Raw genomic sequence first — 922,746 nt, 5'->3', positions numbered from 1 at the left:
CTGGCCTTTGTGGTCGCCGGAAGCTACTGGGGTCAGACCGACGGTCAGGTGATGTACATTCTCGCCATCAGCCTCGCGGCGGCGGAAGCGAGTATCGGCCTTGCGCTGCTGCTGCAACTTCACCGTCGTCGCCAGAACCTGAACATCGATTCAGTAAGTGAGATGCGCGGATGAACATGCTTGCCTTAACCATTATTTTGCCATTGATTGGCTTCGTCCTGCTGGCGTTCTCCCGTGGGCGCTGGTCTGAAAACGTCTCAGCGATCGTGGGCGTTGGCTCTGTGGGCCTGGCGGCGCTGGTAACTGCCTTTATCGGCGTTGACTTCTTCGCTAACGGTGAGCAGGCATACAGCCAGCCGCTGTGGACATGGATGTCGGTAGGCGACTTTAACATCGGTTTCAATCTGGTGCTGGACGGCCTGTCGCTGACCATGCTCTCGGTGGTCACCGGTGTCGGTTTCCTTATTCACATGTACGCCTCCTGGTACATGCGTGGTGAAGAGGGCTACTCTCGCTTCTTCGCCTACACCAACCTGTTCATCGCCAGCATGGTGGTTCTGGTTCTTGCTGACAACCTGCTGTTGATGTACCTCGGCTGGGAAGGCGTTGGCCTGTGCTCCTATCTGTTGATCGGTTTCTATTACACCGATCCGAAGAATGGCGCAGCGGCAATGAAAGCGTTTGTCGTGACCCGTGTGGGTGACGTGTTCCTCGCTTTCGCGCTGTTCATTCTCTACAACGAACTGGGCACCCTGAACTTCCGTGAAATGGTGGAACTGGCACCCGCGCACTTTGCTGACGGCAATAACATGCTGATGTGGGCGACGCTGATGCTGCTGGGCGGTGCGGTTGGTAAATCTGCGCAGCTGCCGTTGCAGACATGGCTTGCCGACGCGATGGCGGGCCCGACGCCTGTCTCCGCGCTGATCCACGCCGCAACGATGGTAACCGCGGGTGTCTACCTGATCGCCCGTACCCACGGCCTGTTCCTGATGACACCAGAAGTTCTGCATCTGGTGGGTATTGTCGGGGCAGTTACGCTGCTGCTGGCCGGTTTTGCCGCGCTGGTACAGACCGATATCAAACGTGTTCTCGCTTACTCTACCATGAGCCAGATTGGCTACATGTTCCTCGCGCTTGGCGTACAGGCATGGGATGCGGCGATTTTCCACTTGATGACCCACGCGTTCTTTAAAGCGCTGCTGTTCCTGGCATCCGGTTCCGTCATTCTGGCCTGCCATCACGAACAGAACATCTTCAAGATGGGCGGTCTGCGTAAATCTATTCCGCTGGTTTATCTCTGCTTCCTGGTGGGTGGTGCAGCACTGTCGGCACTGCCGCTGGTTACTGCGGGCTTCTTCAGTAAGGATGAGATCCTCGCCGGTGCGATGGCGAATGGTCATATCAATCTGATGGTGGCAGGTCTGGTCGGTGCGTTTATGACCTCGCTCTACACCTTCCGTATGATTTTCATCGTCTTCCACGGGAAAGAACAAATTCACGCTCACGCCGTGAAAGGGATTACTCACAGCCTGCCGCTGATTGTGCTGCTGATCCTTTCCACCTTCGTTGGCGCACTGATTGTACCGCCGCTGCAGGGCGTGCTTCCGCAAACTACGGAACTGGCGCACGGCAGCATGTTGACCCTGGAAATTACCTCTGGCGTGGTCGCGGTGGTTGGTATTCTGCTGGCAGCCTGGCTGTGGCTGGGTAAACGTACTCTGGTGACCTCCATCGCCAACAGTGCGCCGGGCCGTCTGCTGGGTACCTGGTGGTACAACGCCTGGGGCTTTGACTGGCTGTACGACAAAGTGTTCGTCAAGCCGTTCCTGGGTATTGCCTGGTTGCTGAAACGCGATCCGCTGAACTCAATGATGAACATCCCGGCTGTCCTTTCCCGCTTTGCAGGTAAAGGTCTGCTGTTAAGCGAGAACGGTTATCTGCGCTGGTATGTGGCATCCATGAGCATCGGTGCGGTCGTGGTGCTGGCACTGTTGATGGTACTGCGTTGAGTTGTTGGCTGAGTGAATATACCCGGCGTTGCGCCGGGTCTGTGAACTAAGAATAAATTTTAGGTAACTGTTCCTGAAGTACAGGCGTCATCGGCGAAGTCAGACCGGATACCGCCAGCGCACAGCAACCGGAGCGTACTTAAGTACGTGAGGATTGCGAGCACTGCCGGGATTCGGGCTGGCGAGTGAGATAGCCTGAGCAGGAGTAAATATAAGGGACATACTTAGCTATGTTATTACCCTGGTTAATACTAATCCCCTTTATTGGCGGCTTCCTGTGCTGGCAGACCGAACGCTTTGGCGTCAAGGTGCCACGCTGGATCGCGCTGATCACCATGGGATTGACGCTGGCGCTGTCGCTGCAACTGTGGTTGCAGGGCGGTTATTCACTGACGCAATCTGCCGGAATTCCGCAGTGGCAGTCTGAATTCGACATGCCGTGGATCCCGCGTTTTGGTATCTCTATTCATCTCGCCATTGATGGTCTGTCGCTGCTGATGGTCGTGCTGACCGGTCTGCTCGGCGTGCTGGCGGTACTTTGTTCGTGGAAAGAGATCGAAAAATATCAGGGCTTCTTCCACCTCAACCTGATGTGGATCCTGGGCGGCGTTATCGGCGTGTTCCTTGCCATCGACATGTTCCTGTTCTTCTTCTTCTGGGAAATGATGCTGGTGCCGATGTACTTCCTGATCGCACTGTGGGGGCATAAAGCTTCTGACGGTAAAACGCGTATCACGGCGGCAACCAAGTTCTTCATTTACACCCAGGCGAGTGGTCTGGTGATGTTGATTGCTATCCTGGCGCTGGTTTTTGTTCACTACAATGCGACCGGCGTCTGGACCTTCAATTATGAAGAGCTGCTGAATACGCCGATGTCTAACGGCGTGGAATACCTGCTGATGCTGGGCTTCTTCATCGCATTTGCGGTGAAAATGCCGGTGGTTCCGCTGCATGGCTGGCTGCCGGATGCGCACTCTCAGGCACCGACTGCCGGTTCCGTTGACCTCGCGGGGATCTTGCTGAAAACCGCCGCTTACGGTTTGCTGCGTTTCTCTCTGCCACTGTTTCCGAACGCGTCGGCAGAGTTCGCGCCAATCGCCATGTGGTTGGGTGTTATCGGCATCTTCTACGGTGCGTGGATGGCCTTCGCCCAGACCGATATCAAACGTCTGATCGCCTACACCTCGGTTTCCCACATGGGCTTCGTGCTGATTGCTATCTACACCGGCAGCCAGTTAGCCTACCAGGGCGCGGTCATTCAGATGATTGCTCACGGCTTGTCGGCGGCGGGTCTGTTTATTCTTTGCGGTCAGCTTTATGAACGTATCCACACCCGCGATATGCGCATGATGGGCGGTCTGTGGAGCAAAATGAAATGGCTGCCAGCACTGTCACTGTTCTTTGCAGTGGCAACGCTTGGGATGCCAGGCACCGGTAACTTCGTCGGCGAATTTATGATTCTGTTCGGCAGCTTCCAGGTTGTCCCGGTGATTACCGTTATCTCTACCTTTGGGCTGGTCTTTGCATCTGTTTATTCGCTGGCGATGCTTCATCGCGCTTACTTCGGTAAAGCGAAAAGCCAGATTGCCAGCCAGGAACTGCCAGGGATGTCGCTGCGTGAGCTGTTTATGATCCTGTTGCTGGTGGTGCTGCTGGTACTGCTGGGCTTCTATCCGCAGCCGATTCTGGATACCTCGCACTCCGCGATTGGCAATATCCAGCAGTGGTTTGTTAATTCCGTTACTACTACAAGGCCGTAAATCGCCATGACAATAACTCCACAAAACCTGATCGCACTGCTACCGTTGCTGATCGTCGGCTTGACGGTGGTGGTTGTGATGCTCTCCATTGCGTGGCGACGCAATCATTTCCTCAACGCTACGCTCTCGGTTATTGGGCTTAACGCGGCGCTGGTTTCGCTCTGGTTTGTCGGCCAGGCTGGCGCTATGGACGTTACGCCGCTGATGCGCGTTGATGGTTTCGCCATGCTTTACACTGGGCTTGTATTGTTGGCGAGCCTCGCCACCTGTACTTTCGCCTACCCGTGGCTTGAAGGCTATAACGACAACAAGGACGAGTTCTACCTGTTGGTGTTAATTGCCGCTCTGGGCGGGATCCTGCTGGCGAATGCCAATCACCTGGCGTCTCTGTTCCTCGGTATTGAACTGATCTCTCTGCCGCTGTTTGGCCTGGTCGGTTACGCTTTCCGCCAGAAACGTTCGCTGGAAGCCAGTATCAAATACACCATCCTTTCTGCTGCAGCATCTTCTTTCCTGCTGTTTGGTATGGCACTGGTGTACGCGCAGTCTGGCGACCTGTCGTTTGTTGCACTGGGTAAAAACCTTGGCGACGGCATGCTCAACGAGCCGCTGTTACTGGCAGGTTTTGGCCTGATGATTGTCGGCCTCGGCTTCAAGCTCTCTCTGGTGCCGTTCCACCTGTGGACGCCAGACGTATACCAGGGCGCGCCTGCGCCAGTTTCTACCTTCCTGGCGACGGCGAGCAAAATCGCTATCTTCGGCGTGGTGATGCGTCTGTTCCTCTACGCACCAGTGGGTGATAGCGAAGCGATTCGCGTGGTGCTGGCGATTATCGCCTTTGCCTCCATCATCTTCGGTAACCTGATGGCGCTGAGCCAGACCAATATCAAACGTCTGCTCGGCTACTCGTCTATCTCTCACCTCGGCTATCTGCTGGTGGCGCTGATTGCGCTGCAAACCGGCGAGATGTCGATGGAAGCGGTAGGGGTTTACCTCGCGGGTTATCTGTTCAGCAGCCTCGGCGCATTTGGCGTAGTCAGCCTGATGTCCAGCCCTTACCGTGGTCCGGATGCTGATTCCCTGTTCTCTTACCGTGGTCTGTTCTGGCATCGTCCGATCCTCGCGGCAGTGATGACGGTGATGATGCTGTCACTGGCCGGTATTCCGATGACGCTGGGCTTTATCGGTAAGTTCTACGTGCTGGCGGTCGGTGTCCAGGCACACCTGTGGTGGCTGGTGGGGGCCGTGGTTGTCGGTTCGGCAATTGGCCTCTACTACTACCTGCGCGTAGCGGTGAGCTTATACCTGCACGCCCCGGAACAACCGGGTCGCGATGCACCATCAAACTGGCAGTACAGCGCGGGCGGTATCGTGGTGCTGATCTCTGCACTGTTGGTACTGGTGCTGGGTGTATGGCCACAACCGCTGATTAGCATTGTTCGGTTAGCAATGCCGCTGATGTAAGCTGTCAGTTCGTAAGTCAGAAAGCCGCCGACAAGTTCGGCGGTTTTTTTGTCATGACATCATCACCCAACAATAACCGTCAGCGCATGATTCCCCTGTCGCAGTATACGCCGATAAGCGCTAATTAATTTTTCCATATCAAGCATGATGGATGCAAAGAGTTGCCCCTCTAACTCTTCTGAAAAGGTTACTCCCGGATAAATCTCCATTTCATTGAGTCGCTGAATGGAAAACTGTTTACGCAGCACATTTCGGTCAAGAGCTTCCAGTCGGTCGATTGTCGCAGCTAACTCCTGATTCCAGGTCAACCCCAGGAAACCATCTATGCCATCTTCGAGGCTGTGTTCACCAAGCACAGCACGACTCAGCGGATCATTCTTCGCTGGATCGAACGCAGAGGTGCCTGTCAGGCCAAAATGTAAAAAATCCCAGCGTTTATCAATATCCAGTCGGCGTAATCCTGAAAGCGTGTCATGAATATTGTCCATTAAAGGTTTTTCAGCTGACTCAAGCAGTTGGTTAATCTTTTCTGAGTCGATTTCCGCAAAATAGCCAATCATTCCCATTTATTTTTCCTCCGTTGAATTTCATGTTTCGCATCTTAAAACAGATGAGGGAAAATAAAATGCGCATGTTGCTTTTTCTGGACCCGCCTCGAGAAAATTTTATTGTTTACTGTTGTATAACAAGGTGATAACGCCATCCACGACCTGAGCCATTTTCTGATAATTCAATCTGTCTGCGGTATCACCGGGCAAGTGGTATTGTTTATTACGATAAAAAGCGGTGTCGGTAATCATTACGGCGGGAATATCGTGTTGCCAATAATTAAGGTGGTCAGAGAAATCAATGCCGGGAATAAACCCTGGGGCATTCATAGAATAAACAGATAAATTCCGGGATGACAACAATGCGGCTTTTACCTGACGAACGGCGTTGATATCCTGTATTCTGCCGACCACGGCAATAAAGTCACCCCGTTCAGGATAAAGCCAGGACATTGCCGGGTAAGGGTAATCCTGGCTCCCAGGCGCAGAGTCGTAATAGCCAATCATCTCCAGAGAAATCATTAACTGTACTGGGCGGTTAAGCGAAGCTGCATGTACCGCGCTCCCCATTTCATTGCTACGAAAGAAGGGCGGTTCTTCCGACGCATAGGCGACCAGCTGCACGCCAGTTTTCGGTGTTTGCTGCTGTAACAAACGTGCCAGTTCGAGTAATCCTGCCACGCCGCTGGCGTTATCATCCGCGCCAGGCGTATAGGTTAATTGATCTTTTTCAAAACTGCTGGCAGAGTCATAGTGCGCACCAATAATAATCAGCGGTCCATTGGCAGGACCATAATCAGCTACAATATTTTTGTAGGGACCTCCCGTAATGGGAACGTCCTGCCCGGTAACTCTGGCACCGCTACTGACAAAGACCTCTTTTATATACTCTGCGGACCTATTCAGATTATCAATAATGTCTGCACTACGGGGATACACAGTTTGTGTAAGATAACGAACTGTTTTTTCTAATTGCTCAGGACTTGCGTGTCGGGGAGTTGGCGGTAATGCATTGATCCAGGGTTGGTAAAAAATAATAAAAGTAAGCGATAGTAGTAATGATATAAAATAAAGAGGTGTCATTTTTTTCATATGTAAATTATCAATAAAAGGCGTTATTTTATAATTATTTATAATGAGTTATGAGTGTTTATTTTATTACGGTTGGTAGAGATATACAAAAAGTATTTTTTTACAGTGGGTTCGCTATTTTAAAAAGGAATTCGTATGAGAAAAAATATAATTATGTTATTTATTGGCAGATTGAATTGACAGGGGGCAGAAATCTGAGGGTAAGAAAAGTCAGCAACTACAATCCACTACATCAACAGACCAGCAATCGCGTGCCGCGATACGCTGGAAATACCCGTAGATTGAACTGGCGGATGGTGTGACTGACATCGGTCAGTGATGACTTTTTAGCAAACTATGTTCGATCAGTCAGCATATTTGCTGACTGGTCGAATTGACTAACAATGATGTTAACTTACTCTTTTTCCTGATGATCTATTTTTGGGTTGTGAGTGTTTTATTCTAAGTCTTTATAATAATGATTGATATTTGCATCGCCATATTTATCTAAATAACAATTTCTGTTTGTCAGTCGATGTTGAAAATCAATTTCGTACTGCTCTTCTGCTGAATATTTTTTAAATCTGTCAGCATAGTTTTTTAATAACGTATAGGGAGCGCTGTCAGAATTGCTTTCCCTTTGTTCAATTACTTCTTTGGCTGCCATGCACACAAATGCACCGCAACTTTGGCTTAAGTATTGCTGAAGATCGGCATGTAAAAATGTTATCTCTTGTTCAGTTAAATGATCTGTTATATTCTTATTATTCGGCATTTCTCCCATGAATTTAGAATTGAAACTATTAATGACACGCTTAAGTGAATTTTCTTTATCATGGCCTAGTGCACGTAATGAGTTGAATATGACGCATTTTATTTGTTGTGTGTTATTTTTTTCATTAACTATTTTTTGTAGCGAAACTAATATCCAGTGTCCGCCAGTATTTATGGGGAATAACTGGACTTCTTTCGGCCATGATGGATCGCTCTTAATATTATCATTGAGAGCGATTTCCAGGTAAGTGCTGTTGGAATCGGGGAGGTAGAGACCAGTAGGATAATTGACTTGAGTATTTTTTGCATTAGCGGCGATCTTCTGAAGATAGCAATCTATTTCATCCGTGGTTAATTGACGATTTTTATCCCAGAAGTTTGTACCATCGCTCAGTTCATTATTCTTATCATTTAAAAGTACCTTTGAAAGCGACTGTTTTTCAGATATAAGAGGAATATCATCACCGATAATTGTCATTAATTTTGACGGGGAGAATAGCTTTTTGAACAGGAGATCATCTGAATTATCCGGACCAGCTGGTTTAAGGGGGGAGTTGGTTGCGGTATGTGCCAAATTATATAATTTTAAACAGGCATTTTTGATAAGTCGGATAATCGATAGGGTTTCATTTGTTGGGTTTCTAACAATATGATAAAGAATATCTTCGGCTTTTTTTCCAAATTCATCATAACCTAACGCAATATTATGCAGTAACTCAATGCTTTCTTCATCTCCGGATAATGCTGTTTTTTTTAAAGATTGCAGTAATTCCTCGGTCACAGTAAATTTTTCTGCAAATGTCTGATTGAGTTGTGTTTGAGATAATTGACAATAATTGCTGACAACTGTAACCATCATAGGCTCCTTTTAGTTGCAAAGGTTGTGCTGAATGAAGATAAAAAGAGGCAACTTATTGCTCTGAATATAGTGCGTGCGGAGATGAATAAATATCAAAAATCGCTCAATATGCCCGTGTGGGGGGATATATGTGGCGCGGGTTGCGATAACAGGGCAAGTTTCGCCCTGTTTTTAGTAGGAAGCAGAGTTAAACATTAAACACGGTGAAATCATGCGCCAGTTCAGTCGCCGGGAAAATTGACCGACATTCACGTAACAGGTGCTGACAACCTTTGTCATCATAGCGCGAGCTGACGTGGGTAATGATTAGCTTACCGACTCCAGCCTCACGGGCCAGTGTCGCAGCCTGGCGTGTAGAGCTGTGGCCGCGACTATTGGCTTTGGCTTCCATGGTTATATCCAACGTCGCTTCGTGTACCATGACATCGACGCCTTTAGCCAGGTCAAGTGCGGCATCGCAGGGGCCGGTATCACCGAAAATAGCGAGCGCTTTACCTGGCACTGGAGCGGCTAAGTAATCTGCGCCGTTAATCTGCCTTCCGTCTTCCAGCGTGATTGTTTTGCCCGCTTTTAATGCCTGAAACAGTGGGCCAGGCGGCACGCCAGCAGCTTTTAATGCCTGGGCATTTAATGCACCCGGTTTATCATGTTCTTCAATACGATAGCCATAACATTCCAGTGGATGCTCCATCGGATAAGCGGTCACTTTGCGCAGGCCATCATCGAGAATTTCGCCAGCGCCAATTTCGACAATTTCCAGCGGATAATCGGTCCATGAGCCGCTAATCCGCAGCGCAGTCTCCACAAATTCACGGAGACCTTGCGGACCATAAATCGTTAAGGGTTGGACAATACCAGACATAGAACGACTGCATAGTAAGCCGGGTAAACCAAAGAGATGATCGCCATGAAGGTGACTGATAAAAATCTTATCCAGTTTTCCAGGGTTAAAGGCGGTATGCAGTAGCTGATGCTGGGTGCCTTCACCGCAGTCAAACAACCAAAGACCGCTCCGGGTCGGATGTTGCAGGTTAAGCAATATTGCCGTGACATTGCGCGTACGGGTTGGCACACCGGCTGAAGTACCTAAAAAAATTAATTCCATGAGTTCATCACGTTTCAAAAAATATTCCGGCTAGTATAAGGCATACATCTAAAAGGAGAGCATTATGATTGAATGGCAAGATCTGCATCACTCTGAATTATCGGTTTCCCAGCTTTATGCCTTATTACAACTGCGTTGCGCGGTTTTTGTTGTTGAGCAGAATTGCCCTTATCAGGATATCGATGGTGATGACTTGACGGGAGATAATCGCCATATTCTCGGTTGGAAAAATGATGAACTGGTAGCGTATGCGAGGATTCTGAAAAGTGATGATGATCTTGAACCGGTCGTTATTGGTCGGGTGATTGTCAGTGAAGCGTTGCGTGGCGAAAAAGTGGGGCAGCAGCTGATGAGTAAAACACTCGAAACATGCGCGCATTACTGGCCTGATAAGCCTGTTTACCTCGGGGCGCAGGCGCATCTACAAAACTTCTACCAAAGTTTTGGCTTTATCCCTGTGACGGAGGTCTATGAAGAAGATGGTATCCCACACATTGGGATGGCACGCGAGGTAATTCAGGCGTAATCAATAACCATTGTCTATAGTTAGTGACAGGTTTTACGCAAATGGAGAACGAGAATGTCTAATCAGTTTGGTGATACACGTATCGATGACGACCTGACGCTGCTTAGTGAAACACTGGAAGAGGTGCTCCGCTCCTCTGGCGATCCCGCCGATCAGAAATATGTTGAGCTGAAAGCGCGTGCAGAAAAAGCGCTGGATGATGTGAAAAAACGGGTTAGCCAGGCTTCAGACAGTTATTACTATCGGGCGAAGCAGGCTGTTTATCGTGCTGATGACTACGTCCACGAAAAACCCTGGCAAGGAATTGGGGTGGGCGCGGCCGTTGGGCTGGTATTAGGACTGTTGCTGGCACGCCGTTAAAACCTCCCTACACCGGGGTACTGCATTTTTTTTGTAGTACCCCGTATAATGTGAGGCTTTTAACAGGGAGAGGTCCGCGTGCAATCACTCACTACGGCGCTGGAAAATCTACTGCGCCTTTTGTCGCAAGAGATTCCAGCGACACCCGGCATTCGGGTTATTGATACTCCTTTCCCTCTCAAAGATGCTTTTGATGCCTTGAGCTGGCTGGCCAGTCAGCAAACGTATCCGCAATTCTACTGGCAACAACGTAATGGTGATGAAGAAGCTGCCGTCCTGGGCGCGATTACCTGTTTTACGTCGTTGGACCAGGCACAACGTTTTCTTCGCCAGCACCCGGAACACGCCGATTTACGCATATGGGGGCTGAATGCGTTTGACCCGTCGCAGGGCAATTTACTTTTACCACGACTGGAATGGCGACGCTGTGGCGGTAAAGCCACGCTGCGGCTGACGCTATTCAGCGAAAGCTCCCTTCAGCACGATGCGATAAAGGCAAAAGAATTTATCGCCACACTGGTGAGTATCAAGTCCCTGCCAGGGTTACATTTAACGACCACGCGAGAACAACACTGGCCGGACAAAACGGGCTGGACGCAATTAATCGAACTGGCAACGAAAACCATCACCGAAGGTGAACTCGACAAAGTGGTTATTGCTCGGGCGACTGACCTGCATTTCGCAAGTCCGGTCAATGCGGCAGCAATGATGGCTGCCAGTCGTCGGCTCAATCTGAACTGCTACCATTTTTACATGGCCTTTGATAGCGACAATGCTTTTCTTGGCTCTTCACCGGAACGGCTATGGCGGCGGCGTGCCAAAGCGCTGCGTACTGAAGCGCTGGCGGGAACGGTAGCAAATCATCCTGATGATAAGCAGGCGCAGCAGTTGGGCGAGTGGCTGATGGCGGATGATAAAAACCAGCGCGAGAACATGCTGGTGGTGGAAGATATTTGCCAACGATTGCAGGCCGATACCCAGACGCTGGATGTTTTACCGCCGCAGGTACTGCGTCTGCGTAAAGTGCAGCATCTGCGCCGCTGTATCTGGACTTCACTCAACAAAGCGGATGATGTGATCTGTTTACATCAGTTGCAGCCAACGGCCGCGGTTGCGGGCTTACCGCGTGACCTGGCGCGGCAGTTTATCGCCCGTCACGAACCGTTCACCCGTGAATGGTATGCCGGTTCCGCGGGCTATCTTTCGTTACAACAAAGCGAATTCTGCGTTTCCCTGCGCTCAGCAAAAATTAGCGGCAATGTCGTGCGGTTATATGCTGGCGCGGGCATTGTCCGTGGCTCCGACCCCGAGCAAGAGTGGCAGGAAATCGACAACAAAGCGGCAGGGCTGCGTACTTTATTACAAATGGAAGAGTAATGAGTCGCATCATTACCGATTCATATCAATAATCTATTTTTGTAGCTCCTTATACTTAGCCGCAATATTGATACCGGACAAACTCATGTCAGTAAGCGCATTTAACCGACGCTGGGCGGCGGTCATTCTGGAAGCATTAACGCGTCACGGCGTCAGACACATCTGTATCGCCCCTGGCTCGCGTTCTACACCGTTAACGTTAGCGGCGGCGGAGAATTCCGCATTCATTCACCACACCCATTTTGATGAGCGTGGACTGGGGCATCTGGCGCTGGGGCTGGCGAAAGTCAGCAAGCAGCCGGTGGCGGTGATTGTGACCTCCGGCACGGCGGTAGCAAATCTCTATCCGGCACTAATAGAAGCTGGGTTAACCGGAGAAAAACTGATCCTGCTAACCGCCGATCGCCCGCCGGAGCTCATTGACTGCGGCGCGAATCAGGCGATTCGTCAACCGGGAATGTTCGCCTCTCATCCTACGCATAGCATTTCACTGCCGCGCCCGACGCAGGATATTTCTGCCCGTTGGCTGGTCTCTACTATCGACCACGCCCTTGGTACGCTTCATGCTGGAGGAGTCCATATCAACTGCCCGTTTGCTGAACCGCTATATGGCGAGATGGACGACACCGGGCTTAGTTGGCAACAGCGTCTTGGCGACTGGTGGCAGGACGATAAACCGTGGCTGCGTGAAGCGCCTCGTCTGGAAAGTGAAAAACAGCGTGACTGGTTCTTCTGGCGACAAAAGCGCGGCGTGGTGGTTGCTGGTCGCATGAGTGCGGAAGAGGGCAAAAAAGTTGCTCTGTGGGCGCAAACTCTTGGCTGGCCGCTGATTGGCGACGTCCTGTCGCAAACCGGGCAGCCGCTGCCGTGTGCCGATCTCTGGTTAGGCAATGCCAAAGCGACAAGCGAACTGCAACAGGCGCAGATTGTGGTGCAACTGGGCAGCAGCCTGACGGGCAAACGGCTCCTGCAATGGCAGGCAAGCTGTGAACCAGAAGAGTACTGGATTGTTGATGACATTGAAGGTCGACTTGATCCGGCACACCATCGCGGACGCCGCTTAATTGCCAATATTGCCGACTGGCTGGAGCTGCATCCGGCAGAAAAACGCCAGCCCTGGTGCGTTGAAATCCCGCGCCTGGCGGAACAGGCAATGCAGGCGGTTATTGCCCGTCGCGATGCGTTTGGCGAAGCACAACTGGCGCATCGCATCAGCGACTATTTGCCGGAACAGGGGCAACTGTTTGTTGGCAACAGCCTGGTGGTACGTCTGATCGATGCGCTCTCGCAACTTCCGGCGGGTTACCCGGTGTATAGCAACCGTGGGGCCAGCGGTATTGACGGGCTGCTATCTACTGCCGCAGGCGTTCAGCGGGCCAGTGGCAAACCGACGCTGGCGATTGTGGGCGATCTCTCAGCACTTTACGATCTCAACGCGCTGGCGCTATTGCGCCAGGTTTCCGCGCCGCTGGTATTAATTGTGGTGAACAACAACGGCGGGCAAATTTTCTCGCTGCTGCCGACACCGAAAAGCGAGCGTGAGCGTTTCTATCTGATGCCGCAAAACGTCCATTTTGAGCACGCCGCCGCGATGTTCGAGCTGAAATATCATCGTCCGCAAAACTGGCAGGAACTTGAAACGGCACTTGCCGACGCCTGGCGCACGCCGACCACCACGGTAATTGAAATGGTGGTTAACGACACCGATGGTGCGCAAACCCTCCAGCAACTGCTGGCGCAGGTAAGCCATTTATGATCCTGCACGCGCAGGCAAAACACGGCAAACCAGGTTTACCCTGGCTGGTGTTTTTGCACGGTTTTTCCGGCGATTGCCATGAATGGCAAGAAGTGGGCGAGGCGTTTGCCGACTACTCGCGGTTGTATGTTGATCTCCCAGGTCACGGTGGTTCGGCAGCAATTAGCGTCGATGGATTTGATGATGTCACCGGCTTACTGCGTAAAACTCTGGTTAGTTACAACATCCTTAACTTCTGGCTGGTGGGGTACTCGCTTGGCGGACGGGTGGCGATGATGGCGGCTTGTCAGGGGATGCCGGGGCTGAGTGGGGTTGTGGTCGAAGGCGGGCATCCGGGATTGCAAAGTGCTGAACAACGCACGGAACGTCTGCTTTCCGATCGCCAATGGGCGCAGCGTTTTCGCACAGAACCATTAACGGCGGTATTTGCCGACTGGTATCAACAGCCTGTCTTTGCCTCGCTCAATGACGATCAACGCCGGGAGCTGGTGGCGCTGCGTAGCCACAATAACGGTGTAACGCTTGCTACTATGCTGGAGGCCACTTCTCTCGCCGTCCAGCCTGATTTACGTGCTAACCTTAGCGCCCGCACATTTGCGTTTTATTATTTATGTGGTGAACGTGACAGCAAATTCCGCGCTCTGGCGGCGGAACTGGCTGCCGACTGCCATGTCATTCCTCGCGCCGGACATAACGCGCACCGGGAAAATCCCGCTGGCGTAATCGCAAGTCTGGCGCAGATCTTGCGTTTCTGACTAAAGGACACAATATGATTTATCCTGATGAAGCAATGCTTTACGCACCGGTTGAATGGCACGACTGCTCCGAAGGTTTCGAGGACATTCGTTATGAAAAATCCACCGACGGTATCGCAAAAATCACCATTAATCGTCCGCAGGTGCGCAATGCCTTTCGTCCTCTGACGGTAAAAGAGATGATCCAGGCACTGGCAGATGCGCGTTATGACGATAACATCGGCGTAATTATTCTGACTGGTGCAGGCGATAAAGCGTTCTGCTCTGGTGGCGACCAGAAAGTGCGTGGCGATTACGGCGGCTATAAAGATGATTCCGGCGTACATCATCTGAATGTGCTGGACTTCCAGCGTCAGATCCGTACCTGTCCGAAACCGGTTGTCGCGATGGTAGCGGGTTACTCCATCGGCGGCGGTCACGTTCTGCACATGATGTGCGACCTGACCATCGCGGCGGAAAACGCCATCTTCGGTCAGACTGGCCCGAAAGTCGGTTCCTTCGATGGCGGCTGGGGCGCTTCCTATATGGCGCGCATTGTTGGGCAGAAAAAAGCGCGTGAAATCTGGTTCCTGTGCCGTCAGTACGACGCGAAACAAGCGCTGGATATGGGCCTTGTGAACACCGTGGTGCCGCTGGCAGATCTGGAAAAAGAAACCGTGCGTTGGTGCCGCGAAATGCTGCAAAACAGCCCGATGGCGCTGCGTTGCCTGAAAGCTGCGCTGAACGCTGACTGTGACGGTCAGGCGGGTCTGCAGGAGCTGGCGGGCAATGCCACCATGCTGTTCTACATGACAGAAGAAGGTCAGGAAGGTCGCAACGCCTTCAACCAGAAACGTCAGCCTGATTTCAGCAAATTTAAACGGAATCCGTAATGCGTAGCGCGCAGGTATACCGCTGGCAGATCCCCATGGACGCGGGGGTGGTTCTGCGCGACAGGCGGTTAAAAACCCGCGACGGGCTATACGTTTGCCTGCGCGAGGGCGAGCGCGAAGGGTGGGGGGAGATCTCCCCACTGCCGGGCTTCAGTCAGGAAACCTGGGAAGAGGCGCAAAGTGTGCTGCTTGCCTGGGTAAATAACTGGCTGGCAGGCGATTGCGAATTACCGCAAATGCCTTCCGTCGCCTTTGGCGTAAGCTGTGCATTGGCTGAGCTGGCAGACACGTTACCACAGGCGGCAAATTTCCGTGCTGCACCGTTGTGTAATGGTGATCCTGACGATCTGATCCTCAAACTTGCCGATATGCCAGGTGAGAAAGTGGCGAAGGTCAAAGTGGGATTGTACGAAGCGGTGCGCGACGGCATGGTGGTGAATCTGTTGCTGGAGGCCATTCCGGATCTGCATTTGCGTCTTGATGCGAATCGCGCCTGGACGCCGCTGAAAGGCCAGCAGTTTGCCAAATACGTTAACCCGGATTATCGCGGCCGCATCGCGTTTCTCGAAGAACCGTGCAAAACCCGCGAGGATTCCCGCGCCTTTGCCCGTGAAACGGGTATTGCCATTGCCTGGGATGAAAGCCTGCGTGAGCCGGATTTTGCCTTTATGGCGGAAGAAGGCGTGCGAGCGGTGGTGATCAAACCCACGCTCACGGGCAGCCTGGAGAAAGTACGTGAGCAGGTGCAGGCGGCGCACGCGTTGGGGCTGACGGCGGTGATCAGTTCTTCTATTGAGTCGAGCTTAGGCTTAACGCAACTGGCGCGGATTGCCGCCTGGTTAACGCCAGACACCATTCCGGGGCTGGACACGCTGGATCTGATGCAGGCGCAGCAGGTTCGTCGCTGGCCGGGTAGCCCGCTACCGTTAGTGGAAGTTGATGCACTGGAGCGGCTGTTATGATCTTCTCTGACTGGCCGTGGCGTCACTGGCGGCAAGTGCGGGGAGAAGCCATCGCCTTACGTCTTAATGACGAGCAACTTAACTGGCGCGAGCTTTGTGCTCGCGTCGATGAATTAGCCTCCGGCTTTGCGGCGCAGGGCGTTGTTGAGGGCAGCGGCGTGATGTTGCGGGCGTGGAATACGCCGCAAACGCTGCTCGCCTGGCTGGCGTTACTGCAATGCGGGGCGCGGGTGTTGCCCGTGAACCCTCAGCTGCCGCAACCGTTGCTTGAAGAATTGCTGCCCAATCTGACGCTGCAATTTGCGCTGGTGCCGGATGGGGAAAACACGTTTCCGGCGTTAACGTCGCTGCATATTCAGCAGGTTGAAGGCGTACATGCCGCTGCGTGGCAGCCGACGCGTCTGTGCTCAATGACGTTAACTTCTGGCTCCACCGGGTTGCCGAAAGCCGCTGTTCATACTTATCAGGCCCATCTTGCCAGCGCCGAAGGGGTGTTATCGCTGATTCCGTTTGGCGATCACGATGACTGGTTGCTCTCTTTGCCGTTGTTTCACGTCTCCGGTCAGGGAATTATGTGGCGCTGGTTATACGCTGGTGCGCGGATGACGGTACGTGATAAACAGCCGTTGGATCACATGCTGGCAGGCTGTACTCACGCATCGCTGGTGCCGACGCAGCTCTGGCGTTTGCTGGTTAACCGCAGTTCCGTTTCCCTGAAAGCAGTGTTGCTTGGCGGCGCGGCGATCCCGGTCGAGTTGACGGAACAGGCGCGCGAGCAGGGTATTCGTTGCTTTTGTGGCTATGGTCTGACCGAGTTTGCCTCCACGGTGTGTGCGAAAGAAGCCGATGGTCTGGTGGACGTCGGTTCGCCGCTGCCCGGTCGGGAAGTGAAAATCGTTAACGATGAAGTGTGGCTGCGGGCTGCCAGCATGGCAGAAGGTTACTGGCGTAACGGACAACTGGTGCCGCTGGTGAATGACGAAGGCTGGTACGCTACGCGCGATCGCGGCGAGATGCATAACGGTAAACTGACCATTGTCGGGCGCTTAGATAATCTGTTCTTCAGTGGTGGCGAGGGTATTCAGCCGGAAGAGGTGGAGCGTGTAATTGCTGCACATCCTGCGGTTTTGCAGGTGTTTATCGTTCCCGTTGCTGACAAGGAGTTTGGTCATCGACCGGTAGCGGTGGTGGAGTATGACCAGCAAACCGTTGATCTTGGCGAATGGGTGAAAGATAAGCTGGCCCGTTTTCAGCAACCGGTGCGTTGGCTGACGCTTCCACCTGAACTGAAAAACGGCGGTATTAAAATTTCACGTCAGGCGCTAAAAGAATGGGTGCAACGTCAGCAATAATTATTGACTCTCCATTTCACTTCTCATTTCTGCCATTCCATTGCCGTTGATGAAGAGTTTATCTGTTAATCTGTAAATTGATGTGAAAACTCTTAGCAAACAGGATAATGCAATGGAATGGCTGGTCAAAAAATCGTGCTGCAATAAACAAGTTAACAGACATGTACTTATGCTCTGCGATGCTGGCGGCGCGATAAAAATGATCGCCGAAGTGAAGAGTGACTTCACCGTGAAAGTAGGGGATTTACTTTCACCTTTGCAGAATGCGCTTTACTGTATTAATCGTGAAAAGCTACATACGGTGAAAATCCTCTCGGCAAGCAGCTACAGCCCCGATGAGTGGGAACGGCAGTGTCAATCGGCTGGGAAAACTCAGTAACGTTGTTTTGTCGTGGGCAGGAAAATCAGCATCAACCCACTCATAATACAGGCTACTCCCAGTAGTGCCTTCAGCGAAAAAGTTCCTTCCCAGCCGGGAAGTACCATAGATGCAATCCATACCAGCACATAGCTCATACTGAGTAAGGCATAGGCTTTGCTTAACGCAAGTTTATGTAGCGTTTTATACCAACAAAAAACGGAAAGCAGATAACCCAGCAGCCCGAGTAACAGTATCCGGGCATCCAGGCCAAAAGCTAACAGCGCCGCGATAAAATCCCATAAGTGCGTCATCGGCGGTAGATGACTCGCCGCATAACCCAGGCTTAATTGCGCAGCTGAGGCAATAATGACGCTGAATAATCCCCACATCAGGCCCATTACACCGTACTCCCGAGGATCACAATGCCGCCAATAATGAACGCCACCCCACACCAGTGACGCAGTGATACCGGCTCGTGCCACAGTTTTACTGCAGCCAGCGTCACCCAGACAAAATTCAGACTTAACATCGGGTAGGCAATGCCTACCGGTACGTTCTGCAAGACCAGCAGCCAGAGCACCATGGCAAGGCCAAGACAAGCCAGCGCCAGTCCCAGCCACAGCACGATATGTTTGCGCCGTTTGTTTATCGCCACAAAGCAGGTTGCTTGTTTCTGACACAACTGCCCGGCAACGCTAAGCAAGCTGGCAAAGACTAATGTTAGCCAGATCATTTGGGCCGATACTGAATCAGCACCAGACGCTCCTGACGATCGATGGCATCTGCGGGCGGAATGGCGAGACTGTTGATATCTTCATCGCGGTCAACCGAAAGCACGAGTGTAATAATCCCCTCCTGACGATGTTGATTAAGCCAGTTTGCGAACTCATCACCGCTGACAAACCTCCCTTTCGCATCCGGATAATTAAGGCCGTATTTCAACTCACCCGTCTGGCGATACATGATGATGTCATCGCGTTGCAGGCTCCATGCCAGACCTGCGGCAACGCCCACGCTGTCAGTAAGAATATAGCGGCTTGGCTGCAGTGATTCTTGTGTCGTCTCGACAAAAAATTGCGGATGTTTTCCTTCCATGACTCTGTCAGGAATTGAAAATCCTACCAGCAACGCCAGCCCCAGCGGGCAAAGCGCGGCAAAAGACCAGGTCTTTTCGACGTTTGTTAAGGTGTACCAGCCGAAAAATGCCCATAGCGAAAAAATCGACCATGCACAGAAGACTTTATAGCTCTCGAAGGTTTGCCACACCGGCGTGCTCATAGGTCCCCAGGGGGAGACCACAAACGTAGCAATAATGCCAGTGACGCCAAAAGCGATGTTAATCCAGCCATTCATCCGCAACGCCAGAGGATTATTTTTTGCTGCCAGCAAAGCGTAATGCGCCATCAGCATTGCCAGAGGTGCAAAGCAGGAAAGAATATAGGTGGGCAATTTGCCTTTGGCGACGGAGAAAAACAGCAGCGGCATTACCGCCCAGCTCAATAAATAGACGGTTGCGGAATGCTTGCGGTTTTTCCAGCCTGTGTACAGTGCTCCGGGGAGTAATCCCAGCCACGGCAGGCTACCGGCAATGATGACCGGCAAGTAGTACCAGAACGGAGCTCTATGCTGAGCATCATCCATTGCAAAGCGTTGAATATGCTCAACCCAGAAAAAATAGTGCCAGAAGTCAGGCTCCCGCTGCGCTATCGCCAGTCCCCAGGGGAGAACCGTCAGTACGCAACTGATAACCGCCAGCCAGCCGTAAATAAAGAGATCTTTCCAGCGTTTTTGCATTGCAACCCATGGCAGCACGCTTAATACCGGCACGGCAAGGGCGAGAAAACCTTTGGTCATCACCCCCATGCCGCAGGTGATTCCCAGCAGTAAAAATCCCGCGCTTTTGCCTTTCCACGTCTGTGCCTGCATTGCCAGCCAGAAGCTGCACATTCCCGCCACCAGCCAGAATGCAATAAACGGATCGAGCACGGCATAAGTGCCAATGGCATAGACAATAAACAGTGAGAGATAAATCACTGCGGCGAGTAGAGCCAGACGTTTATCGCGCCATAAGCGCAGAGTAAACCAGGCCACCAACGCGGCGGTTAACAGGGTCGCAAAGATAACGCCTGCCCGCACACCAAAGTTATTCGCGCCAAATAACCACTGCCCAATGCTGTTAATCCAGTATCCGGCAATGGGTTTTTCGAAATAACGTAGCCCTAACAGATGAGGCACAATCCAGTCGCCGGATGCCAGCATTTCCCGACTGATTTCCGCATAACGCGTTTCATCAGGTTGCCAGAGTAAACGCGTGCTGATCGGTAACAGGTAATAACAGGCAATAAATGCGAAGAGGCCAATAAGGTAACGTACCGATTTCATCAGCGACGACCCGCAACTTGTTGGCAACCCAGCCAGCCTTCACGTCCGGCAATATTTCCGCGAACAACTTGTCCGAGCGGCAACGTCCCTGATAACAGTTCGCTTAAAGGGCAAAATGTCACGCCTTCCTGGGCTGCGCGTTTCAGGAGATCCACAAAATTATGCTGATAAGCGCAGCCTTCAACTTCTGCATGAATGGTATAAACCGGCGTGCCTTTATCTCGCAGGATGCGGTTGAGTAACCAACCGTTAAAATCTTCAGCTTTCACATCCCGACCAATCACTTCATCCCAGGTGGGTAAGGTCACCGGAATTTGCGCCGTGCCGGGTTTTCCTGATTCGAGCAATGGACGAAACGGCATCGCCCCACGACAATCGCTGTTGTAGCGCAAATGGAACGCTTCTTTTGCTTCGATCACCTGCTGGTCGGCACGCCAGCCAGCGGCTGCGGAGCAGGTTACCGGTTGGCCGATAATTTCTTCCAGGGTGCGAAGGCCGCGTGCAATATCGTCGGTCATCGTTTGCCGATCCCAGTTACCGCTATGGGCTTGCCAGGCGTGGTGATCCCAGGCGTGCAGGCCGACTTCGTGGTGTTTAGCCGCTTCTCGAATGATATCGGCATTGGCATGACCAATCTCTTTTCCTGGCCAGGCCGTACCCGCCAGCAAAATATCCCAGCCATAAAGCGATGCTGCGTTTGAGCGCAGCATCTTCCACAAAAACTGTGGCTTCACCAGTCGCCAGAGATGGCGGCCCATATTGTCCGGGCCGACGCTGAAAAAAATGCTGGCCTGAATATTATGCTTACTCAAGATTTCCAGCAGACGTGGCACGCCTTCACGGGTGCCACGAAAGGTATCGACATCAATGCGTAAGCCTACTTTGGTCATGATGGTTTATCCGTAAGATCGACGGTGCGCAGGAAAAAATCCAGCGTTTCGTCGATGGTTTCCTGCATATCAATTTTCGGTTCCCAGTCCAGGCAACGGCGGGCATTGCGGATGCTCGGTTTACGATGCTCTACGTCCTGATATCCTTTACCGTAGTAACTGCTACTTTCGACCACACGAAAGCCTGCAAATGGTGGGAAGTGATGGCGCAGCGGATGTTTTTCGAAGCTCGCCAGCAGCATTTCGCCCAGTTCCTCAATGCTCGCTTCGTTATCAGGATTGCCAATATTGATAATTTCGCCGTCGCAGCGATTGCCTGCATTTTCGATAATGCGATACAACGCTTCAATGCCATCCCGGATATCAGTAAAGCAGCGTTTTTGTTTTCCGCCATCAATCAGCTTAATCGGTGAACCTTCCACCAGGTTGAGAATGAGTTGCGTAATAGCGCGGGAGCTGCCAATTCGCGCTGCATTAAGGTTATCCAGTCGTGGCCCCATCCAGTTAAACGGGCGGAAGAGGGTAAACTGTAAACCCTCTTTTTCGCCATAGGCCCAGATCACTCGATCAAGTAATTGTTTAGACACCGAATAAATCCAGCGTGGTTTATTTACCGGCCCGACAATCAAATTAGAATGGTCTTCATCGAAGTATTTATCGCTACACATCCCATAAACTTCTGAAGTCGACGGGAAGATGATTCGCTTACGGTACTTCACGCAGTAGCGGATAATGCGCAGATTCTCTTCAAAATCGAGTTCAAATACGCGCAGCGGGTTGCGGGTATATTCAATCGGCGTGGCTATCGCCACCAAAGGCAAGACGACATCACATTTTTTGACGTGATACTCAATCCATTCGGAATGAATACTGATATCGCCTTCGACAAAGTGAAAATGCGGATGATTCAGAAAACGGCTTATCGCATCGCTGCCGATATCCAGACCGTAAACTTCATAATGATCTTCGCGCAGCAGGCGTTCTGTCAGATGGTTGCCAATAAAGCCATTCACCCCGAGGATGAGTACCCGAGTACGGCGTCGGGCGGTGCAGGCAGGCTGGCTATTCAAGCGTGAACCTTGCACCAGACCCAGCGACTGCGCTAACTGCGAGCCTTGCATAGTAATGCCGTCTCCCGCCTGTCCGGTGACGATTTCCAGCGCGCCATCGCCACAGGCAATCAGCAACGGCGCAACAGAAATCACGCTTCCCGGTTGTGCTGCGGGCGCATGAGAATGCACGCGTGACGACCAGACGGTAAATTTTTGATTACCAACATAGCTGAAGGCACCCGGCCACGGATCGGCGACGGCACGCACCATGTTATGCAATACTGCTGCCGGTTTATGCCACTCGAGGAAGCTGTCTTCTGGCGTTCTGCGACCAAAACAGGTGGCTTCGTTTTCGCGCTGGGCGATTTCCAGAATATTACCGTGTTTAATGGCGGGTAATGTCTGCTCCAGTAGCTGGCGCGCGGCATGGCATAACTTGTGATGCAGCGTAATGGCGATATCGTCTGGCGCAATGGCAATGCGCAATTGGGCCACAATGGCCCCAGCATCGGCACGTTTCACCATTCGGTGCAATGTCACGCCAGTTTCCGTTTCACCGTTCACCAGCACCCAGTTCAGCGGCGCGCGACCACGATATTTTGGTAACAGCGAACCATGCAGATTAAATGCGCCTGCAGGGGCGAGCTGCAAAATCTCGTCGTGAATAAGATGGCGATAATAAAACGAGAAAATCACCTCCGGCGACATTTGGGCAATGCGTTCCACCCACAGCGGATGATTAACGTTATCCGGCGCATAAACCGGAATGCCTCTTTCCGCCGCCAGACGAGCTACCGAACCATAAAAGGCTTTTTCACCGGGATTATCACTATGAGTAAAAATAGCGCTAATTTCGTAACCGGCAGCCAGCAGGGCTTCAATACCGAGGCATCCCATATCGTGGTAGGCAAAAACGACGGTTTTCATTATTCATTTTCCTTGCTGGATGGACGGATAACTTGCTGAACAAAATAGCGGGGGCGGGCGCGGACATCGGTGTAGATCCTGCCGATATATTCACCGAGTAGTCCCATGCCGATAAATTGAGCGCCAATAAAAGTAAACAGCACGGCAAATAGCATAAAGACGCCTTCTGCCGCCCATTGGGGGCCGAAGGTCAGGCGTAAAATCACCAGCAGTACCGCGATGCTGAAACCTCCAATCGCAATAATGCTGCCGAGCAGACTCAGCATACGTAGCGGCGTAGTAGTAAGGCAGGTCACCAGGTCGTACATCAAATTAATCAGGCGCATAAAGCTGTATTTGGATTCACCAAACTCACGCTCGGCATGATGCACTGGAATTTCAATGGCGCGGCGGGCGAAGATATTCGCCAGAATCGGGATAAAGGTGCTGCGTTCATGGCAGTGCAACATCGCATCGACAATATGACGGCGATAGGCGCGCAGCATACAACCGTAGTCACCCATTGCTTTGCCGGTGGTGCGCTGAATAAGTCGGTTGATCATCTTCGAAGCGGTTTTACGAAACCAGCTGTCCTGGCGGTTCTGGCGTACAGTTCCTACTACGTCGTAACCTTCATCGGCTTTTGCCACCAGGCGGGGGATCTCCTCTGGAGGATTCTGGAGATCGGCATCGAGGGTAATAATTAAGTCGCCGGTAACGTGACTGAAACCCGCCATAATCGCTGAATGTTGTCCGTAATTGCGGTTAAGCAAAATAGACACAATATGGCTGCCCTCCACTAGCGAAGCTTCGACCAGCATATGCGCGGAATTATCGCTACTGCCGTCATCAATCAGCAGGATCTCATACTCTTTCCCCAGTGATTCACAGGCTGTGGTGGTGCGCCTGATTAATTCCGGTAAGCTTTCCTGCTCGTTATAAACGGGAATAACCACCGAGACTTTCTTAACAGGGTGGATTTCAAACATGGCTTATTGTCCTGCGAGTTGCTGAAGGGCTGTGATGACGCGGTCGGCATCGGCGGTGGTCATATCCGGGAACAGCGGCAACGAACAGATGCGTTCGCTATTCCATTCGGTATTCGGTAACGACAGCTCGGGAAAACGCTCGCGATAATATTTTTGCGTGTGAGCGGCGCGGAAATGTAACCCGGTACCAATGCCTCTTTCTTTTAACGCTTCCATCAACGCATCGCGACTGATACCACAACGTTGTTCATCGACACGAATAATAAACAGATGCCAGGCGTGAACGTGCGGCCAGGCGGGAAGGCTTAATGGCTCAAAGGGGAGAGCTGCCAGTGCTTGCTGATATTGCAGAGCAATTTCGCGCCGACGGGTGTTGAGGTGCTCTAATTTGGCTAACTGGGTCAGGGCAATCGCGGCGTTAATATCGGTCAGATTATACTTATAGCCCGGCGTTAAGACTTCAGCTTGCGGTGCACGGCCCCAGGTTTGTCTGTCATAGGCATCGACACCCAGACCGTGAAATTTCAGCATCCGTAGCTGGCGGGCAAGGTTTTCATTATCAGTAACAATCAGGCCACCTTCCGCACAGGTAATATTTTTGATGGCGTGAAACGAAAAAATAGCGGTACCTTTTGCGCCAATATGTCGGCCTTTGTAATACGTACCGACGGCATGGGCAGCATCTTCGATAACTGCGATGCCGTAACGTTCGCCAATGGCGCGAATGGCGTCAATATCTGCTGGCGCACCGGCATAATGCACCGGAATGATGGCTTTAGTGCGTGGCGTAATGGCTGCTTCGATCGTTTCAGGCGTGACCATCAGCGTATCGCGGTCGACATCCACCATTACCGGCGTTGCACCCAACAAGGAGAGCATATTGAGGGTTGAAACCCAGGTCAGGGAAGGCGTAATCACTTCATCGCCCTTGCCAATTTCCAACGCCATTAGCGTGATATGCATTCCGGCGGTGGCTGAACTGACCGCGATGGCATGCTGATTTCCCGTCAACTGGCAAAAGGCTTGTTCAATCGCCTGATTCTTCGGACCGGTTGTGATCCAACCAGATTCGAGAACCTCTTTAACTGCAGCGACTTCCTCCTCGCCCATTGCTGGTCGCGAAAAAGGCAAAAATTCTGACATTGTTTTTCCATCCGTCGTTGAATACTTTTCCACTTATATTTGCCATAAAGAGTGTTGTGTATATTTTGCCATTTGGAGCGAAATTCTAAGGATAGAATATTAACTTAACCTTAAGAAATTAATATTAGACGTAAATATTGAAATTTTTATATTTTTTCTTATTTAGGCTTTGCATTTGGCAAAATTTTGAGGCATTTTGCCGGCATCGTAGGATTTTTAATATTACACCAACTGCTAATTATCGCCAGAAATGTCGCTCAATTTCACGGTAATTGTCTGGTTGCACTTGTCTATAGGTGGAGTTTACGTGTTAGCTTTTTGCCGCTCTTCGTTGAAGTCAAAAAAATATTTCATCATTTTACTGGTGCTCGCTGCAATTGCCGGACTGGGTACTCATGCCGCCTGGAGTAGTAATGGTTTGCCACGTATCGACAATAAAACACTGGCCAGACTGGCACAGCAGCACACGGTTGTCGTTTTGTTTCGCCATGCTGAACGTTGCGATCGTTCAACCAATCAATGCTTGTCAGATAAAACAGGTATTACGGTCAAAGGTACCCAGGATGCCCGTGAACTGGGCAACGCTTTTAGCGCTGACATCCCTGATTTCGATCTTTATTCCAGTAATACCGTCCGGACCATTCAGTCGGCGACCTGGTTTTCAGCGGGGAAAAAGCTGACGGTAGATAAACGACTTCTTCAATGCGGTAATGAGATTTATAGTGCAATTAAGGACTTACAAAGCAAAGCACCTGATAAAAATATCGTTATTTTTACCCATAATCATTGCCTGACATATATTGCTAAAGATAAGCGTGATGCGACATTTAAACCTGATTATCTGGATGGCTTAGTTATGCATGTGGAAAAAGGCAAAGTTTATCTGGATGGGGAATTCGTTAACCACTGATTTTTCAATCTGACAGCCAGTAATGGCTGCCATCACTGTTACAGAAGACCTTTCAAACGTAACGTTTTTCGGGTGGCGACATTCAAATCATAGTGCGCTAGATCTTCAGGTTTTACCCACGCGTAGTCCTGAAACTCTTCGTTTATTTTCACTTCTCGGTTGGCTGATACACAGTCAAAGATCAGGTAAATCATATAAATTTCTTCCTTGCGACCATCTGCATACATCTTGGTACGAATATCATCGCTGAAGGTCCACGGCGTGATTTCTGTCAAAATCAGCTGTTCTCCCAGTTCTTCACGAATTTCGCGGCGTAGTGCCTCTTCAATTCGTTCACCAGGCTGCACGCCGCCACCCGAAAGCGCCCATTGACCGGGGAAAACGCCGCGATCGTCGGCCATTTTACACAGCAAATAAGCACCATCATTTTGAATCAAAGGGCAAACAATAGTCCGTTGTCGCACGGGGATATTCCTTATAAATAAAAAGAAACCATGAGAATACGGCAACTCAGAAATATGTGAAAGTGACAGTAATCTCTTTTGCGATGATAACTGTACTTATTATTATTTTTGTGTGTATCGATACAGTGTGTTTATTTTTTCAGCGTTTAATTATTTGAGAAGTATTTAGTTACAATAAGTGACTAGATCCCTTTTTTCGCTCATTGAATCCTCAGCGCCAGGCAGTACAATCCCGCAGCTTTGGGAATTATGATTAATTGCTTGTGGGAAAGGGGATAATGAAAAAAATTGCGCTAGCAGGTCTGGCCGGAATGCTGTTGGTTTCTGCATCGGTCAATGCAATGAGCATCAGCGGCCAGGCGGGTAAAGAATACACCAATATTGGTGTCGGTTTTGGTACGGAATCGACGGGCCTGGCGTTAAGCGGTAACTGGACACATAACGACGACGACGGTGACGTCGCGGGCGTAGGGCTGGGGTTGAATCTGCCTCTTGGTCCGTTAATGGCGACCGTTGGCGGAAAAGGCGTTTACACCAACCCGAATTACGGCGATGAAGGTTATGCTGCGGCGGTAGGAGGTGGTTTGCAGTGGAAAATAGGCAACAGCTTCCGTTTGTTTGGCGAGTATTACTACTCTCCAGATTCGCTCTCCAGCGGTATTCAAAGTTATGAGGAAGCGAATGCTGGTGCGCGTTACACCATTATGCGTCCAGTCAGTATTGAGGCAGGTTATCGCTATCTGAATCTGTCGGGTAAAGATGGTAACCGCGACAACGCCGTGGCTGACGGTCCATATGTTGGCGTTAACGCCAGTTTCTGATGCCTTCCGGCGCGGCATTCTGTCGCGCCATTCAGTTTCTTACTACGCCTTATCTCCCTTTGCGTTATAGTGATTCGATAACAAAAGCAGGAGATAACCATGTTAACAGTGGAAATGTTATCCACCGGGGATGAAGTGTTACACGGGCAAATCGTTGACACTAACGCTGCCTGGCTGGCCGATTTTTTCTTTCATCAGGGGTTGCCATTATCTCGCCGCAATACGGTGGGGGATAACCTTGATGACTTAGTCACCATTCTGCGCGAACGTAGTCAGCACGCCGATGTGCTGATCGTCAATGGCGGACTGGGGCCGACCAGTGATGATTTAAGCGCACTCGCCGCTGCGACTGCAAAAGGAGAAGGCCTGGTGCTGCATGAGGCCTGGCTCAAAGAGATGGAACGTTATTTTCGCGAACGTGGACGGGTGATGGCACCGAGCAACCGTAAACAAGCGGAGCTACCTGCCAGTGCAGAATTTATCAATAACCCGGTAGGCACCGCTTGTGGTTTTGCCGTGCAGCTTAATCGTTGCCTGATGTTCTTTACCCCCGGCGTACCGTCAGAATTTAAGGTGATGGTCGAGCACGAAATCCTGCCGCGCCTGCGCGAGCGTTTTTCTTTACCGCAGCCGCCGGTTTGTCTGCGTTTGACTACCTTTGGTCGTTCGGAAAGCGATCTGGCGCAAAGCCTGGACTCCCTGCAACTGCCGCCGGGCGTTACAATGGGCTATCGCTCTTCTATGCCGATAATTGAACTTAAGCTGACCGGACCGGCAAGCGAGCAACAGGCGATGGAAAAACTGTGGCTGGACGTTAAACGTGTTGCCGGACAGAGCGTGATTTTCGAAGGCACCGAAGGACTGCCCGCGCAGATCAGTCGCGAATTGCAGAGCCGCCAGTTCAGCCTGACGTTGAGCGAGCAATTCACCGGTGGTTTATTGGCTTTGCAACTTTCTCGCGCAGGTGCTCCATTGCTGGCGTGTGAAGTAGTTCCTTCACAGGAAGAAACCCTGGCGCAAACTGCGCACTGGATTACAGAACGGCGTGCCAACCATTTTGCCGGGCTGGCACTGGCTGTTTCTGGTTTCGAGAACGAACATCTCAACTTTGCGCTAGCCTCGCCAGACGGCACTTTCGCTCTGCGTGTGCGTTTCAGCACTACGCGCTACAGCCTGGCTATCCGTCAGGAAGTGTGCGCAATGATGGCACTGAATATGCTGCGCCGTTGGTTAAACGGTCAGGACATCGCCAGTGAGCATGGCTGGATTGAGGTTGTTGAGTCCATGACTTTATCTGTCTGATTCCGCCACTCCGTGCCGGTTTACTGCACCGGCACGTTCCCCCTCCGGCAAAATTTGTCCAACCTGTTGTACTCAATAAGAAAAAATCCGTGCGCTGATTCACAAATTTGTGCGTAATTTCTCCAGTCCGCTGGACGAGGTGCGGGATTTGATGCGCTTCACAATTTTACTCCCCCTGAGCAACGAGACTGATTCCAGTATCTAAGACTGGAGTCCAGTATGTTGGAATCAAGCAAAGTTCCCGCCCTGACACGGGCTATTGATATTCTCAATTTGATTGCCCGCATTGGCCCCTGTAGTGCTGCGACGATCATTGACACATTGGGGATCCCTAAAAGCACGGCCTATTTGCTGCTTAATGAACTCAGGCGTCAGCGTTTTCTTAGCCTTGATCACCAGGAAAATTTTTGTTTGTGGACCAAGCTGGTGGAGCTTTCCGGTCATGCGTTAAGCAAGATGGATCTCCGGGAACTGGCTCGACCGCGTTTGACGCAACTGATGGATACCACCGGGCTGTTATGTCACCTGGGGATTATTGATAACGGCAGCGCTTATTACATTTTGAAAGTGGAGTCATCAGCCACTATCAGCGTGCGTTCCCATGAAGGAAAAAGCCTTTCGCTTTATCGCTCCGGAATAGGTAAATGCCTGCTAGCCTGGCAACCTGCATCTGTACAGCAAAGTATTATCGAAGGGCTGGTCTGGGAGCAGGTGACACCCACAACGATTACTCATCCACAGCAACTTCACGAAGAACTGGCGCGTATTCGCCGTCAGGGCTGGAGCTATGACAACGGCGAAGATTACGCCGATGTCCGTTGTGTCGCTGCGCCGGTGTTTAACGCCAATAACGAGCTTACCGCTGCGATCTCGGTGGTCGGTACCCGCTTACAAATCAATGAAGAATACCGTGATTATCTGGCGGGCAAGGCCATTGCCTGCGCCAGGGATATTTCACGTCTGTTGGGATGGAAAAGTCCCTTTGACTTACAGGCCTCATAACAATGGAGAACAGCATGACCCTACCAAAAATCAAACAGGTTCGCGCCTGGTTTACTGGCGGTGCGACAGCAGAAAAAGGCGCTGGCGGCGGTGATTATCACGACCAGGGGGCGAATCACTGGATTGACGATCATATTGCCACCCCGATGAGTAAATACCGCGATTACGAGCAGTCACGCCAGTCATTTGGCATTAACGTTCTTGGCACGTTGATTGTTGAAGTCGAAGCAGAAAACGGCCAGACCGGATTCGCCGTTTCGACAGCCGGTGAAATGGGCTGTTTTATTGTCGAAAAACACCTTAACCGTTTCATTGAGGGTAAATGTGTCAGTGATATCAAACTGATCCACGATCAAATGCTCAATGCCACCCTGTATTACTCCGGCTCTGGTGGCCTGGTGATGAATACGATTTCCTGTGTCGATCTGGCTCTGTGGGATCTGTTCGGCAAAGTGGTCGGGCTTCCGGTTTATAAACTTTTAGGCGGCGCAGTTCGTGATGAGATTCAGTTCTACGCCACAGGTGCGCGTCCGGATCTGGCAAAAGAGATGGGCTTTATCGGTGGCAAAATGCCGACGCACTGGGGGCCACATGATGGCGATGTGGGGATCCGCAAAGATGCCGCTATGGTCGCGGATATGCGTGAAAAATGCGGTGAGGATTTCTGGTTAATGCTCGACTGCTGGATGAGTCAGGACGTGAACTATGCCACCAAACTGGCCCACGCTTGCGCGCCCAATAACCTGAAATGGATCGAAGAGTGCCTGCCGCCACAGCAGTATGAAGGTTATCGCGAACTGAAACGCAACGCGCCAGTCGGAATGATGGTCACCAGCGGTGAGCATCACGGCACACTGCAATCTTTCCGTACGCTTTCAGAAACCGGTATCGACATTATGCAGCCGGATGTTGGCTGGTGCGGTGGCTTAACCACGCTGGTGGAAATTGCCGCAATCGCCAAATCCAGAGGGCAACTGGTGGTGCCGCACGGTTCGTCTGTTTACTCTCACCATGCGGTGATCACCTTCACCAATACGCCATTCAGCGAATTCCTGATGACCAGCCCGGATTGTTCAACGATGCGTCCGCAATTTGATCCGATTCTGCTTAATGAGCCAGTGCCGGTGAATGGTCGTATTCATAAATCAGTGCTTGATAAACCCGGTTTCGGCGTCGAGCTCAATCGTGACTGCAATTTGAAACGCCCCTACAGCCACTAATCATTCCGGGCGTTGCTTTGACAACGGTAACGCCCACATATTCTAAGGAGCTTTTTATGAGCACCGCTTTGCTTGACGCCGTGGTGAAGAAAAACCGTGCGCGTTTAATTCCGTTTATGTTGGCGCTGTATGTGCTGGCGTTTCTCGACCGTTCGAATATCGGTTTTGCCAAACAGACCTACCAGATTGATACCGGGCTGAGTAATGAAGCTTATGCGCTGGGAGCAGGCATTTTCTTTGTGGTATATGCGTTTCTGGGTGTTCCGGCGAATCTTTTGATGCGCAAACTGGGGGCAAGAACCTGGATTGGTACGACAACACTGCTGTGGGGATTTCTTTCGGCAGCCATGGCATGGGCCGATACTGAAGCGAAATTTCTGATCGTTCGCACTCTGCTTGGTGCTGCGGAGGCCGGGTTCTTCCCTGGTATGATTTATCTCACCTCGCAATGGTTTCCGCAGCGTAATCGCGCCAGCATTATGGGGCTGTTCTATATGGGCGCACCGTTGGCGTTAACACTGGGATCACCGCTTTCCGGCGCGCTGCTGGAGATGCATGGATTTATGGGGCATCCCGGCTGGTTCTGGATGTTTGTGATTGAAGGATTGCTGGCAGTCGGCGCTGGTGTATTCACATTCTTTTGGCTTGATGACACGCCGGAGCAGGCTCGTTTTCTGAGTAAAGAAGAAAAAACGTTGCTTATCAACCAACTGGCAAGTGAAGAACAACAGAAAGTGACTTCTCGACTGAGCGATGCGCTGCGTAATGGGCGAGTCTGGCAACTGGCGATTATCTACCTGACCATTCAGGTGGCGGTTTACGGATTAATTTTCTTCCTGCCGACGCAGGTTGCTGCATTGTTGGGGACAAAAGTGGGCTTTACGGCGTCGGTGGTCACCGCCATTCCGTGGGTCGCGGCCTTGTTTGGGACCTGGCTTATTCCGCGCTATTCCGATAAAACCGGCGAACGGCGTAATGTCGCGGCGCTGACATTACTGGCGGCGGGCATTGGTATTGGTCTCTCCGGGCTGCTTTCTCCAGTACTGGCGATCGTAGCGCTGTGTGTTGCAGCCATCGGGTTTATTGCCGTGCAGCCGGTGTTCTGGACGATGCCGACACAACTGCTTTCCGGTACGGCGCTGGCGGCGGGGATTGGTTTTGTAAACCTGTTTGGTGCAGTGGGCGGGTTTATTGCCCCGATCCTGCGCGTGAAAGCAGAAACGTTGTTTGCCAGCGATGCGGCTGGATTACTGACGCTGGCAGCGGTGGCGGTCATCGGTTCGCTGATTATTTTCACTCTGCGTGTAAATCGCACTGTTGCGCAGACCGACGTGGCACATCATTAATAGGTTAAGGAACACCATGAACGCATTATTAACCAATCCCTTTAAAGAACGTTTACGCAAGGACGAAGTGCAAATTGGTCTGTGGTTAAGCTCGACTACTTCTTATATGGCAGAAATTGCCGCCACCTCCGGTTATGACTGGTTGCTGATTGACGGGGAGCACGCGCCAAACACCATTCAGGATCTTTATCACCAGCTACAGGCGGTAGCGCCCTATGCCAGCCAACCCGTGATCCGTCCGGTGGAAGCCAGTAAGTCGCTGATTAAACAAGTCCTGGATATTGGCGCGCAAACTCTACTGATCCCGATGGTCGATACTGCCGATCAGGCACGTCAGGTGGTGTCTGCCACGCGCTATCCTCCCTACGGTGAGCGTGGTGTCGGGGCCAGTGTGGCACGGGCTGCGCGCTGGGGACGCATTGAGAATTACATGGCGCAAGTCAACGATTCGCTTTGTCTGTTGGTGCAGGTGGAAAGTAAAACAGCACTGGATAACCTGGACGAAATCCTCGACGTCGAAGGGATTGACGGCGTGTTTATTGGACCTGCGGATCTTTCTGCCTCGTTGGGCTACCCGGATAACGCCGGGCACCCGGAAGTGCAGCGAATTATTGAAACCAGTATTCGGCGGATCCGTGCTGCGGGTAAAGCGGCTGGTTTTCTGGCTGTGGCTCCTGATATGGCGCAGCAATGCCTGGCGTGGGGAGCGAACTTTGTCGCTGTTGGCGTTGACACGATGCTCTACAGCGATGCCCTGGATCAACGACTGGCGATGTTTAAATCAGGCAAAAATGGGCCACGCATAAAAGGTAGTTATTGATATCAAAGGCCCATGGGGATCGGCTGTGGGCCTGTGTTAATTAGTGGTTATTCGCTGCCAGATCGGCTTCGCTTAGCTGGGTGGCAGCGAGCACCAGGTCACGATCAATGCCCTGTTCCAGCATGCGCAAAGCAATTTTAATGGCTTGTTCATGCATGCCCTCCTGCCAGCCAATTTGATGCCCTTCCTGCCGTAGCCGTTCAGCAATAGTCATCAATCTCTCCTTTTAATAACAGTTCGGAATATCAGCATCAGTGAGTTGGGTTGTCGCCAGCACAATCTCACGTTCAAAGCCCTGTTCCAGCATGCGCAAGGCAATTTTAATGGCTTGTTCATGCATACCTTCTACTTTGCCTTTCTGCAAACCCTCCAATTTCCCCTCCTGCCAACCTTCAATTTTACCTTCCTGCCAGCCAATTTGGTGTCCTTCCTGCCGTAGCCGTTCAGCAATAGTCATCAATTTCTCCTTTTGTAGTGGTGAACGTTCGGCAATCTCCTCAATAAAACGGGTGAAACGGGAGGTATCGCCGCATTGCAGCAGATAATTAAACAGCGTTTGTAGCTGGCTGTCATTAGTGAAGCCTCTAACCAAAAGCGTGGTGATCCTGTCGACCATACCGATTAAATCGCGGTCGCGAATATGCTTTTGAATCAGTTCAAGCAGAGCTATACGCCGATGTTGCATGATCTCATCGTCAGGCACGATGGTGATATCCACCAACGGAAAAGCTTCGGTGTACAACTGCCGGGCAAGTTGCGGATCGTCAAACTCATCCAGCCAGTTAAGTGAGTATGGGTAGGGCGAGGTTTCGCCGTGATAAAACAGCAACGGCACCACCAGCGGGACTCTGTCATAGCCTTTGTCAAGGTGACGCTGCATGGCGGCGGTGGCATAGCGCATTAGCCGAAAAGCCATATTCTTTTCTGCAGAGCTTTGATGTTCAATCACGCAGTAGATATAGCCGTTACCGTCGCTGGTTTCCACGGACCACAAAACATCCGAGTAGTAAGCGCGTAAACTTTTTTCAATAAAGCTGGTGGGTTCCAGGCGTAAGGTTTGCAGGTTGCAAAGTTTACGCAGTGGCTCCGGTAGATGTATTTCGAGAAAATCCCGCGCGGTTTCGGGCGAGAACATAAAGGTTTTAAACACCGCATCATGCGGGGAGGAGGTTGTTGATTCGGTCATGGTTGTCCGTCACCTGATATTTATGATGACGCGACATTACGCGGATCTCAGAACAATGACATCTGCCAGTTTCTGCCTTTGCGAGACGTTTTCAGAAGAATTTTCAAAGCGATGCAACGCATACACTGGATGCGGAATCACGTACGCAAAAATGCCCGATAAGCAATGCGCTTACCGGGCATCACAAGGAAGATTAAGACAGCGCCTGGGCCAGCAGCGTAATCGGGTGCTCGCAGCGAAGGCTTGTAGACATTTCAATCTGCCATTTGCAGGTTTCGCAGTCGGTGACCACCAGATCTGCGCCGCTTTCTTCTATCTGACGGAACAGTGGTGCGCCGATGGCTTGTGAGGTTGGGTAGTTCTCTTTTTTGAAACCGTAAGTTCCGGCAATACCGCAGCACTGGGAATCCAGCACCGTTAACTCAAGCCCCGGGATTTTACGCAACAGTTCCAGGGTGTAGAGTGTCCAGCCCATTTTTTCCATATGGCACGGGGTGTGATAAACCACTTTTAGTGGCAGCGTTTTCAGCGGTAACGTTTTTCCTTCGTCCAGCTTGCGCCACAGCCAGCGGGTCGCCAGTTCGATGTGATCGCGTAAGCCTCTGTTGTCGACATTCAGCACTTCCGGGTACTCGTCGCGCAGAGCAAACGTACAGGTCGAGGAGGTGGCAATCACCGGAATGCCTTTTCCCCCCACAGCTTCGCGGATCGACTCTACATTCGTGATTGCTTGTTTACGTGCTTTATCGGTAAAGCCGTTGGCGATGAGCGGCACGCCGCAGCATTTTTCTTTGCTGAGCAGTTGAACGCCGGTACCCATCGCATTGAGCACTTTAATTAAATCTTTACCTAACTGCGGATGGTTGTAGTTAACGAAGCAGCCGTGAAAGAAAGCCACCTGGTCTTTATATTGCGCTTGCTGAGCCGCCACGCTGCGATACCAGCGACGAAACGTACCGAAGGAGTATTTCGGTAGCGTGCGGCGATGATCGATTTTTAACGCCGCATCAAGCAACTGCCGCACTGGTTTCAGCGAGGTAGCGGTGTTGACGATTGGAGCAAACGGCGTGGAAACGCTACCCATCAGGTCGGTATGACTCAACACAAAATTGCGCAGCGACGGGCGCGTGGTGTCATATTTCGCCCGCGCGCGCTGGATGATATCGCCAATCTTCACATCGGACGGGCAGGCGACTTCGCAACGTTTGCAGTTAATACAATATTTCAGTGCCTCGTCATACAGTGCACCATCTTTTAAACGCAGACGCTCGCCATCCGGCCCGGCTTGTTTTGGCCCCGGATAGCTGGGATTCACCCGGCTCACCGGGCAGGCGGTGGTGCAGACGGTGCACTTAATGCAGTTTTCGAAGCTGGTGTCGTTCATTGTTGGCCTCCTGCGCGTTGGGCAATTTGTTGAGCGGCATGTAAAGCACTGACGGCACAAACACCGCCGCCGCATCCCTGGGCAATGGGATCAAATCCGCCCAGCACCGAACCGATGACAAATAGGTTCTCAATGGTTTTCCCCGCCTGCGACGGGCGCAGCGCCTCATCAGTGGTGACACCGAACTGCTGCCACGGCTGCGGCGCAAAAAAATCTCCCTTATACCATTCACCCCGCGTAGCGGTTTGTAGTACATCAAGACCAATAATTGGTTCACGAATGCCTTCACGTTCCGCTACCAGTCCGCCACTAAAGAAACTGCCGCTGGCGAGCACGGCAAAGCGTGGACGCAGCGGGATATCGGCGTGATTGCGGGTCCAGATTTCATTCACCACGCCATTTTTACAGGTCACTTTTTTCACTTCATCGCCCGGCATCCACACGCCACCCTGGCGCACAAACTGGCGCTGTAACTGGTTTTGCAGACGAATGCCCAGCACTGAAGGTGGTAATGTCGGCAGTAACATTAATGAACAGGGCAATTGCTCGTTCAGCCACCGCCAGAGTTTGTCATCAGCCAGGCCGAAGCAGGCGGGCATCAGGATCATTTCGCTGGTATTGGCGACAGGAATAAGCGCATCAATTAACAGAGGCCAGTTTTCTTCGTTATCAAGGAAACGGGCGATATTCACCGCGCGGAACTCGGTGGCGTTATTGCGCAGGATATCCAGTTCTGGCAGCTCTATTTCTGCGGTTTCAACATTAAGATCCAGTTCGCGCAATGAAGCCGCCGCAAGATGCGCCTGAAAATCCATCAGGCCGCTAATTCCCACTACACAAATTTTCTTCGCGGGCAGCGGCCAGACGGGGACTTCTGGCGAACTTAGCCAGGTAGAGCGCAGAGTACCGAGCGGCGTAACTCGCTGGTGAGCCAGCTCTACGCTGCCCTGTAATTGCGCACCGCTTTCAGCGATTAATGTCTGTGCCTGACAAGCGAGATCGAGCACGCGTTGTGGCCCGAGAAGAGAGTATGGATGGGCAGGTGCCTGATGACACAAAGATTCCAGTCCACTGTGAATGTCTGTCACCGGCTGACCGTCAGGCAGATGGCTCAGCAAATCCAGCGATCCGGATGAGAAATGCAGCGCGCTTTGACCACGAGTGACAATGGCACAGCGCAGGCCGTGTTTTTGCAGTTGCAGGCCACAGAGTAATCCGGCGAGCCCGCCGCCCATAATGACAGTATCAAAGCGCATCTTTCTGCTCCTTCTCCAGACCACAAAGTCCCTGATAAACCCAACGGGTAAACTCGCTTTCGCGCAATGCGTCTCCCCAGGCGATGGGTTGCACGCCTTTCCAGCGTTCGTTAAGGAAGGTGGAAAGTTGCTCGATAGATTGCGCGGACGTCGTGACGTTAAAACGCTGTAGCAGTCCGGCAGCGCGGCAGGCGCAGAGCTCGCCCTGGCAGGTTCCCATCCCCACACGGGTGCGACGACGTAAATCCAACAGGCTGTTAACGTTTAAATTTTCTACTGCGTACTGCACTTCACCCGCAGTTACCGCTTCGCACTCACATACCAGGCTGCGGTGCAGACGGCCTTCGCTAAGCCAGGCAGGCGTGCGATCGCCATGACGATAAACCGCAGAACCGCGCAGCGGGGCAGGCAGGGAGATGACTTTACGCAAGGTAACTTCAGCGGGTTCCTGTGAACCTGGAAGTGCCAGATCGGCGGTCGTACAGGGGCGCGTATTGCCCAGCTTGCGACATACCGCGTCGGTAGCCCATTCCGCCATCAGCCGATAGGTCATCAGTTTGCCACCGGTGATGGTGATAAATCCGTCCAGACCATCGCGTTCAGCATGATCGAGCAGCACGATACCGCGACTGACGTTACGCCCGCTCGGATCGTCATCGCTGGCAACCAGCGGACGCACGCCAGAGTAGGCCCGTAAAATACGCGTTTTCGCCATCACGGGGGCCAGTTTTTCCCCTTCACGCAGCAGAATATCCACTTCTTCTGCCGTCACTCGATTATCGTCAATCTCGTTGTAATCAATACGTAAAGATGTGGTGCCAATCAGCGAAATGGTATCGCCTGGCACCAGAATATCGGCGTCAGAAGGTTTACGGCAGCGGTTGATCACATGCTGATTAATGCGGTGATCCATAATCAGAAGCGACCCTTTCGCCGGGAACATGCGAATGCGCAGATCGGCATATTCCGCAATATGTTGCCCCCAGATCCCGGCGGCGTTCACCACTACAGGCGCATGAAGTGCCTGAATTTCGCCAGTGAGATGGTTACGTACACGAACGCCACACACCGTCGCGCCTTCACGAATCAGACCTGTCACTTCGTGCGCGGTGAGGATAATGGCACCGTGTTCTTTCGCATCGAGCATGTTCGCTGCGGTCAGGCGAAATGGGTCAACAGTGCCATCCGGAACTTTTACCGCGCCAATCAGTGCCGGGTTAACGGAAGGTTCGATAATGCGTGCTTGCTGCGGATCAATGGCTTCAGCACTGATTCCAGCCTCTTCGCAAGCACGAATAAAAGTGGCCTGGAAGGAGAGGTCATCTTCCGGCAGGGTGATAAACAGGCCGTTGGTCGGTTCAACGCAGTGACGTGCAATGCGTTTTAAAATCTGGTTTTCACTAATACATTCGCGGGCCGATTCCGCATCGGTTACCGCATAGCGTGCGCCGCTGTGCAGCAGACCGTGGTTGCGCCCGGTCGCGCCTGTTGCGATGTCGTGGCGCTCAACCAAAATCACGCGCAGCCCGCGCAGGGCACAGTCGCGGGCAATCCCGGCTCCCGTTGCGCCGCCGCCAATGATAATCACGTCACTTGATTGCGAGTCGCGAGTTTTCATTGTTATCCCTCTGAAGTTCGTTTTTTTACCATTTAGCCATAGTAAAAACATGAATTGTTTGATTTCGCGCATATTCGCTCATAATTCGAAAGTGAAACGTGATTTCATGCGTCATTTTGAACATTCTGTAAATCTTATTTAATAATGTGTGCGGCAATTCACATTTAATTTCTGAATGTTTTCTTAACATCGCGGCAACTCAAGAAACGGCAGGTTCTCCCACTGAATCAGGCTGTTAATCATAAATAAGACCACGGGCCACGGAGGCTTTCAATGTTGAGTATTTTTAAACCGGCGCCACACAAAGCGCGCTTACCTGCCGCGGAGATCGATCCGACTTATCGTCGATTGCGCTGGCAAATTTTCCTGGGGATATTCTTTGGCTATGCTGCTTACTATTTGGTTCGTAAGAACTTTGCGCTCGCTATGCCTTACCTGGTGGAGCAGGGATTCTCACGCGGTGATTTAGGTTTCGCGCTTTCTGGGATCTCGATCGCCTATGGATTTTCGAAATTCATCATGGGTTCGGTGTCGGATCGCTCGAATCCGCGCGTTTTCCTCCCCGCAGGTTTGATTCTGGCGGCGGCAGTGATGCTGTTTATGGGCTTTGTGCCATGGGCGACATCGAGCATTGCGGTGATGTTTGTACTGTTGTTCCTCTGCGGTTGGTTCCAGGGTATGGGGTGGCCGCCGTGTGGTCGTACTATGGTGCACTGGTGGTCGCAGAAAGAACGTGGCGGCATTGTGTCGGTGTGGAACTGCGCACACAATGTCGGTGGTGGTATTCCGCCGCTGCTGTTCCTGCTGGGGATGGCCTGGTTCAATGACTGGCACGCGGCCCTCTATATGCCCGCTTTCTGCGCCATTCTGGTGGCACTATTCGCCTTTGCGATGATGCGCGATACCCCACAATCCTGTGGCTTGCCGCCAATCGAAGAGTACAAAAACGATTATCCGGACGACTATAACGAAAAAGCGGAACAGGAGCTGACCGCAAAGCAAATTTTCATGCAGTACGTGCTGCCGAACAAACTGCTGTGGTACATCGCCATCGCCAACGTGTTCGTTTATCTGCTGCGTTACGGCATCCTCGACTGGTCACCGACCTACCTGAAAGAAGTTAAGCATTTCGCGCTGGATAAATCCTCCTGGGCCTACTTCTTCTATGAGTATGCGGGCATTCCGGGCACCCTGTTATGCGGCTGGATGTCGGATAAGGTCTTCCGCGGTAACCGTGGGGCAACCGGCGTCTTCTTTATGACACTGGTGACCATCGCAACTATCGTTTACTGGATGAACCCGGCGGGCAATCCCAACGTCGATATGATTTGTATGATTGTCATCGGCTTCTTGATCTACGGTCCTGTGATGCTGATCGGTCTGCATGCGCTGGAACTGGCACCGAAAAAAGCGGCAGGTACGGCAGCGGGCTTTACCGGTCTGTTTGGTTACCTGGGCGGTTCGGTGGCGGCGAGCGCGATTGTTGGTTACACCGTGGACTTCTTTGGCTGGGATGGCGGCTTTATGGTAATGATTGGCGGCAGCATCCTGGCGGTTATCCTGTTGATAGTTGTGATGATTGGCGAAAAACGTCGCCATCAGGAATTACAGCAAAAACGCAATGGAGGCTAATGGCATGAAATTGACGCTGAAAAACCTTAGCATGGCGATCATGATGAGTGGAATGATCATGGGAAGCAGTGCAATGGCGGCGGATAGCAACGAAAAAATAGTCATCGCCCATCGCGGTGCCAGTGGATATTTACCGGAGCATACGCTGCCAGCAAAAGCGATGGCTTATGCGCAGGGAGCGGATTATCTGGAACAGGATTTGGTGATGACGAAGGATGATCATCTGGTCGTTCTGCATGACCACTATCTTGACCGGGTAACCGATGTCGCCGATCGTTTCCCGGATCGGGCGCGTAAAGATGGCCGTTACTACGCGATAGATTTTACGCTGGATGAAATTAAGTCGCTGAAATTTACCGAAGGTTTCGATATTGAAAACGGTAAAAAAGTGCAGACTTATCCGGGGCGTTTCCCGATGGGTAAGTCTGACTTCCGGGTGCACACCTTTGAAGAAGAGATTGAATTTGTTCAGGGGTTAAATCACTCCACTGGGAAAAATATTGGTATCTATCCAGAAATTAAAGCGCCGTGGTTCCATCATCAGGAAGGGAAGGATATTGCAGCAAAAACGCTGGAAGTGCTGAAGAAATATGGTTACCTCGGTAAGGACGACAAAGTTTATTTGCAATGTTTTGATGTTGATGAACTGAAGCGCATTAAAAATGAGCTGGAACCCAAAATGGGCATGGACCTCAATCTGGTACAGTTGATTGCCTATACCGACTGGAATGAAACGCAGCAGAAACAGCCAGACGGAAGCTGGGTCAATTACAACTACGACTGGATGTTTAAGCCCGGGGCCATGAAACAGGTGGCGGAATATGCTGATGGTATTGGTCCGGATTATCATATGTTGATTGAGGAGACATCGCAGCCAGGTAATATCAAACTCACTGGCATGGTGCAAGATGCTCAGCAGAATAAACTGGTAGTACATCCTTACACCGTGCGGTCAGATAAGCTGCCTGAATACACTACTGATGTGAATCAGTTATATGATGCTCTGTATAACAAAGCGGGTGTAAATGGGCTGTTTACTGATTTCCCTGATAAGGCAGTAAAATTCCTTAATAAAGAGTAATGCTACTGCAGGATGGCGTTCATGCGCCATCCTCTGCTAAAACGAAATAATGCTACTACCGGTTATTCTTTTCATTAACGGGTGCATCCTGTAAAAAGATGCCAACATAATTTTCGTAAAACTCATTCGTTAAAAAAGCTAACGCTGGGCATTGTTATTCTTTAAACAGTATGAATATGCCTCAATAATAAATTGTAATGCAGTTTATACTGTAAAGTATTATTCTAATTTCGGAAAGGTAAAGAAAATATTAATGTATCTTATTAATTTATCATATTGTTCTTGGGTGAATGCTGTTTGCACACCTTCAGGGCAATATTTACCAGTAATAACCAGTTGCCCATTGCTGTGTTGTACCATTAAACCTTCTTTTTCCTTTGGATCTACAAAATTAGAATTATCAAATGTGAAGATATTCTTTTCCTGTTTTGAGTAAGCAAAGAAATCTCGTGTATAGCTGAAACTATCATTTATTAATGGTGCTAACTTTTTGTCGGCGATATCGCTAAGCTCACCACTTAATTTATTGATGTATTTCATTTGCTTCAATTTTTTCTGCGCTTGCACAATTTGCTTGTAGGTATTTTCAATTTTTTTAGAAGAATTCTTAAATACATCATAGCGTTCCCCGGAGGATGTGGATTTGTACCATTCTGTATTTTTCTCAGAATGTAGTAGCAGGTCTGTATATTCTTTTTGCTTGCTGTAAAGTTGAGTTCTTATATTTAACTCGTGGATAAATTTATAAATTTTGTCAGAGTTGGTTATTTTTGGTGTGTCTTTGTCTGTCAATGTTTGGATCTTGTTATTGATATTTTCTTTTGCAACATGCTCATTGATGATGTTAATTGCAGTTTCATATTCATTTAAATTTATTGTTCTTTGTGAAAGAAACCCTTCTTTGCTTTCGATACTCAAAACACCTTCGTTGTTTTCACCTCGGGTAAAGGTAAGGATATAGGGTTCATAATCTTCTGCAAATTCATTTTTATACGTTATGACATGCTCGACAAAATGTCTTATTGGTACGAAACCATAACTGTGAACGTCAATTTTTTGTGTTTTGATACTATCAATTTCATCTGAGGCTTTCGTGAAAAAAGCCAATAAATTAGCTATGTTGTCTGCTGAGGTTGATAACCCGAATCTACTTTGAGATATTTTTAGAAACTCATTGCAAAAAATCTCAAGTTTCGCGGTTTGTTGTGATTCTTTGTAAATTTCTGCTGTTTGCAATTTATTATTTTGTAAAATATTACAGCGAGATAAGTGAATAGATGTATTTGGCATAAATGATTCCTTGTAGTGTGAGTTAACAAGATACAATTTAATCTTTGCAGAATATATTCACTATCAAATTTAGCTCATTTTATTACGAAGACCTTTACGCATGTTAGAAAGTATCATTATTGTTAATAAATACGGTAATAAGTAACAAACAGATATTGATAACTTCCCTGACAAGTTATTAGGTATCCCACTTGAAGATTGAGAATGGCTCCAGAGTAAACTGTGTACTGTTCGCCGGAGTGTCATTACTCTCAACAATCGGTTTTGACAGTGAGTCGGGCGCTTCATACCGGTTTCTACCTGGAGTCATTGTCACTTCTCCCAACTGAATAAATATATATCGCCAATTCACAAAGTGGGCCAAAATCAGGTGAAAACGAATTATTACGCCTGGTAAAGACTATAGTACAACTAAGTGTGGCGAATCAGGCAGTCTTGCATTTGTCATCAATCTCATGTCTTACATCAAATTTTTCCACTCACCACGAGTTGTTCCGTACACGTTTGTAGTAAAAACAGTGGACTGCCTTCTACCGGCTTTTCTTTAGCCAGCAACGAAATCTGTCGATAGAAGGTTGGTTCGAGAGGAACGGAACACAATTCACCTGCAATGGTTTTCAGCGTTAACTCTGGTAATAAGGCGATGCCTAATCCCTGTCGAATAAAACTGATCGCTGTATCCGGGTGATTAAATTCATATTTTATTTGCTGGGCGCACTATTAGTGGTAGTGGCTGGTGGAGTCTATGCGCTGCAAATGAAGGGTAAAAGCGGTGTCGCGCTAGTAGTGGCAAAAGAAATTCATTAATACGACACGTTTCATTAAGATTTTTCGCAGGTAACCACCTATAGTCATTGTCGTTAATAAAAAATGACAGGCGATAGGGTATGGCAGTTTCAGCAAAGCACGATGAATTTAATCACTGGTGGGCAACAGAGGGCGACTGGGTTGAAGAGCCTAACTATCGCCGTAATGGGATGAGCGGGGTGCAATGCGTCGAGCGCAACGGCAAAAAGCTGTATGTAAAGCGCATGACGCATCATCTGTTTCATTCCGTACGTTATCCGTTCGGTCGACCGACGATTGTCCGTGAGGTTGCGGTAATTAAAGAGCTGGAACGGGCTGGTGTCATTGTGCCGAAAATCGTTTTTGGTGAAGCGGTGAAAATTGAGGGTGAATGGCGCGCGTTGCTGGTGACGGAAGATATGGCGGGGTTCATAAGTATTGCTGACTGGTATGCCCAGCATGCAGTAACACCTTATTCTGACGATGTTCGGCAAGCCATGTTGAAAGCTGTGGCGATGGCGTTTAAGAAAATGCATAGCGTTAATCGTCAGCATGGCTGTTGTTACGTTCGCCACATCTATGTGAAAACAGAAGGTATGGTAGAAGCTGGTTTTCTTGATCTGGAGAAAAGTCGTCGCCGCTTACGTCGGCATAAAGCGATTAATCATGATTTCCGCCAGCTGGAAAAATATCTGGAGCCGATCCCTAAAGCGGACTGGCAGCAGGTTAAAGCGTATTACTACGCCATGTAATCACGTAGGCCAGATAAGACGCGTAAGCGTCGCATCTGGCACAAGTACCCGATCACATCTCGATTTCAATATCGCCTTTTGCCCGGCAACAACAGGGCAAAATTTCCCCCGGCTGAATAAAGGCCAACGGTTCGGCAATCCAGTCCACCTGGCCTGCAACAAGGCGTGTGCGACAGGAGCCGCAGTAACCTTCGCGGCACTGATACTCAACCGCCACATTGTGGGATTCCAGCGCCGCCAGAAGGGAAGGGTGTTCATCCTGGCACAGCAGCTGTGTGCCAGTGATGCGCAGGGTAACGCGGGCCATCAGAGCTGGAAGTTACTCAAATCGTCGGTGTCCACTTCCGAGTCAATCTGCCCGACCAGATAAGAACTGACTTCCACTTCCTGCGGAGCAACCTGTACGTTATCAGACACCAGCCAGGTGTTGATCCACGGGATCGGGTTGGAGCGTGTCTGGAACGGCAGATCCAAACCGACTGCCTGCATGCGGATATTGGTGATGTATTCAACGTACTGGCAGAGAATGTCTTTATTCAGACCAATCATCGAACCGTCACGGAACAGATAATCCGCCCAGTCTTTCTCTTGCTGTGCCGCCTGGACGAACAGGTCATAGCACTCCTGCTTACATTCTTCGGCAATTTCCGCCATCTCCGGATCATCCGCGCCGCTGCGCAGCAGATTCAGCATATGTTGTGTACCGGTCAGGTGCAGGGCTTCGTCACGGGCAATCAAGCGAATAATCTTGGCGTTGCCTTCCATCAGTTCGCGTTCTGCAAAGGCAAAGGAACAAGCAAAGCTGACGTAGAAGCGGATCGCTTCCAGCGCGTTAACGCTCATCAGGCAGAGATACAGTTTTTTCTTCAGCTCGCGCAGGCTAACGGTTACGGTTTTACCGTTAACGGTGTGGGTGCCTTCGCCCAGCAGATGCCAGTAGCTGGTCATTTCGATCAGTTCATCGTAATAGCTGGAGATCCCTTCCGCACGTTTCTGGATCTGCTCGTTGGTGACGATATCGTCAAACACAACAGACGGATCGTTAACGATATTACGAATGATATGAGTATAGGAACGGGAATGAATTGTTTCTGAGAATGCCCAGGTTTCTACCCAGGTTTCCAGTTCCGGGATCGAGATCAGCGGCAGCAGCGCCACGTTCGGGCTACGACCCTGAATGGAATCCAGCAGCGTCTGATATTTCAGGTTGCTGATAAAGATGTGTTTTTCGTGTTCAGGCAGTGCCTGGTAATCGATACGGTCACGAGAAACGTCAACTTCTTCCGGACGCCAGAAGAAAGAGAGCTGCTTTTCGATCAGCTTTTCGAAGATGTCATATTTTTGCTGATCGTAGCGAGCCACGTTGACCGGCTGACCAAAGAACATCGGTTCTTTCAGCTGATCATTTTTCGTCTGAGAAAAGGTGGTATATGCCATGAATGTGTCCTGTTGGGAGTTTAATGCCGGATAAGGCATTTTACGCCGCATCCTGTGCCTGATGCGACGCTGGCGCGTCTTATCAGGCCTACAAACCGAGCCGTAGGCCGGATAAGGCGTTCACGCCGCATCCGGCATCTCAATATCAGATCTTACATGCGCCGCTTTCGCAGCCATCGTCCTGAATTGACGGCACCAGATCGTCTTGTGCGTCTTCTGCACCGTCACGGGTGTTCTGATAATACAGCGTTTTGACCCCGAATTTGTAGGCGGTGAGCAAGTCTTTCAGCAGTTGCTGCATCGGCACTTTTCCTGACGGGAAGCGTGACGGATCGTAGTTGGTGTTAGCAGAGATCGACTGATCGATAAATTTCTGCATGATCCCCACCAGTTGCAGGTAGCCATCGTTACCCGGCATTTCCCACAGCAGCTCATAGGCGTCGTGCAGATGCTCGTAGTCCGGCACCACCTGGCGCAGAATACCGTCTTTCGACGCTTTGATGCTGACGTAACCACGCGGCGGTTCAATACCGTTAGTGGCGTTAGAGATCTGCGAAGAAGTCTCTGACGGCATCAGAGCAGAAAGCGTGGAGTTACGCAGGCCGTGCGTTTTGATTGACTCACGCAGTGCTTCCCAGTCGTAATGCAGCGGCTCATTAGCGATGGCATCCAGATCTTTCTTATAGGTATCGATCGGCAGGATCCCTTTCGCGTAAGTGGTTTCGTTAAACCACGGGCACGCGCCTTGCTCTTTCGCCAGCTCATTAGACGCTTTCAGCAGGTAATACTGAATGGCTTCGAAGGTTTTATGCGTCAGGTTGTTGGCGCTGCCGTCGGAGTAGCGTTTACCGTGCTTCGCCAGGTAGTAAGCGAAGTTGATCACACCAATACCCAGCGTACGACGACCCATCGCTCCACGTTTGGCGGCCGGGATCGGGTAATCCTGATAATCCAGCAGCGCGTCGAGTGCGCGTACCGCCAGAATTGCCAGCTCTTCCAGTTCATCCAGGCTGTTAATTGCGCCCAGGTTGAAAGCAGAAAGCGTACACAGCGCGATTTCACCGTTCTCGTCGTTGACGTCGTTCAGTGGTTTGGTCGGCAGGGCGATTTCCAGGCACAGGTTAGACTGGCGCACTGGTGCAATAGCCGGATCAAACGGGCTGTGGGTGTTGCAGTGGTCTACGTTCTGAATATAGATACGACCGGTAGACGCACGTTCCTGCATCATCAGCGAGAACAGCTCAACGGCTTTCACACGCTGCTTGCGGATGCTGTCGTCTTTCTCATATTTGGTGTACAGGCGTTCAAACTCTTCCTGATCGGCGAAGAACGCGTCGTACAGCCCCGGTACGTCGGACGGGCTGAACAGGGTGATATCTTCACCTTTCAGCAGACGGGTATACATCAGTTTGTTGATTTGTACCCCGTAGTCCATATGACGCACGCGGTTGCCTTCCACCCCACGGTTGTTTTTCAACACCAGCAGGCTTTCCACTTCCAGATGCCACATCGGGTAGAACAGTGTTGCCGCACCGCCGCGCACACCGCCCTGAGAGCAAGATTTCACTGCCGTCTGGAAATGTTTGTAGAACGGAATACAACCGGTGTGGAACGCTTCGCCACCGCGAATCGGGCTACCCAGCGCACGAATACGCCCGGCGTTGATACCGATCCCGGCACGCTGGGAAACGTATTTAACAATCGCGCTGGAGGTGGCGTTGATGGAATCCAGGCTGTCGCCGCACTCAATTAGCACGCAGGAGCTGAACTGACGAGTCGGGGTACGCACGCCGGACATGATTGGCGTCGGCAGCGAAATTTTAAATGTGGAAACCGCGTCGTAAAAACGCTTCACGTATTGCAGGCGCGTTTCACGCGGGTAGTTCGAGAACAGGCACGCAGCAACCAGAATATAAAGGAACTGGGCGCTCTCATAGATTTCGCCGGTCACGCGGTTCTGTACCAGATATTTGCCTTCCAGCTGCTTAACGGCAGCATAAGAGAAGGTCATATCACGGTCGTGATCGATAAACGTGTCCATCTGCTTGAACTCTTCTTCCGTGTAGTCTTCCAGCAGATGATTATCGTATTTGCCCATCTCGACCATTTTCACCACGTGGTCGTACAGCGCAGGCGGCTCAAACTGGCCGTAGGCTTTTTTACGCAGGTGGAAGATCGCCAGGCGCGCGGCGAGATACTGATAATCCGGCGCATCACGGGAGATCAGGTCTGCGGCAGCCTTGATAATGGTTTCGTGGATGTCAGAGGTCTTGATACCGTCATAAAATTGAATGTGGGAGCGCAGCTCGACCTGGGAAATCGAAACGTTATGCAGTCCTTCTGCCGCCCAATCCAGAACGCGATGGATTTTGTCGAGATTGATGCGCTCTGTGCTACCGTCGCGCTTTGTCACCAGCAGATTCTGATTCATGTATGTCGTACCTGTTTTTGGAATTCTTCCGCAATAGCTTCATGCAGACTACCTGTAGTGAGGGAAGCTGCTAAGAACACTATATATAGGGGGTATGTTTGGGATTCACTGCAAGATAGTGTGAAAATGGCCCTCTTGCAAGTGCATAACTTTGTGGATAACTCAGGAAGGAAAAAGTGGCTTTCGCGCACCTTAGGTCAGACAAGGTGTCCGGGAAAGTCAATGGGAAGAGAAAAATTTGTTAAAAATAACTGTTCGGCGATTTCTTGAACGGCAGAATAGTATGGGTAAATTGATATAGATGGTTTATTAATCTTGTTGCTAATGATTGCCAAAATTGATCTAAGCACGAGTCATCACATAATCTGATGTATCAGCTGTGGTCAATATATAAGCGAATGTAAGCGATTGTTGAGTCGAAATGGTTGTTTTATATTCGTTTGTTGTTAAATACCAAGCCAATTTGTTACTTTTGCATATATTATAAGAATATTATTTATTACTTTAATTCAGTTTAAATATAACCGATTTACCTTAAGGTTATTAATTTGAATTATGATACACTGATATTATTCATCAAGTAATAACAAAATAGTCATTGCACCGAGTTATACAATTTACAAAAGAAAGATACCCCATATCACATAATGCGATTAAATACGCCTTCTCATAGAAAAGGATGGTTAGGGTAATATGCGGATTATTTTTCTACGTAAGGAGTATTTATCTTTACTCCCGTCAATGATTGCGTCTCTCTTCTCCACTAATGGTATCGCAGCGGTTATTGATTCATGCCAGGGATATGATATCAAAGCGAGCTGTCAGGCCAGCAGGCAAAGCCTTTCAGGCATTACGCAGGACTGGAGCATCGCCGATGGGCAATGGGTGATTTTTTCGGGTATGGCCAATAATGCCAGCGGTGGCGCCGTATTTTTGCAACAAGGAGCGGAGTTTTCTCTATCGCCAGAAAATGAAACTGGAATGACTCTGTTTGCCAATAATACTGTCTCAGGAGAATATAATAATGGCGGGGCAATATTTGCTAAAGAAAACTCAACGATAAATATTGAGAATGTTATTTTCGACAGTAATGTTGCTGGGGGCTATGGCGGAGCAATCTATTCTGCCGGTACCAACGATACTGGTGTCGCCGATTTACGTATCACTAACGCCGTATTTCTCAATAACATCGCTAATGACGGCAAAGGCGGTGCACTTTATACCATCAATAATGATGTCTATTTAAGTGATGATGTTTTTAATAATAACCAGGCATATACATCAACAAGTTACAGTGATGGCGATGGCGGCGCAATCGATATCACTGATAATAATAGCGACAGCAAGCATCCATCAGGTTATACGATAATAAATAACACCGCCTTTACAAATAACACTGCCGAAGGTTATTGCGGGGCAATTTATACCAATAGCGCGACGGCTTCCTATCTTATTGATATTTCAGTTGATGACAGCGACAGCCAGAACAACGGTGTTTTAGTGGATCAGAACAACAGCGCAGCAGGCTATGGCGATGCATCATCGGCGGTGGCGGGAGGCTTCATGTTCATTGATTCAAGTCAGGTCAGATTTGACATCGCGGCCAATAAAACTCTGGTCATCGGCAACATGAGTAACGATGGTGAGATCGATTCCATTGCCGGAAACAGTAGCTAAGTGTTGCTGTTCATAGCACGCCAGCATTAGATCTGAATTATTATCACGAGCCCCATTCGGTGGAAATTGAAGACGGTGGCAGCAATATCAGCGACGATGCGGCTAAGCAGCGTGGCGTGGCAGAAAGGGAGTAATGATTTTGCCCAGACGGCAGGGTTTTTATCGATGACGATAAAATGGTAATTGCTGTCCGCCTGGTATTGTTACCGGATGCAGTGCGAGCACTTTATCCGGCCAACAACCTCACTTATTCTGCGTGTGCAGCATATAGTTCACATCGACGCCGGGGCCGAGCTTAAAAGTATTAGTGATCGGGTTGTAATGCAGTCCGATCATATGCCGTTCTTTTAGACTGGTCTGATCCACCCAGCCCAGCAATTCTGCCGGTTTAATAAACTTCTTCACATCATGCGTACCTTTAGGCACCATGCGCAAAATATATTCAGCACCAACCACCGCCATCAGCCATGACTTGCCGTTGCGGTTAAGCGTCGAGAAAAAGACATCGCCGCCCGGTTTCACCAGTTGCGCACAGGCTCTGACCACTGACTGCGGATCGGGGACGTGCTCCAGCATCTCCATGCAGGTCACCACATCATAATGCCCGGCATGTTTTGCCGCGTGCTCTTCCACGGTTTCCTGCACGTAATCCACCTGAATGCCACTTTCCAGCGCGTGCAACTTTGCCACCTGCAATGGCTCAAAGCCCATATCCAGACCGGTCACCGTCGCGCCTTCGCGCGCCATACTCTCGGCCAGAATGCCGCCGCCACAACCGACATCGAGCACCTTTTTGCCAAATAAACCGCCAGCACGCTCGGCAATATAGCCCAGACGCAGCGGGTTAATGCGGTGCAGCGGTTTGAACTCACCTTCCAGATCCCACCAGCGGGAGGCGACGGCTTCAAATTTAGCGATCTCTTCGTGGTCTACGTTAGGGGTTACCGGCGATTTTTCGGCATTCATTGGCACTTCTACTCCGTAATTGGCAAGACAAACGAGTATATCAGGCATTGGATGTGAATAAAGCGTATAGGTTTACCTCAATCTGCGCGGCTGTGTTATAATTTGCGACCTTTGAATCCGGGATACAGTAGAGGGATAGCGGTTAGATGAGCGACCTTGCGAGAGAAATTACACCGGTCAACATTGAGGAAGAGCTGAAGAGCTCCTATCTGGATTATGCGATGTCGGTCATTGTTGGCCGTGCGCTGCCGGATGTCCGAGATGGCCTGAAGCCGGTACACCGTCGCGTACTTTACGCCATGAACGTACTAGGCAATGACTGGAACAAAGCCTATAAAAAATCTGCCCGTGTCGTTGGTGACGTAATCGGTAAATACCATCCCCATGGTGACTCGGCGGTTTATGACACGATCGTCCGTATGGCGCAGCCATTCTCGCTGCGTTACATGCTGGTAGACGGTCAGGGTAACTTCGGTTCCATCGACGGCGACTCTGCGGCGGCAATGCGTTATACGGAAATCCGTCTGGCGAAAATTGCCCATGAACTGATGGCCGATCTCGAAAAAGAGACGGTCGATTTCGTTGATAACTATGACGGCACGGAAAAAATTCCGGACGTCATGCCGACCAAAATTCCTAACCTGCTGGTGAACGGTTCTTCCGGTATCGCCGTAGGTATGGCAACCAACATCCCGCCACACAACCTGACGGAAGTCATCAACGGTTGTCTGGCGTATATCGATGATGAAGACATCAGCATTGAAGGGCTGATGGAACACATCCCGGGGCCGGACTTCCCGACGGCGGCAATCATTAACGGTCGTCGCGGTATCGAAGAAGCTTACCGTACCGGTCGCGGCAAGGTATATATCCGCGCCCGTGCGGAAGTGGAAGTTGACGCCAAAACCGGGCGTGAAACCATTATCGTCCACGAAATTCCGTATCAGGTGAACAAAGCGCGCCTGATCGAAAAAATTGCGGAACTGGTAAAAGAAAAACGCGTGGAAGGCATCAGCGCGCTGCGTGACGAGTCTGACAAAGACGGTATGCGCATCGTGATTGAAGTCAAACGCGATGCGGTCGGTGAAGTGGTGCTCAACAACCTCTACTCCCAGACCCAGTTGCAGGTTTCTTTCGGTATCAACATGGTGGCATTGCACCATGGTCAGCCGAAGATCATGAACCTGAAAGACATCATCGCTGCGTTTGTTCGTCACCGCCGTGAAGTGGTGACCCGTCGTACTATTTTCGAACTGCGTAAAGCTCGCGATCGTGCTCATATCCTTGAAGCATTAGCCGTGGCGCTGGCGAACATCGACCCGATCATCGAACTGATCCGTCATGCGCCGACGCCTGCAGAAGCGAAAACGGCGCTGGTTGCTAATCCGTGGCAGCTGGGCAACGTTGCCGCGATGCTGGAACGTGCGGGCGATGATGCTGCGCGTCCGGAATGGCTGGAGCCAGAGTTCGGCGTGCGTGACGGTCTGTACTACCTGACCGAACAGCAAGCTCAGGCAATTCTGGATCTGCGTCTGCAGAAACTGACCGGCCTTGAGCACGAAAAACTGCTCGATGAATACAAAGAGCTGCTGGATCAGATCGCGGAACTGTTGCGTATTCTTGGTAGCGCCGATCGTCTGATGGAAGTGATCCGCGAAGAGCTGGAGCTGGTTCGTGAACAGTTCGGTGACAAACGTCGTACTGAAATCACCGCCAACAGCGCAGACATCAACCTGGAAGATCTGATTACTCAGGAAGATGTGGTAGTGACGCTCTCTCACCAGGGCTACGTGAAGTACCAGCCGCTTTCTGAATACGAAGCGCAGCGTCGTGGCGGGAAAGGTAAATCTGCCGCACGTATTAAAGAAGAAGACTTTATTGACCGACTGCTGGTGGCGAACACCCACGACCATATTCTGTGCTTCTCCAGCCGTGGTCGCGTCTATTCGATGAAAGTCTATCAGTTGCCGGAAGCCACTCGTGGCGCGCGCGGTCGTCCGATCGTCAACCTGCTGCCGCTGGAGCAGGACGAACGTATCACCGCGATCCTGCCGGTGACTGAGTTTGAAGAAGGTGTGAAAGTCTTCATGGCGACCGCTAACGGTACTGTGAAGAAAACCGTCCTCACCGAGTTCAACCGTCTGCGTACCGCTGGTAAAGTGGCGATCAAACTGGTTGACGGCGATGAGCTGATCGGCGTTGACCTGACCAGCGGCGAAGACGAAGTAATGCTGTTCTCCGCTGAAGGTAAAGTGGTGCGCTTTAAAGAGTCTTCTGTCCGTGCGATGGGCTGCAACACCACCGGTGTTCGCGGTATTCGCTTAGGTGAAGGCGATAAAGTCGTCTCTCTGATCGTACCGCGTGGCGATGGCGCAATTCTCACCGCAACGCAAAACGGTTACGGTAAACGTACTGCGGTAGCGGAATACCCGACTAAGTCGCGTGCGACGAAAGGGGTTATCTCCATCAAGGTTACCGAACGTAACGGTTTAGTGGTTGGCGCGGTGCAGGTAGATGACTGCGACCAGATCATGATGATCACCGATGCCGGTACGCTGGTACGTACTCGCGTTTCTGAAATCAGCATCGTGGGCCGTAACACCCAGGGCGTGATCCTTATCCGTACTGCGGAAGATGAAAACGTGGTGGGTCTGCAACGTGTTGCTGAACCGGTTGACGAGGAAGATCTGGATACCATCGACGGCAGTGCTGCGGAAGGGGACGATGAAATCGCTCCGGAAGTGGACGTTGACGACGAGCCAGAAGAAGAATAATTTCATCGCCTCATGCCAAAAGGGAGTTATCTCCCTTTTTTGAATTGAAGTCCAGGCTGCAAAGTCTGGGCTTTTGTCGTATTAGGGCGCGGTAAAGTTTTGCTGTACCCATAAAAAATGGCTGGCTTTACACAAGGAATGTGGCAATGGGTAGTGAAAAAAAGGCGAAAGGCTGGCGGTTCTATGGTCTTGTAGGTTTTGGCGCAATAGTACTGCTTTCCGCTGGTGTCTGGGCATTGCAATATGCTGGTAGTGGGCCAGAAAAAACGTTGTTGCCGCTGGTGGTACACAACAATCTGCAAATCGATCTCAATGAGCCGGATCTCTTTCTCGATAGCGACTCTCTAAGCCAGCTTCCCAAAGATCTTCTTACTATTCCTTTTCTTCACGATGTTCTAAGCGAAGATTTCGTTTTTTATTATCAGAACCATGCCGACCGTCTGGGCATTGAAGGCAGCATTCGCCGCATTGTCTACGAACACGATCTCACACTAAAAGATAAGCTCTTTTCGTCACTCTTAGATCAGCCCGCGCAGGCGGCGCTATGGCACGATAAACAAGGCCATCTTTCTCATTATATGGTGCTGATCCAGCGAAGTGGTTTAAGCAAGCTGCTGGAGCCATTGCTGTTTGCCGCTACCAGCGACAGCCAGTTAAGTAAAACGGAAATCAGTAGTATTAAGCTAAATAGTGAAACCATCCCGGTTTATCAGTTGCGCTATAACGGCAATAACGCCCTGATGTTCGCAACTTATCAGGACAAGATGCTGGTGTTTTCCAGCACGGACATGCTGTTTAAAGATGATCAGCAGGATACCGAAGCCACGGCGATCGCAAGTGATTTGTTGAGCGGTAAAAAACGCTGGCAAGCCAGCTTTGGCCTGGAAGAGCGTACTGCCGAAAAAACGCCAGTACGCCAGCGCATCGTGGTCAGTGCAAATTTGCTGGGTTTTGGCTACCAGCGATTAATGCCTTCTTTTGCTGGTGTGCGCTTCGAAATGAGCAACGACGGCTGGCACAGTTTTCTGGCGTTAAATGATGAATCCGCAAGCGTAGATGCCAGTTTCGATTTTACGCCTGTATGGAACAGTATGCCCGCAGGGGCCAGCTTCTGTGTGGCGGTGCCTTATTCACATGGTATTGCTGAAGAGATGCTTTCCCACATCAGCCAGGAAAACGACAAGCTCAACGGGGCGTTAGACGGTGCTGCGGGGCTGTGCTGGTATGAAGATTCAAAATTGCAAACCCCGCTGTTTGTCGGTCAGTTTGATGGCTCAGCCGAACAGGCACAACTGCCTGGAAAACTGTTTACGCAAAATATTGGTGCGCACGAAAGCAAAGCGCCAGAAGGTGTTTTGCCGGTAAACCAGACTCAGCAGGGCGAAGCGCAAATCTGGCGTCGCGAAGTGAGTTCCCGATACGGCCAGTATCCGAAAGCACAGGCGGCGCAACCAGATCAATTAATGTCGGATTATTTTTTCCGCGTGTCGCTGGCGATGCAAAACAAGACGATGCTTTTCTCCCTCGATGACACGCTGGTCAATAACGCGTTGCAAACACTGAATAAAACCCGCCCGGCAATGGTGGATGTGATACCCACTGAAGGCATTGTTCCGGTCTATATCAATCCACAAGGCGTGGCGAAACTGCTGCGTAACGAAACGCTGACCAGTCTGCCGAAGAATCTCGAACCGGTTTTTTATAACGCCGCACAAACTTTATTAATGCCGAAGCTGGACGCTTTATCTCAACAACCGCGTTATGTCATGAAGCTGGCCCAGATGGAACCCGGTGCCGCCTGGCAGTGGCTACCCATTACCTGGCAGCCACTATGAGGCACGGGCTGCTGGCGCTGATTTGCTGGCTGTGTTGTGTTGTTGCTCATAGCGAAATGCTGAATGTCGAACAATCGGGGCTGTTTCGCGCCTGGTTTGTGCGCATTGCACAGGAACAGCTTCGCCAGGGGCCAAGTCCGCGCTGGTATCAGCAGGATTGTGCGGGCCTGGTGCGATTTTCGGCGAACGAGGCGCTGAAAGTTCACGACAGCAAATGGCTAAAAAGTAACGGTATAGCAAGTCAGTATTTGCCGCCTGAAATGACGCTAACACCTGAACAGCGTCAACTGGCGCAAAACTGGAATCAGGGGAACGGAAAAACCGGCCCCTATGTGACCGCGATTAATTTGATTCAGTACAACAGCCAATTTATTGGCCAGGACATAAACCAGGCGTTGCCTGGCGATATGATTTTTTTCGATCAGGGCGATGCCCAGCACTTAATGGTCTGGATGGGGCGTTACGTCATCTACCACACCGGAAGCGCCACGAAAACTGACAACGGAATGCGCGCAGTCAGTCTGCAACAACTTATGACATGGAAGGACACCCGATGGATACCCAACGATTCCAATCCCAATTTCATTGGCATTTATCGTTTAAATTTTCTGGCGCGATAGCAGCGTGCTTGTGCCTGTCTCTTGTGGGAACAGGGCTTGCTAATGCTGATGATTCGCTTCCTTCCAGTAACTATGCGCCACCCGCCGGGGGAACATTCTTTTTGCTCGCTGACAGCAGTTTTAGCAGCAGTGAAGAGGCGAAAGTGCGACTGGAAGCGCCGGGGCGTGATTATCGGCGTTACCAGATGGAAGAGTACGGCGGCGTGGACGTTCGCCTGTATCGTATTCCTGACCCGATGGCATTTTTGCGCCAGCAGAAAAACCTGCATCGCATTGTGGTGCAACCGCAATATCTGGGCGACGGGCTGAACAATACGCTAACCTGGCTGTGGGATAACTGGTATGGCAAATCTCGCCGTGTAATGCAGCGTACTTTCTCTTCTCAGTCACGGCAGAATGTGACTCAGGCGTTACCCGAATTACAGCTCGGTAATGCCATTGTTAAACCTTCCCGTTATGTACAGAACAGCCAGTTTTCACCGCTGAAAAAATATCCACTGGTGGAACAGTTCCGCTATCCACTATGGCAGGCAAAACCGGTCGAGCCGCAGCAAGGGGTAAAACTGGAAGGCGCATCCAGCAATTTCATCTCGCCGCAGCCGGGCAACATCTATATTCCTCTCGGCAAACAAGAGCCGGGACTGTATCTCGTCGAGGCGATGGTCGGTGGGTATCGGGCAACGACGGTGGTATTTGTCTCCGATACCGTGGCGCTTAGCAAAGTGTCAGGCAACGAACTTCTGGTGTGGACTGCTGGCAAAAAACAGGGTGAAGCGAAGCCAGGCTCAGAGATCCTGTGGACTGACGGTCTTGGCGTGATGACTCGCGGTGTGACCGATGACAGCGGTACCTTGCAGTTACAACATATATCGCCGGAACGTTCATACATTCTGGGTAAAGATGCAGAAGGCGGCGTTTTTGTCTCCGAGAATTTTTTCTACGAAAGTGAAATCTACAATACCCGCTTGTATATCTTTACTGATCGCCCGCTATATCGCGCAGGCGATCGTGTCGATGTTAAAGTGATGGGCCGCGAGTTCCACGATCCGTTGCATTCATCCCCTATCGTCAGCGCACCGGCGAAACTTTCAGTGCTGGATGCTAATGGCAGCCTGTTGCAAACCGTCAATGTCACGCTGGATGCGCGTAATGGCGGGCAGGGGAGTTTCCGCCTGCCAGAAAATGCCGTTGCCGGAGGTTATGAATTACGTCTTGCTTACCGCAATCAGGTCTATAGCAGTAGTTTTCGCGTAGCCAACTATATCAAGCCACATTTCGAGATTGGTTTAGCTCTCGACAAAAAAGAGTTCAAAACAGGCGAAGCGGTTAGCGGCAAACTGCAACTGCTTTACCCTGATGGCGAGCCGGTAAAAGATGCCCGCGTGCAGTTAAGTTTGCGCGCTCAGCAATTATCAATGGTCGGTAACGATTTGCGTTATGCCGGACGTTTCCCGGTGTCGCTGGAAGGCAGTGAAACGGTTTCCGACGATAATGGTCATGTGGCGTTAAATCTCCCCGCCGCCGATAAACCAAGCCGTTATTTGTTAACTGTCTCCGCCAGTGACGGCGCGGCGTATCGTGTTACCACCACCAAAGAGATCCTCATTGAACGTGGTCTGGCGCATTACACTTTGAGCACCGCCGCACAATACAGCAATAGCGGTGAATCGGTTGTTTTCCGTTATGCTGCGCTGGAATCTTCAAAACAGGTTCCTGTTACGTATGAGTGGTTGCGTCTGGAAGACCGCACGAGCCACAGCGGAGATCTACCTTCTGGCGGCAAATCCTTTACCGTCAATTTCGATAAACCAGGCAATTACAACCTGACGTTACGCGATAAAGACGGCTTAATTCTCGCCGGGTTAAGCCATGCCGTCAGCGGTAAGGGCAGCACGGCGCATACTGGTACGGTAGATATCGTGGCGGATAAAACGCTGTACCAGCCAGGCGAAACCGCGAAGATGCTGATTACCTTCCCGGAGCCAATTGATGAAGCGTTATTGACGCTGGAACGCGATCGCGTTGAACAGCAGTCGCTGCTATCGCATCCGGCAAACTGGCTGACGTTACAACGTTTAAACGATACCCAGTATGAAGCCCGCGTACCGGTGAACAATTCCTTTGCGCCTAACATCACTTTTTCGGTGCTGTATACCCGTAACGGTCAGTACAGTTTTCAGAACGCCGGGATCAAAGTTGCCGTTCCCCAGTTGGATATCCGGGTGAAAACGGACAAAACCCATTACCAGCCAGGTGAACTGGTCAATGTCGAATTAACCTCGTTGCTGAAAGGTAAACCAGTTTCTGCGCAGTTAACGGTTGGCGTGGTCGATGAAATGATCTACGCACTGCAACCGGAAATCGCGCCAAATATCGGCAAATTTTTCTATCCGCTGGGGCGTAACAATGTGCGTACCAGCTCCAGCCTGTCATTTATCAGCTACGACCAGGCGCTCTCCAGCGAACCTGTTGCGCCTGGCGCGACTAACCGCAGCGAGCGGCGAGTGAAAATGCTGGAACGTCCACGGCGTGAAGAGGTGGATACCGCTGCCTGGATGCCGTCACTCACAACCGATAAACAAGGCAAAGCGTATTTCACGTTCCTGATGCCTGATTCATTAACCCGTTGGCGCATCACCGCGCGTGGGATGAACGGCGACGGGCTGGTAGGGCAGGGGCGTGCTTATTTGCGTTCGGAAAAAAATCTCTACATGAAGTGGAGTATGCCAACGGTATATCGCATGGGTGACAAACCGGCGGCAGGACTGTTTATCTTCAGTCAGCAGGATAACGAACCGGTGGCGCTGGTGACTAAATTTTCAGGCGCTGAGGTGCGTCAGACGCTGACGTTGCATAAAGGGGCGAATTATATTTCGCTGACGCAGAATATTCAGCAATCTGGCTTGTTAAGTGCAGAACTGCAACAAAATGGGCAAGTGCAGGACAGTATTAGCACAAAACTGTCTTTTGTGGATAACAGCTGGCCCATTGAACAGCAGAAAAACGTCATGCTCGGCGGTGGCGATAACGCACTGATGTTGCCCGAGCAGGCGAGCAATATCCGGTTGCAAAGTAGCGAAACGCCGCAGGAGATTTTCCGTAACAATCTTGATGCGTTAGTCGATGAACCGTGGGGTGGCGTGATCAACACCGGTAGCCGTCTGATCCCGCTCAGTCTCGCCTGGCGTTCACTTGCCGATCATCAAAGTGCCGCCGCTAACGACATTCGTCAGAGGATTCAGGATAACCGTTTGCGGCTGATGCAACTGGCGGGGCCAGGAGCGCGCTTTACCTGGTGGGGTGAAGATGGCAATGGCGACGCATTCCTCACGGCATGGGCATGGTACGCCGACTGGCAGGCCAGCCAGGCGCTCGGCGTAACGCAACAACCGGAATACTGGCAGCATATGCTCGACAGCTACGCGGAGCAGGCGGATAACATGCCGTTATTGCATCGGGCGCTGGTGCTGGCGTGGGCGCAGGAGATGAATCTGCCGTGCAAAACGTTGTTGAAAGGGTTGGACGAAGCTATCGCCCGGCGCGGAACTAAAACTAAAGATTTCTCTGAGGCAGACACCAGCGATATCAATGACAGTCTGATCCTCGATACACCTGAATCTCCACTGGCAGATGCGGTGGCAAACGTCTTAACCATGACGTTGCTGAAAAAAGCGCAGTTGAAGTCCACTGTGATGCCACAGGTTCAGCAGTATGCGTGGGATAAAGCAGCAAACAGTAACCAGCCGCTGGCGCACACGGTTGTGCTGCTCAATAGCGGAGGCGACACCACCCAGGCTGCCGCTATTTTAAGTGGTTTAACCGCTGAACAATCCACTATTGAGCGCGCGCTGGCAATGAACTGGCTGGCGAAATATATGGCGACGATGCCTCCGGTTACGTTACCTGCTCCTGCGGGCGCATGGGCCAAACATAAGTTAACCGGAGTGGGTGAATACTGGCGTTGGGTTGGTCAGGGCGTGCCGGATATTCTCTCTTTTGGTGACGAATTACCGCCGCAAAACGTGCAGGTTCGCTGGCGTGAACCGGCAAAAACGGCTCAACAAAGTAACATTCCGGTGACCATTGAACGACAGTTGTATCGGCTTATCCCGGGTGAAGAAGAGATGAGCTTTACTCTGCAGCCGCTGACCAGCAATGAGATTGACAGCGATGCGCTGTATCTCGATGAAATCACGCTTACCAGCGAGCAGGATGCAGTTCTACGCTACGGTCAGGTGGAAGTACCGCTCCCGCCGGGGGCTGACGTTGAGCGGACAACGTGGGGCATTTCGGTCAATAAACCCAACGCCGCGAAACAGCAGGGGCAGTTGCTGGAAAAAGCGCGCAATGAAATGGGTGAACTGGCCTATATGGTGCCGGTAAAAGAACTGACGGGAACGGTCACCTTCCGCCATTTGCTGCGTTTCTCGCAAAAAGGGCAATTCGTTCTGCCTCCTGCTCGTTATGTGCGTTCCTATGCACCTGCACAGCAAAGTGTTGCGGCAGGGAGCGAATGGACCGGGATGCAGGTGAAATAAGTGAACTGGCGCAGAATCGTCTGGCTATTAGCGTTGGTTACTCTGCCTACGCTTGCGGAGGAGACGCCGTTACAACTGGCGCTGCGGGGCGCGCAGCACGATCAACTGTATCAGCTGTCGTCATCAGGCGTGACCAAAGTCTCGGCATTACCTGACACACTCACCACGCCGTTAGGGAGTTTGTGGAAACTGTATGTTTACGCCTGGCTGGAGGATACCCATCAACCAGAGCAGCCCTACCAGTGTCGCGGAAACTCCCCGGAAGAGGTTTATTGTTGTCAGGCTGGGGAGAGCATAACGCGCGATACCGCGCTGGTACGCTCCTGTGGACTCTATTTTGCGCCGCAACGGTTGCATATTGGTGCAGATGTTTGGGGGCAATACTGGCAACAGCGTCAGGCACCTGCGTGGTTAGCGTCTCTTCCGACGCTGAAGCCAGAAACCTCGGTAACGGTTAAATCGCTGCTTGATTCATTAGCGACGTTACCCGCGCAAAACAAAGCTCAGGAAATCTTACTGGATGTGGTGCTGGACGAGGCGAAAATCGGTGTCGCATCCATGCTCGGTAGTCGGGTAAGGGTAAAAACCTGGAGCTGGTTTGCCGATGATAAACAGGAAATCCGTCAGGGTGGTGTTGCCGGCTGGTTAACGGATGGTACACCGCTGTGGGTTACTGGCAGTGGCACCAGCAAAACGGTACTGACCCGTTATGCGACGGTGCTTAATCGGGTATTGCCAGTGCCGACGCAAGTTGCCAGTGGGCAATGTGTAGAGGTGGAGCTGTTTGCCCGTTATCCGCTGAAGAAAATCACGGCGGAAAAGAGTACGACAGCAGTAAAACCCGGCGTACTTAATGGGCGCTATCGTGTGACGTTTGCCAATGGTAACCACATTACGTTTGTCAGCCACGGTGAGACGACCTTACTGACAGAAAAGGGCAAACTGAAATTGCAGTCGCATCTTGATCGTGAAGAGTACGTTGCCAGAGCACTGGATCGCGAGGCGAAAAGTACGCCCCCTGAGGCAGCGAAAGCTATGACCGTGGCGATTCGCACTTTTTTACAGCAAAACGCCAATCGGGAAGGCGATTGCCTGACCATCCCTGACAGCAGCGCCACGCAGCGTGTTTCTGCTTCGCCAGCTACCACGGGGGCGCGAATGATGACCGCCTGGACGCAGGATCTCATCTATGCGGGCGACCCGGTCCATTATCACGACAGTCGCGCTACCGAAGGGACGCTTTCCTGGCGGCAAGCCACCGCCCAGGCGGGGCAGGGAGAGCGTTACGACCAGATACTCGCGTTTGCTTATCCCGACAACAGCCTTAGCCGCTGGGGATCGCCACGCTCAACCTGCCAGTTATTACCCAAAGCGAAAGCCTGGCTGGCGAAAAAAATGCCGCAGTGGCGGCGTATGTTACAAGGCGAGACGGGGTACAACGAACCAGACGTGTTTGCGGTCTGTCGTTTAGTCTCAGGTTTCCCCTATACCGATCGGCAGCAGAAACGGCTGTTTATTCGTAACTTCTTTACGCTTCAGGATCGGCTGGATTTAACCCATGAGTATCTGCACCTGGCCTTTGATGGTTATCCCACCGGGCTTGATGAGAACTATATCGAAACGCTGACCCGACAATTATTAATGGACTAATGCTATGCGAAAGATTTTTCTTCCGTTGTTACTGGTGGCGCTTTCGCCTGTTGCCCATGGCGAAGGTGTGCAGGAAGTCGAGATTGATGCACCGCTCTCTGGCTGGCATCCGGCAGAGGGTGAAGATGCCAGTTTTTCACAATCGATCAATTACCCGGCGTCGTCCGTCAACATGGCAGATGATCAAAATATCTCAGCGCAGATCCGCGGCAAAATAAAGAATTATGCGGCGGCGGGTAAAGTTCAGCAGGGCCGGTTGGTGGTCAACGGTGCCAGTATGCCGCAGAGAATTGAATCCGATGGTTCATTTGCACGCCCTTATATTTTCACTGAAGGCAGCAACAGCGTGCAGGTCATCAGCCCAGATGGGCAAAGCCGACAAAAAATGCAGTTTTACTCAACGCCGGGGGCTGGAGTGATCCGCGCGCGTTTACGGCTGGTTCTCTCGTGGGATACGGACAATACCGACCTCGATCTTCATGTTGTCACGCCGGATGGTGAACACGCCTGGTACGGTAACACGGTGCTGAAAAACAGTGGTGCACTGGATATGGATGTCACGACGGGTTACGGACCGGAGATTTTCGCCATGCCAGCGCCAGTTCACGGGCGCTATCAGGTATATATCAACTACTATGGTGGACGCAGTGAAACGGAATTGACGACCGCCCAACTGACGCTGATCACCGATGAAGGATCGGTTAATGAGAAACAGGAAACATTTATTGTACCGATGCGTAATGCTGGCGAACTGACGCTGGTGAAAAGTTTTGACTGGTGATTACTGAGGTTATCTTTACTGTCAATGTTCAAGAAAACGCCCGATGACTTTCGCTATCGGGCGTTTTTACATGTTAATTCAATCGTTCAATCACCATCGCAATTCCTTGACCGCCGCCAATGCACAACGTTGCCAGACCCAGCGTTTTATCGCGTGCCTGCATTGCATGTAATAGTGTGACCAGAATACGCGCACCGCTGGCGCCGATAGGATGCCCCAGCGCGATGGCCCCGCCGTTGACATTCACTTTCTCAGGATCAAAGCCCAGTGTTTTCCCAACGGCAAGGAATTGCGCGGCAAATGCTTCATTGGCTTCGATAAGATCAATGTCTGCCAGCTGCAGCCCCGCCAGTTGTAACGCTTTTTGCGTGGCAGGCACTGGTCCCATACCCATCAATGCGGGGGGCACGCCGCCGCTGGCATAACTTTTAATACGTGCCAGGGGATTCAGGCCTGCTGCCAGCGCCGCGGATTCTTCCATAATCACCAGAGCGGCAGCACCGTCGTTAATACCTGACGCGTTCCCGGCGGTGACAGTACCTGCTTTATCGAAGGCCGGACGCAATGCAGCCAGAGCTTCTGTAGTAGAATCTGGTTTCGGGAATTCGTCTTGACTGAAGACGAGGGTTTTCTTCCGGGTGACAACATTTACCGGGACGATTTCGGCTGTAAAAGCACCGGACTCAATTGCGGCAACCGCTTTACGCTGTGAATGTAGCGCCAGTTCATCCTGCATTTCGCGGGTAATCCCGTACTCCTTAGCCACGTTTTCGGCGGTAATTCCCATATGATAACCATGGGTGGCGCACATCAGGCCATCGCGCAGGATTACGTCATAAACCTGTCCGTCTCCCAGACGATAACCCGATCGCGCTTTTGCATCGAGTAAGTAGGGCGCTAAACTCATATTTTCCATACCCCCCGCCACAATGCTCTGCGCCTGACCTGCCTGAATTGCCTGGGCGGCAAGCGCCACGCTTTTCAGACCCGAACCACACACCTTATTGACCGTGAATCCGCACACCGTTTCGGCCAGTCCGCTTTTTAACAGTGCCTGACGCGCCGGATTTTGCCCCAGCCCGGCTTGCAACACGTTACCCATAATCACTTCATCGATATGTTGTGAATCGATTTTTGCGCGTTCAATAGCGGCCTGAATTACTGTTGCTCCCAGATCGATGGCGCTGGTGGAGGCGAGTGAACCATTAAAACTACCGATGGCAGTACGTACCGCACTGACGATGACACAATTTTTCATTTTATATTCCTTCTGTCTGTAAAGTTGCCGTCAGAACAGCGTTAAACCAATGACGAAAATGACGCCGGAGAAGAGCAGGGCAGTGATGCAATAGCCCATGATGTCGCGGACACCGAGTCCGGCGATTGCCAGTGCTGGCAGCGCCCAGAACGGTTGTGCCATGTTCATCCATTGCTCGCCGTAGGCGATCGCCATTACCGATTTACCGAGATCGGCTCCCAGCGCCTGGGCTGCGGGTATCACGAAAGGTCCCTGAATAACCCAGTGACCGCCGCCAGACGGAACGGCGAAGTTAATCAGTGCAGAACTAAAGAAGGTCATTACCGGGAAGGTGTCTTTGTTCGCAACATTGATGAAGAATTCAGTAATGAGTCCGCCCAGACCGGAGTGCTCCATCATCAGTTGGATCCCGGCGTAGAAGGGGAATTGCACCAGAATACCGGCGGTACTGCGTGCTGCCGCGCTGATAGCACGCATATAAGCCATTGGCGTTTTATGTAGCAGCAGACCCGCAATCATAAACATCAGGTTGACGGTATTGATGGTGATGTTGAAGCCATGTTCGCTGAAGTACATCGCCAGGTAAGCGATACCGAGTGCGCCGATGATCAACGTCAGGATGCGACTTTCCTCCAGTCGCTCGGATGGTGGGGCATCTTTCGGTAGCTGCTTCTGAAAATCAGCCTCTTCCATGAGTAGTTTCGGATCGATACTCACCACGTCGGAGGGTTTTGGCATCATCATGCGGGTAATAAATGGCATCACCACAATCAATGCCACAGTGATGAAAATGTTAAAACCACTGAACAGAGTATCGCCCACCGGGATAAGCCCGGCGATATGCTCAACCGGATTGCCCGGTGTGGCAGCCAACAGAGGCATTGAACCAGAGAAACCGCCACCCCAGGTAAGAAAACCAATGTAGGCGCAGGCAATGAGCAACGGATAATCAGAACCGGGTACTCGCCGGGCGACTTCACGGGCGAACATTGCTCCGACAACCAGACCAAATCCCCAGTTGATGACACAAGCGACTGAACCGAAGAAAGTGACCAGCATGACGCCCTGTACGGGCGTCTTTGCGGCGGAAGCGGCAGTACGCAGCAAGCTTTTCACCGGAGCAGAGCTGGCAAGGGCATGACCGGTAACGATGATAAGCGCCATCTGCATACCGAACGCCAGCAAGTTCCAGAAACCGTCCCCCCACATTTTCACCATGCTGATCGGCGTTTGTGGTGTTAACCAAAGCGCGATCACGAACGTTAGCAATGTCAGCAACATGGCAAAGATCAGTGGATCGGGAAGCCACCGGCTGACAAAACGCGTCATAAAACGCGAAATGCGACCAATCATAAATCACCCCGCTGCGTATTCAGATCGGCGGCGACTTCAAACTGAGCTTCGGTTTTGGCACGCACGGTGGCTAAATCACACCCGTCGGCAATTTCGGTGAGCCACATTTTGCCGTCAATGAAACGAAAGACTGCCAGTTCAGTGACCAGCATATGCACCGCGTGTTGCGCAGTGAGCGGCATTGTGCAGCGGCGCAAAATTTTTGCTGAACCATCTTTGGCGCAATGTTCCATGGCAATGATCACTTTGCGTGCCCCGGTCACCAGATCCATCGCGCCACCCATACCGGGCACCATTTTTCCAGGCACTACCCAGTTCGCGAGGTTGGCTTCTTCGTCTACCTGCAAACCACCGAGTACGCAGGCATCAATATGACCACCACGAATCAGCGCAAACGACATTGCGCTGTCGAACATCGCTGCGCCGGGTAAAATGCCGCATGGTTGCCCGCCAGCGTTCACCAGATCTGGATGCGCTGTAGTGACTGGGCCTAAACCGAGGAAGCCATTTTCCGATTGCAGAGTGATATGAATATCCTCCGGTAAATAATTGGCGACCATTGTGGGTAAACCGATCCCTAAGTTAACGATGTCACCATCACGAAGCTCTTGCGCCACACGGCGTGCAATACGTTGTTTCGCATCCATTATTTGCTCTCCTGTGAAACGATGATGTGGTCGATAACGGCACCAGGGGTGACAATATGGTCAGGTTGCAGTTCGCCGGTTTCGACCAGTTCATCTGGCTCCACCAGCGTGATATCAGCCGCAAGGGCAATCAGGGGGTTAAAGTTGCGGGCGCTAAGTTGGTAGGTCAGGTTGCCAAGTGTGTCGCAACGATGGGCGCGAATGAGCGCCAGGTCGGCGCGCAGTGGACGTTCAAGCAGCCAGGTTTTACCGTCGAGTGTCAGCGTCTGTTTGCCTTCCTCTACGACGGTGCCGACACCAGTTGGCGTGAGAAAACCACCAAGTCCAGCTCCACCACAGCGAATTTGCTCAATCAATGTACCTTGCGGTACGAGAACGACCTCCATTTCGCCAGAAATCATGCGCCGTCCGGTTTCCGGGTTGGTGCCGATATGTGAAGCAATTACTTTGCGGACTCGACCATTGACGATGAGCGGACCGATGCCGGTATCAACAAACGCGGTATCATTGGCTATCAATGTCAGGTCGCGAACACCAGATTCCAGTAATGCTTCCACCAGGCGGGATGGAGTGCCAATTCCCATAAATCCGCCCACCATGATGGTCATGCCGTCACGAAAGAAGCTGGAGGCGTCTTGTAATGTCATCAATTTTGTTTTCATTATTTATCCCTCTTGCATACACCGTTGTGGGTACAGTCAGGGAATAGCAAGGGGAGTGCCAGAATGAAAATGTTTGATATTGTTTTTTAACTTATTGAATAGTAAAGAATAAATAAGGTGGGGATTAAGAGGTTGAATGAACGGCTATGCAGAAATTTGCGCACTGTGCAAATTTCTGCATAGCAAGTTTTGGCGTTATACATCCGCCGGATCGATACCGTATTCCTGGAGTTTATACATCAATGCACGGCGACTGATGCCCAGCATTAAAGCAGTGCGGGTTCGGTTTCCTTCTTGTTGTTCCAGCACTTCCATAATGATGCGTTTTTCGACGCGTTTAATTTCCTCTTTTAAATTACGCTCACCGACAGGGGCTGTTTTTGCTTCACCAGCACTACAGACTGGCTGACGAATCTGCGGCGGAAGATCCTCAGAAAAAATGATCGGGCCTGAATTCATCACGACGGCGCGTTCAATAACGTTGGAAAGCTCTCGAATATTTCCCGGCCATGACCATGCGGTAAGCAGTGACATTGCCATCGGATCGATGTCGATAATATCGCGCTGATTCTCACTACTGAATTTTTGCAAAAAGTGATTAGCTAACAGGGAAATATCTTCCCGGCGATCGCGCAGAGGCGGCAGTATTAAATGAATAACGTTAAGGCGATAAAAGAGATCTTCACGGAATGTGCCTTCTTTCACCATTGCCTGCAAGTCGCGGTTGGTGGCAGCAATGATGCGGATATCAACTTTTATGGTCTGATGGCCGCCAATCCGTTCAAATTCCCGTTCCTGCAGAATGCGTAGTAATTTGGCTTGCAGTACCAGCGGCATTTCGCCAATTTCGTCGAGGAGCAGAGTACCTTCGTTGGCACGTTCAAATAATCCCTGACGCAAGGTTTGTGCACCAGTAAATGCGCCTTTTTCATGACCAAACAGTTCACTTTCGAGCAACGATTCCGGCAGTGCCGCGCAGTTGACTTTAATGAACGGCCCCTTTGCCCGCCGCGAATTGTAGTGAATCGCTCTGGCAATCAACTCTTTCCCGGTGCCGCTTTCACCGCTAATCAAGACGCTGGCCTGAGAAAGGGCAATTTTGGCGGTGTCTTTGCAGATGTCCATCATCGCCGGGCTGTTGGTGAGAATGTGCCCCCATTGCCAGCTGGTGCTAAGTGCCTGGTGCAGATGACGGATCTCTTTTTTCATTGACTGGAGTTGTAAAGCGCGCTGAACGATTAAATTCAACTCATCGAGATCAAACGGTTTGATAACATAGTCGAAGGCTCCGCAGCGTAGTGCTTCGACGGCGGTTTCCACTTCAGCATAGGCCGTCATCAGAATAACGGGTGTCCGTGTCTCATGGCTGCGCATCTCCTTTAGTGCCTTGATGCCGTCCATCTCTGGCATGCGGATATCCATCAACACCACGTCAGGGTGAATATCGGCAAACAGGTGTAATGCTGTGCGCCCGTTGTTCGCACAATGTGTTTCGAATCCTTGAAGTGCAAAAGCGGTGCTCAGCATACGGCGAACATTATCTTCATCATCCACAATAAGGATGCGATTAATAGCAGTCATACAGTCTGATTTCCCTGCGGGTTGATCGGTAAAATAAGCGTGAAGGTTGCGCCGTAGCCCGGCAAACTGGCGACGCGAATATCACCCTGATGGGCATTAATGATGCGTTGACTTAACGCCAGACCAAGCCCGGTTCCTGAGGCTTTGGTAGTGAAAAAGGGATCGAAGATCTTTTTTTGCAGCGAGAGATCAATGCCACTGCCGTTGTCCTCTATCGAAATGGCCTGTTGTGAGTCGCTATACTGCCAGGTTCGAATGCGAATTTTCCCTCGTGCACTGATAGCCTGGACGGCATTGATCAGGATATTCAGTAGTACCTGTTTGAGCAGTTCACGATCGGCGCTAATCGGGCTTAATTCATTATCCAGTTCGCTTATGAAGTCGACCCGCGCTTGTACGCCGGCGGTTTGTACCAGTACCAGAGTTTCTTCAACCAATGCATTGAGGCTGACTTGTTGCCATTGACTGTGGCGTGGGCGTGAAAATTCGAGCAATTGCTGAATAACTTTGTTAATTGAATCGATTTCTTTGAGTACTACGGACAGATATTCCTGATGTATTGGGTCACTGGTTTGTTGGCGCAAGATCTGTACATAACCACGAATAGCCGTTAACGGATTACGTACTTCATGCGCCACGCCAGCCATCAGCTCACCCAGTGTGGCGAGGCGTTCAGCTTGCGCCATGCGGCGTTGGGTTTCTTTGCGGGCAGTTAAATCAGAGAAAATCACCAAAGCACCAATCATTTCACCATGCGTATTATGAATACGACTGGTAGTGACACTGAGTTCAATGGTGCGCTCACGGCCTGGAAAACTGATCTCCAGCGCCACATGTTCGGTGCCATGTTCCAGCGTATCCAGTACTGGACTGTAGAACGGAGTATTGTCGAACAACATGGAGTAAGGCTGCCCTACCAATTCATGACGTTGATAGCCAGTGATGACTTCTGCTGCCGGGTTCATGGTGGTTACATCACCCTGGCGGTCAATGGCAATGACGCCATCGGCAGCGTTTTCAATAATCAGATCGTTAAGTGTTCGCGTTTCACGCAGTGCCTGGGCGAGGTTGTTGACACTCTGACTAATTTGCCCCATTTCACCGGGCAATTGTGGTAATCGAGTGGGAATATTTTGCGCCAGAGTCGCGAGACCATCGGTGATGATATCTATATTGGCGCTCAGGCGACGGGAGAAAAGGACAATCAACAGCAGGCTTATCAGCAAACCGGCGGTGAGCACAATGATAATCCTCACATCCATTTTCCAGGCCTGGCGGCGAATATCTTCGGTTAATTCATTGGCCCAGATATAGCCGAGGATTTCACCATTACGCTCAATGGGGATCATTGAATTCAAAATATCGCCGCGCACCTGCCTGCCTGAATAAATCAAAGGAGTATTTGTACGCATGACTTCGCGACCAGGGTGATCTGCGGCAATAGTAACGCCCACATTATTCTGATACAGCGCTGAAGGCGCGTAAGTGATTATCGCATCCAGCGTTTTGTTGTAATAACCAGCGCCTATGCCAGGAAAGGCGTGAGTGATATTTTCAGTAATGGGAGCAAGTTCTGCATTCAGTGCGTGGATTCGCTCCTCACGTGGTAAGTCGTTGTAGAGATCGTAGCGATCGCCTAGCGCCTGATTAAGCAGGTTGACCACGGCAGAAAGTTTTTTCTCTTTTTCAGATAAGACTGCTGAACGTCCTTCCGTTTCTACGATATAACCAATAGTAAGCGTTGGGACAATGACCATCAGGATTGCCATCAGGATCATTTGATTGCGTAAGCGGCGTGGATAAATCCACTTCATATAATGCATGCTGAATCCCACTAGTCTTGTCCGGTATATGACGATTATCAGAGGTTAAGGTGATGATTTCTCGGCGGTGTATCATATTCCAGAGAAGAGAGAACATTGCGGTAACACGCTTTTACCGCTACCTTAACCACACTCCATCGGTCACCTGAGGCGGAGCTTCGCCCCTTTGAAATACCTTGCTTCTTTTCGTACAACCCTGAAAGCCTCGCGCTACATGTTCAGAGCATTGGCGTTAGTGCTCTGGCTGTTGATTGCTTTTTCATCCGTTTTTTACATCGTTAATGCGTTGCATCAGCGAGAATCGGAAATTCGTCAGGAATTTAATCTGAGTTCCGATCAGGCTCAGCGCTTTATTCAACGCACCTCTGATGTGATGAAAGAGCTGAAGTACATAGCTGAAAATCGCTTATCGGCAGAAAACGGTGTGCTTTCGCCGCGTGGACGAGAAACGCAGGCAGATGTGCCTGTGTTTGAACCACTGTTTGCCGACTCCGATTGTTCCGCAATGAGTAACACCTGGCGAGGTTCTCTGGAGTCATTGGCGTGGTTTATGCGCTACTGGCGCGATAATTTCTCTGCGGCTTACGATCTCAACCGGGTATTTTTAATCGGCAGCGATAACCTCTGCATGGCCAATTTCGGTCTACGTGATATGCCAGTGGAACGCGATACCGCATTGAAAGCTTTGCATGAACGCATCAATAAATATCGAAATGCACCACAAGATGATAGCGGCAGTAACCTCTACTGGATCAGCGAAGGTCCGCGCCCTGGCGTCGGGTATTTTTACGCCTTGACGCCAGTTTATCTGGCGAACCGGTTGCAGGCGCTTTTGGGTGTCGAGCAGACCATCAGGATGGAGAACTTCTTCTTACCTGGTACGTTGCCGATGGGGGTAACCATTCTTGATGAAAATGGTCATACCCTGATTTCGCTTACCGGACCGGAAAGCAAGATTAAGAGCGATCCTCGCTGGATGCAGGAACGTTCCTGGTTTGGCTATACGGAAGGGTTCAGGGAACTGGTGCTGAAGAAAAACCTGCCACCTTCATCGTTAAGCATCGTCTATTCGGTGCCGGTTGATAAGGTGCTGGAGCGCATTCGCATGTTGATCCTTAACGCGATTTTACTGAATGTGCTTGCCGGAGCCGCGTTGTTTACTCTCGCACGGATGTACGAGCGGCGTATATTCATTCCTGCGGAAAGCGACGCCCTGCGACTGGAAGAGCACGAGCAGTTTAATCGCAAGATTGTCGCTTCCGCGCCAGTGGGTATCTGCATTTTGCGTACCGCTGATGGCGTTAATATTTTAAGTAACGAACTTGCGCATACCTATCTCAATATGCTTACGCATGAGGATCGCCAACGACTGACGCAAATTATCTGTGGTCAGCAGGTCAATTTTGTTGATGTCCTGACCAGCAACAATACCAATCTGCAAATCAGCTTCGTCCATTCGCGCTATCGTAATGAAAACGTCGCCATTTGTGTGCTGGTGGATGTTTCTTCGCGCGTGAAGATGGAAGAGTCGTTGCAGGAGATGGCACAAGCAGCGGAACAGGCGAGCCAGTCAAAATCGATGTTCCTTGCCACCGTCAGTCATGAGCTGCGAACGCCGCTATATGGCATTATCGGTAACCTGGATCTTTTGCAAACCAAAGAGTTACCGAAAGGCGTCGATCGTCTGGTGACGGCAATGAACAACTCTTCCAGCCTGTTGTTGAAAATTATCAGCGATATTCTCGACTTCTCGAAGATTGAATCGGAACAGTTGAAGATCGAACCGCGTGAGTTTTCACCGCGTGAAGTGATGAACCACATCACCGCCAACTATTTGCCGCTGGTGGTACGCAAGCAGCTAGGCTTGTACTGCTTTATTGAACCGGATGTGCCAGTGGCCTTAAATGGCGACCCAATGCGTTTACAGCAGGTCATCTCCAACCTGTTGAGTAACGCCATAAAATTCACCGATACCGGCTGTATAGTTCTGCATGTTCGAGCTGATGGCGATTATCTCTCTATCCGCGTTCGCGATACCGGCGTAGGGATTCCGGCGAAAGAAGTGGTGCGCTTGTTTGATCCCTTCTTCCAGGTCGGAACGGGCGTACAGCGAAACTTCCAGGGGACCGGTCTGGGTCTGGCGATTTGTGAAAAACTGATCAGCATGATGGACGGCGATATCTCGGTAGATTCAGAACCGGGAATGGGCAGCCAGTTTACCGTGCGTATTCCGTTGTACGGCGCTCAGTACCCGCAGAAAAAAGGCGTGGAAGGGTTGAGTGGTAAACGCTGCTGGCTGGCGGTCCGCAATGCGTCGCTCTGTCAGTTCCTGGAAACCAGTTTGCAGCGCAGCGGCATAGTCGTTACAACATACGAAGGGCAGGAACCGACTCCCGAAGATGTGTTAATCACTGACGAGGTAGTGAGCAAAAAATGGCAGGGTAGAGCGGTAGTGACCTTCTGTCGTCGCCATATTGGTATTCCGCTGGAGAAAGCGCCAGGGGAGTGGGTACACAGTGTGGCTGCACCGCATGAGCTACCGGCATTGTTGGCGCGTATTTATTTGATCGAGATAGAGAGCGATGATCCTGCTAACGCTCTGCCGTCGACGGACAAAGCGGTCAGCGATAACGACGATATGATGATTCTGGTCGTGGATGATCATCCGATTAACCGGCGTCTGCTGGCAGATCAGTTGGGATCGCTGGGCTATCAATGTAAAACCGCGAATGATGGCGTCGATGCGCTTAATGTACTTAGCAAGAATCATATTGATATCGTGCTTAGCGACGTCAACATGCCAAATATGGATGGTTACCGCTTGACGCAACGCATTCGTCAGTTGGGGCTGACGTTGCCGGTAATCGGAGTAACTGCTAATGCGCTGGCTGAAGAGAAGCAGCGGTGTCTGGAGTCCGGTATGGACAGCTGCCTGTCGAAGCCGGTAACGCTGGATGTGATAAAACAGACACTGACGGTATATGCCGAGAGGGTTCGGAAATCGCGGGAATCGTAGGCTTATAAGACATTTACGCCGCATCTGGCATTCAGTGCAAATGCCAGATGCGACGCTGGTGCGTCTTATCTGGCCTACTTTGTTGTAATCCATTGAAATAATGGGAATCGTAGGCCGGATAAGGCGTTTACGCCGCATCCGGCATTCAGTGCAAATGCCAGATGCGACGCTGACGCGTCTTATCTGGCCTACAGATGATTAGTCTTTATCTGCCGGACTTAAGGTCACAGAAGAGAGATAATTCAGCAGAGCAATATCGTTCTCGACACCCAGCTTCATCATCGCAGATTTCTTCTGGCTACTGATGGTTTTGATACTGCGGTTCAGCTTTTTAGCGATCTCGGTCACCAGGAAGCCTTCCGCAAACAGGCGCAGAACTTCACTCTCTTTTGGCGAGAGACGCTTGTCACCATAACCGCCAGCACTGATTTTTTCTAACAGGCGAGAAACGCTTTCCGGGGTAAATTTCTTCCCTTTCTGCAGCGCGGCGAGAGCTTTCGGCAGATCGGTCGGTGCACCTTGTTTCAGCACGATCCCTTCGATATCCAGATCCAATACCGCACTAAGAATCGCCGGGTTGTTGTTCATGGTCAGAACGATGATCGACAGGCTTGGGAAATGGCGCTTGATGTACTTGATTAAGGTAATTCCATCGCCGTACTTATCGCCAGGCATGGAGAGATCGGTAATCAACACATGCGCATCCAGTTTCGGCAGGTTGTTGATCAGTGCTGTAGAGTCTTCAAATTCGCCGACAACATTCACCCACTCAATTTGCTCAAGTGATTTGCGAATACCGAACAAGACTATCGGATGGTCATCGGCAATAATTACGTTCATATTGTTCATGTAATAGGCTACCTTGCTACAGCAAGCTCTTGACATAACTGTCAATGTCGCTGATGTATTTTTCTATTCCTGGAACATCCTTCTCACGAATCAGATGTTCCAGCGTTTCACATAACTGCTTGCCGGGTACCAGATTTAGCATGGCAAATACGCCTTTAAGACGATGAGCCGTTTGGGCTAACGCAGCAAAGTCACTGGTTGCTGCTTCAGTATACAGCCTCTTAACATCATCCGGTACTGTGTCTACAAAGAGCGCATAATAGCCGCTGGCATGGAGTTGCGCATTTTCATCTCCGCCCAGAGGCGATTCTGTCACCTCTTCCTGCGCCAGTTGCACTTCAATTAATTGTAAGACCGCTTCCTGCATAGCGTTGCTCATATTGAAGTTGACGCACAATTGACCAGGCCCAATTTCCCGTACGCCAGACTCATCATCGCTTAAAAGCAAGCCAGAGGCAGTAAGATTAGACGGATTATCCGTTAAAAAGATATCATAATCTTGACTAATTAATCTTTCATCGGGTGTGATACAGGTTGCACCCCAATTTTCTAACTGGCGAGTGACAATATTCCGAATTTCTGCCGAAGTAACATCCACCATTATGCAGACATCATCCAGTAATCGTTCTTCTTCCTCTTCAACTTCCGGGTCAGCTGCGAGCATTTTGATATGCACAGAGTAGCGTGTACCAAGCCCATCCCGCGTTTTGATGTTTAAATGACCGCCCAGTTTACGCGCCAGTTGATCGCTCAACCAGAATGCCAGCGGGTCGGCCTTGCCATAGCGATCGTTTTGGGTCCGGTTGATAAACGGGAAGTGCAAATTATCCATTTCATGAATGCTTACGCCTTCTCCGGTGTCCAGAATGCGGAACGTCAGGCGGTCTTCGGAGGACTCATCCTGATCAACCTCAAGGGTGATTTTTCCCAATTGCGTTGAGGTCACGGCATATTGCATCAGTAGTAGCAAAATACGTCGTAAGGCATCGCGATCGCCGCGGCGCATATCGTGTGCTTTCAGATGATTGTTAATCAGCAGTTGCAGACCTTTACGCTTGATGGCAGGCAATACTGAAGGCACAACTTCATCAATCAAATCCTGCACGGAGAACAGCTCCGTCTCACTTTTCCAGCTATCGTCCGCAAGCATATTCGCTAACTGTATTTCATCGACCAGCCGCACCAGCACATCTGCCTGATTCGCCAGTTGTTTGCCTTCCGGGGCGTTGAGTTTAGCCGCGCTCTCCGCCAGGGACTGTGCGGGTTCTTTCAGCGCATCGCCAATGTTTTTCATAAAGGTCATCCGCCCCTGCTGGTTTTTCTCATACAGACGCTGCGCCTGCTTGAGTTTCTTGTTTACCAGCACTTCGCGATCCTGATCGCGAATAATGAAAATTTGTGTGCGCGGCGCAACCTGGCTGCGGAACATGCGGATCTCATACAGCTCGTTATTGATCGTCGCCTGAATAATCCCCTGATGCTGTTCCGCCATGGTGGTGATGTTTTGCAGATTTAAATGCGGCAGCAGGTGATCGGCAATTTTGTTACTTATGACCGTGCGGTTCGATTCCTGATCGTGAACCAGCAGGCCGAGCGGCAGCAGTGAGACTATCTCTTCATTAATTGCCCGTAAAATGCGCAATTCGTTATTGACCGCCGTGCTGGGGACGCTTTCTGTACTGCGGCTGGAGAAATGGCGGAATGTGGTATAGCCAAATAACGCCAGCGCCAGCAAACCGATGTTCAGCAGCAGTGGCAGCAGAATGTTTTGCAACGTATCCAGCAATAAGGTGCCATAAGGAACCTGCCAGACCAGGCGCATATCGGTAGAGTTGAGTGCCGAGGAGATTTCAATCTTCGTACTGTTAAAGTGGATACTGACGCTATCCGTCCCTTCTTTCTCATTTTCATTGTTTCCCGTTGCCGTCGCGTCTGGCTCAAGGCGGAAACTGTCCAGCGGCATACCCGGTGGGATCAAATCATTAATCGGCAGATCAAAAGCAACGACCGTTGCCAGATGTCCCGGCTGGTTGAACGTGGTACGCAAGGTAAAGTAATGACCGTTCTGCCAGGCCAGGCGGCGCAGGTTAGAAAAACTTTCGCGTTCATCGAGCGCGTTGGCCTGTTGCAACATCTCTGCGCGACGTGAATCAACAATGTCGCTGACGGTCGATTCTTTAAATCCGGAGGTGAGATCTTTGAGGGGCAGGGTCGAGATCAGTACCAGACTGTTATCCTGACCATTCAGGTAATACATCGACCACGGTACATTTTCTGCGCCCCACAATGTGTCCAGATAGGTGGACATCCGTTGAGTCATCTCAAGCGTTGAGTTGTCGTGAGAGCCAAAGATTAACGCTTCCGTTTTGCGGCGTGGTTTTTCCAGATAGTAGACATCCTGTTTCAGGCGCGTCTCTTGTAAACCTTCGCCGGAGGAGGGGGAGGTCGTCGCGGCAATGTTGTCGTAGATCTGCCAGGTCACGTAACGCCAGGTATCGACGCGCTTTTGGATTGCGTGGGTAATGTCGACAATCTGGTAACTTTTATCTTTCAGCCAGGCGTTAACGGCGCTTTGCACCATTACACCCATCGTCACCAGTAACACAATGATCAACAGTAAAAAGAAGCGGGTAATGCTCCCCGGTAGGAGTGAAAAGCGGGTCGTGGCCGTTGTCTCTTTCTGACGCATTCGTGTTTATGACCTGTTAAAACTTCGCGAAGTGATAGGGCAGTATAAAGGGTACAGTGTGAAATTCCAGACTCTTACCTGATTGATGATTCTCTATTCTCCCGTGATATTTATCATCCTGCATTGGGGGAAATAGATGTACAAGTGCCATTTTGCTGTACAAATAACCTACAAAAAGCCTAACGAAATTAATTGCAAATAAACGAAGATTGCTGGAAATTATGCTGATGTTAATTATTTGTGAAATAGTTAACAAGCGTTATAGTTTTTCTGTGGTAGCACAGAATAATGAAAAGTGTGTAAAGAAGGGTAAAAAAAAACCGGATGCGAGGCATCCGGTTGAAATAGGGGTAAACAGACATTCAGAAATGAATGACGGTAATAAATAAAGTTAATGATGATAGCGGGAGATATTCTAGTTGCGAGTGAAGGTTTTGTTTTGACATTCAGTGCTGTCAAATACTTAAGAATAAGTTATTGATTTTAACCTTGAATTATTATTGCTTGATGTTAGGTGCTTATTTCGCCATTCCGCAATAATCTTAAAAAGTTCCCTTGTATTTACATTCTGAAACATCTATAGCGATAAATGAAACATCTTAAAAGTTTTAGTATCATATTCGTGTTGGATTATTCTGCATTTTTGGGGAGAATGGACTTGCCGACTGATTAATGAGGGTTAATCAGTATGCAGTGGCATAAAAAAGCAAATAAAGGCATATAACAGAGGGTTAATAACATGAAAGTTAAAGTACTGTCCCTCCTGGTCCCAGCTCTGCTGGTAGCAGGCGCAGCAAACGCTGCTGAAGTTTACAACAAAGACGGCAACAAATTAGATCTGTACGGTAAAGTAGACGGCCTGCACTATTTCTCTGACGACAAGTCTGTAGATGGCGACCAGACCTACATGCGTCTTGGCTTCAAAGGTGAAACTCAGGTTACTGACCAGCTGACCGGTTACGGTCAGTGGGAATATCAGATCCAGGGCAACAGCGCTGAAAACGAAAACAACTCCTGGACCCGTGTGGCATTCGCAGGTCTGAAATTCCAGGATGTGGGTTCTTTCGACTACGGTCGTAACTACGGCGTTGTATATGACGTAACTTCCTGGACCGACGTACTGCCAGAATTCGGTGGCGACACTTACGGTTCTGACAACTTCATGCAGCAGCGTGGTAACGGCTTCGCGACCTACCGTAACACTGACTTCTTCGGTCTGGTTGACGGCCTGAACTTTGCTGTTCAGTACCAGGGTAAAAACGGTAGCGTAAGCGGCGAAGGCATGACCAACAACGGTCGTGAAGCACTGCGTCAGAACGGCGACGGCGTTGGCGGTTCTATCACTTATGATTACGAAGGCTTCGGTATCGGTGGTGCGATCTCCAGCTCCAAACGTACTGACGATCAGAACAGCCCGCTGTACATCGGTAACGGCGACCGTGCTGAAACCTACACTGGTGGTCTGAAATACGACGCTAACAACATCTACCTGGCTGCTCAGTACACCCAGACCTACAACGCAACTCGCGTAGGTTCCCTGGGTTGGGCGAACAAAGCACAGAACTTCGAAGCTGTTGCTCAGTACCAGTTCGACTTCGGTCTGCGTCCGTCCCTGGCTTACCTGCAGTCTAAAGGTAAAAACCTGGGTGTCATCAATGGTCGTAACTACGACGACGAAGATATCCTGAAATATGTTGATGTTGGTGCTACTTACTACTTCAACAAAAACATGTCCACCTATGTTGACTACAAAATCAACCTGCTGGACGACAACCAGTTCACTCGTGACGCTGGCATCAACACTGATAACATCGTAGCTCTGGGTCTGGTTTACCAGTTCTAATCTCGATTGATATCGAACAAAGGGCCTGCGGGCCCTTTTTTCATTGTTTTCAGCGTACAAACACAGTTTTTTGGTGTACTCTTGCGACCGTTCGCATGAGGATAATCACGTATGGAAATAAGCTTTACCCGCGTGGCACTGCTGGCTGCCGCGCTCTTCTTTGTTGGTTGCGATCAAAAACCACAACCCGCCAAAACCCACGCTATTGAAGTTACCGTTCTCGAAGGCAAAACCATGGGTACCTTCTGGCGTGCCAGCATTCCGGGCATTGACGCCAAACGCAGTGCCGAACTTAAAGAAAAGATTCAGACCCAGCTGGACGCCGACGATCAGCTGCTTTCGACCTATAAAAAAGATTCCGCGCTGATGCGATTTAACGACTCGCAAAGTTTATCGCCGTGGCCGGTAAGTGAAGCGATGGCCGATATCGTCACCACCTCGCTGCGCATTGGCGCAAGGACCGATGGTGCGATGGATATAACCGTCGGGCCGCTGGTGAATCTGTGGGGCTTTGGCCCGGAACAACAGCCGGTTCAAATTCCCAGCCAGGAACAAATTGATGCGATGAAAGCCAAAACCGGCTTACAGCACCTGACGGTCATTAATCAGTCGCATCAGCAATATCTGCAAAAAGACCTGCCGGATTTATATGTCGATCTCTCCACCGTCGGCGAAGGCTATGCGGCGGATCATCTGGCACGCTTGATGGAGCAGGAAGGGATTTCCCGCTATCTGGTGTCGGTGGGCGGCGCGCTGAACAGCCGTGGTATGAACGCTGAAGGCCAGCCGTGGCGGGTAGCGATTCAAAAACCGACCGATCAGGAAAATGCGGTTCAGGCCGTGGTGGATATCAACGGTCATGGCATTAGCACCTCTGGCAGCTACCGTAACTATTACGAACTGGACGGCAAACGTCTTTCTCATGTTATCGATCCGCAAACCGGGTGTCCCATCGAACACAATCTGGTATCCGTAACGGTGATTGCTCCGACGGCGCAGGAAGCCGATGCCTGGGATACTGGCTTAATGGTACTGGGGCCGGAGAAAGCCAAAGAGGTTGTTCGCCGGGAAGGGCTGGCGGTTTACATGATCACCAAAGAAGGCGATAGCTTTAAAACCTGGATGTCACCACAGTTTAAAAGCTTCCTTGTCAGCGAAAAAAATTAAAGCGCAAGATTGTTGGTTTTTGTGCGATGGTGACCGGGCAGACTAAAGGCTATCCTTAACCTGGGAGCTGATTATGAAAAACGCCACATGCTTAACTGACGATCAACGCTGGCAATCTGTCTTAGCCCGCGACCCGAACGCCGACGGCGAATTCGTTTTCGCCGTGCGCACCACGGGTATCTTTTGCCGTCCGTCTTGCCGAGCCAGACATGCCTTGCGGGAAAATGTCTCCTTCTACGCAAATGCCAGCGAGGCACTCGCCGCCGGATTTCGCCCCTGCAAACGTTGTCAGCCAGACAAAGCCAATCCCCGGCAACATCGCCTTGATAAAATTACCCACGCCTGCCGACTGCTGGAACAGGAAACGCCTGTAACGCTGGAAGCCTTAGCCGACCAGGTGGCGATGAGTCCGTTCCATCTGCATCGGTTGTTTAAAGCGACTACCGGAATGACGCCTAAAGCCTGGCAACAGGCCTGGCGCGCTCGCCGTTTGCGTGAATCGCTGGCGAAAGGGGAGAGCGTGACGACGTCTATTCTTAACGCCGGATTCCCCGACAGCAGCAGTTACTACCGCAAAGCTGACGAAACGCTGGGCATGACTGCTAAACAATTCCGTCATGGTGGCGAAAATCTGGCGGTGCGTTACGCGCTGGCTGATTGTGAGCTGGGCCGTTGCCTGGTGGCAGAAAGCGAGCGGGGGATTTGCGCGATATTGCTGGGCGATGATGACGCGACGCTAATCAGCGAGTTGCAGCAGATGTTTCCCGCTGCCGACAACGCGCCTGCCGATCTGCCGTTTCAGCAACATGTGCGTGAAGTGATCGCCAGCCTCAATCAACGCGATACGCCGCTGACGTTACCGCTGGACATTCGCGGCACTGCTTTTCAGCAACAAGTCTGGCAGGCACTGCGCACGATACCTTGTGGTGAAACCGTCAGTTATCAGCAACTGGCGAACGCCATCGGCAAACCGAAAGCGGTACGGGCCGTTGCCAGCGCCTGTGCAGCCAACAAGCTCGCTATCGTAATACCCTGTCATCGGGTAGTCCGTGGTGATGGCACACTTTCCGGTTACCGCTGGGGCGTGTCGCGCAAAGCGCAACTGCTGCGCCGTGAAGCTGAAAATGAGGAGAGGTAATGTTGGATCTGTTTGCCGATGCTGAACCGTGGCAAGAACCACTGGCGGCTGGAGCGGTGATTTTGCACCGTTTTGCTTTTAACGCTGCGGAGCAACTGATCCGCGATATTAATAACGTTGCCAGCCAGTCGCCGTTTCGCCAGATGGTCACTCCAGGCGGATATACCATGTCGGTGGCGATGACCAACTGTGGGCATCTGGGCTGGACGACCAATCGGCAAGGTTATCTCTATTCGCCCATTGATCCGCAAACAAATAAACCGTGGCCCGCCATGCCGCAGAGTTTTCATAATTTATGTCAACGTGCGGCTACGGCGGCGGGCTATCCAGATTTCAAGCCAGATGCTTGTCTTATCAACCGCTACGCTCCTGGCGCGAAACTGTCGCTGCATCAGGATAAAGACGAACCGGATCTGCGCGCGCCGATTGTTTCTGTTTCTCTGGGCTTACCCGCGATTTTTCAATTTGGCGGCCTGAAACGAAATGATCCGCTAAAAAGATTGTTGTTGGAACATGGCGATGTGGTGGTATGGGGCGGTGAATCGCGGCTGTTTTATCACGGTATTCAACCGTTGAAAGCGGGGTTTCATCCACTCACCACTGACTGCCGCTACAACCTGACATTCCGTCAGGCAGGTAAAAAAGAATAAAAATAAGAATTATTATTGCTGTGCGCGCGAAGATGTTTAAACTGCGGGCTGTAATTCATTGTCCGGGTTTTCTGCATGGAACTTCTTGTACTTGTCTGGCGGCAGTATCGCTGGCCATTTATCAGTGTGATGGCGCTAAGCCTCGCCAGTGCGGCATTAGGCATTGGCTTAATTGCTTTTATCAATCAGCGCCTTATCGAAACGGCGGATACCAGTCTGCTGGTATTGCCGGAGTTTCTCGGTTTATTGCTGCTGCTAATGGCGGTGACGCTAGGTTCGCAACTGGCGCTCACCACTCTGGGGCATCATTTCGTTTACCGACTGCGTAGCGAATTTATCAAGCGGATTCTGGATACTCACGTCGAGCGTATCGAACAACTCGGTAGCGCCTCGTTGCTGGCGGGGTTAACCAGCGATGTGCGCAATATCACTATTGCGTTTGTTCGTCTGCCAGAACTGGTGCAGGGGATCATTCTCACTATCGGTTCGGCGGCGTATCTGTGGATGCTGTCGGGCAAGATGTTGCTGGTAACGGCTATCTGGATGGCGGTCACCATCTGGGGCGGTTTTGTACTGGTGGCGCGGGTTTACAAACATATGGCGACCCTGCGTGAAACCGAAGACAAGCTGTACACGGATTTTCAAACTGTACTCGAAGGGCGCAAAGAGCTGACTCTTAACCGTGAACGCGCCGAGTATGTGTTTAACAACCTCTACATTCCTGATGCGCAAGAGTATCGCCATCATATCATCCGCGCAGACACCTTCCATCTTAGTGCTGTGAACTGGTCAAACATCATGATGCTGGGCGCAATCGGCCTGGTGTTCTGGATGGCGAACAGTCTCGGTTGGGCTGATACCAACGTTGCCGCGACCTATTCGCTAACGCTGTTATTCCTGCGTACGCCGCTGCTTTCGGCGGTTGGCGCATTACCGACGCTGCTGACGGCGCAGGTAGCGTTTAACAAGCTGAATAAATTCGCGCTCGCACCTTTCAAAGCTGAGTTTCCGCGTCCGCAGACGTTTCCCAACTGGCAAACGCTGGAGCTGCGCAATGTTACGTTTGCTTATCAGGATAACGCGTTTTCCGTTGGGCCGATTAACCTCACCATTAAACGTGGCGAACTGCTGTTTCTGATTGGCGGCAACGGTAGCGGAAAATCGACACTGGCCATGTTGCTGACGGGCTTGTATCAACCACAAAGCGGCGAAATTTTGCTGGATGGCAAACCTGTCAGCGGCGAACAACCGGAAGATTATCGCAAACTGTTTTCGGCAGTGTTTACCGATGTCTGGTTGTTTGATCAACTGCTGGGGCCGGAGGGTCAACCCGCTAACCCGCAACTGGTTGAGAAGTGGCTGGCGCAGCTGAAAATGGCTCATAAGCTTGAGTTAAGCAACGGGCGTATTGTTAACCTGAAGTTATCAAAAGGGCAGAAAAAACGCGTCGCGCTGTTGCTGGCGCTGGCAGAAGAACGCGATATTATCCTGTTGGATGAATGGGCGGCGGATCAGGACCCACACTTCCGTCGTGAGTTTTATCAGGTGCTGCTGCCGCTGATGCAGGAGATGGGTAAAACGATTTTCGCCATCAGTCATGATGATCATTACTTTATCCACGCTGACCGCCTGCTGGAAATGCGCAACGGGCTACTTAGCGAGCTGACAGGCGAAGAGCGCGATGCTGCTTCGCGTGATGCCGTTGCCCGGACGGCATAATATTTCGACGCTGACCTGGCGGACTGCTGCCGCCAGGTCAATATTCTAAAAAACCCTTCGTTTCTAATAACCCTATAATTAATCAACGAAATTATAATGTTTCTAAAATTAGAATATAATTTATAAACATTATTTAAATGTTGTTACTTAAGTGTTACCGTTGATGCCGCGCAAATCTCACCTGCAATAAAGCGACTAAAAGTAAGGCATTAACAAGATGAAAAAAGTGACTGCCATGCTCTTCTCGATGGCCGTGGGGCTTAATGCCGTTTCGATGACGGCAAAAGCGAAAGCGTCCGAGGAGCAGGAAACTGATGTACTGTTGATTGGCGGCGGCATTATGAGCGCCACGTTGGGGACCTATTTACGCGAGCTGGAGCCTGAATGGTCGATGACCATGGTGGAGCGTCTGGAGGAGGTCGCGCAGGAGAGTTCGAACGGCTGGAACAACGCCGGAACCGGGCATTCTGCACTGATGGAACTCAATTACACCCCGCAAAATGCCGACGGCAGCATCAGTATTGAAAAAGCAGTCGCCATTAACGAAGCATTTCAGATTTCCCGCCAGTTCTGGGCGCACCAGGTCGAGCGCGGTGTGCTGCGTACTCCGCGTTCATTTATCAATACCGTTCCGCATATGAGCTTTGTCTGGGGCGAGGATAACGTTAATTTCCTGCGCGCCCGTTACGCCGCGTTGCAACAAAGCTCGCTGTTTCGCGGTATGCGTTACTCTGAAGATCACGCGCAGATCAAAGAGTGGGCACCGTTAGTGATGGAAGGGCGCGATCCGCAACAGAAAGTAGCGGCAACACGCACAGAAATTGGCACTGATGTGAACTATGGCGAGATCACCCGCCAGTTGATCGCCTCCTTACAGAAGAAATCTAACTTCTCGCTGCAACTCAGCAGCGAAGTCCGCGCCCTAAAGCGTAATGACGATAACAGCTGGACCGTCACCGTTGCCGATCTGAAAAACGGCACTGCACAGAACATCCGCGCCAAATTTGTCTTTATCGGCGCGGGCGGTGCGGCGCTGAAACTGTTACAGGAATCCGGTATTCCGGAAGCGAAAGACTACGCCGGTTTCCCGGTGGGCGGACAGTTCCTTGTTTCGGAAAACCCGGACGTGGTTAATCACCATCTGGCGAAGGTTTACGGTAAAGCATCCGTTGGCGCACCACCGATGTCGGTTCCGCATATCGATACCCGTGTTCTGGACGGTAAACGCGTCGTGCTGTTTGGGCCATTTGCCACCTTCTCAACCAAATTCCTCAAAAACGGTTCATTGTGGGATCTGATGAGTTCCACCACCACCTCAAACGTGATGCCGATGATGCACGTTGGGCTGGATAATTTCGATCTGGTGAAATATCTGGTGAGTCAGGTGATGTTGAGTGAAGAGGATCGTTTTGAAGCGTTGAAAGAGTACTATCCGCAGGCGAAAAAAGAGGACTGGCGTTTGTGGCAAGCGGGGCAGCGCGTGCAGATTATCAAGCGTGATGCCAAGAAAGGTGGCGTACTGCGTCTGGGTACCGAAGTGGTCAGTGACCAGCAAGGGACCATTGCCGCGTTGTTGGGGGCATCGCCAGGGGCGTCAACCGCCGCGCCGATTATGTTGAATCTGCTGGAAAAAGTATTTGGCGATCGCGTTTCAAGCCCACAATGGCAGGCCACGCTGAAAGCGATTGTTCCGTCTTATGGACGCAAGCTGAATGGTGATGTGGCGGCAACAGAACGCGAGTTGCAGTACACCAGCGAAGTACTGGGGCTGAAATACGACAAGCCGCAGGCAGCAGATAATACGCCGAAACCGCAGTTGAAGCTGCAACCCGTTCAAAAAGAAGTCGCGGATATTGCGTTGTAATGATGTGCCACATCCGGCATGTTATGCCGGATGTGGCGTATGCTGATAAGACGCGCCAGCGTCGCATCAGTCAACCGGCTTGGGCGTTAGATGTCGGATGCGGCGTGACCGCCTTATCCGACCTACGGGGTGGAGCACTTCACAGCGGTGTAGGCCTGATAAGACGCGCCAGCGTCGCATCAGGCAACCGGCTCGGGCGTTGGATGTCGGATGCGGCGTGACCGCCTTATCCGACCTACGGGGTGCCGCACTTCACGGCAGTTTAGCGGACTACCGCGTTGTCAATTTTCTCTTCCGCCTTCCAGATGCGGTATTTCACATCTACATTGTCTGGCGTATACACCACGATAGGCAGCTTGCTGTTGTAACGCAGCATTCCGGCATCGCCCAGATACGCGGTGACAAATTTCTTCTCTTTCTTGCCATCCGGGCAGGCCATCATCGTGGAAACCGGCGAGCTAACTTTATCAAAGACGTAATAATCATAGCCCCAGCCTTCCAGCGTTTTGCTTTCCAGCTTCCCGCCGAGACGATGCAAATTGCAATCGACTTCCAGCGTCTGACCGATTAACAGTTCTACTTTCAGGGTAGATTCATCTTCTTGCGGGGTTAACTGAATCACCTGACGCTTCATGCCTTTTTCAGCTTGCGGATAAGGCGCGATTTTTTCCAGTGGCTGGACGCTCTCTGCCGCCCAGGCGGAAGTGGTAGCGAAAGCGGCAAACAATACTGCAGGTAGAATGGTCTTCATTGTTGTATTCCCTTCGTCATTTATAGGTTTTCACCGATGATGTCGCTGAAGGTTAACATATTCATCAGATTTATTAATTTGCTTTATGAATAACTAAAAGAACATTCAGACAATTTTACCTTCTCTTTTAGTGTTAAATTCTGAGGAGTGGTAAAGCCTTGAGAAATATCTCTGGCGAATTAATCGCTATATAAATATGTTTATAACCATTTGAAATGTGAGCAAAAGCCCGTTTTTGCCACGCTTCCCGCCACTCTTTTGATCCTGCTACAGGTTTTACCTCGATCGGGGTATGCATCTTTGACACATCCTTTAATATCTTAGCGGCTATAAAAATGGCTTATTAATTATGCGGTTTATTTGGTCGCTCTCAATTTTCAGAGCGTATTAATGATGGAAGGTCAATGTGAAGATTGATGCATCCCGTCGGGGCATACTCACTGGTCGCTGGCGCAAAGCCAGTAACGGTATCCGTCCGCCCTGGTCCGGTGATGAATCTCATTTTCTGACCCATTGCACCCGCTGTGACGCCTGTATTAATGCTTGTGAAAACAACATTCTGCAACGCGGCGCGGGGGGCTATCCGAGCGTTAATTTCAAAAATAACGAGTGCAGCTTCTGTTATGCCTGCGCGCAAGCTTGCCCCGAATCGCTATTTTCTCCGCGCCACACCAGGGCCTGGGATTTGCAGTTCACCATTGGGGACGCGTGCCTGGCGTATCAGTCAGTTGAATGCCGCCGCTGTCAGGATAGCTGTGAGCCAATGGCAATTATCTTTCGCCCGACGCTCTCCGGGATCTACCAGCCGCAACTTAATAGCCAACTTTGCAACGGATGTGGTGCATGTGCAGCCAGCTGTCCGGTATCAGCCATAACTGCGGAGTATCTCCATGCACACTAACTGGCAAGTTTGCAGCCTGGTCGTGCAGGCCAAAAGCGAACGAATTTCAGACATCAGCACCCAACTGAACGCCTTTCCCGGCTGTGAAGTCGCTGTCAGCGACGCGCCGAGCGGTCAGTTGATTGTGGTGGTGGAAGCAGAAGACAGCGAAACGCTGATCCAAACCATTGAGTCAGTACGCAACGTAGAGGGCGTGCTGGCGGTGTCGCTGGTTTATCACCAGCAGGAAGAGCAAGGTGAGGAAACACCATGAAACTCAGTCGTCGTAGCTTTATGAAAGCTAACGCCGTTGCGGCCGCTGCGGCGGCTGCCGGTCTCAGCGTGCCGGGCGTTGCCCGCGCCGTTGTTGGTCAGCAGGAAGCCATTAAATGGGATAAAGCACCATGCCGTTTCTGCGGTACTGGTTGTGGCGTTCTGGTCGGAACGCAGCAGGGGCGTGTGGTGGCCTGTCAGGGCGACCCGGACGCACCGGTTAACCGTGGTCTGAACTGCATTAAGGGCTATTTCCTGCCCAAAATCATGTACGGTAAAGACCGTTTGACGCAGCCGCTGCTGCGTATGAAAAACGGTAAATATGACAAAGAAGGCGAATTTACCCCAATCACCTGGGATCAGGCCTTCGATGTGATGGAAGAGAAATTCAAAACCGCCCTGAAAGAAAAAGGGCCGGAATCGATCGGTATGTTCGGTTCTGGTCAGTGGACTATCTGGGAAGGTTATGCCGCGTCCAAGCTGTTCAAAGCGGGCTTCCGTTCGAACAACATCGACCCGAACGCGCGTCACTGTATGGCGTCGGCAGTAGTTGGCTTTATGCGTACCTTTGGTATGGATGAGCCGATGGGCTGCTATGACGACATCGAGCAGGCTGACGCGTTTGTGCTGTGGGGCGCTAACATGGCGGAGATGCACCCGATTCTCTGGTCGCGCATCACCAACCGTCGTCTCTCTAACCAGAACGTCACCGTGGCGGTGCTTTCTACCTACCAGCATCGTAGCTTCGAGCTGGCGGATAACGGCATCATCTTTACGCCACAGTCTGACCTGGTGATCCTGAACTACATCGCCAACTATATCATTCAAAACAACGCGATAAATCAGGACTTCTTTAGCAAACACGTTAACCTGCGCAAAGGGGCGACGGACATCGGCTACGGTTTACGTCCGACCCATCCGCTGGAAAAAGCAGCGAAGAATCCAGGTTCTGACGCTTCCGAACCGATGAGCTTTGAAGATTACAAAGCCTTCGTTGCTGAGTATACGCTGGAAAAAACCGCTGAAATGACCGGCGTGCCGAAAGACCAGTTAGAACAACTGGCGCAGCTGTATGCCGATCCGAACAAGAAAGTCATCTCCTACTGGACGATGGGCTTCAACCAGCATACCCGTGGTGTGTGGGCCAACAACCTGGTCTACAACCTGCACCTGCTGACTGGCAAAATTTCTCAGCCGGGTTGCGGTCCGTTCTCCCTGACCGGGCAGCCTTCCGCGTGTGGTACTGCGCGAGAAGTGGGCACCTTTGCTCACCGTCTGCCTGCGGACATGGTGGTGACCAATGAGAAACACCGTGATATCTGCGAGAAGAAGTGGAATATCCCGAGCGGCACCATTCCGGCGAAAATCGGCCTGCACGCGGTGGCACAGGACCGTGCGCTGAAAGACGGCAAACTGAATGTTTACTGGACCATGTGTACCAATAACATGCAGGCCGGACCAAACATTAATGAAGAGCGTATGCCGGGCTGGCGCGATCCGCGCAACTTTATCATCGTTTCCGATCCGTATCCGACGGTCAGTGCGCTGGCAGCGGACTTGATCCTGCCGACCGCAATGTGGGTAGAAAAAGAGGGTGCTTACGGTAACGCCGAACGCCGTACTCAATTCTGGCGTCAGCAGGTACAGGCACCGGGCGAAGCGAAATCGGATCTCTGGCAGTTAGTTCAGTTCTCCCGCCGCTTCAAAACTGAAGAAGTGTGGCCGGAAGAATTGCTGGCGAAGAAACCGGAACTGCGTGGCAAAACGCTGTATGAGGTTCTGTATGCCACCCCGGAAGTGAGCAAATTCCCGGTATCCGAACTGGCAGAAGATCAGTTGAACGATGAATCCCGCGAGCTGGGCTTCTATCTGCAAAAAGGGCTGTTCGAAGAGTATGCATGGTTTGGTCGCGGTCACGGTCACGATCTCGCGCCGTTCGATGACTACCACAAAGCGCGCGGTCTGCGCTGGCCGGTGGTTAACGGTAAAGAAACGCAGTGGCGTTATAGCGAAGGTAACGACCCGTACGTGAAAGCGGGTGAAGGCTACAAGTTCTACGGTAAACCGGATGGCAAAGCGGTGATCTTCGCACTGCCGTTCGAACCGGCGGCGGAAGCACCGGATGAAGAGTACGATCTGTGGCTCTCTACCGGGCGTGTCCTGGAGCACTGGCACACCGGCAGTATGACTCGCCGTGTACCGGAACTGCACCGTGCCTTCCCGGAAGCGGTCCTGTTTATTCATCCGCTGGATGCGAAAGCGCGCGATCTGCGTCGTGGCGACAAAGTGAAAGTGGTTTCTCGCCGTGGCGAAGTGATCTCGATTGTTGAAACGCGCGGTCGTAACCGTCCGCCGCAGGGCCTGGTGTATATGCCGTTCTTCGACGCCGCACAGCTGGTTAACAAACTGACGCTGGATGCGACCGATCCGCTCTCGAAAGAGACGGACTTCAAGAAGTGTGCGGTCAAACTGGAGAAGGTGTAAGCCATTATGTCCCGGTCAGCGAAACCTCAAAATGGTCGCCGCCGCTTTCTGCGCGATGTCGTTCGCACAGCTGGCGGGCTGGCTGCCGTGGGTGTGGCGCTGGGGTTACAACAGCAAACCGCACGCGCATCTGGTGTGCGGTTGCGCCCGCCCGGAGCCATAAACGAGAACGCCTTTGCCAGTGCCTGTGTACGTTGCGGTCAGTGTGTTCAGGCTTGCCCTTACGACACCTTAAAACTGGCGACACTGGCCTCTGGCCTGTCGGCAGGTACGCCGTACTTTGTCGCGCGGGATATTCCTTGCGAAATGTGTGAGGACATTCCGTGCGCCAAAGTGTGCCCGAGCGGTGCGCTGGATCGAGAGATCGAATCGATCGACGACGCGCGGATGGGGCTGGCGGTGCTGGTGGATCAGGAGAACTGCCTCAACTTTCAGGGGCTGCGCTGCGATGTTTGCTATCGCGAATGCCCGAAAATTGATGAGGCAATCACCCTGGAGCTGGAGCGTAACACGCGTACCGGTAAGCACGCCCGTTTTCTGCCGACGGTTCACAGCGACGCCTGTACCGGCTGCGGTAAGTGCGAAAAAGTGTGCGTGCTGGAACAACCCGCAATCAAGGTGTTACCGCTGTCACTGGCGAAAGGGGAGTTAGGTCACCATTACCGCTTCGGCTGGCTGGAGGGGAACAATGGCAAATCGTAAACGTGACGCCGGGCGCGAGGCGCTGGAGAAAAAAGGCTGGTGGCGCAGTCACCGTTGGCTGGTGTTGCGTCGCCTTTGTCAGTTCTTCGTGCTGGGGATGTTTTTGAGCGGTCCGTGGTTTGGTGTGTGGATCTTGCACGGCAACTACAGCAGTAGCCTGTTATTCGACACCGTTCCACTGACCGATCCGCTGATGACGTTGCAAAGTCTTGCCAGCGGTCATCTGCCTGCCACGGTGGCGCTGACCGGTGCGGTGATTATCACCGTGCTCTACGCCCTGGCAGGAAAGCGATTATTTTGCAGCTGGGTCTGCCCGCTGAACCCGATTACCGACTTAGCAAATTGGTTACGCAGACGATTTGACCTCAATCAGTCTGCGACGATCCCTCGCCACATTCGCTACGTGCTGTTGGTGATCATTCTGGTGGGATCGGCCTTAACTGGCACGCTCATCTGGGAATGGATCAACCCCGTTTCCCTGATGGGGCGCAGCCTGGTAATGGGATTCGGCAGCGGCGCGCTGCTTATTCTCGCGCTGTTTTTATTTGATCTACTGGTCGTTGAACACGGCTGGTGCGGGCACATTTGTCCGGTTGGCGCGCTGTATGGCGTGTTGGGTAGCAAAGGTGTGATTACCGTTGCGGCCACCGATCGGCAGAAATGTAACCGCTGTATGGATTGTTTTCATGTTTGCCCGGAACCGCATGTGCTACGTGCCCCGGTGCTGGATGAACAAAGCCCGGTGCAGGTCACCAGCCGCGATTGCATGACGTGCGGTCGCTGCGTGGATGTCTGTTCTGAGGATGTATTTACAATAACTACACGATGGAGTTCGGGAGCGAAATCATGAAAAGCCATGACCTGAAGAAAGCGCTGTGTCAATGGACGGCGATGCTGGCCCTGGTGGTAAGCGGCGCGGTTTGGGCGGCTAATGGCGTCGATTTTAGCCAGTCGCCGGAAGTATCCGGGACGCAGGAAGGGGCCATTCGGATGCCAAAAGAGCAGGATCGGATGCCGCTGAACTATGTGAATCAGCCGCCAATGATCCCGCATAGCGTTGAAGGTTATCAGGTAACGGCCAATACCAACCGCTGCTTGCAGTGCCACGGTGTCGAAAGCTATCGCACCACTGGCGCGCCGCGCATTAGTCCTACTCACTTTATGGACAGCGACGGCAAAGTGGGCGCAGAAGTGGCTCCGCGTCGTTATTTCTGTCTGCAATGTCACGTACCGCAGGCCGATACCGCGCCAATCGTGGGGAATACCTTTACCCCATCAAAAGGTTACGGGAAATAAGAGGTTATTATGGGAAATTCTGACCGTAAGCCTGGTCTGATTAAGCGCCTGTGGAAATGGTGGCGTACCCCCAGCCGTCTGGCGCTAGGGACGCTGCTGTTGATCGGTTTTGTCGGCGGCATCGTTTTCTGGGGCGGCTTTAACACCGGGATGGAAAAAGCCAATACCGAAGAGTTCTGCATTAGCTGCCACGAAATGCGTAACACGGTGTATCAGGAATACATGGATTCCGTGCACTACAACAACCGTAGCGGCGTCCGTGCGACCTGTCCGGATTGTCACGTTCCGCACGAGTTTGTGCCGAAGATGATACGCAAGCTCAAAGCAAGTAAAGAGCTGTATGGTAAAATTTTTGGCGTTATTGACACGCCGCAGAAATTTGAAGCTCATCGCCTGACGATGGCACAGAATGAGTGGCGGCGCATGAAGGACAATAACTCGCAGGAGTGTCGTAACTGTCACAACTTCGAGTATATGGATACAACCGCCCAGAAATCAGTTGCCGCTAAGATGCACGACCAGGCGGTGAAAGATGGGCAAACCTGTATTGATTGCCATAAAGGGATAGCGCACAAGCTGCCCGATATGCGTGAAGTCGAGCCAGGTTTTTAACAGGGTTATTGCGTGGGTATGCTTGAAGCCAGAGAGTTACTTTGCGAGCGGGATGAACGAACCTTATTTAGTGGTTTGTCATTTACGCTGAACGCAGGCGAGTGGGTACAAATCACCGGTAGCAACGGCGCGGGGAAGACAACGCTTCTCCGTTTGCTGACGGGGTTGTCTCGCCCTGACGCAGGCGAGGTTCTCTGGCAAGGGCAGCCCTTGCATCAGGTACGCGACAGCTACCATCAAAACCTGTTATGGATAGGCCATCAGCCGGGGATCAAAACCCGGCTGACGGCGTTAGAAAATCTGCACTTTTATCATCGCGATGGCGATACCGCACAATGTCTGGAAGCCCTGGCGCAGGCCGGGCTTGCCGGATTCGAAGATATTCCGGTAAATCAACTTTCTGCCGGGCAACAACGCCGCGTCGCTTTAGCGCGTCTGTGGCTGACCCGTGCCACGTTATGGATACTCGACGAGCCTTTTACCGCGATTGACGTTAACGGCGTCGATCGTCTGACCCAGCGTATGGCGCAGCATACGGAGCAGGGGGGGACTGTGATTCTGACTACCCACCAGCCGCTCAACGTTACTGAAAGTAAAATCCGCCGCATTTCACTGACGAAAACGAGGGCCGAATAATGTTCTGGCGAATTTTCCGTCTTGAACTGCGCGTGGCGTTTCGTCATAGCGCCGAAATCGCTAACCCGCTGTGGTTCTTCCTGATTGTTATTACCCTTTTTCCGCTCAGTATCGGTCCGGAGCCGCAACTGCTGGCGCGTATTGCCCCTGGCATTATCTGGGTTGCCGCGCTGCTTTCATCCTTGCTGGCACTGGAACGACTGTTCCGTGACGATTTGCAGGACGGCAGTCTTGAACAATTGATGTTGTTGCCGTTACCCTTGCCCGCCGTTGTGCTGGCGAAGGTGATGGCGCACTGGATGGTAACCGGTCTGCCGTTACTCATCCTTTCGCCTCTGGTAGCAATGCTACTGGGAATGGATGTTTATGGCTGGCAAGTGATGGCGCTGACGCTGCTGCTGGGAACCCCAACGCTTGGTTTTCTCGGTGCACCGGGCGTGGCGCTGACAGTGGGACTTAAACGCGGTGGTGTGCTGCTCAGCATACTGGTGTTACCGCTGACTATCCCATTACTCATCTTTGCCACCGCCGCGATGGACGCGGCTTCGATGCATTTGCCCGTTGACGGGTATCTGGCAATTTTAGGCGCGTTGCTGGCAGGCACCGCGACATTAAGTCCTTTTGCGACGGCGGCAGCGTTACGAATCAGCATTCAATAACGCTGGATTACTGATTTTTGTTCGAGTCTGGTATCGAAACTATGTGGAAAACACTGCATCAACTGGCGATCCCACCACGGCTGTATCAAATCTGTGGCTGGTTTATACCGTGGCTGGCAATTGCCAGTGTGGTCGTGCTTACCGTCGGCTGGGTCTGGGGATTCGGCTTTGCTCCGGCTGATTATCAGCAGGGAAATAGCTATCGCATTATCTACCTGCATGTGCCTACGGCGATCTGGTCGATGGGCATTTATGCATCAATGGCGGTGGCGGCGTTTATTGGCCTTGTCTGGCAGATGAAAATGGCTAACCTGGCGGTCGCGGCGATGGCTCCCATTGGTGCCGTGTTTACCTTTATTGCCCTTGTCACCGGCTCTGCATGGGGAAAACCGATGTGGGGCACCTGGTGGGTATGGGACGCACGTCTGACTTCTGAACTGGTGCTGCTGTTTCTGTATGTTGGTGTGATTGCCCTGTGGCACGCCTTCGACGACCGCCGTCTGGCGGGCCGAGCGGCAGGTATTCTGGTGCTGATTGGCGTGGTGAACCTGCCGATTATTCATTACTCCGTGGAGTGGTGGAACACCCTGCATCAGGGATCAACGCGGATGCAGCAAAGTATCGATCCGGCGATGCGTTCGCCGCTGCGCTGGTCGATTTTTGGCTTCCTGCTGCTGTCTGCCACGCTGACGCTGATGCGGATGCGTAATTTAATTTTGCTGATGGAAAAACGCCGTCCGTGGGTGAGTGAACTGATACTGAAAAGAGGCCGTAAATGACCCCTGCATTTGCTTCCTGGAATGAATTTTTCGCAATGGGCGGTTACGCCTTTTTTGTCTGGCTGGCGGTGGTGATGACCGTTATTCCGCTGGTGGTTTTGGTCGTGCACTCCGTGTTGCAGCATCGCGCAATTCTGCGTGGCGTGGCGCAACAGCGGGCGCGTGAGGCGCGTTTACGTGCTGCGCAACAGCAGGAGGCTGCATGAATATTCGCCGTAAAAACCGTTTGTGGATTGCCTGTGCCGTGCTGGCGGGGCTGGCGCTGACTATCGGCCTGGTATTGTATGCGCTGCGCTCGAATATCGATCTTTTTTATACGCCGGGGGAAATTCTCTACGGCAAGCGTGAAACTCAACAGATGCCGGAAGTCGGTCAGCGTCTGCGCGTTGGCGGGATGGTAATGCCGGGTAGCGTGCAGCGCGATCCCAATTCGCTAAAAGTAACGTTCACTATTTACGACGCTGAAGGTTCAGTAGATGTCTCTTACGAAGGCATTTTGCCGGATCTGTTCCGTGAAGGGCAGGGCGTTGTGGTGCAGGGCGAACTGGAAAAAGGCAATCATATCCTTGCGAAAGAAGTACTGGCGAAACACGATGAAAACTACACGCCGCCAGAAGTCGAGAAAGCGATGGAAGCTAATCACCGTCGCCCGACGAGTGTTTATAAGGGCCCAGCATCATGATGCCAGAAATTGGTAACGGACTGCTGTGCCTGGCGCTAGGAATTGCGCTGTTGCTGTCCGTGTATCCGCTATGGGGCGTGGCGCGCGGGGATGCGCGCATGATGGCTTCTTCGCGCTTGTTTGCCTGGCTGCTATTTATGTCTGTGGCTGGCGCATTTCTGGTGCTGGTCAATGCTTTCGTGGTGAATGACTTTACTGTCACCTATGTTGCCAGCAACTCCAATACCCAGCTTCCGGTGTGGTATCGCGTGGCGGCAACCTGGGGTGCGCATGAAGGCTCGCTACTGCTGTGGGTGCTGCTGATGAGCGGCTGGACCTTTGCGGTGGCGATTTTTAGTCAGCGTATTCCGCTGGATATTGTGGCCCGTGTACTGGCGATAATGGGGATGGTCAGTGTCGGCTTTTTGCTGTTCATTCTCTTTACCTCTAACCCGTTCTCACGCACGTTGCCAAACTTCCCGATTGAAGGGCGCGATCTTAACCCGCTGTTGCAGGATCCAGGGCTGATCTTCCACCCGCCCCTGCTCTATATGGGGTACGTCGGTTTCTCGGTGGCGTTTGCTTTTGCCATTGCTTCTTTGCTGAGTGGTCGTCTGGACAGCACTTACGCACGCTTTACCCGTCCGTGGACGTTGGCCGCGTGGATTTTCCTGACGCTCGGCATTGTGCTCGGTTCCGCATGGGCCTATTACGAACTCGGCTGGGGCGGCTGGTGGTTCTGGGATCCGGTAGAAAACGCCTCGTTTATGCCGTGGTTGGTGGGTACTGCGCTGATGCACTCGCTAGCGGTCACTGAACAACGCGCCAGCTTCAAAGCGTGGACATTACTGCTGGCAATCAGTGCCTTCTCGTTGTGTCTGTTGGGGACTTTCCTCGTGCGTTCCGGCGTGCTGGTATCGGTACACGCGTTTGCGTCTGATCCGGCGCGCGGTATGTTTATCCTCGCTTTTATGGTGCTGGTGATTGGCGGTTCGCTGCTGCTGTTTGCCGCGCGTGGACACAAAGTTCGCTCACGCGTAAACAATGCGCTGTGGTCGCGGGAATCTCTGCTGTTAGCGAACAACGTTTTGCTGGTCGCCGCAATGCTGGTGGTATTGCTGGGGACGCTGCTGCCGCTGGTGCACAAGCAACTGGGACTGGGCAGCATTTCGATTGGCGAACCGTTCTTCAACACCATGTTTACCTGGCTGATGGTGCCGTTTGCGCTACTGCTGGGTGTCGGTCCTCTGGTGCGCTGGGGGCGCGATCGCCCACGTAAAATCCGCAATTTATTGATTATCGCCTTCATCTCTACGCTGGTGCTGTCTCTGCTGTTGCCGTGGCTGTTCGAAAGCAAAGTTGTGGCGATGACGGTGCTCGGCCTGGCAATGGCCTGCTGGATTGCGGTGCTGGCAATTGCGGAAGCTGCGCTGCGTATTTCACGCGGCACGAAAACCACCTTTAGTTATTGGGGCATGGTGGCGGCTCACCTGGGGCTGGCGGTAACAATTGTTGGTATTGCCTTTAGCCAGAACTATAGCGTTGAGCGTGATGTGCGCATGAAGTCCGGTGATAGCGTCGATATTCATGAATATCGCTTCACCTTCCGTGATGTCAAAGAAGTGACTGGTCCGAACTGGCGTGGCGGTGTGGCGACTATCGGCGTAACGCGAGAGGGTAAACCGGAAACGGTGCTGTATGCGGAAAAACGTTATTACAACACTGCCGGGTCGATGATGACCGAAGCGGCGATTGACGGTGGCATCACGCGTGACCTGTACGCAGCGCTCGGTGAAGAGTTGGAAAACGGCGCGTGGGCTGTGCGTCTTTACTACAAACCGTTTGTTCGCTGGATTTGGGCGGGCGGGCTGATGATGGCGTTGGGCGGGCTGCTGTGCCTGTTTGATCCTCGCTATCGTAAGCGCGTGAACCCGCAGAAAACTGCGCCGGAGGCTGTATGAAGCGCAACGTATTGTTAATTCCTTTGATTATCTTCCTGGCGATTGCCGCGGCGTTGCTGTGGCAGCTGGCACGTAATGCCGAAGGGGATGATCCGACCAATCTGGAATCGGCGCTCATTGGCAAGCCGGTGCCAAAGTTTCGCCTCGAATCACTGGACAATCCGGGGCAGTTTTATCAGGCGGATGTGCTGACTCAGGGCAAACCAGTGCTGCTTAACGTCTGGGCGACCTGGTGTCCGACCTGCCGTGCGGAACATCAATATCTGAATCAGCTTTCTGCGCAGGGCATCCGCGTGGTCGGCATGAACTATAAAGACGATCGCCAGAAGGCAATCAACTGGCTGAAGGAGCTGGGCAATCCTTACGCGTTAAGCCTGTTTGATGGCGACGGCATGTTAGGGCTGGATCTCGGTGTCTATGGCGCGCCAGAAACGTTCCTCATCGACGGCAACGGCATCATTCGCTATCGCCATGCGGGTGATCTCAATCCCCGCGTCTGGGAAGAAGAGATCAAGCCGTTGTGGGAGAAATACAGTAAGGAGGCCGCACAATGAGGTTTTTATTGGGCGTGCTGATGCTGATGATCTCCGGCTCAGCGCTGGCGACCATCGACGTGTTGCAGTTTAAAGATGAAGCACAGGAACAACAGTTTCGTCAGCTTACTGAAGAACTGCGCTGCCCGAAATGCCAGAATAACAGCATTGCCGATTCCAACTCGATGATTGCCACCGACCTGCGCCAGAAAGTGTACGAACTGATGCAGGAAGGTAAAAGTAAGAAAGAGATTGTCGATTATATGGTGGCGCGCTATGGCAACTTCGTCACTTACGATCCGCCGTTAACGCCGCTGACCGTTCTGCTGTGGGTGCTACCGGTAGTCGCTATTGGCATTGGCGGTTGGGTTATTTACTCCCGCTCGCGGCGTCGGGTACGCGTGGTGCAGGAAGAGTTTCCTGAACAAAGCGTGCCGGAAGGTAAGCGTGCCGGATATGTTGTTTATCTGCCGGGTATTGTGGTGGCGTTAATTGTGGCTGGCGTCAGCTACTACCAGACCGGCAATTATCAGCAGGTGAAAATTTGGCAGCAGGCCACGGCTCAGGCGCCGGCGTTATTGGACAGGGCGCTGGATCCGAAAGCTGAGCCGCTCAACGAAGAAGAGATGTCCCGCCTTGCGCTGGGGATGCGTACTCAACTGCAAAAAAATCCGGGAGATATAGAAGGCTGGATTATGTTGGGCCGCGTTGGCATGGCGCTGGGTAACGCCAGTATTGCCACCGATGCATACGCCACTGCGTATCGCCTCGATCCGAAGAACAGCGATGCTGCACTGGGATACGCTGAAGCGTTGACACGTTCATCTGATCCCAACGACAACCGCCTGGGTGGTGAACTGCTACGCCAGTTGGTGAGAACGGACCATAGCAATATCCGTGTGTTAAGCATGTATGCGTTTAATGCCTTTGAGCAGCAGCGATTTGGCGAAGCCGTTGCCGCGTGGGAGATGATGTTGAAACTCTTACCTGCCAACGATACTCGCCGTGCGGTGATTGAACGCAGTATCGCGCAGGCGATGCAACATTTATCACCACAGGAGAGTAAATAAGAACAAGCCCGATGGTGATGCCATCGGGCCAGACTGATGGCAAAGTGCGCTTTGTTTATGCCAGATGCGGCGTAAACGCCTTATTCAGCCTACAAAATCGTGCGAACTCAATACATTGCTCGATCCGCGTAGATACTGTTATGGCCTGCAAGTTTTTTTCTACCCTGGTTTCCCAGATTGCAGGCATGCCAGACACAGCGCCGTCAGGCGCTGTTTTTTTCATCCCTTCCGCGATTTTTACGCAGCTACCGGATTATGCCGTGACGCATCGAACGGTACGCCTGACTTCAGCACTCCATACGCCACCTGTGCCAGCTTGCGCATCATCGCGCCGAGAATCACTTTTCCTTTCTTGCCATTAGCCGCCAGACGGTCGCGGAACGCCCGTCCCCACTCAGTCTTACTGGTGGCTACCATTGCAGGCATATACAACGCCCTGCGAAGCGACACATGTCCGGCTTTACTCAACCGGCTTGCCCCTCTCACACTACTGCCTGATTCATAACGCCGTGGTGTCAGACCCGCAAAAGCGGCGAACTGTCTGGCATGGGCGAAGCGGTCCTTCAGACCGATATAAGCCAGTAATACCGCAGATGTTTTCTCTCCGATACCCGGGATACTTTCCAGCAGTTTCCTGCGGTGTTTCATATCCGGATCATCGTCTGTCAGGTCTTTTATCTGCTTCTCAAGACGCTTCAGCTCTGCTTCAAGCCACAGAAGGTGAGCATCAATGCTCGGTCTCTGGACTTCCCGCGCCGTTTCAGTGCGGTTCAGTTCCTGCGTGTGCATATCTGTCAGCGCCTGGTGGCGTACTACCAGGGCACGCAACGCGCGTTCAAGCGGGTGAGGCGCTTCCCAGGCTGCAGGGCGCTTCTGACGACAGAACTCTGCCAGCATGCGCGCATCCACGGTATCAGTCTTGTTACGCAGTCCTTCACTCTGAGCGAAAGCTTTACCCAACGCAGGATTAATGACTGACACTATGTAGCCTGCATCGTAAAGGCACTCTGCGACAGGTTCCATATAGGTGCCGGTCGCTTCGATGCAGATATGCGCATGGTCAATCTTGTGACCCTTCAGCCAGCTCACCAGCTCATCGTGCCCTTTAGTGGTGTTAGCGAATTTTTTGGTGCGATGACGACCATCAGGACGCAACACATCGACATCCAGTTTCTCTTTAGCGGTGTCGATACCGATATAATGAAGTTCATGTTCCATCGTGAAACCAACCTTGCAAATACGGATTACCGGGAAAACCGGTCCATGATACTGTCCGGTTTATCACTTTGGGAGAAAGGCAGTCCGCTGCATAAATCTACGCAACAGGTTGAAAACCTAAGGCCCGATACGGCATGCGGACTGCAGGCAGAGAAAACTGGCCGATTTTCTCTGCACAGGAGGGATAATACAAGGCCTGATAAGCGTAGCGCATCAGGCAGTTTTGCGTTTGTCATCAATATCAGCCCGAGGGTAAATCCATCGGGCTATTTTTTTATTGTGCCCCACGTTGTTGCAGGAACAGAATGGTGGCCGCCACGCGTGAGCGGACATTGAGTTTACGCAGCAGATTGCGAATGTGTACTTTTACTGTCTGCTCGGAAATATTCAACACCGCGGCAATCTGTTTATTTGACAGTCCCTGTGCCAGCTCGTGCAGAACATCCAGCTCGCGCTCCGTCAGCACGCTGAAGGGATCTTCTTCCGCGCCAAACATTTCACGTTCACGTAAGTACTGATTGACGCGTTCGCTAAAGACTTTGCTGCCTTTCGCTCCGGCACGAATCGCTTCCAGCAACACTTCCGGGTCGCTGTCTTTCAACAGATAACCGTCTGCGCCTGCGTCTATCAGCGCAAAGACATCGCTGGAGGCATCTGATACGGTCAGGATAATAATTTGCGCGGTAACGCCATCCCTGCGCAAGGCATTGAGGGTATCCAGGCCACTCATACCTTTCATATTGAGATCCAGCAAGATCACGTCGATATCCAGTCTATTCGCCAGATCGATAGCACTTGCGCCGTCGCCCGCTTCGGCGACCACTTCAAAGCCAGGATCAAGTTCCAGTAACTGACGAACACCGCGTCGCATAAGTGGATGATCATCCACAATCATCACCTGAAAAGGCGTTGCTTCAGGCATAGTAGTCTCCTGAGGTTTTATTAGAATCATTATGTTTGAGCGTAGCGTTGGAAACGCTACCAGGCGCGTGAATGTTACCCCATTTTATGTATGGACATGTAGTGAAAAGTACAGCTCAGTAGTTCACCCTCGCATCATTTTCATTATAAATATGGAATTTTGCATCAACTTCCCATCAAGAAAAACAACTAAAAAATCAATCACAATACATGTGCATTTCTTTAAACAGTTTTTAAAAACTGACTCCGGGTATGGCGCTATGGGTATTTTCAGTACCCAATGCTTTTACAGCAATTAATTTCATAGGATGAAAGATTAATGCATCACTCTGGTTCTGTTTCTCTTTGTCGTTCCGCAATATCTGTTCTGGTGGCTACAGCGTTATATTCTCCCATAGCATTGGCATCAACTGTTGAGTATGGAACGACTGTTGATGGTGTTGTCCTGGAAAAAGATATCCAGCTGGTTTATGGGACCGCAAATAATACGAAAATCACTCCCAGCGGAGAACAGCATATAAAAGAATGTGGTGTAAGTAATAATGCTGAAATCAACGGAGGGTATCAGTACATTGAAGCATATGGCTCAGCAGAATACTCAGTATTAAATGATGGTTATCAAATTGTTCAATTGGGTGGTGCAGCAAACCAAACTACCATCAATAATGGTGTGTTACAGGTTTATGGAGCTGCTAATGAAGCCACTATTAAAGGCGGGCGCTTACTCGTTGAAACCGAAGGCATTGCCATCTTCGCCGTTATCGAAAAGGGAGGACTACTGGAGGTTAAAGATGGCGGATTGGCATTTGCGGTAGATCAAAAAGCAGGCGGTGCAATCAAAACAACCACGCGGGTTATGGAGGTATTCGGAACAAATCGTCTCGGTCAGTTTGATATCAAAGATGGGGTTGCTAACAATATGCTGTTGGAAAACGGCGGAAGTTTGCGGGTTGAAGAGAATGACTTCGCTTATAATACCACTGTGGATAGTGGTGGTTTACTGGAGGTTATGGATGGCGGGACTGCAACTGGCGTTGACAAAAAAGCAGGCGGAAAATTAATTGTTTCAACGAATGCGCTGGAAGTGAGTGGTACAAACAGTAAAGGCCAATTTAGCATAAAAGATGGCGTGTCTAAAAATTATGAACTAGATGACGGTTCCGGGCTAATTGTTATGGAGGGCACTCAGGCAATTGACACTATCCTTGATGAGCATGCAACCATGCAATCGTTGGGAAGAGATACTGGTACGAGAGTGCAGGCACATGCAGTTTATGATCTTGGTCGGTCAGTGCAGAATGGAAGCATAAAATATTCCTCAAATGCTATATCTGAAAATATGGTTATCGATAATGGTCGCGCTAATGTCTGGACTGGCACAATGGTTAACGTAACAGTCAGAGGAAATGAGGGCATTATTGATGCAATGGCGCTGGAATTAAATTTTTATACACCGGCTACATTATTAGGTGACGTGGTGGTTTCTGATGGTGCATCTTTAAGAACGCATGGCGCAGTGGATACCAGTAAAGCAGATGTTTCTATCGAAGAGAGTTTTTGGGCTATTATTGCCGATATCAATAATATAAACCAAAACACCCGTCTCAATTTAGCAAACCTGGTGATGTCAGACGGAACTGTCGTTATGATGGCTGAGCCAGTGACTCGTTCATCTGTGACGGCAAGTGCGGAAAATTTCACTACATTGACCACTAATACCCTGTCGGGAAACGGCAATTTTTATATGCGCACCGATATGGCCAATCACCAGAGCGATCAGCTTAACGTCACCGATCAGGCAACAGGTAATTTCAAAATCTTCGTTACGGACACCGGTGCCAGCCCGGCAGCAGGAGATAGCCTTACACTGGTAACAACGGGCGGCGGTGATGCTGCATTTACCTTGGGCAATGCCGGAGGCGTTGTTGATATCGGTACGTATGAATATATCTTGCAAGATAATGGCAACCATAGCTGGAGTCTGGCAGAGAATCGCACGCAAATAACTCCTTCAACCACTGATGTGTTGAATATGGCGGCAGCACAACCGCTGGTATTTGATGCAGAACTGGATACCGTACGTGAGCGTCTTGGTAGCGTAAAAGGCGTTAATTACGATACGGCGATGTGGAGTTCGGCAATTAACACCCGCAACAACGTAACCACTGATGCGGGAGCTGGCTTTGAGCAAACATTGACGGGGCTGACGCTCGGTATCGATAGCCGTTTCTCCCGTGAAGAAAGCAGCACAATTCGTGGCTTATTCTTTGGTTACTCTCATTCTGATATTGGTTTTGATCGCGGCGGTAAAGGCAATGTCGATAGCTATACCCTGGGGGCTTATGCCGGTTGGGAGCATCAGAACGGTGCCTATGTTGATGGGGTGGTGAAAGTTGACCGTTTTTCCAACACCATCCATGGCAAGATGAGTAATGGGGCAACAGCGTTTGGCGATTACAATAGTAACGGCGCGGGTGCTCATGTCGAGAGCGGGTTCCGTTGGGGGGAGGGGTTGTGGAATGTAAGGCCTTATCTGTCCTTTACCGGCTTTACCACTGATGGTCAGGACTATACGTTATCAAATGGTATGCGAGCGGATGTGGGAAATACCCGCATATTACGCGCTGAAGCGGGAACGGCGGTAAGCTATCACATGGACCTGCAAAACGGTACGACGCTGGAACCCTGGCTGAAAGCCGCCGTGCGTCAGGAATACGCCGATTCTAACCAGGTGAATGTTAATGACGACGGCAAATTTAATAATGACGTGGCTGGAACCCGTGGCGTTTATCAGGCTGGGATAAGGTCATCGTTTACCCCGACGTTAAGCGGTCATTTGTCAGTCAGCTATGGCAATGGCGCGGGGGTAGAATCACCGTGGAATACCCAGGCGGGTGTGGTCTGGACGTTCTGATAACAGAAAATAAACAGGCCGTAATGTGTCGCGGTCTGTTTATCAAATTAATCGCAGATATAAAAAAAACCAACCGCAATAGGTTGGTTTTTCTTGGGATTTTTGGTCGCACGAGAGTAGTTTAATTAAGTGTATAACTAAATGATTTTAAATAATATTCTTTATTCAACTTTTAAATCGTATAACCAAACGTATAACTAAAATAATTTGCTGAAAAAGTGTACAATTTCAGCAATAATTGCCCTAGCGACTATCATCCTGCTCCCCGGTTTTTTTCCGGTTAAATGTTAATCAGGCTGCTGGGCTTTGCCTGTTCGGTAGGTGTAATGATTATCGTAATACTTTTCCCCCAATGGGGTAAAAGCATCAACCGTAACGGAAGTCGTTATGGTTGCCTTGATGATCTGCGTGGTCATTATGACCATTCAGCCAATGACCTTAATCAGAGCTTTTCGCTAAAAATGACGTTGGCCACTCGTCCGGAAAGCACAAAATCCCATCGATTTTTAATTAACGGTTAAACCGTCTTTTTGTCACGTCGTGTCACTGGTTGTCACTCTCCGTCACGATCTCCGATAGCCTGGCTGCAAATTAAACTACGAAAATTTCGTAGTTCTGACTTCTTTCAGATAGTCGGTTGCCTGGTTACACGAAAAAAATTACTTCCTGCGTTTATCCCGCTTTGTATGTCCGTGCTGAATGCCCCGCAGTGGATCTTCTTTTTTCAGGTCGATCCCCATGTCCGTTAGTGTTTTTGTGGCGGCGGTTCTTATGGCACAAATCAGGTCTCTTTCCGGTTCCCGGGTTATGGTTGCCTTCCGGATACATGCCGTTCGTCGTTCCGTTACATACTGACGCGCTTCATCACTTGCCGCCTGTTTCAGTAACTCACCCCAGCGATTAGCCGCCCGTCGCCATAAACCTTTCGCTTCCAGTTCTTCCGCTTTGTCATCATGCACCATAAGCATAATCCCATTGATACCTGTTAAATCTGAATGGTTGGTTTCCGTTCTTTTGATAATTTCCCTCATAGCTTATTGTATGACAGTACTGTCCCACAATAAGGAATCACACATGAGAATGACCAGGCACAAAAAACAGATTCTTGAACTTTACAAACCTGAGTATCGCGATTGGGTGCGGGTGGAGGCCGGAGATCCGCCTTTTGATGTTCGTGGTGTGACAGTGCTGCTCTATGGTTCCGAATATCAGCGATATCACATAGAGGCAACCCGACGAACGTTAAACGCTATGGTAAATGATGGGATCCTGTACCGCGTGAAAGTGCGCGAACCCCGCTTTGATGTGCGTATCGGTAGCGATGGCGCTCACTGTACGGTAATCCGGTACGGGCTGGGTAAATCAGATGATTAAATCACCAGAATGTAAATTTACATTCTGCCAGCCACCAGCTACAGAACGCAAATTTGCACTTTGCTGAAATATTAACGGGTTAGGCCAGAGTGCAAATTTGCATTATGCTTTAACTTCAGCAAGTTACCGCCGTAACCGCTCCGGCTTCTTCCACTGGTACGTTATTTTGGCTTTTTCCCTGTACGTCTGTATCCGGCGACGGTAGGCCAGCATTTCAAGAACGCGGATCCGTATGTCGCGCATATCCGCATCATTAAGCTGGATACCATCACGGTGCATCACCTCAGCAACCACACGAACATAATTTTCTGCGGTCACGCTGTCCGGCTGCGTGGCCTGTTCGTCAGCCTGCTGGCTGATTCCGGCAACGCGACGGATTAATCGCAGTAGTTCGGCTTCTGTCATTGTGCCCCCATCGTTCTGATAGTCTGGTGTCGTCGGGTCCTTCCAGGAATTATGGCCCGTTACGGGGCGGCGACCTCGCGCGTTTTCACTATTTATGAAAATTTTTCGGAATCCATGTCCGGTTTCTCTGTAAGTTAACCATATGAAAAATATAAAAACATGCTTTCCATGAACCGGACATGCGCAAAAAACAGACACTAAAACCGGACATCGAACCAGTTAACCGAAAGTGTGCACAAATCACATGCATTGCTGCGAGTGATTAACAAGTTATCGGCTTTACTGTTCTGTATCGGCTGATTGCTCCATGCTGGCACGGCGAACGCTTACTGCATGACGCCACCCAGCCAGAAAGCCAGCCATTTTATTTCGTGCCTTGCTCACATCTTCCGGTGCATAGCCGTAAATCTGCAAACCTTCATCAAATCGATGTTCTGTTTCTTCACTGGAGTACTCGTCACGCTCAGATGAAAGCAGCCTGGCAACCATAATTTTTTCCAGCGCACTGGTTTCTACGTGATATCCGATGGTCTCAAAATGGCTTTTACCTGAAGACCAAAGCAATGTATGCCCGATGTGATAACCGCCAGACTTTCCGCGATCCGCATTAAGATAGGGCATCCCCTGTTTGGTCCATGCGCGAATAGTGGTTCTGTTTACCTGGAAATGTTCAGCTATTTCCTGCTGGCTTACAAAACAAGCTTTATCAATCATAATGTTACCTCAACTGCATGGTTAAATATTAATCAAGTGGTGGTGGTGGCACCTTCTCGGAAAAACGTCATAAATAGTGAAAACGCGCGAGGTCGCCGCCCCGTAACAGGTCCATATGCCGGAAAGGACCCGCAAAAAAGCCGGATTTCTCCGGCCTTGTCTCAGATGGTTTTCAGTATGCGATCAATGTCGCCGTCATCGCCCGGGTTTCTGCCATCGTATGCCATGCCAGCTGATACGGCTTGTGGGCTGTGCATGTCCATAAAGTTTTCAAAGGCTGCGGTAAGCTCTGGTGCAACCTTCTGGCGTTCCTGTTCTATGGTCATGTTCAGGATGTTTTTAGCCGTATCAACATCAATACAAGGCACGTTTGCCATTGCACGTAACAGCGGCTGATAGTCGTCAGATTCATGAAGCGACATAATCGCATCAGCGCGCGGCTTGTCCTGTTCTTCCAGTTTGTTAAGTTGATATATAGCTTCGTAGGTTGATAGACATCTGTCAGCCATTGCCCGCGCTTCAGCTTTAAATTTACTCGCCAGCGGTAGCGCCATGATACTTTCATTCGTTGCCATCGTTCCCCCCTGCTTATCGCGCCAGCGGCTGAACAGATACACCAGAACCCGCAAAGGCGGCACATTTTTTCGCGTCGGTGTCGACGCTCTCAGGCCAGTTAACGGCGGCAATATTGAATATCCCCGTCTTGTAACACTGTGCTGATTTCTGCGTTGACGTGTCCACGGGATACGCCGTCAGATAAACAGCCTTGCCAGATTCCTGACCATCCCACGGCTTAAATTCGCCATTGTCCGCCAGCATCAGCGGGGTAAATTCCTGAATAACGCCAGCATCAGCGGCAAAATGTACCAGCGTCGTGGCAACCTGCTGACTGCCTGCAAATAACTCAATGTATGGAGTGTCCATAGAATCCCCCGTTAACCAATTTTGACGGTAACAAATTTGCGAATATCTGCCGGAACCGGCTGCGGTGCGCTGTGCGTCTGCACGTACTCAATCGCCGGATCGCCGTCCTCAATCCAGTTTTTCGGGTAAAACATGTTTTGCGTTGCGCCCGTTCTGACCGCTTCCTGATCCATAATCGCACCATAGGCCACCAGCCCTTTATTGTTGGTGTTGCCCAGGACCAGCAAATCAGGCTCAAGGAAATATTTTTCGGTGCCGTCGCTGTCAGTGTATTTGCCGGAATAGACGATAAGGGCAATATCGCCCAGATATCCTTTAAAGCTCACCACTTCGCCCAGGTTTTTACAGGCCAGCTCTGCGGAGGACTCTGAACCACGGGAAAGATCGTACAGTTCGCGGAATTTTTTAAAGCTGCGTAACGTTCGCCATACCTCAGCGCCCATGATCATGACGTTGGCGGGGCAACATGCTTGATCCGCATAAAGCTCGATATCATAGATTGGATCGTGGGTTTCTTTGTCCTGCTCGGACCATTTACGGCCTTTGGCCTGCTCTATGATGTTTTTTTCCGGTATCTTCCAGTCGATTTCATAGCGTTCTATGCCTTCGCCCTCAATGATGTTTTTTCCGGTCGTTATCGCATTCACCGCCAGCCATTCCACGCGCGCTTTAATCGCGTTTATCTGGCGGCGCATGTTGCCAGTAATCAGGCGCATACGGCGATAGGTTGGGTCATTAAGCTGTGCCGGATCTTCTCCAGCCATACGTATGATGGTTTTCGTTGGATCGATTTCGTGCTTCGGCTTCATGTATCCAGGTTTAATCGTGCTGGTTTCGTACCCTTTATCGCGCTGGACCTGACTACCCACCATAGGCGAACAAAACGCCGACATCGTAACCTCTTCAATGTCCAGGGTGTCCAGCATGATGTTTTGGGTGTTGAATGTCGCCACGTTCGGGAAAAACAGCGTGGTAAACAGCGGACTGAATTTAAATTCCGCAATATCCCCGCGATTCAGGTACATGAAAAGCTGGTTAGTGTTAAGTGCCGTTGCTTTGCCTGCCATTATTCACCCCCATAATTTTTATGCATCCCAAGCGCCGCAAGTAAATAAGAGCGTACAAGTGAACCTATCGACGGCTCCGGCGTCATCAGCGGATCCAGTCCAGCCGCCACGCCAGCCTCATAGTTTTTTTTGTGGCGCTGCTTGAGCACCTCCACGATTTCGGGGCTTATGTACACCGAAACACCGCCTTTTTTCTCTTCAGCCATAGTAAGAAATTCCTCTTTGACTTAAAAAATCAGAACTGGATGTTCATCCAGTTCTGATTATAATCATGATTGCATTTTATGCAATGATGTTGAGTTGTGTTGCAAATTATGAAATGATGATCCCGATCATGTGTGTCAGTGCACCAAAAAGCCTCATATGCAAAAGCCCGATAAGCCACCTCTGACCTTATCGGGCTTTTTTATCTGCCTGCAAAGATGTCGAACAAAAATTAACCACAACCATCATCTTTTTTGCATCAAAACAATTAAAAACAATAAATTACGCTCATGATGATGATGACGATAAAATCACAAAAATGCGCTTTTTTCCGCGCCTCCCGCCCCGTGTTCAGGCCCACCCCGCCAGGAGGACCCGTAAAAAAGCCGGATTGCTCCGGCTTCTGTCACTCGTCGCTTAAAACGGTATGTTATCCCCGTACGGATCATCATTCCCCGCCTGTTGTTTTGCCCTGTTCAGCGCGTCAGTAGCCTGGCCCTGTTGACCTTTTTTGCCGCCCAGTCGCGCCGTTCGCGCACTGATTACACTGTCTGCGATAACCTGCCAGCCCTGCCGCGTTTCTCCGTTCTGCCCAGTCCACTGGCTGATCTGCATGTTACCCGCCACGCTCAGGAGTTCACCCTTGCGGTGCCTTTCCAGTGCTTCGGCCTGTCTGCCAAATGCCAGGACGGATAACCACATCGTCGCCGTTCCGTCATCTGCCTGGCTGCACGGAAGGGGGACCGCCATACGCGCCAGCGTCATCGGTGTGCCCTTGCTGGTCTGTTTTACCTGCGGGTCGTCCACCAGCCGCCCGTAAGCGGCTATCTGTGCTGTCATGATTCCACCTCTCCGGTTTTAACGTTGATTGTTGTTACCTGTTCCGCTTCGGCAATCTCCCGCTCTGTCAGCGTGGCAAAATTTGCCGCCGTCGTGGTCATGAATGCGCTTATCAGGTCGGGATGTGCTTTCGCGTATCCTTCCCCCGCGTGGCGGTCTATCGTTCTGATTGCCACCTTTAAAGCGTGCTCTGTCATGTCTAACGCGCGATATTTCGGTTCTGTTCTGTCTCTGCGTTTTTTGAGTGATTTATTAAATTTCCCTGAAGTGTGCATATTTATTTTTACCCCCTCGTTTAAAAAGTTTTGAGTTGTGCCTCCCCTTGTCTACCTTATCTACCTTAGTGGCCCTCATGCCAGTAATGGCGCGGCTTTCAGCGGGGTAGAGTGCTTTTATCCACTATCTACCCCGTGTCTACCTCCCTGTCTGATTCAGGTAAAATCAGGTAGAGAGGGTAGATAGTGGGTAGATAGTAAAAAAAGGCTATCTACATAACTTAATGCACTGAATTAAATGTATTTTTCTTTACTCAGGTAGACAGGGTAGACAGCAATTACAAAAAATTATAAAAACGCGTCGCACTCGTCTGTTGTTATTGCGTTAGTCTGCGTTACTCCCTTAACTTTCCGCGTAATATATTTATGTCCGTAAACTTTCGCGGCTGGCTTCATAGCCTTGCCAAAGTCATTTACGTTTAGCGGTTTGCTCCTGCCTGCGTACGCCATAAACGCCAGATAGACGCGATAAAGGCTGTTCCTGGTCGTGTACTTCACTGAATCACCACCGCCACCCATCATCAGGCCGCGCGCTTCCTCCAGAAAATTCAGGAACTGGCAAAACTCAATAACCGGATCCGTCTGTTGCTTTATTGCCAGTGCTTCATCACCGTCACGCTGTTCCAGTAGTAAAGCCCGTGCCTTCTCAGGGTCGGTAAAGTTCGCCAGCAATCGGCGGATAATGACAGGGATTTCAGCCGCAATCTTTTCCGGTAGCTCCCTGTCTTTTTCGGCCTCACTGACGATATTGTCGAAACGGAAAATTATGCGACGACGTGACACACCTCCGGCCCGTTCGGTGAATATCATCGGGTTATTGTTGGTAGCCAGCACCACCGCCCTGATTACCGCCGTAAAACGCTTTTCATATTTCGGGTTAATTTCCACGGGGTCGCCGCCCGTGATTTTCTTGATGCCCGTTCCTTCGCCTGTATATTTCGGCTGGTCAGCCAGGACGATAAGACGACTCCCGACAACCTGCGCACGTCCACCAGCATCATCAAGCGATGTCATCTCCGCGCTCACCGTGTTCTGTTTCCCTGCCAGAAGGCTGGCTATGTGCGTGAATGTACTTTTACCGCTCCCGCCGTCTCCGGTGGCCTCAATAAACATCTGCCAGTCGTACCGGTTCGCCATAATCATGTACAGCGCGGCACATATACGCATCATCTTGCGCGGGTCTTTTCCGGCTACGTGCTCAAGCCATTTATGAAAGTTTGGCGCGTTGTCGCGGATATTCTCCCCTGGTGCTGGTGGCGTGTACTCAATACCGTTGTGCGTGGTGATCCAGTTCTCCGGCGTGTGCGGGGAAAATTCCCCCGTTTTCAGGTCAAGCGCACCATTGGCGAACGGCAGCAAATCGCCGGACGGCTCGCCCATTGGTTCGGCAATAACTTTTAACGCTTCCACGGCGTTATTGATTACGCGCTTGCTGAAAGTGGCCCTGTGCTCTGAATAGATCGCCACCATTTCGCGGCTAAGTTCCATTGTGCTGACCGGACACCATACCCCGCCGCGCCATACGTAAACGATTTCACTTTCAGGATGTACGCAAACGCCATCAAAGCGATCGGCAAGCAGCTGCGCGCGCTCACTGTCCGCCATCTGCGAAAGTTGCGCCTTTTGCTTTACCGGAAGCTCAATGACCAGACCATCAGAAAGATTCTGTCGCTCACGGGCCAGATATTCGCGCCAGTTCTGCACCTCTTGGCCGTGCATACCCTCAGGATAAAAATTTGCATCCTGTACGCCTGCCGCCGCCAGCTTCTGGCCAATCGCCTTTATCATTACTGGCGCAAGATATCCGGCCCTGAATATGCGCACGGATTTTCTGCCTTCCGGCACAATTTGCAGCTTATCCAGTTCTGATAACTGCTGCTCCCCAAGCCACACAGGAGGCTCATTATCTCCGGCCAGACGCGCGTCATGTTCCTGCCATTGTTTTGCGTGTGACCAGGCATCACTACCCGCAAAAATAATGACTTCTGTTTCTTTGTGTTTTATGCCGCGTGACTGCTGTTTTACGTTCGGTGCCAGTTTCATTTTTTACCCCTGAATCCGTTAATCATGGTTTTCAGCTTCTGGATGTTTGCCCGTGCCCTGGCGTTGCTGGTGGGCACGTTATGCGGCGCGGTCTGTACCAGAGAAAAATCACGCCGGAACTGATAAACAGGCATCACGCAATCATATTCGTAACCTTCACGGCGGTAAGTTACGCACCGTCCCGCCACGCTTTTAATCGTTACCGTGCCGCCGTAGTTATCCCGGAAAATATCGCCGGGGCGGATTTCAGGCCGAGCGAGGCCACTGGCAGTAAAGCCAGAATTTTTCTGTTTCATGGTTTTTATTCTCCGGTGTGATGCGCTTTATTATTCTCGTGAATTGCCATCACTGTATTTAATTCGTTAATTACTGGCGTTAATAATGTGTGCACGGCAGAAAACATCATGGGATATGATTCATCGCCATTTTCCGGCACTTCCATTAACTTAAGTAATAATGCCTCCATTTCCTTTGCGCGGATTAATGCATTCTCAGAATGAATAAGAACATTAAAGGGTATTTTATGCATCACACAGTTTCTCCCTGATTCTTTTAGTGTCCTCATTGAGGATGTCTGTAGCTTTTGTCAGTGAGTTTTTGATAATTATTTTTATTGTTTTAAATTTTCTTTTGTCGTACTCCGACTGTGATTTCCTCTCCATGATCTCTACCATGCAATTTATATCCACAAGCGCATGTATCAGTACTTTCAATGCTTCGCCTGCTGCGTCCGGCGTGTTTTTATTGCACATGGCGCACCTCCTGACGAATACGGGCGGCGAATACAGCAACACAACCGGACGGGCAACGACTACGCGCTTCGCGTTCCGTCCAGGCGGTTACGTGGATGATTTGGGATTCTGACGCGCCAAAGATGATAAAGCGCCAGATAAAGGCAGTTTGAGAATGTACGAGGGCAGGGATAGTAGCCATGTTGGCAGCCTCTTCGTTAGGTTTAATAAACCCACCGCAGGAAACGCCAATTTCGCTGGCGGTGGACTGTACAGGGTTGGCGTAACCGGTTAACGAAGAACCCGGCGCGGATTGCTCCGCCCCCATACAGCCCACCATTGATAAGGTGTGACTATCCGGCACAAAAAAACACGCAGGGCGCGTGTTGTGCGCTTCGTTAAATACCAGGACGCCAATCCCGGCACCAGATTTTGCTGGTGCGGATAAATCATAGCCCTGGCTGGCAATGGCGATCAACTGGTTTTTCTGGCGTGCTTCCTGTTCGCTGGTGGCCTCAATGGTAATCACGCGCGGTTGTGCTGTGCTCAGGGCGATAAAACGCCAGATATATTTATTCAGGTTGTGCGAGTCCCGCCCTTGCGGGTGTATGGTATGATTTAACATAGCTACCTCGATACTCTCGTTATCGTTGGTGGTTAGAAGCCCGGTTAGTGTTAGCGCACTGCCGGGTTTCGTCGTTTCTGCACCTTGTATCAACAAGGTGTAAGACACAATGTAAAATAATAGTGTCTTACACGTCAACCCTTCAAAATAATTTTTTTTCGTGTATATTGTCTTACACCAAAAACATAAGGAGTTAGACATGGCAACAGGTCCAAAGAATGCAAAATCACAATCTGTAACTGCACGTATTGCCCATGAAATTATTGAAGGCATGGAAAACGTGAAAGAAGAAGGCGAAAGTACAGGGCAGTTTATAAGTGCAGCCATGCGCGGCGAGATCAAACGCCGCCAGCGCCGCAAGGCCAAAGAGCAGGAGTAGCTCCACCGGAATTTTTTTCCGGTTACGCTTTGCCCACCAGCCGCAAATGTGGCATTGTTGGCTATGCTCATGCGTTGGGGATAACGTGTAGCTTGTGTCGAGGGGCCACCGTAGCGGGTGGCCTTTGTTTTTCCTGTTATCCGGCAATTGTGGCGCTTCGTCACACGGTTGATATAATTCCACTGCACTGATCCATTTTTTTCGCAGCAGGTTAATTGTTCGCAAGGGCGCTCCGGCAACGGGGCGCTTTTTGTTATGTTCATCGCGTTACGCCTCACACCATTACGCAGCCGTTCCGCGCGCTTCTTCCTCGCGCTCTTTCAGCCAGGCCAGCACTTCATCTTCATACCAGCCAACACGGCGCAGACCGATTTTGAAGCCTTTCGGGAATTTTCCGGCGTTGATCATGTCCTGTAGCGAACTGTCTGCCTTGATGCGCAGAATATTTTTTACTTCCTGACGGGTAAGAATTTTTCTGATTGTTTCCACTATGTTTTACCTCGTTAATCCGGCGTATTCCGGTGATAAATACGGTAAAACAGGGCAGGGCGGGAAAAACAGTACCCACCGTTTTAAAACGGTACCCACTGTTTTTTATCTTATTGATTACGCTTTTCTTTCTGCAAAAAAATAGCGACCGCAAGGGGCCGCTATTGTGATTACCGTTTCCACTTCTTAGGTCGCCCACCGCATTTAAGGCTGGTGGGCCTCAGCACCTTGTCGATACTTTCAGCCAGATTTTTCGATGCGCCACGCGAGCGCAAAAAACTGACTACCTCGTGTTTTGTGGGGGCAGTTGATTTGTCTTCCGGATCGTACGTTGACCAGAATTCACGATTTGCCATTAAGGCCAGTTGAAGGCCTTCACCATAGGCAGGGGATACCTTTTCATTGAAAAACACTCGGATAACTCCTTGAATTTCAAGAGTCGGGTCTCTCTGTATATGGTGATTATACGATGGTTTAGCATGGTTTGCATCGCTTTTACTGGTTTTTTGTACAGTTACACGGCACGGATACCCCTTTTACCACTGGCTATGGTCACTCCGGTTGCTGCGGCCTCTACAAATTCCCCCCACCAGCGCATAAGCACCACGCGCTTTTCCAGGTAGTTACTTCGGTTATATGCTCGCCTTACCTCGTTCGTGTCCACGTGTGCGAGTGCGGCCTCGATTACGTCCGGCTCGAATCCTTCCTCGTTCGCTGCTGTGCTGAATATGGCGCGTAATCCATGAGACACCAGCACGCCAGCGAATCCCATTCGCCGCAATGCTGCGTTGGCGGTCTGGCTGTTCATAGGCTGCCGTGGGTCTTTCAGGCTAGGGAAAACGTGCTCGCGGTGGTGGCTGATTGGCTTCATGGCCTCCAGTACCGCCATAGCCTGACTACAAAGCGGGATAACGTGATCACGCCGCATCTTCATGCGTCCGGCGGGGATCGTCCATTGTTGCGCGTCCATGTCGATTTCTTCCCAGCGTGCTGACGATGCTTCAACCGGACGGGTTACAGTCAGTAGCTGCCATTCAATCAGTAATCTGGTCTGCCGTTCTGTTGCTGATACGGATAAAGCCTGCATAAGCTCCGGCAACTGTTCGGGGCGGATTGTTGGCATATGTTTTTTTACAGGGGAGGGGAACGCCTTACGCACATTCATAGCCGGATTGGCATCAATCAGCCCACTGTTGGCGGCGTAATCCATTACCTCATTAACGCGCTGTAAAACCCGCTTGAGTGTTTCCAGGTTGCCGCGCTCCTTGATGGGTGTAAGCACCTCAACGAACCTTCGGGCAGTGAGGGTATCTATTGGCGTGTTGCCGATGAACGGGAATACATATTTATCCAGCGAACGCCAGATGTCTTTAATCGTGTTGGGGGCCAGATTCTGGCTGATTTTCACCTGGTACCATGCCGCCGCCACATTTTCGAACGTGTTCCCTTGTCTTCGGGCCTCTGCCTCTCGTTTTTTCTTCTCATGGTCCTGCGGGTCAGTTCCGGCACTGATTAACGTCCTGTACTCGCTACGGCGTTTTCTGGCATCAGCCAGGGAAACATCTTCAAGCGATCCAAAACTCAGCAATATTCTTTTTTTGTCCGATGGTCGGTAGTAGGAAAATCGCCAGAGTTTTGATCCGGACGGTTTTACCAGGAGAAAAAGCCCACCGCCGTCCTGTAGGGTGTACTCCTTTTGCGCTGGTCTGGCTGCTTTGATCTGCACTGTGGTTAATGGGGGTGTTTTTCTCGCCATATGTCTATGATTCCACACGAAAAAACAGGGTTTTAGTTATACGGCTTTAGTTATACGCCAGCCCGTATAACTAAACGTATAACTAAAAAATCCGGCTGATAGCTTATAAATCCGGTGATGTTCGGTGACTAAAAACCATAAAAAAACCCGCCAATCAAGTGATTAGCGGGTTATCCCTGTCTTATTCGGTGCTTTCCGGTGGGCGATTTGGTCGGCACGAGAGGATTTGAACCTCCGACCCCCGACACCCCATGACGGTGCGCTACCAGGCTGCGCTACGTGCCGACTCGTGGCTGCTAATACTACCGTTTTCCACAACGAATGCAAGTAAGATATTTCGCTAACTGATTTATAATTAATCAGTTAGCGATAAAACGCTTCTCGTCTGTCAGCACCTGCAATAACAAACTTAACTGTGGTTTTTCATCTTTCACTCTTTCACCACGTAAGTTGTAAGTACGGTATTTACCGTTATTGTTCAGCACCAGCGTCTTTTTCGGGGTGGTAATTGCCAGCGTATCGTTATCCGCAGCGGTAACCCAGTAATGACGGCGTTGAGGGTTGAACAAATCCTGACCTTGCGAATATTCGCTGGCAGGTGTGCTGACATGTAGCAGGCGTTGCATCAGCGTCGTCATCAGATCGGTATGATCAGTCAGCGCATTAATACGCTGCGCCGGTGTGCCGGGCCAGTGAATCACTAATGGTACCTGCAGATGACCGTGGGACCAGTCAAAGGTTTCTTCCTCTTCGCTCAGCGGAATACCCCGGCCGGCAGTGATAATCACCACCGTATTGTCCAGTTTGCCAGAATCACGCAGTGCATTGAGCACGCGGTTGATCTGGTCATCGACATTGCCTGCCGCCCGGCTATATTTCCGTGCAAATGCCTGCTGATTGCTGTCGTCAATGTTAGTGCCATTGAAAGAGACCCACGAGAACCAGCGGTTATCTTCTTGTGCGTAGCGGCCCAGCCAGTTGATCCACTGCGTGGCGGTCTGCTCGTCGGATTGGGTACGTACGCTCGGCATCGAGAAATCTGACAACAATGCCTGGCGATACAGCGGGCTGGTAAAGCCATCTGACGAGAATAACCCCAGCTGATAGCCTTGCTGATTAAGCGCAGTAATTAACGCCGCAGGCGTACGGGTCGAAAGAATGCCGTCCATATAGCTTGGCGAGATGCCATAGAACAGGCCAAAGATGCCGTTGTCTGTGGTGTTGCCGGAACTCATATGACGTGTGAACGAAATATTTTGCTCAGCAAAACCTGCCAGCGCAGGCATCTGCTTCTCGAAGCGTGAGTAGTTCAGGCCATCGACAGTAATCAACAGCACATTCTGCCCGGTGCCCATATCGCGATAGCGCAGTTCGCTTAACGGATACTGAACGGAAACGGCGTCTGGATTGCCTTGCTCAATAAGACGGCGTTGATACTCCTGCGCATCAAGCAGACCATGCTTCTCAAGAAAACGTCGCGCCGTCATCGGGTACGAAAGCGGCAGGTTAGCGCGCTGCATGGTGATCGGGCGATAGAAGTTGGCATCGGCCCAGATATACACCACATGCGAGGCAATAAAAGCGATAAATAAGAATGCGGCCAGCGGGCGCGCGAAGCGCCGACGACGCGTCAGGCTGCGTAGCTTTTGCCAGCTCCACGTCGCAAACACCAGTTCAAGCAATAAAATAACCGGCACGCTGATGAACATCAGCTGCCAGTCGCGCGCCATCTCATTTTCGTCTGGGTTGATAACCAACTGCCAGACGATGGGATTAAGATGGAGATGGAAACGAGTAAAGACTTCGCTATCGATCAGTAATAGCGTCATTCCCGCCGTTGCTAAAATGACGGACAAAAACCTCATCAGCCTCTGGGAGCCGACGATAAAAGTCAGCGGGAAGAGGATCAGCAAGTAGGTGGCGAACACCAGGAAGCTGAAATGGCCGATAATGCTTACGTAGGAATAAATGCGACCAGCAAGCGTTGTCGGCCAGTCGGCGATAAACAGGTAACGGCTGCCAATGACGAGCGAAAGCAGAATATTGAACAGTGCAAACCAGTGCCCCCAACTGACCATCTGGGAGACTTTTTCACGGTAGCGCTGACGATGAGTTACCATAACCTGTTATCTGTTTCCCTTAGTGCGCTTTGTCTTCGTTGATAGAGGACTGTAAGGCGCGGGCAAAAGAGTTGGCAATTGCCTGGCGTTGGGCCGGGGCAATGCTGGTGTTGATAAGGTTAGTGACCATGTTGCCTAACACCATCAGGGAAAGGTCGGTCGGAGCCTTATGTTTTTCCAGTACGTTGAGCAGCTCTGCGAGCAATTGTTCAACCTGTTCATCACTGTAGCGGGAAATTTGTGGCATAAATCGAAATCAGTTAGTTGATGAAAGGGCAACATATTACCGTAGCAACGGTTTTTTTTCTGCTTTTTTATGCTTTAAATCATTCTCGTTACGCCGCCTTCTGTAAAATGACCGCCATCTTTTATTGCGTCGCTTTACCGGCGGTGGTTGAATACCGGCCGGTCTTAAAGGAGAGTTTATCATGAGTCTGGATATCAACCAGATTGCTCTGCACCAGCTTATCAAGCGTGATGAGCAGAACCTTGAGCTGGTGTTGCGCGATTCATTGCTGGAACCGACAGAAACCGTCGTTGAGATGGTGGCAGAACTGCATCGGGTCTATAGCGCCAAAAATAAAGCATACGGCTTGTTCAGCGAAGAGAGTGAACTGGCGCAGACGCTACGCTTACAGCGTCAGGGCGAAGAGGACTTTCTGGCCTTTAGCCGCGCGGCAACCGGTCGCCTGCGTGACGAATTAGCGAAATATCCTTTTGCTGACGGTGGCTTCGTGCTGTTTTGTCACTACCGTTATTTAGCTGTCGAATATCTGCTGGTGGCGGTTCTGAGCAACCTGAGCAGTATGCGCGTTAACGAAAATCTCGACATCAACCCGACCCATTATCTTGATATCAATCATGCGGATATTGTTGCGCGTATTGATTTAACCGAATGGGAAACCAATCCAGAGTCGACCCGGTATCTCACTTTCCTGAAAGGGCGAGTCGGGCGCAAAGTGGCCGATTTCTTCATGGACTTCCTCGGTGCCAGCGAAGGGTTGAACGCGAAAGCGCAAAACCGCGGATTATTGCAGGCGGTTGATGATTTCACTGCCGAAGCACAACTGGATAAAGCAGAACGGCAGAACGTGCGTCAGCAGGTCTACAGCTACTGTAATGAGCAATTGCAGGCGGGTGAAGAGATCGAGCTTGAATCGCTGTCGAAAGAGCTGGCGGGCGTCAGCGAAGTGAGCTTCACGGAATTTGCGGCTGAAAAAGGCTACGAACTTGAAGAGAGCTTCCCGGCAGACCGTAGCACGTTGCGTCAGTTGACGAAGTTTGCCGGTAGCGGTGGTGGCTTGACCATTAACTTTGATGCGATGCTGTTAGGTGAGCGCATTTTCTGGGACCCGGCGACCGATACCCTGACCATTAAAGGCACGCCGCCGAACTTGCGCGATCAATTGCAGCGCCGGACGTCTGGCGGCAATTAATCGGTTTGGTGTTATGAATGCCAGATGCGGCGTGAACGCCTTATCTGGCCTACAAAAAATAGCAATACCGTAATCAGGCATAATTTGCAGATACAAAAAACCCCGCCGGAGCGGGGTTTTTTTTACAACTTATTCAGCGATTAAGCGCGAACGAAGTCGATGTGCAGCAGCTTAGGTTTGTACGGGTGGCGCTGTACGTCCTGAGCTTTAACTTTGATTTCTTTACCGTCAACAACGATGGTCAGAACTTCGCTGTAGAATTCAGCTTTAACTTGCATGTTCATGACTTTGTCGTGATCCAGAGCAACAGCCAGCGGCGCTTCGTTGCCACCGTAGATGATTGCCGGGAATTTGTTAGCGGTACGCAGGCGGCGGCTCGCACCCTTACCCTGCTCGTTACGTACTTCTGCGTTGATAGTAAACATTTCTTTCTCTCTTAAATTAATCCTGCTACAGGCGACCCAGCAACAGGCAAATGATCTGCTTTGCGTATGCAAAAGCGGGCGAGATTCTATACTCAATCGCCTTGCACATCAATTAAAACTACCATTAACCGCGTAATTCGTGCGCCCGACGAAAACGACCTTCGTAATCAAACACTTTTTCACGCACTTGCCAGTACTGGCCTTTCATTCGTGCGACGACGAAATCCGGATGGCGCAGCAACGCTTGTTGGGCGAGGATATCGGCAGCGGTGATCCAGCGCAGAGGGATGCCCGGTGTACGCGTATGCGGGCGGATAAAAAGCTGCTCGAAGGCGGTACGCTGAGCGGGCGTTTGCAGACGGAAACGCTCACTCACATCCGCGCCGTCTTCATCGTAATAGGTGATTTTCAACCATTCGCCTTTCTCGTCGTGCCCATGTTGCAAAGACATGCCGCTACAGCGTAATACCAGCGCGTCTTTCAGTCGTAGCGCCGCTTTTAACATGTCGTCTGGATCAACCAGTATGGTGTCACATTCGCGGCAGCGGCGGGCGGCTATATCATTTTCTGCGTTACATTGTGGGCAATTCTTAAAACGGAAGCGGAAGTCACACTGTTCTCGATGACCGTCGTCATCATCAAACCATCCCTGACAACGACGACCAAAGTGTTCAATCAATGTCCCGTCAGCGGTCGTTTTCCCCCAAAAGGTGTTGGCAAAACCGCAGGCAGGGCAGAAAACCTGTACCGGAACGTTGTCACTTTTGCCTTTCGGTGTACCGACCTCCGGCGCGTAGAGATCGTGAGGATTACCCGCATAATCAAGAATTAAGCAATCAGTCTTGCCTGGAGCCAGACGCAGACCGCGCCCGACAATTTGTTGGTAAAGACTCACCGATTCGGTAGGGCGCAGAATAGCAATAAGATCGACGTGCGGGGCGTCAAATCCGGTGGTCAGTACCGCGACGTTGACCAGATAGCGAAAACGCTGGGCTTTAAAATCTTCAATTAATACATCGCGTTCAGCGCCTGGCGTGTCGCCGGTAATAAGTGCTGCATCCTCAGCGGGCAGCAAGCCGACAATCTCTTTTGCGTGTTCGACTGTCGCAGCGAAAATCATCACCCCTTTGCGCGTTGCGGCGAACTCCATAATCTGGCTGATGATGTGCGGGGTAATACGTTGCTGTTTTTTCAGCTCGCGGTTGAGATCGGCTTCGCTGAACAGCCCGTTACTCTGTGCCTGCAATCGGCTGAAATCGTATTGCACTACTGGCATATCCAGTCGTTCTGGCGGCGTCAGATAGCCGTGTTTAATCATATAACGCAGCGGCAGCTCATAAATACAGTCGCGGAAAAGGGCTTTCTCATCGCCGCGTACCATGCCGTGATAATGAAACTGATAAATCCAGCCTTTGCCCAACCGAAAAGGCGTGGCAGTCAGCCCTAACAGGCGTAAGCGGGGATTCACTTTTGTCAGGTGAGTGAGGATTTGCTGATACTGGCTCTCTTCATCGTCACCAATACGATGGCATTCATCGACAATCAACAGTGAAAATTCACCCTGAAAGGCATCAAGGTTACGGGCGACCGATTGCACGCTGCCAAATACTACTTTACCGTGGCTCTCTTTACGCTTTAGCCCAGCGGCAAAGATATCGGCTTCCAGTCCCAGCGCCTGATATTTTGCATGGTTTTGCGCCACCAGCTCTTTAACGTGTGCCAGCACCAGCACACGACCACGCGCCAGCCGCGCCAGTTCCGCTATCACCAGGCTTTTACCTGCACCGGTGGGCAGCACAATAACGGCAGGGGTTTTATGACGACGAAAATGGTTGAGCGTGGCATCCACGGCTTCTTGCTGATATGGACGGAGTGTAAAAATCATGGTCTCGCGTAGGTAGATTATTCTGCTAATAGTATGCCACGGATCTTTTTCCCTTGAGGGAAGTTATTAGACCGCTATACTGGGCAGACAACAGTTCAGATTTTCGGGTCATTACCCGACCTCCGTTTTTTACAGGCAAAATCACACACATGCGACTTGATAAATTTATCGCACAGCAACTCGGCGTTAGCCGTGCTATTGCCGGGCGTGAAATCCGCGGCAATCGTGTCACCGTCGATGGCGAAATCGTCCGTAATGCAGCGTTCAAACTGCTCCCTGAACATGATGTCGCTTACGATGGCAACCCGCTGGCGCAGCAACACGGTCCACGTTACTTCATGCTCAATAAGCCTCAGGGCTATGTTTGCTCAACTGATGACCCGGATCACCCAACGGTGCTCTATTTTCTGGATGAACCGGTAGCGTGGAAACTGCACGCCGCAGGGCGTCTGGATATCGATACCACCGGTCTGGTGCTGATGACTGATGATGGCCAGTGGTCGCACCGCATTACTTCTCCGCGCCATCATTGCGAGAAGACCTATCTGGTGACGCTGGAATCACCCGTAGCTGACGATACGGCAGAGCAATTTGCTAAAGGCGTGCAGCTGCATAACGAAAAAGATCTCACTAAGCCGGCGATGCTGGAAGTGATTACCCCAACGCAGGTTCGTCTGACCATCAGCGAAGGGCGTTATCATCAGGTGAAACGCATGTTCGCCGCCGTGGGTAACCACGTGGTTGAGCTGCATCGTGAACGTATTGGCGGCATTACGCTGGATGCTGATTTAGCCCCCGGTGAATATCGTCCGTTAACTGAAGAAGAAATTGCCAGCGTCGTCTAACTTTTTAATGACTTTCAGGAGCCCGTTGTGACTACCCGACAGCATTCGTCGTTTGCTATTGTTTTTATCCTTGGCCTGCTGGCCATGTTGATGCCGCTGTCGATTGATATGTATCTGCCCGCGCTACCGGTAATTTCAGCGCAATTTGGCGTACCTGCGGGCAGTACGCAGATGACCCTCAGTACTTATATTCTGGGCTTTGCGTTGGGGCAGTTAATCTACGGGCCGATGGCAGACAGTTTCGGGCGTAAGCCGGTGGTTCTTGGCGGTACGCTGGTGTTTGCCGCCGCCGCGGTGGCGTGTGCGTTGGCACAAACCATCGATCAGCTGATTGTGATGCGTTTCTTCCACGGTCTGGCTGCGGCTGCGGCCAGCGTGGTTATCAACGCTTTAATGCGTGATATCTACCCGAAGGAAGAGTTCTCACGGATGATGTCGTTTGTCATGCTGGTGACGACCATTGCACCGCTGATGGCACCGATAGTTGGCGGCTGGGTGCTGGTGTGGCTGAGCTGGCATTACATCTTCTGGATCCTCGCCGTAGCGGCGATTCTGGCTTCGGCAATGATCTTCTTTCTGATCAAAGAAACCTTACCACCGGAGCGTCGCCAGCCTTTTCACATTCGTACCACTATTGGTAACTTTGCGGCGCTGTTTCGTCATAAGCGTGTCCTGAGTTATATGCTGGCCAGCGGTTTCAGCTTTGCCGGAATGTTCTCGTTCCTGAGCGCCGGACCGTTTGTCTACATTGAAATTAACCACGTCGCGCCGGAAAACTTTGGTTATTACTTTGCGCTAAACATTGTTTTCCTGTTCGTGATGACCATCTTTAACAGTCGCTTCGTCCGCCGTATTGGCGCGTTAAATATGTTCCGCTCGGGGTTGTGGATACAGTTTATTATGGCGGCGTGGATGGTCATCAGTGCGTTGCTGGGGCTGGGATTCTGGTCGCTGGTAGTTGGCGTTGCGGCGTTTGTGGGCTGCGTGTCGATGGTGTCATCTAATGCGATGGCGGTCATTCTTGATGAGTTTCCCCATATGGCGGGAACGGCATCTTCGCTGGCAGGAACCTTCCGTTTTGGCATAGGGGCAATTGTTGGCGCATTGCTTTCTCTTGCGACCTTTAACTCTGCATGGCCGATGATTTGGTCAATTGCATTCTGCGCAACCAGCTCCATTCTCTTCTGTCTGTACGCCAGTCGGCCGAAAAAACGGTGATCTATTGCACAACGAGGAAGCTAAAAGGCTTCCTTTGTTGATGCATGTCAACCGCAAATCTATCATTCTCCCGATATATGTTTATTTTATGTAAAATCAATTTATGTAAAAAGTCACATCATTGTAGTTAAAAAGGTTGAGTTAGATCGCAGAAACGGGTACATATAGCCCCGCAAATGTGACCACGCCCGCAGATATTATTTAAATCAGAGCCATAGAGGCCACGCTGGCGAGGCATCAATCTTTACGATCTGTATAAAGACGGATTGTTGATGATGTGTTAAAATTGATGTAAACAAGTTGTGAAGTAAATGTGCTTCCGGGGAAAATAAGTGACTTCATTACAACTCTCAATCGTCCATCGACTGCCGCAGAACTATCGCTGGTCTGCTGGTTTCGCAGGTTCGAAGGTTGAACCGATTCCGCAAAATGGACCGTGCGGTGACAACAGCCTTGTGGCGCTTAAATTGCTTAGCCCGGATGGTGATAATGCATGGTCGGTGATGTACAAACTAAGCCAGGCGTTAAGCGACATCGAAGTTCCATGCTCGGTACTGGAGTGTGAAGGTGAGCCGTGCCTGTTTGTAAATCGCCAGGACGAGTTTGCTGCAACATGCCGATTGAAAAATTTTGGTGTGGCAATTGCCGAACCCTTCTCAAACTACAATCCTTTTTAAGCGTCAGCTCAACGCCAGTAGCTGACGCGTATACTCCTGCTGCGGTGCGGCAAACACGCGCGCGCACGGTCCTTGTTCCACTACTTCCCCTTGTCGCAGTACGATAACCTGATGACATAACGCGCGGACAACGTGCAAATCGTGACTGATAAACAAATAGGCCAATTGATGCTTTTGTTGCAATGATTTCAATAGCGTCAATATTTGCGCCTGTACCGTTTTGTCGAGCGATGATGTCGGCTCATCAAGAATGATCAGCGAGGGCTTGAGAATTAATGCCCTGGCAATCGCAATACGTTGCCGCTGACCACCAGAGAACTCCGCCGGATAACGGTGGCGTGTTTCAGGATCTAATCCCACTTCATGCATCACGGCTATCACTTGTTGTTCACGTTGCACGGCAGAAAGCATCGGCTGGTGAACCCGTAAACCTTCCTCGATAATTTGCAAAACGTTGAGTCGTGGGTTGAGCGAGGAGTTAGGATCCTGAAATACCACCTGAATGCGATGGCGAATAGGTAATAGCTGACGGCGGTTTAAATTTTGCAATGGCTGACCGTCAAAAATGATGCTGCCCTGAGAGTAAATCAGTCGCAGCAGCGCCAGTCCCGTCGTGCTTTTCCCGGAACCGGACTCGCCCACTAAACCCAGTGTTTCACCCGCCCGTAGCGTAAAACTGATGTTTTTCACCACCACATTATGATCCACAATGCGCTTCAAAATCCCTTTGCGAATGGGGAAGGCAACCTGAAGCTGTTCAACATCTAGCAACGTTGAGGCAGGTTCTGGCAATGGGACCGGGTCGCCTGATGGTTCACTGTTGAGTAGCTTTTGTGTGTAAGGATGAGTGGGTGAGGCAAATAGCGTAGCAGCGTTATTTTGCTCGACACAGCGACCGTTTTGCATTACCGCCACGCGGTGAGCCAGTTTTCTGACAATACTGAGGTTATGAGTAATAAACAGCATGCCCATATTCAGCTCGCCTTGCAGTTCGCGCAACAGCTGTAAAATCTGCGCCTGGACAGAGACGTCCAGCGCGGTGGTCGGTTCATCGGCAATTAATAATTCCGGTCGCGTTAACAGCGCCATCGCAATCATCACCCGCTGGCGTTCGCCGCCGGAGAGCTGATGCGGATAATCTGTCAGCCGTTTTGCCGCCTGGCGGATACCGACGCGATCAAGGCAGTTAAGAATTTCGCCACGAGCCGCTTCCCGACGCATCCCGCGGTGGAGTGAAAGCACTTCATAAAGCTGTTTTTCCAGGGTATGCAATGGATTTAACGACACCATCGGTTCCTGAAAAATCATGGCAACCTTATTACCGCGTACACCGCGTAACGTTTGATCGCTGGCATGAAGCAGCGATTCGCCATGAAAACGAATATCGCCGGAGAGATATTCAACCGGCGGGGAAGGGAGCAGGCGTAAAATTGACAGCGCGGTAACGCTCTTACCTGAACCAGACTCACCCACCAGCGCCAGCGTTTCGCCAGCCTCAATCTGTAGTGAAACATCATTGACTACTGTGCGTACGGTTTGCTGATGGCGAAAACCCACCGACAAATTTTCAATCGCTAACAGAGTTTGCGTCATGCTACACCGCCTTATTAGGATCAAATGCGTCGCGGACGGCTTCACCAATAAAGATCAGCAAAGACAACAATATCGCCACCGACAAGAAGGCGGTGATCCCAAGCCACGGGGCCTGAAGGTTATTTTTCCCTTGTAACAGCAGTTCGCCGAGTGACGGTGAACCGAGCGGCAGACCGAAGCCGAGGAAATCGAGTGAGGTCAGGGTGGTGATCGAACTACATAAAATAAACGGTAAAAAGGTGAGGGTAGCGACCATGGCATTTGGCAACATATGACGCAGGATGATACTGCGATCGCTGACGCCAAGCGCCTGCGCCGCACGGATGTAGTCGAAATTACGGGTACGTAAAAACTCCGCCCGCACCACGCCGACCAGACTCATCCAGCCAAACAAGACGGTAATTGCCAACAGCCACCAGAAGTTAGGCTGTACGACGCTGGAAAGTAAAATAATCAAAAACAGCGTCGGCATCCCCGACCATACTTCAATAAAACGTTGCCCCCAGAGATCGACTTTACCGCCGTAATAGCCTTGTAGCGCCCCCGCCAACACGCCCATCACGCTGGAGCAGAGGGTCAGCATCAGGCCAAACAGAACTGAGATCCGCGTGCCATAGAGAATGCGCGCCAGCACATCGCCGCCATTGGCATCCGTTCCCAGCCAGTTTTGCCGGGAGGGTGGAGAAGGGAAGGGCTTATCGGTAGCAAAGTTGATACTGGTAGCACCAAAGCGAATCGGTGCCCACAGTACCCAGCCTTTATCTTCCAACCGCTGTTTCAGCCACGGGTCCTGATAATCAGCCTGGCTTGCCAGCGGGCCGCCAAAATCGCTTTCGCTGTAGTTTTTCAACAACGGGAAATACCAACTGCCGTCATAACGTACCAGCAACGGTTTATCGTTGGCGATAAGTTCAGAACACAAACTCAAACCAAATAAGACGAGGAAAATCCATAACGACCAGTAGCCGCGACGGTTATGACGAAAACGCGCCCAACGGGCCTGATTGACGGGGCTGAGTCGCGACATTAACGTCCCTCAAAATCTATACGCGGATCGACCAGCGTATAGCTGATATCACTGACAATATTCAGCAGCAGGCCAATCAGGGTGAAAATATACAAGGTACCAAACATTACAGGATAATCGCGCGAGACGGTCGCTTCGTAGCCCAGTAAGCCAAGACCATTGAGTGAAAACATCACCTCAATCAGCAGCGAGCCGGTAAAAAACATGCTGATAAACGTCGCCGGAAAACCGGCAATCACCAGCAGCATGGCGTTGCGGAACACATGTTTCCAGAGAATATTTTTTTCACTTACCCCTTTCGCACGGGCGGTCACCACGTATTGCTTGCGCACTTCATCAAGGAATGAGTTTTTTGTCAGCATGGTCAGCGCCGCAAAGCCGCCAATCACCGTCGCCAGCACCGGCAGCGTGATATGCCACAGATAATCGGTGATTTTCTGATACCACGGCAGCGAATCAAAGTTAGCGGAAACCAGGCCGCGCAGAGGGAACAGGTCGAAATAGCTGCCGCCCGCGAAGAAGACAATCAGCAGGATGGCAAACAAAAAGGCCGGAATGGCGTACCCGATGATGATAAATGCGCTACTCCAGACGTCAAAGCGGCTACCATTATAAACAGCTTTGCGAATACCCAGCGGAATCGACACCAGATAGATAATCAGCGTGCTCCACAATCCGAGGGTGATGGAAACCGGCAGACTGTCTTTAATCAGCGTCAGCACCGAGGCGCTGCGAAACAGGCTATCGCCAAAATCAAAGCGGATGTAGTCCCAGAGCATTTTGAAGTAACGTTCGTGGATCGGCTTATCGAAACCGTAGCGATGAGTGATCTCGGCGATCACTTCTGGATCTAATCCGCGTCCACCACGGTAATTACTGTCGCTGATATTGCCGACGCCCGTTTGCGCATGGCTGGCGCGAACACCTTCACCGCCTGCGCCGGGTAATACTCCGGCATTACCAAACTCAATGGCGGCGATGGCCTGGTCGACCGGACCGCCAGGCGCAATTTGCACGATGAAAAAGTTGATAGTGATAATCGCCCATAACGTTGGGATCACCAGCAACAGACGGCGAATCAGATAAGCGCCCATCTACTCTCCCTGTTGTCTGGCTGACGGCAGTTTGGCCGCTTTATTAACGTCATACCACCATGTATCAATACCCAGGCTGTAAATAGGGCGCACCGCGGGTTGGGAGAATTTATCCCACCAGGCGAGACGGTCTTCCGCCATGTACCACATCGGCAGCATGTAATAATTCCACGTTAATACACGGTCCAGTGCGCGCCCCAACGGCAATAATTTTTCTTTATTTCCCTGGGCGGCAATAATTTGGTTGATCAGTGAATCGATAACCGGACTTTGCACGCCGGGAGCATTATAAGTGGAATTGATATATTCCGATGACCAGGAAATCTGTAAATCAGAACTGGGCCACGGCATCGCCCGCCATACGCGAGGCATCATGTCATAGTCGCGACTGCGCATTCGATTGGTGATTTGCGAGTTATCCACCTTGCGAATGTCCATGTTGATACCCAGCCGTTGCAGGCTGTGCTGGAACGGTAATACCCACTGACTATTGCTGCTTGCGGGAAGCAATAATTCAAAGCTGAGAGGCTGACCCGTTGTGGCATTAACGCGTTGCTGACCCTTCAGCACCCAGCCCGCTTCATTGAGAAGTTTGTCGGCTTTTAACAGGTTGTCACGATCGTAGCCATCGCCTTTCGATACCGGCGGCTGGTAGATTTGTGTGAAGACTTCTGGCGGAAGATCTTTTTTCATTGGTGCCAGAAGCACCAGCTCCGCGGCGTCGGGGTAATTTCTGGCTGCGTATTCGGTATTCTGAAAATAACTGTTCGTGCGACTCCAGGCATTGTAAAACAACGCCTTGTTCATCCATTCAAAGTCAAAGGCGAGAGTGATCGCTTCCCGGACCCGGCGATCGCTGAATACCGGACGTTGGATATTAAACGCCAGCCAGCGCGTATCCTGGGCTGATTCGTTCTTTTGCTCATCTTTGATGATGTATTTCTTATCGAAATTTTTACCGGTATAGCGCGTGGCCCAGTTTTTGGCGTCGTTTTCCATACGCAAATCAAAGGCACCGGCTTTAAACGCTTCAAAGGCGACATTATCATCGAGGTAGTAATCGTAGCGAATGGTGTCGAAATTCCAGCGTCCACGGTTTACCGGTAAGTTTGCTGCCCAGTAATCTTTCACGCGGGAATAGACAATATTTTGCCCCATTTTCCAGGACGTAATTCGGTACGGACCACTGGAAAGCGGAGGCGTGGCGAGCGGATCGCTAAGTTTGTGATTCTTCCAGTACTTTTCTGGAAAGACCGGCAGCGAAAACAGACTCAACATATCTTCTTTGCCGGGTTTCGCTAACTCAATACGCACGGTTAATGGTGCAATGGCTTTGACGGTGGTGCCTTTGTAGACCAGACGAAATTGCGGCACGCCTTCGGTCATAAATTTTTGAAAAGTAAACTCTACATCGCGGGCAGTAATGGGGGAACCATCATGAAAACGGGCGCGCGGATTAATTGCGACCTCCACCCAGGAATAATCGTCAGCATAGCGCGCACTTTCGGCAATCAGCGGATAATAACTGCCTGGTTCGTCATCGGAAGTAGTAAATAGCGTGTCGTACAACTGCTCGGTGCGTGCGCCTGGGTTGCCGCGCAGTGCATAGCGGTTGAAATTATCGAAGGTGCCGAGGGCTGACAACGTTATCTGCCCACCTTTTGGCGCGGCGGGGTTCACATAATCAAAATGGTTGAAATTAAACGCGTACCGGGGTTCGCCCAGTACCGCAAAGGCATAGCTTTCCTTGATAGCCTGCGCCTGCGCACCAAAGGTGAACAGAGCGATAAACAGCAGCAGTATGCGCACAATCATCTGCAACAGATTTCCTTTTACTCATCATTAGCCGCAAACCGGCATGCTTTCACTATGAATAATAAGGGACGTAAGCACGCCTTACCACTGCGGCGTATACGGTTTCTTAAGCCAGCGGACAAAATCGTCCAGCGGTAATGGGCGACTGATCCAGTAGCCTTGCATGAAATTAACGCCGCGTTCGCTTAGCCATCGCGCCTGTTCCGGCGTTTCAACCCCTTCAGCAACCGTCAGCATATTGAGACGTTTCGCCAGCGTCAGCACCGCGTCAAGTACGGGTGAAGTGATCGTTTCCGTACCGATGGCGTTGATAAATCCACGATCAATTTTCAGATAATCGAGCGTAAAACGCTCAAGATAGATAAGCGCGCTGTGCCCGGTGCCAAAGTCATCAATAGCAATTTCAACGCCGACTGAATGCAGCCAGGCGAAGAGTTGCGTGGCTTCTTGCTCTTTCAACATATCGCGCTCGGTAATTTCCAGCACAATCTGGAAATGATGTGCGGGCAGGGAAGTGAGCAATTTTTGGATATCAGCTTTAAAGCTTTCGCTATGCAGATGGTCCGGCGCAATGTTAATGCCAAATTTGACGCCTACCGGCAGTACTTTTTCTAATTCTGCGGCATCGCGGGCAATTAACTCAAACAGGTGCTGAGTCAGCGGCACAATCATCTTTTGCGATTCGGCAAAGTTGATGAAGGCATCCGGGGGAATTTCTCCCGCTACAGGATGCCGCCAGCGTAGTAGTACTTCCAGGCCCGTTACCCGCAGAGCTTGTGTATCAACCACCGGTTGATATACCACGTAAAATTGTTCGCGCTTGATGGCGGTCATGATTTCTCTGCCCGGTCGCATACGCACGCTCATCAGGTAATAGCAGAGAAGTCCAACCATTGTTCCACTCATGCCGCCCAGTAAAAATGCGTACCACACATCGTTCCAAGTCCAGTCATCCGCATAAAGCCGAACGGTCAGAGGAATGCCCGCAATTTTAGTTTCACGGACCGGCATGTCGGTTAATTCATTAACGTTCATCAAACGTGAAGAAAAGGTAGATAGCGCAGTATTGCCAATAATGAGGGCGACGCCATCGTAATCTTCCTGCCGTGAACTATAAAAGAGAGAAGGCGTCAGGTTGAGATTCAGAGCGGCAAACACGCCGCTATTTTTCAGCAAAGGGTTGCGATACCAGATGACGATTGCGGGTTTGTTCGGCACCATCGGCGTGCCGGGTAAGATCGCCATATCGACGTTTTTATTAATGTCGAGCGCCGGAATCAATTCATTGAGTGGAATGTCCATCTCACCAGTCGCAGATGAACAGAATGTTTTTTTATCTTTTACCAGCACAAACGTACGGACATTCATGCTAAACGCCGCGCGGGCAGTCAGTTCGGGGTTAGCCTGCTGGCAGGTATCTAAGGTCAGCGGCTGGAGCCGGTCAGTAGTAGATTTCAGGTCGGCAAAATAGGTATCGAGATACTTTTGTACGTCGGTAATCAGTGTGTCGTATTTGACTTCGTGCTTATGCCAGGCCACTAAAAACTGAAGGCAGCTCACCAGTATCGCAATCATCACGCCTGCAACGATGCAGGTAAGCATAAGCTTACGTCCAGAATTGGGAGCGCGTATGAACATGATTCCGTTAATTTCCTGAAATTACGACAACATTTAAAAGATAACAATGACCGGACTATAGCCTGGATCAAGACGCGGAAACATCATTTTCTCTGATGAATGAAAACAAAAAAGCACTGCCTAAGCAGTGCTTTCAGTTAACTCGTCAGGATAGCCAAGGGATTGCATCCAAACGGTTTATTAGCTGCGGCTGAGAACCCGGCGTGCTTCGTTGTAACGCTTCTTCCAGTACGGTTCATTCATGCTGGAAATAATAACACCACTGCTGGTGGAAGCATGGACAAACTGATTGTTGCCGATATAAATACCGACATGGCGTCCCGTTGAACCGGCGCGGAACAGAACTAAATCACCCGTACGCAAATTACTGCGGGAAACAGATTTACCCATTTCCTGCTGTTCGTAAGTCGAACGCGGAAGTTCTAAGCCAAATTGCTCACGGAATGTACGCTGTACGAAACCAGAACAATCGATACCTTTTTTAGTGCTGCCGCCCAGACGATAGCGTACGCCTTTCCAGTCAGCATACTGATCCATAATTCGCGATTTTACGTCGACATTACGAACCAGGTTTTCAAATTCATCCTGAGAAGCTTGCAGTGATGATGTTTCACTACCCACTGCACGTGTCTCAGGATGCATATTCTTTGCGGTGTTATTTGCACTACATGCAGAAAGCAGAACCGCTACTGCAATCGCGGGGATCCCGCGCAAGATATATCTCAAAATCGGTTGAGATTTGACCATGTTGTTTGTTTTCCCTTGAAGTCCTTAACGACAAATATCGTTATAAAAAAATGCCAAGCGACACGAGACTAATTACCTGGGCATGTTGAAACAATTCCTTAAGGCCAAATCTGTGGACTAACGCACAAAATTATATGCTGTGAGGATAATCTACCGCCGAGGCAAAACGAGTTCGAGATTACCCGATTGGTGCGGTCTTGGCGAGTGGTTTTACATGATTTTTTATAAGAAAAAGTGATACAGAAAGTTAATAAGCGGGATTGGTCAATTAAAGTACGATTGAGTGAAACGCATACAATCCATTCATTTACTTAGGGAATGATTTTTGTGTTCGATGAAAGAAAGCAAAGGCGCACATCATCAGGAATATCCTTACTATAAAAATAAACCTGATGATGTTAATTACCGTGAGTTATTTGTTTTGGAAATGTTTGTTTTTTCCCGGTAGTGATTTGTCAAAAAAGGTGATTAATCGATCACTTAATGGCGTCAGCAACATCCAGGGCAAACCAATCAATATCACGGTCATCGAACCAACAATGATGTCAGTAAACCAGTGTGCACCAATCATTACTCTGGGAAATGCAAAAACCACAAAAATAATAAGGGCGATAAGGCCTGCGACTTTGCCGAAATAACGCCACATGAATGCCGAAAAAATAAGCAGCATCATGCCGTGATCGCCGGGAAAGCTGTCTCGTGAGGCATCTTTCGTGGGGATAGGGAGCAGTTCGCTGACGCGGTTAATATTGGCAAAAGTTAATGTTGGGCTGGCCCGTTTTACAGGAATTAATGCCTGTCCCAGTTGGTTTAAGACCACTGCAGTTAATAGCATGACGAGGCCAATAATCACGATACGTCGTCGGCCTGGGGCGTTTTCTTTCAGCCAGAAACTCAGCATCAACATTCCCATTGCCAGCAGTGAACAACCGTCGAAGGCACGATTATTGGTCAATGCAACCAGCCACAAAAAGGCCTTACTTTCGACCAGTTTCTGATTAAAAAAATAAAAAATATCCGCATCAATCGGCAACCAGAATCCATGATTAACGGGAATATACCAGGAAAGAAACAGCGCGAGGCCGACAATATTCAACAACACTATTTGCGGCAAATTTTTAATCATATTTTCTCTAATTATCTTACTGAAAAACGCAGGCAACCTTACGCGGTAGTCGCTAAACGAAGCTTCAACAGCGCGCTCTGCAAAGCATTCCAGTCAGCTTCGCTGCTGGAAATCAGCTCAATACGACTGTCCGGTGGAGCAACGTTTTGCGTTTCAATGTGCAGGTCATCGCCCTGACGGTTGATTCGCACCAGCCCTTCGGGAATACGTATCACGCCTTTGACGCGTTCCACCGGTGCAAGTCGCGCCCATTCCAGAATGCCAATGGTGTCGAATACCGTATCAGCGTCGAATATCCAGCCACAGGCCTGATGCCCTTGTCCACTGTTCAGACTGCGACGCCAGCGTTGATGCTCTGGCAGGCTTAACGCTGCTAACCCTTTTTTCACGCTATGCTGATGAGAATGCGCCGCGCTGGCGGGCAACTCGGCTAAATTGCGACGTGGCAAATCCAGAAGATGACCGTCAATTTTCCCATGTTCGCTGTGAATTAAATGCCGATCGCCACCATTTTGCTGCCACCAGCGCTGTAGCGCTTGCTCACTTTCGGGCGTCGCACGGTCGGATTTATTGGCGACAATAATGTCTGCGGCAGCCAGCTGGTCACGGAAGTTTTCATTGCTGGCGCTTTTTTCGTCCAGCAGCAAGCGTGGATCGAGAATGCACAACGTGGCGCGCAGATCTATCCACGGTTCATACACGGGCGCGGTTAAGAGATCGAGGATCTGTTTCGGATGGCCCAGCCCGGTCGGCTCTATCAACAAGCGGTCTGGTTTTCCCTGACGCAGTAAGGTATTCAACCCTACCTGCATGGGTAAACCATTAACGCAGCACATACAGCCGCCGGGGATCTCTTTCAACAATGCGCCGCTATCGGCGAGCAAAGCACCATCAATTCCGACTTCCCCAAATTCATTAACCAGTACCGCCCATTTTTCGTTGGGATCTTTATGGGCTAACAGATGAAGAATCGACGTAGTTTTCCCGCTGCCGAGAAAACCGGTGATGAGGTTGGTCCTGGTCACAACGGCTCCGCAATATTCTTAAAAGTTAACTGAGCGTTAATCCTGGCTAAAAAAGGCAGAAAAGAGAAGGGGAGAGCGGACGAAGGCGAGCTTCATCCGCTTTAACCGCAGAAATCGTTAAATTTTGAGGGTGTTTAATAGCGCCTGATGCGCGCCGAATTGTGCGATTTGTTGCCAGGCTTGTTCGATAGCCTGCACAAAATGCGGGTTATCTGGCAGATCATCACCGAAAACTTCACGCAGAGAAAGCAGGGCGGTTACGCGTTGTTCACTGCTACTGCCCGCAACAAGTTCGCAAATTTTATCGCTAAGCGGATCGCGAACATCAATGGCATTTCCGGCATCATCAACGCCGCTGACGTAACGCATCCAGCCTGCAACGCCTAATGCCAGCAACGACCAGTCCGTTTCGCGCGCCAGATGTATGCGAATACCTGCCAGCATACGTTGCGGTAATTTCTGGCTACCATCCATTGCGATTTGCCAGGTCTTATGTTTCAGCGCCGGGTTAGCAAAACGTGCAATTAACTTATCTGCATATTGTGTTAAATCGACATCTTTAATTCGCAGTGTCGGCGCTTGCTCATCCAGCATTAATGCTCTGGCGGCATGGCGAAATGCGCGATCCTGCATGCAATCACTGATGTGCGCGAATCCTGAGAGGTAACCCAGATAAGCGAGAAAAGAGTGGCTGCCATTAAGCATACGCAGTTTCATCTCTTCCCATGGCAGGACATCATTCACCATTTGTACACCTGCGACTTCCCAGGCAGGACGCCCAGCGACGAAGTTATCTTCCACCACCCACTGGATAAACGGTTCGCAGCTAATCGCGCAGGGATCATTCACCCCCAGATTTTGGCTGATTTCCGCCAGTGATTCGTCGGTTGCTGCCGGAACAATACGGTCGACCATGGTTCCCGGAAAACTGACGTGTTCTTTTATCCACCCGGCGAGTTCTGGTGAACGTTTTTCCGCCATCCCCTGCACCGCGTTTTTCACCACATGGCCATTGTCGGGAATATTGTCGCAGGAGAGTACGGTAAACGGTGCAAGGCCGCGTTCACGGCGTCGTTTCAGTGCTTCGACGAGAATACCCGGCGCGGAGTGAGGTTCTTCAGGATTTTGAAGATCGTGAATAATCCGCGGATTGCTGGTGTCGAGTGCACCGGTGGCCGGGTCAATACAATAGCCTTTTTCGGTAATCGTCAGGGAAACAATTGCCACCTGTGGCTCGCAAAATTTCTCAATAATTGCCGCTAAGGAATCCAGTTTTGCATTCAGGCATTCGTGAACGGCACCGACAATTATCGCCTGATTGCCGTCCGCACCTTTCTCCAGCACGGTATATAAATGGTTCTGTGCGCGGAGCTGGCTCATCAGTTGATCGCCGCTGAACAAGCTGATCTCACAGATCCCCCAGTCGCCGCCCTGGGCATTCAGCACACGATCGGTCAGTAACGCCTGATGTGCGCGGTGAAAGGCTCCGAAGCCAAAATGAACGATACGTGATTGCAACTGCTGGCGATCGTAGCGTGGAGCGTGTACCTGAGGCGGGAGCGTAGCGGAGGCGATTGTATTCATAGGAGTCACGTCTTAGTAACGATTGATTAACAATGACAGTGTAAAGTTATATGACAGAAATTGAAATTGGTCTGGATTGTTAATGCGATGAAGTGTGAGGGCGATCAATGAACTGGTGAATATTACGGGAGAACTATATTCAGGAAGCGCAAAATAGAAGATTGGTATAATAAATTAAAAAAGGGACAGCCTGAGCTATCCCTTTTCTGCATGCGGCTGAAGTTAGTCAGCACGACCCATATAACGGCGTTCTTCGATATGGATACGAATTTTTTCGCCCGGGCTTAAGTATTCTGGTACCTGAATCACCAGACCAGTGCTCAATGTCGCCGGTTTGTTACGGGCGCTGGCAGATGCCCCTTTGATGCCTGGTGCGGTTTCAACGATTTCCAGATCAACGGTCTGCGGCAGTTCAAGCGCCAGCAGTTGACCGTCCCAGGTCAGCACCTGCATGTCCGGCATGCCGCCCTCAGGCATAAACAGCAACTCTTCTTCAATCTGATCTTTGGTGAAGGTATACGGGGTATAGTCTTCTTTATCCATAAAGACATATTCGTTGCCATCGACATAGGAGAAGTCAACGTAACGGCGGGTCAGCGTCACGGTGTCAACGATATCATCTCCTTTGAAACGCTCTTCTACTTTCAGCCCGGTACGGACATCAGAAAAACGCATTTTGTACAGCGTAGCGGCACCGCGGGCAGTGGGCGACTGAATATCAATATCCTTAACCAGCAGCAGTTTGCCGTTGTAATTCAGTACCATACCTTTTTTAATTTCGTTCGCTCTTGGCATCGAAAAATTCCTGTAGTCGAAAATGTCAAAAATATCGCGACAAAGTACTCGCGACGGGCCTTTCGGGCAAGTGGTATTCGCACTTTTGCTGGTGCAAAAAAGGTGGTACTGTGCGCGCTCATCAATCCGGTGGTTAACCTTAAGAGAACAACGTATGGAATGCCGTCCGGGTTGCGGGGCGTGTTGCACAGCCCCTTCAATTTCCAGCCCTATTCCCGGTATGCCAGATGGCAAGCCCGCCAATACGCCCTGCATTCAGCTAGATGAGTATCAGCGCTGTAAAATTTTCACCTCGCCACTACGACCGAAAGTCTGTGCAGGGTTACAAGCCAGCGCTGAAATGTGCGGTAACTCGCGTCAGCAGGCAATGACCTGGCTTATCGATCTGGAAATGCTGACCGCGCCTTAAACATCTTTAATCCGCAGTAAGCAAAACAGAGTGGCGATAATCATCACCATCGCAAACCAGAACACAGCGTGATAATTCCAGATCTCGGCGACGATGCCCGCCACAGATCCTGCGATGATCCAGCCCACGCGCGACGTGTTGGTATAGAGCGTGGTGGCTGAACCTGCCTGACCGGGCATCAAATCCTGAAAATAGAGCATCCCGATGCCACCCAGAATGCCAATAAAAATAGCATTTAGCAGCTGCAAGCCCAACAGAATGACAGGTGAATGCGCCATCAGCATTCCTGCGTAAAAACAGACGCCACCCACGGCAGCAACGCGCATTAAGAAACGCTTACCCAGACGTTTGGCGAAATATCCGGCAATCAACATGGTCGGGATTTCCAGCCCGGCGGCGGTCCCCATCATCACGCCTGCCAGTTTCTCGGGAAGATGCAGTTCGTTGATAATAAATAGCGGCATGTTGATAATGTACAGGCTGTTCGAGCCCCACATCAATGTACAAATGACAAACAGCAGCAGCGTATCGCGACGGTTACGGCGCGGCGCTTCAACCGTGCCGGTCGCCAGCGGAAGCTCTTTTTGCATCGACGGTAAAAACAGCCACACCATCACGCCGCAAACAATAAACGCTACCGCTGCGCTCAGATACATTACCGTAAAGCTGAAACCCATCGCTAAGGCATAAGCCAGCGGCGGGCCAATGACCCATGCCAGTGAAACCTGAGCGCGTAAAAAAGAGCTGAACATCACCGCCTCACGTCCGGTTTTGTCGGCATGTTCACGTGCAAGGGCAAACATTTGCGGGTTAGCGGTCGAGCCAAAGCTGCTAAGAAAGACGCCAACGAATAGCAAAACAAAGTAGTTGCGATTCCAGGCAAAAAGGGTGCAGGCCAGCACGCCTAACAGGCAGCAAAAGACAATCAGCGATTTGCGATCGCCGCGCTTATCAGAGCGCCCGGCGAGAAACTGACTGACCAGAATCCCAATGACAGCGCTGCCGGTAAAGAAGAATCCCACCATCGCCGGACGGGCATGTACTTCATCGGTAAGGAAAATACTGAGTGTCGGGGTTTGCAGAGCGCCCGCAATACCGGTGAGAAAGGCAACGATTAAAAACGCCGTCGAGGTCAGGTCAAACGATTTCGCGCTGGAGACTGCGGGGGAGTTATGCATGCTGGTCGATCACTGGAAGAGGAAGACGCGGAGTTTACGCTGCTTGTTAGAAAATAAACAGACAGCGAAATCAAAAGCGCCACGAATAATCAAAATGCCATTTCACTGTTGCTGATTGGCTGCTGACGCTGCTGAAATGAAATTGCTGATAACGGATTTTCCCATCAGCAATTAGGAAAAATGACAAAAAATTGTGCAGCACATCAAACTTTTGCTCATTACTTTACGGCTTTCCTTGCGTGCTGAAACAGAAGTATTATGCTTTCTTGAAACGTTTCAGCGCGATCTTGTCTTTAACCCTAAGCCAGGTTGGCGCTTTTTTTCTCATAGAAGCTGAATCGTTTCAATTCAGCAAGAGAGGAGAACTATGTTCCAGTTATCCGTACAGGACATCCATCCGGGCGAAAAGGCCGGAGACAAAGAAGAGGCGATTCGCCAGGTCGCTGCGGCGCTGGTGCAGGCCGGTAATGTAGCTGAAGGCTACGTCAATGGCATGCTGGCGCGCGAACAGCAAACCTCTACGTTCCTCGGCAATGGTATTGCTATTCCACACGGCACTACCGACACCCGCGATCAGGTGCTGAAAACCGGCGTTCAGGTATTTCAGTTCCCGGAAGGCGTCACCTGGGGTGACGGCCAGGTAGCGTACGTGGCGATCGGTATTGCTGCCAGCTCGGATGAACATCTGGGTCTGTTACGCCAGCTGACCCACGTACTGAGCGATGATTCCGTTGCTGAACAGCTGAAGTCAGCAACGACAGCAGAAGAACTTCGCGCATTGCTGATGGGCGAAAAGCAGAGTGAGCAGCTGAAGCTCGATAACGAAATGCTGACGCTGGATATTGTCGCCAGCGATCTGCTGACGCTTCAGGCGCTTAACGCTGCGCGTCTGAAAGAAGCAGGGGCAGTTGACGCCACCTTCGTCACTAAAGCCATCAATGAACAACCGCTGAACCTCGGACAGGGCATCTGGCTGAGCGATAGCGCTGAAGGCAATTTGCGTAGCGCGATTGCGGTAAGCCGTGCGGCAAATGCTTTTGATGTGGACGGCGAAACGGCAGCCATGCTGGTGAGTGTGGCGATGAATGACGATCAGCCCGTCGCGGTTCTTAAGCGTCTCGCTGATTTGTTGCTCGACAATAAAGCTGACCGTTTGCTGAAAGCGGATGCGGCAACGTTGCTGGCGCTGCTGACCAGCGATGATGCGCCGACCGACGACGTGTTAAGCGCGGAGTTTGTGGTGCGCAATGAACACGGCCTGCATGCTCGTCCAGGTACCATGCTGGTCAATACTATTAAACAATTTAACAGTGATATTACCGTGACAAACCTTGATGGCACCGGCAAACCGGCAAACGGACGTAGTCTGATGAAAGTTGTGGCACTTGGCGTTAAGAAAGGTCATCGCCTACGCTTTACCGCCCAGGGGGCAGATGCTGAGCAGGCGCTGAAAGCCATTGGCGACGCTATCGCTGCTGGTCTTGGGGAGGGCGCATAATGAGCAGACGTGTTGCTACTATCACCCTTAATCCGGCTTATGACCTTGTTGGTTTCTGCCCGGAAATTGAACGCGGCGAAGTGAACCTGGTGAAAACCACCGGTCTGCATGCGGCGGGTAAAGGCATCAACGTGGCCAAAGTATTAAAAGACCTGGGGATTGATGTCACCGTTGGCGGCTTCCTCGGTAAAGACAATCAGGATGGTTTTCAGCAACTGTTCAGCGAGCTGGGCATTGCCAACCGTTTCCAGGTTGTACAGGGGCGCACCCGAATTAACGTTAAGCTGACGGAAAAAGACGGCGAAGTGACCGACTTCAACTTCTCGGGTTTTGAAGTTACCCCCGCCGACTGGGAACGCTTTGTGACTGATTCTCTGAGCTGGCTCGGTCAGTTCGATATGGTCTGTGTCAGCGGAAGCTTACCGTCAGGCGTCAGCCCGGAAGCGTTCACCGACTGGATGACTCGCCTGCGTAGTCAGTGTCCTTGCATTATCTTTGATAGTAGCCGTGAAGCGTTAGTGGCAGGTTTGAAAGCGGCACCGTGGCTGGTGAAACCTAACCGCCGCGAGCTGGAAATCTGGGCGGGCCGTAAACTGCCTGAAATGAAAGATGTGATTGAAGCTGCGCATGCGCTGCGTGAACAAGGTATCGCGCATGTCGTTATTTCACTGGGTGCCGAAGGCGCGCTTTGGGTTAATGCCTCCGGCGAATGGATCGCCAAACCACCGTCAGTCGATGTCGTAAGCACCGTTGGCGCAGGGGATTCTATGGTTGGTGGCCTGATTTATGGCTTGCTGATGCGTGAATCCAGTGAACACACACTGCGTCTGGCGACAGCTGTTGCAGCCCTGGCGGTAAGTCAAAGCAATGTGGGTATTACCGATCGTCCGCAGTTGGCCGCAATGATGGCGCGCGTCGACTTACAACCTTTTAACTGACAGCAGGAGAGGCATAATGAAAACGCTGCTGATTATTGACGCTAATCTCGGTCAGGCACGCGCCTATATGGCGAAGACCCTGCTGGGCGCGGCGGCGCGAAAAGCAAAACTGGAAATCATCGACAATCCGAACGACGCTGAAATGGCGATTGTTCTCGGTGATTCCATCCCGAACGACAGCGCGCTGAACGGTAAAAATGTCTGGCTGGGCGATATTTCCCGGGCAGTTGCGCACCCTGAGCTGTTCCTGAGTGAAGCCAAAGGCCATGCGAAACCTTACACTGCACCGGTCGCTGCGACAGCACCAGTTGCCACCAGCGGTCCGAAACGCGTAGTTGCGGTGACAGCTTGCCCGACTGGCGTAGCACACACATTTATGGCGGCTGAAGCCATTGAAACCGAAGCGAAAAAACGTGGCTGGTGGGTGAAAGTTGAAACCCGTGGTTCTGTTGGCGCGGGTAATGCGATCACCCCTGAAGAAGTAGCCGCAGCGGATCTGGTGATTGTGGCGGCAGATATCGAAGTGGATCTGGCGAAATTTGCTGGTAAACCGATGTATCGCACCTCTACCGGTCTGGCGCTGAAGAAAACCGCGCAGGAACTGGATAAAGCGGTTGCTGAAGCAACGCCGTATGAACCGGCGGGCAAAGCTCAAACAGCGACCACTGAAGGTAAGAAAGAGGGTGCAGGCGCTTACCGTCACTTGCTGACGGGCGTCTCTTACATGCTGCCGATGGTCGTTGCAGGTGGTCTGTGTATCGCGCTTTCTTTTGCTTTTGGTATCGAAGCGTTTAAAGAGCCGGGTACGTTGGCAGCGGCGCTGATGCAGATTGGTGGTGGTTCAGCCTTTGCGCTGATGGTGCCGGTACTGGCAGGTTACATTGCCTTCTCCATTGCCGATCGTCCGGGTCTCACGCCGGGTCTGATTGGCGGTATGCTGGCGGTCAGCACCGGTTCTGGCTTCATTGGGGGTATTATTGCGGGCTTCCTGGCTGGTTACATTGCGAAGTTAATCAGTACGCAACTGAAACTGCCACAGAGTATGGAGGCGCTGAAACCGATCCTGATCATTCCGCTAATTTCCAGTCTGGTGGTCGGTCTGGCGATGATCTACCTGATCGGTAAACCGGTTGCTGGCATTCTCGAAGGGTTGACTCACTGGCTGCAGACCATGGGGACTGCGAATGCGGTTCTGCTGGGGGCGATCCTCGGTGGCATGATGTGTACTGACATGGGCGGTCCGGTAAATAAAGCAGCGTACGCATTCGGTGTGGGTCTGCTGAGTACTCAAACCTATGGTCCGATGGCGGCGATTATGGCGGCAGGTATGGTGCCACCGCTGGCAATGGGTCTGGCAACAATGGTGGCGCGTCGCAAATTCGACAAAGCGCAGCAGGAAGGTGGCAAAGCCGCTCTGGTTCTTGGTCTGTGCTTTATTTCGGAAGGTGCAATTCCGTTTGCTGCTCGTGATCCGATGCGTGTGCTGCCGTGTTGTATCGTTGGTGGGGCGCTGACTGGCGCAATCTCAATGGCGATTGGTGCGAAACTGATGGCACCGCACGGTGGTCTGTTTGTTCTGCTGATCCCTGGCGCTATTACGCCGGTACTGGGTTACCTGGTAGCAATTATTGCCGGTACGCTGGTGGCGGGTTTGGCCTATGCCTTCCTGAAACGTCCGGAAGTGGACGCAGTAGCGAAAGCAGCGTAATAAAAGGTGTGTTACAGGGCAGAAATTTCCTGCCCTGTAACATTTGATGAGCGCAAAGGGAATGACCAGTTTGTGAATGTAATTTTATGAATTTAAATGGTTTTATCTTTCAGTAGAAACCTGAAATGTTCATCAAACACTAAGGTTATTTCCTCAAGGGCAGATTATTTCTGCCCTTTTTTAGTGTTCCTGTTCTGTGCATCCCGTCACAAATTCCTCACTTTTGTAATTCAGGCATTTAATCGCATTTTGTGAGCCTGCTCAAATCTGCCCATTTTGCCTCTCTGGCGGCAATTTACTTTACGTAAAACATGCATACTATGAGCACATGTTTAAATATGAACACATGTTTAAACCGTCTTTGCAGTATCTATATTCTTGTGGATTGACAGGGTTGGTAATTTTTTACCAGAGGACGTGCTATGCGCGAAAAGGATTATGTCGTAATTATAGGCTCGGCGAATATTGATGTCGCCGGATATTCACATGAATCATTAAATTATGCGGATTCAAATCCAGGTAAAATAAAATTTACGCCTGGTGGGGTAGGGCGCAATATTGCACAAAACCTGGCGTTGCTGGGTAATAAAGCCTGGCTACTGAGCGCCGTAGGCAGTGATTTTTATGGTCAATCGCTGCTAACGCAAACTAATCAATCTGGCGTTTATGTCGATAAATGCCTGATTGTGCCGGGAGAAAATACGTCGAGCTATTTATCATTACTCGATAATACCGGTGAAATGCTGGTTGCTATAAATGACATGAATATTAGCAACGCTATTACAGCTGAATATCTCGCACAGCACCGTGAATTTATTCAGAGGGCAAAGGTCATTGTCGCGGACTGTAATATCAGTGAAGAGGCACTGGCATGGATTCTGGATAATGCCGCCAACGTACCCGTATTTGTCGATCCTGTTTCTGCGTGGAAATGTGTCAAAGTGCGCGACCGTCTAAATCTGATCCACACTCTCAAGCCAAACCGCCTTGAAGCGGAAACCCTGAGTGGGATTGCGTTGTCAGGGCGTGAAGATGTGGAAAAGGTTGCCGCCTGGTTCCATCAACATGGCCTGAACCGACTGGTATTGAGCATGGGCGGCGACGGCGTTTATTACAGTGATATTAGCGGTGAAAGTGGTTGGTCTGCGCCGATTAAAACCAATGTCATTAATGTTACCGGAGCGGGCGATGCCATGATGGCGGGACTTGCTTCGTGTTGGGTAGACGGAATGCCGTTTGCCGAATCTGTTCGTTTCGCACAGGGATGTTCGTCAATGGCGCTCTCCTGTGAATACACCAATAACCCCGATTTATCGATTGCCAACGTTATATCGTTAGTGGAGAACGCAGAATGTCTGAATTAAAAATTTCCCCTGAATTATTACAAATTTCCCCGGAAGTGCAGGACGCTTTAAAAAACAAAAAACCGGTTGTGGCACTGGAATCGACCATTATTTCTCACGGGATGCCGTTCCCGCAAAATGCTGAGACGGCAATTGAAGTAGAAGACACAATTCGTAAGCACGGTGCTGTACCTGCAACAATCGCCATTATTGGTGGTGTCATGAAAGTAGGTTTGAGCAAAGAAGAAATTGAATTGTTAGGCCGTGAAGGACATAACGTGACGAAAGTCAGTCGCCGTGATTTACCTTTTGTCGTTGCCACAGGAAAAAATGGCGCGACCACCGTTGCTTCAACGATGATTATCGCGGCACTGGCAGGAATTAAAGTATTTGCAACGGGGGGTATTGGTGGTGTACATCGCGGTGCGGAACATACATTCGATATTTCTGCCGATTTACAGGAACTGGCAAATACTAATGTCACCGTTGTTTGTGCCGGTGCAAAATCTATTCTCGATTTAGGATTAACAACAGAATATTTAGAAACCTTCGGTGTACCGTTAATTGGCTATCAGACAAAAGCGCTGCCTGCGTTTTTCTGCCGTACCAGCCCATTTGAAGTCAGTATTCGCCTTGATAGTGCCACGGAAATCGCTCGTGCAATGGCAGTGAAATGGCAAACCGGTTTGAACGGCGGCCTGGTAGTGGCGAATCCGATCCCGGAGCAGTTTGCGATGCCGGAGGAATCTATCAATGCAGCCATAGATCAAGCTGTCGCCGAAGCCGAAGAGCAGGGCGTTATTGGTAAAGAAAGTACACCGTTCCTGCTGGCTCGTGTTGCTGAACTGACCGGTGGTGACAGCCTGAAATCCAACATCCAACTGGTGTTCAACAACGCCATTCTGGCGAGCGAAATTGCCAAAGAATACCAGCGTCTCGCGGGTTAATTTCTGACGGGCAGAAAGCCGTCGCCCGTACTGATCATACATACCAAAACCTGGCGCTAGCGCCGGGTTTACTGGCATGAAAGGAAAATCATTATGGATATAATGAGAAGTTTGGTGGGTATGGTGGTATTGCTGGCAATTGCATTCTTATTGTCAGTGAATAAAAAAGGTATCAGCATACGCACGGTCGGGGCTGCATTGCTGCTGCAAATCGCTATTGGTGGCATTATGCTCTACTTCCCACCGGGAAAATGGGCAGTAGAGCAGGCGGCATTAGGCGTGCATAAAGTGATGTCTTACAGTGATGCCGGTAGCGCCTTCATTTTTGGTTCGCTGGTTGGGCCGAAAATGGATGTCCTGTTTGATGGCGCGGGCTTTATCTTCGCCTTTCGCGTACTTCCGGCAATTATTTTCGTCACAGCGCTCATCAGCCTGCTGTACTACATTGGCGTGATGGGGCTGCTAATCCGCATTCTTGGCAGTATTTTTCAGAAAGCCCTCAACATCAGCAAAATCGAATCTTTTGTTGCGGTTACCACTATTTTCCTCGGGCAAAATGAGATCCCGGCGATCGTTAAACCGTTTATCGATCGCATGAATCGCAACGAGCTATTTACGGCAATTTGTAGCGGGATGGCGTCCATTGCCGGTTCGATGATGATTGGTTATGCCGGAATGGGCGTACCAATTGACTACCTGTTAGCGGCATCGCTGATGGCGATCCCTGGTGGTATTTTGTTTGCACGTATTCTTAGCCCAGCCACCGAGCCTTCGCAGGTGACATTTGAAAATCTGTCGTTCAGCGAAACGCCGCCAAAAAGTTTTATCGAAGCGGCGGCGAGCGGTGCGATGACCGGGTTGAAAATCGCCGCTGGTGTGGCGACGGTGGTAATGGCGTTTGTGGCAATTATTGCGCTGATCAACGGCATTATCGGCGGAATTGGTGGCTGGTTTGGTTTTTCCAATGCCTCTCTGGAAAGTATTTTTGGCTATGTGCTGGCACCGCTGGCGTGGATCATGGGCGTGGACTGGAGTGATGCCAACCTTGCGGGTAGTCTGATTGGGCAGAAACTGGCGATTAACGAATTCGTCGCTTACCTGAGTTTCTCCCCATACCTGCAAACGGGCGGCACGCTGGAAGTGAAAACCATTGCGATTATCTCCTTTGCGCTTTGTGGTTTTGCTAACTTTGGTTCTATCGGTGTAGTCGTTGGGGCGTTTTCGGCTATTTCGCCAAAACGCGCGCCGGAAATCGCCCAGCTTGGGTTACGGGCGCTGGCAGCAGCAACGCTTTCCAACCTGATGAGCGCGACCATTGCCGGGTTCTTTATTGGTTTAGCTTGAGTTTCATTGCCGGATGTACGCGCTTATTAAGCGTTGCATCCGGTAATCACGTACTATTCCAGATTATTTTTTACTGCATCATCCCGGAGAATTTATTCTCCGGGTCCATCTCCAGCGCCAGCCCTAACAACTGCTTTCTGTTTTTAATCAGATACCCTTTCTTGCTTTTAATTAATAAACCGTCATGAATGAATTGCGCGAGAACATATAAAAGATGTCGATAAGAAACGCCCAAATACTCTGCCGCTTGCGTATGCTTTTCGTGATAAAGATCACCTTCCTGCGAGAGTAATATAAAAGCTGCCAGGCGATTCACTAACGGAAATGATTGATTCTGAGTTAAAGAAACAATATTACGATAATTTTTATGACTTAAGGTGACGCAGAGTTTTCGTAAAAATAGCGTGTCGTTTAATAACAGCGGACGGTAATGTTTCATGGGGAGTGCAAGGCACCAACACTCTTCAATCGCCTGTACCGCTCGTGGTTCATGATCTTTATCGATTAACTCAATCTCGCCAATAAAACAGGGTGCAGCAAAGAAATCAATCAGCGACACGCGACCATTAGCAAGCGTGGCGTAAAGCCTGGCGCGGCCTCGCGTCAGGTAAAACAGCCATGACGGCTGTTGCCCTTCCTGCACAATGTAGTCACGCGCTAAAAAATGAAACAGCCGTGTATCGGCTGAAACATCCGTTGAAAAGCAATCCTTATACGCGGACTCACTCATCAATTGCTGCTTAAGATCATTATTGTGGATTTCTTTCACGATGTTTATCCGCTATGAGATTTCTCATATTTAGCATACGTACGCTGTTGTTAAGATTCAATCATCGGCCCGGTCGAATTTTCTTTGCTGTAGAAAAAATAACGCAACTGGAAACAGAGGAAATAAACAATGGAAAAGAGAAAAATTATTCTGGATTGTGATCCGGGTCATGATGATGCTATTGCCATAATGATGGCCGCGAAACATCCGGCGATTGATTTATTAGGTATCACTATTGTGGCGGGGAATCAAACCCTCGATAAAACATTAATTAATGGTCTGAATGTTTGCCAGAAACTGGAGATTAACGTTCCGGTTTATGCGGGGATGCCGCAACCCATTATGCGTCAACAAATCGTTGCTGATAATATTCACGGTGAAACCGGACTGGATGGCCCGGTATTCGAACCGCTGACCCGTCAGGCAGAAAACACCCATGCGGTGAAATATATCATCGATACCCTGATGGCAAGCGATGGCGATATCACTCTGGTGCCGGTTGGTCCGCTTTCAAATATCGCGGTGGCAATGCGTATGCAGCCCGCAATCCTGCCGAAAATCCGTGAAATTGTGCTAATGGGCGGCGCTTACGGTACTGGCAACTTCACCCCATCTGCCGAGTTCAACATCTTTGCTGACCCGGAAGCGGCGCGAGTGGTGTTCACCTCCGGCGTTCCATTAGTGATGATGGGCCTCGATCTCACCAACCAGACCGTTTGCACTCCGGACGTGATTGCTCGGATGGAAAGGGCAGGCGGCCCTGCCGGAGAGTTGTTCAGCGACATCATGAACTTCACTCTGAAAACCCAGTTCGAAAACTACGGTCTGGCTGGCGGCCCGGTACATGACGCCACCTGTATCGGTTATCTGATTAACCCTGATGGCATTAAAACCCAGGAGATGTACGTCGACGTGGACGTTAACAGTGGCCCTTGTTACGGGCGTACCGTCTGCGACGAGCTGGGCGTTCTTGGCAAGCCCGCCAATACCAAAGTCGGCATCACTATTGATACCGACTGGTTCTGGGGATTAGTCGAAGAGTGCGTGCGCGGCTACATCAAAACCCATTAAGTGTTGATAACAAGCCGGGACAGTATCGCAAGATGCAGGCCCGGCTATTTCTGATGGGCAGAAAGACGTCGCCCAAAATGACATGAAGAGATAATAACTATGGATGTCATGAGAAGTGTTCTGGGAATGGTGGTATTGCTGGCAATTGCGTTTTTGCTGTCAGTAAACAAGAAGAAGATCAGCCTGCGTACCGTTGGCGCGGCGTTAGTGTTACAGCTCGTGATTGGCGGCATTATGCTTTGGTTACCACCAGGGCGTTGGGTCGCAGAAAAAGTCGCTTTTGGCGTCCATAAAGTGATGGCGTACAGCGATGCAGGTAGCGCTTTTATCTTCGGTTCTCTGGTCGGACCGAAAATGGACACCTTATTTGATGGCGCAGGATTTATCTTTGGTTTCAGGGTATTACCGGCAATTATCTTCGTCACTGCACTGGTGAGTATTCTCTACTACATCGGTGTAATGGGGATCTTAATTCGCATTCTCGGCGGTATCTTCCAGAAAGCGTTAAATATCAGCAAGATTGAGTCATTCGTCGCGGTCACTACCATTTTCCTCGGGCAAAACGAAATTCCGGCAATCGTCAAACCCTTTATCGATCGTCTGAATCGCAATGAATTATTTACAGCGATTTGTAGCGGGATGGCCTCGATTGCTGGTTCGACAATGATTGGTTACGCCGCACTGGGCGTGCCTGTGGAATATCTGCTGGCGGCATCGTTAATGGCGATCCCTGGCGGGATCTTGTTTGCCCGCATGTTAAGTCCGGCTACGGAATCTTCGCAGGTTTCCTTTAATAACCTCTCTTTCACCGAAACACCGCCAAAAAGCATTATTGAAGCCGCTGCTACAGGGGCAATGACCGGGCTGAAAATCGCTGCGGGTGTGGCGACAGTGGTGATGGCATTTGTCGCCATCATTGCGTTGATCAACGGTGTTATCGGCGGCGTTGGTGGCTGGTTTGGTTTTGAACATGCCTCGCTGGAGTCCATTTTAGGTTACCTGCTGGCCCCGCTGGCGTGGGTGATGGGTGTTGACTGGAGTGATGCGAATCTTGCCGGAAGTTTGATTGGACAGAAACTGGCGATTAATGAATTTGTCGCTTACCTCAATTTCTCACCTTATCTGCAAACAGCTGGCACTCTGGATGCTAAAACCGTGGCGATTATTTCCTTCGCGTTGTGCGGTTTCGCTAACTTTGGTTCTATCGGGGTGGTGGTTGGCGCATTTTCTGCGGTTGCGCCACACCGTGCGCCGGAAATCGCCCAGCTTGGTTTACGCGCGCTGGCGGCGGCGACACTTTCTAATCTGATGAGTGCCACCATTGCAGGATTCTTTATTGGCTTAGCGTAGTGCGCGAGTTATGAGCCGGATAAGACGCGGTCAAGCGTCGAATCCGGCAAGATTGTTACACCATCGGCACTAATGAAAGCGCGTTATCGGCAGACAGGGTAGGGTTGTTTAAGCTGCCGCTGGCGCGTGAAATTGCCGCGCAGGCCATCGCAAAACGGGCACTATCACGGAAACTGCTTCCTTCCAGAAAGCTATACACCAGGCCCGCCATAAAACCATCGTCAGCACCAAAACTGTCTACCGTCGTATGCGCTGGCGCAGTCAGCAAAAATTGTTCGCCATCCTTTTGGCTGCAATAAACAGACTCATCGGGCAAATAAACAAACAGTTGCTGAACGCCTTGCTGATGCAACGCATTCACTGCGGCATTACGATCAGCATCGCGGGTTATCGGCTGGCCCCATAAAATTTCCAGCTCCGGCAAAGTGGGTTTCAGAGTGTGAATATGCGCCAGCCAGTGTTTGATTTTGCCCGCTTTGAATTCTGAAACGGTATCGACAAACACCGGGATTTCATCAGCGAGGGTAAAGACCCACTCCAGCGCCTCGGCTGTCAGGTTGCAATCAGCCAGTACCACGCCCGCATGACGAAGTAAATCGCGCGACCCGTTCAGTAGTTGCGGTGTCAACTGATCCAGCAGATGGGTATCGTTAATCGCCAGCACGGTTTGATCGTCTCGATTGGCAATTGCCAGATACGTCGATGTGCTTTGACCATGTAAACGAACGCAGCCGGAGACATTCACGCCGGCGCGGCGCGTTTCTTCCAGGAGCATTTCGCCATAAAAGTCATCGCCAATCACTGAAAGCAAATGGACGTCGCGGCCTAACAGCGCCAGATTGTGGGCGATATTGCGTCCAACGCCGCCTGCCGAGCAATGAATTGTACCGGGATGAGAAGCCGCTTGCGGGTAACGGATATCCGCCATCCCGCGAATATCCATATTGATTGTCCCCACCACTACGCAGTATTCCTGCTCGGTGAGAATGTAACCTTTGCCTTTAATCCGACCTTTGCGCATTAAATCCATAATATGCGCTGCAACACGCGAACGGCTGATTTGCAGCATATCCGCAATTTCGTTCTGCTGAATCAGCGGGTTACGCCTTAATATTGCAAGGATCTCCTTCTCCCGGTTATTCATCTTCAGGCTACCGCTTTTTCAGTTTGTTGCGCTTTCAGCCAGGCGATTTCTTCTGCCCAGATATCCGGGTTGATGGTTTCAAGGATCAGCGGAATACCGTCGAAACGGTCGTCCTGCATAATCCAGCGGAACGCATCGTGGCCGATATTGCCTTCACCGAGGCTATGATGACGGTCAACGCGGCTGCCAAAGGTACTTTTCGCATCGTTAAGATGCATACCGCGTAGATACTTAAAGCCGACAATACGGGCAAAATCCGCGAACGTTTTCTCGCATTCGGCTGGAGTACGCAAATCATACCCGGCAGCGAAAGCATGGCAGGTATCAATGCAGACGCCGACGCGGGATTTATCTTCCACGCCGGCGATAATCGCCGCGAGATGTTCGAATTTAAACCCTAAGTTGCTGCCCTGACCGGCGGTATTTTCAATCACCGCTGTCACACCTTGAGTTTTATCCAGCGCAATGTTGATGGATTCGGCAATACGCGCAAGGCAATCCTCTTCTGAAATCTGCATCAGATGGCTGCCAGGGTGGAAGTTGAGCAAAGAAAGCCCCAGCTGTTCGCAACGCTGCATTTCATCTATAAACGCATCGCGCGATTTTTCCAGAGCTTCAGCGACCGGATGTCCGAGGTTAATCAGATAACTGTCGTGGGGAAGAATTTGCGCCGATGTGTAGTGATATTTTTCACAGGCGGCTTTGAATTCATCGATGGTTTGCGTCGTGAGCGGTGCGGCACGCCACTGACGTTGGTTTTTGGTGAACAAGGCAAACGCGGTTGCGTCGATTTCGGCGGCGCGAATTGCGGCATTTGCCAGACCGCCAGCAGCACTAACGTGCGCTCCAATGTATTTCATGCGAGGACTCCTGTTAAACCCGCTGGAGGAAAACGGTAATGATAGCGGGTTAACAGGAGCAAGATGTAGTGGTTTATGCGATGACGCTTTGAATCACATAGTTAATCGCACCACCACCAACAATCAGCCAGGCAAACAGTACCAGAGCCATCAGCAGAGGTTTCGCCCCGGCTTTTTTCAGCGCGCTGACGTGAGTGGTCAGACCCAGCGCCGCCATCGCCATTGCCAGCAGGAAAGTATCCAGCGTTACCAGCATATTCACTACGCTCTGCGGTAACAGGTGGAACGAGTTAAAGATGGCAACTACGATGAACAATATGGCAAACCACGGAATAGTGATTTTGCTTTTCTCGCCGCTGTTCGCCCCAGACAGCTGTTTAACACGCGCCGCCAGCAGGATGAGGAACGGAGCCAGCATCATCACGCGCAGCATTTTGGAAATAACTGCTGCGTTTTCTGCATCCGGGCTGATGGCATGACCTGCCGCCACCACCTGCGCCACTTCGTGCACAGTAGAACCAATGTAGATACCGAAAGTTTCCGGACTAAACCATTGAGACATCAGCGGATATATCGCCGGGTAGAGGAAAATCGCGACGGTCCCGAAGATAACAACGGTTGCAACAGCCACGGTTACTTTACTGGCTTCCGCTTTCACTACCGGCTCAGTCGCCAGTACCGCGGCAGCACCACAGATACTGCTACCGGCACCGATCAACCAGCTGGTGTGCTTATCCAGACCAAACACTTTCTGCCCCAGGAAACAAGCCAGCAGGAAGGTACTGGACAGCGTCAGCACGTCAATGATGATCCCACTGATACCGACATCGGCAATTTGCGAGAACGTCAGACGGAAGCCATAAAGAATGATACCCAGACGTAATAAATATTGCTTGGCAAACAGCACGCCACCGTCACAGCTTTTCCAGATGTGCGGATAGATGGTGTTGCCTAAAACCATCCCCAACAAGATTGCGAGGGTGAGGGCACTAAACCCGGCACCCGCAACCGCGGGAATGGAACCCCCCCACAGGGCGACCCCGGTGATAACTGCACTCAGGGCTAACCCCGGAATAAAATGCCACAGTGTACGATGTTGTTTCTGTAAGGTGATATTCGTCATAACCCTCTCCTTTAACCGGGTATAAGGTTACGACTAACTGGTTTAAAAATAAAATTGATTATATATTTATAATCAATCTTTATAAGTGGTAAGCGACTATGCACATCACCCTCCGGCAGTTGGAAGTTTTTGCAGAAGTATTGAAAAGTGGATCAACCACCCAAGCGTCGGTGATGCTGGCGTTGTCGCAATCAGCAGTGAGCGCAGCCTTGACTGACCTGGAAGGGCAGCTTGGCGTGCAACTGTTTGATCGCGTGGGGAAAAGACTGGTAGTTAATGAACACGGGCGGCTGCTCTATCCGCGAGCGTTGGCACTGCTTGAACAGGCGGTTGAAATCGAACAACTGTTTCGCGAAGACAACGGCGCGATTCGTATCTATGCCAGTAGTACTATCGGTAACTACATTCTGCCTGCAGTTATCGCCCGTTATCGCCATGATTATCCGCAGTTGCCGATTGAACTTAGCGTTGGGAACAGCCAGGACGTGATGCAAGCGGTGCTGGATTTCCGCGTTGATATTGGCTTTATTGAAGGCCCGTGCCACAGCACTGAAATCATCTCTGAACCGTGGCTGGAAGACGAACTGGTGGTTTTCGCCGCGCCGACTTCGCCGTTGGCTCGTGGTCCGGTCACCTTAGAGCAGCTGGCCGCTGCGCCGTGGATCCTGCGTGAACGCGGTTCCGGCACGCGGGAGATTGTCGATTATCTGTTGCTGTCACATTTACCGAAGTTTGAGATGGCGATGGAGTTAGGTAACTCCGAGGCAATCAAACATGCGGTGCGTCATGGATTGGGAATTAGTTGCCTGTCGCGACGGGTCATTGAAGATCAATTGCAGGCAGGCACGTTAAGTGAAGTTGCGGTCCCTCTGCCGCGCTTGATGCGCACGTTGTGGCGTATCCATCATCGGCAAAAACACCTTTCCAACGCGCTTCGGCGCTTTCTGGACTATTGCGATCCCGCGAATGTACCGCGTTAAGTTGCTGTACAAGAACATGCTGGTGCTGTGTCGATTTCGTGACGCAGCGCCCGCAGCATGCATTCGCCAGAAAAGAGATTGGCTGCTTTACTTATAATCCCGGGGCGATCATGAAGGTGTCTTATAACCGTGTATTTCTGCCGGAAGGATTGCCAATCGTCTGCTACAATCGCGCCTCATTTTTAAGATGGATAGCATTTTTGTATGGTTTCCGAAACTAAAACCACAGAAGCGCCGGGCTTACGCCGTGAATTAAAGGCGCGTCACCTGACGATGATTGCCATTGGCGGTTCCATCGGTACAGGTCTTTTTGTTGCCTCTGGCGCAACGATTTCTCAGGCAGGTCCGGGCGGGGCATTGCTCTCGTATATGTTGATTGGCCTGATGGTTTACTTCCTGATGACCAGTCTCGGTGAACTGGCCGCATATATGCCGGTTTCCGGTTCGTTTGCCACTTACGGTCAGAACTATGTTGAAGAAGGCTTTGGCTTCGCGCTGGGCTGGAACTACTGGTACAACTGGGCGGTGACTATCGCCGTTGACCTGGTTGCTGCGCAGCTGGTTATGAGCTGGTGGTTCCCGGATACACCCGGTTGGATCTGGAGTGCGCTGTTCCTCGGCGTTATCTTCCTGCTGAACTACATTTCGGTCCGTGGCTTTGGTGAAGCAGAATACTGGTTCTCACTGATCAAGGTTACGACGGTTATTGTCTTTATTGTTGTCGGCGTGCTGATGATTATCGGTATCTTCAAAGGCGCACAGCCTGCGGGCTGGAGCAACTGGACAATCGGCGAAGCACCATTTGCTGGTGGTTTTGCGGCAATGATCGGCGTGGCAATGATTGTCGGCTTCTCTTTCCAGGGAACCGAGCTGATCGGTATTGCTGCAGGCGAGTCCGAAGATCCGGCGAAAAACATTCCACGCGCGGTACGTCAGGTGTTCTGGCGAATCCTGTTGTTCTATGTGTTCGCGATCCTGATCATCAGCCTGATTATTCCGTACACCGATCCGAGCCTGCTGCGTAATGATGTGAAAGACATCAGCGTCAGTCCGTTCACCCTGGTATTCCAACACGCGGGTCTGCTCTCTGCGGCGGCGGTGATGAACGCTGTTATTCTGACGGCGGTGCTGTCAGCGGGTAACTCCGGTATGTATGCGTCTACTCGTATGTTGTACACCCTGGCGTGTGACGGTAAAGCGCCGCGCATTTTCGCTAAATTGTCGCGTGGTGGCGTGCCGCGTAACGCGCTGTATGCGACGACGGTGATTGCCGGTCTGTGCTTCCTGACCTCGATGTTTGGTAACCAGACGGTATACCTGTGGTTGCTGAACACCTCTGGTATGACAGGCTTTATTGCCTGGCTGGGGATTGCGATTAGTCACTACCGCTTCCGTCGCGGTTACGTATTGCAGGGACACGACATTAACGATCTGCCGTACCGTTCAGGCTTCTTCCCACTGGGGCCGATCTTCGCATTCATTCTGTGTCTGATTATTACTTTGGGCCAGAACTACGAAGCGTTCCTGAAAGACACCATTGACTGGGGCGGCGTAGCGGCAACATATATTGGTATCCCGCTGTTCCTGATTATCTGGTTCGGATACAAGCTGATTAAAGGAACTCGCTTCGTACGCTACAGCGAAATGAAGTTCCCGCAGAACGATAAGAAATAAGTTTCCTCCCTTCCTTGCTAAGCCCTCTCAACCGAGAGGGCTTTTTCAATTCTATTTCCCTGACAAATCATGCGGATATAAATTTTAACATTTGGATTGATAATTGTTATCGTTTGCATTATCGTTACGCCGAAATCAAAAAAGGCTGACAAATCAGGGGCTGTTCCGGCTTTCTGGGATGATCACCTGCATACAAATAAGTCCACCGCGATGCTGCCGTACGCAAGGGGACGTGAAGAAGATGTGAGCGATAACCCATTTTATTTTCGTAGTTACCTCATGGAGATATGGAATGTTTAGGTTGAACCCTTTCGTACGGGTCGGGCTGTGTTTGTCCGCTATTTCTTGTGCATGGCCTGTGTTAGCGGTCGATGATGATGGCGAAACGATGGTTGTCACTGCATCTTCCGTTGAGCAAAACCTTAAAGATGCACCCGCCAGTATCAGCGTCATTACCCAGGAAGACCTGCAGCGAAAACCGGTACAGAATCTGAAGGATGTCCTCAAAGAAGTGCCTGGCGTACAACTGACGAACGAAGGGGATAACCGTAAGGGCGTTAGTATTCGTGGTCTGGACAGCAGTTACACCCTGATTCTTGTCGATGGTAAACGCGTTAACTCCCGCAATGCCGTTTTCCGCCATAATGATTTCGATCTGAACTGGATACCTGTCGACTCCATCGAGCGTATTGAAGTGGTCCGTGGCCCGATGTCGTCGCTGTACGGTTCCGATGCGCTCGGCGGTGTCGTGAATATCATCACCAAAAAAATCGGTCAGAAATGGTCGGGTACCGTTACTGTCGATACCACCATTCAGGAACATCGCGATCGCGGTGATACCTATAACGGTCAGTTCTTTACCAGCGGACCATTAATTGACGGCGTGCTGGGAATGAAAGCTTACGGCAGCCTGGCAAAACGTGAAAAGGATGACCCACAAAACTCAACGACCACCGATACCGGAGAAACGCCGCGTATTGAAGGATTCTCCAGCCGCGACGGCAATGTGGAATTTGCCTGGACACCGAATCAAAATCACGATTTTACCGCTGGATATGGTTTTGACCGTCAGGATCGTGATTCCGACTCGCTGGACAAAAACCGCCTGGAACGTCAGAACTACTCCGTTAGCCATAATGGGCGTTGGGATTACGGCACCAGCGAACTGAAATACTACGGTGAGAAAGTCGAAAACAAAAACCCTGGCAACAGCAGCCCGATTACTTCCGAAAGCAATACGGTCGATGGTAAATACACGTTGCCACTGACGGCGATTAATCAGTTTGTTACGGTTGGCGGTGAATGGCGTCACGACAAACTTAGCGATGCAGTAAACCTGACCGGAGGAACAAGCTCCAAAACGTCTGCCAGCCAGTACGCGCTGTTTGTGGAAGATGAATGGCGGATCTTCGAGCCGCTGGCGCTGACGACCGGCGTGCGTATGGACGATCACGAAACCTACGGTGAACACTGGAGTCCTCGTGCCTACCTGGTTTACAACGCCACCGACACCGTAACGGTGAAAGGGGGCTGGGCGACGGCATTTAAAGCACCTTCTCTGTTGCAACTTAGCCCTGACTGGACGAGCAATTCCTGCCGTGGCGCATGTAAGATTGTGGGTAGCTCGGATCTGAAACCTGAAACCAGCGAAAGTTGGGAGCTGGGGCTTTACTACATGGGTGAAGAAGGCTGGCTGGAAGGGGTTGAATCCAGCGTGACCGTTTTCCGCAACGATGTAAAAGATCGTATCAGCATCAGCCGTACGTCTGACGTCAATGCTGCTCCGGGCTACCAAAACTTTGTCGGTTTTACAGCGGACGGTGTGCCAGTATTCAGCTACTACAACGTTAACAAAGCACGTATTCAGGGCGTGGAAACCGAACTGAAAATTCCGTTCAACGATGAATGGAAACTGTCGATCAACTACACCTACAACGATGGTCGTGATGTCAGCAACGGCGAAAACAAACCGTTGTCCGATCTGCCGTTCCATACCGCTAACGGTACGCTGGACTGGAAACCGCTGGCGCTGGAAGACTGGTCATTCTATGTTTCTGGTCACTATACCGGGCAGAAACGCGCCGACAGCGCGACGGCTAAAACTCCGGGCGGTTATACCATCTGGAATACCGGCGCGGCCTGGCAGGTGACCAAAGACGTCAAACTGCGTGCGGGTGTGCTGAACCTTGGCGACAAGGATCTCAGTCGTGACGACTACAGCTATAACGAAGATGGACGTCGTTACTTTATGGCAGTGGATTATCGCTTCTGATGCGAAGATGCCCGGCGTGGATCCCGCCGGGCATAATCCCAGAAATTCGCTTCTGGCTTTATAACCGATGAAATTTTGCCAGTAAGGCCAGTGAAAATGTTGTCAGCAAAATGGTAATGACTGCGTAAATATACACTCCTGACCATTCCCAACTGTTTTTCACCATAATAACTGGAAGCCCTGCCATTGCCGCGCCTAAATAACTAAACAAGCCCCTGAATCCAGTAATGGAACCTGCCGCATCTTTATGCGTAACATCAAGACACCCGACAGCGAATAACATATGCGGTCCATACAATGCAAACCCCATGATTGTAAACAGAATAGCCGTTAATGTGTAGGAGACGTCCTGCACCAGCGGTACGAGAACGATGCAAATACATAAAGCGATGGCAAAGATTAATCCTGTCATCCAGCGGTTACTTTTAAACATGAAATCGGACAAGTACCCCGCCAGTAATCCCCCAGCAAGTCCACCTGCTTCAAACCAGGATATAATGGAGTTCGCTTTAATCAGGCTCCAGTTATGAACCTGAGAATAATAAATTTGTGGCCAGTCATTGAGGATGGTGCGTGCAATATAGACCGACATATCCCCGAGGATAATGAGCCAAACTAATGGGTTGGTAAGAATATATTTAACGAATATTTGCCAAAAACTGAGATCAACCGGACTTGCTTTAACTTGTGCAAGTTCTGTCGGGTCGTTGCGCCACTTACCGACGTTAGGCAAACCGAGCGTGCCGGGACGATCTTTTATCGTAAACAAGGCAACAATCCCCATAATCAGTGAGATTACACCCGGAACATAAAAGCCCATCTTCCAGCTGCCACTAAAAGCAATAGCAAAGCTTGTCAGGAGAGGCGCAAGACTACCGCCAATATTATGCGCAGCTTCAACAACTGCCCACCAGCGTCCGCGTTCATTTTTCGAGAACCACGAGGCCATAATTTTTGCCATTGGCGGAAAACTGGTACCCTGGAGAATAGCATTAAGGCTATACAGGATATAGAACGCAGCAACGCTGTCTGAAAAACCGAAAAGAATGTTAACAATACCGACGCCAATAAGTACGGGGCCAGTCATCGCTCGTGGGTTAATTTTATCGACTAACATGCCACCTACAAACTTCATGGAGCCATAAAGAATGTAAAAGACCGACGACATGATAGCGAAATCTTGTGCGGTTAATGACGTATCCGTTAACATCGCTGGCATGGCCGCAGAGAAATTCTTGCGGGTTAAGTAAAATACGGCATAAGAGATAAATACAGAGGTGATGATTTCAATGCGAAATTTTTTATAAGTATGATCAACTTCTTCTTTTGGTTTGACCACCGGTTGGTCGGCCTGGCTGAAAATAAATTTTTTCAAACTCATTGTGAGTTTCCTTTTCTGTGAACCTTATGGCGCTATAATTTTTCTTCTATAAAAAAGAGAAGCGACTCGAAACCATTAAAATTAATCTGGTCAGCAATTTTTTCCCGGGTTTTAGATTTTGCTTTCCATGCCACGCCATTTCCGGCATGCAAAAGCATAGGAATATCATTGGCACCATCTCCACAGGCAATGATGTTTTCACGGCAGATAGCTAACTCTGTCGCTAAATTTATCAGGGTTTGCTTTTTCTTTTCTGCATTCATAATAGGTAAGGTAATTGTATCAGTTAACAGATCTTCCTTAATGCGCACAGAGTTAGAAAATGCAAAATCAAGTTGATATTTTTCCTTCAATCGCTCAGTAAAAATATCCAAACCTCCAGATATAATTGCCGTCTTGAATCCTTTTTCTTTTAGTATGGGAAGAATAGTTTCAAGACCTGGTGAAAGAGTCATCTGTTCACAAACTTGATGCAATATATCTTTATGCGTTCCTTTAAGCATGGCAATTCGCCGGGTAAAACTGGTATCAAAATCGATTTTCCCTTCCATCGCTTCACGGGTCAGTGCGGTGATTTTTTCAGAGATGCCGAGTCTACGGGCTATTTCATCGACACCTTCTTCTTCAACAAAGGTGGAATCCATATCAAAGGCAATAATTCCCTGATCCGGCAAGACCCTGGGTTTACGGAAAAAATCAAACTGATGATTATCAGCACGGTGACGTAAACCAGCATAAAAAGCAGGGTTGGTAACATCATCTGGTAATACTAGCTTTAGATACTCTTTATTTATTTGCCCACTGTAATTCGTTGTTAGCGAAAACACCGAGGGGGAAATCTTTAAATGTTGCAGATAATCTTCCAGACATTTTTGGGTGATGTCGATGCCTGTTGGCGACAAGAAATAAATAATCGTCATTTACCGCTCCTTTTTATCTGCAATGATTATAATAAGATTTCATAGAGGCTGATGTATCTGACAATCACAGTTGTGAATGTTAAATAAAAGATAAAAAAGTACTTTTTTTGATACTTTGAAATAATAAGATACTAAAAGTACCATTTTTGATATCTTTACCAGGATATAAAGAATAACTATTTTTCAACGTTGAAGGAATCATTTAAAAATATGGAAAGCTGCATAGATATATTCAAGATAGTTATTGGTCCATCCAGTTCCCGCACAGTCGGGCCAATGCGTGCGGCTTATAATTTTGTGTCACAATTGAAACAGCAAGAAATGTTACCTTTGTTGCGGAAAATTGATGTCGAACTTTATGGTGCGCTGTCATTAAGCCGCAAGTGCCATAATGTTGATGTGGCGATTTATCTCGGTTTGCAAGGACACTTACCTGACAGCGTTGACATTCGCATGGAAATGTCCGCCATCAGGCGTGCAGAAACTGAGGCGACGCTGGAAGTTATGCCTGGTGTCAACGTCAGTGTATCCATTCTTTCTAATCTACAAGCGCATCCGGGGCACCCTTATGCGATGACATTTCGTGCCAGAGATGACTGGTTTACACTTTATGAAGAAACCTGGTTTTCTATCGGCGACGGTCAAGTGCTAAAAGCAGGAGAGGCGATTATTCCTCCATCAGTCACTCCACATCCTTTTGAATTCCAGAACGCAAACGAATTATTAAAACTTTGTCAGCAAAATGGATTATCTGTCGCGGCATTAATGATGAAAAACGAACTGCACTGCCAGACAGCAGCTTTTTTGCATGACGATCTTCATAAAAAATGGGAAGTAATGAAGGATGCGGTTTATCGCGGGATGCATACAGAAGGATTACTTCCAGGTCCGTTTCAGGTTAACCGTCGTGCCTGTGCTTTATATAAATCGTTGCAGTCAAAGGGGTTTTCCAATGACTTCCTGACTACGCTCAATTGGGTCAATACTTTTGCCATTGCGGTGAGCGAAGAAAATGCTGCGGGTGGACGTGTCGTGACAGCACCCACCAACGGCGCGAGCGGTATTATCCCGGCTGTACTGTGCTGGTATGATAAATTCATTCACGAGCTTGATACATACTCCGTTACCCGCTTTTTACTGACCGCTGGTGCCATCGCCATTCTGTTCAAAAAAAATGCCTCTATTCTGGGTTCTGAAGTTGGATGTCAGGGGGAAATAGGTGTTGCCAGTTCAATGGCGGCAGCAGGATTAGCAGAACTTATGGGCGGGTCAGTGGCTCAGGTACTTAGCGCGGCAGAAATTGCGATGGAGCATCATTTAGGTTTGACCTGTGATCCAGTTGGCGGGCAGGTACAAATTCCTTGTATTGAACGAAATGCTATTTCAGCTGTGAAAGCTATCAACGCAACGACGATGGCGTTGAGTCGCATAAGCGAGCCGTGCATTACGCTGGATGAGATAATTTCCGCGATGTATGAAACCGGAAAGGATATGAGCGCTAAATACCGTGAAACTTATCATGGCTGTCTGAGCAAATTGCAGCCAAGAAAAAAGGATGCGTAAGATGAAATATAATACGATGAATAACAACGAAATTATTTTATCACTGTGCGCTCGCATTAAAGAAACGCGTATCTCATTATCATTGACCCAACAGCAGTTAGCCGAGCGTGCATTGGTGGGCATAGCAACGGTCAAGCGGATTGAAAAGGGGGGAAGTTTAAATCTTGATACTCTCATTTCTCTTCTGCGCGCGCTGAATAAATTGCAAAATCTCGATGCCATATTGTTCGAAGCAGAAATGCGTAATTTCAACGAAAATAGTTCCAGCGGCGAAGGGGCAGGGCGACTACAGGTACGCCAGCAACTGACAGATTTAAACCAGAAGTCTCCAGCCCCGCACGCAGATGACCATAATTTTAGTACGGCGCTGGAAAATACCCTCTGCTGGTGATTATTCCTGTAAATACTGCGCATGGAAGCGCAGGTGATCCTCTATAAAAGAGGCAATAAAGTAGTAACTGTGATCATATCCCGGCTGAATACGCAGCGTCATCGGCCACGCTTTTTGACGCGCGGCTTCTGCCAGCACTGCGGGTTGTAGCTGGTCGGCAAGAAACTGATCATTATCGCCCTGATCAATCAGTGTCGGGATCGCATCCTGCGCATTACTCGCATACATCAGCGCGCAACTGTCCCATTCCATCCAGTCATTTTTATCCTCACCCAGATAAGTGCTAAACGCTTTTATTCCCCACGGGACGCTGCACGGATTCACAATCGGCGCAAAGGCGGAAACACTGGTGTATTTGCCAGGATTTTTCAGCGCCATAATCAATGCGCCGTGACCCCCCATGGAATGACCGCTAATAGCGCAGCGATCGCTGACGTTAAATTGCGATTGAATGAGAGTCGGTAATTCATCGCGCAGATAATCGTACATCCTGTAATGCGTCGCCCACGGTTTTTGTGTGGCGTTGAGATAAAACCCCGCGCCCTGACCTAAATCGTAGCCCTCATCGTTGGCAACTTGTTCGCCGCGCGGACTGGTGTCTGGCATCACCAGTACAATCCCCAGTTCCGCCGCTACGCGTTGGGCCCCCGCTTTGGTGGTGAAGTTCTCGTCATTGCAGGTTAATCCGGAGAGCCAGTACAGCACCGGCGGCGGGGTGTGATCGCGAGGCGGTGGAAGAAAGATGCTGAACGTCATCGGGCAATTTAAGGTACTGGAGTCGTGCCGCCAGCGTTGTTGCCAGCCTTCAAAACAGCGGTGCTCTTCGAGCATTTCCATGCGTGGCTCCTTGTTGTGTTGTTTGCAATTTCTTCATCATACCGTTTATTCAATGTGCTGTGAGTAACTTTCACTTCCGTATATACATAACGATGTTTTAACATCTGCTGATGAAAGGCAGCGGCAATTACAATAATTATCGCTGTGAATACTGGATTATGTGCGCCGCCTCACGCACAATAATCAGGCTGTAAATCAGCTTAATAACTTTGCCCCCACGCAGGGCGGAGGCGTCACACCTGCAGGAGAAATCATAAATGCCATCACTCAGTAAAGAAGCGGCCCTGGTTCATGAAGCGTTAGTTGCGCGAGGACTGGAAACACCGCTGCGCCCGCCCGTGCATGAAATGGATAACGAAACGCGCAAAAGCCTTATTGCTGGTCATATGACCGAAATCATGCAGCTGCTGAATCTCGACCTGGCTGATGACAGTTTGATGGAAACGCCGCATCGCATCGCTAAAATGTATGTCGATGAAATTTTCTCCGGTCTGGATTACGCCAATTTCCCGAAAATCACCCTCATTGAAAACAAAATGAAGGTTGATGAAATGGTCACCGTGCGCGATATCACCCTGACCAGTACCTGTGAACACCATTTTGTTACCATCGATGGCAAAGCGACGGTGGCTTATATCCCGAAAGATTCGGTGATCGGTCTGTCAAAAATTAACCGTATCGTGCAGTTCTTTGCCCAGCGTCCGCAGGTGCAGGAACGTCTGACGCAGCAAATTCTCATTGCGCTACAAACGCTGCTGGGCACCAATAACGTGGCTGTCTCTATCGATGCGGTACATTACTGCGTGAAGGCGCGCGGCATCCGCGATGCAACCAGTGCCACGACAACGACCTCTCTTGGTGGATTGTTCAAATCCAGTCAGAATACGCGCCACGAGTTTCTGCGCGCTGTGCGTCATCACAACTGATTAAAAGGCAGGAACCATGGAGCGCAACGTCACGCTCGATTTTGTTCGCGGCGTCGCCATTCTGGGGATCCTGCTATTAAACATCAGCGCCTTTGGGTTACCAAAGGCGGCTTATCTCAATCCCGCCTGGTACGGCGCTATTACGCCGCAGGATGCATGGACCTGGGCATTACTCGATCTCATCGGTCAGGTGAAATTCCTCACGCTTTTTGCGTTGCTGTTTGGTGCTGGCCTGCAAATGTTGCTACCCCGTGGCAAACGCTGGATCCAGTCGCGGTTAACACTGTTAGTCTTGTTGGGCTTTATTCACGGTTTATTGTTCTGGGACGGCGATATTCTGTTGGCTTACGGGCTGGTGGGCTTAATCTGTTGGCGGCTGGTGCGCGATGCGCCATCGGTAAAAAGCCTGTTTAATACCGGCGTCATGCTTTATCTGGTGGGGCTTGGCGTTTTGCTGTTGTTGGGGTTGATTTCAGACAGTCAGACCAGCCGCGCCTGGACGCCGGATGCATCGGCTATTTTGTATGAAAAATACTGGAAGCTTCATGGCGGCGTTGAAGCGATCGGTAACCGTGCCGATGGAGTTGGGAACAGTTTACTGGCACTGGGCGCACAGTATGGCTGGCAACTGGCAGGGATGATGCTAATTGGCGCGGCGCTGATGCGCAGTGGCTGGCTGAAAGGGCAGTTTAGCTTGCGCCATTATCGGCGTACCGGTTTTGTGCTGGTGGCGATTGGGGTGATCATTAACCTTCCAGCGATCGCCCTGCAATGGCGGCTGGACTGGGCATATCGCTGGTGCGCCTTCTTACTTCAGATGCCGCGGGAACTGAGTGCGCCGTTTCAGGCGGTTGGCTATGCGTCGCTGTTTTATGGTTTCTGGCCGCAATTGAGCCGCTTTAAGCTGGTGCTCGCGATCGCCTGCGTCGGACGGATGGCGCTGACCAACTATCTATTGCAAACGCTGATTTGTACCACGCTTTTTTATCACCTCGGTTTGTTTATGCAGTTTGACCGTCTGGAATTGCTGGCGTTTGTTATTCCGGTATGGCTGGCGAATATTCTTTTCTCTGTTATCTGGCTGCGTTACTTCCGTCAGGGGCCGGTGGAATGGCTCTGGCGTCAGTTAACTTTGCGTGCTGCCGGACCTGCATTATCTAAAACATCAAGATAACGATCTGGATCACATTCATTAACAAAATGGTTGTAACCGTTTCCATTGCTGTGACTCGATTCACGAAGTCCTGAATTCAGTGCTGACAAAATAGCCGCCAGCAAGCAGGCATTTACTGCAATCTCATAACAGGTAGTGAATATGATCACCATTCGTGATGTAGCGCGTCAGGCTGGCGTCTCTGTGGCAACGGTTTCCCGGGTGCTCAATAACAGCACGCTGGTCAGTGCCGACACGCGTGAAGCAGTAATGAAAGCAGTGAGCGAGCTGGATTATCGGCCAAACGCCAATGCCCAGGCGCTGGCAACTCAGGTTAGCGATACCATTGGCGTGGTGGTAATGGACGTTTCTGATGCGTTTTTCGGCGCGCTGGTAAAAGCGGTGGATCTCGTCGCCCAGCAGCACCAGAAATATGTGCTAATAGGTAATAGCTATCATGAAGCGGAAAAAGAGCGTCATGCCATTGAGGTGTTAATTCGCCAGCGTTGTAACGCGTTGATTGTTCATTCAAAAGCGTTAAGCGATGATGAATTAGCGCAGTTTATGGATAACATTCCCGGTATGGTGTTAATCAACCGCGTTGTGCCAGGTTACGCCCATCGTTGCGTTTGCCTGGATAATCTCAGTGGTGCCCGAATGGCCACGCGCATGTTGCTCAATAATGGTCATCAACGTATTGGTTATCTTTCTTCCAGCCACGGCATTGAAGATGATGCCATGCGCAAAGCAGGCTGGATGAGTGCGTTGAAAGAGCAGGATATTATTCCGTCGGAAAGCTGGATTGGCACTGGCACCCCGGACATGCCAGGCGGTGAGGCGGCGATGGTTGAACTGCTGGGGCGCAATCTACAACTTACCGCTGTATTTGCATACAACGACAATATGGCCGCTGGCGCACTGACGGCATTAAAAGATAATGGTATTGCGATTCCGTTACATCTCTCAATCATCGGTTTCGATGATATTCCCATCGCTCGTTACACCGACCCACAATTAACGACCGTGCGTTATCCTATTGCTTCGATGGCAAAATTAGCTACCGAACTGGCCTTACAAGGGGCAGCAGGCAACATTGATCCTCACGCCAGCCACTGTTTTATGCCGACGTTAGTGCGTCGCCATTCTGTCGCAACGCGCCAGAATGCGGCAGCGATCACTAACTCAACAAATCAGTCGATGTAACCGCTTTCAATCTGTGAGTGATTTCACAGTATATTAACAATGCGATAGCTATGATTGCACCGTTTTAACGCTGTAACCTGCATGTAACAGTGAATCATCACTTTCACCGAGGTAATAGCGTCATAACAACAATTAAAGCCTTTTCTGGAGCGTTACCGGGCATGGAAGAACGAATTTTAAAAAGTGAGCTTCGGCGTTCAGTAACACTTCATTAACTCTACTGCCCCGCCGAGCATTTATCTCAAGCACTACCCTGCATAAGAAAAACCGGAGATACCATGAATAAGAAGGTGTTAACCCTGTCTGCTGTAATGGCCAGTATGTTATTCGGTGCCACTGCACACGCTGCTGATACCCGTATTGGTGTAACAATCTATAAGTACGACGATAACTTTATGTCTGTTGTGCGCAAGGCTATCGAACAAGATGCGAAAGCCGCGCCAGATGTTCAGCTGCTGATGAATGATTCTCAGAATGACCAGTCCAAGCAGAACGATCAGATCGATGTATTGCTGGCGAAAGGGGTGAAGGCACTGGCGATCAACCTGGTTGACCCGGCAGCTGCGGGTACGGTGATTGAGAAAGCGCGCGGGCAAAACGTGCCGGTGGTTTTCTTCAACAAAGAACCGTCTCGTAAGGCGCTGGATAGCTACGATAAAGCCTACTATGTCGGCACTGACTCCAAAGAGTCCGGCATTATTCAGGGCGATTTGATTGCTAAGCATTGGGCGGCAAACCAGGATTGGGATCTCAACAAAGACGGTCAGATTCAATTCGTACTACTGAAAGGTGAACCGGGCCATCCGGATGCAGAAGCACGCACCACTTACGTGATTAAAGAGCTGAATGACAAAGGCATCAAAACTGAACAGTTACAGTTAGATACCGCTATGTGGGATACCGCTCAGGCGAAAGATAAGATGGACGCCTGGCTGTCTGGCCCGAACGCCAACAAAATCGAAGTGGTTATCGCCAACAATGATGCGATGGCAATGGGCGCAGTAGAAGCACTGAAAGCACACAACAAGTCCAGCATTCCGGTGTTTGGTGTCGATGCGCTGCCAGAAGCTCTGGCACTGGTGAAATCTGGTGCACTGGCGGGCACCGTATTGAATGATGCTAACAACCAGGCGAAAGCGACCTTTGATCTGGCGAAAAACCTGGCCGATGGCAAAGGTGCGGCTGATGGTACCAACTGGAAAATCGACAACAAAGTGGTCCGCGTACCTTATGTTGGCGTAGATAAAGACAACCTGGCTGAATTCAGCAAGAAATAAGACTGATTGGGCGCAGTCGTTTACTGCGCCCTTATTGTATGGCCAACAAGGTAAAATTATATGGTCAGCTCAACGACTCCGTCTTCCGGGGAATACTTGTTGGAAATGAGCGGTATCAACAAGTCTTTTCCGGGTGTTAAGGCACTTGATAACGTTAATTTAAAAGTCCGGCCACATTCTATCCATGCATTAATGGGGGAAAACGGCGCAGGAAAATCAACATTATTAAAATGCCTGTTTGGTATTTATCAAAAAGACTCCGGCACCATTTTGTTCCAGGGTAAAGAGATCGATTTCCATTCTGCCAAAGAAGCACTGGAAAATGGTATTTCGATGGTACACCAGGAATTAAACCTGGTATTACAACGTTCGGTGATGGACAACATGTGGCTGGGGCGGTATCCCACCAAAGGCATGTTTGTCGATCAGGACAAAATGTACCGCGAAACCAAAGCGATTTTTGATGAGCTGGATATTGATATCGATCCGCGTGCGCGCGTCGGCACATTATCCGTTTCGCAAATGCAGATGATCGAAATCGCCAAAGCGTTTTCCTATAACGCGAAAATTGTGATTATGGATGAACCGACATCTTCGTTAACTGAAAAAGAGGTCAATCATCTTTTCACTATTATTCGTAAATTAAAAGAGCGCGGCTGCGGTATTGTTTATATCTCGCATAAAATGGAAGAAATCTTCCAGTTATGTGATGAAGTCACCGTATTGCGCGACGGTCAGTGGATCGCTACCGAACCGCTGGCAGGGCTAACGATGGACAAGATCATCGCCATGATGGTTGGACGCTCTCTTAACCAGCGTTTCCCTGACAAAGAAAACAAGCCGGGCGAAGTGATTCTGGAAGTGCGTAATCTGACGTCGCTGCGCCAGCCGTCGATTCGCGATGTCTCGTTTGATCTGCATAAAGGGGAGATCCTCGGTATTGCCGGTCTGGTGGGGGCGAAACGTACCGATATTGTTGAGACGTTATTTGGTATTCGCGAGAAATCGGCTGGCACCATTACGTTGCACGGTAAAAAGATCAATAACCATAACGCTAACGAAGCCATAAACCACGGATTTGCACTGGTAACTGAAGAGCGCCGCTCAACGGGAATTTATGCCTATCTGGATATTGGCTTTAACTCGTTAATTTCCAATATCCGCAACTACAAAAATAAAGTTGGCTTGCTGGATAACTCGCGGATGAAAAGCGATACCCAGTGGGTAATTGATTCGATGCGGGTAAAAACGCCGGGACATCGTACGCAAATTGGTTCACTCTCCGGCGGTAATCAGCAAAAGGTAATTATTGGGCGCTGGCTGCTAACGCAACCAGAAATATTAATGCTCGATGAACCAACGCGCGGTATTGATGTCGGAGCGAAGTTTGAAATTTATCAGTTAATTGCCGAACTGGCGAAGAAAGGCAAGGGGATTATTATTATTTCCTCCGAAATGCCAGAGTTGTTAGGGATAACAGACCGTATTCTGGTCATGAGCAATGGTCTCGTTTCCGGAATTGTCGATACAAAAACAACAACGCAAAACGAAATTCTGCGTCTTGCGTCTTTGCACCTTTAAGATTAGGGGCCTCCCATGAGTGCGTTAAATAAGAAAAGTTTTCTTACTTACCTGAAAGAGGGCGGTATTTACGTCGTTCTTTTAGTTTTGCTGGCGATTATTATTTTCCAGGACCCAACTTTTTTAAGTCTGTTGAACTTAAGTAATATTCTCACCCAGTCATCGGTGCGTATTATTATCGCGCTTGGTGTGGCAGGATTAATTGTCACCCAGGGGACCGACCTTTCTGCGGGACGTCAGGTAGGGCTGGCAGCCGTGGTGGCAGCGACGTTATTGCAGTCCATGGATAACGCTAACAAAGTATTCCCGGAAATGGCGACGATGCCGATTGCGCTGGTAATTCTGATTGTCTGTGCCATTGGCGCGGTGATCGGTTTGATCAACGGCCTGATTATCGCTTATCTCAACGTGACGCCATTCATTACCACGCTCGGCACGATGATTATCGTCTACGGCATCAACTCGCTCTATTACGACTTTGTCGGGGCGTCGCCAATTTCTGGTTTTGACAGTGGCTTCTCTACCTTTGCTCAGGGCTTTGTTGCGCTGGGGAGCTTCCGTCTCTCTTACATCACTTTCTACGCGTTGATTGCGGTGGCATTCGTCTGGGTGTTGTGGAACAAAACCCGCTTCGGCAAGAACATTTTTGCCATTGGCGGTAACCCGGAAGCGGCGAAAGTTTCTGGTGTCAACGTTGGCCTGAACCTGCTGATGATCTACGCGTTGTCTGGTGTGTTCTATGCCTTTGGCGGGATGTTAGAAGCCGGACGTATCGGCTCTGCCACCAACAACCTCGGCTTTATGTATGAGCTGGATGCTATCGCAGCGTGTGTGGTGGGCGGTGTATCGTTCAGCGGTGGTGTAGGGACGGTGATTGGTGTGGTGACCGGGGTAATTATTTTTACCGTCATCAACTATGGCCTGACGTACATCGGCGTAAACCCATACTGGCAGTACATCATCAAAGGGGCGATTATTATCTTCGCCGTAGCGCTGGATTCACTGAAATACGCGCGTAAGAAATGATGTGAATGTGGGTATTGCCGGATGCGCCGCATCCGGCAATCGGTGCCAAATGCCGGATGCGTCTCTGATTTTACAACGTTACCGGGTGTTCTTTCTCTCCCTTCTTAAACTTCACTTCCCCGAGATCAATACAACCAACCGGGCAAACATGACCACAAAGCAGACAACCCACGCACTTCTCGGTATTACAATGCGGTGTGCGCGTTTTCTCGCTCCATTCCATCGCCTGGTGACCGCCGTCGTAACAGGAAATATAACAGCGTCCACAGCCAACACATTTATCGAGATTGATATGGGGATAGACGATATAGCTACGGTCTAAATCTTCCGCCGGGACAATATTGTGATTCGCCAGACCTACCATCTCCTGCAACGAATCAAATCCCTGATCGGCGAGATAATGCGATAACCCGCTCGCCATATCTTCCACTATCCGATACCCGTACTGCATAATGCCGGTGGTCACCTGTAACGTTGCTGCGCCGAGCAATAAAAACTCTGCCGCATCTTCCCAGGTTTCAATACCGCCGATACCGCTGATCGGGAAATCGCGCAGCTCTGGATGGGTGCGCATTTGCTGAATAAAGCGTAGGGCGATCGGTTTTACCGCTTTACCGGAATATCCGGAAATACTCGATTTACCGTTAACGATCGGCATACCAATTTTCTGATTAAGATCGATATTGGTGATGGATTTAACGGTATTAATCGCCGCAATGCCATCTGCGCCGCCGCGCTTCGCAGCCAGCGCCACTTCGCACATATCACCGATATTCGGCGTCATCTTCGCCAGCATCGGCAGCGTAGAACCACGTTTCACTGCCCGACAATATTTTTCTACCAGCTCCGGGCTTTGCCCGACATCGCTACCCATCGCATGAGAAGTCATTTGCGGACAGGAGAAGTTACACTCAATCATATCGGCACCAGCTTCTTGCACCAGGCGCGCCAGCTCTTCCCACTGCTGCTCATTTTCCCCCATGATTGAAGCTATCAATACTTTGTCCGGATAATCTTCTTTCAGCCGACGCAGGGCGGCCAGATTCTCCTCCAGAGGATGCTCGGCAATCTGCTCCATATTTTTGAAGCCGATAAAACCGGTATCTTCTTTCACCAGATGATCAAAACGTGGTGAGACTTCGTTGGCGATAAAAAAGCCGATCGTTTTAAATACCACGCCACCCCAGCCCGTGTCGTAGGCTTTGGCGCACATCTCATAGCAGTTGCCTACCGGCGAAGAAGAGAGGCAGAACGGGTTGGGAAACTTCACGCCGCAAAAGGTAATCGAAAGATCTTTCGTTAACATGAGCAAGCTCCCTCTAAATAGTGATGAATCGCCTCAGCGGCTTCTTTCCCGGTTTTCACGGCATAAACCACGGTTTTGTCACCCTCAACAATATCGCCAGCAGCAAAGACTTGCGGGTCGCGGGTCTGGTAATTTTGTGTTTTGATGGTGTTACGCTGCGGCTCTAACTCCGCAAAGGCATCCAGTCTGGCATGCTGACCGACGGCGAGAATAATTTTATCTGCCGCCATCGTCAGTTCGCCCGGTAAGCGTACATGCTTAAACGTGACTTTATTGCCTTCCACGGCCACTGGTGTGAATCCATCGATGATCGAAACGCCCAACTCCCGGGCGCTGGCAAACTCTTTTTCGCTTGCCGGAAACTCATCTAACTCTTCACGTGCTACGCAGGTTACCGCCTGACAGCCGAGAACTTTCAGCGTGCTGGCAACGTCCATCGCGACATCACCGCCGCCGATAATTAATGCGCTTTGTGGAATGCTGATATCGCCCTGCGCCTGCCGTGCACGTTGCAAGAAGTCGACGGCAATCTCAACGTCGCTATGCTCAAACAGCGGTAGCCCGGAACCGCCCGACAACCCTACGGTGACAAGTACTGCGCGGTTTTCCGCTTTCAGTTGCTCCAGGGTGAGTACTTTACCGATTTCGTTATTGCACTTAATGGTCACCCCCATTTTTTCGATACGGGCGATCTCTGCATCCAGCACGGTTTGCGGCAAACGAAATTGCGGAATACCGTTACACAGCCAGCCACCGGGTTGCGCTTCTTTTTCATAAATAGTGACGTCGTACCCCATATTTGTCAGCGTCACGCTGGCCTGCAATCCAGCAGGACCTGCGCCAATAATGGCGACTTTGCCGAGCGTTTTAGTACCAGGCTGATAAATTTCCATCCCGGTTTGTTGTTCAAAATCAGTGATAAAACGCTGTAAGCGACCGATATCAATGGGATCATCAACACCGGCACGGGTACAACCGCTTTGACATAATTTCTCCGTTGGGCAAACTCTGGCGCATACAGCACCTAAGGCATTATTTTCGCGAATTGTCTCGGCAGCGCCTTTAAAATTACGAAAGTAGATTGAGCGAATAAATTTCCCCGGATCGGTTTGTGCCGGGCAAGCCTGACTACAGGGAGCGTCGTGACATAATAAACAGCGAGAGGCTTCTTTAATCGCCAGTAAAGGCGTAAAAGCCGGAGTGAGTTCATCCAGATAATTTTGTTGCGGCATGTGATCTTCCTTAATGCTATGAGTAATTAAGGCGAACGCTAAATATACTCGTCATACTTCAAGTTGCATGTGCTGCGTCTGCGTTAGCTCACCCCAGTCACTTGTCGCCTTCCTGCAACTCGAATTATTTAGAGTAAATATTGCGTGCTGATATTAAGGCTAAGCGTGTGGGGAAATTTAAACTGTGAAAGAATTCACAAATAGCTGCGGTTCAGAATGTTATATCCGCAGCTTATTGACTGAAGTAATAATTATTCTCAATAATTAACAGGGGAGGGACAATATTAACGATAGAAAATAAGATAAATAATCATACCAATAGATAAAATTCCGAAGCCACTATATGCCACTATATAAGCAAAGAAAAGTCCGGGATTTTTTGCTCGCCAGACATACACCGGTTCCGCTGCATTTTTAACCCGTTTATCAATCGCGCCTGCACGCCAGCCTTTCCATGCTTCGCGAAAACAAAATATCGGGATAAGGAAAAAAACGGCAACCACAAAAAACTGCTGTACATCCATAACTACTTTCCTTGTTTCTTCTGTAATTCAAGTAACTGTTCGGGCGTGACGGCGGGATACCCCTGTGCATCTTCCGGCACCTGGTGCATAGCCGGAATAGGCACAAGCGGCCCTAAAAAGCGCGGTTCACGTTTAAAAATATAAAGGTCAGCCAGCGCACCGAAACGGGCGGCAAATTCGCGAATACGTACTGACAGCATATCTTTTGGCGACGGTACGGCATAACACTGGGCCTGAATCCCCATATGTAGCGCTATAAATAATGCCCGCTCACAGTGGAAACGTTGGGTGATAATAATGAAATCATTAGTATCAAAAACTTTGCGTGTACGGACGATGGAATCCAGCGTACGAAAACCTGCGTAATCGAGGACAATATCTGATGGGTCGACACCTGCGGCGATTAAATCTTTGCGCATGGTCTTTGGCTCATTATAACTTTGCAAAGCATTATCGCCGCTCAGTAATAGATAATTTACCTTGCCGCTGTTATAGGCATTAATCGCTCCTTGAATACGGTAGCGATAATACTGATTAATTACGCCAGTACGATAATATTTTGCTGTGCCGAGCACCACGCCGACCTGGCGGTAGGGGAGATCCTGCAATTCGTCGTAGATATAAGGCGCGGTTTTCCAGCTCATCCAGCGATCGAGGCCGAGCACAGTCAACAGCAGCAAGCCGATCAGGACTAACAGGCTGTAGAACACGCGCTTTAACATGCAGGAGACTCGATCTAAGGAAAATTTCCATCAGGCTACTTTACCCGCTGGTTTTGCGCAAGAAACGGCAAACTGTTTGCCGGGATTTTCGACACCGGGAGAGAGCTGGCAAGTATGATGCGACGTTTATCAGTGTGTCAGACCTGAAGGCGGCCGGATAAGGCGTTCACGCCACATCCGGCACCAGGCTTAAGCGAGAAGCACGCGGTCGATACTGTGACAGCCGAGAGCTTTCAGCGTTGCGGAGGTGGCATCCCACTGAATCAACGGCGCATCGGCTTTTTCTGCCAGAACTGCGCGCTGGATATCCGGGTAATCATAACCCTTGAGATTCAACAGAATTAACGCCCCCTGCAACGGCGGCAGAGTCGGATTGAATGCGGCGTTTTCAGCGTAGCTGCCGCTGAAAATACGACCGTCTTTACATTCCAGCGCGACACCGCTTGGCGACTTACTGTAAGGCATGTGCGAACGGTTTGCCGCCGCAATCGCTGCCTGAGAAAGCGCATCACCAGTCAGCGCATAGCCGTGATCCTGCTCGTCCATCAGCAGCGTTTTAATCTCCAGATCTTTCGGCCCAAAGGCATCCGGCAGATAGTCACGCAGCGCGTGTGGCGCGCGGCCCGGCAGGTGAATACGCAGATCCAGACCGCTGTTCAGTTCATTCATAAACTGACGGCAGTGACCACAAGGCGTGTAGTTAACGGTGATGGCTGCGAGCGCTTTTTCACCACTCAACCAGGCGTGGCTGATCGCGCTTTGTTCGGCATGAACGGTTTGCTGCATTGTCGCACCAATAAATTCCATATTGGCACCAAAATACCAGGTTCCGCTCACACCGCGCGCGATTGCGCCAACATTAAAATTCGACAATGGCGTACGCGCACAAGCCGCCGCCAGCGGAAGTAGTGCGAATGCCAGCGCGTCTTCGTCCAGCCCCGTTGCGCTCTTCAGCGATGAGACTTGCTCCCCGGTCAACAAAGCGGGGAAGTACTTGTCTGCCAGAATAGGTTCCAGTGCAGATTGCAAGTTATCCGCAAGTTGGGCAAAAGCGGTTTGAAAACGTGGATGCATGGCGTTGCCTCATAATCATGTAATGGGATAACAGTTTACGAACCCGTTATGGCTTTATATGTGATCTGAATCTCATTAATTGTGCAACGAATGAAACTTACATCAAAAATGCGCGACGTATCGCAAATTTTAGCCCATTACTGCCAGAATAATCGGGAAAAGGAACGGTGCGATCAGCGAAGTAATAATCCCGCATAACACCAGCGCCAGCGAACTAAATGCACCTTCCTGATAATCCAGCTCAGCACAGCGTGCCGTACCGAGGGCGTGCGAGGCTGTCCCCATCGCCAGACCGCGCGCTGCTTTGGTGCGAATACGCATCGCATTAAGTAACGTATGACCAAACACTGCGCCCAGAATACCGACGAAAATCACGCAAACTGCGCTGATTGCCGGAATACCGCCAATACTGCCGCCAACCGCCATTGCAATAGGCGTGGTGACTGATTTCGGCAGGATTGACGCGGCGATTTCCGGAGAAGCGCCCATCAACAATGCCACGGAAGTCCCCGTCACCATCGCAACCACGCTGCCGATAAAACAGATGGTGATGATCGATTTCCAGCGCGCGCGGATCTGGTGTAGCTGCTCATATAAAGGATAGGCCAGTGCGACAACCGCCGGTTGCAGCAGATCGTTTAGCACTTCGCTACCTTTAAAGTAGCTGTCGTAAGAGATGCCGGTCAGCATTAAAAAAGGAATGATCACCATCATTGCAACCAGCAATGGGTTAAGCAAGGGAAACTTATACCGCGCCGCCAGTTTGCGGGCGGCAAAAAAGACAATTAACGTTAGCGGCAATGACCACCAGATATTTGCCATCATTCTTCTGATCCTTTCTGACCTACGACTTTACGTTCACCGTGCACCAGTTGCGAACTCCAGCTCACCACCAGAAAAACCACCAGCGTACTGACTGCACAGGAAACCACTACCGGACCAAACTGTGCGCGGAGCAAATCAAAATATTGCATGACGCCTACGCCAATCGGCACAAACAATAGCGCCATATAGCGAATCAGTACGTAGCACCCCGGATTGACCCACTTTGCCGGAAGAATTTGCAAGGCCAGCAGGACAAACAAGATCAGCATCCCGATGATGCTGCCCGGAATGGTTACCGGTAGCAGGGAAGCAATGAAAATGCCTGCATACAGGCAGGCATAAATCAGGATAAAAGCGCGTAAATATTGCCAGATAATGTTCAGTGTCTTACTCATAATCAACACCCCAGATGAGATGGATTCATCATACAATTAATTCGTAAAACGTGCTACCGATCACATTAAGAATTCTCAGCATAGTTGAATTACAGGGAAGTAACATCGGGCGAGTGCCCAGTTCAGCACACTAATTCTGCTGTAAAAAGTGCAGAAACTGACTTAAAGCATAAGAAGGCGTTTCGTTATTACGCCAAAACACACCGACGCTGCCTTTCTGTTCAATCTTTGGCAGGTTGAGGATCACCAGTTGCCCCTGGCTGGCATAACGTTGCGCCAGGCGTAATGACAAAATAGAGATCATATTGCTGCTTTGTAACAGGTTGGTACTGACGTTCATCGACGCCGACTCAATCGTGTTTTCTGGCAGCATCACGCCGTGGTCTACCAGCGCATTATCAATGCTGATGCGGATGGGGGTACCTGTCGGCCAGACTATCCACCGCCAGTTAGCAAGATCATTCCAGCTGAGGGTGGCGTATTTCGCCAGTGGATGCTCAGGACGGGCGACAAAGCATACCGGCTCGGTGTAGAGCACGCGATAATTCAGCGGCAGCTGCAACGCGCGACCGCCAATTCGCCCAACCACCACATCGATAGAACCTGCCAACAGATCTTGCAGCAATGGGGTCATCACCTTCTCTTCGATATTCAGGTGTAGAGTTGGCATCTCCTTGAGCAAATGCAAAATCGCCTGGGATACGCAGTCAGTGGCGACGGGAGAACAGCCAATTTTCAGACTGCCGACCAGTCCACCTTGTTTAAAGCGAGCCAGTTCATATTGCGATCTTTCCATGTCATTGATTAACCGTTGGGCATGTTGCAATAACAATTTGCCGCCTTCGGTCGGACGAAGCCCTTTGCTGTGCCGCTCAAAAAGTGTGAGTCCGATCTCATCTTCCAGTTGTGACAACCATTTCGAAAGCGCGGGTTGGGTGATATTCATCATCCGTGCGACATGGGTCAGATTACCCTGTTCACCCAGCGCCACCAGCATTTGCAGGTGATGTAGTTTTAGTTTTTGCGCCCAGTTCGCCATTTGCCATAACCTCCAGGTTATCTCTCTGCCCGAAATGCCATTGTACATCTCATCTCTTTAATCACATTATCGCAACATATACAAAACAAAAGAAACATCTACCTTACCTGCACTGAGGCATTTACTATGACTCAACGACGTGATTTACAAGCACTTATCGATGCCGCTCCGGTCGGCAAGATGCAGTGGCGCGTTATCATCTGCTGTTTTCTGGTGGTAATGCTCGATGGTTTTGACACCGCGGCTATCGGCTTTATCGCCCCTGATATTCGCACTCACTGGCAACTCACCGCAGGCGATCTCGCCCCGCTTTTTGGTGCGGGTCTGCTGGGTTTAACGGCAGGCGCACTGCTTTGTGGCCCGTTGTCTGACCGCTTTGGCCGCAAACGGGTGATAGAGCTATGCGTCTTTTTATTTGGCGCGTTAAGTCTCGCCTCTGCGTTTTCACCAGATCTGCAAACGCTGGTATTACTGCGTTTTCTCACAGGGCTTGGGCTTGGCGGGGCGATGCCGAACACCATCACCATGACCTCGGAATATCTGCCTGCCCGTCGCCGGGGCGCGCTGGTGACGCTGATGTTTTGCGGCTTTACGCTGGGTTCGGCGTTTGGCGGGATTGTCAGCGCACAGCTGGTGCCGGTGATTGGCTGGCACGGCATTCTGGTGTTGGGGGGCGTGTTACCGCTGATGCTGTTTGTCGCACTGCTGGTAGTTCTGCCGGAATCGCCACGCTGGCAGGTGCGCCGCCAGCTACCGCAGGCGGTGATTGCGAAAACCGTCAGCGCCATCACCCGCGAGCGTTATGTCGATACCCACTTTTATCTCATTGAATCAGCCTCCGTTACAAAAGGCAGCATTCGTCAACTGTTTATGGGACGTCAGTTACCCATTACGTTGATGCTTTGGGTGGTGTTCTTTATGAGCCTGCTGATTATTTACCTGCTCTCAAGCTGGATGCCAACGCTGTTGAACCATCGCGGCATAGACCTGCAACACGCGTCCTGGGTCACCGCCGCGTTCCAGATTGGCGGTACGTTGGGCGCGCTGGCGCTGGGCGTGCTGATGGATAAGTTCAATCCTTTCCGCGTGCTGGCGCTGAGCTATGCCGTAGGCGCTGTATGCATCGTGATGATTGGCTTAAGCCAGGATGGATTATGGCTGATGGCGCTGGCGATTTTCGGCACCGGCATTGGCATTAGCGGATCTCAGGTGGGGTTGAACGCGTTGACCGCAACGCTCTACCCAACGCAAAGCCGCGCCACGGGCGTGAGCTGGTCAAACGCCGTAGGCCGCTGCGGCGCGATTGTCGGCTCGCTTTCTGGCGGCCTGATGATGGCGATGAATTTCTCTTTCGACACCCTGTTTTTCATTATCGCTGTGCCCGCGGCGATCAGTGCGGTGATGTTAAGCCTGCTGATCACCGTGGTTCGCCAGTCGACCTCTGTCCCTGACTCACTGCCTCGCGCAGGCGTTGTGAACGAATAAGGAGCATCCTAATGACTGATAACAATCAAAAAAGCCGCGAGCAATTTTATCAGCATATTTCCGGGCAAAACCTGACCCCGCTGTGGGAGTCACTGCACCACCTGGTGCCGAAAACGCCCAACGCCAACTGTGCGCCAGCGTACTGGAATTATCAGGAGATCCGCCCGCTGCTGCTGGAGAGCGGCAGCCTGATTGGCGCGAAAGAAGCTGTGCGTCGTGTGCTGGTACTGGAAAACCCGGCGCTGCGCGGGCAGTCTTCCATTACCGCGACTTTATATGCCGGTTTGCAACTGATCATGCCGGGCGAAGTGGCACCGAGTCATCGTCATAACCAATCGGCGCTGCGTTTTATTGTTGAAGGCAAAGGGGCATTTACCGCCGTTGATGGCGAACGCACGCCAATGAATGAGGGCGATTTTATCCTGACCCCACAATGGCGCTGGCACGATCATGGTAACCCTGGCGACGAACCGGTTATCTGGCTCGATGGACTGGATCTGCCATTAGTGAACACTCTGGGCTGCGGTTTTGCCGAAGATTACCCGGAAGAGCAACAACCGGTCACGCGTAAAGAGGGGGATTATCTGCCGCGTTATGCCGCCAATATGTTGCCGCTGCGCCATCAGACGGGGAACTCCTCACCGATCTTTAACTATCGTTATGACCGTAGCCGCGAAGTGCTGCACGATTTAACCCGCCTGGGCGATGCCGACGAGTGGGATGGCTACAAAATGCGCTACGTCAACCCGGTCACCGGCGGCTATCCGATGCCGTCGATGGGCGCTTTCCTGCAACTGCTACCGAAAGGGTTCGCCTCCCGCGTGGCGCGTACCACTGACAGCACTATCTACCATGTGGTGGAAGGTAGCGGACAAGTCACCATCGGCAATGAAATCTTCACCTTTAGTGCAAAAGATCTCTTTGTGGTGCCGACCTGGCACGGCGTGTCATTCCAGACTACGCAAGATACCGTTTTATTCAGTTTTTCGGACAGACCGGTACAAGAAGCCCTGGGGCTGTTCCGCGAAGCGCGTTATTAATTTGGGAGAGAGAAAATGACTCAATATGTATTCGAACCACAAGCGCCCGTTACCGTACCGGTTGTTGGCAGTGATGAACAATTCCCCGTGCGCCGCGTTTACTGCGTCGGGCGTAACTATGCTGCCCACGCCCGCGAAATGGGCTTTGATCCGGATCGTGAACCCCCCTTCTTCTTCTGCAAACCAGCAGATGCCGTTGTTCCGGTCGCCGCTGGCGAAACGCTGGCGCTGCCGTATCCGGCGCAGACCGATAACTATCATTACGAAATTGAACTGGTGGTGGCGATTGGTAAAAAGGGCAGCGATATCCCACTGGAAAAGGCCCATGAATATGTCTGGGGTTATGCCACAGGCCTTGATATGACTCGCCGTGACCGTCAAATGGAAATGCGTCAGATGGGCCGCCCGTGGGAAATCGGCAAAGCATTTGATCTCTCGGCCCCCATCGCACCGCTGCACAAAGCCAGCGAAACTGGCGGTATTGATAACGCACCTATCTGGTTACAGGTTAACGGTGAAGATCACCAGCGCAGCGATATTCGCCATCTCATCTGGTCGGTGAATGAAACCATCAGCTACCTGTCAGGCTTCTTTGAACTGCAACCGGGCGATCTAATCTTTACCGGTACGCCGGAAGGGGTTGGCCCAGTAGTCAAAGGTGATGTGATCACGGGCAACGTCGAGGGCTTAACCCCTATCGCGGTGAAGATCGTCTGAGGTGCATGATGAAGCTGTACAGTTTTTTTAATAGTTCAGCATCGTACCGGGTACGCATTGCGCTGGCGCTGAAAGGCATTAATTACCAGACCGAAGGGGTGAATATCCGTATTGGTCGGCAAAATGAACTGGCCTATCGGCGGATGAATCCTGTCGGGCTGGTGCCGACGCTGCTGACTGACGAGGGCGAGTCACTCGGTCAGTCGCTGGCGATTATTGACTGGCTGGATCGTCACTACCCGCAAGTTCCGCTGGTGCCGCAGGAAGAACCGGCCCGCAATAAGGTGCTGGAAATTGTCTATGCCATCGCTTGTGATATTCATCCATTGAATAACCTGCGCGTGCTGCGCTATCTGACCGAAGAGCTGAACGTCAGTGAAGAAGAGAAAAAACGCTGGTATGCGCACTGGATCCAGCAAGGGTTAAGCGCGGTGGAACAGCTACTGCGCCAGAGCCAGTCGGGGCAATTTTGTGTGGGTGAGACGCCGACGCTGGCAGACTGCTGCCTTGTTCCGCAGTGGGCGAACGCGCTACGTATGAACTGCGATCTGAGAGGATATCCGCGCTGCAAAGCGGTGTACGACGCCTGCACACAACTGCCAGCGTTCATTGCCGCAGCGCCAGAAAATCAACAAGATAAAATTTCAGCCTGACCAGGAGAACCATAATGACTAAAGTGACACGCGCAGTAATTGTGGGAGGCGGGATCGGCGGTGCGGCAACTGCGCTGTCACTGGCCCGCCAGGGGATCAAAGTGGTGCTGCTGGAAAAGGCGCATGAGATCGGTGAGATTGGCGCAGGTATCCAGTTGGGGCCAAATGCGTTTTCGGCGTTGGATAGTCTTGGTGTTGGCGAAATCGCCCGCCAACGTGCGGTATTCACCGATCACATCACCATGATGGACGCGGTGAACGCCGAAGAAGTGGTGCGTATTGAAACCGGGCAGGCCTTTCGTGACCATTTCGGCGGCCCTTACGCGGTGATCCACCGCGTTGATATTCATGCCTCGGTGTGGGAAGCGGTACTGACGCATCCGGACGTGGAATATCACACCTCCACCAACGTCGTGGATATTCGCGAGACGGAAGACGATGTCACCGTGTTTGACGATCGCGGCAATAGCTGGAGCGGCGATATTCTGATTGGCTGTGACGGTGTGAAATCAGTGGTGCGCCAGAGCTTATTGGGCGATGCGCCGCGTGTCACCGGACATGTGGTCTACCGTGCGGTTATCGATTGTGCCGATATGCCGGAAGATTTGCGCATTAACGCACCGGTACTGTGGGCGGGGCCGCATTGTCACCTGGTGCATTACCCTTTGCGCGGCGGCAAGCAGTATAACCTGGTGGTAACATTCCACAGCCGCCAGCAGGAAGAGTGGGGCGTGAAGGATGGCAGTAAAGAGGAAGTGCTCTCTTACTTTGAAGGGATTCACCCCCGTCCGCGCCAGATGTTGGATAAACCGACTTCATGGCGACGCTGGTCAACCGCTGACCGTGAACCGGTGGCGAAGTGGGGAACGAAGCGCATAACGCTTGTGGGCGATGCGGCCCATCCGGTGGCGCAATATATGGCGCAGGGAGCCTGTATGGCGCTGGAAGATGCAGTAACGCTGGGTAAGGCGCTGGCGCAGTGTGAGGGTGATGCGGCGCAAGCCTTTGCGCTGTATGAGTCGGTACGAATTCCGCGCACCGCGCGCATCGTCTGGTCGACCCGTGAAATGGGGCGGGTTTATCACGCCGCAGGGGTAGAACGTCAGGTACGTAACCTGCTGTGGAAAGGGAAATCGCAGGCAGAGTTTTATCGCGGCATGGAGTGGCTGTACGGCTGGAAAGAAGATAACTGTTTGCAACCACGCTGAGCACTTCTTCACCCAATCAGGCGCACGGGCGGTCCCCTCGCCCCTTCGGGAGAGGGTTAGGGTGAGGGAAAAATCTTGCCCGAATTAATCAGTAAGTCAGTTTGTCTGCAAACACCAGAGGCGCTAACATAGCGCCTCATTTTTTTGCGGGTGATGATATGCGTGTGTTACTGGCGCCGATGGAGGGTGTACTCGACTCTCTGGTGCGTGAATTGCTGACCGAAGTTAACGACTACGATCTGTGCATCACCGAGTTTGTCCGCGTGGTGGATCAACTGCTGCCGGTAAAAGTTTTTCATCGCATTTGCCCGGAGCTACAAAACGCCAGCCGAACGCCATCCGGTACGCTGGTGCGCGTGCAATTGCTGGGTCAGTTCCCACAATGGCTGGCAGAGAACGCCGCCCGTGCGGTGGAGTTAGGTTCCTGGGGTGTGGATCTTAATTGCGGCTGTCCGTCGAAAACGGTTAACGGTAGCGGCGGCGGGGCGACACTACTCAAAGATCCTGAACTCATCTACCAGGGTGCAAAAGCGATGCGTGAAGCTGTACCGGCGCATTTGCCCGTCAGTGTGAAAGTGCGTCTGGGCTGGGACAGCGGTGAGAAGAAATTTGAAATCGCCGATGCGGTTCAACAGGCTGGCGCTACGGAGTTGGTGGTGCATGGGCGGACAAAAGAGCAGGGGTACCGCGCGGAGCATATTGACTGGCAGGCGATTGGCGAGATTCGCCAACGGCTGAATATTCCGGTGATTGCCAACGGTGAAATCTGGGACTGGCAGAGCGCGCAACAGTGTATGGCGATCAGCGGCTGTGACGCGGTGATGATTGGTCGCGGAGCGCTCAATATTCCCAATCTGAGCCGAGTGGTAAAATATAACGAACCGCGAATGCCGTGGCCGGAGGTGGTTGCTTTGCTACAAAAATATACCCGTCTGGAAAAGCAGGGCGATACCGGGTTATATCACGTTGCGCGGATTAAACAGTGGTTGAGTTATTTGCGTAAAGAATACGATGAAGCAACAGAATTATTTCAGCATGTTCGGGTGTTGAATAATTCCCCTGATATTGCAAGGGCTATTCAGACCATTGATATCGAGAAACTCTAAGAAACCATAGTGATGTTTTTTGACAATGTGTTAGCTCTTTATCAATAGGCCGCACGGTTGTTTGGTGGCGTCAAAATCGCCGAGGCGTTCCCTGAAGGCCGGGGCAGCCCACATGGATGTGGGCTGAGGGCGCGTTTTACAGGGATGTTACCTCGCGCCCGACCCGGTAGCCGTAAGGGATAAGCCGAGGGCACCGCGCAGCGGCGATTTTGTTCGCCAGAGCCCGGGGGTGCAGGGGGCGGCGGCGACTGGTCGCCCCCTGCGCGCTCCTTGCGCTAGTGATTATATGAAGCAATGTACATGACAGGAGCGCAACAGGATGAGAGACTGAAATATTCTCGTTATTTTCGGATCTGATGACGTTAATTAATTTTAAAATATCATCTTAAATACGCCAGTCACCACCAGTAGTCCAATCAGGAAAATAATCAATACAGCCCAGAGTATAATTTTCATTGGCGTTCCTTTATTTGTGAGTGTCGAATAAGTATAGGAAAAAACGAAGCCCTTTGCCGTTACTCATAAGTGATTAAGATAAATCGGAGAATATCATTCACTTACTGTATATTTTTCTGAATATGTCGTTTTATTGCCACTGATGTATTGCCACGCGAAACTAAAAAATATATTGCATCACACGGTAATCTCCGCGCACCTTTTCTTACCTGACTATTCCTCCATGAATCGTGATTCCTTTTACCCAGCCATCGCCTGTTTTCCTCTGTTACTGATGCTGGCCGGGTGTGCGCCTATGCATGAAACCCGCCAGGCGTTAAGCCAGCAAACACCCGCTGCGCAAGTTGACACCGCATTACCTACGGCGCTGAAAAATGGTTGGCCAGACAGCCAATGGTGGCTGGAGTATCACGATAATCAACTCACTTCATTAATTAACTATGCACTGCAGAATGCACCGGATATGCAGGTGGCTGAACAGCGCATTCAGCTGGCTGAAGCCCAGGCGAAGGCAGTTGCCACTCAGGATGGCCCTCAGATCGATTTTTCTGCGGATATGGAGCGGCAAAAAATGTCGGCAGAAGGGCTAATGGGGCCGTTTGCTCTGAACGATCCTGCCGCAGGTACGACCGGTCCGTGGTACACCAATGGTACTTTTGGCTTAACGGCGGGCTGGCATCTTGATATTTGGGGAAAGAATCGGGCGGAGGTTACTGCTCGCCTGGGTACAGTTAAAGCACGGGCGGCGGAACGCGAGCAAACCCGCCAATTGCTGGCTGGCAGCGTTGCCCGCCTTTACTGGGAGTGGCAAACCCAGGCAGCGTTAAACACTGTTTTGCAGCAAATCGAAAAAGAGCAGAACACCATTATCGCGACCGATCGCCAGCTATACCAGAACGGGATTACTTCTTCAGTTGAAGGTGTGGAAACCGATATTAATGCCAGCAAGACCCGGCAGCAGCTCAACGATGTCGTGGGAAAAATGAAAATTATTGAGGCACGGTTAAGCGCACTTACAAATCACCAGATAAAGTCATTGAAGCTTAAACCGGTTGAGTTGCCGAAAGTGGCAAGTCAGCTTCCTGATGAACTGGGGTATTCATTGCTGGCACGGCGGGCAGATTTGCAGGCAGCGCATTGGTACGTTGAGTCATCGTTAAGCACCATTGATGCGGCAAAAGCGGCCTTTTATCCTGACATCAACCTGATGGCCTTCCTGCAACAGGATGCGTTGCACTTAAGCGATTTGTTCCGTCATTCCGCGCAGCAAATGGGCGTTACGGCAGGCCTGACGCTACCCATTTTCGATAGTGGTCGTCTTAACGCCAACCTCGATATTGCAAAAGCCGAAAGCAACTTGTCTATCGCCAGCTACAACAAAGCGGTGGTTGAAGCGGTGAATGACGTGGCGCGGGCAGCCAGTCAGGTTCAGACGCTGGCGGAGAAAAACCAGCATCAGGCGCAAATTGAGCGCGATGCCTTGCGTGTGGTAGGTCTTGCGCAGGCCCGCTTTAACGCGGGTATCATTGCTGGTTCCCGCGTCAGCGAAGCCAGGATCCCGGCGCTGCGTGAGCGGGCCAATGGCCTGTTATTGTAAGGGCAGTGGCTGGATGCCTCCATTCAACTCACTGGTGCGTTGGGCGGGGGTTACAAACGCTGATGATATACGCCTTCTATACTTAACGTTTATTCAGCGTTAAGTGGAGAACTCGATGGCACAGGTCGCGATTATTACCGCTTCCGATTCGGGGATCGGCAAAGAGTGCGCGTTATTACTGGCGCAGCAGGGTTTTGATATTGGTATTACCTGGCACTCAGATGAAGAAGGGGCAAAAGATACCGCGCGTGAGGTGGTTAGCCACGGCGTACGTGCGGAGATGGTGCAGTTGGATCTCGGTAAACTGCCAGAGGGGGCAATGGCGCTGGAGAAACTTATTCAACGGCTGGGGCGCATCGATGTGCTCGTGAATAATGCGGGCACAATGACCAAAGCGCCGTTTCTTGATATGGCTTTCGATGAGTGGCGCAAGATTTTTACCGTTGATGTTGATGGTGCATTTTTATGCTCGCAAATTGCGGCCCGCCAGATGGTGAAACAAGGGCAGGGCGGTCGCATCATCAACATTACGTCGGTACATGAACATACGCCGCTGCCGGATGCCAGCGCCTATACAGCCGCTAAACATGCACTCGGTGGGCTAACCAAAGCGATGGCGCTTGAGCTGGTCAGGCATAAGATTTTGGTGAATGCAGTCGCGCCTGGGGCTATCGCCACGCCAATGAATGGCATGGATGACGGCGACGTGAAGCCCGACGCGGAGCCTTCGATTCCCCTGCGGCGTTTCGGCGCAACGCATGAGATTGCCAGCCTGGTGGCGTGGTTATGCTCTGAAGGCGCAAATTACACCACCGGGCAGTCGTTAATTGTCGATGGTGGCTTTATGCTGGCGAATCCGCAGTTCAACCCAGAATAGCGCAGTGAGGTGCGTGGTTGTTTCAATGGGTAATCTTTGGTAGGTATGATAAGACGCATAAGCGTCGCATCAGGCATGGTGCGACGGATGTCGGATGCGGCGCAAACGCCTTATTCTAGGCAATGGTTTTACGCCTGATTATCCGGCTTTTTCTTCCCGCGTCGTTTCAGCCACCAGCGCACGCCTACCACCAGAACCACGACCAGAATCAACCAGACCCAGTGCTTCAAATGCTGGTCGAGATTGTGCAACCACGGCGCAATCACCTGACCACCAGCGTAACCGATAGTGGTAAAAATCAACGCCCAGGCAAATGCGCCAAGGATATTCAGTGGCAGAAAGATTTTCGGCGGCAGCTGGCTGGCACCAATCAGCGTCGGGCCAATCACCCTAAAGCCATACATAAAACGCGTACCAATGACAAACAGATACGGATGGCGTTGGATAAGTTTCTGCGCCCGCTCAATTTTATCCTGATGTTTCGAGAAACGGCGTAATAGCTTGCCGCCAAAGCGCCGCCCGCACAGATAAAGCACCTGGTCGCCAATCATGCCGCCAAGCGCCACAGAAAGTACCACCAGCGGGAACTTTAATAGTCCCTGATGTGCCGCAACGCCTCCCAGCAAAGTCACGGTTTCACCTTCCGCCAGGCTACCGATCACCAGCGCGGCATAACCATATTGTGAGATGAGTGTATTGAGATCCATAGGCCAGTCTGTCTCCCTTTGGTTGCCTGTAAGCATACACCCTGTGAATAGTTAACGCTGAAAAAGGACATACATCAGACGGTGCAAATTACATGAGCGAACAAAAAATAATCACAAGCTGACTTATACTTGAACTGTCAGGTTCATGAACTCACAACAAGGGGGCGGTATGAGCCATGTCTGGGGACTGTTTTCCCATCCCGATCGTGAAATGCAGGTGATTAATCGCGAAAACGAAACGATTTCTCATCACTACACCCACCACGTTTTGCTGATGGCGGCAATTCCGGTGATTTGCGCCTTCATTGGCACCACACAAATTGGCTGGAATTTTGGCGATGGCACCATCCTGAAGTTATCCTGGTTTACCGGACTGGCGCTGGCTGTCTTGTTTTATGGCGTTATGCTGGCTGGGGTCGCGGTGATGGGGCGGGTCATTTGGTGGATGGCACGCAATTACCCGCAGCGTCCGTCGCTTGCGCACTGTATGGTCTTCGCGGGCTACGTTGCGACGCCGCTGTTTTTAAGCGGTCTGGTGGCGCTTTACCCGCTGGTCTGGTTGTGTGCGCTGGTCGGCACGGTGGCGCTGTTTTACACCGGCTACCTGCTTTATCTCGGTATTCCAAGCTTCCTGAATATCAACAAAGAGGAAGGCCTTAGCTTCTCCAGTTCGACGCTGGCGATTGGCGTGCTGGTACTGGAAGTGCTGCTCGCCCTTACCGTTATACTATGGGGTTACGGTTATCGTTTGTTCTAGAAAGTTCTTTTGTGTTGCATTGCTGGCGTAAATGTCAGCAATGCAGCATTTCCTCACGATTCTCCTTTGACGATCGCACTTTTTGCTCGTTATGATGGCGTCGCTAGCCTCAGTAAATCCTTACTCCGGCGGTGCGCAACCCGTGCGCGTGAACCACTATCTGAATGCTCATCATGCCGAAATTTCGAGTTTCTTTATTTAGCCTGGCCCTGATGCTGGCTGTGCCTTTTGCACCGCAGGCCGTTGCGAAAACGGCAGTCGCTACCACCGCTTCACAGCCGGAAATTGCCTCCGGTAGCGCGATGATTGTTGATCTGAATACCAACAAAGTGATCTATTCGAACCACCCGGATCTGGTGCGTCCGATTGCGTCTATCAGCAAATTAATGACCGCGATGGTTGTGCTGGATGCACGATTGCCGCTGGATGAAAAACTGAAAGTGGATATCAGCCAGACGCCGGAGATGAAAGGGGTCTATTCGCGCGTACGACTGAACAGCGAAATCAGCCGTAAAGAGATGCTGTTGCTGGCGCTGATGTCTTCAGAAAACCGCGCGGCGGCAAGCCTTGCGCACCATTATCCCGGTGGTTACAAAGCCTTTATTAAGGCGATGAATGCGAAAGCGAAATCGCTCGGAATGAACAACACGCGCTTTGTTGAACCGACCGGATTGTCGGTGCATAACGTTTCAACCGCTCGTGATTTAACCAAACTGCTTATTGCCAGCAAACAATATCCATTGATCGGGCAGTTAAGTACTACCCGGGAAGATATGGCAACCTTCTCTAACCCGACGTATACGCTGCCGTTCCGCAATACTAACCATCTGGTGTATCGCGATAACTGGAATATTCAGTTAACCAAAACCGGTTTTACCAATGCGGCGGGCCATTGTCTGGTGATGCGCACGGTTATCAATAATAAACCGGTGGCGCTGGTAGTGATGGATGCGTTTGGCAAATATACCCATTTTGCCGATGCCAGCCGCCTGCGTACCTGGATTGAAACCGGTAAAGTGATGCCTGTTCCGGCAGCAGCGTTGAGCTATAAAAAACAAAAAGCCGCCCAGATGGCGGCGGCGGGGCAGACGGCGCAGAACGATTAAGGGTAGGCAGGATAAGGCGTTTACGCCGCATCAGGCATTCGGAGCACAATGCCTGATGCGATGCTTGCGCATCTTATCAGGCCTACAAACGTGACGCGTCCGTAGGCAGGATAAGGCGTTCACGCCGCATCCGGCATTCGGAGCACAATGCCTGATGCGATGCTTGCGCATCTTATCAGGCCTACAAACGTGACGCGTCCGTAGGCAGGATAAGGCGTTCACGCCGCATCCGGCATTCGGTGCACGATGCCTGATGCGATGCTTCTATTTGCATCAGGCATCCAGCCGTATTTACTCCACTTCCTGCCAGTTTTTACGCTTACTGGTTTTACCGATCCCCGGATTCATGCTGTTGGTCGGATCGTTCTCGCGATAGAACTTCTGCAACGTCTCCGGTGCTTTATACAAATGACCGACGTTATGCTCGGCAGGGTATTGCGCGCCGCGCTGCTGTAGCAGTTCCAGCATCTGTTCTTTCAACGCATGTACATCCACGCCTTTTTTAACGATGTAATCCTGATGGAAGACATAGCACATAAAATGGCCGTAATAGAGCTTGTGCACCAACTGACTGTCGATCTCCGGCGGTAAATGCTCATACCACTCGGTGTCGTTACGCCGCAGAGCGATATCCAGCGCCAGAATATCTTCGACTTCATCGGAATGCACCGCCTGATAACGAATTGCTGCGCCCGCAGCGGCGAAACGGTGTAAAAACGCTTTGCTGCCTTCCTCCGGCGTACAGACAAAGAAATCGCCCTCGGCCTGTTTGAAATAATCCACCAGCCACGATTTTGCTTCACCGACGCCATCGCCCGCCATTTTTAACAGCAGATGATGTTCATATTTATCGCGCCAGCTTTTCATGCGCGGTGGTAAATGGCTGGGGAACAGGTGACCGAATTTTTGCATCGCACGGTCGGTAAAATGCGGACGGAAGAATTTCACTTTCTCCAGCATCGCATCGGTACGTCCCTTGAGATTAAAGAAGAACGGCATCTTGTCGGTGCCTAACTTATCAATCATCAGGAAGGTGTCTTTGCCGTATTTTTCCGCAATATCGTAGATATCCCGGTGCATATATTCCCCGGCAACCGGCAGATTTTCGAAATTAGCCAGAATATGACGGCGGATTTCGGTCAGTACTTCCGGCTGGTTGGTGCCGATATAAAACACCTGCTGATTTTTTTCTGCTTCGAAGGTATCAAGACGTACCGCAAAGACGGCCAGCTTCCCGGCGCAACCAGAAGATTCAAATAACCGATCCGGATCGGCGTTATAACGTGCGGGCGTGTCGGCTTCAATATCACGAACGCGGTGGACATAGTCATAATCGTGGGCGTGACGACCATCGTGGCGCACATCGTCATCTTTGATGCGATCGTCATCCAGCTTGCTAAGGATCTGCTCCGGCGTTTCGCCCAGATCAATCCCCAGATGGTTCACCAGCGTCAGTTTTCCATCTTCATTTATACGCGCGAATAACGACATTTCGGTATACGCCGGGCCACGCTGCACCAGCGAGCCGCCGGAGTTGTTACAAATACCGCCGATGACCGATGCGCCTATACACGATGAGCCAATCACCGAGTGCGGTTCGCGTCCCAGCGGTTTGAGGGCTTTTTCCAGCGAATAAAGCGTGGTGCCCGGATAGGCCAGCACCTGTTCGCCCTTGCCAAGAACGTGCAGCTTGTCGAGACGCAGGGTGCTGATGATCACGATATCGCGATCATAGTCGTTACCGTTTGGCGTCGAGCCTTCGGTCAGACCTGTATTGGCAGCCTGCATCAGAATAATTTTGTCGGCGGTGACGCAGGCTTTCAGCACCCGCCACAATTCCAGTAGTGAGCCAGGGAAAACGACAGCCAGCGCGTCGCCCTGACCAGAACGGAAGCCCTTGCGATAGCGGGCCGTTTTTGCGGGATCGGTGAGCAGGTGTGAATGACCGACCAGACGGGCAAGTTCATTCAAAAAGGCTTTATTATCAGTTGTTGTCATGGAAGACATTTTCCACTCCTTGTGGTGGCGAAAAAATATCACAAACTAGCATAGCGCCTTGTATGACAATTCAGCGAGTGAATATTTTGAAAATTCAGACAATAAACTGAGCATTCTTTTTCTCTCTCCATCATGCTTATGGCAAACTACGGTTTTTGCACCATTTTCGCTGCCTCGTCGGGCAACAGAGGAAGAATAATCCATATGAAATGGCTATGTTCAGTAGGTATCGCGGTGAGTCTGGCCCTGCAACCAGCACTGGCGGATGATTTATTCGGTAACCATCCATTAACGCCTGAAGCGCGTGATGCGTTCGTCACCGAACTGCTCAAGAAAATGACAGTTGATGAGAAAATTGGCCAGCTGCGCTTAATCAGCGTCGGCCCGGATAATCCGAAAGAGGCGATCCGCGAGATGATCAAAGACGGGCAGGTTGGGGCGATTTTCAACACCGTAACCCGTCAGGATATCCGCGCCATGCAGGATCAGGTGATGGAACTGAGCCGCCTGAAAATTCCTCTCTTCTTTGCTTACGATGTGCTGCACGGTCAACGCACGGTTTTCCCGATTAGCCTCGGTCTGGCCTCGTCTTTTAACCTCGATGCGGTGAAAACGGTCGGGCGTGTCTCTGCTTATGAAGCCGCAGATGATGGCCTGAACATGACCTGGGCACCGATGGTCGATGTCTCGCGCGATCCGCGCTGGGGACGTGCTTCCGAAGGTTTTGGCGAAGATACGTATCTCACTTCGATTATGGGTAAGACCATGGTGGAAGCGATGCAGGGTAAAAGCCCGGCAGATCGCTACTCGGTGATGACCAGCGTCAAACACTTTGCCGCTTACGGCGCGGTAGAAGGTGGTAAAGAGTACAACACCGTCGATATGAGTCCGCAGCGCCTGTTTAACGACTATATGCCGCCGTACAAAGCGGGGCTGGATGCAGGCAGCGGTGCGGTAATGGTGGCGCTGAACTCGCTGAATGGCACGCCAGCCACCTCCGACTCCTGGCTGCTGAAAGATGTGCTGCGCGATCAGTGGGGCTTTAAAGGCATTACCGTTTCCGATCATGGCGCAATCAAAGAGCTGATTAAACATGGCACGGCGGCAGACCCGGAAGATGCGGTGCGCGTGGCACTGAAATCCGGCATCAACATGAGTATGAGCGACGAGTATTACTCGAAGTATCTGCCTGGGTTGATCAAATCCGGCAAAGTGACGATGGAAGAGCTGGATGACGCTGCCCGTCATGTACTGAACGTGAAATATGATATGGGGTTGTTTAACGACCCGTACAGCCATCTCGGTCCGAAAGAGTCTGACCCGGTGGATACCAATGCCGAAAGCCGCCTGCACCGCAAAGAAGCGCGTGAAGTGGCACGCGAAAGCCTGGTGTTGCTGAAAAACCGCCTTGAAACGCTGCCGCTGAAAAAAACGGCAACCATTGCGGTGGTAGGGCCACTGGCGGACAGCAAACGTGACGTGATGGGCAGCTGGTCCGCAGCCGGTGTTGCCGATCAATCCGTGACCGTACTGACCGGGATTAAAAATGCCGTCGGTGAAAACGGTAAAGTGCTGTACGCCAAAGGGGCGAACGTTACCAGTGACAAAGGCATTATCGATTTCCTGAATCAGTATGAAGAGGCGGTCAAAGTCGATCCGCGTTCGCCCCAAGAGATGATTGATGAAGCGGTGCAAACCGCGAAACAATCTGATGTGGTGGTGGCTGTGGTCGGTGAAGCTCAGGGGATGGCGCACGAGGCTTCCAGCCGTACCGATATTACTATTCCGCAAAGCCAACGTGACTTGATTGCGGCGCTGAAAGCCACCGGTAAACCGCTGGTGCTGGTGCTGATGAACGGGCGTCCGCTGGCGCTGGTGAAAGAAGATCAGCAGGCTGATGCGATTCTGGAAACCTGGTTTGCGGGGACTGAAGGCGGTAATGCGATTGCCGATGTGTTGTTTGGCGATTACAACCCGTCGGGCAAGCTGCCGATGTCCTTCCCGCGTTCTGTCGGGCAGATCCCGGTGTACTACAGCCATCTGAATACCGGGCGTCCGTATAATGCCGACAAGCCGAACAAATACACTTCGCGTTATTTTGATGAAGCTAACGGGGCGCTGTATCCGTTCGGCTATGGTCTGAGCTATACCACCTTCACCGTCTCTGATGTGAAACTTTCTGCGCCGACCATGAAGCGTGACGGCAAAGTGACCGCCAGTGTGCAGGTGACGAACACCGGTAAGCGCGAAGGGGCGACGGTAGTGCAGATGTACTTGCAGGATGTGACGGCTTCCATGAGTCGCCCGGTGAAGCAGCTGAAAGGCTTTGAGAAAATCACCCTGAAACCGGGCGAAACTCAGACTGTTAGCTTCCCGATCGATATTGAGGCGCTGAAGTTCTGGAATCAACAGATGAAATATGACGCCGAGCCTGGCAAATTCAATGTCTTCATCGGCACTGATTCCGCGCGCGTTAAGAAAGGCGAGTTTGAGTTGCTGTAATGCTTTAGTAAGGGCGCGACGTCTGCGCCCTTTAAGTATTTCTCTGATTCTGCAATTGAATCCCTCCGCTCAGGCTAACCCCGCCATTATCAACTATGCTTTTCTCTTAATTCGCTGAAAACAACAGTAAAAGAATGAGGAAAGCATCATGCCACTCTCAAAGCTCTGGGCAGGTTCACTGGTTTTGTTGGCAGCCGTGAGCCTGCCGCTACAGGCGGCTTCTGCCGTTAAAGTCGGTTCAAAAATCGATACCGAAGGCGCGCTACTCGGCAACATTATTTTGCAAGTGCTGGAAAGCCACGGCGTACCGACGGTGAATAAAGTCCAGTTGGGAACCACGCCGGTGGTGCGCGGCGCGATCACTTCTGGCGAGCTGGATATCTATCCGGAATATACCGGTAATGGCGCTTTCTTCTTTAAAGATGAAAATGATGCGGCGTGGAAAAATGCCGGACAAGGCTACGAGAAAGTCAAAAAGCTCGATGCAGAGCAAAACAAGTTAATCTGGCTAACGCCCGCGCCTGCAAATAACACCTGGACCATCGCCGTGCGTCAGGATGTGGCAGAGAAAAATAAACTCACTTCGCTTGCCGACCTGAGTCGTTATCTGAAAGAGGGTGGCACCTTCAAACTGGCAGCCTCGGCTGAGTTTATCGAACGCGCCGATGCCTTACCCGCTTTTGAAAAAGCCTACGACTTTAAACTCGGTCAGGATCAGTTGCTGTCACTGGCCGGTGGCGACACGGCGGTGACAATCAAAGCTGCTGCCCAGCAAACATCCGGCGTTAATGCGGCGATGGCTTACGGCACCGACGGCCCGGTCGCGGCGCTGGGGCTGCAAACCTTAAGCGATCCGCAAGGCGTGCAACCTATCTACGCGCCTGCACCAGTGGTGCGTGAATCGGTGTTGAAGGAGTATCCGCAAATGGCACAGTGGCTACAGCCAGTCTTCGCCAGCCTCGATGCAAAAACATTGCAGCAACTGAATGCCAGCATTGCTGTGGAAGGACTGGATGCCAAAAAAGTGGCTGCCGACTACCTGAAACAAAAAGGGTGGACGAAGTAATTTCCCGTGACTTATTTCCGTATTAATCCTGTTCTGGCGCTGCTGCTGTTGCTGACGGCAATCGCAGCGGCGCTGCCGTTTATCAGTTACGCGCCTAATCGTTTAGTCTCGGGTGAGGGGCGTCATCTCTGGCAGCTGTGGCCGCAAACGATCTGGATGCTGGTGGGCGTTGGTTGCGCCTGGCTGACCGCCTGTTTTATTCCCGGTAAAAAAGGCAGCATTTTTGCACTCATTCTGGCGCAATTCGTCTTCATATTGCTGGTGTGGGGCGCGGGAAAGGCGGCGACACAACTGGCGCAAAATGGCAGTGCGCTGGCGCGTACCAGCCTCGGCAGTGGTTTCTGGCTGGCTGCGGCGCTGGCACTGCTGGCCTGTAGCGATGCCATCCGCCGAATCTCCACGCATCCGCTGTGGCGCTGGTTGTTGCATATGCAGATTGCCATTATTCCGCTGTGGTTGCTGTATTCCGGCGCGCTTAACGATCTCTCGCTAATGAAAGAATACGCCAACCGTCAGGATGTGTTTAATGACGCGCTGGCGCAACATCTGACGTTGCTGTTTGGTGCGGTGCTGCCTGCGTTAGTGATTGGTGTGCCGCTGGGCGTCTGGTGCTACTTTTCCACTGCGCGGCAGGGGGCGATTTTTTCTCTGCTGAATGTCATTCAGACCGTGCCTTCGGTGGCGCTCTTTGGCCTGTTGATTGCGCCGCTTGCCGCGCTGGTTACGGCCTTTCCGTGGCTGGGAACGCTCGGCGTAGCAGGAACCGGAATGACACCCGCACTGATTGCCCTGGTGCTCTATGCCTTGCTGCCGCTGGTGCGCGGTGTGGTAGTCGGCTTGAACCAGATCCCGCGCGATGTGCTGGAGAGCGCCAGAGCGATGGGCATGAGCGGGGCGCAGCGATTCCTGCATGTTCAGTTACCGCTGGCGTTACCGGTATTTCTGCGCAGCCTGCGGGTGGTGATGGTGCAAACCGTCGGCATGGCGGTGATTGCGGCGTTAATCGGCGCAGGTGGTTTTGGTGCGCTGGTTTTCCAGGGGCTGCTAAGCAGTGCCATTGATTTAGTGTTGCTGGGGGTGATCCCGGTAATCGTACTGGCGGTGCTGATCGACGCACTGTTCGATCTGGTTATCGCACTGCTGAAGGTGAAAAGTAATGATTGAATTTAGCCATGTCAGCAAACTGTTCGGCACACAAAAAGCCGTTAACGATCTCAACCTCAATTTTCAGGAAGGGAGTTTCTCGGTGCTGATTGGTACATCAGGCTCCGGTAAATCCACCACATTGAAAATGATCAACCGTCTGGTAGAGCATGACAGCGGAGTGATCCGCTTTGCCGGAGAAGAAATTCGCTCGCTGCCAGTGCTGGAGTTACGCCGCCGGATGGGCTATGCCATTCAATCTATTGGCCTGTTTCCCCACTGGAGCGTGGCGCAAAACATTGCTACTGTGCCGCAATTACAAAAATGGTCGCGGGCGCGGATCGACGACCGTATCGACGAATTAATGGCGCTACTGGGGCTGGAGCCAAATTTGCGTGAGCGTTATCCGCATCAGCTTTCCGGTGGTCAGCAGCAACGTGTGGGAGTGGCCCGCGCGTTGGCTGCCGATCCGCAAGTCTTACTGATGGATGAACCTTTTGGCGCACTGGACCCGGTAACGCGTGGTGCGTTGCAACAAGAGATGACGCGTATTCACCGTTTGTTAGGGCGCACCATTGTGCTGGTCACTCATGATATTGATGAGGCGCTACGGTTGGCAGAACATCTGGTATTGATGGATCACGGTGAAGTGGTGCAGCAGGGCAATCCTCTGGCGATGCTGACTCGTCCGGCGAATGATTTCGTCCGCCAGTTTTTTGGCCGTAGTGAACTGGGGGTCCGCCTGCTTTCGTTACGTAGCGTGGCGGATTATGTGCGCCGCGAAGAACGGGCAGAAGGTGAGGCACTGGCAGAAGAGATGACGCTACGCGATGCGCTCTCCCTGTTTGTCGCGCGGGGATGCGAAGTGCTGCCGGTGGTGAACACGCAGGGCCAGCCTTGCGGCACGCTGCATTTTCAGGATCTGCTGGTGGAGGCGTAAGCGTATGAAGATGTTGCGCGATCCGCTGTTCTGGCTCATTGCTCTGTTTGTGGCACTGATTTTCTGGCTGCCTTACAGCCAGCCGCTGTTTTCTGCCTTGTTCCCACAACTGCCACGCCCCGTTTATCAGCAAGAAAGTTTTGCTGCTCTGGCACTGGCTCATTTCTGGCTGGTGGGAATTTCGAGTTTGTTTGCGGTGATCATTGGCACAGGTGCCGGAATTATTGTTACTCGCCCGTGGGGCGCGGAATTTCGCCCACTGGTGGAAACTATTGCCGCCGTTGGGCAGACTTTTCCGCCCGTTGCGGTGCTGGCGATTGCCGTTCCGGTGATTGGGTTTGGTCTGCAACCGGCGATTATCGCCTTGATCCTGTACGGTGTGCTGCCCGTCCTGCAGGCGACACTTGCCGGGCTGGGAGCGATTGATGTCAGCGTGACAGAAGTTGCGAAAGGTATGGGAATGAGCCGTGGTCAGCAACTGCGTAAGGTCGAGCTACCGCTGGCGGCTCCGGTGATTCTGGCGGGCGTGCGAACTTCGGTGATTATCAACATTGGTACGGCGACGATCGCCTCAACGGTAGGGGCCAGCACGCTGGGTACGCCCATCATCATCGGGCTTAGCGGATTTAATACCGCGTATGTGATCCAGGGGGCGTTACTGGTGGCACTGGCGGCGATCATCGCAGACCGCCTGTTTGAAAGGCTGGTGCAGGCGCTTAGCCAGCACGCAAAATAAAGGTATAACCTGCGAGCATGACGCCACCAATTCCGCCTAACGCCATAAAAAGGAACAGGGCGATGACCCCAATTTTAGCTATGCGCATAATGCACTCCTTATGTTAACGAAAGGATTGTACAGTAAAGCGCATTTGTTAACGAATCATTAAATGCCGAGTGGGAAAATATCATGGCCTTGTTCCTGCCAACTGGTAAGTTGCTGCTGTTGGGCAGAGGTTCGATTTTCACCGCACCACACCAGCAATGTACGGCCTTCGAACAGTTCTGGGCGTAGTTGATTGAGCGAGTGGGCGAGGACATCAATGCGCCATCCTTGTTGACTGGCAATCCAGCCCTCTAGCCACAGACGGGTGGTATCCTGAATATTCCAGCCAACCACTAGCGCATCTTTACCCTGTTTTTTACGTGCCGAAGCCAGACAAATGGCGATGTAGTTGATCAGTACGCCGTCGAGGATCGCCAGCAGCGCCTGGAGAGTCGGTTGTTGGCACTGAAGCCGTCGGCGCAGAGGAATAAACAGGTGCGTGGTGAGTGTCTGGGCGGGGTAATCCTGACCGCGCTCTTTGATCCACGTTCGCAGGCTATGCAGATTGCCGCTTTGCAGGTAAGTCAGTAATGTTTCTTGCTGATCGCGCCAGCCGTTCTGCACATCAACATTTTCATTACTGAGCAGCATTTTAACTTTGCTGACCTGCACGCCGTTGTCGATCCAGCGTTTGATCTCGCGGATCCGGTCAATATCGGCATCATTGAACAGCCGATGACCGCCGTCTGTCCGTTGCGGTTTCAGCAATCCGTAACGCCTCTGCCACGCGCGTAACGTGACAGGGTTAATATCACAAAGCAACGCCACTTCACCAATTGTGTAAAGCGCCATCGTCTCACCCTTGCTCGCGAGGTCCCAGTTTAACTTTAGACGCAGTTTTGCGAACCAGGTAGTTTTGCCCGTTTTTTGTTCATCTATAGGGTGATTTTATTTTTGCCAGGCGATTTTGAGTGATCGTACTCACGAATTCTCATTTTTCTGCAAGAGTTCAAAGAAAGTTAAAGGCAGGCAATGTATGTTACGCGTTTTAAAGGGAAGTGTGGTTTGCGGGTATGTACGATTTTAATCTGGTGTTGCTGCTGCTTCAGCAGATGTGCGTTTTTTTAGTCATTGCGTGGTTAATGAGTAAAACGCCATTATTCATACCGTTAATGCAGGTCACGGTTCGTCTGCCGCATAAATTTCTCTGCTACATCGTCTTTTCCATCTTCTGCATCATGGGCACCTGGTTTGGGCTGCACATTGACGATTCTATTGCCAATACCCGTGCGATTGGTGCGGTAATGGGCGGCTTACTCGGCGGTCCGGTCGTCGGTGGGCTGGTTGGTCTGACCGGCGGGTTACATCGATATTCGATGGGGGGCATGACCGCGCTAAGTTGCATGATCTCGACCATCGTTGAAGGATTGCTCGGCGGCCTGGTACACAGCATCCTGATCCGTCGCGGGCGTACTGATAAAGTCTTTAATCCCATTACCGCGGGTGCCGTCACGTTCGTCGCTGAAATGGTGCAAATGCTGATCATCCTGGCGATCGCCCGACCTTATGAAGATGCGGTGCGTCTGGTGAGTAATATTGCTGCGCCAATGATGGTCACCAATACCGTCGGCGCGGCGCTGTTTATGCGTATATTGCTCGATAAACGCGCGATGTTTGAAAAATACACTTCGGCTTTTTCTGCTACTGCGCTGAAAGTGGCTGCCTCGACGGAAGGCATTTTGCGCCAGGGGTTTAACGAAGTGAACAGCATGAAAGTGGCACAGGTGCTGTATCAGGAGCTGGATATTGGTGCAGTCGCGATTACCGATCGAGAGAAATTGCTGGCTTTTACCGGAATTGGTGACGACCACCATTTACCCGGCAAACCGATTTCTTCGACTTACACCTTAAAAGCGATTGAAACCGGTGAAGTGGTCTACGCCGATGGCAACGAAGTGCCTTACCGTTGCTCGTTGCATCCGCAATGCAAACTGGGTTCGACGCTGGTGATTCCGTTGCGTGGTGAAAATCAGCGGGTGATGGGCACCATCAAATTGTATGAAGCCAAAAACCGTTTGTTCAGTTCAATCAATCGCACGCTGGGCGAGGGGATTGCGCAACTGCTTTCGGCGCAGATCCTCGCCGGGCAATATGAGCGGCAAAAAGCGATGCTCACCCAGTCAGAGATCAAACTGCTTCACGCCCAGGTGAACCCCCATTTTTTGTTTAATGCGCTTAACACCATTAAAGCGGTGATCCGCCGCGACAGCGAACAGGCCAGCCAGCTGGTGCAGTATCTTTCCACTTTTTTCCGTAAAAACTTAAAGCGGCCTTCGGAGTTTGTTACTCTCGCCGACGAAATTGAACATGTGAATGCTTATCTGCAAATTGAAAAGGCGCGCTTCCAGTCGCGGTTGCAGGTCAACATTGCTATTCCGCAAGAATTATCCCAGCAGCAATTGCCCGCGTTTACCCTGCAACCGATAGTGGAAAACGCTATTAAACATGGGACATCACAACTGCTCGATACAGGGCGAGTGGAAATCAGCGCCCGACGTGAGGGGCAACATTTGATGCTGGAGATCGAAGACAATGCCGGTTTGTATCAACCGGTAACCAATGCCAGTGGGCTGGGGATGAATCTGGTGGATAAGCGTTTACGTGAACGGTTTGGCGATGACTATGGGATAAGCGTCGCCTGTGAGCCTGATAGTTACACCCGAATAACGTTACGACTACCATGGAGGGACGAGGCATGATTAAAGTCTTAATTGTCGATGATGAGCCGTTAGCACGGGAGAACCTGCGCGTATTTTTGCAGGAGCAGAGCGATATTGAAATCGTTGGTGAGTGTTCAAACGCCGTAGAAGGGATCGGCGCGGTGCATAAACTGCGCCCGGACGTGCTGTTTCTCGATATCCAGATGCCGCGTATTAGCGGTCTGGAAATGGTGGGGATGCTCGACCCGGAACATCGTCCGTATATCGTTTTTCTCACCGCGTTTGACGAATACGCCATTAAAGCCTTTGAAGAACATGCATTTGATTATCTCCTGAAGCCAATTGATGAAGCGCGGCTGGAGAAAACGCTGGCGCGTTTGCGTCAGGAGCGCAGCAAGCAGGATGTTTCGCTGTTACCGGAAAATCAACAGGCGCTGAAATTTATCCCTTGTACGGGGCATAGTCGGATTTATTTGCTGCAAATGAGAGATGTAGCATTTGTCAGCAGTCGGATGAGCGGTGTCTACGTTACCAGCCACGAAGGGAAAGAAGGTTTTACCGAACTGACATTACGTACCCTGGAGAGTCGTACACCACTACTACGCTGCCATCGTCAGTATCTGGTTAACCTCGCGCATTTACAGGAGATTCGTCTGGAAGATAACGGCCAGGCCGAGTTGATTTTACGTAATGGCTTAACTGTTCCGGTCAGCCGCCGCTATCTGAAAAGTTTAAAAGAGGCGATTGGCCTGTAAAAGACTGCTAAAATGGTTTTTTGCCTCATCAACACCTGAAGGCCTCATGCTAAGTAACGATATTCTGCGCAGCGTGCGCTACATTTTGAAAGCCAATAATAACGACCTGGTGCGCATTCTGGCGCTGGGTAATGTCGAAGCCACTGCGGAACAGATCGCCGTCTGGCTACGCAAAGAAGACGAAGAAGGGTTTCAGCGTTGTCCGGACATTGTTCTGTCTTCATTCCTGAATGGCCTGATTTATGAAAAACGTGGCAAGGATGAGTCAGCTCCGGCACTGGAGCCGGAACGTCGCATTAATAACAACATCGTGCTGAAAAAATTACGTATCGCGTTTTCGCTGAAAACTGATGATATTCTGGCGATCCTTACTGAACAGCAGTTCCGCGTTTCGATGCCGGAAATTACGGCGATGATGCGTGCACCGGATCATAAAAACTTTCGTGAATGCGGCGATCAATTCATGCGTTATTTTCTGCGTGGGCTGGCAGCGCGCCAGCATGTGAAGAAAAGCTAAGGCGGGTATGGCGGCCATGCGAAGAACATGGCCGCCGACAGATTATTTCACTTCTTTAAAACCAGCGGCTTTCATCACCAGTTCCATTTGCGCCATAGTGATACCTTTTTTGGCATCTTCAGCAGAAACGTTGATACCTGAAATACCCTGCAGGGCTTTAAAATCAACTTTTTCCATATCGATAGTCACGTTTTCCTGAGCATAGGTATCGGTAAAGGTTAATTTTTCTTCAACGCCAGGGATGTTTTTATATTTGGCACTTAACGGCTCAAGTGTCTTGGCAGCATCTTCTTTGGTGGTTGCACCAATGGAGGCAAATTGAATTTTGGTTTCAGAAGATTGCTTAAGAACCTTGTCACCTTTGTAGACATAGGTAATAGCAATTTCAGTACCGTTCAGATTAGCGCTAAATTTCTTCGATTCTTCTTTGTCACCGCAGCCAGCAAGAGAGAAAACCAGAACAGATGCAACAACAAGGGAAAACAGCTTATTGAAAGCCTTCATGTAAAACTCCATTTTATTTAATCAAGGAACTGGTGACCACACCAGGGGCCATATAGGATATGCCTAATACCTTGGCGTGAGCAGTCCGGAACTGGAGTAGAACTCTTTGTAAAAAGCACTATTTGTCCTTGTTACTCAAGCAAGGTTAATAATTGTTCGCAAAGCAAAACGCAGTTATTCATTGCTTCTCCCCGTGCCTCGCCTTCTGTATTACGAAATTGTCCCAACACATGTGCCAGCCGATAAAAACCCATCGCGGTGAGTTCATTGACCAGCAACTCTGACTGACTAATGGCACTCTGTTCCTGATAGCGCCAGCCATTATGGAGCAGTTGAATAAGCAACGCCTGACAGCGCATCAGTAACTGATGAGTGGTAGACGGTACAGGCAGAACGCTGGCAGAAGGTAGCGGTGCCACAGGCGCAGTTTCTGCGTCCAGTGCCCAGGCGCGGGTTTTTGTCATCATCACCCGTGGTTCCAGTGTCAATTGCCCCTCAGCAAAATTGATAAACCCAGAAACCAGACTAACGGGATCTTCTGTTTGTTGTAACAGAGCTGCCATGCGTTCAACAGCAAAGGGCGCACTGGCTGAAGCTGGCAGTGATAACGTCAGCACATTATCTTCACCTTCGCCACTGATTACCTGCGCATCCAGTGTCTGCCGACTGCTGTCCCAACCGAGTGAAATGCACTCTTCTACTGGCAGAATAAATAAGTTATCGACCTGGTTAAGCGGTCGTATGGCGGCTGGCGGACGTTGGCGTAAATATTCCCGCAAAGCCACAATGCCCGGCTGGCGCAGTGGTGCGCTCAACATTTGCCAGGCATCAGGCGACAGCGGAACAACACTGCTTAAGCGGTTGCGGGTAGCTAACAGCAACTCGCCATCGGCACTGCGTTTTGCTGCTTGTGAAACAATTTGCCCACCCGCCAGCGCGCCAGCCTGAAAACTAAACAGCCGCCGTTTTGCCGCTGGAGAGTTATCCTGTTCACTTCTCGGCCAACTGCGCGAAAGATGCAAAATACTGCCGGTGTCGGGATCGGTGAACCAGATGCGTAAACCATACCGCTCATTATCCTGCCAGCAACGCATACCTAGTGACACCAGCCGCAAATGATCAAGCTTTGCTTCGCCAGCAATGCCTGCGCCAACGACCGTGCGCCACGGTATGGGCGGTACTTCACCGACACTGTCACGTCGCGCTATCTCTTGTGCACTGTTCAAGCGACTGGTTAACGCCGCAAGCTGGCACAAGCATTTTCCGGCATGATAGTGGCTGGCGCGGGCGTGGAAGGCATCAACGCTTGCCCGTAGCTGTCGTAGTGATTCACTTACCCAACGCCAGTTGCAGCGTTCCGCCGCTTGCTGCGCGCGGCTGAAAGCGGCCTCGTAGTGGATTGACGGTTGGCTGATCCCGCCCAGCCATAATGCCTGACTTAATTGCTGAACATATTGACGACATGCTTTACCTTCGTCGCTGGAAAACGGATCGTCAGATGATGTGACGTGTTCACTGTGCATCTGCCAGATCAAATGAGTAAATTCCGCTTGTTGATTTTTGGCCTCGACGAAGGCCTGCACAGCCAGTGCTACGTGTTCACACAGCGTTCCTTCAATACAATCACAACGGGCGAAACGAATGCTGCTGCGGGAATAAAAACGCACATCGCTCATCGGTAAGCGGGCAGAGGGAATTTCGCCCGGTGTGCAGAACAACTCAATGGTGATGCCTTTAGCGACCAGCGCCTGCGCGCGTTTACGCGTGGTATTGGGCAGGGTAGCCAGTTCTTCCTGCCAGATTGCCGGATCCCACTCTTCTTCTTTTTCCGTAGGCTGGGCGGTGGCACAAAGTCGTTGATAACTTAACACCAGCATCACGCGATGACGGCACATGCCGCTGGCCCCGCAGCTACATTGAGCCTCTTTCAGTGCCTGACTGTTCGCCAGCCGGGTACGGACACCGTCACTGAAGGTGGCGATTAAAGCGCCGTTCTCATGGCAGATTTCCGGGACATTGCCATTTTCCAGTTCCTTAAGGCTGCGCTTCACAAAACCAGCATTGCTTAACGCCGTCAGGGCCTGCGGTGTCAGTTCTAATAATTCCGGACGTAGTGAATTCATGACTGAAGATTCTCCGCAAGCCAGGTAGCCAGTTCGCCTGGCGTCATCGCGGCTATTTGTGCGCCGACATTTACCAGCGCCTGGGCTGTATCGCGGTCGTAGCAAGGTGTTGCGGTGCTATCGAGCGCTGCCAGTCCCAGCACTTTGATGCCGCTCTGGACACACTTTTTCACCTGATGCGTCAGCAAAGATGATGAACCCCCTTCATAAAAATCGCTCACGAGTATGATGACGCTTTTCGCTGGTTGTTCAATAAGTTGCCGACCATATTCCACGGCACTGGCGATATTGGTCCCGCCGCCCAATTGTACTTTCATTAATAACTCTACCGGATCGGCAACGTCGGCAGTGAGATCGACGACGTTAGTGTCAAAAGCGACCAGATGGGTACGAATGCCGGGTAACTGCCATAAACAGGCCGCCATCACCGCTGAGTGGATCACCGAGTCAACCATCGATCCGCTTTGATCAACCAGTAACACCAGCTGCCATTGTTCGCTATGGCGCTTAATGCGACTGTTAAAGCGGGGGGATTCGATATACAACTTGCCGTGTTGCGGGTGCCAGTGTTGCAGGTTGGCGCGCAGAGTACTTTTGAAATCGAAATTACGCGCCAGTGGAATAAATGAGCGGCGACGGCGATCGCGGACACCAGAAAAAGCCTGACGAACTTCCTTTGCCAGTCGCGCCATAATTTCTTCAACAACCTGGCGCACTATCCGGCGGGCGGCAGCCAGCACTTCGGGATTCATCAGATGTTTGGTGTGCAAAACGGCGCGTAACAGGCTTTCAGAGGGCTGCATACGTTCCAGCACGTCGAGATTTGTCACTACATCTTCAATGCCATAGCGCAGTACAGCATCGCTTTCCAGCCGCTCAATCACCTGTTGCGGAAACAGCGTGTGAATACTGTTGATCCAATCAGGGGTGGTGAGATTTGAGCCACCTAATCCACCGGAGCGTTCACCACGCTGGAGCCGTTCAGGATCGCGCCCGTACAGCCACTCCAGCGCGTGGTCCATCCGCCGGGCGTTGTCATCCAGCCCACAAAGCGTCGTTTCTGCCGCTTCGCCAAGAATTAATCGCCAGCGTTGTAGCTCACGAGTGGTCAGAAGATCGTTCAGTTCAGACATGGAAAACTCCCCAGTGTTGCAGTGATGCCAGTGCCTGCTGTTCGAGCTGTTGATGATGTGCAATGGCTTGCGGTGGGCAATGCAACGGCATTTGCAGCGCCGAAACGGGAAGCTGAGCGAGCTGGTAATGCTCAAGCACCTGATGCGCCAGCGTCCCGCGTTCTCGTGGCGGTAGCCAGGCCATCGCCGCGCGCAAATCGGGCAGGGCGTTAATAAAATCGGCGTCACTCAGTTGATTCAAATGGCTGCTGAAACCGGCGATAAATGCAGGCTGACTGGCCAGTTGATGGCGGGCTAATGCCAGCAAACCGTGCAGCGCCTCGCCAGATTGTGCCGGGGATAATTGTGCCAGCATCGTCAGCGCCGCTTCGGCACTGGCGTTGGGATGTTCCAGACGCATCAGCGCGCCAAGGGCCGCACCGCGATCCAGCGCTGGGGCATGAATCGCCTGACTGCGACGTTCCAGTAAGGCTACCGCCGCAGAAAGCGAAACGCCGGGTAAATTAACGCCGCTATTTAGATCGCGCAGGATATGGCAAAGCGCCTGCCAGCTATGCAGGTGAGCGTGAAACTCCTTCTCATCCGGCCTGCCGTTGGATTCACATAGCCACAGTGTGCGATCGATAGCCGCGTATAACGTCGTCTGTAATATCTGCGCGCCTTGCATACCGCTGATTTCATCGAGCTGCCACAAGGCGTAAAGCACTTCCAGCGCCTGGCCCATTTCGGCAAACTGATTTTCCTGGGCGATTAATAATGTGAGTTGTTCCAGTAATTGCTGACTGAAGGACGCCAGACCCGCTAACGCTGCCTGGCTAAGACATGTGGTGATGCCGCTGATTCCACCCGCGTCCAGCATATCGGCTTCTAATTTATTGCGTGCGGCCTCCTGGAGGGTGGCACCAAAGCAGGCGGCTTCAATCAATGCCGCATGTTGGCTAAGTGGCTGGGTTAATGTCCAGCGTTCTTCACCGTTGCCCGCCAGCGTCAGTGTACTTCCGTGCTGGCGCACAATGCCGGGAATCTCCAGTATTGCCAACCGATGTAGCACCTGACTTTGCGCCAGTCCATCGGGGGGAAAGCGATTTAAGGTAAGCTCCGCCGGAAGAGAGATTCCGGTACGTTCCAGTTCGCAGGTGACATCTTTTGGCAGAGGTGGCTGTGGCGTCGAGGGGGCAAGTTTACCGAATCCGTCACCTGCTAATGTGTCTATCAACGTTACCAGTATCGGATCGGTATCGGGATGAATAACGCCGCGATAGCTCCACGGCAACGGCGCGTTCAGGGCTTCTTTGATCAGCGAGCCTGCTATAGCATCCAGCCAGTCAGTGCGTAACGGTAGTGTATGACCGCGCAACTGTGCCAGTGCCATCGCATGCAGATGAGCGGCAGCCATATCCGCTGTTGAAGCAGGCAAGTGGTGCTGGCGCAAACGGGTAAGAACCGTTTTTAGTAGTTGTTCACCTGCCTGCTGCAAGCCCCACCGCCAGCACCAGTTTTGCCAGACCGGGGCAGGCATTCCTGAAAGGTATCCTGCCAGCACATCAAGGCGCTTTTCACTGTATGGCGTGAGATAGCAACCTGTAACGGCATCTGCCAGCGAAGGCAATTCTGGCTTGTTCATTTCTTGCAAACATTCGCGCCACATTTTTGCCAGTGCCGGAGCGTGCCAGCCACCACAGACGACTAACACGCCGCCATTGTTTTGCTGCATCGCCCATGCAATCCAGTGGGCCATAAAGGCTTCGCGCTGACGATTGAGCGCATCGCCGGGGTAGTCGCCCCGCAGTTGGGCAAAATAGTGCGCCAGTGCATAGGGTAATATAGTTTGCTGGCTTTCATCTTCGAACAGGTGATCCCACAGGGTGTCGCTGTTATCCATACGAGTGGCACGCAGCAACAAAGCCTGGCTTTCCTCTTGCGTACCGGGTGACTCGTCCTCTTCTTCACTCTGCGCCCAGCAAGGCAAATCAATAAAGTAAGTTTGTGCCTGAATATGACGTGCGGTTTGTAGCGCCTGCCACTCCGGCGAAAATTCAGCAAATGGCGTCCAGGCGCCACGTCCGGGGGCAGCACCGTCCTGATACTGGCAATAACTGTAAATCGCCACCGGAAGCTGGTGGGCTAAAAACAGTTCGTCTATCCGGTCATTAAAATCCGCCGGGCCTTCAATCAACACGTATCGCGGCCGCTGGTTTTCGATTAACGATTTCACCAGTCGGGCGCAGGCCGGGCTATGATGCCGGATGCCGACAATTAACGGCTCGCTCATGCATCTTTCCTCACGGCAGGCGGTGGCGAGCTTGATAATAAGCCTGCCAGTGAGCTTCTTTATGTGTAGCGACACGTTGTTCGAAGTAACGGCGCAGACGTGCGCGATCTTCTTCGTTATCTTTGACGATGGTTCCGGCAATACAGTCCACCAGGTCGGCTGGCTCCCCCGCGCGATTCGCTAAAAACCAGGCGCGGACGCCCACAGCGTGGGCCACGTTCACGGCTTCAGCGGTGGACATAATCGCTGTCAGTGTATCCATTGACGTTTTCTTTTCGCCGTTGGCACGCAGATCGCGGAAGGTGCGTACCAGTAACTCAAGTACCGCGTCAGGCACTTTATGCGGAATACCGCTATGGGCCAACAAACGCGCCGAAGCACTGGCGACCAGTTCCAGCTCCTGAGCAAAATCCATAATCGGAAAGACAGTTTCAAAGTCGAATCGGCGTTTTAGTGCCGCGCTCATTTCATTAACGCCGCGATCGCGGGTATTGGCGGTGGCAATAATATTAAAGCCTTCCCGCGCATAGAGCTGACTGGCTTCACCAGTGAGTTCCGGCACCGTCATAACCCTGTCAGAAAGCATACCTAACAGACAGTCTTGTACTTCCAGTGGTGTACGCGTTATCTCTTCAAAACGGACAATTTTGCCGTCGCGCATTCCTTGGTAGAGCGGGGCAGGGACCAGCGCTTCCGTTGACGGACCATGATTAATAAGCAGGGCGTAGTTCCAGCCGTACTTGATTTGATCTTCGGTGGTAGATGCGCCGCCCTGGATAGTTAACCCAGCATCGCCGCTAATAGCGGTTGCCAGTAATTCAGACAGGAGAGATTTTGCGGTGCCAGGTTCCCCCACCAACATCAAACCGCGCCCGGTAGCAAGAGTGACTAACATGCGTTCGACAGCGGAGGGACTAATCACGACTTTACGGCTGATATTTTGCGCGCTATCGCCAAGAATAAAAGAACGGGCCGCAGGCAAACTTAACTGCCAACCGGGCGGGCAAGGTGCGTTATCATTTTGCTTTAATTTTGCCAGTTCATCGGCGTATAACACAGCGGCAGGCGGACGCTGCAGATGATTATTCTGCGGTGACATATATTCATCCCTGAAATGTATTAATCAAATAAACGATATTTTACGCGCAATAAATGTTTGGCGCATTAGTTGTTTGAGCGGAAAATATCTGGAAAGCAATCACAGTAAATAAAAAAACCTGCTGGTGAGGCAGGTTCTTTTATTTACTACTTTCAGGCCTAACACCACGGCCTGTGCAACATCGTGTTCCAACGAACGAATTATAACCATCGGTGGACCCCGTTGCAATTAAGATAATGAGATTTATAATCCTGACTGTTGGGACGTTGCGCCGGATCGAACCCATTTCAAGTCCTGGCTACCGGACGGGTGGTGCCGCAGGTAGTGCCCTGATCCGGAGTGCAACATCGTGGTCCAACATACGTAAACCAGTATCGACAGGCAGTGTAAGGGTAAGATGCTGGTGTTGCGCTCCTTAATAAGGAGAGCGGATGGACACGCTGACACAAAAGTTAACCGTGCTCATTGCCGTACTGGAGTTATTAGTGGCTCTGTTACGGCTGATTGATTTGTTGAAGTAACGGGCAAATTGAAACGCATCTAAGGGGGAATACCGTCTCCCTCTTTAATAAAGCTATACTCGTCATAATTCAAGTTGCATGTGCTGCGACTGCGTGTTATTCGGCCCATCCATGGACCTCACCCCTTACGGGGCCGCTGCAAGTAGCGTTCAAATCCGCTCCATGCGGATTTGTCGTTCACCCCAGTCACTTACTTTAGTAAGCTCCTGGGGATTCACTCGCTTATCGCCTTCCTGCAACTTGAATTATTTAGAGTATATTATTCTATTTCTTGGTTGAATATATTCTGTAGTTCACGATTAAAAATAGCGATTACAGTTTCAGGTGATTCACCTCGTAATTTTCGCTCATCAATAAATTCATCTCTTATATAAATCAACGCATCATTTATTAGCGGGTCGGCATCATCTCTATCACGTTGATGAAATGTTGGACGTAGCCGGAATCGTTCCTGTCGATAGACGGAACCTGTAAATAATTCAGAGCATTTATGGATCTCAAGTCTGAAGGAAAACGGATCTTCAGGTACAGGGACTTCATAATCATAAGTAGCGACCAGCTCTTTTTGCACGATCATCGCTTTTCCCGGTGGTAAGTCGTGTTGATAACGGGCAGTCGCATCACTGCCCGCTGTGTTTTAATGGAAAATGACGTCAGGTGCGCTTAACGCTTCACTCAAATCAAACGTATCGAGTTCGGCAAAAGTGACAGATTTATTGTCACGGTACACTCGAAGAGAACGGAAGCTCATTAGCGCTTTGCTATCAGCACTGTAGTGGTTAAAACCGGGTGAAAACTTAAGGACCAGCCGATACTCGCCCAGGTCATAGACACATGCGTCCTCAAAACCTGACTCCCAGCCTTTGTATCGCATTCCCATAAGTTGCCCAACGGTTGCGGATTTACCTTCCCAGCGAGTCAGGCTGTTACTGGCTGACTCGTCAGGTGTGAGCAGCACTGTGCGCCGCATCAACTGGCGAAAAGGCTGCATAATTTCGTAATCGGCAAAAACCTGTGCAAATTCACTGCGCATTTCTGCTGTCATTTCTAACGGGTGGGCAATGCCAATCAGAGCATCCGCAGGCAGGTCAATTGGCTCATCTTGTGCGTTGCAGAACTCCCCCTCAGCGGCCACACGAAAGGCGTTGAGTAAACGACGCGGTTCATTTGCCGGATAAACCGCCCATATTAATCGCTGAGTAACCAGGCGAGTAAAGGGATGATTAACAAACAGAGAATGAAAATCTGCCAGCGACCAGCGTCGGGTGGTGCGTAGGGCAGTTTCAAGACGCGGGAGCAGGTTTTTGCTCACCTGAGTGGCATCTTTTTTTAGCCCTTTTAGTCGGGCCAGTGCCTCGGGCGCTTTCAGTTGATCGTCATCGGCGCGCAACCGGGGAACACTTTTCTGGCGAACGTTTTGCTGATCAAAGATAACCGGGTTGAGGTTTTCATCGAAGCGAACGGTAAACTGCCGGGGACCAAAATCAAATATCAACGCCTGCGGATCATCCAGGCCCAGTGTTGGGACTAATCTGTCCGCTAACTCTTCCTGGCTTAGTCCACGATTTTCTGCGACCACCTGAAGAAATTCCGCCGCGTTATCACGTAAGGGACGGGATTTCGCCCGTTGCGATATATGATGCAGCTGTATCAGTGCCATATCATTATTCATCTGAGTAAGTATATTCAGACCACTGACAGCACGGGCAGATTTGCCCTCTTGAGGCCAGGCAAGGATCTGTGTCGTCAGATTCCGAGCCGTGCTTTCGTCACCAAAGAGACTTAACGCCAAAAAAGCCCAGTTGTCTTTTGCGGGGGCGCCAGCCTGTTGCCAGGCGGTGAAGAGATCCCAGGCAAAAGCGGCCAGCGTTTGTGGCTGGCAGAACGTTTTCAGTTGTTCCAGCCCGCAATAAAAACGTCCGCCCTGGGTAAAGCGCAGCATTTCGCCAATAATTTCCAGAGCGTCATCAGTAACAGGTTGATTATTCGTGATAAGTCTCGGCCTGGACCACATTGCCGGATGCCAGAAATCAGGGGCTTTGGGAATGCGTGCCGGGTAAATCTCTATTGGACTCTGTTTAAGTAATTGCTCCAGGGCAGGCCATACATCTGTACGCTGCCAACGATTGGCTACAGTTTGTAGCAATTCGCCATGTCCTTGTTCATACAGTAAACGCAGAGCATTGAGTGCCGCTTCGCTGTTATCGCCAGACCTGGCAAAGATTAATGGGATCAGCGCCGTAGCCGTATGCTCCGGCCATTGTAAAATCCACTGGCGAGCCAGATTACGCTGGCCCGCAAAACGATGCCAGACGCGGGCAACGGGCAGCGCCAGTTCTGTTGCGCCAAAATGAATCAGCAGCGGAAATATCTCTTTGGGATGTCGGGCAAAGGCGGTGATTAATCCGGGCAAAGCATCGGTACCCAGCACACTTAACAGATATTCCACCCCGGTGTAATGAAAATCAGCCGCGACAATTTGTTGCCAGCACGATACTGCCATTTCGCGCGGCATTTGCGCGATAAGGTACAGATTCCACACTCCCCAACGCTTTTCATCAGTGTAATTAAATTTGCGTTGGAAAGTTCGCCACCCCTCCATCAACGCAACGCTATCTTGTGCCAGTAATGCGCTGGCGGCCTCTTCCCGGTAGTGTTTATTTTCAGTCTGTTTTGCCTGATAATTGAGCAATCTTCCTAATGAAGTATGTGTCTCTAGTTGATCGGTATCCAGAGCATCCAACTGTCCTGTGAGAATAAACTCATTAAACTTCCACCTGTGATCTTCAAAACCTAATTCCCGCAAGAAGGTATCGGTTCCTCTGCTAGCGAGACGTTCGTCAAAAGGCATGGCGCTAAAATGGCTGATTGTAGTTTGTTGTTCCTGCGTCCAGTGTTCCTGGGACGACCTGTACGCTTGCGGTACAAGCGTAAGTTCAGGTAGCGAAAAGTGAGTTATGGAAGTCTTTTTTCTGCCACGCCACGGTGGCGAAACGAGGATTTCAGGCAGACTGCTGTTATCGGTGCTATCAATAACCGGTTTTGGCGAAGCCGATAAATAACTATTCACCACTGCCCGGGCTTGAGTACTTAACCACGGCATCACCTCTTCTGCCAGTTGTGGCTGCGATGCCATCAGCGTTTGTAACAGCGTATGCCAGTATTCATCACGTGCTTTTTGCTGTGCAGGCAGCTTTTTGTCTTCGATGATAGGATAACCAGGGCGCGCAGGGGGTTCTTTTAACGCCAGTAGTTCTGCCAGTGCGGCGAGCGTCGCATGGGGAAAGTTTTTACTGTATTTAGCCACACGTTGCAGGCTGGGTTTGTTTTTATCGGCAACTAACAGCAAGATGCGAATAACTTGCGGATGGTTAATTTGTACCAGCAGGCTACCGCAATCTTCTTTATGGGCATACATCGCGAGGCGTGGAACGGCTGCAATTCCCTGTTCGCGCAAAAGGGCGGCGCAGGCCGCGTAGCCGAAGTGGTTTTCATGCGACATGTAGCTGGCTTCGCGATCGCTAAATATATCCTGGCTCCAGTAGCGTTCGAGTTTTCTCACCGCTCTGGGGTCATTAGCAACAACTTTTAACCACTCCTTAGAATGAAAATGAGTCCGCGGGCATTCAAGGCCTACCAACTCATTGGCGATTTCTGGTTTCTCCGGGAGGATGAGTGCAATAAAAGGACGGCGAACTTTGGGTATTCCTGGCAGTGCGGCAATGAGTTTGTCGGCGCAACGCTGCCAGCAGCTTTCCTCTGCCAGAGAGAGATGCTTACGCAGTCGGAGATCGAATTCGTTATAGGTTTCTGAGCGATAACCATAGCCATAACCATCGTCCTCGTTCTGATACTGCAATGTTACTACCAGAGGATCACTCTCATAACACCGTACAATAAACTGGCGTGCAATCACCACTTCAGTCGCATATTCCAGTCCCTCTTGTTGGACGATTTCATCGAGCAACTGTTGGCTATCATTTTGCGCGATACAGGCTAGCGCCGCCATTGTCCGGGCCGGAATTGAGGGGTTGTGCTCGCCTATCAAGTTGATGGCTTGCGTAATGGCCGACTGCCACTCCAGTGAAAAATTTTCATAACGCCAGACGATGTTTTTTTTCTTCTCAGCAATGTGTAGCAATTTATCACCCAGTGTCTGGATGAGGCTTTCAGTGATAACAGGCACCGGTTCGCCCGGCCAATTGCGATGGCTGAGTGGTGTTTTGCCTTTTTTATATTTCAGTTCCAGTTGGGCGTTATCCGCTAGCCACGGTAATTCCTTGTCCATGCTCTTTCCTTATTCAAACAGGGCTTCAATATCGTTAATCAACTCGCTGGCGGTGATGTCATCGAGTGCGGAGAACTGCGCTTCCTGTGTTGAATGACTCCCCCAGCCATAGCTTTCTGCTTTGCCTTCCCATAGCCACAGCTTGCTTAAGAGTTGCTCGGCACTGAGTTCGGCTGGCGACATACCAACTGCAAATCCTTCATCGATTTCCATGATTAATGACCAGCGGCCCAGAGGTTTGATCATCCAGCCGATCCAGCCACCGTCCTGCGGTTCACCACGCATCCAGCCTTTATTCGCCAGCCCCATTACCCGACCGCTCGGGCATTTTCTGCCTGCCCAGCGGGTCAATTCGCTGGCATTGCGCTCGGTTTCTGTCAGGGCATAACTGTTGCGGTCGAGCTGGCGGAACGGCGGTAACAGCTCGTAGTCGGCAAAAAGCTGACCAAAGGCGGCGGCATCCGTCGGTGATATTTCCAGAACGTGAGGAATACCAATAGAGATATCGCCTTCCGGCAGGGTGAAAAGATCATCGTCAGCGGTGCTGTAGCTGTTATCTTCCGCCACACGGAAGCACGCCAGTAACTGGTTGTCTGCGCTATAAATGCCCCAAATCAGACGGCGGGTTAAGTGGCAGACCAGCGGATGCTCAACCAGAAAGAGCTGAAAGTTTTCCGGCGACCAGCGGCGGCGCAGGCACATGGCGGATTCCAGCCTTGCCACCTGCTGGGCGGCAACGGTACGCGCATCTTTTTTCAGCAGTTTGTAGCGGTTAACTGCATCGTTCGCTTGGGTTTCATCATCGCTTTTGTTCGGTTTAGGCAAGTCTTTCAGGCGGCTGCCGGAAACATCGCGCACAAACGGTTTTAAGGTTTCATCAAAGCTGACGGTGAACTGCCGTGGGCCAAAATCCAGCAGCAGCGAACCGTTATCATCCAGACCGAGATCCGGTGCTAACCGGTCTTCAAGCTCCGCCACCGTGAGTTCGCGGCTCTCGGCAATGTCGGCAATTTTTTCTTTTGCCCGCTCCTGTAATGCTTTGAATTTCAGTTTCTGGGCGATGCCGTTAAGCTGCATCAGGGCGATATCACTACCGATAGCAGCGAGGATATCCAGCCCGACGGTGGCGCGTTTATGCTGGGATTCACCAGGCCAGGCGCGGATTAATGGCGTCAGTTTGCGGGCGGTGTCATCGTTGCCAAGAACACCTAATGCAGTGAACGCCCAGCTCTCTTTCGACGGCGCGCCAGCGGTCTCCCAGGCGGTAAACAGATCCCAGGCAAACTCAGCCAGTGAGTCGGCAGTACAGGCGTCTTTCACCTGTAATAACCCCGGATACAGCGTATCTTCCTGAGGGAAGCGAAGCATTTCACCGAGGTGGAAGAGGGCGCTATCTGGCAGTGATTGGGCGTTTGCTTTTAATACCGGGCGCGTCCAGAGCGATGGCTGATAAAAGGCCGGAAGAGTGGGGATTTTTGTCGGGTGATTATCTAAGGGATCGAGCGCTAGCAGAGCGTTCACCGCGTCTGTTACTTCCGGCTGGTTATAACGCCGGGCGATTTCTTGCAATAATGGCTGATGACCGTTTTCTGTAAGCATACGCAAGGCAGCGCGGGCGTTGTCCTGCGCTTCACCGGCTTTGCCGAGCGCCGCGGGCAGCAGGCCGGTAATGGCGTGTTCCGGGTATTTCAGCAGCCAGCTACGGGCGTCTTGTCGTAGGGTTTTGAGTTTGTTGAAGGCGCGGGCGACGGCAGGAGCCAGCTCACTCGCTGCGAAGTAATTCGTTATGGGCAAGGCTTCCTGTGGATAGCGTGCAAGTGAGTTTACTAACCCAGGTAATCCTTTGAGTCCAAAATGTAACATGGCGTATTCGGTATCGGTATGCGGAGATACAGTAAGGGCATTCCATGCTCTTATTGCTTTCTCCAGCGGCAATGTTGTCAAAATCCCCAAATGCCAATAATGCCCGGTAGGTGAATGAAACACCTTAAATTCACTTATTAAGGTTGCATAATCTTCATTTAGCCATGCCTCAACTACCGCTTCGGGAGCTTTAATATATGTACCAGCGATCCGTCGTTGAAAACCCATCCTTGCCAACAGATTGGCAGTACTTTCTTCATGACTAACCGTGATGTGTTTTGAATACCAGATATATTTCGCCAAAAGTTGATTACTGATTTCTTCTGTCAGATAACTGATTGGCTCAATGCCTAATGGTGCTAAATCAAGCACCGGAATCGACGATTTTTTCTTTTTCGAAAGCCATGGTGGGGAGACTACTATGGCCGGCAGTAGATCGGTGCTGGCATGGTTTGAGGGCTGTGTCAGTTGTTGCTGGCATGATTTCAGCACTGCAGCTGCGGGTGTCGAAAGCCAGGGAATGACCTGTTCTGCCAGTGCTGGTTGCGAGATAAGCATCGTCATTAGCATAATGCGCCAACTATTCTCTTCTTTTTGCACTAGAAGTTCCGCCAGTGCTGCCAGTGCTGCGTGTGGGAACGCAGCGCAGGCTTTCGTCATTCGATCGTGACAGCGTTTAGTATGCCCGGCTACACGTATAAGCAGTGTTAATGCGAACGGATGATTGATATGACGCAACACATCGGCGCAGTAGTCACTTGCGGCATAGGGAGCAAATCGGGGCAGGGCTGCAACACCTTGCTCCTGTAATACGGTGGCTGACCATATCGCACCACAATAGTAATCATCAAAAATGGCATATGGCTCGTGATATTTTTCTAATGAGGCAAGAATGTGCTCATCAGTCGCCACTATTTTTAGCCACTCAAGCGAGGGTAATTTTTTTTTCCCCAGTAGACGCTGGGCAATTTCATGTGCAATTTCTGGTTTTTCGGGTAATAACATAGCAATTAATGGTTGCCGCCATTCTGGAATATGTGGAATTGCGGCAATAAGTTTTTGTGCACATTTTTGCCAGAGAGACTCTTCCGCCAGTGATAAATGTTTCCGTAGGCGTAATTCAAAACTGGAATATTGCTGCAAGTTATCAGGTGCAATGCCAGACGGCAGAATAATAATGATATTATTCGCATAATTCCATTCAATATCAATCTGTTGAAGGTGTATTATTACATCAGTAGCATATTCCAGACCGCCTTCCTGAATGATCTGATCCATAACATCCTCACGCACTTTATATCTTGTGCATTTCATTTCAAGTGCCGTGAGTACAGCCATTACTGGTGATGGTAACTGTGTTGTTTTCAGGCAGTCGATCTGACTGATCGCCTGGGCGACGGTGTTTTGCCATACTAAAGAACAGGCGCTGAAGTCAAATGTGGCTGTTTTATTATCCCGTTGCGACACGCTACAGGCTAAGCGACGTAACTGGGTCAAGTTGTCTGCTTGCTGAACAGGAACTCCGGGAAAGCGGCGATGGCTTAACGTGGTGTGTACAACTTCGGGCGGAAAAACGACAGCAATATCTTTCGCCAGCCACGGTAAAACATCATCTGTATTTTTGTCAGCCACACGGGCTTCTGCTACGCAAAAGGGTTGTTCCTGAATAATGGTGGATAAGGCCGCTACCTTGAGAGAATCCGTTACCGTTTGGGAAGGTTGCAAAGAATTATCCTTCGCTTGCTCCACATACCCCTTCTTCACCTTCTCCGCAATCAGCCTCAGTTCCGCTTTTTCCGCCGCCGCAGCATCAGCAAAGCTTTTTACCTGGCTTTGCCCGTTGGTACTGACTTTGCCCCAACTAATATGCAGCTCGTTTCCCTGTTGCTCCACTGCCCAGAATTTATGTGATTTTTCGTCCTGATAAATATAGGTTTTCATTGCTAAATCCTTTTAATCAAACAATGATTCAATGTCGTTAATCAGCTCGCTGGCGGTGATGTCGTCGAGCATGGAAAAAGTAAGTAAAGGTTGTTTACCGTAGCGATCATCTGGCGAGGTGATTTTTACGCTTTCAACAGGTAACAGGTCGCCATAACCTGTTTCACCATAAATTAATGAAAAATGTTCTGTTTCAAGTTCGAGATCGCCATAAGGGGTAGATTTGCGCATCGCATAGACGCTGCCGCTTTCTTCCAGACGTTGCCAGCCTCGGCGCTCTAGCCCGACAATACGTCCGGCCTGACAGAGCTGTCCTTGCCAGCGTGTCAGGTCGTGGGTATTCCGTTCATTATCAGCAAGACGATAACTACCACGATCGAGCTGTTGGAAGGGGGGAAGCAGTTCGTAATCAGCGTAAATTTGCCTGAATGCAGCGGCAGATTCAGGGGGGATCTCCAGCACATGCGGTATACCGATGTTTCCTGCTGGCAGCGTGAATAACTCATCCTGCGCATCGCTGTAAGTGCTGTCTTCTGCGACCCGGAAGCAGGCAATCAGCGTGTTTTCCTCAGTATATACTCCCCATAACAGCCGTCGGGTTAAGTGACGTACCAGCGGATGCTCCACCAGAAACAGGCGGAACTGTTCTGCCGTCCAGCGTCTGCGCTGGCACATAGCCTGCTCCAGACGATCAATCTGCTGACTGGCAATGGCGCGCACATCTTTCTTCAATTGTTTGAAGAGGTTAACGGCGTCAGTTGCCAGTGTTTTATCATCGCTCTGATTTGGTTTGGGTAAATCTTTCAGGACTTTGCCGTTTGCATCGCGCACTACAGGTTTTAAGGTTTCGTCAAAAACAACGGTGAATTGACGTGGGCCGAAATCCAGTATCAGCGAGCCACTGCTATCAAGCCCTAAATCTGGAGCCAGGCGGTCTTCCAGTTCAGCCATAGTCAGCCCACGGTTTTCAGCAACTATGTTGATTTTCTCGCGGGCATGTTCCTGTAATGCAACGAATTTAATCTTTTTCGCAATGCCATTAAGCAGCATTAGCGCAACATCGCTGCCAATATCAGCTAATACATCCAACCCGGACACCGCCCGTTTATGCTGTGATTCCCCAGGCCAGGCACGGATAAGCGGGGTTAATTTACGCGCGGTGTCGTCATTGCCTAAAATCCCCAGCGAAGTAAATGCCCAGTTTTCTTTTGCGGGTGCGCCAGCTTCTGTCCAGGCGGTATACAGATCCCAGCCAAAGTCAGCCAGTGATTCGCGAGTGAAGGTTTCTTTGATGATCTCCAGCCCAGCGTAGGCGGTAATGTCGCGAGGAAAGCTCAGCATAGTGCCCAGGTGGCGCATAGCGTCATCTGGTAGAGGCAGGTTGTTACTTTTAAGCCGTGGTCTGCGCCATAAGGTGAACTGATAAAAGCCGGGCAGTGGGGCGATTTTTGCGGGATATTCTTCCAGAGGATCGCTATCAAATAATGTTGCCAGCGCAGCTAAAACATCAGGTTGATTATATCCTTGCGCGATTTTCTCAATCGTTTCTCGCTGGTTTAATTTCACTAGCAGTCGGAGCGCCTGGCGGGCATATTCCCGATTTTGGCACGGTTTGCCCAGCGCCAAAGGCAGTAGCCCGGCGGCGGCATGGCGCGGGTTATTTGCCAGCCAATTAACGGCATCCTTGTAAGCCATTTTTTTCTGTAACCGCTGCGCCATTGGTAAGGCTAGTTCACTGGCCCCAATAAAGAGGGTGAATATCCACAGTCGTTGATGATCTCGTTGCAAGCAGGTCATAAACGCAGGAATGGCCGTACTACCAAAAACTGCCAGAATCTCTTTCTCACCTGAATATCGCTCCTCAATGATTATTTGGTTGAGAAATGAAATCGCCTGTTGTCCCGGTAAGTAACAAAGCGCAGATAAATTCCAGCTTTTGTTGGCATTGTTGTGATATTTCGCAAACTCAGCTTTTAGTGCTGGAAAATCAAAGCGCAACAAGGCATCAACAGCGCTTTGCGGTATGTGTTTTTTTTCATGTAAGTCATCTTCGCAATGCAGCCATTCATTAAAACCTAATTGCCAAAGGATTTGTTGTTCTGGTGTAAAAGGAATGAAAGATGTCTCCCAGCTTTCTTTTTCAATTAGTGGTAGGTCGGTAAATAAGGTTTGCTGTGATGCCTGATATTTCGCGATTTCACTGAATCTGGATATGTCAGTGTGACTGATTAACTCTGTAATTCCAGGTGTGATGTCAGTGACGGAAGGGATGGGAAGTACCGGTAAATCAAATACGGGTATTACATTCTTTTTCTTATTTATTGCCCACGGTGGAGCGACAAGCAGCTCTGGCAACATATCCGCAGTGGCATACTCATATTCTTCAGCTACTGACTGAGGACGACATTCAGATAAGATGCCTGCCGCTTTAGCATTAACCCAGGGAATGACGTCGCGTACTAATTCTGGCGTGACGGTAATCAGTTTGACAAGCGCTTTACGCCACTCTTTGTCTTCATGTATTGCCAGCAAAGTAGCATAAGCGGCAATAGCCGCAGCGGGATGTTTTTGGCAGGCTTTGCTTAAGTATTCCAGGTGCTTTTTCTTGCCATTTACACCGAGGATCAGAATTTGAATCGCATCCGGGTGATTCGTTTTCCATAGCCATTTGACAAGATCTTCAGTCTCGCTGATGCGCTCGAAGAGATAAGTGGGATTGTCAGAATGCTCTTCCACAAACTCAGTAAGTATCCGGCTTACACCGCGCCCCCCATTATTTGCCAGCAACATTGCCAGATAAGCGCGAAAATCACGATACAACGGTGGGAAGTCGTATTTTTCTGCTGTAGTCAGAGCTATATCATCGGTTACTACCAGTCTTAACCAGGTTATCGCCGGAACGTTTTGGTCTGCATAATGTAGCGCCATAGCATTGGCAATATCCGGGCGTTCAGGGAGCAGTAACGCGGCAAAAGGTTGCCGTGCTGGGGATAGCGTCGGAATAGCAGTAAGCACTTTATCCACACAGCGTTGCCACTCATCTTCTGAAGCGAGTGAAAGATGATGACATAGACGTTGATGCCAACTCGGTAGCGATTCTGCTTCGTGATTAGGTGGAATGATGGTGGTTACTGCGCCTTTTACTGGTTTATATTTGAGTTGAAGAGCGAGAAGGGCGATTTCAACGGCACTTTCCAGACCACAGCGAATGACTAAGTCATCGACCAGTTCATCTTGAGAGTAAGAGTTCCAAAAGCCCCAGAGCAATGCTGCATCAGATTGCGCACTCCCTGTCGGTTGATTACCCTGAACTCGCATTTGTAACTCAGCAAAAGCCTGCTGCCAGTTTTCTGGATAAGAGCGGTAATTATTGTCGGGGTCATATGCCCTCGTGTTATTCGCGATGCGCTTCCATATTTGGCCATCTTTGTGCAGATAATTGATATCTCTGGGGCGAGAGCGATGTGGAAAAGCAAATCGGTTAATATCGTCGGTTAGCGGAATGGCTGCATCATCAGCCAGCCATGGGCGTTTGTTTTTACTCTCAGGTGAAGTTTCAACGTCAGGAGTGACTTTGGTGACGGGGGGGATATGCACGTTTGCCGAAGCGTCTTCCACATAGCCTTTTTTCGTTTTCTCAGCGATAAGCTTCAGTTCCGCTTTTTCCGCCGCCGCAGCATCCGCAAAGCTTTTTATCTGGCTTTGCCCTTGGGTGCCAACTTTTCCCCAACTGATATGCAACTCGTTACCTTGCTGCTCCACCGCCCAGAATTTATGTGATTTTTCGTCCTGATAGATATAACTCTTCATCCGCGTTCCCTGTATTTATATCCAGTTATAAGCGGATGCTAGCAGTTAATGAAAAAAATTAAGAGCGTTGAACAAACAAGAAAACAACTTTAGGAATTCATAAAGAAAAGGCGCTGTCGATGCAGCGCCTTGAAGGGGGATTATTTCACCTGATGGCCCGGTTTAGCACCGGCATCCGGGCTTAGCAGGAAGATATCTTTCCCGCCAGGACCGGCAGCCATCACCATGCCTTCGGAGATACCGAAGCGCATTTTACGTGGTGCCAGGTTAGCCACCATAATGGTGTGACGACCAATCAATGCCTGCGGATCCGGGTAAGCAGAACGAATGCCGGAGAAGACATTGCGTTTTTCACCGCCGAGATCCAGCGTCAGGCGCAGCAGTTTGTCAGAACCTTCAACAAACTCTGCGTTTTCGATCAACGCCACGCGCAGGTCAACTTTGGCGAAGTCGTCAAAGGTGATGGTTTCCTGAATCGGATCATCTGCCAGCGGGCCAGTAACTGGTGCGGCAGTGGCTTTCACTTCTTCTTTAGATGCTTCCACCAGTGCTTCAACCTGCTTCATGTCAATACGGTTATACAGCGCCTTGAACGGATTCACTTTGTGGCCCAGCAGCGGTTGCTGGATACCATCCCAAGTCAGTTCCGTATTGAGGAATGCTTCTGCACGCTCGGTCAGTTTTGGCAGTACCGGTTTCAGGTAGGTCATCAGCACGCGGAACAGGTTAATGCCCATAGAGCAAATCGCCTGCAGGTCAGCATCGCGACCTTCCTGTTTTGCGACTACCCACGGAGCCTGTTCATCGACATAGCGGTTAGCCAGGTCAGCCAGTGCCATGATTTCGCGCACTGCTTTACCAAATTCACGGCTTTCCCACGCTTCGCCAATCACTTCAGCGGCATCCGTGAAGGTTTTGTACAACTGCGGGTCAGCCAGTTCGCTTGCCAACACGCCGTCAAAACGCTTGTTGATAAAGCCCGCGTTACGGGATGCCAGGTTTACAACCTTATTAACGATATCGGCATTCACGCGCTGGACGAAATCCTCGAGGTTGAGATCGATATCATCAATGCGCGAAGAGAGTTTCGCAGTGTAGTAGTAACGCAGGCTGTCAGCGTCAAAATGATTCAGCCAGGTGCTGGCTTTAATAAAGGTGCCGCGAGACTTGGACATCTTCGCGCCGTTCACCGTTACATAGCCGTGAACAAACAGGTTGGTCGGCTTGCGGAAGTTGCTACCTTCCAACATGGCAGGCCAGAACAGGCTGTGGAAGTAAACAATATCTTTACCGATGAAGTGGTACAGCTCGGCGGTGGAGTCTTTCTTCCAGTATTCATCGAAGCTTACGCTGTCGCCGCGCTTGTCACACAGATTCTTGAAAGAACCCATGTAGCCAATCGGTGCGTCCAGCCAGACGTAGAAATATTTGCCCGGCGCGTTCGGAATTTCAAAACCGAAGTAAGGGGCGTCGCGGGAGATATCCCATTGTTGCAGGCCAGATTCAAACCACTCCTGCATTTTGTTTGCCACCTGCTCCTGCAACGCACCGCTGCGGGTCCATGCCTGCAGCATTTCGCTGAAAGAGGGCAGATCAAAGAAGAAGTGTTCAGAATCACGCATTACCGGGGTAGCGCCAGAAACCACCGATTTCGGCTCGATCAGTTCAGTCGGGCTGTAGGTCGCGCCGCAGACTTCGCAGTTATCGCCGTATTGATCCGGGGATTTACATTTCGGGCAGGTGCCTTTTACAAAACGGTCCGGCAGGAACATGCCTTTTTCCGGATCGTACAGTTGAGAGATGGTGCGGTTTTTAATAAAACCGTTTTCCTTCAGGCGAGTATAGATAAGTTCTGACAACTGTCGGTTCTCTTCACTGTGCGTCGAGTGATAGTTGTCATAGCTGATGTTAAAGCCTGCGAAATCAGTCTGATGCTCCTGACTCATTTCGCCAATCATCTGCTCCGGAGTGATACCAAGCTGCTGAGCTTTCAGCATGATTGGTGTACCGTGGGCATCGTCGGCGCAGATGAAGTTGACCTCGTGGCCGCGCATTCGCTGGTAACGGACCCAGACATCAGCCTGGATGTGCTCCAGCATATGGCCGAGGTGGATTGAGCCGTTAGCGTACGGCAGTGCGCACGTCACCAGAATTTTCTTCGCGACTTGAGTCATAGTAGGCATTACTTCTTAATAGTGAAAAGGGGTTAGATAGTACCAAATGGGAAAATGTTAAGTAAGTACTTCTCTATATTCTTCAGGTAAACTATCAGCTGATGGTTTATCTATACAAAAAAGGAGTCGGGATGAACGAACAATCCCAGGCCAAATCACCAGAAGCCTTGCGCGCAATGGTCGCCGGGACACTGGCCAATTTTCAGCACCCAACCCTGAAGCATAACCTCACCACGCTGAAAGCGTTGCACCATGTCGCCTGGATGGACGACACGTTGCATGTGGAACTGGTTATGCCATTCGTCTGGCATAGCGCGTTCGAAGAGTTAAAAGAGCAATGTAGCGCTGAACTGCTGCGCATCACCGGGGCGAAAGCTATCGACTGGAAACTGTCGCACAATATCGCCACCTTAAAACGCGTGAAGAATCAGCCGGGAATTAACGGCGTGAAGAACATCATTGCGGTCAGCTCCGGTAAAGGCGGCGTGGGTAAATCCTCCACGGCGGTAAATCTGGCGCTGGCACTGGCGGCGGAAGGGGCGAAAGTCGGCATTCTGGACGCCGATATCTACGGCCCATCAATACCCACCATGCTGGGCGCAGAAAATCAGCGTCCAACTTCGCCGGACGGTACCCATATGGCACCGATTATGTCTCATGGACTGGCAACCAATTCAATTGGTTATCTGGTCACTGACGACAATGCGATGGTGTGGCGTGGTCCGATGGCGAGCAAGGCGTTAATGCAGATGTTGCAGGAAACCTTGTGGCCGGATCTCGACTATCTGGTGCTTGATATGCCGCCAGGCACCGGTGACATTCAATTGACACTGGCACAAAACATTCCAGTAACTGGCGCGGTAGTGGTCACCACCCCGCAGGACATTGCGTTGATCGATGCGAAAAAAGGCATTGTGATGTTCGAGAAAGTCGAGGTTCCGGTGCTCGGTATTGTCGAGAACATGAGCGTGCATATTTGCAGTAACTGTGGTCACCATGAACCGATTTTCGGTACCGGTGGTGCAGAGAAACTGGCCGAGAAATACCACACGCAGTTGCTGGGGCAGATGCCGTTACACATCTCCTTACGTGAAGATCTCGATAAAGGCACGCCAACGGTTATCAGCCGTCCGGAGAGCGAATTTACCGCTATCTACCGCCAGCTGGCTGACCGCGTTGCAGCCCAGCTTTATTGGCAGGGAGAAGTCATTCCTGGCGAGATTTCCTTCCGCGCGGTCTGACGCGTATTAACCTTTTTGGTTGTTTTTCGTACACCGCAGAGATGTTACATTGATGCGGTGTATTTGTTTTTGCCGCATTAATGAACACTTATTTAATGCTGCGAATATTCTGCGGACCTTCGTCCGAAACTCTATAAAGTCGATTGATCGTACAGGCAATGCTTCATTATCATCCTTCGTGGCTGTGTAGTGGATGTACAGCTATAGTTTGTTATGCACTCATTCTATCCAGGCATAACCTTTACTACAGGGATAACGTTCAATGAATAAGTACTGGCTGTCAGGAATTATTTTTCTTGCCTATGGAATGGCTTCTCCCGCGTTCTCTTCACAGACTGCCACATTAACGATTAATGGCAGGATCAGTCCCCCAACATGCAGTATGGCTATGGTTAATGGTCAACCTCAACAGCATTGTGGTCAGTTAACGTATGATGTTGATACCCGTCATCAGGTTTCTTCGCCAGTCAAAGGTGTGACGACAGAAGTGGTTGTTGCAGGTAGCGATAGCAAACGTCGAATCGTGTTAAATCGCTACGATTAATTTGCCACCCTGGTTCTTTAAGCGGATTTAGAAAGCTGAAATCATTCGCGTGAATGATTTCAGCTTTTTTATTGATATTAATAATACCATTTAAAAAAATCTGCATTAATTAATAGATGTGATAAATATTTAATATGCTTAAGTATTTGTTGTATTTATATTGCAATGGTTAATTTGTTTTAAATCAATAAAACAATATGTTTACATTGCGGCAACTTTTTTGATGTGAGAAATTTGTTTCCAAGAGATACAGACTCTTAACAACCAAAAAATAAATTTTATTAAGGAACATATTATGAAACGTTCAATTATTGCTGCCGCTGTCTTTTCTTCTTTTTTTATGAGCGCTGGGGTATTTGCCGCAGACGTTGATACCGGAACATTAACCATTAAAGGGAATATTGCAGAATCTCCGTGTAAATTCGAAGCGGGTGGCGATTCAGTAAGTATTAATATGCCAACTGTACCAACCACTGTCTTTGAAGGTAAAGCTAAATACTCGACCTATGATGATGCAGTCGGTGTAACCAGCAGCATGTTAAAAATTAGCTGTCCGAAAGAAGTTGCTGGTGTAAAACTCTCGTTGATTACCAACGATAAAATAACCGGAAACGATAAGGCGATAGCCAGTAGCAACGATACCGTGGGGTACTATCTCTATTTAGGTGATAACAGCGATGTCCTGGATGTTTCTGCACCTTTTAACATTGAAAGTTATAAAACAGCGGAAGGTCAATATGCCATTCCGTTTAAAGCGAAATATCTGAAACTGACAGATAACTCAGTGCAATCAGGTGATGTGTTATCTTCTCTGGTTATGCGTGTGGCGCAGGATTAATAAATAAAATTTCAAATTTCCCCAGGTAATAAACATGGCCGCTATCCCCATGGCGGCCTTTTAATTTAAGAGGCATTAAGATGAAAGGATTATTAGCTTTACTTATTTCTTCTATGGTCCTTCCTGCGCATGCCGGAATTGTTATCTACGGGACGCGCATTATTTACCCGGCAGAAAATAAAGAAGTGATGGTGCAGTTGATGAACCAGGGAAACCGTTCTTCGCTGCTGCAGGCGTGGATTGATGATGGCGATACGTCGTTACCACCAGAAAAAATTCAGGTTCCTTTCATGTTAACGCCACCAGTGGCAAAAATAGGGGCAAATTCCGGGCAGCAAGTAAAAATCAAAATTATGTCGAATAAACTGCCCACTAATAAAGAGAGCATTTTTTATCTGAATGTTCTGGATATTCCACCAAATAGTCCAGAGCAAGAGGGCAAGAATGCACTGAAATTTGCAATGCAAAACAGAATCAAATTGTTTTACCGGCCTGCGGGTATTGCACCGGTAAATAAAGCGACATTTAAAAAGTTACTGGTAAATCGCAGTGGCAATGGATTGGTGATAAAAAATGACTCAGCAAATTGGGTAACGATTTCGGATGTCAAAGCTAATAATGTTAAAGTCAATTATGAAACTATCATGATTGCACCATTGGAAAGTCAGAGTGTTAATGTCAAAACTAATAATGCGAATAGCTGGCATCTGACCATTATCGATGACCATGGCAACTATATTAGTGACAAAATTTAATTGCAGGAGCTACCTATGTTGAGAATGACCCCACTTGCATCAGCAATCGTAGCGTTATTGCTTGGCATTGAAGCTTATGCAGCTGAAGAAACTTTTGATACTCATTTTATGATAGGTGGAATGAAAGACCAGCAGGTTGCAAATATTCGTCTTGATGATAATCAACCCTTGCCAGGGCAGTATGAAATCGATATTTATGTCAATAAGCAATGGCGAGGGAAATACGAGGTTATCGTTAAAGATAATCACGAAGAAACATGCCTGGAAAGGGAAATTATAAAGCGATTGGGTATTAATACCGATAACTTTGCCAGCGGTAAGCAATGTTTAACATTTGAGCAACTTGTTCACGGTGGGAGCTATACCTGGGATATCGGAGTTTTTCGTCTCGATTTCAGTGTACCGCAGGCGTGGGTGGAAGAACTGGAAAGTGGCTATGTTCCACCGGAAAACTGGGAGCGGGGTATTAATGCGTTTTATACCTCTTATTATGTGAGTCAGTATTACAGCGACTATAAAGCGTCGGGTAATAGCAAGAGTACATATGTACGTTTTAACAGCGGGTTAAACTTACTGGGGTGGCAACTGCATTCTGATGCCAGTTTAAGTAAAACAAATAGCAATCCAGGGGTGTGGAAAAGCAATACCCTGTATCTGGAACGTGGATTTGCCCAACTTCTCGGCACGCTTCGCGTGGGTGATATGTACACATCAAGCGATATTTTTGATTCTGTTCGCTTCAGCGGTGTGCGGTTGTTTCGTGATATGCAGATGTTGCCTAACTCGAAACAAAATTTTACTCCACGGGTGCAGGGGATTGCTCAGAGTAACGCGCTGGTAACTATTGAACAGAACGGTTTTGTGGTTTATCAGAAAGAGGTTCCTCCTGGCCCGTTTGCGATTACAGATTTGCAGTTGGCCGGTGGTGGAGCAGATCTTGATGTCAGCGTGAAAGAGGCGGACGGTTCGGTAACCACCTATCTGGTGCCTTATGCAGCAGTGCCGAATATGCTGCAACCCGGCGTGTCGAAATATGATTTTGCGGCAGGTCGTAGCCATATTGAAGGGGCGAGCAAACAAAGTGATTTTGTTCAGGCGGGTTATCAGTATGGTTTTAATAACTTATTGACGCTGTATGGCGGATCGATGGTCGCGAATAATTATTACGCGTTCACTTTGGGGACTGGCTGGAATACACGCATTGGTGCCATTTCCGTCGATGCCACGAAGTCGCATAGTAAACAAGACAACGGCGATGTGTTTGACGGGCAAAGTTATCAAATTGCCTACAACAAATTTGTGAGCCAAACGTCGACGCGTTTTGGTCTGGCGGCCTGGCGTTATTCGTCGCGTGATTACCGGACATTTAACGATCACGTTTGGGCAAACAATAAAGATAATTATCGCCGTGATGAAAACGATATCTATGACATTGCCGATTATTACCAGAACGATTTTGGCCGTAAAAATAGCTTTTCTGCCAATATGAGCCAGTCATTGCCAGAAGGCTGGGGTTCTGTGTCCTTAAGTACGTTATGGCGAGATTACTGGGGGCGTAGCGGCAGCAGTAAGGATTATCAGTTGAGTTATTCCAACAACCTGCGACGGATAAGCTATACCCTCGCGGCAAGCCAGGCTTATGACGAGAATCATCATGAAGAGAAACGTTTTAATATTTTTATATCGATTCCCTTTGATTGGGGTGATGACGTTACGACGCCTCGTCGGCAAATATATATGTCTAACTCAACGACGTTTGATGATCAGGGTTTTGCCTCAAATAATACGGGATTATCGGGAACCGTTGGAAGCCGGGATCAATTTAACTATGGGGTCAACTTAAGTCATCAGCATCAGGGAAATGAAACGACAGCTGGAGCGAATTTAACCTGGAACGCGCCGGTGGCAACGGTGAATGGCAGTTATAGTCAGTCGAGTACTTATCGACAGGCTGGAGCCAGTCTTTCAGGGGGCATTGTCGCCTGGTCGGGTGGCGTTAATCTGGCGAACCGTCTTTCCGAAACGTTTGCTGTGATGAATGCGCCAGGAATTAAAGATGCTTATGTCAATGGGCAAAAATATCGCACAACAAACCGTAATGGAGTGGTGGTATACGATGGAATGACACCTTATCGGGAAAATCACCTGATGCTGGATGTGTCGCAAAGCGATAGCGAAGCAGAATTACGTGGCAACCGGAACATTGCCGCCCCTTTTCGCGGCGCGGTTGTACTGGTTAATTTTGATACCGATCAGCGCAAGCCCTGGTTTATAAAAGCGTTAAGAACGGATGGGCAACCATTAACGTTTGGTTATGAAGTCAATGATATCCACGGTCACAATATTGGCGTTGTCGGCCAGGGAAGCCAGTTATTTATTCGCACCAATGAAGTACCGCCATCGGTTAATGTAGCAATTGATAAGCAACAAGGGCTTTCATGCACAATCACCTTCGGTAAAGAGATTGATGAAAGTAGAAATTATATTTGCCAGTAATAGTCAGGTGGTTCTATGAAAATTCGCATAATGCTATTTATATTAACGATGATGGTTATGCCTGTGAGCTATGCAGCATGTTATAGTGAGTTATCTGTTCAGCACAATTTGATTGTTCAGGGGGATTTTGCACTTACTCAAACACAAACGGCGACATATGAGCATAATTTCAACGATTCATCATGTGTGAGTACAAATACCATCACTCCCATGAATTCATCGGATATTATTGTTGGGCTGTATAACGATACAATTAAATTAAATTTACATTTTGAATGGACCAATAAAAACAACATCACGTTGTCAAATAATCAGACCAGTTTCACTAATGGTTATTCGGTAACGGTGACACCTGCGGCCAGTAATGCAAAAGTGAATGTTTCTGCGGGGGGCGGCGGTTCAGTGATGATTAATGGTGTTGCGACATTATCCAGTGCTTCATCATCGACACGCGGGAGTGCTGCAGTACAATTTTTACTGTGTTTATTCGGTGGCAAGTCATGGGATGCATGTGTAAATAGCTACAGAAATGCATTGGCACAAAATGCAGGTGTCTATTCCTTTAATCTGACATTGTCATACAACCCGATAACCACAACCTGCAAACCGGACGATTTATTAATTACTTTAGAGAGTATTCCCGTTTCACAATTACCAGCTACAGGTAACAAAGCAACAATAAATAGTAACAAAGGGGATATTGTTCTGCGTTGTAAAAACTTATTAGGTCAACAAAATCAAACATCACGGAAAATGCAGGTGTATTTATCAAGTTCTGACTTGTTAACCAACAGCAACACAATACTGAAAGGTGCGGAAGATAATGGCGTAGGATTTATTCTTGAAAGTAATGGTTCTCCAGTCACACTTTTAAATATCACTAACAGCAGTAAAGAATACACAAATTTAAAAGAAATTGCGGCAAAGTCAAAACTTACAGATACAACGGTTTCAATTCCGATAACTGCCAGTTACTACGTCTACGATACAAATAAAATTAAATCTGGCGCACTGGAGGCAACCGCATTAATCAACGTGAAATACGACTAATAACAAGCAAGACGAGCAAGTGGCTAATAATAAAAAATAACAAGGTGTCTGCATTTCCCCCTCATGATGAGGGGGCTTTTTTTAGCGATGATAAAAAATCTCACCATCGTAGGCTTTAATGATTTTACCGTCGGTGTCGCTGATCAACACGTACGCGCCACCCATATAGGTCCAGTGCGTCCCGGCATCAGGCGCGGGCAGGTTACGTAACTGCCACTGCTTAATGTTGTACTCATCGGTGCGGTACATCTCTGGGACGGTATCGCCTGGTTTGAAATGCTTAAAGTCAGCAATGAAACTGCTTAACTCATACTTAGAAATTCCCGAGGTATTGGTCGAACCCGCGGTGGCTGGTGCGGCCCAGGCGGCACTGGTAACCAGCAAAAGCACACCCAGCAACATCTTATTTTTAATGGTCATAAACTCTCCACTTTGGGGATCTGTAATATCAGTCGCATATCTTTCCTGCCATACAATATAACTGACAAGCGATATTTTGTTAGTGATCCCATGATTTCGTAAAAAGTGTAAATGAAAGGATGCCCTAAAAGCATCCTTAGCGAGCAGAGAGCCAGCGGAAATAGCTGATTTAAGAATCATCCTGGGCTGAAGATAACATGCAGCCTATCGCATAATGCCCATAAAGCCATGCACGCCCATATACACCCCAACTAAGCCAATCAACAGACTGGAAAAATAGGGGGCACGTTTAGCGAGAGTGTTAAATCCGCTCCAGCGTTTTGCGACCTGCTGAACGCTGATTGCTGCGCCAACGCCTACGGTGACTAGCGTTAACGCCAGGCCAATGCTGAAACTGACGACCAGTGTTGCGCCTAGTGTCAGGGCTTTCAACTGAATACAAATCAACAGCACGGTAATTGCTGCCGGGCAGGGGATCAGTCCACCTGTTAACCCAAACAATAAAATTTGCCAGTTGGTCACTTCTCTGCCATTGAAGCGTCGTTTGATGTCATTGGCATGGGCTCGTGCATGAGCATCCTGATACTCCCCATGTTCGTGATGGTGATGATGTCCATGGTCGTGGTGATCTTCGTGATCGTGATGATACTCATGATCATGCCCGTGCATATTCTCCAGCCAGTTGCGTTCGCCGCGCCAGGTACGCCAGAACATCCAGAACGCGGTGCCAATAATGATCACCGCGGAAATCAACTGGAGCCACGGTTCTGCAGATTGAGCAGTAAAACGTTTGCTGATCACCATCCCGCCAAAGGCAATCAACCAGACCACCGCGGTATGCGAAATGGTTGCTGCCAGTCCGAGCATCACCGCCTGTTTAATGGTGCCTTTGATGGCGATGATAAACGCCGCCATCATCGTTTTTGAGTGCCCTGGTTCCAGGCCATGAAGCGCACCAAGTAAGATGGCGCTGGGAATGAAGAACCAGGCGTTTCCTTGCTGAAGAAGAGTGGTAAATTCGGTCATGATAATAATTCTTAGTATTAATTCGGCAATCCGATTCTACTCCCCCCCAGTACCTGATACTACCCCCCAGTAGAATAATAGTGCTATGATTTTTCATGTTCTTGTTAACCAGGTGTTGCCATGTCTCATACAATCCGTGATAAACAGAAACTGAAAGCGCGTGCCAGTAAGATTCAGGGTCAGGTCGTGGCGCTCAAGAAAATGCTCGACGAGCCGCACGAATGCGCAGCTGTTCTACAACAGATTGCTGCTATCCGTGGCGCGGTAAACGGCCTGATGCGCGAAGTGATTAAGGGGCATCTGACGGAACACATCGTTCACCAGGGGGATGAGCTAAAACGTGAAGAAGATCTGGATGTCGTTCTGAAGGTGTTGGATTCATATATCAAATAATTTCACAACGTTATTGTAATACCGCCGTTTTTCCTCGTTTACAACGTGTGCGCGGGACATTACCATCCATCTCTGCGATTCATCATCGCAACCAAACGACTCGGGGTGCCCTTCTGCGTGAAGGCTGAGAAATACCCGTATCACCTGATCTGGATAATGCCAGCGTAGGGAAGTCACAGACCACCAGGTCATTGCTTCTTCACGTTATGGCAGGAGCAAACTATGCAAGTCGACCTGCTGAGTTCCGCGCAATCAGCGCACGCGTTAAACCTCTTTTACCAACACTCTCCTCTTGTGCATTGCATGACCAATGATGTGGTGCAAACCTTTACTGCCAATACTTTACTGGTGCTCGGTGCATCGCCAGCGATGGTTATCGAAGCAGAAGAGGCCAGTCAATTTGCGGCTATCGCCAGTGCCTTGCTAATTAACGTTGGCACGCTGACGCAGCCACGCGCACAGGCAATGCGTGCTGCCGTTGAACAGGCAACACACTCCCAAACGCCCTGGACGCTTGATCCGGTCGCGGTTGGCGCACTCGATTATCGTCGCCGTTTTTGTCATGAACTTTTATCTTTTAAACCGGCAGCGATACGTGGTAATGCTTCGGAAATCATGGCATTAGCTGGCGTTGCTAATGGTGGACGGGGAGTGGATACCACTGACGCCGCGGCTAACGCGATACCTGCTGCACAAACACTGGCACGGGAAACTGGCGCAATCGTCGTGGTCACTGGCGAGGTGGATTATATTACCGATGGTCGTCGCACCGTTGGCATTCACGGCGGCGATCCGTTAATGACCAAAGTGGTAGGAACTGGCTGTGCATTATCGGCAGTTGTCGCTGCCTGTTGTGCATTACCAGGCGATATGCTGGAAAATATCGCATCTGCCTGTCACTGGATGAAACAAGCCGGAGAACGCGCCGTCGCCAGAAGTGAAGGGCCTGGCAGTTTTGTTCCCCATTTTCTTGATGCGCTCTGGCAATTGACGCAGGAGGTGCAGGCGTGAAACGAATTAACGCTCTGACGATTGCCGGTACTGATCCGAGTGGTGGTGCGGGGATTCAGGCCGATCTTAAAACCTTCTCGGCACTTGGCGCTTATGGTTGTTCAGTAATAACCGCCCTGGTAGCGCAAAACACCCGAGGCGTGCAATCGGTGTATCGCATAGATCCTGATTTTGTCGCCGCGCAGTTGGATTCGGTGTTCACTGATGTGCGAATCGACACCACTAAAATCGGTATGTTGGCGGAAACCGATATTGTTGAAGCGGTGGCAGAACGGTTGCAACGTTATCAGATCCAAAACGTGGTACTCGACACCGTTATGCTGGCAAAAAGCGGCGACCCGCTGCTTTCACCTTCGGCAGTTGCCACGCTACGCAGTCGATTATTGCCATATGTTTCATTAATAACGCCAAACTTGCCCGAAGCAGCCGCCTTGCTCGACGCGCCACACGCGCGCACCGAACAGGAAATGCTGGAACAAGGGCGATCGCTGTTGGCGATGGGCTGTGGCGCAGTGCTAATGAAAGGTGGTCATCTGGATGATGAGCAAAGCCCGGACTGGCTGTTTACCCGCGAGGGTGAACAACGGTTTACCGCACCGCGCATTATGACCAAAAACACTCACGGCACTGGTTGTACGCTCTCTGCGGCGTTGGCTGCACTGCGCCCGCGCCATACAAACTGGGCTGACACCGTACAGGAGGCAAAAAGCTGGCTTTCATCGGCATTAGCCCAAGCCGACACGCTGGAAGTTGGTCACGGTATTGGTCCGGTTCACCACTTCCACGCCTGGTGGTGAGCACCGTACTATAGCTGCTTTGGTTATTGTCAGCCTTTGGCGCTGACATTCAGGGATGAAACCAATGCAGCTTAGCATCACCAGTCGAAAAAAATTCACCGCTTTATTATGCGCTCTTGGGCTAATTTCCATCGTTGCAATTTATCCGCGTCAGACGGTGAATTTTTTCTATTCGACAGCTATTCAGATTAAAGACTACATCCACTTCTACGGTTATCGCCCGGTTAAATCTTTCGCTATTCGCATTCCTGCCAGTTACACCATTCACGGAATAGATGTTTCGCGCTGGCAGGAGCGGATCGACTGGCAGCGGGTGGCTAAAATGCGCGATAACGGTATTCGTTTGCAATTTGCCTTTATCAAGGCGACGGAAGGCGAAAAGCTGGTGGACCCGTATTTTTCGCGTAACTGGCAACTAAGCCGCGAAAATGGCCTGTTGCGTGGGGCGTATCATTATTTTTCCCCGTCGGTATCCGCCTCAGTTCAGGCGCGATTATTTCTGCAAACGGTGGATTTCTCACAAGGCGATCTCCCTGCCGTGCTGGACGTAGAAGAACGGGGAAAATTATCGGCAAAAGAATTACGCAAGCGGGTAAGTCAGTGGCTAAAAATGGTCGAAAAACGCACGGGAAAAAAGCCGATTATTTACTCAGGAGCCGTTTTTTATCACACCAATCTGGCGGGCTATTTCAATGAATATCCGTGGTGGGTGGCTCACTATTATCAACGTCGTCCGGACAATGACGGCATGGCCTGGCGCTTCTGGCAACATTCCGACCGTGGCCAGGTGGATGGCATTAATGGCCTGGTGGATTTTAATGTGTTTAATGGCACGGTGGAGGAGCTGCAGGGATTCGTTGATGGGATTAAAGAAACGCCTTAAATAAGAAGCAGTGATATACTCCCTCCAGACTCATCGCCTGGAAAAAGACAAATGGAACAAGCGCATACCCAGCTGATTGCCCAACTGAACGAACGTATTTTAGCAGCGGATAACACGCCGCTTTATATTAAGTTTGCCGAAACGGTGAAAAATGCCGTGCGCAGCGGGGTGCTGGAACATGGCAATATTTTACCCGGCGAGCGCGATTTAAGTCAGTTAACCGGCGTTTCGCGTATTACGGTGCGCAAGGCGATGCAGGCGCTGGAAGAAGAGGGCGTGGTGACACGTTCGCGCGGCTACGGCACGCAGATTAATAACATCTTTGAATACTCGTTAAAAGAAGCGCGAGGATTTTCTCAGCAGGTGGTGTTGCGCGGGAAAAAGCCCGATACGCTATGGGTTAACAAGCGAGTGGTTAAATGCCCTGAAGAGGTGGCGCAGCAATTGGCGGTCGAAGCGGGTAGTGATGTCTTTTTGCTTAAGCGTATTCGCTATGTTGATGAAGAAGCGGTCTCTATTGAGGAGTCGTGGGTTCCGGCGCATTTAATTCATGATGTTGATGCCATCGGAATCTCTCTTTATGACTACTTCCGCAGTCAGCATATTTTTCCAAAGCGTACCCGTTCCCGCGTTAGCGCCCGGATGCCGGATGCCGAGTTTCAGTCACATATTCAATTAGATAGTAAAATACCGGTGCTGGTGATCAAGCAAGTGGCGCTTGACCAACAGCAACGGCCTATTGAGTACAGCATCAGCCACTGTCGCAGTGATCTATACGTTTTTGTGTGTGAGGAGTAGTTCCTCGCGGGTTGGCGCGCAATCACCGCCGCGATGCCCGACAACCCACGACGCCACTGCATTGCCCAGCAATACGGCATCCGCCAGTGGCAAACCAGAGGCCAGTCCAGCTAATACGCCACCTGCATGACTGTCGCCCGCCCCAATGGTGTCTACAACTTGCGTTGGAAATGCCGGGATGCAGCCAGAAGCGTTATTGCTGAAATACCATGCGCCTTCTTTATCCAGACGAACGATCAACGGCGCGGCAAATTTCTCCTGCCATTGCTTGCCAAGTGTTGTTATCTCTGCTGATAAAGCAAAACGTTCGGCGGCAATCTCAACCTCCTGACGATTGAGTGACACTAAAGGTCGACAGGCCATGATTCGCGCCAGTAATGCATCCGGGATATCGCCAATACGTGGGCCAAAATCGATGAACGGCGTCACGTCTTGCAGACTCTCCAGCCATTCCACTAACAATTCACCGCAGGGCGAGGCCAGTTGATAACCGGAAAAATAGAGCAGGCTGCCAGGCGCAACGGTTAATCGCGCCAACCATTCGCGATTCCACTGATTTTCCACACCACTGAACGACATAAACGTGCGTTCACCATCAGGCTCAACCAGCGCCAGACACCAGCCGTTATCGCCTTCGGCGTTATCGATGAGGCTGATTAATCCTTCTTTCGCCATCCGGTTACGAATAATTTCCGCCCACACACCCTGGCCGAGCGGCAGGGCATTACCCGCTTCGATACCGAGGCGATTTAACGCCACGGCAATATTCAGTGCACAGCCGCCAACGTTAACGCTCTGCTGTTTCAGTTCGATATCGCACCCACGCCAGGGTAGGGCATAAGCGTCGGCGATCACATCAATGACCGCCGCGCCGACGACCATCACCGGCTGACGCGTGGTTAATTCAGGCAGCAGCGTGTGTAATCGAGCGCCGCTCATACCGCCTCCCGTTGTTGGCGATACTTTGCCAGCGCCGTGGCATAATGATTAAAATCAAGCTGATTTACCGCATCCAGCTCCGTCTTAAACGCAGGATCGATAGCGTTAACGCCATGCAATGCGCCGCAAATCGCCGTCGCCATAGCGCCGATGGTGTCTGTGTCGCCGCCAAGGTTAGCGCACAGGATGGCGCAACGGTTCGGGTCGGTTTGTGCCAGTTCAACCAGCGCAATGGCGCACGGAACGGACTCAATAGTACTGGTACCTGCCCCAACCACCTGATACAGCTGTTCGCTGGCGGATTCGGTGCCGTCGGCATTGCGCACAATTTTCAGCGCAATCTCCAGACGTGCTGCCAGTGAGGCGCTGAAGGTAGTGATGCGTTTTTGCTGTGCATGTCGCGCAATCGAGGGTAGAGAATCAACAATCGCTGACCAGCTTTCTCCGTCAATGGCACGGGAAATCGCCCATGCGATGACTACTGCACCTGCCACCGCCAGATCGGATTTATGGGTCGGGCTGGACGCCAGCGCCACATCATCAATAAAGGAATCAACATCGCGCGCCGGAAGCAAACAACCTAATGGCGAGACGCGCATCGCTGCGCCGTTGGTCACGCCATTGTTTTCCAGTTCAGCAACGGGTTTACCGTCGCGAATGGCGTTAAGCGCAATCTTCGAAGTTGGGCCAAGCACGTTTTTGTTAAAGGCGTTGAAACGCAGCGCCCAGTCGAGAATATTACGCCCAATCAGATCCGGATCAATCTCGCCTTCACGTTCCAGTAACGCATCAGCCAGGCAAAGAGCCATTGAGGTATCGTCGGTAAATTCGGCGCGGTTAAAATAACAGGCCGCGTTATTCTCCTTTGGTCCAGGCAGAAAACGGTCAATCCAGCCAAAGTGTGCTTTAACGCGGCTGCGTGGCCAAAGCTCGGAGGGCATCCCCATCGCATCCCCTAACGCCTGCCCATAAAGAGCACCGAGAATACGTTCTGTTTTCATTTAACTTCCCCTTGTGTCAACGCAATATCGCGATCATCGACCTTGATAGCCGTAATTTCGTTGTCGGATTCGCGGAAAAAAATCATGAACAGCACGGCGATAATGGCAATCATCACCGCGCCGAAAGTCCACATCCCGGACCAGTTGAAAGTCAGTCCGTTTACCGGTTCCGGATAAGCGAACATCTTTTCCATCATCACACCGCCAAGACGATAGCCGAGCAAACTGCCGAATCCCTGGCAGCAGAGCGTGATCAGCCCCTGCGCAGCGGTACGCATATGCACGGGGGCTTTTTTATCGACATAGATGTAAGCGGTAACGTAGTAAAAATCGTAACTTACTCCATGCAGCAAAATGCCGAGGAACAGTAACGCGTAGGTGAAATATTCATCCGCACTACCGTAAATAAAGAAGCCATAGCGGATCGCAGCGGTGACCAGACCAAGTAATAATACCTTTTTGATACCAAAGCGTTTGGTAAAAAACGGCAATGCCAGCATAAAGAAGATTTCAGAGAACTGGCCGAGCGTCATCCAGCCGGTGGCGTTTTTCATGCCGACTTCTGTCAGATAACCGTTGGCAAAGATGTAATAGAACGCCAGTGGCATCGCAAACAGGAATGAACAGAAGAAAAAGACGAGGAAGTTTTTATCGCGTAGCAGGATCAGCGCATCCAGGCCGAGCATGACTTTAATGTCCATTTTGCCGGTGCTTTTTGGCGGCGTGTCGGGCAGGAAAAACGCAAACACACCGAGCAGAGCAGAACTTCCGGCGGTAATCAGCAGCGGGATGTTAGTCGGAGAGATATCGGCATAACCCAGCATTTGCGGCAAAAATCCACATGCCAGACCGGAGGCAATCCAGCCGATAGTGCCCATCACACGAATGCGTGGGAAATCACGCTCCACATCCGGCACGTTGGCAAAAGCGATACTGTTAGTCAGCGCAATGGTCGGCATATAGGTTAGCGAGTAGGCCAGCAGTAACGGGAAGAACCCGGCAAAAGTGGTCTGTTGCGCAGCGAAATACATCAGCGCCGCACCAGCGAACATCAATACCGCCAGCACTTTCTGCGCCGAGAAAAAGCGGTCAGTGATGGAGCCAACCAGAATTGGCGACAGGATCGCCGCAATGGCGGTACAGGCATACGACCAGCCAATTTCTCCGGCACTAAAACCGCTTTTACTTAACCACAACCACAATGGCACAAACCACGCGCCCCAGATAAACCATTCAACAAACATCATGAACGACAGCTTTGCTGTTGTTTTCATCTTTTAATTCCTTCATGACAGGTAATGTAAGGTACGCGATGACAATACCATTTAATAATACCTTTTAAATACCTTTGCGGTGAAAACTTGACCGCGGTAACATTTTTTCTGATGAATCGAGCCAACAGAAAACGCTGAAAAAACATCCAAAAGATGGAAAAACTCGCCTGTAACGACCAGGATTATGATTGCCCGCAAAAGGCGGGCCAGGACAATCCATAGCCGATATCCAATCGGAATTTACGGGAGCATAGTAATGACAGATATTGCGCAGTTGCTTGGCAAAGACGCCGACAACCTTTTACAGCACCGTTGTATGACTATTCCTTCTGACCAGCTTTATCTCCCCGGACATGACTACGTAGACCGCGTGATGATTGACAATAATCGCCCGCCAGCGGTGTTACGTAATATGCAGACGTTGTACAACACTGGGCGTCTGGCTGGCACAGGATATCTTTCTATTCTGCCGGTTGACCAGGGCGTTGAGCACTCTGCCGGAGCTTCATTTGCCGCTAACCCGCTCTACTTTGACCCGAAAAACATTGTTGAACTGGCGATCGAAGCGGGCTGTAACTGTGTGGCGTCAACTTACGGCGTGCTGGCATCGGTATCGCGGCGTTACGCGCATCGCATTCCATTCCTTGTCAAACTTAATCACAACGAGACGCTAAGTTACCCGAACACTTACGATCAAACGCTGTATGCCAGCGTGGAGCAGGCGTTCAACATGGGCGCGGTGGCGGTTGGCGCGACCATCTATTTTGGCTCGGAAGAGTCACGTCGCCAGATTGAAGAAATTTCTGCGGCTTTTGAACGTGCGCACGAGCTGGGCATGGTGACCGTGCTGTGGGCCTATTTGCGTAACTCCGCCTTTAAGAAAGATGGCGTCGATTATCACGTTTCGGCTGACCTGACCGGCCAGGCTAACCATCTGGCGGCAACCATAGGCGCAGATATCGTCAAACAAAAAATGGCGGAAAATAACGGCGGCTATAAAGCGATTAATTACGGTTATACCGACGATCGCGTGTACAGCAAGTTGACCAGCGAAAACCCGATTGATCTGGTGCGTTATCAGTTAGCTAACTGCTATATGGGCCGGGCAGGGTTGATAAACTCCGGCGGTGCTGCAGGCGGTGAAACTGACCTCAGCGATGCAGTGCGTACTGCGGTCATCAACAAACGCGCTGGCGGAATGGGGCTGATTCTTGGACGTAAGGCGTTCAAGAAATCGATGGCTGACGGCGTGAAACTGATTAACGCCGTGCAGGACGTTTATCTCGATAGCAAAATTACTATCGCCTGATACGCCTCATACGAACAGCACTACCCCGTAGGGCGGATAAGGCGTTCACACCGCATCCGGCAACCTATGCCTGATGCGACGCTGAAGCGTCTTATCATGCCTACACAGCGCTGCCCCGTAGGCCGGATAAGGCGTTCGCGCCGCATCTGACATAAAACAACGTGCACTTTGTTACGGCTTCCCCCGGGAGGCCGTTTTTATTGCCTGTCATTCTGGATTGATTTTCATATTGTCTTTTTTGTGATCGATATCGCGACATTTGGAAACAAAAAATTTCATTATATTTTGAAATCGAAAATAAATAACAGGATGTGAAAATGTACGTGGTATCGACAAAGCAGATGCTGAACAACGCGCAGCGCGGCGGTTACGCGGTTCCGGCATTCAATATTCATAATCTCGAAACGATGCACGTGGTGGTGGAAACCGCTGCCAGCATGCATGCGCCGGTCATCATTGCCGGAACGCCCGGTACATTTACTCATGCTGGTACAGAAAATCTGGTGGCGCTGGTCAGCGCGATGGCGAAGCACTATCACCATCCATTGGCGATTCACCTCGACCATCACACGAAATTTGACGATATCGCTCAGAAAGTTCGTTCAGGTGTGCGCTCGGTAATGATCGACGCCTCGCATCTGCCTTATGCGCAAAATATTGCACGGGTAAAAGAGGTGGTGGATTTTTGCCATCGCTTTGATGTCAGCGTCGAAGCGGAGCTGGGGCAACTTGGCGGCCAGGAAGATGATATGCAAGTCAATGAAGCAGATGCGTTGTACACCAACCCCGTTCAGGCGCGTGAATTTGCCGAGGCAACCGGGATTGATTCCCTGGCGGTCGCCATCGGCACGACTCACGGTATGTATGCCAGCGCACCTGCGCTTGATTTTTCTCGACTGGAGAACATTCGCCAGTGGGTGAACTTACCGCTGGTGCTGCATGGTGCGTCAGGATTATCGACTAAGGATATTCAGCAAACCATCAAACTGGGGATATGCAAAATCAACGTTGCAACGGAGCTTAAAAATGCATTCTCGCAGGCGTTAAAAAATTACCTGACCGAGCACCCCGAAGCGACCGATCCCCGGGATTATTTGCAGTCGGCTAAATCCGCAATGCGCGATGTGGTGAGCAAAGTGATTGCTGATTGTTGCTGCGAGGGCAGGGCATAACGCACCTGCCATTTAACAAGGAAAAAACATGAAAACGTTAATTGCCCGGCATAAAGCTGGTGAACATATCGGCATATGTTCAGTCTGTTCTGCCCATCCGTTGGTTATCGAAGCGGCGCTGGCATTTGATCGCAACAGCACGCGCAAAGTGCTGATTGAAGCAACGTCAAACCAGGTCAATCAATTTGGCGGTTATACCGGAATGACACCGGCGGACTTTCGCGAATTTGTGTTTGCGATTGCCGATAAAGTCGGATTTGCTCGTGAGCGTATCATTCTCGGCGGCGACCATCTGGGACCGAACTGCTGGCAGCAAGAAAATGCGGATACGGCGATGGAAAAATCCGTCGAGCTGGTAAAAGCATATGTTCGAGCGGGGTTCAGTAAAATTCACCTTGATGCGTCAATGTCATGTGCGGGGGATCCAATACCATTAGCGCCAGAAACGGTTGCTGAACGTGCTGCCGTGCTTTGCCACGCAGCGGAGAGTGTGGCGACAGATTGCCAGCGTGAGCAACTGAGCTATGTCATTGGCACCGAAGTTCCGGTTCCGGGCGGTGAGGCCAGCGCCATTCAGTCAGTACACATTACCCGGGTTGAAGATGCCGCCAATACTTTACGTACGCATCAAAAGGCCTTTATTGCTCGTGGGCTGACAGAGGCGTTAACACGCGTGATTGCCATCGTGGTACAGCCGGGTGTGGAATTTGATCACAGCAATATTATCCATTATCAGCCGCAAGAAGCGCAGGCGCTGGCGCAATGGATAGAAAACACCCGAATGGTTTATGAAGCACATTCTACCGATTACCAGACCCGGACGGCTTATTGGGAATTAGTCCGCGATCACTTTGCAATTTTGAAAGTAGGGCCAGCATTAACCTTTGCTCTACGTGAGGCGATATTTGCGTTGGCACAAATTGAGCAGGAAATTATCGCCCCCGAAAATCGCAGCGGTTGCCTGGCGGTAATTGAAGAAGTGATGATCGACGAACCGCAGTACTGGAAAAAATATTATCGCACGGGTTTTAACGATTCATTACTGGATATTCGTTACAGCCTGTCGGATCGTATTCGTTATTACTGGCCGCATAGTCGAATTAAAAATAGCGTTGAAACGATGATGGCGAATCTGGAAGACGTGGACATCCCACTGGGCATGATTAGTCAGTATCTACCCAAACAATTTGAACGCATACAGTCCGGGGAATTATCGGCAATACCGTATCAGTTGATTATGGATAAAATTTATGATGTTTTGCGTGCCTATCGCTACGGCTGTGCGGAATAAGGACGGTATATGACTAACCTGTTTGTTCGTAGCGGAATTTCTTTTGTCGATCGTAGCGAAGTTTTAACCCATATCGGTAATGAGATGATCGTGAAAGGTGTGGTTCATGAAACCTGGCCACAGGCATTAATTGCCAGAGAAGCAGAATTCCCCACCGGGATAATGCTTGAACAGCACGCCATTGCAATACCGCATTGTGAGGCGATTCATGCTAAGTCGTCAGCCATTTATCTGTTAAGGCCAACAAATAAAGTTCATTTTCAGCAAGCGGATGATGATAGCGACGTGGCGGTATCGTTGGTTATTGCGTTGATTGTGGAAAATCCGCAGCAGCAATTGAAACTTTTACGCTGTTTATTTGGCAAGTTACAACAGCCCGAGATCGTCGAGACACTAATCACTCTTCCTGAAACCCAGTTAAAGGAATATTTCACAAAGTATGTTTTAGATTCAGACGAATAAATCCCTCTGTAACAATAAAAAGGACTATTTATGAAACGCAAGATTATTGTCGCTTGCGGAGGCGCGGTTGCGACCTCTACGATGGCGGCGGAAGAAATTAAAGAGTTGTGTCATAGCCATAATATCCCCGTTGAATTAATCCAGTGTCGGGTTAATGAAATAGAAACCTATATGGATGGTGTACATCTTATTTGTACTACCGCCAGAGTTGACCGCAGTTTTGGCGATATTCCGTTAGTTCACGGCATGCCTTTTGTTTCTGGTGTCGGTATCGAAGCATTACAAAATAAAATTCTGACTATCTTACAGGGGTGACCTATGTTTTCAGAAGTCATGCGTTATATTCTCGACCTCGGCCCTACGGTCATGTTGCCGATTGTCATCATTATTTTTTCTAAGATATTAGGCATGAAGGCAGGCGATTGCTTTAAAGCGGGTCTGCATATCGGGATTGGCTTTGTTGGCATTGGCCTTGTGATTGGCTTAATGCTGGATTCCATTGGTCCGGCGGCGAAAGCGATGGCGGAAAATTTCGACCTGAATCTGCATGTGGTCGATGTCGGCTGGCCGGGCTCTTCACCAATGACCTGGGCGTCGCAAATTGCGCTGGTGGCGATTCCGATTGCGATTCTGGTTAACGTGGCGATGCTACTGACCCGTATGACGCGGGTGGTAAATGTTGATATATGGAATATCTGGCATATGACCTTCACCGGCGCATTGCTGCATCTGGCAACCGGTTCATGGATGATAGGGATGGCGGGTGTGGTAATTCACGCGGTGTTTGTTTATAAGCTCGGCGACTGGTTTGCCCGCGATACCCGAAATTTCTTTGAGCTGGAAGGCATTGCTATTCCGCACGGTACGTCGGCGTATCTGGGGCCAATTGCGGTGCTGGTGGATGCTATCATCGAGAAAATCCCAGGCGTTAACCGTATTAAATTTAGCGCCGACGATATTCAGCGCAAATTTGGCCCATTTGGCGAACCTGTCACCGTGGGCTTTGTGATGGGGCTGATTATCGGCATCCTCGCGGGTTACGATGTCAAAGGTGTATTGCAGCTGGCGGTAAAAACGGCGGCAGTTATGCTGCTGATGCCACGGGTGATTAAACCCATCATGGATGGTTTAACGCCCATCGCTAAGCAGGCCCGTAGTCGTTTACAGGCGAAGTTCGGCGGTCAGGAGTTCCTGATTGGCCTTGATCCGGCGTTGCTGCTGGGGCATACGGCGGTGGTATCGGCAAGCCTGATTTTTATCCCGCTCACCATTTTAATTGCTGTTTGTGTTCCGGGTAATCAGGTACTGCCGTTTGGCGACCTTGCCACCATCGGCTTCTTTGTTGCGATGGCAGTTGCCGTGCATCGTGGAAATCTGTTCCGCACCTTAATCTCGGGTGTCATCATTATGAGCATCACCCTGTGGATCGCGACGCAAACTATTGGTTTGCACACCCAACTGGCGGCTAATGCTGGGGCGTTAAAAGCCGGGGGCATGGTGGCTTCAATGGATCAGGGCGGTTCTCCCATTACCTGGTTACTGATTCAGGTTTTCTCCCCGCAAAATATTCCCGGTTTCATTATTATCGGTGCCATTTATCTTACCGGTATTTTCATGACCTGGCGTAGAGCGCGCGGCTTTATTAAACAAGAGAAAGCCGTTCTCGCAGAATAATTTTTACCTGAGGGGGAGTTTATCCCCCTTAATAATCAGGAGTTTTTATGAAATCAGTGGTGAATGATACTGATGGTATCGTACGCGTTGCCCAACGAGTCATTCCTGAAATTAAACATCAGGATGAGGTGCGGGTAAAAATTGCCAGCTCGGGATTATGTGGTTCCGATTTACCCAGAATTTTTAAAAATGGTGCACATTATTATCCAATAACGTTAGGCCATGAATTTAGCGGCTATATTGATGCTGTGGGATCCGGTGTTGATGATTTACATCCTGGCGATGCGGTTGCCTGTGTGCCGTTATTACCCTGTTTTACTTGTCCAGAGTGTCTGAAAGGGTTTTATTCCCAGTGCGCAAAATATGATTTTATTGGCTCACGGCGGGATGGTGGGTTTGCCGAATATATTGTCGTTAAGCGGAAAAATGTCTTTGCTCTACCTGCGCATATGCCTATTGAGGATGGGGCTTTTATTGAACCGATTACCGTTGGCCTGCATGCTTTCCATTTAGCGCAAGGTTGTGAGAATAAAAACGTTATTATTATTGGTGCCGGAACCATTGGCCTGCTGGCCATTCAGTGCGCTGTCGCGCTGGGAGCAAAGAGTGTGACGGCTATCGACATTAGCTCAGAAAAACTGGCACTGGCAAAATCTTTCGGTGCGATGCAAACATTTAACAGCCTTGAAATGAGCGCGCCGCAAATGCAGGGCGTTTTACGCGAGCTGCGCTTTAATCAGCTTATCCTCGAGACGGCTGGCGTCCCGCAAACCGTCGAACTGGCGGTAGAGATTGCCGGGCCTCATGCCCAGCTGGCGCTGGTGGGCACGTTGCATCAGGATCTGCATATAACATCGACAACGTTTGGCAAAATATTACGTAAAGAGCTGACGGTTATCGGCAGTTGGATGAACTACTCCAGCCCTTGGCCGGGGCAGGAGTGGGAAACGGCGAGCCGGTTGCTGACAGAACGTAAGTTAAGCCTGGAGCCATTAATCGCTCACCGTGGAAGCTTTGAAAGCTTCGCCCAGGCGGTGCGTGACATCGCTCGTAATGCTATGCCGGGCAAAGTGTTGCTTATTCCCTGAAACCGCGGGCCAGCGTGATGCTGGCCCGGTATTGTGCAAAACAGATCATTCACCAATGGTCCCCCTTCGTTTACACTAGCCACAATTGAATATGGGTAAATGACGATGAATTCATTCGAGCGAAGGAATAAGATCATCCAATTAGTGAATGAACAGGGAACCGTGCTTGTTCAGGATCTGGCGGGAGTATTTGCTGCCTCGGAAGCGACAATCCGTGCCGATTTGCGCTTTCTCGAACAAAAAGGCGTGGTTACGCGCTTTCATGGCGGTGCGGCGAAAATAATGTCCGGTAATAGTGAAACCGAGACCCAGGAAGTCGGGTTTAAAGAGCGATTTCAGCTCGCCAGCGCGCCGAAAAACAGAATAGCGCAGGCGGCAGTCAAAATGATCCACGAAGGGATGACCGTTATTCTCGACAGCGGAAGTACGACAATGCTTATCGCCGAAGGTTTAATGACCGCCAAAAATATCACGGTGATTACCAACAGTCTCCCGGCGGCGTTTGCCCTTTCCGAAAATAAAGACATTACTCTGGTCGTCTGTGGTGGCACGGTCCGTCATAAAACGCGCTCGATGCATGGCTCCATTGCCGAGCGTTCATTGCAGGATATTAATGCCGATTTAATGTTTGTCGGTGCTGATGGTATTGATGCGGTTAATGGTATTACGACCTTTAATGAAGGTTATTCGATTAGCGGTGCGATGGTCACAGCCGCTAATAAAGTGATTGCCGTTCTCGATTCATCGAAATTTAACCGTCGCGGTTTTAATCAGGTACTGCCAATCGAAAAAATTGATATTATTATTACTGATGATGCCGTGTCAGAGGTGGATAAACTGGCATTGCAGAAAACACGGGTGAAATTAATTACGGTGTAGCATTGTTCTTTATGCCGGATAAGGTGTGTACACCGAATCCGGCATCACTGATACTCCCTGAATTAAGAAAGGGAAATTTGATTAACGCAATAATGGACAATCCGGTGGTAATCGACAGCGCAATGCTGCCGGAAGTATTTCAATATGGAAGTTTTGCCCACTCAACGGTTCGCCATCAAGATTAAAGGTAATTTCGTGTGGCGCTTGTATATCGAACCACGCCGAAGCACCTTCGATAATATTCGGGTTATCTTCGTCAGATTTTAAGGTTGATACGAGAGCCGGAAGAATTTCATCGCCGGTGAAAATGCGTAGTTGCAGCAAGCCGTCGTTAATTAATGCGTTCGGGCACAATTGCTGACCGCCACCTGCCTGACGGCCGTTACCAATACCAATGACTAGTGCGTCACCTTGCCAGTGAAAGTTTTCACCGCGGATTTCACAACGGTCCGGTTGCAGTGTATCCATGCGCATTAAGCCGTGAATGATGTAAGAGACGCCACCCAGCGCTGCTTTTAATTTTTCCGGCGTTTCTGTGGTAATACGTGTCCCAAACCCACCCGTTGCCATATTAATAAAACAGGTTTGTTTGTTGACCTGCGCCATATCAATCGCAATAGCGTCACCAGCAATTGCTAGTTTCAGCGCCTTATCCAGTGCCTCAGGTATACCCACGCTGGTCGCGAAATCGTTCGCTGTACCTAGTGGCAAAATCCCCAGCGCGGGTATGTCATCGCCCTCACACTGAATCAGCGCCGAGGAAACTTCATTAATAGTGCCATCGCCACCACCGGCAATTACCGTTGCGACGCCCAGCTTCCGGGCCTCTTCTACAAATCGGGCGGCATCGCCTTTCTCCCAGGTGACCCGCACATGGATCGTCATTCCTTCCTCGCGCAACAGCATAATTGCTTCGCGCAAGGGTTGATTGTCAGTACTTTTGCCGTTAAGAATCAGTAAGCTGGCGGGAAATTCTGCCATAATCGTATGCCTTTATGATTGGTCTGTAGATAGTGTAGAGCAGAAAAGAAAAGGCGGAGTCAGAACAGGATGAAAATCGGAGGATAAAAAATCAGTTCAAGGATGGGGAATTCAGTGGTTACCAGTAAGGGGGGCAACGGTACACTCGGTTTTTATCGGCATAAATGATCACTGAAAGCACTTAAGCATTATTTTACTGTGGATTCAGCGTGGCAGCGAACATTAACGGTAATCAGGGACAAACTTCAAAAGAGCATATGCATCATATTCAACAAAGCAATGGCATCCTCAATGTACGATTCCAATTATATTAAATAATTCCTATGAGGTTATCTGTGATAGGCCTCCATGTCTGTATTTCCTACTTATGTAGGAAATTCTGCACAAAACATTTATTATAATCCTATTCAATAATGACAATGATGTCATTATTATATTTCAACACTAGAGAGTGTCGTTGGTGTTTAATGGGGGAAGGTGAGATGAAAAAGACAGCTGCTATATCATTAATTAGTGTTTTTCTTATGTCTGGTTGTGCTGTGCATAATGATGAGACAAGTATCGGTAAATTCGGTCTTGCCTATAAAAGTAATATCCAGCGTAAACTCGATAACCAATACTACACTGAAGCCGAAGCATCTTTAGCCAGGGGCAGAATATCTGGTGCGGAAAATATAGTGAAAAATGATGCAGCTAATTTCTGTGTTACTCAGGGCAAAAAAATGCAGATAGTTAACCTGAAGACTGAAGGGGCAGGATTACATGGCGTCGCGCGTCTGACATTCAAATGTGGAGAGTGAGAATAGATTCAAGACTACCATGGACACATCCATTTTTATCTCTGATAAGGTATTCTTCAACACCATTATTGAATGTGAGTAATAATGACAAGCAGATAGATGAAACTACAGCAGAATTTTTATTTTATGCGGCTATCAGAAAATGATGGCATAAATATTCCTATGCTTTAGCTTCATTTTTTGTAAGCGTCAAACATGCGCGTTCTGGGTGTGCGTAGCCGGACCCTGTGCGAGCACGATGCCGTTAAGTGAAAGGCATCGTGCTATGAAGGGGGATTCTATCGATGTGGTCAATGGAAGACGGTCACCTGGGATCAATCCGTCTCTATGGTTTATGCATAAAAAATAAGCCCGTGTAAGGGAGATTTAGGGTGTCACCAGTAGGGGCTTTCAACGGTACAATGCGGGTTTGAGCGGCATAAATTACCACTGAAAGCCCTTAAACGTTACTCTACTGTGGACACTGTGTGGACACTCTCGACCTCAGTACCACCTCTTAGCGGATTAAGAGAAATGGCGTCCTGAAGGTACTCTGGCGCAAAATGAGCGTAAACCATAGTTTGCTCAATCCGCGTGTGACCTAGTATCCGTTGTAGCGTGATAATACTTCCTCCATTAATCATGAAATGAGTGGCAAAGCTGTGCCTTAGTGCATGTGTAGCTTGCCCCATTGGCAAATCCGGTTTTATTGCTTTCATTGTTCGTCTGAAGCGAGGGTAATCAGCATCAGGGAATAAAAAACCTCGTTTGTTATCCGCGATCATTTTGGCAACAGCCTCTGAGATCGGGACGGTGCGTGGTTTGTTTGTTTTCGTTTTAACAAACGTGACGCGGTTATGGATGATATTTTCTGCTTTCAAACGAGCTGCTTCTCCCCAACGTGCTCCAGTACTCAGGCAAAGAATCGCAATCTTTTTGTTGTCGCCGTCAAGAGCAGCAAGCAGTAAGGCAATTTCTTCCTGCGTGAGATAGCCTGTGTCTGGTTTTTCCTCCTTAAGCCTTTTTGTCCCTCTGATAGGGTGCTCACCAAAGAATAACTCCGCTTCAATCAGGGCTGTAAACATGCCGCTAATACATGTTAAATCACGATTGATACTCGAAGGTTTAATACCCTGACTTCTTCGGGTGGCGCAGTACTGGCTGATAAGCGATTTCGTAATTTGAAATGCGCATGGGTCATTCGTTATTTTTGTGAAGATTTCAATTTTTCCAAGATTAGATTTCCCATGCTCTTCGTGTTTACCCTTTAAATCCCACCAGATCTGTGTCAGCTCCGACAGACGTCGCTTGTCTTTTGGTTTTGATAGCCATTCTTTATTGTGGTGGTTGTACAACGTGTATTTCTCGAAAGCGACAGCTTCGCTTTTCTTATCAAACTTCCTACGGATGCGTTTTCCATTACGTCCAGTAGGGCGGATGTCCACTTCATATCGACCATCATCGAGTTTTTTGATTGCCATCAGAAAACCCTCCGAGTGGTGTGTTTTTTTGCGACTACTAATCGCTTTTTTCGTGGTGGCTGAAATTTAGCCACCAATAGTAGGCACTTGTGATGAATATATTCACGATGAATTGTTAACCAGTCTTTTGACCGGAGTGGGGCGACGTTGTTTCGTTTTGCCCAAAGTGTGCGAGAGCGGGCGCAATTTGCCCGGACTCAGGAGCGATCTGATTGGTCATGAACCATAAAGTGTATTTGGTGAATTGTGGGGTCTGCAGGATGTTCATCATGACATCTGTTGGAGGTGTTGAACGACCACTTTCATAGTAACTCAGCGTGCCATACGGAACCCCTGTTAAATCAGCAAGTTGTTGTCTGCTCAAATACTCTGATTTTCGCATTAAGACTATCTTCTCGCTTATCGTGTTTGACATGGTGTTTAGATCTCAATAGTATTTAGTTTAGATGTAGATTGTTTAGTGCTTGGATGTGGGCACTAAAAGGCATTATAAGACATTAAACGCAATTCATGAGGGCTAGAGGACGACATGAGCAAGCAAGTAACACTCATGACTGATGCGATTCCTTATCAGGAGTTCGCAAAACTAATAGGAAAATCGACAGGAGCGGTTCGTCGGATGATCGATAAAGGAAAGCTGCCTGTAATTGATATGACCGATCCACAATCAGCTTCAGGTCGTGCAGGTGAATATTGGGTATACCTTCCGGCATGGAATAACGGACTAAAACTGGCTTATGAAAGCCGCCCTAAAGAGATTCGTGACGGCTGGTTGATGTGGTTAGGTCTCGGTGAACCACGTTAAGGAGAACCGTATGAATGAGCCTCGTTGTATTGCTCAGTTACTGCGTAACGAAAGCCCCAGGGCGATTGACTTCACCATCACCCACGGTAAGGGGCGTAAGGGAATCATTATCCGCACCAAAAAACAGAGTCCGTTAAAAAAGGCTCTGACCTTTCTGAAAAGCCGGAGGGTATGGAAATGACAGTGATGACGCTCAATCTCGTTGAAAAACAGCCAGCAACTATGCGCCGGATAATTGGTAAGCATCTGGCCGTCCCTCGCTGGCAGGAGACATGCGATTATTATAATCAGATGATGGAACGCGAACGGCTAACGGTTTGCTTTCATGCGCAGTTAAAACAGCGTCACGCAACGATGCGTTTTGAAGAAATGAACGACGTCGAACGTGAACGACTGGTTTGTGCAATTGATGAATTGCGTGGGGCATTCTCAAAACGCCGTCAGGTTGGCGCAAGTGAGTATGCATATATTAGTTTTTTAACAGTCAGTCAGCGCCGTACTTTATTTATGCACGCACGACTGACAGAAAAAGAATTTAACCAGCCATACTGGCGAATTAATGAGGAATCATGTTACTGGCGTGATGCTTTATTCCGTGCATTACGTGAATTATTCAGTCTGTTTGAGTATGCACCGACAATTCTGACATCGGTAAAACCAGAGCAATATCTGCATTAAGTAATTAACCAGAGTTTTTAACGCACTTAATTGTGCGGGGCTTCTTTTTGCCTGGAGAAAGTCATGCATACAGTTTCTGAAAATGAGTGCGGTAAATACGCATTACTGCTGCAACAGGCCAGAACCGAAGCACAGGCCGATGCAGCGACGCGCTTTTCTTCTCATCTTGACGCCATGATTCGCCACATCACAAAGGCGGAGTTATCCCGCGTGGAGATAGTCGAGCTGCTCAGTCAGGAGTCGGAAAAATTTCACAATATCGGATTGTCTCGCGGGGAGGTGCTTTGATGTCCTGTTCTCGTTCGGTTGTATTACTGAATAACGCCTTAAAAATCGCCGTTATGAAAAATGGCGATTTATCTCTTATTCAACTTGGTCTTGATAAAGAAAAACGCGAAATAACTGAGTCTGTTATCGCGATTTATCAGAGCGAATTAAATCTCCTGTCTGATGTGGTCAATTTACTTGTTAAACGCGCTGTATTTCACAAGCAAATCTCCTCCGTGGATGAACTGACGAAATTAACGACAGAAATTGCCAGCTATTGCGCTGATGAATTTAAAAAACTTAACGACAAAAGGAGCTGGTAATGCCGGACAACGTAGATTTTATTCAGGAACAACAGGCTGAATTACTGGAGCGTCAGATTAACGCGGCAAGGGTAAAACATTGCGGTGCTTCTGCGCTGGTTTGCGAAGAGTGTTACGCGCCAATACCTGCTGCCCGTCGTGCGGCTTATCCGTCAGCCACGCGTTGTGTTTCCTGTCAGTCAGTCTTTGAAGCAAAAAACAAACATTACCGGAGAACGGCATGAGTATTCGTATTGAAATTGGCGAACGTTATGTCGTTACCAGTGACAGCTTTCAGTTTATTCTCCACGAGAAAAAGAGAGCGGAAAGCGGTAAAAACGCCGGTCAGGAATGGCTGGCAGTGGTTGGTTATTACCCGAAATTAAGCCAGCTCGTTTCCGGCATGATGCATCACGATATTCTGACCGGAAGCGCAAAATCTTTTGCTGATTTAAACGCGCAGGTTGAGCAACTCAGCAAGCGTTGTTCAGAGGCTTTTGGCTCACATGGCCGTTAAAGCCTCCGGGCGTTTTGTCCCTCCGTCAGCATTTGCCGCAGGCACCGGTAAGGCGTTTACCGGTGCTTATGCATGGAACGCGCCACGCGAGGCTGTCGGGCGCGAAAGACCACTTACACGTGACGAGATGCGTCAGGTGCAAGGTGTTTTATCCACGATTAACCGCCTGCCTTACTTTTTGCGCTCGCTGTTTACTTCACGCTATGACTACATCCGGCGCAATAAAAGCCCGGTGCACGGGTTTTATTTCCTCACATCCACTTTTCAGCGTCGTTTATGGCCGCGCATTGAGCGTGTGAATCAGCGCCATGAAATGAACACCGACGCGTCGTTGCTGTTTCTGGCAGAGCGTGACCACTATGCGCGCCTGCCGGGAATGAATGACAAGGAGCTGAAAAAGTTTGCCGCCCGTATCTCATCGCAGCTTTTCATGATGTATGAGGAACTCAGCGATGCCTGGGTGGATGCACATGGCGAAAAAGAATCGCTGTTTACGGATGAGGCGCAGGCTCACCTCTATGGTCATGTTGCTGGCGCTGCACGTGCTTTCAATATTTCCCCGCTTTACTGGAAAAAATACCGTAAAGGACAGATGACCACGAGGCAGGCATATTCTGCCATTGCCCGTCTGTTTAACGATGAGTGGTGGACTCATCAGCTCAAAGGCCAGCGTATGCGCTGGCATGAGGCGTTACTGATTGCTGTCGGGGAGGTCAATAAAGACCGTTCTCCTTATGCCAGTAAACATGCCATTCGTGATGTGCGTGCACGCCGCCAGGCAAATCTGGAATTTCTTAAATCGTGTGATCTCGAAAACAGGGAAACCGGCGAGCGCATCGACCTTATCAGTAAGGTGATGGGCAGTATTTCTAATCCTGAAATTCGCCGGATGGAGCTGATGAACACCATTGCCGGTATTGAGCGTTACGCCGCAGCAGAGGGTGATGTGGGGATGTTTATCACGCTGACCGCGCCGTCAAAGTATCACCCGACACGTCAGGTTGGAAAAGGCGAAAGTAAAACCGTCCAGCTAAATCACGGCTGGAACGATGAGGCATTTAATCCAAAGGATGCGCAGCGTTATCTCTGCCGTATCTGGAGCCTGATGCGCACGGCATTCAAGGATAATGATTTACAGGTCTACGGTTTGCGTGTCGTCGAGCCACACCACGACGGAACGCCGCACTGGCATATGATGCTTTTTTGTAATTCGCGCCAGCGTAACCAGATTATCGAAATCATGCGTCGCTATGCGCTCAAAGAGGATGGCGACGAAAGAGGAGCAGCGCGAAACCGTTTTCAGGCAAAACACCTTAATCGGGGCGGTGCTGCGGGGTATATCGCGAAATACATCTCAAAAAACATCGACGGCTATGCACTGGATGGTCAGCTCGATAACGATACCGGCAGACCTCTGAAAGATACTGCCGCGGCTGTTACTGCATGGGCGTCAACGTGGCGCATCCCGCAATTTAAAACGGTTGGTCTGCCGACAATGGGGGCTTACCGTGAACTACGCAAATTGCCTCGCGGCGTCAGCATTGCTGATGAGTTTGACGAACGCGTCGAGGCTGCACGCGCTGCCGCAGACAGTGGCGATTTTGCGTTGTATATCAGTGCGCAGGGTGGGGCAAATGTTCCGCGCGATTGCCAGACTGTCAGAGTCGCCCGTAGCCCGTCGGATGAAGTTAACGAGTACGAGGAAGAAGTCGAGAGAGTGGTCGGCATTTACGCGCCGCATCTCGGCGCGCGTCATATTCATATCACCAGAACGACGGACTGGCGCATTGTGCCGAAAGTTCCGGTCGTGGAGCCTTTGACTTTAAAAAGCGGCATCGCCGCGCCTCGGAGTCCTGTCAATAACTGTGGAAAGCTCACCGGTGGTGATACTTCGTTACCGGCTCCCACACCTTCTGAGCACGCCGCAGCAGTGCTAAATCTGGTTGATGACGGTGTTATCGAATGGAATGACCCGGAGGTCGTGAGGACGCTCAGGGGGGCATTAAAACACGGCCTGAAAACACCAAATCGTCAGCAAAGAAACGGAAGCCCGTTAAAACCACATGAAATAGCACCGTCGGCCAGACTGACCCGGTCGGAACGATTGCAAATTACCCGTATCCGCGTTGACCTCGCTCAGAACGGTATCAGGCCGCAACGATGGGAGCTTGAGGCGCTGGCGCGTGGCGCGATCGTAAATTCTGACGGGAAAAAATTCACGTATCCGGTCGCTGATGAGTGGCCGGGATTCTCAACAGTAATGGAGTGGACATAATGGCAAAAATTCACGAGTTAAAGCTGCACGCAAAATATTTCGACCTTGTGCTGGAAGGAAAGAAACGCGCAGAGTTTCGGAAAAATGACCGTAATTATGAGCGCGGGGACACGTTGATTTTGCATGAATGGGTGCAGGGTGTGTATACGGGGCGAAAGGTTGAAGCCCGGATAACAGATGTTACTGACCTGTCAGACTGGCTGGAAGATTATGTCTTGCTAAGTATTGAGCGGCTTAATACAGGCGCATATGAGATTGTGAACTGGAAAGAACTTAGTGAGCGTGGTCTGGTATTCAGAATTAATCATGAAATTATGCATCAGCTCGGCCTTGCTGTTATGTATGAATCAGAGACGGGGATGTCTGGCGGGGCAATGGTAGCCACGGATGGAGCATGGAACTATTCAGATGAACAGATGGAGCGTGCAAAGCAAAACGGGTGGCTTGGATAATGCACAGAATACCAGGCGAGATACCGCACCATAAAACTAAAAATATCAAGCTGATGGCTATTGTTCAGCGTTTACAGCGGATTATGGTCAACGAAAATCTGACGCCCGATGAGCTGGTCGGGTGTGCCGAAATAGTACGGGATAATTACGGGCGGCTTAACTATATCGGTCAGTCCAGAGTTGCGCCACCACCACGCAGACGATAGAGAACGCCGCCAGTCGTGAAACTTGTTTTCAGGGCTGGCGGGGTTGAACAACGAGCGAAGCGAGACGTTAGTTGACAGACATATTTTTACTACGTTGGTGCTGGTTTTTGACGGTTGAAAGGAGTTAGGTTGGAGAGCTAACAACTTACAAATATTCAAAAGTAAGCATCCTGTTGCTAACATGAGGTTGATTTTTTATGTGGATGATGCAAAAAGGATAGCTATGGATACTATAATCGCTTTTCTATCACTCGCTTTTTTCGTTGCTTTCTTCATCGGGCTAATCAAGCCATCACTGGTGCGAATGCCAAACCGCAAACGTGCAAGTGCGGTTTATCTCGGAGGAGGTTTTGTATTGAGCATAATTGGTTCAATACTCTATCCAACAGAAAAAAGCCAGCCAGTTGCTAAAACTGAAACATCAACCGTTGCAGAACACAAAGTCCAAAAAACATTCGAATATGGTGAAAAAACACTCAAGGAATATCGGAACGAGTCAAAGAAAACACGACACGATATTGTGAATAGTTACATTGATTTTAAGGAAGTTCCAGCCACCGCGTCAGATGCGTTTTATGCCTGCATGAGTGAGTATACATTTACCAAAGATGATGAGTTGAAACTCGGTGATGTTCTTGGGTGGTGCTTTAATGATTATGAAAATGACCCGAGTTCACTAAACAATAAAATCAATCTTGATACATTTCAGAGTAATTTTAGTGGTTGGGATGGTTCTTATCGTCCATTGGAAAAACTAATTAAAGATAATATGAACGATGATTCATCTTATAAACATGTGTCAACGGTATATCATCTGGTTTTGAATAAAGACCCGCATGCCATTGTGAAAACCACGTTTCGCGGAACTAATGCTTATGGCGGAGTGGTGAAACAGACGATTGCTGCGCGTGTCAATGTAGAAACAGGTGAGGTTGTATCAATTATAAGTGAGTGAACTGTGCCAGAATGATAAAGATGCCAGCATTTATGCTGGCAATCATAAAAATAGTGACTAGCAAAAATTGGTGTCTGGTTTTAATGTGAGATTAGAAAATGAAGAGATGTAAATATATTTTAAGAGGTTTGTTGCTGAAGTTTAAAAGTATAAGTTCTATGCATTTGTTATTTGTTTTAATAACGGCTTGTCTATTCTTTTTTATAGGGTGTTACGTGGGTTATAGTGGTATTGGTTTGAATGGTGACACTAAATACCAATTAATTACAATACCTTTTTTGACCATGTTGGGTACTTGGGTTTCTGGGGTGGGAGCATTTTCTGCTGTTGCGACATCATTGTTGTTGGCACACCGTTCGCTAAAGGAAAATTCAGAAGAAATTGCTATTCGATATAGCATGGTGTTAATACCATCAATGTACTTACCTAGCACTACAGATACAGCAATATCAATAACCATAACAAACAAAAGAAAAGTAAGGAGTAATATTCAATCGGTTGTTTTGCAATTTTCTAATAATAAAGCAATGAATATATGGGTAAACCCCGGGACGCTTATCTCTGGCAAGTTACCGCATGTTTTAGAAGACTATGGTGATATATTGATGCTTATAATTCCAGAGAGCATTACCGCATCAGTAACTGATGAGGGGTTCGTAAAAGAATGTCAGGGGAATACTCTTGGAGAAGGTAGCGTCGTAGTTCACACAACGACAAAAACATTTGTAAAAAAATTAACATTACCTCAAGTTAAGCCATTTAATGATAAATTTAAGTCTGTATTGACGAAGCCGTAAGAGGTGCGTTGCGTTGCATTTTTTTGCATCTTCAAGGATTAATTTCTGCATCTTTATTTTGCCAGTACTGATGTGCTTTTAATGGACTCATGCAACTGCATTAAAATCGACCCATGAAGCGGGCGGGCGAGGCGGGGAAAGCACTGCGCGCTGGCGGTGGTGCTGATTTTATTTTTTCAGCGTCTCAGCGCGTCGTAATGGCGTTTAGATTGTGCGCCGGGGCGCTGGTGTGTCTGCGGGCTGTTTTGTGCGGTGGTGAGTGTGTGAGGGCGTGATGACGGGGTGTAAAAAAGCCGCCCGCAGGCGGCGATGTTCAGCCGTTGTCAGTGTCCAGTGAGTAGTTTTTAAATCGGATGACCTCCTGACCGAGCCAGCCGTTTATCTCGCGGATCCTGTCCTGTAACGGGATAAGCTCATTGCGGACAAAGACCTTTGCCACTTTTTCAATATCACCCAGCGATCCGACGTTCTCCGGCTTGCCACCCATCAACTGAAAGGGGATGCGGTGCGCGTCCAGCAGGTCAGCGGCGCTGGCTTTTTTGATATTAAAAAAATCGTCCTTCGTTGCCACTTCACTGAGCGGGATAATTTTAATGCCGTCGGCTTTTCCCTGCGGGGCATAGAGAAACAGATTTTTAAAGTTGTTGCGGCCTTTCGACTTGACCATGTTTTCGCGAAGCATTTCGATATCGTTGCGATCCTGCACGGCATCAGTGACGTACATGATGTATCCGGCATGTGCGCCGTTTTCGTAATACTTGCGGCGGAACAGCGTGGCTGACTCATTCAGCCAGGCAGAGTTAAGGGCGCTGAGATATTCCGGCAGGCCGTACAGCTCCTGATTAATATCCGGCTCCAGCAGATGAAACACGGAGCCGGGCGCGAAAGGTGTCGGCTCGTTGAAGGACGGCACCCACCAGTAAACATCCTCCTCCACGCCACGGCGGGTATATTTTGCCGGTGAGGTTTCCAGTCTGATGACCTTACCGGTGGTGCTGTAACGCTTTTCCAGAAACGCATTACCGAACACCAGAAAATCCAGCACAAAGCGGCTGAAATCCTGCTGGGAAAGCCACGGATGCGGGATAAATGTCGAGGCCAGAATATTGCGTTTGACGTAAATCGGGGAGCTGTGATGCACGGCAGCACGCAGGCTTTTTGCCAGACCGGTAAAGCTGACCGGTGGCTCATACCATCTGCCGTTACTGATGCACTCGACGTAATCCAGAATGTCACGCCGGTCGAGTACCGGTACCGGCTCACCAAAGGTGAATGCCTCCATTTTCGGGGCGCTGGCGGTCATTGTTTTTGCCGCAGGTTGCGGTGTTTTCCCTTTTTTCTTGCTCATCAGTAAAACTCCAGAATGGTGGATGTCAGCGGGGTGCTGATACCGGCGGTGAGTGGCTCATTTAACAGGGCATGCATGGTCGCCCAGGCGAGGTCGGCGTGGCTGGCTTCCTCGCTGCGGCTGGCCTCATAGGTGGCGCTGCGTCCGCTGCTGGTCATGGTCTTGCGGATAGCCATAAACGAGCTGGTGATGTCGGTGGCGCTGACGTCATATTCCAGACAGCCACGGCGGATAACGTCTTTTGCCTTGAGCACCATTGCGGTTTTCATTTCCGGCGTGTAGCGGATATCGCGCGCGGCGGGATAGAACGAGCGCACGAGCTGGAACACGCCGACACCGAGGCCGGTGGCATCAATTCCGATGTATTCGACGTTGTATTTTTCGGTGAGTTTGCGGATGGATTCAGCCTGGGTGGCAAAGTCCATGCCTTTCCACTGGTGACGCTCAAGTATTCTGAATTTGCCACCGGCCACCACCGGCGGTGCCAGCACCACGCATCCGGCGCTGTCGCCACGGTGTGACGGGTCGTAACCAATCCATACCGGGCGGGAGCCGAACGGATTGGCGGCAAAGGGTGCATAGTCTTCCCATTCTTCCAGCGTGTCGACCATGCAGCGTTGCAGCTCCTCGAACGGGAACACCGATGCCTTGTCGTCAACAAATTCACACATGAACAGGTTTTTAAAATCGTCGGCGCTGTTTTCACGTTTGAGCTGCTCAATGTCGAACAGTGTGCAGCCACCTTTCAGGGCGTCCTCAATGGTGACAATCTGCCGCCACTGGCCGTCCGCACAGAGAAGACCTCCAGCAAGGGCGTTATGACTGACGTCGATTTCCACGCGTTCGGCGGCGCTGGCGCGTCCCCGGTTGAACAGTTCACCCGACCAGAACGGGTAGGCGTCATGCGCCAGCGTGGACGGGGTGGAGAAATAGGTCGAGCGCAGGTGACTCTGTGAGGCCATACCTGATGCCACCTTACGCAGTACCTGAAAATTCGGGATCCAGAAAATCTCATCGACGTACAGGTCGCCGTTATGACTCTGCGCGGTGTTGGAGTTGGTGCCGAGAAAAATCAGTTTTGCGCCGTTATTGCCCAGGACAATCGGGTCACCGGTCAGGTCAACGTCAACCAGCCGGGCAAAGGCGATGATGTATTCACGGAACACATACGCCTGCGTTTTACTGGCCGACAGAAAAATCTGGTTATGACCGGTTTTCAGGGCGCGCAGCAGCGCCTCGCGGGAAAAATAAAACGTCGCGCCAATCTGGCGGGATTTCAGGATATCGCGGATGCGGTGCTCAAGCCCGGCGCGATACCAGTGCAACTGATATTCGAAAGACTGCTCAAAGAAAATCTGCTCCAGCTTTTCGATGGCCTCGTCACTGAAAAAATTCTTTTTCGGTTTGCGACGCCCGCCTTTGTTGCGGTTAGCGACGTTCGGATTAAGGTCTGCCTCGTTGCCGGTCTGACTGTAACGGTTGATCCGTGCCAGTCGTTCAATCTGGCGTCCGAGCAGGTCAATTTCCTTGAAGTCACCGCCGGTTTTCTGTGGTTTGATGATGAGCTGGGTCAGCCGCGCTTCCAGACTCATTTCGACACGGCTGATGGGGGCAACGCTGTCCCAGCCGTCGCGCTGTTTCCAGCTCTGCACCGTCGGGCGTTTCATCTGCAACATGGCGGCAATCTGCGGCACGGAAAATCCCTGCCAGTACAGCAGCGCCGCCTGACGACGCGGGTCGTGTAAAAGAGTGGTGTCTGTGGTGATGGTCATGAATACCTCGCCGTGATGAATACACGGCAAGGCTACTGAGTCGCGCCCCGCGATTCGCTAAGGTGCTGTTGTGTCAGTGATAAGCCATCCGGGACTGATGGCGGAGGATGCGCATCGTCGGGAAACTGATGCCGACATGTGACTCCTCTAATCACTATTCAGGACTCCTGACAATGGCAAAAAAAGCATCAAAATTCTTTCGTATCGGCGTTGAGGGTGACACCTGTGACGGGCGTGTCATCAGTGCGCAGGATATTCAGGAAATGGCCGAAACCTTTGACCCGCGAGTCTATGGTTGCCGCATTAACCTGGAACATCTGCGCGGCATCCTGCCTGACGGTATTTTTAAGCGTTATGGCGATGTGGTCGAACTGAAGGCCGAAAAGATTGACGATGATTCGGCGCTGAAAGGCAAATGGGCGCTGTTTGCGAAAATCACCCCGACCGATGACCTTATCGCGATGAACAAGGCCGCGCAGAAGGTCTACACCTCAATGGAAATTCAGCCGAACTTTGCCAACACCGGCAAATGTTATCTGGTGGGGCTGGCCGTCACCGATGACCCGGCAAGCCTCGGCACGGAATACCTGGAATTCTGCCGCACGGCAAAACACAACCCTTTGAACCGCTTCAAATTAAGCCCTGAAAACCTGATTTCAGTGGCAACGCCCGTTGAGCTGGAATTTGAAGACCTGCCTGAAACCGTGTTCACCGCCCTGACCGAAAAGGTGAAATCCATTTTTGGCCGCAAACAGGCCAGCGATGACGCCCGTCTGAATGACGTGCATGAAGCGGTGACCGCTGTTGCTGAACATGTGCAGGAAAAACTGAGCGCCACTGAGCAGCGCCTCGCTGAGATGGAAACCGCCTTTTCTGCACTTAAGCAGGAGGTGACTGACAGGGCGGATGAAACCAGCCAGGCATTCACCCGCCTGAAAAACAGTCTCGACCACACCGAAAGTCTGACCCAGCAGCGCCGCAGCAAGGCCACCGGTGGTGGCGGTGACGCCCTGATGACGAACTGCTGACCGGCGTCAGTCAGTCCGGGAAAACCTTCACGATTAACCATTAATTTCAGGAAAAACTATGCGCCAGGAAACCCGCTTTAAATTTAATGCCTACCTGTCCCGTGTTGCCGAACTGAACGGCATCGACGCCGGTGATGTGTCGAAAAAATTCACCGTTGAACCGTCGGTCACCCAGACCCTGATGAACACCATGCAGGAGTCCTCTGATTTTCTGACCCGTATCAACATTGTGCCGGTCAGCGAAATGAAAGGGGAAAAAATTGGTATCGGTGTCACCGGCTCAATCGCCAGCACCACCGACACTGCCGGTGGCACCGAGCGTCAGCCGAAGGACTTCTCGAAGCTGGCGTCAAACAAGTACGAATGCGACCAGATTAACTTCGATTTTTATATCCGCTACAAAACGCTTGACCTGTGGGCGCGTTATCAGGATTTCCAGCTCCGTATCCGTAACGCCATTATCAAACGCCAGTCCCTTGATTTCATCATGGCCGGTTTTAACGGTGTGAAGCGTGCCGAAACCTCTGACCGCAACAGTAATCCGATGCTGCAGGATGTGGCGGTCGGCTGGCTGCAGAAATACCGCAATGAAGCCCCGGCGCGCGTGATGAGCAAGGTCACTGACGAGGAAGGGCACACCACCTCTGAGGTTATCCGCGTGGGTAAGGGCGGTGATTATGTAAGCCTCGACGCACTGGTGATGGATGCGACCAACAACCTGATTGAACCGTGGTATCAGGAAGACCCTGACCTTGTGGTGATTGTGGGGCGTCAGCTACTGGCGGACAAGTATTTCCCCATCGTTAACAAGGAGCAGGACAACAGCGAAATGCTGGCCGCTGACGTCATCATCAGCCAGAAACGCATCGGTAACCTGCCAGCGGTACGCGTCCCGTACTTCCCGGCGGATGCGATGCTCATCACGAAGCTGGAAAACCTGTCCATCTACTACATGGATGACAGCCATCGCCGCGTGATTGTGGAAAACCCGAAACTCGACCGCGTGGAGAACTACGAGTCAATGAACATTGATTACGTGGTGGAAGACTACGCCGCCGGTTGTCTGGTGGAAAAAATCAAGGTCGGTGATTTCTCCACACCGGCTAAGGCGACCGCAGAGCCGGGAGCGTAACCGATGACGAGTCCCGCACAGCGCCACATGATGCGGGTCTCGGCAGCGATGACCGCGCAGCGGGAAGCCGCCCCGCTGCGACATGCAACTGTCTATGAGCAGATGCTGGTCAAGCTGGCCGCAGACCAGCGCACACTGAAAGCGATTTATTCAAAAGAGCTTAAGGCCGCGAAAAAGCGCGAACTGCTGCCGTTCTGGTTGCCGTGGGTGAACGGTGTGCTGGAGCAGGGCAAAGGTGCACAGGATGACATTCTGATGACGGTCATGCTGTGGCGTCTGGATACCGGCGATATTGCCGGTGCGCTGGAGATTGCCCGTTATGCCCTGAAGTACGGTCTGACCATGCCGGGTAAACACCGCCGCACCCCGCCGTACATGTTCACCGAGGAGGTCGCACTCGCGGCCATGCGCGCTCACGCTGCCGGTGAATCTGTGGATATCCGCCTGCTGACGGAGACCCTTGAACTGACCGCCACGGCTGACATGCCTGATGAAGTGCGCGCAAAGCTGCACAAAATCACCGGTCTGTTTCTGCGTGACGCTGGTGATGCCGCCGGTGCGCTGGCTCACCTGCAACGTGCGACACAGCTCGACTGTCAGGCAGGCGTCAAAAAAGAGATTGAACGACTGGAGCGGGAGCTGAAACCGAAGCCGGAGCCGCAGCCAAAAGCGGTCACCCGCGCCCCGCGTAAGACCCGGAGCGTGACACCGGCAAAACGTGGACGCCCGAAAAAGAAAGCCAGTTAACAACCGAATGCGCCCCGCGCCAGGGCGGCACGCCGGTCAGTGAGGGTGAATCACCTGACACTGCACCGGCGTCCACCGCCCGACTTTTCAGAGGTAGTCATGATGACGCTGATTATTCCGCGAAAGGAGGCTCCCGTGTCCGGTGAGGGTACGGTGGTCATCCCGCAACCGGCAGGCGACGAGCCGGTGATTAAAAACACGTTCTTTTTTCCCGATATCGACCCGAAGCGCGTCCGGGAACGTATGCGCCTTGAGCAGACCGTCGCCCCCGCCCGTCTGCGTGAGGCCATCAAGTCAGGCATGGCGGAGACGAATGCGGAGCTGTACGAGTACCGCGAACAGAAAATTGCCGCCGGTTTTACGCGTCTGGCGGACGTTCCGGCGGACGACATCGACGGTGAAAGCATCAAAGTTTTTTACTACGAGCGCGCCGTGTGTGCGATGGCGACCGCGTCGCTTTATGAGCGTTATCGCGGCGTGGATGCCAGTGCGAAAGGCGACAAGAAGGCCGACAGCATTGACAGCACCATTGATGAACTGTGGCGGGATATGCGCTGGGCGGTGGCGCGTATCCAGGACAAGTCGCGCTGCATCGTGAGTCAAATCTGATGAAGACCTTTGCGCTACAGGGCGACACGCTCGACGCCATTTGTGTCCGGTATTACGGGCGCACTGAGGGCGTGGTCGAGACCGTGCTCGCCGCAAATCCGGGACTGGCTGAACTGGGCGCGGTGCTGCCACACGGCACCGCCGTCGAACTGCCCGACGTTCAGACCGCGCCCGTGGCTGAAACTGTCAATCTGTGGGAGTAACGCATGACAGCAGAAGAAAAAAGCGTCCTGTCGCTTTTCATGATTGGGGTGCTGATTGTTGTCGGCAAGGTGCTTGCCGGTGGTGAACCCATCACCCCGCGTCTGTTTATCGGGCGCATGTTGCTCGGTGGTTTTGTCTCGATGGTTGCCGGTGTTGTTCTGGTGCAGTTTCCTGACCTGTCACTGCCTGCGGTGTGCGGCATCGGCTCCATGCTGGGCATCGCCGGTTATCAGGTGATTGAGATTGCCATTCAGCGCCGTTTTAAGGGCAGGGGGAAACCGTAATGCCGGTAATTAACACGCATCAGAATATCGCCGCCTTTCTCGACATGCTGGCCGTGTCCGAAGGGACGGCGAATCATCCGCTGACGAAAAACCGGGGCTATGACGTGATAGTCACCGGACTGGACGGAAAGCCGGAAATTTTCACCGACTACAGTGACCACCCGTTCGCACATGGTCGACCGGCGAAGGTGTTTAACCGTCGCGGTGAAAAATCCACGGCCTCCGGTCGCTATCAGCAGCTTTACCTGTTCTGGCCGCATTACCGCAAACAGCTTGCCCTGCCGGATTTCAGTCCGTTGTCACAGGACAGACTCGCCATTCAGTTGATCCGCGAACGCGGTGCACTGGATGACATCCGGGCGGGACGCATTGAGCGCGCCATTTCACGCTGTCGCAATATCTGGGCGTCCCTGCCGGGTGCCGGTTACGGTCAGCGTGAGCATTCACTGGAAAAACTGGTCACCGTCTGGCGTACCGCTGGCGGCGTACCGGCTTAAACGGAATAAACACCATGAAGAAATTATCTCTTTCACTGATGCTGAACGTGTCGCTGGCGCTGATGCTGGCACTGTCCCTGATTTACCCGCAGAGCGTGGCCGTCAGTTTTGTCGCCACTTGGGCGATTCTGGCGACGGTTATCTGTGTGGTTGCCGGTGGTGTCGGCGTGTATGCCACAGAGTATGTACTGGAACGCTACGGGCGGGAGCTGCCGCCGGAATCGCTGGCCGTGAAGATTGTCACGTCGCTGTTTTTGCAGCCGGTGCCGTGGCGCAGACGGGCGGCGGCTCTGGTAGTGATGGTGGCGACGTTTATCTCGCTGGTCGCTGCCGGGTGGATTTTTACCGCGCTGATTTATCTCGTGGTATCGGTGTTCTTCCGGTTGATACGTACGGCCCGCCGTCAGCGTTTTGAGGGGCGGGAACCATGTCAAAGCTGATGACTGTGCTGGTTGTGTTGTTATCACTGGCGGTGGCCGGTCTGTTTCTGGTGAAACATAAAAATGCCAGCCTGCGCGCCTCGCTGGACAGGGCGAACAACGTCGCCAGCGGGCAGCAGGCGACCATCACCATGCTGAAAAATCAGCTTCATGTTGCCATCACCAGGGCAGACAAAAACGAGCTGGCGCAGGTTGCCCTGCGTCAGGAACTGGAAAACGCCGCGAAGCGTGAAGCACAGCGCGAGAAAACCATCACGAGGTTACTCAATGAAAACGAAGATTTTCGCCGCTGGTACGGTGCTGACCTGCCTGATGCTGTGCGCCGGTTGCACCAGCGTCCGGCCTGCACCGACGCCAGTGATTGTCGCCAACGCCTGCCCGAAAGTGAGTCTTTGCCCGATGCCGGGCAGTGACCCGCAGACGAACGGCGATTTAAGTGCTGATATCAGGCAGCTTGAGAACGCGCTGGCACGCTGTGCCAGCCAGGTAAAAATGATTAAACACTGTCAGGACGAAAACGATGCTCAAACCCGACAGCCTGCGCAGGGCGCTGACTGATGCCGTCACGGTGCTGAAAACCAGCCCCGAGATGCTGCGGATATTCGTGGATAACGGGAGTATTGCCTCCACACTGGCGACGTCTCTGTCATTCGAAAAGCGTTACACGCTCAATGTGATTGTGACCGACTTTACCGGTGATTTTGACCTGCTCATTGTGCCGGTGCTGGCGTGGCTGCGGGAGAATCAGCCCGACATCATGACCACCGACGCAGGCCAGAAAAAGGGCTTCACGTTTTATGCAGACATCAACAATGACAGCAGCTTTGATATCAGCATCAGCCTGATGCTGACCGAGCGCACGCTGGTCAGTGAGGTGGACGGCGCGCTGCATGTGAAGAATATCCCGGAACCTCCGCCGCCGGAGCCGGTCAACCGTCCGATGGAGCTGTATATCAATGGCGAACTGGTGAGCAAGTGGGATGAATGAGTTTAAGCGTTTTGAAGACCGGCTGGCTGGACTGATTGAATCGCTGTCACCGTCAGGGCGTCGGCGACTGGCGGTAGATATTGCGAAGAAGCTGCGCCAGCGCCAGCAGCAGCGAATTAAATTACAAAAAGCCCCGGATGGTACGCCGTATGTACCGAGAAAAAACCAACCAGTACGAAATAAGAAAGGCCGGATAAAGCGGGAAATGTTTGTGAAATTACGCACTAACCGGTTTATGAAAGCAACAGGTAGCGAGAGTGCGGCGGTGGTGGCGTTTGCCAGCGGAGTACAACGAATTGCGCGAGTACATCAATTAGGGCTTAGGGATAAGCCGGGGCGTAATAGTGCTGTGGTGGAATATCCTGTTCGTGAGTTATTTGGTTTTGACAAGGAATCTATACAATTGATAGAAAGGGAGTTATTAGTGATTCTATCGAAAGATGTTATATGAGACGGGTGTTTGTGGATAAAAAGTTTTCCATTTTGAGAAAAAGAGTAAAGCATTCTCAAAAGAAAGTTATGGATTGTATTATTGCTGACCATAATGCTGATATATGTGTGTTATGCGGGAGTTCTGACGATATTACTCGTGAGCACATTATTCCTCAGTGGGCCTTTGAGTCAAATGCTGAAAAATCTTTAATTAATAAAAAGAATAATCAGTCAACTCATTACATTAAAGCCACTGTACCAGCATGCAGAGTGTGCAATTCTGATTTGCTGGGAGTGTTTGAGTATAACCTGAAGAAATTTCTTACGGAAAAGAGAGGGGAGGAGTTAACAGATTATGAGTATGATTGCATCATATGGTGGTTGCAATACATGGGTTTTAAGTTGCAATTAATGGATTTGCGGAACCGCTTTCTCAGGTATAAAGGTGGTGATTATATCCCGTTTCTTGCAAACTTCCCGGTTGCAATGTTTTGGGGGAATGTCGATACGACGCCGGGGGATGTCTTCAGGATTATACGAAAATCGCGACGCAATCTGATGTCGAAATGGAAGGATAAAAAACATAATTCTTTGATGGTTTTTGAAACATCAAACAAGAGTTTTCATTTCTTTCATAAGGTTGATGAATTTATTTTTATTGAAATTCCTCAGGTTAAGAAGGCGTTTTTCTTCTTTTTTAATAAAGAATTTGACAGCCATGATTTAGCTCATGAGGAGTGTATGAAGATTATAGAGAAGTGCTACAACTAATATTTGTTATGTTGTGTCACAGCTGACAGAACCCTCCATGATTGCTGCTGGTATCGTCCAGCGGCATCCTTCCCGTTATGAACACTCTCGCAAATATTCAGGAACTCGCGCGCGCACTGCGCAATATGATTCGCACCGGCGTTATCGTCGAAACCGACCTTAACGCCGGTCGCTGCCGTGTGCAGACCGGCGGCATGTGCACCGACTGGCTTCAGTGGTTGACCCATCGTGCCGGGCGTTCGCGTACATGGTGGGCACCTTCCGTGGGGGAACAGGTGCTGATTCTGGCCGTGGGCGGTGAACTTGACACGGCGTTTGTTCTGCCGGGGATTTATTCCGGTGATAACCCCGCGCCGTCTGCGTCGGCGGATGCCCTGCATATCCGTTTCCCTGACGGGGCGGTGATTGAGTATGAACCCGAAACCAGTGCACTCATGGTAAGCGGAATTAAAACGGCCAGCGTGACGGCTTCTGATTCTGTTACTGCCACGGTGCCGGTGGTCATGGTGAAAGCATCAACCCGCATCACCATGGACGCACCGGAGGTGGTCTGCACCAACAGGCTGATTACCGACACGCTGGAAGTGCAGAAGGGCGGGACGATGCGCGGCAACATTGAACACACCGGCGGTGAACTCTCATCAAACGGTAAGGTACTGCATACCCATAAACACCCCGGCGACAGCGGCGGCACAACCGGGAGTCCTCTATGACAGCGCGTTATCTCGGAATGAATCGCAGTGATGGCCTGACTGTCACTGACCTTGAGCATATCAGCCAGAGTATCGGCGATATCCTGCGCACACCGGTCGGCTCACGGGTGATGCGTCGTGATTACGGCTCGTTGCTGGAGTCAATGATTGACCAGCCGCAGACCCCGGCGCTTGAGTTGCAGATTAAGGTCGCCTGTTACATGGCCGTGCTGAAATGGGAACCCCGCGTCACCCTGTCATCCGTCACCACGGCGCGCAGTTTTGACGGGCGAATGACGGTCACGTTAACCGGCCAGCACAACGACACCGGCCAGCCACTTTCGTTAACCATCCCTGTGAGTTGAAACCATGCCGATTATCGACCTGAACCAGCTACCCGCACCGGATGTGGTCGAGGAGCTGGACTTTGAAACCATTCTTGCCGAACGCAAGGCGACACTGATTTCCCTTTACCCGGAAGACCAGCAGGAGGCGGTCGCCCGTACCCTGACGCTGGAATCTGAGCCTCTCGTCAAACTGCTGGAGGAAAATGCTTATCGTGAGCTTATCTGGCGTCAGCGTGTGAATGAGGCTGCACGGGCGGTGATGCTGGCCTGTGCCGCCGGTAATGACCTTGATGTAATTGGTGCCAATTACAACACCACACGCCTGATTATCACCCCGGCAGATGATTCGACCCTCCCGCCGACACCGGCCGTGATGGAATCTGACACCGATTATCGTCTGCGTATTCAGCAGGCGTTTGAAGGTTTAAGCGTCGCCGGGTCGGTGGGGGCCTATCAGTATCATGGTCGAAGTGCCGACGGGCGTGTCGCAGATATCTCTGTCACCAGTCCTTCTCCGGCCTGCGTCACCATCTCTGTGCTGTCACGTGAAAATAACGGTGTGGCATCCGAAGACCTGCTGGCGGTGGTGCGCAACGCCCTTAATGGTGAGGACGTCAGACCGGTGGCCGACCGTGTGACCGTGCAGTCTGCCGTCATCGTTGAATACCAGATAAATGCCACGCTTTACCTTTACCCTGGCCCCGAAAGCGAACCCATTCGCGCTGCCGCCGTGAAAAAACTGGAAGCGTATATCACGGCACAGCACCGGCTGGGGCGCGACATCCGACTGTCTGCCATTTATGCCGCTTTGCATGTGGAAGGCGTGCAGCGTGTCGAACTGGCTGCACCGCTGGCCGACATCGTGCTCAACAATACGCAGGCGTCTTTCTGTACCGAATACAGCGTCGTGACCGGAGGCTCGGATGAGTGATTCGCGACTGCTGCCGACCGGCTCATCACCGCTTGAAGTCGCTGCCGCAAAAGCCTGTGCGGAAATTGAAAAAACGCCGGTCAGTATTCGTGAGCTGTGGAACCCGGACACCTGCCCGGCAAATCTGCTGCCGTGGCTGGCGTGGTCATTTTCGGTTGACCGCTGGGATGATAAGTGGCCGGAAGCGACAAAACGCGCTGTTATCCGCGATGCGTATTTCATTCACTGCCATAAGGGCACTATAGGCGCAATCCGGCGTGTGGTGGAGCCGCTCGGCTATCTGATTGAGGTGAGGGAGTGGTGGCAGCTCAACGAGGAGCCGGGGACGTTCCGCATCGTTGTTGGCGTGCTTGAGCAGGGTATTACCGAGGAAATGTATCAGGAGCTGGAGCGCCTCGTTGCTGATGCAAAACCGGCAAGCCGCCATCTGACGGGACTGGCTATCAGTTTAAGTACAACCGGCAACATTTTTGCCGGTGCGGGATGCTATCACGGTGACGCCCTGACGGTTTATCCCTACACCCCGGAGGCCATTATTGTCGGAGGGGATTATTTCCCGGCCTCGGCCATTCATTTAATTGATAACCTGAGAGTAAACGCATGACAGTGAAATACTACGCCATTCTGACTAATCAGGGCGCAGCACGGCTGGCTAACGCGACGATGCTCGGCAGTAAGCTGAATCTGACGCAAATGGCCGTTGGTGATGCGAATGGTGTCTTGCCGACACCAGACCCGGCACAGACAAAACTGATTAACCAGAAACGCATCGCGCCGCTGAATCTTCTGAGTGTTGACCCGAACAACCAGAGCCAGATTATTGCGGAGCAAATCATCCCTGAGAACGAGGGCGGATTCTGGATCCGTGAGATTGGGCTTTATGATGATGAAGGCGTACTCATTGCGGTGGCGAACTGCCCGGAAACGTACAAACCGCAGTTGCAGGAAGGCAGTGGTCGTACCCAGACTATCCGCATGATTCTGGTTGTCACGAATACCGAAGCTATTACGCTGAAAATCGACCCGTCGGTGGTACTGGCGACCCGTAAATACGTGGATGATGAAGTCCTGGAATTAAGGCTGTATGTGGATGACCAGATGAGAAACCACATTGCCGCACAGGATCCTCATACCCAGTATGCACAGAAACATAATCCGACATTTACCGGAGAACCAAAAGCGCCGACGCCTGCCGCAGGGAATAACACCACGCGGATTGCGACCACTGAGTTTGTTCAGGCCGCTATTACCGCTCTGATTAACGGTGCGCCAGCCACGCTGGACACACTGAAAGAAATTGCCGCAGCCATTAACAATGACCCGAAATTCAGTACCACCATTAACAATGCGCTGTCAGGTAAGCAGCCACTGGATGAGACGCTGACTCATTTGAGTGGAAAGGATGTTGCCGGTCTTCTCGCATACCTTGGTTTGGGAGAAGCGGCTAAAAGGAATGTAGGGACAGGGGCGAATCAGATACCTGATATGGGTAGCTTCACGCTTTCTGTTTCAGGTACTGGATATCAAAAATTACCATCAGGTTTTATTCTTCAGTGGGGCTCAATCGGCGCTCCAGGCATTGCACAGGATGTAGTAACCCATTTCCCAATTGCATTTCCAAACAGATGTCTGCGTGTTTTGGTCTCACAAGACTATACACCAGATAGCGGGGCTGTTGGTTATATTGCCTGTGCAGGTTTTAGTCCCGACCCGGTTAAATTTATATCCAGAGCCAGTACTCCTGGCCTCGGCGCTTCATTTTTAGCGTTAGGCTGTTAATTTAGCTATATGGAGTGAAAAATGAATTACATATATTCCGCGACTACAAACTCTTTCTATCCGCTGGAGATGAAAGAGGATTACACTCAAGCTGACTCATGGCCAGATGATGCTGTTGAAGTTGATGAGCAAGTGTATATTGAGTTTTCCGGATTACCGCCGAAAGGAAAAATCCGTATCGCTGGAGAAAATGGTTTTCCTGCATGGTCCGAAATTCCACCACCAACACATGAGGAACAAATTGCTGCAGCCGAACTGGAGAAGCAGCAATTGATTAATCAGGCCAACGATTATATGAACAGTAAACAATGGCCTGGTAAAGCGGCTATTGGTCGTCTGAAAGGTGACGAACTGGCGCAATATAATTTGTGGCTGGATTACCTGGACGCACTGGAACTGGTCGATACTTCCGGTGCGCCAGATATTGAATGGCCTACGCCTCCGGCAGTTCAGGCCAGATGACATCCGGCGCGGTGCTCGTATCTGTTGCCGTCACCGCGTCAATGTAATCCAGCACAGCGTTAAGTCGGGTGGTTTCTGCCTGCGTCAGCTTCCGCCCGGCCTGCAATTTCAGTTGAATCAGACTGATGGAAGCCATTGCAGTATCAATCAGTGACTGACGCTGTGCTTCTGCCGCGTCTACTGCGGCGCTATGCTGTGCCTCAGTATCGGTCACCCATTTCTTACCATCCCATTTATCGAATGGCGTTAACGGGGCGATAGTGGTTGTATTTTCAGGATAATCACCCGGAGCTGTGATTTCTTTGGCGTCTCCCGTTTCGGTGTTATAGACGATTTCACCGCGATGGTCTGGCACATATTCCCATGAGTTTAAATCCATCGAACGGCAGATAGCATAACCCGCCTTATGTATACCAGGTTCATCCAGACAGGAATATGCAGGGATACCGACACCAATGGCAAGATATTCATTTGAAGTAGAAATATATTCCCGAGTTTTACCATCATAGTTATAGACGGTAATATTCCCCGCCTTCGTGGCAATAAGCTCGCTATTTAATACGGCGTTATCCATTATGCAGCCCTCACGATATAGTTAAATGCAATATTTCGTGGACGGGTTTCACTCCCGCCAGTATTACCGATACTCCCTCGTGAATGAAGTGTCGGTGATGGGATCAGACTCCCTCCTGTATTTGCGGCATCAAGTCCCCGTCCTTGTGTGTATGTCTTTTTGAAAATCGTAGCCAGTTCCCATTCATCTTTTGTGTCGTAACCATCATTGGCAACAACAATATGGCGGTGTTTTTCCAGCATCCCTGTCTGAATGCTCAATAAAACACGTCCTGCATCAATACCGCGCCCGTCATCCCAGCCACGAATAAACTCACCACGTAAATCAGGCAATTTATTTGTCGGATAAGCCTTTGCCAGTTCCGGGTATTCTTCAGCAGAAAAAGCCGCACCGTTGCATTTCAGCCAGCCTGTTGGCGGTGTGGCTGAAGGCCATGGAACAGGCACACCAACAGGTAATGCAGAGCCTTCTCCCAAACCAACGTTTATGAAAATGCAGAGATAACGGGCAACTGGCATCATCTCCGGTTTTTATTCAGGGGGATGCTCATGCTTATTGGCTATGTACGCGTGTCAACAAATGACCAGAACACGGAATTGCAGCGTAACGCGCTGGAGTGCGCAGGATGCGAGCGGATTTTTGAGGATAAAATCAGCGGCACGAAGTCCGACCGACCGGGACTGAAAAAACTGCTCAGAACATTATCAGCAGGTGACACTCTGGTAGTCTGGAAGCTGGACCGGCTGGGGCGTAGTATGCGGCATCTGGTCATTCTGGTTGAGGAGCTGCGCGAACGCGGCGTTAATTTTCGCAGCCTGACAGATGCTATTGATACCAGCACGCCGATGGGGCGTTTTTTCTTTCATGTGATGGGTGCCCTGGCTGAAATGGAGCGAGAACTCATTGTCGAGCGGACACGCGCTGGACTGGAAGCGGCCAGAGCCAAAGGGCGTATTGGTGGCAGACGTCCGAAGCTCACCGCGAGTGAGTGGGAGCAGGCCGGGCGGTTGCTGGCTGCGGGGGAATCTCGTCAACGTGTGGCGCTGATTTTTGATATTGGCCTGTCCACGCTCTATAAAAAATTCCCCTCATCAGCGACAAAGAATAAATTGTGTCATCCCTTAGCCAACCGGGACAAATAGCCTGACATCTCCGGCACAACTGAAAATACCACTCACCCATTAACCACGGAGTTAAACGGATGAGTGACTATCATCACGGCGTGCAGGTGCTGGAGATTAACGACGGCACCCGCGTCATTTCCACCGTATCCACTGCCATTGTCGGCATGGTCTGCACGGCCAGCGATGCGGATGCGGAAACCTTCCCCCTCAATAAACCTGTGCTGATTACCAATGTGCAGAGCGCAATTGCAAAGGCCGGTAAAAAAGGCACGCTGGCAGCATCGTTGCAGGCCATCGCTGACCAGTCAAAACCGGTCACCGTTGTCGTGCGTGTGGAAGACGGCACCGGCGACGACGAAGAAACGAAACTCGCGCAGACCGTTTCCAATATCATCGGCACCACCGACGAAAACGGTCAGTACACCGGACTGAAAGCCCTGCTGGCGGCGGAGTCGGTTACCGGTGTTAAACCGCGTATTCTTGGTGTGCCGGGACTGGACACCAAAGAGGTGGCGGTTGCACTGGCATCCGTCTGTCAGAAGCTGCGCGCTTTCGGGTATATCAGCGCATGGGGCTGTAAAACCATTTCCGAGGTGAAAGCCTACCGCCAGAATTTCAGCCAGCGTGAGCTGATGGTCATCTGGCCGGATTTCCTCGCATGGGATACGGTCACCAGTACCACCGCCACCGCGTATGCCACCGCCCGTGCGCTGGGTCTGCGTGCCAAAATCGACCAGGAGCAGGGCTGGCATAAAACGCTGTCCAACGTCGGGGTGAACGGTGTTACCGGCATCAGCGCATCTGTATTCTGGGATTTGCAGGAGTCCGGCACCGATGCTGACCTGCTTAACGAGTCAGGCGTCACAACGCTGATTCGCCGTGACGGTTTCCGCTTCTGGGGTAACCGTACCTGCTCTGATGACCCGCTGTTCCTCTTTGAAAACTACACCCGCACCGCGCAGGTGCTGGCCGACACGATGGCTGAGGCGCATATGTGGGCGGTGGACAAGCCTATCACCGCAACGCTGATTCGCGACATCGTTGACGGCATCAATGCCAAATTCCGTGAGCTGAAAACAAACGGCTATATCGTGGATGCGACCTGCTGGTTCAGCGAAGAATCCAACGATGCGGAAACCCTTAAGGCCGGAAAACTGTATATCGACTACGACTATACCCCGGTGCCTCCTCTTGAAAACCTGACCCTGCGCCAGCGTATTACCGATAAATACCTGGCAAATCTGGTCACCTCGGTTAACAGCAATTAAGGAGCCTGACCGATGGCAATGCCGCGCAAACTCAAGTTAATGAACGTCTTTCTGAACGGCTACAGCTATCAGGGCGTTGCAAAGTCCGTCACGCTGCCAAAACTGACCCGTAAGCTCGAAAACTATCGCGGTGCGGGGATGAACGGCAGCGCACCGGTAGACCTCGGCCTTGATGACGATGCGCTGTCAATGGAGTGGTCGCTCGGGGGCTTCCCGGATTCGGTTATCTGGGAGCTTTACGCCGCAACCGGCGTGGATGCCGTGCCGATTCGTTTTGCAGGCTCTTACCAGCGCGACGATACCGGCGAAACGGTGGCCGTCGAAGTGGTCATGCGTGGACGTCAGAAAGAAATCGACACCGGCGAGGGCAAACAGGGAGAAGACACCGAGTCGAAAATCTCCGTGGTCTGCACCTATTTCCGGCTGACGATGGACGGTAAGGAGCTGGTCGAAATTGACACCATCAACATGATTGAAAAGGTGAACGGCGTCGACCGGCTGGAGCAACACCGCCGCAATATCGGCCTGTGATTTTCATCCGGTCAGCCTGGCTGGCCGGTTAACCCTGATTCAGAAGTGAGAAAACCATGAACAAAGAAAATGTCATTACCCTGGACAATCCGGTCAAACGTGGTGAGCAGGTTATCGAACAGGTCACGCTGATGAAACCCAATGCCGGGACGCTACGCGGTGTCAGTCTGGCTGCGGTTGCAAACTCCGAAGTCGATGCACTGATTAAGGTGCTGCCGCGCATGACGGCACCGATGCTGACAGAGCAGGAAGTCGCCGCGCTGGAACTGCCTGACCTTGTGGCGCTGGCCGGTAAGGTGGTCGGTTTTTTGTCGCCGAACTCGGTGCAGTGACGTTTCCAAAAAATCTCTCGGTCGATGACCTGATGGCGGATGTGGCAGTGATATTTCACTGGCCGCCATCAGAACTGTATCCCATGAGCCTGACCGAACTCATCACATGGCGCGAAAAGGCGCTCCGGCGAAGCGGAAACACGAATGAGTAACAATGTAAAATTACAGGTATTGCTCAGGGCTGTTGACCAGGCATCCCGCCCGTTTAAATCCATCCGCACAGCGAGTAAGTCGCTGTCGGGGGATATCCGGGAAACACAAAAATCACTGCGCGAGCTGAACGGTCACGCATCCCGTATTGAGGGATTCCGCAAGACCAGTGCACAGCTCGCCGTGACTGGTCATGCACTTGAAAAGGCACGGCAGGAGGCCGAAGCCCTTGCCACACAGTTTAAAAACACCGAACGTCCGACCCGTGCTCAGGCGAAAGTGCTGGAATCAGCAAAGCGAGCGGCGGAGGACTTACAGGCGAAATATAACCGCCTGACGGATTCCGTTAAACGCCAGCAGCGGGAACTGGCCGCTGTGGGAATTAATACCCGCAATCTTGCACATGATGAGCAGGGGCTGAAAAACCGTATCAGTGAAACCACCGCACAGCTTAATCGTCAGCGCGACGCACTGGCGCGTGTCAGTGCGCAACAGGCAAAACTTAACGCAGTAAAACAGCGTTATCAGGCCGGAAAGGAACTGGCCGGAAATATGGCCTCAGTGGGCGCTGCCGGTGTGGGGATTGCGGCGGCGGGAACGATGGCCGGAGTTAAGCTGCTGATGCCCGGTTATGAGTTTGCGCAGAAAAACTCAGAATTGCAGGCCGTGCTAGGAGTGGCAAAAGACTCCGCCGAAATGACCGCACTCCGCAAGCAGGCGCGCCAGCTCGGCGACAATACCGCAGCCTCGGCAGATGATGCAGCCGGTGCACAGATTATCATCGCGAAAGCGGGTGGGGATGTTGATGCCATTCAGGCGGCAACGCCGGTCACGCTGAATATGGCGCTGGCGAACCGCCGCACGATGGAAGAAAACGCCGCCCTGCTGATGGGGATGAAATCCGCCTTTCAGCTTTCAAACGATAAGGTCGCTCATATCGGGGATGTTCTCTCCATGACGATGAACAAAACCGCCGCCGATTTTGACGGCATGAGCGATGCGCTGACCTATGCCGCACCTGTGGCAAAAAATGCCGGTGTCAGCATTGAAGAAACCGCCGCAATGGTCGGGGCGCTGCATGATGCAAAAATCACAGGCTCAATGGCGGGGACGGGAAGCCGTGCCGTGTTAAGCCGCCTGCAGGCACCGACGGGAAAAGCATGGGATGCACTCAAAGAGCTTGGCGTGAAAACCTCAGACAGCAAGGGAAACACCCGGCCAATATTTACCATTCTGAAAGAAATGCAGGCCAGTTTTGAGAAAAACCGGCTCGGTACTGCCCAGCAGGCTGAATACATGAAAACTATTTTCGGGGAGGAGGCCAGCTCAGCCGCCGCCGTGCTGATGACTGCCGCCTCAACCGGAAAGCTGGACAAACTGACCGCTGCGTTTAAAGCCTCAGACGGGAAGACTGCCGAGCTGGTAAATATCATGCAGGACAACCTCGGCGGTGACTTTAAGGAGTTTCAGTCCGCTTATGAGGCGGTGGGGACAGACCTGTTTGACCAGCAGGAAGGCGCACTGCGTAAGCTCACGCAGACGGCCACAAAGTATGTGTTAAAACTCGACGGCTGGATCCAGAAAAACAAATCACTGGCGTCAACCATCGGCCTCATTGTCGGTGGCGCGCTGGCGCTTATTGGCATCATCGGTGCCATTGGTCTTGTAGCCTGGCCGGTTATCACTGGCATCAATGCCATCATCGCGGCAGCAGGCGCAATGGGGGCAGTCTTCACGACGGTTGGCAGTGCTGTTATGACCGCCATCGGGGCGATTAGCTGGCCGGTTGTGGCCGTGGTGGCCGCCATTGTCGCCGGGGCGTTGCTTATCCGTAAATACTGGGAGCCTGTCAGCGCATTCTTTGGCGGTGTGGTGGAAGGGCTGAAAGCGGCATTTGCGCCGGTGGGGGAACTGTTCACGCCACTTAAGCCGGTGTTCGACTGGCTGGGCGAAAAGTTACAGGCCGCGTGGCAGTGGTTTAAAAACCTGATTGCCCCGGTCAAAGCCACTCAGGACACCCTGAACAGTTGCCGTGACACGGGGGTCATGTTCGGGCAGGCACTGGCTGACGCGCTGATGCTGCCGCTTAATGCGTTCAACAAACTGCGCAGCGGTATTGACTGGGTACTGGAAAAACTCGGTGTTATCAACAAAGAGTCAGACACACTTGACCAGACCGCCGCCAGAACTCAAGCCGCCACGTATGGCAGCGGTGGTTATATTCCGGCGACCAGCTCTTATGCAGGCTATCAGGCTTATCAGCCGGTCACGGCACCGGCTGGCCGCTCTTATGTAGACCAGAGTAAAAACGAATATCACATCAGCCTGACGGGTGGTACTGCGCCGGGGACACAGCTTGACCGCCAGTTACAGGATGCGCTCGAAAAATACGAGCGGGATAAACGTGCGCGCGCCCGTGCCAGCATGATGCATGACGGTTAAGGAGGTGACGAAAAATGATGCTCGCGTTAGGTATGTTTGTTTTTATGCGCCAGACGCTGCCACACCAGACCATGCAGCGTGAATCAGATTATCGCTGGCCGTCAAATTCCCGTTTCGGTAAACGGGATGCCTACCAGTTTCTCGGTGTGGGTGAGGAAAACATGACGCTTGCCGGTGTGCTTTATCCTGAACTGACCGGCGGAAAGCTGACGGTGACCACGCTCAGACTGATGGCAGAGGAAGGCCGGGCGTGGCCGTTGCTGGATGGCACCGGCATGATTTACGGCATGTATGTCATCAGCAGGGTGAGTGAAACAGGGAGTATTTTCTTTGCAGACGGCACACCCCGGAAAATTGATTTTACGCTGTCGCTCACCCGCGTTGATGAATCACTGGCCGCGCTTTATGGCGATATCGGTAAACAGGCGGAATCGCTCATCGGTAAGGCTGGCAGTATGGCGACCAGATTCACGGGTATGACGGGGGCGGGATAATGCTGGATGCGCTGACATTTGATGCAGGCAGTACACTGACGCCGGATTATATGCTGATGCTCGACAGCAGGGATATTACCGGCAATATCAGCGACCGTCTGATGAGCATGACCCTGACGGATAACCGGGGCTTTGAGGCTGACCAGCTTGATATTGAACTGAATGATGCCGACGGGCAGGTCGGGCTGCCGGTTCGTGGCGCTGTCCTGACGGTGTATATCGGCTGGAAAGGTTTTGCCCTGGTATGCAAAGGGAAATTTACCGTTGATGAGGTCGAACACCGGGGCGCGCCGGATGTGGTCACCATCCGCGCCCGGAGTGCAGATTTTCGCGGGACGCTCAATTCCCGCCGTGAAGGCTCCTGGCATGACACCACGCTCGGTGCGATTGTTGAGGCGATAGCCTCCCGTAACAGGCTGGAAGCCAGTGTCGCGCCGTCACTGGCAGGAATTAAAATCCCGCACATCGACCAGTCGCAGGAGTCCGACGCGAAATTCCTGACCCGTCTTGCAGAACGCAACGGCGGTGAGGTGTCGGTAAAAATGGGAAAACTGTTGTTTCTCAAAGCGGGGCAGGGGGTGACGGCCAGTGGTAAAAAAATCCCGCAGGTCACCATCACTCGTAGCGACGGCGACCGCCATCATTTTGCGATTGCTGACCGTGGAGCCTATACCGGCGTAACGGCAAAGTGGTTACACACCAAAGACCCGAAGCCGCAAAAGCAGAAGGTAAAACTGAAACGCAAAAAGAAAGAGAAACACCTGCGCGCACTGGAGCACCCGAAAGCGAAACCGGTCAGGCAGAAGAAAGCGCCTAAAGTACCGGAAGCGCGCGAAGGTGAATACATGGCCGGTGAGGCTGACAACGTTTTTGCCCTGACCACGGTATATGCCACAAAAGCGCAGGCCATGCGCGCCGCTCAGGCGAAGTGGGATAAACTGCAACGGGGCGTTGCGGAGTTCTCCATCAGCCTGGCTACCGGTCGGGCAGATATTTACACGGAAACACCGGTCAAAGTGTCTGGCTTTAAGCGCGTCATAGACGAGCAGGACTGGACAATCACTAAGGTGACACACTTTCTGAATAATTCCGGCTTCACGACGTCCTTAGAGCTTGAGGTCAGGCTTTCTGATGTGGAGTACGAAACAGAAGATGATGAGTGATGTTTTTATTTTATCTGTTTGTTTTATAAGGATAAATTAACTAAAATGGCACCATCAACAAAACCGGAAGAGGTGCTCGCGATGTTTCATTGTCCTTTATGCCAGCATGCCGCACATGCGCGTACAAGTCGCTATATCACTGACACGACAAAAGAGCGTTATCACCAGTGCCAGAACGTGAATTGCAGCGCCACGTTCATCACTTATGAGTCGGTACAGCGATACATCGTGAAGCCGGGAGAAGTCCACGCCGTAAGACCGCACCCGTTGCCGTCAGGGCAGCAAATTATGTGGATGTAATTACAAACAGGAAGCCCCTCAGTCGAGGGGCTTTTTTGTCGATGTGGTCAATGTGTGGACGTGACCAGAAATAAATCCTTTTATTTCATTGTATTACGCGTAAAAAATAAGCCCGTGTAAGGGAGATTACACAGGCTAAGGAGGTGGTTCCTGGTACAGCTAGCATTTTATGGGTTATGTTTTTCAGCGAAACGGATGATAACCTTAATAAATGCAGCTGTATGTGATCGGTTTCTAAGAATTTTCCATCCGGGAAAAATAATCGAAATTAATCACTTACCGTGGGGGTTACGCGTGGTTTCCCCGGAGAAATTTCGCATCAGCAGCGCGTAATTTAGCTCAAGATCCTGCGGGACCGGGATCCACACAGTATAACCATCGCCAGGTGCGACCGGCATTGCTTCGCCTTTGGCGTTTTCCATATGCTCAAGGGTAAAGTTAATGTTCCCTTGCGGCGTCATCAGCTCAAGGCTGTCGCCAACGGAGAATTTATTTTTCACCGCTACCGCCGCGAGGTCGCCCTTGCGCTCACCGGTAAACTCACCAACAAACTGCTGGCGGTCAGAAACTGAATAACCGTATTCGTAGTTCTGATAATCGTCGTGAGTATGACGACGCAGGAAACCTTCGGTATAGCCACGATGCGCCAGACCTTCCAGAGTTTCCAGCAGGCTGGTATCGAATGGTTTTCCCGCAGCTGCGTCATCGATAGCTTTACGGTAAACCTGCGCGGTGCGTGCGCAATAGTAGAAAGATTTTGTACGACCTTCGATTTTCAGCGAATGCACGCCCATTTTGGTCAGGCGTTCAACGTGGGCGATAGCGCGCAGATCTTTCGAGTTCATGATGTAAGTGCCGTGCTCATCTTCAAACGCGGTCATATACTCGCCCGGACGCTGAGCTTCTTCGATCATAAACACTTTGTCGGTTGGCGCGCCGATACCCAGCGTCGGCTCAACATTTTGCACCGGAATCGGCTCGTACTTGTGCACGATGTTGCCAACGTCATCTTCTTTCCCTTCCTGGACGTTGTACTCCCAGCGGCAGGCGTTGGTGCAGGTGCCCTGGTTCGGGTCGCGCTTGTTGATATAGCCAGAGAGCAGGCAGCGACCGGAGTAGGCCATGCACAGCGCGCCGTGAACGAAGATCTCTACCTCCATATCCGGCACCTGATTGCGGATCTCTTCAATCTCTTCCAGCGACAGCTCGCGAGAGAGGATCACGCGGGTCAGGCCCATTTGCTGCCAGAATTTCACCGTCGCCCAGTTCACGGCGTTAGCCTGTACCGAGAGATGGATCGGCATTTCAGGGAAGTGCTCACGCACCAGCATAATCAGCCCTGGATCGGACATTATTAGCGCATCCGGCCCCATTTCCACCACCGGTTTCAGGTCACGGATAAAGGTTTTCAGCTTGGCGTTGTGCGGTGCAATGTTGACCACAACATAAAACTTTTTCCCCAGCGCGTGGGCTTCATTAATGCCGAGCTGAAGATTTTCGTGGTTGAATTCGTTGTTGCGCACACGCAGGGAGTAACGCGGCTGGCCCGCATAAACAGCATCTGCGCCATAAGCGAAAGCGTAACGCATATTTTTCAGCGTTCCCGCCGGGGAAAGGAGTTCCGGTTTAAACATAATTCTCTCGTTCTGATGACAGGTCAGATCCGCTTCACCTGATGAAGCGGTTGGGGGAGTGCCCCCACTTTAAGGGCGGGCATTGTAGCGCTGTGGGGGGATCTGGTAAAGCGCCGGACGCCAACAACCCACGCCCGGCATCGTCATTACGTATTGTCTTTCACCGTCTGGCTTGTGCCATTGGCTTTAACGGAGGCAATTCCGGTTTCACGAGATTGCGCGGTGGCGTACATCTGGCTGGAGCCGATAATTTGATGATTGGCGGCTTTCAGATTAAAATAGAATTTGCCGTTGCTTGCCGTTTTTTTCTCATAGCGTTCTTCTTGTGGGCTGTTGCTACGCACTGACGCGATGCCCTTTTCCGCAGAGGCTTTTGAGGTATACAGCTCGCTGGTGAGGATAGTCTCACCATTGCCCGCTTTTAGCACAAACCGGAATTGATTATCACTGCTCCTACTGAGTTCAAACCAACCAGCCATAATGACTCCTTGATTGAAATTGCGTATCGAAAACAGCATCTAAAAGGACTGTTTGCCGATTAAAGTATGAGCGATTTTCAGGTGCTTGCCAGGGCGGAGAGATAATGTCAGATAGCCGAAAATGCGCGGGATAATGCTGCCGGATGCGGCGTGAATGCCTTCTCCGGCAGGTAAAAATGTTAAACGATGCGGCAGGCGTCGGCTTCCCAGCGATAACCGACACCGTAGACGGCGCGGATAAAAGACTGCTCTTCGTCCAGAGCTTCCAGCTTGCGACGCAGGTTTTTAATGTGGCTGTCGATGGTGCGGTCAGTTACTACGCGGTAGTCGTCATAAAGATGATTGAGCAATTGCTCGCGGGAGAACACTTTTCCTGGTTCATGAGAGAGTGTTTTCAGCAGACGAAATTCCGCAGGCGTCAGGTCAAGCATTTTACCGCGCCATGAAGCCTGAAAACGACCTTCGTCGATAATCAACGGGCTTTCAGCATCCTGTTGCTGCAACTCACGCTGCGGTTTGCAACGGCGCAAAATGGTTTTGACGCGTGCTACCACTTCCCGTGGGCTGTACGGCTTGCAGATATAATCATCTGCGCCAATCTCTAGCCCGAGCAGGCGGTCGATCTCTTCGATTTTTGCTGTCACCATCACGATCGGAATGTCAGAAAAACGACGAATCTCCCGACACAACGTCAGGCCATCGGTGCCAGGGAGCATCAGATCCAACAGGATCAGATCCGGTGGTGTCTGGCGCACATATGGCAGTACCTGATCGCCGTGGCTGATAAGCGTCGGCGCATAGCTCGCAGCACGCAGATAATCAATAAGCAACTGCCCCAGCTTCGGTTCATCTTCCACGATCAAAATACGTGGCGTGTTTTCGTCGATTGGTAACTCGGTCATACTTCTCTCTGTAAATCCCGTTCCAGCGGTAACTCTACTGTAATGCTTACCCCGCCAAAAGGCGAATGAGCGGCAACAATGCGACCATTATGTGCTTCAACAATGTTAAGACAAATAGCCAGCCCCAGGCCGGAACCGCCGCTGGCACGGTTGCGGGAACCTTCGGTGCGATAAAAACGCTCAAACAATTTTTGCAGTTGATCGTCACTAACGCCCGGTGCACTGTCGGCAAAGGTCAGGCGCACCGTTTTGTCATGTTGCTCGGCAGAGATATGCAGGCTGCCGCCGCTGTCGGTATAGCGCAGGCTGTTTTCCAGTAAGTTATTGAACAACTGCATTAAACGATCGCGATCGCCAAATACGGTAATGCTGTCTGGTAGGGAAAATTGCAGTTTCAGCCCGCGGCTGGCGAAACGCTCACGAAATGCGCCACCCGCGACTTCCAGTAGCGGGATCAGATCCACCGACGATTTCTGGTAGGCGAGAGCGCCTTCATCAGACATCGACAATTGATGAAGATCATCCACCAGTTTGGTCAGTGTACCGACCTCTGCCTGTAAAGAAGCCACCGTCTCCGGCGTGAATTTACGCACGCCATCCTGAATAGCTTCCAGTTCGCCGCGCAGTACCGCTAAAGGCGTGCGCAGCTCGTGGGAGATATCGGCCATAAAATCGCGGCGCATCTGTTGGTTTTTCTCCAGCGTGCTGGCGAGCTGGTTGAAGTCTTGCGCCAGTTTGCCCAATTCATCTTCGCTGGTGGGCGTCACGCGAGTAGTGAAATCGCCCGCTGCCAGTTTGTGTGTACCGTCCACCAGTCGTTTGACCGGAGCCAGCAAACCGCGCGCCAGTGGGAATGTCGCCAGCGCCGCTAACAAGGTAGATAAAGCGACAATCAGCCAACTGGTTTGCCTCTGTTGTCTGTCAAAATTGATGTCGGTATTGCGGGTCAGTCGTTCAACAGGGGAGGCGATCACCGCACCCACTTCCGCCCCATTGACCATAATGGGCCGCCGTGTGCCGTCTGGTGGAATCGGTGCTCGCGGGCCAACCAGCACTTTGTTGTTTTGATCAACCACCCAGAATTGCGTGCGCCAACCGTGTGGCGGCATACCGGGGCCGGGCTTATCTTCGTTGTTATCATGCTCCAGCGAACGTAGGATCTGAAATACAAAGCGATCGTTATTACGCAGGAAGCGCCAGTTCCCGTGCTGGGCGTACTGCTCACCAAGCGCATCGCCGAGCATTTGCAGCCGTTGTTCATTACCATGCTTGATGTAATCGATAAAGCCGCGCTCAAAACTGATACGTACCGCCCAGTGCATCGTGATCAATAAGACAATGCAGGTGGCGAAAATCGCCAGAAACAGTTTGCCGGTAATACCGGGTCGCCAGAACTTCATTGCGCGCTCCTTTTTCGTCGCGAAATAGCGACATTTTGATGCGTATCGTTTGGCACTCTGGCAAAGACAAACGCCGGAAGGGCGATGATAAACGCCATGCTAAGCCAGGTGTACATAAAGACGGTTTGTGTGGTGCTGCTGTCTACGCTGACATGCTGTGAACCAAAAAGCCCCAGCAACAGCCCGGCGATGGTGACGCCGATACTCATCGATAATTGCATAATCATCGACAGCAGGCTGTTGCCGCTGCTCGCCAGATTGTCTGGTAGATCTTTCAGCGTCAGGGTGTTCATGGAGGAGAAACGTGTCGAGTTGACCATTCCTTGTAAAAACAGGACGAACGGCAAAACGTAGTACCAGCCCAGCAGCGCGGTAGTCATAAACAGCAGGGTGACCAGCGACAGGCCCAGCGTGGTCGCCACCAGTACCCGACGATAACCAAAGCGATTCACCACCTGCACTACAATTCGCTTCATTCCCATGCTGCCGAGCACCATCGGGATCATCATCAATCCGGCATGAAACGGCGAGAAACCGAGGCCAATCTGTAAGAAAACCGGTGTCATAAAGGGCAACATGCCACTGCCGATACGTCCGGCAAAGCTCCCCGCCAGGCCCAGCGAAAAGGTACGAGTGCGGAACAGTTTCAGACTGAACAGGGCGCGGTTGTTGTTTCTGGCGTGCAGCAGATAAAGCACCAGTGCCACCACGCCAATCGCTGCCAGTCCGGCAATCGCCTGCGGTGAAAGTCCCGTGCCTTTACTGCCATCCAGCGCCAGCGTTAATACCGCCATGCCGACCGCCAGCAACAAAAAACCGGAGAGATCGAAACGCCGCGTCTGCATGGTGTAGTTTGGCATTAACATCAGCGTGGCGATCGCACCGATAATCCCTACCGGAATGTTGATCAAAAAGATCCAGTGCCAGGACGCGTATTCCACCAGCAGGCCGCCGAGCGCCGGACCAAGCAGCGGACCGACTTGCCCGGGCAGCGTAACAAAGGTCATCGCCGCCATATATTGCTCGCGCGGTACAATTTTCATCACCGTCAACCTGCCAACCGGCACCATCATCGCGCCGCCAACGCCCTGTAACGCGCGTGCCAGCAACAGTTCGTTTAGCGTGCCGGAAAGCGCGCAAAACAGTGAACCGAGAGTAAACAGTACGATGGCGGTAAAGAAAATATTGCGCACGCCGACTTTGTCCGCCAGCCAGCCGCTGGCGGGCAGCATCACCGCCACGGTCAGTACATAAGAGACAATGACCATGTGCATATGCAACGGACTTTCCCCAAGGCTTTGCGCCATTGAGGGAAGGGCGGTGTTTACGATGGTGGTGTCCAGCGACTGCATAAAGAAGCCGAAAGCCACAATCCACAATTGCCAGCGGGTGCTGTCGGGAAGATCTGTCATTTACTCGGTTACCGTTTGTTTAGGTTTACGCGAAAAACGCAGCCGCAGACGGTCAAAAAAGAGATACACCACTGGCGTGGTATACAGCGTCAGAAGCTGGCTCATTACCAGACCTCCGACAATGGTGATCCCCAGGGGTTGGCGCAGCTCCGAGCCGTCACCGCCCGACAATACCAACGGCAGCGCACCAAACAGCGCCGCCAGGGTAGTCATCATAATCGGGCGAAAACGCAGCAGACAGGCCTGGAAAATAGCTTCCTGCGGCGTCAGGTTACCGTGCCGTTGGGCTTCGAGCGCAAAATCGACCATCATAATAGCGTTTTTCTTCACGATGCCGATTAATAGCATGATCCCTATCAGGGCGATTAGGCTGAACGGGGCATTGAACAGCTCCAGCGCCAACAGCGCTCCAACGCCCGCCGAGGGCAGGGTGGAGAGAATCGTCAATGGATGTACGTAACTCTCGTAAAGGATACCCAGCACGATATACACCGTGGCGATGGCTGCGATAATCAGGATCACCTGCGAGTTCATCGTCTCCTGGAATACCTGCGCTGTTCCGGCAAAACTGCCGCGCACCGTCGAAGGCACACCTAGCTGGGTCATTGCGCGGTCAATCGCCGCACTGGCGTCCGAGAGCGATTTTCCGGTCGGCAAGTTGAACGAGATGGTCGAGGCCGCCGATAATCCCTGATGATTCACCGACAGCGGGGCATTCGCCGGTTGCCATTTAGCGAAATACGACAGCGGGATCGCTTTTCCTTCGTTATTAATGACGAACATTTTTTCCAGTGCACTGATGTCCTGGGTATAGCGTGGATCCACTTCCATCACCACTTTATACTGGTTCATGGGCTGGTAAATGGTCGAGATTTGCCGCTGCCCGAAGGCGTTATTCAACAGGCTGTTGGCGGCCTGCACGTCGATTCCCAGTCGTGCCATAGTGTCGCGGTCGTAAACCAGATTCATCTCCGCGCCGTTATCCTGCTGGTCGGAATTCACGTCCGCCAGTTCCGGTAACGTTGCCAGTTTTTTGCGGATTTTCGGCTCCCATTCGCGCAGCGCCGCCAGGTCGTCGGACAGCAACGTGTACTGATAACTGGCGTTCGACTGACGTCCGCCAACGCGAATATCTTGCACCGCCATCAGGAACAGATTCGCTCCCGGTTCTTTCGCCAGCTTCACCCGTAGACGGTCGATAATTTGCTGCGCCGTTTCGCTGCGCTCGTCGCGTGGTTTGAGAGTGATAAACATCATCCCACTGTTCACCCGCGAGCCACCGGTAAAGCCGGTGACATTATCCACTGCCGGATCGTCACGGATAATTTTCATGAAATCCTGCAACTTACCGCGCATCGCCTGAAACGAAATGCTCTGATCCGCCTGTATCCCGCCCATCAACACGCCGGTGTCCTGCTCCGGGAAGAAGGTTTTCGGGATCGAGATATACAGCCAGATATTCAGCGCAATGGTGCCAAGCAGCACTACACCCACCAGACGGGTATGATTGAGCACCCATTTCAGCGACTTGCCGTAGCCTTGTTGCAGAGCAACCAACATGCGACCAAAACCACGCAGACGCTTTTGCTCGCGCGGCTTGCTGGCTTTTAGCATCCAGCCGCACATCATCGGCGTTAACGTCAGGGAAACCAGCAACGAAATACCAATGGCGACAGAAAGCGTCACGGCAAATTCGCGTAACAGTCGGCCCGGCAATCCGCCCATCAACAGCAGCGGCAGGAACACCGCCACCAGCGACAGACTCATCGACAGCACCGTAAAGCCGACTTCGCGAGTACCTTGCAGCGCGGCTTGCAACGGTTTCATCCCCGCTTCCAGATGACGGGCAATGTTTTCCAGCACCACGATGGCATCATCCACCACAAAGCCAGTGGCGATGGTCAGCGCCATTAACGAAAGATTATTGAGACTGAAACCACACAGATACATCGCGGCAAACGTACCAATCAGCGAAACCGGCACCGCAACGGCGGGAATAGTAGTGGCGCGACCCGAGCGCAGGAATAAAAACACCACCAGAATCACCAGCGCCACCGAGATAATCAGCGTTTGCTCGACTTCCTCCAGTGAGGCGCGAATGGTGGGGGAGCGATCCTGGGCAATTTGCAGATCAATCGCCGCCGGAATGGTCTCCTGCAACTCCGGTAATTTTGCCCGGATGCTGTCAACCGTCTGGATAATATTGGCTTCCGGCAGCTTGCGGATCATCAGCAAAATAGCCGGTTTAGCGTTGGTCATCCCGGCGTTGCGCACATCCTGCACCGAATCGGTCACCGTCGCCACATCGCCCAGACGAACCGCGCCGCCGTTGTTGTAATGAATAATCAGCGGTTGGTATTCGGTAGCGGTTTTTAGCTCATCATTGGTCTGTATCTGCCAGCGGTGAGTGCCATCTTCCAGCGCCCCCTGCGGTTTACGCACGTTGGCATTGCTGATGGCAGTGCGCACATCGTCCAGCGAGACGCCCTGATTAAACAGCGCCTGCGGGTTCAGCCCAACGCGCACGGCGGGCAACGAGCTGCCGCCGACATCGACATCACCGACGCCGTCGATTTGCGAAATTGTCGGAGCCAGTTGCGTCGAGGCGAAATCGTACAGTTCACCTTGCGAATAAGTATCGGATGTCAGCGTGAGGATCATAATTGGCGCATCCGAAGGATTCGCTTTGCGATAGGTCGGACGGCTTGGCATCCCACTGGGCAGCAAACTTTGCGCGGCGTTGATCGCCGCCTGCACATCGCGCGCCGCGCCGTTGATATCCCGGTCAAAATCAAACTGCAAAATAATACGCGTGCTGCCAAGCGAACTGCTGGAGGTCATTTCACTGACCCCGGCGATGCGCCCAAGTGAGCGCTCCAGCGGCGTGGCGACGGAAGACGCCATTGTCTCCGGTGATGCACCGGGCAGCGAGGCGCTGACCATAATCACCGGAAAATCGACCTGTGGCAGCGGGGCGACCGGCAGCATACGGAAACCCAGTATTCCGCACAGGGTAATGGCGACCGACAGTAAAATCGTCGCCACCGGGCGGTAAATGAAGAGGGCAAAAAACTTCACTTACGCCTCCTCTTCATGACGGACAAAGCGACTTTTGGTCCACAATGCCAGGCGGTCGAACAGCAGATAAATCACCGGCGTGGTGAACAGCGTCAGCACCTGGCTAACAATCAGGCCGCCGACCATGCCGATGCCTAACGGACGACGTAGTTCCGCGCCGACTCCGGTGCTCAACATCAGCGGCAGCGCGCCAAGCAGTGCCGCCAGAGTGGTCATCAGGATCGGACGAAAACGCAGCAAACAGGCCTGGTAAATTGCATCGCGCGGCGACATGCCTTGCTCGCGCTCGGCAGCCAGCGCGAAGTCGATCATCATGATGGCGTTTTTCTTCACAATACCGATCAGCAAAATAATGCCGATGATGGCGATCACATCCAGCTCACTTCCGGCAATCATTAGCGCCAGCAGTGCGCCAACACCTGCCGTTGGCAACGTCGAGAGAATGGTGATCGGGTGGATAAAGCTCTCGTACAGAATGCCGAGCACGATATACATCGCCACCACCGCTGCGACAATCAGCCAGACAGTGCTGCCCAATGCCGACTGGAAGGCGAGGGTGCTGCCCTGGAATTGTGTGGTGATATCCACCGGCAGATTCAGTGTCTTTTCGGTATCCATAATTGCCTGCACCGCATCACCGAGAGAATAGTTATCCGGCACGTTAAAGGAGATGGTCGTTACCGGGAACTGATCCAGATGGTTGATGGAGAGCGGCGCAAAACGCTGCTCAATTTTGGCAATTGAGCTTAACGGCACCACGCCACCGTCGCTGCTGGTCAGGCGAATGGTATCCAGCGCCGCAAGCCCTGGGGTATTTTCGGTATTGTGCTCCAGCACCACGCGATACTGGTTAGCCTGAGTATAAATAGTGGAAATCAGCCGCTGACCAAACGCGTTGTACAGGGCGTTATCGACGTCCGCCATGCTGATCCCCAGACGGCTGGCGCTGTCGCGATCAACATTGACATACGCCACCAGCCCTTTGTCCTGCCAATCGCTGGAGACATCAGAAAGCTGCGGCAGCTGCTGGAGTTTTTCCACGAGTTGCGGCACCCAGGTACTGAGCGCATCCAGCGATGTGGCCTGCAAGGTAAACTGGTACTGGGTGCGGCTGACCTGAGTATCGATAGTCAGATCCTGCGTTGGTTGCAGGAAGAGATCGACACCCGGCACTTTATCGACCGCCGATTGCAGACGGGAGATAACTTTTTGCACCCGGTCATCACGTTCATCCAACGGTTTGAGGTTGATCTGTAAACGCGCACTGTTCAGCGACGGGTTAGTGCCATCAACGCCAACAAACGAGGTCAGACTTTGCACTGCCGGATCCTGCAAAATCACATCCGCGACCTGGCGTTGCCGCTGGGCCATATTGGCAAAGGAGCTGGACTGCGGTGCCTGCAAAGTGCCCTGAATAATGCCGTTGTCCTGTACCGGGAAGAAACCTTTCGGAATGAACACCCACAATAGAACGCTCAGCAGCAGCGTGCTGAGCGCCACGCTTAAGGTCAGCCACGGATGATTCAGCACTTTCGCCAGTCCACGACCATAGGCGGCAATTATCCTGTCGAACATTTTTTCCGAGGCCCGGGAGAAGCGGTTCTGTTTACGCAGCGACTCCTGGCTGAGCATCCGCGCGCACATCATCGGTGTCAGGGTCAGCGACACCACGGCTGAGATCAAAATCGCTACCGCCAGGGTAATGGCAAATTCGCGGAACAGTCGCCCGACGATATCGCCCATAAACAGCAGCGGGATCAGCACTGCAATCAGTGAGAAGGTCAGCGAGATTATGGTAAAGCCGATTTCACCCGCGCCCTTGAGCGCCGCCGCCAACGGTTTTTCGCCTTTTTCGATATAGCGGGAAATGTTTTCGATCACCACGATGGCGTCATCGACCACGAATCCGGTGGCGATGGTTAACGCCATCAGCGTCAGGTTATTGATTGAAAAATCGAGAAACACCATAACCGCAAAGGTGCCAATTAACGACAGCGGCACCGCGACGCCAGGAATGATGGTCGCCGGAATATTGCGCAGAAACAGGTAGATAATCATGACTACCAGCGCGATAGCCATCATCAGCTCAAACTGGGTATCGTCGACCGATGCGCGGATATTGGTAGTGCGATCGGAAAGTACCGTCACCTTCACCGATTTCGGCAGACTCTCGGTGAGCTGTGGCAGCATCTGCCGGATGCTGTCGGCGGTAGAGATAATGTTAGCACCGGGCTGGCGCTGAACATTCATCACAATGGCCTGTTCTTTGTTCGCCCATGCGCCAAGCCAACTGTTTTCTGCGCCTTGTTCAACGGTTGCGACATCACCAAGACGAATCGGCGCGCCGTTCTGGTAGGCGATAATCAACTGGCGATATTCATCTGCAGATTGCATCTGGTCGTTCGCGGAAAGCGTGACCGCGCGGGAAGGGCCGTCGAGGCTACCTTTAGCCGAGTTAACGTTAGCGCCGGTAATGGCGGTGCGCACGGTTTCGCTGGTCAGGCCGAGGGCGGCAATCGCCTGGGCGTTAAGTTTGACGCGAACAGCCGGACGCTGACCGCCGGAAAGCGTCACCAGCCCGACGCCGGAAATCTGCGAGATCTTCTGCGCGACGCGGGTTTCCACCATGTCTTCCACTTGCGTCATCGGCATGGCGGTTGATGTGACGGCAAGCGTCATGATCGGCGGATCTGCCGGGTTCACTTTGCTGTAAACCGGCGGGTTAGGCAGATCGCTCGGCAACAAGTTGGTCGCAGCGTTAATCGCGGCCTGCACTTCCTGCTCGGCGACATCCAGCGGTAATGTTAGCTGGAACTGCAAAGTGATAACTGACGCGCCGCCGGAACTTTGCGACGACATCTGTTTCAGGCCGGACATCTGCCCGAACTGGCGTTCGAGCGGTGCGGTAACGGCAGAGGTCATGACATCCGGGCTGGCACCTGGGTAGAGGGTGACCACCTGAATGGTTGGATAGTCCACTTCCGGCAGCGCCGAAACGGGCAGGGCACGATAACCGATAATCCCGGCGAGTAAGATCGCCACCATCAGCAGCGTGGTGGCGACAGGACGCATAATAAACAGGCGCGACGGGCCGCCTGTGCTGCTCGGGGGTAACACCTGCATCAGGAGCGTGCTCCTTTTTTCACGTATTCGCGGCTGGTGGCTTTCTCTTCCGAAGTGGTGGCGCTTTGAGCTTCAACCACTTCCACTTTCGCCCCTTCGGTCAGACGATCAATGCCATCCGTCACTACGCGGTCGCCTGCAGAAATACCTGCGCGGATCACCACTTTCTGACTGTCCTGAATGCCCGGCGTCACCAGATGTTTGCTGACTTTGTTTTCGCTATTCAGCACCCAGACAAAATGGCCTTCGTTGCCCATTTGCAGGGCGGCGGTGGGGATCACCACGGCGTTTTGTTCGGTGTCGACTAACATGCGAGCGTTAACAAACTGATTGGGAAACAGCGCATCATCCTGATTATTAAAGCGTGCTTTCACTTTAATCGTACCGGTAGTGGCATCGATTTGGTTATCGAGACTTAACAGCGTGCCTTCACTTAATTTCTTCGAGTTGGTGCGATCCCAGGCTTCAACAACCAGCGGTTTTCCGGCTTTTTGCGCCTGTACTACGGTAGTGATATCGCTTTCCGGCAGGGTAAAGAGCAAATCGATAGGATGCGTCTGGGTGATCACCACAATCCCGGTGGTATCACCACTGGAGATTTGGTTACCAACATCAACCTGCTTGAGACCAACGCGACCATCGACTGGTGCGGTGATGCGGCTCCAGTCGAGTTGCAGCTGCGCACTGGCGACGCTCGCTTCATCAGCCTTAATGGTACCTTCGGTTTCACTGACCAGCGCCTGTTGGGCATCCAATTCCTGACGGGAGACGAGATTGGTTTTTGCCAGTTGCTGATAACGCGCTAAATCACGGCGGGCGTTGGCTAGCGTGGCTTTATCTTTTGCCAGTTGCCCCTGAGCTTGTGCTAATGCAACTTTGAACTGGCTGGGGTCAATTTCTGCCAGTAAATCGCCTGCTTTGACCTGCTGACCCTCCTGGAAATGTAATGCCATCAGTTGACCATCTACGCGACTGCGCACCGTAACGGTGTTAGCAGCGGTAATCGTACCAAGCCCGGTGAGGTAACGCGGAACCGCCTGTTCCACGGCAGTTGCTGCCTGAACCGGGGCCAATGGGCCGGAACGCATACCACGGCGGCCACCGGCTGGCGACTGCTGTGCTTGCTTCGTCGCACCTGGCGCTGCGCTCTGGGATTCATTGCGGCCTTGCCAGAACCAGAAAGCGGCGATGGCGGCGATAACCACCACGATTACGATTACCCAACGGGATTTATAACTGCCTTTCATCGTTAAGAGTTTCTCTTCCTGAAACGTTTCGCGGAATGATACTAGTGTAGCCAGCCAATAAGGGAGAAAAATGGAGGAATTATGAAACACTGTCGGGAATCGTCTGAATGACGGGCACTTTTGCGAGCACGCATCCAGTAATAACACAGGAAACTATTTTATCTACGCGTTAGCGATAGACTGCATTAAGGGCAAAAGGAGGTAGGCCGACGATTTCAGCGGGACGCTGAAACGGGAAAGCCCCTCCCGAGGAAGGGGCCTTAAATAAGGAAAGGGTCATGATGAAGTGGATCATCATCGTGGTGCTCTTAGTCGTTAGCTACCCAGCTTACTAAGACTACCAGGGCGGGGGAAACCCCGCTCTACCCTCACTCCTGAAAGTATGCCTTCACAATCAGATTGTCAATCCGCAGGCTTTGTAGTCTGCGATCCTGCCAGCAAATATTCTTTGCGAGACGTTACGCAATAATCACAGATGAAACTATTTTATCTACGCGTTAGCGATAGACTGCATTCAGGGCAAAAGGAGGTAGGCCGCCGATTTCAGCGGGACGCTGAAACGGGAAAGCCCCTCCCGAGGAAGGGGCCTTAAATAAGGAAAGGGTCATGATGAAGATACTCATCATCGTGGTGCTCTTAGTCATTAGCTTACCGGCTTACTAAGACTACCAGGGCGGGGGAAACCCCGCTCTACCCTCACTCCTGAAAGTATGCCTTCACAATCAGATTGTCAATCCGCAGGCTTTGTAGTCTGCGATCCTGCCAGCAAATATTCTTTGCGAGACGTTACGCAATAATCACATGTGAAACTATTTTATCTGCAAGTTAGCGATAGACTGCTTGCATGGCGAAAGGAGGTAGGCCGCCGATTTCAGCGGGACGCTGAAACGGGAAAGCCCCTCCCGAGGAAGGGGCCTTAAATAAGGAAAGGGTCATGATGAAGCTACTCATCATCGTGGTGCTCTTAGTTATTAGCTGGCCAGCTTACTAAGACTACCAGGGCGGGGGAAACCCCGCTCTACCCTCACTCCTGAAGTTATGTTACTCCACCCTTATTGTCAATCTGTAAGTCCACGTTCTTGCGGGGCGAATAGCAAAACCCTCTGCGCTTATGGGCCGAATTCTGAAAGTTGCTTTGCCTGCTCTTATTTCATTATTGCAGTCGGTATGATACCGGACCTCAATAATTCTCTAAGAAAGGATTTCTTATGAGCGAACAAATCACGTTTGCCACCAGCGATTTTGCCAGTAACCCGGAACCACGTTGCCCCTGCATTTTGCTGTTGGATGTTTCTGGTTCGATGAGTGGTAGACCTATTAATGAACTTAACGCCGGATTGGTTACCTTTCGCGATGAGCTGCTTGCCGATTCGCTGGCCTTAAAAAGAGTGGAACTCGGTATTGTGACGTTCGGCCCGGTGCATGTGGAACAACCATTTACCAGCGCCGCTAATTTTTTCCCGCCCATCCTGTTTGCCCAGGGCGATACACCAATGGGGGCCGCCATTACCAAAGCCCTGAATATGGTTGAGGAGCGCAAACGTGAGTATCGCGCCAATGGTATTTCCTATTATCGTCCGTGGATTTTCCTGATTACCGATGGCGCACCAACCGATGAGTGGCAGGCTGCTGCCAACAAGGTGTTTCAGGGGGAAGAAGATAAGAAGTTTGCCTTCTTTTCCATCGGTGTTCAGGGGGCGGATATGAAGACGCTGGCCCAAATCAGCGTTCGTCAGCCTTTGCCTCTTCAAGGATTACAATTCCGCGAACTGTTTAGCTGGTTATCCAGTTCGCTGCGTTCGGTTTCCCGCTCCACGCCGGGAATGGAAGTTGTACTGGAAGCGCCAAAAGGCTGGACGTCAGTGTGAGCTGGCGTCTGGTTTATGCATCAGCCGTTGGAACGTCGCACATCAGCGCTGACTTGTCTTGCCAGGATGCCTGCCAGATGCAGGTTGTCTGGCTAAATGACCAGCAGCCATTATTGACGGTATTTGTCGCTGATGGCGCAGGCAGCGTTTCGCAGGGTGGCGAAGGTGCGACGCTTGCCGTCAATGAAGCGATGGCTTATATGATGCAAAAAGTGCAGGGCGGGGAATTGGGGCTTAATGATGTCCTCGCAACGGATATTGTGCTGACCGTTCGTCAGCGACTTTTTGCCGAGGCGGAAGCTAAAGAATTAGCAGTTCGTGATTTTGCCTGCACGTTTCTGGGACTGATTTCATCGCCTAACGGCACATTGATTATGCAGATTGGCGATGGCGGCGTGGTGGTAGATTTGGGTCACGATCTGCAATTGCCGCTCACGCCGATGGTGGGTGAATATGCCAACATGACGCATTTCATTACCGATGAAGATGCCGTTTCCAGACTTGAAACTTTCACCAGCACTGAGCGTGCGCATAGAGTTGCAGCATTTACGGATGGTATTCAGAGACTGGCGTTAAATATGCTGGATAATTCTCCGCATGTGCCTTTCTTTACCCCGTTTTTCAATGGACTGGCGTCAGCAACGCAGGAACAACTCGATTTATTACCTGAATTGTTAAAGCAGTTTTTGTCCAGCCCAGCGGTAAACGAGCGTACCGATGATGATAAAACGTTAGCACTGGCTATGTGGACAGAATGAACATCGCATGGCGGTTGAAGACAACGGTTCAACCGCCAGTTTAAGCAATCAATATAATGGCTGGCTAGCGAACTAATTTTGCTCTTAGCTCGTCGGCTTCTTCTTTTGGATAGGTGACCAATAAAGGATCAATGGTATAACCACCGTAAATTTTATCCCCGCGCGTATACATCCAGTCTGAAATATCTTCTTTCTTGATTTTCCACTCCTGGCCATATTCTACGTTTGTAACAATACCAGGGTCATTGCTTATTATACCAATAAACATGCCGTTAGAATAAGTGACATCCGTGAGCCAGAAATGCTCGGTTTCTCCGCGATCGGTTATCGGGGCTTTGACTGCGAAAGTATCAGCATCTTTTTTATTCATAACTTCGATGAATTGATCGGTTTCTTTCCGCGCATGTTTAATCGCGTCAGACATCGCCTTTTTATCATAACCTCCTGTCACTAACGTATCCGAAATCTCACTAAAGCCCGCGGTAGTAAAAAATAGCAGACTCAACATAAGTAATATCTTTTTCATTTTTTCTCCAGAATCCCTGTGTAGTAAAAGTTAGCAAAAAACCTGTGGAAGTGAATCATTATCAGGTTGGAATTGAATTGTATCCTGATGAAATTGCATTATCATTTTTATTCTTGAGTGGGACTCTTCCAATATAGAAATAATTATAATGGGCAGTGTTATTATTCATTGAAATATAATATGACTGCCCTTGAAACATTATGAAGACAAATATAAAAGTATTTACATCGACAGGTGAATTGACCACTCTCGGGCGTGAACTGGGCAAAGGCGGCGAAGGCGCGGTTTATGATATCGAGGAGTTTGTCGATAGCGTTGCCAAGATTTATCACACACCTCCACCCGCCTTAAAACAGGACAAACTTAGCTTTATGGCTGCGACAGCTGACGCGCAGTTGTTGAATTATGTCGCCTGGCCGCAGGCAACGCTTCATAGTGGACGAGGTGGGAAGGTTATCGGTTTTATGATGCCAAAAGTTTCTGGTAAAGAACCGATTCATATGATCTATAGCCCGGCACATCGTCGTCAGAGTTACCCTCATTGCGCGTGGGATTTTCTCCTCTATGTTGCGCGCAATATTGCTTCATCTTTTGCTACGGTTCACGAGCACGGGCACGTCGTGGGTGACGTAAACCAGAACAGCTTTATGGTAGGCCGTGACAGCAAAGTGGTGTTGATTGATAGCGACTCCTTTCAGATTAACGCCACTGGAACGCTGCATTTATGCGAAGTCGGCGTGTCGCATTTTACGCCGCCAGAGCTGCAAACCTTGCCATCATTTGTCGGCTTTGAACGCACCGCGAATCACGATAATTTTGGCCTTGCGTTGCTGATTTTTCACGTATTGTTTGGTGGGCGGCATCCTTATTCTGGTGTGCCGCTTATCTCTGAGGCGGGTAATGCGCTGGAGACGGATATTGCCCATTTTCGTTATGCCTACGCGTCAGACAATCAGAGACGTGGCTTAAAACCGCCGCCACGATCGATTCCGCTATCGATGTTACCGGGTGATGTTGCAGCCATGTTTCAGCAGGCATTCACGGAAAGTGGCGTGGCAACCGGGCGTCCGACGGCAAAAGCGTGGGTTGCGGCACTTGATTTACTACGCCAACAATTAAAGAAATGTACCGTTTCAGCAATGCATGTTTACCCTTGTCATTTAACCGACTGCCCGTGGTGTGCGCTGGATAATCAAGGCGTTATCTATTTTATTGATCTCGGCGAAGAGGTCATTACCACCAGCGGTGATTTTGTGCTGGCGAAAGTCTGGGCGATGGTGATGGCGTCAGTAGCACCACCAGCATTGCAACTGCCATTACCCGATCATTTCCAACCAGCTGGCAGGCCGCTTCCTTTAGGCCTGTTACGGCGTGAATACATTATTCTGATTGAGATCACACTGTCAGCGTTATCGCTGTTGCTTTGCGGTCTTCAGGCAGAACCGCGTTATATTATTCTGGTGCCTGTGCTGGCGGCTATCTGGATTATTGGCAGTCTGACAAGCAAAGCTTACAAAGCAGAAGTCCAGCACCGTCGTGAGGTATTTAATCGTGCGAAAATGGACTATGACCATTTAGTCAGCCAGATCCAACAGTTGGGCGGGTTGGAAGGTTTTATCGCCAAACGGACGATGCTCGAAAAAATGAAGGACGAAATTCTCGGTTTACCGGAAGAAGAAAAGCGCGCGGTGGCAGCACTTCACGACACCGCAAGGGAACGGCAGAAGCAGAAGTTTCTGGAGGGATTTTTTATTGATGTTGCCTCTATTCCCGGCGTTGGCCCTGCGCGTAAAGCGGCGTTACGGTCTTTTGGTATTGAAACAGCAGCAGATGTTACCCGTCGTGGTGTTAAGCAAGTGAAAGGGTTTGGTGATCATCTGACACAGGCGGTTATCGACTGGAAAGCGAGTTGCGAACGCCGTTTTGTGTTCAGGCCGAATGAAGCGGTAACGCCAGCAGACAGACAAGCGGTAATGGCGAAAATGACCGCCAAACGACATCGGCTGGAATCGGCGCTGACTGTCGGCGCGACAGAGTTGCAGCGATTCCGCCTTCATGCTCCTGCACGGACCATGCCGTTGATGGAACCATTACGTCAGGCAGCGGAGAAACTGGCTCAGGCGCAGGCTGATTTAAGCCGCTGCTGAGCCATTTTTCAATTAACGAAACACCACTTCTGCCCAACGTGCCAGCCCGGCGGTAACCGACCCAAAGTCATCGCCGCCTGCAATCGGAATGCCCGGCAACTGTTCTGCCAGCGCTTTTTTAATCAGCGGCGATCGGGCGCTACCACCAGTCAGATAGATGACATCCGGTTTTTCCTGGGCGTTATCCAGCGCCAGTTGCACCTGTTCCAGAATTCGCGCCAGCGGCTGACTGAGGGCGTTTTCCAGCCCTTGTTGGCTAATCAGTGTTGCCAGCTCATCGCTGATAAACGGCAGCGATGCGCGGGTTTCCGCTGCGCTGGAAAGGGCGATTTTGCTCTCTTCCGCGCTGCGTACCAGCCGATAACTTAAACGCTGACGCCAGACTTTCTGTAACAGGGCCACTTTCTCCGGTTCGCGGGCGTCGCGTACCAGATCGTTAAGCAGACGACCGTTAGCACTACTGTAGAAATCACTCTGCGCAGGTACATCGTTGATGGCAACTGCATTCCACCACGGCAGGATCGGCAGGGCGATGCCTTTTTCAGTTTCGCCACCCATGCCCAGTAATGGCATCAGATTTTTAAACGCCAGTGCGATATCCAGATCGTTACCGCCAATACGGCAACCACTGTGACCCAGCAGGCTGGCTTCACGATCGAGGCGCGAACGCCACTGTGGCCCCATTAGCAGTAAAGAACAGTCAGTCGTACCACCGCCGATATCCACCACCAGTACGCGTTTTTCTTCCTGCAAGGTGGCTTCGTAATCCAGCCCAGCCGCCACCGGCTCGTACTGGAATACCACGTCCTTAAACCCGGCACGCTTCGCTGCACGCTCCAGAATCCCTTGTGCCTGGGCGTTTGCCTCATCGCCGCCCAGCCCCTGGAAGTTGATCGGGCGACCAATCACCGCCTGGGTAATCGCTTCTGGCAGCTGTGTCTGGGCCTGCTTGCGAATGTGCAACATCATTGCGCAGACCAGATCCTCAAACAGCGCCACCTGCTGCGGTTTTAAGCCGCTGGCACCGAGGAACGATTTTGGTGATTTAACAAACCACACTTCTTCCGGATCATCAATGTACTGCGCCAGTGAGGAAAGGCCGAACTGCACGCTTTTCGCCGTGACATCGATATCTTCTTCGCGGTTATAACGAATCGCCCGACGTAATAGCGCCTGCGTTTCATTGTCGTCTGCCGGAACATCATGATGGCGGTACAGCCATTCGCTTACCGCTTCACGCGTTGGCGCGCAAAGCATTGAAGGCAGCAGCGTGCTGTCGTTTTCCATTTTCAGTAATTGCGGTTTACCGTCACGCATGACCGCCACTGAACAGTTTGCTGTACCGTAATCAAAACCAATAAACACGAAATAATCCCCATGCCGGTGAAGAAGGGGCGTGACTTTAGCGAAATGTTGCCGTCGCGACAACCGGAATATGAAAGCAAAGCGCAGCGTCTGAATAACGTTTATGCTGAAAGCGGATTAACAAGGAGATGCGATGTATACCCTGAACTGGCAGCCGCCGTATGACTGGTCGTGGATGTTGGGTTTTCTCGCCGCCCGCGCGGTGAGCGGTGTGGAAACGGTCGCTGACGATTTTTATGCCCGTAGTCTGGCGGTGGGCGAATATCGCGGCGTGGTGACTGCTATTCCGGATATAGCCAGCCATACTCTGCACATAAATTTAAGTGCAGGTTTAGAACCTGTTGCCGCTGAGTGTCTGGCGAAAATGAGCCGCCTGTTTGATCTGCAATGTCACCCGCAGATTGTTAACGGTGCGTTGGGCAAGTTAGGCGCGGCGCGGCCCGGATTGCGTTTACCTGGTTGTGTTGATGCTTTTGAGCAGGGCGTGCGGGCGATTTTAGGCCAACTGGTGAGCGTGGCGATGGCGGCAAAATTGACCGCCAGAGTGGCACAGCTTTATGGCGAACGGCTGGATGATTTTCCGGAGTATGTCTGCTTCCCCACGCCTCAGCGGCTGGCTGCAGCCGACCCGCAGGCATTAAAAGCGTTAGGTATGCCGTTGAAACGGGCAGAGGCGCTGATTCATCTGGCAAATGCGGCGCTGGAGGGCACCTTACCAATGATAATACCGGGCGACGTAGAACAAGCGATGAAAAAACTGCAAACTTTTCCGGGTATCGGGCGCTGGACGGCGAATTATTTCGCCTTGCGCGGCTGGCAGGCGAAAGATGTTTTCCTGCCGGATGATTATCTGATTAAACAGCGATTTCCGGGAATGACACCGGCACAAATCCGCCGATATGCCGAGCGCTGGAAGCCCTGGCGTTCTTATGCGCTGTTGCATATCTGGTATACGGAAGGCTGGCAACCAGACGAAGCATGACGTTGGTCGCCGGATGCGGTGCGAGCGCCTTATCCGGCCTGGGGAATGAGCGATTTGTAGGCATGATAAGACGCGTTAGCGTCGCATCAGGCAATGGGCAAACGCTCCCTCAGTTAATCGCGAAATAACTGTTATTCACCAGCAAATCCAACGGTTGGGCATCGGCAATCACATCACCATAAATCAGATCAACGCCGATGCCAGAAAGCGTATCCATCACTAAGGGTAAAACAACTGGCCCGGCGATAGTCTTCACCCCGAGTCGCTGAGCGTGCCCCTGAATAATCGTAATCAGCATCTCATCCATCAAATTACCCTGCACGCTGGCGCATAGCTCACCGTCAAGTAGCAGGTAATCTGCCATATTCGCTTTCAGCGTGTTGAAAATTTGCAGATCGCGACCCACCTGGCTGAGCACTATCCGACATCCCGCCAGCCGTAGTTTTTGCACGCTTTCTGCGTGATCGAAAACCGCTTCTGCCGGAATAATCAGATGTAATAACCGTGGTGGTAGAGGGCTATTTTCCAGCTGCTCAATTAGTTCATTCACCAGCGAGGCGCTACTCAAACCGGCAACAGAAAGGGGGAGGGCGATGCTTAAGCCTTTACTGGCAATCGCTTTTGCGGTCTGCTGGAAAAATTCATTGAGTACCCGGCGGTCAAGAGCATGGTTAAGCGCCGGATCACTGAAGCTACGACGAAATGTTTGTTCATCAAAAATCTCGCCTTCGCAACCCCAGAGTTTTAGTGATATCAACCACAAATTACGCGCTTCCGGGATCCGTGGCGAAGCGACGCCGTGGGCGATCATCATCAACTGATTCTCTTTAATCATCCGCCACTGTTCATCAATCGACATCGCCGCCCGTTCGCTATGTGCGTCAGCATGCTGCGGTTCGTAAACTGTCACCCGGCCGCGGCCACCATTTTTGGAGGCATAACAGGCGATGTCAGCCTGCGACATCACTTCAACCGCCTGATGATTGTTGTCATCAATCAAGGTAATCCCGGCACTGGCACCTACCCGATGTACACGTCCTTCCCATATAAAGTGATAGTCATTCACGGCACTGATAATGCGTGTAGCGATAAAACGCGCACTTTCGACATTACAATCTGGCAGCAGCAGACCAAATTCATCGCCACCGAGTCGCGCCAGCACGTCGCTGGAGCGCAGCATACTCAGCATCAATGACGCCAGTTCGCGCAACAAAGCGTCGCCAGCGGCGTGTCCGGCGCTGTCATTCACCGCTTTAAAGCGATCAAGATCGATAAACACCAGTGCATGTCGCTGATGTGTACTGTTTACCGTTTGCAGCAGGATGCGTAGTTGCTTCTCAAAACTGGCGCGATTGGCGAGATGCGTCAGTGCATCATGGGAGGCGCTGTAGCTCAGCTGCCGTAACATTTTGCGTGATTCGGTGACGTCCTGAATCACCAGAACCGAACCAATATTGCTGCCATCCAGAGTACTTAGCGGTGTAATACTGTAATGCACGTCGTAGCTGCCGCCGCTTCGACAGTGCAACACTACATCTTGTTCAATCGCGGAACGCGAGGTGTCGGCACTGTAAATGTTCTCCATTAATGGCCCGTTGTCGCCAAAAGTAATATGCAACACCGTCAGGAGCGGAACACCTAACGCTTCTTCCTGCGTCCAGCCGCTCATCTTCTCCGCCACTGGATTCATAAAGGTAATTTTCATCGCCATGTCAATACAGACCACGGCTTCGCCGATGGAGTCCAGCGTAATATGCAGGCGCTCTTTTTCCTGAAACAGTGCCTCGTTAAGCTGTTTCACTTCAGTCATATCCATATTGATGCCAAGCAGGCGTTCAACTTCGCCTTCTTTATTCAGTACCCGGTTGGCGAGGGCGCGGATATGGCGGATACCGTCTTTCACGGCAATGCGAAATTCCAGTTTAAAGGGAGAGCGCGATTGCAATGAATCGCGAATCACTTTTTCGGCGTGCTGGCGATCTTCCGGCAGCACGCATTCGTACCACACCTGCCAGTTCGGTTTGATATGCGGAGGAATTTCATACAGCTCGAACATCCGCTTATCCCAGCTAAAAATATTCGGCTTTAGCTCCCACTCCCAGATGCCAATCCCGCCCGCTTCGTTAGCCAGCGTGATGCGCTCCATCAGTTGCTGGTTCACCTGTTCGGTGCGTTTTAGCTCGTTAATGTCTTCAATCTGAGCGATAAAATAGAGCGGCGTACCATCGGTGTGGCGCACCAGTGAGACGGCAAGCAACGCCCAGACAACATCGCCATTGCGGTTGTAGTAGCGTTTTTCCATTGAATAGGTGTTTATTTCACCGCTTATCAGCTTTTCAACCTGTTGCAGATCTTTATTGAGATCCTCCGGCCAGGTCAGTTGCTGAAAGGTAAGTCCGCGCAGTTCTTCCTGACTGTAACCGAGAAACTGGCAGAGCGCTTTGTTGGATTGCAGCCATTGCCCCTCGGTGCCCACTAATGCCATGCCGATGGCGGAATATTCCATCGCGTTCCGAAAGCGGGTTTCGCTTTCGGAAATGTGTTTGCGTTCCGCACGAAAGGCATACATCACCATCGTCATGATGTTGGCGGGCAGCAGGATCAGCAAAAACGGTAGCCACGGCATATGGCTCATCAGGTATGTACGCGGCGTAGCAAGCAGGGAGGGATCAGCGGCCATCATCAGTGACACCATCATCACCGTGGTAAGGAAGATCAAAAAGGCTTCCATTCGTGGCAGGCGCACGGCGCTCCACATCAACAGCACAATAATGAAAGTAAAAGGCCACGGCAGATACAGCATCGAAAGCCAGCTTAACGTCAGTGTGATGGCTAACGTGAGCAGCGACTCAAAAAGCAACCTTGGGTTGCGATGGCGCAGCAGATAGTGTGGTTTAAATAACAATCCCAGCGGCACCAGTGCCAGGGCGCCGATGGATTCTGACAGTACCCATATCAAAAATGCCCTGAGAGGATCGTCTCCGGGCGTCAGCAGGATAACCAGAATACCCCCTAACAGAGGTGGAACAATGGCGCTGCCGAGTGCCAGACGCAGCCAGTCAGCCAGATTTTGCAAGGGGTTATACCACGGCAGCAATTTACGCAGTAGCACTGCCCCGACCACGGCTTCAACAATATTGATGGTCGTCCAGGTCATGTTCAGCGAGCTGGTGGAAAAAAGCAGGATGGATGCGGCGATATTTCCCAGCGAGCAGCTCAGCGCTATTCCCGGCCACATGCGCCCGGCATGGCGATAAAACGCCACCATCATGATGGACGTCGGGAACCACAGTGGGGCGAGTTGGGTGCCAAACTGCGAAAGCTCAAGCGAGAAAAGGGTGAAGATAAACGAGACTAAACCTAAACTGACCAGGTGAAGCAGCGGGTGGGGCAGGGCAATTAATACATGCTGTGATTGTTTGCTCATTACCGCTTTATCCGCAAGACCAGGTCGCCAGTATTCGTTTCTGTGTTTATGCTAGTACAAAAGTTTTACATTTTATATGCGAATTGCTCATAAAGTGACGTAAAGGCGGATAATTTGCGCAACGACGTATAACATTTTTTACCTTGCATTAAAACTGAACAACGTAATTTGCCACCGGGAATTCTTCGTCAACAATTAACTCTGAGCGCGCGGCAGCGCTATTCGACTGGTATCAGGCGGATGAAATCCCTATAATTGCCGCGTTTGGCGCTTCGTCGCCCCCTTCCTAACATCCAGGTTAATCAGGTCGCTAAATATATGACTGATCAGTCTCATCAGTGCGTCATTATCGGTATCGCTGGCGCATCGGCTTCCGGCAAGAGTCTTATTGCCAGTACCCTTTATCGTGAATTACGTGAGCAAGTCGGTGATGAACACATCGGCGTAATTCCCGAAGACTGCTATTACAAAGATCAAAGCCATCTGTCGATGGAAGAACGCGTTAAGACCAACTACGACCATCCCAGCGCGATGGATCACAGCCTGCTGCTTGAGCATTTACAAGCATTGAAACGCGGCTCGGCAATTGACCTGCCGGTTTACAGCTATGTTGAACATACGCGTATGAAAGAAACGGTAAAGGTTGAGCCGAAGAAGGTCATCATTCTCGAAGGCATTTTGCTGCTGACGGATGCGCGTTTGCGTGATGAACTTAACTTCTCAATTTTCGTTGATACCCCGCTGGATATCTGCCTGATGCGCCGCATCAAGCGTGATGTTAACGAGCGTGGGCGTTCAATGGATTCCGTGATGGCGCAATATCAAAAAACTGTGCGCCCGATGTTCCTGCAATTCATTGAGCCATCTAAACAATATGCGGACATTATCGTGCCGCGCGGCGGGAAAAACCGCATCGCCATCGATATATTGAAAGCGAAAATAAGTCAGTTCTTTGAATAAGCTTGATAAATTGTGTACCGTTCAGTGATAACCTGGTATGCCCTTGACGTAATTGGCGTTAAGGGAGTGATGCGCGAAAGGAGAAAATGCCATGCGTCTGTGTGACCGAGATATTGAAGCCTGGCTTGATGAAGGCCGTTTGTCGATCAACCCACGTCCGCCAGTGGAGCGTATTAATGGCGCGACGGTGGATGTGCGCCTGGGCAATAAATTTCGTACCTTCCGTGGTCACACGGCAGCGTTTATCGATCTGAGCGGTCCCAAAGATGAAGTGAGCGCCGCGCTTGACCGCGTGATGAGCGATGAGATCGTACTCGATGAAAGCGAGGCGTTTTATCTTCACCCAGGAGAGCTGGCGCTGGCGGTGACGCTGGAGTCGGTGACGCTGCCAGCCGATCTGGTGGGATGGCTGGACGGTCGTTCCTCACTGGCGCGTCTGGGGCTTATGGTGCACGTCACCGCGCACCGTATCGATCCGGGCTGGTCTGGCTGCATTGTGCTGGAGTTCTACAACTCCGGTAAGCTGCCGCTGGCGTTGCGTCCGGGCATGTTAATTGGTGCGCTGAGCTTTGAGCCGCTTTCCGGCCCGGCGGCGCGACCTTACAACCGCCGTGAAGATGCGAAATATCGCAACCAGCAGGGCGCGGTAGCCAGCCGAATCGATAAAGACTAATTCAGGCCCATTGAGGATACCATGAGACGATTTCTGACGACGCTGATGATACTCCTGGTCGTGCTGGTGGCCGGGTTATCTGCGTTAGTGTTGCTGGTGAATCCGAATGATTTCCGCGACTATATGGTCAAGCAAGTTGCTGCACGTAGCGGTTATCAATTGCAGCTCGACGGGCCACTGCGTTGGCACGTCTGGCCGCAACTTAGTATCCTCTCCGGGCGAATGTCTCTCACTGCCCAGGGCGCGAGCCAGCCACTGGTTCGCGCAGACAACATGCGTCTGGACGTGGCGCTTTTACCACTGCTGAGTCATCAACTGAGCGTTAAGCAGGTGATGCTAAAAGGGGCAGTGATCCAACTGACGCCGCAGACGGAAGCGGTACGCAGCGAAGATGCCCCGGTTGCACCGCGCGACAATACCTTGCCGGATCTGTCAGACGATCGCGGATGGTCGTTTGATATATCCAGTCTTAAGGTGGCGGACAGCGTGCTGGTGTTCCAGCATGAAGATGACGAGCAGGTGACAATCCGTAATATCCGCCTGCAAATGGAACAAGATCCCCAACATCGTGGTTCATTTGAGTTCTCCGGGCGGGTTAATCGCGATCAGCGCGATCTCACGATATCCCTTAACGGTACGGTAGATGCTTCTGATTATCCGCATGATTTAACGGCGGCTATTGAACAAATTAACTGGCAGTTGCAGGGTGCCGATTTACCAAAACAAGGTATTCAGGGGCAGGGGAGTTTCCAGGCCCAGTGGCAGGAGTCACATAAACGCCTTTCATTTAACCAAATTAGTTTGACCGCCAATGACAGTACGCTGAGCGGGCAAGCACAGGTCACGCTGACAGAGAAACCGGAATGGCAGCTGAGACTGCAATTCCCGCAACTGAATCTTGACAACCTCATCCCGCTTAAAGAAACAGCGAACGGTGAAAACGGTGCCGCGCAGCAGGGGCAGAGCCAATCCACGTTGCCGCGCCCGGTCATTTCTTCGCGTATTGATGAACCGGCCTATCAGGGATTGCAAGGCTTTACGGCTGATATTTTGTTGCAGGCCAGTAACGTGCGCTGGCGCGGAATGAATTTTACAGACGTTGCCACGCAAATGACCAACAAGTCGGGTTTGCTGGAAATTACTCAACTGCAGGGCAAGCTTAACGGTGGACAGGTTTCGCTGCCGGGCACGCTGGACGCGACATCAATAAGTCCGCGGATAATCTTCCAGCCACGGCTGGAAAACGTTGAGATTGGCACCATTCTGAAGGCGTTTAACTATCCGATTTCGTTGACCGGAAAGATGTCACTTGCGGGTGATTTCTCCGGTGCTGACATAGATGCCGACGCATTCCGCAACAACTGGCAAGGGCAGGCGCATGTTGAGATGACCGACACACGCATGGAAGGGATGAACTTCCAGCAGATGATTCAGCAAGCGGTAGAGCGTAATGGTGGTGATGTGAAGGCCGCTGAAAACTTCGATAACGTGACGCGTCTTGACCGCTTTACCACCGATTTGACGTTGAAGGATGGCGTCGTGACGTTAAACGACATGCAAGGTCAATCGCCTGTGCTGGCGCTGACAGGGGAAGGCATGTTGAATTTGGCAGATCAAACCTGCGACACCCAGTTTGATATTCGGGTCGTGGGTGGCTGGAACGGGGAAAGCAAACTGATTGATTTCCTCAAAGAAACGCCAGTACCGCTGCGGGTTTATGGCAACTGGCAGCAACTTAATTACAGCCTGCAAGTGGACCAGCTGCTACGCAAACATCTACAGGACGAAGCGAAACGTCGCCTGAATGACTGGGCCGAGCGGAATAAAGATTCCCGCAATGGCAAAGATGTGAAGAAGTTGCTGGAGAAGATGTAAGTCATCCAGATGACATATGCTGTAGGCCTGATAAGACGCGTAAGCGTCGCATCAGGCAATCACGTAGATTACTTTCAGCAAAGATGAATCATCTGTATAAGTAAGATACTTCAGCGAGGGTGTTGGTCCGGCTGTAAATCGCCGAATCGTTTCCTGTAGGCCGGGGCAGCCCACATGGATGTGGGCTGAGGGCGCGTTTTACAGGGATGTTACCTCGCGCCCGTACCCGATAGCCGAAAGGAATAAGATGAGGGGACCGCGCTAGCGGCGATTTACCGCCGGGAGCCCGGGTTGCCAGGGTGGTGGCGATTGAGCCACCCTGGCACGTTCACCGGCTTGAGCGTTCCAAAGTAGCGAGGAACATAAAGTGAACGGAACAGCCTCTAATGTCACATACTCTCCCGGTTGAATGAAACGCCTGATGCGACGCTTACGCGTCTTATCAGGCCTACATGCCATCACACCTCATACTCCATTTCGCCATCCTTATGCAGCGGAATAATCTGCACCTTCTGCACGCGATGGCTTTCCACCTGCAATGTTTTAAGCAAATAATCCCCCACCTGAACTTCTTCGCCAGGTTTTGGAATGCGCTGTAAATATTCCATCAGCAGCCCGGCAATGGTGTGATATTCACGTTTCTCATCCAGCGGCAGTGGTACATATTGCACCAGATCTTCCAGCGGCATATGACCATTCGCTGTCCAGGAACCGTCGGCATTTTTCTGAATATCATGACGGGCATCGATCTCTTCCACTTCGTTTGGCAAGTTACCAGCAATGGTTTCAGTGACGTCACTTAATGTCACAATCCCTTCCACCGAGCCAAACTCATCCACCACAAAAGCAAAGTGCGTGCGGGCATTACGGAACTGCTCCAGGGCAGGTAACAACGGTAAAGTTTCCGGGAACACCAGCGGCTGGCGAATCAACACCCGCAGGTTGAGCGGTTCGCCACGCAGTGACTGTTGTAGCAGGTCGATAACGTGAACAACACCGAGCAAATCTTCTGCGTCATCGCCGTCGGTAACGACCAGACGCGTATGCTGATTTCGCTCCAGCAACTGGCGGATTTCTTCTTCCGGCGCGTTGAGATCGATATGCTCAATATCGTGGCGCGACGTCATAATGCTGCTGACGGTACGCTGGTTAAGATTAAGTACCCGCTCAATCATCCGCCGTTCCTGCGGATTAAAGATCTGCTGGTTACCATGATCCACCAGCATGGACGCGGTTTCGGCATCCAGTTCCGCATCTTCTTTTTGCCCGCTTAACAAGCGCATTACCGCTTCGGTAGTTCGCTGGCGCAGCGTCTGGTTAGCGGAGAGAAAACGTCGCCGGTTAAAGATGGCAAGTTGATTGAGCGCCTCGATCATTACCGAGAAACCAATGGCAGCATACAGATAGCCTTTCGGAATGACGAAGCCGAAACCTTCCGCCACCAGGCTAAAGCCAATCATCAACAGGAAACTTAGGCAGAGTATGACGATGGTCGGGTGACTGTTAACAAATTGCGTTAACGGCTTGCTGGCCATCAGCATCAGGCTGATCGCGATAACCACGGCGGCCATCATGACCAGTAAATGGTCGACCATCCCGACGGCAGTAATCACCGAGTCAAGTGAGAAGATGGCGTCCAGCACCACAATTTGCGTCACCACGCCCCAGAACTTCGCACCTTTGCGTTGCGTGGGGTTATTGCTGTCTTTCCCCTCCAGCCGTTCGTTCAACTCCATCGTGGCTTTGAACAGCAGGAAGAAACCACCAAACAGCATGATTAAGTCGCGGGCGCTAAAGGTAAACGAGCGGAAGCTGAACAGTGGTTGGGTCAGGGTGACCAGCCAGGAGATTGACGCCAGCAGTAACAGGCGCATTAACATTGCCAGCAGCAGCCCGGTAATCCGTGCGCGGTCGCGCTGCTTCGGCGGTAGTTTTTCGGCGAGGATGGCAATAAAGACCAGGTTATCAATGCCGAGGACCAGTTCGATCACAATCAGCGTGATTAACCCGGCCCAGATAGACGGATCGGCAATCCATTCCATAGTAAGTACAAAACCTATTCGTTGTATGACAAATGTCACAATTCGATCATGGATAAATCGGGGCAAAAATGCAATGTTGCAGCACTATTTATCTCATATAATTTGAGGGTTATAACCTCACATTATCCCTGAATTAAAAGTGGCAATAATAAAACATTATTTAAGAAATATCGCATATGGAGACACTATATTAATTATTGTCAACCTAAAGAAATTCCTAAAAAACATATTGATTGACACTTAATATAATTCTTAAAAATAGCCAATTGCCGAATTGTTACCTTGCCTGCTATTCCGTTAGCTGTAACACTTCCTCCTGCATTATTGGAAGCCAATATTCAATTACCATAATGCCACCTTATATCTGGAAAATTAATTCACGGAATAACGCTTTTTCATAATCAACTGCATGATGAAAGAGTTAGAAAATCTAAACTAAATCAGTGTATTGGTAGCTAAAAAGCCAGGGGCGGTAGCGTGTCTGGACGCCTGAAAGACCAGTCTGAATTATTCTGTCAATAGCCTGCGGATGAAATCAATTTTTTTAGGACTGATGCCAGTTAAATTTTTATTCAATTAACTGCAAGGTAAATGTGCATGGCGACATTGCTATTAATAGTGCACAGGATAATTACTCTGCCAAAGTGATAAATAAACAATGATGAAATCCAAAATGAAATTGATGCCATTATTGGTGTCAGTAACCTTGATAAGCGGTTGCACAGTACTTCCGGGCAGCAATATGTCGACGATGGGTAAAGACGTCATCAAACAGCAGGATGCTGATTTCGATCTCGACAAAATGGTGAATGTTTATCCGCTGACCCCGCGCCTGATTGATCAATTACGCCCACGCCCGAACGTCGCGCGCCCCAATATGACGCTGGAAAGCGAGATTGCCAATTATCAATATCGTGTCGGGCCGGGCGACGTTCTTAATGTCACCGTCTGGGATCACCCGGAACTCACCACGCCAGCTGGTCAGTACCGCAGCTCCAGCGACACCGGCAACTGGGTACAGCCTGACGGCACTATGTTCTACCCGTATATCGGCAAGGTTCACGTGGTGGGGAAAACGCTCGCTGAAATCCGCAGTGATATTACCGGGCGCTTAGCGACGTACATCGCTGACCCACAGGTGGACGTTAATATCGCCGCCTTCCGCTCGCAAAAGGCCTATATCTCCGGTCAGGTGAATAAATCCGGTCAACAGGCGATCACCAACGTACCATTGACCATTCTCGACGCCATTAACGCCGCAGGTGGCCTGACCGATACCGCTGACTGGCGCAACGTGGTGCTAACACACAATGGTCGTGAAGAACGCATTTCTTTGCAGGCGCTGATGCAAAACGGTGACCTCAATCAGAATCGACTGCTTTACCCCGGCGATATCCTCTACGTGCCGCGTAATGATGATCTGAAAGTGTTTGTGATGGGTGAAGTGAAGAAACAGAGCACCCTGAAAATGGACTTTAGCGGCATGACCTTGACTGAAGCCCTGGGCAATGCCGAAGGTATCGACATGACCACCTCCAACGCCAGCGGCATCTTTGTCATTCGTCCGCTGAAAGGCGAGGGTGGGCGAAACGGCAAGATCGCCAATATCTACCAACTGGATATGTCCGATGCCACGTCGCTGGTGATGGCGACAGAATTCCGCCTGCAGCCTTATGACGTGGTGTATGTCACCACCGCCCCGGTTTCCCGCTGGAACCGTCTGATCAATCAGTTGCTGCCAACTATTAGCGGTGTCCGTTACATGACGGATACAGCCAGCGACATTCATAACTGGTAATCGTCATGTTTAACAACATCTTAGTTGTCTGTGTCGGCAATATTTGCCGTTCCCCGACGGCGGAACGCTTACTGCAACGTTATCACCCTGAGCTGAAAGTAGAATCCGCTGGTCTCGGCGCACTGGTCGGTAAAGGGGCTGATCCTACTGCCATCAGTGTTGCTGCAGAACATCAACTGTCTCTGGAAGGTCACTGTGCCCGTCAAATCAGCCGCAGCCTGTGTCGCAACTACGACCTGATTTTGACCATGGAAAAGCGCCATATCGAACGCTTATGCGAGATGGCACCTGAGATGCGCGGCAAAGTGATGCTGTTTGGTCACTGGGATAACGAATGTGAAATCCCCGATCCGTATCGCAAAAGCCGGGAAACGTTTGCAGCGGTGTACACATTACTTGAACGGTCTGCCCGCCAGTGGGCGCAGGCATTGAACGCAGAGCAGGTATAACAATGACAGAAAAAGTAAAACAACATGCCGCTCCGGTAACGGGCAGTGATGAAATCGATATTGGTCGCCTGGTCGGCACCGTCATTGAAGCGCGCTGGTGGGTAATTGGCATCACCGCCGTATTCGCCCTCTGTGCTGTGGTTTACACCTTCTTCGCTACGCCGATATACAGCGCCGACGCACTGGTACAAATCGAGCAAAGCAGCGGCAATTCGTTAGTGCAGGATATCGGCTCGGCATTAGCCAACAAACCGCCAGCATCGGACGCCGAGATCCAGTTGATTCGCTCGCGTCTGGTGCTTGGTAAAACGGTGGACGATCTTGACCTCGATATTGCGGTGAGCAAAAACACGTTCCCCATTTTCGGTGCGGGCTGGGATCGCCTGATGGGACGTCAGAACGAGACAGTAAAAGTGACCACCTTTAACCGTCCAAAAGAGATGGTGGATCAGGTGTTTACGCTTAATGTGCTGGACAACAAAAATTACACTTTGAGCAGCGACGGTGGCTTTAGCGCTCGTGGGCAAGCGGGCCAGATGCTGAAAAAAGAAGGCGTCACACTGATGGTTGAAGCCATTCACGCCAGCCCGGGCAGTGAGTTTACCGTCACCAAATACTCCACGCTGGGGATGATCAACCAACTGCAAAACAGCCTGACGGTAACGGAGAACGGCAAAGACGCTGGCGTACTGAGCCTGACTTATACCGGTGAAGATCGCGAACAGATCCGCGACATTCTTAACAGTATCGCCCGTAACTATCAGGAACAAAATATTGAGCGCAAATCGGCGGAAGCGTCGAAAAGCCTCGCCTTCCTCGCGCAACAGTTACCAGAAGTACGCAGCCGCCTTGATGTTGCTGAAAACAAACTGAATGCCTTCCGTCAGGATAAAGATTCTGTTGATCTGCCGCTGGAAGCGAAAGCGGTGCTCGATTCGATGGTGAACATCGACGCGCAGTTGAACGAACTGACCTTTAAAGAGGCGGAAATCTCCAAGCTGTACACCAAAGTTCACCCGGCGTACCGCACGCTGCTGGAGAAACGTCAGGCGCTGGAAGAAGAGAAAGCCAAACTTAACGGTCGCGTAACGGCGATGCCGAAAACCCAGCAGGAAATTGTCCGTCTGACCCGCGATGTCGAGTCTGGTCAACAGGTCTATATGCAACTGCTGAATAAAGAGCAGGAGCTGAAAATCACCGAAGCCAGCACCGTCGGCGATGTGCGCATTGTTGACCCGGCAATCACCCAGCCTGGCGTGCTGAAACCGAAGAAAGGGCTGATTATCCTCGGCGCGATTATCCTTGGCCTGATGCTCTCTATCGTGGGTGTGCTGCTGCGCTCGTTGTTTAATCGCGGCATCGAAAGCCCGCAGGTGCTGGAAGAACACGGCATCAGCGTCTATGCCAGCATCCCGCTGTCGGAATGGCAAAAAGCGCGCGATAGCGTCAAAACCATCAAAGGGGTTAAACGCTATAAACAGAGCCAGCTACTGGCGGTGGGGAATCCAACCGATCTGGCGATTGAAGCCATCCGTAGTCTGCGTACCAGTTTGCACTTCGCGATGATGCAGGCACAGAACAATGTGTTGATGATGACCGGGGTTAGCCCGTCAATCGGTAAAACCTTTGTCTGCGCCAACCTGGCGGCGGTCATTAGCCAGACCAATAAACGGGTGTTGTTGATCGACTGTGATATGCGCAAAGGCTACACCCACGAGCTGTTGGGCACCAATAACGTCAATGGCCTGTCGGAAATTCTGATTGGTCAGGGCGATATTACTACCGCTGCTAAACCGACCTCTATTGCCAAATTTGACCTGATCCCGCGCGGTGAGGTGCCGCCAAATCCTTCCGAACTGTTGATGAGCGAACGCTTTGCGGAACTGGTGAGCTGGGCGAGTAAAAACTATGACCTGGTGTTGATTGATACGCCGCCGATTCTGGCAGTGACCGATGCCGCGATTGTCGGGCGGCATGTCGGAACCACGTTGATGGTGGCGCGTTATGCGGTCAACACCTTGAAAGAAGTGGAAACCAGTCTGAGCCGCTTTGAGCAAAACGGTATTCCGGTGAAAGGGGTGATTCTGAACTCTATCTTCCGCCGCGCCAGCGCGTATCAGGATTATGGCTATTACGAATACGAATATAAGTCGGACGCGAAATAACGAGATCCGCTGTCGGATGCGATGCTGACGCATCTTATCCGACCTACGTTCACGCCGCATCAGGCAAGCAAACCCGCTCCGTAGGCCGGATAAGGCGTTCACGCCGCATCCGGCAACAGAACCTGTAAACCAGCTTATAAACCGGCAGAACATCTCGATACTCCGGGAGAACAACCTATGAAAGACAATCCGCTGATCTCAATCTATATGCCGACCTGGAACCGCCAACAACTGGCGATTCGGGCGATAAAATCGGTCCTGCGCCAGGACTACAGCAACTGGGAGATGATTATCGTGGATGATTGCTCCACCTCCTGGGAACAGTTGCAACAGTACGTCACCGCCCTCAACGACTCGCGCATTACGTACATTCACAACGACATTAACAGCGGGGCGTGCGCGGTACGTAACCAGGCGATTATGCTGGCGCAAGGGGAATACATCACCGGGATCGATGACGATGATGAATGGACACCCAACCGCCTGAGCGTCTTCCTCGCCCATAAACAGCAACTGGTCACACATGCGTTCTTGTACGCCAACGACTACGTTTGCCAGGGCGAAGTTTATTCCCAACCGGCAAGCTTGCCGCTGTATCCCAAATCGCCGTATTCACGCCGCCTGTTCTACAAACGCAATATCATTGGCAATCAGGTTTTTACCTGGGCGTGGCGTTTCAAAGAGTGTTTGTTCGATACCGAACTGAAAGCGGCACAGGATTACGACATCTTCCTGCGAATGGTGGTGGAGTACGGCGAACCGTGGAAAGTGGAAGAGGCGACGCAGATCCTGCATATCAATCACGGCGAAATGCAGATCACCTCGTCACCGAAAAAATTCTCCGGGTACTTCCACTTTTATCGTAAGCACAAAGACAAATTCGACCGCGCCAGCAAGAAATATCAGTTGTTTACCCTCTACCAGATCCGCAATAAACGCATGACCTGGCGCACCTTGTTGACGCTGCTGTCGGTGCGTAACGGCAAACGTCTGGCTGATGGAATTCGGGGGCGCTAAAGATGCTGGAAGATCTGCGCGCCAACAGCTGGAGTTTACGCCCGTGCTGCATGGTTCTTGCCTATCGCGTTGCTCATTTTTGTTCAGTGTGGCGCAAAAAAAACGTCCTCAACAATCTGTGGGCGGCCCCGCTGCTGGTGCTGTATCGCATTATCACCGAATGCTTTTTCGGTTATGAAATCCAGGCCGCCGCGACCATTGGCCGACGCTTTACTATCCATCACGGCTATGCCGTAGTGATCAATAAAAACGTGGTCGCGGGGGATGATTTCACCATTCGCCACGGCGTCACTATCGGCAATCGTGGTGCCGATAACATGGCATGTCCACACATTGGCAACGGCGTCGAACTTGGTGCCAACGTCATTATCCTTGGCGATATCACGATTGGTAACAACGTCACCGTGGGGGCGGGCAGCGTGGTGCTCGACGCAATCCCGGACAACGCGCTGGTGGTGGGAGAAAAAGCGCGAGTGAAGGTAATTAAATGAATATTCTGCAATTTAATGTGCGACTGGCGGAAGGCGGGGCGGCAGGTGTGGCGTTAGATCTCCACCAGCGCGCGCTGCAACAGGGGCTGGCGTCACATTTTGTCTACGGCTACGGCAAAGGTGGCAAAGAGAGCGTCAGCCATCAGAACTATCCGCAGGTCATCAAACATACGCCGCGGATGACCGCGATGGCGAACATTGCCCTGTTTCGTCTGTTTAATCGCGATCTGTTCGGCAATTTCAATGAGTTATATCGCACCATTACTCGCACACCGGGACCGGTAGTCCTGCATTTTCATGTGCTGCACAGCTACTGGTTGAATCTTAAGAGCGTGGTGCGCTTTTGCGAAAAGGTGAAAAACCACAAACCGGATGTCACTTTGGTCTGGACACTGCACGATCACTGGAGCGTTACCGGACGCTGTGCTTTTACCGACGGTTGCGAAGGCTGGAAAACGGGCTGCCAGAAATGCCCGACCTTAAATAACTATCCGCCGGTGAAGATTGATCGCGCGCACCAGCTGGTGGCGGGCAAACGGCAGTTATTTCGCGAGATGCTGGCGCTGGGCTGTCAGTTTATTTCCCCCAGCCAGCATGTGGCTGATGCTTTCAATAGTCTGTACGGTCCAGGGCGTTGCCGGATTATCAATAATGGCATTGATATGGCAACCGAAGCGATTCTGGCAGACTTGCCTCCGGTGCGCGAAACCCAGGGCAAGCCGAAAATCGCGGTGGTGGCGCATGACCTGCGTTACGACGGCAAAACTAACCAGCAACTGGTGCGCGAGATGATGGCGCTGGGTGACAAAATCGAACTGCATACCTTTGGTAAGTTTTCGCCGTTCACCGCTGGTAACGTGGTTAATCACGGCTTTGAAACTGACAAGCGCAAGTTGATGAGCGCGCTTAATCAGATGGATGCGCTGGTGTTCAGTTCTCGCGTCGATAACTACCCGCTGATTTTGTGTGAGGCGTTATCAATTGGTGTGCCGGTGATTGCCACCCATAGCGATGCGGCGCGGGAAGTGCTGCAAAAATCCGGCGGTAAAACCGTCAGCGAAGAAGACGTGCTGAAACTGGTGCAGTTAAGCAAACCGGAAATCGCGCAGGCGATATTTGGTACCACGCTGGCTGAGTTCAGCCAACGCAGCCGCGCCGCCTACAGTGGACAACAGATGCTGGAGGAGTATGTCAACTTCTATCAGAATCTGTAGCTACCTGCTGCTGCCGCTGATTTACCTGCTGGTTAACGTCAAAATTGCCCAGCTTGGTGAAAGTTTCCCCATCACCATCGTCACTTTTTTACCTGTCTTGTTACTGCTGTTTTTAGAGCGCATCAGCGTTAAAAAATTGATGATTGCCTTAGGGATTGGTGCGGGACTCACGGCGTTTAACTACTTGTTTGGTCAGTCGTTGGATGCCAGTAAATACGTCACTTCAACCATGCTGTTTGTCTATATTGTGATCATTATTGGCATGGTGTGGAGTATTCGCTTTAAAACGATTTCGCCACACAACCATCGCAAGATATTACGTTTCTTTTATCTGGTGGTGGGGCTGGTGGTGGCGCTGGCGGCGGTGGAGATGGCGCAAATTATCCTCACTGGCGGCAGCAGTATTATGGAGTCGATTTCGAAATATCTGATTTACAGCAACAGCTATGTGCTGAATTTCATTAAATTCGGCGGCAAGCGCACAACAGCACTTTATTTCGAACCGGCATTTTTCGCTCTGGCATTAATCTCAATTTGGCTCAGCATCAAACAGTTTGGTATCAAAACGCCTAAAACCGATGCTATGATTCTCGCAGGGATAATATTATCCGGATCGTTTTCAGGGGTTATGACCTTTATCCTGTTTTATTTGTTGGAGTGGGCGTTTCAATATCTGAACAAAGAGGCGATTAAGAAAAAGTTACCGTTAGCATTGATTTCTCTGGCTGTATTCCTGGTTGGTGTGGTAATCGCGTTTCCTTATATTTCCACCCGCTTGGGCGATTTAGGTACGGAAGGATCGTCATCGTATTATCGTATTGTCGGTCCACTGGTGATGGTCGGTTATTCTTTGAGCCATATTGACGGTGTAGTCAGATTTGGCTCACTTTATGAATATGTCGCATCATTCGGAATATTTAACGGTGCGGATGTCGGAAAAACCATAGACAATGGTTTGTATCTGCTGATTATTTATTTTTCCTGGTTCGCAGTGCTTTTATCACTGTGGTACATGGGGAAAGTGATAAAAATGATGATCAACGCTTTTGGTGATAATCGCAATTTTCGTGTGCAGCTCTATCTTTTTACTCCGGTGTCGCTGTTTTTTACCGGTTCGATATTTAGCCCGGAATATGCATTTTTAATCGTCTGTCCGTTTATTTTGCGAAAAGCGTTAAATATACACCCTAAATAATTCGAGTTGCAGGAAGTTGGTGACGCAGCGAATCCCCAGGAGCGTACACGAGTACGTGACTGGGGTGAGCGAGGAAAACCAACGCACATGCAGCTTGAAGTATGACGGGTATTACGAGGTAAGAACATGTTGCTTAGCATAATCACCGTTGCGTTTCGTAACCTCGAAGGGATAGTCAAAACACACGCCTCGCTGGCGCATCTGGCGCAGGCTGACGATATCAGCTTCGAATGGATTGTTGTCGATGGCGGTTCCAATGACGGCACCGGTGAGTATCTGGAAAATCTCAATGGTATCTATAACCTACGCTTTGTCAGTGAACCAGATAAGGGCATCTACGACGCCATGAACAAAGGCATTGCGATGGCACAAGGCAAGTTTGCGCTGTTTCTCAACTCGGGCGATATTTTTCATCAGGATGCCGCAAATTTTGTCCGTAGGTTAAAAATGCAAAAAGATAACGTGATGATCACCGGCGATGCGCTGCTGGATTTTGGCGACGGGCATAAAATTAAACGTCGCGCCAAACCTGGCTGGTATATTTATCACAGCCTGCCCGCCAGCCATCAGGCGATATTTTTCCCGGTATCCGGCTTGAAAAAATGGCGTTATGACCTGGAATATAAAGTTTCTTCCGATTATGCGCTGGCGGCCAAAATGTATAAAGCCGGTTATGCATTTAAAAAACTCAATGGCCTGGTGTCTGAATTTTCTATGGGTGGGGTATCTACCACCAATAATATGGAATTGTGTGCTGACGCGAAAAAAGTCCAACGACAAATATTACATGTGCCTGGCTTCTGGGCTGAATTATCCTGGCATTTACGCCAGCGCACGACGGGTAAGACCAAAGCCTTATATAACAAAGTCTGAATATAAGGAATACCAATGCAAGATTTAAGCGGTTTCTCGGTGCCGAAAGGGTTCCGGGGCGGCAACTCTATTAAAGTGCAATTGTGGTGGGCAGTACAGGCAACATTATTTGCCTGGTCGCCACAAGTATTGTATCGCTGGCGGGCATTTTTATTACGTTTATTCGGCGCAAAAATAGGAAAAAACGTAGTTATTCGTCCGTCAGTAAAAATTACCTATCCGTGGAAATTAACCTTAGGTGATTACGCGTGGGTCGGCGATGACGTCAATTTATATACCCTCGGTGAAATAACCATTGGCGCACATTCGGTGATATCGCAAAAAAGTTATTTATGCACCGGGAGCCACGACCATGCAAGTCGACATTTCACCATAAACGCCACGCCCATTGTGATTGGCGAGAAATGCTGGCTGGCAACCGATGTTTTTGTTGCTCCTGGCGTCACGATCGGCGACGGCACCGTCGTGGGTGCGCGAAGCAGTGTTTTTAAATCGCTTCCGGCAAATAGAGTTTGCCGGGGGAATCCCGCAGTGGTGATACGCGAACGCGTTGAAACTGAATAAATTCAAAAAATACAGAGGAATAAGACATGTCAAAAGTCGCTCTCATCACCGGTGTAACCGGACAAGACGGTTCTTACCTGGCAGAGTTTCTGCTGGAAAAAGGTTACGAGGTGCATGGTATTAAGCGTCGTGCATCGTCATTCAACACCGAGCGCGTGGATCACATTTATCAGGATCCGCATACCTGTAACCCGAAATTCCATCTGCATTATGGCGACCTGAGTGATACCTCCAACCTGACGCGTATTTTGCGTGAAGTGCAGCCGGATGAAGTGTACAACCTGGGCGCAATGAGCCACGTTGCGGTTTCTTTTGAGTCACCGGAATATACCGCAGACGTTGATGCGATGGGCACACTGCGTCTGCTGGAGGCGATCCGCTTCCTTGGTCTGGAAAAGAAAACCCGTTTCTATCAGGCTTCCACTTCTGAACTGTACGGTCTGGTGCAGGAAATTCCGCAGAAAGAAACCACGCCGTTCTATCCGCGATCTCCATATGCGGTCGCCAAACTGTATGCCTACTGGATCACCGTTAACTACCGCGAATCCTACGGCATGTACGCTTGTAACGGCATTCTCTTTAACCATGAATCCCCACGCCGTGGCGAAACCTTCGTGACCCGCAAAATCACCCGCGCAATCGCCAATATCGCTCAAGGGCTGGAGTCGTGCCTGTACCTCGGCAATATGGATTCCCTGCGTGACTGGGGCCACGCCAAAGACTACGTAAAAATGCAGTGGATGATGCTGCAACAGGAACAACCGGAAGATTTCGTTATTGCCACCGGCGTTCAGTACTCCGTGCGTCAGTTCGTGGAAATGGCGGCGGCACAACTGGGCATCAAACTGCGCTTTGAAGGCACGGGTGTTGAAGAGAAGGGCATTGTGGTTTCCGTCACCGGGCATGACGCGCCGGGCGTTAAACCGGGTGATGTGATTATCGCCGTTGACCCGCGCTACTTCCGTCCGGCTGAAGTTGAAACGCTGCTCGGTGACCCGACCAAAGCGCACGAAAAACTGGGCTGGAAACCGGAAATCACCCTCAGAGAGATGGTGTCTGAAATGGTGGCTAATGACCTCGAAGCGGCGAAAAAACACTCTCTGCTGAAATCTCACGGCTACGACGTGGCGATCGCGCTGGAGTCATAAGCATGAGTAAACAACGTATTTTTATCGCTGGCCATCGCGGGATGGTCGGTTCTGCCATCAAGCGACAGCTCGAACAGCGCGGTGATGTGGAACTGGTATTACGCACCCGCGACGAACTGAACCTGCTGGACAGCCGCGCGGTGCATGATTTCTTTGCCAGCGAGCGCATTGACCAGGTCTATCTGGCGGCAGCGAAAGTGGGCGGGATTGTCGCCAACAACACGTATCCGGCGGATTTCATCTACCAGAATATGATGATTGAGAGCAACATCATTCACGCTGCGCATCAGAACGACGTGAACAAACTGCTGTTTCTCGGATCGTCCTGCATCTACCCAAAACTGGCAAAACAGCCGATGGCAGAAGGCGAGCTGTTACAGGGCACGCTGGAGCCGACCAACGAGCCATACGCCATTGCCAAAATCGCCGGGATCAAACTGTGCGAATCTTACAACCGCCAGTATGGACGCGATTACCGCTCTGTCATGCCGACCAACCTGTACGGGCCGCACGACAACTTCCATCCGAATAATTCGCATGTGATCCCCGCATTGCTGCGCCGCTTCCACGAGGCGACGGCACAGAATGCACCGGACGTGGTGGTATGGGGCAGCGGTACGCCGATGCGCGAATTTCTGCATGTCGATGATATGGCGGCGGCAAGCATTCATGTCATGGAGCTGGCGCACGAAGTCTGGCTGGAGAACACCCAGCCGATGCTGTCGCACATTAACGTCGGCACGGGTGTTGACTGCACTATCCGCGAGCTGGCGCAAACCATCGCCAAAGTGGTGGGTTACAAAGGCCGGGTGGTTTTTGATGCCAGTAAACCGGATGGCACACCGCGCAAACTGCTGGATGTGACGCGCCTGCATCAGCTTGGCTGGTATCACGAAATCTCACTGGAAGCGGGGCTTGCCAGCACTTACCAGTGGTTCCTTGAGAATCAAGACCGCTTTCGGGGGTAATGATGTTTTTACGTCAGGAAGACTTTGCCACGGTAGTGCGCTCCACTCCGCTTGTCTCTCTCGACTTTATTGTCGAGAACAGCCGCGGCGAGTTTCTGCTTGGCAAAAGAACCAACCGCCCGGCACAGGGTTACTGGTTTGTGCCGGGAGGGCGCGTGCAGAAGGACGAAACGCTGGAAGCCGCATTTGAGCGGTTGACGATGGCGGAACTGGGGCTGCGTCTGCCGATAACAGCAGGCCAGTTTTACGGTGTCTGGCAGCACTTTTATGACGATAACTTCTCCGGCACGGATTTCACCACGCACTATGTGGTGCTCGGTTTTCGCTTCAGAGTAGCGGAAGAAGAACTGTTACTGCCGGATGAGCAGCATGACGATTACCGCTGGCTGACGCCGGACGCACTGCTCGCCAGTGACAATGTTCACCCTAACAGCCGCGCCTATTTTCTCGCTGAGAAGCGTGCCGGAGTACCCGGATTATGAAAATACTGGTCTACGGCATTAACTACTCGCCGGAGTTAACCGGCATCGGCAAATACACCGGCGAGATGGTGGAATGGCTTGCGGCACAAGGTCATGAGGTGCGGGTCATTACCGCACCGCCTTACTACCCGCAGTGGCAGGTGGGCGAGAACTATTCCGCCTGGCGGTACAAACGAGAAGAGGGGGCCGCCACGGTGTGGCGCTGCCCGCTGTACGTGCCAAAACAGCCGAGCACCCTGAAACGCCTGTTGCATCTCGGCAGTTTTGCCGTCAGCAGTTTTTTCCCGTTGATGGCGCAACGTCGCTGGAAGCCGGATCGCATTATCGGCGTAGTGCCAACGCTGTTTTGCACGCCGGGAATGCGCCTGCTGGCGAAACTCTCTGGTGCGCGTACCGTGCTGCATATTCAGGATTACGAAGTAGATGCCATGCTGGGGCTGGGGCTTGCCGGAAAAGGCAAAGGCGGCAAAGTGGCACAGCTGGCGACAGCCTTCGAACGTAGCGGACTGCATAACGTCGATAACGTCTCCACGATTTCGCGTTCGATGATGAATAAAGCCATCGAAAAAGGCGTGGCGGCAGAAAACGTCATCTTCTTCCCCAACTGGTCGGAAATCGCCCGTTTTCAATATGTTGCAGACGCCGATGTTGATGCCCTTCGTAACCAGCTTGGCCTGCCGGATAACAAAAAAATCATTCTTTACTCCGGCAATATTGGTGAAAAGCAGGGGCTGGAAAACGTTATTGAAGCTGCCGAACGCCTGCGCGATGAACCGCTGATTTTTGCCATTGTCGGGCAGGGCGGCGGCAAAGCGCGGCTGGAAAAAATGGCGCAGCAGCGCGGACTGCGCAATATGCAATTTTTCCCGCTGCAATCTTATGACGCCTTGCCTGCACTGCTGAAGATGGGCGACTGCCATCTGGTGGTGCAAAAACGCGGCGCGGCAGATGCCGTATTGCCGTCGAAACTGACCAATATTCTGGCGGTAGGCGGTAACGCGGTAATTACCGCAGAAGCTCACACAGAACTGGGGCAGCTTTGCGAAACCTTCCCAGGAATTGCGGTTTGCGTAGAACCGGAATCGGTCGAGGCGCTGGTGGCGGGGATTCGTCAGGCGCTCCTGCTACCCAAACACAACACGGTGGCACGTGAATATGCCGAACGCACGCTCGATAAAGAGAACGTGTTACGTCAATTTATACATGATATTCGGGGATAATTATGTCGCAGTCGAAACTCTATCCAGTTGTGATGGCAGGTGGCTCCGGTAGCCGCTTATGGCCGCTTTCCCGCGTACTTTATCCCAAGCAGTTTTTATGCCTGAAAGGCGATCTTACCATGCTGCAAACCACCATCTGCCGCCTGAACGGCGTGGAGTGCGAAAGCCCGGTGGTGATTTGCAATGAGCAGCACCGCTTTATTGTCGCGGAACAGCTGCGTCAACTGAACAAACTCACCGAGAACATTATTCTCGAACCGGCAGGGCGTAACACTGCACCTGCCATTGCGTTGGCGGCGCTGGCGGCAAAACGTCATAGTCCGGACAGCGATCCGTTAATGTTGGTCCTGGCGGCAGATCATGTGATTGCCGACGAAGACGCGTTCCGCGCCGCCGTGCGTAATGCCATGCCGTATGCCGAAGCGGGCAAGCTGGTGACCTTCGGCATTGTGCCGGATCTACCTGAAACCGGATATGGCTATATTCGTCGCGGTGAAGTGTCGGCGGGTGAGCAGGATACGGTGGCCTTTGAAGTGGCGCAGTTTGTCGAAAAACCGAATCTGGAAACCGCTCAGGCCTATGTGGCAAGCGGCGAATATTACTGGAACAGCGGTATGTTCCTGTTCCGTGCCGGACGTTATCTCGAAGAACTGAAAAAATATCGCCCGGATATTCTCGACGCCTGCGAAAAAGCGATGAGCGCCGTCGATCCGGATCTCGATTTTATTCGTGTGGATGAAGAGGCGTTTCTTGCCTGCCCGGAAGAGTCGGTGGATTACGCGGTTATGGAACGTACGGCAGATGCCGTTGTGGTACCGATGGATGCGGGGTGGAGCGATGTCGGTTCCTGGTCCTCTTTATGGGAGATCAGCGCCCACACCGCGGAAGGCAACGTTTGCCACGGCGATGTGATTAATCACAAAACCGAAAACAGCTACGTGTATGCCGAATCTGGCCTGGTCACCACCGTCGGGGTGAAAGATCTGGTAGTGGTGCAGACCAAAGACGCGGTGCTGATTGCCGACCGTAACGCGGTGCAGGATGTGAAAAAAGTGGTCGAGCAGATCAAAGCCGATGGTCGCCATGAGCATCGGGTGCATCGCGAAGTGTATCGCCCGTGGGGCAAATATGACTCTATCGACGCGGGCGACCGCTACCAGGTGAAACGTATCACCGTGAAACCGGGCGAGGGCTTGTCGGTACAAATGCACCATCACCGCGCGGAACACTGGGTAGTGGTCGCGGGAACGGCAAAAGTCACCATTGACGGTGATATCAAACTGCTTGGTGAAAACGAGTCCATTTATATTCCGCTGGGGGCAAAACACTGCCTGGAAAACCCGGGGAAAATTCCCCTCGATTTAATTGAAGTGCGCTCCGGCTCTTATCTCGAAGAGGATGATGTGGTGCGCTTCGCGGATCGCTACGGACGGGTGTAGTAGTTGAATAATCAACCGGAATAAATCTCCGGTAAATAATGACAAAAACAAAATTGGCCGTTTCGGTCAGGGCCAACTATTGCCTGAAAAAGGGTAACGATATGAAAAAATTAACCTGCTTTAAAGCCTATGATATTCGCGGAAAATTAGGCGAAGAACTGAATGAAGATATCGCCTGGCGTATTGGGCGTGCCTATGGCGAATTTCTCAAACCGAAAACCATTGTTTTAGGCGGTGATGTCCGTCTCACCAGCGAAACCTTAAAACTGGCGCTGGCAAAAGGGTTACAGGATGCGGGCGTTGACGTGCTGGATATCGGCATGTCCGGCACCGAAGAGATCTATTTCGCCACGTTCCATCTCGGCGTGGATGGCGGCATCGAAGTTACCGCCAGCCATAATCCGATGGATTACAACGGCATGAAACTGGTGCGCGAAGGGGCTCGCCCGATCAGCGGTGATACTGGACTGCGCGACGTCCAGCGTCTGGCAGAAGCCAACGATTTTCCTCCCGTCGATGAAACCAAACGCGGTCGCTATCAGCAAATCAACCTGCGCGACGCTTACGTTGATCATCTGTTCGGTTATATCAATGTCAAAAACCTTACGCCGCTCAAGCTGGTGATCAACTCCGGGAACGGCGCGGCGGGTCCGGTGGTGGACGCCATCGAAGCCCGCTTTAAAGCCCTCGGCGCACCCGTGGAATTGATCAAAGTACACAACACGCCGGACGGCAATTTCCCCAACGGTATTCCTAATCCATTGCTGCCGGAATGCCGCGACGATACCCGCAATGCGGTCATTAAACACGGCGCGGATATGGGTATTGCTTTTGATGGCGATTTTGACCGCTGTTTCCTGTTTGACGAAAAAGGACAGTTTATCGAGGGCTACTACATTGTCGGCCTGCTGGCAGAAGCGTTCCTCGAAAAAAATCCCGGCGCGAAGATCATCCACGATCCGCGTCTTTCCTGGAACACCGTTGATGTAGTGACTGCCGCAGGCGGCACCCCGGTGATGTCAAAAACCGGACACGCCTTTATTAAAGAACGTATGCGCAAGGAAGACGCCATCTACGGTGGCGAAATGAGCGCCCACCATTACTTCCGTGATTTCGCTTACTGCGACAGCGGCATGATCCCGTGGCTGCTGGTCGCCGAACTGGTGTGCATGAAAGGGAAAACGCTGGGCGAACTGGTGCGCGACCGCATGGCGGCATTCCCGGCAAGCGGTGAGATCAACAGCAAACTGGCGCAACCCGTTGAGGCGATTAATCGCGTCGAACAGCATTTTAGCCGCGAGGCGCTGGCGGTGGATCGCACCGATGGCATCAGCATGACCTTTGCCGACTGGCGCTTTAATCTGCGCTCCTCCAACACCGAACCGGTGGTGCGCCTGAATGTGGAATCGCGCGGTGATGTGCCGCTGATGGAAGCGCGAACGCGAACTCTGCTGACGTTGCTGAACGAGTAATGTCGGATCTTCCCTTACCCCATTGCGGGTAAGGGGCTAATAACAGGAACAACGATGACAAATCTAAAAAAGCGCGAGCGAGCGAAAACCAATGCATCGTTAATCTCTATGGTGCAACGCTTTTCAGATATCACCATCATGTTTGCCGGGCTATGGCTGGTTTGCGAAGTCAGCGGACTGTCATTCCTCTACATGCACCTGTTGGTGGCGCTGATTACGCTGGTGGTGTTCCAGATGTTGGGCGGCATCACCGATTTTTATCGCTCATGGCGAGGTGTTCGGGCAACGACAGAATTTGCCCTGCTGCTGCAAAACTGGACCTTAAGCGTGATTTTTAGCGCCGGACTGGTGGCGTTCAACAATGATTTCGACACGCAACTGAAAATCTGGCTGGCGTGGTATGGGCTGACCAGCATCGGGTTGGTGGCGTGTCGTTCGTGTATTCGCATTGGTGCGGGCTGGTTGCGTAATCATGGCTATAACAAGCGTATGGTTGCCGTAGCGGGGGATTTAGCTGCCGGGCAAATGCTGATGGAGAGCTTCCGTAATCAGCCGTGGTTAGGGTTTGAAGTGGTGGGCGTTTACCACGACCCAAAACCGGGCGGCGTTTCTAACGACTGGGCGGGCAATCTGCAACAGCTGGTCGAGGATGCGAAAGCGGGCAAGATTCATAACGTCTATATCGCGATGCAAATGTGCGACGGCGCACGAGTGAAAAAACTGGTCCATCAACTGGCGGACACCACCTGTTCGGTGCTGCTGATCCCCGACGTCTTTACCTTCAACATTCTCCATTCACGCCTCGAAGAGATGAACGGCGTTCCGGTGGTGCCGCTGTACGACACGCCGCTTTCCGGGGTTAACCGCCTGATAAAACGTGCGGAAGACATTGTGCTGGCAACGCTGATCTTGCTGCTGATCTCCCCGGTGCTGTGCTGTATTGCGCTGGCGGTGAAACTCAGTTCACCAGGGCCGGTTATTTTCCGCCAGACACGCTACGGCATGGATGGCAAGCCGATCAAAGTGTGGAAGTTCCGTTCCATGAAAGTGATGGAGAACGACAAAGTGGTGACCCAGGCGACGCAGAACGATCCGCGCGTCACCAAAGTGGGGAACTTTCTGCGCCGCACCTCGCTGGATGAATTGCCGCAGTTTATCAATGTGCTGACTGGCGGGATGTCGATTGTGGGGCCACGTCCGCACGCCGTGGCGCATAACGAACAATATCGCCAGCTCATTGAAGGCTACATGCTGCGCCATAAGGTGAAACCGGGCATTACCGGCTGGGCGCAGATTAACGGCTGGCGCGGCGAAACCGACACGCTGGAGAAAATGGAAAAACGCGTCGAGTTCGACCTTGAGTACATCCGCGAATGGAGCGTCTGGTTCGATATCAAAATCGTTTTCCTGACGGTATTCAAAGGCTTCGTTAACAAAGCGGCATATTGATATGAGCTTACGTGAAAAAACCATCAGCGGCGCGAAATGGTCGGCGATTGCCACAGTAATCATCATCGGCCTCGGGCTGGTGCAGATGACCGTGCTGGCGCGGATTATCGACAACCACCAGTTCGGTTTGCTTACCGTGTCGCTGGTGATTATCGCGCTGGCAGACACGCTTTCTGACTTCGGCATCGCTAACTCGATTATTCAGCGAAAAGAAATCAGCCATCTTGAACTCACCACGCTTTACTGGCTGAACGTCGGGCTGGGGATCGTGGTGTGCGTGGCGGTGTTTTTGTTGAGTGATGCCATTGGTGACGTGCTGAATAACCCGGATCTGGCACCGTTGATTAAAACATTGTCGCTGGCGTTTGTGGTGATCCCCCACGGGCAACAGTTTCGCGCGTTGATGCAAAAGGAGCTGGAGTTCAACAAAATCGGCATGATCGAAACCAGCGCGGTGCTGGCGGGCTTTACTTTTACGGTGGTTAGCGCCCATTTCTGGCCGCTGGCGATGACCGCGATCCTCGGTTATCTGGTCAATAGTGCGGTAAGAACGCTGCTGTTTGGCTACTATGGTCGAAAAATTTATCGCCCCGGTCTGCATTTCTCGCTGGCGTCTGTTGCGCCGAACTTACGCTTTGGTGCCTGGCTGACGGCGGACAGCATCATCAACTATCTCAACACCAACCTTTCAACGCTGGTGCTGGCGCGTATTCTCGGCGCGGGCGTGGCAGGGGGGTACAACCTGGCGTACAACGTGGCCGTTGTGCCGCCGATGAAACTGAACCCGATCATCACCCGCGTGTTGTTTCCGGCGTTTGCCAAAATTCAGGACGACACCGAAAAGCTGCGCGTTAACTTCTACAAGCTGCTATCGGTGGTGGGGATTATCAATTTTCCGGCGCTGCTGGGGCTGATGGTGGTGTCGAATAACTTTGTACCGCTGGTCTTTGGTGAGAAGTGGAACAGCATTATTCCGGTGCTGCAATTGCTGTGTATTGTGGGGCTACTGCGCTCAGTGGGTAACCCGATTGGCTCGCTGCTGATGGCGAAAGCGCGGGTGGATATCAGCTTTAAATTCAATGTATTCAAAACCTTTCTGTTTATTCCGGCGATTGTTATTGGCGGGCAGATGGCGGGCGCAATCGGCGTCACGCTTGGTTTCCTGCTGGTGCAGATTATCAACACCATTCTGAGTTATTTCGTGATGATTAAACCGGTGCTCGGTTCCAGTTATCGCCAGTACATCCTGAGTTTATGGCTGCCGTTTTATCTCTCGCTACCGACGCTGGTGTTCAGTTATGCGCTGGGCATTGTGCTGAAAGGACAACTGACGCTGGGGACGCTGCTGGCGGTGCAAATAGTCGCGGGCGTGCTGGCATTTGTGGTGATGATTGTGCTGTCGCGCCATCCGCTGGTGGTGGAAGTGAAGCGTCAGTTTTGTCGCAGCGAAAAAATGAAAATGCTTTTGCGGGCCGGGTGAATGGTTGTTTTCGGTTCCGACAACGAACACAACAAACACAGCCTCACCTGGCATCAAATTTATGAGGAAAAAATGAAATTACTGATTCTGGGCAACCACACTTGCGGCAATCGCGGCGACAGCGCCATCTTGCGCGGCCTACTTGATGCCATCAACATCCTCAACCCTCACGCCGAAGTGGACGTAATGAGCCGCTATCCGGTCAGTTCTTCCTGGCTGCTCAACCGCCCGGTAATGGGTGATCCGCTGTTCCTGCAAATGAAACAACACAACAGCGCGGCGGGCGTTGTCGGGCGCGTAAAAAAAGTCCTCCGTCGCCGCTACCAGCACCAGGTATTGCTCTCACGCGTCACCGACACCGGCAAGTTGCGTAATATCGCCATTGCCCAGGGATTCACTGACTTTGTGCGCCTGCTGTCAGGTTACGACGCCATTATTCAGGTCGGCGGATCGTTTTTTGTCGATCTCTACGGCGTGCCGCAGTTTGAACACGCGCTTTGCACGTTTATGGCGAAAAAGCCGCTGTTTATGATTGGTCACAGCGTCGGCCCGTTCCAGGATGAGCAATTTAACCAACTGGCAAACTACGTATTCGGGCACTGCGACGCGCTGATCCTGCGCGAATCGGTCAGCCTGGATCTAATGAAACGCAGCAATATCACTACCGCAAAAGTTGAACATGGCGTCGATACCGCGTGGCTGGTCGATCACCACACCGAAGACTTCACCGCCAGCTATGCTGTTCAACACTGGCTGGATGTAGCCGCACAGCAGAAAACGGTGGCCATTACCCTGCGCGAACTGGCACCGTTCGACAAACGTCTCGGCACCACTCAACAAGCGTATGAAAAAGCCTTTGCCGGGGTGGTCAATCGCATTCTCGACGAAGGCTATCAGGTCATTGCGCTCTCCACCTGTACGGGCATCGACAGTTATAACAAAGACGACCGCATGGTGGCGCTCAACCTGCGTCAGCACATCAGCGATCCTGCCCGTTATCACGTGGTGATGGATGAGCTCAACGATCTGGAAATGGGCAAAATCCTCGGTGCCTGTGAACTCACCGTCGGTACGCGCCTGCACTCTGCCATTATCTCGATGAATTTCTCCACTCCGGCAATTGCCATCAACTACGAACACAAATCCGCCGGGATTATGCAGCAGCTTGGGCTACCTGAGATGGCGATTGATATCCGTCATTTATTAGACGGCAGCCTGCAAGCGATGGTTGCGGATACCTTAGGCCAGCTTCCGGAGCTGAATACACGACTTAACGAAGCCGTCAGTCGCGAACGCCAGGCAGGAATGCAGATGGTGCAATCTGTGCTCGAGCGCATCGGGGAGGCGAAATGAAGGTCGGCTTCTTCTTATTGAAATTTCCGCTGTCGTCGGAAACCTTCGTTCTCAACCAAATCACTGCGTTTATTGATATGGGCTTTGAGGTGGAGATTGTCGCACTGCAAAAAGGCGATACGCAAAACACCCACGCGGCATGGACGAAATATAACCTTGCCGCCAGAACTAGCTGGTTACAGGACGAACCACAAGGCAAAGTGGCGAAACTGCGCCACCGCGCCAGCCAGACCTTACGCGGCATTCATCGTAAAAATACCTGGCAGGCGCTCAACCTCAAACGCTATGGTGCTGAGTCGCGGAACCTGATTTTGTCTGCCATTTGTGGTCAGGTCGCAACACCGTTTCATGCTGATGTGTTTATCGCACATTTTGGCCCTGCGGGGGTAACCGCAGCAAAACTACGGGAACTGGGTGTCATTCGCGGCAAAATTGCCACTATCTTCCACGGCATTGATATCTCCAGTCGGGAAGTGCTCAACCATTACACTCCCGAATATCAACAACTGTTTCGCCGTGGCGATTTGATGCTACCGATTAGCGATCTGTGGGCCGCAAGGCTGCAAAAAATGGGCTGCCCGAGGGAAAAAATTGCCGTATCGCGCATGGGTGTAGACATGACGCGCTTTAGCCCGCGTCCGGTAAAAGCGCCTGCAACGCCGCTGGAAATCATTTCCGTCGCACGCTTAACCGAGAAAAAAGGCCTGCATGTGGCGATCGAAGCCTGCCGTCAGTTGAAAGAGCAGGGCGTGGCATTTCGCTATCGCATCCTCGGCATTGGCCCGTGGGAACGACGCCTGCGCACCCTCATCGAACAATATCAACTGGAAGATGTGGTAGAGATGCCGGGCTTTAAACCAAGCCACGAAGTGAAGGCGATGCTCGACGACGCGGATGTCTTCCTGTTGCCTTCGGTAACGGGTGCTGACGGTGATATGGAAGGTATTCCGGTGGCGCTAATGGAAGCGATGGCAGTCGGTATTCCGGTTGTTTCTACTCTGCATAGCGGAATTCCGGAACTGGTGGAGGCCGATAAATCCGGCTGGCTGGTGCCTGAGAACGATGCTCGTGCACTGGCGCAACGTCTGGCGGCGTTTAGCCAGCTGGACACCGACGAACTTACTACGGTTGTCAAACGTGCGCGCGAAAAAGTCGAACACGATTTTAACCAGCAGGTGATTAACCGAGAACTCGCCAGCTTGTTGCAGGCTTTATAGAGGAGAACGCATGCCATTTAAAAAACTCTCCCGACGCACCTTCCTGACGGCAAGCTCGGTGCTTGCCTTCCTCCATACCCCTTTCGCTCGCGCACTTCCTGCCCGACAAAGCGTCAATATCAACGACTACAATCCACACGACTGGATCGCCTCATTTAAACAAGCCTTCAGCGAAGGGCAAACGGTCGTCGTGCCTGCCGGATTGGTTTGCGACAATATCAACACTGGCATCTTCATCCCCCCTGGCAAAACGTTACACATCCTGGGAAGCCTGCGCGGCAACGGCAGAGGGCGATTTGTCTTACAGGACGGCAGCCAGGTGACAGGGGAGAAGGGCGGCAGTATGCATAACATCACCCTGGATGTGCGCGGTTCTGACTGCACCATCAAAGGGCTGGCGATGAGCGGCTTTGGCCCGGTAACGCAGATTTATATCGGTGGCAAAAACAAACGGGTCATGCGCAACCTGACCATCAATAACCTCACCGTTAGCCACGCTAACTACGCTATCTTACGCCAGGGATTTCATAACCAGATTATCGGTGCCAACATCACCAACTGTAAGTTCAGCGACTTACAGGGCGACGCCATTGAATGGAACGTGGCAATTAACGACAGTGATATTTTGATCTCCGACCATGTCATCGAGCGCATCAACTGTACTAACGGCAAAATCAACTGGGGCATTGGCATAGGCCTTGCGGGAAGCACTTACGATAATAATTACCCGGAAGATCAGGCAGTGAAAAACTTTGTCGTGGCGAATATCACGGGATCGGATTGTCGGCAGTTGATACATGTTGAAAATGGTAAACATTTTGTTATTCGTAATATCAAAGCCCGCAATATCACGCCGGATTTCAGTAAGAAAGCAGGCATTGATAACGCCACAGTCGCTATTTACGGTTGTGACAATTTCGTGATTGATAATATTGAAATGATTAATAGCGCCGGGATGTTAATCGGCTATGGGGTAATTAAAGGCAAATATCTCTCGATACCGCAAAATTTCCGAGTGAATAATATTCAGCTGGATAACACCTACCTTGCTTACAAATTGCGCGGCATCCAAATCTCTGCCGGGAATGCCGTCTCCTTTGTGGCACTGACTAACATTGAGATGAAGCGTGCGTCGCTTGAGCTACACAATAAACCGCAACACCTTTTTATGCGAAATATCAATGTGATGCAGGAATCCTCTGTTGGACCTGCATTGAGCATGAACTTCGACATGCGCAAAGACATTCGTGGCGTCTTTATGGCGAAAAAAGAAACACTGCTGTCTCTTGCAAATGTTCATGCGGTGAATGAAAGAGGGCAAAGCTCCGTCGATATCGACAGGATAAATCACCATATTGTTAATGTGGAAAAGATTAACTTTAGATTGCCGGAACGGAGGGAGTAGATTTGCGACCATTCCTGGAAAAATGGAGCCATACTTAGGAACAATGCTACTGCAATCCACAACGAAGCGGCGTAACATCACAAGTAATTCAGTAATCAATTCAGGGTAATTGATGCTGGCGAAAAAAATCGAACAAGCTATAATTCAGCAACCATTTTACAGGTGGATGAAATAATGACGAATTTAAAAGCAGTTATTCCTGTAGCGGGTCTTGGGATGCATATGTTGCCTGCCACTAAGGCGATTCCCAAAGAGATGCTACCGATCGTCGACAAGCCAATGATTCAGTACATTGTTGACGAGATTGTGGCTGCAGGGATCAAAGAAATCCTCCTGGTAACTCACGCGTCCAAGAACGCGGTCGAAAACCACTTCGACACCTCGTATGAATTAGAATCTCTCCTTGAGCAGCGCGTGAAGCGTCAACTGCTGGCGGAAGTTCAGTCCATCTGCCCGCCGGGCGTGACCATTATGAACGTGCGTCAGGGCGAACCTTTAGGTTTAGGCCACTCCATTTTATGTGCACGACCCGCCATTGGTGACAATCCATTTGTCGTGGTACTGCCAGACGTTGTGATCGACGACGCGAGTGCCGATCCGCTGCGTTACAACCTTGCTGCCATGATTGCGCGCTTCAATGAAACAGGCCGTAGCCAGGTGCTGGCAAAACGTATGCCGGGTGACCTCTCTGAATACTCGGTCATCCAGACCAAAGAACCGCTGGATCGCGAAGGTAAAGTCAGCCGCATTGTTGAATTCATCGAAAAACCGGATCAGCCGCAAACACTGGACTCAGACATCATGGCCGTTGGTCGCTATGTGCTTTCTGCCGATATTTGGCCGGAACTTGAACGCACTCAGCCTGGTGCATGGGGACGTATTCAACTGACTGATGCCATCGCTGAACTGGCGAAAAAACAGTCCGTTGATGCCATGCTGATGACAGGTGACAGCTACGACTGCGGTAAAAAAATGGGTTATATGCAGGCATTTGTGAAGTATGGACTACGCAACCTCAAAGAAGGGGCGAAGTTCCGTAAAGGGATTGAGAAGCTGTTAAGCGAATAATGAAAATCTGACCGGATGTAACGGTTGATAAGAAAATTATAACGGCAGTGAAGATTCGTGGCGAAAGTAATTTGTTGCGAATATTCCTGCCGTTGTTTTATATAAACAATCAGAATAACAACGAGTTAGCAATAGGATTTTAGTCAAAGTTTTCCAGGATTTTCCTTGTTTCCAGAGCGGATTGGTAAGACAATTAGCGTTTGAATTTTTCGGGTTTAGCGCGAGTGGGTAACGCTCGTCACATCGTAGGCATGCATGCAGTACTCTGGTAGCTGTAAAGCCAGGGGCGGTAGCGTGCATTAATACCTCTATTAATCAAATCTGGAGCAGTCTATTTCACAGCATGCTCTCTGGCTATATGGAATAAAAAAGTGAAGATACTTGTTACTGGTGGCGCAGGATTTATTGGTTCTGCTGTTGTTCGTCACATAATAAATAATACGCAAGATAGTGTTGTTAATGTCGATAAATTAACCTACGCCGGAAATCTGGAATCGCTCGCTGAAATTTCTGATTCTGAACGTTATTCATTTGAGCATGCAGATATCTGTGATGCCGCAGCGATGGCTCGTATTTTTTCACAACACCAGCCAGATGCGGTAATGCACCTGGCGGCTGAGAGCCACGTTGACCGCTCAATAACTGGTCCGGCGGCATTCATTGAAACTAATATTGTAGGTACTTACGTACTTTTAGAAGCAGCGCGCAATTATTGGTCTGGTCTGGATGATGAAAAGAAAAAAAACTTTCGCTTTCATCATATTTCTACTGATGAAGTGTATGGTGACTTACCCCATCCGGATGAAGTAAATAGCAATGAAACATTGCCGTTATTTACGGAAACGACAGCATACGCGCCAAGTAGTCCATATTCTGCTTCTAAAGCGTCAAGCGATCATTTGGTTCGCGCATGGAAACGTACTTATGGTTTACCGACAATCGTGACTAATTGCTCGAACAACTATGGCCCTTATCATTTCCCGGAAAAGCTTATTCCACTGGTTATTCTTAATGCACTGGAAGGTAAGGCATTACCTATTTATGGCAAAGGAGATCAAATTCGCGACTGGTTGTATGTAGAGGATCATGCTCGTGCGCTATATACCGTAGTTACTGAAGGTAAAGCGGGTGAAACCTATAACATTGGCGGACACAACGAAAAGAAAAACATCGATGTTGTGCTGACTATTTGTGATTTGTTGGATGAGATAGTCCCGAAAGAGAAATCTTATCGTGAGCAAATTACTTATGTTGCTGATCGCCCAGGACACGATCGCCGTTATGCGATTGATGCTGAGAAGATTAGTCGCGAATTGGGTTGGAAACCACAGGAAACGTTTGAGAGCGGGATTCGGAAGACAGTAGAATGGTACCTGTCCAATACAAAATGGGTTGATAATGTGAAAAGTGGCGCCTATCAATCGTGGATTGAACAAAACTATGAGGGACGCCAGTAATGAATATCCTCCTATTCGGCAAAACAGGGCAGGTAGGTTGGGAACTACAGCGTGCTCTGGCACCTCTGGGTAATTTGATTGCTCTTGATGTTCACTCCACTGATTATTGTGGTGATTTTAGTAATCCTGAAGGTGTAGCTGAAACCGTAAGAAGCATTCGGCCTGATATTATTGTCAACGCAGCCGCTCACACCGCAGTTGACAAAGCAGAATCAGAACCGGAGTTTGCACAATTACTTAACGCGACAAGTGTCGAAGCGATTGCGAAAGCAGCCAATGAAGTCGGCTCCTGGGTTATTCACTACTCTACTGACTACGTATTTCCGGGAACCGGTGAAATACCATGGCAGGAGGCGGATGCAACCGCACCGCTAAATGTTTACGGTGAAACCAAGTTAGCCGGAGAAAAAGCATTACAAGAGCATTGTGTGAAGCACCTTATTTTCCGGACCAGCTGGGTCTATGCAGGTAAAGGAAATAACTTCGCCAAAACGATGTTACGTCTGGCAAAAGAGCGTGAAGAATTGGCCGTTATTAACGATCAGTTTGGTGCGCCAACAGGTGCTGAGCTGCTGGCTGATTGTACAGCACATGCCATTCGTGTCGCACTGAATAAACCAGAAGTCGCAGGCTTGTACCATTTGGTAGCCAGTGGTACCACAACCTGGCACGATTATGCTGCGCTGGTTTTTGAAGAGGCGCGCAAAGCAGGCATTCCCCTCGCACTCAACAAACTCAATGCGGTACCAACAACAGCCTATCCTACACCAGCTCGTCGTCCACATAACTCTCGCCTTAATACAGAAAAATTTCAGCAGAACTTTGCGCTTGTCTTGCCTGACTGGCAGGTTGGCGTGAAACGCATGCTCAACGAATTATTTACGACTACAGCAATTTAATAGTTTTTGCATCTTGTTCGTGATGGTGGAACAAGATGAATTAAAAGGAATGATGAAATGAAAACGCGTAAAGGTATTATTTTAGCAGGTGGTTCTGGTACTCGTCTTTATCCTGTGACTATGGCAGTCAGTAAACAGCTGTTACCTATTTATGATAAACCGATGATCTATTACCCGCTCTCTACACTGATGTTGGCGGGTATTCGCGATATTCTAATTATAAGTACGCCACAGGATACTCCTCGTTTTCAACAACTGCTGGGTGACGGGAGTCAGTGGGGCCTTAATCTTCAGTACAAAGTGCAACCGAGCCCAGATGGTCTTGCGCAGGCATTTATCATCGGTAAAGAGTTTATCGGTAGTGATGATTGTGCTCTGGTTCTCGGTGATAATATCTTCTACGGTCACGATCTGCCGAAGTTAATGGATGCCGCTGTTAACAAAGAAAGTGGTGCAACGGTATTTGCCTATCACGTTAATGATCCTGAACGCTATGGTGTCGTTGAGTTTGACAAAAACGGTACGGCAATTAGCCTGGAAGAAAAACCGCTACAGCCAAAAAGTAATTATGCGGTAACTGGGCTTTATTTCTATGATAACGACGTTGTAGAAATGGCAAAAAATCTTAAGCCATCTGCCCGAGGTGAACTGGAAATTACCGATATTAATCGTATCTATATGGAACAGGGGCGTTTGTCTGTCGCTATGATGGGGCGTGGTTATGCATGGCTGGATACAGGGACGCATCAAAGCCTTATTGAAGCAAGTAACTTCATTGCCACCATTGAAGAGCGTCAGGGATTAAAAGTATCTTGCCCGGAAGAGATTGCTTATCGTAAAGGGTTTATTGATGCTGAGCAGGTAAAAGTATTAGCCGAACCGCTTATCAAGAATCAATATGGTCAATATTTGCTGAAAATGATCAGCGAATAGTATGTGGGAACTCAATGATGGATATTAAATTAATCTCTTTGCAAAAACATGGGGATGAGCGTGGTGCATTAATTGCTCTTGAAGAGCAACGAAATATACCTTTCGAAGTCAAAAGAATATATTACATACTCGAGACTCTTAAGGGAGTAAGACGCGGATTTCATGCGCACAAGGTTACTCGTCAGTTAGCTATTGTAGTCAAGGGAGCTTGTAAATTTCATCTGGATAATGGTAAAGAAACAAAGCAGGTGGAACTTAATGATCCAACAATTGCGTTGCTGATAGAACCCTATATATGGCATGAAATGTATGATTTTAGTGATGATTGTGTGCTGCTTGTAATTGCGGATGATTTCTATAAAGAGTCTGATTATATACGCAATTATGATGATTTTATTAGAAGAGTAAATTCAATTGAGAATTCATAAGCTAAGTGACGTCCAGACAACATCAATTGGTGATGGAACAACTATCTGGCAGTTTGTTGTAATACTAAAAGGTGCTGTAATTGGTAATAATTGCAACATCTGTGCAAATACCTTGATTGAAAATAACGTTGTAATTGGTAACAATGTCACAGTCAAAAGCGGTGTGTATATTTGGGATGGCGTTAAAATAGAGGATAATGTTTTTATTGGTCCTTGTGTAGCATTTACAAATGATAAGTATCCTCGCTCTAAAGTCTATCCTGATGAATTTTTGCACACAATAATACGCAAAGGAGCATCAATAGGTGCTAATGCAACCATCCTGCCAGGAATTGAAATTGGTGAAAAAGCAATCGTTGGTGCGGGGAGTGTCGTAACCAAAAATGTACCGCCATGCGCAATAGTAGTAGGTAATCCAGCTCGATTTATTAAATGGGTAGAGGATAATGAATAAAATTGATTTTTTAGATCTTTTTGCAATTAACCAGCGACAGCACAAAGAATTAGTCTCTGCGTTTAGTAGGGTGCTAGATTCTGGTTGGTATATCATGGGCGAAGAACTTGAGCAGTTCGAGAAAGAGTTCGCAGAATACTGTGGAGTTAAGTATTGCATTGGTGTAGCAAATGGCCTTGATGCGTTGATACTAGTATTGAGGGCATGGAAAGAACTCGGCTATCTAGAAGACGGTGACGAGGTATTAGTACCGGCAAATACATATATTGCTTCTATTCTTGCTATAACAGAGAACAAACTTGTTCCTGTTCTTGTTGAACCAGATATAGAAACTTATAATATTAATCCTGCTTTAATTGAAAATTACATTACGGAAAAAACTAAAGCAATATTACCGGTTCACTTATATGGTCTATTGTGCAATATGCCAGAAATTAGTGCAATCGCAAGAAAATATAATCTGTTGATTCTTGAAGATTGTGCACAAGCACATGGTGCAATACGTGATGGTCGCAAAGCTGGAGCTTGGGGGGATGCTGCAGGATTTAGTTTTTATCCAGGAAAAAACCTTGGAGCTTTGGGGGATGCGGGAGCTGTTACTACAAATAATGCAGAATTATCCTCAACTATAAAAGCTTTGCGAAATTATGGGTCACATAAGAAATATGAAAATATTTATCAGGGATTGAATAGTCGATTGGATGAACTGCAAGCAGCCTTATTGCGTGTAAAAATCCATACATTACCGGAAGATACTGCGATTCGGCAAAGGATTGCTGAAAAATATATTCGTGAAATAAAAAACCCTGCGATTACGTTACCAGTGTACGAAGGCCAAGGTGCGCACGTTTGGCATTTATTTGTAGTAAGAATCGCTAATCGTGAAAAATTCCAGTCATACTTATCAGAGAAGGGTATCCAAACCTTAATTCACTATCCATTACCACCCCATAAGCAGCAAGCATATCAAAATATGTCTAGTCTTAGCCTTCCAATTACTGAGCAAATTCATGATGAAGTCATTTCTTTACCTATAAGTCCGGTAATGAGTGAAGATGATGTCAATTATGTAATCAAAGTGGTCAATGATTACAAGTAATGAAAAAATTTCTTCAGGTAACTATATTATCCGCTATCTATACATTCATTAAAATGATTGCGGGTTTTATCATCGGTAAGGTAGTAGCAATTTATACAGGGCCATCAGGGGTAGCAATGCTTGGCCAAGTGCAAAGTTTAATCACAATAGTTGCAGGTACTACTTCTGCACCTGTAAGCACCGGTCTTGTTCGATATACTGCGGAAAATTGGCAAGAAGGACAGGAAGCATGCGCGCCATGGTGGCGCGCATGCTTAAGGGTTACTCTGTTTTTATTCTTGCTTATTATTCCCGTTGTTATTTTATTGTCGAAAAATATTAGCGAGTTACTTTTTAGCGATGGACAATACACATGGTTAATCATTTTCGCATGTTGTATATTGCCATTCTCCATTTTAAATACATTGATCGCTTCAGTTTTAAATGGTCAACAATTCTATAAGCAATATATATTGGTTGGGATGTTTTCTGTATTCATTTCTACTATGTTTATGATTTTGTTGATTGTAGCTTATAATCTTAAAGGTGCATTGATTGCCACGGCTATAAATAGTGCTATTGCTGGTCTTGTATTAGTTTTATTTTGTCTCAATAAATCTTGGTTTAGATTTAAATATTGGTGGGGTAAAACGGATAAAGACAAAATTATAAAAATTATTCATTATACTCTGATGGCTTTGGTTTCTGTTATCTCCATGCCTACAGCATTGATGTGTATTAGAAAAATATTGATTGCTAAAACTGGTTGGGAGGATGCAGGGCAATGGCAGGCCGTATGGAAGATATCTGAGGTCTATCTTGGTGTTGTGACAATTGCTTTGTCAACATATTTCTTACCAAGATTGACAATTATAAAAACAAGTTTCCTTATAAAAAAAGAGGTAAATAGTACTATATTATACATAGTATCTATTACTTCATTCATGGCGTTGAGTATCTATTTATTCCGCGATTTGGTAATAACAGTTTTATTTACTGAACAGTTTCGCTCAGCTCGTGAATTATTTTTGTTACAACTCGTAGGGGATGTAATAAAAATTGCTGGTTTTCTTTATGCATACCCTCTTCAAAGTCAGGGGCATACTAAACTATTCATCAGTTCAGAAGTGATTTTTTCTATGCTCTTTATCGTTACCACCTATATTTTTGTTGTAAATTATGGAGTACATGGTGCTAACATAAGTTATGTCATTACATATAGTTTATATTTTGTGTTTGCATTTGTGTTTACTAATTTTATTAATGTCAGAAGAATTAATTAAAAACAGAGGTTGAAATTGAAAATAATTATACCTGTCTTAGGATTTGGCAGGGCTGGTGGTGAAAGAGTTCTTTCTAAGCTGGCAACTGAATTGATGAATTATGGACATGATGTAAGTTTTGTTGTTCCAGATAATAGAACTAATCCATATTATGCTACCACAGCAAAAATCGTCACGAGTAAATCTAGTCAAAACCGTGTAAAAATATTGAGAATCATTAAAAATTACTATAATCTGTGGCGTAAATGCATAGAATTAAATCCTGATGCTGTAGTTGCTAGTTTTCATTTGACTGCCTATCTTGTCGCATTATTACCAATCACCCGTCGTAAGAAATATTATTATATTCAGGCGTATGAAGTTAATTTTTTTGATAATATAATATGGAAATTAATAGCGGGTTTAACATATTATTTACCGCTTAAAAAAATACTAAATAGTCCTAATTTGCTTCCTCATAAACATGATGATTTTATAGGAGTAGTTCCTGCAGGAGTAGATTTAAACGTTTTCTATCCGAAACCATCAAATAGGTTATTAAATGGTCACACATCAATAGGGATTATTGGTAGAAAAGAGAAGCACAAAGGAACTAGCGAAATTATTTCAGTATTGTGTTCACTGGAAAATAAAGTTGGAATTATAATTAATATTGCGATCTATCTTGAAGAAGTTGATAAGGAGCGTTTAATTGCTGCCGGGTTTCAGGTTAATTTTTTTCCGATTACTTCTGATTTAGAATTGGCATCTTTTTATCGAAGCAATGACATCATGATTGCAGCTGGGTTAATTGAAGATGGCGCTTTCCATTATCCTTGTGCTGAATCAATGGCTTGTGGTTGTCTTGTTATTTCAAATTATGCGCCACTTACTGAAACTAACAGTGTACTTAAATTAGTCAAGTTTGATGCTTGCAAACTTGGTAAAGCAATTAATCTTTGTCTCAATCTTGACCTAGAAGAAAAAAGCAAAGAAATCCAATCTAATATTTCTGTGTTGAATAAATATGACTGGAAAATTGTTGGTGAAACTTTCAATAGTTTATTGTTAGATGCAAATAAATAGTATACGTTGATGGGGAAAATATGAATATTGTTAAAACTGATATTCCAGATCTGATCGTTCTTGAACCAAAAGTGTTTAGTGATGAACGCGGCTTTTTTATGGAGAGTTATAATCAGATTGAATTTGAGAAGACAATAGGAAGGCACGTAAATTTTGTTCAGGATAATCATTCAAAATCTAGTAAAGGCGTACTACGTGGGTTACATTATCAATTAGCACCGTATGCACAGGCTAAATTAGTTCGATGTGTTGTAGGTCAGGTATTTGATGTTGCTGTTGATCTTAGAAAAAATTCACCAACGTTCAAAAAATGGTTTGGAATAACCCTTTCCGCAGAAAATAAACGACAATTATGGATACCTGAAGGATTTGCTCATGGTTTCTTGGTGACCAGTGATGAAGCTGAGTTCATTTATAAAACAACGAACTACTATGCTCCTGGTCATCAGCAAGCAATTATTTACAATGATCCTATTTTAAACATCGATTGGCCTTTCTGCAGTAGTGCTCTGTCATTATCGCAAAAAGATCAAGAAGCAAAATTATTTTCAGAATTATTGGACAGTGAACTGTTCTAATAAAGTGTGCCACCTTATCCGTCTGAAGGATAGGTGGTTGCTTATATTTTTTGAGTATGTTTGTATAATGACAGAAAATAGTCCGAAATATAAACACGATAAAAGCTTAATAAGTTTTATCTACTTATTTTTTATATTTACACTTATTGTAGGCTTCATTATCGCAAATACCCAGTTTTTGGGGCGAAGTAGAGACTATGATAATTATATACAGATCTTTTCTGGTGAAGAAGGGGAGGGGGTTCTTGAATTATTTTATCGCGGATTGATGTTAATAACGACCAGCTATGAAACTATCATTTTTATAATTTTAACATGTTCTTTTTTTATAAAGGCAAGGTTTCTTGCTAACTATTCGCGTAATTTTTCAGGCTTGACCTTATTCTTTGTTTATTATGCAAGCGTTGCACTTTGGGTTTTAGATTATACTCAATTCAGAAATGGTCTATGTATTTCCATTTTAATGTTTTCCGTATACTATTTATTTATAAATAAACCGACTTATTTTTATTTCTCGCTATTATGTGCAATTGCAACTCATTGGTCTGCTTTGCCTTTTTTGCTTTTATATCCTTTTGTCTATTCAAAAAAAATAAGACACCTTGGTTATTTTTGTTTCAGTATTCTTGTTTTGATTGCGATCTCAGGAGAAGGAAAAGAGATCATTTCTTTTATAAGAAATTTTGGAGTGGGACAAAAAATAGGAAACGAAGCTGGTGTAAATTTAATAAATTCATTATCCCTTACCGCTATTTTCTGGTTTGTTATTAGTTACATATCAAGCATTGGAAATGAAAGGAGAAATTTAAGACTTTTCTTTTGTTATGGTGTCATGCAATACGTGACTTTTAGCCTTTTCTCTCTACCTGTTATGGCTTTCCGTATTTTGGAAATGTATTTTTTCCTTATGTTAACCATTGGGGTGTTTATTAAGCAAAAAAAGAATTATTATTTTGTTTTTTGCAAAGTGTTAATTTTATTGTATCTAACATACTATTATCATATGGTTTTTGGAGTGATTAATGTGTAAGGCTAAGGTGTTGGCTATAATTGTTACTTACAACCCGGAAATTATTCGTTTGACGGAATGTATTAACTCTTTAGCCCCACAAGTTGAGAGAATAATTCTTGTAGATAATGGCTCAAATAATAGTCATTTGATAAAAAATATCATTATTAATAACCTTGAAATTATTTTGCTTTCGGAAAACAAAGGCATTGCATTTGCTCAGAACCATGGTGTTAAGAAGGGTCTGGAAGCAAAAGAGTTTGACTATTTATTTTTCTCAGATCAGGATACTTGCTTTCCTAGCGATGTTATTGAAAAACTTAAGAGTACATTTACGAAAAATAATAAAAAAGGTAAAAATGTTGCTTGTGCTTCTCCTTTTTTTAAAGACCATCGTTCAAATTATATGCATCCGTCAGTCAGCCTAAATATTTTTACGAGTACAAAAGTTATATGTAGTGAAGTAGACGATGATCTTTATCCCTCGCATGTTATTGCTTCTGGGATGTTAATGTCTCGCGAGGCATGGCGCGTCGTCGGACCATTTTGTGAAAAACTCTTTATAGACTGGGTTGATACAGAATGGTGTTGGCGTGCATTAGCTAATAGTATGATTATTGTTCAGACACCATCAGTCATCATTTCTCATGAACTTGGGTATGGGCAGAAAATTTTTGCTGGTCGATCTGTTACAATACATAATTCTTTCAGAAATTTTTATAAAATACGTAATGCAATATACTTAATGCTGCATTCAAATTATAGCTTCAAGTATCGTTATCATGCTTTTTTTCATGCGACAAAGAATATTGTATTTGAAATTTTATATTCGAAAGAAAAATTAAATTCACTGAAGGTTTGTTTTAAAGCTGTACGTGATGGTATGTTCAATAATTTTTAATACAAAAATAGTTAGGCTCAAGGTGTTTAAATGGAAGAAAATAATATGAAGACGGTCGCTGTAGTTGGCACAGTGGGTGTTCCTGCTTGTTATGGTGGGTTTGAATCACTTGTTCAGAATCTAATTGATTATCAATCTGATGGTATACAATATCAGATATTTTGCTCTTCAAAAAAATATAATAAAAAATTAAAAAATTATAAAAATGCAGAATTAATCTATTTGCCGATAAATGCCAATGGCGTCTCTAGCATAATTTATGACATTATGTGTTTAATTATTTGTTTATTCAAAAGGCCAGATGTTGTTTTAATATTGGGGGTATCTGGTTGTTTATTTCTACCAATTTATAAACTATTTTCAAAATCAAAGATCATTGTCAACATCGATGGGCTTGAATGGCGTAGAAATAAATGGGGAACGTTTGCTAAGAAATTTCTCAAAATATCTGAGGCGATATCTATTAGAATAGCTGATATTATCATTTCAGATAATCAAGCAATAGCTGATTATGTGGAAAATAAGTACAATAAAAAAAGTGTAGTTATAGCTTATGGGGGAGATCATGCTACTAATCTTAGTACACCGATAGACGATGATCAAAAAAAAGATGGTTATTATTTGGGGCTTTGTAGGATAGAGCCTGAGAATAATATAGAAATGATTTTGAATGCCTTCATTAATACAGATAAAAAAATTAAATTTATGGGTAATTGGGATAATAGCGAGTATGGGCGCCAGCTAAAAAAATATTATTCAAACTATCCAAATATCACACTACTAGAACCTAACTATAATATCGAAGAACTTTATAAACTAAGAAAAAATTGCCTTGCATACATTCATGGACACTCGGCTGGTGGAACAAACCCTTCTTTAGTTGAAGCGATGCATTTTAATATTCCTATTTTTGCTTTCGATTGTGACTTTAATCGTTACACAACTAATAATTTAGCTCATTACTTTAATGATTCTGAACAACTGACCTCATTAGCAGACAGTTTGTCTTTTGGAAATCTTAAATGTCAAGTATTAGATTTAAAAAAATATGCTGAAGATATGTATAACTGGAGGCATATAGCTGCTATGTATGAATCTATTTATTAAACGCATTAACAATAATATAATTGACCTTATATAGCTATCAGAGTAAAAATGTAACGCTGATTTTTTTGTTAAATGATGCGCATTATATATTTAATGATTAAAATACTCTTGATCAAATAAAACTATTTAATTAATAATGTAAAATTTCATTATGCTATTTAAGATGTGAAAAATAACTTAAATAAATGATGGGATATATTTATATTATCCCGGTTATAGACAAGCCCAGGGAAAGATCATCAGAAGTACACTTTTTGTACTAAATAATTCGCATTTTATGTTTAAAAATATGAGATATTCCTCATTACCTGAAGCTGTTTTTTATTGCTTATACATGATCAAATACTCCTTACATAATTAAGGAGAACAAAATGGAACTTAAAAAATTGATGGAACATATTTCTATTATCCCCGATTACAGACAAGCCTGGAAAGTGGAACATAAATTATCGGATATTCTACTGTTGACTATTTGTGCCGTCATTTCTGGTGCAGAAGGCTGGGAAGATATAGAGGATTTTGGAGAAACACATCTCGATTTTTTGAAGCAATATGGTGATTTTGAAAATGGTATTCCTGTTCACGATACCATTGCCAGAGTTGTATCCTGTATCAGTCCTGCAAAATTTCACGAGTGCTTTATTAACTGGATGCGAGATTGCCATACTTCAGATGATAAAGACGTCATCGCAATTGATGGAAAAACACTCCGGCATTCTTATGACAAGAGTCGCCGTAAGGGAGCGATTCATGTCATTAGTGCGTTCTCAACAATGCACAGTCTGGTCATCGGACAGATCAAGACGGATGAGAAATCCAATGAGATTACAGCCATCCCTGAACTTCTTAACATGTTGGATATTAAAGGGAAAATTATCACAACTGATGCGATGGGTTGCCAGAAAGATATTGCAGAGAAGATACAAAAACAGGGAGGTGATTATTTATTCGCTGTAAAAGGAAATCAGCGTCGGCTTAATAAAGCCTTTGAAGAAAAATTCCCACTGAAAGAATTAAATAATCCAGAGCATGACAGTTATGCAATTAGTGAAAAGAGTCACGGCAGAGAAGATATCCGTCTTCATATTGTTTGCGATGACCCTGATGAACTTATTGATTTCACGTTTGAATGGAAAGGACTGAAAAAATTATGCGTGGCAGTCTCCTTTCGCTCAATAATAGCAGAGCAAAAGAAAGAGCCCGAAATGATGGTCAGATATTATATCAGTTCTGCTGATTTAACCGCTGAGAAGTTTGCGACAGCGATTTGAAATCACTGGCACGTGGAGAATAAGCTGCACTGGCGTCTGGACGTGGTAATGAATGAAGACGATTGTAAAATAAGAAGAGGAAATGCAGCAGAATTATTTTCTGGGATACGGCACATTGCTATTAATATTTTGACGAATGATAAGGTATTCAAGACAGGATTAAGACGTAAGATGCGAAAAGCAGCCATGGACAGAAACTATCTCGCGTCAGTCCTTGCGGGGAGCGGGCTTTACTAGTCCTTCCTCGCTCAGTGACAGAATATTGAATGAATAGCATTAAAATTATTAAATAATATGGTTTAATTCGACATGAACTTTAAGAATATAATTAGAATAATACTACCTTTTTTTATTTTCTTGAGTATTTTACTTTACTCAGGAAGGGCGGATAGTGTTTTGTTATTTACTATCGAATACACACTTGCAAGTATGGCAATCTTTCTGATAAAAAGAAAGTTTATAAGCAATATCTTGTGGGGGATTTATCTCTCAATTTTAGGTGTACAGGCAGCATCGCTATTTAGTTCAGGACAATATTTGATGCCTCTTGCCTTGTCGAATGCTGCAGAAGTTGAATCGCTAGGCATTGGCGAGGTAATCAAGGTTTTTTCTATTTTTATTTTATTTGTTATAGTTTCATTCGTTACGATGCCTTCTGGTGCTCTAGTCGGCCGTATTAAATATTATAAATTTAATTTTTTCTGTATAGTATTATTGCTTGTGTGTTCTTTCATAAGCACGGGACCGGTATATGCTTTTTATGAAACAGCAAAATTGTACTATTTACAGCAAACCTTTAAGCCTAGTGAGAAGATCGGTGATGCCGGGAAATCTTTTTTAAAAACAAGTGTTTTTATTAACCCTCTACAGAATAACAACAACTTCAAAGGGCGTAATGTTATTGTAATCTTTGCTGAGGGATTTTCATCGGAGATTATTGGTAATTCAAAAATGGCGCATTTTCCAATTACGCCTAATTTAGATAAGTTATCTACTGAAGCACTAAGTTTTAAAAATTATTATAACCATACAGCAGTAACCTTTCGAGGTTTAAGAGGCCAGTTAACTTCTGGCTATCAATTTCGTGATGGGTTAACTGATGCTGGTACTGGTATTGCACAATTATCTAACGTAGAAATTAATAATATTTATCTTCATCGTCAAACATCTTTGCCGAATATATTGAAAGAGTATGGCTATAAAAGTTATTTTATAGCGTCTACAGAAAAAATAGCCCACTCAACACTATGTTGAAAACGCTTAATTTTGATAAAGTTCTTGGTATGGGAGATTTTATTGGTTATCAACGCGACAGAATGACTGATAAGCAAACATTTAATGCACTGCAATATTTTTTACGTTCTCAAGAAAATAAAAACGAACGCTTTTTTATTGGTGTGTACCCATCTGGTACTCATCATGGTCAAGATAGTCCAAATGAAAAATATTTTGATGGTAGCAATCCTCTCTACAATAAATTCTATAACTATGATTTTCAGTTGGGGAAGTTTGTTGATTTTTTTCGGCGCAGTTCATTTTATGGCAATACGTTGTTGATAATTACATCGGATCATTCTACATTTCCTTCGACAGAATATAAGAAATCATTTAACAGCGATTCTCGTTATTTTGTGGACAAAATACCATTTCTGATCATTGGGAAAAATATTACGCCTGAAGTTTTAGATGCAGGAGGTGAAAATTCTTTAAGTTTCGCGCCAACAATATTGCACATGTTAGGGATTCAGTATTCAATGAATTATTTTTTGGGGTGTTCTCTTTTTGATAAGACGTGCACATCACCATTCTCACATCTTTCTGCTATTGGTAGTGATTATTTCAATACAGGCAAAGAAAATCATGTTGAACTAATTCAAAATAATAGTGGTAATGAATTAATAAAATTAGCCGAACGTTTTTATAACATTAGTGGCTAAATATAAAAATGTACAAGTTACAAGCAATTTCCTAATTAGGAAATATATGACTGTAAAAGAAGATATAAATTAAGCTATTCTTTATCTTCAATAAGCCGCAACCCCGCGGTGATCACCCCTGACAGGAGTAAACAATGTCAAAGCAACAGATTGGCGTAGTCGGTATGGCAGTGATGGGGCGCAACCTTGCGCTCAACATCGAAAGCCGTGGTTATACCGTCTCTATTTTCAACCGTTCCCGTGAGAAGACGGAAGAAGTGATTGCCGAAAATCCAGGCAAAAAACTGGTTCCTTACTATACGGTGAAAGAGTTTGTTGAATCTCTGGAAACGCCTCGTCGCATCCTGTTAATGGTGAAAGCAGGTGCAGGCACGGATGCTGCTATTGATTCCCTCAAGCCATACCTCGATAAAGGTGACATCATCATTGATGGTGGTAATACCTTCTTCCAGGACACCATTCGTCGTAACCGTGAGCTTTCTGCCGAAGGCTTTAACTTTATCGGTACCGGTGTCTCCGGTGGTGAAGAAGGTGCGCTGAAAGGTCCTTCCATTATGCCTGGTGGCCAGAAAGAAGCCTATGAACTGGTTGCACCGATCCTGACCAAAATCGCCGCCGTTGCTGAAGACGGCGAGCCATGCGTTACCTATATTGGTGCCGATGGTGCTGGCCACTATGTGAAGATGGTTCATAACGGTATTGAATACGGCGATATGCAGCTGATTGCTGAAGCCTATTCACTGCTTAAAGGTGGCCTGAGCCTCACCAACGAAGAACTGGCTCAGACCTTTACCGAGTGGAATAACGGTGAACTAAGCAGCTACCTGATCGACATCACCAAAGATATCTTCACCAAAAAAGATGAAGACGGTAACTACCTGGTTGATGTGATTTTGGATGAAGCAGCAAACAAAGGTACAGGCAAATGGACCAGCCAGAGTGCGCTAGATCTCGGCGAACCGCTGTCGCTGATTACCGAGTCTGTGTTTGCACGTTATATCTCTTCTCTGAAAGATCAGCGTGTTGCCGCATCTAAAGTTCTCTCTGGCCCGCAAGGACAGCCAGCAGGCGACAAGGCTGAGTTCATCGAAAAAGTTCGCCGTGCGCTGTATCTTGGCAAAATCGTTTCTTACGCTCAGGGCTTCTCTCAGCTGCGTGCTGCGTCTGAAGAGTACAACTGGGATCTGAACTACGGCGAAATCGCGAAGATTTTCCGTGCTGGCTGCATCATTCGTGCGCAGTTCCTGCAGAAAATCACCGATGCTTATGCCGAAAATCCGCAGATCGCTAACCTGTTGCTGGCTCCTTACTTCAAGCAAATTGCCGATGACTACCAGCAGGCGCTGCGTGATGTCGTTGCTTATGCAGTACAAAATGGTATCCCGGTTCCGACCTTCGCTGCTGCGGTTGCCTATTATGATAGCTACCGTGCCGCTGTTTTGCCTGCGAACCTGATCCAGGCACAGCGTGACTATTTCGGTGCGCATACTTATAAGCGCATTGATAAAGAAGGTGTGTTCCATACCGAATGGCTGGATTAATCTGATTTAACCAACAATAAATTGAAGCCCGGCGTGTATTGCGCCGGTTTTTTTTGCCGATTATCTTATAGACTAAATTTCACTGCTTAATATTAACTTAATAAATATCAGCTATTCTTATAAAGAAAATCTGAATTGTTTTTTGTTGCGTTGACCATCTGACAACGTAGCGTTAAAACTTTTAGCTCTTATCAGGATGCTAAAAACATCATGATTCACAGTTAAGTTAATTCTGAGAGCATGAAATGAAAATCACCATTTCCGGTACCGGTTATGTAGGCTTGTCAAACGGGCTTCTAATCGCACAAAATCATGAGGTTGTGGCATTAGATATTTTACCGTCACGCGTTGCTATGCTGAATGATCGGATATCTCCTATTGTTGATAAGGAAATTAAGCAGTTTTTGCAATCAGATAACATACACTTTAATGCCACATTAGATAAAAATGAAGCCTACCGGGATGCTGATTATGTCATCATTGCCACTCCAACCGACTATGATCCTAAAACTAATTATTTCAATACATCCAGTGTAGAATCAGTAATTAAAGACGTAGTTGAAATAAATCCTTATGCGGTTATGGTCATCAAATCAACGGTTCCCGTTGGTTTTACCGCAGCGATGCATAAGAAATATCGTACTGAAAATATTATTTTTTCTCCGGAATTTCTCCGCGAAGGTAAAGCCCTTTACGATAATCTCCATCCTTCACGTATTGTCATCGGTGAGCGTTCAGAACGCGCAGAACGTTTTGCTGCGTTGTTACAGGAAGGAGCGATTAAGCAAAATATCCCGACCCTGTTTACCGACTCCACTGAAGCAGAAGCGATTAAACTTTTTGCAAACACCTACCTGGCGATGCGCGTGGCTTACTTTAACGAACTGGATAGCTACGCAGAAAGTTTAGGTCTGAATTCCCGTCAAATAATCGAAGGCGTTTGTCTCGACCCACGTATTGGCAACCATTACAACAATCCGTCGTTTGGTTATGGTGGCTATTGTTTGCCCAAAGATACCAAGCAGTTACTGGCGAACTACCAGTCTGTGCCGAATAACCTGATCTCGGCAATTGTCGATGCTAACCGCACGCGTAAAGATTTTATTGCCGATGCCATTTTGTCACGCAAGCCGCAAGTGGTGGGTATTTATCGTCTGATTATGAAGAGCGGTTCAGATAACTTCCGTGCGTCTTCTATTCAGGGGATTATGAAACGTATCAAGGCGAAAGGCGTTGAAGTGATCATCTACGAGCCAGTGATGAAAGAAGACTCATTCTTCAACTCTCGCCTGGAACGTGATCTCGCCACCTTCAAACAACAAGCCGACGTCATTATCTCTAACCGTATGGCAGAAGAGCTTAAGGATGTGGCAGATAAAGTCTACACCCGCGATCTCTTTGGCAGTGACTAACATCCTGTTATCAGGGCGATTTTCGCCCTGATTCTCTCATGTTCCCTTTGTAATAATTCATTATTTTTATCATTTATCCTATAGCATTCATGGCGATTATCGCTAAACTATGGCGACTTAAAATTATTTCGTCCGTTAGGGTAATGATGAGAGTAGAAAATAATAATGTTTCTGGGCAAAACCATGACCCGGAACAGATTGATTTGATTGATTTACTGGTCCAACTATGGCGTGGCAAGATGACAATCATCATTTCTGTCATTGTGGCTATAGCTCTGGCTATTGGATATTTGGCAGTAGCGAAGGAGAAATGGACGTCAACAGCAATTATCACTCAGCCCGATGTGGGGCAAATTGCTGGCTATAACAATGCCATGAATGTTATCTATGGTCAGGCTGCACCGAAAGTATCGGATTTGCAGGAGACGTTAATTGGTCGCTTCAGTTCTGCCTTCTCTGCATTAGCAGAAACGCTGGATAATCAGGAAGAACCAGAAAAACTTACCATCGAACCTTCTGTTAAGAACCAGCAATTACCATTGACTGTTTCTTATGTTGGGCAAACTGCAGAGGGCGCACAAATGAAGTTGGCCCAATACATTCAGCAAGTTGACGATAAAGTGAATCAAGAGCTAGAAAAGGATCTCAAGGACAACATTGCTCTGGGACGGAAAAACTTGCAGGACTCTTTAAGAACACAGGAAGTGGTTGCGCAGGAACAGAAAGATCTGCGTATCCGTCAGATTCAGGAAGCGTTGCAGTATGCGAATCAGGCGCAGGTGACAAAGCCACAAGTTCAGCAGACTGAAGATGTGACACAAGATACGTTGTTCCTTTTGGGGAGCGAAGCGCTGGAGTCGATGATTAAGCACGAGGCGACCCGTCCGTTGGTGTTCTCGCCAAACTACTATCAGACTCGTCAAAACCTGCTGGATATCGAAAACTTAAAGGTTGATGATCTTGATATTCATGCTTACCGTTATGTGATGAAACCGACGTTACCTATTCGTCGCGATAGCCCGAAAAAGGCAATTACCTTGATTCTGGCGGTGCTGCTGGGCGGCATGGTTGGCGCGGGGATTGTGCTGGGGCGTAACGCGCTGCGTAATTACAACGCGAAATAATATTATTGTGCATTTAAGAGAAACGGGCAGGGTGGTGACACCATGCCCGTTTTTTTTGCCGGATGCGATGCTGGCGCATCTTATCCGGCCTACGTGTGTTGAGATAATGTGTAGGCACGATAAGCTTGCGCATCGGGCAATGGCTCCGGGTGTGACAACAACATCACACCTGCTCAGCCCGCAACTCACTGATGCCGTTTACGCAGGTTCTCAATTACCGTCGTTAAATCCAGATCCTGATCCTGCAACAGCACCAGCAGGTGATACATCAAATCAGACGCCTCGTTGGTCAGCTCAAAGCGGTCATGTACCGTTGCTGCCAGTGCGGTTTCCACGCCTTCTTCGCCCACTTTCTGCGCAATGCGTTTAGTGCCGCTGGCATACAGTTTGGCGGTGTAAGAGGTTTCCGGGTCGGCAGATTTCCGTTCGGCGAGCAGTTGTTCCAGTTGATACAGGAACAGCCACTGGTGAGCGGTGTTGCCGAAGCAGCTGTTGGTGCCTTTGTGGCAGGTCGGGCCGATGGGATTCGCCAGCACCAGCAATGTGTCGTTGTCGCAGTCCGGCGCAATGCTCACTACGTCGAGGAAATTGCCGGACGTTTCACCTTTGGTCCACAGTCGCTGTTTAGTGCGCGAGAAGAAGGTGACTTTGCCGCTTTCGATGGTTTTGTCCAGAGCTTCCGGATTCATATAGCCCAGCATTAGCACTTCGCCGGATACCGCGTGTTGAACAATTACCGGCATCAATCCGTCGGTTTTTTCCCAGTCCAGTTCGCGACGTTGTTGTTCTGTTAACATATCCTGATCTCCACGCCCTGTGTTGCCAGGTACGCTTTTAATTCACCAATATTGATTATTTGTTTGTGGAATACAGAAGCTGCCAGCGCGCCGTCAACGTCGGCATCGCGGAAGGCTTCGAGGAAGTGTTCCATGGTGCCTGCGCCACCGGAGGCAATCAGCGGGACGTGGCAAACTTCACGCACTTTTTTCAGTTGTTCGAGATCGTAACCGTTACGCACGCCGTCCTGATTCATCATGTTGAGGACGATTTCTCCGGCACCGCGTTTTTGCACTTCCTGTACCCAGTCGAGCGTTTCCCACTGAGTGACGCGGGTGCGGCTTTCATCTCCGGTATATTGATTCACATGATATTTACCGGTTTCGGCGTCGTACCAGGTATCAATACCGACCACAATACACTGCACGCCAAAGCGATCCGCCAGGCGAGTAATTAACGTCGGATCCGCCAGCGCAGGGGAGTTGATGGAAATTTTATCCGCGCCAAAGGAAAGAATTTTGGCGGCGTCATCCAGCGATTTAATCCCACCCGCCACGCAGAACGGAATGTCGATGACTTCTGCCACGCGAGATACCCAGCTTTTATCTACCACACGGCCATCACTGGAAGCGGTGATATCGTAGAACACCAGTTCGTCAGCGCCTTCTTCGGCGTAGCGTTTTGCCAGCGGTACAATATCGCCAATGATTTCATGGTTGCGAAACTGTACGCCTTTCACCACCTGACCATCACGAACGTCGAGACACGGAATTATGCGTTTTGCCAGCATGCGATGGCCTCCTTCACGGTGAATTTACCTTCCAGTAATGCCCGACCAACTATTACGCCGCGCACGCCAGTACCACGTAGAGCAGCAACATCTTCAATGTCGCCAATACCGCCGGAGGACTGAAATGCCACCTGCGGATATCTGGCGCACACTTCTTCATATAAAGAGACGTTAGAACCTGCCAGCGTGCCGTCGCGCGAGATATCTGTACACAGCACATGTTTCAGGCCGACGGGCAGATAGGTTTCCACCAGTTGTTCCAGTGAAACGCCCGAGTTCTCTTGCCAGCCGCTGACTGCCACCTGCTTGTTGCCTTGCTCGTCAATACGGACATCCAGCGCCAGCACTAAGGCATCGGCACCAAAACGTTCAAACCAGCCTTTCACCATTTCTGGTGATTTCACCGCGGTGGAGCCAACCACCACACGCGCAACGCCTGCTTCCAGTAACGCCGCCACGTCTTCTTCGCTACGCACGCCGCCGCCAACCTGCACTGGAACGTTAACACCCGCGACCAGGGTTTTAATCAGCGGGATTTGACGTTTAGCCGGATCTTTTGCCCCGGTCAGATCCACCAGGTGCAGTACTTCGGCACCTTGTGCGGCGTAATCCTGTAAGCGCGGCAGCGGGTCGTTACCGTAATCGCGCTGTTTGCCGTAATCGCCCTGATGGAGACGCACCACGGTGCCGTCGATTAAATCTAATGCCGGAATAATCATCACATCTCCAGGAAATTTTTCAGCAACTTAGCGCCAGCGGCACCAGAACGCTCCGGGTGGAACTGCACGCCGTAGAAGTTATCTTTTTGTACCGCCGCGGTGAACGGTTCGCCGTAGTTACACTGGGCGATGGTCCACGGATTGACCGGCATTGCGTAGCTGTGAACAAAGTAAAAGTACGCACCGTCTTCAATCCCCTGAAACAGGCGGTTGCCTGCCTGCGGGTAAACGCGGTTCCAGCCCATATGCGGCAGCGGCAGACCAAAGTCGGTCATTTTCGGCACGTCTTCGTCGATGATGCCCAGCAAATCGACGCCGTTGCTCTCTTCGCTGCGCCGCCCCAGCAGTTGCATTCCTAAGCAGATGCCCAGCACCGGTTGGGTACAGGCTTTGATGAGATCAAACAGTTCGCGCTCACGCACCTGATCCATCGCTGCTTGTGCGGTGCCTACGCCGGGTAAAAATAGTTTATCGGCCAGCAACACGACGTCCGGGTCACGGCTGACTTTGGGTTCATAACCGTGACGCGCAATGGCTGACTTCACCGAGTTCAAATTGGCGCAGCCGGTATCAAGGATCACCACGTTCATTACAGCACTCCTTTAGACGAGGGCAGGGTATCGCCTTCCACGCGGATGGCCTGGCGCAGGGTGCGACCAAAAGCTTTGAACAGGCTCTCTACACGGTGGTGATCATTTTTACCTTTGGTTTTCAGGTGCAGGGTCACGCCCATGGTGTATGAGAGCGAACGGAAGAAGTGCTCGATCATTTCGGTGCTGAGATCGCCTACACGCTGGTAGGTAAACTCGGCTTTATATTCCAGGTGCGGGCGACCAGAGATATCCAGCGCGCAGCGGGCAAGACATTCGTCCATCGGCAGCACAAAACCGAAGCGGCAAATACCGCGTTTGTCGCCAAGAGCTATTTTTAACGCTTCGCCCAGCGCCAGACCGGTATCTTCGACAGTGTGGTGATCGTCGATATAGAGGTCGCCTTTAACGTTGATTTCCATCCGGAAGCCGCCGTGGGTAGCAATCTGATCCAGCATGTGATCAAAGAAGCCAACGCCGGTGTTAATCTTGCTGCCGCCTTCGCGATCCAGCCACACCTGAACGTCAATCTGCGTCTCTTTGGTATTACGCACTACGTGAGCGTAACGATCGCGTTTAGTGAGCTGTTCGCCAATCATTGGCCAGTTCAGGGTTTCGCGGTCGTAGCGTAAACCATTAATGCCCATGTTTTCCGCCAGTTGAATATCGGTCGCGCGATCGCCAATTACATAACTGTTAGCGCGATCCATCGCTTGCTCAGCCAGGTAACGTTCCACCAGTTTTACTTTCGGCTTACGGCAGTCGCACTCATCGGCGGGCAAGTGCGGGCAAATCAGCACTTCATCAAACTGCACGCCTTGCGAGGTGAAGATCTGCATCATCAGATTGTGCGGGCCATCGAAATCCGCCTGCGGGAAACTTTGTGTTCCCAGACCATCCTGATTAGTGATCATCACCAGCTTGTAGCCCGCTTTTTGCAGCCTCAGCAGTTCCGGGATCACGCCCGGTTCAAAGGCGAGTTTGTCAAAACGGTCCACCTGAAAATCACTCGGCGGTTCGCTAATCAGGGTTCCATCGCGATCAATAAAAAGATACTTCTGACTCATCAAACTTGCTCCGCACGTAAGGCGTCAATGACGCGCTGGCTTTCTTCACGGGTTCCGACGGTAATTCGCAGGCAGCCGCTTAAAGAGGGTTGTTTATTCTGATCACGTAAGATAATGCCCTGATCCCACAAAGATTTAAACACTGCACTGGAGGCTTTAAAGCGCGCCAGAATGTAGTTGGTTTCAGAGTCAAAAACCTGCTCCACGCAGGGGATCTCTTTCAGTGCGCCCATCAGGTATTCGCGTTCTGCAATAATTTGCGCCACCCGTTCGCGCATGGCGTCGATTCCCTGCGGGCTTAACGCCTGGGTCGCAATATCGGCAACCGGTGTCGAGAGCGGGTAGGGGGCGATCACTTTCATCAGAAGGTTGATGACGTCTTCGTTTGCCAGCGTAAATCCGCAACGAAGCCCTGCCAGAGCAAAAGCTTTCGACAGTGTGCGCAAAATAGCCAGGTGCGGATATTCCGTCAGCCAGCCAGCCAGCGATGCCTGCGGGCAAAACTCTATATAGGCTTCATCGGCAACCACAATGGCTTTTCCGCGGGTTAGCTCCAGCAGAGTGCGAAAATCCTGCGGATTGATCAGTTGCCCGGTCGGGTTGTTGGGGCTGCAAACATAGACCACTTTTACGCCGTCCAGCTTGTCGGAAATGCCCTGCAAGTCCAGTTGCCAGTTGTCCAGGGTCGGCACTGTGCGGCACTCGACGCCAATGGTTTCAGCGCTGACGCTGTACATGCCGTACGTTGGCGGGCAGTAGAGGATGGCATCTTTACCTGGTTCGCAAAAAGCGCGGATCAGCAGTTCAATACCTTCGTCCGCGCCACGGCTGACCAGCACCTGTTCCGGTTTTACGCCTGAATATTGCGCGTAATTTTCAATCACCGCTTTCGGCTGGCATTCCGGGTAGCGGTTGAGCGTTTGCTGAGTGAGCTGAAACTCCACGGCTGTGGGGTATTCGTTGGCGTTCAGCCAGACGTCGCCATTACCGCCCAGACGACGCGCCGACTGATACGGCGTCAGGTTGCGGACGTTTTCACGCGCTAAATCGGTAATAGTCACGGTGCTCATGCTTGCTCCTTAAAGGCGTTAACACGCAAAGTAACGGCATTTTTGTGGGCAGTCAGGCGCTCGGCGGCGGCCAGTGTTTCAATGGTCGAAGCCAGCGTGGAAAAGCCTTCTTTCGACAGTTCCTGTACGGTCATGCGTTTCTGGAAATCTGCCAGCCCGAGGCTGGAACAGGTGGCGGTATAACCGTAAGTCGGCAGCACGTGGTTCGTGCCGGAGGCGTAATCACCTGCCGATTCCGGTGACCAGTCACCGAGAAATACCGAACCGGCGCTGGTAATGCCATCGACCAGTTCGCGGGCGTTGCGGGTCTGAATGATCAGATGCTCCGGGCCGTACTGGTTGGAGATCTCCACGCACTGCGCTAAATCGTTGGTTACGATCAGGCGGCTGGCGCTCAGTGCCTGACGGGCGGTTTCGGCTCGCGGCAGTTCTGCCAGCTGGCGTTCGACGGCTTCGGCAACGCGACGCGCCATATCAGCATCAGGAGTCAGTAAAATCACCTGTGAATCCGGGCCGTGTTCAGCCTGAGAGAGCAAATCAGAAGCCACGAAATCCGGCGTAGCGCCGTTGTCAGCAATCACCAGCACTTCCGACGGGCCTGCCGGCATATCGATCGCCGCACCGTCCAGACGCTGGCTCACCTGACGTTTTGCCTCGGTGACAAAGGCGTTGCCAGGCCCGAAGATTTTGTCCACTTTCGGCACGGATTCTGTACCAAACGCCAGTGCGGCAATGGCTTGTGCGCCACCGACGTTAAACACGTCCTGCACGCCGCACAGCTGCGCCGCGTAAAGAATTTCATCGGCAATCGGCGGCGGTGAGCACAACACTACTTTTTTACAGCCTGCTATACGCGCCGGAGTTGCCAGCATTAATACCGTTGAGAAGAGCGGTGCGGAGCCGCCAGGAATATACAAACCCACTGAAGCCACCGGGCGCGTGACTTGCTGGCAACGAACGCCAGGCTGAGTTTCAACATCTACCGGCGGCAGCTTTTGCGCAGTGTGGAAGGTTTCAATATTCTTTACTGCCACCGCCATCGCCTGTTTTAGCTCGTCGCTCAGGCGTTCGCTGGCAGCGGCGATCTCATCCGCAGATACCTTCAGCGCGGTAACCGTGGTTTTATCAAACTTCGCGCTGTATTCCCGCAAGGCCTCATCGCCACGCGTTTTCACGTTATCGAGAATATCGTTAACAGTGCGGGTAATGCTTACAGAGGCGGAGATCGCCGGGCGCATTAACAGCTGGCGTTGTTGCTCCGCAGTACAGCTATTCCAGTCAATGATTGTGTTAAAGCTCATGGCGATCACTCCATCATCTTCTCAATCGGCAGGACCAGGATTGAACTGGCACCCAGCGCTTTCAGTTTTTCCATCGTTTCCCAGAACAGGGTTTCGCTGCTGACCATGTGCATCGCTACGCGCTGTTGATCACCCGCCAGCGGTAGAATGGTTGGGCGTTCGGCACCTGGCAGCAGGGCGATGACTTCATCCAGTCGGTCGGTTGGTGCGTGCATCATGATGTATTTTGATTCGCGCGCCTGGATCACGCCCTGAATACGCGTCAGCAGTTTGTCGATCAGTTGCTGTTTGGATTCTTCCATTTCGCCATCGCGTTGGATCAGGCAGGCTTTCGAGCGGTAGATAACTTCGACTTCGCGCAGGCCGTTAGCTTCCAGCGTGGCACCGGTGGAAACCAGATCGCAAATCGCATCCGCCAGTCCGGCGCGCGGCGCAACTTCGACAGAACCGTTCAGTAAGCAGGATTTAAAAGAGATGCCTTTCTGATCGAGATAACGCTTGAGCAGGTGAGGATAAGAGGTGGCGATACGTTTACCGTTTAAGGAGAGCGGGCCGTCCCAGGCTTCATCAACCGGCGTTGCCAGCGAAAGGCGGCAGCCGCCGAAATCCAGACGACGCAGGGTAAAGTAGCGAGGATCTTCACCCTGGGCGCGGCGGTTAAGCAGCTCTTCTTCCAGCACGTTTTCGCCGATAATCCCAAGGTCAACCACGCCGTCCATTACCAGACCGGGAATGTCGTCGTCACGCACGCGCAGAATATCAATCGGCATGTTTTCTGCCATCGCGATCAGGCGCTGGGTGTGAAGATTAATTTTAATGCCGCAGCGCGCCAGTAATTCGCGTGAGTCATCACTTAAACGGCCGGATTTCTGCATAGCTATGCGTAAACGAGTGTTGTCTGTCATTTTCTTATTCCTCTTTAAACCTGTCTGAACCGTTATCAACCGCGCAATAAAAAAGCCCCCGGAAGGTGATCTTCCGGGGGCTTTCTCATACGTTCATGCACCACTGGAAGATCTGAATGTCTTCCAGCACACATCGCCTGAAAGACTAGTCAGGATGATGGTGATGATGGTGGTGTTTAAATTGAACGCGTGTCATAAAAGTCTCTGTGAATGTTTATTCAACTGATGTCTTTTAACCTAAACCACTTTCACGTTAGAAAGCAAGGGCTTTTTTATATATTTTATGGCGATGGATTTGTTTAATGAATGAGCGGGGAAAGGAGAGGGCCAGGAGTGGCTACGTTAAAAAAGTAATCGTGAAAATATGTCTTTAAAACCCTCAAGAACATTGTGTTCTGTAACTAAAGTGGGCTTGGTTCCTGCCGGATGCGGCGTGAATGCCTTATCTGGTCTACAAATGTTGCCTAAATTCAATATATTGATGTTTTTGTAGGACTGATAAGCGGAGCGCATCAGGCAATTGTATATTTGCTAACAGTTTCGATTTCATTCATAGAATGAATTGTCAGTTTTGATACGCTAGCGTAGCCTTATAGATCTAAGGTGTATCAGGAGATAACGGATGAAAAAGGTCGCAATTGTCGGGTTAGGGTGGTTAGGTATGCCGCTAGCGATGTCACTTTCAGCGCGAGGCTGGCAAGTCACCGGGAGTAAAACCACACAAGATGGCGTCGAAGCGGCCCGAATGAGTGGCATTGATAGTTATCTGCTTCGCATGGAACCTGAGTTAGTTTGCGATTCTGACGATCTGGATGCCCTGATGGATGCTGATGCGCTGGTCATCACGCTTCCGGCACGTCGTAGCGGCCCCGGCGATGAGTTCTATTTACAAGCGGTACAAGAGTTAGTGGATAGTGCGCTGGCTCATCATATTCCCCGCATTATTTTTACCAGCTCAACGTCTGTCTATGGCGACGCACAAGGCACCGTTAAAGAAACGACCCCGCGTAATCCGGTGACCAACAGTGGACGAGTATTAAAAGAACTTGAAGACTGGCTGCACAATTTACCCGGTACTTCAGTCGATATTCTGCGTCTTGCGGGCCTGGTCGGGCCGGAACGTCATCCTGGTCGCTTTTTTGCCGGAAAAACCGCGCCTGATGGTGAACATGGTGTCAATTTAGTCCATTTAGAAGATGTTATTGGCGCTATCACCCTGTTGTTACAGGCACCTAAAGGCGGACACATCTATAATATATGTGCGCCAGCTCACCCTGCGCGTAATGTTTTCTATCCGCAGATGGCCCGTTTACTGGGACTGGAACCTCCGCAGTTCAGAAATAGTCTGGACAGCGGCAAAGGTAAGATTATTGATGGCAGTCGGATTTGTAATGAACTGGGATTTGAATACCAGTATCCCGATCCGCTGGTAATGCCGCTGGAGTAAACGATCACGCCAGCAGGACGCCGCATGCACTGCAAGGGGGCGTGTATGAAACCACTGCTGGATGTGTTGATGATCCTCGATGCCTTAGAAAAAGAAGGCAGTTTTGCGGCGGCGTCGGCCAAACTCTATAAGACGCCGTCTGCTCTGAGTTACACCGTTCACAAGCTGGAAAGCGACCTTAATATTCAATTGCTTGATCGTAGCGGTCACCGCGCAAAATTCACCCGCACCGGAAAAATGTTATTAGAGAAGGGGCGGGAAGTTCTGCATACCGTGCGAGAACTGGAAAAACAGGCGATAAAACTGCATGAAGGCTGGGAAAACGAGCTGGTGATTGGCGTGGACGACACGTTTCCTTTTTCTCTGCTTGCGCCACTCATTGAAGCTTTTTATCAACATCATAGCGTGACGCGCCTGAAGTTTATCAATGGCGTACTCGGTGGTTCATGGGATGCCCTGACTCAGGGGCGAGCGGATATTATTGTTGGCGCGATGCATGAGCCACCATCTTCCAGTGAGTTTGGTTTCTCACGGTTGGGCGATCTTGAACAAGTCTTTGCGGTCGCGCCCCATCATCCGTTAGCCCAGGAAGAAGAACCGTTAAACCGTCGTATCATTAAGCGATATAGGGCGATTGTGGTAGGGGATACTGCGCAGGCAGGCGCTTCTACGGCCTCGCAACTTCTCGACGAACAAGAAGCCATTACCGTTTTCGATTTTAAAACCAAGCTGGAGCTGCAAATTAGCGGCCTCGGCTGCGGCTATTTACCCCGTTATCTGGCACAACGTTTTCTCGATAGTGGCGCGTTAATCGAGAAGAAAGTGGTCGCCCAAACTCTCTTTGAACCTGTCTGGATTGGCTGGAACGAACAGACCGCAGGACTTGCCAGCGCCTGGTGGCGAGACGAGATTTTAGCAAATAGTGCGATCGCCGGTGTTTATGCAAAATCTGATGACGGAAAATCAGCCATTTAAAGAAAAATTATTATGACAAGCCTCTCATTCTCTTGTCATTTCCCCCCCATTTAGGCACAATGCGCCGCTGTCAAAAAATGACTAAAAACCGACGTTTAATTAGCGTCGGTTATTTTTTGCTTCAAACCAATCATTCATACCAAGAGGCCGGGCTTCGTACCGGATAGATATTTACTAAAAATCGACAGTTGTTGTCGCTGAGGAATCCAAAAAAATGGGGCAATTTTTTGCTTACGCGACGGTTATTACCGTAAAGGAGAATGACCATGTCGCATAACGTTACTCCAAACACCTCTCGCGTGGAATTGCGTAAAACGCTTACGTTAGTTCCGGTTGTAATGATGGGTCTTGCCTATATGCAGCCGATGACGCTGTTTGATACATTTGGTATCGTTTCAGGCCTCACGGATGGTCATGTGCCGACAGCCTATGCGTTCGCATTGATTGCGATCCTGTTTACGGCTCTGAGCTACGGGAAGCTGGTTCGCCGCTATCCTTCTGCTGGCTCTGCATACACTTACGCCCAGAAATCCATTAGCCCGACCGTCGGCTTTATGGTGGGTTGGTCTTCTCTGCTCGACTATCTGTTCGCGCCGATGATCAACATTCTGCTGGCGAAAATCTATTTTGAAGCTCTGGTGCCTTCCATCCCATCGTGGATGTTTGTGGTGGCGCTGGTGGCCTTTATGACCGCCTTTAACCTGCGTAGTCTGAAATCCGTAGCGAACTTCAACACCGTCATCGTGGTGTTGCAGGTAGTGCTGATCGCGGTGATTCTGGGCATGGTTGTTTATGGCGTATTTGAAGGTGAAGGCGCTGGTACGCTGGCGAGCACTCGTCCGTTCTGGTCTGGCGATGCGCATGTTATTCCGATGATTACCGGGGCGACAATCCTGTGCTTCTCCTTTACCGGCTTTGACGGCATCAGCAACCTGTCGGAAGAAACCAAAGATGCAGAGCGCGTGATCCCGCGTGCGATTTTCCTGACCGCGCTGATCGGCGGCATGATCTTCATCTTTGCAACTTACTTCCTGCAACTGTATTTCCCGGATATCTCTCGCTTTAAAGATCCGGATGCGTCACAGCCTGAAATCATGCTGTACGTTGCGGGTAAAGCGTTCCAGGTTGGCGCGCTGATCTTCTCCACCATTACCGTACTGGCGTCCGGTATGGCGGCGCACGCAGGCGTGGCGCGTCTGATGTACGTAATGGGTCGTGACGGCGTATTCCCGAAAAGCTTCTTCGGTTATGTGCACCCGAAATGGCGTACTCCGGCAATGAACATCATCCTGGTTGGCGCGATTGCTCTGCTGGCAATCAACTTCGACCTGGTAATGGCTACGGCGCTGATTAACTTTGGTGCGCTGGTGGCGTTCACCTTCGTTAACCTGTCGGTTATCTCGCAGTTCTGGATCCGTGAGAAGCGTAACAAGACGCTGAAAGATCACTTCCAGTATCTGTTCCTGCCGATGTGTGGTGCGCTGACTGTAGGTGCGCTGTGGGTTAACCTGGAAGAAAGCTCAATGGTTCTGGGGCTGATCTGGGCGGCAATCGGTCTGATTTACCTGGCTTGCGTCACCAAGAGCTTCCGTAACCCGGTTCCGCAGTACGAAGACGTTGCATAATCTTACAAGCCGGATGACATAATCATCCGGTAAATCTCAAAAAGCCGGAGTTTGTCGCTCCGGCTTTTTTGTTTCAGACGATCTCTTCCGCGTACTGCCAAAGCGCTTTTAACAGCGCCACTTTCTCTTTGTCATCGGCATATTGTTGTGCCAGCATCTGCAATTCATCTGCATAGCCCTGCAAAAACTCTGGCGTGAAGACCTGGCGGCGGTGCTCCAGCCAGCGTTGCTGCTCGGCATAATCCAGCGTCCCCGGGAAGTTGCGTGCTCGATAATTGAACAACAGCTTTTCAATCCGTTTATCAACAAAAGTGATATCCAGTGCCGGTAAATTACGCGGCTCGGTTTCAAGCACAATTTTCATTGCTGCACGATCGGCGTCACTGAAAAAGCCATTATAAAGCTGTGCATCCACGTTATCTGAAGGCGTAAACGGTTCGGCTTCGGCGAATATCGCCACCACTTTTTCACGCACTTGCGGATTTTCACGCAGAATTTTCAGGTTATCGAGGCAATGCTGACGATTAATTCCCAGTCGGTCGGCATCTTCCGGGCGTAGCGTATTCGCCTGGGCCAGCACCGGACATTTATTGATATGCACCAGTTTAACCGGAACGGCGGCGTTATCGCCAAGATCGGCTTTTGCGGTATATAAACGCTCGCGCAATGTGTCGCTATCCAGCTCCAGTAATGGCGAAATGTCTCCTGCCAAATCCACCATAATTACGGCATTGCGATTTTCAGGATGCCACGCCAGCGGTGCTACCCAGCTGGTATTGCCGCGCCATGCCCCAAACATTCCGGAAACGTGAACCAGGGGTTTCATCTGCGGAACATCAATCAACGCCATCAGTTTGTGTTTATTGCGATGGGTAAAGAGATAATCAAATAGGCGTGGCTGACGCATTTTTACCAGCTTTGCCATCGCAATAGTGGCGTACACATCAGCCATCGCATCGTGGGCGTTGCTATGTTCAATACCATTCGCTTTGGTTAAATGCTCAAGGCGAAAGCTCGGTAGACCGTCATCATTTTCAGGCCAGTTTATTCCTTCCGGGCGCAGGGCATAACAGGCACGCATAACATCCAGTAAATCCCAGCGCGAGTTATCATGCTGCCAGCTCCAGGCGTAAGGATCGTAGAAATTACGATAAAAAACGTTGCGTGTGACTTCGTCGTCGAAACGCACATTGTTGTAGCCCAGAATACAGGTCTTCGGTACGGTAAAAAGCGAGTGAATACGGGCGGCAAACGCGGCTTCGTTTTCTCCTTTCGCCCGTGCTTCCTGCGGGGTAATACCGGTAATTAATACTGCTCCAGGCTGCGGTAAATAGTCATCCGCGGGCTTGCAGTAAAAAACTTCGGGTTCGCCGATGACGTTGAATTCGTTATCAGTGCGAATGGCTGCGAACTGTGCAGGGCGATCTAACGCGGGGTGCGTTCCAAAGGTTTCGTAATCGTGAAACAAAAAGGTAGATTGTTGCTTACCGTCATTCATCATTAGGTTAAATCCGTTATTTCTGCTGTCTGCCAGAGTATCAAATATCACCGTGCTAATCAGCTTTAGCGCGACAATTTGGCAGCGAGTGGCAACAGATCATGTCAGATAAAAATGAGATAGTAGTCACATTTTCTTGCACTTTATTCCAGCCAGTTCATAAGTATTTCCGTAAAAAGAACAGCTATTTGAAACACCTGAGGGTTTGCTGTTGAAACGCCGTCTTATTATTGCTGCTTCTTTGTTCGTTTTTAACTTATCGTCTGGTTTTGCGGCGGAAAACATTCCTTTTTCACCTCAGCCTCCAGAGATTCATGCCGGGTCCTGGGTACTGATGGATTACACCACCGGTCAGATTCTCACCGCGGGTAATGAGCATCAACAGCGCAATCCCGCCAGCCTGACAAAGCTGATGACGGGCTATGTTGTGGGTCGCGCTATCGATAGTCATCGCATTACGCCAGATGATATTGTCACCGTGGGGCGCGATGCGTGGGCGAAAGATAATCCGGTGTTTGTCGGTTCTTCACTGATGTTTCTGAAAGAGGGCGATCGCGTATCGGTACGTGATTTAAGCCGTGGTTTAATTGTGGATTCCGGAAATGACGCTTGTGTTGCACTGGCTGACTATATTGCCGGTGGGCAACGGCAGTTTGTTGAAATGATGAACAACTATGCCGAGAAGCTGCATCTCAAGGATACGCATTTTGAAACAGTGCATGGTCTGGATGCACCTGGCCAGCATAGCTCGGCTTATGATTTAGCTGTGCTTTCTCGCGCTATCATCCACGGCGAGCCCGAGTTTTATCATATGTACAGTGAGAAAAGCCTCACCTGGAACGGTATTACCCAGCAAAACCGTAACGGGTTATTGTGGGATAAAACCATGAATGTTGACGGCCTGAAAACGGGTCATACTTCTGGTGCCGGGTTTAATCTCATTGCTTCGGCTGTGGATGGGCAGCGTCGTCTCATTGCAGTGGTAATGGGGGCTGACAGTGCAAAAGGTCGTGAGGAAGAGGCAAGAAAATTACTGCGTTGGGGGCAACAAAACTTTACTACAGTGAAAATTTTGCACCGTGGGAAAAAGGTCGGGACGGAACGTATCTGGTATGGCGATAAAGAAACTATCGCCCTGGGAACGGAACAAGAGTTCTGGATGGTGCTACCTAAAGCCGAAATTCCACATATCAAAGCCAAATATACCCTTGATGGTAAAGAACTCACTGCGCCAATTAGCGCCCATCAGCGGGTAGGGGAAATTGAACTTTACGACCGTGATAAACAGGTGGCGCACTGGCCGCTGGTTACCCTGGAATCTGTCGGGGAAGGCAGCATGTTTTCCCGCCTGAGTGATTATTTCCACCATAAGGCCTGACCTTTCTTTTGCAGCAGACTGGCAGGAGTGCGAGTCTGCTCGCATAATCAACACTCATTCCTTGTGGTTTTAATATTGCAACTATGCTGTATATAAAAACAGTATTAATGGAGGCGTCATGAACTACGAGATTAAGCAGGAAGATAAACGTACCGTTGCAGGTTTCCATCTTGTTGGCCCGTGGGAGCAGACGGTAAAGAAAGGTTTTGAGCAGTTGATGATGTGGATAGATAGCAAAAATATTGTGCCGAAGGAGTGGGTTGCTGTCTATTACGACAATCCAGATGAAACACCCGCCGAAAAATTACGCTGCGACACCGTCGTGACGGTGCCGAATAACTTTACGCTCCCTGAAAACAGTGAGGGCATCATTCTGACAGAAATTTCAGGTGGTCAGTATGCGGTGGCGGTGGCTCGTGTAGTCGGTGATGATTTTGCTAAACCCTGGTATCAGTTCTTTAATAGCCTCTTGCAGGACAGTGCTTATGAAATGTTACCAAAGCCCTGCTTTGAGGTTTATTTGAACAATGGCGCGGAAGAGGGGTACTGGGATATCGAAATGTATGTTGCGGTGCAGCCAAAACATCACTAATTCATCTCAGGGCGGTGTGTTAACGCGATGACCACTCTTTTTTTGAAAGCGAAAAGAGTAAGATGCGCCTTTCAAATTTTTCGCTCCTGCCGGGAAATTACACTGTTCCCGGTATGTCCGTCGGATAATTCAGAGGCGCGCCTTCTGGCCGACAGATGTGTTATGAGCGCTTTTAATCTTCATTAACGGAGTTTCTGCGTGCGTGCCGATAAGTCATTAAGCCCGTTTGAAATCCGGGTATACCGCCATTACCGCATTGTGCATGGTACTCGGGTCGCGCTGGCATTCCTGCTCACTTTTCTCATTATCCGCCTGTTTACTATCCCGGAAAGCACCTGGCCGCTGGTCACCATGGTGGTGATTATGGGGCCAATCTCGTTCTGGGGTAACGTTGTCCCTCGCGCATTCGAACGTATTGGCGGTACGGTGTTGGGGTCGATTTTAGGTCTTATCGCTCTGCAACTGGAGTTAATCTCGTTACCGCTGATGTTAGTCTGGTGCGCGGCGGCTATGTTTCTTTGCGGTTGGCTGGCGCTGGGCAAGAAACCGTATCAAGGTTTATTGATTGGGGTGACGCTGGCAATTGTTGTTGGTTCCCCGACAGGTGAAATTGATACGGCGTTATGGCGAAGCGGCGATGTGATCCTCGGCTCTTTACTGGCAATGTTGTTTACCGGTATCTGGCCACAACGGGCGTTCATCCACTGGCGCATTCAACTGGCGAAAAGTCTGACCGAGTATAATCGGGTCTATCAATCTGCATTCTCACCGAACTTACTCGAACGCCCACGTCTGGAAAGCCATCTACAAAAACTCCTGACCGATGCCGTGAAAATGCGTGGGCTGATTGCGCCCGCCAGCAAAGAAACCCGTATTCCCAAATCGATATATGAAGGTATCCAGACCATTAATCGCAATCTGGTTTGTATGCTGGAGTTGCAAATCAATGCATACTGGGCCACGCGCCCCAGCCATTTCGTGTTATTGAACGCGCAAAAACTTCGTGATACCCAGCACATGATGCAGCAAATACTGCTGAGCCTTGTTCATGCGCTGTACGAAGGTAATCCGCAGCCGGTTTTTGCCAATACGGAAAAATTGAACGATGCTGTGGAAGAGCTGCGTCAGTTGCTCGATAACCACCATGACCTGAAGGTCGTGGAAACACCAATCTATGGCTATGTGTGGCTGAACATGGAAACGGCACATCAGCTTGAGTTGCTATCGAATCTGATTTGCCGGGCCTTGCGCAAATAATTCCTGAACTTCAGAATCATCTTGCTGCTGCTTCGATTCAGCAAGGATAAAGGGTATGATAGTGAAAAGGGATAAAAGCATTGTCATCTGCGGCAGCTATGAGTAATGTTGGCCCTAACGAATAGCGGTTGCTTAAACGAATCCGACTCTCACATTATCAGGGGTATAAAAATGGAAACTACCAAGCCTTCATTCCAGGATGTACTGGAATTTGTTCGTCTGTTCCGTCGTAAGAACAAACTGCAACGTGAAATTCAGGACGTTGAGAAAAAGATCCGTGACAACCAGAAGCGCGTCCTGCTGCTGGACAACCTGAGTGATTACATCAAGCCGGGGATGAGCGTTGAAGCAATCCAGGGCATCATCGCCAGCATGAAAGGTGACTATGAAGATCGCGTTGACGATTACATCATCAAAAATGCCGAGCTCTCCAAAGAACGCCGCGATATCTCCAAAAAGCTGAAAGCTATGGGCGAAATGAAAAACGGCGAAGCGAAGTAATTCCTGTTTTATTCAATGAGGGTTGCCCGGTAACCCTCATTGCTCATTGTTTCTTTTCTGTGTATCACCGTCATCATTCCCATCTGATAACCTATTGAAATTAGCGATAGCCTTCTTCTGTATGCAGCAAGGCAAAAAGTTCTGCAACTCCATTGTTATTAACCGCACTGGTTACTAACACATTGTGCGCTCCAGCTTCCCGTAACCAACTTTTCACCAAAGATATTTGTTCCATACTGGCTAAATCTGCTTTGGTGACTACTCCAATGACCGGGCGATTCATTGACGAGGTAAAGCCTGGCGAAAAAGGTGACCACGGTGCGTCCGCATTAAGTACCAGCGCGATAATGTCTGCTTCGCAGGCACTGACTAACAGAGCACTGTAGAGGCTGCGGTTTTATCGGTGAGGACTGGCAGCAAGATTTCCAGCCTTTTGACGGTGGGCCTGTGCAATCGTTATCAGATTCGTATAGCGATTATTCAGTGCTGCTATTGATAGCAGCTGAAAGCGAGATATCCGTACCAGAATAGCTCCCTCATTCTGAGGGAACGACGGTAATTTTGATTGCAGAACACAATGCCCGTTTGCTGAATGGTCCGGCTGGTGGGGCTGTAGCATTAATCCATTATTTGAATGAAATCAGTCATGCCAGAGAAACCGCTGTCAATGACGCATTTTGTCGGACGTTAACACGAGGAAGTCTGGCTATTCCGCAATGCCATCTTCTTTCGTAATGGATTGAGAATGCTGGATTTTTAATTATATTACGCGCAGTATTAATCGCGTAAATGTTTTGCGGTCAGCAACAGTGGGGGAACCATTGTTCTGTTCAATGAATACCATCATACAATTGAATCAGGAGTCGGTATGATGATTTTGGTGACAGGTGGAGCACGGAGCGGGAAGAGTCGCCACGCAGAGGCGCTTATTGGGGACTCTTCACAGGTTCTGTATATCGCCACCTCGCAAATCCTTGATGATGAGATGGCTGCACGGATAGAACATCATCGGCAAGGCCGCCCGGCTCACTGGCGCACAGTGGAGCGCTGGCAACATCTTGATGAATTAATTCATGCAGACATTAACCCGAATGAGGCTGTGTTGCTGGAATGCGTTACCACAATGGTGACTAATCTGTTGTTTGATTATGGCGGCGATAAAGACCCTGATGAATGGGATTATCAGGCGATGGAACAGGCGATTAATGCTGAGATTCAGTCGTTGATTGCTGCCTGCCAACGTTGCCCCGCAAAGGTTGTATTAGTGACTAACGAAGTGGGAATGGGGATTGTGCCGGAGAGTCGTCTGGCACGACATTTTCGTGATATTGCCGGGCGGGTAAATCAGCAGTTGGCCGCTGCGGCAAATGAAGTATGGCTGGTGGTTTCGGGTATTGGAGTAAAAATCAAATGAGTAAATTATTTTGGGCGATGCTCTCATTTATTACGCGTCTGCCTGTACCGCGTCGCTGGTCCCAGGGACTGGATTTCGAGCATTATTCTCGCGGTATTATTGCTTTTCCTTTAATTGGATTATTGCTTGGCGCGATTAGCGGGCTGGTCTTCATGGTGCTGCAGGCATGGTGTGGCGTACCACTGGCGGCATTGTTTAGCGTACTTGTGCTGGCGCTGATGACCGGGGGATTCCACCTGGACGGCCTCGCTGATACCTGTGATGGCGTATTTTCTGCACGTAGCCGCGATCGCATGTTGGAAATCATGCGTGATAGCCGTTTAGGCACCCACGGCGGTCTGGCATTGATTTTTGTTGTACTGGCAAAGATTCTGGTGTTAAGCGAGCTGGCTTTGCGTGGCGAACCGATCCTTGCATCGCTGGCGGCAGCATGCGCGGTCAGCCGCGGGACTGCCGCATTATTGATGTATCGTCATCGTTATGCCCGAGAAGAAGGGCTTGGCAATGTGTTCATTGGCAAAATTGATGGGCGACAAACCTGCGTCACACTCGGTTTAGCCGCTATTTTTGCTGCCGTATTATTGCCTGGTATGCATGGCGTGGCTGCTATGTTGGTGACGATGGTGGCGATCTTCATCCTCGGTCAGCTTCTCAAACGGACTCTGGGCGGGCAAACCGGCGATACGCTGGGAGCAGCCATAGAGCTTGGTGAACTGGTCTTCCTGCTGGCACTGCTATAAAGAGACGTGACATGCAAACACTTGCCAATTTACTGAATACGATCCCTGCCATCGATCCTGCCGCTATGTCGCGTGCACAACGGCATATTGACGGGTTGCTCAAACCTGTTGGTAGCCTGGGAAGGCTGGAGGCGCTTGGCGTACAACTGGCGGGAATGCCGGGGTTGAATGGCATACCGCATGTGGGCAAAAAAGCGGTACTGGTTATGTGTGCCGATCACGGCGTCTGGGAGGAAGGGGTCGCTATTTCCCCAAAAGAAGTGACAGCCATTCAGGCTGAAAATATGACCCGCGGAACAACCGGCGTGTGTGTGCTGGCAGCACAAGCGGGCGCTTACGTCCACGTAATTGATGTTGGTATTGATACTGCTGAGCCTATCCCCGGGCTTATCAACATGCGTGTCGCACGAGGTAGCGGCAATATTGCTTCAGCTCCGGCAATGAGTCGCCGTCAGGCTGAAACGTTGCTTTTGGACGTCATATGCTATACGCGGGAGCTGGCAAAAAACGGTGTCACGCTGTTTGGTGTAGGTGAACTGGGGATGGCAAACACGACACCGGCAGCGGCGATAGTGAGCACAATCACTGGCCGGGATCCTGAAGAAGTGGTTGGGATTGGCGCAAACCTGCCGACAGATAAACTGGCTAATAAAATTGATGTTGTGCGACGGGCGATTACGTTGAATCAACCAAATCCGCAGGATGGCGTTGATGTCCTGGCAAAAGTGGGTGGATTTGATTTGGTCGGAATGGCTGCCGTGATGTTAGGCGCTGCGTCCTGCGGTTTACCGGTGTTGCTGGATGGATTTCTTTCTTATGCTGCCGCGCTCGCAGCCTGCCAGATGTCTCCTGCAATCAAACCGTATCTCATTCCTTCTCACCTGTCGGCAGAAAAAGGGGCGCGTATAGCGTTGTCGCATTTGGGGCTGGAGCCTTATCTCAATATGGATATGCGTTTAGGTGAGGGAAGTGGCGCAGCTCTGGCGATGCCCATCATCGAAGCTGCCTGTGCGATATACAACAGCATGGGCGAACTTGCTGCCAGTAATATTGTTCTACCGGGGAATACGACTTCTGATTTGAACAGTTAAAAACGAAAAGTCTGATAAAAGCTATACTTATCGGATAGTATTCGCGACTTAGGAAAGGGACATGATGCGTCGTGTAAATATTTTTTGCTCATTTGCTCTACTTTTTGCCAGCCATAATAGCCTGGCGGTAACTTATCCATTACCTCCAGAGGGTAGCCGTTTAGTGGGACAGTCGCTTACTGTAACTGTTCCTGATCACAATACCCAGCCGCTGGAGACTTTTGCCGCACAATACGGGCAAGGGTTAAGTAACATGCTGGAAGCGAATCCGGGGGCTGATGTCTTCTTACCGAAGTCTGGCTCGCAACTCACCATTCCGCAGCAACTGATTTTGCCCGCCACTGTTCGTAAAGGGATTGTGATTAACGTCGCTGAGATGCGTCTTTATTACTACCCGCCAGACAGTAATACTGTGGAAGTCTTTCCTATTGGTATCGGCCAGGCTGGGCGAGAAACCCCGCGTAACTGGGTGACTACCGTTGAACGTAAACAAGAAGCACCAACCTGGACGCCAACGCCGAACACCCGGCGCGAATATGCGAAACGAGGGGAGAGTTTGCCCGCATTTGTTCCTGCGGGGCCTGATAATCCCATGGGGCTGTACGCGATTTATATTGGCAGGCTATATGCCATCCACGGTACCAATGCCAATTTTGGTATTGGGCTCCGGGTAAGTCAGGGCTGTATTCGTCTGCGCAATGACGATATCAAATATCTGTTTGATAATGTTCCTGTAGGTACTCGTGAACCGCCCCGGAAATCCTGGAGACTAAACTTCCTGAGAAAGAGGTAAACAGGATGACTAAAAATACTCGTTTTTCCCCCGAAGTCCGTCAACGCGCAGTTCGTATGGTTCTGGAAAGTCAGGGCGAATATGACTCACAATGGGCGGCAATTTGTTCCATTGCTCCAAAGATTGGCTGTACGCCAGAGACTCTGCGTGTCTGGGTTCGCCAGCATGAGAGGGATACCGGGAGCGGTGATGGTGGGCTCACCACCGCTGAACGTCAGCGTCTGAAAGAGCTGGAACGTGAAAATCGTGAACTGCGCCGCAGTAACGATATCCTTCGCCAGGCTTCCGCTTATTTTGCGAAGGCGGAGTTCGACCGCCTCTGGAAAAAATAATGCCACTGCTGGATAAGCTGCGTGAGCAGTACGGGGTCGGACCGGTATGCAGTGAACTGCATATTGCCCCGTCAACGTATTACCATTGTCAGCAGCAGCGGCATCATCCTGATAAACGCAGTGCCCGTGCGCAGCGCGATGACTGGCTGAAGAGAGAGATACAGCGCGTATACGATGAAAATCATCAGGTGTACGGTGTGCGTAAAGTCTGGCGTCAGTTGTTACGGGAAGGAATCAGGGTGGCCAGATGTACAGTGGCGCGCCTCATGGCGGTTATGGGACTTGCCGGTGTTCTCCGGGGTAAAAAGGTCCGCACTACCGTCAGCCGGAAAACCGTTGCCACAGGTGACCGCGTAAACCGTCAGTTCGTGGCAGAACGTCCTGACCAGCTGTGGGTGGCTGATTTTACTTACGTCAGCACATGGCAGGGCTTCGTCTATGTGGCGTTCATCATTGATGTGTTTGCCGGATACATCGTGGGGTGGCGGGTCTCATCGTCTATGGAAACGACATTCGTGCTGGATGCGCTGGAGCAGGCGTTGTGGGCCCGTCGTCCGTCTGGCACCATCCATCACAGCGATAAAGGCTCTCAGTATGTGTCACTGGCCTATACGGAGCGACTAAAAGAAGCAAAACTGCTGGCATCAACAGGGAGTACAGGCGACTCGTATGACAACGCGATGGCTGAGAGCATCAATGGTCTTTACAAAGCGGAGGTAATACACCGTAAGAGCTGGAAAAACCGTGCAGAAGTGGAACTGGCCACACTCACGTGGGTGGACTGGTATAACAATCGACGATTGCTGGGAAGGCTGGGCCATACTCCTCCGGCAGAAGCAGAAAAAGCTTATTATGCTTCCATCGGAAACAATGATCTGGCAGCCTGAGTTCACAGATAAAACACTCTCCAGGAAACCCGGGGCGGTTCAACTCGTGTACAAATTATTGATCAGCCAGTGAAATACACAACGGAACCGGATGGATCAAAGTGGCTGGAAGTTCATGAGCCACTGTCGCGCAACCGTGCGGAATATGAGTCAGACCGAAAAGTGCCTTTGCCAGTAACGCCATCTTTGCGGACGTTCATTAACGGGCAAGAAGTTGATGTGAATCGCGCAAATGCTGCATTGCAGCGCCGATCAGGAATGCCTGTGCAAATTAGTTCTGGTTCAAGACAGATGTTTTAAGAGCGTTGTTAATTAGAAAGCAAAAAGCCTGCTCGAAAGCAGGCTTTTTTGAATTTGGCTCCTCTGACTGGACTCGAACCAGTGACATACGGATTAACAGTCCGCCGTTCTACCGACTGAACTACAGAGGAATCGTGTGAACGGGGCGCATATTAATGGCAGTGCATGGTGATGTCAAAGGGTGAAATGCATTTTTTTGTTTGTTTGCTGCCAATTTCGACAAAATGGTGAGCTTTCAATCTTTTTGGTAATGAACCATCGTGGTGCATACCTTTCTGTCTTGGGGCAGAGAACGCGAGTTCTAATAAAAAGATCGAGTGACAAAACTATCATAATCTCTTATTTGACCGTTGGTTAGCTTGCATATCAACACAAAATTAAAACTGGCAAGTATCTTGCAATCTGGTTGTAAGTAATGGCGGCACTTGGGCCGATTCTTATAAACCGGAGGCAACATGAACTTCAGACGCCTGAAATACTTCGTAAAAATTGTAGATATTGGTAGCCTGACCCAGGCTGCTGAAGTGTTGCATATCGCGCAACCCGCGCTCAGCCAGCAGGTTGCCACGCTGGAAGGTGAGTTGAATCAACAACTTTTGATTCGCACAAAACGGGGCGTTACGCCAACAGACGCCGGAAAAATTCTCTATACCCATGCGCGGGCCATTTTACGTCAGTGTGAGCAGGCCCAACTGGCGGTGCATAACGTTGGTCAGGCATTATCGGGGCAAGTCTCGATTGGCTTTGCACCAGGAACAGCGGCCTCATCTATCACCATGCCTTTATTGCAGGCGGTTCGCGCTGAATTCCCGGAAATTGTTATTTATCTCCATGAAAATAGCGGTGCTGTGCTCAACGAAAAACTGATAAGCCACCAACTCGATATGGCAGTAATTTATGAGCATTCTCCTGTGGCTGGTGTTTCCAGTCAGGCTTTGCTGAAAGAAGATCTTTTCCTGGTAGGAACGCAAGATTGCCCGGGGCAAAGCGTTGATGTTAATGCTATTGCGCAAATGAACCTCTTTCTCCCCAGCGATTACAGTGCCGTTAGACTTCGTGTTGATGAGGCTTTTTCCCTACGGCGACTCACGGCAAAAGTCATTGGTGAAATTGAGTCTATTGCCACGCTTACCGCAGCAATTGCCAGCGGCATGGGCGTTGCAGTATTACCCGAATCGGCCGCGCGTTCGTTATGTGGCGCAGTAAACGGATGGATGTCACGCATTACCACACCTTCAATGAGTCTCTCTTTGTCATTAAATTTACCCGCCAGAGCGAACTTATCACCACAGGCGCAAGCAGTGAAAGAGTTGTTAATGTCAGTGATGAGTTCTCCAGTGATGGAAAAAAGGCAGTGGCAATTGGTGAGCTAAGCGTTATATCGGGATGGAATAAGATGCGGGTTTTTATTATTTGTTATGCCGGGCATTAAACTTTAACAATAACGTGATATCTGAACTGCCCGGAGTTTACCGTGAATTTCCAACAACTAAAGATAATCCGCGAGGCTGCACGTCAGGATTACAACCTGACAGAGGTTGCGAATATGCTTTTTACCTCACAGTCAGGCGTCAGCCGTCACATTCGGGAACTGGAGGATGAACTTGGCATCGAAATATTTGTTCGACGAGGTAAGCGACTGCTGGGCATGACTGAACCGGGCAAAGCATTACTGGTCATTGCAGAACGTATTCTGAATGAAGCCAGTAATGTTCGTCGGCTTGCAGACCTGTTTACCAACGATACGTCTGGCGTTCTCACTATTGCAACGACGCATACTCAGGCACGTTATAGCTTGCCTGAGGTCATTAAAGCTTTTCGCGAACTTTTCCCGGAGGTTCGGCTGGAGCTAATCCAGGGTACACCACAGGAAATTGCGACGTTGTTGCAAAATGGCGAAGCTGATATTGGTATCGCCAGCGAGCGTTTAAGTAATGACCCGCAGCTCGTCGCCTTCCCGTGGTTTCGTTGGCACCATAGTTTGCTTGTTCCACTCGATCATCCCTTGACGCAAATTATACCGTTGACGCTGGAATCAATAGCGAAGTGGCCGTTAATCACTTACCGACAGGGGATTACGGGGCGCTCACGTATTGATGACGCATTTGTCCGCAAAGGTTTGCTGGCAGATATTGTATTAAGTGCGCAGGATTCTGATGTCATTAAAACCTATGTTGCACTCGGGCTGGGGATTGGATTAGTTGCCGAACAATCCAGCGGTGAACAAGAGGAAAAGAATTTAATCCGTCTGGATACGCGGCATCTTTTCGATGCTAATACTGTCTGGTTGGGACTCAAGCGAGGACAACTTCAGCGTAACTATGTCTGGCGCTTTCTGGAACTTTGTAATGCAGGACTGTCAGTTGAGGATATCAAGCGCCAGGTGATGGAGAACAGTGAAGAGGAAATTGATTATCAGATATAGCAAAAAGCCCGCTATAAAAGCGGGCTTTTCAGAAATTTGGCTCCTCTGACTGGACTCGAACCAGTGACATACGGATTAACAGTCCGCCGTTCTACCGACTGAACTACAGAGGAATCGCTGTTGAGGCACATCTTAACGGCGAAAAATCTTTTGTCAAACCCGATTTTTAAATTTCCCAACTGTTTGCCGTTTCTATCAACAGTTTGTTGCATTTGCAGACAATTTGTTGGCGAAAATCTTTGCAGCTTTGCTGATTCTCCCTCATCATTTGAAATGTGGTTTCACTTTTTGCAATTAAGGTCGGCTTTGAATATCTCCTCTGCTTTACGCCAGGTTGTTCACGGCACTCGCTGGCACGCCAAACGCAAGAGCTACAAGGTGTTGTTCTGGCGCGAGATAACCCCGCTTGCTGTTCCTATCTTCATGGAGAATGCCTGTGTCCTGTTGATGGGTGTTTTGAGTACTTTTCTGGTCAGCTGGCTGGGAAAAGATGCGATGGCCGGCGTGGGATTGGCGGACAGCTTCAATATGGTCATTATGGCTTTTTTTGCAGCTATCGATCTTGGTACTACTGTCGTTGTGGCATTTAGTCTCGGTAAGCGGGATCGACGACGAGCGAGGGTGGCGACGCGGCAGTCATTGGTGATCATGACGTTGTTTGCCGTACTGTTGGCAACGCTTATTCATCATTTTGGCGAACAAATTATTGATTTCGTCGCAGGTGATGCCACGACAGAAGTTAAAGCACTGGCGTTGACTTATCTGGAGCTGACGGTACTCAGTTATCCAGCAGCTGCCATCACTTTGATTGGTAGCGGGGCACTTCGTGGTGCAGGGAATACGAAAATACCGCTACTGATTAACGGTAGCCTGAATATTCTTAATATTATTATTAGCGGCATATTGATTTACGGCCTTTTCTCCTGGCCGGGACTGGGATTTATCGGGGCTGGGTTGGGGTTAACCATTTCTCGTTATATTGGCGCAGTGGCAATTTTGTGGGTGCTGGCGATTGGTTTTAATCCTGCGCTAAGGATTTCGTTAAAGAGCTATTTTAAACCGCTGAATTTTAGCATTATCTGGGAAGTCATGGGGATTGGCATTCCTGCGAGTGTCGAATCAGTATTATTTACCAGTGGTCGGTTATTAACCCAAATGTTCGTTGCCGGGATGGGGACCAGTGTTATTGCCGGGAATTTTATCGCGTTTTCAATTGCGGCTCTTATCAACTTACCCGGAAGTGCGCTCGGCTCTGCTTCTACAATCATTACAGGCCGAAGGTTGGGGGTAGGGCAGATAGCGCAAGCAGAGATTCAGTTGCGGCATGTGTTCTGGCTGTCCACTCTTGGATTAACGGCCATCGCCTGGCTAACGGCTCCCTTTGCTGGGGTTATGGCATCGTTTTACACCCAGGATCCACAGGTTAAACATGTCGTTGTGATTCTGATTTGGCTAAATGCTTTATTTATGCCTATTTGGTCTGCCTCATGGGTGCTACCCGCTGGATTTAAGGGGGCTCGCGATGCCCGTTACGCCATGTGGGTTTCTATGTTGAGCATGTGGGGTTGCCGGGTTGTAGTCGGTTATGTGCTGGGAATCATGCTTGGCTGGGGTGTGGTTGGTGTCTGGATGGGAATGTTTGCCGACTGGGCTGTGCGGGCCGTGCTGTTTTACTGGCGCATGGTTACTGGACGTTGGCTGTGGAAATACCCTAGACCTGAGCCGCAAAAGTGTGAAAAAAAGCCAGTTGTGTCGGAATAAACGACAAAGTGCAGATTATTTCAGCAAACGATTTCAAATTTAAAAAACAGGCTTTGACATTAAGGATGGGCATCGCTAATATTCGCCTCGTTCTCACGATTCCTCTGTAGTTCAGTCGGTAGAACGGCGGACTGTTAATCCGTATGTCACTGGTTCGAGTCCAGTCAGAGGAGCCAAATTTTAGTTTTGAGACATCTCTATAAGTCTCAAAACAGTTAAAAAATAAAAATTATTTTTACCCGGTTACTTTGTAAAAAAGTGACCGGGTTTTTTGATTTCTGTGTTTCGTGCGCTTAATCGAGTCTCACGCTTCAGTGAGCAAATTGCCCCTCCCCAACAGACATCACGATTCGCAAGGTCAAAAACTCTGTTCCATGAAGTACCGTACAAAGATAAAGAGAAAAATGCCTTATGCGGGATGTCGCTATCGCGTCTTTATCGGGAAACTATGCGTAATTGCCACTTTGCCTTCTGTAATCAGAAAAAGAAGAACTGGAATTTTAATAAATATTATTTCTCTGGGACCGGTATTTTTATAATCAATATGACGAGTTGAATATTATGTTTATTATAAGATTTATATGAAATTAAAGAAATCTGCCATAAAGACAGATTTCTTTAAAATATAATTAGAGATTTGCGACGTTATGATAAACTTTTTGAACATCGTCGTCATCTTCAAGGGCATCAACAAGCCCTTCAAAGATTTCTAAATCTTCTGGGGAAAGCTCAACTTCAGATTGAGCAATCATTTCTAATTCTGTTGTTGAGAACTCAGTGATTCCAGCTGCTTTTAGAGCCGCGATTCCTTTATGAAGGTCAGTTGGTTCAGTATAAATAACAATGTTACCTTCTTCTTCGGTCACATCGCGAACATCAACTTCAGCTTCAAGCAAAATTTCAAAAATATGGTCCGGGTCTGTCCCTTTAAATACAATCACACCCGTATTGTCAAACATATAGCTGACAGAACCTGCCGCTCCGATATTGCCACCTTTTTTATTGAAAATTGTGCGAACGTTAGCAATTGTACGGTTAACATTGGAAGTCAATGTCTCGGCGATAATCATTGAGCCATTTGGACCAAAGCCTTCATAACGTCCCTGCACGAACGTTTCATCTCCGCCGCCTTTGGCTTTATCAATTGCTTTATCAATAACGTGCTTTGGAACTTGTGCCTGCTTCGCACGTTCAATAACGAATTTTAAAGATGTGTTTAATTCTGGATCGGGTTCACCTTGTTTGGCAGCAGCATAGATTTCTACACCGAATTTTGCATAAATTTTAGACGTTGCACCGTCTTTAGCCGTTTTTTTAGCAACAATATTGGCCCATTTACGTCCCACTGGAATGATCTCCTCGAAAATTTATTTACATTACTGGTAAATCGTTAACATGCGTTAATTCGACATATTATATCATAACAGGAAAAATCTCGTCTATTAGAAATAAAAATATTCTAAATCCATAATCTTATATTTAATCTCATAAAAACTAATGTTGTTGGCGGATTTTTTTATAATTGTGTTTTGAAAGCATACTTGCTTTTAATATATGGAAATCATTAAGGCTATAATAAAACTTGTATCCGCCCCAGGAAGCAAACAGCCTGCTTTATTGCAGGCTATTTGCTGGATGACTTACTAAATCCTTCACATCTATTCCTGATAAAAAGGAACAGAACTTATTACCGGAACGGCGGTTCATTAAAGGTTCGTAATTTACGTGAATGCAGTCGGTCGCCTTCTGCGCGCAGCAAATCGATCGCACGAATGCCAATTTGCAGGTGTTCGGAAATAGCGCCTTCATAAAAACGGTTAGCCTGACCGGGAAGTTTAATCTCACCATGCAACGGTTTATCTGAAACACACAGTAGTGTCCCGTATGGCACGCGGAAACGATATCCTTGCGCGGCAATAGTTGCACTTTCCATATCAATTGCTACGGCCCGGCTTAAGTTAAAACGAAGTGCAGAAGCTGAGTAACGTAATTCCCAGTTCCTGTCATCTGTGGTTACCACAGTGCCAGTACGTAGCCGCTGTTTAACTTCCTCTCCGGGCCTGCCGCTGACTAACTTGGTAGCGTCATAAAGCGCACGTTGCACTTCAGCAATGCTCGGAATAGGAATATCGGGCGGCAGTACCGCATCAAGAACGTGGTCATCGCGTAAATAAGCGTGTGCAAGTACATAATCTCCAATGGCCTGGCTTTCACGTAAGCCACCACAGTGACCAATCATCAACCAGACATCCGGGCGCAGCACCGCCAGATGATCGCAGATGGTTTTAGCATTTGACGGTCCCACGCCAATATTCACCAGAGTAATACCCTGACCATCGGCGGTAATTAAATGCCATGCTGGCATCTGGTGTTTTTTCCATGCAAGGTCGGAAATGGCTTCTTCTGGCGCTTCGGTTTCGGCGGTGATCCAGTTCCCGCCAGCACAAGAAAGGGCAATGTAGGGACTATCAGGGTCGAGGATCTGGCTGCATCCCCAACGAACGAATTCATCCACATAACGTGTGTAGTTGGCAAACAAGACGAACGGCTGAAAATGTTCAACTGGCGTACCGGTATAATGGCGCAACCGCGCGAGGGAGAAATCGACGCGGCGCGCATCAAAATGCGATAGCGGGGAGAATTCAGTTGGATGATAAATGCCGTCTGCAGTTTCATCGCCAATTTGCGCCAGTTCTGTTGTCGGGAAGTAGCGAGTTAACCCAGCGCTCATTGAGCGATCAAGTGTCAATTCAGAGCCATCGATGACATAAGGATAAGGGATTTCATGCTGCGAGGGTTGCACCGAGATATGCGCACCATAATCCTGATACAGCAACGTAAGTTGTTCATTCAGATACGAACGAAAGAGAGTAGGGCGAGTAATCGTGGTGGTGTAGCTGCCTGCGTGAGTAAAACGACCAAATGCGCGCGTTTTGGGGGGATTTGTTGTGCTACCGTCCCAGGTTACGGTCAGTGATGGATAGACAAAAAGACCTTCTTTACGGGCATTTTCATCAGGTAATTCGCCACTTTTAATATAGTTGCCAATGGCATTGCGTAAAGCGACTACAGATTGCTCATACAGCGCGTCGAGTTTTTCCAGTGCCTGAGCTGGGGTCAGACCGGAGCCCTTATTATTCATGTGTGTCTCCTGTTCCATACAATTACCGCACTTCCGATAGTATGTCACAGGAATGTGAAACAAAAGTGTAAGGCGAAGATCGGATGATCTTCGCCTGACTATCAAGCGTGTTGATTGTCTTTCATCAACAAAGCGGTCATTGCGGAAATCAGGCATCCAGCCAGTAAATAAATGGCGACGCTATGCCAGTTCCCGGCAAAGTAAGTGATAAGTGCAGCGGCAATGAAAGGTGTAAATCCACCGCCAACCACACTGGCAACCTGATATCCGACTCCAGCGCCACTATAGCGATAACTGGCACCAAACATTTCGGTAAACATCGGTTGTTGCACGCACACCACCATGTCATGCGCAATGTTTGCCAGCATTATGGAGAAGAAAACTATCCAGAAAATAGATTGTGCTTCAAGCGCCATAAAGAAAGGAAATGCGCTCAACGTTCCGATTAACGCACCTGTGATATAAACTCTGCGGCGACCAAAACGATCGGCAAGCCAGGCAAAACAGGGAATTGTCAGACAGCTTAGTCCACCTACCAGCAAACCGATATTAAGGAAAAGTTCGCGCGGTAACCCCATATTTTGGGTTGAATAGTTAAGCGCAAAGGCGGTAACGATGTACATCGTCAGCAACTCGCACAGTCGTAGCGCAATAATCTTCAGAAAAGCACCGGGATGTCGTAACAGTGCTTCGATAACCGGGATGCGTTTTTGCGCTGCCGCTTGATTATGTTGCTGTTGTTCAAATTCCGCGGACTCCTCCATGCCATTACGCACCCACAATGCTCCCAGCACCAGTACGATGCTAAACAGGAAAGGAATACGCCAGCCCCAGCTTAGAAACTGTTCGTCAGTCGTCATCATACTGATCAGTGAAACCAGTCCGGTCGAAAGCAGTAAACCTACTCCGTAGCCAACTTGTACACCGCTACTGTAAAAGGCTTTTTTATTTTTCGGTGCACTTTCAACGGAAAGTAACGCCGCGCCTCCCCATTCGCCGCCGACGGCAAATCCCTGAATGGCACGCAGTGTCACCAGTAAAATGGGGGCCCACCAACCTATGGTCGAGAAGGAAGGAAGAATGCCAATCAAGGCTGTCGCGATGCCCATCATCCAGACGGTCAGCATTAACATGCGCTTACGTCCCAGTCGGTCGCCAAAGTGACCGAAAATGACACCGCCGAGCGGACGGAACAGGAATCCGACACCAAAGGTGGCAAATGCGGCGAGCGTTCCCATAGCCGGGCTTACTTGCGGGAAAAACTCGCGATTAAACACCAGTGCGGCGGTAATGCCATAGAGTAAAAAATCATACCAGTCGACGACGGCACCAGCGAAACTGCCTAACGCAGCTCGTCGGGCGCGACTTAACGAAAGCGTCCCTTCATCGGGACGAGTGGAGATGAGCGTGGAGTCCATAATGATCCTGTTTGTACTGTCTTTTTATAATTAGTATGGAAAAGGTAACTCACATTGCCGTCGATCTATAAACGAACCTTATGAGACTACCTCGACAGAGCGCATCTGCAAATGATTTTATGGCTGATTAACGGCAACATGAAAAATTCGATGGAAGATGAAATCGCAGGAGTTGCATAAGGATTGAGCAGAGCACCTACAGTTTTGAGATATGAAACATAAAAGTCCGCATATGCACAAAATTGCACCCTGATGATTCTGATAGACTGCATTGCATTTTAACCAGTAGGGAGGCGAGGTTAGGTATGTTTTTAGCATCATTGTTGAGACGTATTGCATTTAGTTACTACGATTATAAAGCTAATAATTTCAATATTGAAAAAACAGAGTTTGTTGTCATCCATATTCCCGATCAGATTGGCGATGCTATGGCTATCTTTCCAGTGATTCGGGCGCTTGAATTGCATAAAATCAAGCATCTTTTAATTGTTACTTCGACAATTAATTTAGAAGTCTTTAATGCGCTCAAACTTGAACATACTAAATTAACATTAGTCACAATGACTATGCAGGATCACGCAACATTAAAAGAAATAAAAGATTTAGCGAAGAACATAACACAGCGATACGGTACGCCGGATCTTTGTATAGAGGCGATGCGTAAAAAGAACCTGAAAACGATGTTATTTATCAGTCAGTTGAAAGCAAAAACGAATTTTCAGGTTGTCGGTTTAACCATGAAGTGCTATTCCCCTTTGTGTAAGAACGCCTCCCGGATGGATCAACATCTCCGGGCTCCCGTACCCATGACATGGGCGTTTATGATGCGTGAAGCGGGTTTTCCTGCAGTCAGGCCAATATATGAATTACCATTAAGCGAGCAGGTAATAAATGAAGTACGTGAGGAATTGTGCACTTTAGGATCTTACATTGCGCTTAATTTAGATGGCAGCGTGCAGGAACGCACATTTTCGTTATCAGTAGCTGAGAAACTCATCGCCAAAATTCAAAGTGATAATGATATGCCAATAGTCATTGTTCATGGACCAAAAGGGGAAGATAAAGCCCGGAAATTAGCGGGTTGTTATAATAATGTCTACCGGCTATCCTTATCACCCTCGATTAAACGTTCAGCAGCAATCATAAAAGATGCTTATATCGCAATAACCCCTGATACCTCAATATTACATATGGCAAGTGCCTATAATACCCCCGTCGTTGCAATTTATGCTGATTACAAAACGCGGTGGCCTGCGATGGCAGATATCTCGGAGTCAGTGGTCGTTGGGCAAAAAATTGATCATATAAGTTTGGATGAATTCGGAAAGGCGCTAAAAAGTGCTTTGGAGAGAGTATGTGTCAGTACTTACGTATAGAGGGTAATGCCGATCTATGCTGAACAGGGGACATTAATACCCTGAGGTTGGTCAATCACCACAAAAAAAGCCTTTGAATCAAAGCAATACTCACCGAATAATAAGGCAACCTGAACTTAAATCCCCGTTAACTGCCATACATTATTATGACTTGCACTGATGTAATTAGCTAAACATTATCGTGATTTGACTAAATAGCAAAAATGATAGCTATTAAAAATAGCTCATATACTTTGTTTCCCGCTGCCGTAGAATAGATGGTCCTTCCATGTTCAAGCATTTATTCAAAAAAAGGGGGCTCGACTGTCTTCAGATAAACAGAGAGGGATTGTAAAGTCGAGTGCCCCTAATGGAGCACTCTATAAAAAATCAACAATCAAATGTTTTTATAACATGTCACATGAGAAAATCCAAGTTTTGCCATTACGCTTTGCTCACCTGTTGCCAGGGAAATTTCGTATTGTTCATTGGAGTTTGCGGGACTAGATGACCAATACATATCTGAATAAAAATCGGCTTCATTCATGTAATGCCCCATATCTCCCCATTCACTGTACAATGTCCCTATACCTCGGGAACGACCCTGGCTTAAAAGGCTTGCACGGGGAAGCATGTAGCCATTGCTACTGCAAAAATTTTCAGCAAGGCTGTATATCATGAAAGAATCGCCGGAGTTTACCCACCAACTCTTCACCCGGATTTCGTATATATAGCCAGGGCCTCCTGATTTTGGCGTCGCTGTAATCGTTACCCAACTGCTTCCGACATTTTTAAATGTCACTTTACCGGTAGCGTCAACATCGACCCAGGAGGCAGAGCTTGAAAACTCATAATCAGCCGCCGTTTTGCCCGGGGAAAAGTTGTCATTATTCAACTGATAATACGCCCCGGTGAATCCCTGAGAAGGGAATGAGTCTGTCGGTAGGTCAACACCATTGACTGACACTGTACCGCTCATTTTTTTACTTTGTGCGCGAGTGAATTGTATTGTGGTACTCAGATCAGCTTGATGAACACCATTCAACACGGGGATCAGCTTTGCAATACCCTCTCCACCGCCTGTAACGGTGGCTTTGTACTCGCCGGAGAAATTATTACTGTAGTCAATTGCGCTAACTTGCACATAGGGCACGTTGGTATCTGACTGCACAAATTCCATCCCTTCAGAAACATTGATCGGATTGCCTGATATATCGTGCAGAACAAGTTGTAGTTCAGCACTATCGATAAAGTCACCTTTCAGTGATGCCCGGTTGTTCATAAGGACGGACTGCGAGGTGTCTGCTGGGCCAGCCACCAACGTTATATTAGCTGTTTGCGTTGCACCTGTGCTCGTTCCTGCACTAACAGTTACGCTCCCAGTTCGCGCACTTTTCACGGTGGTTGTCGCAAATCCGTGTTGATCGGTCACCGCTGTTAATGACCCTAATGTGGCAGAGCCACTTTTTAATGCGAAGTTCACATTGACGCCTTCGACTTGGTTACCACTGCCGTCCTCAACAGTAGCCTTCAGCGTGCTGATATCGCTGTCGTTGGCAGTGATAGTTGACGGATCAGCGCTCAGGCTGACCACATGGGCTGTGCTTTGGTTGCCAGTAACTTTCACGATTGTCTGCGCCTGAATAATTACGCCACTAGTGATAGATGCTGTAACCGTATACGTACCGACTTTATTGCTGGTCAGAACGACTTGTGCCTCCCCGGAAGGATTGGTTTTCATTGTTCCGCTACTTAACGTTGCATCTTCTGGCGTTACGCTAAAGGTAACGAGTTCATTGTTCACTGGGGCCCCATTTGGATTGGTTAGCCTTACTGTCAGAGTTGAACCTAATGGGTCATTGATGCCGATAAGTGGACTTGATGCTGTGAGTGTCAGTTTTAAATCGATTACCACCAGGTCCTTCTCATAAGAGGAGCCATTCGCCAGGGATGCTTGCACAGTATACGAACCGTATCTATTGGGCGTCATGGTGACTTCGGCTATACCCAGTGTATTCGTAGAGACCGTATCCTGACTAATGACCATGTTAAAAATTGACGGCTCTGCACTGAATGTCACAAGCTGTTCAGAAACTGGATTGCCAAACTGGTCGTCGACGTGCGCTTTAACCGCCAGGGGGGTTGCGACCATAACCTGACCTTCAGGCATTTCCAGACTGGTGATCGTCGCAGAATCAGCATCTGCTTTGACAGTCAACGTTTGCATGATGGTATCTGTAGGTGCATTTGCCAGATTAGCCACAACAATTTTCGTCCCTGCAATGGTGCTTGTTACAAGAATTTCTGCCTTACCCTGAGCATCTGTTTCAGCGGTGGTGTTACTCAGCGTGGCGGATAAGCCGCGGAAATTGACCTTGATGCCTTCTAATGGATTGTCATAAGCGTCAGTGACACTTGCCGTCAGGGTCGCACCCTCGGTTGTGCTGGCGATTAATGAGCTTGATGATGCGGTAAAATCAGCCAGTTTAGCGGTACTCGCATCGGCAAGCAAAGTCACCGGCCTCGTATCACTGACACCATAACTGTCCACGCTGACCGTCACGGGATAGGTGCCGGATTTTGTACCGCTCAGTGTAACTTCCGCCTTGCCGTTGATGTCAGTAATGGCGGAACCGCCTTCTCCAAGAGTGAAGCTTGCACTCACATCTGCCGGTAGTGTGAATGTCACCGGCTCATTGGCTAACGGGTTGCCGTGTCCATCAGTCACCGTTGCCTGAAGTTGGGTCATCCCAACGTTATTGGCGATAAAGTTGTTCTCGGTAACGTTCAGATTAACCTGCGCTGTGAGCGTATCCGCAATAAAATTCACCACCAATTGCTCACTCTTACCGCCAGCCATCGCTGCTGTCACGGTATGTGCTCCTGCTTTTGTACCTTTCAGTGTGACTTTCGCTTTGCCTTCAGCATCAGTAACCGCTTTACCGCCATCGCTCAGCGTGAAGTTTGCCCTCACATCTTCCGGGAGAGTAAATGTTACTTCAGTGTTGGCTATCGCATTGCCCTCTGTATCTGCGACTGTTGCTGTTAATGTCGTGAGATCGTTATTGTCGGCAATCACCGGATCTTTTGAGGCTCCCAGCGTGATTTCAGCATTCGCCACGTTCGGCACATAGGTCACTGTTTGTTGCATCGAATCGCCATTGTCGAGCGTTGCCGTCACTTGATAAACCCCGGCTTTTGTAGCGGTAAAGCTTGCGTAAAAATGGCCGTAGGAGTTGGTAGTATATATAGCGTTATTACTGGGGGTCACACCTTCACTTGGCGAAACGCTGATGGCCACCTTATGTTGGGGTACACCGTTTCCGTAATTATCGTTTACCACAACATACAGATCGGTCGTGTTGCCTGCGGAGACTGTATCAGTAAGTGCTTGTAACAAGGTGATATGTGCCGTAGACGCATCAGCGTTGACATTAATTGATGTGCTAAGCGTGGAGCTACCATTTTCCAGACTGGCCTCAACGGTATCCGGCCTCCCTCCTGATTCTGTCGAGGAACGGGTATTGGTATAAGTGACGGTTGCCTTACCCTGTTCGTTCGTTACGGCTTGGCCGCCATTCGTCATTTCAGCAGAGTTTGTACTGCTGGTGAAACTCACAGTTACACCTTTCACCGGAAAGCTATTATTATCAACGACTGTCGCGGTGATGACGCTGCCGGTGCTATTCTGCGGGGTACCAGCGATTATGCTGTTTGGGACAGACGTCAACCCAATAATTTTTGCCGCAGCTGTGTCGCCAATAAAGTGCACAGTTTTGTGGTCGCTGGCACCATTATTAGCAAGTGATACAGTGACCGTCTGCTCACCAAAGGCAACGCCTACGAGAGTGGCCTGCGCGATGCCAGACTCATTGGTATTACTCTCCCCTGGGGTGAGGGTGAGGCCTGAAGAGGCTGAGCTGAATGTTACCGGAAGATTGTTCACCTCATTGTCGAACTGGTCTTTAACCGTTGCAGTTAACGTTGCACTATCGACGCCATTACCCGTGATCTCATCTTTTGACATCTGCAGGGCAACCTGAGCCGAGGTTTTGTCTGCCACAAATGTTACCGGCTGCGAATCACTGGCATTGTTATTAATCAGCGTCGCGGTAACTGTATGCGTGCCCGCTTTTTTACCTTTGAGGGTGACATGCGCTTCCCCATTGGCCTGGGTGACGGTAATACCGTTATTTTCAAGGGTAAAGTTTGCCGCGACGTCTTGTGGCATGGTGAAATTCACCGCTATACCCGCCACTGGATGATTCGACGGATCTTTCACTGTAGCTGTCAGCTGCACACTGTCGCTGTTATTCGTCACCACCTGGTGAGCAGGGATGTTCAGCGTGAGCCGTGCGTTGCTGGCATCGGGAGCAATATTAACTGTCTTCGAATCGCTATTGCCGTTAGGCAGTGTGGCTTCGGCTGTATGAACACCCAAAACCGTGCCCTTAAGGGTAACTTCAGCAACACCACTGTCGTTAGTGTTGCTCGTGCTCTGACTAAGTTGAGTATCAGCCGGATCGGTACTGAAGGTGACCGGTAGATCTTTTACTACGTTATCAAAAGGATCTTTTACTGTTGCTGTCAGCGTCGTCTCATCCACGCCATTCCCAATGATTTCCACTTTCGATGTTTGCAGAACGACAATTGCGCTGTCCTTATCCGCCACGAATGTGACTGGTTGCGCATCGCTGGCATTATTGTTACCCAGCGTTGCGGTAACCGTATGCGTGCCCGCTTTTTTGCCTTTGAGGGTGACATGCGCTTCGCCATTGGCCTGGGTAATGGCAATGCCGTTATTTTCAAGGGTAAAGTTTGCCGCGATGTTCTGAGGCATGGTGAAGTTCACCGTTATTCCCGCCACCGGATGATTCGACGGATCTTTCACCGTCGCCGTCAGCTGCACGCTGTCACTGTTATTCGTCACCACCTGTTGAGCAGGGATATTCAGCGTGACTAGCGCGTTGCTGGCATCGGGCGCAATATTGACTGTCTTCGTATCTCTGTTGCCGTTAAGCAGTATGGCTTCGGCTGTATGAATACCCAAAACCGTGCCCTTAAGGGTAACTTCAGCAATACCGTTCTCATTAGTATTACGCGCGTTCAGACTCAGTTGCGTGTCTGCGGGAGAGGTGCGGAAGACTACTGACAGATTTTTAACCACGTTATCAAAAGGATCTTTCACTGTTGCTGTCAGCGTCGTCTCATCCACGCCATTCCCAATGATTTCCGCTTTCGATGTTTGTAGAACGACAACCGCTCTGTCTTTATCCGCCACAAACGTCATTGGCTGTGCATCGCTGACATTGCTGTTAGCCACACGAGCCGTGATCATATGCGTGCCCGCTAACGTGCCGGTCAGGGAGGCGATTGCAACCCCGTTACTATCCGTCATGCCTTTTCCGCTGTTGCTAATCGAGAACCGACTTGCGACGTCGTTTGGCACAGTGAAGGTGATTTCTTTATCTTTTAGTGGGTTGCCATTTTTATCCTGCAAGGTTGCAGTCATATGTTGCGGTGCTGTGTTGGTGACGGTGATATCACCTGAAGGCACACTGAGGGTCAGGGCAGCAGTACTTTGATCACCGATAAAATTCACCTGTTGACTAGCCTGGGAACCAGAGCTGACAGAGGCCGTAACCGTATAATCACCATTTTTCAAACTGGTCAGCGTGGCTGTGGCGATCCCGTCGTGGCTATTCACTTCGGTTTGGCTCAGTTTCGCCTCTGTTGAATTAACATTGAAGGTGACCTTGACGTCATTGAGCAGGTTGCCTTTTGCATCCCGGACTGTAGCGGTCATTGTGGCGCTGTCATTGCCGTCAGCGACCACTTCATTTTTCGACTTCTGTAGAACAACCTGCGCGGTACTCGAGTCACCGACAAAACTGACGATTAACGTTTGTTTCACGCCATTTTCAAGGGTGACTTCAACCGTGTTGTCTTCCTGCTTACTACTTTTCAGATCAAAAGTCGCCAGACCATTAACATCCGTTTTTGCGGTGTTTTGATTGTTGAAGGAAGTTGCCGATCCGTTTAATACCGCAAACGTGACGGTATGATCATTGATTGGGTTGCTTCCTTCATCAGCGACATTGACCGAGACGGTATTTGCTGCATTCTCATTGGCGAGCACACCATTATTGCTGGCAGATAATGTCGCAATTTTCGCTGACTGCGGGTTGGCGTCGATGATAAATCCAGCGGTATGCAAATCTTCATTCCAGTTTTGCATTAACAGCTTCGCAGTAAGTCCACTGCCTTTGGTATAGGCGGTATAGGTTGCCTTATAGACGCCATCTGCGGTTTCTTTCCAGTCTGTAGTGACTCCTGGTTTCACGTTGTCGATGCTGACTGCAGTATTCAGTTGCTGTTTTTGCTCCTTAACAGGTTTGTCATTTTCATCTCTCAGTTCTACCGTCACCTCGATAGGATTGCCGGAGAGATAACGGTCCTTATCAATCTTAATTGACGAGTGAGTTCGGGATGACGAAACAGAAATGATATTCACCACGGCGGGGGCTTTAGCCGCATCCACACCGTTCAGCTGTGGCATCAGCGTCAGCGTGCCAGACATCGCTCCTGTGGTCAGGACTTGGGTATAGCTTCCGTCACCATTATCTTTCCAGTCAGAAAGGGTAATGTCCTGAACACCTTCATGACGCGTCGAGAGCACCAGCCCGATAACAGGATTACCAGCTGCATCATGAGCAATAAAAGTCAGTGTGGCGGTTGAATGGGAATCCGCGCTCAATGTTTGGGTACTTAACGATACCGAGGAATCTTTCTGGCTTAGCGCAGGTGCCTGAACGACCACCATGCTTTGTTCACGATTCGACAAATTGCCTTTGACGTCTTCAGCGGTAACTTCAATCGGCCAGGTGTTATCGGTTTCTGGCGTACTGGTGAACCGGTAACCAGGCAGGGTAACCAGAATATCTTTACCCGTTGTGACCACTTTACCACCGGCAGCTTCCAGAGCGGTGGCTTCGACGTTATAGCCTTTCAGGGCATATTTAGTTTGTAGCGACGAAACCAGTGATTTCACTTCTCCTGACTTCCCTGTCACGGGGTCTGTCAGGGTCAGGCGAACCAGTTCTTTTTTGCGATATTCCAGAACGATGTTGTTGTTGCGATCCACCAGATCATAACGGCTGCCTGCAAGGCTACGCCGTGCAGCGACTTCGTTCGGGTCAAGCTGTTTCTGCATTGCGCTGCCAGGTTGCCAGGTAAAATCGACGGCAAAACGGGTGTCATTTTCGCCCTGTTTACCCTGGCGTTGCTCCGCGCTGAAGGTCATCAGCGGGAAGGGGGTATAGTTAAGTCCAGCGGTTATGGCATGAGGATTACTTTGCCGATCGTCTTTATCGAACAGGGCTACTTCATCGCCATAATACTGTTCATAGACCAGTTTACCGCCAAGGTGCGGCCAGGCGGGTAACCAGCCTTCTGCGCGTACATCCCAGCCATTGGCCGGGCGTGCTTCATAATCGTTGTCCAGTTCAGGTGCGCTGCGCCAGTTGGTCAGTCGCAAATAGCCGTTACTGCTTAATTTAAGATAGTCGCGCCAGTACTCCGCGCCAATGCCGGCGCGGGAGTGGTAACGGCTAAGATCGTGGTCGAAAAAGAAGTTGATGCCCGACATCCATGTGGGAGTGAAATGACGCCAACCCAAGCCGTTGTTAATCTGCGTACGCTCGTCAGTACGGTGGAGAGTATGCTGGCTGAAAAAGAGATTATCAGGCGTTTCATACCATGGATGGAGAAAATCGAACTGGGAATTCTTCAGGCTAAAATCTTCATCCACGCCCAGCGTGATTCTTGCGGTGCCGAAGCGGCTTAACCAGTCTGTCATTGCGCCAGATGCCTGAGAAGAGGCCCATCCACGCGCCATATTGGCCGCTTGCTCGCTGTTCATATCTTCGGCGAGCAGAGACCCGATTTGCTGTGAAGTACTGGCTATCTGTTGCTCAAGGTTGTCACTGCTATTACGCGGCGACGGGGTTAAATTTTTTTCACTAACTTGTGCCGGGACATCCAGTTCATCACCCTGGCGGACATTATCAAAACCTCGAGCAAACGTACGAAACTGGTTGAGTTTGCGTAACTCAGCCAACGAAATACCGAAACGTTCGGCAACGCTTTGGGCCGATTCGAGCGCTCCAAGGGTGTAGGGCACCGTATTGGTATTTGCAATGGCGATTTGTGCAGGAACTGGTTGTTGGGTTGCGGCGTTTACCACACCTTGTGCTGCCGCAGTCATAGGGAACACAAGTTGAGTTACCAGGCAGATACCCGCAGTTAAGCGGCGTAGTTTAATACCCATCCCGCATAAGATTTGTCGGTCATTTATTTCTTCTCCACTTCTCTTCTTCGTAGCCATGCTTACCTTCCCTGAACGAGCTAACATAAATGCGCCCTTTCTAGCACAGCGAAAAAATATAAATCCTGATAGCAATATGATTGAAAATTAATAACTTTTCGTTAAGCAGTTTTGGGTGTGAGTTGCAAGAGGGGAGACTACTGAATAACTCAGTTTAATAATTGAGGGGGCAATGGTGACGAATATAGGGACGGAGTAGAGAAGATAGTGCTGAACTCTTTGCCAGCAGAAGGTTATGTGGCACAAAAATAACCGTAACTTCTCACTCTCGACAGGAAAGCTGTAGACGGCGTCCATAACAAAACGCCCCCAACCATAAGGTCGAGGGCGCTTAAGATGACAAACCCGCTCTTCGTTAAAGAATCAATGCTTAATGTAGATGAGTTGCATTGCACGATAAAAGCGAATTTTTAGAATTTGGCTCCTCTGACTGGGATCGCCGTAGCCATTAACAGGCTGATTGGTAAAGCTAAAAAAATTTGAGTTTGTCAAGACCACCAGAATGACCACCATTTTAAAGTAACATTTGAAGTTTACTCAGTAGCACCTTTAGCTTCACTTACAATCAATTAACCTGTGAAGATAGCTGTACCTACAATCGCAATAACTTATTACAGATCCGACGACAAACATCACCTGTTATCCACTCTGGCACTACCGTGCATGATAATCAATAAGTCGGGTGCTGGCTTGCAAGGCAATTGCGTTGTAATGTACCAAATCCCAGTTCGCCTTCACTCTAAAATGCCCCGACGTTTCGAACGCGTTTACGGTAAATAATGCGTGACAATCTGCAGGAACTCATCCCGCATCTGGTTGTCGATTTTCGGATTCCATGCCACACCAATGTTCCATATGATCTGCTTTCCCCACAGAGTAATCAGCTTGACTCCTACAGGTAAAAAATTCTCGACGCTGGCGGGTAGCAGCGCGAGACCATTCCCTCCGGCTATCAATGCTAGCAGGGAATGAATATCATTCGTCGCAGAGATTGGCTCAATGATGAGTTCATTATCCCGCAGGAACGCAGTCGTTTGCTCCGCCAGACAAGGGCTGACCGCTGGATCCATGCATAAAATCGGATAGATTGCCAGCGTACGCTGGAGATCGGTGGGATCAATATCGACGGCTACCGGGACAGCCAACACCAGATTTTCTTTATTTATTAAGCGAGAGGCCAATAATTCTGTTACCGGCATACGAACAAAACCAGCATGCAGTTCACCTTCCATCAACATCCTAGCTTGTACGCTGGAGGCAATTTGGCTGATAACAACGTCGCAGTCGGGAAATTTCTGGCGAAAAGTGTTAATCCAAACTGGTGTGCTTTTAAACGAAGATATACCAAATCCGAGCACCAGTTTACCCGTACTCCCCTTTTGGATTTCTCTGGCGTAGGTTAAAAAATCGTGGTGGGATTTCAGCAACTCATAAGCTTTAGCAAACAACTGCCTGCCAACCATCGTCAACACTGCCCCGTGGCGACCACGCAGGAAAAGCTGCCCTCCGGTCTTCTGTTCGAGCATCTTGATCTGCTTTGAAAGCGCAGGTTGTGTCAGAAATAAAGCTTCTGCAGCTTTATTGTAGTTTCCCTTTTCCGCCAGTGTCACAAATGCACGCAGCAGCCTTATATCTATTCCTGACATTTATTGAATCCTGAAAAATTGGAATTATACAAATACTCGCAACAGATGACATGATGCGTAAAATGATTTACGCCGAGATCCCCTTGGTTTGTCAAACTCAGAAACGCCATACCTGCTGCTCTTGGTTCTATTTAACACTCACTAATGCGCAGGTTATTTATAAAAATTGACCTCATAAATCATTCAAAAACATTAATTATATAAATACAATAAGGATTAAATATTTATGCCAAATATTGCCGTTCTCACTAATGACCTGCAGTATGAGTTTACCTACAAAATAACACGCTCTCCAGAAATTCTGGCGCAAAAACTCGTCCAGTTTAATCAGTTTCTCGATGGCATTCGCGCTCTGGATCAATCCATTATCCACCTGCAACTTATCAACGATCCTAATGACCCGGCGGTACAAAAGCGCTATCGCAACCGCGAAGCGGGCATTCCTGCACTAGCTGGTCGCCCGGAAAACCAGATTATCGATAAAGTATACCGCCCCACAGATCTGGTTGTAGTCAAGGGCAGAGACAGCGGTTTTTTTAATAACGATCTCGACGAAATCCTCCAGCAACTCGGGGTAAAAACCGTAATCGTTACCGGGTTGCAAACTCATGTTTGCGTGCAGACCACTGCAGCGGATGCCTTCTTTCGCGGCTATAACGTCTGGGTACCGGGCGACTGCGTGTTCGCTCCTTCGTCCGAAGATACAGAGCGTGCACTCGAGTGGCTTGCCAGCTATTGCGCAACTGTAGCACCTTCTGCGGAAATTTTATCAATATTGCAAAAACAGAACGATCTGCCTGAGCGCGGCGAAAGGGAAGCATCATGAGCTTAACCCAGACGCTAAATCATGAAGAGGTCGTTGTACTGGATCATGGCACCGGGGCGAAATTAAGCCGCGAGTTGGTTGAAAAAATTGCTAGCATTCTCGGTGACACCTATCTGGGCGTGATGGAAGATAGCGCGGTGCTGGGGTTATCCACCAGGCGAATTGCCTTCACCACCGACTCCTTTGTTGCCACGCCGCTGATTTTCGGCAACGGTGATATTGGCAAAATCGCCGTATGCGGCACCGTTAACGATCTCGCTGTCAGTGGGGCTCGTCCCCTTTACATCACACTCAGTCTTATTATTGAGGAAGGTATGCCGATGGCTGATCTGGTCAGAATCATCGAGTCCGTACGTGAAACGGCTCGTGAGGCAGAGGTCAAGATTGTCGCTGGTGATACCAAGGTCGTAGGTAAAGGTGAAGCAGATCGGCTGTTTATCAATACTGCTGGCATCGGCGTGTTTGAACATCCGCCAGTCTCAGTTAAGAACGTGCGTCCGGGGCAGAAAATAATCCTGAGCGGATATATCGGCAATCACTCGATTCACCTGCTGTCGATGCGGGAAGGATTGGGGTTCGAGCGAAATATTCTTAGTGATTGCGCACCGCTGAACCACATTATTGACAAACTTATCAGCAACATCCCTGAAGGCAAAATAGCGTCAATGCGAGACGTTACGCGCGGTGGGCTGTCCGCTGTTTTACACGAACATGCGCGCGCAACAAATTATCAGATTCATTTCGACCAGCCATCTTTGCCCATACAGCCGGAAACCGCCATGGCAGCTAATATGCTGGGTGTTGACGTCATTAATCTCGCTAATGAAGGTTGTTTGTGCCTGTTTGTTGAACCTGAGTATGCTCAGAAGGTACTACATTTGCTGCAGGAGCATCCTGTCGGCAAGCACGCGACAATTATCGGCGAGATCACCGCTGTCTCGGGTACTGAAGTCTATATGATTGAAGCTGATGGAACACACACAGAAGTCGAGGAATTATATGGCGCAGAATTACCCAGACTCTGTTGAGCTTCACGAGACGCCGGAAACCCGGCGTTACCGCATCTGTGGGGTCGTTCAGGGCGTTGGATTTCGTCCCTTTGTTCACCGACTGGCCCGCACCTATGGTGCCACCGGCTGGGTGTTAAACGATTCAGAAGGCGTGTTGCTTGAGCTGCAGGCATCCGGCACGGTTATTGCCAGAATCATGGACAAACTGGTGACCGAGGCACCACCACTGGCAAAAATCATCAGTACGCAGGAAGTTAGCCCAACGGATACCAGAGCGCACTATGAAACGTTCAGCATCCGTAAAAGCCGCGATCATACCAGCATGGACACGATTATCCCGCCAGATACCAACGTCTGCAGCGATTGCCTGCGCGAGATAAGCGATCCTGATAATCATCGTTATCGTTACGCTTTCACCAATTGCACCAATTGTGGGCCGCGCTATTCCATTATTCTTGGTATGCCTTACGATCGTGCCCAGAGCACTATGCGTAAATTCCCTTTATGTCCAACCTGTGAGCGTGAATACAACGATATTGAGGATCGACGCTATCATGCCCAGCCCAATGCCTGCCCAGTTTGCGGCCCACAGTTGCAACTTACCGATCGACAGGGCACATCCGTTCACACAGATGATATTGTCAAATTTGCCATTACGAAACTAAAAGAAGGCGGAATTCTTGCAATAAAGAGCCTTGGTGGCTTTCATCTCGTGGCCGATGCTTGCAATGAGAATGCTGTCAATGAACTTCGGCAACGCAAGCGAAGAGACGCCAAACCTTTTGCAGTGATGGTCGCGGATGTGGAAAGCGCGTCGCGTATTGCTTTCATCCCCCCCTGTAATCACAAATTGCTGGAAAGCCCGCAGCGTCCCATTGTCTTGTTGTATAAGCGCAACGTCCTGCTGGCGAGTACCGTTGCGCCACATAATCCGAACATCGGTGTAATGCTGCCTTCAACGCCGCTTCAGCATTTATTGCTGGAAGACCCGTCTCTGCCGATCCTGATTATGACCAGCGGTAATATTTCCGGTCATCCGATCGTCTTTGACAACGACATGGCAATTAAGCAACTCGGGAAAATCGCGGATTACTTCATTCTGAATAATCGCGATATTCATACGCGTGTTGACGATTCGGTGGTCCGCACGGTGTTTCGCAACGACGCCATTACCTCGCAGCTATCGTTTTTGCGCCGCTCCCGCGGTTACGCGCCATACCCTATTCATCTACCTTACGCAGTGGATTCCGTTATCGCGCTCGGGGCGGAGCTAAAAAACACGATCAGCATCGGCAAAGGAAAACAGGTTTTTCTGAGCCAGCATATTGGCGATCTTAAGAATAACGTGACTTTTAAATCACATATCGAATGTATTGATCATCTTCAAAACCTGCTGAACGTGAAGGCAAATGTCGTGGCCTGCGATTTGCATCCCTCTTTCCGCTCTACCCGGCATGCGCTGGAGAATTTAGAGCATCAGGTTGTTCAGGTTCAACACCATCACGCGCATATGGCATCCTGCATGGCGGAAAATGGCCTGTCAGGTACTACTCTAGGCGTAATTTTTGACGGTACAGGATATGGCACCGACGGCACCATTTGGGGCGGTGAGTTTCTCGTTGGTGATTTCGAAAAATTCGAGCGTGCAGGATGCTTGCGTTCAATGACCCTGCCCGGAGGCGATCGGGCAGTTAAAGAGCCGCTGCGCGTCGGCATCTCCTTACTGGTGGAAACCTTCGGCGAAGATATCAGTACGCTCGCAGTACCAGGCTTGCAGGCGCTCCAGCCTCAGCAGCGCGATATATTCAGTAAAATGGCGACCAGAAAAATCAACACCACCACGACCAGCAGCATGGGCAGACTATTTGACGGCATCGCCGCGCTGATGGGCGTTTGCACTCAGGTGGAGTACGAAGCCCAGGCGGCCATTGAACTGGAAGCGCTGCTGCAGTGTAAACTTCATATGACGGCTCCGTTCAGCTACATCATTGCCGATGTCGAGAATAAGCTCGAGGTGGATTATCGCCCGATGATAAGGGAACTGGTGCAATGCTTCAGCCAGCCCGGTTTTGATATGGCCGAACTAAGTCGGCGCTTTCACTCTACCATCGTCGACATGATTTGCGAGGTCTGTAAACGTCTGGTGGCACGCTCAGGCACGCAACAAATTGTCCTGAGCGGCGGCGTGTTCTGCAATGAATTCATCCTCGTTAATTCTCTTAACAGTCTGGAGTCTTGTGGATTCCGGCCTTACAGCCATCAGTTAGTTCCGACTAACGATGGTGGTATTTCATTGGGGCAAGTGGTTATTGCTACCGCATACACTCGCGCAACGCGCAATAAAAATCTGGAGAGAGAAAATGCATAGTTCTGCGAACCGTATTGCCGCTGTTTTATTCGATATGGATGGTGTCCTTATTGATTCCAATGCGGTGATTGAGCGCGGCTGGGCTGAAGGCGCACAGATGTTTGGCAAGACGCTAACGGAAGAGGATATCGTCAGGCATATTCACGGACAGCCCGGCCCGCATACCATTCGCGCCCTGTTCAGCGACCTTTCCCTGGAAGATCAAAAGAAGGTCCAGTCACATATCATCCACGTTGAAAATACCGCTGATTACGACCCGATCCCTGGAGTTAGCGAACTTATCCAGGCGTTGCATAAGGCTGGCATCAGTGTGGGGATTGTCACTAGCGGCTGGCGGTCGAAAATCGATCGTATTATGGAGATGCTGCAAATCACGCCCTGTATTTCAGTGATTGTCGAACGTGATGATGTCGTGCGCGGCAAGCCTTATCCCGATCCTTATCTGCTTGCCGCAGAGCGGTTTCATCTTGCACCGTCCAGAACACTGGTCTTTGAGGATTCAAGAAGCGGCGTAACATCTGCTGTTACAGCAGGCGCAATTTGTGTTGGCATCGGTACAGACAGTCTGAAAGAGTGCGGTGCCGTGCTTGCAATTACAGATTTTCGTAATGTGAAAATCACCTCACAGACAGGCGAAAAAGTAGTGATTGCCTTTACTCCAGAGCACCAGATGGAGATGGAAACTCAGAGCTCTCGTAAGAAAACATCCTGTACCACAAGAGAAGAGTGCTAATGAATATCTAGACTGGCCCCCTGAATCTCCAGACAACCAGTATCACTTAAATAAGTGATAGTCTTAATACTAGTTTTTAGACTAGTCATTGGAGAACAGATGATTGATGTCTTAGGGCCGGAGAAACGCAGACGGCGTACCACACAGGAAAAGATCGCAATTGTTCAGCAGAGCTTTGAACCGGGGATGACGGTCTCCCTCGTTGCCCGGCAACATGGTGTAGCAGCCAGCCAGTTATTTCTCTGGCGTAAGCAATACCAGGAAGGAAGTCTTACTGCTGTCGCCGCCGGAGAACAGGTTGTTCCTGCCTCTGAACTTGCTGCCGCCATGAAGCAGATTAAAGAACTCCAGCGCCTGCTCGGCAAGAAAACGATGGAAAATGAACTCCTCAAAGAAGCCGTTGAATATGGACGGGCAAAAAAGTGGATAGCGCACGCGCCCTTATTGCCCGGGGATGGGGAGTAAGCTTAGTCAGCCGTTGTCTCCGGGTGTCGCGTGCGCAGTTGCACGTCATTCTCAGACGAACCGATGACTGGATGGATGGCCGCCGCAGTCGTCACACTGATGATACGGATGTGCTTCTCCGTATACACCATGTTATCGGAGAGCTGCCCACGTATGGTTATCGTCGGGTATGGGCGCTGCTTCGCAGACAGGCAGAACTTGATGGTATGCCTGCGATCAATGCCAAACGTGTTTACCGGATCATGCGCCAGAATGCGCTGTTGCTTGAGCGAAAACCTGCTGTACCGCCATCGAAACGGGCACATACAGGCAGAGTGGCCGTGAAAGAAAGCAATCAGCGATGGTGCTCTGACGGGTTCGAGTTCTGCTGTGATAACGGAGAGAGACTGCGTGTCACGTTCGCGCTGGACTGCTGTGATCGTGAGGCACTGCACTGGGCGGTGACTACTGGCGGCTTCAACAGTGAAACAGTACAGGACGTCATGCTGGGAGCGGTGGAACGCCGCTTCGGCAACGATCTTCCGTCGTCTCCAGTGGAGTGGCTGACGGATAATGGTTCATGCTACCGGGCTAATGAAACACGCCAGTTCGCCCGGATGTTGGGACTTGAACCGAAGAACACGGCGGTGCGGAGTCCGGAGAGTAACGGAATAGCAGAGAGCTTCGTGAAAACGATAAAGCGTGACTACATCAGTATCATGCCCAAACCAGACGGGTTAACGGCAGCAAAGAACCTTGCAGAGGCGTTCGAGCATTATAACGAATGGCATCCGCATAGTGCGCTGGGTTATCGCTCGCCACGGGAATATCTGCGGCAGCGGGCTTGTAATGGGTTAAGTGATAACAGATGTCTGGAAATATAGGGGCAAATCCAATATCACACAGAAGGGACGCTGGGCTGTCACTATGCTATTTTTTATCAATGGCTTCGTCACCGGAGGTTGGGCTGTGCAAATTGCACAGCTTGTACCACGCTTTGGCGTGACCGACAAAGTGATCGGCCATTTAATTCTGATCTTCGGATTCGGTGCACTAACCATGATGCCCATATCAGGCATTCTGATGGAAAAGATGGGGACACAAATCGTAACGCGTATTTTTGCCCTTGCAGCCTCCCTGGCATTAATTCCGGTTGGTTTAGCCACCACCCCATTAGTGTTGATGCCAGCGTTATTTGTTCTTGGTGCGATGATTGGTGCCATGAATGTAGCGATGAACTCGAATGCCGTGGCGGTGGAGAGATCACTCTCACAAGCGATTTTATCCTCCTGCCATTGCTTCTGGAGTATCGGCCTATTTGCGGCGGGCTCGATAGGCGGCCATCTTGTTGAACAATTTGGCTTTTTGACGCATATCTTTTTGATTAGTGCCGTGGCCTTAATACTGACGCTGATTATCGCTCCGGCCATTTTTAAAGACATACAGACGGTTAAATCCACCAGCAGACAGACCACCCGGTTGCCTCGTTCTCCGGCGATTTATCTGATTGGATTGATGGCTTTTCTGGCCATGATCCCTGAATGCGCTGTTGTTGACTGGTCGTCACGCTATTTGATTAAAAATCTCAATGCAAAAACAGAAATCGCCAGCCTTGCCTTCGCCTGCTTTGCTGTAGCAATGGCCTTGTTTCGCTTTATGGGTGACGTGATCCGCAACCGCTTCGGCGCAATATTAATTATACGAATCTCCAGCTTACTGGCAGGCGCTAGCCTATTGTTGAGCGCACTGGCACACAATCCCTGGCAGGCGATCTGCGCATTTACCTTAGCGGGAATCGGCATCGCCAACCTTGTGCCCATTGTCTTTTCCGCAGCGGGAAATCAGCCCAATATTTCCACCAACACAGGAATGAGCATTGCCACAACCATTGGGTATTTAGGCACGCTAATGGCCCCTGCGCCTATTGGCTATATTGCGGAAATAACCGGTTTTCCAGTGGTTTATTGCGGACTAGCTTTCATGTCGGGAATTATCTTTTTGCTGGCACCACTGGTTCGGGGGGCAGAAATCTCTGTACAGCGGCAGCGAGCCTCAAACAAACACCAGAATACCGGAGCGTTGTAATTTCTGCCTGGCAAATACTGTGAAACGCTGACGCAAATTTTACTTTCCTGCGTATTGTCATCACAGGCCGTACAGACAGTGCGCGGTCTGTTGGCGGATCTGCCTGGTATTTTGCCGATGAACTGAGGGCGTCCTGCGGGATACGTATCGCCAGGGGCGTGAAACTAATTGATGAGGTGGCGGCATGATGCCGGCGGACTAGCATATCTGCCTTTCGCCGCCTGACATGTCCTTTGGGGCCGCTGTCAGTTCAGAGTAAAGGAGAAAAAGATCGATACCGAGGGGGGGCACGACGCCCCGGAGACACCCCTGTTTCGTCAGACAGTCTGTACCGCGTACAGCCTGAAACTCCCTAAACCTCAACAAACTGCCACTTCGACGTGAAGGTATCGTTCTGGCGCAGCCAAAAAGCACATGCCGGAGACTGTTTTTTTGGTTGTAGAGGGTAGTCATGAGCAAATTAAGTAGTGAAATGAAGGCCCTGACGAAGAAAGCAGGCGGCAGCTTCAAAACGGTAAATGACCGTATCCATATTACAAAACGGTTCAGTGAGCATTTACGCGAACTGAACATCCAGATCCGGCGGGTATGCGCCAAGACTGACTCTGGATTCTTTTCCGTTGAAACGATATTTGAGATACCAGATGCGTGAACCGCCCGGATTGACGAGCAGATACAGACCGTGAGAGTCGGAGAGTTTTACCGGACGGGAAGAGGTTTTTAACTTGCGGATTTTAGAATCGTTTAAAGACATTTGGGGGTCACTCCAGAATCGAACCAAACTGACCCCAGATCTGACCACCAAATTATCCCGATGCGGAGAGAAAACCAGATACGCACCGGGGAGGATTTTCACGCTAACTTACTGAACCGTAAACAAATAGAGATGTACAGATAAGCATGAAAACTTGAATTTGGCTCCTCTGACTGGACTCGAACCAGTGACATACGGATTAACAGTCCGCCGTTCTACCGACTGAACTACAGAGGAATCGTGTGAACAGGGCGCATGTTACTTAGCGGTACCTTGTCTGTCAACACTAAATTTCATAAGTCATTTCAATTGGTTAATTAATCTGCAAAGTTGTTAATTAATGAACATTCGTCGCCGAAAACGAGTCTGTATCATTAGCGTGATGCAGTCTCTGCAAAGGATCTTGTTGATAAAATTGGCAGAAACGTTGCCACAATGAAGGGAAACGAGGAGCAAAAAGCTCAGGGGCGCTAAAGAAATATTCAGAAAGTACGGCAAAACACTCAGCAGGATCACTGGCAGCATAAGCATCGATGCTCGCCGCATTCTCACCGACTAATTCGATCTCTTCCTGAATGTTGTTCATTGCGGCATGAAGATCGTGTTCCCAGCCAGCAACCTCACGCAACGGAATAAAGGGAACTCCGCTGGCGCGATCGCCGTTACGGGTGTCCAGCTTATGAGCGACTTCATGAATAATCAGGTTAAAACCAGAAGCATCAAACGAATCTTGTATATCCAACCAGTTCAAAACGATTGGCCCTTGCTGCCAGCTCTGACCTGACTGAACAATACGTTGGTTATGCACTAAACCGATATCGTCTTCCCACTCATCATCGACTACAAATGGCGCAGGGTAAATTAAGACTTCATGAAAACCATCCAGCCATTCTAGCCCTAACTCCAGAACGGGCAGGCAAAATAGAAGGGCTATCCGGCAGCTTCTTAATGAATCCAGCTCAAAGCCCTGTAAGGGAACAAGCCGTTTTTGCTGTAAAAAACGTTCGGCAAGAGTGACTAATTTGCTTTGTTCCTGTTCTGTCAGGCACGTTAAAAGGGGAATCGATAGTGCTTCCTGCCAGGGAAGGGCAGTTTGATGTGCTGATTCTTGTACTTTCCAGGGCCACTTAATCATCGTTTTGCTCGCAAACTCGTCACTTGAACAAAATTGCACGGACAGGGACTGTTAAAATGCCAAATTTCCTGGCATCATGGCAACCATCTGAACGGAGAGATGCCGGAGCGGCTGAACGGACCGGTCTCGAAAACCGGAGTAGGGGCAACTCTACCGGGGGTTCAAATCCCCCTCTCTCCGCCACTTTATCAATGACTTATCTCCCGACTTCCCGCCTTGCTTTTCCTAAACAGAACAATCGTAGAATATTCTTGAAGGGTTAGATCGTCACTGTTTTCTGTTCGATACTGTGACATTCAGCACTTGATTCGCTATGGATCAGACAGGAAGGTTTCGAGCGAAAATCTACTGTTATTCAGTCGTTTTCTTATCGGTCACCATTATTCTTCTCATCTTATGCTTTAGATATTGATCCTATGAAACCGATGTTACGTTAGTGGGCGGGAACTGAAGTTACGGAGTAAAAGGGTTAATAATTGAGCCAAAAAAGGAACGCGGCCGTCAGATTAAAGCCGCGGGACAAAGTCCATAATTTCCAAGAGTTGTTGAATTTCCCAGCTTTTTTGAAAGCCTTTGTATCATACTAACAAGTAAAAAAGGTTTAAATACCAAAATTAACCTGTATTTTTGATAAGTCTTACCATTGTACGATTTACACAGTTTCTGCTCCTCCTTGTTGATAGTGGAAAGAGTGCGGTATGCACTTGCGTAAACATTTATGATGCGTTGATGTCCAGGGTTCACATTTCCTTGTCAGGGGATCGACTTATTTGTGGCGAGGCATCATTCGTAACAGAGTATTATCTTTCTGAATGTAATGATGAAAGAGCGCTGCGCCAGCGTGGGCTGCGATTAAAAAGTAACCTATGTTCGCCCAGGTTTCGTGAATATTTTTTATCAATGCTTTAATTTCACTGTTTGGGGTAACAAAAGGCGGCACATTGAAACCAAGGAAACTCCACGATTTTCCACTATAAGCCATTAAAGCAATCCCCAACAGTGGAAGCGCAAGGAAGGTTATATAAAGCATGATGTGCATTAGCGAAGCCGCTTTCATTTGCCAGGCAGGTGGCGGTGGCACAATAGAGGGATCACTATAACGGTGTTTTATTATAAGGCGTGAAAACATTAACACCCAAACGAAGATACCCGCATTGTAATGTGTTTCACGCATCAACAGATAAGTATTACTACCTTTGGGAAACCAGCCACGGAGTTCCATTGCGGCATAAGTGATTGCAATGAAAAGCAGCGTTATCCAGTGTAAATAAATTTGAGTTTTTGAGAATCGATTCATTTTTATAGCTCCTGTAATTTTCACAGTCAAGCTATCCCACGAACCTTAAAAATACCTTATACAGATGTGGTTTTAAGAATTTGTTATTTAAAAAATTGAAAAGGGTAAATTGTGAACAGTCAATATAAGCAATTGCCTGCGCCCAGTTATCTTACGCTGTTGGCAGTATTGTATATGGAGTCCGTTATTGATTAACCCTATGAGGGCTTGCTTATTAAGATGCAGACACGTCATAGCGATGAGCGTGTCTGCAGCTACCTTGCATTCAGTGGCGTTTGTGGATGGACCTGTGGCTGCTATGATAACTTAATAAAAACGGCATCGAGACGCTATTCATGGAAGACTCAATGAGACATCATCTCCTCGACCACTTCTTCGCTACTCAACTGATAGGGATAATACGTTGGCCAGTTTTCCATTTCATTCAATAAAGATTGCTGTGAATCATTACCCATAAAAATGTGAAAATGAGATGATTTTCGTGGTGCAATTATATGATCGCTAAATTGTATATATTTAGGGGCTTTGCTTTCAGGATCTTTACATTCGAATAAGTAACGAACGCCTTTCTTGCCTGATTTATAGGTGAGTATTTTGTAGCCATCGTAATCATATTTACAGGATGTAGTTTCGTTATTTATATGGAATTCAATAATGCCGTCCTCAATACCAATCATTTCGATATCTGTCGCGTAGCCTTTCTGATAATAATCTTTAACTTCTGCGAATGTTTTGGTTTTATCTGCATTCGCTTTCTTTCGAAAGACGGGGTCAAGCTTGCCATTTTGCAGTAAGGGATAAACGGATTGCCAGACTCCATCCCAGTCACTGAGCGTTCGGTTTTGTACATTGGCATCATCAAAAACACCGTTAGCCGCTTTTTGTTCGACCTCTGTTAAGGGTTTGCCGTGTGAGTGATGACCATGCGAAAAGGCAGGAGCGCTAACAATAAAGACACCTAAAGCAATAGCCAGTTTATTAAGACGAATCGCCAAAACAGTTTCCTCCAGAGTTATTGTACATGACGTGTTATGTTATATTGTAACATATGACGAAATGCAATAACTCTTAGGAAACAAGAGCATAGTTTTCTCAGGTGTATTTACCTATCTTATTGAAATGAAATAAATTATGTCGATGATTTGAGGTTGATGACAAACGAAACATAACTTGATGCGATCTGTGTGGGCCGGATAAGGCGCTCACACCGCATCCGGCAGGGATAACGCGTACTTTGTCGGCAATATGAAGTTATAGAGATGATTTGTTGTGAACCTGCTTGCGTAATCGGTTGAAAAGGGAAAGTAGCTTTTTATACCGTAAGGCTAAAAGCAGTACAGCCAGCCCAGCGTAGATGAGTGGCTGCGGTGAAATAATCTTCACTGACCACAGATAATGTATTGGAGCCAGGATCGCGACAAGATAGACGAAGTTATGCAACTGTTGCCAGTGTTTGCCGAGTTTTCGCTGCATCGCCTGGGTTGAAGTGAACGCTAAAGCAAGCAAAATTACCCAACTAATAATACCTAACGTTAAATAAGGTCGGGTGATTAACTCCTTGCCTAATAACGCCAGATTATTCACGCCCAGCTCCAGTAATGCGTAACTGGTTAAATGCAGTGTCGCCCAGGCAAAGCACCATAAGCCTAACAGGCGTCGAGTCCGCATCAATAACGGCTGTTTTGCGTAACGTGCCAGAGGTGTAATTAACAAGGTCGCCAGCAAAAATTTCAGTGCAGTGCGTCCGGTAAAATGCTGAATATCTTTCACCGGATCGGCTCCTAGTCCACCGTGATTGATCGCCCAGGCAAGCCAGAGCAACGGCAACAATCCGGCAAGATGCAGGCAAAGTTTTAGCCATGTCACCTGTTTTGCTGTCAGACGCATTTAGAAATTCTCCCGCAAATCCAGTCCACGATACAGCGATGCCACCTGGTCGGCGTAACCATTAAACAGTAGCGTTGGCTGGCGCTGTACATCGAGGATGCCGCCTGAACCAATAAATCGTTCGGTAGCCTGTGACCAGCGCGGGTGATCAACATGCGGATTAACGTTGGCGTAAAAACCGTATTCGTCAGGCGCTGCCAGATTCCAGGTGGTTGGCGGACGCTCGCGGGTCAGCTTAATACTGACGATCGATTTAATCCCTTTAAAGCCATATTTCCACGGCACAATCAGTCGCACCGGCGCGCCATTTTGTGGCGGTAACGCCTTGCCATAAACACCTACGGTCATCAGTGTGAGCGGATGCATTGCTTCGTCAAGACGTAATCCCTCGACATAAGGATATTTAAGCCCGCCGCCAATAAAGCGATCCTGCTGGCCTGGCATCTGTTCCGGCGCATAAATCGTTTCGAAAGCGACATACTTCGCATTGCTTGTGGGTTCTACAAGCGCCAGCAATTTATGCAACGGAAAACCAATCCACGGCACCACCATCGACCACGCTTCCACGCAGCGCATACGATATATACGCTCTTCCAGCGGGAAGCGACGAGTTAAATCATCGTGATCGAGTGTTAATGGTTTTGACACTTCGCCACTGATTTTCAGTGTCCATGGATCGATTTTCAGGCTACCAGCATTAGCGGCGGGATCGGCTTTATCCAGCCCGAATTCATAGAAGTTGTTATAGCCGGAAACTTTATCTTCTGGCGTCAGCGGTAGGTTATTTTGCCAGGCGGCAGGCTTGCTGAACTCCAGCGGTTTCCCTGCGGGGGCGGGCGGACGATCGTTCCCTTTAAACCAGCTAAGCAGATCAGCATGTGCGGCGTGAGGCAAAGAAAGTGCAGCTGCGCTGATGCCCAGTGCTTTTAACACCTGCCGACGCTGCATAAAGAATACCGACTCGGCAGTAATATCAGATTCTTTTAAAAATTGATTCTTTTTCATAAGCCATCACACTGTTTTGTCGTTAACCAGTAAGAGATTGTTAATCTGTCAGGGAGTCTCCTCCCTAACAGTAGCAGAGATCTGCTTTTACATATTTACGCATTAACTGCCACGATAGGTTGAATACCCATATTGGCTAAGTAACAAAGGTACATGATAATGCTCGTTCACTTTATTAATTTGAAACTCAACAGGGATCTCAGGGAAGAAACTTTCAAGATTTTGTTTCTTAAAATATTCTCCAGTTTTAAATACAACACGGTAATCGCCCGTGGTTGCAGTTTGCTCGGGCCACAGTGCCTTGATTCGTCCATCCTTATCTGTTTTGGCGGTATTAAGTTGTAACCAGCCGTTATCCGCTTTCTTTTCCAGAGTGACTGTCACGTCGGCAGCGGGTTTTCCTGTTTGCTGGTTCAAAATGTGCACGCTAAGAATGTTTTGTTGTGCGGCATAAACCAAAGAAGGTAATGAAAATGCAGCCGTTGCAACCGAGAGTAGTAAATAACGCTTTAACATGTTTATATCCTTGTCATGTGAATGAGTTTTGAGGATAGCGAAAAAACGTCTGTGATAACCTTACAGAAGCATTACAATTTTGTAATGAACCAGGCTGTTTCTATAACATATGATTTATGGCATATTATTTTCATGAAGATTCTACTTATTGAAGATAATCAAAGGACCCAGGAATGGGTAACGCAGGGGCTTTCAGAAGCAGGTTATGTCATTGATGCGGTTTCTGATGGCAGAGATGGGCTTTATCTTGCGCTGAAGGATGATTATGCATTGATCATTCTGGATATTATGCTTCCGGGTATGGATGGCTGGCAGATCTTACAAACGTTACGAACGGCAAAGCAAACCCCCGTTATTTGCCTTACAGCAAGGGATTCTGTCGATGACAGAGTCAGAGGGCTGGACAGTGGGGCAAATGATTATCTGGTAAAACCTTTTTCATTTTCTGAGTTGCTGGCGAGGGTTCGGGCACAATTAAGGCAACATCATGCGCTGAATTCAACATTAGAAATCAGCGGATTAAGAATGGACTCTGTCAGCCAAAGTGTGAGCAGGGACAATATCAGTATTACACTGACGCGCAAGGAGTTTCAGTTACTTTGGCTACTGGCCTCCAGAGCTGGCGAAATTATACCCAGAACGGTTATTGCGAGTGAAATTTGGGGAATCAATTTCGATAGTGATACTAATACGGTGGATGTCGCTATTCGCAGGCTCCGCGCAAAAGTTGATGATCCTTTTCCTGAAAAGCTAATCGCTACAATCCGGGGAATGGGGTATTCATTTGTAGCGGTAAAAAAATAATGAAAAGATTATCTATAACCGTCCGTTTAACCTTGCTTTTTATATTGCTACTGTCTGTCACTGGCGCTGGAATTGTCTGGACTCTCTATAATGGCCTGGCAAGTGAGTTGAAATGGCGCGATGATACAACACTCATTAACCGGACAGCGCAGATCAAGCAGTTGTTAATTGATGGGGTAAATCCAGATACGTTACCTGTGTACTTTAACCGGATGATGGATGTTAGTCAGGATATCTTGATCATTCATGGTGATGGCATCAATAAAATTGTTAACCGGACGAATGTCAGTGATGATATGTTAAATAACATACCTACGACTGAGGCAATCAGTGCAGCTGGCATTTACAGAAGCATTATTAATGACACAGAGATAGATGCTTTACGAATTAACATTGATGAAATTTCGCCATCATTAACGGTTACTGTGGCTAAATTGGCTTCAGCCAGACATAACATGCTTGAACAGTATAAAATTAATAGCATTATAATTTGCATCGTCGCCATTATACTGTGCTCAGTATTAAGTCCGCTGTTAATCAGAACGGGATTACGAGAGATCAAAAAGTTGAGTGGGGTAACGGAAGCATTAAATTATAACGACACCCGAGAGCCTGTTGAGGTTATCGCACTACCGAGTGAATTAAAACCTCTTGGTCAGGCGTTGAATAAAATGCACCATGCTTTAGTAAAAGATTTTGAGCGCCTTAGCCAATTTGCTGACGATCTCGCTCATGAACTTAGAACGCCAATTAATGCATTACTGGGTCAGAATCAGGTGACGCTCAGTCAAACCCGAAGTATCGCTGAGTATCAAAAAACAATTGCCGGAAACATTGAAGAGCTGGAAAATATTTCGCGGTTAACAGAGAATATACTGTTTCTTGCCAGAGCAGATAAAAGCAATGTTTTGGTGAAACTGGATTCGCTCTCTCTTAACAAGGAAATTGGGAATTTGTTAGACTATCTGGAATACCTTTCAGAAGAGAAAGAGATTCGTTTTCAGGTCGAGTGCAATCAGCAAATCTTTGCGGATGAAATTTTACTTCAACGAATGTTATCGAATCTTATTGTTAACGCCATTCGATATTCACCAGAAAAATCGTGCATTCATATAACCAGTTTTCTTGATGCCAACGGCTCTCTTAATATTGATATCGCCAGCCCTGGATCGAAAATTAATGAGCCGGAAAAACTCTTCCGTAGATTTTGGCGGGGAGATAATTCGCGTCATTCTGCAGGTCAGGGGCTTGGCCTTTCTTTAGTCAAAGCAATTGCCGAATTGCATGGGGGAAGTGCTACGTATCACTATTTAAATCAACATAATGTGTTCCGTATTACGTTACCGCAAAGAAATTAACCTATGGCTTCAGTACGCCACAGGTTAACCGTGAAAAAACGCAGCCACGCCGTGAGTACTCACGTGGCTGCGATTGATTATGCGCTTACATTACAATGTAACAGGGATTAACCCACGTAAGCTGCCAGCATTTCCTGTGCTGCCAGTTTACCCAACGCATTCGCTGCGAAAGGACTGTCGCCGGTGAGAACTTTACGGTCCTTATGTACTCGCCCGGTGATGTCGTCATTAATGATGTTCATGCCCATTTTCTTCAGCTCTTCGCCGAAGTACCAGGTGAGATGACCCGGCATATAGCCAATATCTGGCGTTTGTTTGTCTGCGGCGTCTGGGAATGCGCAAATGGAATAACCGTTCAGTGGGTTATCGCCGTGGCGAAGCGCCAGAAATGCCGCCGGGCCGTGGCAAAGGGAGATAACAAAACGGTTATTTTTGATTGCCCACTGCAAAGCGTTAGCCACGTCCTGGCTTTCAGGTAAACCAATAAGTGCGCCATGACCACCAGGAACAAAGATTGCTGCATATTCGCTGTCAGCATTGAGGCTGGCGACAATATCCGCGAGTTTCTTCGGATTGCGGAACAACGATTTATGCTGCTCAAAGAACGGCATTACCTTTTCATCTTTGTGTGGCATAGCCCAGTATTCAAACTTGGTCATCAGGCCGGAAATGGTCGCCACTTCGAATTCGAAACCTGCCGCATGGAGATGATACAACGGCAGCAACGTTTCAATCGGATGATTACCGGTTGAGAACAATTTGCCATTGTCGGTCGGCAAATAACGTTCGTCCGCGGCGATCACCAGAATTTTGTGTTTACCGCGATACGGTTTTGGATAGTCCACGCCATCAAGATCAGAGACAGGACTGGTATATTGGCTAAGCGAATATTCTGAAGGGAAGAATGCATTATCTTCAGCAGTATCGACCTGCGGATCTTTACTTTTTTGAACAGTCATAGTGTATTCCTTGTTGTTGCTTAGTTAGGTTAGTCACTATATTTGCGACTGAGCTGGTCGCTATTTTTAACCAGGCTGGAAAATTGAGTCAATATATCGAAAGCGGTAGGCGACGAGGGAAAATATGTAATGATGATGCTGCACTGATGTTGAATGTTTCTCACGCCAAATTTTCCTTTTTGAGTCATGTGGTCACAAGTGACTTCAATGATTTTAGACCATTATTAGAGGTCTGGGACGACGATGAGAGATTTAGTGCTATGGAATATTGTTATTCTGTTGAATATTTATATCCCGGACTGCTATAGAAAAGGCTTTTTTTATGCACTATTTTTGCAAATATTTTTATATGGGAGGCGGTTTTGTTGCGGATTAATTCATAAAGAAATGCATTTGGGGTGGCTGGAAGAGTCGCTGGTAGATGTTATTGTGCCAGGAGGGGCAGGGTAAGGTGCTGTATCGATATGTTTGGCAATTGCGTGTGCCGTAGATGGAGATGAAATGATCTTACCCAGTAATAGTGGACACTCGGATAAGTGAGTAAACTCTCAGTCAGAGGTGACTCACATGACAAAATCTGTATCAACCAGCAAAAAAGCACGTAAACAACATTCGCCTGAATTTCGCAGTGAAGCCCTGAAACTTGCTGAACGCATCGGTGTGCTGCCGCAGCCCGTGAACTCAGCCTGTATGAATCACAGCTCTACAACTGGCGCAGTAAACAGCAACATCAGCAGACTTCTTATGAACGTGAGCTGGAGATGCCCACCGGGGTTGCACGTCTCAAACGCCAGCTGGCAGAGCGGGATGAAGAGCTGGCCATCCTCCAAAAGGCCGCGACATACTTCGCGAAGCACCTGAAATGAAGTATGTCTTTATTGAAAAACATCAGGCGGAGTTCAGCATCAAAGCAATGTGCCGTGTGCTCCGGGTGGCCCGCAGCGGCTGGTATACATGGTGTCAGCGGCGTACAAGGATAAGCAAGCGTCAGCAGTTCCGCCATCAGGTGTGTGCGCTGCTAATGTCATACTCACAGACCAGCCTTGAACGATGACCATGACGTTACAGGACTGAGAATTGGGTAACGTTGAGCAGCCAGAAGAAGTCTGTCAGTCCTATCAGGTAAATATTTCAGCAGATCAAAACCTTCAGTGTGAAGTTGTGGATGTATCCGGCACGGCGTGTTTCGGCCTCATTCTTGAGATCGACCGGGGTGTACCGACGCTGCATATCGACACAGGGAGTGATTCACTGCTGCATATTCACGCAGCTCACAACGGACTGGTACTAATACCGGATTCACCAAGCCATGGATATGAAAATGCCCCAGTAGATCGTTTTTCGTATAACAGCCCGTCCCTGTGGGTGCCAGGGGTGTAACAAGGTATTAAACCCAGCGGCATAGAAGCCAAGGGTAATTAAACAAACAACTAAATAGCTCAGGGGATTACTGATGAGCGATTTTTGATAGTTCCGTTCAGATATATAAGGTGTAATTGTGCCAGAGATCATCTCAGGCACAATTTATTAGCCCAGGACGTTAATTTAAGTCGCTGCACTGGTAACTTGGGTGTTGACAGTTAGGGCTAAGATATTCAGCGATGGTGTTAAATTCGGATTGTTGTGTATAAATTAATAGTTCATCGTGAGGAATAGCGAGGTTACTATGGTTAGTGTGACGAGTAATATATATCCAAATAAAACAGAGAATGATAATAGCCAGTTACAAAATCAGAATCTAAGGGAGAGTATCGAAAAAAGCCTCGAGAGTAATATTTCTAAGTTAAATGCGATGGAACAAAGTGGCCTGCTCGATAATTATAGGGCAAGGTCTCACGATGACAGTTTTCGTGAAGTTTTTCGCAGTTTATTATTATACATTTTAGATTCTTTTCATATCTATCGGCATGATATTAGTGATAAATTGGTTCCTTATTTTCATGTTACGCCTGAATCGGAGAATGAGAATTATAAGACATGGATTGCCGTTACAGGCATGGATAGTTATACAAAAATTGAGCAGACCGGAAGTAATAAATTTAAAGTCACTGATATGTATCGTGAGCTCAATAACAAAAAAACATGTTTTGATCAAAAGAGTAGGGAACAGGATTTTAGTGGTCGAAATGTAAAAGAGTTTATAAGGTTATTATCAGATCACGATCAATTTGAAAAACATCAACTCTCAGAATTAACAGTTGCTGCAAATGCTCTTAAGCTGGAAGTTGCTAAAAATAACTATAACATGTCCTCCTGTACTGATAAGCAAACCGAATGCCGAATGATCGAGCTTCTAAAGGAACAAAAAGATTTAATTCCAGAACAGTATTTACATCAATCAGGTATGGAAAACCTTACGCTTGGAGAGGCGGAATTTAGCTCACTCCTTGCAGATGCAGAAAGACAAGTTCTGGAGGGAAGTTCATTTGTTTTATGTTGTGGTGAAAAAATAAACAGCACTATAAGAGACTTACTTAGCGAAAAATTTCATGCCAACGAATCTTTCACTCGCTCTGGATCTCTTTCTCATGATGTTTATGAGGAAATATTCAAAAAATTTATTTTCAAATCTGATGAATGTCATCTGGTGAGAGAGTCTTTAGAGCAGGATCGTATAACGCCAGAAAAAAGAGAAGAAATTATTTCTTGTTTATCCAGTCCTACCGGGATTGGAAATTTGTTTTATGCTTGTTCACAAGCATTTCATGTTGCTAATGATAACGCTGCACATGATGTGCGTAGCGCCGCTCTAGCTGTTAGCGATAAATTAATTGATTGTCCGAGTTTTGTTGCTTTGAATGGTAGACATAACCATTTTCATGCCGATTTCTCAGCAAACGGATTCACACAAACCCTTTACGTTTTAAGAGCAGTCGTAAATAGCGAGAATAACAACTTTGATATTGCTAATTATATCTATACCACTAAAGGCGAAAGTATCATCCCTAACAACGCTGAAGATGATAATCGGTCAAGGGATAATGATATCCGCAATATAAAGAGAAATTTCTCTGGCAATATTACGATTGCAACTTACAAATAATTCGCTTTTTTCAGTAATACGCGCAAAACGCTTACCTGAGAGGTAAGCGTTTTGACGATAAACCCAACATCATTAGGCCAATACATACCCCATATCTACTTGAACAACATCGCGCTTATCGTTAAGGTATGCGCGTTTTTATCCGCCAGAATCCAATCATGATCACCGTTGCCCTTACATACCCTTACCCACAAGTTTTCTGGGATATTTCTATGTCATTAATTGACAACATTAATCGTGTTAATCCTGACCATATTGCTTTTGGGCCTGGTGGCGAATCATTTTTTCTTGCCAGATATCCTCCAGGTCTCGCCAACATTACTGTTGCTGTTTTTATATCAGGAGGATTTTTCGGAGGTGCTGTATTTTCAACAAGAAGCCAGAGGTATTTCCACTCATTTCCGGGGGAAATAAATTTGCTAGATATTTCTGGCATAGTTTTATACAATGAGGTTATATACATGATTCGCCAGTCTATTATTTAATATAGTAACGGTCTGTTTCCACAACATATTGAACCATAGCTCGCTACGACCTCCCCGATGAAGCATGGACCATCATCAAGCCCTTGTTGCCCCCTGAACCTGCCACACGACGGGCCGGGCGCCCATGTGCAGAGCATCGTAAAATCATCAACGGCATGTTCTGGGTATTGTGTTCCGGCGCACCATGGCGCGATTTACCCGAACGATTTGGGCCATGGAAAACCGTTTATAACCGCTTTAACAGGTAGTCAAAGTCAGGCGTGATTAACATCATTTTCAACAGATTGCTTTCACTACTTGATGCGAACGGCTTTGTTGACTGGTCTGCCACAGCGCTGGATGGCAGTAATATCCGGGCACTAAAATGCGCCGCCGGAGCTCAAAAAAAATTCCGATATCGACGGAGATAATGGGCTGGGTCGCTCTCGAGGCGGTTTGGGCACCAAAATCCATCTGGCAACAGACGGAAGCGGCCTCCCGTTAAATATCGTGCTAAGCCCCGGGCAGTCTCATGAAAGCCAGTTCGCGCAACGACTTCTGGACGGCATTGGCGTTCATCGTCAGAACGGTTGCATGAAACGCCGTGGTCATGTTGTGCTGGCCGCCAAAGCGTACTCCGGACTCACATTGCGCAACGAGCTGAAAAATAAAGGCATAAAGGCAGTCATCCCCCGAAAATCAAATGAAAAAATGGCATCGGATGGACGAGCACGGCTTGATCGCGATGCATATCGCAATCGCAACGTCGTTGAACGGTGCTTTGGCCGCCTGAAAGAATACCGCCGCATCGCTACGCGTTACGACAAAACGGCGAGAAATTATCTGGCGATGGTGAAACTGGGCTGCATCCGACTCTTTTATCAACGGTTGCGTAATTAAGGGACACAGCCTAGTGTTATGTTTTACAGTAACACGCCGAGGCGTGTTGGCTGATTAGAACTGGTAGACTAAGCCCACAGCAACGATATCATCGGTAGCGATGCCGTTTGCTTCGTAGAAGTCATCATCGTTGTCCAGCAGGTTAATTTTGTAATCAACATAGGTGGACATATTTTTGTTGAAGTAGTAGGTCGCACCGACTTCAACGTATTTGACCAGATCTTTGTTAGTGTAACGCGGGTCGCCGTTGCCGTCATGAGCCCAGCCGCCTAAATCCTTACCTTTAGATTGCAGGTAAGCGATGGACGGGCGCAGGCCGAAGTCGAACTGATACTGAGCAACAACTTCAAAGTTTTGGGTTTTGTTAGCGATGGCTGATCTTGATTCACCATTATCAAACTCGCCACCACCATATGGGGTCATATTGCGAGTTTCAGCGTACATAGCTGCTAAATACACATTATTAGCATCATATTTTGCACCAACAGTCCATGCTTCAGCGGTTTCACCACCAGCATTTCTGTTGCTATGGTTACGATCATTTAAACCAACTCCAACCTGGCGATCTGAGCGATCAGAGTTTGAATATGCAGCACCCAGACTTAAACCGAAGTCGAAGTCGTAGGATGTAGACATACCGAAACCATCACCATTTTCTTTGGAAAGGCTACGGCCATCACCACTACCGGAACCTTCCTGCCCGAAGGGGCCACCACTTTCATTATTACCCTGATATTGCAGAGCAAAGTTCAGACCATCAACCTGACCAAAGAAGCCATTGTTACGGTAGGTTGCAACGCCGTTGGTACGACCGTTCATGAAATTGTCGGCACCAGCATAGGTATCACCACCAAATTCTGGCAGCATATCGGTCCATGCTTCGATATCATATACGACACCGTAGTTACGACCATAGTCGAAAGTACCATTCTGACCAAAACCTAAACCTGCGAATGCCAGACGGGTAGCAGAGTTATCGCCATCGCCTTCTGTGCCATTTGCCTGCAGGTTGTATTCCCACTGACCGTAACCAGTGAATTGATCAGCGATCTGAGTTTCACCTTTGAAACCGATACGAGCATATGACATATCGCCATCAGCGCCCGAGTTGTCAGAGAAGTAGTGCAGACCTGCTACTTTTCCGTAGAAATCCAGTTTATTACCATCTTTATTATAGACTTCAGCCGCATTTGCTGCGCCAGCAACTAATAACGCCGGGACCAGCATTGCCAGAACTTTTCTTTTCATTATGTATTCCCTTGTGATTATAATCTTCATGAATATATCAATAAGTGCCGTTATCCAAAAAAAAGCACATTTGGATACTATTCTATGAAGTTCATTTTATTTTAAGGATTACATGTAACAAATGTATTTAAAAGATTTCAAAATGTTTCCAATCTATTTAATATAATTCAGAATTATGAATTATAGATATATACATTCATGAAAATTATGAATATATATCAATATGTTATGAGTTGATTGAAAAGATAGGAAGTGTCAATGATTGTTGCGCCAGACGGCCTATGTGATCGCGCGCACATTAATGAAGGCATAAAAAAAGCCGGCTTCATGCCGGCCCAAAAAATATAAACAAGACGATAAAAGGCTAATAACGGGGTTATCATGACACAGAAATCTAAAAAGGTATAATTGTATTCAGTGCTAATGTATTGTTTGGGTGAATTAATAAAACCATTATCCAAGATAAAAATAAATCTTTATTGCTGTTTTTCCGGTAATTATTGCCGTTGCGCAAAAACTATCTATTTGCTCAAAAAATGGTTGAGTCTTGACTGACTCATCCAATGTGGAAAAATGTGACTTTTATCACATAATAGTACTAAGTCTGAATTTTCCGGGTTATCTTAAAATGGAATACGGTTCGACAAAGATGGAAGAGAGACTCTCTCGCAGCCCTAGCGGCAAATTGGCCTTGTGGGCTTTCTATACATGGTGTGGCTATTTCGTCTGGGCAATGGCGCGATACATCTGGGTGATGAGCCGGATCCCCGATGCCCCCGTGTCGGGATTTGAAAGTGATTTAGGATCTACTGCGGGGAAGTGGTTAGGAGCATTGGTCGGATTTCTGTTTATGGCCCTGGTTGGTGCCTTGCTAGGCGGCATTGCCTGGTACACCCGACCTCGTCCCGCACGTAGCAGACGCTATGAATAAAAACTGCTAAGGTTGCGACTCTTTGGCAACGGAGCGCGTATGGATTTACAACACTGGCAGGCACAGTTCGAAAACTGGTTGAAAAACCATCATCAACATCAGGACGCGGCACATGACCTGTGTCATTTTCGCCGCGTCTGGGCTACGGCACAGAAACTGGCGGCAGATGACGACGTTGATATGCTGGTGATTTTAACCGCCTGTTATTTTCACGATATCGTGAGCCTGGCGAAAAATCATCCGCAACGGCAGCGTTCTTCAATACTGGCAGCAGAAGAGACGCGTCGCCTGCTGCGTGAAGAATTCGCGCAATTTCCAGCGGAAAAAATCGAGGCTGTTTGCCATGCCATTGCCGCACACAGTTTTAGCGCGCAAATCGCCCCTTTAACGGCGGAAGCTAAAATCGTTCAGGATGCGGATCGGCTGGAAGCTCTGGGGGCGATTGGCCTGGCGCGTGTGTTTGCCGTTTCGGGGGCGTTGGGCGTGGCATTGTTTGATGGCGAAGATCCGTTCGCGCAGCATCGCCCACTTGATGATAAACGTTACGCGCTGGATCATTTTCAGACTAAGTTGCTGAAGCTACCGCACACCATGCAAACCATAAAAGGCAAACAACTGGCGCAGTACAACGCGCAATTTTTAGTCGAGTTTATGGCGAAGCTCAGTGCCGAGCTGGCGGGGGAGAATGAAGGTATCGATCACAAGGTGATTGATACGTTTTCACCGGTTGGCTGAGCGCGTGGCCCTAAATGATGGTAATTATGTTAACCTGTCGACCATCTCAGATGGCCGGTTAAATCTATGCAGGAAAATATATCAGTAACCGATTCATACAGCACCGGGAATGCCGCACAGGCAATGCTGGAGCAACTGCTGCAAATTTATGATGTCAAAACGCTGGTGGCGCAGCTTAATGGTGTGGGTGAGAATCACTGGAGCGCGGCAATTTTAAAACGTGCGCTGGCGAATGACTCAGCATGGCACCGTTTAAGTGAGAAAGAGTTCGCCCATCTGCAAACGTTGTTACCCATTCCACCGGCACATCATCCGCATTATGCGTTTCGCTTTATCGATCTATTTGCCGGGATTGGTGGTATTCGTCGCGGTTTTGAATCGATTGGTGGGCAGTGCGTGTTTACCAGCGAATGGAACAAACATGCGGTACGCACTTATAAAGCCAACTATTATTGCGACCCGGCGGTGCATCACTTTAATGAAGATATTCGCGACATCACTCTCAGCCACAAAGAGGGTATAGGTGATGACGCGGCGGCGGAACATATCCGTCAACATATTCCTGAGCACGATGTTTTACTGGCCGGTTTTCCTTGTCAGCCGTTTTCTCTGGCTGGCGTATCGAAAAAGAACTCACTCGGACGAGCGCACGGTTTTGCCTGTGATACCCAGGGCACGCTGTTCTTCGATGTGGTGCGTATTATCGACGCGCGTCGCCCGGCGATTTTTGTGCTCGAAAACGTCAAAAACCTGAAAAGCCACGACCAGGGGAAAACGTTCCGTATCATCATGCAGACGTTGGACGAACTGGGCTATGACGTGGCAGATGCAGAAGATAATGGCCCGGACGATCCGAAAATCATTGACGGTAAACATTTCCTTCCGCAGCACCGTGAACGCATCGTGCTGGTGGGTTTTCGTCGCGACCTGAATCTGAAAGCCGATTTTACCCTGCGTGAGATCAGCGAATGTTTCCCTGCACAGCGAGTGACACTGGCGCAGTTGCTGGACCCGATGGTTGAGGCGAAATATATCCTGACGCCGGTGCTGTGGAAGTACCTCTATCGTTATGCGAAAAAACATCAGGCGCGCGGTAACGGCTTCGGTTATGGAATGGTTTATCCGAACAATCCGCAAAGCGTCACGCGTACGCTTTCTGCTCGTTATTACAAAGATGGCGCGGAAATTTTAATTGATCGCGGCTGGGATATAGCCACGGGTGAGAAAGACTTTGACGATCCGCAGAACCAGCAACACCGCCCACGTCGGTTAACGCCTCGTGAATGTGCGCGCTTAATGGGCTTTGAAGCACCAGGAGAAGCGAAATTTCGCATTCCGGTTTCGGACACTCAGGCCTATCGCCAGTTCGGTAACTCGGTGGTCGTGCCGGTCTTTGCCGCGGTGGCAAAACTGCTTGAACCAAAAATCAAACAGGCAGTGGCGTTGCGTCAGCAAGAAGCAAAACATGGCCGACGTTCACGATAAGGCTACACGCAGCAAAAATATGCGCGCAATTGCCACGCGCGATACGGCGATTGAGAAGCGCCTCGCCAGTTTGTTAACCGGGCAGGGACTGGCGTTTCGCGTTCAGGACGCCAGTTTGCCCGGACGCCCGGATTTTGTTCTTGATGAATATCGCTGCGTGATATTTGCCCACGGCTGCTTCTGGCACCATCATCACTGCTATCTGTTTAAAGTGCCTGCGACTCGAACCGAGTTCTGGCTGGAGAAGATAGGTAAAAATGTTGAGCGCGATCGCCGCGACATTAGCCGCTTGCAGGCGCTCGGCTGGCGCGTACTGATTGTCTGGGAGTGTGCGTTACGTGGGCGCGAGAAGCTGACGGATGAAGCGCTTAGCGAGCGTCTGGAAGAGTGGATCTGCGGCGAAGGTGCCAGCGCGCAGATCGACACGCAGGGGATTCATTTACTCGCTTGATGCGTCCTGAATAACTGGCGCAACTACGGGTTTTGCCGGGAAGAGATATTTTCCCAACGTGACCAGTACCACCGCGAAGACAATCACGCCGAGCGCCAGCCATTCAATCTTAGACAGCGTCTCTCCGCCAAGTCCCGTACCCAGCAAGACCGCGACCACCGGGTTAACGTAGGCGTAGCTGGTGGCGAGAGCCGGACTGACGTTGCGGATTAAATACATATAAGCGTTAATGGCGATAATCGAACCAAACAGCGCCAGATAGCCGACCGCAAGGAAGCCTGAAAGGGAAGGGAGCGCCGTCAGTTTTTCACCCGCAATCATCGACGCAATCATTAACACCACGCCAGCCGCCAGCATCTCAATCGCACCCGCCATCATCCCTACAGGTAAGGTAATGCGCGAGCCATAAACCGAGCCAAACGCCCAGCTAATCGAGCCGATTAAAATCAGAATCGCACCCCACGGATTGCCGCTTAAATTTCCACCGCTATTGAGCATGATGATTCCGGCAAGCCCAATGGCGATACCCACCCATTCCAGTTTGCGCGTTTTAATGCCAAACAGGCGGCTGAAGCACAGGGTAAAGAGGGGCACGGTTGCAACCACTACGGCGGCGATGCCGGAAGGAACATTTTGATGTTCGGCAACCGTTACCATGCCATTACCGACAGCCAGCAATAACAGGCCAATCAGCGCGGCATTGAGCAGCGGACGTAGCGGGGGGAGTTTGTGTCCGCGCAGTAGCAAAAATGCCAGCAATAAAATACCGGCTGCCAGGAATCGAACGCCCGCCATCATTAACGGAGGCCAGCTTTCCACGCCAATCCGAATGACAAAATAGGTTGAGCCCCAAATGATATACAACGCAAACAGCGCGCCAAAAAGCGGTAACAACTGGCGGAAACGCATAATCCCTCACGGTGAAAATAAAAAGGTGGTTCATAGTAAACGTGAAAATCATTCTGCTGGCGAGAGATATAATTGCACTTGATTGTTAAAAAAATGTTGACCTATGAAGCAAGTATCAGAGCTGCCGTTTTTGCTTCATACTTACTCCCTTCAACAATAAAAATGAGAGGGAATGCTTTTGGCCGGGAGTAGTTTACTGACGTTGCTCGATGATATCGCCACACTGCTGGACGATATCTCCGTGATGGGCAAACTGGCGGCGAAGAAAACCGCCGGTGTACTAGGGGATGATTTATCGCTCAATGCACAACAAGTTTCAGGTGTGCGTGCCAACCGGGAACTTCCCGTGGTCTGGGGAGTGGCGAAAGGATCGCTGATCAATAAAGTGATTCTGGTGCCGCTGGCGCTGATCATCAGTGCATTTATCCCGTGGGCGATTACGCCTTTGTTGATGATTGGCGGCGCGTTTCTCTGCTTTGAAGGGGTAGAGAAAGTGCTGCATATGCTGGAGGCGCGTAAACACAAAGAAGATCCGGCGCAGAGTCAGCAGCGTCTGGAGAAGCTGGCGGCGCAGGATCCGCTGAAGTTTGAAAAGGACAAAATAAAAGGGGCGATTCGTACTGATTTTATTTTGTCTGCGGAAATCGTCGCCATCACGCTGGGGATTGTGGCAGAAGCGCCGTTGCTTAATCAGGTGCTGGTGCTTTCAGGCATCGCACTGGTAGTGACCGTGGGCGTCTACGGGCTGGTAGGGGTTATTGTTAAGATTGATGACCTGGGGTATTGGCTGGCGGAAAAATCCAGCGCTCTGATGCAGGCATTGGGTAAAGGGTTATTGATTATCGCGCCCTGGCTGATGAAAGCGTTATCGATTGTCGGCACGTTGGCGATGTTCCTCGTCGGTGGCGGGATTGTGGTTCATGGTATTGCGCCGCTGCATCACGCCATTGAACATTTCGCCGGGCAGCAAAGTGCAGTGGTGGCGATGATATTACCGACTGTTTTAAATCTGATACTTGGTTTTATCATCGGCGGCATTGTGGTACTTGGAGTGAAAGCGGTAGCGAAAATGCGCGGTCAGGCACATTAATACTCGCACTGGCTATTATGCAAAATTCGCCATCTTCAACTAAGGTGAACAAGTTTCACTCGAAAAAAGGAGGCGAGTATGAGCTTTATGATTAGTGAGGAAGTAACGGTTAAAGAGGGCGGCCCGCGGATGATTGTCACCGGCTATTCCAGCGGTATGGTTGAGTGTCGTTGGTATGACGGTTATGGGGTCAAGCGGGAAGCTTTTCATGAAACCGAGCTTGTTCCGGGGGAGGGGAGTCGTCCTGCGGAAGAAGTTTGAAAGAGTATCATTAACATCAGGCCGGATCACATCCGGCCTGATGTGCCAATGCCTGCAATGAATGATTGTCGCGTCTTGTTATGTCACCATTATAAAATTATGACTGTTTTGCGGTACGCTATCGCCAGGTTATGCCAGAATCATAAAAAAGCAGGTTGGGAGTCGTCAGGGTGCAGCACGAGACAAAAATGGAAAACCAGAGCTGGTTGAAAAAACTTGCGCGCCGCCTGGGGCCTGGTCATGTCGTTAATCTCTGCTTTATCGTAGTGCTGCTTTTTTCCACCTTGCTCACCTGGCGTGAAGTGGTGGTTCTGGAAGATGCCTATATCTCCAGCCAGCGTAATCATCTGGAAAACGTAGCTAACGCGCTCGATAAGCATCTGCAGTATAACGTCGACAAACTGATCTTTTTGCGTAATGGCATGCGCGAAGCTCTCGTAGCGCCACTGGATTTTACCTCTTTGCGTAATGCCGTAACGGAGTTCGAACAGCGTCGTGACGATCACGCCTGGCAAATCGAACTCAACCGACGACGCACCCTGCCAGTCAATGGCGTTTCGGATGCATTAGTCAGCGAGGGAAATCTCCTGTCTCGCGAAAATGAAAGCCTCGACAATGAAGTTACTGCTGCGTTGGAGGTTGGTTACTTGCTACGACTGGCGCACAATTCCTCGTCGATGGTCGAACAAGCTATGTATGTCTCGCGTGCCGGATTTTACGTTTCGACGCAGCCGACCTTGTTTACGCGCAATGTACCAACGCGTTATTACGGCTATGTCACCCAACCCTGGTTTATCGGTCATTCTCAACGAGAAAATCGTCAACGCGCGGTACGTTGGTTCACCTCGCAGTCAGAACACGCCAGCAATACTGAACCTCAGGTTACCGTCAGTGTTCCGGTAGACAGTAATAACTACTGGTATGGCGTGCTGGGGATGAATATTCCTGTACGTACCATGCAACAATTTCTACAAAACGCCATCGATAAAAACCTCGACGGTGAGTATCAGCTCTATGACAGTAAGCTGAGATTATTGACCTCTTCGAATCCTGACCATTCAACAGGGAATATTTTTGATCCTCGTGAACTCGCCTTACTGGCGCAGGCAATGGAACATGACACGCGGGGCGGCATTCGTATGAACAGTCGCTATGTTAGCTGGGAACGGCTGGATCACTTTGACGGTGTGCTGGTGCGCGTCCATACGCTAAGCGAAGGGGTGCGCGGCGATTTCGGCAGCATCAGCATTGCATTAACCCTGCTGTGGGCGCTCTTTACCTCCATGTTACTCATCTCCTGGTATGTGATTCGCCGGATGGTCAGCAACATGTATGTTCTGCAAAGCTCGTTGCAGTGGCAGGCGTGGCACGACACCTTAACCCATTTATATAACCGTGGCGCCCTGTTCGAAAAAGCCCGTCAGCTCGCTAAATTGTGTCAGACACACCAACATCCTTTTTCTGTCATTCAGGTCGACCTTGACCATTTTAAAGCGATTAATGACCGCTTTGGTCATCAGGCGGGCGACCGTGTGCTTTCTCATGCTGCCGGGTTAATTAGCAGTTCCTTGCGTGCTCTGGATGTTGCCGGGCGGGTCGGTGGCGAGGAATTTTGTGTGATTCTGCCAGGGGCGAATCTGGCGCAGGCCGCGGAAGTTGCAGAACGTATTCGCCTGAAGTTAAATGAAAAAGAGATGTTGATCGCCAAGAGTACGACGATACGCATTAGTGCCTCGCTGGGGGTAAGCAGCAGCGAGGAAACAGGTGATTATGATTTTGAACAACTCCAGTCACTGGCTGACCGTCGGCTTTATCTCGCTAAACAGGCAGGGCGCAATCGGGTGTTCGCGAGCGACAACGCTTAACGGGCAGAGAGAAAATGGTCCAGGCCTTCACGCCAGCCTTCCGGTCCTTCTCGCTGCGTTCGCCAGACGCGGGCCGGATCCTCATGATGCAGATGCACCCCTTGACGATTTAGCCCTTTCACAATCACCGCGTAATCCATTACCTCCAGTAAGGGCGCATCGTTTGGCCCATCGCCCAGGCCAAGTGTGGTTGGGCGTTTGCCTGACAATTGTTGATAAGTCGCGATAATCCAGTTGGCAGCCTGATCTTTTCCGGCAGAGGCATCCAGGACGTGCCAGAAGCGCGCACCCTGCATAAACTGCAAGCCCAGCTCGTTCAGACGGGTGGTAAATTGCGCCATCCGCTCGTCACTGTCGCGCCAGATAAGCGTTACAGATGCCTCATGTAACTGCGTCAGTGCCGCCTGGCTACGGCTTAATCCCGTCCATTCGGCGATGGTTTCATCGTCGACATCATCAAAAGTTGTGAATTTAAAATGCTCTTTCTCACGCAGCGTATTTAATACCTGGCTGATTTCGCCATGGGTAATACCTGAGATGATGCGTGGAAAACCGTCTATATCCTGCCATTGCTCAGCTAGCTGGATCACTGCGCCATTTTCGGCAATCAGCGGTAAACCTTGTAGCCCCAACGTTTTTTGCAAGTACAGCATTTCCGCTGATGTCTTACTGCTACAGAGAATGACGGGAACATTCGCTTCGCGTAAACGGCTGAGCCAGGGGGCAGCTGGTTGCCAGTCATAACTATGACTGTCCAGCAGGGTGCCATCAAGATCAGTAAAAACCAGCAGTGGTTGTTGAATTGAAAGCATGGTCGCGCAGTACTCCCCTTACCAGGATGTTTCTCAAAACAGCACAAATAATCAAAGATGATTTTTTCGGGAGCGATCCCGTTGACGCCAGAGCCACCAAGGGGTGACGCGCGTCACATTTCTATTCATAAGTAGCGTTAATCATTCATATCGCGAATATTTTCTTGTCAGCGAAAAAAATTGCGGATAAGGTGATGAACACATCAGATTTCCTGGTGTAACGAATTTTTTAAGTGCTTCTTGCTTAAGCAAGTTTAATCCCGACCCCCTCAGGGTCGGGATTTTTTTATTGTGCATTCAACGATTCACTTCAGAGACGCTGAAGTCATGAATATCCAGTTCGAAGGCATCCGCCAATTCACGCCATGTATGATATTCACGTCCATCGACACTAACGTGTTCAGGATCGTGCTGGCTGCGATGAACTTCGCTTTCGCTAATTTCATTGATCGCCGCCAGCAGGGCATCGACATCGACACTGACCTCACGTTTTGCGGTATCGCTGTACTCTTTTGCGGTTTTCATCATCTTTCCTCGCAACCGTTACTCTGTTGTTGCCGCCAGTCGTTAAGTCCGCCTGGCATCTCTTAAGTATAGACCGTCGAGAAAATCAGCACTCGCGCGCGCCTGGCGCTGCCAGAAAAACGAAATTGTTCTACACTGGCACAAAGCCACAGGAGGAAAATGATGAAGGTGAATGATCGGGTAACAGTCAAAACGGATGGCGGTCCGCGTCGTCCTGGCGTGGTACTGGCAGTTGAGGAGTTTAGTGAAGGCACAATGTACCTGGTTTCGCTGGAAGACTACCCGCTCGGCATCTGGTTCTTTAATGAAGCAGGGCATCAGGACGGTATCTTTGTGGAGAAAGCAGAGTAATCTAATTCAGCCTGACTGGTGGGAAACCACCAGTCAGAATGTGTTAGCGCATGTTGACAAAAATACCATTAGTCACATTATCCGTCAGTCGGACGACATGGTAGATAACCTGTTTATTATGCGTTTTGATCTTACGTTTAATATTACCTTTATGCGATGAAACGGTCTTGGCTTTGATATTCATTTGGTCGGAGATTTGAATGGTTCCCTGACCTGCCATCCACATTCGCAACATACTCGATTCGGTTCGGCTCAATGATAACGTCGGCATATTTAAAAACGAGGTTATCGTTGTCTCTTTTTTCAGAATATCGCCAAGGATATCGTCGAGAGATTCCGGTTTAATCGATTTAGAACTGATCAATAAATTTTTTCTGACCAACAGATATTCATCAAAATGAACATTGGCAATTGCCATAAAAACGATAAATAACGTATTGGGATGTTGATTAATGATGAGCTTGATACGCTGACTGTTAGAAGCATCGTGGATGAAACAGTCCTCATTAATAAACACCACTGAAGGGCGCTGTGAATCACAAGCTATGGCAAGGTCATCAACGGTTTCAATGTCGTTGATTTCTCTTTTTTTAACCCCTCTGCTCAACAGATACCCGGTTAAACCTAGTCGGGTGTAACTACATAAATCCATAATAATCGTTGACATGGCATACCCTCACTCAATGCGTAACGATAATTCCCCTTACCTGAATATTTCATCATGACTAAACGGAACAACATGGGTCACCTAATGCGCCACTCTCGCGATTTTTCAGGCGGACTTACTATCCCGTAAAGTGTTGTATAATTTGCCTGGAATTGTCTTAAAGTAAAGTAAATGTTGCGATATGTGAGTGAGGTTAAAACAAATATTTCGCCACAGGAGTATCCTGGAAGATGTTCGTGGGTATTATTTTTCAGATAATCCTTAGGATAACAAGATAAACATTAGGGAATCATATTACAGGTAATTCGCTGATAATATCTGCCAGCAAATTAAAAATTTCACTGAATAAATGTTCGCAAAAAGGAGCAATTAACGGCATTAATGCCGCCATTAATGAGATACCGACAGTCAGAGTTAATGGAAATCCAATAACAAAAATGGATAATTGCGGGGCCATACGATTCAGTAAACCTAATGCCAGATTCAGTGTCAGCAGCAGAGTAATGAGCGGTAACGCCAGCATCAGTCCATTGAGGAAAATCAAACTCCCTGCTTTGGTGAGTGCCAGAAACGCATTGCTATTCAGCGGCTCGCCACCAATAGGCAGGGTGTGAAAGGTATCCACCAGCAGTGAAATCAGCCATAAATGACCGTTAAATGTCAGGAACAGCAGTAACGCCAGCATATCCATGATGCGCGCTAAAACGGGCATATTGAGATGGCTGCCCGGATCGACAAACGTCGCAAATGACAGTCCCATTTGCAGACCGATAATTTCGCCAGCGGTTCGCACAGCGGCAAAAGCAAACTGCATGGTAAAACCAAGCGCAATGCCGATCAGGATCTGCTGCACGGCCAGCCACAGAGCAAAGAACGAAAAAACAGGAACATCGTTGGCAGGTAAGGATGGGGCAATGGCGAACGTGATCATCATTGCGAGACCCAGTTTGACCCGTTTCGGCACGCTACGTTCGCTCAGAATTGGCGCGGTAGAAATGAGCGCCAGCACGCGTAGTAACGGCCAGAAGTACAGACTTAGCCAGGAAAGCCATTGATCGCTTGTCACCTGCAACATTGTACGGGCTACCCGATGATATACGGCAGGTTAGTGAACAAGGTGCGGACGTAATCCAGCAACAGATTGAGCATCCACGGTCCAGCAATAATAATGGCGATAAATACGGCGATGATTTTCGGAATAAACGACAGCGTCATTTCATTAATCTGCGTGGCGGCCTGCAAAATACTGATGATAAGGCCCGTGACCAACGCCACCAGCAACAGCGGGGCAGCCAGCGCCAGCGCGACTTTCATCGCTTCAGTCCCCATCATCATGACCGATTCAGGTGTCATTTTGCCTCTCTAGCTGTAAAAGCTCTGCGCCAGCGAACCGACCAGCAATTGCCAGCCATCCACCAGTACAAACAGCATCAGTTTAAAGGGCAGAGCAATGGTGGCAGGGGGGACCATCATCATCCCCAATGCCATCAGCACGCTGGCAATCACCAGGTCGATAATCAAAAAAGGAATGAAAATCGTGAAGCCTATCTGAAATGCGGTTTTCAGCTCGCTGGTCACGTAGGCCGGGAGCAAAATGCGCATTGGCACGGCTTCAGGTCCCTGCAACGGGCCGGTATTCGCCAGTCTGGCAAACAACCCTAAATCTGCCTCGCGGGTCTGACGCAGCATAAACTCACGCAGCGGCTGCGCCCCTTTTTCCAGCGCCTCCTGCATTGAGATTTTCTCTTCGCTGAACGGCTGGTATGCATCGACATAAATTTTGTCGATCACCGGCGACATTATAAAAAAGGTCAAAAACAGTGCCAGCCCCAGCAATACCTGGTTGGGTGGTGCGGAGGGCGTGCCCAGCGCGTTTCGCAATAATCCAAAAACAATGATGATACGGGTGAAACTGGTCATCATCAGTAAAATCGCTGGAATAAACGTCAACGAGGTGATGAACACCAGCGTCTGCACCGGGAGGGACCAACTTTGTCCACCGCCAGGCAGCGGCTGACTGGTGATACCCGGCAGTTGTGCGAAGGCGAGAGGGGTAACCAGCCAGAGAAGAACAGGTGCGACAGACAACAAACGACGCATCAGGATCTCCCGCTACGCTTAAGCAAGTTTTTCATGACCGACTGAAAATCGGTCTGCGGTATCTCTTCCGTTGGCGCAGAAGAGGGAAGTTTATGCAGCAGATTGATTTGCCCTGCGGTAACGCCGAGCACTAGGCGTGCATCTTCCACATCGACTACCACGACCCTTTCACGCGCGCCCAGCGAAGCACTGGCGCTAATTTTCAGACCGTTAACGCCAGTTCGTTTGGGGGCAAATCCCAGCCGTTTTACTAGCCAGGCAGCAGCGAGGATCAGGGCAATAATGGCGATCAGTGCGCCGCTCACCTGCAGCAGCGGCGCAGCAGAAACCGGCGCGGACGGTTGCACAGTAGCGTGGTTATTCATCGCTAACGGCTCAGGCGGCGCATTCGCTCAGACGGAGTAATGATATCGGTGATCCGCACGCCATATTTATCGGCAACGACCACCACTTCGCCCTGGGCGATTAAATAACCATTGATCAGAATATCCAGCGGTTCGCCTGCCAGGCCGTCCAGCGCTACGACTGACCCTTGTGTCAGGCGCAACAGCTCTTTGATGGTCATCCGCGTGCGGCCCAGTTCGACGGTCAGCTTAACCGGAATATCCATAATCAGGTCGATATCCTGCAACGTTCCGCTGACATCACCGCCGCCAAATTGCTGGAATACCGCGTCTGCAGCGCTTTTACTGCTGGTTGATTTTTGTTCGCTCAACGCTTCAGCCCACAGATCGTCCATTGCGCCGTTGTTATCATCGGCCGGATTATTCAAGTCACTCATTTGGGCTGTTCCTCGTTCAGAGAATTCAAAATCGGGTTAATCAAATGTTCAATCCGTAACGCATACTGGCCGTTGAGAGTGCCGTACTGGCTGGTCAGCACCGGAACGCCGTCAACATGGGCGATGATGCGATCGGGTTTTTCTATCGGCAGGACGTCGCCGGGTTTCAGTTTTAAAATCTGCGACAGACGCAGCGATATATCGGCAAAGTTAGCGACCAGCTCCAGCTGTGAGTGCTGCACCTGACGCACCAGGTTATCGCGCCAGTTCTGATCTTCATTTCGTGAGTTTTCCAGCGGCGGGTTAACCAACAATTCCCGTAGCGGCTCGATCATGCTGAATGGCAGACAGATATTAAATTCGCCGGTCAGGTTGCCAATCTCCACATGGAACGGTGTGTTAACCACGATGTCGTTCGGCGAGGTGGTGATATTGGTAAATTTCACCTGCATTTCCGAACGCACGTACTCGACATCCAGCGGATTAATTGCCTTCCAGGCGTCGCTATAGCCTTCCAGCGCCAGCTTCAACATACGGTTGATGACGCGCTGTTCAGTATGGGTAAACTCGCGACCTTCCACTTTGGTTGGGAAGCGTCCATCGCCGCCAAACAGGTTATCCACGGCGATAAACACCAGACTCGGCGAGAACACCACCAGCCCTGTGCCGCGTAGCGGTTTCAGGTGGATTAGGTTCAGGTTGGTCGGCACCGGCAGGTTGCGGGCAAATTCATGGTACGGCTGAATGCGGATGGCCCCGACGGTAATGTCCGGACTACGGCGCAATAGGTTGAACAGCCCCATACGGAAATGGCGGGCAAAACGCTCATTAATGATTTCCAGCGCCTGCAAACGTTCGCGTACAACCCGTCGTTGGGTATTCGGATCGTACGGACGAATGTCACTATCGCCGCTAACACTGGCCGTCGGTTCGTCTTTGACTTCGCTGTCACCATTCAACAGCGCATCAATTTCAGCTTGAGAAAGAATACTATCGCCCATGTCGTTATCGCAGAATAAAAGCGGTATACAGCACGTCGGTGACATCCTGTTTCGGTTGCCCGGCAACAAGCGGGGTGGAAAGTGTGGCTTTAATCTCAGCAATCAGGCTTTTCTTGCCTTCTTCTGTCGCCAGTACGGCAGCATCCTGACGCGAAAACAGTAACAGCAAACGGCTACGGACTTCCGGCAAATACTCACTTAGCCGCGAGCGGGTAGCTTCATCTTTTAGCCGCAGAGTTATGCCGATATAAAGTACGCGATCCGCATCACCCAAATTGACCGTAAAGGTATCCAGCGCATAGAAGACCGGGGAGGGCACGACGCGCTGCTGCGCTTTGTCGTCAGCGGCAACCTGATGCGAATGCCAGTAGCTGTAACCTGCGCTGGCACAGGCCGCGAGGGTAATGAATACCAGAATCGGGATCCAAAGCGATCGCTTGCTTTTCTTGCTTATCGCGTAATCAGTCATGTGTTGCGGTCTTCCTGTGTCGCTACTGCTTATCGGCTAATTATCCTGCGTCTTGAACGCAACAAAGCGGGGAAAAGACGCGGATTACGGTGCTACCTCTGACGTTAGGCGAAAATATCAACGCCACTGTTGTCTGTTACGCGCCCTTGTAAAGAGACGGGAACGGGTAGCGCATCGTCGTCTTCACCCGCCAGAGGTTCATGATTTGCTGTGCGCTGGCTTTGCTGTTGCTGTGAAGCGGCCTGTTGCTGACCACTAAAGCTTTCGCCACTGATGTTGCTTTGCCCTAACTGAATGCCACTTTCTGCCAGCTGCGTACGCAGTACCGGTAGCGCAGCTTCCAGCGCGGCGCGTACGTGCTGATGCGGTGACACCATCTGGATTTGCGCCTGGCTATCATCCACTTTGAGGGAGATTTGTACTTCACCTAAATCCTGCGGGTGCAGACGCAACTCTGCGCTTTGTTGCCCCTGGCGGGTAAACAGCGAAATATGCTGGCTTAATGATTGTTGCCATTCGTGAGAACCCAGCGGCGCACTCAAAACAGGTGCTGCGACGGTGGGCATCGGCTGTGTCTGGTGCGGAGTGATGAGCGGGCTGACGGCAGCGGTCACCGGCGAAGGTGTGCTGATGACTTCCGCTTTACTCTGGGCCTCTGCTACCAGCGGTGTTACTGGCTGAGCTTGCGCGTCAGGGGCGTCATCGGGCTGTGCGGTTGTGAATTGCGCCGTAGTCAGTTTTGTGTAGAGAGTTGGTTTCTCTGTCGGTAACACGGTTGACGGCGCATCAGCCACTTTGGGCGTATTGTCAAAACCCGGCAACATCGCAAAAAGGGCGCTCAGGCTTGCGGTGACGTCTTCATTAAGCTCATCCGCTTTTTCGTCTTTTGTCGTATTTTTGTCAGCCACCGCAGCCAACGTCATCGTCTGAGCGGTGGTTAACGGTGTTGATGTGGATTGTTCGTCGTTGATGACAGGCGGTATTCCATCCTCAGGGATCAGTAAATCCGCTTGTTGCACATCGGAAAGAATATCGCTAACCAGCGGCTCGCCTTTTGTTGTGGGCTTCTCTGTTGCCACCAGCAACTGGGGGGCCGCTTTGTCGGTTGTTGTTTCACCTGCTAATGCTCCGCTCAACAATGCGAGAAAATCTTGTGTAACATCGCTGGCTTTACCGCCGGGCAATATGGCGGTGTCAACGTCAGCGGTAATCACGGGCGCTAAGCGAATCATTCGGGTTTCCTCATGGTGGCACGTTGGGCGAACTCATCCATCTTTTTCTGATCGAGACGGTTTTCTGCAAGCAGTGCCGCCGTGGATTGCCGTTCCTGCAGTGTCTGCCAGGCCTGCAAACGTTGTTTCTTTTCTCGCCAGCTGTTCAGGGCAATGTCTACTTTCTGCGTCCACTGATTAAGTTGCTGGCGATGCTGAGTAATGGCTTTTTCCAGCGTCTGGATAAACTGCTGATAGTTGATCCAGCGGTTACTGGTCATCCCGGCACTCATATCGCTGTTGAGGTTATTGCGATATTCATTCTGATAATCGATCAGCATTTTGAGTTGTTCCTCTGCCTGCTGGCATCCGCGACGCATTTCACCCAGCAGGCGCGCGGCATCTTCTACCTCTTTTTCTGCCAGATCTTTCAGGGTCGCCAGCGCGCCATGTTCTGCCATCTGCCGTTATCTCCTGCGTTTTCACACTGTCGGGAATATGCGCTCCAGCCCCTGGAGAGACTCTTCCCAGTCCGCGCGTTCAAAAATGCCTTGTTGCAAATAGCCCTCCAGCTGCGGCCACAGAGCGATGGCTTTATCGAGCATTGGATCGCTGCCTTTGGCATACGCGCCGACGCTAACCAGATCGCGGTTACGCTGAAAACTCGACAACAGCTGTTTGAAGGTGCGCACTCGCGCGTAATGTTGCTCGCTGATCAACGCCGTCATTGCACGGCTGATCGACGCTTCAATATCAATCGCCGGATAGTGTCCGGCTTCCGCCAGACGACGAGAAAGTACAATGTGACCGTCGAGGATCGCCCGTGCGGAGTCGGCAATCGGGTCCTGCTGGTCATCACCTTCGGTGAGCACGGTATAAAACGCCGTAATTGAGCCGCCGCCGCTGATACCGTTACCGGCACGCTCGACCAGCGCCGGTAATTTGGCGAATACCGACGGTGGATAACCTTTGGTGGCAGGCGGTTCGCCAATCGCCAGCGCAATCTCACGCTGGGCCATCGCGTAGCGGGTGAGGGAGTCCATAATCAGCAACACATGCTGACCACGATCGCGAAAATCTTCGGCAATGCGCGTGGCATAGGCGGCACCTTGCATTCGCAGGAGCGGAGACACATCCGCTGGAGCGGCAATCACCACGGAGCGTGCACGCCCTTCGGCACCGAGGATATTCTCAATAAAATCTTTTACTTCGCGCCCACGTTCACCAATCAAACCCACGACAATGACATCGGCGCGGGTGTAACGTGCCATCATCCCCAGCAGCACACTTTTACCGACACCAGAACCAGCAAATAGCCCCATACGCTGCCCGCGCCCAACGGTAAGCAGGGCATTGATTGGGCGCACTCCGGTGTCCAGCACATGCTCAATTGGGGTACGTTGCAACGGGTTAAAAGGCGGGGTGATCAGCGCACCTGTTTCGGTCGTATCGGGGGAGGGAAGGCCATCAAGCGGTTTACCGCTGCCGTCCAGTACGCGACCTAACAACGCCGGACCGAGTGGCAACTGCTTGCCGCTTTGCAGCCCTTCAGCCGAAATGTGTTTGGCATAAACGCGCGCGCCGGGCAGGACACCTTCCACTTCTTCCAGCGGCATTAAAAACAGCCGTTGACCGTTAAAACCAACCACTTCGCTTTCTACTTCATGCGTTTCCGACCCGTTCTGGCGCTCAATCACACAGGTTGCGCCGAGCGGCAATTGTAATCCGGTAGCCTCCAGCACCAGCCCGGTAGCGCGAGTTAATCGCCCGTAGCGACGTACCGCAGGCAACTGCGCCATTTTGGCTTCGAAGTTATCCAGCGTGGTTAGCCAGCGAGTCAGGCGCGTGGTCATTACACCACTCCTGGCGCTGCCAGACGGCAGAGCTCTTGCCAGCGAGTAGCGACGCTGGCATCGAGATCGCCTTCATCGGCGGAGACTTTGCAGCCGCCTGGATGGAGCGTGGGATCGCCCCGCAAGCGCCAGCCATGCAAACTTAAGGTTGCGCCCAGCATATCATCAACACGTTGCAGATCATCCGGGTGCACGCGCAGTTGCGGTTTGCCGCTGAATAACGGTTCTTGCTGCAATAACTGTTGGATCTGTTTGATCAGCGCCGAGTTGTCCACCGTTGGCGTTTGACCGATGACCTGGCGCGCCGCCTCCAGCGCCATCTGCATCAGGCGCGAAGCAATCACACTATCAAGTGCATCAAGGGTAGTTTGAAATTCGCTGACCAGTTGCTGCATCCGGGCATGAATTGGCGCTTGCTGGGATTTTGCCTGTGCCAGCCCTTGTTCCAGCCCCTGGGCCAGACCTTCCTGATAGCCCTGTTTGTGACCTTGCTGGCGACCTTCGGCAATCCCCGCTTGATAACCTTGCTCATGGGCCTGCATTTGCAGTTGTGCCAGTTGCTGCTCAAGGCTGGGTTCAGTCTCTTCAATGATGGTTTCTTCTGGCTCGGCCATTGGCACAAACTCTGCCTGTGGTGGCGCGAGATCGTCTGGCGTCCAGGTTTTCCACGGCAAATTATCAGACATAGGTATCCTCGCCGCTACCAATCACCATCTCGCCAGTTTCGGCAAGGCGGCGCACAATCAGCAGAATCGCTTTCTGTTCGTTTTCCACCTGCGACAGACGCACCGGACCACGGTTGGCGAGATCGTCGCGCAGAATATCGGCGGCACGCTGCGACATATTGCGCAAGAACTTCTCGCGCAGTGGTTGCTCGGCCCCTTTCAGCGCGATCAACAGCGATTCGGAATCCACTTCCTGCAACAGACGCTGGATGCTGCGATCGTCGACATCCACCAGATTTTCGAACAGGAACATCTCGTCGATAATTTTTTGTGCCAGCTCGCCGTCGAATTCACGCACGGCGGTAATAACGGCTTCTTCCTGCTGCGTTTTCATCAAGTTGATAATTTCGGCTGCCGTTCTCACGCCGCCCATTTTGCTGCGCTTGAGATTCTGACCGTCGAGCAAGCCATTCAGTACTTCGGTCAGTTCCGCCAGCGCGGCTGGCTGCACGCCGCCAAAGGTGGCGATACGCAACATCACGTCGTGGCGCAGACGTTCATCGAACAACGCCAGAATATCGGCGGCTTGCGCACGCTTCAGATGCACCAGAATGGTGGCGATAATCTGCGGATGCTCATCGCGAATCAGATCGGCGGCGCTCTGCGGCTCCATAAAGTTGAGCGTTTCAATACCGCTGGCGGTATCGCGGGTTTCGAGAATATCTTCCAGCAGGCTGGCGGCACGTTCTTCACCGAGGGCTTTGACCAGCACCGAACGCAGATAATCGTTGGCGTTGATATTCAGTGCGGCAAACTGTTCAGCTTCTTGCTCAAACTCCGCCAGCACATCGGTTAGCTGCTTGTTGGAGATCTGCGTGACGTTCGCCATTGCTGCACTCAGGGTTTGCACTTCGCGCTGGGAGAGGTGCTTGAACACCTCTGCCGCCCGGTCTTCGCCAATGGTCATCAGCAGGATGACGCTTTTATCGGTGCCTGTCAGGTTACTCATGATCGTTATTTATCCACTGGCGAATGACCAGCGCCACCACGCGCGGATCGTTATCAGACATTTCACGGATACGCTGGCTCATGACCTCTGCCCCCAGACGTTGGTTCGCGCGTCGTTGTTGGAGTTGTTCATCTTTGCTCAGGCGGACTTCCACCGCATCTTCCACTTCCTCGCGGGCCTGCGCCTGTTGCTGCACAGCTTTCATCGCCTCAGCGCGACGAGTTAGCTGTGGACGTACCGCTTTACGCCACAGTAGCCACGCCACCAGCAGTACCAGCAACCAGCGTCCGGCGCTCAGCAACTGATCGATAAATACCTGTTGTTGCCAGAACGGCAGTTCTCCACCGCTTTCGTCGCTGCTATTGAACGGCGAGTTAACGACATTGAGCGAGTCACCGCGTTTTTCAGAAAAGCCCATCGCCTCGCGGGTCAGATCTTCAATTTGCTTCATCTGTTCGTTGCTGAGAGGCAACGGTTTGCCATCTGGCAAGGTTTTGTAATTCACCACTACCGCGACTGACAGACGTTGCACATCGCCCACGTTCATTTTGGTATGACGAATGGTGCGATCGACCTCGTAGTTACTAGTTTCATTACGTTGTGTGCTACGCGGCCCACTATTGCTGGTTGTGCTTGCCTGCTGCTGGCGATTATTTTGATTTGCCGGAGGCGTGCTGATCGGCGCGTTATTTGCGGGTGCTGGTTGATTCGACAACGCACCCGGTACGCCGCCTGGATAACCGGAACCGCTTTGCTCGCTCTCATTAAGCTGGCGTGAGCGGAGCGCCGCCTGAGATTTATCACCGTTAGGGCGATACTGCTCTTCGGTTTGCTCCTTACTGGCGAAGTCCAGTTGCGCCGTAACCTGGGCGTGAATATTGCCGTTGCCGACAATAGGCGACAGGATCGCTTCAATACGCCGCTGAATTCGGCCTTCGACATCACTGGCATATTTCAACTGAGCATCATTAAGATCGCGCCCGCTGGTGTTGGACTGGGTTAACAGATGTCCGCCCTGATCCACCAACGTGACGTTCCCCGGAGGCAGACCAGCCACCGCGCTGGAAACCAGATGCACAATGGCGCTAATTTGCCCTTCATCGAGTGCGCGGCCGGGTAACAGATTTACCGTCACCGATGCAGAAGGGGATTTTTGCTCACGGACAAATAAAGAGGGTTTCGGCAATGCCAAATGGACACGCGCCCCTTTTACCGGGCCGATAGTTTCGATGGTACGAGAAAGCTCGCCTTCCAGCGCCCGCTGATAATTCACCTGTTCGCTGAACTGGCTAATGCCAAACTTTTCCTGATCGAGCAGTTCGAAACCGACCGCGCCGCCTTTGGGCAAACCTTGTTGCGCCAGGCGCAGACGCAGTTCGTGAACTTTTTCTGCCGGAACTTCAATCGCGCCGCTGGCTTCGCTAAAGCGGTAAGGAATATTCATTTGCGTCAGTTGGCTGACGATTGCGCCACCATCCTGATCGGACAGATTGCTGAATAATGTGCGGTAGTCGGGGGCTTTCGCCCACAGGATCAGTGCGACCATGACCGCCACTGCCGCGGAACCGGCAACAATCAATGGAATTTTCGGATTCGCACGCAGGCGATTAAGCCACTCAAGAGATTTTGTCTGGGCTGCAGTCGCATTCATCGCGCACCTCGTGGCTGATTATGGACGGCGTTATTGGCAAAGTGGAACAAGACTCACTCCCGGGTCAGCAAACTCGAAAAATTGACGCTTCCATTATTTGTGCTTTCGTTTTTTTCTATCCGCCAATAAACCCGTTTTTTTGTTGCTATTTAGCGCCTTTGTCTTATTGACTTACTGGTAGGCTTTGCTACCAGAAATTATCCGGGAGATGAAAATGTCAGCGATACAGGGGATTGAAGGGGTTATCAGCCAGTTACAGGCTACGGCGATGAGTGCGCGTGCGCAGGAATCACTACCGCAACCGACCATTAGTTTTGCCGGGCAGCTGCATGCCGCGCTCGATCGCATAAGCGATACACAAACCGCCGCCCGCACGCAGGCAGAAAAATTCACCCTCGGCGAACCCGGCGTGGCGTTAAACGATGTGATGACCGATATGCAAAAAGCCTCAGTTTCAATGCAAATGGGGATTCAGGTGCGTAATAAGCTGGTGGCGGCGTATCAGGAAGTGATGAGCATGCAGGTGTAAGTTGTGTAACCTGTTGTTGATTACATCCGATCTCACCGCGTGGGGCATGGATGGGGTAAACTCACTCGTTTTCTGGTTTGAAATGGATACCTGATCCTGAAAGTTTTCTGCCATCCACGATCTGTAAACGCGATAACATGTTTTGTCTTCGCTTTGCTCATAGGAAGAGTGAACTCTTTTGTTAGCCTGGGGTTCCTTCTGATCATTATTGTTCCTGCCTTTATCTCTTGCCACGCCAGAGCCCCCTGGATACACATACACCAGGATGAAAACGGTGAGTTGTGTTCAAACTGTAGTACAATTCTCTCCAGTATGAACAGGAAAGAATATGCTATGAACCCTTATATTTATCTTGGTGGCGCAATACTTGCAGAGGTCATTGGTACAACCTTAATGAAGTTTTCAGAGGGGTTTACACGGTTATGGCCCTCTGTTGGCACAATTATTTGTTATTGTGCATCATTCTGGTTATTAGCTCAGACGCTGGCTTATATACCTACAGGGATTGCTTATGCTATTTGGTCAGGAGTCGGTATCGTTCTGATTAGTTTGCTTTCCTGGGGATTTTTTAGCCAACGACTGGACCTGCCAGCCATCATAGGCATGATGTTGATTTGTGCCGGTGTGTTAGTCATTAACTTGTTGTCACGAAGTGCACCGCATTAAAAAATAATTATCCTTGAGACAACAGGAATGTAATTTGTGCATATTATGGCTAATGCTGAGGGCAACTTTATAATTATGATTGTATTTGCACGATCATTGCGCCTTTATGCATAATGAGAGCAAGGCACATCAAATAAAATAACGATAGGTCACAACAAAGAGGTTTTTATGAAAAAGCTTATCGTTTCAAGTGTATTGGCATTCATAACATTTTCTGCGCAGGCCGCAGCATTTCAGGTCACTAGTAATGAAATAAAAACAGGAGAGCAACTTACAACGTCTCATGTATTTTCTGGATTTGGGTGTGAGGGGGGGTAATACATCGCCCTCATTAACCTGGTCTGGTGCTCCAGAAGGCACCAAAAGCTTTGCCGTAACTGTGTATGATCCAGATGCGCCTACAGGCAGTGGATGGTGGCACTGGACTGTTGCTAATATTCCAGCAACGGTAACATATTTGCCCGCTGATGCAGGAAGACGTGATGGTACAAAACTTCCGACTGGTGCTGTCCAGGGCCGAAATGATTTTGGCTATGCAGGATTTGGTGGAGCATGTCCTCCCAAAGGAGATAAACCCCATCATTACCAGTTTAAAGTATGGGCTCTAAAAACTGATAAGATTCCTGTGGATTCTAATTCCAGCGGAGCGTTAGTTGGTTATATGCTTAATGCCAATAAAATTGCAACCGCTGAGATAACACCAGTTTATGAGGTAAAGTAGGGTAAGAGTATGCTGGCAAAAGATAGGACTAACCTAAAGATTGAAGAAATACGGATGCATAAACATCATGAGATTCACAGGGTTAAGCCTCTTATGCCAGCTTTATGTCGTATCCGTCAGGGAAAAAAAGTTATCAATTGGGAAACGCATAGTCTAACTGTTGATAATAATCAGATAATTTTATTTCCCTGTGGATATGAATTTTATATTGCGAATTACCCAGAAGCAGGTCTTTATCTTGCAGAAATGCTTTATTATCCCATTGATCTAATTGAAAAGTTCCAAAATCTTTATGCGATAACCGATCAAATTCGTAACACGACAGGTTTCTGCTTACCTCAGAATCCCGAGTTAATATATTGTTGGGAGCAACTAAAAACATCTGTTTCCCGAGGCTTCTCAACGCAAATTCAGGAACACTTAGCAATGGGCGTTCTACTTTCATTAGGAGCACATCATGTTAATTGTTTACTTTTATCAGATAGTAAACAATCATTAATAAGTCGTTGTTATAACCTAATGCTATCCGAACCTGGAACAAAATGGACAGCAAACAAGGTAGCGAGATATCTCTACATTTCTGTTTCCACATTGCATCGCCGTCTGGCAAGCGAGGGAGTAAGTTTTCAAAGTATATTGGACGACGTGAGGTTAAATAATGCGTTGTCTGCTATACAAACGACAGTAAAACCTATCAGCGAGATTGCCAGGGAAAATGGTTACAAGTGTCCTTCTCGTTTTACTGAAAGGTTCCATAATCGTTTTAAGATAACACCAAGAGAGCTAAGAAAAGCGTCCAGAGAGTAAAAGTATTTTATGAAGGAGCAACAGCATCGATTTTTATTTTGGAAAATAAATACGGCATACTCAACCTATTGGAGCCTGAACAATCCGGTGACTTCTGCGCTAATCGGGGACGTTTATAAGCACATATAATTGATACTATCTTCCTCCATCACAATTTCAGAAATGCACGTGTGATTTTTTTGCATCCGGCGTTTGGACTATGTGGAGTTCAAGAGTGGGAAAGTTACAAGAGGTTGAGGGGATAATTAAAGGGATGCTTATGACATTAGATATCCGGATAGGTACGGTTATCGTTGTTATTAAATCTAGTTTATACGTTAAGATGCAGCTACAGCAGAAATTGCCACTGTTAATTTTTTCATCGTGAGCCCTTTTATTTGAACTATTATTTAAAAATGATGTCACTGCACTACAAATACTCATCTAATCAATGAGATTATTTCAAGATGTAAGTTTTAGTTTCTCATTTAAATTGTGAAGTAGATCCCTATTTTTATCTGAACTGTTTCTATTGCGCACAATGCATGACTATTTTGTGAACGAATATAAATTTGGTAGTCAAATTATATTAAAGGTTGTTATTTATGATTGACTCATAATTTATTTATTTAATTTAAATAGCCTAAAAATAACCATGGAGATTATTTGCATGATATTTGTTTAGATTTATTAATGTAATTGAGGTGATTTTATTTAATACGCAATATAGCGCCGCTTGATATTAGTTCTATTTTTTTTGCGTAAGATAGATGAGACAAACTGAGACGCATAATGGTTTGCAAGCAAGGCTCTAATACTTTGATGTTGAGGATGTGATGGGGCATGTACGGGGCATAGTACAATGATGTCCATGCAGGTGTAGATAATCTCCAGGCTTATCCAGTGCGCTGTAAAACCCCGTCCTTCAGGGTGGGGATATAAGGCTCGGTTTTTCACCTAACCAGGTGTTTGCTGTTGTTCAATGTATTGGCGGATGACGGATATTGGCGCACCTCCGCAGCTACTGGCAAAATAGCCGGGACTCCACAAAACGCCTTTGTAGTAATACCTGACTGCAATATCTGGTCGATCTAGTCGCAGTAATCTACTCGATACGCCTTTGAGGCTGTTTACCAGACTGGATATCGCCAGTTTGGGAGGATAGTTAATTAACAAATGGACGTGATCTGGTTCGCCATCCATTTCAACCAGTTCAGCTTCAAAATCAGCACATACATTTGAAAAGTAAGTGCGTAGTTTTTCTGTCGCGTCATGGTCAAAAATCTGACGTCGGTATCTGGTGACAAAGACCCGGTGAACATGCATCAGAAAAACACAGTGCCTTCCACGCCGGATATCGGTTTCTTTTTTCACAGACCAAAGTATCATTTGGCCTGTGAAACGACTACAAGCATTTAAATTCCAGTTAAGACCAGGTGGTCAACAGGAGCGTGAAATGAGGCGCTTCGCAGGCGCATGTCGTTTCGTTTTCAATCGTGCTCTGGCGCTTCAGAATGAGAATCATGAGGCCGGTAATAAATACATCCCTTACGGGAAAATGGCTTCCTGGTTGGTTGAGTGGAAAAACGCCACTGAAACGCAATGGCTTAAAGATTCGCCCTCACAGCCATTGCAACAGTCACTGAAAGACCTTGAGCGGGCTTACAAAAACTTCTTCCAGAAGCGGGCTGCTTTTCCCCGATTCAAAAAGCGTGGACAGAATGATGCATTCCACTACTCGCAGGGCGTTAAGCTCGATCAGGAAAACAGCCGTATTTTTCTGCCGAAACTGGGCTGGATGCGCTACCGGAATAGCCGTCAGGTCACGGGTGTTGTGAAAAATGTCACTGTCAGCCAGCCGGGGCGCAATGTCCGGGCAAAATCAGGTTTAAACCGTTCGATACTGGATCAGGGCTGGTATGAAATGCGCCGTCAGCTTGAGTACAAGCAGCTCTGGCGTGGCGGTCAGGTGCTTGCTGTTCCGCCAGCGTACACAAGCCAGCGTTGCGCGTGCTGTGGTCATACAGCGAAAGAAAATCGCCTGTCACAAAGTAAATTCAGATGCCAGGTATGTGGATATACAGCGAACGCCGATGTAAATGGCGCTCGTAACATTTTAGCGGCGGGGCACGCCGTTCTTGCCTGTGGAGAGATGGTGCAGTCAGGCCGCTCGTTGAAGCAGGAACCCACCGAAATGATTCAGGCGACAGCCTGAACGTAGCAGGGATCCACGTCCTTCAGGGCGTGGAGGATGTGTGCGCCCAGCATGGGCGCGATCTTGGAGGTGAAAGTCCTCCCGCGAGCTGACCACAGCGAGCGAAAGGAAGTGCAACTGCGTGAGGGCGACCGGGCGTGGGGAGGAAGCACGGAATGAACCCGTGAGCCGATGAACAAGAATCGGATATGAGGCGCGATGGAGCAAGGCGAGCAGGCACATCACTGCGAAGCTTTCGTGGTCAAGTCGAAGTCGCGTAGATCCGGCGGTTGTGCGGGGAAGGATCGCGTTCTTACCTGGGGAGATCTCGCCTCATGCCTGAAAGGGCAACGTCGTAAGACGGAGCGAGAAGTCAGCAGAGGCCGTAGTAGTCAGGACTCCGACGAAGGGCCGAACGAGAAGGAAAGCCAGAAGATATGACTCCTGACAGGACATTGCGTCAGAAGCCGGGGAAGCCCGGGCGCATCGTGGGCAGCGAGGGTGAAGCCCGCGCGGTCTCGTCGCGTGACGAAGCACTGTCGGCGAGTCATGACCCGGAAGGCTTGGGGCGAGCGGACCTGCTTCAACAGGTGCTCTCGCGCGAGAACATGGTCGAGGCGTGGAAACGCGTCAAGGCCAACAAGGGAAGTGCAGGTGCTGATGGATTGACCATCGAGCAGACTGTTGAACACCTCAAGACTCGCTGGCCATACATTCGGGAAGCGCTTCTCAACGGGACATATCGGCCTCAGCCTGTGCGTCGCGTGGAGATTCCGAAACCGACTGGTGGCACTCGGGAATTGGGCATTCCGACAGTTACTGATAGGCTCATTCAGCAAGCGTTGCTACAAGTCCTGCAACCGTTGATCGACCCGACATTCTCGGAGTTCAGCTATGGCTTCCGGCCGGGCCGGAGCGCGCACGACGCAGTGCTACAAGCACAGCGGTACGCGCAAGATGGATTCCGGGTGGTAGTTGATGTTGACCTTGAGAAATTCTTTGATCGGGTCAACCACGACATTCTGATGGACCGACTTGCCAGGCGAATCGCCGACAAAGCCGTACTACGGCTGATTCGGCGCTACCTGCAAGCTGGGATCATGGCGGATGGTGTGGTAATGGCGCGTGACGAGGGGACGCCGCAAGGCGGTCCACTGTCTCCGCTGTTGGCCAATGTGTTGTTGGACGAAGTAGATCGGGCGCTGCAACAGCGCGGTCATCGCTTCGCCCGGTACGCCGACGACTGCAACGTGTACGTTCGCAGTCAGAAGGCGGGAGAACGAGTACTGCGTTGGATGCGCAAGATGTATGAGCAGTTGCATCTGCGCGTGAACGAGAAGAAAACCGAAGTGGGTCCGGTATTCGGGCGTAAGTTTCTCGGCTATTGCCTTCGGCGCTGGTCAGGAAACACCGTCAAGATTGCTGTTGCTCCGAAGGCGCTCGACACGTTCAAACGGCGTATCCGGCTCATCACCAGACGCGTTGGAGGCCAGGGCATAACCCAGATTGCCGAACAGATGCGGATATACCTTCGAGGCTGGAAGTCCTACTTCCGGCTGGCACAAACCCCGAAGATATTCAAAGATCTGGATTCGTGGATACGTCACCGACTCCGGGCTATCCAGCTGAAGCACTGGCGCACGGGAACGACTGTCTATAATCGCCTCCGCAGTCTCGGGGCTACCCATGAGCAGGCCGCACTTATGGCAGGAGGCGCGGGGCACTGGTGGAGACACAGCGAAGCTGGGCTGAACCGTATACTTACAGTCGACTACTTTGATGCTTTAGGTTTACCTCGACTCGCATAACCTCAACTTCTCGAACCGCCCGGTGCGGACCCGCATGCCGGGTGGTGTGGCAGGGGCGCCGCCTTGTGCTGCCCCCTATGCCGATCAATAAACAGGTTGAATTAACTCCGCTCCCTGGTTTTTGACATTACCTACCGCGCGCGACACAGGGTGCCAGGTGAACTGGTTTGCTGGCACACAGCCACTGGTAGCGATTTCTGAGGCTTCTTTACCGCTAATCTCTTGCCGCATCCATTCCCGCGCAGTTTCTGGCGACAGTACCAGCGGGCGGCGGTCATGAATATCTACCAGGCCCTGGTCTGCTGCTGCAGTGACAATTAAAAATCCTTCGGCCTCGTCACCGCGCTCAAACGGTGTGCTACCTATCGCGGCCATAAAAACAGGTTGTCCATCAGCGCGATAGATAAAATAAGGCTGTTTTTTGTCGCCTTCTTTTTTCCACTCAAACCAGCCATCGGCAAAACAGATTGCCCGACCATGTTGCCAGAGCGGTTTAAACATACGACTGGTTGCCGCAGTTTCTACGCGGGCGTTAATCAGCGGCGGTTTATCCCACCATCCGGGAGCATATCCCCAGAAAACCGGATCCAGATGAAGGTGTTCATCACGTTCACTGAGCAGAAGAACTTTGGTTCCCGGCGCGACGTTGTATCTGCCAATGGGTTCGGGATCGTAGGGAATATCGCGTTCAATATCTTCCGCGAGAAGCGCAAGGTAATCTTCACGCGTTTGGGATTGGGCAAAGCGTCCACACATAGCAACCTCCTGAGATCACCCTGAAAAGAATAGGAGAGGGGGCGGGTAAAATCTATATGATACAGAGACAACGATGTTCCCGCTGTGGGACACAGCGGGAAGGAGGGATTATTTCTGAATTAAATAACGAATGGTCGGCCCGTCTTGCTGAATATCCAGCACCGTATAGCCGTGATTACGCGCATCCAGTGGAATATTATTGATCGACTGCGGACAGTCGCTCACCACTTCCAGGATCTCACCTTTTTTTAATTGCGGCATCGCCTCAAGGGTTGCAACTGCCGGATAAGGGCAGGGTTCACCCACCATATCAAGGCGGTAATCAGGAACGATATTTTTCATGCGATCTCCTTAGCTGTCTGCGGTGCCGCATGGCGGAAGAAGCGTTTTTCCCAGCCGATAATCAACATCAGCGCAGCAAACAGCAGCAAATATGTCACCAGCAGGCCACCCATCGGGCCAAAGGTTTTCAGGAGGTTGATTTTGTCCCAGTCGGTGGCCAGCGCCGGAGCGAAATCATCCCAGTAATACGCCAGAATCGTTGAGCCGATCACATTGCCCAGACCGACCCACCAGTAGTGCACCTGGCCTTCTACCGCGCGGTACATCCAGCCGGTTTCGCAGCCGCCTGCCAGCACGATGCCAAATCCAAACAGCAAACCACCAATTACCGCGTTTGGTCCTGCCCACATGATTTTGGGTTCAACGCCTAACTGTACGTAACTTAAGATCCCGATGGCACTTACCGCCATACCGATAATGATTGCTTTCGCCATGTGGGTACGTCCGGTGATCCACATATCGCGGAACGCCGAAGTAAAGCAGATTTGCGCACGTTCAATCAGTAAACCAAAGCCGACGCCAAACAGCATTGCCAGCCCCAGTTTTGGTTGGTTCATCGCCGTCAGCAGCGCCCAGCCCAGCATGCCGAAAAAGACCAGCATCCCGAGACGAAAACGACGCCGCGCCTGATCCGGTTTTTGCGTCAGCGGTGAGGCGGCAGAAACTTTCTGCATTTTCACGGGAATACGGAAGATGGGCAGCAGGGTAAAGCGCGCGCCAAACCATGAACCAATGGCAGTGGCGATGGCAAAGAACCAGGCATGCAGCGAGAACTGAGGAATGCCGGTAAAGAACGCCGCCAGGTTACAGCCCATTGCCAGACGCGCGCCAAAACCGGCGATAATGCCGCCAATGATGGCCTGCATAATGCGGATACGGCTGCGCGGCATGCGCAGTTTGACATTGTTGGCCCACAGCGCTGCAGCAAAGCAGCCGCCAAACATACCGAGGATCATCATTCCGTCGATGCGGGTTAATGGCGATCCTTCCAGATGAATAATTTTAAAATAACCCCACTCTTCAGCATGGACGCCAAACAGCTGCAAAAGCTGACCGCCCCAACGGGTAAATTCACCCGTGACTGCCCAAAAGGTGCCAGTGATGCCAAAATAGTAAGTGGAGAGAATACCCGCCGCGATGACCGCGGGGATGGGCGCCCAGAATTTAATCAACCAGGCGTGTTTGAATTGCTGCCATGACATGAATGTAGCCTCTGAACTCAGAAGGTTTGAAACAAGAGTCGCGAATCATACATCAAACAAATTTATTTTCGGGGTAATAATTCACAAAAATAATAGTTAGATCAAATTTCTCTCTGAACCTGGAAAGGCTGGCGACATCAGGGCTTTAATGCCACAATCCTCTTTTCTTCTCATGCAGGACGAATGATGAAAAAACTCGCAATTGCAGGCGCGCTCATGTTGCTGGCGGGCTGTGCCGAAGTCGAAAACTATAACAATGTCGTTAAAACCCCCGCGCCGGACTGGCTGGCGGGCTACTGGCAGACCAAAGGGCCGCAAAGTGCGCTGGTCAGTCCGGAAGCGATAGGCAGCCTGATTGTCACTAAAGAGGGCGATACCCTCGATTGCCGTCAGTGGCAGCGGGTGATTGCTGTGCCGGGTAAGTTGACATTGATGTCTGATGATCTCACTAACGTTACCGTAAAACGTGAGCTGTACGAGGTTGAGCGTGAAGGTAACACCATTGAGTACGATGGAATGACGATGGAGCGTGTGGATCGCCCGACGGCAGAGTGTGCCGCTGCGCTGGATAAAGCGCCGTTACCGACGCCATTGCCGTAATGAAATCTCCCCGGCTTGCCGCCGGGGATGAATTTAAATCACCTCTTCGATAACCCACACGCTGACGCTGCCGCCGTTGCAAAAGAAGGTCGCTTCGCCGTTTTCGTCGGTTACTACACTTTCTTGCCGGTTCCCCAGAAAATCACGCCAGGTTTTATTGCCGTAATTCTCTCCTAAATGAATGGTTTTTTCGCCATCATCTCCGTTCGACATGACCACCACGCAGCCGGGATATTCGTCGGTGCCACTGCGGCTAAAGGCAATGCAGTTCGGATGGTCGAAAAATAACGTCTGTACACCGTGGGCGAAACGCTGACGGGCGAGAATTAATTCATCAAGTTGTTCGATTATTGGCATATCTATCGGATAGGTTTGCCCGTCACCACCGACATCTTCGTAATGTGCACCGTAGAGATCCGGATAGAACACCGAAGGAACGCCATTTTCCCGCAACAAAATTAGGGCGTACGCCAGCGGTTTAAACCACGGTTCGACCGGCGCTTCGAGGGCTTGCAACGGTTGGGTGTCGTGGTTGGCAACGAGGGTTACGGCGTGAAAAGGATCGGCTTCCACAAGCGTCCCAGTGAAAATCTGCGTCATGTCGTAGTCGCGTCCCATGCGCGATGCTTCATGGAATTTCATCTGCAGCGGCGCATCGAACAGCATGGTTTTGCCTTCCACCTGATCAATATACGTTTGCAGCTTATCAACTTCATGCGACCAGTATTCCGCCACAATAAACAGCGGCTTTGGCGCAACTTCCTGTACGTGTTCGATCCACTCTTTATAAAACCACGCCGGAATATGTTTGACCGCATCAAGACGAAAACCGTCGCATTGCGTTTGTTCCATCACCCAGCGCGCCCAGTATTTAATCTCTTCCGTCACGGCATGATTGCGAAAATCGATATTCTCGCCCATCAGGTAATCGAAATTACCGAGTTCATCATCAACCTGATCGTTCCAGCCTTCGCCGGTGTAGTCGTTAACAATTTTAAAAATGCCATCTTCATCAGGATTTTCGATATGGTCGATACCGCTAAAACATTTGAAATCCCAGATAAACTGTGAGTATTGCCCGGCACGGGCGGGGAAGGTGTAACGCGTCCAGCCTTCGCATTCAATGATTTCTTCATCAATTTGCGTACGGTCGTCAGCATTAACGCGCTGCACGCGAATAGCTTCTTTTTCATCCGCGCCCATTTTGTGATTGACTACCACGTCCAGCAGCACCGCAATGTCATTACGTTTCAGGGCGTCAATGGCGGCCAGCAGTTGTGCTTTATCGCCATATTTAGTAGGGATGCTGCCTTTCTGATCAAACTCGCCTAAATCAAATAAATCATAGGAGTCGTAGCCGACCGAATACCCGCCCGATGCGCCTTTATAGGCGGGCGGCAACCAGACCATATTGATACCAATATCATTAAAACCGTCGGCGCGCTCGGCCAGTTCAGGCCAGAGCTTACCGCCTTCCGGGTAATACCAGTGAAAACATTGTAACAGCGTGGGATTACGCATTCTTCGACTCCATTCAAGGGGAACATTAGAAGCGTAGCCGTAATCGGATTATTCGCGAGCCATCGGCTCGTTAAGATTCAAAAGAGGTTATCCTGCGGAGCCAGCACAAAGCCGCCCTGATCGCCATAGGCACTTAACACCGATTTTTGCACTGATGACTGACCGACCAGTTTCGCCAGTTCATCCATCCGAATCTGCAATAACTGCTTTACCCTGCTTTCGTTGTCGAGAATCAGGCGCAGCATCGGGCGGAGTTGCTCCTGCATCGTGGTGGACGGATCAATCTCTTCAGTCAGATGTGCAATCTCCTGCACCGCATTCACATACGCCATTTCGCTGGCGATGAGTTCGTCCCATTGTTCTTCCGTTGCCAGGCGTAACATGAGCTGGCTTTTTTCGACGAGTTGTTGCCAGGCGAAATACAAATGCGGTGCATGGTTCATCAGACTGGGTCCTGAATCAAAGAAGGGGAGAGTAAAGACTCTTTCCAGGCATCGGCAATATTGCGCATTAATGCTTCCACTTCTTCGACTGCGGAGACATCGTTGCGTAAATTGGCTTGCAGCAAGCGCCTGACCATATAGCTATAAAGAGCAATCAAGTTTTGGGTTAGTTCGTCTTTGCTCTCTTCATCAAGACTCACCTGCAGCCCGTTCTCAATGATGTTGATCGCTTTTGACAAAGAGACGCCTTTGCCTTGCTGATTGTTGTCCTGCATAAACAGGCGCGCTCTAACCAGTGCGCTCAGCACTCCATCAAATAGCATGGTGACCAGCTGCTGCTGGCTGGCGCTCATTACGGCGCTTTCGACGCCAATTTGTGCATAGGCCTGGGTGCCTTTTGCCGCGTACATAGTTTCTCCTGAAGATTATTTCGAGTTGCTATTTGAGGTGTCGAACTGCTGTGTCAGATAGCTACTGGTGGAGTTAAGCGAGTTCATTAACACATCTAATTGGGTGAACTGGGCTTTATAGCGCGTCATTAAGGTATCGATACGCTCACTGGCTGCGTTGTACTGGTCGGTCAAATTATTCAGCGTTTTGCTGACGCCATCTTTTGCGGCCTGGATTATCCCGGTGGAAGAGAGCCAACTGGTTAGGTTGCTACTAATGCCGGTGGTTACCCCTGTACTTTTACCGTCACCTATAAACATTTCACCGATGCCAGTGGCATCTTTTTTTAGCGCCGTTTGCAGTTTGTCGGTCGCGATTTCCAGCTTGCCGGTACTGGCATCGCTGGTAATGCCAATCTGTGCCAGCGTTTTATAGTTTGAACTGCTGTGAGTATTGGCGAGCAAGGTTTTAAGCTGAGTCTGGATGGTACGCAGTGTGGAGTCACCGAGTAATGCGCCATTGCTGGAGTCCTGACTCTCTGCTCCGGCATCGACAGCGGTGTATTTGGTTAAGCTGCTGAACGTATCCTGCAATGAGTTATAGGCATCCACCCACGCTTTAACCGCATTTTCAGCTTTGGATGTGTCTTTACTGATGGTCAGTGTCTGATTACCGGTGGTGACGTCATTCAGGTTGAGGGTGATATCTTCCAGCGCGTCGCTGATAGTGTTACTACTGTTTTCAATCTCAACGTTATTGACTGTCAGTTTGGCGTTTTGCGCAGTGACGCTTTCAATCATGCCATTGCTGCTATCACCCGACGTTCCGTTGTAACCCATAAAACTTTCCAGGGCGCTGTCGCCGCTGACGCTAAGATTCATAGCGTTATCGCTGCCCGTATCGTTAGCGGTGATGGACAGACGATATTCGCCGTTTCCCACATTGATGATACTGGCGCTGACACCAGCTTTGGCGTTGTTAATGGCATCGCGAATGCCGGAAAGTGACGAGTTACCCGCGCTGATATCAATCGTGACCGGATCTTTACCGCCGCCTTGTTGGATGGTCAGTACGCTATCGCTGGTGGCGATGGCGGCTTTACTGTCTTTTTGACTATTTTTTGTTGTCAGCGTCTGTGCCTGCGCCAGTTGGCTAACGCTAATGGTGTATTTCCCGGCAATCGCGCTGCCCGTGGTGGTGGCGCTGAAAGCCGATGAACTGCTGGTGGTTGAGGTGGCGGTAAATAAATCGGCTTTATTCAGTGCTGTGTTGGCTGTCTGGAAACTCTCTAGTGCACTTTTCAGCGTCCCGTAGGCGCTCAGTTTCGCGGTGTAAGAGCTTTGCTGTTTTGATATCGGCGTCAGGGTAGATTTTTCTGCCGCCTCCAGACTGTCAAGGATGCTGCTTAAGTCCAGCCCCGACCCAACCCCAAGCGTTGAAATACTAGCCATATAAATTCCTTAATCATGCGACGTATAGAACGAATACCGGGGTTATCGGCGTAAGCGGGGCAAAGTTTACGATTTATTTTTTGGCTTAATGACACGAACAGCAACGAGGAAGGGGAGTATTTCGACCGCTAGAAAAAAATTCTAAAGGTTGTGAGTGACCAGACGATAACAGGGTTGACGGCGACGAAGCCGAAGGGTGGAAGCCCAATACTTAAACCGTAGACTTGAAAACAGGAAAATGAATCATGGCACAAGTCATTAATACCAACAGCCTCTCGCTGATCACTCAGAACAACATCAACAAAAACCAGTCTGCGCTGTCGACTTCTATCGAGCGCCTCTCTTCTGGTCTGCGCATTAACAGCGCTAAAGATGACGCTGCGGGCCAGGCGATTGCTAACCGCTTCACTTCTAACATCAAAGGTCTGACTCAGGCCGCACGTAACGCCAACGACGGTATCTCTCTGGCGCAGACCACTGAAGGCGCACTGTCTGAAATCAACAACAACTTGCAGCGTGTTCGTGAACTGACCGTTCAGGCCACTACCGGTACTAACTCTGATTCTGACCTATCTTCAATCCAGGACGAAATCAAATCCCGTCTCGATGAAATTGACCGCGTATCCGGTCAGACTCAGTTCAACGGCGTTAATGTTCTTTCCAAAGATGGTTCAATGAAAATTCAGGTTGGTGCGAATGATGGTCAAACTATCTCCATCGATCTGAAGAAAATTGATTCTTCAACTTTGGGGCTGAATGGCTTCTCAGTTTCTAAAAACTCTCTTAATGTCAGCAATGCTATCACATCTATCCCGCAAGACGCTGGCGATAAACCTGTTGATGTTAACTTTGGTACTACTACTGAGTCTGCAGCAATTGCAGCTAAATTGGGTGTATCCGATACGTCAAGCCTGTCGCTGCACAACATTCTTGATAAAGATGGTAAGGCAACAGCTGATTATGTTGTTCAGTCAGGTAAAGACTTCTATGCTGCTTCTGTTGATGCCGCTTCAGGTAAAGTAACCTTAAACACCATTAATGTTACTTATGATGATTATGCGAACGGTGTTGACGATGCCAAGCAAACAGGTCAGCTGATCAAAGTTTCAGCAGATAAAGACGGCGCAGCTCAAGGTTTCGTCACACTTCAAGGCAAAAACTATTCTGCTGGTGATGCGGCAGTCATTCTTAAGAATGGAGCAACAAGTCTTGAGTTAACTGATCTGAATTTAAGTGATGTTACTGATACTAATGGTAAGGTAACCACAACTGCGACTGAGCAATTTGAAGGTGCTTCAACTGAGGATCCGCTGGCGCTTCTGGATAAAGCTATTGCATCAGTCGACAAATTCCGGTCTTCTCTAGGTGCCGTGCAGAACCGTCTCGATTCCGCTATCACCAACCTGAACAACACCACCACCAACCTGTCTGAAGCGCAGTCCCGTATTCAGGACGCCGACTATGCGACCGAAGTGTCCAACATGTCGAAAGCGCAGATTATTCAGCAGGCAGGCAACTCCGTGCTGTCTAAAGCGAACCAGGTACCGCAGCAAGTTCTGTCACTGTTACAAGGCTAATGGCCTTAACCTGCCTGACCCCGCCACCGGCGGGGTTTTTTCTGTCCGCAATTTACTGGTAACCCCCAAATAACCCCTCATTTCACCCACTAATCGTCCGATTAAAAACCCTGCAGAAACGGATAATCATGCCGATAACTCATATAACGCAGGGCTGTTTATCGTGAATTCACTCTATACCGCTGAAGGTGTAATGGATAAACACTCGCTGTGGCAGCGTTATGTCCCGCTGGTGCGTCACGAAGCATTGCGCCTGCAGGTTCGACTGCCCGCGAGCGTGGAACTTGACGATCTGCTACAGGCGGGCGGCATTGGGTTACTTAATGCCGTCGAACGCTATGACGCCCTACAAGGAACGGCATTTACAACTTACGCAGTGCAGCGTATCCGTGGCGCTATGCTGGATGAACTTCGCAGCCGTGACTGGGTGCCGCGCAGCGTGCGACGCAACGCGCGTGAAGTGGCACAGGCAATAGGGCAACTGGAGCAGGAACTTGGCCGCAACGCCACGGAAACTGAGGTAGCGGAACGTTTAGGGATCGATATTGCCGACTATCGCCAAATGTTGCTCGACACCAATAACAGCCAGCTCTTCTCCTACGATGAGTGGCGCGAAGAGCACGGCGATAGTATCGAACTGGTTACTGATGATCATCAGCGAGAAAACCCGCTACAACAACTGCTGGACAGTAATCTGCGCCAGCGGGTGATGGAAGCTATCGAAACGTTGCCGGAGCGCGAAAAACTGGTATTAACCCTCTATTACCAGGAAGAGCTGAATCTCAAAGAGATTGGTGCGGTGCTGGAGGTCGGGGAATCGCGGGTCAGTCAGTTACATAGTCAGGCCATTAAACGGTTACGCACTAAACTGGGTAAGTTATAACGTCAGTAAATGCCGCACTTTAATTTTGACTACCGGGAGTTCTTAATGATGGTGCAGCACCTGAAAAGACGGCCATTAAGCCGCTATCTTAAAGACTTTAAACACAGCCAGACCCATTGCGCGCATTGCCGTAAATTACTCGATCGCATTACCCTCGTTCGCGACGGCAAAATAGTGAATAAAATCGAGATTTCCCGCCTGGACACGCTGCTTGATGAAAATGGCTGGCAAGTGGAACAAAAATCATGGGCGGCATTGTGCCGATTCTGCGGTGATTTACATTGCAAAACACAGAGTGATTTTTTCGATATTATCGGCTTTAAGCAATTTCTTTTTGAGCAAACTGAAATGAGCCCAGGTACGGTGCGTGAATATGTCGTTCGTCTGCGCCGTTTGGGTAATCATCTTCACGAGCAAAATATTTCCCTCGATCAGCTGCAGGACGGTTTCCTTGATGAAATCCTCGCCCCGTGGCTGCCCACTACCAGCACCAACAATTACCGCATTGCGTTACGGAAGTATCAACACTATCAGCGTCAAACGTGTACCGGACTTGTGCAGAAATCCACCAGCCTGCCTGCTTCTGATATATATTAAATAAGAATAAGATGTAGCGGAGTTGTTTTTGTGTTTACAAACAATGGCTCTACACTGCAAACAGACATAACAACATTCGGGGTGAATATGAAATTAGCACATCTGGGACGTCAGGCATTGATGGGTGTGATGGCCGTGGCGCTGGTTGCGGGCATGAGCGTTAAAAGTTTTGCAGATGAAGGTCTGCTTAATAAAGTTAAAGAGCGCGGTACGCTGCTCGTAGGGCTGGAAGGAACTTATCCGCCGTTCAGTTTTCAGGGGGATGACGGCAAATTAACCGGTTTTGAAGTGGAATTTGCCCAACAGCTGGCAAAACATCTTGGCGTTGAGGCGTCACTAAAACCGACCAAATGGGACGGTATGCTGGCGTCGCTGGACTCTAAACGCATTGATGTGGTGATTAACCAGGTCACTATTTCTGACGAGCGCAAGAAAAAATACGATTTCTCTACCCCGTACACCATTTCCGGTATTCAGGCGCTGGTGAAAAAAGGTAACGAAGGCACCATTAAAACGGCTGATGATCTGAAAGGCAAAAAAGTGGGTGTCGGTCTGGGCACTAACTATGAAGAGTGGCTGCGCCAAAATGTTCAGGGCGTCGATGTGCGTACCTATGATGATGACCCGACCAAATATCAGGATCTGCGCGTAGGCCGTATTGATGCGATCCTCGTTGACCGTCTGGCTGCGCTGGATCTGGTGAAGAAAACCAACGATACGCTGGCAGTAACCGGTGAAGCATTCTCCCGTCAGGAGTCCGGCGTAGCGCTGCGTAAAGGAAATGAAGACCTGCTGAAAGCGGTGAATGATGCAATTGCGGAAATGCAAAAAGATGGCACTCTGCAAGCCCTTTCTGAAAAATGGTTTGGTGCTGATGTGACCAAATAATCAGCATAATGACAAAAAAGGGCGCTTTCACTAGCGCCTTTTTTATTTACGCGTTTTCAGCGTGCATAATAAGAAAATCACAACAACACACATCGGAGGCTGTTATGCCACTGCATAATTTAACCCGTTTTCCACGGCTGGAATTTATCGGCGCGCCAACGCCGCTCGAATATCTGCCACGCTTTTCTGATTATCTTGGACGGGAAATTTTCATCAAACGGGATGACGTCACCCCCATGGCAATGGGCGGCAATAAATTACGTAAGCTGGAATTTCTTGCGGCAGATGCTCTGCGCGAAGGTGCCGATACGCTGATTACTGCCGGGGCGATCCAGTCTAACCATGTGCGCCAGACTGCCGCAGTCGCTGCGAAACTCGGTCTGCACTGCGTGGCGCTGCTGGAAAATCCTATTGGCACAACCGCAGAAAACTATTTAACCAACGGCAATCGTTTGTTGCTGGATCTGTTCAATACCCAGATTGAAATGTGCGACGCACTGACCGATCCCAATGCCCAACTGGAGGAGCTGGCGACGCGAGTCGAAGCACAAGGCTTTCGCCCGTATGTCATTCCGGTTGGCGGTTCTAATGCTTTGGGTGCGCTGGGTTATGTGGAGAGTGCGCTGGAAATCGCGCAACAGTGTGAAGGGGCGGTTAATATTTCGTCGGTGGTGGTCGCATCGGGCAGTGCCGGAACTCACGCCGGACTGGCTGTTGGGCTGGAACACCTGATGCCTGAAAGCGAACTGATTGGCGTGACCGTGTCGCGTTCCGTTGCCGATCAATTACCGAAAGTGGTTAACCTTCAACAGGCGATTGCGAAAGAACTGGAGCTGACCGCATCAGCGGAAATTTTACTCTGGGATGACTATTTTGCACCTGGCTACGGCGTGCCGAACGACGAAGGCATGGAAGCAGTGAAATTGCTGGCGCGGCTGGAAGGCATTCTGCTTGATCCTGTGTATACCGGAAAAGCGATGGCGGGGCTGATTGACGGTATCAGTCAGAAACGCTTCAAAGATGAAGGGCCGATTCTGTTTATTCATACCGGCGGCGCGCCTGCGCTGTTCGCCTATCATCCCCACGTTTAGCTCCGGAAACGCTCATGCAAGAAAGTATACAACTGGTTATTGATTCCTTGCCGTTCCTGCTGAAAGGGGCTGGGTATACGCTGCAACTCAGTATCGGCGGCATGTTTTTTGGCTTACTGCTAGGGTTTATTCTCGCGCTGATGCGCCTGTCGCCAATCTGGCCCGTGCGCTGGCTGGCGCGTTTTTATATCTCTATTTTTCGTGGTACGCCACTCATCGCACAATTGTTTATGATCTATTACGGCTTGCCGCAGTTTGGCATCGAACTAGATCCCATTCCGTCAGCAATGATTGGTCTGTCGCTAAACACTGCCGCCTATGCTGCCGAAACGCTGCGCGCCGCCATTTCTTCTATTGATAAAGGTCAGTGGGAAGCTGCTGCCAGTATTGGTATGACGCCGTGGCAGACCATGCGTCGCGCGATTTTGCCACAGGCGGCGCGGGTGGCGTTGCCGCCGCTGTCGAACAGCTTTATCAGCCTGGTAAAAGATACATCGCTGGCCGCGACAATCCAGGTGCCGGAGCTGTTCCGTCAGGCGCAGTTGATTACCTCGCGTACGCTGGAGGTGTTCACCATGTATCTGGCGGCTTCGCTCATCTACTGGATCATGGCGACAGTGTTATCGACGTTGCAGAACCATTTTGAGAATCAACTTAATCGCCAGGAGAGAGAACCAAAATGAGTGCCATTGAAGTTAAGAACCTGGTGAAAAAATTCCACGGTCAGACGGTGCTGCACGGTATCGACCTTGAGGTGAAGCCTGGCGAAGTAGTGGCAATTATCGGTCCGAGTGGTTCCGGCAAAACCACGTTGCTACGCAGCATAAATCTGCTGGAACAACCGGAAGTGGGAACCATCACCGTTGGCGATATCACCATTGATACTGCACGTTCATTAAGTCAGCAAAAATCGCTGATTCGCCAGTTGCGTCAGCACGTCGGGTTTGTCTTCCAGAACTTTAATTTGTTTCCGCATCGTACGGTGCTGGAAAACATTATTGAAGGGCCGGTGATCGTCAAAGGCGAACCGAAAGAAGAGGCCACGGCGCGTGCTCGCGAGCTGTTGGCGAAAGTTGGGCTGGCAGGTAAAGAAACCAGCTATCCACGTCGTTTGTCTGGCGGTCAACAGCAGCGTGTCGCGATTGCGCGAGCGCTGGCTATGCGTCCTGAGGTGATTTTGTTTGACGAGCCAACGTCGGCGCTGGATCCAGAGCTGGTGGGCGAAGTCCTGAACACCATCCGTCAGCTGGCGCAGGAAAAGCGCACGATGGTGATTGTGACGCACGAAATGAGCTTTGCCCGGGATGTTGCGGACCGGGCGATCTTTATGGACCAGGGGCGGATAGTCGAGCAGGGGGCCGCAAAAGCGTTATTTGCCGATCCTCAGCAGCCTCGCACTCGCCAGTTTCTCGAGAAGTTTCTGCTGCAATAATAAGAAAAAATCAGCCCAGACGGCGCTCTTGTCGGGGCTGAACGCCATTTCAAGTGTGATAAAAGTGCTTAATGAATCAGCCTAACTCATTAATAACATAAGAGAATGTGATGTCTTGCAAAAGTACTTTATTACCTGAATAATATAATTTATATATAAATCTTATTTATGTGATAGTTTGAATTATCATTATAAATGATACTCACTCTCAGGGGCGTTGCGGTTTACTATGCAGGATACGGATTTTTTCAGCTGGCGTCGCACGATGCTGTTGCGTTTTCAGAGGATGGAGGCCGCAGAAGAGGTCTACCATGAAATCGAGCTTCAGGCTCAGCAGCTGGAGTACGATTACTATTCGTTATGTGTTCGCCACCCGGTACCATTCACGCGACCTAAAGTAGCTTTCTACACCAATTACCCTGAGTCGTGGGTGAGTTATTATCAGGCAAAAAACTTTCTCGCCATTGATCCTGTGCTGAACCCTGAAAACTTTAGTCAGGGCCATTTAATGTGGAATGATGACTTATTCAGCGAAGCACAGCCGTTATGGGAAGCCGCGCGCGCACACGGTTTACGCCGTGGTGTCACCCAGTATTTAATGCTGCCAAACCGGGCGCTGGGCTTTTTGTCCTTTTCCCGTTGCAGCGCGCGCGAAATACCCATTCTTAGTGATGAACTGCAATTAAAAATGCAGTTACTGGTGCGCGAAAGTCTGATGGCTCTGATGCGTTTAAATGATGAAATAGTGATGACGCCAGAGATGAATTTCAGCAAGCGCGAAAAAGAAATTCTGAAATGGACGGCGGAAGGGAAGACATCAGCAGAGATAGCGATGATTTTGTCAATCTCTGAGAATACGGTCAATTTCCATCAGAAAAACATGCAGAAAAAAATCAATGCACCGAATAAGACCCAGGTTGCCTGTTACGCGGCCGCTACTGGCTTAATTTGATCGCTTTTCTTTCTGCGTGCCAGATGCAAAAACCGGCTGAAAGGCACGCTCTCAGCCGGTTTTATATTACTGACGGTAGGCTTGTTTAATTTGCTTAACCGTTTTGGAAAATACAGCAGCCTGGGTTTCGTCTTCGATCAGCGCAAGCTGTTTTTCCATCTTTAACATCACGCGGCCCGCGTCAGCTTGTCCCATCGCCTGCAGCATCAGCGTCAGCATCGCTTTCAGGCAGGAGACTTCATTTGCCAGTTCTTGATTATTCTCGGCAGTAGAAAAATCAGGCGTACTCATTTATTTTCCTCGTCATGTTGCAATGAAAATTTGCGGTGAAAAATGTTAAGGCGGCGGAGTATACCATAAGCTTTGCTAAAAATAGCAGTGGTTGTTTTTTGAGCGTGCCGTCAACGGTGCTATTAAATGCGTTAATATAATGACCAATAAATATTTTTATCATGAATGTTTTTTGCCCGTATTGTTCGGGTTAATTAATGTTACATATTCAGCGGGCTGATTTTCATTTTTGCTGAATAAAGGTAATTTTTGTCACATTTCGTCGCAGGGCTTACTGTGAAACGATCCGGTAAGCCGTTGGTGACGGGCGTGACCATAACTGTGGACAATCGAATTGACAAAAACGAGAGAAAAATCGAATACCCACCATTTTTAACGTTTCAAAGTTGCAATAAAAACCGCTAATATACGAATGACTAACTATCAGTAGCGTTATCCCTATTTCTGGAGATATTCCTTTGATCAACGTTCTACTTGTTGATGACCACGAACTGGTGCGCGCAGGGATACGACGCATTCTGGAAGATATAAAGGGTATAAAAGTCGTTGGTGAGGCATCGTGCGGTGAAGACGCCGTTAAGTGGTGCCGGGCAAATGCCGTTGACGTGGTGCTAATGGACATGAGTATGCCGGGCATTGGCGGTCTTGAGGCGACGCGTAAAATCGCGCGTTCCACAGCTGATGTAAAAATCATCATGCTTACGGTCCATACAGAAAACCCTTTACCAGCGAAAGTCATGCAGGCCGGTGCTGCTGGCTACCTCAGCAAAGGCGCGGCTCCGCAGGAAGTCGTGAGTGCGATTCGTTCTGTTTATTCTGGACAGCGTTACATTGCTTCTGACATCGCTCAACAAATGGCGTTAAGCCAGATCGAACCAGAAAAAACAGAAAGCCCATTTGCCAGTTTGTCTGAACGTGAATTGCAGATTATGCTGATGATCACCAAGGGCCAGAAGGTCAATGAGATCTCAGAACAGCTCAATCTCAGTCCGAAAACGGTGAACAGCTACCGCTATCGTATGTTCAGTAAACTAAACATTCATGGCGATGTTGAGCTGACTCACCTGGCAATTCGCCATGGTCTGTGTAATGCGGAGACATTATCAAGTCAGTGAGTGATCAGTTTGACGCAAAAGCGTTTTTAAAAACCGTAACCAGCCAGCCAGGCGTTTATCGCATGTACGATGCTGGTGGTACGGTTATCTATGTCGGCAAAGCGAAAGACCTGAAAAAACGGCTTTCCAGCTATTTCCGTAGCAACCTCGCTTCGCGCAAAACCGAAGCGCTGGTCGCCCAGATCCAGCAAATTGATGTAACGGTTACTCATACAGAAACCGAAGCGCTGTTGCTGGAACACAACTACATCAAACTCTATCAGCCGCGTTATAACGTTTTGCTACGCGATGATAAATCTTATCCTTTTATCTTCCTGAGTGGCGATACCCACCCGCGTCTGGCGATGCATCGTGGTGCGAAGCATGCCAAAGGTGAATATTTCGGCCCGTTCCCGAATGGCTATGCCGTACGTGAAACACTGGCGTTACTGCAAAAGATATTCCCCATTCGCCAGTGCGAAAATAGTGTTTATCGCAATCGCTCGCGTCCGTGTCTGCAATATCAGATAGGGCGCTGTCTGGGACCGTGCGTTGAAGGACTGGTGAGTGAAGAAGAATACGCTCAGCAGGTCGAGTATGTGCGCCTGTTTTTGTCTGGCAAAGATGATCAGGTGCTTACGCAACTCATTAGCCGTATGGAAACTGCCAGCCAGAATCTGGAGTTTGAAGAAGCGGCACGTATTCGCGACCAAATTCAGGCGGTGCGACGCGTCACCGAAAAACAGTTTGTGTCCAATACCGGCGACGACCTTGACGTTATTGGTGTGGCGTTCGATGCGGGCATGGCTTGTGTCCACGTATTGTTCATTCGTCAGGGTAAAGTGCTCGGCAGCCGCAGCTATTTCCCGAAAGTGCCGGGCGGTACGGAACTGAGCGAGGTGGTGGAAACCTTCGTAGGTCAGTTCTATTTACAAGGCAGCCAGATGCGCACCTTACCGGGTGAGATCCTGCTCGATTTTAATCTTAGCGATAAAACGCTGCTCGCCGATTCCCTTTCAGAACTGGCGGGACGCAAGATTAATGTTCAAACCAAACCTCGCGGCGATCGGGCGCGTTATCTGAAACTCGCGCGCACCAATGCGGCGACGGCCTTAACCAGCAAACTTTCGCAGCAATCTACCGTTCACCAGCGACTGACCGCGCTTGCCAGCGTGTTGAAATTGCCGGAAGTGAAGCGGATGGAGTGCTTTGACATCAGCCATACCATGGGTGAACAAACCGTCGCCTCCTGTGTGGTATTTGATGCTAACGGCCCGCTGCGTGCGGAGTATCGGCGCTATAACATTACTGGCATTACGCCGGGCGATGATTATGCGGCGATGAATCAGGTGCTGCGTCGGCGTTATGGTAAAGCCATCGACGACAGTAAGATCCCGGATGTGATCCTTATCGACGGCGGCAAAGGCCAGCTTGCACAGGCGAAAAATGTCTTCGCCGAACTGGATGTCTCATGGGATAAAAATCATCCGCTGCTACTTGGCGTTGCCAAAGGAGCAGATAGGAAGGCTGGGTTGGAAACGCTGTTCTTTGAGCCGGAAGGTGAGGGATTCAGTTTGCCGCCAGATTCTCCCGCGCTGCATGTTATCCAACATATTCGCGACGAATCACACGATCACGCGATTGGCGGGCACCGCAAAAAACGGGCGAAGGTCAAAAATACCAGTTCCCTGGAAGCCATTGAAGGCGTCGGGCCAAAACGTCGGCAAATGTTGTTGAAATATATGGGCGGTTTGCAAGGTTTACGTAACGCCAGCGTCGAGGAAATTGCAAAAGTGCCGGGTATTTCGCAAGGTCTGGCAGAAAAGATCTTCTGGTCGTTGAAACATTGATGTCTCTGTAGCAACATAGGGGTAATCTTACTGACAACAGATAGTTACCCGTCATTATGCAATTTAATATCCCTACGTTGCTTACACTGTTCCGTGTCATCCTTATCCCATTCTTTGTATTGGTCTTTTATCTGCCTGTCACCTGGTCGCCGTTTGCCGCCGCGCTCATTTTCTGCGTCGCGGCGGTGACTGACTGGTTCGATGGTTTTCTGGCACGCCGCTGGAACCAGAGTACCCGGTTTGGTGCTTTCCTTGACCCTGTAGCAGATAAAGTTCTCGTGGCTATCGCCATGGTGCTGGTAACCGAGCATTATCACAGCTGGTGGGTGACATTACCGGCGGCAACGATGATCGCCCGTGAAATTATTATTTCTGCGCTACGCGAATGGATGGCAGAGTTGGGTAAACGCAGTAGCGTGGCTGTCTCCTGGATTGGGAAAGTGAAAACCACTGCCCAGATGGTAGCGCTGGCCTGGCTGCTGTGGCGTCCGAACATTTGGGTTGAGTACGCCGGTATTGCACTTTTCTTTGTGGCTGCGGTACTGACTCTGTGGTCAATGTTGCAATATTTGAGCGCTGCGCGTGCAGATTTGCTTGATCAGTGATCGTTTCGGCGCAATTTTCAGCAAACGATCAAAAGTGGTGAAAAATATCGTTGACTCATCGCGCCAGGTAAGTAGAATGCAACGCATCGAACGGCGGCACTGATTGCCAGACGATAATAAAATCAAGTGATTAACTGATTGCTTGATGAATGCGGGAATAGCTCAGTTGGTAGAGCACGACCTTGCCAAGGTCGGGGTCGCGAGTTCGAGTCTCGTTTCCCGCTCCAGTTTAAAAGACATCGGCTTCAGCGGATGTCCGGCTGAAAGGCCTGAAGAATTTGGCGCGTTAACAAAGCGGTTATGTAGCGGATTGCAAATCCGTCTAGTCCGGTTCGACTCCGGAACGCGCCTCCACTTTCTTCCCGAGCCCGGATGGTGGAATCGGTAGACACAAGGGATTTAAAATCCCTCGGCGTTCGCGCTGTGCGGGTTCAAGTCCCGCTCCGGGTACCATGGGAAAGATAAGAATAAAATCAAAGCAATAAGCAGTGTCGTGAAACCACCTTCGGGTGGTTTTTTTGTACCTGCAACTTGTCGTTACACCCTCCTTAATTTTTAATCACCGGCAAAGCCACTCAAAAAGTATCTCTGATACGGACCGACATGTAAGATAGGTGTTGGCGAGTTGAGATCCACAAGGAAAAGCGTATGAAAACGGGACCGTTAAACGAAAGTGAGTTGGAATGGCTGGACGATATTCTGACCAAATACAACACTGACCACGCCATTCTTGATGTGGCGGAGCTGGACGGTTTATTGACGGCGGTGTTGAGTTCTCCGCAAGAGATTGAACCGGCACAGTGGCTGGTTGCCGTATGGGGTGGGGCTGACTATGTGCCACGCTGGGCGTCAGAGAAAGAGATGACGCGCTTTATGAACCTGGCTTTTCAGCATATGGCCGATACCGCAGAGCGTCTGAACGAATTCCCGGAGCAGTTTGAGCCGTTATTCGGCTTGCGAGAAGTCGATGGCAGCGAGCTGACGATTGTTGAGGAGTGGTGCTTTGGCTATATGCGGGGCGTGGCACTTTCTGACTGGTCAACGTTGCCCGATTCGTTAAAACCGGCGCTGGAGGCGATTGCGCTGCACGGTACTGAGGAAAACTTCGAGCGGGTAGAGAAGATGTCGCCAGAAGCGTTTGAAGAGAGCGTAGATGCCATTCGACTGGCGGCGCTTGATTTACATGCATACTGGATGGCGCATCCGCAGGAAAAAGCTGTTCAGCAACCGATCAAAGCAGAAGAGAAACCGGGTCGTAACGATCCTTGTCCGTGCGGCAGTGGTAAGAAATTTAAGCAGTGCTGCCTGCATTAAGAGGTCAAATTGGGTGTCAGCGTTAATTCTGGCACCCAATAAGATCTAATCATCCCACTTCTGGTAACAAGCCTGCCGCAATCAAAAATTGCACGCCAATCACAGCAATACCACAGAGAAACACCACCACCAGCGCTGGACGACCACCTTTCACCCGGTAACCCGCCTGAGGATTGTGCTTTCTGCTTTGCCAGGTCAACAGCGAAGGGATAATCAATGCCAGTACCGCCAGCGCCACACCGGCGTAACCCAGCGCCATTACAAATCCTCGTGGATAAAACAGTGCAAACGCTAACGGCGGCAGAAAGGTAATTGCACCAGTTTGCAATCGTCCACCAACGGTATTTGAACGCTGAAACAAATCTGCCAGATAATCAAATAAACCTAACGCAACGCCGAGGAATGACGTGGCGAGGGCTAAATCAGCAAATAAATGCACCGCCAGCTCAACATGCGGAGAGGCCACCATTTCGCGTAACGCCTGTAACAGCCCGTTTAATCCGGCATGATTAGCCAGCAATCCCATAAAGGTTGTTGAATCAATGCTGCCAAGCGTCGCCAGCTGCCAGAAAATATATGCCACCAGGGGGATCGCACTACCGGTTATAAACACCCAGCGTAGCTTACGAATATTGCCATCCATATAACTGACAATGCTCGGCACGCTACCGTGAAAACCAAACGACGTAAAAATCACTGGGATTGCAGACAGTGCCAGCCCCTGTTGCAACGGCAGGGTTAAAAGATTCACCTTATGAATATGCGGAAGTAGCAGTACCAGCATCACCACCAGAAAAATAATTTTGGCGCTGAACAGAAAACGGTTAAATAAATCGACCAGCGAAGTTCCGACACAAACCACGCCACCGGCAACAAAAGTGAACAACAGCACGCCAGCGGTTGCCGACATTGAAATACCTGTCCAGTCGCTGATGCTGGAAGCCAACAATTCACCAGCACCACTGATGTATGCCGCAGTCAGAGCATACATTAAGAACATCATACTGAAGCCCGTCAGCCACTGACCGTAGCGTCCCAGATAGCGTTTTGCCAGCGTGCCCAGACCGGTATCTGCCGGGACATGCTGGTACACCTCCAGTAGTAATAGCGCCGTGTAGCACATCAACGCCCAAAGCCCAATCAACAAGATTAACGTGACGCTAAAACCAACACCTGCCGCAGCCAGCGGCATTGCCAGCATGCCTGCGCCAATTGTGGTTCCCGCCACGATAAAAACACTTCCCAGAGTTCTGTTTTTCACGCTTTCTTCTGTCCTGACGATCTTTATGAGTGATATCTGCGGCGCAGGTTAAGGCATAACGGCGGATTCGTCAAACCGGCGTTACATATGGTGTAAATATAAATGTACAATAAAATGCGTTCAGTCCTGCGCTGGCGCAAAGTCTTGGTAAGCGGCAATCGCTACGCTAGCCTTTTTTGAGGAGGAACGATGGACTCTATTCACGGTCATGAAGTGTTAAATATGATGATTGAATCAGGCGAGCAATATACGCATGCCAGTCTGGAAGCAGCGATTAAAGCGCGTTTTGGTGAACAGGCACATTTTCACACCTGCTCGGCAGAAGGGATGACAGCGGGAGAGCTGGTAGCGTTTCTGGCAGCAAAAGGCAAATTTATACCTTCGGAAGACGGTTTTTCAACCGATCAGAGTAAGATTTGCCGTCACTGATTTGAAACGGCGGCAGTAAACCTGCCGCCGGAGAACATTAGTTTTGTGTGTCGAGGGTGGAGAGTTCTTTGTCGATAAAATACAAACCTTCGCCGCTTTTGCCTGCCAGGCTTAATTTATCAATAATCGATTTGAACAGCTTCTCTTCTTCATGCTGCTCAGAAACATACCATTGCAGGAAATTAAATGTTGGGTAGTCCTGATTGGTCATTGCAGCATGAGCCAGTTCGTTAATTTTCTGCGTGATTAATTGTTCGTGTTTATAGGTTTCCTGGAATAATTCATCAAGTGAAGAATATTCAGCAAACGGAGATTCAACGGTATTAATACGCGGTAAGTTGCCGGTATCAGTCAGATAATCAAACAGACGCTGCATATGCGTCATCTCTTCCTGGGCGTGACGGCGCAGGAACGCGGCAGCACCTTCGAAGGTATGATAGCTGCACCAGGCGCTCATTTGCTGATAAAGCAGTGAAGAGTACAGTTCCAGGTTCATCTGCTCATTAAGTTTTTCAATCATTTCTGGTTTCAGCATGATAGTGCTCCACAAAGGTTATATTTGTTGCTGTGGCGTCACTATAATTTGTTATTTTATTATTTGCAAAAGGTAAAATATAAACTTCATTTATTAAAAATACGAATGGGAATAAAACGCATTACTGATATTTATTTAATCAGCGAAGATCCCCCTCGCTGATTAAAACATTTAGAGAAAGACAGGGAAGGCGGAATGATGGCACTGATATGACAAAGTGAATTCCGTATTCAAACATAAGGAACCCGCAAAGAGGCTACAGTTGCCTACTGGCTGACCAAAGGGGATAGCGTGGGTATAGCCTTCCTGCTGGCATGCGCGATCGGCGATCCCGCGACTGATATAACGATCGGTACGGGCATGCTGCAAAAAAGCCTGATCATAAACCAACCGAACAATACCTGTTGCCGCGTCAACTTCGCCCACATGAGCCTGGCGAGTAACTGTGCACCCCGCCAGCGTTATTAATGAAAGAGTCAGAATCAGAAGTCTCATGGTCCAGCCAGAAGAGTAAAAGAAAGCAGTATTTTACGCGTTACAGCGCTGCGACAATGGCCGGAAAAGACGCCTGGCAGGCGCTATTTCTCGCCATCTGTATGTGTCAGAAATGGGGGGGCTGCTTTTTGATTATCATTTTTATAACATTAAAGGGGTATTTATGTGATTTGCATCACATAAAGATTGATTTTTGTGATGATTGTCATATTATAAGTGCAAAGACAATAACACCTGCATAACAAATAGTCGGAGTGCCGCGATGAAACTGCGCAAGATCCTGAAAAGTATGTTCAATAACTATTGCAAGACGTTCAAAGACGTACCGCCAGGGAATATGTTCCGATAACAAAAAACCTGCTCCGGCAGGTTTTTTTGTGTCCTGATGACGGTGGTTGTGACTATCGCTGAAGAAGTGAAGCCGCTACTATAACGGCTTTCAAAATGCTATCAGGAGTTTACGATGTCCCAGCCGCTGAATGCCGATCAGGAACTGGTTTCTGACGTGGTTGCTTGCCAGTTGGTTATCAAACAAATTCTGGATGTTCTCGATGTGATCGCACCCGTTGAAGTTCGCGAAAAAATGTCCAGCCAGCTGAAGAATATCGACTTTACTCACCATCCCGCCGCCGCAGACCCGGTCACCATGCGGGCAATCCAAAAAGCTATCGCGCTGATTGACCTCAAGTTTACCCCACAAGGCGAATCCCATTAAAAAACCGCTGCTTCAAAAAGATGAGGCAGCGGTTTCTCAAAAACTTCATCGGCGCAATGCATTAGCGCCGATGATGATCAATGCAGCTGATGCGACACGACATTCAGAACATGTTGGTCGGTCTGCACAGGGCACATACCAGCAAGTTTCGCACTGCGCACTTCATCAAGAATGGTTTGCAGCAACAGGCCATCATGCTGCTGCTCTTTTTCCAGATCGCGCAGGAAATTGACGGTTGAATCATCATTCAGTTCTTTAGCTTCATCGGCTAACTGTGCCAGCGTGCTTGAACGTTGCTCGTATTCTTCCATCGTTTTTTGGAAAAGTTCTTCCAGTGAGTTCAGTTTTTCACCGGGAACATCAATGGCTTTAACGATGGGAGTAGCGCCGACACTCTTCATAAAGTTAAACATGCGCATCATTTGGGTCACGTTACTCTGTGCCTGGGCGCGAAGGAAAGTGGCGGTGCCGTTCAGACTCTGTTCAGAACACCAGTTACTCAGGTGAAGGTAGAGATTGGATGCGTAAAACTCGCGGTTCATTTGAGAGTTGAGTTTGAGAAGCATTCCAGCGGTTGCCATACCTAATATCCTTATATCCAGAAGTGGAGAGGTGCAAGATAAATCAAAACACCATAATTACTGTTTGCAGAATAATTCCTTTCTGCCGGTCCGAAATGTGATCGTGGAGTCAATTCTGACGATGATCTGAAATAAGAATAACGTCTGAACGGGTATAAGAAAATGCTTAAATCATCAAGTTTATATATTTTTACATTTCATTGATGAAATCAATGTAACTGCAATGAATTTTAATGATGATGCTTTTTGTATCTTGTTGATATTAATAGGGGGATTTGAATTCATGATGAAGCAATGATTTTTTAAAACGTTTTTTCATTTTTGCGATAAGGCTCTCAGTATACGTGTTCTGTTAATTAATGAGCACGGTGATAATTAATGGCGAAATGAATGACGCTCATTTTCCACATCTTTGAATTGCGGTTATTACACCATTTCAAAAGCTCAACGCCAGGTAATGTGGCCAATTGACTGGTTAAAAAGAAGACGTTCCGTATGAGTACAAAACACAACAAGGATTTCCAGGCTAATCTTATGGATTAATCTGCTGTGTACTCGATGATTTGTCTGACAAATAAGCCTTTCTCTATGTCTTTTCCCGCTAAATTTATGCACGTTCTCACTGTAATTCTGCGATGTGATATTGCTCTCCTATGGAGAATTAATTTCTCGCTAAAACTATGTCAACACAGTTACTTATCTTTTAGTTAAAAGGTAATGCTTTGTTTTCCGATTAAATTAACGAGAGTTATTCGTTTTTGCCCTACACAAAACGACACTAAAGCTGGAGAGAACCATGCACAAATTTACTAAAGCCCTGGCAGCCATTGGTCTGGCAGCCGTTATGTCACAATCCGCTATGGCGGAGAACCTGAAGCTCGGTTTCCTGGTGAAGCAACCGGAAGAGCCGTGGTTCCAGACCGAATGGAAGTTTGCCGATAAAGCCGGGAAGGATTTAGGGTTTGAAGTTATTAAGATTGCCGTGCCGGATGGCGAAAAAACATTGAACGCGATCGACAGCCTGGCTGCCAGTGGCGCGAAAGGTTTCGTTATTTGTACTCCGGACCCGAAACTCGGCTCTGCCATCGTGGCGAAAGCGCGTGGCTACGATATGAAAGTCATTGCCGTGGATGACCAGTTTGTTAACGCCAAAGGCAAGCCAATGGATACCGTTCCGCTGGTGATGATGGCAGCGACCAAAATTGGCGAACGTCAGGGCCAGGAACTGTATAAAGAGATGCAGAAACGTGGCTGGGATGTCAAAGAAAGCGCGGTGATGGCGATTACCGCCAACGAACTGGATACGGCTCGTCGCCGTACTACGGGTTCTATGGATGCGCTGAAAGCTGCAGGATTCCCGGAAAAACAAATTTATCAGGTACCTACCAAATCTAACGACATCCCGGGGGCATTTGACGCTGCCAACTCAATGCTGGTTCAACATCCGGAAGTTAAACATTGGCTGATCGTCGGTATGAACGACAGCACCGTGCTGGGCGGCGTACGCGCGACGGAAGGTCAGGGCTTTAAAGCGGCCGATATTATCGGTATCGGTATTAACGGTGTGGATGCGGTGAGCGAACTGTCTAAGGCACAGGCAACCGGCTTCTACGGATCACTGCTGCCAAGCCCGGATGTACATGGTTATAAGTCCAGCGAAATGCTTTACAACTGGGTCGCAAAAGGTGTCGAACCGACCAAATTCACCGAAGTTACCGACGTGGTGCTGATCACGCGTGACAACTTTAAAGAAGAACTGGAGAAAAAAGGTTTAGGCGGTAAGTAATCTGCCGAAAAAATTCCCCTCTGCATGATGCAGAGGGGGTGTGAACGACCAGTGATTCACGGAGACGTTATGCAACAGTCTACCCCGTATCTCTCATTTCGCGGCATCGGTAAAACGTTTCCCGGCGTTAAGGCGCTGACGGATATTAGTTTTGACTGCTATGCCGGTCAGGTTCATGCGTTGATGGGTGAAAATGGCGCAGGAAAATCAACTCTCTTAAAAATCCTCAGCGGCAACTATGCGCCAACCACGGGTTCTGTAGTGATTAATGGGCAGGAAATGTCCTTTTCCGACACAACCGCAGCACTTAACGCGGGTGTGGCGATTATTTATCAGGAACTGCATCTCGTGCCGGAAATGACCGTCGCGGAAAACATCTATCTCGGCCAGCTTCCTCATAAAGGCGGCATTGTGAATCGCTCATTGCTGAATTATGAGGCGGGTTTACAACTTAAGCATCTTGGTATGGATATTGACCCGGACACGCCGCTGAAATATCTCTCCATTGGTCAGTGGCAGATGGTTGAAATTGCCAAAGCGCTGGCGCGTAACGCCAAAATTATCGCCTTTGATGAGCCAACCAGCTCCCTCTCTGCCCGTGAAATCGACAATCTTTTCCGCGTTATTCGTGAACTGCGAAAAGAGGGGCGGGTGATCTTATACGTTTCTCACCGTATGGAAGAAATATTTGCCCTCAGCGATGCCATCACCGTCTTTAAAGATGGGCGTTATGTCAAAACCTTTACTGATATGCAGCAGGTTGACCACGACGCCCTGGTGCAGGCGATGGTCGGGCGCGACATCGGAGATATCTACGGTTGGCAACCGCGTAGTTATGGCGAGGAGCGGCTGCGTCTTGATGCTGTGAAAGCACCAGGCGTGCGTACGCCAATAAGTCTGGCGGTTCGCAGTGGAGAAATTGTCGGTCTGTTTGGTCTGGTCGGGGCAGGGCGTAGCGAATTAATGAAAGGCATGTTTGGCGGTACGCAAATCACCGCCGGTCAGGTTTATATCGACCAACGGCCGATTGATATTCGTAAACCGAGCCACGCTATTGCCGCAGGCATGATGCTCTGCCCGGAAGATCGCAAAGCGGAAGGCATTATTCCTGTGCACTCCGTTCGCGACAATATCAACATCAGTGCCAGACGCAAACATGTGCTCGGCGGTTGTGTAATCAACAACGGTTGGGAAGAAAACAATGCCGATCACCACATTCGTTCGCTCAACATCAAAACGCCGGGCGCAGAGCAACTGATCATGAATCTTTCAGGCGGAAATCAGCAAAAAGCCATTCTGGGCCGCTGGTTATCGGAAGAGATGAAGGTCATTTTGCTGGATGAACCTACGCGCGGCATTGATGTTGGTGCTAAGCATGAAATTTACAACGTGATTTATGCGCTGGCAGCGCAGGGCGTGGCGGTGCTGTTTGCCTCCAGCGACTTACCTGAAGTCCTCGGCGTTGCCGACCGGATTGTGGTGATGCGCGAAGGCGAAATCGCCGGTGAATTGTTACACGAGCAGGCAGATGAGCGTCAGGCATTAAGCCTTGCAATGCCTAAAGTCAGCCAGGCAGTTGCCTGAGTAAGGAGAGTATGATGTCTTCTGTTTCTACATCGGGTTCTGGCGCACCTAAGTCGTCTTTCAGCTTTGGGCGTATCTGGGATCAGTACGGCATGCTGGTGGTGTTTGCGGTGCTTTTTATCGCCTGTGCCATTTTTGTCCCAAATTTTGCCACCTTCATTAATATGAAAGGGTTGGGCCTGGCAATTTCTATGTCGGGGATGGTGGCGTGTGGCATGTTGTTCTGCCTTGCTTCCGGTGACTTTGACCTTTCTGTCGCCTCCGTAATTGCCTGTGCGGGTGTCACCACGGCGGTGGTTATCAACCTGACTGAAAGCCTGTGGATTGGCGTGGCAGCGGGTTTGTTGCTGGGCGTTCTCTGTGGTCTGGTCAATGGCTTTGTTATCGCCAAACTGAAAATAAATGCCCTGATCACGACACTGGCAACGATGCAGATTGTTCGAGGTCTGGCGTACATCATTTCAGACGGTAAAGCGGTCGGTATCGAAGATGAAAGCTTCTTTGCCCTTGGTTACGCCAACTGGTTCGGTCTGCCTGCGCCAATCTGGCTTACCGTCGCGTGTCTGATTGTCTTTGGTTTGCTGTTGAATAAAACCACCTTTGGGCGTAACACCCTGGCGATTGGCGGGAACGAAGAGGCTGCGCGTCTGGCGGGTGTACCGGTTGTTCGCACCAAAATTATTATCTTTGTTCTCTCTGGACTGGTATCAGCGATAGCCGGAATTATTCTGGCTTCACGTATGACCAGTGGGCAGCCAATGACGTCGATTGGCTATGAGCTGATTGTTATCTCCGCCTGCGTTTTAGGTGGCGTTTCTCTGAAAGGTGGCATCGGAAAAATCTCATATGTGGTGGCGGGTATCTTAATTTTAGGCACCGTGGAAAACGCCATGAACCTGCTTAATATTTCTCCTTTCGCCCAGTACGTGGTTCGCGGCTTAATCCTGCTGGCAGCGGTGATCTTCGACCGTTACAAGCAAAAAGCGAAACGTACTGTCTGATGCTTTTTTCCACAATAATTTAGCACTTTTTCCCACCACAGCCAGCCGCCACAACGGTTGGCTGTTCTTCGTTACAAATGGCGACCCCCGTCACACTGTCTATACTTACATGTCTGTAAAGCGCGTTCTGCGCAACACAATAAGAAAAGAGAAGGAGGAGAACCGGGTGACAGAACCGTTAACCGAAACCCCTGAACTATCCGCGAAATATGCCTGGTTTTTTGATCTCGATGGAACGCTGGCGGAAATCAAACCGCATCCCGATCAGGTCGTCGTGCCTGACAATATTCTGCAAGGACTTCAGCTACTGGCAACCGCAAGTGATGGTGCATTGGCATTGATATCAGGGCGCTCAATGGTGGAGCTTGATGCACTGGCAAAACCTTATCGCTTCCCGTTAGCGGGCGTGCATGGGGCGGAGCGCCGTGACATCAATGGTAAAACGCATATCGTTCATCTGCCGGATGCGATTGCGCGTGATATTAGCGTGCAACTGCATACGGCTATCGCCCAGTTTCCCGGTGCTGAGCTGGAGACGAAAGGGATGGCCTTTGCGCTGCATTATCGTCAGGCTCCGCAGCATGAAGACGCATTAATGACATTAGCGCAACGTATTACTCAGATCTGGCCACAAATGGCGTTACAGCAGGGAAAGTGTGTTGTCGAGATCAAGCCGCGAGGCACCAGTAAAGGTGAGGCGATTGCTGCCTTTATGCAGGAAGCTCCCTTTATCGGGCGAACGCCGGTATTTCTGGGCGATGATTTAACCGATGAATCTGGCTTCGCTGTCGTTAACCGGCTGGGCGGAATGTCAGTAAAAATTGGCACAGGCGCAACTCAGGCATCATGGCGACTGGCGGGCGTGCCGGATGTCTGGAGCTGGCTTGAAATGATAACCACCGCATTACAACAAAAAAGAGAAAATAACAGGAGTGATGACTATGAGTCGTTTAGTCGTAGTATCTAACCGGATTGCACCACCAGATGAGCACGCCGCCAGTGCCGGTGGCCTTGCCGTTGGCATACTGGGGGCACTGAAAGCCGCAGGTGGACTGTGGTTTGGCTGGAGTGGCGAAACAGGAAATGAGGATCAGCCACTAAAAAAGGTGAAAAAGGGTAACATTACGTGGGCCTCTTTTAACCTCAGCGAACAGGATCTTGACGAATACTACAACCAATTCTCCAATGCCGTTCTCTGGCCTGCTTTTCATTATCGGCTCGATCTGGTGCAATTTCAGCGTCCTGCCTGGGATGGCTACCTACGCGTAAATGCAATGCTGGCAGATAAATTATTGCCGCTCCTGCAAGACGATGACATTATCTGGATCCACGATTATCACCTGTTGCCCTTTGCGCATGAATTACGCAAAAGAGGGGTGAATAATCGCATTGGTTTCTTTTTGCATATTCCATTCCCGACGCCGGAAATCTTCAACGCGCTGCCGACATATGACACCTTGCTTGAACAGCTTTGTGATTATGATTTGCTGGGTTTCCAGACAGAAAACGATCGTCTGGCGTTCCTGGATTGCCTTTCTAACCTGACCCGTGTCACGACGCGTAGCGCAAAAAGCCATACGGCCTGCGGCAAAGCGTTTCGAACAGAAGTTTACCCGATCGGCATTGAACCGAAAGAAATAGCGAAACAGGCTGCCGGACCACTGCCGCCAAAACTGGCGCAACTCAAAGCGGAACTGAAAAACGTACAGAACATCTTTTCTGTTGAACGACTGGATTATTCCAAAGGTCTGCCGGAGCGTTTTCTCGCCTATGAAGCGTTACTGGAAAAATATCCGCAACATCACGGTAAAATTCGTTATACCCAGATCGCGCCAACGTCGCGTGGTGATGTGCAAGCCTATCAGGATATTCGTCATCAGCTCGAAAATGAAGCCGGACGAATTAATGGTAAATATGGGCAATTAGGCTGGACGCCGCTTTATTATTTGAATCAGCATTTTGACCGTAAATTACTGATGAAAATATTCCGCTACTCTGACGTGGGCTTAGTGACGCCACTGCGTGACGGGATGAACCTGGTGGCAAAAGAGTATGTTGCCGCTCAGGATCCGGCCAACCCGGGCGTACTTGTTCTTTCGCAATTTGCGGGAGCGGCAAACGAGTTAACGTCGGCGTTAATTGTTAATCCCTACGATCGTGACGAAGTTGCAGCTGCGCTGGATCGTGCATTGACTATGTCGCTGGCGGAACGTATTTCCCGTCATGCAGAAATGCTGGACGTTATCGTGAAAAACGATATTAACCACTGGCAGGAGTGCTTCATTAGCGACCTAAAGCAGATAGTTCCGCGAAGCGCGGAAAGCCAGCAGCGCGATAAAGTTGCTACCTTTCCTAAGCTTGCGTAAGTGCGGTTAATCTCCCGTAAGTGGAACTAACAGCACATCGACCTCACTTGAGGCAATCACTCTTTTCGCCGAGCAGGATGCTCGCGAAAAGAAACTGTGATTGTGATTACCGCAAATCACCAAATCGAAATGATGTTTGCGACAAACCTCCAGAATATGTTCGCTTAACTCACCGTAGGCAATAAACGTCTCGTCAACGGGATACCCCGCATCCTGAATTAACTTATCAAGAAAGCTTTGCGTTTCTTCCTGCATCACGCTGCGTAAATCTTCAAGCATCGGCGCGGCTAATTGATTGTACATTTCCGGGTCGGAAGCGAGAGTAATTAAACTGATGTGTCCCTTTACTGGCCTGGTGATAGATACCGCTTTTGCTAGCAGTTGCTGACTTTCCGGTGTAACCGCAACGGCGACAAGAATATTGCTATAGCTCATAACCTGTTCCTTATTCTGTGAACTTCAGGTGACATTAAAGCTTTACTCCTAATGGAGAATCGACGCAATCCCAACTCAGTCAAACAGGTAAATATTAGTGTGATTATTAGTAAATACAATTAATCAATGACGCCCAGCAATCATATAATTTCAATTGTTATTATAAGGAAAAAATGTACTAATTCCCCTTATTAAACAAATGGGTAATATATATAAAACATTTTGTTAACATTAAGTGGGTTGTTGCCTGTCTTTGCCTTAAATCAGTTTATTGTGTTGTAAGTGCCTGTTTGTAAATAGATTAACTGATTTTGCATTTGACCAATTATTTATAGCAGATGATTATTTACGGTGAGTTATTTTAACTGTGCGAAACATCTCATTTCGATTATTACGGTTTCACTTTTGCTTACCATCGGTGTGAAAAACTTTTTAACAGATTGAAATACACCCAAAACAAAAGTATGACTTATACATTTATGTTAAGTAATTGAGTATTTTATGTGATCTGCATCACACATTATTGAAAATCGCAGTACCCCTCCGTTGTATGTGCGTGTAGTGACGAGTACAGTTGCGTCGATTTAGGAAAAATCTTAGATAAGTGTAAAGTACCCCCTCTATTTGTAAGGACCTATTAAACCCAATAAGGTGGGGCTGTTTTATTGCAGCTTATCGCAACTATTCTAATGCTAATTACTTTTTACCGGGGCTTCCCGGCGACATCACGGGGTGCGGTGATACCGCATAAAAATAAAGTTGGTTATTCTGGGTGGGAATAATGCATACCTCCGAGTTGCTGAAACACATTTATGACATCAACTTGTCATATTTACTACTTGCACAGCGTCTGATTGTTCAGGACAAAGCGTCCGCAATGTTTCGTCTCGGCATAAATGAAGAAATGGCGACAACGTTAGCGGCACTGACTCTTCCGCAAATGGTTAAGCTGGCAGAAACCAATCAACTGGTTTGTCACTTTCGTTTTGACAGCCACCAGACGATTACTCAGTTGACGCAAGATTCCCGCGTTGACGATCTCCAGCAAATTCATACCGGCATCATGCTCTCAACACGCTTGCTGAATGATGTTAATCAGCCTGAAGAAGCGCTGCGCAAGAAAAGGGCGTGATCATGAGTGAAAAAAGCATTGTTCAGGAAGCGCGGGATATTCAGCTGGCAATGGAATTGATCACACTGGGCGCTCGTTTGCAGATGCTGGAAAGCGAAACACAGTTAAGTCGCGGACGCCTGATAAAACTCTATAAAGAACTGCGCGGAAGCCCACCGCCGAAAGGCATGCTGCCATTCTCAACCGACTGGTTTATGACCTGGGAACAAAACGTTCATGCTTCGATGTTCTGTAACGCATGGCAGTTTTTACTGAAAACCGGCTTGTGTAATGGCGTCGATGCGGTAATCAAAGCCTACCGTTTATACCTTGAACAGTGCCCGCAAGCAGAAGAAGGACCGCTACTGGCATTAACCCGTGCCTGGACATTGGTACGGTTTGTTGAAAGTGGATTACTGCAACTTTCCAGCTGCAACTGCTGCAGCGGCAATTTTATTACCCACGCTCACCAGCCTGTTGGCAGCTTTGCCTGCAGCTTATGTCAGCCGCCATCCCGGGCAGTAAAAAGACGTAAACTTTCCCAGAATCCTGCCGATATTATCCCACAACTGCTGGATGAACAGAGAGTACAGGCTGTTTAACTGATACGGTGTGGCGAAACATTCCAGCAGCGGTAACGACGTACCGCTGCTTTTTTTGCCTCAATCGCGCGTTAACGTCTGACGACTGAACATCCTGTCATGGTCAACAGTGGAAGGATGATGTCGTGCTTATCTTATTAGGTTACCTGGTTGTTCTCGGTACAGTTTTCGGCGGTTATCTGATGACCGGTGGAAGCCTTGGAGCACTCTATCAACCCGCTGAACTGGTGATTATTGCCGGTGCAGGGATTGGGTCGTTTATCGTCGGCAATAATGGCAAAGCGATTAAAGGCACGCTGAAGGCGCTGCCGTTACTATTTCGTCGCTCCAAATATACCAAAGCAATGTATATGGATCTGCTGGCTCTGCTTTATCGGTTGATGGCGAAATCGCGGCAGATGGGGATGTTTTCGCTGGAACGCGATATTGAAAATCCCCGTGAGAGCGAGATCTTCGCCAGCTACCCACGCATCCTTGCGGATAGCGTCATGCTTGATTTTATCGTCGATTATCTGCGCCTGATTATCAGCGGTCACATGAATACCTTCGAAATTGAAGCCCTGATGGATGAAGAGATTGAGACGCACGAAAGCGAAGCAGAAGTCCCGGCGAACAGTCTGGCATTGGTCGGGGACTCACTTCCGGCGTTTGGTATTGTCGCGGCTGTGATGGGGGTCGTTCACGCGTTAGGTTCAGCCGATCGTCCTGCCGCCGAGCTGGGGGCGCTTATCGCACATGCGATGGTGGGGACTTTCCTCGGTATTTTATTGGCTTACGGATTTATTTCCCCATTAGCGAGTGTTTTACGTCAGAAAAGCGCCGAAACCAGCAAAATGATGCAATGCGTCAAAGTCACACTGCTTTCTAATCTGAACGGTTACGCACCGCCTATCGCCGTTGAGTTTGGTCGCAAAACGCTCTATTCCAGCGAACGTCCGTCGTTTATTGAACTGGAAGAGCATGTGCGTGCGGTGAAAAATCCGCAACAACAGACGACAACCGAGGAAGCATGAAGAATCAAGCGCATCCGATTATTGTCGTCAAACGACGCAAAGCCAAAAGCCACGGGACAGCACATGGATCGTGGAAGATTGCTTATGCCGACTTTATGACCGCGATGATGGCCTTTTTTCTGGTGATGTGGCTAATCTCCATCTCCAGCCCAAAAGAGCTGATTCAGATTGCGGAGTACTTCCGGACTCCACTGGCGACTGCGGTTACGGGCGGCGATCGCATTTCTAATAGTGAAAGCCCAATTCCCGGTGGGGGTGATGATTACACCCAAAGCCAGGGGGAAGTGAATAAGCAGCCGAACATCGAAGAGCTGAAAAAACGCATGGAGCAAAGTCGATTGCGGAAATTGCGTGGCGATCTCGACCAGTTGATTGAATCCGATCCGAAACTGCGGGCGTTACGTCCACATCTCAAAATCGATCTGGTCCAGGAAGGTCTACGTATTCAGATCATCGATAGCCAGAATCGCCCGATGTTCAGAACCGGCAGTGCCGACGTCGAACCCTATATGCGCGACATTCTGCGCGCCATCGCGCCCGTTCTGAATGGTATTCCCAACCGTATTAGCCTTTCGGGTCATACCGATGATTTCCCTTACGCCAGTGGTGAGAAAGGATATAGCAACTGGGAGCTTTCTGCCGATCGAGCCAATGCATCCCGCCGCGAACTGATGGTTGGCGGATTGGATGGCGGCAAAGTGTTACGTGTCGTCGGCATGGCGGCAACGATGCGCTTAAGCGATCGCGGTCCTGATGATGCTGTCAACCGTCGCATCAGCCTGCTGGTACTGAACAAACAAGCCGAACAGGCCATTTTGCATGAAAACGCCGAAAGCCAAAATGAGCCAGTAAGCGCCCTGGAAAAACCTGAGGTTGCACCACAGGTCAGTGTTCCCACAATGCCATCAGCCGAACCGAGGTGACAGCGTGAGCATGGATATAAGCGATTTTTATCAGACATTTTTTGATGAAGCGGACGAACTGTTGGCTGACATGGAGCAGCATCTGCTGGTTTTGCAGCCGGAAGCGCCGGATGCCGAACAATTGAATGCCATCTTTCGGGCTGCCCACTCGATCAAAGGAGGGGCAGGAACCTTTGGCTTCAGCGTTTTGCAGGAAACCACGCATCTGATGGAAAACCTGCTCGACGAAGCCAGACGAGGTGAGATGCAACTCAACACCGACATTATCAATCTGTTTTTGGAAACGAAGGACATCATGCAAGAACAGCTCGACGCTTATAAACAGTCGCAAGAGCCGGATGCCGCCAGCTTCGATTATATCTGCCAGGCCTTGCGTCAACTGGCATTAGAAGCGAAAGGCGAAACGCCATCCGCAGTGACCCGATTAAGTGTGGTTGCCAAAAGTGAACCGCAAGATGAGCAGAGTCGCTGTCAGTCACCGCGTCGAATTATCCTCTCGCGCCTGAAGGCCGGGGAAGTCGACCTGCTGGAAGAAGAGCTGGGGCATCTGACAACGTTAACTGACGTGGTGAAAGGGGCGGATTCTCTCTCGGCAATATTACCGGGCGACATCGCCGAAGATGACATCACAGCGGTACTTTGTTTTGTGATTGAAGCCGATCAGATTACCTTTGAAACAGTAGAAGTCTCGCCAAAAATATCCCCCCCACCAGTGCTTAAACTGGCAGCCGAACAAGCGCCAACCGGTCGCGTGGAGCGGGAAAAAACGACGCGCAGCAGTGAATCCACCAGCATTCGTGTGGCGGTAGAAAAGGTTGATCAATTGATTAACCTCGTCGGCGAGCTGGTCATCACCCAGTCCATGCTTGCCCAGCGTTCCAGCGAACTGGACCCGGTTAATCATGGTGATTTGATTACCAGCATGGGGCAGTTACAACGTAACGCCCGTGATTTGCAGGAATCAGTGATGTCGATTCGTATGATGCCGATGGAATATGTCTTTAGTCGCTATCCCCGGCTGGTGCGTGATCTGGCGGGAAAACTCGGCAAGCAGGTAGAACTGACGCTGGTGGGCAGTTCCACTGAACTCGACAAGAGCCTGATAGAACGCATTATCGACCCGCTGACCCACCTGGTACGCAATAGCCTCGATCACGGTATTGAACTGCCAGAAAAACGGCTCGCCACAGGTAAAAACAGCGTCGGAAATTTAATTCTGTCTGCCGAACATCAGGGCGGCAACATTTGCATTGAAGTGACCGACGATGGGGCGGGGCTAAACCGTGAGCGAATTCTGGCAAAAGCGGCCTCGCAAGGTTTGACTGTCAGCGAAAACATGAGCGACGACGAAGTCGCGATGCTGATATTTGCACCTGGCTTCTCCACGGCGGAGCAGGTCACCGACGTCTCCGGGCGCGGCGTCGGCATGGACGTCGTTAAACGTAATATCCAGGAGATGGGCGGTCATGTCGAAATCCAGTCGAAGCAGGGCACAGGTACTACCATCCGCATTTTACTGCCGCTGACGCTGGCAATCCTCGACGGCATGTCCGTACGCGTTGCGGATGAAGTTTTCATTCTGCCGCTGAATGCTGTCATGGAATCACTGCAACCCCGTGAAGCCGATCTGCATCCACTGGCAGGCGGCGAGCGGGTGCTGGAAGTGCGGGGTGAATATCTGCCCATCGTCGAACTGTGGAAAGTGTTCAACGTCGCGGGCGCGAAAACCGAAGCTACCCAGGGAATTGTGGTGATCTTACAAAGTGGCGGTCGCCGCTACGCCTTGCTGGTGGATCAATTAATTGGTCAACACCAGGTTGTGGTTAAAAACCTTGAAAGTAACTATCGCAAAGTCCCCGGCATTTCTGCTGCGACCATTCTTGGCGACGGCAGTGTGGCACTGATTGTTGATGTCTCCGCCTTGCAGGCGATAAACCGCGAACAACGTATGGCGAACACCGCCGCCTGAATGAGTAAAAAGGTAACAATATGACCGGTATGACGAATGTAACAAAGCTGGCCAGCGAGCCGTCAGGCCAGGAATTTCTGGTATTTACCCTTGGTGATGAAGAGTACGGTATTGATATTCTGAAAGTGCAGGAGATCCGTGGCTATGATCAGGTAACACGGATTGCGAACACGCCAGCGTTTATCAAAGGCGTCACGAATCTGCGCGGTGTTATTGTGCCGATTGTCGACTTACGAATTAAGTTCAGCCAGGTGGATGTGGACTATAACGACAACACGGTAGTTATCGTCCTGAATCTCGGACAGCGGGTGGTCGGCATCGTGGTTGACGGCGTCTCAGATGTGCTTTCATTGACGGCGGAGCAAATTCGTCCGGCACCGGAATTTGCCGTGACGCTTTCAACAGAATATCTCACTGGACTGGGCGCACTGGGTGACCGCATGTTGATTCTGGTGAACATCGAAAAACTGCTGAACAGTGAAGAGATGGCGCTGTTAGATAGCGCGGCGTCAGAAGTGGCGTAATTATCCCGATTTCCTCAATTGCAATGAACCCGATGATCTGCGCATCGGGTTTTTTATGTCAATTTTGCGGTGGATGGCATCATTAATAAAGTTTCCCTCCTTCTTGCCGATAACGAGATCAACTTGTTTTCAGGAAGGTGCCTTATGATTAACCGTATCCGCGTAGTCACGCTGTTGGTAATGGTGCTGGGGGTATTCGCACTGTTACAACTTATTTCCGGCAGTCTGTTTTTTTCCTCCCTTCACCATAGCCAGAAGAGCTTTGTGGTTTCCAATCAATTACGGGAACAGCAGGGCGAGCTGACGTCAACCTGGGATTTAATGCTGCAAACGCGCATTAACCTGAGTCGATCAGCGGTGCGGATGATGATGGATTCCTCCAATCAACAAAGTAACGCCAAAGTTGAATTGCTTGATAGCGCCAGGAAAACATTGGCCCAGGCCGCGACTCATTATAAAAAATTCAAAAGCATGGCACCGTTACCTGAAATGGTCGCTACCAGTCGTAATATTGATGAAAAATATAAAAACTATCACACAGCGTTAACTGAACTGATTGATTATCTTGATTATGGCAATACTGGAGCTTATTTCGCTCAGCCAACCCAGGGAATGCAAAATGCAATGGGCGAAGCGTTTGCTCAGTACGCCCTCAGCAGTGAAAAACTGTATCGCGATATCGTCACTGACAACGCAGATGATTATCGATTTGCCCAGTGGCAACTGGCGGTTATCGCGCTGGTGGTGGTAATGATTCTGCTGGTGGCGTGGTACGGCATTCGCCGTATGTTGCTTACACCCCTGGCAAAAATTATTGCTCATATTCGCGAAATCGCCGGTGGTAACCTGGCGAATACCCTGACCATTGATGGGCGCAGTGAAATGGGCGATCTGGCGCAGAGCGTCTCACATATGCAACGCTCTTTGACTGACACCGTCACTCATGTGCGCGAAGGCTCTGATGCCATCTATGCTGGCACCCGTGAAATTGCGGCGGGCAATACCGATCTTTCTTCCCGTACTGAACAGCAAGCATCCGCGCTGGAAGAAACTGCCGCCAGCATGGAGCAACTCACCGCGACGGTGAAGCAAAATGCCGATAACGCCCGCCAGGCCTCGCAACTGGCGCAAAGTGCCTCCGACACCGCCCAGCATGGCGGCAAAGTAGTGGATGGCGTAGTGAAAACGATGCATGAGATCGCCGATAGTTCGAAGAAAATTGCCGACATTATCAGCGTTATCGACGGTATTGCCTTCCAGACTAATATCCTCGCGCTGAATGCCGCGGTTGAAGCCGCGCGAGCGGGTGAACAAGGCCGTGGTTTTGCCGTGGTGGCGGGCGAAGTGCGTAATCTTGCCAGTCGCAGCGCCCAGGCGGCAAAAGAGATCAAAGCCCTCATTGAAGACTCCGTCTCGCGCGTTGATACCGGTTCGGTGCTGGTCGAAAGCGCCGGGGAAACAATGAACAATATCGTCAATGCTGTCACTCGCGTGACTGACATTATGGGCGAGATTGCATCGGCATCGGATGAACAGAGCCGTGGCATCGATCAAGTCGCATTGGCGGTTTCGGAAATGGATCGCGTCACGCAACAGAACGCATCGCTGGTGCAGGAATCAGCTGCCGCCGCCGCTGCGCTGGAAGAACAGGCCAGTCGTTTAACGCAAGCGGTTTCCGCGTTCCGTCTGGCAGCCAGCCCACTCACCAATAAACCGCAAACACCATCCCGTCCTGCCAGTGAGCAACCACTGGCACAGCCACGACTGCGAATTGCAGAACAAGATCCAAACTGGGAAACATTTTGACGAGTATTGACTAACGCGGTCATTGCCGCCTGATGGGGAGCGTTGATGTTTAATCGTATTCGAATTTCGACCACGCTGTTTTTAATTTTGATTCTCTGCGGGATCTTGCAGATTGGCAGTAACGGCATGTCTTTTTGGGCATTTCGCGATGATTTGCAACGATTGAATCAGGTCGAGCAGAGCAATCAGCAACGTGCGGCATTAGCGCAAACTCGGGCGGTGATGTTACAGGCCAGCACCGCGCTGAATAAAGCGGGCACTCTGACGGCGCTTAGCTATCCGGCAGAGGACATTAAAACGTTGATGACGACGGCGCGCGCCAGTCTGACGCAATCCTCTACGTTATTTAAAAGTTTTATGGCGATGACTGCGGGCAACGAGCACGTCAGGGCGTTGCAAAAAGAGACGGAGAAAAGTTTTGCCCGTTGGCACAACGATCTCGAACATCAGGCGACCTGGCTTGAAAGTAATCAACTTTCGGATTTCCTCACTGCGCCGGTGCAGGAATCACAGAATGCGTTTGACGTTAACTTTGAGGCCTGGCAGCAGGAGATCAACCATGTGCTGGAAGCCGCCAGTGCGCAAAGCCAGCGTAACTATCAGATTTCGGCGCTAGTGTTTATCAGCATGATTATTGTTGCAGCGCTCTACATCAGCAGTGCGCTGTGGTGGACGCGCAAGATGATTGTTCAACCACTGGCCATTATCGGTAGCCATTTTGACAGCATTGCTGCGGGTAATCTGGCGCGTCCGATTGCGGTGTATGGTCGCAATGAGATCACCGCCATTTTTGCCAGCCTGAAGACCATGCAGCAGGCTTTACGTGGGACGGTGAGTGATGTGCGTAAGGGAAGCCAGGAGATGCACATTGGTATCGCGGAGATTGTCGCAGGCAATAACGATCTCTCAAGTCGTACCGAACAGCAGGCGGCATCGCTGGCACAAACGGCCGCCAGTATGGAGCAATTAACCGCCACGGTAGGGCAAAACGCCGATAACGCACGACAGGCGTCGGAACTGGCAAAAAATGCCGCAACAACGGCGCAGTCGGGCGGTGTTCAGGTCAGTACCATGACTCACACCATGCAGGAGATCGCCACCAGCTCGCAAAAAATTGGCGACATTATTAGCGTTATCGACGGCATTGCTTTCCAGACCAATATTCTGGCCCTGAATGCGGCAGTGGAAGCGGCTCGCGCCGGAGAGCAGGGGCGTGGTTTTGCGGTAGTGGCAGGTGAAGTGCGCAATCTTGCCAGCCGTAGCGCCCAGGCAGCAAAAGAGATCAAAGGGCTGATCGAAGAGTCAGTCAATCGTGTCCAGCAGGGTTCGAAACTGGTGAATAACGCCGCCGGGACCATGACCGATATTGTCAGTTCGGTGACCCGCGTGAACGACATTATGGGAGAAATTGCCTCGGCGTCGGAAGAACAACGGCGGGGAATTGAGCAGGTTGCACAGGCTGTCAGCCAGATGGATCAGGTGACTCAGCAGAACGCCTCCCTGGTAGAAGAAGCGGCGGTGGCAACGGAACAACTGGCGAACCAGGCTGACCATCTTTCGTCGCGTGTGGCGGTATTTACCCTTGAAGAACATGAAGTAGCACGACATGAGTCGGCGCAGTTACAGATTGCGCCAGTGGTATCCTGAAGTGATTGAGAAGGCGCTATGACTTCATCTCTGCCCTGTGGGCAAACGTCTTTATTGTTACAGATGACCGAGCACCTGGCGCTTTCCGACGCGCATTTTCGGCGGATAAGTCAATTGATCTATCAACGAGCCGGGATCGTCCTGGCCGACCATAAACGCGACATGGTTTACAACCGACTGGTTCGTCGTTTGCGTTCGCTGGGACTGACGGATTTCGGCCATTACTTGAACTTGCTGGAATCTAATCAGCACAGCGGTGAGTGGCAGGCATTTATCAATTCGCTGACCACGAATCTGACAGCATTTTTCCGTGAGGCACACCATTTTCCTCTGCTCGCGGATCATGCCCGGCGTCGTTCTGGCGAGTATCGTGTATGGAGCGCGGCGGCTTCGACCGGCGAAGAACCGTACAGCATTGCGATGACACTGGCTGACACATTGGGCACCGCGCCCGGACGCTGGAAAGTGTTTGCCAGCGACATTGACACCGAAGTGCTGGAAAAAGCCAGAAGCGGTATTTATCGCCATGAAGAGTTGAAAAACCTGACGCCGCAGCAACTGCAGCGGTACTTCATGCGGGGGACGGGACCGCATGAAGGATTGGTGCGTGTGCGTCAGGAGCTGGCGAACTATGTTGATTTTGCCCCGCTGAATTTACTGGCGAAACAATACACCGTGCCGGGGCCGTTTGATGCAATCTTCTGTCGTAACGTCATGATCTACTTCGATCAAACTACCCAGCAGGAGATTTTGCGTCGCTTTGTTCCGCTCCTTAAACCCGACGGATTGCTGTTTGCGGGTCACTCTGAAAACTTTAGCCACCTTGAGCGCCGCTTCACGCTGCGTGGTCAGACGGTGTATGCGCTAAGTAAGGATTAACGATGAGCAAAATCAGGGTGTTATCTGTCGATGATTCGGCACTAATGCGCCAGATCATGACAGAAATCATCAACAGCCATAGCGACATGGAAATGGTGGCGACCGCCCCTGATCCGCTGGTTGCGCGTGATTTGATTAAGAAATTCAATCCCGATGTATTGACGCTGGATGTTGAAATGCCGCGGATGGACGGACTGGATTTTCTCGAAAAATTAATGCGTTTGCGTCCAATGCCCGTTGTGATGGTTTCTTCCCTAACCGGCAAAGGGTCAGAAGTTACGCTGCGCGCGCTGGAGCTGGGGGCGATAGATTTTGTCACCAAACCGCAGTTGGGTATTCGCGAAGGAATGCTGGCGTATAGCGAAATGATTGCTGAAAAGGTGCGTACAGCAGCAAAGGCGAGCCTTGCAGCACATAAGCCATTGTCGGCACCGACAACGCTGAAGGCAGGGCCGTTGTTGAGTTCTGAAAAACTGATTGCGATTGGTGCTTCAACGGGTGGAACTGAGGCAATTCGTCACGTACTGCAACCGTTGCCGCTTTCCAGCCCGGCACTGTTAATTACCCAGCATATGCCGCCCGGTTTCACCCGCTCTTTTGCCGACAGACTTAATAAGCTTTGCCAGATCGGGGTTAAAGAAGCCGAAGACGGAGAACGTGTCTTGCCGGGGCATGCCTATATTGCGCCGGGCGATCGGCATATGGAGCTGGCGCGTAGTGGCGCAAATTATCAAATCAAAATTCACGACGGCCCGGCGGTTAACCGTCATCGGCCTTCGGTAGATGTGTTGTTCCATTCTGTCGCCAAACAGGCGGGGCGTAATGCGGTTGGGGTGATCCTGACCGGTATGGGCAACGACGGCGCGGCGGGAATGTTAGCGATGCGGCAGGCGGGGGCATGGACCCTTGCACAAAACGAAGCAAGTTGCGTGGTGTTCGGCATGCCGCGCGAGGCCATCAATATGGGTGGTGTTTGCGAAGTGGTCGATCTTAGCCAGGTAAGCCAGCAAATGCTGGCGAAAATCAGTGCCGGACAGGCGATACGTATTTAAATCAGGAGTGTGAAATGGCGGATAAAGAACTTAAATTTTTGGTTGTGGATGACTTTTCCACCATGCGACGCATAGTGCGTAACCTGCTGAAAGAGCTGGGATTCAATAATGTTGAGGAAGCGGAAGATGGTGTCGACGCCCTCAATAAGTTGCAGGCAGGCGGTTATGGATTTGTTATCTCCGACTGGAACATGCCCAACATGGATGGCCTGGAATTGCTGAAAACGATTCGTGCGGATGGCGCGATGTCGGCATTGCCGGTGTTAATGGTGACTGCAGAAGCCAAGAAAGAGAACATCATTGCTGCGGCGCAAGCGGGGGCCAGTGGCTATGTGGTGAAGCCATTTACCGCCGCGACGCTGGAGGAAAAACTCAACAAAATCTTTGAGAAACTGGGCATGTGAGGATGCGACTATGATGCAACCATCAATCAAACCTGCTGACGAGCATTCAGCTGGCGATATCATTGCGCGCATCGGCAGCCTGACGCGTATGTTGCGCGACAGTTTGCGCGAGCTGGGGCTGGATCAGGCAATTGCCGAAGCGGCGGAAGCCATCCCCGATGCCCGCGATCGTTTGTACTATGTTGTGCAGATGACTGCCCAGGCTGCAGAGCGGGCGCTGAACAGTGTTGAAGCGTCACAACCACATCAGGATCAAATGGAGAAATCAGCAAAAGCATTAACCCAACGTTGGGATGACTGGTTTGCCGATCCGATTGACCTTACCGATGCCCGTGAACTGGTGACAGATACGCGGCAATTTCTGGCAGATGTCCCCGCGCATACCAGCTTTACTAACGCGCAACTACTGGAAATCATGATGGCGCAGGATTTTCAGGACCTCACTGGACAGGTCATTAAGCGGATGATGGATGTCATTCAGGAGATCGAACGTCAATTGCTGATGGTGCTGTTGGAAAACATCCCGGAACAGGAGTCGCGTCCAAAACGTGAAAACCAGAGTTTGCTTAATGGACCTCAGGTTGATACCAGCAAAGCCGGTGTGGTAGCCAGTCAGGATCAGGTGGACGATTTGTTGGATAGTCTTGGATTTTGATTTGTATTGCCTGATGTGGCGTAACCGCGTCATATCAGGCGATGACGCCGCATCCGACAAACGCACACCATGCTTGATGTGTGCAGCAAAAGCCCTAAATCCCCCCTGTTTTGCCCCTTACTCAGACCATTGAACGCTTTGCGCTCTGGCATCATTCACGCTTAATACTCTTTCCAGGATTGGCGACGTGTCTGACGAGAGCGACGACAAAACAGAAGCCCCCACACCCCACCGACTTGAAAAAGCGCGGGAGGAGGGGCAGATCCCGCGTTCCCGTGAACTGACCTCACTGCTGATTTTGTTGGTGGGCGTCTGTGTTATCTGGTTTGGCGGTGTGTCGCTGGCCCGTCGATTGTCGGGCATGCTCTCCGCTGGGCTGCATTTTGATCACAGTATTATCAATGACCCGAATCTGATCCTCGGGCAGATTATTCTGCTGATCAGAGAAGCCATGTTGGCGCTGCTGCCGCTGATTAGCGGCGTGGTGCTGGTGGCGCTCATTTCTCCGGTCATGCTGGGAGGGCTGGTATTTAGCGGAAAATCCTTGCAGCCGAAGTTTTCCAAACTCAACCCGCTACCGGGGATTAAACGGATGTTCTCGGCACAGACTGGCGCGGAGTTGCTTAAAGCGATTTTGAAAACCATCCTGGTTGGCAGCGTGACGGGGTTTTATCTCTGGCATCACTGGCCGCAGATGATGCGCTTAATGGCTGAGTCTCCGATTACCGCCATGGGTAATGCGATGGATCTGGTAGGGCTATGCGCGCTGCTGGTGGTACTTGGTGTTATTCCGATGGTGGGATTTGACGTCTTTTTCCAAATCTTCAGCCACCTGAAAAAGCTGCGAATGTCGCGGCAGGATATTCGTGATGAGTTCAAACAAAGCGAAGGCGATCCTCATGTTAAAGGGCGGATCCGTCAGATGCAGCGAGCTGCCGCGCGGCGTCGGATGATGGCCGATGTGCCGAAAGCGGATGTCATTGTCAATAACCCGACCCACTATTCGGTAGCGTTGCAGTATGACGAAAACAAAATGAGCGCACCGAAAGTGGTCGCTAAAGGTGCAGGGCTGGTCGCACTGCGCATTCGTGAAATTGGCGCTGAAAATAACGTCCCGACGCTTGAAGCGCCGCCGCTGGCGCGAGCTCTGTATCGACATGCGGAGATCGGTCAACAAATCCCAGGCCAACTGTACGCCGCGGTGGCGGAGGTGCTGGCCTGGGTCTGGCAACTGAAACGCTGGCGTCTGGCTGGCGGACAGCGCCCTGTTCAACCTACTCATCTTCCGGTGCCGGAAGCCCTGGATTTTATTAACGAGAAACCGACCCATGAGTAATCTGGCCGCGATGCTGCGCCTGCCCGCAAACCTGAAATCGACACAATGGCAGATCCTTGCCGGACCGATTTTGATCCTGTTGATCTTGTCGATGATGGTGCTGCCACTGCCCGCATTCATACTCGACCTGCTGTTCACCTTCAATATTGCCTTGTCGATCATGGTGTTGCTGGTCGCGATGTTTACCCAGCGCACGCTCGAGTTTGCTGCGTTTCCGACCATTCTGTTGTTTACCACCCTGTTACGTCTGGCACTTAACGTGGCTTCAACCCGTATCATTTTGATGGAAGGGCATACTGGCGCGGCGGCGGCAGGGAAGGTGGTCGAAGCGTTCGGTCACTTCCTCGTTGGTGGCAATTTCGCTATCGGTATCGTGGTGTTCGTCATTCTCGTGATCATCAACTTTATGGTTATTACCAAAGGTGCCGGGCGTATCGCAGAAGTAGGCGCGCGCTTTGTTCTCGATGGTATGCCAGGAAAGCAGATGGCGATTGATGCCGACCTTAACGCCGGATTGATTGGTGAAGATGAGGCGAAAAAACGCCGCAGTGAAGTCACTCAGGAAGCCGATTTTTACGGCTCAATGGACGGGGCAAGTAAGTTTGTTCGCGGCGATGCCATCGCCGGGATCCTCATCATGGTCATTAACGTTGTCGGCGGATTGCTGGTCGGTGTGCTGCAACATGGCATGAGCATGGGACATGCGGCGGAAAGTTATACGCTATTGACCATTGGTGACGGTCTGGTAGCACAAATTCCGGCGCTGGTGATTTCTACCGCCGCGGGGGTTATCGTTACGCGCGTCAGCACTGATCAGGATGTTGGCGAACAGATGGTGAATCAGCTTTTCAGTAACCCGAGCGTTATGTTGTTAAGCGCCGCCGTGCTCGGTTTACTCGGCCTGGTGCCTGGAATGCCGAACCTGGTATTTTTGCTGTTCACTGCCGGATTGCTGGGGCTGGCCTGGTGGATCCGCGGACGCGAACAAAAAGCGCCTGCCGAACCAAAACCGGTAAAAATGGCAGAGAATAATGCCGTTGTCGAAGCAACGTGGAACGATGTTCAACTGGAAGATTCTCTGGGAATGGAAGTGGGTTATCGACTGATCCCGATGGTCGATTTTCAGCAGGATGGTGAACTACTGGGTCGTATTCGCAGTATTCGCAAGAAATTTGCTCAGGAAATGGGCTTTCTGCCGCCGGTAGTACACATTCGCGACAATATGGATCTGCAACCTGCCCGCTACCGTATTTTGATGAAAGGCGTGGAGATAGGCAGTGGTGATGCATATCCGGGGCGCTGGTTGGCAATAAACCCAGGTACCGCAGCTGGAACGTTACCTGGAGAGGCGACCGTCGATCCGGCATTTGGTCTGAATGCTATCTGGATTGAAAGTGCGCTAAAAGAACAGGCGCAGATTCAAGGGTATACCGTGGTTGAGGCCAGCACGGTGGTGGCTACGCATCTTAACCACCTCATAAGCCAGCATGCCGCAGAGCTGTTTGGTCGTCAGGAGGCGCAACAGCTGCTGGATCGTGTCGCTCAGGAGATGCCAAAGCTGACGGAAGATCTCGTTCCTGGCGTCGTCACGCTCACCACACTGCATAAAGTGCTGCAAAATCTCCTCGATGAAAAAGTCCCGATTCGCGATATGCGCACTATTCTCGAAACGCTGGCGGAACATGCGCCCATCCAAAGCGATCCACATGAATTAACCGCCGTCGTGCGCGTGGCGTTAGGACGGGCTATAACCCAGCAGTGGTTTCCTGGCAAAGATGAAGTCCATGTTATTGGCCTCGATACACCGCTGGAACGTTTGTTACTACAGGCCTTGCAGGGTGGGGGCGGACTGGAGCCTGGGCTGGCGGATCGTTTACTGGCACAAACTCAGGAAGCGCTATCCCGTCAGGAGATGCTGGGTGCGCCGCCAGTATTATTGGTGAACCACGCGCTGCGACCATTATTGTCTCGCTTCCTGCGTCGCAGCCTGCCGCAGTTAGTGGTGCTGTCGAATCTGGAACTATCAGATAACCGACATATCCGTATGACGGCGACGATTGGCGGCAAATAATGAGAGCCTTATTAGCAATATTATTGTTTCCGCTGCTGGCGCAAGCCGCCGGGGAGGGGATGTGGCAGGCGAGCAGTGTGGGCGTTACGTTGAATCACCGTGGTGAATCGATGTCGTCAGCGCCTCTTTCTTCGCGACAACCTGCATCAGGATTGATGACGCTGGTTGCGTGGCGTTATCAGCTTATCGGCCCAACTCCCGTAGGGCTGCGGGTTCGCTTGTGTTCACAATCTCGTTGTGTCGAATTAGAGGGGCAGAGCGGAACCACCGTGGCCTTTTCCGGTATACCGGCGGCAGAACCGTTGCGATTTATCTGGGAAGTGCCTGGCGGCGGGCGGTTAATTCCGCCGCTAAAAGTACAACGTAATGAAGTGATTGTGAATTATCGCTGAAGGACAAATAAAAATTACGCGCTCGCGGCATGTTTAATAACTCAGTGAAAAAGGCTCGATGTTTTATTGCAATTATTTATCAGGAATAGCTTGCAACAAAACATGCCAAAAATATGTGAATTATCCTCTTGTCAAAGGGCTTGGATAAAAATCTTCAGAGTTACGGTATAACTGCAACTGGCGAGTTCGCGTATTGGTCTGTATGATCATACATGAGAGCCATTCTGATTCAGAATAAGGGTCACTTAAATCCTGAACGTCTTCATTTGAAAGGATTAATTCACATTCTTTGTCCCTAAAATCCAGCCAGGCTCGTTGTGATTTTTTAAGCAAGTTAAGTTGTTCGGTATCAGGTTTTTTGGCACCTGTGCGTGGTACTTGTTCTATATAACGATAAGCTTCACCATAAGCTTTATTTAATTGCGCATCGACGAGATTGTATTCTTGTCGCAGGCATGATTTGATCACGTTAATGTCAGTATCATCATCTGAATTTTTTTGCCAACAATCTTTGATGGCTGAAATGTCATGGTCATTGACTATAACCGTATCTTCTGCGTAAGCCTGGCAAGAGATAATGCCTAATGTTAATACAAGAAATTTAAACACTGCGGTATTCCTTAAATTCAACCGTTATCGTTTCCCTGGGGCCGGATATTACGCTTCTGGCCTCTTATCCAACAGTGAGAAAACAGTGGCATGTCCATTTTCAGAATACATTTAGATGGCAATAAAAAAGCCTGATCAGGTAACCCTGATCAGGCTTCACTCTCACGAAAAATCGATTACATACGCTCTACTGTCTCAATACCCAGCGTATCCAGGCCCAGCTTCAGCGTCTTCGCCGTCAGTTGTGCCAGTTTCAGACGACTGTTACGCACTTCTTCGTTTTCTGCGCTGAGGATCGGGCAGTGCTCGTAGAAGCCAGAGAACAGACCGGCCAGATCGTACAGGTAAGCACACATCACGTGCGGCGTGCCTTCACGGGCAACCACAGTGAGGGTTTCTTCAAACTGCAGCAGGCGAGCTGCCAGTTGCGCTTCACGATCTTCACGGATGATTACCGGAGCTGCAGCCAGTTGCTCTTCGTCAATTTCTGCTTTACGGAACACGGACAATACACGCGTGTAAGCATACTGCATGTATGGCGCGGTATTACCCTCAAACGCCAGCATGTTGTCCCAGTCGAAGATGTAGTCAGTGGTACGGTTTTTGGAGAGATCTGCGTATTTAACCGCACCAATACCAACCGCATTAGCCAGTTTTTCCAGCTCATCGGCTGGCATATCCGGGTTCTTCTCTGCCACCAGACGGCGTGCGCGTTCCAGGGCTTCATCCAGCAGATCGGCCAGTTTCACCGTACCGCCAGCACGCGTTTTGAACGGTTTGCCGTCTTTGCCCAGCATCATGCCGAACATATGGTGTTCCAGCGGTACGGATTCCGGCACATAGCCTGCTTTACGGACGATCGCCCACGCCTGCATCAGGTGTTGATGCTGACGGGAGTCGATGTAATACAGCACGCGATCGGCATGCAATGTTTCATAACGATATTTCGCACAGGCGATATCAGTGGTGGTGTAGAGATAGCCACCATCTTTCTTCTGAATGATCACGCCCATCGGTTCGCCTTCCTTGTTTTTGAACTCATCAAGGAATACGACGGTTGCGCCTTCGCTTTCTACAGCCAGACCTTTGGCTTTGAGATCAGCCACGATACCCGGCAGCATCGGGTTGTACAGGCTTTCGCCCATCACGTCATCACGAGTCAGCGTCACGTTCAGACGATCGTAGGTGATCTGGTTCTGCGTCATGGTGATGTCGACCAGTTTGCGCCACATCTCACGGAAGTATTCGTCACCGCTTTGCAGTTTTACCACGTAGTTACGTGCACGCTCAGCGAACGCTTCATCTTCATCGTAATGCTTTTTCGCATCGCGGTAGAAACCTTCAAGATCAGCCAGCTCCATTTCACCGGCATTTTCCTGCTGCTGCTTTTCCAGCCATGCAATCAGCATACCGAACTGAGTGCCCCAGTCGCCGACGTGGTTTGCGCGAATCACTTTGTGACCGAGGAACTCCAGAGTACGCACTGTTGCGTCGCCAATAATGGTAGAGCGCAGGTGACCGACGTGCATCTCTTTCGCCACGTTTGGCGCAGAGTAGTCAACTACAATGGTCTGTTTTTCTGGCGTAGCAACACCGAGACGATCGGACGCCAGCGCCTGCTGAACATGTTCAGCCAGGAATGCCGGATCAAGGAAAATGTTGATAAAGCCTGGTCCGGCGATCTCAACCTTGCTGGCGATACCGTTAAGATCCAGATGAGTCAGCACCTGCTCTGCTAATTGTCGCGGTGCCATACCCAGTTTTTTAGCAACTGCCATCATGCCGTTAGCCTGATAGTCGCCGAACTGAACTTTTGCTGACTGACGAACCTGCGGTTCGCAATCCGCAGGCGCGCCTGCCGCAATCATGGCCTGACGGACTTTTTCTGAGAGAAGAGCCTGAATATTCACCGGAATACCTTACATTGATGAAGCGAGCAAAAATTGCCCGCACCAGTTAAAGAAATTAGGGCGGGAGTATACTGCAAATGGCTGTTTTCGTCAGCAACGTGCGCGTGGCGTATTGCCGTTTTCACCATTGCATCAGAAGCGGCGTGAAATCAGCGGTTGGTTGGCGCAGGGCAACAGGGTAAATTAACGCTTTTACTGAAAGACGAAGAGTGATTATGGCGAACTGGCAATCTATCGACGAGCTGCAGGATATTGCATTGGATTTACCGCGATTTACCCACGCATTAGATGAACTTTCTCGCCGTCTTGGGCTGGATATCACTCCGCTGACTGCCGATCACATTTCTTTGCGTTGCCATCAAAACGTTACCGCTGAACGCTGGCGTCATGGGTTTGAACAGTGCGGCGAGCTTTTGTCAGAAAATATGATCAAGGGCAGGCCGATTTGTCTGTTTAAATTGCATGAACCGGTACAGGTGGCTCACTGGCAGTTTTCAATTGTAGAGCTACCGTGGCCTGGGGAAAAACGTTACCCGCACGAAGGTTGGGAACATATTGAAATCGTTCTGCCAGGTGATCCTGAAACGTTGAATGCCCGTGCGCTGGCATTGCTTTCTGATAAAGGACTCAGCCTTCCGGGGATCTCGGTTAAAACCAGTTCGCCAAAAGGTGAGCATGAGCGATTACCGAATCCGACGCTGGCGGTCACCGATGGCAAAACGACCATTAAATTTCATCCGTGGTCCATTGAAGAGATCGTTGCCAGCGAGCAGTCGGCGTAATTAAGGAGCAAAAATGGCATTACTGGAAATTTGCTGTTACAGCATGGAATGCGCGCTAACGGCGCAGCAAAACGGCGCAGACAGAGTTGAATTATGCGCAGCCCCAAAAGAGGGGGGCTTAACGCCGTCGTTGGGGGTATTGAAATCCGTGCGCCAGCGGGTGACGATCCCTGTGCATCCAATTATTCGCCCACGCGGTGGTGATTTTTGCTACAGCGACGGTGAGTTTGCCGCCATTCTTGAGGATGTGCGCACAGTCCGCGAATTAGGTTTTCCTGGACTGGTGACGGGCGTTCTCGATGTTGACGGGAATGTCGATATGCCACGAATGGAAAAAATAATGGCTGCTGCCGGTCCGCTGGCAGTGACTTTTCATCGCGCCTTCGATATGTGCGCTAACCCTTTAAATACACTCAATAATCTTGCGGAATTGGGCGTTGCTCGGGTACTGACATCAGGGCAAAAATCAGACGCACTGCAAGGTTTATCAAAAATTATGGAACTTATTGCCCATGGTGATGCTCCAATCATTATGGCCGGAGCAGGAGTCCGTGCAGAAAACCTGCACCACTTCCTCGATGCCGGAGTGCTGGAAGTCCATAGCTCCGCGGGAGCGTGGCAAGCCTCACCAATGCGTTATCGTAATCAAGGATTGTCCATGTCATCAGATGCACACGCGGACGAGTATTCGCGTTATGTCGTAGACGGGGCGGCGGTTGCTGAAATGAAAGGAATCATTGAACGCCGTCAGGCCAAATGATTTTTACCGTTGCATCATGTCGCCCAATATGATGCTTGCTCGTACCAGGCCCCTGCAATTTCAACAGGGGCCTTTTTTTATCCCCGAAAAGTATAAAAAACGAACGATTTCTGTGATCAGTTGAGCGCGTGACAGTGCGCATAGCGTTGTGCTAAAAATTTTTATATATTCATATTAATTATGTAATTTAAATTACTAAAACTGACAAATATATATTCTAAATAACAACTGGGTTATTCCTTAGCAATTAATGATTACATTGTAATAAATCATATTCTTTATCGATTATTTCAGGCAGTGTTGTGCCGAATTATGCAAGCGGTCAATTCGTTGTATATTTAATTATACAATGTTTTCGGTGTTCTGGAATTAATTAGAGGAATCTATGCGAGGGAAAAAACGCATTGGGTTATTATTTTTGCTGATAACGGTTGTGGTTGGTGGCGGCGGGTTATTACTGGCGCAAAAAGCCTTACATAAAACGTCGGATACCGCATTTTGCCTTTCCTGCCACTCGATGAGTAAACCTTTTGAGGAATATCAGGGAACTGTCCACTTTTCTAACCAGAAAGGGATACGTGCGGAATGTGCCGATTGCCATATTCCAAAGTCAGGGGCGGATTATTTATTTGCTAAATTAAAAGCTTCTAAAGATATTTATCATGAATTTGTTAGTGGCAAAATAGACAGTGACGATAAGTTCGAAGCGCATCGTCAGGAAATGGCCGAAACAGTATGGAAAGAATTAAAAGCAACTGATTCTGCAACGTGTCGTAGTTGCCATTCTTTTGATGCCATGGATATTGCCTCGCAAAGTGAATCTGCGCAGAAAATGCATAACAAAGCGCAAAAGGACGGCGAAACCTGTATCGATTGTCATAAAGGCATTGCCCATTTTCCACCACAAATAAAAATGGATGACAACGCGGCGCATGAGCTGGAAAGTCAGGCCGCTACTTCAGTTACCAATGGCGCACATATTTATCCTTTCAAAACTTCTCGCATAGGCGAGCTGGCTACCGTGAATCCTGGTACCGATCTCACCGTCGTTGATGCCAGTGGCAAACAGCCGATCGTTCTGTTGCAGGGTTATCAAATGCAGGGCAGTGAAAACACGCTCTACCTGGCGGCAGGTCAACGGCTGGCGCTAGCCACATTAAGTGAAGAAGGTATCAAGGCGTTAACGGTAAACGGGGAATGGCAGGCTGACGAATACGGCAATCAATGGCGTCAGGCGTCTTTACAGGGTGTGCTTACCGATCCCGCATTAGCGGACCGTAAACCGCTATGGCAATACGCTGAAAAACTTGACGATACCTATTGCGCTGGTTGCCATGCCCCTATTGCCTCCGACCATTACACCGTCAATGCATGGCCGTCCATTGCCAAAGGAATGGGTGCGCGAACCAGCATGAGCGAAAACGAACTGGACATTTTGACGCGGTACTTCCAGTACAACGCCAAAGATATTACCGAGAAACAGTGATCCTCGTTGATCAGGGAGGAAGTTATGACATTAACAAGACGTGAATTTATTAAACACAGCGGTATTGCCGCTGGGGCGCTGGTGGTGACATCGGCTGCACCGTTACCTGCATGGGCAGAAGAGAAGGGCGGCAAAATCCTCACCGCAGGCCGTTGGGGAGCGATGAACGTAGAAGTGAAGGACGGCAAGATTGTTTCTTCGACAGGCGCGCTGGCGAAAACCATACCGAACTCCTTACAGTCTACGGCGGCTGATCAGGTACATACAACGGCGCGTATTCAGCATCCGATGGTGAGAAAAAGCTATCTCGATAATCCACTACAACCGGCGAAAGGTCGTGGCGAAGATACTTATGTACAGGTGAGCTGGGAACAAGCATTAAAACTTATTCATGATCAACACGATCGCATTCGCAAAGCTAACGGACCATCGGCCATTTTTGCCGGATCTTACGGCTGGCGCTCTTCTGGCGTGTTACATAAAGCGCAAACCTTACTGCAACGTTATATGAATCTTGCGGGCGGTTATTCAGGGCATAGCGGCGATTATTCAACCGGGGCGGCACAGGTGATCATGCCGCATGTGGTGGGTTCCGTGGAGGTGTATGAACAGCAGACCTCCTGGCCGCTGATTCTGGAAAACAGCCAGGTTGTGGTGCTGTGGGGGATGAACCCGCTGAATACCTTAAAAATTGCCTGGAGCAGTACCGATGAGCAAGGGCTGGAATACTTCCATCAGCTGAAAAAATCTGGCAAACCAGTGATTGCCATTGATCCTATCCGCTCCGAAACCATCGAATTCTTTGGCAATAATGCCACCTGGATCGCGCCGAATATGGGCACCGACGTGGCACTGATGTTAGGGATTGCACATACCCTGATGACACTAGGCAAACACGATAAAGTGTTCCTTGAAAAATACACCACCGGGTATCCGCAGTTTGAAGAGTATCTGACAGGTAAGAGCGATAAAACGCCGAAGAGCGCGGCCTGGGCGGCGGAAATTACTGGCGTAGCGGAAGCGCAGATAGTCAAACTCGCTGAACTGATGGCGGCAAATCGCACAATGCTGATGGCAGGCTGGGGAATTCAGCGCCAGCAATATGGTGAACAGAAACACTGGATGCTGGTGACGCTGGCGGCGATGTTAGGGCAGATTGGTACACCGGGCGGCGGGTTTGGTTTCTCTTATCATTACTCAAACGGTGGCAACCCGACGCGTGTTGGCGGAGTGCTGCCGGAAATGTCTGCGGCGATTGCCGGACAGGCCAGCGAGGCCGCTGATGATGGCGGAATGACGGCGATTCCTGTTGCCCGTATCGTCGATGCGCTGGAAAATCCTGGCGGCAAATATCAGCATAACGGTAAAGAACAAACGTATCCGAATATCAAAATGATCTGGTGGGCGGGTGGCGGTAACTTTACCCATCACCAGGATACTAATCGTCTGATTAAAGCATGGCAGAAACCGGAGATGATCGTCGTTTCTGAATGCTACTGGACCGCAGCTGCTAAACATGCAGATATCGTATTACCGATCACCACATCGTTTGAGCGCAATGACTTGACGATGACCGGTGATTACAGCAACCAGCATATTGTACCGATGAAGCAGGCTGTCGCTGCGCAATTTGAAGCGCGTAACGATTTTGATGTGTTTGCCGATCTTGCTGAATTACTCAAACCTGGCGGAAAAGAGATCTATACCGAAGGTAGAGATGAAATGGCGTGGCTGAAATTTTTCTATGATGCCGCTCAGAAAGGTGCGCGTGCGCAACGCGTGACTATGCCGATGTTTAATGCTTTCTGGCAGCAAAATAAACTGATCGAAATGCGCCGCAGCGAGAAGAACGAACAGTACGTTCGTTATGCTGATTTCCGCGCCGATCCGGTGAAAAATGCGCTGGGTACGCCAAGCGGCAAAATTGAGATTTACTCCAAAACGCTGGAAAAATTTGGCTATAAGGATTGCCCGGCACACCCAACCTGGCTTGCGCCTGATGAGTGGAAAGGTTCCGCCGACGAGAAGCAGTTGCAGCTTCTGACCGCACATCCGGCACACCGTTTACACAGTCAGCTTAACTATGCGGAACTGCGTAAAAAATATGCGGTTGCCGATCGTGAACCGATCACTATTCACACCGAAGATGCTGCTCGCTTTGGTATTGCGAATGGCGATCTGGTGCGTGTCTGGAACAAACGTGGTCAGATTCTGACAGGCGCGGTGGTGACTGACGGGATCAAAAAAGGCGTGGTATGCGTGCATGAAGGTGCATGGCCAGATCTGGAAAATGGCTTGTGTAAAAACGGCAGTGCGAACGTGTTAACGGCGGATATCCCCAGCTCTCAGCTGGCAAATGCCTGTGCCGGTAACTCTGCGCTGGTGTATATCGAAAAATATACGGGCAATGCACCGAAGTTAACGGCGTTTGATCAGCCAGCTGTTCAGGCATAAGACGTGAAAAGCGCCCGGAAACGGGCGCTGAGGTTATGCAAACGTAAAACTGCCTGATGCGCTATGCTTATCAGACCTACATAGTCCCTGCAACATATTGAATTAAAAAGGCTTTGTAGGCCGGATAAGGCGTTCACGCCGCATCCGGCAGTAATACCAGACCTTTACGGCTTGCGCGCAATCAGTACCGCGCGTTTAGGCGCAGGATAGCCTTCCACCGTTTTACCCGGATCATGTGGGTCGAGGAAATCGGACAGAGACTCGGTGACCATCCATTCGGTGCGTCGCTGCTCTTCGGTCGTGGTAACGCTCACATCCGCAATGCGGATATCAACAAAACCACACTTCTTCAGCCAGTTTTTCAACGCCAGGGCTGACGGGATGAAATAAACATTACGCATTTGCGCGTAACGATCGCCTGGCACCAGGACGGTATTTTCATCGCCATCAATAACCAGCGTTTCCAGCACCAGTTCACCTTCATTCACCAGTTGATCTTTTAACTGCCAGAGATGCTCCAGCGGTGAACGACGATGATAAAGTACGCCCATCGAAAAGACGGTATCAAAGGCTTTCAGCGCCGGAAGTTGTTCAATCCCTAAGGGCAACAGATGCGCCCGTTGGTCGTTACCCAATAGTTTACGCACCGCTTCAAACTGGCATAGGAACAGTTGCGTAGGGTCGATACCCACCGCCAGATGTGCGCCTGCGCCAATCATGCGCCACATGTGATAACCGCTGCCGCAGCCGACATCAAGAATGGTGCGCCCGGTTAAATCAGAAAGATGGGGTAGAACACGATCCCATTTCCAGTCAGAACGCCATTCGGTATCGATGTTAACGCCATACAGCGAAAACGGCCCTTTGCGCCACGGCATCAGGTTGCGCATCAGTGTTTCAATGCGCTTAATCTGCCCTGCGCTCAGTGGCTCTTCGCTTTCTGCCGTCACGCTATGCAGTAAATCAAGACGATACGGTTTAATTTCAGGCAGAAATTCCACCGCATTGGACCACTGTTTAAACAGACCGTGCTGCTGTTCGCGCTGCCAGCTGGCAATCTGCGCGGGCAGCGTTTCCAGCCAGTGTGAAAGATGATTTTTGGCAATCAGAGAATAAAAGTTACCAAAGTCGATCATGCAGCGTCCTCTGCTTTTAATGCCACCAGTGAACCAAAGTTAAAGCACTGGAACCACAGCTCGCTATGTTCAAAACCGGCTTGATGCAGGCGAGCTTTATGGGTTTCCACAGAATCGGTTAGCATCACATTTTCCAGCATGCTGCGCTTCTGGCTGATCTCCAGTTCGCTGTAACCGTTGGCACGTTTAAAGTCGTGGTGCATGTTGAACAGCAGTTCACCAACTTTGGCATCTTCGAAACTGAATTTTTCTGAAAGCACCAGCGCGCCGCCCGGATTCAGCCCTTGATAAATTTTATCCAGTAACGCCTGACGCTCTGAAGGTTCCAGGAATTGCAGGGTAAAATTCAGCACAACCATCGATGCGTTTTCAATGGTGATATCGCGAATATCACCTTCAATAACGTCTACTGGCGTAGGGGCTTTATAAGCGTCAATATGACGACGGCAGCGTTCAATCATCGCCGGAGAGTTGTCGATGGCGATAATTTTGCAATTATCATGATGAATATTGCGACGCACTGAGAGCGTCGCCGCGCCCAGAGAACAACCCAGATCGTAAACCTGCGTACCAGGTTGAACGAAGCGTTCGGCTAACATACCAATCATGGAAATAATATTGGAATAGCCGGGAACGGAACGCTGGATCATATCCGGGAAGACTTCAGCTACCCGTTCATCAAAGGTCCAGTCGCCCAGTCTGGCGATAGGGGCAGAAAATAGCGTGTCGCGGTGAGACATAACGTAAAAATCCGGGAAAAAGAAAGTGGCGTATTGTGCGCTAACGCAGGGAGAAAACCAACTCCCAGGGCATATACCAAAGATTCGCCAGCACCATCAGCAACAGCGCACACCAGGTGGCGCTCATGCCAGAACGTCGCCAGCGGAACAGACGGTGATGAAAACCGTAATAATGCATCAGACGACCAGCAAGCAAAACGATGCCGCAAATATGCACCATCCAGGTTTCGGCGCCATTCATTTCCATAAACAGCATCAACACAATCGCGATGGGAATATACTCCACCGCGTTACCATGAATGCGAATAGCGCTTTGCAGTTCGCTAAAACCGCCGTCACCATAGGCAACGCGGTACTGCATACGCAGGCGAACGACATCAAAAGAGAACTTCATTAATAACAACGCACTTAAAACGGCATACAGCGCGCTTACCATACAAACTCCCTTTAAAATGGCCGATGGCACCTGTCTATGATAGGTGGCAAATTCAGAAAAGAGAAGATTGCTGTGGAATAGCCGGAACTGCTCCGATCTCTGGAAGTGTTTTACGTAAGCCTTCCCACAGGGTATGTACCAGTTCCGGTGCCTGGGCAATATCTGGCGTATGTAAAAAAAGATAAGGCGTAGTGGTCTGATGCCACTGCGCTAATTTTTGTAACCAAACCTGAAACAACTCTCGGTTTTGCGTCATATCATCACTACCGATAAAACGGATCAGCGGATTTGTCGCCGTCAGCACAGCATGTACGGGAACTTTAGGTTTTTTCCGTTGAGCGTCGCGAATAGCTTCACTGTGTGGGCGTGCTGCATGAACCGGGCGGCTGTCTAAAATCACCCGATTAACGCCGCGCTGATGTAAACCGCGATTAAGTGTTTGTTCCTCTTCCCCTTTGGCGAAAAACTGTGGATGGCGGACTTCCACACCATAATTAAACTCGCCGGGAAGAGAGTCGAGAAAATGCCAAAGCGCAGGCAGATCCCGTGGGCCAAATGTGGCAGGCAGTTGCAGCCAGTATTGCCCAATGCGCGGCGCTAACGGTGACAAGCGAGTCAAAAATTCAGTTACTAAATCATCGCAATGCCGTAATGCTGCCTGATGCGAAATGGTCGCCGGAAACTTAAAACAGAAGCGAAAATTATCTGTGGTCTGCTCACGCCAGCGCAGGACAACCTCGGATTTCGGCAGGGCGTAAAGCGTGGTGTTGCCCTCCACACAGTTAAAGTGGCGGGCATACTCTTCAAGGCTGGTGATCCCCAACCGCACCCATTTAGGATGCGACCATTGTGGCAGACCGATGTAAATCATAATGCGTTGAGGATCTCTTCCACACTGCGCACACGGGCGATGCGTGGGTAGATATGGTTGATGCTGTTATTATGCTGCTCAGCGCTGGCGGCGCTGCAGGCGTCTTCGGCAATCACCAGATTAAAACCAAGTTCCCAGGCATTGCGGGCGGTGGATTCAACACCGATATTGGTCGAGATCCCACATAATACTATTGTATCGATACCCCGGCGGCGTAATTGCAACTCCAGATCCGTACCGTAAAACGCACCCCATTGACGTTTGATGATTTCAATATCGCTGTCTGTTGCACCCAATGCAGCAGGATGTTGCCACCAATTTTCGGGCAACACTTTAGCGGGGGAGGGGGCATCAACCGGCTGTTTTAATGCTTCGGCGTAATCGGTAGACCAACCAACGCGCACCAGAAACACGGGCTGACCGTTCGCGCGAAATTTCGCCGCCAGCTTCCCTGCTCGATTAACCACCTCATCGGCAGTATGAGGACCACCGGCAAAAGGTAAGATGCCTTCTTGTAAGTCAATTACCACCAGCGCAGTGGTATTAGCATTCAGTTCAAGCATATTGTCTCCTGATAAAACAAAATCGTGCCTCTCACCTTAATGCGATTAGCCGATGGCGGAACGACAATTTTTGTTAATTTTTATGAGTTCGGGCAACACCTTTATAGCAAACTGGCGTAGAGTCTGATTTCAGGCCCGATATAAAGTGGTAACGAGGCGTTCCAGCGCGGGCCAGGCTCTTACGGTGCGGCAGAATTTCCAGTATAATAGCCGCCTTTTTTCATTCAGTTGTGACATACAGCTAACGCTGCGACTTGGTCACCTGCGCAGCAGGGGGCATCCGCCGGCAGCTAAGTTAAGGGATATCTCATGCGTACAGAATATTGTGGACAGCTCCGTTTGTCCCACGTGGGGCAGCAGGTGACTCTGTGTGGTTGGGTCAACCGTCGTCGTGATCTTGGTAGCCTGATCTTCATCGATATGCGCGACCGCGAAGGTATCGTGCAGGTATTTTTCGATCCGGATCGTGCGGACGCGTTAAAGCTGGCCTCTGAACTGCGTAATGAGTTCTGCATTCAGGTCACGGGCACCGTACGTGCGCGTGACGAAAAAAATATCAACCGCGATATGGCGACCGGCGAAATCGAAGTGCTGGCCTCCTCGCTGACCATCATCAACCGCGCAGACGTTCTGCCGCTTGACTCTAACCACGTCAACACCGAAGAAGCGCGTCTGAAATACCGCTACCTCGACCTGCGTCGCCCGGAAATGGCTCAGCGCCTGAAAACCCGCGCTAAAATCACCAGCCTGGTGCGCCGTTTTATGGATGACCACGGCTTCCTTGACATCGAAACTCCGATGCTGACCAAAGCCACGCCGGAAGGCGCACGTGACTACCTGGTGCCTTCTCGTGTGCACAAAGGGAAATTCTACGCACTGCCGCAGTCTCCGCAGCTGTTCAAACAGCTGCTGATGATGTCCGGTTTTGACCGCTACTATCAGATTGTAAAATGCTTCCGTGACGAAGACCTGCGTGCTGATCGTCAGCCTGAATTCACCCAGATCGATGTGGAAACCTCTTTCATGACCGCGCCGCAAGTGCGTGAAGTGATGGAAGCGCTGGTACGCCATTTGTGGCTGGAAGTGAAGGGCGTGGATCTCGGTGATTTCCCTGTAATGACCTTTGCGGAAGCAGAACGCCGTTATGGTTCTGATAAACCGGATCTGCGTAACCCGATGGAACTGACTGACGTTGCCGATCTGCTGAAATCCGTTGAGTTCGCGGTATTCGCAGGTCCGGCGAACGATCCGAAAGGCCGCGTTGCTGCTCTGCGTGTTCCGGGTGGCGCATCGCTGACCCGTAAGCAGATCGACGAATACGGTAACTTCGTTAAAATCTACGGCGCGAAAGGTCTGGCGTACATCAAAGTTAACGAACGTGCGAAAGGTCTGGAAGGTATCAACAGCCCGGTAGCGAAGTTCCTCAACGCTGAAATCATCGAAGCCATCCTGGATCGTACTGCCGCGCAAGATGGCGATATGATTTTCTTCGGTGCTGATAACAAGAAAATTGTTGCCGACGCGATGGGCGCATTGCGTCTGAAAGTGGGTAAAGACCTTGGTCTGACCGACGAAAGCAAATGGGCACCGCTATGGGTTATCGACTTCCCGATGTTTGAAGACGACGGTGAAGGCGGCCTGACGGCAATGCACCATCCGTTCACCTCACCGAAAGATATGACGGCGGCAGAGTTGAAAGCTGCACCGGAAAATGCGGTGGCGAACGCTTACGATATGGTCATCAATGGTTACGAAGTGGGCGGTGGTTCTGTGCGTATCCATAATGGGGATATGCAGCAGACGGTGTTTGGTATTCTGGGGATCAACGAAGAGGAACAGCGCGAGAAATTCGGCTTCCTGCTCGACGCCCTGAAATACGGTACTCCGCCGCACGCAGGTCTGGCATTCGGTCTTGACCGTCTGACCATGCTGCTGACCGGTACCGACAACATCCGTGACGTTATCGCCTTCCCGAAAACCACGGCGGCAGCGTGTCTGATGACCGAAGCGCCAAGCTTTGCTAACCCGACTGCTCTGTCCGAGCTGAGCATTCAGGTTGTGAAGAAGGCAGAGAATAATTGATATGACTTATAAGCGTCCCGTTTCTATTCTGGTGGTTATTTATGCGCAAGATACGAAACGGGTGCTGATGTTACAGCGGCGTGATGATCCCGATTTCTGGCAGTCAGTAACCGGCAGTGTGGAAGAGGGGGAAACCGCGCCGCAAGCCGCCATGCGCGAAGTAAAGGAAGAGGTCACCATTGATGTTGTCGCTGAACAACTGACCTTAATTGACTGTCAGCGCACGGTGGAGTTTGAAATTTTTTCACATTTACGTCATCGCTATGCGCCGGGCGTAACGCGTAATACGGAATCTTGGTTCTGTCTTGCACTCCCGCACGAGCGCCAGATCGTTTTCACTGAACATCTGGCCTACAAGTGGCTTGATGCGCATGCTGCGGCGGCGCTCACAAAGTCATGGAGCAACCGGCAGGCGATTGAACAGTTTGTAATTAACGCTGCCTGAACAGGCAGGGCTATCTGGAGATATTTTTATGGCAGGTCATAGTAAATGGGCCAACACCAGACATCGTAAAGCTGCGCAGGATGCTAAGCGCGGTAAAATCTTCACTAAAATCATTCGTGAGCTGGTAACCGCGGCTAAGTTGGGCGGTGGCGATCCGGATGCTAACCCGCGTCTGCGAGCAGCTATTGATAAAGCACTGTCTAACAACATGACCCGAGACACCCTGAACCGCGCAATTGCCCGTGGTGTGGGTGGTGATGATGATGCAAACATGGAAACCATCATCTACGAAGGTTACGGTCCTGGCGGCACGGCAATCATGATTGAATGTCTGTCTGATAACCGCAACCGTACCGTTGCTGAAGTGCGTCACGCATTCAGCAAATGTGGCGGTAACCTCGGTACTGATGGTTCCGTAGCCTATCTGTTCAGCAAAAAAGGCGTGATCTCCTTTGAGAAAGGCGATGAAGACACCATCATGGAAGCAGCTCTGGAAGCTGGTGCTGAAGATGTTGTGACCTATGATGATGGCGCGATTGACGTCTACACTGCATGGGAGGAAATGGGCAAAGTACGCGACGCTCTGGAAGCTGCAGGTCTGAAAGCAGACAGCGCGGAAGTTTCCATGATCCCGTCCACCAAAGCTGATATGGATGCAGAAACCGCACCGAAACTGATGCGTCTGATCGATATGCTGGAAGATTGCGACGACGTGCAGGAAGTCTACCATAACGGTGAAATCTCTGATGAGGTTGCAGCGACTCTCTGATGAGGCCTGCTAAACAGCAAAACGGAGACGCGTGATGGCTATTATTCTCGGCATTGACCCGGGTTCGCGCGTGACCGGCTATGGCGTCATCCGCCAGGTGGGCAGGCAGCTGTCCTACCTGGGTAGCGGATGTATACGCACCAAAGTAGATGATTTACCGTCTCGTCTTAAGCTCATCTATGCGGGCGTGACGGAAATCATCACCCAGTTCCAGCCTGATTATTTCGCCATTGAACAAGTCTTTATGGCTAAAAATGCCGACTCGGCCCTGAAGCTGGGGCAGGCGCGTGGCGTCGCGATTGTGGCGGCGGTGAATCAGGAATTACCGGTATTTGAATACGCGGCACGTCAGGTAAAGCAAACGGTGGTAGGTATTGGTAGTGCCGAAAAAAGCCAGGTGCAGCATATGGTTCGCACCTTGCTGAAACTCCCCGCTAATCCGCAGGCGGATGCCGCTGATGCGCTGGCAATTGCCATCACCCACTGCCACGTTAGTCAGAATGCGATGCAGATGAGCGAATCGCGGCTGAACCTGGCGAGAGGGCGACTGCGTTAAGTTATACCGCCTCGGTCAATTCAGGCTGAGGCGTTTCTACTCCCTCCGCATGAATCAACACCAAACCCGGATGATGCCACAAACTGGCTGGTGTTACGGTTTTACGCTCCCACGGAATCGAACCTAAAAACCAGAATTTCCAGAAAGTGAGTTTTGCGTTCGGATTGCTATTTAGCAGTTCTCCAAACGTCTCTATTTCACCCACCGGAATACATAACGCCTCTTTATAAATATCAAAAACGAATTTTGAGCAGAACTGGCGGGAAGATTCGTATTTAAAGCCGGTGTGGTAGAGCTTATGCAACCGTCCGGGGACCTTTTCGACCAGAGCAAGTTTTTGCTCTGCGGTTAAACCTCCTGCGAGGCGGCGAACACCGTAGCGTTGATCGGTCGACCGTTCAATAAATCGTGACAAAGTTGTGATTGTGGAGAGCGGAACTCGACTCTCCGCAACCAGGTAATCATCACCGTCATGTCCGATGATTATCCCCACATGGTTGCTCCAGCATTTCGAGGCTGCAGAGATTTGCCCAAACAGGCGAGCACCGATGCAGGTAAAAACAATATCACCGGTTTCATATTTAACTGGGTAATTTATTTTCACTATATCAATCCATTATTTATATATAAAACAGCATCTATCTTTCGTGATGGTAAAGCATTAGCATTGTATTGTAATCATGACAAGGAATGTTTTATGCGGTTATTTATTAATGTGATAATTATAGTTTCGATCAGTCAATGCGTGAATGTATTTGCTCAAGATAATGTCATTCGCTATCCCTGGCGATATGGACGTATTTCTTTAAATGAGAATAATGAGTTTGTGCCTCAAATTATTCATATGCGTGATGATATCTACGGCGTGGGTGAAGCTGGTGCAAGCCTTAACGATGCGAGAATGGCGCAAAGTGGTGTCACCGTGAGGCTTAGCGTTATACAGCAGGGGCAGGTGGTGAATGCTTTACTGGATTTCTACAATAGCAATAATCAACCTGCTTATATATTTGAAGGTGGTTTGATGCCTTGCAATAAAGCCTTTGACATCACAACAAGCAACATTGTCCTTGATGGGATGTGTGGAATTTATGATGGGGTCGATGGCTGGCAAGTTATTCCTGCGGGTGAGCATTATAAAGAATCGTTTTCACTCACTCAGGCTTTTGAATTCTTGCCGGGAAAACATCATTATAAAATTAATGCCGGAAGTTTTATCATCAGAGTCGGGGATGATATTTTTGCAAGAGAAGATGCCGAAAGCATTCTTTTTGATTTGATTAACTGGCGATATGGCTATGTGCAAAAAGTTATGAAAGGGTGTCGAAGGGGGATTTGATGGCAGGATATTATGCTCTGTATGAATACTCAGGCGCTGACATAATTGATGAGTATGATATTTACTCAAACCAGGTCTCGATTGATCTTAATGGTGACGAGTTAGCGCATACGGAGTCATATCAGTGGCGTATTGATAGTGGAATGATCCCGCAAAAATTCAGCGTTCAGGGACTCGCTGAATGATTAGTCCTCTACCTGCTTGCCAGATACAGAGGCGCGGATGAATTTATCAAGCGTATTCAATCAGCTTTTAATCTCATTTGCTCTTGCCGGGACGTTGATATTAAGCATCTATCTCATGGAAGCTCACTACCCACGTTTCAGGAAGCCAATTGCGCTCTTTTACTTCTTTTTAGCGATTTATACCAGTTATGCTGCCGTTCAGGAGTATGAGTACCACCGCAATAGCTTGACTACGCTCGCAAAAGTTTCTTCGATTCGTTATACCAGTAATTTTAAGCGTAGCGCCTCGCACTCCTGCAATTTACTGCGGGGAGGAAGGATTGATTGCTCGGGGCTGTATGCCTATGACCTGACCTGGCAGATTGACGGTAAGACATGGAATTTGCATGTTGAGGACAAGCGTATAAAACCAGGAATCACCATGTGCGTGAAGGTTGTAAAAGATCGCCCCGCCATCGGGAAACCCTGTGAAAACGTGTTTTTCAATATCAGCCCTTTGCCGATTCTGATAGCTATATGGGCAATAAGCGCATTTATATTTGCGGTCTTACTCCTTCACCAACTAAAAAAATGCCGCGAATGGAAGCACGCCAGCAAGGAACGTGGAAAAATTGGCCATTAGAAGTCAAAGAAAGAGTGCGATGTAAGGTGATTCATAGAAAATTTCAGATACCGTGAGCCAAAGGATTATCAGTTCTGAAATGATTTAATATCATCCCTCGCTGGATATCTATCCAGCATTTTTTTATCATACAGCATTATCTTTGATTCATTACGCAGGAGCGTCATGTGATAGGCAGACTCAGAGGCATCATCATTGAAAAACAACCCCCGCTGGTATTAATTGAAGTGGGCGGCGTAGGCTATGAAGTGCATATGCCGATGACCTGTTTTTATGAACTCCCTGAAGCGGGTCAGGAAGCGATCGTTTTCACCCACTTTGTGGTGCGTGAAGACGCGCAACTGCTGTACGGTTTTAACAATAAACAAGAGCGCACGTTGTTCAAAGAGTTGATCAAAACCAACGGCGTTGGGCCTAAACTGGCATTGGCAATCCTCTCCGGAATGTCAGCGCAGCAGTTCGTTAATGCCGTTGAGCGTGAAGAAGTCGGGGCTCTGGTGAAACTGCCGGGTATTGGCAAAAAAACCGCCGAACGCTTGATTGTCGAAATGAAAGACCGATTTAAAGGTTTACATGGCGATCTCTTTACGCCAGCTGCCGACCTGGTACTCACGTCACCTGCCAGCCCGGCGACCGACGATGCTGAACAGGAAGCGGTTGCCGCGTTGGTGGCGCTGGGCTATAAACCACAAGAAGCAAGCCGGATGGTGAGCAAAATCGCTCGCCCTGACGCCAGCAGTGAAACATTAATTCGTGAAGCCCTGCGCGCCGCGTTATGAGGTAAAGGATGATTGAAGCAGACCGTCTGATTTCTGCCGGTACCACTTTGCCGGAAGATGTGGCAGATCGCGCCATTCGCCCCAAATTACTGGAAGAGTATGTTGGTCAACCGCAGGTTCGTTCACAGATGGAGATTTTCATCAAAGCAGCGAAACTGCGCGGAGATGCCCTCGATCATCTGTTGATTTTTGGTCCTCCTGGTTTAGGTAAAACTACGCTTGCCAACATTGTCGCCAATGAAATGGGCGTGAATTTACGCACGACTTCCGGTCCAGTGCTGGAAAAGGCGGGCGATCTGGCAGCGATGCTCACTAACCTTGAACCGCATGACGTGCTGTTCATTGATGAGATCCACCGTCTTTCGCCAGTGGTGGAAGAGGTGTTGTATCCGGCAATGGAAGACTACCAACTGGATATTATGATTGGTGAAGGTCCGGCGGCACGCTCCATTAAAATTGATTTGCCGCCGTTTACCCTGATTGGTGCAACCACGCGCGCAGGTTCGCTGACATCACCGTTGCGCGATCGTTTTGGTATTGTGCAACGTCTGGAGTTTTATCAGGTGCCGGATCTGCAATATATCGTCAGTCGTAGTGCCCGTTTTATGGGGCTTGAGATGAGTGATGACGGCGCGTTGGAAGTTGCTCGCCGGGCGCGTGGTACGCCACGTATTGCCAACCGTCTGCTGCGTCGTGTTCGCGATTTTGCCGAAGTGAAGCACGATGGCACCATCTCGGCGGATATCGCCGCCCAGGCACTGGATATGCTGAATGTTGATGCTGAAGGTTTCGATTATATGGACCGCAAATTGTTGCTGGCGGTAATCGATAAGTTCTTTGGTGGGCCGGTAGGCCTGGATAACCTGGCGGCAGCTATTGGTGAAGAACGTGAAACCATTGAGGATGTACTGGAACCTTATTTGATTCAGCAAGGCTTTTTGCAGCGTACACCGCGCGGGCGTATGGCGACAGTGCGGGCGTGGAACCACTTCGGCATCACGCCACCAGAAATGCCTTAAGTTGAATAAGGCATTCAAGCCGCTTCCGACATTGGCGATAAGCCTGATGCGACGCTGTTCGCGTCTTATCAGGCCTTGTATTATCCCTCCTGTGCAGAGAAAATCGGCCAGTTTTCTCTGCCTGCAGTCCGCATGCCGTATCGGGCCTTAGGTTTTCAACCTGTTGCGTAGATTTATGCAGCGGACTGCCTTTCTCCCAAAGTGATAAACCGGACAGTATCATGGACCGGTTTTCCCGGTAATCCGTATTTGCAAGGTTGGTTTCACGATGGAACATGAACTTCATTATATCGGTATCGACACCGCTAAAGAGAAACTGGATGTCGATGTGTTGCGTCCTGATGGTCGTCATCGCACCAAAAAATTCGCTAACACCACTAAAGGGCACGATGAGCTGGTGAGCTGGCTGAAAGGTCACAAGATTGACCATGCGCATATCTGCATCGAAGCGACCGGCACCTATATGGAACCTGTCGCAGAGTGCCTTTACGATGCTGGCTACATAGTGTCAGTCATTAATCCTGCACTGGGTAAAGCTTTCGCTCAGAGTGAAGGACTGCGTAACAAGACTGATACCGTGGATGCGCGCATGCTGGCAGAGTTCTGTCGTCAGAAGCGCCCTGCAGCCTGGGAAGCGCCTCACCCGCTTGAACGCGCGTTGCGTGCCCTGGTCGTACGCCACCAGGCGCTGACAGATATGCACACGCAGGAACTGAACCGCACTGAAACGGCGCGGGAAGTCCAGAGACCGAGCATTGATGCTCACCTTCTGTGGCTTGAAGCAGAGCTGAAGCGTCTTGAGAAGCAGATAAAAGACCTGACAGACGATGATCCGGATATGAAACACCGCAGGAAACTGCTGGAAAGTATCCCGGGTATCGGAGAGAAAACATCTGCGGTATTACTGGCTTATATAGGTCTGAAGGACCGCTTCGCCCATGCCAGACAGTTCGCCGCTTTTGCGGGTCTGACACCACGGCGTTATGAATCAGGCAGTAGTGTGAGAGGGGCAAGCCGGTTGAGTAAAGCCGGACATGTGTCGCTTCGCAGGGCGTTGTATATGCCTGCAATGGTAGCCACCAGTAAGACTGAGTGGGGACGGGCGTTCCGCGACCGTCTGGCGGCTAATGGCAAGAAAGGAAAAGTGATTCTCGGCGCGATGATGCGCAAGCTGGCACAGGTGGCGTATGGAGTGCTGAAGTCAGGCGTACCGTTCGATGCGTCACGGCATAATCCGGTAGCTGCGTAAAAATCGCGGAAGGGATGAAAAAAACAGCGCCTGACGGCGCTGTGTCTGGCATGCCTGCAATCTGGGAAACCAGGGTAGAAAAAAACTTGCAGGCCATAACAGTATCTACCAAAAGTAGCGAACCGTAGGTCGGATAAGGCGCTCGCGCCGCATCCGACAAATGTGTTCAGCGACATATTAGCTGGCCTGCTTTTTCATCATACTGATAATAAATAACAGTGCCGCACATAGCACTACCGACGGACCCGCCGGCGTATCGTAAAATGCGGAAAAGGTTAAACCGCCAGTTACTGCCACCATTCCCACCAAAACAGCGACACCGGCCATCTGTTCCGGCGTGCGGGCAAAGCGACGCGCTGTAGCTGCAGGAATAATCAGCAACGAAGTAATAATCAACGCACCGACAAATTTCATCGCTACACCAATCGTCAATGCCGTCACCAGCATCAACAACAATTTCACGCGCTGTAATTTCACACCATCAACAAACGCCAGATCCGGGCTAATCGTCATCGACAGTAAATTACGCCATTGCCAGAACAAAATCGCTACCACGATGACCACGCCAATCGCAATGGAAATGAGATCTTCTGGCGTCACTGCCAGCAAATCACCGAACAGGTAAGCCATTAAGTCAACACGAATGTTAGACATCAGACTAACGACCACCAGGCCCAGCGAGAGGGCACTGTGTGCCATAATCCCTAATAACGTGTCGATCGCTAGTTGTGGGCGCTTTTCCAGCCATACCAGACCACCCGCAAGCAGCAGCGTAACCGCAATCACCGCATAGAATGGATTAACGTCCAGCAACAAACCAAACGCGACGCCAAGTAACGAGGCATGAGCCAGCGTATCACCGAAATAAGACATACGACGCCAGACTACAAATGAACCCAGCGGACCCGCGGCACAGGCGAGCATGATCCCGGCCAACCAACCGGGAAATAGTAATTCAATCATGAGCGATCATTTCCCCGACGCAAAACAATTCGTCCCTGTAAATCGTGACGATGATTATGATGATGGCGATAGATACCCAGTTGTTCAGCACCACGAGGACCAAACATAGAAATAAACTCCGGATGCAGGGAAACAACTTCCGGTGTGCCGGAACAACAAATGTGGTGATTCAGGCAAAGCACTTCATCGGTTTTTGCCATTACCAAATGCAGATCGTGAGACACCATTAAAACGCCACAATCCAGTTCGCGACGCAGTTGGTCAATAAGGTCATACAGCGCTACCTGACCATTTACATCCACGCCCTGAGTGGGTTCATCCAGCACTAATAATTGCGGTCGATTTAACAATGCTCGTGCTAACAGTACACGCTGCGTTTCGCCACCAGAGAGCTTTTGCATCGGTGCGTTAATAAGATGCCCGGCCTGGACACGTTTCAGTGCAGGCAAAATATCTTCTTTATGTGTTCCAGGGCGTAAGCGTAAAAAACGGTTTACGGTCAGTGGCAAAGTGGTGTCGAGATACAGCTTCTGCGGTACATAGCCGATGCGCAGTTTTCCGTTGCGCTTGATAACCCCTTCATCGGGTGTTACCAGCCCGAGCACTACCCGTACCAGTGTCGACTTACCTGCGCCATTTGGCCCAAGTAAAGTCAAAATTTTTCCAGGTTTAAGTTCCAGCGACACATCAGAGAGGACGCGGCGTTGGCCAAAAGAAACCGAGACATTTTCCAGGGAAACCAGACTTGTCATGTTAATTTTAGTCTTGCAGTAGTCATGAAATGTTATAATATCACACTTCTCATATTCATTACGATGATTGGTCGCATTATGTTACATAAAAAAACGCTTCTTTTCGCAGCATTATCTGCCGCTCTCTGGGGCGGTGCAACTCAGGCCGCAGATGCCGCCGTTGTCGCTTCGCTTAAACCCATTGGGTTCATCGCATCTGCCATTGCTGCTGGGGTAACAGAAACGGAGGTTTTACTTCCTGACGGCGCTTCAGAACATGATTATTCACTGCGTCCATCAGATGTAAAACGCTTACAGAACGCGGACTTAGTTGTTTGGGTTGGCCCGGAGATGGAAGCGTTCATGCAAAAACCGGTAAGTAAATTACCTGAAGCCAAACAGGTAACGATTGCGCAGCTAGAGAATGTGAAACCGCTGCTGATGAAAAGTATTCACGGAGATGATGATGATCACGACCACGCAGAAAAAAGTGACGAAGATCACCATCACGGCGATTTCAACATGCATCTTTGGCTTTCCCCAGAGATAGCGCGGGCTACAGCGGTTGCAATCCATGGAAAATTAGTGGAACTTATGCCGCAAAGTCGAGCCAAACTTGACGCCAACCTGAAGGATTTTGAGGCACAATTAGCCTCAACCGAAAAGCAGGTTGGTAACGAGCTCGCGCCGCTCAAGGGGAAAGGTTATTTCGTTTTTCACGATGCTTACGGCTATTTCGAAAAACAGTTCGGACTGACACCGCTTGGTCATTTTACCGTTAACCCTGAGATTCAACCTGGCGCGCAGCGTTTACATGAAATAAGAACACAGTTGGTTGAGCAAAAAGCAACCTGCGTTTTTGCTGAGCCACAGTTCAGGCCAGCGGTCGTTGAGAGCGTCGCACGAGGGACATCCGTTCGTATGGGAACGTTGGATCCCCTGGGGACGAATATCAAACTGGGTAAAACAAGCTATTCAGAATTCCTGAATCAATTAGCCAACCAGTATGCGAGCTGCCTGAAAGGAGATTAATGAGGAAGTGATTACGTGCAACAGATAGCCCGCTCTGTCGCCCTGGCGTTTAATAATTTACCGCGACCACACCGCGTTATGTTGGGGTCGCTCACCGTTCTTACTCTGGCCGTCGCTGTCTGGCGGCCCTATGTTTATCACCGCGATGCCACGCCAATTGTCAAAACCATTGAGCTGGAACAGAACGAAATTCGTTCGCTCTTACCTGAAGCCAGTGAGCCGATTGATCAAGCTGCACAAGAAGATGAAGCCATTCCCCAGGATGAACTGGATGACAAAATCGCCGGTGAAGCGGGCGTGCATGAATATGTTGTTTCCACTGGCGATACGCTAAGCAGCATTCTCAATCAGTATGGTATTGATATGGGTGATATCACCCAACTGGCTGCTGCCGACAAAGAATTGCGTAACCTGAAAATCGGTCAACAACTTTCCTGGACATTAACCGCGGACGGCGAACTGCAGCGCCTCACCTGGGAAGTGTCTCGTCGTGAAACCCGAACCTATGACCGTACTGCCGCTAACGGTTTTAAAATGACCAGCGAAATGCAGCAAGGGGAATGGGTTAACAATCTGCTGAAAGGTACTGTCGGAGGAAGTTTTGTTGCCAGCGCCAGAAACGCCGGTTTAACCAGCGCCGAAGTGAGCGCTGTGATTAAAGCTATGCAGTGGCAAATGGATTTCCGCAAACTGAAAAAAGGCGATGAATTTGCGGTGTTAATGTCACGAGAAATGCTTGATGGCAAACGTGAGCAAAGTCAGCTGCTGGGCGTACGTTTGCGTTCAGAAGGTAAAGATTATTACGCAATCCGCGCTGAAGATGGCAAATTCTACGACCGTAACGGCACTGGTCTGGCGAAAGGATTCTTGCGATTCCCGACGGCGAAACAATTCCGTATCTCTTCTAACTTTAACCCGCGTCGTACTAACCCGGTGACTGGTCGCGTTGCACCGCACAGAGGTGTTGATTTCGCCATGCCACAGGGTACGCCAGTACTTTCAGTGGGTGACGGTGAAGTGGTGGTTGCCAAACGCAGTGGCGCAGCAGGTTATTATGTGGCTATTCGTCATGGTCGCAGCTACACCACGCGTTATATGCACTTGCGCAAGATTCTGGTGAAACCAGGACAGAAAGTGAAACGTGGCGACCGTATCGCGCTTTCCGGTAATACCGGACGTTCAACCGGGCCGCATCTGCACTATGAAGTATGGATAAACCAGCAGGCCGTAAACCCGTTGACGGCAAAACTGCCGCGTACCGAAGGACTGACTGGATCCGATCGTCGCGAATTCCTGGCGCAGGCCAAAGAGATTGTGCCACAGCTACGGTTTGATTAATTAACATCCATTCGCAGCCGGTACGCAGTCAGTACCGGCTTTTTTATTTGGTGCGGGGCAAGTTGCGCCGCTACACTATCACCAGATTGATTTTTGCCTTATCCGAAACTGGAAAAGCATGGAAACGAAAAAAAATAATAGCGAATACATTCCTGAGTTTGATAAATCCTTTCGCCACCCGCGCTACTGGGGTGCATGGCTGGGCGTAGCAGCGATGGCGGGTATCGCTTTAACGCCACCAAAGTTCCGTGATCCCATTCTGGCACGGCTGGGACGTTTTGCCGGACGACTGGGAAAAAGCTCACGCCGTCGTGCGTTAATCAATCTGTCGCTCTGCTTTCCAGAACGTAGTGAAGCTGAACGCGAAGCGATTGTTGATGAGATGTTTGCCACTGCGCCGCAAGCGATGGCAATGATGGCTGAGTTGGCAATACGCGGGCCGGAGAAAATTCAGCCGCGCGTTGACTGGCAAGGGCTGGAGATCATCGAAGAGATGCGGCGTAATAACGAGAAAGTGATTTTTCTGGTGCCGCACGGTTGGGCCGTCGATATCCCGGCCATGCTGATGGCCTCGCAAGGGCAGAAAATGGCAGCGATGTTCCATAATCAGGGCAACCCGGTTTTTGATTATGTCTGGAACACGGTGCGTCGTCGCTTTGGCGGTCGTCTGCATGCGAGAAATGATGGTATTAAGCCTTTCATCCAGTCGGTACGTCAGGGCTACTGGGGATATTATTTACCCGATCAGGATCATGGCCCCGAGCACAGTGAGTTTGTTGATTTCTTTGCCACCTATAAAGCGACGTTGCCCGCGATTGGTCGATTGATGAAAGTGTGCCGTGCGCGCGTTGTACCGCTGTTTCCAATTTATGATGGCAAGACGCATCGTCTGACGATTCAGGTGCGCCCACCGATGGATGATCTGTTAGAGGCGGATGACCATACGATTGCGCGGCGGATGAATGAAGAAGTCGAGATTTTTGTTGGTCCGCGACCAGAACAATACACCTGGATATTAAAATTGCTGAAAACTCGCAAACCGGGCGAAATCCAACCGTATAAGCGCAAAGATCTTTATCCCATCAAATAAAAAAAGCCTCTCGCGAGGAGAGGCTTCCGCCGTGTGATAAGTTCAAGTTTGCTTCAGAAGATTCGAAATCTGTTGAACTATCATTGAACTGTAGGCCGGATGAGGCGTTTTCGCCGCATCCGGCAACGTACTTACTCTACCGTTAAAATACGCGTGGTATTAGTAGAACCCACGGTACTCATCACGTCGCCCTGGGTGACAATCACCAGGTCACCAGACATCAAGTAACCTTTATCGCGCAGCAGATTAACCGCTTCGCTGGCAGCTGCTACGCCGTCATTAGCGCTATCAAAGTGCACCGGCGTAACGCCGCGATAGAGAGCAGTCAGATTCAGCGTACGTTCATGGCGCGACATAGCGAAAATCGGCAGACCGGAGCTGATACGGGAGGTCATCAGAGCGGTACGACCCGATTCGGTCATAGTGATGATCGCCGTAACGCCTTTCAGGTGGTTAGCCGCGTACATTGCTGACATGGCGATAGCTTCTTCCACATTGTCGAACTGAACGTCCAGACGATGTTTAGAAACGTTGATGCTCGGGATTTTTTCCGCACCCAGGCAAACACGCGCCATGGCTGCAACGGTTTCTGAAGGATACTGACCAGCAGCAGTTTCTGCAGACAGCATCACAGCGTCAGTACCATCCAGAACGGCGTTTGCTACGTCCATGACTTCTGCACGCGTCGGCATCGGGTTAGTAATCATTGACTCCATCATCTGGGTCGCAGTGATTGCTGCGCGGTTTAGTTGACGTGCACGACGGATCAACGCTTTCTGAATGCCGACCAGTTCCGGATCGCCAATTTCCACACCGAGGTCTCCGCGAGCAACCATTACCACGTCAGAGGCGAGGATGATGTCATCCATTGCATCCTGGCTGCAAACGGCTTCCGCACGTTCAACTTTGGCGACAATTTTTGCATCACAACCTGCGTCGCGAGCCAGGCGGCGTGCATAGTTCAGATCTTCGCCGCAGCGCGGGAAGGAAACAGCCAGGTAATCTACGCCAATCAACGCTGCAGTCTTAATGTCTGCTTTGTCTTTTTCGGTCAGCGCTTCAGCCGACAAACCACCGCCGAGTTTGTTGATACCTTTATTGTTGGAGAGCGGACCGCCGACGGTCACTTCGGTGAATACTTTCATGCCTTGAACTTCCAGTACTTTTAACTGGACGCGACCATCGTCCAGCAGCAGGATGTCACCAGGCACGACGTCAGCAGGCAGGCCTTTGTAGTCGATACCGACTTTTTCTTTATCGCCTTCACCTTTACCCAGGTTGGCGTCGAGCAGGAATTTATCCCCAATATTGAGGAAAACTTTGCCTTCTTTAAAGGTGGATACACGGATTTTGGGCCCCTGGAGGTCACCCAGAATAGCCACATGACGCCCCAGTTTTGCGGCAATTTCACGAACTTTATCCGCGCGCATTTTGTGATCTTCAGGAGAGCCGTGAGAAAAGTTCATACGTACAACGTTTGCACCCGCAGCGATAACTTTCTCAAGGTTATTATCGCGATCTGTTGCTGGGCCTAACGTGGTAACGATTTTTGTTCTGCGAAGCCTTCTGGACATGTAATACTCCGTTGACTGAAACAACCAGGTGTTGCTTGAACATGAAATCCGAATGAAATAACGCCGTTATGGCGATAAAGTAATCTCATTCGGATGTCGTATAAGATTAGAACAGTGACAGTCGTTTTTACCGATCGTCACTTAAATTAAGTAACTGCTTATCAAAACGCGATTCCTTCAGCGCTTCCTTGACCCGCTTCAAGTTATCTCTGAATTTTGCACCGCGTCGCAAAGTAAAACCTGTTGCCAGCACATCTATCACGGTCAGCTGTGCAAGTCGAGAAACCATGGGCATATAAATGTCAGTATCTTCCGGTACATCGAGGGTAATTGCCAGCGTTGCTTCCCGGGCGAGCGGGGTACCCGCAGAGGTGAGGGCAATCACCATGGCGTCGTTTTCGCGTGCCAACTGCGCCAACTCGACCAGATTTTTTGTTCTTCCAGTGTGAGAAATCAGCACCACCACGTCTCCGTCGCTACAATTCATACAACTCATGCGTTGCAGCACGATATCATCGGAGTACACCACCGGAACATTAAAACGAAAGAACTTATTCATCGCATCGTGGGCAACGGCGGCAGAAGAGCCTAATCCAAAAAACGCGATTTTTTTGGCCTGAGTGAGCAAGTCGACGGCGCGGTTGACGGCAGATTTATCCAGTGAATGACGGACATGATCGAGCGTCGCCATTGCCGACTCAAATATTTTCCCCGTGTATGATTCAACGCTGTCATCTTCATTGACGTTGCGATTAACATAGGGGGTGCCATTCGCCAGACTTTGTGCCAGATGCAGTTTAAAATCAGGAAAACCGCGCGTGTCCATACTGCGACAGAAACGATTCACCGTCGGTTCACTAACATTGGCCTCCAGCGCCAGAGCAGCAATACTCGAATGGATCGCGTTATCGGGCGAAGCCAGAATGACCTCGGCAACTTTGCGCTCTGATTTGCTCAAATGTTCCAGCTGAGACTGGATTTTTTCCAGCATATTCATGATGTAAAGAGACTCACGGGTAATGACGATTTCCGCACTGAAAGAAATCGAAATGCAGTTTTGTCAGATATTACGCCTGTGTGCTGTGTTAATGACAAAAGCAGATAAAAAAGTTGTTATTTTTTTTCATAACATGATCAGTGTCAGATTTTTACCCAATGGAAAACGATGATTTTTTTATCAGTTTTGCCGCACTTTGCGCGCTTTTACTGTAATCGCACGGGTGGATAAGCGTTTACAGTTTTCGCAAGCTCGTAAAAGCAGTACAGTGCACCGTAAGAAAATTACAAGTATACCCTGGCTTAAGTACCGGGTTAGTTAACTTAAGGAGAATGACATGGCGGTAACGCAAACAGCCCAGGCCTGTGACCTGGTCATTTTCGGCGCGAAAGGCGACCTTGCGCGTCGTAAATTGCTGCCTTCCCTGTATCAACTGGAAAAAGCCGGTCAGCTCAACCCGGACACCCGGATTATCGGCGTAGGGCGTGCTGACTGGGATAAAGCGGCATATACCAAAGTTGTCCGCGAGGCACTCGAAACTTTCATGAAAGAAACCATTGATGAAGGTTTATGGGACACCCTGAGTGCACGTCTGGATTTTTGTAATCTCGATGTCAATGACACAGCTGCATTCAGCCGTCTCGGCGCGATGCTGGATCAAAAAAATCGTATCACCATTAACTACTTTGCCATGCCGCCCAGCACTTTTGGTGCAATCTGCAAAGGGCTTGGCGAGGCAAAACTGAATGCTAAACCGGCACGCGTAGTTATGGAGAAACCGCTGGGGACGTCGCTGGCGACCTCGCGGGAAATCAACGATCAAGTTGGTGAATATTTTGAGGAGTGCCAGGTATACCGTATCGACCATTACCTTGGTAAAGAAACGGTGCTGAACCTGTTGGCGCTGCGTTTTGCTAACTCTCTATTTGTGAACAACTGGGATAATCGCACCATTGACCATGTTGAGATTACCGTGGCAGAAGAAGTGGGGATCGAAGGTCGCTGGGGCTATTTTGATAAAGCCGGTCAGATGCGCGACATGATCCAGAATCACCTGCTACAAATTCTCTGCATGATTGCGATGTCTCCACCGTCTGATCTGAGTGCAGACAGTATCCGCGATGAAAAAGTGAAAGTACTGAAGTCTCTGCGCCGCATCGATCGCTCCAACGTACGCGAAAAAACCGTCCGTGGGCAATACACAGCGGGCTTCGCCCAGGGCAAAAAAGTTCCGGGCTACCTGGAAGAAGAGGGCGCGAACAAGAGCAGCAATACAGAAACCTTCGTGGCGATCCGCGTCGATATCGACAACTGGCGCTGGGCCGGTGTGCCATTCTACCTGCGTACTGGTAAACGCCTGCCGACCAAATGCTCTGAAGTTGTGGTCTATTTCAAAACACCTGAACTGAATCTGTTCAAAGAGTCGTGGCAGGATTTGCCTCAGAATAAACTGACTATCCGTCTACAACCTGATGAAGGCGTGGATATCCAGGTACTGAATAAAGTTCCTGGCCTTGACCACAAACATAACCTGCAAATCACCAAGCTGGACTTGAGCTATTCAGAAACCTTTAATCAGACGCATTTAGCAGATGCCTATGAACGTCTGCTGCTGGAAACCATGCGTGGTATTCAGGCACTGTTTGTACGTCGTGATGAAGTAGAAGAAGCCTGGAAATGGGTGGACTCCATTACTGAGGCGTGGGCGATGGACAATGATGCGCCGAAACCCTATCAGGCCGGAACCTGGGGACCGGTTGCCTCGGTGGCGATGATTACTCGTGATGGCCGTTCCTGGAATGAGTTTGAGTAATATCTGCACTCATCCTTTATGGTTATTTTACCGGTAACATGATCTTGCACAGATTGTAGAACAATTTTTACACTTTCAGGCCTCGTGTGGATTCACCCACGAGGCTTTTTTTATTACACTGACTGAAACGTTTTTGCCCTATGAGCTCCGGTTACAGGCGTTTCAGTCATAAATCCTCTGAATGAAACGCGTTGTGAATCATCCTGCTCTGACAACTCAATTTCAGGAGCCTTTATGAATCCACAATTGTTACGCGTAACAAATCGAATCATTGAACGTTCGCGCGAGACTCGCTCTGCTTACCTCGCCCGGATAGAACAAGCGAAAACTTCGACCGTTCATCGTTCGCAGTTGGCATGTGGTAACCTGGCACACGGTTTCGCTGCCTGCCAGCCAGAAGACAAAGCCTCTTTGAAAAGCATGTTGCGTAACAATATCGCCATCATCACTTCCTATAACGACATGCTCTCCGCACACCAGCCTTATGAACACTATCCAGAAATCATTCGTAAAGCCCTGCATGAAGCGAATGCGGTTGGTCAGGTTGCGGGCGGTGTTCCGGCGATGTGTGATGGTGTCACCCAGGGGCAGGATGGAATGGAATTGTCGCTGTTAAGCCGCGAAGTGATTGCGATGTCTGCGGCGGTGGGGCTGTCCCATAACATGTTTGATGGTGCGCTGTTCCTCGGTGTGTGCGACAAGATTGTTCCGGGTCTGACGATGGCAGCCCTGTCGTTTGGGCATTTGCCTGCGGTGTTTGTGCCGTCAGGTCCGATGGCAAGCGGTTTGCCAAATAAAGAAAAAGTGCGTATTCGCCAGCTTTATGCTGAAGGTAAAGTGGACCGCATGGCGCTGCTGGAGTCAGAAGCTGCGTCTTATCATGCTCCAGGGACATGTACTTTCTACGGTACCGCCAATACGAATCAGATGGTGGTGGAGTTTATGGGGATGCAGTTGCCGGGCTCTTCTTTTGTTCATCCGGACTCCCCGCTGCGCGATGCTTTGACCGCTGCAGCTGCGCGCCAGGTTACACGCATGACCGGCAATGGTAATGAATGGATGCCGATCGGTAAGATGATCGATGAGAAAGTGGTGGTGAACGGTATTGTTGCACTGCTGGCGACCGGTGGTTCCACTAACCACACCATGCACCTGGTGGCGATGGCGCGCGCGGCTGGTATTCAGATTAACTGGGATGACTTCTCTGACCTTTCTGATGTTGTACCGCTGATGGCACGTCTCTACCCGAACGGTCCGGCCGATATTAACCACTTCCAGGCGGCAGGTGGCGTACCGGTTCTGGTGCGTGAACTGCTCAAAGCAGGCCTGCTGCATGAAGATGTCAATACGGTGGCAGGCTTTGGTCTGTCTCGTTATACCCTTGAACCATGGCTGAATAATGGTGAACTGGACTGGCGGGAAGGGGCGGAAAAATCACTCGACAGCAATGTGATCGCTTCCTTCGAACAACCTTTCTCTCATCATGGTGGGACAAAAGTGTTAAGCGGTAACCTGGGCCGCGCGGTTATGAAAACCTCTGCCGTGCCGGTTGAGAACCAGGTGATTGAAGCGCCTGCGGTTGTTTTTGAAAGCCAGCATGACGTTATGCCGGCCTTTGAAGCGGGTTTGCTGGACCGTGATTGTGTCGTTGTTGTCCGTCATCAGGGGCCAAAAGCGAACGGAATGCCAGAATTACATAAACTCATGCCGCCACTTGGTGTATTATTGGACCGGTGTTTCAAAATTGCGTTAGTTACCGATGGACGACTCTCCGGCGCTTCAGGTAAAGTGCCGTCAGCTATCCACGTAACACCAGAAGCCTACGATGGCGGGCTGCTGGCAAAAGTGCGCGACGGGGACATCATTCGTGTGAATGGACAGACAGGCGAACTGACGCTGCTGGTAGACGAAGCGGAACTGGCTGCTCGCGAACCACACATTCCTGACCTGAGCGCGTCACGCGTGGGAACAGGACGTGAATTATTCAGCGCCTTGCGCGAAAAACTGTCCGGTGCCGAACAGGGCGCAACCTGTATCACTTTTTAAGACGACAAATTTGTAATCAGGCGAGAGAAAACTCTGATGAAAAACTGGAAAACAAGTGCAGAATCAATCCTCACCACCGGCCCGGTTGTACCGGTTATCGTGGTAAAAAAACTGGAACACGCGGTGCCGATGGCAAAAGCGTTGGTTTCTGGTGGGGTGCGCGTTCTGGAAGTGACTCTGCGTACCGAGTGTGCAGTTGACGCTATCCGTGCTATCGCCAAAGAAGTGCCTGAAGCGATTGTGGGTGCCGGTACGGTGCTGAATCCACAGCAGCTTGCAGAAGTCACCGAAGCGGGTGCACAGTTCGCAATTAGCCCGGGTCTTACCGAGCCGCTGCTGAAAGCTGCTACCGAAGGGACTATTCCTCTGATTCCGGGGATCAGCACTGTTTCCGAACTGATGCTGGGTATGGACTACGGTTTGAAAGAGTTCAAATTCTTCCCGGCTGAAGCTAACGGCGGCGTGAAAGCCCTGCAGGCGATCGCGGGTCCGTTCTCCCAGGTCCGTTTCTGCCCGACAGGTGGTATTTCTCCGGCTAACTACCGTGACTACCTGGCGCTGAAAAGCGTGCTCTGCATCGGTGGTTCCTGGCTGGTTCCGGCAGATGCGCTGGAAGCGGGCGATTACGACCGCATTACTAAGCTGGCGCGTGAAGCTGTAGAAGGCGCTAAGCTATAAAAGTCAAAATGCCCGATCGTGAATCGGGCATTTTTGTAGCGTTTTTCGCCGGGGTTAAGCTTGTACTTTTACCTGTGCTGCGGCGTGCTTTGCGCGCTCAATCGCTTCATCAACACTCTCAGCGGTCGCCAGCGCTACACCCAGACGACGGCTGCCATCAATTTCCGGCTTACCAAATAAACGAATCTGCAAACCTGCCCCTACGGCATTCTGCACATTATCAAACGTGACATTCTGACTGGTCAGTTGTGGCAGGATAACGGCAGAAGCTGCAGGGCCATACTGGCGGATCCCGCCAACCGGAAGTCCGAGGAAAGCACGCACATGCAGGGCAAATTCCGAGAGATCCTGAGAAATTAACGTCACCATCCCGGTGTCATGCGGGCGAGGGGAGACCTCACTGAAAATCACCTCATCACCACAGACAAACAGCTCGACACCAAACAGACCATAACCGCCCAGTGCCAGTACTACTTTGCGGGCAATCTCCTGCGCACGTTTCAGAGCCAGCTGACTCATTTGCTGCGGTTGCCAGGATTCACGATAGTCGCCATCTTCCTGGCGATGACCTACCGGTGCACAGAAATGGACGCCATCCACTGCGCTGACGGTTAGCAGGGTAATTTCGAAGTCAAACTTAACGACGCCTTCAACAATCACGCGGCCCGCTCCGGCGCGTCCACCTTGCTGAGCGTATTCCCACGCATGTGTAAGCTGCTCGGCGGAACGAATAAACGTCTGCCCTTTGCCGGAAGAGCTCATTACCGGTTTAACTATGCAGGGATAGCCAATAGCGGCAACTGCTTCGCGGAAAAGACTTTCACTATCGGCAAAACGATAAGTTGAAGTGGGTAGCTGCAGTTCTTCTGCCGCCAGGCGACGGATACCCTCGCGATTCATCGTTAATTTCGTTGCGCGAGCGCAGGGGACAACATTCCGTCCTTCCTTTTCAAGCTGGATCAGCATATCGGTGGCAATAGCTTCGATCTCCGGCACGATATAATGTGGTTTTTCCAGTTCAACCACACGGCGTAATGCATCACCATCAAGCATATTAATGACATGGGAGCGATGCGCGACATGCATGGCTGGTGCGTCGGCATAGCGATCGACGGCAATCACCTCGACACCGAGACGCTGACACTCGATGGCCACTTCTTTACCCAGTTCACCGGAGCCTAATAACATCACGCGAGTTGCTGCCGGACGCAGCGCAGTGCCTAATAACGTCATAACGAATATCCCCTGATTAATTCCGCGCGCAGTATAAACGAAAACGTTTGCGCGTGTCTTTATTGTTGATGTTGATTTCCCAATCGAGAAGAAATATACTGTATAAAATCACAGTTATTATGAGAGGCTGCAAATGGCGGTTGAAGTTAAATACGTAGTCATTCGTGAGGGCGAAGAGAAAATGTCGTTTACCAGCAAAAAGGAAGCCGATGCTTATGACAAAATGCTTGATACGGCGGATCTGCTTGACACCTGGCTGACAAATTCTCCAGTGCAAATGGAAGACGAGCAACGTGAAGCCCTTTCGCTATGGCTGGCAGAACAAAAAGATGTGCTGAGCACCATTCTGAAAACCGGCAAATTACCGTCCCCACAGGTCGTCGGTGCTGAATCCGAAGAGGAAGATACCTCACACGCGGCCTAAAGCAACTTGCGCTCCTGACAATTTGTACCATGCTTTCTCCTGAATCATTGTGCTATGGAGAAAAACATGAAAAAAAGAGGGGCGTTTTTAGGGCTGTTGTTGGTTTCTGCCTGCGCATCAGTTTTCGCTGCCAATAATGAAACCAGCAAGTCGGTCACTTTCCCAAAGTGTGAAGGTCTGGATGCTGCCGGAATTGCCGCGAGCGTAAAACGTGATTATCAACAAAATCGCGTGGCGCGCTGGGCAGATGATCAAAAAATTGTCGGTCAGGCCGATCCTGTGGCATGGGTCAGTTTGCAGGACATTCAGGGTAAAGATGATAAATGGTCAGTACCGCTAACCGTGCGTGGTAAAAGTGCCGATATTCATTACCAGGTCAGCGTGGACTGCAAAGCGGGAATGGCGGAATATCAGCGGCGTTAATGGCCTCTGATAATTCGATTGACCGTCGGCGGATGCGGCGCGAGTGCCTGGTCCGCCCTACAAGGCACCTCAATCGTAGGCCTGGGAAGACGCAACAGCGTCGCATCGGGCAATCAGCATCAAACAATGCCACTCAAAACGTCAAATTACGTTCACCTAAAATACCCTTATCACCTGATATACAGTGAACACCTTACCTGGCGCGAATTTCTTTGAATAACGGCCTGCCGACCCGCTTATTTGCGCATCTTTTGTCTCGATATACATTTTCTGACATCCTCATCCGCTATGCTACAGGCACTAAAAATGGTTATTGAGGAGCAAATATGGCTAACTGGTTAAATCAACTGCAATCCCTGCTTGGGCAAAGCAGTTCTTCTACCTCCTCGTCTGCGGATCAGGGATTGGGCAAACTTTTAGTGCCTGGCGCATTAGGCGGACTGGCTGGGCTGCTGGTCGCAAATAAATCAGCACGTAAACTTCTTACGAAATATGGCACCAACGCGTTGCTGCTTGGCGGCGGAGCGGTAGCGGGTACGGTGCTGTGGAATAAATACAAAGATAAAATTCGCGCGGCGCATCAGGACGAACCGCAGTTTGGCGCGCAAAGTACGCCGCTGGATGAGCGTACGGCACGTTTGATCCTTGCGCTGGTCTTTGCCGCTAAAAGTGATGGTCATATTGATGCCAAAGAACGTGCGGCAATCGACCAGCAATTGCGTGAAGCCGGCGTGGAAGAGCAGGGGCGTGTACTCATTGAGCAGGCAATAGAACAACCGCTGGATCCACAACGCCTGGCTACCGGGGTTCGTAATGAAGAAGAGGCGCTGGAAATCTATTTCCTGAGCTGCGCGGCTATTGATATTGACCATTTTATGGAACGCAGTTACCTGAATGCCCTGGGTGACGCGCTGAAAATCCCCCAGGATGTTCGTGAAGGTATTGAACGCGATCTCGAACAGCAAAAACGTACTTTGGCGGAATAATTCCGCTCTCTGGATAGCCTGAAGTTGACTATTTCGGGCTATCCAGAACCGCACAGCCATTTGAGCAGGCTGATTTTCTCTGTCTGCATAACATTCGATATCCGCGCCATTACCTGTCATCATCTAAGCAATGACTCCCCTGTTTCGCTTGCATCCCCGGTGAGTTTTGCCACCCTTATAAGATGTTTCAACCAGAAAGAACAATAACATGCTACCAAAAGCCGCTCGCATTCCCCACGCCATGACGCTTCATGGCGATACGCGCATCGATAATTACTACTGGCTGCGGGACGATACGCGTTCTCAGCCGGAAGTCCTGGACTACCTGCAGCAAGAAAATAGTTACGGTCATCGGGTGATGGCCTCGCAACAAGCCTTACAGGATCGCATCTTAAAGGAAATCATCGACCGCATTCCGCAAAGAGAAGTTTCTGCTCCCTACATCAAAAATGGCTACCGCTATCGGCATATTTATGAACCAGGCTGTGAATATGCTATCTACCAGCGTCAATCGGTGTTCAGCGAAGAGTGGGATGAGTGGGAAACATTGCTCGATGCCAACAAGCGCGCGGCACACAGTGAGTTTTATTCGATGGGCGGAATGGCGATTACGCCCGATAACACCATTATGGCACTGGCAGAAGATTTTCTTTCCCGACGCCAGTACGGCATTCGTTTTCGTAATCTGGAAACAGGTAACTGGTATCCGGAACTGCTGGATAACGTTGAACCCAGCTTTGTCTGGGCGAATGACTCCTGGACGTTTTACTACGTACGTAAGCATCCGGTGACACTGCTGCCTTATCAGGTCTGGCGTCACGCCATCGGTACGCCGGCATCGCACGATAAACTGATTTACGAAGAAAAAGACGATACCTATTACGTCAGCCTGCATAAAACGACCTCGAAGCACTATGTAGTCATTCATCTGGCCAGCGCCACCACCAGTGAAGTTCGCCTGCTGGACGCGGAAATGGCCGATGCTGAGCCGTTTGTTTTTCTGCCACGCCGCAAAGATCACGAATACAGCCTTGATCACTACCAGCAGCGGTTTTATCTGCGTTCCAACCGAAATGGTAAAAACTTTGGCTTATACCGTACCCGTATGCGTGATGAACAACAGTGGGAAGAGTTAATTCCGCCACGCGATAACATTATGCTGGAAGGGTTTACGCTGTTTACCGACTGGCTGGTGGTTGAAGAGCGTCAGCGCGGGTTAACCAGTTTGCGCCAAATCAACCGCAAGACCCGGGAAGTCATTGGCATTGCATTTGATGATCCGGCCTATGTGACCTGGATTGCCTACAATCCAGAACCTGAAACCGCTCGATTGCGTTATGGTTATTCTTCCATGACCACACCAGATACTTTGTTTGAACTGGATATGGATACCGGTGAGCGTCGTGTATTAAAACAAACGGAAGTTCCCGGTTTTGATGCGGCGAATTACCGCAGTGAACACCTGTGGATAGTCGCCCGTGATGGCGTCGAAGTCCCGGTTTCGCTGGTTTATCATCGCAAACATTTTCGCAAAGGACACAACCCGCTACTGGTGTATGGCTACGGTTCTTACGGCGCAAGTATTGATGCCGATTTCAGTTTTAGCCGCTTGAGTTTGTTGGATCGTGGATTTGTCTACGCCATTGTCCATGTTCGCGGCGGTGGTGAGCTGGGGCAACAATGGTACGAAGACGGAAAATTTCTGAAGAAGAAAAATACGTTTAATGATTATCTTGATGCCTGCGATGCATTGTTAAAACTGGGCTATGGCTCTCCTTCGCTCTGTTATGCGATGGGCGGGAGTGCGGGGGGCATGTTGATGGGCGTTGCAATTAATCAACGCCCGGAATTGTTCCACGGCGTTATCGCCCAGGTACCGTTTGTTGATGTTGTAACAACAATGCTTGATGAATCAATTCCTCTTACCACCGGCGAATTCGAAGAGTGGGGGAATCCGCAGGATCCGCAATATTACGAGTACATGAAAAGCTACAGCCCCTATGACAACGTCACCGCACAGGCTTATCCGCATTTACTGGTAACGACCGGTTTACACGATTCTCAGGTGCAATATTGGGAACCGGCAAAATGGGTCGCTAAATTGCGCGAGCTGAAAACCGATAACCATCTTTTATTGCTCTGTACCGACATGGACTCAGGCCATGGCGGTAAATCTGGTCGCTTTAAATCGTACGAAGGCGTAGCGATGGAATATGCTTTTCTGGTCGCGCTGGCGCAGGGAACATTACCCGCTACGCCAGCAGATTAAGTATTTTCCAGATAATGCTTCAGTGTTAAACGCAGTTCCGGGCTCATGCTGTCCAGGTTATTAAATAACCAGCGCAGATAGCCCGGATCGCGTTCGGCAACGTCGGAAACCGCTTTGCCACGGTATTTGCCAAAGGTGAAGGTCGTCATCAACGATGGACGTCCGGTGATATCGGCCATCTGTTCTGCCGTCCAGCCGGAGGTGTTCATAATATCGATAAGCAACGCAGCGGTGATATAACAGTCATACAACGCGCGGTGATGATGCAGGCCCGGCGGCGTCTGTACATTGAGCTTCCGTGTTTTATATAACGCCATATTGCTGTACTTGATCCCTGGCCACAGACGACGGGCCAGTTTCATAGTGCAAATCCACTCACCGGGCATCTCAGGCAGTACGCGGCGGTCAAAGCTGGCGTTGTGCGCGACATACCATTCACTACCGTAATAGTGCGGGATCACATCTTCAATCCACGGTTTATCGGCGACCATGGCTTCGGTGATGCGATGAATCGCCATCGCCTGTGGACTAATAGGACGATCGGGGCGCACCAGGTGGCTCATGGGGTTGACGATTTTTCCGTCAATGACATCAACAGAGGCAATCTCAACGATCCCTCCCTGCAAACCGCAGGTTTCTGTATCGATAATGCGCAACATGGCATGCTCCAGGCCGAAAAAGCCTAGCGTAATGGAATGATATCGCCTTGCCAACCCTGTGATGAACGCTGACCGACTAACAATAATGAACCACGATCGGCGCGAACGATGAGACGACCATGTTCATCCCATAGTGCACTGTTACCACGGGCATTTGCCATCAGCACGGCAATTGAGTACTGATGTGAAAAAAATTGTAAGCGGCGGGTCGACGCCAGCAGGTCGGGTTCCCCCAGACATTGCCCTGTCGTAAATAGTGAACAGGTCGGATCCATATCCATACCTTGCGGTTGTTCATCGACCACCGTGATGGTTCTGGAACGACGGCCCAGACATGCACCATGACTCTGATGGTAGATCCCTGGCGTTTTTCGCCACGGTGCGAACACCGCAATTCCACGAATAAAGCGATCGTTATATTCAACGGGAAGGCCGGCAATGATGGTCATTCGCCAGGTCGTTGCAGCATAACAAAGCGGGTCTAACAGCGAGAGATCGGGTGGGGCAGGAAGGGCACGTCGCGAATAATCACACCCCAGTAAAGAAAGCGATGGAAAAACTAACAGCTGACATTGTTGCCTGGCGGCGGCCCTCACAAACTCCAGATGATGAGCTACCTGTTCAGTCAGTGAGGTTGTACGAGGCTCATATTGCGCTGCTGCGACTTTCCAGAACGACATAATGACTTCCTTTTCAAAATGACTGTAAATTATGGGTGCGGTTTAGAAAATACTCATAATTTAGCAGGCGTTATGTAAGAAAGTGTAACTCTGTATAAGTTTTATTTAAGTTTGGGCTCGTAAGGTAAACGTGACAGATTGACCGAAGCCAAACGGTGGGCGATAAGCCGCTCGCGAAACCAGCTGCGCAAATGTTCAGGCTGTTCACGTTCAACCGCTTCAGCGATCACCGGCATATTGTAGCGTTCTTTAAATGCCACCCCGGCTGCCGCCAAATCGACATTCACTTTATCCATTTCTGTTTGATCCAGTTTAGCCAGATTCTTCAGCATTCTTAATCTCCTCATCATTCGCGGGCAAAAGTTACTAAGAGTGAGCCTGGATGGCAAGCCGGAATTGATGATCCTCGACTCAGACATTAGACAAGGTTATGCTCTGTAAAAAAGTTATTACAAAAAGGAATAGATAATATGACTTCAACTGCACGCTCCTTTCGCTACGCGCTGGCAATCCTGACCACTACGTTGGTGACACCTTCCGTCTGGGCACATGCGCATTTAACGCATCAGTATCCTGCGGCAAACGCGCAAGTGACAGCTGCCCCGCAGGCAATCACTTTAAACTTCTCGGAAGGCGTTGAAACAGGATTCAGTGGTGCAAAAATCACGGGGCCAAAAAACGAAAATATTAAAACATTACCGGCGAAGCGGAATGAGCAGGACCAAAAGCAACTGATTGTTCCACTGGCCGATTCGCTGAAACCCGGAACCTACACCGTTGACTGGCATGTTGTTTCGGTGGACGGGCATAAAACGAAAGGGCACTACACCTTTAGCGTGAAATAAATCATGCTGGCGTTTACCTGGATCGCGCTGCGATTTATCCATTTCACCTCGCTGATGCTGGTTTTTGGCTTCGCAATGTACGGTGCCTGGCTGGCCCCCTTAACGATTCGTCGCTTGCTGACGAAGCGTTTTCTGCGTTTACAACAGCACGCTGCCGTCTGGAGTTTGATCAGTGCCACTGCAATGCTCGCCGTTCAGGGCGGGTTGATGGGAACGGGATGGTCAGATGTATTTTCGCCAAACATTTGGCAGGCTGTTTTGCAAACGCAGTTTGGTGGCGTCTGGTTATGGCAAATTGTTCTCGCCCTCGTAACGTTGATCGTCGCCCTTATGCAACCGCGGAATATGCCACGTTTGCTGTTTATGCTCACTACCGCGCAATTTATTCTGCTGGCGGGAGTCGGGCATGCGACGCTGAATGAAGGGGTAACGGCGAAAATCCATCAGACTAATCACGCGATTCACCTGATCTGTGCGGCGGCGTGGTTTGGAGGATTACTTCCGGTGCTCTGGTGTATGCAACTCATCAAAGGCCGTTGGCGACACCAGGCTATTCAGGCGCTGATGCGTTTTTCCTGGTGCGGGCATTTTGCGGTGATCGGCGTACTGGCAAGCGGCGTGCTTAATGCATTGTTGATTACCAGATTTCCCCCCACGCTTACGACTTACTGGGGCCAACTCTTATTGCTCAAAGCCATCCTGGTGATGATTATGGTGGTCATCGCGCTGGCTAATCGTTATGTTCTTGTACCGCGCATGAGGCAGGATGAAAATCGTGCGGCTCCCTGGTTTGTGTGGATGACTAAACTCGAATGGGCGATAGGTGCGGTAGTGCTGGTGATCATCAGCCTGCTTGCGACTCTCGAACCTTTTTGATGGATTACGAAAATGATGAAAAAAAGTATTCTGGCGTTTCTGTTACTCACCAGTTCTGCAGCGGCGCTGGCGGCACCGCAGGTGATTACCGTCAGTCGTTTTGAAGTGGGTAAAGACAAATGGGCATTTAACCGCGAAGAGGTGATGCTGACATGCCGACCGGGCCATGCGTTGTATGTTATTAATCCGAGTACCCTCGTGCAGTATCCTTTGAACGATATCGCACAAAAGGAAGTCGCCAGCGGGAAGACCAATGCCCAGCCCATTTCGGTGATTCAGATTGATGATCCTAACAATCCAGGTGAAAAAATGAGTCTGGCACCGTTTATAGAGCGAGCTGAAAAACTCTGTTAATTACCTAAAATAGCCTTTTGATTTCCAATAAAAAACCGCCTCAGTTCTTTCACCAGAACAGGCGGTTTTTAACATTTAAGCTGATGACCACCACGCTTTTTATTGACCATTTTGCACGCAAACTGGAAAACCTGGCGTCGTCATCTATTCTTAAAGGGCAAGGCAACTAAGCCTGCATTAATGCCAACTTTTAGCGCACGGCTCTCTCCCAAGAGCCATTTCCCTGGACCGAATACAGGAATCGTGTTCGGTCTCTTTTTATCTGTTAAAAGCCAGAAGCATTCCCTTCGCTGACTTTATAGTCAACCATAACACACACTCTACTGTCTGAGTCCAGCGTTTTTTAACATTCTTGTTAAGATTATGTGATCTTTAGCGCGGGAGGAAAATATTGATGAAACAGCCTGCGCCCGTTTATCAGAGAATTGCGGGTCATCAATGGCGACATATCTGGCTTTCAGGTGATATACACGGATGTCTTGAGCAGTTGCGCCGCAAATTATGGCATTGTCGTTTTGATCCGTGGCGAGATTTACTTATCTCAGTGGGAGACGTTATCGATCGTGGGCCGCAAAGTTTACGCTGTCTGCAGTTACTGGATCAACGTTGGGTTCGTGCGGTAAGAGGCAATCATGAACAGATGGCGATGGATGCGCTGGCATCCCAGCAGATGTCTTTGTGGTTGATGAATGGCGGCGACTGGTTTATTGCGCTGGCAGATAATCAACAGAAACAAGCGAAAACGGCGCTGGAAAAATGTCAGTATTTGCCCTTTATTCTTGAAGTACACAGTCGCACCGGCAAACATGTTATTGCCCATGCCGATTATCCGGATGATGTTTATGAATGGCAAAAGGACGTCGATTTGCATCAGGTCTTGTGGAGCCGCTCACGATTACGTGAAGGCCAAAAAGGGCAGGGAATTACAGGTGCTGATCATTTCTGGTTTGGTCATACACCGTTGCGCCATCGCGTGGATATTGGCAACCTACATTATATTGATACCGGTGCTGTCTTTGGGGGAGAACTGACTCTTGTGCAATTGCAATAATTAAAAATCACCGTACTCCTGTGCAGGTCGCCAGAAACCATCTATAAAATCCTCAATCGGAAAACAACCGCCATGGCGGATCCGTTGATCGCTCATAGAATAAAGACACTGTTGTTCCGTGTTGTAGACATCCACAACAATATCTTCACAACCGCCATCCAGGTAGCAAACAAAAAGTACCAGCGCGAACATTTCATCCCCGAAGTGTGGTGCCGTACCGTTAAGTTTAGGAGAGATTTTACAACGGGGGAATAACCAGGACAAATAACCCGCCATGCCGACGGGTTCTTTTTGGATCAGGCAAGACGCATAATCCAGGCATCAGATTGTTGATCGTAACGGGTACGGTAAAGGACAGAGTGTTCGCCATTTAGCAGGGCAGGGATACTGGTTTCAGCATCCCAGGCATCCAGTTGCATACATAAATCGGGGTCTGATTTACAAGGAATGGTTAACGTTCGATCACCCGGCGATTCGCCGTGTAATTCGCCGTCGTCGATTTCAAAAGCGCCTATGCGCACACTGGTTTTCATCTTCGTGCTCTCCATTTAGCTGCCGGTTGTGGTACGACCAGTCCGATCGCACCATTTTTCAGCCTAGTTGAGGCAGCCGAATGTGCCAGTCAAAAAGTGCGCTTTTTTTGTGCGCTGTCAGGCGTTACCTGTAAAAAGTTTCCCGTCCCGCACCAGTTCACGCGGGTAGCTGTTTTTCAGTCGCGAACCAATCCGTTTGGCTAAACCAATCGGCTGATGCTGGAAAGTAACCAATACATCATCCGCTACTGGCGCGGCTTGCGGGTAAACATCGCGCCCGCGATACCATTCTTCCGCTTCCTGCGGTGTCAGTTCAAAAGCGTTCACATTGTCGGGGGAGGCAAGGGCAATAACCGCTTCATGCTGCCAGCGATAACCTTTATTATGTGTTTCGGCAAGTTTAATCCCCAACCGAGAAAATCGGACTTTACCGATCAAGGCTTCAATGCCCACCGGGAACAACCACAGTTCTTTGTCGCGTTGCCAGAGTCGCAGGTTTCCATCCCAGTTTAAGCCAACACTTGCAGCCGCCTGACGAATTTGACCGGCTTCGCGATCTTTCACCGGGCTAAACGGAAAATTGCCCACTTTGTATTTTGGGGCGGGTAAGACGGGGATCGCCTGAGTTTTACGCAGACGAGCAACGAAGAAGCCTTCGCAGTCGTAAATTTGTGGGAAAACATGCAAAAAGCCTTCTTCGGTCAGCGCCTTATTTGCACCAGGGAAGAGATCGCCAAGCGGTAAAAACTCTACTGCGTCGGGGTAAGTCTCTTTCAGCCACCGGCAGACGGCTTCATTTTCTTCCTGGTTTAAGGTACAGGTCGAGTAAACCAGCGTACCGCCAGGGCGTAATGCATGAAAGGCGCTGTCGATCAGTTCCCGTTGGGTAGCTGCGATTTCCTGATTGCTTTCTGGTGACCAGTTTTTTAGCGCATCGGGATCTTTACGCACCACGCCTTCACCGGAGCAGGGAGCGTCCAGCAAAATGGCATCGAACATTTCTGGCACTGCCGCACCAAATACACGGCCATCAAAATGCGTGAGCGCAACATTACGGATGCCACAGCGGCTGATATTGGCATGTAACACTTTTACCCGACTGGCGGAAAACTCATTGGCAAGGATCGCCCCTTCGTTATTCATCCGCGCGGCAATTTGCGTCGTTTTGGAGCCGGGCGCGGCAGCGACATCCATCACCCGCTGTGGTGCATTACCGTCAGCAAACAAGGCGGCGACGGGCAACATTGAACTGGCTTCCTGAATATAAAACAGGCCACTTAAATGCTCGGCGGTACTACCCAATGGCAAGGCATCTTCATCGTTGCGTTCAATCCAGAAACCTTCTTCACACCACGGAATTGGCGTAAGCGTCCAGCCATAAGGGGCGGTTAATTGCAGGAAATCAGCAACGGAGATTTTCAGCGTATTAACGCGAATACTACGGCGCAACGGGCGCTGACAGGCGGCAAGAAAATCATCAAATGAGAGCGTCGAAGGCATTGCTTCGCGCATTTGTGTCAGAAAGGCGTCCGGGAAATAAACGGTGTGTTGGGCCACGAGCATGTACCACTGGCAAAAAAACAGGCGCGCAGTTTAGCATAAACGCTCCGGCGCAGGCACGCCGGAGCAGTGGGCATTATTTGGGAAGCGCTGTTCCCCATTCACGCCACTCTTTCGGTTCACTTTCCTGCAACAGGAAGTGCTTGCCTTCCTGGGCTTTCGGTGCCAGCGGCGTACCCGGAGGCGTAGCGAAGGCGATGCCGCCACGGATAAACTGGTTAAAGGTGCCGGTTTTCACGACGCCGCCCGTCAGACCAAAGTCCAGACTGTAACCCGATGCCAACCAGAAGACGGAATTGTTACGCACCAGGTGTTGATAGCGTTTACTGATGCGCATCGCAATCATCACGCGATCTGACAATGTCCCCAGCGTCATTCCGGTAACCGTACCGACTTCCAGACCACGGAACAGCACAGGCGTACCGATGCCTAACGAACCGGCTTCCGGCGCTTCAACAATAATGCTTAAGCCATCCAGGTAACGCGAATCAGTTATGGTGGCCTCTTGTAATTCAAAGTCGCGGCGAGGATTGCCCCGGCCTGGTTCGACGTTGATATACGGCTGGAGGATAGTATCAAGATGCTCAACGCCAGCTGCCGAAATTTGCGGTGTGACCACTGAGAAGCGTGTACCACCGCGTGCAAAGGTCTGGACATATTCCGGATAGAGTACCGCCTTTGCCTGTACTTCATTGCGCGCGGTAATCAGATCCAGCGTCTGGATTTGCCCGATATCAATACCGAGATAGCGAATTGGCATCCCGACCGCCAGTTTTCCGGCATCGAAAGCGTGAAGCGTAATTTGCCCGCCAACCGCACGGGCCGCTGTTTCGGAAGCATACAGAATACGCTTGTCGCCTTTACGCTGACTGGCGCTGGCACCGCTGAGGTTATCGAAGCTAATAGCTCCCTTTAATGCTCTGGAGAGCGGGGATGCCTGTACAGTCAGACCACTACCATTTAGCTGAACTTTCGCCCCACCTTCTGCCCAGAACACGCTGTTGCTGGTCAGAAGGTTGCGATACTCCGGCTTAATATGCAGATCGATATCAAACGCGTTAGCTCGCGGACGCACAGTAATAACTTCACCAACTTCAAATTTACGGTACAGTACTACCGATCCTGCCTGCACATCTGGCAATGTCTCTGCACTCAAACTCACGGTTGTGGTGGGCAAATCGCTAAGGCTGTTCTCCAGTGCTTTTTCCAGATTGGCATACAGTGGATAGCTGGCTTTCATCTCGCCTTTATCGCCTGGCAGAATACGTATCCCGCCGTTAATCCATTCTGAGGCGCTGGCACCGAGAAATTCAACGCCATCCAGCCCCACCTTCACGTCGACACGGCTGTTGACGACAAATTTGCTATCGCCTTTTACCAGTTCGCGATGCTGAGGCTCGATGGCGACGGTAAAGGTGACGCCTTTGCTGGTGAGTTTACGATCAATAACCTGGCCTACCTGCACGCCGTGAAGAATGAGCGGCTGACCAGCATCAATGCCGTAACTTTCTGGTGCTGTCAGGGTCAGCGTCAGAACATCTGGCTCATGGAGTAGGGCTTTTTCGCCAGGAACAACAATAAACTCTTTACGTGGCTCACCGTCGCCCGGCACCAACTCGAAGGTTTTGCCGGTCAGCAAGGCACTGAGATTAGCATCGCTAAGGGATAATTTTGGATTACGTAATTCGATGCGGGTATTTTCCCGTAACAGCGTGACGACGCTGGGATCAACGGTCATTTCCCCAGTGACTTTACCACCAGGATTTAAATCCAGTTTAGTCAGCTGTCCGACTTCCAGCCCCTGATACATTAACGGCGTCGAGTCGGCGGTTAATCCGGCCCCACTCGGCAGTTCCAGTTTTATTATTACGCCACGCTGGCTGTGGGCGAGATCTTCATACAGACCAAAGGTATCTTCCGCCTCGGCAGGTTTCGACTCTTCAGGTGAATCGAAGGCAATCGCACCGTTAACCAGTGCCGCCAGACTTTCCAGTTTCACCTTCGCGCCACTGATACTGACGTTGGCATCAACGCCGGAAACGTTCCAGAAACGGCTACCTTTTTTCACCAGATCGGTAAAACGCCGCTCGATCAGGACATCAATCACCACGCCTTGCTTATTGGGATTGATGGCATAGTCGTAGACTTTACCCACCGGGATCTTACGGAAATATACCAATGAACCACTGTTCAGTGAACCGAGATCGGGGGCTTGCAGGTGGATCATCAGATCGCCATTATCCAGCCGATACTTCGGTTGGGTATCGAGTGCGACAAAGTGATCCTGCTCTTTACCTTTACCCGGCATCATGCCGATATAGTTACCCCCGACGAGGGCGTCCAGCCCGGAGACACCTGCCAACGAGGCTTTTGGCGTCACCAGCCAGAACTGTGTCTCCTCGCGCAGCGCATCTTTCATATCGGACTTGATGCTGACTTTGACTTCAATCTTACGAAGATCGTCGCTCAGGCTGATATCCTGCACTGTTCCGACCTCAACGCCCTGATAACGAACAGGTGTGCGGCCCGGGACGATACCGTCCGCCGACATAAAGTCGATGGTGACGGTATTACCCCGATCCTGATAACTGTCCCAAATCAGCCAACCGGCAATCATAAGCGCGATGAACGGCAGCAGCCAGAAAGGTGAGATACGGCGTTTATTTTTAATCTGCGCTTCAGTCGTCGAAGCGGGCGTTTCCTGACTCATGTGCATCCCAAAGTAAGCGGCTGTCCAGCCATTCCACAGCAAGAATAGTCAAAATTACCGCTGCGCCGAAATAAAACGCAGCCGGTCCCATAGTAAAAGCGAGGATCTGATCGCGATTAATTAGCGACATGGTTAAAGATATGACAAACAGGTCGAGCATCGACCAGCGACCGATCCAGGTCACCATCCGCAGTAACAGAATCCGTGTGCGTAAACCTTGCTGGCATTTAAAATGAATGCTCAACAGTAAAGTGAACATGACGATCACTTTGGTAAATGGCACCAGAATACTGGCGATAAACACGATTCCGGCGACCGCAATGTTGCTACTTGCCAGCGACATAATCCCGGAAAGAATCGTATCTTCCTGCCGGCCACCATTCAGATAAATGATAGAAATAGGTAACAGGTTGGCAGGTAACAACAACACGATTGATGCTAACAGCGCCGCCCAGCACTTTTGCAGACTATGACGGCGACGCAGGCGTAGCGGGATATGGCAACGCGGGCAGCGACCACGCTGATCGGGATAGCCGGTAAAATGGCATCCCAGGCAGACACGAAGTTTCTCGTCCCTACGCGTAGCGGGGCGCTGTGGATAAAATCGCGCCCACAGTTCCTCGACATTAAGATGTGACAACGTCACCGTGGTCAATATCACTAATGCAACAAAAGAGAACAGACCAATACCCGCCTGAATGTGCGCATAATCCTGCACCTTTATAGAAGCAACGCCAATACCGACCAGATAGATGTCCAGCATCACCCACTCTTTCAATCGCTCAAGCATCAGCAGTACCGGGCGTAGATTCATTCCCAGTCGGTTACCAAACCATAAATAAGCTATGGAGGTCACCAGAATAAGGGGGGCACCAATAACGCAAAAAAAGACCATCGCCCCCGTTATTGCATCGCCCTGTTTGGTCATTTGCCAGATGCCTTGCATGACATTGGCGTCAATACGAATACCTAACAGCCAGATATGCAACAGCGGTTCGCCCCAGGCAAACGGCATCAGCAACAGCATGGTGAATGCCATTGCTGCCAGGCGCGTTAGCGACCAGTCGCGCCCGTCACGAATTTTTGCCTGACAGCGCGGACAATAGGCACTTTGATGAGAGTTTATCTCGGGTAGGCTAAACAGCATGTCACATTGCGGGCAACGTTGGTAATCACCACGCGGCAGTTCCTCGCCAATTGCCCTCACTGTTATCTTTTTTGTCGGCGTAATTTGTGGTGTGTTAAGAGCCATGACGTGCCAAATGTAATAAGAATTAACATTAATCTTAACCCATGATGGGAATGATCTTGAGCATTAACGCATTTAATGCTTATTTTAATAGGCTGGCAGTTCCAGGTAAGACAACCAAGTGATTATATAATGAACAAAACAGAATTTTACGCGGATTTAAACCGTGACTTTAACGCGCTGATGGCGGGAGAAACCAGTTTTCTGGCAACGCTTGCTAACACCAGTGCGTTGTTATATGAGCGTCTCACTGACGTAAACTGGGCAGGTTTTTATTTACTTGAGGACGAGACGTTGGTTCTCGGACCGTTTCAGGGCAAAATTGCTTGTGTACGCATCCCCGTCGGGCGCGGTGTGTGTGGCACTGCAGTTGCCCGTAATGAAGTGCAGCGAATCGAGGATGTTCACGCTTTTGACGGACATATTGCCTGTGATGCAGCAAGTAATTCTGAAATTGTCCTGCCGCTGGTGGTGAAAAATCAGATTATTGGTGTTCTCGATATCGACAGTACCGTCTTCGGTCGCTTTACAGACGAGGACGAGCAGGGCTTACGTCAGCTTGTGGCACAGCTTGAAAAGGTGCTTGCAATGACGGATTACAAAAAATTCTTTGCGAGCGTCGCAGGATAATCAACGGATAACGTAGCATTTACTGATGGCGTCATTATAATGACGCCTGTTCATGCCTGCGCTTGTTGGCTACGTCCGTTGTAATCAGGAAATTTCATGGAAAATCAACCTAAGTTGAATAGCAGTAAAGAAGTAATCGCGTTTCTGGCCGAACGTTTTCCCCACTGTTTCAGTGCGGAAGGTGAAGCGCGTCCGCTGAAAATCGGTATTTTTCAGGATTTGGTCGATCGTGTTGCCGGGGAAATGAACCTGAGCAAAACGCAATTGCGATCCGCTTTACGTCTCTATACCTCGAGCTGGCGTTACCTTTACGGTGTTAAACCCGGCGCAACGCGTGTCGATCTTGACGGCAACCCATGCGGTGAGCTGGACGAGCAACATGTAGAGCATGCTCGCAAGCAGCTTGAAGAAGCGAAAGCACGTGTTCAAGCACAGCGTGCTGAGCAGCAAGCGAAAAAACGCGAAGCTGCCACAGCTGCTGGTGAGAAAGAAGACGCACCGCGCCGTGAACGCAAGCCACGTTCGACCACGCCACGCCGCAAAGAAGGCGCTGAGCGTAAACCACGTGCGCAAAAGCCGGTAGAGAAAGCGCCAAAAACAGCAAAAGCACCTCGCGAAGAACAGCACACCCCAGTTTCCGACATTTCAGCTCTGACTGTCGGACAAGCCCTGAAGGTGAAAGCGGGTCAAAACGCGATGGATGCCACCGTATTAGAAATCACCAAAGACGGCGTCCGCGTCCAACTGAATTCGGGTATGTCTTTGATTGTGCGCGCAGAACACCTGGTGTTCTGAAACGGAGGCCGGGCCAGGCATGAACATGTTTTTTAGGCTTACCGCGTTAGCTGGCCTGCTTGCAATAGCAGGCCAGACCTTCGCTGTAGAAGATATCACGCGTGCTGATCAAATTCCGGTGTTAAAGGAAGAGACGCAGCATGCGACGGTGAGTGAGCGCGTAACGTCGCGCTTCACCCGTTCTCATTATCGCCAGTTCGACCTCGATCAGGCATTTTCGGCTAAAATCTTTGACCGCTACCTTAATCTGCTCGATTACAGCCACAACGTGCTGCTGGCAAGCGATGTTGAACAGTTCGCAAAAAAGAAAACCGAGTTGGGTGATGAACTGCGTTCAGGCAAACTCGACGTTTTCTACGATCTCTACAATTTGGCGCAAAAGCGCCGTTTTGAACGTTACCAGTACGCTTTGTCGGTACTGGAAAAGCCGATGGATTTTACCGGCAACGACACTTATAACCTTGACCGCAGCAAAGCTCCATGGCCGAAAAACGAGGCTGAGTTGAACGCGCTGTGGGACAGTAAAGTCAAATTCGACGAGTTAAGCCTGAAGCTGACAGGAAAAACGGATAAAGAAATTCGTGAAACCCTGACTCGCCGCTACAAATTTGCCATTCGTCGTCTGGCGCAAACCAACAGCGAAGATGTTTTCTCGCTGGCAATGACGGCGTTTGCTCGTGAAATAGACCCGCATACCAACTATCTTTCCCCGCGTAATACCGAACAGTTCAACACTGAAATGAGTTTGTCGCTGGAAGGTATTGGCGCAGTGCTGCAAATGGATGATGACTACACCGTTATCAATTCGATGGTGGCAGGTGGCCCGGCAGCGAAGAGTAAAGCTATCAGCGTTGGTGACAAAATTGTCGGTGTTGGTCAAACAGGCAAGCCGATGGTTGACGTGATTGGCTGGCGTCTTGATGACGTGGTTGCCTTAATTAAAGGGCCGAAGGGCAGTAAAGTTCGTCTGGAAATTTTACCTGCCGGTAAAGGGACCAAGACCCGTACTGTAACGTTGACCCGTGAACGTATTCGCCTCGAAGACCGCGCGGTTAAAATGTCGGTGAAGACCGTCGGTAAAGAGAAAGTTGGCGTGCTGGATATTCCTGGCTTCTATGTGGGTTTGACAGATGATGTCAAAGTACAACTGCAGAAACTGGAAAAACAGAATGTCAGCAGTGTGATCATCGACCTGCGTAGCAATGGCGGTGGGGCGTTGACCGAGGCAGTATCGCTTTCAGGCCTGTTTATTCCTGCAGGTCCGATTGTTCAGGTTCGTGATAACAACGGTAAAGTTCGTGAAGACAGCGATACCGACGGTCAGGTCTTCTATAAAGGCCCGCTGGTGGTGCTGGTTGACCGCTTTAGTGCTTCGGCTTCAGAAATCTTTGCTGCGGCAATGCAGGATTACGGTCGTGCGCTGGTTGTGGGTGAACCGACATTTGGTAAAGGCACTGTCCAGCAGTACCGTTCATTGAACCGTATTTACGATCAGATGTTACGTCCTGAATGGCCAGCTTTGGGTTCTGTTCAATACACGATCCAGAAATTCTATCGCGTTAACGGCGGCAGTACGCAACGTAAGGGCGTAACGCCAGACATCATCATGCCGACAGGTAATGAAGAAACGGAAACGGGAGAGAAATTTGAAGATAACGCGCTGCCGTGGGATAGCATTGATGCTGCAACCTATGTGAAATCAGGCGATTTAACGGCCTTTGAACCGGAGTTGCTGAAGGCGCATAATGCGCGTATCGCGAAAGATCCTGAGTTCCAGAACATCATGAAGGATATCGCGCGCTTCAACGCCATGAAGGACAAGCGCAATATCGTTTCTCTGAATTACGCGGTGCGTGAGAAAGAGAATAATGAAGATGATGCGACGCGTCTGGCGCGTTTGAACGAACGCTTTAAACGCGAAGGTAAACCGGAGTTGAAGAAGCTGGATGATCTACCGAAAGATTACCAGGAACCGGATCCTTATCTGGATGAGACGGTGAATATCGCACTCGATTTGGCGAAGCTTGAAAAAGCCAGACCCGCGGAACAACCCGCTCCCGTCAAGTAACATCAATCAGGCACAAGAAATTGTGCCTGATTTTTTAACAGCGGCAAGATGCCGTAAATCAGATGCTACAAAATGTAAAGTTGTGTCTTTCTGGTGACTTACGCACTATCCAGACTTGAAAATAGTCGCGTAACCCATACGATGTGGGTATCGCATATTGCGTTTTGTTAAACTGAGGTAAAAAGAAAATTATGATGCGAATCGCGCTCTTCCTGCTAACGAACCTGGCCGTAATGGTCGTTTTCGGGCTGGTACTGAGCCTGACAGGGATACAGTCGAGCAGCGTTCAGGGGCTGATGATCATGGCCTTGCTGTTCGGTTTTGGTGGTTCCTTCGTTTCGCTTCTGATGTCCAAATGGATGGCATTACGATCTGTTGGCGGGGAAGTGATCGAGCAACCGCGTAACGAAAGGGAACGTTGGCTGGTCAATACTGTAGCAACCCAGGCTCGTCAGGCGGGGATCGCTATGCCGCAAGTGGCTATCTACCATGCGCCGGACATCAACGCTTTTGCAACCGGTGCGCGCCGTGATGCCTCTCTGGTTGCTGTCAGCACCGGTTTGCTGCAGAACATGAGCCCGGATGAAGCTGAGGCGGTAATTGCTCACGAAATCAGTCACATCGCCAATGGTGATATGGTCACCATGACGCTGATTCAGGGCGTGGTGAACACCTTCGTTATCTTTATTTCACGTATTCTGGCGCAGTTGGCTGCTGGCTTCATGGGCGGTAACCGTGACGAAGGTGAAGAGAGCAACGGCAACCCACTGATCTACTTTGCCGTCGCGACGGTGCTGGAACTGGTGTTTGGTATTCTGGCGAGCATTATCACCATGTGGTTCTCGCGTCACCGTGAATTCCACGCCGATGCGGGTTCAGCAAAACTGGTTGGTCGTGAGAAAATGATTGCCGCGCTGCAACGCCTGAAAACCAGCTATGAACCACAAGAAGCAACCAGCATGATGGCTTTCTGTATTAACGGGAAGTCGAAATCGCTCAGTGAGTTGTTCATGACTCACCCGCCGCTGGATAAACGTATTGAAGCTCTGCGTACGGGTGAATACCTGAAGTAATATGAAGTAAATACTAAAAAGCGCGTCCTGATCGACGCGCTTTTTTTATGCCCTGGATCGTGGCTGGGTAATACGTAAGCCACTGACACAGGCAGCAATCACTGCCAGAATAGCCGCAGCCATCAGCGAGACGTGTGTACCATTATCACCAAACTGATTTAGCATCAGCGCCACCAGCGCCGCGCCACTACTCTGACCCAATAGACGAGCCGTCCCTAACATGCCACTGGCCCCACCGCTACGTTCGCGCGGAGCGGAGGTAATAATGGTGTGGTTATTGGGTGACTGGAATAAGCCAAATCCAGCGCCACATAAGATCATCGGCCAGATAATATTGATATCCGCAGGTGACGCGGGCAGCAGAACCAGGGAAAAAAGCCCCGCAGCCATGATGAACAACCCTAAAGCACCCAGCAATCCTGCATGTACGCGTTCAATCAAATAGCCTGCCAGCGGAGCCATCACCATTGTTGCTAACGGCCACGGTGTCAGAAGTAAACCTGTTTCGACTTCACTACGCCCGAGCACGGTTTGCAGGTAAAAGGGCAGGGAAACCATTGCCAGCATTTGTGCGCAGAAAGAGCAAACAGATGTGCAAATAGAAAGTGAAAACAGCGGGATACGCAGTAAATCCACCGGTAGCAGCGGTACGGGAAGAGAAAGCTGGCGGCGAATAAAGAAAATACCAACGACAACCATTACCACCAGTTCCGCGCCAATTAACGTCAGCGATTGCCCCTGAGCGAAACCACTCAATGCAGTAATAAGCAGGCCGAAGGTTAACGCGTTCATCACGGCGCTGGGCAGGTCGAAACGGGGTTTACTGGCACGAGAGCCATTGGGTGGCAGAAAACGCATGGCCAGAAGCAGGGCGATAATACCCAACGGTACGTTGATTAAAAATAACCATTTCCAGGATGCGATGGAGAGGATTGCTGCAGCAATTGTCGGCCCGGCAGCAGAAGAGACGGCAACAATAAACGAGTTTATGCCCATCCCTCTACCCAGAAAACGTTGTGGATAGATCAGGCGGATAAGTGCGGTATTAACGCTCATCAACGCTGCACCGCCGAAACCTTGTATGACACGCGCAAGGGTGAGCATTTGTAGCGAATCAGAAAGGGCACAGAACAGTGAAGACAACAGAAAAACGACCAGACCGCATTTATAAATACGTCGATAGCCAAACATATCGCCCAGAAACGAAAACGAGAGCAGGGAGATGACAATGGCGATTTGATAGGCGTTCACTACCCAGATGGAACTGGCCGGTGTGGCATGAAGGTCTGTGGCGATTGTTGGCAAGGCGACGTTGGCGATTGCGCCGTCAAGCACAGCCATCGAAATACCAATCACAATGGTTAATATCGCACCGTATCGCTGGGGCAACGGCAGGCCGTCGGCCTGAACTTTTGGCATAGGAATTTTATATCTTTGGTGAATAATCAACAGGGGTAAGATTCTAGCACTGATATTCACGGTGGATGTCGCAGAATTGTAACTAACCGGCAAAAGATGGATTGCGACCACCCAGGTGCGAAATTATAATAAAAAACAGTTCTGATTTTTATAAAACACTCGCAATGAGGTGATAAATGGCTAACGCAGATCTGGATAAACAGCCTGATTCTGTATCTTCCGTGCTGAAAGTTTTTGGCATTTTGCAGGCGCTGGGTGAAGAGCGCGAAATAGGGATAACCGAGCTGTCGCAGCGCGTCATGATGTCAAAAAGCACCGTTTATCGCTTTTTACAGACCATGAAAACCTTGGGTTATGTGGCGCAGGAAGGGGAGTCGGAGAAATATTCGCTGACCCTGAAATTGTTTGAACTGGGCGCTCGTGCGTTACAAAACGTCGATTTAATTCGTAGTGCAGATATCCAGATGCGTGAGATCTCCCGCCTGACCAAAGAAACGATCCACCTCGGTGCTCTGGACGAAGACAGTATTGTTTACATCCACAAAATTGACTCTATGTACAATTTGCGCATGTATTCACGGATTGGGCGTCGTAATCCGCTGTACAGCACCGCGATTGGTAAGGTACTGCTGGCATGGCGCGATCGCGATGAAGTGAAGCAAATTCTTGAGGGCGTGGAGTATAAACGCAGTACCGAACGGACCATCACCAGTACAGAAGCGTTATTACCCGTTCTGGACCAGGTGCGCGAGCAGGGGTATGGCGAAGATAACGAAGAGCAGGAAGAAGGACTGCGTTGCATTGCGGTTCCGGTATTTGATCGCTTTGGCGTGGTCATTGCCGGTCTGAGCATCTCCTTCCCGACGTTGCGTTTCTCTGAAGAGCGTTTACAGGAATATGTCGCAATGTTGCATACCGCGGCGCGCAAAATTTCTGCACAAATGGGTTATCACGACTATCCGTTCTGATGAGAGTAAGAACCTGTCTGAATATCAAACAGACAGGTTCTTTATTTAGCATGAGAAAAATAAAGTTGAAGGTGGCGTTATATTAAACGCACTTGCGATAAGAATATTTTACTTATGAGTGAGAATCTGGTTATTTATTACCCTTAACCATTATCGACCACAATATTGCTTTTACGTAACAACGGGCAATCTGTTATCCCCAGAAAACCACTTTTAGTGTGCAGGTATTGTACCGTGCTGGTGCCTCTGGCGGTCAGATAGGTACATTGCAAACCTAATCCCGCGGCATTCTCTTTGCTTCCAATCAAAACGCCATATCCGCTGAGTAATAATCCTATCCATACCAGTGCTATCAGCATAGCTGTGCGAATGATGAATCGCATTACAACCTCTTCTCTTTTTATGTTCGCTTAATCGTAGCGGCAATATGCGCTGAAGCAAGCGACTCATTCTGAAAAAGCACGAATATCGACATAGTTAGGCGCTGTTTAACTAACACATGCTAGTTTAATGACATAAGGTAGGTGAAACGGAGATTGGAGTGAAAAAGTTTCGATGGGTCGTTCTGGTTGTCGTGGTGTTGGCTTGCTTGCTGCTTTGGGCGCAGGTATTCAACATGATGTGCGATCAGGATGTACAATTTTTCAGCGGAATTTGTGCCATTAACCAGTTTATCCCGTGGTGATATCATTTTTTCAGCACTAGATTTTCTTCCTCTCCAGCAGTGGTAGAATAGCGCCTCTACTCAGAGGTGGTGAAATGAACGAAGTTGTAAATTCAGGCGTGATGAACATTGCGTCTTTGGTTGTATCGGTGGTGGTTCTTCTTATCGGGCTCATCTTGTGGTTTTTTATCAATCGTGCCAGTTCACGAACTAACGAACAGATTGAACTGCTTGAGGCGTTGCTGGATCAGCAAAAACGTCAAAATGCACTGTTACGTCGTTTGTGCGAAGCAAACGAACCTGAGAAAGAAGATAAAAAGACCGTTGAGAGTCAAAAATCGGTTGAAGACGAAGATATTATTCGTCTGGTCGCCGAACGGTAATCCTTCCTCAATCTTGAGTAACCCCGTCGTTGAAGGGTTACTCAATTCATCCTGATTATACGCACTGTCATGGTGCAACTGCTTCAAATTAAAACTCTGGTCTGACTTCAAATAATTATCATATTATTTATTTGCGTAACGGGATATCAGAAAAAGATATTTAGCCCATTAATTTATTAGGATGTTTACATCGGATTTGTGATTAAGCGTGTTATTATTTATTAGCGAAACGTTTCTCTCTTGATTTTTTTGCGCATTCATCAATTTTTCTTATTTTAAATTTACAATACCTTTGGCGATTGACTTCTCTTTGGGGTGATTGATAGCCGTTAACTGACTGTTTTATGAGAAAAAGTGATATAACTTTTTATTCATTGCATAGCAGAAAATGTGATATTGCACGCACTATGTAATAACTTCTCCCATTGGCCTGGAACAACTGAACTTATTGAACTATGTTAGAAAATACGTCAGTTTAAGTATCTGCCTGAACTGGCAAGGTTAAGCACAATGATATATCGGCGCGTATTCCGTTGCATAAGTGTGCAAAAAAAGTGGAAGACGTATCGAGATTTGTGCGTCTGATCGAGACATGTTTAAAAATGGCTTGCCATAATTAACGTTGTATGTGATAACAGATTTCGGGTTAAACGAGGTACAGTTCTGTTTATGTGTGGCATTTTCAGTAAAGAAGTCCTGAGTAAACACGTTGACGTTGAATACCGCTTCTCTGCCGAGCCTTATATTGGTGCCTCATGCAGTAATGTGTCAGTTTTATCTATGTTATGCCTGCGGGCGAAGAAAACAATCTAAGGAATTTTTCAAATGGCAAAGATTAAAGGTCAGGTTAAGTGGTTCAACGAGTCTAAAGGTTTTGGCTTCATTACTCCGGCTGATGGCAGCAAAGACGTGTTCGTACACTTCTCCGCTATCCAGGGTAATGGCTTCAAAACTCTGGCTGAAGGTCAGAACGTTGAGTTCGAAATTCAGGACGGCCAGAAAGGTCCGGCAGCTGTTAACGTAACAGCTATCTGATCGAATCCACTGATCTGAAGTGTGAATACGCTTCAATCTCGCTATAAAGCCTCGTCGAATGCGAGGCTTTTTACTTTGCTTTATCTTCGCTCCTGGCATTCGGATATTTGCCCGCCGCGTGATTCGCGTTACACTTGCGGCCTTTAGTATCCTGCCGGAGTTGTCATGTCGTTTTCCTGTCCACTTTGCCATCAGCCTCTTTCGCGTGAAAAAAACAGCTATATCTGTCCCCAGCGACATCAGTTTGATATGGCGAAAGAAGGGTATGTCAATCTGCTGCCCGTTCAGCATAAACGGTCTCGTGATCCGGGCGACAGCGCGGAAATGATGCAAGCACGACGCGCATTCTTAGATGCCGGACATTATCAGCCGCTGCGTGATGCAATTGTTGCCCAACTGCGGGAACAGCTTGATGAAACGGCCACGGCGGTGCTGGATATCGGCTGTGGTGAAGGGTATTACACACACGCATTTGCCGATGCGTTGCCCGAAATCACCACGTTTGGTCTGGATGTCTCGAAGGTGGCGATCAAAGCTGCGGCAAAACGCTATCCGCAGGTCACTTTTTGTGTCGCTTCCAGTCACCGTTTGCCGTTTGCCGATGCCAGCATGAACGCCATTATTCGCATCTATGCGCCGTGTAAAGCAGAAGAATTAGCGCGCGTAGTGAAGCCCGGCGGTTGGATCATTACAGCTACGCCGGGACCGCGACATTTGATGGAGCTGAAGGGGCTGATTTACAATGAAGTACATCTTCATGCACCTCATGCAGAACAGCTGGAAGGTTTTACATTACAGCAGAGTGATGAATTGTGTTATCTGATGCGTCTTCGCGGTGATGAGGCCGTCGCGTTATTGCAGATGACGCCGTTTGCCTGGCGTGCGAAGCCAGAAGTCTGGCAAACGCTGGCAGCAAAAGAAGTGTTTGACTGCCAGACGGACTTTAATATTCACCTCTGGCAGCGCTCTTATTAACCGTGGTAGTGCGTCCAGAGGATCTGGACGCCGATGCCGATCAGCACCAACCCGCCGAGAATTTCTGCTTTTTTCCCAATAATTGAGCCGATAAAGCGGCCAACCATCATCCCTAATGTCGACATAATCAAGGTTGCACAACCAATGGCCAATGCGGTCGCGATAATGTTGACCTGCAGGAAGGCCAGACCAACCCCCACAGCCATCGCATCCAGGCTGGTGGCAATCGCGGTGGTTACCAGTAGCCAGAAACCGTGTCGACGGCGCGGTTCTTCATCTTCATCATCTGCGCCACGAAAACCCTCAATAATCATTCGCCCGCCGAGGAATATCAGCAGCACAAACGCAATCCAGTGGTTCCATTCAAGGACAAACCGGCTGGCTAACATGCCCATTCCCCAGCCGATCAGCGGTGTCAGGGTTTCGACGGCACCAAAAATAAGGCCGGTTCGCAACGCTTCAGAAAATTTCGGTTTATGGAGGGTGGCACCTTTACCGATTGATGCAGCAAATGCATCCATCGACATACCAAACGCAAGAAGAACAGTAGCAGTGATATTCATGACAACGTCCTGACCGGGGTATCCATAAAACACACCATCGCCCCCAGCAAACATGCATACATGAACAACAAACCGCGATGATTTTCGCGTTCATGCAGGCATAGCGATTGATGTGCATATGGTCTCGCCTGACTGAAAGTGTTCAGTCCGTACGTGCCACGTTTTGCAACGAGTATGTTGACACGTACATTTCCGGAATCTGGAAATCGGCTACTCCCCAAATGAGGGCGCAACATTAACATATTTTTAGAATATAAAACAACTGTTGGGATATATTATTTCAGCAGTTAATTGATAACGATTTTCATTTAGATTTATATATCAATGAAACGTTAAAATAAATAACAAATAAGGGATGGGATAATATAGCCTAAGCTATGTCTGATTATTTAAAATACAGCAAACATAGCTTTGGCTAAATTCATAACTTATTGAGTGGAAACAAGAAGTTTATAAATTTTCTCCAGGTCGTCGATATTTCGAACGCGGATTAACAGCCGGCGCTGTTCTAATTGCATCACCAACACGCCATCTTCAGACAAGTTCATCGCTTTAATTCGACTATATTCAATCCAGACATTGGCGAAGAAAAAACCTTTTTGTTTAAAGATGATCTTCGGAACGCGGATCCAGAATATATAAAAACCCATCAGAGCCAGTGCACTTAATAACCATGTCGTTATTTGCGCGCCATGATTCGTGACGTTGTTATAGATAAGAATGACAATCAATCCGACGAAGATAACGCTATCGATGCGACCACGCCGGAGCAAAGGAATTGCCAGCAGAGTGGGGCCGTTGCGGCGGGGCATGATGAACTGATCGTAGATCGCGAAGGTCAGGAGTGCGGCGATAAAAAGAATCAGTACCAGGTCCGTGATTGTCATTAATCCTCCAGATAAAAAAACGGGGCCAAAAGGCCCCGGTAGTGTACAACAGTCTTACAGTCCCAGTAGGCCGCAAGCATAACCCGCGATACCGATGACGAAGAAGCCAACGATGATCCACAGCGGATTAACTTTTTTGCGCAGCAGCCACATACAAGCAAAGGTCAGCAGTAGCGGTACCAGGCCCGGCATTAACTGGTCAAGAATAGTCTGGACAGTGGTAACGTGTTCTTTGCCCGTCTGGTCAGTAATGCGAGAGACAACCAGCGGGATGTTGACATGTGTCCACTTGTTAACCAATGCCCCCATGACAAACAGGCCGAGAATAGACGCCCCTTCCGTCAGTTTTTGCAGGAAGCCGCCACCCATATCTTTAACGATATCGATACCTTTGGAGTAACCATACGCTACGCCGTAATAACGGGTTGCCAGACGCACCAGGTTAAACAGGATGAAGAACAGAAGCGGACCTAACAGGCTGCCGCTCATCGCGATACCGGCACCCAGCGCTGCAAATACCGGACGTACCGTTCCCCAGAAGATCGGGTCGCCCACACCAGCCAGCGGGCCCATCAAACCAACTTTGATACCGTTGATAGCACCGTCGTCGATCTCTGCGCCATTAGCACGCTGTTCTTCCAGCGCCAGGGTTACGCCGAGAATCGGCGCAGCCACGAACGGCTGGGTGTTAAAGAACTCCAGGTGACGGCGAATAGCTTGTTTACGAGCTTCGTTGTTCTCAGGGTAGAGGCGACGAATTGCCGGTACCATAGAGAAGCAGAAACCCAGTGCCTGCATACGTTCGAAGTTCCATGAACCCTGGAAGAGGTTAGAACGCAGGAAGACGCCACGAATATCACTTTGAGTGAGTTTTTTCTCGGTGGTAGTTTGAGTTGTATCAACCATTTCGCTCACCTGTTAGTCCAGTTCGTTATCGAGATCGTTGTTACCAGCTGCCTGAGCAGGCGCACCGGCTACGCGGTTGTATTTCGGGCTAAGTTGGATGTAGAGCACTGCCATAACAGTACCAATCACACCCAGAGCAACCAGGTTAAAGTTGGTGAATGCTGCGGTTACGAAGCCGAGGTAGAAGAACGGCATCAGGTAGCCAGCACGCATCATGTTGATAACCATCGCATAACCAACCACCACGATCATGCCACCGGCGATATTCAGACCATTGGTTACCACTTCCGGAATCGCATTCAGCATGTTCTGTACTTCGCTGGTACCAACAGACAGCGCAACGATGACGGCTGGAATAGCCACACGCATTGCTTGCAGGAACAGAGAAGAAACGTGGATCCAGGAAATCGCTGTCAGGTTGCCGTTATCTGCAGCCTTATCCGCAGCGTGCTGGAAAGCAACGGTAATAGTACGAACGATGATGGTCAGTACCTGGCCCGCAGCGGCCAGAGGGATTGCCAGTGCGATACCCGCACCAATGCTCTGATGACCTGCAATAACCAGAATGGTAGAAATGATAGAAGCCAGAGCGGCGTCAGGCGCAACGGCAGCACCGATGTTCATCCAGCCCAGCGCGATCATTTCCAGCGTACCACCGATAATAATACCGGTTTTCATATCCCCAAGAACGATACCCACCAGGGTACACGCGATTAGCGGACGGTGAAACTGAAATTCATCGAGGATTGATCCCATACCTGCGATACAGGCTACGATAAATACCAGCACAATTTGAAGAGTGGTAATCTCCATTGTACTTCTCCTGTTTACGTAAGACTTAAGTGTGAAAACTGAGTGATAATCAACACAATACGTTACTTATCGATTTTGCTGATCAGATCCATCATTTTCAGTTTCGGATCGGTGGAAACCTTACGGACTTCCAGCTCAATACCGCGCGCATTCAGTTTCTTGAACGCCTCGATATCTTTTTCATCAACCGAAACCGCGTTATTCACCTGGGTTTTACCCTGACGGAATGCCATACCACCGACGTTAACAGAGGTGATTTTCACGCCGCCTTCAACGAGACGCTCAACATCTGTAGGGTTGGTAAATAACAGCATTACGCGTTCGCCAGCATATTTCGGGTTGTTGTAGACGCGAATCATTTTGGCGACATCAACCACGTGCGCTGTTACGCCCGGAGGTGCAACCTGGGTGAGCAGTGTCTTACGAACGGTATCCGCAGCCACTTCATCACTAACAACAATAATACGGGAGACATTGGTTTCTTTAGTCCAGCGGGTAGCGACTTGACCGTGAATCAGACGGTCGTCGATACGCGCAAGACCGATGACCATGTAGTCGTTTGGTCCCATTGGTTTTGCCGGAGTTGGAGCCGTTTTTGGGGCAGCGGCAGCGGGGGCTGGCGCGGCTTTTTCAACCGGTTTGGCTTTCAGTGCTTTCACGCCTTCACGGCCTGTTTCTACTGCCAGTGCCACCAGTTCATCAAAGCTTGGGTCATCATCACGGGCCATTAACGTTTCCACGAGCATTGGAATGTTAACGCCTGCAATGACTTCATAATGCTCTTTGTCGACGACAATGCGGCTGGCAGCATTGAACGGGCTGCCTCCCCATGTATCAACGAGAAACAGCACGCCTTTAGTGGTGTCGAGTTTTGCCAACTGAGCGTTATACTTTTCAATCAGCGTTTCGGCATTTTCACCTGGAACGAAATCGATCCAGCCGACGTTTTCCTGCTCGCCTAACAGCATTTCTGCCGTTTTAAGCAACTGCTCTGCAGCCCAACCATGTGTGCCTATAACAATAGCAATGGTCACTTGCTACCTCCTTTATTATCGTTAACACCTCAACGTGCCAGATGTATTTTTGAATCGTCGTCCACAATCGAATCGATTCAGATAAGGGCTACAACCAAAAACCCCTGCGTTTCGCGATTTATTTTAGATATCGAAAAAATTATTTTATGTGATGAAGATCCGTAATTTAACTTTCGATTAGCAGAAATTTCGAAAGGTAAAATATCCTTGTCACATTCGTTTGCAAAGGAAGGTAAATCTTTGCCAAATCAGATGTGTCTCTGATATGTTTAACTCCCGTTTAACAACCATGGAGTATAGGGCAGTAGCCCGCAGTATGGATCGTCACCGACGTCATTTCAGCATCAGGCCTTTTAACGCCTGCTTTTCTGGCACTTTATGCCGCACCTTTCGTTTGCCTTTTGTCGTTACGCCTGCATTATTTCTGGCGCCGAATAGCTATTCCTTAAGCAGGAGCTTGTCATGGAATTCTTAATGGACCCCTCAATTTGGGCGGGGCTACTCACGCTTGTTGTTCTCGAAATTGTGCTGGGTATCGATAACCTGGTCTTCATCGCCATTCTTGCTGACAAACTGCCGCCAAAACAACGCGATAAAGCGCGTTTGCTGGGATTATCACTGGCGCTGATTATGCGTCTGGGGCTGCTGTCGCTGATTTCATGGATGGTCACGCTGACCAAACCGCTCTTTACCGTCATGGATTTCTCCTTCTCCGGACGCGACCTGATTATGTTGTTCGGGGGGATATTCTTGCTGTTCAAAGCAACAACCGAACTGCATGAACGGCTGGAAAACCGCGATCATGATTCCGGCCACGGTAAAGGCTACGCCAGTTTCTGGGTGGTCGTCACACAGATCGTCATCCTTGACGCCGTCTTCTCGTTGGATGCGGTAATTACGGCAGTAGGGATGGTTAACCATCTACCGGTGATGATGGCGGCGGTGGTGATTGCGATGGCGGTCATGTTGCTGGCATCGAAACCGCTGACGCGATTTGTTAATCAGCATCCAACGGTGGTGGTGCTCTGTCTGAGCTTCCTGTTAATGATTGGTCTGAGTCTGGTGGCAGAAGGTTTCGGTTTCCACATTCCGAAAGGTTACCTGTATGCCGCGATTGGCTTCTCGATCATCATCGAAGTGTTTAACCAGATTGCGCGTCGCAACTTTATTCGTCACCAGTCGACTTTGCCGCTGCGTGCGCGTACTGCCGATGCCATCCTGCGTTTGATGGGGGGGAAACGTCAGGCCAATGTTCAGCACGATGCCGATAACCCGATGCCTATCCCGGTACCGGAAGGTGCGTTTGCCGAAGAAGAACGTTACATGATTAACGGCGTACTGACGCTGGCGTCGCGTTCTCTGCGCGGGATCATGACGCCGCGCGGTGAAATAAGTTGGGTTGACGCTAATCTCGGGGTGGATGAAATCCGTGAGCAGCTGCTCTCCTCACCGCACAGTCTGTTCCCGGTATGTCGCGGTGAACTGGATGAAATCATCGGTATCGTACGTGCTAAAGAACTGCTGGTGGCGCTCGAAGAAGGTGTTGATGTGGCGGCGATTGCTTCGGCGTCTCCGGCGATTATCGTCCCTGAAACCCTTGACCCGATCAACCTACTGGGCGTGCTGCGTCGTGCTCGCGGGAGCTTCGTTATCGTGACCAACGAGTTTGGTGTGGTACAAGGCCTGGTCACGCCGCTGGATGTGCTGGAAGCCATTGCGGGTGAATTCCCGGACGCTGACGAAACGCCGGAAATCATTACCGATGGTGACGGCTGGCTGGTAAAAGGCGGTACAGATTTGCATGCCTTGCAGCAGGCGCTTGATGTTGAGCACCTTGCCGATGACGATGATATCGCGACGGTCGCGGGCCTCGTGATCTCGGCAAATGGTCACATTCCCCGTGTGGGCGATGTGATTGATGTAGGGCCACTGCATATCACCATCATTGAAGCCAATGATTATCGTGTTGATCTGGTTCGCATTGTTAAAGAGCAACCGGCGCACGATGAAGATGAGTAAGCGTTAACGTAACGGCATAACGGGCGTGATATGTCCATTATGCCGGGCGGGCGGCGGTTGGCTGCCCGCCAGCCATTTGGGAAAATCACGTAGCGGCATCGGCTGTGCGTACAAATACCCTTGCAAAATATGCACGCCATGACGGCGCAAATACTTCGCCTGTTCTTGTGTTTCCACACCCTCCGCCACCAGTTCAATATTCAGTCTTTGCCCCAGTGCGATGATGATATCGGTCACCGTCGAGTTAACCGCGTCAGAACCTATAGCTGCGGTAAATGACTTATCAATTTTCAGCACGTCAGGACGTAATGTTTCAAGCCAGGAAAATGAACTGTTGCCGGTGCCGAAGTCATCAATCGCCAGTTTGACGTTTTTACGATGCAGCTCGCGGGCAATCCGATAATCAACATCCAGTAAGGCATCGCGTTCGGTGATTTCGAGGATTAGTTGCTGAATCGGGTGAGCGCTAAACCAGTACTGATTGAGATCTTTTATCAGCACACCACGGCGAAAATGGCTGGGTGCGACGTTAATGCCAATATGAAACTGACTACTCATTGGGAAAACATGCCGCTGACGGATGGTTTCTGCCATCACATAGCGGGTCAGTGGCACAATTAAATGATGTTCTTCCGCGATAGGAATAAACACATCCGGTGAAATCCAGCCCTGACGTGGATTGTTCCAGCGCAGCAAAATCTCTACACCAATACATTGCTGGCTGCGCGCATTAAGCAAAGGCTGGCAGAACAATTCGAACTCATGTTGCGCCAGGCCCAGATTGATTTCACGGGAAAAACTCATCCGGTAAGCGGTCGCCAGCCAGGCGATATAGCTCACAAGTAAACTTAGCAGCACCGCCAGCGGTAATTGTGTTGGAAGATAGTGCCATGCCAGCGCCGTAGCCCCCGGACCATTAACGTTAATGGTAAAAGGAAAGCGTTGCGAAGAAACATGATAGTTTTCATTGTCTTCAGGTTGCGGAAGGGAATCTACCAGCCCATTACCATAGAGCAAATGCCGATCGTCCACCGTCAGGCTGGCGCTACTGATTTGCGGCAGTTGTGGCTCAAGCAGCATTGCCGCCAGTAAGTCGATGTTGATCATCTCCATGACCCCAGCATTGCTGCTGCCCGCTGCAGGCGTCCATTGAATCAAAACCGGACTGCCTTTAATCAGGGCATGGTCGGTCGTCAGTCGTAAAAGTGGTTGCGGTGCAGGAAGTTCAGCCAGAATGTCCACGACGGGCACATTGCGATAACCAAAAATGCTGGAGCAATAAAGTGTGCCGTCTTGCACCAGGCCAATGGATCGCACAGTTTGGAGTTTTGCCGCCTGTTTACGTAATGGCAAATGGGCGACAGAGCAGGGCAGACCAATTAGCGGAAGTAAGACTTCGCTACCTGCCTGTAGGGGAAGCAGTACTTTATCTAATTCCTCTACAGCGTGATTGGCGAATTGTACTACCCGTTGTTGATTTAAGTTACGCTGTGAAATAAATCGCACGCTCAGGGTCGAAGCGAGCGTAACGAGTGCGCAAATCGTACAAACAATCATTCGATTACGGCGATAGGTTTTAATGATCCGTTGTGCTTTTTGCATGCGGGCCACCCTGTAAGCGTATGGCGACAAACGCCTGACGCAACAGTGGAAGTGTAGTGGGGAAAATTACAGCAGACGAGAAAGCAGGGATAAATTCGCCCATCCGTTGCAGATGGGCGAGGATAAAGTATTAGTCACACTGGACTTTAATTGCCAGACCACCACGAGACGTTTCGCGGTACTTGGCGTTCATGTCTTTACCGGTTTCGTACATCGTTTCGATGACTTTATCCAGCGAGACGCGCGGCGCACTGGTGCGACGCAGGGCCATCCGCGCGGCGTTAATCGCCTTGACTGACGCAATGGCGTTACGTTCAATGCACGGCACCTGAACTTGCCCTGCAACAGGGTCACAGGTCAGACCGAGGTTGTGCTCCATGCCAATTTCCGCTGCCACACAAACCTGTTCCGGGCTACCGCCCAACAGCTCGGCAAGGCCCGCAGCAGCCATTGAACAGGCAACACCCACTTCGCCCTGGCAACCGACTTCCGCACCGGAAATAGAGGCGTTCATTTTATACAGTGCACCAATCGCGCCCGCAGCCATAAAGTAACGGGTATAGATGTCCGGGCTAACCGATTCAATAAAGTGGTCATAATAAGCCAGCACTGCCGGAACAATGCCACAAGCACCGTTGGTTGGCGCAGTTACCACACGACCACCGGCGGCGTTTTCTTCGTTAACTGCCAGCGCAAACATGTTTACCCAGTCAATGACATTCATCGGATCGTTAGACAGTTTATCGCTGGAAACCAGCATCCGGCGCAGGGCCGACGCACGACGCGGCACGCGCAGCGGGCCTGGCAGTACGCCTTCGGTGTTCATCCCGCGATCGATACATGCCTGCATGGTTTGCCAGACATGCGCGAAATACTCGTCGATCTCTTTCTTGCTGTGCAGCGCCAGTTCGTTCTGCATAGCGAGACCAGACAGCGAATAGCCGGTTTCATTACAGTACGCGAGCAGTTCGGTGGCAGATTTGAACGGATACGGCACGCTCACTTCGTTGGCTGCATCCTGACCAAAGTGTTCTTCATCGACGATAAAACCGCCGCCGATGGAATAATAAGTTTTGCTGTAGACGACTTCATCGCCGTTATAGGCGTGGATTTGCATACCGTTTTCATGCAGCGGCAGGTTGCCGTTATGAAAACGCATCCCGTTGTCGCGCGGGAAATCCACTTCATGCCGTCCCTGTGCCAGCAGCAGACGTTCGCGCTCTTCTACGTCGCGAATAAAACCGGGAATACTGTCGATATCCACGGTGGCAGGTTCGTTACCTGCAAGACCCATAATAATGGCGATATCGGTGTGGTGGCCTTTACCCGTCAGCGACAGTGAACCATAAACGTCCACGGCAACGCGAGTAACGCTATCCAGTAAGCCTTTTTCGACCAGATCATCGACGAACTGTTTACCCGCCTTCATAGGCCCTACGGTATGGGAAGATGAGGGACCAATCCCCACCTTAAACATGTCGAATAGACTAATCACGATAATACTCCTGACAAGGTGACTGGACTTCCAGTAACGAACGAATAACAGCGCATAGTGTAAGAGGGAACGCGGCGACTGGCTTAACTATTCACATGAATTAAACTAATCAAAAACCGCGATTTAACTAATATTGCGATGATTGTCTCAAGTAGTGTTTTGTAGATGTAAAGATAAGTATAGTCAGGGTTTCACACCAATTTGCAGCGCCAGCTCACGAATTATGCCTGCGGTCATTCCCCATACAAAATACTGTTCATACCAGGACAGCCATACCCGATGTGAATCGCCACGGCGGTAGATATCTAAAGGGTGATAACGACCCAGATGTAATGCCTGGGCGAGCGGCATTTCAAACACAGCGGAGACTTCATCTTCACTGGCGCGATACGGCAGATCGGGCGGGATAATGCCGACCACTGGCGTTACCTGGTAGCCAGTGACGCTATCGACGGGCGGCAGCACGCCGATAACTTCGACGGCGGAAGGTGGTATAGCAACCTCTTCTTCAGCTTCGCGCAGCGCAGCGGCGATAACTGACGCGTCCGTATCATCCACTGCGCCGCCTGGAAACGCCACTTGTCCGGCGTGTTTACGCAGATGAATCGAACGCTGAGTCAGCAACAACCCCGGTTGCGGTCGACGGACGATGGGGATTAACACGGCAGCCTGACGATGATTTAGGGTTTCCCGGTTAATTTGCGGGCGCAAAAGTTGAAAACGCGATAAAAAATCATCAAGCGTCAGGCTACGGTATTCCACGTCTTACTTCTCCAGTTGGCGTAATATCTTATTAACTTTATCAAAAGTTTCCTGATATTCCGCTTCTTCCTGGCTATCGGCGACAATTCCACCGCCCGCAGAGCAGTATATTTGTCCGTTAATGGCAGTCAGCGTGCGGATAGTAATGCTGGTATCCATGTTGCCGCAAAAGCTCAAATAGCCAATGCTGCCGCACCAGGCATTGCGTCGCTGCGGTTCCAGTTCGTCGATAATTTCCATAGCCCGTACTTTCGGTGCTCCAGTTATTGAGCCACCAGGAAAAGCTGCGCGCAGCAGATCGCTGGTGTGTAACTGTTCTGGTAGTTGCGCCGTTATGGTGCTGACCAGATGATGCACGGCAGGGAAGGGTTCCACCACGAACAGCTCTGGTACTTTTACCGAACCTGCTACGGCAACACGACCGATATCATTACGCATTAAATCGACAATCATCAGATTTTCGGCACGATCTTTCGCTGAGTTCGCCAGTTTTTCTGCTTGTTTGCTATCTTCCTGAGGATCGGGCAGGCGTGGTAGCGTGCCTTTAATCGGGCGGGTCTGGATTTCACTATTATCACAAAGAATAAACCGCTCTGGCGAAAGGCTTAAAATCGCGCCCTGTTCAAGACGTAAAAAAGCGCTAAATGGCGCGCGGTTGGCCTGATTAAGCTGAAGGAATGCCTGCCATTCATCGCCAGAATAGGTCGCATGGAAACGCTGGGCGAGATTCACCTGATAGCAATCACCGCTGTGCAGATATTCCTGTACCTGGCGAAATTTTTCGCCGTACAGCTCGCGGGTCATATTGGATTGCCAGTCGGAAGTGAGCGTGAAATCTTCCTGCGGCGAGAATTGCTGGCTTTCCAGCCAGGCCCGACGGGCATTGACATCATTATGACTCAGCAAAGAAACTGTTTGACGCTGGTGGTCGACAATGAGCGCCCAGTCGTAGATACCCACAGCCATATCCGGCAGAACGATATCTTGCTGCGCAATTTCTGGCAGTGACTCAAAACGGCGGCCCAGATCGTAGCCAAACAACCCCAGCGCGCCGCCCTGAAATGGCAAATCTTCGTTATGCGCTGGGCGAATGTCTGCGCGATCCAGCACCTGCTGGAGCACCTGTAGCGGGTCATCAGTGGTCGTTGTGCATTTTTCGCTTTCACTAACAACGGTTTCTTTACCGAAAGTGGTTAAAGTGCAAATCGGCTCGGCGACCACAATATCAAAGCGGCTATATGGATGATCGGCATAGCCGGAGTGTAAAAGCATCGCCCACGGCAGGTGACTTAAGCGGGAGAAATAAAATTCAGCGGCGTCCTGACGCCAGGGTAAAGTAATCACAGCGGGAGATAACGTCTTCATCAGTCCTGACTCTACTGGCTATGTGCCGGGTAGCATGAAATAATTAGCGCCAACAATTTAGCAGGAGTTAACAATGTTTGCAGGTTTACCTTCACTCACCCATGAACAGCAGCAAAAAGCCGTCGAGCGGATCCAGGAACTGATGGCACAAGGGATGAGCAGCGGCCAGGCAATCGCGTTGGTGGCAGAAGAGCTGCGTGCCAACCATTCCGGCGAGCGAATCGTGGCGCGTTTTGAGGATGAAGACGAGTAACACACTAATCCGTATCGCTTTCGTTATAGAAGCCGATGGTTATTTGATTGTGAGAAAAAGGACGCTTTTCATATGTGATTAAAAGCGTCCTGACCCATTTATGCTGATGTAAATTTAACTTAGACCAGTGCTTTTAGTTCTTCCTGCATATATGTTGAAAAGTATTCAGGATTTTTAATCACAATGCGTTCACCAGACTCCATTTTTTTTGCCCATCCAACCATTTTTTCCGTGAACCCCGGGTTCCAGCCTTCCTGGTCAGCTCGCGCCGTAATATCAGCGGCACTCGCGGGTACTCCCAGTTCTTTCAAATATTTAAAGATTCCCTTCGCCGTGCTTTCATTCATCGAACTTGGTGTTGGCGCTGATACATCCATGGCACCAATGAAATCCAGGGCTTTATCTATTACAGCAGGCATATTCTTATCCTTAAAATTAACCATGTTATCGATAAGGCTATATATGACCTTAATTTGCATCTAATATCAAAGGGATTATAACGATATGGCACGAGTTAACCTGTTGACATTCAGGTGTTTTAAAGGTAGCAGCTCATGGTGTGTTATCCAGTAAGAGGGAGAAAATTAACGGTCAGTTCTCACGCTATAACCAGATTGTTCAGCTAAGAAAGAAAACCAGAGATGCTAATCGAAGGGCGAACACAACGGCATTGTTATGTTTATTTATATAGTTAGTTTTATAGCTAAAATTGAAATTATAAAAATAAATAATGAATTAGCAGGAGCATCAACAGTAATATCTTAATCTCTGGTCGATTTATGTAAAACCGACCAGTATTATCGATAAATTATCGTCTGACTTATTTTGCTTCGATAAAGCTTACACCGCAGCCACAATCTTAATTTCAACTTTATACTTCGGGTTCATCAAACCCGCTTGTACCGTGCAGCGCACCGGCGCATGACCCGCGACAACCCAGGCATCCCACGCTTTATTCATCGCCGCGAAGTCGTTTTTATCAGCCAGGAAAATGGTGGCATCCAGAATGCTCGATTTATTGCTGCCCTGTTTTTCCAGCACGGCGTCAATCTGCGCCAGCGTGTTGGCGGTTTGCTCAAAGGCATTGGCGTCAAGGTTTTCCGGCACACCCGTATAGTAGAGAGTGTTGTTGTGGATCACGACATCAGACCAGCGGGCTTCGGCGTCGATACGAACGATAGTCATCATTTTGTCCTCATTATACTTCCATTTTCGTGCTGCAAAGACTGCCACAATGTGAGGTCGCCGTCACCACTTCAACTGGCGAAAGCGCCCTCATCCTGACATAATCCCTGTTCAAATCAACAGGGGGTAGTGTGACGGACGATTTTGCACCAGATGGTCAGCTGGCGAAAGCAATACCAGGCTTTAAGCCGCGAGAACCACAGCGACAGATGGCGGTAGCCGTCACCCAGGCGATAGAAAAAAGCCAGCCGCTGGTGGTGGAAGCCGGAACCGGTACGGGCAAAACCTACGCTTACCTGGCCCCTGCGCTGCGGGCGAAAAAGAAAGTCATTATCTCGACCGGCTCAAAAGCGTTGCAGGATCAGCTCTACAGCCGCGATTTGCCAACGGTCTCAAAGGCGTTGAAATACACGGGCAACGTGGCGTTGCTGAAAGGGCGCTCAAACTATCTCTGCCTCGAACGACTGGAACAGCAGGCGCTGGCGGGCGGCGATTTGCCGGTACAAATCTTAAGCGATGTGATCCTGCTGCGCTCCTGGTCCAATCAGACGGTAGATGGCGATATCAGCACCTGCGTCAGCGTGGCGGAAGATTCGCAGGCGTGGCCGTTGGTCACCAGCACCAACGACAACTGTCTTGGCAGCGATTGCCCGATGTATAAAGATTGCTTTGTGGTTAAAGCACGCAAAAAAGCGATGGACGCCGATGTGGTGGTGGTAAACCATCATCTGTTTCTGGCGGATATGGTGGTGAAAGAGAGTGGATTTGGCGAACTGATCCCGGAAGCTGACGTGATGATCTTCGACGAAGCCCACCAACTGCCTGACATTGCCAGCCAGTATTTTGGTCAGTCATTCTCCAGTCGACAACTGCTCGACCTGGCAAAAGACATCACCATCGCCTACCGCACCGAATTAAAAGACACCCAGCAGTTACAAAAGTGCGCCGACCGCCTTGCCCAGAGCGCGCAGGATTTTCGCCTTCAATTAGGTGAGCCAGGTTATCGTGGCAACCTGCGCGAACTGTTAGCTAATCCGCAAATTCAGCGAGCATTTTTACTGCTCGATGACACCCTGGAACTTTGTTATGACGTGGCGAAACTGTCGCTGGGGCGTTCCGCCTTGCTGGATGCGGCATTTGAGCGCGCCACGTTGTATCGTACGCGGCTGAAACGGCTAAAAGAGATCAATCAGCCGGGCTACAGCTACTGGTACGAATGCACTTCGCGCCATTTTACTCTGGCACTCACGCCGCTCAGCGTGGCGGATAAATTCAAAGAATTAATGGCGCTAAAACCAGGTAGCTGGATCTTTACCTCAGCAACGCTGTCGGTGAATGACGATCTGCATCATTTTACCTCGCGGCTTGGCATTGAACAGGCAGAGTCGTTGCTGTTACCCAGCCCGTTTGATTACAGCCGCCAGGCGTTACTCTGTGTGCCGCGCAACCTGCCGCAAACCAATCAACCGGGCTCCGCACGGCAACTGGCGGCAATGTTGCGACCGATCATCGAAGCTAACAACGGTCGTTGTTTTATGCTTTGTACCTCGCACGCCATGATGCGCGATCTGGCCGAGCAGTTCCGCGCTACCATGACGCTTCCCGTTTTGTTGCAGGGGGAAACCAGCAAAGGGCAACTGTTGCAGCAATTTGTCAGCGCCGGTAACGCGCTGCTTGTGGCAACCAGCAGCTTCTGGGAAGGGGTGGATGTGCGTGGCGATACATTGTCATTGGTGATTATCGACAAGTTGCCGTTTACCTCACCGGATGATCCACTATTAAAAGCGCGCATGGAAGATTGCCGTTTGCGCGGAGGCGACCCGTTCGATGAAGTACAGCTGCCGGATGCGGTCATTACTCTCAAGCAGGGGGTAGGGCGACTGATTCGCGACGCCGACGATCGAGGGGTTTTGGTGATTTGCGACAATCGGCTGGTGATGCGCCCTTACGGCGCGACGTTTCTCGCCAGTCTGCCGCCAGCGCCGCGCACCCGTGACATTGCCCGTGCGGTTCGTTTCCTTGCGATACCATCCTCCAGGTAATTTGTGATGGAGTATGGTATGATGCGCGCCTTTTTATTGATCTAAGCACGAAGACCCATGCGAATTCTGGCTATCGATACCGCGACAGAGGCCTGCTCTGTCGCCCTGTGGAACGACGGTACTGTCAACGCTCATTTTGAGCTTTGCCCTCGTGAACATACTCAACGAATCTTACCGATGGTGCAGGATATCCTGACCACCAGCGGAACTTCCCTGACGGACATAAATGCTCTGGCTTACGGGCGCGGCCCCGGTAGCTTTACCGGCGTGCGCATTGGTATTGGCATTGCGCAAGGGCTGGCGCTTGGCGCGGAATTACCGATGATTGGCGTCTCCACGCTAATGACGATGGCGCAAGGGGCGTGGCGCAAAAACGGCGCAACCCGCGTGCTGGCAGCCATTGACGCGCGAATGGGCGAAGTTTACTGGGCCGAATATCAGCGTGATGAAAATGGTATCTGGCACGGTGAAGAAACCGAAGCCGTACTCAAACCTGAACTCGTTCATGAACGGATGCAACAGCTTTCCGGCGAATGGGTGACGGTAGGGACGGGCTGGCAAGCCTGGCCGGATCTCGGTAAAGAGAACGGTTTGGCCCTGCGCGATGGCGAAGTGTTACTGCCCGCTGCAGAAGATATGCTGCCGATTGCTTGTCAGATGTTTGCCGAGGGTAAAACGGTGGCGGTGGAACATGCCGAACCGGTTTATTTACGTAACAACGTCGCATGGAAGAAACTTCCGGGCAAAGAATGAATCTTAAGAGTATGCCCTGAGAAAAAAGGAGTCGCATCATGGCGGTTCAAAAGAATGTTATCAAAGGCATACTGGCAGGTACGTTTGCGCTAATGCTGAGCGGTTGTGTTACTGTGCCGGATGCCATTAAAGGCAGCAGTCCCACGCCGCAACAAGATTTAGTTCGGGTGATGAGTGCGCCGCAGCTGTACGTTGGTCAGGAGGCACGCTTTGGCGGCAAAGTGGTTGCGGTACAAAACCAGCAAGGGAAAACCCGCCTGGAAATTGCTACCGTACCGCTCGACAGCGGAGCCAGACCAACTTTGGGAGAACCTTCTCGCGGTCGCATTTATGCCGATGTGAACGGTTTTCTGGATCCGGTAGATTTTCGTGGACAATTGGTCACGGTAGTTGGACCAATCACCGGTGCGGTTGACGGCAAAATCGGCAACACGCCCTATAAATTTATGGTGATGCAGGTAACGGGTTACAAACGTTGGCATTTAACCCAGCAGGTGATTATGCCGCCTCAGCCGATTGATCCATGGTTTTATGGCGGTCGTGGCTGGCCCTATGGCTACGGTGGATGGGGCTGGTATAATCCCGGCCCCGCGAGAGTACAAACTGTTGTAACTGAATAATTGCTTGTTTTTAAAGAAAAAGAAACAGCGGCTGGTCCGCTGTTTCTGCATTCTTACGGTAAAGATAAAAATAAATAGTGACGCGCTTCGCAACCTTTTCGTTGGGTAATCATCAAGCTGGTATGATGAGTTAATATTATGTTAACGGCATGTATATCATTTGGGGTTGCGATGACGACGAACACGCATTTTAGAGGTGAAGAATTGAAGAAGGTTTGGCTTAACCGTTATCCCGCGGACGTTCCGACGGAGATCAACCCTGACCGTTATCAATCTCTGGTAGATATGTTTGAGCAGTCGGTCGCGCGCTACGCCGATCAACCCGCGTTTGTGAATATGGGGGAGGTGATGACCTTCCGCAAACTGGAAGAACGCAGTCGCGCGTTTGCCGCTTATTTGCAACAAGGGTTGGGACTGAAGAAAGGCGATCGCGTTGCGTTGATGATGCCTAATTTATTGCAATATCCGGTGGCGCTGTTTGGCATTTTGCGTGCCGGGATGATTGTCGTAAACGTTAACCCGTTGTATACCCCGCGTGAACTTGAGCATCAGCTTAACGATAGCGGCGCATCGGCGATTGTTATCGTGTCTAACTTTGCCCACACTCTGGAAAAAGTGGTTGATAAAACCGCCGTTCAGCACGTAATTCTGACCCGTATGGGCGATCAGCTATCTACGGCAAAAGGCACGGTAGTCAATTTCGTTGTTAAATACATCAAGCGTCTGGTGCCGAAATACCATCTGCCAGATGCCATCTCATTTCGTAGCGCCCTGCACAACGGCTACCGGATGCAGTACGTCAAACCCGAACTGGTGCCGGAAGATTTAGCTTTCCTGCAATACACCGGCGGTACCACTGGTGTGGCGAAAGGCGCGATGCTGACTCACCGCAATATGCTGGCGAACCTGGAACAGGTTAACGCGACTTATGGGCCGCTGTTGCATCCGGGCAAAGAGCTGGTGGTGACGGCGCTGCCGCTGTATCACATTTTTGCACTGACCATTAACTGCCTGCTGTTTATTGAACTGGGTGGGCAGAACTTGCTTATCACTAACCCGCGCGATATTCCGGGGTTGGTAAAAGAGTTAGCGAAATATCCGTTTACCGCGATAACCGGCGTTAACACCTTGTTCAATGCGTTGCTGAACAATAAAGAGTTCCAGCAGCTGGATTTCTCCAGTCTGCATCTTTCTGCAGGCGGTGGTATGCCTGTTCAACAAGTGGTGGCTGAACGTTGGGTGAAACTGACCGGACAGTATCTGCTGGAAGGTTATGGCCTGACCGAGTGTGCGCCGCTGGTCAGCGTTAACCCGTATGATATTGATTATCATAGTGGTAGCATCGGTTTGCCGGTGCCGTCGACGGAAGCCAAACTGGTGGATGATGATGATAACGAAGTACCACCGGGTCAACCGGGTGAGCTTTGTGTCAAAGGACCGCAGGTGATGCTGGGCTACTGGCAGCGTCCGGATGCCACTGATGAAATCATCAAAAACGGTTGGCTACACACTGGCGACATTGCCGTAATGGACGAAGAAGGTTTCTTACGCATCGTTGATCGCAAAAAAGACATGATTCTGGTTTCCGGTTTTAACGTCTATCCCAACGAGATTGAAGATGTCGTCATGCAGCATCCTGGCGTACAGGAAGTCGCGGCTGTTGGCGTACCTTCCGGCTCAAGTGGTGAAGCGGTGAAAATCTTCGTTGTGAAAAAAGATCCATCGCTTACCGAAGAGTCACTGGTGACTTTTTGCCGCCGTCAGCTCACGGGCTACAAAGTACCGAAGCTGGTGGAGTTTCGTGATGAGTTACCGAAATCTAACGTCGGAAAAATTTTGCGACGAGAATTACGTGACGAAGCGCGCGGCAAAGTGGACAATAAAGCCTGAGCGTTAAGTCAGTCGTCAGACGCCGGTTAATCCGGCGTTTTTTTTGACGCCCACTAAAGAGAATACAATTTGAATTACCAAATGATTACCACGGACGATGCGCTGGCTTCTTTGTGTGAAGCTGTCCGTGCCTTTCCGGCGATAGCCCTGGATACTGAATTTGTTCGTACGCGCACCTATTACCCGCAGCTGGGTCTAATTCAACTTTTCGATGGCGAGCATCTGGCGCTAATTGATCCTCTCGTGATCACCGACTGGTCACCGCTGAAAGCGATCCTGCGCGATCCGTCCATCACAAAATTTCTCCATGCAGGCAGTGAAGATCTGGAAGTGTTCCTCAATGTCTTTGGCGAATTACCACAACCCCTGATTGACACGCAAATCCTTGCTGCCTTCTGCGGACGCCCGATGTCATGGGGTTTTGCTTCCATGGTGGAAGAGTATTCCGGCGTTACGCTGGACAAGAGTGAATCGCGCACCGACTGGCTGGCCAGACCGCTGACTGAACGTCAGTGTGAATACGCAGCGGCGGATGTCTGGTATCTGTTACCGATCACCGCAAAGCTTATGGTAGAAACGGAGGCCTCCGGCTGGCTACCTGCGGCGCTGGATGAATGCCGCCTGATGCAAATGCGTCGTCAGGAAGTCGTTGCGCCGGAAGATGCCTGGCGTGATATCACCAATGCCTGGCAGTTACGCACACGCCAACTGGCCTGTCTGCAACTGTTAGCCGATTGGCGACTGCGTAAGGCGCGGGAGCGCGATCTGGCGGTGAACTTTGTCGTGCGTGAAGAGCATTTGTGGTCGGTAGCGCGTTATATGCCGGGAAGTTTAGGCGAACTGGACAGCCTGGGCTTATCCGGTAGCGAAATCCGCTTTCACGGTAAAACGCTGCTGGCGCTGGTGGAAAAAGCGCAGACATTGCCGGAAGAGGCCTTACCGCAGCCGATGCTTAACCTGATGGACATGCCGGGTTATCGTAAAGCGTTTAAAGCGATTAAGTCGCTGATTACTGACGTGAGCGAAACACACAAGATCAGCGTCGAATTGCTGGCATCGCGTCGGCAAATCAACCAGCTGCTGAACTGGCACTGGAAACTGAAACCGCAGAACAATTTGCCGGAGCTGATTTCCGGCTGGCGTGGTGAGCTGATGGCGGAAGCATTACACAATTTATTGCAGGAATATCCACAGTAAAATCTTCCGAAGCCGGACTGGGCGCGCTCAGCGCCACATCCGGCTTCGGCAAACTACAAATCCAACACCAGGCGTTTACCCTTCGCGCGTGAACAACAGATCAACATACTTTGCTGGCTGGCACGCTCTTCATCGCTAAAATACTGATCCCGATGGTCAGCTTCACCTTCCAGTATTGCCGTTTCGCAGGTTCCGCATACCCCTTCACGACATAAACATTCCACTTTCGCTGCTTTATTATTTTCAATAACCTGCAAAATAGTCATCTCTTCCGGCACCACAAACTCTTTACCGGAACGGGCAAGCACCAGCGTAAATGCATCGCCGGTTTTGTCTTCGATAGCAAATTGCTCAAAGTGCAGCGTATCGGTGACGATGTCCAGACGCCCAGCTTCACTTCTTACCGCCTCATTTAGCGCCTCGGGGCCACAGGTATAAACATGTGTGCCAGGTTCGATATCCGCCAATAATCGCGCTAATTCCAGTCGTGTTCCGGTTGATGAATGATGCAAATGGACTTTCTCGGCCTGCGGATGCTGGACTAGCTCATCACGAAATGCGCAACTTTCTGGATTTCGCGAGCAGTAATGTAACTGCCAGTCGACGTCGCTGTATTGCAACTCTGCCATGTGCGACAGGAAAGGGGTGATACCAATACCGCCCGCGATAAACAGATGCTTTCTGGCCGAGGGAATTAGCGCAAACAGGTTATTCGGCGTTGAAATCGTTAACCGATCGCCAGCCTTCACTTTCTGATGTAAAAAACGCGAACCACCGCGCGAATTTTCTTCCAGTCGAACGGCAATCTGATAACGAGACGTATCGAGTGGCGAACTCAGCAGTGAGTACGCATTGCTGTACTGGTTATCACCATCGGCCATCTGCACAATGATGTGACTTCCGCCGTTGAACGCAGGCAGCGGTTTGCCCTCAGTTGCCACCAGCGTGAAGCGTTTCACCTGTTCGGTAAGCGGTTCAACCTGGCTCACCTGTACTTCAAACATTTGGTAGTTTGACATTGCTGTACTCCATCAAAAATCAGCCCGGCGGCGGAAAATACCGCCGCCGATGTCATTAGTCCTTAAACACCTGCGCCAGCAGATTATGGAAATGGGCGATACCGTGTTCGGAAATTCCGCTACCGCTACTGTCGGCCATGATGCGCCCCTGACCACGATAGCCACGCGATTTCAGCCCTTTCTGTACGCTTTCAACCAGACGTAAATCTTCCGGACGGAACACGTCGCGATACCACTCAATCAGTGATTTTTGCTCGTCGGTTAACTCTTCATTGGTGAAGTAAATATCGTAGTTTTGCAGGGTAGTTTCAGAATCCACCGGGAATTCATAAATGACCGTCATCATCCCTTTGATAGGCGTAACGTTCAGCATTGTGCACGGCCACAGCCAGAAACCGTGGAATGCCGCATCCGTACCCTCTTCAAATTTGAAAGACTGTTCGGACGGTTTGGCGAAACCGTATTGCAGCGTCCAGTTACCGTGCATGGTGTGCCAGTAACGATCAACCTGAACGGAGTCGGAGAAACCTGGATGCACCGGACCACAGTGATAGCACTCGAGATAGTTATCGACAATGTTCTTCCAGTTGGCAGGCGTGCGGGTGGTAAAACGGGCCGCCAGTTTCAGGTCATGGACTTCCGGGCAGGCTTCCAGCACTTTCTCTCCCAGACCGGGTAACTGATCTTCTACGCTGGTGGCGTTGGGGTCCATGTTGATGAAGACGAATCCGGCATATTCTTCCAGACGCACCGGAACCAGTTGCGCTTTGTCACTATCGAAATTGGCGACGTTTTCGCAGTTACGCGCATGGGCCAGGTTGCCATCGAGTTTGAATGCCCAGGCGTGATACGGACAGGTAATTACATTTTTCGCTTTCCCTTCGCCGCTCAATAACTGATGACCACGGTGTGGACAAACGTTATAGAACGCGCGCAAAACCTTATCACGACCGCGTACCAGCACGATGCTTTCACCAATGATCTCACGGGTCACGTAATCATTGGCATTCGCCAGTTCGCTGCTGTGAGCGACACAAATCCAGCTTTTGGCGAAGACGTTCTCTTTTTCGTGTTCAAAGGCATTCTGATCAGTATAAAAACGGGCAGGAATGGTCCACGCCTCTTGCGGGTTAGCGCAAAAATTTTCGGGTAGTACAAAGTCAGGGCTCAGATTGCTCATAGGGATACCTTTATCGTTAGGATGATGGCGTTCAGTTGTCGCCTTTGAATACGGTTCCAGCAGGAAGCACTGGCGCTTTTCCCGGGGCTTCAACCGGTGTCTGCGGGAGATAATGTTCAACTTGATGAGCTGGAATGTCGGCGTAATCCTGTTTCAGCCAGCGAATAAATCCGCCGACTTTCACCAGTAAAATGGCGAGGAAGGGAAGGGCAGTGAGGACGACGGTAGTTTTCATTGTTTCCAGCGAAGCACCGGTAAACAAGATGGAAAGCGGGATCAGAGTGATCACTACGCACCAGAACAGACGCAGCCCACGGTCAGGATCGTCACCTTCCTGGAGATTACGCGTGCTGGTCGCCGCCATGGTGTAAGCCACCGCATCCATATGCGAGGCGAGGAAGATAATCATCACGCCCAGGTATGCGGCGAGGAACAATTTACCGGCTGGCAACGACATCAGAACTTGCTGCACAGCTGTTTCGCCGCCCAGTGTTTCCAGCACCTGTGGGACGTTGATTACGCCATTGATAAACTGATGAATGGCATAGCTTTCCATTACACCGAAGAAGAACCAGCAACCGACAGTGCTGCCGAGGATCAGTCCCCAGATAACTTCTTTAATCTTTCGACCGCGCGAAACGCGGGTGACAAACATTGCTACGCCAGGGGTGTATGAGATCCACCACAGCCAGTAGAAAACGGTCCAGTTGCGGGTAAATGAACCATCGCCAAGCGGATCGGTGAATAAGCTCATTTGCAGGAAGTTTTGCGTGGTCAGGCCGATGGCATTGATGATGCTGTTGGTAATAAATTCGGTTGGACCGACAATCAGCACCAGTAATGGCAGCAGGAATGCGCCCCAGCCAACCATTTTGCTTAGACGTTGCAAACCGTTGTTGATACCAATCCACGAGCTTAGGCAAAAAATGCCGCCGGAAAGCAGGATCACAAATGCCTGTACGGTAAAGTTATCGGGTAAACCGGTCAGCGCGGAAAGCCCACGGGTAAAGGTTGCTGCGGTGACAACAAGGGAAATGGTCAGTGCGCCGACAGTGGCGATCAGGAACATCAAATCGACCAGTTTCCCCCACGGGCCTTGCGGGCGAACGCCGGTAATAGCAGCAATAATGCCGGAAAGGCTCAGCCCTTTATTTTTCCGCACATGAAAGTGATAAGCCATGATTAATGAGGCCAGCGTATAAGTTGCCCAGGCGCTGATGCCCCAGTGGAAGAAGGAGTAGGGAACGCTAAATTCGAGTGCCTGTTGTGAACGCGGTGCGATATTTAATCCAGGCGTTTGATAATAATAGGCCCATTCAGCAACCCCCCAATAAAGCGTAGAAGAACCTAAACCTGCACAAATAAACATAAACAGCCAGGAGAGCGTGCTGTATTCCGGTTTTCCTTCGCCAAGACGAATATTGCCGTATTTACTGGTGGCTAAATAAATCACCAGTCCCATTGCCAGCAAAACCAATACCTGTACGGCGGAACCTAACGTACGCGTGACAAAAGTGTATATAGCGTTTGCCGCGTCGGCCGATTGTTGTGGGAAAAGGCTTAATGCAGCTGCGATGAAAAGAATGGCCACCAGGCTGATGCTTATCAACGGCACATCTTTTTTCTTAACATTGCTCATCATGAGTCATCTCCTGGGCATAAAAGCCCGCCTCTGGCTTTTGCCAGTTGTAATTATTTGCAGGGTATGAGTTGTATGTTGTGTTTAACAAATTGATTATTTACATGTTACATAAATTAAACAATTAAGAATACGGAAAGCCATAAAACACGAAACGGAAACAATAAAAGGTGAAATGACGCAGGTTATTTACTGCAAAGAACGAATAAAAAAACCGCGTCAGTGACGCGGTTCAAATAAACTGGTTTGACCTTAACGCAAAATAATTTTGCAAATCGCGTCGGCAACCTGTGGCGTGGTGGCATTGCCTTTCATATCAGGTGTTTTCGGCCCGTGAGCAATCACTTCTTCAATCGCGGCCAGAATACCGTTATGCGCTTGCTGGAAACGCTCATCGCCATTGCCGAGAAAATCGAGCATCATTGCACCGGCCCAAATCGTGGCGATAGGGTTAGCAATATTTTTCCCGTAGATATCCGGCGCGGAACCGTGGACTGGCTCGAAGAGCGACGGGAAAGTGCGTTCCGGATTCAGGTTGGCGGATGGGGCAATGCCAATGGTGCCGGTGCAGGCCGGGCCAAGATCGGAAAGGATATCGCCAAACAAATTGGACGCCACTACCACATCGAAGCGTTCCGGCTGCATCACAAAACGTGCGCAGAGAATGTCAATATGCTGCTTGTCCCAGCGGATCTCCGGGTAATTCTCAGCCATTGCTTCCACTCGCTCATCCCAATACGGCATGCTGATGGCTAAACCGTTCGATTTAGTGGCAGAAGTTAGCGTCTTACGTGGGCGGCTTTGCGCAAGTTCAAAGGCATAGCGCAAAATACGATCGACACCACGACGAGTAAATACCGATTCCTGAATGACGACTTCATGCTCTGTACCTTCATTCACTCTACCGCCGAGCGAGGAATATTCGCCTTCGGTGTTTTCCCTGACCACGTAAAAATCGATGTCGCCAGGCTGTTTTCCCGCCAGCGGGCAGGGAACGCCAGGAAAGAGACGAACCGGGCGCAGGTTGACGTACTGGTCGAACTCACGACGAAATTTCAGCAGCGAACCCCACAACGAAATATGGTCCGGAACGGTATCCGGCCAGCCGGCGGCACCAAAATAGATGGCGTCGAAACGGCTAAGTTGCTCATGCCAGTCGTCCGGCATCATTTTACCGTGATGGCTGTAATACTCGCAGCTCGCCCACTCCATTTGCTCAAAACTCAAGGCGAAGCCCCAGCGCTCAGCGGCAGCCTGTAACACGCGAATCCCTTCAGGAAGGACTTCTTTGCCAATCCCGTCTCCCGGGATCGCAGCAATACGCATCGTTTTCATCATTGGGTTCTCACTTCCTGACCATCAAAATTGACAACCTCACCATCCTATAATTGACTGAAAAGGAATTAATCCCCGCAACTGGTGAAACATAAAACACGAATCATGAATAATTTACCGCTGCTGAACGATTTGCGCGTCTTTATGCTGGTGGCTCGCCGGGCTGGTTTTGCCGCTGTGGCGGAAGAATTGGGTGTTTCACCGGCTTTTGTCAGCAAACGCATTGCCTTGCTGGAACAAACGCTAAATGTGGTGTTGTTACACCGTACCACCCGCCGCGTCACCATTACCGAAGAAGGAGAGCGGATTTATGAATGGGCGCAGCGGATTTTGCAGGATGTCGGCCAGATGATGGACGAACTTTCTGACGTGCGTCAGGTGCCGCAGGGGATGCTGCGTATTATCAGCAGCTTTGGTTTTGGACGACAGGTAGTGGCTCCGGCGTTATCAGCGCTGGCGAAAGCGTATCCGCAACTGGAATTACGTTTTGATGTGGAAGACCGGTTGGTCGATTTGGTCAATGAAGGTGTCGATCTCGACATTCGCATTGGCGATGACATCGCCCCTAATTTAATCGCCCGCAAACTGGCGACCAATTACCGTATTCTCTGCGCATCGCCGGAATTTATTGCGCAATATGGCACGCCGAAACATTTAACCGACCTTTCTGCATTGCCGTGCCTGGTCATTAAAGAGCGCGATCATCCTTTTGGTATCTGGCAATTACGCAATAAAGAAGGCCACCATGCGATTAAAGTCACCGGCCCGCTGTCGTCTAATCATGGAGAAATTGTTCATCAGTGGTGTCTTGATGGTCAGGGGATTGCGCTACGCTCCTGGTGGGATGTCAGCGAAAATATTGCCAGTGGTCATTTAGTGCAAGTGCTACCGGAGTATTACCAGCCAGCAAATGTCTGGGCCGTTTATGTTTCAAGGCTGGCGACGTCAGCGAAAGTGCGGATAACGGTAGAATTTTTACGCCAGTATTTTGCCGAGCACTACCCGAATTTTTCACTGGAGCATGCCTGATTAATGATTCAATTATCGGGTTGATATCGGGTTAAAACCTGATTTTCTCCTTTCTAAGCCGCTAGAGATTGGTTAGCATATTCACCTTTAATCGCGCATGATCGAAAGATAATTAAAGAGGTTAATGTGTTCGCTGAATACGGGGTTCTGAATTACTGGACCTATCTGGTTGGGGCCATTTTTATTGTGTTGGTGCCAGGGCCAAATACCCTGTTTGTACTCAAAAATAGCGTCAGTAGCGGTATCAAAGGCGGCTATCTTGCGGCCTGTGGCGTATTTATTGGCGATGCAGTATTGATGTTTCTGGCATGGGCCGGAGTGGCGACATTAATTAAAACCACCCCGATATTATTCAACATTGTACGTTATCTCGGTGCGTTTTATTTGCTCTACCTGGGGAGTAAAATTCTCTACGCGACCCTGAAGGGTAAAAATAGCGAGGTCAAATCCGACGAGCCCCAATACGGTGCCATCTTTAAGCGCGCGTTAATTTTGAGCCTGACTAATCCGAAAGCCATTTTGTTCTATGTGTCGTTTTTTGTACAGTTTATCGATGTTAATGCTCCACATACGGGAATTTCATTCTTTATTCTGGCGACGACGCTGGAACTGGTGAGTTTCTGCTATTTGAGCTTCCTGATTATTTCTGGTGCTTTTGTCACGCAGTACATACGTACCAAAAAGAAACTGGCTAAAGTGGGCAACTCACTGATTGGTTTGATGTTCGTAGGTTTTGCCGCCCGACTGGCGACGCTGCAGTCCTAATGCTTTCAGCCCGCGTTATCGCGGGCTTCCTGCCTGTAATCTTTCCTTATTCATCGCTGATACGGTGCTAAAAAGTAACCAATAAATGGTATTTAAAATGCAAATTATCAGGCGTACCCTGAAACGGCTGAAATAAACTGTTTTCAGCACATTCATCGAAGGAGGGAAAAGGATGCTGCAAATCCCACAGAATTATATTCATACGCGCTCAACGCCTTTCTGGAATAAACAAACTGCGCCTGCCGGAATATTCGAACGTCATCTTGATAAAGGAACGCGCCCGGGGGTATACCCACGCCTTTCCGTTATGCATGGGGCGGTCAAATATCTCGGCTACGCTGATGAACACAGTGCAGAACCTGATCAGGTGATCCTTATCGAAGCGGGGCAGTTTGCGGTGTTTCCGCCAGAAAAGTGGCACAACATTGAAACCATGACTGACGATACTTATTTCAACATTGACTTCTTCGTTGCTCCTGAAGTCCTGATGGAAGGCGCGCAACAACGGAAAGTCATTCATAACGGGAAATGAATCATGGGCAAAGCAACGTATACCGTGACCGTTACCAATAACAGCAATGGTGTTTCTGTCGATTATGAAACAGAGACGCCGATGACTTTGCTGGTGCCAGAAGTGGCGGCTGAAGTGATAAAAGATCTGGTGAATACCGTGCGTTCTTATGACACGGAAAACGAACATGATGTTTGTGGTTGGTAATTATCACTGATCGTAGATGGCGCAATTTCTGCGCCATCGCAAAAAAATCCTCCGTGATGCTTGTCACAAATCTTGCCCTCCTGATGTTGTGCTATGCTTTTTATCAGCGACTAACCCGCTAATGCAAAACAGATAAGTGAGGAAACAATGGGCATTCTGTCATGGATTATTTTTGGGCTTATTGCCGGTATTCTGGCGAAGTGGATCATGCCAGGTAAAGATGGTGGTGGATTCTTTATGACTATCCTGCTGGGAATAGTCGGTGCCGTAGTCGGCGGATGGATCAGCACGCTGTTTGGCTTTGGTAAAGTCGATGGCTTCAATTTTGGCAGCTTCGTGGTTGCCGTTATTGGTGCGATTGTCGTGCTGTTTATCTACAGAAAGATCAAAAGTTAACGCGTAAATTGCACAAAGGCTGCACACAGGCAGCCTTTGCTATTTTTTAGATGTGACGTTACCACCATCCCAACTCAGTGCCGAGAACGACAATAATCGCTACGCCCATCATAATAATCGTTGTTTTTTTCATCTTTATGCTCCCGGGGCAGCATAGCCGCCAATAAAAAACCATGCTAAAAATACGACCGCTGTAATAAAGATTACAACCGGAAAAATAATACCGATTCGCATGTTATCACCAATCAAAAGGATGTGAATACGCCTCAGGAATGTAGCACTGAATGCGCGACAAAAGGTGTTTTCTGTTTGTGTTTTTTCTCCTGATACATCGCGATATCGGCAGCATGCAGGGCGCTGTCTGCATCGGTCGTTTCAGGATCGACTTCTACTATGCCAAGACTGGCACCAGGATAATACAAATCAACATCACCTAAGTGATATTCTCCGCGTATTTGCTGTTGAATACGTTCTCGCAGCGATGGAATATCCGCATTCTCATTGTTCAGTGAAACAACCAAAAACTCATCACCGCCGAGACGACCAATAACTTCGCCATTTTGCTGGAGCGTATTAAGGCGCTCGCCAACCTGAATAAGAAACAGATCGCCACTATTATGACCAAAACGATCATTGATTAATTTGAAGTTATCCAGATCGATAAATGCGATCATTATCTTATGGTTAAGATGCCGGGCGAGGGAAAACAGCGTCGTCAGATTTTCAAAAATCGCCCGCCGATTTGGTAACCCGGTTAACGAGTCGGTATACGATTGCGCAATCAGCGCGGCATTGGCTTCGCGCAGCTGTTCTACCAGCGCCTCTTTTTGAATATATTGTGCAATCAGTCCGGCGAATAACTGCAAAACCTGTTCCGCGCGTTCACTCCACTGGCGCTTCTCACTGCTGGCGGCGCAAAGCGTGCCATAGAATGATCCATCCGGTAAGTGAATTGGCGTGCTCAGAAATGTGGTGATGCCAAGATTGCGTGCCGCAATACAGTCGCCCCAACGGTCGGGGACTTCATCGCTGAAAAAGCAGTTTTCATCAATGGCGCGTTTGCATAACGAGTAATCCCACGAGACGGTAAAATTCTCCGGGATGTGCATTTTCTGGCTGTTACGGGCAAACATTATATGCTGCAGGCGCGCTTCGACATCCACTTTGGTCAGGTAGGTTGATTCCATATCAGTGACCATTTCCAGCATCTCCAGAAGCTGTCGGACCAGACTTTCCAGTGACTGTTCTTTGGCAAGGGATTGCGAGACGCGGGCGATAATCTGATCTGACACGAAACAACTCCAGGATACGGCGGGTAAATGCTGATTATTTAATCTTTGCAGGCATGATAAAACATCATCAACAAAGATGAAACAAGGCGTAATATGATTTGAGTGAATGTAATAAAAATAGTGCTGCAAAACAAAACGATACCGCGATACTCTAAGCCTGGATAAATATGTGAGATCAATAAATGAAAATTATCAGTTTTGTTCTGCCTTGCTTGCTGGTCCTGGCTGGTTGTTCAACCCCTTCTCAGCCAGAAGCACCTAAACCGCCGCAGATTGGTATGGCAAATCCGGCGTCGGTCTATTGCCAGCAGAAGGGCGGGACGCTCATTCCTGTGCAGACAGCGCAAGGGGTCAGCAACAATTGCAAATTACCGGGCGGTGAAACGATTGATGAATGGGCATTGTGGCGACGGGACCATCCGGCTGGTGAAAAATAACCGCCGGATGCTGCACTAAAATCACAAGCTACGTAGCCAGTCGGCCAGCACCAGCGCATGGTTCTGCGTGGTGTTTTTTGCTGAGTAGAGCAGGGTCAGCGGCTGTTTTTTGGCGATGTCTGCCAGCCGCTTTCCTTCTTGCTCGTGTTGCGTCAGTTCTGCAAGATATTGCTCGCGAAAGGTTGCAAAATCGACGACTTCGCCGTGAAAGGCTTTGCGCAGTTCCGTTGACGGCGTGATTTCTTTATCCCACTCATCAAGGGCTAAATCGGTTTTTTTGATACCGCGTGGCCAGAGGCGGTCGACCAGTACGCGATAACCATCGCTCTGTTCAGCCGGATCATAAACGCGTTTGCACTGAATATTCATCGTATTTGTTCTCCCTTTCACGCATGATTTGTCACGTCACTATAGCACCGGATATTAGCGAATTTCTTTGTCTCTCCCGGCGCAAAGTCCGAAAATCGCCATCAGTAGTGAAAGTATTGCAACACCCATCAGTGGTACGGACCAGTCACCGTTAGCATCGTGTATTTTACCCATCAGTGGCGGCCCACAGGCTGCCAGCAAATACCCGACGGATTGTGCCATCCCCGAGAGTGCCGCCGCCTGATGCGCAGAACTTGCCCGCAGACCAATGAACGTCAACCCCAGTATCATTGTTGCGCCGGAACCAAAACCGAAAAGCAGAGTCCAGGTGATCGCGTGTGCTGGCATAAAGCAGAGCCCAACCGCGCCCACTGCGCACATCAAGGCAACGAACGCTGCAATACCACGCTGATCTTTCACATGATGTAAGAAAAGTGGGATCAGCAAGCCGGGAGCTGCTGTGGCTAGTTGCAGCAAACCATGCAGTGAACCCGCCTGTGCTTCGCTATAGCCGTGACTGATGAGGATCGCCGGAAGCCAGCCAATAATCACGTAATAGACCAGTGAGTTGATCCCAAGAAACAATGTCACCTGCCAGGCAAGCGGCGAACGCCAGATACCCCGAGTATGTAAGGCGCGTGAGGTACTCAAATTTGCATGTTGTTGACTTCGCCACTGTGGCAGCCATAAAAAAAGAGCCAGCAGAGGAAAACACATCAGCATGAGCAACGCGCCTTGCCAGCCAAAACCGTTCAAAGCCAGCGGCACTACCATAGCCGATCCCAGTGCCGCCGCAGCTCCCATTGTCAGGGAATATGCGCCGGTAAGTCTGGCGACGGAATGAGGGAAATCGCGTTTAATTAATCCTGGCAGTAAGACATTGCCTAATGCAATCCCACCGCCAATGACCGCTGTACCGCCAAATAATAAGTAAGGCGAAGGGAGAGAGCGAATTGCAATACCAGCACAGATCAAAAGTAACGCGGCAAACAGGCTACGTTCCATACCAAAACGTCGCGCCACCGGGGCGGCCAGCGGTGAGATTAGCGCAAAGGCTAATAATGGCAGGGTGGTCAATAAGCCGGTTTGCGCCGTCGTTAGCGAGTAAGCGGAACGAATCGTATCCAGTAACGGTGCTGCGCCGGTAAAGGTGACGCGTAATGTTGTGGCAATCATCAGAATGCCAGCGATAAGGACAATCCTGTTTTTACCGCTTAATGAAGTTGAACAGGTCATATGCTTCTCATTGTCACAAACGAGGCTGTACCTTACCGTTTTTATTGTTATGTTGAATCAAGCTAAAATGACAAAATATCGCTAAATTCTGACAAAATGATGCACAGGTTGAATCTCAATGGCTATGAACCCGACCGACACCATGAAGCCGCGGTCGCATTTTGTATTCACGCCGGAACGGATGAGTTAACCAGTCCTGTACATCAGCACCGCAAAGGGCAGCTGATACTGGCGCTACATGGTGCAATTACCTGTACGGTGGAAAATGCGTTGTGGATGGTGCCGCCGCAATATGCGGTTTGGATACCGGGAGGGGTGGAACATAGCAATCAAGTGACAGCTAACGCTGAACTCTGTTTTTTGTTTATAGAGCCCAGCGCAGTGACAATGCCGACAACATGTTGCACATTGAAAATATCGCCCTTATGCCGGGAATTAATTTTAACCCTGGCAAACAGGACGACGACTCAGCGTGCTGAGCCGATGACCCGCAGATTAATTCAGGTCCTGTTTGATGAACTCCCTCAGCAGCCACAACAACAGCTGCACCTGCCCGTTTCTTCTCATCCTAAAATCCGCACGATGGTGGAGATGATGGCGAAAGAGCCCGTTGAGTGGGGCTCATTGGGGCAATGGGCTGGCTTTTTTGCGATGAGTGAACGCAATCTTGCCCGGCTGATAGTGAAAGAGACGGGGTTGAGTTTTCGCCAGTGGCGTCAGCAGTTACAGCTGATTATGGCGCTTCAGGGATTAGTGAAAGGCGATACTGTACAGAAAGTTGCTCATACGCTGGGGTATGATTCAACAACGGCCTTTATTACTATGTTTAAGAAAGGCCTGGGGCAAACGCCAGGCCGATATATTGCGGGATTAACTACTGTTTCCCCACAATCAGCGAAACCAGACCCGCGGCAATAAGCGGGCCAACCGGTACGCCGCGAAACAGCGCCACGCCCAAAACAGTGCCCACCAGCAGCCCGGCGACCAGTTGCGGCTGGCTGCCCATTAACGTCACGCCGCGCCCACCTAGCCAGGAGACAATAACGCCTACTGCAATTGCCACCAGCGATTTCCAGTTCAGAAACGAGTGAATCAGGGTTGAGGGCGGTAGCGTCCCGCTGGCGATGGGGGCCATAACGCCAATCGTCAGAATGATTATCCCGATACTTAGCCCCTGTTTTTCAATCCACGGGAAAAAGGTGCTTAACGGTGTGACGCGGACAATGATTAACACCAGAATTGAAACGGCCACAGTGGTGTTATGACTGATAAAGCCCAGCGCAGCTAACCCGAGCAGGATCAGCAAAGTGACATCAAACATCGTGGTTTCCTTGCCAAAAAATAATAAGCCTGCTTACTTTACGCTTGCTGCAGGAAGGAAGTAGAAAATCTTTACGTTTTTTGCATAAAAAATCAGGCGAACTGTCATCAAACTGCCATTTGTACACGCTATCAATAACGTGAAAACAGTTATCTCCCGGGGCATACCATGAACGATCAAATGTTCGTTGAGACACTGATTATCACGTCATCGTTTTTTGTTATTGCTGTTGTGCTGGTTTTGTCCGTTCTGCTTATTGAACGGACAGGCTAGTTACGCAGTGCGGCGGAAATTGACCAGTTCTGGTTGCGCAATGCGCAAATAATCCGCAGTTTTCAAAATAACGGATTTATTCAGCATGCCTGCATTAAAGGCGATTTCATCGAATCGCTCGAAGAGCAATGGGTCGGCGACCAGTTTGAGTTTTGGATGGAAGCTGAAAGGGGGGATCGCGCCGAAGACACAGCCTGTGAGTTCATCGACTTCCGCCGGGCTGGCCAACGAAGCGCGTAATCCGCCTATATGGCTGGCGAGTTGGCTCAGATCGGCCTGTTGATCGGCCGCGAGGATCGCCAGAACATGTTGATTTACACCATTGCCTTTGACTTTACATACCAGTGCCTTAGCCCCCTGGCCTAAAGCGGTGCCACGAATTTCTGACACCGCTTCACATTTACCTACCGCTTCATGGGTAACGACGCGGAAGTCAGCACCTTCTTGTGATAATAAAGCGATTAACCGCTGATGCGTCACGCTTCCTTTAGCCATTTCAGTCATTTCATGCTCCTGAGATTACAAGCAAACAACCACAGAAGGTTATCATGAACGGCTGTTTTTGTTCTGCTTATTGACATATAAACGCTCATCGGAAGCTTTATATGCATCATGTAACGTATCGTTTTCTTTCATCGCGTAAATACCGGAAGAGAAGCCGATCTCTTTCTGAGGCGCGATATGTTGCAGACGTTTTTCGATACGTTCAGGCAGTTGTGCTGCAATTTGCGGCGTCGAATCGACAAGAATGATGCAGAATTCATCGCCACCGAGTCGGATGGCATAATCACTTTTACGAATCGACTGTTTAATCGCCTGAGCTAATAACGTAATCGCTAAATCCCCCTCCTGATGACCGAGGGTGTCATTTATTTGCTTTAACTTGTCCATGTCAATTGCAATAAACATCACCGAAGAACCGGATTGCACCAGTTTCTGCAACCGCTGCTCCAGTTCAGGGGTTAAAATTTTGCGATTATACAGTCCAGTCATCGCATCACTAATATTTTCTCGCGACACGTTTTGGTATAAACGGAAGTGCATCCGGACCATATTCAGCAAAATTAACGCCGTCAAAATCCAGAACAGAACGCTTTTCCACGAAGACGTGATAAAGTAAAGAATATCAATGGATAACGAGACACGAATACCGCCCGGTAAGTCATGGACGTAACTGACATACTGGAACAGATTATCTTCGCTCTGGTTGATGATAATGTCGCGCCCTGAATCTGTATCAGTTAGCGTGACATTGAGAAAACGCCAGAGGAGAGGGCGGTCATGAGTGTAAAAGATATTCCGCAGATTGTTTTTGTTAATATCCAGCAGCACAATCCCTTTTAGCTGCCCTGCGACATATACCGGCGTCAGCAAACTCATCACGTTCTGTTTAGTACGCTGATCCTGGTAAATGCTCGATAATACGGTACGCCCGGTAAATACCTTTTCAATATCTTTGCGATCGATGCCAATACTTCCTGACTGCAGGAAGGACCAGTTATTCATCGCAAAGTACTCAACATTAACCGGCTCATAAAAATAGACATAGCGGTCATTGAGATCGAGATAATAGTGAAATTTCTCTTCGGCCATTCCAAGACCTGAACCGTAATCATCCTGGTGGCGGTTGCCTTCCACTGCCTGATCAAAAGCGGGTAATAGTGCTGCAGCTTCCACAATTGTGTCGCAGTCAGTGGATGCGGTTTGTAGTGTGCCGCGTAAGCCCGGGTATTTATGGGCAGTCAGGTTTAAGCCATGGGTATTATTGGCAGACTCAAAAGCCTCGCAGATGGCGCGCCGCTGTTCTGGCGACACTTCCGACTGCTCAGCAGCGAGAGCGCGCATCACATGCGCGGCAATACTCTGATTCTGATACTTATCATAAAGAAAGGAGGAATCTGCTCTCTGCACGATATAGCGCAGATAGGCACTCATTGCTCTGTCGCTGGCGACAAGTTCAAAAATAAGGAAGGAAGATGTCAGCACAATGACACTTGCGGCGATAAAATGCCGGAGCATTCTATGGTGCAATTTCATGATAAATGGCACTCCTTCGGTTAGTGAAACGAGAAAACCAGATAAAGTTCGATTGCGGCCTGGCACAGGGGCGCTAATTATACTCATCTCTGCGCCGCTGGGGAGGGGAAATTTAGGGGTAATAGTAATAAATTGTATGCAAAAGCCACGCAAAAAGCATGGCTCTGAATATTTTTGCACTTAAATATGATGAATAATCACTTTGTTGCCCCCCTCGCTTTTCGCTTCGCGTAAGGCTTTATCTGCTTCCGTCATGACAAGCGAGATATTACGCGTGTCACCCGTTGAAAAAACCGTGCCAATACTGATGGTCATTTGTTCAGGAACATCATATCTGTTACTAAAACCGGTCAGGAGTTCGACATTTTTACGCATACGTTCCGCAATGATTTTTGCCTGGGCACTATTGAGTTCGGTAAATAGCAAGCCAAACACCTCACCCTCCAGTCGCGCTAAAATATCATCGGGGCGGATGCTTTGCTGGATAATATCGACAATTGAAACCAGCACTTTATCACCCACACGATGTCCCCATTGGGCATTGATGCGCTTGAACTGATTAATATCAACCAGCATGACACAAAAGTCCTTAACAACAGGTCGCGACAATAATGACTCTACGCTGTTGAAAAAGTAGCGCCGATTATAAATATTGGTCAGTACATCATGAACTGCCAGTTTGCTGGAGAGTTGCAGTTCCTGAAAAATGTTATAAATCAGAAAAGACACAACAAACAGTTTACTGGAAACTTCAATCCCGCGACTGATATACCAGATGGTGTAATTATACTCATCCAGAGTCAGTAGAAGTAAGTTGCAGCATAGCGATGCCAGACATAATAATGCTATTAACGGCCATAGTTCGCTGGCTAATCGTGTACGCATGATAATAAAGAACAGTAAAAATGCCCACAGACAAACCAATATTTTTGTATAGTTGATTCCCCAGGTCGCAGTATGGTTGTCCGGACAGTAATCGACGACATACAAAGAATAGTCAGCGTTATAACTGCTCAGATTGTGTGCCAGAAGGGGAAAAAATAAAAAAGGAATCAGCGCCAGCAACAGAATGCCAGTTTTTTTCTTATTGTTGTCAAGGATGTTGTCTTTCCCATAACAAAAGAGCGCCAGCGAGGTTAAACAAATGAAACTGAGTTGGCGGAAAATATAGAAAATAGAAACATCATTCGACTTTGTCTGGATCAGTGTACTGCCGTTGATTGGTTTATGGATAATTACAATGGTTTCAACTAAATAGATAAGGCCACTTAAAAATGCAAGGCTTAAAATGAGTGTTGGTAAAATTTGTTTGTTAGTGAAATACTTCATTAACATGAAAAGAAAAATGACGGCGTTAAGGAAAAACAAAGCCACAACAACCATCAGGTAATTCATCTGTGGGATGAGTTTTACATTCGTGTTTTCGTTATATAAGGTAGTAATGCAAAATAAAATTAACGTCAGCAATAAGCTGAAAATAAAAAAGCCTTGAGCTTTTAATTTTTGTGTACCCATAGAAGCCATAAAAAGGAGAGCAATGTGAGTGCTGGATTTTATTGATGGCAGAGATATATGGTTTTGACCAGGATCAATTTTCGTTGACGATAAAAAATAATTAAAGAATAACCCCAGGGAAATACGTGTTGACCGAATCATTTTTCCGAATGATTGTTTTCTGAAACTAAATTGTGTAAAGGTTATGCTGTCATATTTAAAGCGATTGTAAGCTAATGTATGTAATAAATGAGATAATTTACAGTGAGCTAAAAATCAGCCAGGCGATAATGACCCGGCTGACAGTTTTAGTCTTTAGCTGTTGCATTTTGTTTATGAAACAGTTCACGGAACACCGGATAAATATCATCCTGGTCGCGGATATGCTGCATCGCAAAATTGTCGAAAGTAGATTGCAGATGTTCATATTCTCGCCACAGTGTCTGATGAGCGCGACGGGTAATTTCGATATAGCTGTAATAACGAACAACGGGCAATAATTTTTTCGCCAGGATTTCATGGCAAAGTGGAGAGTCATCGGCCCAGTTATCGCCGTCCGATGCTTGTGCCGCGTAAATATTCCATTGCGCCGGGTTATAACGCTCTTTCACCACCTCATCCATCAGTTTCAGGGCGCTGGAAACAATGGTACCGCCAGTTTCCTGTGAGTAGAAAAACTCATGTTCATCGACTTCTTTCGCCTGGGTATGGTGCCGGATGTAAACGACTTCCACGTTCTTATACGTTCTGCTAAGGAACAGATACAGCAGAATATAAAAACGCTTAGCCATATCTTTAGTGGACTGATCCATTGAACCCGAAACGTCCATCAGGCAAAACATCACTGCCTGGCTGGAGGGATCGGGTCGTTTTTCGTAGTTCTTGTATCGTAAATCGAAGGTGTCAATAAAAGGGACGCGTTCAATTTTGGCACGTAATTCTGCAATTTCTTTGCGCAGACGTTCCTCTTCCAGCAGTTGCGCAGGCTCACTGTTGCTGATGATGGCCAAATTCTCTTCCAGCGCATGAAGTTCCCGCCGCTTGCCCGCCGTCATGGCTGTGCGTCGCGCCAGTGAGTTCTGCAATGAACGCACAACGCTGATATTGGCAGGAACGCCGTTAGCGGTATAACCCGCCCGATGCGTTTTATATTCGGTCAGCTGGCGTTGTTGGTTTTGTTTCAGATTCGGTAAGGCCAAATCTTCAAAGAGCAGATCAAGATACTCATCTTTCGAAATCTGAAAGACAAATTCATCCTGACCTTCACCATCCTGGCTGGCCTGGCCCTGACCACTGCCGGAACCACCGCCGCCGCCCTGGGGGCGTTCAATGCGGTCGTTCTGGACGAAATGGTCATTGCCCGGATGAACGCGGTGGCGCAGGCCGCCACGTCCCTGATGAAACATCGGTTCGCTAATATCTTCCGTTGGAATGGATACGGACTCGCCGCTGTCGACGTCAGTCACCGAACGCTTATTAATGGCCTCGGAGATCGACTGTTTAATTTGCGCTTTATAACGGCGTAAAAAACGCTGGCGATTCACCATGCTTTTGTTTTTGCCGTTCAGACGCCGGTCAATAAACCAGGTCATATGCCCCCCGTACTACATTTGCCAACTGTTTGCTACGCCTGTGTTGCCGCTTCTCTGGCCCACGGTTCGCTGTCGTTGTAGGCCCGGTAGCATGCGTACCGGGCCATGGTTGTTAAGACGATTTACGTACGCGCAAATACCATTCGCACAGTAAACGCACCTGTTTACGGGTGTAGCCTTTTTCCATCATACGGTCGACAAAATCGTCGTGTTTCTTCTGCTCGTCGGTTGACGTTTTGGCGTTAAACGAAATAACTGGCAACAGCTCCTCGGTATTAGAGAACATTTTCTTCTCAATAACCGTGCGCAGTTTTTCATAGCTGGTCCAGTTCGGATTGCGTCCGCTGTTATTCGCTCTGGCGCGCAGTACGAAGTTGACAATCTCGTTGCGGAAATCTTTTGGATTACTGATCCCCGCCGGTTTCTCAATTTTCTCCAGCTCAGCGTTGAGAGATTCGCGGTCAAATAGCTGCCCGGTATCCGGGTCGCGATACTCCTGATCCTGAATCCAGAAATCTGCATACGTGACATAACGGTCAAAAATGTTTTGTCCATATTCAGAATAGGATTCAAGATACGCAGTCTGAATCTCTTTACCGATAAACTCAGCATATTTCGGAATCAAGTAACCTTTCAGGAACTCGAGATAACGCTCAGCCTGCTCCTGAGGGAACTGCTCGCGCTCGATCTGCTGTTCCAGGACGTAGAACAGATGGACCGGGTTTGCCGCCACTTCTACATGATCGAAGTTGAACACGCGAGAGAGGATCTTAAACGCAAAACGCGTGGACAGACCGTTCATCCCTTCATCAACGCCTGCGTAGTCACGATATTCCTGATACGACTTGGCTTTCGGATCGGTGTCTTTCAGACTTTCGCCATCATAAACCCGCATCTTCGAATAAATGCTGGAGTTTTCCGGCTCTTTCAGACGCGAAAGAATGGAAAAACGAGACAGCGTTTCCAGCGTGCCAGGTGCGCAGGGGGCGTGAGTCAGTTCACTGTGATTAAGCAATTTCTCGTAGATTTTGATCTCTTCGGAAATACGCAAGCAATATGGCACCTTCACGATATAAACACGATCGAGGAAGGCTTCGTTGTTCTTGTTATTACGGAAAGTGACCCATTCGGATTCGTTCGAATGGGCGAGAATAATCCCGTTAAACGGCAAGGCGGAGATACCTTCCGTCCCGTTGTAGTTACCTTCCTGAGTGGCGGTTAACAGGGGATGCAGCACTTTAATCGGTGCTTTAAACATCTCGACAAACTCCATGATCCCCTGGTTGGCGCGGCATAGTGCACCGGAATATCCGTAGGCGTCTGGATCGTTCTGCGCGTAGTGTTCGAGTTTACGGATATCGACTTTCCCTACCAGCGCTGAGATGTCCTGGTTGTTCTCATCGCCAGGTTCCGTTTTGGCGATAGCAATTTGTTGCAGAATTGACGGCCAGACCTTTACCACCCGGAACTTAGTAATATCGCCACCAAATTCATGCAGGCGTTTTGCTGCCCACGGCGACATGATGGTGCCAAGATAGCGTCGAGGAATGCCATACTCTTTTTCCAGAATCTGCGCATCTTCTTGCGGATTGAAAAGACAGAACGGATGATCGTTGACCGGGCTCCGCTCACCGTTAGCGCTTAATACATAGATCGGCACGAGCTGCATTAATGATTTCAGTCGCTCAGCAAGCGATGATTTACCCCCACCCACAGGCCCCAGCAGATACAGGATTTGTTTCTTCTCCTCCAGCCCCTGAGCCGCGTGTTTCAGATAAGAGACAATCTGTTCAATCGCGTCTTCCATGCCGTAAAACTCTTCAAAGGCCGGGTAACGTGCAATGACCCGGTTAGAAAAGAGTCGAGAAAGTCTGGGTTCCTGGGCTGTATCGACCATGACAGGCTCACCGATAGCCATCAATAGCCGCTCAGCCGCGTTGGCATAAGCACTGCGATCTTGCCGACAAGTGGTAAGAAACTCCTGCAGTGTGAACTCTTCGTCCTTGGCAGCTTCATATCGCTGGCGATAGTGATCGAATATATTCATGGTATGCCGTCCTTTCGTTTTTTAGCACAGGTTAAGAGCCGTTCATATGAATAGTAGAGGCTCCCGGAAGAGGTAAACTGAACGACGTCTCTTGCTAAAACACAGCAACTCTCATGCCATTTTATCGACGATGAGAACAACGTGCCCGGTGATACACCTTCAAAATTAAGCGTAGATGGCAAATGGAAAACTTGCCTGCACGGCTTTCTTAATTTCAATGGCATATCAACAACTCATCCATAAAATTTGCATAATTAATGTAAAGACCAGGGTCGCCAGTAACGCGTAATTCATTTGGCTGTAAGCGTGGTGTCATCTGCGTCAGGAAAATTAAACAGTTACTTTAAAAAATGAAAACGTAAAAAGGTTGGGTTTCGATGTATTGACGGGTAAACTTTGTCGCCCGCTAAACATTTGTTTAAGGAATGATTAATTGTGACCAAACTCAAACTTCTGGCACTTGGAGTGCTTATCGCAACGTCTGCAGGCGTAGCGCACGCTGAAGGTAAATTTTCCCTGGGCGCAGGCGTAGGTGTCGTTGAACACCCATATAAAGATTACGATACCGATGTTTACCCAGTACCGGTAATCAACTATGAAGGCGATAACTTCTGGTTCCGTGGCTTAGGTGGTGGTTACTACCTGTGGAATGACGCAACGGATAAACTTTCAATTACCGCTTACTGGTCGCCGCTTTACTTCAAAGCTAAAGACAGTGGCGATCACCAAATGCGTCACCTGGATGACCGTAAGAGCACCATGATGGCTGGTCTGTCTTATGCTCACTTTACCCAGTACGGTTACCTGCGTACCACCCTGGCTGGCGATACCCTGGATAACAGCAACGGCATCGTCTGGGATATGGCCTGGTTGTATCGTTACACCAACGGTGGCCTGACCGTGACTCCGGGTATTGGTGTGCAGTGGAACAGCGAAAACCAGAACGAATACTATTATGGCGTATCGCGCAAAGAGTCTGCGCGCAGCGGTCTGCGTGGCTATAACCCGAACGACAGCTGGAGCCCTTACCTGGAGCTAAGTGCCAGCTACAACTTCCTCGGTGACTGGAGTGTTTACGGTACCGCGCGCTACACCCGTCTGTCTGATGAAGTTACTGACAGCCCAATGGTGGATAAATCCTGGACTGGCCTGATTTCTACCGGGATCACCTACAAATTCTGATAATGCATCTTTCCAGGGCATTTTGTGCATAAAAACAGGGCGTAACGCCCTGTTTTGCATTACGGTGGTGCAATACCTGGGAGGAAACAATGCAACAAAAAATGATTCAATTTAGTGGCGATGTCGCACTGCCAGCCATAGGGCAGGGAACATGGTATATGGGCGAAGATGCCAGTCAGCGTAAAACAGAAGTTGCTGCACTACGCGCGGGCATTGAACTCGGTTTAACCCTCATTGATACCGCCGAAATGTATGCCGATGGCGGTGCCGAAAAAGTGGTTGGGGAAGCATTAATCGGTCTGCGTGAGAACGTCTTTCTCGTCTCTAAAGTCTATCCGTGGAATGCTGGCGGGCAAAAAGCGATAAATGCATGCGAAGCCAGTTTACGCCGTCTCAATACTGATTATCTCGATCTCTACTTATTACACTGGTCTGGCAGTTTCGCTCTCGAAGAGACTGTCGCAGCGATGGAAAAATTGATCGCCCAGGGAAAAATCCGCCGCTGGGGCGTTTCTAACCTTGATTATGTCGATATGCAGGAACTCTGGCAGCTGCCGGGGGGAAATCAGTGTGCCACTAATCAGGTGCTTTACCATCTCGGTTCACGAGGGATTGAGTACGATTTACTTCCCTGGTGCCAGAAACAGCAGATGCCGGTGATGGCTTACAGTCCATTAGCCCAGGCCGGGCGGTTGCGCAATGGACTGTTAAAAAATGCGGTAGTCAACGAAATTGCACATGCTCACAATATCAGTGCGGCACAAGTATTGTTGGCGTGGGTAATCAGCCATCAGGGTGTGATGGCGATTCCAAAAGCGGCAACTGTCGCACATGTCCAACAAAATGCGGCTGTGCTTGAGGTTGAACTTTCGTCAGCGGAATTAGTTATGCTGGATAAAGCGTATCCGGCACCAAAAGGAAAAACTGCGCTGGATATGGTGTGATGTTGATACGTGCCGGATGCATCGCACCCGGCACACAATATTAACGCAAATTAACGTTTCGCAACGCGAATGGATTGCGCCAGATGTGCAGGTTTCTCTTTGGTGACTTTTTGCGTTTCTGAAGCGTATGCCGTTTCTACACAAACAAAGGTCTTGTAGCCATCATCCGGCATATCGCCCATGCTAACTGAAAGCGCCGGTCCTGGGTTCCAGCCTACAACGTTCAGATGATGCTGGTGGCCTACGGCGATAATACGATTCAGCGCTTCGTCATTAATTACGCTGCAATCTTGCGGATTCAGATACACGCGATCGGTACGGTCAGGGAAGGTCTGAATACCGTCGGTCAGTACATCTTCTTTCGCGTCATTTACTTTATCAATGAAGCGATCGCCTAGTCCACTGACGCTTACCTTAGCGATATCACCCACGTTAAAGTAGGTATGCAGAGCAGAGGTAGTTTCAAATTCGCCGTGTGCTTCAAGATCGATTTCACAGGTTTTACCCACGTGGAAATGCGCTAACAGCGTAAAGTCGTGCGGCCAGAATTTTTTCGTCTCTTCGCTTTGTGTCAATTCAAAAGTCAGCGCTACACCATCAGCATCTTCACGATGTGATTTCAGCGTCCACGGCAGGTTGCGGGCAAAACCGTGCGCAGGCAGACCTTGTTGTGCAGCCGGACCAAACCACGGCCAGCAAACCGGTATGCCACCGCGAATGGCGACGCCATTTTTGAACGGTGTGTTGTTACTCAACCACAGAACTTCTTCTTCACCCGCAGGTTTCCACGAGAGAAGGTGTGCGCCCTGTAATGCAAAAGAGGCTTTTACCTGGGGATGATCGACCACAATGAGGTCCAGTTCATCCAGTTTACGACGGGAGAGGACAGGGGAGATTTGTTCGATGACCGGAAGGGCAAAAATTTTCTTAATCATGACGCAGTCCTTTAACTTCATTTTATCAGGTAAAAAAAAGAGCGACCGAAGTCGCTCTTTTTAGATCACAGAGTCATCTCAACTTATTTGGAGATGTGAGCGATCAGGTCCAGAACTTTGTTGGAGTAACCGGTTTCGTTGTCGTACCAGGATACCAGTTTCACGAAGTTGTCGTTCAGAGCGATACCCGCTTTAGCATCGAACACGGAAGTGCAAACTTCGCCGTTGAAATCGGTAGATACTACGTCATCTTCGGTGTAGCCCAGAACGCCTTTCATTTCGCCTTCAGCAGCAGCTTTAACGGCAGCTTTGATCTGCTCGTAAGTTGCAGCTTTTTCCAGACGAACGGTCAGGTCAACTACGGATACGTTCGGGGTCGGAACGCGGAACGCCATACCAGTCAGTTTGCCATTCAGTTCTGGCAGTACTTTACCTACAGCTTTAGCAGCACCGGTAGAGGACGGGATGATGTTCTGGGAAGCACCACGGCCGCCGCGCCAGTCTTTGTGAGACGGGCCGTCAACGGTTTTCTGAGTAGCGGTAGTAGCGTGAACGGTGGTCATCAGACCTTCGATGATGCCGAAGTTATCATTGATAACTTTAGCCAGCGGAGCCAGGCAGTTGGTGGTGCAGGAAGCGTTAGAAACGATGTCCTGACCAGCATATTTGTCGAAGTTAGCGCCTTTAACGAACATCGGAGTGTTGTCTTTAGACGGACCAGTCATAACCACTTTTTTCGCACCAGCGGTGATGTGTTTACGAGCAGTTTCGTCAGTCAGGAACAGACCAGTTGCTTCAGCGACAACGTCAACACCAACTTCGTCCCATTTCAGGTTAGCCGGATCACGTTCAGCGGTAACACGGATTTTTTTACCGTTAACGATCAGATGACCGTCTTTCACTTCAACGGTACCGTCGAAACGGCCGTGAGTGGAGTCATATTTCAGCATGTATGCCATGTAATCAGCGTCTAACAGGTCGTTGATTGCAACGATCTCGATGTCAGAACGTTTCTGAGCAGCACGGAAAACAATGCGACCGATACGGCCAAAACCGTTGATACCTACTTTGATAGTCATATATTCCACCAGCTATTTGTTAGTGAATAAAAGGTTGCCTGTAAAATTACAAAAACCTTACGCAGCGTCAAGCGGAATCGTGTCAATCATTGCGACAAATCAATCCTGTGCCTAAGCATTACGCGACTGACTCGCCTCACTCTTCCTTTGGGCTTGAGACCACATGGGGTCGGCGCCCCGAATTTTAAAGGGCAATTACGATAAAAATGTGATTTTCATCACGATTTAGGTGCAGCCATTTCGTCGAGATCAAGTTTAGGACAAAATTTTGCCAGTTGGTGTTAATGTTTTGTTAGAATCAGTCGCGTAATGTGAGCACGATTAAAGTGAGATGTGAGCAAATGGCTAATAAACCTTCGGCAGAAGAACTGAAAAAAAATTTGTCCGAGATGCAGTTCTACGTGACGCAGAATCATGGGACAGAGCCGCCATTTACGGGTCGTTTACTGCATAACAAGCGTGACGGCGTATATCACTGTTTGATCTGCGATGCCCCGCTGTTTCATTCCCAAACCAAGTATGATTCCGGCTGTGGCTGGCCCAGTTTCTACGAACCGGTGAGTGAAGAATCCATTCGTTATATCAAAGACTTGTCACATGGAATGCAGCGCATAGAAATTCGTTGCGGTAACTGTGATGCCCATCTGGGGCATGTCTTCCCCGACGGGCCGCAGCCAACGGGTGAACGTTATTGTGTTAACTCAGCCTCTTTACGCTTTACCGATGGCGAAAACGGCGAAGAAATCAACGGTTGAAAAAACGATTCAGCAACTTATTCCACAGGAGCGGAAAAATTATGAATCTTGATGACATTATCAACAGCATGACGCCTGAGGTATACCAGCGTTTGTCGACTGCTGTTGAACTGGGAAAATGGCCCGATGGCGTTGCGCTGACCGAGGAACAAAAAGAGAACTGCCTACAGCTGGTGATGCTGTGGCAAGCCCGCCATAATACCGAAGCTCAGCATATGACAATTGACACACATGGTCAGATGGTCATGAAGAGCAAACAGCAGTTAAAAGAAGATTTTGGTATCTCAGCAAAGCCTATTGCCATGTTTAAGTAAGTGGTTTGTCCCCTTTTTGCCGCGGTTATAAAGGGGATAGCCAACAATAACCCCACGACTCATCTCAATTATCTCGCCCCGACCTGGCTAAGTCCCAGCCCGGTCTCTTGCAGTCGCGTTCACGCCTGAATGACTTCTCCTGAACTTAAGTCTCAGACCTATTTGGCCGGTAATCCCTCTCAAATTTGCTCATTTTGCGTTCCACCTTCCATCACCCTGTAACAGACCCAGCCATTTTCTGCGTAATTGTGATCTGAGTTGTAAAACGCAGATCATTATCTGTGTTTTAAAGATTTAATGTTGACCTCAAAAATCATGTGGGTAAGTATGATGGCCATCTAAGCAAAACAAAACACAGAGGATGACGCAATGAAAGCACTGGCTCGGTTTGGCAAAGCCTTTGGCGGCTACAAGATGATCGATGTCCCACAACCCATTTGTGGCCCGGAAGATGTGGTGATTGAAATTAAAGCTGCGGCAATCTGCGGCGCAGACATGAAGCACTACAATGTCGATAGCGGTTCTGATGAGTTTAACTCTATCCGCGGCCATGAGTTCGCAGGTTGTATTGCGCAGGTTGGTGAAAAAGTCAAAGACTGGAAAGTGGGGCAACGCGTCGTGTCGGATAACAGCGGTCACGTTTGCGGCGTTTGTCCGGCCTGTGAACAAGGTGATTTTCTGTGTTGTACAGAAAAAGTAAACCTTGGTCTGGATAACAATACGTGGGGCGGTGGTTTTTCCAAATATTGTCTGGTTCCTGGTGAAATTCTCAAAATTCATCGTCATGCGTTGTGGGAAATCCCTGATGGTGTTGATTATGAGGACGCAGCCGTACTTGACCCTATCTGCAATGCCTACAAATCCATCGCGCAGCAATCGAAATTCCTCCCTGGTCAGGATGTAGTCGTCATCGGCACTGGCCCACTCGGGCTGTTCTCCGTACAAATGGCGCGGATTATGGGGGCGGTAAATATCGTCGTCGTTGGTCTACAAGAAGATGTGGCGGTCCGCTTCCCGGTTGCAAAAGAACTGGGTGCGACGGCTGTAGTAAATGGTTCTACCGAAGATGTGGTGGCGCGCTGCCAGCAAATTTGTGGTAAAGACAATCTGGGACTGGTGATTGAATGCTCCGGTGCCAATATCGCACTTAAACAAGCCATCGAAATGCTCCGTCCGAACGGGGAAGTGGTACGCGTTGGAATGGGCTTCAAGCCTCTTGATTTCTCGATTAATGACATTACCGCCTGGAACAAAAGAATCATTGGGCATATGGCCTATGACTCCACCTCATGGCGTAACGCTCTCCGGCTATTAGCCAGCGGCGCTATCAAAGTCAAACCGATGATCACGCATCGTATCGGCCTGTCGCAATGGCGCGAAGGGTTTGATGCGATGGTCGATAAAACCGCAATCAAAGTGATCATGACTTACGACTTTGATGAATAACTACTCTCCTGAAGGAACGTTATCGCATGGAACAGATAACAAAACCGCATTGTGGTGCACGGCTGGATCGCTTACCGGATTGCCGCTGGCATTCGTCAATGTTTGCTATCGTCGCGTTTGGCTTGCTTGTCTGCTGGAGTAATGCCGTTGGTGGCTTGATCCTCGCGCAGCTGAAAGAGTTGGGCTGGACAGATAATTCCACCACTGCCACATTCTCAGCAATCACGACCGCCGGGATGTTTCTCGGTGCGCTGGTTGGCGGCATCATCGGTGACAAAACCGGTCGCAGAAATGCGTTCATCCTCTATGAGGCCATTCATATTGCCTCGATGGTTGTCGGTGCTTTTTCACCGAATATGGATTTCCTTATTGCCTGCCGTTTTGTGATGGGCGTTGGGCTGGGAGCTTTACTGGTGACGCTGTTTGCTGGTTTCACCGAATATATGCCCGGTAGAAATCGCGGAACATGGTCCAGTCGGGTTTCCTTTATTGGCAACTGGTCATATCCGCTCTGTTCATTGATTGCGATGGGACTCACGCCGCTGATTAGTGCAGAGTGGAACTGGCGAGTACAACTGCTTATCCCTGCAATATTGTCGCTTATCGCTACGGCGCTGGCCTGGCGCTACTTTCCTGAATCCCCGCGCTGGCTGGAATCGCGCGGACGGTATCAGGAAGCCGAGAAAGTCATGCGGAGTATAGAAGAAGACGTCATACGCCAGACGGGTAAACCTTTGCCGCCCGTGGTTATTGCTGATGACGGTAAAGCGCCACAAGCGGTGCCGTATTCAGCCTTACTGACAGGAGTATTACTGAACCGCGTGATATTAGGTTCTTGTGTGCTGATTGCCATGAACGTTGTGCAGTACACACTAATTAACTGGTTGCCAACGATATTCATGACCCAGGGGATTAATTTAAAAGACTCGATTGTTTTAAATACCATGAGTATGTTTGGCGCGCCATTTGGTATTTTTATTGCCATGCTGGTGATGGATAAAATTCCGCGTAAAACAATGGGTGTGGGGCTATTAATCCTGATTGCGGTGCTCGGATATATCTATTCACTGCAAACCAGTATGTTGCTCATAACGCTGATTGGTTTCTTCCTGATTACTTTCGTCTATATGTACGTTTGCTATGCCTCGGCAGTGTATGTCCCTGAGATCTGGCCGACAGAGGCCAAATTACGTGGCTCCGGTCTGGCGAATGCAGTAGGGCGAATCAGTGGTATTGCCGCACCTTATGCCGTTGCAGTGCTGCTCAGTAGTTATGGCGTAACGGGAGTCTTTATTCTTCTGGGGGCGGTTTCAATTATTGTCGCAATTGCTATCGCCACCATTGGAATTGAAACCAAAGGTGTCTCCGTTGAAAGTTTAAGTATTGATGCAGTAGTCAATAAATAATACTGGTGGATTCAAAATGAAAAATTCAAAAGCAATATTGCAGGTGCCGGGCACAATGAAAATTATTTCAGCAGAAATACCTGTGCCTAAAGAAGATGAAGTTTTGATTAAAGTAGAATATGTCGGTATTTGTGGTTCAGATGTACATGGTTTTGAATCAGGCCCGTTTATTCCGCCTAAAGACCCAAATCAAGAAATTGGCCTGGGTCATGAATGCGCCGGGACGGTTGTGGCTGTGGGAAGCCGTGTGCGCAAATTTAAAGCGGGGGATCGGGTAAATATCGAACCTGGCGTTCCTTGCGGTCACTGTCGTTACTGTCTGGAAGGCAAATATAACATCTGTCCGGACGTTGATTTTATGGCGACACAACCCAACTACCGCGGCGCATTAACGCACTATCTGTGTCATCCGGAGAGCTTTACTTACAAACTGCCCGACAATATGGACACGATGGAAGGGGCGCTGGTGGAGCCTGCTGCAGTCGGTATGCATGCCGCGATGCTGGCAGATGTTAAACCGGGTAAGAAGATAATTATTCTGGGAGCGGGTTGTATTGGTTTGATGACGTTGCAAGCATGCAAATGCCTGGGAGCTACGGATATTGCCGTCGTTGATGTACTGGAAAAACGTCTGACAATGGCGGAACAGCTCGGCGCGACAGTGGTTATTAACGGCGCAAAAGAAGACACTATTGCACGTTGTCAGCAATTTACCGAAGAAATGGGCGCAGATATTGTTTTCGAAACAGCGGGTTCTGCGGTCACCGTTAAACAGGCACCTTATCTGGTAATGCGCGGCGGTAAAATTATGATTGTTGGTACTGTACCGGGCGATTCGGCAATCAATTTCCTCAAAATCAATCGCGAAGTCACTATCCAGACAGTATTCCGCTATGCCAATCGTTATCCGGTCACGATTGAAGCTATTTCCTCAGGGCGATTCGATGTGAAATCGATGGTGACACATATTTACGATTATCAGGATGTACAACAGGCATTTGAAGAGTCGGTTAACAACAAACGCGACATTATTAAAGGCGTTATTAAAATTAGCGATTAATTAATACGGGAGAACAGAATATGCTCGCAGATATCAGATATTGGGAAAACGATGCCACAAATAAACATTATGCAATTGCCCATTTTAATGTATGGAATGCAGAAATGTTGATGGGCGTTATCGACGCAGCCGAAGAAGCGAAATCACCGGTTATTATTTCTTTTGGTACAGGTTTTGTCGGGAACACCTCATTTGAAGATTTCTCTCACATGATGGTATCAATGGCAAAAAAAGCAACGGTGCCGGTAATAACTCATTGGGATCATGGTCGGAGTATGGAAATTATTCATAACGCCTGGACTCATGGTATGAATTCATTAATGCGTGATGCTTCCGCATTTGATTTCGAAGAAAATATTCGTTTAACCAAAGAGGCTGTTGATTTCTTCCATCCGCTGGGTATTCCGGTAGAGGCAGAATTAGGGCATGTCGGTAATGAAACCGTTTATGAAGAAGCGCTGGCGGGCTATCACTATACCGATCCTGACCAGGCGGCTGAATTTGTTGAACGTACGGGCTGTGACTCATTGGCTGTCGCCATCGGCAACCAGCATGGGGTTTATACGTCAGAGCCACAATTGAACTTTGAGGTCGTCAAACGCGTACGCGATGCCGTTTCTGTTCCGCTGGTTTTGCACGGCGCATCGGGGATCAGTGATGCCGACATTAAAACTGCAATTTCGTTGGGTATCGCGAAAATCAACATTCATACGGAGCTCTGTCAGGCCGCAATGGTAGCAGTGAAAGAAAACCAGGATCAGCCTTTCCTGCATTTAGAACGTGAAGTACGTAAAGCTGTAAAAGAACGGGCATTGGAAAAAATTAAACTGTTCGGTTCTGATGGCAAAGCGGAATAATGATATGGATAATCTCGACGTTATTTGTATAGGTGCCGCTATTGTTGATATTCCATTGCAACCGGTCAGTAAAAATATCTTTGATGTGGATTCTTATCCTCTTGAAAGAATCGCAATGACCACCGGGGGTGATGCAATAAATGAAGCAACAATTATTTCTCGCCTGGGCCATCGCACAGCATTAATGAGTCGTATTGGTAAAGATGCCGCCGGGCAATTTATTCTCGACCATTGTCGCAAAGAGAATATTGATATTCAAAGCCTGAAGCAGGACGTCAGCATAGATACCTCTATTAACGTTGGACTGGTGACGGAGGATGGCGAGCGGACGTTTGTCACAAACCGTAACGGCAGTCTGTGGAAATTGAATATTGACGATGTTGATTTTTCGCGGTTTTCTCAGGCGAAATTATTATCTCTGGCCAGTATTTTCAACAGTCCTCTATTGGATGGTAAAGCGCTAACAGAAATTTTTACGCAAGCTAAAGCCCGGCAGATGATTATCTGTGCCGATATGATCAAACCGCGGTTGAATGAAACGCTGGATGATATTTGCGAAGCATTGAGTTATGTCGATTATCTGTTTCCTAATTTTGCCGAGGCAAAATTACTCACTGGGAAAGAGACACTGGATGAAATTGCTGACTGCTTTCTTGCGTGCGGCGTAAAAACGGTGGTGATTAAAACGGGTAAAGACGGCTGCTTTATCAAGCGTGGTGACATGACGATGAAGGTGCCGGCGGTCGCAGGAATAACCGCCATCGACACTATTGGCGCAGGCGATAACTTTGCTTCTGGCTTTATAGCGGCTCTGTTAGAAGACAAAAATCTGCGTGAATGCGCACGCTTTGCCAATGCAACGGCGGCTATCTCGGTTCTAAGCGTCGGTGCCACCACCGGTGTAAAAAACAGAAAGCTGGTCGAACAATTGCTGGAAGAATACGAAGGATAATGAAGGCAAATGAAAAAGATACCTTTAGGCACAACGGATATAACGCTTTCGCGAATGGGGTTGGGGACATGGGCCATTGGCGGCGGTCCTGCATGGAATGGCGATCTCGATCGGCAAATATGTATTGATACGATTCTTGAAGCCCATCGTTGCGGCATTAACCTGATTGATACTGCGCCAGGATATAACTTTGGCAATAGTGAGGTTATCGTCGGTCAGGCGTTAAAAAAACTGCCCCGTGAACAGGTTGTAGTAGAAACCAAATGCGGCATTGTCTGGGAACGAAAAGGGAGTTTATTCAACAAAGTTGGCGATCGGCAGTTGTATAAAAACCTTTCCCCGGAATCTATCCGCGAAGAGGTAGAAGCCAGCTTGCAACGTCTGGGTATTGATTACATCGATATCTACATGACGCACTGGCAGTCGGTGCCGCCATTTTTTACGCCGATAGCTGAAACTGTCGCAGTGCTCAATGAGTTAAAGGCCGAAGGGAAAATTCGCGCTATAGGCGCTGCTAACGTCGATGCTGACCATATCCGCGAGTATCTGCAATATGGTGAACTGGATATTATTCAGGCGAAATACAGTATCCTCGACCGGGCAATGGAAAGCGAACTGCTGCCGCTATGTCGTGATAATGGCATTGTGTTACAGGTTTATTCCCCGCTAGAGCAGGGATTGTTGACCGGTACCATCACTCGTGATTATGTTCCGGGCGGCGCTCGGGCAAATAAAGTCTGGTTCCAGCGTGAAAACATGCTGAAAGTGATTGATATGCTTGAACAGTGGCAGCCACTCTGTGCTCGTTATCAGTGCACAATTCCCACTCTGGCACTGGCGTGGATATTAAAACAGAGTGATTTAATCTCCATTCTTAGTGGGGCTACTGCGCCGGAACAGGTACGTGAAAATGTCGCGGCACTGAATATCAACTTATCGGATGCAGACGCAACATTGATGAGGGAAATGGCAGAGGCTCTGGAGCGTTAAATACTCAACACGATTCACCTCTGTTTCTGTGAAAACTGTGATGAAAATCTGTGATTCAAACAGGTTATTTTGAAAGTAAACATCGGTTATGCGATAATCGCGCTAATGTGATGTAAAAAGATACAGGGGTGTAATCGTGGCGGCAAAAGACAGGATTCAGGCAATTAAGCAAATGGTTGCCAACGATAAAAAGGTGACAGTCTCAAATTTGAGTGGGATTTTTCAGGTAACCGAAGAAACCATTCGCCGCGATCTTGAGAAGCTGGAAGATGAAGGCTTTTTGACCAGAACCTATGGTGGTGCTGTTTTAAATACAGCGATGTTGACGGAGAATATCCATTTTTATAAGCGCGCTTCATCGTTTTATGAAGAGAAGCAGCTTATTGCACGCAAGGCACTACCCTTTATCGACAATAAAACCACTATGGCAGCCGATTCCAGTAGTACCGTTATGGAATTGCTCAAATTGTTGCAGGACCGTAGTGACCTGACGTTGCTAACTAACTCGGCGGAAGCGATTCATGTTCTGGCTCAATCAGAAATTAAAGTCGTTTCAACGGGGGGGGAACTAAACAAAAATACACTTTCCCTGCAAGGAAGAATTACTAAAGAGATCATCAGCCGCTACCATGTCGATATCATGGTAATGAGTTGTAAAGGTCTTGATATTAACAGCGGCGCGCTGGACTCTAACGAAGCGGAAGCTGAAATCAAAAAGACAATGATCCGTCAGGCGACAGAAGTTGCGTTATTGGTTGATCACTCTAAGTTTGATCGCAAAGCTTTTGTCCAGTTAGCTGACTTTAGTCATATTAATTACATAATAACTGATAAATCACCGGGTGCAGAGTGGATAGCATTTTGCAAAGACAATAATATCCAGCTGGTGTGGTAATTTAAGCACACGTTGTCAATATTATTTGTTCCTGCGCCTGGAAAATAAAATGATGATAAAGATGCGGCAAGTGAATTTGCCGCAATTGCTACCTTTTTAGCAAATCCGAGGCACCTAATGGAACAATATGATCAAATTGGCGCAAGACTGGACCGCTTGCCTTTGGCCCGGTTTCATTATCGTATATTTGGTATTATAAGCTTTAGTCTGTTATTAACGGGTTTTTTGAGTTATTCAGGCAATGTTGTTTTAGCAAAGCTGGTAAGCAATGGATGGTCAAATAATTTCCTCAATGCCGCCTTTACCTCGGCATTAATGTTTGGTTATTTCATCGGCTCTCTTACCGGTGGGTTCATCGGTGATTATTTTGGGCGGCGCAGGGCTTTTCGCATAAATCTTCTCATCGTCGGTATTGCGGCAACAGGGGCCGCTTTTGTCCCTGATATGTACTGGCTCATTTTCTTTCGCTTCCTGATGGGCACAGGAATGGGGGCGCTGATTATGGTTGGCTATGCTTCGTTTACGGAGTTTATCCCCGCGACGGTGCGTGGAAAATGGTCCGCGCGGCTGTCATTTGTCGGTAACTGGTCGCCCATGCTGTCTGCGGCGATAGGCGTGGTGGTTATCGCTTTTTTTAGTTGGCGGATAATGTTTCTGCTGGGTGGTATTGGCATACTGTTAGCCTGGTTTCTCTCAGGTAAATACTTTATTGAGTCGCCTCGATGGTTGGCGGGGAAAGGACAAATCGCAGGTGCAGAAAGCCAACTTCGTGAAGTAGAGCAGCAAATTGAAAGAGAGAAGAGTGTTCGTTTACCCCCGCTTACTTTGAATCAGAGCAACAGCAAGGCTAACGTAATCAATGGTACTTTCTGGCTGCTGTTTAAAGGGGAAATGTTACGACGTACATTAGTTGCGATTACTGTTTTAATTGCAATGAACATTTCACTTTATACCATCACCGTATGGATACCGACCATATTTGTTAACTCCGGTATTGATGTTGATAAATCAATATTAATGACTGCTGTTATTATGATTGGCGCTCCGGTAGGTATATTTATTGCGGCATTAATTATTGATCATTTTCCTCGTCGATTATTTGGCTCCGCCTTGCTTATTATTATTGCCATGTTAGGCTATATCTATTCAATTCAGACTACAGAGTGGGCGATTTTAATCTATGGCCTGGTGATGATCTTCTTTTTATACATGTATGTTTGCTTCGCGTCGGCGGTTTATATCCCGGAGCTTTGGCCAACGCATTTACGCCTGCGCGGTTCGGGTTTCGTTAATGCCGTCGGACGGATCGTCGCGGTCTTCACGCCTTATGGCGTTGCGGCACTATTAACGCATTATGGGTCAATCACGGTGTTTATGGTGCTTGGCGTGATGTTAGTGCTCTGTGCGCTGGTTCTCTCCATTTTTGGCATCGAAACGCGGAAGGTGTCGCTGGAAGAGATTTCTGAGGTGAATTAAATCTTTCGTTGATGGCGTCAATTGCCAGATGTACCACTGACGTGTTTTATCTGGCCTACAATGGCAGTACAGAATTGTAGGCCAGCATAAAATTACTCCTGCGTCTCTTCCCAGTCTGCCAGCGTATATAGCGTTGCCCCAGCTGCTGACATCTCCATAAACGCGTGCGCACTGTCCTGTGGCTGGATATTCACGCCACGACAACCATCGGTAATCACATTAACCTTATAACCTAACTGTAACGCGTCCAGCACGGTAAACTTCACGCAATAGTCAGTAGCCAGGCCCATAATGATCAATTCATCGATTTCATGATCGCGTAACCAGTCATCGAGCGTGGTTTTCTGCCGACGGCCGTTATCAAAAAAGGCACTGTAACTGTCAACTAAAGGATTTTCGCCTTTATGGAACACCGCTGCGATCGCTTTTTGGTTCAGTAACGGATGTAATTGTGCGCCTTCACTGTTCTGCACACAGTGATCTGGCCAGAAGGTTTGTGGCAAACCGTCGAGTTGGCCTGGCGTATAAGGCTCTACACCGTGCTGACTGGCAAAACTGCCGTGATTCGCCGGGTGCCAGTCTTGACTGGCGATAACCGCTTCACCGCGCGACTGGCACCAGTCAATCAGGCGGTTAGCGACATCCACCGTACTGTCACCTTCCGGCACGGCGAGCGCGCCACCAGCACAGAAATCATTTTGTAAATCGACCAGTAACAGGGCGCGAGGGGGCATTGCAGTCTCCTTAATCATCCGGCGTCAGTTCGCCGCGCAGGTTTTGGCTCATGGCCTTGCGAATGGTTTCAGTATCCAGTTCCTGGCTAAGCAGGTAATGCAGTTTTGTTAGCGTAGCTTCTACTGTCATATCAGCTCCACCAATGACGCCGGCATGGGCGAGGGCGTTACCGGTGGCATAACCCCCCATGTTCACTTTACCGGACATACATTGTGTCAGGTTGACTACCACAATTCCGCGATCGCTGGCTTCTTGTAATTCTTGCAGGAAGGCTTTGTTTTGTGGCGCATTACCCACGCCATATGAGCGCAGAATCAATGCTTTCACCGGTTGGCGCAGAAAATTGCGCACGACGTCAGCAGAAATCCCCGGATAAATCGTCACTACGCCAATTGGTTGTGGGGTGATTGGATGAACGATCAATTCCCCTTCACCGTGCGGGGCGGGGGGCGTATTCAAACGACGAATATGGATACCTGCTTCCAGTAACGGAGGAAGGTTTGGAGAGGCAAACGCATCAAAACCATCGGCATGGGCTTTGGTGGTACGGTTGCCACGATAAAGTCGATTATTAAAAAAGAGAGTTACTTCGTTGATAGGATAATTCGCCGCAACGTACAACGCATTCAGCAGATTAATTTGTCCGTCAGAGCGTAACTCAGCCAGCGGGATTTGTGACCCTGTCACAATGACCGGTTTACCGAGATTCTCGAGCATGAACGACAGCGCAGAGGCGGTATACGCCATCGTGTCGGTGCCGTGCAGAATGACAAAACCATCATAGTCGTCATAATGCGCTTTAATATCTTCAGCAATATGCTGCCAGTCTTCTGGCGTCATATCTGAAGAGTCCATCAGCGGCGTATATTCATGAATGGTGAAATCTGGCATCTCCGGGCGATGGAATTCCGGCATCAGCGCCAGTTGGCGTTGTAGATGACCTGACACCGGAATATAACCCTGCTCGGAACGCTGCATCCCGATGGTCCCGCCCGTGTAGGCGACGTAAATTGATTTCTTTTGCATGATATTGATATGAATGATATCGAAAGAGCAAAAGTATATACGTGAGGGGCAGCGAGCGCACCTGGATACTCTGTGGATATGAGAAAAGTCCGGCAGAACGGAGGGATTAGTGTCCCGCCGGAGAAAAGTGGTTAATCCTGCAACGCATAGGTTACGGTGGTGACTACGCGTACCGTTTTATTAATCGCCGTAGGATCATCTTCATCACTGCCACTGGCGAAGATCTGGAACACGCCTTGTGAGGCATCGCTAATTGACCCCACCTGGCTACCTGAGTCCGTTGCAAATTGTAATGCTGCGTTGCGTGCATCTTTGGTGGCGGCGGCAATCATCTCAGCGCGCAGTGCGCCAATACCATTAAAGCGATAGGCGACTTTGCTCTCAGCGATAGCGCCCTCCGTAGCGACTTGCAGTTCGTTTAATTTCGCGACGACTTTTTCGACAGCAGCAACATTATGGGTTTTTATCGTCACTGACCCGTCTGCGTTATAGCGTGGCATTGTGGGATCATCTTTCAGATAAAAGGAATCAGTTCGCTTGCTTGTCCATTGGCCCAGGGTTATCTCTTTCTCGTTAATCCCCTGAGCATTGAGTTCGGCAACAATTTTTTTCTGCGCGTCTTCCAGTTTCGGGAACAGTTCGCCGGGTATATTACCCTTAAAGTTAATCGCAATTGTTAATTCTGCCGTATCTGCGCGAACTTCTTTTTCAGAAAGCCCACGCACATTTACATAACGGTTATTGGTTTTTAAATGTTTAACACCATCGCCAACAAAATAACCACAGGCGCTAATCCCCAGTCCGAGGACGATAGCGGCAATTAAAGAGGGGGCCTTATTCACTGATGACTCCATATCAGATGCTAAATGAGCAAGGGAATGTAGTGGAGAGAGGGAGTGAAAGACAGTCCGATTCAGGAGTGTGGCCGACAGCATATCGGCCACATTTTTGCAGGATTTAACGCACGTTGGCGCAGGTCAGGCAAAACGCATAACGGTTTTGTGGGTCGTTAAACGCTGCCAGCTTGTCGCTTTCACTTTTAACGGTAGAGGCTACCGAGGCCAGCGGTGCAGGTAACATGGCCTGGAACGCATCTGGCAACATTGCCCGGACAGAACCAGACATATTGTCCATCACTTTGTCGAAGAAGGTCGGTTCATCAACGTAGTATTCCAGATGCCACTGTTTCACTTTTGCCAGCTCTGCTGCTTTGGCAACCGCATCATCGAAATCCCCGAGACTATCGACCAGCCCGTTAGCTTTTGCATCCTGACCGGTCCAGACGTGGCCCTGGGCGATTTTATCAATCTGCTCCGGCGTCGAATGACGCGCATCAGCAACCAGCGTGATAAAGCGTTTATAGCCATTCTCAATGCTTAACTGCATCATCTGCTGCGCTTCCGGCGGCAGTGCCTTGGTGATAGAAACATCCGCCAGCGGTGAAGTTGAGACGCCATCGGTATGAACACCAATCGAATCCAAACTATTTTCTACGGTAGTGACCACGCCGAAGATACCGATAGAACCGGTCAGGGTGCTGGGGTTAGCCACAATGTAATTAGCTGGCGTGGAAATCCAGTAACCACCAGATGCCGCCATGCCGCCCATCGATACAACCACAGGCTTACCCGCTGCCCTGGCAGCTGCCAGTTCAGCGCGAATCACTTCAGAGGCGGTAACGCTGCCGCCAGGGCTATTAACACGCAGAACAATCGCTTTCACTTTCGGGTCAAGGCGAGCGTCGCGGATTTGTGCCGCAGTGGTATCACCGCCAACATTCCCCTGAGTTTCCTCGCCATCCATAATTGCGCCATTCGCGAAGACGACACCGATGCTGTCACCGGTATCTGCCGGCGTTTTCAATGCGTAATCGTAATAACTGATGGCGCGATAATTTTTATCAGTCTTACTCCAGCCGAACTCTTTGGTCAGAGCTTTTTCGATTTCGGCACTTGATGCCAGTGCATCGACCAGCTTGTTTTCCAGCGCATATTTCGCGGTATCGCCACCGGTTTTGGTTAAACCCTCAAGCAACCCTTGCGCACCAGGGAATACCTGCTGAGCAGGGATCTGCCGGTTAGCGGCAACAGTATTCAGATAGTTTTGCCACAGCTCACCGATCCAGCGGCTGTCAGCTTCGCGGGCTGCCGGTGACATATCATCACGAATAAACGGTTCAACGGCAGATTTATACGTACCCACGCGGAACACATGGGTGGAAACTTTCAGCTTATCCAGTAACGATTTGTAGTACAGACCGTTGGTAGCAAAACCGTGCAGATCCACCACGCCTTGTGGAGATAGCCAAATTTTGTTGGCGAAACTGGCGAGATAATATTGCCCCTGGCTGTAGTTCTCGCCTATGGCATAAACTGGTTTCCCGCTGTCACGAAACTCTTTCAGGGCTTTGCCGATGTACTGCATAGACGGCTGGTCGCCGCCTGCGAAGTTTTTCAGATCCATCACGATACCGGTGATATTGCGGTCATCCTTCGCCTGGCGAATGGTGTTGACGATATCAAACAGTGAGTTTTCCTGCAGACGATCGGAACTGGCACCAAGGAGCTGGCGGCTTAGCTTACTAAACCGCTGAGAACTGTCGGGTTTATCGACGATTACACCAGATATGTCCAGCAGCAGCGCGCCACGACTGGCCGTTTCTTTCGAATCACCACCACTGACCTGCATCCAGATCCCCACACCAACCAGTACGAGAAAAATAAAGAACAGGTTAAGTACCATTTCACGGACGAAATTCAGCAGACGCCACGTCCATTTAAAAAATCCGGCAATAAATCGCCAAAGGGTTCGCATGTATTCTCCCAAATTAAGGTCACACCTGTCACAGGCGCAATAGATGTGGTTATCGTAATGACCCAACCGGCACTTGTCAGCAGGAATTGCGGACTGTGCTGTAACAAAATCCACTCTCGTGTTAATTTTGTGAATAAATATCATGACAGGAGTTAATCAAATGGATGCACTCGAACTATTGATCAATCGCCGTAGCGCCTCCCGCCTGGCTGAACCTGCGCCAACGGGTGAACAACTGCAAAACATCCTGCGTGCGGGTATGCGTGCCCCGGACCATAAGTCCATGCAACCGTGGCATTTTTTTGTGATTGAAGGGGAAGGACGCGAGCGTTTCAGCGCATTATTGGAACAGGGGGCGATTGCTGCCGGTAGTGATGACAAAGCTATCGACAAAGCGCGTAATGCGCCGTTCCGCGCACCGCTCATCATAACGGTGGTGGCAAAATGCGAAGAAAATCATAAAGTCCCGCGCTGGGAACAGGAAATGTCTGCGGGATGTGCGGTCATGGCGATGCAAATGGCAGCAGTTGCCCAGGGGTTTGGCGGCATCTGGCGCAGTGGCGCATTAACTGAAAGTCCGGTAGTGCGTGAAGCATTCGGTTGCCGTGAGCAGGATAAAATTGTCGGTTTTCTCTACCTTGGTACGCCGCAGTTGAAAGCATCTACATCGATAAACGTTCCGGACCCGACGCCGTTTGTGACTTATTTCTGATAATTGTCGCGAAACTGTCTGGATTGTGAGCAAAGGCGCAGGAATTCAGACACTCTCACTTATCACTTCATGGAATGAGGGTTACCATACCCGGATTGCATTGACAGGAGATGTCCATGAGCGAGAACTCGATTCGTTTGACCCAATACAGCCACGGTGCAGGTTGCGGCTGTAAAATTTCCCCAAAAGTGTTGGAAACCATCCTGCACAGTGAGCAGGCGAAGTTTGTTGATCCGAATTTGCTTGTGGGTAATGAAACCCGCGACGATGCGGCGGTGTACGATCTGGGCAATGGCACCAGCGTTATCAGTACCACCGACTTCTTTATGCCGATCGTTGATAATCCTTTCGATTTTGGCCGCATTGCGGCGACTAACGCCATCAGCGATATCTTCGCGATGGGTGGCAAACCGATTATGGCGATTGCGATCCTCGGCTGGCCTATTAACAAACTTTCCCCTGAAATTGCCCGCGAAGTAACCGAAGGTGGACGCTATGCATGCCGTCAGGCGGGTATTGCGCTGGCTGGCGGTCACTCCATCGATGCGCCGGAGCCGATTTTTGGTCTGGCGGTAACGGGGATCGTACCGACCGAGCGGGTGAAGAAAAACAGTACTGCACAAGCCGGATGCAAACTGTTCCTGACGAAACCGCTGGGAATTGGCGTTCTTACTACGGCTGAGAAAAAATCACTGCTGAAACCAGAACATCAGGGACTAGCGACGGAAGTGATGTGCCGGATGAACATCGCAGGCGCGTCCTTTGCCAACATCGAAGGCGTAAAAGCGATGACTGACGTGACTGGTTTTGGTCTGCTGGGGCATTTGAGCGAAATGTGTCAGGGTGCTGGTGTGCAGGCGCGAGTCGACTATGAAGCGATCCCGAAACTGCCGGGGGTTGAAGAGTACATTAAGTTGGGCGCAGTGCCTGGCGGCACCGAACGTAACTTTGCCAGCTATGGGCATCTGATGGGTGAAATGCCGCGTGAAGTGCGCGATCTGCTGTGCGATCCGCAAACTTCTGGCGGTCTGCTGCTGGCGGTCATGCCGGAAGCAGAAAATGAGGTCAAAGCTACAGCCGCCGAGTTTGGCATTGAACTGACGGCGATTGGCGAACTGGTGCCAGCGCGCGGCGGTCGTGCCATGGTTGAGATTCGTTAAGTCGATGCGGTTGTTTATTGCCGAAAAACCGAGTCTGGCGCGCGCCATTGCTGATGTCCTGCCCAAACCGCACCGGAAAGGCGATGGCTTTATCGAGTGCGGTAATGGCCAGGTGGTGACCTGGTGTATCGGTCACCTGCTTGAGCAGGCGCAGCCAGACGCCTACGACAGTCGCTATGCGCGCTGGAACCTGGCCGATCTCCCCATTGTCCCGGAAAAGTGGCAATTACAGCCCCGACCCTCCGTGACTAAACAACTTAATGTCATCAAACGCTTTCTGCATGAAGCCAGCGAAATCGTTCACGCCGGTGACCCGGACCGTGAAGGGCAATTACTGGTAGATGAAGTGCTGGACTACCTGCAACTGGCACCGGAAAAGCGCCAGCAGGTGCAGCGTTGCTTGATCAACGACCTGAACCCGCAGGCGGTTGAACGGGCGATCGATCGTCTTCGTTCCAATAGCGAGTTTGTACCGCTGTGCGTTTCCGCGCTGGCGCGAGCGCGTGCCGACTGGCTGTACGGCATCAATATGACCCGCGCGTACACCATTCTCGGTCGTAATGCGGGTTATCAGGGCGTGCTTTCCGTGGGACGCGTGCAGACGCCCGTGCTCGGGCTGGTGGTGCGCCGCGATGAAGAGATTGAAAACTTCGTGGCGAAAGACTTCTTTGAAGTCAAAGCGCATATCGTGACACCTGCCGATGAGCGGTTTACCGCTATCTGGCAACCGAGCGAAGCGTGTGAACCGTACCAGGATGAAGAAGGGCGCTTGTTACATCGTCCGCTGGCGGAGCATGTAGTTAACCGCATCAGCGGCCAACCGGCTATTGTCACCAGCTATAACGATAAACGGGAATCAGAATCCGCACCGCTGCCGTTTTCGCTTTCGGCGTTGCAGATTGAAGCGGCTAAACGCTTTGGTCTGAGTGCGCAGAACGTGCTTGATATCTGCCAGAAGTTGTACGAAACGCACAAGCTAATCACTTATCCGCGTTCCGATTGTCGCTATCTGCCAGAAGAGCATTTTGCCGGACGCCACGCAGTGATGAATGCCATCAGCGTTCATGCACCGGGCTTGTTACCGCAGCCAGTGGTCGATCCAGATATACGCAACCGCTGCTGGGATGACAAAAAGGTCGATGCACACCACGCCATCATCCCGACCGCGAGGAGTTCTGCCATCAACCTGACGGAAAACGAGGCGAAGGTCTATAACCTGATTGCTCGTCAGTATTTGATGCAGTTCTGTCCGGACGCGGTGTTCCGCAAGTGTGTTATCGAACTGGACATTGCCAAAGGCAAATTTGTCGCTAAAGCCCGTTTTCTTGCTGAAGCAGGCTGGCGCACACTGTTAGGCAGCAAAGAGCGCGATGAAGAAAACGACGGCACGCCGCTGCCTGTGGTGGCGAAAGGCGATGAGTTGCTGTGTGAAAAAGGTGAAGTGGTAGAGCGGCAAACCCAGCCGCCGCGCCATTTTACCGATGCAACACTGCTTTCGGCGATGACCGGGATCGCGCGCTTTGTTCAGGACAAAGATCTGAAAAAGATCCTTCGTGCCACCGATGGTCTGGGGACAGAAGCAACCCGTGCCGGGATTATTGAACTGTTGTTCAAGCGTGGCTTTCTGACCAAAAAAGGGCGCTATATCCACTCCACCGACGCCGGAAAAGCGTTATTCCATTCGCTGCCAGAAATGGCTACGCGACCGGACATGACCGCGCACTGGGAATCGGTGCTGACGCAAATCAGCGAAAAGCAGTGTCGCTATCAGGACTTTATGCAACCGTTGGTGGGGACGCTGTATAAGTTGATTGATCAGGCCAAACGTACGCCGGTGCGGCAGTTTCGCGGCATAGTGGCTCCAGATGGAGGAGAAGGAAATAAAAAGACTTCACCCCGTAAGCGAGCAGCGAAAAAAAGCCCGCCAGCAGCAGAGGCGGGCAGTGGAGTGATAATGTAATGCTCTGATGCAGTCAGTTTTCGTAGGCCAGATAAGGCGTTCACGCCGCATCTGGCATAAACGCCTGAAACGGCGCTAATGACTTAAATCACACCCTGCGCCAGCATCGCATCGGCAACCTTCACAAAACCGGCAATGTTCGCGCCCTGCACGTAGTTGGTTTGCTCACCTTCACCACCATGCTCAACACAGGCATGGTGGATATCCAGCATGATGTGATGCAAACGTGCGTCAACTTTCTCGGCTTTCCAGCCCAGGCGCGCAGCGTTTTGCGCCATTTCCAGGCCGGATGTAGCTACGCCACCAGCATTAGCCGCTTTACCCGGTGCAAACAGTACGCCTGCCTGCTGGAACAGTTCAGTCGCTTCGATGGTGGTCGGCATATTTGCCCCTTCGGCGACGGCTTTAACGCCATTGGCGATAAGCTGATGCGCGGCGTCTACATCCAGTTCGTTCTGGGTGGCGCAAGGCAGGGCGATATCAACCGGTACAGACCACGGCTGTTGGCCTTCGAGATAGACCAGGCCAAATTTTTTGGCGTAATCTGCCACTCGACCATCGCGGCTGGCTTTGATTTCGATAAGACGTGCCAGTTTCTCTTTAGTGAATCCGCTTTCATCAACGACAGTGCCACTGGAGTCTGACGCAGTAATCACACGGGCACCAAATTCCATCGCTTTTTCGATAGCGTACTGAGCGACGTTGCCGGAGCCAGAAACGGAAACGCGCATCCCTTCAAAACCCATACCGTGGCGTTTTAGCATTGCCTCGGTGAAATAAACCAGACCGTAGCCGGTTGCTTCCGGGCGAATAAGACTGCCGCCAAAAGAAAGCCCCTTACCGGTGAAGACGCAGGCGGTATTGTTGGAGAGCTTTTTCATCATCCCCGCCATAAAGCCGACTTCACGACCACCAACGCCGATATCACCTGCCGGAACGTCGGTATCTGCGCCCAGGTGGCGATACAGTTCAGTCATTAGCGCCTGGCAGAACCGCATCACTTCGCCTTCGCTTTTCCCTTTCGGGTCGAAATCGCTGCCGCCTTTACCACCGCCCATCGGCAGAGTTGTCAGGGCATTTTTGAAGGTTTGTTCAAAGCCGAGGAATTTGAGAATGGAGAGATTTACCGATGGATGGAAGCGCATACCACCTTTGTACGGGCCGATGGCGGAGCTGAACTGCACGCGCCATGCACGGTTGACCTGTACCTGGTTGCGATCGTCAACCCATACCACGCGAAACTGGATCACGCGCTCCGGTTCAACCAGACGCTCCAGTAATGACATCTGACGATATTTTGGATTTTGTTCAAGAAAAGGCCAGAGTGTGGTCATTACTTCACGAACGGCTTGCGCGAACTCGGTTTGATTCGGGTCGCGCTTTTGGACATGGTTGAGGAATGACTCCAGAGAATATGTCTGATCCATAGATATAAAACCCTTATATATTAATACGATTATGCTTATGTTGTTTATGTCATGTGCTTTCGCAGTTTTCGACTATACCATCAAGAATGTGACGGTAAGCAAGAAAAAAATGACTCACGAAAGCAAATTAATAACGGGAGAAATCTCATAACCAAAAGCGATAACTCAGACGCTAAAGTTTTGCCGCCAGGCTACCGTTATCAGTAGCAGAGACAAAAACGTTAAGGAGTTCCCTGTGAGTCGAGCATTGTTCGCCCTAGCATTGGCATTTCCATTCATTGCACTGGCTAACCCGCATTATCGTCCGGACGTGGAGGTAAACGTACCGCCTGAAGTATTCAGTTCAGGCGGGCAGTCAGCGCAGCCCTGTACTCAGTGCTGCGTCTATCAGGATCAAAACTATTCTGAAGGGGCGGTAATTAAAGCCGAAGGAATACTGCTGCAATGCCAGCGGGATGACAAAACTCTTAGCACTAATCCGCTGGTCTGGCGGCGCGTAAAGCCATAAACGCCTCTAATAGTGGAATGTCAGCAGGGGCCAGCGGATATTGCAGCGCCTCTTCAGGTGAGCACCAGACCAGCGCCTGATGTTCATGTGCCTGTAACGTCCCGTGGAAGTCGGGTACGTGCCAGGCATGAAGATGGATAATCCGCCCCGACACTTCTCGCTGATGGCTGGCAACATACTCACCCACAGTTGCTTCGATGCCCAATTCTTCGCGTAACTCACGCACCAGCGCCTGCCGCTGGCTTTCATCCGGCTCGACTTTACCACCGGCAAACTCCCATAATCCCGCCTGATCGCTATGGGCGGGGCGTTGAGCGAGTAAAATTTTGCCATCACGTTCGATGATGGCGGCAACAACTTCAATCATATTCATAAATTACACACGGGCAGATAAGCGAAAAATGCCATAATATCCGCACTGTTGCTCAATCAGAAAGGCTTTATATTTAAGGAGTGCCTGTGTTAGACCGCCATCTTCATCCCCGAATTAAACCTTTGTTGCATCAGTGTGTGAAGGTTCTGGATAAACCTGGTATCACGCCAGATGGTTTAACGTTAGTGGGGTTTGCTATCGGCGTGTTGGCATTGCCGTTTCTGGCACTGAGCTGGTATCTGGCGGCGCTGATTGCCATTTTACTAAACAGATTGCTTGATGGTCTGGACGGCGCGCTGGCACGGCGTCGAGGCCTCACCGACGCAGGCGGCTTTCTCGATATCTCGTTGGATTTCCTTTTTTACGCGCTGGTGCCTTTTGGGTTTATCCTCGCCGCACCGGAGCAAAACGCGCTGGCAGGCGGCTGGCTGCTGTTTGCGTTTATCGGCACGGGCAGCAGTTTTCTCGCTTTTGCTGCGCTGGCGGCGAAACATCAGATTGATAATCCCGGTTATGCGCATAAATCGTTTTATTATCTGGGCGGGTTAACCGAAGGCAGCGAGACGATTTTGCTGTTTGTTCTGAGTTGTCTCTTGCCGGCTTATTTTCCGTGGTTTGCGTGGATATTTGGCGCGCTGTGCTGGATGACGACCTTTACGCGGGTGTGGAGTGGATATCTGACGCTGAAGTCGCTCCAGCGTCAGTAGTTGCAATGTTATTTGCTGCTGTCCGGGCCGCGCTCACCGGTTGCTACGGGATTTTTCGGATCGCTGCTCCATTCGTACCAGCCGCCGTCGTAAACGGAGACGTTATTCCAGCCCATTGCTCGTGCGTACATAAAGGTTTCGGACGCGCGCCAGCCGGTGCCGCAGTAGAATGAAACTTGCTGATCTGGTTTGATATTCCATGCTTTCCACATAGCGGCAATATCATCGGCGCTACGCATGGTGCCATCCGGGTTATGGAAATCCTCCATATGCGTCGAGTCGCTACCAGCGTGTCCCCAACGGGCTCCGGCTATTTCACCTTTTGGCTTAATATAGCTGTAACCACTGGTCGTACCGATAAATTCTGGCCACGAACGAATGCTCACCAGCGATGCATCCTGGCGATGCAGCAGCCCACGGGCCTGTTCCATATCAAGCATCAACTGCGGTTGCGCCGGGATCTTCACGCCGAAATCCGGTTCAGCTTTCACTTTCGGTGGCGTTCCGCGCTCAACAGGCAGTCCCGCGTCGGACCAGGTTTGCCAGCCGCCGTCCAGCAGGCGCACATCTTTCACCCCTGCATAGAGCATAATCTGTGCTACACGCGCTGCTGCGTATACATCACGACCATATAGAATCACCGTGGTGTCATGACGAATGCCATGTTTTGCCAGCATCGCTTTCAGTTGTTCATCAGAGACTTTATTCCACAGCGGTTCGCTTTCCACTTCATTGGTATCGATGTAATCCGCGCCGGGAATATGGCTGATAAGGTAAAGCTTAGGAGCGCCCCAGGCCGCTTCAATGACTTTCCAGTCACCGGCAGGTTTCGCTGTAACGTCTTTTCCTTGTTGCAGGTCATGCAGCCATTGCGGATAAACCAGCTGCTCAAAGTGCGGCAGTTTTTGCAGACGGGAAGGTTCGCTTAGCGCGTCACTCAAAATGGAGATATGCGTAAAACCTGCTTTTTGCAGTCGCGTTTTGACGGCGTCGACATCTTTGTCATTACCGTACAGCGCCACCGGAGCGTCGGTTTTCAGGTTATGTTGCTTGATCCACGCGTTGAGCTGTTCGGTGCTCATTTTGTCGAGCCAGCTAGCAGAGAGGTTTAAGGCGGCAGGTTCATGACCAGAAGGGCCATTTAAGGTTTGTGGCCAGCCGTTATAAAACGCGCTGGGGCGAGTATCTATCGCTTTGCCATTTTGTTGTTGAAGCTGGTCAAGTGTAAGAGGCTTCGCCAGTTCAGCGGCCCACGAAGAAGCGCAAGCCAGCCCTAAAGCCATTGCCAGCGCGGTCATTTGAGAAACACGTTTCATCGAAAATCCCGACATTGTAGTTTTGAGTGCGCCATTCTGAACTGACGCATTGGGAAAAACTTTGCGTTATCGCAGTTTGTTGTAATTTTCTGACCACTGCGCCATATCCAGAACAGAACTATCAGCAGGAACATCCTGGATATCGTGCGTTACCTGAACGACGGGGATCGCCATGGCGCGAATTTCGCTGAACACCCACTGGCGAAAATTATCGCGCAGAGCCACATCAAGACGGCTGAACGGCTCATCCAGGAGTAACGCTCTTGGCTGGGCGAGAAGGGCGCGTAGCAGAGCAACGCGCGCTCGCTGACCGCCAGACAAAGTGGCAGGATCCTGATGGAAAGCTCCGTCAAGGCCTGAACGCTCAAGTGCATCATTCACGGCATTACGTCGGGCATTCCCCTTAAGTGTCTCCGGTAGCGCCAGCAGTAAATTTTGCCCGACGCTGAACTGGTCAAATAACAGTGCATCCTGGAAAAGAATGCCAATCTGACGCTGTGCGGTGGGTTGCATGTCAATCCGTTGCTCATTGAGCCATAGCTCACCTGCACAAGAAAACTGTCCGGCCAGCGCACCAATCATCCATGAAAACAGTGTAGATTTTCCACAGCCAGACGGCCCCATTAACGTGACAATGTCACCTTTATCCACCGTAAAGTTAACGTTTGTCAGCAAGCGGCTTTCTGGTAAACGTAGCGAAACATTTTTCACGCAGAGCATTAGCGGAGTCCTTGTCTGACATAACCTACCCATTTTGCGACTAACGCGGTCAGGGCAAAAATAATAAGCGGCAACAGTAGTTGCCATAAAGCCTGGGCGGCGAGAATGCCGTTGCTGCCGCCGCTGCTTAATGCCACCGCTTCAGTGGTGAGCGTCGGAAAACGCCCCGCGCCCAGCCACAGAGTCGGCATATACTGCGCAATACTGACTGAAAATCCTACCGCGAAGGCAATCAGCGCAGGGCGCAACATGAGTGGGCATTTCACGTAAAAGAAGATTTTGGCCCGCGACCAGCCCAGTGTTTGCGCAATCAAAATTAACCGTGAATCAATGCGCTGCCAGGCGGGTTGCAGGATAAACAGCATCCACGGCATTACCCACAGCAGATGCCCCCAGACCACCGCTGTCCAGCTCCCATCTATGTTCAGCCATAGCGCCAGCATGTACTGGCCCGCCACCAGCGGCAGAGCGGGTAATAAAATGGGCAACCAGAGCCACAACTGGCGACGCTTTGCCCCCCATTCCAGCCACAGCAGTAACAGGACCAAAGCGATAAACGTCGCCACCAGCCCCATTGTCAGGCTGTTGATGAGCGCTTCACTATTGATCGTCGACTGATCCGCGAGGATCGCCAGCAGAACCACACACAGCACACCGGTTAAGGGTAAAAAACTCGCCAGTGTATTGCCGGGTAATAAAGGCGTGGCGGGCTTACGAACGCCATCTACGCGGGGAATGGTGCACTGCCAGGCGCGCCAAAGTAAATAGCCCAGCAAAACGTAGACGGCGAGTAACAGCATCAGCAGCAGGCTGGCGAGTGCGCCTTTCATCTGTTGATCGGCGTCGCCTTGGGTTAACCACTGCCAGCTAATTACCGCCAGCGTCGGTGGATTACCCGGCCCGAGAATAATTGCCACATCCACGACCGACAACGACCATGCCACAATAGCCAGCATCGCCATTGCCAGTGCAGGCGCGACGGAGGGCAACAACAACCAGTTCAGACATTGCCAGCGGCTGTAGCCCAGCGAATCCAGTACAATAACCTGCTGCAACAGCCGTTTCTCGCTCAATACTGCCGCTAAGATCCACAGCAGAAATGCGCTTTCTTTCACCGCCAGGGTAAGGCCCAGCCCAATACCCAATTTATCCATCGGCGGAGTGAGAAAAGGAAAAACCTGATAAACCAGGCCACCTTCAGCAAACAGCAACAGGGCGCTGGTGGCAAAAGCCACATGGGGAATGGCGAGCAGCCACGGCAGACGGGCGCACATACGCTGCCATTTCGGCCCAGGCCACAGCGCCATAATTACCAGCAGGGCAATCGTCAATGCGCCGAGCGCCGCGATGGTTGTTGACACCAGTGTTGCCAGTAAGGCCTGCGGTAGCTGCGGATCGGCAAATAACGCCTGCCAGTGTGCCAACGACAAAGCAGGCGATATCAGCGTGAGAGCTGCCGGGATCAGCGGTGCATAAATCACCGCCACCATCGCCCACAGCAACAAGATTAATGCGTACCGTAACGGTGTAGCCATTCTTGTTCCAGCGCATTTACCCAACCTGCGTGCGGTTCAGCCAGTACCGGCGGCAGATCCTGCGGCATTCTTGATTGCAATATTTCATGCTGCCCGTCAGGCAGTTTTTGCGGATCGAGAACCGATGGATCGCCCCAGACAGCAGGGTCTGCTTTACGTAGCTGTGCATCAGGTGAGAGCAGGAAATTGGCAACCACCTTCGCCGCAGCACTGGCATTCGCGTTAGCAGGAATGGTGACAAAATGCACGTTGCCAATCATCCCCTCGTTAAAACCAAAACTGTAACTGCTTGCCGGCAAATCGCCACTGGCGATTTTTTGCTGGGCATGTGCAGGATTAAAGGTCAGCGACAGGCGCAATGTGCCAGCTTTCAGCAGAGCATCCATCCGCGCGGGCGAAGGTGGGAAATCCTTTCCTTCGCGCCATAAATACGGATGCAGCGCATCAAGATATTGCCACAAGGGCGCAGTGATACGGGCGAAAGTCGCATCGTTCGGCGCTTCTTTTAATGCTGCGGGATCTGGCGTCAGCATAATCAGTAACTGTTCAAGAAATGCGGTGCCAGTAAAGTCTGGCGGGCGCGGATAGGTAACCGTGCCAGGATTGGCTGTAGCAAATTCCAGTAAGGCTTGCGGTGTTTGTGGTGGCTGTGGCGTAACATCGCGGCGGGCGATAAACGTCAGTTGAGCGCCGCCCCACGGCGATTCTGCGCCTTCGACAGGTACAGAAAAATCTTCCCGTACCGGCAGTTGTGTATCGACATAACGCCAGTTTGGCAGAGTCTCAGCCCAGCCGGTTTGCAGTAAATTGGCCTCTTTTAAAGTGCGGAAGTTTTCGCCGTTCACCCAGAGCAGATCCACCGAACCGCCTGTCTCGCGCCCGGCTGCGGCTTCGGTCTGAATGCGCTTCACCGCGTCTGCGGCATCCGCCAGGCGGACAATCTTCAGGTTTATATCATAATGGGTTTTCATCTCGCCGCTAACCCAGTCGAGATAGCGGTTAATTGCGGTATCGCCGCCCCAGGCGTTAAACCAGACGGTTTGCCCTTTGGCCTCATTTTTAACTTCCTGCCAGTCACTGGCATGTGTTGCCAGAGAAAACAGCGATAACAATCCCAGCAACCACCCACAATGGCGCATCATCTCTCCTTAAGAACGTTTTTCAGGAATACGGCACAGCCCCTGAGCGGGAATGTCCATGGCAGAATTAAAACGGGCTGACAGATTTTGCAGGCCGATCAATGCCGTCAGTTCGGTGAGCGCCTGGGCGTCAAAATGCGCAGCCAGTCGGGTACGCAGGGCATCATCGACCGTTGGCGGCGTTACGCTGGCGGCTTCGGCGTACTCCAGCGCCAGCCGTTCTTCATCGCTAAAGAGCGGGCTTTGCCGCCAGTCAGCCACTGCCAGCAACTTATCGGTGCTGCCGGTACGCTCGGCGACTTTCATACTGGTGATATCCACGCAAAACTCACACAGGCACATTTGCGCAATGCGCGCGCTGACAAGCGATCGCACTACCGGATCGAGCGGTGAGCGTTTACGCTCCAGCCAACCGACAAACATCGACACCAGATAAAAGATAAACGGGATCCGTCCCCACCAGCGAATTGGACTTAGCACCTCGCCGTAATGGCGACGATGCAGCCACGCCTGCGGACGTAAACTTAAAGGAATTTTGCTAAGCGGTGGTAAACCCATCAGGCATTCCTCTTCTGGCGTTCAAGCCATATTTTTTTCGCCATAAAAATCACCACGGTCAGGGCAAACAGAATAAACAGTCCGGTGACAAACCAGAAGGTACCGCCCGTTAACATACTGCCCGCCCAGGAATAAACAATAGTCGCCGGTAACTGACCAAGCCCGGTGGCGATAAAAAACGAGCGAAAACGTATTGACGTCAAACCGGCAGCATAGCTGATTGGATCGAAAGGGACAAAAGGCAATAACCGGCATACCAGGATAGTGTGTTTGCCGTAGCGAGTGAAAAAGCCGTCCATACTGTCAAGCATGGTTTTACCGGTTAATTTTTCCACCACTTCGCGGCCCATTACTCTGGCGATAAAAAAGCATAGCGCCGCGCCCGCCATAGAACTGGTCCACGACAGCAAGCCGCCCCAGAACGCGCCAAACAGCGACGCATTGGCAAAGGTGATCAAAAATGCAGGCAGCGGTGCAGCAATGGCCTGTAAGATCATTAAAAAGAATGAGACCAGTGCAGCCTGCGTGCCGTAAGACGCAATAAAGCGTTCAATGCCTTGTTGATCCACGGCGGCAAAGGCTACAAGGCTGCTGTTAATAAACTCATAAACGCCGGGAATCAGCGCCCATGCGAGCAGCGCAACAATTAACAAGATGATAATGACGCCACGCCAGAGCCACATTTTACGGTTTTTATCTCTCATCTTTCATCTTTGTTGTTCGGTTAAAGAGGTTTTATCAGAAGTGGTCAGTGCCACTTGTTTGTAACGGGCGTAGCATTTAGCAAGCTGAATAAGAATAAACAGTATTAGCCCTGCCAGACAAAGTTTGAAAATAAATGATAATGTTATGCCTTCAGTAACAAGGTCGCTGGCCATAAAAGTATAAATAAAGATCCCCGGCAGAGTCGTGAATGCCGAAATAAAGGTATATGGCCAAAAGGCAATGGCGGTTAATCCGTAGGCGTAATTTTGAATATTGTAAGGAAATAGCGGAATTAAGCGGGTAAGAATAAGAAAATCGATACCGTTACGTGCAATCCCTTTCTCAATAGACTGAAAGACGGTGGTATCCCCAACATATTTCAGCACCAGTTCTCGCCCCATCCAGCGAGCAATCAAAAAGGAAACCGACGAAGCGAGCGTTGCTGCAACTAACGAAAGCAGAGTCCCCAAGAATGGACCAAAAATAATGCCACTGCCAATGACCAGGACACTACCGGGCAGCAGCAGAAGAGTGGCAATAACAAATAACAGAATATAAAGGCTGTAACCGAAAATACCACTCTGGCGAATAAGTGCCTGCAAGTGAGGAAGATCGCTAATGAAATTGAATATGCCTGAAGCATAAACAAGATAAATTGCCAGAGCAAAAGTCAGACTACCAACAACGAACTTACACTCAGCTTTCATCGTGGAGATTTCCTATATCAAGCCTTGATAATAGAGAAGTGAAAAACGCGATGACGGTATAACAAACCTAAGCTGGTCACAAATCCTTACTGCCAGTTTCTTGATTATCCTCAAGAATCGGCCTCCTGACCTGGAGGATGTCAGGAGGCTGCGTCATTAGCGGCGGAAGGTCGCCCACACAGGCGCGTGATCGGACGGTTTTTCCATGCTGCGGATTTCATAGTCGATGCCGGTTTCTACGCAACAGTCTGCCAGCGGTTGGCTGGCGAGCAGCAGGTCGATACGCAGACCACGGTTATCGTCAAAACCTTTTGAGCGGTAATCAAACCATGAGAAACGATCTGCTGTTTCCGGATTCGCATGGCGGAAGGTATCCACCAGCCCCCAACTTATCAGCCTGTCCATCCATTCACGTTCTTCAGGCAGGAAAGAACATTTACCAGTACGCAGCCAGCGTTTGCGGTTCTCTTCGCCAATGCCGATATCCAGGTCGGTGGGGCTGATATTCATATCGCCCATAATCAGCACCGGATTTTCACGCTTGAGTTCGGTTTCCAAATAATTTTGCAGATTCTGATAAAACTGCGCCTTCGCCGGGAATTTTATCGGATGGTCGCGGCTTTCACCCTGCGGGAAGTAACCGTTGATCACGGTGACATTGCCCAGCGGCGAGGGGATTTCCGCCATAATAATTCGCCGCTGCGCCTCTTCGCCGTCGTCAGGGAAGCCGCGACGCACGGCAATCGGCGTCTCTTTGGTCAGCAGCGCCACGCCATAATGGCCTTTCTGCCCGTGATAAAACACGTTGTAGCCGAGCTTCGCCACCTCTTCGAGCGGAAACATATCGTCATGAACTTTTGTCTCCTGCAGGCCAATCACATCCGGTTGGTGCTTTTCGACGATGGCTTCAAGCTGGTGAGGTCTGGCGCGCAGGCCGTTGATATTAAAAGAGACAAATTTCATAGTCGCTGCCATTTATTCAGATAAAGAGTGCGTGGATGGTAGCAGAATTTCGCTTTGCTTACCGCCTGTTGTTAAGTGATTTGATCGATGGTTGTTAATGATGTCAACGATGGCGCAAAAAATGCCCGCTTTTGGTGCGCGCTGCGTCAGAATGGCGCAGTAATTTCCAGTAAATTTCGTCAATGATCACAATTCCAGAATTATATTTTACTTCTGCATAACATTGCGTTTTTTATTCTTTTTATTCACCTGCATCGCAAACGTATTCACTTTATATGCACTTTAAATGCATATGGTTTGGTTATAACTCCTTGATTTCCAGTTAGCCACCGCGGTTTATGCACTTTTATCACTGGCTGGCACGAACCCTGCAATCTACATTTACAGCGCAAACATTACTTATTATTAACATATAAATAACGAATTATTTACTGTAGAGGTCGCTATGTCTCAGCCAATTACGCGTGAAAACTTTGATGAATGGATGATACCTGTTTACGCTCCGGCACCATTTATTCCGGTACGTGGCGAAGGTTCGCGCTTGTGGGATCAGCAGGGGAAAGAGTATATCGACTTCGCGGGTGGCATTGCGGTGAACGCACTGGGCCATGCGCACCCGGAACTGCGCGAGGCGCTGAACGAACAGGCGAGTAAGTTCTGGCATACCGGTAATGGTTACACCAACGAGCCGGTACTGCGACTGGCGAAAAAATTGATCGACGCCACTTTTGCCGATCGCGTGTTCTTCTGTAACTCTGGTGCGGAAGCCAATGAAGCGGCGCTCAAACTGGCACGTAAATTCGCCCACGACCGCTTCGGCAGCCATAAGAGCGGGATCGTGGCGTTTAAAAATGCGTTCCACGGGCGCACGCTGTTTACCGTCAGCGCGGGCGGGCAGCCAGCCTATTCACAGGATTTTGCGCCACTGCCGCCGGATATTCGTCATGCTGCATATAACGATATTAACTCTGCCAGTGCGTTGATTGACGACTCTACCTGTGCGGTGATTGTCGAACCCATCCAGGGAGAAGGTGGTGTGGTGCCAGCCAGCAACGCATTTTTACAGGAGCTTCGCGAACTGTGTGACCGCCACAACGCATTGCTGATTTTTGATGAAGTACAAACGGGCGTCGGGCGTACCGGGGAACTGTATGCCTATATGCACTACGGCGTGATGCCCGATCTGTTAACTACCGCCAAAGCACTGGGCGGCGGTTTCCCCGTTGGCGCTCTGTTGGTAACCGAAGAATGCGCCAGCGTGATGACCGTGGGCACACATGGCACCACTTATGGCGGTAATCCGCTGGCCTCGGCGGTGGCAGGTAAAGTACTGGATCTCATCAACACGCCAGAGATGCTTAATGGCGTTAAACAGCGTCACGACTGGTTTGTTGAGCGTCTTAATACCATTAATTACCGCTGCGGTTTGTTCAGTGAAGTTCGCGGATTAGGTCTGCTGATTGGCTGTGTGCTGAATGCGGATTACGCTGGGCAAGCGAAACAAATTTCTCAGGAGGCGGCGAAAGCGGGCGTGATGGTGCTGATTGCGGGTGGCAATGTGGTGCGTTTTGCGCCTGCGCTCAACGTCAGCGAAGAAGAGGTGACAACCGGGCTGGATCGTTTTGCTGCGGCCTGTGAACGCTTTGTGAGCGGAGGTTCATCATGATGGTCATCCGTCCCGTTGAACGCACTGATGTCTCAGCGTTAATGCAGCTTGCCAGCAAAACGGGCGGCGGCCTGACGTCGCTTCCCGCCAATGAAGCCACGCTTTCGGCGCGTATCGAAAGGGCAATCAAAACCTGGCAAGGCGAACTGCCCAAAAGCGAGCAGGGTTATGTATTTGTACTGGAAGATAGTGAGACAGGCACTGTGGCGGGAATTTGCGCCATTGAAGTGGCGGTTGGTCTGAACGATCCCTGGTATAACTATCGCGTCGGCACGCTGGTTCACGCCTCCAAAGAGCTAAATGTCTATAACGCGTTACCGACGCTGTTTCTCAGTAATGATCACACCGGCAGCAGCGAGTTGTGCACGCTATTTCTCGACCCGGAGTGGCGCAAAGAGGGCAACGGCTATTTGCTGTCGAAATCGCGCTTTATGTTTATGGCGGCTTTTCGCGACAAGTTTAATGACAAAGTGGTCGCCGAAATGCGCGGGGTGATAGACGAACACGGCTATTCACCGTTCTGGCAAAGCCTCGGTAAACGCTTCTTTTCGATGGATTTTAGCCGCGCCGATTTTCTCTGCGGCACCGGGCAAAAGGCGTTTATTGCAGAACTGATGCCGAAACATCCGATCTATACCCACTTTTTATCCCAGGAAGCGCAGGACGTCATCGGTCAGGTACATCCGCAGACCGCGCCTGCCCGCGCGGTGCTGGAGAAAGAAGGTTTTCGCTACCGTAACTATATCGACATTTTTGACGGCGGGCCGACGCTTGAGTGTGACATCGACCGCGTGCGAGCCATTCGCAAAAGTCGGCTGGTGGAAGTGGCAGAAGGGCAGCCTGCGCAGGGCGAATTCCCGGCCTGCCTGGTCGCCAATGAAAATTATCACCATTTCCGCGTGGTGCTGGTGCGTACCGATCCAGCGACCGAGCGTTTGATTTTAACCGCCGCACAACTGGATGCCCTCAAATGCCACGCAGGGGATCGCGTTCGTCTGGTGCGCCTGTGCGCAGAGGAGAAAACAGCATGACTTTATGGATCAATGGTGACTGGGTTACGGGCCAGGGCGCATTGCGTGTGAAGCGTAATCCGGTATCGGGCGAGGTGCTATGGCAAGGCAATGATGCCGATGCCGCTCAGGTCGAGCAGGCTTGTCGGGCTGCCCGAGCGGCGTTTCCGCGCTGGGCGCGACTCTCCTTTGGCGATCGTCAGGTAAGAGTTGAACGCTTTGCCGGATTGCTGGAAAGCAATAAAGCCGAATTAACCGCGATTATTGCCAGAGAAACGGGTAAGCCGCGCTGGGAAGCGGCAACCGAAGTGACGGCGATGATCAATAAAATCGCGATATCAATTAAGGCGTATCACGTTCGTACCGGCGAGCAGCGTAGTGAAATGCCGGACGGCGCGGCGAGCCTGCGACATCGCCCGCACGGCGTGCTGGCGGTGTTTGGGCCGTATAATTTCCCTGGTCATTTGCCGAACGGACATATCGTTCCGGCATTGCTGGCAGGTAACACCATTATCTTTAAACCCAGCGAACTGACACCGTGGAGTGGCGAAGCGGTAATGCGTTTATGGCAGCAGGCTGGCTTGCCGCCGGGCGTGCTGAACCTGGTGCAGGGCGGGCGTGAAACGGGTCAGGCGCTGAGTGCGCTGGAGGATCTCGACGGCTTGCTGTTTACCGGTAGCGCCAATACTGGCTACCAGTTGCATCGTCAGCTTTCCGGTCAGCCGGAGAAAATTCTCGCCCTTGAGATGGGTGGTAATAACCCGCTAATAATCGATGAGGTGACGGATATCGATGCCGCTGTCCATCTGACTATTCAGTCAGCATTTGTCACTGCCGGGCAACGGTGTACCTGCGCCCGCCGTTTATTGCTTAAAAGCGGGGCGCAGGGCGATGCATTTCTTGCCCGTCTGGTTGCCGTCAGCCAGCGATTAACGCCGGGCAACTGGGACGATGAACCCCAACCGTTTATTGGCGGGCTGATATCAGAGCAGGCCGCACAGCAGGTGGTTACTGCCTGGCAGGAGCTGGAAGCGATGGGTGGACGAACCCTGCTTGCGCCGCGCTTATTACAAGCAGGAACAACGTTGCTTACGCCGGGAATCGTTGAAATGACGGGTGTTGCTGGCGTGCCAGATGAAGAAGTGTTCGGACCGCTATTGCGCGTCTGGCGTTATGACACTTTTGAAGAAGCGATCAGGATAGCGAATAATACTCGCTTTGGCCTCTCTTGCGGTCTGGTTTCCCCCGAGCGGGAAAAATTCGAACAACTGTTGCTGGAAGCGCGAGCGGGGATTGTTAACTGGAATAAACCGCTTACCGGTGCTGCCAGTACCGCACCCTTCGGCGGCGTTGGCGCTTCCGGCAACCATCGCCCCAGCGCCTGGTATGCCGCCGATTACTGCGCCTGGCCGATGGCAAGCCTGGAGTCAGACTCGTTAACGTTGCCCACCACGCTTAACCCAGGTCTGGATTTTTCCGAGGAGGTGGAGCGATGAACGCCTGGGAAGTCAATTTCGACGGACTGGTGGGGCTGACGCATCATTACGCGGGCCTGTCGTTTGGTAATGAAGCCTCTACCCGTCATCGTTTTCAGGTCTCTAACCCGCGACTGGCGGCGAAACAGGGCTTACTGAAAATGAAAACCCTTGCCGATGCGGGATTTCCCCAGGCGGTGATCCCGCCGCACGAGCGTCCGTTTATTCCGGTGCTGCGTCAACTGGGATTCAGTGGTAGCGATGAGCAGGTACTGGAAAAAGTTGCACGCCAGGCACCGCACTGGCTTTCCAGCGTCAGCTCCGCTTCGCCAATGTGGGTAGCCAATGCGGCAACGATCGCGCCATCTGCCGATACGCTGGATGGCAAAGTGCATCTCACCGTTGCCAACCTGAACAATAAATTTCACCGTTCGCTGGAAGCCCCCGTCACCGAATCGCTGTTAAAAGCGATTTTTAACGACGAAGAGAAATTTAGTGTCCATTCGGCGTTGCCGCAGGTAGCGTTGCTCGGTGATGAGGGGGCGGCAAACCACAATCGTCTCGGCGGTCATTACGGTGAACCGGGTATGCAACTTTTTGTCTACGGGCGAGAAGAGGGCAATGTTTCCCGACCTTCCCATTATCCGGCGCGGCAGACACGCGAAGCCAGCGAGGCGGTGGCAAGGTTGAATCAGGTGAATCCCCAACAGGTGATTTTCGCCCAGCAAAACCCGGACGTTATCGACCAGGGCGTTTTTCATAATGATGTGATTGCCGTAAGTAACCGTCAGGTGCTGTTTTGCCATCAGCAGGCGTTCGCTCGCCAGGCGCAATTACTGGCAAATCTGCGTTCGCGGGTCAATGGTTTTATGGCGCTAGAAGTTCCGGCGACTCAGGTTTCCGTGTCGGATGCGGTGTCTACGTATCTGTTTAACAGCCAACTGTTGAGCCGCGATGATGGTTCCATGCTGCTGGTGCTGCCGCAGGAGTGTCGTGAACACGCCGGAGTATGGTGTTATCTCAATGAACTCCTTGCCGCTGACAACCCGATTAGCGAACTAAAAGTCTTTGATTTACGTGAAAGCATGGCGAACGGTGGAGGCCCGGCGTGCCTGCGGTTGCGGGTGGTATTGACAGAAGAAGAACGCCGGGCGGTTAATCCGGCGGTGATGATGAACGATACGCTGTTTAATGCGCTCAATGACTGGGTGGAGCGTTACTACCGCGATCGTCTTACTGCGGCGGATCTGGCTGATCCGCTGCTGCTGCACGAAGGGCGGGAAGCACTGGATGTATTGAGCCAACTACTGAATCTCGGTTCGGTTTATCCGTTCCAGCGCGAGGGAGGGGGCAATGGATAATTTTCTTGCTCTGACCTTAACGGGTAAAAAACCGGTTATCACCGAGCGAGAAATCAACGGCGTTCGCTGGCGCTGGCTGGGCGATGGCGTGCTGGAACTGACGCCATTAACGCCACCGCAAGGTGCGCTGGTGATTTCAGCGGGAATACACGGTAATGAGACGGCACCTGTGGAGATGCTGGACGCGTTGCTTGGCGCGATATCTCACGGCGAGATCCCGTTACGTTGGCGGCTGCTGGTGATCCTCGGGAATCCTCCTGCGCTGAAGCAAGGGAAACGTTATTGCCATAGCGATATGAACCGAATGTTTGGCGGACGTTGGCAATTATTTGCTGAAAGCGGGGAAACCTGTCGCGCGCGCGAACTGGAACAGTGCCTGGAAGATTTTTATGACCAGGGCAAGGAATCTATTCGCTGGCACCTTGATCTACATACCGCAATTCGTGGCTCCTTGCATCCGCAGTTCGGTGTATTACCGCAACGCGACATTCCCTGGGACGAGAAATTTCTGACGTGGCTGGGGGCGGCTGGGCTGGAGGCACTGGTGTTCCATCAGGCGCCTGGTGGTACGTTTACCCATTTCAGCGCCAGACATTTTGGCGCGCTGGCCTGTACGCTGGAACTCGGCAAAGCGTTGCCCTTCGGACAAAACGATCTTCGCCAGTTTGCAGTAACTGCCAGCGCAATTGCTGCGCTGCTATCTGGTGAGAGTGTCGGTATCGTGAGAACGCCGCCACTACGTTATCGGGTGGTTTCGCAAATTACTCGCCATTCGCCGTCCTTCGAAATGCATATGGCAAGTGACACGCTGAATTTTATGCCGTTTAAGAAAGGAACGTTGCTGGCGCAGGACGGTGAGGAACGTTTTACCGTAACCCATGATGTAGAGTATGTGTTATTCCCTAATCCGTTGGTAGCGTTGGGATTACGCGCGGGATTAATGCTCGAAAAAATAAGCTAATACTTACCCGCAGAAATCATTCTGCGGGTATTAAGTTACTTTCTTATAAATTAATACAGATTAATCCTGGTTATTTGCTTTATTTATCACCAGTCATCCGGTATAGTTCTTCATAATCTCTGCAAAATCATCATGTTGTAATATTCTCTCATCACTCTCCATCAAATTTTCTTTTTTTCTCCATAATTGGCGCAAAAGTGTTTTTTACACTTTCATTGTTTTACCGTTGCTCTGATTAATTGACGCTAAAGTCAGTAAAGTTAATCTCGTCAACACGGCACGCTACTTAAGAAAGCCGTAATAAATAACTGAAAGGAAGGATATAGAATATGCGTAAATTAACTGCACTGTTTGTTGCCTCTACCCTGGCTCTTGGCGCGGCTAACCTGGCCCATGCCGCAGACACCACTACCTCAGCACCGGCTGACGCGAAGCCGATGATGCACCACAAAGGCAAGTTCGGTCCGCATCAGGACATGATGTTCAAAGACCTGAACCTGACCGACGCGCAGAAACAGCAGATCCGCGAAATCATGAAAGGCCAGCGTGACCAGATGAAACGTCCGCCGCTGGAAGAACGCCGCGCAATGCATGACATCATTGCCAGCGATACCTTCGATAAAGCAAAAGCTGAAGCACAGATCGCAAAAATGGAAGAACAGCGCAAAGCTAACATGCTGGCGCACATGGAAACCCAGAACAAGATTTACAACATCCTGACGCCGGAACAGAAAAAGCAATTTAATGCTAATTTTGAGAAGCGTCTGACAGAACGTCCAGCGGCAAAAGGTAAAATGCCTGCAACTGCTGAATAATCTTTCAGCCAAAAACTTAAGACCGCCGGTCTTGTCCACTACCTTGCAGTAATGCGGTGGACAGGGTCGGCGGTTTTCTTTTTTGTTCTCAAACAGATGCAAAAAAAAACTGATCGCCACTAACGTAAATCACCCGAGTTGCCGATAACCATCCACGGTTACCTGAACGATAACAATGAAAAGAACGGGCCGGGAGCGAGTATGGAATACTTTGATATACGTAAAATGTCGGTGAATCTGTGGCGAAACGCTGCCGGTGAAACCCGCGAAATCTGTACTTTTCCACCGGCAAAACGTGATTTTTACTGGCGAGCCAGCATTGCATCCATCGCGGCGAATGGGGAGTTTTCTTTGTTTCCAGGTATGGAAAGGATAGTGACGTTGCTGGAAGGCGGCGAGATGTTCCTTGAAAGTGCAGACCGCTTTAAACATACCTTAAAACCGTTACAGCCTTTTGCCTTTGCGGCGGACCAGGTGGTTAAAGCGAAACTGACGGCAGGGCAGATGTCGATGGATTTCAACATCATGACACGCTTGGATGTCTGTAAGGCGAAAGTCAGAATTGCCGAACGTACGTTTACTACCTTTGGCTCACGCGGCGGGGTAGTGTTTGTCATTAACGGGGCGTGGCAATTGGGCGATAAACTGCTCACTACTGACCAGGGAGCGTGCTGGTATGATGGCAAACACACCCTGCGGCTTTTACAACCGCAAGGTAAACTGTTATTCAGTGAAATCAACTGGCTCGCTGGTCATTCGCCGGATCAAGTTCAGTAATTTCATAGTTACCGGAAAGCAGCGGCTTACAAAGAATTTTATAACCGTCGTGATCAAACCCGGCGGGTGTCCGAATTAACATTGTCGCTTCTTCCAGCGAATTAACCGCCCCCAGCCACAGCCAGTTTTGAATAATATGATATTGAGTCATTTCCGGGTGCTGTTCTTTCAGTGCCACCGCACCTTGCCAAGGCCAACACACCACCCGCAAACGCGCCAGAGCCTGGCGCAAGCGTAGCGCATGATCGTCATGGCTCTCTTTACCGCAACACGCCCCGGCGCAACGTTTTAATGCAGAACGAAAACATGCACGCCCGCGGCTTAACGGTTCCAGTCCCAACAGGCCATAACAAAGTTTTTGTTCATCAGCGATGGTCTGCAATGCTTGTAAAGCTGCGCGCCTATTGGCAAACAGGCCAAACAGGTTGGGGGCTCGTGAAAAATCCACCTCTTTGGCATACACCACATCAACACGCTTTTCATTCAGCTGCAGGGCGCAGAGCTGGCGATTGCGGCGCAAGCGTTTATTAAATAGCGGCTGCTGCTCTTTGATTAATCGCGCTTCAAGGAGTAGAGCGCCGATTTCACCGGCGGTACATATCCAGCTGATGCGTCGGGATTGCCGCAGCATGGCGGCTTCATCCGGGGTACGTAAATGAGAAAGGACGCGGCTGCGGATGTTAATGCTTTTGCCGATATAGAGCGGCATGGTGTCACTTTCGCCATGAAACAGATACACCCCTGGTCGGGTGGGTAAGTCATTAAGGAATGAACGTAAATGTTCGGGATATTCATAAATTGCCGCAGCTTCAAATTCGAGCCGCGGAGAAGTTAAACGCCGTACCACTGTTGACTCCGAATGCTGGTTATCTATCCAGTGTAACAGGCGGGGAGCGATTAAAAAAGAGGCGGGTTGATGACAAAGGTTACACCGTCAGACGTGCTACGCCTGTCAGGCCTATTCGACTCATGCAATATATTGAATTTGCATAGTTTTGTGGGGCGAATAAGGCGTTCACGCCGCATCCGGCGTGAACAAAGTACTCTTTTTCGCACAAACCAATATGTGCAAATTATTACTTCTTCCAGAAATCATCGAAAACGGTAATTGGCGGACGGCGTTTATGTTCGGTTTTCAGATACCAGTTCTCTATTGTTCTGGCGACCTGTTCAGGTACGTTTTTCCCTTCCAGATAGTCGTCGATATTGTCATAGGTCACGCCGAGTGCCACTTCATCTGGCAGAGAAGGGCGATCATCTTCCAGATCGGCCGTTGGGGCTTTCTTATAAAGATGTTCCGGACAACCTAATGCCGCCAGTAACTGTTTACCCTGACGTTTGTTGAGGCGATACAGCGGATTAATGTCCGTACCGCCGTCACCATATTTAGTGAAGAATCCGGTAATGGCTTCTGCTGCATGATCGGTGCCCACCACGACACCGCTGGTCATACCCGCAATGCTATATTGTGCTTTCATCCGCTCACGCGCTTTTTCATTGCCACGGACAAAATCACTTAATTCAATACCCGCTTCGCGCAGCGCCTGTTCGCTGGCCAATACCGCGCCCTTGATATTAACGGTTAATACGCGATCCGGTTGAATAAAGGCAATGGCATCCTGACAATCTTGTTCGTCGGCCTGAACACCATAGGGCAGGCGTACGGCAATAAATTGCAGCGATTCGTTGCCGGTTTCCTGGCGCAGCTCATTAATCGCCATCTGGCACAGCTTACCGGCAAGCGTGGAGTCCTGACCGCCGCTGATCCCGAGCACCAGTGATTTAATGAACGGATAAGTTTGCAGGTAGCTTTTCAGAAAATCGACACTACGACGAATTTCCTCTTCAGCATTAATCTGCGGTTTTGCGCCCAGCGCCTTTATTATTTGTTGTTGCAATGTCATTGAACCCCTCCAGACAGAAAAGACAAAACTTCCTTAAAGCTAACCCGTTGCTATTGAAACGACAAGCGACAGCGGGCTGAATGGTGGTTAAAACGTCATACAGGAATCCTCTGAAAGCGGAGCCGTTTCGTTCACGGGCTTGAAAAAGCGCCCAATGTATTCCAGGCTTATCTAACACGCTGATAAAAAAGAGGACGGAATATGAACAAGAATATGGCAGGAATTCTGAGTGCAGCGGCGGTATTAACCATGCTGGCGGGTTGTACGGCTTATGATCGTACCAAAGACCAGTTTGTACAGCCTGTGGTGAAAGACGTCAAAAAAGGCATGAGCCGGGCGCAGGTTGCACAAATTGCGGGTAAACCTTCGTCTGAAGTGAGTATGATTCATGCTCGTGGTACTTGCCAGACCTACATCCTGGGTCAACGTGATGGTAAAGCAGAAACCTACTTTGTCGCGTTAGATGATACCGGACATGTCATCAACTCCGGTTATCAGACCTGTGCTGAATACGACACTGATCCACAGGCTGCGAAGTAATCACTTCGTCTGAAAGCTTGAGTAACAACGGAAACCGGCCATTGCGCCGGTTTTTTTTGGCCTGTGTTCTTAATTATCTTCGCGAATTATTTGCCCGAAATGTGAAGAGGGTCATAACCACAGGTCAAGGAGAGACAATTTATAAGGTCAAAGAAATACTATTGCTCAGGTCTATACCGTATACTCCTTTCAGCCACAAAAAAAGTCATGTTGGTTTCGCAAGTTACCCAGAGCATGGAAGCAGGTTAAGGCTTGCGGAGTGTCTGGCTGACAGATAATCGTCGATGAGGGCAGTTTTATGGAAAAGAAACACATTTATCTGTTTTGTTCTGCGGGCATGTCTACCTCTTTACTGGTATCAAAAATGCGCGCACAGGCAGAAAAATATGAAGTTCCGGTCATTATTGAAGCATTTCCGGAAACACTGGCTGGTGAAAAAGGTCAGAATGCCGATGTCGTGTTATTAGGGCCGCAGATTGCTTATATGTTGCCCGAAATCCAGCGTTTGTTACCCAACAAACCGGTTGAAGTAATTGACTCGCTGCTTTATGGCAAAGTCGATGGTTTAGGCGTGCTTAAGGCTGCGGTTGCAGCGATTAAAAAAGCCGCAGCAAATTAATTTATTTTAAATTTTCCCGTCAAAGAGTTATTTCATAAATCAATACCGCAATATTTAAATTGCGGTTTTTAAGGGTATTTTTCTATGAGTAATGTTATTGCATCGCTTGAAAAGGTACTCCTCCCTTTTGCAGTTAAAATAGGAAAGCAGCCACACGTTAATGCAATCAAAAATGGCTTTATTCGCTTAATGCCGTTAACCCTTGCGGGGGCCATGTTTGTATTAATTAACAACGTTTTTCTAAGCTTTGGGGAGGGGTCGTTTTTTTATTCCTTAGGTATTCGCCTGGATGCCTCAACCATTGAAACACTTAATGGTCTGAAAGGTATTGGCGGCAACGTATATAACGGAACATTAGGGATAATGTCTTTAATGGCACCGTTCTTTATTGGCATGGCGCTGGCAGAAGAGCGTAAAGTCGATGCGCTGGCGGCTGGGTTGTTATCCGTTGCAGCATTTATGACCGTCACCCCTTATAGTGTCGGTGAGGCCTATGCGGTTGGCGCAAACTGGTTAGGTGGGGCGAATATCATCTCCGGGATTATTATTGGCCTGGTGGTGGCAGAAATGTTTACCTTTATTGTCCGCCGCAATTGGGTCATTAAATTGCCCGACAGCGTACCTGCTTCAGTATCGCGTTCCTTCTCGGCATTAATCCCCGGCTTTATTATTCTTTCCGTGATGGGGATTATTGCCTGGGCGTTGAATACCTGGGGTACCAATTTCCATCAGATCATTATGGATACCATCTCAACCCCACTGGCATCGTTGGGTAGCGTGGTGGGATGGGCCTATGTGATCTTTGTTCCACTGCTCTGGTTCTTTGGTATTCACGGCGCGCTGGCGCTGACCGCCCTGGACAACGGCATTATGACGCCGTGGGCGCTGGAAAATATCGCGACCTATCAGCAATATGGTTCCGTCGAAGCGGCGTTGGCAGCCGGTAAGACCTTCCATATCTGGGCCAAGCCGATGCTGGACTCCTTTATTTTCCTCGGTGGCAGTGGTGCGACTTTGGGTCTGATCCTGGCTATCTTTATCGCTTCTCGCCGTGCTGATTATCGTCAGGTGGCAAAACTGGCGCTGCCGTCCGGCATCTTCCAGATTAACGAACCGATTCTGTTTGGTTTGCCAATTATCATGAACCCGGTGATGTTTATCCCGTTTGTACTGGTACAACCGATTCTGGCGGCAATCACTCTGGCAGCGTACTACATGGGCATTATTCCTCCGGTGACCAATATTGCACCGTGGACCATGCCAACCGGTTTGGGAGCCTTCTTTAACACCAACGGTAGCGTCGCTGCATTGCTGGTCGCACTCTTCAACCTTGGTATCGCAACGTTAATTTATCTGCCCTTTGTTGTGGTGGCTAACAAAGCACAAAACGCGATTGATAAAGAAGAGAGTGAAGAAGATATTGCTAATGCCCTGAAATTTTAATCGATACCGGTACGGGTAATCGTGCCGGTAAGAATAGAGAGGAACGATGTATGATGGATCTCGAAAATATTCCCGATACGCAAACGGAAGCTGAAGAGCTGGAAGAAGTGGTGATGGGGCTTATCATCAACTCCGGACAAGCGCGCAGCCTGGCGTATGCGGCACTGAAACAGGCGAAGCAGGGCGATTTTGCCGCAGCAAAAACCATGATGGATCAGTCACGGATGGCATTGAATGAAGCGCATCTGGTACAGACGAAACTGATTGAAGGCGATGCGGGCGAAGGTAAGATGAAAGTGAGTCTGGTGCTGGTCCACGCTCAGGATCATTTAATGACGTCCATGCTTGCGCGTGAACTGATTACTGAATTAATTGAGCTTCATGAAAAACTGAAGGCATAAGGAGTCGATGATGCAGCCAGTGATTAACGCGCCGGAAATTGCCACTGCCCGAGAACAGCAGTTGTTTAATGGCAAAAATTTCCATGTGTTTATCTATAACAAAACTGAGAGTATCAGCGGACTGCATCAGCACGACTATTATGAATTTACTCTGGTATTAACCGGGCGTTATTTCCAGGAGATTAACGGTAAGCGCGTGTTACTGGAACGGGGCGATTTTGTTTTTATTCCGTTAGGTTCGCACCATCAAAGTTTTTATGAGTTTGGTGCCACGCGCATATTGAACGTTGGGATCAGTAAACGCTTTTTTGAGCAGCATTACCTGCCGTTGTTGCCTTATTGCTTTGTCGCTTCGCAGGTATACCGGACCAATAACGCTTTTCTCACCTATGTGGAAACCGTGATTTCTTCATTGAATTTCCGCGAAACAGGGCTGGAAGAGTTTGTTGAGATGGTTACTTTTTATGTCATTAACCGTTTGCGTCATTACCGCGAAGAACAGGTGATTGATGATGTACCGCAGTGGCTGAAAAGTACGGTAGAAAAGATGCATGATAAAGAGCAGTTTAGTGAATCGGCGCTGGAGAATATGGTGACGTTGTCAGCCAAATCACAGGAATATTTGACGCGAGCGACTCAACGATATTATGGCAAAACACCAATGCAGATTATTAATGAGATCCGTATTAATTTTGCCAAAAAACAACTGGAAATGACCAACTATTCCGTGACGGATATTGCGTTTGAGGCCGGTTATAGTAGCCCGAGCTTGTTTATTAAAACGTTTAAGAAATTAACGTCCTTTACGCCTAAGAGCTATCGTAAGAAATTGACTGAATTTAATCAGTAAGTCGTTATACCTGACAATTCACATATCTGTCCTGTTGCTGGATTATTTATGTCCGGGGGGGCAGATATGCCAGATATCAGTACTCTGTACTGAAGGGAGAGTTTATGAACCAGATATTAAAAGTCGTCACTATTGGTGGCGGGAGCAGCTATACCCCGGAGTTACTGGAAGGATTTATTAAGCGTTATCACGAATTGCCGGTCAGCGAATTATGGCTGGTGGATGTCGAAGGTGGTAAAGCTAAACTGGATATTATTTTTGATCTCTGCCAACGGATGATTGATAACGCTGGCGTCCCGATGAAGCTTTATAAAACGCTGGATCGCCGCGAAGCATTGAAAGATGCTGATTTCGTTACTACCCAACTGCGCGTAGGCCAATTACCGGCGCGCGAACTGGATGAACGTATTCCATTAAGTCATGGTTATCTTGGTCAGGAAACTAACGGCGCGGGCGGTTTGTTTAAAGGTCTGCGTACCATTCCGGTGATTTTTGACATCGTAAAAGATGTCGAAGAACTTTGTCCGAATGCATGGGTGATTAACTTCACTAACCCGGCGGGAATGGTCACTGAAGCCGTTTATCGTCATACCGGATTTAAACGCTTTATCGGCGTGTGTAATATTCCGATCGGCATGAAGATGTTTATTCGCGATGTTCTGATGCTGAAAGACAGCGATGATTTATCTATCGATTTGTTCGGCCTCAACCATATGGTGTTCATTAAGGATGTGCTGGTAAATGGCAAATCACGCTTTGCCGAATTGCTTGATGGTGTGGCATCCGGGCAGTTAAAAGCATCTGGCGTTAAAAATATTTTCGATCTGCCATTTAGCGAAGGCTTAATTCGTTCTCTGAATCTGTTGCCGTGTTCTTATTTGCTTTATTACTTCAAGCAAAAAGAGATGCTGGCTATTGAAATGGGCGAATACTACAAAGGCGGCGCACGAGCGCAGGTAGTACAGAAAGTCGAGAAACAACTTTTTGAGCTATATAAAAACCCGGAGTTGAATGTTAAGCCGAAAGAGCTGGAACAGCGCGGTGGGGCTTATTACTCTGATGCAGCGTGCGAAGTGATCAACGCTATCTACAACGACAAGCAAGCAGAACATTACGTTAATATCCCGCATCATGGGCATATTGATAATATTCCGGCAGACTGGGCGGTAGAAATGACCTGTACGCTGGGGCGCGATGGCGCGACGCCACATCCGCGCATTACGCATTTCGATGATAAAGTGATGGGGCTGATTCACACCATCAAAGGCTTCGAGATTGCTGCCAGCAACGCCGCACTTAGCGGGGAATTTAACGATGTGTTACTGGCGCTAAACCTTAGTCCGTTGGTGCATTCCGATCGCGATGCTGAGCTGCTGGCACGCGAGATGATTCTGGCGCACGAGAAATGGCTGCCAAATTTTGCCGACTGCATCGCAGAGCTTAAAAAAGCACATTAACCGAGGCTGATTATGGAACGCTTACTGATTGTTAATGCCGATGATTTTGGCTTAAGCAAAGGTCAGAACTACGGCATTATCGAGGCCTGTCGCAATGGGATTGTCACGTCGACGACGGCGCTGGTGAATGGGCAGGCTATTGACCATGCAGTGCAGTTGAGTCGTGATGAACCGAGTCTGGCCATAGGGATGCACTTTGTCCTTACTATGGGCAAGGCACTGACAGCTATGCCGGGGTTAACCCGCGATGGTGTGCTGGGAAAATGGATCTGGCAGTTGGCAGAAGAAGATGCTTTACCGCTGGAAGAAATTACTCAGGAGCTCGCCAGTCAGTATTTGCGTTTCATTGAGCTATTTGGACGCAAACCTACGCATCTTGATAGCCATCATCATGTGCATATGTTCCCGCAGATTTTCCCGATTGTTGCCAGGTTTGCGGCTGAAGAGGGGATAGCGTTGCGCATCGACCGTCAGCCGCTGTCTAACGTTGGTGATTTACTGGCTAATCTGCGCAGTTCGCAGGGATTCAGTAGCGCGTTTTATGGTGAAGAGATTAGCGAGACACTGTTCCTGCAAGTGCTTGATGACTCCAGTCATCGCGGCGAGCGCTCTCTGGAAGTGATGTGCCACCCGGCGTTTATCGATAATACGATTCGCCAGAGTGCTTATTGCTTCCCTCGGTTAACGGAACTGGATGTGCTGACTTCAGCGTCGTTGAAATATGCGATTGCTGAGCGTGGTTATCGGTTGGGTAGTTATCTTGATGTGTAAGTAAGGTGGTAAGGTCACTCCCCAGGGGGCGTGACCTTATCCATATTTACGCCGGGATTTTGTCAATCTTAGGAATGCGTGACCACACGCGGTGTGCTGCCATCAGCGTTAACAGTTCATCCATAAAACTACCATCGGCGCTGTCAGCTTCCACAATCCCTTCTTCACCCTGGTCAGCGACCTTGATTGTTGCTTTAAACTTGCGCGCGTCTCCTGCCAGCGCAATCGGTTTAAGGTGTTTGTAGGCTTCCATCAGGTAGTAGTTGGCATCGCCGTTGTCAGCGATATCCGCGATATTGCCGCAAGGGACAATAACCGCATCGACCGTTAGCGAAGGCGCTCCGGCAAATGTAGCGGCTATAGGCAGCACCGTACCGTCATCCGCAGTCACTTCACCCATTCGGGAGTAGAGCAGTTTGGCATGAACGCCTTTGGCCTTCAGCGCCTTGAGAATGGCCAGAAGGTCTGCCGATCTCACTTCATCATTAAGCAAAATCGCTACCACGCGACCTTTTACATCACCGTCAGGAATGGCGTACAGACTTAAGGATGGATCCTTTTTCAGACCGTTGACGTCCGGAGGCGGGGTGATATTCAGCTGGTCGTCAGTCAGTTCGATACCGAGATTTTTCGCCACCGCCTGGGCCAGAGTGAGATCAATATGCGCCAGCTGGTCAACAACGCGCTCACGAATATACGGACGAACTACTTTGCTTAACTCAAAGCTGAAACCATCGACAACATGGCGCTGCTCGAACGGCGTCTGACTTAACCAGAACAGGCGCGGATGAGAATAATATTCGCCAAATGACGGGCTACGTTCGCGCACCTTATTGCCTTCCACGCGCTCCTGATATGACTCAAAACCGCCACGTTTTGGCCCTGGTGGTGTTTCGCGCGGCCAGTTATCGTTGATCGAGTTGGGCTCGTAATTCGCCGGGTTAGTGTCGATACCCATGCGGTGCATGCCATCACGCTGGAAGTTGTGGTATGGGCAGGTCGGGCGGTTAATCGGAATTTCATGGAAATTGGGTCCGCCAAGACGACTGATTTGTGTATCGGTATAGGAGAACAAACGTCCCTGTAACAGGGGATCGTTGGTGAAGTCCAGACCAGGAACAATATGGCCTGGATGGAAAGCTGCTTGTTCGTTTTCGGCAAAGAAGTTATCCGGATTACGATTAAGCACCATTTTGCCAACACGCTGAACGGGCACCAGTTCTTCCGGGATAAGTTTAGTTGGATCAAGAAGGTCGAAGTCGAACTTAAATTCATCTTCTTCAGGAATCAACTGGAAGCCCAGTTCGTATTCCGGGAAATCACCCGCTTCAATCGCTTCCCACAACTCGCGGCGGTGGAAGTCCGGGTCACGTCCGGTTAGTTTTTGTGCTTCATCCCAAACCAGTGAGGCTTTACCGGCCAATGGTTTCCAGTGGAAACGTACGAACGTCGCTTTCCCTTCGGCATTAATCAGGCGGAAGGTGTGAATACCGAAGCCTTCCATGGTGCGATAGCTGCGCGGGATACCACGATCCGACATGGCCCACATCACGTTATGCAGCGTTTCCGGTTGCAGGGAAACATAATCCCAGAAGGTGTCGTGAGCACTTTGCCCTTGCGGAATTGCCCAATGCGGTTCTGGTTTTACCGCATGAACAAAATCAGGGAATTTATGCGCATCCTGGATAAAGAAGATTGGCGTGTTATTGCCAACAAGGTCAAAAATACCCTCTTCGGTATAGAACTTGGTGGCAAAGCCACGGATATCACGCACGGTATCGGCAGAGCCAGCACCACCCTGAACGGTAGAGAAACGTACAAATACTGGGGTGATTTTGTTAGGGTCTGACAGAAAATCCGCTTTGGTGATATCGCTTAAGCTTTTATATGGCTGGAAATAACCGTGAGCGGCTGAGCCGCGCGCATGAACAATTCGTTCCGGGATGCGCTCATGGTCAAAGTGAGTGATTTTCTCGCGCAGAATAAAATCTTCCAGCAGTGTTGGGCCACGGCTACCGGCGCGTAGGGAGTTTTGATCATCGGCGATGCGTACACCCTGGTTGGTGGTAAGTGCATAATTTTCACTACCTTTGCGAACGTCTTCCAGAGAATTGATTTTTTCGTTACGCGTATCAGGGGCTTTCAGACTCCCTGGCGCGGTTGGCTGCGCTCCCGGTGGCGTCGGTTCAGCCGCTGGACGATGAGATCCGTCCTCAGGTGCCAGTGAGTCCATCCCCGGTTTCGCTTCGCTGGAATCGTGTAGTGGTGACTGGTGCTGATGTGGGTTCTTTTCGTTATGTTGCGACATTGAACTCGTCTCCTTAATGTATTACTGAAAGGGCCGCTGTTTTGGTCAAAAAACTCTCTAACTATAGACCACCAGCCAGATCCCGCTTCGGAGACTATTCTGGAAACGGTGTTATGAAATACACGCAAAGCGGGACGTACAGGGGCTAAATCGGCTAAACTACAGTTTTTCTGATTTTTAATATGCGTTTAGTGAAGCCAGTAATGAAGAAACCGCTCCGTCAGCAAAACCGCCAGATTATTAGCTATGTCCCACGCACGGAACCCGCGCCGCCAGAACATGCGATAAAGATGGATTCGTTTCGTGATGTCTGGATGCTGCGTGGCAAATATGTTGCGTTTGTACTGATGGGAGAGTCATTTCTGCGCTCACCGGCGTTTACTGTGCCTGAATCCGCCCAGCGTTGGGCAAATCAGATCCGCCAGGAAGGGGAAGTGACTGAGTAAGGATTACGTACCTCCCGGTTTGGCCGGGAGTTACATGGCCTGAAATTCTGTATTTCGATGCAACATTCATTCAAATCACCTGTAACAAAAAGCTGCCTTTAACGATCTATTGCTATAAATAAGTGATCTTTTTTCTTTAATTGTTTATTTATTTTATAATAGTTAAGTTTAGCTAATCAGAATGAGCTATTTTTGATAGTTCATCCTGTGGCGTTGCCATTAAACTTATATTGTAAATTGCTTAGATTCAAATGAGATAATAATTTTGTTGAAATACGAGGTGGGAGATGTTTTCTACAAACTTAATACAGAGTGATTATGGTAATTTAAATATTAAAAACCTTGCCTTTAACTCTTTTAAAGAAAGGCTGCAGTCTACCATGACAGCACTCACTTTCTTCATATCAACGGGTCAATGTGCCTGCGATGAAATAGCAGAATCAAACTTCAATTATATGATTACCTATATGTCTAACATTAACTATGATGCCTCAAAGCCAGGAGCGCCAGCACTTAGTTTTGATACATATCTGCAGGACAATGTTAAATATAGAGTGATAATTAATAATCTTTATGGTAGTGAAATTAGGATAAGAGGTATTAATGAGAATTTTGTTGGGATGGATTTTACCTGTGAATTCCGACCAGAAAAAATGACCAATTTGATCAATATAAAAAACAGGTTGGTTATTCAGTATTTAAGAACGATATACTATGAACAAAATTATATACATCCTGTTGGGAGCATTTTTGCTGCGATTCAAAAAAATGAGAGTCTCCTAAAGTTTCCTTCGGTAATATCAATGCTTAATGTCAATCTTCTTTTTAATCCACTGAATCTTCCGGGAATGGGAAGTGGTGTGCTTGAAGAGATTATGAGCATTTCAGATAGTTCACTTAGAAAACGTCTTGGGTATGAGGTTTTAAGCTTCTCGCTACAAGCACATTCATTGAGTCAGGAATGTATTGATAAGTTAGCCATTTTTTTCGCTGACGATCTGTTTAAATATGAGTCAGTATGCATCGCCGCGATGGAACATTTAAAAAGTAAGGCAACGGCCCCTATACAAAACGGACCGTTGCCAGCATAAGAATTAACGGTGTGCCAGTTCGGCGTCGTCTTCGCTATCCAGAATGGCTTTATCGGTTTGCTTCAGCCACTGGCTGGTCAGCGTGCCAGCGGTCATCGAGCCACTAACGTTTAGCGCCGTACGGCCCATGTCGATAAGCGGTTCAACGGAGATTAACAATGCCACCAGCGTTACAGGCAGGCCCATCGCAGGCAGCACAATCAGTGCGGCGAAAGTTGCGCCACCACCGACACCGGCAACGCCTGCGGAACTAACGGTAACAATACCGACCAGCGTCGCAATCCACATCGGGTCCAGCGGGTTAATGCCAACCGTAGGCGCAACCATCACCGCCAGCATTGCCGGATACAAACCGGCACAGCCGTTCTGACCAATGGTCGCACCGAAAGAGGCGGCGAAACTGGCGATGGATTCAGGAACACCGAGTCGACGCGTTTGTGCTTCCACATTAAGCGGGATAGACGCAGCACTGGAACGGCTGGTAAAGGCAAACGTCAGTACTGGCCATACCTTACGGAAGTACTTCAGCGGGCTCACGCCATTAATGCCCAGCAGAAGGCCATGCACTGTAAACATAATCAGAAGACCGAGGTAGGACGCGACAACGAAACTTCCCAGTTTGATGATGTCTTGCAGGTTAGAACCTGCAACCACTTTGGTCATCAGCGCCAGAACGCCGTAAGGGGTCAGCTGCATGACCAGGCGAACCAGTTTCATCACCCAGCTTTGCAGGGTATCGATAGCGGTTAAGACGCGTTCACCTTTCGGCGCATCATCCTTCAGCAGCTTCAGCGCAGCTACGCCGAGGAATGCGGCAAAAATTACCACGCTGATAATTGACGTCGGATTGGCTCCGGTCAGATCGGCAAACGGGTTTTTCGGGATAAAGGACAAGATCAGCTGCGGAACGCTCAGGTCAGAGACTTTACCAACATAGTTACTTTCGATGGCGTTCAAACGTGCAGTTTCTGCACCACCCTGAACCAGACCTTCAGCCGTCAAACCAAACAGGTTGGTGACCAGCACACCGACCAGCGCCGCAATCAGCGTGGTAAACAAAAGCGTTCCGATGGTCAGAAAACTGATTTTGCCTAACTGTGATGCGTTATGCAGACGGGCAACCGCGCTCAGAATAGAGGCGAAGACTAACGGCATAACGATCATTTGCAGCAGTTGAACATAGCCGTTACCAACGATGTTAAACCACTGTACAGAATCTTTAAGTACCTGGCTGTCAGAACCATAAATGGTATGCAGGGCGAGGCCAAAAACCACACCCATCACCAGACCCACCAGCACTTTTTTCGCCAGACTCCACTGTTTATGGCGGGTCTGAGCCAGCGCAAACAGCAGTACAACGAACACCACGATGTTCGCAATTAATGGAAAGTTCATCCCCGTTCTCCTGATCTTATTATTTCTATCACTGCGTAGCAGTCATAGTGTTGGCGCAAGATTAACAGAACTGTGTGCTGGCTCTTATATTCAAATGGAATTGCTTATTCCAGAAAGGCGATTTTTGCCTTTTTAGTATTCAACCTGATGCTTAATAAGCCGATGAAACTGGATCTGCAAGGTATTGATCATTTGCGATGACCAACGAACAGCGCTGTTTTCGGGTAATGAATGGGGCATCCATACCGACCAGACAAATAATGCCATGCAGATAAAACGTTCCAGTTGGTTGCCCTTTTGGGGAACCAGGATAGGCAAGCGGAAACGCCAGCGGCATGGCCAGAGCAGGGGAACACCGGCGGGTGTCAGCATATCGGCAAGTATGTGGCTCAAATAACCCAGTACCATTCCCTGCAACGCATCAGCAGGAATAAACCAGCTTTCAGGAACCTTAAGGTAAAAGGTTGCCAGCAGCGCAAATACCGCCAGCAGACTGTGGGTAAAACCACGATGCCCAAAAGCGCGGGCGATCGGTTTTGATATCCACTTTAATCGCTGCCCAAGAAACGACTTTGGGTGATCGATGTCCGGTAACAAACACGTCAGGATTGCGGAAGGGACAATATGCCACCAGTCACCCTGTGCCAGCACGGGCGTCAGCTCGGCATTTTTGGCAAATACCGCACAAGCAATAGAAAAGAGAAGGTGACCTTCCGCCGTCATGATAAAACTCACTAAACTGTCGATACGTACAGTATAGGATTTTTATACAGTGCACGGAAGTAGTGACGGTGTAACTCTTTCTCTTAAATTGACGATTAATCCGCCAGTTGAATGCAAATTCAGATAAAGAACCAGGGGCAGCGTGATAACTGCCCTTGGTTATTAACCGAGAAGGTCTTTTGCGGTGAGTTCTGTCAGCGATGAGAGTTTGACGTTTGCTAATACAAAACGTGGATCATTTTGCGCTTCTGGCGCAGGAACGACGATGGAACGCATGCGGGCTGCTTTAGAGGCGATCATGCCATTTACCGAATCTTCCAGCGCTACGCAGGTCAGTGGGTCAACGCCCAGTTTTGCTGCGCAGTCGAGATATACTTGCGGATGCGGCTTGCTGTAAGGCAATTTTTCAGCCGAGGCGAGGGCATCGAAACTGTCGCGTAAGTCAAACATGGTCAACACTTTTTCCAGCATATGTAGTGGTGACGCGGAGGCCAGTCCCACCAATAAACCTTGTTCTTTGCATAACGCAACAGCTTCACGCACGCCTGGCAATAATGGGCGTGTCTCTTCAACCAGTGAAATGGCACGAGCAATAACCCGTTCTACTACTTCCTGACGGCTTGGACCATTCCAGGGTTGCCGGGCGTACCAAAGATCGACCACCATATCGATGCGTAAACCTAAGGTGTCCGGCAGCTCGTTACGACGGGATATATCCACCCCCAGGCTTGCCATCACATCCAGTTCAGCTCGATCCCATAAAGGTTCTGAGTCGATAAGTAATCCATCCATATCAAAAATTGCAGCAAGAATCTGACGCGGGGTTGACATTACAACCTCTCCTTTAGAGCATTATGTGTAAGGTATTAAGCCGTGCTTATGATTAAGCGCCTATCATATCGCCTTTAAAGAATGGGCGAAAACAGATATCTACAGGTAAACTAAGTGAAACGACGCGTCTTAATCAAGGAGAACTCATGACGTATCAACAAGCTGGACGCATTGCTGTTTTGAAAAGGATTTTAGGTTGGGTGATTTTTATACCTGCATTGATCTCTACATTGATTTCTTTGCTGAAATTTATGAATACCCGGCAGGAAAACCAGGAAGGCATTAATGCGGTCATGCTCGACTTTACTCATGTCATGATCGATATGATGCAGGCGAATACGCCTTTTTTGAATCTGTTCTGGTATAACTCCCCGACGCCCAATTTTAATGGTGGCGTGAACGTTATGTTCTGGGTGATTTTCATCCTGATTTTTGTCGGACTAGCGTTGCAGGATTCCGGTGCCCGGATGAGTCGCCAGGCGCGCTTCTTGCGGGAAGGTGTTGAAGATCAACTCATTCTGGAAAAAGCCAAAGGGGAAGAGGGGCTAACGCGTGAACAAATTGAGTCACGTATTGTTGTGCCGCACCATACTATTTTCCTGCAGTTTTTCTCGCTGTATATCCTGCCGGTTATTTGTATTGCTGCAGGTTATGTGTTCTTTTCTCTGCTGGGATTTATTTAACCAAAAGGCCGCACGGAGCGGCCATTATCCTCACCCCATATTATGCTGCTAATAATCTATCCAGTGACTGCTGAGCAATAACCAAATGCTGACCGCCAAATAACCTTGCACGATTTAACAGCGTGTAGAGTTGGTAAACCGGTTGACGTTCAAGGAAATCGGCAGGTAGCGGGGATACTGACTGATAGCCGTCATAGATTTGTGGCGGCTGTTCAGTATGCAGCGGTAACATCGCCAGGTCGCACTCTCGGTCACCCCAGTAGCAGGCCGGGTCGAAAATGTACGGGCCATCCGGACCCAGCGCACAGTTGCCGGACCATAAATCGCCGTGCAACAGAGAAGGCTGCGGTTGATGCGAGGCCAGACGCTGCTGAATATGCTCGACGATGGCATCGATATTGCCGAAAGCGATCCCTTTTTCTGCCGCCAGTTCCAGCTGCCAGCCAATCCGTTGTTCAGCAAAAAAAGTTGACCAGCGACGTTGCCAGGTGTTGGGCTGGGGAGTTGTGGAGATCGCGTTATCGAAATCGAGGCCAAATTGCGGTTGGTCGCTCCATTGATGTAAACGCGCAATTTGCTGACCAAGAATAAATGCGCTATGCGCATCCAGCGGGCGAGGTGGGAGATAATCCATCACCAGAAAACTGTAGTCACGGTCAGCGCCAACTGCCCAAACCTTAGGCACGGTGACGGTTTTACTACGCGACAGTAACTCCAGTTGGTCGGCTTCGGCGGTAAAACCGGGAAGCAGTTCCCTTTCATCACATTTGACGAAAAAGTCACGTCATGCATAGCGCAAATGCCATGCGGCATGGACTTCTCCGCCAGGCAGTTCATTACGCAGTTCGATTTCGCCTTCACCTAACTGCTCGCTCAAAAGACGACTGATTGCCTGCCACATGATGTCTCTCCCATGTTGTCTGCCAGATCATAAGGTTAGCGCAAGAATGCGGTGTAAAAACACGAGCTAACGCACACCACAGACTGATTATTGCCCAAAAACCATTTATTTTCTGTTGCTATTCCATTCCTCCCAGGTCGTGATGGTGATTTCAGGATCTTTGCCGGTTGCACTTTGGGTAAGCCCCGAAACCAGTTCTCTAATTTCTTCTTCACTTTGGGTACTGATAAGTCCAAAAGTGTTAGTCCCCAGCTCATGGATATTTCCATCATCATCCGTCATGGTGAGCAAAAAACCGTCGCGAGTCAGGTAATTATTCAACTCGTTAATTTCAGTCAATGTATCCTCGTGCAACATGACGGTTATGACATAACGGACAAGATCGCCACTGGCCATAGTTCACCCCTTTGTTATCACATGACTTTTGAGCATAGTCGGAGAAACGCGTTGCCGACAGGTTGGTGGTGATTCCCCCAATGCAGGGGGAATGTTTCAGTTAGCGGGAAAGGTAAGCGTAAATTTTTTGTGTATCGTCATGGGAGCACAGGCGTGTTCCCTGATTGAGTGTGGCTGCACTCCCCGCAGCTACGCCAAAACGGACCATCTCTTCAAGAGAGGCATTTTCTGCCAGTTTCAGTGTCATCGCGCCGACCATGCTGTCACCAGCGCCAACGGTGCTCTGGCTTTTCACCGGTGGTGGCACAACCTGAATGCAGTTTTCACTATCAACGCCCAGCGCCCCTTGTGGACCCAGGGAAACGACAACTCGTTTGGCCTTGCCGCTATTAACGATTTCCTGCGCGGCTTTGCGGACATCGTCTGGCTGGGTGAGTTCGCGATTCACCAGCGCACTGAGTTCTTTTTGGTTAGGCTTAACCAACTCGATGTTACCAATCGCCAGTGCTGCACTTAACGCTTCGCCAGAACTGTCGACGATACAGCGGATCCCTTGGTTTTGCGCAGCGGAAATCAGTTGGGTTAATTTTTCTAGCTTCACACCTGGCGGCAGGCTTCCGCTTATGACCAGGATAGCACCGGATTCAATTTCCAGAACTTGCTCTTCAAGCTGGCGAAACTCATCTTCACTTAATGCCGCGCCTGGCATGACAAAACGATACTGCTCACCGCTTGCTTCCACATGTACGTGTAAATTCTGCCGGGTCCAGTCTTTGGCTTCTACAGTAGCGACGGGGACATTTTCATCTGCCAACAGTGAAACCAGATGTTCGCCGGTCGCACCACCCGCCGGGAAGATCGCTGTGGCACTGCCTCCAAGATGGGCAATGGCGCGGGCGACGTTGATGCCGCCGCCTCCGGGTTCGAATACCGGTGCGGTACAGCGCAGCTTTCCTTCGGGATAAATTTGCGGGGTAATTGTTGCGCTATCGAGAGAGGGCGCAAGTGTCAACGTATAGATACGTACCATCATTTCCTCCTATAGGCTGATTTCAGTCTGGCACCGAATCAGCGGAAAGTGAAGAAATTAACAATATGATTTATTAGAGCTTTATTTAAAATTTTGCAGATAAATATATATAAATAAAAATCTGTTTTCGCCACATGCTTATTCAAAAAATGAAATAAGAATATATTGCTAAGTTATTCGCGCCTTTTTATAATTCGTTACCTTTCCAGGGACGCTAATCTTTGATCCTTAAGAAAGTTTCCGGGACCGCGAAGGTCTCTTTTTTTGTTGTACGGACTCTTGATAAATGAAGCTTTTGAAGACAGTTCCTGCCATCGTTATGTTGGCGGGGGGCATGTTTGCGTCACTGAATGCAGCTGCCGATGATTCCGTTTTTACTGTCATGGACGATCCTGCCAGCGCTAAAAAACCTTTCGAAGGTAATCTGAATGCAGGATATCTTGCACAATCAGGCAATACGAAAAGCTCCTCACTTACGGCTGACACTACCATGACCTGGTATGGACATACCACTGCCTGGTCGCTGTGGGGGAACGCCAGTAATACCTCTTCTAATGATGAGCGTTCTTCAGAAAAATATGCGGCGGGCGGGCGTAGCCGTTTTAATTTAACTGATTATGACTATTTATTTGGGCAGGCAAGCTGGCTGACAGACCGTTATAACGGCTATCGAGAGCGCGATGTGTTGACCGCGGGTTATGGTCGCCAGTTTTTGAATGGCCCGGTACACAGTTTCCGCTTTGAATTCGGTCCAGGTGTGCGTTACGACAAATATACCGACAATGCCAGTGAAACCCAGCCGCTGGGTTATGCCTCCGGGGCTTATGCATGGCAGTTGACTGACAACGCTAAATTTACGCAGGGTGTTTCCGTCTTTGGCGCGGAAGACACAACGCTGAACTCTGAAAGCGCATTAAATGTTGCTATTAATGAACATTTTGGACTGAAGGTGGCTTACAACGTCACATGGAACTCTGAACCTCCAGAGTCTGCACCGGAACATACCGATCGTCGGACAACCTTATCGCTGGGCTACAGCATGTAACATTATCTGCCGGACCGTAGTATGCGGTCTGGCTGTTTTCGTTTGTCACTGCTCAGCCCCAAATCATTGCTGCCCAACGTAGCAACAACATAGCGCCACAGATTGCCAGTAGCACCACCACCATCTTCCAGTGTTTTTTATCAAAGCGTTTAGTCGGCATACCAGTGTCCTGCATATCTCTTGTGCGTGATAACGGAGTGTAACAAAAGGGACAGGCAACAAGGGATTTTTTGCAATTGCAGCCGTCGGGTGGCGTTGTGCACCCGGTCACTGTTATTGAGTTTAAAGTATATGTATCAACATATACATCGTAAATATTTAGTTATAAATACGCCTGTAGTTCATCTGGACTAAAGCTCAGGCTTTGGCTGATTACATTTATAGCTGCATAATATATTTCTACCGTTTTATAATGATTATGATGAATGGCTATATGAACAGCTGATATGTTGTCATGATTTTTAGCGGCCAACAGTGTGAATAACTGATGTTGACTAAAAGAATATTTTTTTGCAAAAGTACACAGCGTCGATATATAAGATAGCACGACGTCTTCATTACCCTTGCTCATGGCGATGTATAAAGCAGGGGTTCCATGTGCTGTTGCGCCTTTTAATAAATCCATGATATTAATTTTACTGAGGTTATATATAAAGGCGATTCCATAAATTTTTGAGAGGAACCGTGTGACACACAAAGGGTGATTATTTTCCATTGCAGCGAATAATCCTGGTTCACCGTCGTGTATTTTCATTGCTAAAATATCCATTACCAGCTTTTTGTTTAAAAGCTCTTGTGCTATTGGAGTGGTTAATGTATTAAGGAAGATATTGATTATTTCATCGAATCCATACAACATGGTAATGTAGAGTCCAGGTGTGTCATTGGCACTTTTAGTTTGCAGTAACTTAACTAGATTATTTTTATGAATGATGCGACTATTTACCAGTGACTGAATTTCTTGCATAAATATTTTTACGTTGTCAGTATGTCCGTTCATCATAGCCAGAAATAAAGCAGGAGTACCAACGCTATTCTGCGCAGTTATTATTTTAATGATTTCTTTTTCAGGGAGTATGCGCAACTGTTTGAATAATGTAATAAGCTGTTGAGTCTGTCCTGTGGCCATTATTAACAACATTGCCGATGGATGTATAGGGGCAAATGGCATTCGTGTCGCAATACCCGCGAAAATAGCCGCTGGAACTCCCTCAGGTAATAGAGGGAGAATTGCAATTGCACAGTTGCGAACATACATATCAGCCCAGGTCTGAGCATCGGGACCTGAACTGATGAACTTATCAAGCGAGACAAAGCCTCGTGCTGTCCTGTGGGTGCCTCTGACGGCAACATTGGTGTCGTTCGGATCGTAAACGGACACAACATAATTTAACTGTCCATCCGCTGCCAACTTTATTCGTAGCCTTACTGATAAAGTATGATTGTCTATATATAAAATCGCGGACATATGACTGACATTGTTTGCCATCATTCGACAGAAGAAAATATCTAAAGCGAAGCCAAAATCCTTACTCGCGATAACGCGACTCCCTGCAGGAGGATGGCGAAGTAATGCTCTGAACTCCGCGTCCCGGACTATAGGGACATGCTGTTGTATGGATTCAACGGAGGAGTAATGTTTAATCAGGTTGACTTTGCCTTTTCCATTGCCCAATGAATCAATGGCGTATTGTAATGACAGATGGCGACAAAAAATAGCGTCAGAAGGAGATTGCAAAAAAAATGCACTACCATTGAGATTTACTGTTGGTTGTATAGTTTTTTCTCTATGGTTTTTTTTTGACAGCTTCATGCAATGGTTACGTTTTTCGGCAGTTGACTGTTCCTGTTCAATATAATCCAGTATGCTTCGCAAATGGTTAGCTTTAATGGGCGTGGTTTCCAGAAGTAAGGAAATGATTTCTTTTTTATAGTGTAATGTAATGAGTATATTTTCTGCATGGATGGGGGAAGTGGCAAAGTTAATGATAAAAAGGGCAGTGGAATAACAATTTTGTGATATTTTTCGACAGCTTGCGGTAAATTCCTGAGTAACACAGTATGACAGCGTCGAACTTAAATCAGAGGTATCAAGTAGGGTGATGAGCTGGCGCGCAAATTGATTAATAGGCTCTGCTGAAGGCGTTGGTATGTCGCTATCGATGTGCACTCTATGAGGAGACTTATAATGAGTTCTGATAATGATATCGTTTTCACTCATAATCTATTCGCCTTATATATGTCTGGAGGTTTTGAGTATGATGATTAATTATTATCGCCAGAACGAAATGTGCACGAAAAATTGCTATAAGAATTGTGTCACTTTTATCATTGCGATATGACCAGTTCGTCATTAATCTCATGATCGTTTAAATACCACCGCCAAATAGCGCAACGAACTTTGCTGGATTCAGTTTATCTGCGTAAATCCGCTCGCAGTAAACCTTTCAGACGCTGCGTGATGTTATCAGTGGTTCTTTAAGCGTTTTGCTGGTGTACTCACTACAAACGAATTGCGAATCGAATCAATGTGAAACGGAAAGGTACAATCTCCCTTTTTTTAGTGTTAACATCGTTCAACCGGGTGGAAGGTGAGAGGTTAATGTCTTTCATTTGTGTACCTGATTGCGAACCAATTTAGCATTTGTTGGCTAGATGGTTTCGCAATGAACTGTTAATAAACAAATTTTTCTTTGTATGTGATCTTTCGTGTGGGTCACCACTGCAAATAAGGATATAAAATGCCTGTTATAACTCTTCCTGATGGCAGCCAACGCCATTACGACCACGCTGTAAGCCCCATGGATGTTGCGCTGGACATTGGTCCAGGTCTGGCGAAAGCCTGTATCGCAGGGCGCGTTAATGGTGAACTGGTTGATGCTTGCGATCTGATTGAAAACGACGCACAACTGTCGATCATTACCGCCAAAGACGAAGAAGGTCTGGAGATCATTCGTCACTCCTGTGCGCACCTGTTAGGGCACGCGATTAAACAACTTTGGCCGCATACCAAAATGGCAATCGGCCCGGTTATTGACAACGGTTTTTATTACGACGTTGATCTTGACCGCACGTTAACCCAGGAAGATGTCGAAGCACTCGAGAAGCGGATGCATGAGCTTGCTGAGAAAAACTACGACGTCATTAAAAAGAAAGTCAGCTGGCATGAAGCGCGTGAAACTTTCGCCAACCGTGGGGAGAGCTACAAAGTCTCCATTCTTGACGAAAACATCGCCCATGATGACAAGCCAGGTCTGTACTTCCATGAAGAATATGTCGACATGTGCCGCGGTCCGCACGTACCGAACATGCGTTTCTGCCATCATTTCAAACTGATGAAAACGGCAGGGGCTTACTGGCGTGGCGACAGCAACAACAAAATGTTGCAACGTATTTACGGTACGGCGTGGGCAGACAAAAAAGCGCTAAACGCTTACCTGCAGCGTCTGGAAGAAGCCGCGAAACGCGACCACCGTAAAATTGGTAAACAGCTCGACCTGTACCATATGCAGGAAGAAGCGCCGGGTATGGTCTTCTGGCACAACGACGGTTGGACCATCTTCCGTGAACTGGAAGTGTTTGTTCGTTCTAAACTGAAAGAGTACCAGTATCAGGAAGTTAAAGGTCCGTTCATGATGGACCGTGTTCTGTGGGAAAAAACCGGTCACTGGGACAACTACAAAGATGCAATGTTCACCACGTCTTCTGAGAACCGTGAATACTGCATTAAGCCGATGAACTGCCCGGGTCACGTACAAATTTTCAATCAGGGGCTGAAGTCTTATCGCGATCTGCCGCTGCGTATGGCCGAGTTTGGTAGCTGCCACCGTAACGAGCCGTCAGGTTCGCTGCATGGCCTGATGCGTGTACGTGGTTTTACCCAGGATGACGCGCATATCTTCTGTACTGAAGAACAAATTCGCGATGAAGTTAACGGATGTATCCGTTTAGTCTATGATATGTACAGCACTTTTGGCTTCGAGAAGATCGTCGTCAAACTCTCCACTCGTCCTGAAAAACGTATTGGCAGCGACGAAATGTGGGATCGTGCTGAGGCGGACCTGGCAGTTGCGCTGGAAGAAAACAACATCCCGTTTGAATATCAACTGGGTGAAGGCGCTTTCTACGGTCCGAAAATTGAATTTACCCTGTATGACTGCCTCGATCGTGCATGGCAGTGCGGTACAGTACAGCTGGACTTCTCCTTGCCGTCTCGTCTGAGCGCCTCCTATGTGGGTGAAGACAACGAGCGTAAGGTACCGGTAATGATTCACCGCGCAATTCTGGGGTCGATGGAACGTTTCATCGGTATCCTGACCGAAGAATTCGCTGGTTTCTTCCCGATCTGGCTTGCGCCGGTTCAGGTTGTTATCATGAATATTACCGATTCACAGTCTGAATACGTTAACGAATTGACGCAAAAACTATCAAATGCGGGCATTCGTGTTAAAGCAGACTTGAGAAATGAGAAGATTGGCTTTAAAATCCGCGAGCACACTTTGCGTCGCGTCCCATATATGCTGGTCTGTGGTGATAAAGAGGTGGAATCAGGCAAAGTTGCCGTTCGCACCCGCCGTGGTAAAGACCTGGGAAGCATGGACGTAAATGAAGTGATCGAGAAGCTGCAACAAGAGATTCGCAGCCGCAGTCTTAAACAATTGGAGGAATAAGGTATTAAAGGCGGAAAACGAGTTCAAACGGCGCGCCCTAACCGTATCAATGGCGAAATTCGCGCCCAGGAAGTTCGCTTAACAGGTCTGGAAGGCGAGCAGCTTGGTATTGTGAGTCTGAGAGAAGCTCTGGAGAAAGCAGAAGAAGCCGGAGTAGACTTAGTCGAGATCAGCCCTAACGCCGAGCCGCCGGTTTGTCGTATAATGGATTACGGCAAATTCCTCTATGAAAAGAGCAAGTCTTCTAAGGAACAGAAGAAAAAGCAAAAAGTTATCCAGGTTAAGGAAATTAAATTCCGTCCTGGTACAGATGAAGGCGACTATCAGGTAAAACTCCGCAGCCTGATTCGCTTTCTCGAAGAGGGTGATAAAGCCAAAATCACGCTGCGTTTCCGCGGTCGTGAGATGGCGCACCAGCAAATCGGTATGGAAGTGCTTAATCGCGTGAAAGACGATTTGCAAGAACTGGCAGTGGTCGAATCCTTCCCAACGAAGATCGAAGGCCGCCAGATGATCATGGTGCTCGCTCCTAAGAAGAAACAGTAAGGCCTTCAAGTAGCACTGTCTGTGGAGCCTTTGGGCTTCACAGGCATTGTTCGCCTTTGTTTCGTTTATTAACAATGCGAAGTGGAAGTTATTAAAATGCCAAAAATTAAGACCGTACGCGGTGCTGCTAAGCGCTTCAAAAAAACCGGTAAAGGTGGTTTTAAGCACAAGCACGCTAACCTGCGTCACATTCTGACCAAAAAAGCGACCAAACGTAAACGTCACCTGCGTCCGAAAGCCATGGTTTCCAAAGGCGATCTGGGCCTGGTAATCGCGTGCCTGCCGTACGCATAAGCCGTTAACGTTTTTTAACTTTTTAATTAGAATATAGATACAGGAGAGCACATATGGCTCGCGTAAAACGTGGTGTTATTGCACGCGCACGTCACAAGAAAATTTTGAAACAAGCTAAAGGCTACTACGGTGCGCGTTCTCGCGTATACCGCGTTGCCTTCCAGGCTGTTATCAAAGCTGGTCAGTATGCTTACCGTGACCGTCGTCAACGTAAGCGTCAGTTCCGTCAACTGTGGATTGCGCGTATCAACGCAGCAGCACGTCAGAACGGTATTTCTTACAGCAAATTCATCAATGGCCTGAAAAAAGCCTCTGTTGAAATCGACCGTAAGATCCTGGCTGATATCGCAGTATTCGACAAAGTAGCGTTCACCGCTCTGGTTGAAAAAGCGAAAGCAGCTCTGGCATAAGCCAGTTGAAAGAGGGAGCTAGTCTCCCTCTTTTCGTTTCAACGCCATCAAAACATTGACTTTTATCGCCGTAGCCTTTTCAATAAAGGTCTTTTGAAAAGTACCAAAAGGTAACGCAAGCAATGAATGCTGCTATTTTCCGCTTCTTTTTTTACTTTAGCACCTGACTCCAGGAGGCTAGCGCGTGAGAAGAGAAACGGAAAACAGCGCCTGAAAGCCTCCCTGTGGAGGCTTTTTTTGTATGCGCGTTTTGAAAAATAAAAAGCCTGTCTCATCAGGCGTAATTGTCGCAGCCAGTCTGGGCACGGCCAGCGCGGAGAAACCGGAGCGTACTTAAGTACGTGAGGATTTCGAGCACTGCCCGGGACCAAAATGGCAAGTAAAATAGCCTGATGGGATAGGCTCTAAGTCCAACGAACCAGTGTCACCACTGACACAATGAGGAAAACCATGTCACATCTCGCAGAACTGGTTGCCAGTGCGAAGGCGGCCATTAGCCAGGCGTCAGATGTTGCCGCGTTAGACAATGTGCGCGTCGAATATTTGGGTAAAAAAGGGCACTTAACCCTTCAGATGACGACCCTGCGTGAGCTGCCGCCAGAAGAACGCCCGGCAGCCGGTGCGGTTATCAACGAAGCGAAAGAGCAGGTTCAGCAGGCGCTGAATGCACGTAAAGCGGAACTGGAAAGCGCAGCGCTGAATGCGCGTCTGGCTGCGGAAACGATTGATGTCTCCCTGCCGGGTCGTCGTATTGAAAACGGCGGTCTGCATCCGGTGACCCGTACCATCGACCGTATCGAAAGTTTCTTCGGTGAGCTTGGCTTTACCGTGGCAACCGGGCCGGAAATCGAAGACGATTATCATAACTTCGATGCTCTGAACATTCCTGGTCACCACCCGGCGCGCGCTGACCACGACACTTTCTGGTTTGACGCTACCCGCCTGCTGCGTACCCAGACCTCTGGCGTACAGATCCGCACAATGAAAGCTCAGCAGCCACCGATTCGTATCATCGCGCCTGGCCGCGTTTATCGTAACGACTACGACCAGACTCACACGCCGATGTTCCATCAGATGGAAGGTCTGATTGTTGATACCAACATCAGCTTTACCAACCTGAAAGGCACGCTGCACGACTTCCTGCGTAACTTCTTTGAGGAAGATTTGCAGATCCGCTTCCGTCCTTCCTACTTCCCGTTTACCGAACCTTCTGCAGAAGTGGACGTCATGGGGAAAAACGGTAAATGGCTGGAAGTACTGGGCTGCGGGATGGTGCATCCGAACGTGCTGCGTAATGTTGGCATCGATCCGGAAGTTTACTCTGGTTTCGCCTTCGGGATGGGGATGGAGCGTCTGACTATGTTGCGTTACGGCGTCACCGACCTGCGTTCATTCTTCGAAAACGATCTGCGTTTCCTCAAACAGTTTAAATAAGGCAGGAATAGATTATGAAATTCAGTGAACTGTGGTTACGCGAATGGGTGAACCCGGCGATTGATAGCAATGCGCTGGCAAATCAAATCACTATGGCGGGCCTGGAAGTTGACGGTGTAGAACCGGTTGCCGGTAGCTTCCACGGCGTGGTTGTGGGTGAAGTGGTTGAGTGTGCGCAGCATCCGAACGCTGACAAACTGCGAGTGACAAAAGTGAATGTCGGCGGCGATCGCCTGCTGGACATTGTCTGCGGTGCGCCAAACTGCCGTCAGGGCCTGCGTGTGGCGGTAGCGACCATTGGTGCTGTTCTGCCGGGTGATTTCAAAATTAAAGCGGCAAAACTGCGCGGCGAACCGTCTGAAGGGATGCTGTGCTCCTTTTCTGAGCTGGGAATTTCTGACGATCACAGCGGCATTATCGAACTGCCAGCGGATGCGCCGATTGGCACCGACATCCGCGAATACCTGAAACTCGATGACAACACCATCGAAATCAGCGTGACACCAAACCGTGCCGATTGCTTAGGCATCATTGGCGTTGCGCGTGACGTTGCCGTGCTGAACCAACTGCCGCTGGTTGAACCGGAAATCGTTCCGGTTGGTGCGACCATCGACGACACGCTGCCGATTGCAGTCGAAGCGCCGGAAGCCTGCCCGCGTTATCTTGGTCGTGTGGTAAAAGGCATTAACGTTAAAGCGCCAACTCCACTGTGGATGAAAGAAAAACTGCGTCGTTGCGGGATTCGTTCTATCGATGCGGTCGTTGACGTCACCAACTATGTGCTGCTCGAACTGGGCCAGCCGATGCACGCTTTCGATAAAGATCGCATTGAAGGCGGCATTGTGGTGCGGATGGCGAAAGAGGGCGAAACGCTGGTGCTGCTTGATGGCACTGAAGCGAAGCTGAATGCTGACACTCTGGTCATCGCCGACCACAACAAGGCGCTGGCGATGGGCGGCATCTTTGGTGGCGAACACTCTGGCGTGAATGACGAAACACAAAACGTTCTGCTGGAATGTGCTTTCTTCAGCCCGCTGTCTATCACCGGTCGTGCTCGTCGTCATGGCCTGCATACTGATGCGTCTCACCGTTATGAGCGTGGCGTTGATCCGGCACTGCAGTACAAAGCGATGGAACGTGCGACCCGTCTGCTGATCGACATCTGCGGTGGTGAGGCTGGTCCGGTAATTGATATCACCAACGAAGCAACGCTGCCGAAGCGTGCAACCATCACTTTGCGTCGCAGCAAACTGGATCGCCTGATTGGCCATCATATTGCCGATGAGCAGGTCACTGACATTCTGCGTCGTCTCGGCTGCGAAGTGACCGAAGGCAAAGACGAGTGGCAGGCAGTTGCGCCGAGCTGGCGTTTCGACATGGAGATTGAAGAAGATCTGGTCGAAGAAGTCGCGCGTGTTTACGGCTACAACAACATCCCTGATGAGCCGGTGCAGGCAAACCTGATTATGGGTACTCACCGCGAAGCCGATCTGTCGCTCAAGCGCGTGAAAACGCTGCTCAACGACAAAGGCTATCAGGAAGTGATCACCTACAGCTTCGTTGATCCGAAAGTGCAGCAGATGATCCATCCAGGCGTTGAAGCCTTACTGCTGCCAAGCCCTATTTCCGTTGAAATGTCAGCAATGCGTCTTTCCCTGTGGACCGGCCTGCTGGCAACCGTGGTGTACAACCAGAACCGTCAGCAGAACCGTGTGCGCATTTTCGAAAGTGGTCTGCGTTTCGTGCCAGATACTCAGGCACCGTTGGGCATTCGTCAGGATCTGATGTTAGCCGGTGTGATTTGCGGTAACCGTTACGAAGAGCACTGGAACCTGGCAAAAGAGACCGTTGATTTCTATGATTTGAAAGGCGATCTTGAATCCGTTCTCGACCTGACCGGTAAACTGAATGAGGTTGAGTTCCGTGCAGAAGCGAATCCGGCACTGCATCCGGGGCAATCCGCAGCGATTTATCTGAAAGGTGAACGTATTGGTTTTGTTGGGGTTGTTCATCCTGAACTGGAACGTAAACTGGATCTTAACGGTCGCACTCTGGTGTTTGAACTGGAGTGGAACAAGCTCGCAGACCGCGTGGTGCCTCAGGCGCGCGAGATTTCTCGCTTCCCGGCGAACCGTCGTGACATCGCGGTGGTGGTCGCAGAAAACGTTCCCGCAGCGGATATTTTATCCGAATGTAAGAAAGTTGGCGTAAATCAGGTAGTTGGCGTAAACTTATTTGACGTGTACCGCGGTAAGGGTGTTGCGGAGGGGTATAAGAGCCTCGCCATAAGCCTGATCCTGCAAGATACCAGCCGTACACTCGAAGAAGAGGAGATTGCCGCTACCGTCGCCAAATGTGTAGAGGCATTAAAAGAGCGATTCCAGGCATCATTGAGGGATTGAACCTATGGCGCTTACAAAAGCTGAAATGTCAGAATATCTGTTTGATAAGCTTGGGCTTAGCAAGCGGGATGCCAAAGAACTGGTTGAACTGTTTTTCGAAGAGATCCGTCGAGCTCTGGAAAACGGCGAACAGGTGAAACTCTCTGGTTTTGGTAACTTCGATCTGCGTGATAAGAATCAACGCCCGGGACGTAACCCGAAAACGGGCGAGGATATTCCCATTACAGCACGGCGCGTGGTGACCTTCAGACCCGGGCAGAAGTTAAAAAGCCGGGTCGAAAACGCTTCGCCCAAAGACGAGTAATCTGATCTAACTAAAAAGGCCGCTCTGCGGCCTTTTTTCTTTTCACTGTCGAAGAGTCACCGTAAAATCAACGCCATGACACTTCAGCAGAACGGATACCATGCTGACACTTGCCCGCCAACAACAGCGACAAAATATTCGCTGGTTATTATGCCTGTCAGTTTTGATGCTGCTGGCGCTTCTCTTAAGCCTTTGCGCCGGTGAACAATGGATTTCGCCAGGTGACTGGTTTACTCCTCGTGGCGAACTGTTCGTCTGGCAAATTCGCCTGCCACGTACGCTGGCTGTATTGCTGGTTGGTGCGGCGCTGGCTATATCCGGCGCTGTAATGCAGGCATTGTTTGAAAATCCTCTGGCAGAACCTGGACTACTTGGCGTCTCTAACGGCGCAGGCGTAGGGCTTATCGCCGCGGTATTGCTTGGGCAAGGGCAACTCCCAAACTGGGCACTAGGGCTGTGTGCGATTGCTGGCGCGCTTATCATCACTTTAATACTCTTACGTTTTGCCCGTCGTCATCTTTCGACCAGTCGGTTATTGCTGGCTGGTGTTGCATTAGGGATTATCTGTAGCGCACTAATGACGTGGGCTATCTATTTTTCCACCTCTATTGATTTACGTCAGCTGATGTACTGGATGATGGGCGGTTTTGGCGGCGTAGACTGGCGGCAAAGTTGGCTGATGCTGGCATTGATCCCCGTGTTGTTGTGGATCTGTTGTCAGTCCAGACCGATGAATATGTTAGCACTTGGCGAGATCTCGGCGCGGCAACTTGGTTTACCCCTGTGGTTCTGGCGCAATGTGCTGGTGGCAGCGACCGGCTGGATGGTTGGCGTCAGTGTGGCGTTGGCGGGTGCTATCGGCTTTATTGGTCTGGTGATCCCACATATTCTCCGGTTATGTGGTTTGACCGATCATCGCGTATTACTTCCCGGCTGCGCGCTGGCAGGGGCGAGCGCATTACTGCTGGCCGATGTTGTAGCGCGCCTGGCATTAGCTGCCGCAGAGCTGCCTATTGGCGTGGTCACCGCAACGTTGGGTGCGCCGGTGTTTATCTGGTTATTGTTAAAAGCAGGACGTTAGCCGCAAAAAGACGGTCTATGATTAAAAGCTAAGATTTTTACTGACCACCCAGGAGAAACGATGCAAGATTCCATTCTGACGACCGTAGTGAAAGATATCGACGGTGAAGTGACCACGCTGGAGAAGTACGCCGGTAATGTGCTGTTGATTGTCAATGTCGCCTCAAAGTGTGGCTTAACGCCGCAATATGAGCAGTTGGAGAATATTCAGAAAGCCTGGGCCGATCGTGGTTTTGTGGTGTTGGGATTCCCGTGCAACCAGTTTCTGGAGCAAGAACCGGGCAGCGATGAAGAGATTAAAACTTACTGCACCACTACATGGGGGGTGACGTTCCCGATGTTCAGTAAGATTGAAGTTAATGGCGAAGGACGCCATCCGCTGTATCAAAAATTGATTGCCGCAGCGCCGACGGCAGTCGCGCCGGAAGAGAGCGGATTCTATGCCCGTATGGTCAGCAAAGGTCGTGCACCGCTGTACCCTGATGATATTTTATGGAATTTTGAGAAATTTTTAGTTGGCAGGGACGGATTGGTCATCCAGCGTTTTTCCCCGGATATGACGCCGGAAGATCCCATTGTGATGGAAAGCATTAAACTGGCGTTGGCGAAATAATGTCTATTGTGATGCAGCTACAGGATGTTGCGGAATCAACCCGCCTTGGGCCGCTTTCTGGCGAGGTTCGGGCTGGGGAGATCCTGCATCTGGTGGGGCCGAATGGCGCGGGTAAGAGTACCTTACTGGCGCGAATGGCCGGAATGACCAGCGGTAAGGGAAGCATTCAGTTCGCGGGGCAACCACTGGAAGCATGGTCCGCAACAAAACTCGCGCTGCATCGCGCCTATCTTTCACAACAACAGACGCCACCGTTTGCAATGCCGGTCTGGCACTACCTGACACTGCATCAGCACGATAAAACGCGTACCGAACTACTGAATGATGTCGCAGGGGCGCTGGCTCTTGATGACAAACTCGGACGTAGCACCAATCAACTTTCCGGCGGCGAATGGCAACGCGTACGTCTTGCTGCGGTGGTGCTGCAAATCACACCACAAGCCAATCCCGCAGGTCAATTGCTGCTTCTTGATGAGCCTATGAACAGTCTTGACGTTGCGCAACAAAGTGCGTTAGACAAAATTCTGAGCGCGCTGTGTCAGCAAGGACTGGCGATTGTGATGAGCAGTCACGATCTCAACCACACCTTGCGTCATGCGCATCGGGCGTGGTTGCTAAAAGGTGGAAAAATGCTGGCCAGTGGACGCAGAGAAGAGGTGCTCACGCCGCCAAATCTGGCGCAGGCCTATGGGATGAATTTTCGCCGTCTGGATATCGAAGGTCACAGAATGCTGATTTCGACCATCTGAATTCATGAGTATCTTGAAAATCGGGTAATTACGACGCTAAATTAATGCAAGAATAAAAAACAGAGGAACCGTACGGAATGCGTTTCTGCCTTATTTTGATCACAGCACTGTTTCTGGCCGGGTGCAGCCATCATAAAGCTCCGCCGCCAAATGCCAGACTTTCTGACTCGATTACCGTTATTGCCGGGTTGAACGACCAGCTACAAAGCTGGCATGGCACACCGTATCGTTATGGTGGTATGACGCGCCGCGGTGTGGACTGTTCGGGGTTTGTGGTTGTGACGATGCGCGATCGTTTCGATTTGCAGCTGCCCCGTGAAACCAAACAACAAGCCTCTATCGGCACGCAAATTGATAAAGACGAGTTGCTGCCTGGTGACCTGGTCTTTTTCAAAACGGGTTCTGGACAAAATGGTTTGCATGTAGGTATTTACGATACCAACAACCAATTTATCCACGCCTCTACCAGCAAGGGAGTGATGCGTTCCTCTCTTGATAATGTCTATTGGCAGAAAAATTTCTGGCAGGCGAGACGAATCTAGTATGTCGAAAAATGGACGGCGATGATACATCGCCGTCCATTTACTCCTGAATACAGTAGTATTTTGCAGACAAAAATTCCGTAAATGGATTATTCGTTTATAATCAGGATAATCTAAAAAAAGGACCCCTGAAAAAGTGGTTAACATGGAACAAATGAAAGTTACTCCTTCTGTAATTGTTATGTCTTATGGCCTCATCCCTTTTAGCCGGATACTGAAAAACATCCTTCGAGAGGGACGGTTACCATGAAGATTTTTTTGGAGAATCTTTATCATTCTGATTGCTATTTCCTGCCGATAAGAGATAACCAGCAAAACCTTGTCGGCGTTGAGTTAATTACCCATTTCTCCAGTGAAGATGGTACGGTTCGTATACCGACGAGTCGGGTTATAGCGCAACTTACCGAGGAGCAACATTGGCAATTATTTTCTGAGCAGTTGGAATTGCTAAAATCATGCCAACACTTTTTTATTCAACATAAACTCTTTGCCTGGCTTAATTTAACCCCACAAGTGGCTACTTTATTATTAGACAGGGATAATTACGCGGGCGAACTATTAAAATATCCGTTTATTGAACTGTTGATTAATGAGAATTACCCGCATCTCGATGAAGGAAAAGATAATCGCGATCTTTTGTCCTTATCGCAAATGTATCCCCTTGTGTTAGGTAATTTGGGCGCAGGCAATAGCACAATGAAAGCGGTTTTTGATGGTCTTTTCACCCGCGTCATGCTGGATAAAAGTTTTATTCAGCAACAAATCACGCATCGCTCCTTCGAACCGTTTATTCGTGCGATCCAGGCGCAAATTTCCCCATGTTGCAATTGCATCATCGCGGGGGGCATTGATACGCCAGAAATAATGGCACAGATTACCCCCTTTGATTTCCATGCTCTCCAGGGATGCCTGTGGCCTGCCGTTCCTGTAAATCAGATAACGACGTTGGTTCAGCGATAACCCTCCTGTTTGCTGGTGTTTAAGACGAGAGTAACCGTCTACACTATCAAACAGGAGGATCTATGACCCTGTCTTTTATTACCCGTTGGCGCGATGAATTGCCAGCAACCTATACAACACTTTCCCCTACGCCTTTAAATAATGCCCGGCTGATTTGGCATAATGCCGAACTGGCTAACACGCTGGGTATTCCATCGTCACTGTTTAAAAATGGCGCAGGTGTCTGGGGGGGCGAAACCCTACTGCCTGGTATGTCACCACTGGCGCAGGTTTACAGTGGTCATCAGTTCGGCGTCTGGGCGGGCCAACTGGGTGATGGACGCGGCATTTTACTCGGCGAACAACGGCTTGCTGATGGCACTACAATGGACTGGCATCTGAAAGGTGCTGGCCTGACGCCTTATTCGCGAATGGGTGATGGACGGGCGGTTTTACGTTCGACGATACGAGAAAGTCTCGCCAGTGAGGCGATGCATTATCTGGGCATTCCGACGACCCGCGCGTTAAGTATCGTCACCAGCGATTCGCCAGTGTATCGGGAAACGGTGGAGCCAGGAGCGATGCTGATGCGTGTGGCACCAAGTCATCTGCGCTTTGGTCATTTCGAACATTTTTACTATCGCCGCGAGCCGGAAAAGGTTCGTCAGTTAGCTGAATTTGCTATTCGTCATTACTGGTCACATCTTGCAGATGATGAGGACAAATACCGTCTCTGGTTTACCGATGTTGTCGCACGTACCGCATCGTTAATTGCCCAATGGCAGACGGTCGGCTTTGCTCATGGGGTGATGAATACCGACAACATGTCGCTGCTGGGGCTGACGCTTGATTACGGGCCGTTTGGTTTTCTTGATGATTACGAACCCGGTTTTATTTGTAATCACTCGGATCACCAGGGGCGTTATAGCTTTGATAATCAACCTGCCGTCGCGTTGTGGAATTTACAGCGTCTGGCGCAGACATTGTCGCCGTTTATCACAGTTGACGCGTTAAACGAGGCGCTGGAAAGCTATCAACAGGTTCTGTTGACGCATTATGGACAACGGATGCGGCAGAAACTGGGCTTCATGACGGAGCAAAAAGAGGATAACGCGCTACTGAATGAATTATTCAGTCTGATGGCGCGAGAGCGCAGCGATTATACCCGAACATTCCGCATGCTGAGTCTGACCGAGCAGTACAGCGCGGCGTCACCGCTACGTGATGAGTTTATCGATCGTGCGGCATTTGATGACTGGTTTGCACGTTATCGGGTACGTTTGCAACAAGACGAGGTTACCGATAGTGAGCGTCAGCAGCTGATGCAAAGCGTAAATCCTTCGCTGGTGTTGCGCAACTGGTTGGCGCAACGGGCGATTGAAGCGGCAGAAAAGGGTGATATGACGGAATTGCACCGCCTGCATGAGGCGTTGCGAAATCCTTTCAGCGACAGGGATGATGACTATGTCAGTCGTCCACCTGACTGGGGTAAACGGCTTCAAGTCAGCTGCTCGAGTTAAAGGCTACTTGGTCAACAGCAGCTTGCCAGCCTGAGTTTTACGGAGCAGATATTCTTGCCCGTCATGATCGATAATCAGTTTGCCATCCGGACCTAACAGTGTCTGGCTGGTAATTCGCCGAATGGGCTGCGGGGAGGCGGTCTTGTGATTGGCATCCGTTTCAGGCGTGAGTTTTCTGCTATCCGTATAACGCATAAAAATTAATAATAATTGATATAACAATGATTCTTATTATCAATATTCTGGCGGGCCAGAGCAAGCAGTAATTTGTTGAGAAGACAACAAGTTGCGCAGAAATGCCCATTCCGTCAGGAATGGGCACGCATTCAGAAGCGGGTATCAACCGCAGAGGCGAGTTTTTCGACCAGGCGTTCGGTATCTTCCCAGCCCAGACACGGGTCGGTAATCGATTGACCGTAAGTGAGCGGCTGACCGCCGACGATTTTTTGCGTTCCTTCGCGCAGGAAACTTTCCGCCATAATTCCAGCAATCGCCGTAGAGCCATTGCGGATTTGCTGACAAATATCCTCACAAACTTCTAACTGGCGACGATGCTGCTTCTGGCAGTTGCCGTGGCTGAAATCCACCACCAGATGTTCAGGTAAATCAAACTCGTGCAACGTATCGCAGGCAGCGGCGATATCATCCGCATGGTAATTCGGCTTTTTGCCGCCACGCATAATAATGTGGCCATACGGATTGCCGCTGGTCTGATAGATGGTCATCTGACCATTTTTGTCTGGCGAGAGGAACATATGGCTGGCGCGGGCTGCGCGGATAGCATCCACGGCAATCCGCGTGTTGCCATCGGTACCATTTTTGAAACCTACCGGACAGGAGAGTGCCGAAGCCATTTCACGGTGGATCTGACTTTCGGTAGTACGTGCGCCAATCGCGCCCCAACTGATTAAATCAGCAATAAACTGACCGGTCACCATATCGAGAAACTCAGTCGCGGTAGGGACGCCCAGCTCATTGACCTGTAAAAGTAATTTGCGCGCCAGCTCCAGACCGTGATTTACCCGATAGCTGCCGTTTAAATCCGGGTCGGAGATTAGCCCTTTCCAGCCGACTACAGTTCGTGGTTTTTCAAAATAGGTGCGCATTACGATTTCCAGCCGTGACTGGTACTGATTGCGCAGTGACTGCAGGCGGGTGGCGTACTCCATTGCAGCGGTGAGATCGTGGATCGAGCAGGGGCCAATAATGACCAACAGTCGCTTGTCTTCACCATTCAGTATTTTTTCAATTCTGCGACGGGAGTCGGTGACATGGGTGGCGACGCCAGGCGTTACGGGATACCGTAGCGCGAGTTCGGCGGGCGTTACCAGGCTCTCAATACGCGCAGTACGGAGTTCGTCAGTTCTGTTCATTACAAGTCTCAGAAATTTGTTGCTTCTACGGCAGGACTACCGGGAAGTGATGCGCATCACGATAAACCAATCGCAGCTGATTTCAAGTGCGAGGTGTGTCACACCTCGCCGGGTGGTTAGCATGATAACAAAAAAACAAGTTAATGCACTAGTTCTCTAGTACATTCGACGGCTAAGGCCCATGATATCAAGGATCTTGGTGGCAATCTCTTCTACCGAATAATTGGTACTGTTAATCCACGGGATCTGATTTTTACGGTACAACGCTTCCACTTCCGCGACTTCCATCCTGCACTGACGAAGCGAGGCATAGCGACTGTTCTCCCGACGTTCCTCGCGAATCGCTGCCAGACGTTCCGGGTCGATAGTCAGGCCGAACAATTTATGCTGAAGCGGTTTGAGCGACGCGGGTAGCACCAGATTATCCATATCGTCGGCAATAAAGGGGTAGTTTGCCGCGCGGATACCAAATTGCATTGCCAGATACAGACTGGTGGGGGTTTTACCACAGCGAGAAACGCCGAGCAGGATCACCTGAGCCTGGTCCAGATTGCGCAACGAAATGCCGTCGTCATGGGCAAGGGTGTAATCAATCGCCGCAATGCGCGCATCGTATTTATTGAGATTATTAGGGTTAAGGCCATGGGTACGATGAGCAATCGGCGTTGGATCCAGTTTCATCTCTTGTTGTAGCGGGGCAACCAGCGCCTGAACGATATCCTGGCAAAAGCCTTCACTTTGCAAGATGATGGCGCGAATCTCCGGCAACACGATGGAGTAGAAGACCAGTGGGCGCACACCTGTCTGGTGATAAATTGCGTCAATCTGATCCTTCACTGCCCGTGCACGGCTCTCATTTTCGACAAACGGCAGCGTAATGCTGCTGATAGTGACGGGAAATTGTGACATTACTGCGTGTCCTAATACCTCCGCAGTTATTGCCGTACCATCAGAAATATAAAAAACGTGGCGATCAACAGCATTATCCATTTTGTTCTTCCCGTAATGCAGACATAATTCTATGAAAGCATAAATTAAAAACGCACAGAAGCGTAGAACGTTATGTCTGGTTTATAAAATGAACCTTCAATTTTATTTTTATGAAAACAGCATTTCATTTTTACGGTTTCGTTTATACCGATGGTTTATGTGGAAATTGTCGAAGAGAGCAGATTTGCGCAACGCTGGGATCAGTCTTAAAAAGTAAAAAAATATATTTGCTTGAACGATTCACCGTTTTTTTCATCCGGTTAAATATGCAAAGATAAATGCGCAGAAATGTGTTTCTCAAACCGTTCATTTATCACAAAAGGATTGTTCGATGTCCAACAATGGCTCGTCACCGCTGGTGCTTTGGTATAACCAACTCGGCATGAATGATGTAGACAGGGTTGGGGGCAAAAATGCCTCCCTGGGTGAAATGATTACTAACCTTTCCGGAATGGGTGTTTCCGTTCCGAATGGTTTCGCCACAACCGCCGACGCGTTTAACCAGTTTCTGGACCAAAGCGGCGTAAACCAGCGCATTTATGAACTGCTGGATAAAACGGATATTGACGATGTTACCCAGCTTGCGAAAGCGGGCGCGCAAATCCGCCAGTGGATTATCGACACTCCCTTCCAGCCTGAGCTGGAAAACGCCATCCGCGAAGCCTATGCACAGCTTTCCGCCGATGACGAAAACGCCTCTTTTGCGGTGCGTTCCTCCGCTACTGCAGAAGATATGCCGGACGCTTCCTTTGCCGGTCAGCAGGAAACTTTCCTCAACGTTCAGGGGTTTGACGCCGTTCTCGTGGCAGTGAAACATGTATTTGCTTCTCTGTTTAACGATCGCGCCATCTCTTATCGTGTGCACCAGGGTTACGATCACCGTGGCGTGGCGCTCTCCGCCGGTGTTCAGCGGATGGTGCGCTCCGACCTCGCATCTTCTGGCGTGATGTTCTCCATTGATACCGAATCCGGCTTTGACCAGGTGGTGTTTATCACTTCCGCATGGGGCCTTGGTGAAATGGTCGTGCAGGGTGCGGTTAACCCGGATGAGTTTTACGTGCACAAACCGACACTGGCGGCGAATCGCCCGGCTATCGTGCGCCGCACCATGGGGTCAAAAAAAATCCGCATGGTTTACGCGCCGACCCAGGAGCACGGCAAGCAGGTTAAAATCGAAGACGTACCGCAGGAACAGCGTGACATCTTCTCGCTGACCAACGAAGAAGTGCAGGAACTGGCAAAACAGGCCGTACAAATTGAGAAACACTACGGTCGCCCAATGGATATTGAGTGGGCGAAAGATGGCCACACCGGCAAACTGTTCATTGTGCAGGCGCGTCCGGAAACCGTGCGCTCACGCGGTCAGGTCATGGAGCGTTATACGTTGCATTCACAGGGTAAGATTATCGCCGAAGGCCGTGCTATCGGTCATCGCATCGGCGCGGGTCCGGTGAAAGTCATCCATGACATCAGCGAAATGAACCGCATCGAACCTGGTGATGTGCTGGTTACTGACATGACCGACCCGGATTGGGAACCGATCATGAAGAAAGCATCGGCCATCGTCACCAACCGTGGCGGTCGTACCTGTCACGCGGCGATTATCGCTCGTGAACTGGGCATTCCGGCGGTAGTGGGCTGTGGTGATGCAACAGAACGGATGAAAGACGGTGAGAACGTCACTGTTTCTTGTGCAGAGGGTGATACCGGTTACGTCTATGCTGAGTTGCTGGAATTTAGCGTGAAAAGCTCCAGCGTAGAAACGATGCCGGATCTGCCGTTGAAAGTGATGATGAACGTCGGTAACCCGGACCGTGCTTTCGATTTCGCCTGCCTGCCGAACGAAGGCGTGGGCCTTGCGCGTCTGGAATTTATCATCAACCGTATGATTGGCGTCCACCCACGCGCACTGCTTGAGTTTGACGATCAGGAACCGCAGTTGCAAAACGAAATCCGCGAGATGATGAAAGGTTTTGATTCTCCGCGTGAGTTTTACGTTGGTCGTCTGACTGAAGGGATCGCGACGTTGGGTGCTGCGTTTTATCCGAAGCGTGTCATTGTCCGTCTCTCTGATTTTAAATCGAACGAATACGCCAACCTGGTCGGTGGTGAACGTTACGAGCCAGATGAAGAGAACCCAATGCTCGGCTTCCGTGGCGCGGGACGTTATGTTTCCGACAGCTTCCGCGACTGCTTCGCACTGGAGTGTGAAGCGGTGAAACGTGTGCGCAACGACATGGGACTGACCAACGTTGAGATCATGATCCCGTTCGTGCGTACCGTAGATCAGGCGAAAGCGGTGGTTGAAGAACTGGCGCGCCAGGGGCTGAAACGTGGTGAAAACGGGCTGAAGATCATCATGATGTGTGAAATTCCGTCCAACGCCTTACTGGCAGAGCAGTTTCTCGAATATTTCGACGGCTTCTCAATTGGCTCAAACGATATGACGCAGCTTGCGCTTGGTCTGGACCGAGACTCCGGCGTGGTGTCTGAACTGTTCGATGAGCGCAACGATGCAGTGAAAGCACTGCTGTCGATGGCGATTCGTGCCGCGAAGAAGCAGGGCAAATATGTCGGGATTTGCGGTCAGGGTCCGTCCGACCATGAAGACTTTGCCGCCTGGCTGATGGAAGAGGGGATCGATAGCTTGTCCCTGAACCCGGACACTGTGGTACAAACCTGGTTAAGCCTGGCTGAACTGAAGAAATAAAATAAATACCCGGCGGCGTTTTGTCGCCGGGTTTACGTGATCCCCGAGTATGAAACTTATTCAACCTCTTCACAGACATCCTGAATTAATCGCCGCATAATATCTTTCCTTAACAAAAACTTTTGTATTTTACCTGATGCAGTACGTGGTAATTTCTCTGTTACCACAATATGTTCAGGATATTTATATTTTGCTACCCGTTTACGGCTAAAAAAAGCCACTATGTCTTCCAGCGATATTGAATGATGCGGCGCTTTCAGCACGACATAAGCGCATGAACGTTCACCTAAACGTTCATCGGGCATCGCAACCACACAGGCATCATGAATTTTAGGATGCTGTAATAAAATATCTTCCACTTCACGACTGCTAATATTTTCCCCGCCGCGGACAATAATATCTTTCTTGCGCCCGGTTATTTTTATATAGCCAGCTTCATCCATTCGGCAGAGATCGCCGCTGTAATACCAGCCTTCTTCATCCAGCGCACGGGCGGTTAATTCCGGTTCATCAAAATAACCCATAAACACATTGGGACCACGCGAAGCCTCTTCACCTACACAACCAGGCGGTAAGGTCTTGCGTGCATCATCGACCACTTTAATCTCTACGCCTGCGGCAGCGTAACCATCGGTGTTCATAAAGCGCGACAAAGGATCGTCGAGATTTACCACCGCATGCGGCGAACTTTCTGTGGAACCATAAACACTTAATAATTTAATGCCGCGTTGTTGGCATTCACGCGCCACCTTTTTGGGGATCGTGGTGCCGCCGCAAAGAAAGAAGCGTAGTGCAGAAAGGTCTGCGGGCTGTTTCTCCAGTAAATTCAAAAGGTCATAGACAAACGGTGTTGCGCCGAGCATGCAGGTACACCGTTGCTGCTCAAGTAGCAAAAGACAGGCTTCCGGGGTAAAGATATCTAACAACACGCTGCGAGCGCCAATTAAAAATGGTGCCGTTACGCCATGCAGAAAGCCCGTTGCGTGACCGAGTGGTGCAGGCATCATAAAGACATCCTGCCAGGTCAGGTTCAGCCGCGCGCAATATGCCCGCTCACTGGCGAGAATATTGTTATGCGTTAGCATCACGCCCTTTGGCTGCCCCTCAGTTCCGGAGGTAAATAGCACTGCTGCTAATTCATCGCCGTGGGTCGTTATCGCCGTAGTCAGTGGGGTATTGTCGGCGAGAATCTGACTTAATGAGAGGGACGAGGTGGCGGGAGCCAGTTTGTCCACGCCGACAATTTGTTGTAGTTGTGGAAGCTGATTTTGCAGCGGCAGGATTAAATCTACCGGACGCGTTTGTTTAAACAACGTCGGTGCAAAGAACATTTTTGCCTGACACTTATTGAGCACCCACACCAGTTCTGCTTCCCGCCAGGAAGGTAACAGCGGCACGGAAACCGCACCGGTTTTCAGGCAGGCAAGATAGATAACGGTAAATTCACACCAGCCTGGCAGTTGAAATGCGATGCGATCCCCTGATTCAATACCCTTCGCCAGCATCCAGTTTGCCAGACAGCTCGCGGCATGATCGAGCTCGCTATAGGTGTACGATGCACCATGATTATCGACCACGGCAATTTTATCTGGCATCGCACGAGCGGTCTGCTGCCAGTAATCGGCCAGCGAAGCATCGCCCCATAATCCTTGCTGACGATACGCCGCACGACGTTGTTCGTTAAACGTTAATGTCACTTTCATTTTGGACTCTCGAAACAGAACATCAGGCCCGAGATACGGGCCTGTGGGATGCATGATTAGCCGTAGCGAAAATCAATACCGAAGGTGCCTGCGGGATATTGCCACTGTTCGAGAATCGTATTGCCACACAACACCCGACAGGTGCCGCATTCGAGACAACCGGCGGAATCAAAATGTATGTTTCCTGCGTCATCCTGCTTATACAGTCCGGCAGGGCAAGCTTTCATTAATTTACGGAATTCATTGATATCGGGATTTGCCGCCAGAATGATATGCGGGTGACCCTCATCAACATGGAATTTATTGACACCTAATTTGATGTCGACGTTAACCGTAGCGTTCTGGCTCATAGCGCGGTTGCTCCCTTAATGCCATCTTTCAGCAAGTTGATCAGCCCAATTTTCTTCGCGTGTCCCATGATCATTTTGCGTACCGGCTGGTTTGGTTTGCCGTCGATGGTGAACATATCGTTCATGATGTCGGCGACCATTCGTGGGTATTGGCTAAACAGGCGCGGGTTTTCCATCAGCGCCGGGATCTTGCGGAAATGCTGCATATCGCGCATAACACAACTTTGTTCCAGCTCACGTTTGTATTGCGCCAGGCTGCTGGCGGAGAAGTCAGCGCGTTCTTTAGCGGCAATCACTGTTGTGGCGGCAGCCTGGGCCGATGCGATGGCTAAATCCATTCCGCGAACCGTAAAGCCCAGATTGAGGCAGAAACCTGCGGCATCACCGACGATCATCACGCCCTCATTAACCAGCTGCGGCACCATCGCCAGACCGCCTTCCGGTACCATGTGCGCGGAATATTCAAGCAGTTTGCCGCCGCTAATCAGTGAGCGAATGGCGGGGTGTTGTTTAAAATCTTCCAGCATTTGCGGCACGCTTTTTTTTGCATGGGCGATATCACCCAATCCACAAACCAGCCCCAACGATACGGAATCCTTGTTGGTATAGAGGAATCCGCCGCCCATCAGGCCGTCAGAAGGGGAACCGGCAAACAGCCAGGCGGCACCTTCCTCGCCCATAACATTAAAGCGATCGTTGATTTGCTCTGGTGTAAGACCAATAATCTCTTTAACACCAACTGCGTAATGATGCGGATCGGAAGCGGGAACCATTCCCAGCGAGCGGCCAAGCATTGAGTTAACGCCATCAGCCAGAATCACCACATTCGCTTCAAGAACATCATCCCCGGCCTGAACGCCAGTGACCTTATTTCCTTCACGAACCAGCGCATCGACACGAACGCCCGGGATAAACTGCGCGCCAGCCTGTTCGGCTTGTTCCATCAACCACGGGTCCAGACGATTACGCAATACGGTATAAGACGCGTGTTGCGGAACATCTGGTTGCTCGCGGTGAAAATCGAGGGTAACGGCACTCTCTTCGGTTAAGAAGGAGATTTTCTCGCGTGTGACCTTGCGTTCTACCGGCGCTGATGCTGCAAAGCCTGGAATAATCGCTTCAAGTGTGTGGGCATAAAGACGCCCGCCGGTCATGTTTTTACATCCGGCACTGTCGCCGCGTTCTATCACCAGGACATCCAGCCCGGCTCGCGCCATGACCAGTGCGGCAACGCTACCGGCAACGCCCGCACCGACCACAATGGCATCAAATTTGTCATCCGACATGCGTTATGCTCCCTTCCCGCTGCATTTACAGCGGGAGATGTGGTTGAAAGGGGAATTAGCGGCTCAACTGGCTAATCAGGGCAGGGACGACTTTGTAAATATCGCCCACCAGGCCGTAGTCGGCATAATTGAAGATTGGCGCGTTTTTATCTTTATTGATGGCGACAATCACTTTTGCGCCGTTGCCGCCAACCATATGTTGGATCTGCCCGGAGATCCCCAGCGTCAGGTAGAGATCGGATTTCAGCAACACGCCGGAGACACCGATATAACGTTCACGCTCCATCCAGTTCTCGCCTTCGGCAATTGGACGTGAACAGCCGACTTCAGCATTCAGCACCGCCGCCAGTTCGTGGACCATTTTCAGGTCATCCTGCGCCGCCAGACCGCGACCGACGCCAACCACACGTTTTGCTTTGCTCAGGTCCACGCTGCTTGCCGCTTTCGCTCGGCGTTCGCGACAGAGAATTTCATGACGCGGGGCAACATAAGGTACCGTTTCTGTCGGGCACTGATGAGAGATATCACTGGTGCACGGTTCCTGAACACCGGGTGCAAGGGTAATGATCGCCAGCGGGCTGTTGATCTTTTCCTGAGCGAACGCTAACCCGCCATACATCCGGTGTTCGGCGCAAATGTGACCATCGACAATATCCACCGCCGTGGCATCGTTCACCAGCGCCGCATTCAGTTGCACACTTAACCGTGCTGCCAGAGCTTTACCACGTTTCGTCGCGGCCAGCAGCAACATAGCGGGGTGTTTATCTTTCAGCAGGGCAGCAATGCTTTCGGCGTAATTTTCAGTACGTTGCAGCGCGTCGTTTTGCTCAAGAACATAAATACATTTTGGCCCATAAGGCATAACTGCCTGCGCCTGGTCGGTATTTTGTACAATGGCATACACCTGTTGGCCCCATTGCTGCGCGCCGCCAAACAGTTCAGCATAACGTTCAGGATTATCGCTAAAGACCCAGACGCTGTTTAATTGACTCATCGTTTCTTCTCCGTAGGCTTCAGTTCAGGGCTTTCTTCAGATGTTCCGCCAGCTCGGCAATGGCCTCCGGCGAATCGTTATCGAGAATGATGTGCTTACGTTCTGTTTGCGGCGGTACGCGAATGCCGGTCAGTTCAGCAAGTGGCGTGCTCTGGCTCCAGCCAATATCACTTGCCTGCCACTGATTTACCGGTTTTTTACCCGCGCCGAGAATGGCTTTCATCGAAGGAATGCGTGGCATGTTAATATCGGAGGTGACGCAGAGCACGGCTGGAACAGAGAGCTCAATAACTTCAACATCATCTTCAAGCGTGCGTTCAATCACCAGTGTATTGCCCTGACGCTGAATAGCACTCACTGCATTAATCACCGGAAGTTGCAGAATTTCTCCGACCAGCAAGCCAACCTGCTGGGCATAAAGGTCGCCGGAACCTTCACCAAAGATCAGTAAATCGAAGCCGATCTTTTCAACTGCTGCCGCCAGCGCCTTTGCGGTATCGAGAGGCAGTGCATGTTCAAGTTGCGCATCCTGCACCAAATACAGGCTATGCGGCCCGCGGGATAGCACGTCTTTGCGCACTTTCGAGTTCTGCAACAATGAGCCGCCAATGGTCAGCGCGGCTATCTCATCGTCATCTGTTGCAATCTGGCTTGCAGCTTCAATGGCATTGAGATCGAACTGGCTGATTTTGGCGTCGGCATTGTCGAAATTCAGGGTATATTCTGGAGTGACAACAATGTCCTGTTCTTCAGGCACCAGCTTAAAGCAGGTTATTATTTTCATGATTTCTCCTGTGAGTCGCATACGGAACCATCTCCGATGGAAGGTAAAAATGGCCTGAAAATAGTGTGCGATAGCGGTGCGGGGTTTTCGACGGAGCAAGCTGTTTTCCTTGCCAACAATCTTGCAAAAAAAATGCGATCGCTAAAACAAAAGTGCAATTTGCGGCAATGTTGTTATTCCATGACCGTACAATCTTGCATTCAGTGTAAATAATCTTGTTTAGCTCTCGCTAAACGCGGTTGTATAACCGCAATACACGCCGTATTTTATCCGGCATATATTGTTTTTGCTTGCTCATGGAATAGGGAGGTTGTCATGTATCAACGCTGTTTTGATAACGCCAGCGAAACGCTGTTTGTCGCCGGTAAAACGCCACGGCTTTCACGTTTTGCATTTAGCGATGATCCAAAATGGGAGTCCGGACATCACGTTCATGACAATGAAACCGAGTTGATTTACGTCAAGAAAGGGGTAGCAAGGTTTACCATCGATTCTTCGTTATATGTCGCGCATGCCGATGACATTGTGGTGATAGAACGTGGCAGGTTGCATGCGGTGGCCTCTGACGTTAACGATCCAGCAACGACGTGTACCTGTGCGCTGTACGGCTTTCAGTTTCAGGGGACTGAGGAAAATCAGCTACTGCAACCGCATTCTTGCCCGGTCATTGCCGCAGGGCAGGGAAAAGAAGTCATTAAAACCTTATTTAATGAGCTAAGTGTGATTTTGCCGCAAAGTAAAAATAGCCAAACATCTTCGTTATGGGACGCATTTGCCTATACGTTAGTAATTCTTTACTACGAAAACTTTAAAAATGCTTATCGTTCGGAGCAGGGATATATTAAAAAAGATGTTCTGATAAAAGATATTCTTTTCTATCTGAATAATAATTATCGCGAAAAAATCACTTTAGAGCAGTTATCGAAAAAATTTCGTGCCAGCGTCAGTTATATCTGCCATGAATTTACCAAAGAGTATCGTATTTCCCCTATTAACTATGTTATTCAACGGCGTATGACGGAAGCGAAATGGTCACTCACTAATACTGAATTATCACAGGCAGAGATCTCCTGGCGTGTGGGTTATGAAAATGTCGATCACTTTGCCAAACTGTTTTTGCGCCATGTCGGCTGTTCGCCCAGCGATTACCGCAGGCAATTTAAAAACTGTTTTGCGGAACAAGAAATCTTATCTGAATTTCCTCAACCGGTAAGTCTTGCCGGATAAATCTGGCGGCGCAGTTTGTTAAGAAGCTGCGCCGCCTGCAGATTATTTGTTCTGATAATCTTTCAGGATCTGCCGACCCGCTACGTAAATCATAATTTCGTCTGTACCGCCGCCGATACGTTCACAACGGACATCACGCCAGAAGCGAGAGACGCGCGCCTCATCGGTATAGCCCAGACCGCCCATGATTTGAATCGCATCATCAATGACTTCCATTGCGGTACGTGCGCAGTACAGTTTTGCCAGCGCCGCGCTGGTGCGCAGTGACTGATGCTGATCGGCTTGCCATGCCACTTTCAACACCATGTTGCGCATGTTGTCGATCTTAATCGCCATCAGCGCCAGTTTTTCCTGAATCATCTGGTTATGACCAATGGGCTTACCAAAAGCGATACGTTGGTTGGCATAGCGGGCGGCATCTTCGAATGCGCATTCGGCAAAGCCGGTGCTGCGCGCGGCGTTGATCAGGCGCTCCATCTCAAAGTTGTACATCACATTGAGGAAACCCATTCCTTCTTCGCCCACCATGTCGCTCTCTTCAACTTCCACGTTGTTGAGATAGACTTCGCAGGTGCTGAGCATATGCCAGCCGATTTTATGCAGCGGGTTAATCTTAATGCCGGGCTTACTGGAGTCGACCCACCACAGGGTGAAGGCTTTTTTGGGATCTTTCGGTTCTGGATCGCGCGCCAGCACCAGCATATACGGGTACTCTTTCGCGCCGGTAATAAAGGTTTTCTGGCCGTTGATGTAAACCTTGCCATTTTTACGCGTGTAAGTGGTAGTAGCACTGTTATTGTCTGAGCCTGCGCCTGGTTCCGTCAACGCCAGGGCATAGGCGGGATCACCCGTTTCCAGGGTGCTCTCTGCCGTTTTACGTAGCTGCTCAGCAGAACCGAAACGGCGCATGCTGTGAATACATTGACCGTTGGTAATCAAAAATGCCGGAGCACCGCATTTTGACACTTCCATCAGCGCCAGCATTTGGGTGACGTAATCCGCAGGGATACCACCAAATTCTTCCGGCACGCCAAGCATTGAAATACCGTTATCCGCCAGTGCCCGCATAAACTCACGCGGGTATGTCCCGTTTTGATCGCAGGTGCGGAAATACTCTTCCGGAAAGTTGGTCGTAATCAACTCGCGAATACTGGCCAGCAGCAGTTCTTGTTCTTCAGTTAAAGAAAAATCCATCATTATACTCCTGTTAATGAGCCGCTTCAGGCAGGACAAAACCCATCGCCGCATCGATAAATAATCTTTCGTCCATCAGTTTGAGTTCTGGCGAAATCACTGGGGTGAAATCCATTTTGTCGAGAATATCTTTTTGTAAATCGACGCCAGGAGCGATTTCGATTAAATGCAGGCCGTCTTCTTTTAGCGTGAATACGGCGCGCTCAGTGATATAACGAACATCCAGTCCTCGCTCGAGAGCGATTTTTCCGCTGAAAGTAATTTCCGGTAGTTCCTGAATAAATTTCTTCACCCGTCCTTCCTGGACGATATTTAATTTGCCGTCGGCAATTTCTGTTTTTAAACTGCCCGCAGTTAATGTGCCGCAGAAAATGATTTTCTTCGAAGTGGCACTGATATCAATAAATCCACCGGTGCCCATGATTTTACCATTGAATTTATGCACGCCGACGTTACCGTGCTGGTCGACTTCAGCAAAACTCAAATAACAAACATCCAGACCGCCACCGTGATAAAAATCAAACTGGGACGTCATATCCAGAATGGCACGGGTATTCACGTTCGCGCCAAAGGCGATCCCCTGTGAAGTAATACCGCCAATTGGGCCTGTTTCTACCGTCAGAATAAAGTCATCAGCACAACCTTCTTCCCGGGCGACCAGGCCAATGCCGTCAGCAATACCGACGCCGACATTCCCCACCGCGCCTTTGCGCATTTCGAATAATGCGCGCCGTGCAACTAATTTACGTTGGTTTAGGGGTAGGCTAAGTTTGGTGCTGTCATCAAGGGTGAAGTCACCAGAAATAAAGCGGTTAACCGGCGCACCGCCATACAGTTGGGTTTGATCCGGATCGACTACCACAATATCCACCAGATAACCCGGAATACGGACAGATTTAGGATGCAGCGTGGCTTTCTTAACCATCTTCTGCACCTGCATCATCACAATACCGCCGTTATTGTGCACCGCCTGAGCAATAACCAATGCGTCGAGATACATCACCTCATCTTCAAAGGTGGCGTAGCCTTCGCTGTCGCAGGTGGTGGCGCGAATAAAGGCGATATCCGGCGCAATCGCTTTGTAATAGAGATATTCTTTGTTATCAAACTCGACCAGTTTAATCAGGTCTTCTTTAGTGACTTCATTCAGTTTGCCGCCTTGCTGGCGTGGATCGACAAATGTTCCGATGCCAATATCACTAATAATACCAGGCTGGTGGGCTGCGGCGGCGCGTAAGGTTTGTGTAAGTACACCTTGTGGATAGTTATAAGCAATAATTTTATTTTGTTCTGCGAGATCAGAAATACGCGGCGATTGTCCCCAGTGACCGCATAATGCCCATTTCACCAGACCTTCTTGTGCCAGCGGACTAATACCACGGTCGGCGCGATCGCCAAGCCCTGTTGGACTAATAATCGATAAATTACGTGGTGTTTGAGTCTGTTTATATTTATCAGCAAGAGCAGTAATTAACGTGGTGGCTTCCAGAATACCGCCGCCAGCGCCTAACACACAAAGTGTTGCTTCGTCGGGAATATAATTCACCGCTTCCTGTGCCGACAGGACCGGCACTCGTCCATTAATACGAGGTGGTTTTACAGGTTTCATTGTTAATTCCTGATTCAGGTGTAATTTTCCCTACGCCAGATGGAGAATTAGAGCGCAGAGACTCACGAAATATTTTTATTAAATACGGTTGAATATATTTTTTTAGTTCGGCGGGGGAGGGTATTCCCGCCGAAATATTATTGCTTATGCCTGATGTAAAATAGTTAATACCGTGCGCAAATCATTTACCGAGATTTGCCCTGGCGCAGAGGCTTTTTTTACCGCACCAAAAGTTGCCGCCGACCCAAATACTTCACCAGCCAGACGAGAAATTACGCCAGTTTTTGCCATCGACATCGTGATGATTGGACGATCGGCATACTGCTCCTGCATCTCCAGGGTCGCGGCAAGCAACGTCAGCACATCGCTGGTACTTTGCGGCATCAGCGCAATCTTAGGAATATCGGCGTCGAAGGACTGCATTTTACGCAGACGGGCAATGATTTCTTCGGCTTCCGGCGTTTTATGGAAGTCATGGTTGGACATGACAACTTTCACATCATGCGCGTGGGCGTAGGCGACGGTTTCTTTAACTTGATCATCACCGGTAAATAACTCCAGATCGATCATATCAACCAGGCCGCTGTCGATGGCTGCACGATTGAGTGCAATATAAGCCTCGGTGGAAATCGCCTGCTCGCCGCCTTCTTTGGCACTGCGGAAGGTAAACAGCAGCGGTTTTTCTGGCATGGTTTCACGGAGAATTTTTGCCGCTGCCATGACAGACTCCACATTGGATAGGTCGGCATAGTGGTCAACACGCCATTCCAGAATATCAAAGTCCGCTTCACGATAGGCGAGAGCTTCGGATTTCACGCTGGCGATATCTTTCGCCATCAGCGAGACGATGATTTTAGGTGCGCCCGTACCAATGACGAGATCTTTTACAGTTACGGTTTTCATTTTTTACCCTTTCTGCACGCGGTCAGCCTGTCAGGCACCGAACCCCATGACCTGTTTAACATATTCCAGAGGGAAATCTTTGCCAGTCCATAACGTGAACTGTTCAGCCCCTTGCCACAACAACATGCCGTATCCATCAATCGTTTTGCAACCAGCTTGTTGCGCCTGCTGCAATAACTTCGTCATATGCGGGTTATACACGCATTCAGTGACCAGAAGTCCCGGATGTAACAGACTGATATCATTAACCAATGATTCATTCTCAAGGGGTTTCATGCCCACTTTTGTGCCATTGGTTAAAATGTCGGCGGAAGCCAGGGCTTCAGCAAAGGCTTGCTGATCGGCGAGATCGGTAACCGTGACGACACAATCGGTGTTTTCGTTAACCCGCTGCGCGAAGGCGAGGGCTTTATCGAAGAACTCATCCCGACGGTTAAAGAGTTTAATTTCTTTTAAACCTTCAATTGCCCCCTGCGCGCCAATTGCCGTTGAGGCACCTCCGGCCCCTAACAGCACCATCGTTTTGCCTTTGATATCAAAACCGCTCTCTTTAATGGCGCGAATATGGCCCGTGCCGTCGGTGTTATAGCCACGCAGATAGCCATCATCATTTACGATGGTGTTGATGGCACCCACCAGTTTGGCTGCTGGCGTTAATTCATCAACATATTCACACGCCAGTTGTTTGTTCGGCATTGATACACCAGTTCCGCGCATTTTGAGGGCTTTTAATCCTTCAATTGCTCCGGGAAAACTATCGTTATCCACTTCAAAGGCCATATAGGTAAATGGCAATCCCGCTTTTTCTAAGGCTTTGTTCTGCATTTCGGGCGATAAACTGTGGCGGATGGGATAGGCCATCAACCCAATCAATTCGTATTTTGCGGTAACATCCATAATTAACTCCTTTAACCTCTATGCTTAATTGTGTTTAACCGGGTGCTAAATTTATGCTCGCCAAACCGCACATCATTTTCAGGAATAATGAAAACGCGGTAATAGCGGATAAAAACAATAATTGCGGTAATCAGGGCCAGCAGCGCGAAAGTAAAATCGAGAACAATGATATATTGCAGGCCGATGTTCGACAGATAACCGGTAATCAGCGGAATAACAAAGTTAGCCAGTCCACCCATCATCATATATATACTGGTGACTTTGGCTTTGCTTTTGGGGAAAAACTCTGACATGACCGAAACGCCGAGCTGTAAAATGCCGCCAGCTGCTGAGAAACCGATAACAAAGGCTCCGGCATTACACACCAGTGGAGAAGGGTACAGGTAGATAATGGCAGCTGTTATTGTTGCCAGTGCAGAGTTAAATACATTAGCCCAGATGGGCCGGACCATTTTTTTCAGCAGTGCGGCAAAAATAAAGACACAGACCAGCGAACCCATACTGTAATAAGAGATGGTTTTTAATGCCTCAGCTTCTGACATACCAGCAAAAGCCATCGCATATTTGGGCATCCACACCACAATCACATAAAAGGTCGAGAATGCGGCTACACCGAACAGTACCGATGAAACACCTTCCAGCCAGACTAACGGTTTGCTGTTCATTTGCGGTAATTCATTAGCTACGCTGGCGTCCACCAACTGGCTGGGGAATTTGCTTTTCAACAGCATCAGCGTGATCAGTACAAACAGAATACCCGGAATAATCAGCCCATAGCCGTACCAGATATTATTGAGCAACATATAGCTCACCAGCATTGGGTAGAACATTTGCCCGAATGACACCATCGCTTTAACCAGTATGACTGCCGAACCAGAGGCTTTCGGAAAGCATTCCATGAGCGCAGGGTAGCCACCCGTATCCAGCGCTGAGTTAGCGATACCTACGCACACTGCCAGACAGTAGGCGAGAGTTAAATTCGGGCAAGCGGGAATACCAAAGAAGAATAGCAGATACATTATTACTGCCATTAATATCACCGCCCGACGACCAAACTTATCGGAGATCACACCGAAGAATAAAATACTGATCAATCGCCCCAAACCGATACCGGAAATTAAATAGGCAATGCCCGCGTTGTCAGTGGAAAACTTTTCTGCCAGAGATGACATATTTTGGGCAAGCGTAATAACACTAATGCCGTGCAGAAAATAGCTGAAGTAAATACAAAGAACAGCCAGGATAAATGGCGTGCTGAAAGCCTTATTTTGAGACATTTTCACAGCTCCTTGCTGAAAGATTATTTCGTTACCGTACGTATTGTTCTCCGACGGTTTACATAATTACTATACTGAAGATGATTTTCCCTGGGTACATGGCATAAAGTTTATGTTTCCAGGAATATTGCATGTCATAGTTTGTTTTTGATCGCGATTTTCCTTAGTTAGCGCAGAAAGAGTTATTTATCCGTAAGATCTTGCATGACCTGAAAAGAATATTGCATTACCCACCCGGAGCGACATTTTCCTTTAGCGAGTTATGCTGCGTTTCTTTGCGGCTGCGTAAGCCGATAAACAGTGCCAGTAAAAAACCGATGGCAGCGATGGCGGTATCGAACCACATAATATCGGCAATACTTCTTTGGGACAGATGAGCCGTAATCAACGGAATAGTAAAGGTCGCAATACTGCCCGCACTGTAATAGATCCCTGTAGCTTTACCTTTAGCGTAGGGGAAACGTTCAGCCATTAACGTCAGGCCAATTTGCACAACACCTCCAGCAGAGGTAAAACCAATGACAAAAGCAAATATTATCACCACATAAAATGTGGGATGCAGGCAGACGGTAAACAGAGCAATAAATGAGATAAAGGTGTACAGCATCAGTAATGTTGTTGGGCGAACGATATTACGAATGAGTGGAGCGGTAATAAATACACAAAGCAGCGAACCCACGGTGTAGATACTGAGTAGTTTGATCGACATAGTGTATGACATGCCTGCAACAAATTGTCCGTACTGTGCCAGCCACTGGCTAACCAGATAAAAGGTTGCCATTGAGATATAGCCATATAAGGTATAACTGGCTAAATCGATAATTGAACAGCGATGTTCCGTAGAGTTGGTGGCTTTCTCTATGACAGGTAAGCGACGACCCGGATGGGGTGGGAACGTACAACGGTATAAAAACAGAGCATTAATAAACATAATGCCTGCGGCAATCATAAAGGACCAGCCGAACCACAGTTCAGCCCACACTAACAGGCTGATGATTAGCGGTAATAAAAATTGCCCGCTGGAAACAAATGCTTTAATTAAAATATTAGCTGTACCCGGTGAACGTGGAAAAGCTTCCATCAAACTGGGATAGGTGCCTGCATCGAGAAAACTGTTTGCCATTCCCGCCAGAAAGCCCAAACCATAAGCGATAATGATGTTATTGGTGTGCAGGATGCCAAAAAAGAAGGCCATATAGCAGCACATCCCGAGCATGATAAAAGGGCGGCGACCAAAGCGATCGGATAATAATCCTGCAAAAAGCAAGACACTTAATCGACCAATACCCAGCGATGAGATAACTATTGAGACGCCTGCGGCATTAGTCTGCCAAAGCGTCTCCAGCGAGGCCATATTCAGGCTCATCAAAATGACGCCCATACCATGCACCAGGTAATTAAAATACAACCCAAGTGCGGTAGGGAAATAGGGATTTTTCATAGGTTCTACTTAGCAAAGGTGCTTTAAAAAGTGAAGCGATGTTGTCTCAGCATCCGTTCATTATTGTTGTAACAACGACAATTCCTTTCTTTGGAAAATTAACAAAGGCGCTCCAGATCGTGTGCATATAATTCAGCGGCTACCGATTGATAGATCTTCCAGTCAATAAAATTGCCATCAGGGTAGACACGTTGAAACGCGGTTAAGTCAGGGAAAAAACGCATGGTGTTGTTGCCGATGCGGTTATTTATTTTCTCTATGATGGCATGAAGATGTTTTTTTCGTTGCTGTCGCATAGCCAACAGTTGCTCGACCACACGATCAGGAATGGCGCATTTGCCATTTTCCCACTGACGCCAGCTTTCACTGTCACCGGTCTGGGCAATCCAGGTCGCGCATTCATCAATAGTCATGGCAAAAATATGGCGAAGTGCCTGGAGTTCATAAGCGTTCATCGTGTAATGGCTGCATGAAATAAACAATAAAATATAAATAACATTATCAGCCTGCCGACGGCTTGAAGAGAGTCACAGTATCTTGTGCAACATTATTGGAAAGAGTGAGGGGGCGAGGTAGCGAAGCGGAAAAATGTTAAAAAAAAGCCCATCGTGGGAGATGGGCAAAGACTACACACAGCAATTCGTTGTTTCACTCAGGGGATTTCCATGCTTATAAATCAATATGTTGATTTATAACCGTGAGCTAATAGTAGGCATACGGACTTTTTGCGTCGATCAGATTCGTCTCATTAGTTTAAAAACTGTAAAGAATTTGCGACAGGTACTACCAGCTGAAAGGCGGTAAGCAGGAAAATATAGTGAAGAGCAAGCAAATATCAATTAGCGGTGGTTAACAATCAGGCGGCAGAACCGCCTGATGAGAAATTACTTATTCGGTTTCTCGATTTCGCCAAGTTCTTCGAGAACTTCTTCCGGTTGGTCAGTCGGCGGTGGGACTTCTTCCACCCACGCGGCAAACAGACGCCAGGAAACGGCTAACAGAACCGGACCAATAAACAGACCGATCATCCCGAAAGCAATCAAACCACCAATAACGCCAGAGAGGATCAGGATCAGCGGTAAATCGGCACCCATGCGAATTAACATTGGGCGGATGACGTTATCCAGCGTGCCAACCACACCGCTCCACACTAACAATACCGTTCCCCAGGTGGTATCGCCGGTCCAGTAGAGCCAGATAATCGCCGGAATCAGTACCGGCAATGGGCCAAGCTGGACAAGGCAGGAGAGGATCATTAACACCGTGAGCAACGTTGCATAAGGTACGCCGGATACCGCGAGGCCGATACCGCCAAGCACTGCCTGTACTAACGCTGTCACCACAACACCCAGCGCCACTGCGCGGATAGCTTGTGCCGCTAGCAGCACGGCGGCATCTCCACGAACGCCTGCCAGACGGGTAGCAAAATGGCGAATGCCTTGCGCCACTTGTTCACCGCGCCAATACAGCAGGGCGCTGAAGAGAAGCATCAGCGCACAATGCACCATAAAGCGCCCGATATGCGCCGCCTGCCCAACGAACCAGGTGGTGGTGGTGCCAATATAAGGACGGACTTTGGCCATGATCGCCGTGCCTCCCATATCCAGCAAGTTGTGCCAGCCTGCATACAGCTTCGTGCCAATCACCGGTATGGTATTAAGCCATGCCAGATCGGGTAACGTCATGTCACCGCTGGAAATGGCTTTAATCAGTGGACCGCTGCCATCGACAATACTGTTAACCAGCAAAGCAATAGGGATGATAAACACCATCACTAATAACAGCGTCATCACCAGAACGGCAAGAGAGCGGCGACCAAACATGATCTTTTGCAAACGTAACAATACCGGCCAGGTGGCGATAACCACCGTACCAGCCCATGCAAAGCCGAGAATAAAGGGTTGTACAATCCACAGACATGCCACAATCATGATGGCTAAAAACAGCACCGAAAGCAGAATTTGTGCGACATCCCTGGGCTGACGAACATTTACCATAACTACTTTTCACCTTTTTTGTGCGTCAAATCGTCGACGCGACGTGAACACGCGAAACTCACCTGCATAATGATGAGCAATTTCAGCGGTTTTTAACAGGCCGATTCTGCCCTTAATTCTGATGGGCGTGTTAGAAAAAAATGTGGTACAACAACTCAGGCAACACGCAAACGATTTACTCGTCGTATTTCAAATTGCATGTGCTGCGGCTACGTTCGTTCACCCCAGTCACTTACTTTTGTAAGCTCCTGGAGTTCACTCGCTTGCCGCCTTCCTGCAACTCGAAATCCATAGAGTAAACAAACATCACCTTTCAGTGCGCTATTGCAGCCGCCTGAAAGAATAGTGTATCGACCTACATCACAGACCGCAGGAAAGGGTCAATATAATGATTCCACAGATTTCCCAGGCACCCGGCGTCGTTCAACTGGTGCTTAATTTTTTGCAAGAGCTGGAGCAACAGGGTTTTACCGGTGATACGGCGACAAGTTATGCCGATCGTCTGACAATGTCGACCGACAACAGTATTTACCAACTTCTCCCCGATGCGGTGGTATTTCCGCGTTCAACCGCAGATGTGGCGCTGATCGCCCGTCTTGCCGCGCAGGAACGCTATTCTTCGCTGATCTTTACCCCCCGCGGCGGCGGCACCGGCACTAACGGTCAGGCGCTCAACCAGGGGATTATTGTTGATATGTCCCGCCATATGAACCGCATCATCGAAATTAACCCTGAAGAGGGCTGGGTGCGCGTTGAGGCCGGGGTGATAAAAGATCAACTCAATCAGTACCTGAAACCGTTCGGCTACTTTTTTGCGCCGGAACTTTCGACCAGCAACCGGGCAACGCTCGGTGGGATGATCAATACCGATGCATCCGGTCAGGGATCGCTGGTCTATGGCAAAACGTCAGATCACGTACTTGGCGTACGCGCGGTGTTGTTGGGGGGCGATATTCTCGATACGCAACCTTTACCCGTCGAACTGGCGGAAACGCTGGGTAAATCCAATACTACAATCGGGCGAATTTATAACACGGTTTATCAACGTTGCCGTCAGCAACGTCAGTTAATTATCGACAAATTCCCCAAACTTAACCGTTTTCTGACGGGTTACGATCTGCGTCATGTCTTTAACGATGAGATGACTGAGTTCGACCTGACGCGCATTCTGACGGGTTCAGAAGGGACGCTGGCCTTTATTACCGAAGCGCGGCTGGATATTACGCCCTTGCCTAAAGTGCGCCGTCTGGTGAACGTCAAATATGACTCTTTTGACTCCGCGCTGCGTAACGCGCCGTTTATGGTTGAGGCGCGGGCGCTTTCGGTAGAGACGGTGGACTCAAAAGTGCTGAATCTGGCGCGGGAAGATATTGTCTGGCATTCCGTCAGCGAGTTGATTACCGATGTGCCTGACAAAGAAATGCTCGGGCTGAACATTGTGGAATTTGCTGGTGATGATGAGACGCTGATTGATGAGCGGGTAAATGCACTCTGTGCGCGGTTGGATGAACTGATTGCCAGCCAACAGGCAGGTGTGATTGGCTGGCAGGTGTGCCGCGAACTGGCGGGTGTTGAACGTATCTATGCGATGCGCAAAAAAGCCGTTGGTCTGCTTGGCAATGCCAAAGGTGCCGCTAAGCCAATTCCGTTTGCTGAGGATACCTGCGTACCGCCGGAACATCTGGCCGATTATATTGCTGAATTTCGCGCGCTGCTCGACAGCCACGGCTTAAGCTACGGTATGTTCGGTCATGTCGACGCAGGCGTCTTACACGTCCGTCCGGCACTGGATATGTGCGATCCACAACAAGAGATTTTGATGAAGCAAATCTCTGATGACGTGGTGGCGCTGACTGCGAAATACGGTGGTTTGTTGTGGGGCGAGCACGGCAAAGGTTTTCGTGCCGAATACAGCCCGGCGTTTTTCGGTGAGGAACTTTTTGCAGAACTGCGCAAAGTGAAAGCGGCATTTGACCCGCATAACCGACTCAACCCAGGGAAGATTTGCCCGCCAGAAGGTCTCGATGCGCCGATGATGAAAGTGGACGCGGTGAAGCGCGGTACATATGACCGGCAGATCCCCATTGCGGTACGCCAGCAGTGGCGCGGTGCGATGGAGTGTAACGGCAACGGTTTATGCTTCAACTTTGATGCCCGTAGTCCGATGTGTCCGTCGATGAAGATCACCCAGAACCGGATTCATTCACCGAAAGGGCGCGCAACGCTGGTGCGTGAATGGCTGCGCTTGTTGGCGGATCGCGGCATTGACCCACTCAAACTGGAACAAGAACTGCCTGAATCCGGCGTCAGTTTGCGGACGTTAATTGCCCGCACGCGCAATAGCTGGCATGCGAATAAAGGCGAATATGACTTCTCACACGAAGTCAAAGAGGCGATGTCGGGCTGTCTGGCCTGTAAAGCTTGTTCGACCCAGTGCCCCATCAAAATTGATGTGCCGGAGTTTCGCTCTCGTTTCCTGCAGCTCTATCACACACGTTATTTACGCCCATTACGTGACCATTTGGTGGCAACGGTTGAGAGCTACGCGCCGCTGATGGCACGCGCGCCGAAAACCTTTAACTTCTTCATTAACCAGCCGCTGGTGCGCAAACTCTCGGAAAAACATATCGGCATGGTTGATTTGCCACTGCTGTCGGTTCCCTCGCTGCAACAACAAATGGTGGGGCATCGCTCGGCAAACATGACGCTGGAACAGCTTGAAGTTCTCAATGCAGAGCAGAAATCGCGCACGGTGTTGGTGGTGCAGGACCCCTTTACCAGCTATTACGATGCGCAAGTGGTGGCGGATTTTGTCCGTCTGGTCGAAAAATTAGGTTTCCAGCCCGTGTTACTGCCATTTTCGCCGAATGGCAAAGCCCAGCATATCAAAGGCTTTCTTAATCGTTTTGCGAAGACGGCGAAAAAAACGGCGGATTTTCTCAACCGAATGGCGAAATTGGGAATGCCAATGGTGGGCGTCGATCCAGCGCTGGTACTTTGTTATCGCGATGAATATAAACTGGCGCTGGGCGAGGAGCGTGGCGAGTTTAAGGTCTTACTGGCGAATGAATGGTTGGCAAGCATACTTGAGTCACAGCCAGTGGCTACAGTCAGCGGTGAATCATGGTATTTCTTTGGTCACTGTACCGAAGTTACCGCCTTGCCGGGCGCGCCAGCACAATGGGCGGCAATATTTGCCCGTTTTGGCGCGAAACTGGAAAATGTCAGCGTGGGTTGCTGCGGCATGGCAGGGACTTACGGACATGAAGCGAAAAACCATAAAAATTCGCTCGGGATCTATGAGTTATCCTGGCATCAGGCGATGCAGCGACTGCCGCGTAATCGCTGTCTGGCGACCGGATATTCCTGTCGCAGCCAGGTAAAACGGGTTGAAGGCACGGGGGTACGCCATCCTGTGCAGGCTTTACTGGAGATTATTAAATGATATGGAAACGAAAAATCACCCTGGAAGCACTGAATGCAATGGGTGAAGGAAACATGGTGGGGTTGCTGGATATTCGCTTTGAACATATTAGTGATGACACCCTTGAAGCGACAATGCCAGTAGACTCGCGGACAAAGCAGCCTTTCGGGTTGCTGCATGGAGGGGCATCCGTGGTACTGGCCGAAAGTATCGGTTCCGTTGCCGGTTATTTATGTACCGAAGGTGAGCAAAAGGTGGTTGGTCTGGAAATCAATGCTAACCACGTCCGCTCGGTACGAGAAGGGCGGGTGCGCGGCGTATGCAAACCGTTGCATCTCGGTTCGCGTCACCAGGTCTGGCAGATTGAAATCTTCGATGAGAAAGGGCGTTTGTGCTGTTCGTCACGATTGACGACCGCTATTTTGTGACGTTGTCACCAGAAAAGTGTGACGCATATTGCTTTTGGTCATTATCTGCACAGTAAACGGTGGTATACTGTGCAGGTCTTGTCTAAAAGCGAGGATGCTATGTCTACTCAACTTGATCCCACCCAGCTGGCCATTGAATTTTTACGTCGTGACCAGAGCAATCTTTCACCTGCCCAATATCTCAAACGTCTGAAACAACTAGAACTTGAATTCGCTGACTTGCTTACTCTCTCTTCTGCTGAATTAAAAGAAGAAATCTACTTTGCCTGGCGTTTGGGCGTGCATTGATCCTGACGTAATGCCGCGAGTTCGCCAAATCGGCCTGGATTAATCTTCGTCCAGGTTCGAGGGCCTTCTTAATACTGCTTTTCTACCCGCCTGATAACGTTCAAAAATAATACAAATCGCAGTTTGTGCTAAAACAGCGGCTTAGCTTTATGAGACTATTCTTATCGCCCCTTCAAGAGCTAAGCCACTGTGAGTGCCGGAGATAAGCGCCGGATGGGGTAGAAACCCTTAAGCCTGTGATGCACAGACTTAAGGGTTTTCTTATTTCTGAACGCTGCACTTTTTTACCTATCTCTTAAATAGTCATTTTCAATACAACTTTTTCTTTTTCATCTCAGCCTTAATGCTCCTTAGATAATAATCATTATCTAACAATGAGATACCTAATTCTTAGCGTGCCTGTTAACCCACACATCAGGGTCTATGCTTATTAAAAGCAGGCAAAAAGCATGTTTTACGGTAAAGCCCCTGCGTTTGCTGGGTTGAACTGATAATCATTATCACTAACATGCTGTTATACGCTGAAAGCGATGAAGTGAGGTAAATCGATGGACATGCATTCAGGAACCTTTAATCCACAGGATTTCGCCTGGCAGGGCTTAACGCTGACACCCGCAGCCGCTGTCCACATCCGTGAGCTGGTGGCAAAGCAACCAGGTATGGTCGGCGTGCGCTTAGGCGTGAAGCAAACGGGCTGCGCGGGATTTGGCTATGTGCTCGACAGTGTTAGCGAGCCAGACAAAGACGATCTGCTGTTTGAACATGACGGCGCGAAGCTGTTTGTCCCGCTGCAAGCGATGCCGTTTATTGATGGCACGGAAGTCGATTTCGTTCGTGAAGGACTTAATCAGATATTCAAATTTCACAACCCGAAAGCCCAGAATGAATGTGGCTGTGGCGAAAGCTTTGGGGTATAGGCGGTACTATGTCTCGTAATACTGAAGCAACTGACGATGTCAAAACCTGGACCGGCGGCCCGCTGAATTATAAAGAAGGATTCTTCACCCAGTTAGCCACTGATGAGCTGGCAAAGGGGATAAACGAAGAGGTGGTGCGCGCAATATCGGCGAAGCGTAATGAGCCGGAGTGGATGCTGGAGTTTCGTCTCAAAGCTTATCGCGCATGGCTGGAGATGGAAGAGCCGCACTGGCTGAAAGCGCACTACGACAAGCTGAATTATCAGGAATACAGCTACTACTCAGCACCATCGTGCGGTAATTGTGACGACACTTGCGCGTCGGAACCCGGCGCGGTGCAGCAAACTGGCGCGAACGCCTTTTTAAGTAAAGAGGTGGAGGCGGCGTTTGAGCAGTTGGGCGTTCCCGTACGGGAAGGCAAAGAAGTGGCAGTGGATGCCATTTTCGACTCTGTTTCGGTTGCCACCACTTATCGTGAAAAACTGGCGGAGCAGGGAATTATTTTCTGTTCCTTTGGCGAGGCGATCCACGATCACCCGGAACTGGTGCGGAAATATCTCGGCACCGTGGTGCCGGGGAATGACAACTTCTTTGCCGCGCTTAATGCGGCGGTGGCCTCTGACGGTACATTTATTTATGTGCCTAAAGGCGTGCGCTGCCCGATGGAACTCTCCACCTATTTTCGCATTAACGCGGAAAAAACCGGACAGTTTGAGCGCACCATTCTGGTGGCCGACGAAGACAGCTACGTCAGCTACATTGAAGGCTGTTCCGCTCCGGTGCGTGACAGCTATCAGTTACACGCGGCGGTGGTGGAAGTCATCATCCATAAAAACGCCGAGGTGAAATATTCCACGGTACAAAACTGGTTCCCTGGCGATAACAACACCGGCGGTATTCTCAATTTCGTCACCAAGCGTGCTTTGTGCGAAGGCGAAAACAGCAAAATGTCATGGACGCAATCAGAAACCGGGTCAGCGATTACGTGGAAATATCCCAGCTGCATTTTGCGCGGCGATAACTCCATTGGTGAGTTTTACTCGGTGGCACTGACCAGCGGTCATCAGCAAGCGGATACCGGCACCAAGATGATCCACATCGGTAAAAACACCAAATCGACCATTATCTCGAAAGGGATCTCTGCCGGACACAGCCAGAACAGTTATCGCGGCTTAGTGAAAATCATGCCGACGGCAACCAATGCACGTAACTTCACCCAGTGCGACTCAATGCTGATAGGCGCTAATTGTGGGGCGCATACTTTCCCGTATGTCGAATGTCGCAATAACAGCGCGCAACTGGAGCACGAGGCAACGACATCACGTATTGGTGAAGATCAACTGTTTTACTGCCTGCAACGCGGGATCAGCGAAGAAGACGCCATCTCGATGATTGTTAACGGTTTCTGCAAAGACGTGTTCTCAGAACTGCCGCTGGAATTTGCCGTTGAAGCACAAAAACTCCTCGCCATCAGTCTTGAACACAGCGTCGGATAAGGAATAAACATGTTAAGTATTAAAGATTTACACGTCAGCGTGGAAGATAAAACTATCCTGCGCGGATTAAGCCTCGACGTTCGTCCCGGCGAAGTTCACGCCATTATGGGACCCAATGGTTCGGGGAAAAGTACCTTATCGGCAACGCTTGCCGGACGCGAAGATTATGAAGTGACGGCTGGCACGGTTGAGTTTAAAGGCAAAGATTTGCTTGCGCTGTCGCCGGAAGAACGTGCAGGCGAAGGCATCTTTATGGCCTTCCAGTATCCGGTGGAAATACCCGGCGTCAGTAACCAGTTTTTCCTGCAAACGGCACTTAATGCGGTACGCAGCTATCGCGGCCAGGAAACGCTCGACCGCTTTGATTTTCAGGATTTGATGGAAGAGAAAATCGCTCTTCTGAAAATGCCGGAAGATTTATTAACGCGTTCGGTAAACGTTGGTTTTTCCGGCGGCGAGAAAAAGCGCAACGATATTTTGCAAATGGCGGTGTTGGAACCGGAGTTATGCATTCTTGATGAGTCGGACTCCGGGCTGGATATTGACGCATTAAAAGTGGTTGCCGATGGCGTGAACTCGCTGCGTGACGGCAAGCGTTCATTCATCATTGTTACGCACTACCAACGCATTCTCGACTACATCAAGCCTGATTACGTCCATGTGCTGTATCAGGGACGAATTGTGAAATCCGGCGATTTCACGTTGGTCAAACAACTGGAGGAGCAGGGTTATGGCTGGCTTACCGAACAGCAGTAACGCGCTGCAACAGTGGCATCACTTGTTTGAAGCCGAGGGTGCAAAACGCTCCCCGCAAGCACAGCAGCATTTACAACAATTGCTGCGTACCGGACTGCCGACACGTAAACATGAAAACTGGAAATATACGCCGCTGGAAGGGCTGACCAATAGCCAGTTTGTCAGTATTGCGGGGGAGATATCCCCACAGCAGCGTGATGCCTTAGCGTTAACGTTAGACGCCGTGCGGCTGGTGTTTGTCGATGGACGTTACGTGCCCGCGCTGAGCGATGCAACTGAAGGCAGCGGATATGAAGTGAGCATTAACGATGACCGCCAGGGGTTACCCGACGCTATTCAGACGGAAGTGTTTCTGCATTTGACGGAAAGCCTGGCGCAAAGCGTGACGCATATCGCCGTGAAGCGCGGTCAACGACCGGCAAAGCCATTGCTGTTAATGCATATTACCCAGGGCGTGGCAGGTGAAGAGGTGAACACTGCCCATTACCGACATCATCTGGATCTGGCGGAAGGTGCCGAAGCGACGGTGATCGAACATTTTGTCAGCCTTAATGATGCTCGTCATTTCACCGGAGCGCGCTTTACCATCAATGTCGCAGCGAACGCCCACTTGCAGCATATCAAGCTGGCGTTTGAAAACCCGGTCAGTCACCACTTTGCCCATAACGATTTGTTGCTGGCTGACGATGCTACCGCATTTAGCCACAGTTTCCTGCTTGGTGGCGCAGTGTTACGACACAACACCAGTACGCAACTCAATGGCGAAAACAGCACGCTGCGGATCAATAGTCTGGTGATGCCGGTGAAAAACGAGGTGTGTGATACCCGTACCTGGCTGGAACACAATAAAGGTTTTTGTAACAGCCGACAGTTGCACAAAACTATCGTCAGCGATAAAGGCCGCGCGGTATTTAACGGTTTGATCAACGTCGCGCAGCACGCCATCAAAACGGATGGTCAGATGACCAACAATAATCTGCTGATGGGCAAACTGGCAGAAGTGGATACGAAACCGCAGCTGGAAATCTATGCAGATGATGTGAAATGCAGCCACGGCGCGACGGTGGGGCGTATTGATGATGAACAGATGTTCTATCTGCGCTCGCGTGGGATCAATCAGCAGGATGCCCAGCAGATGATCATTTACGCCTTTGCTGCCGAACTGACGGAAGCACTGCGTGATGAGGGGCTTAAACAGCAGGTGCTGGCCCGAATCGGTCAACGACTGCCAGGAGGTGCAAGATGACTTTTTCCGTCGACAAAGTGCGGGCCGACTTTCCGGTGCTTTCTCGTGAGGTAAACGGTTTGCCGCTGGCTTATCTCGACAGCGCCGCCAGTGCGCAGAAACCAAGCCAGGTGATTGACGCCGAGGCCGAGTTTTATCGTCATGGCTACGCGGCGGTGCATCGCGGTATTCATACCTTAAGCGCCCAGGCGACCGAGAAAATGGAGAACGTGCGCAAGCGTGCTTCGCTGTTTATCAATGCCCGTTCCGCGGAAGAATTGGTGTTTGTCCGCGGCACCACGGAAGGCATTAACCTGGTCGCCAATAGCTGGGGCAACAGCAACGTGCGAGCGGGCGATAACATCATCATCAGCCAGATGGAGCACCACGCTAACATTGTTCCCTGGCAAATGCTTTGCGCGCGAGTGGGTGCAGAGCTGCGTGTGATTCCTCTCAACCCCGACGGTACGTTGCAGCTGGAGATACTGCCTAATCTGTTCGATGAGAAAACTCGCCTGCTGGCAATTACCCATGTCTCCAACGTGCTTGGGACAGAAAATCCGCTGGCCGAGATGATCACCCTTGCACACCAACATGGCGCAAAAGTACTGGTGGATGGCGCTCAGGCGGTGATGCATCATCCGGTGGACGTTCAGGCGCTGGATTGCGATTTTTACGTGTTCTCCGGGCATAAACTGTATGGCCCCACTGGAATTGGCATTCTTTATGTCAAAGAAGCCTTGTTGCAGGAGATGCCGCCGTGGGAAGGGGGCGGTTCTATGATCGCCACCGTAAGCCTGAGTGAAGGCACTACCTGGACTAAAGCACCGTGGCGGTTTGAAGCCGGTACACCCAATACCGGAGGTATCATTGGTCTTGGCGCGGCACTCGAGTATGTTTCGGGGCTGGGGCTTAATAACATAGCCGAGTATGAACAGAATCTGATGCATTACGCGCTGTCACAGCTGGAATCTGTACCGGATCTCACTCTCTATGGTCCCCAGAACAGACTTGGCGTTATTGCTTTTAATCTTGGTAAACACCACGCCTATGATGTTGGCAGTTTTCTCGATAATTACGGCATTGCTGTGCGTACCGGCCATCACTGCGCTATGCCATTAATGGCCTATTACAACGTTCCTGCCATGTGTCGGGCGTCGCTGGCTATGTATAACACCCATGAAGAAGTGGATCGTCTGGTGACCGGCCTGCAACGTATTCACCGTCTGCTGGGATAACAGGGAGGCACTATGGCTGTATTGCCGGATAAAGAAAAATTGCTGCGTAATTTTTTACGCTGCGCCAATTGGGAAGAGAAATATCTCTACATTATTGAGCTGGGCCAACGTCTGCCAGAATTACGCGACGAAGACAGAAGCCCACAAAATAGCATTCAGGGCTGCCAGAGTCAGGTGTGGATTGTCATGCGCCAGAATGCGCAGGGAATTATTGAATTGCAGGGCGACAGCGATGCGGCGATTGTGAAAGGGCTTATTGCGGTGGTCTTTATACTCTACGATCAGATGACGCCGCAGGATATTGTCAATTTCGATGTGCGTCCGTGGTTTGAAAAAATGGCGCTCACCCAACATCTCACCCCATCTCGTTCACAAGGTCTGGAAGCGATGATTCGCGCAATTCGCGCCAAAGCCGCTGCACTTAGCTAAACTAAAGGGACAGCTTTCATCCGGTTGGCTCACATTGCCGGGTGGTCAATGTTTACACTGGCCTGCACAGGAGTGTTTTGGTTTCAGGTGAACATAAGCGCCATCCGACGTTTCAGCGTGAGTCTCCGGCAAATACAGGAGGTTTACAATGAAACGCGCGTCTTTGCTTACACTCACGCTTATCGGCGCTTTTAGCGCCATTCAGGCTGCCTGGGCGGTTGATTATCCGCTACCACCAACCGGAAGCCGACTGGTTGGGCAAAATCAAACGTATACGGTGCAAGAAGGGGATAAAAACCTTCAGGCCATCGCCCGACGTTTTGATACTGCGGCAATGTTGATACTTGAAGCCAATAACACTATCGCCCCGGTGCCAAAACCTGGTACGACGATAACTATTCCTTCGCAACTGTTATTGCCTGATGCGCCGCGTCAGGGGATTATCGTTAACCTTGCAGAGCTGCGCCTTTATTATTATCCGCCGGGAGAAAATATCGTGCAGGTCTATCCGATAGGTATTGGTTTGCAGGGGCTGGAAACGCCGGTGATGGAAACGCGTGTGGGACAGAAAATCCCTAATCCAACCTGGACGCCAACGGCGGGCATTCGTCAGCGTTCGCTGGAGCGTGGCATTAAATTACCGCCCGTCGTTCCTGCCGGGCCAAATAACCCGCTAGGACGTTACGCACTGCGCCTCGCGCATGGTAATGGCGAATACCTCATTCATGGCACCAGTGCGCCGGACAGCGTCGGTTTGCGCGTCAGTTCAGGGTGTATTCGCATGAATGCACCGGATATTAAAGCCTTGTTCTCCAGCGTGCGGACGGGAACGCCGGTGAAAGTGATCAACGAACCGGTGAAATATTCTGTGGAGCCTAACGGGATGCGTTATGTGGAAGTGCATCGACCACTATCAGCAGAAGAACAGCAGAACGTTCAGACAATGCCTTACACACTGCCAGCAGGCTTCACGCAATTTAAAGATAATAAGGCTGTAGACCAGAAGTTAGTCGATAAAGCGTTGTATCGTCGGGCAGGGTATCCAGTTGCCGTGAGCACTGGCGCAACGCCTGTAGCCAGCAATGCGCCTTCAGTAGATTCAGCGCAGAATGGTGAACCAGAGCAAGGGAATATGTTACGCGCGACGCAGTAGCGGTAAATGGCAGGCAAAAAAATGGCGCACAATGTGCGCCATTTTTCACTTCACAGGTACTATTACTTGCGGTATTTAGTAGCCATGTTGTCCAGACGCTGGTTAGCACGAGCTGCGTCATCTTTAGCAGCCTGAACGTCGGAACGCATTGCGTTCACGTCGTTGCTCAGCTGGTCAACTTTAGCGTTCAGAGTCTGAACGTCAGAAGACAGCTGATCGATTTTAGCGTTGCTGGAGCAACCTGCCAGCAGAGTAGAACCCAGGATTACCGCGCCCAGTACCAGTTTAGTAGCTTTCATTATTAATACCCTCTAGATTGAGTTAATCTCCATGTAGCGTTACAAGTATTACACAAAGTTTTTTATGTTGAGAATATTTTTTTTATGGGAAGGCACTTATTTTTGATCGTTCGCTCAAAGAAGCATCGAACGCTGGGTTTTAGATAAAAAAATTGAGAGAAAACAGGATGCTTCCATCGGATTCATCTTAGATAAAGTGGGATTATATAGTGAAATCCGATTTGATTTTTTATTGCTTCTGGTTATCGATTAAATAAAAAAAGCGCCCATCAGGGCGCTTCGATATACAAATTAATTCACAAAAGCAATATTACAGGACGTGAACAGATGCGGTGTTAGTAGTGCCGCTCGGTACCAGTGCACCAGAAACCATAACTACGACGTCACCTTTGTGTGCCAGACCGCTCTGCAGAGCCAGTTCTTTACCCAGACGGTAGAAATCATCAGTAGAAGTGATTTCTTTAACCAACTGCGGCACAACGCCTTTGCTCAGTACCAACTGATGAGCCGTTTTTTCGTTGGTGGTCAGTGCCAGGATGGTGGCATCCGGGAAGTATTTACGTACTGCACGAGCAGATTTACCGCCCTGGGTAGCAACCACGATCAGCGGAGCATCCAGTTTTTCAGCAGTTTCAACCGCGCCACGGCATACTGCTTCGGTAATGCGCAGTTTACGGTTGTCATTGTTGAACTCGAGACGGCTGTTCATAACGCGGTCGGTACGTTCGCAGATGGTCGCCATGATAGAAACTGCTTCCAACGGGTATTTACCTTTTGCGGATTCACCAGACAGCATTACTGCGTCAGTACCGTCGAGGATGGCGTTCGCAACGTCACCGGCTTCTGCGCGAGTCGGGCGTGGGTTTTTGATCATTGAATCGAGCATCTGGGTCGCAGTGATAACGACTTTACGTGCACGGATACATTTTTCGATCATCATCTTCTGGGCGAAGATAACTTCTTCTACCGGGATTTCTACACCCAGGTCGCCACGCGCAACCATGATGCCGTCAGAGGCTTCGAGGATTTCGTCGAAGTTGTTGAGGCCTTCCTGGTTTTCGATTTTGGAGATGATTTGGATGTTTTCACCACCGTGTGCTTTCAGATGTTCACGGATTTCGATAACGTCAGAACGCTTACGAATAAAGGAAGCAGCAACAAAGTCTACGCCTTGTTCGCAACCGAAGATCAGGTCTTGTTTGTCTTTTTCAGCCAGTGCTGGCAGGGCAATAGAAACACCCGGCAGGTTCACACCTTTGTTTTCGCCCAGGTCGCCGTTGTTCAGCACTTTACAGATAACTTTGTTACCTTCAATGGCGGTAACTTCCATACCGATCAGACCATCGTCAACCAGTACGGTGTTGCCAACAGACAGGTCAGTAGTGAAACCTTCATACGTTACCGCAACCATTTCGCTGTTGCCGATAACAGATTTATCAGTGGTGAAAGTAAAGGTCTGACCCGCTTTCAGAGAAACGTCGTTACCGCCTTCCAGTTTCATGGTGCGGATTTCCGGACCTTTGGTATCAAGCAGGATAGCGGCGGTTTTACCGGTTTTGCTCATCACGTTGCGCAGATTCTGAATGCGCTGACCGTGTTCTGCATAGTCACCATGAGAGAAGTTCAGACGCATAACGTTCATGCCAGCGTCCAGCATTTTAGCTAACATCTCTTCAGATTCGGTTTTCGGTCCGATGGTGCAAACAATTTTGGTCTTTTTCATGACAGTCTTAGTCTTTAAGTTGAGAAGGATGGGAGAAACTTGCTTTCTGGGCGCACTGCCGGAAAGCGAATTCGGTATTACGAAAGTGGTGGTGCCTCGCTCTAAGGATAGGTGACATCGAAAAAGCGTGCAGAGGAATGTGTGCTTGTGTCTCAGCCCAACGTGAGTGCCTGTTTTTGAGTCGTTGAGTTCTACAGTCCAAAGTGCTGAAACCATTCAAGAGTCAATTGGCGCGCATTATACGCTGAAATTAATCCAAAAGGAAAACAAAAACAGCGTTTCAAAAAATATACAACTCGTTAGACAATAAATTGTTATCAAAGATTTAACGTTCCAGGGAAAACGTTACGCAAAAACTTCGCTGTTTGCGCAACGTCTGGAGTCAGATTTGTCAGTGTGAGGACGAGTGAAAATTCATTAGGTGTACAAATACATCATCGCTAAATTGCTTCAGTTAAAATAATTTATCGCGTTATTTGTATGATTTTCTTTGGTTTTTGTTTAATTGGTTAGATTGATATATGCTGATAGTTGGCATGATAAATAGGTATAAAGAATGGGAAACCGGACAAAAGAGGATGAACTGTACCGAGAAATGTGCAGAGTTGTCGGTAAAGTTGTGCTGGAAATGCGCGATCTGGGGCAGGAACCAAAGCATATTGTTATCGCAGGCGTATTACGTACAGCATTAGCCAATAAACGCATTCAGCGCAGTGAGCTGGAAAAGCAGGCGATGGAAACCGTCATTAACGCACTGGTTAAATGACCATTCAGGATGAGGCGGTAAGCTTCATCCTGATATTCTTAGTTCAGTTGCAGTCCAGTTAATCATTCTAAATAACAACTGCTGAAATTATACAAATTTCGGTATGTATTTTAATTTATAGCGCTAATGTTATTTTTATTTTCTGTAATGAAAGTCACAAATAATTGTCGCTTAAGTTAAATTTATTTTAAATGATAATAAATATCAGTTCACTTATAATTTCTTGCTTTGTGATTTTAATTGATAACGATCAATGTTAAGAGCTCAGAATAATCACATTATTTTTCCTCCTAACCATAAAGGATTAGTTTATCAGCGTTAAATCTTTTCTCATACACTATCGGGTTAGGGAAAATATCTGGTGTTGGGGACAGAGTCAGCAGCGTATTAGTTGAATGCTTAATATCAGGCTGCTGAATTGTCAGCACTGTGTTTGCGAAGAGGATGCGAAATAAATGAACCCGGTTGATCGTCCACTATTAGATATTGGCTTAACGCGATTAGAATTCTTGCGTATATCAGGAAAAGGCCTTGCTGGTCTAACAATTGCCCCTGCGTTACTGTCACTTTTGGGTTGCAAACAGGAAGATATTGATAGCGGCACAGTAGGGTTGATAAATACACCCAAAGGGGTGCTGGTGACCCAACGTGCGCGATGCACGGGTTGCCACCGCTGTGAAATCTCTTGTACCAACTTCAACGATGGCTCAGTAGGGACATTCTTCTCCCGTATCAAAATCCATCGCAATTATTTCTTTGGCGATAACGGGGTTGGCTCTGGTGGCGGCCTGTATGGCGATCTCAACTATACCGCGGACACCTGCCGTCAATGCAAAGAACCGCAATGCATGAATGTCTGCCCGATTGGTGCGATTACCTGGCAACAGGAAGAAGGCTGTATTACCGTCGATCATAAACGTTGTATTGGTTGTAGCGCCTGTACGACGGCATGCCCGTGGATGATGGCCACCGTAAATACCGAAAGTAAAAAATCCTCGAAATGTGTGTTATGCGGTGAATGCGCAAACGCCTGCCCAACAGGGGCGTTAAAAATTATCGAGTGGAAAGATATTACTGTGTGAATCTTGCAAAGGAAAAAATCATGGCTAACGGTTGGACAGGTAATATATTAAGAGTCAATCTCACGACAGGAAATATTACCCTCGAAGATTCCAGTAAGTTTAAAAGTTTTGTCGGTGGTATGGGCTTCGGCTACAAAATTATGTATGACGAAGTACCGCCAGGCACGAAACCTTTCGATGAAGCGAATAAATTAGTCTTTGCTACCGGCCCATTAACTGGATCTGGTGCCCCCTGCAGTTCTCGCGTAAATATCACCTCACTTTCTACTTTTACCAAAGGAAATTTAGTCGTCGATGCCCATATGGGGGGCTTTTTTGCAGCGCAAATGAAATTCGCTGGATACGACGTCATTATTATCGAAGGGAAAGCGAAATCACCGGTATGGCTGAATATTAAAGATGACAAAGTTAGCCTGGAAAAAGCCGATTTCTTATGGGGAAAAGGGACGCGCGCAACTACGGAAGAGATTTGTCGATTGACCAGCCCTGAAACCTGTGTGGCGGCTATTGGTCAGGCTGGGGAAAACCTTGTACCTCTCTCTGGCATGTTGAATAGCCGTAACCACAGCGGTGGTGCGGGAACTGGCGCAATAATGGGTTCGAAAAACCTGAAAGCGATTGCGGTTGAAGGGACGAAAGGGGTCAACATTGCCGATCGTCAGGAGATGAAGCGTCTCAACGATTACATGATGACTGAACTTATCGGTGCGAATAACAACCATGTCGTGCCAAGTACGCCGCAATCGTGGGCAGAGTACTCAGATCCCAAATCACGTTGGACAGCACGTAAAGGGCTGTTTTGGGGCGCGGCTGAAGGTGGTCCGATTGAAACGGGGGAAATTCCGCCAGGCAATCAGAACACGGTCGGCTTTCGTACCTATAAATCCGTTTTTGACTTAGGTCCGGCGGCAGAGAAATACACAGTAAAAATGAGCGGCTGCCACTCTTGCCCGATCCGTTGTATGACCCAAATGAATATTCCTCGGGTGAAAGAGTTTGGCGTGCCCAGCACAGGTGGTAACACTTGTGTTGCAAACTTTGTCCATACCACCATCTTCCCGAACGGTCCGAAAGATTTTGAAGATAAAGACGATGGTCGTGTGATTGGTAACCTGGTTGGTTTGAATCTGTTCGATGACTACGGCCTATGGTGTAACTATGGTCAGCTGCATCGCGACTTTACCTATTGTTACAGCAAAGGGGTGTTCAAGCGTGTTCTGCCTGCTGAAGAGTATGCGGAAATTCGCTGGGATCAACTGGAAGCGGGTGACGTTAACTTCATTAAAGATTTTTACTACCGTCTGGCGCATCGTGTGGGTGAGCTGAGTCACCTGGCTGATGGTTCATATGCTATCGCAGAACGCTGGAATTTGGGTGAAGAGTACTGGGGCTACGCGAAAAATAAACTCTGGTCGCCGTTTGGCTATCCAGTTCACCACGCCAATGAAGCGTCAGCGCAGGTCGGCTCCATTGTTAACTGTATGTTCAACCGTGACTGCATGACGCATACCCATATCAACTTCATTGGTTCCGGTTTGCCATTGAAACTGCAACGTGAAGTGGCGAAAGAGCTTTTTGGTTCTGAAGATGCTTACGATGAAACCAAAAACTACACGCCAATCAATGACGCAAAAATTAAATATGCTAAGTGGTCGCTATTGCGGGTCTGTTTGCATAACACCGTCACCCTGTGCAACTGGGTCTGGCCAATGACCGTTTCGCCGCTGAAAAGCCGTAATTATCGGGGCGATCTGGCGCTTGAAGCCAAATTCTTCAAAGCGATCACTGGCGAAGATATGACTCAGGAAAAATTAGATTTAGCTGCAGAGCGTATCTTTACGTTGCATCGCGCCTACACGGTAAAACTGATGCAAACCAAAGATATGCGTAATGAACACGATCTTATCTGTTCCTGGGTATTCGACAAGGATCCGCAGATCCCGGTCTTTACTGAAGGTACTGACAAAATGGATCGTGACGATATGCATGCTTCGCTCACGATGTTCTACAAAGAAATGGGCTGGGACCCACAGCTTGGTTGTCCGACCCGCGAAACATTGCAGCGTCTGGGGCTGGAAGATATTGCCGCCGATCTGGCAGCACACAATCTACTGCCTGCGTAAGGAATGGGTGAGATGAACCATCAGGATGTCTTGCCGTTAGCGGAAGTCAGCGAAATTGACGAGGCGAAGCGGCAATGGTTGCAGGGGATGCGCCACCCCGTTGATACGGTAAGTGAAGACATCACAGAACCAGAACCTGCTGAAATCCTGGCAGAGTTCATTCGCCAGCATTCTGCGGCTGGGCAGTTGGTGGCGCACGCCGTGTTTCTCTCGCCACCCTATTCGGTTGCAGAAGAGGAACTGTCAGTTTTGCTGGAAAACATTAAGCAGAACGGAGACTACGCGGATATCGCGTGTATGACGGGAAGCCAGGATGATTACTATTACTCAACGCAGGCCATGAGTGAAAACTACGCGGCGATGTCTTTGCAAGTTGTGGAGCAGGACATTTGTCGCGCTATTGCACACGCCGTTCGTTTTGAGTGCCAGACATATCCCCGTCCTTACAAAGTCGCCATGCTGATGCAAGCGCCATATTACTTCCAGGAAGCGCAGATTGAAGCCGCGATCGCCGCGATGGATGTTGCACCTGAATATGCCGATATACGGCAGGTGGAGTCATCGACGGCGGTGTTGTACTTGTTTAGCGAGCGATTTATGACCTATGGCAAAGCTTATGGCTTATGCGAATGGTTCGAGGTAGAGCAGTTTCAGAACCCCTGAAATTTCAGGGAGATGTCATGGATAGGGTGGACAGTTGTAGCCACTGCATTAGGGGATAATCAGATGTCCTTCACTCGACGCAAATTTGTTCTGGGGATGGGAACAGTAATCTTTTTTACTGGTTCAGCGTCTTCTCTGTTAGCGAACACGAGGCAAGAAAAGGAAGTTCGGTATGCCATGATTCATGACGAGTCACGGTGCAATGGCTGTAATATTTGCGCCCGCGCATGCCGTAAAACCAATCATGTCCCCGCTCAGGGAAGCCGTTTATCGATAGCACACATACCGGTCACCGATAACGACAACGAAACGCAGTATCACTTTTTTCGCCAGTCATGCCAGCACTGTGAAGATGCTCCTTGCATCGACGTTTGCCCAACAGGAGCGTCATGGCGTGATATGCAGGGGATCGTGCGGGTAGAAAAATCGCAGTGCATCGGCTGCAGTTATTGCATTGGCGCTTGCCCGTACCAGGTTCGCTACCTTAACCCTGTCACTAAAGTTGCAGATAAATGTGATTTCTGCGCTGAGTCCCGACTGGCAAAAGGCTTTCCGCCCATTTGCGTCAGCGCCTGTCCGGAACACGCATTGATCTTTGGTCGCGAAGATAGCCCAGAAATTCAGGCGTGGTTGCAGGAAAATAAATACTATCAATATCAGCTACCTGGTGCCGGGAAACCGCATCTGTATCGCCGATTCGGTCAACATTTGATTAAAAAGGAAAATGTATGAACCCGTCGCAACATGCTGAACAGTTTCAGAGCCAGTTGGCGAACTATGTGCCACAGTTCACTCCCCAATTTTGGCCGGTGTGGTTGATCATTGCTGGACTATTGCTGGTAGGGATGTGGTTTGTGCTGGGGCTGCATGCCTTGCTTCGTGCTCGTGGCGTGAAGAAATCAGCCACCGACCATGGTGAGAAGGTTTATCTTTACAGCAAAGCGGTCAGATTATGGCACTGGTCGAATGCGTTACTCTTTGTATTGTTGCTGGCAAGTGGGCTGATAAATCACTTTGCGCTGGTGGGCGCAACTGCGGTTAAAAGTCTGGTTGCGGTGCATGAAGTTTGCGGATTTTTGTTACTGGCATGCTGGCTCGGCTTTGTTCTGATCAATGCCGTTGGGGGTAATGGTCACCACTATCGCATTCGTCGTCAGGGGTGGCTGGAGCGAGCGGCAAAACAAACGCGATTCTATTTGTTTGGCATTATGCAGGGGGAAGAACATCCTTTCCCGGCAACAACCCAGTCTAAATTTAATCCCTTACAGCAGGTTGCCTATATTGGTGTCATGTATGGATTGCTGCCGTTGTTACTATTGACGGGGCTGCTGTGTCTCTATCCGCAAGCCGTGGGAGATGTGTTTCCTGGCGTAAGATACTGGTTATTGCAGGCGCATTTTGCTCTGGCATTTATAAGCCTCTTTTTTATCTTCGGTCATCTTTATCTTTGCACCACGGGGCGTACGCCACACGAAACCTTTAAAAGCATGGTCGATGGCTATCACCGGCACTAACGAATGATCATTACACGAGCAGACCTGCGAGAATGGCGTATCGGAGCGGTGATGTATCGCTGGTTCCTGCGCCATTTCCCACGCGGCGGTAGTTATGCCGATATTCATCATGCACTTATTGAGGAAGGATATACGGACTGGGCGGAGAGTCTGGTTGAGTATGCGTGGAAAAAATGGCTGGCGGATGAAAACTTCGCGCATCAGGAAGTTTCTTCTATGCAAAAACTGGCCATAGATCCCGGAGATAGACCATTTTGCAGTCAGTTTGCCCGCAGCGACGATCATGCTCGCATCGGCTGTTGTGAGGATAATGCCAGAATCGCAACTGCTGGGTATGCCGCGCAAATTGCCAGTATGGGTTATAGCGTGCGGATTGGAAGTGTCGGCTTTAACAGTCACATTGGCAGCTCCGGTGAACGCGCACGGGTTGCTGTAACCGGTAATTCTTCGCGGATAAGCAGCGCTGGAGATAGTAGTCGGATTGCGAATACCGGAATGCGAGTACGCGTTTGCACATTGGGTGAACGGTGTCATGTCGCCAGTAATGGTGACCTGGTGCAAATCGCCAGCTTTGGCGCAAACGCCAGAATTGCCAACAGCGGCGACAATGTACACATCATTGCCAGCGGTGAAGATTCAACAATAGTGAGCACGGGCGTGGTCGACTCAATTATTCTCGGGCCAGGGGGAAGCGCCGCACTGGCATATCATGACGGCGAAAGAGTTCGCTTCGCCGTCGCCATTGAAGGTGAAAACAATATTCGAGCCGGAGTCCGCTATCGCCTTAATGAACAGCATCAGTTTGTTGAGTGCTGATAGCTTTACATTTGATCAAACGAAAGACGCCGACGAGCACGGGATGCAGGCTTTACGACCGCCTGAGCCATCGCCTCACCAATTTCTGCACATGCCGTAAGTCCCTGTACGAATGGCCGGTCGTGCATCAACCAGGGCAACGCGCCGAACGCTACGCGCCCACGAATTTCTTCGGGTTGCTGTAGCGTATAATCTTCGCCAACATCAGGGATTTCATCCCCTGTTTTCTGTAATTGTTCGCGTAGTCCAGGGAAAGGAATATCTTTCACTTTAAGCGGACGCTGCCCGCGGGCATCAATAAAAACGTCAAACGAGTAGCTATCGTCTTCCGTTTTCAGGACGGTGCGCGACTCATTAATTTCCATTTCGTAGTCTTCACCGAGGGCGAGAATATGAATGATTCCCGCTTCACGTAAGGCCAGTAGTCGACGAATAGACTCTGAAGGGATTGCCGCATAATTATCGATGAAAACCCGGGCAAGGCCTTTACTGAACCGTTTATGGTCGTGTTCATTCAGATGAGGAACAATTTCCTGTACGGCTTCATGCAGGCGCAGAATGACATAACGCCAGGGAACAGTATGTTTTTCTCGTTTATTGCGTTCGACTTCCTGGAGATTTTTTTCTGCCCAGTCGAATGGGTCGCGTTGTTTGCGCTCGGCAAACCAGGCTTGAGCAAAGGAATCGACATTCAGGCTCTCTAAGGCTATGCGTTGGCTCCAGTCTGGATCAGCAAATTTGATTTCCTCTACTATTAATTCGAATACTCGATCCAAAAGGCCCTCTTCGCCTTTTTGAATCTCCGCATTTAATGCCTGTTCAGTGACGATGTGTAAGGGCTCGTAGGGAATAGGGCAATAGAAATCGGCTTCGGGTAAAATACCCGTGCGCGACATCAACGTAATATTTAGCTTTTCACTTGCGTTATCGCGGTGAAAAACGACGTGTTGTTTATCATCTTCAATGAACGAACCATGCTGAATAGCCACTGCCATTGCCGCATCCAGTCCGCTCAAGGATGTTCCCATAATACCCACGTTACACGCATCGACCTTTGCTTCCATCAGGCCTGACCACGGGCTGGGAAAATACGTTCTGGTTGCTTCTTCTTCATCAGGCCAGACGTGACCCGTCGCGATCACCGCTAAATCAAACGTCTCGCTGGGTAAATCCTGATTTGTAGCGAGCATGACGCCAGCATTTATAATTTGCAGATCGGTAACCTGGCATGATTCATAAACAGCCACTGCAAATTTTTGCTGTCGTGCCTGGTCTACTAATCGTAAAAATTGATCGCGGAAATATTCGCCCAGCAGAATTCGCGGTAAAAACTGGCGATCGTGCAAGGTTTCTTTTTTAACGCCATAACGCTGGAGATGGCTGGCTTCTTGCTTTTGTAGCCATTCGAGATACGTACAATAAATCGGCGGTATTTCAATACTGGCAATATTTGCCAGCATCAGTTTTGAGTTTTCCTCATCACTGTATGGCATCCCGACACCGGCTTCGTCAGCCTGCTCGAAGATAGAAATAGAAAGTGGAGTTTGTTGCTGTAGAAGCGAGAATAAGGTGTAGATCCCCGTAGGCCCGGCACCCACAATAGCAATTTTTTTCATTGTTACTTACCTGTACGCATTCTTTCGAATTTAGTGTTATCAGATAAGTTTGGTTGAAATTTTTAGAATTTGAGAAATTTCAGACAGGGATGAAAAGGGCGCTAACCGCCCTTGGTTAAAATCTGTCAGGCGAGTTTTGCCTGATTGATTTGACTCAGTGGCTCATTGACATCGAAAACTTTGGCGACAACTTCCTCAACGCCGAGATTTTTCAGTCGGGCAGTATGTTTTTCCAGATAGGCAAGGGCGCTTTTTTCATCAGTGAAAAGGTAGATCCCACCGGCTTCGTGGTTCTTTTCACTTTCTGTCCATACCTTCCACAGAAAACCAGGTTCCTGATTAATTGACTCAGCAAGCGGTTTAAGCTGCTCAGCCATTGCGTCGCCAAATGGGCCATTAAAAGCAAAATGAAGTTGTAACAAAGTTGCCATAGCGATTCTCCTTCTGATAACGCATACGAAGACAGTGTAAATCTTTTAACGTATTGGATACAGAGAAGAAACAGAGGGAAAAAGGAGAAGACCAGATTAAGAAAATCTGGTGCGTCCGAGTGGACTCGAACCACCGACCCCCACCATGTCAAGGTGGTGCTCTAACCAACTGAGCTACGGACGCAGGATGGTGCGTTCAATTGGACTCGAACCAACGACCCCCACCATGTCAAGGTGGTGCTCTAACCAACTGAGCTATGAACGCAACGTTGTAGGTGACAACGGGGACGAATATTAGCGGCAGAGTGGGAAGGTGGCAAGAGGCAAAACGTATTTTTCTGCGGTATTTCGACCGTTTGCAGAGCTTTTAAGCAAATTGGCTATATTTTGTTGATTTGCAAGGGCGATTTTTATTCAGGATCGCATTTACATCTGACACAACCCAATAATCTTTATCAGAGTTTAAACAGAGTTGTTTGCCACCATCTCAAAATCTGTCGTGGATAAATCCTCCGTAGCCTTTACACTTAGGTAGCAATAAAGGCACACAGATGCAGCAAAGGAATAAATCATGGGATCTGATGCGAAAAACTTGATGAGCGACGGGAACGTGCAAATTGTTAAGACCGGCGAGGTCATTGGCGCGACGCAACTTACTGAAGGTGAGTTAATTGTTGAAGCTGGCGCAAGAGCCGAAAATACCGTGGTCACGGGGGCCGGTTGGTTGAAAGTGGCAACCGGTGGGATCGCCAAATGCACACAGTACGGCAACAATGGCACGCTATCGGTCAGTGACGGTGCCATTGCCACAGATATTGTTCAGTCAGAGGGAGGCGCAATTAGTCTCTCTACGCTCGCTACGGTTAATGGCCGCCATCCAGAAGGTAAATTTAGCGTTGATCAAGGTTATGCCTGCGGTTTGTTGCTGGAAAATGGCGGTAACCTGCGTGTACTGGAAGGCCATCGCGCGGAAAAAATCATTCTCGATCAAGAGGGCGGCCTGTTGGTCAATGGGACAACCTCAGCGGTCGTGGTAGATGAAGGTGGTGAATTGTTGGTGTATCCAGGTGGGGAAGCCAGCAATTGTGAGATTAATCAGGGCGGCGTTTTTATGCTGGCGGGGAAAGCCAGTGATACATTGCTTGCTGGTGGCACCATGAATAATCTCGGTGGTGAAGACTCTAACACTATTGTTGAGAATGGAGCCATTTATCGTCTGGGGACGGATGGCCTTCAGCTCTATAGTTCCGGTAAGACGCAAAACCTGTCCGTTAATGTGGGTGGTCGGGCTGAAGTGCATGCTGGTGCGCTGGAAAACGCGGTAATACAAGGTGGGACAGTGATCTTGTTGTCACCCACCAGCGCGGACGAAAATTTTGTCGTAGAGGAAGATCGCGCACCGGTTGAACTGACCGGGAGTGTTGCATTACTGGACGGCGCTTCAATGATTATTGGCTATGGCGCAGATCTGCAACAATCATCGATTACTGTACAGCAGGGCGGTGTGTTGATTTTCGATGGCAGCACGGTAAAAGGTGACAGTGTCACTTTCAATATTGGTAACATCAATCTGAATGGTGGAAAACTGTGGCTGATCACTGATGCGGCAACGCATGTGCAACTGAAAGTGAAACACCTGCGCGGAGAGGGAGCGATTTGCCTGCAAACCAGTGCGAAAGAAATTTCACCTGACTTCATCAATGTGAAAGGGGAAGTTAACGGTGATATACACGTTGAGATAACCGATGCCAGTCGGCAAACTCTGTGTAACGCACTGAAACTACAGCCAGACGAAGACGGGATTGGCGCAACGCTCCAGCCTGCGTAAAAACACAGGCGCAACCCGTGAAGGTTGCGCCTTGTCTTTATTAGCGGGACGCTCGTTGCAGAATGATGGCTGACGGCAGACGTTGCAGGAAACGCATTCGCAGCATCATCATAATAGCTGCCGATGTCAGGCCGATAATAAACCCTATCCAGAAGCCTGCTGGCCCCATAGGCTCAACAACCAGATCGGTCAGTGCCAGAATATAGCCGCTTGGCAAGCCCAGCACCCAGTAAGCCGTAAAGGTGATATAGAAAATGGAACGCGTATCTTTATATCCACGCAAAATCCCACTGCCAATGACCTGGATTGAGTCAGAAATCTGATATACCGCCGCCAGCAACATCAAATGCGCAGCCAGCGTTACAACCTCGGGATTGTCGTTGTACAACAGGGCGATTTGCTCCCGCAGTGAAACCGTGAATATGGCCGTCAGGGTTGCCATACAGACACCCACCATAAGCCCGGTCCGCGCAGCGGTTTGCGCATCCAGCGTTGAGCCCTGACCCAGACGATAACCTACGCGGATGGTTACCGCTGCCGCCAGCGACATGGGAAGTACGAACATCAGTGAACTAAAGTTCAGGGCAATCTGATGTCCTGCGACATCAACAATACCGAGCGGAGACACTAACAGAGCCACGACGGCAAACAGCGTTACTTCAAAGAACAGTGCCAGTGCAATCGGCAAACCGAGTTGAATCAGTCGTTTCATAACCGCAGGATCGGGCTTCGCGGTGCCTTTTTCGTTACGAATATCGCGCATCGAGCGGGCGCGTTTAATGTAAGAAACCATGGCAAGGAACATGACCCAATACACCGCCGCAGTAGCCACGCCACAACCAACGCCACCGAGCTCAGGCATACCGAAATGACCATAAATAAAGATATAGTTCACCGGAATGTTCACCAGCAGGCCGATAAAGCCCATCACCATACCCGGCTTGGTTTTTGCCAGACCTTCACACTGGTTACGGGCAACCTGGAAGAACAGATAGCCCGGTGCGCCCCACAGCAATGCGCGCAAATAACCCACGGCTTTGTCCGCCAGAGCCGGGTCGATATTTTCCATAGATCGGATAATGTAACCCGCATTCCACAGCACCAGCATAATAAGAACGGAAACAAAACCTGCCAGCCAGAACCCTTGTCGCACCTGATGCGCAATGCGCTCACGTCGACCGGAACCATTTAATTGCGCGATAACCGGCGTTAATGCCAGCAGCAGCCCGTGACCAAAGAGGATCGCCGGAAGCCAGATAGAAGTACCGATAGCGACCGCCGCCATGTCGGTGGCACTATAGCCGCCCGCCATCACGGTATCGACAAAACCCATCGCAGTTTGGGCGATTTGCGCGAGAATCACCGGGATTGCTAATGCTAATAACAGACGCGCTTCACTGATATACTTCTGCACGTGAACACCTTTTATTTGTAATTATATGAGAGACTAAAAAGCCGCCTGAATGGGCAGCAAAAAGAAGAAGCAGGGGAAATTCAGTCTATTGTAGCGAGGATTTATTAATTCTCCAGTGAAAAAATAGCCATTCTTACCCCTTCACTGGTAAGGGCGTTTTCCACCTGCTATTGTGCTGAACAGAATGTCTTAACTGATTTCAGGAGTTGTGAGTATGTTTACGGGGATTGTACAGGGCATCGCAAAACTGGTGTCGATTGACGAGAAACCAAATTTTCGCACACATGTGGTTGAGTTACCTGACTACATGCTGGACGGGCTGGAAACCGGTGCGTCCGTGGCGCATAACGGTTGCTGCCTGACCGTAACGGAAATTAACGGCAACCATGTCAGTTTTGACCTGATGAAAGAAACGTTACGCATTACTAATCTTGGCGATTTAAATGTGGGGGATTGGGTAAACGTTGAGCGTGCGGCGAAATTCAGCGATGAAATTGGCGGACACTTAATGTCAGGTCATATTATGACCACCGCTGAAGTGGCGAAAATATTAACCTCGGAAAATAATCGTCAGATCTGGTTTAAAGTCCAGGATAGTCAGTTGATGAAATATATCCTGTACAAAGGATTTATTGGCATCGACGGTATTAGCCTGACCGTCGGCGAAGTCACGCCAACGCGTTTTTGCGTCCATTTAATTCCGGAAACACTGGAACGCACTACCCTTGGGAAGAAAAAACTCGGCGCACGCGTCAACATTGAAATCGATCCACAAACTCAGGCAGTGGTAGATACGGTAGAACGTGTGCTGGCGGCACGAGAAAATGCCATGAATCAACCAGGTACAGAAGCCTGATCTGAAATCGCCCCCGGAGCGGGGGCGATAGAATAGCCTCTAGCGAGCGACTCGAAGGCCGTTTTCGACTCCGCGAGAGAACACCACCTGCCAGAGCTGAATATCACGGGCGCGGAAAGCACCTGCACAGGCATTCAGATAATAGGTAAACATCCGTTTAAAGCGTTCACTGTAGTTATCCGCAATTTCTGGCCATGCAGCGAGGAAACGTTCATACCACGCCATCAACGTAGTATCGTAATCAGCACCGAAGTTATGCCAGTCTTCCATCACAAAGTGGGGTTCGCTGGACTGAGCAATCTGGCGTACAGAGGGCAGGCAACCGTTCGGGAAAATATATTTATTAATCCAGGGATCAACATTCAGATCGGTTTTTTTCGAACCGATAGTATGGAGCAGGAATATACCTTCCGGTTTCAAATTACGATCCACCACCGCAAAATAGGTATCGTAATTTTTCGGTCCGACGTGCTCGAACATCCCCACAGAAACAATACGATCAAACTGGTCGTTCAGGTCACGATAATCTTGCAGCAAAATGGTGACATCCAGGCCTTCACAGCGTTCCTGAGCCATTTTTTGCTGTTCAGCAGAAATGGTGACGCCCACCACGCTTACGTCATAGTTAGACGCCATGTAATGCGCCAGTCCGCCCCAACCACAGCCAATATCCAGTACGCGCATCCCTGGTTTTAACTGCAATTTTTCACAAATCATTTTGAGCTTCGCCTGCTGGGCAGATTCCAGATTATCGGCATCTTTCCAGTAAGCGCAGGAATATTGCATGAACGGATCAAGCATGCGACTGAATAAGTCATTACCCAAATCGTAATGCTCTTTGCCGACTATCCAGGCACGTTTTTTACTCTGCAGATTGAAGAGACGAGCGCTGGCAATACGCAGCGTGTCTTTGAAATGATGGGGGAGTTGGTTCTCGAGACCTGCGCGTAAGACTTTGCTAAAAAACATATCCAGTCGGTCACATTCCCACCAGCCATCCATATAACTTTCGCCTAACCCCAACGATCCTTCCTGCAGAACGCGTTTAAAAAAATCGGGATTTTTCACACGAATATCCGCCGGGGCAGAACCGTTAATGGCTATACCGGCACGGCTAAGTAATTCGTTGGCGATACGGTACCAGTTGTCATCCGGTACGCTGACTTCTTCTATACACGATGAACTCATAGTTTCTCCATCACTGGTCGGTGATCAGAACCTTAAAACAGCGTAGACGCTTTTTGGGCTTTGTGAGAAATCTCGCAGAAAAAACTGCGAGTCTATAATCCGACGTAGAACAGAGGGAAAGGAGGAACCCTTGCCGAAATGACCATCCATAGTGAGTAGGGAACGTTCCTGTCCCCATAAAAACATAATATTTATCGTAGTCTTAACAACTCGAAATTAGTATAGGCCGCTAATTTCAATCATACAACAAAATTTTGTTAGCAGCCTAAGTATAAGCATATCGATATAGATCAGTGTGATTCGCTATGCGCCACTTCGGCATTGCCATGGCTCTGGCAATCCACTTCTTCACTGCGTTGCATCATGTAACCGAGAGCGACCAGCACTACTGTTGATAACATCACGCTGGTGGTGGTGAGCAATGGCGTACTGATACTGATAAGCCAGGACACTACCAGACTTGCGAGGAAGCACAGACCCAGTTGTAGAGTGTTCTGCAACGCTGCGGCGCGACCAGTTGCATGTGGGAAAGGACGCAGTGCCTGGGCGACAACAATCGGGTAGATCGCGCCGTTGGCAATCGCCATCACACAGAATGGGATCAGGATTTCGGCCAGCGACACATGGCTAATGAAGCCCGCAGCCCAGGTCGCAATGACGCTGACAGCAAACAGCACCAGCAACCACGGTAATAACTGCTTGCCTTGCCATTTTTGTAGTGCGGCGCGACAGCCATAGCCACCAATCAGAAACGCGATAGTTTGCGGGACATAGCTTAAACCAATCACTGCCGGGCTGTAACCCATTTCGCTAAGGATGAACGGTGAACCGGTCAGCCATGCAAAAAAACTGGCTGAACAGGCCGCGTAAATCAGCACGTTGCCGCGATAGGTTTTAGAACGTAGCAGATCGGTAAAGGTCAGACCATCCTGACTATTGTTACGGGCCTTCGTCGTGGGTTTAAGCCAGAAAATAGGCAAAATCAGTACCACGGTAATGGCAAACAGTGTGGCGAAAATCGCCTGCCAGGAAAAATGGACCAGAAGCCAACTTCCTAAAAGAGGAGCCAGTGCCGGAGATAGACCCACTAGCGGCATGATGGTCGCAAAAATACGGTTAACTTTCTGTGAAGGATAATAATCCGTCACTAACGCTTGCCAGATAACCGCCGCGGCGCAGACACCTATAGCCTGTACAAAACGCAATACCAGCAGCGTGGCGGCGTTTTCAACCCACAGCATCCCCATACTACCTAACGCAAAAATTGTCAGGCCGATTAATAACACCGGTTTACGACCATAACGGTCGGAGAGCGGCCCCCACAGAAGCTGGGCTGCGGCAAATCCGGCAAGGAACAGACTAAGGCTGGCACTGACAGCAGACGCAGGCGTTTGCAGGTCGGCCTGTATGGCGGCGAAAGCAGGCAGATACATATCGGTTGCCAGAAAACCGAGTACGCTCAAACCTGCCAGCCAGACTAAAAATCTTTTCCCAGGTTGCATGTATATTCTCTAAATCTCTCAATTAAACACCGCCGCAAAGTGTAGGGAGTGAAATTAGTGTTGTGAAACGGTAATATTTGATGACTGGTTTCAAAAATTTTGCAGGCAGACTATGTGGTCAGAATATTCACTCGAAGTTGTTGATGCGGTAGCGCGTAATGGTAGTTTTAGCGCTGCAGCCCAGGAGTTGCATCGCGTTCCTTCTGCGGTCAGCTATACCGTGCGTCAGCTGGAAGAGTGGCTGGCGGTGCCGCTGTTTGAACGACGTCACCGTGATGTGGAACTGACCGCTGCCGGGGCGTGGTTTCTCAAAGAAGGGCGCTCTGTTGTCAAAAAAATGCAGATCACTCGGCAGCAATGTCAGCAGATAGCGAACGGCTGGCGCGGTCAGTTAGCTATCGCAGTGGATAATATTGTCAGACCAGAACGTACACGGCAGATGATCGTTGATTTTTATCGCCATTTTGATGATGTCGAACTTCTTGTCTTTCAGGAAGTGTTTAACGGTGTCTGGGATGCGCTTTCCGACGGGCGCGTGGAACTGGCGATTGGCGCAACACGCGCGATTCCGGTAGGCGGTCGTTATGCCTTCCGGGATATGGGGATGCTAAGCTGGAGTTGCGTTGTTGCCAGCCACCACCCGCTGGCGTTGATGGATGGCCCGTTCAGCGATGATACGTTGCGCAACTGGCCGTCATTGGTGCGCGAAGACACCTCGCGAACGCTACCTAAACGTATTACCTGGTTGCTGGATAACCAAAAAAGACTTGTCGTGCCTGACTGGGAATCATCGGCAACCTGTATCTCGGCAGGATTATGCATAGGGATGGTGCCAACACATTTCGCCAAACCGTGGCTTAATGAGGGGAAGTGGGTAGCATTAGAACTGGAAAACCCCTTTCCGGATTCGGCATGTTGTCTGACATGGCAGCAAAATGATATGTCGCCTGCGTTAACCTGGTTGCTTGAGTATCTCGGCGATAGTGAGACGCTGAATAAGGAGTGGCTGCGGGAGCCGGAAGAGACTCCCGCAACGGGTGATTAACGACGATAGTCTCGGAACGGGCCGTCAGCCACGGAGCGGCGTTCAATCAAGCGCGGATGCACTTCAATGGACTGCGGTTCTTCACGTTTGTTGACGATACGATCCAACAGCATGTTGAACGCTGTTTCACCCAGCGAATCTTTTGGCTGATGGATCGTGGTCAGCGCCGGCGTAAAATAGCGGGCGTTGCGCACGTTATCATAACCGATCAGCGAAACATCCTGCGGGACGCGCAGACCCATTTCATCAGCAGCACAAAGTGCGCCCATTGCCATGATATCGCCACCACAGAAGACGGCAGTAGGGCGATGCGGCTGCGACAGTATTTGCTGCATGGCGCGATAACCGGATTCAGGTTCAAAGTCACCCTGTACAATCCAGCTTTCCGGCACTTTGATCATCGCTTCTTCCATTGCCTTCATAAAACCGGCAAGGCGGCCTGCACCAGTGTTACGTTCCAGAGGACCGGGGATAACGCCGATTTCACGGTGACCACGTTCAATCAGATAACGCCCGGCCATGTAGCCGCCTTCAAACGCGTTATCAATGACTGCATCGGTAAAGTCTGCCTTTGCTTCACCCCAGTCCATCACCACCATTGGGATATGGCGATACTCTTCCAGCATCGCCAGCAGCGGCTCTGGGTACTCAGAACACATCACCAGCAGACCATCGACGCGTTTTTGCGCCATCATCGACAGATAAGCCCGCTGTTTCTCAAGATTGTTCCACGCATTACCCAGAATCAGGGTGTAACCTTTCTGGAAGCAATTTTTTTCAACCGCTTCAATGATCTCGGCAAAATAGGCCGCTTCGCTGCTGGTCGCCAGCAAACCGATAGACTTGGTGTGGTTAACCTTCAGGCTACGCGCCACCGCGCTAGGGGAGTAGTGTAATTCTTTAATCGCTGCCCACACGGCGTTGCGCGTTTCTTCAGCGACGAAACGTGTTTTGTTGATTACGTGTGACACAGTTGTAGTGGAAACGTTTGCTCGTTTCGCTACATCTTTTATTGTTGCCATTCCATTTCACTCCAGACCCTAACTTCAGCTCCTGCAAAATCGCAAGGTAAACGTTTGCCTTTACACACCTTACGCACAACAAAAATGTTGCGGTACGCCGGAAAAACGACACGGAGCGTCAGGAAGGGGTCAATGGCCAGTACGCAAATAGTGTAAGCGTGGAATTTTGGCCGATCTTGACGAAAAGGGGAAGTGGTAAAAACACTTATCATTATAAATGACGGGAGATTTTTTCATCACAGTGTGTAAAAATGCGTAATATCACTTTTTGTGTGGTAATAAAAAAGGAGAAAACTTGATGAGCACCGACCTTAAATTTTCACTGGTAACAACAATTATCGTCCTCGGTTTGATCGTGGCCGTGGGTTTGACTGCCGCGCTGCACTGATTTCCTCTCGAGGGAGCGCGTTCTCCCTCGCATCTCCTTCCTGTTTGTTAGCAAAATGGCAAAAGTGTTTTCTCTTTTTGTTATTTTCATTTTTTTGTGATTGCTGTCATGCTTTCGCCACTTTAATGAATATCGCGTAATGACGCGAAGAGGTGGAGATAAGGCATGAAAATTAACTATCCGTTGCTGGCGCTGGCGATTGGCGCGTTTGGTATCGGGACAACGGAGTTCTCGCCAATGGGCTTGTTGCCCGTCATTGCGCGCGGTGTGGATGTCTCGATTCCCGCTGCCGGAATGTTAATCAGTGCCTATGCAGTTGGCGTAATGGTGGGCGCGCCGCTGATGACGCTTCTACTTTCTCATCGTGCCCGCCGCAGTGCGTTGATTTTCCTGATGGCGATTTTCACGCTCGGCAACGTACTTTCCGCCATCGCGCCGGATTATATGACCCTGATGCTTTCACGCATTTTGACCAGCCTGAATCACGGAGCATTTTTTGGTTTGGGTTCAGTCGTGGCCGCAAGCGTGGTGCCAAAACATAAACAGGCCAGCGCAGTTGCCACTATGTTTATGGGGTTAACCCTGGCAAATATCGGTGGCGTGCCGGCGGCGACCTGGTTGGGTGAAACCATCGGCTGGCGGATGTCATTTCTGGCAACGGCGGGGCTGGGCGTGATTTCAATGGTAAGTCTGTTCTTCTCATTACCTAAAGGTGGCGCAGGGGCGCGACCTGAAGTGAAAAAAGAGCTGGCGGTATTAATGCGTCCGCAGGTGCTGTCTGCATTGCTGACGACGGTGCTGGGAGCTGGCGCCATGTTTACCCTCTACACCTATATCTCTCCGGTACTGCAAAGTATTACCCACGCAACACCGGTGTTCGTCACGGCAATGCTGGTGCTGATTGGTGTCGGGTTCTCTATTGGGAACTATCTCGGCGGCAAACTGGCAGATCGTTCAGTTAACGGCACGTTGAAAGGCTTTTTGTTGCTGCTGATGGTGATTATGCTGGCAATCCCGTTCCTGGCCCGCAATGAGTTTGGCGCAGCTATTAGCATGGTGGTGTGGGGAGCAGCAACCTTTGCGGTCGTACCGCCGTTACAGATGCGCGTGATGCGTGTCGCCAGTGAAGCGCCTGGTCTGTCTTCATCAGTCAATATTGGTGCCTTTAATCTAGGAAATGCGCTGGGAGCAGCTGCTGGTGGTGCGGTAATTTCCGCTGGGCTGGGATACAGTTTTGTGCCGGTGATGGGGGCGATTGTCGCGGGACTGGCATTATTGCTGGTGTTTATGTCAGCCAGAAAACAACCTGAGGCAGTTTGCGTTGCCAACAGCTAATTAAACAAAAACGCAGAAGGATAACCTTCTGCGTTACAGTTGCTGGCAACGTGCGATTTATCTTGCCGGATGCGGTGTTAACGCTTCATCCGAGTTGGCATGGTAAGCGAAGCGCATCAGGCAATGTTGCATTTGCCATCAGTTATTATGCAGCGAGATTTTTTGCTACGAATTCCCAGTTCACCAGCGCCCAGAAGTGCTCCAGATAGCCAGGACGTGCATTGCGATAGTCGATGTAATAAGCGTGTTCCCAGACATCAACGGTCAGCAGTGGAGTCGCATCGGTGGTCAGCGGAGTACCCGCGTTAGAGGTTGAAACGATAGCCAGTTTGCCATCGCTGTTTTTCACCAGCCAGGTCCAGCCAGAACCAAAGTTTTTGATTGCTGCATCAGTAAACTGTGCTTTGAAATCGGCAAAGCTGCCAAAAGATGCGGCGATAGCTTCAGCGACTTTTCCAGTCGGTTCGCCACCCGCGTTCGGTGCCAGGCAGTTCCAGTAGAAAGTATGGTTCCAGACCTGAGCTGCGTTGTTGAATACGCCACCTTCAGAGCTGCGAATAATCTCTTCCAGTGATTTACCTTCAAACGCGGTACCTTTAATCAGGTTGTTCAGGTTAGTGACATAAGTCTGATGATGCTTGCCGTAGTGATACTCGATGGTTTCCGCAGAAATGTGCGGTGCCAGAGCATCTTTAGCATATGGTAGTGCAGGTAATTCGAATGACATTGCTACTCTCCTTTATTATTAATTTGCATACGTACAATAGCCTTATTGTGCGTATGGATAGGGTAGCAAATTAAAAGGTGAGACAAAAGATGAACTTACCCTGTTGCCGTAACAACAGGGTAAAGTTTTAGCGAAGTGTTTTTGGGGTCATTACCCGGCGAGCGCCAACATAGTGGCGCTGCCAGTAGTCTTCACTGAGAGAAGTGATTTGAATTTCCTGACCCGTACGCGGTGACTGAATAAATTTGCCGTTGCCGACATACACGCCGACATGATCGGCTGTACCGCGTCCCTGAGTACGGAAGAAGACCAGGTCGCCGTTTTTCAGTTCACTACGTTCGATAGGTGCTGCATCACGCAGGTGATACATTTCATTCGCCGTACGCGGAATACGAATTTTTACCAAATCTTTATAAGCGTAATAAACCAGACCGCTGCAATCAAAACCGGTACGCGGTGAGCTGCCACCCCAACGATATGGCTTACCAATTTGCTGCATCAGTTTATTCATTGCCACTTTTGTGGCTTTTTGCACCTTCGCTTTGTGTGCGTCGGCAAGGGTTCCTGACGCGGCATTTTTGACTTTCACACAATGCGATTTATAGCCCTTACGTTTGGTACACTTTTCGGTAAAGCTGGCTGAGGCCGTTTTATTGACGACGTGTTTGCTGCGAGTTTTGGCGTTTTTAGAAGCGGTAATGGAAGATTTTTTAACGGAGGAAGCGGTTTTGCTTTTGGTCGTACTTTTACTGGCGGCTTTTTTCGCTGTTTTCTGGCTGGCTTTCTGGGTCTTTTTGGTGGTTGCCGTGCTTTTCTTTTTATCTGCTTTTTTGGTGATATGAGTGGTAGCAGAACTCTCCCTGGCTTGCTTTGAAGCATGGGCCATAGGCATTAAAGGCAGGGTGGTAAAAAGTAAAGCACAGAGCGTGATCGAAATACGGTTTATCCGCGCCACTGAGCGTCCCTCTGTTAAGGCAGGTCTATCATGCCTGCGTCTGATTTACAAAACTTGATAATTCTAATGCATAGAAGAAGAGAAAGTTAATAGCTTTTATTGTTAAAAAATACGTTTCGTCGGCGAGCGCAAAAAAATGCAGCAGTGGAAGCTAAAAATGGTTATAAATACGCCAGTTTGCCGTGCATAAGGGAAGAAACGAATATTTGAAATGCAACAAATAGAACAAAGGGATAAAATAGCAAAAGCGTGATGAAAATGTTATTTTCCGATGCCGCACTGACCCGCTACAATGTCAGATTACTGCCGTAAAGAAGTTTGAGGAAGCAAGACAATGAGCACCACTATCGAAAAAATCCAACGCCAGATTGCTGAAAACCCGATCCTGCTGTACATGAAAGGTTCACCGAAACTGCCGAGCTGCGGTTTCTCTGCCCAGGCAGTCCAGGCGCTTGCCGCATGTGGCGAACGTTTTGCCTATGTTGATATCCTGCAGAATCCGGACATTCGTGCGGAACTGCCGAAATATGCTAACTGGCCGACCTTCCCGCAACTGTGGGTTGACGGCGAGCTGGTCGGCGGTTGTGATATCGTGATCGAAATGTATCAGCGTGGCGAACTGCAGCAGCTGATCAAAGAAACTGCCGCTAAATACAAGTCTGAAGAGCCGGACGCTGAATAATCCGTCCTGCAATACTGACGGATGCGAACGGGCATCCGTCAGTCCTTTCTCTATCCCCAATCCAGTCCTTGTGGCGAACTTGAAAATCCCGCCTCACGCAGCAGCGTAAACATCGGCGTTTGCCGGACCGGTAGGTCATTCACTTCTGTTAGCGTAAAGCGCAGCCGTGGTTCGCGACGCAGTGCGGTAGTCAGCGCGTGGAAAATCTCTGGGGCGAGTAATTCCTCTTTTTCCTGCCAGACCAGCATTTTTTTGCCACCTTGCGCCAGATAGAGTAACAATTTGCCGCCAGAAACGACCACCAGCGCACCCGCCCGACGCGTTGGTATCAGCGTTGCCGGATGTGCAGGCCAGGGCAGAAGATTTCCCCATGCATTAGCCGGATCGTTGGCAGAGAGCGCCACTGGTGTATAGTGGCGCGTTTGCGTGGCTTGTGTCGCCAGATCGCGCAATCGGTCAATAGTCAGACGTTCAGCGAATTGCGCGCCACCCAGACTTTCTACAAAACGACCTCGCATAATTCGCCCGGAGTCTTCCATACTTCGACAAAGCGTTTGCATCGATGGAAACCCGCCAGGGATATTTTCGGCTATCACCGCCTGACGACTGATGATGCCGTAGCGGTCGAGCATATTTTCCGCCAGCGCCAGCATCCTTTCGGTATCGTTTAGTGGCTCCACCTGCAATAACGACCAGCGTCCAGCCAGATTTGGTGTGTTGTAAGATAGCAGCGGCGAGACGGGTTGCGCATAGACAGGACGTCCACGACGAGCCCGGTGGCTGCGACGAGTTGAGGTGCGTGTGTTGGTACTGCTGCGGGTGAGGGCGCGTAACGGTGCCCAAATGTCGCTGGTGATGACGCCTTGCCAGACCAGCGCCCATAACGCCTCTTGCAGGGCTGAGGGAGCAACCGATTCGTCGATTTTATCGCGTATCCGTTGGCTGATTTGTTGTGCAAACCAGGCTCCTCCGTCAGCCAGAACCGTGACTATCGCTTGCTGCAGCGCCGAACGATTCGCCTGATTCGCTTCGGCGGGAGTGAACGATTCTGCGGCATATTCCTGTAGATGCAGTGCCACCAGACCGTCATCTTCACCCAGTTTTTTTTGCCCCGACCAGATAACCGCACCGGTTGCCAGTAATTCATCGAGCATTTCTGGCGAATAGTCGCGTACGCGGGCAGGCAGGATCTGGCTTTCCCAGAGTGAGGCGGGTAAACCGACTCCGGCAAGCTGTTCGATCACCCGCACGACGCCATCCACACCCTCATAAACGCCTGGCGATGTTGAGGCAAAGAGTGCCGGGCTACCATCGGTGGCGGGTAATACGCCCTGACGTTCCAGCAGCAATCGCGCATAGGTCGTGGCCGCAACGGGACGTGTCGCTTCTCTGGCGGCTTGCAGCGAGCGCAAACGCAGACGACGAAATACTTCATCGCTCACCCAGATGCCTTGTTGCAGATTCATCACCAGCCCCTGTTCGCGCAGTTGCTGAAGTTGCTCTTCGACAATGGCAATACCGAGACTAAACTCATGAGCCAGTTGTTCAGACGTGACCAGAGCATGAGCCCGGAGATAGCGCAGAAAGAGGTCGCGAAGCGGGTAACTGACTCGGTGCAAATAAATCTCTGGCAGTGACTCTGGTAGTCGTACGCCGAGGGCATCGCGCAGCCTGGCGGCATCATCCATACAGGCAAGACGCTCCTGCCCGCTAATCATCGTCGGGAAGATTCGTTTTACTGCAAGAAGATTTTCCAGATACGACGCAATCTTTTCACTGCTGCCTGTATGCCGTTGCGCCAGGTCTTCAACGGTCATTGGCCCCAGTTCGCGCAGCAGGTCGAACAATCCTTCTTCACCTTTCGCTCTTCTACCAGAAGCCAGTCGTTGCAACTCTTCTTCCACCTGGCGAATGACCTGCGGGTCGAGTAATTCCCCCGGATCGACCTGTCCGAGTAGATTGCGCAGTAACTCGCTGTCCAGCGACAGTACGGATGCCCGGCGCTCTGCCAGCGGGGCGTCGCTCTGGTACATAAATTCCGCGACATAGCCGAACAATAAACTGGCGGCGAAAGGCGAAGGCGTAGGGGTCGTTACATCGGATATTTGAATTTCGCCACCGTTCAGGCGACGCATCAAACGTTCCAGCGCGGGAAGATCATAAACATCTTGCAGACATTCGCGTAGGGTTTCGAGAATGACCGGAAAATCCGGATATCCCTGAGCGATTTCCAGCAACTGACTGGCGCGTAGCCGTTGTTGCCAAAGCGGGGTGCGATGGCCCGGCGTGCGGCCCGGCATTAATAATGCCCGCGCGGCGCATTCGCGAAAACGGGCGGCGAAAAGTGCCGAGCTGCCTACCGCCTCGCGGACAATTTGCAGCAACTTTTCTGGTTCAAACAAAAAAATCGCGGCATCGGGCAATTTACCATCGGTGTCAGGAATGCGCGCAACAATGCCGTCATCACTGGCAACCACAGACGCGTCAGCGCCCCATAGTGCATGTATTCGCCCGGCAATCGCCAGCGCCCAGGGTTCATGCACCCGTCTTCCATAGGGAGAGTGCAAAATAATACGCCAGTCGCCAATTTCATCACGGCACCGTTCGAGGACCAGATGACGACTACCCGGAACGATGCCCGTCGCGTTGCGCTGCTCGTCAATCAACCCCTGAATATTGGCGATCGTATTTTCTTCTGCCAACCACGGGGGAATAGTCCCGGAAAAGAACGCGCCATCCGCCAGTAAATGGAGAAAATCGCCGATCATCTCGCCTAATTCTGCCGGACGTCCGTTACCTTCACCACGCCAGAAGGGAAGGCGGGCAGAACGACCTGGAGCAGGAGTCACAATCACCTGATCGCGGGTGATTTGCTGGATCCGCCATGAGGTAGCGCCGAGAGTGATAATGTCGTTCACCCGCGACTCATATACCATCTCCTCATCCAGTTCACCCACCCGCCGCGAACCGGCCTGTTCTTCACCTTCGGGTAATAACACGCTATACATGCCACGATCCGGAATGGTGCCACCGCTGGTAACCGCCAACAGCTGAGCGCCAGGTCGGGCGGTCAATATCCCGGTCTCCCTGTTCCAGACCAGTTTTGGTCGAAAAGCAGAAAAATCGCCAGAGGGATAGCGCCCGGAAAGCATATCCAGCGTGGCGTCAAAAACACGTCTTGGCAGATCTTTCCACGGTGCGGCACGGCGTACGCGGGAGTACCATTCGTCTGCCTGTAATGCATCCATCGCCGCGGTGGCAACGGTCTGCTGCGCAAGGACGTCGAGTGGATTATGCGGTGGTGTCAGGTTTTCCAGCCTGCCTGCGAACATACACTCAACAATGACTGCGGAATCGACTAAGTCACGCCTGGTTCGGGGGAAAAAAAGCCCTTTGGAGATACCACCTACCTGGTGTCCGGCACGTCCAATGCGTTGTAACCCACTGGCAACAGAAAGCGGCGTTGCCACCTGAATTACCAGATCCACCGCGCCCATATCAATCCCCAGTTCGAGACTGGAGGTTGCGACCACGCAGCGTAATTCACCCGATTTCAGCGCCTGTTCGGTGATGGCTCGTTGTTCTTTAGACACGGAGCCGTGGTGTGAGCGGGCAATAAAAATGTCGCTACTTTGTACACGGTTAGAGGTTGCGCCGGAGGTCGACTCGAAATGGGCCGCATCAACGGCGATAGACGGGGAACGCTGTAAGCGTGCGGCGTAAAGCTCATTCAATCGTGCCGTCAGTTTTTCCGCCAGCCCGCGTGAATTAGTAAAGACAATGGTCGAGCGATGGCGCAAAACTTCATCAAGGATACCCGTTTCAATATATGGCCAGATGGAGCCTTCTCGGCCGGCATGGCTGTCTTCGCCGGTGCCGCTGGCGACCGATGAGACATCATCCATATTGGCGACCGGTACGACAATCCGTATCTGCGGATGGCGCATTGCGGGCGGGTTGACTACCGTAACCGGGCGATCGCCACCAAGAAATGCTGCCACATCGCTGGCTGAGCGTACAGTGGCAGAAAGGCCAATTCGCTGTGCTGAGGTGTGGAGCAGCGCATCGAGCCGCTCCAGACTTAACGCCAGATGCGCACCACGTTTACTGCCCGCTACCGCGTGGACTTCATCAATAATTACCGTTTCGACGCCGCGTAGCGTTTCGCGCGCGCGGGAGGTCAGCATCAGATAGAGTGATTCGGGTGTGGTGATCAGAATATCCGGCGGATTACGGGTGAGTTTGCTGCGTTCCTGTGCAGGCGTATCGCCAGTACGGATCCCCACGCGAAGATTGACTTCCGTTTCGCCGCGCCGCCGCCGTTCATCGGCAATACCCTGTAACGGGATCTGCAAGTTGCGCTGAACGTCGGTGCCCAGAGCTTTGATCGGTGAAATATAGAGAATGCGTGAGGTTTTACGCTTATGCGCCTCGCGGGTATCTTCGCCGCCTTCGCGGAAGAGCTGATCGAGGGCGTAGAGAAATGCTGCCAGCGTTTTCCCGGAGCCAGTCGGTGCAATCACCAGCGCATGTTCGCCTCGCGCCGCCACATGCCAGGTTTGCGACTGGACAGCGGTCGGCTGTTTAAAGGCGCGAAGAAACCAGTCGCGGGTCGCCGGTGAAAACACGTCCGGCAGGGGCGATGAAGGGTTTAGATTATCTGCCATTAACGCTATTCCCCGTGAATATCATGCATGATGCGTGGAATAGCCTCACTATAGATGCCTGAATCATTGCATGTCATCAGGCATCGACTCGATTACACCTCTTCGGCGGCAGGTAGCGGCCAGCCTCCCAGACGTTTCCAGCGGTTGACGATTTCACAAAACAGCACAGCAGTGCGTTCGGTGTCGTACAGCGCGGAGTGCGCCTGGGTGCTGTCGAAGTCCATGCCAGCGGTCTGGCAAGCCTTTGACAATACGGTTTGTCCGAGTGCCAGCCCGGCCAGTGCAGCAGTGTCAAAAGTGGCGAAAGGGTGGAACGGGTTACGTTTCAGTGAGGCGCGTTCTGCGGCGGCCATCATAAAGCTGTGATCAAAATTGGCGTTGTGCGCCACCATAATGGCGCGGTTACAGCCGCTCGCTTTAATGCCTTTACGTACAACTTTAAAAATTTCGTGCAGCGCCTCGTATTCGCTGACCGCGCCGCGATCGGGATCGTTCGGGTCAATGCCGTTGAAGGCGAGGGCCTCTGGCTGCAAATTTGCGCCGACAAATGGTTCTACGTGGAAATGTAATGTGGTGTCCGGCATCAGCCAGCCTTGTTCATCCATTTTCAGGGTGATGGCGGCAATCTCAAGCAGCGCATCGGTTTTGGCGTTAAATCCGGCTGTTTCAACATCGATCACAACAGGATAAAAACCACGAAAACGGTCGCACAGACCGGTAAGTTGAGCGTTATCGGACATCTGATTCTCTTAATACGGATAAATTGCAGCGCGCATTATGACAAATATTACTTGTCGATGCAGTAAAGATGCGGGCGCGATGAGTTCACGCCCGGCAGGAGATTAGTTGCCCAGACCGCGACCGGCGTCTTTCTCTTCGATTAATTCAATTTTGTAACCGTCCGGATCTTCCACAAACGCGATAACCGTAGTGCCGCCTTTTACCGGACCCGCTTCACGGGTGACGTTACCGCCGTTCTGACGGATTTTTTCGCACGCTTCAGCGGCGTTATCTACGCTAAGCGCGATGTGACCATAAGCAGTGCCGAGTTCGTATTTATCCACGCCCCAGTTGTAGGTCAGTTCAATCACCGCTTCTTCGGTTTCCGGGCCATAGCCAACAAACGCCAGTGAGTATTTGTATTCCGGGTTTTCGCTGGTACGCAGCAGTTTCATGCCCAGTACTTTGGTATAAAAATCGATGGAGCGTTGCAGATCGCCAACGCGCAGCATGGTATGAAGAAGACGCATCTTTATATCCTCAAAATGGCTAACAGATTCAAAATGTTGTTTTAGTATAGCGGCGGCTTTGCGCCGCTCGCAATGCTGGATTACAGCGTCGGGTAATCGGTATAGCCTTCCGCGCCGCCACCGTAGAAACTTTCGGCACGCTGTGGGTTAAGCTCAGCTTTGCGCTGCAAGCGGGCAACCAGATCCGGGTTCGCAATCCAGTCACGACCAAATGCCACCGCATCAATTAACCCTTTGCCGATCAGCGTTTCAGCTTTTTCTACCGTGTATGCCCCTGCGCCGATAATCGGACCGTGGAAACGGGCACGTACTTTTTCGCGGAACGCATCAGTATACGGTTCACCTCCCGCCCAATCTGGTTCTGACATATGCAGATAAGCAATGCCGCGTTTGCCCAGTTGTTCAATCAGATACAGTGCATCGGCTTCTTCATTTGGGCCATTATCCGTGTTCTGGAAAGTACCGATTGGCGAAACACGAATGCCAATGCGATCGGCACCCCATTCTTCAATCCCGGCATCGACCACTTCCAGCACCAGACGTGCGCGATTTTCCACGCTGCCGCCGTACTGATCGGTACGATGGTTTGAAGAAGGAGAAAGGAACTGATGCAGTAAATAACCGTGAGCAGAGTGTAGCTCCACCAGATCAAACCCAGCTTCACGGGCGTTAGCGATGGCCTGGCGGAAATCATTGACGATGCCCGGAATCTCTTCCCGTTCCAGTGCTCGTGGCATGGATGTTTCAACGCGGATCGCCTGACCTTTTTCATCGCGCAGAGAAGTACGCGTTCCCGCGCTAAGTGCAGAAGGCGCTACCGGTGCCTGACCGCCAGGCTGCAGGCTGGCGTGAGAAATTCGCCCCGTGTGCCACAGCTGCACGGCCATATGACCATTTTCAGCATGAACGCCAGCGGTGATTTTTTTCCATGCGGCAATTTGCTCCGGACTATGGATGCCAGGCGCGCCTGCATATCCTTTTGCCTGGGCGGAAATTTGCGTGGCTTCGCTAATAATCAAACCGGCACTGGCTCGTTGGCGATAGTATTCCGCCATCAACGGGGTAGGGATGTCACCCGGTTCAATACTGCGCAGACGCGTCAGCGGTGCCATAAAAATACGGTTTGCCGCCGTGATCGCGCCCACTTTCAGTGGGGAATACAGTTTTTCAGATGACATAAAGGCTCCCGGTGGTCTGGTGATAAAAAATGCCTGCTAAACGGCAGGCGTCGCAATAATGGTTTTTACATGGGCCAGCGCGTTTTCCAGTGGCTCGAAACTGCGCGAAATTTTGGCCTGCAAATTCGCGCCAAGCCACAGTGCGTAAAGCACTTGTGCCTGTTGCAGCGGTTCGCCACAAAAGGTTAAACAATGGTTCTCACGGCCATTTTCCAGCGCCTGAGAGAGCAGGGCGATTACGCCGCGAGCCCCTTTATCCATCGCGCTGCGCATATCTTCTGACAGATCGCACACTTCGGCAGAGAGTTTTACTGTCAGGCAACCACTGATGGTTCCATGTTGGCAAAACTGGTTCAGTGTTTGCTGGTAATAAGCCAGTATGCGGTCGCGGTAGTTACCTTCGCCGGATTGCAGCAACTCCGTCAGTCGCTGGTGATATGCGGCGTAATGGCGCTCAAGCATGGCAACGCCAAACGCTTCTTTAGAGCGAAAGTAGTGATAGAAGGACCCTTTCGGCACTTCAGCCGTTTTTAGTAATTCGCTTAGCCCCATCCCGGTGAATCCACGTTGCAGGCAAAGTTGCTCGCCCGTCGCCAGGAGATGTTCGCGAGTATCATGTTCGGTGTGTTTGTTCATGTGTTGGAGTGTAGTAGACCAGTCGGTCTAGTGCAAGCAAAGTTGCTACTTTGGGCATTAACAGCTTCAATAATGGTAATAATCTTATCTGAGGAGGGCGAGGTGGCGGAGCAATTAGAGTTCTTTCCCGTCCAGAGCCCGTGCCGGGGAATTTGCCAGTCTGACGAACGCGGATTTTGTCGCGGCTGTTTTCGTAGTCGGGATGAGCGTTTTAACTGGAATAAAATGAGCGATGGCGAAAAACAAGAGGTGCTGCGCCTTTGTCGGCAGCGATTAATGCGCAAATTACGTGCAATTAAGCCAGCGTCATCAGACGAACCGGAGCAACCATCACTCTTTTGAGCCTAATCTTGCGTATACTCCTCTCATATCTGATAAGAGGAAGCGATTATGGTTCAGCGTATTACTATTGCGCCGCAAGGCCCGGAGTTTTCCCGTTTTGTGATGGGCTACTGGCGATTGATGGACTGGAATATGTCCGCCCGCCAGCTGGTCAGCTTTATTGAAGAGCATCTGGATCTCGGCGTAACTACCGTGGACCACGCTGATATTTATGGCGGCTATCAGTGCGAAGCAGCGTTTGGCGAGGCGCTGAAACTGGCACCTCATCTGCGTGAACGGATGGAAATTGTCAGCAAATGCGGTATCGCGACGACCGCGCGTGAAGAAAACGTCATTGGTCATTACATTACTGACCGCGATCACATCATTAAGAGCGCCGAACAGTCGCTGATTAATCTCGCGACCGATCATCTGGATCTGCTGTTGATCCACCGCCCGGACCCGTTAATGGATGCCGATGAAGTGGCGGACGCGTTTAAACACCTGCATCAGAGCGGCAAAGTGCGCCATTTTGGCGTATCGAACTTTACGCCTGCGCAATTTGCGCTGTTGCAATCACGCCTGCCGTTTACCCTTGCCACTAATCAGGTGGAAATATCCCCGGTGCATCAGCCGTTACTGCTGGATGGCACGCTCGACCAACTGCAGCAACTGCGTGTTCGTCCGATGGCGTGGTCTTGCCTTGGTGGTGGTCGTCTGTTTAATGATGATTATTTCCAGCCTCTGCGTGATGAACTGGCTGTGGTGGCGGAGGAGTTAAACGCGGGCTCTATTGAACAGGTGGTTTACGCCTGGGTTTTACGTTTACCGTCGCAGCCGCTGCCGATAATCGGCTCCGGTAAAATTGAGCGCGTGCGAGCAGCTGTTGAAGCAGAAACCCTGAAAATGACTCGCCAACAATGGTTCCGTATCCGTAAAGCGGCACTGGGTTACGACGTACCGTAAGCACTTTTAGGAATAGCCGCCGTTCAAAAAAGTGTCACTGGTTTACACTTATTCAGGAATGCACAATGAACGGAGGTCCTATGAAACGTTTTAGTCTGGCTATTCTGGCGCTGGTTGTTGCTACCGGCGCGCAAGCTGCCAGTGAAAAAGTCGAGATGAACCTCGTCACGTCGCAAGGGGTTGGGCAGTCAATTGGTAGCGTCACCATTACTGAAACCGATAAAGGTCTGGAGTTTTCGCCCGATCTGAAAGCATTACCCCCCGGTGAACATGGCTTCCATATTCATGCCAAAGGAAGCTGCCAGCCAGCTACCAAAGATGGCAAAGCCACAGCGGCGGAATCCGCAGGCGGGCATCTTGATCCACAAAATACCGGTAAACATGAAGGGCCAGAAGGTGCTGGGCACTTAGGCGATCTGCCTGCGCTGGTTGTCAATAATGACGGGAAAGCTACCGATGCCGTCATCGCGCCTCGTCTGAAATCACTGGATCAAGTCAAAGATAAAGCGCTGATGATCCACGTTGGTGGCGATAATATGTCCGATCAACCTAAACCGCTGGGCGGTGGCGGTGAACGCTATGCCTGCGGTGTAATTAAGTAATTAAGAGGCCAGCGTACCTTGCGGCGGTGCTTGCTCAAGTTGCGAAAGCGAGCAGTACAGCCGCCAGACAATTGCCGCCAGGTCCTGGGCGGCAGGTTGATGATGACGGGCAAGGCTGTCGCAAATCCGCTGTAATTCTGCAAGTGTGGCCGCCAGTGATTTTTGCTGAACGCCACGCTCACTCATCACTCCACGTAACAATGAAATACAGTTATCCCGTACTCGCGATAACGGATCGGAACGCGATTCCCATTCGCGCAATTGCCAGACAACATGAGAACAGTTCAACAACACCACCCCCCAGCGTAATAACCAACGGCGAGCCAGCGCATCCTGGCTGTTACTTAACTGACTGACGTGATGATAAGTGAGTGATTCAAAATCGCTTTCACTCAGTGTTGGATGGCGGCTTAGTTGGTCGACAAAATCCCGGCGCAGTGCGCGAATATGACGACGGCTTTTACGAGCATCCGACCCAGGTCGCAGAATGGCGAACGCTAGCCACGCCAGCGCTACGCCAACAATTTTTGCCAGATTATCATTAAGAAAATCAGCGAAATCATACACCGGAGGATTAGTGACAGCGATAAACGACCCCATAAATACAATCAGTTGTCCCCAAAGCGCGGCAAATTTGGGCATCTGCAATTTAAGAAGCTGCATTGTCGCCAGTAGTGGGAAGAGAAACAGTAAAAATTGCCACAGATCGCTAATCTGAACCATCAGGCCAAATTTGACCGCAAAGCTAAATAGCGAAAGTAACACTAGCGTGCGCATTAGCAGTGACAAGGACTTAAACGGTGCCGCGACGGCGGAGTAGAGTACGCAGCTAATTGCGGCCAGCGTTAATGCATTGGCACCGGCATCCCATTGTGAAGCGATACTCCATGCGCCAATTATCATCAATGTACAAAATGTTCGTAGTCCGCTCCACATAGCTTCGGCGTTATCGGTATGACGTGCCAGGCCGGATGTCCGTGGGAGTTTGGCATGATCATCTACGCCGCTTTGCAGACGATGTAATTCCTGACTGCTTTGCAGATAAAGATGGCAAAAATAGCGTAGTCGCTGCCAGAAGGCGACGTGCCGGTAGTCGGCGACGTTGGTCGGGCGTAGCGGGGCAATAATACGTGCGACGGTGTAAACATCTGTTTGCGAACTGGCGAGCGCCGTCAGCAACTGTTCGAGAATTTCTCGTGTGGCACCTGGCGGTGAGGGCCAGTTGAGCAACATACGTCGCAGGCTGGAAATGACGCTGGTCATACGTAATTGCTGGTGGAGCAGCGCATTAAGGCGCGCGTTTTGCTGGCGAAAACGATAGTGGCTCCAGAAAGCCTGGATACGCAGCAAATTCATGGTCAGTATCTGCCCAATCACCCCCTCATGTGCTGCACGAATGGCATCGGTTGTTTCAGGCTGCCAGAGTAAACTGGCATGTTCCAGCAATCGGGCGTGCATGTTTTTCAATGCGGTTAAAAGGGCTGTAGCATCGGAACTGCTCGGCAGGATCATCATCATCATGCCGCCGCACAAAATACCGACAATCACCTCGCAAACGCGCGCCTGAGCGATATCCCACAGCTGGCTGGCCTCAGTAATATTAACCATCGGAAAGGCGATGATGGCAGCCGTGTAGCCCGCCAGTTGAAATGCATACGCGACGTTATTCGTGAAGTGCGCACAGGCCCAGGTACAAAAGCCAATCCATGCTGACATACTCAATAGAAAAAACCACGGCTCGTTGAGCGTATGTCCGGCAAGAAGCAATGCCGCGATGGCTCCCAGCAAACTACCCGCGATGCGTCCGAGGCTTTTGCTGATCACACCGCCAACGGTGGGAAAGCTAACCACGGCAGCCGAGGTCATCGCCCAATAGGGCTCATCAAGATTCAAATAATAGGCAATCGTCAGCGCCAGACACATGGCAATGGTATTGCGTAACGCATAACGCCATTGCGCCAGCGTGGCCCTGAACCAGGGCAAATTGCGCAAGGACCATGACGATGCACTCATTATTGACCTACGGCAATGCTACAGGTGGTGCCCGACACCAGCGTGACATCGCCTGGGACTTTATCCAGCGCAAAGCGGACCGGAACACGTTGGGCGAGGCGAACCCAGGGGACGTTAGGTTTCACATCCGGAATAAGGCTTGAGTCACTTTCAACGCTCTGATCATAAATCGCCCGACCGATACTGGAAACGTGACCCTGTAACGTTTTGTTATCACTATAGAGGGTAATTTGTGCTGGTGCACCTTCGCGGATATGGCGCAACTTGGTTTCTTCAAAATAACCAATGACGTAAAACGAGTGGCTATCGACAAGAGCAAACAGCGGTTTCCCGGTGTCAGCGTAATCGCCGATGCGGGTAGTAAGATTAGTCACCCATCCGCTCACCGGGGCGCGAATTTCCGTTTGCGCCAGTTGCCATTGTGCCTGTTTCAACGTCGCCTGTGCGGCATCAACACTGGCCTGCATCGCTTTAACATTGAGGTTAGCGGTATCGAGTTCTTCGGCAGAAATAAAATTTTGTGAGAGATGACGACGACGATTCGCTTCGTTATTGGCTTTTGCGAGGTCAGATTGCGCTTTCGCCAGCTGAGCCTGTGCGTTCAGCTCGGCGATCTGAAAGGGCGTTTTATCGATCGTGAGCAGAAGATCCCCCGCGTTAACCAGCTGGTTGTCTTTTATATTCAGCTCAACAATACGTCCCGACACCTGTGGGGTGATAGAAACCTGTTCTGCGCGTATTTTCCCGTCGCGTGTCCACGGAGATTGCATGTAATAATTCCACAGCCACCATCCGGCAAGAACCGCAACTACCGCTACAATGATTGTTGAGAAATACTTAATTGTTTTAATTGACATAGTTACCACGCAATCAGTATTGCCAGGGAAAGGCAAACGCAAATCGCAAACAGCGATAAATCCATTAACAAGGGATGCCAGATGTCACCGGCGTAGATCCAGCCACGAAGCAGGCGGTGTACGACAAGCCAGATGACGAATCCAAACGCGAAGGCTTTGAAAAACGGAGGAAAGTAGACGGACGCACCGAACACCAGATCTTGTAAGGGCAATCCTGTTGCATTGAGCATAAACTTCACAAAGTAGATTCCTTTACGACCGAATATATTGCGTTAGATTAATAAATATTCTTTAAGTGCGAAAAATTTACGCGCAATTTCTGAAAAGTATGTCTGACGGTAACCAAATGCAGCAATACATTTGTTTTAGCAATACAATTGCTGCACACTATTCTAAAAGCCGCATAATATCTTAGCAAGCTAATTATAAGGAGATGAAATTGGAATCGCCACTAGGTTCTGATCTGGCACGGTTGGTGCGCATATGGCGTGCTCTGATAGACCATCGCCTGAAACCGCTGGAGTTAACACAAACCCATTGGGTCACGTTACACAATATCCATCAGTTACCTCCAGACCAGTCGCAAATTCAACTGGCAAAAGCGATTGGCATCGAGCAGCCATCACTGGTCCGTACTCTGGACCAACTGGAAGAAAAAGGGTTAATTTCGCGTCAAACTTGTGCCAGCGATCGTCGGGCTAAACGTATTAAACTGACGGAAAAGGCAGAGCCGCTGATCAGCGAAATGGAAGCTGTTATTAACAAAACCCGCGCGGAAATTTTACATGGCATCTCCGCAGAGGAACTGGAACAACTGATTAAGCTCATCGCAAAACTTGAGCATAATATCATTGAGTTACAGGCCAAAGGGTGAAATAAAGGGGGCGTGTGGTCAGTAACCTGACCACACGCAAACTTATTTAGCGCGGGGAAACGGTCACCTGACTGCCATTGCTGGCCAGTACGACACGTTGGCCCGGAGAGAAACGAGTGTTGCCTTGTTTCTGTACCACCATGATGGTATTACCATCGTCTTTACGAATTTCCAGCTCGACACCCTGCGTTTTGTTCATTGCACTCTGTACGCCCTGACCGGCTACGCCACCTGCAACAGCGCCTGCTGCAGTAGCCAGAGAACGCCCGGTTCCGCCACCAACAGTATTCCCCAGGAAACCACCAAGAACAGCACCGCCAATTGCGCCGATAACGTTGGAATCATCACCGCCCTGAATCTGTACCGGACGTACGTTAACGATGGTGCCATAGCTGACATTCTGTACTTGTTTCGCTTCAGAAGCGGTATAAACATCCCCTGACAGGGTGTCGTTATTAACACAACCGACAAGAGACAGACCTACCATTGAAACAACCAATACGCGTTTAATCATTGAAAAATCTCCTGTTCACCATGAAACGCCACGCAAGCATCCCTCATGGTCAAAGTATATGGCATATGTGAATCCATGGTTACATGTTCTACCAAATATGAGCAAATCATAATGAAAGTAGGATCAACCAATTATAAACAAAACATTCATGATGATTATTGATTTGAAGATAATGTTTTACTACCAACGGTAAAAATCGGTCATTCCGCATGGTATTCACGAAAAGTTTATGTTTGAGTGGTGCGCAAACGTCAGATTGAAAAAGGATGAACTATGAAATCGGGCCGCTTTATTGGCGTTATGTCAGGCACCAGCCTTGATGGTGTTGATGTTGTGTTGGCGACAATTGATGAACACCGGGTCGCACAGCTGGCAAGTTTGAGCTGGCCGATCCCGGTGTCTCTGAAACAGGCTGTACTGGATATTTGCCAGGGCCAGCAGCTTACACTTTCGCAGTTTGGACAGCTTGATACTCAACTCGGGCGACTTTTTGCTGATGCGATCAATGCCTTGCTTAAGGAACAAAACCTGCAGGCGAAAGATATCGTTGCGATCGGCTGTCACGGTCAAACCGTCTGGCATGAACCGACGGGCGTGGCACCACACACTTTACAGATTGGCGATAACAATCAAATTGTGGCACGCACCGGAATTACGGTTGTCGGTGATTTTCGCCGTCGAGATATTGCCTTGGGAGGACAAGGCGCACCGCTGGTACCTGCGTTCCATCATGCGCTGCTGGCTCATCCAACCGAGCGACGAATGGTGCTCAATATTGGTGGCATCGCCAATCTGTCACTGCTCATTCCTGGGCAGCCGGTAGGGGGCTACGATACCGGCCCTGGTAACATGCTGATGGATGCCTGGATCTGGCGTCAGGCAGGTAAACCTTACGATAAAGATGCCGAGTGGGCACGGGCGGGTAAAGTCATTCTCCCACTGCTGCAAAATATGCTCAGCGACCCGTATTTCTCGCAACCTGCACCGAAAAGCACCGGACGCGAATACTTTAACTACGGCTGGCTGGAGCGCCATTTGCGCCATTTTCCGGGTGTTGATCCCCGTGATGTACAGGCGACACTGGCAGAACTCACCGCCGTGACCATTTCTGAACAAGTTTTGTTGAGCGGTGGCTGCGAACGATTGATGGTATGTGGTGGAGGAAGTCGTAATCCGCTACTCATGGCGCGTCTGGCGGCATTACTGCCAGGCACAGAAGTCACCACCACCGATGCCGTTGGCATTAGTGGCGATGACATGGAAGCATTGGCTTTCGCCTGGCTTGCCTGGCGGACGCTGGCGGGATTACCAGGAAATCTGCCTTCCGTCACTGGCGCAAGCCAGGAGACGGTACTCGGGGCTATTTTCCCCGCTAACCCATGATATCAGAGTTAACTGAATTTTTCTTACCGCGTCTGCCGTTACACTTGGAACGTTAGGGAGGGCGTATTGCCCTCCAGACCAGGAAAGTCTTCGGGATATGTCTATGAAAAAACTGTTACTGATCTGTTTGCCGGTCCTTCTCACCGGCTGTAGCGCGTTCAATCAACTGGTTGAGCGCATGCAAACCGATACGCTGGAATACCAGTGTGATGAAAAACCGTTGACGGTCAAACTGAATAATCCGCGCCAGGAAGTCAGTTTTGTTTACGATAATCAACTACTGCATCTCAAACAGGGCATTTCTGCGTCTGGTGCACGTTACACCGACGGGATCTATGTTTTCTGGTCGAAAGGCGAGGAAGCGACTGTCTATAAACGCGATCGCATCGTCTTGAATAACTGTCAGTTACAAAATCCACAGCGTTGAGATTTTTCCAGGGGCGGCGCACAATAGCGTCACCCACTGACAATCCGTAAAGAAAACCATGTCTGATAACGACGAATTGCAGCAAATCGCGCATCTGCGCCGTGAATACACCAAAGGCGGATTACGCCGCCGCGATCTTCCCGCCGCTCCATTAACCCTTTTTGAACGCTGGCTCTCTCAGGCGTGTGAAGCCAAACTGGCGGACCCTACCGCGATGGTGGTCGCTACCGTGGATGAACATGGTCAGCCTTATCAGCGCATCGTTTTACTCAAACATTACGACGAAAAAGGCATGGTGTTTTACACCAACCTCGGCAGCCGTAAAGCACATCAAATCGAAAATAATCCGCGCGTTAGCCTGCTGTTCCCGTGGCATACCCTTGAGCGCCAGGTGATGGTGATCGGTAAAGCGGAACGACTTTCGACTCTCGAAGTGATGAAATATTTTCATAGTCGCCCCCGTGATAGCCAGATTGGTGCATGGGTTTCGAAGCAGTCCAGTCGCATTTCTGCCCGCGGTATCCTTGAAAGTAAATTCCTGGAGCTGAAGCAGAAGTTTCAACAGGGCGAAGTGCCATTGCCGAGTTTTTGGGGCGGTTTTCGCGTCAGCCTTGAACAGATTGAGTTCTGGCAGGGCGGTGAGCATCGCCTGCATGACCGCTTTTTGTACCAGCGTGAAAATGATGCGTGGAAGATTGATCGTCTTGCCCCCTGAAAAGATGCAAAAATCTTGCTTTAATCGCTGGTACTCCTGATTCTGGCACTTTATTCTATGTCTCTTTCGCATCTGGCGAAAAGTCGTGTACCGGCAAAGGTGCAGTCGTTATATACATGGAGATTTTGATGGCAAGCAGTAACTTGATTAAACAATTGCAAGAGCGGGGGCTGGTAGCCCAGGTGACGGACGAGGAAGCGTTAGCAGAGCGACTGGCGCAAGGCCCGATCGCGCTCTATTGCGGCTTCGATCCTACCGCTGACAGCTTGCATTTGGGGCATCTTGTTCCATTGTTATGCCTGAAACGCTTCCAGCAGGCGGGCCACAAGCCGGTTGCGCTGGTAGGCGGCGCGACGGGTCTGATTGGCGACCCGAGCTTCAAAGCTGCCGAGCGTAAGCTGAACACCGAAGAAACTGTTCAGGAGTGGGTGGACAAAATCCGCAAGCAGGTTGCCCCGTTCCTCGATTTCGACTGTGGAGAAAACTCTGCTATCGCGGCGAACAACTATGACTGGTTCGGCAATATGAATGTGTTGACCTTCCTGCGCGATATTGGCAAACACTTCTCCGTCAACCAGATGATCAACAAAGAAGCGGTTAAGCAGCGTCTCAACCGTGAAGATCAGGGGATTTCGTTCACCGAGTTTTCCTACAACCTGTTGCAGGGTTATGACTTCGCCTGTCTGAACAAACAGTACGGTGTCGTGCTGCAAATCGGGGGTTCTGACCAGTGGGGTAACATCACTTCTGGTATCGACCTGACCCGTCGTCTGCATCAGAATCAGGTGTTTGGCCTGACCGTTCCGCTGATCACCAAAGCAGACGGCACCAAATTTGGTAAAACTGAAGGCGGCGCAGTCTGGTTGGATCCGAAGAAAACCAGCCCGTACAAATTCTACCAGTTCTGGATCAACACTGCGGATGCGGACGTTTACCGCTTCCTGAAGTTCTTCACCTTCATGAGCATTGAAGAGATCAATGCCCTCGAAGAAGAAGATAAAAACAGCGGTAAAGCTCCGCGCGCTCAGTATGTTCTGGCGGAGCAGGTGACACGTTTGGTGCACGGTGAAGAAGGTTTGCAGGCAGCAAAACGTATTACCGAATGTCTGTTCAGTGGTTCCTTGAGTGCGCTGAGTGAAGCGGACTTCGAACAGCTGGCGCAGGACGGCGTACCGATGGTTGAGATGGAAAAAGGTGCAGACCTGATGCAGGCGCTGGTCGATTCCGAACTGCAACCTTCCCGTGGTCAGGCGCGCAAAACTATCGCCTCCAATGCCATCACCATTAACGGTGAAAAACAGTCTGATCCTGAATACTTCTTTAAAGAAGAAGATCGTCTGTTTGGTCGTTTTACCTTACTGCGTCGCGGCAAAAAGAATTATTGTCTGATTTGCTGGAAATAATGCATTAAGTGGAAAGGGGGAGTGAGAAATCACTCCCCCTGGTTTTTATACAGGGAACATGATGAAAAATATTCTCGCTATCCAGTCTCACGTTGTTTATGGTCATGCGGGTAACAGTGCGGCAGAGTTTCCGATGCGCCGCCTGGGCGCGAACGTCTGGCCGTTGAACACCGTTCAATTTTCTAATCACACTCAATACGGCAAATGGACTGGCTGCGTGATGCAGCCCAGCCATTTAACCGAAATTGTGCAAGGCATTGCCGCCATTGATAAATTACACACCTGTGATGCCGTATTAAGTGGCTATCTGGGTTCGGCGGAGCAGGGTGAACATATCCTCGGTATCGTTCGTCAGGTGAAAGCAGCGAATCCGCAGGCGAAATATTTTTGCGATCCGGTAATGGGTCATCCGGAAAAAGGCTGTATCGTTGCACCGGGTGTCGCAGAGTTTCATGTGCGTCACGGTTTGCCTGCCAGCGATATCATTGCGCCGAATCTGGTTGAGCTGGAGATACTCTGTGAGCATCCGGTAAATAACGTCGAAGAAGCGGTTCTGGCAGCGCGTGAACTCATTGCGCAAGGGCCACAAATTGTGTTGGTTAAGCACCTGGCGCGAGCTGGTTACAGCCGTGACCGTTTTGAAATGCTGCTGGTTACCGCCGATGAAGCCTGGCATATCAGCCGTCCGCTGGTGGATTTTGGTATGCGCCAACCGGTAGGTGTCGGTGATGTGACGAGCGGTTTACTGCTGGTGAAACTGCTTCAGGGGGCAACGCTGCAGGAGGCCCTGGAACATGTGACCGCTGCAGTATACGAAATCATGGTGACCACCAAAGCAATGCAGGAATATGAGCTGCAAGTGGTTGCTGCTCAGGATCGTATTGCCAAACCAGAACATTATTTCAGCGCAACAAAGCTCTGAAATATCTCATTTCGGCCCACAACAACCTGTGGGCCGATGGCTATTACTTTAAGCCTTCCGCTGACAGCGCGTCTTGTACTTCCGGACGTTCAGCCATACGTTGCATAAATGCCGCGATGTGCTCTAACCCTTCCAGATTCAGTTTCACCGCGTATGCCCAGCGCAGAACCGTAAACAGATAGGCATCAGCAATTGTAAATCGTTGCCCGCAGATCCAGTGCTCATCCTTCAGTGCATCGTTCACATATTGCAGCTTCTTCTCCAGCTGCGCGCGAACTGTCGGTTTGTACTCTTCCGGTGTATCAGGGCGAAACAGAGGTGTGAAGCCTTTATGCAGCTCGGTGGCGATGTAATTCAGCCATTCGATGGTTTTATAGCGGGAAATACTGTTTACCGGTGCCAGCAACTGGCGGTCGGGGACGCTGTCGGCAAGATACTGCATAATTGCTACGCCTTCCGTCAGCAAAGTACCATCGTCCAGCAGCAATGCAGGCACCTGTCCCTTAGGGTTAACGGCAAAGTAATCGTCACCGTTTTCGAGACGTTTTTTCATTAAATCCACACTGACGAGCGTAAAATCCTTTCCGCTCTCACGCAGGGTGATATGGGAAGCGAGAGAGCAGGCGCCCGGTTTGTAGAACAATTTCATCGGTAACTCCTTTTGTCTGTGGTTTAAAGTATGGTAGTGCGTTGCTGAACAAAAAAAAGCCGCTAACGAAAAGTTAGCGGCTTGTAAAAGAGTTTCCCTGAATTTTACGCTACAGCAGCTTTCGCCGCTTTGTCTGCAGCGTCATCCTGCGTCATGCGGTGCAGTTTCGGCGCGGTCAGCAGCATCAGTACTGCAATAACGGCAGTAGCGACACCAATCTGCAAGAATACGCGACCATAGACTTCCAGTGACATCAGTGGATCGGTAACGTTATCCGGCACAGCCATCATACCCGCAACATAACCACCAATCAGGTTTGCACCGGCAGTGGTCAGGAACCAGCTACCCATAATGAAGCCCATCAGACGCTGCGGAACGAGTTGTGCAACCATTGCCAGACCCAGACCAGAGATCATAAGTTCCCCGATACTCTGCAGGCCATAGCTTGCGACCAGCCAGCTTACAGACACGATACCTGCGTCAGACGCGAATTTTGCACCCAGCGGCAGAATCAGGAACGCACCAGAACACATCACCATACCGATTGCAAACTTAGTTGGCATCGGCAGGGTATCGCCCATCTTGTTATAGATAGCGGCCAGAATCGGGCTACCAATGATAATCCAGAACGGGTTCAGTGCCTGATACTGCTCAGGTTCTACGGCCAGGCCCAGAATGGTGTGTTCAACGTTACGAATCGCAAAGAAGTTCAGTGACGTTGGCATCTGGCTGTACAGCACGAAGAAGATAATGGCTTCGAGCATCAGGATGAAGGCAACGATCATTTTACGACGCGCAGCACCTTTCATCGCGAAGGCTTCTTTACCGAAGATAACCACGATACCAAAGGCAACAACGCCCAGCGCCATACGCGCAACTTCCTGATTGTGCAGCAGCCAGGTGGCGATAGCGATCAGTGCCACAACACCAATAATGGTCAGCAGCAGGTTACGGTAGTTGATAGGCTCGAAGTCTGGTTTTGAACCGTACTGTTTAACCCAGCGTTGGCAGAAGGCAAAGTTAACGATAGTGATCAGCAGGCCTACAACGCTCAACGCAAACGCAACACTCCAGCCGTATTTCGCGGCCAGCCACGGGGTGGCGATCATAGAGAAGAAAGAGCCGATGTTGACGGACATGTAGTACATGGTGAATGCACCGTCCAGACGCGGGTCGTTTTTCTCATAGCATGTAGAAAGCAGAGAAGACGGGTTAGCTTTAAATAGGCCGTTACCGACCGCAATAGCCGCCATACCCATATAAACGATACCGGCGTCGTGACCAGACCAGGCAACCAGAGCATAACCAATCGCCAGCACAATAGCGCCAAGCATAATTACGCGTTTAGTACCCAGTACCTTGTCACCTAACCAGCCGCCGATAGCGACCAGACCATAAACCAGGGCACTAAAGGAAGAGAAAAGGGTGATTGAATCCGCTTCAGACATACCCAGTTGTTTAACCAGGTAAACAGCCATAATTCCTTGTAGGCCGTAATAACCAAAACGTTCCCATAACTCAATCGAGAAGATGAGATAGAACGCCTTCGGTTGTTTGAAAGCGTTCAAACTGACGCTTTCAGTTGGTTTTTGGTTTGCAGTGGACACTTTTACCTCTTTTTTTACATCCCATATTAACGGGGGTGCTTTCTCGCGTTATGCCTAAAAAACATACGCGCAATTGTTATAGTGGGAGGGGAAACGGCAGGTAATGTTCACTATCTTGCACTTTCAGACAAGTCCTTTGTAATAATCTGTTACATATAACTGAGGCGGGGAATTCAACCATTCCGGGAAATGTTATCCAGCGTTAAATTTTTCAAAAAACGTAACGGCAGATTTTTTCACTACCCTGAGAGGGGGATGATGGCTTAACGGCGATATGTTCTGCTATTTAGCGTTTTTCCTAGTGAGATAGTCCAGTTTCTGAAAAATAGCCAGTGTAATGTTTTGTAGGTCAATATTTGTTGCGTGTGTAAATTTAAATGATTTTAACCTAGTTCTTGCAATGTTTTTACATTGCCACAGCATCGTGATCTTGATCACGAATGAATAGAAAATTTCGCTATTAAAAAAACAATTAACCTGCATTTTTGGTTATCCGCAAACGGATTACCTGATGATAACGCTAAGCAATGGCATCATTGACGTTAAAAAGATGTTTTAAAAGAGGATAAAGAAAGGTTATCAATGGGGTAATCGGTGTTACCCCTTTTCTTCAGATGTCAACTTTCTCTTTGTATTCACAAAGATCTTCAATAATACAAGAGCCACAGCGAGGCTTGCGGGCAATACAGGTATAACGCCCGTGCAGGATCAACCAATGGTGGCAGTCGACTTTAAACTCTGCCGGAACCACTTTCAGTAGCTTTTCTTCTACCTGTTCGACGTTTTTCCCCGGCGCAAATTGAGTACGATTACAAACGCGGAAAATGTGCGTGTCGACAGCAATAGTCGGCCAGCCGAATGCAGTGTTTAATACGACGTTGGCTGTTTTACGACCTACACCAGGCAGGGCTTCAAGCGCAGCACGATCTTCCGGAACCTCGCCATTATGCTGTTCCAGTAAGATACGGCAGGTTTTGATGATATTTTCTGCTTTGCTGTTATAAAGCCCAATGGTTTTGATATAGGTTTTCACCCCTTCGACGCCCAGTTCAAGCATCGCTGCAGGCGTATTCGCTACCGGGTAGAGTTTCGCCGTCGCCTTATTAACACTGACATCGGTCGCCTGAGCGGAAAGCAGTACGGCAATCAGCAATTCAAAAGGCGAACTGAAATTAAGCTCGGTGGTGGGATGAGGATTGTTCTCACGCAGGCGAGTGAGGATCTCCAGGCGTTTTGCTTTGTTCATCAGACATTCCCTGTTTCACCGTTTGGCAATGCACGTTCGGCAGCTGCTTCAGCACGGCGCTTTTTCATTCTTTCATCAATCAGGTATTTCCCTGCCAGCATCAGTCCCAGGCCAATAAATGCACCTGGTGGCAGCATTGCCAGCAGGAAAGGGGAGTCGGTGTGGAAAATCTCCACGCGTAATACTTTGGCCCAGCTACCTAACAGCGCATCTGCACCGTCAAACAACGTGCCATTGCCGATAATTTCGCGTAGTGAACCCAGCACGAACATGGCACAGGTTGCGCCCATACCAATCGAAAAACCATCCAGTGCCGAAAGTGCCGGACCTTTTTTAGCAGCGAAGGCTTCAGCGCGCCCCACAACAATACAGTTAGTGACAATCAGCGGAATAAAAATCCCTAACGATTGATACAGACCAAAGGCGTAGGCGTTGATCAGCATCTGTACAGCGCTGACCACCGAGGCGATGATCATCACGTAAATGGGAATGCGGATCTCGGCTGGCGTCCAGTGACGCAGCGTCGAAATGGTCAAGTTGGTCAGCGTCAGTACCAGCGTAGTCGCAAGTCCTAAACCCAGAGCGTTAGTGGCAGTGGACGTGACCGCCAATAGCGGACAGAGGCCGAGCAGCTGGACCAGCGCAGAGTTGTTTTTCCACAACCCCTGAACAATAACGTCTTTAATTTCGCTCACGCTTTATTCTCCACAGGCAGGAAGTTGAGAAAGTTGTGACGGTAACGTCTGAGCGTACAATCCGGCGCGTTTTACCGCATTAACCACCGCGCGGGGAGTAATCGTCGCGCCGGTGAACTGGTCGAAATCACCACCATCTTTCTTCACCGCCCAGTGCGCATCATCCGCACCACTGATTTTTTTACCCGCAAAATGGGTGATCCAGTCAGAAAGGCGCAGTTCGATTTTATCGCCAAGCCCTGGCGTTTCGTGGTGCTCTGTCACGCGCGTGCCAAGTACCGTGCCGTTAAAATCGGCTCCCACCAGCAGCTGAATCGCACCGGAATAGCCATCTGGCGCGGTTGTTTCCAGAACGGCGGCTACCGGTTTGTCATCCTGTTTGGCGATGTAAACCCGATGCTCACCTTTACCTAACTCTGGCGCAGTTACCAGATAGCAACTCTGTGCCAGCGCATTGTTATAGCGTTCGGCTGGCAGCACCTGATCAAATAACGCCTTTTGTTGCAGACTGGCCTGTTCAGCAATCGTCGTTTTGGTCATCTGGTTGATGGCCGCAGTTAACCCTGTTGAGCCCGCTGCAAATAGCGCCAACGTAATGCCGTGTTTTCGGATAGTTTTCAGCATGGTTTACCCTTTGCGATGGCCGTAGACGCGCGGACGCGTGTAGTAATCGATCAGAGGAACCGTGATGTTCGCCAGCAGGACGGCAAAAGCCACGCCGTCAGGATAGCCGCCGAAACTGCGGATCAACCAGACTAATAAGCCCGCCAGCGCGCCGAAAATAAGACGACCACGATTGGTCGTAGAAGCGGTAACCGGGTCAGTCAAAATAAAGAATGCGCCGAGCATGGTCGCTCCAGACAGCAGATGAATTTGCGGTGCTGCCAGTGTTTCTGGTGAGAACAACCAGCCCAACGTTGCGCATAACGCCAGCGTTACTAAGAAGCTGAGGGGAATATGCCAGCGAATCGCTTTCTGCCACAGCAACCATACGCCGCCAGCCAGCCAGGCGAGATTTACCCATTGCCAACCAACGCCCGCCAGCATACCGCTGTAGATCGGATATTGCATAATCTGTTCAACCGAATGACCGGCACGGACAGAGGTTTTAAATGTATCCAGCGGTGTTGCCTGACTTATGCCATCAATACCTAAGCGTAGCGTGTTCATATCACCACCACTGGCGGTATGTCCGCTGAAAATAACCTGTATGGCGTCGATAAAACCAGGGATGTTGACCGCAATTTCATGTGGCGGTAACCAGCTGGTCATCTGCACCGGGAAGGAGATCAGTAAGACCACATAACCAATCATTGCCGGATTAAACGGGTTTTGCCCCAGACCGCCATACAACTGTTTAGCGATGATCACCGCAAACACCGTACCCAGCACGACCATCCACCACGGCGCGAGGGGGGGAATACTTACCGCCAGCAATAAGCCTGTCAGCATTGCTGAGTTGTCTTTCAACGTTGCGGCTACTGATTGCTTGCGTAGTTTGAGTACGAGAGCTTCGGCTAACAGAGCACTGACCGACGCCAACAGGATCTGAACGAGAGTACCCCAACCAAAAAACCACAGTTGCGCTGCGATTCCTGGCACGGCTGCGAGCAACACCAACAGCATAATGCGCGATGTTTGGCGCTGGTTATGGGTATAAGGGGAGCTAGCTATTCTGAATACCATTTAGTCCTCGTTTACAACCTTTTGCTGGGCGGCTTTTTTGGCCTGAACGCGGGCAATAGCCGCGGCAACTGCCGCTTTGCGCGGATCAACCTGTTCTTCTGGTACCGCATTAGCCTGTTGCTGTTCCAGCTTGCGTGCTTTGGCGCGGGCAATAGCCGCTTCGACGGCAGCTTTGCGCGGATCAACCTGTTCTTCTGGCTCCGCATTAGCCTGTTGCTGTTCCAGTTTGCGCGCTTTGGCACGGGCAATAGCGGCTTCGACGGCAGCTTTGCGCGGATCGACCTGTTGTTCTGGTTCCGCATTAGCCTGTTGCTGTTCCAGCTTGCGTGCTTTGGCACGGGCAATAGCGGCTTCGACGGCGGCTTTGCGCGGATCGACCTGTTGTTCTGGTTCGGCATTAGCCTGTTGCTGTTCCAGCTTGCGTGCTTTGGCACGGGCAATCGCGGCTTCGACGGCGGATTTGCGCGGATCAACCTGTTCTTCTGGCTCCGCATTAGCCTGTTGCTGCTCCAGCTTGCGCGCTTTGGCGCGGGCGATAGCGGCTTCAACTGCGGTTTTACGTGGATCAGCAACGGTTGCTGCGTCGTTAGTTTGCTGCAGTTCTGCCTGTTTCGCTCTGGCTTGCGCTTTACGGGCTTCCCGTGCTGCAATAATTGCACTGTTATCCGGGCGTTCGCCCGCTTTAATCACAATAGGCTGTGTAGCCTGGGCCTGTTTCTCTTTCACCCGCGCCAGAGCGGCAGCAATCGCATCTTTATCTTTGGCTGCAGGTTGAACGGCTGCGCTCTTATGTCGTTCAAGGCGAGCCGCTTTTTCGCGCTCCAGACGAGCCTGGCGCGCTTCGAAACGCGCTTTGGCTTCTGCGGCGCGCTTTTCTTCCTGACGAATAGCCGCAATTTCAGCTTTTTCCTGACGGAAATATTGCACCAGGGGAATATTGCTCGGGCAAACCCACGCGCAAGCCCCACATTCAATGCAGTCGGCAATGTTATGCGTGGTGGCTTTATCGTGTTGCTGACCTTTGCTGAACCAGTACAACTGTTGCGGCAAAAGATCCGCAGGGCAGGCGTCAGCACAGGCGCTACAACGGATGCAATTTTGTTCTTCCTGTGGTTCGCCAAGCTCATTGGCAGAGGGAGCCAACAGACAGTTGGTAATCTTTACGACCGGGACATCCAGCCATGGCAAGGTAAAGCCCATTAGCGGGCCGCCCATAATCACCATTTGATCGGCAGAGGGGCAGAATCCGGCATCATTCAATAAATGACGCACTGGCGTACCCAGCCGTGCCCAGACGTTGCCCGGGCGTGCGATTGCTTCGCCAGTCAGGGTCACGACACGCTCAGTAATCGGTTCGCCATCGATAACGGCACGTTTCACTGCATAAGCAGTGCCGACGTTTTGCATTAATACGCCGATATCGGATGAACGCCCGCCATGTGGAACCTGCTTCCCGGTTAGAATGTAGGTTAATTGTTTAGCACCGCCAGAAGGATATTTGGTTGGAATCACCCGCAGAGAAATATCGTGAGAGTCCGCCAGCACCGCGCGCAGCATGGAAATCGCCTGCGGTTTGTTATCTTCAATGCCGATAAGAATTTCGCGTGGCTGCAGAATATGCGCAAGAATGCGAATACCCTCTACGACCTGAGCCGCGCAATCCTGCATCAAACGGTCATCGGCGGTAATGTACGGCTCGCACTCAGCAGCGTTGATAATCAACGTTTCAATCTTATCTCCGCCGCCCTGCAATTTAACGCCTGTCGGGAATCCCGCACCACCCAGCCCGGCAACACCAAACTGATGAATGCGCTCGATTAACTCTTCGCGACTGCGAGAGCGATAATCGTCCCAGCCGTCGCGCGGGATCCAGCAGTCTTCGCCATCGGCATCAATAATCACGCTTAATTCAGCTAAAGCTGAAGGATGAGCCGTAGAGTGGGGCGCAATAGCCGTAACGGTACCCGAGGTGGGCGCGTGAACTGGCAGCATTTTGCCGCGTCCACGGGTAAGCGGCTGGCCGCGCAATACTTTATCACCGACGCTAACGCACAATTCACCTTCAGCGCCAATATGTTGTTTCAGTGGTATGACAAAACGCTGCGCCAGTGGTACCTGGCGCAGGGGCGTACCGTTGGACTGGGTTTTCATCTCCGGTGGATGGATGCCGCCGTTGAAATCCCAGATTTTATTTTTTCTGAATGCAGAGAATAACTTAAGCATGGTGTTCCACGGGAATGATACGCACGGGAATGGTGTTCAGATCCCATTTCCAGGAGTCAGGTGTTTCTGCAACCGGTTGCAACGAGATGCAGTGCGTCGGGCACGGATCAACACATAAATTGCAGCCCGTACAGAGATCACTCATTACCGTATGCATGGCGCGGGTAGCACCAACGATGGCGTCTACCGGACACGCCTGAATACATTTAGTGCAGCCAATACAGTTATTTTCATCAATAAACGCCACCATCCGCGCAGGCGTTAGCTCTTGCGCTTCGCCATCCAGCGGCTGTGGCTCGACATTAAGCAACTCAGCAATTTTTAGCATCACAGCTTCGCCACCTGGGGCGCAGCGGTTAATTTTTTCACCGTTACAGCTGATGGCTTCCGCGTAGGGGCGACAGCCGGGATAACCGCATTGACCACACTGGCTCTGCGGTAAGATTTCGTCAATTTTCTCAACGACCGGATCGTCTTCCACCGCAAAACGGCGGGAGGCATAACCCAGAATGGCGCCAAACGCCAGGCCCAGCAGGCTCACGGCGGCAACGGCAATCCAGATAGCATTCATTACAACTTCACCAAACCACTAAAGCCCATAAAGGCCAGAGACATAAGACCTGCGGTAATTAACGCAATGGCATTACCGCGAAAAGGTGCCGGGACATCAGCCACAGCAAGGCGTTCGCGGATGGCGGCGAAGAGCACCATCACCAGCGAGAAACCGACAGCGGCGGAAAAACCGTACAGCGCCGACTGCAAGAAATTGTGCCCGAGATTGATATTCAGCAACGCCACGCCGAGCACTGCACAGTTGGTGGTGATAAGCGGCAAAAAAATCCCCAGCAGACGGTAAAGCACCGGGCTGGTTTTGCGCACCACCATCTCGGTGAACTGCACAACCACAGCAATTACCAGAATAAACGCCAGGGTGCGCAGGTAAATCAGATTAAGCGGGATCAAAATCCACGTATCGATAAGCCAGGCGCAAATAGACGCCAGCGTCATCACAAACGTTGTAGCCAGCCCCATGCCCATCGCGGTTTCCAGCTTTTTGGAAACCCCCATAAACGGACAGAGACCGAGAAACTTGACCAGTACAAAGTTATTGACCAGTACAGTTCCGACAAACAGTAACAGGTAGTCAGTCATTTTTCGGCCTGAAATAAAAAAGCCGCCTATTATCCGTTAATCCAGAGCAGGCGACAACAGGTTAACTGTAAGGTTATTACGGATTCACAAACGTCGCTTTCACCCGCGACGAGCGTTTAAAATAAGGGACGATCAATGCGGTTGCCAACAAAGTAAACAGTAACTGGCGAACGGCTATGCCATCTTCCACGGGTGAAAAAGCGAACGCTTTTACTGCCAGCAATACGGAAATAAGCAGCCAGATAATATAGTGTTTAGGAACACAACGCCGACGTTTAAAGAAAGCGATGGTCAACCACAGTGTGTAATACCACATGGCGATAGCGGTAATAAAAGAAACGCCCCATAAGATTTGTGTCGTCAGTGCTTGTTCGCCGAGCGTTTGAAATGTTTGCGGAGAAGATAACGCAGCGGTATACAGCAACAACGCCAGCGTCGTACTTAACAGAGCGACTAAAAGCCAGGCCAATGGACCAAGCAACCAGCCTCCAATACGTTGTGGCGTTGTGGTGGTCATAGGTTCTCCAGAATAGCGACGCAAACAGGCAAATCTAATTTTAGGGGCGTTATTATAAGGCTTTTATAACCGATCGCTACTTTCTTTATTGGACATAGTGCCAGACGGACTTCGGTACCTGGCCGAGGTCAAACAAACGCCCGCCAGAAACCAGCTCTGCGCGACGGTGATCGGCAGCACGATACATATTGATCAGTTCCTGATCGTCCGTCAGGGTGTAATTAAGATGGTCGTAGAGTTTTTCCAGACTTTCGAGTGAACTGATTTTGCGAAATTTTAATAAGTAGTCCTGAACAGTCATAAAAGGTCCATAAAATAATTAATACCAAAGGGGTAGGTATTATTAGTGATGATAAAATTTCACCAAAAGTGAACGTTTGTATTATTACAATAATAAGAATGCGCTGATGGTAAATATTCAGGGATGAAAAACTGCTCTGAAAAGAGTAACGCGCTTTACTATCCCTGACAATCACCAACAACATCGAACAAGATAATAAATTCCTGGTTTAATATCCGACAAGTTAAAACATGCACCCAGTCGGGCAGCATGTCGCTCTACAAGAGTAGAGCTTACTTGTGTTGTACCGTAGCACTCTGTTCAGGTGGCTGATAGTTGTCAATGTGACTCGCCACGCCAAGAAGAATGACTGAAACGACAAGAACGATCCAACCTGTTAATTCAATAAGACGATTCATTACAGCCCACATCTCTGTTGATTGATCCATTAACTTCAGGGGGTAAATGTTACTTAGCAATAATAGCTCCAGCAAGATTTTTACTGAGGTTTTTGCGATATTTAGCTTTTGTCGTTGGAAAATTCGCTATTTTTTTGACTTAAGTTAAACAACATCCCTTATTGCTGGCAGGTTATTAAACTGTTGAGCGAGGGTAAAGGATAGTGTCAAATAGCCATCATACTTCAATGAGAGGCAATGACATGAGCGACAACATCCGTGTTGGGTTGATTGGGTATGGTTATGCGAGCAAAACCTTCCATGCGCCCCTGATTGCGGGCACGCCCGGGCTGGAACTGGCGGTAATCTCCAGCAGCGATGAAACAAAAGTAAAAGCCGACTGGCCAACGGTTACGGTTGTCTCTGAGCCGAAGCATCTGTTTAACGATCCCAACATAGACCTGATTATCATCCCTACACCCAACGATACCCATTTCCCGTTAGCCAAAGCGGCTCTTGAGGCGGGTAAACATGTGGTCGTTGATAAACCCTTTACCGTGACACTGTCACAAGCGCGAGAGCTGGAAGCGCTGGCAAAAAGCCTGGGGCGTGTGCTGTCTGTATTCCATAACCGTCGCTGGGATAGCGATTTCCTGACGCTTAAAGGTTTGCTCGCGGAAGGCGTACTGGGTGAAGTTGCTTACTTTGAGTCTCATTTTGACCGCTTCCGTCCGCAGGTGCGCGATCGTTGGCGTGAACAGGGCGGCCCTGGCAGTGGTATCTGGTACGATTTAGCACCGCATCTTCTTGATCAGGCCATTACGCTATTTGGTTTACCGGTTAGCATGACGGTAGATTTGGCACAGTTACGGCCCGGAGCGCAGTCGACTGATTATTTCCACGCCATCTTGTCCTATCCGCAGCGGCGAGTCATTTTACACGGTACCATGCTGGCAGCCGCTGAGTCAGCACGGTATATCGTGCATGGATCCCGAGGCAGTTATGTGAAATATGGCCTCGATCCACAGGAAGAACGTCTGAAAAATGGCGAGCGTCTGCCGCAGAAAGACTGGGGCTACGATATGCGTGATGGCGTACTTACCCGCGTGGAAGGTGAGGAACGTGTCGAAGAAACGCTGTTGACCGTGCCGGGGAATTATCCGGCTTACTATGCGGCTATTCGTGATGCGTTAAATGGCGATGGTGAAAATCCGGTTCCGGCAAGTCAGGCAATCCAGGTAATGGAGTTGATTGAGCTGGGCATCGAATCCGCCAAACATCGCGCGACGCTGTGCCTTGCGTGAAAAGAGGATGGTGCAATTAGCACCATCCATTTTTGTTACTTCGCAGCGACTTTTTCTCGCAGTGCGCGTTTTTCCTCTGCGCTGAGGAAAGCCATTTCCAGACCATTAATCTGCGCCTGGCGGATTTGCTCGCGGGATAACCCAGCAGCCGGCGCGGCAACGGTATATTCGTGAATGATATCCACTCCCTGTACGCCGGGATCGTCAGTGTTAATGCTGGCACGAATGCCATGCTCAAGGAACGTTTTCAGCGGATGTGCCGCCAGCTCTGCCACGGTGCTGGTCTGAATATTGGAGGTCAGACAGGATTCAATACCAATTTCCTGCTCGGCGAGAAAATCCATCAGCGCCCGATCTTCAATGGCTTTTACGCCATGTCCAATACGTTCCGCCCCCAGTTCACGAATCGCCTGCCAGATGCTTTCCGGCCCGGCAGCTTCGCCTGCATGGACGGTAATATGCCAGCCCGCATCACGCGCGCGGTTGAAGTGAGAAAGGAACAGACTTCCCGGGAAACCAAGTTCATCACCGGCTAAATCAAGTGCGGTAATCTGGTCACGGTGGGCTAAAAAGGCCTCCAGTTCTTGCTGACAGGCGGCTTCACCGAAGGTCCGGCTCATAATGCCGATAAGCTTCGCCTGCACACCAAAGGTGCGGCAACCTTCACGAACGCCATCGATCACCGCTTCGACAACACCCGCTACAGGCAGCTGATGTGCCATTGCCATGTAGCCCGGTGAAAAACGCAGCTCGACATAGTGCAGGCCGTTACGGGCTGCATCTTCAATGTTTTCAAATGCCACGCGGCGGCAAGCATCAAGAGAGGCGAGAACTTTAACGCCCCAGTCAAGTTTGGTCAGAAAGCTCACAAGATCGGGTTCGTTGGCAATGACCTGAACGTGGGGAATCAGTGTTTCCAGGGATTGTGCAGGAAGCGAGATATTATACTGGCGGCCAAGTTCAAGAATGGTCTGGGGACGAATGTTGCCATCAAGGTGGCGATGGATATCAGTTAATGGCAGGGTGGTATCAATCATGGTCGCACTCTTTTTCTGGATATAAAAGTGCGCACCATTATAAAAACAAAGCAGGGTAAAAATCCACGATTGCGCAACGATTTTTTACGTTGCGCAATTGGGGTTAACGAACAGCGCGGATGGCGTTAATTAATCCAGCAACACCTTTTTCCAGTTTCGAACGTGGGCAGCCGGCATTGAGACGGACAAAACCACGACCTTCTTCACCGTAGGTATACCCCGGCATGATCGCGACCTTCTCTTGCTCGATAAGCGCTTTTTGCAACGCGTTGTCGTCAATATTCAACGGACGTAGATCAAGCCAGGCCAGATAAGTGGATTGCGGGATCTGCCAATTGAGTTCAGGGAACGCGGCGTTCATTTTATCTGCAATATACGTCAGGTTATCTTTCAGATAGACGCGTAAGGCATCCAGCCACGGCGCGCCTTGCTGATAGGCGGCGATATGGGCAGTTAACGCCAGTACTGAAGGGGAAGAAAGGCCATCACGTCCTTTCAGTGCCGATAAATAGGCATCACGGCTGCTGCTATTTTCTATAATCCCGTAAGCACCGGTCAGGGCGGGAATATTGAAACTTTTCGATCCCGACGTTAGCAATGCCCAGTCTCCGCGCGCCACATTACTCCAGGGAATATGCGGCTGCTCGCCCCAAACCATATCCATATGGATTTCATCGGAAATAACCCGCACACCATGACGCTCGCACAGGTCAGCCATGATCTCCAGCTCATCGCACGTCCACACTTTCCCGGTAGGATTCTGTGGGCTACACAGAAGCATAATTTTACATTCTGGTTTCGCCAGCACGGCTTCCAGCTTGCCCATATCGCAAAACCAGCCGTCAGGCTGCTTCTCTAAAGCAACGGGCATTACTGTGCGCTGGTTACCTTCAATGGCCTTATAAAATGCGTCATAGGCGGGTGTGTGGATCACCACGCCTTCACCTTTTTCAGACCACTGACGAATCAGTTCCGAGACCATGTAGATAACAGAAGGGCCATACACCACCGACTGCGTATCAATTGCGGTGTAATGCTGGGTGGAAAACCAGTGGGCAATAGCCGCGAGAAACTCATCGTTTTTCCAGCGGCTGTAGCCAAACACGCCGTGCATCAGGCGATGATTCAGCGCCTCGATAATGCAGGGGGCAGTGGCAAAATCCATGTCTGAAATCGTGAACGGTAACAGGTCAGCAGTGCCGAAACGGTCAGCGACATAATCCCACTGCGTACACCATGTGCCATGACGATCCACGACCTTTGAAAAATCGAACATATCTTATCCTTATGCCTGAACAGTATGCATCAGACCGGCCATTTCATCTTTTACTGACTGAACTTGAGGCCCGATAACAACCTGCAGGTTATGTTGATTAAGTTGTACTACGCCAATTGCCCGATTGTCCTTCAGTGCCTGCACATTAACAAGCGACATATCTTTCACAGACAAACGCAGACGGGTAATGCAGTTATCGAGGCTGACAATATTGTCGGCACCGCCTAAGGCTTCGAGGATTGCCGGAACGTTGTAACCTGATTTACCCGGCGCACCGGCAACGGCTTTTTCGATTGAGCTGGCAACTTCGCTATCGCGCCCCGGGGTTTTCAGATTGAAGCGGGTGATAGCGAAACGGAAGATGACGTAGTAAACGACAAACCAGATTGCCGCCACCACTGGCACCATGTACCACTTGGTTGACAGACCATGCAAAATACCGAACACCACGAAGTCGATGATATTGCCGTCGGTATTACCGATGGTGACGCCGAGCACAGACATGACGGTGAAGCCGAGGCCGGTTAACAGCGCGTGGATGACATACAGAACTGGCGCTACGAACAGGAACAGAAATTCCAGCGGTTCGGTCGTGCCGCCAACGACACAGGCGATCAGGCCAGAAATCAGCAGCCCTTTAATTTTATGGCGATTTTCCGGGCGCGCGCAGTGATACATAGCTAACGCTGCACCTGGCAGACCGCCGAGAAACGCAGGCATTTTGCCTTGCGAAAGGAAACGCGTGGCGCTTTCAGAAAAACCGTGAGTGGTCGGGCAACTCAATTGCGCCTGGAAGATGGTCAGTGCGCCGCTGACGGTTTGACCGCAGACTTCCTGCGTGCCGCCTGCGTCGGTAAAGCGAATTAATGCCACCAGAATGTGATGCAGACCAAACGGCAACAGCAGACGTTCACCGGTACCAAACAGCATCGGTCCGAAATCACCCGCGCTGTTTATCATATGGCCCAAGCCGCTAATACCCATGGCGAAAATCGGCCAGACTAATGGAATCACCAGACCGACAAGGCCCATTACCAGTGAGGAGATGATTGGCACGAAGCGCGTACCGCCGAAGAATGCCAGCGCATCCGGCAGGCGGATATTATGGAAACGCTCATGCAGCATCCAGACGATAATACCGGCGATCACCGCACCGAGGATCCCTGTATCGATCGACTGGATCCCAAGAATGCTCTGAATGTTATTGGCTTTCAGAACCGCGGCGTCCGTGGTTGGCAGAATGCCTTTATTGGTCAACCAGAAGTTTACCGCGAGATTCATTACCGCATAACCGACAAAGCCAGCAAATGCCGCTACACCTTTGTTTTCGCGTGCCAGGCCCAGCGGGATGGCGATACAGAACATGACTGGCAGGAAACTAAAAGCAAACGAGCCAATCTTACTCATCCAGGTAAAGATAGCCTGCAACACGGGGTTGCCCAGGACCGGGATCAGGGTGATGACATCATGGCTGCTAAGAGAACTACCAATGCCGAGCATAATGCCGCAGAACGACAATAATGCCACGGGTAGCATGAAGGTTTTGCCTAACTGCTGGAAGAACTCCCACAGTGTGACTTTCGGTGCTGTTTTCGCCGTCATAAAACGACTCCTCGTAGAGAACAATCTGGATTCAGTAAATTGCGCGAGAAGATAAAACGTTTTATCAAATTTTAGTGAGGCACAAATCACATTACGCAACGATAATAGCGGGTATAAGATAAATAAAAGGTAAAACGTTTTATCTGTCACATAATCAGGGAGTAGGTCATCTGCATGGCTACCGCCAAAAAAATAACCATTCATGATGTTGCGCTGGCTGCGGGCGTGTCGGTAAGTACCGTTTCGCTGGTGCTAAGTGGCAAAGGGCGAATCTCTACCGCCACAGGAGAACGTGTTAACGCCGCCATTGAAGAGCTGGGATTTGTGCGCAATCGTCAGGCGTCGGCGCTGCGCGGCGGGCAAAGCGGCGTCATTGGTTTGATCGTCCGTGATTTATCTGCGCCGTTTTACGCCGAATTAACGGCCGGATTGACGGAAGCTCTGGAAGCGCAGGGACGGATGGTTTTTTTGCTTCACGGCGGTAAAGACGGCGAGCAGCTGGCACAACGGTTTTCACTGTTACTGAATCAGGGGGTCGATGGTGTGGTAATTGCCGGGGCTGCAGGAAGCAGCGATGACCTGCGACGGATGGCAGAAGAAAAAGCTATCCCGGTGATTTTCGCTTCCCGTGCCAGTTATCTTGATGATGTTGATACGGTTCGCCCGGATAACATGCAGGCTGCACAGTTGTTGACGGAGCATCTCATTCGCAATGGGCATCAGCGTATCGCCTGGCTGGGAGGGAAAAGTTCCTCATTAACCCGGGCAGAGCGGGTGGGGGGCTATTGTGCAACTCTACTAAAATTTGGCCTGCCGTTTCACAGCGATTGGGTGTTGGAGTGCACTTCCAGCCAGAAGCAAGCCGCGGAAGCTATCACGGCGCTTTTACGTCATAACCCGACCATCAGTGCTGTGGTTTGCTATAACGAAACTATTGCGATGGGGGCATGGTTTGGTTTGCTGAAAGCAGGGCGGCAAAGCGGGGAAAGCGGAGTCGATCGTTACTTTGAACAACAGGTTTCGTTGGCGGCATTTACCGATGCAACGCCAACCACACTTGATGATATACCTGTTACCTGGGCCAGCACGCCAGCGCGGGAACTTGGTACCACACTTGCGGATTGCATGATGCAAAAAATCACTCATGAAGAGGCGCATTCACGCAATCTTATTATTCCCGCCCGGCTCATTGCGCCGAAATAATCCTCTCTTTATCTGCTATACCTGGTAGTGTCCTTTCCTCAAGGTTAATGATAAAAAATGTGGCACACAGGCGGTGCCTTTTATTTTTACTGAAGTTCACAGGAGGTTTATGTGTTTAATTCTGACAACCTGAGACTCGACGGAAAATGCGCCATCATCACAGGTGCGGGTGCAGGTATTGGTAAAGAAATCGCCATTACATTCGCGACAGCTGGCGCATCTGTGGTGGTCAGTGATATTAACGCCGATGCAGCTAATCATGTTGTAGATGAAATTCAACAACTGGGTGGTCAGGCATTTGCCTGGCGTTGTGATATTACTTCCGAACAGGAACTCTCTGCACTGGCAGACTTTGCCGTCAGTAAGCTGGGTAAAGTTGATATCCTGGTTAACAACGCCGGTGGCGGTGGTCCTAAACCGTTTGATATGCCAATGGCGGATTTTCGCCGTGCTTATGAACTGAATGTGTTTTCTTTTTTCCATCTGTCACAACTTGTTGCGCCAGAAATGGAAAAAAATGGCGGTGGCGTTATTCTGACCATTACTTCTATGGCGGCAGAAAATAAAAATATCAACATGACCTCCTATGCGTCATCTAAAGCTGCGGCCAGTCATCTGGTCAGAAATATGGCGTTTGACCTGGGTGAAAAAAATATTCGGGTGAATGGCATTGCGCCGGGGGCAATATTAACCGATGCCCTGAAATCCGTTATTACCCCAGAAATTGAACAGAAAATGTTGCAACACACACCAATCAGACGTCTGGGCCAACCGCAAGATATTGCTAACGCGGCGCTGTTCCTTTGCTCGCCTGCAGCCAGCTGGGTAAGCGGACAAATTCTCACCGTCTCCGGTGGTGGGGTACAGGAGCTCAATTAATACACTAACGAACCGGTAAACAGCCGTATGTGTTGTTTACCGGGATAGCGTGTGCAACTCGTCAACGTCTCTGCTAAACAACTGGCAGCCAAATCACGGCTATTGGTTAACCAATATCTGGATAAAAAGCTTACGAATTGAGTGTGCCTTCGCACTATTCAACAGCAATGATAGGCGCTCACCTGACAAACCGGTAAACTAGTTATTCACGCTAACTATAATGGTTTAATGATGGATAACATGCAGACTGAAGCACAACCGACACGGACCCGGATCCTCAATGCTGCCAGAGAGATTTTTTCAGAAAATGGATTTCACAGTGCCTCGATGAAAGCCATCTGTAAATCCTGCGCCATTAGTCCCGGGACGCTCTATCACCATTTCATCTCCAAAGAAGCCTTGATTCAGGCGATTATCTTACAGGACCAGGAGAGGGCGCTGGCCCGTTTCCGGGAACCGATTGAAGGGATTCATTTCGTTGACTATATGGTCGAGTCTATTGTCTCTCTCACCCATGAGGCCTTTGGGCAACGGGCGCTGGTGGTCGAAATTATGGCGGAAGGGATGCGTAACCCACAGGTCGCCGCCATGCTTAAAAATAAGCATATGACGATCACGGAATTTGTTGCCCAGCGGATGCGTGATGCCCAGCAAAAAGGCGAGATAAGCCCAGACATCAACACGGCAATGACTTCACGTTTACTGCTGGATCTGACCTACGGTGTACTGGCCGATATCGAAGCGGAAGATCTGGCGCGTGAAGCGTCGTTTGCTCAGGGATTACGCGCGATGATTGGCGGTATATTAACCGCATCCTGATCCTCTCTCTTTCCGCGGGCTGGTGACAACTGAGCCCGCGTTTCATATCGTAATTTCTCTGTGCAAAAATCATCCTTCCAGGGATCGGAGAATCCCACCTAAATATTCATCGTAGCAATATATCATGAGGGTTTATCGCTCACAATATGTTCGAACGAACGTTCGATTGCTTATTTTGTGGCTTCTGTCAACGCTGTTTTAAAGATTAATGCGATCAATATCACGCTGTGGGTATTGCAGTTTTTGGTTTTTTGATCGCGGTGTCAGTTCTTTTTATTTCCATTTCTCTTCCATGGGTTTCTCACAGATAACTGTGTGCAACACAGAATTGGTTAACTAATCAGATTAAAGGTTGACCAGTATTTTTATCTTAATGAGGAGTCCCTTATGTTACGTCCTGTAGAAACCCCAACCCGTGAAATCAAAAAACTCGACGGCCTGTGGGCATTCAGTCTGGATCGCGAAAACTGTGGAATTGATCAGCGTTGGTGGGAAAGCGCGTTACAAGAAAGCCGGGCAATTGCTGTGCCGGGCAGTTTTAACGATCAGTTCGCCGATGCAGATATTCGTAATTATGTGGGCAACGTCTGGTATCAGCGCGAAGTCTTTATACCGAAAGGTTGGGCAGGCCAGCGTATCGTGCTGCGTTTCGATGCGGTCACTCATTACGGCAAAGTGTGGGTAAATAATCAGGAAGTGATGGAGCATCAGGGCGGCTATACGCCATTTGAAGCCGATGTCACGCCGTATGTTATTGCCGGGAAAAGTGTACGTATCACTGTTTGTGTGAACAACGAACTGAACTGGCAGACTATCCCGCCGGGAATGGTGATTACCGATGAAAACGGCAAGAAAAAGCAGTCTTACTTTCATGATTTCTTTAACTACGCCGGGATCCATCGCAGCGTAATGCTCTACACCACGCCGAATACCTGGGTGGACGATATCACCGTGGTGACGCATGTCGCGCAAGACTGTAACCACGCGTCTGTTGACTGGCAGGTGGTGGCAAATGGTGATGTCAGCGTTGAACTGCGTGATGCGGATCAACAGGTGGTTGCAACTGGACAAGGCACCAGCGGGACTTTGCAAGTGGTGAATCCGCACCTCTGGCAACCGGGTGAAGGTTATCTCTATGAACTGTGCGTCACAGCCAAAAGCCAGACAGAGTGTGATATCTACCCGCTGCGCGTCGGCATCCGGTCAGTGGCAGTGAAGGGCGAGCAGTTCCTGATTAACCACAAACCGTTCTATTTTACTGGCTTTGGTCGTCATGAAGATGCGGATTTGCGTGGCAAAGGATTCGATAACGTGCTGATGGTGCACGATCACGCATTAATGGACTGGATTGGGGCCAACTCCTACCGTACCTCGCATTACCCTTACGCTGAAGAGATGCTCGACTGGGCAGATGAACATGGCATCGTGGTGATTGATGAAACTGCAGCTGTAGGCTTTAACCTCTCTTTAGGCATTGGTTTCGAAGCGGGCAACAAGCCGAAAGAACTGTACAGCGAAGAGGCAGTCAACGGAGAAACCCAGCAGGCGCACTTACAGGCGATTAAAGAGCTGATTGCGCGTGACAAAAACCACCCAAGCGTGGTGATGTGGAGTATTGCCAACGAACCGGATACCCGTCCGCAAGGTGCACGGGAATATTTCGCGCCACTGGCGGAAGCAACGCGTAAACTCGACCCGACGCGTCCGATCACCTGCGTCAATGTAATGTTCTGCGACGCTCACACCGATACCATCAGCGATCTCTTTGATGTGCTGTGTCTGAACCGTTATTACGGTTGGTATGTCCAAAGCGGCGATTTGGAAACGGCAGAGAAGGTACTGGAAAAAGAACTGCTGGCCTGGCAGGAGAAACTGCATCAGCCGATTATCATCACCGAATACGGCGTGGATACGTTAGCCGGGCTGCACTCAATGTACACCGACATGTGGAGTGAAGAGTATCAGTGTGCATGGCTGGATATGTATCACCGCGTCTTTGATCGAGTCAGCGCAGTCGTCGGTGAACAGGTATGGAATTTCGCCGATTTTGCGACCTCACAAGGCATATTGCGCGTTGGCGGTAACAGGAAAGGGATCTTCACCCGCGACCGCAAACCGAAGTCGGCGGCTTTTCTGCTGCAAAAACGCTGGACTGGCATGAACTTCGGTGAAAAACCGCAGCAGGGAGGCAAACAATGAATCAACAACTCTCCTGGCGCACCATCGTCGGCTACAGCCTCGGTGACGTCGCCAATAACTTCGCCTTCGCAATGGGGGCGCTCTTCCTGTTGAGTTACTACACCGACGTCGCTGGCATCGGTGCCGCTGCGGCGGGCACCATGCTGTTACTGGTGCGGGTATTCGATGCCTTCGCCGACGTCTTTGCCGGACGAGTGGTGGACAGTGTGAATACCCGCTGGGGAAAATTCCGCCCGTTTTTACTCTTCGGTACTGCGCCGTTAATGATCTTCAGTGTGCTGGTATTCTGGGTGCCGACCGACTGGAGCCATAGCAGCAAAGTAGTGTATGCATATTTGACCTACATGGGCCTCGGGCTTTGCTACAGCCTGGTGAATATTCCTTATGGTTCACTTGCTACCGCGATGACCCAACAACCACAATCCCGCGCCCGTCTGGGCGCGGCTCGCGGGATTGCCGCTTCATTGACCTTTGTCTGTCTGGCATTTCTGATAGGACCGAGCATTAAGAACTCCAGTCCGGAAGAGATGGTGTCGGTATACCATTTCTGGACGATTGTGCTGGCGATTGCCGGAATGGTGCTTTACTTCATCTGCTTCAAATCGACGCGTGAGAATGTGGTACGTATCGTGGCGCAGCCGTCATTGAAGATCAGTCTGCAAAACCTGAAACGGAATCGCCCGCTGTTTATGTTGTGCATCGGTGCGCTGTGTGTGCTGATTTCGACCTTCGCGGTCAGCGCCTCGTCGTTGTTCTACGTGCGCTATGTGTTAAATGATACCGGGCTGTTCACTGTGCTGGTACTGGTGCAAAACTTGGTCGGTACTGTGGCATCGGCACCGCTGGTGCCGGGGATGGTCGCGAGGATCGGTAAAAAGAATACCTTCCTGATTGGCGCTTTGCTGGGAACCTGCGGTTATCTGCTGTTCTTCTGGGTTTCGGTCTGGTCACTGCCGGTGGCGTTGGTTGCGTTGGCCATCGCTTCAATTGGTCAGGGCGTTACCATGACCGTGATGTGGGCACTGGAAGCTGATACTGTGGAATACGGTGAATACCTGACCGGCGTGCGAATAGAAGGGCTCACCTATTCACTATTCTCATTTACCCGTAAATGCGGTCAGGCAATCGGAGGTTCGATTCCTGCCTTTATTTTGGGATTAAGCGGATATATTGCCAATCAGGTGCAAACGCCGGAAGTTATTATGGGCATCCGCACATCAATTGCCTTAGTACCTTGCGGATTTATGCTGCTGGCATTCGTCATTATCTGGTTTTATCCTCTCACGGATAAAAAATTCAAAGAAATCGTGGTTGAAATTGATAATCGTAAAAAAATGCAACAGCAATTAATCAGCGATATCACTAATTAATATTCAATAAAAATAATCAGAACATCAAAGGTGCAACTATGAGAAAAATAGTGGCCATGGCCGTTATTTGCCTGACGGCTGCCTCTGGCCTTACCTCTGCTTACGCGGCGCAACTGGCTGACGATGAAGCGGGACTACGCATCAGACTGAAAAACGAATTGCGCAGGGCGGATAAGCCCAGTGCTGGCGCGGGAAGAGATATTTACGCATGGGTACAGGGAGGATTGCTCGATTTCAATAGTGGTTATTATTCCAATATTATTGGCGTTGAAGGCGGGGCGTATTATGTTTATAAATTAGGTGCTCGTGCTGATATGAGTACCCGGTGGTATCTTGATGGTGATAAAAGTTTTGGCTTTGCCCTGGGTGCAGTAAAAATAAAACCCAGTGAAAATAGCCTGCTTAAATTAGGTCGCTTCGGGACGGATTATAGTTATGGTAGCTTACCTTATCGTATTCCGTTAATGGCTGGCAGTTCGCAACGTACATTACCGACAGTTTCTGAAGGAGCATTAGGTTACTGGGCTTTAACGCCAAATATTGATCTGTGGGGAATGTGGCGGTCACGAGTATTTTTATGGACCGATTCAACAACCGGTATTCGTGATGAAGGGGTTTATAACAGCCAGACGGGAAAATACGATAAACATCGCGCACGTTCTTTTTTAGCCGCCAGTTGGCATGATGATACCAGTCGCTATTCTCTGGGGGCATCGGTACAGAAAGATGTTTCCAATCAGATACAAAGTATTCTCGAGAAAAGCATACCGCTCGACCCGAATTATACGTTGAAAGGGGAGTTGCTCGGCTTTTACGCGCAACTCGAAGGTTTAAGTCGTAATACCAGCCAGCCCAATGAAACGGCGTTGGTTAGTGGACAATTGACCTGGAATGCGCCGTGGGGAAGCGTATTTGGCAGTGGTGGTTATTTGCGCCATGCAATGAATGGTGCCGTGGTGGACACCGACATTGGCTATCCCTTTTCATTAAGTCTTGATCGTAACCGTGAAGGAATGCAGTCCTGGCAATTGGGCGTCAATTATCGTTTAACTCCGCAATTTACGCTGACATTTGCACCGATTGTGACTCGCGGCTATGAATCCAGTAAACGAGATGTGCGGATTGAAGGCGCGGGTATCTTAGGTGGTATGAACTATCGGGTCAGCGAAGGGCCGTTACAAGGGATGAATTTCTTTCTTGCTGCCGATAAAGGGCGGGAAAAGCGCGATGGCAGTACACTGGGCGATCACCTGAATTACTGGGATGTGAAAATGAGTATTCAGTATGACTTTATGCTGAAGTAAGAAAAAACGCCGGAGAGAAAAATCTCCGGCATTTTGGCTGTGAATTACTGCTGCGGAATAGCGGGTACAGCTGGAACGTTTAATGCCGGCATCGCAAACATCCCAACAAAATCTTCCAGTGGCATTTTCTGCCCGTTTAACGTGATCTGACCGTTAGCATATTGCAGGCTGGTGGTGATGGTATTGTCCTGCAAGGTGGTCAGACGGAACATCTGCCCCATTGCTGATGCACCTTCAACTTGCTGTTTCGCCAGTTTTTTCGCTTGATCTTCCTGATAACCTTCCAGCTTCGCTACCTGAGTCATCAACTCAGTTGCCATATCCACCGGAATGGTCAGTTTCGCATCCAGAGATTTAACCGAGCGGTCTACTTCCTGTGCCAGCGTTTGCGGCGCTTCTTTTGTCGTTGCCGGATCTTTCAGGAACAGCGACAGATTCAACGCACTTTCACCCTGACTGTTTTTCCAGCTTAACGGCGCGATAGTAATCACCGGATCGCCTTTCAACATCAGCGGCAGGGCGCTAAAGAAGGCTTCCGTCACTTTCTCCTGATAAAGTTCGGGATTGTTGGCAATCTCTGGCTGTGCCAGAAGCGCCTGAGTTTGCGCGTTATATTGCTGACTAAACTGATGCCAGGCTTCGCCATCAATCTGGCCGACTTTTAAAGTCAGCTTGCCGCTGCCCAGATCCTGATTCTGTACCTTAAGGCTATTTAGCGAGTAATCCAGTTGGCTATTGATCGTTTTACCGTCATTGACCAGATCCGATTTACCGCTGATCTCTATGCCTTCCAGCAGTGCCAGTTCTTTGCCTTCCACTGAAATGGTCATTTTCTCCAGCGACAGTTTTTGGTTTCCTACGCGCTCACCAAAACTTGCCAGCGTGCTGGAACCGTCGGTTTTCAGATTATTAAAGGTTAACTGCACTTTCTGGTTGTATTCGTTAACCGCGTCTACCCGACCACTTTGCGCCTCTCCGGAAAGGGAGATAGCTTTGCCGTCTTTGTCAGCATTTAACTGGAACTCGCCGCCGCTAAAGGCGACTTTTTCATCCTTTTGTTCGTAATTCAGTGGCTTGAGCGAAATATCGGAACTGGAATCTCCGCTGTAACCAATGCGGGAGTTAATCTCAAAAGGCGTTTCACCCTTTGCCATATCAAACAGTGGCTTGCTTACTTCGTTATTGACCAGCGTAGTTTGAATTGATGCCATAGACGGGATCAGGTTCAGTTTTTTAAGCTGGGCAAAGGGGAAGGGGCCATGATCAACTGATTCGTTGAAGATGACGCTCTGACCACTTTTAATCCACGGATTTTCTTTTCCGGCAACGGGTTTCACCAACAGCTGCAACTGGCTGCTGAATACGCCGCGATGATAGTTTTGATAACTTACTTCCAGATTGGATTCAGGAGCTGTCAGTTTGAGTTGCGCGTTCGCCTGCGCGACCATGTCTTCGAGATGGGTTTCTATCTTCTTGCCTGTATACCATGCGCCGCCTGTCCAGACTACGCCTAGCGCAACAATGACGCCTACCGCTACCAGCGATTTATTCATAATGATTATCCATAAAATGAAATCAGGCGGACTGGCCGCCTGAAGGTGTTATAAGCCTTTAATAAGCTTAGCAAGAGATGTTAATTTTTTCAGTAAGCTCTTACAGCTTGTTGTAAACACGCGCTAAACGGCCGTGGCCTTTGACAGTCACCGGTGATTCGTTGGCGGCAATAAACGCTGATTCACCCGGTTTAAGCTGTAACTGCTGAGAACCTTTACACAGCGTTGCATCGCCTTCGACGCAGAACAAAATGGCGGCACTCTGCTGGCTGATGGTGGTTTCTTCTTCGCTAAGGTCATGCAGCGAGAAGGCAAAATCATCCACCGGAATCGGGAAGTCCAGTTCTGCACCTTGTTTCACTGGCTGGGTCAACAACTGGTTAGCCGGTTTGGCTTCGAACTTCACATTGGCAACCAGTTCCGGAATATCAATGTATTTAGGCGTCAGACCCGCACGCAGCACGTTATCGGAGTTCGCCATCACTTCCAGCGCCACGCCTTGCAGGTAAGCGTGCGGTGTTTCAGCGAACAGGAACATCGCTTCGCCAGGATTCAATTTCACCACATTCAGCAACAGCGGGGAGAACAGACCGCTGTCTTCCGGGTAAAATTCAGAAATTAAACGAATCGTTTGCCATGGTTCACCCTGCTGGCTGTCGAGGGCCGATTTTAAAATCGCCAGCGCGCGGGATTTTTCTTCACCCTGCATATTCAACAGGCTGGCGAACAGTTCGCTTAAACGTTCGGCATCAGGCTGTTGTAAAAAGTGAGCAATCGCCGGATGTGCACCTGCGACTGGCTGGAGTAGGGAGACAATCTCGGAAAACTCACGAAACGCGTTCATCGCAAGGAAAGGCGTCAGCGCAAAAACCAGCTCCGGCTTGTGGTTAGGATCTTTATAGTTACGCTCAGCGGCATCCATCGGAATACCTGCAGCATTTTCTTTGGCAAAACCGATTTCAGAATTGCGTTTGTTTGGATGAACCTGAATGGAGAGCGGCTGTGCTGCGCATAATACTTTGAACAGGAAAGGCAGTTCGCCAAAGCGTTTGGCAACGGCCTCTCCGAGCAGAGTCGATTTATCACTCTCAATCACATCACGCAGTGAAACGATATCTCCGGCGGCATTCTGCACCTGTGAACTGCTTTTCGGATGTGCGCCCATCCACAGCTCGGCCATCGGCTGGCTGGACGGATTTTCCATACCATAAAGTTCAGTCAACGCCGTTTTGCTGCCCCAGGCATAGTTTTGCACTGAGTTAATGAGTTTTTGCATGATCAATCCCTGTTTTAATGTGGAAATTAATCCCGCTATTAAAGCAAGAATCCTACGGGAAGTAACCTGGAGCCGCAAAAAGTCGTACTAGTCTCAGTTTTTGTTAAAAAACTGTGTAGGATATTGTTACTCGCTTTTAACAGGGCAACGGAACACCCGCCCAGAGCATAACCAAACCAGGCAGTAAGTGAGAGAACAATGTCAAACAAACCCTTTCATTATCAGGCTCCTTTTCCACTCAAAAAAGATGATACTGAGTATTACCTGCTAACCAGCGAACACGTTAGCGTATCTGAATTTGAAGGGCAGGAGATTTTGAAAGTCGCACCCGAAGCGTTAACTCTGTTGGCGCGTCAGGCGTTTCATGATGCGTCATTTATGCTGCGTCCGGCTCACCAACAACAGGTGGCCGATATTCTGCGTGACCCGGAGGCCAGCGAAAATGATAAATATGTGGCGCTGCAATTCCTGCGTAACTCCGACATCGCGGCAAAAGGCGTTCTGCCAACCTGTCAGGATACCGGCACCGCGATTATTGTTGGTAAAAAAGGGCAGCGTGTATGGACCGGTGGCGGTGATGAAGCAGCGCTGGCGCGCGGTGTCTATAACACTTATATCGAGGATAATCTGCGCTACTCGCAAAACGCGCCGCTGGATATGTATAAAGAGGTGAATACCGGCACTAACTTACCAGCGCAGATCGATCTTTATGCCGTTGATGGTGACGAGTACAAATTCCTCTGTATCGCCAAAGGTGGCGGTTCGGCAAACAAGACGTATCTCTATCAGGAAACCAAAGCGTTACTGACGCCGGGAAAACTGAAAAATTACCTGGTTGAGAAGATGCGCACGCTGGGTACGGCGGCCTGTCCTCCGTATCATATTGCGTTCGTTATTGGTGGAACTTCTGCAGAAACGAATCTTAAAACGGTGAAACTGGCTTCCGCTAAATACTATGATGAACTGCCAACGGAAGGGAATGAGCACGGTCAGGCGTTCCGCGATGTGGAACTTGAAAAAGAATTGCTGATCGAAGCGCAAAATCTTGGTCTGGGTGCGCAGTTTGGTGGTAAATACTTCGCTCACGACATCCGCGTGATTCGCCTGCCACGTCACGGCGCATCCTGCCCGGTCGGTATGGGTGTCTCCTGTTCTGCTGACCGTAATATCAAAGCGAAGATCAACCGTCAGGGGATCTGGATCGAAAAACTGGAACATAATCCAGGCAAATATATCCCGGAAGAGCTGCGCAAAGCGGGAGAAGGCGAAGCGGTGCGCGTTGACCTTAACCGTCCGATGAAAGAGATCCTCGCACAGTTGTCGCAGTATCCCGTTTCTACACGCTTATCGCTGAATGGCACGATTATCGTCGGTCGTGATATTGCTCACGCCAAACTGAAAGAGCGGATGGATAACGGTGAAGGGCTGCCGCAGTACATCAAAGATCATCCGATTTACTATGCGGGTCCGGCCAAAACGCCGGAAGGTTATGCCTCCGGTTCTCTTGGCCCAACGACCGCCGGACGGATGGATTCTTATGTCGATCAACTGCAAGCGCAGGGCGGCAGTATGATCATGCTGGCGAAAGGCAACCGCAGCCAGCAGGTGACGGATGCCTGTAAAAAACACGGCGGTTTCTACCTCGGTAGTATCGGTGGTCCGGCAGCAGTATTGGCGCAGGGAAGTATTAAGAGCCTGGAATGTGTTGAATATCCGGAACTGGGAATGGAAGCCATCTGGAAAATTGAAGTAGAAGATTTCCCGGCGTTTATCCTTGTGGATGATAAAGGAAATGACTTCTTCCAGCAGATACAACTCACACAGTGCACCCGCTGTGTGAAATAAACAGAGCCGCCCTTCGGGGCGGTTTTTTTACATGGCACGAAAGACCAAACACTTGTTATCAAATAGTAAATAATGAGTGAGCTAAAAGTTGCTTAACGAAAGCAAAACAGAAAGAAAAAATTAATCAGGTGAGGAGCAGGCCATGAATACAGTACGCAGCGAAAAAGATTCGATGGGGGCGATTGATGTCCCGGCAGATAAGCTGTGGGGCGCACAAACTCAACGCTCGCTGGAGCATTTCCGCATTTCGACGGAGAAAATGCCCACCTCACTGATTCATGCACTGGCGCTAACCAAGCGCGCAGCGGCAAAAGTTAATGAAGATTTAGGCTTGTTGTCTGAAGAGAAAGCGAGCGCCATTCGTCAGGCGGCGGATGAAGTATTGGCAGGACAGCATGACGATGAATTCCCGCTGGCAATCTGGCAGACCGGCTCCGGCACGCAAAGTAATATGAACATGAATGAAGTGCTGGCTAATCGGGCCAGTGAATTACTTGGCGGCGTGCGCGGGATGGAGCGTAAAGTTCACCCTAACGACGACGTGAACAAAAGCCAAAGTTCCAATGATGTCTTTCCGACGGCGATGCACGTTGCGGCGCTGCTGGCGCTGCGCAAGCAACTTATTCCGCAGCTTAAAACCCTGACACAGACGCTGAATGAGAAATCGCACGCATTTGCCGATATCGTCAAAATTGGTCGTACCCACTTGCAGGATGCCACGCCGCTAACACTGGGGCAGGAGATTTCCGGCTGGGTAGCGATGCTGGAGCATAATCTCAAACATATCGAATACAGCCTGCCGCATGTAGCGGAACTGGCTATGGGCGGTACAGCTGTGGGTACTGGACTAAATACCCATCCGGAGTATGCGCGTCGCGTGGCAGATGAACTGGCAGTCATTACCTGCGCACCGTTTGTTACCGCGCCGAACAAATTTGAAGCGCTGGCGACCTGTGATGCCCTGGTTCAGGCGCACGGCGCGTTGAAAGGGTTGGCTGCGTCACTGATGAAAATTGCCAATGATGTCCGCTGGCTGGCCTCAGGCCCGCGCTGCGGAATTGGTGAAATCTCAATCCCGGAAAATGAGCCGGGCAGCTCAATCATGCCGGGGAAAGTGAACCCAACCCAGTGTGAGGCATTAACCATGCTCTGCTGTCAGGTGATGGGGAACGACGTGGCGATCAACATGGGGGGCGCTTCCGGTAACTTTGAACTGAACGTCTTCCGTCCGATGGTGATCCACAATTTCCTGCAATCGGTGCGCTTGCTGGCAGATGGCATGGAAAGTTTCAACAAACACTGCGCAGTGGGCATTGAACCGAATCGTGAGCGAATCAATCAATTACTCAATGAATCGCTGATGCTGGTGACTGCGCTCAACACTCACATTGGTTATGACAAAGCCGCCGAGATCGCCAAAAAAGCGCATAAAGAAGGGCTGACCTTAAAAGCTGCGGCCCTTGCGCTGGGTTATCTTAGCGAAGCCGAGTTTGACAGCTGGGTACGGCCAGAACAGATGGTCGGCAGTATGAAAGCAGGGCGTTAATCTGCAACATACAGGTGCAGCCGGGGAATGATCAAACGAAGCGGCTGCGCCTGTGGTTTATAACGGTGTTGCACATTGTCGGCATCGTAATTTAACAACTCCCCAACGTCCGGCACGCCCGCGCCATTATCCCGATTAATCAGCGCAATAAGCGGCGTAGGGCAAGCGTGTTGTACTTGTTTTTGATCTCCCTTGTACCAGACGCGGGCAATCGGCTGCACCTTCACCGGACGTTTGATTTTTAACTTCGCGTCCTGTGGCAGGGTAGCAATATCCTGATACTCTCTCTCCAGTTTTCGTTGCCACTCTTCGCGCGTCCACGGTGCGACACTGCGCGGTGATTTCAGGCTTTTTTCCAGCTGTGCCAGGACTTCATCACGATGCAAATTCTTAATGATATGTTTATTGGCCCAGCCAAAACGTAAAGTGGCGGGGTCGTGCAGAACAGTGAGCGTTCGGTAAGCATTAAGGGTGATCAGCCCCGGCAAATGACGATGCACCCATTCAAAACGCGCCGCTGTGGGGAGTTCTGACTCTACCGTGACGATATGTTCGAAAGTGGTTTTGAGTTGATTGATGCGCTGAATATGACTGACCAACGCTGCTTGCGAAAGGTTATCGACCTGGTAACACAACACGCCAGGCAGTCGAACAGCAGCCTTGCTGCTGCGATTTTCGGACTGTTGCTGAATAAACAAATGGCGGAAATGACGCAACGCCAGCGACTGCGCGTCGTTGCCCAGATGTTGCTTTACCTCAATACGATTAAGCGGGTTATGCTCATCCTCTTTTTTTACCTCCGGCAAAGAGAACACGCGGGCAACCAGCAATTTGTGCTGTTCTAGCTCAGCGGCAAATGCAGCCAGTTCTTGTTCCATCTGGCGAAAGGTAGTGTTGAGTCGGTCTACGAGATCGTAACGCGCCATAATATTAACCACTTTAGTTACAACATACTTTATTTTATAGCACAGTATCGACAGCCTGACCACCGTGCGCGTAATGTCAAGCAGAGGTAAATTGCGGGATGTTATGCCATAACGGCCAGCTAAACGAGAAGCGGGCACCCCCCAGTTCGCTGGTGTCACAATTAACCGTACCGCCCATTGCTAGTGCTATAGAGTGGACAATCGCCAACCCCAGCCCGCAGCCGCCGGTTGAGCGATCCCGGCTGGGATCGAGGCGAACAAAAGGTTCAAAGATATGTTCGCGGTTTTCTGGGGCAATCCCTGGGCCATCATCCTCAACAATTAATGTCGCTCTATTTCCCGACAGTAGCAGGCTGGTTTCAACCGTTGAGTGACAGTAGCGCAGGGCGTTATTGAGCAAATTATCCAGCACGCGCTCCATTAAGCGCATATCCAACGCCGCATAATGGCCTTGCGCGAGCGTTTTAATCCGTACCGTTTTATCGGGCGTTACTGCCTGAATGTCTGCCAGATGCGTTGACAGCCACAACGGCAGGTCTGGTTCGCTAAGATGAAGCTCGTTTTGTGGGCGATCGAGTCGGGCATAAGTCAGCAACTCTTCAATTAAAGCTTCAAGTTGACTGATATCACGATTCAATGCCTGGGATTCGGCGGCGCTCAGGTTATCGCTCATTTCCAGTCGATAACGCAAGCGCACTAACGGCGTTCGCAGTTCGTGAGCGATTCCGTCAATAAGCTGTTTTTTGCTGGCGATCAAGGCGTTGATATTGTCCGCCATCTGGTTAAATGCGACACCAAGTCGTTCAAAGCTTGAATCCTCATCAAAGTGGATACGCTCATTGAGATGCCCATCGCCAAATCGTTGCGCCGCTGCTTCCAGTTTTAACATATCCTGCCAGTGCGGACGCATCCAGATAAACACCGGAAAGGCGAGGGAAATGGCAATAAAAGCGATTAGGGCGATATCCAGTAATCGCATCTGATGGAGGTAATAAAGATAAGGAACAGGACCAACTGCCAGCACGTAGTGGCTGCGCGGGATGCGTTGCAAAAAAGTGTACTGATCGTCCAGGGCGACAATTTCGCCGCCACGCAGCCGGTGCATGGAAATATCATCAAGATGATATTTACTCAGCGGCTCGACACGCAGATCGAAAGAGAGATTTAAATCCATCTCTTTCAGCGTCTTACCCCAATCGTGTGGGGGGATCTCACGCAATTCGCTGCGCATCAGATACAGCGAACTGTTCATCAAATCATCCAGCGACTGTTTGCCCGCGCGTTCGGCGGTAAATTTGTACACCAGCCCAACCAGCAGAGACATCACAAGGAAGCAGACAAACAATAACAGGTAAAACTGGATAAACAGTTTTTTCATCGCTTATTCCCATGCATGAGGCGCAAAAAGATAGCCTTTGTTACGCACAGTTTTAATGCGATAAGGTTCTGCGGCGTTATCGAGCAGTTTTTTTCTTAATCGCGAAATAGCCACATCCACGCTACGATCCAGACCATCATAACTGACGCCACGTAAGTTCTTCAGCAATGCATCGCGGTCCATGATTTGCCCGGCATGAGTGGCTAATTCCCACAATAATTCGAAATCAGCCGTCGAGAGCGAGATTTCAGCATTAGCCAGAGTGACTACGCGGTTGATGGGATCGATAGTCAACGTGCCGAAATGCAGGGCTTTGTAGGGAGTCAGCGTCGTTTCCTGAAGACCTTTGCTCAGTGTGGCTTGCTCATTCTGACGCAAATGCAAACGTAAACGCGCTAACAAAACAGCAGGGGGCGTCGTTTTGAGAATATAGTCGCAGGCACCCATTTCTAGTGCCAGGATGTGGTTCATATCGCTATCGAGAGAGGTTAGAAGAACAATCGGTCCGGACCACTTTGCGCGTAAATCACGACAAATGGTCATGCCGTCCTTGCCTGGTAGCATGATATCGAGTAACACCAAATCCGGATTTTCTCGCAGAATAGTTTCTTCGGCCTGGTCGCCGCGCGGCTCTACGGTAACCTGCATATCATGTTTTGCCAGGTACGCGGCAATCAGTGAACCGACTTCCGCATCATCTTCCACAAATACGATAGTGTTCATATTATTCACGGTAGATATAAAAACGTCACAATACACCGCGCTGTTTTTACTTACTATCAATCGTTTCTAAACAAGTTTTCATCAGGTATTCTACTGGTGACTTGTTATGGAAGTGTTAAGGTAAAAAGATGGGGCTGGTAATCAAAGCCGCGCTCGGTGCGCTGGTAGTGCTGTTGATTGGTGTTTTAGCAAAAACGAAAAATTATTATATCGCCGGGCTGATTCCACTTTTCCCGACCTTTGCGCTCATCGCGCATTATATTGTTGCCAGCGAACGCGGCATTGAAGCCTTACGCGCAACCATCATTTTTAGCATGTGGTCGATTATTCCCTATTTTGTTTACCTGGCGTCGCTGTGGTATTTCACCGGAATGATGCGCTTGCCCGCCGCTTTTGTTGGTTCTGTTGCATGCTGGGGGATAAGCGCATGGGTGTTGATTATATGCTGGATTAAGCTGCATTAACGCAGATGACGACCGCCATCAAGAGGGAAACTGCGTCCGGTGACAAAGCAGCTGGTAAGTAAGTAATCGACCAGGTCGATCACTTCTTTCTCGCCAGGCGCGGTTTTCATCAGTGATTTATTCAGCGCCTGTTGTCGATATTCGGCATCATCATGCTCATTAAACAGGATCAGCGATGGCGCAATAGAATTCACTTTCACTTCCGGTGCCAGCTTGCGGGCAAACGAGCGGGTCATATTATCCAGTGCTGCTTTGCTTGCAGCATAGGCAATATGTTTGTCGCTACCGCGCTCCACCACATAATCGGTAAAGTGAATAATATCGCTGGCGGCGTGTCCGTGCCCGCGCAGTAATCTTTCCAGCGCGTGGTTAAGTAGGTATGGGGCATTAACGTGGATCTGCATCATGCAGGCCAGTACGTCGGTGAGTGGCATACCTGGTTTTTCTGCCATCCACGCACTGGCATTGTGCAACACCGCACGCAGGCCGTGGGTGCTTTTTAGCACTTCATCGGCAAACGCCATCACACCGTCGTTGGTCGAAAAATCAGCCTGAATACACAGCGCACCCGCATTCATCAGCCCATCAATGGCAGGATAGTGTGTCCGATAGCTGACTATCACCGGTTGCTTTTGATTAATGAAATGCCAAGCGAGGGCGAGGCCGATGCGACGGCCGCCTCCAGTAATTAATATTGGCAAGGGCTGGGTTTTACCCATCGTTATCTCCTTTGCTATCCAACGATGGGATGAACGTTATCCCACCAGCATCCAGGTCGCCGGAACTGAGGCAATTAACAGCATGCCAATCAGCACCATTTCCTGACGATTCAGTACATTATCATGTGTATGCGTTTTACGCGCGTACAGGAAGACCAGTAGCCCTGGCGCATACAGAACGACGGACAACAGCAGATGCATTGGACCAGAGGCGTACAATAACCATAAGCCATAAATGCAGGCACCGACACCTACCGCCTTATGCAGTGGACGGGTTGCGATTTTCAGTAAGAACGCGCCGACCAGGAAATAGGGCACCAGAATCATTTCTGAGGCGATGGTCAGCAATGTGTTGTAATCGGAACCGGTCAGCCAGATGAGCACCAGACAAATTTGCACGCAGATGTTGGTCAGCCACAGTGAGGCGGATGGCGCGGCTTGTGCGTTCTGGCGCGCAAAAATGCGCGGGAATGCTTTATGGGTGGCTGCCAGGAACGGAACTTCTGCCGCCATGATGGTCCAGCTTAAGTACGCACCGCAAACGGAAACGATCAAACCGGCAGCGATGATGATTTCGCCCCACGGTCCCATCATTTCCACCATCAGACCGGCCATTGACGGGTTACGAATTTCAGCCAGTTCAGGACGTGCTACCACGCCCAGCGAAAGCAGCGTTACCAGCAAGTAAACGCCCAGAGCGGAGAGAACCGCCAGCAGTGTTGCTTTACCTACATCACGTTTATTACGCGCACGCGCCGAAACGACCACAGCACCTTCCACACCAATGAAAACCCACAGGGTGATCAGCATGGTGTTTTTCACCTGTTCCCATACCGGTACGCCAAGTGCAAGGCCAGTAAAGTCGAGCTTGAAGGTGTCCAGTTTGAACATCATCATCGCCAGCACAATAAACAGGCCCAGCGGCAACAATTTTGCCAGTGTCGCCACCAGGTTAATGCTGGCAGCGGTTTGTACCCCGCGCAGGATCAAAAAGTGAACAATCCACAATAAAGCCGAGGCACCGACGATCGATTGCCAGGTATTGCCATCGCCAAACAGACGCAATTCCGGCGTGTCCGTAAAAAAGCTTAACGCGGAAAAAACGATCACCAGATAGGAGACGTTGGCGATAACCGCGCACAGCCAGTACCCCCATGCGGAACAAAAGCCGATTAACTCACCAAACCCTTCGCGGGCATAGGTAAAGATGCCGCCGTCAAGCTCGGGGCGAATGCGTGTGAGGATCAGCATGGCAAAGGCCAGCAATAAAATGCCAGCACCAGTAATGCTCCAGCCGATGAGCAGTGCTGCCGGGCTGGCAACTGCCGCCATATTTTGCGGCAGACTGAAAACACCCGCGCCCAGCATTGAGCTTAATACCAGCGCGGTGAGTGCGCTCAGTCCCAGTTTCTTTTCCATCGATATCCAGTGGTTAAAACGTGATTAGAAGAATAAATATTAGGGCAAAACGCATAAAAATGGAGTTTGCCACTGAAGCGCGGGATTTTACGAAGAGATGTGTCTGCATGCAATGGTCGTGGGGAAATTTGTGACTAAAAATGCTAAAGGCGGCATTAAGCCGCCTTATAGTGGTAACTGAATAGTTATTTATACAGATCTGCGCTAACGGTGAGGTTATTACCACGTTCCTGCCACTGGCGGGTGATGTGGTAATACTTAGCGCCTTTCTTCGCGGCACGTTTTGCAACCTGATAGGAGACTTCGGTCATGTTGCCATAGTTGCCAGAGAATTTGATGCTGTCGAATGGAACCATCATCGCTGCTGTTGCTTTGTTCAGTTCTTCGACTTTAGTACCATCAGGAAGCGTGACAGTGTAACGCCCGCCTTTTGATGACTGGGTTTCAAAGAAGCGACCAACTTCAGAACTTGGTGATGCGGTTGTCGCAACCCCTGGGATCTCTACTTTCTTCGCTGCTTCGCCACCCGCAGCGAGAGCTGCACGTCCCGCTTCGGAATCTGCCGGGATCACATCCGGGCTTTGTACGACGCGTTTCTTAGCATCTTTTTTATAGATGAACGCTGTAATGCGCTGGTTACCGCCCTGGTTAGCATCGATTTGACGAACAATGTAGAAAGCGTAAGCGCCTTTCGCTTTTGCCGCTTTGGTGATGGCGTCATTGACTTCAGGCTGGCTACGATAGAAGCCCTGAACGGTAACCGTATCAAACGGTTCAATCAGAACGGCCTGATCTTTTGGCAGTTCGACAACACCGTTGATAACGCGATTACTTGTTTCTTCGGCTTTTTCAGCATCGGCTTTATAGAGGTCAGCGACCACACGCCAGTTACCGCTGTTACCAAAATCAGAAGTGTCGACAACATAAAAAGAGGCGGCACCTTCTTTATCAGCGCGACGAGAAACGGCTTTCACCGCTTCGCCAATAGCATTAAAACGACCGGTAACCACTACACGGTCAAAAGGTTTAACCGCTGCCGCTTGCTCCGGTGTCAGTTCTGTTGCTGCGTTAACGGAAAAGGCCGTAGCAGAAAGCAGTGCCGACGCCAGGAGGGTGTTCTTAAGCTTCATAAAAATAATCCTTCGCCTTGCGCAAACCAGGTACTGGTATTGTTATTAACGAGAAACGTGGCTGATTATTGCATTTAAACGGTGTAACTGTCTGCGTCATTTTTCATATCACATTCCTTAAGCCAATTTTAATCCTGTTCAAATGACGGTCTATGCTTAAAAAACAGCCGTATCAGCATCAATACTACTGAAGCAACTGAATTGTATAAGTTAATTTAATGTTAAGTAATGATTCGTGCCGGGGCGATATCACGTTTTACCTGTCCACCGAAGATAATTATCAGTCTTTATCTAGCGTTCTAAGGTGTTTATCCCACTATCACGGCTGAATCGTTAATATTTTGCGAGTTCACGCCGAAATACTGATTTTTGGCGCTAGATCACAGGCATAATTTTCAGTACGTTATAGGGCGTTTGTTACTAATTTATTTTAACGGAGTAACATTTAGCTCGTACATGAGCGGCTTGTGTGGATCCTGACACAGGCAAACCATCATCAATAAAACCGATGGAAGGGAATATCATGCGAATTGGCATACCAAGAGAACGGTTAACCAATGAAACCCGTGTTGCAGCAACGCCAAAAACAGTGGAACAGCTGCTGAAACTGGGTTTTACCGTCGCGGTAGAGAGCGGCGCGGGTCAACTGGCAAGTTTTGACGATAAAGCGTTTGTGCAAGCGGGCGCCGAAATTGTAGAAGGGAATAACGTCTGGCAGTCAGAGATCATTCTGAAGGTCAATGCGCCGTTAGATGATGAAATTGCGTTACTGAATCCAGGGACAACGCTGGTGAGTTTTATCTGGCCTGCGCAGAATCCGGAATTAATGCAAAAACTTGCGGAACGTAACGTGACCGTGATGGCGATGGACTCTGTGCCGCGTATCTCACGCGCACAATCGCTGGACGCACTCAGTTCGATGGCGAACATCGCTGGTTATCGCGCCATTGTTGAAGCGGCACATGAATTTGGGCGCTTCTTTACCGGGCAAATCACGGCGGCAGGGAAAGTGCCACCGGCAAAAGTGATGGTGATTGGTGCGGGTGTTGCAGGTCTGGCCGCCATTGGCGCAGCCAATAGTCTCGGCGCGATTGTGCGTGCATTCGACACCCGCCCGGAAGTGAAAGAACAAGTTCAAAGTATGGGCGCGGAATTCCTCGAGCTGGACTTTAAAGAGGAAGCGGGCAGCGGCGATGGCTATGCCAAAGTGATGTCGGATGCGTTCATCAAAGCGGAAATGGAGCTCTTTGCCGCCCAGGCAAAAGAGGTCGATATCATTGTCACCACCGCGCTTATTCCAGGCAAACCAGCGCCCAAGCTGATTACCCGTGAAATGGTTGACTCCATGAAGTCGGGCAGTGTGATTGTCGACCTGGCAGCCCAAAACGGCGGCAACTGTGAATACACCGTACCGGGTGAAATTTTCACTACGGAAAATGGTGTCAAAGTGATTGGTTATACCGATCTTCCGGGCCGTCTGCCGACGCAATCCTCACAGCTTTACGGCACTAACCTCGTTAATCTGCTGAAACTGTTGTGCAAAGAGAAAGACGGCAACATCACGGTTGATTTTGATGATGTGGTGATTCGCGGTGTGACCGTGATCCGTGCTGGCGAAATTACCTGGCCGGCACCGCCGATTCAGGTATCAGCTCAGCCGCAGGCGGCACAAAAAGCGGCACCGGAAGTGAAAACTGAGGAAAAATGTGCCTGCTCACCGTGGCGTAAATATGCCTTGATGGCGCTGGCAATTATCCTTTTCGGCTGGCTGGCAAGCGTTGCGCCGAAAGAGTTTCTTGGGCACTTCACCGTTTTCGCGCTGGCCTGCGTTGTCGGCTATTACGTGGTGTGGAATGTTTCGCACGCGCTGCATACACCGTTGATGTCGGTCACCAACGCGATTTCAGGGATTATTGTTGTCGGAGCACTGTTGCAGATTGGCCAGGGCGGCTGGGTTAGCTTCCTTAGTTTTATCGCGGTGCTTATAGCCAGCATTAATATTTTCGGTGGCTTCACCGTGACTCAGCGCATGCTGAAAATGTTCCGCAAAAATTAAGGGGTAACATATGTCTGGAGGATTAGTTACAGCTGCATACATTGTTGCCGCGATCCTGTTTATCTTCAGTCTGGCCGGGCTTTCGAAACATGAAACGTCTCGCCAGGGTAACAACTTCGGTATCGCCGGGATGGCGATTGCGTTAATCGCAACCATCTTTGGACCGGATACGGGTAATGTTGGCTGGATCTTGTTGGCGATGGTCATCGGTGGGGCGATTGGTATCCGCCTGGCGAAGAAAGTTGAAATGACCGAAATGCCAGAACTGGTGGCAATCCTGCATAGCTTCGTGGGTCTGGCAGCAGTACTGGTTGGTTTTAACAGCTATCTGCATCATGACGCGGGAATGGAACCGATTCTGGTCAATATTCACCTGACGGAAGTGTTCCTCGGTATCTTCATCGGGGCGGTAACGTTCACGGGGTCGGTGGTGGCGTTCGGCAAACTGTGTGGCAAGATTTCGTCTAAACCGTTGATGCTGCCAAACCGTCACAAAATGAACCTGGCGGCTCTGGTCGTTTCCTTCCTGCTGCTGATTGTATTTGTTCGCACGGACAGCGTAGGCCTGCAAGTGTTGGCATTGCTGATAATGACCGCCATTGCGCTGGTATTTGGCTGGCATTTAGTCGCCTCCATCGGTGGTGCAGATATGCCAGTCGTCGTGTCAATGCTGAACTCATACTCTGGTTGGGCGGCAGCTGCAGCGGGCTTTATGCTTAGCAACGACCTGCTGATCGTGACCGGCGCGCTGGTCGGTTCTTCGGGGGCAATCCTTTCTTACATTATGTGTAAGGCGATGAACCGTTCCTTTATCAGCGTTATTGCGGGTGGTTTCGGCACCGATGGCTCTTCTACTGGCGATGATCAGGAAGTGGGCGAGCACCGCGAAATCACCGCAGAAGAGACAGCGGAACTGCTGAAAAACTCCCATTCAGTGATCATAACTCCGGGGTACGGCATGGCAGTCGCGCAGGCGCAATATCCTGTCGCTGAAATTACCGAGAAACTGCGCGCTCGTGGTATCAACGTGCGTTTCGGTATCCACCCGGTTGCGGGGCGTTTGCCTGGGCATATGAACGTATTGCTGGCTGAAGCAAAAGTACCGTATGACATCGTACTGGAAATGGACGAGATCAACGATGACTTCGCTGATACCGATACCGTACTGGTGATTGGTGCTAACGATACGGTTAACCCGGCGGCGCAGGATGATCCGAAGAGTCCGATTGCTGGTATGCCTGTGCTTGAAGTGTGGAAAGCGCAGAACGTGATTGTCTTTAAACGGTCGATGAACACTGGCTATGCTGGTGTGCAAAACCCGCTGTTCTTCAAGGAAAACACCCACATGCTGTTTGGTGACGCCAAAGCCAGCGTGGATGCAATCCTGAAAGCTCTGTAAACTTGACGGCCTCTGCGGAGGCCGTCACTCTTTATTGAGATCGCTTAACAGAACGGCGATGCTTTGACCTCCCGCTGTTTGTTCAAGCGCAATTTTGACAATAATTGTCAACGGCACGGAAAGCAGCATACCCACCGGTCCTAACAACCATCCCCAAAAAATCAACGACAGAAATACCACCAATGTGGAAAGCCCCAGCCCACGCCCCATGATCCGCGGCTCCAGAATATTGCCGAAGACCAGATTAATCAGCAGATATCCCGCCAGCACCAGCAACGCTTCGTAGAAGCCATTAAACACCAGTACCTGAGCGATAGGGGGGATTGCCGCGAGGACTGAACCAATATTCGGGATGTAATTAAGCGCAAAGGCCAGCAATCCCCAGACAAAAGCGAAGCGAACATCGAGTGCGGCGAGCATCGCCCAGGCGACCAGGCCGGTGATGATGCTGATGGCTGTTTTCAGCACCAGATAATGAGACACACTGTCAATCGCACGCTGAATCGCCGCCATCCCTTCAACCGGACGCGCCATCATTTGCTGAAATTTTCCGGGCAATTGTGGCACTTCGAGCAGCATAAACAGCACCGTCAGCAGCAATAAAAATATTGATGACATGGCATTAGATAACTGCGTCAATAAGTTGGTGAGCAACGTCATCGCCGCGTTCGGATCAATGTAATGCGCCAGTTGGTCAACTGAGACGTCAATCCCTACGCGTTGCAACAACGGTTCAAGAGCTTGCAGCGGCGTCATAATAGAGTTGCGATATTGCGGTAACGTCCGCGTCAACTCGTTGAGCGCGGAACCCAGATAAGCTAACAGCAACACCATCGCCATCACGATGATGGTCATCAAAATCGACACCGCCAGTACACGCGGCACTCGCCAGCGGACCATGTGTTGCACCAGCGGGTTAAGAATAACAGCAATAAATAATGCGAGAATAAACGGCACGAGGATCTCGGCAGCAAAACGGATACCGCAGAGAATAATGACCAGCATTCCCAACATAATGACGATTTTTAGACCATTGAGCGTGATGATCGGCTTTGCCATGCTTGTCCCCGTTTTTTCTTTCTTTGCTAATAATAATGTCTTTTTCGTTCCGTCATCATAACGAAAATCAATCCGCTCGGGTAAAGAAGTGAAAATATTTTGAGTTAATTCTTAAGCTATGATACAAATCAGGCGTGTTCAACTACCGAGGACAATTATCATCCGCGATGATGAGAAGCAACACTGCGGATAATTGTAATATTATGGACAATTTGTTCAGGACGTTATTTTCTACATTTACCCATCTTCGTACCTCATCCACTATCTTGCTCGTAGGTGAGCAGCACTGGCGCAACGCGCTTTAGTCCTTTCTTCTGCCTAACCTTGCGCTATGCGCGGGGCTTGATCACTTTGCTCTGGTTTCGCTGAATTGAGCGAAAGATAAAATAATTCTCTTGCAGGAGAAGGACGATGTATATTTATTGGATTTTATTAGGTCTGGCTATTGCTACGGAAATTACCGGCACGCTGTCAATGAAATGGGCGAGCGTCAGTGAGGGTAATGGCGGTTTTATTTTAATGCTGGTGATGATTTCTCTGTCGTATATATTTCTCTCCTTCGCCGTTAAAAAAATCGCCTTAGGCGTAGCTTATGCGCTGTGGGAAGGTATCGGTATTTTATTGATTACCTTGTTTAGCGTTTTGTTATTCGATGAAAGTTTATCGCTGATGAAAATTGCCGGGTTAACCACCCTGGTGGCCGGGATTGTGTTAATCAAATCAGGTACCCGTAAAGCGTGTAAACCTGAGCCGGAGGTGAACCATGGCGCAGTTTGAATGGGTTCACGCCGCCTGGCTGGCATTGGCAATCGTGCTGGAAATCGTTGCTAACGTTTTTTTGAAATTTTCTGACGGCTTTCGTCGCAAAATATTTGGCGTGCTCTCTCTGGCGGCGGTGCTGGCTGCCTTTAGTGCGCTTTCTCAGGCCGTTAAAGGGATCGACTTGTCTGTCGCTTATGCATTGTGGGGCGGATTTGGTATTGCCGCCACGTTAGCCGCAGGTTGGATCTTGTTTGGTCAACGGTTAAATCGTAAAGGCTGGATTGGTCTGGTCTTGCTGTTGGCTGGAATGATTATGGTGAAGTTTGCCTGATGAACACGCTGCCCGTGCTGTCGGGCAGCGTTTGAATGCTATTTTTGCAAAAGTTGGTCTAGCTTGTCGCGAAAACCAGTGACAGAAATGGCCCGGTTATCGGCACGCCAGCGATCTTTCGCGGCAGGAGCCGAACTTTGCACGCCAATTAACTGCCAGCCGTCATCGGTATGCAACATCAGAGGCGAACCGCTATCACCCGGCAAAGTATCGCACTGATGCGACATCACCGACGTTTGCGCCCAGCCAGTTACTTCGCAATTTTGATGACTGTATAGCGTATCGAGGTGATCTTCAGGATATCCCGCTTGAGTCACTTTTCGACCTGCCGCTTTTAATGCGGCGGTAAGTGCGGCTTTATCTCCCGCAAATAACGGCAACGGTGTAATGCCAGAAGGGGGATTACGTAGCACAATCAAACCGAAGTCCCACGGCGCAGCTGCGGGAGGAACAATCCAACCATCCCCATCTGCTTTTAACCGCTTTCCCAGTGTCGGGTCAACGCGGCCTTCTATGTCGTGGATCTCATAGCGCCAAAGACCTTTACTTGACACAAAACGCAGCGCCACCGCTTTATCGGCTTTACCCTTTGGCGGCGTCAATAAACAGTGTCCTGCCGTTAATGCCAGATTGGGTGCAATCAGCGTCGCCGTACATAAATTGCCGCTGGCCGTTTCCAGTTGCCCAACCGCATCCCACGGTGATTGGGTCGTGTCATTCACGGGCACACGATCATCATGACCAAAAAACAGGGTGCTGACCTCATCGTTTGCCGATTTGGCAACGTCTGGTTTATCTGCAAACACAAAAGCAGACGTCAAACTAATTGCACCCAACACTACAGCAATGGTTGTACGCATATCACACTCTGGTGGGTAATTATGATTATTAAAAGCAAACCCTCATAAATACTATAGACGGGACGGGATGAAAGTGGGAGTAAAATCAGATAACTACGATCAGGAAAGATAAAAACGGGTGGCAATCAGTGCGCATAAAATAAGGATGATAAGAATGAACTCAAAGCGATAACGGCCCACCATACTACCCTCCGCTAAAGGCGGTGCTAAACGTTACCCGCTTAGCACCGTAATTTTCAGGCGCGAGGGGGCGCGCCAGCATTACTGTTGAAAACTTACGCTGCGGGTTGTGCAGCAGGTTTTGCCGGTTGCTGATGGCTGTGTTTCTTGGCGTGTTTCTTCGCTGCCTGCGCTTTTTGTTCAGGGGCTTTCTGTTCAGCTTTCGCATTTTTATGATGCTTTTTAGCCGCCTGCGCTTTCTGGGCAGGTGCTGCTTTATGCTGTTTTTTATGATGTGTAGTTTTCGCCGGCGCTGCTTTGGTGGTCGTCGCAGTCGGAGCAGGTGTGGTCGCAGTCTCTGCAGCAAAGGCGGCAGAAGACAGACCCATAGCAGCGGCAACAACCAGAGCTAATACTTTTTTCATTGTCATACCCTCAATTTGTTTTTTCATTTAACCCCACTGCGGGGCCGTTGAAATAACTATATCCCTGGGAATGGCAGACTTCCGTGAGTGGTTGGTTTCAGCGTGTAACGATATGTACAAACGTTAAATAAATTACAGCGTTGATAATAACGTATTGTGACTTAAGGGAAATTTAGCTACCAATAATAGTAGTCTTGATCGGGTTAACTATTTTACTACTTACAAAGCGGTAGAATAACTGCGCATCAGTAATAAATGACACACAGCAAAATGAATCCGTTTATTTGGGTACTTATAATCCTGATGACACTAGATGCGCTGCGGGAATTGGCTGGCGCTTCGTCTATTTTAGGATGGCTATTAACGTTGGTTTGAGCAGGCAATAAGTCCGGATGGGTATTTACCGCAGTCCGGACTTATTTTTAGGCGTGCAGACGACGATGCAAACGCGTCCCGACCAGCAGAGCAATGACCAGCATCAGAGCAATAAATGCGCCGACGCCGTTCCAGCCATAGTTATGCCAGAAAACACCACCCAGCGTCCCGGCAATACTCGACCCCAAATAGTAACTGAACAGATACAGCGAGGAGGCCTGGCCTTTAGCGCGTTTTGCGCGGGGGCCGATCCAGCTGCTGGCAACGGAGTGGGCTGCGAAGAATCCGGCTGAGAAGAGTAACATTCCGGCAAAGATTAGCCACAGCGAGCTGAATAAGGTCATCAGTAAACCAAACAGCATAACCCCCGTCGAAAACAACATCACCGGACCGCGCCCATAACGGGTGGTCATGGTTCCGGCTTTGGGTGAGCTCCATGTACCGGTCAAATAAGCCAGCGATAATAAGCCAACCACGGCCTGACTGACATGCCAGGGGGAAAGCATCAACCTATAGCCGATGTAATTAAACAGCGTGACGAACGACCCCATCAGCAAAAAGCCTTCTGCGAACAATAACGGCAATCCCCGGTCACGCCAGTGCAGACGAAAGTTGATAAATAACGTCTTTGGTCGCAGGGAAGTCGGGCGAAAATGGCGTGATTCCGGGAGGATTTTCCAGAACATCAACGCCGAGGCCAGCGCGAAACAGCCGATAGCCGCCAGAGCAATTCGCCAGTTGAAAAAGTCCGTGAAGACACCGCTAATTAAGCGTCCGCTCATGCCGCCAATTGAGTTGCCGCTGATATACAACCCCATCGAAAAGGCCACGAAACTGGGGTGGATTTCCTCGCTAAGATAAGTCATGCCAACAGCTGCCACGCCACTTAACGAAAGCCCAATCAAGGCGCGCATAATCAAAATGCCGTGCCAGCTGGTCATCATTGTCGAAAGTAACGTACAAATGGAGGCCAACAGTAGCGCCGTGACCATCACTGGTTTGCGACCAATGGCATCGGATAGCGGGCCAGTAAACAGCAAACCGATAGCCAACATCGCCGTTGAAATGGACAGTGAAATACTACTGTTCGCAGGCGTTAAGCCAAACTCCTGCGAAAGCACCGGAAGGATAGGTTGCACACAATAGAGAAGTGCGAAGGTTGCCAGTCCGGCAGAGAAAAGCGCCAGGGTGACGCGCATAAATTGCGGCGTACCGCGTTTAATAAATTGATTTGGCTGAGAAATGCTTTGCTTGTCAGTGACGCTTGCCGGAGCGCCATCAACAGTTGTAGTACGGCTCACTTGAAATCCTTGCTAAATATGCCTGTGGATCAGGCTTATGAATAGATTAGGAAAATCGAATTGTTCTGTCTAATATATTAATAATCTCAAATAAGATGTTTTAAATATGAATATTGAACTTCGTCATCTGCGTTACTTTGTTGCTGTTGCGGAAGAGCTGCATTTCGGGCGCGCCGCTGCCCGTCTGAATATTTCGCAACCACCGCTAAGTCAGCAGATTCAGGCGCTGGAGCAACAAATTGGTGCCCGACTGCTGGCAAGGACCAATCGCAGTGTATTGCTGACGGAAGCAGGAAAACAGTTTCTTGCAGATAGTCGGCAAATCCTGTCTATGGTGGATGACGCTGCCGCTCGCGCTGAAAGGCTGCATCAGGGCGAAGCGGGGGAGTTGCGCATTGGTTTTACTTCGTCCGCTCCTTTTATTCGGGCGGTGTCCGATACGTTATCGCTGTTTCGTCGTGATTATCCCGATGTCCATTTACAAACCCGCGAAATGAACACTCGCGAGCAAATCGCTCCGCTCATTGAAGGAACGCTGGATATGGGATTGCTGCGTAACACAGCGTTACCGGAGACGCTTGAACACGCAGTCATCGTCCATGAACCGCTTATGGCGATGATCCCGCACGATCATCCCCTGGCAAATAACCCGAGTGTAACGCTGGCTGAACTGGCGAAAGAACCCTTTGTCTTTTTTGATCCGCACGTAGGGACAGGGCTGTATGACGATATTCTCGGGCTGATGAGACGTTACAATTTGACGCCCGTCATCACTCAGGAGGTGGGTGAGGCAATGACCATCATCGGTCTGGTTTCCGCTGGTCTGGGTGTTTCAATTTTGCCTGCGTCATTTAAACGTGTTCAGCTCAACGAAATGCGCTGGGTGCCGATTGCTGAAGAGGATGCGGTTTCTGAAATGTGGTTGGTCTGGCCGAAACACCATGAACAAAGTCCGGCTGCGCGTAACTTTCGTATTCATCTGCTGAATGCTCTCAGGTGAGGGAAATTTCAGCGAAAAAGCCCGAAAAATGTGCTGTTAATCACATGCCTAAGTAAAAATTTGACGACACGTATTGAAGTGCTTCACCATAGCCTACAGATTATTTCGGAGCGCGAAAATATAGGGAGTATGCGGTGGTTGCTGAAAACCAGCCTGGGCACATTGATCAAATAAAGCAGACCAACGCGGGCGCGGTTTATCGCCTGATTGATCAGCTTGGTCCAGTCTCGCGTATCGATCTTTCCCGTCTGGCGCAACTGGCTCCTGCCAGTATCACCAAAATTGTCCGTGAGATGCTCGAAGCACACCTGGTGCAAGAGCTGGAAATCAAAGAAGCGGGGAACCGTGGCCGTCCGGCGGTGGGGCTGGTGGTTGAAACTGAAGCCTGGCACTATCTTTCTCTGCGCATTAGTCGCGGGGAGATTTTCCTTGCTTTGCGCGATCTGAGCAGCAAACTAGTGGTGGAGGAGTCGCAGGAACTGGCGTTAAAAGATGACTCGCCATTGTTGGATCGTATCATTTCCCATATCGATCAGTTTTTTATCCGCCATCAGAAAAAACTTGAGCGTCTGACTTCTATTGCCATTACCTTGCCGGGAATTATTGATACGGAAAATGGTATTGTACATCGCATGCCGTTCTACGAGGATGTAAAAGAGATGCCGCTCGGCGAGGCGCTGGAGCAGCATACCGGCGTACCGGTTTATATTCAGCATGATATCAGCGCATGGACGATGGCTGAGGCTTTGTTTGGTGCCTCACGCGGGGCGCGCGATGTGATTCAGGTGGTTATCGATCACAACGTGGGGGCGGGCGTCATTACCGATGGTCATCTGCTACACGCAGGCAGCAGTAGCCTCGTGGAAATAGGTCACACGCAGGTCGACCCGTATGGGAAACGCTGTTATTGCGGGAATCACGGCTGCCTCGAAACCATCGCCAGTGTGGACAGTATTCTTGAGCTGGCACAGCTGCGTCTCAATCAATCCATGAGCTCGATGTTACATGGACAGCCGTTAACCGTTGACTCATTGTGTCAGGCGGCATTGCGCGGCGATCTGCTGGCAAAAGACATCATTACCGGGGTGGGCGCGCATGTCGGGCGCATTCTTGCCATCATGGTGAATTTATTTAACCCACAAAAAATACTGATTGGCTCACCGTTAAGTAAAGCGGCAGATATCCTCTTCCCGGTCATCTCGGACAGCATCCGTCAGCAGGCCCTTCCTGCGTATAGTCAGCACATTAGCGTTGAGAGTACTCAGTTTTCTAACCAGGGTACTATGGCAGGGGCTGCGCTGGTAAAAGACGCGATGTATAACGGTTCTTTGTTGATTCGTCTGTTGCAGGGTTAACATTTTTTAACTGTTCTACCAAAATTTGCGCTATCTCAATTTGGGCCAGGAAAGCATAACTTAGACTTTCAAGGTTAATTATTTTCCTGGTTTATATTTGTGAAGCATAACGGTGGAGTTAGTGATGCTGAAGCGTTTCTTTATTACCGGTACAGACACTTCTGTAGGGAAAACGGTGGTTTCCCGCGCATTGCTACAAGCGTTAGCCTCCCAGGGAAAAACGGTTGCGGGATATAAACCCGTAGCGAAGGGGAGCAAAGAGACACCCGAAGGGCTGCGTAATAAAGATGCCCTGGTGTTGCAGAGTGTTTCAACCATCGAACTGCCTTATGAAGCAGTTAATCCTATCGCGTTAAGCGAAGAAGAAAGTAGCGTGGCGCACAGTTGCCCAATCAATTACACCCTCATTTCAAACGGCCTGGCAAACCTGACCGATAAAGTCGATCATGTCGTGGTAGAAGGGACTGGCGGCTGGCGCAGTCTGATGAATGATTTACGTCCGCTCTCTGAATGGGTGGTGCAGGAACAACTGCCGGTGTTGATGGTTGTCGGTATTCAGGAAGGTTGCATTAACCATGCACTGCTGACAGCTCAGGCGATTGCCAACGACGGGCTGCCGCTCATTGGCTGGGTGGCTAACCGAATCAACCCAGGACTGGCGCATTATGCGGAAATCATTGATGTGCTGGGTAAAAAACTTCCAGCACCGCTCATTGGTGAACTGCCTTATTTACCGCGCGCCGAACAGCGTGAACTGGGGCAATACATCCGCTTAGCTATGCTGCGCAGTGTGCTGGCGGTAGATAGAGTCACGGTGTAACGTCCGCGAAATTACCGACGCAATTACGCAGGCAATCAATAAACCGGGGAGTAGCTGATACTCGCCGGTCATTTCACATATCATCAACGTCGACATAATCGGCGCGTGCGTGGTTGCCGCCAACAGTGTCGCCATCCCGGTTAATCCGAGTAAGAGTGTAATTTCTTCGCCGTCAGGAAACCATAACCCCAGGCTACGTCCATACAACATGCCAATGGCAAGACCGATAAAGAGTGTCGGTGTAAACACACCACCAGGCGCGCCGGAACCGCTACTTGCCAGAACGGCAAACAGTTTGCAAAGGAAGATCCCGCCAATGATCATAAACAGTGGCGGGGCGGTTAAAAAGGATTGTACGGTGCTATAGCCGTTGCCCCACACGGCGGGGGTGAACAGGGAAAGCAGACCCACGATCAACCCGCCGAGTGCCAGTTGCCAGGGGGGCGCAAGTTTGAGAATAACAAATCCTCGATGACTGGCGTTCATTAACGTTAACAACACTGGTCCGCATAGACCTGCCAGCACACCTGTACTGATAATCAGCGCATAGTCACGAGCCTGAACCGTCACTGAGAGTTGTACGCTGTAGAGTAACGCGTCGCTATGATTAATCAGATTGCTAACCAGCAACGCCACGACGGCGGAAATAATCACCGGGCCGAGAGAGGCCAACATCATAGTGCCAAACAGCACTTCGGCTATAAATAAACTGTCAGCAAGCGGGGCGCGGTAAGCCGCAGCCATTCCCGCCGCAGCTCCACAGGCAATCCATAATTTCCACTCCTGGCGTGGCGTAAAACGCTGAGCAAAACAGGAGGCGGCAAGGGCAGCTAAAAGAATCATCGCACCTTCGCGACCAATTGCGCTGCCGCTAGTTACTACCAGCAGAGAGGCAAGCGATTTAACCAGGCTTGCTGCGTAATCGAATTTACCATCGGTTTGCAACGCTTCCATGTAATCGGTCGGCGCATGAGGGCGTTGCTGGGTAAATTTCTGCCAGCCCATCAACAACAAACCCGCCGCCAGTCCGCCGAGCGCCGGAGTTAGCAGCCGTCGCCACGGAGAAAGATTCGTCGCTGCATTGACCAGACTGCCGGAGTCATTATTGAGGAACAGCCATTCCAGTAGCAGCATCGCGTGACGAAACGCGGCAACGGCAAAGGCCGCAAGAATACCGACTATTGTTGCGATAAGCAGACGGCGAAACATAGTACGCAGATCCGGATAGCTGTGTAGATGGTGCATGAGCAGAAATGGACAATGAAACACGAGCGACTATTTTGCGGCAAAACAGGTTATCGGCAAAAGCAGTGCGTGCTTAAAGCGATAAAATACGTGACGTTGTAACGTATTATTGCCGAATGACGCGTGATTGTCGCCATTCGGCAATATTGCGGCAACTTTATCGAAACAGTGGTTTAACCGCGACAGGAATCAACAGTTGTGATTGCCATTGCGCCAGCGTTAAGCGAGCCAGTTCACCCAGCGCACGGTAGAAAGGGTGTTCTGCTTTTTCGATAAAAACGTCGAGAAAACGTGTTGACCACGGAAAAAGATGCCATGCCAGCAATTCTTCACATTCTGTTTGGCGACCATTCTCCGCCAACCACGCAGCCATCAACAGCAGTGAACCAAAATGATCTTCCGGTTCGTTTTGCTTCATTTCGAACTGAATGCCTTTCTCGCGCATCCATTGACGAAGTGCCAATGTTGAATCGCCAAACAGCACAGATTCGCGATCCAGCCAGACCGACCCCCACGGCGGAGACGGCAGTGCCCACGGGCCGACAAACAAACGCTGCCAGGCCTGGGCGCGAGTCTCTTCACTCTGTGCCTGAAAAGCCGTCACCAGCGGCGCTAATGACGCTTCTGGTAGAGGCCACTGAGTTTCCCAGCCGTCACTGGTGAGTACCGCAACCAGAGGTGCGGCTTCCGCACTCTCTGGAGCGTAATAAAACAGCGCGCCCAACACGCGCGCCGCGACAGAAAAATTATCTTGCTGTGAAAAATGGGTCATTCCTAACATCCTGAAATGTGCGGGTTGCCCCGCACCAATTTGTTAACCTGCAATAGCCATTCCTACTGTCATGTGCAGGCCATAAAAGAGCACACGCCCGATCATCTCACCGCCAAGTATGAGGATTAGCCCCAGAATAAGTCCGGCAACGTGAGGTTCGCGGCGACGAATGAGCGGGCAAAGCCAGCATCCAAGACCTGCGCATAACAATACCACACGCCAGACCTGTAAGGAGGCGTAATCTGGTACCAGTGCGCTGGCTTGTTGCACGGATGAGTGAATAGACGCCAGAGACAAACCTTGCAGCACAATCACCCCGGCACAAGCGATCAGCGCCAGAACGCTAATGATGGCAAATGGTGTGGTATTAAATGTAACGCGAGCTGCCCGCAGAATTGCGGCAGCAAGTATTGGACCGCTCAACAATACCGTCAGGAAGAAAGCTAGCGTAGTGTAACCGTTATGCCAGGTTGGCACGGTGTCGATTTGATACACGCAGGTCATCATCCAGACGAAAATGACGCCGAGCGCCATGCTGACAAGTAACCAGAGTTTCCCCAACGCTTGCGGCATTTTACCGATGACCGCCACCAGCCACCATAGTCCGCCAACGGCAAAAAATATGGAACCGGCAGCAATCTCGTTACTCAGACCAGAAGCTCCGATTCGATTCAGCGAGTTAAACGCTCGCAGTGGCGATCCCAGGTGCATGACAGAGGCAATAAACCCGATGCCCATCAACAGCCAGAGGAAAAACATGCCACGGACAATACGCTGACGGTCTGCGTCATTTTTGGCGGCGAACCAGCCAATTCCGCTAACAATCAGCGCGCCTACTACGCATTGACCCAATACGGTAAAGATAACCAGTGGCCATTCATGCCATCCATTTCCCATTTTACACTTCCTCCGGATTAGCCAGATAACCAGTGGTATCGCCGGTCGGCTGTTGGCGTTAGGTTTGATAACGATATTGGGTTTTGTGAAATGCGCGCGCGGCAGTGGCGCGACGGCAGCCAGAGTGCCGTGCTTCTGGCGCAGCTCTTCAATTGGACCGAACTCAAGTGCACGCAGCGGGCAGGATTCGACGCATATGGGTTGTTTCCCCTCGGCGACGCGCGAATAACAACCATCGCACTTCGTCATGTGCCCTTTTTCAGCATTGTACTGTGGTGCGCCGTACGGACAAGCCATGTGGCAGTAGCGGCAGCCGATACAAACATCTTCATCAACCACCACAAAGCCATCTTCACGCTTATGCATTGCGCCGCTGGGGCAGACTTTTGTACATGCGGGGTCATCGCAATGGTTACAGGAGATGGAGAGATAATAAGCGAACACGTTCTGGTGCCAGACGCCATTATCTTCCTGCCAGTCGCCGCCAGCGTATTCATAAATACGGCGGAAACTGACTTCCGGGCCAAGATCTTTAAAATCTTTGCACGCCAGTTCGCAGGTTTTACAGCCTGTACAGCGGCTGGAATCGATAAAAAATCCATATTGTGTGGTCATGGGCTACTCCTTAAACCTTTTCGATCTGGACGAGATTGCTGTGCGACGGGTTTCCCTTTGCCAGCGGTGAAGGGCGGTGAGAGGTCAGAATATTGATACTGCCGCCGTGATCGACCCGGTCACCAAACATATCCGCTTTAAGCCACGCACCTTGCCCGATGGCGGTAACGCCAGGCAGAATACGCGGAGTCACTTTTGCGGCAATCAGCATTTCTCCATTATTGTTAAATACCCGCACGGTATCGCCATGACGGATACCGCGTGCCTGAGCATCAATGGGGTTGATCCACACCTCTTGTGGGCAGGCCTGCTGTAACACATCAATATTGCCGTAGCTGGAGTGGGTACGCGCTTTGTAGTGGAAGCCCGTTAACTGCAGTGGATAGGTTTTCCGCAGGGGATCGTCCCAGCCATCAAAACCTGGGGTATACGCAGGAAGGGGATGAATAATTTCATCTTTTTTCAATTCCCAGGTATCTGCAATCTTCGCCAGTCGTTCAGAATAAATTTCGATTTTCCCCGAAGGTGTTTTCAATGGGTTTGCCTGTGGATCTTCACGGAATGCGCGGAAAGCGACGTAATGTTCTTCCGGGCATTTTTTCTTAAAGATCCCGGTCGTTTTCATCTCCTCGTAGTCCGGCATCTCAGGGTTACGTTCCTTCGTTTTCGCATGGAGATATTTGATCCATTCATGCTGACTGCGACCTTCAGTAAAGGTTTGATAAACGTCTGGTCCTAAGCGTTTCGCGACTTCACTCAGCATCCAGTAGATGGGTTTGCGTTCAAATTTTGCTGAGGTTGCGGGTTGGGCGAGGATCACATAGCCCATATTCCCTGCAGATTCATGAGAGATAAGGTCTTCTTGCTCTGTTGGCATCAGGTCGGGCAACAGGATATCGCAATACTTAGCCGAGGCCGTCATGAAGTGGTCAATGCCAACAATCATCTCGCACTTGCTGTCATCCTGAAGCACCTCATGGGTGTGATTGATGTCGCCATGTTGATTGATCAATGTGTTACTGGCGTAGCACCATAAAAACTTGATGGGGACATCCAGTTTTTCTTTTCCACGAATACCATCACGGGTCGCGGTCATTTCCGTACCGTGGTCGATGGCATCTGTCCATGTAAAGACGGAAATCTGCGTTTTAACAGGATTATCAAGCATCGGGAACCATTCGACCCCCAGATCCCAGCTACCTTCGCGTACACCTGAGTTGCCGCCGTTTATGCCGACGTTACCGGTGAGAACGGAAAGCATGGCAATAGCGCGGGACGTTTGCTCGCCGTTGGAGTGTCGTTGTGGCCCCCAACCCTGACAAATATAAGCAGGTTTTGCTGAACCGATCTCTCGTGCCAACTGGATAATTTTTTCTGCCGGGATGCTGGTGATTTTTGCTGCCCATTCCGGCGTTTTAGCTATGCCGTCAGGCCCTTCGCCCAGAATATAGGCTTTATAATGCGCGTTACGTGGTGCGTTGGCGGGCAGCGTTTTTTCATCGTAACCAACACAATATTTGTCGAGAAATGGCTGATCGACCATGTTTTCCGTAATCAGTACCCAGGCAATCGCACAGGCCAGTGCGCCATCGGTGCCAGGGCGAATGGGCAGCCATTCATCTTCACGCCCGGCAGCTGTGTCGTTATAACGTGGATCAATGACGATCATGCGTGCGTTTGAACGTTCGCGGGCTTGCTCGACGTAGTAAGTGACACCACCGCCGCTCATCCGGGTTTCTGCCGGGTTATTTCCGAACATAACGACCAGCTTCGTATTGGCGATATCATCCGGGCTGTTGCCATCATTGGCACCGAACATATAACTCATTGCGGCACTGATCTGTGCGGTACTGTAGCTGCCATAGCGACTGAGAAAACCACCACAAGAGTTCATCAGACGGTACGGGACGTTTGAGTTGGTGATGTTTCCGCCATCTACGCCTGTTCCATAGAGAACATGTACAGCCTCATTGCCGTAATCTTTTAGGATCCGCCGAAGATTATCACTGATGGTCTCCAGGGCTTCGTCCCAACTTATCCGTTCAAATTTACCTTCACCGCGCTTGCCGACGCGCTTCATGGGATATTTCAACCTATCAGGATGATTCATCCGTCGGCGGATAGAGCGCCCGCGTAAACAGGCGCGAACCTGATGATTACCGTAGACGTCGTCACCTGTCGTATCAGACTCCACCCAGTACACAGTGTCATCTTTCACATGCAAACGTAACAGACAGCGGCTCCCGCAGTTAACGGTGCAGGAACTCCAGACCGCTTTCTCTTCTACCGGAGCCTCTGCCGCTCGGACCATTTGGGAAAATGGCAGAGTGAAAGCACTGCTTGCCAGCGCGAGACTGCCAAGTGCGGAGGTTTTCATCAGACTTCTACGGCTGATTTCAGCCTTCATGAGCGCCTCTGTGGTATGGATTTTCATCATTACTCACTTATTGCTTTTCAAACAAAATGTCATGCCAGAATTTATGGTTGTAGTGGGTTATATTTTTTCGATCTCGACCAGATTAGTGTGCTGCGGGTTTCCCTTCGCCAGTGGTGAAGGGCGCAGAGTGGTTAGCGTATTCACACAGCCGCCGTGGTCGATTTTATCGCCAGACATATTGGCCTCGTGCCAGGCTCCCTGGCCCATAGCGCTAACTCCAGGGAGAATGCGTGGTGTCACTTTGGCTGGTAGCCGAACTTCGCCACGATGGTTAAACACCCGCACCATATCGCCGTTGGCAATCCCACGTTTCTGTGCATCTATAGGGTTGATCCACACTTCCTGACGGCAGGCTGCCTTCAGGACATCAATGTTGCCGTAGGTCGAGTGAGTACGAGATTTGTAATGGAAACCAAACAGTTGTAGCGGGAAGGTACTACGTTCAGGGGCGTCCCAGCCTTCGAAGGTTGAGGCATAAACCGGCAGTGGGCTTATTACTTCATCTTTTTCGAGTTCCCAGGTACGGGCAATTTCCGCCAGTTTGCTGGAATAAATTTCGATCTTACCGGAAGGCGTTTTAAGTGGATTTGTCTCGGGGTCGTCACGAAATGCTTTGTAGGCGATAAAATGACCATTAGGATCCTTACGCTTATAGATACCCATTTTTTTCAGTTCGTCGTAAGACGGTAATGCCGGATCTTTGGCAAGCATTTTGGCGTACAGATGTTGTAACCATTGTTCCTGAGTGCGGCCTTCAGTGAATTTTTGATAGACGTCAGGGCCAAGACGTTTCGCGACTTCACTTAGGATCCAGTAAATCGGTTTGCGTTCGAATTTTTCGCTGGTGACTGGCTGGAGGAAAATGAGATATCCCATGTTACCGGCGTAATCGTTAGGAATAATATCTTCCTGCTCAACGGTCATCAGGTCTGGCAGCAGAATGTCGGCATATTTTGCCGATGAGGTCATAAAGTTTTCGATGACCACAATCATTTCGCATTTCGATTCGTCCTGCAGAATTTCATGCGTTTTGTTAATGTCAGAATGCTGATTAACCAGGGTATTTCCCGCGTAGTTCCAGATGAACTTAATGGGCACATCCAGTTTATCTTTGCCGCGGACGCCGTCGCGGATTGCCGTCATTTGCGGGCCATGATCGATAGCATCCGTCCAGCTGAAGCAGGAGATTGATGTTTTGACCGGATTATCCAGCACCGGCAGGCGTTCTATGGTAATGGTATAGGTGGATTCACGCGCGCCACTATTTCCGCCGCTGATGCCGACATTGCCCGTCAGAATAGGCAACATCGCAATAGCGCGTGCGGTCAGCTCACCGTTTGCCTGGCGTTGCGGTCCCCAACCCTGGCAGATATAAGCGGGTTTTGCTGTGCCGATTTCACGCGCCAGTTTGATGATACGGTCCACCGGGATACCGGTAATTTGCGAAGCCCACTGCGGCGTTTTCGCTGTGTTATCATCACCTTCACCAAGAATATAGGCTTTATAGTGGCCATTTTTTGGTGCATCTGCGGGTAAGGTTTTTTCGTCATAACCGACGCAGTATTTATCGAGAAAAGGTTGATCAACGAGATTTTCGTTAATCAATGCCATCATTACTGCCGTAGGTGTAGGGCATGGCACAGGAAATTTGCGCGGTGCTGTAGGAGCCATACTGGTTGAGTGAACCGCCGTAGCAGTTCATCAGGCGTTTGACCGCCGAGGCTGATGGCGAAGAGCGGGTCATATTGCCGCCAACGATCCCCGAAGAGTACTGAATATATACAGCCTCATTGCCATATTGTTCGACGGTTTTTTTCAGACTACTGGCGATAGTATCCAGGGCTTCATCCCAGCTAATCCGTTCGAATTTGCCTTCGCCGCGTTTGCCCACGCGTTTCATTGGGTAATTCAAGCGATCGGGATGATTAATACGCCGACGGATGGACCGACCGCGCAAACAGGCGCGTACTTGATGATTGCCATACTCGTCGCTGCCGGTGTTGTCAGTTTCCACCCAGGTGACTTCATTATCTTTAACATGTAGACGAAGTGCACAGCGGCTACCACAGTTGACGGAACAGGCACCCCAGACCACTTTTTCGCTGGCCTGTTGTACCGCTGCCGCTGCACTGCGCAGGGTGAACGGTAAAGAAAAACCGCCTGCAGCCAGCGCCAGAGAACCTATCGCGGTAGATTTAACGAGTGTTCTGCGGCTGATGCCCACCATTTGTTCATTTTTGGACATAACTCACTCCCTGTTCTTTATCGTTATATAAAAGTTTATATATTGAATATTTAGCGCGCTAACAATAGAGGGAGTCTACCCATTTTGGGTTAAGAATTATTAATCCATATCAATAGAAGGGTATGAGTAATAAGGCGGGATTATGTTGTATGTTCATATCGCCGGACCTGTTGAATCCGGCGTTTAGTCAATAATGTGTTACTGCGGTTCGGCAGGCGCGCCATCCTGAGTAGACTGCGCGGGGGCAGAGACGTTACCGCTGGTGGTGCGGGTGTAAAGAATTTTATGCGTATCATTGGCGCAATGCCCGACGACCTGGGAATCAGGCTGATCAACCTGGTCATTGGGTACAATACTTAACGTGAAGCTGCTTTCGGGTACGCCATTATTGATAATACGCTGTGATATATCGCTCTTTATGCGCTCACAGGATCCCGGCGCGGCGAGTACCGCGGGTGAGGTGAGTGCGAGCAGAAGCGCGGCACAGCAAGTTGAGAGTTTCATCATAAGCTCCTTTCGCGAATATAACTTCTTTAAGCATAGCATTTAACGTGTAAAGTACTGTATTTGCTACTATGATTGAGAATCATCTCTACTGTCTGGTGACTGTTGTGAAATACAAATTACTACCATGCTTACTCGCGATATTACTCACAGGATGTGACCGCACAGAGGTAACACTTTCATTTACCCCTGAGATGGCTAGTTTCTCTAATGAATTCGATTTTGATCCGCTGCGTGGTCCGGTAAAAGATTTCACTCAGACATTAATGGATGAGCAAGGGGAAGTAACGAAGCGTGTTTCGGGGACTTTGTCGGAAGAAGGCTGTTTTGATTCACTCGAATTATTGGATCTGGAAAATAATACCGTGGTTGCCCTGGTATTGGACGCCAATTATTACCGTGATGCCCAGACGCTGGAGAAAAGAGTACGTTTACAGGGAAAATGCCAGCTAGCAGAATTACCTTCTGCCGGGGTGAGTTGGGAAACCGATGATAATGGCTTCGTGATTAAAGCCAGCAGCCAACAAATGCAGATGGAATATCGCTATGATGATCAGGGTTATCCGCTGGGTAAAACCACGAAAAGTAACGACAAAACATTATCTGTTAGCGCTACGCCATCAACGGATCCGATCAAAAAATTAGATTACACAGCGGTTACTTTACTGAATAATCAACGGGTTGGTAATGTAAAACAGAGCTGTGAATATGACAGTCACGCCAATCCGGTAGACTGTCAGCTAATCATTGTTGATGAAGGAGTAAAACCCGCCGTCGAACGGGTTTATACCATCAAAAATACTATCGATTATTATTAATGCTATTGTGCGGTCGGCTTCAGGAGAGTCTGACCCGGTGTTTTGTGCTCTGCCAGATACTGATGCTGGAATATGCACATGCGAATGGCATTCCGATATTGACCATTAATAAAGAACTCATGCATCAATTCACCTTCAACCGTAAAGCCAAGCTTGCGGTAAATGTGAATCGCTTTTTCATTCTCTTTATCGACGATCAGATACAGCTTATAGAGATTGAGAACGGTGAAGCCATAGTCCATTGCTAATTTTGCAGCACGCGTTGCCAGACCTTTCCCCTGATATTCCGGGGAGATAATTATCTGAAATTCTGCGCGGCGATGAACATGGTTAATTTCCACCAGCTCCACCAGACCGGCTTTTTCGCCGTCACATTCCACCACAAAGCGCCGTTCGCTCTGATCGTGAATATGCTTATCGTACAGATCAGAGAGTTCAACAAAGGCTTCGTAGGGTTCCTCAAACCAGTAACGCATCACACTGGCGTTATTGTCGAGTTGATGTACATAGCGTAAATCTTCACGCTCCAGCGGGCGTAGCTTAACACTGTGGGCGCTTGGCATAACGTGTCCTTACATTCCTTAAATCAATAACAGGTTAGGGGGTAATAACGCGGCCAGTTCGACGGTCCAGGCAGCGCAAAGTATTTGGCTCCCAGTAGGCATTGATATTGGCGCTTTGCTCACATTTATCGCGGTTATCAAAAGCGGCGTCGGCTTTATCCCACTCTTTTTCAGTGCGTTTATTCACTTTCTGGCGCAGATTGCGCGTGTCATTCCATTGCTCTTTTTCCATAGCGGCGTGCTGGCGGCTTTGTGCACTGTCGCCAGACTCAATCACCAGTTTGTTAGTTTCGGCATGAACAGTTGTGCTCAATGCCAGTGCGCAAGGCAGCAGAAAAGCGAGCAGGCCAATTCGTTTGCTGAGAGTAATTTTCATAATTCATTCCCTGTATGAATGATTAAAGGTGATTCTACACCATCCACTGCGAACGCAAAACGTACCAGGAGGATGTTTATATTGATGATATTATGTCGTCCTATAACTATACATGATGTCAATAAGTGACAAAGATGATTAAAACAACGTTACTATTTTTTGCTACTGCGCTGTGTGAAATTATTGGATGCTTTCTGCCCTGGTTGTGGTTGAAACGAAACGCCAGTATCTGGCTGTTGCTTCCGGCGGGGATTTCTCTGGCACTGTTTGTCTGGTTGTTAACGTTGCATCCTGCGGCGAGTGGGCGTGTTTACGCGGCTTATGGTGGCGTTTATGTCTGCACGGCGTTGATTTGGCTGCGCGTTGTGGATGGCGTGAAACTGAGTCTTTATGACTGGACGGGGGCGTTGATTGCGCTTTGCGGCATGTTGATCATTGTTGCGGGCTGGGGGCGCGCGTAAGGACATAAATCCATTTTATCAATAAGATACAAGGAAGTGTCAGCTGACAAAAGGTATTCTATTTCATCTTTTGTCAACCATTCACGGCGCAAATATACGCCTTTTTTTGTGATCACTCCGGCTTTTTTCGATCTTCATACTTGTATGGTAGTAGCTCAGTTGCGTAGATTTCATGCATCACGACAAGCGATGCAAGGAATCGAACATGAAGATCGTAAAGGCTGAAGTTTTTGTTACCTGTCCGGGGCGTAATTTCGTCACATTAAAAATCACCACTGAGGACGGTATTACGGGCCTTGGGGATGCCACCCTCAATGGACGTGAGCTTTCCGTGGCCTCTTATTTGCAGGATCACCTTTGTCCGCAGCTTATTGGTCGCGATGCACAGCGTATCGAAGATATCTGGCAGTTTTTCTATAAAGGTGCTTACTGGCGTCGCGGTCCGGTGACGATGTCGGCCATTTCAGCGGTTGATATGGCGTTGTGGGATATTAAAGCCAAAGCTGCCAACATGCCGCTTTACCAGTTACTCGGCGGCGCGTCTCGTGAAGGGGTGATGGTTTATTGCCATACCACCGGTCACAGTATTGATGAAGCTCTGGATGATTATGCCCGTCATCAGGAGCTGGGATTCAAAGCCATCCGCGTGCAGTGCGGAATCCCTGGTATGAAAACCACCTACGGCATGTCGAAAGGCAAAGGTCTGGCTTATGAACCCGCAACCAAAGGACAGTGGCCGGAAGAGCAGCTGTGGTCGACGGAGAAATACCTCGATTTCATGCCGAAATTGTTTGACGCGGTACGTAACAAGTTTGGTTTTAATGAACATTTGCTGCATGACATGCACCATCGCTTAACGCCTATTGAAGCGGCGCGCTTTGGTAAAAGCATTGAAGATTATCGCATGTTCTGGATGGAAGACCCGACGCCTGCGGAAAACCAGGAATGCTTCCGTCTCATTCGCCAACATACCGTCACACCCATCGCGGTGGGTGAAGTCTTCAACAGCATCTGGGACTGCAAACAGCTGATTGAAGAACAACTTATCGACTATATCCGCACCACGCTGACTCACGCGGGGGGGATTACCGGTATGCGCCGGATTGCCGATTTTGCTTCGTTGTATCAGGTACGTACTGGCTCACACGGTCCTTCCGATTTGTCACCAGTCTGCATGGCTGCGGCGCTGCACTTTGATCTGTGGGTCCCCAATTTCGGTGTCCAGGAATACATGGGCTATTCCGAACAAATGCTCGAAGTCTTCCCGCACAACTGGACTTTCGATAACGGCTATATGCATCCGGGAGACAAACCGGGTCTTGGCATCGAATTCGATGAAAAGCTGGCGGCGAAATATCCCTATGAACCTGCTTATCTGCCAGTCGCACGTCTGGAAGATGGCACGCTGTGGAACTGGTAAGGAGTAAGATAATGAAAAGCATTTTAATTGAAAAACCGAATCAACTGGCAATTATCGAACGCGAAATACCCACCCCGTCAGCGGGTGAAGTTCGAGTAAAAGTGAAACTTGCCGGAATTTGTGGTTCAGATAGCCATATTTATCGTGGGCATAATCCTTTTGCGAAATATCCGCGCGTCATTGGACATGAATTCTTTGGCGTCATTGATGCAGTGGGTGAAGGCGTGGAAAGCGACAGAGTCGGTGAACGCGTTGCTGTCGATCCGGTGGTCAGCTGTGGGCATTGCTATCCGTGCTCTATAGGTAAGCCGAACGTTTGTACGACACTGGCTGTATTAGGTGTGCACGCTGACGGTGGTTTCAGTGAATATGCCGTGGTGCCGGCAAAAAATGCGTGGAAAATTCCTGAAGCAGTGGCCGATCAATATGCGGTGATGATCGAACCTTTTACCATTGCGGCTAACGTTACCGGTCATGGTCAACCGACTGAAAATGATACCGTTCTGGTTTACGGTGCAGGTCCAATCGGCCTGACGATCGTTCAGGTATTAAAAGGCGTCTATAACGTTAAGAATGTGATTGTTGCCGATCGCATTGATGAACGACTGGAAAAAGCGAAAGAGAGCGGGGCAGACTGGGCGATTAATAACAGCCAGACACCGCTTGGCGAGATTTTCGCTGAAAAAGGCATAAAGCCGACATTAATTATCGATGCGGCTTGTCATCCTTCAATCCTGAAAGAAGCCGTAACGCTGGCTTCTCCAGCGGCACGTATTGTATTGATGGGCTTCTCCAGTGAACCGTCTGCAGTGATTCAGCAAGGAATTACCGGAAAAGAACTCTCTATTTTCTCTTCACGCTTAAATGCAAATAAATTCCCGGTCGTTATCGACTGGTTAAGTAAAGGGTTAATTAAACCAGAAAAACTAATTACCCATACGTTTGATTTCCAGCATGTTGCTGATGCCATTAGTTTATTTGAACAGGATCAAAAGCATTGCTGCAAAGTCTTACTCACTTTTTCTGAATAATACCAATAACGGCGAGTAAGTAGTACGCATCTTACCTCTTTTTTAGAGATAACCATTATGACAATAGAAAAACACGAAAGAAGCACTAAGGATTTGGTGAAAGCAGCAGTATCGGGATGGCTGGGCACTGCGCTTGAATTCATGGATTTCAAGAGTCATGAATAGTAACCATTTGATAATTAATAAATTAATTTTTCACCACCTCGTTTTGGGGCATGGTTGGGGCAAACTCGCTTAGCTGTGTATTTAACAGGGCTACCTGTGCATTATTGTTTTCAGACATCCATTTCCCGTATACCTGAAACACCATTTGCGCATCTGCATGTCCCATCTGGTTTGCTATGAATGCCGGGTTGGCACCGGCTGTCAACGACCAGCAGGCATAAGTATGTCTCGACTGATATGATTTGCGGTGGCGGAGGCCAGCGCGCTTTATCGCTGCGTCCCACATCTGCCTTATTGAGTCAACGGTAAAATGGTCACCATAATTTTTTACTCTCGCTGACACTTCAGGTTGAAAAACAAAGGTGCATTTTTGTTTTTCTGTTCTGCCGAACTCTCTGAGGTGAACGTCAATAATATGTTCTTTGCTCAGCCTCGTTAGTGTCATCTGACTCCTGAGAGCGTCGATTGCAGGCTTGATAAGGTGAATTACCCGATTGGTACCAGCCTGTGTTTTCGGTACCGTAAAACGATCTTTTGCTAAATTTCTCCTGATCATCATTGTTCCATTTTTCAGATCTATGTCCTCCCATCCAAGCGCACACAGTTCACCAGGGCGAATGCCTGTATAAACAGAAACACACCATAAATTTTTGGCCTGCTGATTTCTGCAGGCGTCGATAAGACGGATAAATTCCTCCCGTGAAAGAGGATCAGGAATGGTTCTTGATTCCTTTAATGGCGAGATCCCCTTAAACGGATTATCTGCCAGGTAACCGTTATCAACACCAAACTGGAACACGGCGTTAAGATTTGTCATGTAATTATTTACAGTTACAGCCGATCTCCCTGGTTGTGTAACAATATAGTTACTTTTGGGGATCTGGTATCCAGTCAGTAGCTCTTTACGAACCTCCAGTAATTTTTCTTTATTAATCGATGAGGCAAGATTTTTTTCACCGATTATGCTCAGGATATTTTTGATGACGGCACGGTATGTGTTGAGTGATGCTTTGGCGACTTCAGTTTCTTTCAGTGCCAGAAATTTTTCAGCCAGTTCTTTTATGGTTAAATCTTGTCGGGCCTCACCAAATTTTTCCAGATTGCGTGAGGAGGGAAACTGTTTTGCATAGTCGAAAACACCAGTTTTTATTGCGTAACAAACAGAGGAGCGTAGTTCACCTGCAACGCGCCTGTTTTTTGCTGTGTCAGGAACCCCCAGATTTTCCCTGACTCTTACGCCTTTATAAACAAACCAGATACGTAATTTCCCTCCATGGTTTTCCACGCCTGTCGGATATTTCATTTCAACTTCTCTCATTAGTTAGTGTGGCTTTTAGTCAAGTAAGATGACGTCTTGGTCTCGCTGATGCCTGGCGCTCAATCCAGCGATCAATTTCTTCCAGGTTGTAAAAGCATGGACTGTTATCCCATGGCATACCGTCATGAGCGACATGCTTATATTCCCTTCCTTCCATAAACGATTTTTCCCGGGCCTTTTTTAACGTACCTTTTTTTATTCCTTTCAGCGCAATTAACTGCTCTTCGGATACCCATTTGCCGGGAGAGACAATCATGATTACTTCGCTCATCGATTTCTTTATCTCTTACATCAGACGAGCGCCGGTTGCAGAATACCAGTCACAACCGGCGACAGTTGAACATTAAGAATCAGCCTGACTCGGGATCAGTTTTTGCCAGATAACTGAAACGTATTTTGCCTGGTAACGGGCGTCATCAAGTGCATTATGGCGCTCACCTTCGAATGGAATAGCCGTTCTGGCATCGAAGTCTATGGCTTTCCCCAGCTCAACGATTGTGCGTACATCGCGATCGTTGTAGTAACGCCACGGGCAGGGGATCCCCTGCCGTTCGTATGAACGGCGCAAAATCGTGTTGTCGAAGTTGGCTCCATTTCCCCAGACCTGAACAAAAAATTCACCGGAGTTTTCGTCGATAAATTCCCGCAATTGTAACAGTGCATCATCTAACGGGATTTCATCGGTCATAATGGCAGATTGCGCTTCGCGTGATTGCTTAAGCCACCATTTAATGGTGTCCCGATCAATGACTCCGCCAGCAGTTTCCAGATCGATAGTCTTACTAAATTCCGGTCCCATATCTCCGGTTTGCGGATCGAAAAATATTGCACCTATTGAGATAATCGGGGCATCAGGATTTTTTCCCATGGTTTCAAGGTCGATCATTAGATGGTCACACGTCCTGCTGGTGGATGTGATAACGTGATGACCGTTCACCGCAATTAAGGGATCTGCCGTCTCGCCAGTTTCATTATTGCTGGCGTGGTCCTGAGCGCTGCCAGCATTCTCCTTGTGTGGATGTTCAGCGCCTTCCATTTCCTCCGGATCATTTTCCTGAACTTCAACCTGATTCTCTTCATCGAATGTTTCTTGGTATGTTGCGTCGCCCATCACCGCACCACAATCAGGGCAGTTGCCGCCGCCGGTCTGACCGCATGCGGTGCAGACTTTTTCCGCTTCCTGTTGCGCTACTGGCTCAGGTTGTTTCGTTTCTGGCTCGTTTTGTAACGCATTTGGGCTGTTTTGTTCTGCTTTCTGGTCGTTCTGTTCCGTTTCTTGCTGGTTCTGATTCACTGAATCGCGGGTTTCAATCCCCTTCACCCATTTCGGATCATTCGGGTCGCTAATCCCTGCAACAAATTCACCACGTGATACAGCAAGCAACTTATCGGCGTCAGGCTGGCTGATATTGGCTGCCTGCATAATTTTGTTTACTTCGTCAGCGGTAACTTTTACCGGCTCTGGTTGTGCGGTCGTGTCAGATGCACCAGTATTTTGTTGTGAACCTGAGTATGTACCGTTTTTACGGGCAAAATATTCTTCTTTCGTGATTTCAGTAGCCCCTGCAGTCAGCGCCTTATTCAGACCAGAAAGTTTGTTTGCGCGACCATATTTTTCGCCATCCTTGTCGGTGAAGAGGAAGTAGAACGGCCCCTCACGCTCTACAGATGGTTCGACTTCCACTTTGCATTCGGTTTTTTCGTTGTCCGGAATTGCCGTTTCCACTGCATCAGTTTCTGGTACTGGCGACGAGAGAGTATCAGTTGCGCTCTGATTTCTTCCTTCATCTTCAAACACGCCCTTTGTAGTCAGGTATTCAGTAATGTATTTGTTCAGTGTCACAGGGTCTTTGTGAATGTCGATCGGACGTTCACGGACAAGGCCAAAAATAGTCTGGCGGTCGTAGCGAAGGGCATCAGGCTGTTTGCGCATTGATGCCGAGATACGCTTCCAGTCTTCGCGGTCGTTGTCGATAACTTCATTTTTTGCCCAGCGATGGATGCTGCCGTCAATGTTTCCGGCATCCACATCACCAGGCCAGAGAGCGTAGGCCAGTTCGTCATCCAGTGTTTTCCATGTCTGCTTGTATTCGCGATGAGTGGCAGCAATGACCGGGCTGATTTTTCCTGTTGAATTGTCAGTGTACTGTTGATTGGCTCTGGCGCGGGCGAGATCAACAACAGACGTGTATTTTCCGGTTTCCTTGCGTTCACCTTCGCGACGTTTTTTCCAGATGCGCATCTCTGCCTGAATTTCGGGCCATTTAGCACCAGGAATACATTTATGCTTAACCCACCCAATGGCGTGCAACTTAAGCTCCGGATACATGGCGTTAACTTCTGGCATTTTCATCAACGCTTCAACGATATGTCCGTCGAATGTTGCCATGTCTTCCTGCAACAATTCCTGTGCGCTAATAACCATATCAACGGTGATGTTTTCACATGTGTCGAACTTAACCAGGACCGCGTTCTGTACTTCAGGGGACAGCTTGTCAAAATTGACGTTCATCGGATCGGATTCTGGTTCGACCGGGACAAAGGAAGCGCCTTCCTCATCCCAGCGGTTTTCCAGCATATATTCGGTATCCCAGGAGTCGATGGCAGGGCGGGGCATGCCGGGTTTATCCTCGCAGACAAGAAATTTATAAGCGCAGTCCTGAGCAGCCGGATATTGCTCCAGGAATTGCCAGGTAAATTTGGCTCGGGCGCGACGTTCGTCGCCGGCTTCAATGGCAGTGGCTACAGCGACTGCACCTTCTTCCTTTATTGCCTGTTCGTCCGGAATGGCGGCGCAAATAAAGACTTTACTCATTTTGTTTTAACCTCATTACAGATTTAAGGGTGAACAAATCCCTGCCATTGCTGGCATATAAAAATGAAACCGGATATTAATTACGGTGCTGTTTTAAGTCCTGCCGGGATTTCGTTATTGTCCATGCGAATAACTTTCTCAACCGGATAACAGTTGCCGGGAATTTTCTGTTCCGCTGCGGCAGCCATGCATTCTTTCATTGAGTCATGTATACCAATAACAAGATCAACTGGCTCGCCCGTATTAAGAAAAACCGTCAGAACGAGTGCAAATGCTGTATTCATTGCCAGTATCCTTTTTGCATCAGACGTAAACGGGCCAGCATTGATACAATGCATATTTGATTTAATAGCTCCCGTTCGTGTTTTCTCTTATTAATGGCATCTTCAGTAAATACAGGGTTACTGATTCTGACACCAATTTCAAAACAACCTTCAGACGTATTAACGTTTGGTAATAACGTTTCCATTATCGCGTCCTCAACAATGAATTTTGTGATACGGTGCCTGGTGCCTCCAGGTGACGTTAACCAGTTAACAATTAACGCCGGATACAGAGAACCCACCCATAAGAACCAATACGGAAGTCAACTGGCCTTTTTAACTGTTCCGCGTGCGCTTAGCCGCATTCACCGCATCACAAAATTCACTTTAAAAAGGGCGGCAGAGCAGTCACGGAGTAAAACTGATACCGCCAAACGTCACCAGAAAATTGATAACAGAGGGCGTTGCAGCGGGGTTGCCACTTAAGCGTATGGTCAACCTGACAACCCGGTGTCCTCAACGGGGAAGGAATAACCCCGCCATACTTACCGCCGCGCCATTTCGCGGATTGCCACAACCGGAAGCGCACAGACGAAGATGTCAGTGGTACACAACAAAGGGAGGAATGACTTCGCCGTGCGCTTTCGCGTTATGCCCTGACTTTTCAGGGATATATCCTTTCAGTAAACTGTTTGTGCCGGATTCTTATCCGTGTCCGGCGCACGACCACGCGCTGTCACGTGTGGTCTCCATTCTCAACCAGTAACCTCAATGGAGGATAAAATTAAAATGGTCAGCAAACTAAATTAGACTCGCTGGAAGATTCATTATTAAACAGCGCGTTTAAATTATATTCTTGAATGTTTTGGGGATAACCTTGCTGCTGAGGAAGGCTATCCAAACCATGTCGATGGTTTCGAAGCGATATATCTTTATCTATCCCGTAAACATGGATGGACTATTTCACAGTGTCGTTTAATGCCACTGGATGATATTCGCCTTGCTCTTTCGTTAGAGCTATCAGGGTGGCGACTCCCTGATGATGCAAAGATTGACGACCATCATTCTCACGATGATATAAGTTGTTAAGTTCCAGTAGTTTGGCTTTTGCAATGGCCTCTACAGATTTCCAGAATTTGTGGGGGTCTGTACTCTCTTCCTGTTCGTCAGGAATGTTATTGTCCTCAACAGAAACAGAATACAGTCCGGTAAACGCATCGCGCACATTACGAGCCATATTATCAATGTCTTTTTTCGTTTCAGCTTCTAATGCAACTTCGTTCAGACGTTGACGAAGTGTATGTGCTGCAATTTCTTGGATTTCTTTTGGTAACTCTTTAAATTCCATAGTCAACCTCATCAGTCAGTGTTTCTGGCTAACCAGCGATGCGCGCCAGTTTCGGTTTTAAACGTTTTGCTTTTGGTATATGTCATCGCGGTGAACGTACCGTCCTGGTTGGGGAACACGCCACATACCAGAGATTCGCTGTTGCCAAGATCGATAGTATCCATGCTGACCTCATTTCCCCTTAACGCCGGGGTGGCGGAACAAAAACCTGCTGCATAGTTAAAGTTGAACCCTGCCGTCATGTTCTTACGCCTCGGGCTGGCTACTTAACCCCTGACCACTGCCTGGTAACTCGAAGTATTGCCCTGCGTTCTGTGGGGCGGGGTGGTATACTATAAAACTAAATCTATTTAGTTTTATAGTCAAGCGCGATCTAGATATATTTAAAAAAAGGTCGACAAAGCCGACCTCTGATTGAAAAACAAAGTGGAAGCTATAGGCTGAACTGCACACCTTTTGCTACAGCAACAATTTTACATTCAGGTGTCAGTAAGGACGATTGATAGCGAGGATTGAGGGGGCTTAAATACACGAGTTTTCCGTCGATGACTAATTTTTTTATAGTCATAGATGGTTCGTTTGTAAGCGGATCTGGGACTATTACAGCGACGATACTACCATTTTTATATTTTTCTCTAGGCCTCATGATCACTGTGGCACCAACCGGAATGCTTGGCGACCCTGATGGGTTGTGCATAGTGTCATCAGGCATTGAAACGGCAAAATCCCCCTCCTTGACGTCAAAGAATGTGGTGATTCTGTCGGCATTTCCCATAGTTTTCTCTCCTTCTAAAATTAGGAAAGAAATTGCTTCCCCCCATGAAAGATAGGGGATTTGGGTGCCTGAATTGTTCTGCACAAGGGTAGGTTCAGTAGACGATACTCCATATAGGAGATAGGACTCAGTAGTTCCTAGTGCTTGGGCTAATTTACTAAGAGCTTTGCTACCGGGTTCGTTTAGGTCTTTCTCCCAGTACCCTATAGTTACCCCTGTTACGCCAGAAAGCTTGCCCAGTTCGACTTGGGTCAGTCCCTTGTCTTTTCTGAGTCTCTTAAGCCTAATGCCAAGGCTTTCCATCATCATCTCCCGTGAATTGAATATAAATTATTTTAGATTGCATTGACCTAAAAAAAATTATCCTTTAATCTAAAAATACTTAGTTTTAGGAGGGTGAAATGCGAGTTGATGAACTTGTCCAGTTTTTTGGCTCTGTTCAGAGAGTTGCCGATTTTTATGGGATAACCCGTGAAGCTATATACATGTGGCGCAAACGTCCTGGTGAAATAGTTCCCAAGGGGAGGGCCGCGGAAGCTGCCGCATACTCCAAGGGAAAATTATCTTTGAACCCAGAACTTTACAAAAAGAAGGATAACACCTTGAACGAAGGAAAGAATGATTCATGAAAATCAAGCATGAACACATCCGCATGGCTATGAATGCCTGGGCGCGTCCGGATGGTGAAAAAGTTCCGGCGGCCAAGATAACCAGGGCTTATTTCGAACTGGGAATGACGTCCCCGGAACTGTACGACGACAGCCATCCAGAAGCCCTGGCTCGTAATACTCAGAAAATTTTCCGCTGGGTGGAGAAAGACACCACTGATGCGGTTGAAAAAATTCAGGCGTTGTTACCAGCAATCGAAAAAGCAATGCCACCTCTGCTGGTGGCCCGGATGCGCAGCCACAGTTCAGCCTATTTTCGGGAGTTGGTGGAGACGCGGGAACGACTGGTGAGAGACGCTGATGATTTTGTCGCAGTGGCAATCGCCGGTTTCAATCAGATGAATCGTGGTGGCCCGGCAGGAAATGCTGTGGTGATGCACTAAAAGCACGGTGTTCGGGGTTTTTTATGAGCAGCAAGCTTCATGGTCTTGTCTGGGAAGGGTGCGCCTTCACCGGCATGATCTTATCCAGGGTGGCAGTAATGGCTCGCCTTGCAGACTACAGCAATGACGAAGGTGTGTCATGGCCTGCAGTGGAGACCATTCGTCGTCAGATTGGGGCAAAGAGTGAATCAACGGTTAAAGCGGCGATAGCGGAACTGGAAAAGAACGGCTGGCTGACGAAGGAGGAGCGTAAGGTCGGTGGGCGTAATGAAAGCAATATCTACCGCCTTAATGTGGAAAAACTCGAAGCAGCAGCTGAGGCGGCGCGTGAGGCATATAAACCGAAAAGAAAAATTAGCCCGGCAAAAAATGACCCGTTAACAGTTGACCAGTCAAATATTGCCCCCTCAACGGTTGACCCGTCAAATTTTGATGGATCAACCGTTGGTAAAAAACAGCCGGTTAGGGGGGCGATGGTTGGCCCCGATCCGTCAGTATTAAAACCTGATCCGTCAGATAAAAGATCTTTTCGTCCGGAAGCTTCGCAACCGGACCCGCAGACGGCTGAACAGGATTTTTTAACCCGACATCCTGATGCGGTTGTGTTTAGTGCAAAAAAACGTCAGTGGGGAACTCAGGAGGATTTGGCATGCGCACAGTGGATCTGGGGGCGAATCGTGAGTCTTTACGAACAGGCCGCCAGCGATGATGGCGAGATCACCCGACCGAAAGAACCCAACTGGACAGCATGGGCCAATGACGTGCGCATAATGCGGATGCTGGATGGCAGAACTCACAGACAAATCTGCGAAATGTTTGGTCGGGTACAGCGGGATCCATTCTGGGTAAAAAACATCATGAGCCCGTCAAAACTTCGCGATAAATGGGATGAGCTGGTTATCCGTCTGGGGCGTTCGCCTGTACAGCGTTGTGTGAATCATATTTCTGAACCTGACACCGAAATTCCACCAGGGTTCAGGGGGTAGGTATTGATTTCAGATCATGAGGTAATTTTCAGGAGGACTTGTGGCAAAAGTTTTTACACAAGAAGAGCGGGAAAAAATTAAGGGACAGGTTGTTGCACTCGTACGCCAGAGTGGGCGCGAGACGTTACGACAGCTGGAAGCTAAAACAGGTGCGACAAGATATCTGATTAGCGTTCTTGCCTGGGAGCTGGTTGCCAGTGGCGATGTATACAACTCTGGCTATGGGTTATTCCCGTCAGAACAGGCTCGTAAGGACTGGCAAAACGCCCGCAAAAAACTATCGAGGGCAAAGGGGAAGAAACCGTCTATGGTTGATCCGGACCTTATCTGGTCATTACCTGACGGAGAAATTCGTCGCTACGATAGTCGCCATAACATGGTTTGTCGCGAGTGTCTGGAAAGTGAAGTAATGCAGCGAGTGTTGGCATTTTATCAGGGAAATGTTCGCTATTTATTGAAGTGACGAGATTAAAGAGCATTAATACATATGTGAATTGACATTTCTGTGGCACAGGGCTAGAACTATTCTCATTGTCAGCGTTGTGCCAGAGTCTGATGTTTGTTGTACATTTGGACGAATAGACGGCGTTGTTAACTTTAAAAATAACACAGGAACACTTTGAGAAAGTGAACAGGCGTATTTATTTTTTGCTGATGAAGGAGAGTAACTTTAATTTGGGTAATTAGATTGATAATAGGCCAGACGAAAATAACATTCTGGCACACTTTTGGTCGCTACAGTCATTAGTTAATTTTAAGTGATAAATTTTTATCCATAAGTTAACACTAGTGTGTCATCTAGCGAAACCGAATCGCTTTAATCCATAACTTAAAGTTGAATCAGTGGGGTAGCAGTAGGTATGCCGGAACTGATAAACTGTGCAGAAGGCTAAACATTCATTCACTCGTGAGATAGTAGCATAAATTATGCAAAGAATTATTCCTGATAAAAATTGGTGGGAAAAAGAGCGTATTAATCGTAAAGCATCATCAAAATGCCCATATGCTAGTTCATACAGATGTCCTCGGTACTATCAGAGTGTAGTTTTGCTCTCAAGCATCAATATGATAGCTGGTATGGCAACTAGGAAAGAAAAAGAGTTGGGCGAATTTGGGGAAAGAACTAGTTTCTCATATTTATGTGATGAAGAAGTCCCAACAGTTACTACAAAAGAATATGGCGGCCTTGCATCAGTTAGTAATTTTTGCCCAGAAATATCATTTAGATATTTACACTATTACGCCGATTATATGTGTAAATATGTTGATTAGATAGATCAGGATACTGGCAGGCGTAGTGCGGAAAAAGATAATTTAGAAAATGATTGGAAATATACATGGATGTCAGTCAATCCTAAATTTTATTTAGATTGCGATGTTTTTGAAAGTGTCAAAAACTTCAATGAAGAATTGGCTAGTGATTACTTAAAGAGATTGCATCCAAATATCATTCAGCAAATAGATAGAATGAATAATTGCTTGGATAATAATGACCCTGCGGGTGCACTGCACGCAGCCTCTAATATTCTAGAAACTATGGCGAAGGAAATCACTCAAAACCCGAATGTGGCAAATGAGTCATTGGGTGGTTTTTTTAAACAGTTCGAAAAAATGTCAAAATTACCTAAGAATCTTATTGATATTGTTAAAGATATTTATGATTTACGCAACAAACTACCTACTGCTGGACACGGAAGCTTGAACAGGCCTGAATTAACTATGGTAGAAGCTATAACTATTGCGGCAATGACAAAGGCGATTTTAGAAATTGAATATCGAAGCAAAGCCATCTAACAAACATAAATTATGTGGTTCAAATTCCCGCTATACTTCTGTGTTATTGCCGCCAGCGTCTACTTATCGCTGTGAGTTCAACGGGGCGATGATGCGTTAGAGATCTCTGAATCGATTGAAGTCTAAGGTTGTCAGGGCTGTAACAGTAGCCCTGTGTCATGAAAGGATTGCATATTAATTAACGAAGAACAGACCAATAGCATTGATAGTTGTTTTCAAAAATAGACCAATAACAAACACGACTGGCCATCTCATCGATTTTCGACAGTATGCAGAAATGGGCGGGATCCACACGCAGTACCAGCTTGCTAAGATAAACGAAAAGGAGACTTTAACCAGTCAGTGGCTGCATGCTGATGGTGATCCGCTATGGGCCGTAGATGTTGTTTGATGTACGCAGAAAGAGACGACGAAGGGCACTATGCCGAAAACTAAATCGGTTTTAGAGATTAACCGCGCTGGTGAGCTGGAGTGATTGACTTTTAGAACGCCAGAAAGCAAAAACCTCACAATCGAGTGAGGTTTTGTTAAGGGCTTACTATTTTTTGGCAATTAGTGCATGCATCGCCATTTCATGACCTTTTCTGCGAAGTTTTTTCACACGGGGCTTGAGCCTAGTGAAAGAACTTGGGCTAATTGTCGACTCAGCTTCAACTATATCATTGCGGGGAGCACCCGTTTTAGCATCTTCATAGCGGATAAGTATTTTAAACGTGCCCTCATCAACTCCGACACCTTGCAAGTGATGAAGTTTAGATGAAACAGCACCGATTAAATAATCATGAATTCCTTGCAGGCCCGTTTTACCGATTGGTGAATAGGTATGCAACATATTTGCACCTACAGGAAGGAACTGGCGAAAGTCAGGAACATGCATCTTGTTAACTTCAACAGAAGTGTATGCTTTCATGTCAAAAGAAACTCCAGGTTTCCGTGCATTGACTTCTAGCCATTGAGGCAAATCGAGAATATATTTGCTCTCAGCAGTTACTTCCAGTTTCTTCCTAGACGATAATGTCACGTCCATTACCTGAGCCATATCAGCCATAGAAAGCTCAGCGGCCTTCCGGTTGATGGCTTGTACCCGCTCGCTCACGTTAGGTCCGAATGCATCGAACAACGAAATTTCAGCAGCTGGTTTAATGGCTTCAGTTTTAACAGACATATACACTCCTTAGATAGGACACTTATTATACACCTAAATGCGCTAGATCGCTAACGTCTGAATATGGGCAGCTATGGGAGGTAGTCCAGTTTTCAAGGGTCACGTTAGGAGTATAGTCGACCACGAACTGACCATCATTTTCAGGATCTTCCCGTCGATGATAAACATTGAGTGTAAATAGGCCTGCATATTTCGCGAGCATATGTTCAATGGTCTCTCTGCTCTTGAAAAAGTTCGCTTTAAGAACCTCTAACGGAACCTTACGAGAGCGGGCTTGGGCAAAAACCCACGCGTAAGCCGGATCAAAATAGACGTAATTCAGTGCTACCTGATAACCAGCCTTCAGGGCCAGATCAAAGTTTCTCTCCGCAATACCTATACTGGAGAAAGTAGAGTCCATAACAATGGGATAGCCTTCAGATAGCGCTTTTTTGTAGATAAAATCGACCATTCTGGAGGCAGGTCTCTGATAGTCCACAGAGTTCTCTTCATTGTAGTAGGGGAACCACCAGCGAAAATCATCAGCATCAATTCGAACAATGTTTGTGATGCCATGTTGTTCTAAAAGACGATTTAAGAGCTCGGTTTTACCTGCAGCAGGCGAACCAGCCATAAACAGGACGTGCTTGGCATTGGCATTTTTGTTTGCTGTTACGTAACTATAAACGTAAGGGCGAATTGCCTCACCAAACTCAGGCAGTATGGTTTCAAGTTCTTTTTTCATCGGTAAATCATGCCGTGGTAGTTTTAGTTTTATTTAACAATATCATAAACGTTTAAAGATGGTTACAAATTAGCTAGATTTGTGAGCGCTTTAACCTCTAAAACCCTCTGGAACCCAATACCGCTTTTCTGGCTGTCTTTTCAATACGGCATCCAGCGCATCACTTACTCGGTCTGTATGCGGTTCATTGCTGAAGTCGCCAGTTGCGGGTAAATCTGCATCTCTGCGCCGTTTAAGATTCGCGTATTTACGCGCAAGCGCTCGATGGCTTCATTTTGCTGGTGGCTTTCCTTCCTCGCGGCTATTCTAGCTATCTGATTGGCTGCTATGGCCTTTGCCGCTGTCATGGAATGCGCCAGAGTCTTATCCGTCATCATTACACGCTGCGTTTCCAGCATGCTGGAATGATCTCTTTTTGTTGTTCTTGAAGAAGAACTCTTATTCTTCGGTATATCATTTTGACAGGGGGCAGTGTAAGTATCCCTGCAAAACGAACCATTCACTTTAACAGATATGTCAATTTCCGCTCATCGTTCAAAGCGGACTAGAAGGTTAGCTTGCGTCGGACTTGGCGTTTTTAAAGAAGTGCTGGTGGTGACTGGTTGTTGTGTTCCATTTCTACAGAACAAAATCACAGAAACTATTCCCAATAGTTTTATTGAATCAATGATGAGACAGCCTCATATTTATCAGGACTGGTGTACGTCCAATACAGGAGGTTGTCGTGCTGGTTCTCAAATGTGCGCTCGCTATTGCGGCTGTAATGAACCGCCCCGGGTTTCCTGGAGAGTGTTTTATCTGTGAACTCAGGCTGCCAGATCATTGTTTCCGATGGAAGCATAATAAGCTTTTTCTGCTTCTGCCGGAGGAGTATGGCCCAGCCTTCCCAGCAATCGTCGATTGTTATACCAGTCCACCCACGTGAGTGTGGCCAGTTCCACTTCTGCACGGTTTTTCCAGCTCTTACGGTGTATTACCTCCGCTTTGTAAAGACCATTGATGCTCTCAGCCATCGCGTTGTCATACGAGTCGCCTGTACTCCCTGTTGATGCCAGCAGTTTTGCTTCTTTTAGTCGCTCCGTATAGGCCAGTGACACATACTGAGAGCCTTTATCGCTGTGATGGATGGTGCCAGACGGACGACGGGCCCACAACGCCTGCTCCAGCGCATCCAGCACGAATGTCGTTTCCATAGACGATGAGACCCGCCACCCCACGATGTATCCGGCAAACACATCAATGATGAACGCCACATAGACGAAGCCCTGCCATGTGCTGACGTAAGTAAAATCAGCCACCCACAGCTGGTCAGGACGTTCTGCCACGAACTGACGGTTTACGCGGTCACCTGTGGCAACGGTTTTCCGGCTGACGGTAGTGCGGACCTTTTTACCCCGGAGAACACCGGCAAGTCCCATAACCGCCATGAGGCGCGCCACTGTACATCTGGCCACCCTGATTCCTTCCCGTAACAACTGACGCCAGACTTTACGCACACCGTACACCTGATGATTTTCATCGTATACGCGCTGTATCTCTCTCTTCAGCCAGTCATCGCGCTGCGCACGGGCACTGCGTTTATCAGGATGATGCCGCTGCTGCTGACAATGGTAATACGTTGACGGGGCAATATGCAGTTCACTGCATACCGGTCCGACCCCGTACTGCTCACGCAGCTTATCCAGCAGTGGCATTATTTTTTCCAGAGGCGGTCGAACTCCGCCTTCGCAAAATAAGCGGAAGCCTGGCGAAGGATATCGTTACTGCGGCGCAGTTCACGATTTTCACGTTCCAGCTCTTTCAGACGCTGACGTTCAGCGGTGGTGAGCCCACCATCACCGCTCCCGGTATCCCTCTCATGCTGGCGAACCCAGACACGCAGAGTCTCTGGCGTACAGCCAATCTTTGGAGCAATGGAACAAATTGCCGCCCATTGTGAGTCATATTCGCCCTGACTTTCCAGAACCATACGAACTGCGCGTTGACGGACTTCGGGGGAAAAACGAGTATTTTTAGTCATCCTGTTTACCTCTTTCTCAGGAAGTTTAGTCTCCAGGATTTCCGGGGCGGTTCAGTAATGGCAATTTATTGTCTTGCTGTTGTTCTTATGGATCGCCTTTCTGATTGATTTTATATTGGCGAGGTGACGGGAGTTAAGTAGGATTGCTGCGGGTGCTTGAGGCTATCTGTCTCAGGCATGAATACCAACGGCAGATAGAGAAAAGCCCCAGTTAACATTACGCGTCCTGCAAGACGCCTAACATTAATCTGAGGCCATATCTATGACTTGCACACGTAGGTTAGCCTCTTACGTGCCGAAAGGCAAGGAGAAGCAGGCTATGAAGCAGCATAAGGCGATGTTAATCGCCCTGATTGTCATCTGTTTAACTGTCATTGTGACGGCACTGGTAACGAGGAAAGATCTCTGTGAGGTACGAATCCGAACCAGCCAAACGGAGGTCGCTGTCTTCACAGCTTACGAACCTGAGGAGTTAGAGACCAGGCGAGGGAGAAATCCCTCGCCACCTCTGATGAGTCAGGCATCCTCAATGCACCCACACTTAACTTGATTCGGCGGGTTTATTTTATCTGTAAATATTTTTATAAAAATAATGCCCACACACAGCATAAAACAAAAAGTATCACAGATAAAAAAGGAGCGTAATGTGCAGATTTGTTGTTTTCCATATTTACTCGCTTTAACATAATCAATATTGATATGGTTGTTATTTCGGTGGTTTCAAACGAGATATTATGGTGATCTGGCAAATTTGCATAACATTAAAATTTAATTTATCTAATCGCTTTTAATAATAAGCGTTGTGTTTTATCCCAGCAATCTGTTGTTTGATTTTTATTTCATTAATGTAGGGGCTTTACACTGGAACCAGTTTATTTATACTTTATACGCCAGCCTGAACAACTGGCACCTGCTGCGCCAGCAGAGACAACCGATGGCGCACGATACCAAATTACACAATTCTGATGATTCTGCCGTCTTTGCCAGCAGGTGCGGACGGCGTTTTCACGCATTCAAATCGGACTGGTTCCAGCATTCTCCATGCACTGAAGAACAGGCTGAATGGTTAATTCATTGCTACCGCAGACGCGGATACGAGATTAAGAAAGCCCTCAGCCCCGATTATCGTCACTGGATAATCTACGTCAGGCTTCCTTATTCCGAACGCCCACCGCGTCAGTCCCGCACATTCCAGCAACGGATCTGGAGGTAACGTGCGGGTATTACTTCGACCTGTACCGGTACCGGAACTCGGGGTGGTTATCGTTAAGCCAGGCCGTGAATCAATGTCGGTATTCCATAACGACAGAGTACTGGTGGAGCCGGAACCAAAAAGCATGCGCGGTCTGCCGTCCGGAGTCGTCCCTACCGTTCGCCAGCCGCTGGCGGAGGATAAATCATTACTGCCGTTTTTCAGTAACAAACGAGTGATTCGTGCTGCTGGCGGCGCTGGTGCACTGTCTGACTGGTTACTGCGCCATGTCAAATCCTGCCAGTGGCCTCATGGTGATTACCACCATAGTGAAACCGTTATTCACCGTTACGGTACCGGCGCGATGGTATTGTGCTGGCACTGCGACAACCAGCTGCGCGACCAGACATCGGAATCACTCGAGCAACTTGCTCAACAAAATCTGACAGCCTGGATGCTTGAGGTTATACGTCACGCAATGAATGGCACGCAGGAGCGGGAATTATCGCTGGCTGAATTATCCTGGTGGGCGGTTTGCAATCAGGTGGTGGATGCTCTACCTGAGGCAGTATCACGTCGTTCGTTGGGATTACCGGTGGAAAAAATCCTCTCTGTGTATCGCGAGAGCGACATCGTACCGGGAGAACAGACAGCCACCAGCATACTGAAGCAGCGCACAAAAAATATTGCGCTACCGCCTCACGTCCACCAGCAACAAAACTCACCACAGGAAAAGGCGGTGGTAAGCATCGCCGTTGATCCTGAGTCCCCGGAATCTTTCATGAAGCGACCTAAACGTCGCCGTTGGGTAAATGAGAAATACACACGCTGGGTAAAGACACAGTCGTGTGCGTGCTGTGGTAAGCCAGCTGACGATCCCCATCACCTGATAGGTCATGGTCAGGGCGGAATGGGAACAAAGGCCCACGATATTTTCACGTTACCGTTGTGTCGTAAACATCATAACGAGCTTCATGCAGAACCGTTGGCGTTCGAAGAAAAGCATGGTTCTCAGGTTGATTTAATTTTTCGTTTTCTTGATCACGCCTTTGCAACCGGCGTGCTCGGATAAAAGAGGTTATTGATGGGGATAGAATTTGTTTTGCCTTACCCGCCGACGGTAAATACCTACTGGCGTCGTCGTGGCAGCACATATTTTGTATCAAAAGCAGGGGAGCGTTATCGCCGGGATGTGGCGCTTATTGTTCGCCAGCAGCGGCTGAAATTAAATCTGTCCGGAAGGCTGGCAATAAAAATTATTGCAGAGCCACCGGATAAGCGCCGTCGTGACCTGGACAATATTCTGAAAGCACCACTGGATGCACTGACACATGCGGGACTGCTTATCGACGACGAGCAGTTTGATGAAGTTAATATTATGCGCGGTCAGGTTGTTCCCGGTGGTCGGCTGGGGATAAAAATCACAGAACTGGAGTGCGCATGAATAACCAGTATTTACAGTTTGTGCGTGAGCAGCTCACGATCGCCACCGCTGATTTGAGTGGAGCAACAAAAGGTCAGCTTGAAGCCTGGCAGGAGAATGCCATGTTCAATACAGGGCGTTACAGACGTAAAAAAATCCGGTACCGCGATAAGGTCACTGGAAAAATAGTAACGCTGGATAATCCACCGATCCCGGGAAAGCAATCGCTGGCGAAAGGTTCATCAATTGCCCTGGTCAGTCCGGTTGAGTTTTCGACATCATCATGGCGACGCGCCGTTCTGTCTCTTGAAGAACATCATAAAGCCTGGCTGCTGTGGTGTTACAGCGGTAGCATTTGCTGGGAGCATCAGATCGCGATAACGCAGTGGGCGTGGATTGAATTTAATGCTCAATCCGGTACCAGAAAAATTGCAGGAAAAACTCTGGTGCGCCTGAAGACGTTGAGCTGGTTGGCGGCGCAGGCGGTAAAAGCTGAGCTTTTTGGTGGGGAAGGTTACGAATACCAGGAACTGGCGTTACTGGTGGGAGTAACAACCAAAAACTGGTCCAAGACATTTACTGGTCACTGGGTTGCAATGAAACACATTTTTCATCGGCTGGATAGTGAAGCTTTATTGTTAGTGGAGAGAACACGTTCAAAACAAAAGGCGGCATTTTCATAGCAAAGTATTGCAAAAGTAGATTAAAACGCATATATTTCGTGTAAATCTGATATTTTGCCGTTTTTATACGTGATGGCAAAGCTAGTAAAACCCGCGACCGAGCGGGTTTTTTATCCCCCCAAAAAATGGCATAGACATTAAACGTGATGACGATTGTGCCAATACTTTCTCCATCAATGACGCCCCTTGACTGCATGGAATCCAATTTGTTATGTAATATGTGTTGATATTTTTGAGTTGTTAATGGTGTTACTATGAATGACAGTGCTCTGCTCAGAAACTCTTCACTTTTTGTTGCTTATATGGGCTGTCTAGGATGGGGAAGCGCTTATTTCTATGGATGGGGTACTTCATTTTACTATGGCTTTCCATGGTGGGTTGTCGGGGCTGGTGTCGATGATGTTGCACGAAGTTTGTTTTATGCTGTGACAGTTATCGTTATATTCCTTATTGGATGGGGAGTTGGTATTGTTTTCTTTTTGGGCATAAAACAAAAGCGCAATATACAAAATTTGAGTTTTATCCGGCTTTTTCTCGCGATATTGCTGCTTTTTATTCCACCTGTTCTGGAGTTTTCGGTAATTCATCAGCATGTTGAGCCAGATGTACTGATTTTCTGCATTCTTGCTGCCTTTACAATCACGCTTTTTGTCAGGTCTGGAAGAAGACTTGTTTCAGTCAAATGTTTTTCGGAAATGTCTTTTATTCGCCATCACCGAATTGAGTTCATGATGGCTGGGTTTATGATTTATTTCTGGGCATTCTCTCTTATTGCCGGTTGGTACAAACCACAGTTTAAGAGGGAATATCAGGCGATCCACTATGAGAATGTATGGTATTACATTATTGCGCGTTATGATGATCGTCTGGTGTTATCGAAATCATACAGGAGTGGGGGTAAGAAATTCGTTATATTTAATAGCGGAAATATTAATGATTTTGAAATTAATACTATCAGAGTGCGTTAAAATTTCTTGAGTAATGAAGATTTTTACTGCCCGGCATTGAGCGGTTTTTTTATGCCAGAAAAATGGTGTGGTACATAAAATGTGCTGGTGGTTATTAATACCGGTCTTTCAGCTTGCTGGCTTTTTCGACAAGAGTTATTGGTATGTCACGTTAACCAATAAAGAGAAAAAGACATGCTAAAACAGCAGGATATGACCGAAACAGCCAGAGTGGTGTTTAATGAATTAAGCGTCACTGAACCGGCAACAGTTGGGGAAATTGCGCAGAATACTTACCTTTCACGCGAACGCTGCCAGTTAATACTGACCCAGCTTGTGATGGCGGGTCTGGCAGATTATCAGTTCGGTTGTTACAGACGCCTTCCGCAGTGAAGGCTTTTTACTTTGTGGTAATGGGCGGCTGGTGGGTGTTAGCGGCACCTGCCAGCCATCTGCTCATGTGTTGAGGTCACAAGCAAACCTCAGGCCCATCTGCTTTGCGCAAAAGCGGTATGAGCCTATCAGAGAAGTGCTTATTGATCTATGGCTAATACTGTAAAAATATCCAGTTGTGAGTTAATCAACACTGATTGCCTGGAATTTATCCAGACCTTATCGGAAAACTCTGTCGATCTTATAGTCACAGACCCGCCATATTTTAAAGTGAAGCCCGAGGGCTGGGATAACCAGTGGAAGGGCGACGATGATTACCTAAAATGGCTGGACCAGTGTCTGGCTCAGTTCTGGCGGGTACTGAAGCCTGCCGGAAGTCTTTACCTGTTTTGTGGTCATCGCCTGGCATCTGATATCGAAATCATGATGCGTGAGCGCTTTAATGTGCTGAACCACATTATCTGGGCGAAGCCGTCCGGACGCTGGAACGGGTGCAACAAAGAAAGCCTGCGGGCGTATTTCCCGGCAACAGAGCGCATTCTGTTTGCCGAACATTATCAGGGGCCATATCAGCCAAAAAATGCCGGCTATGCGGCAAAGGAGCGCGAGCTTAAACAACACGTCATGGCCCCGCTGATTTTTTACTTTCGTGATGCGCGTGAATCACTGGGAATAACGTCCAAACAGATAGCGGAAGCCACCGGAAAGAAAAACATGGTGTCGCACTGGTTTGGTACCAGTCAGTGGCAGTTACCGAACGAAGCTGATTACAGAAAACTGCAGGCGCTGTTCGCGCGTGTTGCAGAAGAAAAACACCAGCGTGGGGAGCTGGCAACGCCACACCAACTGCTGGTCAGCACATACAGTGAACTGAACCGGCAATATGCCAGTCTGCTTGAGGAATACAAATCTCTGCGGCGTTATTTTTCTGTATCGGCCGCCGTTCCTTATACGGATGTCTGGACGCATAAGCCCGTACAGTATTATCCGGGTAAGCATCCCTGCGAAAAACCGGCGGATATGTTGCGTCAGATAATTTCTGCCAGCAGTCGTCCGGGGGATGTGGTTGCGGATTTTTTTATGGGATCGGGGGCAACAATAAAAGCAGCAATGGGATTGGGGCGTCGCACGATTGGGGTTGAACTTGAGTCCGGGCGTTTTGAACAAACAGTTGGTGAAATATTGGTGCTGAACGATAAATTGCGAAATGCACAATTAGATAAGAACAGGAGCTAATCCTCGATTAATATCTAAGCCAAGCAGGATGCTTGGAAGTTCTGATATATTCTTATCGTTTTTCGGTATTTAAAACTGATTTTCGCTGGTTGCGAAAGCACGTGGTCGGGCACTGCGTTCACACATGCAGGAGGGTGTGAAGCCAGCTTTTTTTCTGTGTATTCAGATGGCGTTCTGATTCTATAACGAGTTACGTGGACATCAGGGATGGAGAGAATAGGAACGCCATCTTAATACATTTTCCCCGTTTATTTGATATATCTTCCGGATAAGGGATTAGGTCTGGTTTTTTATGTCATTCAATAACGCTCTTCTATACTGTATACAATACTTTATCCTGGCAGTGTGTTTAAAACCTGAACTTATCCTTTGTTTCGTTTATAGACAGAAGGGTTAATATCGACTTATCATCAGCAGGATGGCAACAGATGTGTAAGCAGCTGGTCACCAGTTATACTTCAGTGGTACTTCTGAGTGCTTCTCTCCGTGAAATGATTATCATCCAGATGACAGGAGTAGAGTGAATATTGATGATATTTCCAGGTGCTCCAGCTTGTTGCAGCGTATTGAGGATGTTAATGCTGAACGAGCCAGGGCCTTTAGTCGTTTGACAGTTATATTTTCTACCCCTGATCGCCTTTCAGGAAAGAACATTGTTTTATTAAACAGTGATGCCATCCATAAGGTTTTTGAAGAGTTCATGGCTGCTAATTCAGAATTGCTGGCTCTTGTTGAGGAATACAACGAGATAGCCAGCCGTGTCGGTATGGATGAATTCAACGTCATACTTCGTGGATAAAAACATGCTTCATATTTTCTGTTAGCTCGCTACGGCGAGCTTTTTTTGTATCTGAGCCACACCTGGCGCACATCAAAAACACAGAGCCTTTCAGGAGGTGCTTACGGGATTGTCAGTGTGACTTTCACTGTGGGCTGGTAACCATCTGGCGCAGGCTCGTCTACGCAAAGGAAAAGTCACGATGTTAGGTATTTTCAAAAAGAAAACCCGCAAGGCCATCACAGAAGTGAAGAAGATGGAGAACCGTGATGCGGTGGAGGCGACCGTCTGGGGCGCATATTCCATTGCATATGCCGACGGCACCTGCGATGCGAAAGAAATCGCAGTACTGGAGAAAACTATTGCTGCGCTTCCTGCTTTTGCACCGTTCTCTGGTGAGATTGCCCAGATGAGCGCCAATATCCGCGCCCGTTATGAAGCGTCACCGCGTAGTGCGAATGCGCATGCATTGCGTGAGCTGGCTGATGTGGCGGGGACAACTGAGGCGGTTGACGTGCTTTGCCTCTGTCTGGATATCGCTGATCAGGATGGCATTGGTCCGGATGAAGAAGCGCAGCTCAAGAAAATTGCACAGGCGCTTCAGTTACCACTGGAGCAGTATCTGTGAAAAGTGCGGGCCTTGTGCTGGCTGCCATCCTGTTGTTTCTGGTAGTGGCAGTGGATTTCACTGGATGGCTGATGTCGGTACTGGCTGATGGTGTGCTGGTGGCGATGGTAACGGTCTTACTCTGGCCTTTACTTCGCAAATCTGAATAAACAGCCTACAAAAGGTATCTGCGGGTACCTTTGATAAAGTTTTTTAGGGCCGCTGATGGTCCTTTTTATTTACAGGAGAATAAATATGTCTGAACCCTTATCCGGTTCCGGCACTGCTGTGGCGCTCGGCGGGGCGACGGTATTCGGGCTGTTTACCGGGACGGATTTCGGGATTGTATTTGGTGCGTTCGCTGGTGCGTTATTTGTGGCAACAATGCCGCAGACACTTTCAGCCTGGCGTGTGGCTGCACATTTTCTGGTGTCCTTTATTGTTGGTGTGCTTGGGGCCCGTGGTGTGGCCGGTTACATGGCGGAACGTATTGGGTTTAACAGTGCTTCCGTTGATGCGTTGTGTGCGGTCCTGGTGTCGGTGCTCTCAGTAAAAGTCCTGTCATTCATCCACCAGCAGGAGATTACATCACTGGTATCCGGTCTGTTCTCCCGTCAGCGTGGAGGAGGTGGTGGTAATGACAAATAATCTTCCAGGATTACTGAATGCGGCGTTATGTACGGTTATCGTACTGACGCTTTTTTTCTACCGCAGAAAAGAGTCCCGACACAAACCGCTGATATCGTGGTGCGCCTGGTGTCTGATGCTGTTGTATGCGATAACGCCGTTAAGTTATCTCTGTGGTCATCCGTTGCCGGCAGACTGGCTGGTAGTGATGCTGAACCTGGTGTTTGGTGTCATGGTAGTGCGTGCGCGCGGTAATGTTTCAAAAATTTTTGCTTTCCTGAGTGGCTGATATGAAATCGAGAGATGAAATTTTTGATGAAATCCTCGGAAAAGAGGGGGGGTATGTCAGTCATCCTGACGATACAGGCGGAGCGACGAAGTGGGGAATTACTGAAAAAGTGGCGCGCGCGCATGGTTACCGTGGTGATATGCGTGATTTGAGCCGCGGGCAGGCTCTGGAAATCCTTGAGGCAGACTATTGGTATGGACCTCGTTTTGACCAGGTGGCAAACCTGTCTCCTGATATTGCTGCAGAACTGTGTGATACCGGGGTAAACATGGGGCCGTCGGTAGCCACAAAAATGCTTCAGCGCTGGCTGAATGTGTTTAATCAGAAGGGAATGCTGTATCCGGACATAGTTACAGACGGGGGGATCGGGCCGCGAACCATTAATGCGTTACGTTCTTATCTGAAAAATCGCGGCAGGGATGGCGAACTGGTACTGGTGAAAGCCCTGAACTGTACGCAGGGTGAGCGTTATCTGGCGCTGGCAGAGAAACGCGAGGCTAACGAGTCGTTTGTCTATGGCTGGATGAAAGAGCGCGTTGGTTTATAAACTCATCGAAAAGGTCACTTCGGTGGCTTTTTTATTGTTCAAAAAACGAAAGAACGGAGGTACGTATGTACGCACTGAAAAAGATTACGGTAACTGAAGATGGTCGTCAGGTTGAGGAAGTGCATGTCCTGGGGGGATATGTATCGTATGGAGTTTTACCCGCGTAATACCCATCTGGCAGCAAAAATTGAGTATTGCCGGAACGGGAATATTTCATGTTTGCAGGTAGAGAAAACGGATGAGGCTTATATCACTACGCTGAACGGCGATACGATGTCAGCGCCAATGATATAAGACAGTAATTCACCATTTGGATTGTCCGCTCCACCCAACATGTTGTTTCCTTAAGGTTCCTACACCACAAAGGGAACACTCATGCTGAGCAGAGAGGACTTTTACATGATAAAGCAAATGCGCCAGCAAGGTGCGTATATTGTTGATATTGCCACTCAGGTTGGTTGCTCTGAGCGGACTGTCAGACGGTACCTGAAATACCCGGAACCTCCGGCCAGAAAAACACGCCACAAAATGGCCAAACTCAAGCCGTTCATGGACTATATCGACATGCGTCTGGCTGAGAATGTCTGGAACGGCGAGGTCATCCTGGCGGAAATCAAAGCGATGGGTTATACCGGTGGCCGTTCCATGTTGCGTTACTACATCCAGCCCAAACGTAAGATGCGGCCATCGAAGAAAACGGTTCGCTTCGAAACTCAGCCCGGTTACCAGCTACAGCATGACTGGGGAGAAGTTGAGGCTGAGGTTGCCGGGCAACGATGCAGGGTTAACTTCGCGGTTAATACGCTGGGGTTCTCACGTCGCTTCCATGTCTTCGCGGCACCAAAGCAGGATGCTGAACATACCTATGAGTCACTGGTCCGCGCCTTTCGCTACTTCGGCGGCAGCGTGAAAACCGTGCTGGTCGATAACCAGAAAGCCGCAGTGCTGAAAAATAACAACGGGAAGGTGGTGTTCAACTCCGGGTTCCTGCTGCTGGCCGATCACTATGGCTTCCTGCCACGGGCCTGCCGTCCACGAAGGGCCAGAACCAAAGGTAAGGTGGAACGGATGGTGAAATACCTCAAGGAAAACTTCTTCGTCCGGTACCGCCGGTTCGACAGCTTCGCCCATGTTAATCAGCTACTGGAGCAGTGGATGGCTGACGTTGCCGACAGGCGGGAACTTCGCCAGTTCAGGCAGACACCGGAACAGCGCTTCACGCAGGAACAGGTGCATCTGCAGGCGCTGCCAGGTACGGACTTCGATACCAGCTACTTCGATATCCGTCATGTCTCCTGGGATGGCTATATCGAGGTTGGCGGGAACCGTTACAGCGTGCCGGAAAGCCTGTGTGGCCAGCCGGTATCAATACGGATCTCGCTGGATGATGAACTGCGGATCTACAGTAATGAGCAACAGGTAGCATCGCACCGTCTCTGTTCGGCTGTATACGGCTGGCAGACCGTGCCGGAGCATCACGCCCCACTCTGGCAGCAGGTCAGTCAGGTGGAACACAGGCCGTTGAGTGCCTATGAGGAGCTGTTGTGATGCATGAACTGGAGACACTGCTGGGTCGTCTTAAAATGGAACATCTGGGCTACCACGTTGAAAGCCTGCTGGAGCAGGCGGCCAAAAAAGAACTGAACTACCGCGAGTTCCTGTGCATGGCGTTGCAGCAGGAATGGAACGGGAGGCATCAGCGCAGTATGGAGTCCCGGCTGAAACAGGCCCGCTTCCCGTGGGTCAAAACGCTGGAGCAGTTCGACTTCGGCTTCCAGCCAGGTATCGATCGTAAGGTCGTCCGTGAGCTGGCCGGGCTGGCGTTCGTGGAGCGTAGCGAGAACGTGATCCTGCTGGGTCCGCCTGGTGTGGGTAAAACGCACCTGGCAGTCGCTCTCGGGGTAAAAGCGGCGGACGCTGGTCATCGGGTGCTGTTCATGCCACTGGATAAGCTGATCGCCACACTCATGAAGGCAAAACAGGAAAACCGGCTGGAAAAACAGCTACAGCAGCTTGGTTATGCCCGGGTACTGATACTGGATGAGATAGGCTATCTGCCGATGACCCGCGAGGAAGCCAGTCTGTTCTTCCGGTTGCTGAACCGTCGATATGAAAAAGCGAGCATCGTGCTGACGTCAAATAAAGGGTTCGCCGACTGGGGAGAGATGTTCGGCGATAACGTGCTGGCAACGGCAATCCTGGATCGACTGCTACACCACTCAACCACACTGAACATCAAAGGAGAAAGCTACCGGTTAAAGGAAAAACGCAAAGCGGGAGTGCTGGCAAAAAACGCCACGCCAATCAGTGATGATGAAATGGCGGCAAGCGGACAACATTAATGACCAATAGCGGACATTAAAAATGGCGAAAAACGGCCAATAATCTTGGCGTTGACAACGATGCGTTGCATCTGTCGCGGCGACAGTAAAGCCCGGAATGAAATGGCCAGATGTCGTACTCATACCAGTGAATAACAAGTAAAACCCCGGCGGCTGAAACAACCAAGGGGTTAACAGTGTAAATAAAACTGCCCATATTGATGGGCAGCGCATGTAATTATTGTGAGCAATAGACCCGAGCTTCAAGCGGAGTATAAATGCCTAAAGTAATAAAACCGAGCAATCCATTTACGAATGTTTGCTGGGTTTCAGTTTTAACAACTTTATCTGCGCCACCACAAATTTTGGCTGCATCGACAGTTTTCTTCTGACCAATTCCTGAAACGAAGAAATGATGAGTGATGGTTTCCTTCGGTGTTACTGTTGTAGGTTTGTTTTCAACTGTAAACGTCTGTTGAGCACATCCAGAGATAAGCAGCGCCAGTGTGAAAGTGAGTAGCGTTTTTTTCATCGTGTGATTCCCGTTGTGTTTTTAAGTTTGGTGCATCGTATTTGTGGAAATTTAAACAAAACCTAAACAATGAGTTGAAATCTCATATTGTTAATGTTTATTAAAGTATGCCAGATGTGCTGTATCTTTACTGTATACCCAGATTAACTATGGCCACAGCACCGACTGGTAACTCCTGTGTGGGAGTGCCGGCTACTGAGGCGGATCAAACCGGACGTTATGGTTTAGCGTGGAAAAATTTGAGTCGTGTTCTGGATGCTTTCGGTAAACAATAATGAGTTGTCAAAGGTATAGTAATATCTTTTGTGTTCGTGGATATTTGTAACCCATCGGAAAACTCCAGCTTTAGCCAGATTTACCCTGTATTCATGAAATGTGATTTCTCTTGATTTCAACTTATGAAGGTAAGTTTCTATAAGTCGCGTGTCTCTGCAAAAGCTAACATGAATAACATCATGGAAACCTTTTATTAACACCGTGTTATCGCTCTCAAATACAATGTGAATATTACCTGTGGCTAAATAGTAAATGTAATGTGAGACATTGTGGCGTTTTAGTTCAGAGTAAAACCGGTCACAGTTTAAATCTTTCCGCACTTGATCAAATATTTCTTTAAAAATGGCAACCTGAGCCATCAGTATCCCCTTGTATATGATATGAGGGGCGTAGTCTGCATGAGTGCTTTTAATACTGCAATCTGGTCAGATGTCTTTATCGTATATTGATGATTATTGTCGGATAGTATGAGGTTTTCTCAACTCATGGAAATACCGGAAGGTGCGAAAATTACTAAGTAAGAAGAGTTACATAAGCCCTTCATACAGTGAAGGGCTTATGTAATCTTAGAAATAAAAAACCGGTCATAGGGAGCTACACAGAACCGGTCGGCGAAGACCGCCAATACCACCCATGCATCGATGCAACATACTAATGACAATAGCTGCTATTGATGTAAATGCAATGTTATGCATCGACGAAAATAAAAAACCGGCAGGGGAAATCCATTGAAGACTTGCCGGTGGCAAAAGTTGCCAATGCTTTTATAACCGTAGTCACAGAGTTACGAAGTGCAACACCGACTGCTGCTGGTATATGGATGAATGGCGTTTCAATGATGTGCATCATTCAAATCACAAATAGTATTGATACTTATTCTCGGTTTTGCGGGTCCTTTCCGGTGATCCGGCAGGCTACGGGGCGGCGACCTAGCGGGTTTTCGCTATTTACGAGTTTTTTTGAGGTGATGGTTGTTGTTTTATCGTTTGATATATCTACTTGATAAGTAATAAGAAAGAAAAATAAACACAACAACCTGATGATCTTTCTTATACGAAAAAGCATGTAAAATCAGAGGGTTTTACAAAAAACGTGGTTGTTGTATTGCTTTTTTGCCGGTGGTTTATGGAGGGGCTGTGGCCTTTTTATTGAATAAAAGCGACATGGCCTCCTCCATCGGTATCTCAGTACAGGCATTTGATAAATGGGGTGTTCCTCCTGTTGAGCGCCGGGGGAGAGAGGTTTTCTATGACGTTAAAACTGTACTGGAGATAGATCGCGAGCGACGTCAACAAAACCAGAAATCTTCAGGTGGTGAAAATGATCTTGAGGAAAGGCTACTTCAGGCCAGGGTTAACCTGACGGAAGAACAGGCTATTGCTCAGCGGTTAAAAAACCAGGTTGCAGAGCATAAGGTGATTGATACAGCTTTCTCTATTTTTGCCCTGTCCCGGTTATCCGGAGAACTGGCATCTGTTTTGGACAGTATTCCGCTTTCGATGCAAAGAAAATTCCCTGAATTGACAGGCAGACAATTGGCTTATCTAAAAGAGCTGGTTGCGAAGGGGGCTAATAAATGCGTTGAGTCCGCTGAAAAAATGAAGGAATTTGCGGATGAGTATTACAGAAATACAGATGAATAATTTCGTATTGGCAGTGAAGGCGGGTCTCTCAGTCCTGAAAAGACCATTGCCAATGACCCCCGTTGAATGGGCGGATGCCAATTACTATCTCCCGAAAGAATCTGCATACCAGGAAGGGCGCTGGGAAACACTGCCCTTTCAGCGGGCCATCATGAATGCGATGGGCAGCGACTACATCCGCGAGGTGAATGTGGTGAAGTCTGCCCGTGTTGGTTATTCCAAAATGCTGCTGGGTGTTTATGCCTACTTCATAGAGCATAAGCAGCGCAACACCCTTATCTGGTTGCCGACGGATGGTGATGCCGAGAACTTTATGAAAACCCACGTTGAGCCGACTATTCGTGATATTCCGTCGCTGCTGGCGCTGGCCCCGTGGTATGGCAAAAAGCACCGGGATAACACGCTCACTATGAAGCGTTTTTCCAATGGTCGTGGCTTCTGGTGCCTGGGCGGTAAAGCGGCAAAAAACTACCGTGAAAAGTCAGTGGATGTGGCGGGTTATGATGAACTTGCTGCCTTTGATGAGGATATTGAACAGGAAGGCTCTCCGACGTTCCTGGGCGATAAGCGTATTGAAGGCTCGGTCTGGCCAAAGTCCATCCGTGGCTCCACGCCCAAAGTGAGAGGCACCTGCCAGATTGAGCGTGCAGCCAGTGAATCCCCGCATTTTATGCGTTTTCATGTTGCCTGCCCGCACTGTGGGGAGGAGCAGTACCTTAAATTTGGCGATAAAGAGACGCCGTTTGGCCTCAAATGGACGCCGGATGATCCCTCCAGCGTGTTTTATCTCTGCGAGCATAATGCCTGCGTCATCCGCCAGCAGGAGCTGGACTTTACTGATGCCCGTTATATCTGCGAAAAGACCGGGATCTGGACCCGTGATGGCATTCTCTGGTTTTCGTCATCCGGTGAAGAGATTGAGCCACCTGACAGTGTGACCTTTCACATCTGGACAGCGTACAGCCCGTTCACCACCTGGGTGCAGATTGTCAAAGACTGGATGAAAACGAAAGGGGATACGGGAAAACGTAAAACCTTCGTGAACACCACGCTCGGTGAGACGTGGGAGGCGAAAATTGGCGAACGTCCGGATGCTGAAGTGATGGCAGAGCGGAAAGAGCATTATTCAGCGCCCGTTCCTGACCGTGTGGCTTACCTGACCGCCGGTATCGACTCCCAGCTGGACCGCTACGAAATGCGCGTATGGGGATGGGGGCCGGGTGAGGAAAGCTGGCTGATTGACCGGCAGATTATTATGGGCCGCCACGACGATGAACAGACGCTGCTGCGTGTGGATGAGGCCATCAATAAAACCTATACCCGCCGGAATGGTGCAGAAATGTCGATATCCCGTATCTGCTGGGATACTGGCGGGATTGACCCGACCATTGTGTATGAACGCTCGAAAAAGCATGGGCTGTTCCGGGTGATCCCCATTAAAGGGGCATCCGTCTACGGTAAGCCGGTGGCCAGCATGCCTCGTAAGCGAAACAAAAACGGGGTTTACCTTACCGAAATCGGTACGGATACCGCGAAAGAGCAGATTTATAACCGCTTCACACTGACGCCGGAAGGGGATGAACCGCTTCCCGGTGCCGTTCACTTCCCGAATAACCCGGATATTTTTGATCTGACCGAAGCGCAGCAGCTGACGGCTGAAGAGCAGGTCGAAAAATGGGTGGATGGCAGGAAAAAAATACTGTGGGACAGTAAAAAGCGACGCAATGAGGCACTCGACTGCTTCGTTTATGCGCTGGCGGCGCTGCGCATCAGTATTTCCCGCTGGCAGCTGGATCTCAGTGCACTGCTGGCGAGCCTGCAGGAAGAGGATGGTGCAGCAACCAACAAGAAAACACTGGCAGATTACGCCCGTGCCTTATCCGGAGAGGATGAATGACGCGACAGGAAGAACTTGCCGCTGCCCGTGCGGCACTGCATGACCTGATGACAGGTAAACGGGTGGCAACGGTACAGAAAGACGGACGGAGAGTGGAGTTTACGGCCACTTCCGTGTCTGACCTGAAAAAATACATTGCGGAGCTGGAAGTGCAGACCGGCATGACACAGCGACGCAGGGGACCTGCAGGATTTTATGTATGAAAACGTCCACCATTCCCACCCTTCTGGGGCCGGACGGCATGACATCGCTGCGTGAATATGCCGGTTATCACGGCGGTGGCAGCGGATTTGGTGGGCAGTTGCGGGCGTGGAACCCACCGAGTGAAAGTGTGGATGCAGCCCTGCTGCCCAACTTTACCCGTGGCAATGCCCGCGCAGACGATCTGGTACGCAATAACGGCTATGCCGCCAACGCCATCCAGCTGCATCAGGATCATATCGTCGGGTCTTTTTTCCGGCTCAGTCATCGCCCAAGCTGGCGCTATCTGGGCATCGGGGAGGAAGAAGCCCGTGCCTTTTCCCGCGAGGTTGAAGCGGCATGGAAAGAGTTTGCCGAAGATGACTGTTGCTGCATTGACGTTGAGCGAAAACGCACGTTTACCATGATGATTCGGGAAGGTGTGGCCATGCACGCCTTTAACGGTGAACTGTTCGTTCAGGCCACCTGGGATACCAGTCCCTCGCGACTGTTCCGGACACAGTTCCGGATGGTCAGCCCGAAGCGCATCAGCAACCCGAACAATACCGGCGACAGCCGGAACTGCCGTGCCGGTGTGCAGATTAATGACAGTGGTGCGGCGCTGGGATATTACGTCAGCGAGGACGGCTATCCTGGCTGGATGCCGCAGAAATGGACATGGATACCCCGTGAGTTACCCGGCGGGCGCGCCTCGTTCATTCACGTTTTTGAACCCGTGGAGGACGGGCAGACCCGCGGTGCAAATGTGTTTTACAGCGTGATGGAGCAGATGAAGATGCTCGACACGCTGCAGAACACGCAGCTGCAGAGCGCCATTGTGAAGGCGATGTATGCCGCCACCATTGAGAGTGAGCTGGATACGCAGTCAGCGATGGATTTTATTCTGGGCGCGAACAGTAAGGAGCAGCGGGACAAGCTGACCGGCTGGATTGGTGAAATTGCCGCGTATTACGCCGCAGCACCGGTCCGGCTGGGAGGCGCAAAAGTGCCGCACCTGATGCCGGGTGACTCACTGAACCTGCAGACGGCTCAGGACACGGATAACGGCTACTCCGTGTTTGAGCAGTCACTGCTGCGGTATATCGCTGCCGGGCTGGGTGTCTCGTATGAGCAGCTTTCCCGGAATTACGCTCAGATGAGCTACTCCACGGCACGGGCCAGCGCGAACGAGTCGTGGGCGCACTTTATGGGGCGGCGAAAATTCGTCGCATCCCGTCAGGCGAGCCAGATGTTTCTGTGCTGGCTGGAAGAGGCCATCGTTCGCCGCGTGGTGACGTTACCTTCAAAAGCGCGCTTCAGTTTTCAGGAAGCCCGCAGTGCCTGGGGGAACTGTGACTGGATAGGCTCCGGTCGTATGGCCATCGATGGTCTGAAAGAAGTACAGGAAGCGGTGATGCTGATAGAAGCCGGACTGAGCACCTACGAGAAAGAGTGCGCAAAACGCGGTGACGACTATCAGGAAATTTTTGCCCAGCAGGTCCGTGAAACGATGGAGCGCCGCGCAGCCGGTCTTAAACCGCCAGCCTGGGCGGCTGCGGCATTTGAATCCGGGCTGCGACAATCAACAGAGGAGGAGAAGAGTGACAGCAGAGCTGCGTAATCTCCCGCATATTGCCAGCATGGCCTTTAATGAGCCGCTGATGCTTGAACCCGCCTATGCGCGGGTTTTCTTTTGTGCGCTAGCAGGCCAGCTTGGGATCAGCCGCCTGACAGATGCGGTGTCCGGTGACAGCCTGACTGCCCCGGAGACACCCGCGACGCTGGCGTTATCCGGTGATGATGACGGACCACGACAGGCCCGCAGTTATCAGGTCATGAACGGCATCGCCGTGCTGCCGGTTTCCGGCACGCTGGTCAGCCGGACGCGGGCGCTGCAGCCGTATTCGGGGATGACCGGTTACAACGGCATTATCGCCCGTCTGCAACAGGCTGCCAGCGATCCGATGGTGGACGGCATTCTGCTCGATATGGACACGCCCGGCGGGATGGTGGCGGGGGCATTTGACTGCGCTGACATCATCGCCCGTGTGCGTGACATAAAACCGGTATGGGCGCTTGCCAACGACATGAACTGCAGTGCAGGTCAGTTGCTTGCCAGTGCCGCTTCCCGGCGTCTGGTCACGCAGACCGCCCGGACAGGCTCCATCGGCGTCATGATGGCTCACAGCAATTACGGTGCAGCGCTGGAGAAACAGGGCGTGGAAATCACGCTGATTTACAGCGGCAGCCATAAGGTGGATGGCAACCCCTACAGCCATCTTCCGGATGACGTCCGGGAAACACTGCAGTCCCGGATGGATGCAACCCGCCAGATGTTTGCGCAGAAAGTGTCGGCATATACCGGCCTGTCCGTGCAGGCTGTGCTGGATACCGAGGCTGCAGTGTACAGCGGTCAGGAGGCCATTGATGCCGGACTGGCTGATGAACTTGTTAACAGTACCGATGCGATCACCGTCATGCGTGATGCACTGGATACACGTAAATCCCGTCTCTCAGGAGGGCGAATGACCAAAGAGACTCAATCAACAACTGTTTCAGCCACTGCTTCGCAGGCTGACGTTACTGGCGTGGTGCAAGCGACGGAGGGCGAGAACGCCAGCGCTGCGCAGCCGGACGTGAACGCGCAGATCACCGCAGCGGTTGCGGCAGAAAACAGTCGCATTATGGGGATCCTCAACTGTGAGGAGGCTCACGGACGCGAAGAACAGGCATGCGTGCTGGCCGAAACCCCCGGTATGACCGTGGAAACGGCCCGCCGTATTCTGGCCGCAGCACCACAGAGTGCACAGGCGCGCAGTGACACTGCGCTGGATCGTCTGATGCAGGGGGCACCGGCGCCGCTGGCTGCAGGTAACCCGGCATCTGATGCCGTTAACGATTTGCTGAACACACCAGTGTAAGGGATGTTTATGACGAGCAAAGAAACCTTTACCCATTACCAGCCGCTGGGCAACAGTGACCCGGCTCATACCGCAACCGCGCCCGGCGTATTGAGTGCGAAAGCGCCTGCAATGACCCCGCTGATGCTGGACACCTCCACCCGTAAGCTGGTTGCGTGGGATGGCACCACCGACGGTGCTGCCGTTGGCATTCTTGCAGTTGCTGCTGACCAGACCAGCACCACACTGACGTTCTACAAGTCCGGCACGTTCCGTTATGAGGATGTGCTCTGGCCGGAGGCTGCCAGCGACGAGACGAAAAAACGGACCGCGTTTGCCGGAACGGCAATCAGCATCGTTTAACTTTACCCTTCATCACTAAAGGCCGCCTGTGCGGCTTTTTTTACGGGATTTTTTTATGTCGATGTACACAACCGCCCAACTGCTCGCGGCAAATGAGCAGAAATTTAAGTTTGATCCGCTGTTTCTGCGTCTCTTTTTCCGTGAGAGCTATCCCTTCACCACGGAGAAAGTCTATCTCTCACAAATTCCGGGACTGGTAAACATGGCGCTGTACGTTTCGCCGATTGTTTCCGGTGAGGTTATCCGTTCCCGTGGCGGCTCCACCTCTGAATTTACGCCGGGATATGTCAAGCCGAAGCATGAAGTGAATCCGCAGATGACCCTGCGTCGCCTGCCGGATGAAGATCCGCAGAATCTGGCGGACCCGGCTTACCGCCGCCGTCGCATCATCATGCAGAACATGCGTGACGAAGAGCTGGCCATTGCTCAGGTCGAAGAGATGCAGGCAGTTTCTGCCGTGCTTAAGGGCAAATACACCATGACCGGTGAAGCCTTCGATCCGGTTGAGGTGGATATGGGCCGCAGTGAGGAGAATAACATCACGCAGTCCGGCGGCACGGAGTGGAGCAAGCGTGACAAGTCCACGTATGACCCGACCGACGATATCGAAGCCTACGCGCTGAACGCCAGCGGCGTGGTGAATATCATCGTGTTTGACCCGAAAGGCTGGGCGCTGTTCCGTTCCTTCAAAGCCGTCAAGGAGAAGCTGGATACCCGTCGCGGCTCTCATTCCGAGCTGGAGACAGCGGTGAAAGACCTGGGTAAAGCGGTGTCCTATAAGGGGATGTATGGCGATGTGGCCATCGTCGTGTATTCCGGACAGTACGTGGAAAACGGCGTCAAAAAGAACTTCCTGCCGGACAACACGATGGTGCTGGGGAACACTCAGGCACGCGGTCTGCGCACCTATGGCTGCATTCAGGATGCGGACGCACAGCGCGAAGGCATTAACGCCTCTGCCCGTTACCCGAAAAACTGGGTGACCACCGGCGATCCGGCGCGTGAGTTCACCATGATTCAGTCAGCACCGCTGATGCTGCTGGCTGACCCTGATGAGTTCGTGTCCGTACAACTGGCGTAATCATGGCCCTTCGGGGCCATTGTTTCTCTGTGGAGGAGTCCATGACGAAAGATGAACTGATTGCCCGTCTCCGCTCGCTGGGTGAACAACTGAACCGTGATGTCAGCCTGACGGGGACGAAAGAAGAACTGGCGCTCCGTGTGGCAGAGCTGGAAGAGGAGCTTGATGACACGGATGAAACTTCCGGTCAGGACACCCCTCTCAGCCGGGAAAATGTGCTGACCGGACATGAAAATGAGGTTGTATCAGCGCAGCCGGATACCGTGACTGATACGGCTGAACTGGTCACGGTTGTGGCACTGGTGACGCTGCATACTGATGCACTTCACGCCACGCGGGATGAGGCTGTGGCATTTGTGCTGCCGGGAACGGCGTTCCGTGTCTCTGTCGGTGTGGCAGCTGAAATGACAGAGCGCGGCCTGGCCAGAATGCAATAACGGGAGGCGCTGTGGCTGATTTCGATAACCTGTTCGATGCTGCCATTGCCTGCGCCGATGAAACGATACGCGGGTACATGGGAACGTCAGCCACCATGACATCCGGTGAGCAGTCCGGTGCTGTGATACGTGGTGTTTTTGATGACCCTGAAAATATCAGCTATGCCGGACAGGGCGTGCGCGTTGAAGGCTCCAGCCCGTCCCTGTTTGTCCGGACTGATGATGTGCGGCAGCTGCGGCGCGGCGACACGCTGACCATCGGTGAGGAAAACTTCTGGATAGACCGGATTTCGCCGGATGATGGCGGAAGCTGTCATCTCTGGCTTGGGCGGGGCGTACCGCCTGCCGTTAACCGTCGCCGCTGGAAGGGGGATGTATGGCCATAAAAGGTCTTGAGCAGGCCGTTGAAAACCTCAGCCGTATCAGCAGAACGGCGGTGCCCGGTGCCGCCGCAATGGCCATTAACCGCGTTGCTTCATCCGCGATATCGCAGTCGGTGTCACAGGTTGCCCGTGAGACAAAGGTACGCCGGAAACTGGTAAAGGAAAGGGCCAGGCTGAAAAGGGCCACGGTCAAAAATCCGCAGGCCAGAATCAAGGTTAACCGGGGGGATTTGCCCGTAATCAGGCTGGGTAATGCGCGGGTTGTCCTTTCGCGCCGCAGGCGTCGTAAAAAGGGGCAGCGTTCAGCCCTGAAAGGTGGCGGCAGCGTGCTTGTGGTGGGTAACCGTCGTATTCCCGGCGCGTTTATTCAGCAACTGAAAAATGGCCGGTGGCATGTTATGCAGCGTGTGGCCGGGAAAAACCGTTACCCCATTGATGTGGTGAAAATCCCGATGGCGGTGCCGCTGACCACGGCGTTTAAACAAAATATTGAGCGGATACGGCGTGAACGTCTTCCGAAAGAGCTGGGCTATGCGCTGCAGCATCAACTGAGGATGGTAATAAAGCGATGAAACATACTGAACTCCGTGCAGCCGTACTGGATGCACTGGAGAAGCATGACACCGGGGCGACGTTTTTTGATGGTCGCCCCGCTGTTTTTGATGAGGCGGATTTTCCGGCAGTTGCCGTTTATCTCACCGGCGCTGAATACACGGGCGAAGAGCTGGACAGCGATACCTGGCAGGCGGAGCTGCATATCGAAGTTTTCCTGCCTGCTCAGGTGCCGGATTCAGAGCTGGATTCGTGGATGGAGTCCCGGATTTATCCGGTGATGAGCGATATCCCGGCACTGTCAGATTTGCTCACCAGTATGGTGGCCAGTGGCTATGACTACCGGCGCGACGATGATGCGGGCCTGTGGAGTTCTGCCGATCTGACTTATGTCATTACCTATGAAATGTGAGGACGATATGCCTGTACCAAATCCAGCAATACCGGTGAAAGGTGCCGGGACCACCCTGTGGGTTTATAACGGGAGCGGCGACCCTTATGCGAACCCGCTTTCAGACGTTGACTGGTCGCGTCTGGCTAAAGTTAAAGACCTGACGCCCGGCGAACTGACCGCTGAGTCCTATGACGACAGTTATCTCGATGATGAAGATGCGGACTGGACCGCGACCGGGCAGGGGCAGAAATCCGCCGGAGATACCAGCTTCACGCTGGCGTGGATGCCCGGAGAGCAGGGGCAGCAGGCGCTGCTGGCGTGGTTTAATGAAGGTGATACCCGTGCCTATAAAATCCGCTTCCCGAACGGCACGGTCGATGTGTTCCGTGGCTGGGTCAGCAGTATCGGTAAGGCGGTGACGGCGAAGGAAGTGATCACCCGTACGGTGAAGGTCACCAATGTGGGCCGTCCGTCAATGGCAGAAGATCGCAGCACGGTAACAGCGGCAACCGGTATGACCGTGACGCCTGCCAGCTCCTCGGTGGTGAAAGGGCAGAGCACCACGCTGACCGTGGCATTCCAGCCGGAGGGCGCAACTGACAAGAGCTTCCGTGCGGTGTCAGCGGATAAAACAAAAGCCACCGTGTCGGTCAGTGGTATGACCATCACCGTGAAAGGCGTTGCTGCAGGTAAGGTCAACATTCCGGTTTTATCCGGTAATGGTGAACTTGCTGCGGTTGCAGAAATCACTGTCACCGACAGTTAATCCGGAGAGTCAGCGATGTTCCTGAAAACCGAATCATTTGAACATAACGGTGTGACCGTCACGCTTTCTGAACTGTCAGCCCTGCAGCGCATTGAGCATCTCGCCCTGATGAAACGGCAGGCAGAACAGGCGGAGTCAGACAGCAACCGGAAGTTTACTGTGGAAGACGCCATCAGAACCGGCGCGTTTCTGGTGGCGATGTCCCTGTGGCATAACCATCCGCAGAAGACAAAGCTGCCGTCCATGAATGAAGCCGTTAAACAGATTGAGCAGGAAGTGCTTACCACCTGGCCCACGGAGGCAATTTCTCATGCTGAAAACGTGGTGTACCGGCTGTCTGGTATGTATGAGTTTGTGGTGAATAATGCCCCTGAACAGACAGAGGACGCCGGGCCCGCAGAGCCTGTTTCTGCGGGAAAGTGTTCGACGGTGAGCTGAGTTTTGCCCTGAAACTGGCGCGTGAGATGGGGCGACCTGACTGGCGTGCCATGCTTGCCGGGATGTCATCCACGGAGTATGCCGACTGGCACCGCTTTTACAGTACCCATTATTTTCATGATGTTCTGCTGGATATGCACTTTTCCGGGCTGACGTACACCGTGCTCAGCCTGTTTTTCAGCGATCCGGATATGCATCCGCTGGATTTCAGTCTGCTGAACCGGCGCGAGGCTGACGAAGAGCCTGAAGATGATGTGCTGATGCAGAAAGCGGCAGGGCTTGCCGGAGGTGTCCGCTTTGGCCCGGACGGGAATGAAGTTATCCCCGCTTCCCCGGATGTGGCGGACATGACGGAGGATGACGTAATGCTGATGACAGTATCAGAAGGGATCGCAGGAGGAGTCCGGTATGGCTGAACCGGTAGGCGATCTGGTCGTTGATTTAAGTCTGGATGCGGCCAGATTTGACGAGCAGATGGCCAGAGTCAGGCGTCATTTTTCCGGTACGGAAAGTGATGCGAAAAAAACAGCGGCAGTCGTTGAACAGTCGCTGAGCCGACAGGCACTGGCTGCACAGAAAGCGGGGATTTCCGTCGGGCAGTATAAAGCTGCCATGCGTATGCTGCCTGCGCAGTTCACCGACGTGGCCACGCAGCTTGCAGGCGGGCAAAGTCCGTGGCTGATCCTGCTGCAACAGGGTGGTCAGGTGAAGGACTCCTTCGGCGGGATGATCCCCATGTTCAGGGGGCTTGCCGGTGCGATCACCCTGCCGATGGTCGGGGCCACCTCGCTGGCGGTGGCGACCGGTGCGCTGGCGTATGCCTGGTATCAGGGCAACTCAACCCTGTCCGATTTCAACAAAACGCTGGTCCTTTCCGGCAATCAGTCGGGTCTGACGGCAGATCGTATGCTGGTCCTGTCCAGAGCCGGGCAGGCGGCAGGGCTGACGTTTAACCAGACCAGCGAGTCACTCAGCGCACTGGTTAAGGCGGGAGTAAGCGGTGAGGCTCAGATTGCATCCATCAGCCAGAGTGTGGCGCGTTTCTCCTCTGCATCCGGCGTGGAGGTGGACAAGGTCGCTGAAGCCTTCGGGAAGCTGACCACAGACCCGACGTCAGGGCTGACAGCGATGGCACGCCAGTTCCATAACGTGACGGCGGAGCAGATTGCGTATGTTGCTCAGTTGCAGCATTCCGGCGATGAAGCCGGGGCATTGCAGGCTGCGAACGAGGCCGCGACGAAAGGGTTTGATGACCAGACCCGCCGCCTGAAAGAGAACATGGGTACGCTGGAGACCTGGGCAGACAGGACAGCGCGGGCATTCAAATCCATGTGGGATGCGGTGCTGGATACTGGTCGTCCTGATACCGCGCAGGAGATGCTGATTAAGGCAGAGGCTGCGTTTAAGAAAGCGGACGACATCTGGAGTCTGCGCAAGGATGATTATTTCGTTAACGATGAAGCGCAGGCGCGTTACTGGGATGATCGTGAAAAGGCCCGTCTTGCGCTTGAAGCCGCGAGAAAGAAGGCTGAACAGCAGAGTCAACAGGACAAAAATGCGCAGCAGCAGAGCGATACTGAAGCGTCACGGCTGAAATATACCGAAGAGGCGCAGAAAGCTTACGAACGGCTGCAGACGCCGCTGGAGAAATATACCGCCCGTCAGGAAGAACTGAACAAGGCACTGAAGGACGGGAAAATTCTGCAGGCAGATTACAACACGCTGATGGCGGCGGCGAAAAAGGACTATGAAGCGACGCTGAAAAAGCCGAAACAGTCCGGCGTGAAGGTGTCTGCGGGCGATCGTCAGGAAGACAGTGCTCATGCTGCCCTGCTGACGCTTCAGGCTGAACTCCGGACGCTGGAGAAGCATGCCGGAGCAAATGAGAAAATCAGCCAGCAGCGCCGGGATTTGTGGAAGGCTGAAAGTCAGTTCGCGGTACTGGAGGAGGCGGCACAACGTCGCCAGCTGTCTGCACAGGAGAAATCCCTGCTGGCGCATAAAGATGAGACGCTGGAGTACAAACGCCAGCTGGCTGCACTTGGCGACAAGGTTACGTATCAGGAGCGCCTGAACGCGCTGGCGCAGCAGGCGGATAAATTCGCACAGCAGCAACGGGCAAAACGGGCCGCCATTGATGCGAAAAACCGGGGGCTGACTGACCGGCAGGCAGCGCGGGAAGCCACAGAACAGCGCCTGAAGGAACAGTATGGCGATAATTCTCTGGCGCTGAATAACGTCATGTCAGAGCAGAAAAAGACCTGGGCGGCTGAAGACCAGCTTCGCGGGAGCTGGATGGCAGGCCTGAAGTCCGGCTGGAGTGAGTGGGAAGAGAGCGCCACGGACAGTATGTCGCAGGTTAAAAGTGCAGCCACGCAGACCTTTGATGGTATTGCGCAGAATATGGCGGCGATGCTGACCGGCAGTGAGCAGAACTGGCGCAGCTTCACCCGTTCCGTGCTGTCCATGATGACAGAAATTCTGCTTAAGCAGGCAATGGTGGGGATTGTCGGGAGTATCGGCAGCGCCATTGGCGGGGCTGTTGGTGGCGGCGCATCCGCGTCAGGCGGTACAGCCATTCAGGCCGCTGCGGCGAAATTCCATTTTGCAACCGGAGGATTTACGGGAACCGGCGGCAAATATGAGCCAGCGGGGATTGTTCACCGTGGTGAATTTGTCTTCACGAAGGAGGCAACCAGCCGGATTGGCGTGGGGAATCTCTACCGGCTGATGCGCGGCTATGCCACCGGTGGTTATGTCGGTACACCGGGCAGTCTGGCTGACAGCCGGTCGCAGGCGTCCGGGACGTTTGAGCAGAATAACCATGTGGTGATTAACAACGACGGCACGAACGGGCAGATAGGTCCGGCTGCTCTGAAGGCGGTGTATGACATGGCCCGCAAGGGTGCCCGTGATGAAATTCAGACACAGATGCGTGATGGTGGCCTGTTCTCCGGAGGTGGACGATGAAAACCTTCCGCTGGAAAGTGAAACCCGGTATGGATGTGGCTTCGGCCCCTTCTGTAAGAAAGGTGCGCTTTGGTGATGGCTATTCCCAGCGAGCGCCTGCCGGGCTGAATGCCAACCTGAAAACGTACAGCGTGACGCTTTCTGTCCCCCGTGAGGAGGCCACGGTACTGGAGTCGTTTCTGGCAGAGCACGGAGGCTGGAAAGCCTTTCTGTGGACACCGCCTTATGACTGGCGGCAGATAAAGGTGACCTGCGCAAAATGGACGTCGCGGGTCAGTATGCTGCGTGTTGAGTTCAGCGCAGAGTTTGAACAGGTGGTGAACTGATGCAGGATATCCGGCAGGAAACACTGAATGAATGCACCCGTGCGGAGCAGTCGGCCAGCGTGGTGCTCTGGGAAATCGACCTGACAGAGGTCGGTGGAGAACGTTATTTTTTCTGTAATGAGCAGAACGAAAAAGGTGAGCCGGTCACCTGGCAGGGGCGACAGTATCAGCCGTATCCCATTCAGGGGAGCGGTTTTGAACTGAATGGCAAAGGCACCAGTACGCGGCCCACGCTGGCAGTCTCTAACCTGTACGGCATGGTCACCGGTATGGTGGAAGATATGCAGAGTCTGGTCGGCGGAACGGTGGTCCGGCGTAAGGTTTACGCCCGTTTTCTGGATGCGGTGAACTTCGTCAACGGAAACAGTGGCGCCGATCCGGAGCAGGAGGTGATCAGCCGCTGGCGCATTGAGCAGTGCAGCGAACTGAGCGCGGTGAGTGCCTCCTTTGTACTGTCCACGCCGACGGAAACAGATGGCGCTGTTTTTCCGGGACGTATCATGCTGGCCAACACCTGCACCTGGACCTATCGCGGCGATGAGTGCGGTTATCACGGTCCGGCGGTCGCGGATGAATATGACCAGCCAACGTCCGATATCACGAAGGATAAATGCAGCAAATGCCTGAGTGGCTGTAAGTTTCGCAATAACGTCGGCAACTTTGGCGGCTTCCTTTCCATTAACAAACTTTCGCAGTAAATCCCATGACACAGACAGAATCAGCGATTCTGGCGCACGCCCGACGATGTGCGCCAGCGGAGTCGTGCGGCTTCGTGGTGAGAGCGCCGGAGGGGGAAAGATATTTTCCCGGCGTGAATATTTCCGGTGAGCCGGAGGATTATTTCCGGATGGCTCCGGAGGACTGGCTGCAGGCAGAAATGCAGGGTGAGATTGTGGCGCTGGTCCACAGCCACCCCGGTGGTCTGCCCTGGCTGAGTGAGGCTGACCGGCGGCTGCAGGTGCAGAGTGATTTGCCGTGGTGGCTGGTCTGCCTGGGCGTGATTCACAAGTTCCGCTGTGTGCCGTATCTCACCGGGCGGCGCTTTGAGCACGGAGTGACGGACTGTTACACGCTGTTCCGGGACGCTTACCATCTGGCGGGAATTGAGATGCCGGATTTTCACCGCGAGGATGACTGGTGGCGTCACGGTCAGAATCTCTATCTTGACAATATGGAGGCAACGGGTTTTTACCGTGTCGCACTGACAGAGGCGCAGCCGGGCGATGTGCTGCTGTGCAGCTTTGGTTCATCGGTGCCGAATCATGCTGCCATTTACTGCGGCGACGGCGAGCTGCTGCACCATATTCCTGAACAACTGAGCAAACGAGAGAGGTATACCGACAAATGGCAGCGACGCACACACTCCCTCTGGCGTCACCGGGCATGGCACGCATCTGCCTTTACGGGGATTTGCAACGATTTGGCCGCCGCATCGACCTTCGTGTGAAAACGGGGGCTGAAGCCATCCGGGCGCTGGCCACACAGCTCCCGGCGTTTCGTCAGAAACTGAGCGACGGCTGGTATCAGGTACGGATTGCCGGGCAGGATGTCAGCACGTCCGGATTAACGGCGCAGTTACATGAGACTCTGCCTGATGGCGCTGTGATTCATATTGTTCCCAGAGTCGCCGGGGCCAAGTCTGGTGGTGTATTCCAGATTGTCCTGGGAGCAGCCGCCATTGCCGGATCATTCTTTACCGCCGGAGCCACCCTTGCAGCATGGGGGGCAGCCATTGGGGCCGGAGGTATGACCGGCATCCTGTTTTCTCTCGGTGCCAGTATGGTGCTCGGTGGTGTGGCGCAGATGCTGGCACCGAAAGCCAGAACTCCCCGTACACAGACAACGGATAACGGCAAACAGAACACCTATTTCTCCTCACTGGATAACATGGTTGCCCAGGGCAATGTTCTGCCTGTTCTGTACGGTGAAATGCGCGTGGGGTCACGCGTGGTTTCTCAGGAGATCAGCACGGCAGACGAAGGGGATGGTGGTCAGGTTGTGGTGATTGGTCGCTGATGAAAAACGTTTATGTGAAACCGCCTCCGGGCGGTTTTGTCGTTTATGGAGCGTGAGGAATGGGTAAAGGCAGCAGTAAGGGGCATACTCCGCGCGAAGCGAAGGACAACCTGAAGTCCACGCAGTTGCTGAGTGTGATCGATGCCATCAGCGAAGGGCCGATTGAAGGTCCGGTGGATGGATTAAAAAGTGTGCTGCTGAACAGTACGCCAGTGCTGGACAGTGAGGGGAATACCAACATCTCCGGCGTCACGGTGGTGTTCCGGGCCGGTGAGCAGGAGCAGACACCGCCGGAGGGATTTGAATCCTCCGGCTCCGAGACGGTGCTGGGTACGGAAGTGAAATACGACACGCCGATCACCCGGACCATCACGTCTGCAAACATCGACCGTCTGCGCTTTACCTTCGGTGTGCAGGCACTGGTGGAAACCACCTCAAAGGGGGACCGGAATCCATCGGAAGTCCGCCTGCTGGTTCAGATACAACGTAACGGTGGCTGGGTGACGGAAAAAGACATCACCATTAAGGGCAAAACCACCTCGCAGTATCTGGCTTCGGTGGTGGTGGGTAACCTGCCGCCGCGCCCGTTTAATATCCGGATGCGCAGGATGACGCCGGACAGTACCACAGACCAGCTGCAGAACAAAACGCTCTGGTCGTCATACACCGAAATCATCGATGTGAAACAGTGCTACCCGAACACGGCACTGGTCGGCGTGCAGGTGGACTCGGAGCAGTTCGGCAGCCAGCAGGTGAGCCGTAATTATCATCTTCGCGGACGCATTCTGCAGGTGCCGTCGAACTATAACCCGCAGACGCGGCAATACAGCGGTATCTGGGACGGAACGTTTAAGCCAGCATACAGCAACAACATGGCCTGGTGTCTGTGGGATATGCTGACCCATCCGCGCTACGGCATGGGGAAACGTCTTGGTGCGGCGGATGTGGACAAATGGGCGCTGTATGTCATCGGCCAGCATTGCGAGCAGTCGGTGCCGGACGGTTTTGGCGGCACGGAGCCGCGCATCACCTGTAATGCGTACCTGACCACACAGCGTAAGGCGTGGGATGTTCTCAGTGATTTCTGCTCGGCGATGCGCTGTATGCCGGTATGGAACGGGCAGACGCTGACGTTCGTGCAGGACCGACCGTCGGATAAGGTGTGGACCTATAACCGCAGTAATGTGGTGATGCCGGATGATGGCGCGCCGTTCCGCTACAGCTTCAGCGCCCTGAAGGACCGCCATAATGCCGTTGAGGTGAACTGGATTGACCCGAACAACGGCTGGGAGACGGCGACAGAGCTTGTTGAAGATACGCAGGCCATTGCCCGTTACGGTCGTAATGTTACGAAGATGGATGCCTTTGGCTGTACCAGCCGGGGGCAGGCACACCGCGCCGGGCTGTGGCTGATTAAAACAGAACTGCTGGAAATGCAGACCGTGGATTTCAGCGTCGGCGCAGAAGGGCTTCGCCATGTACCGGGCGATGTTATTGAAATCTGCGATGATGACTATGCCGGTATCAGCACCGGTGGTCGTGTGCTGGCGGTGAACAGCCAGACCCGGACGCTGACGCTCGACCGTGAAATCACGCTGCCATCCTCCGGTACCGCGCTGATAAGCCTGGTTGACGGAAGTGGCAATCCGGTCAGCGTGGAGGTTCAGTCCGTCACCGACGGCGTGAAGGTAAAAGTGAGCCGTGTTCCTGACGGTGTTGCTGAATACAGCGTATGGGGGCTGAAGCTGCCGACGCTGCGCCAGCGACTGTTCCGCTGCGTGAGTATCCGTGAGAACGACGACGGCACGTATGCCATCACCGCCGTGCAGCATGTGCCGGAAAAAGAGGCCATCGTGGATAACGGGGCGCACTTTGACGGCGAACAGAGTGGCACGGTGAATGGTGTCACGCCGCCAGCGGTGCAGCACCTGACCGCAGAAGTCACTGCAGACAGCGGGGAATATCAGGTGCTGGCGCGATGGGACACACCGAAGGTGGTGAAGGGCGTGAGCTTCCTGCTCCGTCTGACCGTAACAGCGGACGACGGCAGTGAGCGGCTGGTCAGCACGGCCCGGACGACGGAAACCACATACCGCTTCACGCAACTGGCGCTGGGACGGTACACGCTGACAGTCCGGGCGGTAAATGCGTGGGGACAGCAGGGCGATCCGGCGTCGGTATCGTTCCGGATTGCCGCACCGGTAGCACCGTCGCGGATTGAGCTGACGCCGGGCTATTTTCAGATAACTGCCACGCCGCATCTTGCGGTTTATGACCCGACAGTACAGTTTGAGTTCTGGTTCTCGGAAAAACGGATTGCTGGTATCAGGCAGGTTGAAACCACAGCGCGCTATCTTGGCACGGCGCTGTACTGGATAGCCGCCAGTATCAATATCAGGCCGGGCCATGATTATTATTTTTACGTTCGCAGTGTGAACACCGTTGGCAAATCGGCATTCGTGGAGGCTGTTGGTCAGCCGAGTGATGATGCATCCGGCTATCTGGATTTTTTCAAAGGCGAGATAGGGAAAACCCATCTGGCTCAGGAGCTGTGGACGCAGATTGATAACGGTCAGCTTGCGCCTGACCTGGCTGAAATCAGGACGTCCATTACGGATGTCAGCAATGAAATCACGCAGACCGTCAATAAGAAACTGGAAGACCAGAGTGCGGCAATTCAGCAGATACAGAAGGTTCAGGTTGATACAAATAATAACCTGAACAGCATGTGGGCTGTGAAGCTGCAGCAGATGCAGGACGGACGCCTTTATATCGCGGGTATTGGTGCCGGTATTGAGAACACCCCTGACGGCATGCAGAGTCAGGTGCTGCTGGCGGCGGACAGGATTGCGATGGTTAATCCTGCGAATGGCAACACAAAACCGATGTTTGTTGGTCAGGGCGATCAGATATTCATGAACGACGTGTTCCTGAAACGCCTGACGGCCCCCACCATTACCAGCGGTGGAAATCCACCGGCATTTTCCCTGACACCGGACGGAAAGCTGACTGCTAAAAATGCGGATATCAGTGGCAGTGTGAATGCGAACTCCGGGACGCTCAACAACGTCACGATTAATGAGAACTGTCAGATTAAGGGGAAACTGTCAGCCAATCAGATTGAAGGCGATATTGTCAAAACGGTCAGCAAGTCTTTCCCCCGCACGAACAGTTATGCCAGTGGCACCATCACGGTAAGAATCAGTGATGATCAGAAGTTTGACCGGCAGGTCATGATACCTCCAGTGTTATTCCGCGGTGGTAAGCATGAGAATTTCAACAGTAATAACCAACAGTCATACTGGTATTCAACCTGCCGGTTAAGAGTGACCCGCAATGGTCAGGAGATTTTTAATCAGTCCACGACGGATGCTCAGGGCGTATTTTCCTCAGTTATAGATATGCCTGCCGGACAGGGGACACTGACACTGACATTCACCGTATCTTCATCAGGAGCGAATAACTGGACACCAACAACCAGTATCAGCGATCTGCTGGTTGTGGTGATGAAGAAATCCACAGCAGGTATCAGTATCAGCTGAATTTTATAACCCATAACGGGCGTCAGAAATGACGCCTTTTTTATTGCAGAAAAGCGAGAGGTAATTATGCGTAAACTTTATGCCGCCATTTTGTCCGCAGCCATTTGTCTGGCCGTATCCGGTGCGTCTGCATGGGCGTCTGAACATCAGTCCACGCTGAGCGCGGGCTATCTTCATGCCTCGACGAACGTTTCCGGCAGTGATGATCTGAACGGGATTAACGTGAAATACCGTTATGAGTTTACGGACACGCTGGGAATGGTGACGTCATTCAGCTATGCAGGAGACAAGAATCGCCAGCTTACCCGTTACAGCGATACCCGCTGGCATGAAGATTCCGTGCGTAACCGCTGGTTCAGGGTGATGGCGGGGCCGTCTGTACGCGTGAATGAATGGTTCAGCGCGTATGCGATGGCGGGTGTGGCTTACAGCCGTGTGTCGACTTTCTCCGGGGATTATCTCCGCGTAACTGACAACAAGGGGAAAACGCACGATGTGCTGACCGGAAGTGATGACGGTCGCCACAGCAACACGTCTCTGGCGTGGGGGGCTGGCGTGCAGTTTAACCCGACCGAATCCGTGGCTATTGATATTGCTTATGAAGGCTCCGGCAGTGGCGACTGGCGCACTGACGGTTTCATCGTGGGTGTCGGTTATAAATTCTGATTAGCCAGGTAACACAGTGTTATGACAGCCCGCCGGTTCAGGCGGGCTTTTTTGTGGGGTGAATATGGCAGTAAAGATTTCAGGTGTACTGAAAGACGGCACAGGAAAACCGGTACAGAACTGCACAATCCAGCTGAAAGCAAAACGTAACAGTACCACTGTGGTGGTGAACACGCTGGCCTCAGAAAATCCGGATGAAGCCGGGCGTTACAGTATGGACGTTGAGTACGGTCAGTACAGCGTTATTCTGTTGGTGGAGGGATTCCCGCCGTCACATGCCGGGACCATCACCGTGTATGAAGATTCTCAACCCGGTACGCTGAATGATTTTCTCGGTGCCATGACGGAGGATGATGCCCGTCCGGAGGCACTGCGACGTTTTGAACTGATGGTGGAAGAGGTGGCGCGTAACGCGTCCGCGGTGGCACAGAACACAGCAGCCGCGAAGAAGTCAGCCAGCGATGCCAGCACATCAGCCCGTGAGGCGGCAACCCATGCAACTGATGCTGCAGGCTCAGCACGCGCAGCCAGCACGTCAGCCGGACAGGCCGCGTCGTCGGCTCAGTCAGCGTCTTCCAGCGCAGGAACGGTATCAGCAAAGGCCACTGAAGCATCAAAAAGTGCTGCCGCTGCAGAGTCCTCAAAAAGTGCGGCGGCTACCAGTGCCGGTGCGGCGAAAACGTCAGAAACGAATGCGGCAGCGTCACAACAATCAGCAGCCACTTCTGCATCCACCGCGACCACGAAAGCGTCAGAAGCTGCCACCTCAGCCCGGGATGCGTCGGCTTCAAAAGAGGCGGCAAAATCATCAGAAACGAGCGCAGCCTCGAGCGCCAGTAGTTCCGCTTCCTCGGCAACGGCGGCAGGCAATTCCGCGAAAGCGGCAAAAACGTCCGAGACGAACGCTAAGTCTTCTGAAACGGCAGCGGAACAGAGTGCCTCCGCAGCAGCAGACTCAAAAACAGCGGCTGCATCATCTGCCAGCGCCGCGTCAACAAGTGCCGGGCAGGCCTCAGCCAGTGCCACCGCTGCCGGAAAGTCGGCAGAAAGTGCCGCATCATCCGCTTCAACAGCCACAACGAAGGCTGGCGAAGCCACTGAACAGGCCACGGCAGCAGCGAGTTCTGCTTCCGCAGCGAAGACATCCGAAACGAACGCGAAAGCGTCGGAAACCAGCGCAGAATCCTCAAAAACGGCTGCCGCATCGTCAGCCAGTTCGGCGGCGTCATCGGCATCATCGGCATCTGCTTCAAAAGATGAGGCGACCAGACAGGCGTCAGCAGCGAGTGGCAGCGCCACGACGGCATCCACGAAGGCGACAGAGGCTGCTGGCAGTGCGGCAGCGGCAGCACAGAGCAAAAGTACGGCAGAATCCGCAGCAACGCGCGCCGAGACAGCAGCAAAACGGGCAGAGGATATTGCATCCGCTGTGGCGCTTGAGGATGCGAGCACGACGAAAAAGGGGGTAGTACAGCTTAGCAGTGCGACCAACAGCACTTCCGAGTCACAGGCGGCAACGCCAAAAGCCGTTAAGGCCGCGTATGACCTGGCTAACGGGAAATACACCGCACAGGACGCTACGACAGCACAAAAAGGAATTGTCCAGCTCAGTAGTGCAACCAACAGCGCATCTGAAACGCTTGCCGCGACACCGAAAGCAGTGAAAGCAGCTAATGATAATGCGAATGGTCGGGTACCTTCTGCCCGTAAGGTGAATGGTAAGGCGCTTTCAGCGGATATAACACTGACGCCGAAAGATATTGGTACGCTTAACTCAACAACAATGTCATTCAGCGGTGGTGCTGGTTGGTTCAAATTAGCAACGGTAACCATGCCACAGGCGAGTTCTGTTGTTTCAATTACGTTGATTGGTGGCGCTGGATTTAACGTGGGGTCACCTCAACAGGCAGGTATATCTGAACTTGTTTTGCGTGCAGGTAATGGTAATCCGAAGGGGATTACTGGTGCTTTATGGCAGCGCACATCGACAGGGTTTACAAATTTTGCCTGGGTCAATACATCTGGTGATACTTACGATATTTACGTTGCAATCGGAAATTATGCGACTGGTGTAAATATTCAATGGGATTATACCAGTAATGCCAGCGTGACTATTCATACGTCACCAGCATATTCTGCTAATAAGCCGGAAGGGTTAACGGACGGTACAGTTTATTCACTCTATACGCCATCAGAGCAGTTTTATCCGCCTGGCGCACCAATCCCGTGGCCATCAGATACCGTTCCGTCTGGTTATGCCCTGATGCAGGGGCAGACTTTTGACAAATCCGCTTACCCGAAACTTGCAACCGCTTATCCGTCAGGCGTGATCCCTGATATGCGTGGCTGGACGATTAAGGGCAAACCTGCCAGTGGTCGGGCCGTATTGTCTCAGGAACAGGACGGCATTAAATCGCACACCCACAGCGCCAGCGCATCCAGTACGGATTTGGGGACGAAAACCACATCGTCGTTTGATTACGGCACTAAATCCACGAATAACACCGGGGCGCATACGCACAGTGTGAGCGGTACAGCCGCAAGTGCCGGAAACCATACTCATAGTGTCACAGGCGCATCAGCAGTCAGCCAGTGGTCACAAAATGGGTCAGTACATAAGGTAGTGTCTGCGGCCAGTGTGAATACAAGTGCTGCAGGAGCGCACACTCATAGTGTCAGCGGCACAGCTGCATCTGCAGGTGCTCACGCACATACTGTCGGTATTGGTGCTCATACGCACTCTGTTGCGATTGGCTCACATGGACACACCATCACCGTTAACGCTGCGGGTAACGCGGAAAACACCGTCAAAAACATCGCATTTAACTATATTGTGAGGCTTGCATAATGGCATTCAGAATGAGTGAACAACCACGGACCATAAAAATTTATAATCTGCTGGCCGGAACTAATGAATTTATTGGTGAAGGTGACGCATATATTCCGCCTCATACAGGTCTGCCAGCAAACAGTACCTATATTGCACCGCCAGATATTCCGGCAGGCTTCGTGGCTGTTTTCAACAGTGATGAGTCATCGTGGCATCTCGTTGAAGATCATCGGGGTAAAACGGTTTATGACGTGGCTTCCGGCGACGCGTTATTTATTTCTGAACTCGGTCCGTTACCGGAAAATGTTACCTGGTTATCGCCGGAAGGAGAGTTTCAGAAGTGGAACGGCACAGCCTGGGTGAAGGATACGGAAGCAGAAAAACTGTTCCGGATCCGGGAGGCGGAAGAAACAAAAAACAACCTGATGCAGGTAGCCAGTGAGCATATTGCGCCGCTTCAGGATGCTGCAGATCTGGAAATTGCAACGGAGGAAGAAATCTCGTTGCTGGAAGCATGGAAAAAGTATCGGGTATTGCTGAACCGTGTTGATACGTCAACTTCACAGGATATTGAATGGCCAGCACTGCCGTAGGGTAAAACATATAAATTCTATAATTAGATGTATCTTTCCATTTACGGCAAGGAAGGGGGCTTGGAAGACGTAAAGCATCTCACACCGAGATTATTTTTTATATGTCAGGTGTCTGAAGTTTTGCTTTGGCTCTTAAAATGGTTTGCCGCGAGGTTTTGAATTCCCGGGCAATGGCACTTATACTTACACCTGACTTAATTCGTTCGAATACCACCTGTTTCTGTTCTTCATTTAACACAGGTGGTCGACCAAAACGTTTCCCTGCGCCGCGGGCTCTTACTATCCCGGAATGAGTGCGTTCAAGTAAAAGGTCTCGTTCAAATTCAGCGACTGCTGAAATTACTTGCATCATCATTTTTCCTGTTGGACTGGTCAGGTCAATGCCCCCCAATGCTAAGCAATGCACTCTGATACCTGTTTCGGTCAGTTGTTCCACTGTTTTCCTGATATCCATTGCATTACAACCAAGGCGATCCAGTTTTGTCACAATCAATTGATCACCACATTTCAGGCGAGCAAGCAACCGGTTAAAACCAGGACGCTCACTGGTTGCTGCTGAGCCGCTAATGTGTTCTTCGATTATTTGCTGAGGTTTGATTTTAAAACCTGCACTTTCGATTTCCCGGCGTTGATTTTCGGTGGTCTGATCCAGCGTTGATATCCGACAGTAAGCAAAAATTTGAGACATAGTGAGACTCTATACGAAATTGGTGTTCATATCATAATGCATCTCAGAAAATAATTATGATTATTTTTGTGCATATTTGTATGTACACGTTCGAAAATAAACGAATGCGTATGCAACCCCGTAATTTTGGTGAGACCCAAAATCGATTTTGTGAAAAATGGCTTTAACTCGGTTTGTTTTTCGAGTTCCGGGCGGACTCAAGGAAGAAGAATAGTGTTGCGTGTTATTTTAACCAGATTTCAAGTTGTTTGGTCGTGGAAAAGTGGAGCAAAATGTTGTTAAAGTGGAAAAATGATAAAAAAGTAAGTTTATTATATTACATTTTACCATTTAAATTTTGGTTGTCTTTAAGAACTGATATCGCTGTTTGTAATAATTCTTTGTTATCCAGCCATGATTTTTTCTTTATGTTTCCTTCAATGTAATCAAGCAATGTTCTGGTATTGATAGGTCTTCCCTGTTTTGCTACTTCCACTACAGCATCCCCTAGGATAATTCTTACTTCAGGAAGCTGCGCAGGGAACCACTTTAGGGTGTCTTTTGATTTCATGAAGATATTCCTTAAAATATTATTGATTTTCATTGCGATATTGTATGTCTGATTCAGGATATGTTGACTTATACATCGGTTTTGTCTGGGTTATTGGATATGCCAATCCCTAATTTTATTAGGGCATGACTAAAAATGCTGAATATGATAAGGAGAGATGTGATTATCAGTATGCTGTTCATATAGCCTCGAATTAGTAATGTGTTATATATGATATAGTTGACAATTTTTATCCTGGGTGTTCTTAAAGTTCGTAGATAAACATTGTCGTTTCAGGTATACAGGAATGCTAACAGGTGGCAGCAAAAATCAGGCGGTTTATGGCGCAAGCTGAAGCGGCAACTGCAAACTATCTTATGCAGAGACTCTACACGGATTGGGTTTAAAAGTATACATAGATAACAGTTTTTATCTGAAAAAGAAAAATATCAAGGTGATATAGCCTATATGCCTTTGATGCGGAGGAATGAATGTGATGGGAGTGATGTATCTGAATAGTTGAAAAACCGCAGACACGCCTTATGCAAGAACGTGCTGCGGTTGGCTGGTAAATTTTTCGATAGTGTGAGTATTGAATGATTTCCAGCCGTTCTTGATTTTACGCATAAATCCATGAAAAAACTACTTATCTGTTGGGGAGTTTTTTTGGGGCATATATGGGACAGAAATAGGCCCCAGATAGACACTGAGATCGAACTTAGGATGCTTTTTAAAAAATGCAACTATCTGAAAAAACCTAGAAAACGCCAAGGAAGCCACAGGATGGGAAAAAACACCTGTGAATTATGGATTTCAAGAGTCATACGTGTCAACTATTTGATAAATATTAAATTAATTTTTCATTGCTTCGTTATGGGGCATGGTTGGGGCAAACTCGCTTAACTGTGTATTTAACAAAGCTACCTGTGCATTATTGTTTTCAGACATCCATTTTCCGTATACCTGAAATACCATTTGCGCATCTGCATGGCCCATCTGGTTTGCTATAAATGCCGGGTTAGCACCAGCTGTCAGCGACCAGCAGGCATAAGTATGTCTCGACTGATATGATTTTCGATGGCGGAGTCCGGCACGTTTTATCGCTGCGTCCCACATCTGCCTTATTGAGTCAACGGTAAAATGGTCACCATAATTTTTTACTCTCGCTGACACTTCAGGTTGAAAAACAAAGGTGCATTTATGTTTTTCTGTTCTGCCATACTCTCTGAGGTGAACATCAATGATATGCTCTTTGCTCAGTCTCGTTAATGTCATCTGACTCCGGAGAGCGTCGATTGCTGGCTTAATAAGATGAATGACCCGATTGGTTCCCGCCTGTGTTTTTGGTACCGTGAAACGGTCTTTTGCTAAATTTCTCCTGATCATCATTGTTCCATTTTTCAGATCTATGTCCTCCCATCCAAGTGCACACAGCTCACCAGGGCGAACGCCAGTATAAACAGAAACACACCATAAATTTTTGGCTTGCTGATTTCTGCACGCATCGATAAGACGGATGAATTCCTCCCGCGAAAGAGGATCCGGAATGGTTCTTGATTCCTTTAATGGCGAGATCCCCTTAAACGGGTTATCTGCCAGGTAACCGTTATCAACACCAAACTGGAACACGGCGTTAAGATTTGTCATGTAATTATTTACAGTTACAGCCGATCTCCCTGGTTGTGTAACAATATAGTTACTTTTGGGGCTCTGGTATCCAGTCAGTAGCTCTTTACGAACCTCCAGTAATTTTTCTTTATTAATCGATGAGGCAAGATTTTTTTCACCGATTATGCTCAGGATATTTTTGATGACGGCACGGTATGTGTTGAGTGATGTTTTTGCGACTTCAGTTTCTTTCAGTGCCAGAAATTTTTCAGCCAGTTCTTTTATGGTTAAATCTTGTCGGGTCTCACCAAATTTTTCCAGATTGCGTGAGGAGGGAAACTGTTTTGCATAGTCGAAAACACCAGTTTTTATTGCGTAACAAACAGAGGCGCGTAGCTCACCTGCAACGCGCCTGTTTTTTGCTGTGTCAGGAACCCCCAGGTTTTCCCTGACTCTTACGCCTTTATAAACAAACCAGATACGTAATTTCCCTCCATGGTTTTCCACGCCTGTCGGATATTTCATTTCAACTTCTCTCATTAGTTAGTGTGGCTTTTAGTCAAGTAAGATGACGTCTTGGTCTTGCTGATGCCTGGCGCTCAATCCAGCGATCAATTTCTTCCAGGTTGTAAAAGCATGGACTGTTATCCCATGGCATACCGTCATGAGCGACATGCTTATATTCCCTTCCTTCCATAAACGATTTTTCCCGGGCCTTTTTTAACGTACCTTTTTTTATTCCTTTCAGCGCAATTAACTGCTCTTCGGATACCCATTTGCCGGGAGAGACAATCATGATTACTTCGCTCATCGATTTCTTTATCTCTTACATCAGACGAGCGCCGGTTGCAGAATACCAGTCACAACCGGCGACAGTTGAACATTAAGAATCAGCCTGACTCGGGATCAGTTTTTGCCAGATAACTGAAACGTATTTTGCTTGGTAACGGGCGTCATCAAGTGCATTATGGCGCTCACCTTCGAATGGAATAGCCGTTCTGGCATCGAAATCTATGGCTTTCCCCAGCTCAACGATTGTGCGTACATCGCGATCGTTGTAGTAACGCCACGGGCAGGGGATCCCCTGCCGTTCGTATGAACGGCGCAAAATCGTGTTGTCGAAGTTGGCTCCATTTCCCCAAACCTGAACAAAAAATTCACCGGAGTTTTCGTCGATAAATTCCCGCAATTGTAACAGTGCATCATCTAACGGGATTTCATCGGTCATAATGGCAGATTGTGCTTCGCGTGATTGCTTAAGCCACCATTTAATGGTGTCCCGATCAATGACTCCGCCAGCAGTTTCCAGATCGATAGTCTTACTAAATTCCGGTCCTATATCTCCGGTTTGCGGATCGAAAAATATTGCACCTATTGAGATGATCGGTGCATCAGGATTTTTTCCCATGGTTTCAAGGTCGATCATTAGATGGTCACACGTCCTGCTGGTGGATGTGATTTCGTGATGACCGTTCACCTTAATTGAGTGATCTGCCGTCTCGCCAGTTTCATTATCGCTATTGTGATGCTGATTGCCGCCAGTGTTCTCCTTGTGTGGATGTTCAGCGCCTTCCATTTCCTCCGGATCATCTTCCTGAACTTCAACCTGATACTCTTCATCGAATGTTTCTTGGTATGTTGCGTCGCCCATCACCGCGCCACAATCAGGGCAGTTGCCGCCGCCGGTCTGACCGCAGGCGGTGCAGACTTTTTCCACTTCCTGTTGCGCCACTGGTTCAGGCTGTTTCGTTTCTGGCTCGTTTTGTAACGCATTTGGGCTGTTTTGTTCCGCTTTTTGGTAGTTCCGTTCCGATTCATGCTGGTTCTGGTTCACAGAATCGCGGGTCTGGATCCCCTTAACCCATTTCGGATCATTCGGGTCACTAATCCCTTCAACAAATTCACCATGTGATGCAGCAAGCAACTTATCGGCGTCAGGCTGGCTGATATTGGCTGCCTGCATAATTTTGTTTACTTCGTCAGCGGTAACTTTTATCGGCTCTGGTTGTTCTGAATCTTCAGCGGTATCTACATTTTGCGGTAAGCCCGTGTATGTGCCATTTTTTCGGGCAAAATATTCTTCTTTTGTGATTTCAGTGGCGCCAGCAGCCAGTGCCTTATCCAGACCAGAAAGTTTGTTTGCGCGACCGTATTTTTCTCCGTCCTTATCTGCGAAGAGGAAATAGAACGGCCCCTCACGCTCTACAGATGGTTCAGCTTCCGGCGCGGTTTCATTTTTTGGGATATCAGATACCTCAGTTTCCACTGCATCAGTTTGTGTTTCTGATGACTGGAGAACATCAACAGTGCCCAGGTCTGTTTCTTCATTCTCAAACACGCCCTTTGTCGTCAGGTATTCGCAGATATATTTGTTCAGTGCTACGGGATCTTTGTGAATGTCGATCGGACGCTCACGGACAAGGCCAAAAATAGTTTGGCGGTCGTAGCGAAGGGCATCAGGCTGTTTGCGCATTGATGCCGAGATACGCTTCCAGTCTTCGCGGTCGTTGTCGATAACTTCTTTTTTTGCCCAGCGATGGATGCTGCCGTCAATGTTTCCGGCATCCACATCACCAGGCCAGAGAGCGTAGGCCAGTTCGTCATCCAGTGTTTTCCATGTCTGCTTGTATTCGCGATGAATGGCAGCAATGACCGGGCTGATTTTTCCTGTTGAATTTTCAGTGTACTGTTGATTGGCTCTGGCGCGGGCGAGATCAACAACAGACGTGTATTTTCCGGTTTCCTTGCGTTCACCTTCGCGACGTTTTTTCCAGATGCGCATCTCTGCCTGAATTTCGGGCCATTTAGCACCAGGAATACATTTATGCTTAACCCACCCAATGGCGTGCAACTTAAGCTCCGGATACATGGCGTTAACTTCTGGCATTTTCATCAACGCTTCAACGATATGTCCGTCGAATGTTGCCATGTCTTCCTGCAACAATTCCTGTGCGCTAATAACCATATCAACGGTGATGTTTTCACATGTGTCGAACTTAACCATGACAGCGTTCTGTACTTCAGGGGCCAGCTTGTCAAAAGTGACGTTCATCGGATCGGATTCAGTCTCAACCGGGACAAAAGAAGCAGACTCCTCATCCCAGCGGTTTTCCTGCATATATTCAGCATCCCATGAATCGAGGGCAGGGCGGGGTATGCCAGGTTTATCCTCGCAGACAATAAATTTATAAGCGCAGTCCTGAGCAGCCGGATAATGTTCCAGGAACTGCCAGTGAAATTTTGCTCGAGCACGGCGTTCGTCGCCAGCTTCAATGGCTGTGGCTACAGCCACAGCGCCTTCTTCCCTTGTTGCCAGTTCGTCAGGAATAGCGGCGCAAATAAAGACTTTACTCATTTTGTTTTAACCTCATGACAGATTTAAGGATGAACAAATCCCTGCCATTGCTGGCATATAAGAATGAAACCGGATATTTATTACGGAACTGTTTTAAAGACCTGCCGGGATTTCGATATTATCCTGGTGAATAACTTTATCGACCGGGTAACAGTTACCGGGAATTTTCTGTTCGGTTGCTGCAGTCATACACTCCTGCATTGTCCTGTGAACACTGTCTGCAATATCAACTGGCTCTCCGGAAACAAGAAAAACTGTCAGAACAAGCGCAAATGCTGAATTCATTGTGTACATCCTTTTGGCATCAGACGTAAACGAGCCAGCATTGAAACAATGCATATTTTATTTAATAGCTCCCGTTCTTGTTTTCTCTTGTTAATGGCATCTTCAGTAAATACAGGGTTACTGATAGTGACACCAATTTCAAAACAACCTTCAGACGTATTAACGTTTGGTAATAACGTTTTCATTATCGCGTCCTCAACAATGAATTTTGTGATGCAGTGCCTGGTGCCTCCAGGTGACGTTAACCAGTTAACAATTAACGCCGGATACAGAGAATCCACCCATAACACTGTTTTTGGTTTTAACTGTTCCGCGTGCGCTTAGCCGCATTCACCGCATCACAAAATTCACTTTAAAAACGGCGGCAGAGCAGTCACGGAGTAAAACTGATACCGCCAAACGTCACCAGAAAATTGATAACAGAGGGCGTTGCAGCGGGGTTGTCACTTAAGCGTATGGTCAACCTGACAACTCGGTGTCCTCAACGGGGAAGGAATAACCCCGCCATACTTACCGCCGCGCCATTTCGCGGGTTGCCACAACCGGAAGCGCACGGTCGAATTAAATTTAACGACACCGTACAGTGAGACGAACTTCGCCGTGCGCTTTCGTGTTGTGTGCCTGCTTTTAACCACGTCAGGCGAGGTGGTATCCTTCTTATCCCGAATAACCAAGAAGGAAATCTATATGACTAAAGAAGAATTTGTCTCTTATATTTTTGATAAAACGGTTGAAATGTATGCCGCTACTTACGGGTCCTGTAATCCTCTGAATAAACCAGAGGGGAAAGATGATTTCGACAAAATTTACCGCTTCTTGGAGGACCGCTATATCAAAAGGTTAGAGGACGCAGGGATCAAATCCCCAGTGAAGTCACCATTGTCCTGAGAACTTGCAGGACGTCATGATCGTAACTTCCATCCAAACCGCGACGGCAAATTGCTTCTCGTATTACCGGAAGCAGTTCGCTGGAAATCTCGGTGCATATTTCACCTGATAATACGCCTGGCTCAAGTGAGAATATTGGTGAACTTACGGTCTTGGTCTCGACAGTTTCAGAGTCAGTGCCAACATTATAAAGCTCAACGAAAGCGGTCTTGATTTTCCGGGCCAGATCTTTTGCTGGCTCGCTTGCAATATCTTTCCCGATTTCTCGCAGCACAGAATGCAATGTATGAGCTGCTGTTTTCTGTACATCAGACGGTAAATCTTTAAATTCCATCGTCAGCCTCATCAGTCAGTGTTTCTGGCTAACCAGCAACGCGCGCCAGATTCGGTTTTAAACGTTTTGCTTTTGGTATACGTCATCGCGGTGAACGTGCCGTCCTGGTTGGGGAACACGCCACATACCAGAGATTCGCTGTTGCCAAGATCGATAGTATCCATGCTGACCTCATTTCCCCTTAACGCCGGGGTAGCGGAACTGTTTGCTGAGAACACCGTGCGGTGTCTTGATGGAAAGTAATTTAGAATAACCTAACATAAGAGGCAAGTGTTTTTTGTTAGATTAGTCTAACAAAAAGAGTGGGCGCAACTAATCACTTGAAAAGAATGTTATTTTATTGATTTATTTTTACGCGCTTTAAGCATTTCTTCGAAGAGTTTGTTGAAGTTTTCTACTCTTGCGCGCATTTCAGACAGCAAGGCTTCCTGCTCGGAAGATGGAAGAGCATCGAATAATTCGATCAATTCTTTGTGGTTGGGAGTTAGCTCTGTTTCCACATGAAGTTCTTGTGCCGGCACTGGTGCCTTGTCTTCGTCACCAAACATTAGCCATGTAGGTGAGCACTTCAGAGCATCCGCTAAAGCAAACAATCGTTTTCCGACTGGCTGGGTTTCGTCTCTTTCCCATTGTGAAATTGTGACGTGAGCAACCCCAGCGAGGCGCGCAGCTTCTCGTTGTGTTAAGCGTAATTCTTTTCGTCGCGCCAGAACTCGCTGGCCTAGGGTTCTTGTATCCATAGTTAGGTAATTCTAATTTTTCTTGACTTAGGTATCCCGCGCACAATAATGTTAGAAAAGTCTAACAATAGGAGGCTTTGATGCTTAAAGCTGACGCAATTACTTTTTTTGGCAGCAAAACAAAGCTTGCCAATGCCGCAGGAGTGAGACTGGCAAGTGTTGCTGCTTGGGGGATACTGGTTCCTGAAGGTCGCGCGATGCGTCTACAGGAGGCATCTGGCGGGGAGCTTCAGTATGATCCCAAAGTTTATGACGAATATCGTAAGACGAAGCGGGCGGGGCGGTTGAACAATGAAAATCACTCCTGAACAGGCTCGTGAGGCTCTGGATGCCTGGATATGTCGACCAGGAATGACACAGGAGCAGGCGACGATATTAATCACTGAAGCATTCTGGGCTTTGAAAGAGCGCCCGAACATCGATGTTCAGCGTGTCACAGATGAAGGTGGCGCGGTTGATCAGCGAGCGCTTGGCGTTAATCGAGTGAAGATATTCGAACGCTGGAAGGCTATCGACACTAGGGATAAGCGTGAAAAGTTCACGGCGCTAGTGCCTGCAATTATGGAGGCTATCCGGATTAATGATTTCAGGTTGTATCGTGAAATTAGTGACGGAAAAAGCATCACGTACATGATCGCCGGGTTAAACAAAGAATATGGCGATGTGGTGGAGTCCGGACTGCTTTTTGCTGATCCTGCCGTAGTGGATCGTGAAACTGACGAACTTATAGAAAAAGCAATTGCTTTCAAACTTGCGTATCGACTGCAATACCAACAAAAAGCTGGATGGAATTATGAGCCTTCTTTTTGCTGAACGCCCACTGGTTATAAACACACAGCTTGCGATGAAGATTGGCTTAAATGAAGCCATTGTGTTGCAGCAGTTGCATTACTGGTTGAGAGATACCAATTCCGGCATGGAATGTGATGGTGTTCGCTGGATTTACAACACAACGGAACAATGGCTGGAACAGTTCCCATTCTGGTCAGAGTCAACGTTAAAGCGCGCGTTTGCAAGTCTGAAAACGCTGGGGCTTTTGCGTTGTGAAAAGCTCAATAAATCAAAGCGCGATATGACCAATTTCTACACGATCAACTATGGGAGCGAGCTTTTAGATGGTGGCAAATTGAACGAATCCATCGGTTCAAAATGCGCCGCTCCATCAGGTCAAAATGACACGATGGAAGAGGTCAAAATGAAACGCTCCATTGGTTCAAAACGACCCAATGTCATCGGGTCAAAATGGCCTGATGATCTTACAGAGAATACAACAGAGATTACTACAGAGAATAAAAACACTTTTCGTCCGGAAGCTTCGCAACCGGACCCGCAGACCGCTGAACAGGATTTTTTAACCCGGAACCCCGACGCGGTTGTGTTTAGTGCGAAAAAACGCCAGTGGGGTAGCAGGGAGGATTTGGCGTGTGCGCAGTGGATTTGGGGGCGGATCGTGAACCTTTACGAACAGGCTGCCAGCGACGATGGAGAGATCATGCGACCAAAAGAGCCTAACTGGACAGCCTGGGCCAATGACGTGCGCACAATGCGGATGCTGGATGGCAGAAGCCACAGACAAATTTGCGAAATGTTTGGTCGGGTACAGCGAGATCCATTCTGGGTAAAAAACATCATGAGCCCGTCAAAACTCCGCGAAAAATGGGACGAACTGGTCATCCGCTTGGGACGTTCACCTGTACAGCGTTGTGTGAATCATATTTCTGAACCGGATACAGAAATTCCGCCTGGTTTCAGGGGATAAGTGTTGATTTCAGGTCATGAGGTAATTTTAAGGAGGACTTGTGGCAAAAGTTTTTACACAGGAAGAGCGGGAAAAAATTAAAGAGCAGGTGGTCGAACTTGTGCGCCAGAGCGGTCGCGAGACATTACGACAGTTGGAAGCTAAAACAGGTGCGACAAGATATCTGATGAGCATTCTTGCCAGAGAGCTGGTTGCCAGTGGTTATGTATACAACTCCGGCTACGGGTTATTCCCGTCTGAACAGGCACGAAAGGACTGGCAAAATGCCCGCAAAAAACTCTCTAGGGCGAAGGTGAAGAAACCCGCTGTGGTTGATCCGGACCTTATCTGGTCACTACCTGATGGAGAAATACGTCGCTACGACAGTCGTCTAAACATAATCTGTCGCGAGTGCCGGAAGAGCGAAGTTATGCAGCGCATATTGTCGTTTTATCAGGGAAATGTTCGGTATCTATTTAAGTGACGAGATTAAAGTGCATTAGTTAAGATGTAAATTGACATTTTCATGGCATAGGGTAGAGGTAGCGTGGTTGTCTGCTTTGTGCCATGAACTGATGTCGCTTGTGTGCGTGGCAATTAGTGTATAACGGATATCATCAGACTCCAGCAGTAGCATTGCTTGAGCATACTAACATATGAAATCTTTAGTTAACGTAAGATAAATTAGATTTAGTTTTTTTGAGTATGAGCTCATAAATAATCAAAAAAACTTGATACGCCATATGACTTTGATTTATTTTGGAAAAACATAAAGGTAATGTAATGTAAAGAGGAAAATGTGGACATTAGAGACTGGCTACCAGAATTTCAAGTTTCAGCAGAAACAGATCGGGACTTACAGACCTATTTTTTTAAGCTACCGGCGATAAAGGATATTATTGAAAGTAGGGCTTGGTTGGTTCTTGGAAGAAAAGGTACTGGTAAAACAGCCATTTATGAACACCTTAGAAGAGGAAAACCAGCCAATCTCAACGGGTTTTACTCAGTATGTCTAAATTTTAGTGACTATCCATGGCCAGCCCATCAACTTTACAAGGATGCAATGGCTGGAGAACTTTCCGCTTATCAAAAAAGTTGGATGTATCTTTTTTATATTAAGGCATTATCTAAACTTATTGAAATAAAAAATGATGCTGGAGAGACTTTAAACAAAGATCTAACGTGGGCACATAATTATATCAAAACTATCTTTGGTAGTCCCGACCCAACTCTTAGGGAGGTTTTGTTTTCAAAAATAACCAGATTAAAAACCATAAAAGGGCCCAGTGCTGGTCTTAATGAAGTATCATTGGACGCAGGTGAAATTTCGTTAGAGGAAGTTGCTGAGAATGCTCAGCTAAAGCAAAAGCTAAGAGCTAATGCTTTCACATTGCTTACGTATTTTGAAAAAATTTTTAAAGATAACATTGGTAATGAAAAAATAATTATCGCCCTTGACCAATTAGACGAAAACTGGCTAGAGGGGCAAATTGAAGAATATAGTAAGGTTTTAATAAATCTGCTAAATGTCTGTAGAAACATAGCATCTGATGAACGCCTCAATGATAAATTAAAAGTCATTCCCTTCCTACGAACGGATATTTATCATTCTTTGAAATTCAATGATAAAAACAAATTATTGCAAGATAGTGCTATCATAATCTCATGGAATGAAAATAATCTAAACGATATGTATTATGAGAGGATAAAGAAATACAAACCTAATGATCTCATATTAGATGACGAAAAGGACAGATCTGGGAAAGTATTTGAGGTTTCATTCGTTAGGCAGGGGACTCCTCCATTTAAATATATATGTCGCCGTTCTTTCTTTAGGCCTAGGGATATTATTGTCTACTTCAACAAAATTAGGGCATGTCATAAAAATAATGTCTCAGGTCTTTACACTTCCAATGAGCTTTATGAAGCTGACCGTGAAGCATCTATAAGTGTGTACAATGAGGTGATTGATGAATGGTCCAACCAATTCCCTGAAATTGAGAACTTACTAACTGTTCTTCAAACTATCCAAGTAGAAACATTCGATTTTAATGATTTCTCCGAGAAGTGCCGTAATGAATTTGCAGGTATTTCTGATGGGGTGATACGTCAATATATCAACTTCCTGTTTGATAACTCACTTATCGGACAAAAAAAACAAGGTAGATGGGAATACGTAAGTAGTTTGCCTAACTTAAAAATTAATCTACAAAATGAGTTTAGGACACATCATGCTTTAAAATACAGGTTGCATTTAATAGAAAGCAGACCGAGCCAAAATATTTAGCTTACATCCATCTCCATTAAGAAATCTTGCTATTGTTCTTATGGATCGTCTTTCTGACTGATTTCATATTGGCGAGGTAAAGGTAGTTAAGTAGAATGGCTGCGGGTGCTTGAGGCTATCTGCCTCGGGCATGAACACCAAAGGCAGATAGAGAAAAGCCCCAGTTAACATTACGCGTCCTGCAAGACGCTTAACATTAATCTGAGGCCAATTTCATGCTAGACACATGTAGGTTAGCCTCTTACGTGCCGAAAGGCAAGGAGAAGCAGGCTAGTGTTAACACCAAGCTGTAATGTCCCCTTTGAACCATTCTAAAATGTCCCCAGACAATTCTCTGGGGGATTTTTCATGATCAAAGAGACTGTTACGATGAGTCATAAGGAACTCCACCGACTTCAGATTATTCAGGAGTCAATTAATCGACATATTACTCAGGAACAAGCTGCGGCACGCATTGGCATTTCTATTCGGCAGGTTAAACGTCTGGTGCAACGGTATAGAAATGAAGGGCCTTCTGGTCTGGTTTCCCACCGACGTGGAAAGCGTCCTAATAATTCCTTTTCTACTGAATTCAGAGCAACAGTAATTTCACTCCTCAAAGGCCGTTACGCTGATTTTGGACCTACGTTTGCGTGCGAAAAATTGCGCGAGATACACGGTTTATCTTTATCCGTTGAAACTCTCAGAAAGTGGATGATAGAAGAGGGGTTATGGCGTGAACGCCGTCGTAAAATTGCCCGTATATATCAACGCCGCATGCGACGACCATCTTACGGTGAACTGATCCAGATTGATGGCTCACCTCATGACTGGTTTGAAAATCGAGGCCCCAGATGTACACTGATCGTTTTCATTGATGATGCCACCAGTGCGTTGATGGCGTTGCGTTTTGTGCCTGCTGAAACAACCCGGGCTTACATGGAAACCCTCCGGGGTTACCTTAATGATCATGGCGTACCGCTCGCTCTCTACTCTGATAGACACAGTATATTCAGGGTAAATAACCCAGAGCGGGAAGGTGAGCTGACCCAGTTCACTCGTGCGATAAAGACACTGGGCATCGAGCCAATCCATGCCAACAGCCCGCAGGCAAAAGGGCGGGTAGAGCGCGCCAATCAGACACTACAGGACAGGCTGGTCAAAGAAATGCGGCTTCAGAATATCAGTGATATTGAAACAGCAAATGCATGGTTGCCGACCTTTATTGAAGCCTATAACAACCGGTTCGCTACGTCGCCTCGTACTACTGATAATGCTCATCTTGATGAGCACCATTCTGAAGAGGAACTGGGTTATATCTTCAGCCTACAGGCGAAGCGCGTTCTGTCTAAAAATCTCACTTTCCAGTACAAAAGCAGTGCGTTTCAGGTACGCAGTGAGGGCCGGGGATATCGACTTAGGCATTCGGTTGTTACTGTATGCGAGAACTTTGACGGTGAAATTAACGTTCTGTATGACGGGAAAGCGCTGGGCTGGGAAAAGTATGTTGATGGCCCGGAGCCTATACCACTGGATGATGAAAAGAGTGTCCATGAACGAGTGGATAATGCCCGTATTGATTTACGCTCAAAATACTATGTTAAACCTAAAGCTGACCATCCCTGGCTTACGCGCCGAACGCAAAGTCATCAGCAAGTTAAGCCCCCGAAGTTACCTAAAAAGAAGCCTGATCCCGATAAAAAAGATTGAAACCAAGATCGATTCGGTTGAGTGCATATCCATTCATAGGGTAGATTCTTAAGTCGCGTTTCTGGTGTTCATTTTCGGGTGGTTTGTTACTTGTTTTACCGGGGATATGCCAGAAACGCGCTGAGTCAGTCTGGGCGGTGCGCGTAATGAGGCGTTATGGTAAATAGCCTATGCTAATGTCCGCTAAGAGCAAGAAGCGGAAGTTGGCAGTTTTGTGGACTGTCCCCACAAAAGTGACTACAGAAATAGTTGCAATTCATAATTGATCATGGGTTGTCAGTTAAACTCGTGGCGATTTAAATAGACTAATTGGGAGTGCGTCCATTACTTATATCTTGTAATGTTAACTATCAGAAATGATACAAAGATAATATGTCTTTAAAGAAAAGGCTGATGGCGAAAAGTGGCCCGATGAGGGCCACAATACGGCTGTCACTTAGACGTAAATATCAATGGTGCCAGCGGTATTTGTATCGTCTTTTTTCTCTTCTTTTTTATCAGGCTGAACTGTCGCGTCTTCATTCTTTTTCTCTGCCTGCTGCCTTAACAACTGCTCCAGTTGAGCCCAGAGGCTTTCAATTTGCTTCTGTACCAATGCAGCCATTTCTTTTTTCTGCTGTGTCGTCATCCCCTCTTCCGATGAGATTTTCACAAGCTTTTCAGTCAGCACCTGAATTTGTCTTGTGATTTTGGCTATTTCTGATGTTCCTTCCGGGGCGGAGTTGTTTGAAATAACGGTTGAGGTATTTCCCTGAATTGTGACAGACATAGATTTCTCCTTTTAAAAAAGCACTATCGGCATGCACAAAAAAATCTTTAATCGTATTTCTTGTGTCATTAATTGTTTGATGTTCAGATTGTTTTCCTCGCGGGCTGGCGCGCCTCAGAAAGTAAAGCTTGTTGACAGGGGTAAACGTTCGGCAATAATTTTCTGCCGCATGCGGGTGTTGCATAAAACGTGTTACGTTCCTTTATCGACAGGTCAGGTCACCGCTCACCCGCCGACGAGAAAGCAACACTGACATGCTAAAGCAAAAAATAGATGAATAAGTTGAGTTGTGCATATGTAGCCTGACCGTCACAAAGTATATGGTGTCTGTACCAGTAAGATGATGGCCGGACTCTTTAAAAACGAGCTGACCTGCACAATACAGGATGGACTTAGCAATGGCTGCTCCTGGCAGAAAGCGGACAGTGATCACCGTTCTTACGACTACTTTCTGACTTCCTTCGTGACTTGCCCTAAGCATGTTGTAGTGCGATACTTGTAATGACATTTGTAATTACAAGAGGTGTAAGACATGGGTAGCATTAACCTGCGTATTGACGATGAACTTAAAGCGCGTTCTTACGCCGCGCTTGAAAAAATGGGTGTAACTCCTTCTGAAGCGCTTCGTCTCATGCTCGAGTATATCGCTGACAATGAACGCTTGCCGTTCAAACAGACACTCCTGAGTGATGAAGATGCTGAACTTGTGGAGATAGTGAAAGAACGGCTTCGTAATCCTAAGCCAGTACGTGTGACGCTGGATGAACTCTGATGGCGTATTTTCTGGATTTTGACGAGCGGGCACTAAAGGAATGGCGAAAGCTGGGCTCGACGGTACGTGAACAGTTGAAAAAGAAGCTGGTTGAAGTACTTGAGTCACCCCGGATTGAAGCAAACAAGCTCCGTGGTATGCCTGATTGTTACAAGATTAAGCTCCGGTCTTCAGGCTATCGCCTTGTATACCAGGTTATAGACGAGAAAGTTGTCGTTTTCGTGATTTCTGTTGGGAAAAGAGAACGCTCGGAAGTATATAGCGAGGCGGTCAAACGCATTCTCTGAACCAAAGCATGACATCTCTGTTTCGCACCGAAGGTGACACTTCTGCTTTGCGTTGACAGGAGAAGCAGGCTATGAAGCAGCAAAAGGCGATGTTAATCGCCCTGATCGTCATCTGTTTAACCGTCATAGTGACGGCACTGGTAACGAGGAAAGACCTCTGCGAGGTACGAATCCGAACCGGCCAGACGGAGGTCGCTGTCTTCACAGCTTACGAACCTGAGGAGTAAGAGACCCGGCGAGGGAGAAATCCCTCGCCACCTCTGATGTGTCAGGCATCCTCAACGCACCCGCACTTAACCCGCTTCGGCGGGTTTTTGTTTTTATTTTCAACGCGTTTGAAGTTCTGGACGGTGCCGGAATAGAATCAAAAATACTTAAGTAGCGCGCAGGGATAAGAGGGATGGTCCCTTAAAGGGGAGAGCTAATTATCCGGAAGGATTCTGATGATGAACATCGAAGAACTGCGTAAAATTTTTTGTGAAGATGGCCTCTATGCTGTGTGCGTTGAAAATGGAAATCTTGTTAGTCATTACCGCATTATGTGTTTGCGAAAGAATGGGGCTGCGTTAATTAATTTTGTGGATGGTCGAGTGACAGACAGATTTATCTTGCGCGAAGGTGAGTTTGTCACTTCATTACAGGCACTGAAAGAGATCGGAATAAAAGCAGGCTTTTCAGCTTTTGCAGAAGAATAAACTCATCTACAATCTTGCGCGGGGCTGAACTCCCGCTGAGTAACACCGTGCCACCGGAGAAAACCGATGGCACGCAACGTAAAATATTACAATTCTGATAATTCGCCCGTTCTTGCCTGCACGCACGAGCGGTATTCTCACGCATTCAAGTCTGAATGGTTCCAACACCCTCCATGCACTGAAGAGCAGGCTGAATGGATAATTCAGTGTTACCGCAGGCGCGGATACGAGGTTAAGAAAGCCCTTAGTCTCGACTACCGTCACTGGATAATCTCAGTCAGATTGCCTTACTCCGAACGCCCACCACGTGCGTCCCGCACTTTCCAGCAACGGATCTGGAGGTAACGTGCGGGTATTACTTAGACCTGTTCTGGTGCCTGAGCTTGGGCTGGTGGTCCTTAAGCCGGGCCGTGAATCCATACAGATATTTCATAATCCTCGAGTGCTGGTGGAACCGGAACCAAAAAGCATGCGTAATCTGCCATCCGGAGTCGTTCCTGCCGTTGGCCAGCCGCTGGCGGAAGACAAAACATTGCTGCCGTTTTTTAGTAACGAACGGGTGATTCGTGCTGCTGGCGGCGTTGGCTCATTGTCTGACTGGCTATTACGTCATGTTACATCCTGCCAGTGGCCTAATGGCGATTACCATCACACTGAAACAGTCATTCACCGTTATGGTACCGGCGCAATGGTGTTGTGTTGGCACTGCGACAACCAACTGCGTGACCAGACATCGGAATCACTGGAGCTGCTTGCTCAACAAAATCTGACAGCATGGGTGATTGACGTCATCCGTCACGCAATAAGCGGTACGCAGGAGCGGGAATTATCTTTGGCTGAATTATCCTGGTGGGCGGTCTGCAATCAGGTGGTGGATGCACTACCTGAGGCTGTATCGCGTCGTTCGCTGGGATTACCAGCGGAAAAAATCTGCTCGGTGTACCGCGAAAGCGACATCGTACCGGGAGAGCAGACCGCCACCAGCATATTGAAACAACGCACAAAAAATCTTGCACCGTTGCCTTACGCCCACCAGCAACAAAAACTACCACAGGAAAAGATGGTGGTAAGCATCACCGTTGATCCAGAGTCTCCGGAATCTTTCATGAAGCTGCCTAAACGTCGCCGCTGGGTTAAGGAGAAATACACACGTTGGGTTAAGACACAGCCGTGTGCTTGCTGCGGTATGCCAGCCGACGATCCGCATCATCTGATTGGTCACGGGCAGGGCGGAATGGGAACAAAAGCACATGATCTCTTTGTGTTGCCTTTGTGCAGAAAGCATCACAACGAGCTGCATACGGATACAGTGGCATTTGAAGAGAAGTATGGCTCCCAACTGGAGCTGATATTTCGTTTTATCGATCGCGCGCTGGCAATTGGCGTACTGGCGTAAGTGGAGAACGAGCATGAACCTTGAAGCCTTACCAAAATATTACTCCCCAAAATCTCCAAAATTGAGCGATGACGCTCCAGCGACAGGCACCGGTTGTTTAACAATTACGGATGTAATGGCAGCGCAGGGGATGGTGCAGTCGAAAGCACCACTTGGGTTGGCCTTATTTCTGGCAAAAGTTGGTGTTCAGGACCCTCAGTTTGCGATTGAAGGCCTGCTAAATTACGCGATGGCACTGGATAACCCGACATTGAACAAATTGAGTGAAGAAATCCGGTTACAGATTATTCCTTACCTCGTGAGTTTTGCCTTTGCTGATTACTCCAGGTCTGCGGCAAGTAAGGCTCGCTGTGAGCATTGTTCAGGTACGGGATTTTATAATGTATTGCGCGAAGTGGTGAAACACTACAGACGCGGGGAATCTGTAATCAAGGAAGAATGGGTGAAGGAACTATGTCAGCATTGCCATGGTAAGGGCGAAGCCAGCACAGCGTGCAGAGGGTGTAAGGGTAAAGGGATTGTTCTGGATGAAAAAAGAACCCGGTTTCATGGCGTACCGGTATATAAGATTTGTGGGCGTTGTAATGGAAACCGGTTTAGTCGTTTACCGACCACGCTGGCACGACGTCATGTCCAGAAGCTGGTACCAGACCTGACCGATTATCAGTGGTATAAGGGGTATGCGGACGTCATTGGTAAACTGGTAACAAAGTGCTGGCAGGAAGAAGCATACGCGGAAGCGCAATTGAGGAAGGTGACGAGATAAATGATTTTTGCTGAAGATGGCGACATGATGTTTGCATTTTTCAAAAAATATGGATAAAATTTTTTCAACGATGGGCTTTGTATACCCGACTTTAAGAAAAAGTAGAAAACCCGCTGATGAGCGGGTTTTGTGCTTTAAATGGGGCAATGGTAATGATGAATCTCATCCCGGGACTCATGTCTGTTAACTTATTATTTAGCTGGTGACTTGGTTATTTGCCTGATGTTTAAAATGTTTTCTTCCAGTACAATGTCCCTAAACACAATGAGTCTGCTTATTATATTATTAGCAGAGCTATTACGGCCAAAGTACAGCATAAGCTTTTAAAGCCAATCAACCAGTCATCAAGACAGACGGGGTTATTCATAAAAACTCTCCATGTGTGATCCGATGGGGCCTGAAATTAAAGCTTTAATATAGCTCATGAAAGGTAAACATTGGCAGCTGAAGGGCCACGCAGACCATTTATCCGGCAAAATTCCACGCGTAATCCGGTGGTAATTTCTTCTGCATCGCGGAGATTGAGCGCTGAAACATGAAGCTGGACATCGATACGACCATCGGATGGGGTGATAAGACCCTTGCCGCTTTTGCCGTCAAAGGTTTTGACAATTCCTGTCATTTTACGGGACAAAAAAATTCCTTAATACTGATAACTTGGCGCACTATACACACGTTCCTGAAGAAAGCTATAGTTTTTTGATGGGGTTGAAGATGGCTGGATGTCTAAAATAAACATTGCTTCATATGTTCAACTATGCGTTAATGATTGCGTCGGTTTGAAGAACAGACGATATACGAAGTAGTTTACTAAAGCAGTTCTCATTTCAGGTGTTATTCACTTATTCCTTCTTTGAGTCTCTCCAATTAAGTACGAAGTCGTTTCTGTTATGCAAACCATTTATGCCGAAAGGCTCAAGTTAAGGAATGTAGAATGTCAAATAAAATGACTGGTTTAGTAAAATGGTTTAACGCTGATAAAGGTTTCGGCTTTATTTCTCCTGTTGATGGTAGTAAAGATGTGTTTGTGCATTTTTCTGCGATTCAGAATGATAATTATCGAACCTTATTTGAAGGTCAAAAGGTTACCTTCTCTATAGAGAGTGGTGCTAAAGGTCCTGCAGCAGCAAATGTCATCATTACTGATTAAAATTCATCGCTCGTCTGTATACGATAACGAAGAAGGCTGATGCCTGAGTAGAGATACGGACAGAGTAGTGAATATTGGATCTCTTTAATAAAAAGTAAGGAGGTCCAATACATGAAACAATGGCCAGCATATTTGGCAAAATCTTAATCAGGAAAAGTATGCTAACCATTGTGGTGAAGTGCAGGTTTGCTGCATGAATAGTTTCACAGCAGAAGCTAACTGCTGGCATCGCAAAACAAAGTGCGTAAGTGGATGACTCCCACAAAAAGCACCACAATCTCAAACCCGCTCAGGCGGGTTTTTTATTATCTGCTTTAAATATATTATTAAAATATAAAAAATACTTGTTACTAATAAAATCAATCAGGCTACAGCTTTAAGATTTGTCTGGAATACTTTGTTGCAATGAGGGCAGATCAAAAGGGCACCTTTTTGTACTCTTGAAAAACTGTGTTCTGACTCTTGGGTGCAGTTTGGGCAGGAACATTTAACGAGATAATTACGGCGTGATTTTGAGTCTTTACGTTCTGACATAGGCTTTTCCTGTATAAATGGCCGTATACAGTACACTAAATATGAAAACATTTCTCGTATTATTATTTTATATATGACTTTCTTTCAAAATAATTACCCACATTTTTAATGTGTATGTTTTTTTAGCGCCGTTGAGAACAACGTGTGCTGTCAAAACTACCCCGTAGACTCCGATCTTTTCAAACATATTGCACCATCCGTGTACATCGGGGTGAGGATATGAAATCAATGGATAAGTTAACAACAGGTGTTGCCTATGGCACATCGGCGGGTAATGCTGGTTTCTGGGCATTGCAGTTACTCGATAAAGTAACTCCGTCACAGTGGGCTGCAATCGGTGTGCTGGGTAGCCTGGTTTTTGGCCTGCTGACGTATCTGACAAATCTTTATTTCAAGATTAAAGAAGACAGGCGTAAGGCTGCGAGAGGAGAATAATCCAATGACTCAAGACTATGAACTGGTTGTGAAAGGAGTCCGTAATTTTGAGAATAAAGTTACGGTAACTGTAGCCTTACAGGACAAAGAACGCTTTGACGGTGAAATTTTTGGCCTGGATGTCGCCATGGACCGTGTTGAAGGAGCTGCGCTGGAGTTTTACGAGGCAGCAGCCAGAATGAGCGTCCGGCAAGTCTTCCTGGAAGTAGCAGAAAATTGTCAGAAAAGTTGAGTCTTATCTGCAGCATCAGTACTCCTTTAAGATTGAAAATCCTGCCAATAAGCACGAGCGTCCTCATCATAAATATCTATGAACACAAAAATCAGATACGGCCTGTCGGCTGCCGTTCTGGCGCTGATTGGTGCTGGCGCATCTGCTCCTCAGATACTTGACCAGTTTCTGGACGAAAAAGAAGGTAACCACACAATGGCATACCGCGATGGTTCTGGCATATGGACCATCTGTCGGGGTGCCACAGTGGTGGATGGAAAAACCGTTTTTCCCAATATGAAACTGTCGAAGGAAAAATGCGACCAGGTCAACGCCATTGAGCGTGATAAGGCGCTGGCATGGGTGGAGCGCAATATTAAAGTACCACTGACCGAACCACAAAAAGCGGGTATCGCGTCATTTTGTCCCTATAACATTGGCCCCGGTAAGTGTTTCCCGTCGACGTTTTATAAGCGGCTGAATGCTGGTGATCGTAAAGGTGCATGCGAAGCGATTCGCTGGTGGATTAAGGATGGCGGACGCGATTGCCGCATTCGTTCAAATAACTGTTACGGTCAGGTTATTCGTCGTGACCAGGAGAGCGCATTAACCTGCTGGGGGATAGAACAGTGAATCAGATATTCATGGTGATTTTTCTCGTGTTGTCAGGATTTATCGTCGGAAATGTCTGGAGCGACCGAGGATGGCAAAAAAAATGGGCGGAACGTGATGCTGCCGCATTATCACAAGAGGTAAATGCTCAATTTGCTGCTCGAATAATTGAACAGGGGCGAACTATAGCCCGTGATGAGGCTGTTAAAGATGCGCAACAGAAATCTGCTGAAATTTCTGCCAGGGCTGCTTATCTGTCTGATAGTGTTAACCAGTTGCGTGCCGAAGCAAAAAAATATGCCATACGCCTTGACGCAGCGAAGCATACCGCAGATCTTGCCGCTGCCGTCAGAGGCAAAACAACCAAAACCGCCGAAGGAATGCTCACCAACATGCTCGGAGATATTGCAGCAGAAGCTCAGCTTTATGCTGAAATTGCTGACGAACGCTACATCGCAGGAGTGACTTGTCAACAGATCTATGAATCTTTAAGAGATAAAAAGCATCAAATGTAGGGTAATATTAAATCGGAACATTTACATCGCGGAATGTAAAATTTAAATAAAAAGGACTCTTCCATGAGCCAAAATTCCTGAAATCTTAAGGGTAAGATAAAAGGTCTTAATCAGAATGACACGTTTTATTAATAAATAAAGCTATTCTTTCATTGCTGTGTTTTTCTTTACAAAAGTAATCCTTGCTATGGGTGGTTAATCATGCGTTAATGGTGTTCTGGTTTGTTACAAATTTATCTGAAGCAGTCATTGTTATAATTTTATTATTTGTACCTCTTGAGATTTCCTTGTTGGTTTTTCTCTCTGATATTTTTTTTCGGACCATTCTGCCCAAGGGCTAATTTCTTCAAAAGGTAATAATTATGTCTAACAAAATGACTGGTTTAGTGAAATGGTTTAACCCTGAAAAAGGTTTTGGTTTCATCACGCCGAAAGATGGCAGCAAAGATGTGTTTGTCCATTTCTCAGCAATTCAGAGCAACGATTTCAAAACATTAACTGAGAATCAGGAAGTTGAATTTGGTATTGAGAACGGACCTAAAGGTCCTGCCGCTGTTCATGTAGTGGCGCTTTGAGGTAGACAATATTACAAACCATATTCACTTTAGATGCCCGTGTTGTCATGGTTCCCAGTATAGAACATCATCTTTTGATGTTTCTGACATGAATCCTTTCGGGGCAAAATGTATCTTTTGTAAATCAATGATGATTACATTTGATAATATTTCACAATACTTAAATGCCAGCCGTCTGTCGTTGGATTTAAAAAAGTGAAAATGAAGGCTCCTTCGGGAGCTTTTTTGCTTGGTGTCTATTCGATGGATACTCACATACTACGGTAACATCATGAAAAAAATCATAGTTTTTTTTAACTCTGAACCAGCAGTGGTAGTGCCAGCGATGACTGGAGTTAACACCATCATGCGTGAATATCCAAATGGCGAAAAAACACACCTTACTGTAATGGCCGCAGGGTTTCCATCTCTGACCGGAGATCATAAAGTCATTTATGTAGCCGCGGATCGACATGTTACTTCAGAAGAAATTCTGGAAGCAGCAATAAGGCTCTTGAGTTGATTTGATGCTATTGCATTGATAATTCAGGAAAATTCTCTTTGTCTGTTTGTGTAAAATTTAGACTATCGTATGTTGATTATTGCGATGTTTCATCTTATCTTTTACACGTTTGCACCATATAATCGACTTACTGTGTAACTGGAAAGTCATAACAGACTAAAAGAGGAAATGATGAATATTGAAAACTTAAAAACAAAAGCAGAAGCAGATATTTCTGAATATATAACAAAAAAAATTATTGAACTTAAGAAAAAGACCGGGAAAGAAGTTACCAGTATTCAGTTTACCGCACGGGAAAAAATGACGGGTCTTGAAAGCTATGATGTCAAGATTAATTTAATCTGATGTATTCAATAATAAAATTTATCCATAAACCTCGTTTTTACGGGGTTTTGTTATATTTGAATGGTTCCGAATATCTAAATCACAATTGTTGATGGTTTTTATTAAACCAATGCAGTCCGGCTCAGGAGTGAGAGAAGCCGGACGTTATGGTTTAGCGTGGTAAGATCTGTGTAGTTTTCTGGATGCTTTCAGTAAATAGTAATGAATTATCAAAGGTATAGTAATATCTTTTTTGTTCGTGGATATTTGTAACCCACCGAAAAACTCCTGCTTTAGCAAGGTTTCTTCTGTATTCCTGAAATGTGATCTCTCTGGATTTCAGCTTATTAGAGGTCGTTTCTATAAGATGCCTATCCTTTGAAAATTTGACAGACACAATGTTTTTTAGGCCCTTTAATAACACTGTATTATCATTTTTTAATACAATATGAACATTCTCTGTGGCTAAATAGTAAATGTAATGTGAGACATTGTGACGTTTTAGCTCAGAATAAAACCATTGATAGTTTAAATCGTTTCGAACTTTATCAAATATTTGTTTAAAAATGACTACCTGATCCATAGATAAACCTTCCATGTGATATGAGGGGGCGTAGTCTGCACGATTATCTAAATTGCTTCAATCTGGTCTGACCTGTTTTCTGAGCAATTCAGTAATGTCACTCTTTTCTTTGTTTGCTTCAGAAGAAACTCTTTTTTCTGAGCACAGTCTCCGGCGGCAGGCTTCAATGACCCAGGCTGAGAAATTCCCGGACCCTTTTTGCTCAAGAGCGATGTTAATTTGTTCAATCATTTGGTTAGGAAAGCGGATGTTGCGGGTTGTTGTTCTGCGGGTTCTGTTCTTCGTTGACATGAGGTTGTCCCGTATTCAGTGTCGCTGATTTGTATTGTCTGAAGTTGTTTTTACGTTAAGTTGATGCAGATCAATTAATACGATACCTGCGTCATAATTGATTATTTGACGTGGTTTGATGGCGTAGATGCACGTTGTGACATGTAGATGATAATTATTATCATTTTGCGGGTCCTTTCCGGCGATCCGACAGGTTACGGGGCGGCGACCTCGCGGGTTTTTGCTATTTATGAAAATTTTCCGGTTTAAGGTGTTTCCGTTCTTCTTCGTCGTAACTTAATGTTTTTATTTAAAATACCCCCTGAAAAGAAAGGAAACGACAGGTGCTGAAAACGAGCTTTTGGGCCTTTGTCGTTTCCTTTCTCTGTTTTTGGCCGTGGAATGAACAATGGAAGTCAACAAAAAGCAGCTGGCTGACATTTTCGGTGCGAGTATCCGTACCATTCAGAACTGGCAGGAACAGGGAATGCCCGTTCTGCGAGGCGGTGGCAAGGGTAATGAGGTGCTTTATGACTCTGCCGCCGTCATAAAATGGTATGCCGAAAGGGATGCTGAAATTGAGAACGAAAAGCTGCGCCTGGAGGTTGAAGAACTGCGGCAGGCCAGCGAGGCAGATCTCCAGCCAGGGACTATTGAGTACGAACGCCATCGACTTACGCGTGCGCAGGCCGACGCACAGGAACTGAAGAATGCCAGAGACTCCGCTGAAGTGGTGGAAACCGCATTCTGTACTTTCGTGTTGTCGCGGATCGCAGGTGAAATTGCCAGTATTCTCGACGGGATCCCCCTGTCGGTGCAGCGGCGTTTTCCGGAACTGGAAAACCGACATGTTGATTTCCTGAAACGGGATATCATCAAAGCCATGAACAAAGCAGCCGCGCTGGATGAACTGATACCGGGGTTGCTGAGTGAATATATCGAACAGTCAGGTTAACAGGCTGCGGCATTTTGTCCGCGCCGGGCTTCGCTCACTGTTCAGGCCGGAGCCACAGACCGCCGTTGAATGGGCGGATGCCAATTACTATCTCCCGAAAGAATCCGCATACCAGGAAGGGCGCTGGGAAACACTGCCCTTTCAGCGGGCCATCATGAATGCGATGGGCAGCGACTACATCCGTGAGGTGAATGTGGTGAAGTCTGCCCGTGTCGGTTATTCCAAAATGCTGCTGGGTGTTTATGCCTACTTTATAGAGCATAAGCAGCGCAACACCCTTATCTGGTTGCCGACGGATGGTGATGCCGAGAACTTTATGAAAACCCACGTTGAGCCGACCATCCGCGATATTCCGTCGCTGCTGGCGCTGGCCCCGTGGTATGGCAAAAAGCACCGGGATAACACGCTCACCATGAAGCGTTTCACCAATGGGCGTGGTTTCTGGTGCCTGGGCGGTAAAGCGGCAAAAAACTACCGTGAAAAGTCGGTGGATGTGGCGGGTTATGATGAACTTGCTGCCTTTGATGAGGATATTGAACAGGAAGGCTCTCCGACGTTCCTGGGTGACAAACGTATTGAAGGCTCGGTCTGGCCAAAGTCCATCCGTGGCTCCACGCCCAAAGTGAGAGGCACCTGCCAGATTGAGCGTGCAGCCAGTGAATCCCCGCATTTTATGCGTTTTCATGTTGCCTGCCCGCACTGCGGGGAGGAGCAGTACCTTAAATTTGGCGATAAAGAGACGCCGTTTGGCCTCAAATGGACGCCGGATGATCCCTCCAGCGTGTTTTATCTCTGCGAACATAATGCCTGCGTCATCCGCCAGCAGGAGCTGGACTTCACTGATGCCCGTTATATCTGCGAAAAGACCGGGATCTGGACCCGTGATGGCATTCTCTGGTTTTCGTCATCCGGTGAAGAGATTGAGCCGCCGGACAGCGTGACCTTTCACATCTGGACGGCGTACAGCCCGTTCACCACCTGGGTGCAGATTGTCAAAGACTGGATGAAAACGAAAGGGGATACGGGAAAACGTAAAACCTTCGTGAACACCACGCTCGGTGAGACATGGGAAGCGAAAATCGGTGAACGTCCGGATGCTGAAGTGATGGCAGAGCGGAAAGAGCATTATTCAGCGCCCGTTCCTGACCGTGTGGCTTACCTGACTGCCGGTATCGACTCCCAGCTGGATCGCTACGAAATGCGCGTATGGGGATGGGGGCCGGGTGAGGAAAGCTGGCTGATTGACCGGCAGATTATTATGGGCCGCCACGATGATGAACAGACGCTGCTGCGTGTGGATGAGGCCATCAATAAAACCTATATCCGCCGGAATGGTGCAGAAATGTCGATATCCCGTATCTGCTGGGATACTGGCGGGATTGACCCGACCATTGTGTATGAACGCTCGAAAAAGCATGGGCTGTTCCGGGTGATCCCCATTAAAGGGGCATCCGTCTACGGTAAGCCGGTGGCCAGCATGCCTCGTAAGCGAAACAAAAACGGGGTTTACCTTACCGAAATCGGTACGGATACCGCGAAAGAGCAGATTTATAACCGCTTCACACTGACGCCGGAAGGGGATGAACCGCTTCCCGGTGCCGTTCACTTCCCGAATAACCCGGATATTTTTGATCTGACCGAAGCGCAGCAGCTGACGGCTGAAGAGCAGGTCGAAAAATGGGTGGATGGCAGGAAAAAAATACTGTGGGACAGTAAAAAGCGACGCAATGAGGCACTCGACTGCTTCGTTTATGCGCTGGCGGCGCTGCGCATCAGTATTTCCCGCTGGCAGCTGGATCTCAGTGCACTGCTGGCGAGCCTGCAGGAAGAGGATGGTGCAGCAACCAACAAGAAAACACTGGCAGATTACGCCCGTGCCTTATCCGGAGAGGATGAATGACGCGACAGGAAGAACTTGCCGCTGCCCGTGCGGCACTGCATGACCTGATGACAGGTAAACGGGTGGCAACGGTACAGAAAGACGGACGGAGAGTGGAGTTTACGGCCACTTCCGTGTCTGACCTGAAAAAATACATTGCGGAGCTGGAAGTGCAGACCGGCATGACACAGCGACGCAGGGGACCTGCAGGATTTTATGTATGAAAACGTCCACCATTCCCACCCTTCTGGGGCCGGACGGCATGACATCGCTGCGTGAATATGCCGGTTATCACGGCGGTGGCAGCGGATTTGGTGGGCAGTTGCGGGCGTGGAACCCACCGAGTGAAAGTGTGGATGCAGCCCTGCTGCCCAACTTTACCCGTGGCAATGCCCGCGCAGACGATCTGGTACGCAATAACGGCTATGCCGCCAACGCCATCCAGCTGCATCAGGATCATATCGTCGGGTCTTTTTTCCGGCTCAGTCATCGCCCAAGCTGGCGCTATCTGGGCATCGGGGAGGAAGAAGCCCGTGCCTTTTCCCGCGAGGTTGAAGCGGCATGGAAAGAGTTTGCCGAAGATGACTGTTGCTGCATTGACGTTGAGCGAAAACGCACGTTTACCATGATGATTCGGGAAGGTGTGGCCATGCACGCCTTTAACGGTGAACTGTTCGTTCAGGCCACCTGGGATACCAGTCCCTCGCGACTGTTCCGGACACAGTTCCGGATGGTCAGCCCGAAGCGCATCAGCAACCCGAACAATACCGGCGACAGCCGGAACTGCCGTGCCGGTGTGCAGATTAATGACAGTGGTGCGGCGCTGGGATATTACGTCAGCGAGGACGGCTATCCTGGCTGGATGCCGCAGAAATGGACATGGATACCCCGTGAGTTACCCGGCGGGCGCGCCTCGTTCATTCACGTTTTTGAACCCGTGGAGGACGGGCAGACCCGCGGTGCAAATGTGTTTTACAGCGTGATGGAGCAGATGAAGATGCTCGACACGCTGCAGAACACGCAGCTGCAGAGCGCCATTGTGAAGGCGATGTATGCCGCCACCATTGAGAGTGAGCTGGATACGCAGTCAGCGATGGATTTTATTCTGGGCGCGAACAGTAAGGAGCAGCGGGACAAGCTGACCGGCTGGATTGGTGAAATTGCCGCGTATTACGCCGCAGCACCGGTCCGGCTGGGAGGCGCAAAAGTGCCGCACCTGATGCCGGGTGACTCACTGAACCTGCAGACGGCTCAGGACACGGATAACGGCTACTCCGTGTTTGAGCAGTCACTGCTGCGGTATATCGCTGCCGGGCTGGGTGTCTCGTATGAGCAGCTTTCCCGGAATTACGCTCAGATGAGCTACTCCACGGCACGGGCCAGCGCGAACGAGTCGTGGGCGCACTTTATGGGGCGGCGAAAATTCGTCGCATCCCGTCAGGCGAGCCAGATGTTTCTGTGCTGGCTGGAAGAGGCCATCGTTCGCCGCGTGGTGACGTTACCTTCAAAAGCGCGCTTCAGTTTTCAGGAAGCCCGCAGTGCCTGGGGGAACTGTGACTGGATAGGCTCCGGTCGTATGGCCATCGATGGTCTGAAAGAAGTACAGGAAGCGGTGATGCTGATAGAAGCCGGACTGAGCACCTACGAGAAAGAGTGCGCAAAACGCGGTGACGACTATCAGGAAATTTTTGCCCAGCAGGTCCGTGAAACGATGGAGCGCCGCGCAGCCGGTCTTAAACCGCCAGCCTGGGCGGCTGCGGCATTTGAATCCGGGCTGCGACAATCAACAGAGGAGGAGAAGAGTGACAGCAGAGCTGCGTAATCTCCCGCATATTGCCAGCATGGCCTTTAATGAGCCGCTGATGCTTGAACCCGCCTATGCGCGGGTTTTCTTTTGTGCGCTAGCAGGCCAGCTTGGGATCAGCCGCCTGACAGATGCGGTGTCCGGTGACAGCCTGACTGCCCCGGAGACACCCGCGACGCTGGCGTTATCCGGTGATGATGACGGACCACGACAGGCCCGCAGTTATCAGGTCATGAACGGCATCGCCGTGCTGCCGGTTTCCGGCACGCTGGTCAGCCGGACGCGGGCGCTGCAGCCGTATTCGGGGATGACCGGTTACAACGGCATTATCGCCCGTCTGCAACAGGCTGCCAGCGATCCGATGGTGGACGGCATTCTGCTCGATATGGACACGCCCGGCGGGATGGTGGCGGGGGCATTTGACTGCGCTGACATCATCGCCCGTGTGCGTGACATAAAACCGGTATGGGCGCTTGCCAACGACATGAACTGCAGTGCAGGTCAGTTGCTTGCCAGTGCCGCTTCCCGGCGTCTGGTCACGCAGACCGCCCGGACAGGCTCCATCGGCGTCATGATGGCTCACAGCAATTACGGTGCAGCGCTGGAGAAACAGGGCGTGGAAATCACGCTGATTTACAGCGGCAGCCATAAGGTGGATGGCAACCCCTACAGCCATCTTCCGGATGACGTCCGGGAAACACTGCAGTCCCGGATGGATGCAACCCGCCAGATGTTTGCGCAGAAAGTGTCGGCATATACCGGCCTGTCCGTGCAGGCTGTGCTGGATACCGAGGCTGCAGTGTACAGCGGTCAGGAGGCCATTGATGCCGGACTGGCTGATGAACTTGTTAACAGTACCGATGCGATCACCGTCATGCGTGATGCACTGGATACACGTAAATCCCGTCTCTCAGGAGGGCGAATGACCAAAGAGACTCAATCAACAACTGTTTCAGCCACTGCTTCGCAGGCTGACGTTACTGGCGTGGTGCAAGCGACGGAGGGCGAGAACGCCAGCGCTGCGCAGCCGGACGTGAACGCGCAGATCACCGCAGCGGTTGCGGCAGAAAACAGTCGCATTATGGGGATCCTCAACTGTGAGGAGGCTCACGGACGCGAAGAACAGGCATGCGTGCTGGCCGAAACCCCCGGTATGACCGTGGAAACGGCCCGCCGTATTCTGGCCGCAGCACCACAGAGTGCACAGGCGCGCAGTGACACTGCGCTGGATCGTCTGATGCAGGGGGCACCGGCGCCGCTGGCTGCAGGTAACCCGGCATCTGATGCCGTTAACGATTTGCTGAACACACCAGTGTAAGGGATGTTTATGACGAGCAAAGAAACCTTTACCCATTACCAGCCGCAGGGCAACAGTGACCCGGCTCATACCGCAACCGCGCCCGGCGGATTGAGTGCGAAAGCGCCTGCAATGACCCCGCTGATGCTGGACACCTCCAGCCGTAAGCTGGTTGCGTGGGATGGCACCACCGACGGTGCTGCCGTTGGCATTCTTGCGGTTGCTGCTGACCAGACCAGCACCACGCTGACGTTCTACAAGTCCGGCACGTTCCGTTATGAGGATGTGCTCTGGCCGGAGGCTGCCAGCGACGAGACGAAAAAACGGACCGCGTTTGCCGGAACGGCAATCAGCATCGTTTAACTTTACCCTTCATCACTAAAGGCCGCCTGTGCGGCTTTTTTTACGGGATTTTTTTATGTCGATGTACACAACCGCCCAACTGCTGGCGGCAAATGAGCAGAAATTTAAGTTTGATCCGCTGTTTCTGCGTCTCTTTTTCCGTGAGAGCTATCCCTTCACCACGGAGAAAGTCTATCTCTCACAAATTCCGGGACTGGTAAACATGGCGCTGTACGTTTCGCCGATTGTTTCCGGTGAGGTTATCCGTTCCCGTGGCGGCTCCACCTCTGAATTTACGCCGGGATATGTCAAGCCGAAGCATGAAGTGAATCCGCAGATGACCCTGCGTCGCCTGCCGGATGAAGATCCGCAGAATCTGGCGGACCCGGCTTACCGCCGCCGTCGCATCATCATGCAGAACATGCGTGACGAAGAGCTGGCTATTGCTCAGGTCGAAGAGATGCAGGCAGTTTCTGCCGTGCTTAAGGGCAAATACACCATGACCGGTGAAGCCTTCGATCCGGTTGAGGTGGATATGGGCCGCAGTGAGGAGAATAACATCACGCAGTCCGGCGGCACGGAGTGGAGCAAGCGTGACAAGTCCACGTATGACCCGACCGACGATATCGAAGCCTACGCGCTGAACGCCAGCGGTGTGGTGAATATCATCGTGTTCGATCCGAAAGGCTGGGCGCTGTTCCGTTCCTTCAAAGCCGTCAAGGAGAAGCTGGATACCCGTCGTGGCTCTCATTCCGAGCTGGAGACAGCGGTGAAAGACCTGGGTAAAGCGGTGTCCTATAAGGGGATGTATGGCGATGTGGCCATCGTCGTGTATTCCGGACAGTACGTGGAAAACGGCGTCAAAAAGAACTTCCTGCCGGACAACACGATGGTGCTGGGGAACACTCAGGCACGCGGTCTGCGCACCTATGGCTGCATTCAGGATGCGGACGCACAGCGCGAAGGCATTAACGCCTCTGCCCGTTACCCGAAAAACTGGGTGACCACCGGCGATCCGGCGCGTGAGTTCACCATGATTCAGTCAGCACCGCTGATGCTGCTGGCTGACCCTGATGAGTTCGTGTCCGTACAACTGGCGTAATCATGGCCCTTCGGGGCCATTGTTTCTCTGTGGAGGAGTCCATGACGAAAGATGAACTGATTGCCCGTCTCCGCTCGCTGGGTGAACAACTGAACCGTGATGTCAGCCTGACGGGGACGAAAGAAGAACTGGCGCTCCGTGTGGCAGAGCTGGAAGAGGAGCTTGATGACACGGATGAAACTGCCGGTCAGGACACCCCTCTCAGCCGGGAAAATGTGCTGACCGGACATGAAAATGAGGTGGGATCAGCGCAGCCGGATACCGTGATTCTGGATACGTCTGAACTGGTCACGGTCGTGGCACTGGTGAAGCTGCATACTGATGCACTTCACGCCACGCGGGATGAACCTGTGGCATTTGTGCTGCCGGGAACGGCGTTTCGTGTCTCTGCCGGTGTGGCAGCCGAAATGACAGAGCGCGGCCTGGCCAGAATGCAATAACGGGAGGCGTTGTGGCTGATTTCGATAACCTGTTCGATGCTGCCATTGCCCGCGCCGATGAAACGATACGCGGGTACATGGGAACGTCAGCCACCATGACATCCGGTGAGCAGTCAGGTGCGGTGATACGTGGTGTTTTTGATGACCCTGAAAATATCAGCTATGCCGGACAGGGCGTGCGCGTTGAAGGCTCCAGCCCGTCCCTGTTTGTCCGGACTGATGAGGTGCGGCAGCTGCGGCGTGGAGACACGCTGACCATCGGTGAGGAAAATTTCTGGGTAGATCGGGTTTCGCCGGATGATGGCGGAAGTTGTCATCTCTGGCTTGGACGGGGCGTACCGCCTGCCGTTAACCGTCGCCGCTGAAAGGGGGATGTATGGCCATAAAAGGTCTTGAGCAGGCCGTTGAAAACCTCAGCCGTATCAGCAAAACGGCGGTGCCTGGTGCCGCCGCAATGGCCATTAACCGCGTTGCTTCATCCGCGATATCGCAGTCGGCGTCACAGGTTGCCCGTGAGACAAAGGTACGCCGGAAACTGGTAAAGGAAAGGGCCAGGCTGAAAAGGGCCACGGTCAAAAATCCGCAGGCCAGAATCAAAGTTAACCGGGGGGATTTGCCCGTAATCAAGCTGGGTAATGCGCGGGTTGTCCTTTCGCGCCGCAGGCGTCGTAAAAAGGGGCAGCGTTCATCCCTGAAAGGTGGCGGCAGCGTGCTTGTGGTGGGTAACCGTCGTATTCCCGGCGCGTTTATTCAGCAACTGAAAAATGGCCGGTGGCATGTCATGCAGCGTGTGGCCGGGAAAAACCGTTACCCCATTGATGTGGTGAAAATCCCGATGGCGGTGCCGCTGACCACGGCGTTTAAACAAAATATTGAGCGGATACGGCGTGAACGTCTTCCGAAAGAGCTGGGCTATGCGCTGCAGCATCAACTGAGGATGGTAATAAAGCGATGAAACATACTGAACTCCGTGCAGCCGTACTGGATGCACTGGAGAAGCATGACACCGGGGCGACGTTTTTTGATGGTCGCCCCGCTGTTTTTGATGAGGCGGATTTTCCGGCAGTTGCCGTTTATCTCACCGGCGCTGAATACACGGGCGAAGAGCTGGACAGCGATACCTGGCAGGCGGAGCTGCATATCGAAGTTTTCCTGCCTGCTCAGGTGCCGGATTCAGAGCTGGATGCGTGGATGGAGTCCCGGATTTATCCGGTGATGAGCGATATCCCGGCACTGTCAGATTTGATCACCAGTATGGTGGCCAGCGGCTATGACTACCGGCGCGACGATGATGCGGGCCTGTGGAGTTCAGCCGATCTGACTTATGTCATTACCTATGAAATGTGAGGACGCTATGCCTGTACCAAATCCTACAATGCCGGTGAAAGGTGCCGGGACCACCCTGTGGGTTTATAAGGGGAGCGGTGACCCTTATGCGAATCCGCTTTCAGACGTTGACTGGTCGCGTCTGGCAAAAGTTAAAGACCTGACGCCCGGCGAACTGACCGCTGAGTCCTATGACGACAGCTATCTCGATGATGAAGATGCAGACTGGACTGCGACCGGGCAGGGGCAGAAATCTGCCGGAGATACCAGCTTCACGCTGGCGTGGATGCCCGGAGAGCAGGGGCAGCAGGCGCTGCTGGCGTGGTTTAATGAAGGCGATACCCGTGCCTATAAAATCCGCTTCCCGAACGGCACGGTCGATGTGTTCCGTGGCTGGGTCAGCAGTATCGGTAAGGCGGTGACGGCGAAGGAAGTGATCACCCGCACGGTGAAAGTCACCAATGTGGGACGTCCGTCGATGGCAGAAGATCGCAGCACGGTAACAGCGGCAACCGGCATGACCGTGACGCCTGCCAGCACCTCGGTGGTGAAAGGGCAGAGCACCACGCTGACCGTGGCCTTCCAGCCGGAGGGCGTAACCGACAAGAGCTTTCGTGCGGTGTCTGCGGATAAAACAAAAGCCACCGTGTCGGTCAGTGGTATGACCATCACCGTGAACGGCGTTGCTGCAGGCAAGGTCAACATTCCGGTTGTATCCGGTAATGGTGAGTTTGCTGCGGTTGCAGAAATTACCGTCACCGCCAGTTAATCCGGAGAGTCAGCGATGTTCCTGAAAACCGAATCATTTGAACATAACGGTGTGACCGTCACGCTTTCTGAACTGTCAGCCCTGCAGCGCATTGAGCATCTCGCCCTGATGAAACGGCAGGCAGAACAGGCGGAGTCAGACAGCAACCGGAAGTTTACTGTGGAAGACGCCATCAGAACCGGCGCGTTTCTGGTGGCGATGTCCCTGTGGCATAACCATCCGCAGAAGACGCAGATGCCGTCCATGAATGAAGCCGTTAAACAGATTGAGCAGGAAGTGCTTACCACCTGGCCCACGGAGGCAATTTCTCATGCTGAAAACGTGGTGTACCGGCTGTCTGGTATGTATGAGTTTGTGGTGAATAATGCCCCTGAACAGACAGAGGACGCCGGGCCCGCAGAGCCTGTTTCTGCGGGAAAGTGTTCGACGGTGAGCTGAGTTTTGCCCTGAAACTGGCGCGTGAGATGGGGCGACCCGACTGGCGTGCCATGCTTGCCGGGATGTCATCCACGGAGTATGCCGACTGGCACCGCTTTTACAGTACCCATTATTTTCATGATGTTCTGCTGGATATGCACTTTTCCGGGCTGACGTACACCGTGCTCAGCCTGTTTTTCAGCGATCCGGATATGCATCCGCTGGATTTCAGTCTGCTGAACCGGCGCGAGGCTGACGAAGAGCCTGAAGATGATGTGCTGATGCAGAAAGCGGCAGGGCTTGCCGGAGGTGTCCGCTTTGGCCCGGACGGGAATGAAGTTATCCCCGCTTCCCCGGATGTGGCGGACATGACGGAGGATGACGTAATGCTGATGACAGTATCAGAAGGGATCGCAGGAGGAGTCCGGTATGGCTGAACCGGTAGGCGATCTGGTCGTTGATTTGAGTCTGGATGCGGCCAGATTTGACGAGCAGATGGCCAGAGTCAGGCGTCATTTTTCCGGTACGGAAAGTGATGCGAAAAAAACAGCGGCAGTCGTTGAACAGTCGCTGAGCCGACAGGCGCTGGCTGCACAGAAAGCGGGGATTTCCGTCGGGCAGTATAAAGCCGCCATGCGTATGCTGCCTGCACAGTTCACCGACGTGGCCACGCAGCTTGCAGGCGGGCAAAGTCCGTGGCTGATCCTGCTGCAACAGGGGGGGCAGGTGAAGGACTCCTTCGGCGGGATGATCCCCATGTTCAGGGGGCTTGCCGGTGCGATCACCCTGCCGATGGTGGGGGCCACCTCGCTGGCGGTGGCGACCGGTGCGCTGGCGTATGCCTGGTATCAGGGCAACTCAACCCTGTCCGATTTCAACAAAACGCTGGTCCTTTCCGGCAATCAGGCGGGACTGACGGCAGATCGTATGCTGGTCCTGTCCAGAGCCGGGCAGGCGGCAGGGCTGACGTTTAACCAGACCAGCGAGTCACTCAGCGCACTGGTTAAGGCGGGGGTAAGCGGTGAGGCTCAGATTGCGTCCATCAGCCAGAGTGTGGCGCGTTTCTCCTCTGCATCCGGCGTGGAGGTGGACAAGGTCGCTGAAGCCTTCGGGAAGCTGACCACAGACCCGACGTCGGGGCTGACGGCGATGGCACGCCAGTTCCATAACGTGACGACGGAGCAGATTGCGTATGTTGCTCAGTTGCAGCGTTCCGGCGATGAAGCCGGGGCATTGCAGGCGGCGAACGAGGCCGCAACGAAAGGGTTTGATGACCAGACCCGCCGCCTGAAAGAGAACATGGGCACGCTGGAGACCTGGGCAGACAGGACTGCGCGGGCATTCAAATCCATGTGGGATGCGGTGCTGGATATTGGTCGTCCTGATACCGCGCAGGAGATGCTGATTAAGGCAGAGGCTGCGTTTAAGAAAGCAGACGACATCTGGAATCTGCGCAAGGATGATTATTTTGTTAACGATGAAGCGCGGGCGCGTTACTGGGATGATCGTGAAAAGGCCCGTCTTGCGCTTGAAGCCGCCCGAAAGAAGGCTGAGCAGCAGACTCAACAGGACAAAAATGCGCAGCAGCAGAGCGATACCGAAGCGTCACGGCTGAAATATACCGAAGAGGCGCAGAAGGCTTACGAACGGCTGCAGACGCCGCTGGAGAAATATACCGCCCGTCAGGAAGAACTGAACAAGGCACTGAAAGACGGGAAAATCCTGCAGGCGGATTACAACACGCTGATGGCGGCGGCGAAAAAGGATTATGAAGCGACGCTGAAAAAGCCGAAACAGTCCGGCGTGAAGGTGTCTGCGGGCGATCGTCAGGAAGACAGTGCTCATGCTGCCCTGCTGACGCTTCAGGCAGAACTCCGGACGCTGGAGAAGCATGCCGGAGCAAATGAGAAAATCAGCCAGCAGCGCCGGGATTTGTGGAAGGCGGAGAGTCAGTTCGCGGTACTGGAGGAGGCGGCGCAACGTCGCCAGCTGTCTGCACAGGAGAAATCCCTGCTGGCGCATAAAGATGAGACGCTGGAGTACAAACGCCAGCTGGCTGCACTTGGCGACAAGGTTACGTATCAGGAGCGCCTGAACGCGCTGGCGCAGCAGGCGGATAAATTCGCACAGCAGCAACGGGCAAAACGGGCCGCCATTGATGCGAAAAGCCGGGGGCTGACTGACCGGCAGGCAGAACGGGAAGCCACGGAACAGCGCCTGAAGGAACAGTATGGCGATAATCCGCTGGCGCTGAATAACGTCATGTCAGAGCAGAAAAAGACCTGGGCGGCTGAAGACCAGCTTCGCGGGAACTGGATGGCAGGCCTGAAGTCCGGCTGGAGTGAGTGGGAAGAGAGCGCCACGGACAGTATGTCGCAGGTAAAAAGTGCAGCCACGCAGACCTTTGATGGTATTGCACAGAATATGGCGGCGATGCTGACCGGCAGTGAGCAGAACTGGCGCAGCTTCACCCGTTCCGTGCTGTCCATGATGACAGAAATTCTGCTTAAGCAGGCAATGGTGGGGATTGTCGGGAGTATCGGCAGCGCCATTGGCGGGGCTGTTGGTGGCGGCGCATCCGCGTCAGGCGGTACAGCCATTCAGGCCGCTGCGGCGAAATTCCATTTTGCAACCGGAGGATTTACGGGAACCGGCGGCAAATATGAGCCAGCGGGGATTGTTCACCGTGGTGAGTTTGTCTTCACGAAGGAGGCAACCAGCCGGATTGGCGTGGGGAATCTTTACCGGCTGATGCGCGGCTATGCCACCGGCGGTTATGTCGGTACACCGGGCAGCATGGCAGACAGCCGGTCGCAGGCGTCCGGGACGTTTGAGCAGAATAACCATGTGGTGATTAACAACGACGGCACGAACGGGCAGATAGGTCCGGCTGCTCTGAAGGCGGTGTATGACATGGCCCGCAAGGGTGCCCGTGATGAAATTCAGACACAGATGCGTGATGGTGGCCTGTTCTCCGGAGGTGGACGATGAAGACCTTCCGCTGGAAAGTGAAACCCGGTATGGATGTGGCTTCGGTCCCTTCTGTAAGAAAGGTGCGCTTTGGTGATGGCTATTCTCAGCGAGCGCCTGCCGGGCTGAATGCCAACCTGAAAACGTACAGCGTGACGCTTTCTGTCCCCCGTGAGGAGGCCACGGTACTGGAGTCGTTTCTGGAAGAGCACGGGGGCTGGAAATCCTTTCTGTGGACGCCGCCTTATGAGTGGCGGCAGATAAAGGTGACCTGCGCAAAATGGTCGTCGCGGGTCAGTATGCTGCGTGTTGAGTTCAGCGCAGAGTTTGAACAGGTGGTGAACTGATGCAGGATATCCGGCAGGAAACACTGAATGAATGCACCCGTGCGGAGCAGTCGGCCAGCGTGGTGCTCTGGGAAATCGACCTGACAGAGGTCGGTGGAGAACGTTATTTTTTCTGTAATGAGCAGAACGAAAAAGGTGAGCCGGTCACCTGGCAGGGGCGACAGTATCAGCCGTATCCCATTCAGGGGAGCGGTTTTGAACTGAATGGCAAAGGCACCAGTACGCGCCCCACGCTGACGGTTTCTAACCTGTACGGTATGGTCACCGGGATGGCGGAAGATATGCAGAGTCTGGTCGGCGGAACGGTGGTCCGGCGTAAGGTTTACGCCCGTTTTCTGGATGCGGTGAACTTCGTCAACGGAAACAGTTACGCCGATCCGGAGCAGGAGGTGATCAGCCGCTGGCGCATCGAGCAGTGCAGCGAACTGAGCGCGGTGAGTGCCTCCTTTGTACTGTCCACGCCGACGGAAACGGATGGCGCTGTTTTTCCGGGACGTATCATGCTGGCCAACACCTGCACCTGGACCTATCGCGGTGACGAGTGCGGTTATAGCGGTCCGGCTGTCGCGGATGAATATGACCAGCCAACGTCCGATATCACGAAGGATAAATGCAGCAAATGCCTGAGCGGTTGTAAGTTCCGCAATAACGTCGGCAACTTTGGCGGCTTCCTTTCCATTAACAAACTTTCGCAGTAAATCCCATGACACAGACAGAATCAGCGATTCTGGCGCACGCCCGGCGATGTGCGCCAGCGGAGTCGTGCGGCTTCGTGGTAAGCACGCCGGAGGGGGAAAGATATTTCCCCTGCGTGAATATCTCCGGTGAGCCGGAGGCGTATTTCCGGATGTCGCCGGAAGACTGGCTGCAGGCAGAAATGCAGGGTGAGATTGTGGCGCTGGTCCACAGCCACCCCGGTGGTCTGCCCTGGCTGAGTGAGGCCGACCGGCGGCTGCAGGTGCAGAGTGATTTGCCGTGGTGGCTGGTCTGCCTGGGCGTGATTCACAAGTTCCGCTGTGTGCCGTATCTCACCGGGCGGCGCTTTGAGCACGGAGTGACGGACTGTTACACGCTGTTCCGGGACGCTTACCATCTGGCGGGAATTGAGATGCCGGATTTTCACCGCGAGGATGACTGGTGGCGTCACGGTCAGAATCTCTATCTTGACAATATGGAGGCAACGGGTTTTTACCGTGTCGCACTGACAGAGGCGCAGCCGGGCGATGTGCTGCTGTGCAGCTTTGGTTCATCGGTGCCGAATCATGCTGCCATTTACTGCGGCGACGGCGAGCTGCTGCACCATATTCCTGAACAACTGAGCAAACGAGAGAGGTATACCGACAAATGGCAGCGACGCACACACTCCCTCTGGCGTCACCGGGCATGGCACGCATCTGCCTTTACGGGGATTTGCAACGATTTGGCCGCCGCATCGACCTTCGTGTGAAAACGGGGGCTGAAGCCATCCGGGCGCTGGCCACACAGCTCCCGGCGTTTCGTCAGAAACTGAATGAGGGCTGGTATCAGATACGGATTGCCGGGCGTGATGCAGGTGAAACCGAATTATCAGCCCGTCTGAATGAGCCGCTGGAAAATGGTGCCGTGATCCACATCGTGCCGCGTCTGGCGGGTGCTAAAAGTGGCGGTATTTTTCAGGCAGTGCTGGGGGCGGCTGTTATGGCAGTTGCTATATGGATGCCAGGAGTAGGAATTATGGCGAGTAATCTGCTGTTTTCTCTCGGTGCCAGTATGACGCTTGGCGGTGTTGCACAGATGCTGGCCCCTAAACCCAAAACCCCCCGCACACAGACAACGGATAACGGCAAACAGAACACCTATTTTTCTTCACTGGATAACATGGTTGCCCAGGGCAATGTCCTGCCCGTTCTGTACGGTGAAATGCGTGTGGGGTCGCGCGTGGTTTCTCAGGAGATCAGCACGGCAGACGAAGGGGACGGTGGTCAGGTTGTGGTGATTGGTCGCTGATGCAAAATGTTTTATGTGAAACCGCCTGCGGGCGGTTTTATCGTTTATGGAGCGTGAGGAATGGGTAAAGGCAGCAGTAAGGGGCATACCCCGCGCGAAGCGAAGGACAACCTGAAGTCCACGCAGCTGCTGAGTGTGATCGATGCCATCAGCGAAGGGCCGGTTGAAGGTCCGGTGGATGGATTAAAAAGCGTGCTGCTGAACAGTACACCTGTGCTGGACAGTGAGGGGAATACCAATATCTCCGGCGTCACGGTGGTGTTCCGGGCCGGTGAGCAGGAGCAGACACCGCCGGAGGGGTTTGAATCCTCCGGCTCCGAGACGGTGCTGGGTACGGAAGTGAAATACGACACGCCGATCACCCGCACCATTACGTCTGCAAACATCGACCGTCTGCGCTTTACCTTCGGTGTACAGGCACTGGTGGAAACCACCTCAAAGGGTGACAGGAATCCGTCGGAAGTCCGCCTGCTGGTTCAGATACAACGTAACGGTGGCTGGGTGACGGAAAAGGACATCACCATTAAGGGTAAAACCACTTCACAGTATCTGGCCTCGGTGGTGGTGGATAACCTGCCGCCGCGCCCGTTCAGTATCCGGATGCGCAGGATGACGCCGGACAGCACCACAGACCAGCTGCAGAACAAAACGCTCTGGTCGTCATACACTGAAATCATCGATGTGAAACAGTGCTACCCGAACACGGCACTGGTTGGCGTACAGGTGGACTCGGAACAGTTCGGCAGTCAGCAGGTGAGCCGTAATTATCATCTGCGCGGGCGCATTCTGCAGGTGCCGTCGAACTATAACCCGCAGACGCGGCAATACAGCGGTATCTGGGACGGAACGTTTAAACCGGCATACAGCAACAACATGGCCTGGTGTCTGTGGGATATGCTGACCCATCCGCGCTACGGCATGGGGAAACGTCTTGGTGCGGCGGATGTGGATAAATGGGCGCTGTATGTCATCGGCCAGTACTGCGACCAGTCAGTGCCGGACGGCTTTGGTGGCACGGAGCCGCGCATCACCTGTAATGCGTACCTGACCACACAGCGCAAGGCGTGGGATGTGCTCAGTGATTTCTGCTCGGCGATGCGCTGTATGCCGGTATGGAACGGGCAGACGCTGACGTTCGTGCAGGACCGACCGTCGGATAAGGTGTGGACCTATAACCGCAGTAATGTGGTGATGCCGGATGATGGCGCGCCGTTCCGCTACAGCTTCAGCGCCCTGAAGGACCGCCATAATGCCGTTGAGGTGAACTGGATTGACCCGGACAACGGCTGGGAGACGGCGACAGAGCTTGTTGAAGATACGCAGGCCATTGCCCGTTACGGTCGTAATGTCACGAAGATGGATGCCTTTGGCTGTACCAGCCGGGGGCAGGCACACCGCGCCGGGCTGTGGCTGATTAAAACGGAACTGCTGGAGACGCAGACCGTGGATTTCAGCGTGGGTGCTGAAGGGCTTCGCCATGTACCGGGCGATGTCATTGAAATCTGCGATGATGACTATGCCGGTATCAGCACCGGTGGTCGCGTGCTGGCGGTGAACAGCCAGACCCGGACGCTGACGCTCGACCGTGAAATCACGCTGCCATCCTCCGGTACCACGCTGATAAGCCTGGTTGACGGAAGTGGCAATCCGGTCAGCGTGGAGGTTCAGTCCGTCACCGACGGCGTGAAGGTAAAAGTGAGCCGTGTTCCTGACGGTGTTGCTGAATACAGCGTATGGGGGCTGAAGCTGCCGACGCTGCGCCAGCGACTGTTCCGCTGCGTGAGTATCCGTGAGAACGACGACGGCACGTATGCCATCACCGCCGTGCAGCATGTGCCGGAAAAAGAGGCCATCGTGGATAACGGGGCGCACTTTGACGGCGAACAGAGTGGCACGGTGAATGGTGTCACGCCGCCAGCGGTGCAGCACCTGACCGCAGAAGTCACTGCAGACAGCGGGGAATATCAGGTGCTGGCGCGCTGGGACACGCCGAAGGTGGTGAAGGGCGTGAGCTTCCTGCTTCGCCTGACCGTGGCAGCGGATGACGGCAGTGAGCGGCTGGTCAGCACGGCCCGGACGACGGAAACAACATACCGCTTCAGGCAGCTGGCGCTGGGGCGGTACACGCTGACAGTCCGGGCGGTAAATGCGTGGGGGCAGCAGGGCGATCCGGCATCGGTATCGTTCCGGATTGCCGCACCGGCAGCGCCGTCGCGGATTGAGCTGACGCCGGGCTATTTTCAGATAACCGCCACGCCGCATCTTGCGGTTTATGACCCGACGGTACAGTTTGAGTTCTGGTTCTCGGAAAAGCGGATTACCGATATCAGGCAGGTTGAAACCACAGCCCGCTATCTTGGTACGGCGCTGTACTGGATAGCCGCCAGTATCAATATCAAACCGGGCCATGATTATTACTTTTATATCCGCAGTGTGAACACCGTTGGCAAATCGGCATTCGTGGAGGCTGTTGGTCAGCCGAGTGATGATGCTTCCGGCTATCTGGATTTTTTCAAAGGAGTGATAGGGAAAACACACCTGGCTCAGGAGCTGTGGACGCAGATTGATAACGGTCAGCTTGCGCCTGACCTGGCTGAAATCAGGACGTCCATTACGGATGTCAGCAATGAAATCACACAGACCGTCAATAAGAAACTGGAAGACCAGAGTGCAGCGATCCAGCAGATACAGAAGGTTCAGGTTGATACAAATAATAACCTGAACAGCATGTGGGCTGTGAAGCTGCAGCAGATGCAGGACGGACGCCTTTATATCGCGGGTATCGGTGCCGGTATTGAGAACACCCCTGACGGCATGCAGAGTCAGGTGCTGCTGGCGGCGGACAGGATTGCGATGGTTAATCCTGCGAATGGCAACACAAAACCGATGTTTGTTGGTCAGGGCGATCAGATATTCATGAACGACGTGTTCCTGAAGCGCCTGACGGCCCCCACCATTACCAGCGGCGGCAATCCCCCGGCCTTTTCCCTGACACCAGACGGAAAGCTGACCGCTAAAAATGCGGATATCAGTGGCAGTGTGAATGCGAACGCCGGGACGCTCAATAATGTCACGATTAATGAGAACTGTCAGATTCTGGGGAAACTGTCAGCTAATCAGATTGAAGGCGATATTGTTAAAACGGTGGGTAAGGCTTTCCCCCGTGACTCCCGGGCACCGGAGCGGTGGCCGTCAGGGACCATTACCGTCAGGGTTTATGACGATCAGCCTTTTGACCGGCAAATTGTCATTCCGGCGGTGGCATTCAGCGGTGCCAGACATGAGAGAGAGCATAATGACATTTATTCATCATGCCGTCTGATAGTGCGGAAAAACGGTGCTGAAATTTATAACCGTACCGCGCTGGATAATACGCTGATTTATACCGGTGTGATTGATATGCCAGCGGGTCGCGGTCACATGACGCTGGAGTTTTCGGTATCAGCGTGGCTGGTGAATGACTGGTATCCCACGGCAAGCATCAGCGATTTGCTGGTTGTGGTGATGAAGAAATCCACAGCCGGTATCAGTATCAGCTGAATGTTCAGAAACCAGACCGGGTGCCAGAAATGGCACCTTTTTTATTTGTGGAACGAATATGGCAGTAAAGATTTCAGGCGTGCTGAAAGACGGTGCAGGTAAACCGGTACAGAACTGCACCATTCAGCTGAAAGCAAAACGTAACAGTACCACGGTGGTGGTGAACACGGTGGCCTCAGAAAATCCGGATGAAGCCGGGCGTTACAGTATGGACGTTGAGTACGGCCAGTACGGTGTCATCCTGCTGGTTGAAGGTTTTCCGCCGTCACATGCCGGCACCATCACCGTGTATGAAGATTCTGAGCCGGGGACGCTGAATGATTTTCTCGGTGCCATGACGGAGGATGATGCCCGTCCGGAGGCACTGCGCCGTTTTGAACTGATGGTGGAAGAGGTGGCGCGTAACGCGTCCGCAGTGGCACAGAACACGGCAGCCGCGAAAAAATCCGCCGGCGATGCCGGAACATCTGCCCGTGAGGCGGCAACCCATGCGACTGATGCTGCAGGCTCAGCACGCGCCGCCAGCACGTCCGCCGGACAGGCTGCGACGTCAGCACAGGAAGCATCTTCCGGCGCAGAAACAGCCTCAGCAAAGGCCGCTGAGGCATCAAAAAGTGCTGCCGCTGCAGAGTCCTCAAAAAGCGCGGCGGCCACCAGTGCCGGTGCCGCGAAAACGTCAGAAACGAATGCGGCAGCGTCACAACAATCAGCCGCCACGTCTGCATCCACCGCGACCACGAAAGCGTCAGAAGCTGCCACGTCAGCCAGGGATGCGGCGGCCTCAAAAGAGGCGGCAAAATCATCAGAAACGAGCGCAGCCTCGAGCGCCGGTAGTGCAGCTTCCTCGGCAACGGCGGCAGGAAATTCCGCGAAGGCGGCAAAGACGTCTGAGACGAACGCCAGGTCTTCTGAAACGGCAGCGGAACAGAGTGCCTCCGCAGCAGCAGGCTCAGAAACTGCCGCTGCATCATCGTCCCGTGAGGCGTCAGTTAAAGCGGAGGAGGCATCAGCCAGTGCCACCGCCGCCGGAAAATCGGCAGAAAGTGCCGCATCGTCCGCTTCAGCAGCCACAACGAAGGCTGGCGAAGCCACTGAACAGGCCACTGCAGCAGTGAGGTCTGCTTCCGCTGCGAGGACATCCGAGACGAACGCGAAAGCGTCGGAAACCCGTGCAGAATCTTCAGAAACGGCTGCCGTATCGTCCGCCAGTTCGGCGGCGTCATCAGCATCATCGGCGTCAGCTTCAAAAGATGAGGCGGCAAGGCTGGCGTCAGAGGCGCAGGGCAGTGCCACGACGGCATCCGCGAAGGCGACAGAGGCAGCTGGCAGTGCGACAGCGGCAGCACAGAGCAAAAGCACGGCAGAATCCGCGGCAACGCGCGCCGAGACTGCGGCAAAACGGGCGGAGGATATTGCGTCTGCCGTGGCGCTTGAGGATGCGAGCACGACGAAAAAGGGGATAGTCCAGCTCAGCAGTGCAACCAACAGCACTTCCGAGTCACTGGCGGCAACACCAAAGGCCGTAAAAGCCGCCTGTGAGAATGCTGAGAAACGACTGCAGAAAGATAAGAACGGTGCGGATGTCCCCGACAAAGACACCTTTACGAAAAATATTGGTGCCTGCCGTGCCTTCGGTGGGGCCGTAAGCACAACGACAGGAGACTGGACGACCGCACAGTTTATCGGGTGGCTGGATTCTCAGGGCGCATTTAACCACCCATACTGGATGTGCAAGGGCTCCTGGTCTTACGGTAATAATAAAATCATCACGGATACGGGCTGCGGAAATATTCATCTCGCCGGCGCTGTCATTGAGGTGATGGGGATAAAGTCAGCGATGACGATCCGCATAACCACACCGACAACATCCAGCGGAAGTGGAACGGCGAATGCGCAGTTTACCTATATTAATCATGGTGATGGTTATTCCCCTGGCTGGCGTCGTGACTACAACACGAAAAACAAGCCACCGGCCTTTGCGCTGGGAAAAACCGGGGAAACGCTCGCCGATACAGATGCCGTCGCCTGGAACCTGGACAGTGGCGCTTATTGTGCACAGGATGGTGGCGCATCATCCTTAATTCTTCATTTTAATACAGGGGAAGGCAGCTGCCCCGCGGTCCAGTTTCGGGTGAATTACCGGAATGGCGGGATATTTTACCGCTCCGCCCGTGATGGCTATGGCTTTGAGGCGGACTGGGAGCGTCTGTTCACGACAACGGGCGGGACCCTGGAAGGTGCTGTGGGTATCGGTGCACAGAATACGCTGGGCGGCCATTCACTTGCGCTGGGGAGGGGCGACACAGGCCTGAAACAAAACGGCGACGGTAATCTTGATGTTTACGCCGGTAACGCACGTGTAATGCGCTTTACAAACGGCAGCATTCAGGTCAGTAAAGGGCTGAATGTGTCCGGGCGCGTTAATCCTTCCGATTACAGTAATTTTGATATCCGCTATGTCAGGGATATCCGGCTGGGTACGCGTGTTGTTCAGGGCATGCAAAAAGGCGTGACGTATGAGAAATCCGGCCATGTCATTACGGGGCTTTGTCTTGTCGGGGATGCTGATGGCGATAACTCAGCGGTTTACCGGCCGGTGCAAAAATACATAAACGGCACATGGTTTAACGTATCGCAGGTATAAGTAATGCAGCACTTAAAAAATATTACAGCAGGTAATCCCAAAACCGTTGCTCAGTATCAACTGACAAAAAATTTTGATGTTATCTGGTTGTTTTCAGAGGACGGAAGAAACTGGTATGAAGAAGTGAGTAACTTTCAGAAAGACACAATAAAGATGGCTTACGATGAAAACAATATTATCGTTGCCATCACCCGGGATGCCTCAACGCTTAATCCGGCGGGATTAAGTGTTGTTGAGGTGGCAGATATAACGGCGAACCGCCGTGCAGACGATTCGGGGCAGTGGATGTATCTGGACGGTCAGGTGAGGAAACGCGAGTATTCGTCAGAGGAAGTCAACAGACAGACAGAGCAACGCAAGGCCACGCTGCTCAGTGAAGCAGATACCATCATCCGGCTTCTGGAGCGGTCGGTAAGGCTGAGTATGGCCACGGAAGAAGAGCGAACCCGGCTGTCGGCCTGGGAGCGTTACAGCGTCCTGCTCAGCCGGGTGGATTCAGCGAACCCGGAATGGCCACAAAAGCCAGAGCAGTAAATACCGGAGAAGAGGATTTTACGTTAATCAGTAATTACAGGCAGAGATGATAAAAGCCGCGGAACATTGTATGCAGGAATGTGCTGCGGCATACCGGATAACTGCGTATGTTGTGGAGTTTTATTTGGGGCATATATGGGACAGAAACAGGCCTCAGATAGGCAGTGATATTGAGATCAGGATATTTTTGAAAAGATGCAACCATTTGAAAAAACATAGAAAACCCCAAGAAAACCACAGGATGAAAAAAAACACCTATGAATCATGGATTTCCAGTTATATTCGCTCGGCGCAGCGTTAGTGTTTCATGAAATATTTTTTCCTGAATCATCAACGGCAATGGCGTTAATTCTGGCAATGGGAACCTACGGTGCAGGTTATGTGGCGCGTATTGTCGGAGCATTTATTTTCGGCAAAATGGGCGACAGAATCGGGCGTAAAAAAGTGCTCTTTATTACCATCACTATGATGGGGATCTGTACCACCTTAATTGGTGTGCTGCCGACCTATGCACAAATTGGTGTGTTTGCGCCAATTTTGCTGGTGACGCTGCGTATTATTCAGGGGCTGGGGGCAGGCGCGGAAATTTCCGGTGCCGGTACGATGCTGGCGGAATATGCGCCAAAAGGTAAGCGCGGAATTATCTCCTCATTTGTTGCTATGGGGACTAACTGCGGAACCTTGAGCGCAACGGCAATCTGGGCCTTTATGTTCTTCATTCTCAGTAAAGAGGAACTGTTGGCGTGGGGATGGCGTATACCGTTCCTGGCGAGCGTTGTCGTGATGGTCTTTGCTATCTGGTTGCGTATGAATCTGAAAGAAAGCCCGGTCTTTGAGAAGGTTAACGACAGCAACCAACCGACAGCAAAACCTGCACCTGCTGGTAGCATGTTCCAGAGCAAATCCTTCTGGCTGGCAACAGGGCTGCGTTTTGGTCAGGCTGGTAACTCAGGTTTAATTCAGACTTTCCTTGCAGGCTATTTAGTGCAGACGTTATTGTTTAACAAAGCAATTCCAACAGATGCATTGATGATCAGTTCGATTCTCGGCTTTATGACCATTCCGTTCCTTGGTTGGTTATCCGATAAAATTGGTCGCCGGATCCCGTATATTATTATGAATACCTCTGCGATTGTGCTGGCGTGGCCAATGCTTTCTATCATCGTAGATAAAAGCTATGCCCCGAGCACCATTATGGTTGCACTGATTGTGATTCATAACTGTGCGGTGCTGGGATTATTTGCTCTGGAAAACATTACCATGGCAGAAATGTTCGGCTGTAAAAATCGCTTTACCCGGATGGCCATTTCTAAAGAAATTGGTGGTCTTATCGCTTCCGGTTTTGGTCCTATCCTGGCGGGTATTTTCTGCACCATGACGGAATCCTGGTATCCGATCGCCATTATGATCATGGCATATTCAGTGATTGGTTTAATCTCTGCGCTGAAAATGCCAGAAGTGAAAGACCGTGATTTAAGTGCACTGGAAGATGCCGCGGAAGATCAACCGCGTGTTGTAACAGCTGCGCAACCTTCAAGAAGTCTGTAAATCCTCCATCCCTTCTCTTACCGGAGAGGGGATTTTTTATTCATATAACAAAACATGCAGCTTGCCATATTTAAATTTAAGGAATTGTTATGGGAAATAATTTGTTATCAGCAAAAGCGACGCTCCCTGTTTATGATCGTAATAACCTGGCCCCAAGAATTGTTCATTTAGGCTTTGGTGCATTTCACCGTGCGCATCAGGGCGTGTATGCCGATATTCTTGCTTCGGAACATTACAGTGACTGGGGATATTATGAGGTCAACTTAATCGGCGGCGAACAGCAAATTGCCGATTTACAACAGCAAGATAATCTTTATACCGTTGCGGAAATGTCGGCCGATGCGTGGACGGCTCGCGTCGTTGGCGTCGTTAAAAAAGCCTTGCACATACAAATAGATGGCTTAGAAACCGTGCTGGCTGCGATGTGTGAACCGCAAATCGCGATTGTCTCTCTGACAATCACCGAAAAAGGGTATTTCCACTCTCCGGCGACCGGACAGTTAATGCTCGATCACCCGATGGTCGTTGCCGACGTGCAAAATCCCCACCAGCCGAAAACTGCAACAGGGGTGATTGTTGAGGCGCTGGCTCGCCGTAAAGCGGCAGGACTTCCCGCATTTACCGTAATGTCATGTGACAACATGCCAGAAAACGGTCATGTTATGCGTGACGTTGTCACTTCCTACGCGCAAGCTGTTGATGTAAAACTGGCACAATGGATCGAAGAAAACGTGACTTTCCCATCAACAATGGTGGACCGTATTGTGCCCGCAGTGACAGAGGATACGCTGGCGAAAATCGAACAACTTACCGGTGTGCGCGATCCTGCTGGCGTTGCCTGTGAACCTTTCCGCCAGTGGGTAATAGAAGATAACTTTGTTGCCGGACGTCCGGAATGGGAAAAAGCGGGAGCCGAACTGGTTAGTGATGTGCTGCCTTATGAAGAGATGAAGTTGCGCATGCTCAACGGCAGTCATTCATTCCTGGCGTATCTGGGATATCTTGCGGGATATCAGCACATTAATGACTGCATGGAAGATGAAAATTATCGCCGTGCGGCACATGCCTTGATGTTGCAGGAACAGGCGCCGACGCTGAAAGTGCAGGGCGTGGATCTGCAAAATTATGCGGATCGACTAATTGAACGCTACAGTAATCCAGCGTTACGCCATCGAACCTGGCAGATTGCGATGGATGGCAGCCAGAAATTGCCACAGCGGATGTTGGATTCTGTTCGCTGGCATCTGGCGCATGACAGCAAGTTCGATCTGCTGGCGCTGGGCGTCGCGGGTTGGATGCGTTATGTCGGTGGTGTTGATGAACAGGGAAATCAGATAGAAATCAGTGACCCACTGTTACCTGTTATTCAGAAGGCAGTACAAAGTAGTGCTGAAGGGACAGCGCGCGTCCAGTCATTGCTGGCAATTAAGGCGATCTTTGGTGATGATTTACCAGGCAATAGTTTGTTTACGACAAAAGTAACGGAAGTGTACTTGTCTTTATTAGCGCATGGCGCGAAAGCGACCGTGGCGAAATATTCCGTGAAGTAAAAAAAGCAATGCCGCCATCGGCGGCATTCACACGCTTAGTTCATGCCGAGACGAATCAGGTCCAGTGGTGCCAGTTTCTCTTCACAACCTTCAACAACTACGGTTTTTCCGCGGCGGATTTGCTCAGCGGTCAGACCTTCAGTATCAATCGACAGGATCTTGCCAGTGTGACCGGTGCCGCTAACCATAACACGGCTGCCAGTGGTGATTGCGTTACGGTTACGATCGTAGGTCGTCATAGGTGTTTTCTCCTTTCTGATTTACAGTCGAAGCCCACGTAACGGGCGCAATATAAATACTCCTGTCGAGTGAAATATTTTTTGTTTTTGATCAAGCTCACATCTTTTTTGATGCATGCATGAGCCATATGACGGAGGGAAAAACTCTCACCCCGGATGGGATGAGAGGAATTGAATTACTCTTCGCTAAACCAGTCGCTGTTTTCCTGGCGGATCTGGCGCACGGATTCGCTGATTTCCTGCAAATGTTGCGTCATTGCACGTTCTACCGCATCGCCATCACGTTTTTGCAGGGCAGAGAAAATCTCAAGATGCTGGCGTAACAGCATTTCTGGTGGAGAAACGTGGTCGAAACTCATATAGCGCACGCGATCAACGGTCGCTTTCAGGTTCTCAATGGTATCCCACGCCAGTTGACAGTCGGCAATCTGCGTCAGGAGTTGATGGAAGTTGTCATCAAGTTCAAAAAAATCATCCAGTTGCTTGCGCTCAATGGCAATGCGTTGCTGGTGAAGATTTTGTTCCAGTTGGTAGCACTGGCTTTCGGTAATCATGCTCGCCGCCCGACGCGCCACCGCGCACTCAATGGCCTGACGGATAAAACTGCCGTTGTGCACCTGGGCCATGGAAATTTTGTTGACGTAGCTGCCACGCTGCGGACGAATTTGAATCAGGCCGTTTTCCGCCAGTTTAATAAAGGCTTCACGAACCGGCTGGCGTGACACATTGAAACGAACAGAAACTTCTTTTTCCGACAACGGTGTGCCTGGTGCAATCAGGCAATGGACAATGTCGCGGCGAAGAATACGATAAATCTGCTGATTGACAGGCTGTGTGGGATTAAGTTGCGTTTCGACGGTCATTCGTTCTTGCTTGTGAGTGAGTTAACTGCATGAGTCTACCACTTTTTTGTGACAAGCAATAACCCGGCAGTTACGCCGGGTATAAAAATTACTGACGGTGGACATTCAGTCCGGCATAGCTTTGGGTAACCGGCATCATTTCCAGGGTATTGATATTGACGTGAGCAGGCAGCGTTGACACCCACCAGACGGCTTCGCTGACATCTTCTGGCGTCAATGCAACTGTGTTTTGATAGGTTTTTTCGGCTTTACCGTCATCACCTTTAAAGCGGACATTAGAAAACTCGGTGCCACCCACCAGTCCCGGTTCGATGTCTGTGACACGTACTGCCGTACCGTGCAGATCTGTGCGTAGATTAAGGCTGAACTGACGAACAAACGCTTTCGTCGCACCATAAACGTTACCACCAGCATACGGCCAGCTGCCTGCCGTGGAGCCAATGTTAATGATATGACCATGATTACGTTCAACCATACCCGGTAAGACGGCCCGCGTCATATATACCAGGCCTTTGTTGTTGGTATCAATCATCGTTTCCCAGTCTTCAACGCTGGCTTTATGCGCAGGCTCCATGCCCAGCGCCAGACCGGCATTGTTTACCAGGATATCAATATTGCACCACTCGGCAGGAAGCGATGCCAGCATCTCTTCAATAGCGGCGCGATTACGAACGTCCAGTTGGGCGATATACAGATTATCACCCAGTTCGTCTTTTAACTCCTGCAACCGCTCCTGGCGACGGCCAGTGGCGATAACTTTATGCCCTTGTTGAATAAAACGACGAGTAATGCATTCACCAAAACCTGCCGTTGCTCCAGTTACTAAAACGATCATCTCACTGTTCCTCAACGCTTTTGTGTGTCAATAACATAGCACGTGATGCTTAAGAGCGGGTAATACTGGTTTGCAAGATTGCACTCCGTTATCAGTAAGCCTACGCTATGGAACACCTCGCGTTCAGGAGAAGAAAATGACAACAATGAATCCTTTCCTTGTGCAAAGCACACTGCCGTATCTGGCTCCCCATTTTGATCAAATTGCCAATCATCACTATCGACCGGCATTTGATGAGGGAATGCAGCAAAAGCGGGCCGAAATTGCCGCCATTGCGCTCAACCCGCAAACACCTGATTTCAACAATACTATTCTGGCACTGGAGCAGAGTGGGGAACTGCTGACCCGCGTCACCAGCGTTTTTTTTGCGATGACTGCGGCGCATACCAATGATGAATTACAGCGTCTTGATGAGCAGTTTTCCGCTGAACTGGCAGAACTGGCTAATGATATCTATCTGAACGGTGAATTATTCGCGCGAGTAGATGCTGTCTGGCAGCGCCGTGAATCCGAGGGGCTTGATAGTGAATCCATTCGCCTGGTGGAGGTTATTCATCAACGTTTTGTCCTTGCCGGAGCCAAACTTGCGCGAGCTGATAAAGCAAAATTAAAAGTTCTTAATACAGAAGCTGCGACCCTGACCAGCCAGTTTAACCAGCGGTTACTTGCGGCAAATAAATCCGGCGGTCTGGTTCTGGACGATATTGCGCAACTGGCTGGGATGAGCGAACAGGAGATTGCGCTGGCGGCAGAGGCGGCTCGCGAGAAAGGTCTGGATAACAAATGGCTTATTCCGCTGCTGAATACCACCCAGCAACCGGCGCTTGCTGAACTGCGCGATCGCGCGACGCGTGAAAAACTGTTTACTGCGGGCTGGACGCGAGCGGAAAAAAATGATGCCAATGATACCCGCGCTATCATTCAACGTCTGGTGGAGATCCGTGCACAACAGGCTACATTACTTGGTTTTCCTCATTATGCCGCATGGAAAATCGCCGATCAGATGGCAAAAACACCTGAAGCAGCACTTAACTTTATGCGGGAAATTGTTCCAGCGGCGCGTCAACGTGCGAGCGATGAATTAGCCTCCATACAGGCGGTTATCGATAAGCAGCAGGGCGGGTTTAGCGTGCAGCCGTGGGACTGGGCATTTTATGCCGAACAGGTACGGCGGGAGAAATTTGATCTTGATGAGGCGCAGCTCAAGCCATATTTTGAATTAAACACGGTGTTGAATGAAGGTGTATTCTGGACCGCGAATCAGCTCTTCGGTATTAAGTTTGTCGAACGTTTTGATATTCCTGTCTACCATCCTGACGTTCGTGTGTGGGAAATTTTTGATCATAATGGCGTGGGGCTGGCGTTATTTTACGGTGATTTCTTCGCCCGTGATTCAAAAAGCGGCGGTGCATGGATGGGCAATTTTGTTGAGCAATCAACGCTGAATGAAACGCATCCGGTAATTTATAACGTCTGCAATTATCAGAAACCCGCTGCCGGTGAACCTGCGTTGTTACCCTGGGATGATGTGATAACCTTATTCCATGAATTTGGTCATACGCTGCACGGCCTTTTTGCCCGCCAGCGTTATGCCACGCTTTCCGGTACCAACACGCCGCGTGATTTTGTCGAATTTCCATCGCAAATCAACGAACACTGGGCAACGTATCCGCAGGTATTCGCTCGCTACGCCCGGCATTATCAGAGCGGGGCAGCAATGCCTGACGAACTGCAACAGAAAATGCGTAAAGCCAGCCTGTTCAACAAAGGGTATGAGATGAGCGAACTGCTTAGCGCCGCACTTCTCGATATGCGCTGGCATTGCCTGGAAGAAAACGAAGCAATACAGGATGTCGATGATTTCGAATTGCGGGCGCTGGTGGCGGAAAATATGGATCTTCCTGCTATACCGCCACGCTATCGCAGCAGTTATTTCGCCCATATTTTTGGTGGCGGATATGCCGCAGGTTATTACGCTTATCTGTGGACACAAATGTTGGCCGATGATGGTTACCAGTGGTTTGTTGAGCAGGGCGGATTAACGCGTGAAAATGGGCTGCGTTTTCGCGAGGCGATCCTTTCCAGAGGTAACAGCGAAGATCTGGAACGCCTGTATCGACAATGGCGCGGTAAGGCTCCTCAGATTATGCCGATGCTGCAACATCGTGGCTTGAACATATAAACACCACCAATGGCTGGCCTGGAGATATCGCCAGGCCAGCCTGGTTAGAGCAGTAATTGCAGCAGCTGGGCGAGGGCAAACCTCACCGCTAAAGCTAATACCGTTTCGCAGTCGCCAGCAAAATGCATAACCGCAGTGTAGTTCTGGCCTTTAAAATGCCACGCGAACCAGACGGTACCCGCTGGTGTACCATCTTCACCGCCCTCCGGTCCGCCGTAGCCGGTAATGGCAATACTGACATCAGCATCCGCACGCTCTATGGCACCGGTTGCCATTTCTGCTGCCACTTTCTCACTCACCGCAGAATATCGTTCAAGAGATTGCTGGCTTACGCTGAGGATTTTCATCTTTGCCTGATCGGTGAAAGTAACAAAGCCTGCACCGTAAAATTTGGGTGTATCTTCAGCTGCACACAGGGCGCTAGCCAACTTACCGCCGGTGCATGATTCGGCGGTAGTTAAGCGTAATTGATCCGCGATAAGTCTTTGACTCAACGCGGATGTCAGGTTTTCAATAGTGTCGGTATCTGCGAGTTGTACAATTTTATCTTTATTAATGTTCACTGTTTTTTGTCCACGCTATTATTTATAAAGGTAATTTACTTTTTCTGTATACTCTTCCGTTATAATAATTTTCAAATTTATAAATCCGATTATTCTGAAAATGAGCTTAAGACTCTTTAATCTTCTTCTTAACTTTAGTGAGTTAAATTCTCTGAATATTTGACAGCTAGTTGGCTGATTTTAAATGCCTTATAACAATTGGCAGTATTCTTATTTGGCAATTATAAAAATAGCAACCAGACTTAATAAGTCAAACCAAACGCAATTAAGGAGTCAGTATGAAATTTCAGGCCATTGTATTAGCAAGTTTTCTTATCATGCCTTATGCGTTGGCAGATGACCAGGGGGGATTAAAACAGGATGCAGCGCCACCGCCGCCTCATGCAATAGAAGATGGCTATCGCGGAACCGATGATGCAAAAAAAATGACCGTTGATTTCGCAAAAACCATGCACGATGGCGCTTCGGTTTCACTACGCGGTAATTTGATTTCTCACAAAGGAGAGGACCGTTACGTTTTTCGCGATAAGAGCGGTGAAATTAATGTTGTTATTCCTGCGGCCGTTTTTGATGGACGAGAAGTTCAGCCGGACCAGATGATCAACATTAGTGGCAGCCTGGATAAGAAAAGCGCGCCGGCCGTCGTTCGGGTCACTCATTTGCAGAAATAAAAATAAATTAGCCTGATGGCCTGAACTACTGGGCCATTAGGGTATTGGGTTATGCTATTTGTCATCCTTTTATTTACGATAATGCAGAGGTAATTTACAGAATTAAACACTTTTTATCCGCTGATTTTGTTTTAAATCAGAATGTTATCTCAGAGATGACTCATAACTTCGGATTTCTATGAAAATATTAACGTAATTTTGCTTTTCTCTCGTTAGAATAGCGCGCACAAGGAACTGTGAAAAAGGAGTGGCAATGATCAAGAAGACAACGGAAATTGATGCCATCTTGTTAAATCTCAATAAGGCTATCGATGCCCACTACCAGTGGCTGGTGAGTATGTTTCACAGCGTGGTCGCGAGAGATGCCAGTAAGCCAGAAATAACGGATAACCATTCTTATGGACTGTGCCAGTTTGGTCGGTGGATTGATCATCTGGGGCCACTCGATAACGATGAATTACCTTACGTTCGGCTAATGGATTCTGCCCATCAACATATGCATAACTGTGGTCGGGAATTAATGTTGGCTATTGTTGAAAATCACTGGCAGGACGCGCATTTCGACGCCTTTCAGGAAGGGTTGCTTTCTTTTACTGCGGCATTAACCGATTACAAAATTTATTTGCTGACGATCCGTAGCAATATGGATGTTTTGACGGGATTGCCGGGTCGTCGGGTTCTTGATGAATCCTTCGATCATCAGTTACGCAATGCTGAACCTCTGAATCTTTATTTAATGTTGTTGGATATTGACCGATTTAAATTGGTTAATGATACCTACGGGCATTTAATCGGCGATGTAGTATTACGCACCCTGGCAACTTACTTAGCCAGTTGGACGCGCGATTACGAAACGGTTTATCGCTACGGGGGCGAAGAATTTATCATTATTGTCAAAGCGGCTAATGATGAAGAAGCATGTCGTGCAGGTATCAGAATTTGCCAGTTAGTCGATAACCATGCCATCACACATTCTGAAGGGCATATCAACATTACCGTTACAGCAGGTGTGAGTCGCGCATTTCCTGAAGAGCCTCTGGATGTGGTCATTGGAAGAGCGGACCGGGCAATGTATGAGGGTAAGCAAACCGGAAGAAATCGCTGCATGTTTATTGACGAACAAAATGTGATTAACCGAGTTTAAGCTCCGTTTAACATTCATTGAGAAAACTGATGCTACTGTGTCAACGATCCGTTATCAGTGCAGGAAAATGCCTGTTAGCGTAAAAGCAAAACACAAATCTATCCATGCAAGCATTCACCGCCGGTTTACTGGCGGTTTTTTTTCGCCGTCATAAAAATCAGGCCCCTTGTACACAGTTGTAACAAGGGGCCGGTTAGGTGAGGGGTTATCTCCGTTCATTAGTCATCCCATTTGTGGCTGAAATACGCGGCCAGAAAACCAGAAAATAAAATTATTCCCAGTACGGCCATAAAAACATTCATATTACCCAGCATTATTTGCCTCCGTTTATGGTGTGGTGTGTTTCCTCGCTTACCTTAATTTTCATCTCAATGAGAAAGATATTAGCAGAGGTAACCTAAACGAAGGCTGAATTAAATTTTTATTGTGTTCGACTTAAATCAACAAAGCGCGGGCTGCCCCCACGGTCTTGCACGAATCCCTTTTAACATCAGCACCCACGCAGCAATGATCACCAACGCTAAGATGATAAACAGCGAGGAAGGCGGCAGGCTGGTTAGCACTACGCCACTCACTAATGGATTAATCGCAGCACCAAGCCAGCCTAAAGACTGGGCGGAAAAATAGCTGGCTTTCATTCCTGGCGGCGCAATATGGTCAATCAACATATACTCGCCCGGCGCATAAATGATTTCACCGACAGTAAATACCGCAGCTGACATACCCCACATTAGCAGGCTGTTGCCGGAAAAAATAAAACCGACCAGCCCGATGACGAAACAGAGGGTGCCTGCTGTCATCAGCGCGCGGATGTTAGCCGGATTAAGGCGGCGGCCCACGGAATACTGCAACGTAACCACCATCGCAGCATTAACCGGAAGAACAACCGCGACCACCTTTTCGGCAAAATCACCATCAGCAATTACCATCACATATTGTGAAATGCATGAAGCAAATGCTCCGCTAACAAAAGAAGCCAGAAAGCCAGAGCAGGTAAACCACAACAGTGCTTTATCTTGTAATAAAACTTTCGGCGACCAGACACTGCCTGTTTCCGTGGCGATGATTTTCTCGCTGCGCTTTACCCAAATTTGAATGAAAAGCATGGGAAACGCGGAACAGATAGCTGCCAGCCAAAAGGGCAGATTGATGCTCTGCATCACCAACAGCGTGCCGAGCGGCGGACCGATGGTCCAGCCAATGTTGAGCATGGTGTAGTTGATTGAGAAGATTTTCGTTTTGCTGGTGGACGAAAGATTGTCGGCAAACCAGGCTTTCAACACGGTAGCAAAAACGGAATAGGCGCAGTTAATAAGGGCAAAAAAGAGCACCACCAGCGTCACGTTATTCACTAAAGGAATGGCAATAAAACCGCTGGCGAAGGCGGTAATTGACAGTAACATATAGCGTTTCTTGTCGAACTTATCCGCCAGGATACCAAAACCGAGGCTAAAAACGACGCCAATAGTGAGCGCAATTGTCATCGCATAACCGATTAGATCGACACTCAGGCTGTACTGGCGACTCAAGTAAATGGTCATAAATGGCAGCGTAGCGCCGCGTCCGATGGTTAATAACAACGACGAGGCAAGAAGGGCGCTGGTAGAGCGTCGTAGGGATAAGTTCATTTGTCTGTCCGGCAGTGCGTTTCGTTATGCTTTGTTTTAGAGATGTAAAGAAATAGCATGGCAAAAATCCGAAGTATAGCGACTTATTTGCGCATTAATGCCGTCGTAACCGGCGACTAACGAATCAACTGTTAAAGAAAAGTAAATTCAGCTAAGTTGATTGCTTACAAAAGATGAAATTCAGAGGCGGTAGAATGTCGCGAAAAGATGGGGTGTTGGCGCTACTGGTAGTGGTCGTATGGGGGCTAAATTTTGTGGTCATCAAAGTGGGGCTTCATAACATGCCACCGCTGATGCTGGCCGGTTTGCGCTTTATGCTGGTCGCTTTTCCGGCCATCTTTTTTGTCGCACGACCGAAAGTACCACTGAATTTGCTGCTGGGGTATGGATTAACCATCAGTTTTGCGCAGTTTGCCTTTCTGTTTTGCGCCATTAACTTTGGTATGCCTGCTGGACTGGCCTCGCTGGTGTTACAGGCACAGGCGTTTTTTACTATTGTGCTCGGTGCGTTTACTTTTGGCGAACGGCTGCACGGTAAGCAACTGGCGGGGATCGCGTTAGCGATTTTTGGCGTACTGGTGTTAATCGAAGATAGTTTTAACGGTCAGCATGTGGCGATGCTCGGCTTTATGTTGACCCTGGCGGCAGCATTTAGTTGGGCGTGCGGCAATATCTTCAATAAAAAAATAATGTCACACTCAACGCGTCCGGCAGTGATGTCGCTGGTCATCTGGAGCGCATTAATCCCGATCATTCCTTTCTTTGTTGCCTCGCTGATTCTCGATGGTTCCGCAACCATGATTCACAGTCTGGTTACTATCGATATGACCACCATCTTGTCTCTGATGTATCTGGCATTTGTGGCGACAATCGTTGGTTATGGGATCTGGGGGACGTTACTGGGACGCTATGAAACCTGGCGGGTTGCACCGCTATCGTTACTGGTGCCTGTAGTTGGACTGGCAAGTGCGGCACTATTGCTGGATGAACGCTTAACGGGTCTGCAATTTTTCGGTGCGGTGCTCATTATGACCGGGCTGTATATCAATGTATTTGGCTTGCGGTGGCGTAAAGCCGTGAAAGTGAGAGGCTAAAAAGCCCCGAGATGTCGGGGCCAGAATAAACTATATAGCGTGTTGATTATAATAGGGCACGCCAAGCGCATCCGATTTATCACTGCCTGTGCTCATGTGGTTAAAATCAAATGGTGATTGTTCCGGTGATGGGGGAACAACCACCACATTGCCACAGGAAGTAACAACCGGCTGCGTGGTTTGTTCCGCAAAGCTCTGCGCAGAGAAGAGAATAAGCGCGGTTACCATTGCGGATAAAAGTGGTTTCATGATTGCCTCAGTGACGTTGTCACGTTATCAACTAGCTGTTGTAATGATTTAATGGATGTAAAAAGCGCGATTCGCCCTGCATATTGGTCATCCGGTATTTATGTGGCGGAACATCAAAGTAATTTTTGAAGGTTCGGGTCAGAGTTTGTTGCGACTCGAAGCCATATCGTTCTGCCAGATAGAGTATCGGCTCGTTACTTTCCTTCAGCTTTTGCGCGATTTCCGTCATCTTACGGCTGCGGATGTATTGGCCTAATGAATGACCGGTTTCTTTTTTAAACATCCGTTGCAGGTGCCATTTGGAGTAACCCGAACGCTCTGACACTTTCTCCAGTGACAGTGGCGATTCCAGGTTGTCCTCGATCCAGTCCAAAATGCTATGAATGGTAATAGCGTCAGTATTGCGTCTGGACATCGTCATACCTCTTTTTTTGTTTACGGCAGGACTTTCTTAAGCAAATGCTCAAGTGTTGCCACTTCGTCCGCCGTCAGGTTTTTTGTTAATTCTTGATGCAGGTCCTGGCCAACTAATTGATGGCATTGTTTACATATTGCCGCGCCGCTGGTGGTAAGTTTTACCAGTACGCCGCGCTTATCATTCGGGTTCGGCAACCTTTCCACCCAGCCTTTACAAACCAGGCGATCCAGCATACGGGTCAGCGCTCCCAGGTCGACCGACAACACTTTTTTCAGTTCAACCGGAGTAATACACGACGCGCAGCGGATAGAGCAGAGCACCTTAAACTGTGCCGCGGTAATATCCAGCGGAGACAGATACTCGTTAAGCAGGCGATCTTTCTTCTGATTAACCATATGGATTAAGCGACCCAATGGAATAATTTCATTGAACAGATCGCTGGTACTTTTCACATTAGTTGCCCTGGCAAGTAATTAGTTGCAGGGGATAATATTGCCCAGGCAAGTATAAGTCAAATGAATGAATTGACCGATGCCACGTTTTGCTAAATCGGTTCAAGTTTTGGTCAATGCGATTCAAGGCTAGCTAAAGAGTGACACTTTATCGTTGTTTACCCCTTATACTTTTCGCTGATAACCCAGATACACAGGATAACAACCACTAATGTTAGATTTGTTTAAAGCAATAGGCCTGGGGCTGGTGGTGTTACTGCCGTTAGCTAACCCATTAACAACTGTCGCGTTATTTCTTGGTCTGGCAGGCAACATGAACAGTGCCGAACGTAATCGTCAGTCGTTGATGGCCTCGGTGTACGTCTTTGCCATCATGATGGTGGCGTATTACGCCGGGCAACTGGTGATGGATACATTTGGCATTTCGATTCCCGGTCTGCGAATTGCAGGCGGCTTAATCGTCGCGTTTATCGGTTTTCGGATGCTCTTTCCGCAACAGAAAGCGATTGATTCACCGGAAGCGAAAAGCAAGTCGGAAGAGCTGGAAGATGAACCCAGCGCCAATATTGCCTTTGTACCTCTGGCAATGCCTAGTACCGCCGGTCCGGGAACCATTGCGATGATTATTAGCTCGGCGTCCACTGTGCGTCAGAGTTCAACCTTCGCTGATTGGGTACTGATGGCTGCGCCGCCGCTGATCTTTTTCCTGGTGGCGGTTATTTTGTGGGGAAGTCTACGCAGCTCTGGCGCAATTATGCGGCTGGTGGGCAAGGGGGGAATTGAAGCGATCTCCCGTCTGATGGGATTCCTGCTGGTATGTATGGGTGTGCAGTTTATTATTAACGGCATCCTGGAAATCATTAAAACGTATCATTAAAAAAGGCCCGAATGGGCCTTTCAACTATTGCGTCTGTTCTTCGAGTGTCACTGGCCAGCGGCGAAAAATGATGATTGACCATATTAACGCGGCAAAAGCAGGCACCGCGCCCACATAACCAATCATCGACATTGACCAGTGCAGACTGACCTGATTACCTACCAACGCGCCAGCGCCGATTCCAATATTAAATATTCCCGAGAATAGCGCCATCGCGACGTCGGTGGCATCTGGTGCCAGCGCCAGCACTTTAACCTGCATACCAAGCCCGATGATCATCATCGCGATCCCCCAGAAAATACTCAGCACCCCGAGGTGTATTTCACTGTTCGCCGCAGTTAGCAGTAATGCAAGGCAGACCAGCAACAGCGCAATCGCCGTACTCACCAACGTAGACGCATACTGATTGCCCAGTTTACCGAAAATCACGCTGCCAATAATGCCTGCACCACCGAGTAATAACAGTAATGCCGTGGCAAAGTTGGCGCTGAATCCCGCAATGTTTTGCACAAAAGGCTCGATATAGCTGTATGCCGTGTAATGGGCGGTGACAACCACCACAGTTAACAAATAAATGCTCATCAATGCCGGGCGGCGGAACAATAGCGGAAGGCTTTTCAACGACCCTGAATGCTCGCTGGGGAGTAAGGGAAGTAACTTAATCAGGCACAGAAGGGTGATAAATGCCCCGATACCGATCGCGAAGAAGGTCATACGCCAACCGAAATACTGCCCCACAATGCGCCCGAGAGGTAAACCTAATACCATCGCCAGAGCTGTACCGGTGGCAATTAAACTCAATGCCTGTGCTCGCTTTCCGGCCGGAGCCATACGGATCGCCAGAGACGCCGTAATCGACCAGAAAATCGCATGTGCAAAAGCTACACCAATGCGACTGATCACCAGAACGGTAAAGCTCCACGACAAAAAAGACAGTACATGGCTGGCAATAAACACCACAAACAGGCAGATCAGTAATTTGCGGCGTTCAACCTGGCTTGTCATTAGCATAAAAGGCAATGACATTAGCGCCACTACCCATGCATAAATGGTTAACATGATACCGACTTGAGCGGTTTGCATATGGAAACTTTGTGCGATGTCAGAAAGCAGGCCAACAGGGACAAATTCGGTAGTATTGAAGATGAAAGCGGCGACTGCCAGCGTAACTACCCGTAGCCACGCCACTTTGCGGGAAACAGTGTTTGTTGTCATAACAGATTATCGGGTGAGTTGCGAAAAGTAATGAAATGATCTTAAAACGGTTAATGATGTGAATACAATGCATTTGTGATCTAGATCGCATCTCCATCTCTCTGACGGTTGTTCTGTCACGCGTCAGAGAGTTGTTAACATCACATTTTAATGACGATCAGGAAGGTCTGGCGTTTTGGTGGCTGATGGTAAAGGTGGCCTCACAGGGGAACGAGGCCTGTTGTCCAGTAGTTCTTCGTTACTAATTTTGGGCGGAATTTCATTTTTTACAAAAAGTTTTAAAATCTTGCGTGCCATACGATGGATACTTTTATCTTCACTTAATAATGCCGGTATCAACACATCATTCAGGTCATTTTCATTAGGTTTCATAAAAATTTGAAAGTGCAATAACATATTTGTAAAAAATAAGAATAGACTCTGAAAGTGAGGTATTTCTTTGTTTGATAAAAGCGATAAAAAGCAGATACAAACTTCAGGTAGTACTTGTTTGTTAGAACCTAATGAATCCATGAGGTTTTGTAATAACTCCTCTTTTAATGGGCTATCCTTTATGTCGTAGATGGCGGTGATTAAGTTTGGGTTTTTATTCGCGAACCACCTGTGGACCTGCGGCTTATTCCATAGTCGGGGGAGTATGACAAAATTACCACGAGAGATAAAGTTCAGTACGAATAAATCAAACTGACGTAAGTAGTCTGCAGCGGTATGATGCTCAGGAGGAAGAGGTTCAATATGTGGAGTATGAGACCTTTTGATGGGGACGCCGGGGCTGATCATTGGAAATTGTTCAATAAAGTCATTAAGAAACAGAAAGAGCACACGCTCGACGCCGGTCTGAAAGGCCCGACCCATAGTGACAGGCTTTGGGTCGGGAGCACAATAAATATTAATTTCCCCATCGTGGCGAAAATTATCTAAATAAATAGGGCTTAAATTTATTACTACCTGAAATTCAATATTTTCTTTATGTCTTCCATTCTTAACAGGATAAGTGAGTTTAAATTGAACCTTTTCATTGTATAGCGTGTCGTTATCTCGGAAAGTTGTCCTCTGTATATAAGATAGGTTATCAAGATTATTGAATATCTTTTTGGTGTTTGAATTGATGTTTAAAGACGTACGCCACTCCTCATCACATATTATAATGCTGAGCGCATCAATAAAATCCTTCAAAACTTCTTTTACCTGAGGTGCAATATTGCGAACGGGAAAATCATCAGGAAGTGAGATGAAATTGCTGATGCTTACTGGCGTAACCATATTTGCCCCATATAGTCATAAGTCATCGGAACATCAATATATAGAGCATATTAGCCGCATGAACTATCAAAAATAGCTCATTGCTAACTCTGTTTTGCTGAGTCAGGCACATCGAGCAGTTGAATAAACGCTTCAAGAGGACGCGTTTTCGCACCGCGACGCCAGACCAGCCAGGTTGTTAACCAACGCCATTGCTCAGCCAACGGCCACGCTTCAACCTGGTGATGCCCCGGCATACTTTCCAGCATTGAGCGTGGGATAAGTGCAATGCCCGCACCCGCAACCACACAGGCTAACATACCGTGATACGACTCCATTTCATGGATGGTCCCCGGCGCTGCACCGTCGGCATGAAACCAGCTCTCGAAGTGGCGACGATACGAACAATTGGCGCGGAAGGCATAAATGTTACTGCCATTCACCTGACTGGCACGGGTTACTGGCGCATGTCCTTGAGGCGTGACAATCATCAGCTCCTCGCGGTACACCGGTATCCCGTCAATGGCAGTATGGTTAATGGGCCCATCAATAAACGCCGCATTCAGTTTTCCCTCCAGCACCCCTTCCAGCATAGTGCCGGAAGGGCCGGTGGAAAGTGAAAACTGAATTTTGGGATAACGACGGTTATATTCCGCCAGCGTGGCCGGAATGCGCACTGCAGCGGTGCTTTCCAGCGAACCAAGAGAAAATAAACCTTGCGGCTCATCGCCAGCGACAACGCTCCGCGCTTCATCCACTAACGCGAGAATTTGTTGGCTATAGCGTAAAAAGTTATGCCCGGCAGGCGAGAGACGTAAACGCTGATTCTCGCGAATAAACAGATCAACCCCCAGTTCTGTTTCCAGCTGGCGTAGACGGGTAGTGAGATTCGACGGGACGCGATGCACTTTTGCTGCAGCCTGGGTAATGCTGCCAGCTTCGGCAACCGCGTTGAACATCTCCAGTTGGGTCAGATCCATGGCATTCTCAATTCGTGAATAAGTGGCTTAATATTATTCATTTTCAAGCAAGAGTAAATCTGCGTATCTTTTTACCATAACCCATAAAGGAGATACCCCGATGACCATTACTCCGGCAGCCCATGCAATTTCGATAAATCCTGCCACTGGTGAACAACTTTCTGTGCTGCCGTGGGCTGGCGCTGACGATATAGAAAACGCACTTCAGCTGGCGGCAGCAGGCTTTCGCGACTGGCGCGAGACAAATATAGATTATCGTGCTGAAAAACTGCGTGATATCGGTAAGGCTCTGCGCGCCCGTAGCGAAGAAATGGCGCAAATGATTACCCGGGAAATGGGCAAACCGATCAACCAGGCGCGTGCTGAAGTGGCGAAATCGGCGAATTTGTGTGACTGGTATGCAGAATATGGTCCGGCGATGCTGAAGGCGGAACCTACGCTGGTGGAAAATCAGCAGGCGGTTATTGAGTATCGACCGTTGGGGACGATTCTGGCGATTATGCCGTGGAATTTTCCGTTATGGCAGGTGATGCGTGGCGCGGTGCCCATCATTCTTGCAGGTAACGGCTACTTACTTAAACATGCGCCGAATGTGATGGGCTGTGCACAGCTCATTGCCCAGGTGTTTAAAGATGCGGGGATCCCGCAAGGCGTATATGGCTGGCTGAATGCTGACAACGACGGTGTCAGTCAGATGATTAAAGACTCGCGCATTGCTGCTGTCACAGTGACCGGAAGTGTTCGTGCGGGAGCGGCTATTGGCGCACAGGCTGGAGCGGCACTGAAAAAATGTGTACTGGAACTGGGCGGTTCGGATCCGTTTATTGTACTTAACGATGCCGATCTGGAACTGGCGGTTAAAGCGGCGGTAGCCGGACGTTATCAGAATACTGGACAGGTTTGTGCGGCGGCAAAACGCTTTATCATCGAAGAGGGAATTGCTTCGGCATTTACTGAACGTTTTGTAGCAGCTGCGGCAGCCTTGAAAATGGGCGATCCACGTGATGAAGAGAACGATCTCGGACCCATGGCTCGCTTTGATTTGCGTGATGAGCTACATCATCAGGTAGAAAAAACTCTGGCTCAAGGTGCACGTTTGTTACTGGGCGGGGAAAAGCTGGCTGGGGCAGGTAACTACTATCCGCCAACGGTTCTGTCGAATGTCACACCAGAAATGACTGCATTTCGGGAAGAGATGTTTGGCCCCGTTGCGGCAATCACTATTGCAAAGGATGCAGAACATGCGCTGGAACTGGCTAATGATAGCGAGTTCGGTCTTTCAGCGACCATTTTCACCACCGACGAAACACGGGCCAGACAGATGGCGGCACATCTGGAATGCGGTGGCGTGTTTATCAATGGTTATTGTGCCAGTGATGCGCGAGTTGCCTTTGGTGGCGTGAAGAAGAGTGGCTTTGGTCGTGAACTTTCCCATTTCGGTTTACATGAGTTCTGTAATATCCAGACGGTGTGGAAAGACCGGATCTGACGCTACATATTCAGCTCTGATATACTCGCAGGTCTTTTCAGACCTGCGGTCCAGGAGTAGAAAGTGGCAGTCGCCATGGATAATGCAATTTTAGAAAACATCTTGCGGCAAGTGCGGCCGCTCATTGGTCAGGGTAAAGTCGCGGATTATATTCCGGCGTTGGCTACGGTAGACGGTTCCCGGCTGGGCATAGCTATCTGTACCGTTGACGGACAGCTTTTTCAGGCCGGAGACGCACAAGAACGTTTTTCCATTCAGTCTATTTCCAAAGTGCTTAGTCTCGTTGTCGCCATGCGTCATTACTCCGAAGAGGAAATCTGGCAACGCGTCGGCAAAGATCCGTCTGGATCACCGTTCAATTCTTTAGTGCAACTGGAAATGGAGCAGGGTATTCCGCGTAATCCGTTTATTAATGCCGGTGCGCTGGTGGTCTGCGATATGTTGCAAGGGCGATTAAGCGCGCCACGGCAACGTATGCTGGAAGTCGTGCGCGGCTTAAGCGGTGTGTCTGATATTTCCTACGATACGGTGGTAGCGCGTTCCGAATTTGAACACTCCGCGCGAAATGCGGCTATCGCCTGGCTGATGAAGTCGTTTGGCAATTTCCATCATGACGTGACAACCGTTCTGCAAAACTACTTTCATTACTGCGCTCTGAAAATGAGCTGTATAGAGCTGGCCCGGACGTTTGTCTTTCTGGCTAATCAGGGGAAAGCTATTCATATTGATGAACCTGTGGTGACGCCAATGCAGGCGCGGCAAATTAACGCGCTGATGGCGACCAGTGGTATGTACCAGAACGCGGGGGAGTTTGCCTGGCGGGTGGGACTACCGGCAAAATCTGGCGTTGGTGGCGGTATTGTGGCGATTGTTCCGCATGAAATGGCCATCGCAGTCTGGAGCCCGGAACTGGATGATGCCGGTAACTCGCTTGCGGGCATTGCTGTCCTTGAACAATTGACGAAACAATTAGGGCGTTCGGTTTATTAATGCAGTCTCTCGATCCACTCTTCGCGCGTTTATCCCGTTCAAAATTTCGCTCTCGCTTTCGTTTGGGTGTGAAAGAGCGTCAGTATTGTCTGGAGAAAGGCGCGCCAGTCATCGAACAACATGCGGCGGATTTTGTCTCTAAACGTCTTGCTCCGGCATTACCGGCTAACGACGGTAAGCAAACCCCCATGCGCGGGCATCCGGTGTTTATCGCTCAGCACGCCACTGCAACCTGTTGTCGCGGTTGTCTGGCTAAGTGGCATAACATTCCGCAGGGTGTTTCGTTAAGCGAGGAACAACAACGTTATATCGTGTCGGTAATCTATCACTGGTTGGTTATACAGATGAATCAGCCATGATAATTGCGGAAAACGATAAAATAGCATTCCCAGGATATCTTTATTTGCCGCCGCTATCAGCGAACATGCTATCCTTTATGAGAATTTACTTATTACGTTGAGATAATTGCCACCCGCAATTGTATGGACAGATAATTAATGCATGTACAGCCCATTTCAACTTTCCGTTTGTTCCAGGAAGGTCATCTGCTACGTAATAGCATCGCTATTTTTGTGCTAACCACGCTGTTCTATTTTATTGGTGCAGAGTTACGGCTGGTTCACGAACTTTCTCTTTTCTGGCCGCTGAATGGCGTAATGGCGGGGGTGTTTGCCCGCTATGTCTGGCTTAATCGACTGCATTACTATGCGATCAGTTATGTGGCAATGCTGGTTTATGATGCCATAACCACCGAATGGGGGCTGGTTTCACTGGCTATCAATTTCTCCAATATGATGTTTATTGTTACCGTCGCCTTACTGGTCGCGCGGGATAAGCGTCTGGGGAAAAATAAGTACGAGCCAGTAAGTGCCTTACGGCTATTTAATTACTGTCTGATTGCCGCATTATTATGCGCTATTGTCGGGGCGATTGGTTCGGTCAGTATTGATAGTCTGGATTTCTGGCCTTTGCTTGCCGACTGGTTCAGTGAGCAATTCTCAACGGGCGTGTTGATCGTGCCTTGTATGCTGACGTTGGCAATTCCTGGAGTGCTGCCGCGCTTTAAAGCAGAACAGATGATGCCCGCCATCGCGCTCATTGTGTCGGTTATTGCCTCGGTAGTCATTGGCGGAGCGGGGAGTCTGGCGTTCCCGCTGCCTGCATTAATCTGGTGTGCAGTGCGCTATACGCCGCAGGTAACATGTCTGTTGACCTTTGTCACCGGTGCGGTGGAAATCGTACTGGTGGCAAATTCGGTGATTGATATCTCGGTCGGTTCGCCGTTCTCCATTCCGCAAATGTTCTCCGCACGTCTCGGTATTGCCACGATGGCGATATGCCCAATTATGGTTTCTTTTAGCGTGGCAGCGATCAATTCGCTAATGAAGCAAGTTGCGCTGCGAGCCGACTTTGATTTTCTGACTCAGGTTTACTCACGGTCCGGTCTTTATGAGGCGCTGAAAAGTCCATCGCTGAAACAGACACAACATCTGACTGTCATGCTGCTTGATATCGACTATTTCAAAAGCATTAACGATAACTATGGACATGAATGTGGCGATAAAGTGTTAAGCGTGTTTGCCCAGCATATTCAAAAGATTGTCGGTGATAAGGGGCTGGTGGCGCGAATGGGCGGCGAAGAATTTGCTGTTGCAGTGCCATCGGTGAATCCTGTCGATGGTCTGCTAATGGCGGAAAAAATCCGTAAAGGCGTTGAACTGCAACCGTTCACCTGGCAACAAAAAACGCTTTATCTCACGGTAAGTATTGGCGTCGGTAGTGGTTGCGCATCGTACCGAACGCTGACCGATGACTTTAATAAATTGATGGTCGAAGCCGATACATGTCTGTATCGCTCGAAGAAAGATGGGCGCAACCGTACCAGCACTATGCGTTACGGTGAGGAAGTTGTCTGACATCTTTATTTATGCAGAGCGATTTTAACGGAATGTGTTCTACCACTTTATTGAGCGAATAAAAGGCGTAGTTCCTCGATTAAACCATGATCCGCGCCACACTTTTCTCATAAAACTGCTCATTAATCATCAGGAGTTGATCAAAACAGGGGTTCGGCGTATTAAAGTTTGCTAACCTGTCGTACCAATTCAAACAGGTTGTATGACTAATCAGAAGGGAACCCATTGTGAAAACACTAAATCGTCGCGATTTTCCCGGTGCACAGTATCCAGAACGTATCATTCAGTTTGGTGAAGGTAACTTCCTGCGCGCCTTTGTTGACTGGCAAATCGATCTCCTGAATGAGCACACCGATCTGAATTCTGGCGTGGTCGTTGTTCGTCCGATTGAAACTTCATTCCCGCCGTCATTGAGCACGCAGGATGGTCTTTACACCACTATTATCCGTGGCCTGAACGAGAAGGGTGAAGCGGTCAGCGACGCGCGTCTGATTCGCTCTGTTAATCGTGAAATCAGCGTCTACAGTGAATACGATGAATTCCTGAAACTGGCGCACAACCCGGAAATGCGCTTTGTTTTCTCTAACACTACCGAAGCGGGTATCAGCTACCATGCGGGCGATAAATTCGATGACGCGCCAGCGGTAAGTTATCCGGCAAAACTGACCCGTCTGCTGTTCGAACGTTTTAGCCATTTCAACGGAGCGCAGGATAAAGGTTGGATCATCATCCCATGTGAACTGATCGACTATAACGGCGATGCACTGCGTGAACTGGTGCTGCGCTACGCGCAAGAGTGGGCACTACCAGAAGCATTTATTCAATGGCTGGATCAGGCTAACAGCTTCTGTTCTACGCTGGTGGACCGTATCGTTACCGGTTATCCGCATGATGAAGTGGCTAAACTGGAAGAAGAACTGGGTTATCACGATGGTTTCCTCGACACCGCTGAACACTTTTACCTGTTTGTGATTCAGGGGCCGAAATCCTTAGCGACTGAGCTGCGTCTGGACAAATATCCGCTCAACGTGCTGATTGTTGACGATATTAAACCGTATAAAGAGCGCAAAGTGGCAATCCTCAACGGTGCACACACGGCGCTGGTGCCGGTGGCGTTCCAGGCAGGGCTGGATACTGTAGGTGAAGCGATGAACGATGCTGAAATTTGCGCATTCGTTGAAAAAGCCATCTATGAAGAGATTATTCCGGTACTGGATTTGCCTCGTGATGAACTGGAATCTTTCGCCAGTGCAGTCACCGGGCGTTTCCGTAACCCGTACATCAAGCATCAGCTGCTGTCTATCGCGCTCAACGGTATGACTAAGTTCCGCACCCGCATCCTGCCGCAGCTGCTGGCAGGGCAGAAGGCAAACGGCACACTACCGGCGCGCCTTACTTTCGCATTAGCGGCATTGATTGCGTTCTATCGCGGTGAGCGTAACGGAGAAGCGTATCCGGTACAGGACGATGCACACTGGCTGGAACGTTATCAGCAACTCTGGAGCCAGCATCGTGACCGTGTTATCGGTACCCAGGAACTGGTTGCTATTGTGTTGGCAGAAAAAGACCACTGGGAGCAGGACCTGACGCAAGTGCCTGGTCTGGTCGAGCAGGTTGCTAATGACCTGGATGCGATTCTCGAA

904 protein-coding genes, 11 tRNA genes, 1 other RNA gene, 29 pseudogenes, 1 riboswitch and 4 other annotated features (2 of these 950 only partly in view) are annotated in these 922,746 nt (G+C 50.0%); of the genes and pseudogenes, 564 read left to right on the top strand and 381 right to left on the bottom strand.

Going from position 1 to position 922,746, the window contains the following annotated elements:
* From nuoK to nuoN, 4 genes are all read left to right on the top strand, one after another.
* Positions 1-174, top strand: the 3' portion of a protein-coding gene (gene nuoK, locus QUE74_RS14780; RefSeq protein WP_000612644.1) for an NADH-quinone oxidoreductase subunit NuoK. The gene continues 129 nt to the left of window position 1, outside the view; the window shows 174 of its 303 coding nt (coding positions 130-303); the start codon falls outside the window, past its left edge; the stop codon is at positions 172-174.
* On the top strand, positions 171-2,012 hold the full coding sequence (gene nuoL, locus QUE74_RS14775; RefSeq protein ID WP_001056608.1) for an NADH-quinone oxidoreductase subunit L: 1,842 nt from the start codon (positions 171-173) through the stop codon (positions 2,010-2,012). Before nuoK ends, nuoL begins: the two co-directional genes overlap by 4 nt.
* A gap of 230 nt (positions 2,013-2,242) precedes the next feature.
* On the top strand, positions 2,243-3,772 hold the full coding sequence (gene nuoM / locus QUE74_RS14770; protein ID WP_000926437.1) for an NADH-quinone oxidoreductase subunit M: 1,530 nt from the start codon (positions 2,243-2,245) through the stop codon (positions 3,770-3,772).
* A 6-nt stretch (positions 3,773-3,778) separates the two neighbouring features.
* A complete protein-coding gene (gene nuoN / locus QUE74_RS14765) occupies positions 3,779-5,236 on the top strand; it encodes an NADH-quinone oxidoreductase subunit NuoN (protein ID WP_000156701.1) in 1,458 nt (485 codons plus the stop codon).
* 62 nt (positions 5,237-5,298) lie between these two features.
* Here nuoN and QUE74_RS14760 read toward each other — a convergent pair whose 3' ends face one another.
* The 4 genes and pseudogenes from QUE74_RS14760 to rbn all read right to left on the bottom strand — a co-directional run bounded on the left by QUE74_RS14760 (position 5,299) and on the right by rbn (position 9,593).
* Positions 5,299-5,802, bottom strand: a complete 504-nt coding sequence (locus QUE74_RS14760; RefSeq protein ID WP_000525343.1) for a YfbM family protein — start codon at positions 5,800-5,802, stop codon at positions 5,299-5,301.
* Positions 5,803-5,901: 99 nt separating this feature from the next.
* On the bottom strand, positions 5,902-6,876 hold the full coding sequence (locus tag QUE74_RS14755) for a M28 family metallopeptidase (protein WP_001354792.1): 975 nt from the start codon (positions 6,874-6,876) through the stop codon (positions 5,902-5,904).
* Positions 6,877-7,265: 389 nt separating this feature from the next.
* Positions 7,266-8,488 (bottom strand): annotated as a pseudogene (locus tag QUE74_RS14750) (ElaD/SseL family deubiquitinase).
* A gap of 187 nt (positions 8,489-8,675) precedes the next feature.
* Complete coding sequence (gene rbn / locus QUE74_RS14745) at positions 8,676-9,593, bottom strand: ribonuclease BN (RefSeq protein WP_001353072.1); 918 nt, start codon at positions 9,591-9,593, stop codon at positions 8,676-8,678.
* 64 nt (positions 9,594-9,657) lie between these two features.
* On the opposite strand from rbn, the gene QUE74_RS14740 reads away from it, so the two are divergent.
* The 9 genes from QUE74_RS14740 to pmrD all read left to right on the top strand — a co-directional run bounded on the left by QUE74_RS14740 (position 9,658) and on the right by pmrD (position 17,932).
* Positions 9,658-10,119: a GNAT family N-acetyltransferase gene (locus QUE74_RS14740; RefSeq protein ID WP_000574089.1), complete on the top strand. Its 462-nt coding sequence runs from the start codon at positions 9,658-9,660 to the stop codon at positions 10,117-10,119.
* 54 nt (positions 10,120-10,173) lie between these two features.
* Positions 10,174-10,479: a stress response protein ElaB gene (elaB, locus tag QUE74_RS14735; protein ID WP_000070621.1), complete on the top strand. Its 306-nt coding sequence runs from the start codon at positions 10,174-10,176 to the stop codon at positions 10,477-10,479.
* A gap of 78 nt (positions 10,480-10,557) precedes the next feature.
* Positions 10,558-11,856, top strand: coding sequence for an isochorismate synthase MenF (gene menF / locus QUE74_RS14730; protein ID WP_001191445.1), 1,299 nt, complete (start codon positions 10,558-10,560; stop codon positions 11,854-11,856).
* Between the two features lie 85 nt (positions 11,857-11,941).
* The gene (gene menD / locus QUE74_RS14725; RefSeq protein WP_001354789.1) at positions 11,942-13,612 is read left to right on the top strand and encodes a 2-succinyl-5-enolpyruvyl-6-hydroxy-3-cyclohexene-1-carboxylic-acid synthase; all 1,671 of its coding nucleotides are present in this window, start codon (positions 11,942-11,944) and stop codon (positions 13,610-13,612) included.
* Positions 13,609-14,367: a 2-succinyl-6-hydroxy-2,4-cyclohexadiene-1-carboxylate synthase gene (gene menH, locus QUE74_RS14720; protein ID WP_000600516.1), complete on the top strand. Its 759-nt coding sequence runs from the start codon at positions 13,609-13,611 to the stop codon at positions 14,365-14,367. The genes menD and menH overlap by 4 nt, the downstream gene beginning before the upstream one ends.
* A 14-nt stretch (positions 14,368-14,381) precedes the next feature.
* Complete coding sequence (menB, locus tag QUE74_RS14715; RefSeq protein ID WP_000640000.1) at positions 14,382-15,239, top strand: 1,4-dihydroxy-2-naphthoyl-CoA synthase; 858 nt, start codon at positions 14,382-14,384, stop codon at positions 15,237-15,239.
* Positions 15,239-16,201: an o-succinylbenzoate synthase gene (gene menC / locus QUE74_RS14710; protein WP_001255604.1), complete on the top strand. Its 963-nt coding sequence runs from the start codon at positions 15,239-15,241 to the stop codon at positions 16,199-16,201. Before menB ends, menC begins: the two co-directional genes overlap by 1 nt.
* Complete coding sequence (gene menE / locus QUE74_RS14705) at positions 16,198-17,553, top strand: o-succinylbenzoate--CoA ligase (RefSeq protein ID WP_000577552.1); 1,356 nt, start codon at positions 16,198-16,200, stop codon at positions 17,551-17,553. The genes menC and menE overlap by 4 nt, the downstream gene beginning before the upstream one ends.
* Before the next feature lie 112 nt (positions 17,554-17,665).
* The gene (gene pmrD / locus QUE74_RS14700) at positions 17,666-17,932 is read left to right on the top strand and encodes a signal transduction protein PmrD (protein WP_001354788.1); all 267 of its coding nucleotides are present in this window, start codon (positions 17,666-17,668) and stop codon (positions 17,930-17,932) included.
* Here the strand turns inward: pmrD and arnF are convergent.
* From arnF to arnB, 7 genes are read right to left on the bottom strand one after another with little or no spacing between them, the layout of a single operon-like run.
* Positions 17,926-18,312: a 4-amino-4-deoxy-L-arabinose-phosphoundecaprenol flippase subunit ArnF gene (gene arnF / locus QUE74_RS14695; RefSeq protein ID WP_000523868.1), complete on the bottom strand. Its 387-nt coding sequence runs from the start codon at positions 18,310-18,312 to the stop codon at positions 17,926-17,928. The genes pmrD and arnF overlap by 7 nt on opposite strands.
* Positions 18,312-18,647, bottom strand: coding sequence for a 4-amino-4-deoxy-L-arabinose-phosphoundecaprenol flippase subunit ArnE (gene arnE / locus QUE74_RS14690; RefSeq protein WP_000638030.1), 336 nt, complete (start codon positions 18,645-18,647; stop codon positions 18,312-18,314). Before arnE ends, arnF begins: the two co-directional genes overlap by 1 nt.
* Positions 18,644-20,296 (bottom strand): lipid IV(A) 4-amino-4-deoxy-L-arabinosyltransferase, encoded by a 1,653-nt coding sequence (gene arnT, locus QUE74_RS14685; RefSeq protein ID WP_000844009.1) that lies wholly within the window; start codon positions 20,294-20,296, stop codon positions 18,644-18,646. Before arnT ends, arnE begins: the two co-directional genes overlap by 4 nt.
* Positions 20,296-21,186, bottom strand: a complete 891-nt coding sequence (gene arnD, locus QUE74_RS14680; protein ID WP_000169716.1) for a 4-deoxy-4-formamido-L-arabinose-phosphoundecaprenol deformylase — start codon at positions 21,184-21,186, stop codon at positions 20,296-20,298. The genes arnT and arnD overlap by 1 nt, the downstream gene beginning before the upstream one ends.
* Positions 21,183-23,165, bottom strand: a complete 1,983-nt coding sequence (gene arnA / locus QUE74_RS14675; RefSeq protein ID WP_000860234.1) for a bifunctional UDP-4-amino-4-deoxy-L-arabinose formyltransferase/UDP-glucuronic acid oxidase ArnA — start codon at positions 23,163-23,165, stop codon at positions 21,183-21,185. The genes arnD and arnA overlap by 4 nt, the downstream gene beginning before the upstream one ends.
* Positions 23,165-24,133 (bottom strand): undecaprenyl-phosphate 4-deoxy-4-formamido-L-arabinose transferase, encoded by a 969-nt coding sequence (arnC, locus tag QUE74_RS14670; protein ID WP_000461649.1) that lies wholly within the window; start codon positions 24,131-24,133, stop codon positions 23,165-23,167. Before arnC ends, arnA begins: the two co-directional genes overlap by 1 nt.
* A gap of 3 nt (positions 24,134-24,136) precedes the next feature.
* Positions 24,137-25,276, bottom strand: a complete 1,140-nt coding sequence (gene arnB / locus QUE74_RS14665) for a UDP-4-amino-4-deoxy-L-arabinose aminotransferase (protein WP_001288715.1) — start codon at positions 25,274-25,276, stop codon at positions 24,137-24,139.
* A 307-nt stretch (positions 25,277-25,583) separates the two neighbouring features.
* Here arnB and ais point away from each other — a divergent pair, with 307 nt between their 5' ends.
* The gene (ais, locus tag QUE74_RS14660; protein WP_001360820.1) at positions 25,584-26,186 is read left to right on the top strand and encodes a lipopolysaccharide core heptose(II)-phosphate phosphatase Ais; all 603 of its coding nucleotides are present in this window, start codon (positions 25,584-25,586) and stop codon (positions 26,184-26,186) included.
* Between the two features lie 38 nt (positions 26,187-26,224).
* On the opposite strand, the gene nudI is transcribed toward ais, so the two are convergent.
* Entirely contained in the window at positions 26,225-26,650 is a 426-nt protein-coding gene (gene nudI / locus QUE74_RS14655) for a nucleoside triphosphatase NudI (RefSeq protein WP_001354786.1), read from the bottom strand.
* Between the two features lie 278 nt (positions 26,651-26,928).
* Between nudI and QUE74_RS14650 the strand changes: the two genes are divergently transcribed.
* From QUE74_RS14650 to yfaU, 6 genes are all read left to right on the top strand, one after another.
* Positions 26,929-27,471 carry a YfaZ family outer membrane protein gene (locus QUE74_RS14650; RefSeq protein ID WP_000717009.1) on the top strand — a complete coding sequence of 181 codons (543 nt, stop codon included), beginning with the start codon at positions 26,929-26,931 and terminating at the stop codon, positions 27,469-27,471.
* A 99-nt stretch (positions 27,472-27,570) separates the two neighbouring features.
* Positions 27,571-28,773 carry a nicotinamide mononucleotide deamidase-related protein YfaY gene (locus QUE74_RS14645; RefSeq protein ID WP_000958555.1) on the top strand — a complete coding sequence of 401 codons (1,203 nt, stop codon included), beginning with the start codon at positions 27,571-27,573 and terminating at the stop codon, positions 28,771-28,773.
* 219 nt (positions 28,774-28,992) lie between these two features.
* Positions 28,993-29,775, top strand: a complete 783-nt coding sequence (locus tag QUE74_RS14640; RefSeq protein WP_000894180.1) for an IclR family transcriptional regulator — start codon at positions 28,993-28,995, stop codon at positions 29,773-29,775.
* Between the two features lie 14 nt (positions 29,776-29,789).
* Positions 29,790-30,995, top strand: coding sequence for an L-rhamnonate dehydratase (gene rhmD, locus QUE74_RS14635; RefSeq protein ID WP_001354785.1), 1,206 nt, complete (start codon positions 29,790-29,792; stop codon positions 30,993-30,995).
* A 56-nt stretch (positions 30,996-31,051) separates the two neighbouring features.
* A complete protein-coding gene (locus tag QUE74_RS14630; RefSeq protein ID WP_001308785.1) occupies positions 31,052-32,341 on the top strand; it encodes an MFS transporter in 1,290 nt (429 codons plus the stop codon).
* 16 nt (positions 32,342-32,357) lie between these two features.
* Entirely contained in the window at positions 32,358-33,161 is an 804-nt protein-coding gene (gene yfaU, locus QUE74_RS14625; protein WP_000992973.1) for a 2-keto-3-deoxy-L-rhamnonate aldolase, read from the top strand.
* Positions 33,162-33,201: 40 nt separating this feature from the next.
* Here the strand turns inward: yfaU and QUE74_RS14620 are convergent.
* From QUE74_RS14620 to glpA, 5 genes and pseudogenes are all read right to left on the bottom strand, one after another.
* Positions 33,202-33,387: pseudogene (locus tag QUE74_RS14620) on the bottom strand (Rpn/YhgA-type helix-turn-helix domain-containing protein); the annotation flags it as partial.
* Entirely contained in the window at positions 33,388-34,347 is a 960-nt protein-coding gene (locus tag QUE74_RS14615; protein ID WP_000140541.1) for an ISNCY family transposase, read from the bottom strand. It lies immediately after the preceding pseudogene.
* 193 nt (positions 34,348-34,540) lie between these two features.
* Positions 34,541-35,731 (bottom strand): anaerobic glycerol-3-phosphate dehydrogenase subunit GlpC, encoded by a 1,191-nt coding sequence (glpC, locus tag QUE74_RS14610; RefSeq protein WP_001000391.1) that lies wholly within the window; start codon positions 35,729-35,731, stop codon positions 34,541-34,543.
* Positions 35,728-36,987 carry a glycerol-3-phosphate dehydrogenase subunit GlpB gene (glpB, locus tag QUE74_RS14605; protein WP_001209916.1) on the bottom strand — a complete coding sequence of 420 codons (1,260 nt, stop codon included), beginning with the start codon at positions 36,985-36,987 and terminating at the stop codon, positions 35,728-35,730. Before glpB ends, glpC begins: the two co-directional genes overlap by 4 nt.
* Positions 36,977-38,605 carry an anaerobic glycerol-3-phosphate dehydrogenase subunit A gene (gene glpA, locus QUE74_RS14600; protein WP_000857270.1) on the bottom strand — a complete coding sequence of 543 codons (1,629 nt, stop codon included), beginning with the start codon at positions 38,603-38,605 and terminating at the stop codon, positions 36,977-36,979. The genes glpB and glpA overlap by 11 nt, the downstream gene beginning before the upstream one ends.
* Before the next feature lie 273 nt (positions 38,606-38,878).
* On the opposite strand from glpA, the gene glpT reads away from it, so the two are divergent.
* Entirely contained in the window at positions 38,879-40,237 is a 1,359-nt protein-coding gene (gene glpT / locus QUE74_RS14595; protein WP_000948720.1) for a glycerol-3-phosphate transporter, read from the top strand.
* A 4-nt stretch (positions 40,238-40,241) separates the two neighbouring features.
* The gene (glpQ, locus tag QUE74_RS14590) at positions 40,242-41,318 is read left to right on the top strand and encodes a glycerophosphodiester phosphodiesterase (protein ID WP_001354784.1); all 1,077 of its coding nucleotides are present in this window, start codon (positions 40,242-40,244) and stop codon (positions 41,316-41,318) included.
* Between the two features lie 219 nt (positions 41,319-41,537).
* On the opposite strand, the pseudogene QUE74_RS14585 reads toward glpQ, so the two are convergent.
* Both QUE74_RS14585 and QUE74_RS14580 read right to left on the bottom strand, forming a co-directional pair.
* Positions 41,538-42,608: pseudogene (locus QUE74_RS14585) on the bottom strand (hypothetical protein).
* Positions 42,609-43,073: 465 nt separating this feature from the next.
* Positions 43,074-43,316: pseudogene (locus QUE74_RS14580) on the bottom strand (LysR substrate-binding domain-containing protein); the annotation flags it as partial.
* On the opposite strand from QUE74_RS14580, the pseudogene QUE74_RS14575 reads away from it, so the two are divergent.
* Together QUE74_RS14575 and inaA are read left to right on the top strand one after the other, a co-directional pair.
* Positions 43,305-43,415 (top strand): annotated as a pseudogene (locus QUE74_RS14575) (hypothetical protein); the annotation flags it as partial. The pseudogenes QUE74_RS14580 and QUE74_RS14575 overlap by 12 nt on opposite strands.
* A gap of 80 nt (positions 43,416-43,495) precedes the next feature.
* A complete protein-coding gene (gene inaA / locus QUE74_RS14570; protein WP_000301026.1) occupies positions 43,496-44,146 on the top strand; it encodes a lipopolysaccharide kinase InaA in 651 nt (216 codons plus the stop codon).
* A 52-nt stretch (positions 44,147-44,198) separates the two neighbouring features.
* Here inaA and yfaE read toward each other — a convergent pair whose 3' ends face one another.
* The 3 genes from yfaE to nrdA all read right to left on the bottom strand — a co-directional run bounded on the left by yfaE (position 44,199) and on the right by nrdA (position 48,014).
* Complete coding sequence (gene yfaE / locus QUE74_RS14565; RefSeq protein WP_000135040.1) at positions 44,199-44,453, bottom strand: ferredoxin-like diferric-tyrosyl radical cofactor maintenance protein YfaE; 255 nt, start codon at positions 44,451-44,453, stop codon at positions 44,199-44,201.
* On the bottom strand, positions 44,453-45,583 hold the full coding sequence (gene nrdB / locus QUE74_RS14560) for a class Ia ribonucleoside-diphosphate reductase subunit beta (protein ID WP_000332037.1): 1,131 nt from the start codon (positions 45,581-45,583) through the stop codon (positions 44,453-44,455). The genes yfaE and nrdB overlap by 1 nt, the downstream gene beginning before the upstream one ends.
* 145 nt (positions 45,584-45,728) lie before the next feature.
* The gene (gene nrdA / locus QUE74_RS14550) at positions 45,729-48,014 is read right to left on the bottom strand and encodes a class 1a ribonucleoside-diphosphate reductase subunit alpha (RefSeq protein ID WP_001075170.1); all 2,286 of its coding nucleotides are present in this window, start codon (positions 48,012-48,014) and stop codon (positions 45,729-45,731) included.
* Positions 48,015-48,140: 126 nt separating this feature from the next.
* Here nrdA and ypaB point away from each other — a divergent pair, with 126 nt between their 5' ends.
* Entirely contained in the window at positions 48,141-48,284 is a 144-nt protein-coding gene (gene ypaB, locus QUE74_RS14545; protein ID WP_001300064.1) for a protein YpaB, read from the top strand.
* Between the two features lie 423 nt (positions 48,285-48,707).
* Positions 48,708-49,679: pseudogene (locus tag QUE74_RS14540) on the top strand (hypothetical protein); the annotation flags it as partial.
* 255 nt (positions 49,680-49,934) lie between these two features.
* Here the strand turns inward: QUE74_RS14540 and ubiG are convergent.
* Complete coding sequence (ubiG, locus tag QUE74_RS14535; RefSeq protein ID WP_000990784.1) at positions 49,935-50,657, bottom strand: bifunctional 2-polyprenyl-6-hydroxyphenol methylase/3-demethylubiquinol 3-O-methyltransferase UbiG; 723 nt, start codon at positions 50,655-50,657, stop codon at positions 49,935-49,937.
* 146 nt (positions 50,658-50,803) lie between these two features.
* On the opposite strand from ubiG, the gene gyrA reads away from it, so the two are divergent.
* From gyrA to QUE74_RS14505, 6 genes are all read left to right on the top strand, one after another.
* Entirely contained in the window at positions 50,804-53,431 is a 2,628-nt protein-coding gene (gene gyrA / locus QUE74_RS14530) for a DNA topoisomerase (ATP-hydrolyzing) subunit A (RefSeq protein WP_001281242.1), read from the top strand.
* A 146-nt stretch (positions 53,432-53,577) separates the two neighbouring features.
* On the top strand, positions 53,578-55,266 hold the full coding sequence (locus QUE74_RS14525; RefSeq protein WP_000534363.1) for a DUF2138 domain-containing protein: 1,689 nt from the start codon (positions 53,578-53,580) through the stop codon (positions 55,264-55,266).
* Positions 55,263-55,886, top strand: coding sequence for a DUF1175 domain-containing protein (locus tag QUE74_RS14520; protein WP_001328405.1), 624 nt, complete (start codon positions 55,263-55,265; stop codon positions 55,884-55,886). The genes QUE74_RS14525 and QUE74_RS14520 overlap by 4 nt, the downstream gene beginning before the upstream one ends.
* Before the next feature lie 23 nt (positions 55,887-55,909).
* The gene (locus tag QUE74_RS14515) at positions 55,910-60,424 is read left to right on the top strand and encodes an alpha-2-macroglobulin family protein (RefSeq protein ID WP_000536575.1); all 4,515 of its coding nucleotides are present in this window, start codon (positions 55,910-55,912) and stop codon (positions 60,422-60,424) included.
* On the top strand, positions 60,425-62,074 hold the full coding sequence (locus QUE74_RS14510; RefSeq protein WP_001104500.1) for a YfaQ family protein: 1,650 nt from the start codon (positions 60,425-60,427) through the stop codon (positions 62,072-62,074). It begins immediately after the preceding gene.
* A gap of 4 nt (positions 62,075-62,078) precedes the next feature.
* A complete protein-coding gene (locus tag QUE74_RS14505) occupies positions 62,079-62,855 on the top strand; it encodes a YfaP family protein (protein WP_001225827.1) in 777 nt (258 codons plus the stop codon).
* Between the two features lie 73 nt (positions 62,856-62,928).
* On the opposite strand, the gene atoB is transcribed toward QUE74_RS14505, so the two are convergent.
* From atoB to atoS, 6 genes are all read right to left on the bottom strand, one after another.
* Positions 62,929-64,113 (bottom strand): acetyl-CoA acetyltransferase, encoded by a 1,185-nt coding sequence (gene atoB / locus QUE74_RS14500; RefSeq protein WP_000786554.1) that lies wholly within the window; start codon positions 64,111-64,113, stop codon positions 62,929-62,931.
* A gap of 30 nt (positions 64,114-64,143) precedes the next feature.
* Positions 64,144-65,466, bottom strand: coding sequence for a TIGR00366 family protein (locus tag QUE74_RS14495; protein ID WP_000580275.1), 1,323 nt, complete (start codon positions 65,464-65,466; stop codon positions 64,144-64,146).
* Positions 65,463-66,113 (bottom strand): acetate CoA-transferase subunit beta, encoded by a 651-nt coding sequence (atoA, locus tag QUE74_RS14490; RefSeq protein ID WP_000339050.1) that lies wholly within the window; start codon positions 66,111-66,113, stop codon positions 65,463-65,465. Before atoA ends, QUE74_RS14495 begins: the two co-directional genes overlap by 4 nt.
* Positions 66,113-66,775, bottom strand: a complete 663-nt coding sequence (gene atoD / locus QUE74_RS14485; protein WP_000850526.1) for an acetate CoA-transferase subunit alpha — start codon at positions 66,773-66,775, stop codon at positions 66,113-66,115. The genes atoA and atoD overlap by 1 nt, the downstream gene beginning before the upstream one ends.
* Before the next feature lie 195 nt (positions 66,776-66,970).
* Entirely contained in the window at positions 66,971-68,356 is a 1,386-nt protein-coding gene (atoC, locus tag QUE74_RS14480; RefSeq protein WP_000125285.1) for an acetoacetate metabolism transcriptional regulator AtoC, read from the bottom strand.
* A complete protein-coding gene (atoS, locus tag QUE74_RS14475) occupies positions 68,353-70,179 on the bottom strand; it encodes a two-component system sensor histidine kinase AtoS (protein WP_000559131.1) in 1,827 nt (608 codons plus the stop codon). Before atoS ends, atoC begins: the two co-directional genes overlap by 4 nt.
* A gap of 166 nt (positions 70,180-70,345) precedes the next feature.
* Here atoS and rcsC point away from each other — a divergent pair, with 166 nt between their 5' ends.
* Positions 70,346-73,195: a two-component system sensor histidine kinase RcsC gene (rcsC, locus tag QUE74_RS14470; protein ID WP_000876046.1), complete on the top strand. Its 2,850-nt coding sequence runs from the start codon at positions 70,346-70,348 to the stop codon at positions 73,193-73,195.
* A gap of 198 nt (positions 73,196-73,393) precedes the next feature.
* Here the strand turns inward: rcsC and rcsB are convergent, their stop codons facing one another.
* Both rcsB and rcsD read right to left on the bottom strand, forming a co-directional pair.
* Positions 73,394-74,044, bottom strand: a complete 651-nt coding sequence (gene rcsB / locus QUE74_RS14465; protein WP_001061917.1) for a response regulator transcription factor RcsB — start codon at positions 74,042-74,044, stop codon at positions 73,394-73,396.
* A gap of 16 nt (positions 74,045-74,060) precedes the next feature.
* Positions 74,061-76,733, bottom strand: coding sequence for a phosphotransferase RcsD (rcsD, locus tag QUE74_RS14460; protein ID WP_001249102.1), 2,673 nt, complete (start codon positions 76,731-76,733; stop codon positions 74,061-74,063).
* A 739-nt stretch (positions 76,734-77,472) separates the two neighbouring features.
* On the opposite strand from rcsD, the gene ompC (QUE74_RS14455) reads away from it, so the two are divergent.
* The 6 genes from ompC (QUE74_RS14455) to mqo all read left to right on the top strand — a co-directional run bounded on the left by ompC (QUE74_RS14455) (position 77,473) and on the right by mqo (position 85,114).
* Entirely contained in the window at positions 77,473-78,576 is a 1,104-nt protein-coding gene (gene ompC / locus QUE74_RS14455; RefSeq protein ID WP_000865555.1) for a porin OmpC, read from the top strand.
* A 111-nt stretch (positions 78,577-78,687) separates the two neighbouring features.
* Complete coding sequence (apbE, locus tag QUE74_RS14450) at positions 78,688-79,743, top strand: FAD:protein FMN transferase ApbE (RefSeq protein ID WP_286331473.1); 1,056 nt, start codon at positions 78,688-78,690, stop codon at positions 79,741-79,743.
* Between the two features lie 73 nt (positions 79,744-79,816).
* Entirely contained in the window at positions 79,817-80,881 is a 1,065-nt protein-coding gene (ada, locus tag QUE74_RS14445; RefSeq protein WP_000786373.1) for a bifunctional DNA-binding transcriptional regulator/O6-methylguanine-DNA methyltransferase Ada, read from the top strand.
* Complete coding sequence (gene alkB / locus QUE74_RS14440; RefSeq protein ID WP_000884943.1) at positions 80,881-81,531, top strand: DNA oxidative demethylase AlkB; 651 nt, start codon at positions 80,881-80,883, stop codon at positions 81,529-81,531. The genes ada and alkB overlap by 1 nt, the downstream gene beginning before the upstream one ends.
* A 75-nt stretch (positions 81,532-81,606) precedes the next feature.
* A complete protein-coding gene (yojI, locus tag QUE74_RS14435; protein ID WP_000422220.1) occupies positions 81,607-83,250 on the top strand; it encodes a microcin J25 efflux ABC transporter YojI in 1,644 nt (547 codons plus the stop codon).
* Positions 83,251-83,467: 217 nt separating this feature from the next.
* Entirely contained in the window at positions 83,468-85,114 is a 1,647-nt protein-coding gene (gene mqo, locus QUE74_RS14430; protein WP_000758094.1) for a malate dehydrogenase (quinone), read from the top strand.
* A 262-nt stretch (positions 85,115-85,376) separates the two neighbouring features.
* On the opposite strand, the gene eco is transcribed toward mqo, so the two are convergent.
* Positions 85,377-85,865, bottom strand: coding sequence for a serine protease inhibitor ecotin (gene eco, locus QUE74_RS14425; protein WP_000849212.1), 489 nt, complete (start codon positions 85,863-85,865; stop codon positions 85,377-85,379).
* A 133-nt stretch (positions 85,866-85,998) separates the two neighbouring features.
* Positions 85,999-86,163 (bottom strand): protein YojO, encoded by a 165-nt coding sequence (yojO, locus tag QUE74_RS14420; protein ID WP_032193898.1) that lies wholly within the window; start codon positions 86,161-86,163, stop codon positions 85,999-86,001.
* 108 nt (positions 86,164-86,271) lie between these two features.
* Here yojO and napF point away from each other — a divergent pair, with 108 nt between their 5' ends.
* Genes napF through ccmH form a run of 15 tightly spaced genes read left to right on the top strand, consistent with a single transcriptional unit; the run spans position 86,272 to position 98,411 of the window.
* Positions 86,272-86,766: a ferredoxin-type protein NapF gene (gene napF / locus QUE74_RS14415; protein WP_000686723.1), complete on the top strand. Its 495-nt coding sequence runs from the start codon at positions 86,272-86,274 to the stop codon at positions 86,764-86,766.
* Entirely contained in the window at positions 86,756-87,019 is a 264-nt protein-coding gene (gene napD / locus QUE74_RS14410) for a chaperone NapD (protein ID WP_000557378.1), read from the top strand. Before napF ends, napD begins: the two co-directional genes overlap by 11 nt.
* Complete coding sequence (gene napA / locus QUE74_RS14405; protein ID WP_000778067.1) at positions 87,016-89,502, top strand: periplasmic nitrate reductase subunit alpha; 2,487 nt, start codon at positions 87,016-87,018, stop codon at positions 89,500-89,502. Before napD ends, napA begins: the two co-directional genes overlap by 4 nt.
* Before the next feature lie 6 nt (positions 89,503-89,508).
* Entirely contained in the window at positions 89,509-90,204 is a 696-nt protein-coding gene (gene napG / locus QUE74_RS14400; RefSeq protein ID WP_000091291.1) for a ferredoxin-type protein NapG, read from the top strand.
* Entirely contained in the window at positions 90,191-91,054 is an 864-nt protein-coding gene (napH, locus tag QUE74_RS14395; RefSeq protein ID WP_000013499.1) for a quinol dehydrogenase ferredoxin subunit NapH, read from the top strand. Before napG ends, napH begins: the two co-directional genes overlap by 14 nt.
* Complete coding sequence (gene napB / locus QUE74_RS14390) at positions 91,051-91,500, top strand: nitrate reductase cytochrome c-type subunit (protein WP_000835172.1); 450 nt, start codon at positions 91,051-91,053, stop codon at positions 91,498-91,500. Before napH ends, napB begins: the two co-directional genes overlap by 4 nt.
* A 9-nt stretch (positions 91,501-91,509) precedes the next feature.
* Positions 91,510-92,112, top strand: coding sequence for a cytochrome c-type protein NapC (napC, locus tag QUE74_RS14385; RefSeq protein ID WP_000528376.1), 603 nt, complete (start codon positions 91,510-91,512; stop codon positions 92,110-92,112).
* A 12-nt stretch (positions 92,113-92,124) separates the two neighbouring features.
* Positions 92,125-92,748 carry a cytochrome c biogenesis heme-transporting ATPase CcmA gene (ccmA, locus tag QUE74_RS14380; RefSeq protein WP_000525591.1) on the top strand — a complete coding sequence of 208 codons (624 nt, stop codon included), beginning with the start codon at positions 92,125-92,127 and terminating at the stop codon, positions 92,746-92,748.
* Positions 92,745-93,407: a heme exporter protein CcmB gene (gene ccmB / locus QUE74_RS14375; RefSeq protein WP_000971730.1), complete on the top strand. Its 663-nt coding sequence runs from the start codon at positions 92,745-92,747 to the stop codon at positions 93,405-93,407. Before ccmA ends, ccmB begins: the two co-directional genes overlap by 4 nt.
* A gap of 41 nt (positions 93,408-93,448) precedes the next feature.
* A complete protein-coding gene (ccmC, locus tag QUE74_RS14370; protein WP_001354780.1) occupies positions 93,449-94,186 on the top strand; it encodes a heme exporter protein CcmC in 738 nt (245 codons plus the stop codon).
* Positions 94,183-94,392, top strand: a complete 210-nt coding sequence (gene ccmD, locus QUE74_RS14365; protein WP_000186536.1) for a heme exporter protein CcmD — start codon at positions 94,183-94,185, stop codon at positions 94,390-94,392. Before ccmC ends, ccmD begins: the two co-directional genes overlap by 4 nt.
* Positions 94,389-94,868 (top strand): cytochrome c maturation protein CcmE, encoded by a 480-nt coding sequence (gene ccmE, locus QUE74_RS14360; protein WP_001026421.1) that lies wholly within the window; start codon positions 94,389-94,391, stop codon positions 94,866-94,868. The genes ccmD and ccmE overlap by 4 nt, the downstream gene beginning before the upstream one ends.
* Complete coding sequence (gene ccmF / locus QUE74_RS14355; protein WP_000982452.1) at positions 94,865-96,808, top strand: cytochrome c-type biogenesis heme lyase CcmF; 1,944 nt, start codon at positions 94,865-94,867, stop codon at positions 96,806-96,808. Before ccmE ends, ccmF begins: the two co-directional genes overlap by 4 nt.
* Positions 96,805-97,362 (top strand): thiol:disulfide interchange protein DsbE, encoded by a 558-nt coding sequence (gene dsbE, locus QUE74_RS14350; protein WP_000828281.1) that lies wholly within the window; start codon positions 96,805-96,807, stop codon positions 97,360-97,362. Before ccmF ends, dsbE begins: the two co-directional genes overlap by 4 nt.
* Positions 97,359-98,411, top strand: a complete 1,053-nt coding sequence (gene ccmH, locus QUE74_RS14345) for a cytochrome c-type biogenesis thiol:disulfide oxidoreductase CcmH (RefSeq protein WP_001211597.1) — start codon at positions 97,359-97,361, stop codon at positions 98,409-98,411. The genes dsbE and ccmH overlap by 4 nt, the downstream gene beginning before the upstream one ends.
* Positions 98,412-98,648: 237 nt before the next feature.
* On the opposite strand, the gene QUE74_RS14340 is transcribed toward ccmH, so the two are convergent.
* Both QUE74_RS14340 and narP read right to left on the bottom strand, forming a co-directional pair.
* Positions 98,649-99,629: an IS110-like element IS621 family transposase gene (locus QUE74_RS14340; protein ID WP_000399629.1), complete on the bottom strand. Its 981-nt coding sequence runs from the start codon at positions 99,627-99,629 to the stop codon at positions 98,649-98,651.
* A 274-nt stretch (positions 99,630-99,903) separates the two neighbouring features.
* Positions 99,904-100,551, bottom strand: a complete 648-nt coding sequence (narP, locus tag QUE74_RS14335) for a nitrate/nitrite response regulator protein NarP (protein ID WP_001354777.1) — start codon at positions 100,549-100,551, stop codon at positions 99,904-99,906.
* 318 nt (positions 100,552-100,869) lie between these two features.
* Here narP and yejO point away from each other — a divergent pair, with 318 nt between their 5' ends.
* Positions 100,870-103,464, top strand: coding sequence for an autotransporter YejO (gene yejO / locus QUE74_RS14330; protein ID WP_000546505.1), 2,595 nt, complete (start codon positions 100,870-100,872; stop codon positions 103,462-103,464).
* A 659-nt stretch (positions 103,465-104,123) separates the two neighbouring features.
* Here yejO and QUE74_RS14325 read toward each other — a convergent pair.
* Positions 104,124-104,426 carry a PerC family transcriptional regulator gene (locus QUE74_RS14325; protein ID WP_001360810.1) on the bottom strand — a complete coding sequence of 101 codons (303 nt, stop codon included), beginning with the start codon at positions 104,424-104,426 and terminating at the stop codon, positions 104,124-104,126.
* A gap of 112 nt (positions 104,427-104,538) precedes the next feature.
* Here QUE74_RS14325 and QUE74_RS14320 point away from each other — a divergent pair, with 112 nt between their 5' ends.
* Complete coding sequence (locus tag QUE74_RS14320; RefSeq protein ID WP_001242999.1) at positions 104,539-104,838, top strand: hypothetical protein; 300 nt, start codon at positions 104,539-104,541, stop codon at positions 104,836-104,838.
* Positions 104,839-104,961: 123 nt separating this feature from the next.
* Here the strand turns inward: QUE74_RS14320 and QUE74_RS14315 are convergent, their stop codons facing one another.
* The 14 genes and pseudogenes from QUE74_RS14315 to QUE74_RS29610 all read right to left on the bottom strand — a co-directional run.
* On the bottom strand, positions 104,962-105,243 hold the full coding sequence (locus QUE74_RS14315) for a hypothetical protein (protein WP_000133434.1): 282 nt from the start codon (positions 105,241-105,243) through the stop codon (positions 104,962-104,964).
* Positions 105,244-105,522: 279 nt separating this feature from the next.
* On the bottom strand, positions 105,523-105,957 hold the full coding sequence (locus QUE74_RS14310) for a hypothetical protein (protein ID WP_000565611.1): 435 nt from the start codon (positions 105,955-105,957) through the stop codon (positions 105,523-105,525).
* 161 nt (positions 105,958-106,118) lie between these two features.
* Positions 106,119-106,532, bottom strand: a complete 414-nt coding sequence (locus tag QUE74_RS14305) for a hypothetical protein (protein ID WP_000224588.1) — start codon at positions 106,530-106,532, stop codon at positions 106,119-106,121.
* 13 nt (positions 106,533-106,545) lie between these two features.
* A complete protein-coding gene (locus QUE74_RS14300; RefSeq protein WP_000380878.1) occupies positions 106,546-106,881 on the bottom strand; it encodes a head decoration protein in 336 nt (111 codons plus the stop codon).
* A gap of 11 nt (positions 106,882-106,892) precedes the next feature.
* Positions 106,893-107,948, bottom strand: a complete 1,056-nt coding sequence (locus tag QUE74_RS14295) for a major capsid protein (protein ID WP_000907467.1) — start codon at positions 107,946-107,948, stop codon at positions 106,893-106,895.
* Entirely contained in the window at positions 107,948-108,154 is a 207-nt protein-coding gene (locus QUE74_RS14290; protein WP_000796963.1) for a hypothetical protein, read from the bottom strand. The genes QUE74_RS14295 and QUE74_RS14290 overlap by 1 nt, the downstream gene beginning before the upstream one ends.
* A 415-nt stretch (positions 108,155-108,569) precedes the next feature.
* Positions 108,570-108,992, bottom strand: a complete 423-nt coding sequence (locus QUE74_RS14285; protein WP_000126681.1) for a single-stranded DNA-binding protein — start codon at positions 108,990-108,992, stop codon at positions 108,570-108,572.
* A complete protein-coding gene (locus QUE74_RS14280; RefSeq protein ID WP_000557474.1) occupies positions 108,989-109,267 on the bottom strand; it encodes a hypothetical protein in 279 nt (92 codons plus the stop codon). Before QUE74_RS14280 ends, QUE74_RS14285 begins: the two co-directional genes overlap by 4 nt.
* A 288-nt stretch (positions 109,268-109,555) precedes the next feature.
* Positions 109,556-111,310, bottom strand: a complete 1,755-nt coding sequence (locus tag QUE74_RS14275; RefSeq protein ID WP_000761826.1) for a DNA primase family protein — start codon at positions 111,308-111,310, stop codon at positions 109,556-109,558.
* Complete coding sequence (locus tag QUE74_RS14270) at positions 111,307-111,606, bottom strand: DUF4222 domain-containing protein (RefSeq protein WP_000810836.1); 300 nt, start codon at positions 111,604-111,606, stop codon at positions 111,307-111,309. Before QUE74_RS14270 ends, QUE74_RS14275 begins: the two co-directional genes overlap by 4 nt.
* 5 nt (positions 111,607-111,611) lie before the next feature.
* Positions 111,612-111,839 carry a hypothetical protein gene (locus QUE74_RS14265; protein WP_000549009.1) on the bottom strand — a complete coding sequence of 76 codons (228 nt, stop codon included), beginning with the start codon at positions 111,837-111,839 and terminating at the stop codon, positions 111,612-111,614.
* Positions 111,832-112,062, bottom strand: coding sequence for a hypothetical protein (locus QUE74_RS14260; RefSeq protein WP_000336132.1), 231 nt, complete (start codon positions 112,060-112,062; stop codon positions 111,832-111,834). The genes QUE74_RS14265 and QUE74_RS14260 overlap by 8 nt, the downstream gene beginning before the upstream one ends.
* Positions 112,052-112,519, bottom strand: a complete 468-nt coding sequence (locus QUE74_RS29615) for a host cell division inhibitor Icd-like protein (protein WP_374756998.1) — start codon at positions 112,517-112,519, stop codon at positions 112,052-112,054. The genes QUE74_RS14260 and QUE74_RS29615 overlap by 11 nt, the downstream gene beginning before the upstream one ends.
* 21 nt (positions 112,520-112,540) lie before the next feature.
* Positions 112,541-112,666: pseudogene (locus QUE74_RS29610) on the bottom strand (host cell division inhibitor Icd-like protein); the annotation flags it as partial.
* 199 nt (positions 112,667-112,865) lie between these two features.
* Here QUE74_RS29610 and QUE74_RS14245 point away from each other — a divergent pair.
* Positions 112,866-113,045 (top strand): YlcI/YnfO family protein, encoded by a 180-nt coding sequence (locus QUE74_RS14245; RefSeq protein WP_000190552.1) that lies wholly within the window; start codon positions 112,866-112,868, stop codon positions 113,043-113,045.
* 282 nt (positions 113,046-113,327) lie between these two features.
* Here QUE74_RS14245 and QUE74_RS14240 read toward each other — a convergent pair whose 3' ends face one another.
* The 6 genes from QUE74_RS14240 to QUE74_RS14215 form a co-directional block, all read right to left on the bottom strand.
* A complete protein-coding gene (locus QUE74_RS14240) occupies positions 113,328-113,534 on the bottom strand; it encodes a helix-turn-helix transcriptional regulator (protein ID WP_000447941.1) in 207 nt (68 codons plus the stop codon).
* Between the two features lie 170 nt (positions 113,535-113,704).
* Positions 113,705-113,890 carry a hypothetical protein gene (locus QUE74_RS14235; protein WP_141219638.1) on the bottom strand — a complete coding sequence of 62 codons (186 nt, stop codon included), beginning with the start codon at positions 113,888-113,890 and terminating at the stop codon, positions 113,705-113,707.
* A gap of 158 nt (positions 113,891-114,048) precedes the next feature.
* The gene (locus tag QUE74_RS14230; protein WP_000101911.1) at positions 114,049-115,290 is read right to left on the bottom strand and encodes an integrase domain-containing protein; all 1,242 of its coding nucleotides are present in this window, start codon (positions 115,288-115,290) and stop codon (positions 114,049-114,051) included.
* A 208-nt stretch (positions 115,291-115,498) separates the two neighbouring features.
* Positions 115,499-115,575, bottom strand: a tRNA-Pro gene (locus tag QUE74_RS14225).
* A 74-nt stretch (positions 115,576-115,649) separates the two neighbouring features.
* The gene (gene yejM / locus QUE74_RS14220; protein WP_000256203.1) at positions 115,650-117,410 is read right to left on the bottom strand and encodes an LPS biosynthesis-modulating metalloenzyme YejM; all 1,761 of its coding nucleotides are present in this window, start codon (positions 117,408-117,410) and stop codon (positions 115,650-115,652) included.
* A 19-nt stretch (positions 117,411-117,429) separates the two neighbouring features.
* Complete coding sequence (locus tag QUE74_RS14215) at positions 117,430-117,657, bottom strand: YejL family protein (protein WP_001135667.1); 228 nt, start codon at positions 117,655-117,657, stop codon at positions 117,430-117,432.
* Between the two features lie 181 nt (positions 117,658-117,838).
* On the opposite strand from QUE74_RS14215, the gene yejK reads away from it, so the two are divergent.
* A complete protein-coding gene (yejK, locus tag QUE74_RS14210) occupies positions 117,839-118,846 on the top strand; it encodes a nucleoid-associated protein YejK (protein WP_000050789.1) in 1,008 nt (335 codons plus the stop codon).
* 140 nt (positions 118,847-118,986) lie between these two features.
* Here the strand turns inward: yejK and rplY are convergent, their stop codons facing one another.
* Both rplY and radD read right to left on the bottom strand, forming a co-directional pair.
* Positions 118,987-119,271 carry a 50S ribosomal protein L25 gene (gene rplY, locus QUE74_RS14205; protein WP_000494197.1) on the bottom strand — a complete coding sequence of 95 codons (285 nt, stop codon included), beginning with the start codon at positions 119,269-119,271 and terminating at the stop codon, positions 118,987-118,989.
* Between the two features lie 124 nt (positions 119,272-119,395).
* On the bottom strand, positions 119,396-121,156 hold the full coding sequence (radD, locus tag QUE74_RS14200; RefSeq protein WP_000578095.1) for a DNA repair helicase RadD: 1,761 nt from the start codon (positions 121,154-121,156) through the stop codon (positions 119,396-119,398).
* Between the two features lie 149 nt (positions 121,157-121,305).
* Here radD and rsuA point away from each other — a divergent pair, with 149 nt between their 5' ends.
* The 3 genes from rsuA (at position 121,306) to QUE74_RS14185 (ending at position 123,896) form a co-directional block, all read left to right on the top strand.
* Positions 121,306-122,001, top strand: a complete 696-nt coding sequence (gene rsuA, locus QUE74_RS14195) for a 16S rRNA pseudouridine(516) synthase RsuA (RefSeq protein ID WP_001353088.1) — start codon at positions 121,306-121,308, stop codon at positions 121,999-122,001.
* Between the two features lie 27 nt (positions 122,002-122,028).
* Positions 122,029-123,219 (top strand): multidrug efflux MFS transporter Bcr, encoded by a 1,191-nt coding sequence (gene bcr, locus QUE74_RS14190; RefSeq protein ID WP_000213385.1) that lies wholly within the window; start codon positions 122,029-122,031, stop codon positions 123,217-123,219.
* A 332-nt stretch (positions 123,220-123,551) separates the two neighbouring features.
* The gene (locus tag QUE74_RS14185; RefSeq protein ID WP_000202798.1) at positions 123,552-123,896 is read left to right on the top strand and encodes a YejG family protein; all 345 of its coding nucleotides are present in this window, start codon (positions 123,552-123,554) and stop codon (positions 123,894-123,896) included.
* A gap of 3 nt (positions 123,897-123,899) precedes the next feature.
* Here QUE74_RS14185 and yejF read toward each other — a convergent pair whose 3' ends face one another.
* From yejF to yeiP, 10 genes are all read right to left on the bottom strand, one after another.
* On the bottom strand, positions 123,900-125,489 hold the full coding sequence (gene yejF / locus QUE74_RS14180; RefSeq protein WP_000194934.1) for a microcin C ABC transporter ATP-binding protein YejF: 1,590 nt from the start codon (positions 125,487-125,489) through the stop codon (positions 123,900-123,902).
* A 1-nt stretch (position 125,490) separates the two neighbouring features.
* Positions 125,491-126,516, bottom strand: a complete 1,026-nt coding sequence (locus tag QUE74_RS14175) for an ABC transporter permease (protein ID WP_000088899.1) — start codon at positions 126,514-126,516, stop codon at positions 125,491-125,493.
* Positions 126,516-127,610: a microcin C ABC transporter permease YejB gene (locus QUE74_RS14170; RefSeq protein WP_000501604.1), complete on the bottom strand. Its 1,095-nt coding sequence runs from the start codon at positions 127,608-127,610 to the stop codon at positions 126,516-126,518. Before QUE74_RS14170 ends, QUE74_RS14175 begins: the two co-directional genes overlap by 1 nt.
* Positions 127,611-129,425 carry an extracellular solute-binding protein gene (locus tag QUE74_RS14165; protein ID WP_001354774.1) on the bottom strand — a complete coding sequence of 605 codons (1,815 nt, stop codon included), beginning with the start codon at positions 129,423-129,425 and terminating at the stop codon, positions 127,611-127,613.
* Between the two features lie 81 nt (positions 129,426-129,506).
* On the bottom strand, positions 129,507-131,063 hold the full coding sequence (locus tag QUE74_RS14160) for a cyclic di-GMP phosphodiesterase (RefSeq protein ID WP_000470612.1): 1,557 nt from the start codon (positions 131,061-131,063) through the stop codon (positions 129,507-129,509).
* Between the two features lie 180 nt (positions 131,064-131,243).
* Positions 131,244-131,810 (bottom strand): bifunctional murein DD-endopeptidase/murein LD-carboxypeptidase, encoded by a 567-nt coding sequence (gene mepS / locus QUE74_RS14155; protein ID WP_000241011.1) that lies wholly within the window; start codon positions 131,808-131,810, stop codon positions 131,244-131,246.
* Between the two features lie 412 nt (positions 131,811-132,222).
* Positions 132,223-132,936: a Kdo(2)-lipid A phosphotransferase gene (lpxT, locus tag QUE74_RS14150; RefSeq protein ID WP_001354773.1), complete on the bottom strand. Its 714-nt coding sequence runs from the start codon at positions 132,934-132,936 to the stop codon at positions 132,223-132,225.
* Between the two features lie 38 nt (positions 132,937-132,974).
* Positions 132,975-133,961, bottom strand: a complete 987-nt coding sequence (gene yeiR / locus QUE74_RS14145; protein ID WP_286331455.1) for a zinc-binding GTPase YeiR — start codon at positions 133,959-133,961, stop codon at positions 132,975-132,977.
* 117 nt (positions 133,962-134,078) lie between these two features.
* Positions 134,079-135,545, bottom strand: a complete 1,467-nt coding sequence (locus QUE74_RS14140) for a mannitol dehydrogenase family protein (RefSeq protein ID WP_001354772.1) — start codon at positions 135,543-135,545, stop codon at positions 134,079-134,081.
* 222 nt (positions 135,546-135,767) lie between these two features.
* The gene (yeiP, locus tag QUE74_RS14135; RefSeq protein ID WP_001136827.1) at positions 135,768-136,340 is read right to left on the bottom strand and encodes an elongation factor P-like protein YeiP; all 573 of its coding nucleotides are present in this window, start codon (positions 136,338-136,340) and stop codon (positions 135,768-135,770) included.
* A 154-nt stretch (positions 136,341-136,494) separates the two neighbouring features.
* Between yeiP and QUE74_RS14130 the strand changes: the two genes are divergently transcribed.
* Positions 136,495-136,749, top strand: a complete 255-nt coding sequence (locus tag QUE74_RS14130; RefSeq protein ID WP_001354771.1) for a YkgJ family cysteine cluster protein — start codon at positions 136,495-136,497, stop codon at positions 136,747-136,749.
* Here the strand turns inward: QUE74_RS14130 and setB are convergent.
* On the bottom strand, positions 136,746-137,927 hold the full coding sequence (gene setB, locus QUE74_RS14125; RefSeq protein WP_000551977.1) for a sugar efflux transporter SetB: 1,182 nt from the start codon (positions 137,925-137,927) through the stop codon (positions 136,746-136,748). The genes QUE74_RS14130 and setB overlap by 4 nt on opposite strands.
* Before the next feature lie 367 nt (positions 137,928-138,294).
* On the opposite strand from setB, the gene fruB reads away from it, so the two are divergent.
* From fruB to QUE74_RS14095, 6 genes are all read left to right on the top strand, one after another.
* Positions 138,295-139,425 carry a fused PTS fructose transporter subunit IIA/HPr protein gene (gene fruB / locus QUE74_RS14120; RefSeq protein WP_000487253.1) on the top strand — a complete coding sequence of 377 codons (1,131 nt, stop codon included), beginning with the start codon at positions 138,295-138,297 and terminating at the stop codon, positions 139,423-139,425.
* Entirely contained in the window at positions 139,425-140,363 is a 939-nt protein-coding gene (gene fruK, locus QUE74_RS14115; protein ID WP_000091263.1) for a 1-phosphofructokinase, read from the top strand. The genes fruB and fruK overlap by 1 nt, the downstream gene beginning before the upstream one ends.
* Positions 140,364-140,379: 16 nt before the next feature.
* A complete protein-coding gene (gene fruA, locus QUE74_RS14110) occupies positions 140,380-142,071 on the top strand; it encodes a PTS fructose transporter subunit IIBC (protein WP_000854458.1) in 1,692 nt (563 codons plus the stop codon).
* Positions 142,072-142,493: 422 nt separating this feature from the next.
* Positions 142,494-143,435, top strand: a complete 942-nt coding sequence (locus QUE74_RS14105) for a pseudouridine kinase (protein ID WP_001208130.1) — start codon at positions 142,494-142,496, stop codon at positions 143,433-143,435.
* Positions 143,423-144,361: a pseudouridine-5'-phosphate glycosidase gene (psuG, locus tag QUE74_RS14100; protein ID WP_001292441.1), complete on the top strand. Its 939-nt coding sequence runs from the start codon at positions 143,423-143,425 to the stop codon at positions 144,359-144,361. Before QUE74_RS14105 ends, psuG begins: the two co-directional genes overlap by 13 nt.
* A gap of 93 nt (positions 144,362-144,454) precedes the next feature.
* Complete coding sequence (locus tag QUE74_RS14095) at positions 144,455-145,705, top strand: NupC/NupG family nucleoside CNT transporter (RefSeq protein WP_000353869.1); 1,251 nt, start codon at positions 144,455-144,457, stop codon at positions 145,703-145,705.
* Positions 145,706-145,775: 70 nt separating this feature from the next.
* On the opposite strand, the gene QUE74_RS14090 is transcribed toward QUE74_RS14095, so the two are convergent.
* Positions 145,776-146,474 carry a transcriptional regulator YeiL gene (locus tag QUE74_RS14090; protein ID WP_000658614.1) on the bottom strand — a complete coding sequence of 233 codons (699 nt, stop codon included), beginning with the start codon at positions 146,472-146,474 and terminating at the stop codon, positions 145,776-145,778.
* Between the two features lie 129 nt (positions 146,475-146,603).
* On the opposite strand from QUE74_RS14090, the gene rihB reads away from it, so the two are divergent.
* Together rihB and QUE74_RS14080 are read left to right on the top strand one after the other, a co-directional pair.
* Positions 146,604-147,545: a ribosylpyrimidine nucleosidase gene (gene rihB / locus QUE74_RS14085; RefSeq protein ID WP_000415420.1), complete on the top strand. Its 942-nt coding sequence runs from the start codon at positions 146,604-146,606 to the stop codon at positions 147,543-147,545.
* Between the two features lie 99 nt (positions 147,546-147,644).
* On the top strand, positions 147,645-148,895 hold the full coding sequence (locus QUE74_RS14080; RefSeq protein WP_000382936.1) for a NupC/NupG family nucleoside CNT transporter: 1,251 nt from the start codon (positions 147,645-147,647) through the stop codon (positions 148,893-148,895).
* A 55-nt stretch (positions 148,896-148,950) separates the two neighbouring features.
* On the opposite strand, the gene QUE74_RS14075 is transcribed toward QUE74_RS14080, so the two are convergent.
* The 3 genes from QUE74_RS14075 to QUE74_RS14065 form a co-directional block, all read right to left on the bottom strand.
* A complete protein-coding gene (locus tag QUE74_RS14075; protein ID WP_001064991.1) occupies positions 148,951-150,039 on the bottom strand; it encodes a sugar kinase in 1,089 nt (362 codons plus the stop codon).
* Between the two features lie 2 nt (positions 150,040-150,041).
* Positions 150,042-150,899 (bottom strand): deoxyribonuclease IV, encoded by an 858-nt coding sequence (gene nfo / locus QUE74_RS14070; protein ID WP_000873877.1) that lies wholly within the window; start codon positions 150,897-150,899, stop codon positions 150,042-150,044.
* 73 nt (positions 150,900-150,972) lie between these two features.
* A complete protein-coding gene (locus QUE74_RS14065) occupies positions 150,973-152,022 on the bottom strand; it encodes a YeiH family protein (RefSeq protein WP_000182053.1) in 1,050 nt (349 codons plus the stop codon).
* 98 nt (positions 152,023-152,120) lie between these two features.
* Between QUE74_RS14065 and yieE the strand changes: the two genes are divergently transcribed.
* The 3 genes from yieE (at position 152,121) to cirA (ending at position 156,948) form a co-directional block, all read left to right on the top strand.
* Entirely contained in the window at positions 152,121-153,002 is an 882-nt protein-coding gene (gene yieE, locus QUE74_RS14060) for a DNA-binding transcriptional regulator YeiE (RefSeq protein WP_000548294.1), read from the top strand.
* A 204-nt stretch (positions 153,003-153,206) separates the two neighbouring features.
* Positions 153,207-154,676 (top strand): lysine-specific permease, encoded by a 1,470-nt coding sequence (gene lysP / locus QUE74_RS14055; protein ID WP_000253277.1) that lies wholly within the window; start codon positions 153,207-153,209, stop codon positions 154,674-154,676.
* A gap of 292 nt (positions 154,677-154,968) precedes the next feature.
* Positions 154,969-156,948: a catecholate siderophore receptor CirA gene (cirA, locus tag QUE74_RS14050; RefSeq protein ID WP_000489262.1), complete on the top strand. Its 1,980-nt coding sequence runs from the start codon at positions 154,969-154,971 to the stop codon at positions 156,946-156,948.
* 58 nt (positions 156,949-157,006) lie between these two features.
* Here the strand turns inward: cirA and QUE74_RS14045 are convergent, their stop codons facing one another.
* A complete protein-coding gene (locus QUE74_RS14045; RefSeq protein WP_000053687.1) occupies positions 157,007-158,329 on the bottom strand; it encodes an MFS transporter in 1,323 nt (440 codons plus the stop codon).
* A gap of 32 nt (positions 158,330-158,361) precedes the next feature.
* Positions 158,362-159,249, bottom strand: a complete 888-nt coding sequence (serB, locus tag QUE74_RS14040; RefSeq protein WP_000152723.1) for a phosphoserine phosphatase SerB — start codon at positions 159,247-159,249, stop codon at positions 158,362-158,364.
* 210 nt (positions 159,250-159,459) lie between these two features.
* Here serB and QUE74_RS14035 point away from each other — a divergent pair, with 210 nt between their 5' ends.
* Positions 159,460-160,812, top strand: a complete 1,353-nt coding sequence (locus tag QUE74_RS14035) for an L-serine ammonia-lyase (protein WP_000443201.1) — start codon at positions 159,460-159,462, stop codon at positions 160,810-160,812.
* 1 nt (position 160,813) lies between these two features.
* Complete coding sequence (locus QUE74_RS14030) at positions 160,814-161,203, top strand: helix-turn-helix domain-containing protein (protein WP_001353094.1); 390 nt, start codon at positions 160,814-160,816, stop codon at positions 161,201-161,203.
* Here the strand turns inward: QUE74_RS14030 and yeiG are convergent, their stop codons facing one another.
* Complete coding sequence (yeiG, locus tag QUE74_RS14025) at positions 161,204-162,040, bottom strand: S-formylglutathione hydrolase (protein ID WP_000425466.1); 837 nt, start codon at positions 162,038-162,040, stop codon at positions 161,204-161,206.
* 257 nt (positions 162,041-162,297) lie between these two features.
* Between yeiG and folE the strand changes: the two genes are divergently transcribed.
* The 6 genes from folE (at position 162,298) to mglC (ending at position 169,206) form a co-directional block, all read left to right on the top strand.
* Positions 162,298-162,966, top strand: coding sequence for a GTP cyclohydrolase I FolE (gene folE, locus QUE74_RS14020; RefSeq protein ID WP_001139613.1), 669 nt, complete (start codon positions 162,298-162,300; stop codon positions 162,964-162,966).
* 16 nt (positions 162,967-162,982) lie between these two features.
* Entirely contained in the window at positions 162,983-164,140 is a 1,158-nt protein-coding gene (yeiB, locus tag QUE74_RS14015) for a DUF418 domain-containing protein YeiB (RefSeq protein WP_000440924.1), read from the top strand.
* 141 nt (positions 164,141-164,281) lie between these two features.
* On the top strand, positions 164,282-165,322 hold the full coding sequence (gene galS, locus QUE74_RS14010; RefSeq protein ID WP_000628667.1) for an HTH-type transcriptional regulator GalS: 1,041 nt from the start codon (positions 164,282-164,284) through the stop codon (positions 165,320-165,322).
* Positions 165,323-165,600: 278 nt separating this feature from the next.
* Entirely contained in the window at positions 165,601-166,599 is a 999-nt protein-coding gene (mglB, locus tag QUE74_RS14005) for a galactose/glucose ABC transporter substrate-binding protein MglB (RefSeq protein ID WP_001036980.1), read from the top strand.
* A 60-nt stretch (positions 166,600-166,659) separates the two neighbouring features.
* Positions 166,660-168,180 carry a galactose/methyl galactoside ABC transporter ATP-binding protein MglA gene (gene mglA, locus QUE74_RS14000; RefSeq protein WP_000255032.1) on the top strand — a complete coding sequence of 507 codons (1,521 nt, stop codon included), beginning with the start codon at positions 166,660-166,662 and terminating at the stop codon, positions 168,178-168,180.
* A gap of 15 nt (positions 168,181-168,195) precedes the next feature.
* Positions 168,196-169,206 (top strand): galactose/methyl galactoside ABC transporter permease MglC, encoded by a 1,011-nt coding sequence (gene mglC / locus QUE74_RS13995; protein WP_001275118.1) that lies wholly within the window; start codon positions 168,196-168,198, stop codon positions 169,204-169,206.
* 70 nt (positions 169,207-169,276) lie between these two features.
* Here mglC and preA read toward each other — a convergent pair whose 3' ends face one another.
* The 8 genes from preA to QUE74_RS13955 all read right to left on the bottom strand — a co-directional run bounded on the left by preA (position 169,277) and on the right by QUE74_RS13955 (position 176,323).
* Entirely contained in the window at positions 169,277-170,512 is a 1,236-nt protein-coding gene (gene preA, locus QUE74_RS13990) for an NAD-dependent dihydropyrimidine dehydrogenase subunit PreA (RefSeq protein WP_000956067.1), read from the bottom strand.
* On the bottom strand, positions 170,506-171,744 hold the full coding sequence (gene preT / locus QUE74_RS13985; protein ID WP_001136352.1) for an NAD-dependent dihydropyrimidine dehydrogenase subunit PreT: 1,239 nt from the start codon (positions 171,742-171,744) through the stop codon (positions 170,506-170,508). Before preT ends, preA begins: the two co-directional genes overlap by 7 nt.
* Before the next feature lie 284 nt (positions 171,745-172,028).
* Positions 172,029-172,268 carry a DUF2542 family protein gene (locus QUE74_RS13980; protein WP_000383089.1) on the bottom strand — a complete coding sequence of 80 codons (240 nt, stop codon included), beginning with the start codon at positions 172,266-172,268 and terminating at the stop codon, positions 172,029-172,031.
* A 2-nt stretch (positions 172,269-172,270) separates the two neighbouring features.
* Complete coding sequence (gene sanA / locus QUE74_RS13975) at positions 172,271-172,990, bottom strand: outer membrane permeability protein SanA (protein WP_000920073.1); 720 nt, start codon at positions 172,988-172,990, stop codon at positions 172,271-172,273.
* Positions 172,991-173,179: 189 nt separating this feature from the next.
* Positions 173,180-174,064 carry a cytidine deaminase gene (gene cdd, locus QUE74_RS13970; protein ID WP_000553548.1) on the bottom strand — a complete coding sequence of 295 codons (885 nt, stop codon included), beginning with the start codon at positions 174,062-174,064 and terminating at the stop codon, positions 173,180-173,182.
* Positions 174,065-174,193: 129 nt separating this feature from the next.
* Positions 174,194-174,889 carry a CidB/LrgB family autolysis modulator gene (locus QUE74_RS13965; protein WP_000968196.1) on the bottom strand — a complete coding sequence of 232 codons (696 nt, stop codon included), beginning with the start codon at positions 174,887-174,889 and terminating at the stop codon, positions 174,194-174,196.
* Positions 174,886-175,284, bottom strand: a complete 399-nt coding sequence (locus tag QUE74_RS13960) for a CidA/LrgA family protein (RefSeq protein ID WP_001353095.1) — start codon at positions 175,282-175,284, stop codon at positions 174,886-174,888. Before QUE74_RS13960 ends, QUE74_RS13965 begins: the two co-directional genes overlap by 4 nt.
* Before the next feature lie 130 nt (positions 175,285-175,414).
* On the bottom strand, positions 175,415-176,323 hold the full coding sequence (locus QUE74_RS13955) for a LysR family transcriptional regulator (RefSeq protein ID WP_000024645.1): 909 nt from the start codon (positions 176,321-176,323) through the stop codon (positions 175,415-175,417).
* Positions 176,324-176,449: 126 nt separating this feature from the next.
* On the opposite strand from QUE74_RS13955, the gene mhbT reads away from it, so the two are divergent.
* The 6 genes from mhbT to dusC all read left to right on the top strand — a co-directional run bounded on the left by mhbT (position 176,450) and on the right by dusC (position 182,532).
* Positions 176,450-177,808 carry a 3-hydroxybenzoate transporter MhbT gene (gene mhbT, locus QUE74_RS13950; RefSeq protein ID WP_000194236.1) on the top strand — a complete coding sequence of 453 codons (1,359 nt, stop codon included), beginning with the start codon at positions 176,450-176,452 and terminating at the stop codon, positions 177,806-177,808.
* An 11-nt stretch (positions 177,809-177,819) separates the two neighbouring features.
* Positions 177,820-178,848: a gentisate 1,2-dioxygenase gene (gene gtdA / locus QUE74_RS13945; protein WP_000131614.1), complete on the top strand. Its 1,029-nt coding sequence runs from the start codon at positions 177,820-177,822 to the stop codon at positions 178,846-178,848.
* Between the two features lie 15 nt (positions 178,849-178,863).
* A complete protein-coding gene (locus tag QUE74_RS13940; protein ID WP_000196040.1) occupies positions 178,864-179,565 on the top strand; it encodes a fumarylacetoacetate hydrolase family protein in 702 nt (233 codons plus the stop codon).
* An 8-nt stretch (positions 179,566-179,573) separates the two neighbouring features.
* On the top strand, positions 179,574-180,218 hold the full coding sequence (maiA, locus tag QUE74_RS13935) for a maleylacetoacetate isomerase (protein WP_000781203.1): 645 nt from the start codon (positions 179,574-179,576) through the stop codon (positions 180,216-180,218).
* A gap of 14 nt (positions 180,219-180,232) precedes the next feature.
* Positions 180,233-181,426, top strand: a complete 1,194-nt coding sequence (locus QUE74_RS13930) for a 3-hydroxybenzoate 6-monooxygenase (protein ID WP_000170158.1) — start codon at positions 180,233-180,235, stop codon at positions 181,424-181,426.
* Between the two features lie 158 nt (positions 181,427-181,584).
* Entirely contained in the window at positions 181,585-182,532 is a 948-nt protein-coding gene (gene dusC, locus QUE74_RS13925; RefSeq protein ID WP_001264874.1) for a tRNA dihydrouridine(16) synthase DusC, read from the top strand.
* A gap of 372 nt (positions 182,533-182,904) precedes the next feature.
* Here the strand turns inward: dusC and yohP are convergent, their stop codons facing one another.
* Positions 182,905-182,988 (bottom strand): small membrane protein YohP, encoded by an 84-nt coding sequence (yohP, locus tag QUE74_RS13920; protein ID WP_000691708.1) that lies wholly within the window; start codon positions 182,986-182,988, stop codon positions 182,905-182,907.
* Between the two features lie 223 nt (positions 182,989-183,211).
* Between yohP and mdtQ the strand changes: the two are divergent.
* Together mdtQ and QUE74_RS13910 are read left to right on the top strand one after the other, a co-directional pair.
* Positions 183,212-184,582: pseudogene (mdtQ, locus tag QUE74_RS13915) on the top strand (multidrug resistance outer membrane protein MdtQ); the annotation flags it as partial.
* A 118-nt stretch (positions 184,583-184,700) separates the two neighbouring features.
* Positions 184,701-185,462, top strand: coding sequence for an SDR family oxidoreductase (locus tag QUE74_RS13910; RefSeq protein WP_000079553.1), 762 nt, complete (start codon positions 184,701-184,703; stop codon positions 185,460-185,462).
* Positions 185,463-185,590: 128 nt separating this feature from the next.
* Here the strand turns inward: QUE74_RS13910 and QUE74_RS13905 are convergent, their stop codons facing one another.
* Complete coding sequence (locus QUE74_RS13905; protein WP_000365433.1) at positions 185,591-186,169, bottom strand: DedA family protein; 579 nt, start codon at positions 186,167-186,169, stop codon at positions 185,591-185,593.
* 169 nt (positions 186,170-186,338) lie between these two features.
* Here QUE74_RS13905 and QUE74_RS13900 point away from each other — a divergent pair, with 169 nt between their 5' ends.
* Both QUE74_RS13900 and pbpG read left to right on the top strand, forming a co-directional pair.
* Entirely contained in the window at positions 186,339-186,926 is a 588-nt protein-coding gene (locus tag QUE74_RS13900; RefSeq protein ID WP_001295454.1) for a Yip1 family protein, read from the top strand.
* Between the two features lie 173 nt (positions 186,927-187,099).
* Positions 187,100-188,032 carry a D-alanyl-D-alanine endopeptidase gene (gene pbpG / locus QUE74_RS13895; protein ID WP_001360780.1) on the top strand — a complete coding sequence of 311 codons (933 nt, stop codon included), beginning with the start codon at positions 187,100-187,102 and terminating at the stop codon, positions 188,030-188,032.
* A gap of 291 nt (positions 188,033-188,323) precedes the next feature.
* Here pbpG and dld read toward each other — a convergent pair whose 3' ends face one another.
* Positions 188,324-190,039 carry a D-lactate dehydrogenase gene (dld, locus tag QUE74_RS13890; RefSeq protein WP_000097376.1) on the bottom strand — a complete coding sequence of 572 codons (1,716 nt, stop codon included), beginning with the start codon at positions 190,037-190,039 and terminating at the stop codon, positions 188,324-188,326.
* A gap of 195 nt (positions 190,040-190,234) precedes the next feature.
* Here dld and bglX point away from each other — a divergent pair, with 195 nt between their 5' ends.
* The 5 genes from bglX (at position 190,235) to yehW (ending at position 196,417) form a co-directional block, all read left to right on the top strand.
* On the top strand, positions 190,235-192,532 hold the full coding sequence (bglX, locus tag QUE74_RS13885) for a beta-glucosidase BglX (RefSeq protein WP_000871493.1): 2,298 nt from the start codon (positions 190,235-190,237) through the stop codon (positions 192,530-192,532).
* A 148-nt stretch (positions 192,533-192,680) separates the two neighbouring features.
* Positions 192,681-193,598 carry a glycine betaine ABC transporter substrate-binding protein OsmF gene (gene osmF, locus QUE74_RS13880; RefSeq protein WP_001131225.1) on the top strand — a complete coding sequence of 306 codons (918 nt, stop codon included), beginning with the start codon at positions 192,681-192,683 and terminating at the stop codon, positions 193,596-193,598.
* A 6-nt stretch (positions 193,599-193,604) separates the two neighbouring features.
* Positions 193,605-194,762: a glycine betaine ABC transporter permease YehY gene (gene yehY, locus QUE74_RS13875; RefSeq protein ID WP_000220839.1), complete on the top strand. Its 1,158-nt coding sequence runs from the start codon at positions 193,605-193,607 to the stop codon at positions 194,760-194,762.
* A complete protein-coding gene (gene yehX, locus QUE74_RS13870) occupies positions 194,755-195,681 on the top strand; it encodes a glycine betaine ABC transporter ATP binding protein YehX (protein ID WP_000569383.1) in 927 nt (308 codons plus the stop codon). Before yehY ends, yehX begins: the two co-directional genes overlap by 8 nt.
* Before the next feature lie 4 nt (positions 195,682-195,685).
* Complete coding sequence (yehW, locus tag QUE74_RS13865; RefSeq protein ID WP_000783141.1) at positions 195,686-196,417, top strand: glycine betaine ABC transporter permease YehW; 732 nt, start codon at positions 195,686-195,688, stop codon at positions 196,415-196,417.
* Here the strand turns inward: yehW and QUE74_RS13860 are convergent.
* Complete coding sequence (locus tag QUE74_RS13860) at positions 196,398-196,505, bottom strand: protein YohO (protein ID WP_001216963.1); 108 nt, start codon at positions 196,503-196,505, stop codon at positions 196,398-196,400. The genes yehW and QUE74_RS13860 overlap by 20 nt on opposite strands.
* A 59-nt stretch (positions 196,506-196,564) precedes the next feature.
* Complete coding sequence (gene mlrA, locus QUE74_RS13855; protein ID WP_001240401.1) at positions 196,565-197,296, bottom strand: HTH-type transcriptional regulator MlrA; 732 nt, start codon at positions 197,294-197,296, stop codon at positions 196,565-196,567.
* A gap of 221 nt (positions 197,297-197,517) precedes the next feature.
* Here mlrA and btsS point away from each other — a divergent pair, with 221 nt between their 5' ends.
* The 3 genes from btsS to QUE74_RS13840 are packed head-to-tail and all read left to right on the top strand — an operon-like array spanning position 197,518 to position 200,436.
* Entirely contained in the window at positions 197,518-199,203 is a 1,686-nt protein-coding gene (btsS, locus tag QUE74_RS13850; RefSeq protein WP_001354765.1) for a two-component regulatory system sensor histidine kinase BtsS, read from the top strand.
* Positions 199,200-199,919, top strand: coding sequence for a two-component system response regulator BtsR (gene btsR, locus QUE74_RS13845; RefSeq protein WP_001353101.1), 720 nt, complete (start codon positions 199,200-199,202; stop codon positions 199,917-199,919). Before btsS ends, btsR begins: the two co-directional genes overlap by 4 nt.
* Before the next feature lie 46 nt (positions 199,920-199,965).
* The gene (locus QUE74_RS13840) at positions 199,966-200,436 is read left to right on the top strand and encodes a YehS family protein (RefSeq protein ID WP_001353102.1); all 471 of its coding nucleotides are present in this window, start codon (positions 199,966-199,968) and stop codon (positions 200,434-200,436) included.
* A 42-nt stretch (positions 200,437-200,478) separates the two neighbouring features.
* Here QUE74_RS13840 and QUE74_RS13835 read toward each other — a convergent pair whose 3' ends face one another.
* The 10 genes from QUE74_RS13835 to metG form a co-directional block, all read right to left on the bottom strand.
* Complete coding sequence (locus tag QUE74_RS13835) at positions 200,479-200,940, bottom strand: YehR family lipoprotein (RefSeq protein ID WP_001353103.1); 462 nt, start codon at positions 200,938-200,940, stop codon at positions 200,479-200,481.
* A 131-nt stretch (positions 200,941-201,071) separates the two neighbouring features.
* Entirely contained in the window at positions 201,072-203,063 is a 1,992-nt protein-coding gene (yehQ, locus tag QUE74_RS13830) for a zinc finger protein YehQ (protein WP_001087215.1), read from the bottom strand.
* Entirely contained in the window at positions 203,060-204,196 is a 1,137-nt protein-coding gene (locus QUE74_RS13825) for a VWA domain-containing protein (RefSeq protein WP_001353104.1), read from the bottom strand. Before QUE74_RS13825 ends, yehQ begins: the two co-directional genes overlap by 4 nt.
* On the bottom strand, positions 204,189-206,468 hold the full coding sequence (locus QUE74_RS13820; RefSeq protein ID WP_001294344.1) for a DUF5682 family protein: 2,280 nt from the start codon (positions 206,466-206,468) through the stop codon (positions 204,189-204,191). Before QUE74_RS13820 ends, QUE74_RS13825 begins: the two co-directional genes overlap by 8 nt.
* 10 nt (positions 206,469-206,478) lie before the next feature.
* Positions 206,479-207,567: an ATP-binding protein gene (locus QUE74_RS13815; protein WP_000074861.1), complete on the bottom strand. Its 1,089-nt coding sequence runs from the start codon at positions 207,565-207,567 to the stop codon at positions 206,479-206,481.
* 780 nt (positions 207,568-208,347) lie between these two features.
* Positions 208,348-208,665 carry a protein YehK gene (gene yehK / locus QUE74_RS13805; RefSeq protein ID WP_000636947.1) on the bottom strand — a complete coding sequence of 106 codons (318 nt, stop codon included), beginning with the start codon at positions 208,663-208,665 and terminating at the stop codon, positions 208,348-208,350.
* A 60-nt stretch (positions 208,666-208,725) separates the two neighbouring features.
* Complete coding sequence (locus QUE74_RS13800) at positions 208,726-212,376, bottom strand: DUF4132 domain-containing protein (protein ID WP_000356814.1); 3,651 nt, start codon at positions 212,374-212,376, stop codon at positions 208,726-208,728.
* Between the two features lie 9 nt (positions 212,377-212,385).
* Positions 212,386-216,180 (bottom strand): DUF4132 domain-containing protein, encoded by a 3,795-nt coding sequence (locus QUE74_RS13795; RefSeq protein ID WP_052953357.1) that lies wholly within the window; start codon positions 216,178-216,180, stop codon positions 212,386-212,388.
* Positions 216,181-216,192: 12 nt separating this feature from the next.
* Positions 216,193-219,990, bottom strand: coding sequence for a DUF4132 domain-containing protein (locus QUE74_RS13790; protein WP_000844402.1), 3,798 nt, complete (start codon positions 219,988-219,990; stop codon positions 216,193-216,195).
* Positions 219,991-220,130: 140 nt separating this feature from the next.
* The gene (gene metG, locus QUE74_RS13785; protein WP_001360779.1) at positions 220,131-222,164 is read right to left on the bottom strand and encodes a methionine--tRNA ligase; all 2,034 of its coding nucleotides are present in this window, start codon (positions 222,162-222,164) and stop codon (positions 220,131-220,133) included.
* Positions 222,165-222,295: 131 nt separating this feature from the next.
* Here metG and apbC point away from each other — a divergent pair, with 131 nt between their 5' ends.
* The 6 genes from apbC to QUE74_RS13755 all read left to right on the top strand — a co-directional run bounded on the left by apbC (position 222,296) and on the right by QUE74_RS13755 (position 229,088).
* The gene (gene apbC, locus QUE74_RS13780; protein WP_001005448.1) at positions 222,296-223,405 is read left to right on the top strand and encodes an iron-sulfur cluster carrier protein ApbC; all 1,110 of its coding nucleotides are present in this window, start codon (positions 222,296-222,298) and stop codon (positions 223,403-223,405) included.
* Positions 223,406-223,667: 262 nt separating this feature from the next.
* Positions 223,668-223,949 carry a YehE family protein gene (locus tag QUE74_RS13775; RefSeq protein WP_001046488.1) on the top strand — a complete coding sequence of 94 codons (282 nt, stop codon included), beginning with the start codon at positions 223,668-223,670 and terminating at the stop codon, positions 223,947-223,949.
* 295 nt (positions 223,950-224,244) lie between these two features.
* A complete protein-coding gene (locus QUE74_RS13770) occupies positions 224,245-224,787 on the top strand; it encodes a fimbrial protein (RefSeq protein WP_000830468.1) in 543 nt (180 codons plus the stop codon).
* Between the two features lie 80 nt (positions 224,788-224,867).
* The gene (locus QUE74_RS13765; RefSeq protein WP_000677344.1) at positions 224,868-225,542 is read left to right on the top strand and encodes a fimbria/pilus periplasmic chaperone; all 675 of its coding nucleotides are present in this window, start codon (positions 224,868-224,870) and stop codon (positions 225,540-225,542) included.
* A 15-nt stretch (positions 225,543-225,557) separates the two neighbouring features.
* Positions 225,558-228,038: a fimbrial biogenesis outer membrane usher protein gene (locus tag QUE74_RS13760; protein ID WP_000945477.1), complete on the top strand. Its 2,481-nt coding sequence runs from the start codon at positions 225,558-225,560 to the stop codon at positions 228,036-228,038.
* 15 nt (positions 228,039-228,053) lie between these two features.
* On the top strand, positions 228,054-229,088 hold the full coding sequence (locus QUE74_RS13755) for a putative fimbrial-like adhesin protein (protein ID WP_000702207.1): 1,035 nt from the start codon (positions 228,054-228,056) through the stop codon (positions 229,086-229,088).
* An 81-nt stretch (positions 229,089-229,169) separates the two neighbouring features.
* Here QUE74_RS13755 and rcnB read toward each other — a convergent pair whose 3' ends face one another.
* Both rcnB and rcnA read right to left on the bottom strand, forming a co-directional pair.
* Positions 229,170-229,508, bottom strand: coding sequence for a Ni(II)/Co(II) efflux transporter accessory subunit RcnB (gene rcnB / locus QUE74_RS13750; RefSeq protein ID WP_000153074.1), 339 nt, complete (start codon positions 229,506-229,508; stop codon positions 229,170-229,172).
* Positions 229,509-229,712: 204 nt separating this feature from the next.
* Entirely contained in the window at positions 229,713-230,534 is an 822-nt protein-coding gene (gene rcnA / locus QUE74_RS13745) for a nickel/cobalt efflux protein RcnA (RefSeq protein ID WP_000134589.1), read from the bottom strand.
* A 120-nt stretch (positions 230,535-230,654) separates the two neighbouring features.
* On the opposite strand from rcnA, the gene rcnR reads away from it, so the two are divergent.
* From rcnR to QUE74_RS13720, 5 genes are all read left to right on the top strand, one after another.
* Positions 230,655-230,927, top strand: a complete 273-nt coding sequence (rcnR, locus tag QUE74_RS13740; RefSeq protein ID WP_000019944.1) for a Ni(II)/Co(II)-binding transcriptional repressor RcnR — start codon at positions 230,655-230,657, stop codon at positions 230,925-230,927.
* 91 nt (positions 230,928-231,018) lie between these two features.
* Positions 231,019-231,115, top strand: a riboswitch (TPP riboswitch).
* Positions 231,116-231,149: 34 nt separating this feature from the next.
* A complete protein-coding gene (thiM, locus tag QUE74_RS13735; RefSeq protein WP_001195625.1) occupies positions 231,150-231,938 on the top strand; it encodes a hydroxyethylthiazole kinase in 789 nt (262 codons plus the stop codon).
* Positions 231,935-232,735: a bifunctional hydroxymethylpyrimidine kinase/phosphomethylpyrimidine kinase gene (gene thiD / locus QUE74_RS13730; protein WP_000822253.1), complete on the top strand. Its 801-nt coding sequence runs from the start codon at positions 231,935-231,937 to the stop codon at positions 232,733-232,735. Before thiM ends, thiD begins: the two co-directional genes overlap by 4 nt.
* A 64-nt stretch (positions 232,736-232,799) precedes the next feature.
* Positions 232,800-233,618: a glycoside hydrolase family 25 protein gene (locus QUE74_RS13725; RefSeq protein WP_001354758.1), complete on the top strand. Its 819-nt coding sequence runs from the start codon at positions 232,800-232,802 to the stop codon at positions 233,616-233,618.
* A 51-nt stretch (positions 233,619-233,669) separates the two neighbouring features.
* Positions 233,670-234,416, top strand: coding sequence for a GntR family transcriptional regulator (locus QUE74_RS13720; protein ID WP_000434034.1), 747 nt, complete (start codon positions 233,670-233,672; stop codon positions 234,414-234,416).
* On the opposite strand, the gene QUE74_RS13715 is transcribed toward QUE74_RS13720, so the two are convergent.
* Genes QUE74_RS13715 through QUE74_RS13705 form a run of 3 tightly spaced genes read right to left on the bottom strand, consistent with a single transcriptional unit; the run spans position 234,390 to position 237,630 of the window.
* A complete protein-coding gene (locus QUE74_RS13715) occupies positions 234,390-235,355 on the bottom strand; it encodes a carbohydrate kinase family protein (protein WP_000011992.1) in 966 nt (321 codons plus the stop codon). The two genes, QUE74_RS13720 and QUE74_RS13715, sit on opposite strands and share 27 nt — an antisense overlap.
* A complete protein-coding gene (locus QUE74_RS13710; RefSeq protein WP_000846200.1) occupies positions 235,352-236,356 on the bottom strand; it encodes an ADP-ribosylglycohydrolase family protein in 1,005 nt (334 codons plus the stop codon). The genes QUE74_RS13715 and QUE74_RS13710 overlap by 4 nt, the downstream gene beginning before the upstream one ends.
* Entirely contained in the window at positions 236,353-237,630 is a 1,278-nt protein-coding gene (locus QUE74_RS13705; RefSeq protein WP_000858470.1) for a nucleoside permease, read from the bottom strand. The genes QUE74_RS13710 and QUE74_RS13705 overlap by 4 nt, the downstream gene beginning before the upstream one ends.
* A 256-nt stretch (positions 237,631-237,886) precedes the next feature.
* Here QUE74_RS13705 and fbaB point away from each other — a divergent pair, with 256 nt between their 5' ends.
* From fbaB to QUE74_RS13665, 8 genes are all read left to right on the top strand, one after another.
* A complete protein-coding gene (gene fbaB, locus QUE74_RS13700; RefSeq protein ID WP_000129551.1) occupies positions 237,887-238,939 on the top strand; it encodes a class I fructose-bisphosphate aldolase in 1,053 nt (350 codons plus the stop codon).
* A 317-nt stretch (positions 238,940-239,256) separates the two neighbouring features.
* Positions 239,257-240,111, top strand: a complete 855-nt coding sequence (gene gatY / locus QUE74_RS13695) for a tagatose-bisphosphate aldolase subunit GatY (protein WP_000289780.1) — start codon at positions 239,257-239,259, stop codon at positions 240,109-240,111.
* A gap of 28 nt (positions 240,112-240,139) precedes the next feature.
* On the top strand, positions 240,140-241,402 hold the full coding sequence (gatZ, locus tag QUE74_RS13690; protein WP_000853842.1) for a tagatose-bisphosphate aldolase subunit GatZ: 1,263 nt from the start codon (positions 240,140-240,142) through the stop codon (positions 241,400-241,402).
* Positions 241,403-241,411: 9 nt separating this feature from the next.
* A complete protein-coding gene (gene gatA, locus QUE74_RS13685; protein ID WP_000182885.1) occupies positions 241,412-241,864 on the top strand; it encodes a PTS galactitol transporter subunit IIA in 453 nt (150 codons plus the stop codon).
* 30 nt (positions 241,865-241,894) lie between these two features.
* Complete coding sequence (gatB, locus tag QUE74_RS13680; RefSeq protein WP_000823263.1) at positions 241,895-242,179, top strand: PTS galactitol transporter subunit IIB; 285 nt, start codon at positions 241,895-241,897, stop codon at positions 242,177-242,179.
* 3 nt (positions 242,180-242,182) lie between these two features.
* Positions 242,183-243,538 carry a PTS galactitol transporter subunit IIC gene (locus tag QUE74_RS13675; RefSeq protein ID WP_000490695.1) on the top strand — a complete coding sequence of 452 codons (1,356 nt, stop codon included), beginning with the start codon at positions 242,183-242,185 and terminating at the stop codon, positions 243,536-243,538.
* A gap of 47 nt (positions 243,539-243,585) precedes the next feature.
* Positions 243,586-244,626 carry a galactitol-1-phosphate 5-dehydrogenase gene (gene gatD / locus QUE74_RS13670; RefSeq protein ID WP_000844254.1) on the top strand — a complete coding sequence of 347 codons (1,041 nt, stop codon included), beginning with the start codon at positions 243,586-243,588 and terminating at the stop codon, positions 244,624-244,626.
* 105 nt (positions 244,627-244,731) lie between these two features.
* Positions 244,732-245,505 carry a DeoR/GlpR family DNA-binding transcription regulator gene (locus QUE74_RS13665; protein WP_001295426.1) on the top strand — a complete coding sequence of 258 codons (774 nt, stop codon included), beginning with the start codon at positions 244,732-244,734 and terminating at the stop codon, positions 245,503-245,505.
* A gap of 81 nt (positions 245,506-245,586) precedes the next feature.
* Here the strand turns inward: QUE74_RS13665 and yegS are convergent, their stop codons facing one another.
* Positions 245,587-246,486 (bottom strand): lipid kinase YegS, encoded by a 900-nt coding sequence (gene yegS / locus QUE74_RS13660; protein ID WP_000807382.1) that lies wholly within the window; start codon positions 246,484-246,486, stop codon positions 245,587-245,589.
* Between the two features lie 482 nt (positions 246,487-246,968).
* Here yegS and yegR point away from each other — a divergent pair, with 482 nt between their 5' ends.
* Entirely contained in the window at positions 246,969-247,286 is a 318-nt protein-coding gene (yegR, locus tag QUE74_RS13655) for a lipoprotein YegR (RefSeq protein ID WP_001353116.1), read from the top strand.
* Positions 247,287-247,732: 446 nt separating this feature from the next.
* On the opposite strand, the gene QUE74_RS13650 is transcribed toward yegR, so the two are convergent.
* On the bottom strand, positions 247,733-248,746 hold the full coding sequence (locus tag QUE74_RS13650) for a site-specific integrase (RefSeq protein WP_000985253.1): 1,014 nt from the start codon (positions 248,744-248,746) through the stop codon (positions 247,733-247,735).
* Between the two features lie 115 nt (positions 248,747-248,861).
* Positions 248,862-249,161 (bottom strand): helix-turn-helix domain-containing protein, encoded by a 300-nt coding sequence (locus QUE74_RS13645; RefSeq protein WP_001306384.1) that lies wholly within the window; start codon positions 249,159-249,161, stop codon positions 248,862-248,864.
* Positions 249,162-249,275: 114 nt separating this feature from the next.
* Here QUE74_RS13645 and QUE74_RS13640 point away from each other — a divergent pair, with 114 nt between their 5' ends.
* The 12 genes from QUE74_RS13640 (at position 249,276) to QUE74_RS13585 (ending at position 256,000) form a co-directional block, all read left to right on the top strand.
* Complete coding sequence (locus QUE74_RS13640) at positions 249,276-249,551, top strand: regulatory phage cox family protein (RefSeq protein ID WP_000043869.1); 276 nt, start codon at positions 249,276-249,278, stop codon at positions 249,549-249,551.
* 10 nt (positions 249,552-249,561) lie between these two features.
* Positions 249,562-249,732 (top strand): hypothetical protein, encoded by a 171-nt coding sequence (locus QUE74_RS13635; protein ID WP_001005162.1) that lies wholly within the window; start codon positions 249,562-249,564, stop codon positions 249,730-249,732.
* The gene (gene repB / locus QUE74_RS13630; RefSeq protein WP_000217684.1) at positions 249,729-250,229 is read left to right on the top strand and encodes a phage replication protein B; all 501 of its coding nucleotides are present in this window, start codon (positions 249,729-249,731) and stop codon (positions 250,227-250,229) included. Before QUE74_RS13635 ends, repB begins: the two co-directional genes overlap by 4 nt.
* A 63-nt stretch (positions 250,230-250,292) precedes the next feature.
* Complete coding sequence (locus tag QUE74_RS13625; protein WP_000557696.1) at positions 250,293-250,517, top strand: DUF2732 family protein; 225 nt, start codon at positions 250,293-250,295, stop codon at positions 250,515-250,517.
* Positions 250,517-250,819: a DUF5405 family protein gene (locus QUE74_RS13620; protein ID WP_001277962.1), complete on the top strand. Its 303-nt coding sequence runs from the start codon at positions 250,517-250,519 to the stop codon at positions 250,817-250,819. The genes QUE74_RS13625 and QUE74_RS13620 overlap by 1 nt, the downstream gene beginning before the upstream one ends.
* Positions 250,819-251,043, top strand: coding sequence for a TraR/DksA C4-type zinc finger protein (locus tag QUE74_RS13615; protein ID WP_001113267.1), 225 nt, complete (start codon positions 250,819-250,821; stop codon positions 251,041-251,043). The genes QUE74_RS13620 and QUE74_RS13615 overlap by 1 nt, the downstream gene beginning before the upstream one ends.
* Entirely contained in the window at positions 251,040-251,315 is a 276-nt protein-coding gene (locus tag QUE74_RS13610; protein ID WP_000027670.1) for a DUF5405 family protein, read from the top strand. The genes QUE74_RS13615 and QUE74_RS13610 overlap by 4 nt, the downstream gene beginning before the upstream one ends.
* Positions 251,305-253,590: a replication endonuclease gene (locus tag QUE74_RS13605; RefSeq protein ID WP_000268594.1), complete on the top strand. Its 2,286-nt coding sequence runs from the start codon at positions 251,305-251,307 to the stop codon at positions 253,588-253,590. The genes QUE74_RS13610 and QUE74_RS13605 overlap by 11 nt, the downstream gene beginning before the upstream one ends.
* Entirely contained in the window at positions 253,590-254,042 is a 453-nt protein-coding gene (locus tag QUE74_RS13600; protein WP_001364189.1) for an ASCH domain-containing protein, read from the top strand. The genes QUE74_RS13605 and QUE74_RS13600 overlap by 1 nt, the downstream gene beginning before the upstream one ends.
* Positions 254,042-254,248, top strand: coding sequence for a hypothetical protein (locus QUE74_RS13595; RefSeq protein ID WP_000554772.1), 207 nt, complete (start codon positions 254,042-254,044; stop codon positions 254,246-254,248). The genes QUE74_RS13600 and QUE74_RS13595 overlap by 1 nt, the downstream gene beginning before the upstream one ends.
* 223 nt (positions 254,249-254,471) lie before the next feature.
* A complete protein-coding gene (locus QUE74_RS13590; RefSeq protein WP_001364221.1) occupies positions 254,472-255,203 on the top strand; it encodes a hypothetical protein in 732 nt (243 codons plus the stop codon).
* Between the two features lie 215 nt (positions 255,204-255,418).
* A complete protein-coding gene (locus tag QUE74_RS13585; RefSeq protein WP_136801679.1) occupies positions 255,419-256,000 on the top strand; it encodes a hypothetical protein in 582 nt (193 codons plus the stop codon).
* Between the two features lie 313 nt (positions 256,001-256,313).
* Here QUE74_RS13585 and QUE74_RS13580 read toward each other — a convergent pair whose 3' ends face one another.
* Both QUE74_RS13580 and QUE74_RS13575 read right to left on the bottom strand, forming a co-directional pair.
* A complete protein-coding gene (locus tag QUE74_RS13580) occupies positions 256,314-257,348 on the bottom strand; it encodes a phage portal protein (RefSeq protein WP_000038185.1) in 1,035 nt (344 codons plus the stop codon).
* Entirely contained in the window at positions 257,348-259,120 is a 1,773-nt protein-coding gene (locus QUE74_RS13575; RefSeq protein ID WP_000156841.1) for a terminase ATPase subunit family protein, read from the bottom strand. Before QUE74_RS13575 ends, QUE74_RS13580 begins: the two co-directional genes overlap by 1 nt.
* A gap of 173 nt (positions 259,121-259,293) precedes the next feature.
* Here QUE74_RS13575 and QUE74_RS13570 point away from each other — a divergent pair, with 173 nt between their 5' ends.
* The 19 genes from QUE74_RS13570 to QUE74_RS13480 all read left to right on the top strand — a co-directional run bounded on the left by QUE74_RS13570 (position 259,294) and on the right by QUE74_RS13480 (position 270,463).
* Complete coding sequence (locus QUE74_RS13570; protein WP_001074421.1) at positions 259,294-260,148, top strand: GPO family capsid scaffolding protein; 855 nt, start codon at positions 259,294-259,296, stop codon at positions 260,146-260,148.
* Positions 260,149-260,206: 58 nt separating this feature from the next.
* On the top strand, positions 260,207-261,280 hold the full coding sequence (locus QUE74_RS13565) for a phage major capsid protein, P2 family (RefSeq protein ID WP_001248550.1): 1,074 nt from the start codon (positions 260,207-260,209) through the stop codon (positions 261,278-261,280).
* Between the two features lie 3 nt (positions 261,281-261,283).
* The gene (locus tag QUE74_RS13560) at positions 261,284-262,027 is read left to right on the top strand and encodes a phage terminase small subunit (protein ID WP_000203428.1); all 744 of its coding nucleotides are present in this window, start codon (positions 261,284-261,286) and stop codon (positions 262,025-262,027) included.
* A 99-nt stretch (positions 262,028-262,126) separates the two neighbouring features.
* Positions 262,127-262,636: a head completion/stabilization protein gene (locus tag QUE74_RS13555; RefSeq protein ID WP_000988635.1), complete on the top strand. Its 510-nt coding sequence runs from the start codon at positions 262,127-262,129 to the stop codon at positions 262,634-262,636.
* Entirely contained in the window at positions 262,636-262,839 is a 204-nt protein-coding gene (locus QUE74_RS13550; RefSeq protein WP_000846409.1) for a tail protein X, read from the top strand. Before QUE74_RS13555 ends, QUE74_RS13550 begins: the two co-directional genes overlap by 1 nt.
* 3 nt (positions 262,840-262,842) lie before the next feature.
* Entirely contained in the window at positions 262,843-263,124 is a 282-nt protein-coding gene (locus tag QUE74_RS13545) for a phage holin family protein (protein WP_000123123.1), read from the top strand.
* Positions 263,124-263,621, top strand: a complete 498-nt coding sequence (locus QUE74_RS13540) for a glycoside hydrolase family 24 protein (RefSeq protein ID WP_001144101.1) — start codon at positions 263,124-263,126, stop codon at positions 263,619-263,621. The genes QUE74_RS13545 and QUE74_RS13540 overlap by 1 nt, the downstream gene beginning before the upstream one ends.
* Positions 263,622-263,635: 14 nt before the next feature.
* Positions 263,636-264,061, top strand: coding sequence for a DNZ54_00345 family protein (locus QUE74_RS13535; protein ID WP_000736611.1), 426 nt, complete (start codon positions 263,636-263,638; stop codon positions 264,059-264,061).
* Complete coding sequence (lysB, locus tag QUE74_RS13530; RefSeq protein ID WP_000040698.1) at positions 264,049-264,474, top strand: Rz-like lysis system protein LysB; 426 nt, start codon at positions 264,049-264,051, stop codon at positions 264,472-264,474. The genes QUE74_RS13535 and lysB overlap by 13 nt, the downstream gene beginning before the upstream one ends.
* Positions 264,374-264,619 carry an Rz1-like lysis system protein LysC gene (gene lysC, locus QUE74_RS13525; RefSeq protein WP_139531265.1) on the top strand — a complete coding sequence of 82 codons (246 nt, stop codon included), beginning with the start codon at positions 264,374-264,376 and terminating at the stop codon, positions 264,617-264,619. The genes lysB and lysC overlap by 101 nt, the downstream gene beginning before the upstream one ends.
* Complete coding sequence (locus QUE74_RS13520; protein WP_000917178.1) at positions 264,582-265,049, top strand: phage tail protein; 468 nt, start codon at positions 264,582-264,584, stop codon at positions 265,047-265,049. Before lysC ends, QUE74_RS13520 begins: the two co-directional genes overlap by 38 nt.
* Complete coding sequence (locus QUE74_RS13515) at positions 265,042-265,500, top strand: phage virion morphogenesis protein (RefSeq protein WP_001001766.1); 459 nt, start codon at positions 265,042-265,044, stop codon at positions 265,498-265,500. The genes QUE74_RS13520 and QUE74_RS13515 overlap by 8 nt, the downstream gene beginning before the upstream one ends.
* Positions 265,501-265,511: 11 nt before the next feature.
* Positions 265,512-266,252 (top strand): hypothetical protein, encoded by a 741-nt coding sequence (locus QUE74_RS13510; RefSeq protein ID WP_223381075.1) that lies wholly within the window; start codon positions 265,512-265,514, stop codon positions 266,250-266,252.
* A gap of 77 nt (positions 266,253-266,329) precedes the next feature.
* Positions 266,330-266,965, top strand: coding sequence for a phage baseplate assembly protein V (locus QUE74_RS13505; protein ID WP_001093754.1), 636 nt, complete (start codon positions 266,330-266,332; stop codon positions 266,963-266,965).
* Complete coding sequence (locus tag QUE74_RS13500) at positions 266,962-267,309, top strand: GPW/gp25 family protein (RefSeq protein WP_000127171.1); 348 nt, start codon at positions 266,962-266,964, stop codon at positions 267,307-267,309. Before QUE74_RS13505 ends, QUE74_RS13500 begins: the two co-directional genes overlap by 4 nt.
* Positions 267,310-267,313: 4 nt before the next feature.
* Complete coding sequence (locus tag QUE74_RS13495; RefSeq protein ID WP_001121487.1) at positions 267,314-268,222, top strand: baseplate assembly protein; 909 nt, start codon at positions 267,314-267,316, stop codon at positions 268,220-268,222.
* Positions 268,215-268,826: a phage tail protein I gene (locus tag QUE74_RS13490; RefSeq protein ID WP_001285340.1), complete on the top strand. Its 612-nt coding sequence runs from the start codon at positions 268,215-268,217 to the stop codon at positions 268,824-268,826. The genes QUE74_RS13495 and QUE74_RS13490 overlap by 8 nt, the downstream gene beginning before the upstream one ends.
* A complete protein-coding gene (locus QUE74_RS13485; protein ID WP_072253285.1) occupies positions 268,823-270,001 on the top strand; it encodes a phage tail protein in 1,179 nt (392 codons plus the stop codon). The genes QUE74_RS13490 and QUE74_RS13485 overlap by 4 nt, the downstream gene beginning before the upstream one ends.
* A 21-nt stretch (positions 270,002-270,022) precedes the next feature.
* On the top strand, positions 270,023-270,463 hold the full coding sequence (locus QUE74_RS13480) for a tail fiber assembly protein (protein ID WP_001106828.1): 441 nt from the start codon (positions 270,023-270,025) through the stop codon (positions 270,461-270,463).
* Here the strand turns inward: QUE74_RS13480 and QUE74_RS13475 are convergent.
* Together QUE74_RS13475 and QUE74_RS13470 are read right to left on the bottom strand one after the other, a co-directional pair.
* Entirely contained in the window at positions 270,435-271,037 is a 603-nt protein-coding gene (locus QUE74_RS13475; protein ID WP_000368085.1) for a tail fiber assembly protein, read from the bottom strand. The two genes, QUE74_RS13480 and QUE74_RS13475, sit on opposite strands and share 29 nt — an antisense overlap.
* On the bottom strand, positions 271,037-271,555 hold the full coding sequence (locus QUE74_RS13470) for a phage tail protein (RefSeq protein WP_032151675.1): 519 nt from the start codon (positions 271,553-271,555) through the stop codon (positions 271,037-271,039). The genes QUE74_RS13475 and QUE74_RS13470 overlap by 1 nt, the downstream gene beginning before the upstream one ends.
* Positions 271,556-271,585: 30 nt before the next feature.
* Here QUE74_RS13470 and QUE74_RS13465 point away from each other — a divergent pair, with 30 nt between their 5' ends.
* The 9 genes from QUE74_RS13465 (at position 271,586) to ogrK (ending at position 278,841) form a co-directional block, all read left to right on the top strand.
* Complete coding sequence (locus tag QUE74_RS13465) at positions 271,586-272,179, top strand: recombinase family protein (RefSeq protein WP_000905107.1); 594 nt, start codon at positions 271,586-271,588, stop codon at positions 272,177-272,179.
* Positions 272,180-272,238: 59 nt separating this feature from the next.
* Positions 272,239-273,429 (top strand): phage tail sheath protein, encoded by a 1,191-nt coding sequence (locus tag QUE74_RS13460; RefSeq protein WP_001286716.1) that lies wholly within the window; start codon positions 272,239-272,241, stop codon positions 273,427-273,429.
* Positions 273,430-273,441: 12 nt separating this feature from the next.
* Positions 273,442-273,960 (top strand): phage major tail tube protein, encoded by a 519-nt coding sequence (locus tag QUE74_RS13455; protein ID WP_001251408.1) that lies wholly within the window; start codon positions 273,442-273,444, stop codon positions 273,958-273,960.
* A gap of 56 nt (positions 273,961-274,016) precedes the next feature.
* A complete protein-coding gene (locus QUE74_RS13450; RefSeq protein ID WP_001031303.1) occupies positions 274,017-274,292 on the top strand; it encodes a phage tail assembly protein in 276 nt (91 codons plus the stop codon).
* On the top strand, positions 274,289-274,444 hold the full coding sequence (locus QUE74_RS13445; RefSeq protein ID WP_000143830.1) for a GpE family phage tail protein: 156 nt from the start codon (positions 274,289-274,291) through the stop codon (positions 274,442-274,444). Before QUE74_RS13450 ends, QUE74_RS13445 begins: the two co-directional genes overlap by 4 nt.
* Positions 274,437-276,884, top strand: a complete 2,448-nt coding sequence (locus QUE74_RS13440; RefSeq protein WP_000069934.1) for a phage tail tape measure protein — start codon at positions 274,437-274,439, stop codon at positions 276,882-276,884. The genes QUE74_RS13445 and QUE74_RS13440 overlap by 8 nt, the downstream gene beginning before the upstream one ends.
* A 14-nt stretch (positions 276,885-276,898) precedes the next feature.
* Positions 276,899-277,378 (top strand): phage tail protein, encoded by a 480-nt coding sequence (locus tag QUE74_RS13435; RefSeq protein WP_000978877.1) that lies wholly within the window; start codon positions 276,899-276,901, stop codon positions 277,376-277,378.
* Complete coding sequence (locus QUE74_RS13430; protein ID WP_000882973.1) at positions 277,378-278,541, top strand: phage late control D family protein; 1,164 nt, start codon at positions 277,378-277,380, stop codon at positions 278,539-278,541. The genes QUE74_RS13435 and QUE74_RS13430 overlap by 1 nt, the downstream gene beginning before the upstream one ends.
* 81 nt (positions 278,542-278,622) lie before the next feature.
* The gene (ogrK, locus tag QUE74_RS13425; RefSeq protein WP_000468308.1) at positions 278,623-278,841 is read left to right on the top strand and encodes a prophage transcriptional regulator OgrK; all 219 of its coding nucleotides are present in this window, start codon (positions 278,623-278,625) and stop codon (positions 278,839-278,841) included.
* Positions 278,842-279,113: 272 nt separating this feature from the next.
* On the opposite strand, the gene trhP is transcribed toward ogrK, so the two are convergent.
* The 8 genes from trhP to mdtA all read right to left on the bottom strand — a co-directional run bounded on the left by trhP (position 279,114) and on the right by mdtA (position 292,116).
* Entirely contained in the window at positions 279,114-280,475 is a 1,362-nt protein-coding gene (trhP, locus tag QUE74_RS13420; protein WP_000476037.1) for a prephenate-dependent tRNA uridine(34) hydroxylase TrhP, read from the bottom strand.
* Between the two features lie 146 nt (positions 280,476-280,621).
* The gene (locus tag QUE74_RS13415) at positions 280,622-280,954 is read right to left on the bottom strand and encodes a YegP family protein (protein ID WP_001364219.1); all 333 of its coding nucleotides are present in this window, start codon (positions 280,952-280,954) and stop codon (positions 280,622-280,624) included.
* 179 nt (positions 280,955-281,133) lie between these two features.
* Positions 281,134-281,856: an envelope stress response regulator BaeR gene (gene baeR, locus QUE74_RS13410; protein WP_000137876.1), complete on the bottom strand. Its 723-nt coding sequence runs from the start codon at positions 281,854-281,856 to the stop codon at positions 281,134-281,136.
* A complete protein-coding gene (gene baeS / locus QUE74_RS13405) occupies positions 281,853-283,256 on the bottom strand; it encodes an envelope stress sensor histidine kinase BaeS (RefSeq protein ID WP_000675173.1) in 1,404 nt (467 codons plus the stop codon). Before baeS ends, baeR begins: the two co-directional genes overlap by 4 nt.
* Complete coding sequence (locus QUE74_RS13400) at positions 283,253-284,668, bottom strand: MFS transporter (protein WP_000130899.1); 1,416 nt, start codon at positions 284,666-284,668, stop codon at positions 283,253-283,255. The genes baeS and QUE74_RS13400 overlap by 4 nt, the downstream gene beginning before the upstream one ends.
* The gene (gene mdtC / locus QUE74_RS13395) at positions 284,669-287,746 is read right to left on the bottom strand and encodes a multidrug efflux RND transporter permease subunit MdtC (protein WP_000667575.1); all 3,078 of its coding nucleotides are present in this window, start codon (positions 287,744-287,746) and stop codon (positions 284,669-284,671) included.
* Complete coding sequence (gene mdtB, locus QUE74_RS13390; protein WP_001197844.1) at positions 287,747-290,869, bottom strand: multidrug efflux RND transporter permease subunit MdtB; 3,123 nt, start codon at positions 290,867-290,869, stop codon at positions 287,747-287,749.
* Entirely contained in the window at positions 290,869-292,116 is a 1,248-nt protein-coding gene (mdtA, locus tag QUE74_RS13385; RefSeq protein WP_000679024.1) for a multidrug efflux RND transporter subunit MdtA, read from the bottom strand. Before mdtA ends, mdtB begins: the two co-directional genes overlap by 1 nt.
* A 278-nt stretch (positions 292,117-292,394) precedes the next feature.
* Here mdtA and QUE74_RS29475 point away from each other — a divergent pair, with 278 nt between their 5' ends.
* From QUE74_RS29475 to QUE74_RS13365, 5 genes are all read left to right on the top strand, one after another.
* On the top strand, positions 292,395-292,451 hold the full coding sequence (locus QUE74_RS29475; protein ID WP_100733666.1) for a type I toxin-antitoxin system Ibs family toxin: 57 nt from the start codon (positions 292,395-292,397) through the stop codon (positions 292,449-292,451).
* Positions 292,452-292,722: 271 nt separating this feature from the next.
* Positions 292,723-292,779, top strand: a complete 57-nt coding sequence (locus tag QUE74_RS13380; protein WP_100733667.1) for a type I toxin-antitoxin system Ibs family toxin — start codon at positions 292,723-292,725, stop codon at positions 292,777-292,779.
* A gap of 271 nt (positions 292,780-293,050) precedes the next feature.
* The gene (locus QUE74_RS13375; protein WP_100249772.1) at positions 293,051-293,107 is read left to right on the top strand and encodes a type I toxin-antitoxin system Ibs family toxin; all 57 of its coding nucleotides are present in this window, start codon (positions 293,051-293,053) and stop codon (positions 293,105-293,107) included.
* A gap of 217 nt (positions 293,108-293,324) precedes the next feature.
* Positions 293,325-293,984 (top strand): vWA domain-containing protein, encoded by a 660-nt coding sequence (locus tag QUE74_RS13370; RefSeq protein ID WP_000003193.1) that lies wholly within the window; start codon positions 293,325-293,327, stop codon positions 293,982-293,984.
* Positions 293,981-294,742 carry a PP2C family serine/threonine-protein phosphatase gene (locus QUE74_RS13365; RefSeq protein ID WP_000119088.1) on the top strand — a complete coding sequence of 254 codons (762 nt, stop codon included), beginning with the start codon at positions 293,981-293,983 and terminating at the stop codon, positions 294,740-294,742. The genes QUE74_RS13370 and QUE74_RS13365 overlap by 4 nt, the downstream gene beginning before the upstream one ends.
* A gap of 64 nt (positions 294,743-294,806) precedes the next feature.
* Here QUE74_RS13365 and QUE74_RS13360 read toward each other — a convergent pair whose 3' ends face one another.
* Positions 294,807-295,268 carry a YegJ family protein gene (locus QUE74_RS13360; protein ID WP_000722343.1) on the bottom strand — a complete coding sequence of 154 codons (462 nt, stop codon included), beginning with the start codon at positions 295,266-295,268 and terminating at the stop codon, positions 294,807-294,809.
* 200 nt (positions 295,269-295,468) lie between these two features.
* Between QUE74_RS13360 and yegI the strand changes: the two genes are divergently transcribed.
* Entirely contained in the window at positions 295,469-297,415 is a 1,947-nt protein-coding gene (gene yegI, locus QUE74_RS13355; RefSeq protein WP_000856097.1) for a protein kinase YegI, read from the top strand.
* Between the two features lie 12 nt (positions 297,416-297,427).
* Here yegI and yegD read toward each other — a convergent pair whose 3' ends face one another.
* On the bottom strand, positions 297,428-298,780 hold the full coding sequence (gene yegD, locus QUE74_RS13350) for a molecular chaperone (protein WP_000469746.1): 1,353 nt from the start codon (positions 298,778-298,780) through the stop codon (positions 297,428-297,430).
* Between the two features lie 133 nt (positions 298,781-298,913).
* Here yegD and alkA point away from each other — a divergent pair, with 133 nt between their 5' ends.
* A complete protein-coding gene (alkA, locus tag QUE74_RS13345; protein WP_000288364.1) occupies positions 298,914-299,762 on the top strand; it encodes a DNA-3-methyladenine glycosylase 2 in 849 nt (282 codons plus the stop codon).
* Between the two features lie 109 nt (positions 299,763-299,871).
* On the opposite strand, the gene QUE74_RS13340 is transcribed toward alkA, so the two are convergent.
* Complete coding sequence (locus tag QUE74_RS13340) at positions 299,872-303,189, bottom strand: diguanylate cyclase (RefSeq protein ID WP_000043732.1); 3,318 nt, start codon at positions 303,187-303,189, stop codon at positions 299,872-299,874.
* A 318-nt stretch (positions 303,190-303,507) separates the two neighbouring features.
* Here QUE74_RS13340 and udk point away from each other — a divergent pair, with 318 nt between their 5' ends.
* The 3 genes from udk (at position 303,508) to asmA (ending at position 306,697) form a co-directional block, all read left to right on the top strand.
* On the top strand, positions 303,508-304,149 hold the full coding sequence (gene udk, locus QUE74_RS13335) for a uridine kinase (protein WP_000132077.1): 642 nt from the start codon (positions 303,508-303,510) through the stop codon (positions 304,147-304,149).
* A 91-nt stretch (positions 304,150-304,240) separates the two neighbouring features.
* Positions 304,241-304,822, top strand: coding sequence for a dCTP deaminase (gene dcd / locus QUE74_RS13330; protein WP_001234777.1), 582 nt, complete (start codon positions 304,241-304,243; stop codon positions 304,820-304,822).
* 21 nt (positions 304,823-304,843) lie between these two features.
* Complete coding sequence (gene asmA, locus QUE74_RS13325; protein ID WP_001252316.1) at positions 304,844-306,697, top strand: outer membrane assembly protein AsmA; 1,854 nt, start codon at positions 304,844-304,846, stop codon at positions 306,695-306,697.
* A gap of 458 nt (positions 306,698-307,155) precedes the next feature.
* Here asmA and QUE74_RS13320 read toward each other — a convergent pair whose 3' ends face one another.
* Positions 307,156-308,739 (bottom strand): TerC family protein, encoded by a 1,584-nt coding sequence (locus tag QUE74_RS13320; protein WP_001354755.1) that lies wholly within the window; start codon positions 308,737-308,739, stop codon positions 307,156-307,158.
* Between the two features lie 658 nt (positions 308,740-309,397).
* Here QUE74_RS13320 and wza point away from each other — a divergent pair.
* From wza to wzzB, 40 genes and pseudogenes are all read left to right on the top strand, one after another.
* Entirely contained in the window at positions 309,398-310,537 is a 1,140-nt protein-coding gene (gene wza / locus QUE74_RS13315; protein ID WP_000978094.1) for a polysaccharide export protein Wza, read from the top strand.
* A 5-nt stretch (positions 310,538-310,542) separates the two neighbouring features.
* The gene (wzb, locus tag QUE74_RS13310) at positions 310,543-310,986 is read left to right on the top strand and encodes a low molecular weight protein-tyrosine-phosphatase Wzb (protein WP_000482918.1); all 444 of its coding nucleotides are present in this window, start codon (positions 310,543-310,545) and stop codon (positions 310,984-310,986) included.
* A 2-nt stretch (positions 310,987-310,988) separates the two neighbouring features.
* Positions 310,989-313,151 carry a tyrosine-protein kinase Wzc gene (gene wzc, locus QUE74_RS13305; RefSeq protein ID WP_000137173.1) on the top strand — a complete coding sequence of 721 codons (2,163 nt, stop codon included), beginning with the start codon at positions 310,989-310,991 and terminating at the stop codon, positions 313,149-313,151.
* Between the two features lie 177 nt (positions 313,152-313,328).
* Positions 313,329-314,168, top strand: coding sequence for a colanic acid biosynthesis glycosyltransferase WcaA (gene wcaA / locus QUE74_RS13300; RefSeq protein ID WP_000654513.1), 840 nt, complete (start codon positions 313,329-313,331; stop codon positions 314,166-314,168).
* A 2-nt stretch (positions 314,169-314,170) separates the two neighbouring features.
* Positions 314,171-314,659 carry a colanic acid biosynthesis acetyltransferase WcaB gene (gene wcaB / locus QUE74_RS13295; RefSeq protein ID WP_000888735.1) on the top strand — a complete coding sequence of 163 codons (489 nt, stop codon included), beginning with the start codon at positions 314,171-314,173 and terminating at the stop codon, positions 314,657-314,659.
* Positions 314,656-315,873 carry a colanic acid biosynthesis glycosyltransferase WcaC gene (gene wcaC / locus QUE74_RS13290; RefSeq protein WP_001023910.1) on the top strand — a complete coding sequence of 406 codons (1,218 nt, stop codon included), beginning with the start codon at positions 314,656-314,658 and terminating at the stop codon, positions 315,871-315,873. Before wcaB ends, wcaC begins: the two co-directional genes overlap by 4 nt.
* Positions 315,848-317,068, top strand: a complete 1,221-nt coding sequence (wcaD, locus tag QUE74_RS13285; protein ID WP_000107805.1) for a colanic acid polymerase WcaD — start codon at positions 315,848-315,850, stop codon at positions 317,066-317,068. Before wcaC ends, wcaD begins: the two co-directional genes overlap by 26 nt.
* A 126-nt stretch (positions 317,069-317,194) precedes the next feature.
* On the top strand, positions 317,195-317,941 hold the full coding sequence (wcaE, locus tag QUE74_RS13280) for a colanic acid biosynthesis glycosyltransferase WcaE (RefSeq protein WP_000927025.1): 747 nt from the start codon (positions 317,195-317,197) through the stop codon (positions 317,939-317,941).
* A gap of 15 nt (positions 317,942-317,956) precedes the next feature.
* Positions 317,957-318,505 carry a colanic acid biosynthesis acetyltransferase WcaF gene (gene wcaF / locus QUE74_RS13275; protein ID WP_001153590.1) on the top strand — a complete coding sequence of 183 codons (549 nt, stop codon included), beginning with the start codon at positions 317,957-317,959 and terminating at the stop codon, positions 318,503-318,505.
* A gap of 26 nt (positions 318,506-318,531) precedes the next feature.
* On the top strand, positions 318,532-319,653 hold the full coding sequence (gene gmd / locus QUE74_RS13270; RefSeq protein WP_000048190.1) for a GDP-mannose 4,6-dehydratase: 1,122 nt from the start codon (positions 318,532-318,534) through the stop codon (positions 319,651-319,653).
* Between the two features lie 2 nt (positions 319,654-319,655).
* Positions 319,656-320,621 carry a GDP-L-fucose synthase gene (fcl, locus tag QUE74_RS13265; protein ID WP_000043584.1) on the top strand — a complete coding sequence of 322 codons (966 nt, stop codon included), beginning with the start codon at positions 319,656-319,658 and terminating at the stop codon, positions 320,619-320,621.
* A gap of 2 nt (positions 320,622-320,623) precedes the next feature.
* Positions 320,624-321,103, top strand: a complete 480-nt coding sequence (gene gmm, locus QUE74_RS13260; RefSeq protein WP_000479837.1) for a GDP-mannose mannosyl hydrolase — start codon at positions 320,624-320,626, stop codon at positions 321,101-321,103.
* Complete coding sequence (wcaI, locus tag QUE74_RS13255; RefSeq protein WP_000699739.1) at positions 321,100-322,323, top strand: colanic acid biosynthesis fucosyltransferase WcaI; 1,224 nt, start codon at positions 321,100-321,102, stop codon at positions 322,321-322,323. Before gmm ends, wcaI begins: the two co-directional genes overlap by 4 nt.
* A 2-nt stretch (positions 322,324-322,325) precedes the next feature.
* Complete coding sequence (cpsB, locus tag QUE74_RS13250; protein ID WP_000083413.1) at positions 322,326-323,762, top strand: mannose-1-phosphate guanyltransferase; 1,437 nt, start codon at positions 322,326-322,328, stop codon at positions 323,760-323,762.
* A 101-nt stretch (positions 323,763-323,863) separates the two neighbouring features.
* The gene (gene cpsG / locus QUE74_RS13245; protein WP_001360776.1) at positions 323,864-325,234 is read left to right on the top strand and encodes a colanic acid biosynthesis phosphomannomutase CpsG; all 1,371 of its coding nucleotides are present in this window, start codon (positions 323,864-323,866) and stop codon (positions 325,232-325,234) included.
* A gap of 54 nt (positions 325,235-325,288) precedes the next feature.
* A complete protein-coding gene (wcaJ, locus tag QUE74_RS13240) occupies positions 325,289-326,683 on the top strand; it encodes an undecaprenyl-phosphate glucose phosphotransferase (protein WP_000183149.1) in 1,395 nt (464 codons plus the stop codon).
* A 1-nt stretch (position 326,684) separates the two neighbouring features.
* Positions 326,685-328,163 carry a colanic acid undecaprenyl disphosphate flippase WzxC gene (wzxC, locus tag QUE74_RS13235; protein WP_000058420.1) on the top strand — a complete coding sequence of 493 codons (1,479 nt, stop codon included), beginning with the start codon at positions 326,685-326,687 and terminating at the stop codon, positions 328,161-328,163.
* A gap of 72 nt (positions 328,164-328,235) precedes the next feature.
* Complete coding sequence (wcaK, locus tag QUE74_RS13230; protein WP_000770816.1) at positions 328,236-329,516, top strand: colanic acid biosynthesis pyruvyl transferase WcaK; 1,281 nt, start codon at positions 328,236-328,238, stop codon at positions 329,514-329,516.
* Positions 329,513-330,733 (top strand): colanic acid biosynthesis glycosyltransferase WcaL, encoded by a 1,221-nt coding sequence (gene wcaL, locus QUE74_RS13225; RefSeq protein ID WP_000862693.1) that lies wholly within the window; start codon positions 329,513-329,515, stop codon positions 330,731-330,733. The genes wcaK and wcaL overlap by 4 nt, the downstream gene beginning before the upstream one ends.
* 10 nt (positions 330,734-330,743) lie before the next feature.
* On the top strand, positions 330,744-332,138 hold the full coding sequence (wcaM, locus tag QUE74_RS13220) for a colanic acid biosynthesis protein WcaM (protein ID WP_001116071.1): 1,395 nt from the start codon (positions 330,744-330,746) through the stop codon (positions 332,136-332,138).
* Positions 332,139-332,312: 174 nt separating this feature from the next.
* Positions 332,313-333,206, top strand: coding sequence for a UTP--glucose-1-phosphate uridylyltransferase GalF (galF, locus tag QUE74_RS13215; RefSeq protein ID WP_000183060.1), 894 nt, complete (start codon positions 332,313-332,315; stop codon positions 333,204-333,206).
* A 371-nt stretch (positions 333,207-333,577) separates the two neighbouring features.
* Positions 333,578-334,663 carry a dTDP-glucose 4,6-dehydratase gene (gene rfbB, locus QUE74_RS13210; RefSeq protein ID WP_000699449.1) on the top strand — a complete coding sequence of 362 codons (1,086 nt, stop codon included), beginning with the start codon at positions 333,578-333,580 and terminating at the stop codon, positions 334,661-334,663.
* Positions 334,663-335,562: a dTDP-4-dehydrorhamnose reductase gene (gene rfbD, locus QUE74_RS13205; protein ID WP_001023640.1), complete on the top strand. Its 900-nt coding sequence runs from the start codon at positions 334,663-334,665 to the stop codon at positions 335,560-335,562. Before rfbB ends, rfbD begins: the two co-directional genes overlap by 1 nt.
* Before the next feature lie 57 nt (positions 335,563-335,619).
* On the top strand, positions 335,620-336,495 hold the full coding sequence (gene rfbA, locus QUE74_RS13200; protein WP_000857537.1) for a glucose-1-phosphate thymidylyltransferase RfbA: 876 nt from the start codon (positions 335,620-335,622) through the stop codon (positions 336,493-336,495).
* 17 nt (positions 336,496-336,512) lie between these two features.
* The gene (locus tag QUE74_RS13195; protein WP_001350333.1) at positions 336,513-336,923 is read left to right on the top strand and encodes a sugar 3,4-ketoisomerase; all 411 of its coding nucleotides are present in this window, start codon (positions 336,513-336,515) and stop codon (positions 336,921-336,923) included.
* A pseudogene (locus QUE74_RS29605) lies at positions 336,910-337,134 on the top strand (acyltransferase); the annotation flags it as partial. The gene QUE74_RS13195 and the pseudogene QUE74_RS29605, both read left to right, overlap by 14 nt.
* A 60-nt stretch (positions 337,135-337,194) precedes the next feature.
* Positions 337,195-337,356, top strand: a pseudogene (locus tag QUE74_RS29600) (DapH/DapD/GlmU-related protein); the annotation flags it as partial.
* Positions 337,357-337,369: 13 nt separating this feature from the next.
* On the top strand, positions 337,370-338,476 hold the full coding sequence (locus QUE74_RS13185; RefSeq protein ID WP_001033087.1) for a DegT/DnrJ/EryC1/StrS family aminotransferase: 1,107 nt from the start codon (positions 337,370-337,372) through the stop codon (positions 338,474-338,476).
* Positions 338,476-339,738, top strand: a complete 1,263-nt coding sequence (gene wzx / locus QUE74_RS13180; protein ID WP_000714158.1) for an O2/O50 family O-antigen flippase — start codon at positions 338,476-338,478, stop codon at positions 339,736-339,738. The genes QUE74_RS13185 and wzx overlap by 1 nt, the downstream gene beginning before the upstream one ends.
* Before the next feature lie 15 nt (positions 339,739-339,753).
* The gene (locus tag QUE74_RS13175) at positions 339,754-340,803 is read left to right on the top strand and encodes a glycosyltransferase family 4 protein (RefSeq protein ID WP_000691393.1); all 1,050 of its coding nucleotides are present in this window, start codon (positions 339,754-339,756) and stop codon (positions 340,801-340,803) included.
* A gap of 20 nt (positions 340,804-340,823) precedes the next feature.
* Entirely contained in the window at positions 340,824-341,381 is a 558-nt protein-coding gene (rfbC, locus tag QUE74_RS13170) for a dTDP-4-dehydrorhamnose 3,5-epimerase (RefSeq protein WP_001028394.1), read from the top strand.
* Positions 341,382-341,448: 67 nt separating this feature from the next.
* The gene (wzy, locus tag QUE74_RS13165) at positions 341,449-342,411 is read left to right on the top strand and encodes an O2/O50 family O-antigen polymerase (RefSeq protein ID WP_001360772.1); all 963 of its coding nucleotides are present in this window, start codon (positions 341,449-341,451) and stop codon (positions 342,409-342,411) included.
* The gene (locus QUE74_RS13160; protein WP_000335048.1) at positions 342,404-343,291 is read left to right on the top strand and encodes a glycosyltransferase family 2 protein; all 888 of its coding nucleotides are present in this window, start codon (positions 342,404-342,406) and stop codon (positions 343,289-343,291) included. The genes wzy and QUE74_RS13160 overlap by 8 nt, the downstream gene beginning before the upstream one ends.
* Positions 343,292-343,321: 30 nt before the next feature.
* A complete protein-coding gene (locus QUE74_RS13155) occupies positions 343,322-344,398 on the top strand; it encodes a DUF1972 domain-containing protein (protein WP_000392208.1) in 1,077 nt (358 codons plus the stop codon).
* 371 nt (positions 344,399-344,769) lie between these two features.
* Positions 344,770-345,906, top strand: a pseudogene (locus QUE74_RS13150) (ISAs1 family transposase).
* 72 nt (positions 345,907-345,978) lie between these two features.
* Complete coding sequence (locus QUE74_RS13145) at positions 345,979-346,923, top strand: sulfatase-like hydrolase/transferase (RefSeq protein WP_001354753.1); 945 nt, start codon at positions 345,979-345,981, stop codon at positions 346,921-346,923.
* Between the two features lie 29 nt (positions 346,924-346,952).
* Entirely contained in the window at positions 346,953-347,606 is a 654-nt protein-coding gene (locus QUE74_RS13140; RefSeq protein WP_274540870.1) for a sulfatase-like hydrolase/transferase, read from the top strand.
* A gap of 134 nt (positions 347,607-347,740) precedes the next feature.
* Positions 347,741-349,147 (top strand): NADP-dependent phosphogluconate dehydrogenase, encoded by a 1,407-nt coding sequence (gene gnd, locus QUE74_RS13135; RefSeq protein ID WP_000043497.1) that lies wholly within the window; start codon positions 347,741-347,743, stop codon positions 349,145-349,147.
* A 245-nt stretch (positions 349,148-349,392) separates the two neighbouring features.
* Complete coding sequence (gene ugd, locus QUE74_RS13130) at positions 349,393-350,559, top strand: UDP-glucose 6-dehydrogenase (RefSeq protein WP_000704845.1); 1,167 nt, start codon at positions 349,393-349,395, stop codon at positions 350,557-350,559.
* 146 nt (positions 350,560-350,705) lie between these two features.
* Positions 350,706-351,683 carry an LPS O-antigen chain length determinant protein WzzB gene (gene wzzB, locus QUE74_RS13125; protein ID WP_001300963.1) on the top strand — a complete coding sequence of 326 codons (978 nt, stop codon included), beginning with the start codon at positions 350,706-350,708 and terminating at the stop codon, positions 351,681-351,683.
* 185 nt (positions 351,684-351,868) lie between these two features.
* Here the strand turns inward: wzzB and hisIE are convergent, their stop codons facing one another.
* The 9 genes from hisIE to hisL form a co-directional block, all read right to left on the bottom strand.
* A complete protein-coding gene (gene hisIE, locus QUE74_RS13120; RefSeq protein WP_000954866.1) occupies positions 351,869-352,480 on the bottom strand; it encodes a bifunctional phosphoribosyl-AMP cyclohydrolase/phosphoribosyl-ATP diphosphatase HisIE in 612 nt (203 codons plus the stop codon).
* Positions 352,474-353,250 carry an imidazole glycerol phosphate synthase subunit HisF gene (hisF, locus tag QUE74_RS13115; protein WP_000880156.1) on the bottom strand — a complete coding sequence of 259 codons (777 nt, stop codon included), beginning with the start codon at positions 353,248-353,250 and terminating at the stop codon, positions 352,474-352,476. Before hisF ends, hisIE begins: the two co-directional genes overlap by 7 nt.
* Positions 353,232-353,969, bottom strand: coding sequence for a 1-(5-phosphoribosyl)-5-[(5-phosphoribosylamino)methylideneamino]imidazole-4-carboxamide isomerase (hisA, locus tag QUE74_RS13110; RefSeq protein ID WP_000586448.1), 738 nt, complete (start codon positions 353,967-353,969; stop codon positions 353,232-353,234). The genes hisF and hisA overlap by 19 nt, the downstream gene beginning before the upstream one ends.
* Positions 353,969-354,559: an imidazole glycerol phosphate synthase subunit HisH gene (gene hisH / locus QUE74_RS13105; protein WP_001103560.1), complete on the bottom strand. Its 591-nt coding sequence runs from the start codon at positions 354,557-354,559 to the stop codon at positions 353,969-353,971. Before hisH ends, hisA begins: the two co-directional genes overlap by 1 nt.
* The gene (hisB, locus tag QUE74_RS13100; protein WP_000080123.1) at positions 354,559-355,626 is read right to left on the bottom strand and encodes a bifunctional histidinol-phosphatase/imidazoleglycerol-phosphate dehydratase HisB; all 1,068 of its coding nucleotides are present in this window, start codon (positions 355,624-355,626) and stop codon (positions 354,559-354,561) included. Before hisB ends, hisH begins: the two co-directional genes overlap by 1 nt.
* A complete protein-coding gene (gene hisC / locus QUE74_RS13095) occupies positions 355,626-356,696 on the bottom strand; it encodes a histidinol-phosphate transaminase (RefSeq protein ID WP_000108984.1) in 1,071 nt (356 codons plus the stop codon). The genes hisB and hisC overlap by 1 nt, the downstream gene beginning before the upstream one ends.
* Positions 356,693-357,997 carry a histidinol dehydrogenase gene (gene hisD / locus QUE74_RS13090; protein ID WP_001354750.1) on the bottom strand — a complete coding sequence of 435 codons (1,305 nt, stop codon included), beginning with the start codon at positions 357,995-357,997 and terminating at the stop codon, positions 356,693-356,695. Before hisD ends, hisC begins: the two co-directional genes overlap by 4 nt.
* Positions 357,998-358,002: 5 nt before the next feature.
* Positions 358,003-358,902, bottom strand: a complete 900-nt coding sequence (gene hisG / locus QUE74_RS13085; RefSeq protein ID WP_000131779.1) for an ATP phosphoribosyltransferase — start codon at positions 358,900-358,902, stop codon at positions 358,003-358,005.
* A 46-nt stretch (positions 358,903-358,948) separates the two neighbouring features.
* Positions 358,949-359,072 (bottom strand) — a sequence feature (His leader region).
* Positions 359,048-359,098 (bottom strand): his operon leader peptide, encoded by a 51-nt coding sequence (gene hisL / locus QUE74_RS13080; protein WP_001364200.1) that lies wholly within the window; start codon positions 359,096-359,098, stop codon positions 359,048-359,050. Its footprint overlaps the feature before it by 25 nt.
* A gap of 426 nt (positions 359,099-359,524) precedes the next feature.
* Between hisL and QUE74_RS13075 the strand changes: the two genes are divergently transcribed.
* The 4 genes from QUE74_RS13075 to plaP all read left to right on the top strand — a co-directional run bounded on the left by QUE74_RS13075 (position 359,525) and on the right by plaP (position 362,949).
* Complete coding sequence (locus QUE74_RS13075) at positions 359,525-360,349, top strand: SDR family oxidoreductase (protein WP_000754726.1); 825 nt, start codon at positions 359,525-359,527, stop codon at positions 360,347-360,349.
* A 45-nt stretch (positions 360,350-360,394) separates the two neighbouring features.
* Complete coding sequence (locus QUE74_RS13070; RefSeq protein ID WP_000803364.1) at positions 360,395-361,324, top strand: LysR substrate-binding domain-containing protein; 930 nt, start codon at positions 360,395-360,397, stop codon at positions 361,322-361,324.
* Positions 361,325-361,538: 214 nt separating this feature from the next.
* Complete coding sequence (yoeI, locus tag QUE74_RS13065; protein WP_010723108.1) at positions 361,539-361,601, top strand: membrane protein YoeI; 63 nt, start codon at positions 361,539-361,541, stop codon at positions 361,599-361,601.
* Complete coding sequence (plaP, locus tag QUE74_RS13060; RefSeq protein WP_000019197.1) at positions 361,591-362,949, top strand: putrescine/proton symporter PlaP; 1,359 nt, start codon at positions 361,591-361,593, stop codon at positions 362,947-362,949. Before yoeI ends, plaP begins: the two co-directional genes overlap by 11 nt.
* Positions 362,950-363,022: 73 nt before the next feature.
* Here plaP and sbcB read toward each other — a convergent pair whose 3' ends face one another.
* Positions 363,023-364,450 (bottom strand): exodeoxyribonuclease I, encoded by a 1,428-nt coding sequence (gene sbcB / locus QUE74_RS13055; RefSeq protein WP_000980554.1) that lies wholly within the window; start codon positions 364,448-364,450, stop codon positions 363,023-363,025.
* Positions 364,451-364,658: 208 nt separating this feature from the next.
* Between sbcB and dacD the strand changes: the two genes are divergently transcribed.
* From dacD to QUE74_RS13035, 4 genes are all read left to right on the top strand, one after another.
* Entirely contained in the window at positions 364,659-365,825 is a 1,167-nt protein-coding gene (gene dacD, locus QUE74_RS13050; protein ID WP_001354748.1) for a serine-type D-Ala-D-Ala carboxypeptidase DacD, read from the top strand.
* A gap of 118 nt (positions 365,826-365,943) precedes the next feature.
* Positions 365,944-366,417 carry a DNA gyrase inhibitor SbmC gene (sbmC, locus tag QUE74_RS13045; protein WP_001105374.1) on the top strand — a complete coding sequence of 158 codons (474 nt, stop codon included), beginning with the start codon at positions 365,944-365,946 and terminating at the stop codon, positions 366,415-366,417.
* 198 nt (positions 366,418-366,615) lie between these two features.
* Positions 366,616-367,674, top strand: a complete 1,059-nt coding sequence (locus QUE74_RS13040) for an FUSC family protein (protein WP_001200890.1) — start codon at positions 366,616-366,618, stop codon at positions 367,672-367,674.
* A 171-nt stretch (positions 367,675-367,845) separates the two neighbouring features.
* The gene (locus QUE74_RS13035) at positions 367,846-368,175 is read left to right on the top strand and encodes a DUF496 family protein (RefSeq protein ID WP_000450409.1); all 330 of its coding nucleotides are present in this window, start codon (positions 367,846-367,848) and stop codon (positions 368,173-368,175) included.
* Between the two features lie 100 nt (positions 368,176-368,275).
* Here QUE74_RS13035 and QUE74_RS13030 read toward each other — a convergent pair.
* A pseudogene (locus tag QUE74_RS13030) lies at positions 368,276-368,572 on the bottom strand (EutP/PduV family microcompartment system protein); the annotation flags it as partial.
* A gap of 2 nt (positions 368,573-368,574) precedes the next feature.
* Between QUE74_RS13030 and QUE74_RS13025 the strand changes: the two are divergent.
* The 7 genes and pseudogenes from QUE74_RS13025 to QUE74_RS12995 form a co-directional block, all read left to right on the top strand.
* Positions 368,575-368,910, top strand: a pseudogene (locus QUE74_RS13025) (cobalamin biosynthesis protein).
* Between the two features lie 133 nt (positions 368,911-369,043).
* Positions 369,044-369,589 (top strand): bifunctional adenosylcobinamide kinase/adenosylcobinamide-phosphate guanylyltransferase, encoded by a 546-nt coding sequence (cobU, locus tag QUE74_RS13020; protein WP_000973165.1) that lies wholly within the window; start codon positions 369,044-369,046, stop codon positions 369,587-369,589.
* Positions 369,586-370,329, top strand: a complete 744-nt coding sequence (gene cobS, locus QUE74_RS13015; protein ID WP_001354746.1) for an adenosylcobinamide-GDP ribazoletransferase — start codon at positions 369,586-369,588, stop codon at positions 370,327-370,329. The genes cobU and cobS overlap by 4 nt, the downstream gene beginning before the upstream one ends.
* A gap of 11 nt (positions 370,330-370,340) precedes the next feature.
* Positions 370,341-371,420: a nicotinate-nucleotide--dimethylbenzimidazole phosphoribosyltransferase gene (cobT, locus tag QUE74_RS13010; protein ID WP_001193832.1), complete on the top strand. Its 1,080-nt coding sequence runs from the start codon at positions 370,341-370,343 to the stop codon at positions 371,418-371,420.
* A gap of 61 nt (positions 371,421-371,481) precedes the next feature.
* Positions 371,482-372,165 (top strand): annotated as a pseudogene (locus QUE74_RS13005) (L,D-transpeptidase family protein); the annotation flags it as partial.
* Positions 372,166-372,218: 53 nt separating this feature from the next.
* Positions 372,219-373,432, top strand: a protein-coding gene (locus QUE74_RS13000) for an IS3 family transposase (protein ID WP_404853199.1) whose coding sequence is annotated in 2 segments (ribosomal slippage) — positions 372,219-372,507 and positions 372,507-373,432 — 1,215 coding nt in all. Because the reading frame shifts where the segments join, the coding sequence is not laid out codon by codon here.
* Positions 372,500-372,616 (top strand) — a sequence feature (AL1L pseudoknot). It overlaps the preceding gene by 117 nt.
* A 42-nt stretch (positions 373,433-373,474) precedes the next feature.
* Positions 373,475-373,732, top strand: a pseudogene (locus tag QUE74_RS12995) (L,D-transpeptidase); the annotation flags it as partial.
* Positions 373,733-373,787: 55 nt separating this feature from the next.
* Here the strand turns inward: QUE74_RS12995 and QUE74_RS12990 are convergent.
* Positions 373,788-373,863, bottom strand: a tRNA-Asn gene (locus QUE74_RS12990).
* A gap of 324 nt (positions 373,864-374,187) precedes the next feature.
* Here QUE74_RS12990 and nac point away from each other — a divergent pair.
* On the top strand, positions 374,188-375,105 hold the full coding sequence (gene nac, locus QUE74_RS12985) for a nitrogen assimilation transcriptional regulator NAC (protein WP_001011467.1): 918 nt from the start codon (positions 374,188-374,190) through the stop codon (positions 375,103-375,105).
* Between the two features lie 101 nt (positions 375,106-375,206).
* Positions 375,207-376,157, top strand: a complete 951-nt coding sequence (gene cbl / locus QUE74_RS12980) for an HTH-type transcriptional regulator Cbl (RefSeq protein ID WP_001011014.1) — start codon at positions 375,207-375,209, stop codon at positions 376,155-376,157.
* A gap of 37 nt (positions 376,158-376,194) precedes the next feature.
* Here cbl and QUE74_RS12975 read toward each other — a convergent pair.
* Positions 376,195-376,270, bottom strand: a tRNA-Asn gene (locus tag QUE74_RS12975).
* 160 nt (positions 376,271-376,430) lie between these two features.
* On the opposite strand from QUE74_RS12975, the gene yeeO reads away from it, so the two are divergent.
* Positions 376,431-377,918: a toxic metabolite efflux MATE transporter YeeO gene (gene yeeO, locus QUE74_RS12970; RefSeq protein ID WP_001354744.1), complete on the top strand. Its 1,488-nt coding sequence runs from the start codon at positions 376,431-376,433 to the stop codon at positions 377,916-377,918.
* A gap of 100 nt (positions 377,919-378,018) precedes the next feature.
* Positions 378,019-378,094 (top strand) — tRNA-Asn (locus tag QUE74_RS12965).
* Positions 378,095-378,547: 453 nt separating this feature from the next.
* On the opposite strand, the gene QUE74_RS12960 is transcribed toward QUE74_RS12965, so the two are convergent.
* The 3 genes from QUE74_RS12960 to shiA form a co-directional block, all read right to left on the bottom strand.
* On the bottom strand, positions 378,548-379,264 hold the full coding sequence (locus QUE74_RS12960; protein ID WP_000532923.1) for a YebC/PmpR family DNA-binding transcriptional regulator: 717 nt from the start codon (positions 379,262-379,264) through the stop codon (positions 378,548-378,550).
* 341 nt (positions 379,265-379,605) lie between these two features.
* Complete coding sequence (gene amn, locus QUE74_RS12955) at positions 379,606-381,060, bottom strand: AMP nucleosidase (RefSeq protein WP_286332152.1); 1,455 nt, start codon at positions 381,058-381,060, stop codon at positions 379,606-379,608.
* A 101-nt stretch (positions 381,061-381,161) separates the two neighbouring features.
* Complete coding sequence (gene shiA / locus QUE74_RS12950; protein WP_000378568.1) at positions 381,162-382,478, bottom strand: shikimate transporter; 1,317 nt, start codon at positions 382,476-382,478, stop codon at positions 381,162-381,164.
* 305 nt (positions 382,479-382,783) lie between these two features.
* Here shiA and QUE74_RS12945 point away from each other — a divergent pair, with 305 nt between their 5' ends.
* Positions 382,784-383,854, top strand: coding sequence for a glycosyltransferase family 9 protein (locus QUE74_RS12945; RefSeq protein ID WP_000477862.1), 1,071 nt, complete (start codon positions 382,784-382,786; stop codon positions 383,852-383,854).
* A 376-nt stretch (positions 383,855-384,230) separates the two neighbouring features.
* On the opposite strand, the gene QUE74_RS12940 is transcribed toward QUE74_RS12945, so the two are convergent.
* Together QUE74_RS12940 and QUE74_RS12935 are read right to left on the bottom strand one after the other, a co-directional pair.
* On the bottom strand, positions 384,231-392,219 hold the full coding sequence (locus QUE74_RS12940; RefSeq protein WP_135275979.1) for an Ig-like domain-containing protein: 7,989 nt from the start codon (positions 392,217-392,219) through the stop codon (positions 384,231-384,233).
* Between the two features lie 767 nt (positions 392,220-392,986).
* A complete protein-coding gene (locus QUE74_RS12935) occupies positions 392,987-393,865 on the bottom strand; it encodes a LysR family transcriptional regulator (protein WP_000014150.1) in 879 nt (292 codons plus the stop codon).
* 226 nt (positions 393,866-394,091) lie between these two features.
* Between QUE74_RS12935 and QUE74_RS12930 the strand changes: the two genes are divergently transcribed.
* From QUE74_RS12930 to QUE74_RS12900, 7 genes and pseudogenes are all read left to right on the top strand, one after another.
* Positions 394,092-394,691 (top strand): cysteine hydrolase family protein, encoded by a 600-nt coding sequence (locus QUE74_RS12930; protein WP_001132834.1) that lies wholly within the window; start codon positions 394,092-394,094, stop codon positions 394,689-394,691.
* Positions 394,688-395,719, top strand: coding sequence for a hydrogenase expression/formation protein HypE (hypE, locus tag QUE74_RS12925; protein WP_000060073.1), 1,032 nt, complete (start codon positions 394,688-394,690; stop codon positions 395,717-395,719). The genes QUE74_RS12930 and hypE overlap by 4 nt, the downstream gene beginning before the upstream one ends.
* Positions 395,691-398,069 carry a carbamoyltransferase HypF gene (gene hypF / locus QUE74_RS12920; RefSeq protein WP_000068451.1) on the top strand — a complete coding sequence of 793 codons (2,379 nt, stop codon included), beginning with the start codon at positions 395,691-395,693 and terminating at the stop codon, positions 398,067-398,069. The genes hypE and hypF overlap by 29 nt, the downstream gene beginning before the upstream one ends.
* The gene (locus tag QUE74_RS12915; RefSeq protein WP_000556237.1) at positions 398,062-398,802 is read left to right on the top strand and encodes an HAD family hydrolase; all 741 of its coding nucleotides are present in this window, start codon (positions 398,062-398,064) and stop codon (positions 398,800-398,802) included. Before hypF ends, QUE74_RS12915 begins: the two co-directional genes overlap by 8 nt.
* A 99-nt stretch (positions 398,803-398,901) precedes the next feature.
* Positions 398,902-400,130, top strand: a protein-coding gene (locus tag QUE74_RS12910; protein WP_088895425.1) for an IS3-like element IS2 family transposase whose coding sequence is annotated in 2 segments (ribosomal slippage) — positions 398,902-399,217 and positions 399,217-400,130 — 1,230 coding nt in all. Because the reading frame shifts where the segments join, the coding sequence is not laid out codon by codon here.
* A 43-nt stretch (positions 400,131-400,173) separates the two neighbouring features.
* Positions 400,174-401,331, top strand: coding sequence for an MFS transporter (locus tag QUE74_RS12905; RefSeq protein WP_100733676.1), 1,158 nt, complete (start codon positions 400,174-400,176; stop codon positions 401,329-401,331).
* A gap of 451 nt (positions 401,332-401,782) precedes the next feature.
* Positions 401,783-401,920: pseudogene (locus QUE74_RS12900) on the top strand (phage integrase N-terminal domain-containing protein); the annotation flags it as partial.
* Here QUE74_RS12900 and QUE74_RS12895 read toward each other — a convergent pair.
* The 3 genes and pseudogenes from QUE74_RS12895 to mtfA all read right to left on the bottom strand — a co-directional run.
* A pseudogene (locus tag QUE74_RS12895) lies at positions 401,915-402,085 on the bottom strand (Arm DNA-binding domain-containing protein); the annotation flags it as partial. The pseudogenes QUE74_RS12900 and QUE74_RS12895 overlap by 6 nt on opposite strands.
* 161 nt (positions 402,086-402,246) lie before the next feature.
* Positions 402,247-402,322, bottom strand: a tRNA-Asn gene (locus QUE74_RS12890).
* A 100-nt stretch (positions 402,323-402,422) separates the two neighbouring features.
* Complete coding sequence (mtfA, locus tag QUE74_RS12885) at positions 402,423-403,220, bottom strand: DgsA anti-repressor MtfA (RefSeq protein WP_001302302.1); 798 nt, start codon at positions 403,218-403,220, stop codon at positions 402,423-402,425.
* A 93-nt stretch (positions 403,221-403,313) separates the two neighbouring features.
* Here mtfA and QUE74_RS12880 point away from each other — a divergent pair.
* Positions 403,314-403,403, top strand: a tRNA-Ser gene (locus QUE74_RS12880).
* A gap of 583 nt (positions 403,404-403,986) precedes the next feature.
* On the opposite strand, the gene QUE74_RS12875 is transcribed toward QUE74_RS12880, so the two are convergent.
* The 5 genes from QUE74_RS12875 to hiuH form a co-directional block, all read right to left on the bottom strand.
* Positions 403,987-404,517, bottom strand: coding sequence for a cytochrome b (locus QUE74_RS12875; RefSeq protein WP_001079058.1), 531 nt, complete (start codon positions 404,515-404,517; stop codon positions 403,987-403,989).
* Between the two features lie 344 nt (positions 404,518-404,861).
* Entirely contained in the window at positions 404,862-405,512 is a 651-nt protein-coding gene (gene zinT / locus QUE74_RS12870) for a metal-binding protein ZinT (protein WP_001007794.1), read from the bottom strand.
* A 256-nt stretch (positions 405,513-405,768) separates the two neighbouring features.
* Positions 405,769-406,404: a protein-methionine-sulfoxide reductase heme-binding subunit MsrQ gene (gene msrQ / locus QUE74_RS12865; protein WP_001240067.1), complete on the bottom strand. Its 636-nt coding sequence runs from the start codon at positions 406,402-406,404 to the stop codon at positions 405,769-405,771.
* The gene (msrP, locus tag QUE74_RS12860) at positions 406,405-407,409 is read right to left on the bottom strand and encodes a protein-methionine-sulfoxide reductase catalytic subunit MsrP (RefSeq protein ID WP_000740058.1); all 1,005 of its coding nucleotides are present in this window, start codon (positions 407,407-407,409) and stop codon (positions 406,405-406,407) included. It abuts the gene before it with no gap.
* A gap of 102 nt (positions 407,410-407,511) precedes the next feature.
* Positions 407,512-407,925 carry a hydroxyisourate hydrolase gene (gene hiuH / locus QUE74_RS12855; protein WP_000920116.1) on the bottom strand — a complete coding sequence of 138 codons (414 nt, stop codon included), beginning with the start codon at positions 407,923-407,925 and terminating at the stop codon, positions 407,512-407,514.
* A 132-nt stretch (positions 407,926-408,057) separates the two neighbouring features.
* On the opposite strand from hiuH, the gene hprR reads away from it, so the two are divergent.
* Both hprR and hprS read left to right on the top strand, forming a co-directional pair.
* Positions 408,058-408,729, top strand: coding sequence for a response regulator transcription factor HprR (gene hprR, locus QUE74_RS12850; protein ID WP_001339045.1), 672 nt, complete (start codon positions 408,058-408,060; stop codon positions 408,727-408,729).
* The gene (hprS, locus tag QUE74_RS12845) at positions 408,729-410,087 is read left to right on the top strand and encodes a two-component system sensor histidine kinase HprS (protein WP_000826806.1); all 1,359 of its coding nucleotides are present in this window, start codon (positions 408,729-408,731) and stop codon (positions 410,085-410,087) included. Before hprR ends, hprS begins: the two co-directional genes overlap by 1 nt.
* 107 nt (positions 410,088-410,194) lie before the next feature.
* Here the strand turns inward: hprS and hchA are convergent, their stop codons facing one another.
* The gene (hchA, locus tag QUE74_RS12840) at positions 410,195-411,046 is read right to left on the bottom strand and encodes a glyoxalase III HchA (protein WP_000218042.1); all 852 of its coding nucleotides are present in this window, start codon (positions 411,044-411,046) and stop codon (positions 410,195-410,197) included.
* 567 nt (positions 411,047-411,613) lie between these two features.
* Here hchA and QUE74_RS12835 point away from each other — a divergent pair.
* From QUE74_RS12835 to QUE74_RS12815, 5 genes and pseudogenes are all read left to right on the top strand, one after another.
* A pseudogene (locus QUE74_RS12835) lies at positions 411,614-412,046 on the top strand (transposase); the annotation flags it as partial.
* Positions 412,047-412,123: 77 nt separating this feature from the next.
* Positions 412,124-412,426 carry a hypothetical protein gene (locus QUE74_RS12830; protein WP_000528690.1) on the top strand — a complete coding sequence of 101 codons (303 nt, stop codon included), beginning with the start codon at positions 412,124-412,126 and terminating at the stop codon, positions 412,424-412,426.
* Positions 412,427-412,712: 286 nt separating this feature from the next.
* Positions 412,713-414,089: a hypothetical protein gene (locus QUE74_RS12825; RefSeq protein ID WP_000255419.1), complete on the top strand. Its 1,377-nt coding sequence runs from the start codon at positions 412,713-412,715 to the stop codon at positions 414,087-414,089.
* 158 nt (positions 414,090-414,247) lie between these two features.
* Positions 414,248-414,574, top strand: coding sequence for a hypothetical protein (locus tag QUE74_RS29595; RefSeq protein WP_000633685.1), 327 nt, complete (start codon positions 414,248-414,250; stop codon positions 414,572-414,574).
* Between the two features lie 35 nt (positions 414,575-414,609).
* Positions 414,610-415,453 (top strand): annotated as a pseudogene (locus QUE74_RS12815) (IS5 family transposase).
* Positions 415,454-415,507: 54 nt separating this feature from the next.
* On the opposite strand, the gene ompC (QUE74_RS12810) reads toward QUE74_RS12815, so the two are convergent.
* Positions 415,508-416,701 carry a porin OmpC gene (gene ompC, locus QUE74_RS12810; RefSeq protein WP_000824399.1) on the bottom strand — a complete coding sequence of 398 codons (1,194 nt, stop codon included), beginning with the start codon at positions 416,699-416,701 and terminating at the stop codon, positions 415,508-415,510.
* Positions 416,702-417,350: 649 nt separating this feature from the next.
* Here ompC (QUE74_RS12810) and drpB point away from each other — a divergent pair.
* The 4 genes from drpB (at position 417,351) to vsr (ending at position 420,303) form a co-directional block, all read left to right on the top strand.
* On the top strand, positions 417,351-417,632 hold the full coding sequence (gene drpB, locus QUE74_RS12805; RefSeq protein WP_244591683.1) for a cell division protein DrpB: 282 nt from the start codon (positions 417,351-417,353) through the stop codon (positions 417,630-417,632).
* Positions 417,633-417,671: 39 nt separating this feature from the next.
* Entirely contained in the window at positions 417,672-418,367 is a 696-nt protein-coding gene (locus tag QUE74_RS12800; RefSeq protein WP_000365549.1) for a phosphohydrolase, read from the top strand.
* Between the two features lie 66 nt (positions 418,368-418,433).
* On the top strand, positions 418,434-419,852 hold the full coding sequence (dcm, locus tag QUE74_RS12795; RefSeq protein WP_001157283.1) for a DNA-cytosine methyltransferase: 1,419 nt from the start codon (positions 418,434-418,436) through the stop codon (positions 419,850-419,852).
* The gene (vsr, locus tag QUE74_RS12790; protein ID WP_000785990.1) at positions 419,833-420,303 is read left to right on the top strand and encodes a VSPR family DNA mismatch endonuclease; all 471 of its coding nucleotides are present in this window, start codon (positions 419,833-419,835) and stop codon (positions 420,301-420,303) included. Before dcm ends, vsr begins: the two co-directional genes overlap by 20 nt.
* On the opposite strand, the gene yedA is transcribed toward vsr, so the two are convergent.
* Entirely contained in the window at positions 420,292-421,212 is a 921-nt protein-coding gene (gene yedA, locus QUE74_RS12785) for a drug/metabolite exporter YedA (RefSeq protein ID WP_001212226.1), read from the bottom strand. The two genes, vsr and yedA, sit on opposite strands and share 12 nt — an antisense overlap.
* A gap of 172 nt (positions 421,213-421,384) precedes the next feature.
* Here yedA and QUE74_RS12780 point away from each other — a divergent pair, with 172 nt between their 5' ends.
* The 3 genes from QUE74_RS12780 to dgcQ all read left to right on the top strand — a co-directional run bounded on the left by QUE74_RS12780 (position 421,385) and on the right by dgcQ (position 424,428).
* Complete coding sequence (locus QUE74_RS12780) at positions 421,385-422,302, top strand: DUF808 domain-containing protein (protein WP_000922683.1); 918 nt, start codon at positions 421,385-421,387, stop codon at positions 422,300-422,302.
* Between the two features lie 78 nt (positions 422,303-422,380).
* A complete protein-coding gene (locus QUE74_RS12775) occupies positions 422,381-422,563 on the top strand; it encodes a YodC family protein (RefSeq protein WP_000009244.1) in 183 nt (60 codons plus the stop codon).
* A gap of 170 nt (positions 422,564-422,733) precedes the next feature.
* Positions 422,734-424,428, top strand: a complete 1,695-nt coding sequence (gene dgcQ / locus QUE74_RS12770; protein WP_001354739.1) for a cellulose biosynthesis regulator diguanylate cyclase DgcQ — start codon at positions 422,734-422,736, stop codon at positions 424,426-424,428.
* Here dgcQ and QUE74_RS12765 read toward each other — a convergent pair.
* A complete protein-coding gene (locus tag QUE74_RS12765; RefSeq protein ID WP_000949119.1) occupies positions 424,425-425,240 on the bottom strand; it encodes a mannosyl-3-phosphoglycerate phosphatase-related protein in 816 nt (271 codons plus the stop codon). The genes dgcQ and QUE74_RS12765 overlap by 4 nt on opposite strands.
* A gap of 297 nt (positions 425,241-425,537) precedes the next feature.
* Positions 425,538-425,765, bottom strand: a complete 228-nt coding sequence (yodD, locus tag QUE74_RS12760) for a peroxide/acid resistance protein YodD (RefSeq protein ID WP_001353131.1) — start codon at positions 425,763-425,765, stop codon at positions 425,538-425,540.
* Between the two features lie 162 nt (positions 425,766-425,927).
* Here yodD and dsrB point away from each other — a divergent pair, with 162 nt between their 5' ends.
* Positions 425,928-426,116, top strand: coding sequence for a protein DsrB (gene dsrB / locus QUE74_RS12755; RefSeq protein ID WP_000867217.1), 189 nt, complete (start codon positions 425,928-425,930; stop codon positions 426,114-426,116).
* Between the two features lie 43 nt (positions 426,117-426,159).
* Here the strand turns inward: dsrB and rcsA are convergent, their stop codons facing one another.
* The 14 genes from rcsA to fliF form a co-directional block, all read right to left on the bottom strand.
* The gene (gene rcsA / locus QUE74_RS12750) at positions 426,160-426,783 is read right to left on the bottom strand and encodes a transcriptional regulator RcsA (RefSeq protein ID WP_000104001.1); all 624 of its coding nucleotides are present in this window, start codon (positions 426,781-426,783) and stop codon (positions 426,160-426,162) included.
* Positions 426,784-427,072: 289 nt separating this feature from the next.
* Entirely contained in the window at positions 427,073-427,858 is a 786-nt protein-coding gene (fliR, locus tag QUE74_RS12745; RefSeq protein ID WP_000942317.1) for a flagellar biosynthetic protein FliR, read from the bottom strand.
* Between the two features lie 8 nt (positions 427,859-427,866).
* A complete protein-coding gene (gene fliQ, locus QUE74_RS12740) occupies positions 427,867-428,136 on the bottom strand; it encodes a flagellar biosynthesis protein FliQ (RefSeq protein ID WP_000187358.1) in 270 nt (89 codons plus the stop codon).
* Between the two features lie 9 nt (positions 428,137-428,145).
* On the bottom strand, positions 428,146-428,883 hold the full coding sequence (gene fliP, locus QUE74_RS12735) for a flagellar type III secretion system pore protein FliP (protein ID WP_001253450.1): 738 nt from the start codon (positions 428,881-428,883) through the stop codon (positions 428,146-428,148).
* Positions 428,883-429,248: a flagellar biosynthetic protein FliO gene (fliO, locus tag QUE74_RS12730; RefSeq protein WP_001059109.1), complete on the bottom strand. Its 366-nt coding sequence runs from the start codon at positions 429,246-429,248 to the stop codon at positions 428,883-428,885. Before fliO ends, fliP begins: the two co-directional genes overlap by 1 nt.
* A gap of 2 nt (positions 429,249-429,250) precedes the next feature.
* Complete coding sequence (gene fliN / locus QUE74_RS12725; RefSeq protein WP_001281692.1) at positions 429,251-429,664, bottom strand: flagellar motor switch protein FliN; 414 nt, start codon at positions 429,662-429,664, stop codon at positions 429,251-429,253.
* Positions 429,661-430,665, bottom strand: coding sequence for a flagellar motor switch protein FliM (gene fliM / locus QUE74_RS12720; protein WP_001353133.1), 1,005 nt, complete (start codon positions 430,663-430,665; stop codon positions 429,661-429,663). Before fliM ends, fliN begins: the two co-directional genes overlap by 4 nt.
* Before the next feature lie 4 nt (positions 430,666-430,669).
* Positions 430,670-431,134, bottom strand: a complete 465-nt coding sequence (gene fliL / locus QUE74_RS12715) for a flagellar basal body-associated protein FliL (protein WP_000133109.1) — start codon at positions 431,132-431,134, stop codon at positions 430,670-430,672.
* Between the two features lie 104 nt (positions 431,135-431,238).
* Positions 431,239-432,366 carry a flagellar hook-length control protein FliK gene (locus tag QUE74_RS12710; RefSeq protein WP_000620139.1) on the bottom strand — a complete coding sequence of 376 codons (1,128 nt, stop codon included), beginning with the start codon at positions 432,364-432,366 and terminating at the stop codon, positions 431,239-431,241.
* On the bottom strand, positions 432,363-432,806 hold the full coding sequence (gene fliJ / locus QUE74_RS12705) for a flagellar export protein FliJ (RefSeq protein ID WP_000807585.1): 444 nt from the start codon (positions 432,804-432,806) through the stop codon (positions 432,363-432,365). The genes QUE74_RS12710 and fliJ overlap by 4 nt, the downstream gene beginning before the upstream one ends.
* A 21-nt stretch (positions 432,807-432,827) precedes the next feature.
* The gene (gene fliI / locus QUE74_RS12700; protein ID WP_000213273.1) at positions 432,828-434,198 is read right to left on the bottom strand and encodes a flagellar protein export ATPase FliI; all 1,371 of its coding nucleotides are present in this window, start codon (positions 434,196-434,198) and stop codon (positions 432,828-432,830) included.
* The gene (gene fliH, locus QUE74_RS12695) at positions 434,198-434,884 is read right to left on the bottom strand and encodes a flagellar assembly protein FliH (protein WP_001282687.1); all 687 of its coding nucleotides are present in this window, start codon (positions 434,882-434,884) and stop codon (positions 434,198-434,200) included. The genes fliI and fliH overlap by 1 nt, the downstream gene beginning before the upstream one ends.
* Complete coding sequence (gene fliG / locus QUE74_RS12690) at positions 434,877-435,872, bottom strand: flagellar motor switch protein FliG (RefSeq protein ID WP_000067950.1); 996 nt, start codon at positions 435,870-435,872, stop codon at positions 434,877-434,879. Before fliG ends, fliH begins: the two co-directional genes overlap by 8 nt.
* Entirely contained in the window at positions 435,865-437,523 is a 1,659-nt protein-coding gene (fliF, locus tag QUE74_RS12685) for a flagellar basal-body MS-ring/collar protein FliF (protein WP_000994448.1), read from the bottom strand. Before fliF ends, fliG begins: the two co-directional genes overlap by 8 nt.
* Positions 437,524-437,737: 214 nt before the next feature.
* Here fliF and fliE point away from each other — a divergent pair, with 214 nt between their 5' ends.
* The 4 genes and pseudogenes from fliE (at position 437,738) to QUE74_RS12665 (ending at position 440,246) form a co-directional block, all read left to right on the top strand.
* Positions 437,738-438,052, top strand: coding sequence for a flagellar hook-basal body complex protein FliE (fliE, locus tag QUE74_RS12680; RefSeq protein WP_001274299.1), 315 nt, complete (start codon positions 437,738-437,740; stop codon positions 438,050-438,052).
* A 333-nt stretch (positions 438,053-438,385) separates the two neighbouring features.
* On the top strand, positions 438,386-438,718 hold the full coding sequence (gene emrE, locus QUE74_RS12675; protein ID WP_001070447.1) for a multidrug efflux SMR transporter EmrE: 333 nt from the start codon (positions 438,386-438,388) through the stop codon (positions 438,716-438,718).
* A 168-nt stretch (positions 438,719-438,886) separates the two neighbouring features.
* A pseudogene (gene ybcL, locus QUE74_RS12670) lies at positions 438,887-439,439 on the top strand (Raf kinase inhibitor-like protein YbcL).
* A 9-nt stretch (positions 439,440-439,448) separates the two neighbouring features.
* Positions 439,449-440,246: a helix-turn-helix transcriptional regulator gene (locus tag QUE74_RS12665; RefSeq protein WP_000879837.1), complete on the top strand. Its 798-nt coding sequence runs from the start codon at positions 439,449-439,451 to the stop codon at positions 440,244-440,246.
* 936 nt (positions 440,247-441,182) lie between these two features.
* Here QUE74_RS12665 and tnpA read toward each other — a convergent pair.
* Positions 441,183-441,614, bottom strand: a complete 432-nt coding sequence (tnpA, locus tag QUE74_RS12660; RefSeq protein WP_000604954.1) for an IS200/IS605 family transposase — start codon at positions 441,612-441,614, stop codon at positions 441,183-441,185.
* A gap of 7 nt (positions 441,615-441,621) precedes the next feature.
* Between tnpA and QUE74_RS12655 the strand changes: the two genes are divergently transcribed.
* The 3 genes from QUE74_RS12655 (at position 441,622) to ltrA (ending at position 444,227) form a co-directional block, all read left to right on the top strand.
* Positions 441,622-442,440, top strand: a complete 819-nt coding sequence (locus QUE74_RS12655; RefSeq protein WP_071533174.1) for an RNA-guided endonuclease InsQ/TnpB family protein — start codon at positions 441,622-441,624, stop codon at positions 442,438-442,440.
* Positions 442,441-442,677: 237 nt separating this feature from the next.
* Positions 442,678-442,860, top strand: a complete 183-nt coding sequence (locus QUE74_RS12650) for a hypothetical protein (protein ID WP_198430934.1) — start codon at positions 442,678-442,680, stop codon at positions 442,858-442,860.
* A complete protein-coding gene (gene ltrA, locus QUE74_RS12645) occupies positions 442,857-444,227 on the top strand; it encodes a group II intron reverse transcriptase/maturase (protein ID WP_000186915.1) in 1,371 nt (456 codons plus the stop codon). The genes QUE74_RS12650 and ltrA overlap by 4 nt, the downstream gene beginning before the upstream one ends.
* Before the next feature lie 84 nt (positions 444,228-444,311).
* Here the strand turns inward: ltrA and QUE74_RS12640 are convergent, their stop codons facing one another.
* The 3 genes from QUE74_RS12640 to yedE all read right to left on the bottom strand — a co-directional run bounded on the left by QUE74_RS12640 (position 444,312) and on the right by yedE (position 446,527).
* A complete protein-coding gene (locus tag QUE74_RS12640) occupies positions 444,312-444,983 on the bottom strand; it encodes an SOS response-associated peptidase (protein WP_000334613.1) in 672 nt (223 codons plus the stop codon).
* A gap of 108 nt (positions 444,984-445,091) precedes the next feature.
* Positions 445,092-445,325: a sulfurtransferase-like selenium metabolism protein YedF gene (yedF, locus tag QUE74_RS12635; RefSeq protein ID WP_000790504.1), complete on the bottom strand. Its 234-nt coding sequence runs from the start codon at positions 445,323-445,325 to the stop codon at positions 445,092-445,094.
* Positions 445,322-446,527, bottom strand: a complete 1,206-nt coding sequence (yedE, locus tag QUE74_RS12630) for a selenium metabolism membrane protein YedE/FdhT (protein ID WP_000118905.1) — start codon at positions 446,525-446,527, stop codon at positions 445,322-445,324. Before yedE ends, yedF begins: the two co-directional genes overlap by 4 nt.
* A 186-nt stretch (positions 446,528-446,713) precedes the next feature.
* Here yedE and yedD point away from each other — a divergent pair, with 186 nt between their 5' ends.
* Positions 446,714-447,127: a lipoprotein YedD gene (gene yedD, locus QUE74_RS12625; RefSeq protein WP_001354738.1), complete on the top strand. Its 414-nt coding sequence runs from the start codon at positions 446,714-446,716 to the stop codon at positions 447,125-447,127.
* 33 nt (positions 447,128-447,160) lie between these two features.
* On the opposite strand, the gene amyA is transcribed toward yedD, so the two are convergent.
* The 4 genes from amyA to fliD all read right to left on the bottom strand — a co-directional run bounded on the left by amyA (position 447,161) and on the right by fliD (position 450,932).
* The gene (gene amyA, locus QUE74_RS12620; protein ID WP_001245699.1) at positions 447,161-448,648 is read right to left on the bottom strand and encodes an alpha-amylase; all 1,488 of its coding nucleotides are present in this window, start codon (positions 448,646-448,648) and stop codon (positions 447,161-447,163) included.
* Positions 448,649-448,725: 77 nt separating this feature from the next.
* Entirely contained in the window at positions 448,726-449,091 is a 366-nt protein-coding gene (gene fliT / locus QUE74_RS12615) for a flagella biosynthesis regulatory protein FliT (RefSeq protein WP_001015026.1), read from the bottom strand.
* Positions 449,091-449,501, bottom strand: coding sequence for a flagellar export chaperone FliS (gene fliS, locus QUE74_RS12610; RefSeq protein WP_000270659.1), 411 nt, complete (start codon positions 449,499-449,501; stop codon positions 449,091-449,093). The genes fliT and fliS overlap by 1 nt, the downstream gene beginning before the upstream one ends.
* Before the next feature lie 15 nt (positions 449,502-449,516).
* Positions 449,517-450,932, bottom strand: coding sequence for a flagellar filament capping protein FliD (fliD, locus tag QUE74_RS12605; protein ID WP_000146829.1), 1,416 nt, complete (start codon positions 450,930-450,932; stop codon positions 449,517-449,519).
* Positions 450,933-451,177: 245 nt separating this feature from the next.
* Here fliD and QUE74_RS12600 point away from each other — a divergent pair, with 245 nt between their 5' ends.
* The 8 genes from QUE74_RS12600 (at position 451,178) to sdiA (ending at position 458,352) form a co-directional block, all read left to right on the top strand.
* Entirely contained in the window at positions 451,178-452,509 is a 1,332-nt protein-coding gene (locus tag QUE74_RS12600; protein ID WP_000079779.1) for a FliC/FljB family flagellin, read from the top strand.
* A gap of 163 nt (positions 452,510-452,672) precedes the next feature.
* Positions 452,673-453,392: an RNA polymerase sigma factor FliA gene (gene fliA / locus QUE74_RS12595; protein WP_001087467.1), complete on the top strand. Its 720-nt coding sequence runs from the start codon at positions 452,673-452,675 to the stop codon at positions 453,390-453,392.
* Positions 453,393-453,437: 45 nt separating this feature from the next.
* Entirely contained in the window at positions 453,438-453,989 is a 552-nt protein-coding gene (fliZ, locus tag QUE74_RS12590) for a flagella biosynthesis regulatory protein FliZ (protein WP_001354737.1), read from the top strand.
* Between the two features lie 87 nt (positions 453,990-454,076).
* The gene (gene tcyJ, locus QUE74_RS12585) at positions 454,077-454,877 is read left to right on the top strand and encodes a cystine ABC transporter substrate-binding protein (protein WP_001296168.1); all 801 of its coding nucleotides are present in this window, start codon (positions 454,077-454,079) and stop codon (positions 454,875-454,877) included.
* Positions 454,878-454,981: 104 nt separating this feature from the next.
* On the top strand, positions 454,982-455,968 hold the full coding sequence (gene dcyD, locus QUE74_RS12580; RefSeq protein WP_001128215.1) for a D-cysteine desulfhydrase: 987 nt from the start codon (positions 454,982-454,984) through the stop codon (positions 455,966-455,968).
* A 14-nt stretch (positions 455,969-455,982) separates the two neighbouring features.
* Positions 455,983-456,651, top strand: a complete 669-nt coding sequence (gene tcyL, locus QUE74_RS12575; RefSeq protein ID WP_001158220.1) for a cystine ABC transporter permease — start codon at positions 455,983-455,985, stop codon at positions 456,649-456,651.
* The gene (gene tcyN / locus QUE74_RS12570) at positions 456,648-457,400 is read left to right on the top strand and encodes an L-cystine ABC transporter ATP-binding protein TcyN (RefSeq protein ID WP_001273014.1); all 753 of its coding nucleotides are present in this window, start codon (positions 456,648-456,650) and stop codon (positions 457,398-457,400) included. The genes tcyL and tcyN overlap by 4 nt, the downstream gene beginning before the upstream one ends.
* 229 nt (positions 457,401-457,629) lie before the next feature.
* Positions 457,630-458,352 carry a quorum-sensing transcriptional regulator SdiA gene (gene sdiA, locus QUE74_RS12565; protein ID WP_001154279.1) on the top strand — a complete coding sequence of 241 codons (723 nt, stop codon included), beginning with the start codon at positions 457,630-457,632 and terminating at the stop codon, positions 458,350-458,352.
* 66 nt (positions 458,353-458,418) lie between these two features.
* On the opposite strand, the gene yecF is transcribed toward sdiA, so the two are convergent.
* From yecF to QUE74_RS29465, 3 genes are read right to left on the bottom strand one after another with little or no spacing between them, the layout of a single operon-like run.
* Positions 458,419-458,643: a DUF2594 family protein YecF gene (gene yecF / locus QUE74_RS12560; RefSeq protein WP_000106474.1), complete on the bottom strand. Its 225-nt coding sequence runs from the start codon at positions 458,641-458,643 to the stop codon at positions 458,419-458,421.
* Entirely contained in the window at positions 458,630-458,806 is a 177-nt protein-coding gene (gene yecU / locus QUE74_RS12555; protein ID WP_001302050.1) for a protein YecU, read from the bottom strand. The genes yecF and yecU overlap by 14 nt, the downstream gene beginning before the upstream one ends.
* Positions 458,807-458,843: 37 nt before the next feature.
* Positions 458,844-458,960, bottom strand: coding sequence for a hypothetical protein (locus QUE74_RS29465; protein WP_001302039.1), 117 nt, complete (start codon positions 458,958-458,960; stop codon positions 458,844-458,846).
* Positions 458,961-459,101: 141 nt separating this feature from the next.
* On the opposite strand from QUE74_RS29465, the gene uvrY reads away from it, so the two are divergent.
* From uvrY to yecA, 7 genes are all read left to right on the top strand, one after another.
* Positions 459,102-459,758: a UvrY/SirA/GacA family response regulator transcription factor gene (gene uvrY / locus QUE74_RS12550; protein ID WP_000611328.1), complete on the top strand. Its 657-nt coding sequence runs from the start codon at positions 459,102-459,104 to the stop codon at positions 459,756-459,758.
* Complete coding sequence (gene uvrC / locus QUE74_RS12545; RefSeq protein WP_001283417.1) at positions 459,755-461,587, top strand: excinuclease ABC subunit UvrC; 1,833 nt, start codon at positions 459,755-459,757, stop codon at positions 461,585-461,587. Before uvrY ends, uvrC begins: the two co-directional genes overlap by 4 nt.
* A gap of 56 nt (positions 461,588-461,643) precedes the next feature.
* Positions 461,644-462,192 (top strand): CDP-diacylglycerol--glycerol-3-phosphate 3-phosphatidyltransferase, encoded by a 549-nt coding sequence (gene pgsA, locus QUE74_RS12540; protein WP_001160187.1) that lies wholly within the window; start codon positions 461,644-461,646, stop codon positions 462,190-462,192.
* Between the two features lie 151 nt (positions 462,193-462,343).
* Positions 462,344-462,419: transfer RNA gene (locus QUE74_RS12535), tRNA-Gly, on the top strand.
* Positions 462,420-462,472: 53 nt separating this feature from the next.
* Positions 462,473-462,546 (top strand) — tRNA-Cys (locus tag QUE74_RS12530).
* Positions 462,547-462,558: 12 nt separating this feature from the next.
* Positions 462,559-462,645: transfer RNA gene (locus QUE74_RS12525), tRNA-Leu, on the top strand.
* Positions 462,646-462,840: 195 nt separating this feature from the next.
* The gene (gene yecA / locus QUE74_RS12520; RefSeq protein ID WP_000847882.1) at positions 462,841-463,506 is read left to right on the top strand and encodes a UPF0149 family protein YecA; all 666 of its coding nucleotides are present in this window, start codon (positions 462,841-462,843) and stop codon (positions 463,504-463,506) included.
* A gap of 49 nt (positions 463,507-463,555) precedes the next feature.
* Here yecA and tyrP read toward each other — a convergent pair whose 3' ends face one another.
* Complete coding sequence (tyrP, locus tag QUE74_RS12515) at positions 463,556-464,767, bottom strand: tyrosine transporter TyrP (RefSeq protein WP_000797564.1); 1,212 nt, start codon at positions 464,765-464,767, stop codon at positions 463,556-463,558.
* 189 nt (positions 464,768-464,956) lie between these two features.
* Here tyrP and QUE74_RS12510 point away from each other — a divergent pair, with 189 nt between their 5' ends.
* The gene (locus QUE74_RS12510) at positions 464,957-465,196 is read left to right on the top strand and encodes a YecH family metal-binding protein (protein WP_000377216.1); all 240 of its coding nucleotides are present in this window, start codon (positions 464,957-464,959) and stop codon (positions 465,194-465,196) included.
* Between the two features lie 37 nt (positions 465,197-465,233).
* Here the strand turns inward: QUE74_RS12510 and ftnA are convergent, their stop codons facing one another.
* Both ftnA and QUE74_RS12500 read right to left on the bottom strand, forming a co-directional pair.
* Complete coding sequence (ftnA, locus tag QUE74_RS12505) at positions 465,234-465,731, bottom strand: non-heme ferritin (RefSeq protein ID WP_000917208.1); 498 nt, start codon at positions 465,729-465,731, stop codon at positions 465,234-465,236.
* 171 nt (positions 465,732-465,902) lie between these two features.
* On the bottom strand, positions 465,903-466,226 hold the full coding sequence (locus QUE74_RS12500; RefSeq protein WP_001237857.1) for a YecR-like family lipoprotein: 324 nt from the start codon (positions 466,224-466,226) through the stop codon (positions 465,903-465,905).
* 262 nt (positions 466,227-466,488) lie between these two features.
* On the opposite strand from QUE74_RS12500, the gene azuC reads away from it, so the two are divergent.
* The gene (gene azuC / locus QUE74_RS12495) at positions 466,489-466,575 is read left to right on the top strand and encodes a stress response protein AzuC (protein ID WP_010723106.1); all 87 of its coding nucleotides are present in this window, start codon (positions 466,489-466,491) and stop codon (positions 466,573-466,575) included.
* A 114-nt stretch (positions 466,576-466,689) separates the two neighbouring features.
* A complete protein-coding gene (gene yecJ / locus QUE74_RS12490; protein ID WP_000082119.1) occupies positions 466,690-466,941 on the top strand; it encodes a DUF2766 family protein YecJ in 252 nt (83 codons plus the stop codon).
* Between the two features lie 77 nt (positions 466,942-467,018).
* On the opposite strand, the gene QUE74_RS12485 is transcribed toward yecJ, so the two are convergent.
* Entirely contained in the window at positions 467,019-467,522 is a 504-nt protein-coding gene (locus tag QUE74_RS12485; protein WP_000179469.1) for a non-heme ferritin-like protein, read from the bottom strand.
* A 796-nt stretch (positions 467,523-468,318) separates the two neighbouring features.
* Between QUE74_RS12485 and araF the strand changes: the two genes are divergently transcribed.
* The 5 genes from araF (at position 468,319) to otsA (ending at position 474,259) form a co-directional block, all read left to right on the top strand.
* Positions 468,319-469,308 carry an arabinose ABC transporter substrate-binding protein AraF gene (gene araF / locus QUE74_RS12480; RefSeq protein ID WP_000548677.1) on the top strand — a complete coding sequence of 330 codons (990 nt, stop codon included), beginning with the start codon at positions 468,319-468,321 and terminating at the stop codon, positions 469,306-469,308.
* Between the two features lie 69 nt (positions 469,309-469,377).
* Positions 469,378-470,892 (top strand): arabinose ABC transporter ATP-binding protein AraG, encoded by a 1,515-nt coding sequence (araG, locus tag QUE74_RS12475; protein ID WP_001187824.1) that lies wholly within the window; start codon positions 469,378-469,380, stop codon positions 470,890-470,892.
* 14 nt (positions 470,893-470,906) lie between these two features.
* Positions 470,907-471,893: an arabinose ABC transporter permease AraH gene (gene araH / locus QUE74_RS12470; protein WP_001306740.1), complete on the top strand. Its 987-nt coding sequence runs from the start codon at positions 470,907-470,909 to the stop codon at positions 471,891-471,893.
* Between the two features lie 166 nt (positions 471,894-472,059).
* On the top strand, positions 472,060-472,860 hold the full coding sequence (otsB, locus tag QUE74_RS12465; RefSeq protein ID WP_001309561.1) for a trehalose-phosphatase: 801 nt from the start codon (positions 472,060-472,062) through the stop codon (positions 472,858-472,860).
* Positions 472,835-474,259, top strand: coding sequence for an alpha,alpha-trehalose-phosphate synthase (otsA, locus tag QUE74_RS12460; RefSeq protein WP_001354736.1), 1,425 nt, complete (start codon positions 472,835-472,837; stop codon positions 474,257-474,259). Before otsB ends, otsA begins: the two co-directional genes overlap by 26 nt.
* Positions 474,260-474,265: 6 nt before the next feature.
* On the opposite strand, the gene uspC is transcribed toward otsA, so the two are convergent.
* Entirely contained in the window at positions 474,266-474,694 is a 429-nt protein-coding gene (gene uspC, locus QUE74_RS12455; protein ID WP_000122440.1) for a universal stress protein UspC, read from the bottom strand.
* A gap of 781 nt (positions 474,695-475,475) precedes the next feature.
* Here uspC and flhD point away from each other — a divergent pair.
* From flhD to flhE, 15 genes are all read left to right on the top strand, one after another.
* Entirely contained in the window at positions 475,476-475,826 is a 351-nt protein-coding gene (flhD, locus tag QUE74_RS12450) for a flagellar transcriptional regulator FlhD (protein WP_001295647.1), read from the top strand.
* Positions 475,827-475,828: 2 nt separating this feature from the next.
* On the top strand, positions 475,829-476,407 hold the full coding sequence (gene flhC / locus QUE74_RS12445; protein WP_001291606.1) for a flagellar transcriptional regulator FlhC: 579 nt from the start codon (positions 475,829-475,831) through the stop codon (positions 476,405-476,407).
* Between the two features lie 125 nt (positions 476,408-476,532).
* On the top strand, positions 476,533-477,420 hold the full coding sequence (gene motA, locus QUE74_RS12440; protein WP_000906336.1) for a flagellar motor stator protein MotA: 888 nt from the start codon (positions 476,533-476,535) through the stop codon (positions 477,418-477,420).
* Positions 477,417-478,343, top strand: coding sequence for a flagellar motor protein MotB (motB, locus tag QUE74_RS12435; protein WP_000795647.1), 927 nt, complete (start codon positions 477,417-477,419; stop codon positions 478,341-478,343). Before motA ends, motB begins: the two co-directional genes overlap by 4 nt.
* Positions 478,344-478,347: 4 nt before the next feature.
* On the top strand, positions 478,348-480,312 hold the full coding sequence (gene cheA, locus QUE74_RS12430) for a chemotaxis protein CheA (protein WP_072157041.1): 1,965 nt from the start codon (positions 478,348-478,350) through the stop codon (positions 480,310-480,312).
* Positions 480,313-480,332: 20 nt separating this feature from the next.
* Positions 480,333-480,836, top strand: a complete 504-nt coding sequence (cheW, locus tag QUE74_RS12425) for a chemotaxis protein CheW (protein WP_000147302.1) — start codon at positions 480,333-480,335, stop codon at positions 480,834-480,836.
* Between the two features lie 144 nt (positions 480,837-480,980).
* Positions 480,981-482,642: a methyl-accepting chemotaxis protein II gene (tar, locus tag QUE74_RS12420; protein ID WP_001354735.1), complete on the top strand. Its 1,662-nt coding sequence runs from the start codon at positions 480,981-480,983 to the stop codon at positions 482,640-482,642.
* A gap of 45 nt (positions 482,643-482,687) precedes the next feature.
* Positions 482,688-484,289, top strand: a complete 1,602-nt coding sequence (gene tap / locus QUE74_RS12415; RefSeq protein WP_000483247.1) for a methyl-accepting chemotaxis protein IV — start codon at positions 482,688-482,690, stop codon at positions 484,287-484,289.
* 18 nt (positions 484,290-484,307) lie between these two features.
* A complete protein-coding gene (cheR, locus tag QUE74_RS12410; RefSeq protein ID WP_000204314.1) occupies positions 484,308-485,168 on the top strand; it encodes a protein-glutamate O-methyltransferase CheR in 861 nt (286 codons plus the stop codon).
* Positions 485,169-485,170: 2 nt separating this feature from the next.
* A complete protein-coding gene (cheB, locus tag QUE74_RS12405) occupies positions 485,171-486,220 on the top strand; it encodes a protein-glutamate methylesterase/protein glutamine deamidase (RefSeq protein WP_000036371.1) in 1,050 nt (349 codons plus the stop codon).
* A 14-nt stretch (positions 486,221-486,234) separates the two neighbouring features.
* Positions 486,235-486,624 (top strand): chemotaxis response regulator CheY, encoded by a 390-nt coding sequence (gene cheY / locus QUE74_RS12400; RefSeq protein WP_000763867.1) that lies wholly within the window; start codon positions 486,235-486,237, stop codon positions 486,622-486,624.
* A 10-nt stretch (positions 486,625-486,634) separates the two neighbouring features.
* Positions 486,635-487,279 (top strand): protein phosphatase CheZ, encoded by a 645-nt coding sequence (gene cheZ / locus QUE74_RS12395; protein WP_000983616.1) that lies wholly within the window; start codon positions 486,635-486,637, stop codon positions 487,277-487,279.
* Positions 487,280-487,466: 187 nt separating this feature from the next.
* Positions 487,467-488,615: a flagellar biosynthesis protein FlhB gene (gene flhB, locus QUE74_RS12390; protein WP_001278925.1), complete on the top strand. Its 1,149-nt coding sequence runs from the start codon at positions 487,467-487,469 to the stop codon at positions 488,613-488,615.
* Positions 488,608-490,686: a flagellar biosynthesis protein FlhA gene (flhA, locus tag QUE74_RS12385; protein ID WP_000066967.1), complete on the top strand. Its 2,079-nt coding sequence runs from the start codon at positions 488,608-488,610 to the stop codon at positions 490,684-490,686. Before flhB ends, flhA begins: the two co-directional genes overlap by 8 nt.
* A complete protein-coding gene (gene flhE, locus QUE74_RS12380; protein ID WP_001202066.1) occupies positions 490,686-491,078 on the top strand; it encodes a flagellar protein FlhE in 393 nt (130 codons plus the stop codon). Before flhA ends, flhE begins: the two co-directional genes overlap by 1 nt.
* A gap of 120 nt (positions 491,079-491,198) precedes the next feature.
* Here the strand turns inward: flhE and QUE74_RS12375 are convergent, their stop codons facing one another.
* The gene (locus QUE74_RS12375; RefSeq protein WP_001307852.1) at positions 491,199-491,687 is read right to left on the bottom strand and encodes a lysozyme inhibitor LprI family protein; all 489 of its coding nucleotides are present in this window, start codon (positions 491,685-491,687) and stop codon (positions 491,199-491,201) included.
* A gap of 90 nt (positions 491,688-491,777) precedes the next feature.
* Here QUE74_RS12375 and yecV point away from each other — a divergent pair, with 90 nt between their 5' ends.
* Positions 491,778-491,822 (top strand): protein YecV, encoded by a 45-nt coding sequence (gene yecV / locus QUE74_RS12370; RefSeq protein WP_211180499.1) that lies wholly within the window; start codon positions 491,778-491,780, stop codon positions 491,820-491,822.
* A 41-nt stretch (positions 491,823-491,863) separates the two neighbouring features.
* On the opposite strand, the gene argS is transcribed toward yecV, so the two are convergent.
* Entirely contained in the window at positions 491,864-493,597 is a 1,734-nt protein-coding gene (gene argS, locus QUE74_RS12365; protein WP_001025332.1) for an arginine--tRNA ligase, read from the bottom strand.
* A 215-nt stretch (positions 493,598-493,812) separates the two neighbouring features.
* Between argS and QUE74_RS12360 the strand changes: the two genes are divergently transcribed.
* The 4 genes from QUE74_RS12360 (at position 493,813) to torZ (ending at position 499,079) form a co-directional block, all read left to right on the top strand.
* Positions 493,813-494,379: a VOC family protein gene (locus QUE74_RS12360; protein ID WP_001360735.1), complete on the top strand. Its 567-nt coding sequence runs from the start codon at positions 493,813-493,815 to the stop codon at positions 494,377-494,379.
* A gap of 13 nt (positions 494,380-494,392) precedes the next feature.
* On the top strand, positions 494,393-495,139 hold the full coding sequence (gene cutC / locus QUE74_RS12355) for a copper homeostasis protein CutC (RefSeq protein WP_001185733.1): 747 nt from the start codon (positions 494,393-494,395) through the stop codon (positions 495,137-495,139).
* Between the two features lie 385 nt (positions 495,140-495,524).
* Positions 495,525-496,625, top strand: coding sequence for a NapC/NirT family cytochrome c (locus QUE74_RS12350; RefSeq protein WP_001214335.1), 1,101 nt, complete (start codon positions 495,525-495,527; stop codon positions 496,623-496,625).
* A 24-nt stretch (positions 496,626-496,649) separates the two neighbouring features.
* Positions 496,650-499,079: a trimethylamine N-oxide reductase TorZ gene (gene torZ, locus QUE74_RS12345; RefSeq protein WP_000176763.1), complete on the top strand. Its 2,430-nt coding sequence runs from the start codon at positions 496,650-496,652 to the stop codon at positions 499,077-499,079.
* A gap of 164 nt (positions 499,080-499,243) precedes the next feature.
* Here the strand turns inward: torZ and cmoB are convergent, their stop codons facing one another.
* Genes cmoB through QUE74_RS12320 form a run of 5 tightly spaced genes read right to left on the bottom strand, consistent with a single transcriptional unit; the run spans position 499,244 to position 502,825 of the window.
* Positions 499,244-500,215, bottom strand: a complete 972-nt coding sequence (gene cmoB / locus QUE74_RS12340) for a tRNA 5-methoxyuridine(34)/uridine 5-oxyacetic acid(34) synthase CmoB (RefSeq protein WP_000564758.1) — start codon at positions 500,213-500,215, stop codon at positions 499,244-499,246.
* Complete coding sequence (gene cmoA, locus QUE74_RS12335; protein ID WP_000019597.1) at positions 500,212-500,955, bottom strand: carboxy-S-adenosyl-L-methionine synthase CmoA; 744 nt, start codon at positions 500,953-500,955, stop codon at positions 500,212-500,214. The genes cmoB and cmoA overlap by 4 nt, the downstream gene beginning before the upstream one ends.
* Before the next feature lie 40 nt (positions 500,956-500,995).
* The gene (locus tag QUE74_RS12330; protein ID WP_000252980.1) at positions 500,996-501,391 is read right to left on the bottom strand and encodes an MAPEG family protein; all 396 of its coding nucleotides are present in this window, start codon (positions 501,389-501,391) and stop codon (positions 500,996-500,998) included.
* 52 nt (positions 501,392-501,443) lie between these two features.
* Positions 501,444-502,262 (bottom strand): DUF72 domain-containing protein, encoded by an 819-nt coding sequence (locus QUE74_RS12325; RefSeq protein ID WP_000639288.1) that lies wholly within the window; start codon positions 502,260-502,262, stop codon positions 501,444-501,446.
* Positions 502,259-502,825: a hydrolase gene (locus tag QUE74_RS12320; RefSeq protein WP_000891649.1), complete on the bottom strand. Its 567-nt coding sequence runs from the start codon at positions 502,823-502,825 to the stop codon at positions 502,259-502,261. The genes QUE74_RS12325 and QUE74_RS12320 overlap by 4 nt, the downstream gene beginning before the upstream one ends.
* 309 nt (positions 502,826-503,134) lie before the next feature.
* Between QUE74_RS12320 and aspS the strand changes: the two genes are divergently transcribed.
* The 4 genes from aspS to ruvC are packed head-to-tail and all read left to right on the top strand — an operon-like array spanning position 503,135 to position 506,677.
* Entirely contained in the window at positions 503,135-504,907 is a 1,773-nt protein-coding gene (gene aspS, locus QUE74_RS12315) for an aspartate--tRNA ligase (protein WP_001258663.1), read from the top strand.
* Positions 504,900-505,352, top strand: a complete 453-nt coding sequence (nudB, locus tag QUE74_RS12310; protein WP_077626310.1) for a dihydroneopterin triphosphate diphosphatase — start codon at positions 504,900-504,902, stop codon at positions 505,350-505,352. Before aspS ends, nudB begins: the two co-directional genes overlap by 8 nt.
* Positions 505,353-505,380: 28 nt before the next feature.
* Positions 505,381-506,121, top strand: a complete 741-nt coding sequence (locus QUE74_RS12305) for a YebC/PmpR family DNA-binding transcriptional regulator (RefSeq protein ID WP_000907234.1) — start codon at positions 505,381-505,383, stop codon at positions 506,119-506,121.
* Between the two features lie 34 nt (positions 506,122-506,155).
* Complete coding sequence (gene ruvC / locus QUE74_RS12300) at positions 506,156-506,677, top strand: crossover junction endodeoxyribonuclease RuvC (RefSeq protein WP_001295503.1); 522 nt, start codon at positions 506,156-506,158, stop codon at positions 506,675-506,677.
* Position 506,678: 1 nt separating this feature from the next.
* On the opposite strand, the gene QUE74_RS12295 is transcribed toward ruvC, so the two are convergent.
* On the bottom strand, positions 506,679-507,242 hold the full coding sequence (locus QUE74_RS12295) for a YebB family permuted papain-like enzyme (protein ID WP_234761061.1): 564 nt from the start codon (positions 507,240-507,242) through the stop codon (positions 506,679-506,681).
* Here QUE74_RS12295 and QUE74_RS12290 point away from each other — a divergent pair.
* The 6 genes from QUE74_RS12290 (at position 507,150) to QUE74_RS12265 (ending at position 511,867) form a co-directional block, all read left to right on the top strand.
* Positions 507,150-508,013 (top strand): hypothetical protein, encoded by an 864-nt coding sequence (locus QUE74_RS12290; RefSeq protein ID WP_241957444.1) that lies wholly within the window; start codon positions 507,150-507,152, stop codon positions 508,011-508,013. The two genes, QUE74_RS12295 and QUE74_RS12290, sit on opposite strands and share 93 nt — an antisense overlap.
* Positions 508,013-508,198 carry a hypothetical protein gene (locus QUE74_RS12285; protein WP_000929568.1) on the top strand — a complete coding sequence of 62 codons (186 nt, stop codon included), beginning with the start codon at positions 508,013-508,015 and terminating at the stop codon, positions 508,196-508,198. The genes QUE74_RS12290 and QUE74_RS12285 overlap by 1 nt, the downstream gene beginning before the upstream one ends.
* Before the next feature lie 37 nt (positions 508,199-508,235).
* Positions 508,236-508,820: a hypothetical protein gene (locus QUE74_RS12280; protein WP_001054409.1), complete on the top strand. Its 585-nt coding sequence runs from the start codon at positions 508,236-508,238 to the stop codon at positions 508,818-508,820.
* A gap of 167 nt (positions 508,821-508,987) precedes the next feature.
* The gene (gene ruvA / locus QUE74_RS12275) at positions 508,988-509,599 is read left to right on the top strand and encodes a Holliday junction branch migration protein RuvA (RefSeq protein WP_000580323.1); all 612 of its coding nucleotides are present in this window, start codon (positions 508,988-508,990) and stop codon (positions 509,597-509,599) included.
* A gap of 8 nt (positions 509,600-509,607) precedes the next feature.
* Positions 509,608-510,618, top strand: a complete 1,011-nt coding sequence (gene ruvB, locus QUE74_RS12270; RefSeq protein ID WP_000568522.1) for a Holliday junction branch migration DNA helicase RuvB — start codon at positions 509,608-509,610, stop codon at positions 510,616-510,618.
* 268 nt (positions 510,619-510,886) lie between these two features.
* Positions 510,887-511,867: an IS110-like element IS621 family transposase gene (locus QUE74_RS12265; protein ID WP_000399629.1), complete on the top strand. Its 981-nt coding sequence runs from the start codon at positions 510,887-510,889 to the stop codon at positions 511,865-511,867.
* A 177-nt stretch (positions 511,868-512,044) separates the two neighbouring features.
* Here the strand turns inward: QUE74_RS12265 and znuB are convergent, their stop codons facing one another.
* Both znuB and znuC read right to left on the bottom strand, forming a co-directional pair.
* Complete coding sequence (znuB, locus tag QUE74_RS12260; RefSeq protein WP_000571478.1) at positions 512,045-512,830, bottom strand: zinc ABC transporter permease subunit ZnuB; 786 nt, start codon at positions 512,828-512,830, stop codon at positions 512,045-512,047.
* Positions 512,827-513,582 carry a zinc ABC transporter ATP-binding protein ZnuC gene (gene znuC, locus QUE74_RS12255; protein WP_000202996.1) on the bottom strand — a complete coding sequence of 252 codons (756 nt, stop codon included), beginning with the start codon at positions 513,580-513,582 and terminating at the stop codon, positions 512,827-512,829. Before znuC ends, znuB begins: the two co-directional genes overlap by 4 nt.
* A 78-nt stretch (positions 513,583-513,660) precedes the next feature.
* Between znuC and znuA the strand changes: the two genes are divergently transcribed.
* The 3 genes from znuA to lpxM all read left to right on the top strand — a co-directional run bounded on the left by znuA (position 513,661) and on the right by lpxM (position 517,021).
* Positions 513,661-514,593, top strand: a complete 933-nt coding sequence (gene znuA, locus QUE74_RS12250) for a zinc ABC transporter substrate-binding protein ZnuA (RefSeq protein ID WP_001360732.1) — start codon at positions 513,661-513,663, stop codon at positions 514,591-514,593.
* A gap of 15 nt (positions 514,594-514,608) precedes the next feature.
* A complete protein-coding gene (mepM, locus tag QUE74_RS12245) occupies positions 514,609-515,931 on the top strand; it encodes a murein DD-endopeptidase MepM (protein ID WP_001184045.1) in 1,323 nt (440 codons plus the stop codon).
* A 118-nt stretch (positions 515,932-516,049) separates the two neighbouring features.
* A complete protein-coding gene (gene lpxM, locus QUE74_RS12240; RefSeq protein ID WP_000448381.1) occupies positions 516,050-517,021 on the top strand; it encodes a lauroyl-Kdo(2)-lipid IV(A) myristoyltransferase in 972 nt (323 codons plus the stop codon).
* 131 nt (positions 517,022-517,152) lie between these two features.
* Here the strand turns inward: lpxM and pyk are convergent, their stop codons facing one another.
* Together pyk and hexR are read right to left on the bottom strand one after the other, a co-directional pair.
* A complete protein-coding gene (pyk, locus tag QUE74_RS12235) occupies positions 517,153-518,595 on the bottom strand; it encodes a pyruvate kinase (RefSeq protein ID WP_286332129.1) in 1,443 nt (480 codons plus the stop codon).
* A 127-nt stretch (positions 518,596-518,722) separates the two neighbouring features.
* Positions 518,723-519,592: a DNA-binding transcriptional regulator HexR gene (hexR, locus tag QUE74_RS12230; protein ID WP_001056701.1), complete on the bottom strand. Its 870-nt coding sequence runs from the start codon at positions 519,590-519,592 to the stop codon at positions 518,723-518,725.
* Positions 519,593-519,929: 337 nt separating this feature from the next.
* Here hexR and zwf point away from each other — a divergent pair, with 337 nt between their 5' ends.
* From zwf to kdgA, 3 genes are all read left to right on the top strand, one after another.
* A complete protein-coding gene (gene zwf, locus QUE74_RS12225) occupies positions 519,930-521,405 on the top strand; it encodes a glucose-6-phosphate dehydrogenase (RefSeq protein ID WP_000301730.1) in 1,476 nt (491 codons plus the stop codon).
* Positions 521,406-521,639: 234 nt separating this feature from the next.
* Complete coding sequence (gene edd, locus QUE74_RS12220) at positions 521,640-523,451, top strand: phosphogluconate dehydratase (protein ID WP_001069467.1); 1,812 nt, start codon at positions 521,640-521,642, stop codon at positions 523,449-523,451.
* Between the two features lie 36 nt (positions 523,452-523,487).
* Positions 523,488-524,129, top strand: a complete 642-nt coding sequence (gene kdgA, locus QUE74_RS12215; protein ID WP_000800525.1) for a bifunctional 4-hydroxy-2-oxoglutarate aldolase/2-dehydro-3-deoxy-phosphogluconate aldolase — start codon at positions 523,488-523,490, stop codon at positions 524,127-524,129.
* Between the two features lie 54 nt (positions 524,130-524,183).
* Here kdgA and purT read toward each other — a convergent pair whose 3' ends face one another.
* The gene (gene purT / locus QUE74_RS12210; protein ID WP_000173500.1) at positions 524,184-525,362 is read right to left on the bottom strand and encodes a formate-dependent phosphoribosylglycinamide formyltransferase; all 1,179 of its coding nucleotides are present in this window, start codon (positions 525,360-525,362) and stop codon (positions 524,184-524,186) included.
* A 133-nt stretch (positions 525,363-525,495) separates the two neighbouring features.
* Between purT and yebG the strand changes: the two genes are divergently transcribed.
* The 4 genes from yebG (at position 525,496) to ptrB (ending at position 529,464) form a co-directional block, all read left to right on the top strand.
* A complete protein-coding gene (gene yebG / locus QUE74_RS12205) occupies positions 525,496-525,786 on the top strand; it encodes a DNA damage-inducible protein YebG (RefSeq protein WP_000257741.1) in 291 nt (96 codons plus the stop codon).
* Positions 525,787-525,852: 66 nt separating this feature from the next.
* Complete coding sequence (gene yebF, locus QUE74_RS12200) at positions 525,853-526,209, top strand: protein YebF (RefSeq protein WP_001295500.1); 357 nt, start codon at positions 525,853-525,855, stop codon at positions 526,207-526,209.
* Between the two features lie 326 nt (positions 526,210-526,535).
* Complete coding sequence (locus QUE74_RS12195; RefSeq protein WP_000024743.1) at positions 526,536-527,195, top strand: tellurite resistance TerB family protein; 660 nt, start codon at positions 526,536-526,538, stop codon at positions 527,193-527,195.
* 208 nt (positions 527,196-527,403) lie between these two features.
* Positions 527,404-529,464 carry an oligopeptidase B gene (gene ptrB, locus QUE74_RS12190; protein ID WP_000936969.1) on the top strand — a complete coding sequence of 687 codons (2,061 nt, stop codon included), beginning with the start codon at positions 527,404-527,406 and terminating at the stop codon, positions 529,462-529,464.
* Here the strand turns inward: ptrB and exoX are convergent.
* From exoX to holE, 3 genes are all read right to left on the bottom strand, one after another.
* Entirely contained in the window at positions 529,461-530,123 is a 663-nt protein-coding gene (exoX, locus tag QUE74_RS12185) for an exodeoxyribonuclease X (RefSeq protein ID WP_000944256.1), read from the bottom strand. The genes ptrB and exoX overlap by 4 nt on opposite strands.
* A 23-nt stretch (positions 530,124-530,146) precedes the next feature.
* A complete protein-coding gene (yobB, locus tag QUE74_RS12180; RefSeq protein WP_000011674.1) occupies positions 530,147-530,803 on the bottom strand; it encodes a carbon-nitrogen hydrolase family protein YobB in 657 nt (218 codons plus the stop codon).
* Positions 530,804-530,904: 101 nt separating this feature from the next.
* A complete protein-coding gene (gene holE, locus QUE74_RS12175; protein WP_000916763.1) occupies positions 530,905-531,135 on the bottom strand; it encodes a DNA polymerase III subunit theta in 231 nt (76 codons plus the stop codon).
* A gap of 138 nt (positions 531,136-531,273) precedes the next feature.
* On the opposite strand from holE, the gene yobA reads away from it, so the two are divergent.
* The 4 genes from yobA to pphA all read left to right on the top strand — a co-directional run bounded on the left by yobA (position 531,274) and on the right by pphA (position 533,929).
* The gene (yobA, locus tag QUE74_RS12170; RefSeq protein WP_000204695.1) at positions 531,274-531,648 is read left to right on the top strand and encodes a CopC domain-containing protein YobA; all 375 of its coding nucleotides are present in this window, start codon (positions 531,274-531,276) and stop codon (positions 531,646-531,648) included.
* A gap of 3 nt (positions 531,649-531,651) precedes the next feature.
* On the top strand, positions 531,652-532,524 hold the full coding sequence (copD, locus tag QUE74_RS12165; RefSeq protein WP_000879325.1) for a copper homeostasis membrane protein CopD: 873 nt from the start codon (positions 531,652-531,654) through the stop codon (positions 532,522-532,524).
* Positions 532,525-532,536: 12 nt separating this feature from the next.
* Complete coding sequence (locus QUE74_RS12160; RefSeq protein WP_000976467.1) at positions 532,537-532,878, top strand: YebY family protein; 342 nt, start codon at positions 532,537-532,539, stop codon at positions 532,876-532,878.
* Between the two features lie 394 nt (positions 532,879-533,272).
* A complete protein-coding gene (gene pphA, locus QUE74_RS12155; protein ID WP_000812715.1) occupies positions 533,273-533,929 on the top strand; it encodes a protein-serine/threonine phosphatase in 657 nt (218 codons plus the stop codon).
* Here pphA and QUE74_RS12150 read toward each other — a convergent pair whose 3' ends face one another.
* The 5 genes from QUE74_RS12150 to yebS form a co-directional block, all read right to left on the bottom strand.
* Positions 533,930-534,121 carry a YdfD/YebW family protein gene (locus QUE74_RS12150; protein WP_001296140.1) on the bottom strand — a complete coding sequence of 64 codons (192 nt, stop codon included), beginning with the start codon at positions 534,119-534,121 and terminating at the stop codon, positions 533,930-533,932. It lies immediately after the preceding gene.
* A 104-nt stretch (positions 534,122-534,225) separates the two neighbouring features.
* Positions 534,226-534,462 carry a YebV family protein gene (locus tag QUE74_RS12145; RefSeq protein ID WP_001295499.1) on the bottom strand — a complete coding sequence of 79 codons (237 nt, stop codon included), beginning with the start codon at positions 534,460-534,462 and terminating at the stop codon, positions 534,226-534,228.
* A gap of 117 nt (positions 534,463-534,579) precedes the next feature.
* On the bottom strand, positions 534,580-536,019 hold the full coding sequence (rsmF, locus tag QUE74_RS12140) for a 16S rRNA (cytosine(1407)-C(5))-methyltransferase RsmF (RefSeq protein ID WP_000057031.1): 1,440 nt from the start codon (positions 536,017-536,019) through the stop codon (positions 534,580-534,582).
* A 79-nt stretch (positions 536,020-536,098) separates the two neighbouring features.
* Positions 536,099-538,732, bottom strand: coding sequence for a lipid-binding membrane homeostasis protein YebT (gene yebT, locus QUE74_RS12135; RefSeq protein WP_001360729.1), 2,634 nt, complete (start codon positions 538,730-538,732; stop codon positions 536,099-536,101).
* A complete protein-coding gene (yebS, locus tag QUE74_RS12130) occupies positions 538,701-539,984 on the bottom strand; it encodes a membrane integrity lipid transport subunit YebS (RefSeq protein WP_001354731.1) in 1,284 nt (427 codons plus the stop codon). Before yebS ends, yebT begins: the two co-directional genes overlap by 32 nt.
* 129 nt (positions 539,985-540,113) lie before the next feature.
* On the opposite strand from yebS, the gene msrC reads away from it, so the two are divergent.
* The 4 genes from msrC (at position 540,114) to htpX (ending at position 544,547) form a co-directional block, all read left to right on the top strand.
* Positions 540,114-540,611 carry a free L-methionine (R)-S-oxide reductase MsrC gene (msrC, locus tag QUE74_RS12125; protein ID WP_001043890.1) on the top strand — a complete coding sequence of 166 codons (498 nt, stop codon included), beginning with the start codon at positions 540,114-540,116 and terminating at the stop codon, positions 540,609-540,611.
* Positions 540,612-540,707: 96 nt separating this feature from the next.
* Complete coding sequence (gene proQ, locus QUE74_RS12120; protein ID WP_000431384.1) at positions 540,708-541,406, top strand: RNA chaperone ProQ; 699 nt, start codon at positions 540,708-540,710, stop codon at positions 541,404-541,406.
* A 19-nt stretch (positions 541,407-541,425) separates the two neighbouring features.
* Positions 541,426-543,474 (top strand): carboxy terminal-processing peptidase, encoded by a 2,049-nt coding sequence (gene prc / locus QUE74_RS12115; protein ID WP_001055790.1) that lies wholly within the window; start codon positions 541,426-541,428, stop codon positions 543,472-543,474.
* Between the two features lie 191 nt (positions 543,475-543,665).
* Positions 543,666-544,547, top strand: a complete 882-nt coding sequence (gene htpX, locus QUE74_RS12110) for a protease HtpX (RefSeq protein ID WP_000984517.1) — start codon at positions 543,666-543,668, stop codon at positions 544,545-544,547.
* 45 nt (positions 544,548-544,592) lie between these two features.
* Here the strand turns inward: htpX and QUE74_RS12105 are convergent, their stop codons facing one another.
* Positions 544,593-545,966: an MFS transporter gene (locus tag QUE74_RS12105; RefSeq protein ID WP_001354729.1), complete on the bottom strand. Its 1,374-nt coding sequence runs from the start codon at positions 545,964-545,966 to the stop codon at positions 544,593-544,595.
* 176 nt (positions 545,967-546,142) lie between these two features.
* Here QUE74_RS12105 and kdgR point away from each other — a divergent pair, with 176 nt between their 5' ends.
* Positions 546,143-546,934 (top strand): DNA-binding transcriptional regulator KdgR, encoded by a 792-nt coding sequence (gene kdgR / locus QUE74_RS12100; RefSeq protein WP_001262182.1) that lies wholly within the window; start codon positions 546,143-546,145, stop codon positions 546,932-546,934.
* A 143-nt stretch (positions 546,935-547,077) separates the two neighbouring features.
* Here the strand turns inward: kdgR and QUE74_RS12095 are convergent, their stop codons facing one another.
* Positions 547,078-547,317 carry a YobH family protein gene (locus QUE74_RS12095; protein WP_001211002.1) on the bottom strand — a complete coding sequence of 80 codons (240 nt, stop codon included), beginning with the start codon at positions 547,315-547,317 and terminating at the stop codon, positions 547,078-547,080.
* Positions 547,318-547,475: 158 nt separating this feature from the next.
* Here QUE74_RS12095 and mgrB point away from each other — a divergent pair, with 158 nt between their 5' ends.
* The 5 genes from mgrB (at position 547,476) to rlmA (ending at position 549,991) form a co-directional block, all read left to right on the top strand.
* A complete protein-coding gene (gene mgrB, locus QUE74_RS12090) occupies positions 547,476-547,619 on the top strand; it encodes a PhoP/PhoQ regulatory lipoprotein MgrB (protein ID WP_000714550.1) in 144 nt (47 codons plus the stop codon).
* A gap of 74 nt (positions 547,620-547,693) precedes the next feature.
* The gene (locus tag QUE74_RS12085; RefSeq protein WP_001006867.1) at positions 547,694-547,981 is read left to right on the top strand and encodes a YebO family protein; all 288 of its coding nucleotides are present in this window, start codon (positions 547,694-547,696) and stop codon (positions 547,979-547,981) included.
* 669 nt (positions 547,982-548,650) lie between these two features.
* The gene (locus QUE74_RS12080) at positions 548,651-548,794 is read left to right on the top strand and encodes a DUF2627 domain-containing protein (protein ID WP_001295496.1); all 144 of its coding nucleotides are present in this window, start codon (positions 548,651-548,653) and stop codon (positions 548,792-548,794) included.
* A gap of 12 nt (positions 548,795-548,806) precedes the next feature.
* Positions 548,807-549,016 carry a transcription antiterminator/RNA stability regulator CspE gene (cspE, locus tag QUE74_RS12075; RefSeq protein WP_001062678.1) on the top strand — a complete coding sequence of 70 codons (210 nt, stop codon included), beginning with the start codon at positions 548,807-548,809 and terminating at the stop codon, positions 549,014-549,016.
* A 165-nt stretch (positions 549,017-549,181) separates the two neighbouring features.
* Complete coding sequence (rlmA, locus tag QUE74_RS12070) at positions 549,182-549,991, top strand: 23S rRNA (guanine(745)-N(1))-methyltransferase (RefSeq protein WP_000010110.1); 810 nt, start codon at positions 549,182-549,184, stop codon at positions 549,989-549,991.
* Here rlmA and mntP read toward each other — a convergent pair.
* From mntP to manX, 5 genes are all read right to left on the bottom strand, one after another.
* Positions 549,988-550,554, bottom strand: coding sequence for a manganese efflux pump MntP (mntP, locus tag QUE74_RS12065; RefSeq protein ID WP_001353153.1), 567 nt, complete (start codon positions 550,552-550,554; stop codon positions 549,988-549,990). The two genes, rlmA and mntP, sit on opposite strands and share 4 nt — an antisense overlap.
* Positions 550,555-550,982: 428 nt before the next feature.
* Positions 550,983-551,441 (bottom strand): DUF986 family protein, encoded by a 459-nt coding sequence (locus tag QUE74_RS12060; protein WP_000156290.1) that lies wholly within the window; start codon positions 551,439-551,441, stop codon positions 550,983-550,985.
* 54 nt (positions 551,442-551,495) lie between these two features.
* On the bottom strand, positions 551,496-552,347 hold the full coding sequence (gene manZ / locus QUE74_RS12055; RefSeq protein ID WP_000228655.1) for a PTS mannose transporter subunit IID: 852 nt from the start codon (positions 552,345-552,347) through the stop codon (positions 551,496-551,498).
* 12 nt (positions 552,348-552,359) lie between these two features.
* Positions 552,360-553,160, bottom strand: a complete 801-nt coding sequence (gene manY / locus QUE74_RS12050) for a PTS mannose transporter subunit IIC (RefSeq protein WP_000406926.1) — start codon at positions 553,158-553,160, stop codon at positions 552,360-552,362.
* Between the two features lie 62 nt (positions 553,161-553,222).
* Entirely contained in the window at positions 553,223-554,194 is a 972-nt protein-coding gene (gene manX, locus QUE74_RS12045) for a PTS mannose transporter subunit IIAB (protein WP_000150546.1), read from the bottom strand.
* A 316-nt stretch (positions 554,195-554,510) separates the two neighbouring features.
* Between manX and QUE74_RS12040 the strand changes: the two genes are divergently transcribed.
* Both QUE74_RS12040 and yoaE read left to right on the top strand, forming a co-directional pair.
* Positions 554,511-554,669 carry a protein YoaL gene (locus QUE74_RS12040; protein WP_269218577.1) on the top strand — a complete coding sequence of 53 codons (159 nt, stop codon included), beginning with the start codon at positions 554,511-554,513 and terminating at the stop codon, positions 554,667-554,669.
* Entirely contained in the window at positions 554,657-556,213 is a 1,557-nt protein-coding gene (gene yoaE, locus QUE74_RS12035; protein WP_000394976.1) for a CNNM family cation transport protein YoaE, read from the top strand. Before QUE74_RS12040 ends, yoaE begins: the two co-directional genes overlap by 13 nt.
* Before the next feature lie 3 nt (positions 556,214-556,216).
* On the opposite strand, the gene pdeD is transcribed toward yoaE, so the two are convergent.
* From pdeD to pabB, 4 genes are all read right to left on the bottom strand, one after another.
* A complete protein-coding gene (gene pdeD, locus QUE74_RS12030) occupies positions 556,217-557,815 on the bottom strand; it encodes a cyclic di-3',5'-guanosine monophosphate phosphodiesterase PdeD (RefSeq protein ID WP_001354728.1) in 1,599 nt (532 codons plus the stop codon).
* Positions 557,816-557,945: 130 nt separating this feature from the next.
* Positions 557,946-559,310 carry an L-serine ammonia-lyase gene (gene sdaA / locus QUE74_RS12025; protein WP_000624298.1) on the bottom strand — a complete coding sequence of 455 codons (1,365 nt, stop codon included), beginning with the start codon at positions 559,308-559,310 and terminating at the stop codon, positions 557,946-557,948.
* Between the two features lie 183 nt (positions 559,311-559,493).
* Positions 559,494-560,072, bottom strand: a complete 579-nt coding sequence (locus tag QUE74_RS12020) for a CoA pyrophosphatase (RefSeq protein ID WP_000456725.1) — start codon at positions 560,070-560,072, stop codon at positions 559,494-559,496.
* A 3-nt stretch (positions 560,073-560,075) separates the two neighbouring features.
* Complete coding sequence (gene pabB / locus QUE74_RS12015; protein WP_000854999.1) at positions 560,076-561,437, bottom strand: aminodeoxychorismate synthase component 1; 1,362 nt, start codon at positions 561,435-561,437, stop codon at positions 560,076-560,078.
* A gap of 73 nt (positions 561,438-561,510) precedes the next feature.
* On the opposite strand from pabB, the gene QUE74_RS12010 reads away from it, so the two are divergent.
* Complete coding sequence (locus QUE74_RS12010; protein WP_000457334.1) at positions 561,511-561,690, top strand: YoaH family protein; 180 nt, start codon at positions 561,511-561,513, stop codon at positions 561,688-561,690.
* A 119-nt stretch (positions 561,691-561,809) separates the two neighbouring features.
* On the opposite strand, the gene QUE74_RS12005 is transcribed toward QUE74_RS12010, so the two are convergent.
* Together QUE74_RS12005 and QUE74_RS12000 are read right to left on the bottom strand one after the other, a co-directional pair.
* Positions 561,810-562,109, bottom strand: a complete 300-nt coding sequence (locus QUE74_RS12005; protein ID WP_001111989.1) for a DUF1889 family protein — start codon at positions 562,107-562,109, stop codon at positions 561,810-561,812.
* Between the two features lie 421 nt (positions 562,110-562,530).
* Positions 562,531-562,875, bottom strand: coding sequence for a RidA family protein (locus QUE74_RS12000; RefSeq protein WP_001354727.1), 345 nt, complete (start codon positions 562,873-562,875; stop codon positions 562,531-562,533).
* Between the two features lie 131 nt (positions 562,876-563,006).
* Here QUE74_RS12000 and yoaA point away from each other — a divergent pair, with 131 nt between their 5' ends.
* The 5 genes from yoaA (at position 563,007) to rnd (ending at position 569,377) form a co-directional block, all read left to right on the top strand.
* Positions 563,007-564,917, top strand: a complete 1,911-nt coding sequence (gene yoaA / locus QUE74_RS11995) for a DNA repair helicase YoaA (RefSeq protein WP_000128867.1) — start codon at positions 563,007-563,009, stop codon at positions 564,915-564,917.
* Positions 564,918-564,974: 57 nt separating this feature from the next.
* Positions 564,975-565,670 carry a tRNA (adenosine(37)-N6)-threonylcarbamoyltransferase complex dimerization subunit type 1 TsaB gene (gene tsaB / locus QUE74_RS11990; RefSeq protein WP_001220971.1) on the top strand — a complete coding sequence of 232 codons (696 nt, stop codon included), beginning with the start codon at positions 564,975-564,977 and terminating at the stop codon, positions 565,668-565,670.
* 38 nt (positions 565,671-565,708) lie between these two features.
* A complete protein-coding gene (gene yeaY, locus QUE74_RS11985; protein ID WP_000290576.1) occupies positions 565,709-566,290 on the top strand; it encodes a Slp family lipoprotein YeaY in 582 nt (193 codons plus the stop codon).
* A gap of 204 nt (positions 566,291-566,494) precedes the next feature.
* Positions 566,495-568,180 carry a long-chain-fatty-acid--CoA ligase FadD gene (fadD, locus tag QUE74_RS11980; RefSeq protein ID WP_000758422.1) on the top strand — a complete coding sequence of 562 codons (1,686 nt, stop codon included), beginning with the start codon at positions 566,495-566,497 and terminating at the stop codon, positions 568,178-568,180.
* 81 nt (positions 568,181-568,261) lie between these two features.
* A complete protein-coding gene (gene rnd, locus QUE74_RS11975) occupies positions 568,262-569,377 on the top strand; it encodes a ribonuclease D (protein ID WP_001354726.1) in 1,116 nt (371 codons plus the stop codon).
* A 53-nt stretch (positions 569,378-569,430) separates the two neighbouring features.
* On the opposite strand, the gene yeaX is transcribed toward rnd, so the two are convergent.
* The 4 genes from yeaX to dmlA form a co-directional block, all read right to left on the bottom strand.
* Positions 569,431-570,396, bottom strand: coding sequence for a carnitine monooxygenase reductase subunit YeaX (yeaX, locus tag QUE74_RS11970; protein ID WP_000073897.1), 966 nt, complete (start codon positions 570,394-570,396; stop codon positions 569,431-569,433).
* Between the two features lie 55 nt (positions 570,397-570,451).
* Complete coding sequence (gene yeaW, locus QUE74_RS11965; protein ID WP_000067830.1) at positions 570,452-571,576, bottom strand: carnitine monooxygenase, oxygenase subunit YeaW; 1,125 nt, start codon at positions 571,574-571,576, stop codon at positions 570,452-570,454.
* Between the two features lie 31 nt (positions 571,577-571,607).
* Entirely contained in the window at positions 571,608-573,218 is a 1,611-nt protein-coding gene (gene yeaV, locus QUE74_RS11960) for a BCCT family transporter YeaV (protein ID WP_000987522.1), read from the bottom strand.
* Between the two features lie 249 nt (positions 573,219-573,467).
* The gene (gene dmlA, locus QUE74_RS11955; RefSeq protein WP_000978481.1) at positions 573,468-574,553 is read right to left on the bottom strand and encodes a multifunctional D-malate/3-isopropylmalate/tartarate dehydrogenase; all 1,086 of its coding nucleotides are present in this window, start codon (positions 574,551-574,553) and stop codon (positions 573,468-573,470) included.
* A 102-nt stretch (positions 574,554-574,655) separates the two neighbouring features.
* On the opposite strand from dmlA, the gene dmlR reads away from it, so the two are divergent.
* The 5 genes from dmlR to QUE74_RS11930 all read left to right on the top strand — a co-directional run bounded on the left by dmlR (position 574,656) and on the right by QUE74_RS11930 (position 577,458).
* Positions 574,656-575,579: a DNA-binding transcriptional regulator DmlR gene (gene dmlR / locus QUE74_RS11950; protein ID WP_001354725.1), complete on the top strand. Its 924-nt coding sequence runs from the start codon at positions 574,656-574,658 to the stop codon at positions 575,577-575,579.
* 126 nt (positions 575,580-575,705) lie between these two features.
* Entirely contained in the window at positions 575,706-576,344 is a 639-nt protein-coding gene (leuE, locus tag QUE74_RS11945) for a leucine efflux protein LeuE (RefSeq protein ID WP_000457194.1), read from the top strand.
* 172 nt (positions 576,345-576,516) lie between these two features.
* The gene (gene yeaR / locus QUE74_RS11940) at positions 576,517-576,876 is read left to right on the top strand and encodes a DUF1971 domain-containing protein YeaR (RefSeq protein WP_000939320.1); all 360 of its coding nucleotides are present in this window, start codon (positions 576,517-576,519) and stop codon (positions 576,874-576,876) included.
* A 3-nt stretch (positions 576,877-576,879) separates the two neighbouring features.
* Positions 576,880-577,062: a DUF1869 domain-containing protein gene (locus tag QUE74_RS11935; protein WP_000513737.1), complete on the top strand. Its 183-nt coding sequence runs from the start codon at positions 576,880-576,882 to the stop codon at positions 577,060-577,062.
* A gap of 147 nt (positions 577,063-577,209) precedes the next feature.
* Positions 577,210-577,458, top strand: a complete 249-nt coding sequence (locus tag QUE74_RS11930; RefSeq protein ID WP_000512153.1) for a GlsB/YeaQ/YmgE family stress response membrane protein — start codon at positions 577,210-577,212, stop codon at positions 577,456-577,458.
* Between the two features lie 58 nt (positions 577,459-577,516).
* On the opposite strand, the gene yoaJ is transcribed toward QUE74_RS11930, so the two are convergent.
* The 3 genes from yoaJ to dgcP are packed head-to-tail and all read right to left on the bottom strand — an operon-like array spanning position 577,517 to position 578,750.
* Positions 577,517-577,591: a protein YoaJ gene (yoaJ, locus tag QUE74_RS11925; protein WP_001386836.1), complete on the bottom strand. Its 75-nt coding sequence runs from the start codon at positions 577,589-577,591 to the stop codon at positions 577,517-577,519.
* Positions 577,592-577,593: 2 nt separating this feature from the next.
* A complete protein-coding gene (locus QUE74_RS11920; RefSeq protein WP_001219350.1) occupies positions 577,594-577,692 on the bottom strand; it encodes a YoaK family small membrane protein in 99 nt (32 codons plus the stop codon).
* A 32-nt stretch (positions 577,693-577,724) separates the two neighbouring features.
* Entirely contained in the window at positions 577,725-578,750 is a 1,026-nt protein-coding gene (gene dgcP / locus QUE74_RS11915; protein WP_001354724.1) for a diguanylate cyclase DgcP, read from the bottom strand.
* Between the two features lie 182 nt (positions 578,751-578,932).
* Between dgcP and yoaF the strand changes: the two genes are divergently transcribed.
* On the top strand, positions 578,933-579,187 hold the full coding sequence (yoaF, locus tag QUE74_RS11910) for a DUF333 domain-containing lipoprotein YoaF (RefSeq protein ID WP_000691930.1): 255 nt from the start codon (positions 578,933-578,935) through the stop codon (positions 579,185-579,187).
* Positions 579,188-579,208: 21 nt separating this feature from the next.
* On the opposite strand, the gene QUE74_RS11905 is transcribed toward yoaF, so the two are convergent.
* Complete coding sequence (locus QUE74_RS11905) at positions 579,209-579,556, bottom strand: DUF488 domain-containing protein (RefSeq protein ID WP_001354723.1); 348 nt, start codon at positions 579,554-579,556, stop codon at positions 579,209-579,211.
* 54 nt (positions 579,557-579,610) lie between these two features.
* A complete protein-coding gene (gene nimT / locus QUE74_RS11900) occupies positions 579,611-580,792 on the bottom strand; it encodes a 2-nitroimidazole transporter (protein ID WP_000128490.1) in 1,182 nt (393 codons plus the stop codon).
* Positions 580,793-580,888: 96 nt separating this feature from the next.
* On the opposite strand from nimT, the gene nimR reads away from it, so the two are divergent.
* Positions 580,889-581,710 carry a DNA-binding transcriptional regulator NimR gene (gene nimR / locus QUE74_RS11895; protein ID WP_000972246.1) on the top strand — a complete coding sequence of 274 codons (822 nt, stop codon included), beginning with the start codon at positions 580,889-580,891 and terminating at the stop codon, positions 581,708-581,710.
* On the opposite strand, the gene QUE74_RS11890 is transcribed toward nimR, so the two are convergent.
* Complete coding sequence (locus QUE74_RS11890; RefSeq protein WP_000460707.1) at positions 581,667-582,113, bottom strand: DUF441 domain-containing protein; 447 nt, start codon at positions 582,111-582,113, stop codon at positions 581,667-581,669. The two genes, nimR and QUE74_RS11890, sit on opposite strands and share 44 nt — an antisense overlap.
* Before the next feature lie 168 nt (positions 582,114-582,281).
* On the opposite strand from QUE74_RS11890, the gene yoaI reads away from it, so the two are divergent.
* Positions 582,282-582,386, top strand: coding sequence for a small membrane protein YoaI (gene yoaI, locus QUE74_RS11885; protein WP_032193887.1), 105 nt, complete (start codon positions 582,282-582,284; stop codon positions 582,384-582,386).
* Here yoaI and yeaK read toward each other — a convergent pair whose 3' ends face one another.
* The 5 genes from yeaK to yeaG all read right to left on the bottom strand — a co-directional run bounded on the left by yeaK (position 582,387) and on the right by yeaG (position 589,556).
* Positions 582,387-582,890 carry a mischarged aminoacyl-tRNA deacylase gene (gene yeaK, locus QUE74_RS11880; RefSeq protein ID WP_000138044.1) on the bottom strand — a complete coding sequence of 168 codons (504 nt, stop codon included), beginning with the start codon at positions 582,888-582,890 and terminating at the stop codon, positions 582,387-582,389. It lies immediately after the preceding gene.
* 42 nt (positions 582,891-582,932) lie between these two features.
* Positions 582,933-584,423: a diguanylate cyclase DgcJ gene (gene dgcJ / locus QUE74_RS11875; protein ID WP_000766137.1), complete on the bottom strand. Its 1,491-nt coding sequence runs from the start codon at positions 584,421-584,423 to the stop codon at positions 582,933-582,935.
* 180 nt (positions 584,424-584,603) lie between these two features.
* Positions 584,604-586,079, bottom strand: coding sequence for a sensor domain-containing diguanylate cyclase (locus tag QUE74_RS11870; protein ID WP_000621394.1), 1,476 nt, complete (start codon positions 586,077-586,079; stop codon positions 584,604-584,606).
* Positions 586,080-586,225: 146 nt separating this feature from the next.
* Positions 586,226-587,509 (bottom strand): YeaH/YhbH family protein, encoded by a 1,284-nt coding sequence (locus QUE74_RS11865; protein ID WP_000219686.1) that lies wholly within the window; start codon positions 587,507-587,509, stop codon positions 586,226-586,228.
* Positions 587,510-587,621: 112 nt separating this feature from the next.
* On the bottom strand, positions 587,622-589,556 hold the full coding sequence (yeaG, locus tag QUE74_RS11860) for a protein kinase YeaG (protein WP_001019882.1): 1,935 nt from the start codon (positions 589,554-589,556) through the stop codon (positions 587,622-587,624).
* A gap of 435 nt (positions 589,557-589,991) precedes the next feature.
* Here yeaG and mipA point away from each other — a divergent pair, with 435 nt between their 5' ends.
* Together mipA and yeaE are read left to right on the top strand one after the other, a co-directional pair.
* A complete protein-coding gene (mipA, locus tag QUE74_RS11855) occupies positions 589,992-590,738 on the top strand; it encodes a scaffolding protein MipA (RefSeq protein ID WP_000163771.1) in 747 nt (248 codons plus the stop codon).
* A gap of 89 nt (positions 590,739-590,827) precedes the next feature.
* Complete coding sequence (gene yeaE, locus QUE74_RS11850) at positions 590,828-591,682, top strand: methylglyoxal reductase YeaE (protein WP_001186330.1); 855 nt, start codon at positions 590,828-590,830, stop codon at positions 591,680-591,682.
* 50 nt (positions 591,683-591,732) lie between these two features.
* Here the strand turns inward: yeaE and QUE74_RS11845 are convergent, their stop codons facing one another.
* Complete coding sequence (locus QUE74_RS11845) at positions 591,733-592,617, bottom strand: D-hexose-6-phosphate mutarotase (RefSeq protein WP_001296124.1); 885 nt, start codon at positions 592,615-592,617, stop codon at positions 591,733-591,735.
* 83 nt (positions 592,618-592,700) lie between these two features.
* Complete coding sequence (gene gapA / locus QUE74_RS11840; RefSeq protein ID WP_000153502.1) at positions 592,701-593,696, bottom strand: glyceraldehyde-3-phosphate dehydrogenase; 996 nt, start codon at positions 593,694-593,696, stop codon at positions 592,701-592,703.
* A 341-nt stretch (positions 593,697-594,037) separates the two neighbouring features.
* Between gapA and msrB the strand changes: the two genes are divergently transcribed.
* The 10 genes from msrB to QUE74_RS11790 all read left to right on the top strand — a co-directional run bounded on the left by msrB (position 594,038) and on the right by QUE74_RS11790 (position 603,847).
* Positions 594,038-594,451 (top strand): peptide-methionine (R)-S-oxide reductase MsrB, encoded by a 414-nt coding sequence (gene msrB / locus QUE74_RS11835; RefSeq protein WP_001284618.1) that lies wholly within the window; start codon positions 594,038-594,040, stop codon positions 594,449-594,451.
* Positions 594,452-594,492: 41 nt separating this feature from the next.
* Positions 594,493-594,765 carry a YeaC family protein gene (locus QUE74_RS11830; protein WP_001354719.1) on the top strand — a complete coding sequence of 91 codons (273 nt, stop codon included), beginning with the start codon at positions 594,493-594,495 and terminating at the stop codon, positions 594,763-594,765.
* A gap of 369 nt (positions 594,766-595,134) precedes the next feature.
* On the top strand, positions 595,135-596,211 hold the full coding sequence (locus tag QUE74_RS11825; RefSeq protein ID WP_000645201.1) for a zinc-binding dehydrogenase: 1,077 nt from the start codon (positions 595,135-595,137) through the stop codon (positions 596,209-596,211).
* Between the two features lie 26 nt (positions 596,212-596,237).
* Complete coding sequence (locus tag QUE74_RS11820; RefSeq protein WP_000435310.1) at positions 596,238-597,617, top strand: MFS transporter; 1,380 nt, start codon at positions 596,238-596,240, stop codon at positions 597,615-597,617.
* Between the two features lie 16 nt (positions 597,618-597,633).
* Positions 597,634-598,677, top strand: a complete 1,044-nt coding sequence (locus tag QUE74_RS11815; RefSeq protein WP_000798095.1) for an NAD(P)-dependent alcohol dehydrogenase — start codon at positions 597,634-597,636, stop codon at positions 598,675-598,677.
* A 20-nt stretch (positions 598,678-598,697) separates the two neighbouring features.
* Positions 598,698-599,534 carry a ketose-bisphosphate aldolase gene (locus tag QUE74_RS11810; RefSeq protein WP_000878882.1) on the top strand — a complete coding sequence of 279 codons (837 nt, stop codon included), beginning with the start codon at positions 598,698-598,700 and terminating at the stop codon, positions 599,532-599,534.
* 4 nt (positions 599,535-599,538) lie between these two features.
* Positions 599,539-600,486, top strand: coding sequence for a sugar kinase (locus QUE74_RS11805; RefSeq protein ID WP_001354718.1), 948 nt, complete (start codon positions 599,539-599,541; stop codon positions 600,484-600,486).
* 9 nt (positions 600,487-600,495) lie between these two features.
* Positions 600,496-601,476 carry an NADH-dependent methylglyoxal reductase gene (gene ydjG, locus QUE74_RS11800; protein ID WP_000723726.1) on the top strand — a complete coding sequence of 327 codons (981 nt, stop codon included), beginning with the start codon at positions 600,496-600,498 and terminating at the stop codon, positions 601,474-601,476.
* A 136-nt stretch (positions 601,477-601,612) separates the two neighbouring features.
* Entirely contained in the window at positions 601,613-602,371 is a 759-nt protein-coding gene (locus QUE74_RS11795) for a DeoR/GlpR family DNA-binding transcription regulator (RefSeq protein WP_000719088.1), read from the top strand.
* Positions 602,372-602,488: 117 nt separating this feature from the next.
* Complete coding sequence (locus QUE74_RS11790) at positions 602,489-603,847, top strand: MFS transporter (protein ID WP_000438818.1); 1,359 nt, start codon at positions 602,489-602,491, stop codon at positions 603,845-603,847.
* A gap of 92 nt (positions 603,848-603,939) precedes the next feature.
* Here QUE74_RS11790 and pncA read toward each other — a convergent pair whose 3' ends face one another.
* The 4 genes from pncA to sppA form a co-directional block, all read right to left on the bottom strand.
* On the bottom strand, positions 603,940-604,581 hold the full coding sequence (pncA, locus tag QUE74_RS11785; protein WP_001135079.1) for a bifunctional nicotinamidase/pyrazinamidase: 642 nt from the start codon (positions 604,579-604,581) through the stop codon (positions 603,940-603,942).
* A 10-nt stretch (positions 604,582-604,591) separates the two neighbouring features.
* Complete coding sequence (gene ansA / locus QUE74_RS11780; protein ID WP_001170162.1) at positions 604,592-605,608, bottom strand: asparaginase; 1,017 nt, start codon at positions 605,606-605,608, stop codon at positions 604,592-604,594.
* A 131-nt stretch (positions 605,609-605,739) separates the two neighbouring features.
* Positions 605,740-606,450 carry an SIMPL domain-containing protein gene (locus QUE74_RS11775; RefSeq protein WP_001030438.1) on the bottom strand — a complete coding sequence of 237 codons (711 nt, stop codon included), beginning with the start codon at positions 606,448-606,450 and terminating at the stop codon, positions 605,740-605,742.
* A 115-nt stretch (positions 606,451-606,565) separates the two neighbouring features.
* Positions 606,566-608,422 carry a signal peptide peptidase SppA gene (gene sppA / locus QUE74_RS11770; RefSeq protein WP_001259795.1) on the bottom strand — a complete coding sequence of 619 codons (1,857 nt, stop codon included), beginning with the start codon at positions 608,420-608,422 and terminating at the stop codon, positions 606,566-606,568.
* A 160-nt stretch (positions 608,423-608,582) separates the two neighbouring features.
* On the opposite strand from sppA, the gene QUE74_RS11765 reads away from it, so the two are divergent.
* The 3 genes from QUE74_RS11765 (at position 608,583) to topB (ending at position 612,254) form a co-directional block, all read left to right on the top strand.
* Positions 608,583-609,134, top strand: a complete 552-nt coding sequence (locus QUE74_RS11765) for an NAD(P)H nitroreductase (RefSeq protein ID WP_000339269.1) — start codon at positions 608,583-608,585, stop codon at positions 609,132-609,134.
* A 116-nt stretch (positions 609,135-609,250) separates the two neighbouring features.
* Entirely contained in the window at positions 609,251-610,294 is a 1,044-nt protein-coding gene (gene selD, locus QUE74_RS11760; protein ID WP_001295485.1) for a selenide, water dikinase SelD, read from the top strand.
* Between the two features lie 4 nt (positions 610,295-610,298).
* Positions 610,299-612,254, top strand: coding sequence for a DNA topoisomerase III (gene topB / locus QUE74_RS11755; RefSeq protein ID WP_001235823.1), 1,956 nt, complete (start codon positions 610,299-610,301; stop codon positions 612,252-612,254).
* An 83-nt stretch (positions 612,255-612,337) separates the two neighbouring features.
* On the opposite strand, the gene gdhA is transcribed toward topB, so the two are convergent.
* Positions 612,338-613,681, bottom strand: a complete 1,344-nt coding sequence (gene gdhA, locus QUE74_RS11750; protein WP_000373049.1) for an NADP-specific glutamate dehydrogenase — start codon at positions 613,679-613,681, stop codon at positions 612,338-612,340.
* A 235-nt stretch (positions 613,682-613,916) separates the two neighbouring features.
* Between gdhA and QUE74_RS11745 the strand changes: the two genes are divergently transcribed.
* Positions 613,917-614,189: a YnjH family protein gene (locus QUE74_RS11745; RefSeq protein ID WP_000085223.1), complete on the top strand. Its 273-nt coding sequence runs from the start codon at positions 613,917-613,919 to the stop codon at positions 614,187-614,189.
* On the opposite strand, the gene nudG is transcribed toward QUE74_RS11745, so the two are convergent.
* Positions 614,155-614,562, bottom strand: a complete 408-nt coding sequence (gene nudG / locus QUE74_RS11740; RefSeq protein WP_001055956.1) for a CTP pyrophosphohydrolase — start codon at positions 614,560-614,562, stop codon at positions 614,155-614,157. The two genes, QUE74_RS11745 and nudG, sit on opposite strands and share 35 nt — an antisense overlap.
* An 86-nt stretch (positions 614,563-614,648) precedes the next feature.
* On the opposite strand from nudG, the gene QUE74_RS11735 reads away from it, so the two are divergent.
* Entirely contained in the window at positions 614,649-615,269 is a 621-nt protein-coding gene (locus QUE74_RS11735; RefSeq protein WP_001354714.1) for a CDP-alcohol phosphatidyltransferase family protein, read from the top strand.
* A gap of 8 nt (positions 615,270-615,277) precedes the next feature.
* Here the strand turns inward: QUE74_RS11735 and ynjE are convergent, their stop codons facing one another.
* The 8 genes from ynjE to xthA form a co-directional block, all read right to left on the bottom strand.
* Complete coding sequence (ynjE, locus tag QUE74_RS11730; RefSeq protein ID WP_001354713.1) at positions 615,278-616,585, bottom strand: thiosulfate sulfurtransferase YnjE; 1,308 nt, start codon at positions 616,583-616,585, stop codon at positions 615,278-615,280.
* Between the two features lie 66 nt (positions 616,586-616,651).
* The gene (locus QUE74_RS11725; protein ID WP_001354712.1) at positions 616,652-617,305 is read right to left on the bottom strand and encodes an ATP-binding cassette domain-containing protein; all 654 of its coding nucleotides are present in this window, start codon (positions 617,303-617,305) and stop codon (positions 616,652-616,654) included.
* Positions 617,305-618,840 carry an ABC transporter permease subunit gene (locus QUE74_RS11720; RefSeq protein ID WP_000235008.1) on the bottom strand — a complete coding sequence of 512 codons (1,536 nt, stop codon included), beginning with the start codon at positions 618,838-618,840 and terminating at the stop codon, positions 617,305-617,307. The genes QUE74_RS11725 and QUE74_RS11720 overlap by 1 nt, the downstream gene beginning before the upstream one ends.
* A complete protein-coding gene (locus tag QUE74_RS11715) occupies positions 618,813-619,979 on the bottom strand; it encodes an ABC transporter substrate-binding protein (RefSeq protein WP_001215377.1) in 1,167 nt (388 codons plus the stop codon). The genes QUE74_RS11720 and QUE74_RS11715 overlap by 28 nt, the downstream gene beginning before the upstream one ends.
* Positions 619,980-619,988: 9 nt before the next feature.
* The gene (locus tag QUE74_RS11710) at positions 619,989-620,537 is read right to left on the bottom strand and encodes a carboxymuconolactone decarboxylase family protein (protein ID WP_000524105.1); all 549 of its coding nucleotides are present in this window, start codon (positions 620,535-620,537) and stop codon (positions 619,989-619,991) included.
* Positions 620,537-621,241 (bottom strand): TVP38/TMEM64 family protein, encoded by a 705-nt coding sequence (locus QUE74_RS11705; RefSeq protein WP_001205126.1) that lies wholly within the window; start codon positions 621,239-621,241, stop codon positions 620,537-620,539. Before QUE74_RS11705 ends, QUE74_RS11710 begins: the two co-directional genes overlap by 1 nt.
* Positions 621,242-621,244: 3 nt before the next feature.
* Positions 621,245-621,949, bottom strand: a complete 705-nt coding sequence (locus tag QUE74_RS11700; RefSeq protein ID WP_000642617.1) for a TVP38/TMEM64 family protein — start codon at positions 621,947-621,949, stop codon at positions 621,245-621,247.
* Positions 621,950-622,105: 156 nt separating this feature from the next.
* A complete protein-coding gene (xthA, locus tag QUE74_RS11695) occupies positions 622,106-622,912 on the bottom strand; it encodes an exodeoxyribonuclease III (protein WP_000673911.1) in 807 nt (268 codons plus the stop codon).
* 445 nt (positions 622,913-623,357) lie between these two features.
* Between xthA and astC the strand changes: the two genes are divergently transcribed.
* The 7 genes from astC to ves all read left to right on the top strand — a co-directional run bounded on the left by astC (position 623,358) and on the right by ves (position 630,977).
* Positions 623,358-624,578 (top strand): succinylornithine/acetylornithine transaminase, encoded by a 1,221-nt coding sequence (astC, locus tag QUE74_RS11690; protein ID WP_000081970.1) that lies wholly within the window; start codon positions 623,358-623,360, stop codon positions 624,576-624,578.
* Complete coding sequence (gene astA, locus QUE74_RS11685) at positions 624,575-625,609, top strand: arginine N-succinyltransferase (RefSeq protein ID WP_000989455.1); 1,035 nt, start codon at positions 624,575-624,577, stop codon at positions 625,607-625,609. Before astC ends, astA begins: the two co-directional genes overlap by 4 nt.
* The gene (astD, locus tag QUE74_RS11680) at positions 625,606-627,084 is read left to right on the top strand and encodes a succinylglutamate-semialdehyde dehydrogenase (protein WP_000177309.1); all 1,479 of its coding nucleotides are present in this window, start codon (positions 625,606-625,608) and stop codon (positions 627,082-627,084) included. Before astA ends, astD begins: the two co-directional genes overlap by 4 nt.
* A complete protein-coding gene (gene astB / locus QUE74_RS11675) occupies positions 627,081-628,424 on the top strand; it encodes an N-succinylarginine dihydrolase (protein WP_000994993.1) in 1,344 nt (447 codons plus the stop codon). Before astD ends, astB begins: the two co-directional genes overlap by 4 nt.
* Positions 628,417-629,385 (top strand): succinylglutamate desuccinylase, encoded by a 969-nt coding sequence (astE, locus tag QUE74_RS11670; protein WP_000368494.1) that lies wholly within the window; start codon positions 628,417-628,419, stop codon positions 629,383-629,385. Before astB ends, astE begins: the two co-directional genes overlap by 8 nt.
* A 329-nt stretch (positions 629,386-629,714) precedes the next feature.
* Complete coding sequence (gene spy / locus QUE74_RS11665) at positions 629,715-630,200, top strand: ATP-independent periplasmic protein-refolding chaperone Spy (RefSeq protein ID WP_001228990.1); 486 nt, start codon at positions 629,715-629,717, stop codon at positions 630,198-630,200.
* A 201-nt stretch (positions 630,201-630,401) separates the two neighbouring features.
* Positions 630,402-630,977, top strand: coding sequence for an environmental stress-induced protein Ves (ves, locus tag QUE74_RS11660; protein ID WP_001354711.1), 576 nt, complete (start codon positions 630,402-630,404; stop codon positions 630,975-630,977).
* Here the strand turns inward: ves and cho are convergent.
* Together cho and nadE are read right to left on the bottom strand one after the other, a co-directional pair.
* Entirely contained in the window at positions 630,937-631,824 is an 888-nt protein-coding gene (gene cho, locus QUE74_RS11655) for an excinuclease Cho (RefSeq protein ID WP_000252362.1), read from the bottom strand. The two genes, ves and cho, sit on opposite strands and share 41 nt — an antisense overlap.
* Positions 631,825-632,053: 229 nt before the next feature.
* Positions 632,054-632,881: an NAD(+) synthase gene (nadE, locus tag QUE74_RS11650; RefSeq protein ID WP_000175037.1), complete on the bottom strand. Its 828-nt coding sequence runs from the start codon at positions 632,879-632,881 to the stop codon at positions 632,054-632,056.
* 201 nt (positions 632,882-633,082) lie between these two features.
* Between nadE and osmE the strand changes: the two genes are divergently transcribed.
* The 7 genes from osmE to chbG all read left to right on the top strand — a co-directional run bounded on the left by osmE (position 633,083) and on the right by chbG (position 638,962).
* Positions 633,083-633,421 carry an osmotically-inducible lipoprotein OsmE gene (gene osmE / locus QUE74_RS11645; RefSeq protein ID WP_001039044.1) on the top strand — a complete coding sequence of 113 codons (339 nt, stop codon included), beginning with the start codon at positions 633,083-633,085 and terminating at the stop codon, positions 633,419-633,421.
* A gap of 298 nt (positions 633,422-633,719) precedes the next feature.
* Positions 633,720-634,040: a PTS N,N'-diacetylchitobiose transporter subunit IIB gene (gene chbB, locus QUE74_RS11640; protein WP_000412169.1), complete on the top strand. Its 321-nt coding sequence runs from the start codon at positions 633,720-633,722 to the stop codon at positions 634,038-634,040.
* Positions 634,041-634,124: 84 nt separating this feature from the next.
* Entirely contained in the window at positions 634,125-635,483 is a 1,359-nt protein-coding gene (gene chbC / locus QUE74_RS11635) for a PTS N,N'-diacetylchitobiose transporter subunit IIC (RefSeq protein WP_000073041.1), read from the top strand.
* A gap of 50 nt (positions 635,484-635,533) precedes the next feature.
* Positions 635,534-635,884 (top strand): PTS N,N'-diacetylchitobiose transporter subunit IIA, encoded by a 351-nt coding sequence (chbA, locus tag QUE74_RS11630; protein WP_000968929.1) that lies wholly within the window; start codon positions 635,534-635,536, stop codon positions 635,882-635,884.
* 7 nt (positions 635,885-635,891) lie between these two features.
* Positions 635,892-636,734 (top strand): transcriptional regulator ChbR, encoded by an 843-nt coding sequence (chbR, locus tag QUE74_RS11625; RefSeq protein ID WP_000983653.1) that lies wholly within the window; start codon positions 635,892-635,894, stop codon positions 636,732-636,734.
* Positions 636,735-636,838: 104 nt separating this feature from the next.
* On the top strand, positions 636,839-638,191 hold the full coding sequence (gene celF / locus QUE74_RS11620; protein ID WP_001071840.1) for a 6-phospho-beta-glucosidase: 1,353 nt from the start codon (positions 636,839-636,841) through the stop codon (positions 638,189-638,191).
* A 12-nt stretch (positions 638,192-638,203) separates the two neighbouring features.
* Positions 638,204-638,962 (top strand): chitin disaccharide deacetylase, encoded by a 759-nt coding sequence (chbG, locus tag QUE74_RS11615; RefSeq protein ID WP_000440428.1) that lies wholly within the window; start codon positions 638,204-638,206, stop codon positions 638,960-638,962.
* 46 nt (positions 638,963-639,008) lie between these two features.
* Here the strand turns inward: chbG and katE are convergent, their stop codons facing one another.
* Positions 639,009-641,270: a catalase HPII gene (gene katE, locus QUE74_RS11610; protein ID WP_000077828.1), complete on the bottom strand. Its 2,262-nt coding sequence runs from the start codon at positions 641,268-641,270 to the stop codon at positions 639,009-639,011.
* Positions 641,271-641,452: 182 nt separating this feature from the next.
* Here katE and cedA point away from each other — a divergent pair, with 182 nt between their 5' ends.
* Together cedA and QUE74_RS11600 are read left to right on the top strand one after the other, a co-directional pair.
* Positions 641,453-641,716, top strand: coding sequence for a cell division activator CedA (gene cedA / locus QUE74_RS11605; protein ID WP_001241561.1), 264 nt, complete (start codon positions 641,453-641,455; stop codon positions 641,714-641,716).
* Positions 641,717-642,003: 287 nt separating this feature from the next.
* Positions 642,004-642,807 carry a hypothetical protein gene (locus tag QUE74_RS11600; protein ID WP_001354710.1) on the top strand — a complete coding sequence of 268 codons (804 nt, stop codon included), beginning with the start codon at positions 642,004-642,006 and terminating at the stop codon, positions 642,805-642,807.
* A gap of 3 nt (positions 642,808-642,810) precedes the next feature.
* On the opposite strand, the gene tcyP is transcribed toward QUE74_RS11600, so the two are convergent.
* From tcyP to hxpB, 3 genes are all read right to left on the bottom strand, one after another.
* Positions 642,811-644,202: a cystine/sulfocysteine:cation symporter gene (gene tcyP, locus QUE74_RS11595; RefSeq protein WP_001010691.1), complete on the bottom strand. Its 1,392-nt coding sequence runs from the start codon at positions 644,200-644,202 to the stop codon at positions 642,811-642,813.
* Between the two features lie 132 nt (positions 644,203-644,334).
* Complete coding sequence (locus QUE74_RS11590) at positions 644,335-644,925, bottom strand: metal-dependent hydrolase (RefSeq protein ID WP_001295408.1); 591 nt, start codon at positions 644,923-644,925, stop codon at positions 644,335-644,337.
* A gap of 162 nt (positions 644,926-645,087) precedes the next feature.
* The gene (hxpB, locus tag QUE74_RS11585) at positions 645,088-645,756 is read right to left on the bottom strand and encodes a hexitol phosphatase HxpB (RefSeq protein ID WP_000106834.1); all 669 of its coding nucleotides are present in this window, start codon (positions 645,754-645,756) and stop codon (positions 645,088-645,090) included.
* A 146-nt stretch (positions 645,757-645,902) separates the two neighbouring features.
* On the opposite strand from hxpB, the gene QUE74_RS11580 reads away from it, so the two are divergent.
* Positions 645,903-646,439: a YniB family protein gene (locus QUE74_RS11580; RefSeq protein ID WP_000222172.1), complete on the top strand. Its 537-nt coding sequence runs from the start codon at positions 645,903-645,905 to the stop codon at positions 646,437-646,439.
* Between the two features lie 40 nt (positions 646,440-646,479).
* Here the strand turns inward: QUE74_RS11580 and QUE74_RS11575 are convergent.
* From QUE74_RS11575 to pfkB, 3 genes and pseudogenes are all read right to left on the bottom strand, one after another.
* Positions 646,480-647,340: pseudogene (locus QUE74_RS11575) on the bottom strand (fructosamine kinase family protein).
* 105 nt (positions 647,341-647,445) lie between these two features.
* Positions 647,446-647,736, bottom strand: a complete 291-nt coding sequence (gene ghoS / locus QUE74_RS11570) for a type V toxin-antitoxin system endoribonuclease antitoxin GhoS (RefSeq protein ID WP_000146149.1) — start codon at positions 647,734-647,736, stop codon at positions 647,446-647,448.
* Positions 647,737-647,836: 100 nt separating this feature from the next.
* Positions 647,837-648,766, bottom strand: a complete 930-nt coding sequence (gene pfkB / locus QUE74_RS11565; RefSeq protein ID WP_000251742.1) for a 6-phosphofructokinase II — start codon at positions 648,764-648,766, stop codon at positions 647,837-647,839.
* Between the two features lie 286 nt (positions 648,767-649,052).
* On the opposite strand from pfkB, the gene QUE74_RS11560 reads away from it, so the two are divergent.
* Positions 649,053-649,811, top strand: coding sequence for a DUF481 domain-containing protein (locus tag QUE74_RS11560; RefSeq protein WP_000771391.1), 759 nt, complete (start codon positions 649,053-649,055; stop codon positions 649,809-649,811).
* Positions 649,812-649,863: 52 nt separating this feature from the next.
* Here QUE74_RS11560 and yniD read toward each other — a convergent pair whose 3' ends face one another.
* Positions 649,864-649,971 (bottom strand): small membrane protein YniD, encoded by a 108-nt coding sequence (yniD, locus tag QUE74_RS11555; RefSeq protein WP_001142445.1) that lies wholly within the window; start codon positions 649,969-649,971, stop codon positions 649,864-649,866.
* 162 nt (positions 649,972-650,133) lie between these two features.
* Entirely contained in the window at positions 650,134-652,032 is a 1,899-nt protein-coding gene (locus QUE74_RS11550; protein ID WP_001293432.1) for a ShET2/EspL2 family type III secretion system effector toxin, read from the bottom strand.
* Positions 652,033-652,552: 520 nt separating this feature from the next.
* Here QUE74_RS11550 and thrS point away from each other — a divergent pair.
* From thrS to selO, 14 genes are all read left to right on the top strand, one after another.
* On the top strand, positions 652,553-654,481 hold the full coding sequence (thrS, locus tag QUE74_RS11545; protein WP_001144198.1) for a threonine--tRNA ligase: 1,929 nt from the start codon (positions 652,553-652,555) through the stop codon (positions 654,479-654,481).
* Between the two features lie 3 nt (positions 654,482-654,484).
* On the top strand, positions 654,485-655,027 hold the full coding sequence (gene infC / locus QUE74_RS11540) for a translation initiation factor IF-3 (RefSeq protein ID WP_001700733.1): 543 nt from the start codon (positions 654,485-654,487) through the stop codon (positions 655,025-655,027).
* Positions 655,028-655,123: 96 nt separating this feature from the next.
* The gene (gene rpmI, locus QUE74_RS11535; protein ID WP_001124225.1) at positions 655,124-655,321 is read left to right on the top strand and encodes a 50S ribosomal protein L35; all 198 of its coding nucleotides are present in this window, start codon (positions 655,124-655,126) and stop codon (positions 655,319-655,321) included.
* A 53-nt stretch (positions 655,322-655,374) separates the two neighbouring features.
* The gene (gene rplT, locus QUE74_RS11530) at positions 655,375-655,731 is read left to right on the top strand and encodes a 50S ribosomal protein L20 (RefSeq protein ID WP_000124850.1); all 357 of its coding nucleotides are present in this window, start codon (positions 655,375-655,377) and stop codon (positions 655,729-655,731) included.
* 116 nt (positions 655,732-655,847) lie between these two features.
* Positions 655,848-655,972 (top strand) — a sequence feature (Phe leader region).
* Positions 655,854-655,898: a pheST operon leader peptide PheM gene (gene pheM, locus QUE74_RS11525; protein WP_001386830.1), complete on the top strand. Its 45-nt coding sequence runs from the start codon at positions 655,854-655,856 to the stop codon at positions 655,896-655,898. It overlaps the preceding feature by 45 nt.
* A gap of 209 nt (positions 655,973-656,181) precedes the next feature.
* Positions 656,182-657,165 (top strand): phenylalanine--tRNA ligase subunit alpha, encoded by a 984-nt coding sequence (gene pheS, locus QUE74_RS11520; protein ID WP_000018588.1) that lies wholly within the window; start codon positions 656,182-656,184, stop codon positions 657,163-657,165.
* Positions 657,166-657,179: 14 nt separating this feature from the next.
* Positions 657,180-659,567, top strand: a complete 2,388-nt coding sequence (pheT, locus tag QUE74_RS11515) for a phenylalanine--tRNA ligase subunit beta (protein ID WP_000672425.1) — start codon at positions 657,180-657,182, stop codon at positions 659,565-659,567.
* Between the two features lie 4 nt (positions 659,568-659,571).
* The gene (gene ihfA / locus QUE74_RS11510) at positions 659,572-659,871 is read left to right on the top strand and encodes an integration host factor subunit alpha (protein WP_001229265.1); all 300 of its coding nucleotides are present in this window, start codon (positions 659,572-659,574) and stop codon (positions 659,869-659,871) included.
* Positions 659,872-659,971: 100 nt separating this feature from the next.
* Positions 659,972-660,952 carry a vitamin B12 ABC transporter permease BtuC gene (gene btuC / locus QUE74_RS11505; protein WP_000956525.1) on the top strand — a complete coding sequence of 327 codons (981 nt, stop codon included), beginning with the start codon at positions 659,972-659,974 and terminating at the stop codon, positions 660,950-660,952.
* 60 nt (positions 660,953-661,012) lie between these two features.
* Positions 661,013-661,564: a bifunctional thioredoxin/glutathione peroxidase gene (btuE, locus tag QUE74_RS11500; RefSeq protein ID WP_001154187.1), complete on the top strand. Its 552-nt coding sequence runs from the start codon at positions 661,013-661,015 to the stop codon at positions 661,562-661,564.
* Positions 661,564-662,313, top strand: coding sequence for a vitamin B12 ABC transporter ATP-binding protein BtuD (gene btuD / locus QUE74_RS11495; protein WP_000029466.1), 750 nt, complete (start codon positions 661,564-661,566; stop codon positions 662,311-662,313). Before btuE ends, btuD begins: the two co-directional genes overlap by 1 nt.
* 77 nt (positions 662,314-662,390) lie before the next feature.
* Positions 662,391-662,855, top strand: a complete 465-nt coding sequence (locus QUE74_RS11490) for a C40 family peptidase (protein WP_001209785.1) — start codon at positions 662,391-662,393, stop codon at positions 662,853-662,855.
* Positions 662,856-663,101: 246 nt separating this feature from the next.
* A complete protein-coding gene (gene ydiV, locus QUE74_RS11485; protein ID WP_001354709.1) occupies positions 663,102-663,815 on the top strand; it encodes an anti-FlhDC factor in 714 nt (237 codons plus the stop codon).
* Between the two features lie 62 nt (positions 663,816-663,877).
* Positions 663,878-665,314, top strand: a complete 1,437-nt coding sequence (gene selO, locus QUE74_RS11480; protein ID WP_000175608.1) for a protein adenylyltransferase SelO — start codon at positions 663,878-663,880, stop codon at positions 665,312-665,314.
* 3 nt (positions 665,315-665,317) lie between these two features.
* On the opposite strand, the gene hemP is transcribed toward selO, so the two are convergent.
* The 3 genes from hemP to ppsR all read right to left on the bottom strand — a co-directional run bounded on the left by hemP (position 665,318) and on the right by ppsR (position 667,677).
* Positions 665,318-665,509: a hemin uptake protein HemP gene (hemP, locus tag QUE74_RS11475; protein ID WP_001270810.1), complete on the bottom strand. Its 192-nt coding sequence runs from the start codon at positions 665,507-665,509 to the stop codon at positions 665,318-665,320.
* A 131-nt stretch (positions 665,510-665,640) separates the two neighbouring features.
* Positions 665,641-666,687 carry a 3-deoxy-7-phosphoheptulonate synthase AroH gene (gene aroH / locus QUE74_RS11470; protein ID WP_001082226.1) on the bottom strand — a complete coding sequence of 349 codons (1,047 nt, stop codon included), beginning with the start codon at positions 666,685-666,687 and terminating at the stop codon, positions 665,641-665,643.
* 156 nt (positions 666,688-666,843) lie between these two features.
* The gene (gene ppsR, locus QUE74_RS11465) at positions 666,844-667,677 is read right to left on the bottom strand and encodes a posphoenolpyruvate synthetase regulatory kinase/phosphorylase PpsR (RefSeq protein WP_000368046.1); all 834 of its coding nucleotides are present in this window, start codon (positions 667,675-667,677) and stop codon (positions 666,844-666,846) included.
* A gap of 331 nt (positions 667,678-668,008) precedes the next feature.
* Here ppsR and ppsA point away from each other — a divergent pair, with 331 nt between their 5' ends.
* Positions 668,009-670,387, top strand: coding sequence for a phosphoenolpyruvate synthase (gene ppsA, locus QUE74_RS11460; protein WP_000069375.1), 2,379 nt, complete (start codon positions 668,009-668,011; stop codon positions 670,385-670,387).
* A 56-nt stretch (positions 670,388-670,443) separates the two neighbouring features.
* On the opposite strand, the gene fadK is transcribed toward ppsA, so the two are convergent.
* Genes fadK through QUE74_RS11435 form a run of 5 tightly spaced genes read right to left on the bottom strand, consistent with a single transcriptional unit; the run spans position 670,444 to position 675,504 of the window.
* Positions 670,444-672,090 (bottom strand): medium-chain fatty-acid--CoA ligase, encoded by a 1,647-nt coding sequence (fadK, locus tag QUE74_RS11455; protein WP_001354708.1) that lies wholly within the window; start codon positions 672,088-672,090, stop codon positions 670,444-670,446.
* A gap of 56 nt (positions 672,091-672,146) precedes the next feature.
* Positions 672,147-672,440, bottom strand: a complete 294-nt coding sequence (locus QUE74_RS11450; RefSeq protein WP_000081071.1) for a ferredoxin family protein — start codon at positions 672,438-672,440, stop codon at positions 672,147-672,149.
* A complete protein-coding gene (locus QUE74_RS11445) occupies positions 672,437-673,726 on the bottom strand; it encodes an FAD-dependent oxidoreductase (RefSeq protein WP_001278510.1) in 1,290 nt (429 codons plus the stop codon). The genes QUE74_RS11450 and QUE74_RS11445 overlap by 4 nt, the downstream gene beginning before the upstream one ends.
* A gap of 55 nt (positions 673,727-673,781) precedes the next feature.
* Complete coding sequence (locus tag QUE74_RS11440) at positions 673,782-674,720, bottom strand: electron transfer flavoprotein subunit alpha (RefSeq protein ID WP_000080696.1); 939 nt, start codon at positions 674,718-674,720, stop codon at positions 673,782-673,784.
* Positions 674,721-674,739: 19 nt separating this feature from the next.
* Positions 674,740-675,504, bottom strand: a complete 765-nt coding sequence (locus QUE74_RS11435; RefSeq protein WP_000692119.1) for an electron transfer flavoprotein — start codon at positions 675,502-675,504, stop codon at positions 674,740-674,742.
* Positions 675,505-675,819: 315 nt separating this feature from the next.
* Between QUE74_RS11435 and QUE74_RS11430 the strand changes: the two genes are divergently transcribed.
* The gene (locus QUE74_RS11430; protein ID WP_000284811.1) at positions 675,820-676,731 is read left to right on the top strand and encodes an AraC family transcriptional regulator; all 912 of its coding nucleotides are present in this window, start codon (positions 675,820-675,822) and stop codon (positions 676,729-676,731) included.
* 42 nt (positions 676,732-676,773) lie between these two features.
* Here QUE74_RS11430 and QUE74_RS11425 read toward each other — a convergent pair whose 3' ends face one another.
* The 9 genes from QUE74_RS11425 to ydiK all read right to left on the bottom strand — a co-directional run bounded on the left by QUE74_RS11425 (position 676,774) and on the right by ydiK (position 686,049).
* Entirely contained in the window at positions 676,774-677,925 is a 1,152-nt protein-coding gene (locus QUE74_RS11425; RefSeq protein WP_000347837.1) for an acyl-CoA dehydrogenase, read from the bottom strand.
* Between the two features lie 13 nt (positions 677,926-677,938).
* Positions 677,939-679,534: an acyl CoA:acetate/3-ketoacid CoA transferase gene (locus QUE74_RS11420; protein WP_000805655.1), complete on the bottom strand. Its 1,596-nt coding sequence runs from the start codon at positions 679,532-679,534 to the stop codon at positions 677,939-677,941.
* 144 nt (positions 679,535-679,678) lie between these two features.
* Positions 679,679-680,437 (bottom strand): type I 3-dehydroquinate dehydratase, encoded by a 759-nt coding sequence (aroD, locus tag QUE74_RS11415; RefSeq protein WP_000860201.1) that lies wholly within the window; start codon positions 680,435-680,437, stop codon positions 679,679-679,681.
* Between the two features lie 30 nt (positions 680,438-680,467).
* Positions 680,468-681,334, bottom strand: a complete 867-nt coding sequence (gene ydiB / locus QUE74_RS11410; protein WP_000383469.1) for a quinate/shikimate dehydrogenase — start codon at positions 681,332-681,334, stop codon at positions 680,468-680,470.
* An 11-nt stretch (positions 681,335-681,345) separates the two neighbouring features.
* A complete protein-coding gene (locus tag QUE74_RS11405; RefSeq protein WP_001354705.1) occupies positions 681,346-682,611 on the bottom strand; it encodes an MFS transporter in 1,266 nt (421 codons plus the stop codon).
* Between the two features lie 226 nt (positions 682,612-682,837).
* Positions 682,838-684,052, bottom strand: coding sequence for an MFS transporter (locus QUE74_RS11400; protein WP_000795526.1), 1,215 nt, complete (start codon positions 684,050-684,052; stop codon positions 682,838-682,840).
* 98 nt (positions 684,053-684,150) lie between these two features.
* Positions 684,151-684,507 (bottom strand): YdiL family protein, encoded by a 357-nt coding sequence (locus QUE74_RS11395; RefSeq protein ID WP_001310864.1) that lies wholly within the window; start codon positions 684,505-684,507, stop codon positions 684,151-684,153.
* A 136-nt stretch (positions 684,508-684,643) separates the two neighbouring features.
* Positions 684,644-684,751, bottom strand: an RNA gene (gene rprA / locus QUE74_RS11390) — antisense sRNA RprA.
* A gap of 185 nt (positions 684,752-684,936) precedes the next feature.
* Positions 684,937-686,049 (bottom strand): AI-2E family transporter YdiK, encoded by a 1,113-nt coding sequence (gene ydiK, locus QUE74_RS11385; RefSeq protein WP_000248647.1) that lies wholly within the window; start codon positions 686,047-686,049, stop codon positions 684,937-684,939.
* A 388-nt stretch (positions 686,050-686,437) separates the two neighbouring features.
* On the opposite strand from ydiK, the gene ydiJ reads away from it, so the two are divergent.
* From ydiJ to ldtE, 10 genes are all read left to right on the top strand, one after another.
* Complete coding sequence (gene ydiJ, locus QUE74_RS11380; protein ID WP_000612950.1) at positions 686,438-689,494, top strand: D-2-hydroxyglutarate dehydrogenase YdiJ; 3,057 nt, start codon at positions 686,438-686,440, stop codon at positions 689,492-689,494.
* Positions 689,491-689,901, top strand: coding sequence for a 1,4-dihydroxy-2-naphthoyl-CoA hydrolase (gene menI / locus QUE74_RS11375; RefSeq protein ID WP_000637990.1), 411 nt, complete (start codon positions 689,491-689,493; stop codon positions 689,899-689,901). The genes ydiJ and menI overlap by 4 nt, the downstream gene beginning before the upstream one ends.
* Before the next feature lie 99 nt (positions 689,902-690,000).
* Complete coding sequence (locus tag QUE74_RS11370; RefSeq protein WP_001296104.1) at positions 690,001-690,189, top strand: YdiH family protein; 189 nt, start codon at positions 690,001-690,003, stop codon at positions 690,187-690,189.
* A 548-nt stretch (positions 690,190-690,737) separates the two neighbouring features.
* Positions 690,738-691,106: a Fe-S cluster assembly scaffold SufA gene (gene sufA / locus QUE74_RS11365; RefSeq protein WP_000367171.1), complete on the top strand. Its 369-nt coding sequence runs from the start codon at positions 690,738-690,740 to the stop codon at positions 691,104-691,106.
* An 8-nt stretch (positions 691,107-691,114) separates the two neighbouring features.
* Positions 691,115-692,602 carry a Fe-S cluster assembly protein SufB gene (gene sufB, locus QUE74_RS11360; RefSeq protein WP_001354702.1) on the top strand — a complete coding sequence of 496 codons (1,488 nt, stop codon included), beginning with the start codon at positions 691,115-691,117 and terminating at the stop codon, positions 692,600-692,602.
* A gap of 9 nt (positions 692,603-692,611) precedes the next feature.
* On the top strand, positions 692,612-693,358 hold the full coding sequence (sufC, locus tag QUE74_RS11355) for a Fe-S cluster assembly ATPase SufC (RefSeq protein WP_000948889.1): 747 nt from the start codon (positions 692,612-692,614) through the stop codon (positions 693,356-693,358).
* On the top strand, positions 693,333-694,604 hold the full coding sequence (gene sufD, locus QUE74_RS11350) for a Fe-S cluster assembly protein SufD (protein WP_000907975.1): 1,272 nt from the start codon (positions 693,333-693,335) through the stop codon (positions 694,602-694,604). Before sufC ends, sufD begins: the two co-directional genes overlap by 26 nt.
* Complete coding sequence (sufS, locus tag QUE74_RS11345; protein ID WP_000144553.1) at positions 694,601-695,821, top strand: cysteine desulfurase SufS; 1,221 nt, start codon at positions 694,601-694,603, stop codon at positions 695,819-695,821. Before sufD ends, sufS begins: the two co-directional genes overlap by 4 nt.
* A gap of 12 nt (positions 695,822-695,833) precedes the next feature.
* Entirely contained in the window at positions 695,834-696,250 is a 417-nt protein-coding gene (gene sufE / locus QUE74_RS11340) for a cysteine desulfuration protein SufE (protein ID WP_000279734.1), read from the top strand.
* A gap of 148 nt (positions 696,251-696,398) precedes the next feature.
* Positions 696,399-697,403 (top strand): L,D-transpeptidase LdtE, encoded by a 1,005-nt coding sequence (ldtE, locus tag QUE74_RS11335; protein WP_000817100.1) that lies wholly within the window; start codon positions 696,399-696,401, stop codon positions 697,401-697,403.
* Positions 697,404-697,465: 62 nt separating this feature from the next.
* On the opposite strand, the gene lpp is transcribed toward ldtE, so the two are convergent.
* The 3 genes from lpp to ynhH form a co-directional block, all read right to left on the bottom strand.
* Entirely contained in the window at positions 697,466-697,702 is a 237-nt protein-coding gene (lpp, locus tag QUE74_RS11330) for a murein lipoprotein Lpp (protein WP_000648420.1), read from the bottom strand.
* Positions 697,703-698,012: 310 nt separating this feature from the next.
* Complete coding sequence (pykF, locus tag QUE74_RS11325) at positions 698,013-699,425, bottom strand: pyruvate kinase PykF (RefSeq protein ID WP_000751442.1); 1,413 nt, start codon at positions 699,423-699,425, stop codon at positions 698,013-698,015.
* A 7-nt stretch (positions 699,426-699,432) separates the two neighbouring features.
* Positions 699,433-699,627, bottom strand: a complete 195-nt coding sequence (ynhH, locus tag QUE74_RS11320) for a protein YnhH (protein WP_244591676.1) — start codon at positions 699,625-699,627, stop codon at positions 699,433-699,435.
* 354 nt (positions 699,628-699,981) lie between these two features.
* On the opposite strand from ynhH, the gene fumD reads away from it, so the two are divergent.
* The 7 genes from fumD to ydhT all read left to right on the top strand — a co-directional run bounded on the left by fumD (position 699,982) and on the right by ydhT (position 706,389).
* Positions 699,982-700,191, top strand: a complete 210-nt coding sequence (gene fumD, locus QUE74_RS11315) for a fumarate hydratase FumD (RefSeq protein WP_000528342.1) — start codon at positions 699,982-699,984, stop codon at positions 700,189-700,191.
* A 455-nt stretch (positions 700,192-700,646) separates the two neighbouring features.
* Entirely contained in the window at positions 700,647-701,273 is a 627-nt protein-coding gene (locus QUE74_RS11310; RefSeq protein ID WP_001070227.1) for a ferredoxin-like protein, read from the top strand.
* A 20-nt stretch (positions 701,274-701,293) separates the two neighbouring features.
* A complete protein-coding gene (locus QUE74_RS11305) occupies positions 701,294-703,396 on the top strand; it encodes an aldehyde ferredoxin oxidoreductase (protein WP_001273562.1) in 2,103 nt (700 codons plus the stop codon).
* Positions 703,397-703,408: 12 nt separating this feature from the next.
* The gene (locus QUE74_RS11300) at positions 703,409-704,059 is read left to right on the top strand and encodes a YdhW family putative oxidoreductase system protein (RefSeq protein ID WP_001354699.1); all 651 of its coding nucleotides are present in this window, start codon (positions 703,409-703,411) and stop codon (positions 704,057-704,059) included.
* A 63-nt stretch (positions 704,060-704,122) separates the two neighbouring features.
* Positions 704,123-704,791 (top strand): 4Fe-4S dicluster domain-containing protein, encoded by a 669-nt coding sequence (locus tag QUE74_RS11295; protein ID WP_050486602.1) that lies wholly within the window; start codon positions 704,123-704,125, stop codon positions 704,789-704,791.
* Entirely contained in the window at positions 704,788-705,573 is a 786-nt protein-coding gene (phsC, locus tag QUE74_RS11290) for a thiosulfate reductase cytochrome B subunit (protein WP_001070006.1), read from the top strand. Before QUE74_RS11295 ends, phsC begins: the two co-directional genes overlap by 4 nt.
* Before the next feature lie 3 nt (positions 705,574-705,576).
* Positions 705,577-706,389 (top strand): protein YdhT, encoded by an 813-nt coding sequence (gene ydhT / locus QUE74_RS11285; protein WP_000587545.1) that lies wholly within the window; start codon positions 705,577-705,579, stop codon positions 706,387-706,389.
* 5 nt (positions 706,390-706,394) lie between these two features.
* On the opposite strand, the gene QUE74_RS11280 is transcribed toward ydhT, so the two are convergent.
* From QUE74_RS11280 to QUE74_RS11265, 4 genes are all read right to left on the bottom strand, one after another.
* Positions 706,395-708,005: an FAD-NAD(P)-binding protein gene (locus QUE74_RS11280; protein ID WP_000716891.1), complete on the bottom strand. Its 1,611-nt coding sequence runs from the start codon at positions 708,003-708,005 to the stop codon at positions 706,395-706,397.
* A 125-nt stretch (positions 708,006-708,130) separates the two neighbouring features.
* The gene (locus QUE74_RS11275) at positions 708,131-708,436 is read right to left on the bottom strand and encodes a monooxygenase (RefSeq protein WP_000212657.1); all 306 of its coding nucleotides are present in this window, start codon (positions 708,434-708,436) and stop codon (positions 708,131-708,133) included.
* A gap of 107 nt (positions 708,437-708,543) precedes the next feature.
* Positions 708,544-708,620, bottom strand: a tRNA-Val gene (locus QUE74_RS11270).
* A gap of 4 nt (positions 708,621-708,624) precedes the next feature.
* A tRNA-Val gene (locus QUE74_RS11265) sits at positions 708,625-708,701 on the bottom strand.
* Between the two features lie 306 nt (positions 708,702-709,007).
* On the opposite strand from QUE74_RS11265, the gene QUE74_RS11260 reads away from it, so the two are divergent.
* On the top strand, positions 709,008-710,264 hold the full coding sequence (locus QUE74_RS11260) for an AIDA repeat-containing protein (RefSeq protein WP_000534246.1): 1,257 nt from the start codon (positions 709,008-709,010) through the stop codon (positions 710,262-710,264).
* Positions 710,265-710,304: 40 nt separating this feature from the next.
* On the opposite strand, the gene mdtK is transcribed toward QUE74_RS11260, so the two are convergent.
* Positions 710,305-711,678, bottom strand: a complete 1,374-nt coding sequence (mdtK, locus tag QUE74_RS11255) for a multidrug efflux MATE transporter MdtK (protein WP_001174940.1) — start codon at positions 711,676-711,678, stop codon at positions 710,305-710,307.
* A 214-nt stretch (positions 711,679-711,892) separates the two neighbouring features.
* Between mdtK and QUE74_RS11250 the strand changes: the two genes are divergently transcribed.
* Positions 711,893-712,534 (top strand): riboflavin synthase, encoded by a 642-nt coding sequence (locus tag QUE74_RS11250; RefSeq protein WP_000493934.1) that lies wholly within the window; start codon positions 711,893-711,895, stop codon positions 712,532-712,534.
* 39 nt (positions 712,535-712,573) lie between these two features.
* On the opposite strand, the gene cfa is transcribed toward QUE74_RS11250, so the two are convergent.
* A complete protein-coding gene (cfa, locus tag QUE74_RS11245) occupies positions 712,574-713,722 on the bottom strand; it encodes a cyclopropane fatty acyl phospholipid synthase (protein ID WP_000098911.1) in 1,149 nt (382 codons plus the stop codon).
* 290 nt (positions 713,723-714,012) lie between these two features.
* Complete coding sequence (punC, locus tag QUE74_RS11240; protein WP_001182379.1) at positions 714,013-715,224, bottom strand: purine nucleoside transporter PunC; 1,212 nt, start codon at positions 715,222-715,224, stop codon at positions 714,013-714,015.
* A gap of 112 nt (positions 715,225-715,336) precedes the next feature.
* On the opposite strand from punC, the gene punR reads away from it, so the two are divergent.
* Positions 715,337-716,269, top strand: a complete 933-nt coding sequence (punR, locus tag QUE74_RS11235; protein WP_000269493.1) for a DNA-binding transcriptional activator PunR — start codon at positions 715,337-715,339, stop codon at positions 716,267-716,269.
* Here the strand turns inward: punR and purR are convergent.
* Entirely contained in the window at positions 716,266-717,291 is a 1,026-nt protein-coding gene (gene purR, locus QUE74_RS11230; protein ID WP_000190982.1) for an HTH-type transcriptional repressor PurR, read from the bottom strand. The two genes, punR and purR, sit on opposite strands and share 4 nt — an antisense overlap.
* Before the next feature lie 298 nt (positions 717,292-717,589).
* Here purR and cydH point away from each other — a divergent pair, with 298 nt between their 5' ends.
* Positions 717,590-717,679, top strand: a complete 90-nt coding sequence (gene cydH / locus QUE74_RS11225) for a cytochrome bd-I accessory subunit CydH (protein WP_000102278.1) — start codon at positions 717,590-717,592, stop codon at positions 717,677-717,679.
* Between the two features lie 165 nt (positions 717,680-717,844).
* On the top strand, positions 717,845-719,014 hold the full coding sequence (locus QUE74_RS11220) for an MFS transporter (protein WP_000701039.1): 1,170 nt from the start codon (positions 717,845-717,847) through the stop codon (positions 719,012-719,014).
* A 145-nt stretch (positions 719,015-719,159) separates the two neighbouring features.
* On the opposite strand, the gene sodB is transcribed toward QUE74_RS11220, so the two are convergent.
* Both sodB and mepH read right to left on the bottom strand, forming a co-directional pair.
* Positions 719,160-719,741 (bottom strand): superoxide dismutase [Fe], encoded by a 582-nt coding sequence (gene sodB, locus QUE74_RS11215; protein WP_000007283.1) that lies wholly within the window; start codon positions 719,739-719,741, stop codon positions 719,160-719,162.
* Positions 719,742-719,868: 127 nt separating this feature from the next.
* A complete protein-coding gene (gene mepH, locus QUE74_RS11210) occupies positions 719,869-720,696 on the bottom strand; it encodes a peptidoglycan DD-endopeptidase MepH (RefSeq protein ID WP_000101165.1) in 828 nt (275 codons plus the stop codon).
* A 334-nt stretch (positions 720,697-721,030) separates the two neighbouring features.
* On the opposite strand from mepH, the gene grxD reads away from it, so the two are divergent.
* Complete coding sequence (gene grxD / locus QUE74_RS11205; RefSeq protein WP_000108172.1) at positions 721,031-721,378, top strand: monothiol glutaredoxin 4; 348 nt, start codon at positions 721,031-721,033, stop codon at positions 721,376-721,378.
* A gap of 50 nt (positions 721,379-721,428) precedes the next feature.
* On the opposite strand, the gene QUE74_RS11200 is transcribed toward grxD, so the two are convergent.
* The 5 genes from QUE74_RS11200 to nemR all read right to left on the bottom strand — a co-directional run bounded on the left by QUE74_RS11200 (position 721,429) and on the right by nemR (position 729,109).
* Positions 721,429-726,045 (bottom strand): ATP-dependent helicase, encoded by a 4,617-nt coding sequence (locus QUE74_RS11200; protein ID WP_001354697.1) that lies wholly within the window; start codon positions 726,043-726,045, stop codon positions 721,429-721,431.
* A 92-nt stretch (positions 726,046-726,137) separates the two neighbouring features.
* On the bottom strand, positions 726,138-726,785 hold the full coding sequence (rnt, locus tag QUE74_RS11195; protein ID WP_001282281.1) for a ribonuclease T: 648 nt from the start codon (positions 726,783-726,785) through the stop codon (positions 726,138-726,140).
* Positions 726,786-726,887: 102 nt separating this feature from the next.
* Positions 726,888-727,295, bottom strand: coding sequence for a lactoylglutathione lyase (gene gloA, locus QUE74_RS11190; RefSeq protein ID WP_001237796.1), 408 nt, complete (start codon positions 727,293-727,295; stop codon positions 726,888-726,890).
* Positions 727,296-727,375: 80 nt separating this feature from the next.
* The gene (gene nemA / locus QUE74_RS11185; protein ID WP_000093576.1) at positions 727,376-728,473 is read right to left on the bottom strand and encodes an N-ethylmaleimide reductase; all 1,098 of its coding nucleotides are present in this window, start codon (positions 728,471-728,473) and stop codon (positions 727,376-727,378) included.
* A gap of 36 nt (positions 728,474-728,509) precedes the next feature.
* Positions 728,510-729,109 carry a DNA-binding transcriptional regulator NemR gene (gene nemR / locus QUE74_RS11180; protein WP_001032937.1) on the bottom strand — a complete coding sequence of 200 codons (600 nt, stop codon included), beginning with the start codon at positions 729,107-729,109 and terminating at the stop codon, positions 728,510-728,512.
* Between the two features lie 102 nt (positions 729,110-729,211).
* On the opposite strand from nemR, the gene QUE74_RS11175 reads away from it, so the two are divergent.
* The 3 genes from QUE74_RS11175 to sodC all read left to right on the top strand — a co-directional run bounded on the left by QUE74_RS11175 (position 729,212) and on the right by sodC (position 730,998).
* A complete protein-coding gene (locus QUE74_RS11175) occupies positions 729,212-729,451 on the top strand; it encodes a DUF1289 domain-containing protein (RefSeq protein ID WP_001354696.1) in 240 nt (79 codons plus the stop codon).
* Positions 729,452-729,499: 48 nt separating this feature from the next.
* On the top strand, positions 729,500-730,396 hold the full coding sequence (locus QUE74_RS11170) for an aldo/keto reductase (protein ID WP_000250656.1): 897 nt from the start codon (positions 729,500-729,502) through the stop codon (positions 730,394-730,396).
* Positions 730,397-730,476: 80 nt separating this feature from the next.
* Positions 730,477-730,998, top strand: a complete 522-nt coding sequence (gene sodC / locus QUE74_RS11165; protein ID WP_001353183.1) for a superoxide dismutase [Cu-Zn] SodC — start codon at positions 730,477-730,479, stop codon at positions 730,996-730,998.
* Here the strand turns inward: sodC and QUE74_RS11160 are convergent, their stop codons facing one another.
* The 3 genes from QUE74_RS11160 to QUE74_RS11150 are packed head-to-tail and all read right to left on the bottom strand — an operon-like array spanning position 730,999 to position 734,107.
* Positions 730,999-733,011: an FUSC family protein gene (locus QUE74_RS11160; RefSeq protein WP_001276784.1), complete on the bottom strand. Its 2,013-nt coding sequence runs from the start codon at positions 733,009-733,011 to the stop codon at positions 730,999-731,001. It abuts the gene before it with no gap.
* Positions 733,011-733,868, bottom strand: a complete 858-nt coding sequence (locus tag QUE74_RS11155) for an efflux RND transporter periplasmic adaptor subunit (protein ID WP_001300356.1) — start codon at positions 733,866-733,868, stop codon at positions 733,011-733,013. Before QUE74_RS11155 ends, QUE74_RS11160 begins: the two co-directional genes overlap by 1 nt.
* A gap of 2 nt (positions 733,869-733,870) precedes the next feature.
* Positions 733,871-734,107 carry a DUF1656 domain-containing protein gene (locus tag QUE74_RS11150; protein ID WP_000670999.1) on the bottom strand — a complete coding sequence of 79 codons (237 nt, stop codon included), beginning with the start codon at positions 734,105-734,107 and terminating at the stop codon, positions 733,871-733,873.
* A 200-nt stretch (positions 734,108-734,307) separates the two neighbouring features.
* Between QUE74_RS11150 and slyA the strand changes: the two genes are divergently transcribed.
* Positions 734,308-734,742, top strand: coding sequence for a transcriptional regulator SlyA (gene slyA, locus QUE74_RS11145; RefSeq protein WP_000445640.1), 435 nt, complete (start codon positions 734,308-734,310; stop codon positions 734,740-734,742).
* 46 nt (positions 734,743-734,788) lie between these two features.
* Here the strand turns inward: slyA and slyB are convergent, their stop codons facing one another.
* Complete coding sequence (gene slyB, locus QUE74_RS11140; protein WP_000597196.1) at positions 734,789-735,256, bottom strand: outer membrane lipoprotein SlyB; 468 nt, start codon at positions 735,254-735,256, stop codon at positions 734,789-734,791.
* 273 nt (positions 735,257-735,529) lie between these two features.
* Between slyB and anmK the strand changes: the two genes are divergently transcribed.
* The 5 genes from anmK to pdxY all read left to right on the top strand — a co-directional run bounded on the left by anmK (position 735,530) and on the right by pdxY (position 740,106).
* A complete protein-coding gene (anmK, locus tag QUE74_RS11135) occupies positions 735,530-736,639 on the top strand; it encodes an anhydro-N-acetylmuramic acid kinase (protein ID WP_000835040.1) in 1,110 nt (369 codons plus the stop codon).
* 97 nt (positions 736,640-736,736) lie between these two features.
* Positions 736,737-737,066, top strand: coding sequence for a C-type lysozyme inhibitor (gene mliC, locus QUE74_RS11130; RefSeq protein ID WP_000061974.1), 330 nt, complete (start codon positions 736,737-736,739; stop codon positions 737,064-737,066).
* A gap of 58 nt (positions 737,067-737,124) precedes the next feature.
* Complete coding sequence (gene pdxH / locus QUE74_RS11125; RefSeq protein WP_001282302.1) at positions 737,125-737,781, top strand: pyridoxamine 5'-phosphate oxidase; 657 nt, start codon at positions 737,125-737,127, stop codon at positions 737,779-737,781.
* 128 nt (positions 737,782-737,909) lie between these two features.
* Positions 737,910-739,184 (top strand): tyrosine--tRNA ligase, encoded by a 1,275-nt coding sequence (tyrS, locus tag QUE74_RS11120; protein WP_001295400.1) that lies wholly within the window; start codon positions 737,910-737,912, stop codon positions 739,182-739,184.
* A gap of 61 nt (positions 739,185-739,245) precedes the next feature.
* Complete coding sequence (gene pdxY, locus QUE74_RS11115; RefSeq protein WP_001354695.1) at positions 739,246-740,106, top strand: pyridoxal kinase PdxY; 861 nt, start codon at positions 739,246-739,248, stop codon at positions 740,104-740,106.
* Between the two features lie 43 nt (positions 740,107-740,149).
* Here pdxY and gstA read toward each other — a convergent pair whose 3' ends face one another.
* From gstA to blr, 12 genes are all read right to left on the bottom strand, one after another.
* A complete protein-coding gene (gstA, locus tag QUE74_RS11110) occupies positions 740,150-740,755 on the bottom strand; it encodes a glutathione transferase GstA (RefSeq protein WP_000765742.1) in 606 nt (201 codons plus the stop codon).
* Between the two features lie 104 nt (positions 740,756-740,859).
* On the bottom strand, positions 740,860-742,362 hold the full coding sequence (gene dtpA / locus QUE74_RS11105; protein WP_000100942.1) for a dipeptide/tripeptide permease DtpA: 1,503 nt from the start codon (positions 742,360-742,362) through the stop codon (positions 740,860-740,862).
* Between the two features lie 610 nt (positions 742,363-742,972).
* A complete protein-coding gene (nth, locus tag QUE74_RS11100; RefSeq protein ID WP_001030339.1) occupies positions 742,973-743,608 on the bottom strand; it encodes an endonuclease III in 636 nt (211 codons plus the stop codon).
* The gene (rsxE, locus tag QUE74_RS11095; RefSeq protein ID WP_001289652.1) at positions 743,608-744,303 is read right to left on the bottom strand and encodes an electron transport complex subunit RsxE; all 696 of its coding nucleotides are present in this window, start codon (positions 744,301-744,303) and stop codon (positions 743,608-743,610) included. The genes nth and rsxE overlap by 1 nt, the downstream gene beginning before the upstream one ends.
* 3 nt (positions 744,304-744,306) lie before the next feature.
* Entirely contained in the window at positions 744,307-744,927 is a 621-nt protein-coding gene (rsxG, locus tag QUE74_RS11090) for an electron transport complex subunit RsxG (RefSeq protein ID WP_000920799.1), read from the bottom strand.
* 3 nt (positions 744,928-744,930) lie between these two features.
* Entirely contained in the window at positions 744,931-745,989 is a 1,059-nt protein-coding gene (gene rsxD / locus QUE74_RS11085) for an electron transport complex subunit RsxD (RefSeq protein ID WP_000231949.1), read from the bottom strand.
* Positions 745,990-748,212: an electron transport complex subunit RsxC gene (gene rsxC, locus QUE74_RS11080; protein ID WP_000915806.1), complete on the bottom strand. Its 2,223-nt coding sequence runs from the start codon at positions 748,210-748,212 to the stop codon at positions 745,990-745,992.
* Positions 748,205-748,783, bottom strand: coding sequence for an electron transport complex subunit RsxB (gene rsxB, locus QUE74_RS11075; RefSeq protein ID WP_000991806.1), 579 nt, complete (start codon positions 748,781-748,783; stop codon positions 748,205-748,207). Before rsxB ends, rsxC begins: the two co-directional genes overlap by 8 nt.
* Positions 748,783-749,364 carry an electron transport complex subunit RsxA gene (gene rsxA / locus QUE74_RS11070; protein WP_000133193.1) on the bottom strand — a complete coding sequence of 194 codons (582 nt, stop codon included), beginning with the start codon at positions 749,362-749,364 and terminating at the stop codon, positions 748,783-748,785. Before rsxA ends, rsxB begins: the two co-directional genes overlap by 1 nt.
* A 76-nt stretch (positions 749,365-749,440) precedes the next feature.
* Positions 749,441-749,881 (bottom strand): DUF2569 domain-containing protein, encoded by a 441-nt coding sequence (locus QUE74_RS11065; protein WP_001306099.1) that lies wholly within the window; start codon positions 749,879-749,881, stop codon positions 749,441-749,443.
* Positions 749,882-749,966: 85 nt separating this feature from the next.
* Positions 749,967-750,182, bottom strand: coding sequence for a transcription modulator YdgT (gene ydgT, locus QUE74_RS11060; RefSeq protein WP_000217950.1), 216 nt, complete (start codon positions 750,180-750,182; stop codon positions 749,967-749,969).
* Positions 750,183-750,454: 272 nt separating this feature from the next.
* Positions 750,455-750,580 (bottom strand): division septum protein Blr, encoded by a 126-nt coding sequence (blr, locus tag QUE74_RS11055; RefSeq protein ID WP_024166213.1) that lies wholly within the window; start codon positions 750,578-750,580, stop codon positions 750,455-750,457.
* 242 nt (positions 750,581-750,822) lie between these two features.
* On the opposite strand from blr, the gene QUE74_RS11050 reads away from it, so the two are divergent.
* The gene (locus QUE74_RS11050) at positions 750,823-751,863 is read left to right on the top strand and encodes an oxidoreductase (RefSeq protein ID WP_001282495.1); all 1,041 of its coding nucleotides are present in this window, start codon (positions 750,823-750,825) and stop codon (positions 751,861-751,863) included.
* 35 nt (positions 751,864-751,898) lie between these two features.
* On the opposite strand, the gene add is transcribed toward QUE74_RS11050, so the two are convergent.
* From add to malX, 3 genes are all read right to left on the bottom strand, one after another.
* Positions 751,899-752,900, bottom strand: coding sequence for an adenosine deaminase (add, locus tag QUE74_RS11045; RefSeq protein ID WP_000567509.1), 1,002 nt, complete (start codon positions 752,898-752,900; stop codon positions 751,899-751,901).
* Positions 752,901-753,003: 103 nt separating this feature from the next.
* Positions 753,004-754,176: a bifunctional maltose regulon transcriptional repressor/cystathionine beta-lyase MalY gene (gene malY / locus QUE74_RS11040; protein WP_000459356.1), complete on the bottom strand. Its 1,173-nt coding sequence runs from the start codon at positions 754,174-754,176 to the stop codon at positions 753,004-753,006.
* A gap of 9 nt (positions 754,177-754,185) precedes the next feature.
* Entirely contained in the window at positions 754,186-755,778 is a 1,593-nt protein-coding gene (gene malX, locus QUE74_RS11035; protein ID WP_000125609.1) for a PTS maltose transporter subunit IICB, read from the bottom strand.
* A 174-nt stretch (positions 755,779-755,952) separates the two neighbouring features.
* Here malX and malI point away from each other — a divergent pair, with 174 nt between their 5' ends.
* From malI to uidC, 6 genes are all read left to right on the top strand, one after another.
* Positions 755,953-756,981: a mal regulon transcriptional regulator MalI gene (gene malI / locus QUE74_RS11030; protein ID WP_000179506.1), complete on the top strand. Its 1,029-nt coding sequence runs from the start codon at positions 755,953-755,955 to the stop codon at positions 756,979-756,981.
* Between the two features lie 111 nt (positions 756,982-757,092).
* The gene (gene hdhA / locus QUE74_RS11025) at positions 757,093-757,860 is read left to right on the top strand and encodes a 7-alpha-hydroxysteroid dehydrogenase (protein WP_000483371.1); all 768 of its coding nucleotides are present in this window, start codon (positions 757,093-757,095) and stop codon (positions 757,858-757,860) included.
* Positions 757,861-758,088: 228 nt separating this feature from the next.
* Positions 758,089-758,679 (top strand): DNA-binding transcriptional regulator UidR, encoded by a 591-nt coding sequence (gene uidR, locus QUE74_RS11020; RefSeq protein ID WP_000969092.1) that lies wholly within the window; start codon positions 758,089-758,091, stop codon positions 758,677-758,679.
* 387 nt (positions 758,680-759,066) lie between these two features.
* A complete protein-coding gene (gene uidA / locus QUE74_RS11015) occupies positions 759,067-760,878 on the top strand; it encodes a beta-glucuronidase (RefSeq protein WP_000945915.1) in 1,812 nt (603 codons plus the stop codon).
* Complete coding sequence (gene uidB / locus QUE74_RS11010; protein ID WP_001075843.1) at positions 760,875-762,248, top strand: glucuronide transporter; 1,374 nt, start codon at positions 760,875-760,877, stop codon at positions 762,246-762,248. Before uidA ends, uidB begins: the two co-directional genes overlap by 4 nt.
* Positions 762,249-762,286: 38 nt before the next feature.
* Complete coding sequence (gene uidC, locus QUE74_RS11005; protein WP_001227016.1) at positions 762,287-763,552, top strand: glucuronide uptake porin UidC; 1,266 nt, start codon at positions 762,287-762,289, stop codon at positions 763,550-763,552.
* A gap of 44 nt (positions 763,553-763,596) precedes the next feature.
* Here the strand turns inward: uidC and QUE74_RS11000 are convergent, their stop codons facing one another.
* Together QUE74_RS11000 and manA are read right to left on the bottom strand one after the other, a co-directional pair.
* The gene (locus tag QUE74_RS11000) at positions 763,597-765,105 is read right to left on the bottom strand and encodes a YdgA family protein (protein WP_001043383.1); all 1,509 of its coding nucleotides are present in this window, start codon (positions 765,103-765,105) and stop codon (positions 763,597-763,599) included.
* Positions 765,106-765,205: 100 nt separating this feature from the next.
* Entirely contained in the window at positions 765,206-766,381 is a 1,176-nt protein-coding gene (gene manA / locus QUE74_RS10995; protein ID WP_001170638.1) for a mannose-6-phosphate isomerase, read from the bottom strand.
* Positions 766,382-766,579: 198 nt separating this feature from the next.
* Between manA and fumB the strand changes: the two genes are divergently transcribed.
* Entirely contained in the window at positions 766,580-768,226 is a 1,647-nt protein-coding gene (gene fumB / locus QUE74_RS10990) for a class I fumarate hydratase (RefSeq protein WP_000066639.1), read from the top strand.
* A 142-nt stretch (positions 768,227-768,368) separates the two neighbouring features.
* Positions 768,369-769,772, top strand: a complete 1,404-nt coding sequence (gene fumC, locus QUE74_RS10985) for a class II fumarate hydratase (RefSeq protein WP_001099078.1) — start codon at positions 768,369-768,371, stop codon at positions 769,770-769,772.
* Here the strand turns inward: fumC and tus are convergent.
* The 3 genes from tus to rstA form a co-directional block, all read right to left on the bottom strand.
* Complete coding sequence (tus, locus tag QUE74_RS10980) at positions 769,769-770,698, bottom strand: DNA replication terminus site-binding protein (protein ID WP_001354691.1); 930 nt, start codon at positions 770,696-770,698, stop codon at positions 769,769-769,771. The genes fumC and tus overlap by 4 nt on opposite strands.
* 76 nt (positions 770,699-770,774) lie before the next feature.
* Entirely contained in the window at positions 770,775-772,076 is a 1,302-nt protein-coding gene (gene rstB, locus QUE74_RS10975; RefSeq protein ID WP_000732483.1) for a two-component system sensor histidine kinase RstB, read from the bottom strand.
* A 3-nt stretch (positions 772,077-772,079) separates the two neighbouring features.
* A complete protein-coding gene (gene rstA, locus QUE74_RS10970) occupies positions 772,080-772,799 on the bottom strand; it encodes a two-component system response regulator RstA (protein ID WP_001092506.1) in 720 nt (239 codons plus the stop codon).
* Positions 772,800-772,927: 128 nt separating this feature from the next.
* Here rstA and QUE74_RS10965 point away from each other — a divergent pair, with 128 nt between their 5' ends.
* Positions 772,928-773,263, top strand: coding sequence for a GlpM family protein (locus tag QUE74_RS10965; protein ID WP_000524861.1), 336 nt, complete (start codon positions 772,928-772,930; stop codon positions 773,261-773,263).
* Here the strand turns inward: QUE74_RS10965 and folM are convergent.
* The 3 genes from folM to ydgH form a co-directional block, all read right to left on the bottom strand.
* Complete coding sequence (gene folM / locus QUE74_RS10960; protein WP_000520808.1) at positions 773,260-773,982, bottom strand: dihydromonapterin reductase; 723 nt, start codon at positions 773,980-773,982, stop codon at positions 773,260-773,262. The two genes, QUE74_RS10965 and folM, sit on opposite strands and share 4 nt — an antisense overlap.
* Positions 773,983-774,018: 36 nt before the next feature.
* Entirely contained in the window at positions 774,019-775,401 is a 1,383-nt protein-coding gene (locus QUE74_RS10955) for an amino acid permease (RefSeq protein ID WP_000412394.1), read from the bottom strand.
* A gap of 185 nt (positions 775,402-775,586) precedes the next feature.
* Positions 775,587-776,531, bottom strand: coding sequence for a DUF1471 family protein YdgH (ydgH, locus tag QUE74_RS10950; protein ID WP_000769317.1), 945 nt, complete (start codon positions 776,529-776,531; stop codon positions 775,587-775,589).
* Positions 776,532-777,054: 523 nt separating this feature from the next.
* Here ydgH and pntA point away from each other — a divergent pair.
* Entirely contained in the window at positions 777,055-778,587 is a 1,533-nt protein-coding gene (gene pntA, locus QUE74_RS10940; protein WP_001219377.1) for a Re/Si-specific NAD(P)(+) transhydrogenase subunit alpha, read from the top strand.
* 10 nt (positions 778,588-778,597) lie between these two features.
* Positions 778,598-779,986, top strand: coding sequence for a Re/Si-specific NAD(P)(+) transhydrogenase subunit beta (gene pntB, locus QUE74_RS10935; protein WP_000014044.1), 1,389 nt, complete (start codon positions 778,598-778,600; stop codon positions 779,984-779,986).
* Positions 779,987-780,010: 24 nt separating this feature from the next.
* On the opposite strand, the gene tqsA is transcribed toward pntB, so the two are convergent.
* A complete protein-coding gene (tqsA, locus tag QUE74_RS10930) occupies positions 780,011-781,045 on the bottom strand; it encodes an AI-2 transporter TqsA (RefSeq protein WP_001118262.1) in 1,035 nt (344 codons plus the stop codon).
* Positions 781,046-781,179: 134 nt separating this feature from the next.
* On the opposite strand from tqsA, the gene QUE74_RS29590 reads away from it, so the two are divergent.
* The 3 genes from QUE74_RS29590 (at position 781,180) to mdtI (ending at position 782,138) form a co-directional block, all read left to right on the top strand.
* Positions 781,180-781,350, top strand: coding sequence for a protein YdgV (locus QUE74_RS29590; RefSeq protein WP_085948401.1), 171 nt, complete (start codon positions 781,180-781,182; stop codon positions 781,348-781,350).
* Between the two features lie 106 nt (positions 781,351-781,456).
* Positions 781,457-781,822 carry a multidrug/spermidine efflux SMR transporter subunit MdtJ gene (mdtJ, locus tag QUE74_RS10925; RefSeq protein ID WP_000276155.1) on the top strand — a complete coding sequence of 122 codons (366 nt, stop codon included), beginning with the start codon at positions 781,457-781,459 and terminating at the stop codon, positions 781,820-781,822.
* Positions 781,809-782,138 (top strand): multidrug/spermidine efflux SMR transporter subunit MdtI, encoded by a 330-nt coding sequence (gene mdtI, locus QUE74_RS10920; protein ID WP_000046671.1) that lies wholly within the window; start codon positions 781,809-781,811, stop codon positions 782,136-782,138. The genes mdtJ and mdtI overlap by 14 nt, the downstream gene beginning before the upstream one ends.
* A 38-nt stretch (positions 782,139-782,176) precedes the next feature.
* Here mdtI and QUE74_RS10915 read toward each other — a convergent pair whose 3' ends face one another.
* The 3 genes from QUE74_RS10915 to asr form a co-directional block, all read right to left on the bottom strand.
* The gene (locus QUE74_RS10915) at positions 782,177-782,998 is read right to left on the bottom strand and encodes a trypsin-like serine peptidase (protein WP_001260861.1); all 822 of its coding nucleotides are present in this window, start codon (positions 782,996-782,998) and stop codon (positions 782,177-782,179) included.
* 99 nt (positions 782,999-783,097) lie between these two features.
* Positions 783,098-783,181 (bottom strand): small membrane protein YdgU, encoded by an 84-nt coding sequence (gene ydgU, locus QUE74_RS10910; RefSeq protein ID WP_000233092.1) that lies wholly within the window; start codon positions 783,179-783,181, stop codon positions 783,098-783,100.
* Positions 783,182-783,273: 92 nt separating this feature from the next.
* Positions 783,274-783,582, bottom strand: a complete 309-nt coding sequence (gene asr / locus QUE74_RS10905; RefSeq protein ID WP_001362115.1) for an acid resistance repetitive basic protein Asr — start codon at positions 783,580-783,582, stop codon at positions 783,274-783,276.
* A gap of 255 nt (positions 783,583-783,837) precedes the next feature.
* On the opposite strand from asr, the gene QUE74_RS29460 reads away from it, so the two are divergent.
* The gene (locus QUE74_RS29460; protein WP_001299090.1) at positions 783,838-783,957 is read left to right on the top strand and encodes a KPN_01571 family protein; all 120 of its coding nucleotides are present in this window, start codon (positions 783,838-783,840) and stop codon (positions 783,955-783,957) included.
* Positions 783,958-784,004: 47 nt separating this feature from the next.
* Here the strand turns inward: QUE74_RS29460 and ynfM are convergent, their stop codons facing one another.
* Complete coding sequence (gene ynfM, locus QUE74_RS10900; protein WP_000091858.1) at positions 784,005-785,258, bottom strand: multidrug efflux MFS transporter YnfM/SxtP(Kp); 1,254 nt, start codon at positions 785,256-785,258, stop codon at positions 784,005-784,007.
* 106 nt (positions 785,259-785,364) lie between these two features.
* Between ynfM and ynfL the strand changes: the two genes are divergently transcribed.
* The 3 genes from ynfL (at position 785,365) to bioD (ending at position 788,433) form a co-directional block, all read left to right on the top strand.
* Positions 785,365-786,258, top strand: coding sequence for a multidrug efflux transcriptional activator YnfL/SxtR(Kp) (gene ynfL, locus QUE74_RS10895; RefSeq protein ID WP_001019560.1), 894 nt, complete (start codon positions 785,365-785,367; stop codon positions 786,256-786,258).
* Positions 786,259-786,392: 134 nt separating this feature from the next.
* Positions 786,393-787,613 (top strand): sugar metabolism global transcriptional regulator Mlc, encoded by a 1,221-nt coding sequence (gene mlc, locus QUE74_RS10890; protein ID WP_000225276.1) that lies wholly within the window; start codon positions 786,393-786,395, stop codon positions 787,611-787,613.
* Positions 787,614-787,737: 124 nt separating this feature from the next.
* A complete protein-coding gene (gene bioD / locus QUE74_RS10885; protein ID WP_000919226.1) occupies positions 787,738-788,433 on the top strand; it encodes a dethiobiotin synthase in 696 nt (231 codons plus the stop codon).
* Here the strand turns inward: bioD and clcB are convergent.
* The 7 genes and pseudogenes from clcB to QUE74_RS10850 form a co-directional block, all read right to left on the bottom strand.
* A complete protein-coding gene (gene clcB, locus QUE74_RS10880; protein WP_071533188.1) occupies positions 788,386-789,678 on the bottom strand; it encodes a voltage-gated ClC-type chloride channel ClcB in 1,293 nt (430 codons plus the stop codon). The two genes, bioD and clcB, sit on opposite strands and share 48 nt — an antisense overlap.
* 157 nt (positions 789,679-789,835) lie before the next feature.
* Positions 789,836-790,450: a Tat proofreading chaperone DmsD gene (gene dmsD, locus QUE74_RS10875; protein WP_000148700.1), complete on the bottom strand. Its 615-nt coding sequence runs from the start codon at positions 790,448-790,450 to the stop codon at positions 789,836-789,838.
* 42 nt (positions 790,451-790,492) lie between these two features.
* A complete protein-coding gene (ynfH, locus tag QUE74_RS10870) occupies positions 790,493-791,347 on the bottom strand; it encodes a selenate reductase membrane anchor subunit YnfH (protein WP_000526492.1) in 855 nt (284 codons plus the stop codon).
* Position 791,348: 1 nt separating this feature from the next.
* Positions 791,349-791,962, bottom strand: a pseudogene (ynfG, locus tag QUE74_RS10865) (DMSO reductase like molybdoenzyme iron-sulfur subunit YnfG).
* Positions 791,963-791,972: 10 nt separating this feature from the next.
* Positions 791,973-794,396: a selenate/tellurate reductase subunit YnfF gene (gene ynfF, locus QUE74_RS10860; protein WP_001360707.1), complete on the bottom strand. Its 2,424-nt coding sequence runs from the start codon at positions 794,394-794,396 to the stop codon at positions 791,973-791,975.
* A 60-nt stretch (positions 794,397-794,456) separates the two neighbouring features.
* Positions 794,457-796,644 (bottom strand): annotated as a pseudogene (locus QUE74_RS10855) (DMSO/selenate family reductase complex A subunit).
* Positions 796,645-796,842: 198 nt separating this feature from the next.
* Positions 796,843-797,148, bottom strand: a complete 306-nt coding sequence (locus QUE74_RS10850; protein WP_001354685.1) for a DUF1161 domain-containing protein — start codon at positions 797,146-797,148, stop codon at positions 796,843-796,845.
* Positions 797,149-797,255: 107 nt separating this feature from the next.
* Between QUE74_RS10850 and QUE74_RS10845 the strand changes: the two genes are divergently transcribed.
* Positions 797,256-797,966: a YnfC family lipoprotein gene (locus tag QUE74_RS10845; protein WP_074394117.1), complete on the top strand. Its 711-nt coding sequence runs from the start codon at positions 797,256-797,258 to the stop codon at positions 797,964-797,966.
* Positions 797,967-797,968: 2 nt separating this feature from the next.
* Here the strand turns inward: QUE74_RS10845 and speG are convergent, their stop codons facing one another.
* Together speG and QUE74_RS10835 are read right to left on the bottom strand one after the other, a co-directional pair.
* A complete protein-coding gene (gene speG, locus QUE74_RS10840) occupies positions 797,969-798,529 on the bottom strand; it encodes a spermidine N1-acetyltransferase (protein ID WP_001138584.1) in 561 nt (186 codons plus the stop codon).
* Between the two features lie 34 nt (positions 798,530-798,563).
* Positions 798,564-798,905, bottom strand: a complete 342-nt coding sequence (locus QUE74_RS10835; protein ID WP_000705197.1) for a DUF1283 family protein — start codon at positions 798,903-798,905, stop codon at positions 798,564-798,566.
* Between the two features lie 134 nt (positions 798,906-799,039).
* On the opposite strand from QUE74_RS10835, the gene QUE74_RS10830 reads away from it, so the two are divergent.
* The 3 genes from QUE74_RS10830 (at position 799,040) to QUE74_RS10820 (ending at position 801,817) form a co-directional block, all read left to right on the top strand.
* Positions 799,040-799,366: a YnfA family protein gene (locus tag QUE74_RS10830; RefSeq protein ID WP_001314753.1), complete on the top strand. Its 327-nt coding sequence runs from the start codon at positions 799,040-799,042 to the stop codon at positions 799,364-799,366.
* Positions 799,367-799,571: 205 nt separating this feature from the next.
* Positions 799,572-800,786 carry a starvation-sensing protein RspA gene (gene rspA, locus QUE74_RS10825; protein ID WP_001354684.1) on the top strand — a complete coding sequence of 405 codons (1,215 nt, stop codon included), beginning with the start codon at positions 799,572-799,574 and terminating at the stop codon, positions 800,784-800,786.
* Between the two features lie 11 nt (positions 800,787-800,797).
* Entirely contained in the window at positions 800,798-801,817 is a 1,020-nt protein-coding gene (locus QUE74_RS10820) for a Zn-dependent oxidoreductase (RefSeq protein ID WP_000836044.1), read from the top strand.
* A 187-nt stretch (positions 801,818-802,004) separates the two neighbouring features.
* Here QUE74_RS10820 and QUE74_RS10815 read toward each other — a convergent pair whose 3' ends face one another.
* From QUE74_RS10815 to QUE74_RS10780, 8 genes are all read right to left on the bottom strand, one after another.
* Positions 802,005-803,285 (bottom strand): site-specific integrase, encoded by a 1,281-nt coding sequence (locus QUE74_RS10815; protein WP_000876994.1) that lies wholly within the window; start codon positions 803,283-803,285, stop codon positions 802,005-802,007.
* Between the two features lie 34 nt (positions 803,286-803,319).
* Complete coding sequence (locus tag QUE74_RS10810; RefSeq protein ID WP_000005552.1) at positions 803,320-803,571, bottom strand: excisionase family protein; 252 nt, start codon at positions 803,569-803,571, stop codon at positions 803,320-803,322.
* A 72-nt stretch (positions 803,572-803,643) separates the two neighbouring features.
* Positions 803,644-806,115, bottom strand: a complete 2,472-nt coding sequence (locus QUE74_RS10805; protein WP_000048570.1) for a 3'-5' exonuclease — start codon at positions 806,113-806,115, stop codon at positions 803,644-803,646.
* An 80-nt stretch (positions 806,116-806,195) separates the two neighbouring features.
* Positions 806,196-806,399: a DUF1482 family protein gene (locus QUE74_RS10800; protein ID WP_001090193.1), complete on the bottom strand. Its 204-nt coding sequence runs from the start codon at positions 806,397-806,399 to the stop codon at positions 806,196-806,198.
* On the bottom strand, positions 806,396-806,584 hold the full coding sequence (gene dicB / locus QUE74_RS10795; RefSeq protein ID WP_000449183.1) for a cell division inhibition protein DicB: 189 nt from the start codon (positions 806,582-806,584) through the stop codon (positions 806,396-806,398). The genes QUE74_RS10800 and dicB (QUE74_RS10795) overlap by 4 nt, the downstream gene beginning before the upstream one ends.
* Positions 806,585-807,336: 752 nt before the next feature.
* Positions 807,337-807,726: a hypothetical protein gene (locus QUE74_RS10790; RefSeq protein ID WP_000394567.1), complete on the bottom strand. Its 390-nt coding sequence runs from the start codon at positions 807,724-807,726 to the stop codon at positions 807,337-807,339.
* Positions 807,727-807,737: 11 nt separating this feature from the next.
* Entirely contained in the window at positions 807,738-807,890 is a 153-nt protein-coding gene (locus QUE74_RS10785) for a DUF1391 family protein (RefSeq protein ID WP_032193909.1), read from the bottom strand.
* Between the two features lie 269 nt (positions 807,891-808,159).
* Complete coding sequence (locus tag QUE74_RS10780) at positions 808,160-808,804, bottom strand: LexA family protein (protein WP_000444616.1); 645 nt, start codon at positions 808,802-808,804, stop codon at positions 808,160-808,162.
* Between the two features lie 98 nt (positions 808,805-808,902).
* Here QUE74_RS10780 and QUE74_RS10775 point away from each other — a divergent pair, with 98 nt between their 5' ends.
* The 6 genes from QUE74_RS10775 (at position 808,903) to QUE74_RS10750 (ending at position 812,332) form a co-directional block, all read left to right on the top strand.
* Entirely contained in the window at positions 808,903-809,130 is a 228-nt protein-coding gene (locus QUE74_RS10775; RefSeq protein WP_001261751.1) for a Cro/CI family transcriptional regulator, read from the top strand.
* Positions 809,127-809,552 carry a toxin YdaT family protein gene (locus QUE74_RS10770; RefSeq protein ID WP_000693893.1) on the top strand — a complete coding sequence of 142 codons (426 nt, stop codon included), beginning with the start codon at positions 809,127-809,129 and terminating at the stop codon, positions 809,550-809,552. The genes QUE74_RS10775 and QUE74_RS10770 overlap by 4 nt, the downstream gene beginning before the upstream one ends.
* 23 nt (positions 809,553-809,575) lie before the next feature.
* On the top strand, positions 809,576-810,538 hold the full coding sequence (locus QUE74_RS10765; RefSeq protein ID WP_001349596.1) for a helix-turn-helix domain-containing protein: 963 nt from the start codon (positions 809,576-809,578) through the stop codon (positions 810,536-810,538).
* Between the two features lie 40 nt (positions 810,539-810,578).
* Complete coding sequence (locus QUE74_RS10760; protein WP_001151156.1) at positions 810,579-811,001, top strand: DUF977 family protein; 423 nt, start codon at positions 810,579-810,581, stop codon at positions 810,999-811,001.
* Between the two features lie 464 nt (positions 811,002-811,465).
* A complete protein-coding gene (locus QUE74_RS10755) occupies positions 811,466-811,810 on the top strand; it encodes a hypothetical protein (RefSeq protein ID WP_135276011.1) in 345 nt (114 codons plus the stop codon).
* 69 nt (positions 811,811-811,879) lie between these two features.
* On the top strand, positions 811,880-812,332 hold the full coding sequence (locus tag QUE74_RS10750; protein ID WP_000115767.1) for a hypothetical protein: 453 nt from the start codon (positions 811,880-811,882) through the stop codon (positions 812,330-812,332).
* Between the two features lie 538 nt (positions 812,333-812,870).
* Here the strand turns inward: QUE74_RS10750 and QUE74_RS10745 are convergent.
* The 4 genes from QUE74_RS10745 to QUE74_RS10730 all read right to left on the bottom strand — a co-directional run bounded on the left by QUE74_RS10745 (position 812,871) and on the right by QUE74_RS10730 (position 816,241).
* A complete protein-coding gene (locus QUE74_RS10745) occupies positions 812,871-813,497 on the bottom strand; it encodes a hypothetical protein (protein ID WP_000114219.1) in 627 nt (208 codons plus the stop codon).
* A gap of 25 nt (positions 813,498-813,522) precedes the next feature.
* Positions 813,523-814,221, bottom strand: a complete 699-nt coding sequence (locus tag QUE74_RS10740; RefSeq protein ID WP_000711879.1) for a zeta toxin family protein — start codon at positions 814,219-814,221, stop codon at positions 813,523-813,525.
* A 164-nt stretch (positions 814,222-814,385) separates the two neighbouring features.
* The gene (locus QUE74_RS10735; RefSeq protein ID WP_000894818.1) at positions 814,386-814,619 is read right to left on the bottom strand and encodes a hypothetical protein; all 234 of its coding nucleotides are present in this window, start codon (positions 814,617-814,619) and stop codon (positions 814,386-814,388) included.
* A 408-nt stretch (positions 814,620-815,027) separates the two neighbouring features.
* Positions 815,028-816,241, bottom strand: a protein-coding gene (locus tag QUE74_RS10730; RefSeq protein WP_404853199.1) for an IS3 family transposase whose coding sequence is annotated in 2 segments (ribosomal slippage) — positions 815,028-815,953 and positions 815,953-816,241 — 1,215 coding nt in all. Because the reading frame shifts where the segments join, the coding sequence is not laid out codon by codon here.
* Positions 815,844-815,960: a sequence feature (AL1L pseudoknot), on the bottom strand. (Overlaps the previous gene by 117 nt.)
* Positions 816,242-816,560: 319 nt before the next feature.
* Here QUE74_RS10730 and QUE74_RS10725 point away from each other — a divergent pair.
* The 17 genes and pseudogenes from QUE74_RS10725 to istB all read left to right on the top strand — a co-directional run.
* Positions 816,561-816,713, top strand: a pseudogene (locus QUE74_RS10725) (Hok/Gef family protein); the annotation flags it as partial.
* A gap of 462 nt (positions 816,714-817,175) precedes the next feature.
* Complete coding sequence (locus QUE74_RS10720; RefSeq protein WP_001360700.1) at positions 817,176-817,454, top strand: hypothetical protein; 279 nt, start codon at positions 817,176-817,178, stop codon at positions 817,452-817,454.
* 1 nt (position 817,455) lies between these two features.
* Positions 817,456-818,505: a DUF968 domain-containing protein gene (locus QUE74_RS10715; RefSeq protein WP_001354678.1), complete on the top strand. Its 1,050-nt coding sequence runs from the start codon at positions 817,456-817,458 to the stop codon at positions 818,503-818,505.
* Positions 818,506-818,517: 12 nt separating this feature from the next.
* On the top strand, positions 818,518-818,877 hold the full coding sequence (locus QUE74_RS10710) for a RusA family crossover junction endodeoxyribonuclease (RefSeq protein ID WP_000510632.1): 360 nt from the start codon (positions 818,518-818,520) through the stop codon (positions 818,875-818,877).
* Entirely contained in the window at positions 818,874-819,539 is a 666-nt protein-coding gene (locus QUE74_RS10705) for a bacteriophage antitermination protein Q (RefSeq protein WP_001064920.1), read from the top strand. Before QUE74_RS10710 ends, QUE74_RS10705 begins: the two co-directional genes overlap by 4 nt.
* 254 nt (positions 819,540-819,793) lie before the next feature.
* Positions 819,794-820,507, top strand: coding sequence for an STM1630 family protein (locus QUE74_RS10700; RefSeq protein WP_000999910.1), 714 nt, complete (start codon positions 819,794-819,796; stop codon positions 820,505-820,507).
* A 174-nt stretch (positions 820,508-820,681) separates the two neighbouring features.
* Positions 820,682-820,879: a hypothetical protein gene (locus tag QUE74_RS10695; RefSeq protein WP_000917767.1), complete on the top strand. Its 198-nt coding sequence runs from the start codon at positions 820,682-820,684 to the stop codon at positions 820,877-820,879.
* A 150-nt stretch (positions 820,880-821,029) separates the two neighbouring features.
* Positions 821,030-822,115, top strand: coding sequence for a DNA-methyltransferase (locus QUE74_RS10690; protein ID WP_000024338.1), 1,086 nt, complete (start codon positions 821,030-821,032; stop codon positions 822,113-822,115).
* 520 nt (positions 822,116-822,635) lie between these two features.
* The gene (locus QUE74_RS10685) at positions 822,636-822,914 is read left to right on the top strand and encodes a hypothetical protein (RefSeq protein ID WP_001017777.1); all 279 of its coding nucleotides are present in this window, start codon (positions 822,636-822,638) and stop codon (positions 822,912-822,914) included.
* Between the two features lie 181 nt (positions 822,915-823,095).
* A complete protein-coding gene (locus QUE74_RS10680) occupies positions 823,096-823,521 on the top strand; it encodes a tellurite resistance TerB family protein (protein WP_000900603.1) in 426 nt (141 codons plus the stop codon).
* On the top strand, positions 823,518-823,670 hold the full coding sequence (locus tag QUE74_RS10675) for a DUF3927 family protein (protein ID WP_000833498.1): 153 nt from the start codon (positions 823,518-823,520) through the stop codon (positions 823,668-823,670). The genes QUE74_RS10680 and QUE74_RS10675 overlap by 4 nt, the downstream gene beginning before the upstream one ends.
* An 85-nt stretch (positions 823,671-823,755) precedes the next feature.
* Positions 823,756-824,148 carry a putative holin gene (locus QUE74_RS10670; RefSeq protein WP_001294588.1) on the top strand — a complete coding sequence of 131 codons (393 nt, stop codon included), beginning with the start codon at positions 823,756-823,758 and terminating at the stop codon, positions 824,146-824,148.
* Positions 824,138-824,416, top strand: a complete 279-nt coding sequence (locus tag QUE74_RS10665) for a phage holin family protein (protein WP_000183782.1) — start codon at positions 824,138-824,140, stop codon at positions 824,414-824,416. Before QUE74_RS10670 ends, QUE74_RS10665 begins: the two co-directional genes overlap by 11 nt.
* Before the next feature lies 1 nt (position 824,417).
* Positions 824,418-824,963, top strand: a complete 546-nt coding sequence (locus QUE74_RS10660) for a glycoside hydrolase family 108 protein (protein WP_000842164.1) — start codon at positions 824,418-824,420, stop codon at positions 824,961-824,963.
* 65 nt (positions 824,964-825,028) lie between these two features.
* A pseudogene (locus tag QUE74_RS10655) lies at positions 825,029-825,257 on the top strand (hypothetical protein).
* A gap of 81 nt (positions 825,258-825,338) precedes the next feature.
* On the top strand, positions 825,339-826,511 hold the full coding sequence (gene istA / locus QUE74_RS10650; RefSeq protein ID WP_000952431.1) for an IS21-like element ISEc62 family transposase: 1,173 nt from the start codon (positions 825,339-825,341) through the stop codon (positions 826,509-826,511).
* Positions 826,511-827,305, top strand: coding sequence for an IS21-like element helper ATPase IstB (istB, locus tag QUE74_RS10645; protein ID WP_000544800.1), 795 nt, complete (start codon positions 826,511-826,513; stop codon positions 827,303-827,305). Before istA ends, istB begins: the two co-directional genes overlap by 1 nt.
* Positions 827,306-827,522: 217 nt before the next feature.
* Here istB and QUE74_RS10640 read toward each other — a convergent pair whose 3' ends face one another.
* Both QUE74_RS10640 and QUE74_RS10635 read right to left on the bottom strand, forming a co-directional pair.
* Complete coding sequence (locus QUE74_RS10640; protein ID WP_000753188.1) at positions 827,523-827,816, bottom strand: Bor family protein; 294 nt, start codon at positions 827,814-827,816, stop codon at positions 827,523-827,525.
* Positions 827,817-828,040: 224 nt separating this feature from the next.
* On the bottom strand, positions 828,041-828,451 hold the full coding sequence (locus tag QUE74_RS10635; protein WP_000079499.1) for a DUF1398 family protein: 411 nt from the start codon (positions 828,449-828,451) through the stop codon (positions 828,041-828,043).
* Between the two features lie 777 nt (positions 828,452-829,228).
* On the opposite strand from QUE74_RS10635, the gene QUE74_RS10630 reads away from it, so the two are divergent.
* The 23 genes from QUE74_RS10630 (at position 829,229) to QUE74_RS10520 (ending at position 852,069) form a co-directional block, all read left to right on the top strand.
* Entirely contained in the window at positions 829,229-829,735 is a 507-nt protein-coding gene (locus tag QUE74_RS10630; RefSeq protein ID WP_000874941.1) for a terminase small subunit, read from the top strand.
* Positions 829,707-831,632, top strand: a complete 1,926-nt coding sequence (locus QUE74_RS10625; RefSeq protein ID WP_112044446.1) for a phage terminase large subunit family protein — start codon at positions 829,707-829,709, stop codon at positions 831,630-831,632. The genes QUE74_RS10630 and QUE74_RS10625 overlap by 29 nt, the downstream gene beginning before the upstream one ends.
* Positions 831,629-831,835: a phage head-tail joining protein gene (locus tag QUE74_RS10620; RefSeq protein ID WP_000198149.1), complete on the top strand. Its 207-nt coding sequence runs from the start codon at positions 831,629-831,631 to the stop codon at positions 831,833-831,835. Before QUE74_RS10625 ends, QUE74_RS10620 begins: the two co-directional genes overlap by 4 nt.
* Complete coding sequence (locus QUE74_RS10615) at positions 831,832-833,433, top strand: phage portal protein (RefSeq protein WP_042110164.1); 1,602 nt, start codon at positions 831,832-831,834, stop codon at positions 833,431-833,433. Before QUE74_RS10620 ends, QUE74_RS10615 begins: the two co-directional genes overlap by 4 nt.
* A complete protein-coding gene (locus QUE74_RS10610; protein WP_000123298.1) occupies positions 833,414-834,733 on the top strand; it encodes a S49 family peptidase in 1,320 nt (439 codons plus the stop codon). The genes QUE74_RS10615 and QUE74_RS10610 overlap by 20 nt, the downstream gene beginning before the upstream one ends.
* A gap of 9 nt (positions 834,734-834,742) precedes the next feature.
* Positions 834,743-835,075: a head decoration protein gene (locus tag QUE74_RS10605; protein ID WP_001363851.1), complete on the top strand. Its 333-nt coding sequence runs from the start codon at positions 834,743-834,745 to the stop codon at positions 835,073-835,075.
* A gap of 55 nt (positions 835,076-835,130) precedes the next feature.
* Positions 835,131-836,156, top strand: coding sequence for a major capsid protein (locus QUE74_RS10600; RefSeq protein WP_000063277.1), 1,026 nt, complete (start codon positions 835,131-835,133; stop codon positions 836,154-836,156).
* Between the two features lie 41 nt (positions 836,157-836,197).
* A complete protein-coding gene (locus QUE74_RS10595; RefSeq protein WP_286332051.1) occupies positions 836,198-836,593 on the top strand; it encodes a DNA-packaging protein FI in 396 nt (131 codons plus the stop codon).
* 11 nt (positions 836,594-836,604) lie between these two features.
* Positions 836,605-836,979 (top strand): head-tail joining protein, encoded by a 375-nt coding sequence (locus QUE74_RS10590; RefSeq protein ID WP_000752961.1) that lies wholly within the window; start codon positions 836,605-836,607, stop codon positions 836,977-836,979.
* Positions 836,970-837,548 carry a phage tail protein gene (locus QUE74_RS10585; protein WP_000985134.1) on the top strand — a complete coding sequence of 193 codons (579 nt, stop codon included), beginning with the start codon at positions 836,970-836,972 and terminating at the stop codon, positions 837,546-837,548. The genes QUE74_RS10590 and QUE74_RS10585 overlap by 10 nt, the downstream gene beginning before the upstream one ends.
* Positions 837,545-837,940 carry a phage minor tail U family protein gene (locus QUE74_RS10580; RefSeq protein WP_000683113.1) on the top strand — a complete coding sequence of 132 codons (396 nt, stop codon included), beginning with the start codon at positions 837,545-837,547 and terminating at the stop codon, positions 837,938-837,940. The genes QUE74_RS10585 and QUE74_RS10580 overlap by 4 nt, the downstream gene beginning before the upstream one ends.
* A 7-nt stretch (positions 837,941-837,947) precedes the next feature.
* On the top strand, positions 837,948-838,688 hold the full coding sequence (locus QUE74_RS10575; protein ID WP_001360639.1) for a phage tail protein: 741 nt from the start codon (positions 837,948-837,950) through the stop codon (positions 838,686-838,688).
* A gap of 15 nt (positions 838,689-838,703) precedes the next feature.
* The gene (gpG, locus tag QUE74_RS10570) at positions 838,704-839,126 is read left to right on the top strand and encodes a phage tail assembly chaperone G (RefSeq protein ID WP_000479146.1); all 423 of its coding nucleotides are present in this window, start codon (positions 838,704-838,706) and stop codon (positions 839,124-839,126) included.
* Positions 839,108-839,542 (top strand): phage tail assembly protein T, encoded by a 435-nt coding sequence (locus QUE74_RS10565; RefSeq protein ID WP_000459457.1) that lies wholly within the window; start codon positions 839,108-839,110, stop codon positions 839,540-839,542. The genes gpG (QUE74_RS10570) and QUE74_RS10565 overlap by 19 nt, the downstream gene beginning before the upstream one ends.
* Positions 839,535-842,096: a phage tail tape measure protein gene (locus tag QUE74_RS10560; RefSeq protein WP_069915654.1), complete on the top strand. Its 2,562-nt coding sequence runs from the start codon at positions 839,535-839,537 to the stop codon at positions 842,094-842,096. The genes QUE74_RS10565 and QUE74_RS10560 overlap by 8 nt, the downstream gene beginning before the upstream one ends.
* Positions 842,093-842,422, top strand: a complete 330-nt coding sequence (locus QUE74_RS10555; protein WP_021562226.1) for a phage tail protein — start codon at positions 842,093-842,095, stop codon at positions 842,420-842,422. Before QUE74_RS10560 ends, QUE74_RS10555 begins: the two co-directional genes overlap by 4 nt.
* Positions 842,422-843,120, top strand: coding sequence for a phage minor tail protein L (locus QUE74_RS10550; protein ID WP_069915653.1), 699 nt, complete (start codon positions 842,422-842,424; stop codon positions 843,118-843,120). The genes QUE74_RS10555 and QUE74_RS10550 overlap by 1 nt, the downstream gene beginning before the upstream one ends.
* Before the next feature lie 5 nt (positions 843,121-843,125).
* On the top strand, positions 843,126-843,869 hold the full coding sequence (locus QUE74_RS10545; protein ID WP_286331897.1) for a C40 family peptidase: 744 nt from the start codon (positions 843,126-843,128) through the stop codon (positions 843,867-843,869).
* Positions 843,866-844,438, top strand: coding sequence for a tail assembly protein (locus QUE74_RS10540; protein ID WP_000847641.1), 573 nt, complete (start codon positions 843,866-843,868; stop codon positions 844,436-844,438). Before QUE74_RS10545 ends, QUE74_RS10540 begins: the two co-directional genes overlap by 4 nt.
* A 59-nt stretch (positions 844,439-844,497) precedes the next feature.
* Positions 844,498-847,980, top strand: coding sequence for a phage attachment tail tip protein J (gene gpJ, locus QUE74_RS10535; RefSeq protein WP_069915652.1), 3,483 nt, complete (start codon positions 844,498-844,500; stop codon positions 847,978-847,980).
* 66 nt (positions 847,981-848,046) lie between these two features.
* A complete protein-coding gene (locus tag QUE74_RS10530; RefSeq protein WP_286332048.1) occupies positions 848,047-848,646 on the top strand; it encodes an Ail/Lom family outer membrane beta-barrel protein in 600 nt (199 codons plus the stop codon).
* Between the two features lie 64 nt (positions 848,647-848,710).
* Positions 848,711-851,494, top strand: a complete 2,784-nt coding sequence (locus tag QUE74_RS10525) for a phage tail protein (protein ID WP_077887660.1) — start codon at positions 848,711-848,713, stop codon at positions 851,492-851,494.
* Complete coding sequence (locus QUE74_RS10520; protein ID WP_053266809.1) at positions 851,494-852,069, top strand: tail fiber assembly protein; 576 nt, start codon at positions 851,494-851,496, stop codon at positions 852,067-852,069. The genes QUE74_RS10525 and QUE74_RS10520 overlap by 1 nt, the downstream gene beginning before the upstream one ends.
* Before the next feature lie 97 nt (positions 852,070-852,166).
* Here the strand turns inward: QUE74_RS10520 and QUE74_RS10515 are convergent, their stop codons facing one another.
* The 8 genes from QUE74_RS10515 to dicB (QUE74_RS10480) form a co-directional block, all read right to left on the bottom strand.
* Complete coding sequence (locus QUE74_RS10515; protein WP_000078178.1) at positions 852,167-852,757, bottom strand: recombinase family protein; 591 nt, start codon at positions 852,755-852,757, stop codon at positions 852,167-852,169.
* Positions 852,758-853,073: 316 nt separating this feature from the next.
* Positions 853,074-853,307, bottom strand: a complete 234-nt coding sequence (ydfK, locus tag QUE74_RS10510) for a cold shock protein YdfK (protein WP_000836768.1) — start codon at positions 853,305-853,307, stop codon at positions 853,074-853,076.
* Between the two features lie 68 nt (positions 853,308-853,375).
* A complete protein-coding gene (locus tag QUE74_RS10505; protein WP_120795384.1) occupies positions 853,376-853,489 on the bottom strand; it encodes a YnaM/YnfT family protein in 114 nt (37 codons plus the stop codon).
* Between the two features lie 649 nt (positions 853,490-854,138).
* The gene (locus QUE74_RS10500; RefSeq protein WP_021562241.1) at positions 854,139-855,419 is read right to left on the bottom strand and encodes a tyrosine-type recombinase/integrase; all 1,281 of its coding nucleotides are present in this window, start codon (positions 855,417-855,419) and stop codon (positions 854,139-854,141) included.
* 34 nt (positions 855,420-855,453) lie between these two features.
* The gene (locus QUE74_RS10495; RefSeq protein WP_000005552.1) at positions 855,454-855,705 is read right to left on the bottom strand and encodes an excisionase family protein; all 252 of its coding nucleotides are present in this window, start codon (positions 855,703-855,705) and stop codon (positions 855,454-855,456) included.
* 72 nt (positions 855,706-855,777) lie between these two features.
* Positions 855,778-858,249, bottom strand: a complete 2,472-nt coding sequence (locus QUE74_RS10490; RefSeq protein WP_061300912.1) for a 3'-5' exonuclease — start codon at positions 858,247-858,249, stop codon at positions 855,778-855,780.
* A 93-nt stretch (positions 858,250-858,342) separates the two neighbouring features.
* Positions 858,343-858,534, bottom strand: a complete 192-nt coding sequence (gene ydfD, locus QUE74_RS10485; RefSeq protein WP_001083270.1) for a lysis protein YdfD — start codon at positions 858,532-858,534, stop codon at positions 858,343-858,345.
* Positions 858,531-858,719 (bottom strand): cell division inhibition protein DicB, encoded by a 189-nt coding sequence (gene dicB, locus QUE74_RS10480; protein ID WP_000854560.1) that lies wholly within the window; start codon positions 858,717-858,719, stop codon positions 858,531-858,533. Before dicB (QUE74_RS10480) ends, ydfD begins: the two co-directional genes overlap by 4 nt.
* 502 nt (positions 858,720-859,221) lie before the next feature.
* On the opposite strand from dicB (QUE74_RS10480), the gene QUE74_RS10475 reads away from it, so the two are divergent.
* On the top strand, positions 859,222-859,422 hold the full coding sequence (locus QUE74_RS10475) for a hypothetical protein (protein ID WP_000159335.1): 201 nt from the start codon (positions 859,222-859,224) through the stop codon (positions 859,420-859,422).
* Here the strand turns inward: QUE74_RS10475 and QUE74_RS10470 are convergent.
* The 3 genes from QUE74_RS10470 to QUE74_RS10460 form a co-directional block, all read right to left on the bottom strand.
* Positions 859,391-859,756, bottom strand: a complete 366-nt coding sequence (locus QUE74_RS10470) for a hypothetical protein (protein WP_001320327.1) — start codon at positions 859,754-859,756, stop codon at positions 859,391-859,393. The two genes, QUE74_RS10475 and QUE74_RS10470, sit on opposite strands and share 32 nt — an antisense overlap.
* 11 nt (positions 859,757-859,767) lie before the next feature.
* A complete protein-coding gene (locus QUE74_RS10465) occupies positions 859,768-859,920 on the bottom strand; it encodes a DUF1391 family protein (protein ID WP_000379591.1) in 153 nt (50 codons plus the stop codon).
* 168 nt (positions 859,921-860,088) lie between these two features.
* Positions 860,089-860,496, bottom strand: a complete 408-nt coding sequence (locus QUE74_RS10460) for a helix-turn-helix domain-containing protein (RefSeq protein ID WP_000381212.1) — start codon at positions 860,494-860,496, stop codon at positions 860,089-860,091.
* Positions 860,497-860,576: 80 nt separating this feature from the next.
* Between QUE74_RS10460 and QUE74_RS10455 the strand changes: the two genes are divergently transcribed.
* From QUE74_RS10455 to QUE74_RS10425, 7 genes and pseudogenes are all read left to right on the top strand, one after another.
* Entirely contained in the window at positions 860,577-860,804 is a 228-nt protein-coding gene (locus QUE74_RS10455) for a dicB transcriptional regulator DicC (protein WP_000909905.1), read from the top strand.
* Entirely contained in the window at positions 860,788-861,309 is a 522-nt protein-coding gene (locus QUE74_RS10450) for a toxin YdaT family protein (RefSeq protein WP_000705348.1), read from the top strand. The genes QUE74_RS10455 and QUE74_RS10450 overlap by 17 nt, the downstream gene beginning before the upstream one ends.
* The gene (locus QUE74_RS10445; RefSeq protein ID WP_000054493.1) at positions 861,290-862,255 is read left to right on the top strand and encodes a phage replication protein O; all 966 of its coding nucleotides are present in this window, start codon (positions 861,290-861,292) and stop codon (positions 862,253-862,255) included. Before QUE74_RS10450 ends, QUE74_RS10445 begins: the two co-directional genes overlap by 20 nt.
* Positions 862,256-862,295: 40 nt before the next feature.
* Positions 862,296-862,718 carry a DUF977 family protein gene (locus tag QUE74_RS10440; protein WP_001151126.1) on the top strand — a complete coding sequence of 141 codons (423 nt, stop codon included), beginning with the start codon at positions 862,296-862,298 and terminating at the stop codon, positions 862,716-862,718.
* A gap of 315 nt (positions 862,719-863,033) precedes the next feature.
* Positions 863,034-864,521 carry a P-loop ATPase, Sll1717 family gene (locus QUE74_RS10435; protein ID WP_000354584.1) on the top strand — a complete coding sequence of 496 codons (1,488 nt, stop codon included), beginning with the start codon at positions 863,034-863,036 and terminating at the stop codon, positions 864,519-864,521.
* Between the two features lie 348 nt (positions 864,522-864,869).
* Positions 864,870-865,940, top strand: a pseudogene (locus tag QUE74_RS10430) (IS1202-like element ISEsa1 family transposase); the annotation flags it as partial.
* Positions 865,941-866,060: 120 nt separating this feature from the next.
* Positions 866,061-866,210, top strand: coding sequence for a protein YdfW (locus QUE74_RS10425; RefSeq protein WP_011443592.1), 150 nt, complete (start codon positions 866,061-866,063; stop codon positions 866,208-866,210).
* A 436-nt stretch (positions 866,211-866,646) separates the two neighbouring features.
* On the opposite strand, the gene QUE74_RS10420 is transcribed toward QUE74_RS10425, so the two are convergent.
* Together QUE74_RS10420 and ydfV are read right to left on the bottom strand one after the other, a co-directional pair.
* Entirely contained in the window at positions 866,647-866,979 is a 333-nt protein-coding gene (locus QUE74_RS10420; protein ID WP_061300841.1) for a FlxA-like family protein, read from the bottom strand.
* Positions 866,980-867,181: 202 nt separating this feature from the next.
* Complete coding sequence (gene ydfV / locus QUE74_RS10415; RefSeq protein WP_071593935.1) at positions 867,182-867,487, bottom strand: protein YdfV; 306 nt, start codon at positions 867,485-867,487, stop codon at positions 867,182-867,184.
* Positions 867,488-867,511: 24 nt separating this feature from the next.
* Between ydfV and relB the strand changes: the two genes are divergently transcribed.
* The 7 genes from relB to QUE74_RS10380 all read left to right on the top strand — a co-directional run bounded on the left by relB (position 867,512) and on the right by QUE74_RS10380 (position 870,895).
* Positions 867,512-867,751 carry a type II toxin-antitoxin system antitoxin RelB gene (gene relB, locus QUE74_RS10410; protein ID WP_000534858.1) on the top strand — a complete coding sequence of 80 codons (240 nt, stop codon included), beginning with the start codon at positions 867,512-867,514 and terminating at the stop codon, positions 867,749-867,751.
* Positions 867,751-868,038 (top strand): type II toxin-antitoxin system mRNA interferase RelE, encoded by a 288-nt coding sequence (relE, locus tag QUE74_RS10405; protein WP_000323025.1) that lies wholly within the window; start codon positions 867,751-867,753, stop codon positions 868,036-868,038. The genes relB and relE overlap by 1 nt, the downstream gene beginning before the upstream one ends.
* Positions 868,039-868,109: 71 nt before the next feature.
* Positions 868,110-868,265 carry a type I toxin-antitoxin system toxin HokD gene (hokD, locus tag QUE74_RS10400; RefSeq protein ID WP_000813254.1) on the top strand — a complete coding sequence of 52 codons (156 nt, stop codon included), beginning with the start codon at positions 868,110-868,112 and terminating at the stop codon, positions 868,263-868,265.
* A gap of 216 nt (positions 868,266-868,481) precedes the next feature.
* Positions 868,482-868,733 carry a protein Rem gene (gene rem, locus QUE74_RS10395; protein ID WP_000981000.1) on the top strand — a complete coding sequence of 84 codons (252 nt, stop codon included), beginning with the start codon at positions 868,482-868,484 and terminating at the stop codon, positions 868,731-868,733.
* Positions 868,734-868,799: 66 nt separating this feature from the next.
* Positions 868,800-869,078, top strand: a complete 279-nt coding sequence (locus QUE74_RS10390; protein ID WP_032140164.1) for a hypothetical protein — start codon at positions 868,800-868,802, stop codon at positions 869,076-869,078.
* 1 nt (position 869,079) lies between these two features.
* Positions 869,080-870,129, top strand: coding sequence for a DUF968 domain-containing protein (locus QUE74_RS10385; protein ID WP_061300842.1), 1,050 nt, complete (start codon positions 869,080-869,082; stop codon positions 870,127-870,129).
* A 13-nt stretch (positions 870,130-870,142) separates the two neighbouring features.
* Positions 870,143-870,895: an antitermination protein Q gene (locus QUE74_RS10380; protein ID WP_001047135.1), complete on the top strand. Its 753-nt coding sequence runs from the start codon at positions 870,143-870,145 to the stop codon at positions 870,893-870,895.
* 277 nt (positions 870,896-871,172) lie between these two features.
* Here QUE74_RS10380 and QUE74_RS10375 read toward each other — a convergent pair whose 3' ends face one another.
* Positions 871,173-871,262: a hypothetical protein gene (locus QUE74_RS10375; RefSeq protein WP_120795389.1), complete on the bottom strand. Its 90-nt coding sequence runs from the start codon at positions 871,260-871,262 to the stop codon at positions 871,173-871,175.
* A gap of 54 nt (positions 871,263-871,316) precedes the next feature.
* Positions 871,317-871,529 carry a cold shock-like protein CspF gene (gene cspF / locus QUE74_RS10370; protein ID WP_000087756.1) on the bottom strand — a complete coding sequence of 71 codons (213 nt, stop codon included), beginning with the start codon at positions 871,527-871,529 and terminating at the stop codon, positions 871,317-871,319.
* Positions 871,530-871,829: 300 nt separating this feature from the next.
* On the opposite strand from cspF, the gene cspB reads away from it, so the two are divergent.
* Positions 871,830-872,045, top strand: coding sequence for a cold shock-like protein CspB (cspB, locus tag QUE74_RS10365; protein ID WP_000066484.1), 216 nt, complete (start codon positions 871,830-871,832; stop codon positions 872,043-872,045).
* 363 nt (positions 872,046-872,408) lie between these two features.
* On the opposite strand, the gene ynfU is transcribed toward cspB, so the two are convergent.
* A complete protein-coding gene (ynfU, locus tag QUE74_RS10360; RefSeq protein ID WP_001405948.1) occupies positions 872,409-872,579 on the bottom strand; it encodes a putative zinc-binding protein YnfU in 171 nt (56 codons plus the stop codon).
* A 219-nt stretch (positions 872,580-872,798) separates the two neighbouring features.
* Between ynfU and essD the strand changes: the two genes are divergently transcribed.
* The 9 genes and pseudogenes from essD (at position 872,799) to QUE74_RS10315 (ending at position 875,774) form a co-directional block, all read left to right on the top strand.
* Complete coding sequence (gene essD, locus QUE74_RS10355) at positions 872,799-873,014, top strand: phage lysis protein EssD (protein ID WP_000839590.1); 216 nt, start codon at positions 872,799-872,801, stop codon at positions 873,012-873,014.
* A 4-nt stretch (positions 873,015-873,018) separates the two neighbouring features.
* Positions 873,019-873,328: pseudogene (locus QUE74_RS10350) on the top strand (DUF1327 domain-containing protein).
* Positions 873,325-873,858, top strand: coding sequence for a lysozyme (locus tag QUE74_RS10345; protein WP_001092971.1), 534 nt, complete (start codon positions 873,325-873,327; stop codon positions 873,856-873,858). Before QUE74_RS10350 ends, QUE74_RS10345 begins: the two are co-directional and overlap by 4 nt.
* Complete coding sequence (locus QUE74_RS10340; RefSeq protein ID WP_001071769.1) at positions 873,855-874,352, top strand: DUF2514 domain-containing protein; 498 nt, start codon at positions 873,855-873,857, stop codon at positions 874,350-874,352. The genes QUE74_RS10345 and QUE74_RS10340 overlap by 4 nt, the downstream gene beginning before the upstream one ends.
* 362 nt (positions 874,353-874,714) lie before the next feature.
* Entirely contained in the window at positions 874,715-874,927 is a 213-nt protein-coding gene (cspI, locus tag QUE74_RS10335) for a cold shock protein CspI (protein ID WP_000066495.1), read from the top strand.
* Positions 874,928-874,937: 10 nt separating this feature from the next.
* Positions 874,938-875,126, top strand: coding sequence for a cold shock small protein YmcF (ymcF, locus tag QUE74_RS10330; RefSeq protein WP_071524604.1), 189 nt, complete (start codon positions 874,938-874,940; stop codon positions 875,124-875,126).
* 2 nt (positions 875,127-875,128) lie between these two features.
* Positions 875,129-875,194 carry a small protein YnfR gene (gene ynfR / locus QUE74_RS10325; protein ID WP_120795388.1) on the top strand — a complete coding sequence of 22 codons (66 nt, stop codon included), beginning with the start codon at positions 875,129-875,131 and terminating at the stop codon, positions 875,192-875,194.
* A 4-nt stretch (positions 875,195-875,198) separates the two neighbouring features.
* Positions 875,199-875,429: a protein YnfN gene (ynfN, locus tag QUE74_RS10320; protein WP_000720962.1), complete on the top strand. Its 231-nt coding sequence runs from the start codon at positions 875,199-875,201 to the stop codon at positions 875,427-875,429.
* Positions 875,430-875,600: 171 nt separating this feature from the next.
* Positions 875,601-875,774: a GnsA/GnsB family addiction module toxin gene (locus QUE74_RS10315; RefSeq protein WP_001019606.1), complete on the top strand. Its 174-nt coding sequence runs from the start codon at positions 875,601-875,603 to the stop codon at positions 875,772-875,774.
* 151 nt (positions 875,775-875,925) lie between these two features.
* On the opposite strand, the gene QUE74_RS10310 is transcribed toward QUE74_RS10315, so the two are convergent.
* Positions 875,926-876,336: a DUF1398 domain-containing protein gene (locus QUE74_RS10310; protein WP_000373090.1), complete on the bottom strand. Its 411-nt coding sequence runs from the start codon at positions 876,334-876,336 to the stop codon at positions 875,926-875,928.
* Between the two features lie 57 nt (positions 876,337-876,393).
* Entirely contained in the window at positions 876,394-876,627 is a 234-nt protein-coding gene (locus tag QUE74_RS10305; protein WP_001368374.1) for a YlcI/YnfO family protein, read from the bottom strand.
* Positions 876,628-877,015: 388 nt separating this feature from the next.
* On the opposite strand from QUE74_RS10305, the gene QUE74_RS10300 reads away from it, so the two are divergent.
* From QUE74_RS10300 to QUE74_RS10185, 24 genes and pseudogenes are all read left to right on the top strand, one after another.
* The gene (locus tag QUE74_RS10300; RefSeq protein ID WP_096965164.1) at positions 877,016-877,561 is read left to right on the top strand and encodes a DNA-packaging protein; all 546 of its coding nucleotides are present in this window, start codon (positions 877,016-877,018) and stop codon (positions 877,559-877,561) included.
* The gene (locus tag QUE74_RS10295; RefSeq protein ID WP_266197978.1) at positions 877,536-879,461 is read left to right on the top strand and encodes a phage terminase large subunit family protein; all 1,926 of its coding nucleotides are present in this window, start codon (positions 877,536-877,538) and stop codon (positions 879,459-879,461) included. Before QUE74_RS10300 ends, QUE74_RS10295 begins: the two co-directional genes overlap by 26 nt.
* Entirely contained in the window at positions 879,458-879,664 is a 207-nt protein-coding gene (locus QUE74_RS10290; RefSeq protein WP_000198149.1) for a phage head-tail joining protein, read from the top strand. Before QUE74_RS10295 ends, QUE74_RS10290 begins: the two co-directional genes overlap by 4 nt.
* The gene (locus tag QUE74_RS10285; protein WP_042110164.1) at positions 879,661-881,262 is read left to right on the top strand and encodes a phage portal protein; all 1,602 of its coding nucleotides are present in this window, start codon (positions 879,661-879,663) and stop codon (positions 881,260-881,262) included. The genes QUE74_RS10290 and QUE74_RS10285 overlap by 4 nt, the downstream gene beginning before the upstream one ends.
* Positions 881,243-882,562, top strand: coding sequence for a S49 family peptidase (locus QUE74_RS10280; protein ID WP_000123298.1), 1,320 nt, complete (start codon positions 881,243-881,245; stop codon positions 882,560-882,562). The genes QUE74_RS10285 and QUE74_RS10280 overlap by 20 nt, the downstream gene beginning before the upstream one ends.
* 9 nt (positions 882,563-882,571) lie before the next feature.
* Positions 882,572-882,904, top strand: a complete 333-nt coding sequence (locus QUE74_RS10275) for a head decoration protein (RefSeq protein WP_001297109.1) — start codon at positions 882,572-882,574, stop codon at positions 882,902-882,904.
* Positions 882,905-882,959: 55 nt separating this feature from the next.
* Positions 882,960-883,985, top strand: coding sequence for a major capsid protein (locus QUE74_RS10270; RefSeq protein ID WP_000063277.1), 1,026 nt, complete (start codon positions 882,960-882,962; stop codon positions 883,983-883,985).
* Positions 883,986-884,026: 41 nt separating this feature from the next.
* Positions 884,027-884,425: a DNA-packaging protein FI gene (locus QUE74_RS10265; RefSeq protein WP_000158905.1), complete on the top strand. Its 399-nt coding sequence runs from the start codon at positions 884,027-884,029 to the stop codon at positions 884,423-884,425.
* An 11-nt stretch (positions 884,426-884,436) separates the two neighbouring features.
* Positions 884,437-884,790 (top strand): head-tail joining protein, encoded by a 354-nt coding sequence (locus QUE74_RS10260; protein WP_000753007.1) that lies wholly within the window; start codon positions 884,437-884,439, stop codon positions 884,788-884,790.
* Between the two features lie 11 nt (positions 884,791-884,801).
* On the top strand, positions 884,802-885,380 hold the full coding sequence (locus tag QUE74_RS10255) for a phage tail protein (RefSeq protein ID WP_000975070.1): 579 nt from the start codon (positions 884,802-884,804) through the stop codon (positions 885,378-885,380).
* Entirely contained in the window at positions 885,377-885,772 is a 396-nt protein-coding gene (locus QUE74_RS10250; RefSeq protein ID WP_000683105.1) for a phage minor tail U family protein, read from the top strand. The genes QUE74_RS10255 and QUE74_RS10250 overlap by 4 nt, the downstream gene beginning before the upstream one ends.
* A gap of 7 nt (positions 885,773-885,779) precedes the next feature.
* Positions 885,780-886,520, top strand: a complete 741-nt coding sequence (locus QUE74_RS10245; protein WP_001349920.1) for a phage tail protein — start codon at positions 885,780-885,782, stop codon at positions 886,518-886,520.
* 15 nt (positions 886,521-886,535) lie between these two features.
* Complete coding sequence (gene gpG / locus QUE74_RS10240; RefSeq protein ID WP_000479153.1) at positions 886,536-886,958, top strand: phage tail assembly chaperone G; 423 nt, start codon at positions 886,536-886,538, stop codon at positions 886,956-886,958.
* On the top strand, positions 886,940-887,374 hold the full coding sequence (locus tag QUE74_RS10235) for a phage tail assembly protein T (protein WP_000459457.1): 435 nt from the start codon (positions 886,940-886,942) through the stop codon (positions 887,372-887,374). Before gpG (QUE74_RS10240) ends, QUE74_RS10235 begins: the two co-directional genes overlap by 19 nt.
* Entirely contained in the window at positions 887,367-889,928 is a 2,562-nt protein-coding gene (locus tag QUE74_RS10230; RefSeq protein WP_000840244.1) for a phage tail tape measure protein, read from the top strand. Before QUE74_RS10235 ends, QUE74_RS10230 begins: the two co-directional genes overlap by 8 nt.
* Positions 889,925-890,254: a phage tail protein gene (locus tag QUE74_RS10225; protein WP_000847379.1), complete on the top strand. Its 330-nt coding sequence runs from the start codon at positions 889,925-889,927 to the stop codon at positions 890,252-890,254. Before QUE74_RS10230 ends, QUE74_RS10225 begins: the two co-directional genes overlap by 4 nt.
* The gene (locus tag QUE74_RS10220) at positions 890,254-890,952 is read left to right on the top strand and encodes a phage minor tail protein L (protein WP_001152639.1); all 699 of its coding nucleotides are present in this window, start codon (positions 890,254-890,256) and stop codon (positions 890,950-890,952) included. The genes QUE74_RS10225 and QUE74_RS10220 overlap by 1 nt, the downstream gene beginning before the upstream one ends.
* A 5-nt stretch (positions 890,953-890,957) precedes the next feature.
* Entirely contained in the window at positions 890,958-891,701 is a 744-nt protein-coding gene (locus QUE74_RS10215; RefSeq protein ID WP_086167030.1) for a C40 family peptidase, read from the top strand.
* Entirely contained in the window at positions 891,665-892,240 is a 576-nt protein-coding gene (locus QUE74_RS10210; RefSeq protein WP_230004173.1) for a tail assembly protein, read from the top strand. The genes QUE74_RS10215 and QUE74_RS10210 overlap by 37 nt, the downstream gene beginning before the upstream one ends.
* 60 nt (positions 892,241-892,300) lie before the next feature.
* Positions 892,301-895,780 (top strand): phage attachment tail tip protein J, encoded by a 3,480-nt coding sequence (gene gpJ, locus QUE74_RS10205; protein ID WP_086251841.1) that lies wholly within the window; start codon positions 892,301-892,303, stop codon positions 895,778-895,780.
* A gap of 58 nt (positions 895,781-895,838) precedes the next feature.
* Positions 895,839-897,401 (top strand): annotated as a pseudogene (locus QUE74_RS10200) (prophage tail fiber N-terminal domain-containing protein); the annotation flags it as partial.
* Between the two features lie 1,026 nt (positions 897,402-898,427).
* Positions 898,428-898,958 (top strand): tail fiber assembly protein, encoded by a 531-nt coding sequence (locus QUE74_RS10195; RefSeq protein WP_001164144.1) that lies wholly within the window; start codon positions 898,428-898,430, stop codon positions 898,956-898,958.
* Between the two features lie 264 nt (positions 898,959-899,222).
* Positions 899,223-900,506: pseudogene (ydfJ, locus tag QUE74_RS10190) on the top strand (MHS family MFS transporter YdfJ); the annotation flags it as partial.
* 89 nt (positions 900,507-900,595) lie between these two features.
* Entirely contained in the window at positions 900,596-902,056 is a 1,461-nt protein-coding gene (locus QUE74_RS10185) for a mannitol dehydrogenase family protein (protein WP_000527764.1), read from the top strand.
* A gap of 35 nt (positions 902,057-902,091) precedes the next feature.
* Here QUE74_RS10185 and ydfZ read toward each other — a convergent pair whose 3' ends face one another.
* The 3 genes from ydfZ to ydfG all read right to left on the bottom strand — a co-directional run bounded on the left by ydfZ (position 902,092) and on the right by ydfG (position 903,993).
* Positions 902,092-902,295, bottom strand: a complete 204-nt coding sequence (gene ydfZ / locus QUE74_RS10180; protein ID WP_000214712.1) for a putative selenium delivery protein YdfZ — start codon at positions 902,293-902,295, stop codon at positions 902,092-902,094.
* 176 nt (positions 902,296-902,471) lie between these two features.
* Positions 902,472-903,158, bottom strand: coding sequence for a DNA-binding transcriptional regulator rspR (gene rspR / locus QUE74_RS10175; RefSeq protein ID WP_000215540.1), 687 nt, complete (start codon positions 903,156-903,158; stop codon positions 902,472-902,474).
* A gap of 88 nt (positions 903,159-903,246) precedes the next feature.
* Positions 903,247-903,993, bottom strand: coding sequence for a bifunctional NADP-dependent 3-hydroxy acid dehydrogenase/3-hydroxypropionate dehydrogenase YdfG (ydfG, locus tag QUE74_RS10170; RefSeq protein ID WP_000636571.1), 747 nt, complete (start codon positions 903,991-903,993; stop codon positions 903,247-903,249).
* Between the two features lie 136 nt (positions 903,994-904,129).
* On the opposite strand from ydfG, the gene dcp reads away from it, so the two are divergent.
* A complete protein-coding gene (dcp, locus tag QUE74_RS10165) occupies positions 904,130-906,175 on the top strand; it encodes a peptidyl-dipeptidase Dcp (RefSeq protein ID WP_001355378.1) in 2,046 nt (681 codons plus the stop codon).
* Between the two features lie 44 nt (positions 906,176-906,219).
* On the opposite strand, the gene QUE74_RS10160 is transcribed toward dcp, so the two are convergent.
* Positions 906,220-906,738 (bottom strand): 2-oxo-tetronate isomerase, encoded by a 519-nt coding sequence (locus QUE74_RS10160; RefSeq protein WP_001024557.1) that lies wholly within the window; start codon positions 906,736-906,738, stop codon positions 906,220-906,222.
* Positions 906,739-907,016: 278 nt separating this feature from the next.
* Between QUE74_RS10160 and ydeI the strand changes: the two genes are divergently transcribed.
* On the top strand, positions 907,017-907,409 hold the full coding sequence (gene ydeI, locus QUE74_RS10155) for a YdeI family stress tolerance OB fold protein (protein ID WP_000671722.1): 393 nt from the start codon (positions 907,017-907,019) through the stop codon (positions 907,407-907,409).
* A gap of 253 nt (positions 907,410-907,662) precedes the next feature.
* Entirely contained in the window at positions 907,663-908,553 is an 891-nt protein-coding gene (gene dgcZ / locus QUE74_RS10150) for a diguanylate cyclase DgcZ (protein ID WP_000592808.1), read from the top strand.
* A 114-nt stretch (positions 908,554-908,667) separates the two neighbouring features.
* On the opposite strand, the gene mgtT is transcribed toward dgcZ, so the two are convergent.
* From mgtT to ydeE, 3 genes are all read right to left on the bottom strand, one after another.
* Positions 908,668-908,772 carry a hypothetical protein gene (gene mgtT, locus QUE74_RS10145; protein ID WP_212734532.1) on the bottom strand — a complete coding sequence of 35 codons (105 nt, stop codon included), beginning with the start codon at positions 908,770-908,772 and terminating at the stop codon, positions 908,668-908,670.
* Entirely contained in the window at positions 908,772-908,867 is a 96-nt protein-coding gene (gene mgtS, locus QUE74_RS10140) for a protein MgtS (RefSeq protein ID WP_000901367.1), read from the bottom strand. Before mgtS ends, mgtT begins: the two co-directional genes overlap by 1 nt.
* Before the next feature lie 126 nt (positions 908,868-908,993).
* Entirely contained in the window at positions 908,994-910,181 is a 1,188-nt protein-coding gene (gene ydeE, locus QUE74_RS10135) for an efflux MFS transporter YdeE (protein WP_001054209.1), read from the bottom strand.
* A gap of 194 nt (positions 910,182-910,375) precedes the next feature.
* On the opposite strand from ydeE, the gene eamA reads away from it, so the two are divergent.
* A complete protein-coding gene (gene eamA, locus QUE74_RS10130; protein WP_000087195.1) occupies positions 910,376-911,275 on the top strand; it encodes an O-acetylserine/cysteine exporter in 900 nt (299 codons plus the stop codon).
* 30 nt (positions 911,276-911,305) lie between these two features.
* Here the strand turns inward: eamA and marB are convergent, their stop codons facing one another.
* From marB to marR, 3 genes are read right to left on the bottom strand one after another with little or no spacing between them, the layout of a single operon-like run.
* The gene (gene marB, locus QUE74_RS10125; RefSeq protein WP_000803539.1) at positions 911,306-911,524 is read right to left on the bottom strand and encodes a multiple antibiotic resistance protein MarB; all 219 of its coding nucleotides are present in this window, start codon (positions 911,522-911,524) and stop codon (positions 911,306-911,308) included.
* A 31-nt stretch (positions 911,525-911,555) separates the two neighbouring features.
* The gene (gene marA, locus QUE74_RS10120) at positions 911,556-911,939 is read right to left on the bottom strand and encodes an MDR efflux pump AcrAB transcriptional activator MarA (RefSeq protein WP_000091199.1); all 384 of its coding nucleotides are present in this window, start codon (positions 911,937-911,939) and stop codon (positions 911,556-911,558) included.
* Between the two features lie 20 nt (positions 911,940-911,959).
* Complete coding sequence (gene marR, locus QUE74_RS10115; protein ID WP_000843425.1) at positions 911,960-912,394, bottom strand: multiple antibiotic resistance transcriptional regulator MarR; 435 nt, start codon at positions 912,392-912,394, stop codon at positions 911,960-911,962.
* A 211-nt stretch (positions 912,395-912,605) separates the two neighbouring features.
* Here marR and marC point away from each other — a divergent pair, with 211 nt between their 5' ends.
* Complete coding sequence (gene marC, locus QUE74_RS10110) at positions 912,606-913,271, top strand: NAAT family transporter MarC (RefSeq protein ID WP_000885028.1); 666 nt, start codon at positions 912,606-912,608, stop codon at positions 913,269-913,271.
* Between the two features lie 24 nt (positions 913,272-913,295).
* Here the strand turns inward: marC and ydeA are convergent, their stop codons facing one another.
* The 3 genes from ydeA to ptrR form a co-directional block, all read right to left on the bottom strand.
* Positions 913,296-914,486 carry an L-arabinose MFS transporter gene (ydeA, locus tag QUE74_RS10105; protein WP_000210789.1) on the bottom strand — a complete coding sequence of 397 codons (1,191 nt, stop codon included), beginning with the start codon at positions 914,484-914,486 and terminating at the stop codon, positions 913,296-913,298.
* 147 nt (positions 914,487-914,633) lie between these two features.
* Positions 914,634-915,749: a putative protein YneK gene (gene yneK, locus QUE74_RS10100; protein ID WP_000258549.1), complete on the bottom strand. Its 1,116-nt coding sequence runs from the start codon at positions 915,747-915,749 to the stop codon at positions 914,634-914,636.
* 83 nt (positions 915,750-915,832) lie between these two features.
* Positions 915,833-916,708: a putrescine utilization regulator PtrR gene (gene ptrR / locus QUE74_RS10095; RefSeq protein ID WP_000366510.1), complete on the bottom strand. Its 876-nt coding sequence runs from the start codon at positions 916,706-916,708 to the stop codon at positions 915,833-915,835.
* A 100-nt stretch (positions 916,709-916,808) separates the two neighbouring features.
* On the opposite strand from ptrR, the gene sad reads away from it, so the two are divergent.
* The 5 genes from sad to uxaB form a co-directional block, all read left to right on the top strand.
* Entirely contained in the window at positions 916,809-918,197 is a 1,389-nt protein-coding gene (gene sad / locus QUE74_RS10090) for a succinate-semialdehyde dehydrogenase (protein ID WP_000156604.1), read from the top strand.
* 63 nt (positions 918,198-918,260) lie between these two features.
* Positions 918,261-919,187, top strand: coding sequence for a glutaminase B (gene glsB / locus QUE74_RS10085; protein ID WP_000257402.1), 927 nt, complete (start codon positions 918,261-918,263; stop codon positions 919,185-919,187).
* On the top strand, positions 919,187-919,546 hold the full coding sequence (locus QUE74_RS10080) for a DUF4186 domain-containing protein (RefSeq protein ID WP_001191038.1): 360 nt from the start codon (positions 919,187-919,189) through the stop codon (positions 919,544-919,546). The genes glsB and QUE74_RS10080 overlap by 1 nt, the downstream gene beginning before the upstream one ends.
* A gap of 138 nt (positions 919,547-919,684) precedes the next feature.
* Positions 919,685-921,103: a sensor domain-containing diguanylate cyclase gene (locus QUE74_RS10075; RefSeq protein WP_000558450.1), complete on the top strand. Its 1,419-nt coding sequence runs from the start codon at positions 919,685-919,687 to the stop codon at positions 921,101-921,103.
* Positions 921,104-921,330: 227 nt separating this feature from the next.
* On the top strand, positions 921,331-922,746 hold the 5' portion of the coding sequence (uxaB, locus tag QUE74_RS10070) for a tagaturonate reductase (RefSeq protein WP_000854644.1). 36 nt of this gene lie beyond the right edge of the window; 1,416 of the gene's 1,452 nt are visible here — the first part of the coding sequence; it begins with the start codon at positions 921,331-921,333; the stop codon falls past the right edge of the window.

The organism is Escherichia sp. 10290 (genome assembly GCF_030295155.1).
Taxonomy (GTDB): Bacteria; Pseudomonadota; Gammaproteobacteria; order Enterobacterales; family Enterobacteriaceae; genus Escherichia; species Escherichia coli_F.
Note: the sequence above shows the minus strand (reverse complement) of the source record. Positions and strands in the feature narration are given on the sequence as shown.

Bases quoted from the DNA above. Each gene is read 5' to 3' on its own strand.
- nuoL (WP_001056608.1), top strand. From the start codon at position 171: ATGAACATGCTTGCCTTAACCATTATTTTGCCATTGATTGGCTTCGTC.
- nuoM (WP_000926437.1), top strand. From the start codon at position 2,243: ATGTTATTACCCTGGTTAATACTAATCCCCTTTATTGGCGGCTTCCTG.
- nuoN (WP_000156701.1), top strand. From the start codon at position 3,779: ATGACAATAACTCCACAAAACCTGATCGCACTGCTACCGTTGCTGATC.
- QUE74_RS14760 (WP_000525343.1), bottom strand. From the start codon at position 5,802: ATGGGAATGATTGGCTATTTTGCGGAAATCGACTCAGAAAAGATTAAC.
- QUE74_RS14755 (WP_001354792.1), bottom strand. From the start codon at position 6,876: ATGAAAAAAATGACACCTCTTTATTTTATATCATTACTACTATCGCTT.
- rbn (WP_001353072.1), bottom strand. From the start codon at position 9,593: ATGGAATTAATTTTTTTAGGTACTTCAGCCGGTGTGCCAACCCGTACG.
- QUE74_RS14740 (WP_000574089.1), top strand. From the start codon at position 9,658: ATGATTGAATGGCAAGATCTGCATCACTCTGAATTATCGGTTTCCCAG.
- elaB (WP_000070621.1), top strand. From the start codon at position 10,174: ATGTCTAATCAGTTTGGTGATACACGTATCGATGACGACCTGACGCTG.
- menD (WP_001354789.1), top strand. From the start codon at position 11,942: ATGTCAGTAAGCGCATTTAACCGACGCTGGGCGGCGGTCATTCTGGAA.
- menH (WP_000600516.1), top strand. From the start codon at position 13,609: ATGATCCTGCACGCGCAGGCAAAACACGGCAAACCAGGTTTACCCTGG.
- menB (WP_000640000.1), top strand. From the start codon at position 14,382: ATGATTTATCCTGATGAAGCAATGCTTTACGCACCGGTTGAATGGCAC.
- menC (WP_001255604.1), top strand. From the start codon at position 15,239: ATGCGTAGCGCGCAGGTATACCGCTGGCAGATCCCCATGGACGCGGGG.
- menE (WP_000577552.1), top strand. From the start codon at position 16,198: ATGATCTTCTCTGACTGGCCGTGGCGTCACTGGCGGCAAGTGCGGGGA.
- pmrD (WP_001354788.1), top strand. From the start codon at position 17,666: ATGGAATGGCTGGTCAAAAAATCGTGCTGCAATAAACAAGTTAACAGA.
- arnF (WP_000523868.1), bottom strand. From the start codon at position 18,312: ATGGGCCTGATGTGGGGATTATTCAGCGTCATTATTGCCTCAGCTGCG.
- arnE (WP_000638030.1), bottom strand. From the start codon at position 18,647: ATGATCTGGCTAACATTAGTCTTTGCCAGCTTGCTTAGCGTTGCCGGG.
- arnT (WP_000844009.1), bottom strand. From the start codon at position 20,296: ATGAAATCGGTACGTTACCTTATTGGCCTCTTCGCATTTATTGCCTGT.
- arnD (WP_000169716.1), bottom strand. From the start codon at position 21,186: ATGACCAAAGTAGGCTTACGCATTGATGTCGATACCTTTCGTGGCACC.
- arnA (WP_000860234.1), bottom strand. From the start codon at position 23,165: ATGAAAACCGTCGTTTTTGCCTACCACGATATGGGATGCCTCGGTATT.
- arnC (WP_000461649.1), bottom strand. From the start codon at position 24,133: ATGTTTGAAATCCACCCTGTTAAGAAAGTCTCGGTGGTTATTCCCGTT.
- arnB (WP_001288715.1), bottom strand. From the start codon at position 25,276: ATGTCAGAATTTTTGCCTTTTTCGCGACCAGCAATGGGCGAGGAGGAA.
- QUE74_RS14650 (WP_000717009.1), top strand. From the start codon at position 26,929: ATGAAAAAAATTGCGCTAGCAGGTCTGGCCGGAATGCTGTTGGTTTCT.
- QUE74_RS14645 (WP_000958555.1), top strand. From the start codon at position 27,571: ATGTTAACAGTGGAAATGTTATCCACCGGGGATGAAGTGTTACACGGG.
- QUE74_RS14640 (WP_000894180.1), top strand. From the start codon at position 28,993: ATGTTGGAATCAAGCAAAGTTCCCGCCCTGACACGGGCTATTGATATT.
- rhmD (WP_001354785.1), top strand. From the start codon at position 29,790: ATGACCCTACCAAAAATCAAACAGGTTCGCGCCTGGTTTACTGGCGGT.
- QUE74_RS14630 (WP_001308785.1), top strand. From the start codon at position 31,052: ATGAGCACCGCTTTGCTTGACGCCGTGGTGAAGAAAAACCGTGCGCGT.
- yfaU (WP_000992973.1), top strand. From the start codon at position 32,358: ATGAACGCATTATTAACCAATCCCTTTAAAGAACGTTTACGCAAGGAC.
- QUE74_RS14615 (WP_000140541.1), bottom strand. From the start codon at position 34,347: ATGACCGAATCAACAACCTCCTCCCCGCATGATGCGGTGTTTAAAACC.
- glpC (WP_001000391.1), bottom strand. From the start codon at position 35,731: ATGAACGACACCAGCTTCGAAAACTGCATTAAGTGCACCGTCTGCACC.
- glpB (WP_001209916.1), bottom strand. From the start codon at position 36,987: ATGCGCTTTGATACTGTCATTATGGGCGGCGGGCTCGCCGGATTACTC.
- glpA (WP_000857270.1), bottom strand. From the start codon at position 38,605: ATGAAAACTCGCGACTCGCAATCAAGTGACGTGATTATCATTGGCGGC.
- glpT (WP_000948720.1), top strand. From the start codon at position 38,879: ATGTTGAGTATTTTTAAACCGGCGCCACACAAAGCGCGCTTACCTGCC.
- glpQ (WP_001354784.1), top strand. From the start codon at position 40,242: ATGAAATTGACGCTGAAAAACCTTAGCATGGCGATCATGATGAGTGGA.
- inaA (WP_000301026.1), top strand. From the start codon at position 43,496: ATGGCAGTTTCAGCAAAGCACGATGAATTTAATCACTGGTGGGCAACA.
- yfaE (WP_000135040.1), bottom strand. From the start codon at position 44,453: ATGGCCCGCGTTACCCTGCGCATCACTGGCACACAGCTGCTGTGCCAG.
- nrdB (WP_000332037.1), bottom strand. From the start codon at position 45,583: ATGGCATATACCACCTTTTCTCAGACGAAAAATGATCAGCTGAAAGAA.
- nrdA (WP_001075170.1), bottom strand. From the start codon at position 48,014: ATGAATCAGAATCTGCTGGTGACAAAGCGCGACGGTAGCACAGAGCGC.
- ypaB (WP_001300064.1), top strand. From the start codon at position 48,141: ATGGCCCTCTTGCAAGTGCATAACTTTGTGGATAACTCAGGAAGGAAA.
- ubiG (WP_000990784.1), bottom strand. From the start codon at position 50,657: ATGAATGCCGAAAAATCGCCGGTAACCCCTAACGTAGACCACGAAGAG.
- gyrA (WP_001281242.1), top strand. From the start codon at position 50,804: ATGAGCGACCTTGCGAGAGAAATTACACCGGTCAACATTGAGGAAGAG.
- QUE74_RS14525 (WP_000534363.1), top strand. From the start codon at position 53,578: ATGGGTAGTGAAAAAAAGGCGAAAGGCTGGCGGTTCTATGGTCTTGTA.
- QUE74_RS14520 (WP_001328405.1), top strand. From the start codon at position 55,263: ATGAGGCACGGGCTGCTGGCGCTGATTTGCTGGCTGTGTTGTGTTGTT.
- QUE74_RS14505 (WP_001225827.1), top strand. From the start codon at position 62,079: ATGCGAAAGATTTTTCTTCCGTTGTTACTGGTGGCGCTTTCGCCTGTT.
- atoB (WP_000786554.1), bottom strand. From the start codon at position 64,113: ATGAAAAATTGTGTCATCGTCAGTGCGGTACGTACTGCCATCGGTAGT.
- QUE74_RS14495 (WP_000580275.1), bottom strand. From the start codon at position 65,466: ATGATTGGTCGCATTTCGCGTTTTATGACGCGTTTTGTCAGCCGGTGG.
- atoA (WP_000339050.1), bottom strand. From the start codon at position 66,113: ATGGATGCGAAACAACGTATTGCACGCCGTGTGGCGCAAGAGCTTCGT.
- atoD (WP_000850526.1), bottom strand. From the start codon at position 66,775: ATGAAAACAAAATTGATGACATTACAAGACGCCTCCAGCTTCTTTCGT.
- atoC (WP_000125285.1), bottom strand. From the start codon at position 68,356: ATGACTGCTATTAATCGCATCCTTATTGTGGATGATGAAGATAATGTT.
- atoS (WP_000559131.1), bottom strand. From the start codon at position 70,179: ATGCATTATATGAAGTGGATTTATCCACGCCGCTTACGCAATCAAATG.
- rcsB (WP_001061917.1), bottom strand. From the start codon at position 74,044: ATGAACAATATGAACGTAATTATTGCCGATGACCATCCGATAGTCTTG.
- rcsD (WP_001249102.1), bottom strand. From the start codon at position 76,733: ATGCGTCAGAAAGAGACAACGGCCACGACCCGCTTTTCACTCCTACCG.
- ompC (WP_000865555.1), top strand. From the start codon at position 77,473: ATGAAAGTTAAAGTACTGTCCCTCCTGGTCCCAGCTCTGCTGGTAGCA.
- apbE (WP_286331473.1), top strand. From the start codon at position 78,688: ATGGAAATAAGCTTTACCCGCGTGGCACTGCTGGCTGCCGCGCTCTTC.
- ada (WP_000786373.1), top strand. From the start codon at position 79,817: ATGAAAAACGCCACATGCTTAACTGACGATCAACGCTGGCAATCTGTC.
- alkB (WP_000884943.1), top strand. From the start codon at position 80,881: ATGTTGGATCTGTTTGCCGATGCTGAACCGTGGCAAGAACCACTGGCG.
- yojI (WP_000422220.1), top strand. From the start codon at position 81,607: ATGGAACTTCTTGTACTTGTCTGGCGGCAGTATCGCTGGCCATTTATC.
- mqo (WP_000758094.1), top strand. From the start codon at position 83,468: ATGAAAAAAGTGACTGCCATGCTCTTCTCGATGGCCGTGGGGCTTAAT.
- eco (WP_000849212.1), bottom strand. From the start codon at position 85,865: ATGAAGACCATTCTACCTGCAGTATTGTTTGCCGCTTTCGCTACCACT.
- yojO (WP_032193898.1), bottom strand. From the start codon at position 86,163: ATGCATACCCCGATCGAGGTAAAACCTGTAGCAGGATCAAAAGAGTGG.
- napD (WP_000557378.1), top strand. From the start codon at position 86,756: ATGCACACTAACTGGCAAGTTTGCAGCCTGGTCGTGCAGGCCAAAAGC.
- napA (WP_000778067.1), top strand. From the start codon at position 87,016: ATGAAACTCAGTCGTCGTAGCTTTATGAAAGCTAACGCCGTTGCGGCC.
- napG (WP_000091291.1), top strand. From the start codon at position 89,509: ATGTCCCGGTCAGCGAAACCTCAAAATGGTCGCCGCCGCTTTCTGCGC.
- napH (WP_000013499.1), top strand. From the start codon at position 90,191: ATGGCAAATCGTAAACGTGACGCCGGGCGCGAGGCGCTGGAGAAAAAA.
- napB (WP_000835172.1), top strand. From the start codon at position 91,051: ATGAAAAGCCATGACCTGAAGAAAGCGCTGTGTCAATGGACGGCGATG.
- napC (WP_000528376.1), top strand. From the start codon at position 91,510: ATGGGAAATTCTGACCGTAAGCCTGGTCTGATTAAGCGCCTGTGGAAA.
- ccmC (WP_001354780.1), top strand. From the start codon at position 93,449: ATGTGGAAAACACTGCATCAACTGGCGATCCCACCACGGCTGTATCAA.
- ccmD (WP_000186536.1), top strand. From the start codon at position 94,183: ATGACCCCTGCATTTGCTTCCTGGAATGAATTTTTCGCAATGGGCGGT.
- ccmE (WP_001026421.1), top strand. From the start codon at position 94,389: ATGAATATTCGCCGTAAAAACCGTTTGTGGATTGCCTGTGCCGTGCTG.
- ccmF (WP_000982452.1), top strand. From the start codon at position 94,865: ATGATGCCAGAAATTGGTAACGGACTGCTGTGCCTGGCGCTAGGAATT.
- dsbE (WP_000828281.1), top strand. From the start codon at position 96,805: ATGAAGCGCAACGTATTGTTAATTCCTTTGATTATCTTCCTGGCGATT.
- ccmH (WP_001211597.1), top strand. From the start codon at position 97,359: ATGAGGTTTTTATTGGGCGTGCTGATGCTGATGATCTCCGGCTCAGCG.
- QUE74_RS14340 (WP_000399629.1), bottom strand. From the start codon at position 99,629: ATGGAACATGAACTTCATTATATCGGTATCGACACCGCTAAAGAGAAA.
- narP (WP_001354777.1), bottom strand. From the start codon at position 100,551: ATGCCTGAAGCAACGCCTTTTCAGGTGATGATTGTGGATGATCATCCA.
- yejO (WP_000546505.1), top strand. From the start codon at position 100,870: ATGCATCACTCTGGTTCTGTTTCTCTTTGTCGTTCCGCAATATCTGTT.
- QUE74_RS14325 (WP_001360810.1), bottom strand. From the start codon at position 104,426: ATGGTGCATGATGACAAAGCGGAAGAACTGGAAGCGAAAGGTTTATGG.
- QUE74_RS14320 (WP_001242999.1), top strand. From the start codon at position 104,539: ATGAGAATGACCAGGCACAAAAAACAGATTCTTGAACTTTACAAACCT.
- QUE74_RS14315 (WP_000133434.1), bottom strand. From the start codon at position 105,243: ATGACAGAAGCCGAACTACTGCGATTAATCCGTCGCGTTGCCGGAATC.
- QUE74_RS14310 (WP_000565611.1), bottom strand. From the start codon at position 105,957: ATGATTGATAAAGCTTGTTTTGTAAGCCAGCAGGAAATAGCTGAACAT.
- QUE74_RS14305 (WP_000224588.1), bottom strand. From the start codon at position 106,532: ATGGCAACGAATGAAAGTATCATGGCGCTACCGCTGGCGAGTAAATTT.
- QUE74_RS14300 (WP_000380878.1), bottom strand. From the start codon at position 106,881: ATGGACACTCCATACATTGAGTTATTTGCAGGCAGTCAGCAGGTTGCC.
- QUE74_RS14295 (WP_000907467.1), bottom strand. From the start codon at position 107,948: ATGGCAGGCAAAGCAACGGCACTTAACACTAACCAGCTTTTCATGTAC.
- QUE74_RS14290 (WP_000796963.1), bottom strand. From the start codon at position 108,154: ATGGCTGAAGAGAAAAAAGGCGGTGTTTCGGTGTACATAAGCCCCGAA.
- QUE74_RS14285 (WP_000126681.1), bottom strand. From the start codon at position 108,992: ATGACAGCACAGATAGCCGCTTACGGGCGGCTGGTGGACGACCCGCAG.
- QUE74_RS14280 (WP_000557474.1), bottom strand. From the start codon at position 109,267: ATGCACACTTCAGGGAAATTTAATAAATCACTCAAAAAACGCAGAGAC.
- QUE74_RS14275 (WP_000761826.1), bottom strand. From the start codon at position 111,310: ATGAAACTGGCACCGAACGTAAAACAGCAGTCACGCGGCATAAAACAC.
- QUE74_RS14270 (WP_000810836.1), bottom strand. From the start codon at position 111,606: ATGAAACAGAAAAATTCTGGCTTTACTGCCAGTGGCCTCGCTCGGCCT.
- QUE74_RS14265 (WP_000549009.1), bottom strand. From the start codon at position 111,839: ATGCATAAAATACCCTTTAATGTTCTTATTCATTCTGAGAATGCATTA.
- QUE74_RS14260 (WP_000336132.1), bottom strand. From the start codon at position 112,062: ATGTGCAATAAAAACACGCCGGACGCAGCAGGCGAAGCATTGAAAGTA.
- QUE74_RS14245 (WP_000190552.1), top strand. From the start codon at position 112,866: ATGGCAACAGGTCCAAAGAATGCAAAATCACAATCTGTAACTGCACGT.
- QUE74_RS14235 (WP_141219638.1), bottom strand. From the start codon at position 113,890: ATGGCAAATCGTGAATTCTGGTCAACGTACGATCCGGAAGACAAATCA.
- QUE74_RS14230 (WP_000101911.1), bottom strand. From the start codon at position 115,290: ATGGCGAGAAAAACACCCCCATTAACCACAGTGCAGATCAAAGCAGCC.
- yejM (WP_000256203.1), bottom strand. From the start codon at position 117,410: ATGGTAACTCATCGTCAGCGCTACCGTGAAAAAGTCTCCCAGATGGTC.
- QUE74_RS14215 (WP_001135667.1), bottom strand. From the start codon at position 117,657: ATGCCACAAATTTCCCGCTACAGTGATGAACAGGTTGAACAATTGCTC.
- yejK (WP_000050789.1), top strand. From the start codon at position 117,839: ATGAGTCTGGATATCAACCAGATTGCTCTGCACCAGCTTATCAAGCGT.
- rplY (WP_000494197.1), bottom strand. From the start codon at position 119,271: ATGTTTACTATCAACGCAGAAGTACGTAACGAGCAGGGTAAGGGTGCG.
- radD (WP_000578095.1), bottom strand. From the start codon at position 121,156: ATGATTTTTACACTCCGTCCATATCAGCAAGAAGCCGTGGATGCCACG.
- rsuA (WP_001353088.1), top strand. From the start codon at position 121,306: ATGCGACTTGATAAATTTATCGCACAGCAACTCGGCGTTAGCCGTGCT.
- yejF (WP_000194934.1), bottom strand. From the start codon at position 125,489: ATGACGCAAACTCTGTTAGCGATTGAAAATTTGTCGGTGGGTTTTCGC.
- QUE74_RS14175 (WP_000088899.1), bottom strand. From the start codon at position 126,516: ATGTCGCGACTCAGCCCCGTCAATCAGGCCCGTTGGGCGCGTTTTCGT.
- QUE74_RS14170 (WP_000501604.1), bottom strand. From the start codon at position 127,610: ATGGGCGCTTATCTGATTCGCCGTCTGTTGCTGGTGATCCCAACGTTA.
- QUE74_RS14165 (WP_001354774.1), bottom strand. From the start codon at position 129,425: ATGATTGTGCGCATACTGCTGCTGTTTATCGCTCTGTTCACCTTTGGT.
- QUE74_RS14160 (WP_000470612.1), bottom strand. From the start codon at position 131,063: ATGTTCATACGCGCTCCCAATTCTGGACGTAAGCTTATGCTTACCTGC.
- mepS (WP_000241011.1), bottom strand. From the start codon at position 131,810: ATGGTCAAATCTCAACCGATTTTGAGATATATCTTGCGCGGGATCCCC.
- lpxT (WP_001354773.1), bottom strand. From the start codon at position 132,936: ATGATTAAAAATTTGCCGCAAATAGTGTTGTTGAATATTGTCGGCCTC.
- QUE74_RS14140 (WP_001354772.1), bottom strand. From the start codon at position 135,545: ATGAATACAATCGCCTCCGCTACGCTCCCGCCTCAGGTACACGCTCCA.
- yeiP (WP_001136827.1), bottom strand. From the start codon at position 136,340: ATGCCAAGAGCGAACGAAATTAAAAAAGGTATGGTACTGAATTACAAC.
- QUE74_RS14130 (WP_001354771.1), top strand. From the start codon at position 136,495: ATGGAATGCCGTCCGGGTTGCGGGGCGTGTTGCACAGCCCCTTCAATT.
- setB (WP_000551977.1), bottom strand. From the start codon at position 137,927: ATGCATAACTCCCCCGCAGTCTCCAGCGCGAAATCGTTTGACCTGACC.
- fruB (WP_000487253.1), top strand. From the start codon at position 138,295: ATGTTCCAGTTATCCGTACAGGACATCCATCCGGGCGAAAAGGCCGGA.
- fruK (WP_000091263.1), top strand. From the start codon at position 139,425: ATGAGCAGACGTGTTGCTACTATCACCCTTAATCCGGCTTATGACCTT.
- fruA (WP_000854458.1), top strand. From the start codon at position 140,380: ATGAAAACGCTGCTGATTATTGACGCTAATCTCGGTCAGGCACGCGCC.
- QUE74_RS14105 (WP_001208130.1), top strand. From the start codon at position 142,494: ATGCGCGAAAAGGATTATGTCGTAATTATAGGCTCGGCGAATATTGAT.
- psuG (WP_001292441.1), top strand. From the start codon at position 143,423: ATGTCTGAATTAAAAATTTCCCCTGAATTATTACAAATTTCCCCGGAA.
- QUE74_RS14095 (WP_000353869.1), top strand. From the start codon at position 144,455: ATGGATATAATGAGAAGTTTGGTGGGTATGGTGGTATTGCTGGCAATT.
- rihB (WP_000415420.1), top strand. From the start codon at position 146,604: ATGGAAAAGAGAAAAATTATTCTGGATTGTGATCCGGGTCATGATGAT.
- QUE74_RS14080 (WP_000382936.1), top strand. From the start codon at position 147,645: ATGGATGTCATGAGAAGTGTTCTGGGAATGGTGGTATTGCTGGCAATT.
- QUE74_RS14075 (WP_001064991.1), bottom strand. From the start codon at position 150,039: ATGAATAACCGGGAGAAGGAGATCCTTGCAATATTAAGGCGTAACCCG.
- nfo (WP_000873877.1), bottom strand. From the start codon at position 150,899: ATGAAATACATTGGAGCGCACGTTAGTGCTGCTGGCGGTCTGGCAAAT.
- QUE74_RS14065 (WP_000182053.1), bottom strand. From the start codon at position 152,022: ATGACGAATATCACCTTACAGAAACAACATCGTACACTGTGGCATTTT.
- yieE (WP_000548294.1), top strand. From the start codon at position 152,121: ATGCACATCACCCTCCGGCAGTTGGAAGTTTTTGCAGAAGTATTGAAA.
- lysP (WP_000253277.1), top strand. From the start codon at position 153,207: ATGGTTTCCGAAACTAAAACCACAGAAGCGCCGGGCTTACGCCGTGAA.
- cirA (WP_000489262.1), top strand. From the start codon at position 154,969: ATGTTTAGGTTGAACCCTTTCGTACGGGTCGGGCTGTGTTTGTCCGCT.
- QUE74_RS14045 (WP_000053687.1), bottom strand. From the start codon at position 158,329: ATGAGTTTGAAAAAATTTATTTTCAGCCAGGCCGACCAACCGGTGGTC.
- serB (WP_000152723.1), bottom strand. From the start codon at position 159,249: ATGACGATTATTTATTTCTTGTCGCCAACAGGCATCGACATCACCCAA.
- QUE74_RS14035 (WP_000443201.1), top strand. From the start codon at position 159,460: ATGGAAAGCTGCATAGATATATTCAAGATAGTTATTGGTCCATCCAGT.
- QUE74_RS14030 (WP_001353094.1), top strand. From the start codon at position 160,814: ATGAAATATAATACGATGAATAACAACGAAATTATTTTATCACTGTGC.
- yeiG (WP_000425466.1), bottom strand. From the start codon at position 162,040: ATGGAAATGCTCGAAGAGCACCGCTGTTTTGAAGGCTGGCAACAACGC.
- folE (WP_001139613.1), top strand. From the start codon at position 162,298: ATGCCATCACTCAGTAAAGAAGCGGCCCTGGTTCATGAAGCGTTAGTT.
- yeiB (WP_000440924.1), top strand. From the start codon at position 162,983: ATGGAGCGCAACGTCACGCTCGATTTTGTTCGCGGCGTCGCCATTCTG.
- galS (WP_000628667.1), top strand. From the start codon at position 164,282: ATGATCACCATTCGTGATGTAGCGCGTCAGGCTGGCGTCTCTGTGGCA.
- mglB (WP_001036980.1), top strand. From the start codon at position 165,601: ATGAATAAGAAGGTGTTAACCCTGTCTGCTGTAATGGCCAGTATGTTA.
- mglA (WP_000255032.1), top strand. From the start codon at position 166,660: ATGGTCAGCTCAACGACTCCGTCTTCCGGGGAATACTTGTTGGAAATG.
- mglC (WP_001275118.1), top strand. From the start codon at position 168,196: ATGAGTGCGTTAAATAAGAAAAGTTTTCTTACTTACCTGAAAGAGGGC.
- preA (WP_000956067.1), bottom strand. From the start codon at position 170,512: ATGTTAACGAAAGATCTTTCGATTACCTTTTGCGGCGTGAAGTTTCCC.
- preT (WP_001136352.1), bottom strand. From the start codon at position 171,744: ATGCCGCAACAAAATTATCTGGATGAACTCACTCCGGCTTTTACGCCT.
- QUE74_RS13980 (WP_000383089.1), bottom strand. From the start codon at position 172,268: ATGGATGTACAGCAGTTTTTTGTGGTTGCCGTTTTTTTCCTTATCCCG.
- sanA (WP_000920073.1), bottom strand. From the start codon at position 172,990: ATGTTAAAGCGCGTGTTCTACAGCCTGTTAGTCCTGATCGGCTTGCTG.
- cdd (WP_000553548.1), bottom strand. From the start codon at position 174,064: ATGCATCCACGTTTTCAAACCGCTTTTGCCCAACTTGCGGATAACTTG.
- QUE74_RS13965 (WP_000968196.1), bottom strand. From the start codon at position 174,889: ATGATGGCAAATATCTGGTGGTCATTGCCGCTAACGTTAATTGTCTTT.
- QUE74_RS13960 (WP_001353095.1), bottom strand. From the start codon at position 175,284: ATGAGTAAGACACTGAACATTATCTGGCAATATTTACGCGCTTTTATC.
- QUE74_RS13955 (WP_000024645.1), bottom strand. From the start codon at position 176,323: ATGGCGAACTGGGCGCAAAAACTAAAACTACATCACCTGCAAATGCTG.
- mhbT (WP_000194236.1), top strand. From the start codon at position 176,450: ATGACTCAACGACGTGATTTACAAGCACTTATCGATGCCGCTCCGGTC.
- gtdA (WP_000131614.1), top strand. From the start codon at position 177,820: ATGACTGATAACAATCAAAAAAGCCGCGAGCAATTTTATCAGCATATT.
- QUE74_RS13940 (WP_000196040.1), top strand. From the start codon at position 178,864: ATGACTCAATATGTATTCGAACCACAAGCGCCCGTTACCGTACCGGTT.
- maiA (WP_000781203.1), top strand. From the start codon at position 179,574: ATGAAGCTGTACAGTTTTTTTAATAGTTCAGCATCGTACCGGGTACGC.
- QUE74_RS13930 (WP_000170158.1), top strand. From the start codon at position 180,233: ATGACTAAAGTGACACGCGCAGTAATTGTGGGAGGCGGGATCGGCGGT.
- dusC (WP_001264874.1), top strand. From the start codon at position 181,585: ATGCGTGTGTTACTGGCGCCGATGGAGGGTGTACTCGACTCTCTGGTG.
- yohP (WP_000691708.1), bottom strand. From the start codon at position 182,988: ATGAAAATTATACTCTGGGCTGTATTGATTATTTTCCTGATTGGACTA.
- QUE74_RS13910 (WP_000079553.1), top strand. From the start codon at position 184,701: ATGGCACAGGTCGCGATTATTACCGCTTCCGATTCGGGGATCGGCAAA.
- QUE74_RS13905 (WP_000365433.1), bottom strand. From the start codon at position 186,169: ATGGATCTCAATACACTCATCTCACAATATGGTTATGCCGCGCTGGTG.
- QUE74_RS13900 (WP_001295454.1), top strand. From the start codon at position 186,339: ATGAGCCATGTCTGGGGACTGTTTTCCCATCCCGATCGTGAAATGCAG.
- pbpG (WP_001360780.1), top strand. From the start codon at position 187,100: ATGCCGAAATTTCGAGTTTCTTTATTTAGCCTGGCCCTGATGCTGGCT.
- dld (WP_000097376.1), bottom strand. From the start codon at position 190,039: ATGTCTTCCATGACAACAACTGATAATAAAGCCTTTTTGAATGAACTT.
- bglX (WP_000871493.1), top strand. From the start codon at position 190,235: ATGAAATGGCTATGTTCAGTAGGTATCGCGGTGAGTCTGGCCCTGCAA.
- osmF (WP_001131225.1), top strand. From the start codon at position 192,681: ATGCCACTCTCAAAGCTCTGGGCAGGTTCACTGGTTTTGTTGGCAGCC.
- yehX (WP_000569383.1), top strand. From the start codon at position 194,755: ATGATTGAATTTAGCCATGTCAGCAAACTGTTCGGCACACAAAAAGCC.
- yehW (WP_000783141.1), top strand. From the start codon at position 195,686: ATGAAGATGTTGCGCGATCCGCTGTTCTGGCTCATTGCTCTGTTTGTG.
- QUE74_RS13860 (WP_001216963.1), bottom strand. From the start codon at position 196,505: ATGCGCATAGCTAAAATTGGGGTCATCGCCCTGTTCCTTTTTATGGCG.
- mlrA (WP_001240401.1), bottom strand. From the start codon at position 197,296: ATGGCGCTTTACACAATTGGTGAAGTGGCGTTGCTTTGTGATATTAAC.
- btsS (WP_001354765.1), top strand. From the start codon at position 197,518: ATGTACGATTTTAATCTGGTGTTGCTGCTGCTTCAGCAGATGTGCGTT.
- btsR (WP_001353101.1), top strand. From the start codon at position 199,200: ATGATTAAAGTCTTAATTGTCGATGATGAGCCGTTAGCACGGGAGAAC.
- QUE74_RS13840 (WP_001353102.1), top strand. From the start codon at position 199,966: ATGCTAAGTAACGATATTCTGCGCAGCGTGCGCTACATTTTGAAAGCC.
- QUE74_RS13835 (WP_001353103.1), bottom strand. From the start codon at position 200,940: ATGAAGGCTTTCAATAAGCTGTTTTCCCTTGTTGTTGCATCTGTTCTG.
- yehQ (WP_001087215.1), bottom strand. From the start codon at position 203,063: ATGAATTCACTACGTCCGGAATTATTAGAACTGACACCGCAGGCCCTG.
- QUE74_RS13825 (WP_001353104.1), bottom strand. From the start codon at position 204,196: ATGTCTGAACTGAACGATCTTCTGACCACTCGTGAGCTACAACGCTGG.
- QUE74_RS13820 (WP_001294344.1), bottom strand. From the start codon at position 206,468: ATGAGCGAGCCGTTAATTGTCGGCATCCGGCATCATAGCCCGGCCTGC.
- QUE74_RS13815 (WP_000074861.1), bottom strand. From the start codon at position 207,567: ATGTCACCGCAGAATAATCATCTGCAGCGTCCGCCTGCCGCTGTGTTA.
- yehK (WP_000636947.1), bottom strand. From the start codon at position 208,665: ATGATCGTGCAAAAAGAGCTGGTCGCTACTTATGATTATGAAGTCCCT.
- QUE74_RS13800 (WP_000356814.1), bottom strand. From the start codon at position 212,376: ATGGACAAGGAATTACCGTGGCTAGCGGATAACGCCCAACTGGAACTG.
- QUE74_RS13795 (WP_052953357.1), bottom strand. From the start codon at position 216,180: ATGAAAACCTATATTTATCAGGACGAAAAATCACATAAATTCTGGGCA.
- QUE74_RS13790 (WP_000844402.1), bottom strand. From the start codon at position 219,990: ATGAAGAGTTATATCTATCAGGACGAAAAATCACATAAATTCTGGGCG.
- metG (WP_001360779.1), bottom strand. From the start codon at position 222,164: ATGACTCAAGTCGCGAAGAAAATTCTGGTGACGTGCGCACTGCCGTAC.
- apbC (WP_001005448.1), top strand. From the start codon at position 222,296: ATGAACGAACAATCCCAGGCCAAATCACCAGAAGCCTTGCGCGCAATG.
- QUE74_RS13775 (WP_001046488.1), top strand. From the start codon at position 223,668: ATGAATAAGTACTGGCTGTCAGGAATTATTTTTCTTGCCTATGGAATG.
- QUE74_RS13770 (WP_000830468.1), top strand. From the start codon at position 224,245: ATGAAACGTTCAATTATTGCTGCCGCTGTCTTTTCTTCTTTTTTTATG.
- QUE74_RS13765 (WP_000677344.1), top strand. From the start codon at position 224,868: ATGAAAGGATTATTAGCTTTACTTATTTCTTCTATGGTCCTTCCTGCG.
- QUE74_RS13760 (WP_000945477.1), top strand. From the start codon at position 225,558: ATGTTGAGAATGACCCCACTTGCATCAGCAATCGTAGCGTTATTGCTT.
- QUE74_RS13755 (WP_000702207.1), top strand. From the start codon at position 228,054: ATGAAAATTCGCATAATGCTATTTATATTAACGATGATGGTTATGCCT.
- rcnB (WP_000153074.1), bottom strand. From the start codon at position 229,508: ATGACCATTAAAAATAAGATGTTGCTGGGTGTGCTTTTGCTGGTTACC.
- rcnA (WP_000134589.1), bottom strand. From the start codon at position 230,534: ATGACCGAATTTACCACTCTTCTTCAGCAAGGAAACGCCTGGTTCTTC.
- rcnR (WP_000019944.1), top strand. From the start codon at position 230,655: ATGTCTCATACAATCCGTGATAAACAGAAACTGAAAGCGCGTGCCAGT.
- thiM (WP_001195625.1), top strand. From the start codon at position 231,150: ATGCAAGTCGACCTGCTGAGTTCCGCGCAATCAGCGCACGCGTTAAAC.
- QUE74_RS13725 (WP_001354758.1), top strand. From the start codon at position 232,800: ATGCAGCTTAGCATCACCAGTCGAAAAAAATTCACCGCTTTATTATGC.
- QUE74_RS13720 (WP_000434034.1), top strand. From the start codon at position 233,670: ATGGAACAAGCGCATACCCAGCTGATTGCCCAACTGAACGAACGTATT.
- QUE74_RS13715 (WP_000011992.1), bottom strand. From the start codon at position 235,355: ATGAGCGGCGCTCGATTACACACGCTGCTGCCTGAATTAACCACGCGT.
- QUE74_RS13710 (WP_000846200.1), bottom strand. From the start codon at position 236,356: ATGAAAACAGAACGTATTCTCGGTGCTCTTTATGGGCAGGCGTTAGGG.
- QUE74_RS13705 (WP_000858470.1), bottom strand. From the start codon at position 237,630: ATGAAAACAACAGCAAAGCTGTCGTTCATGATGTTTGTTGAATGGTTT.
- fbaB (WP_000129551.1), top strand. From the start codon at position 237,887: ATGACAGATATTGCGCAGTTGCTTGGCAAAGACGCCGACAACCTTTTA.
- gatY (WP_000289780.1), top strand. From the start codon at position 239,257: ATGTACGTGGTATCGACAAAGCAGATGCTGAACAACGCGCAGCGCGGC.
- gatZ (WP_000853842.1), top strand. From the start codon at position 240,140: ATGAAAACGTTAATTGCCCGGCATAAAGCTGGTGAACATATCGGCATA.
- gatA (WP_000182885.1), top strand. From the start codon at position 241,412: ATGACTAACCTGTTTGTTCGTAGCGGAATTTCTTTTGTCGATCGTAGC.
- gatB (WP_000823263.1), top strand. From the start codon at position 241,895: ATGAAACGCAAGATTATTGTCGCTTGCGGAGGCGCGGTTGCGACCTCT.
- QUE74_RS13675 (WP_000490695.1), top strand. From the start codon at position 242,183: ATGTTTTCAGAAGTCATGCGTTATATTCTCGACCTCGGCCCTACGGTC.
- gatD (WP_000844254.1), top strand. From the start codon at position 243,586: ATGAAATCAGTGGTGAATGATACTGATGGTATCGTACGCGTTGCCCAA.
- QUE74_RS13665 (WP_001295426.1), top strand. From the start codon at position 244,732: ATGAATTCATTCGAGCGAAGGAATAAGATCATCCAATTAGTGAATGAA.
- yegS (WP_000807382.1), bottom strand. From the start codon at position 246,486: ATGGCAGAATTTCCCGCCAGCTTACTGATTCTTAACGGCAAAAGTACT.
- yegR (WP_001353116.1), top strand. From the start codon at position 246,969: ATGAAAAAGACAGCTGCTATATCATTAATTAGTGTTTTTCTTATGTCT.
- QUE74_RS13650 (WP_000985253.1), bottom strand. From the start codon at position 248,746: ATGGCAATCAAAAAACTCGATGATGGTCGATATGAAGTGGACATCCGC.
- QUE74_RS13645 (WP_001306384.1), bottom strand. From the start codon at position 249,161: ATGTCAAACACGATAAGCGAGAAGATAGTCTTAATGCGAAAATCAGAG.
- QUE74_RS13640 (WP_000043869.1), top strand. From the start codon at position 249,276: ATGAGCAAGCAAGTAACACTCATGACTGATGCGATTCCTTATCAGGAG.
- QUE74_RS13635 (WP_001005162.1), top strand. From the start codon at position 249,562: ATGAATGAGCCTCGTTGTATTGCTCAGTTACTGCGTAACGAAAGCCCC.
- repB (WP_000217684.1), top strand. From the start codon at position 249,729: ATGACAGTGATGACGCTCAATCTCGTTGAAAAACAGCCAGCAACTATG.
- QUE74_RS13625 (WP_000557696.1), top strand. From the start codon at position 250,293: ATGCATACAGTTTCTGAAAATGAGTGCGGTAAATACGCATTACTGCTG.
- QUE74_RS13620 (WP_001277962.1), top strand. From the start codon at position 250,517: ATGTCCTGTTCTCGTTCGGTTGTATTACTGAATAACGCCTTAAAAATC.
- QUE74_RS13615 (WP_001113267.1), top strand. From the start codon at position 250,819: ATGCCGGACAACGTAGATTTTATTCAGGAACAACAGGCTGAATTACTG.
- QUE74_RS13610 (WP_000027670.1), top strand. From the start codon at position 251,040: ATGAGTATTCGTATTGAAATTGGCGAACGTTATGTCGTTACCAGTGAC.
- QUE74_RS13605 (WP_000268594.1), top strand. From the start codon at position 251,305: ATGGCCGTTAAAGCCTCCGGGCGTTTTGTCCCTCCGTCAGCATTTGCC.
- QUE74_RS13600 (WP_001364189.1), top strand. From the start codon at position 253,590: ATGGCAAAAATTCACGAGTTAAAGCTGCACGCAAAATATTTCGACCTT.
- QUE74_RS13595 (WP_000554772.1), top strand. From the start codon at position 254,042: ATGCACAGAATACCAGGCGAGATACCGCACCATAAAACTAAAAATATC.
- QUE74_RS13590 (WP_001364221.1), top strand. From the start codon at position 254,472: ATGGATACTATAATCGCTTTTCTATCACTCGCTTTTTTCGTTGCTTTC.
- QUE74_RS13580 (WP_000038185.1), bottom strand. From the start codon at position 257,348: ATGAGCAAGAAAAAAGGGAAAACACCGCAACCTGCGGCAAAAACAATG.
- QUE74_RS13575 (WP_000156841.1), bottom strand. From the start codon at position 259,120: ATGACCATCACCACAGACACCACTCTTTTACACGACCCGCGTCGTCAG.
- QUE74_RS13570 (WP_001074421.1), top strand. From the start codon at position 259,294: ATGGCAAAAAAAGCATCAAAATTCTTTCGTATCGGCGTTGAGGGTGAC.
- QUE74_RS13565 (WP_001248550.1), top strand. From the start codon at position 260,207: ATGCGCCAGGAAACCCGCTTTAAATTTAATGCCTACCTGTCCCGTGTT.
- QUE74_RS13560 (WP_000203428.1), top strand. From the start codon at position 261,284: ATGACGAGTCCCGCACAGCGCCACATGATGCGGGTCTCGGCAGCGATG.
- QUE74_RS13555 (WP_000988635.1), top strand. From the start codon at position 262,127: ATGATGACGCTGATTATTCCGCGAAAGGAGGCTCCCGTGTCCGGTGAG.
- QUE74_RS13550 (WP_000846409.1), top strand. From the start codon at position 262,636: ATGAAGACCTTTGCGCTACAGGGCGACACGCTCGACGCCATTTGTGTC.
- QUE74_RS13545 (WP_000123123.1), top strand. From the start codon at position 262,843: ATGACAGCAGAAGAAAAAAGCGTCCTGTCGCTTTTCATGATTGGGGTG.
- QUE74_RS13540 (WP_001144101.1), top strand. From the start codon at position 263,124: ATGCCGGTAATTAACACGCATCAGAATATCGCCGCCTTTCTCGACATG.
- QUE74_RS13535 (WP_000736611.1), top strand. From the start codon at position 263,636: ATGAAGAAATTATCTCTTTCACTGATGCTGAACGTGTCGCTGGCGCTG.
- lysB (WP_000040698.1), top strand. From the start codon at position 264,049: ATGTCAAAGCTGATGACTGTGCTGGTTGTGTTGTTATCACTGGCGGTG.
- lysC (WP_139531265.1), top strand. From the start codon at position 264,374: ATGCTGTGCGCCGGTTGCACCAGCGTCCGGCCTGCACCGACGCCAGTG.
- QUE74_RS13520 (WP_000917178.1), top strand. From the start codon at position 264,582: ATGCTCAAACCCGACAGCCTGCGCAGGGCGCTGACTGATGCCGTCACG.
- QUE74_RS13515 (WP_001001766.1), top strand. From the start codon at position 265,042: ATGAATGAGTTTAAGCGTTTTGAAGACCGGCTGGCTGGACTGATTGAA.
- QUE74_RS13505 (WP_001093754.1), top strand. From the start codon at position 266,330: ATGAACACTCTCGCAAATATTCAGGAACTCGCGCGCGCACTGCGCAAT.
- QUE74_RS13500 (WP_000127171.1), top strand. From the start codon at position 266,962: ATGACAGCGCGTTATCTCGGAATGAATCGCAGTGATGGCCTGACTGTC.
- QUE74_RS13495 (WP_001121487.1), top strand. From the start codon at position 267,314: ATGCCGATTATCGACCTGAACCAGCTACCCGCACCGGATGTGGTCGAG.
- QUE74_RS13490 (WP_001285340.1), top strand. From the start codon at position 268,215: ATGAGTGATTCGCGACTGCTGCCGACCGGCTCATCACCGCTTGAAGTC.
- QUE74_RS13485 (WP_072253285.1), top strand. From the start codon at position 268,823: ATGACAGTGAAATACTACGCCATTCTGACTAATCAGGGCGCAGCACGG.
- QUE74_RS13480 (WP_001106828.1), top strand. From the start codon at position 270,023: ATGAATTACATATATTCCGCGACTACAAACTCTTTCTATCCGCTGGAG.
- QUE74_RS13475 (WP_000368085.1), bottom strand. From the start codon at position 271,037: ATGGATAACGCCGTATTAAATAGCGAGCTTATTGCCACGAAGGCGGGG.
- QUE74_RS13470 (WP_032151675.1), bottom strand. From the start codon at position 271,555: ATGCCAGTTGCCCGTTATCTCTGCATTTTCATAAACGTTGGTTTGGGA.
- QUE74_RS13465 (WP_000905107.1), top strand. From the start codon at position 271,586: ATGCTTATTGGCTATGTACGCGTGTCAACAAATGACCAGAACACGGAA.
- QUE74_RS13460 (WP_001286716.1), top strand. From the start codon at position 272,239: ATGAGTGACTATCATCACGGCGTGCAGGTGCTGGAGATTAACGACGGC.
- QUE74_RS13455 (WP_001251408.1), top strand. From the start codon at position 273,442: ATGGCAATGCCGCGCAAACTCAAGTTAATGAACGTCTTTCTGAACGGC.
- QUE74_RS13450 (WP_001031303.1), top strand. From the start codon at position 274,017: ATGAACAAAGAAAATGTCATTACCCTGGACAATCCGGTCAAACGTGGT.
- QUE74_RS13440 (WP_000069934.1), top strand. From the start codon at position 274,437: ATGAGTAACAATGTAAAATTACAGGTATTGCTCAGGGCTGTTGACCAG.
- QUE74_RS13435 (WP_000978877.1), top strand. From the start codon at position 276,899: ATGATGCTCGCGTTAGGTATGTTTGTTTTTATGCGCCAGACGCTGCCA.
- QUE74_RS13430 (WP_000882973.1), top strand. From the start codon at position 277,378: ATGCTGGATGCGCTGACATTTGATGCAGGCAGTACACTGACGCCGGAT.
- ogrK (WP_000468308.1), top strand. From the start codon at position 278,623: ATGTTTCATTGTCCTTTATGCCAGCATGCCGCACATGCGCGTACAAGT.
- trhP (WP_000476037.1), bottom strand. From the start codon at position 280,475: ATGTTTAAACCGGAACTCCTTTCCCCGGCGGGAACGCTGAAAAATATG.
- QUE74_RS13415 (WP_001364219.1), bottom strand. From the start codon at position 280,954: ATGGCTGGTTGGTTTGAACTCAGTAGGAGCAGTGATAATCAATTCCGG.
- baeR (WP_000137876.1), bottom strand. From the start codon at position 281,856: ATGACCGAGTTACCAATCGACGAAAACACGCCACGTATTTTGATCGTG.
- baeS (WP_000675173.1), bottom strand. From the start codon at position 283,256: ATGAAGTTCTGGCGACCCGGTATTACCGGCAAACTGTTTCTGGCGATT.
- QUE74_RS13400 (WP_000130899.1), bottom strand. From the start codon at position 284,668: ATGACAGATCTTCCCGACAGCACCCGCTGGCAATTGTGGATTGTGGCT.
- mdtB (WP_001197844.1), bottom strand. From the start codon at position 290,869: ATGCAGGTGTTACCCCCGAGCAGCACAGGCGGCCCGTCGCGCCTGTTT.
- mdtA (WP_000679024.1), bottom strand. From the start codon at position 292,116: ATGAAAGGCAGTTATAAATCCCGTTGGGTAATCGTAATCGTGGTGGTT.
- QUE74_RS13370 (WP_000003193.1), top strand. From the start codon at position 293,325: ATGAGCGAACAAATCACGTTTGCCACCAGCGATTTTGCCAGTAACCCG.
- QUE74_RS13360 (WP_000722343.1), bottom strand. From the start codon at position 295,268: ATGAAAAAGATATTACTTATGTTGAGTCTGCTATTTTTTACTACCGCG.
- yegI (WP_000856097.1), top strand. From the start codon at position 295,469: ATGAAGACAAATATAAAAGTATTTACATCGACAGGTGAATTGACCACT.
- alkA (WP_000288364.1), top strand. From the start codon at position 298,914: ATGTATACCCTGAACTGGCAGCCGCCGTATGACTGGTCGTGGATGTTG.
- QUE74_RS13340 (WP_000043732.1), bottom strand. From the start codon at position 303,189: ATGAGCAAACAATCACAGCATGTATTAATTGCCCTGCCCCACCCGCTG.
- udk (WP_000132077.1), top strand. From the start codon at position 303,508: ATGACTGATCAGTCTCATCAGTGCGTCATTATCGGTATCGCTGGCGCA.
- dcd (WP_001234777.1), top strand. From the start codon at position 304,241: ATGCGTCTGTGTGACCGAGATATTGAAGCCTGGCTTGATGAAGGCCGT.
- asmA (WP_001252316.1), top strand. From the start codon at position 304,844: ATGAGACGATTTCTGACGACGCTGATGATACTCCTGGTCGTGCTGGTG.
- QUE74_RS13320 (WP_001354755.1), bottom strand. From the start codon at position 308,739: ATGGAATGGATTGCCGATCCGTCTATCTGGGCCGGGTTAATCACGCTG.
- wza (WP_000978094.1), top strand. From the start codon at position 309,398: ATGATGAAATCCAAAATGAAATTGATGCCATTATTGGTGTCAGTAACC.
- wzb (WP_000482918.1), top strand. From the start codon at position 310,543: ATGTTTAACAACATCTTAGTTGTCTGTGTCGGCAATATTTGCCGTTCC.
- wzc (WP_000137173.1), top strand. From the start codon at position 310,989: ATGACAGAAAAAGTAAAACAACATGCCGCTCCGGTAACGGGCAGTGAT.
- wcaA (WP_000654513.1), top strand. From the start codon at position 313,329: ATGAAAGACAATCCGCTGATCTCAATCTATATGCCGACCTGGAACCGC.
- wcaB (WP_000888735.1), top strand. From the start codon at position 314,171: ATGCTGGAAGATCTGCGCGCCAACAGCTGGAGTTTACGCCCGTGCTGC.
- wcaC (WP_001023910.1), top strand. From the start codon at position 314,656: ATGAATATTCTGCAATTTAATGTGCGACTGGCGGAAGGCGGGGCGGCA.
- wcaD (WP_000107805.1), top strand. From the start codon at position 315,848: ATGTCAACTTCTATCAGAATCTGTAGCTACCTGCTGCTGCCGCTGATT.
- wcaE (WP_000927025.1), top strand. From the start codon at position 317,195: ATGTTGCTTAGCATAATCACCGTTGCGTTTCGTAACCTCGAAGGGATA.
- wcaF (WP_001153590.1), top strand. From the start codon at position 317,957: ATGCAAGATTTAAGCGGTTTCTCGGTGCCGAAAGGGTTCCGGGGCGGC.
- gmd (WP_000048190.1), top strand. From the start codon at position 318,532: ATGTCAAAAGTCGCTCTCATCACCGGTGTAACCGGACAAGACGGTTCT.
- fcl (WP_000043584.1), top strand. From the start codon at position 319,656: ATGAGTAAACAACGTATTTTTATCGCTGGCCATCGCGGGATGGTCGGT.
- gmm (WP_000479837.1), top strand. From the start codon at position 320,624: ATGTTTTTACGTCAGGAAGACTTTGCCACGGTAGTGCGCTCCACTCCG.
- wcaI (WP_000699739.1), top strand. From the start codon at position 321,100: ATGAAAATACTGGTCTACGGCATTAACTACTCGCCGGAGTTAACCGGC.
- cpsB (WP_000083413.1), top strand. From the start codon at position 322,326: ATGTCGCAGTCGAAACTCTATCCAGTTGTGATGGCAGGTGGCTCCGGT.
- cpsG (WP_001360776.1), top strand. From the start codon at position 323,864: ATGAAAAAATTAACCTGCTTTAAAGCCTATGATATTCGCGGAAAATTA.
- wcaJ (WP_000183149.1), top strand. From the start codon at position 325,289: ATGACAAATCTAAAAAAGCGCGAGCGAGCGAAAACCAATGCATCGTTA.
- wzxC (WP_000058420.1), top strand. From the start codon at position 326,685: ATGAGCTTACGTGAAAAAACCATCAGCGGCGCGAAATGGTCGGCGATT.
- wcaK (WP_000770816.1), top strand. From the start codon at position 328,236: ATGAAATTACTGATTCTGGGCAACCACACTTGCGGCAATCGCGGCGAC.
- wcaL (WP_000862693.1), top strand. From the start codon at position 329,513: ATGAAGGTCGGCTTCTTCTTATTGAAATTTCCGCTGTCGTCGGAAACC.
- wcaM (WP_001116071.1), top strand. From the start codon at position 330,744: ATGCCATTTAAAAAACTCTCCCGACGCACCTTCCTGACGGCAAGCTCG.
- galF (WP_000183060.1), top strand. From the start codon at position 332,313: ATGACGAATTTAAAAGCAGTTATTCCTGTAGCGGGTCTTGGGATGCAT.
- rfbD (WP_001023640.1), top strand. From the start codon at position 334,663: ATGAATATCCTCCTATTCGGCAAAACAGGGCAGGTAGGTTGGGAACTA.
- rfbA (WP_000857537.1), top strand. From the start codon at position 335,620: ATGAAAACGCGTAAAGGTATTATTTTAGCAGGTGGTTCTGGTACTCGT.
- QUE74_RS13195 (WP_001350333.1), top strand. From the start codon at position 336,513: ATGGATATTAAATTAATCTCTTTGCAAAAACATGGGGATGAGCGTGGT.
- QUE74_RS13185 (WP_001033087.1), top strand. From the start codon at position 337,370: ATGAATAAAATTGATTTTTTAGATCTTTTTGCAATTAACCAGCGACAG.
- wzx (WP_000714158.1), top strand. From the start codon at position 338,476: ATGAAAAAATTTCTTCAGGTAACTATATTATCCGCTATCTATACATTC.
- rfbC (WP_001028394.1), top strand. From the start codon at position 340,824: ATGAATATTGTTAAAACTGATATTCCAGATCTGATCGTTCTTGAACCA.
- wzy (WP_001360772.1), top strand. From the start codon at position 341,449: ATGACAGAAAATAGTCCGAAATATAAACACGATAAAAGCTTAATAAGT.
- QUE74_RS13160 (WP_000335048.1), top strand. From the start codon at position 342,404: ATGTGTAAGGCTAAGGTGTTGGCTATAATTGTTACTTACAACCCGGAA.
- QUE74_RS13155 (WP_000392208.1), top strand. From the start codon at position 343,322: ATGGAAGAAAATAATATGAAGACGGTCGCTGTAGTTGGCACAGTGGGT.
- QUE74_RS13145 (WP_001354753.1), top strand. From the start codon at position 345,979: ATGAACTTTAAGAATATAATTAGAATAATACTACCTTTTTTTATTTTC.
- QUE74_RS13140 (WP_274540870.1), top strand. From the start codon at position 346,953: ATGGGAGATTTTATTGGTTATCAACGCGACAGAATGACTGATAAGCAA.
- gnd (WP_000043497.1), top strand. From the start codon at position 347,741: ATGTCAAAGCAACAGATTGGCGTAGTCGGTATGGCAGTGATGGGGCGC.
- ugd (WP_000704845.1), top strand. From the start codon at position 349,393: ATGAAAATCACCATTTCCGGTACCGGTTATGTAGGCTTGTCAAACGGG.
- wzzB (WP_001300963.1), top strand. From the start codon at position 350,706: ATGAGAGTAGAAAATAATAATGTTTCTGGGCAAAACCATGACCCGGAA.
- hisIE (WP_000954866.1), bottom strand. From the start codon at position 352,480: ATGTTAACAGAACAACAACGTCGCGAACTGGACTGGGAAAAAACCGAC.
- hisF (WP_000880156.1), bottom strand. From the start codon at position 353,250: ATGCTGGCAAAACGCATAATTCCGTGTCTCGACGTTCGTGATGGTCAG.
- hisA (WP_000586448.1), bottom strand. From the start codon at position 353,969: ATGATTATTCCGGCATTAGATTTAATCGACGGCACCGTGGTGCGTCTC.
- hisH (WP_001103560.1), bottom strand. From the start codon at position 354,559: ATGAACGTGGTGATCCTTGATACCGGCTGCGCCAATTTGAACTCGGTG.
- hisB (WP_000080123.1), bottom strand. From the start codon at position 355,626: ATGAGTCAGAAGTATCTTTTTATTGATCGCGATGGAACCCTGATTAGC.
- hisC (WP_000108984.1), bottom strand. From the start codon at position 356,696: ATGAGCACCGTGACTATTACCGATTTAGCGCGTGAAAACGTCCGCAAC.
- hisD (WP_001354750.1), bottom strand. From the start codon at position 357,997: ATGAGCTTTAACACAATCATTGACTGGAATAGCTGTACTGCGGAGCAA.
- hisG (WP_000131779.1), bottom strand. From the start codon at position 358,902: ATGACAGACAACACTCGTTTACGCATAGCTATGCAGAAATCCGGCCGT.
- QUE74_RS13075 (WP_000754726.1), top strand. From the start codon at position 359,525: ATGAAAAAGGTCGCAATTGTCGGGTTAGGGTGGTTAGGTATGCCGCTA.
- QUE74_RS13070 (WP_000803364.1), top strand. From the start codon at position 360,395: ATGAAACCACTGCTGGATGTGTTGATGATCCTCGATGCCTTAGAAAAA.
- plaP (WP_000019197.1), top strand. From the start codon at position 361,591: ATGTCGCATAACGTTACTCCAAACACCTCTCGCGTGGAATTGCGTAAA.
- sbcB (WP_000980554.1), bottom strand. From the start codon at position 364,450: ATGATGAATGACGGTAAGCAACAATCTACCTTTTTGTTTCACGATTAC.
- sbmC (WP_001105374.1), top strand. From the start codon at position 365,944: ATGAACTACGAGATTAAGCAGGAAGATAAACGTACCGTTGCAGGTTTC.
- QUE74_RS13035 (WP_000450409.1), top strand. From the start codon at position 367,846: ATGGAAACTACCAAGCCTTCATTCCAGGATGTACTGGAATTTGTTCGT.
- cobU (WP_000973165.1), top strand. From the start codon at position 369,044: ATGATGATTTTGGTGACAGGTGGAGCACGGAGCGGGAAGAGTCGCCAC.
- cobS (WP_001354746.1), top strand. From the start codon at position 369,586: ATGAGTAAATTATTTTGGGCGATGCTCTCATTTATTACGCGTCTGCCT.
- cobT (WP_001193832.1), top strand. From the start codon at position 370,341: ATGCAAACACTTGCCAATTTACTGAATACGATCCCTGCCATCGATCCT.
- nac (WP_001011467.1), top strand. From the start codon at position 374,188: ATGAACTTCAGACGCCTGAAATACTTCGTAAAAATTGTAGATATTGGT.
- yeeO (WP_001354744.1), top strand. From the start codon at position 376,431: ATGTGGTTTCACTTTTTGCAATTAAGGTCGGCTTTGAATATCTCCTCT.
- amn (WP_286332152.1), bottom strand. From the start codon at position 381,060: ATGAATAATAAGGGCTCCGGTCTGACCCCAGCTCAGGCACTGGAAAAA.
- shiA (WP_000378568.1), bottom strand. From the start codon at position 382,478: ATGGACTCCACGCTCATCTCCACTCGTCCCGATGAAGGGACGCTTTCG.
- QUE74_RS12945 (WP_000477862.1), top strand. From the start codon at position 382,784: ATGTTTTTAGCATCATTGTTGAGACGTATTGCATTTAGTTACTACGAT.
- QUE74_RS12940 (WP_135275979.1), bottom strand. From the start codon at position 392,219: ATGGCTACGAAGAAGAGAAGTGGAGAAGAAATAAATGACCGACAAATC.
- QUE74_RS12935 (WP_000014150.1), bottom strand. From the start codon at position 393,865: ATGTCAGGAATAGATATAAGGCTGCTGCGTGCATTTGTGACACTGGCG.
- QUE74_RS12930 (WP_001132834.1), top strand. From the start codon at position 394,092: ATGCCAAATATTGCCGTTCTCACTAATGACCTGCAGTATGAGTTTACC.
- hypE (WP_000060073.1), top strand. From the start codon at position 394,688: ATGAGCTTAACCCAGACGCTAAATCATGAAGAGGTCGTTGTACTGGAT.
- hypF (WP_000068451.1), top strand. From the start codon at position 395,691: ATGGCGCAGAATTACCCAGACTCTGTTGAGCTTCACGAGACGCCGGAA.
- QUE74_RS12915 (WP_000556237.1), top strand. From the start codon at position 398,062: ATGCATAGTTCTGCGAACCGTATTGCCGCTGTTTTATTCGATATGGAT.
- QUE74_RS12905 (WP_100733676.1), top strand. From the start codon at position 400,174: ATGCTATTTTTTATCAATGGCTTCGTCACCGGAGGTTGGGCTGTGCAA.
- mtfA (WP_001302302.1), bottom strand. From the start codon at position 403,220: ATGATTAAGTGGCCCTGGAAAGTACAAGAATCAGCACATCAAACTGCC.
- QUE74_RS12875 (WP_001079058.1), bottom strand. From the start codon at position 404,517: ATGAATCGATTCTCAAAAACTCAAATTTATTTACACTGGATAACGCTG.
- msrQ (WP_001240067.1), bottom strand. From the start codon at position 406,404: ATGCGTCTGACAGCAAAACAGGTGACATGGCTAAAACTTTGCCTGCAT.
- msrP (WP_000740058.1), bottom strand. From the start codon at position 407,409: ATGAAAAAGAATCAATTTTTAAAAGAATCTGATATTACTGCCGAGTCG.
- hiuH (WP_000920116.1), bottom strand. From the start codon at position 407,925: ATGTTAAAGCGTTATTTACTACTCTCGGTTGCAACGGCTGCATTTTCA.
- hprR (WP_001339045.1), top strand. From the start codon at position 408,058: ATGAAGATTCTACTTATTGAAGATAATCAAAGGACCCAGGAATGGGTA.
- hprS (WP_000826806.1), top strand. From the start codon at position 408,729: ATGAAAAGATTATCTATAACCGTCCGTTTAACCTTGCTTTTTATATTG.
- hchA (WP_000218042.1), bottom strand. From the start codon at position 411,046: ATGACTGTTCAAAAAAGTAAAGATCCGCAGGTCGATACTGCTGAAGAT.
- QUE74_RS12825 (WP_000255419.1), top strand. From the start codon at position 412,713: ATGGTTAGTGTGACGAGTAATATATATCCAAATAAAACAGAGAATGAT.
- QUE74_RS29595 (WP_000633685.1), top strand. From the start codon at position 414,248: ATGATCACCGTTGCCCTTACATACCCTTACCCACAAGTTTTCTGGGAT.
- ompC (WP_000824399.1), bottom strand. From the start codon at position 416,701: ATGAAAAGAAAAGTTCTGGCAATGCTGGTCCCGGCGTTATTAGTTGCT.
- drpB (WP_244591683.1), top strand. From the start codon at position 417,351: ATGGAAGAGAGACTCTCTCGCAGCCCTAGCGGCAAATTGGCCTTGTGG.
- QUE74_RS12800 (WP_000365549.1), top strand. From the start codon at position 417,672: ATGGATTTACAACACTGGCAGGCACAGTTCGAAAACTGGTTGAAAAAC.
- dcm (WP_001157283.1), top strand. From the start codon at position 418,434: ATGCAGGAAAATATATCAGTAACCGATTCATACAGCACCGGGAATGCC.
- vsr (WP_000785990.1), top strand. From the start codon at position 419,833: ATGGCCGACGTTCACGATAAGGCTACACGCAGCAAAAATATGCGCGCA.
- yedA (WP_001212226.1), bottom strand. From the start codon at position 421,212: ATGCGTTTCCGCCAGTTGTTACCGCTTTTTGGCGCGCTGTTTGCGTTG.
- QUE74_RS12780 (WP_000922683.1), top strand. From the start codon at position 421,385: ATGCTTTTGGCCGGGAGTAGTTTACTGACGTTGCTCGATGATATCGCC.
- QUE74_RS12775 (WP_000009244.1), top strand. From the start codon at position 422,381: ATGAGCTTTATGATTAGTGAGGAAGTAACGGTTAAAGAGGGCGGCCCG.
- QUE74_RS12765 (WP_000949119.1), bottom strand. From the start codon at position 425,240: ATGCTTTCAATTCAACAACCACTGCTGGTTTTTACTGATCTTGATGGC.
- yodD (WP_001353131.1), bottom strand. From the start codon at position 425,765: ATGAAAACCGCAAAAGAGTACAGCGATACCGCAAAACGTGAGGTCAGT.
- dsrB (WP_000867217.1), top strand. From the start codon at position 425,928: ATGAAGGTGAATGATCGGGTAACAGTCAAAACGGATGGCGGTCCGCGT.
- rcsA (WP_000104001.1), bottom strand. From the start codon at position 426,783: ATGTCAACGATTATTATGGATTTATGTAGTTACACCCGACTAGGTTTA.
- fliR (WP_000942317.1), bottom strand. From the start codon at position 427,858: ATGTTGCAGGTGACAAGCGATCAATGGCTTTCCTGGCTAAGTCTGTAC.
- fliQ (WP_000187358.1), bottom strand. From the start codon at position 428,136: ATGACACCTGAATCGGTCATGATGATGGGGACTGAAGCGATGAAAGTC.
- fliP (WP_001253450.1), bottom strand. From the start codon at position 428,883: ATGCGTCGTTTGTTGTCTGTCGCACCTGTTCTTCTCTGGCTGGTTACC.
- fliO (WP_001059109.1), bottom strand. From the start codon at position 429,248: ATGAATAACCACGCTACTGTGCAACCGTCCGCGCCGGTTTCTGCTGCG.
- fliN (WP_001281692.1), bottom strand. From the start codon at position 429,664: ATGAGTGACTTGAATAATCCGGCCGATGATAACAACGGCGCAATGGAC.
- fliM (WP_001353133.1), bottom strand. From the start codon at position 430,665: ATGGGCGATAGTATTCTTTCTCAAGCTGAAATTGATGCGCTGTTGAAT.
- fliL (WP_000133109.1), bottom strand. From the start codon at position 431,134: ATGACTGATTACGCGATAAGCAAGAAAAGCAAGCGATCGCTTTGGATC.
- QUE74_RS12710 (WP_000620139.1), bottom strand. From the start codon at position 432,366: ATGATTCGCTTAGCGCCCGTGATTACCGCTGACGTTGACACCGCCATA.
- fliJ (WP_000807585.1), bottom strand. From the start codon at position 432,806: ATGGCAGAACATGGCGCGCTGGCGACCCTGAAAGATCTGGCAGAAAAA.
- fliI (WP_000213273.1), bottom strand. From the start codon at position 434,198: ATGACCACGCGCCTGACTCGCTGGCTAACCACGCTGGATAACTTCGAA.
- fliH (WP_001282687.1), bottom strand. From the start codon at position 434,884: ATGTCTGATAATTTGCCGTGGAAAACCTGGACGCCAGACGATCTCGCG.
- fliG (WP_000067950.1), bottom strand. From the start codon at position 435,872: ATGAGTAACCTGACAGGCACCGATAAAAGCGTCATCCTGCTGATGACC.
- fliF (WP_000994448.1), bottom strand. From the start codon at position 437,523: ATGAATGCGACTGCAGCCCAGACAAAATCTCTTGAGTGGCTTAATCGC.
- fliE (WP_001274299.1), top strand. From the start codon at position 437,738: ATGTCAGCGATACAGGGGATTGAAGGGGTTATCAGCCAGTTACAGGCT.
- emrE (WP_001070447.1), top strand. From the start codon at position 438,386: ATGAACCCTTATATTTATCTTGGTGGCGCAATACTTGCAGAGGTCATT.
- QUE74_RS12665 (WP_000879837.1), top strand. From the start codon at position 439,449: ATGCTGGCAAAAGATAGGACTAACCTAAAGATTGAAGAAATACGGATG.
- tnpA (WP_000604954.1), bottom strand. From the start codon at position 441,614: ATGATACTTTGGTCTGTGAAAAAAGAAACCGATATCCGGCGTGGAAGG.
- ltrA (WP_000186915.1), top strand. From the start codon at position 442,857: ATGACTCCTGACAGGACATTGCGTCAGAAGCCGGGGAAGCCCGGGCGC.
- QUE74_RS12640 (WP_000334613.1), bottom strand. From the start codon at position 444,983: ATGTGTGGACGCTTTGCCCAATCCCAAACGCGTGAAGATTACCTTGCG.
- yedF (WP_000790504.1), bottom strand. From the start codon at position 445,325: ATGAAAAATATCGTTCCTGATTACCGCCTTGATATGGTGGGTGAACCC.
- yedE (WP_000118905.1), bottom strand. From the start codon at position 446,527: ATGTCATGGCAGCAATTCAAACACGCCTGGTTGATTAAATTCTGGGCG.
- yedD (WP_001354738.1), top strand. From the start codon at position 446,714: ATGAAAAAACTCGCAATTGCAGGCGCGCTCATGTTGCTGGCGGGCTGT.
- amyA (WP_001245699.1), bottom strand. From the start codon at position 448,648: ATGCGTAATCCCACGCTGTTACAATGTTTTCACTGGTATTACCCGGAA.
- fliT (WP_001015026.1), bottom strand. From the start codon at position 449,091: ATGAACCATGCACCGCATTTGTATTTCGCCTGGCAACAACTCGTCGAA.
- fliS (WP_000270659.1), bottom strand. From the start codon at position 449,501: ATGTACGCGGCAAAAGGCACCCAGGCCTATGCACAAATTGGCGTCGAA.
- fliD (WP_000146829.1), bottom strand. From the start codon at position 450,932: ATGGCTAGTATTTCAACGCTTGGGGTTGGGTCGGGGCTGGACTTAAGC.
- QUE74_RS12600 (WP_000079779.1), top strand. From the start codon at position 451,178: ATGGCACAAGTCATTAATACCAACAGCCTCTCGCTGATCACTCAGAAC.
- fliZ (WP_001354737.1), top strand. From the start codon at position 453,438: ATGATGGTGCAGCACCTGAAAAGACGGCCATTAAGCCGCTATCTTAAA.
- tcyJ (WP_001296168.1), top strand. From the start codon at position 454,077: ATGAAATTAGCACATCTGGGACGTCAGGCATTGATGGGTGTGATGGCC.
- dcyD (WP_001128215.1), top strand. From the start codon at position 454,982: ATGCCACTGCATAATTTAACCCGTTTTCCACGGCTGGAATTTATCGGC.
- tcyL (WP_001158220.1), top strand. From the start codon at position 455,983: ATGCAAGAAAGTATACAACTGGTTATTGATTCCTTGCCGTTCCTGCTG.
- tcyN (WP_001273014.1), top strand. From the start codon at position 456,648: ATGAGTGCCATTGAAGTTAAGAACCTGGTGAAAAAATTCCACGGTCAG.
- sdiA (WP_001154279.1), top strand. From the start codon at position 457,630: ATGCAGGATACGGATTTTTTCAGCTGGCGTCGCACGATGCTGTTGCGT.
- yecF (WP_000106474.1), bottom strand. From the start codon at position 458,643: ATGAGTACGCCTGATTTTTCTACTGCCGAGAATAATCAAGAACTGGCA.
- yecU (WP_001302050.1), bottom strand. From the start codon at position 458,806: ATGATAAAAATATTTATTGGTCATTATATTAACGCATTTAATAGCACC.
- QUE74_RS29465 (WP_001302039.1), bottom strand. From the start codon at position 458,960: ATGGTCACGCCCGTCACCAACGGCTTACCGGATCGTTTCACAGTAAGC.
- pgsA (WP_001160187.1), top strand. From the start codon at position 461,644: ATGCAATTTAATATCCCTACGTTGCTTACACTGTTCCGTGTCATCCTT.
- yecA (WP_000847882.1), top strand. From the start codon at position 462,841: ATGAAAACGGGACCGTTAAACGAAAGTGAGTTGGAATGGCTGGACGAT.
- QUE74_RS12510 (WP_000377216.1), top strand. From the start codon at position 464,957: ATGGACTCTATTCACGGTCATGAAGTGTTAAATATGATGATTGAATCA.
- ftnA (WP_000917208.1), bottom strand. From the start codon at position 465,731: ATGCTGAAACCAGAAATGATTGAAAAACTTAATGAGCAGATGAACCTG.
- QUE74_RS12500 (WP_001237857.1), bottom strand. From the start codon at position 466,226: ATGAGACTTCTGATTCTGACTCTTTCATTAATAACGCTGGCGGGGTGC.
- azuC (WP_010723106.1), top strand. From the start codon at position 466,489: ATGAAACTGCGCAAGATCCTGAAAAGTATGTTCAATAACTATTGCAAG.
- yecJ (WP_000082119.1), top strand. From the start codon at position 466,690: ATGTCCCAGCCGCTGAATGCCGATCAGGAACTGGTTTCTGACGTGGTT.
- QUE74_RS12485 (WP_000179469.1), bottom strand. From the start codon at position 467,522: ATGGCAACCGCTGGAATGCTTCTCAAACTCAACTCTCAAATGAACCGC.
- araF (WP_000548677.1), top strand. From the start codon at position 468,319: ATGCACAAATTTACTAAAGCCCTGGCAGCCATTGGTCTGGCAGCCGTT.
- araG (WP_001187824.1), top strand. From the start codon at position 469,378: ATGCAACAGTCTACCCCGTATCTCTCATTTCGCGGCATCGGTAAAACG.
- araH (WP_001306740.1), top strand. From the start codon at position 470,907: ATGTCTTCTGTTTCTACATCGGGTTCTGGCGCACCTAAGTCGTCTTTC.
- otsA (WP_001354736.1), top strand. From the start codon at position 472,835: ATGAGTCGTTTAGTCGTAGTATCTAACCGGATTGCACCACCAGATGAG.
- uspC (WP_000122440.1), bottom strand. From the start codon at position 474,694: ATGAGCTATAGCAATATTCTTGTCGCCGTTGCGGTTACACCGGAAAGT.
- flhD (WP_001295647.1), top strand. From the start codon at position 475,476: ATGCATACCTCCGAGTTGCTGAAACACATTTATGACATCAACTTGTCA.
- flhC (WP_001291606.1), top strand. From the start codon at position 475,829: ATGAGTGAAAAAAGCATTGTTCAGGAAGCGCGGGATATTCAGCTGGCA.
- motB (WP_000795647.1), top strand. From the start codon at position 477,417: ATGAAGAATCAAGCGCATCCGATTATTGTCGTCAAACGACGCAAAGCC.
- cheW (WP_000147302.1), top strand. From the start codon at position 480,333: ATGACCGGTATGACGAATGTAACAAAGCTGGCCAGCGAGCCGTCAGGC.
- tar (WP_001354735.1), top strand. From the start codon at position 480,981: ATGATTAACCGTATCCGCGTAGTCACGCTGTTGGTAATGGTGCTGGGG.
- tap (WP_000483247.1), top strand. From the start codon at position 482,688: ATGTTTAATCGTATTCGAATTTCGACCACGCTGTTTTTAATTTTGATT.
- cheR (WP_000204314.1), top strand. From the start codon at position 484,308: ATGACTTCATCTCTGCCCTGTGGGCAAACGTCTTTATTGTTACAGATG.
- cheB (WP_000036371.1), top strand. From the start codon at position 485,171: ATGAGCAAAATCAGGGTGTTATCTGTCGATGATTCGGCACTAATGCGC.
- cheY (WP_000763867.1), top strand. From the start codon at position 486,235: ATGGCGGATAAAGAACTTAAATTTTTGGTTGTGGATGACTTTTCCACC.
- cheZ (WP_000983616.1), top strand. From the start codon at position 486,635: ATGATGCAACCATCAATCAAACCTGCTGACGAGCATTCAGCTGGCGAT.
- flhA (WP_000066967.1), top strand. From the start codon at position 488,608: ATGAGTAATCTGGCCGCGATGCTGCGCCTGCCCGCAAACCTGAAATCG.
- flhE (WP_001202066.1), top strand. From the start codon at position 490,686: ATGAGAGCCTTATTAGCAATATTATTGTTTCCGCTGCTGGCGCAAGCC.
- QUE74_RS12360 (WP_001360735.1), top strand. From the start codon at position 493,813: ATGGCGAACTGGCAATCTATCGACGAGCTGCAGGATATTGCATTGGAT.
- cutC (WP_001185733.1), top strand. From the start codon at position 494,393: ATGGCATTACTGGAAATTTGCTGTTACAGCATGGAATGCGCGCTAACG.
- QUE74_RS12350 (WP_001214335.1), top strand. From the start codon at position 495,525: ATGCGAGGGAAAAAACGCATTGGGTTATTATTTTTGCTGATAACGGTT.
- torZ (WP_000176763.1), top strand. From the start codon at position 496,650: ATGACATTAACAAGACGTGAATTTATTAAACACAGCGGTATTGCCGCT.
- cmoB (WP_000564758.1), bottom strand. From the start codon at position 500,215: ATGATCGACTTTGGTAACTTTTATTCTCTGATTGCCAAAAATCATCTT.
- cmoA (WP_000019597.1), bottom strand. From the start codon at position 500,955: ATGTCTCACCGCGACACGCTATTTTCTGCCCCTATCGCCAGACTGGGC.
- QUE74_RS12330 (WP_000252980.1), bottom strand. From the start codon at position 501,391: ATGGTAAGCGCGCTGTATGCCGTTTTAAGTGCGTTGTTATTAATGAAG.
- QUE74_RS12325 (WP_000639288.1), bottom strand. From the start codon at position 502,262: ATGATTTACATCGGTCTGCCACAATGGTCGCATCCTAAATGGGTGCGG.
- QUE74_RS12320 (WP_000891649.1), bottom strand. From the start codon at position 502,825: ATGCTTGAACTGAATGCTAATACCACTGCGCTGGTGGTAATTGACTTA.
- aspS (WP_001258663.1), top strand. From the start codon at position 503,135: ATGCGTACAGAATATTGTGGACAGCTCCGTTTGTCCCACGTGGGGCAG.
- QUE74_RS12305 (WP_000907234.1), top strand. From the start codon at position 505,381: ATGGCAGGTCATAGTAAATGGGCCAACACCAGACATCGTAAAGCTGCG.
- ruvC (WP_001295503.1), top strand. From the start codon at position 506,156: ATGGCTATTATTCTCGGCATTGACCCGGGTTCGCGCGTGACCGGCTAT.
- QUE74_RS12290 (WP_241957444.1), top strand. From the start codon at position 507,150: ATGTCCGATGATTATCCCCACATGGTTGCTCCAGCATTTCGAGGCTGC.
- QUE74_RS12285 (WP_000929568.1), top strand. From the start codon at position 508,013: ATGGCAGGATATTATGCTCTGTATGAATACTCAGGCGCTGACATAATT.
- QUE74_RS12280 (WP_001054409.1), top strand. From the start codon at position 508,236: ATGAATTTATCAAGCGTATTCAATCAGCTTTTAATCTCATTTGCTCTT.
- ruvB (WP_000568522.1), top strand. From the start codon at position 509,608: ATGATTGAAGCAGACCGTCTGATTTCTGCCGGTACCACTTTGCCGGAA.
- QUE74_RS12265 (WP_000399629.1), top strand. From the start codon at position 510,887: ATGGAACATGAACTTCATTATATCGGTATCGACACCGCTAAAGAGAAA.
- znuB (WP_000571478.1), bottom strand. From the start codon at position 512,830: ATGATTGAATTACTATTTCCCGGTTGGTTGGCCGGGATCATGCTCGCC.
- znuC (WP_000202996.1), bottom strand. From the start codon at position 513,582: ATGACAAGTCTGGTTTCCCTGGAAAATGTCTCGGTTTCTTTTGGCCAA.
- znuA (WP_001360732.1), top strand. From the start codon at position 513,661: ATGTTACATAAAAAAACGCTTCTTTTCGCAGCATTATCTGCCGCTCTC.
- lpxM (WP_000448381.1), top strand. From the start codon at position 516,050: ATGGAAACGAAAAAAAATAATAGCGAATACATTCCTGAGTTTGATAAA.
- pyk (WP_286332129.1), bottom strand. From the start codon at position 518,595: ATGTCCAGAAGGCTTCGCAGAACAAAAATCGTTACCACGTTAGGCCCA.
- hexR (WP_001056701.1), bottom strand. From the start codon at position 519,592: ATGAATATGCTGGAAAAAATCCAGTCTCAGCTGGAACATTTGAGCAAA.
- zwf (WP_000301730.1), top strand. From the start codon at position 519,930: ATGGCGGTAACGCAAACAGCCCAGGCCTGTGACCTGGTCATTTTCGGC.
- edd (WP_001069467.1), top strand. From the start codon at position 521,640: ATGAATCCACAATTGTTACGCGTAACAAATCGAATCATTGAACGTTCG.
- kdgA (WP_000800525.1), top strand. From the start codon at position 523,488: ATGAAAAACTGGAAAACAAGTGCAGAATCAATCCTCACCACCGGCCCG.
- purT (WP_000173500.1), bottom strand. From the start codon at position 525,362: ATGACGTTATTAGGCACTGCGCTGCGTCCGGCAGCAACTCGCGTGATG.
- yebG (WP_000257741.1), top strand. From the start codon at position 525,496: ATGGCGGTTGAAGTTAAATACGTAGTCATTCGTGAGGGCGAAGAGAAA.
- yebF (WP_001295500.1), top strand. From the start codon at position 525,853: ATGAAAAAAAGAGGGGCGTTTTTAGGGCTGTTGTTGGTTTCTGCCTGC.
- QUE74_RS12195 (WP_000024743.1), top strand. From the start codon at position 526,536: ATGGCTAACTGGTTAAATCAACTGCAATCCCTGCTTGGGCAAAGCAGT.
- ptrB (WP_000936969.1), top strand. From the start codon at position 527,404: ATGCTACCAAAAGCCGCTCGCATTCCCCACGCCATGACGCTTCATGGC.
- exoX (WP_000944256.1), bottom strand. From the start codon at position 530,123: ATGTTGCGCATTATCGATACAGAAACCTGCGGTTTGCAGGGAGGGATC.
- yobB (WP_000011674.1), bottom strand. From the start codon at position 530,803: ATGTCGTTCTGGAAAGTCGCAGCAGCGCAATATGAGCCTCGTACAACC.
- holE (WP_000916763.1), bottom strand. From the start codon at position 531,135: ATGCTGAAGAATCTGGCTAAACTGGATCAAACAGAAATGGATAAAGTG.
- yobA (WP_000204695.1), top strand. From the start codon at position 531,274: ATGACTTCAACTGCACGCTCCTTTCGCTACGCGCTGGCAATCCTGACC.
- copD (WP_000879325.1), top strand. From the start codon at position 531,652: ATGCTGGCGTTTACCTGGATCGCGCTGCGATTTATCCATTTCACCTCG.
- QUE74_RS12160 (WP_000976467.1), top strand. From the start codon at position 532,537: ATGATGAAAAAAAGTATTCTGGCGTTTCTGTTACTCACCAGTTCTGCA.
- pphA (WP_000812715.1), top strand. From the start codon at position 533,273: ATGAAACAGCCTGCGCCCGTTTATCAGAGAATTGCGGGTCATCAATGG.
- QUE74_RS12150 (WP_001296140.1), bottom strand. From the start codon at position 534,121: ATGTTCGCGCTGGTACTTTTTGTTTGCTACCTGGATGGCGGTTGTGAA.
- QUE74_RS12145 (WP_001295499.1), bottom strand. From the start codon at position 534,462: ATGAAAACCAGTGTGCGCATAGGCGCTTTTGAAATCGACGACGGCGAA.
- yebT (WP_001360729.1), bottom strand. From the start codon at position 538,732: ATGAGTCAGGAAACGCCCGCTTCGACGACTGAAGCGCAGATTAAAAAT.
- yebS (WP_001354731.1), bottom strand. From the start codon at position 539,984: ATGGCTCTTAACACACCACAAATTACGCCGACAAAAAAGATAACAGTG.
- msrC (WP_001043890.1), top strand. From the start codon at position 540,114: ATGAACAAAACAGAATTTTACGCGGATTTAAACCGTGACTTTAACGCG.
- proQ (WP_000431384.1), top strand. From the start codon at position 540,708: ATGGAAAATCAACCTAAGTTGAATAGCAGTAAAGAAGTAATCGCGTTT.
- prc (WP_001055790.1), top strand. From the start codon at position 541,426: ATGAACATGTTTTTTAGGCTTACCGCGTTAGCTGGCCTGCTTGCAATA.
- htpX (WP_000984517.1), top strand. From the start codon at position 543,666: ATGATGCGAATCGCGCTCTTCCTGCTAACGAACCTGGCCGTAATGGTC.
- QUE74_RS12105 (WP_001354729.1), bottom strand. From the start codon at position 545,966: ATGCCAAAAGTTCAGGCCGACGGCCTGCCGTTGCCCCAGCGATACGGT.
- kdgR (WP_001262182.1), top strand. From the start codon at position 546,143: ATGGCTAACGCAGATCTGGATAAACAGCCTGATTCTGTATCTTCCGTG.
- QUE74_RS12095 (WP_001211002.1), bottom strand. From the start codon at position 547,317: ATGCGATTCATCATTCGCACAGCTATGCTGATAGCACTGGTATGGATA.
- QUE74_RS12085 (WP_001006867.1), top strand. From the start codon at position 547,694: ATGAACGAAGTTGTAAATTCAGGCGTGATGAACATTGCGTCTTTGGTT.
- QUE74_RS12080 (WP_001295496.1), top strand. From the start codon at position 548,651: ATGTGTGGCATTTTCAGTAAAGAAGTCCTGAGTAAACACGTTGACGTT.
- cspE (WP_001062678.1), top strand. From the start codon at position 548,807: ATGGCAAAGATTAAAGGTCAGGTTAAGTGGTTCAACGAGTCTAAAGGT.
- rlmA (WP_000010110.1), top strand. From the start codon at position 549,182: ATGTCGTTTTCCTGTCCACTTTGCCATCAGCCTCTTTCGCGTGAAAAA.
- mntP (WP_001353153.1), bottom strand. From the start codon at position 550,554: ATGAATATCACTGCTACTGTTCTTCTTGCGTTTGGTATGTCGATGGAT.
- QUE74_RS12060 (WP_000156290.1), bottom strand. From the start codon at position 551,441: ATGACAATCACGGACCTGGTACTGATTCTTTTTATCGCCGCACTCCTG.
- manZ (WP_000228655.1), bottom strand. From the start codon at position 552,347: ATGGTTGATACAACTCAAACTACCACCGAGAAAAAACTCACTCAAAGT.
- manY (WP_000406926.1), bottom strand. From the start codon at position 553,160: ATGGAGATTACCACTCTTCAAATTGTGCTGGTATTTATCGTAGCCTGT.
- QUE74_RS12040 (WP_269218577.1), top strand. From the start codon at position 554,511: ATGGATCGTCACCGACGTCATTTCAGCATCAGGCCTTTTAACGCCTGC.
- yoaE (WP_000394976.1), top strand. From the start codon at position 554,657: ATGGAATTCTTAATGGACCCCTCAATTTGGGCGGGGCTACTCACGCTT.
- pdeD (WP_001354728.1), bottom strand. From the start codon at position 557,815: ATGCAAAAAGCACAACGGATCATTAAAACCTATCGCCGTAATCGAATG.
- pabB (WP_000854999.1), bottom strand. From the start codon at position 561,437: ATGAAGACGTTATCTCCCGCTGTGATTACTTTACCCTGGCGTCAGGAC.
- QUE74_RS12010 (WP_000457334.1), top strand. From the start codon at position 561,511: ATGTTTGCAGGTTTACCTTCACTCACCCATGAACAGCAGCAAAAAGCC.
- QUE74_RS12005 (WP_001111989.1), bottom strand. From the start codon at position 562,109: ATGCCTGCTGTAATAGATAAAGCCCTGGATTTCATTGGTGCCATGGAT.
- QUE74_RS12000 (WP_001354727.1), bottom strand. From the start codon at position 562,875: ATGACTATCGTTCGTATCGACGCCGAAGCCCGCTGGTCTGATGTCGTG.
- tsaB (WP_001220971.1), top strand. From the start codon at position 564,975: ATGCGAATTCTGGCTATCGATACCGCGACAGAGGCCTGCTCTGTCGCC.
- yeaY (WP_000290576.1), top strand. From the start codon at position 565,709: ATGGCGGTTCAAAAGAATGTTATCAAAGGCATACTGGCAGGTACGTTT.
- rnd (WP_001354726.1), top strand. From the start codon at position 568,262: ATGATTACCACGGACGATGCGCTGGCTTCTTTGTGTGAAGCTGTCCGT.
- yeaX (WP_000073897.1), bottom strand. From the start codon at position 570,396: ATGTCAAACTACCAAATGTTTGAAGTACAGGTGAGCCAGGTTGAACCG.
- yeaW (WP_000067830.1), bottom strand. From the start codon at position 571,576: ATGAGCAATCTGAGCCCTGACTTTGTACTACCCGAAAATTTTTGCGCT.
- yeaV (WP_000987522.1), bottom strand. From the start codon at position 573,218: ATGATGAGCAATGTTAAGAAAAAAGATGTGCCGTTGATAAGCATCAGC.
- dmlA (WP_000978481.1), bottom strand. From the start codon at position 574,553: ATGATGAAAACGATGCGTATTGCTGCGATCCCGGGAGACGGGATTGGC.
- dmlR (WP_001354725.1), top strand. From the start codon at position 574,656: ATGAATAATTTACCGCTGCTGAACGATTTGCGCGTCTTTATGCTGGTG.
- yeaR (WP_000939320.1), top strand. From the start codon at position 576,517: ATGCTGCAAATCCCACAGAATTATATTCATACGCGCTCAACGCCTTTC.
- QUE74_RS11935 (WP_000513737.1), top strand. From the start codon at position 576,880: ATGGGCAAAGCAACGTATACCGTGACCGTTACCAATAACAGCAATGGT.
- QUE74_RS11930 (WP_000512153.1), top strand. From the start codon at position 577,210: ATGGGCATTCTGTCATGGATTATTTTTGGGCTTATTGCCGGTATTCTG.
- QUE74_RS11920 (WP_001219350.1), bottom strand. From the start codon at position 577,692: ATGCGAATCGGTATTATTTTTCCGGTTGTAATCTTTATTACAGCGGTC.
- yoaF (WP_000691930.1), top strand. From the start codon at position 578,933: ATGAAAATTATCAGTTTTGTTCTGCCTTGCTTGCTGGTCCTGGCTGGT.
- QUE74_RS11905 (WP_001354723.1), bottom strand. From the start codon at position 579,556: ATGAATATTCAGTGCAAACGCGTTTATGATCCGGCTGAACAGAGCGAT.
- nimT (WP_000128490.1), bottom strand. From the start codon at position 580,792: ATGACCTGTTCAACTTCATTAAGCGGTAAAAACAGGATTGTCCTTATC.
- nimR (WP_000972246.1), top strand. From the start codon at position 580,889: ATGATGCACAGGTTGAATCTCAATGGCTATGAACCCGACCGACACCAT.
- QUE74_RS11890 (WP_000460707.1), bottom strand. From the start codon at position 582,113: ATGTTTGATGTCACTTTGCTGATCCTGCTCGGGTTAGCTGCGCTGGGC.
- yoaI (WP_032193887.1), top strand. From the start codon at position 582,282: ATGAACGATCAAATGTTCGTTGAGACACTGATTATCACGTCATCGTTT.
- yeaK (WP_000138044.1), bottom strand. From the start codon at position 582,890: ATGACTGAAATGGCTAAAGGAAGCGTGACGCATCAGCGGTTAATCGCT.
- dgcJ (WP_000766137.1), bottom strand. From the start codon at position 584,423: ATGAAATTGCACCATAGAATGCTCCGGCATTTTATCGCCGCAAGTGTC.
- QUE74_RS11870 (WP_000621394.1), bottom strand. From the start codon at position 586,079: ATGATTCGGTCAACACGTATTTCCCTGGGGTTATTCTTTAATTATTTT.
- QUE74_RS11865 (WP_000219686.1), bottom strand. From the start codon at position 587,509: ATGACCTGGTTTATTGACCGGCGTCTGAACGGCAAAAACAAAAGCATG.
- yeaG (WP_001019882.1), bottom strand. From the start codon at position 589,556: ATGAATATATTCGATCACTATCGCCAGCGATATGAAGCTGCCAAGGAC.
- yeaE (WP_001186330.1), top strand. From the start codon at position 590,828: ATGCAACAAAAAATGATTCAATTTAGTGGCGATGTCGCACTGCCAGCC.
- QUE74_RS11845 (WP_001296124.1), bottom strand. From the start codon at position 592,617: ATGATTAAGAAAATTTTTGCCCTTCCGGTCATCGAACAAATCTCCCCT.
- gapA (WP_000153502.1), bottom strand. From the start codon at position 593,696: ATGACTATCAAAGTAGGTATCAACGGTTTTGGCCGTATCGGTCGCATT.
- msrB (WP_001284618.1), top strand. From the start codon at position 594,038: ATGGCTAATAAACCTTCGGCAGAAGAACTGAAAAAAAATTTGTCCGAG.
- QUE74_RS11830 (WP_001354719.1), top strand. From the start codon at position 594,493: ATGAATCTTGATGACATTATCAACAGCATGACGCCTGAGGTATACCAG.
- QUE74_RS11825 (WP_000645201.1), top strand. From the start codon at position 595,135: ATGAAAGCACTGGCTCGGTTTGGCAAAGCCTTTGGCGGCTACAAGATG.
- QUE74_RS11820 (WP_000435310.1), top strand. From the start codon at position 596,238: ATGGAACAGATAACAAAACCGCATTGTGGTGCACGGCTGGATCGCTTA.
- QUE74_RS11815 (WP_000798095.1), top strand. From the start codon at position 597,634: ATGAAAAATTCAAAAGCAATATTGCAGGTGCCGGGCACAATGAAAATT.
- QUE74_RS11810 (WP_000878882.1), top strand. From the start codon at position 598,698: ATGCTCGCAGATATCAGATATTGGGAAAACGATGCCACAAATAAACAT.
- QUE74_RS11805 (WP_001354718.1), top strand. From the start codon at position 599,539: ATGGATAATCTCGACGTTATTTGTATAGGTGCCGCTATTGTTGATATT.
- ydjG (WP_000723726.1), top strand. From the start codon at position 600,496: ATGAAAAAGATACCTTTAGGCACAACGGATATAACGCTTTCGCGAATG.
- QUE74_RS11790 (WP_000438818.1), top strand. From the start codon at position 602,489: ATGGAACAATATGATCAAATTGGCGCAAGACTGGACCGCTTGCCTTTG.
- pncA (WP_001135079.1), bottom strand. From the start codon at position 604,581: ATGCCCCCTCGCGCCCTGTTACTGGTCGATTTACAAAATGATTTCTGT.
- ansA (WP_001170162.1), bottom strand. From the start codon at position 605,608: ATGCAAAAGAAATCAATTTACGTCGCCTACACGGGCGGGACCATCGGG.
- sppA (WP_001259795.1), bottom strand. From the start codon at position 608,422: ATGCGAACCCTTTGGCGATTTATTGCCGGATTTTTTAAATGGACGTGG.
- QUE74_RS11765 (WP_000339269.1), top strand. From the start codon at position 608,583: ATGGATGCACTCGAACTATTGATCAATCGCCGTAGCGCCTCCCGCCTG.
- selD (WP_001295485.1), top strand. From the start codon at position 609,251: ATGAGCGAGAACTCGATTCGTTTGACCCAATACAGCCACGGTGCAGGT.
- topB (WP_001235823.1), top strand. From the start codon at position 610,299: ATGCGGTTGTTTATTGCCGAAAAACCGAGTCTGGCGCGCGCCATTGCT.
- gdhA (WP_000373049.1), bottom strand. From the start codon at position 613,681: ATGGATCAGACATATTCTCTGGAGTCATTCCTCAACCATGTCCAAAAG.
- nudG (WP_001055956.1), bottom strand. From the start codon at position 614,562: ATGAATATGATTGAAGTTGTTGCCGCCATCATCGAACGTGATGGCAAA.
- ynjE (WP_001354713.1), bottom strand. From the start codon at position 616,585: ATGAAACGTGTTTCTCAAATGACCGCGCTGGCAATGGCTTTAGGGCTG.
- QUE74_RS11725 (WP_001354712.1), bottom strand. From the start codon at position 617,305: ATGCTCTGCGTGAAAAATGTTTCGCTACGTTTACCAGAAAGCCGCTTG.
- QUE74_RS11720 (WP_000235008.1), bottom strand. From the start codon at position 618,840: ATGGCTACACCGTTACGGTACGCATTAATCTTGTTGCTGTGGGCGATG.
- QUE74_RS11715 (WP_001215377.1), bottom strand. From the start codon at position 619,979: ATGCGCCATTGTGGGTGGTTGCTGGGATTGTTATCGCTGTTTTCTCTG.
- QUE74_RS11710 (WP_000524105.1), bottom strand. From the start codon at position 620,537: ATGGGTTTACCACCGCTTAGCAAAATTCCTTTAAGTTTACGTCCGCAG.
- QUE74_RS11705 (WP_001205126.1), bottom strand. From the start codon at position 621,241: ATGAGAGATAAAAACCGTAAAATGTGGCTCTGGCGTGGCGTCATTATC.
- QUE74_RS11700 (WP_000642617.1), bottom strand. From the start codon at position 621,949: ATGAAAGCTGAGTGTAAGTTCGTTGTTGGTAGTCTGACTTTTGCTCTG.
- xthA (WP_000673911.1), bottom strand. From the start codon at position 622,912: ATGAAATTTGTCTCTTTTAATATCAACGGCCTGCGCGCCAGACCTCAC.
- astC (WP_000081970.1), top strand. From the start codon at position 623,358: ATGTCTCAGCCAATTACGCGTGAAAACTTTGATGAATGGATGATACCT.
- astA (WP_000989455.1), top strand. From the start codon at position 624,575: ATGATGGTCATCCGTCCCGTTGAACGCACTGATGTCTCAGCGTTAATG.
- astD (WP_000177309.1), top strand. From the start codon at position 625,606: ATGACTTTATGGATCAATGGTGACTGGGTTACGGGCCAGGGCGCATTG.
- astB (WP_000994993.1), top strand. From the start codon at position 627,081: ATGAACGCCTGGGAAGTCAATTTCGACGGACTGGTGGGGCTGACGCAT.
- astE (WP_000368494.1), top strand. From the start codon at position 628,417: ATGGATAATTTTCTTGCTCTGACCTTAACGGGTAAAAAACCGGTTATC.
- spy (WP_001228990.1), top strand. From the start codon at position 629,715: ATGCGTAAATTAACTGCACTGTTTGTTGCCTCTACCCTGGCTCTTGGC.
- ves (WP_001354711.1), top strand. From the start codon at position 630,402: ATGGAATACTTTGATATACGTAAAATGTCGGTGAATCTGTGGCGAAAC.
- nadE (WP_000175037.1), bottom strand. From the start codon at position 632,881: ATGACATTGCAACAACAAATAATAAAGGCGCTGGGCGCAAAACCGCAG.
- osmE (WP_001039044.1), top strand. From the start codon at position 633,083: ATGAACAAGAATATGGCAGGAATTCTGAGTGCAGCGGCGGTATTAACC.
- chbB (WP_000412169.1), top strand. From the start codon at position 633,720: ATGGAAAAGAAACACATTTATCTGTTTTGTTCTGCGGGCATGTCTACC.
- chbC (WP_000073041.1), top strand. From the start codon at position 634,125: ATGAGTAATGTTATTGCATCGCTTGAAAAGGTACTCCTCCCTTTTGCA.
- chbA (WP_000968929.1), top strand. From the start codon at position 635,534: ATGATGGATCTCGAAAATATTCCCGATACGCAAACGGAAGCTGAAGAG.
- chbR (WP_000983653.1), top strand. From the start codon at position 635,892: ATGATGCAGCCAGTGATTAACGCGCCGGAAATTGCCACTGCCCGAGAA.
- celF (WP_001071840.1), top strand. From the start codon at position 636,839: ATGAACCAGATATTAAAAGTCGTCACTATTGGTGGCGGGAGCAGCTAT.
- chbG (WP_000440428.1), top strand. From the start codon at position 638,204: ATGGAACGCTTACTGATTGTTAATGCCGATGATTTTGGCTTAAGCAAA.
- katE (WP_000077828.1), bottom strand. From the start codon at position 641,270: ATGTCGCAACATAACGAAAAGAACCCACATCAGCACCAGTCACCACTA.
- cedA (WP_001241561.1), top strand. From the start codon at position 641,453: ATGCGTTTAGTGAAGCCAGTAATGAAGAAACCGCTCCGTCAGCAAAAC.
- QUE74_RS11600 (WP_001354710.1), top strand. From the start codon at position 642,004: ATGTTTTCTACAAACTTAATACAGAGTGATTATGGTAATTTAAATATT.
- tcyP (WP_001010691.1), bottom strand. From the start codon at position 644,202: ATGAACTTTCCATTAATTGCGAACATCGTGGTGTTCGTTGTACTGCTG.
- QUE74_RS11590 (WP_001295408.1), bottom strand. From the start codon at position 644,925: ATGACGGCGGAAGGTCACCTTCTCTTTTCTATTGCTTGTGCGGTATTT.
- hxpB (WP_000106834.1), bottom strand. From the start codon at position 645,756: ATGTCAACCCCGCGTCAGATTCTTGCTGCAATTTTTGATATGGATGGA.
- QUE74_RS11580 (WP_000222172.1), top strand. From the start codon at position 645,903: ATGACGTATCAACAAGCTGGACGCATTGCTGTTTTGAAAAGGATTTTA.
- ghoS (WP_000146149.1), bottom strand. From the start codon at position 647,736: ATGGCCAGTGGCGATCTTGTCCGTTATGTCATAACCGTCATGTTGCAC.
- pfkB (WP_000251742.1), bottom strand. From the start codon at position 648,766: ATGGTACGTATCTATACGTTGACACTTGCGCCCTCTCTCGATAGCGCA.
- QUE74_RS11560 (WP_000771391.1), top strand. From the start codon at position 649,053: ATGAAGCTTTTGAAGACAGTTCCTGCCATCGTTATGTTGGCGGGGGGC.
- yniD (WP_001142445.1), bottom strand. From the start codon at position 649,971: ATGCCGACTAAACGCTTTGATAAAAAACACTGGAAGATGGTGGTGGTG.
- QUE74_RS11550 (WP_001293432.1), bottom strand. From the start codon at position 652,032: ATGAGTGAAAACGATATCATTATCAGAACTCATTATAAGTCTCCTCAT.
- thrS (WP_001144198.1), top strand. From the start codon at position 652,553: ATGCCTGTTATAACTCTTCCTGATGGCAGCCAACGCCATTACGACCAC.
- rpmI (WP_001124225.1), top strand. From the start codon at position 655,124: ATGCCAAAAATTAAGACCGTACGCGGTGCTGCTAAGCGCTTCAAAAAA.
- rplT (WP_000124850.1), top strand. From the start codon at position 655,375: ATGGCTCGCGTAAAACGTGGTGTTATTGCACGCGCACGTCACAAGAAA.
- pheS (WP_000018588.1), top strand. From the start codon at position 656,182: ATGTCACATCTCGCAGAACTGGTTGCCAGTGCGAAGGCGGCCATTAGC.
- pheT (WP_000672425.1), top strand. From the start codon at position 657,180: ATGAAATTCAGTGAACTGTGGTTACGCGAATGGGTGAACCCGGCGATT.
- ihfA (WP_001229265.1), top strand. From the start codon at position 659,572: ATGGCGCTTACAAAAGCTGAAATGTCAGAATATCTGTTTGATAAGCTT.
- btuC (WP_000956525.1), top strand. From the start codon at position 659,972: ATGCTGACACTTGCCCGCCAACAACAGCGACAAAATATTCGCTGGTTA.
- btuE (WP_001154187.1), top strand. From the start codon at position 661,013: ATGCAAGATTCCATTCTGACGACCGTAGTGAAAGATATCGACGGTGAA.
- btuD (WP_000029466.1), top strand. From the start codon at position 661,564: ATGTCTATTGTGATGCAGCTACAGGATGTTGCGGAATCAACCCGCCTT.
- QUE74_RS11490 (WP_001209785.1), top strand. From the start codon at position 662,391: ATGCGTTTCTGCCTTATTTTGATCACAGCACTGTTTCTGGCCGGGTGC.
- ydiV (WP_001354709.1), top strand. From the start codon at position 663,102: ATGAAGATTTTTTTGGAGAATCTTTATCATTCTGATTGCTATTTCCTG.
- selO (WP_000175608.1), top strand. From the start codon at position 663,878: ATGACCCTGTCTTTTATTACCCGTTGGCGCGATGAATTGCCAGCAACC.
- hemP (WP_001270810.1), bottom strand. From the start codon at position 665,509: ATGCGTTATACGGATAGCAGAAAACTCACGCCTGAAACGGATGCCAAT.
- aroH (WP_001082226.1), bottom strand. From the start codon at position 666,687: ATGAACAGAACTGACGAACTCCGTACTGCGCGTATTGAGAGCCTGGTA.
- ppsR (WP_000368046.1), bottom strand. From the start codon at position 667,677: ATGGATAATGCTGTTGATCGCCACGTTTTTTATATTTCTGATGGTACG.
- ppsA (WP_000069375.1), top strand. From the start codon at position 668,009: ATGTCCAACAATGGCTCGTCACCGCTGGTGCTTTGGTATAACCAACTC.
- fadK (WP_001354708.1), bottom strand. From the start codon at position 672,090: ATGAAAGTGACATTAACGTTTAACGAACAACGTCGTGCGGCGTATCGT.
- QUE74_RS11450 (WP_000081071.1), bottom strand. From the start codon at position 672,440: ATGAGCCAGAACGCTACGGTTAACGTCGACATCAAATTAGGTGTCAAT.
- QUE74_RS11445 (WP_001278510.1), bottom strand. From the start codon at position 673,726: ATGTCGGATGACAAATTTGATGCCATTGTGGTCGGTGCGGGCGTTGCC.
- QUE74_RS11440 (WP_000080696.1), bottom strand. From the start codon at position 674,720: ATGAGTCAATTAAACAGCGTCTGGGTCTTTAGCGATAATCCTGAACGT.
- QUE74_RS11435 (WP_000692119.1), bottom strand. From the start codon at position 675,504: ATGAAAATAATAACCTGCTTTAAGCTGGTGCCTGAAGAACAGGACATT.
- QUE74_RS11430 (WP_000284811.1), top strand. From the start codon at position 675,820: ATGTATCAACGCTGTTTTGATAACGCCAGCGAAACGCTGTTTGTCGCC.
- QUE74_RS11425 (WP_000347837.1), bottom strand. From the start codon at position 677,925: ATGGATTTTTCTTTAACTGAAGAACAAGAACTGCTGCTGGCCAGTATT.
- QUE74_RS11420 (WP_000805655.1), bottom strand. From the start codon at position 679,534: ATGAAACCTGTAAAACCACCTCGTATTAATGGACGAGTGCCGGTCCTG.
- aroD (WP_000860201.1), bottom strand. From the start codon at position 680,437: ATGAAAACCGTAACTGTAAAAGATCTCGTCATTGGTACGGGCGCACCT.
- ydiB (WP_000383469.1), bottom strand. From the start codon at position 681,334: ATGGATGTTACCGCAAAATACGAATTGATTGGGTTGATGGCCTATCCC.
- QUE74_RS11405 (WP_001354705.1), bottom strand. From the start codon at position 682,611: ATGTCTCAAAATAAGGCTTTCAGCACGCCATTTATCCTGGCTGTTCTT.
- QUE74_RS11400 (WP_000795526.1), bottom strand. From the start codon at position 684,052: ATGAAAAATCCCTATTTCCCTACCGCACTTGGGTTGTATTTTAATTAC.
- QUE74_RS11395 (WP_001310864.1), bottom strand. From the start codon at position 684,507: ATGAACGCTTATGAACTCCAGGCACTTCGCCATATTTTTGCCATGACT.
- ydiK (WP_000248647.1), bottom strand. From the start codon at position 686,049: ATGGTAAATGTTCGTCAGCCCAGGGATGTCGCACAAATTCTGCTTTCG.
- ydiJ (WP_000612950.1), top strand. From the start codon at position 686,438: ATGATTCCACAGATTTCCCAGGCACCCGGCGTCGTTCAACTGGTGCTT.
- menI (WP_000637990.1), top strand. From the start codon at position 689,491: ATGATATGGAAACGAAAAATCACCCTGGAAGCACTGAATGCAATGGGT.
- QUE74_RS11370 (WP_001296104.1), top strand. From the start codon at position 690,001: ATGTCTACTCAACTTGATCCCACCCAGCTGGCCATTGAATTTTTACGT.
- sufA (WP_000367171.1), top strand. From the start codon at position 690,738: ATGGACATGCATTCAGGAACCTTTAATCCACAGGATTTCGCCTGGCAG.
- sufB (WP_001354702.1), top strand. From the start codon at position 691,115: ATGTCTCGTAATACTGAAGCAACTGACGATGTCAAAACCTGGACCGGC.
- sufC (WP_000948889.1), top strand. From the start codon at position 692,612: ATGTTAAGTATTAAAGATTTACACGTCAGCGTGGAAGATAAAACTATC.
- sufD (WP_000907975.1), top strand. From the start codon at position 693,333: ATGGCTGGCTTACCGAACAGCAGTAACGCGCTGCAACAGTGGCATCAC.
- sufS (WP_000144553.1), top strand. From the start codon at position 694,601: ATGACTTTTTCCGTCGACAAAGTGCGGGCCGACTTTCCGGTGCTTTCT.
- sufE (WP_000279734.1), top strand. From the start codon at position 695,834: ATGGCTGTATTGCCGGATAAAGAAAAATTGCTGCGTAATTTTTTACGC.
- ldtE (WP_000817100.1), top strand. From the start codon at position 696,399: ATGAAACGCGCGTCTTTGCTTACACTCACGCTTATCGGCGCTTTTAGC.
- lpp (WP_000648420.1), bottom strand. From the start codon at position 697,702: ATGAAAGCTACTAAACTGGTACTGGGCGCGGTAATCCTGGGTTCTACT.
- pykF (WP_000751442.1), bottom strand. From the start codon at position 699,425: ATGAAAAAGACCAAAATTGTTTGCACCATCGGACCGAAAACCGAATCT.
- fumD (WP_000528342.1), top strand. From the start codon at position 699,982: ATGGGAAACCGGACAAAAGAGGATGAACTGTACCGAGAAATGTGCAGA.
- QUE74_RS11310 (WP_001070227.1), top strand. From the start codon at position 700,647: ATGAACCCGGTTGATCGTCCACTATTAGATATTGGCTTAACGCGATTA.
- QUE74_RS11305 (WP_001273562.1), top strand. From the start codon at position 701,294: ATGGCTAACGGTTGGACAGGTAATATATTAAGAGTCAATCTCACGACA.
- QUE74_RS11300 (WP_001354699.1), top strand. From the start codon at position 703,409: ATGAACCATCAGGATGTCTTGCCGTTAGCGGAAGTCAGCGAAATTGAC.
- QUE74_RS11295 (WP_050486602.1), top strand. From the start codon at position 704,123: ATGTCCTTCACTCGACGCAAATTTGTTCTGGGGATGGGAACAGTAATC.
- phsC (WP_001070006.1), top strand. From the start codon at position 704,788: ATGAACCCGTCGCAACATGCTGAACAGTTTCAGAGCCAGTTGGCGAAC.
- ydhT (WP_000587545.1), top strand. From the start codon at position 705,577: ATGATCATTACACGAGCAGACCTGCGAGAATGGCGTATCGGAGCGGTG.
- QUE74_RS11280 (WP_000716891.1), bottom strand. From the start codon at position 708,005: ATGAAAAAAATTGCTATTGTGGGTGCCGGGCCTACGGGGATCTACACC.
- QUE74_RS11275 (WP_000212657.1), bottom strand. From the start codon at position 708,436: ATGGCAACTTTGTTACAACTTCATTTTGCTTTTAATGGCCCATTTGGC.
- QUE74_RS11260 (WP_000534246.1), top strand. From the start codon at position 709,008: ATGGGATCTGATGCGAAAAACTTGATGAGCGACGGGAACGTGCAAATT.
- QUE74_RS11250 (WP_000493934.1), top strand. From the start codon at position 711,893: ATGTTTACGGGGATTGTACAGGGCATCGCAAAACTGGTGTCGATTGAC.
- cfa (WP_000098911.1), bottom strand. From the start codon at position 713,722: ATGAGTTCATCGTGTATAGAAGAAGTCAGCGTACCGGATGACAACTGG.
- punC (WP_001182379.1), bottom strand. From the start codon at position 715,224: ATGCAACCTGGGAAAAGATTTTTAGTCTGGCTGGCAGGTTTGAGCGTA.
- punR (WP_000269493.1), top strand. From the start codon at position 715,337: ATGTGGTCAGAATATTCACTCGAAGTTGTTGATGCGGTAGCGCGTAAT.
- purR (WP_000190982.1), bottom strand. From the start codon at position 717,291: ATGGCAACAATAAAAGATGTAGCGAAACGAGCAAACGTTTCCACTACA.
- cydH (WP_000102278.1), top strand. From the start codon at position 717,590: ATGAGCACCGACCTTAAATTTTCACTGGTAACAACAATTATCGTCCTC.
- QUE74_RS11220 (WP_000701039.1), top strand. From the start codon at position 717,845: ATGAAAATTAACTATCCGTTGCTGGCGCTGGCGATTGGCGCGTTTGGT.
- sodB (WP_000007283.1), bottom strand. From the start codon at position 719,741: ATGTCATTCGAATTACCTGCACTACCATATGCTAAAGATGCTCTGGCA.
- grxD (WP_000108172.1), top strand. From the start codon at position 721,031: ATGAGCACCACTATCGAAAAAATCCAACGCCAGATTGCTGAAAACCCG.
- QUE74_RS11200 (WP_001354697.1), bottom strand. From the start codon at position 726,045: ATGGCAGATAATCTAAACCCTTCATCGCCCCTGCCGGACGTGTTTTCA.
- rnt (WP_001282281.1), bottom strand. From the start codon at position 726,785: ATGTCCGATAACGCTCAACTTACCGGTCTGTGCGACCGTTTTCGTGGT.
- gloA (WP_001237796.1), bottom strand. From the start codon at position 727,295: ATGCGTCTTCTTCATACCATGCTGCGCGTTGGCGATCTGCAACGCTCC.
- nemA (WP_000093576.1), bottom strand. From the start codon at position 728,473: ATGTCATCTGAAAAACTGTATTCCCCACTGAAAGTGGGCGCGATCACG.
- nemR (WP_001032937.1), bottom strand. From the start codon at position 729,109: ATGAACAAACACACCGAACATGATACTCGCGAACATCTCCTGGCGACG.
- QUE74_RS11170 (WP_000250656.1), top strand. From the start codon at position 729,500: ATGGTTCAGCGTATTACTATTGCGCCGCAAGGCCCGGAGTTTTCCCGT.
- sodC (WP_001353183.1), top strand. From the start codon at position 730,477: ATGAAACGTTTTAGTCTGGCTATTCTGGCGCTGGTTGTTGCTACCGGC.
- QUE74_RS11160 (WP_001276784.1), bottom strand. From the start codon at position 733,011: ATGAGTGCATCGTCATGGTCCTTGCGCAATTTGCCCTGGTTCAGGGCC.
- QUE74_RS11155 (WP_001300356.1), bottom strand. From the start codon at position 733,868: ATGTCAATTAAAACAATTAAGTATTTCTCAACAATCATTGTAGCGGTA.
- slyB (WP_000597196.1), bottom strand. From the start codon at position 735,256: ATGATTAAACGCGTATTGGTTGTTTCAATGGTAGGTCTGTCTCTTGTC.
- anmK (WP_000835040.1), top strand. From the start codon at position 735,530: ATGAAATCGGGCCGCTTTATTGGCGTTATGTCAGGCACCAGCCTTGAT.
- mliC (WP_000061974.1), top strand. From the start codon at position 736,737: ATGTCTATGAAAAAACTGTTACTGATCTGTTTGCCGGTCCTTCTCACC.
- pdxH (WP_001282302.1), top strand. From the start codon at position 737,125: ATGTCTGATAACGACGAATTGCAGCAAATCGCGCATCTGCGCCGTGAA.
- tyrS (WP_001295400.1), top strand. From the start codon at position 737,910: ATGGCAAGCAGTAACTTGATTAAACAATTGCAAGAGCGGGGGCTGGTA.
- pdxY (WP_001354695.1), top strand. From the start codon at position 739,246: ATGAAAAATATTCTCGCTATCCAGTCTCACGTTGTTTATGGTCATGCG.
- gstA (WP_000765742.1), bottom strand. From the start codon at position 740,755: ATGAAATTGTTCTACAAACCGGGCGCCTGCTCTCTCGCTTCCCATATC.
- nth (WP_001030339.1), bottom strand. From the start codon at position 743,608: ATGAACAAAGCAAAACGCCTGGAGATCCTCACTCGCCTGCGTGAGAAC.
- rsxG (WP_000920799.1), bottom strand. From the start codon at position 744,927: ATGCTGAAAACTATCCGAAAACACGGCATTACGTTGGCGCTATTTGCA.
- rsxD (WP_000231949.1), bottom strand. From the start codon at position 745,989: ATGGTATTCAGAATAGCTAGCTCCCCTTATACCCATAACCAGCGCCAA.
- rsxC (WP_000915806.1), bottom strand. From the start codon at position 748,212: ATGCTTAAGTTATTCTCTGCATTCAGAAAAAATAAAATCTGGGATTTC.
- rsxB (WP_000991806.1), bottom strand. From the start codon at position 748,783: ATGAATGCTATCTGGATTGCCGTTGCCGCCGTGAGCCTGCTGGGCCTG.
- rsxA (WP_000133193.1), bottom strand. From the start codon at position 749,364: ATGACTGACTACCTGTTACTGTTTGTCGGAACTGTACTGGTCAATAAC.
- QUE74_RS11065 (WP_001306099.1), bottom strand. From the start codon at position 749,881: ATGACCACCACAACGCCACAACGTATTGGAGGCTGGTTGCTTGGTCCA.
- ydgT (WP_000217950.1), bottom strand. From the start codon at position 750,182: ATGACTGTTCAGGACTACTTATTAAAATTTCGCAAAATCAGTTCACTC.
- blr (WP_024166213.1), bottom strand. From the start codon at position 750,580: ATGAATCGTCTTATTGAATTAACAGGTTGGATCGTTCTTGTCGTTTCA.
- QUE74_RS11050 (WP_001282495.1), top strand. From the start codon at position 750,823: ATGAGCGACAACATCCGTGTTGGGTTGATTGGGTATGGTTATGCGAGC.
- add (WP_000567509.1), bottom strand. From the start codon at position 752,900: ATGATTGATACCACCCTGCCATTAACTGATATCCATCGCCACCTTGAT.
- malY (WP_000459356.1), bottom strand. From the start codon at position 754,176: ATGTTCGATTTTTCAAAGGTCGTGGATCGTCATGGCACATGGTGTACG.
- malX (WP_000125609.1), bottom strand. From the start codon at position 755,778: ATGACGGCGAAAACAGCACCGAAAGTCACACTGTGGGAGTTCTTCCAG.
- malI (WP_000179506.1), top strand. From the start codon at position 755,953: ATGGCTACCGCCAAAAAAATAACCATTCATGATGTTGCGCTGGCTGCG.
- uidR (WP_000969092.1), top strand. From the start codon at position 758,089: ATGATGGATAACATGCAGACTGAAGCACAACCGACACGGACCCGGATC.
- uidA (WP_000945915.1), top strand. From the start codon at position 759,067: ATGTTACGTCCTGTAGAAACCCCAACCCGTGAAATCAAAAAACTCGAC.
- uidB (WP_001075843.1), top strand. From the start codon at position 760,875: ATGAATCAACAACTCTCCTGGCGCACCATCGTCGGCTACAGCCTCGGT.
- uidC (WP_001227016.1), top strand. From the start codon at position 762,287: ATGAGAAAAATAGTGGCCATGGCCGTTATTTGCCTGACGGCTGCCTCT.
- QUE74_RS11000 (WP_001043383.1), bottom strand. From the start codon at position 765,105: ATGAATAAATCGCTGGTAGCGGTAGGCGTCATTGTTGCGCTAGGCGTA.
- manA (WP_001170638.1), bottom strand. From the start codon at position 766,381: ATGCAAAAACTCATTAACTCAGTGCAAAACTATGCCTGGGGCAGCAAA.
- fumB (WP_000066639.1), top strand. From the start codon at position 766,580: ATGTCAAACAAACCCTTTCATTATCAGGCTCCTTTTCCACTCAAAAAA.
- fumC (WP_001099078.1), top strand. From the start codon at position 768,369: ATGAATACAGTACGCAGCGAAAAAGATTCGATGGGGGCGATTGATGTC.
- tus (WP_001354691.1), bottom strand. From the start codon at position 770,698: ATGGCGCGTTACGATCTCGTAGACCGACTCAACACTACCTTTCGCCAG.
- rstB (WP_000732483.1), bottom strand. From the start codon at position 772,076: ATGAAAAAACTGTTTATCCAGTTTTACCTGTTATTGTTTGTCTGCTTC.
- rstA (WP_001092506.1), bottom strand. From the start codon at position 772,799: ATGAACACTATCGTATTTGTGGAAGATGATGCGGAAGTCGGTTCACTG.
- QUE74_RS10965 (WP_000524861.1), top strand. From the start codon at position 772,928: ATGGGGCTGGTAATCAAAGCCGCGCTCGGTGCGCTGGTAGTGCTGTTG.
- folM (WP_000520808.1), bottom strand. From the start codon at position 773,982: ATGGGTAAAACCCAGCCCTTGCCAATATTAATTACTGGAGGCGGCCGT.
- QUE74_RS10955 (WP_000412394.1), bottom strand. From the start codon at position 775,401: ATGGAAAAGAAACTGGGACTGAGCGCACTCACCGCGCTGGTATTAAGC.
- ydgH (WP_000769317.1), bottom strand. From the start codon at position 776,531: ATGAAGCTTAAGAACACCCTCCTGGCGTCGGCACTGCTTTCTGCTACG.
- pntA (WP_001219377.1), top strand. From the start codon at position 777,055: ATGCGAATTGGCATACCAAGAGAACGGTTAACCAATGAAACCCGTGTT.
- pntB (WP_000014044.1), top strand. From the start codon at position 778,598: ATGTCTGGAGGATTAGTTACAGCTGCATACATTGTTGCCGCGATCCTG.
- tqsA (WP_001118262.1), bottom strand. From the start codon at position 781,045: ATGGCAAAGCCGATCATCACGCTCAATGGTCTAAAAATCGTCATTATG.
- mdtJ (WP_000276155.1), top strand. From the start codon at position 781,457: ATGTATATTTATTGGATTTTATTAGGTCTGGCTATTGCTACGGAAATT.
- mdtI (WP_000046671.1), top strand. From the start codon at position 781,809: ATGGCGCAGTTTGAATGGGTTCACGCCGCCTGGCTGGCATTGGCAATC.
- QUE74_RS10915 (WP_001260861.1), bottom strand. From the start codon at position 782,998: ATGCGTACAACCATTGCTGTAGTGTTGGGTGCAATTAGTTTGACGTCT.
- ydgU (WP_000233092.1), bottom strand. From the start codon at position 783,181: ATGGTGGGCCGTTATCGCTTTGAGTTCATTCTTATCATCCTTATTTTA.
- asr (WP_001362115.1), bottom strand. From the start codon at position 783,582: ATGAAAAAAGTATTAGCTCTGGTTGTTGCCGCTGCTATGGGTCTGTCT.
- QUE74_RS29460 (WP_001299090.1), top strand. From the start codon at position 783,838: ATGACACACAGCAAAATGAATCCGTTTATTTGGGTACTTATAATCCTG.
- ynfL (WP_001019560.1), top strand. From the start codon at position 785,365: ATGAATATTGAACTTCGTCATCTGCGTTACTTTGTTGCTGTTGCGGAA.
- bioD (WP_000919226.1), top strand. From the start codon at position 787,738: ATGCTGAAGCGTTTCTTTATTACCGGTACAGACACTTCTGTAGGGAAA.
- clcB (WP_071533188.1), bottom strand. From the start codon at position 789,678: ATGCACCATCTACACAGCTATCCGGATCTGCGTACTATGTTTCGCCGT.
- dmsD (WP_000148700.1), bottom strand. From the start codon at position 790,450: ATGACCCATTTTTCACAGCAAGATAATTTTTCTGTCGCGGCGCGCGTG.
- ynfH (WP_000526492.1), bottom strand. From the start codon at position 791,347: ATGGGAAATGGATGGCATGAATGGCCACTGGTTATCTTTACCGTATTG.
- ynfF (WP_001360707.1), bottom strand. From the start codon at position 794,396: ATGAAAATCCATACCACAGAGGCGCTCATGAAGGCTGAAATCAGCCGT.
- QUE74_RS10850 (WP_001354685.1), bottom strand. From the start codon at position 797,148: ATGAAACTCTCAACTTGCTGTGCCGCGCTTCTGCTCGCACTCACCTCA.
- speG (WP_001138584.1), bottom strand. From the start codon at position 798,529: ATGCCAAGCGCCCACAGTGTTAAGCTACGCCCGCTGGAGCGTGAAGAT.
- QUE74_RS10835 (WP_000705197.1), bottom strand. From the start codon at position 798,905: ATGAAAATTACTCTCAGCAAACGAATTGGCCTGCTCGCTTTTCTGCTG.
- QUE74_RS10830 (WP_001314753.1), top strand. From the start codon at position 799,040: ATGATTAAAACAACGTTACTATTTTTTGCTACTGCGCTGTGTGAAATT.
- rspA (WP_001354684.1), top strand. From the start codon at position 799,572: ATGAAGATCGTAAAGGCTGAAGTTTTTGTTACCTGTCCGGGGCGTAAT.
- QUE74_RS10820 (WP_000836044.1), top strand. From the start codon at position 800,798: ATGAAAAGCATTTTAATTGAAAAACCGAATCAACTGGCAATTATCGAA.
- QUE74_RS10815 (WP_000876994.1), bottom strand. From the start codon at position 803,285: ATGAAATATCCGACAGGCGTGGAAAACCATGGAGGGAAATTACGTATC.
- QUE74_RS10810 (WP_000005552.1), bottom strand. From the start codon at position 803,571: ATGAGCGAAGTAATCATGATTGTCTCTCCCGGCAAATGGGTATCCGAA.
- QUE74_RS10805 (WP_000048570.1), bottom strand. From the start codon at position 806,115: ATGAGTAAAGTCTTTATTTGCGCCGCCATTCCGGACGAACAGGCAATA.
- QUE74_RS10800 (WP_001090193.1), bottom strand. From the start codon at position 806,399: ATGAATACAGCATTTGCACTCGTTCTGACGGTTTTTCTTAATACGGGC.
- dicB (WP_000449183.1), bottom strand. From the start codon at position 806,584: ATGGAAACGTTATTACCAAACGTTAATACGTCTGAAGGTTGTTTTGAA.
- QUE74_RS10790 (WP_000394567.1), bottom strand. From the start codon at position 807,726: ATGGAATTTAAAGAGTTACCAAAAGAAATCCAAGAAATTGCAGCACAT.
- QUE74_RS10785 (WP_032193909.1), bottom strand. From the start codon at position 807,890: ATGGATACTATCGATCTTGGCAACAGCGAATCTCTGGTATGTGGCGTG.
- QUE74_RS10780 (WP_000444616.1), bottom strand. From the start codon at position 808,804: ATGGAAAGCCTTGGCATTAGGCTTAAGAGACTCAGAAAAGACAAGGGA.
- QUE74_RS10775 (WP_001261751.1), top strand. From the start codon at position 808,903: ATGCGAGTTGATGAACTTGTCCAGTTTTTTGGCTCTGTTCAGAGAGTT.
- QUE74_RS10770 (WP_000693893.1), top strand. From the start codon at position 809,127: ATGAAAATCAAGCATGAACACATCCGCATGGCTATGAATGCCTGGGCG.
- QUE74_RS10765 (WP_001349596.1), top strand. From the start codon at position 809,576: ATGAGCAGCAAGCTTCATGGTCTTGTCTGGGAAGGGTGCGCCTTCACC.
- QUE74_RS10755 (WP_135276011.1), top strand. From the start codon at position 811,466: ATGCAAAGAATTATTCCTGATAAAAATTGGTGGGAAAAAGAGCGTATT.
- QUE74_RS10750 (WP_000115767.1), top strand. From the start codon at position 811,880: ATGTCAGTCAATCCTAAATTTTATTTAGATTGCGATGTTTTTGAAAGT.
- QUE74_RS10745 (WP_000114219.1), bottom strand. From the start codon at position 813,497: ATGTCTGTTAAAACTGAAGCCATTAAACCAGCTGCTGAAATTTCGTTG.
- QUE74_RS10740 (WP_000711879.1), bottom strand. From the start codon at position 814,221: ATGAAAAAAGAACTTGAAACCATACTGCCTGAGTTTGGTGAGGCAATT.
- QUE74_RS10735 (WP_000894818.1), bottom strand. From the start codon at position 814,619: ATGCTGGAAACGCAGCGTGTAATGATGACGGATAAGACTCTGGCGCAT.
- QUE74_RS10720 (WP_001360700.1), top strand. From the start codon at position 817,176: ATGGCGCACGATACCAAATTACACAATTCTGATGATTCTGCCGTCTTT.
- QUE74_RS10710 (WP_000510632.1), top strand. From the start codon at position 818,518: ATGGGGATAGAATTTGTTTTGCCTTACCCGCCGACGGTAAATACCTAC.
- QUE74_RS10705 (WP_001064920.1), top strand. From the start codon at position 818,874: ATGAATAACCAGTATTTACAGTTTGTGCGTGAGCAGCTCACGATCGCC.
- QUE74_RS10700 (WP_000999910.1), top strand. From the start codon at position 819,794: ATGAATGACAGTGCTCTGCTCAGAAACTCTTCACTTTTTGTTGCTTAT.
- QUE74_RS10695 (WP_000917767.1), top strand. From the start codon at position 820,682: ATGCTAAAACAGCAGGATATGACCGAAACAGCCAGAGTGGTGTTTAAT.
- QUE74_RS10690 (WP_000024338.1), top strand. From the start codon at position 821,030: ATGGCTAATACTGTAAAAATATCCAGTTGTGAGTTAATCAACACTGAT.
- QUE74_RS10680 (WP_000900603.1), top strand. From the start codon at position 823,096: ATGTTAGGTATTTTCAAAAAGAAAACCCGCAAGGCCATCACAGAAGTG.
- QUE74_RS10670 (WP_001294588.1), top strand. From the start codon at position 823,756: ATGTCTGAACCCTTATCCGGTTCCGGCACTGCTGTGGCGCTCGGCGGG.
- QUE74_RS10665 (WP_000183782.1), top strand. From the start codon at position 824,138: ATGACAAATAATCTTCCAGGATTACTGAATGCGGCGTTATGTACGGTT.
- QUE74_RS10660 (WP_000842164.1), top strand. From the start codon at position 824,418: ATGAAATCGAGAGATGAAATTTTTGATGAAATCCTCGGAAAAGAGGGG.
- istA (WP_000952431.1), top strand. From the start codon at position 825,339: ATGCTGAGCAGAGAGGACTTTTACATGATAAAGCAAATGCGCCAGCAA.
- istB (WP_000544800.1), top strand. From the start codon at position 826,511: ATGCATGAACTGGAGACACTGCTGGGTCGTCTTAAAATGGAACATCTG.
- QUE74_RS10640 (WP_000753188.1), bottom strand. From the start codon at position 827,816: ATGAAAAAAACGCTACTCACTTTCACACTGGCGCTGCTTATCTCTGGA.
- QUE74_RS10635 (WP_000079499.1), bottom strand. From the start codon at position 828,451: ATGGCTCAGGTTGCCATTTTTAAAGAAATATTTGATCAAGTGCGGAAA.
- QUE74_RS10625 (WP_112044446.1), top strand. From the start codon at position 829,707: ATGAGTATTACAGAAATACAGATGAATAATTTCGTATTGGCAGTGAAG.
- QUE74_RS10620 (WP_000198149.1), top strand. From the start codon at position 831,629: ATGACGCGACAGGAAGAACTTGCCGCTGCCCGTGCGGCACTGCATGAC.
- QUE74_RS10615 (WP_042110164.1), top strand. From the start codon at position 831,832: ATGAAAACGTCCACCATTCCCACCCTTCTGGGGCCGGACGGCATGACA.
- QUE74_RS10605 (WP_001363851.1), top strand. From the start codon at position 834,743: ATGACGAGCAAAGAAACCTTTACCCATTACCAGCCGCTGGGCAACAGT.
- QUE74_RS10600 (WP_000063277.1), top strand. From the start codon at position 835,131: ATGTCGATGTACACAACCGCCCAACTGCTCGCGGCAAATGAGCAGAAA.
- QUE74_RS10595 (WP_286332051.1), top strand. From the start codon at position 836,198: ATGACGAAAGATGAACTGATTGCCCGTCTCCGCTCGCTGGGTGAACAA.
- QUE74_RS10585 (WP_000985134.1), top strand. From the start codon at position 836,970: ATGGCCATAAAAGGTCTTGAGCAGGCCGTTGAAAACCTCAGCCGTATC.
- QUE74_RS10580 (WP_000683113.1), top strand. From the start codon at position 837,545: ATGAAACATACTGAACTCCGTGCAGCCGTACTGGATGCACTGGAGAAG.
- QUE74_RS10575 (WP_001360639.1), top strand. From the start codon at position 837,948: ATGCCTGTACCAAATCCAGCAATACCGGTGAAAGGTGCCGGGACCACC.
- gpG (WP_000479146.1), top strand. From the start codon at position 838,704: ATGTTCCTGAAAACCGAATCATTTGAACATAACGGTGTGACCGTCACG.
- QUE74_RS10560 (WP_069915654.1), top strand. From the start codon at position 839,535: ATGGCTGAACCGGTAGGCGATCTGGTCGTTGATTTAAGTCTGGATGCG.
- QUE74_RS10555 (WP_021562226.1), top strand. From the start codon at position 842,093: ATGAAAACCTTCCGCTGGAAAGTGAAACCCGGTATGGATGTGGCTTCG.
- QUE74_RS10550 (WP_069915653.1), top strand. From the start codon at position 842,422: ATGCAGGATATCCGGCAGGAAACACTGAATGAATGCACCCGTGCGGAG.
- QUE74_RS10545 (WP_286331897.1), top strand. From the start codon at position 843,126: ATGACACAGACAGAATCAGCGATTCTGGCGCACGCCCGACGATGTGCG.
- gpJ (WP_069915652.1), top strand. From the start codon at position 844,498: ATGGGTAAAGGCAGCAGTAAGGGGCATACTCCGCGCGAAGCGAAGGAC.
- QUE74_RS10530 (WP_286332048.1), top strand. From the start codon at position 848,047: ATGCGTAAACTTTATGCCGCCATTTTGTCCGCAGCCATTTGTCTGGCC.
- QUE74_RS10525 (WP_077887660.1), top strand. From the start codon at position 848,711: ATGGCAGTAAAGATTTCAGGTGTACTGAAAGACGGCACAGGAAAACCG.
- QUE74_RS10520 (WP_053266809.1), top strand. From the start codon at position 851,494: ATGGCATTCAGAATGAGTGAACAACCACGGACCATAAAAATTTATAAT.
- QUE74_RS10515 (WP_000078178.1), bottom strand. From the start codon at position 852,757: ATGTCTCAAATTTTTGCTTACTGTCGGATATCAACGCTGGATCAGACC.
- ydfK (WP_000836768.1), bottom strand. From the start codon at position 853,307: ATGAAATCAAAAGACACCCTAAAGTGGTTCCCTGCGCAGCTTCCTGAA.
- QUE74_RS10505 (WP_120795384.1), bottom strand. From the start codon at position 853,489: ATGAACAGCATACTGATAATCACATCTCTCCTTATCATATTCAGCATT.
- QUE74_RS10500 (WP_021562241.1), bottom strand. From the start codon at position 855,419: ATGAAATATCCGACAGGCGTGGAAAACCATGGAGGGAAATTACGTATC.
- QUE74_RS10495 (WP_000005552.1), bottom strand. From the start codon at position 855,705: ATGAGCGAAGTAATCATGATTGTCTCTCCCGGCAAATGGGTATCCGAA.
- QUE74_RS10490 (WP_061300912.1), bottom strand. From the start codon at position 858,249: ATGAGTAAAGTCTTTATTTGCGCCGCTATTCCTGACGAACTGGCAACA.
- ydfD (WP_001083270.1), bottom strand. From the start codon at position 858,534: ATGAATTCAGCATTTGCGCTTGTTCTGACAGTTTTTCTTGTTTCCGGA.
- dicB (WP_000854560.1), bottom strand. From the start codon at position 858,719: ATGAAAACGTTATTACCAAACGTTAATACGTCTGAAGGTTGTTTTGAA.
- QUE74_RS10475 (WP_000159335.1), top strand. From the start codon at position 859,222: ATGACTAAAGAAGAATTTGTCTCTTATATTTTTGATAAAACGGTTGAA.
- QUE74_RS10470 (WP_001320327.1), bottom strand. From the start codon at position 859,756: ATGGAATTTAAAGATTTACCGTCTGATGTACAGAAAACAGCAGCTCAT.
- QUE74_RS10465 (WP_000379591.1), bottom strand. From the start codon at position 859,920: ATGGATACTATCGATCTTGGCAACAGCGAATCTCTGGTATGTGGCGTG.
- QUE74_RS10460 (WP_000381212.1), bottom strand. From the start codon at position 860,496: ATGGATACAAGAACCCTAGGCCAGCGAGTTCTGGCGCGACGAAAAGAA.
- QUE74_RS10455 (WP_000909905.1), top strand. From the start codon at position 860,577: ATGCTTAAAGCTGACGCAATTACTTTTTTTGGCAGCAAAACAAAGCTT.
- QUE74_RS10450 (WP_000705348.1), top strand. From the start codon at position 860,788: ATGAAAATCACTCCTGAACAGGCTCGTGAGGCTCTGGATGCCTGGATA.
- QUE74_RS10445 (WP_000054493.1), top strand. From the start codon at position 861,290: ATGAGCCTTCTTTTTGCTGAACGCCCACTGGTTATAAACACACAGCTT.
- QUE74_RS10420 (WP_061300841.1), bottom strand. From the start codon at position 866,979: ATGTCTGTCACAATTCAGGGAAATACCTCAACCGTTATTTCAAACAAC.
- ydfV (WP_071593935.1), bottom strand. From the start codon at position 867,487: ATGTCATTACAAGTATCGCACTACAACATGCTTAGGGCAAGTCACGAA.
- relB (WP_000534858.1), top strand. From the start codon at position 867,512: ATGGGTAGCATTAACCTGCGTATTGACGATGAACTTAAAGCGCGTTCT.
- relE (WP_000323025.1), top strand. From the start codon at position 867,751: ATGGCGTATTTTCTGGATTTTGACGAGCGGGCACTAAAGGAATGGCGA.
- hokD (WP_000813254.1), top strand. From the start codon at position 868,110: ATGAAGCAGCAAAAGGCGATGTTAATCGCCCTGATCGTCATCTGTTTA.
- rem (WP_000981000.1), top strand. From the start codon at position 868,482: ATGATGAACATCGAAGAACTGCGTAAAATTTTTTGTGAAGATGGCCTC.
- QUE74_RS10390 (WP_032140164.1), top strand. From the start codon at position 868,800: ATGGCACGCAACGTAAAATATTACAATTCTGATAATTCGCCCGTTCTT.
- QUE74_RS10380 (WP_001047135.1), top strand. From the start codon at position 870,143: ATGAACCTTGAAGCCTTACCAAAATATTACTCCCCAAAATCTCCAAAA.
- QUE74_RS10375 (WP_120795389.1), bottom strand. From the start codon at position 871,262: ATGAATAACCCCGTCTGTCTTGATGACTGGTTGATTGGCTTTAAAAGC.
- cspB (WP_000066484.1), top strand. From the start codon at position 871,830: ATGTCAAATAAAATGACTGGTTTAGTAAAATGGTTTAACGCTGATAAA.
- ynfU (WP_001405948.1), bottom strand. From the start codon at position 872,579: ATGTCAGAACGTAAAGACTCAAAATCACGCCGTAATTATCTCGTTAAA.
- essD (WP_000839590.1), top strand. From the start codon at position 872,799: ATGAAATCAATGGATAAGTTAACAACAGGTGTTGCCTATGGCACATCG.
- QUE74_RS10345 (WP_001092971.1), top strand. From the start codon at position 873,325: ATGAACACAAAAATCAGATACGGCCTGTCGGCTGCCGTTCTGGCGCTG.
- cspI (WP_000066495.1), top strand. From the start codon at position 874,715: ATGTCTAACAAAATGACTGGTTTAGTGAAATGGTTTAACCCTGAAAAA.
- ynfN (WP_000720962.1), top strand. From the start codon at position 875,199: ATGAAAAAAATCATAGTTTTTTTTAACTCTGAACCAGCAGTGGTAGTG.
- QUE74_RS10315 (WP_001019606.1), top strand. From the start codon at position 875,601: ATGAATATTGAAAACTTAAAAACAAAAGCAGAAGCAGATATTTCTGAA.
- QUE74_RS10310 (WP_000373090.1), bottom strand. From the start codon at position 876,336: ATGGATCAGGTAGTCATTTTTAAACAAATATTTGATAAAGTTCGAAAC.
- QUE74_RS10305 (WP_001368374.1), bottom strand. From the start codon at position 876,627: ATGTCAACGAAGAACAGAACCCGCAGAACAACAACCCGCAACATCCGC.
- QUE74_RS10300 (WP_096965164.1), top strand. From the start codon at position 877,016: ATGGAAGTCAACAAAAAGCAGCTGGCTGACATTTTCGGTGCGAGTATC.
- QUE74_RS10290 (WP_000198149.1), top strand. From the start codon at position 879,458: ATGACGCGACAGGAAGAACTTGCCGCTGCCCGTGCGGCACTGCATGAC.
- QUE74_RS10285 (WP_042110164.1), top strand. From the start codon at position 879,661: ATGAAAACGTCCACCATTCCCACCCTTCTGGGGCCGGACGGCATGACA.
- QUE74_RS10275 (WP_001297109.1), top strand. From the start codon at position 882,572: ATGACGAGCAAAGAAACCTTTACCCATTACCAGCCGCAGGGCAACAGT.
- QUE74_RS10270 (WP_000063277.1), top strand. From the start codon at position 882,960: ATGTCGATGTACACAACCGCCCAACTGCTGGCGGCAAATGAGCAGAAA.
- QUE74_RS10265 (WP_000158905.1), top strand. From the start codon at position 884,027: ATGACGAAAGATGAACTGATTGCCCGTCTCCGCTCGCTGGGTGAACAA.
- QUE74_RS10255 (WP_000975070.1), top strand. From the start codon at position 884,802: ATGGCCATAAAAGGTCTTGAGCAGGCCGTTGAAAACCTCAGCCGTATC.
- QUE74_RS10250 (WP_000683105.1), top strand. From the start codon at position 885,377: ATGAAACATACTGAACTCCGTGCAGCCGTACTGGATGCACTGGAGAAG.
- QUE74_RS10245 (WP_001349920.1), top strand. From the start codon at position 885,780: ATGCCTGTACCAAATCCTACAATGCCGGTGAAAGGTGCCGGGACCACC.
- gpG (WP_000479153.1), top strand. From the start codon at position 886,536: ATGTTCCTGAAAACCGAATCATTTGAACATAACGGTGTGACCGTCACG.
- QUE74_RS10230 (WP_000840244.1), top strand. From the start codon at position 887,367: ATGGCTGAACCGGTAGGCGATCTGGTCGTTGATTTGAGTCTGGATGCG.
- QUE74_RS10225 (WP_000847379.1), top strand. From the start codon at position 889,925: ATGAAGACCTTCCGCTGGAAAGTGAAACCCGGTATGGATGTGGCTTCG.
- QUE74_RS10220 (WP_001152639.1), top strand. From the start codon at position 890,254: ATGCAGGATATCCGGCAGGAAACACTGAATGAATGCACCCGTGCGGAG.
- QUE74_RS10215 (WP_086167030.1), top strand. From the start codon at position 890,958: ATGACACAGACAGAATCAGCGATTCTGGCGCACGCCCGGCGATGTGCG.
- gpJ (WP_086251841.1), top strand. From the start codon at position 892,301: ATGGGTAAAGGCAGCAGTAAGGGGCATACCCCGCGCGAAGCGAAGGAC.
- QUE74_RS10195 (WP_001164144.1), top strand. From the start codon at position 898,428: ATGCAGCACTTAAAAAATATTACAGCAGGTAATCCCAAAACCGTTGCT.
- QUE74_RS10185 (WP_000527764.1), top strand. From the start codon at position 900,596: ATGGGAAATAATTTGTTATCAGCAAAAGCGACGCTCCCTGTTTATGAT.
- ydfZ (WP_000214712.1), bottom strand. From the start codon at position 902,295: ATGACGACCTACGATCGTAACCGTAACGCAATCACCACTGGCAGCCGT.
- rspR (WP_000215540.1), bottom strand. From the start codon at position 903,158: ATGACCGTCGAAACGCAACTTAATCCCACACAGCCTGTCAATCAGCAG.
- ydfG (WP_000636571.1), bottom strand. From the start codon at position 903,993: ATGATCGTTTTAGTAACTGGAGCAACGGCAGGTTTTGGTGAATGCATT.
- dcp (WP_001355378.1), top strand. From the start codon at position 904,130: ATGACAACAATGAATCCTTTCCTTGTGCAAAGCACACTGCCGTATCTG.
- ydeI (WP_000671722.1), top strand. From the start codon at position 907,017: ATGAAATTTCAGGCCATTGTATTAGCAAGTTTTCTTATCATGCCTTAT.
- dgcZ (WP_000592808.1), top strand. From the start codon at position 907,663: ATGATCAAGAAGACAACGGAAATTGATGCCATCTTGTTAAATCTCAAT.
- mgtT (WP_212734532.1), bottom strand. From the start codon at position 908,772: ATGAACGGAGATAACCCCTCACCTAACCGGCCCCTTGTTACAACTGTG.
- mgtS (WP_000901367.1), bottom strand. From the start codon at position 908,867: ATGCTGGGTAATATGAATGTTTTTATGGCCGTACTGGGAATAATTTTA.
- ydeE (WP_001054209.1), bottom strand. From the start codon at position 910,181: ATGAACTTATCCCTACGACGCTCTACCAGCGCCCTTCTTGCCTCGTCG.
- eamA (WP_000087195.1), top strand. From the start codon at position 910,376: ATGTCGCGAAAAGATGGGGTGTTGGCGCTACTGGTAGTGGTCGTATGG.
- marB (WP_000803539.1), bottom strand. From the start codon at position 911,524: ATGAAACCACTTTTATCCGCAATGGTAACCGCGCTTATTCTCTTCTCT.
- marA (WP_000091199.1), bottom strand. From the start codon at position 911,939: ATGTCCAGACGCAATACTGACGCTATTACCATTCATAGCATTTTGGAC.
- marC (WP_000885028.1), top strand. From the start codon at position 912,606: ATGTTAGATTTGTTTAAAGCAATAGGCCTGGGGCTGGTGGTGTTACTG.
- ydeA (WP_000210789.1), bottom strand. From the start codon at position 914,486: ATGACAACAAACACTGTTTCCCGCAAAGTGGCGTGGCTACGGGTAGTT.
- yneK (WP_000258549.1), bottom strand. From the start codon at position 915,749: ATGGTTACGCCAGTAAGCATCAGCAATTTCATCTCACTTCCTGATGAT.
- ptrR (WP_000366510.1), bottom strand. From the start codon at position 916,708: ATGGATCTGACCCAACTGGAGATGTTCAACGCGGTTGCCGAAGCTGGC.
- sad (WP_000156604.1), top strand. From the start codon at position 916,809: ATGACCATTACTCCGGCAGCCCATGCAATTTCGATAAATCCTGCCACT.
- QUE74_RS10080 (WP_001191038.1), top strand. From the start codon at position 919,187: ATGCAGTCTCTCGATCCACTCTTCGCGCGTTTATCCCGTTCAAAATTT.
- QUE74_RS10075 (WP_000558450.1), top strand. From the start codon at position 919,685: ATGCATGTACAGCCCATTTCAACTTTCCGTTTGTTCCAGGAAGGTCAT.